At 59.0% G+C, this 922,746-nt stretch carries 851 protein-coding genes, 9 tRNA genes, 2 pseudogenes and 2 riboswitches (2 of these 864 cut by a window edge); of the genes and pseudogenes, 503 read left to right on the top strand and 359 right to left on the bottom strand.

Translation table 11 applies throughout. The annotated features are described in order from the left end of the window. Nucleotides 1-1,146: the 3' portion of a TonB-dependent receptor gene (locus ACI514_RS20525; protein ID WP_160055980.1), read on the top strand. Its footprint begins 1,284 nt before the window's first position; 1,146 of the gene's 2,430 nt are visible here — the last part of the coding sequence; its start codon lies off the left edge, out of view; the stop codon is at nt 1,144-1,146. Nucleotides 1,147-1,351: 205 nt separating this feature from the next. On the opposite strand, the gene ACI514_RS20520 is transcribed toward ACI514_RS20525, so the two are convergent. Further along, a complete protein-coding gene (locus ACI514_RS20520) occupies nt 1,352-2,227 on the bottom strand; it encodes an AraC family transcriptional regulator (RefSeq protein ID WP_160055982.1) in 876 nt (291 codons plus the stop codon). Between the two features lie 139 nt (nt 2,228-2,366). Here ACI514_RS20520 and ACI514_RS20515 point away from each other — a divergent pair, with 139 nt between their 5' ends. Beyond that, nucleotides 2,367-3,269 carry a DMT family transporter gene (locus ACI514_RS20515; protein ID WP_160055984.1) on the top strand — a complete coding sequence of 301 codons (903 nt, stop codon included), beginning with the start codon at nt 2,367-2,369 and terminating at the stop codon, nt 3,267-3,269. 19 nt (nt 3,270-3,288) lie between these two features. On the opposite strand, the gene ACI514_RS20510 is transcribed toward ACI514_RS20515, so the two are convergent. From ACI514_RS20510 to ACI514_RS20490, 5 genes are all read right to left on the bottom strand, one after another. Beyond that, entirely contained in the window at nt 3,289-3,798 is a 510-nt protein-coding gene (locus tag ACI514_RS20510) for a DUF2165 family protein (RefSeq protein ID WP_160055986.1), read from the bottom strand. Nucleotides 3,799-3,946: 148 nt separating this feature from the next. Next, the gene (locus ACI514_RS20505) at nt 3,947-4,921 is read right to left on the bottom strand and encodes a D-glycerate dehydrogenase (RefSeq protein ID WP_160055988.1); all 975 of its coding nucleotides are present in this window, start codon (nt 4,919-4,921) and stop codon (nt 3,947-3,949) included. A 431-nt stretch (nt 4,922-5,352) separates the two neighbouring features. After that, nucleotides 5,353-5,832 carry a hypothetical protein gene (locus ACI514_RS20500; protein ID WP_160055990.1) on the bottom strand — a complete coding sequence of 160 codons (480 nt, stop codon included), beginning with the start codon at nt 5,830-5,832 and terminating at the stop codon, nt 5,353-5,355. A gap of 330 nt (nt 5,833-6,162) precedes the next feature. After that, on the bottom strand, nt 6,163-6,537 hold the full coding sequence (locus tag ACI514_RS20495; RefSeq protein ID WP_405122278.1) for a DUF6124 family protein: 375 nt from the start codon (nt 6,535-6,537) through the stop codon (nt 6,163-6,165). Nucleotides 6,538-6,948: 411 nt separating this feature from the next. After that, nucleotides 6,949-7,917 carry a LysR family transcriptional regulator gene (locus ACI514_RS20490; RefSeq protein WP_102900633.1) on the bottom strand — a complete coding sequence of 323 codons (969 nt, stop codon included), beginning with the start codon at nt 7,915-7,917 and terminating at the stop codon, nt 6,949-6,951. A 279-nt stretch (nt 7,918-8,196) separates the two neighbouring features. Here ACI514_RS20490 and ACI514_RS20485 point away from each other — a divergent pair, with 279 nt between their 5' ends. From ACI514_RS20485 to ACI514_RS20470, 4 genes are all read left to right on the top strand, one after another. Continuing rightward, nucleotides 8,197-9,696 carry an efflux transporter outer membrane subunit gene (locus ACI514_RS20485; RefSeq protein ID WP_405122277.1) on the top strand — a complete coding sequence of 500 codons (1,500 nt, stop codon included), beginning with the start codon at nt 8,197-8,199 and terminating at the stop codon, nt 9,694-9,696. A gap of 141 nt (nt 9,697-9,837) precedes the next feature. After that, the gene (locus ACI514_RS20480) at nt 9,838-12,030 is read left to right on the top strand and encodes an FUSC family protein (protein ID WP_160055996.1); all 2,193 of its coding nucleotides are present in this window, start codon (nt 9,838-9,840) and stop codon (nt 12,028-12,030) included. Next, entirely contained in the window at nt 12,020-12,220 is a 201-nt protein-coding gene (locus ACI514_RS20475; RefSeq protein ID WP_007914106.1) for a DUF1656 domain-containing protein, read from the top strand. Before ACI514_RS20480 ends, ACI514_RS20475 begins: the two co-directional genes overlap by 11 nt. A 10-nt stretch (nt 12,221-12,230) precedes the next feature. Further along, nucleotides 12,231-13,097, top strand: coding sequence for an efflux RND transporter periplasmic adaptor subunit (locus ACI514_RS20470; RefSeq protein WP_405122276.1), 867 nt, complete (start codon nt 12,231-12,233; stop codon nt 13,095-13,097). A gap of 108 nt (nt 13,098-13,205) precedes the next feature. Here ACI514_RS20470 and ACI514_RS20465 read toward each other — a convergent pair whose 3' ends face one another. Further along, on the bottom strand, nt 13,206-14,030 hold the full coding sequence (locus ACI514_RS20465; protein WP_405122275.1) for an SDR family oxidoreductase: 825 nt from the start codon (nt 14,028-14,030) through the stop codon (nt 13,206-13,208). A gap of 37 nt (nt 14,031-14,067) precedes the next feature. Further along, nucleotides 14,068-14,532, bottom strand: a complete 465-nt coding sequence (locus ACI514_RS20460; protein ID WP_160056004.1) for a multidrug transporter — start codon at nt 14,530-14,532, stop codon at nt 14,068-14,070. Nucleotides 14,533-14,687: 155 nt separating this feature from the next. On the opposite strand from ACI514_RS20460, the gene ACI514_RS20455 reads away from it, so the two are divergent. Beyond that, a complete protein-coding gene (locus tag ACI514_RS20455) occupies nt 14,688-17,447 on the top strand; it encodes an RHS repeat domain-containing protein (RefSeq protein WP_405122274.1) in 2,760 nt (919 codons plus the stop codon). Between the two features lie 77 nt (nt 17,448-17,524). Here ACI514_RS20455 and ACI514_RS20450 read toward each other — a convergent pair whose 3' ends face one another. The 13 genes from ACI514_RS20450 to yaaA form a co-directional block, all read right to left on the bottom strand. After that, nucleotides 17,525-18,976 (bottom strand): mannose-1-phosphate guanylyltransferase/mannose-6-phosphate isomerase, encoded by a 1,452-nt coding sequence (locus tag ACI514_RS20450; RefSeq protein WP_077571209.1) that lies wholly within the window; start codon nt 18,974-18,976, stop codon nt 17,525-17,527. 215 nt (nt 18,977-19,191) lie between these two features. Continuing rightward, a complete protein-coding gene (locus ACI514_RS20445) occupies nt 19,192-19,848 on the bottom strand; it encodes an alginate O-acetyltransferase AlgF (RefSeq protein WP_405122273.1) in 657 nt (218 codons plus the stop codon). Nucleotides 19,849-19,862: 14 nt separating this feature from the next. Next, entirely contained in the window at nt 19,863-21,038 is a 1,176-nt protein-coding gene (locus ACI514_RS20440) for an alginate O-acetyltransferase (protein ID WP_405122272.1), read from the bottom strand. Nucleotides 21,039-21,048: 10 nt separating this feature from the next. Next, a complete protein-coding gene (locus ACI514_RS20435) occupies nt 21,049-22,614 on the bottom strand; it encodes an MBOAT family protein (RefSeq protein ID WP_160056008.1) in 1,566 nt (521 codons plus the stop codon). A gap of 329 nt (nt 22,615-22,943) precedes the next feature. Continuing rightward, nucleotides 22,944-24,068, bottom strand: coding sequence for a mannuronate-specific alginate lyase (locus ACI514_RS20430; protein ID WP_160056010.1), 1,125 nt, complete (start codon nt 24,066-24,068; stop codon nt 22,944-22,946). Between the two features lie 8 nt (nt 24,069-24,076). Further along, a complete protein-coding gene (locus ACI514_RS20425; protein ID WP_077571213.1) occupies nt 24,077-25,537 on the bottom strand; it encodes an alginate O-acetyltransferase in 1,461 nt (486 codons plus the stop codon). Nucleotides 25,538-25,547: 10 nt separating this feature from the next. Further along, nucleotides 25,548-27,119, bottom strand: a complete 1,572-nt coding sequence (gene algG / locus ACI514_RS20420) for a mannuronan 5-epimerase AlgG (protein WP_405122271.1) — start codon at nt 27,117-27,119, stop codon at nt 25,548-25,550. 26 nt (nt 27,120-27,145) lie between these two features. Continuing rightward, nucleotides 27,146-28,627 (bottom strand): alginate export family protein, encoded by a 1,482-nt coding sequence (locus ACI514_RS20415; protein ID WP_405122270.1) that lies wholly within the window; start codon nt 28,625-28,627, stop codon nt 27,146-27,148. After that, nucleotides 28,624-30,132, bottom strand: a complete 1,509-nt coding sequence (algK, locus tag ACI514_RS20410) for an alginate biosynthesis TPR repeat lipoprotein AlgK (RefSeq protein ID WP_405122269.1) — start codon at nt 30,130-30,132, stop codon at nt 28,624-28,626. Before algK ends, ACI514_RS20415 begins: the two co-directional genes overlap by 4 nt. A gap of 9 nt (nt 30,133-30,141) precedes the next feature. After that, nucleotides 30,142-31,311, bottom strand: a complete 1,170-nt coding sequence (locus ACI514_RS20405; protein ID WP_405122268.1) for a PilZ domain-containing protein — start codon at nt 31,309-31,311, stop codon at nt 30,142-30,144. A 35-nt stretch (nt 31,312-31,346) separates the two neighbouring features. Beyond that, the gene (alg8, locus tag ACI514_RS20400) at nt 31,347-32,828 is read right to left on the bottom strand and encodes a mannuronan synthase (protein ID WP_161986611.1); all 1,482 of its coding nucleotides are present in this window, start codon (nt 32,826-32,828) and stop codon (nt 31,347-31,349) included. Nucleotides 32,829-32,915: 87 nt separating this feature from the next. After that, nucleotides 32,916-34,232, bottom strand: a complete 1,317-nt coding sequence (locus tag ACI514_RS20395; RefSeq protein ID WP_008087506.1) for a nucleotide sugar dehydrogenase — start codon at nt 34,230-34,232, stop codon at nt 32,916-32,918. A gap of 810 nt (nt 34,233-35,042) precedes the next feature. Further along, nucleotides 35,043-35,822 carry a peroxide stress protein YaaA gene (gene yaaA / locus ACI514_RS20390; protein WP_160056016.1) on the bottom strand — a complete coding sequence of 260 codons (780 nt, stop codon included), beginning with the start codon at nt 35,820-35,822 and terminating at the stop codon, nt 35,043-35,045. A 328-nt stretch (nt 35,823-36,150) separates the two neighbouring features. On the opposite strand from yaaA, the gene ACI514_RS20385 reads away from it, so the two are divergent. The 6 genes from ACI514_RS20385 (at nt 36,151) to ACI514_RS20360 (ending at nt 41,411) form a co-directional block, all read left to right on the top strand. Continuing rightward, on the top strand, nt 36,151-37,275 hold the full coding sequence (locus ACI514_RS20385) for a polysaccharide deacetylase family protein (protein WP_160056018.1): 1,125 nt from the start codon (nt 36,151-36,153) through the stop codon (nt 37,273-37,275). 337 nt (nt 37,276-37,612) lie between these two features. Next, a complete protein-coding gene (locus ACI514_RS20380) occupies nt 37,613-39,007 on the top strand; it encodes a PhoH family protein (RefSeq protein WP_016985016.1) in 1,395 nt (464 codons plus the stop codon). A 186-nt stretch (nt 39,008-39,193) separates the two neighbouring features. Then, nucleotides 39,194-39,667, top strand: a complete 474-nt coding sequence (moaC, locus tag ACI514_RS20375) for a cyclic pyranopterin monophosphate synthase MoaC (RefSeq protein WP_405122267.1) — start codon at nt 39,194-39,196, stop codon at nt 39,665-39,667. Beyond that, nucleotides 39,664-39,906, top strand: a complete 243-nt coding sequence (locus ACI514_RS20370) for a MoaD/ThiS family protein (protein ID WP_016985014.1) — start codon at nt 39,664-39,666, stop codon at nt 39,904-39,906. The genes moaC and ACI514_RS20370 overlap by 4 nt, the downstream gene beginning before the upstream one ends. A 3-nt stretch (nt 39,907-39,909) precedes the next feature. Then, nucleotides 39,910-40,362 (top strand): molybdopterin synthase catalytic subunit MoaE, encoded by a 453-nt coding sequence (gene moaE / locus ACI514_RS20365; protein WP_038357637.1) that lies wholly within the window; start codon nt 39,910-39,912, stop codon nt 40,360-40,362. 272 nt (nt 40,363-40,634) lie between these two features. Then, a complete protein-coding gene (locus tag ACI514_RS20360; RefSeq protein WP_160056022.1) occupies nt 40,635-41,411 on the top strand; it encodes an ABC transporter substrate-binding protein in 777 nt (258 codons plus the stop codon). A 101-nt stretch (nt 41,412-41,512) separates the two neighbouring features. Here the strand turns inward: ACI514_RS20360 and ACI514_RS20355 are convergent, their stop codons facing one another. The 5 genes from ACI514_RS20355 to ACI514_RS20335 all read right to left on the bottom strand — a co-directional run bounded on the left by ACI514_RS20355 (nt 41,513) and on the right by ACI514_RS20335 (nt 46,822). Further along, nucleotides 41,513-42,139, bottom strand: coding sequence for a transcriptional regulator (locus ACI514_RS20355; protein ID WP_064393297.1), 627 nt, complete (start codon nt 42,137-42,139; stop codon nt 41,513-41,515). Between the two features lie 93 nt (nt 42,140-42,232). Next, nucleotides 42,233-43,360, bottom strand: coding sequence for an NAD(P)/FAD-dependent oxidoreductase (locus ACI514_RS20350; RefSeq protein WP_405122266.1), 1,128 nt, complete (start codon nt 43,358-43,360; stop codon nt 42,233-42,235). 149 nt (nt 43,361-43,509) lie between these two features. Continuing rightward, the gene (locus ACI514_RS20345) at nt 43,510-44,454 is read right to left on the bottom strand and encodes an ornithine cyclodeaminase family protein (protein WP_405122265.1); all 945 of its coding nucleotides are present in this window, start codon (nt 44,452-44,454) and stop codon (nt 43,510-43,512) included. Nucleotides 44,455-44,590: 136 nt separating this feature from the next. Further along, nucleotides 44,591-46,069 carry an ATP-dependent RNA helicase RhlB gene (gene rhlB, locus ACI514_RS20340; protein ID WP_160056028.1) on the bottom strand — a complete coding sequence of 493 codons (1,479 nt, stop codon included), beginning with the start codon at nt 46,067-46,069 and terminating at the stop codon, nt 44,591-44,593. A 96-nt stretch (nt 46,070-46,165) separates the two neighbouring features. Then, nucleotides 46,166-46,822 (bottom strand): alpha/beta hydrolase, encoded by a 657-nt coding sequence (locus ACI514_RS20335; RefSeq protein WP_160056030.1) that lies wholly within the window; start codon nt 46,820-46,822, stop codon nt 46,166-46,168. Nucleotides 46,823-47,290: 468 nt separating this feature from the next. On the opposite strand from ACI514_RS20335, the gene ACI514_RS20330 reads away from it, so the two are divergent. From ACI514_RS20330 to ACI514_RS20315, 4 genes are all read left to right on the top strand, one after another. Next, on the top strand, nt 47,291-48,322 hold the full coding sequence (locus ACI514_RS20330) for an amino acid ABC transporter substrate-binding protein (protein WP_007914328.1): 1,032 nt from the start codon (nt 47,291-47,293) through the stop codon (nt 48,320-48,322). Between the two features lie 66 nt (nt 48,323-48,388). Continuing rightward, nucleotides 48,389-49,570, top strand: a complete 1,182-nt coding sequence (locus tag ACI514_RS20325) for an amino acid ABC transporter permease (protein WP_160056032.1) — start codon at nt 48,389-48,391, stop codon at nt 49,568-49,570. 10 nt (nt 49,571-49,580) lie between these two features. Continuing rightward, complete coding sequence (locus tag ACI514_RS20320) at nt 49,581-50,675, top strand: amino acid ABC transporter permease (protein WP_095112603.1); 1,095 nt, start codon at nt 49,581-49,583, stop codon at nt 50,673-50,675. A 13-nt stretch (nt 50,676-50,688) separates the two neighbouring features. Then, nucleotides 50,689-51,453 carry an amino acid ABC transporter ATP-binding protein gene (locus ACI514_RS20315; protein WP_038357653.1) on the top strand — a complete coding sequence of 255 codons (765 nt, stop codon included), beginning with the start codon at nt 50,689-50,691 and terminating at the stop codon, nt 51,451-51,453. A 53-nt stretch (nt 51,454-51,506) separates the two neighbouring features. Here the strand turns inward: ACI514_RS20315 and ACI514_RS20310 are convergent, their stop codons facing one another. Then, nucleotides 51,507-51,992, bottom strand: coding sequence for a type II TA system antitoxin MqsA family protein (locus ACI514_RS20310; protein WP_160056034.1), 486 nt, complete (start codon nt 51,990-51,992; stop codon nt 51,507-51,509). Further along, nucleotides 51,989-52,300 carry a type II toxin-antitoxin system MqsR family toxin gene (locus ACI514_RS20305; RefSeq protein ID WP_160056036.1) on the bottom strand — a complete coding sequence of 104 codons (312 nt, stop codon included), beginning with the start codon at nt 52,298-52,300 and terminating at the stop codon, nt 51,989-51,991. Before ACI514_RS20305 ends, ACI514_RS20310 begins: the two co-directional genes overlap by 4 nt. A gap of 166 nt (nt 52,301-52,466) precedes the next feature. Here ACI514_RS20305 and ACI514_RS20300 point away from each other — a divergent pair, with 166 nt between their 5' ends. The 5 genes from ACI514_RS20300 (at nt 52,467) to ACI514_RS20280 (ending at nt 56,462) form a co-directional block, all read left to right on the top strand. Next, complete coding sequence (locus tag ACI514_RS20300) at nt 52,467-53,126, top strand: FadR/GntR family transcriptional regulator (RefSeq protein ID WP_160056038.1); 660 nt, start codon at nt 52,467-52,469, stop codon at nt 53,124-53,126. After that, entirely contained in the window at nt 53,116-54,420 is a 1,305-nt protein-coding gene (locus ACI514_RS20295; protein WP_160056040.1) for a CynX/NimT family MFS transporter, read from the top strand. Before ACI514_RS20300 ends, ACI514_RS20295 begins: the two co-directional genes overlap by 11 nt. A gap of 209 nt (nt 54,421-54,629) precedes the next feature. Further along, on the top strand, nt 54,630-55,100 hold the full coding sequence (locus ACI514_RS20290; protein ID WP_007909058.1) for a nuclear transport factor 2 family protein: 471 nt from the start codon (nt 54,630-54,632) through the stop codon (nt 55,098-55,100). A gap of 39 nt (nt 55,101-55,139) precedes the next feature. Beyond that, the gene (locus ACI514_RS20285; RefSeq protein WP_008083651.1) at nt 55,140-55,442 is read left to right on the top strand and encodes a GIY-YIG nuclease family protein; all 303 of its coding nucleotides are present in this window, start codon (nt 55,140-55,142) and stop codon (nt 55,440-55,442) included. Between the two features lie 84 nt (nt 55,443-55,526). After that, nucleotides 55,527-56,462, top strand: a complete 936-nt coding sequence (locus tag ACI514_RS20280; RefSeq protein ID WP_160056042.1) for a glutathione S-transferase family protein — start codon at nt 55,527-55,529, stop codon at nt 56,460-56,462. Nucleotides 56,463-56,545: 83 nt separating this feature from the next. Here ACI514_RS20280 and ACI514_RS20275 read toward each other — a convergent pair whose 3' ends face one another. Further along, nucleotides 56,546-56,896: a glutaredoxin family protein gene (locus ACI514_RS20275; protein ID WP_034154584.1), complete on the bottom strand. Its 351-nt coding sequence runs from the start codon at nt 56,894-56,896 to the stop codon at nt 56,546-56,548. Then, nucleotides 56,896-57,900 carry a nucleoid-associated protein YejK gene (yejK, locus tag ACI514_RS20270; RefSeq protein ID WP_007909053.1) on the bottom strand — a complete coding sequence of 335 codons (1,005 nt, stop codon included), beginning with the start codon at nt 57,898-57,900 and terminating at the stop codon, nt 56,896-56,898. Before yejK ends, ACI514_RS20275 begins: the two co-directional genes overlap by 1 nt. A gap of 395 nt (nt 57,901-58,295) precedes the next feature. Here yejK and ACI514_RS20265 point away from each other — a divergent pair, with 395 nt between their 5' ends. Continuing rightward, nucleotides 58,296-58,577: an HU family DNA-binding protein gene (locus tag ACI514_RS20265; protein WP_003221909.1), complete on the top strand. Its 282-nt coding sequence runs from the start codon at nt 58,296-58,298 to the stop codon at nt 58,575-58,577. 191 nt (nt 58,578-58,768) lie between these two features. On the opposite strand, the gene rlmF is transcribed toward ACI514_RS20265, so the two are convergent. The 5 genes from rlmF to ACI514_RS20240 all read right to left on the bottom strand — a co-directional run bounded on the left by rlmF (nt 58,769) and on the right by ACI514_RS20240 (nt 65,388). Next, on the bottom strand, nt 58,769-59,788 hold the full coding sequence (gene rlmF / locus ACI514_RS20260) for a 23S rRNA (adenine(1618)-N(6))-methyltransferase RlmF (protein ID WP_160056044.1): 1,020 nt from the start codon (nt 59,786-59,788) through the stop codon (nt 58,769-58,771). Between the two features lie 232 nt (nt 59,789-60,020). Beyond that, a complete protein-coding gene (locus tag ACI514_RS20255) occupies nt 60,021-62,867 on the bottom strand; it encodes a valine--tRNA ligase (RefSeq protein WP_160056055.1) in 2,847 nt (948 codons plus the stop codon). A 128-nt stretch (nt 62,868-62,995) separates the two neighbouring features. After that, on the bottom strand, nt 62,996-63,403 hold the full coding sequence (locus ACI514_RS20250; protein ID WP_160056057.1) for a DNA polymerase III subunit chi: 408 nt from the start codon (nt 63,401-63,403) through the stop codon (nt 62,996-62,998). Between the two features lie 8 nt (nt 63,404-63,411). Beyond that, nucleotides 63,412-63,840, bottom strand: a complete 429-nt coding sequence (locus ACI514_RS20245; RefSeq protein WP_160056059.1) for a DNA polymerase III subunit chi — start codon at nt 63,838-63,840, stop codon at nt 63,412-63,414. 57 nt (nt 63,841-63,897) lie between these two features. After that, nucleotides 63,898-65,388, bottom strand: coding sequence for a leucyl aminopeptidase (locus ACI514_RS20240; protein WP_160056061.1), 1,491 nt, complete (start codon nt 65,386-65,388; stop codon nt 63,898-63,900). A 576-nt stretch (nt 65,389-65,964) separates the two neighbouring features. On the opposite strand from ACI514_RS20240, the gene lptF reads away from it, so the two are divergent. The 8 genes from lptF (at nt 65,965) to pdxJ (ending at nt 74,372) form a co-directional block, all read left to right on the top strand. Continuing rightward, complete coding sequence (gene lptF, locus ACI514_RS20235; RefSeq protein WP_160056063.1) at nt 65,965-67,086, top strand: LPS export ABC transporter permease LptF; 1,122 nt, start codon at nt 65,965-65,967, stop codon at nt 67,084-67,086. Then, complete coding sequence (gene lptG / locus ACI514_RS20230; RefSeq protein WP_160056065.1) at nt 67,079-68,140, top strand: LPS export ABC transporter permease LptG; 1,062 nt, start codon at nt 67,079-67,081, stop codon at nt 68,138-68,140. The genes lptF and lptG overlap by 8 nt, the downstream gene beginning before the upstream one ends. 172 nt (nt 68,141-68,312) lie before the next feature. Further along, on the top strand, nt 68,313-70,112 hold the full coding sequence (gene lepA, locus ACI514_RS20225; RefSeq protein WP_016986097.1) for a translation elongation factor 4: 1,800 nt from the start codon (nt 68,313-68,315) through the stop codon (nt 70,110-70,112). A gap of 5 nt (nt 70,113-70,117) precedes the next feature. Continuing rightward, nucleotides 70,118-70,972, top strand: a complete 855-nt coding sequence (lepB, locus tag ACI514_RS20220; protein WP_405122264.1) for a signal peptidase I — start codon at nt 70,118-70,120, stop codon at nt 70,970-70,972. A gap of 169 nt (nt 70,973-71,141) precedes the next feature. Beyond that, nucleotides 71,142-71,831 (top strand): ribonuclease III, encoded by a 690-nt coding sequence (gene rnc / locus ACI514_RS20215; protein WP_016986099.1) that lies wholly within the window; start codon nt 71,142-71,144, stop codon nt 71,829-71,831. Then, a complete protein-coding gene (gene era / locus ACI514_RS20210) occupies nt 71,824-72,726 on the top strand; it encodes a GTPase Era (RefSeq protein WP_016771562.1) in 903 nt (300 codons plus the stop codon). The genes rnc and era overlap by 8 nt, the downstream gene beginning before the upstream one ends. 165 nt (nt 72,727-72,891) lie before the next feature. Beyond that, nucleotides 72,892-73,581, top strand: a complete 690-nt coding sequence (gene recO / locus ACI514_RS20205) for a DNA repair protein RecO (RefSeq protein WP_134174770.1) — start codon at nt 72,892-72,894, stop codon at nt 73,579-73,581. A 47-nt stretch (nt 73,582-73,628) separates the two neighbouring features. Then, nucleotides 73,629-74,372, top strand: coding sequence for a pyridoxine 5'-phosphate synthase (gene pdxJ, locus ACI514_RS20200; RefSeq protein WP_160056067.1), 744 nt, complete (start codon nt 73,629-73,631; stop codon nt 74,370-74,372). A gap of 124 nt (nt 74,373-74,496) precedes the next feature. On the opposite strand, the gene mltF is transcribed toward pdxJ, so the two are convergent. After that, entirely contained in the window at nt 74,497-75,957 is a 1,461-nt protein-coding gene (mltF, locus tag ACI514_RS20195; protein ID WP_160056069.1) for a membrane-bound lytic murein transglycosylase MltF, read from the bottom strand. A gap of 285 nt (nt 75,958-76,242) precedes the next feature. Here mltF and purL point away from each other — a divergent pair, with 285 nt between their 5' ends. The 3 genes from purL to ACI514_RS20180 all read left to right on the top strand — a co-directional run bounded on the left by purL (nt 76,243) and on the right by ACI514_RS20180 (nt 82,156). Next, nucleotides 76,243-80,139 (top strand): phosphoribosylformylglycinamidine synthase, encoded by a 3,897-nt coding sequence (gene purL / locus ACI514_RS20190; RefSeq protein WP_405122263.1) that lies wholly within the window; start codon nt 76,243-76,245, stop codon nt 80,137-80,139. Between the two features lie 5 nt (nt 80,140-80,144). Continuing rightward, nucleotides 80,145-80,456, top strand: a complete 312-nt coding sequence (locus ACI514_RS20185; RefSeq protein ID WP_042607740.1) for a YqfO family protein — start codon at nt 80,145-80,147, stop codon at nt 80,454-80,456. A gap of 1,340 nt (nt 80,457-81,796) precedes the next feature. Further along, nucleotides 81,797-82,156 carry a DUF6124 family protein gene (locus ACI514_RS20180; RefSeq protein WP_405122262.1) on the top strand — a complete coding sequence of 120 codons (360 nt, stop codon included), beginning with the start codon at nt 81,797-81,799 and terminating at the stop codon, nt 82,154-82,156. 179 nt (nt 82,157-82,335) lie between these two features. On the opposite strand, the gene nagE is transcribed toward ACI514_RS20180, so the two are convergent. From nagE to ACI514_RS20145, 7 genes are all read right to left on the bottom strand, one after another. Then, a complete protein-coding gene (gene nagE, locus ACI514_RS20175; RefSeq protein WP_405122261.1) occupies nt 82,336-84,051 on the bottom strand; it encodes an N-acetylglucosamine-specific PTS transporter subunit IIBC in 1,716 nt (571 codons plus the stop codon). 23 nt (nt 84,052-84,074) lie between these two features. Next, nucleotides 84,075-86,588, bottom strand: a complete 2,514-nt coding sequence (ptsP, locus tag ACI514_RS20170) for a phosphoenolpyruvate--protein phosphotransferase (protein ID WP_405122260.1) — start codon at nt 86,586-86,588, stop codon at nt 84,075-84,077. A 34-nt stretch (nt 86,589-86,622) separates the two neighbouring features. Beyond that, complete coding sequence (locus tag ACI514_RS20165; RefSeq protein WP_405122259.1) at nt 86,623-87,645, bottom strand: SIS domain-containing protein; 1,023 nt, start codon at nt 87,643-87,645, stop codon at nt 86,623-86,625. Continuing rightward, on the bottom strand, nt 87,626-88,732 hold the full coding sequence (gene nagA, locus ACI514_RS20160; protein ID WP_160056081.1) for an N-acetylglucosamine-6-phosphate deacetylase: 1,107 nt from the start codon (nt 88,730-88,732) through the stop codon (nt 87,626-87,628). The genes ACI514_RS20165 and nagA overlap by 20 nt, the downstream gene beginning before the upstream one ends. A 39-nt stretch (nt 88,733-88,771) precedes the next feature. Then, the gene (locus ACI514_RS20155) at nt 88,772-89,503 is read right to left on the bottom strand and encodes a GntR family transcriptional regulator (protein WP_077571250.1); all 732 of its coding nucleotides are present in this window, start codon (nt 89,501-89,503) and stop codon (nt 88,772-88,774) included. A gap of 283 nt (nt 89,504-89,786) precedes the next feature. Beyond that, nucleotides 89,787-90,302: a murein L,D-transpeptidase family protein gene (locus tag ACI514_RS20150; protein WP_160056083.1), complete on the bottom strand. Its 516-nt coding sequence runs from the start codon at nt 90,300-90,302 to the stop codon at nt 89,787-89,789. 87 nt (nt 90,303-90,389) lie between these two features. Continuing rightward, a complete protein-coding gene (locus ACI514_RS20145; RefSeq protein ID WP_095119357.1) occupies nt 90,390-90,941 on the bottom strand; it encodes an NUDIX hydrolase in 552 nt (183 codons plus the stop codon). Nucleotides 90,942-91,088: 147 nt separating this feature from the next. Between ACI514_RS20145 and ACI514_RS20140 the strand changes: the two genes are divergently transcribed. From ACI514_RS20140 to purT, 5 genes are all read left to right on the top strand, one after another. Then, nucleotides 91,089-91,688, top strand: coding sequence for a CoA pyrophosphatase (locus ACI514_RS20140; RefSeq protein ID WP_160056085.1), 600 nt, complete (start codon nt 91,089-91,091; stop codon nt 91,686-91,688). 47 nt (nt 91,689-91,735) lie between these two features. Then, the gene (locus ACI514_RS20135) at nt 91,736-92,260 is read left to right on the top strand and encodes a gamma carbonic anhydrase family protein (RefSeq protein ID WP_007954617.1); all 525 of its coding nucleotides are present in this window, start codon (nt 91,736-91,738) and stop codon (nt 92,258-92,260) included. Continuing rightward, nucleotides 92,257-92,466 (top strand): DUF1289 domain-containing protein, encoded by a 210-nt coding sequence (locus ACI514_RS20130; RefSeq protein WP_007908996.1) that lies wholly within the window; start codon nt 92,257-92,259, stop codon nt 92,464-92,466. The genes ACI514_RS20135 and ACI514_RS20130 overlap by 4 nt, the downstream gene beginning before the upstream one ends. A 227-nt stretch (nt 92,467-92,693) precedes the next feature. Beyond that, nucleotides 92,694-93,161 carry a VUT family protein gene (locus ACI514_RS20125; RefSeq protein WP_160056087.1) on the top strand — a complete coding sequence of 156 codons (468 nt, stop codon included), beginning with the start codon at nt 92,694-92,696 and terminating at the stop codon, nt 93,159-93,161. 100 nt (nt 93,162-93,261) lie between these two features. Then, nucleotides 93,262-94,443 (top strand): formate-dependent phosphoribosylglycinamide formyltransferase, encoded by a 1,182-nt coding sequence (purT, locus tag ACI514_RS20120; RefSeq protein WP_016986367.1) that lies wholly within the window; start codon nt 93,262-93,264, stop codon nt 94,441-94,443. A gap of 99 nt (nt 94,444-94,542) precedes the next feature. Here purT and ACI514_RS20115 read toward each other — a convergent pair whose 3' ends face one another. From ACI514_RS20115 to ACI514_RS20105, 3 genes are all read right to left on the bottom strand, one after another. Further along, on the bottom strand, nt 94,543-95,859 hold the full coding sequence (locus ACI514_RS20115) for an MFS transporter (protein WP_405122258.1): 1,317 nt from the start codon (nt 95,857-95,859) through the stop codon (nt 94,543-94,545). 266 nt (nt 95,860-96,125) lie between these two features. Then, the gene (locus tag ACI514_RS20110) at nt 96,126-97,367 is read right to left on the bottom strand and encodes a transporter associated domain-containing protein (RefSeq protein WP_160056091.1); all 1,242 of its coding nucleotides are present in this window, start codon (nt 97,365-97,367) and stop codon (nt 96,126-96,128) included. Nucleotides 97,368-97,379: 12 nt separating this feature from the next. Continuing rightward, nucleotides 97,380-98,192 (bottom strand): inner membrane protein YpjD, encoded by an 813-nt coding sequence (locus ACI514_RS20105; RefSeq protein WP_007908989.1) that lies wholly within the window; start codon nt 98,190-98,192, stop codon nt 97,380-97,382. Nucleotides 98,193-98,402: 210 nt separating this feature from the next. Here ACI514_RS20105 and ffh point away from each other — a divergent pair, with 210 nt between their 5' ends. The 6 genes from ffh (at nt 98,403) to ACI514_RS20075 (ending at nt 102,589) form a co-directional block, all read left to right on the top strand. Further along, nucleotides 98,403-99,779, top strand: a complete 1,377-nt coding sequence (ffh, locus tag ACI514_RS20100; RefSeq protein ID WP_008081630.1) for a signal recognition particle protein — start codon at nt 98,403-98,405, stop codon at nt 99,777-99,779. A gap of 311 nt (nt 99,780-100,090) precedes the next feature. Further along, nucleotides 100,091-100,342, top strand: a complete 252-nt coding sequence (gene rpsP / locus ACI514_RS20095) for a 30S ribosomal protein S16 (protein ID WP_003185073.1) — start codon at nt 100,091-100,093, stop codon at nt 100,340-100,342. A 5-nt stretch (nt 100,343-100,347) separates the two neighbouring features. Next, on the top strand, nt 100,348-100,884 hold the full coding sequence (gene rimM, locus ACI514_RS20090) for a ribosome maturation factor RimM (protein WP_160056093.1): 537 nt from the start codon (nt 100,348-100,350) through the stop codon (nt 100,882-100,884). A gap of 2 nt (nt 100,885-100,886) precedes the next feature. Next, complete coding sequence (gene trmD, locus ACI514_RS20085) at nt 100,887-101,639, top strand: tRNA (guanosine(37)-N1)-methyltransferase TrmD (protein ID WP_008081628.1); 753 nt, start codon at nt 100,887-100,889, stop codon at nt 101,637-101,639. Nucleotides 101,640-101,684: 45 nt separating this feature from the next. Continuing rightward, nucleotides 101,685-102,035, top strand: a complete 351-nt coding sequence (gene rplS, locus ACI514_RS20080; RefSeq protein WP_003175895.1) for a 50S ribosomal protein L19 — start codon at nt 101,685-101,687, stop codon at nt 102,033-102,035. A gap of 140 nt (nt 102,036-102,175) precedes the next feature. Beyond that, a complete protein-coding gene (locus ACI514_RS20075; protein WP_160056095.1) occupies nt 102,176-102,589 on the top strand; it encodes an acyl-CoA thioesterase in 414 nt (137 codons plus the stop codon). A gap of 117 nt (nt 102,590-102,706) precedes the next feature. Here the strand turns inward: ACI514_RS20075 and ACI514_RS20070 are convergent, their stop codons facing one another. After that, on the bottom strand, nt 102,707-104,515 hold the full coding sequence (locus ACI514_RS20070) for a cation:proton antiporter (RefSeq protein WP_405122257.1): 1,809 nt from the start codon (nt 104,513-104,515) through the stop codon (nt 102,707-102,709). A 108-nt stretch (nt 104,516-104,623) separates the two neighbouring features. Between ACI514_RS20070 and xerD the strand changes: the two genes are divergently transcribed. The 7 genes from xerD to ACI514_RS20035 all read left to right on the top strand — a co-directional run bounded on the left by xerD (nt 104,624) and on the right by ACI514_RS20035 (nt 111,910). Further along, nucleotides 104,624-105,520, top strand: a complete 897-nt coding sequence (gene xerD / locus ACI514_RS20065; protein ID WP_160056099.1) for a site-specific tyrosine recombinase XerD — start codon at nt 104,624-104,626, stop codon at nt 105,518-105,520. A 241-nt stretch (nt 105,521-105,761) separates the two neighbouring features. After that, nucleotides 105,762-106,493 carry a bifunctional protein-disulfide isomerase/oxidoreductase DsbC gene (gene dsbC / locus ACI514_RS20060; protein ID WP_007908974.1) on the top strand — a complete coding sequence of 244 codons (732 nt, stop codon included), beginning with the start codon at nt 105,762-105,764 and terminating at the stop codon, nt 106,491-106,493. Between the two features lie 131 nt (nt 106,494-106,624). Then, nucleotides 106,625-107,929, top strand: a complete 1,305-nt coding sequence (locus ACI514_RS20055) for a homoserine dehydrogenase (RefSeq protein ID WP_007908972.1) — start codon at nt 106,625-106,627, stop codon at nt 107,927-107,929. Between the two features lie 105 nt (nt 107,930-108,034). After that, a complete protein-coding gene (gene thrC, locus ACI514_RS20050; RefSeq protein WP_405122256.1) occupies nt 108,035-109,444 on the top strand; it encodes a threonine synthase in 1,410 nt (469 codons plus the stop codon). Between the two features lie 120 nt (nt 109,445-109,564). Next, entirely contained in the window at nt 109,565-110,938 is a 1,374-nt protein-coding gene (locus ACI514_RS20045; protein ID WP_160056103.1) for a transporter substrate-binding domain-containing protein, read from the top strand. 116 nt (nt 110,939-111,054) lie between these two features. Then, nucleotides 111,055-111,462 (top strand): response regulator, encoded by a 408-nt coding sequence (locus ACI514_RS20040; protein ID WP_160056105.1) that lies wholly within the window; start codon nt 111,055-111,057, stop codon nt 111,460-111,462. Between the two features lie 166 nt (nt 111,463-111,628). After that, nucleotides 111,629-111,910, top strand: a complete 282-nt coding sequence (locus tag ACI514_RS20035; protein WP_122598066.1) for a DUF3509 domain-containing protein — start codon at nt 111,629-111,631, stop codon at nt 111,908-111,910. A gap of 176 nt (nt 111,911-112,086) precedes the next feature. On the opposite strand, the gene ACI514_RS20030 is transcribed toward ACI514_RS20035, so the two are convergent. Beyond that, nucleotides 112,087-113,067 (bottom strand): TIGR02285 family protein, encoded by a 981-nt coding sequence (locus ACI514_RS20030; RefSeq protein ID WP_405122255.1) that lies wholly within the window; start codon nt 113,065-113,067, stop codon nt 112,087-112,089. Then, the gene (locus tag ACI514_RS20025; RefSeq protein WP_405122254.1) at nt 112,994-114,193 is read right to left on the bottom strand and encodes a CaiB/BaiF CoA transferase family protein; all 1,200 of its coding nucleotides are present in this window, start codon (nt 114,191-114,193) and stop codon (nt 112,994-112,996) included. The genes ACI514_RS20030 and ACI514_RS20025 overlap by 74 nt, the downstream gene beginning before the upstream one ends. 146 nt (nt 114,194-114,339) lie before the next feature. Between ACI514_RS20025 and ACI514_RS20020 the strand changes: the two genes are divergently transcribed. The 3 genes from ACI514_RS20020 to ACI514_RS20010 all read left to right on the top strand — a co-directional run bounded on the left by ACI514_RS20020 (nt 114,340) and on the right by ACI514_RS20010 (nt 118,007). Next, a complete protein-coding gene (locus ACI514_RS20020; RefSeq protein ID WP_160056109.1) occupies nt 114,340-114,882 on the top strand; it encodes a YaeQ family protein in 543 nt (180 codons plus the stop codon). 55 nt (nt 114,883-114,937) lie between these two features. Beyond that, on the top strand, nt 114,938-116,647 hold the full coding sequence (gene recJ, locus ACI514_RS20015) for a single-stranded-DNA-specific exonuclease RecJ (RefSeq protein WP_160056111.1): 1,710 nt from the start codon (nt 114,938-114,940) through the stop codon (nt 116,645-116,647). Between the two features lie 253 nt (nt 116,648-116,900). Continuing rightward, nucleotides 116,901-118,007 (top strand): NADH:flavin oxidoreductase/NADH oxidase, encoded by a 1,107-nt coding sequence (locus tag ACI514_RS20010; RefSeq protein ID WP_095119340.1) that lies wholly within the window; start codon nt 116,901-116,903, stop codon nt 118,005-118,007. A 208-nt stretch (nt 118,008-118,215) separates the two neighbouring features. Here ACI514_RS20010 and ACI514_RS20005 read toward each other — a convergent pair whose 3' ends face one another. Then, on the bottom strand, nt 118,216-119,844 hold the full coding sequence (locus ACI514_RS20005) for a glucan biosynthesis protein D (RefSeq protein WP_099758089.1): 1,629 nt from the start codon (nt 119,842-119,844) through the stop codon (nt 118,216-118,218). Between the two features lie 392 nt (nt 119,845-120,236). Between ACI514_RS20005 and ACI514_RS20000 the strand changes: the two genes are divergently transcribed. Next, complete coding sequence (locus tag ACI514_RS20000) at nt 120,237-120,422, top strand: hypothetical protein (protein ID WP_007908956.1); 186 nt, start codon at nt 120,237-120,239, stop codon at nt 120,420-120,422. Here ACI514_RS20000 and ACI514_RS19995 read toward each other — a convergent pair. Together ACI514_RS19995 and ACI514_RS19990 are read right to left on the bottom strand one after the other, a co-directional pair. Then, nucleotides 120,419-120,625, bottom strand: a complete 207-nt coding sequence (locus ACI514_RS19995) for a hypothetical protein (RefSeq protein ID WP_160056115.1) — start codon at nt 120,623-120,625, stop codon at nt 120,419-120,421. The two genes, ACI514_RS20000 and ACI514_RS19995, sit on opposite strands and share 4 nt — an antisense overlap. An 83-nt stretch (nt 120,626-120,708) precedes the next feature. After that, entirely contained in the window at nt 120,709-121,215 is a 507-nt protein-coding gene (locus tag ACI514_RS19990) for a Bro-N domain-containing protein (RefSeq protein WP_160056117.1), read from the bottom strand. 437 nt (nt 121,216-121,652) lie between these two features. Here ACI514_RS19990 and ACI514_RS19985 point away from each other — a divergent pair, with 437 nt between their 5' ends. After that, nucleotides 121,653-121,817, top strand: a complete 165-nt coding sequence (locus tag ACI514_RS19985; RefSeq protein WP_160056119.1) for a hypothetical protein — start codon at nt 121,653-121,655, stop codon at nt 121,815-121,817. Here ACI514_RS19985 and ACI514_RS19980 read toward each other — a convergent pair. The 8 genes from ACI514_RS19980 to ACI514_RS19945 form a co-directional block, all read right to left on the bottom strand. Then, entirely contained in the window at nt 121,814-123,298 is a 1,485-nt protein-coding gene (locus tag ACI514_RS19980) for an APC family permease (RefSeq protein ID WP_405122253.1), read from the bottom strand. The genes ACI514_RS19985 and ACI514_RS19980 overlap by 4 nt on opposite strands. 220 nt (nt 123,299-123,518) lie before the next feature. Beyond that, nucleotides 123,519-124,943 carry a gamma-aminobutyraldehyde dehydrogenase gene (locus ACI514_RS19975; protein ID WP_405122252.1) on the bottom strand — a complete coding sequence of 475 codons (1,425 nt, stop codon included), beginning with the start codon at nt 124,941-124,943 and terminating at the stop codon, nt 123,519-123,521. A 160-nt stretch (nt 124,944-125,103) separates the two neighbouring features. Further along, the gene (locus ACI514_RS19970) at nt 125,104-125,913 is read right to left on the bottom strand and encodes an ABC transporter permease (protein WP_160056123.1); all 810 of its coding nucleotides are present in this window, start codon (nt 125,911-125,913) and stop codon (nt 125,104-125,106) included. Continuing rightward, complete coding sequence (locus ACI514_RS19965; protein ID WP_007908947.1) at nt 125,903-126,823, bottom strand: ABC transporter permease; 921 nt, start codon at nt 126,821-126,823, stop codon at nt 125,903-125,905. Before ACI514_RS19965 ends, ACI514_RS19970 begins: the two co-directional genes overlap by 11 nt. Nucleotides 126,824-126,839: 16 nt before the next feature. Beyond that, nucleotides 126,840-127,877: an ABC transporter ATP-binding protein gene (locus ACI514_RS19960; RefSeq protein ID WP_405122251.1), complete on the bottom strand. Its 1,038-nt coding sequence runs from the start codon at nt 127,875-127,877 to the stop codon at nt 126,840-126,842. A 267-nt stretch (nt 127,878-128,144) separates the two neighbouring features. After that, a complete protein-coding gene (ydcS, locus tag ACI514_RS19955; RefSeq protein ID WP_077571276.1) occupies nt 128,145-129,296 on the bottom strand; it encodes a putative ABC transporter substrate-binding protein YdcS in 1,152 nt (383 codons plus the stop codon). A gap of 83 nt (nt 129,297-129,379) precedes the next feature. Continuing rightward, nucleotides 129,380-130,837: a gamma-aminobutyraldehyde dehydrogenase gene (locus ACI514_RS19950; protein ID WP_405124234.1), complete on the bottom strand. Its 1,458-nt coding sequence runs from the start codon at nt 130,835-130,837 to the stop codon at nt 129,380-129,382. 131 nt (nt 130,838-130,968) lie between these two features. Beyond that, nucleotides 130,969-131,883: a LysR family transcriptional regulator gene (locus ACI514_RS19945; RefSeq protein ID WP_007949637.1), complete on the bottom strand. Its 915-nt coding sequence runs from the start codon at nt 131,881-131,883 to the stop codon at nt 130,969-130,971. Nucleotides 131,884-132,097: 214 nt separating this feature from the next. Between ACI514_RS19945 and ACI514_RS19940 the strand changes: the two genes are divergently transcribed. Together ACI514_RS19940 and ACI514_RS19935 are read left to right on the top strand one after the other, a co-directional pair. Continuing rightward, nucleotides 132,098-134,455 carry a hypothetical protein gene (locus ACI514_RS19940; RefSeq protein WP_405122250.1) on the top strand — a complete coding sequence of 786 codons (2,358 nt, stop codon included), beginning with the start codon at nt 132,098-132,100 and terminating at the stop codon, nt 134,453-134,455. A 150-nt stretch (nt 134,456-134,605) separates the two neighbouring features. Next, on the top strand, nt 134,606-135,328 hold the full coding sequence (locus ACI514_RS19935) for a tellurite resistance TerB family protein (RefSeq protein WP_150775853.1): 723 nt from the start codon (nt 134,606-134,608) through the stop codon (nt 135,326-135,328). Nucleotides 135,329-135,414: 86 nt separating this feature from the next. On the opposite strand, the gene ACI514_RS19930 is transcribed toward ACI514_RS19935, so the two are convergent. After that, on the bottom strand, nt 135,415-136,362 hold the full coding sequence (locus ACI514_RS19930) for an IS110 family transposase (protein ID WP_405122027.1): 948 nt from the start codon (nt 136,360-136,362) through the stop codon (nt 135,415-135,417). Nucleotides 136,363-136,796: 434 nt separating this feature from the next. Between ACI514_RS19930 and ACI514_RS19925 the strand changes: the two genes are divergently transcribed. The 14 genes from ACI514_RS19925 (at nt 136,797) to ACI514_RS19860 (ending at nt 152,531) form a co-directional block, all read left to right on the top strand. After that, nucleotides 136,797-138,419, top strand: a complete 1,623-nt coding sequence (locus ACI514_RS19925) for a methyl-accepting chemotaxis protein (RefSeq protein WP_405122249.1) — start codon at nt 136,797-136,799, stop codon at nt 138,417-138,419. After that, nucleotides 138,419-138,955: a chemotaxis protein CheW gene (locus ACI514_RS19920; RefSeq protein WP_160056131.1), complete on the top strand. Its 537-nt coding sequence runs from the start codon at nt 138,419-138,421 to the stop codon at nt 138,953-138,955. Before ACI514_RS19925 ends, ACI514_RS19920 begins: the two co-directional genes overlap by 1 nt. Next, on the top strand, nt 138,952-140,223 hold the full coding sequence (locus ACI514_RS19915) for a CheR family methyltransferase (RefSeq protein ID WP_405122248.1): 1,272 nt from the start codon (nt 138,952-138,954) through the stop codon (nt 140,221-140,223). Before ACI514_RS19920 ends, ACI514_RS19915 begins: the two co-directional genes overlap by 4 nt. Further along, on the top strand, nt 140,220-140,903 hold the full coding sequence (locus ACI514_RS19910) for a chemotaxis protein CheW (protein ID WP_405122247.1): 684 nt from the start codon (nt 140,220-140,222) through the stop codon (nt 140,901-140,903). Before ACI514_RS19915 ends, ACI514_RS19910 begins: the two co-directional genes overlap by 4 nt. After that, nucleotides 140,900-143,188, top strand: a complete 2,289-nt coding sequence (locus tag ACI514_RS19905) for a hybrid sensor histidine kinase/response regulator (RefSeq protein ID WP_405122246.1) — start codon at nt 140,900-140,902, stop codon at nt 143,186-143,188. Before ACI514_RS19910 ends, ACI514_RS19905 begins: the two co-directional genes overlap by 4 nt. Continuing rightward, nucleotides 143,185-144,195, top strand: a complete 1,011-nt coding sequence (locus ACI514_RS19900; protein WP_160056137.1) for a chemotaxis response regulator protein-glutamate methylesterase — start codon at nt 143,185-143,187, stop codon at nt 144,193-144,195. The genes ACI514_RS19905 and ACI514_RS19900 overlap by 4 nt, the downstream gene beginning before the upstream one ends. A 48-nt stretch (nt 144,196-144,243) precedes the next feature. Continuing rightward, on the top strand, nt 144,244-145,245 hold the full coding sequence (locus tag ACI514_RS19895) for a PleD family two-component system response regulator (protein ID WP_160056147.1): 1,002 nt from the start codon (nt 144,244-144,246) through the stop codon (nt 145,243-145,245). A gap of 348 nt (nt 145,246-145,593) precedes the next feature. After that, nucleotides 145,594-146,689 (top strand): peptide chain release factor 2 gene (prfB, locus tag ACI514_RS19890; protein WP_102358477.1). Its coding sequence is split into 2 segments (ribosomal slippage): nt 145,594-145,665 and nt 145,667-146,689, totalling 1,095 coding nucleotides; the frame shifts between segments, so codons are not numbered across the junction. A 114-nt stretch (nt 146,690-146,803) separates the two neighbouring features. Then, entirely contained in the window at nt 146,804-148,306 is a 1,503-nt protein-coding gene (gene lysS, locus ACI514_RS19885) for a lysine--tRNA ligase (protein ID WP_016983551.1), read from the top strand. Between the two features lie 105 nt (nt 148,307-148,411). Then, nucleotides 148,412-149,125, top strand: a complete 714-nt coding sequence (locus ACI514_RS19880; RefSeq protein ID WP_093104335.1) for a TetR/AcrR family transcriptional regulator — start codon at nt 148,412-148,414, stop codon at nt 149,123-149,125. A 157-nt stretch (nt 149,126-149,282) separates the two neighbouring features. After that, the gene (locus ACI514_RS19875; protein WP_405122245.1) at nt 149,283-149,837 is read left to right on the top strand and encodes a hypothetical protein; all 555 of its coding nucleotides are present in this window, start codon (nt 149,283-149,285) and stop codon (nt 149,835-149,837) included. 59 nt (nt 149,838-149,896) lie between these two features. Next, nucleotides 149,897-151,147, top strand: a complete 1,251-nt coding sequence (locus ACI514_RS19870) for a flavohemoglobin expression-modulating QEGLA motif protein (protein ID WP_405124233.1) — start codon at nt 149,897-149,899, stop codon at nt 151,145-151,147. Between the two features lie 152 nt (nt 151,148-151,299). Further along, complete coding sequence (locus ACI514_RS19865) at nt 151,300-152,205, top strand: alpha/beta hydrolase (protein WP_160056155.1); 906 nt, start codon at nt 151,300-151,302, stop codon at nt 152,203-152,205. Then, nucleotides 152,202-152,531: a hypothetical protein gene (locus ACI514_RS19860; RefSeq protein WP_194933264.1), complete on the top strand. Its 330-nt coding sequence runs from the start codon at nt 152,202-152,204 to the stop codon at nt 152,529-152,531. The genes ACI514_RS19865 and ACI514_RS19860 overlap by 4 nt, the downstream gene beginning before the upstream one ends. Before the next feature lie 248 nt (nt 152,532-152,779). Here the strand turns inward: ACI514_RS19860 and ACI514_RS19855 are convergent, their stop codons facing one another. The 3 genes from ACI514_RS19855 to ACI514_RS19845 form a co-directional block, all read right to left on the bottom strand. Next, nucleotides 152,780-153,568, bottom strand: coding sequence for an OmpA family protein (locus ACI514_RS19855; protein WP_116028721.1), 789 nt, complete (start codon nt 153,566-153,568; stop codon nt 152,780-152,782). Between the two features lie 54 nt (nt 153,569-153,622). Next, nucleotides 153,623-154,027: a DUF4398 domain-containing protein gene (locus ACI514_RS19850; protein ID WP_034154861.1), complete on the bottom strand. Its 405-nt coding sequence runs from the start codon at nt 154,025-154,027 to the stop codon at nt 153,623-153,625. 377 nt (nt 154,028-154,404) lie between these two features. Further along, entirely contained in the window at nt 154,405-154,749 is a 345-nt protein-coding gene (locus ACI514_RS19845; RefSeq protein WP_405122244.1) for a pilin assembly protein, read from the bottom strand. A gap of 213 nt (nt 154,750-154,962) precedes the next feature. On the opposite strand from ACI514_RS19845, the gene ppc reads away from it, so the two are divergent. The 7 genes from ppc (at nt 154,963) to ACI514_RS19810 (ending at nt 162,254) form a co-directional block, all read left to right on the top strand. Beyond that, complete coding sequence (ppc, locus tag ACI514_RS19840) at nt 154,963-157,593, top strand: phosphoenolpyruvate carboxylase (RefSeq protein WP_405122243.1); 2,631 nt, start codon at nt 154,963-154,965, stop codon at nt 157,591-157,593. Nucleotides 157,594-157,893: 300 nt separating this feature from the next. Then, a complete protein-coding gene (gene adk, locus ACI514_RS19835) occupies nt 157,894-158,544 on the top strand; it encodes an adenylate kinase (protein WP_160056163.1) in 651 nt (216 codons plus the stop codon). 93 nt (nt 158,545-158,637) lie between these two features. Further along, on the top strand, nt 158,638-159,312 hold the full coding sequence (tsaB, locus tag ACI514_RS19830) for a tRNA (adenosine(37)-N6)-threonylcarbamoyltransferase complex dimerization subunit type 1 TsaB (RefSeq protein ID WP_405122242.1): 675 nt from the start codon (nt 158,638-158,640) through the stop codon (nt 159,310-159,312). A gap of 222 nt (nt 159,313-159,534) precedes the next feature. Beyond that, nucleotides 159,535-159,846: a hypothetical protein gene (locus ACI514_RS19825; protein ID WP_102900558.1), complete on the top strand. Its 312-nt coding sequence runs from the start codon at nt 159,535-159,537 to the stop codon at nt 159,844-159,846. Continuing rightward, nucleotides 159,846-160,706, top strand: coding sequence for a DUF72 domain-containing protein (locus ACI514_RS19820; RefSeq protein WP_405122241.1), 861 nt, complete (start codon nt 159,846-159,848; stop codon nt 160,704-160,706). The genes ACI514_RS19825 and ACI514_RS19820 overlap by 1 nt, the downstream gene beginning before the upstream one ends. A 31-nt stretch (nt 160,707-160,737) precedes the next feature. Next, nucleotides 160,738-161,559, top strand: a complete 822-nt coding sequence (locus tag ACI514_RS19815) for an oxaloacetate decarboxylase (RefSeq protein ID WP_405122240.1) — start codon at nt 160,738-160,740, stop codon at nt 161,557-161,559. 2 nt (nt 161,560-161,561) lie between these two features. Further along, nucleotides 161,562-162,254: an extensin family protein gene (locus ACI514_RS19810; protein ID WP_160056171.1), complete on the top strand. Its 693-nt coding sequence runs from the start codon at nt 161,562-161,564 to the stop codon at nt 162,252-162,254. Nucleotides 162,255-162,257: 3 nt separating this feature from the next. On the opposite strand, the gene ACI514_RS19805 is transcribed toward ACI514_RS19810, so the two are convergent. Beyond that, on the bottom strand, nt 162,258-162,878 hold the full coding sequence (locus ACI514_RS19805; RefSeq protein ID WP_160056173.1) for an energy transducer TonB: 621 nt from the start codon (nt 162,876-162,878) through the stop codon (nt 162,258-162,260). Between the two features lie 92 nt (nt 162,879-162,970). Here ACI514_RS19805 and ACI514_RS19800 point away from each other — a divergent pair, with 92 nt between their 5' ends. Continuing rightward, on the top strand, nt 162,971-163,753 hold the full coding sequence (locus tag ACI514_RS19800) for a class I SAM-dependent methyltransferase (RefSeq protein ID WP_405122239.1): 783 nt from the start codon (nt 162,971-162,973) through the stop codon (nt 163,751-163,753). 115 nt (nt 163,754-163,868) lie between these two features. Here the strand turns inward: ACI514_RS19800 and ACI514_RS19795 are convergent, their stop codons facing one another. Continuing rightward, nucleotides 163,869-164,504 (bottom strand): TetR/AcrR family transcriptional regulator, encoded by a 636-nt coding sequence (locus tag ACI514_RS19795; protein WP_160056177.1) that lies wholly within the window; start codon nt 164,502-164,504, stop codon nt 163,869-163,871. Nucleotides 164,505-164,598: 94 nt separating this feature from the next. Here ACI514_RS19795 and ACI514_RS19790 point away from each other — a divergent pair, with 94 nt between their 5' ends. The 3 genes from ACI514_RS19790 to ACI514_RS19780 all read left to right on the top strand — a co-directional run bounded on the left by ACI514_RS19790 (nt 164,599) and on the right by ACI514_RS19780 (nt 170,746). Further along, on the top strand, nt 164,599-165,699 hold the full coding sequence (locus ACI514_RS19790; RefSeq protein ID WP_160056179.1) for an efflux RND transporter periplasmic adaptor subunit: 1,101 nt from the start codon (nt 164,599-164,601) through the stop codon (nt 165,697-165,699). 6 nt (nt 165,700-165,705) lie between these two features. Further along, nucleotides 165,706-168,774 (top strand): efflux RND transporter permease subunit, encoded by a 3,069-nt coding sequence (locus tag ACI514_RS19785; protein ID WP_160056181.1) that lies wholly within the window; start codon nt 165,706-165,708, stop codon nt 168,772-168,774. 580 nt (nt 168,775-169,354) lie between these two features. Then, complete coding sequence (locus tag ACI514_RS19780; protein WP_405122238.1) at nt 169,355-170,746, top strand: Fic family protein; 1,392 nt, start codon at nt 169,355-169,357, stop codon at nt 170,744-170,746. Here ACI514_RS19780 and ACI514_RS19775 read toward each other — a convergent pair. The 3 genes from ACI514_RS19775 to plsB all read right to left on the bottom strand — a co-directional run bounded on the left by ACI514_RS19775 (nt 170,743) and on the right by plsB (nt 174,503). Then, complete coding sequence (locus ACI514_RS19775; RefSeq protein WP_160056185.1) at nt 170,743-171,432, bottom strand: DUF4197 domain-containing protein; 690 nt, start codon at nt 171,430-171,432, stop codon at nt 170,743-170,745. The genes ACI514_RS19780 and ACI514_RS19775 overlap by 4 nt on opposite strands. 40 nt (nt 171,433-171,472) lie before the next feature. Then, complete coding sequence (locus ACI514_RS19770; RefSeq protein WP_405122237.1) at nt 171,473-171,871, bottom strand: YbaY family lipoprotein; 399 nt, start codon at nt 171,869-171,871, stop codon at nt 171,473-171,475. A gap of 130 nt (nt 171,872-172,001) precedes the next feature. Further along, nucleotides 172,002-174,503, bottom strand: a complete 2,502-nt coding sequence (gene plsB, locus ACI514_RS19765; protein ID WP_212622879.1) for a glycerol-3-phosphate 1-O-acyltransferase PlsB — start codon at nt 174,501-174,503, stop codon at nt 172,002-172,004. 238 nt (nt 174,504-174,741) lie between these two features. Between plsB and ACI514_RS19760 the strand changes: the two genes are divergently transcribed. Then, a complete protein-coding gene (locus ACI514_RS19760; RefSeq protein WP_007908870.1) occupies nt 174,742-174,951 on the top strand; it encodes a cold-shock protein in 210 nt (69 codons plus the stop codon). Nucleotides 174,952-175,077: 126 nt separating this feature from the next. Here ACI514_RS19760 and ACI514_RS19755 read toward each other — a convergent pair whose 3' ends face one another. The 4 genes from ACI514_RS19755 to ACI514_RS19740 all read right to left on the bottom strand — a co-directional run bounded on the left by ACI514_RS19755 (nt 175,078) and on the right by ACI514_RS19740 (nt 180,320). Then, nucleotides 175,078-175,455 (bottom strand): hypothetical protein, encoded by a 378-nt coding sequence (locus ACI514_RS19755; protein WP_016985110.1) that lies wholly within the window; start codon nt 175,453-175,455, stop codon nt 175,078-175,080. A 75-nt stretch (nt 175,456-175,530) separates the two neighbouring features. Next, on the bottom strand, nt 175,531-176,340 hold the full coding sequence (locus ACI514_RS19750; protein ID WP_405122236.1) for a putative RNA methyltransferase: 810 nt from the start codon (nt 176,338-176,340) through the stop codon (nt 175,531-175,533). Continuing rightward, nucleotides 176,340-177,491: a succinyl-diaminopimelate desuccinylase gene (gene dapE, locus ACI514_RS19745; RefSeq protein ID WP_160056195.1), complete on the bottom strand. Its 1,152-nt coding sequence runs from the start codon at nt 177,489-177,491 to the stop codon at nt 176,340-176,342. The genes ACI514_RS19750 and dapE overlap by 1 nt, the downstream gene beginning before the upstream one ends. A gap of 237 nt (nt 177,492-177,728) precedes the next feature. Beyond that, nucleotides 177,729-180,320, bottom strand: a complete 2,592-nt coding sequence (locus tag ACI514_RS19740; protein WP_160056197.1) for a glycosyltransferase — start codon at nt 180,318-180,320, stop codon at nt 177,729-177,731. A 219-nt stretch (nt 180,321-180,539) separates the two neighbouring features. Here ACI514_RS19740 and tcdA point away from each other — a divergent pair, with 219 nt between their 5' ends. Then, the gene (gene tcdA / locus ACI514_RS19735) at nt 180,540-181,352 is read left to right on the top strand and encodes a tRNA cyclic N6-threonylcarbamoyladenosine(37) synthase TcdA (protein WP_405122235.1); all 813 of its coding nucleotides are present in this window, start codon (nt 180,540-180,542) and stop codon (nt 181,350-181,352) included. 89 nt (nt 181,353-181,441) lie between these two features. Here the strand turns inward: tcdA and ACI514_RS19730 are convergent, their stop codons facing one another. The 4 genes from ACI514_RS19730 to ACI514_RS19715 all read right to left on the bottom strand — a co-directional run bounded on the left by ACI514_RS19730 (nt 181,442) and on the right by ACI514_RS19715 (nt 184,612). Further along, nucleotides 181,442-181,846 carry a SufE family protein gene (locus tag ACI514_RS19730; RefSeq protein WP_160056201.1) on the bottom strand — a complete coding sequence of 135 codons (405 nt, stop codon included), beginning with the start codon at nt 181,844-181,846 and terminating at the stop codon, nt 181,442-181,444. Next, nucleotides 181,843-183,048: an aminotransferase class V-fold PLP-dependent enzyme gene (locus tag ACI514_RS19725; RefSeq protein WP_160056203.1), complete on the bottom strand. Its 1,206-nt coding sequence runs from the start codon at nt 183,046-183,048 to the stop codon at nt 181,843-181,845. The genes ACI514_RS19730 and ACI514_RS19725 overlap by 4 nt, the downstream gene beginning before the upstream one ends. A gap of 133 nt (nt 183,049-183,181) precedes the next feature. Continuing rightward, the gene (dapD, locus tag ACI514_RS19720) at nt 183,182-184,216 is read right to left on the bottom strand and encodes a 2,3,4,5-tetrahydropyridine-2,6-dicarboxylate N-succinyltransferase (protein WP_405122234.1); all 1,035 of its coding nucleotides are present in this window, start codon (nt 184,214-184,216) and stop codon (nt 183,182-183,184) included. Between the two features lie 33 nt (nt 184,217-184,249). Continuing rightward, on the bottom strand, nt 184,250-184,612 hold the full coding sequence (locus tag ACI514_RS19715; RefSeq protein ID WP_003222107.1) for an ArsC family reductase: 363 nt from the start codon (nt 184,610-184,612) through the stop codon (nt 184,250-184,252). 271 nt (nt 184,613-184,883) lie between these two features. On the opposite strand from ACI514_RS19715, the gene ACI514_RS19710 reads away from it, so the two are divergent. Continuing rightward, the gene (locus ACI514_RS19710; RefSeq protein WP_160056205.1) at nt 184,884-186,518 is read left to right on the top strand and encodes a Na+/H+ antiporter; all 1,635 of its coding nucleotides are present in this window, start codon (nt 184,884-184,886) and stop codon (nt 186,516-186,518) included. Between the two features lie 24 nt (nt 186,519-186,542). Here the strand turns inward: ACI514_RS19710 and ACI514_RS19705 are convergent, their stop codons facing one another. From ACI514_RS19705 to map, 4 genes are all read right to left on the bottom strand, one after another. Continuing rightward, a complete protein-coding gene (locus tag ACI514_RS19705; RefSeq protein WP_108225209.1) occupies nt 186,543-187,298 on the bottom strand; it encodes a M12 family metallopeptidase in 756 nt (251 codons plus the stop codon). Between the two features lie 224 nt (nt 187,299-187,522). After that, entirely contained in the window at nt 187,523-188,722 is a 1,200-nt protein-coding gene (gene dapC, locus ACI514_RS19700; protein ID WP_160056207.1) for a succinyldiaminopimelate transaminase, read from the bottom strand. A gap of 43 nt (nt 188,723-188,765) precedes the next feature. Then, nucleotides 188,766-191,468, bottom strand: a complete 2,703-nt coding sequence (locus tag ACI514_RS19695; protein ID WP_405122233.1) for a [protein-PII] uridylyltransferase — start codon at nt 191,466-191,468, stop codon at nt 188,766-188,768. A gap of 41 nt (nt 191,469-191,509) precedes the next feature. Then, on the bottom strand, nt 191,510-192,292 hold the full coding sequence (gene map / locus ACI514_RS19690) for a type I methionyl aminopeptidase (protein ID WP_016985097.1): 783 nt from the start codon (nt 192,290-192,292) through the stop codon (nt 191,510-191,512). A gap of 373 nt (nt 192,293-192,665) precedes the next feature. Between map and rpsB the strand changes: the two genes are divergently transcribed. The 23 genes from rpsB (at nt 192,666) to ispD (ending at nt 218,801) form a co-directional block, all read left to right on the top strand. Then, nucleotides 192,666-193,403: a 30S ribosomal protein S2 gene (gene rpsB / locus ACI514_RS19685; RefSeq protein WP_003222119.1), complete on the top strand. Its 738-nt coding sequence runs from the start codon at nt 192,666-192,668 to the stop codon at nt 193,401-193,403. A gap of 203 nt (nt 193,404-193,606) precedes the next feature. Next, the gene (gene tsf / locus ACI514_RS19680) at nt 193,607-194,470 is read left to right on the top strand and encodes a translation elongation factor Ts (RefSeq protein ID WP_007908856.1); all 864 of its coding nucleotides are present in this window, start codon (nt 193,607-193,609) and stop codon (nt 194,468-194,470) included. Nucleotides 194,471-194,679: 209 nt separating this feature from the next. Further along, on the top strand, nt 194,680-195,423 hold the full coding sequence (gene pyrH, locus ACI514_RS19675) for a UMP kinase (protein WP_003222124.1): 744 nt from the start codon (nt 194,680-194,682) through the stop codon (nt 195,421-195,423). Continuing rightward, nucleotides 195,420-195,977 carry a ribosome recycling factor gene (gene frr, locus ACI514_RS19670; RefSeq protein WP_007954771.1) on the top strand — a complete coding sequence of 186 codons (558 nt, stop codon included), beginning with the start codon at nt 195,420-195,422 and terminating at the stop codon, nt 195,975-195,977. The genes pyrH and frr overlap by 4 nt, the downstream gene beginning before the upstream one ends. 14 nt (nt 195,978-195,991) lie before the next feature. After that, entirely contained in the window at nt 195,992-196,747 is a 756-nt protein-coding gene (gene uppS, locus ACI514_RS19665; RefSeq protein ID WP_007908854.1) for a polyprenyl diphosphate synthase, read from the top strand. Then, nucleotides 196,747-197,553 carry a phosphatidate cytidylyltransferase gene (locus tag ACI514_RS19660; RefSeq protein WP_160056213.1) on the top strand — a complete coding sequence of 269 codons (807 nt, stop codon included), beginning with the start codon at nt 196,747-196,749 and terminating at the stop codon, nt 197,551-197,553. The genes uppS and ACI514_RS19660 overlap by 1 nt, the downstream gene beginning before the upstream one ends. After that, nucleotides 197,550-198,740, top strand: coding sequence for a 1-deoxy-D-xylulose-5-phosphate reductoisomerase (gene ispC / locus ACI514_RS19655; protein ID WP_160056215.1), 1,191 nt, complete (start codon nt 197,550-197,552; stop codon nt 198,738-198,740). Before ACI514_RS19660 ends, ispC begins: the two co-directional genes overlap by 4 nt. 54 nt (nt 198,741-198,794) lie before the next feature. Beyond that, a complete protein-coding gene (rseP, locus tag ACI514_RS19650; RefSeq protein ID WP_405122232.1) occupies nt 198,795-200,147 on the top strand; it encodes a sigma E protease regulator RseP in 1,353 nt (450 codons plus the stop codon). A 74-nt stretch (nt 200,148-200,221) separates the two neighbouring features. Further along, nucleotides 200,222-202,597 (top strand): outer membrane protein assembly factor BamA, encoded by a 2,376-nt coding sequence (gene bamA / locus ACI514_RS19645; protein ID WP_160056219.1) that lies wholly within the window; start codon nt 200,222-200,224, stop codon nt 202,595-202,597. Between the two features lie 45 nt (nt 202,598-202,642). Further along, entirely contained in the window at nt 202,643-203,146 is a 504-nt protein-coding gene (locus tag ACI514_RS19640; protein ID WP_007908849.1) for an OmpH family outer membrane protein, read from the top strand. Nucleotides 203,147-203,149: 3 nt separating this feature from the next. Continuing rightward, a complete protein-coding gene (gene lpxD / locus ACI514_RS19635) occupies nt 203,150-204,205 on the top strand; it encodes a UDP-3-O-(3-hydroxymyristoyl)glucosamine N-acyltransferase (protein WP_160056221.1) in 1,056 nt (351 codons plus the stop codon). Between the two features lie 106 nt (nt 204,206-204,311). Further along, nucleotides 204,312-204,752: a 3-hydroxyacyl-ACP dehydratase FabZ gene (fabZ, locus tag ACI514_RS19630; protein WP_003222142.1), complete on the top strand. Its 441-nt coding sequence runs from the start codon at nt 204,312-204,314 to the stop codon at nt 204,750-204,752. Beyond that, the gene (lpxA, locus tag ACI514_RS19625; RefSeq protein WP_064393182.1) at nt 204,749-205,525 is read left to right on the top strand and encodes an acyl-ACP--UDP-N-acetylglucosamine O-acyltransferase; all 777 of its coding nucleotides are present in this window, start codon (nt 204,749-204,751) and stop codon (nt 205,523-205,525) included. Before fabZ ends, lpxA begins: the two co-directional genes overlap by 4 nt. Nucleotides 205,526-205,527: 2 nt before the next feature. Next, nucleotides 205,528-206,658 (top strand): lipid-A-disaccharide synthase, encoded by a 1,131-nt coding sequence (gene lpxB, locus ACI514_RS19620; RefSeq protein WP_405122231.1) that lies wholly within the window; start codon nt 205,528-205,530, stop codon nt 206,656-206,658. Between the two features lie 11 nt (nt 206,659-206,669). Next, nucleotides 206,670-207,296, top strand: coding sequence for a ribonuclease HII (gene rnhB, locus ACI514_RS19615; RefSeq protein ID WP_007908845.1), 627 nt, complete (start codon nt 206,670-206,672; stop codon nt 207,294-207,296). 76 nt (nt 207,297-207,372) lie between these two features. Continuing rightward, entirely contained in the window at nt 207,373-210,894 is a 3,522-nt protein-coding gene (dnaE, locus tag ACI514_RS19610) for a DNA polymerase III subunit alpha (RefSeq protein ID WP_160056225.1), read from the top strand. 139 nt (nt 210,895-211,033) lie between these two features. Further along, on the top strand, nt 211,034-211,981 hold the full coding sequence (locus ACI514_RS19605) for an acetyl-CoA carboxylase carboxyltransferase subunit alpha (protein WP_158960639.1): 948 nt from the start codon (nt 211,034-211,036) through the stop codon (nt 211,979-211,981). 133 nt (nt 211,982-212,114) lie between these two features. Then, entirely contained in the window at nt 212,115-213,443 is a 1,329-nt protein-coding gene (gene tilS / locus ACI514_RS19600) for a tRNA lysidine(34) synthetase TilS (protein ID WP_405122230.1), read from the top strand. A 274-nt stretch (nt 213,444-213,717) separates the two neighbouring features. After that, nucleotides 213,718-215,349: a CTP synthase gene (locus ACI514_RS19595; RefSeq protein WP_160056229.1), complete on the top strand. Its 1,632-nt coding sequence runs from the start codon at nt 213,718-213,720 to the stop codon at nt 215,347-215,349. 5 nt (nt 215,350-215,354) lie between these two features. After that, complete coding sequence (gene kdsA, locus ACI514_RS19590) at nt 215,355-216,200, top strand: 3-deoxy-8-phosphooctulonate synthase (protein ID WP_160056231.1); 846 nt, start codon at nt 215,355-215,357, stop codon at nt 216,198-216,200. 157 nt (nt 216,201-216,357) lie between these two features. Beyond that, nucleotides 216,358-217,647 (top strand): phosphopyruvate hydratase, encoded by a 1,290-nt coding sequence (gene eno, locus ACI514_RS19585; protein WP_007908839.1) that lies wholly within the window; start codon nt 216,358-216,360, stop codon nt 217,645-217,647. A 171-nt stretch (nt 217,648-217,818) separates the two neighbouring features. Further along, the gene (gene ftsB, locus ACI514_RS19580) at nt 217,819-218,097 is read left to right on the top strand and encodes a cell division protein FtsB (protein ID WP_007908838.1); all 279 of its coding nucleotides are present in this window, start codon (nt 217,819-217,821) and stop codon (nt 218,095-218,097) included. Then, nucleotides 218,094-218,801 (top strand): 2-C-methyl-D-erythritol 4-phosphate cytidylyltransferase, encoded by a 708-nt coding sequence (gene ispD / locus ACI514_RS19575; protein WP_160056233.1) that lies wholly within the window; start codon nt 218,094-218,096, stop codon nt 218,799-218,801. The genes ftsB and ispD overlap by 4 nt, the downstream gene beginning before the upstream one ends. A 143-nt stretch (nt 218,802-218,944) precedes the next feature. Here ispD and ACI514_RS19570 read toward each other — a convergent pair whose 3' ends face one another. After that, complete coding sequence (locus tag ACI514_RS19570) at nt 218,945-219,841, bottom strand: LysR substrate-binding domain-containing protein (protein ID WP_034156318.1); 897 nt, start codon at nt 219,839-219,841, stop codon at nt 218,945-218,947. Between the two features lie 116 nt (nt 219,842-219,957). Here ACI514_RS19570 and ACI514_RS19565 point away from each other — a divergent pair, with 116 nt between their 5' ends. From ACI514_RS19565 to rpoS, 8 genes are all read left to right on the top strand, one after another. Further along, the gene (locus ACI514_RS19565; protein ID WP_008081726.1) at nt 219,958-221,070 is read left to right on the top strand and encodes an S-(hydroxymethyl)glutathione dehydrogenase/class III alcohol dehydrogenase; all 1,113 of its coding nucleotides are present in this window, start codon (nt 219,958-219,960) and stop codon (nt 221,068-221,070) included. Between the two features lie 90 nt (nt 221,071-221,160). Beyond that, nucleotides 221,161-222,012 (top strand): S-formylglutathione hydrolase, encoded by an 852-nt coding sequence (fghA, locus tag ACI514_RS19560; RefSeq protein ID WP_174244494.1) that lies wholly within the window; start codon nt 221,161-221,163, stop codon nt 222,010-222,012. Between the two features lie 44 nt (nt 222,013-222,056). Further along, nucleotides 222,057-222,530 (top strand): 2-C-methyl-D-erythritol 2,4-cyclodiphosphate synthase, encoded by a 474-nt coding sequence (gene ispF, locus ACI514_RS19555; RefSeq protein WP_034149878.1) that lies wholly within the window; start codon nt 222,057-222,059, stop codon nt 222,528-222,530. Next, entirely contained in the window at nt 222,527-223,585 is a 1,059-nt protein-coding gene (gene truD / locus ACI514_RS19550; RefSeq protein ID WP_160056237.1) for a tRNA pseudouridine(13) synthase TruD, read from the top strand. The genes ispF and truD overlap by 4 nt, the downstream gene beginning before the upstream one ends. Then, the gene (gene surE, locus ACI514_RS19545; RefSeq protein WP_007908831.1) at nt 223,573-224,322 is read left to right on the top strand and encodes a 5'/3'-nucleotidase SurE; all 750 of its coding nucleotides are present in this window, start codon (nt 223,573-223,575) and stop codon (nt 224,320-224,322) included. Before truD ends, surE begins: the two co-directional genes overlap by 13 nt. 41 nt (nt 224,323-224,363) lie before the next feature. Beyond that, entirely contained in the window at nt 224,364-224,999 is a 636-nt protein-coding gene (locus tag ACI514_RS19540) for a protein-L-isoaspartate(D-aspartate) O-methyltransferase (RefSeq protein WP_171057346.1), read from the top strand. Nucleotides 225,000-225,211: 212 nt separating this feature from the next. Continuing rightward, nucleotides 225,212-226,093 (top strand): peptidoglycan DD-metalloendopeptidase family protein, encoded by an 882-nt coding sequence (locus tag ACI514_RS19535; protein ID WP_160056239.1) that lies wholly within the window; start codon nt 225,212-225,214, stop codon nt 226,091-226,093. 106 nt (nt 226,094-226,199) lie between these two features. Next, nucleotides 226,200-227,210 (top strand): RNA polymerase sigma factor RpoS, encoded by a 1,011-nt coding sequence (gene rpoS, locus ACI514_RS19530; RefSeq protein WP_016985073.1) that lies wholly within the window; start codon nt 226,200-226,202, stop codon nt 227,208-227,210. A 527-nt stretch (nt 227,211-227,737) separates the two neighbouring features. Here the strand turns inward: rpoS and fdxA are convergent. Together fdxA and mutS are read right to left on the bottom strand one after the other, a co-directional pair. Further along, nucleotides 227,738-228,061 (bottom strand): ferredoxin FdxA, encoded by a 324-nt coding sequence (gene fdxA, locus ACI514_RS19525; protein WP_008077096.1) that lies wholly within the window; start codon nt 228,059-228,061, stop codon nt 227,738-227,740. Nucleotides 228,062-228,224: 163 nt separating this feature from the next. Then, nucleotides 228,225-230,807 (bottom strand): DNA mismatch repair protein MutS, encoded by a 2,583-nt coding sequence (gene mutS, locus ACI514_RS19520; protein WP_405122229.1) that lies wholly within the window; start codon nt 230,805-230,807, stop codon nt 228,225-228,227. Between the two features lie 211 nt (nt 230,808-231,018). Here mutS and ACI514_RS19515 point away from each other — a divergent pair, with 211 nt between their 5' ends. From ACI514_RS19515 to recX, 44 genes are all read left to right on the top strand, one after another. Then, the gene (locus ACI514_RS19515; RefSeq protein WP_007908821.1) at nt 231,019-231,753 is read left to right on the top strand and encodes an XRE family transcriptional regulator; all 735 of its coding nucleotides are present in this window, start codon (nt 231,019-231,021) and stop codon (nt 231,751-231,753) included. A gap of 517 nt (nt 231,754-232,270) precedes the next feature. Continuing rightward, a complete protein-coding gene (locus tag ACI514_RS19510; protein ID WP_160056243.1) occupies nt 232,271-232,675 on the top strand; it encodes a tail fiber assembly protein in 405 nt (134 codons plus the stop codon). A 50-nt stretch (nt 232,676-232,725) separates the two neighbouring features. After that, entirely contained in the window at nt 232,726-233,148 is a 423-nt protein-coding gene (locus ACI514_RS19505) for a tail fiber assembly protein (RefSeq protein ID WP_405122228.1), read from the top strand. A gap of 140 nt (nt 233,149-233,288) precedes the next feature. Further along, a complete protein-coding gene (locus ACI514_RS19500) occupies nt 233,289-233,627 on the top strand; it encodes a phage holin family protein (RefSeq protein ID WP_160056247.1) in 339 nt (112 codons plus the stop codon). 71 nt (nt 233,628-233,698) lie between these two features. After that, entirely contained in the window at nt 233,699-234,220 is a 522-nt protein-coding gene (locus tag ACI514_RS19495; protein WP_160056249.1) for a hypothetical protein, read from the top strand. 3 nt (nt 234,221-234,223) lie between these two features. Continuing rightward, nucleotides 234,224-234,832, top strand: coding sequence for a phage baseplate assembly protein V (locus tag ACI514_RS19490; protein ID WP_160056251.1), 609 nt, complete (start codon nt 234,224-234,226; stop codon nt 234,830-234,832). Nucleotides 234,833-234,846: 14 nt separating this feature from the next. Continuing rightward, the gene (locus ACI514_RS19485; protein ID WP_160056253.1) at nt 234,847-235,179 is read left to right on the top strand and encodes a phage baseplate protein; all 333 of its coding nucleotides are present in this window, start codon (nt 234,847-234,849) and stop codon (nt 235,177-235,179) included. Beyond that, nucleotides 235,176-236,171: a baseplate J/gp47 family protein gene (locus ACI514_RS19480; RefSeq protein ID WP_160056255.1), complete on the top strand. Its 996-nt coding sequence runs from the start codon at nt 235,176-235,178 to the stop codon at nt 236,169-236,171. The genes ACI514_RS19485 and ACI514_RS19480 overlap by 4 nt, the downstream gene beginning before the upstream one ends. After that, nucleotides 236,168-236,803: a phage tail protein I gene (locus tag ACI514_RS19475; RefSeq protein WP_160056257.1), complete on the top strand. Its 636-nt coding sequence runs from the start codon at nt 236,168-236,170 to the stop codon at nt 236,801-236,803. The genes ACI514_RS19480 and ACI514_RS19475 overlap by 4 nt, the downstream gene beginning before the upstream one ends. Further along, nucleotides 236,804-238,420, top strand: a complete 1,617-nt coding sequence (locus ACI514_RS19470; RefSeq protein WP_405122227.1) for a phage tail protein — start codon at nt 236,804-236,806, stop codon at nt 238,418-238,420. 9 nt (nt 238,421-238,429) lie between these two features. Then, nucleotides 238,430-239,008, top strand: coding sequence for a hypothetical protein (locus ACI514_RS19465; RefSeq protein ID WP_405122226.1), 579 nt, complete (start codon nt 238,430-238,432; stop codon nt 239,006-239,008). Between the two features lie 158 nt (nt 239,009-239,166). Then, nucleotides 239,167-239,352: a hypothetical protein gene (locus ACI514_RS19460; protein ID WP_007908808.1), complete on the top strand. Its 186-nt coding sequence runs from the start codon at nt 239,167-239,169 to the stop codon at nt 239,350-239,352. A gap of 2 nt (nt 239,353-239,354) precedes the next feature. Next, nucleotides 239,355-240,521, top strand: coding sequence for a tail protein (locus tag ACI514_RS19455; protein ID WP_034154903.1), 1,167 nt, complete (start codon nt 239,355-239,357; stop codon nt 240,519-240,521). Beyond that, nucleotides 240,521-241,027 carry a phage major tail tube protein gene (locus ACI514_RS19450; protein ID WP_160056265.1) on the top strand — a complete coding sequence of 169 codons (507 nt, stop codon included), beginning with the start codon at nt 240,521-240,523 and terminating at the stop codon, nt 241,025-241,027. Before ACI514_RS19455 ends, ACI514_RS19450 begins: the two co-directional genes overlap by 1 nt. Before the next feature lie 168 nt (nt 241,028-241,195). Next, nucleotides 241,196-241,777 (top strand): phage tail assembly protein, encoded by a 582-nt coding sequence (locus ACI514_RS19445; protein WP_160056267.1) that lies wholly within the window; start codon nt 241,196-241,198, stop codon nt 241,775-241,777. Between the two features lie 152 nt (nt 241,778-241,929). Then, on the top strand, nt 241,930-244,293 hold the full coding sequence (locus tag ACI514_RS19440; RefSeq protein WP_405122225.1) for a phage tail tape measure protein: 2,364 nt from the start codon (nt 241,930-241,932) through the stop codon (nt 244,291-244,293). After that, nucleotides 244,293-244,676: a phage tail protein gene (locus ACI514_RS19435; protein WP_160056271.1), complete on the top strand. Its 384-nt coding sequence runs from the start codon at nt 244,293-244,295 to the stop codon at nt 244,674-244,676. The genes ACI514_RS19440 and ACI514_RS19435 overlap by 1 nt, the downstream gene beginning before the upstream one ends. Next, nucleotides 244,669-244,881, top strand: coding sequence for a tail protein X (locus ACI514_RS19430; protein ID WP_064393145.1), 213 nt, complete (start codon nt 244,669-244,671; stop codon nt 244,879-244,881). The genes ACI514_RS19435 and ACI514_RS19430 overlap by 8 nt, the downstream gene beginning before the upstream one ends. Before the next feature lie 9 nt (nt 244,882-244,890). Then, nucleotides 244,891-245,922, top strand: a complete 1,032-nt coding sequence (locus ACI514_RS19425) for a phage late control D family protein (protein WP_405122224.1) — start codon at nt 244,891-244,893, stop codon at nt 245,920-245,922. Between the two features lie 142 nt (nt 245,923-246,064). Continuing rightward, nucleotides 246,065-246,649: a hypothetical protein gene (locus ACI514_RS19420; RefSeq protein WP_405122223.1), complete on the top strand. Its 585-nt coding sequence runs from the start codon at nt 246,065-246,067 to the stop codon at nt 246,647-246,649. Continuing rightward, nucleotides 246,646-246,825, top strand: a complete 180-nt coding sequence (locus tag ACI514_RS19415; RefSeq protein ID WP_093436496.1) for a DUF2635 domain-containing protein — start codon at nt 246,646-246,648, stop codon at nt 246,823-246,825. Before ACI514_RS19420 ends, ACI514_RS19415 begins: the two co-directional genes overlap by 4 nt. Further along, nucleotides 246,825-248,321, top strand: coding sequence for a phage tail sheath subtilisin-like domain-containing protein (locus tag ACI514_RS19410; protein WP_160056277.1), 1,497 nt, complete (start codon nt 246,825-246,827; stop codon nt 248,319-248,321). The genes ACI514_RS19415 and ACI514_RS19410 overlap by 1 nt, the downstream gene beginning before the upstream one ends. A gap of 67 nt (nt 248,322-248,388) precedes the next feature. Continuing rightward, nucleotides 248,389-248,736 carry a phage tail tube protein gene (locus tag ACI514_RS19405; RefSeq protein ID WP_007908779.1) on the top strand — a complete coding sequence of 116 codons (348 nt, stop codon included), beginning with the start codon at nt 248,389-248,391 and terminating at the stop codon, nt 248,734-248,736. After that, on the top strand, nt 248,733-249,029 hold the full coding sequence (locus tag ACI514_RS19400) for a phage tail assembly protein (protein WP_007908778.1): 297 nt from the start codon (nt 248,733-248,735) through the stop codon (nt 249,027-249,029). The genes ACI514_RS19405 and ACI514_RS19400 overlap by 4 nt, the downstream gene beginning before the upstream one ends. Nucleotides 249,030-249,159: 130 nt before the next feature. Beyond that, entirely contained in the window at nt 249,160-251,145 is a 1,986-nt protein-coding gene (locus ACI514_RS19395; RefSeq protein WP_405122222.1) for a hypothetical protein, read from the top strand. Then, nucleotides 251,132-252,367, top strand: a complete 1,236-nt coding sequence (locus ACI514_RS19390; RefSeq protein ID WP_160056281.1) for a DNA circularization protein — start codon at nt 251,132-251,134, stop codon at nt 252,365-252,367. The genes ACI514_RS19395 and ACI514_RS19390 overlap by 14 nt, the downstream gene beginning before the upstream one ends. Before the next feature lie 3 nt (nt 252,368-252,370). Beyond that, nucleotides 252,371-253,414: a phage baseplate assembly protein gene (locus tag ACI514_RS19385; RefSeq protein WP_405122221.1), complete on the top strand. Its 1,044-nt coding sequence runs from the start codon at nt 252,371-252,373 to the stop codon at nt 253,412-253,414. Nucleotides 253,415-253,554: 140 nt separating this feature from the next. Beyond that, a complete protein-coding gene (locus ACI514_RS19380; RefSeq protein ID WP_110720163.1) occupies nt 253,555-254,064 on the top strand; it encodes a phage baseplate assembly protein V in 510 nt (169 codons plus the stop codon). Continuing rightward, nucleotides 254,064-254,462, top strand: coding sequence for a phage GP46 family protein (locus tag ACI514_RS19375; protein WP_003222234.1), 399 nt, complete (start codon nt 254,064-254,066; stop codon nt 254,460-254,462). Before ACI514_RS19380 ends, ACI514_RS19375 begins: the two co-directional genes overlap by 1 nt. Beyond that, a complete protein-coding gene (locus ACI514_RS19370) occupies nt 254,452-255,498 on the top strand; it encodes a baseplate J/gp47 family protein (RefSeq protein WP_160056285.1) in 1,047 nt (348 codons plus the stop codon). The genes ACI514_RS19375 and ACI514_RS19370 overlap by 11 nt, the downstream gene beginning before the upstream one ends. Next, complete coding sequence (locus tag ACI514_RS19365; RefSeq protein ID WP_034154917.1) at nt 255,486-256,085, top strand: YmfQ family protein; 600 nt, start codon at nt 255,486-255,488, stop codon at nt 256,083-256,085. Before ACI514_RS19370 ends, ACI514_RS19365 begins: the two co-directional genes overlap by 13 nt. A 13-nt stretch (nt 256,086-256,098) precedes the next feature. Further along, nucleotides 256,099-257,256 (top strand): phage tail protein, encoded by a 1,158-nt coding sequence (locus ACI514_RS19360; protein ID WP_160056287.1) that lies wholly within the window; start codon nt 256,099-256,101, stop codon nt 257,254-257,256. Further along, nucleotides 257,253-257,768 (top strand): phage tail protein, encoded by a 516-nt coding sequence (locus tag ACI514_RS19355; RefSeq protein ID WP_160056289.1) that lies wholly within the window; start codon nt 257,253-257,255, stop codon nt 257,766-257,768. Before ACI514_RS19360 ends, ACI514_RS19355 begins: the two co-directional genes overlap by 4 nt. A 139-nt stretch (nt 257,769-257,907) precedes the next feature. Then, entirely contained in the window at nt 257,908-259,005 is a 1,098-nt protein-coding gene (locus ACI514_RS19350) for a phage tail protein (RefSeq protein WP_160056291.1), read from the top strand. Between the two features lie 7 nt (nt 259,006-259,012). Continuing rightward, a complete protein-coding gene (locus ACI514_RS19345; RefSeq protein ID WP_160056293.1) occupies nt 259,013-259,579 on the top strand; it encodes a tail fiber assembly protein in 567 nt (188 codons plus the stop codon). Nucleotides 259,580-259,700: 121 nt separating this feature from the next. Next, complete coding sequence (locus ACI514_RS19340) at nt 259,701-260,621, top strand: phage tail protein (protein WP_160056295.1); 921 nt, start codon at nt 259,701-259,703, stop codon at nt 260,619-260,621. A 2-nt stretch (nt 260,622-260,623) separates the two neighbouring features. Then, nucleotides 260,624-261,064: a phage tail assembly chaperone gene (locus tag ACI514_RS19335; RefSeq protein ID WP_405122220.1), complete on the top strand. Its 441-nt coding sequence runs from the start codon at nt 260,624-260,626 to the stop codon at nt 261,062-261,064. Nucleotides 261,065-261,073: 9 nt separating this feature from the next. Continuing rightward, entirely contained in the window at nt 261,074-262,234 is a 1,161-nt protein-coding gene (locus tag ACI514_RS19330; RefSeq protein ID WP_160056299.1) for a hypothetical protein, read from the top strand. Next, on the top strand, nt 262,234-262,488 hold the full coding sequence (locus ACI514_RS19325; RefSeq protein WP_405122219.1) for a hypothetical protein: 255 nt from the start codon (nt 262,234-262,236) through the stop codon (nt 262,486-262,488). Before ACI514_RS19330 ends, ACI514_RS19325 begins: the two co-directional genes overlap by 1 nt. Before the next feature lie 36 nt (nt 262,489-262,524). After that, the gene (locus tag ACI514_RS19320; RefSeq protein ID WP_160056303.1) at nt 262,525-263,091 is read left to right on the top strand and encodes a glycoside hydrolase family 19 protein; all 567 of its coding nucleotides are present in this window, start codon (nt 262,525-262,527) and stop codon (nt 263,089-263,091) included. Beyond that, on the top strand, nt 263,070-263,588 hold the full coding sequence (locus ACI514_RS19315; RefSeq protein WP_160056305.1) for a lysis system i-spanin subunit Rz: 519 nt from the start codon (nt 263,070-263,072) through the stop codon (nt 263,586-263,588). Before ACI514_RS19320 ends, ACI514_RS19315 begins: the two co-directional genes overlap by 22 nt. Before the next feature lie 67 nt (nt 263,589-263,655). Then, nucleotides 263,656-264,156, top strand: coding sequence for a CinA family protein (locus ACI514_RS19310; protein WP_160056307.1), 501 nt, complete (start codon nt 263,656-263,658; stop codon nt 264,154-264,156). A gap of 83 nt (nt 264,157-264,239) precedes the next feature. Further along, on the top strand, nt 264,240-265,295 hold the full coding sequence (gene recA, locus ACI514_RS19305) for a recombinase RecA (protein WP_007908746.1): 1,056 nt from the start codon (nt 264,240-264,242) through the stop codon (nt 265,293-265,295). 8 nt (nt 265,296-265,303) lie between these two features. After that, the gene (gene recX / locus ACI514_RS19300; RefSeq protein WP_160056309.1) at nt 265,304-265,774 is read left to right on the top strand and encodes a recombination regulator RecX; all 471 of its coding nucleotides are present in this window, start codon (nt 265,304-265,306) and stop codon (nt 265,772-265,774) included. 54 nt (nt 265,775-265,828) lie between these two features. Here the strand turns inward: recX and ACI514_RS19295 are convergent, their stop codons facing one another. Next, nucleotides 265,829-266,947 (bottom strand): TIGR00730 family Rossman fold protein, encoded by a 1,119-nt coding sequence (locus tag ACI514_RS19295; RefSeq protein WP_405122218.1) that lies wholly within the window; start codon nt 266,945-266,947, stop codon nt 265,829-265,831. A 338-nt stretch (nt 266,948-267,285) separates the two neighbouring features. Between ACI514_RS19295 and ACI514_RS19290 the strand changes: the two genes are divergently transcribed. Next, nucleotides 267,286-267,480 (top strand): hypothetical protein, encoded by a 195-nt coding sequence (locus tag ACI514_RS19290; protein ID WP_034154934.1) that lies wholly within the window; start codon nt 267,286-267,288, stop codon nt 267,478-267,480. Here the strand turns inward: ACI514_RS19290 and ACI514_RS19285 are convergent, their stop codons facing one another. After that, on the bottom strand, nt 267,481-267,906 hold the full coding sequence (locus ACI514_RS19285; protein ID WP_008077172.1) for a PA3611 family quorum-sensing-regulated virulence factor: 426 nt from the start codon (nt 267,904-267,906) through the stop codon (nt 267,481-267,483). It lies immediately after the preceding gene. Nucleotides 267,907-268,095: 189 nt separating this feature from the next. Between ACI514_RS19285 and ACI514_RS19280 the strand changes: the two genes are divergently transcribed. Beyond that, nucleotides 268,096-268,842, top strand: a complete 747-nt coding sequence (locus ACI514_RS19280) for a tRNA-uridine aminocarboxypropyltransferase (protein ID WP_405122217.1) — start codon at nt 268,096-268,098, stop codon at nt 268,840-268,842. Nucleotides 268,843-268,914: 72 nt separating this feature from the next. Here the strand turns inward: ACI514_RS19280 and ACI514_RS19275 are convergent, their stop codons facing one another. Then, a complete protein-coding gene (locus ACI514_RS19275) occupies nt 268,915-269,073 on the bottom strand; it encodes a hypothetical protein (RefSeq protein WP_160056313.1) in 159 nt (52 codons plus the stop codon). Here ACI514_RS19275 and erdR point away from each other — a divergent pair. Together erdR and ACI514_RS19265 are read left to right on the top strand one after the other, a co-directional pair. Next, a complete protein-coding gene (gene erdR / locus ACI514_RS19270; RefSeq protein ID WP_077571373.1) occupies nt 269,066-269,716 on the top strand; it encodes a response regulator transcription factor ErdR in 651 nt (216 codons plus the stop codon). The two genes, ACI514_RS19275 and erdR, sit on opposite strands and share 8 nt — an antisense overlap. Nucleotides 269,717-269,790: 74 nt before the next feature. Next, the gene (locus ACI514_RS19265; RefSeq protein WP_042557932.1) at nt 269,791-270,153 is read left to right on the top strand and encodes a diacylglycerol kinase; all 363 of its coding nucleotides are present in this window, start codon (nt 269,791-269,793) and stop codon (nt 270,151-270,153) included. Here the strand turns inward: ACI514_RS19265 and ACI514_RS19260 are convergent. Continuing rightward, complete coding sequence (locus tag ACI514_RS19260) at nt 270,150-271,076, bottom strand: LysR family transcriptional regulator (RefSeq protein WP_064393117.1); 927 nt, start codon at nt 271,074-271,076, stop codon at nt 270,150-270,152. The two genes, ACI514_RS19265 and ACI514_RS19260, sit on opposite strands and share 4 nt — an antisense overlap. A 133-nt stretch (nt 271,077-271,209) precedes the next feature. Here ACI514_RS19260 and fpr point away from each other — a divergent pair, with 133 nt between their 5' ends. Beyond that, nucleotides 271,210-271,989, top strand: coding sequence for a ferredoxin-NADP reductase (gene fpr / locus ACI514_RS19255; RefSeq protein ID WP_007908723.1), 780 nt, complete (start codon nt 271,210-271,212; stop codon nt 271,987-271,989). Nucleotides 271,990-272,147: 158 nt separating this feature from the next. Here fpr and tsaA read toward each other — a convergent pair whose 3' ends face one another. From tsaA to rimO, 6 genes are all read right to left on the bottom strand, one after another. Further along, the gene (tsaA, locus tag ACI514_RS19250; protein WP_405122216.1) at nt 272,148-272,846 is read right to left on the bottom strand and encodes a tRNA (N6-threonylcarbamoyladenosine(37)-N6)-methyltransferase TrmO; all 699 of its coding nucleotides are present in this window, start codon (nt 272,844-272,846) and stop codon (nt 272,148-272,150) included. A 168-nt stretch (nt 272,847-273,014) separates the two neighbouring features. Further along, nucleotides 273,015-273,785: an SDR family oxidoreductase gene (locus ACI514_RS19245; protein WP_160056319.1), complete on the bottom strand. Its 771-nt coding sequence runs from the start codon at nt 273,783-273,785 to the stop codon at nt 273,015-273,017. A 168-nt stretch (nt 273,786-273,953) separates the two neighbouring features. Continuing rightward, a complete protein-coding gene (locus ACI514_RS19240) occupies nt 273,954-274,421 on the bottom strand; it encodes a DUF1456 family protein (protein ID WP_034154940.1) in 468 nt (155 codons plus the stop codon). Nucleotides 274,422-274,493: 72 nt separating this feature from the next. Further along, complete coding sequence (locus tag ACI514_RS19235) at nt 274,494-275,204, bottom strand: rRNA pseudouridine synthase (RefSeq protein ID WP_160056321.1); 711 nt, start codon at nt 275,202-275,204, stop codon at nt 274,494-274,496. A gap of 186 nt (nt 275,205-275,390) precedes the next feature. Then, complete coding sequence (locus ACI514_RS19230; protein WP_116028784.1) at nt 275,391-275,864, bottom strand: GNAT family N-acetyltransferase; 474 nt, start codon at nt 275,862-275,864, stop codon at nt 275,391-275,393. 331 nt (nt 275,865-276,195) lie between these two features. Continuing rightward, a complete protein-coding gene (gene rimO, locus ACI514_RS19225) occupies nt 276,196-277,533 on the bottom strand; it encodes a 30S ribosomal protein S12 methylthiotransferase RimO (RefSeq protein WP_008088939.1) in 1,338 nt (445 codons plus the stop codon). Nucleotides 277,534-277,883: 350 nt separating this feature from the next. Between rimO and ACI514_RS19220 the strand changes: the two genes are divergently transcribed. Continuing rightward, complete coding sequence (locus ACI514_RS19220; protein WP_405124232.1) at nt 277,884-279,725, top strand: potassium transporter Kup; 1,842 nt, start codon at nt 277,884-277,886, stop codon at nt 279,723-279,725. A gap of 162 nt (nt 279,726-279,887) precedes the next feature. Here ACI514_RS19220 and ACI514_RS19215 read toward each other — a convergent pair whose 3' ends face one another. Continuing rightward, complete coding sequence (locus tag ACI514_RS19215) at nt 279,888-280,214, bottom strand: DUF3077 domain-containing protein (RefSeq protein ID WP_405122215.1); 327 nt, start codon at nt 280,212-280,214, stop codon at nt 279,888-279,890. Nucleotides 280,215-280,852: 638 nt separating this feature from the next. Between ACI514_RS19215 and ACI514_RS19210 the strand changes: the two genes are divergently transcribed. Then, nucleotides 280,853-281,620 carry a MarR family transcriptional regulator gene (locus ACI514_RS19210; protein WP_160056329.1) on the top strand — a complete coding sequence of 256 codons (768 nt, stop codon included), beginning with the start codon at nt 280,853-280,855 and terminating at the stop codon, nt 281,618-281,620. A 1-nt stretch (nt 281,621) separates the two neighbouring features. Further along, nucleotides 281,622-282,320 (top strand): hypothetical protein, encoded by a 699-nt coding sequence (locus ACI514_RS19205; RefSeq protein ID WP_160056331.1) that lies wholly within the window; start codon nt 281,622-281,624, stop codon nt 282,318-282,320. A gap of 875 nt (nt 282,321-283,195) precedes the next feature. Here the strand turns inward: ACI514_RS19205 and ACI514_RS19200 are convergent. The 4 genes from ACI514_RS19200 to ACI514_RS19185 form a co-directional block, all read right to left on the bottom strand. After that, a complete protein-coding gene (locus ACI514_RS19200; RefSeq protein WP_405122214.1) occupies nt 283,196-284,491 on the bottom strand; it encodes an AcvB/VirJ family lysyl-phosphatidylglycerol hydrolase in 1,296 nt (431 codons plus the stop codon). After that, complete coding sequence (gene mprF, locus ACI514_RS19195) at nt 284,491-287,130, bottom strand: bifunctional lysylphosphatidylglycerol flippase/synthetase MprF (protein WP_405122213.1); 2,640 nt, start codon at nt 287,128-287,130, stop codon at nt 284,491-284,493. The genes ACI514_RS19200 and mprF overlap by 1 nt, the downstream gene beginning before the upstream one ends. A 278-nt stretch (nt 287,131-287,408) precedes the next feature. Further along, nucleotides 287,409-287,485: transfer RNA gene (locus ACI514_RS19190), tRNA-Met, on the bottom strand. A gap of 222 nt (nt 287,486-287,707) precedes the next feature. Further along, nucleotides 287,708-287,784 (bottom strand) — tRNA-Met (locus ACI514_RS19185). A 280-nt stretch (nt 287,785-288,064) separates the two neighbouring features. Here ACI514_RS19185 and dinB point away from each other — a divergent pair. Then, on the top strand, nt 288,065-289,126 hold the full coding sequence (dinB, locus tag ACI514_RS19180) for a DNA polymerase IV (protein ID WP_160056337.1): 1,062 nt from the start codon (nt 288,065-288,067) through the stop codon (nt 289,124-289,126). A gap of 102 nt (nt 289,127-289,228) precedes the next feature. Here dinB and ACI514_RS19175 read toward each other — a convergent pair whose 3' ends face one another. The 4 genes from ACI514_RS19175 to ACI514_RS19160 all read right to left on the bottom strand — a co-directional run bounded on the left by ACI514_RS19175 (nt 289,229) and on the right by ACI514_RS19160 (nt 294,001). Further along, complete coding sequence (locus ACI514_RS19175) at nt 289,229-290,182, bottom strand: hypothetical protein (protein ID WP_137217559.1); 954 nt, start codon at nt 290,180-290,182, stop codon at nt 289,229-289,231. 17 nt (nt 290,183-290,199) lie between these two features. Beyond that, nucleotides 290,200-291,915, bottom strand: coding sequence for a proline--tRNA ligase (locus ACI514_RS19170; protein ID WP_160056339.1), 1,716 nt, complete (start codon nt 291,913-291,915; stop codon nt 290,200-290,202). Nucleotides 291,916-292,044: 129 nt separating this feature from the next. Further along, nucleotides 292,045-293,604 carry an AmpG family muropeptide MFS transporter gene (locus tag ACI514_RS19165; RefSeq protein WP_160056341.1) on the bottom strand — a complete coding sequence of 520 codons (1,560 nt, stop codon included), beginning with the start codon at nt 293,602-293,604 and terminating at the stop codon, nt 292,045-292,047. A gap of 43 nt (nt 293,605-293,647) precedes the next feature. Continuing rightward, the gene (locus tag ACI514_RS19160; protein WP_160056343.1) at nt 293,648-294,001 is read right to left on the bottom strand and encodes an MGMT family protein; all 354 of its coding nucleotides are present in this window, start codon (nt 293,999-294,001) and stop codon (nt 293,648-293,650) included. A gap of 164 nt (nt 294,002-294,165) precedes the next feature. Between ACI514_RS19160 and ACI514_RS19155 the strand changes: the two genes are divergently transcribed. Then, nucleotides 294,166-295,173, top strand: coding sequence for a DUF481 domain-containing protein (locus tag ACI514_RS19155; protein WP_160056345.1), 1,008 nt, complete (start codon nt 294,166-294,168; stop codon nt 295,171-295,173). A 162-nt stretch (nt 295,174-295,335) separates the two neighbouring features. On the opposite strand, the gene ACI514_RS19150 is transcribed toward ACI514_RS19155, so the two are convergent. Then, nucleotides 295,336-295,545, bottom strand: a complete 210-nt coding sequence (locus tag ACI514_RS19150; RefSeq protein WP_002554837.1) for a cold-shock protein — start codon at nt 295,543-295,545, stop codon at nt 295,336-295,338. A gap of 354 nt (nt 295,546-295,899) precedes the next feature. On the opposite strand from ACI514_RS19150, the gene dcd reads away from it, so the two are divergent. Together dcd and ACI514_RS19140 are read left to right on the top strand one after the other, a co-directional pair. Then, nucleotides 295,900-296,466, top strand: a complete 567-nt coding sequence (dcd, locus tag ACI514_RS19145; RefSeq protein ID WP_007918616.1) for a dCTP deaminase — start codon at nt 295,900-295,902, stop codon at nt 296,464-296,466. A 107-nt stretch (nt 296,467-296,573) separates the two neighbouring features. Next, nucleotides 296,574-296,783 (top strand): hypothetical protein, encoded by a 210-nt coding sequence (locus ACI514_RS19140; protein ID WP_016986417.1) that lies wholly within the window; start codon nt 296,574-296,576, stop codon nt 296,781-296,783. A gap of 42 nt (nt 296,784-296,825) precedes the next feature. On the opposite strand, the gene pdeM is transcribed toward ACI514_RS19140, so the two are convergent. The 11 genes from pdeM to ACI514_RS19085 form a co-directional block, all read right to left on the bottom strand. Beyond that, entirely contained in the window at nt 296,826-297,482 is a 657-nt protein-coding gene (gene pdeM, locus ACI514_RS19135) for a ligase-associated DNA damage response endonuclease PdeM (RefSeq protein ID WP_160056347.1), read from the bottom strand. Further along, nucleotides 297,479-299,968, bottom strand: a complete 2,490-nt coding sequence (locus ACI514_RS19130; RefSeq protein ID WP_405122212.1) for a ligase-associated DNA damage response DEXH box helicase — start codon at nt 299,966-299,968, stop codon at nt 297,479-297,481. The genes pdeM and ACI514_RS19130 overlap by 4 nt, the downstream gene beginning before the upstream one ends. A 171-nt stretch (nt 299,969-300,139) precedes the next feature. Continuing rightward, nucleotides 300,140-300,904, bottom strand: a complete 765-nt coding sequence (locus ACI514_RS19125; RefSeq protein ID WP_007918612.1) for an ABC transporter ATP-binding protein — start codon at nt 300,902-300,904, stop codon at nt 300,140-300,142. Between the two features lie 13 nt (nt 300,905-300,917). Then, entirely contained in the window at nt 300,918-302,036 is a 1,119-nt protein-coding gene (locus ACI514_RS19120; protein WP_160056351.1) for a succinylglutamate desuccinylase/aspartoacylase family protein, read from the bottom strand. A gap of 13 nt (nt 302,037-302,049) precedes the next feature. Beyond that, complete coding sequence (locus ACI514_RS19115; protein ID WP_034154960.1) at nt 302,050-302,760, bottom strand: ABC transporter permease; 711 nt, start codon at nt 302,758-302,760, stop codon at nt 302,050-302,052. Then, nucleotides 302,757-303,485 (bottom strand): ABC transporter permease, encoded by a 729-nt coding sequence (locus tag ACI514_RS19110; RefSeq protein ID WP_160056353.1) that lies wholly within the window; start codon nt 303,483-303,485, stop codon nt 302,757-302,759. The genes ACI514_RS19115 and ACI514_RS19110 overlap by 4 nt, the downstream gene beginning before the upstream one ends. Nucleotides 303,486-303,541: 56 nt before the next feature. After that, nucleotides 303,542-304,324: a transporter substrate-binding domain-containing protein gene (locus ACI514_RS19105; protein WP_159815007.1), complete on the bottom strand. Its 783-nt coding sequence runs from the start codon at nt 304,322-304,324 to the stop codon at nt 303,542-303,544. A gap of 223 nt (nt 304,325-304,547) precedes the next feature. After that, nucleotides 304,548-306,236 (bottom strand): ATP-dependent DNA ligase, encoded by a 1,689-nt coding sequence (locus ACI514_RS19100; RefSeq protein WP_405122211.1) that lies wholly within the window; start codon nt 306,234-306,236, stop codon nt 304,548-304,550. Further along, a complete protein-coding gene (locus ACI514_RS19095) occupies nt 306,233-307,267 on the bottom strand; it encodes a ligase-associated DNA damage response exonuclease (RefSeq protein WP_405122210.1) in 1,035 nt (344 codons plus the stop codon). The genes ACI514_RS19100 and ACI514_RS19095 overlap by 4 nt, the downstream gene beginning before the upstream one ends. A 297-nt stretch (nt 307,268-307,564) precedes the next feature. Beyond that, entirely contained in the window at nt 307,565-310,015 is a 2,451-nt protein-coding gene (locus ACI514_RS19090) for a penicillin acylase family protein (protein ID WP_405122209.1), read from the bottom strand. A 191-nt stretch (nt 310,016-310,206) separates the two neighbouring features. Continuing rightward, nucleotides 310,207-310,851 carry a glutathione binding-like protein gene (locus ACI514_RS19085; RefSeq protein WP_405122208.1) on the bottom strand — a complete coding sequence of 215 codons (645 nt, stop codon included), beginning with the start codon at nt 310,849-310,851 and terminating at the stop codon, nt 310,207-310,209. 146 nt (nt 310,852-310,997) lie between these two features. On the opposite strand from ACI514_RS19085, the gene ACI514_RS19080 reads away from it, so the two are divergent. Continuing rightward, nucleotides 310,998-311,555 (top strand): cysteine hydrolase family protein, encoded by a 558-nt coding sequence (locus ACI514_RS19080; RefSeq protein ID WP_405124231.1) that lies wholly within the window; start codon nt 310,998-311,000, stop codon nt 311,553-311,555. Nucleotides 311,556-311,835: 280 nt separating this feature from the next. On the opposite strand, the gene ACI514_RS19075 is transcribed toward ACI514_RS19080, so the two are convergent. After that, nucleotides 311,836-312,039 carry an SEC-C metal-binding domain-containing protein gene (locus ACI514_RS19075; RefSeq protein WP_003198420.1) on the bottom strand — a complete coding sequence of 68 codons (204 nt, stop codon included), beginning with the start codon at nt 312,037-312,039 and terminating at the stop codon, nt 311,836-311,838. Beyond that, entirely contained in the window at nt 312,036-312,530 is a 495-nt protein-coding gene (locus ACI514_RS19070; RefSeq protein WP_405122207.1) for an LEA type 2 family protein, read from the bottom strand. The genes ACI514_RS19075 and ACI514_RS19070 overlap by 4 nt, the downstream gene beginning before the upstream one ends. Nucleotides 312,531-312,859: 329 nt before the next feature. On the opposite strand from ACI514_RS19070, the gene ACI514_RS19065 reads away from it, so the two are divergent. Then, entirely contained in the window at nt 312,860-313,855 is a 996-nt protein-coding gene (locus ACI514_RS19065; RefSeq protein WP_405122206.1) for an IS110 family transposase, read from the top strand. Nucleotides 313,856-313,934: 79 nt separating this feature from the next. Here ACI514_RS19065 and ACI514_RS19060 read toward each other — a convergent pair whose 3' ends face one another. Continuing rightward, on the bottom strand, nt 313,935-314,411 hold the full coding sequence (locus ACI514_RS19060; protein ID WP_405122205.1) for a YchJ family protein: 477 nt from the start codon (nt 314,409-314,411) through the stop codon (nt 313,935-313,937). Between the two features lie 4 nt (nt 314,412-314,415). Further along, nucleotides 314,416-314,913: a DUF6231 family protein gene (locus ACI514_RS19055; protein WP_160056369.1), complete on the bottom strand. Its 498-nt coding sequence runs from the start codon at nt 314,911-314,913 to the stop codon at nt 314,416-314,418. 199 nt (nt 314,914-315,112) lie between these two features. Between ACI514_RS19055 and ACI514_RS19050 the strand changes: the two genes are divergently transcribed. The 4 genes from ACI514_RS19050 to ACI514_RS19035 all read left to right on the top strand — a co-directional run bounded on the left by ACI514_RS19050 (nt 315,113) and on the right by ACI514_RS19035 (nt 317,818). Beyond that, the gene (locus ACI514_RS19050) at nt 315,113-315,808 is read left to right on the top strand and encodes an OmpA family protein (RefSeq protein WP_160056371.1); all 696 of its coding nucleotides are present in this window, start codon (nt 315,113-315,115) and stop codon (nt 315,806-315,808) included. A 91-nt stretch (nt 315,809-315,899) separates the two neighbouring features. Then, complete coding sequence (locus ACI514_RS19045) at nt 315,900-316,622, top strand: OmpA family protein (protein ID WP_160056373.1); 723 nt, start codon at nt 315,900-315,902, stop codon at nt 316,620-316,622. Between the two features lie 163 nt (nt 316,623-316,785). Further along, nucleotides 316,786-317,067, top strand: coding sequence for a DUF1145 domain-containing protein (locus ACI514_RS19040; protein WP_077571401.1), 282 nt, complete (start codon nt 316,786-316,788; stop codon nt 317,065-317,067). Then, a complete protein-coding gene (locus tag ACI514_RS19035; protein WP_405122204.1) occupies nt 317,060-317,818 on the top strand; it encodes a collagen-like protein in 759 nt (252 codons plus the stop codon). Before ACI514_RS19040 ends, ACI514_RS19035 begins: the two co-directional genes overlap by 8 nt. 170 nt (nt 317,819-317,988) lie before the next feature. On the opposite strand, the gene ACI514_RS19030 is transcribed toward ACI514_RS19035, so the two are convergent. Beyond that, nucleotides 317,989-318,453 carry a CopD family protein gene (locus ACI514_RS19030; protein WP_405122203.1) on the bottom strand — a complete coding sequence of 155 codons (465 nt, stop codon included), beginning with the start codon at nt 318,451-318,453 and terminating at the stop codon, nt 317,989-317,991. A gap of 99 nt (nt 318,454-318,552) precedes the next feature. Here ACI514_RS19030 and dinG point away from each other — a divergent pair, with 99 nt between their 5' ends. The 5 genes from dinG to pdxH all read left to right on the top strand — a co-directional run bounded on the left by dinG (nt 318,553) and on the right by pdxH (nt 326,501). Next, a complete protein-coding gene (gene dinG / locus ACI514_RS19025; protein WP_102902682.1) occupies nt 318,553-320,697 on the top strand; it encodes an ATP-dependent DNA helicase DinG in 2,145 nt (714 codons plus the stop codon). Nucleotides 320,698-320,792: 95 nt separating this feature from the next. Next, nucleotides 320,793-323,273, top strand: coding sequence for a beta-agarase (locus tag ACI514_RS19020; protein ID WP_405122202.1), 2,481 nt, complete (start codon nt 320,793-320,795; stop codon nt 323,271-323,273). A 191-nt stretch (nt 323,274-323,464) separates the two neighbouring features. After that, nucleotides 323,465-324,610, top strand: a complete 1,146-nt coding sequence (locus tag ACI514_RS19015; protein ID WP_160056381.1) for a serine hydrolase domain-containing protein — start codon at nt 323,465-323,467, stop codon at nt 324,608-324,610. A gap of 113 nt (nt 324,611-324,723) precedes the next feature. Beyond that, nucleotides 324,724-325,830 (top strand): OmpA family protein, encoded by a 1,107-nt coding sequence (locus tag ACI514_RS19010; protein ID WP_405122201.1) that lies wholly within the window; start codon nt 324,724-324,726, stop codon nt 325,828-325,830. A 23-nt stretch (nt 325,831-325,853) separates the two neighbouring features. Then, a complete protein-coding gene (gene pdxH, locus ACI514_RS19005; protein WP_160056385.1) occupies nt 325,854-326,501 on the top strand; it encodes a pyridoxamine 5'-phosphate oxidase in 648 nt (215 codons plus the stop codon). Nucleotides 326,502-326,506: 5 nt separating this feature from the next. Here pdxH and ACI514_RS19000 read toward each other — a convergent pair whose 3' ends face one another. Then, the gene (locus tag ACI514_RS19000; RefSeq protein WP_405122200.1) at nt 326,507-326,743 is read right to left on the bottom strand and encodes a hypothetical protein; all 237 of its coding nucleotides are present in this window, start codon (nt 326,741-326,743) and stop codon (nt 326,507-326,509) included. A 180-nt stretch (nt 326,744-326,923) separates the two neighbouring features. On the opposite strand from ACI514_RS19000, the gene ACI514_RS18995 reads away from it, so the two are divergent. Then, nucleotides 326,924-327,388, top strand: a complete 465-nt coding sequence (locus ACI514_RS18995) for a glycine zipper 2TM domain-containing protein (protein ID WP_007918566.1) — start codon at nt 326,924-326,926, stop codon at nt 327,386-327,388. 61 nt (nt 327,389-327,449) lie between these two features. On the opposite strand, the gene ACI514_RS18990 is transcribed toward ACI514_RS18995, so the two are convergent. The 3 genes from ACI514_RS18990 to nhaA all read right to left on the bottom strand — a co-directional run bounded on the left by ACI514_RS18990 (nt 327,450) and on the right by nhaA (nt 330,288). Beyond that, nucleotides 327,450-327,704, bottom strand: coding sequence for a colicin E3-like toxin immunity protein (locus ACI514_RS18990; protein WP_064393075.1), 255 nt, complete (start codon nt 327,702-327,704; stop codon nt 327,450-327,452). A gap of 7 nt (nt 327,705-327,711) precedes the next feature. Beyond that, entirely contained in the window at nt 327,712-328,932 is a 1,221-nt protein-coding gene (locus ACI514_RS18985) for an S-type pyocin domain-containing protein (RefSeq protein ID WP_405122199.1), read from the bottom strand. A gap of 171 nt (nt 328,933-329,103) precedes the next feature. Next, nucleotides 329,104-330,288: a Na+/H+ antiporter NhaA gene (nhaA, locus tag ACI514_RS18980; RefSeq protein ID WP_099758184.1), complete on the bottom strand. Its 1,185-nt coding sequence runs from the start codon at nt 330,286-330,288 to the stop codon at nt 329,104-329,106. 251 nt (nt 330,289-330,539) lie between these two features. Here nhaA and ACI514_RS18975 point away from each other — a divergent pair, with 251 nt between their 5' ends. Further along, entirely contained in the window at nt 330,540-331,634 is a 1,095-nt protein-coding gene (locus tag ACI514_RS18975; RefSeq protein WP_160056389.1) for a PLP-dependent cysteine synthase family protein, read from the top strand. Between the two features lie 146 nt (nt 331,635-331,780). Here ACI514_RS18975 and ACI514_RS18970 read toward each other — a convergent pair whose 3' ends face one another. The 3 genes from ACI514_RS18970 to ACI514_RS18960 form a co-directional block, all read right to left on the bottom strand. Continuing rightward, the gene (locus ACI514_RS18970; RefSeq protein ID WP_122591545.1) at nt 331,781-333,394 is read right to left on the bottom strand and encodes an NAD(P)/FAD-dependent oxidoreductase; all 1,614 of its coding nucleotides are present in this window, start codon (nt 333,392-333,394) and stop codon (nt 331,781-331,783) included. Between the two features lie 97 nt (nt 333,395-333,491). After that, a complete protein-coding gene (locus tag ACI514_RS18965) occupies nt 333,492-334,145 on the bottom strand; it encodes a COG3650 family protein (RefSeq protein ID WP_405122198.1) in 654 nt (217 codons plus the stop codon). Between the two features lie 59 nt (nt 334,146-334,204). After that, entirely contained in the window at nt 334,205-334,804 is a 600-nt protein-coding gene (locus ACI514_RS18960; protein WP_160056395.1) for a short chain dehydrogenase, read from the bottom strand. 104 nt (nt 334,805-334,908) lie between these two features. Between ACI514_RS18960 and ACI514_RS18955 the strand changes: the two genes are divergently transcribed. Continuing rightward, the gene (locus ACI514_RS18955) at nt 334,909-335,823 is read left to right on the top strand and encodes a LysR family transcriptional regulator (RefSeq protein WP_160056396.1); all 915 of its coding nucleotides are present in this window, start codon (nt 334,909-334,911) and stop codon (nt 335,821-335,823) included. 115 nt (nt 335,824-335,938) lie between these two features. Here the strand turns inward: ACI514_RS18955 and ACI514_RS18950 are convergent, their stop codons facing one another. The 9 genes from ACI514_RS18950 to ACI514_RS18910 all read right to left on the bottom strand — a co-directional run bounded on the left by ACI514_RS18950 (nt 335,939) and on the right by ACI514_RS18910 (nt 343,682). Beyond that, complete coding sequence (locus ACI514_RS18950; RefSeq protein ID WP_160056398.1) at nt 335,939-336,418, bottom strand: DoxX family protein; 480 nt, start codon at nt 336,416-336,418, stop codon at nt 335,939-335,941. Then, complete coding sequence (locus ACI514_RS18945) at nt 336,415-337,173, bottom strand: DUF2063 domain-containing protein (protein ID WP_405122197.1); 759 nt, start codon at nt 337,171-337,173, stop codon at nt 336,415-336,417. The genes ACI514_RS18950 and ACI514_RS18945 overlap by 4 nt, the downstream gene beginning before the upstream one ends. Next, a complete protein-coding gene (locus ACI514_RS18940; protein WP_405122196.1) occupies nt 337,170-338,057 on the bottom strand; it encodes a DUF692 domain-containing protein in 888 nt (295 codons plus the stop codon). Before ACI514_RS18940 ends, ACI514_RS18945 begins: the two co-directional genes overlap by 4 nt. 25 nt (nt 338,058-338,082) lie before the next feature. Then, nucleotides 338,083-338,388 (bottom strand): DUF2282 domain-containing protein, encoded by a 306-nt coding sequence (locus tag ACI514_RS18935; protein ID WP_007918537.1) that lies wholly within the window; start codon nt 338,386-338,388, stop codon nt 338,083-338,085. Nucleotides 338,389-338,680: 292 nt separating this feature from the next. Continuing rightward, nucleotides 338,681-339,382, bottom strand: a complete 702-nt coding sequence (locus ACI514_RS18930; RefSeq protein ID WP_008082262.1) for an ABC transporter ATP-binding protein — start codon at nt 339,380-339,382, stop codon at nt 338,681-338,683. Then, the gene (gene livG, locus ACI514_RS18925) at nt 339,383-340,150 is read right to left on the bottom strand and encodes a high-affinity branched-chain amino acid ABC transporter ATP-binding protein LivG (RefSeq protein ID WP_077571419.1); all 768 of its coding nucleotides are present in this window, start codon (nt 340,148-340,150) and stop codon (nt 339,383-339,385) included. Beyond that, nucleotides 340,147-341,403, bottom strand: a complete 1,257-nt coding sequence (locus tag ACI514_RS18920) for a high-affinity branched-chain amino acid ABC transporter permease LivM (RefSeq protein WP_160056404.1) — start codon at nt 341,401-341,403, stop codon at nt 340,147-340,149. The genes livG and ACI514_RS18920 overlap by 4 nt, the downstream gene beginning before the upstream one ends. After that, on the bottom strand, nt 341,400-342,323 hold the full coding sequence (gene livH / locus ACI514_RS18915) for a high-affinity branched-chain amino acid ABC transporter permease LivH (RefSeq protein ID WP_007918526.1): 924 nt from the start codon (nt 342,321-342,323) through the stop codon (nt 341,400-341,402). Before livH ends, ACI514_RS18920 begins: the two co-directional genes overlap by 4 nt. Before the next feature lie 231 nt (nt 342,324-342,554). Next, the gene (locus ACI514_RS18910; protein ID WP_095138462.1) at nt 342,555-343,682 is read right to left on the bottom strand and encodes a branched-chain amino acid ABC transporter substrate-binding protein; all 1,128 of its coding nucleotides are present in this window, start codon (nt 343,680-343,682) and stop codon (nt 342,555-342,557) included. A 352-nt stretch (nt 343,683-344,034) separates the two neighbouring features. Here ACI514_RS18910 and ACI514_RS18905 point away from each other — a divergent pair, with 352 nt between their 5' ends. Next, nucleotides 344,035-344,355 carry a DUF2288 domain-containing protein gene (locus ACI514_RS18905; protein WP_405122195.1) on the top strand — a complete coding sequence of 107 codons (321 nt, stop codon included), beginning with the start codon at nt 344,035-344,037 and terminating at the stop codon, nt 344,353-344,355. 275 nt (nt 344,356-344,630) lie between these two features. On the opposite strand, the gene ACI514_RS18900 is transcribed toward ACI514_RS18905, so the two are convergent. After that, nucleotides 344,631-346,829 (bottom strand): hypothetical protein, encoded by a 2,199-nt coding sequence (locus tag ACI514_RS18900; RefSeq protein WP_160056408.1) that lies wholly within the window; start codon nt 346,827-346,829, stop codon nt 344,631-344,633. Between the two features lie 198 nt (nt 346,830-347,027). Here ACI514_RS18900 and ACI514_RS18895 point away from each other — a divergent pair, with 198 nt between their 5' ends. Beyond that, complete coding sequence (locus ACI514_RS18895) at nt 347,028-347,924, top strand: NAD(P)-dependent oxidoreductase (protein ID WP_405122194.1); 897 nt, start codon at nt 347,028-347,030, stop codon at nt 347,922-347,924. On the opposite strand, the gene ACI514_RS18890 is transcribed toward ACI514_RS18895, so the two are convergent. Together ACI514_RS18890 and ACI514_RS18885 are read right to left on the bottom strand one after the other, a co-directional pair. Then, the gene (locus ACI514_RS18890) at nt 347,815-350,097 is read right to left on the bottom strand and encodes a putative bifunctional diguanylate cyclase/phosphodiesterase (RefSeq protein ID WP_405122193.1); all 2,283 of its coding nucleotides are present in this window, start codon (nt 350,095-350,097) and stop codon (nt 347,815-347,817) included. The genes ACI514_RS18895 and ACI514_RS18890 overlap by 110 nt on opposite strands. Nucleotides 350,098-350,246: 149 nt before the next feature. Beyond that, complete coding sequence (locus ACI514_RS18885) at nt 350,247-350,615, bottom strand: YkgJ family cysteine cluster protein (protein ID WP_007918504.1); 369 nt, start codon at nt 350,613-350,615, stop codon at nt 350,247-350,249. A gap of 301 nt (nt 350,616-350,916) precedes the next feature. On the opposite strand from ACI514_RS18885, the gene ACI514_RS18880 reads away from it, so the two are divergent. Next, a complete protein-coding gene (locus ACI514_RS18880; RefSeq protein ID WP_405122192.1) occupies nt 350,917-352,266 on the top strand; it encodes a spinster family MFS transporter in 1,350 nt (449 codons plus the stop codon). A 171-nt stretch (nt 352,267-352,437) separates the two neighbouring features. Here ACI514_RS18880 and rapA read toward each other — a convergent pair whose 3' ends face one another. Next, a complete protein-coding gene (rapA, locus tag ACI514_RS18875; RefSeq protein WP_008082238.1) occupies nt 352,438-355,284 on the bottom strand; it encodes an RNA polymerase-associated protein RapA in 2,847 nt (948 codons plus the stop codon). 251 nt (nt 355,285-355,535) lie between these two features. Here rapA and ACI514_RS18870 point away from each other — a divergent pair, with 251 nt between their 5' ends. From ACI514_RS18870 to ccoM, 3 genes are all read left to right on the top strand, one after another. Then, a complete protein-coding gene (locus tag ACI514_RS18870; RefSeq protein ID WP_003222394.1) occupies nt 355,536-355,877 on the top strand; it encodes a hypothetical protein in 342 nt (113 codons plus the stop codon). Between the two features lie 96 nt (nt 355,878-355,973). Further along, nucleotides 355,974-356,135: a hypothetical protein gene (locus ACI514_RS18865; RefSeq protein ID WP_405122191.1), complete on the top strand. Its 162-nt coding sequence runs from the start codon at nt 355,974-355,976 to the stop codon at nt 356,133-356,135. Nucleotides 356,136-356,280: 145 nt separating this feature from the next. Continuing rightward, nucleotides 356,281-356,394: a cytochrome c oxidase subunit CcoM gene (gene ccoM / locus ACI514_RS18860; protein WP_003222396.1), complete on the top strand. Its 114-nt coding sequence runs from the start codon at nt 356,281-356,283 to the stop codon at nt 356,392-356,394. Between the two features lie 996 nt (nt 356,395-357,390). On the opposite strand, the gene ACI514_RS18855 is transcribed toward ccoM, so the two are convergent. Both ACI514_RS18855 and ACI514_RS18850 read right to left on the bottom strand, forming a co-directional pair. Continuing rightward, entirely contained in the window at nt 357,391-358,866 is a 1,476-nt protein-coding gene (locus ACI514_RS18855) for an inorganic phosphate transporter (protein WP_034153067.1), read from the bottom strand. A gap of 374 nt (nt 358,867-359,240) precedes the next feature. Further along, nucleotides 359,241-359,441, bottom strand: coding sequence for a hypothetical protein (locus ACI514_RS18850; RefSeq protein ID WP_008080067.1), 201 nt, complete (start codon nt 359,439-359,441; stop codon nt 359,241-359,243). Between the two features lie 652 nt (nt 359,442-360,093). Between ACI514_RS18850 and pcaR the strand changes: the two genes are divergently transcribed. The 11 genes from pcaR to pcaC all read left to right on the top strand — a co-directional run bounded on the left by pcaR (nt 360,094) and on the right by pcaC (nt 371,093). Beyond that, on the top strand, nt 360,094-360,936 hold the full coding sequence (pcaR, locus tag ACI514_RS18845; RefSeq protein ID WP_007917109.1) for a pca regulon transcriptional regulator PcaR: 843 nt from the start codon (nt 360,094-360,096) through the stop codon (nt 360,934-360,936). 294 nt (nt 360,937-361,230) lie between these two features. Next, nucleotides 361,231-362,577, top strand: coding sequence for an MFS transporter (locus ACI514_RS18840; protein ID WP_160056418.1), 1,347 nt, complete (start codon nt 361,231-361,233; stop codon nt 362,575-362,577). A 258-nt stretch (nt 362,578-362,835) separates the two neighbouring features. Continuing rightward, nucleotides 362,836-363,693: a CoA transferase subunit A gene (locus tag ACI514_RS18835; RefSeq protein WP_160056420.1), complete on the top strand. Its 858-nt coding sequence runs from the start codon at nt 362,836-362,838 to the stop codon at nt 363,691-363,693. Beyond that, nucleotides 363,693-364,472, top strand: coding sequence for a CoA-transferase subunit beta (locus tag ACI514_RS18830; RefSeq protein WP_016982817.1), 780 nt, complete (start codon nt 363,693-363,695; stop codon nt 364,470-364,472). The genes ACI514_RS18835 and ACI514_RS18830 overlap by 1 nt, the downstream gene beginning before the upstream one ends. Next, nucleotides 364,469-365,674, top strand: coding sequence for a 3-oxoadipyl-CoA thiolase (pcaF, locus tag ACI514_RS18825; protein WP_258709367.1), 1,206 nt, complete (start codon nt 364,469-364,471; stop codon nt 365,672-365,674). Before ACI514_RS18830 ends, pcaF begins: the two co-directional genes overlap by 4 nt. Before the next feature lie 36 nt (nt 365,675-365,710). Further along, complete coding sequence (gene pcaH / locus ACI514_RS18820; protein WP_160056422.1) at nt 365,711-366,415, top strand: protocatechuate 3,4-dioxygenase subunit beta; 705 nt, start codon at nt 365,711-365,713, stop codon at nt 366,413-366,415. Nucleotide 366,416: 1 nt separating this feature from the next. After that, complete coding sequence (pcaG, locus tag ACI514_RS18815; RefSeq protein WP_102902710.1) at nt 366,417-366,983, top strand: protocatechuate 3,4-dioxygenase subunit alpha; 567 nt, start codon at nt 366,417-366,419, stop codon at nt 366,981-366,983. Nucleotides 366,984-367,179: 196 nt separating this feature from the next. Next, nucleotides 367,180-368,475 (top strand): MFS family transporter, encoded by a 1,296-nt coding sequence (locus ACI514_RS18810; protein WP_095049154.1) that lies wholly within the window; start codon nt 367,180-367,182, stop codon nt 368,473-368,475. A gap of 46 nt (nt 368,476-368,521) precedes the next feature. After that, a complete protein-coding gene (locus ACI514_RS18805; protein WP_405122190.1) occupies nt 368,522-369,886 on the top strand; it encodes a 3-carboxy-cis,cis-muconate cycloisomerase in 1,365 nt (454 codons plus the stop codon). A 12-nt stretch (nt 369,887-369,898) separates the two neighbouring features. Further along, nucleotides 369,899-370,690 (top strand): 3-oxoadipate enol-lactonase, encoded by a 792-nt coding sequence (gene pcaD, locus ACI514_RS18800; RefSeq protein ID WP_405122189.1) that lies wholly within the window; start codon nt 369,899-369,901, stop codon nt 370,688-370,690. Nucleotides 370,691-370,700: 10 nt separating this feature from the next. Further along, the gene (gene pcaC / locus ACI514_RS18795) at nt 370,701-371,093 is read left to right on the top strand and encodes a 4-carboxymuconolactone decarboxylase (RefSeq protein WP_025110738.1); all 393 of its coding nucleotides are present in this window, start codon (nt 370,701-370,703) and stop codon (nt 371,091-371,093) included. A gap of 106 nt (nt 371,094-371,199) precedes the next feature. Here pcaC and ACI514_RS18790 read toward each other — a convergent pair whose 3' ends face one another. The 5 genes from ACI514_RS18790 to emhA form a co-directional block, all read right to left on the bottom strand. Next, a complete protein-coding gene (locus ACI514_RS18790; protein WP_160056428.1) occupies nt 371,200-372,003 on the bottom strand; it encodes a methyltransferase domain-containing protein in 804 nt (267 codons plus the stop codon). Nucleotides 372,004-372,280: 277 nt separating this feature from the next. Then, nucleotides 372,281-373,540: an OprD family porin gene (locus ACI514_RS18785; protein ID WP_405122188.1), complete on the bottom strand. Its 1,260-nt coding sequence runs from the start codon at nt 373,538-373,540 to the stop codon at nt 372,281-372,283. A gap of 378 nt (nt 373,541-373,918) precedes the next feature. After that, complete coding sequence (gene emhC, locus ACI514_RS18780) at nt 373,919-375,379, bottom strand: efflux RND transporter outer membrane subunit EmhC (RefSeq protein ID WP_160056434.1); 1,461 nt, start codon at nt 375,377-375,379, stop codon at nt 373,919-373,921. Next, nucleotides 375,376-378,525: an efflux RND transporter permease subunit EmhB gene (gene emhB / locus ACI514_RS18775; protein WP_160056436.1), complete on the bottom strand. Its 3,150-nt coding sequence runs from the start codon at nt 378,523-378,525 to the stop codon at nt 375,376-375,378. The genes emhC and emhB overlap by 4 nt, the downstream gene beginning before the upstream one ends. A gap of 3 nt (nt 378,526-378,528) precedes the next feature. Continuing rightward, the gene (gene emhA, locus ACI514_RS18770) at nt 378,529-379,686 is read right to left on the bottom strand and encodes an efflux RND transporter periplasmic adaptor subunit EmhA (RefSeq protein ID WP_064393040.1); all 1,158 of its coding nucleotides are present in this window, start codon (nt 379,684-379,686) and stop codon (nt 378,529-378,531) included. 266 nt (nt 379,687-379,952) lie between these two features. Here emhA and emhR point away from each other — a divergent pair, with 266 nt between their 5' ends. Next, nucleotides 379,953-380,585, top strand: coding sequence for an efflux system transcriptional repressor EmhR (gene emhR / locus ACI514_RS18765; RefSeq protein WP_077571468.1), 633 nt, complete (start codon nt 379,953-379,955; stop codon nt 380,583-380,585). A gap of 387 nt (nt 380,586-380,972) precedes the next feature. On the opposite strand, the gene ACI514_RS18760 is transcribed toward emhR, so the two are convergent. The 3 genes from ACI514_RS18760 to ACI514_RS18750 are packed head-to-tail and all read right to left on the bottom strand — an operon-like array spanning nt 380,973 to nt 383,554. Continuing rightward, a complete protein-coding gene (locus tag ACI514_RS18760) occupies nt 380,973-382,022 on the bottom strand; it encodes an alkene reductase (protein WP_160056438.1) in 1,050 nt (349 codons plus the stop codon). A 28-nt stretch (nt 382,023-382,050) separates the two neighbouring features. Further along, complete coding sequence (locus tag ACI514_RS18755) at nt 382,051-383,217, bottom strand: MFS transporter (RefSeq protein WP_160056440.1); 1,167 nt, start codon at nt 383,215-383,217, stop codon at nt 382,051-382,053. Between the two features lie 34 nt (nt 383,218-383,251). Further along, nucleotides 383,252-383,554 (bottom strand): ArsR/SmtB family transcription factor, encoded by a 303-nt coding sequence (locus ACI514_RS18750; RefSeq protein WP_405122187.1) that lies wholly within the window; start codon nt 383,552-383,554, stop codon nt 383,252-383,254. Between the two features lie 169 nt (nt 383,555-383,723). Between ACI514_RS18750 and ACI514_RS18745 the strand changes: the two genes are divergently transcribed. Continuing rightward, nucleotides 383,724-384,308 carry an ACP phosphodiesterase gene (locus ACI514_RS18745; RefSeq protein WP_137218057.1) on the top strand — a complete coding sequence of 195 codons (585 nt, stop codon included), beginning with the start codon at nt 383,724-383,726 and terminating at the stop codon, nt 384,306-384,308. Between the two features lie 104 nt (nt 384,309-384,412). Here ACI514_RS18745 and ACI514_RS18740 read toward each other — a convergent pair whose 3' ends face one another. Together ACI514_RS18740 and olsB are read right to left on the bottom strand one after the other, a co-directional pair. Continuing rightward, nucleotides 384,413-385,207, bottom strand: coding sequence for a lysophospholipid acyltransferase family protein (locus ACI514_RS18740; RefSeq protein ID WP_405122186.1), 795 nt, complete (start codon nt 385,205-385,207; stop codon nt 384,413-384,415). Next, the gene (gene olsB, locus ACI514_RS18735; protein ID WP_160056446.1) at nt 385,207-385,962 is read right to left on the bottom strand and encodes an L-ornithine N(alpha)-acyltransferase; all 756 of its coding nucleotides are present in this window, start codon (nt 385,960-385,962) and stop codon (nt 385,207-385,209) included. The genes ACI514_RS18740 and olsB overlap by 1 nt, the downstream gene beginning before the upstream one ends. Nucleotides 385,963-386,115: 153 nt before the next feature. Between olsB and ACI514_RS18730 the strand changes: the two genes are divergently transcribed. From ACI514_RS18730 to ACI514_RS18710, 5 genes are all read left to right on the top strand, one after another. Next, complete coding sequence (locus ACI514_RS18730; RefSeq protein ID WP_160056448.1) at nt 386,116-386,994, top strand: acyl-CoA dehydrogenase family protein; 879 nt, start codon at nt 386,116-386,118, stop codon at nt 386,992-386,994. A 166-nt stretch (nt 386,995-387,160) separates the two neighbouring features. After that, nucleotides 387,161-388,234, top strand: a complete 1,074-nt coding sequence (locus tag ACI514_RS18725; RefSeq protein WP_160056450.1) for a serine hydrolase — start codon at nt 387,161-387,163, stop codon at nt 388,232-388,234. Further along, nucleotides 388,231-388,527 (top strand): amidase, encoded by a 297-nt coding sequence (locus ACI514_RS18720; protein WP_160056452.1) that lies wholly within the window; start codon nt 388,231-388,233, stop codon nt 388,525-388,527. Before ACI514_RS18725 ends, ACI514_RS18720 begins: the two co-directional genes overlap by 4 nt. Before the next feature lie 143 nt (nt 388,528-388,670). Beyond that, complete coding sequence (locus tag ACI514_RS18715) at nt 388,671-389,261, top strand: YceI family protein (protein WP_160056454.1); 591 nt, start codon at nt 388,671-388,673, stop codon at nt 389,259-389,261. A gap of 1 nt (nt 389,262) precedes the next feature. After that, on the top strand, nt 389,263-390,420 hold the full coding sequence (locus ACI514_RS18710; RefSeq protein ID WP_405122185.1) for a phospholipase D-like domain-containing protein: 1,158 nt from the start codon (nt 389,263-389,265) through the stop codon (nt 390,418-390,420). A gap of 132 nt (nt 390,421-390,552) precedes the next feature. On the opposite strand, the gene bglX is transcribed toward ACI514_RS18710, so the two are convergent. Further along, nucleotides 390,553-392,844 (bottom strand): beta-glucosidase BglX, encoded by a 2,292-nt coding sequence (gene bglX, locus ACI514_RS18705; RefSeq protein WP_160056458.1) that lies wholly within the window; start codon nt 392,842-392,844, stop codon nt 390,553-390,555. A 261-nt stretch (nt 392,845-393,105) separates the two neighbouring features. On the opposite strand from bglX, the gene ACI514_RS18700 reads away from it, so the two are divergent. From ACI514_RS18700 to ACI514_RS18685, 4 genes are all read left to right on the top strand, one after another. Next, nucleotides 393,106-393,714 carry a LemA family protein gene (locus ACI514_RS18700; protein ID WP_116028830.1) on the top strand — a complete coding sequence of 203 codons (609 nt, stop codon included), beginning with the start codon at nt 393,106-393,108 and terminating at the stop codon, nt 393,712-393,714. 13 nt (nt 393,715-393,727) lie between these two features. Next, nucleotides 393,728-394,483, top strand: coding sequence for a TPM domain-containing protein (locus tag ACI514_RS18695; RefSeq protein WP_405122184.1), 756 nt, complete (start codon nt 393,728-393,730; stop codon nt 394,481-394,483). A 33-nt stretch (nt 394,484-394,516) separates the two neighbouring features. Then, a complete protein-coding gene (locus ACI514_RS18690) occupies nt 394,517-395,134 on the top strand; it encodes a TPM domain-containing protein (RefSeq protein WP_160056464.1) in 618 nt (205 codons plus the stop codon). 288 nt (nt 395,135-395,422) lie between these two features. Beyond that, nucleotides 395,423-396,640, top strand: a complete 1,218-nt coding sequence (locus tag ACI514_RS18685; protein ID WP_405122183.1) for a class I SAM-dependent methyltransferase — start codon at nt 395,423-395,425, stop codon at nt 396,638-396,640. 66 nt (nt 396,641-396,706) lie between these two features. Here the strand turns inward: ACI514_RS18685 and ACI514_RS18680 are convergent, their stop codons facing one another. Further along, the gene (locus ACI514_RS18680; protein ID WP_405122182.1) at nt 396,707-397,612 is read right to left on the bottom strand and encodes a DMT family transporter; all 906 of its coding nucleotides are present in this window, start codon (nt 397,610-397,612) and stop codon (nt 396,707-396,709) included. A gap of 291 nt (nt 397,613-397,903) precedes the next feature. Here ACI514_RS18680 and ACI514_RS18675 point away from each other — a divergent pair, with 291 nt between their 5' ends. The 3 genes from ACI514_RS18675 (at nt 397,904) to ACI514_RS18665 (ending at nt 399,258) form a co-directional block, all read left to right on the top strand. Next, nucleotides 397,904-398,485: a DJ-1/PfpI family protein gene (locus tag ACI514_RS18675; RefSeq protein WP_095049176.1), complete on the top strand. Its 582-nt coding sequence runs from the start codon at nt 397,904-397,906 to the stop codon at nt 398,483-398,485. A gap of 13 nt (nt 398,486-398,498) precedes the next feature. After that, nucleotides 398,499-398,804, top strand: coding sequence for a ribbon-helix-helix domain-containing protein (locus ACI514_RS18670; protein ID WP_016982789.1), 306 nt, complete (start codon nt 398,499-398,501; stop codon nt 398,802-398,804). A 109-nt stretch (nt 398,805-398,913) separates the two neighbouring features. Continuing rightward, a complete protein-coding gene (locus ACI514_RS18665; protein ID WP_405122181.1) occupies nt 398,914-399,258 on the top strand; it encodes a YegP family protein in 345 nt (114 codons plus the stop codon). A gap of 143 nt (nt 399,259-399,401) precedes the next feature. Here ACI514_RS18665 and ACI514_RS18660 read toward each other — a convergent pair whose 3' ends face one another. Both ACI514_RS18660 and ACI514_RS18655 read right to left on the bottom strand, forming a co-directional pair. Continuing rightward, entirely contained in the window at nt 399,402-400,283 is an 882-nt protein-coding gene (locus tag ACI514_RS18660) for a dihydrodipicolinate synthase family protein (RefSeq protein WP_405122180.1), read from the bottom strand. A 22-nt stretch (nt 400,284-400,305) separates the two neighbouring features. Continuing rightward, nucleotides 400,306-401,088 (bottom strand): aldolase, encoded by a 783-nt coding sequence (locus tag ACI514_RS18655; RefSeq protein ID WP_405122179.1) that lies wholly within the window; start codon nt 401,086-401,088, stop codon nt 400,306-400,308. Nucleotides 401,089-401,194: 106 nt separating this feature from the next. Between ACI514_RS18655 and ACI514_RS18650 the strand changes: the two genes are divergently transcribed. Continuing rightward, complete coding sequence (locus ACI514_RS18650) at nt 401,195-401,737, top strand: helix-turn-helix domain-containing protein (RefSeq protein WP_405122178.1); 543 nt, start codon at nt 401,195-401,197, stop codon at nt 401,735-401,737. A 102-nt stretch (nt 401,738-401,839) separates the two neighbouring features. On the opposite strand, the gene ACI514_RS18645 is transcribed toward ACI514_RS18650, so the two are convergent. Beyond that, complete coding sequence (locus ACI514_RS18645; RefSeq protein ID WP_160056476.1) at nt 401,840-402,859, bottom strand: DUF4917 family protein; 1,020 nt, start codon at nt 402,857-402,859, stop codon at nt 401,840-401,842. 155 nt (nt 402,860-403,014) lie between these two features. Between ACI514_RS18645 and yiaY the strand changes: the two genes are divergently transcribed. Together yiaY and ACI514_RS18635 are read left to right on the top strand one after the other, a co-directional pair. Then, a complete protein-coding gene (gene yiaY, locus ACI514_RS18640; RefSeq protein ID WP_160056478.1) occupies nt 403,015-404,163 on the top strand; it encodes an L-threonine dehydrogenase in 1,149 nt (382 codons plus the stop codon). 68 nt (nt 404,164-404,231) lie between these two features. Continuing rightward, nucleotides 404,232-405,143 carry a LysR family transcriptional regulator gene (locus ACI514_RS18635; RefSeq protein WP_160056480.1) on the top strand — a complete coding sequence of 304 codons (912 nt, stop codon included), beginning with the start codon at nt 404,232-404,234 and terminating at the stop codon, nt 405,141-405,143. 42 nt (nt 405,144-405,185) lie between these two features. On the opposite strand, the gene ACI514_RS18630 is transcribed toward ACI514_RS18635, so the two are convergent. Both ACI514_RS18630 and ACI514_RS18625 read right to left on the bottom strand, forming a co-directional pair. Further along, complete coding sequence (locus tag ACI514_RS18630) at nt 405,186-406,352, bottom strand: MFS transporter (protein ID WP_160056482.1); 1,167 nt, start codon at nt 406,350-406,352, stop codon at nt 405,186-405,188. A gap of 15 nt (nt 406,353-406,367) precedes the next feature. Next, nucleotides 406,368-407,612, bottom strand: a complete 1,245-nt coding sequence (locus ACI514_RS18625) for an aminotransferase class I/II-fold pyridoxal phosphate-dependent enzyme (RefSeq protein WP_405124230.1) — start codon at nt 407,610-407,612, stop codon at nt 406,368-406,370. Nucleotides 407,613-407,982: 370 nt separating this feature from the next. On the opposite strand from ACI514_RS18625, the gene ACI514_RS18620 reads away from it, so the two are divergent. From ACI514_RS18620 to ACI514_RS18580, 9 genes are all read left to right on the top strand, one after another. Further along, nucleotides 407,983-409,176 carry a CaiB/BaiF CoA-transferase family protein gene (locus ACI514_RS18620; protein ID WP_160056484.1) on the top strand — a complete coding sequence of 398 codons (1,194 nt, stop codon included), beginning with the start codon at nt 407,983-407,985 and terminating at the stop codon, nt 409,174-409,176. Then, nucleotides 409,173-410,099, top strand: coding sequence for a hydroxymethylglutaryl-CoA lyase (locus tag ACI514_RS18615; protein WP_160056486.1), 927 nt, complete (start codon nt 409,173-409,175; stop codon nt 410,097-410,099). The genes ACI514_RS18620 and ACI514_RS18615 overlap by 4 nt, the downstream gene beginning before the upstream one ends. A 171-nt stretch (nt 410,100-410,270) precedes the next feature. Continuing rightward, nucleotides 410,271-411,602 carry an MFS transporter gene (locus ACI514_RS18610; protein ID WP_405122177.1) on the top strand — a complete coding sequence of 444 codons (1,332 nt, stop codon included), beginning with the start codon at nt 410,271-410,273 and terminating at the stop codon, nt 411,600-411,602. A 350-nt stretch (nt 411,603-411,952) separates the two neighbouring features. Then, nucleotides 411,953-412,687, top strand: coding sequence for a hypothetical protein (locus tag ACI514_RS18605; RefSeq protein ID WP_160056490.1), 735 nt, complete (start codon nt 411,953-411,955; stop codon nt 412,685-412,687). A 29-nt stretch (nt 412,688-412,716) separates the two neighbouring features. Beyond that, entirely contained in the window at nt 412,717-413,442 is a 726-nt protein-coding gene (locus ACI514_RS18600) for a hypothetical protein (protein ID WP_405122176.1), read from the top strand. Between the two features lie 4 nt (nt 413,443-413,446). Further along, entirely contained in the window at nt 413,447-413,863 is a 417-nt protein-coding gene (gene fos / locus ACI514_RS18595) for a fosfomycin resistance glutathione transferase (RefSeq protein WP_160056494.1), read from the top strand. 60 nt (nt 413,864-413,923) lie between these two features. Beyond that, the gene (locus ACI514_RS18590; protein WP_405122175.1) at nt 413,924-414,562 is read left to right on the top strand and encodes a LysE family translocator; all 639 of its coding nucleotides are present in this window, start codon (nt 413,924-413,926) and stop codon (nt 414,560-414,562) included. A 160-nt stretch (nt 414,563-414,722) separates the two neighbouring features. Next, nucleotides 414,723-414,878, top strand: coding sequence for a KGG domain-containing protein (locus tag ACI514_RS18585; protein ID WP_007911485.1), 156 nt, complete (start codon nt 414,723-414,725; stop codon nt 414,876-414,878). Between the two features lie 76 nt (nt 414,879-414,954). Beyond that, complete coding sequence (locus tag ACI514_RS18580) at nt 414,955-415,458, top strand: DUF4142 domain-containing protein (RefSeq protein ID WP_160056498.1); 504 nt, start codon at nt 414,955-414,957, stop codon at nt 415,456-415,458. Nucleotides 415,459-415,548: 90 nt separating this feature from the next. On the opposite strand, the gene ACI514_RS18575 is transcribed toward ACI514_RS18580, so the two are convergent. The 3 genes from ACI514_RS18575 to ACI514_RS18565 all read right to left on the bottom strand — a co-directional run bounded on the left by ACI514_RS18575 (nt 415,549) and on the right by ACI514_RS18565 (nt 417,250). Next, nucleotides 415,549-415,959 carry a low affinity iron permease family protein gene (locus ACI514_RS18575; protein WP_123594790.1) on the bottom strand — a complete coding sequence of 137 codons (411 nt, stop codon included), beginning with the start codon at nt 415,957-415,959 and terminating at the stop codon, nt 415,549-415,551. Between the two features lie 121 nt (nt 415,960-416,080). Then, nucleotides 416,081-416,620 carry an AidA/PixA family protein gene (locus tag ACI514_RS18570; protein ID WP_405122174.1) on the bottom strand — a complete coding sequence of 180 codons (540 nt, stop codon included), beginning with the start codon at nt 416,618-416,620 and terminating at the stop codon, nt 416,081-416,083. A 126-nt stretch (nt 416,621-416,746) separates the two neighbouring features. Further along, nucleotides 416,747-417,250, bottom strand: a complete 504-nt coding sequence (locus ACI514_RS18565) for an inclusion body family protein (RefSeq protein WP_007911481.1) — start codon at nt 417,248-417,250, stop codon at nt 416,747-416,749. A 377-nt stretch (nt 417,251-417,627) separates the two neighbouring features. Here ACI514_RS18565 and tam point away from each other — a divergent pair, with 377 nt between their 5' ends. After that, nucleotides 417,628-418,398, top strand: a complete 771-nt coding sequence (gene tam / locus ACI514_RS18560) for a trans-aconitate 2-methyltransferase (protein WP_405122173.1) — start codon at nt 417,628-417,630, stop codon at nt 418,396-418,398. A 189-nt stretch (nt 418,399-418,587) separates the two neighbouring features. Here the strand turns inward: tam and ACI514_RS18555 are convergent, their stop codons facing one another. Then, nucleotides 418,588-419,325 carry a class I SAM-dependent methyltransferase gene (locus ACI514_RS18555; protein WP_405122172.1) on the bottom strand — a complete coding sequence of 246 codons (738 nt, stop codon included), beginning with the start codon at nt 419,323-419,325 and terminating at the stop codon, nt 418,588-418,590. Between the two features lie 564 nt (nt 419,326-419,889). Between ACI514_RS18555 and ACI514_RS18550 the strand changes: the two genes are divergently transcribed. Further along, on the top strand, nt 419,890-420,252 hold the full coding sequence (locus tag ACI514_RS18550) for a DUF6124 family protein (RefSeq protein WP_405122171.1): 363 nt from the start codon (nt 419,890-419,892) through the stop codon (nt 420,250-420,252). A 76-nt stretch (nt 420,253-420,328) separates the two neighbouring features. On the opposite strand, the gene ACI514_RS18545 is transcribed toward ACI514_RS18550, so the two are convergent. From ACI514_RS18545 to ACI514_RS18530, 4 genes are all read right to left on the bottom strand, one after another. Then, the gene (locus tag ACI514_RS18545; protein ID WP_160056508.1) at nt 420,329-421,588 is read right to left on the bottom strand and encodes a type II toxin-antitoxin system HipA family toxin; all 1,260 of its coding nucleotides are present in this window, start codon (nt 421,586-421,588) and stop codon (nt 420,329-420,331) included. Continuing rightward, entirely contained in the window at nt 421,581-421,898 is a 318-nt protein-coding gene (locus ACI514_RS18540; protein WP_095119135.1) for a helix-turn-helix domain-containing protein, read from the bottom strand. Before ACI514_RS18540 ends, ACI514_RS18545 begins: the two co-directional genes overlap by 8 nt. A 144-nt stretch (nt 421,899-422,042) precedes the next feature. Then, nucleotides 422,043-422,450 (bottom strand): type II toxin-antitoxin system HicB family antitoxin, encoded by a 408-nt coding sequence (locus ACI514_RS18535; RefSeq protein ID WP_007911473.1) that lies wholly within the window; start codon nt 422,448-422,450, stop codon nt 422,043-422,045. A 36-nt stretch (nt 422,451-422,486) separates the two neighbouring features. After that, nucleotides 422,487-422,663 (bottom strand): type II toxin-antitoxin system HicA family toxin, encoded by a 177-nt coding sequence (locus ACI514_RS18530; RefSeq protein ID WP_160060057.1) that lies wholly within the window; start codon nt 422,661-422,663, stop codon nt 422,487-422,489. A gap of 267 nt (nt 422,664-422,930) precedes the next feature. On the opposite strand from ACI514_RS18530, the gene ACI514_RS18525 reads away from it, so the two are divergent. Further along, nucleotides 422,931-423,551 carry a BRCT domain-containing protein gene (locus tag ACI514_RS18525; RefSeq protein ID WP_238785229.1) on the top strand — a complete coding sequence of 207 codons (621 nt, stop codon included), beginning with the start codon at nt 422,931-422,933 and terminating at the stop codon, nt 423,549-423,551. Here ACI514_RS18525 and ACI514_RS18520 read toward each other — a convergent pair. The 13 genes from ACI514_RS18520 to ACI514_RS18460 all read right to left on the bottom strand — a co-directional run bounded on the left by ACI514_RS18520 (nt 423,507) and on the right by ACI514_RS18460 (nt 437,972). After that, a complete protein-coding gene (locus ACI514_RS18520; RefSeq protein WP_160056510.1) occupies nt 423,507-423,752 on the bottom strand; it encodes a hypothetical protein in 246 nt (81 codons plus the stop codon). The genes ACI514_RS18525 and ACI514_RS18520 overlap by 45 nt on opposite strands. Nucleotides 423,753-424,006: 254 nt before the next feature. Continuing rightward, nucleotides 424,007-424,080 (bottom strand) — tRNA-Gly (locus tag ACI514_RS18515). A 158-nt stretch (nt 424,081-424,238) separates the two neighbouring features. After that, complete coding sequence (locus ACI514_RS18510; protein ID WP_064119706.1) at nt 424,239-425,123, bottom strand: alpha/beta fold hydrolase; 885 nt, start codon at nt 425,121-425,123, stop codon at nt 424,239-424,241. Nucleotides 425,124-425,439: 316 nt separating this feature from the next. Further along, on the bottom strand, nt 425,440-426,132 hold the full coding sequence (locus ACI514_RS18505) for a pseudouridine synthase (RefSeq protein ID WP_095119132.1): 693 nt from the start codon (nt 426,130-426,132) through the stop codon (nt 425,440-425,442). Nucleotides 426,133-426,165: 33 nt separating this feature from the next. Continuing rightward, nucleotides 426,166-426,396, bottom strand: coding sequence for a cysteine-rich CWC family protein (locus tag ACI514_RS18500; RefSeq protein WP_064119704.1), 231 nt, complete (start codon nt 426,394-426,396; stop codon nt 426,166-426,168). Then, on the bottom strand, nt 426,389-427,876 hold the full coding sequence (locus ACI514_RS18495; RefSeq protein WP_405122170.1) for a diguanylate cyclase: 1,488 nt from the start codon (nt 427,874-427,876) through the stop codon (nt 426,389-426,391). The genes ACI514_RS18500 and ACI514_RS18495 overlap by 8 nt, the downstream gene beginning before the upstream one ends. Before the next feature lie 282 nt (nt 427,877-428,158). After that, the gene (gene atzF / locus ACI514_RS18490) at nt 428,159-429,931 is read right to left on the bottom strand and encodes an allophanate hydrolase (protein ID WP_405122169.1); all 1,773 of its coding nucleotides are present in this window, start codon (nt 429,929-429,931) and stop codon (nt 428,159-428,161) included. A 24-nt stretch (nt 429,932-429,955) separates the two neighbouring features. Then, the gene (uca, locus tag ACI514_RS18485) at nt 429,956-433,603 is read right to left on the bottom strand and encodes an urea carboxylase (RefSeq protein ID WP_405122168.1); all 3,648 of its coding nucleotides are present in this window, start codon (nt 433,601-433,603) and stop codon (nt 429,956-429,958) included. 278 nt (nt 433,604-433,881) lie between these two features. After that, entirely contained in the window at nt 433,882-434,523 is a 642-nt protein-coding gene (locus ACI514_RS18480) for an urea amidolyase associated protein UAAP2 (protein WP_127926182.1), read from the bottom strand. Between the two features lie 11 nt (nt 434,524-434,534). Next, complete coding sequence (locus tag ACI514_RS18475; RefSeq protein ID WP_160060059.1) at nt 434,535-435,260, bottom strand: urea amidolyase associated protein UAAP1; 726 nt, start codon at nt 435,258-435,260, stop codon at nt 434,535-434,537. Between the two features lie 25 nt (nt 435,261-435,285). After that, entirely contained in the window at nt 435,286-436,074 is a 789-nt protein-coding gene (locus tag ACI514_RS18470) for an ABC transporter ATP-binding protein (protein ID WP_175555110.1), read from the bottom strand. Next, entirely contained in the window at nt 436,071-436,886 is an 816-nt protein-coding gene (locus ACI514_RS18465) for an ABC transporter permease (protein WP_038358319.1), read from the bottom strand. The genes ACI514_RS18470 and ACI514_RS18465 overlap by 4 nt, the downstream gene beginning before the upstream one ends. A gap of 18 nt (nt 436,887-436,904) precedes the next feature. Continuing rightward, the gene (locus ACI514_RS18460) at nt 436,905-437,972 is read right to left on the bottom strand and encodes a putative urea ABC transporter substrate-binding protein (protein WP_405122167.1); all 1,068 of its coding nucleotides are present in this window, start codon (nt 437,970-437,972) and stop codon (nt 436,905-436,907) included. Between the two features lie 63 nt (nt 437,973-438,035). After that, nucleotides 438,036-438,136: riboswitch (guanidine-I (ykkC/yxkD leader) on the bottom strand. A gap of 283 nt (nt 438,137-438,419) precedes the next feature. Between ACI514_RS18460 and ACI514_RS18455 the strand changes: the two genes are divergently transcribed. The 5 genes from ACI514_RS18455 (at nt 438,420) to ACI514_RS18435 (ending at nt 447,142) form a co-directional block, all read left to right on the top strand. Then, nucleotides 438,420-438,683 (top strand): hypothetical protein, encoded by a 264-nt coding sequence (locus tag ACI514_RS18455; protein WP_160056526.1) that lies wholly within the window; start codon nt 438,420-438,422, stop codon nt 438,681-438,683. Nucleotides 438,684-438,864: 181 nt separating this feature from the next. Beyond that, nucleotides 438,865-439,272, top strand: coding sequence for a hypothetical protein (locus ACI514_RS18450; protein ID WP_150706204.1), 408 nt, complete (start codon nt 438,865-438,867; stop codon nt 439,270-439,272). Nucleotides 439,273-439,468: 196 nt separating this feature from the next. Next, entirely contained in the window at nt 439,469-440,713 is a 1,245-nt protein-coding gene (locus ACI514_RS18445) for a glycosyltransferase family 4 protein (RefSeq protein ID WP_405122166.1), read from the top strand. A 1-nt stretch (nt 440,714) separates the two neighbouring features. Beyond that, nucleotides 440,715-441,569: a hypothetical protein gene (locus tag ACI514_RS18440; RefSeq protein ID WP_405122165.1), complete on the top strand. Its 855-nt coding sequence runs from the start codon at nt 440,715-440,717 to the stop codon at nt 441,567-441,569. Nucleotides 441,570-441,571: 2 nt separating this feature from the next. After that, nucleotides 441,572-447,142 (top strand): calcium-binding protein, encoded by a 5,571-nt coding sequence (locus ACI514_RS18435; RefSeq protein WP_405122164.1) that lies wholly within the window; start codon nt 441,572-441,574, stop codon nt 447,140-447,142. Nucleotides 447,143-447,208: 66 nt separating this feature from the next. On the opposite strand, the gene ACI514_RS18430 is transcribed toward ACI514_RS18435, so the two are convergent. Further along, on the bottom strand, nt 447,209-448,321 hold the full coding sequence (locus tag ACI514_RS18430; RefSeq protein ID WP_160056534.1) for an enoyl-CoA hydratase/isomerase family protein: 1,113 nt from the start codon (nt 448,319-448,321) through the stop codon (nt 447,209-447,211). Nucleotides 448,322-448,453: 132 nt separating this feature from the next. On the opposite strand from ACI514_RS18430, the gene ung reads away from it, so the two are divergent. Then, nucleotides 448,454-449,146, top strand: coding sequence for a uracil-DNA glycosylase (gene ung, locus ACI514_RS18425; RefSeq protein WP_007911441.1), 693 nt, complete (start codon nt 448,454-448,456; stop codon nt 449,144-449,146). Nucleotides 449,147-449,265: 119 nt separating this feature from the next. Here ung and ACI514_RS18420 read toward each other — a convergent pair whose 3' ends face one another. Genes ACI514_RS18420 through ACI514_RS18400 form a run of 5 tightly spaced genes read right to left on the bottom strand, consistent with a single transcriptional unit; the run spans nt 449,266 to nt 454,647 of the window. After that, nucleotides 449,266-450,300: an AbrB family transcriptional regulator gene (locus tag ACI514_RS18420; protein WP_405122163.1), complete on the bottom strand. Its 1,035-nt coding sequence runs from the start codon at nt 450,298-450,300 to the stop codon at nt 449,266-449,268. Continuing rightward, nucleotides 450,293-451,807 carry a tripartite tricarboxylate transporter permease gene (locus ACI514_RS18415; protein WP_007911435.1) on the bottom strand — a complete coding sequence of 505 codons (1,515 nt, stop codon included), beginning with the start codon at nt 451,805-451,807 and terminating at the stop codon, nt 450,293-450,295. The genes ACI514_RS18420 and ACI514_RS18415 overlap by 8 nt, the downstream gene beginning before the upstream one ends. A gap of 1 nt (nt 451,808) precedes the next feature. Beyond that, nucleotides 451,809-452,267, bottom strand: a complete 459-nt coding sequence (locus tag ACI514_RS18410; protein WP_007911434.1) for a tripartite tricarboxylate transporter TctB family protein — start codon at nt 452,265-452,267, stop codon at nt 451,809-451,811. 56 nt (nt 452,268-452,323) lie between these two features. Further along, the gene (locus ACI514_RS18405; protein ID WP_034153137.1) at nt 452,324-453,301 is read right to left on the bottom strand and encodes a tripartite tricarboxylate transporter substrate binding protein; all 978 of its coding nucleotides are present in this window, start codon (nt 453,299-453,301) and stop codon (nt 452,324-452,326) included. A 53-nt stretch (nt 453,302-453,354) separates the two neighbouring features. After that, nucleotides 453,355-454,647, bottom strand: coding sequence for an OprD family porin (locus ACI514_RS18400; RefSeq protein ID WP_405122162.1), 1,293 nt, complete (start codon nt 454,645-454,647; stop codon nt 453,355-453,357). A 236-nt stretch (nt 454,648-454,883) separates the two neighbouring features. On the opposite strand from ACI514_RS18400, the gene ACI514_RS18395 reads away from it, so the two are divergent. Together ACI514_RS18395 and ACI514_RS18390 are read left to right on the top strand one after the other, a co-directional pair. After that, nucleotides 454,884-455,555: a response regulator gene (locus ACI514_RS18395; protein ID WP_007911422.1), complete on the top strand. Its 672-nt coding sequence runs from the start codon at nt 454,884-454,886 to the stop codon at nt 455,553-455,555. Then, on the top strand, nt 455,548-456,933 hold the full coding sequence (locus ACI514_RS18390; RefSeq protein ID WP_016984705.1) for a sensor histidine kinase: 1,386 nt from the start codon (nt 455,548-455,550) through the stop codon (nt 456,931-456,933). The genes ACI514_RS18395 and ACI514_RS18390 overlap by 8 nt, the downstream gene beginning before the upstream one ends. A gap of 107 nt (nt 456,934-457,040) precedes the next feature. Here the strand turns inward: ACI514_RS18390 and ACI514_RS18385 are convergent, their stop codons facing one another. After that, nucleotides 457,041-457,862, bottom strand: a complete 822-nt coding sequence (locus tag ACI514_RS18385; RefSeq protein ID WP_016984704.1) for an HDOD domain-containing protein — start codon at nt 457,860-457,862, stop codon at nt 457,041-457,043. 35 nt (nt 457,863-457,897) lie between these two features. Next, nucleotides 457,898-458,839, bottom strand: a complete 942-nt coding sequence (locus ACI514_RS18380; RefSeq protein ID WP_405122161.1) for a YgfZ/GcvT domain-containing protein — start codon at nt 458,837-458,839, stop codon at nt 457,898-457,900. A gap of 150 nt (nt 458,840-458,989) precedes the next feature. Between ACI514_RS18380 and ACI514_RS18375 the strand changes: the two genes are divergently transcribed. Next, nucleotides 458,990-459,244, top strand: a complete 255-nt coding sequence (locus ACI514_RS18375) for a succinate dehydrogenase assembly factor 2 (protein WP_007911418.1) — start codon at nt 458,990-458,992, stop codon at nt 459,242-459,244. Continuing rightward, nucleotides 459,228-459,680: a protein YgfX gene (locus ACI514_RS18370; protein WP_405122160.1), complete on the top strand. Its 453-nt coding sequence runs from the start codon at nt 459,228-459,230 to the stop codon at nt 459,678-459,680. The genes ACI514_RS18375 and ACI514_RS18370 overlap by 17 nt, the downstream gene beginning before the upstream one ends. Here the strand turns inward: ACI514_RS18370 and nadB are convergent. Then, on the bottom strand, nt 459,649-461,265 hold the full coding sequence (nadB, locus tag ACI514_RS18365) for an L-aspartate oxidase (protein WP_160056544.1): 1,617 nt from the start codon (nt 461,263-461,265) through the stop codon (nt 459,649-459,651). The two genes, ACI514_RS18370 and nadB, sit on opposite strands and share 32 nt — an antisense overlap. Nucleotides 461,266-461,823: 558 nt before the next feature. Here nadB and rpoE point away from each other — a divergent pair. From rpoE to ACI514_RS18345, 4 genes are all read left to right on the top strand, one after another. Further along, nucleotides 461,824-462,405, top strand: a complete 582-nt coding sequence (gene rpoE / locus ACI514_RS18360) for an RNA polymerase sigma factor RpoE (RefSeq protein WP_003172477.1) — start codon at nt 461,824-461,826, stop codon at nt 462,403-462,405. Nucleotides 462,406-462,435: 30 nt separating this feature from the next. Beyond that, the gene (locus tag ACI514_RS18355; RefSeq protein WP_116028859.1) at nt 462,436-463,023 is read left to right on the top strand and encodes a sigma-E factor negative regulatory protein; all 588 of its coding nucleotides are present in this window, start codon (nt 462,436-462,438) and stop codon (nt 463,021-463,023) included. 8 nt (nt 463,024-463,031) lie between these two features. Beyond that, nucleotides 463,032-463,997: a MucB/RseB C-terminal domain-containing protein gene (locus ACI514_RS18350; protein WP_160056546.1), complete on the top strand. Its 966-nt coding sequence runs from the start codon at nt 463,032-463,034 to the stop codon at nt 463,995-463,997. A gap of 210 nt (nt 463,998-464,207) precedes the next feature. Then, nucleotides 464,208-465,641: a DegQ family serine endoprotease gene (locus tag ACI514_RS18345; protein ID WP_160056548.1), complete on the top strand. Its 1,434-nt coding sequence runs from the start codon at nt 464,208-464,210 to the stop codon at nt 465,639-465,641. Nucleotides 465,642-465,723: 82 nt separating this feature from the next. Here the strand turns inward: ACI514_RS18345 and ACI514_RS18340 are convergent, their stop codons facing one another. Further along, nucleotides 465,724-467,157, bottom strand: a complete 1,434-nt coding sequence (locus tag ACI514_RS18340; RefSeq protein ID WP_034153149.1) for a M48 family metalloprotease — start codon at nt 467,155-467,157, stop codon at nt 465,724-465,726. 98 nt (nt 467,158-467,255) lie between these two features. Here ACI514_RS18340 and ACI514_RS18335 point away from each other — a divergent pair, with 98 nt between their 5' ends. Both ACI514_RS18335 and ACI514_RS18330 read left to right on the top strand, forming a co-directional pair. After that, on the top strand, nt 467,256-467,495 hold the full coding sequence (locus ACI514_RS18335; RefSeq protein WP_405122159.1) for a sulfurtransferase TusA family protein: 240 nt from the start codon (nt 467,256-467,258) through the stop codon (nt 467,493-467,495). A 31-nt stretch (nt 467,496-467,526) separates the two neighbouring features. Then, nucleotides 467,527-468,597, top strand: coding sequence for an AI-2E family transporter (locus tag ACI514_RS18330; RefSeq protein WP_034153151.1), 1,071 nt, complete (start codon nt 467,527-467,529; stop codon nt 468,595-468,597). Nucleotides 468,598-468,733: 136 nt separating this feature from the next. On the opposite strand, the gene ACI514_RS18325 is transcribed toward ACI514_RS18330, so the two are convergent. Beyond that, on the bottom strand, nt 468,734-469,207 hold the full coding sequence (locus ACI514_RS18325) for a peroxiredoxin (RefSeq protein WP_405122158.1): 474 nt from the start codon (nt 469,205-469,207) through the stop codon (nt 468,734-468,736). A gap of 10 nt (nt 469,208-469,217) precedes the next feature. Further along, nucleotides 469,218-469,778, bottom strand: coding sequence for a glycine cleavage system protein R (locus ACI514_RS18320; RefSeq protein ID WP_007911394.1), 561 nt, complete (start codon nt 469,776-469,778; stop codon nt 469,218-469,220). 328 nt (nt 469,779-470,106) lie between these two features. Between ACI514_RS18320 and dapA the strand changes: the two genes are divergently transcribed. The 6 genes from dapA (at nt 470,107) to ACI514_RS18290 (ending at nt 477,686) form a co-directional block, all read left to right on the top strand. Continuing rightward, nucleotides 470,107-470,985: a 4-hydroxy-tetrahydrodipicolinate synthase gene (dapA, locus tag ACI514_RS18315; RefSeq protein WP_034153154.1), complete on the top strand. Its 879-nt coding sequence runs from the start codon at nt 470,107-470,109 to the stop codon at nt 470,983-470,985. A 17-nt stretch (nt 470,986-471,002) separates the two neighbouring features. Then, complete coding sequence (bamC, locus tag ACI514_RS18310; protein ID WP_405122157.1) at nt 471,003-472,118, top strand: outer membrane protein assembly factor BamC; 1,116 nt, start codon at nt 471,003-471,005, stop codon at nt 472,116-472,118. Nucleotides 472,119-472,124: 6 nt separating this feature from the next. Further along, a complete protein-coding gene (locus ACI514_RS18305; RefSeq protein ID WP_405122156.1) occupies nt 472,125-472,886 on the top strand; it encodes an MBL fold metallo-hydrolase in 762 nt (253 codons plus the stop codon). Nucleotides 472,887-472,914: 28 nt separating this feature from the next. Further along, nucleotides 472,915-473,628 carry a phosphoribosylaminoimidazolesuccinocarboxamide synthase gene (gene purC, locus ACI514_RS18300; protein ID WP_007911389.1) on the top strand — a complete coding sequence of 238 codons (714 nt, stop codon included), beginning with the start codon at nt 472,915-472,917 and terminating at the stop codon, nt 473,626-473,628. A gap of 83 nt (nt 473,629-473,711) precedes the next feature. Next, a tRNA-Ser gene (locus tag ACI514_RS18295) sits at nt 473,712-473,801 on the top strand. A gap of 387 nt (nt 473,802-474,188) precedes the next feature. Further along, nucleotides 474,189-477,686: a rhamnan synthesis F family protein gene (locus ACI514_RS18290; protein WP_405122155.1), complete on the top strand. Its 3,498-nt coding sequence runs from the start codon at nt 474,189-474,191 to the stop codon at nt 477,684-477,686. A 144-nt stretch (nt 477,687-477,830) separates the two neighbouring features. On the opposite strand, the gene ACI514_RS18285 is transcribed toward ACI514_RS18290, so the two are convergent. Further along, entirely contained in the window at nt 477,831-478,022 is a 192-nt protein-coding gene (locus ACI514_RS18285; RefSeq protein ID WP_160056558.1) for a DUF1508 domain-containing protein, read from the bottom strand. A 276-nt stretch (nt 478,023-478,298) separates the two neighbouring features. Between ACI514_RS18285 and ACI514_RS18280 the strand changes: the two genes are divergently transcribed. The 6 genes from ACI514_RS18280 (at nt 478,299) to ACI514_RS18255 (ending at nt 483,979) form a co-directional block, all read left to right on the top strand. Then, complete coding sequence (locus ACI514_RS18280; protein ID WP_405122154.1) at nt 478,299-479,264, top strand: glycosyltransferase family 2 protein; 966 nt, start codon at nt 478,299-478,301, stop codon at nt 479,262-479,264. Nucleotides 479,265-479,267: 3 nt separating this feature from the next. Continuing rightward, entirely contained in the window at nt 479,268-479,978 is a 711-nt protein-coding gene (locus ACI514_RS18275) for a class I SAM-dependent methyltransferase (RefSeq protein WP_405122153.1), read from the top strand. Then, nucleotides 479,975-480,361 carry a GtrA family protein gene (locus ACI514_RS18270; RefSeq protein ID WP_405122152.1) on the top strand — a complete coding sequence of 129 codons (387 nt, stop codon included), beginning with the start codon at nt 479,975-479,977 and terminating at the stop codon, nt 480,359-480,361. Before ACI514_RS18275 ends, ACI514_RS18270 begins: the two co-directional genes overlap by 4 nt. Beyond that, on the top strand, nt 480,358-482,454 hold the full coding sequence (locus ACI514_RS18265) for a DUF6311 domain-containing protein (protein WP_405122151.1): 2,097 nt from the start codon (nt 480,358-480,360) through the stop codon (nt 482,452-482,454). The genes ACI514_RS18270 and ACI514_RS18265 overlap by 4 nt, the downstream gene beginning before the upstream one ends. Before the next feature lie 73 nt (nt 482,455-482,527). Continuing rightward, nucleotides 482,528-483,448, top strand: a complete 921-nt coding sequence (locus ACI514_RS18260; RefSeq protein ID WP_077571542.1) for a LysR substrate-binding domain-containing protein — start codon at nt 482,528-482,530, stop codon at nt 483,446-483,448. A 165-nt stretch (nt 483,449-483,613) separates the two neighbouring features. Next, nucleotides 483,614-483,979: a 5-carboxymethyl-2-hydroxymuconate Delta-isomerase gene (locus ACI514_RS18255; RefSeq protein ID WP_077571543.1), complete on the top strand. Its 366-nt coding sequence runs from the start codon at nt 483,614-483,616 to the stop codon at nt 483,977-483,979. Between the two features lie 3 nt (nt 483,980-483,982). Here ACI514_RS18255 and ACI514_RS18250 read toward each other — a convergent pair whose 3' ends face one another. Further along, a complete protein-coding gene (locus tag ACI514_RS18250) occupies nt 483,983-484,918 on the bottom strand; it encodes a LysR family transcriptional regulator (protein ID WP_007911368.1) in 936 nt (311 codons plus the stop codon). A gap of 176 nt (nt 484,919-485,094) precedes the next feature. Further along, nucleotides 485,095-486,288 carry a cyanate transporter gene (locus tag ACI514_RS18245; RefSeq protein ID WP_160056570.1) on the bottom strand — a complete coding sequence of 398 codons (1,194 nt, stop codon included), beginning with the start codon at nt 486,286-486,288 and terminating at the stop codon, nt 485,095-485,097. 405 nt (nt 486,289-486,693) lie between these two features. On the opposite strand from ACI514_RS18245, the gene ACI514_RS18240 reads away from it, so the two are divergent. From ACI514_RS18240 to ACI514_RS18225, 4 genes are all read left to right on the top strand, one after another. Continuing rightward, nucleotides 486,694-488,343, top strand: a complete 1,650-nt coding sequence (locus ACI514_RS18240) for a phosphoethanolamine transferase (protein ID WP_160056572.1) — start codon at nt 486,694-486,696, stop codon at nt 488,341-488,343. A gap of 163 nt (nt 488,344-488,506) precedes the next feature. Then, entirely contained in the window at nt 488,507-489,640 is a 1,134-nt protein-coding gene (gene rnd, locus ACI514_RS18235) for a ribonuclease D (RefSeq protein WP_160056574.1), read from the top strand. Continuing rightward, nucleotides 489,637-489,930, top strand: coding sequence for a YcgL domain-containing protein (locus ACI514_RS18230; protein WP_007911350.1), 294 nt, complete (start codon nt 489,637-489,639; stop codon nt 489,928-489,930). Before rnd ends, ACI514_RS18230 begins: the two co-directional genes overlap by 4 nt. A gap of 104 nt (nt 489,931-490,034) precedes the next feature. Beyond that, entirely contained in the window at nt 490,035-490,967 is a 933-nt protein-coding gene (locus ACI514_RS18225; RefSeq protein ID WP_405122150.1) for a D-2-hydroxyacid dehydrogenase, read from the top strand. A gap of 122 nt (nt 490,968-491,089) precedes the next feature. Here the strand turns inward: ACI514_RS18225 and ACI514_RS18220 are convergent, their stop codons facing one another. Continuing rightward, entirely contained in the window at nt 491,090-491,683 is a 594-nt protein-coding gene (locus tag ACI514_RS18220) for a nitroreductase family protein (RefSeq protein ID WP_116028869.1), read from the bottom strand. A 165-nt stretch (nt 491,684-491,848) separates the two neighbouring features. On the opposite strand from ACI514_RS18220, the gene ACI514_RS18215 reads away from it, so the two are divergent. Beyond that, nucleotides 491,849-492,298 carry a YcgN family cysteine cluster protein gene (locus ACI514_RS18215; protein WP_160056580.1) on the top strand — a complete coding sequence of 150 codons (450 nt, stop codon included), beginning with the start codon at nt 491,849-491,851 and terminating at the stop codon, nt 492,296-492,298. Nucleotides 492,299-492,333: 35 nt separating this feature from the next. Then, on the top strand, nt 492,334-493,563 hold the full coding sequence (locus ACI514_RS18210) for a hypothetical protein (RefSeq protein WP_405122149.1): 1,230 nt from the start codon (nt 492,334-492,336) through the stop codon (nt 493,561-493,563). Nucleotides 493,564-493,665: 102 nt separating this feature from the next. Here the strand turns inward: ACI514_RS18210 and ACI514_RS18205 are convergent, their stop codons facing one another. The 4 genes from ACI514_RS18205 to ACI514_RS18190 form a co-directional block, all read right to left on the bottom strand. Next, nucleotides 493,666-494,043, bottom strand: a complete 378-nt coding sequence (locus ACI514_RS18205; protein WP_160056584.1) for a DUF2892 domain-containing protein — start codon at nt 494,041-494,043, stop codon at nt 493,666-493,668. A gap of 81 nt (nt 494,044-494,124) precedes the next feature. Beyond that, the gene (locus ACI514_RS18200; RefSeq protein WP_007911337.1) at nt 494,125-494,595 is read right to left on the bottom strand and encodes an RNA methyltransferase; all 471 of its coding nucleotides are present in this window, start codon (nt 494,593-494,595) and stop codon (nt 494,125-494,127) included. 132 nt (nt 494,596-494,727) lie between these two features. Beyond that, entirely contained in the window at nt 494,728-495,099 is a 372-nt protein-coding gene (locus ACI514_RS18195) for a YajD family HNH nuclease (protein ID WP_007911336.1), read from the bottom strand. A gap of 48 nt (nt 495,100-495,147) precedes the next feature. Beyond that, nucleotides 495,148-495,834 (bottom strand): spermidine synthase, encoded by a 687-nt coding sequence (locus tag ACI514_RS18190; RefSeq protein ID WP_007911335.1) that lies wholly within the window; start codon nt 495,832-495,834, stop codon nt 495,148-495,150. Between the two features lie 80 nt (nt 495,835-495,914). On the opposite strand from ACI514_RS18190, the gene ACI514_RS18185 reads away from it, so the two are divergent. Continuing rightward, nucleotides 495,915-496,199, top strand: coding sequence for a hypothetical protein (locus tag ACI514_RS18185; protein WP_160056586.1), 285 nt, complete (start codon nt 495,915-495,917; stop codon nt 496,197-496,199). Here the strand turns inward: ACI514_RS18185 and ACI514_RS18180 are convergent. Next, nucleotides 496,196-496,669: a cyclic nucleotide-binding domain-containing protein gene (locus ACI514_RS18180; RefSeq protein ID WP_077571551.1), complete on the bottom strand. Its 474-nt coding sequence runs from the start codon at nt 496,667-496,669 to the stop codon at nt 496,196-496,198. The genes ACI514_RS18185 and ACI514_RS18180 overlap by 4 nt on opposite strands. A gap of 202 nt (nt 496,670-496,871) precedes the next feature. Further along, nucleotides 496,872-498,926, bottom strand: coding sequence for a S9 family peptidase (locus ACI514_RS18175; RefSeq protein WP_405122148.1), 2,055 nt, complete (start codon nt 498,924-498,926; stop codon nt 496,872-496,874). Between the two features lie 1,276 nt (nt 498,927-500,202). Between ACI514_RS18175 and ltrA the strand changes: the two genes are divergently transcribed. The 5 genes from ltrA (at nt 500,203) to ACI514_RS18150 (ending at nt 505,158) form a co-directional block, all read left to right on the top strand. Continuing rightward, on the top strand, nt 500,203-501,900 hold the full coding sequence (ltrA, locus tag ACI514_RS18170; RefSeq protein WP_405122147.1) for a group II intron reverse transcriptase/maturase: 1,698 nt from the start codon (nt 500,203-500,205) through the stop codon (nt 501,898-501,900). Between the two features lie 95 nt (nt 501,901-501,995). Continuing rightward, nucleotides 501,996-502,493 (top strand): MFS transporter, encoded by a 498-nt coding sequence (locus ACI514_RS18165; protein ID WP_141127938.1) that lies wholly within the window; start codon nt 501,996-501,998, stop codon nt 502,491-502,493. A gap of 15 nt (nt 502,494-502,508) precedes the next feature. Further along, entirely contained in the window at nt 502,509-503,285 is a 777-nt protein-coding gene (locus ACI514_RS18160; RefSeq protein WP_405122146.1) for a class II glutamine amidotransferase, read from the top strand. 12 nt (nt 503,286-503,297) lie between these two features. Beyond that, entirely contained in the window at nt 503,298-503,840 is a 543-nt protein-coding gene (locus ACI514_RS18155) for a DUF2937 family protein (RefSeq protein ID WP_405122145.1), read from the top strand. Between the two features lie 322 nt (nt 503,841-504,162). Continuing rightward, nucleotides 504,163-505,158, top strand: a complete 996-nt coding sequence (locus tag ACI514_RS18150; RefSeq protein WP_160057007.1) for an IS110 family transposase — start codon at nt 504,163-504,165, stop codon at nt 505,156-505,158. Nucleotides 505,159-505,234: 76 nt separating this feature from the next. Here ACI514_RS18150 and ACI514_RS18145 read toward each other — a convergent pair whose 3' ends face one another. Continuing rightward, complete coding sequence (locus ACI514_RS18145) at nt 505,235-506,149, bottom strand: LysR family transcriptional regulator (protein ID WP_160056592.1); 915 nt, start codon at nt 506,147-506,149, stop codon at nt 505,235-505,237. 159 nt (nt 506,150-506,308) lie between these two features. Between ACI514_RS18145 and ACI514_RS18140 the strand changes: the two genes are divergently transcribed. The 4 genes from ACI514_RS18140 to ACI514_RS18125 all read left to right on the top strand — a co-directional run bounded on the left by ACI514_RS18140 (nt 506,309) and on the right by ACI514_RS18125 (nt 510,031). Continuing rightward, nucleotides 506,309-507,595 (top strand): MFS transporter, encoded by a 1,287-nt coding sequence (locus ACI514_RS18140; RefSeq protein WP_038358414.1) that lies wholly within the window; start codon nt 506,309-506,311, stop codon nt 507,593-507,595. 62 nt (nt 507,596-507,657) lie between these two features. Beyond that, the gene (locus tag ACI514_RS18135; RefSeq protein ID WP_405122144.1) at nt 507,658-508,410 is read left to right on the top strand and encodes a 5-oxoprolinase subunit PxpA; all 753 of its coding nucleotides are present in this window, start codon (nt 507,658-507,660) and stop codon (nt 508,408-508,410) included. Then, nucleotides 508,407-509,111 carry an allophanate hydrolase subunit 1 gene (locus ACI514_RS18130; RefSeq protein WP_160056596.1) on the top strand — a complete coding sequence of 235 codons (705 nt, stop codon included), beginning with the start codon at nt 508,407-508,409 and terminating at the stop codon, nt 509,109-509,111. Before ACI514_RS18135 ends, ACI514_RS18130 begins: the two co-directional genes overlap by 4 nt. Beyond that, nucleotides 509,108-510,031 carry a biotin-dependent carboxyltransferase family protein gene (locus ACI514_RS18125; protein ID WP_160056598.1) on the top strand — a complete coding sequence of 308 codons (924 nt, stop codon included), beginning with the start codon at nt 509,108-509,110 and terminating at the stop codon, nt 510,029-510,031. Before ACI514_RS18130 ends, ACI514_RS18125 begins: the two co-directional genes overlap by 4 nt. A gap of 92 nt (nt 510,032-510,123) precedes the next feature. Here the strand turns inward: ACI514_RS18125 and ACI514_RS18120 are convergent, their stop codons facing one another. Both ACI514_RS18120 and ACI514_RS18115 read right to left on the bottom strand, forming a co-directional pair. Further along, on the bottom strand, nt 510,124-511,302 hold the full coding sequence (locus ACI514_RS18120; RefSeq protein ID WP_007911295.1) for a VWA domain-containing protein: 1,179 nt from the start codon (nt 511,300-511,302) through the stop codon (nt 510,124-510,126). A 12-nt stretch (nt 511,303-511,314) separates the two neighbouring features. Then, nucleotides 511,315-512,160 (bottom strand): MoxR family ATPase, encoded by an 846-nt coding sequence (locus ACI514_RS18115; protein WP_007911294.1) that lies wholly within the window; start codon nt 512,158-512,160, stop codon nt 511,315-511,317. 288 nt (nt 512,161-512,448) lie between these two features. Here ACI514_RS18115 and ACI514_RS18110 point away from each other — a divergent pair, with 288 nt between their 5' ends. Beyond that, entirely contained in the window at nt 512,449-512,745 is a 297-nt protein-coding gene (locus tag ACI514_RS18110) for a DUF2442 domain-containing protein (protein ID WP_238785231.1), read from the top strand. Here the strand turns inward: ACI514_RS18110 and ACI514_RS18105 are convergent. Next, nucleotides 512,705-513,781 (bottom strand): DUF748 domain-containing protein, encoded by a 1,077-nt coding sequence (locus ACI514_RS18105; RefSeq protein WP_405122143.1) that lies wholly within the window; start codon nt 513,779-513,781, stop codon nt 512,705-512,707. The genes ACI514_RS18110 and ACI514_RS18105 overlap by 41 nt on opposite strands. A gap of 127 nt (nt 513,782-513,908) precedes the next feature. Between ACI514_RS18105 and cysK the strand changes: the two genes are divergently transcribed. From cysK to ACI514_RS18085, 4 genes are all read left to right on the top strand, one after another. Continuing rightward, nucleotides 513,909-514,883, top strand: coding sequence for a cysteine synthase A (cysK, locus tag ACI514_RS18100; RefSeq protein ID WP_127926224.1), 975 nt, complete (start codon nt 513,909-513,911; stop codon nt 514,881-514,883). Between the two features lie 184 nt (nt 514,884-515,067). Further along, nucleotides 515,068-516,006 (top strand): aspartyl/asparaginyl beta-hydroxylase domain-containing protein, encoded by a 939-nt coding sequence (locus tag ACI514_RS18095; RefSeq protein WP_160056604.1) that lies wholly within the window; start codon nt 515,068-515,070, stop codon nt 516,004-516,006. A gap of 461 nt (nt 516,007-516,467) precedes the next feature. Continuing rightward, the gene (locus ACI514_RS18090; RefSeq protein ID WP_162835961.1) at nt 516,468-516,632 is read left to right on the top strand and encodes a hypothetical protein; all 165 of its coding nucleotides are present in this window, start codon (nt 516,468-516,470) and stop codon (nt 516,630-516,632) included. 95 nt (nt 516,633-516,727) lie between these two features. Continuing rightward, nucleotides 516,728-517,591 carry a DMT family transporter gene (locus tag ACI514_RS18085; RefSeq protein WP_405122142.1) on the top strand — a complete coding sequence of 288 codons (864 nt, stop codon included), beginning with the start codon at nt 516,728-516,730 and terminating at the stop codon, nt 517,589-517,591. Nucleotides 517,592-517,712: 121 nt separating this feature from the next. Here the strand turns inward: ACI514_RS18085 and ACI514_RS18080 are convergent, their stop codons facing one another. Then, nucleotides 517,713-518,621 carry a DMT family transporter gene (locus ACI514_RS18080; protein ID WP_160056608.1) on the bottom strand — a complete coding sequence of 303 codons (909 nt, stop codon included), beginning with the start codon at nt 518,619-518,621 and terminating at the stop codon, nt 517,713-517,715. Between the two features lie 85 nt (nt 518,622-518,706). Continuing rightward, complete coding sequence (locus ACI514_RS18075; protein ID WP_160056610.1) at nt 518,707-520,332, bottom strand: methyl-accepting chemotaxis protein; 1,626 nt, start codon at nt 520,330-520,332, stop codon at nt 518,707-518,709. 397 nt (nt 520,333-520,729) lie between these two features. Between ACI514_RS18075 and aceK the strand changes: the two genes are divergently transcribed. The 5 genes from aceK (at nt 520,730) to ACI514_RS18050 (ending at nt 529,061) form a co-directional block, all read left to right on the top strand. Next, the gene (gene aceK / locus ACI514_RS18070; protein WP_405122141.1) at nt 520,730-522,451 is read left to right on the top strand and encodes a bifunctional isocitrate dehydrogenase kinase/phosphatase; all 1,722 of its coding nucleotides are present in this window, start codon (nt 520,730-520,732) and stop codon (nt 522,449-522,451) included. Nucleotides 522,452-522,721: 270 nt separating this feature from the next. Further along, nucleotides 522,722-526,633 carry an ATP-dependent RNA helicase HrpA gene (gene hrpA, locus ACI514_RS18065; RefSeq protein WP_405122140.1) on the top strand — a complete coding sequence of 1,304 codons (3,912 nt, stop codon included), beginning with the start codon at nt 522,722-522,724 and terminating at the stop codon, nt 526,631-526,633. Between the two features lie 327 nt (nt 526,634-526,960). Continuing rightward, nucleotides 526,961-528,082: a beta-ketoacyl-ACP synthase III gene (locus tag ACI514_RS18060; RefSeq protein WP_405122139.1), complete on the top strand. Its 1,122-nt coding sequence runs from the start codon at nt 526,961-526,963 to the stop codon at nt 528,080-528,082. A 137-nt stretch (nt 528,083-528,219) separates the two neighbouring features. Continuing rightward, nucleotides 528,220-528,831: an RNA polymerase sigma factor gene (locus ACI514_RS18055; RefSeq protein ID WP_405122138.1), complete on the top strand. Its 612-nt coding sequence runs from the start codon at nt 528,220-528,222 to the stop codon at nt 528,829-528,831. After that, entirely contained in the window at nt 528,825-529,061 is a 237-nt protein-coding gene (locus tag ACI514_RS18050; RefSeq protein WP_160056620.1) for an anti-sigma factor, read from the top strand. The genes ACI514_RS18055 and ACI514_RS18050 overlap by 7 nt, the downstream gene beginning before the upstream one ends. A gap of 144 nt (nt 529,062-529,205) precedes the next feature. On the opposite strand, the gene ACI514_RS18045 is transcribed toward ACI514_RS18050, so the two are convergent. Further along, nucleotides 529,206-530,528, bottom strand: a complete 1,323-nt coding sequence (locus ACI514_RS18045) for a putative porin (protein ID WP_077571572.1) — start codon at nt 530,526-530,528, stop codon at nt 529,206-529,208. Between the two features lie 283 nt (nt 530,529-530,811). On the opposite strand from ACI514_RS18045, the gene ACI514_RS18040 reads away from it, so the two are divergent. After that, complete coding sequence (locus ACI514_RS18040; RefSeq protein WP_405122137.1) at nt 530,812-531,936, top strand: GNAT family N-acetyltransferase; 1,125 nt, start codon at nt 530,812-530,814, stop codon at nt 531,934-531,936. A 114-nt stretch (nt 531,937-532,050) separates the two neighbouring features. On the opposite strand, the gene aqpZ is transcribed toward ACI514_RS18040, so the two are convergent. The 5 genes from aqpZ to ACI514_RS18015 all read right to left on the bottom strand — a co-directional run bounded on the left by aqpZ (nt 532,051) and on the right by ACI514_RS18015 (nt 537,272). Next, nucleotides 532,051-532,746 carry an aquaporin Z gene (gene aqpZ / locus ACI514_RS18035; protein ID WP_405122136.1) on the bottom strand — a complete coding sequence of 232 codons (696 nt, stop codon included), beginning with the start codon at nt 532,744-532,746 and terminating at the stop codon, nt 532,051-532,053. A 302-nt stretch (nt 532,747-533,048) separates the two neighbouring features. Beyond that, nucleotides 533,049-534,881, bottom strand: a complete 1,833-nt coding sequence (locus ACI514_RS18030) for an ABC transporter ATP-binding protein (RefSeq protein WP_160056628.1) — start codon at nt 534,879-534,881, stop codon at nt 533,049-533,051. Nucleotides 534,882-534,969: 88 nt separating this feature from the next. Next, on the bottom strand, nt 534,970-535,527 hold the full coding sequence (locus tag ACI514_RS18025; protein WP_405122135.1) for a peptidylprolyl isomerase: 558 nt from the start codon (nt 535,525-535,527) through the stop codon (nt 534,970-534,972). Between the two features lie 3 nt (nt 535,528-535,530). Next, on the bottom strand, nt 535,531-536,334 hold the full coding sequence (locus tag ACI514_RS18020) for an alpha/beta fold hydrolase (protein WP_160056630.1): 804 nt from the start codon (nt 536,332-536,334) through the stop codon (nt 535,531-535,533). A 14-nt stretch (nt 536,335-536,348) separates the two neighbouring features. Further along, nucleotides 536,349-537,272 (bottom strand): LysR family transcriptional regulator, encoded by a 924-nt coding sequence (locus tag ACI514_RS18015; protein ID WP_007914443.1) that lies wholly within the window; start codon nt 537,270-537,272, stop codon nt 536,349-536,351. Nucleotides 537,273-537,321: 49 nt separating this feature from the next. Between ACI514_RS18015 and ACI514_RS18010 the strand changes: the two genes are divergently transcribed. The 3 genes from ACI514_RS18010 (at nt 537,322) to ACI514_RS18000 (ending at nt 539,669) form a co-directional block, all read left to right on the top strand. Then, on the top strand, nt 537,322-537,636 hold the full coding sequence (locus ACI514_RS18010; RefSeq protein WP_405122134.1) for a 3-phosphoglycerate kinase: 315 nt from the start codon (nt 537,322-537,324) through the stop codon (nt 537,634-537,636). 229 nt (nt 537,637-537,865) lie between these two features. Then, nucleotides 537,866-538,465: an FMN-dependent NADH-azoreductase gene (locus ACI514_RS18005; protein WP_110720045.1), complete on the top strand. Its 600-nt coding sequence runs from the start codon at nt 537,866-537,868 to the stop codon at nt 538,463-538,465. A gap of 346 nt (nt 538,466-538,811) precedes the next feature. Next, entirely contained in the window at nt 538,812-539,669 is an 858-nt protein-coding gene (locus ACI514_RS18000; protein ID WP_405122133.1) for a carboxylate/amino acid/amine transporter, read from the top strand. 91 nt (nt 539,670-539,760) lie between these two features. Here the strand turns inward: ACI514_RS18000 and ACI514_RS17995 are convergent, their stop codons facing one another. Then, complete coding sequence (locus tag ACI514_RS17995; RefSeq protein ID WP_405122132.1) at nt 539,761-541,059, bottom strand: mechanosensitive ion channel family protein; 1,299 nt, start codon at nt 541,057-541,059, stop codon at nt 539,761-539,763. Between the two features lie 192 nt (nt 541,060-541,251). Between ACI514_RS17995 and ACI514_RS17990 the strand changes: the two genes are divergently transcribed. After that, a complete protein-coding gene (locus ACI514_RS17990) occupies nt 541,252-542,592 on the top strand; it encodes a DEAD/DEAH box helicase (RefSeq protein ID WP_405122131.1) in 1,341 nt (446 codons plus the stop codon). Nucleotides 542,593-542,646: 54 nt separating this feature from the next. Here ACI514_RS17990 and ACI514_RS17985 read toward each other — a convergent pair whose 3' ends face one another. The 4 genes from ACI514_RS17985 to ACI514_RS17970 form a co-directional block, all read right to left on the bottom strand. Beyond that, on the bottom strand, nt 542,647-543,246 hold the full coding sequence (locus ACI514_RS17985) for a hypothetical protein (RefSeq protein WP_405122130.1): 600 nt from the start codon (nt 543,244-543,246) through the stop codon (nt 542,647-542,649). A 12-nt stretch (nt 543,247-543,258) separates the two neighbouring features. Next, the gene (locus ACI514_RS17980) at nt 543,259-543,843 is read right to left on the bottom strand and encodes a papain-like cysteine protease family protein (RefSeq protein ID WP_405122129.1); all 585 of its coding nucleotides are present in this window, start codon (nt 543,841-543,843) and stop codon (nt 543,259-543,261) included. 261 nt (nt 543,844-544,104) lie between these two features. Further along, a complete protein-coding gene (locus ACI514_RS17975) occupies nt 544,105-544,380 on the bottom strand; it encodes a hypothetical protein (protein WP_160056644.1) in 276 nt (91 codons plus the stop codon). Nucleotides 544,381-544,487: 107 nt separating this feature from the next. After that, complete coding sequence (locus tag ACI514_RS17970; RefSeq protein WP_160056646.1) at nt 544,488-545,222, bottom strand: thioredoxin family protein; 735 nt, start codon at nt 545,220-545,222, stop codon at nt 544,488-544,490. A gap of 175 nt (nt 545,223-545,397) precedes the next feature. Here ACI514_RS17970 and ACI514_RS17965 point away from each other — a divergent pair, with 175 nt between their 5' ends. Further along, nucleotides 545,398-545,790, top strand: coding sequence for a transcriptional regulator (locus tag ACI514_RS17965; protein ID WP_160056648.1), 393 nt, complete (start codon nt 545,398-545,400; stop codon nt 545,788-545,790). A gap of 122 nt (nt 545,791-545,912) precedes the next feature. Here the strand turns inward: ACI514_RS17965 and ACI514_RS17960 are convergent, their stop codons facing one another. The 3 genes from ACI514_RS17960 to ACI514_RS17950 all read right to left on the bottom strand — a co-directional run bounded on the left by ACI514_RS17960 (nt 545,913) and on the right by ACI514_RS17950 (nt 547,973). Next, nucleotides 545,913-546,782: a DUF6279 family lipoprotein gene (locus ACI514_RS17960; RefSeq protein ID WP_160056650.1), complete on the bottom strand. Its 870-nt coding sequence runs from the start codon at nt 546,780-546,782 to the stop codon at nt 545,913-545,915. 78 nt (nt 546,783-546,860) lie between these two features. Then, nucleotides 546,861-547,577 (bottom strand): TorF family putative porin, encoded by a 717-nt coding sequence (locus tag ACI514_RS17955; protein WP_160056652.1) that lies wholly within the window; start codon nt 547,575-547,577, stop codon nt 546,861-546,863. A gap of 207 nt (nt 547,578-547,784) precedes the next feature. Continuing rightward, nucleotides 547,785-547,973: a hypothetical protein gene (locus ACI514_RS17950; protein WP_016985943.1), complete on the bottom strand. Its 189-nt coding sequence runs from the start codon at nt 547,971-547,973 to the stop codon at nt 547,785-547,787. A 340-nt stretch (nt 547,974-548,313) separates the two neighbouring features. On the opposite strand from ACI514_RS17950, the gene ACI514_RS17945 reads away from it, so the two are divergent. The 3 genes from ACI514_RS17945 (at nt 548,314) to ACI514_RS17935 (ending at nt 550,761) form a co-directional block, all read left to right on the top strand. After that, on the top strand, nt 548,314-549,150 hold the full coding sequence (locus ACI514_RS17945; protein ID WP_405122128.1) for a S1 RNA-binding domain-containing protein: 837 nt from the start codon (nt 548,314-548,316) through the stop codon (nt 549,148-549,150). Between the two features lie 45 nt (nt 549,151-549,195). Next, complete coding sequence (locus tag ACI514_RS17940) at nt 549,196-549,594, top strand: DUF2177 family protein (protein ID WP_405122127.1); 399 nt, start codon at nt 549,196-549,198, stop codon at nt 549,592-549,594. Between the two features lie 234 nt (nt 549,595-549,828). Then, complete coding sequence (locus ACI514_RS17935; protein WP_160056656.1) at nt 549,829-550,761, top strand: DMT family transporter; 933 nt, start codon at nt 549,829-549,831, stop codon at nt 550,759-550,761. Here ACI514_RS17935 and ACI514_RS17930 read toward each other — a convergent pair. Beyond that, complete coding sequence (locus tag ACI514_RS17930) at nt 550,706-551,887, bottom strand: MFS transporter (RefSeq protein ID WP_405122126.1); 1,182 nt, start codon at nt 551,885-551,887, stop codon at nt 550,706-550,708. The two genes, ACI514_RS17935 and ACI514_RS17930, sit on opposite strands and share 56 nt — an antisense overlap. A 104-nt stretch (nt 551,888-551,991) precedes the next feature. Here ACI514_RS17930 and ptrR point away from each other — a divergent pair, with 104 nt between their 5' ends. After that, nucleotides 551,992-552,885, top strand: a complete 894-nt coding sequence (gene ptrR, locus ACI514_RS17925) for a putrescine utilization regulator PtrR (RefSeq protein ID WP_405122125.1) — start codon at nt 551,992-551,994, stop codon at nt 552,883-552,885. A 142-nt stretch (nt 552,886-553,027) separates the two neighbouring features. Beyond that, entirely contained in the window at nt 553,028-553,156 is a 129-nt protein-coding gene (locus tag ACI514_RS17920; protein ID WP_007914492.1) for a PA1414 family protein, read from the top strand. A 105-nt stretch (nt 553,157-553,261) separates the two neighbouring features. Here the strand turns inward: ACI514_RS17920 and ACI514_RS17915 are convergent, their stop codons facing one another. The 6 genes from ACI514_RS17915 to speB form a co-directional block, all read right to left on the bottom strand. Next, nucleotides 553,262-553,510, bottom strand: coding sequence for a phosphopantetheine-containing protein (locus tag ACI514_RS17915; protein WP_034153223.1), 249 nt, complete (start codon nt 553,508-553,510; stop codon nt 553,262-553,264). 43 nt (nt 553,511-553,553) lie between these two features. Beyond that, entirely contained in the window at nt 553,554-554,279 is a 726-nt protein-coding gene (locus ACI514_RS17910; RefSeq protein WP_160056662.1) for an MBL fold metallo-hydrolase, read from the bottom strand. An 86-nt stretch (nt 554,280-554,365) separates the two neighbouring features. Then, nucleotides 554,366-555,745 (bottom strand): sodium:solute symporter, encoded by a 1,380-nt coding sequence (locus tag ACI514_RS17905; protein WP_405122124.1) that lies wholly within the window; start codon nt 555,743-555,745, stop codon nt 554,366-554,368. 151 nt (nt 555,746-555,896) lie between these two features. Beyond that, on the bottom strand, nt 555,897-557,399 hold the full coding sequence (locus tag ACI514_RS17900; protein WP_405122123.1) for a purine-cytosine permease family protein: 1,503 nt from the start codon (nt 557,397-557,399) through the stop codon (nt 555,897-555,899). 56 nt (nt 557,400-557,455) lie between these two features. Next, nucleotides 557,456-557,878: a nuclear transport factor 2 family protein gene (locus tag ACI514_RS17895; RefSeq protein WP_160056668.1), complete on the bottom strand. Its 423-nt coding sequence runs from the start codon at nt 557,876-557,878 to the stop codon at nt 557,456-557,458. 10 nt (nt 557,879-557,888) lie between these two features. Then, complete coding sequence (gene speB / locus ACI514_RS17890; RefSeq protein WP_003222717.1) at nt 557,889-558,839, bottom strand: agmatinase; 951 nt, start codon at nt 558,837-558,839, stop codon at nt 557,889-557,891. A 618-nt stretch (nt 558,840-559,457) separates the two neighbouring features. Between speB and ACI514_RS17885 the strand changes: the two genes are divergently transcribed. Beyond that, on the top strand, nt 559,458-560,351 hold the full coding sequence (locus tag ACI514_RS17885) for a LysR family transcriptional regulator (RefSeq protein ID WP_007914510.1): 894 nt from the start codon (nt 559,458-559,460) through the stop codon (nt 560,349-560,351). A gap of 5 nt (nt 560,352-560,356) precedes the next feature. Continuing rightward, nucleotides 560,357-560,953 carry a tRNA-uridine aminocarboxypropyltransferase gene (locus tag ACI514_RS17880; protein WP_160056670.1) on the top strand — a complete coding sequence of 199 codons (597 nt, stop codon included), beginning with the start codon at nt 560,357-560,359 and terminating at the stop codon, nt 560,951-560,953. A gap of 120 nt (nt 560,954-561,073) precedes the next feature. Here ACI514_RS17880 and ACI514_RS17875 read toward each other — a convergent pair whose 3' ends face one another. The 3 genes from ACI514_RS17875 to ACI514_RS17865 all read right to left on the bottom strand — a co-directional run bounded on the left by ACI514_RS17875 (nt 561,074) and on the right by ACI514_RS17865 (nt 566,049). Continuing rightward, nucleotides 561,074-562,435, bottom strand: a complete 1,362-nt coding sequence (locus ACI514_RS17875) for an HlyD family type I secretion periplasmic adaptor subunit (RefSeq protein ID WP_160056672.1) — start codon at nt 562,433-562,435, stop codon at nt 561,074-561,076. Between the two features lie 10 nt (nt 562,436-562,445). Further along, on the bottom strand, nt 562,446-564,605 hold the full coding sequence (locus ACI514_RS17870; protein WP_160056674.1) for a type I secretion system permease/ATPase: 2,160 nt from the start codon (nt 564,603-564,605) through the stop codon (nt 562,446-562,448). A gap of 85 nt (nt 564,606-564,690) precedes the next feature. Then, nucleotides 564,691-566,049 (bottom strand): TolC family outer membrane protein, encoded by a 1,359-nt coding sequence (locus ACI514_RS17865; RefSeq protein WP_160056676.1) that lies wholly within the window; start codon nt 566,047-566,049, stop codon nt 564,691-564,693. A gap of 532 nt (nt 566,050-566,581) precedes the next feature. Here ACI514_RS17865 and ACI514_RS17860 point away from each other — a divergent pair. After that, nucleotides 566,582-575,197 carry a retention module-containing protein gene (locus tag ACI514_RS17860; RefSeq protein WP_405122122.1) on the top strand — a complete coding sequence of 2,872 codons (8,616 nt, stop codon included), beginning with the start codon at nt 566,582-566,584 and terminating at the stop codon, nt 575,195-575,197. A 179-nt stretch (nt 575,198-575,376) separates the two neighbouring features. Here ACI514_RS17860 and ACI514_RS17855 read toward each other — a convergent pair whose 3' ends face one another. The 4 genes from ACI514_RS17855 to ACI514_RS17840 form a co-directional block, all read right to left on the bottom strand. Then, nucleotides 575,377-575,757, bottom strand: a complete 381-nt coding sequence (locus tag ACI514_RS17855; protein ID WP_405122121.1) for a DUF6124 family protein — start codon at nt 575,755-575,757, stop codon at nt 575,377-575,379. A 543-nt stretch (nt 575,758-576,300) separates the two neighbouring features. Further along, the gene (locus ACI514_RS17850; RefSeq protein WP_405122120.1) at nt 576,301-578,553 is read right to left on the bottom strand and encodes a beta-propeller fold lactonase family protein; all 2,253 of its coding nucleotides are present in this window, start codon (nt 578,551-578,553) and stop codon (nt 576,301-576,303) included. A 128-nt stretch (nt 578,554-578,681) separates the two neighbouring features. Next, nucleotides 578,682-579,077, bottom strand: coding sequence for a YbaN family protein (locus ACI514_RS17845; RefSeq protein ID WP_160056688.1), 396 nt, complete (start codon nt 579,075-579,077; stop codon nt 578,682-578,684). Nucleotides 579,078-579,087: 10 nt separating this feature from the next. Beyond that, nucleotides 579,088-579,675: a YecA family protein gene (locus ACI514_RS17840; RefSeq protein ID WP_016984205.1), complete on the bottom strand. Its 588-nt coding sequence runs from the start codon at nt 579,673-579,675 to the stop codon at nt 579,088-579,090. Between the two features lie 377 nt (nt 579,676-580,052). On the opposite strand from ACI514_RS17840, the gene recQ reads away from it, so the two are divergent. The 3 genes from recQ (at nt 580,053) to ACI514_RS17825 (ending at nt 584,838) form a co-directional block, all read left to right on the top strand. Continuing rightward, nucleotides 580,053-582,182 (top strand): DNA helicase RecQ, encoded by a 2,130-nt coding sequence (recQ, locus tag ACI514_RS17835; RefSeq protein WP_160056690.1) that lies wholly within the window; start codon nt 580,053-580,055, stop codon nt 582,180-582,182. A gap of 300 nt (nt 582,183-582,482) precedes the next feature. Continuing rightward, complete coding sequence (locus ACI514_RS17830; RefSeq protein WP_007962151.1) at nt 582,483-582,917, top strand: MarR family transcriptional regulator; 435 nt, start codon at nt 582,483-582,485, stop codon at nt 582,915-582,917. 127 nt (nt 582,918-583,044) lie between these two features. Beyond that, complete coding sequence (locus ACI514_RS17825) at nt 583,045-584,838, top strand: FimV/HubP family polar landmark protein (RefSeq protein ID WP_405122119.1); 1,794 nt, start codon at nt 583,045-583,047, stop codon at nt 584,836-584,838. Nucleotides 584,839-584,973: 135 nt separating this feature from the next. Here ACI514_RS17825 and ACI514_RS17820 read toward each other — a convergent pair whose 3' ends face one another. Continuing rightward, complete coding sequence (locus ACI514_RS17820) at nt 584,974-587,163, bottom strand: patatin-like phospholipase family protein (RefSeq protein WP_405122118.1); 2,190 nt, start codon at nt 587,161-587,163, stop codon at nt 584,974-584,976. A gap of 71 nt (nt 587,164-587,234) precedes the next feature. Between ACI514_RS17820 and ACI514_RS17815 the strand changes: the two genes are divergently transcribed. Continuing rightward, complete coding sequence (locus ACI514_RS17815; RefSeq protein ID WP_016771139.1) at nt 587,235-587,522, top strand: SelT/SelW/SelH family protein; 288 nt, start codon at nt 587,235-587,237, stop codon at nt 587,520-587,522. Here the strand turns inward: ACI514_RS17815 and ACI514_RS17810 are convergent. Then, nucleotides 587,516-588,409 carry a DMT family transporter gene (locus tag ACI514_RS17810; protein WP_405122117.1) on the bottom strand — a complete coding sequence of 298 codons (894 nt, stop codon included), beginning with the start codon at nt 588,407-588,409 and terminating at the stop codon, nt 587,516-587,518. The two genes, ACI514_RS17815 and ACI514_RS17810, sit on opposite strands and share 7 nt — an antisense overlap. Before the next feature lie 98 nt (nt 588,410-588,507). Next, entirely contained in the window at nt 588,508-589,272 is a 765-nt protein-coding gene (locus ACI514_RS17805; RefSeq protein WP_160056698.1) for an AraC family transcriptional regulator, read from the bottom strand. A gap of 135 nt (nt 589,273-589,407) precedes the next feature. Between ACI514_RS17805 and ACI514_RS17800 the strand changes: the two genes are divergently transcribed. Next, nucleotides 589,408-590,223 (top strand): UDP-2,3-diacylglucosamine diphosphatase, encoded by an 816-nt coding sequence (locus tag ACI514_RS17800; protein ID WP_007919701.1) that lies wholly within the window; start codon nt 589,408-589,410, stop codon nt 590,221-590,223. Between the two features lie 116 nt (nt 590,224-590,339). Here ACI514_RS17800 and ACI514_RS17795 read toward each other — a convergent pair whose 3' ends face one another. Together ACI514_RS17795 and ACI514_RS17790 are read right to left on the bottom strand one after the other, a co-directional pair. Continuing rightward, nucleotides 590,340-590,930 carry an HD domain-containing protein gene (locus ACI514_RS17795; RefSeq protein ID WP_160056700.1) on the bottom strand — a complete coding sequence of 197 codons (591 nt, stop codon included), beginning with the start codon at nt 590,928-590,930 and terminating at the stop codon, nt 590,340-590,342. Between the two features lie 14 nt (nt 590,931-590,944). Then, nucleotides 590,945-591,256 (bottom strand): DUF962 domain-containing protein, encoded by a 312-nt coding sequence (locus ACI514_RS17790; protein WP_160056702.1) that lies wholly within the window; start codon nt 591,254-591,256, stop codon nt 590,945-590,947. A 164-nt stretch (nt 591,257-591,420) separates the two neighbouring features. Between ACI514_RS17790 and ACI514_RS17785 the strand changes: the two genes are divergently transcribed. Then, the gene (locus ACI514_RS17785) at nt 591,421-592,482 is read left to right on the top strand and encodes an AraC family transcriptional regulator (protein WP_202982146.1); all 1,062 of its coding nucleotides are present in this window, start codon (nt 591,421-591,423) and stop codon (nt 592,480-592,482) included. Here the strand turns inward: ACI514_RS17785 and ACI514_RS17780 are convergent. Continuing rightward, the gene (locus ACI514_RS17780) at nt 592,439-593,893 is read right to left on the bottom strand and encodes a TrkH family potassium uptake protein (protein ID WP_016984216.1); all 1,455 of its coding nucleotides are present in this window, start codon (nt 593,891-593,893) and stop codon (nt 592,439-592,441) included. The two genes, ACI514_RS17785 and ACI514_RS17780, sit on opposite strands and share 44 nt — an antisense overlap. A gap of 121 nt (nt 593,894-594,014) precedes the next feature. On the opposite strand from ACI514_RS17780, the gene ACI514_RS17775 reads away from it, so the two are divergent. Beyond that, on the top strand, nt 594,015-594,581 hold the full coding sequence (locus ACI514_RS17775) for a nitroreductase family protein (protein ID WP_160056704.1): 567 nt from the start codon (nt 594,015-594,017) through the stop codon (nt 594,579-594,581). 314 nt (nt 594,582-594,895) lie between these two features. Here ACI514_RS17775 and ACI514_RS17770 read toward each other — a convergent pair whose 3' ends face one another. The 6 genes from ACI514_RS17770 to ACI514_RS17745 form a co-directional block, all read right to left on the bottom strand. Continuing rightward, nucleotides 594,896-596,236, bottom strand: a complete 1,341-nt coding sequence (locus ACI514_RS17770) for a sensor histidine kinase (RefSeq protein ID WP_405122116.1) — start codon at nt 596,234-596,236, stop codon at nt 594,896-594,898. Nucleotides 596,237-596,404: 168 nt separating this feature from the next. After that, nucleotides 596,405-596,854, bottom strand: a complete 450-nt coding sequence (locus ACI514_RS17765) for a Spy/CpxP family protein refolding chaperone (protein WP_016987938.1) — start codon at nt 596,852-596,854, stop codon at nt 596,405-596,407. Nucleotides 596,855-597,085: 231 nt separating this feature from the next. After that, nucleotides 597,086-597,763 (bottom strand): response regulator transcription factor, encoded by a 678-nt coding sequence (locus ACI514_RS17760; RefSeq protein WP_095050143.1) that lies wholly within the window; start codon nt 597,761-597,763, stop codon nt 597,086-597,088. A gap of 7 nt (nt 597,764-597,770) precedes the next feature. Further along, nucleotides 597,771-598,181, bottom strand: a complete 411-nt coding sequence (locus ACI514_RS17755; protein WP_038363742.1) for a translation initiation factor 2 — start codon at nt 598,179-598,181, stop codon at nt 597,771-597,773. Between the two features lie 150 nt (nt 598,182-598,331). Next, complete coding sequence (locus tag ACI514_RS17750; protein WP_160056708.1) at nt 598,332-598,631, bottom strand: YciI family protein; 300 nt, start codon at nt 598,629-598,631, stop codon at nt 598,332-598,334. Between the two features lies 1 nt (nt 598,632). Further along, nucleotides 598,633-599,232 (bottom strand): septation protein A, encoded by a 600-nt coding sequence (locus ACI514_RS17745; RefSeq protein ID WP_007919675.1) that lies wholly within the window; start codon nt 599,230-599,232, stop codon nt 598,633-598,635. Between the two features lie 87 nt (nt 599,233-599,319). Between ACI514_RS17745 and ACI514_RS17740 the strand changes: the two genes are divergently transcribed. The 6 genes from ACI514_RS17740 to rluB all read left to right on the top strand — a co-directional run bounded on the left by ACI514_RS17740 (nt 599,320) and on the right by rluB (nt 604,357). After that, a complete protein-coding gene (locus ACI514_RS17740) occupies nt 599,320-600,183 on the top strand; it encodes a PHP domain-containing protein (RefSeq protein ID WP_405122115.1) in 864 nt (287 codons plus the stop codon). Nucleotides 600,184-600,196: 13 nt separating this feature from the next. Further along, a complete protein-coding gene (locus ACI514_RS17735) occupies nt 600,197-600,826 on the top strand; it encodes an L-threonylcarbamoyladenylate synthase (RefSeq protein ID WP_038363745.1) in 630 nt (209 codons plus the stop codon). A 123-nt stretch (nt 600,827-600,949) separates the two neighbouring features. Next, the gene (locus tag ACI514_RS17730) at nt 600,950-601,648 is read left to right on the top strand and encodes a ScpA family protein (RefSeq protein ID WP_172828192.1); all 699 of its coding nucleotides are present in this window, start codon (nt 600,950-600,952) and stop codon (nt 601,646-601,648) included. An 11-nt stretch (nt 601,649-601,659) separates the two neighbouring features. Continuing rightward, complete coding sequence (gene scpB / locus ACI514_RS17725) at nt 601,660-602,655, top strand: SMC-Scp complex subunit ScpB (RefSeq protein WP_160056712.1); 996 nt, start codon at nt 601,660-601,662, stop codon at nt 602,653-602,655. 143 nt (nt 602,656-602,798) lie between these two features. Next, entirely contained in the window at nt 602,799-602,990 is a 192-nt protein-coding gene (locus ACI514_RS17720; RefSeq protein WP_160056714.1) for a DUF1289 domain-containing protein, read from the top strand. 143 nt (nt 602,991-603,133) lie between these two features. Then, nucleotides 603,134-604,357: a 23S rRNA pseudouridine(2605) synthase RluB gene (gene rluB / locus ACI514_RS17715; RefSeq protein WP_141127197.1), complete on the top strand. Its 1,224-nt coding sequence runs from the start codon at nt 603,134-603,136 to the stop codon at nt 604,355-604,357. A 207-nt stretch (nt 604,358-604,564) separates the two neighbouring features. Here the strand turns inward: rluB and ACI514_RS17710 are convergent, their stop codons facing one another. Together ACI514_RS17710 and ACI514_RS17705 are read right to left on the bottom strand one after the other, a co-directional pair. Continuing rightward, on the bottom strand, nt 604,565-605,530 hold the full coding sequence (locus ACI514_RS17710) for a leucyl aminopeptidase (RefSeq protein ID WP_405122114.1): 966 nt from the start codon (nt 605,528-605,530) through the stop codon (nt 604,565-604,567). A 71-nt stretch (nt 605,531-605,601) separates the two neighbouring features. Then, nucleotides 605,602-605,739 (bottom strand): hypothetical protein, encoded by a 138-nt coding sequence (locus tag ACI514_RS17705; RefSeq protein ID WP_003222780.1) that lies wholly within the window; start codon nt 605,737-605,739, stop codon nt 605,602-605,604. A gap of 893 nt (nt 605,740-606,632) precedes the next feature. Here ACI514_RS17705 and ACI514_RS17700 point away from each other — a divergent pair. Then, nucleotides 606,633-608,051, top strand: a complete 1,419-nt coding sequence (locus ACI514_RS17700) for an amino acid permease (RefSeq protein ID WP_405122113.1) — start codon at nt 606,633-606,635, stop codon at nt 608,049-608,051. Nucleotides 608,052-608,119: 68 nt separating this feature from the next. On the opposite strand, the gene glyA is transcribed toward ACI514_RS17700, so the two are convergent. Beyond that, nucleotides 608,120-609,469 (bottom strand): serine hydroxymethyltransferase, encoded by a 1,350-nt coding sequence (glyA, locus tag ACI514_RS17695; protein ID WP_405122112.1) that lies wholly within the window; start codon nt 609,467-609,469, stop codon nt 608,120-608,122. A gap of 532 nt (nt 609,470-610,001) precedes the next feature. On the opposite strand from glyA, the gene ACI514_RS17690 reads away from it, so the two are divergent. Both ACI514_RS17690 and ACI514_RS17685 read left to right on the top strand, forming a co-directional pair. Next, on the top strand, nt 610,002-610,607 hold the full coding sequence (locus ACI514_RS17690) for a helix-turn-helix transcriptional regulator (protein ID WP_160060061.1): 606 nt from the start codon (nt 610,002-610,004) through the stop codon (nt 610,605-610,607). Then, nucleotides 610,591-611,469, top strand: a complete 879-nt coding sequence (locus tag ACI514_RS17685; protein ID WP_016987923.1) for a queuosine precursor transporter — start codon at nt 610,591-610,593, stop codon at nt 611,467-611,469. Before ACI514_RS17690 ends, ACI514_RS17685 begins: the two co-directional genes overlap by 17 nt. A 53-nt stretch (nt 611,470-611,522) precedes the next feature. On the opposite strand, the gene queC is transcribed toward ACI514_RS17685, so the two are convergent. The 8 genes from queC to ACI514_RS17645 all read right to left on the bottom strand — a co-directional run bounded on the left by queC (nt 611,523) and on the right by ACI514_RS17645 (nt 620,662). Next, nucleotides 611,523-612,221 carry a 7-cyano-7-deazaguanine synthase QueC gene (gene queC, locus ACI514_RS17680; RefSeq protein ID WP_007919656.1) on the bottom strand — a complete coding sequence of 233 codons (699 nt, stop codon included), beginning with the start codon at nt 612,219-612,221 and terminating at the stop codon, nt 611,523-611,525. 636 nt (nt 612,222-612,857) lie between these two features. Further along, nucleotides 612,858-613,493: a hypothetical protein gene (locus tag ACI514_RS17675; protein ID WP_405122111.1), complete on the bottom strand. Its 636-nt coding sequence runs from the start codon at nt 613,491-613,493 to the stop codon at nt 612,858-612,860. Next, nucleotides 613,490-613,750, bottom strand: a complete 261-nt coding sequence (locus tag ACI514_RS17670; RefSeq protein WP_405122110.1) for a hypothetical protein — start codon at nt 613,748-613,750, stop codon at nt 613,490-613,492. The genes ACI514_RS17675 and ACI514_RS17670 overlap by 4 nt, the downstream gene beginning before the upstream one ends. Before the next feature lie 30 nt (nt 613,751-613,780). Next, nucleotides 613,781-614,248, bottom strand: coding sequence for a hypothetical protein (locus ACI514_RS17665; RefSeq protein ID WP_405122109.1), 468 nt, complete (start codon nt 614,246-614,248; stop codon nt 613,781-613,783). 160 nt (nt 614,249-614,408) lie between these two features. Next, complete coding sequence (locus ACI514_RS17660) at nt 614,409-614,927, bottom strand: hypothetical protein (protein ID WP_160056729.1); 519 nt, start codon at nt 614,925-614,927, stop codon at nt 614,409-614,411. Between the two features lie 292 nt (nt 614,928-615,219). Beyond that, nucleotides 615,220-615,621 carry a hypothetical protein gene (locus tag ACI514_RS17655; RefSeq protein ID WP_160056731.1) on the bottom strand — a complete coding sequence of 134 codons (402 nt, stop codon included), beginning with the start codon at nt 615,619-615,621 and terminating at the stop codon, nt 615,220-615,222. Next, nucleotides 615,618-620,282 carry an RHS repeat-associated core domain-containing protein gene (locus ACI514_RS17650; protein ID WP_405122108.1) on the bottom strand — a complete coding sequence of 1,555 codons (4,665 nt, stop codon included), beginning with the start codon at nt 620,280-620,282 and terminating at the stop codon, nt 615,618-615,620. Before ACI514_RS17650 ends, ACI514_RS17655 begins: the two co-directional genes overlap by 4 nt. Before the next feature lie 116 nt (nt 620,283-620,398). After that, a complete protein-coding gene (locus ACI514_RS17645) occupies nt 620,399-620,662 on the bottom strand; it encodes a PAAR domain-containing protein (protein WP_405122107.1) in 264 nt (87 codons plus the stop codon). Between the two features lie 456 nt (nt 620,663-621,118). On the opposite strand from ACI514_RS17645, the gene arfB reads away from it, so the two are divergent. After that, a complete protein-coding gene (arfB, locus tag ACI514_RS17640) occupies nt 621,119-621,532 on the top strand; it encodes an alternative ribosome rescue aminoacyl-tRNA hydrolase ArfB (protein ID WP_007920134.1) in 414 nt (137 codons plus the stop codon). Here arfB and ACI514_RS17635 read toward each other — a convergent pair. The 6 genes from ACI514_RS17635 to phhA form a co-directional block, all read right to left on the bottom strand. Continuing rightward, nucleotides 621,529-622,716 (bottom strand): MFS transporter, encoded by a 1,188-nt coding sequence (locus ACI514_RS17635; RefSeq protein ID WP_174244495.1) that lies wholly within the window; start codon nt 622,714-622,716, stop codon nt 621,529-621,531. The genes arfB and ACI514_RS17635 overlap by 4 nt on opposite strands. A 114-nt stretch (nt 622,717-622,830) precedes the next feature. Next, nucleotides 622,831-623,013: a hypothetical protein gene (locus tag ACI514_RS17630; protein ID WP_025113527.1), complete on the bottom strand. Its 183-nt coding sequence runs from the start codon at nt 623,011-623,013 to the stop codon at nt 622,831-622,833. 70 nt (nt 623,014-623,083) lie between these two features. Beyond that, nucleotides 623,084-623,215, bottom strand: a complete 132-nt coding sequence (locus ACI514_RS17625; protein WP_016987951.1) for a hypothetical protein — start codon at nt 623,213-623,215, stop codon at nt 623,084-623,086. 266 nt (nt 623,216-623,481) lie between these two features. Continuing rightward, on the bottom strand, nt 623,482-624,675 hold the full coding sequence (locus ACI514_RS17620; RefSeq protein ID WP_405122106.1) for an amino acid aminotransferase: 1,194 nt from the start codon (nt 624,673-624,675) through the stop codon (nt 623,482-623,484). Beyond that, the gene (locus tag ACI514_RS17615) at nt 624,675-625,031 is read right to left on the bottom strand and encodes a 4a-hydroxytetrahydrobiopterin dehydratase (RefSeq protein ID WP_003222798.1); all 357 of its coding nucleotides are present in this window, start codon (nt 625,029-625,031) and stop codon (nt 624,675-624,677) included. The genes ACI514_RS17620 and ACI514_RS17615 overlap by 1 nt, the downstream gene beginning before the upstream one ends. A gap of 117 nt (nt 625,032-625,148) precedes the next feature. Further along, nucleotides 625,149-625,940: a phenylalanine 4-monooxygenase gene (gene phhA / locus ACI514_RS17610; RefSeq protein WP_007920123.1), complete on the bottom strand. Its 792-nt coding sequence runs from the start codon at nt 625,938-625,940 to the stop codon at nt 625,149-625,151. 374 nt (nt 625,941-626,314) lie between these two features. On the opposite strand from phhA, the gene ACI514_RS17605 reads away from it, so the two are divergent. The 55 genes from ACI514_RS17605 to ACI514_RS17335 all read left to right on the top strand — a co-directional run bounded on the left by ACI514_RS17605 (nt 626,315) and on the right by ACI514_RS17335 (nt 688,986). Further along, nucleotides 626,315-627,877, top strand: a complete 1,563-nt coding sequence (locus ACI514_RS17605) for a sigma-54-dependent phenylalanine hydroxylase transcriptional regulator PhhR (RefSeq protein WP_007920121.1) — start codon at nt 626,315-626,317, stop codon at nt 627,875-627,877. Nucleotides 627,878-628,149: 272 nt separating this feature from the next. Beyond that, entirely contained in the window at nt 628,150-628,890 is a 741-nt protein-coding gene (locus ACI514_RS17600) for a flagellar basal body rod protein FlgF (RefSeq protein WP_038363771.1), read from the top strand. 45 nt (nt 628,891-628,935) lie between these two features. Next, the gene (gene flgG, locus ACI514_RS17595; protein ID WP_007920118.1) at nt 628,936-629,721 is read left to right on the top strand and encodes a flagellar basal-body rod protein FlgG; all 786 of its coding nucleotides are present in this window, start codon (nt 628,936-628,938) and stop codon (nt 629,719-629,721) included. A gap of 52 nt (nt 629,722-629,773) precedes the next feature. Further along, nucleotides 629,774-630,469: a flagellar basal body L-ring protein FlgH gene (gene flgH, locus ACI514_RS17590; RefSeq protein ID WP_038363773.1), complete on the top strand. Its 696-nt coding sequence runs from the start codon at nt 629,774-629,776 to the stop codon at nt 630,467-630,469. 27 nt (nt 630,470-630,496) lie between these two features. Further along, on the top strand, nt 630,497-631,585 hold the full coding sequence (locus ACI514_RS17585) for a flagellar basal body P-ring protein FlgI (RefSeq protein ID WP_161986589.1): 1,089 nt from the start codon (nt 630,497-630,499) through the stop codon (nt 631,583-631,585). Between the two features lie 11 nt (nt 631,586-631,596). Next, nucleotides 631,597-632,889: a flagellar assembly peptidoglycan hydrolase FlgJ gene (gene flgJ / locus ACI514_RS17580; protein ID WP_405122105.1), complete on the top strand. Its 1,293-nt coding sequence runs from the start codon at nt 631,597-631,599 to the stop codon at nt 632,887-632,889. 24 nt (nt 632,890-632,913) lie between these two features. Next, nucleotides 632,914-634,959: a flagellar hook-associated protein FlgK gene (flgK, locus tag ACI514_RS17575; RefSeq protein ID WP_405122104.1), complete on the top strand. Its 2,046-nt coding sequence runs from the start codon at nt 632,914-632,916 to the stop codon at nt 634,957-634,959. Nucleotides 634,960-634,972: 13 nt separating this feature from the next. Next, nucleotides 634,973-636,541: a flagellar hook-associated protein 3 gene (locus ACI514_RS17570; RefSeq protein ID WP_160056742.1), complete on the top strand. Its 1,569-nt coding sequence runs from the start codon at nt 634,973-634,975 to the stop codon at nt 636,539-636,541. Between the two features lie 108 nt (nt 636,542-636,649). Next, nucleotides 636,650-640,243, top strand: coding sequence for a glycosyltransferase (locus tag ACI514_RS17565; protein WP_160056744.1), 3,594 nt, complete (start codon nt 636,650-636,652; stop codon nt 640,241-640,243). A 239-nt stretch (nt 640,244-640,482) separates the two neighbouring features. Further along, complete coding sequence (locus ACI514_RS17560) at nt 640,483-642,009, top strand: calcium-binding protein (protein ID WP_405122103.1); 1,527 nt, start codon at nt 640,483-640,485, stop codon at nt 642,007-642,009. A 979-nt stretch (nt 642,010-642,988) separates the two neighbouring features. Next, complete coding sequence (gene rfbF, locus ACI514_RS17555; RefSeq protein WP_141128961.1) at nt 642,989-643,762, top strand: glucose-1-phosphate cytidylyltransferase; 774 nt, start codon at nt 642,989-642,991, stop codon at nt 643,760-643,762. Continuing rightward, a complete protein-coding gene (gene rfbG / locus ACI514_RS17550) occupies nt 643,744-644,826 on the top strand; it encodes a CDP-glucose 4,6-dehydratase (RefSeq protein ID WP_405122102.1) in 1,083 nt (360 codons plus the stop codon). Before rfbF ends, rfbG begins: the two co-directional genes overlap by 19 nt. Continuing rightward, the gene (rfbC, locus tag ACI514_RS17545) at nt 644,823-645,383 is read left to right on the top strand and encodes a dTDP-4-dehydrorhamnose 3,5-epimerase (protein ID WP_095122729.1); all 561 of its coding nucleotides are present in this window, start codon (nt 644,823-644,825) and stop codon (nt 645,381-645,383) included. The genes rfbG and rfbC overlap by 4 nt, the downstream gene beginning before the upstream one ends. After that, a complete protein-coding gene (locus ACI514_RS17540; RefSeq protein WP_405122101.1) occupies nt 645,380-646,606 on the top strand; it encodes a methyltransferase domain-containing protein in 1,227 nt (408 codons plus the stop codon). The genes rfbC and ACI514_RS17540 overlap by 4 nt, the downstream gene beginning before the upstream one ends. Beyond that, entirely contained in the window at nt 646,603-647,454 is an 852-nt protein-coding gene (locus ACI514_RS17535; RefSeq protein ID WP_405122100.1) for an NAD-dependent epimerase/dehydratase family protein, read from the top strand. The genes ACI514_RS17540 and ACI514_RS17535 overlap by 4 nt, the downstream gene beginning before the upstream one ends. Beyond that, the gene (locus tag ACI514_RS17530; RefSeq protein WP_160056752.1) at nt 647,451-648,521 is read left to right on the top strand and encodes a class I SAM-dependent methyltransferase; all 1,071 of its coding nucleotides are present in this window, start codon (nt 647,451-647,453) and stop codon (nt 648,519-648,521) included. The genes ACI514_RS17535 and ACI514_RS17530 overlap by 4 nt, the downstream gene beginning before the upstream one ends. A gap of 17 nt (nt 648,522-648,538) precedes the next feature. Beyond that, the gene (locus tag ACI514_RS17525; RefSeq protein WP_093439633.1) at nt 648,539-649,276 is read left to right on the top strand and encodes a cephalosporin hydroxylase family protein; all 738 of its coding nucleotides are present in this window, start codon (nt 648,539-648,541) and stop codon (nt 649,274-649,276) included. 54 nt (nt 649,277-649,330) lie between these two features. Then, nucleotides 649,331-652,246, top strand: coding sequence for a TIGR00180 family glycosyltransferase (locus tag ACI514_RS17520; protein ID WP_405122099.1), 2,916 nt, complete (start codon nt 649,331-649,333; stop codon nt 652,244-652,246). 23 nt (nt 652,247-652,269) lie between these two features. Beyond that, on the top strand, nt 652,270-653,271 hold the full coding sequence (pseB, locus tag ACI514_RS17515) for a UDP-N-acetylglucosamine 4,6-dehydratase (inverting) (protein WP_160056756.1): 1,002 nt from the start codon (nt 652,270-652,272) through the stop codon (nt 653,269-653,271). Next, nucleotides 653,268-654,425 carry a UDP-4-amino-4,6-dideoxy-N-acetyl-beta-L-altrosamine transaminase gene (pseC, locus tag ACI514_RS17510; protein ID WP_160056758.1) on the top strand — a complete coding sequence of 386 codons (1,158 nt, stop codon included), beginning with the start codon at nt 653,268-653,270 and terminating at the stop codon, nt 654,423-654,425. The genes pseB and pseC overlap by 4 nt, the downstream gene beginning before the upstream one ends. Nucleotides 654,426-654,456: 31 nt before the next feature. Further along, nucleotides 654,457-655,077: a pseudaminic acid biosynthesis-associated methylase gene (locus ACI514_RS17505; RefSeq protein ID WP_405122098.1), complete on the top strand. Its 621-nt coding sequence runs from the start codon at nt 654,457-654,459 to the stop codon at nt 655,075-655,077. After that, nucleotides 655,074-655,769 (top strand): pseudaminic acid cytidylyltransferase, encoded by a 696-nt coding sequence (gene pseF / locus ACI514_RS17500; protein WP_405122097.1) that lies wholly within the window; start codon nt 655,074-655,076, stop codon nt 655,767-655,769. The genes ACI514_RS17505 and pseF overlap by 4 nt, the downstream gene beginning before the upstream one ends. Next, nucleotides 655,766-657,271 (top strand): UDP-2,4-diacetamido-2,4,6-trideoxy-beta-L-altropyranose hydrolase, encoded by a 1,506-nt coding sequence (gene pseG / locus ACI514_RS17495; RefSeq protein ID WP_405122096.1) that lies wholly within the window; start codon nt 655,766-655,768, stop codon nt 657,269-657,271. The genes pseF and pseG overlap by 4 nt, the downstream gene beginning before the upstream one ends. Continuing rightward, on the top strand, nt 657,264-658,316 hold the full coding sequence (pseI, locus tag ACI514_RS17490; protein WP_160056766.1) for a pseudaminic acid synthase: 1,053 nt from the start codon (nt 657,264-657,266) through the stop codon (nt 658,314-658,316). The genes pseG and pseI overlap by 8 nt, the downstream gene beginning before the upstream one ends. Before the next feature lie 225 nt (nt 658,317-658,541). Continuing rightward, the gene (locus ACI514_RS17485) at nt 658,542-659,468 is read left to right on the top strand and encodes a ketoacyl-ACP synthase III (protein ID WP_160056768.1); all 927 of its coding nucleotides are present in this window, start codon (nt 658,542-658,544) and stop codon (nt 659,466-659,468) included. An 87-nt stretch (nt 659,469-659,555) separates the two neighbouring features. Next, entirely contained in the window at nt 659,556-660,845 is a 1,290-nt protein-coding gene (locus tag ACI514_RS17480; RefSeq protein WP_405122095.1) for a motility associated factor glycosyltransferase family protein, read from the top strand. After that, complete coding sequence (locus ACI514_RS17475; RefSeq protein ID WP_160056772.1) at nt 660,842-661,108, top strand: hypothetical protein; 267 nt, start codon at nt 660,842-660,844, stop codon at nt 661,106-661,108. Before ACI514_RS17480 ends, ACI514_RS17475 begins: the two co-directional genes overlap by 4 nt. Before the next feature lie 242 nt (nt 661,109-661,350). Further along, a complete protein-coding gene (locus ACI514_RS17470) occupies nt 661,351-662,202 on the top strand; it encodes a flagellin domain-containing protein (RefSeq protein WP_141128976.1) in 852 nt (283 codons plus the stop codon). Between the two features lie 72 nt (nt 662,203-662,274). Further along, complete coding sequence (locus ACI514_RS17465) at nt 662,275-662,634, top strand: flagellar protein FlaG (RefSeq protein WP_160056774.1); 360 nt, start codon at nt 662,275-662,277, stop codon at nt 662,632-662,634. Nucleotides 662,635-662,716: 82 nt separating this feature from the next. Further along, nucleotides 662,717-664,165 (top strand): flagellar filament capping protein FliD, encoded by a 1,449-nt coding sequence (gene fliD / locus ACI514_RS17460; RefSeq protein WP_160056776.1) that lies wholly within the window; start codon nt 662,717-662,719, stop codon nt 664,163-664,165. 129 nt (nt 664,166-664,294) lie between these two features. Continuing rightward, complete coding sequence (gene fliS, locus ACI514_RS17455) at nt 664,295-664,693, top strand: flagellar export chaperone FliS (protein WP_141128979.1); 399 nt, start codon at nt 664,295-664,297, stop codon at nt 664,691-664,693. Nucleotides 664,694-664,704: 11 nt separating this feature from the next. Next, nucleotides 664,705-665,001 (top strand): hypothetical protein, encoded by a 297-nt coding sequence (locus ACI514_RS17450; RefSeq protein ID WP_016984299.1) that lies wholly within the window; start codon nt 664,705-664,707, stop codon nt 664,999-665,001. 172 nt (nt 665,002-665,173) lie between these two features. Then, nucleotides 665,174-666,649 (top strand): sigma-54 dependent transcriptional regulator, encoded by a 1,476-nt coding sequence (locus tag ACI514_RS17445; protein ID WP_007920053.1) that lies wholly within the window; start codon nt 665,174-665,176, stop codon nt 666,647-666,649. Nucleotides 666,650-666,774: 125 nt separating this feature from the next. Continuing rightward, nucleotides 666,775-667,968 carry a sensor histidine kinase gene (locus ACI514_RS17440; RefSeq protein ID WP_405124229.1) on the top strand — a complete coding sequence of 398 codons (1,194 nt, stop codon included), beginning with the start codon at nt 666,775-666,777 and terminating at the stop codon, nt 667,966-667,968. Between the two features lie 5 nt (nt 667,969-667,973). Then, on the top strand, nt 667,974-669,365 hold the full coding sequence (locus tag ACI514_RS17435; protein ID WP_405122094.1) for a sigma-54-dependent transcriptional regulator: 1,392 nt from the start codon (nt 667,974-667,976) through the stop codon (nt 669,363-669,365). A gap of 127 nt (nt 669,366-669,492) precedes the next feature. Next, the gene (gene fliE, locus ACI514_RS17430; protein ID WP_007920044.1) at nt 669,493-669,822 is read left to right on the top strand and encodes a flagellar hook-basal body complex protein FliE; all 330 of its coding nucleotides are present in this window, start codon (nt 669,493-669,495) and stop codon (nt 669,820-669,822) included. 15 nt (nt 669,823-669,837) lie between these two features. Next, nucleotides 669,838-671,625 carry a flagellar basal-body MS-ring/collar protein FliF gene (gene fliF / locus ACI514_RS17425; RefSeq protein ID WP_405122093.1) on the top strand — a complete coding sequence of 596 codons (1,788 nt, stop codon included), beginning with the start codon at nt 669,838-669,840 and terminating at the stop codon, nt 671,623-671,625. Then, nucleotides 671,618-672,637, top strand: a complete 1,020-nt coding sequence (fliG, locus tag ACI514_RS17420; RefSeq protein ID WP_007920042.1) for a flagellar motor switch protein FliG — start codon at nt 671,618-671,620, stop codon at nt 672,635-672,637. Before fliF ends, fliG begins: the two co-directional genes overlap by 8 nt. A gap of 4 nt (nt 672,638-672,641) precedes the next feature. Then, nucleotides 672,642-673,448: a flagellar assembly protein FliH gene (gene fliH, locus ACI514_RS17415; protein WP_405122092.1), complete on the top strand. Its 807-nt coding sequence runs from the start codon at nt 672,642-672,644 to the stop codon at nt 673,446-673,448. Then, complete coding sequence (fliI, locus tag ACI514_RS17410) at nt 673,438-674,796, top strand: flagellar protein export ATPase FliI (RefSeq protein ID WP_405122091.1); 1,359 nt, start codon at nt 673,438-673,440, stop codon at nt 674,794-674,796. Before fliH ends, fliI begins: the two co-directional genes overlap by 11 nt. Nucleotides 674,797-674,802: 6 nt before the next feature. Further along, nucleotides 674,803-675,255 carry a flagellar export protein FliJ gene (gene fliJ, locus ACI514_RS17405; protein ID WP_160056788.1) on the top strand — a complete coding sequence of 151 codons (453 nt, stop codon included), beginning with the start codon at nt 674,803-674,805 and terminating at the stop codon, nt 675,253-675,255. Between the two features lie 159 nt (nt 675,256-675,414). Next, the gene (locus ACI514_RS17400; protein ID WP_160056790.1) at nt 675,415-675,720 is read left to right on the top strand and encodes an STAS domain-containing protein; all 306 of its coding nucleotides are present in this window, start codon (nt 675,415-675,417) and stop codon (nt 675,718-675,720) included. Nucleotides 675,721-675,725: 5 nt separating this feature from the next. Then, a complete protein-coding gene (locus ACI514_RS17395; RefSeq protein WP_405122090.1) occupies nt 675,726-677,429 on the top strand; it encodes a SpoIIE family protein phosphatase in 1,704 nt (567 codons plus the stop codon). Nucleotides 677,430-677,460: 31 nt separating this feature from the next. Next, nucleotides 677,461-677,808 carry an Hpt domain-containing protein gene (locus ACI514_RS17390; RefSeq protein ID WP_160056794.1) on the top strand — a complete coding sequence of 116 codons (348 nt, stop codon included), beginning with the start codon at nt 677,461-677,463 and terminating at the stop codon, nt 677,806-677,808. A gap of 105 nt (nt 677,809-677,913) precedes the next feature. Then, the gene (locus tag ACI514_RS17385) at nt 677,914-679,278 is read left to right on the top strand and encodes a flagellar hook-length control protein FliK (RefSeq protein ID WP_405122089.1); all 1,365 of its coding nucleotides are present in this window, start codon (nt 677,914-677,916) and stop codon (nt 679,276-679,278) included. A gap of 333 nt (nt 679,279-679,611) precedes the next feature. Further along, complete coding sequence (fliL, locus tag ACI514_RS17380) at nt 679,612-680,115, top strand: flagellar basal body-associated protein FliL (protein WP_007920033.1); 504 nt, start codon at nt 679,612-679,614, stop codon at nt 680,113-680,115. A 9-nt stretch (nt 680,116-680,124) separates the two neighbouring features. Continuing rightward, entirely contained in the window at nt 680,125-681,093 is a 969-nt protein-coding gene (gene fliM, locus ACI514_RS17375; RefSeq protein WP_007920032.1) for a flagellar motor switch protein FliM, read from the top strand. A gap of 56 nt (nt 681,094-681,149) precedes the next feature. After that, on the top strand, nt 681,150-681,599 hold the full coding sequence (gene fliN / locus ACI514_RS17370) for a flagellar motor switch protein FliN (RefSeq protein ID WP_007920031.1): 450 nt from the start codon (nt 681,150-681,152) through the stop codon (nt 681,597-681,599). Continuing rightward, nucleotides 681,600-682,052 carry a flagellar biosynthetic protein FliO gene (fliO, locus tag ACI514_RS17365; protein WP_160056798.1) on the top strand — a complete coding sequence of 151 codons (453 nt, stop codon included), beginning with the start codon at nt 681,600-681,602 and terminating at the stop codon, nt 682,050-682,052. After that, on the top strand, nt 682,052-682,810 hold the full coding sequence (fliP, locus tag ACI514_RS17360) for a flagellar type III secretion system pore protein FliP (protein ID WP_064121002.1): 759 nt from the start codon (nt 682,052-682,054) through the stop codon (nt 682,808-682,810). The genes fliO and fliP overlap by 1 nt, the downstream gene beginning before the upstream one ends. Then, the gene (gene fliQ / locus ACI514_RS17355) at nt 682,807-683,076 is read left to right on the top strand and encodes a flagellar biosynthesis protein FliQ (RefSeq protein ID WP_007920026.1); all 270 of its coding nucleotides are present in this window, start codon (nt 682,807-682,809) and stop codon (nt 683,074-683,076) included. Before fliP ends, fliQ begins: the two co-directional genes overlap by 4 nt. 3 nt (nt 683,077-683,079) lie before the next feature. After that, nucleotides 683,080-683,865, top strand: coding sequence for a flagellar biosynthetic protein FliR (gene fliR, locus ACI514_RS17350; RefSeq protein WP_038363857.1), 786 nt, complete (start codon nt 683,080-683,082; stop codon nt 683,863-683,865). Nucleotides 683,866-683,868: 3 nt separating this feature from the next. After that, the gene (gene flhB / locus ACI514_RS17345; protein WP_405122088.1) at nt 683,869-685,008 is read left to right on the top strand and encodes a flagellar biosynthesis protein FlhB; all 1,140 of its coding nucleotides are present in this window, start codon (nt 683,869-683,871) and stop codon (nt 685,006-685,008) included. Nucleotides 685,009-685,148: 140 nt separating this feature from the next. Further along, nucleotides 685,149-685,385 carry a hypothetical protein gene (locus ACI514_RS17340; RefSeq protein WP_405122087.1) on the top strand — a complete coding sequence of 79 codons (237 nt, stop codon included), beginning with the start codon at nt 685,149-685,151 and terminating at the stop codon, nt 685,383-685,385. Between the two features lie 472 nt (nt 685,386-685,857). Further along, nucleotides 685,858-688,986: an Ig-like domain-containing protein gene (locus ACI514_RS17335; RefSeq protein ID WP_405122086.1), complete on the top strand. Its 3,129-nt coding sequence runs from the start codon at nt 685,858-685,860 to the stop codon at nt 688,984-688,986. Nucleotides 688,987-689,163: 177 nt separating this feature from the next. On the opposite strand, the gene ACI514_RS17330 is transcribed toward ACI514_RS17335, so the two are convergent. From ACI514_RS17330 to ACI514_RS17320, 3 genes are all read right to left on the bottom strand, one after another. Beyond that, on the bottom strand, nt 689,164-689,523 hold the full coding sequence (locus tag ACI514_RS17330; RefSeq protein ID WP_405122085.1) for a DUF6124 family protein: 360 nt from the start codon (nt 689,521-689,523) through the stop codon (nt 689,164-689,166). Between the two features lie 455 nt (nt 689,524-689,978). Then, nucleotides 689,979-691,685 carry an Ig-like domain-containing protein gene (locus ACI514_RS17325; protein WP_405122084.1) on the bottom strand — a complete coding sequence of 569 codons (1,707 nt, stop codon included), beginning with the start codon at nt 691,683-691,685 and terminating at the stop codon, nt 689,979-689,981. A 321-nt stretch (nt 691,686-692,006) separates the two neighbouring features. Continuing rightward, nucleotides 692,007-692,366, bottom strand: coding sequence for a DUF6124 family protein (locus tag ACI514_RS17320; protein WP_405122083.1), 360 nt, complete (start codon nt 692,364-692,366; stop codon nt 692,007-692,009). Between the two features lie 636 nt (nt 692,367-693,002). Between ACI514_RS17320 and flhA the strand changes: the two genes are divergently transcribed. From flhA to ACI514_RS17250, 14 genes are all read left to right on the top strand, one after another. Next, nucleotides 693,003-695,132, top strand: a complete 2,130-nt coding sequence (gene flhA, locus ACI514_RS17315) for a flagellar biosynthesis protein FlhA (RefSeq protein WP_038363869.1) — start codon at nt 693,003-693,005, stop codon at nt 695,130-695,132. An 11-nt stretch (nt 695,133-695,143) separates the two neighbouring features. Continuing rightward, the gene (flhF, locus tag ACI514_RS17310) at nt 695,144-696,484 is read left to right on the top strand and encodes a flagellar biosynthesis protein FlhF (protein ID WP_008077677.1); all 1,341 of its coding nucleotides are present in this window, start codon (nt 695,144-695,146) and stop codon (nt 696,482-696,484) included. 116 nt (nt 696,485-696,600) lie between these two features. Further along, nucleotides 696,601-697,431, top strand: coding sequence for a flagellar synthesis regulator FleN (gene fleN / locus ACI514_RS17305; protein WP_003222917.1), 831 nt, complete (start codon nt 696,601-696,603; stop codon nt 697,429-697,431). Beyond that, nucleotides 697,428-698,168, top strand: coding sequence for an RNA polymerase sigma factor FliA (gene fliA, locus ACI514_RS17300; RefSeq protein WP_007920004.1), 741 nt, complete (start codon nt 697,428-697,430; stop codon nt 698,166-698,168). Before fleN ends, fliA begins: the two co-directional genes overlap by 4 nt. Nucleotides 698,169-698,334: 166 nt before the next feature. Then, nucleotides 698,335-698,706: a chemotaxis response regulator CheY gene (locus ACI514_RS17295; protein ID WP_161986607.1), complete on the top strand. Its 372-nt coding sequence runs from the start codon at nt 698,335-698,337 to the stop codon at nt 698,704-698,706. Between the two features lie 18 nt (nt 698,707-698,724). Next, the gene (locus ACI514_RS17290; RefSeq protein ID WP_034151516.1) at nt 698,725-699,513 is read left to right on the top strand and encodes a protein phosphatase CheZ; all 789 of its coding nucleotides are present in this window, start codon (nt 698,725-698,727) and stop codon (nt 699,511-699,513) included. A 54-nt stretch (nt 699,514-699,567) separates the two neighbouring features. Then, nucleotides 699,568-701,838 (top strand): chemotaxis protein CheA, encoded by a 2,271-nt coding sequence (locus tag ACI514_RS17285; protein WP_405122082.1) that lies wholly within the window; start codon nt 699,568-699,570, stop codon nt 701,836-701,838. A gap of 49 nt (nt 701,839-701,887) precedes the next feature. After that, complete coding sequence (locus ACI514_RS17280; RefSeq protein WP_160056826.1) at nt 701,888-703,036, top strand: chemotaxis response regulator protein-glutamate methylesterase; 1,149 nt, start codon at nt 701,888-701,890, stop codon at nt 703,034-703,036. After that, nucleotides 703,036-703,776, top strand: a complete 741-nt coding sequence (locus ACI514_RS17275) for a flagellar motor protein (RefSeq protein ID WP_016987476.1) — start codon at nt 703,036-703,038, stop codon at nt 703,774-703,776. Before ACI514_RS17280 ends, ACI514_RS17275 begins: the two co-directional genes overlap by 1 nt. Before the next feature lie 12 nt (nt 703,777-703,788). Further along, entirely contained in the window at nt 703,789-704,679 is an 891-nt protein-coding gene (gene motD, locus ACI514_RS17270; protein WP_064390875.1) for a flagellar motor protein MotD, read from the top strand. Between the two features lie 43 nt (nt 704,680-704,722). Further along, entirely contained in the window at nt 704,723-705,511 is a 789-nt protein-coding gene (locus tag ACI514_RS17265) for a ParA family protein (RefSeq protein ID WP_008077691.1), read from the top strand. Between the two features lie 116 nt (nt 705,512-705,627). After that, complete coding sequence (locus ACI514_RS17260; RefSeq protein WP_405122081.1) at nt 705,628-706,587, top strand: CheW domain-containing protein; 960 nt, start codon at nt 705,628-705,630, stop codon at nt 706,585-706,587. Nucleotides 706,588-706,677: 90 nt separating this feature from the next. After that, nucleotides 706,678-707,163 carry a chemotaxis protein CheW gene (locus ACI514_RS17255; RefSeq protein WP_007919980.1) on the top strand — a complete coding sequence of 162 codons (486 nt, stop codon included), beginning with the start codon at nt 706,678-706,680 and terminating at the stop codon, nt 707,161-707,163. After that, nucleotides 707,164-707,559 (top strand): DUF2802 domain-containing protein, encoded by a 396-nt coding sequence (locus ACI514_RS17250; RefSeq protein ID WP_405122080.1) that lies wholly within the window; start codon nt 707,164-707,166, stop codon nt 707,557-707,559. A gap of 118 nt (nt 707,560-707,677) precedes the next feature. Here the strand turns inward: ACI514_RS17250 and ACI514_RS17245 are convergent, their stop codons facing one another. Continuing rightward, a complete protein-coding gene (locus ACI514_RS17245; RefSeq protein WP_123452755.1) occupies nt 707,678-708,007 on the bottom strand; it encodes an EscU/YscU/HrcU family type III secretion system export apparatus switch protein in 330 nt (109 codons plus the stop codon). Then, entirely contained in the window at nt 708,004-709,578 is a 1,575-nt protein-coding gene (locus ACI514_RS17240; RefSeq protein ID WP_405122079.1) for a flagellar hook-length control protein FliK, read from the bottom strand. Before ACI514_RS17240 ends, ACI514_RS17245 begins: the two co-directional genes overlap by 4 nt. Nucleotides 709,579-709,775: 197 nt before the next feature. Here ACI514_RS17240 and ccmA point away from each other — a divergent pair, with 197 nt between their 5' ends. From ccmA to ACI514_RS17180, 12 genes are all read left to right on the top strand, one after another. Next, on the top strand, nt 709,776-710,411 hold the full coding sequence (gene ccmA, locus ACI514_RS17235) for a cytochrome c biogenesis heme-transporting ATPase CcmA (RefSeq protein ID WP_405122078.1): 636 nt from the start codon (nt 709,776-709,778) through the stop codon (nt 710,409-710,411). After that, nucleotides 710,408-711,076, top strand: coding sequence for a heme exporter protein CcmB (gene ccmB, locus ACI514_RS17230; protein WP_008083427.1), 669 nt, complete (start codon nt 710,408-710,410; stop codon nt 711,074-711,076). The genes ccmA and ccmB overlap by 4 nt, the downstream gene beginning before the upstream one ends. A gap of 93 nt (nt 711,077-711,169) precedes the next feature. After that, nucleotides 711,170-711,925 (top strand): heme ABC transporter permease, encoded by a 756-nt coding sequence (locus tag ACI514_RS17225; protein WP_123465803.1) that lies wholly within the window; start codon nt 711,170-711,172, stop codon nt 711,923-711,925. Further along, nucleotides 711,922-712,098 (top strand): heme exporter protein CcmD, encoded by a 177-nt coding sequence (ccmD, locus tag ACI514_RS17220; RefSeq protein WP_003222944.1) that lies wholly within the window; start codon nt 711,922-711,924, stop codon nt 712,096-712,098. The genes ACI514_RS17225 and ccmD overlap by 4 nt, the downstream gene beginning before the upstream one ends. Beyond that, nucleotides 712,095-712,550, top strand: coding sequence for a cytochrome c maturation protein CcmE (gene ccmE / locus ACI514_RS17215; RefSeq protein WP_007919964.1), 456 nt, complete (start codon nt 712,095-712,097; stop codon nt 712,548-712,550). The genes ccmD and ccmE overlap by 4 nt, the downstream gene beginning before the upstream one ends. A 3-nt stretch (nt 712,551-712,553) precedes the next feature. Then, complete coding sequence (locus tag ACI514_RS17210) at nt 712,554-714,542, top strand: heme lyase CcmF/NrfE family subunit (RefSeq protein WP_405122077.1); 1,989 nt, start codon at nt 712,554-712,556, stop codon at nt 714,540-714,542. Next, a complete protein-coding gene (locus ACI514_RS17205; RefSeq protein WP_007919961.1) occupies nt 714,539-715,075 on the top strand; it encodes a DsbE family thiol:disulfide interchange protein in 537 nt (178 codons plus the stop codon). Before ACI514_RS17210 ends, ACI514_RS17205 begins: the two co-directional genes overlap by 4 nt. After that, complete coding sequence (locus tag ACI514_RS17200) at nt 715,072-715,542, top strand: cytochrome c-type biogenesis protein (RefSeq protein WP_122855443.1); 471 nt, start codon at nt 715,072-715,074, stop codon at nt 715,540-715,542. The genes ACI514_RS17205 and ACI514_RS17200 overlap by 4 nt, the downstream gene beginning before the upstream one ends. Further along, complete coding sequence (gene ccmI / locus ACI514_RS17195; RefSeq protein ID WP_405122076.1) at nt 715,539-716,741, top strand: c-type cytochrome biogenesis protein CcmI; 1,203 nt, start codon at nt 715,539-715,541, stop codon at nt 716,739-716,741. Before ACI514_RS17200 ends, ccmI begins: the two co-directional genes overlap by 4 nt. Before the next feature lie 25 nt (nt 716,742-716,766). Next, nucleotides 716,767-717,171: a hypothetical protein gene (locus ACI514_RS17190; protein ID WP_123452769.1), complete on the top strand. Its 405-nt coding sequence runs from the start codon at nt 716,767-716,769 to the stop codon at nt 717,169-717,171. A 207-nt stretch (nt 717,172-717,378) separates the two neighbouring features. After that, nucleotides 717,379-717,591, top strand: a complete 213-nt coding sequence (locus ACI514_RS17185; RefSeq protein ID WP_160056844.1) for a type II toxin-antitoxin system HicA family toxin — start codon at nt 717,379-717,381, stop codon at nt 717,589-717,591. Beyond that, on the top strand, nt 717,591-717,995 hold the full coding sequence (locus ACI514_RS17180) for a type II toxin-antitoxin system HicB family antitoxin (protein WP_123374656.1): 405 nt from the start codon (nt 717,591-717,593) through the stop codon (nt 717,993-717,995). Before ACI514_RS17185 ends, ACI514_RS17180 begins: the two co-directional genes overlap by 1 nt. 69 nt (nt 717,996-718,064) lie before the next feature. Here the strand turns inward: ACI514_RS17180 and ACI514_RS17175 are convergent, their stop codons facing one another. Continuing rightward, nucleotides 718,065-719,252: an MFS transporter gene (locus tag ACI514_RS17175; protein ID WP_160038809.1), complete on the bottom strand. Its 1,188-nt coding sequence runs from the start codon at nt 719,250-719,252 to the stop codon at nt 718,065-718,067. Nucleotides 719,253-719,493: 241 nt separating this feature from the next. Here ACI514_RS17175 and ACI514_RS17170 point away from each other — a divergent pair, with 241 nt between their 5' ends. Next, entirely contained in the window at nt 719,494-720,105 is a 612-nt protein-coding gene (locus tag ACI514_RS17170; protein ID WP_160056848.1) for a DUF5666 domain-containing protein, read from the top strand. 240 nt (nt 720,106-720,345) lie between these two features. On the opposite strand, the gene ACI514_RS17165 is transcribed toward ACI514_RS17170, so the two are convergent. The 8 genes from ACI514_RS17165 to gcl form a co-directional block, all read right to left on the bottom strand. Beyond that, the gene (locus ACI514_RS17165; protein ID WP_160056850.1) at nt 720,346-721,344 is read right to left on the bottom strand and encodes a sulfate ABC transporter substrate-binding protein; all 999 of its coding nucleotides are present in this window, start codon (nt 721,342-721,344) and stop codon (nt 720,346-720,348) included. A gap of 104 nt (nt 721,345-721,448) precedes the next feature. After that, on the bottom strand, nt 721,449-722,273 hold the full coding sequence (locus ACI514_RS17160; protein WP_160056852.1) for an ion transporter: 825 nt from the start codon (nt 722,271-722,273) through the stop codon (nt 721,449-721,451). 21 nt (nt 722,274-722,294) lie between these two features. Then, on the bottom strand, nt 722,295-723,209 hold the full coding sequence (locus ACI514_RS17155; protein WP_160056854.1) for an urea transporter: 915 nt from the start codon (nt 723,207-723,209) through the stop codon (nt 722,295-722,297). Between the two features lie 146 nt (nt 723,210-723,355). After that, nucleotides 723,356-724,771: a pyruvate kinase gene (gene pyk, locus ACI514_RS17150; protein ID WP_405122075.1), complete on the bottom strand. Its 1,416-nt coding sequence runs from the start codon at nt 724,769-724,771 to the stop codon at nt 723,356-723,358. After that, the gene (locus ACI514_RS17145; protein ID WP_405122074.1) at nt 724,768-726,042 is read right to left on the bottom strand and encodes a glycerate kinase; all 1,275 of its coding nucleotides are present in this window, start codon (nt 726,040-726,042) and stop codon (nt 724,768-724,770) included. Before ACI514_RS17145 ends, pyk begins: the two co-directional genes overlap by 4 nt. Nucleotides 726,043-726,203: 161 nt before the next feature. Beyond that, nucleotides 726,204-727,097: a 2-hydroxy-3-oxopropionate reductase gene (locus ACI514_RS17140; protein WP_007919937.1), complete on the bottom strand. Its 894-nt coding sequence runs from the start codon at nt 727,095-727,097 to the stop codon at nt 726,204-726,206. A 157-nt stretch (nt 727,098-727,254) separates the two neighbouring features. Then, the gene (gene hyi / locus ACI514_RS17135; RefSeq protein WP_405122073.1) at nt 727,255-728,037 is read right to left on the bottom strand and encodes a hydroxypyruvate isomerase; all 783 of its coding nucleotides are present in this window, start codon (nt 728,035-728,037) and stop codon (nt 727,255-727,257) included. Between the two features lie 178 nt (nt 728,038-728,215). Continuing rightward, nucleotides 728,216-729,991, bottom strand: a complete 1,776-nt coding sequence (gene gcl, locus ACI514_RS17130) for a glyoxylate carboligase (protein WP_008083509.1) — start codon at nt 729,989-729,991, stop codon at nt 728,216-728,218. Nucleotides 729,992-730,259: 268 nt separating this feature from the next. On the opposite strand from gcl, the gene ACI514_RS17125 reads away from it, so the two are divergent. Then, entirely contained in the window at nt 730,260-730,700 is a 441-nt protein-coding gene (locus ACI514_RS17125) for a heme-binding protein (protein ID WP_160056862.1), read from the top strand. A gap of 211 nt (nt 730,701-730,911) precedes the next feature. After that, on the top strand, nt 730,912-731,370 hold the full coding sequence (locus ACI514_RS17120; protein ID WP_405122072.1) for an REP-associated tyrosine transposase: 459 nt from the start codon (nt 730,912-730,914) through the stop codon (nt 731,368-731,370). Between the two features lie 131 nt (nt 731,371-731,501). Here ACI514_RS17120 and ACI514_RS17115 read toward each other — a convergent pair whose 3' ends face one another. Then, nucleotides 731,502-732,107, bottom strand: coding sequence for a TetR/AcrR family transcriptional regulator (locus ACI514_RS17115; RefSeq protein WP_077571699.1), 606 nt, complete (start codon nt 732,105-732,107; stop codon nt 731,502-731,504). 135 nt (nt 732,108-732,242) lie between these two features. Between ACI514_RS17115 and ACI514_RS17110 the strand changes: the two genes are divergently transcribed. Next, the gene (locus tag ACI514_RS17110) at nt 732,243-733,157 is read left to right on the top strand and encodes a DUF808 domain-containing protein (RefSeq protein WP_160056864.1); all 915 of its coding nucleotides are present in this window, start codon (nt 732,243-732,245) and stop codon (nt 733,155-733,157) included. A gap of 181 nt (nt 733,158-733,338) precedes the next feature. On the opposite strand, the gene ACI514_RS17105 is transcribed toward ACI514_RS17110, so the two are convergent. Further along, nucleotides 733,339-734,127, bottom strand: coding sequence for a VacJ family lipoprotein (locus ACI514_RS17105; protein ID WP_008087290.1), 789 nt, complete (start codon nt 734,125-734,127; stop codon nt 733,339-733,341). Continuing rightward, on the bottom strand, nt 734,120-735,418 hold the full coding sequence (locus tag ACI514_RS17100; RefSeq protein WP_160056866.1) for a serine/threonine protein kinase: 1,299 nt from the start codon (nt 735,416-735,418) through the stop codon (nt 734,120-734,122). Before ACI514_RS17100 ends, ACI514_RS17105 begins: the two co-directional genes overlap by 8 nt. A 224-nt stretch (nt 735,419-735,642) precedes the next feature. Here ACI514_RS17100 and ACI514_RS17095 point away from each other — a divergent pair, with 224 nt between their 5' ends. Next, the gene (locus ACI514_RS17095; RefSeq protein ID WP_160056868.1) at nt 735,643-736,011 is read left to right on the top strand and encodes a hypothetical protein; all 369 of its coding nucleotides are present in this window, start codon (nt 735,643-735,645) and stop codon (nt 736,009-736,011) included. A gap of 95 nt (nt 736,012-736,106) precedes the next feature. On the opposite strand, the gene ACI514_RS17090 is transcribed toward ACI514_RS17095, so the two are convergent. Next, on the bottom strand, nt 736,107-737,702 hold the full coding sequence (locus tag ACI514_RS17090; protein WP_405122071.1) for a beta (1-6) glucans synthase: 1,596 nt from the start codon (nt 737,700-737,702) through the stop codon (nt 736,107-736,109). A 286-nt stretch (nt 737,703-737,988) separates the two neighbouring features. Here ACI514_RS17090 and ACI514_RS17085 point away from each other — a divergent pair, with 286 nt between their 5' ends. From ACI514_RS17085 to ACI514_RS17075, 3 genes are all read left to right on the top strand, one after another. Beyond that, nucleotides 737,989-738,840, top strand: a complete 852-nt coding sequence (locus ACI514_RS17085; protein ID WP_016987515.1) for a glycine betaine ABC transporter substrate-binding protein — start codon at nt 737,989-737,991, stop codon at nt 738,838-738,840. A gap of 241 nt (nt 738,841-739,081) precedes the next feature. Then, entirely contained in the window at nt 739,082-739,393 is a 312-nt protein-coding gene (locus tag ACI514_RS17080) for a DUF485 domain-containing protein (protein WP_007919908.1), read from the top strand. Then, nucleotides 739,390-741,048 carry a cation acetate symporter gene (locus tag ACI514_RS17075; RefSeq protein WP_122600285.1) on the top strand — a complete coding sequence of 553 codons (1,659 nt, stop codon included), beginning with the start codon at nt 739,390-739,392 and terminating at the stop codon, nt 741,046-741,048. Before ACI514_RS17080 ends, ACI514_RS17075 begins: the two co-directional genes overlap by 4 nt. Before the next feature lie 1,020 nt (nt 741,049-742,068). Here the strand turns inward: ACI514_RS17075 and gltA are convergent. Then, nucleotides 742,069-743,358, bottom strand: coding sequence for a citrate synthase (gltA, locus tag ACI514_RS17070; RefSeq protein ID WP_141126761.1), 1,290 nt, complete (start codon nt 743,356-743,358; stop codon nt 742,069-742,071). A 362-nt stretch (nt 743,359-743,720) separates the two neighbouring features. Here gltA and sdhC point away from each other — a divergent pair, with 362 nt between their 5' ends. The 12 genes from sdhC to ACI514_RS17010 all read left to right on the top strand — a co-directional run bounded on the left by sdhC (nt 743,721) and on the right by ACI514_RS17010 (nt 758,134). Beyond that, entirely contained in the window at nt 743,721-744,095 is a 375-nt protein-coding gene (gene sdhC, locus ACI514_RS17065; RefSeq protein WP_034156251.1) for a succinate dehydrogenase, cytochrome b556 subunit, read from the top strand. Beyond that, on the top strand, nt 744,089-744,457 hold the full coding sequence (sdhD, locus tag ACI514_RS17060) for a succinate dehydrogenase, hydrophobic membrane anchor protein (protein WP_007977503.1): 369 nt from the start codon (nt 744,089-744,091) through the stop codon (nt 744,455-744,457). The genes sdhC and sdhD overlap by 7 nt, the downstream gene beginning before the upstream one ends. Nucleotides 744,458-744,460: 3 nt before the next feature. Next, nucleotides 744,461-746,233 carry a succinate dehydrogenase flavoprotein subunit gene (sdhA, locus tag ACI514_RS17055; RefSeq protein WP_008077944.1) on the top strand — a complete coding sequence of 591 codons (1,773 nt, stop codon included), beginning with the start codon at nt 744,461-744,463 and terminating at the stop codon, nt 746,231-746,233. Between the two features lie 11 nt (nt 746,234-746,244). Beyond that, nucleotides 746,245-746,949, top strand: a complete 705-nt coding sequence (locus tag ACI514_RS17050; protein WP_008077942.1) for a succinate dehydrogenase iron-sulfur subunit — start codon at nt 746,245-746,247, stop codon at nt 746,947-746,949. Between the two features lie 251 nt (nt 746,950-747,200). Next, a complete protein-coding gene (locus tag ACI514_RS17045) occupies nt 747,201-750,032 on the top strand; it encodes a 2-oxoglutarate dehydrogenase E1 component (protein ID WP_160056872.1) in 2,832 nt (943 codons plus the stop codon). 42 nt (nt 750,033-750,074) lie between these two features. Next, nucleotides 750,075-751,298 (top strand): 2-oxoglutarate dehydrogenase complex dihydrolipoyllysine-residue succinyltransferase, encoded by a 1,224-nt coding sequence (gene odhB, locus ACI514_RS17040; RefSeq protein WP_405122070.1) that lies wholly within the window; start codon nt 750,075-750,077, stop codon nt 751,296-751,298. Between the two features lie 98 nt (nt 751,299-751,396). Further along, nucleotides 751,397-752,833 (top strand): dihydrolipoyl dehydrogenase, encoded by a 1,437-nt coding sequence (lpdA, locus tag ACI514_RS17035; protein WP_077571707.1) that lies wholly within the window; start codon nt 751,397-751,399, stop codon nt 752,831-752,833. Between the two features lie 182 nt (nt 752,834-753,015). Next, nucleotides 753,016-754,182, top strand: a complete 1,167-nt coding sequence (sucC, locus tag ACI514_RS17030) for an ADP-forming succinate--CoA ligase subunit beta (protein WP_007919879.1) — start codon at nt 753,016-753,018, stop codon at nt 754,180-754,182. Beyond that, nucleotides 754,182-755,063 (top strand): succinate--CoA ligase subunit alpha, encoded by an 882-nt coding sequence (gene sucD / locus ACI514_RS17025; protein WP_008082972.1) that lies wholly within the window; start codon nt 754,182-754,184, stop codon nt 755,061-755,063. Before sucC ends, sucD begins: the two co-directional genes overlap by 1 nt. 415 nt (nt 755,064-755,478) lie before the next feature. Beyond that, the gene (gene brnQ / locus ACI514_RS17020) at nt 755,479-756,792 is read left to right on the top strand and encodes a branched-chain amino acid transport system II carrier protein (protein ID WP_405122069.1); all 1,314 of its coding nucleotides are present in this window, start codon (nt 755,479-755,481) and stop codon (nt 756,790-756,792) included. 203 nt (nt 756,793-756,995) lie between these two features. Next, nucleotides 756,996-757,733: a DUF599 domain-containing protein gene (locus tag ACI514_RS17015; RefSeq protein WP_095119943.1), complete on the top strand. Its 738-nt coding sequence runs from the start codon at nt 756,996-756,998 to the stop codon at nt 757,731-757,733. Continuing rightward, complete coding sequence (locus tag ACI514_RS17010) at nt 757,733-758,134, top strand: MAPEG family protein (protein ID WP_095119944.1); 402 nt, start codon at nt 757,733-757,735, stop codon at nt 758,132-758,134. The genes ACI514_RS17015 and ACI514_RS17010 overlap by 1 nt, the downstream gene beginning before the upstream one ends. Nucleotides 758,135-758,212: 78 nt before the next feature. On the opposite strand, the gene ACI514_RS17005 is transcribed toward ACI514_RS17010, so the two are convergent. Then, complete coding sequence (locus ACI514_RS17005; RefSeq protein ID WP_007959016.1) at nt 758,213-758,449, bottom strand: hypothetical protein; 237 nt, start codon at nt 758,447-758,449, stop codon at nt 758,213-758,215. Between the two features lie 158 nt (nt 758,450-758,607). Here ACI514_RS17005 and ACI514_RS17000 point away from each other — a divergent pair, with 158 nt between their 5' ends. The 4 genes from ACI514_RS17000 to ACI514_RS16985 all read left to right on the top strand — a co-directional run bounded on the left by ACI514_RS17000 (nt 758,608) and on the right by ACI514_RS16985 (nt 762,317). Continuing rightward, nucleotides 758,608-759,084: a PaaI family thioesterase gene (locus ACI514_RS17000; RefSeq protein ID WP_160056874.1), complete on the top strand. Its 477-nt coding sequence runs from the start codon at nt 758,608-758,610 to the stop codon at nt 759,082-759,084. Further along, entirely contained in the window at nt 759,081-759,533 is a 453-nt protein-coding gene (locus ACI514_RS16995) for a PaaI family thioesterase (protein WP_160056876.1), read from the top strand. The genes ACI514_RS17000 and ACI514_RS16995 overlap by 4 nt, the downstream gene beginning before the upstream one ends. Before the next feature lie 82 nt (nt 759,534-759,615). Next, a complete protein-coding gene (htpG, locus tag ACI514_RS16990; protein WP_160056878.1) occupies nt 759,616-761,520 on the top strand; it encodes a molecular chaperone HtpG in 1,905 nt (634 codons plus the stop codon). Between the two features lie 68 nt (nt 761,521-761,588). Continuing rightward, on the top strand, nt 761,589-762,317 hold the full coding sequence (locus ACI514_RS16985; RefSeq protein ID WP_160056880.1) for a dienelactone hydrolase family protein: 729 nt from the start codon (nt 761,589-761,591) through the stop codon (nt 762,315-762,317). Between the two features lie 200 nt (nt 762,318-762,517). Here the strand turns inward: ACI514_RS16985 and ACI514_RS16980 are convergent, their stop codons facing one another. Then, the gene (locus ACI514_RS16980) at nt 762,518-763,384 is read right to left on the bottom strand and encodes a pirin family protein (protein WP_405122068.1); all 867 of its coding nucleotides are present in this window, start codon (nt 763,382-763,384) and stop codon (nt 762,518-762,520) included. A gap of 61 nt (nt 763,385-763,445) precedes the next feature. Next, on the bottom strand, nt 763,446-763,862 hold the full coding sequence (locus ACI514_RS16975) for an OsmC family protein (protein ID WP_008082948.1): 417 nt from the start codon (nt 763,860-763,862) through the stop codon (nt 763,446-763,448). Nucleotides 763,863-763,991: 129 nt separating this feature from the next. Between ACI514_RS16975 and ACI514_RS16970 the strand changes: the two genes are divergently transcribed. Next, nucleotides 763,992-765,047 (top strand): amidohydrolase family protein, encoded by a 1,056-nt coding sequence (locus tag ACI514_RS16970; RefSeq protein WP_405122067.1) that lies wholly within the window; start codon nt 763,992-763,994, stop codon nt 765,045-765,047. A 130-nt stretch (nt 765,048-765,177) separates the two neighbouring features. Beyond that, nucleotides 765,178-766,803, top strand: a complete 1,626-nt coding sequence (locus ACI514_RS16965) for a methyl-accepting chemotaxis protein (protein ID WP_160056888.1) — start codon at nt 765,178-765,180, stop codon at nt 766,801-766,803. 269 nt (nt 766,804-767,072) lie between these two features. Here ACI514_RS16965 and ACI514_RS16960 read toward each other — a convergent pair whose 3' ends face one another. From ACI514_RS16960 to purM, 3 genes are read right to left on the bottom strand one after another with little or no spacing between them, the layout of a single operon-like run. After that, entirely contained in the window at nt 767,073-767,786 is a 714-nt protein-coding gene (locus ACI514_RS16960; protein ID WP_160056890.1) for a DUF3108 domain-containing protein, read from the bottom strand. Nucleotides 767,787-767,794: 8 nt separating this feature from the next. Next, nucleotides 767,795-768,445, bottom strand: coding sequence for a phosphoribosylglycinamide formyltransferase (gene purN / locus ACI514_RS16955; RefSeq protein ID WP_160056892.1), 651 nt, complete (start codon nt 768,443-768,445; stop codon nt 767,795-767,797). Then, the gene (purM, locus tag ACI514_RS16950; protein ID WP_008082936.1) at nt 768,445-769,503 is read right to left on the bottom strand and encodes a phosphoribosylformylglycinamidine cyclo-ligase; all 1,059 of its coding nucleotides are present in this window, start codon (nt 769,501-769,503) and stop codon (nt 768,445-768,447) included. The genes purN and purM overlap by 1 nt, the downstream gene beginning before the upstream one ends. 373 nt (nt 769,504-769,876) lie before the next feature. Between purM and ACI514_RS16945 the strand changes: the two genes are divergently transcribed. From ACI514_RS16945 to ACI514_RS16925, 5 genes are all read left to right on the top strand, one after another. Continuing rightward, nucleotides 769,877-770,935 carry a DUF2066 domain-containing protein gene (locus tag ACI514_RS16945; RefSeq protein WP_405122066.1) on the top strand — a complete coding sequence of 353 codons (1,059 nt, stop codon included), beginning with the start codon at nt 769,877-769,879 and terminating at the stop codon, nt 770,933-770,935. A 31-nt stretch (nt 770,936-770,966) separates the two neighbouring features. Beyond that, entirely contained in the window at nt 770,967-772,040 is a 1,074-nt protein-coding gene (locus ACI514_RS16940) for an AI-2E family transporter (RefSeq protein WP_102900818.1), read from the top strand. Nucleotides 772,041-772,247: 207 nt separating this feature from the next. Next, entirely contained in the window at nt 772,248-772,952 is a 705-nt protein-coding gene (hda, locus tag ACI514_RS16935; RefSeq protein ID WP_007919828.1) for a DnaA regulatory inactivator Hda, read from the top strand. A gap of 226 nt (nt 772,953-773,178) precedes the next feature. Further along, entirely contained in the window at nt 773,179-773,796 is a 618-nt protein-coding gene (locus ACI514_RS16930) for a C40 family peptidase (RefSeq protein WP_007919826.1), read from the top strand. Between the two features lie 218 nt (nt 773,797-774,014). Further along, complete coding sequence (locus ACI514_RS16925) at nt 774,015-774,551, top strand: C40 family peptidase (RefSeq protein ID WP_034156233.1); 537 nt, start codon at nt 774,015-774,017, stop codon at nt 774,549-774,551. Nucleotides 774,552-774,684: 133 nt separating this feature from the next. On the opposite strand, the gene ACI514_RS16920 is transcribed toward ACI514_RS16925, so the two are convergent. Next, the gene (locus tag ACI514_RS16920) at nt 774,685-775,998 is read right to left on the bottom strand and encodes a PQQ-dependent sugar dehydrogenase (RefSeq protein WP_405122065.1); all 1,314 of its coding nucleotides are present in this window, start codon (nt 775,996-775,998) and stop codon (nt 774,685-774,687) included. Nucleotides 775,999-776,064: 66 nt separating this feature from the next. Then, nucleotides 776,065-776,649 (bottom strand): hypothetical protein, encoded by a 585-nt coding sequence (locus ACI514_RS16915; protein WP_077571724.1) that lies wholly within the window; start codon nt 776,647-776,649, stop codon nt 776,065-776,067. 163 nt (nt 776,650-776,812) lie between these two features. Then, a riboswitch (cobalamin riboswitch) is annotated at nt 776,813-777,038 on the top strand. A gap of 80 nt (nt 777,039-777,118) precedes the next feature. Here ACI514_RS16915 and cobO point away from each other — a divergent pair. The 14 genes from cobO (at nt 777,119) to ACI514_RS16845 (ending at nt 788,715) form a co-directional block, all read left to right on the top strand. Further along, nucleotides 777,119-777,730: a cob(I)yrinic acid a,c-diamide adenosyltransferase gene (gene cobO, locus ACI514_RS16910; RefSeq protein WP_003223053.1), complete on the top strand. Its 612-nt coding sequence runs from the start codon at nt 777,119-777,121 to the stop codon at nt 777,728-777,730. After that, on the top strand, nt 777,727-779,076 hold the full coding sequence (locus ACI514_RS16905) for a cobyrinate a,c-diamide synthase (protein ID WP_405122064.1): 1,350 nt from the start codon (nt 777,727-777,729) through the stop codon (nt 779,074-779,076). Before cobO ends, ACI514_RS16905 begins: the two co-directional genes overlap by 4 nt. A 47-nt stretch (nt 779,077-779,123) precedes the next feature. Then, nucleotides 779,124-779,774: a 5,6-dimethylbenzimidazole synthase gene (bluB, locus tag ACI514_RS16900; protein WP_160056904.1), complete on the top strand. Its 651-nt coding sequence runs from the start codon at nt 779,124-779,126 to the stop codon at nt 779,772-779,774. Beyond that, on the top strand, nt 779,771-780,679 hold the full coding sequence (cbiB, locus tag ACI514_RS16895) for an adenosylcobinamide-phosphate synthase CbiB (protein WP_405122063.1): 909 nt from the start codon (nt 779,771-779,773) through the stop codon (nt 780,677-780,679). The genes bluB and cbiB overlap by 4 nt, the downstream gene beginning before the upstream one ends. Next, nucleotides 780,672-781,664: a threonine-phosphate decarboxylase CobD gene (gene cobD, locus ACI514_RS16890; protein ID WP_160056908.1), complete on the top strand. Its 993-nt coding sequence runs from the start codon at nt 780,672-780,674 to the stop codon at nt 781,662-781,664. Before cbiB ends, cobD begins: the two co-directional genes overlap by 8 nt. Continuing rightward, nucleotides 781,661-783,112, top strand: a complete 1,452-nt coding sequence (locus ACI514_RS16885; RefSeq protein WP_160056910.1) for a cobyric acid synthase — start codon at nt 781,661-781,663, stop codon at nt 783,110-783,112. The genes cobD and ACI514_RS16885 overlap by 4 nt, the downstream gene beginning before the upstream one ends. Before the next feature lie 148 nt (nt 783,113-783,260). Beyond that, nucleotides 783,261-783,782, top strand: coding sequence for a bifunctional adenosylcobinamide kinase/adenosylcobinamide-phosphate guanylyltransferase (cobU, locus tag ACI514_RS16880; RefSeq protein WP_160056912.1), 522 nt, complete (start codon nt 783,261-783,263; stop codon nt 783,780-783,782). Beyond that, entirely contained in the window at nt 783,779-784,834 is a 1,056-nt protein-coding gene (gene cobT, locus ACI514_RS16875) for a nicotinate-nucleotide--dimethylbenzimidazole phosphoribosyltransferase (RefSeq protein WP_405122062.1), read from the top strand. The genes cobU and cobT overlap by 4 nt, the downstream gene beginning before the upstream one ends. Then, entirely contained in the window at nt 784,831-785,406 is a 576-nt protein-coding gene (cobC, locus tag ACI514_RS16870; protein ID WP_160056916.1) for an alpha-ribazole phosphatase family protein, read from the top strand. The genes cobT and cobC overlap by 4 nt, the downstream gene beginning before the upstream one ends. A gap of 1 nt (nt 785,407) precedes the next feature. Then, a complete protein-coding gene (locus ACI514_RS16865) occupies nt 785,408-786,139 on the top strand; it encodes an adenosylcobinamide-GDP ribazoletransferase (RefSeq protein ID WP_160056918.1) in 732 nt (243 codons plus the stop codon). Nucleotides 786,140-786,313: 174 nt separating this feature from the next. Then, the gene (locus tag ACI514_RS16860; RefSeq protein WP_160056920.1) at nt 786,314-786,718 is read left to right on the top strand and encodes a MarR family winged helix-turn-helix transcriptional regulator; all 405 of its coding nucleotides are present in this window, start codon (nt 786,314-786,316) and stop codon (nt 786,716-786,718) included. A gap of 53 nt (nt 786,719-786,771) precedes the next feature. Then, the gene (locus tag ACI514_RS16855; protein ID WP_405122061.1) at nt 786,772-787,980 is read left to right on the top strand and encodes an MFS transporter; all 1,209 of its coding nucleotides are present in this window, start codon (nt 786,772-786,774) and stop codon (nt 787,978-787,980) included. Continuing rightward, entirely contained in the window at nt 787,977-788,099 is a 123-nt protein-coding gene (locus ACI514_RS16850) for a hypothetical protein (RefSeq protein WP_275113768.1), read from the top strand. Before ACI514_RS16855 ends, ACI514_RS16850 begins: the two co-directional genes overlap by 4 nt. 55 nt (nt 788,100-788,154) lie before the next feature. Further along, nucleotides 788,155-788,715: a glutathione peroxidase gene (locus ACI514_RS16845; protein WP_160056924.1), complete on the top strand. Its 561-nt coding sequence runs from the start codon at nt 788,155-788,157 to the stop codon at nt 788,713-788,715. A 199-nt stretch (nt 788,716-788,914) separates the two neighbouring features. On the opposite strand, the gene ACI514_RS16840 is transcribed toward ACI514_RS16845, so the two are convergent. The 3 genes from ACI514_RS16840 to ACI514_RS16830 all read right to left on the bottom strand — a co-directional run bounded on the left by ACI514_RS16840 (nt 788,915) and on the right by ACI514_RS16830 (nt 791,313). Continuing rightward, complete coding sequence (locus tag ACI514_RS16840) at nt 788,915-790,186, bottom strand: OmpP1/FadL family transporter (protein ID WP_102900832.1); 1,272 nt, start codon at nt 790,184-790,186, stop codon at nt 788,915-788,917. A gap of 146 nt (nt 790,187-790,332) precedes the next feature. Beyond that, nucleotides 790,333-790,815, bottom strand: coding sequence for a hypothetical protein (locus ACI514_RS16835; RefSeq protein ID WP_007919783.1), 483 nt, complete (start codon nt 790,813-790,815; stop codon nt 790,333-790,335). 273 nt (nt 790,816-791,088) lie between these two features. Beyond that, entirely contained in the window at nt 791,089-791,313 is a 225-nt protein-coding gene (locus ACI514_RS16830) for a hypothetical protein (protein WP_034156218.1), read from the bottom strand. A gap of 962 nt (nt 791,314-792,275) precedes the next feature. Here ACI514_RS16830 and ACI514_RS16825 point away from each other — a divergent pair. Together ACI514_RS16825 and rmuC are read left to right on the top strand one after the other, a co-directional pair. Then, nucleotides 792,276-792,599 (top strand): sel1 repeat family protein, encoded by a 324-nt coding sequence (locus ACI514_RS16825; protein WP_160056928.1) that lies wholly within the window; start codon nt 792,276-792,278, stop codon nt 792,597-792,599. Between the two features lie 175 nt (nt 792,600-792,774). Beyond that, nucleotides 792,775-794,139 carry a DNA recombination protein RmuC gene (gene rmuC, locus ACI514_RS16820; protein WP_163013634.1) on the top strand — a complete coding sequence of 455 codons (1,365 nt, stop codon included), beginning with the start codon at nt 792,775-792,777 and terminating at the stop codon, nt 794,137-794,139. An 87-nt stretch (nt 794,140-794,226) separates the two neighbouring features. Here the strand turns inward: rmuC and ACI514_RS16815 are convergent, their stop codons facing one another. Beyond that, nucleotides 794,227-797,697: a NahK/ErcS family hybrid sensor histidine kinase/response regulator gene (locus ACI514_RS16815; RefSeq protein WP_405122060.1), complete on the bottom strand. Its 3,471-nt coding sequence runs from the start codon at nt 797,695-797,697 to the stop codon at nt 794,227-794,229. Between the two features lie 251 nt (nt 797,698-797,948). Continuing rightward, nucleotides 797,949-798,491: a TetR/AcrR family transcriptional regulator gene (locus tag ACI514_RS16810; RefSeq protein ID WP_405122059.1), complete on the bottom strand. Its 543-nt coding sequence runs from the start codon at nt 798,489-798,491 to the stop codon at nt 797,949-797,951. A 91-nt stretch (nt 798,492-798,582) separates the two neighbouring features. Between ACI514_RS16810 and ACI514_RS16805 the strand changes: the two genes are divergently transcribed. From ACI514_RS16805 to ACI514_RS16790, 4 genes are all read left to right on the top strand, one after another. Next, on the top strand, nt 798,583-799,770 hold the full coding sequence (locus ACI514_RS16805) for an MFS transporter (RefSeq protein WP_405122058.1): 1,188 nt from the start codon (nt 798,583-798,585) through the stop codon (nt 799,768-799,770). Nucleotides 799,771-799,821: 51 nt separating this feature from the next. Continuing rightward, nucleotides 799,822-800,133, top strand: a complete 312-nt coding sequence (locus tag ACI514_RS16800) for a cupin domain-containing protein (RefSeq protein ID WP_160056936.1) — start codon at nt 799,822-799,824, stop codon at nt 800,131-800,133. A 105-nt stretch (nt 800,134-800,238) separates the two neighbouring features. Next, entirely contained in the window at nt 800,239-801,390 is a 1,152-nt protein-coding gene (locus ACI514_RS16795) for a TDT family transporter (RefSeq protein WP_405124228.1), read from the top strand. A 99-nt stretch (nt 801,391-801,489) separates the two neighbouring features. After that, the gene (locus ACI514_RS16790) at nt 801,490-803,364 is read left to right on the top strand and encodes an MFS transporter (RefSeq protein ID WP_223025677.1); all 1,875 of its coding nucleotides are present in this window, start codon (nt 801,490-801,492) and stop codon (nt 803,362-803,364) included. 97 nt (nt 803,365-803,461) lie between these two features. Here ACI514_RS16790 and sugE read toward each other — a convergent pair whose 3' ends face one another. From sugE to rdgC, 3 genes are all read right to left on the bottom strand, one after another. Then, nucleotides 803,462-803,776 (bottom strand): quaternary ammonium compound efflux SMR transporter SugE, encoded by a 315-nt coding sequence (gene sugE / locus ACI514_RS16785; protein ID WP_003223093.1) that lies wholly within the window; start codon nt 803,774-803,776, stop codon nt 803,462-803,464. A gap of 119 nt (nt 803,777-803,895) precedes the next feature. Continuing rightward, the gene (locus tag ACI514_RS16780; protein ID WP_160056940.1) at nt 803,896-804,861 is read right to left on the bottom strand and encodes a bile acid:sodium symporter family protein; all 966 of its coding nucleotides are present in this window, start codon (nt 804,859-804,861) and stop codon (nt 803,896-803,898) included. Between the two features lie 148 nt (nt 804,862-805,009). After that, complete coding sequence (gene rdgC / locus ACI514_RS16775) at nt 805,010-805,930, bottom strand: recombination-associated protein RdgC (protein ID WP_064390914.1); 921 nt, start codon at nt 805,928-805,930, stop codon at nt 805,010-805,012. A 159-nt stretch (nt 805,931-806,089) separates the two neighbouring features. Here rdgC and ACI514_RS16770 point away from each other — a divergent pair. The 5 genes from ACI514_RS16770 (at nt 806,090) to ACI514_RS16750 (ending at nt 808,208) form a co-directional block, all read left to right on the top strand. After that, a tRNA-Val gene (locus ACI514_RS16770) sits at nt 806,090-806,165 on the top strand. A gap of 19 nt (nt 806,166-806,184) precedes the next feature. After that, nucleotides 806,185-806,261, top strand: a tRNA-Asp gene (locus ACI514_RS16765). Between the two features lie 192 nt (nt 806,262-806,453). Further along, nucleotides 806,454-806,529: transfer RNA gene (locus tag ACI514_RS16760), tRNA-Val, on the top strand. Nucleotides 806,530-806,548: 19 nt separating this feature from the next. Next, nucleotides 806,549-806,625: transfer RNA gene (locus ACI514_RS16755), tRNA-Asp, on the top strand. Between the two features lie 203 nt (nt 806,626-806,828). Further along, a complete protein-coding gene (locus ACI514_RS16750; protein ID WP_405122057.1) occupies nt 806,829-808,208 on the top strand; it encodes a hypothetical protein in 1,380 nt (459 codons plus the stop codon). Here ACI514_RS16750 and ACI514_RS16745 read toward each other — a convergent pair whose 3' ends face one another. Both ACI514_RS16745 and ACI514_RS16740 read right to left on the bottom strand, forming a co-directional pair. Next, nucleotides 808,209-809,342 (bottom strand): catalase family protein, encoded by a 1,134-nt coding sequence (locus ACI514_RS16745; RefSeq protein ID WP_405124227.1) that lies wholly within the window; start codon nt 809,340-809,342, stop codon nt 808,209-808,211. 26 nt (nt 809,343-809,368) lie between these two features. Continuing rightward, complete coding sequence (locus ACI514_RS16740; RefSeq protein ID WP_405122056.1) at nt 809,369-811,177, bottom strand: di-heme-cytochrome C peroxidase; 1,809 nt, start codon at nt 811,175-811,177, stop codon at nt 809,369-809,371. Nucleotides 811,178-811,446: 269 nt separating this feature from the next. On the opposite strand from ACI514_RS16740, the gene ACI514_RS16735 reads away from it, so the two are divergent. The 7 genes from ACI514_RS16735 (at nt 811,447) to ACI514_RS16705 (ending at nt 819,526) form a co-directional block, all read left to right on the top strand. Then, on the top strand, nt 811,447-812,163 hold the full coding sequence (locus ACI514_RS16735; RefSeq protein WP_034156206.1) for an FKBP-type peptidyl-prolyl cis-trans isomerase: 717 nt from the start codon (nt 811,447-811,449) through the stop codon (nt 812,161-812,163). A 294-nt stretch (nt 812,164-812,457) separates the two neighbouring features. Continuing rightward, complete coding sequence (locus ACI514_RS16730) at nt 812,458-812,913, top strand: YkvA family protein (protein ID WP_160056950.1); 456 nt, start codon at nt 812,458-812,460, stop codon at nt 812,911-812,913. Between the two features lie 112 nt (nt 812,914-813,025). Continuing rightward, a complete protein-coding gene (locus ACI514_RS16725; RefSeq protein WP_134175112.1) occupies nt 813,026-813,367 on the top strand; it encodes a helix-turn-helix transcriptional regulator in 342 nt (113 codons plus the stop codon). Beyond that, entirely contained in the window at nt 813,364-813,735 is a 372-nt protein-coding gene (locus ACI514_RS16720; RefSeq protein ID WP_003223109.1) for a hypothetical protein, read from the top strand. Before ACI514_RS16725 ends, ACI514_RS16720 begins: the two co-directional genes overlap by 4 nt. Next, complete coding sequence (locus tag ACI514_RS16715; RefSeq protein ID WP_160056952.1) at nt 813,736-814,143, top strand: tetratricopeptide repeat protein; 408 nt, start codon at nt 813,736-813,738, stop codon at nt 814,141-814,143. A 239-nt stretch (nt 814,144-814,382) separates the two neighbouring features. Beyond that, a complete protein-coding gene (locus ACI514_RS16710) occupies nt 814,383-819,152 on the top strand; it encodes an RHS repeat-associated core domain-containing protein (RefSeq protein ID WP_405122055.1) in 4,770 nt (1,589 codons plus the stop codon). Beyond that, nucleotides 819,149-819,526, top strand: a complete 378-nt coding sequence (locus ACI514_RS16705) for a hypothetical protein (protein WP_405122054.1) — start codon at nt 819,149-819,151, stop codon at nt 819,524-819,526. Before ACI514_RS16710 ends, ACI514_RS16705 begins: the two co-directional genes overlap by 4 nt. A gap of 43 nt (nt 819,527-819,569) precedes the next feature. On the opposite strand, the gene ACI514_RS16700 is transcribed toward ACI514_RS16705, so the two are convergent. Beyond that, the gene (locus tag ACI514_RS16700; RefSeq protein WP_405122053.1) at nt 819,570-821,360 is read right to left on the bottom strand and encodes a bifunctional diguanylate cyclase/phosphodiesterase; all 1,791 of its coding nucleotides are present in this window, start codon (nt 821,358-821,360) and stop codon (nt 819,570-819,572) included. A gap of 134 nt (nt 821,361-821,494) precedes the next feature. Continuing rightward, nucleotides 821,495-823,579: a carboxy terminal-processing peptidase gene (locus tag ACI514_RS16695; protein WP_161986601.1), complete on the bottom strand. Its 2,085-nt coding sequence runs from the start codon at nt 823,577-823,579 to the stop codon at nt 821,495-821,497. A 138-nt stretch (nt 823,580-823,717) separates the two neighbouring features. Between ACI514_RS16695 and ACI514_RS16690 the strand changes: the two genes are divergently transcribed. Further along, a complete protein-coding gene (locus tag ACI514_RS16690) occupies nt 823,718-824,680 on the top strand; it encodes a zinc-binding dehydrogenase (RefSeq protein WP_160056960.1) in 963 nt (320 codons plus the stop codon). Nucleotides 824,681-824,827: 147 nt separating this feature from the next. Here the strand turns inward: ACI514_RS16690 and ACI514_RS16685 are convergent, their stop codons facing one another. From ACI514_RS16685 to ACI514_RS16660, 6 genes are all read right to left on the bottom strand, one after another. After that, a complete protein-coding gene (locus ACI514_RS16685) occupies nt 824,828-825,481 on the bottom strand; it encodes an HAD family phosphatase (protein ID WP_150601266.1) in 654 nt (217 codons plus the stop codon). A gap of 111 nt (nt 825,482-825,592) precedes the next feature. Beyond that, nucleotides 825,593-826,582 carry an ABC transporter ATP-binding protein gene (locus ACI514_RS16680; RefSeq protein ID WP_405122052.1) on the bottom strand — a complete coding sequence of 330 codons (990 nt, stop codon included), beginning with the start codon at nt 826,580-826,582 and terminating at the stop codon, nt 825,593-825,595. Next, nucleotides 826,579-827,379 (bottom strand): ABC transporter permease, encoded by an 801-nt coding sequence (locus ACI514_RS16675; protein ID WP_034156555.1) that lies wholly within the window; start codon nt 827,377-827,379, stop codon nt 826,579-826,581. Before ACI514_RS16675 ends, ACI514_RS16680 begins: the two co-directional genes overlap by 4 nt. Further along, nucleotides 827,366-828,211 carry an ABC transporter permease gene (locus ACI514_RS16670; protein WP_405122051.1) on the bottom strand — a complete coding sequence of 282 codons (846 nt, stop codon included), beginning with the start codon at nt 828,209-828,211 and terminating at the stop codon, nt 827,366-827,368. The genes ACI514_RS16675 and ACI514_RS16670 overlap by 14 nt, the downstream gene beginning before the upstream one ends. Next, a complete protein-coding gene (locus ACI514_RS16665) occupies nt 828,208-829,014 on the bottom strand; it encodes an alkaline phosphatase family protein (RefSeq protein WP_160056966.1) in 807 nt (268 codons plus the stop codon). Before ACI514_RS16665 ends, ACI514_RS16670 begins: the two co-directional genes overlap by 4 nt. Before the next feature lie 180 nt (nt 829,015-829,194). Next, the gene (locus ACI514_RS16660) at nt 829,195-830,262 is read right to left on the bottom strand and encodes an ABC transporter substrate-binding protein (protein ID WP_077571761.1); all 1,068 of its coding nucleotides are present in this window, start codon (nt 830,260-830,262) and stop codon (nt 829,195-829,197) included. Nucleotides 830,263-830,613: 351 nt separating this feature from the next. Between ACI514_RS16660 and ACI514_RS16655 the strand changes: the two genes are divergently transcribed. Continuing rightward, nucleotides 830,614-831,327, top strand: a complete 714-nt coding sequence (locus ACI514_RS16655; RefSeq protein WP_405122050.1) for a UTRA domain-containing protein — start codon at nt 830,614-830,616, stop codon at nt 831,325-831,327. 598 nt (nt 831,328-831,925) lie between these two features. Here ACI514_RS16655 and ACI514_RS16650 read toward each other — a convergent pair. The 8 genes from ACI514_RS16650 to minC all read right to left on the bottom strand — a co-directional run bounded on the left by ACI514_RS16650 (nt 831,926) and on the right by minC (nt 840,065). Then, the gene (locus ACI514_RS16650) at nt 831,926-833,260 is read right to left on the bottom strand and encodes an amidohydrolase (RefSeq protein WP_405122049.1); all 1,335 of its coding nucleotides are present in this window, start codon (nt 833,258-833,260) and stop codon (nt 831,926-831,928) included. A gap of 64 nt (nt 833,261-833,324) precedes the next feature. Then, the gene (locus ACI514_RS16645; RefSeq protein ID WP_160056972.1) at nt 833,325-835,478 is read right to left on the bottom strand and encodes a mechanosensitive ion channel family protein; all 2,154 of its coding nucleotides are present in this window, start codon (nt 835,476-835,478) and stop codon (nt 833,325-833,327) included. A 77-nt stretch (nt 835,479-835,555) separates the two neighbouring features. Then, entirely contained in the window at nt 835,556-835,732 is a 177-nt protein-coding gene (locus tag ACI514_RS16640) for a hypothetical protein (protein ID WP_162835980.1), read from the bottom strand. A 166-nt stretch (nt 835,733-835,898) separates the two neighbouring features. Further along, nucleotides 835,899-837,188 (bottom strand): M18 family aminopeptidase, encoded by a 1,290-nt coding sequence (locus ACI514_RS16635; protein WP_405122048.1) that lies wholly within the window; start codon nt 837,186-837,188, stop codon nt 835,899-835,901. A gap of 177 nt (nt 837,189-837,365) precedes the next feature. Next, nucleotides 837,366-838,001: an RluA family pseudouridine synthase gene (locus ACI514_RS16630; protein WP_016982865.1), complete on the bottom strand. Its 636-nt coding sequence runs from the start codon at nt 837,999-838,001 to the stop codon at nt 837,366-837,368. A gap of 90 nt (nt 838,002-838,091) precedes the next feature. Further along, entirely contained in the window at nt 838,092-838,346 is a 255-nt protein-coding gene (minE, locus tag ACI514_RS16625; RefSeq protein WP_003223146.1) for a cell division topological specificity factor MinE, read from the bottom strand. Further along, entirely contained in the window at nt 838,346-839,158 is an 813-nt protein-coding gene (gene minD, locus ACI514_RS16620; RefSeq protein ID WP_007913953.1) for a septum site-determining protein MinD, read from the bottom strand. Before minD ends, minE begins: the two co-directional genes overlap by 1 nt. Before the next feature lie 169 nt (nt 839,159-839,327). Beyond that, the gene (minC, locus tag ACI514_RS16615) at nt 839,328-840,065 is read right to left on the bottom strand and encodes a septum site-determining protein MinC (RefSeq protein WP_095114357.1); all 738 of its coding nucleotides are present in this window, start codon (nt 840,063-840,065) and stop codon (nt 839,328-839,330) included. Between the two features lie 117 nt (nt 840,066-840,182). Here minC and ACI514_RS16610 point away from each other — a divergent pair, with 117 nt between their 5' ends. Together ACI514_RS16610 and ACI514_RS16605 are read left to right on the top strand one after the other, a co-directional pair. After that, on the top strand, nt 840,183-841,115 hold the full coding sequence (locus ACI514_RS16610) for a lipid A biosynthesis lauroyl acyltransferase (protein ID WP_095050911.1): 933 nt from the start codon (nt 840,183-840,185) through the stop codon (nt 841,113-841,115). Between the two features lie 35 nt (nt 841,116-841,150). After that, nucleotides 841,151-842,323, top strand: coding sequence for a patatin-like phospholipase family protein (locus ACI514_RS16605; RefSeq protein WP_405122047.1), 1,173 nt, complete (start codon nt 841,151-841,153; stop codon nt 842,321-842,323). A 133-nt stretch (nt 842,324-842,456) separates the two neighbouring features. Here the strand turns inward: ACI514_RS16605 and ACI514_RS16600 are convergent, their stop codons facing one another. The 8 genes from ACI514_RS16600 to puuE form a co-directional block, all read right to left on the bottom strand. Then, nucleotides 842,457-843,242 carry an outer membrane protein OmpK gene (locus ACI514_RS16600; protein WP_122609080.1) on the bottom strand — a complete coding sequence of 262 codons (786 nt, stop codon included), beginning with the start codon at nt 843,240-843,242 and terminating at the stop codon, nt 842,457-842,459. Nucleotides 843,243-843,616: 374 nt separating this feature from the next. Next, nucleotides 843,617-844,402 (bottom strand): outer membrane protein OmpK, encoded by a 786-nt coding sequence (locus ACI514_RS16595; RefSeq protein ID WP_122843380.1) that lies wholly within the window; start codon nt 844,400-844,402, stop codon nt 843,617-843,619. Nucleotides 844,403-844,564: 162 nt separating this feature from the next. Beyond that, on the bottom strand, nt 844,565-845,923 hold the full coding sequence (locus tag ACI514_RS16590; protein WP_405122046.1) for a nucleobase:cation symporter-2 family protein: 1,359 nt from the start codon (nt 845,921-845,923) through the stop codon (nt 844,565-844,567). Nucleotides 845,924-846,089: 166 nt separating this feature from the next. After that, nucleotides 846,090-847,403 (bottom strand): urate hydroxylase PuuD, encoded by a 1,314-nt coding sequence (locus ACI514_RS16585; protein WP_160056978.1) that lies wholly within the window; start codon nt 847,401-847,403, stop codon nt 846,090-846,092. 51 nt (nt 847,404-847,454) lie between these two features. Next, nucleotides 847,455-847,958 (bottom strand): ureidoglycolate lyase, encoded by a 504-nt coding sequence (locus ACI514_RS16580; protein ID WP_034151759.1) that lies wholly within the window; start codon nt 847,956-847,958, stop codon nt 847,455-847,457. 147 nt (nt 847,959-848,105) lie between these two features. Then, complete coding sequence (alc, locus tag ACI514_RS16575; RefSeq protein ID WP_007913974.1) at nt 848,106-849,101, bottom strand: allantoicase; 996 nt, start codon at nt 849,099-849,101, stop codon at nt 848,106-848,108. 87 nt (nt 849,102-849,188) lie between these two features. After that, complete coding sequence (uraD, locus tag ACI514_RS16570; protein WP_034151758.1) at nt 849,189-849,704, bottom strand: 2-oxo-4-hydroxy-4-carboxy-5-ureidoimidazoline decarboxylase; 516 nt, start codon at nt 849,702-849,704, stop codon at nt 849,189-849,191. Further along, nucleotides 849,701-850,627: an allantoinase PuuE gene (puuE, locus tag ACI514_RS16565; RefSeq protein WP_034151757.1), complete on the bottom strand. Its 927-nt coding sequence runs from the start codon at nt 850,625-850,627 to the stop codon at nt 849,701-849,703. The genes uraD and puuE overlap by 4 nt, the downstream gene beginning before the upstream one ends. 420 nt (nt 850,628-851,047) lie before the next feature. On the opposite strand from puuE, the gene uraH reads away from it, so the two are divergent. After that, on the top strand, nt 851,048-851,401 hold the full coding sequence (uraH, locus tag ACI514_RS16560) for a hydroxyisourate hydrolase (RefSeq protein WP_160056980.1): 354 nt from the start codon (nt 851,048-851,050) through the stop codon (nt 851,399-851,401). 166 nt (nt 851,402-851,567) lie between these two features. Here the strand turns inward: uraH and ACI514_RS16555 are convergent, their stop codons facing one another. The 8 genes from ACI514_RS16555 to ACI514_RS16520 all read right to left on the bottom strand — a co-directional run bounded on the left by ACI514_RS16555 (nt 851,568) and on the right by ACI514_RS16520 (nt 866,001). Further along, nucleotides 851,568-853,442 carry a hypothetical protein gene (locus ACI514_RS16555; protein WP_160056982.1) on the bottom strand — a complete coding sequence of 625 codons (1,875 nt, stop codon included), beginning with the start codon at nt 853,440-853,442 and terminating at the stop codon, nt 851,568-851,570. A 49-nt stretch (nt 853,443-853,491) separates the two neighbouring features. Then, complete coding sequence (locus ACI514_RS16550; protein WP_405122045.1) at nt 853,492-855,342, bottom strand: hypothetical protein; 1,851 nt, start codon at nt 855,340-855,342, stop codon at nt 853,492-853,494. Between the two features lie 93 nt (nt 855,343-855,435). Beyond that, the gene (locus ACI514_RS16545) at nt 855,436-857,166 is read right to left on the bottom strand and encodes a hypothetical protein (protein WP_160056986.1); all 1,731 of its coding nucleotides are present in this window, start codon (nt 857,164-857,166) and stop codon (nt 855,436-855,438) included. 230 nt (nt 857,167-857,396) lie between these two features. Next, the gene (locus ACI514_RS16540; protein ID WP_405122044.1) at nt 857,397-859,247 is read right to left on the bottom strand and encodes a hypothetical protein; all 1,851 of its coding nucleotides are present in this window, start codon (nt 859,245-859,247) and stop codon (nt 857,397-857,399) included. A 172-nt stretch (nt 859,248-859,419) separates the two neighbouring features. After that, nucleotides 859,420-862,965, bottom strand: coding sequence for a calcium-binding protein (locus ACI514_RS16535; protein WP_405122043.1), 3,546 nt, complete (start codon nt 862,963-862,965; stop codon nt 859,420-859,422). A gap of 230 nt (nt 862,966-863,195) precedes the next feature. After that, on the bottom strand, nt 863,196-863,825 hold the full coding sequence (locus ACI514_RS16530; RefSeq protein ID WP_405122042.1) for a LysE family translocator: 630 nt from the start codon (nt 863,823-863,825) through the stop codon (nt 863,196-863,198). 88 nt (nt 863,826-863,913) lie between these two features. Continuing rightward, entirely contained in the window at nt 863,914-865,263 is a 1,350-nt protein-coding gene (locus ACI514_RS16525) for an NCS2 family permease (protein ID WP_007914003.1), read from the bottom strand. A 291-nt stretch (nt 865,264-865,554) separates the two neighbouring features. Then, nucleotides 865,555-866,001, bottom strand: coding sequence for a MarR family winged helix-turn-helix transcriptional regulator (locus ACI514_RS16520; RefSeq protein ID WP_160056992.1), 447 nt, complete (start codon nt 865,999-866,001; stop codon nt 865,555-865,557). An 82-nt stretch (nt 866,002-866,083) separates the two neighbouring features. Between ACI514_RS16520 and ACI514_RS16515 the strand changes: the two genes are divergently transcribed. Continuing rightward, nucleotides 866,084-867,250: a PLP-dependent aminotransferase family protein gene (locus tag ACI514_RS16515; RefSeq protein WP_405122041.1), complete on the top strand. Its 1,167-nt coding sequence runs from the start codon at nt 866,084-866,086 to the stop codon at nt 867,248-867,250. 161 nt (nt 867,251-867,411) lie between these two features. Here the strand turns inward: ACI514_RS16515 and ACI514_RS16510 are convergent, their stop codons facing one another. The 3 genes and pseudogenes from ACI514_RS16510 to ACI514_RS16500 form a co-directional block, all read right to left on the bottom strand. Continuing rightward, nucleotides 867,412-867,783, bottom strand: a complete 372-nt coding sequence (locus ACI514_RS16510; protein WP_405122040.1) for a glutathione S-transferase N-terminal domain-containing protein — start codon at nt 867,781-867,783, stop codon at nt 867,412-867,414. A gap of 106 nt (nt 867,784-867,889) precedes the next feature. Then, complete coding sequence (folE, locus tag ACI514_RS16505; protein ID WP_019826593.1) at nt 867,890-868,435, bottom strand: GTP cyclohydrolase I FolE; 546 nt, start codon at nt 868,433-868,435, stop codon at nt 867,890-867,892. 22 nt (nt 868,436-868,457) lie between these two features. Continuing rightward, nucleotides 868,458-868,707: pseudogene (locus tag ACI514_RS16500) on the bottom strand (site-specific integrase); the annotation flags it as partial. A gap of 249 nt (nt 868,708-868,956) precedes the next feature. On the opposite strand from ACI514_RS16500, the gene ACI514_RS16495 reads away from it, so the two are divergent. Beyond that, nucleotides 868,957-869,577 carry a hypothetical protein gene (locus ACI514_RS16495; protein WP_405122039.1) on the top strand — a complete coding sequence of 207 codons (621 nt, stop codon included), beginning with the start codon at nt 868,957-868,959 and terminating at the stop codon, nt 869,575-869,577. A 142-nt stretch (nt 869,578-869,719) separates the two neighbouring features. On the opposite strand, the gene ACI514_RS16490 is transcribed toward ACI514_RS16495, so the two are convergent. The 3 genes from ACI514_RS16490 to ACI514_RS16480 form a co-directional block, all read right to left on the bottom strand. Beyond that, nucleotides 869,720-870,277, bottom strand: coding sequence for a Smr/MutS family protein (locus ACI514_RS16490; protein ID WP_127926454.1), 558 nt, complete (start codon nt 870,275-870,277; stop codon nt 869,720-869,722). Nucleotides 870,278-870,351: 74 nt separating this feature from the next. Further along, nucleotides 870,352-870,672, bottom strand: coding sequence for a hypothetical protein (locus ACI514_RS16485; RefSeq protein ID WP_007914024.1), 321 nt, complete (start codon nt 870,670-870,672; stop codon nt 870,352-870,354). Nucleotides 870,673-870,802: 130 nt separating this feature from the next. Next, nucleotides 870,803-871,393: a cysteine hydrolase family protein gene (locus ACI514_RS16480; protein WP_007914026.1), complete on the bottom strand. Its 591-nt coding sequence runs from the start codon at nt 871,391-871,393 to the stop codon at nt 870,803-870,805. A 239-nt stretch (nt 871,394-871,632) separates the two neighbouring features. On the opposite strand from ACI514_RS16480, the gene prmB reads away from it, so the two are divergent. After that, on the top strand, nt 871,633-872,541 hold the full coding sequence (gene prmB / locus ACI514_RS16475) for a 50S ribosomal protein L3 N(5)-glutamine methyltransferase (RefSeq protein ID WP_405122038.1): 909 nt from the start codon (nt 871,633-871,635) through the stop codon (nt 872,539-872,541). Nucleotides 872,542-872,630: 89 nt separating this feature from the next. Here prmB and ACI514_RS16470 read toward each other — a convergent pair whose 3' ends face one another. Together ACI514_RS16470 and ACI514_RS16465 are read right to left on the bottom strand one after the other, a co-directional pair. After that, nucleotides 872,631-873,422: a hypothetical protein gene (locus tag ACI514_RS16470; protein WP_150794495.1), complete on the bottom strand. Its 792-nt coding sequence runs from the start codon at nt 873,420-873,422 to the stop codon at nt 872,631-872,633. Nucleotides 873,423-873,521: 99 nt separating this feature from the next. Next, nucleotides 873,522-874,475: an alpha/beta hydrolase gene (locus ACI514_RS16465; protein WP_160057000.1), complete on the bottom strand. Its 954-nt coding sequence runs from the start codon at nt 874,473-874,475 to the stop codon at nt 873,522-873,524. Between the two features lie 130 nt (nt 874,476-874,605). Here ACI514_RS16465 and aroC point away from each other — a divergent pair, with 130 nt between their 5' ends. The 5 genes from aroC (at nt 874,606) to mtnC (ending at nt 878,825) form a co-directional block, all read left to right on the top strand. Next, complete coding sequence (gene aroC / locus ACI514_RS16460) at nt 874,606-875,697, top strand: chorismate synthase (RefSeq protein WP_077571784.1); 1,092 nt, start codon at nt 874,606-874,608, stop codon at nt 875,695-875,697. Between the two features lie 31 nt (nt 875,698-875,728). Then, a complete protein-coding gene (locus ACI514_RS16455) occupies nt 875,729-876,874 on the top strand; it encodes an MFS transporter (protein WP_405122037.1) in 1,146 nt (381 codons plus the stop codon). Next, complete coding sequence (locus ACI514_RS16450; protein ID WP_008080933.1) at nt 876,871-877,497, top strand: methylthioribulose 1-phosphate dehydratase; 627 nt, start codon at nt 876,871-876,873, stop codon at nt 877,495-877,497. Before ACI514_RS16455 ends, ACI514_RS16450 begins: the two co-directional genes overlap by 4 nt. 94 nt (nt 877,498-877,591) lie before the next feature. Beyond that, nucleotides 877,592-878,137: a 1,2-dihydroxy-3-keto-5-methylthiopentene dioxygenase gene (locus ACI514_RS16445; protein WP_405122036.1), complete on the top strand. Its 546-nt coding sequence runs from the start codon at nt 877,592-877,594 to the stop codon at nt 878,135-878,137. 4 nt (nt 878,138-878,141) lie between these two features. After that, nucleotides 878,142-878,825, top strand: a complete 684-nt coding sequence (gene mtnC / locus ACI514_RS16440; RefSeq protein ID WP_160057004.1) for an acireductone synthase — start codon at nt 878,142-878,144, stop codon at nt 878,823-878,825. A gap of 189 nt (nt 878,826-879,014) precedes the next feature. Here mtnC and ACI514_RS16435 read toward each other — a convergent pair whose 3' ends face one another. After that, nucleotides 879,015-879,293, bottom strand: coding sequence for a DUF3509 domain-containing protein (locus tag ACI514_RS16435; protein ID WP_008080936.1), 279 nt, complete (start codon nt 879,291-879,293; stop codon nt 879,015-879,017). Between the two features lie 51 nt (nt 879,294-879,344). Here ACI514_RS16435 and ACI514_RS16430 point away from each other — a divergent pair, with 51 nt between their 5' ends. From ACI514_RS16430 to ACI514_RS16380, 11 genes are all read left to right on the top strand, one after another. Further along, a complete protein-coding gene (locus ACI514_RS16430) occupies nt 879,345-879,578 on the top strand; it encodes a hypothetical protein (protein WP_160057009.1) in 234 nt (77 codons plus the stop codon). Between the two features lie 105 nt (nt 879,579-879,683). Next, nucleotides 879,684-881,522, top strand: coding sequence for a long-chain-acyl-CoA synthetase (locus tag ACI514_RS16425; protein ID WP_160057011.1), 1,839 nt, complete (start codon nt 879,684-879,686; stop codon nt 881,520-881,522). Nucleotides 881,523-881,619: 97 nt separating this feature from the next. Next, complete coding sequence (locus tag ACI514_RS16420) at nt 881,620-882,138, top strand: ankyrin repeat domain-containing protein (protein ID WP_160057013.1); 519 nt, start codon at nt 881,620-881,622, stop codon at nt 882,136-882,138. 86 nt (nt 882,139-882,224) lie between these two features. Continuing rightward, entirely contained in the window at nt 882,225-882,755 is a 531-nt protein-coding gene (locus tag ACI514_RS16415; protein WP_160057015.1) for a hypothetical protein, read from the top strand. 71 nt (nt 882,756-882,826) lie between these two features. Next, the gene (locus ACI514_RS16410) at nt 882,827-883,018 is read left to right on the top strand and encodes a PLDc N-terminal domain-containing protein (protein WP_007914053.1); all 192 of its coding nucleotides are present in this window, start codon (nt 882,827-882,829) and stop codon (nt 883,016-883,018) included. 239 nt (nt 883,019-883,257) lie between these two features. Then, nucleotides 883,258-884,133 carry a polyamine aminopropyltransferase gene (gene speE, locus ACI514_RS16405; RefSeq protein WP_016982904.1) on the top strand — a complete coding sequence of 292 codons (876 nt, stop codon included), beginning with the start codon at nt 883,258-883,260 and terminating at the stop codon, nt 884,131-884,133. Nucleotides 884,134-884,305: 172 nt separating this feature from the next. Continuing rightward, nucleotides 884,306-884,539, top strand: a complete 234-nt coding sequence (locus ACI514_RS16400; RefSeq protein WP_093441755.1) for a hypothetical protein — start codon at nt 884,306-884,308, stop codon at nt 884,537-884,539. A gap of 209 nt (nt 884,540-884,748) precedes the next feature. Next, nucleotides 884,749-885,096: a ribonuclease E inhibitor RraB gene (locus tag ACI514_RS16395; RefSeq protein ID WP_007914059.1), complete on the top strand. Its 348-nt coding sequence runs from the start codon at nt 884,749-884,751 to the stop codon at nt 885,094-885,096. A 487-nt stretch (nt 885,097-885,583) separates the two neighbouring features. Then, nucleotides 885,584-886,993, top strand: a complete 1,410-nt coding sequence (locus ACI514_RS16390) for a circularly permuted type 2 ATP-grasp protein (protein WP_007914061.1) — start codon at nt 885,584-885,586, stop codon at nt 886,991-886,993. Between the two features lie 12 nt (nt 886,994-887,005). Continuing rightward, the gene (locus tag ACI514_RS16385) at nt 887,006-887,956 is read left to right on the top strand and encodes an alpha-E domain-containing protein (RefSeq protein WP_016982907.1); all 951 of its coding nucleotides are present in this window, start codon (nt 887,006-887,008) and stop codon (nt 887,954-887,956) included. Continuing rightward, entirely contained in the window at nt 887,953-888,756 is an 804-nt protein-coding gene (locus ACI514_RS16380; protein ID WP_102901166.1) for a transglutaminase family protein, read from the top strand. The genes ACI514_RS16385 and ACI514_RS16380 overlap by 4 nt, the downstream gene beginning before the upstream one ends. A gap of 112 nt (nt 888,757-888,868) precedes the next feature. Here ACI514_RS16380 and ACI514_RS16375 read toward each other — a convergent pair whose 3' ends face one another. Continuing rightward, entirely contained in the window at nt 888,869-889,690 is an 822-nt protein-coding gene (locus tag ACI514_RS16375) for a cytochrome c (protein WP_160060064.1), read from the bottom strand. A 585-nt stretch (nt 889,691-890,275) separates the two neighbouring features. Here ACI514_RS16375 and ACI514_RS16370 point away from each other — a divergent pair. From ACI514_RS16370 to ACI514_RS16360, 3 genes are all read left to right on the top strand, one after another. Then, nucleotides 890,276-891,481: an acetyl-CoA C-acetyltransferase gene (locus ACI514_RS16370; RefSeq protein ID WP_405122035.1), complete on the top strand. Its 1,206-nt coding sequence runs from the start codon at nt 890,276-890,278 to the stop codon at nt 891,479-891,481. Nucleotides 891,482-891,504: 23 nt separating this feature from the next. Further along, nucleotides 891,505-893,649, top strand: coding sequence for a 3-hydroxyacyl-CoA dehydrogenase NAD-binding domain-containing protein (locus ACI514_RS16365; protein ID WP_405122034.1), 2,145 nt, complete (start codon nt 891,505-891,507; stop codon nt 893,647-893,649). A 92-nt stretch (nt 893,650-893,741) separates the two neighbouring features. After that, a complete protein-coding gene (locus tag ACI514_RS16360; RefSeq protein WP_160057021.1) occupies nt 893,742-894,464 on the top strand; it encodes an amidotransferase in 723 nt (240 codons plus the stop codon). Nucleotides 894,465-894,572: 108 nt separating this feature from the next. Here the strand turns inward: ACI514_RS16360 and ACI514_RS16355 are convergent, their stop codons facing one another. The 3 genes from ACI514_RS16355 to ACI514_RS16345 all read right to left on the bottom strand — a co-directional run bounded on the left by ACI514_RS16355 (nt 894,573) and on the right by ACI514_RS16345 (nt 897,308). Continuing rightward, complete coding sequence (locus ACI514_RS16355) at nt 894,573-895,544, bottom strand: magnesium and cobalt transport protein CorA (RefSeq protein WP_134175048.1); 972 nt, start codon at nt 895,542-895,544, stop codon at nt 894,573-894,575. Between the two features lie 134 nt (nt 895,545-895,678). After that, nucleotides 895,679-896,401, bottom strand: a complete 723-nt coding sequence (locus tag ACI514_RS16350; protein ID WP_405122033.1) for a lysophospholipid acyltransferase family protein — start codon at nt 896,399-896,401, stop codon at nt 895,679-895,681. Between the two features lie 217 nt (nt 896,402-896,618). Continuing rightward, nucleotides 896,619-897,308, bottom strand: coding sequence for a crotonase/enoyl-CoA hydratase family protein (locus ACI514_RS16345; RefSeq protein ID WP_405122032.1), 690 nt, complete (start codon nt 897,306-897,308; stop codon nt 896,619-896,621). Nucleotides 897,309-897,603: 295 nt separating this feature from the next. Between ACI514_RS16345 and ACI514_RS16340 the strand changes: the two genes are divergently transcribed. Continuing rightward, nucleotides 897,604-897,693, top strand: a tRNA-Ser gene (locus ACI514_RS16340). 143 nt (nt 897,694-897,836) lie between these two features. Then, nucleotides 897,837-898,157: a YbjQ family protein gene (locus ACI514_RS16335; RefSeq protein ID WP_016985528.1), complete on the top strand. Its 321-nt coding sequence runs from the start codon at nt 897,837-897,839 to the stop codon at nt 898,155-898,157. 60 nt (nt 898,158-898,217) lie between these two features. Here ACI514_RS16335 and ACI514_RS16330 read toward each other — a convergent pair whose 3' ends face one another. Further along, entirely contained in the window at nt 898,218-898,502 is a 285-nt protein-coding gene (locus tag ACI514_RS16330) for a hypothetical protein (RefSeq protein ID WP_160057025.1), read from the bottom strand. 240 nt (nt 898,503-898,742) lie between these two features. On the opposite strand from ACI514_RS16330, the gene ACI514_RS16325 reads away from it, so the two are divergent. From ACI514_RS16325 to ACI514_RS16305, 5 genes and pseudogenes are all read left to right on the top strand, one after another. Further along, nucleotides 898,743-898,931 carry a hypothetical protein gene (locus ACI514_RS16325; protein WP_095050941.1) on the top strand — a complete coding sequence of 63 codons (189 nt, stop codon included), beginning with the start codon at nt 898,743-898,745 and terminating at the stop codon, nt 898,929-898,931. Nucleotides 898,932-899,255: 324 nt separating this feature from the next. Next, nucleotides 899,256-899,627, top strand: a complete 372-nt coding sequence (locus ACI514_RS16320) for a glycine zipper domain-containing protein (RefSeq protein ID WP_016983669.1) — start codon at nt 899,256-899,258, stop codon at nt 899,625-899,627. A gap of 119 nt (nt 899,628-899,746) precedes the next feature. After that, nucleotides 899,747-901,081 (top strand): annotated as a pseudogene (locus ACI514_RS16315) (IS4 family transposase). A 120-nt stretch (nt 901,082-901,201) separates the two neighbouring features. Next, nucleotides 901,202-901,621 (top strand): YMGG-like glycine zipper-containing protein, encoded by a 420-nt coding sequence (locus ACI514_RS16310; protein ID WP_007914081.1) that lies wholly within the window; start codon nt 901,202-901,204, stop codon nt 901,619-901,621. A gap of 122 nt (nt 901,622-901,743) precedes the next feature. Beyond that, nucleotides 901,744-901,911, top strand: coding sequence for a hypothetical protein (locus ACI514_RS16305; protein WP_007914082.1), 168 nt, complete (start codon nt 901,744-901,746; stop codon nt 901,909-901,911). Nucleotides 901,912-901,992: 81 nt separating this feature from the next. On the opposite strand, the gene ACI514_RS16300 is transcribed toward ACI514_RS16305, so the two are convergent. The 3 genes from ACI514_RS16300 to ACI514_RS16290 form a co-directional block, all read right to left on the bottom strand. Further along, nucleotides 901,993-902,211, bottom strand: a complete 219-nt coding sequence (locus ACI514_RS16300; RefSeq protein ID WP_238785296.1) for a hypothetical protein — start codon at nt 902,209-902,211, stop codon at nt 901,993-901,995. 312 nt (nt 902,212-902,523) lie between these two features. Beyond that, a complete protein-coding gene (locus tag ACI514_RS16295; protein WP_160057029.1) occupies nt 902,524-902,826 on the bottom strand; it encodes a contact-dependent growth inhibition system immunity protein in 303 nt (100 codons plus the stop codon). Then, entirely contained in the window at nt 902,816-907,603 is a 4,788-nt protein-coding gene (locus ACI514_RS16290) for an RHS repeat-associated core domain-containing protein (RefSeq protein WP_405122031.1), read from the bottom strand. Before ACI514_RS16290 ends, ACI514_RS16295 begins: the two co-directional genes overlap by 11 nt. 246 nt (nt 907,604-907,849) lie before the next feature. Between ACI514_RS16290 and ACI514_RS16285 the strand changes: the two genes are divergently transcribed. Further along, nucleotides 907,850-908,545, top strand: a complete 696-nt coding sequence (locus tag ACI514_RS16285) for an HAD-IA family hydrolase (RefSeq protein ID WP_034152892.1) — start codon at nt 907,850-907,852, stop codon at nt 908,543-908,545. Between the two features lie 73 nt (nt 908,546-908,618). Here the strand turns inward: ACI514_RS16285 and ACI514_RS16280 are convergent, their stop codons facing one another. Next, a complete protein-coding gene (locus tag ACI514_RS16280; protein ID WP_053116857.1) occupies nt 908,619-909,365 on the bottom strand; it encodes a 3-oxoacyl-ACP reductase family protein in 747 nt (248 codons plus the stop codon). A 127-nt stretch (nt 909,366-909,492) separates the two neighbouring features. On the opposite strand from ACI514_RS16280, the gene ACI514_RS16275 reads away from it, so the two are divergent. Continuing rightward, nucleotides 909,493-910,419, top strand: coding sequence for a LysR family transcriptional regulator (locus ACI514_RS16275; RefSeq protein ID WP_405122030.1), 927 nt, complete (start codon nt 909,493-909,495; stop codon nt 910,417-910,419). A gap of 121 nt (nt 910,420-910,540) precedes the next feature. On the opposite strand, the gene ACI514_RS16270 is transcribed toward ACI514_RS16275, so the two are convergent. From ACI514_RS16270 to ACI514_RS16260, 3 genes are all read right to left on the bottom strand, one after another. Next, on the bottom strand, nt 910,541-911,269 hold the full coding sequence (locus ACI514_RS16270) for an aspartate/glutamate racemase family protein (RefSeq protein ID WP_405122029.1): 729 nt from the start codon (nt 911,267-911,269) through the stop codon (nt 910,541-910,543). Between the two features lie 54 nt (nt 911,270-911,323). Next, nucleotides 911,324-912,862 carry an NCS1 family nucleobase:cation symporter-1 gene (locus tag ACI514_RS16265; RefSeq protein WP_405122028.1) on the bottom strand — a complete coding sequence of 513 codons (1,539 nt, stop codon included), beginning with the start codon at nt 912,860-912,862 and terminating at the stop codon, nt 911,324-911,326. Between the two features lie 575 nt (nt 912,863-913,437). Continuing rightward, complete coding sequence (locus ACI514_RS16260; RefSeq protein ID WP_160057037.1) at nt 913,438-914,172, bottom strand: phosphoadenylyl-sulfate reductase; 735 nt, start codon at nt 914,170-914,172, stop codon at nt 913,438-913,440. A gap of 165 nt (nt 914,173-914,337) precedes the next feature. On the opposite strand from ACI514_RS16260, the gene thrH reads away from it, so the two are divergent. After that, on the top strand, nt 914,338-914,955 hold the full coding sequence (thrH, locus tag ACI514_RS16255) for a bifunctional phosphoserine phosphatase/homoserine phosphotransferase ThrH (protein ID WP_160057039.1): 618 nt from the start codon (nt 914,338-914,340) through the stop codon (nt 914,953-914,955). Nucleotides 914,956-915,192: 237 nt separating this feature from the next. Continuing rightward, on the top strand, nt 915,193-916,140 hold the full coding sequence (locus ACI514_RS16250) for an IS110 family transposase (protein WP_405122027.1): 948 nt from the start codon (nt 915,193-915,195) through the stop codon (nt 916,138-916,140). Between the two features lie 85 nt (nt 916,141-916,225). Here the strand turns inward: ACI514_RS16250 and pabB are convergent, their stop codons facing one another. The 4 genes from pabB to ACI514_RS16230 all read right to left on the bottom strand — a co-directional run bounded on the left by pabB (nt 916,226) and on the right by ACI514_RS16230 (nt 920,956). Beyond that, nucleotides 916,226-917,569, bottom strand: a complete 1,344-nt coding sequence (pabB, locus tag ACI514_RS16245; protein WP_160057041.1) for an aminodeoxychorismate synthase component I — start codon at nt 917,567-917,569, stop codon at nt 916,226-916,228. 323 nt (nt 917,570-917,892) lie between these two features. Next, nucleotides 917,893-918,879: an alpha-L-glutamate ligase-like protein gene (locus ACI514_RS16240; protein ID WP_160057043.1), complete on the bottom strand. Its 987-nt coding sequence runs from the start codon at nt 918,877-918,879 to the stop codon at nt 917,893-917,895. Beyond that, nucleotides 918,879-920,414 carry an inactive transglutaminase family protein gene (locus tag ACI514_RS16235; protein ID WP_134175033.1) on the bottom strand — a complete coding sequence of 512 codons (1,536 nt, stop codon included), beginning with the start codon at nt 920,412-920,414 and terminating at the stop codon, nt 918,879-918,881. Before ACI514_RS16235 ends, ACI514_RS16240 begins: the two co-directional genes overlap by 1 nt. 5 nt (nt 920,415-920,419) lie before the next feature. Next, nucleotides 920,420-920,956, bottom strand: coding sequence for an ATP-dependent zinc protease (locus ACI514_RS16230; protein WP_008081000.1), 537 nt, complete (start codon nt 920,954-920,956; stop codon nt 920,420-920,422). 357 nt (nt 920,957-921,313) lie between these two features. Between ACI514_RS16230 and ACI514_RS16225 the strand changes: the two genes are divergently transcribed. Next, entirely contained in the window at nt 921,314-922,036 is a 723-nt protein-coding gene (locus ACI514_RS16225) for a GntR family transcriptional regulator (protein WP_174244498.1), read from the top strand. Further along, nucleotides 922,033-922,746, top strand: the 5' portion of a protein-coding gene (gene prpB, locus ACI514_RS16220) for a methylisocitrate lyase (protein ID WP_103303868.1). The gene runs 180 nt beyond the window's last position; 714 of the gene's 894 nt are visible here — the first part of the coding sequence; it begins with the start codon at nt 922,033-922,035; its stop codon lies off the right edge, out of view. Before ACI514_RS16225 ends, prpB begins: the two co-directional genes overlap by 4 nt.

Genomic DNA, 922,746 nt, shown 5'->3' with positions numbered 1-922,746 from the left:
CTGACCCGCAGCATGGACGGCACCCAGAATGCGATCAGCACCGACCGTTTCACCACCGCCAGCCTTGAAGGCAAGGTCAACGTGCTGGGTATGCAGCATGATCTGGTATTTGGCGTCGATGACGAGTACCGCAAGATCTACCGCGCCGACCTGATCCGGCAGAAAAGCCTGACCACCTTCAGCTACCTCAATCCGGTGTATGGCCGCGAAGTCGCCGGCACGACTGTCAGCGCTCCCGACAGCGCGCAGACCGATGAGCTGCGCAGTGATTCGGTGTTCATGCAGGACTCGATTCACCTCAACGACCAGTGGATTCTGGTCGCTGGCGGACGCTTTCAGGAGTACGACCAGTACGCCGGCAAAGGCGTGCCGTTCAAGGCCAACACCGACAGCAACGGCCAGAAGTTCGTCCCGCGCGCCGGTCTGGTGTATCGCTACACCGACGCCTTGTCGTTCTACGGCAGCTACACCGAATCGTTCAAACCCAACTCAACCATCGCCCCGCTGAGCGGCAGCAGCACCGTGCTCGACGGCAGTATCGCGCCGGAAGAAGCCAAGTCGTGGGAGCTGGGGGCGCGGCTGGACATGCCGGGGCGTGTCACCGGCAACATCGCGTTGTTCGATATCAAGAAACGCAACGTGCTGGTGGCCAATTCCGAAGGCCCAACGACCATTTACAGTGCGGCCGGTGAGGTGCGTTCGCGAGGCCTGGAAATGGACCTGACGGGTCAGTTGAGCGACCACTGGAGCATGATCGGCAGCTACGCCTACACCGATGCCGAAGTGACTGAAGACCCGGACTACAAAGGCAAGCGCTTGCAGAACGTGGCAAAGAATTCCGGCTCGTTGTCGGCAGTGTATGACTTCGGCAGCGTGATCGGCGGCGATCAATTGCGCGTAGGGGCTGGAGCGCGTTATGTCGGGGAGCGTGCGGGTAACGCGGTGAATGATTTTGATCTGCCGAGCTATACCGTGGCCGATGCGTTTGCCACTTACGACACCAAGGTTGAAGGGCAGAAGGTCAAGTTTCAGCTCAATGTGAAGAACCTGTTTGATCGCACGTACTACACCTCGGCGGCGAGCCGGTTCTTTGTGTCGATGGGGGATGCGCGGCAGGTTTCGCTGTCCAGCACTTTGGAGTTTTAAGGCAAGATCAAAAGCCCCTCACCCTAACCCTCTCCCGGGGGGAGAGGGGACTGACCGGGGGATATTCCAGAGATACATCGACCTGAAAGTAATGCTTTGAATCCATAATCGATTCGGTGTTTCAGGTCGACGTATAACGCCAGACACCTCGTTCGGCTCCCTCTCCCTCCGGGAGAGGGCTGGGGTGAGGGGAGAAGAGAAGGGCTCAACGCAAAAACGCCTGCCGATACTCACCGGGCGTCCCACCCAACACCTGCTTGAACCGATTAGTGAAATGACTCGCGCTGGCAAACCCGCACGCCAGCGCAATCTCGCCCAACGGCAACCCCGTCCCGCGCAACAATTCCCGTGCCCGGCTCAAGCGCCGCGCCAGCACATACTGATGCGGCGGCAGGCCGAAACTCGTGCGAAACATCCGCGCAAAGTGGTATTCCGACAGCGCGCACAACCCGGCCAATTGTCCGAGGCTGATCGGCTCGGCCAGCTGAGTGTCGATGAACTCCACCAGTTGCCGACGCTGGTGTGGCGCCAGTCCGCCCCTCAAACGCAGACCCTGACGCGCGCCGACCTGACTGAGCAGGGTGTGGCTGATCAGTTCATGGGCGAGGCTGCTGGTCAGCAAACGTTCGGCGGGTTCGTCCCAATTCAGCGTCAGCAACTGCCGAAAGCGTTGTGCCTGCTGCGGGTCGTCGAGAAAGGTCTGCTCGCGCAATTGCATCTCTCGCGGTTCGCGATCGAGCAAGGTGACGCAACCAAGGGCAAATTGTTCGGCGTTAAAATACAGATGCGCCAGGCAGATATCGCCATTGATCACCCAGCCTGACTCATGATCTGCCGGCAGGATGCACAGCTTGTCCGGCCCGCCCTTGTGGCCCGGTTGGCCGCGACGAAACGTGCCTGTGCCACCGGCAATGTAGCAAGAGAGGGTGTGATGGCTCGGCGCTGCATACTCCTGCGCATCATGGTGGTTGGTCCACAAAGCGGCAGACAAGCCATCTCCAAGCTCGGCGCTGTGCACAAGGCGTGCATTCGGCGAACTGTTCAACGCTTGAAAGACTTGCAGGGTATCGATGGCGGCCATGAGCGGTTCTCTTCAACGCCTTGCATCCTACTCCGTAGACGCCGCGCTGCCAGCCTGCTGCCCGACAAAAGCGCAAGAATCTGCAAGCGCGCAATGCACGCTCGGGCAGACACTCAAGCCCTACCGAGGAGTGTGTGCCATGAACCTGTCGTTGTACTTGCTGACCGTGCTGATCTGGGGCACTACCTGGATTGCCCTGAAATGGCAACTGGGCGTGGTGGCGATTCCGGTGTCGATCGTCTATCGCTTCGGCCTTGCCGCGCTGGTGCTGTTTGCGCTGTTGCTGCTCAGCCGCCGTCTGCAACCGATGAACCGCCGTGGGCATTTGATCTGCGTGGCTCAAGGGTTGTGTTTGTTCTGCGTCAATTTCATGTGCTTTCTGACCGCCAGTCAGTGGATCCCGAGCGGTCTGGTCGCGGTGGTGTTCTCAACCGCGACGTTGTGGAACGCGCTGAATGCGCGGGTGTTCTTTGGCCAGCGCATTGCGCGCAATGTGCTGATGGGCGGTGCACTTGGGTTGTTCGGCCTGGGCATGTTGTTCTGGCCGGAACTGGCCGGGCATCACGCCAGCCCGCAAACCTTGCTCGGTCTCGGCCTGGCGTTGTGCGGCACCTTGTGTTTTTCGGCGGGCAACATGCTTTCGAGTCTGCAGCAGAAGGCCGGCCTCAAACCGCTGACCACCAACGCCTGGGGCATGGCCTACGGCGCAGCGATGCTGTCGGTGTGGTGCCTGTTCAAAGGTATTCCGTTCGACATGGATTGGAGCCCGCGTTATGTCGGTGCGTTGCTGTATTTGGTAATCCCTGGTTCGGTGATCGGCTTCACTGCGTATCTGACGCTGGTCGGGCGCATGGGGCCGGAGCGGGCGGCTTACTGCACGGTATTGTTCCCGGTGGTGGCGCTGAACGTCTCGGCTTTTGCCGAAGGTTATCAATGGACAGCGCCGGCGCTGGTCGGGCTGGTGCTAGTGATGCTGGGTAATGTTCTGGTGTTTCGTAAACCGAAAGTGGTGTCGACGCCGGTGCAGGGAAAGTTGGCCTGAAATAAACCAGCGCTGAACCTCAACGCTCGACTTTCAAGGTGATGTAAATCATTACCGGGAATATGAAGTCAACGATATGCCGTGCCCAGTCCTTGGCATTCCAGGATTGCGAAGTGTCCATGTCAAACCATTCCACTCCAACTGTCTGCAGGCAGACGTAATAAATGAAAATCGCCGTCAGTATGCCCATGATCGAGAACTTCTTCGCCTCGTGGAATACTTCTGCGGTCGCATTTATGTGGCGATATAGCTGATAGGTGCCTATCAGGCACAGCAAGGTATACGTGACTTCCAGCGTGATGATGAACCAGTAGATCCGGTGATGAATCATCGGTGATTCAATGGCCCGATACTTGATGGATTCACTGGCGGTGGTGGTGTCCATACTGAGGATATGAGCCACGTAGGTGTAGTTTGAGTTGTAGTCAGTAAAGTTGTGGATCATCACCAGCAGGCCAAAGAAACTGATGTAAGCCATCAAAATAACTTTGCTGTAACGGATAAGTTTGTCAGTGGTCAGGGCGTTCAAGGTTTTTGCTCTCCATAGCGCTTGTCGATAATTCGATGGCCAGGCAGAGCTTATAATGCTGTTGTTTGATTTTGTTTGTTGTTCGATTTCAAGTTGTGTATTGGCGTAACTAACGGGCAACTGCGATAGCGCACTTGCCCGTGTTTTTTTATCCGCGCCAGACTTGCGGGTTGACCAGATCCTGCGGGCGTTCGCCGAGCAGGGCGCTGCGCAGGTTGGCCAGTGCACGATTGGCCATGGCTTCACGGGTTTCATTCGTCGCCGAGCCAATGTGCGGCAGGGTCACGGCGTTACTCAACTGGAACAGCGGCGACTCGGCCAGTGGTTCTTTTTCGTAGACGTCGAGGCCGGCGCCACGAATGCGCTTGTTTTGCAGGGCTTCGATCAGGGCCGGTTCATCGACGACCGGACCACGCGATATGTTCACCAGGATGGCATCGGGTTTCATCAGCGCCAGTTCGCGATGGCTGATGAGGTGGCGGGTTTTTTCACTGAGCGGCACCACCAGGCAGACGAAGTCGGCTTCGCCGAGCAGTTGATCGAGGCTGCGAAATTGCGCGCCGAGTTCTTGCTCCAGTTCAGTCTTGCGGCTGTTGCCGCTGTAGATGATTGGCATGTTGAAGCCGAAGCGGCCACGGCGAGCGACGGCGGCGCCGATGTTGCCCATGCCGACGATGCCGAGGGTTTTGCCGTGCACGTCACAGCCGAACAGCGGCGCGCCGACGCTGGCTTGCCATTGGCCGGCCTTGGTCCACGCGTCGAGTTCGGCGACGCGGCGGGCGCTGCTCATGATCAGGGCGAAGGCGAGGTCGGCGGTGCTTTCGGTGAGCACGTCGGGGGTGTTGGTGAGCATGATCCCGCGTTCGTTGAAGTAGTCGAGGTCGTAGTTGTCGTAGCCGACGGAGACGCTTGAGACCACTTCGAGTTTTGTTGCGGTTTCGAGTTGGGCCTGGCCGAGTTTGCGGCCGACGCCGATGAGGCCGTGGGCGTGGGGCAGGGCTTCGTTGAATTGGGCGTTGATGTCGCCGGCTTTTGGGTTGGGGACGATGACGTCGAACTCTTGTTGCAGGCGTTCGATCATGGGTGGGGTGATGCGGCTGAAGGCCAGGACAGTCTTTTTCATCGTTTTTGGCTCTTGTTCGGGCTTGATACCAAGCACGCTAACATTTCTGGCTTGGGGTTGTCTTGGCGGCCTCTGGGCCGACCATGTTCTTGGGGGGTTGGGTGTATATCCGTTGCTGCGGGTGTTGCTGATTAGGGTTCCGCCCTTACGGCGGGTCACTTTTTCCAGACGCCGAAAAAGTAACCAAAAAGGCTTGCTCCTACGTGCGGCCCGCTCGCTGGGGCTCGGGGTTCCTTCGCTGCGGGATCGATCCGGGCGCAGCGCCTACGGTTTGCTTCGCTGCACCTCCTCTCGCTGTGTTTGGCTGCGCCAAACGGTCGCTGCGCTCCCACCCCCGGATCAATCCCTCCACTCAGCCTTCCGACGTCGCCCGTGGATCAAGATCAAGAGCAGGCGAGCTGACACTCGGCCTATTTGCGCCTGCACTTGGTTCAGACTTTACGACCTGTCTTCTTGATAAACTCAAGGCCTTGGACATCAATCTGACCATGATGAACTTGATGCAGCTCATCTGTGTCGAAATTTACAAAACTAAAGTTGAAGGCTGCCTTGAAAGTTCCCTTGGCAATATTAAATTCTTCTATAAAAATAAACCCTGCATTTTTAGCGCTTGTATAGCCTTTTGTGTGTAAACCTGACGTATATGAGAATCTGAATGGAGAGGGAAAGAGCGCCGCGCTGAATTCATGTCTTCCATGTTTAATGTCTATGTCAAATTTGAGGTTGATGGTGAATGAAGTGGTGTCGGTTTTTTGGTAAGTTGCTTTTAGCGCGACTACATTATTGTCGGTGACAAAATGGTCGGGTTTTCCTTCGAACTTGTCGGTGATGTAGTCTTTGTTTAGTTTGGCAGTTACAGTGCCTTCACCTGATTTATCAAGGTTTTCGAGCTTCAGATCTTTAATGGGCATGTCTTGCTCCTTCAAGCTTATGTCGGGTTGACGACATTCATTGTTCGGCTGAAGGGATTAAAGCGCTACTGTCAGATCTGACAGGTTTACTATATCGATTGGCTATTAAGGTTTTTCGGAAGATGTTTTTTGAGACTTGATTGCCCACTTCAGGTTTGCGGCCATTGGACGATGCTTAAGGCCCTCATCCGGCATCATTCAAGGTAGAGGGAGCCGATTTGTGGGCCTTTCAAAACCGGAGCTCGACTCGGTATTTCACGTCGGCGTAACTCTCCCAAACCCCACGGTCAGTCCCCTCTCCCTCCGGGAGAGGGTTAGGGTGAGGGGCTTTTAGCTGTGTCCCGGAGATTGGGAGATTTCGTGGTTATCCAGCACGCGGTTCACCGCCAGTTCAGCGAGCATGATGATCTGCTGAATCGCCAGAATCGTGCGCCGTCGCGGCAGGTCGATGTAGGCGGCGATGTCGCTGGTCATCAGGCTGGCCTGTGCCAGTGATTCGCAGGCGTGGACCAGCAGGCTTTCGCTGTCCTGTTCCGGGGCGACCTGGAACATGGTGCTGGGTTTGTGGAAGCGCAGGGTGAGGGCGTTGGGTTTGAGGTAGTGGTCGAGGGCGCGCTCGGCGGCTTCGTGGAATTTCTTGGAACCGGGGAATTCGTAGGGGGTGGTGTCGTCGGTTTCAGGTGGATTAGGCGTTGGTTTGAACATAGGAAACATACTCGTGGCAAGTTGAGTTGAAGCTGCCACGTTTCGTTTTCCAGGCGAAAGGGTGGCAGCTGTGCGCGGACTGGAAAAACCGGTCAACTCACCAAAACCGGCAGGCCCAAGGGCCTCCCGCGCACAGCCGCCATAACATTGCGAGCTAAAAAGCGCCGCAGTATGCCATGAGCTTTGGTAGTTGAAATCGGGTTTTCCAGACCCGGTCGCTGATGCGTCAGCGACACCCAAATCCTAGCCACCGCACTTCCGACGGACAACCGTCAAAACCTGTCGGAAACATCCGCGAAATCCCCATTCTGTAGGAGCTGCCGTAGGCTGCGATCTTTTGATTTTTAAACATCAAGATCAAAAGATCGCAGCCTGCGGCAGCTCCTACAGAAGACGCATTGTGTTTAAAAATCAGTTGGCGACACGCACGCCGGCGAGGCTGCCGCTCAGTTCATAGGCGGCCAATTCGGCCTGGTGGGCGGCGAGAATCTCTGGCAACGATCCACGCAGATACTCAACCCACGTCTTGATCTTCGCATCCAGATATTGCCGCGACGGGTAGATCGCATACAGGTTCAGCTCTTGCGAGCGGTAGTTCGGCATGACCCGCACCAGCGTGCCGTTGCGCAAGCCTTCGATCGCCGCATACACCGGCAACACGCCCACGCCCATGCCACTGGTGATCGCGGTTTTCATCGCGTCGGCGGAGTTCACCAAAAATGGCGAGCTGTTGATGGTGACCATTTCCTGGCCTTCCGGGCCGTCGAAGGCCCATTTTTCCAGGGGGATTACCGGGCTGACCAGACGCAGGCAGGCATGGTTGAGCAGGTCGCTGGGTTTTTGCGCGGCGCCGTTGGCTTTTACGTAGGCGGGTGATGCGCAGACGATGCTGTAGGTGATGCCCAGACGTTGCGAAACAAAACCCGAATCCGGTAGTTCGCTGGCGAGCACGATGGACACGTCGTAGCCCTCGTCGAGCAGGTCTGGCACGCGGTTGGCCAGGGTCAGGTCGAAGGTCACGTCGGGGTGAGTCTTGCGGTAGCGGGCGATGGCGTCGATGACGAAGTGCTGGCCGATGCCGGTCATGGTGTGCACTTTCAATTGCCCGGCCGGGCGCGCGTGGGCGTCGCTGGCCTCGGCTTCGGCTTCTTCGACGTAGGCCAGAATCTGCTCGCAGCGCAGCAGGTAGCGTTTGCCCGCTTCGGTGAGGGCAATGCGCCGGGTGGTGCGGTTGAGCAAGCGGGTTTGCAGGTGGGCTTCCAGATTGGAGACCGCGCGCGAGACGTTGGCGGTGGTGGTGTCGAGTTGCACGGCAGCGGCGGTGAAGCTGCCGGCTTCGGCGACACAACTGAAGGCGCGCATGTTTTGCAAAGTGTCCATGGGGTGCTCTCAAGGGAGATGGCAAATTGTGACACGAAGTTTCAGGGGCGAGACCCCCGACCAAGGGATTATCTCGTTAACCGTAACAAAGATTCACAGAAATCCCAGCTTATCGCCATTGAGGGTGCCCCCTAGAATTGCGCCGATCCCTGTAGGAGCTGCCGAAGGCTGCGATCTTTTGATTTTGGTTTAAGGGAATCAAGGTCAAAAGATCGCAGCCTGCGGCAGCTCCTACCGAGAGCAAGCCCCGCCTCATCCTCTTCTCAGGAATTCGCAGCTGTGCCGCGTCGCATCAACAGAGCGCTTTTGCCGCTCAGTGTTCTGGCTTTTACCCTGGGTCTCAGCGGCTGCATCTCAACCGAAGGAATTGCCCCGCAAGGGAAGGCGTTGGAGGCCAATTCACTGGATACCGATGACGCCATCGCCCACGCCACCCGTGACGCCAATTGGCCCACCGCGCAATGGTGGCAAGCCTACGGCGACCCGCAACTCAATCGCTGGATCAACCTCGCCGTGCAGGGCAGCCCGACCATGGCCATGGCCGCCGCGCGAGTGCGGCAGGCCAAAGCCATGGCCGGTGTCGCCGAAGCCGCCGAGTCGTTGCAGATCAATGGCGAGTCGACCCTCAAGCGCCACAACTGGCCGACAGATCAGTTCTACGGGCCGGGCGAGTTGGCCAACACCACCACTTGGGACAACAACGCCGCACTGGGTTTCAGCTACGCCCTCGACCTCTGGGGCCGTGAAAGCAATGCCAGTGAGCGGGCGGTGGATCTTGCGCACATGAGCGCGGCCGAGGCGCGGCTGGCGCAGCTGGAATTGCAGAACAACATCGTCCGCGCCTATATCGAGCTGTCGCTGCATTACGCCCAGCGCGACATCGTCGGCGCGACGCTCAAGCAGCAGCAACAGATTCTCGATCTGGCGCAGAAGCGCTTGAACGGCGGGATCGGCACCCACTTCGAAGTCAGCCAAGCCGAAACGCCACTGCCGGAAACTCATCGTCAGCTCGATGCGCTGGACGAAGAAATCGCCCTGAGTCGCAACCAGATCGCCGCGCTCGCCGGCAAAGGTCCGGGGGCGGGCGCGCAGTTGCAGCGCCCGACCCTGTCGCTCGGTGCTGCGCTGAAACTGCCGTCTGTCTTGCCCGCCGAACTGCTCGGCCAGCGTCCGGATGTGGTTGCCAGTCGCTGGCAAGTGGCGGCGCAGGCTCGTGGAATCGATGTGGCGCACGCCGGGTTTTATCCCAACGTCGATCTGGTCGGCAGCCTCGGTTACATGGCCACCGGCGGTGGCGCGCTGGAGTTTTTGACCGGCAAGAAACTCAACTACAACGTCGGCCCGGCGATCTCGCTGCCGATCTTTGACGGCGGGCGTTTGCGCTCCGAATTGGGCGAGGCTTCCGCCGGTTATGACATTGCCGTGGCGCATTACAACCAGACGCTGGTGAATGCGCTGAAGAACATTTCCGATCAGTTGATCCGCCGCGAGTCGATGGACAAGCAGCAAGGTTTTGCCGCCGAGTCGGTGGCCACGGCGCAGAAGACCTACGACATCGCGATGATCGCTTATCAACGCGGCCTCACCGATTACCTCAATGTGCTCAATGCGCAGACGTTGTTGTTCAAGCAACAGCAAGTTCAGCAGCAAGTGCAGGCGGCGCGGTTGAGTGCGCATGCCGAGCTGGTGACTGCGTTAGGCGGTGGCCTCGGGGCTGGCAACGATGTGCCGACTGCCGAGAAAACCCAAGCGCCGAAAACCCCGGCACTCCTGCGTTGAACACACAACCCATTGTAGGAGTGAGCCTGCTCGCGATAGCGGTGTTTCAGTCGACAGAAATGTTGAATGTGAAATGGCTATCGCGAGCAGGCTCACTCCTACAGGGACCGCGTTTTACCTGAATATTCTTGAGTACATTGAATGACTCCCTTGCCCGCACCTCTGCGCTGGCTCTACTCCCTGGAATGGCGCCGGGGTTTCTTCGACTGGGCGCGCAGCGATGGCGTGACCTGGGTCTACATCTTCAAGGTGTTGCTCGCCGCGTTTCTCACCCTGTGGCTGGCCATGCGCCTGGAATTGCCACAACCACGCACGGCGATGATTACCGTGTTTATCGTCATGCAGCCGCAGAGCGGCCAGGTGTTCGCCAAGAGTTTCTATCGCTTCCTCGGCACGCTGGCCGGGTCGGCGATGATGGTCACGTTGATCGCCTTGTTCGCGCAAAACACCGAGCTGTTTCTTGGCTCGCTGGCGATCTGGGTCGGCATCTGCTCGGCCGGTGCCGCACGTTGCCGCAACTTCCGCGCCTACGGTTTTGTCCTTGCCGGCTACACCGCCGCGATGGTCGGCTTGCCTGCGCTGGCGCACCCGGACGGCGCGTTCATGGCTGCCGTATGGCGAGTGCTGGAGATCTCGCTGGGGATTCTTTGCTCGACCGTGATCAGCGCCGCGATCCTGCCGCAAACCGCCAGCGCCGCCATGCGCAACGCCTTGTATCAGCGTTTCGGTGTGTTCGCGCTATTCGTCACCGATGGCCTGCGCGGACGCAGCAAAGCCGAGTCTTTCGAGGCGAGCAACGTGCGCTTTATCGCCGAAGCCGTGGGGCTGGAAGGGCTGCGCAGCGTGACCGTATTCGAAGACCCGCACATGCGTCGGCGCAACGGCCGATTGAGTCGTTTGAACAGCGAGTTCATGGGCATCACCACACGCTTCAACGCCTTGCATCAGTTGCTTGAACGTCTGCGCGGCAACGGCGAAGAACACGTTGTCGCAGCGATCAGACCGGGCCTGCAGGATCTCGCCGAAGTGCTCGACGGCTTCAGCGGTCGCGCCCTGACCAGTCCCGACGCAGCACGCTTGGCGACAGCGCTGGCCACCTACAAGGAAGGCTTGCCAGCACGTGTACGAACCCTGCGGGGCATCTTTCAGGACACCGATCCGAGCGAAGCCGAACAACTGGATTTCCACACCGCCTACGAATTGCTCTACCGCTTCGTCGACGATCTGCACAGTTATGCACAGACCCACGCTTCGCTCGCCGACCACCGCCACGAACGCGAGCGCTGGGACGAGCCATTCACCCCGCAAACCAACTGGTGGGCGGCCGCTGCGTCGGGCATCCGTGCCTCGTTCATTCTGGTAGTGCTCGGTAGTTATTGGGTTGCTACCGCATGGCCAAGTGGCGCGACGATGACGTTGATTGCCGCTGCGACCGTGGGCCTGTCCGCCGCTACGCCGAACCCGAAACGCATGGCATTTCAAATGGCCTGCGGCACCTTCCTCGGTGCGCTGATCGGCTTCGTCGAGATGTTTTTCATCTTCCCGTGGATCGATGGTTTTCCGCTGCTGTGTGTGATGCTCGCGCCGGTGATCGTGCTTGGCTCGTTCCTCACCTCGCGCCCGCAGTACGCCGGTGTCGGCCTCGGGCTGCTGATCTTCTTCAGTACCGGTTCGGTGCCGGACAACCTGACCATTTACAACCCGTACACCTTCATCAACGACTACATCGCCATGGTCATGGGCATGTTGGTCTGCGCCGCTGCGGGGGCAATTATTCTGCCGCCGAACAGCCGCTGGTTATGGAAACGTCTGGAGCAGGATCTGCGCGGCCAGGTGGTCTATGCAATCAGCGGCAAACTTAAAGGCCTGGCGTCGAGCTTCGAGAGCCGTACCCGCGATCTGCTGCATCAGGCTTACGGTCTGGCGGCTGGGGAGCCGAAGGTGCAAAAGAATCTGCTGCGCTGGATGTTTGTGGTGCTGGAAGTCGGCCACGCGATCATTGAGCTGCGCAAGGAACAGGCGATCCTGCCGGTGCACCCGGCCTATGCCGAATCGCAGCCGTGGCGCCAGGCGATCCGCGTGATGGGCCGCGCGCTGGTGAGGCTGTTTCTGCAGCCGAACTCCAGCAATCTCGAACGCGCACTGGTCGCGGTCGATCATGCGATCAGCCGCGTCGCGGCGACCGATGAGCCATTCGCGCCGCACTTCGATACCTCAGCATTGCGTCGGGTGAAGAGTTATCTGCACTTCATCCGTACCTCGTTGCTCGACCCGCAATCACCGCTCGCTGCTTACGCCATCGCCAAGCCCGAAGGACTTGCCCATGCCTCGTGAAATCGCTTTCCACGGCGTGTACATGCCGACCATGACTTTGATGTTTTTCATTGCTGCGGCACTGGCCTGGGCGGTGGACCGCTTCTTGTCGGGGTTCGACCTATACCGTTTTTTCTGGCACCCGGCGCTGCTGCGTCTGAGTCTGTTTACCTGTCTGTTCGGCGCCATGGCGCTGACTGTCTACCGTTGAGAACGTCACGATGAAAAAGTTTTTCAGCCTGCTCGCGACCCTGCTGGTGCTGGCCCTGGCGCTGTGGATCGGCCGCACGTTGTGGGAGCACTACATGAACACGCCCTGGACCCGTGATGGTCGGGTTCGCGCCGACATCATCAACGTCGCCGCCGACGTTACCGGTGAGGTAATCGACGTGCCGGTGCGTGACAACCAATTGGTGAAGAAGGGCGATCTGCTGATGCAGATCGACCCCGAGCATTACCGCATTGCGGTCAAACAGGCGCAGTCGCTGGTCGCCTCGCGCAAGTCGACCTGGGAGATGCGCAAGGTCAATGCCCATCGCCGCGCCGACCTCGACAACCTGGTGATCTCCAAGGAAAACCGCGACGACGCCAGCAACATCGCTGACGCCGCGCTTGCCGATTACCAACATGCGCAGGCGCAACTGGAAGCGGCCGAGCTCAACCTCAAACGCACCGCAGTGCGCGCGGCGGTCGACGGTTATGTGACCAACCTCAACGTGCATCGCGGTGACTACGCGCGCATCGGCGAGGCGAAAATGGCCGTGGTCGACATGAACTCGTTCTGGGTTTACGGCTTCTTCGAAGAGACCAAATTGCCCCACGTGAAAGTCGGTGATAAAGCCGACATGCAATTGATGAGCGGCGAAGTGCTCAAGGGCCACGTGGAAAGCATTTCCCGTGGCATCTACGACCGCGACAACCCGGAAAGCCGGGAGCTGATTGCCGATGTGAACCCAACGTTCAACTGGGTGCGGCTGGCCCAGCGAGTGCCGGTAAGGATTCACATTGATGAGGTGCCAGAGGGTGTTTTGTTGGCGGCGGGGATTACTTGTACGGTTGTGGTGAGTCAGAGCGCTGTGGATAACTGATGGACCGGCTCGTCTGCATCGCGAGCAGGCTCACTCCTACACTGGATCTGTGTGACACCGAAGATCCCCTGTAGGAGCGAGCCTGCTCGCGATGGCGTCGGCGCTGCCTCAGAGCCGCCCGCGCAAACCGAAGCGCTTCATCAACGTCGACTCCAGCAAACCCTTGGGCAACAACGCCGCCAACAACGGCAACGCGCGGCTGCCGTTGCCGATGCGGATCAAGCGTGGCGGTTTGCTCTGCTGCACAGCTTTCAACAGTTCAGCCGCAAATTCATTGGCCGGCGTCGGCTTGTCCTGTGACGCCTTGGCCCGCGCGCGAATGCCCTCACGCAGCGGAAACCACGGCGAATGTTCATTGATCAGTTGCTCGGCTTCATGCCCGGCGTTCTTGGCAAAACTCGACTGGATCGCCCCCGGCTGCACCTCCATCACGCGAATCCCGAACGGTGCCAGCTCCATGCGCAGTGCATCGCTCAACGCATGCACCGCTGCTTTCGAGGCGCAGTATGCACCGGCAAACGGTGTGACCAATACCCCGGAAACACTGCCGATGTTTACCACCAGCCCTTTGGCCCGGCGCAGCACCGGGAACAGCGCACGGGTGACACCTACAATCGAGAACACATTGGTTTCGAACTGGCGCTGCATCGCCGCGACACCGCCATCGAGCAGCGGCCCCATGGCGCCGTAACCCGCGTTGTTGATCAGCACATCGAGGCCGCCGTGTTGCTGGTTGATCCGCTCGCCAAGTTGCTCCAGCGCGGCGCTGTCATTGACGTCGAGTTGCACGGCGGTGAACCCGGTAGACGCCAGCAACGCCACGTCTTCAGCCTTGCGCGCACTGGCCCAGACTTCGTAACCGGCGGCTTTGAACGCATCGGCGAGGGCGCGGCCGATGCCGCTGGAACAACCGGTAATCAACGCAACGGGCATGGCGCATTCCTTGTGCAAAAGAGTGGGGAAGGGAGGATCAATCGGAGAAACTACCCTGCAATCGCTCGGCGCGAAACTCCAGGGTTTGCGGGCGATAACCGGGGCGTAGCGGCGGCATGGGCAGGCAGTCTTCCCACTCGCCGCCGGCCTGCAGTTCGCCGGGGCCGCGATAGCGCGGAGCGGTGTATTGGTTGTCGGCCAGATTGACCGTGTCACCCGGCGCGTAGGCGGCGATGCGCCAGCGCAGTTCGGTCAGGGGCACATCGTTGCTGTTTTTCATTTTCAGTTGCAGCGGACGATCGGCCGGGCATTGCTGCGGGGCATAGCTGATGCGCATCTCAAGGCGCGCCAGTTGCTTGATCTCGCGGTTGTCCAGCCACACCACCCACATGGCCACGAAACCCAGGCCAATCGCCGCCGCCACCGAGACCGGCAGGGCCTTGGCCGGGTAGCGCAGCAGGAGGATCAACCAGGTGATGACCAGCAGAATGCCGATGAACATGTTGGAACGCTCCAATAGGTCGTGAGCACCATCCTACCGAAGGCCCGCTGGAATGGACATTTGTTGCGCAGGTGATTTAACCGTTGGTCGGAACTGTGATTTCTGACAGTAGGCACTTCGCGACACGTCTGCTCAGATGTTTGCAGGCGCAGAAAATGCAGGCGAGCGATATGGACATTCACAGCAAAACACCGGTGCTGGCCGTGACCGATCCGCGTGGTTTGGCCATCTGCAGGGTCGATTATTGGCGCTGCGATGCCAGCCAGGTGCCTGAAACCCGTCTTCATCGCACAGCGCGTGACGCGGCCGGCCACCCGGTGAAGCAGTGGGACCCGCGATTGTGGGCACTGCAAAGCGATGATCCGCTGGCACCGGCCAATCTGGACACCGTGTACTCGATGAACGGGCACGTTCTGCGCTCGAACAGTGTCGACGCCGGAATGCAAATCAGCCTGCTGGGTCTGGGTTCAGAAACACTGACGTATTGGGACAGCCGAGGTACCCGCCGGGACCGTGAGCATGACGCGCTATTGCGGCCGACAGCGGTGTTCGAAGAAGGCGGATTGCAGCCACGCCGTTGCGCCGAGCGCTTTGTTTATGGTCGGCCGGGTGTTGCCGATGCAACCCGTAATCAACTTGGCCAGCTGCTTCGTCACGATGATCCGGCGGGAAGTGTGTTGTTCGATGCCTTCGCCATCAGTGGAGAAAACGTCGAAAACACCCGGCATTTCACCCTTGAACCCGTCTCTGCCGATTGGCCCGAACCGATTGATGAGCGCCAGCGTTTGCTGGAACCCGGTGAGGGGGCAATCACGCGTTGGCGTTTCGGGCCACTCGGTGCGTTGCTGGAACAAGTCGATGCACGGGGCAATCGGCATGGCAACGAATGGACGCTTGATGGCGGTTTGCGGGCGTGCCATTTGCAGTTGAAGCATCAGACTGAGTGGCTGGCGGTGGTTTGCGATATTCACTACGACGCAGAAAGGCGGGTCACGCAGGAGCGGGCGGGCAATGGCGTACTGACAACGCTGACCTACCGTCAAGAGGATGGGCGTCTGATAGAGCGTCACGCCAAAAACAGTCAGGGCGTGGTCTTGCAGCATCTGCTGTACCAATACGACCGGACAGGCAATGTGCTGAGCATCGAAGACCGGGCGCTGCCCGTGCGCTACTTCGCCAACCAGCGCATCGAACCGATCAGCTGCTTCATCTACGACAGCCTCTACCAGTTGAGCGAGGCCAGCGGCTGGGAGGCGGGGGCGGGCGATGGTGGCCCGACAGCGATCGCCAATTACTCGCAACGTTACCGTTATGACGCTGGCGGCAATTTGCTCAAGTTGATCCACGTGGGGGCACAAAGCCCAGGTCATGATCTGCAGGCTGCCCGCTCCAGTAATCGTTGCCTGCCGTGGCGTAATGGCGTGCCGCCCGATGAGGTAGAGATTGGCGCTGCATTCGACGCTCGCGGCAATTTACTGCTGCTGGATCAAGGGCGGCGGTTGCAGTGGAATCTGCGCAATCAGCTGCAATCGGTAACGGCAGTGCGACGCGATGCGCGCGCGGATGATGGCGAAGTATTTTTCTACAACGGTCACGGCGAGCGCGTGAGCAAGATGCGTACGTTGCAGACCCATGCTCGCAGTGTGGTCTCGCAGGTGCGTTATCTGCCGGCGCTGGAATTGCGCACGGACAGCGGCACCGGTGAGGCATTACAGGTCATCACGGTGCAGACTGGCCTGAACAGCATTCGCGTCCTGCATTGGGAGAGCGTGCCGCCGACAGGCGTCAACGATCAATATCGCTACGGTTTCAGCGATCATCTGGGATCGATCAGTCTTGAACTGGATGCAGATTCACGCTTGATCAGCCGGGAGCATTTCTACCCGTTTGGTGCGACTGCGTGGAGTGAGGAAAGCGAGGTCAGTTACAAAACCCTGCGTTACTCGGGCAAGGAGTGCGATGCAACGGGTCTGTACTACTATGGTTTCCGTTATTACATGCCGTGGTTGCAACGCTGGTTGAATCCTGATCCTGCCGGTGCCATAGACGGGCATAACCGTTATCGGGCAATGCGCAACAACCCCATCGTGTATACCGACGGGGACGGGCGCAAGCCAGGCAACAAAAACGGTGATCGGGTTTATCATGAGCTTGCCGAGCAAAAACTGGTCAATCCGCTGCAAGCTGCCGGAATGCAGCCGGTGCGCAACTATTTTGAAGCCAGCAATGATCCCAAAGTACAGGCCTACCGTAAGGCCATTCCCGATGAATTGGCAAAGCTGGGAGCCAAAAGCGACTCTCTGCTCAATACCCATGAAGCCCATGTGAGGGCGGCGGTCAGAACACAGACCGCATCGCCATCAGGGCCCATTCTTTATCACTCCGGTGAGCTGCTCTCTGCGGGCATGAGCAAGATTATCGGGGAGCAGAACACCAGTCGGATAATGGGCCCGATGTCGGTTGCCTTCAACAGTCCGACCGAAGACCCGCAGGTTCTTGCCGGCAGGCGCGATGCTGTGGCGAAGACCTTCAAGACCGGTGGACAACTGTTGATGCATGCAGCCCATCCCGCGGCCCAATTACTCGGTGCAGCCAGTACCGCGATGGGTAACGTCATGGAAATCTCGGAAGCGCAGACGCGTGTGCAGTACAGGATGTTGAATACGCCGGCCAATGTGGCGATGAACGTCCCGGGGGATAATGCGCAGATATCTTTTCAATCATTCCAGCAAACATTCACTTTGCCTCAGCAATCGCTGTTTTCAGAGGCGTCGGCGGCGCCAAGTGAATGGGCACAACAGTTATTGGCCGTCGCCTTTAAGCCGCCACCGCTACAGATCGTTCATGCGAACGATGATTCAGTAAACGATGACGAATATCTTGATCGTCCGCGTCGAGGCTCACATTACGGTTAAGTAAAAAAGCCCCCGCCCAACCCACTGCGGATAGGGGACGCAGCGGGCTGGACGGGGGCTTCTTGTTCTACTGAACGTTATTGCGCGATGGTCTTCACCGACACGCCGCGTTCGATCGGGGTGGAACGGCCGTAGATATCTTCGAAGCGTTCGATGTCGTCTTCGCCCAGGTACGAACCCGACTGAACTTCGATGATTTCCAGCGGGATCTTGCCCGGGTTGCGCAGGCGATGCACCGAGGCGATCGGGATGTAGGTCGACTGGTTTTCGCAGAGCAGGAACACGTTTTCATCGCAGGTCACTTCGGCGGTGCCGCTGACCACGATCCAGTGTTCGGCGCGGTGATGGTGCATCTGCAGCGACAGGCACGCGCCCGGTTTCACCGAGATGTGCTTGACCTGGAAACGCCCGCCCATGTCCACCGAGTCGTAGGAACCCCACGGACGATAGACTTCGCAGTGGTTCTGGGTTTCGCTGCGGCCTTGCTCGTTGAGGGTGTTGACCATCTGCTTGACGCCCTGAACCTTGTCTTTGTGGGCGATCATCATGGCGTCTTTGGTTTCGACCACCACAATGTTTTCCAGACCGATCACCGACACCAGTTTGCCGTTGCCGTGGATCATGCAGTTCTTGCTGTCCTGAATCACCACATCGCCCTTGGTGACGTTACCGTTGGCGTCTTTCTCGTTGACTTCCCACAGCGACGACCAGCAACCGACATCGCTCCAGCCAGCGGTCAGCGGTACCACGCAGGCGCGCTGGGTTTTTTCCATGACGGAGTAGTCGATGGAATTGTCCGGGCAGCAGGCGAAGGTCGCTTCGTCGAAGGTGATGGTGTCGGCGTCTTGCTGGCTGCGTTCGAGGGTCAGCAGGCAGGTGTCGTAGATGTCCGGATCATGCTTTTTCAGTTCTTCAAGGAAGCGGCTGGCGCGGAACAGGAACATGCCGCTGTTCCAGTAGTAACCGCCGGATTCGACGTACTCGGTGGCACGTTTGACGTCAGGTTTTTCGACGAAGTGCGAAACGCGGCTGACGCCTTCGGGCAGCAGCGAATCGCCGGTGGATTTGATGTAGCCATAACCGGTTTCCGGTTTGGTCGCCGGCACGCCGAACAGGACCATTTCGCCATTTTCGGCGGCGACGGTGGCCAAGGCCAGTGCGCGTTGCAGGGCTTTCTGATCTTCCAGCACGTGGTCGGCCGGCAGCACCAGCATCAATTCGTCACGGCCTTCATTGACCAGCATCATCGCGGTCAGCGCCACGGCCGGTGCGGTGTTGCGGCCGAACGGTTCCATCAGGATGCGCTGGCATTCCAGATTGCGGTTGCTCAACTGCTCGTTGACGATGAAACGGTGATCCTTGTTGCAGACCACGATCGGGGTGTCCATGCCTTCGAACACCAGGCGCTCGAGGGTCTGCTGGAAAAGGGTGTGTTCGCCGGTCAGGGCGAGGAATTGCTTAGGGAACTGCTTACGCGAAAGCGGCCAGAGACGCGAACCGCTACCACCTGACAAGATCACCGGAATCATATTGTTTACTCCATAAAATCGATTGGTTAGAGGCACGAACGCTGTGTCGTTTCACTCTTGTTTTTGTTTCGTGTCCGAACTGACAACCCGATCCCCTGTAGGAGTGAGCCTGCTCGCGATTGCGTTGGATCAATCAACACATTCTTTGAATGTGAAACCGATATCGCGAGCAGGCTCACTCCTACAAAGGGGACTGCGTCAGTTCGGAAAATGGGTTAGCGGGTCGATACCGGGCGCTTTACCCAGACTGGCGACAGGCTGCTGCCGCTGCCGGTGACGTACAGCACTGCGGCTTCACCACGTTCCAGGGCGACCGGTTTGACGTCGCCGACTTTCTTGTCACCTTCGTACAGCGCCAGGCTGACTTTCACCGGGTTGATTTCACGTTCGCCACGGCCCTTGGCGGCCACGTTCGGCACCACGTCGGTCTTGCCGTCGGCAGTCTTCAGGGTCAGCGGCTTGTCGCTGAGGTTCTGCACGCGCACCAGGGATTTCTGCTTGTTCTTGAACGGCGGCTCTTCGATCAGTTGCGGCGCGCCGGAAGCGTTGTTGACCAAGGTGTAGTAGTGGTCCCCGGCGAGTTTCACCGGCAGGGTCTGGCTGCCGACCTTGGCGCTGTAATCACCGCCCGGCATGAAGCTGAAATCGCTGCTGGCCAGTGGCGCAACGTCGCTCAGGTTGGTGCTGCCGACAGTCGCGCTGACTTCAGCGTTGCTGGCGTTATAGACACGCACAAAGGTCGAGCCTTTCGGTGCGGTCGGGCCGTACAGTGCGGCGTCGCCACCGGCGAAGGCAGACACGGAAAGCACGCTGAGGCCAGCAACCAGAGCGAAGCTTTTAGCGAGACGACGAGGAGTAGTAGTGAAAGTCATGGTGTACCTCTCTTTCAGTTTTGCGCCCGATCGGGCGTCTCGGATTTAGTGTTGATTGCTACGTTTTGTTGGCGCGCGCCGGCTTGTTTAAGCTCTGCGACCCACTGCGGGTCGGCGTCGCCGATTTCGTTGTTCACAGGCAGATATCGTTCAGGAAACTCCCAGATCAGCACCTGTGGCGGGCTGTTCTTGAAGTCATCGCTTTTCAGGTAGCTGAGCATCGGCAGGATCGGGCCGTGGCCGTCTTCGGCGTAGCTCACCACGTCGCTGTGCAGCGCTTGTTTCAGTGCACCGACGAAGTTCCAGTTGGGGTTGGCGCTGTAGCTGGTGCCGACCAGTGCGACCGGCACTTCATTGCTGGCAAACAGCGCGTCGTCACTGGCAGGCTGATCGCCGGCCGCGACGGTGTTGCGCTTTTGCAGTGGTTCTTGCGCCGGCATCAGGTTTTCGAACAGCGGATCGAGCGGCAGGAACAAGCGCAGATCACCCTTGTGCGTGACTTTTTCCGCTGGCGTAGTGACGAAGCGCTGAGGCTCGCCGCTGAGCGGGAACTTGTCGGCGATGGTTTTTGCCAGGGTGTTCGCGGCAATTTCGGCACCTTCCGGCGTCCAGTGGGTGTCGGTGCGCAGGAACACTTGCTGACCGTTCTGCTTGGCCTGTTGGAAAGGCTTGAGCAGGTCCGGGGCGAGGATCTTGTCGGCGGCTACACGAGCATGGAAATCCTGATAGAGATTTTCGTGGATGCTCGCTGGTTTCACTTCACCCAGATGCTCCGGGTACAGACGAACCTTGGCCGGCACGATCGCCATCACCAGTTTCACGCCTTTAGCTTTCAGGGTCTGGCGCACGCCTTCGACCAGCGCGTAGTTGCCTTGCAGGTTCAGCTCTTCGTTGACGATCGGGTTGAATTCCTCATCGCTGTACAACCACTGATCGCGACCGAGCACCACGCCCGGACGACCTTCGTTGAACAGTTTGAAATCCAGCGCGGCCCAGAGGTTGGTGCCCAGACGCTTGATCGGGAATTCTTCGTCGTAATGAGTTTCCACAGCCTTGGTCCAGCGGCCGTTAAGCACCGTTGCGTCGGCGTTGGTGCTGAAGCCGAAGAAGCTGCGAACCGACCACAGACCCAAGACCAACAGGGTCACCAGGAACAGGGCGATGTAGAAGATGCGTAATGAGCGGGTCATGTCAGATCCCTCAGAACTGGAAGTAAAGGAACGGCGAGAAGCTTTGCGCCGAAAGTTTGAGAATCGAGGCGATGAACAGCAGCAGGATCAGGCCGCGCATCACGTAGCGTGACCAGTCCGCGCTCCAGTAGGCCGGTTGCACCTGGGCTTCGACGCCGACGGTGTAGCCAGGCTCGTGGATGCTTGCCGGATTTTCGCCGGGGGCCGCTTTGATCATTCCCGGGGTCGCGGTGGCAGGGCCGTTGGCCTCGACGTTGACTTCAGGTTTGGTTTTGGCCGGCGGCTGGTTGGTGTACAGATCGCGCAGGCCGAAGAAGGCCAGCGTCACGTACGCCACTACCAGAGTCGCCACTTGCAGGCCGGTGAGGCTGGCCTGATTGAGTTCCGACAGCGACCAGTCGCCGAAGCTGAACATCGCGCCGTACATGCGCCCGGCAACGTGCAGGTTTTCGGCACGGAAGATCACCCAGCCCATGACCACGAGCAGGAAGGTCAGCGCCCAGCGAATCGGGTTGAGGCTGCGCGGAGAGGTGTTCAGGCCCAGCGCTTTTTCAATCGCCAGCCACATGCCGTGCCAGGCGCCCCAGACGATGTAGGTGATGTTCGCGCCGTGCCATAGACCGCCGAGGAGCATGGTCAGGAACAGGTTGCGATACGTCATCAGCGTGCCTTTACGGTTACCGCCGAGGGTGATGTACAGATAGTCACGCAGCCACGTCGACAGGCTGATGTGCCAGCGACGCCAGAACTCGGTGATCGACTGGCTTATGTACGGCTGTTTGAAGTTTTCCATGAAGCGGAAACCCATCATCAAGCCCAGACCGATGGCCATGTCGCTGTAACCGGAGAAGTCGAAATACAGCTGCGCGGTGTACGCCAGCGCGCCAAGCCAGGCATCGCCGGTAGTCGGGTTTTGCAGGGCGAAACAATGGTCGGCGACCACCGCGAGGGTGTCGGCAATGAAGACCTTTTTAATGAAACCCTGCATGAACCGCGTGCAGCCCTCGGAGAATTTGTCGAGGGTATGCGTGCGGTTGTTGAACTGGTCGGCGAGGTCGCGGAAACGCAGAACCGGGCCGGCGATCAAGTGCGGGAAGATCGCCACGAATGCCGCGAAGTCGATCAGGTTGCGCGTCGCCGGGGTATCGCCGCGATACACGTCGATGATGTAGCTGATCGACTCGAAGATGTAGAACGAGATACCGATCGGCAGCAGCACGTGGGTGAGGATGAACGGCGACAGACCCACCGACGTCATCATCGCGTTGATGCTGTCGACGCCGAAGTTGGCGTACTTGAAGTAGCCGAGGATGCACAGGTCCACCGCGACGCCGAGCAACAGCCAGCGCTGCGCCGGTTTGGTCCGTACGCCGGCGGCACCGACTTTGAGGCCGATCCAGTAGTTCCACAGCGTGACGGCGGCGAACAGCGCGAGGAAGTCCACACGCCACCAGGCGTAGAACACGTAGCTGGCGATCAGCAGCAGCAGGTTGCGATAGCGTTGCCCGCTCAAGTAGTACAAGCCGAGAAAGATCGGCAAGAACAGAAACAGGAACACGTTGGATGAAAATACCATCCCGATCTCTCCATGTTTGAACCAACAGTCAAGGGCCAAAGCCCCCCCAAACCCCCCGTGGTAGTGGAGGGGTGACACAGTGCTTGCTTGAGGTCGGAGCTGGCCGTCAGACCGCGCCCCTCACCCCCCGCCCTCTCCCGGAGGGAGAGGGAGCCTGATCTCCATGGTTTTCAAAAATGGAGATCGACTCGGTATTTCCTTGCAACCTGATCTCGGTTGTTTTTCAACACCTGAGATCGGCTCGGTATTTCATTTCGGCGTAACTCGCGCAGCCACCTCGGTCAGTCCCCTCTCCCTCCGGGAGAGGGTTAGGGTGAGGGGCTTTTGCTTCATGAGCCCTTGTTGCCCTTTTCATGCGACGGGTCGTAGACCTTGGTCAGGTCGCCGCCGAGGCGGAAGGTCTTGAACGGCTGCATGCCGTGCTTCTTCTCGATCACATCAGGCGGGCAGGTGTAGAGCGTGCAGAACGGTTCGAGCCAGGCGAATTTCATGTCCTCTTTCAAGTCGGTCATGTCCTGCTCTTTGCCGTTCTTCTTCTCGAATTCATCCGGGTCTTTCACCCCCGCCAACACCCGATCACCGAGACGCTTCAGCGCACCGTTGTTTTCCTGGCGCAAATCAACCCCGTTGACCTGAGCGAAACTGGCGATCATCGCCAGCGGCGGCAGGGCGTAGTTGTGATAGGCGAGGGCGCGTTGCTGGCGCTTGAGTTCGTTCGGCAGGAAGCCGTCGGCATCGACTTGATTGACGCCAACCTTGTATTCCTTCACCGCCCAGTCAAACAGGTCGCGGCGGTTGGTCGCGACCGAGGTCGCCATCACCGACCATGCAGCCCAGTACGAGTGGTTGTTGGTTTTTTCCAGCGGCAGGTTGTCCCAGTCGCTGACCACCTGATCGGCCATTTTGCTGAACCACGCCTCGATCAACTGCGCTTCCTGCTGATGCTGCGCCAGCGGATGCGAGTCGGAGAACTTCAGACGAATGTACGAAGAGGCCATGCTGCCCAGCGCCCATTTGCGCATCGACTTGCCGGTGTGGTTGAAGTCTTTCGACATCAACGCATCGGCCTTGGCCCACGCGGTCAGCCAGTTCAGCGTGCAATCGAGCTGTTCCGGGCGACCGTCGCGCATGAATTGCATCACGCGTTTGGCGGTGCCGCGTTCCAGCGTGGTGATGTCTTTGGTGGTGTCGCGAAAGGCTTTTTCCGACTGCACGTTCAGCGTCGCGCGGGCCTTGTCCGAACCTTCGTATTTGCTGCGAAATTGCAACGGCCCGGTGTACGGCGTCGGCATCGCATCGCAGCCTTCGCTTTTGTCACCGGTCTTGAATTTATCCACAGGCGCAAAATAGCCCTGAGGTGGACGCAGTGGCGCGGCGGCCTGCGCGGTGCCGGCGAAAATCGCCAGCCCAAGCAGCGTCGGCGCTAAAAGAGTTTTCAGTTTCGAGTTTCGCATAGCAGACCTCATTGCCCGACCTGAGCGGTTTGTTGCCCAGCGCCCGGGAATACGTTGCGTTTGCAGATTTTCGCTTCGACTTTTTGTGGCGCGGTGCCCGCTTCCGGGCCCTGGACTTCGACCGCCAGCAGGTTTTGCGAGGCCCAGTCTTCGTCCGTGCGCAGCTCAAAGGCGAAACGACCGTCGGTGTCGGAGGTTTCCGGTTTCTCGATCTTGATGTCCTCGTGGCGACCGTTCATGTACCAGAGGGTGGCTTGCAGGGTTTTCACCGAAGGGTCGGCGAAGCGGATGTCGACCTGATGGCTGCTGTTCTGCAGGTTCAGGTTCTTGCTGTTGACCAGCAGTTCTTGTTTGCTGCCCGGCTTGAGCGTGGTGCTCGCCGACATTTGCGCGTCTTTGCCTTCGCAGCCATTGTCGAGAAGGGACATCATCTGGCGATAGATGGTTTCCTGATCGAGGCGGTACAGCGGCGAGAATTCCCAGATAAGAATCTTCGGTGGCGTCTTCTGGAATTCGTCGCTGCCGAGGTACTGCAACATCGAGCCTTCCAGACCACCGCCGGGGAAGGCGACGTTGAGAATGTCGGCGCCGATGGCCTCTTCAAGGAAGCCGGCGAAGTTGTAGTTCTTACCGCTGTGCGAAGTACCGACGAGGGTGATTTGCGGGTTGCCGGAATCACCGAACAGGTCGCCGTCACCGGCCTCGCCCTTAGGCTCGGTGGTGAATTGATCCATGTACTGGATCGCGTAACTGGTGCCGCACAATTGCCCGGCCATGTTGTGCAGGGTACCGGTCTTGCCCATGCGCCCGGAGCGCTTGGTTTCGAATTCACGCTTGGGCACGTCGGCGAAGGCCGGGATCTGCTTGACCTTCTCGGCGACGATTTTCGCCGTGCGCTGCGCGCCGTATGGTGTCCAGTGCTGGTCGCCGCGGAAGTAGAAATCGTGGGCGGGCAGGGTGTCCGGCAGCGATTCGTTGGTCAGCGGCGACAGGTCCGGCACCACGTAACCCATCTTGGCGAAGCGGCCGAGCATGGTCTTGTAGTTGCCCAGCGCTTTCTCGTAATCGAACGCGGCTTTTTCCTGCGGATTGAGCTTGTTGCGGTTCACCAGACCACGGGTCGGCTGGTAAACGATCACCAGCTCGACGCCTTTGGCCTTGAACGCATCGTGCAGTTGTTGCAGGCGTTTGTAGCCGGCCGGGGTGGTGTTGAACTCGGTGCGCAGGTCTTCCTGAGTCCGGAACAGCCAATCGCCTTGCGCCTGCACCAACGTGGTGAAGTTCTGCTGGTAACGCGTGGTGTAGTTCTTCGCGTCATGGGCGGCCGGGCACAGGTTGCAGCACGGTTCGGCGCTGAATTTTGGCGGCGTGGCAGCGGCGCCTTCATCGGCGCGCGCGCCGTTGCTGGCCGCGAGAATGCCCACGGTCAGGGCCGACAGGCTGAGTAATCTGATCAAGTGTGGGTGCATAAAATTATCCTCAGTCCCGCATTTCGGTCTGGCGTTCGACAGGGTCGATCAGCACGGCTTTCTGCTGGCGCACCAGCAGGTCGAGAATTTCATCCTGGCGCTCGCCGAGGATGCCGTTGAAGCTGATGCCGCTGGATTTGGTCGGCGCCAGCATCGACACGCGATACAGCTCGACACTCAAAGGCGAATCGATCGACAGCGGGCCGCTGCCATTGGCCGCCAACTCACCGCCAACGACAATCAGCGACACCTGCGCATCGAACGGGTCGAGCTTGATGTCACGGTCGGTGTCGGTGAGGTCCTTGATGTGGCCGTAGACGCCGGTCAAACCGTTGGCCATGGCGACGTTTTCGTAGAGGCGGATGTTCACGCTGTTACGAATGCGAATGCCGTGGCGCTTGTTGCTGATGACCTTGTTGCCCCACAGCAGATTGTCGGCGGACTCGTAGAGGGTGATGCCGTCGGTGTGGTTCTTGTAGATCTCGTTGTAGGCAATGATGTTGTTGACGCTATTCCGGTCGATCACCAGGCCCGAGAGTTTGTTGTCGTAGCTTTTGTTGTTGAAGATGAAGCTGTCGTTCACTTCACGGGAAATAATGATCCCGTGCTTCTTCTTCGTGCCGTAAACAGTGTTCTCGGCAATGATCAGGCCGTGGGAACGGTCGTGCGGGTCGATGCCGTAAACGATGTTGTCTTTGTAGGTGTTGCCCTTGACCACGAAGTCGCGGGTCTCGTAGCAGTAGAAGCCGTACCACATGTCGGAGAACTCGGAGCCGACGATCCAGCCAGTCGGTTCAGGGCGCTTGAGGACCTTGGCCATGTTCGGCGTGTACTGGGAAATACTCACCCCGTACGACTTACTGTTGGCGTAGCCGAAGCTGGCCATCTTGCTGTTGACGATGTAGGTCTCGGTGCCGCCCCAGGCGAGCAGGAACGGACGGAATTCCTTCGGCGAACGGAAGGTCGCCGGACCGTTTTCCTTTTCGCGCCAGCCGGTGACTTTGGTGTCGCGCACGAACAGTTGGCCGTCGTTGACCATGAACGCACCGGCCTCTTGCGACAGGCGCAGTTCCTGGGTCTGGCCGTCGATTTCGAGGATGCCTTTACGGCCCACGACGATCGGCAGCTTCGACAGGTACACGCCCGGCGCGGTCTCGCTGAAGTACTGCTTGGGCAGCTTCTTCGCCAGATCCTTGAGGTTCATGTAACCGTCGTCGACAAAGATTGCCTGCGGGATGCCGTGCTGACGCACCACCCATTCGGCCATTTTGTTGTCGCCGCCGATGAAGTCCTTCAGCGCGTCTTCCTGCATCATCCGGCGCACGCTGATCTTGCCCGGTTTGCTGCGGACGATTTTCGCCGCGGCGGCTTCGGCGGTGTAGCCGGAAATGTCCGGCAGTTTCGGCGCGGCCAGATTCAGCGCCTCGGTGGGTGCGCTGCTGACGGTGTAGGTCTTGGCTTGTTGCAGCTCCTTGGCCGTGGTCGCAGGCTTTGCCGGCTCCACGTTGGCAAAGGCGCCAGCGCTGGCCAGCAGCATCGCGCCGGCCAGCAGGCTGAGTGAGCCTATCCTGGTGCTGATCATGTCGGGCACTCCCTTGGCGGTTTGCATCAGAAGCGCCAGATCACGTCGATGAACGCGCGGTGCATGTACGAATCAACCTGCTTGCCGTAGGCATCGCCCGGCTTGAACACACCGCCACGGAAGCGCACGAGGGCTGAAGGCTCGTCGATCGACTGGCTCAGCGCCGCCGGCAACAGGCCTTGCTTGAAGTACTTGGTGACGACCAGGTCCATCTCCTGACCCAGATCCTTGTTGCCGTCTTCAAGCGGCAGCGAGGTGCTGGAGAGGATCGCGCCGGTGGCGTCGTCGGTGTTGTTTTCCACGGCGTTGATGCCGTTGCTGCCCACCGGCTTGTTGCCATCGACACGCCAGAATTTGTGGTAGATCAGGCTGGCGTCGTACTCGTCGTTGACCATCCACGAACCGAACAGGGTCGCGGTCTGCATGTTGTTCATTTCGCCACGGAAGGCTTCGCCGAAACGGTGAACCCGCGAGCGCGTACCGGTGTAGTTGGAGCGGTTGCTTTCCAGACCGGTCTGCTCGTAATCGGCGCTGGCGCGGGCATAGGCACCGCCGACTTGCCATTGCGGATCGAGGCGCAGACGCACACCGATGTCGGTGGCCCAGCCGTTGACGTCATCGCTGCGCTTGGCTTGCGCCGGGCGCGAACCATCGGCGTTCAGCGCGTTGACCGTGTCGCGGTCGCCGCTCATGCCGGTGATGCTGCCCCAATAGTTGACGGTGTTGGTGTTGCGCCAGTTGTAGGCGTCACTGTCGGCGGTCAGGCCGATCCAGCTGATGTCGCCGTTCTCGGTCTTGTCCAGCGAGTCGCGCGGTACGCCCGGTTCGGCGTAATCGAGTTTGCCGTCATCGTGGGTGTGGTGACCGCGAATGCCGACCCAGTTGCCCGGCGTCCACTGGTAAGCGGCGTCGGCGTAGGCGTGCAGGCGATCCTTGTCTTTCGGCGCCAGCTCTTTCAAGTCGGTGCGGTATTCGCTGAAGCGTTCGGCGACACCGGCGTTGGCACGCAGCAGGGTGGTGTCGAAGGTCCAGTTCAGCGCTTCGATATTGGTGTCGCGCCATTGGCCGTCGTCATTACGCAGACGCTGGCGACCGAACTTGAGCATCTCGCCCGGGTACGGGGTGAGGCCGCTGTAACCGACCCAGAACTCGCGCATCGCCAGGTAGTTTTTCTTGGTTTTGCGATCACCGTTGTCGGTGGCTTGTTCACCGTCGGATTGTTGCAGGGTGTCGGTTTCGATGATGTCGGTCGAGGTCACGGCCTGGCCCATGGCGTAGGCGCTCCACGCGCCGCTTTCGCCATAGATCCACGGACGCAGGTCGAGGCCGACGCCGTTGACGTCGCCGCCGCTGGCGGTGCCGAGGTCACGGTCATCTTCGGACTGGCCGGTGACTTTCACTTCGAGGCCGAAGTTCTTGGTTTCAGTCATCGCGGCCAGTGTCGGGCAAGACCAGATCAGCGCGAACGAAAGGCCAATGCCGGCCTTCACGAATGGATTCAACTTCATAATTTTTCCTCGCCGTCTTCTTCTTGCAGGGCGTGCAGTTGCAGCGTGTTCGGGTTCAGAGCGCCACGGCTGGCTTGCTCTTGTTGCAGCAGACGTTGCGCTTCGGCCAGTCGCTCGGGCGGCAATTGCGCGGCGAGGGTGGTCGCCAGCTCATCGGCTTGCGGGGTGTTTTGTGCCTTGGCCAATTGGCTGAACACGTAGGCGTTGAGCGGATCGGGTTTAGTGCCCTTGCCTTGGGAGAACAGTTGCGCGATGGCGAAGTCGGCGCTGTTCTGGCCGTTGCGCGCAGCGGTCAGCAAGTGGTCGAGAGCCTTTTGCGGATAGACCTTGCCGAGGTAGCCACGGCGATAGATCTGGCCGAGGTAGTAGTCGGCGGCGACTTCGCGGCCAACGGCTTTCTGGAAATGTTCTTCGGCGACTTTGGCGTCGGCCGGGACCATTTTGCCTTCGTAGTAGAGCTTGCCCAGCAACAGTTCGGCGCGCGGCTGGTCGGCGGCGCGGCCGTTGTCGAGGTATTTCATCATCTGGTCGACGTCGCCCAGTTCCGGGTAGTCGTAGAGCAGTTGCGCGAGGGTGACCCACGACGCCGGGTAGCCCGGAGCGATCGGCTCGAGCAGCGACTGCGCGGTTTTCTCGTCGGGCTTGCCGAGGGTCGAATCGGCCAGTACACGGGCCACGGAATCGACGCGCTGCGCGGTGACGGTGCCACGGCTGTAACCGGCCTGCATTTGCTTGATCAGCTCGGCTTGTTGCTCAGGCTGGGCGCGTTTCTGGTAAACGGTGGCCAGTTCGACGTAGCAGATGTCGGTGGTGTTGAGCGCGGCTTTGCAGATCTTTTCCACGTCATCCAGGTGCTGATCGTAGGTGCCTTGGGTGCGATACAGCAGCACCTGCGCCAGACCGGCTTCCGGGTAGCCGGATTTGCGCCATTGATCGATCTGCCGCTGCGCGTTGATATTCGGGAAACTGTGCGGGTATTGCAGGTAGAGCATCGCCAGCGGGATCAACGTGTTGCCTTCGCCATTGGCGGCGGCTTTTTTCAGCAGGGTTTCGGCTTCGTGGTGCTCGGCTTCGGTGGAGCCCGGCTTGGCCACCAGCAAACGGCCGAGACGCGCCTGTGCACGCGGCGAAACACTGGCAGCGGCGCGGTAAGTCGCCTCGGCCTGTTTCATTTGCGCCGGGTCGCGGCTGTCGACCTGGATATCGGCAAGACCGACTTGCGCTTCGCTGTAACCCAGATCGGCCAGTTGCTGATAATTCTGCGCGGCGGTGGCGGTATCGCCCCGCTTCAGCGCTTCGTTGGCCAGACGCTGATCGGGCAGGCCGGCGCAACCGGCCAGACTGACCGCCAATGCCAAGGCACACACTGTTCCCATGTAGGAGTGAGCCTGCTCGCGATTCAGGCGGCGCGGTACATCAGACACACCGCGCTGATCCAATCGCTGGCAGGCCAGCTCCCACAGGGATCGCGGTGTTTTCAGGATGGGTGGAGTAGTCACAGGCATGTCCTCGACTTAAAGACCGGCAGCCATGGCTTTGTCGATCAGCCAGTTCAGGTTCGGGCCACGGTCGCTGTTCACTTCCACCGGGCGACCTGCGAGGCTGCTGTCGAGCGGCTCGTCAGGCTGGATCTGCACGCGGATGTCGGAGGACAGGTCGGCGCTCTTCAGGCTGGTGCTGCTGACGATCTTGCCGGTGCGGGTCTTGTCTTCGCCGGCAATCTGGAAGCTCACTGGGGTGCCCGGACGCACGTCGCCGAACTGGCGATAGGAGAAGCGCGCATCGACGGTGGCCTGGGTGTTGCGCGGTACCAGTTGGAAGATCACGTCGCCCTTGCTCGCGTATTGACCGTCAGCCACCAGTTGCTGGGCCACGGTGCAATCGCACGGCGAAGTCAGGGTGCCGGTCATTTGCTTGCCGAACAGTTCTTCAACCTTGGCCGGCGACAGTTGATCCTCTTCCAGATGGCCCTTGAGCACATCGAGCATGCTGGTGCTGAAGGTCGCCAGTGGCGCGCCTTTCGCTGCAACGCCGTCGGACTTGACCAGACTCTGCACGGTGCCGTCGCGCGGCATGGTGATGTTCATCCCCGGCACGCTGACCAGACCGGCCTGCGCGTGGCTGACGAAGTACATGCCGTATACCGATTTGAAAATGAACCCCGCCGCGACCAGACCGACCGCGAAAATACCGGCGCTGAAGGTCACTGCTTTCAGGCGCCCGAACGGTGTCATGCCGGAGCCGCCGTCCTTGACCTTGCGTGCCTTGGTGAAGTTGTCGCGCTGCAGGGTCGCCAGCACTTCGCCGATGCTGACGATGTCGCCGGCCAGGTGCGAGGTGATCAAGTGGCGCAGGGTGGAAATATCCTGCGGCTCCAGATTCTGGAACTGGCAACCGGCGCGGCCGGTCTGGCGGTCGAAGGAACGTACTTGCAGTTCAACGTCCATGGCGATGCCGAGGTTGTCGATGACGAATTGCAGACGCGCCTTGTACACCTCGCCGATGGTCAGCGGCAGTTGCCCGGCGTTGAACGCCAGACCACCGGCCGAGAGGTCCAGGACCCGCGCTTCGACCGGCGTCCGGTCGGGACCGAAGAAGCGCAGTTTGGCCGGGATTTTCACGCGGGCGTGTTGGCGCTGGGCTTCGGATTCATGCACTACGTTGGCGTTGACGGCGGTATTCATAGGGGCGATTTCCTTGTTAATTCAATAGGGGCGGGTCAGACCATCATCAGCAGCACGGCGACAAAAATGCTGCCGGCGGAGAAGGTCATGGTCCGAGACGACCAGGTGTTGAACCAACGTTGAAAGCTGGCGAGATCACGGGTCAGGGATGTGGGTTGGCGCGTCCAGGATTGTTGGTCGAGGCGGAAGAACACGTAGATCTTCACCAGCGCGCCAACGATCTGGTTGTAATACAGAATCGCTGGGTAAGCCGGGCCGATGCGGTGACCGGAGCACGACAACAGCAGGGTCAGGATCAGGCGGGTGATGCCGATCCACAGCAGGTAAACGAGGATGAACGCGGTGCCATATTTGAAGCTGGCGATCATCGCCACGGTCAGGCCGAGCAAGGAGGTCCACATCGATACGCGTTGATCGAACAGCACCACCGAGGTGAAGGCGCCGAGGCGTTTCACACCCAGGCCCAGCGCTCGCGAGTTCTGGCGCAGGTTGTTGCCGTACCAGCGGAACATCAGTTTGCGGCTGGCCTTGATAAAGCTCTTTTCCGGCGGATGCTCAACGGTGTTGATCGCCGCGTCAGGCACGTAGAAGGTGTCGTAACCCAGGCGCATGAGGCTGAACCAGCTCGACTTGTCGTCGCCGGTCAAAAACTTGAAGCGGCCCAGACGCCAGTGTTGCAGCGAGTCGCTTTCGACGTCGGCAATGAATTCCGGGTTGGTCACCACGGTGGCGCGGAACACCGACATACGACCGGTCATGGTCAGCACGCGTTTGGACAGGGCCATCGAGCACATGTTGATGTGGCGCTGGGCGAAACGCAGCTTGTGCCATTCGCTCATGATGTAGCCGCCGCGTACTTCGCAGAACTCGTTGGTGGTCAGGCCGCCGACGTTGCCGAACAGCTGGAACCACGGCACGGTCTTGCGCACGGTGCCTTCGCCGAGCACGGTGTCGCCATCGATCACGGCCACCACGGCGCGGTCGTCCGGCAGGTGACGGGAGATCGCGCGGAAACCGTAGGCGAGGCCATCGCGTTTGCCGGTGCCGGGAATGCGCACGAAGTCGAGCTTGACGCGGTCGGGCGGATTCATCCGTGCCCACAGTGCCTTGACCAGCAGCTCATCGGACATTTCGACGATCGAGCAGACCACGGTGGTCGGCAGTTCGCAGTCGATGGCTTCACGGATCACCGAGCTGTAGACCTGCGCCGTGGTCAGCGCGTCGATACGGAAACTGGTGACCATCAGGAACACATGCGACGGGTCCGCCGCCTTGCCCAGCTTGCGCACTTTGCGGCGCAGGTGCGGGTAAACGATGTAGAGGAAAATCATGCCGCGCACAAAGTGCGTTGCACCCATCGAGTAGCGCCAGATACCCACGGCGCCAATCAGGAAAATGAAGTCCTTCGACTCGGAGTCGAATGTGGACGTGGGCAGCATCAAGGCCAGGCCCATCAGCAGACTGAGATAAAAAAGCCAGCCGGCTGATTGCAGAAAAAAATGTTTGAGCTTGCTCATCAGCGTCATCCGAAGGTAAGGGAGGCTTCAAGCTGCAAGCTTCGAGCTGCAAGTAATGCAGCTCGGAGCTTGTCGCTTAGGTCTGCATTACCAGCAGATACCCTCGGTGCGCGTACCGGCGTCGGTGGCTTTGGCCATGAAGCCGACCAGGTCGATGACCTGTTTGCCGTGCGGTGCTTGCTGGGCCAGTGCGCGGAATTTCTCGTCGCGGTTGCCGAGGATGATCACGTCGGAGTTGTCGATCACCGAATCGAAGTCCGCGTTGAGCAGCGACGACACGTGCGGGATTTTCGACTCGATGTAGTCCTTGTTCGCGCCGTGAACACGGGCGTACTCGACGTTGCTGTCGTAGATGCTCAGGTCGTAACCCTTGCCGATCAGCATCTCGGCCAGTTCCACCAGCGGGCTTTCGCGCAGGTCGTCGGTGCCGGCCTTGAAGCTCAGGCCGAGCAGGGCGACTTTGCGTTTGTCGTGGCTTTCAACGATGTCGAAGGCGTTCTGCACTTGCGATTCGTTGCTGCGCATCAGCGAGTTGAGCAGCGGCGCTTCGACGTCCAGCGAGCCGGCGCGGTAGGTCAGAGCGCGCACGTCTTTCGGCAGGCACGAACCGCCGAAGGCGAAGCCCGGGCGCATGTAGTACTGGGAGAGGTTGAGGGTCTTGTCCTGGCAGACCACTTCCATCACTTCACGGCCATCTACGCCGACCGCTTTGGCGATGTTGCCGATCTCGTTGGCGAAGGTCACTTTGGTCGCGTGCCAGACGTTGCAGGTGTACTTGATCATCTCGGCAACGGCGATGTCCTTGCGGATGATCGGTGCGTCGAGTTCTTCGTAAAGCGACTGCAGAACGTCGCCCGAGGCCTTGTCGAACTCGCCGATGACGGTCATCGGTGGCAGGTCGTAGTCGGCGATAGCGGTGGATTCACGCAGGAACTCAGGGTTGACCGCAACGCCGAAGTCGACGCCGGCCTTCTTGCCCGAGCAATCTTCGAGAATCGGGATCACCACGTTGGCAACAGTGCCTGGCAGTACGGTGCTGCGTACGACGATGGTGTGGCGGGTGGTCTTTTCACGCAGGACAAAACCGATCTCGCGGCACACCGCTTCGATGTAGTTCAGTTCCAGATCGCCGTTCTTCTTGCTCGGCGTCCCGACGCAGATCATCGACAGGTCAGTGTCACGAATCGCCTCGGCGAAGTTGGTCGTGCCACGCAGACGACCGGTCTGGATACCCTGTTGCAGAAGTTCACCAAGACCCGGTTCAACAATCGGCGACTTGCCGGCGTTGATCATGTCGATCTTGTCTTTGGCAACATCGACGCCAACCACGTCATGGCCCCGAGCAGACAGGCAACCGGCACATACTGCGCCAACGTAACCCAAACCAAATATGCTGATGCGCATCGCAATTACCTCTGTATATATCAGGCCTTAGAGGGCCGGAGTTAATGGTGTTCAGCGTTCATTAGTGCACTCGAAAGTGCGGCTTACAGGCGCCACAATGCCGTGTGCAGGCATACTAAGTTTCGAGTGTCTAAATAAGTGCACTCAAGATGTGCGCAACCAGGCCTTGTTGTATGACTTGCCCTGTTATGCAGCCGATCTTCCTTGTGGAAGACTCTTGTGCAATCGTCTTGCGCGCTCGAAAGCAGGATTAAAGTCCTGTAAATCAAGCGGTTTGGTGCTCAGGCGAGCACGTTTATAGGGGCGCGGCCATGGCCTTTGTAGGGGATATAAATGGTGCGTATCTCCTGTCCATCGTTTCGTAATCAGACTAGTTAGTCATCTAGGCAAGTTGCTGTGACAACTTGGTTACATGGCCATCTGCTCTGCGTAAGTTATCTCGTACAAACTCAGCGAGAATCGTTACCGGTGGTATGAGCTATGCATTCGGACGAAGTTCCTGTCCGCTCATCGCGAAATCTGAAATTTCTTGAAATATTGTCAGAGATGGCACTAATCTCAATTTGATAGCACTTTCGTTTCCGACCTTTATTAACAGGCGAATAATCACGTTAGATAGTTTTGTGCCACTACGCTGAAAAAATTTAGGTGCCACTACTGAAAAAAATGATCAGTGTCGAGTGAAACTAATCTTAGAAAAGACAGGGAGGATTTTCTGGCGCCATAAAAATGGCGAAAAGCAGCGGGGTTTTTTTGACATCGTGCGAGCTGCACGACTCTATATAGAAAGAGTCGTGCATTGGGCATGCTTTATTCGGGGGCGTGGTCGCGCAAAAATACCAGATTGTCCGGTTTCGACTGTTCGACGCTGTAGCGATATCCCTGCACATCGAATTGCTTGAGCAGGGTCGGATCGTTGATTTTTTCCTGGATCACGAAACGGCTCATCAGACCGCGAGCCTTCTTCGCGTAGAAGCTAATGATCTTGTACTGACCGTTCTTCTGATCCTTGAACTCGGTGTTGATGATCCGTGCGTTCAATGCCGTTCGTTTGACCGCCGAGAAGTACTCGTTGGAGGCCAGGTTGAGCAGAACGTCGTCGCCTTGATCGGCCAACGCTTCGTTCAGCCATTCGCTGATGCGCGTGCCCCAGAAGGCATACAAGTCCTTGCCCCGGGCGTTGGCCAGTTTGGTGCCCATTTCCAGGCGATACGGTTGCATCAGGTCGAGCGGGCGCAGCAAGCCATACAGGCCTGACAACATGCGCAGGTGTTTTTGCGCGTAGTCGAAATCGGCTTCGCTGAAGGATTGCGCGTCGAGACCGGTATAAACGTCACCCTTGAACGCGAGCAGCGCCTGCTTGGCGTTTTCCGGAGTGAACGCGGGTGTCCAGCTGCCGAAACGCGCGGCATTTAGCCCGCCGATCTTGTCCGACACGTGCATCAGTTCGCTGATTTGCGCAGGCGTCAGGTCGCGCAGTTGCTGGATCAGTTCCTGGGAGTGGTCGAGGTATTGCGGCTGAGTAAAGCGCTGGGTCGCCGGCGGTGTTTCGTAATCGAGGGTCTTGGCGGGGGAAATCACCATCAGCATGAAGTCGTCTCCTTTAATTGTGGAGGCGATTCTAGGGGGTTGTCGGTGTTGACTCCAGCTATAGGGGCAATAGGTGTGGGGAAGCTTGGGCATTTGCGACGGTTGGTGGATTTTTCCCTCACCCCAGCCCTCTCCCAGAGGGAGAGGGGGCTGACCGAGTTGTACTGTCGATTTACGCCGACATGATCTATCGAGTTGAACTCAAATTTTGAAATCAATGAAGATCGGCTCCCTCTCCCTCCGGGAGAGGGCTGGGGTGAGGGCAGCGTCCGTGAGCGTTGCACATCAGCTATAGTGCCGCGCGGGTTTTGTTATGGAGACATCCCTTTTGCGCATTGTTCTTTTATTGACCGCGTGGCTGTTAAGCGTCGGTGCCATCGCGGCGCCGGGCGATGTGGCGACGCTGGATCGCAGCACCTGGCCAGAGCAGCTCAGCAATCCGACGCTGTTTGATGTGGCTTCACGGGCGGAAATCCTCATGTTCGCCCGTGGCCTGCTCGGCACTGAATCGATGGACGAGGCCGCGTTGGCTCAGCGCCTGGGCCTGCGCACAGTCAATATCGATGCGGTCAACAGCCTGCGTCAGCGCCTCTGGCAGCGCTTGTTGGCGAACTACAACTACGCCCAGCAAAGCTGCGATCAGGACGCCTCGTTCTGTTTCCTCGTCGAAGACCTGCCGACCCTGCGTGAGCAAGCCGCCAAGTTCGTGGTCAGTGACGACAGCTATTACACCAAGTGGGCCGAACCGAGCCGGATCTTCCATTTGCAGTATCTGGATGAGTTGATGCGCAAGGCTGCGTTGTCACCGCAAACCAGCAATGAATTCGATCGTTTCGGAGACTACGAGCGCAACGGCGACGACATGCACGACCGCCTGTTTCTGCTGACTTTCGACAGCGCCGCCAACGTGCAACCGGATAACACCGGTTGGCTCACCGAATACCTGCGCAAGGCAAACCTGAGCGGCACGTTCTTTGTATTGGGCAAGGATATTCAGGCGCGGCTGGCCGATCGTTCGGTGAGCAGTCTGCAGGCGGGCTTCTCGAAACAGTGCGTCGGCGTTCAAGGTTGGGAGTTCCGCTCCCACAGCCATTGGCAGGACTGGCAGGATTCGGTGCGGCGCAGTGCTGATCTGGTCAGGAATAAATTGCCGGAAAACTATGTGCCGCTGTTCCGTCCGCCAGAAGGGCAACGCCGCAGTGATGCGCAAGGTTTCTTCAACACCCAGGGCCTGCAAGTGGCACTGTGGGACATCGATGCCCAGGACGGCGCCGGCAAACTCAAGGGCTCAGCGAGCGCGCAACGAGTACTGACCCTGATGCTGTTGTGGCGTCACGGGGTGATCAATTTCAACATGAAACAGGACGCGGTGAAGACCTCGTTGCCGTGGCTGATCACGCAAACCGCGCAGAGCGGTATCGGTTGGGAAGACTGTCAGAACGCTTTTCGCTGAGAAACGAAGAAAGCCCGGAAACATTGGGCTTGGGGCGATTTTTTTGCAGGATTCGGTGCATGCGGACTTCCGACTTTAGCGGGGTCTTGGCAGTCCGCCAAGGGCTTTTCGTCACTCTGCAAAATAAACTTAAAAAAACCGTCAAAGTACTTTTTTATGTCATCGGTTTTGGAGTATTACGAAGACAGACCGCCGAAACCTGCAACACAGGTGGCGTCTTCCAAGACCCGTTTGTTTGCAGTCACTTGAATCTCCGCAGGTGAGATTTCGGCAGTCACTTCGAGGCGCAGCACCGCCCAGGTATTGCGTCTACTGGCTCTGACAAAGGTGACCGAGTATGGATGATCACGGACGTAGCCCTTCCTCCAACCAGCCAATCCTGTATGTACTCGATACCAACGTATTGATTCACGATCCAAACGCCCTGCTGAATTTCGAAGAACACCACGTCGCAATCCCGATGACCGTGCTTGAAGAGCTGGACAAGCTCAAGAGCGGGCATCACAGCGTGGCCGCTGAATGCCGTCAGGCCATCCGGCTGATCGACAAGACCCTGGGCGATGCGTCCCCGGAAGATGTCGAGCTGGGTGTGCCGATCCAGCGCGGCAAGGGCGGGCCGAAGGGCTTACTGTCAATACTGATGAGCAAACAGGCCGAATCGAATCTGATTCTGCCCGAGCACCTGAACGACAACAAAATCATCAACCAACTGATCGATCTACACACCCGCGACCCGAAAAAACCGGTGGTGCTGGTCACCAAAGACATCAACATGCGCCTCAAGGCGCGCGCCTGCGGCATCGATGCCGAGGATTACAGCACCGACCAACTGGTCGATGACGTGTCCCTGTTGCCCAACGGCTACCACAACATGACCGGCTCCTTCTGGGACCGCGTGAGCAAGGTCGACACCCGTCAGGATCACGGCCGCACCTGGCATCAAGTGCAACTGATCGATAATCTGCCGGCAGTGCATATCAACGAGTTCATCATTGATGAACAGGGCTTTGTCGGCTGGATCAAGGAGATCGACGAGGCCAAGCTGCTGATCCTCGACCTGCATCAGGAACCGTTGCTGCACCAGGAAGCGTGGGGGCTGAAACCGCGCGACATCTATCAAAGTCTGGCGCTGTACGCGCTGCTCGATCCGGACATTCATCTGGTCAACCTGTCGGGCGCGGCAGGCTCCGGTAAAACCATTCTGGCGCTGGCCGCTGCGATCGAGCAGACCATGGTCAGCAAACGTTATCGCCGCATCATTGCCACCCGCAGCGTGCAGGGCCTGGATCAGGAGATCGGTTTCCTGCCCGGCACCGAAGCGGAAAAAATGGAGCCTTGGCTGGGCGCCATCACCGACAACCTCGAAGCCTTGCACATGGATGACGAAAACACCCATGGCAGCGTCGACTACATCCTCAGCAAAGTGCCGTTGCAGTTCAAATCGCTCAACTACATTCGCGGTCGCAGCTTCCAGCAGAGCCTGATCCTGATCGACGAATGCCAGAACCTCACGCCGCACCAGATGAAAACCATCATCACCCGTGCCGGCGCAGGTTCCAAAGTGGTGTGCCTGGGCAACCTCGCACAGATCGACACCCCTTACCTGTCCGCGACCAGCTCCGGGCTGACCTACCTGACCGAACGCTTCAAGGATTTCCCCAACGGTGTGCACATCACCCTGCAAGGGGTGCCTCGCTCGATTCTGGCCGAATACGCCGAAACCCACCTGTAAAACAGCTGCAAGATTCAAGCTGCAAGCGGCAAGATACAAGCGTAGAGAGTGTTTCTCTCATGCCCTTGTAGCTTGCCGCTTAATGCTTGCAACTGCTTAAATGCTGCCATTCCATACCTGCAAACTACTGCGCTTTTCACTTGCCGCTTGTAGCTTGCCGCTCGCAGCTGCCTCAAGGAGGCCCCCGTGCTGACTCATCTCGATTCCCAAGGTCGCGCCAACATGGTCGACGTCACCGAAAAAGCCGTGACGTTCCGTGAAGCGACGGCCCAAGCGCTGGTGCGCATGCTCCCCGCAACGCTGCAGATGATCGTCAGCGGCGGTCATCCCAAGGGTGACGTGTTCGCCGTGGCGCGCATTGCCGGCATTCAAGCTGCGAAGAAAACCAGCGATCTGATTCCCCTTTGCCACCCGCTGATGCTGACCGGCGTCAAAGTCGAACTCAGTGCTGAAGGCGAAGACACCGTGCGCATCGTTACCCGCTGCAAATTGTCCGGGCAGACCGGTGTGGAAATGGAAGCATTGACCGCCGCCAGCGTTGCCGCCCTGACCATTTATGACATGTGCAAAGCCGTCGATCGTGGCATGACCATCGAAAGCGTGCGCCTGCTGGAGAAAGTCGGCGGCAAGAGCGGGCACTTTCAAGCGGAGCAGCCATGAACCTGACCGTGAAGTTTTTTGCCCGTTACCGTGAAGCGCTGGGCGTGGATTCGGTAAAGGTTGAGGGCGATTTCGCCACCGTCGACGACGTGCGGGCATTGTTGGCACAACGCGATGGCGCCGAGGTGCTGAGCGAGCAGAACCTGATGTGTGCACGCAACGAAGACCTCTGCCAGCTCGACGAGCCTGTGGTTGATGGCGACGAAGTGGCGTTTTTCCCCACCGTGACGGGAGGCTGAGCCATGGCGATTCGCGTGCAAGCCACACCGTTCGATCCGGGCGCTGAAGTCAACGCGATGCACGCGGCCAATGTCGGCGTCGGCGCGGTGGTGAGTTTCGTCGGCTATGTGCGCGACTTCAATGACGGACTGGATGTGGCGGGGATGTTCCTCGAACACTATCCGGGCATGACCGAAAAAGCCCTCGGCAAGATCGCCATCGAAGCCGAACAGCGCTGGCCGCTGCTGAAGCTGGAAGTGCTGCATCGCATCGGTGCACTGGAACCGGGTGAGCCGATCGTGTTTGTCGGCGCCGCCAGTGCCCATCGCCAGGCCGCATTCGATGCCTGCGCTTTCGTCATGGACTACCTGAAAACCCGTGCACCGTTCTGGAAGAAAGAAAACACCAGCGATGGCCCGCGTTGGGTTGAAGGGCGGGACAGTGATCATGCCGCGGCGGATCGCTGGAAAAAGTAAGTCTTGTAGCGCCCTTCAGTAAGCCTTCGCGAGCAAGCTCGCTCCCACATTGGATCTTCATGAACGCAGATATTGTGTTCGCTACAGATCCCCTGTGGGAGCGAGCCTGCTCGCGAAAGCGTCATCTGCATCACCAAAATCCTCCTGCCTGGCCCGATTGACGGCATGTACATATAAGTCCAGTATGGATTTCCAAGTACAAAAAATCCCATCTGTTTTTCAGCTCTTTCTTCTGTCTTGCCAAACCAACAACAACCTGCGAGAGAACGAACATGAAGAAACTCCCCCTCATCACCGGTCTGGCCCTCAGCCTGTTAGCCTCAGCCAGCGCGTTCGCCGCCGAACAAACCCTGCGCATCGGCATCGAAGCCGCTTACCCGCCATTTGCGTCGAAAACCGATAAAGGCGAAATCGTCGGTTTCGACTACGACATCGGCAACGCCCTGTGCGCGCAGATGAAGGTCAAGTGCGTGTGGGTTGAAGGTGAGTTTGATGGTCTGATCCCTTCGCTGAAAGTGAAGAAAATCGACATGGCGCTGTCATCGATGACCATCAACGAAGACCGCAAGAAGTCGGTGGATTTCACCCACAAGTACTACTTCACTTCGTCGCGACTGGTGATGAAGGAAGGCGCAACGGTCGATGACCAGTACGCCAGCCTCAAGGGCAAGAACGTCGGCGTGCAGCGCGCAACGACTACTGACCGTTATGCCACCGAGGTGTTCGAGCCGAAGGGCATCAACGTCAAGCGCTACAGCAACAACGAAGAGATCTACATGGATCTGGCGGCGGGGCGGCTGGATGCGATTTTTGCCGACACTATTCCGCTCAATGACTTTCTGTCGATGCCGCGGGGCAAGGGTTATGCGTTTGTCGGGCCTGAGTTGAAGGATCCGAAGTACGTGGGCGAGGGCGCGGGGATTGCGGTGCGCAAGGGTAATGCCGAACTGGTCAGCCAGTTGAATGGCGCGATTGATGGCATTCGTGCGAGTGGCGAGTACCAGAAGATTTCCGAGAAGTATTTCAAGTCCGATATCTACGGCGACTGATAGTCCGCTATCGCGAGCAGGCTCACTCCTACATTTGGAATGCGTTCCCCCTGTAGGAGTGAGCCTGCTCGCGATGGCGTCAGAGAAATCACCGCAAATCTCTAGCCCTTCATTTCCTTCAAATGCTTGTACACCGTCGCCCGCCCCATATTCAGCACATTGGCCACATAGTTCGAGGCGCTCTTGCCCTTGAACGCGCCTTCGGCGTGCAGCGCCAGCACCAGCTCACGTTTGTGATCGCGGGTCAGCACATTCAGGCTCAATTGCCGCTCGCGCAGCCAAGCGTGGAGGAAGGTGTTGATGCGCTCCTGCCAGTCATCACGAAACAGTGAGTCCGGTTGCGGGATCAGTTTGCTCGGCGACAGAAACAGGTCCAGCGCCGCCTTGGCGTTCTCGAACAGCGAAATATTCAGATTGATGCACAGCACCGCCAGCGGCAGGCCTTCACTGTCGCGCAGGACGCTGCTCAGGCTGCGGATCTTCTGGCCATCCCAATTGAGCTTTTCGTACGGGCCGATATTGCGGTCGCTGACATCCTCGCTGAGCATGTCTTCCAGTGACGAGTCGTCACCGATCTCACGCTTGGACAGGTTGTTGGCGATGTAATCGACCTTCTGTGTGCGCAGGTCGTGCAGCACCACTTCGGCGTGCGGAAAGAACAGTGTGGCGATGGCATCGGCGATGGCGCGGAAGTTATCCAGCGCCGGGTCGAATTCAGGGGCGGTCATGACAGTGGAGCTCCAGGCAGCGTCAACGCCCCCGTGATCAGGAGGCGCTGCGAGTGTGCCGCAATCCGTTGGGCGCGTCATCCGGATGGACGATCAGGCGAGGCGGGCAGGCGAGAGCATGGCGCTGCTCAGACCGAAGTTACGCAAGTGCTCGGGCAGTGGCTGACCACGCACCAACTCCGCGCTGGCCTGGCCCATCGCTGGCGAAGTCTGGATGCCATAACCACCTTGCGCCGCGACCCAGAACAGCCCCGGCACCTGCGGATCGAAACCGCTGAGCAGATCACCGTCGCCGACGAAACTGCGCAGCCCGGCCCAGGTGCGGGTCGGGCGGCGGATGGTCAGCGTGGTGGCTTCTTCGATCTGGTAAATGCCCATGGCGATATCCAGTTCTTCCGGCTGCACATCGTGGGGTTCGACCGGGTCGGCGTTGGCCGGCGAGCCGAGGAACATGCCAGCGTCGGGTTTCATATAGAAGGACTCGTCGAGGCTCACCAGCATCGGCCAGTGATGAATGTCGACGCCTTCGGGGCCGGCGAAGATGAATGCGGCGCGGCGTTTCGGTTGCAAGCCCAAGGGCTTGGCGCCGGCCAGTGCACCGATCTTGTCGGCCCAGGCGCCGGCGGCGTTGATGATTACCGGTGCGCTGAAGGTCTGGCCGTTTGTTTGTACGTGCCAGAGGCCGTCGGCGTCGCGGTTCAGGCCGAGTACTTCGCAGTCGGTATGCACTTCGCCGTTGTTGCGACGGATGCCGCGCAGGTAGCCCTGATGCAGGGCATCGGTGTCGATGTCGCTGGCGCTCGGGTCGTAGATCGCACCATGGACTTTTTCCCGGCGCAGGATCGGCAGGCGTGCGCAGGCTTCGTCGGCGCTGAGCAATTGCATCTCCGGCACGGTGGCTTTGGCGCTGAGGTATTGGTTGTTGAGTTCGGCAGAGTCGCCGGTGAAATCCACGGTCATTTCGCCGCGCGGGGTCAGCAGCGGGTGTTCGCAGAAGCCGGCCGGCGGATGATCGAAAAACTCGCGGCTGGCCTGGGTCAGTGCACGTACCTGCGGTGTGCCATAGGCTGCAGTGAACAGCGCGGCGGAGCGCCCGGTGGAGTGATAGGCCGGGTGCGATTCACGTTCGAGCACGATCACTTTGCCGTGCGGCGACAACCAGAAACCGCTGGAAGCGCCGGCAATTCCGCCGCCGATGATGATGAAATCTGCCTGGCTCATGAGGTTCTCCAGTGAGTAAGCAATATCCAATAGTTCGCTATCCCCTGTAGGAGTGAGCCTGCTCGCGATAGCGGTGTATCAGGCAACAATAATGCTGAATGTAAGACCGCATTCGCGAGCAGGCTCGCTCCTACAGGGGATTTGTGGTGTTAGTGGGTTAAGTGATAAACCGCATTGGCCAGGGCGATGTCTTCCAAGCCAAGGCCGATTGAACGGAAAAACACGTGACGATCGTAATCGGGGCGCTGGACTTTCTCGCTGAGCAAGTCGGCGAGATCGCCGACAATCAAATCCTTGCTCCAGCCATGCTGTTCACTGGCAATCAGCATCTCACCCGCCGACCCCGGAGTGGTCAGACGATAGTCACAGAACACCTGCATGTCGTTGAGGCTCTGCGGCGGCACTTCGTGGGCACGTGGGGCGTTGGTGCTGATCGAGGTGATCAGGGCCGGTTTGCTCAGCGCGGCAGGATCGATCACCGGGCCGGGGGACGAGGTACACAGCATGATCACATCAGCCTCGGCAATGGCCGCTTCACGGCTATCGGCAATTTTCAGATTGGGCGTGATGGCTTTCAACAGTGCCTGGGTTTGCGCGTCGGCGGACAGGCTTGGCGAATACAGGCTGATGCTCTGCCAGTCACGCAGCGATTTCACGTAGTGCAAATGCGCCTGGGCAACCTTGCCGCTACCAATGATTGCCAGTCGCGTGGCATTGACCGGAGCGAGGGTGTCGACCGCCACGGCCGTGGTCGCGGCGGTGCGCGCGGTGGTCAGTTCACCGGCATCGCAGAGCAGCAGCGGTTGGCCGGTTTTCATCGACATCAGCAGCGTCCACGCCGTCACCAACGGGCCTTGCTCGCGAACGATGTAGGGCGAGGTCTTTACGCCGTAAACGCCGTCTTCAGCCAGCACGCCCAGGTAGTTGATGAAGTCACCTGCACCTTGAGGAAACTCCACCAGTTGTTGCGCCGGTTGCACGGCATTACCCGCCGCAAGATCGCGAAACAGTTTGCGCAGAATCTGCGGCACGTCGATGCGCATCAGAAGCTCGCGGGCCTGATGCTGGTCGATCACGTAGGGCGTACTGGACATGTCAGGCTCCGGAGTCTGTATTTAAACTAATTTGTCCATTATGGACATTTAGTTTTCTCTCGCAAGCACCTGATCAAACACCGGGCGAAAAAAAAGCGCAGTCCGTTGCCGGCTGCGCTTCTTTTATTCGTATCGCTTACTGCGGACGCTTGCGCTCAACCGCACGCAGCAGGTGCGTCGGTGGCGTTTCGCAGCTGATCTTGCGACCGAGCTTCTCTTCGATGGACGGCAACTGGTAGGAGTCGTCCTCACCGGCGAAGCTGATCGACACGCCATCGGCGCCAGCACGACCGGTCCGGCCGATGCGGTGCACGTAGTCGTCCGGGACTTCCGGCAGGGTGAAGTTGATCACGTGGCTGATGCCGTCGATGTGGATGCCGCGACCGGCTACATCGGTGGCGACCAGTACGCGAATCTTGCCTTCGCGGAAACCTTCCAGAGTCTTGATGCGCTTGTGCTGCGGCACGTCGCCGGACAACTGCGCAGCGTTCACACCGTCGCGCACCAGACGCTCTTCGATACGGCGGACTTCGTCCTTGCGGTTGGCGAAGACCATCACCCGCTCCCAGCCATTATCGTTGACCAGGTTGTAGAGCAATTTGTACTTGTCGGCACCGGCCACGGCGTAGATGTGTTGCTCGACGTTTTCGTTGGCGACGTTGGTGATTTCGATTTCGACGATCGACGGATCGGTCGTCCACTGCTTGGCGAGGTTCATCACATCTTCGGTGAAGGTCGCGGAGAACAGCAGGGTCTGGCGTTCGCTTTTCGGCGGCGTCTGGCGAATGATCTGGCGCACTTGCGGGATGAAACCCATGTCGAGCATGCGGTCGGCTTCGTCCAGCACCATCACTTCGACCATGTCCAGATGCACGTCGCCGCGCTGGTTGAAGTCGAGCAGGCGGCCCGGGGTGGCGACGAGAATGTCGCAGTGACGCGCTTCGAGGTGTTTGAGCTGCTTGTCGAAATCCATACCGCCAACGAAGGTCATGACGTTGAGGCCGGTGTACTTGGTCAGGTCGGCGGCGTCCTTGGCGATCTGCACCACCAGCTCACGGGTCGGCGCGATGATCAGCGCACGAGGTTCGCCCATGTAGCGTTCTTTCGGCGGCGGCGTTTGCAGCAGTTGAGTAATGATCGAGATCAGGAACGCGGCGGTTTTGCCGGTACCGGTCTGCGCGCGACCAATGGCGTCTTTGCCGGCGAGGGTGAAGCCCAGCACCTGCGCCTGGATCGGCGTGCAATACGGGAAGCCCAGATCCTGAATGGCGTGCATCAGTTCTGGAGCGAGTTTGAAATCGTGAAAGCGGGTTTTGCCTTCTTGTGGCTCGACGACGAAATCTTCGAGTTTCCACGGAATGACCGATGCCTTGGGCTTCGGTTCGCGACGCGGTCTGGCCGGTTTCGGCTCGTCACTGCGCGCAGGCTCGGCGGCGATGGGCGCGGCCGGAGCGGGTTGCGGGTCTTGCTTCGGTGCTGCTACGGCAGCGGGGCGGTCGGCCTGGGGCGCATCGTGGCGATGACCGGGGGCGTGCGACGGCGCACTGGGAACTGGCGCGAGCTGCTCAGCCTCGCTTTTACCGAACATTTTCTTGAGTGCTTCGAGCACGGTCATCTCATCAATTGGTTAAGGAATGTACGCCGGCCAGTGTAATGCAAGAAACGGGCGCGGCGTAGTGTGATGATCAAAGGGCAGGCATTGCTGGCGTGATCAGCGCAGACGTTCGCTCAACCAAACGCCAATGTCGCGAATTTCCTCGGGTAACACTTCGTGCTCCATTGGGTATTCCTGCCATGTCACGGTGACACCATGCTTCACCAAATGCTCATAGGCACTGCGGCCCATCGAGTTCTGCACCACGCCATCGAACTGGCCGTGCAGGCATAGCGCGGGAATCCGCTGCTGACTGGCTGAAAGCTCCATCTCATCATTGAAAGTCGGCGCATACGTCGACAACGCCAGCACACCACCCAACGGCCCCTGCCATTTCAAGAAAACAGTGTGCAAAACCACGGCGCCACCCTGGGAAAAACCGGCGAGGAAAATCCGCGAGGCGTCTATTCCGCTGGCGCGCTCGTTTTCGATCAATTCGATGATGCGATCCGCCGACGCTTCCAGCTCATCACGATCGATCGCCCGCGCCGGGCTCATGGCTTTAATGTCGTACCAGCTCGGCATGGCATATCCGCCATTTATCGTCACCGGACGAGTCGGCGCCTGCGGCAGCACGAAGCGCGTGCTCAACAGGCTTTCCTGCAACGCTTCCGCCACCGGCAGGAAATCGTAGCGGTCGGCGCCGAGGCCGTGCAGCCAGATCACGCAGGCGTCTGCGGGCTTAACAGGCTGAAGAATCAAGGGCTCGGTCATGTCTGCTCCAAATATGTGCGGGCGCTCTCATTAAGTGCGTGATTCGAGTGCGCGCCCGGTTGATCCGTTAAGAAGATGTCGCAAGGGTACAAGTTTTGCTCTTGACCTGTCGCCGAATCGATTCCGCGACAGGTGTGGTACGGGCTTTGCTATGGAAGGTTTTGTACGAAACGTCCTACGCGTGGCGGTAACACTATCAGTGTACGACCCGCGACGGGATGGCAAAGAATCCGGTGATGGATGTTCGCCAATGGCCGCTACGGGCGCAGCGAACGTGAAAGGGCTACAGCCCGTTCGGCCGATTGGTGAGAAGTGAGTTGTCCATTATGTGGATTTTCTCCTACTAGACTCATAGCGAAGGTCTTACGTCGGTTGACCCCAAAAAAAGCCAACACGGGTCAACAACGCCTCAAAAGGGTGCGACTGGACTCAAGCTCCGACACAACAAGAGCAAAACTGGAGGTTTGAATGAAGATGTTGAAATCCACCCTGGCCATCGTGACTGCAGCAACAGTACTCGGTGTCAGCGGGTTCGCTCAGGCGGGTGCAACCCTGGATGCAGTGCAAAAGAAAGGTTTCGTGCAGTGTGGCGTGAGCGACGGTCTGCCGGGCTTCTCGGTTCCGGACGCGACCGGCAAGATCCTCGGGATTGATGCTGACGTCTGCCGCGCTGTGGCCGCTGCCGTATTCGGCGACGCGACCAAGGTCAAATTCAGTCAGTTGAACGCCAAGGAGCGCTTCACCGCGCTGCAATCGGGCGAGATCGACATCCTGTCGCGTAACACCACCATGACCAGTTCGCGTGACGCGGGCATGGGCCTGAAATTCCCGGGCTTCATTACCTACTACGACGGCATCGGCTTCCTGGTGAACAACAAGCTGGGCGTGAAGAGTGCCAAAGAGCTGGACGGTGCAACTATCTGCATCCAGGCCGGTACCACCACCGAGCTGAACGTTTCCGACTACTTCCGTGGCAACGGTCTGAAATACACCCCGATCACTTTCGACACCTCCGATGAAAGCGCCAAATCGCTGGAATCCGGTCGTTGCGACGTGCTGACCTCCGACAAGTCCCAGCTGTTCGCCCAGCGCTCCAAGCTGGCCTCGCCGAAGGACTACGTGGTTCTGCCGGAAACCATTTCCAAAGAACCGCTGGGCCCGGTCGTACGTAACGGCGACGACGAGTGGCTGGCGATCGTGCGTTGGGTTGGCTACGCGCTGCTCAACACCGAAGAAGCCGGCATCACTTCGAAGAACGTCGAAGCTGAAGCCAAGTCGACCAAGAACCCGGACGTCGCCCGTATGCTCGGCGCTGACGGCGAGTACGGCAAAGACCTGAAACTGCCGAAAGACTGGGTTGTGCAGATCGTCAAACAAGTCGGCAACTACGGTGAAATCTTCGAGAAAAACCTCGGCAAGAGCACTCCGCTGGAAATCGACCGCGGCTTGAACGCCCTGTGGAACAACGGCGGCATTCAGTACGCACCACCAGTGCGCTAATGGTTCTATCACCCGGCGGGCCAACCGCCGGGTGATGTTCTTGTTCCATTTCTTCCGGGGCACTTCATGCAAAATTCAATCGGCGCACCAAAGCAGAGGCTCAGCCTCAGCGATCCACGAGTGCGTGCGTGGCTATTCCAGATCATCACCGTTGTGGCGGTGGTCTCGCTGGGCTGGTACTTGTTCGACAATACGCAAACCAACCTTCAGCACCGGGGCATTACCTCCGGTTTTGGCTTTCTGGAGCGCAGTGCCGGTTTCGGCATCGCTCAACACCTGATCGACTACACCGAAGCGGACAGCTATGCCCGCGTCTTTGTCATCGGTCTTCTCAATACCCTGTTGGTGACGGTGATCGGCGTGATTCTGGCGACGATTCTCGGTTTCATCATCGGTGTAGCGCGGCTGTCGCAGAACTGGATCATCAGCAAACTGGCGACGGTGTATGTGGAAGTGTTCCGCAACATTCCGCCGCTGCTGCAGATTCTGTTCTGGTACTTCGCGGTATTCCTGACCATGCCGGGGCCGCGCAACAGCCATAATTTCGGCGACACCTTCTTCGTCAGCAGCCGTGGCCTGAACATGCCAGCCGCGCTGGCGGCTGATGGTTTCTGGGCGTTCGTGCTCAGCATCGTGGTGGCCATTGTCGGCATCGTGCTGATGACGCGCTGGGCCAACAAGCGCTTTGAAGAAACCGGCGTACCGTTTCACAAGTTCTGGGTGGGGCTGGCGATTCTGCTGGTGATCCCGGCGTTGTGCGCATTGATCTTCGGCGCACCGCTGCATTGGGAAATGCCCGAGCTCAAAGGCTTCAACTTTGTTGGCGGCTGGGTGCTGATCCCGGAACTGCTTGCCTTGACCCTGGCCCTGACCGTGTACACCGCGGCGTTCATCGCCGAGATCGTGCGTTCGGGGATCAAGTCGGTCAGCCATGGCCAGACTGAGGCGGCGCGTTCCCTCGGCCTGCGCAACGGTCCGACCCTGCGCAAGGTGATCATTCCGCAAGCCCTGCGCGTGATCATTCCGCCGCTGACCAGCCAATACCTGAACCTGGCGAAAAACTCTTCGCTGGCGGCCGGTATCGGTTATCCGGAAATGGTGTCGCTGTTCGCGGGCACGGTGCTTAACCAGACCGGCCAGGCGATCGAGGTGATTGCCATCACCATGAGCGTGTACCTGGCGATCAGTATCAGCATTTCCCTGCTGATGAACTGGTACAACAAGCGCATTGCGCTGATCGAGCGGTAAGGAAAAGCGCATGAGTACTCATACTTTCAAACCTGACATGCCCCCACCGAACAGCAGCATCGGCGTGGTGGCGTGGATGCGCGCGAACATGTTCTCCAGCTGGCTCAACACCCTGCTGACGCTGTTTGCGTTCTACCTGATCTACCTCGTGGTGCCGCCGATCCTCAGCTGGGCGATTGTCGATGCCAACTGGGTCGGCACCACCCGCGCCGACTGCACCAAGGAAGGCGCCTGCTGGGTGTTCATTCAGCAGCGTTTCGGCCAGTTCATGTACGGCTACTACCCGACGGAACTGCGCTGGCGTGTCGACCTGACCGTGTGGCTGGCGGTGATCGGTGCAGCGCCATTGTTCATCTCGCGTGTGCCGCGTAAAGCGATCTACGGGCTGAGCTTCCTGGTGCTTTACCCGATCATTGCTTTCACCCTGTTGCACGGCGGTTTCGGCCTGACCAACGTGGCGACCAGCCAGTGGGGCGGCCTGATGCTGACTCTGGTGATCGCCACAGTCGGTATTGCCGGTGCGTTGCCGCTGGGGATTGTGCTGGCGCTGGGTCGACGTTCGAACATGCCGGCGATTCGTGTGGTCTGCGTGACCTTTATCGAATTCTGGCGCGGCGTGCCGTTGATCACGGTGCTGTTCATGTCTTCGGTGATGCTGCCGCTGTTCCTGCCGGAAGGCATGAACTTCGACAAACTGCTGCGGGCACTGATCGGCGTGATCCTGTTCCAGTCGGCCTATGTCGCCGAAGTGGTGCGCGGTGGTCTGCAAGCGATCCCCAAAGGTCAGTACGAAGCAGCTGCAGCGATGGGCCTCGGTTACTGGCGCTCGATGGGCCTGGTGATCCTGCCGCAAGCCCTGAAGCTGGTCATTCCCGGCATCGTCAACACCTTCATTGCGCTGTTCAAGGACACCAGCCTTGTGATCATCATCGGCCTGTTTGACCTGCTCAACAGCGTCAAGCAAGCCGCTGCCGATCCGAAATGGCTGGGCATGGCCACCGAAGGCTACGTGTTCGCCGCCCTGGTGTTCTGGATTTTCTGTTTTGGTATGTCGCGCTATTCCATGCATCTGGAACGCAAGCTCGACACTGGCCACAAGCGTTAGGAGTTCTCTGTAAATGAGCGAAGCAATCAAAAAGCCTGCAGGTCCTGAAGGCATTATTCAGATGCAGGGCGTCAACAAGTGGTACGGCCAGTTCCACGTGCTGAAAGACATCAACCTCAACGTCAAACAGGGCGAGCGTATCGTCCTGTGCGGCCCGTCGGGTTCCGGTAAATCGACGACGATTCGTTGCCTCAATCGTCTGGAAGAACATCAGCAGGGCCGCATCGTCGTTGATGGCGTGGAACTGACCAACGACCTCAAGCAGATCGAAGCGATCCGCCGTGAAGTCGGCATGGTGTTCCAGCACTTCAACCTGTTCCCGCACCTGACCATTTTGCAGAACTGCACCCTGGCACCAATGTGGGTACGCAAGATGCCCAAGCGCAAGGCCGAGGAAATCGCCATGCATTATCTGGAACGCGTACGCATTCCGGAGCAGGCGCACAAATTCCCGGGACAACTGTCCGGTGGTCAGCAGCAGCGTGTGGCGATTGCTCGCGCCCTGTGCATGAAACCGAAAATCATGCTGTTCGACGAACCGACTTCAGCGCTCGATCCGGAGATGGTGAAGGAAGTACTCGACACCATGATCGGTCTGGCTGAAGACGGCATGACCATGCTTTGCGTGACCCACGAAATGGGCTTTGCCCGTACCGTGGCCAATCGCGTGATCTTCATGGACAAGGGTGAGATCGTTGAGCAGGCGGCGCCGAATGACTTCTTCGATAATCCGCAGAACGAGCGGACAAAGTTGTTCTTGAGTCAGATTTTGCATTGATGGTTTGTGTGTGAATCAAACCCGGCCTTGTGCCGGGTTTGATTTTTTGTGGGTCAGGAGGCGGTGAGAGGTTCTTGTTCTTTGTGCTCAGTGAACTTGAAAGCGCCTCTTAAATCAGCCCCTTCGGCCAAGACTCTCGCGTCGGCAAGCAAGTGTGGATAGCGATCCAGCAGACGCATGAGCAGCATCAATGCTTTCGGCGGAAGTATCTCGCCGCGTTCGTATCGTGAAAATGCGTTGTGCCCGCCCCCTGAAAGCAATTGCACCGTTTCCTTTTGCGTCAGGTGCAGTTTGCGACGGATCTTTTTCATTTCGTCACCGACCATTTTTCTACAGGCGATAACGAGTTCATCGCATGCGTCGGAATACCGCTGCCCGCACTCATCGTCCAATTCGACCTCACCGCACTTCTGGCACTCCCAGCCCGACAAATCGTCGATCCGACGCTCCATTCCCTTGGCGCTCAGGGTTTCGCCTCGACCCTTGAAATGCACCATGCCTTCCGGAGCGCCGCAACTGACACACTGCTGCGTATTCATGAATGGTTCTCCTTGAAAGAGATCACGGGTGGGCGCCTGTCGTAGTGATATGACACCTTGATGTAAATCTCCAAACCATGTGATTGGATGTGATAGACGTCTTGCCACATACGGTGATCGTCAAAAGTCGTCATCGATTTGTACAACATGCTGCGCTGCAGTTTGAGAACGATTTCTTGCATCTCTTCGAGAGTGAGTTTGAGTGCAGTGCCGGTTTTTCTTGCCGTGTGCGCGAAAGCCCTCCAGCCAAGTCGCCTGACATCCGCCTTGATCACCGCCAAGTCGTAATGGGGTGTGTTCTTTTCCATAAGAAACCAAAACCCTGTCCCTGAAATTACCCTTAAAGGGTAATTTTGACTAATCGAAAATACCGCTTCATGTGTCTCCGATTGACCCTAGGTAGTTGCCGTCCTACACGGGTCTGACTAACATGTCAGAAAATTCATCCTATGATTGGATGAAAGGGCGAATCCTATGTCAGACATTTCTCCACTCATTAAGCGATCTTTGGTCGATCAGGCCTTGGATCAACTTCGTCAGCGCATCAACAGCGGCGCCTGGCAGGTCGGCGAGCGTTTGCCGACCGAACCCGAGCTGTGCGCCGAACTGGGCATCAGCCGCAATACCGTGCGCGAGGCCATGCGCGTGCTGGCGTTTTCCGGGCTGATCGAGATTCGTCAGGGCGACGGCAGTTACCTGCGCGCAGTGATCGATCCGATGGATACCCTGAAAGCGCTGTCGCAATGCTCGCTGGAACAGGCGCGGGAAACCCGCCACATCCTCGAAGTCGAGGCCATCGGCCTTGCGGCGTTACGTCGTACCGACGAAGACCTCGTCGCATTGCGCGAAGCTCTTGGCACCAGCGGCAGCCACTACCACGGCGATCTCGACACCTACATCGCCTGCGATCTGGTGTTCCACCGCCGTCTGGTCGACGCCGCGCACAACCCGACCCTCAGCGAGTTGTATCGCTATTTCTCCAGCATCGTCGGCGCGCAATTGCGCCAGACCCTGAACATCGTCCCGCGCCGTCAGGAAGTGTTCGACCTGCACATCGAGTTGCTTGATGCGGTCGAGCAACGCGACCCGGAACGGGCCAAAGCCTTGTCGAGGCAGTTGATCAATGAACCTTGAAACCGAGAAAACCATGTCCCGCAGTGAGATATCCACAACCCCGAAACGTACGGCAGAACTTGAAGAGCTGCTGATCGACGCCGAGGCTGACGACGAGCAGGTGCAACAAAGCCATCCGCTGGTGAAGCGCCCGTGGCTGTTGTTGCTGGGGCTGATTCTGGTGGCGCTGAATTTGCGTCCAGCGCTATCGAGCATGGCGCCGCTGCTCAGCGACGTGTCGAAAAGTCTCGGTTTATCGGCGGCTCAGGCCGGTTTGCTGACCACGTTGCCGGTGTTGTGCCTCGGTTTGTTTGCGCCGCTGGCACCGATTCTGGCGCGGCGTTTTGGCGCTGAACGGGTGGTGCTGGGGATTCTGCTGGCGCTCGCCGGCGGGATTATTCTGCGCAGCAACTTCGGTGAAATCGGCCTGTTCGCCGGCAGCGTATTGGGCGGTGCGAGCATCGGCATCATCGGCGTGCTGCTGCCGGGGATCGTCAAGCGCGACTTCGCCAAACACGCCGGCACCATGACCGGCGTCTACACCATGGCGCTGTGTCTGGGCGCAGCGATGGCGGCCGGTTCCAGCGTGCCGTTGAGTGAACACTTCGGTCACAGCTGGGCGATGGGCCTGGGCTTCTGGGTGATTCCGGCGTTGGTTGCAGCGGTGTTCTGGCTGCCGCAAGTCGGGCAGAAACATGGCGCGCACAACGTCGCCTATCGCGTGCGCGGCCTGCTGCGTGATCCGCTGGCCTGGCAGGTGACCTTGTACATGGGCCTGCAATCGTCGCTGGCCTACATCGTCTTCGGCTGGTTGCCGTCGATCCTGATTGGTCGCGGCCTGACGCCAACTCAGGCCGGTCTGGTGTTGTCCGGTTCGGTGATCATTCAACTTGCCAGCTCGTTGGCCGCGCCTTGGCTGGCGACCCGTGGCAAGGATCAGCGTCTGGCAATTGTCGTGGTCATGGCGCTGACCCTTGGCGGTCTGTTCGGCTGCCTGTACGCGCCGATCGAAGGCCTGTGGGGCTGGGCGATTTTGCTGGGTCTGGGGCAGGGCGGTACGTTCAGTCTGGCGTTGACGTTGATTGTGCTGCGCTCGCGCGATTCCCATGTCGCGGCGAACCTGTCGAGCATGTCCCAGGGTTTCGGTTACACGCTGGCGTCGATGGGGCCGTTCGCAGTCGGCGTGGTGCATGACTGGACCGGCGGCTGGAATGCCGTGGGCTGGATCTTCGGGATTATTGGCACAGGTGCGATCATTGCTGGCCTCGGTGCCGGGCGCGCGCTGTACGTGCAAGTGCAAAGCGAGAAGATCTGAATGCACTGATTTTAAATGCGGGAGCGAGCCTGCTCGCGAAGGCGATTTTACATTCAATATCTGTGTCGACTGACACGCCGCTTTCGCGAGCAGGCTCGCTCCCACATGGGTTTTGCGTGCTGCAGGTATTCGGTGTGCGAATGCCGATAGTGTTTCTGCGCATTGCAGATTATCGTGCTGGCAATCTGTACCTATCTTGGAGATTGCCCATGAGCGAAGCCCACGCCGCGTTGATCACCCGCTTCTACCAGGCCTTCCAGCGCCTGGACGCCGAAGCCATGGCCGCCTGCTACACCGATGACGTAGTGTTCAGCGACCCGGCCTTCGGCGAACTGCGCGGGCGCGATGCCGGCGACATGTGGCGCATGCTCACCACCCGCGCCAAGGATTTCTCGCTGACCTTCGACAATGTCCGCGCCGATGAGCGCAGCGGCGGCGCGCATTGGGTCGCGACCTACCTGTTCAGCCAGACCGGCAACGTCGTGGTCAACGATATCCAGGCCCGCTTCGTGTTCCGTGACGGCAAGATCTGCGAGCACCACGATCACTTCGACCTGTGGCGCTGGTCGCGTCAGGCGCTGGGTTTCAAGGGCCTGCTGCTGGGCTGGACGCCGTTGGTGCGCAACGCCGTGCGTGCACAGGCATTGAAGGGACTGAAGGCATTTCAGGCCGGTCGCTGATAAGATCGCCGCCTGTTTCCTACACGTCTTGATCCCGAAGTGACCAGTCTTAGCGAAAAATCTGTCGATGTCGCCGAACCGGTGAGCAAGTCCTGGTTCGTCTACCTCGTTCGCGCCGCCAATGGTTCGTTGTACTGCGGGATCAGCGATGATCCGGTGCGCCGTTTCGCCAAGCATCAAAGCGGCAAAGGCGCGCGGTTCTTCCTCTCCAGCCCTGCGATGGCGCTGGTCTACACCGAGCTGTGCCGCGACAAAAGCGATGCGCTGCGTCAGGAACGCTTGATCAAAAAACTCAGGAAGAGCGCCAAGGAATGTCTGGTTGCGTCTTATCAATCTGACTGATTGGTTCCCATCAGGCAGATCTGTAGGCTGCTAAGCAAATGCACGCTAAGCTGCCAGCTCACTATCTGAGCGGCGGAGCCGAGCATGTCCGAGTTGATTCTGCATCATTACCCGACCTCCCCATTTGCCGAGAAGGCCCGCCTGCTGCTGGGCTTCAAAGGCTTGTCGTGGCGCTCGGTGCACATCTCGCCGGTGATGCCGAAACCGGATCTCACCGCGCTGACGGGTGGCTACCGCAAGACACCTGTATTGCAGATCGGTGCTGACATCTATTGCGACACATCGTTAATCGCGCGGCGCCTGGAGCAGGAAAAGGCGTTGCCGGCGTTCTTTCCCGAGGGCCAGGAATTCACCGCCGCCAGTTTTGCCACGTGGGCTGACTCGGTGGTGTTTCAACATGCGGTGAGCCTGGTGTTTCAGCCGGAATCGGTGGCGGTGCGTTTCGCCAAGCTGCCGCCGGAAGCGATCAAGGCTTTTATTGCCGACCGTGCCGGTCTGTTCAGTGGTGGCAGCGCCACGCGTTTGTCTGCCGAACAGGCCAAGCATCAATGGCCGACGATCATGGCGCGTCTGGAGCAGCAGTTGCAGCGCGAGCAGGGCGACTTCCTGTTCGGCGAACCGTCGATTGCCGACTTCGCGCTGGCGCATCCGCTGTGGTTCCTCAAGGCTACGCATGTCACGGCTCCACTGGTGGATGAGTATCCGGCAGTTTCGGCCTGGTTGGGACGAGTGCTGGGCTTTGGCCATGGCGCAGCCAGTGCGATGACGTCGGAAGAGGCGCTTGAGATTGCACGCAACGCGACACCGGCGGCATTGCCGGATGAGCAGTTCGTGGATCCGAATGGGTTCAAGGCCGGGCAGCAGGTGGCGATCGCCGCGACGGATTACGGGGTTGATCCGGTGGTGGGTGAGTTGCTGTTTGCCGGTCGCGAAGAGTTGATCATTCGTCGCGAAGACGAGCGTGGCGGCGTGGTGCATGTGCACTTCCCGCGTTTCGGTTTCCGCATCGAGGCCAGGTAAAAGCAAAAGATCGCAGCCTGCGGCAGCTCCTACACAAATCTTATGTAGGAGCTGCCGCAGGCTGCGATCTTTTGATCTTGCTGTTATTTCAGAGCGGCGAGAATCTCGTCCGGGTCAAACCCGCGAATCAACGTGCCGTTAACGTCGATCAGCGGAATCCCGCGCCCCCCCAATGCCTCATACGCCTTGCGTGCCTCGGCATCCTTCTCGATATCGAATTCCTTGAAGGGAATCCCCTTGCTGTCGAGAAAGCGTTTGGTCTGCTTGCAGTAGCCGCACCAGTCGGTGGCGTAGAGCACGACGTTAGCCTGCGCGCGCGTCTGCTCTGCAACCATCTGTGAGGGGTTGAACACCCGCTCGATCTTGCCCCAGTTCTGATAAACCACGACCACCAGCAAAACCAGCGCGACCTTCTTCAGCACGTTGCCGAGCATCAGTTACGCCGCTTCAGCTGATCGGTGAGCGACGTTGGCAGGCCTTTGATCACCAGGGTGCCAGCCTCTTCGTCGTATTCGATCTTCGAGCCCAGCAGGTGCGCTTCAAAGCTGATCGACAGGCCTTCGGCGCGGCCGGTGAAGCGGCGGAATTGATTCAGGGTGCGTTTGTCCGCCGGAATCTCTGGCGACAGGCCGTAGTCCTTGTTGCGAATGTGATCGTAAAAGGCTTTCGGGCGTTCTTCGTCGATCAGCTCCGACAACTCTTCGAGGCCCATCGGTTCGCCGAGTTTGGCCTGGCTGCTGGCGTAATCGACCAGGGTTTTGGTCTTCTCGCGAGCGGACTCTTCGGGCAGGTCTTCGCTCTCGACGAAGTCACTGAACGCCTTGAGCAGCGTGCGCGTCTCGCCCGGGCCGTCGACGCCTTCCTGGCAGCCGATGAAGTCGCGGAAGTATTCCGAAACCTTCTTGCCGTTCTTGCCCTTGATGAACGAGATGTACTGCTTGGACTGCTTGTTGTTCTGCCACTCGGAGACGTTGATACGCGCCGCCAGGTGCAGTTGGCCGAGGTCGAGGTGGCGCGATGGGGTCACGTCCAGCTCATCGGTCACCGCCACGCCTTCGCTGTGGTGCAGCAGGGCGATGGCCAGGTAGTCGGTCATGCCTTGCTGATAGTGGGCGAACAGCACATGGCCGCCGACCGACAGGTTCGATTCTTCCATCAGCTTCTGCAGGTGCTCGACCGCGACCTTGCTGAACGCGGTGAAGTCCTTGCCGCCTTCCATGTATTCCTTCAGCCAGCCGCTGAACGGGAACGCACCGGATTCCGGATGAAACAGGCCCCAGGCTTTGCCCTGTTTGGCGTTATAGCTCTCGTTGAGGTCGGCGAGCATGTTTTCGATGGCTGCAGACTCGGCCAGTTCCGTGTCACGGGCGTGCAGAACTGCGGGCGTGCCGTCGGGTTTTTTGTCGATCAGGTGGACGATGCAATGACGGATCGGCATGGGCTTCTCGGCTGTTGGAAGGGAGGAGGGCAGGCTCCCCCGAAAAAGCGCCCAGTGTACCGCAACCACTGGTTTTGGCGCGGGTTGTAGGGCAAAACCGGGGCGCGCACTGGCGCTTATGCAGTTTTTTACCGATTTAGCGCAATAAAGCTGACCAAATGGGTAGCTAGAGGCGGATATTTCCCCGGCTCTGTGCTAGTTTTGCCCGGTCTTACGCGAAGTCACTGCGTTAAGCGTGCAATCAGCATTTGTCAGGTCGAACCAAACCCTGATTTCGGTATCTATAACCCGACTCGTCGTGGTTATCGCCGAGGGTGCCAGATCCAGAAGATCGGGCTCGATGGCTGACACTGCACTCTGCAATCCATATGAATTTGATAGGGAAGGAACACTACATGGCTCTTACTAAAGACCAACTGATCGCCGACATCGCTGAAGCTATCGACGCGCCGAAAACCACCGCGCGTAACGCTCTGGACCAACTGGGCCAAATCGTTGCCGATCAGCTGGAAAACGGCGGCGAAATCACCTTGCCAGGTATCGGCAAGCTGAAAGTGACCGAGCGTCCTGCCCGCACTGGCCGTAACCCTTCGACTGGCGCTGCCATCGAAATCCCTGCAAAGAAAGTGATCAAGCTGGTTGTGGCCAAAGGCCTGACCGACGCTGTGAACAAGTAAGACGCAGTAATAAAAAACCGTGCACCGGAGCGATCCGGGCACGGTTTTTTTGTGTCTGCGATTTGGCGCTGCACATTGAAACCAATGTGGGAGCGAACCTGCTCGCGAAGCGTTGGATCAGTCACCTTCAATACCGACTGACATACCGCTTTCGCGAGCAGGCTCGCTCCCACAGGTGAATCTGTGGTGCGTTAGCGTACCCAGCGCTCGCGGCGCCAGATCTGCTGCTCGGACTTGGTCTGGAAAGTCCAGGCCACAAAGCGGCTCTGCTTCTGGCCCTGAGACATCTCGACGACCTGGCTTTCCAGCACGCCGGCTTTTTTCAGCGCGGTTTCGATGGCTGGCAGGTTCGAAGCTTTCGACACTAATGTGCTGAACCACAGCACTTTATGCTGGAAGTTCGCGCTCTCGGCGATCAGTTGCGTCACGAAACGTGCCTCGCCACCTTCACACCACAGCTCAGCCGACTGGCCACCGAAGTTCAGCACTGGCAGTTTGCGTTTCGGGTCGGCCTTGCCCAGTGCGCGCCATTTGCGCTCGCTGCCCTTGGTCGCTTCATCCATCGAAGCGTGGAACGGGGGGTTGCACATGGTCAGGTCAAAGCGCTCACCCGGTTCCAGCAGACCGATCAGGATGTGCTTGCGGTTTTCCTGCTGGCGCAGCTGGATCACCTTGTTCAGGTCGTTTGACTGAACGATGGCTTTGGCGGCAGCTACGGCCGTCGGGTCGATCTCCGAACCGAGGAAGTGCCAGCGGTATTCGCTGTTACCGATCAGCGGATACACGCAGTTGGCGCCCATGCCGATATCCAATACGTTGACGATCGCGCCGCGCGGGACCTTGCCGTCGTTCATGCTCGCCAGCAAATCCGCGAGGAAGTGCACGTAATCGGCACGGCCCGGCACCGGTGGACAGAGGTAATCCGCCGGGATGTCCCAATGCTGGATGCCATAAAACGACTTGAGCAGCGCCCGGTTGAACACGCGCACCGCATCGGGGCTGGCGAAGTCGATGCTTTCCTTGCCGTACGGGTTGGTGATCACGAACTTCGCCAGTTCCGGCGTGGTCTTGATCAGCGCCGGGAAGTCGTAACGACCCTGATGGCGATTGCGCGGGTGCAGGCTGGCCTTTTCACGCGGCTCAACGGCTTTGGCCGGGGTCGCGGAGTCAGGCTTTTTGCGCGCAGGTTTGGGTGTGCGGGGGGCGTTCATGGGCGTGGTCGATTCGGGTATGGCTGAAAGTGGCGGGTATTGTCCCACATCTCAAGGCAACACCGTTCAAACTGTGGGAGCGAGCCTGCTCGCGAAGGCGGTTTCACATCCGGCAGATTTGTCGACTGACCCACCGCTTTCGCGAGCAGGCTCGCTCCCACAGGGGATTCGTGGTGATCAGGAATAAAAAAGGGAGACCACCTGGGCCTCCCTTTTTCATTGCGTTTTGCCGTTACAGGCTGGCAATCCGCGCGTGCTGCTCGGCCAGTTTGCCCAAGGCTTGTTCAGCCTCGGCCAGTTTGGCGCGTTCCTTTTCGATGACTTCAGCCGGGGCCTTGTCAACGAAACCGGCGTTGGACAGTTTGCCACCAACGCGCTGGACTTCACCCTGCAGACGCAGGATTTCCTTGTCCAGACGCGCGAGCTCAGCGCCCTTGTCGATCAGGCCGGCCATCGGCACCAGCACTTCCATCTCGCCAACCAGCGCGGTAGCGGACAACGGTGCTTCTTCGCCAGCCGCCAGAACGGTGATCGATTCCAGACGCGCCAGCTTCTTCAGCAGCGCTTCGTTTTCGGTCAGACGGCGCTGGTCTTCAGCGCTGACGTTCTTCAGGTAGATCGGCAGTGGCTTGCCCGGGCCGATGTTCATTTCGCCACGGATGTTACGCGTGCCGAGCATCAGTTCCTTGAGCCATTCGATATCGTCTTCGGCGGCCGGATCAATGCGCTCTTCGTTGGCCACTGGCCACGCTTGCAGCATGATCGTCTTGCCCTGAATGCCGGCCAGCGGCGCAATGCGCTGCCAGATTTCTTCAGTGATGAACGGCATGAACGGATGCGCCAGACGCAACGCCACTTCCAGTACGCGAACCAGCGTACGGCGAGTACCGCGCTGACGTTCAACCGGCGCGTTCTCGTCCCACAGCACAGGCTTGGACAGTTCCAGATACCAGTCGCAGTATTGGTTCCAGATGAACTCGTACAGCGCTTGTGCAGCGAGGTCGAAACGGAATTGATCCAATTGACGGGTCACTTCGGCTTCGGTGCGTTGCAACTGCGAGATGATCCAGCGGTCCGCCAGCGACAGCTCGTAGGCTTCGCCGTTCTGGCCGCAGTCTTCGCCCTTGTCCAGAACGTAACGCGCGGCGTTCCAGATCTTGTTGCAGAAGTTTCGATAGCCTTCAACGCGGCCCATGTCGAACTTGATGTCGCGCCCGGTCGAAGCCAGCGAGCAGAAGGTGAAGCGCAGGGCGTCGGTGCCGTAGCTGGCGATGCCGTCGGCGAACTCGTCGCGGGTCTGCTTCTCGATCTTCTTCGCCAGTTTCGGCTGCATCAGACCCGAGGTGCGTTTCTGCACCAGTTCTTCCAGCTCGATACCGTCGATGATGTCCAGCGGGTCAAGGACGTTGCCCTTGGACTTGGACATCTTCTGGCCCTGGCCATCGCGCACCAGACCGTGCACATAAACGGTCTTGAACGGCACCTGCGGGGTGCCGTCCTCGTTCTTGATCAGGTGCATGGTCAGCATGATCATCCGGGCAACCCAGAAGAAAATGATGTCGAAGCCCGTCACCAGTACGTCGGTGGAGTGGAATTTCTTCAGGAACTCGGTCTGCTCAGGCCAGCCCAGGGTGGAGAACGTCCACAGGCCGGAACTGAACCAGGTGTCGAGTACGTCGTTGTCCTGTTGCAGCGCAACGTCGGGGCCGAGGTTGTGCTTGGCACGCACTTCGGCTTCGTCGCGACCGACGTAGACTTTGCCCGACTCGTCGTACCAGGCCGGAATCCGGTGACCCCACCACAGCTGACGGCTGATGCACCAGTCCTGGATGTCGCGCATCCACGAGAAGTACATGTTTTCGTACTGCTTCGGCACAAACTGAATGCGACCGTCTTCAACGGCAGCAATCGCCGGCTCGGCCAGCGGTTTGGTCGACACGTACCACTGGTCGGTCAGCCATGGCTCGATGATGGTGCCGGAGCGGTCGCCCTTCGGCACTTTCAGGCCGTGGTCGTTGACGCTGACCAACAGGCCGGCGGCATCGAATGCGGCAACGATCTGCTTGCGCGCTTCGAAACGCTCGAGGCCGGCGTATTCAGCCGGGATCTTGCCGTCGATGCTGTCGTTCAGCGTACCGTCGAGGTTGAACACCTGCGCTGCCGGCAGCACGTTGGCGTTCTTGTCGAAGATGTTCAGCAACGGCAGGTTGTGACGCTTGCCGACTTCGTAGTCGTTGAAATCGTGGGCCGGGGTGATTTTCACGCAGCCGGTGCCGAATTCAGGATCGCAGTAATCGTCGGCGATGATCGGGATGCGGCGGCCAACCAGTGGCAGCTCGACGAATTTGCCGATCAGGGCTTGGTAGCGCTCATCGTTCGGGTTCACCGCAACGGCGGAGTCGCCGAGCATGGTTTCCGGACGGGTGGTCGCGACGATCAGGAAGTCGTTGCCTTCAGCGGTTTTCGCGCCGTCGGCCAGCGGGTATTTCAGGTTCCACAGGAAACCCTTCTCGTCGTGGTTTTCCACTTCGAGGTCGGAAATCGCCGTGTGCAGTTTGGTATCCCAGTTGACCAGACGCTTGCCGCGATAGATCAGACCGTCTTCGTGCAGGCGCACGAAGGCTTCTTTAACCGCTTCCGAGAGGCCGTCGTCCATGGTGAAGCGTTCGCGGCTCCAGTCAACGGACGAGCCGAGGCGGCGGATCTGACGGCTGATGTTGCCGCCGGACTGATCCTTCCATTCCCAGACTTTCTCGAGGAATTTTTCGCGGCCCAGATCATGGCGATTCTGGCCTTGGGCCTCGAGTTGACGCTCCACCAGCATCTGCGTGGCGATACCGGCGTGGTCGGTACCCGGCTGCCACAGGGTGTTGCGACCCTGCATGCGGCGGAAACGGATCAGGGCGTCCATGATCGCGTTGTTGAAACCGTGACCCATGTGCAGGCTGCCGGTGACGTTCGGCGGCGGGATCATGATGGTGTAGGAGTCGCCCGCGCCTTGCGGGGCGAAGTAGTTCTCGGACTCCCAGGTGTTGTACCAGGAAGTTTCAATGGCGTGCGGCTGGTAGGTCTTATCCATGCGCGGCGGGACCCTATTGGCATTAATTCAGGAAAAGCCGACGAGTATAGCCGCGGGGACAGCTGCAAGCTACAAGCCACAAGCTGCAAGAAGAGAGTGGCAGGTTTGTTTTAGCTCTGGCTTGCAGCTTAAAGCTTGCCGCTCGTAGCTGCGGCGAGTAGGCGTTCCATGCGTGCATCGAGGCGGCGTTTGATTTCGGTTTCGATGTGCGGAGCGAAGTCGTCGATCACGTCTTGCATGATCAATTGCGCGGCGGCGCGCAGTTCGCTGTCGAGGTGGAGCAGAGCGTCCGGACCTTTATTCACAGGTGCCGCTGGTTGCGCGGCAGGTGTCGGGGCTGGCGCGGGGGGTGGTTCGACAGCGGCCGGCTCGTTGCCTACCGAATCAAACAACATCGGAATCTGTTCCTGCTCACCGTCGTCGACCGTATCGGTCAACAGTGGCGGTTGCAGGTTGTCATCGCCGAGCAGCTGGCGGATCGATTCGAGATCGTCCAGCAGGTGTGCGGACTTTTGCTGCGGTTTCGGAGTGTCCATTGGAATGCTCAGAGTCGCTGTAAACGGTGATCTTGCAGAGGATAGCCCTGTTCGCGGTAGAAACGGAAACTCTCCCGCGCGGCCGCCCGAATCGTCGGATCCTCCACCACCACTTCCGCCACCCGGGCGAATTTGCTGGCGAAGGCCGGGACTTTCAGGTCGAGATTGACCAGTAAATCCTGATGCTGACCGCAGTCGTCACCCAGGCCCAAAACGATCCAACCGTCCGGCTCACTGTCGGCAGGGCCATGCGGCACGAACGTTTCGCCCTTGAATGCCCACAGGCGCGCATCGAGATCGTCGCGCTGAGCTGCATCGCTGCAATGCAGGTAGATGCGGTGCCCCATGCGCCAGGCTTTCTCGGTGAGCTTGCAGGCAAAGTCCAGGCGAGCCGACGGATCGGCGCTGGGCAGGATATAGAAGTCGACTTTGGTCATTGCGGTTCCAGAGCAGCAGGCGGCGTCACCCGAAAGTGACGCCGCCCATCAGCGGGTTCAGGCTTTGGCACGATCCAGCAGGTACTGGGTCAGCAACGGTACTGGACGGCCAGTGGCGCCCTTGTCCTTGCCGCCGCTGGTCCATGCGGTGCCCGCGATGTCCAGGTGCGCCCAGTTGAGGTTCTTGGTGAAGCGCGACAGGAAGCATGCAGCCGTGATGGTGCCGGCTTTCGGCCCGCCAATGTTGGCGATGTCGGCGAACGGGCTGTCCAGTTGCTCCTGGTATTCGTCGAACAGCGGCAATTGCCAGGCACGGTCATCAGCGGCTTTACCGGCGCTGAGCAACTGGTCGATCAGTTCGTCGTTGTTACCCAGCAGGCCCGAGGTGTGAGCGCCCAAGGCAACGACGCAAGCGCCGGTCAGGGTGGCGATGTCGATCACTGCTTGTGGCTTGAAGCGCTCGGAGTAGGTCAGCGCATCGCACAGCACCAGACGGCCTTCGGCGTCAGTGTTGAGGATTTCCACGGTCTGGCCGCTCATGGTGGTGACGATATCGCCCGGACGGGTCGCGTTGCCGCTAGGCATGTTCTCGGCGCAGGCGAGGATGCACACCAGGTTGATCGGCAGTTTCAGTTCAAGCACGGCACGCAGGGTACCGAACACGGAGGCCGCGCCGCCCATGTCGTACTTCATTTCGTCCATGCCGGCGCCTGGTTTCAGGCTGATACCACCCGTGTCGAAGGTGATGCCTTTACCGACCAGTGCGTACGGCTTCTCGGATTTCTTGCCGCCGTTGTATTGCATGACGATCAGGCGCGGCGGTTGCTCGCTGCCCTGGCCGACGGCGTAGAACGAACCCATACCGAGGGATTTGATTTTCTTTTCGTCGAGGACTTCGACTTTCAGATCCTTGAACTCTTTGCCCAGATTCTTGGCTTGTTCGCCGAGGAAGGTCGGGTGGCAGATGTTCGGGGGCAGGTTGCCCAGATCGCGGGTGAAGGCCATGCCGTTGGCGATCGCAGTAGCGTGGTTCACGGCGCGCTGCACTTCAGCTTGGGCAGCCTTGATGGTCAGCAGGGTGATTTTTTTCAGGGCGCGCGGTTCGGCTTTCTGGCTCTTGAACTGGTCGAAGGTGTATTCGCCGTCCACCAGGGTTTCCGCCAGCAGGCGGGTTTTGCCGTAGCTATCGCGGTTTTTAACAATAACTTCATCCAGCGCCAGCACGGCGTCACTGCCGTTCAGGCTTTTCAGGGTATTGAGAATGCCGGCAACGATTTTGCGGAACGGACGGTCGCCCAGCTCTTCTTCCTTGCCCACGCCGACCAGCAGCACGCGCTCGGCTTTGAGGTTCGGCAGGCTGTGCAGCAGCAGGCTTTGACCGACTTTGCCGGACAGATCGCCACGCTTGAGGACGGCGCTGATTGCACCACCGCTCAGTTCGTCGACTTGTTTGGCGGCGACGCCGAGTTTGCGGCCTTCGCCGACAGCAACCACCAGGGTGGCGGTTTTCAACGTTTCTGGGCTAACGCTTTTTACAACCAGTTCCATGTCCGGATCCCTGAATGAATGGTCAACACGCAGGCGTTCGACGGTGTCCGCAGTCGCCTGCTTATAGATAGAAGAGGCGCAGGCCAAAGCCTGCGACAAGGGCCGCAGTTTGAACCTCGCTCCCCGCGCCTGACAACCCTAGGGGGCGTTCTCAATTAGTTTTCACACCGCGTTGTCGCCTTAAAGCCAGCCAGGCAAGGCGCAGGCCGCTGGGAATGGTTGTTCCCTTTCCAAGGCCTGCAACGCAGACTGGCCGGCTTTAAGGCACAACCCGAAGGGCCGGGCCTGCTGTTGTGCAGGGCTGCGTTGCTCGAAGCTTATTTGGAATGACCAAACCACGCTTCTCGCGCCTTGCCCTGCACAACAGCAGACCCGGCGCGGTGTGAAAACTAATTGAGAACGCCCCCTAGGTTGTACGATCTGCAAAGGATTACAGACATGGATGAGTGTGCGCAGTGACAGGCGCCCCCAATCACAGGATAATGCCGCATCTTTTTTCGACGGCTCTGCGTTGCGGGCCGGTCGATGTGTTTGCGTGTTTGGCCGCCTTAGCCTGACAACCCTGGAGTGTCTGGTTTGATCGTCTTCCGTTATCTGTCCCGCGAAGTCCTGTTGACCCTCAGCGCCGTGAGTGCCGTGCTGCTGGTCATCATCATGAGCGGTCGCTTCATCAAATATCTGGCGCAGGCCGCTGCCGGCCAGCTCGATCCGGGCTCTTTGTTCCTGATCATGGGCTTTCGTCTGCCGGGTTTCCTGCAACTGATTCTGCCGCTGGGCCTGTTCCTCGGCATCCTGCTGGCGTACGGTCGCCTGTACCTGGAAAGCGAGATGACCGTGCTCTCGGCCACCGGCATGAGCCAGCAGAAGCTGTTTCGCATGACCCTGTTCCCGGCAACCCTGGTTGCACTGGTCGTGGCATGGCTGAGCCTTGGCCTGGCCCCGCAAGGCGCCAACCAGTTCCAGTTGCTGCTGAACAAGCAGGACGCGCTGACCGAATTCGACACCCTCGAACCGGGACGTTTCCAGGCCCTGCGTGACGGTACGCGGGTGACCTACACCGAGACGTTGAGCGACGATCGCGTCAATCTGGGTAGCGTATTCATTTCGCAGAAAAACCTCGGAGCTGATCAAAAGGATCGCGGGATTTCCGTGCTGGTGGCCGAAGGCGGTCGTCAGGAAGTGCGCCCCGATGGCAATCGCTATCTGATCCTCGATAACGGCTATCGCTACGACGGCAGCCCGGGGCAGGCCGATTACCGCGCCATTCATTACGAAACCTACGGTGTGCTGTTGCCCAAGCCAGACGTCAGCGAAGAAGTCACCGACCGTGACGCCATGCCGACCTCGTCTCTGCTGGGCAGCGATGACATCCGCTCGAAAACCGAACTGCAATGGCGTTTGTCCCTGCCGCTGCTGGTATTTATCGTGACCCTGATGGCGGTGCCGCTGTCGCGAGTCAATCCGCGCCAAGGGCGTTTCCTCAAGCTGCTGCCGGCGATTCTTCTTTATATGGCTTACCTGACCATCCTTATTGCCGCCCGCGGCGCCCTCGAGAAGGGCAAGATCCCGCCGGCCCTCGGCCTGTGGTGGGTGCATGCGATCTTCCTGATCATCGGTCTCGGCCTGCTCTACTGGGAGCCGCTGCGCCTGAAGATGGCCAGCCGTCGCTCTGCAGCGCTGGAGGTGGCCCGTGGTTAAACTCGACCGCTACATCGGCAGCAGCGTGTTCATGGCGATTATCGCCGTGCTGGCCATCATTCTCGGTCTGGCGACCTTGTTTGCCTTTATCGATGAGATGGGCGACGTCAGCGATACCTACACGCTGGTCGATGTTCTGAGCTTTGTATTGCTGACCGCGCCGCGCCGTCTCTACGAAATGTTGCCAATGGCCGCATTGATCGGCTGCCTGATCGGTCTCGGCAGTCTGGCCAGCAGCAGTGAGCTGACGGTCATGCGCGCTGCAGGCGTGTCCATCGGCCGGATCGTCTGGGCCGTCATGAAGCCAATGCTGGTGCTGATGCTGGCCGGTGTGCTGATCGGCGAGTACGTCGCTCCGGCGACCGAAAGCATGGCCCAGGCCAATCGCTCGCTGGCGCAGGGCAGCGGCGACGCGCAAAGCGCCAAGCACGGTATGTGGCACCGCCAGGGTGAAGAGTTCATCCACATCAACGCCGTGCAACCGAACGGCTTGCTGTACGGGGTGACTCGTTATCACTTCGACAAGGAGCGCCATCTGCTCAGTTCGAGCTTCGCCAAAAAGGCTGAGTTCGATGGCAATCACTGGCAGCTCACGGATGTGGCGACCACCAAGTTTCATGAGCGCAGCACTGAAGTCGTGAATACGCCTACCGAGCGCTGGGACGTGTCCCTGAGCCCGCAATTGCTGAGCACCGTGGTCATGGCACCGGAATCGCTGTCGATCAGTGGTTTGTGGGGCTACATCCACTATCTGTCCGAACAGGGCCTGAGCAACGGCCGCTATTGGCTGGCATTTTGGGTCAAGGTGTTGCAGCCGCTGGTGACCGCAGCACTGGTGCTGATGGCGATCTCCTTCATTTTCGGTCCGCTGCGCTCGGTAACCCTCGGTCAGCGTGTGTTCACCGGCGTACTGGTGGGCTTCACCTTCCGTATCGTCCAGGATTTGCTCGGCCCGTCGAGCCTGGTGTTCGGTTTCTCGCCGCTGTTCGCGGTGCTGGTACCGGCCGGCGTCTGTGCGCTGGCGGGTGTCTGGTTGCTGCGACGAGCCGGTTGATGCGCGCACTTTGACCTGCGCTTTAAACTTGAAAACGCCTCGGTCGACAGATCGGGGCGTTTTTGCATGCAATCCGGGTGACAGGCGAACGTGACGCTTGCGCCGTGTATCAGGTACAATTCCCGGCTATTTTTCGGCGGGCTATGCCTGCAGCCTTTTTGAGTGTTGATCCGTGAGTGATTTGAGTCATATCCGCAATTTCTCCATCATCGCCCACATTGACCATGGCAAGTCGACGCTGGCCGATCGCTTCATCCAGATGTGCGGCGGCCTGGCCGAGCGTGAAATGGAAGCCCAGGTACTGGATTCCATGGATCTGGAGCGTGAACGCGGGATCACCATCAAGGCCCACAGCGTCACCCTTTATTACACCGCCAAAGACGGCATCAAGTACCAGCTGAACTTCATCGACACCCCGGGTCACGTCGACTTCACCTACGAAGTCAGCCGTTCCCTGGCAGCGTGTGAAGGTGCACTGTTGGTGGTCGATGCCGGTCAAGGCGTTGAAGCCCAGTCCGTGGCCAACTGCTACACCGCCATCGAGCAGGGCCTCGAGGTCATGCCGGTGCTGAACAAGATCGACCTGCCGCAGGCCGATCCTGACCGCGTCAAGGACGAGATCGAGAAGATCATCGGCATCGACGCCACCGACGCCGTCACCTGCAGCGCCAAGACCGGCCTGGGTGTCGACGAAGTGCTCGAACGTCTGGTGCACACCATCCCTGCGCCAACCGGCAACATCGAGGATCCGCTGCAAGCGTTGATCATCGATTCCTGGTTCGACAACTACCTGGGCGTTGTCTCCCTGGTGCGCGTGCGTCATGGCCGCGTGAAGAAGGGCGACAAGATCCTCGTCAAGTCCACCGGCAAGATCCATCTGGTCGACAGCGTGGGCGTGTTCAACCCGAAGCACACCGCTACCGCTGACCTGAAGGCTGGCGAAGTGGGCTTCATCATCGCCAGCATCAAGGACATTCACGGTGCGCCAGTCGGTGACACCCTGACCCTGAGCTCGACCCCGGACGTTGAAGTGCTGCCCGGCTTCAAACGCATCCAGCCACAGGTTTACGCCGGTCTGTTCCCGGTCAGTTCCGACGACTTCGAAGATTTCCGCGAAGCGCTGCAGAAGCTGACCCTCAACGACTCGTCGCTGCAGTACACCCCGGAAAGCTCCGACGCACTGGGCTTCGGCTTCCGTTGCGGCTTCCTCGGTATGCTGCACATGGAAATCATCCAGGAGCGCCTCGAGCGCGAGTACGACCTGGACCTGATCACCACCGCGCCAACGGTAATTTTCGAGCTGGTGCTGAAAACCGGTGAAACGATTTACGTCGACAACCCATCCAAGCTTCCGGATGTGTCGTCGATCGAAGACATGCGCGAGCCGATCGTGCGCGCCAATATCCTCGTGCCGCAAGAGCACTTGGGTAACGTCATCACCCTGTGCATCGAGAAGCGTGGCGTTCAAGTCGACATGCTGTTCCTCGGCAATCAGGTGCAAGTCACTTATGACCTGCCGATGAACGAAGTGGTGCTGGACTTCTTCGACCGCCTCAAATCCACCAGCCGTGGCTATGCTTCGCTGGATTACCATTTCGATCGCTACCAATCGGCTAATCTGGTGAAACTGGATGTGCTGATCAACGGCGACAAGGTCGATGCCCTCGCATTGATCGTGCACCGTGACAACTCGCACTACAAAGGTCGCCAGTTGACCGAGAAGATGAAAGAACTGATTCCTCGTCAGATGTTCGACGTAGCCATTCAGGCCGCCATCGGCGGTCAGATCGTTGCCCGGACAACCGTCAAGGCGCTCAGAAAGAACGTATTGGCCAAATGCTACGGTGGTGACGTCAGCCGTAAGAAGAAACTGCTCGAGAAGCAAAAGGCCGGTAAGAAACGCATGAAGCAGGTCGGCAACGTGGAAATTCCACAAGAAGCCTTCCTTGCCGTGCTCAGGTTGGATAGTTAGGTCCTATGTCGCTAAATTTCCCGCTGTTGCTGGTCATCGCCGTGTTTGTCTGCGGCCTGTTGGCGTTGCTTGATCTGTTGATCCTGGCGCCGCGTCGGCGTGCTGCCATTGCCTCTTATCAAGGCAGTGTCAGCCAGCCTGACGGGGTGGTCGTTGAAAAACTGAATAAAGAGCCGCTGCTGGTCGAATACGGCAAGTCGTTCTTTCCGGTGTTGTTCATCGTGCTGGTACTGCGCTCGTTCCTCGTGGAGCCGTTCCAGATCCCTTCGGGTTCGATGAAGCCAACCCTGGATGTCGGCGACTTCATTCTGGTGAACAAGTTTTCTTACGGGATCCGCCTGCCGGTGGTCGACAGGAAAATCATCGAAGTCGGTGATCCGCAGCGCGGCGATGTAATGGTGTTCCGCTACCCGAGCGATCCGAACGTCAACTACATCAAGCGCGTGGTCGGTCTGCCGGGTGACACGGTGCGTTACACCGCCGACAAGCGTCTGTTCGTGAATGGCGAGTCGATTGCCGAGCAGATGGTCGGCGCCGAACCGGGCACGCTGGGCAGCGCCGAACTGTATAAAGAGAAACTGGGCGCCGCCGAGCATCTGATCCGCAAGGAAATGAGTCGCTACCGCGCCACGCCGGATCGCTCGTGGACAGTGCCTGCCGGGCACTACTTCATGATGGGCGACAACCGCGACAACTCGAATGACAGTCGCTACTGGGATGATCCGAACATTCCCAAGGATCTGCTGGGCATGGTTCCCGACCAGAATATCGTCGGCAAGGCCTTCGCGGTCTGGATGAGCTGGCCAGAACCGAAACTCAGTCACCTGCCGAATTTCTCGCGGGTTGGCCTGATCAAGTAATCACACACGGCGCTGTTGACCACAGCGCCGAATGCATTTCTGGAGCCGGCACAATCGGCTTCGCAATCGCCAGGATTTAATTTTTGAACACAGCGTTAATTGTCCCAGGCCTGCGCCGTATCCCGGCGATGGCAGTGGAATCCAGCCACGAACTCAGCGTGGGTAAACCGTGAGCGTTTCTCTAAGCCGTCTCGAGCGTCAGCTCGGCTACACCTTCAAGGACCAGGAGCTGATGCTGCTGGCTCTGACGCACCGCAGTTTTGCCGGGCGCAACAACGAACGCCTGGAATTCCTCGGTGATGCCATCCTCAACTTCGTTGCCGGCGAGGCGCTGTTCGATCGCTTCCCGCTGGCCCGCGAAGGCCAGTTGTCGCGTTTGCGCGCACGTTTGGTAAAAGGTGAGACGCTGGCCGTACTGGCGCGCGGTTTTGACCTTGGCGATTACTTGCGGCTGGGTTCCGGCGAGTTGAAAAGCGGTGGTTTCCGTCGCGAATCGATTCTGGCCGATGCCCTCGAAGCCTTGATCGGTGCGATCTACCTCGACGCTGGCATGGACATGGCGCGTGAGCGCGTGCTGGCCTGGCTGGCTGGCGAGTTCGAAGGCCTGACGCTGGTCGACACCAACAAGGATCCGAAAACCCGCCTGCAGGAACATCTGCAATCGCGCGGTTGCGATCTGCCACGCTATGAAGTGGTGGACATCCAGGGCGAGCCGCACTGCCGAACCTTCTTCGTCGAGTGCGAAGTTGTCTTACTGAATGAAAAAAGCCGAGGTCAGGGTGTGAGCCGTCGTATTGCCGAACAGGTAGCGGCCGCTGCAGCACTGATTGCCCTGGGCGTGGAGAATGGCAATGACTGATACAAACGCAACTCGCTGTGGCTATGTTGCCATCGTCGGCCGTCCCAACGTCGGTAAGTCGACGCTGCTGAATCACATCCTCGGCCAGAAACTCGCGATCACCTCGCGCAAGCCGCAGACCACTCGCCACAATATGCTCGGGATCAAAACCGAAGGTGACGTGCAAGCGATCTACGTCGACACCCCCGGCATGCACAAGGGTGGCGAAAAGGCCCTGAACCGTTACATGAACAAAACTGCTTCGGCGGCGTTGAAAGACGTCGACGTGGTGATCTTCGTCGTCGATCGCACCAAGTGGACCGACGAAGACCAGATGGTTCTCGAGCGCGTTCAGTACGTGACTGGCCCGCTGATCGTCGCGCTGAACAAGACCGACCGCATCGAAGACAAAGCCGAGCTGATGCCGCACTTGAGCTGGTTGCAGGAACAACTGCCGAACGCGCAGATCATTCCGATTTCCGCGCAGCACGGGCATAACCTCGAAGCGCTGGAAAAGGTTATCGCTGATCATCTGCCGGAGAACGATCACTTCTTCCCGGAAGACCAGATCACCGACCGCAGCAGCCGTTTCCTCGCCGCTGAACTGGTGCGCGAGAAAATCATGCGCCAGATGGGCGCCGAGCTACCGTACCAGATCACCGTCGAAATCGAAGAGTTCAAGCAGCAGGGCAAGACCCTGCACATCCACGCTTTGATCCTCGTTGAACGTGACGGCCAGAAGAAGATCATCATTGGCGACAAGGGCGAGCGTATCAAGCGCATCGGCACCGAAGCGCGCAAGGACATGGAGCTGCTGTTCGACTCCAAGATCATGCTCAACCTGTGGGTCAAGGTGAAGGGCGGCTGGTCCGATGACGAGCGGGCGCTGCGTTCGCTGGGTTACGGCGACCTGTAATCACCGTTCCAGAGAACACCGATACCCACTGTGGGAGCGAGCCTGCTCGCGAAGGGATGTAACATTCAGCATTGATGTTGACTGTCACTCCGCTTTCGCGAGCAGGCTCGCTCCCACAGTGGTTTTGGGTCGTGTGTAAATCTGCGTTTCTTCATCGAGAACTCAATGTCGCAAAACCCGCCTCCCGCCCAACCCGCCTATGTCCTGCACAGTCGCGCCTACCGCGAAACCAGTGCGTTGGTGGATTTCCTCACGCCGCAAGGTCGGCTGCGGGCGGTGTTGCGCAGTGCGCGGGGCAAGGCCGGGACATTGGCGCGGCCGTTTGTGTCGCTGGAAGTCGAGTTCCGTGGCAAGGGTGAGTTGAAGAATGTCGGGCGCATGGAGAGTTCTGGCACTTCGGCGTGGCTCAACGGCGAGGCGCTGTTCAGCGGTCTCTATCTCAATGAATTGCTGATCCGCTTGCTGCCTGCCGAAGATCCGCATCCAGCGGTGTTCGATCACTACGCTGCAACCTTGCTGGCACTGGCCGAAGGTCGGCCACTGGAACCGTTGCTGCGTTCTTTCGAATGGCGTCTGCTGGACGACCTCGGTTACGGCTTTTCACTGAACACTGACGTTCACGGTGAGCCCGTCGCGCCGGATGGTCTCTATCGCCTGCAAGTGGATGCGGGGCTTGAGAGGGTTTTCCTGTTGCAACCGGGCCTGTTCAACGGCGTTGAACTACTGGCCATGGCTGAAGCCGACTGGACCGCCCCCGGCGCGCTGTCCGCTGCCAAGCGCCTGATGCGTCAGGCATTGGCCGTTCACCTGGGCGGTCGCCCCCTCGTCAGTCGCGAACTGTTTCGCAAGCCCTGATCACCCCGTATGCTGTGCGCCGAATCTCTCAATTCAGGAGCGCATCCGTGACCACCAGCAATCGCATTCTTCTTGGCGTGAACATCGACCACGTCGCCACCCTGCGTCAGGCCCGTGGCACGCGCTATCCGGATCCGGTCAAGGCGGCGCTGGACGCGGAAGAGGCGGGCGCCGATGGCATCACCGTGCATTTGCGTGAAGACCGCCGGCACATTCAGGAGCGCGATGTTCTGTTGCTCAAGGACGTGCTGCAAACCCGCATGAACTTCGAAATGGGCGTCACCGAAGAAATGATGGCGTTCGCCGAGCGTATTCGCCCGGCACACATCTGTCTGGTTCCGGAAACCCGTCAGGAGCTGACTACCGAAGGCGGCCTGGATGTCGCGGGGCAGGAAGAGCGGATCAAAGCAGCGGTCGAGCGTCTGTCGAAGATCGGCAGCGAAGTGTCGCTGTTCATCGATGCGGACGAGCGGCAGATTGCGGCGTCGAAGCGCGTCGGTGCGCCTGCCATCGAGTTGCACACCGGTCGTTATGCTGATGCTGAAACCCCGACTGAAGTCGCTGAAGAGCTTAAGCGTGTGGCGGACGGCGTGGCGTTTGGTCTGGCCCAAGGCCTGATCGTCAACGCAGGTCACGGCTTGCACTACCATAACGTTGAAGCCGTCGCGGCGATCAAGGGCATCAACGAGCTGAACATTGGCCATGCGCTGGTGGCGCATGCGTTGTTCGTTGGCTTCAAGTCTGCCGTATCGGAAATGAAAGCGCTGATCCTGGCGGCTGCCAAGTCCTGATCAACAACACAAACCCCCTGTAGGAGTGAGCCTGCTCGCGATATCGGTGTGTCAGACAAAATTAATTGACTGACCCACCGATATCGCGAGCAGGCTCGCTCCCACATTTGATTTGGGGGGTTGGTTAGAGCGGGGCAGGTTCTTGAGTGGGCTTTGATTTGTCGATACCGGGCACATGCAGATTGCCCTCAGCCACTTGATCACCTTCAAGCTGCGGCTGCGTTACCCACGTCAGAATGTCGTAGTAGCGACGAATGTTCGCCACAAAATGCACCGGCTCGCCGCCTCTGGCGTAGCCATAACGCGTCTTGCTGTACCACTGCTTTTGCGACAGGCGCGGCAGGATCTTCTTCACATCCAGCCACTTGTCCGGATTCAGCCCTTCCTTGGCCGTCAGCTTGCGCGCGTCATCCAGATGGCCGCTGCCGACGTTGTACGCCGCCAGGGCAAACCAGGTGCGATCCGGTTCCTTGATCGAATCGTCGAGCTGATCCTTCATATAAGCCAGGTATTTCGCCCCGCCCATAATGCTTTGCTTCGGGTCGAGGCGGTTGGACACGCCCATCGCCTGCGCGGTGTTCTGGGTCAGCATCATCAACCCGCGCACGCCGGTTTTCGAGGTGACGGTCGGCTGCCACAGCGATTCCTGATAACCGATGGCCGCCAGCAGGCGCCAGTCGACTTTCTCTTTCTTCGCGTAGTTCTTGAAGTGCTGTTCGTACTTTGGCAGGCGCTGCTGCAGGTGCTGGGCGAAGGTCGTGGCGCCCATGTAGCCGAGGACATCGACGTGGCCGTAATAACGATCCTTCAAGCGTTGCAGGGTGCCGTTCTTCTGCACCTTGTCCAGATACGCATTGATCTCGTTGAGCAGGCTGTTGTCCTCGCCCGGGCCGACCGCCCAGCTCTGGCTGCGCGCATCGCCAAGGTCGAAAGCCACGCGGATGTTGGTGAAGTACACCTGATTCATCGCCACTTCGTTGGAATCGACCAGGGTCAGGTCAATCTGGCCTTCATCGACCATGCGTAGCAGGTCGACCACTTCAACCGCGTCGGACTCTTCGTATTCGATACCGGGAAATTTCTTTTTCAGCTCGGCCAATTGCTCAGCGTGGGTGCTGCCCTTGAGCACCATGATCTTCTTGCCGACCAGATCACCGGGATCGGTCGGCCGCGACTGACCATTGCGATAGATGATCTGCGGGGTGACTTCAAGGTAGGAGTGCGAGAACCGCACCTGCTGCTTGCGCTGATCGCTGCTGACCAGACCAGCGGCGGCCAGCACCGGGCCGTTCGGCTTGCCGATCTGATCGAACAGGTCATCGAGATTGTCGGCGGTCTCGATCTTCAGTTCGACACCCAAATCGTCGGCGAAGCGCTTCACCAGCTCGTATTCGAAGCCGGTTTCACCGCTGCGATCCTGAAAGTAGGTGGCGGGGCTGTTACGGGTAATCACCCGCAGCACACCATCCTCCTTTACGCGCTCGAGTGTGTTGGGTTTATCAACACAGCCACCGAGCATCAGGAAGAGTCCGGTTGCGATCAGCCATTTGGCGTACCGCGGACGCAAAGCCGTTGGGAAAAACATCTGCGCAGTATACGCAAACGGCCGCGGGCGCCATATCTCGACAGTGCAGGGCGAGTCTGCTAGCGATCACAAAACCGAGCTGAACCCCGCAGAAACGGGCCTTTACGGCTTTTTGTTACAGTAAAAATAAGCGGCCTCAGAATAGCCGATTTACCTGACTCTGAAGTCGGAAACACAGATTGATACCCGGGTGCAACCGTGCGTAGCGTTTCGGGTGATGTTGAAGGCGGTTTAGGCTAGAATGCACGGCCTCAAAGCACACCCCTTCCCGAGGCTGTCCCGAAGATGTTGATCCTGCGCGGCGCTCCTGCCCTTTCTGCCTTTCGCCACAGCAAACTCCTTGAGCAACTGAGCCAGAAGGTTCCAGCTGTCAGTGGCCTGTATGCTGAATTCGCTCACTTCGCCGAAGTCACCGGCGTCCTGACCGGCGACGAACAGCAGGTGCTAGCGCGCCTTCTGAAGTACGGCCCAAGCGTTCCGGTACAAGAGCCGACCGGTCGTCTGTTTCTGGTGTTGCCGCGTTTCGGCACCATCTCGCCATGGTCGAGCAAGGCCAGCGACATCGCCCGCAACTGCGGCTTGAGCAAGATCCAGCGTCTGGAGCGCGGTATCGCCTTCTACGTGGCCGGTCAGTTCAGCGAAGCCGAAGCCCAGCAGATTGCCGACGTGCTGCATGACCGCATGACCCAGATCGTGCTGGCCAACCTCGAACAGGCCGCCGGTCTGTTCAGCCACGCCGAGCCGAAGCCGCTGACGGCCATCGACATCCTTGGTGGCGGTCGCGCCGCGCTGGAAAAAGCCAACACCGAGCTGGGCCTGGCTCTGGCCGAAGACGAGATCGACTATTTGGTCGACGCCTTCAACGGCTTGAAGCGCAACCCGCACGACATCGAACTGATGATGTTCGCCCAGGCCAACTCCGAGCACTGCCGCCACAAGATCTTCAACGCCAGTTGGGATATTGATGGTGAGAACCAGGAAAAAAGCCTGTTCGGCATGATCAAGAACACCTACGTGATGCACAGCGAAGGCGTTCTGTCGGCTTATAAGGACAACGCCTCGGTGATCGTCGGCAACGTCGCCGGCCGTTTTTTCCCGAACCCTGAGACCCGCCAGTACGGCGCGGTGCAGGAGCCGGTGCACATCCTGATGAAGGTTGAAACCCACAACCACCCGACCGCGATCGCTCCGTTCCCGGGCGCGTCGACCGGTTCCGGCGGCGAGATCCGTGACGAAGGTGCCACCGGCCGTGGCGCCAAGCCAAAGGCTGGCCTGACCGGTTTCACCGTATCCAACCTGCAGATCCCGGGCTTCGAACAGCCGTGGGAAGTGCCTTACGGCAAGCCTGAGCGCATCGTCACCGCGCTGGACATCATGATCGAAGGCCCGCTCGGCGGCGCCGCGTTCAACAACGAATTCGGCCGTCCGGCCCTGACTGGCTACTTCCGTACCTTCGAACAGTCGATCAGCACCCCGCACGGTGACGAGGTTCGCGGTTACCACAAGCCGATCATGCTGGCTGGCGGCATGGGCAACATCCGTGAAGAACACGTCAAGAAAGGCGAGATCGTCGTTGGCTCCAAGCTGATCGTCCTCGGCGGCCCGGCGATGTTGATTGGTCTGGGCGGCGGCGCCGCTTCCTCGATGGCCACCGGAACCAGCTCGGCGGATCTCGACTTCGCTTCCGTGCAGCGTGAAAACCCTGAAATGGAACGTCGCTGCCAGGAAGTCATCGACCGTTGCTGGCAACTGGGTGACAAAAACCCGATCAGCTTCATCCACGACGTCGGCGCGGGCGGTCTGTCCAACGCCTTCCCGGAACTGGTCAACGACGGCGACCGCGGTGGCCGTTTCGAACTGCGCAACATTCCCAACGACGAGCCGGGCATGGCCCCGCACGAAATCTGGTCCAACGAATCCCAGGAACGTTACGTTCTGGCCGTCGGCCCTGAAGACTTCGAGCGCTTCCAGGCGATCTGCGAACGTGAGCGTTGCCCGTTTGCCGTAGTGGGCGAGGCGACTGCCGAGCCGCAACTGACCGTGACCGACAGCCACTTCGGCAACAACCCGGTGGACATGCCACTGGAAGTGTTGCTGGGCAAAGCCCCGCGCATGCACCGTTCGGTGGTTCGTGAAGCCGAGCTGGGCGATGACTTCGATCCGTCGAACCTCGACATCAGCGAATCCATCGAACGCGTTCTGCATCACCCGGCCGTGGCGAGCAAAAGCTTCCTGATCACCATCGGCGACCGCACCATCACCGGCCTCGTGGCCCGTGACCAAATGGTCGGCCCGTGGCAGGTTCCGGTGGCCGACGTTGCCGTCACCGCCACCAGTTTCGACGTCTACACCGGTGAAGCGATGGCGATGGGCGAGCGTACTCCGCTGGCACTGCTGGACGCTCCGGCGTCGGGCCGCATGGCCATCGGCGAAACCCTGACCAACATTGCCGCGTCGCGCATCAACAAGATCTCCGACATCAAATTGTCGGCGAACTGGATGTCCGCTGCCGGCCACCCGGGCGAAGACGCGCGTCTGTACGACACCGTGAAAGCGGTCGGTATGGAACTGTGCCCTGAGCTGGGCATCACCATTCCGGTGGGCAAGGACTCGATGTCCATGGCCACCCGTTGGAGCGACAACGGCGAAGAAAAAACCGTGACCTCGCCGATGTCGCTGATCGTGACCGGTTTCGCGCCAGTGGCTGACATCCGTCAGACCCTGACCCCGGAACTGCGCATGGACAAGGGCACCACCGACCTGATCCTGATCGACCTCGGTCGTGGTCAGAACCGCATGGGTGCTTCGATCCTTGCACAGGTTCACGGCAAGCTCGGCAAACACGCGCCGGACGTCGATGACGCCGAAGACCTGAAAGCCTTCTTTGCAGTGATCCAGGGCCTCAACGCCGACGGTCACCTGCTGGCTTACCACGACCGTTCCGACGGTGGTCTGCTGACCTCCGTGGTCGAAATGGCCTTCGCCGGCCACTGCGGTCTGAGCCTGAACCTCGACAGCGTTGCCGAGTCCTCGGCGGAAATCGCTGCGATCCTGTTCAACGAAGAACTGGGTGCGGTGATCCAGGTTCGTCAGGACGCCACGCCGGACATCCTCGCGCAATTCAGCGCGGCCGGTCTGGGCGACTGCGTGTCGGTGATCGGTCAGCCGATCAACAATGGTCAGATCAACATCACCTTCAACGGTGACACCGTGTTCGAAGGCCAGCGCCGTCTGCTGCAACGTCAGTGGGCCGAGACCAGCTACCAGATCCAGCGTCTGCGCGACAACGCCGACTGCGCCGAGCAAGAGTTCGACGTGCTGCTGGAAGAAGACAATCCGGGTTTGAGCGTCAAGCTCAGCTACGACGTCAACCAGGACATCGCCGCGCCTTACATCAAGAAAGGCATCCGCCCACAGGTTGCCGTGCTGCGTGAGCAGGGCGTCAACGGTCAGGTGGAAATGGCCGCTGCGTTCGACCGCGCCGGTTTCAACGCAATCGACGTGCACATGAGCGACATTCTCGCCGGCCGTGTCGACCTGAACGAGTTCAAAGGTCTGGTGGCCTGCGGTGGTTTCTCCTACGGCGACGTCCTCGGCGCCGGTGAAGGCTGGGCCAAGTCGGCGCTGTTCAACAGCCGCGCCCGCGATGCGTTCCAGGGTTTCTTCGAGCGTAACGACAGCTTCACTCTCGGCGTGTGCAACGGTTGCCAGATGATGTCCAACCTGCACGAGCTGATTCCGGGCAGCGAGTTCTGGCCGCACTTCGTGCGCAACCGCTCCGAGCAGTTCGAAGCGCGCGTGGCGATGGTGCAGATCCAGGAATCGAACTCGATCTTCCTGCAAGGCATGGCCGGTTCGCGTATGCCGATCGCCATTGCTCACGGTGAAGGTCACGCCGAGTTCTCCAGCGAAGAAGCCCTGCTGGAAGCCGATCTGTCCGGTTGCGTGGCGATGCGTTTCGTCGACAACCACGGCAAGGTTACCGAGCGTTACCCGGCCAACCCGAACGGTTCGCCGCGCGGGATTACCGGTCTCACCAGCCGTGATGGCCGTGTGACGATCATGATGCCGCACCCGGAGCGTGTGTTCCGTGCCGTGCAGAACTCGTGGCGTTCGGAAGACTGGAACGAAGATGCACCGTGGATGCGTATGTTCCGTAACGCGCGCGTCTGGGTGAACTAAGGCCTGTGTACAAGCTCGCTTTTTTTGTTCCTGACAGTCATGTCGAGGTGGTCAAAGGGGCTGTGTTCGCTGCCGGTGGTGGGCGAATCGGTGACTATGACCACTGTGCCTGGCAGGTGCTCGGTCTGGGCCAGTTTCGACCTTTGGACGGCAGTCAGCCGTTTATTGGCGAGGCGGGGCAGGTTGAGCGGGTTGAGGAATGGAAGGTTGAGCTTGTGGTGGCGGATGAGTTGATTGTTGCTGTTGTGGCGGCGCTCAAGTTGAGCCATCCGTATGAGACACCGGCTTATGAAGTGTGGCGGCTGGAAGATTTCTGATCTTTCTTGCTGCTGAAACGGGAAACCCGCAGATGAGTGATTGTCTGCGGGTTTTTTGTTGCCCCCGATTTTTTGGGTGATGGCGTTTGTTTAATGTGGGAGCGAGCCTGCTCGCGAAGGCGCTGGCTCAGGCAATTATGTTCTGACTGATCGGGTACATATCCGTTGCTGCGGTAACGGCTGCTTAGGGTTCCGCCCTTACGGCGGGTCACCTTTTCCAAACGCCGAAAAGGTAACCGAAAACGCTTGCCCCAACGTTCGGCCCACTCGCTAAAGCTCGGGGTTCCTTCGCTCCGGAATTCATCCGGGCGCATCGCCTACGGTTTGCTTCGCTGCACCTCCTCTCGCTGTGTTTGGCTGCGCCAAACGGTCGCTGCGCTCCCACCCCCGGATAAATCCCTCCACTCAGCCTGCCGACGGGGCCGGTGGATCAAGATCAAGAGCTGCAGCCGAGCTAACGCTCATCCTGTTGAGTGGTGAAGAGCACGGGGTGTTCGGCTTTTGATTTGTGTTGGAGCTTCCCCTCACCCCAGCCCTCTCCCGAGGGAGAGGGGGCCGATTTTTGGGCTTTTCAGGATATGAGTTCGACTCGGTATTTCACGTCGGCGAACATCCACCAAACACCCCGGTCAGTCCCCTCTCCCTGTGGGAGAGGGCTAGGGTGAGGGGCTTTGGTCTGTTTCAGAATCTGAATTCGGCTCGGTATTTCACGTCGGCGAACATCCACCAAACACCCCGGTCAGTCCCCTCTCCCTGTGGGAGAGGGCTAGGGTGAGGGGCTTTTGATCTATTTCAGAATCTGAATTCGACTCAGTCTTTCACGTCGGCGTACTTCTACCAAACACCTCGGTCAGTTCCCTCTCCCTCTGGGAGAGGGCTAGGGTGAGGGGCTTTTGATCTGTTTCAAGAATCTGAATTCGACTCGGTATTTCACGTCGGCGTACATCCACCAAACACCTCGGTCAGTCCCCTCTCCCTCTGGGAGAGGGCTAGGGTGAGGGTTTGCTTTTGGCTGTTTAATGATGTGTCGAATAGCCAGAACCTTCCCACAAGGTTTTCAGGTTGTCCGTCGGACGTCGGGTCTCTAGTCTTTGGCTATCACCGCAAATCGGTGATCGGGTGTGAGAACCCGGTAAGAGGTTTTAATCAAACGTCAGTAGCACCATAATCGCCGCCAGCTCATTTGCTGCCGGTGATGTTCTATGGCGGCTGTGTGCGGGCGGACTTCGGTTCGGCCGGGTTGATCTCTTACCGGTTTCTCACTCCGCACATAGCTGCCACCTCTTCGTCGCGTGAGAAACGACCAGTGATGGCTCAATCATTGATTAGAGATCATTGCAATGACTAAGCCCGTACCCGATCCACCCGAAACCAAAACCCCACTCGAAGAAGCTCTCCGCGCCGAAGACCAGGCCCGAAACCGCGAAGCCATCAAACGCGCCCTCGACTTCTACCTGAGCCCCGAACCCGCAAAGCCCCGCCGACCGAGCACCATGTTCATGGTCTGCCCAGAGGTCGACACCGAAAGCCTGCTCGCTCACGCCTGCGAGTCATTAGCCTCGGCAAGTACCGCCGCCAGCAACTTCGCCAATGAGCTAAACGGTTCTCAGCGCAGCACCGTATTAGGTATCCAGCAAATCGTCATGCTCGCCGAACTCGCGGTAAACCGGGCGCTGGATCGAGTCGATCCACAAACCTGACGATCGCGTCATCGTTCATCGCCAGCAGGCTGGCTCCCACAGTTGAAACGCATTCCCTTGTGGGGCCTGGCTTGCCAGCGATGACGCCGATCCAGACAACCCAAGTCTGGCAGAACGCACACACTCCAAACTGTGGGAGCTAGCCTGCTAGCGATGAGGCCTGTCCAAACACCAGACCTCTAAACCTTGGCGCTGACCTCGCTGCGATTGACCAACGCTTCAAGCGCTCCACTCAAACTCGCAGCCTTATCCCCCACCAGCAAATGCCAAACCCCACCCTCCAACTGGCTGACACCCTGACAACCCAGCTCTTTCAACTGCGCCTCGGACAACGCCTTGCCATCCGCCAACAGCAAGCGAATCCGGCTCATGGCAATGCAATCCAGTTGCAGCACGTTGTCGCCACCGCCCAGTGCGGTCAGCCATTGCTGCGCTTCGGAGCCGGCAATCACAGCGGCTTTCGACTCATCAGCAACAACAGATGTCTCAACCAGAACGGCACGTCCCAGAGAAGGCATCGCCAGACGAATCTCATCAGCAATACTGTCCGCCATTGGACCGACAACCACCTGCAAACTTCCACCCTTGCCCGGACGCACAACCGCCATCGCCCCCAGCACTTTCAGCTCAGCATCCGACGCCTTGTTGCGATCGACCATCTCCAGTCGCAACCGCGTAGTGCAGGCGCCAACGGTGACCAAATTCTCCGCCCCACCCAATGCCTTGATGTAAGCACTGGCGCGTTCGTTTTCAGTGAGGACCGCTTTCTCAGCAGCAGCCACATCCTCGCGCCCCGGCGTCTTCAGATTGAAGCGACGAATACAGAAATCAAACACCGCGTAATACACCACGGCATACGCCAGCCCGACAGGAATCACTAACCAGCCATTGGTGGATCGGCCCCAACCCAACACCATGTCGATGAATCCGCCGGAGAAGGTGAAACCGAGGTGAATGTTCAACGCATTGGTGATCGCCATCGACAACCCGGTCAGCAGCGCATGCAGCAGATACAACAACGGCGCCAAAAACATGAAGGCAAATTCAATCGGCTCGGTCACCCCAGTCAAAAACGACGTCAAGGCCATCGACAGAAAAATCCCGCCCATCACCTTGCGCCGTTCCGGCAGGGCATTGCGATACATCGCCAGGCAAGCGGCGGGCAGGCCGAAGATCATCATCGGGAACATGCCGGTCATGAACTGCCCGCCCTTCGGATCACCGGCGAAGTAGCGCGACAGGTCACCCGTCACCAGAGCACCGGTAGTCGGGTCGGTGAAATTGCCGAACACGAACCACGCCATGTTGTTGAGGATGTGGTGCAGGCCGGTGACGATCAGCAGACGGTTGAACACGCCAAACACAAACGCGCCGAGGCTGCCGCTTTCCATCATCAGCGCACCAAAAGCGTTGATGCCGTGCTGGATCGGCGGCCAGATATAGCCGAAGACCACGCCCAGACCGACCGCCGCAAACCCGGTGACAATCGGCACAAACCGCCGCCCGCCGAAGAACGCCAGGTACTCCGGCAGCTTGATGTCCTTGAAGCGGTTGTACAGCGCGCCGGCCATCAGACCGCTGACGATCCCGGCGAGCATGCCCATGTTGATACTCGCGTCGAGCACCTTGAGCGTGGAGATCATCACCAGATAACCGATCACCCCGGCGAGGCCGGCGGTGCCGTTGTTGTCCTTGGCGAAACCGACGGCGATGCCGATGGCGAAGATCATCGCCAGGTTGGCGAAGATCACTTGGCCGGCATCGTGAATGATTGCGATGTTCAGCAGGTCGGTGTCACCCAGGCGCAGCAGCAGGCCGGCAATCGGCAGGATCGCGATCGGCAGCATCAGCGCACGGCCGAGGCGTTGCAGGCCTTCGATGAAGAGTTGGTACATGGCGTTTGTCCTTGTTGTTTTTGTTAGCGCAGAGGCCAATGTTGATGACAGGCGTGACGCACCGCAGCCGCACTGCTCAGCTTGAGCAGGTCACGGGCGAGGCGTTGGCATTCGGCTTCATGCAGTTGGCGCACGCGATCCTTGATTTCACCGATCTGCACCGGGCTGACCGACAATTCGGTGACGCCCAGACCGATCAACACCGGTGTGGCCAGCGGATCGGAGGCGAGGGCCCCGCAGACACCGACCCAGCGTTTGTGCACTGCCGCGCCTGCGCAGGTCATGGCGATCAGGCGCAGCAGCGCCGGGTGCAGGGCATCGACGCGGGCGGCCAGACCTGCGTGATCGCGATCCATGGCCAATGTGTATTGCGACAAATCGTTGGTGCCGATCGAGAGGAAGTCGGCATGTTCGGCGAGTTGTTCGGCTTGCAGCGCGGCGGCGGGGACTTCGATCATCACGCCGATTTCCGGGCGTTGGCTGATACCGAGTTCGATGCACAGGGCATCGACGCGCTGGCGAATGTGCAGCAGCTCATCGACTTCGGTGACCATCGGCAACAGGATCCGGCAACGGTGCAGCGGGCTGACTTGCAGCAGCGCGCGCAGTTGCTGATCGAGAACTTCCGGGCGGGCCTGAGCCAGACGAATGCCGCGCAGGCCGAGCACCGGGTTGGCTTCCGCCGGCAGCGGTAGATAGTCGAGGTGCTTGTCGCCGCCGACGTCGATGGTGCGGATGATTACTGACTTGTCGCCCATCGCATCGATCACAGCCTGGTATGCACTGCGCTGCTCTTCGACGTCTGGAGCGGTCTGGCGATCAACGAACAAAAACTCAGTGCGCAGCAAACCAACACCATCGGCACCGTTGGCAAAGGCATCTGCCGCTTCACCGCTGGAGGCGACATTGGCGACGACTTCGATGTGCACGCCATTTCGCGTTTCGGCTGGCAGGTGAGCTTTGGCCTGCTGCGCGTCGCGACGTTGCTGGCGATCAATTTGCATCTGTTGAACTTCAGCCAGACGATCGGCATTCGGTGTCAGTTCGAGACGTCCACCGTCAGCATCGAGCACCACCGAATGACCTTGCGGCTGATCAAGCAATGCCGAACCCAGCGCCACCATGCACGGCAGCCCTTTGCCGCGCGCCAGAATCGCCACATGCGAAGTCGCGCCACCCGCGGCCATGCATAACCCGGCGACACCTTGCGCGCTGAGTTGCAGCAAATCCGAGGGCGTCAGTTCATGTGCGGCAACAATGGCGCCTGCCGGCACGTCGTAATTCCACGCCTCACCGAGCAACGCACGTAGCACGCGTTGCTTGAGGTCGCGCAGATCGTTGGCGCGTTCGGCCAGCAGCGCGCTGCCGGTGTGCTGCAGCATTTCGCACTGCACGTCGATCGACTGACTCCAGGCGTGAGTTGCCGCACAACCTTGTTCTATGGATCGCTGTGCAGCGTCGAGCAGCGCCGGGTCTTCGAGCAGTGCCAGATGCGCGGCGAAGATCGCTTCTTCGTCGGCACTCTTGTGTTTTTTCGCTTGAGCGAGAGTGCCGTCGATTTCGTTGCGCACTTGTGTCAGCGCGGCTTCAAAAATCTGCTGCTGTTGCAGCGGGTCATGATTGCCCGGATCCGCCGGCAAGCTGATCGTGTTCAAACGGAACAGTGGCCCGCCAACTAAACCTGGCGCGGCGCAGACACCGTGCAAAACACCTGCCTCGGCCGGGCGTTTAATAGCGGCAACATCGACCGGTGCCGCCGCGTGATGATCATCCGGCAACGCGGTGGCCAGCGCCGTGAGCAACGCTTGCAACGCCGCTTCGGCATCCGGGCCCTGACAGCTGACTTGCACTTCATCCTGCTCGCCAACCGCCAGGCCCATCAAACCGATCAGGCTGTTGCACGGCGCCGATTTACCGGCGAAGTGCAGTCGCGACTGACTCTTGAAACCCTGCGCAGTCTGTCGAATCAGCGCCGCAGGGCGCGCATGCAAACCGCCGCGATGCGCCACCAGCACATGAGCATGAACCTCCGGCCCGCCGACGACGTCTGCGCTCGAGGCAGAGCCGTTACGCGCCACAATGTGCAGCAGCGGCTCGCCGACTTTCACGGCTTTGAGCGTGATCGGCCGTACCTGAAAATCCTGGCTGTTGGTCAGGATCAACAAGCTGACGAGGCTTTTGCATTGCTGGCCGACCTTGTCCAGGTCATAGCGCAACAACGGCTGGCCCTTACTGACGCGGGTGCCATCCTTGACCAGCATCGAGAAGCCTTCGCCGTTCAACTCAACGGTGTCGAGCCCCAGGTGCAGGAGGATTTCCGCGCCGTTGTCGGCCCGCAAAGTGAGCGCGTGGCCGGTGCGCGCGACGTGAATGATCACCCCGGCGCACGGCGAGTACAGGGTGTCGTTGATCGGGTCGATGGCAATGCCGTCGCCCATCGCGCCGCTGGCGAACACCGCGTCCGGGACTTTGGCGAGCGTGAGCACCGGGCCGCTGAGCGGGGCGCTGAGGGTCAGCTCTTTATTGTTGTTGTGCATGGCTCGGTCTCATCAGGTGTGCAGTCATTCGGACTTAGTGCGTGCGGGTCACTTTGCTCAGGTGGCGCGGCTGATCCGGGTCCATGCCACGGGCCACGGCCAGACCGGCAGCCATCACATAGAAACTCTGAATTGCCAGAATCGGATCGAGGGCCGGGTGCTCGGCGCGGGTCAGCGTCAGATCGCGTTCGCTCACGTCGTCCGGCGCGGCCAGCAAGACGCGGGCGCCGCGTTGACGCATCTCCGCCGCAAGACTCAGCAGGCCAGCCTGCTCGGCGCCGCGTGGCGCGAAGACCAGCAACGGATAGTGTTCGTCGATCAGCGCCATCGGGCCGTGACGCACTTCGGCGCTGCTGAACGCTTCGGCCTGAATCGCCGAGGTTTCCTTGAATTTCAGCGCCGCCTCCTGAGCAATGGCGAAACCGGCGCCACGGCCGATGACCATCAGCCGCTCGCAATCGCGCAGCGTTTCGATGGCCACGCTCCAGTCCTGTTTCGCCGCTTCGCGCAGGCCTTCAGGCAGGGCGTTACCGGCCTCGAGCAATTCGCTGTCCTCTTTCCAGTGCGCGATCAAACGGGCGCTGGCGCTGAGGGTGGCGATAAAGCTTTTGGTCGCGGCGACGCTGCTTTCAGTCCCGGCGAGCAGCGGCACGCTGAATTCACAGGCAGCTTCCAGCGGCGAATCGGCGGCGTTGACCATCGACACACTCAGCGCGCCACGCTTGCGCAGCAGACGCAGGCTGTTGACCAGATCCGGGCTCTGCCCCGATTGCGAAAACGCGAACGCGACCTGACCGCTGACCTTCAACGGCGCCTGTTGCATGGTCACCACCGACATCGGCAACGACGCCACCGGCACACCCAGTTGCTGCATGGTCAGGTAGGCGAAGTAGCTCGCCGCGTGGTCGGAGCTGCCGCGCGCAACGGTCATCGCCACTTGCGGTGGCTGACGGCGCAGGCGCCCGGCGATCTCGATCATTGGCGCGTCGAGCTGTTGCAGTTGGGCTTGCACGGCCGCGAACGAGGACAGCGCCTCCTCAAGCATTTTTGAAGTCAATGTCTTCTCCTTCGACCATGACGGCGGTCAGTGTGAGTGAGCGATCCAGCCGCACGCAGTCGGCCCAGGCGCCTGGTGCAAGGCGCCCGCGTTCGGTGATGCCGAGGTAGTCGGCGGGGAATTGCGACAGGCGCTGCGAGGCTTCGGCGATCGGCAACCCGATCTTCACCAGATTGCGCAGGGCCTGATCCATGGTCAGCGTGCTGCCGGCCAAGGTGCCGTCGGGCAGCCGCACGCCGCCCAGGCATTTGGTCACGGTGTGGCTGCCAAGCTTGTATTCACCGTCGGGCATGCCGGCGGCCGCGGTCGAATCGGTGACGCAATACAGGCACGGGATCGAGCGCAGGGCCACGCGGATGGCGCCGGGGTGCACGTGCAGCAAATCCGGAATCAGCTCGGCGAATTTGGCGTGAGCCAGCGCAGCGCCGACGATGCCCGGCTCGCGGTGATGCAGCGGGCTCATGGCGTTGTAAAGGTGAGTGAAACTGGTCGCGCCGGCATCCAGTGCGGCGACGCCTTCCTCGTAACTGCCGAGGGTGTGGCCGATCTGCATGCGCACGCCACGGCTGCTCAGCTCACGAATCAAACCGTCGTGGCCGGCGATTTCCGGGGCAATCGTGATCACCCGAATCGGCGCCAATGCCAGATACTCTTCGACTTCGGCCATCAACGCGGTGTGGGCGAAGTTCGGTTGCGCGCCGAGTTTTCCCGGATTGATGTACGGACCTTCGAGGTGTACGCCGAGGACCCGCGCGGCACCTTTCGGACGCTGTTCGCAGAACTCTCCTACTTCCTTCAGGACGCTGGAGATCTCGGTGCTCGGCGCGGTCATGGTGGTGGCCAGCAGCGAGGTGGTGCCGAAACGCACGTGGGTTCTGGTGATGGTTTCGAAAGCGCTGGCGCCTTCCATGATGTCTTTGCCACCACCGCCGTGAACGTGCAGGTCGATGAAGCCCGGCAGCAGATACGGCAGGTCATTGCTCGCCGGATCGCAGGGCACGCCTTCGATCGACACGACTTTGCCGTGTTCGTGGATCAGCCGGCCGCGAATCCAGCCGCTGGCGGTGAGGATGTTGTCTTCGGACATTTCGGTTCTCGCTTTGGGCCGTTTTAGCGGCGCAGCTCTTTATCTACGAAGCTCTGCAACAAAGTCGTAGTAGTCGTTGCGGCAATAGGTGTCGGTGACTTCGATCGGCGTGTTGTCTTCGAGGTAGCCGACCCGGGTCATCAGCAACATGGCGGTGCCGGGGGCGATGCCGACCAGCGCGGCGAACTCGTCCGAGGCGTTGATTGCCTGAATGTGTTGCAGGGCGCGGACGATCGGTTTGCCGATGCCGTCGAGGTACTCGTAGAGCGAATCGCCGACCCGTTGCGGCTTGGGCATGATCGAGGCGGGCAGGGTGCTCATCTCGATGGCCATGACCGTGTCATCGGCTTTGCGCAGACGCTTCATGCGCGCGACCTTGTCGTTCGGCGACAGGCTGAGGCGGATCAGTTCTTCGTGAGTCGGCAGGGTGATTTCACGTTCCAGCCAGTGTGAGCTGGGTACGAAGCCCTTGAGACGAAGCATTTCGCTGAAGCCCGAAAGGCGCGACAGCGGTTGTTCGAGGCGTGGGGTAATGAAGGTGCCGGAGCCTTGCAAGCGGCGGATCAGGCCTTGATCGAGGAGGACTTCCAGCGCCTTGCGCGCAGTCACTCGGGAGATGCCCAGTTGCTCGCTGAGGTTGCGTTCCGAGGGCATCGCCTGCTCGGACTTCCACTGCCCGGCATGAATCGCAGCTTCCAGATTGCGCGCCAGTTGCAGGTACAGCGGCGTCGGCTGGGAGTCGTCCGGGCGTAGGGTATGGAGGTCGTTCATGTAGGGCATTTCCGTCGCGAGTATAGGATTGTTGTGGCTCGCTTGTGGGGCGGAAATTAATACCACTTGAATACCATGTCAACGCAGGCAATGGGCAGTTAATCCAATGAAATGGCGGGTTTTAGAGGGGGTGGTTTGAAGTGGTATTAAAGGTGGGCTGTAAAAAGCAAAAGATCGCAGCCTGCGGCAGCTCCTACAGTTGAGAGTGGTATCACCCTTGTAGGCGCTGCCGCAGGCTGCGATCTTTTGATTTATTTTTTTGCGGGTGACCAATGGTCAGGGATTAAGGGCGGATTTCGACCATCGTGCCGTCCGGCACCAGGCTCCACACTTCGCGCATATCGACGTTGCGCATGGCGACGCAGCCGTCAGTCCAGTCCAGGGTATGGAACAGGTCTTCCGGGGTTTCTTCCGAATCCGGCGTGCCGTGGATCATGATCATCCCGCCGGGTTCGACGCCTTCACGCCGGGCGCGGGCCGAGTCGCTGATGTTCGGGTAGGAAATGTGCATCGACAGATTGAATTTGTCGCTGGTCTTGCGCCAGTCGATCCAATAGAAACCTTCCGGCGTACGCTTGTCGCCTTCAATCAGTTTCGGACCTTTCTTCGCACCTTTGCCCAAGGAAATGCGATAGGTTTTCAGTGGCTTGCCGTCGGCGATCAACTGCAGTTGATGCGCCGATTTGAGCACCAGGACTTTCTCGATGAGCGGGGTATTCGCAGGCGTCACGGTGGTCACGAATGACGCTTGGGAGACGGTAACGAACGACAGGCAGAACAGGGCAAGCAACCAGCGCATTGAAACGATTCCCCAGGAATGACGCAGATACATGATTTATAGGTGTTGTGCAGACGTGCTCGGGTTATCGGCTGGCCGGCGACGAAATCAAGTAATGGCAGGCTGAGCAAGCGGCGGAATCGATTCCGAACGAACCGGATACACCTCAACACGCCGATCAGCAAAGAAGCATTCTAAGGTACGCCCCACCGTGCGGAAAGCCAGCTCGTCCCACGGGATGTCGGCTTCGTCAAATAGTTGTACTTCGAGGCTCTCGGGGCCGGCGGCAAAGTCCAGATCGACCAGCTCGGCACGAAAGAATACATGCACCTGACTGATGTGCGGTACGTCGATCAGCGTATAGATGCTCAGGTTGCGCACCCGGGCGCAGGCTTCTTCGGCAGTCTCGCGCACGGCGGCCTGCTCGATGGTCTCGCCGTTTTCCATGAAGCCGGCGGGCAACGTCCAGTAACCGAGGCGCGGTTCGATGGCGCGACGGCAGAGCAACACTTTGGTGCCCCAGGTCGGCACGCAGCCGGCGACAATATTGGGGTTCTGATAGTGAATGGTCTGACAGCTGTCACAGACAAATCGCAGCCGCGAATCGCCTTCGGGAATGCGCTGGGTGACCGGGTTACCGCAGTGGCTGCAAAATTTCATGCTGGGCTTCCTGAATGCTGCGCCTATCTTGGCGTGCAGCGGTGCCGGTCGGCAAGTTGTCGTTTCGCGACACGACGGGTTTCGGGGGCTTGGGCGCTCGCAATGATTGGTGCATGATGCAGGGTAAGGCACTGATCGAGAACACTCATGCTGGACGAGCTACTGCATAGGGTTAGCAACCACACACCGCGCACGCTGGAGACTGATACACGTTTCCCCGAGGCCGCCGTTCTGGTGCCGATTACTCGCAGTGACGAGCCGGAACTGCTGCTGACCTTGCGCGCCAGCGGGCTCTCGACCCACGGCGGCGAAGTCGCCTTCCCTGGTGGTCGCCGCGATCCGGAAGATCCGGATCTGATTTTTACCGCGCTGCGAGAGGCCGAGGAAGAAATCGGTCTGCCGCCCGGACTGGTCGAAGTCATCGGCCCGCTCAGCCCGCTGATTTCCCTGCACGGCATCAAGGTCACGCCTTATGTCGGCGTTATTCCCGACTTTGTTGAATACCGCGCCAACGACGCCGAAATCGCTGCCGTTTTCAGCGTGCCGCTGGAATTCTTCCGTAAAGACCCTCGTGAACACACGCACCGCATCGACTATCAGGGCCGCAGTTGGTACGTGCCGAGCTATCGCTACGGCGATTTCAAGATCTGGGGCCTGACGGCGATCATGATCGTCGAGTTGATCAATCTGCTCTATGACGCCAAGATCAGCCTGCACCAACCGCCGAAAAGCTTTATCAACACCTGAAGCCGTCGTTCGAACGGCCACTCACCGTGAGCCCTGAGGAAAACAAGATGAAATACCGCTTGGGCGACGCCCGTGTCGAGACCCATCCACAGAGCTGGGTCGCCCCCAATGCCGTGCTGGTGGGCAAGGTCAAACTGGAAGAGGGCGCCAACGTCTGGTTCAACGCCGTGCTGCGCGGCGACAACGAACTGATCCTGATCGGCAAGAACAGCAACGTCCAGGACGGCACCGTGATGCACACCGACATGGGCTATCCGCTGACCATCGGCACCGGCGTGACCATCGGCCACAATGCGATGCTGCATGGCTGCACCGTCGGCGATTACAGCCTGATCGGCATTAACGCGGTGATTCTCAACGGCGCGAAGATCGGCAAGAACTGCATCATCGGCGCCAATTCGCTGATTGGTGAAGGCAAGGAAATTCCCGATGGTTCGCTGGTGATGGGCTCGCCGGGCAAGGTCGTGCGAGAGCTGACCGAGCCGCAGAAGAAGATGCTTGAGGCCAGCGCCGCCCACTATGTGCATAACTCGCAGCGTTATGCCCGCGATCTGGTTGAGCAGGAAGAATGAACACGCCAGAAAGACCCGTCGCCTCGCCGTGCGTGAATATTTGTGCGCTGGATGAGGCTGACATCTGTACCGGCTGTCAGCGTACGGTCGAGGAAATCACCCGCTGGGGCCGGATGACCAATGACGAGCGCCGCGTGGTGTTGGGGTTGTGTCATGAGCGGGCGAAGGCGAGTGGGTTGGTGTGGATGATCCCTTCGAAGTCGTGATCGGCTTGGGACGGCCCTCACCCTAGCCCTCTCCCAGGGGGAGAGGGGACTGACCGAGGTGTCTTACGCTATACGCCGACTTGGCATACCGAGTCGGACTCAGGATTTGAAAAGCCCCCGATCTGCTCCCTTTCCCCCTCGCCCCTTGGGGAGAGGGCTGGGGTGAGGGGGTAGCTCTTGATTTGCCGGTCAAGTAACCTGTGCGCCAATCTGCCAGGTCGCCCGCCATGATTTTCCTCATCGCCTACATCAGCAGCGTCGTGCTGATCAACTTCGCCTTTTCCACCGCGCCGCACCTGGACATCATCTGGTCGGCCTGGGGTGGTCTGGTGTTCGTGCTGCGCGACATGGTGCAAACTCGCTTCGGTCACGGCGCGATCGTGGCGATGCTGGCGGCGCTGGTACTGTCTTACGTCACCTCCGATCCTTCCATTGCCCTTGCCAGCGCCACAGCGTTCGCGGTCTCCGAGTGCATCGACTGGCTGGTATTCAGCATCACCAAGCGCCCATTGCGCGACCGCTTGTGGATCAGTTCGGCGCTGAGCATTCCCATCGATACGTTCATCTTCTTCGGTATGATCGACCTGCTGACGCCGCCGGTGATCATTACTGCTCTGCTGTCGAAATTCGCCGGTGTCACCGCCGTCTGGCTGATCATGGCCTGGCGTGAGCGCAAACAGGCCGTCGCCGGCTGAAGCCAAAGCCTCAGGTTCATGTAAAATGCCGCGCTTTCTCCCCATGGAAAGCGCGTCAGGCGTTGCTTTCCTCGATGATCCGCTTCTTTGAGGACCTGAGATGACCCGTATCGGAACTCCATTGTCGCCGACCGCGACCCGCGTATTGCTGTGTGGCTGTGGTGAGTTGGGCAAGGAAGTGGTGATCGAGCTGCAACGCCTGGGCGTTGAAGTGATCGCCGTTGACCGTTACGCCAACGCGCCGGCCATGCAAGTTGCCCATCGCAGCCACGTGATCAACATGCTCGACGGCGCCGCTTTGCGCGCGGTGATCGAAGCCGAGAAGCCGCACTTCATCGTGCCGGAAATCGAAGCCATCGCCACCGCCACCCTGGTTGAGCTGGAAGCCGAAGGCTTCACCGTGATCCCGACCGCGCGCGCTGCGCAACTGACCATGAACCGCGAAGGCATCCGTCGTCTGGCCGCTGAAGAGCTGGACCTGCCGACCTCGCCTTACCACTTTGCCGACACCTTCGAGGACTACAGCAAAGCCGTCGAAGACCTGGGTTTCCCATGCGTCGTCAAACCGGTGATGAGCTCGTCGGGCAAAGGCCAGAGTCTGCTGCGCAGCGTCGATGACGTGCAGAAGGCCTGGGATTACGCGCAGGAGGGCGGTCGCGCCGGCAAAGGTCGGGTAATCATCGAAGGCTTTATCGATTTCGACTACGAAATCACCCTGCTGACCGTGCGCCACATCGGCGGCACTACGTTCTGCGCACCGGTCGGTCACCGTCAGGAGAAGGGCGACTATCAGGAGTCGTGGCAGCCACAAGCCATGAGCCCGATTGCCCTGGCTGAATCCGAGCGTGTTGCCAAAGCGGTAACCGAGGCACTGGGCGGCCGTGGTCTGTTCGGCGTGGAGCTGTTCATCAAAGGTGATCAGGTATGGTTCAGCGAAGTGTCGCCGCGTCCGCACGACACCGGTCTGGTGACGCTGATTTCCCAGGATCTGTCGCAGTTCGCTTTGCACGCCCGCGCGATTCTGGGTCTGCCAGTGCCGTTGATTCGTCAGTTCGGGCCATCGGCTTCGGCGGTGATTCTGGTGGAAGGGCAATCGACCCAGACCGCATTCGCCAACCTCGGCGCTGCGTTGAGCGAGCCGGACACGGCGTTGCGTCTGTTTGGTAAGCCAGAGGTGAATGGTCAGCGTCGCATGGGCGTGGCGCTGGCGCGGGATGAGTCGATCGAGGCTGCTCGTGCCAAGGCGACCCGCGCTGCTCAGGCTGTTGTCGTAGAACTGTAAAGTTGCGACATTCGCGAGCAGGCTCGCTCCCACAGGTTTCTGTGTATGTCACAGACCTAATGTGGGAGCGAGCCTGCTCGCGAAGCTTTTGATCTTCTGTCAGGCAACCCGATTCAGATCGTTATCCCTCGTCTCTTTCAGACACAGCACCGCAATCAAGCTCAGCACCGCCGCCCCCGACACATACCCGCCGACATAACTCAGACCACCCATCGCCACCAGTTTCTGCGCAAAGAACGGCGCCGCCGAGGCCCCGACAATGCCGCCCAGGTTATACGCCGCCGAAGCGCCGGTATAACGCACATGGGTCGGAAACAGCTCAGGCAACAGTGCCCCCATCGGCGCAAACGTCACGCCCATCAAGAACAGCTCGATGCACAGAAACAGTGCCACGCCCCAGGTGGAGCCCTGAGTCAGCAGCGGCTCCATCAGAAATCCGGACAGAATTGCCAGCACGCCACCGATGATCAGCACCGGTTTGCGCCCGTAACGGTCGCTGGCCCACGCGGACAGTGGCGTAGCGGCGGCCATGAACAGCACGGCGAAACACAGCAACCCAAGGAACGTTTCACGGCTATAGCCGAGTGTGGAAACCCCGTAACTCAGGGAGAACACCGTCGAGATATAGAACAGCGCATAGCACACCACCATCGCTGCCGCGCCCAGCAACGTTGGTGCCCAATACTGGCTGAACAGCTCGACCAGCGGGATTTTTACCCGCTCCTGACGGGCGATGGCGTTGGCGAAAACTGGCGTTTCGTGGAGTTTCAGGCGCACATAGAGGCCGACCATCACCAGCACCGCGCTGAGCAGGAACGGAATGCGCCAGCCCCAACTACGGAATTGCTCGTCATCGAGGGTCATGGCCAAGGTCAGGAACAAACCGTTGGCCGCGAGAAAACCAATCGAAGGTCCAAGCTGCGGGAACATGCCGAACCACGCGCGTTTGCCCTTTGGCGCATTTTCCGTGGCGAGGAGGGCAGCGCCACCCCATTCACCGCCCAATCCCAGCCCCTGCCCGAAGCGCAGCACGCACAGCAGAATCGGTGCCCACGCACCAATCGTGGCGTAACCCGGCAGCACGCCGATCAGCGTCGTACACACGCCCATCAACAGCAAGGATGCGACCAGTGTCGATTTGCGCCCGATACGGTCACCAAAATGGCCGAACAACGCCGAGCCCAGCGGTCGGGCGAGGAAGGCAATGCCAAAGGTCAGAAACGCCGAAAGCATCTGTGCGGTGCCGGAGGTCTGCGGAAAGAACACCGGACCGATCACCAGCGCAGCAGCCGTGGCGTAAACATAGAAGTCGTAGAACTCGATCGCGGTGCCGATAAAACTCGCCGTGGCCACGCGGGTAGCGGAGTTGGTCGGTTGGGCAGGCGCGGTGTCGCTGAAAGCGGTACTGGTCGTCATGCGGTGATCCCTGACAGTCATGAGCTCCATTGGAGCGAATTATTATGGTCGAACACCCAGGGATGTGGGATGAGGCGCGGTCGCTGTTTCAGGTAGAAACAGTCGCCGGAGTACAGCGGAAATGGCCGAAACCTGTTGGGTGCGGGGTAAGCACGAGGCTCGGCGGCGCTTGGGTAAGCGCCTCGATTATAGGAAGGGGGCTAACAATCAAACAAGAGCAAAGATCGCAGGGTAGGAGCTGCCGAAGGCTGCGATCTTTTGATCTTTTACCTGGCAGGCACCAAAGCAGGCACAGAAGAGGTATGCCAAATCAGCACTTTGCTAACCCGGTTCTCTTCAGTCTCAAGAATCTCCAGGCGATAACGCCCGATCTTCAAGCAAACCGCACTTTCCGGAATAGTCTCCAACGCCTCGGTCACCAGACCATTCAGCGTTTTCGGACCATCGCTCGGCAAATGCCAGCCCAGGCACTTGTTCAACTCGCGGATCGAAGCGGCACCGTCAATCACCATGCGGCCATCAGACTGCGGATGAATGTGCGGATTATCGATGCTGTGCTCGCTTTCGAACTCGCCGACAATTTCTTCGAGAATATCCTCCAGCGTGACGACACCGAGGACTTCGCCGTATTCGTCGACCACCATGCCGAGGCGCCGCTGCTGCTTGTGGAAATTCAGCAGTTGCAGTTGCAGCGGTGTGCTTTCCGGCACGAAGTAAGGCTCGTAACTGGCCGCCAGCAGCGCCTCGCGGGTCAGATCGCCATTGTTCAGCAAATGTCGGATCTGCCGGGTGTTGAGCACTGCTTCAACTTGGTTGATATCGCTGTGGAACACCGGCAGGCGGGTGCGCTTGTTGTGGCGAAGCTGTTCGATGATCTCGTCGATCGAATCGTCGAGGTTGATACCGTCGACGTCACTGCGCGGCACCAGAATGTCATTGACCGTAATGTTGTCCAGCGCATGAATCCCCGAAACCGGGTGTGCGTGAACCGGGTGCTCCGGATCGTCGTAACGGTCAGCAGGTGAGTCATCCTCACTTTGCTGTACGACTTGAGCCTTGCGCACAAACGGCCGCATCAGCAGACCACTGATGCGGCTGAACAACCAGGCAAACGGATAAACAATCTTCAGCGGCACCGCCAGCAAGGTATTGCCGAACGCCAGCACCGCATCGGGATAGCGTTGGGCGACGGTACGTGGAAAGTAATCGGCAAACACCAGCAGGATTGCGCCAGCACCGAGGCACGCTGCCCACGGGCCGTTTTCTTCGCAGAGAAAAATCGCCAGCAGCGTCGCAATCACCATGGCGAGCGCACGGCACAAGGTGTTACAGAGAATCAGGCTGTCGAGCGGGAAGCTCAGCTTCGCCAGCGGTTTATCGCTGGCGCGCGAGGCGGTGCGTTGCGCGAGCAGGTGCTGCTGCGCGATTTCGACGGCGGTAAACAGCCCTGACCATAAAATCAGCAGGACAAATACCGCGAGCATCGGCCCTATGGGCAAACCGTCCATTTATGCCGCCCGTCAGATGTGCAGGATGTATTCACGAACCAGTTTGCTGCCGAAATACGCCAACATCAGCAGGCAGAAACCGGCGAGGGTCCAGCGAATCGCCTTGTGACCGCGCCAGCCGAGACGGTTGCGGCCCCACAACAACACGCTGAAGACGATCCAGGCCAGGCACGCCAGCAGGGTCTTGTGCACCAGATGCTGGGCGAACAGGTTCTCGACGAACAGCCAGCCGGAAATCAGCGACAGCGACAGCAGCGTCCAGCCGGCCCACAGGAAACCGAACAACAGGCTTTCCATGGTTTGCAGTGGCGGGAAGTTCTTGATCAGCCCGGACGGGTGCTTGTGCTTGAGCTGGTGGTCTTGCACCAGCAGCAACAAGGCCTGGAACACCGCAATGGTGAACATGCCGTAGGCGAGGATCGACAACAGAATATGCGCGAGGATGCCTGGCTCTTCATCGATGATCTGCACCGTGCCGGTCGGCGCGAACTGCGCCAGCAGCACGGTAATTGCGCCCAGCGGGAACAGCAGCACCAGCAGGTTTTCCACCGGAATACGCGAGCAGGCGATCAGCGTCAGGGCGATCACCGCCGCCGCGATCAGGCTGGAGGCGCTGAAGAAGTCTAGGCCCAGACCGATTGGTGTCAGCAAGTGGGTGAGCAGGCTGGCGGCGTGGGCCACCACGGCGAAAGCGCCGAGGCTAACCAGCAGGCGTTTGTTCGCCTTGGCGCCAGTGGCCAGACGAGTGCTCTGATAAAGGGTCGCAGCGGCATACAGAAGGGCGGCGGCGAGGGTGGTCAATAAACTGGGTGACAAGGGGAGCATAAATCCTGTTAGGCAGGCCCGAAAGGGGCTGAGTTTGGCATAGAACCGCCATGGCACGAAAGACTCAGGAAGCTGACAGCGAGGTGTCCGCCAGCCGCAGTCTTCGCTATAATCCGCGACCTGCCCACGCCGCAGGCTCGCCGAGCACATGTTGATTCCGGTCTGGGCCGCCATTATCCCGGTCTACACAGGGCCTGAAAGGATCGCGCAATGTTTGAAAACTTAACCGACCGTCTCTCGCAGACGCTGCGCCATGTCACCGGCAAGGCGAAGCTGACCGAGGACAACATCAAAGACACCCTGCGTGAAGTGCGCATGGCGTTGCTCGAAGCCGACGTCGCCCTGCCGGTGGTCAAGGACTTCGTCAATTCGGTCAAGGAACGCGCTGTCGGCACCGAGGTGTCGCGCAGTCTGACGCCGGGCCAGGCGTTCGTGAAGATCGTCCAGGCCGAACTCGAAAGCCTGATGGGCGCGGCCAACGAAGATTTGAACCTGAGCGCCGTGCCGCCCGCCGTCATTCTGATGGCCGGTCTGCAGGGCGCCGGTAAAACCACTACCGCTGGTAAACTGGCGCGCTTCCTTAAAGAGCGCAAGAAGAAGTCGGTCATGGTCGTGTCGGCGGACGTTTACCGTCCTGCTGCTATTAAACAGCTGGAAACCCTGGCCAACGACATCGGCGTGACGTTCTTCCCGTCCGACCTGAGCCAGAAGCCGGTCGACATCGCCACCGCAGCTATTAAAGAAGCCAAACTGAAATTCATCGACGTAGTCATCGTCGACACCGCCGGTCGTCTGCACATCGACGAAGAGATGATGGGCGAGATCAAGGCGCTGCACGCCGCGATCAACCCGGTCGAGACTCTGTTCGTGGTCGACGCCATGACCGGTCAGGATGCCGCTAACACGGCCAAGGCCTTCGGTGATGCGCTGCCGCTGACCGGTGTGATCCTGACCAAGGTCGACGGCGACGCCCGTGGCGGTGCCGCCCTGTCGGTGCGCGCCATCACCGGCAAGCCGATCAAGTTCATCGGTATGGGCGAGAAGAGCGAAGCGCTCGATCCGTTCCACCCTGAGCGTATCGCCTCGCGGATTCTCGGCATGGGCGACGTGCTCAGCCTGATCGAACAGGCTGAAGCGACCCTCGACAAAGACAAGGCCGACAAGCTGGCCAAGAAGCTGAAGAAGGGTAAGGGCTTCGACCTCGAAGACTTCCGCGATCAGCTGCAACAGATGAAGAACATGGGCGGCCTCGGCGGCCTCATGGACAAACTGCCGAGTATCGGCGGCGTCAACCTGTCGCAAATGGGCAATGCCCAGAACGCCGCAGAGAAGCAATTCAAGCAGATGGAAGCCATCATCAACTCCATGACCCCGGCCGAGCGCCGCGACCCTGAGCTGATCAGCGGTTCGCGCAAACGCCGTATCGCCATGGGTTCCGGTACTCAGGTGCAGGACATCGGCCGCTTGATCAAGCAGCACAAGCAGATGCAGAAGATGATGAAGAAATTCACCGCCAAGGGCGGAATGGCGAAAATGATGCGCGGCATGGGCGGAATGTTGCCCGGCGGCGGCATGCCAAAGATGTGAGGTGCCCCGTCCCACCCATTCTGCTCACCAAAAGTGAGCGAAATGGGTGAGACAGGACACTAAGACTTCGCCGGTCGTCGCACCGGCGCAGACCCTGCAAGGACGCAGGATCAACAGCAAACCCGCACTCGGCGGGAGCTGACTGGCCGTTTTCATCGACGGCTCTATATGCAGATCTGCACGGCATGCCATAGGCGCCGGAAAAAGTCATTTGCAAAAGTCCGGATATTCCTTAGAATATGCGGCCTTTCGGGCACCCATGCCCGCTGTGCATTTAGATTTGCAGCACCGACTACAGGAACGATGTTCACATGCTAACAATCCGTCTTGCCCTTGGCGGCTCCAAAAAGCGCCCGTTTTATCACCTGACCGTAACCGACTCGCGTAACCCGCGTGACGGCTCCCACAAAGAACAGGTTGGTTTCTTCAACCCTGTTGCACGTGGTCAGGAAATCCGTCTGTCCGTGAACCAAGAGCGCGTAGCCTACTGGCTGAGCGTTGGTGCACAGCCTTCTGAGCGTGTTGCTCAGTTGCTGAAGGAATCTGCAAAGGCTGCGGCCTGAGCAATATGAACGCGACGCCTGCTGTTGCCGATGATTTGATCGTTATTGGCAAAATTTATTCTGTTCATGGCGTTCGCGGCGAAGTGAAGGTTTATTCCTTTACTGATCCGACTGAAAACCTGTTGCAGTACAAAACCTGGACGCTCAAGCGCGAAGGCAATGTCAAACAGGTCGAGCTGGTCAGTGGACGCGGGAGCGATAAGTTCCTGGTCGCCAAGCTCAAGGGTCTTGATGATCGTGAAGAAGCTCGTCTTCTGGCCGGTTATGAGATCTGCGTGCCGCGCAACCTGTTCCCTGAATTGACCGACGGCGAGTACTACTGGTACCAGCTGGAAGGTCTGAAGGTCATCGATCAACTGGGGCAATTGCTCGGGAAAGTCGATCATCTTCTGGAAACCGGCGCCAATGATGTAATGGTCGTCAAGCCTTGCGCTGGCAGCCTGGATGATCGCGAACGCTTGTTGCCCTATACGGCGCAATGTGTGTTGGCAGTCGATCTGGCCGCGGGCGAGATGAAGGTGGATTGGGACGCGGACTTCTAAGCGTGGCTAACTTGCGCGTAGAAGTGATCAGTTTGTTTCCCGAGATGTTTTCCGCCATCGGCGACTACGGCATCACCAGTCGAGCGGTCAAACAGGGGCTCTTGCAGCTGACCTGTTGGAACCCGCGGGATTACACGACGGATCGGCATCACACTGTGGACGATCGCCCGTTTGGCGGTGGTCCGGGCATGGTGATGAAGATCAAGCCCCTGGAAGATGCTCTGGTTCAGGCCAAGGCAGCAGCCGGGGAGGCGGCGAAGGTGATTTACCTGTCCCCCCAAGGCCGTCAACTGACTCAGTCGGCGGTACGCGAGTTGGCACAATCGGATGCATTGATCCTGATTGCCGGCCGCTATGAAGGCATTGACGAGCGTTTTATTGAAGCTCATGTCGATGAAGAGTGGTCGATTGGCGACTATGTACTGTCTGGCGGCGAGCTGCCGGCGATGGTCCTGATCGATGCGGTTACACGACTGCTGCCTGGAGCTTTAGGGCATGCGGATTCCGCCGAGGAAGATTCCTTTACGGATGGTCTGCTGGATTGCCCGCACTACACCCGACCTGAGGTGTATGCGGATCAGCGTGTTCCCGACGTGTTGCTGAGTGGCAATCACGCGCATATCCGGCGTTGGCGTTTACAGCAGTCCCTTGGTAGGACCTTTGAACGACGCGCCGATCTTCTGGAAAGCCGCTCGCTTTCTGGAGAAGAGAAGAAGCTGCTCGAGGAATACATCCGCGAGCGGGACGATAGTTAACAACGTATCGATGGTAGATCGAACGATTTACCTTAGGAGCACAGCATGACCAACAAAATCATCCTTGCACTCGAAGCAGAGCAGATGACCAAAGAAATCCCTACCTTCGCCCCAGGCGACACCATTGTCGTTCAGGTGAAAGTGAAGGAAGGCGATCGTTCCCGTCTGCAAGCGTTCGAAGGCGTTGTAATCGCCAAGCGTAACCGCGGCGTGAACAGTGCGTTCACCGTTCGTAAAATCTCCAACGGTGTTGGCGTAGAACGTACTTTCCAGACCTACTCCCCGCAGATCGACAGCATGGCTGTTAAACGTCGCGGTGACGTACGTAAAGCCAAGCTGTACTACCTGCGCGACCTGTCGGGTAAAGCAGCTCGCATCAAGGAAAAACTGGCTTAAGTCCAGCTTCCGATGCAGAAAAAAGCAGCCTACGGGCTGCTTTTTTGTTGTCCGAAATTCCTCCCCTGTAAGAGCTGCCGAAGGCTGCGATCTTTTGATCTTGCTTTTACCGGCGGACAAACACACGAGCAGTAACCGCCATGAAGCCCCGCGACCAGGAAATCCAACGCCGCACCGAACTCTCGGTGACCCGCGTGACCAAAGCCGTCTTCCCGCCGACCACAAACCACCACAACACTCTGTTCGGCGGCACCGCGCTGGCATGGATGGACGAAGTGTCGTTCATCACCGCCACACGCTTCTGCCGCTTGCCACTGGTGACCGTGTCCACCGACCGCATTGACTTCAATCACGCGATCCCGGCGGGGTCCATCGTCGAATTGGTCGGGAAGGTGATCAAGGTCGGCAACACCAGCCTCAAGGTCGAGGTGGAAGTGTTTGTCGAGAGCATGAGCTGTGATGGCCGCGAGAAGGCGATTCATGGGCAGTTCAGCTTTGTCGCCATCGACGACGACAAGCGGCCAGTGCCGGTGCTGCCAGGTTTTGCGGCCTGATCTGATATCGAGTCGCGCCATTCGCGAGCAAGCTCGCTCCCACAGTGATCGGGTGAACACAACTTTTGTGTCCGGCACAGAACCTGTGGGAGCGAGCCTGCTCGCGAAGGCGTCAGTTCAGGCGATGGAAGTCTCCGGCTGAATCAGCGCCAGAAGCGTCCATCCCGCCCCAGGCCTCACCGTAGTCTCCGGCGTCACCACATGCACCCAGCCACTGTCATCGCGCATGAACAGCAAGGTCGCACGACTCCCATGCAGCGCCTGGTAATCCTCCCAACCAAAACCATCCGTCAGCGTCGTGCTGTACAACTCGGCACCCTGGCCCATCTGGCTGGCCAGTTTCGCGTAGGTAAACGCCTCGCTGCCCAATTGATTACCCCGGTGTTCCAGACTCGCCCGATGTTTATCGCTGCGCCGACTCTCATGCCCACTGGCCAACCCGAACAAACGTTGATGCCCAAAGTCATGACGAAAACGCATCGCCGCTAACGTATTCAGCTCACCCGACGGTGACAGCGCCAGCAAATGCCCCAACCCGACCAAATCCAGATGCGCATCGGCATGCTGTGAAGCCGGGTTGCCGAAGTACGTCGGCAGACCTTCCATGCGCGCCGCACGAATGTTTTCCCAGCTCGAATCAGTCAGCAACACGCGACTGCCCAATTGCTGCAACGACTTGCCCAACTCGCGAGCCGGGCCGTTGGCGCCGACGATCAGGAAGCCGCTAGGCGCCGGTTCGGCCACCTTAAGCAAGCGCGCCAACGGACGCGCCGTCGCACTCTGCAGCACCACCGTGCCGATGATCACCGCGAACGTCAGCGGCACCAGCAGCAGCGCCCCTTCATGCCCGGCCTCGTGCAGACGAATCGCAAAAATCGCCGACACCGCGGCTGCGACGATCCCGCGTGGCGCGATCCAGCACAGCAGAGCGCGCTCACGCCAGCTCAGGCTCGAACCAGCGGTGCTGAGCAGTACGTTCAGCGGCCGAGCGATCAACTGAATCACCAGCAGCAGAATCAACACCAGCGGCCCCAGCCCGATCAGCGCGTACAAATCCAGACGCGCCGCCAGCAAAATGAACAACCCGGAAATCAGCAGCACGCTGAGGTTTTCCTTGAAATGCAGGATGTGCCGCACATCCACGCCCTTCATGTTGGCCAGCCACATGCCCATCAGCGTCACGGCCAGCAGGCCGGATTCATGCATTACTTCGTTGGAGGCAATGAAAATCCCCAGCACCGCCGCCAGCGAAGCGAGGTTATGCAGATACTCCGGCAGCCACTGCCGGCGGATCACTGTGCCGAGCAACCAGCCGCCGACAATCCCGAACACTGCGCCACAGACAATCACGCCGCCAAAAGTGAACAGGCTCTGCTTGAGGCCATGGCCTTCAGCGCTGGCAATAATGAAACTGTAAACCACCACGGCGAGGAGGGCGCCGATCGGGTCGATGACAATGCCTTCCCAGCGCAGAATGTTGGCAATCGAGGCTTTCGGTCGTACCACCCGCAACATCGGCACGATCACCGTCGGGCCGGTGACCAGAGTCAGGCTGCCGAACAGGATGGCCAGCATCCAGTCGAAGCCGAGCAGAAAGTGCGTAGCCACCGCGATAACGATCCAGGTCGAAATCGCACCAAGGGTCACCAGACGATGGACGACGCTGCCGATCTCCTTCCACTCAGAGAGGTGCAGAGTCAGGCTGCCCTCGAACAGAATCAACGCCACCGCCAGTGACACCAGCGGCATCAACAGTGGGCCGAACATTTCCTGCGGATCGAGCCAGCCCAACACCGGGCCGACCAGAATACCGGTCAGCAACAGGAACAGAATCGCTGGCAGCTTCAGGCGCCAGGCCAGCCATTGGCAACCCAGCGCCGCCGCACCAATCCCGCCAAATGCCAGTAGAATTTGCTGCTCGTTCATTGATGCTCCCTGTTCCTTGAAATAGCGGGCTATGAAAGACTAGCGCCCATTCCTACAGTTCACTCTACATTTGCGCACAGTCCCTGAGGCTGTGTGTCTTGAGCGCCCATGCCTGCCATCGACCATCCGCTGATTGACCAATTCCTCGACGCTTTATGGCTGGAGAAGGGCCTGTCCGAGAACACCCGCGGCGCCTATCGCAGCGATCTGGCGCTGTTCAATGGCTGGCTGCAGGAGAAAAATCTCGAGCTGATCAATGCAGGCCGCGAGCTGATCCTTGATCATCTGGCCTGGCGTCTGGAGCAGAACTACAAACCGCGTTCCACGGCGAGATTTCTCTCCGGTGTGCGTGGCTTTTATCGCTATCTGTTGCGGGAAAAGATGATCAGCGTCGACCCGACGTTGCGCGTCGATATGCCCCAACTCGGTAGGCCGTTGCCTAAGTCCCTGTCGGAAGCTGACGTCGAGGCGCTGCTTAAAGCGCCGGATCTGAGCGAAGCCATCGGCCAGCGCGACCGCGCCATGCTTGAAGTTCTGTACGCCTGTGGCCTGCGCGTGACCGAACTGGTCAGTCTGACGCTGGAACAGGTCAACCTGCGTCAGGGTGTGTTGCGGGTGATGGGCAAGGGCAGCAAGGAGCGGCTGGTGCCAATGGGCGAGGAAGCGATAGTCTGGATTGAGCGCTACATGCGCGATGGTCGCCGCGAACTGCTCGGCGGCCGGCCCAGCGATGTGTTGTTCCCCAGCCAGCGCGGTGAGCAGATGACTCGCCAGACCTTCTGGCACCGGATCAAGCATCAGGCCAAGGTCGCGGGGATTGGCAAGTCGCTGTCGCCGCACACTTTGCGTCACGCGTTTGCCACGCACCTGCTCAACCACGGCGCGGATTTACGCGTGGTGCAGATGCTGCTCGGGCACAGCGACCTCTCCACCACGCAGATCTACACCCACGTTGCCCGCGCCCGCTTGCAGGACCTGCACGCCAAACACCACCCGAGAGGTTAACTCCATACCTCCCCCTGTAGGAGCTGCCGAAGGCTGCGATCTTTTGATCTTAAAAACAAAATCAAAAGATCGCAGCCTTCGGCAACTCCTACATAAAGCGGTGTGATCTATGGCGACAGGCGCATTCGGCCACCGTGGCCTTATGTGTTAGGCTTTGCCGGTTTGCACGATGGACGGTTATGACCCGGTGTTCCGGCACGGGCGTTCTGATCGTTCCATTTGTCCGCCTTCAGGAGTTCTCATGCGTCTGACCCAGATTTTCGCCGCCGCAGCCATTGCGTTGGTCAGCACCTTTGCCGTCGCCGATGACGCGGCCGACAAAGCCATTCGTCAAAGCCTGGAAAAACTCGAACTCGAGGTTCCGGTCGAAAGCATCAGCGCCAGTCCGTTGCCGGGCATGTACGAAGTCAAACTCAAGGGCAGCCGCGTGCTCTACGCCAGCGCCGACGGCCAATACATCGTTCAGGGCTACCTGTTCCAGCTCAAGGACGGCAAACCGGTCAACCTGACCGAGAAGACCGAACGCCTGGGCATCTCCAAACTGATCAACGCCATTCCGGTTGCCGAAACCGTGGTGTACCCGGCCGTGGGCGAAACCAAATCGCACATTACCGTGTTCACCGACACCACTTGCCCTTACTGCCACAAGCTGCACGCCGAAGTGCCTGAGCTGAACAAGCGCGGCATCGAAGTGCGCTATGTCGCTTTCCCGCGCCAGGGTCTGAACTCGCCGGGTGATGAGCAACTGCAAGCCGTTTGGTGCTCGAAAGACAAGAAAGCCGCCATGGACAAAATGGTCGATGGCAAGGAAATCAAGGCCGCCAAATGCGATAACCCGGTTTCCAAACAGTTCGCCCTCGGTCAGTCGATCGGCGTGAACGGTACACCGGCCATCGTTTTGGCTGACGGACAAGTGATTCCGGGCTACCAGCCTGCGCCACAAGTCGCCAAACTGGCGCTGGGCGCGAAGTAAATTCGCATCGTCACGGTCAGCCGTGACGATCATGGCCCGGCAGCGACATCGCCGGGCCATCAATAGAGAGCCGCGAGCACGCGGTTGTTTTCCGGCCGACCCCGCGTCGGCCGTTTTATGGGGAGTTCACAGTGAATCCGGTCAAAGTAGGCATCTGTGGGTTAGGGACCGTCGGTGGCGGTACCTTCAACGTACTTCAGCGCAACGCCGAGGAAATTGCTCGTCGTGCCGGGCGTGGGATCGAAGTGGCACAAATTGCCATGCGCACGCCAAAGCCTCAGTTCCAGACGACCGGTATTGCGATTACCAACGATGTCTTCGAAGTGGCCACAAACCCTGAGATCGACATCGTTATAGAGCTGATGGGCGGCTACACCGTTGCCCGCGAGCTGGTACTCAAGGCCATCGAGAATGGCAAGCATGTGGTCACCGCGAACAAGGCTCTGATTGCCGTTCACGGTAATGAAATTTTCGCCAAGGCTCGCGAGAAAGGCGTGATCGTGGCGTTCGAAGCGGCCGTGGCCGGTGGCATTCCGGTGATCAAGGCGATCCGTGAAGGCCTGTCCGCCAACCGCATCAACTGGGTCGCCGGGATCATCAACGGCACCGGTAACTTCATCCTTACCGAAATGCGCGAGAAGGGCCGTACCTTCGAAGACGTGTTGGCCGAAGCTCAGGCACTGGGTTACGCCGAAGCCGATCCGACCTTCGACGTTGAAGGCATCGACGCCGCGCACAAGCTGACGATTCTGGCCTCCATCGCCTTCGGCATTCCACTGCAATTCGACAAGGCTTACACCGAAGGCATCACCAAGCTGACCACCGCTGACGTCAACTACGCCGAAGCGCTGGGCTATCGCATCAAGCACCTCGGTGTGGCGCGCAGCACTGCCGCCGGCATCGAGTTGCGCGTGCACCCGACGTTGATCCCGGCTGATCGCCTGATCGCCAACGTCAACGGCGTGATGAACGCGGTAATGGTCAACGGTGACGCTGCCGGCTCGACGCTGTTCTACGGCGCTGGCGCTGGCATGGAGCCAACTGCTTCGTCGGTGATCGCCGATCTGGTCGACGTGGTTCGCGCCATGACTTCCGATCCGGAAAACCGCGTGCCGCACCTGGCCTTCCAGCCAGACTCGCTGTCGGCCCATCCGATCCTGCCGATCGAAGCCTGCGAAAGCGCTTATTACCTGCGCATTCAGGCCAAGGACCATCCGGGCGTACTCGCTCAGGTGGCGAGCATCCTCTCGGAGCGCGGCATCAACATCGAGTCGATCATGCAGAAGGAAGTCGAGGAACACGACGGTCTGGTGCCGATGATCCTGCTGACCCACCGTGTCGTGGAACAGCGCATCAACGATGCCATCGCCGCCCTCGAAGCGCTGGCCGGCGTGAATGGTCCGGTTGTACGGATCCGCGTCGAACACTTGAATTAACAGCAGCGGCAAGTTTCCAGCTTCAAGCTGCAAGTAAAAGCAGAGCCGCTTTTCACTTGTAGCTTGCAGCTTGCAGCTTGTAGCTCAAACCGAAGGTTTGCCCTTATGCGTTATATCAGTACCCGCGGCCAGGCACCGGCCCTGAATTTCGAAGAGGTCCTGCTGGCCGGTCTGGCGACCGACGGCGGTCTGTACGTTCCGGAAAACCTGCCACGTTTCACCCAGGAAGAGATCGCTTCCTGGGCCGGCCTGCCGTATCACGAGCTGGCCTTCCGGGTGATGCGCCCGTTCGTCACCGGCAGCATTCCGGACGCCGATTTCAAAAAGATTCTCGAAGAAACCTACGGCGTGTTCTCGCACAGCGCCGTGGCGCCGCTGCGTCAGCTGAACGGCAACGAATGGGTGCTGGAGCTGTTCCATGGCCCGACCCTGGCGTTCAAGGACTTCGCCCTGCAACTGCTCGGTCGTCTGCTCGACTACGTGCTGGAAAAGCGCGGCGAGCGCGTAGTGATCGTCGGCGCCACTTCCGGTGATACCGGTTCGGCCGCCATCGAAGGCTGCAAGCACTGCGAAAACGTCGACATCTTCATCCTGCACCCGCACAACCGTGTGTCCGAAGTGCAGCGCCGACAGATGACCACGATTTTCGGCGAGAATATCCACAACATTGCCATCGAAGGTAATTTCGATGACTGCCAGGAAATGGTCAAGGCGAGCTTCGCCGACCAGAGCTTCCTCAAAGGCACGCGCCTGGTGGCGGTGAACTCGATCAACTGGGCGCGGATCATGGCCCAGATCGTTTACTACTTCCACGCATCGCTGCAACTGGGCGGCCCGGCGCGTTCGGTGTCGTTCTCGGTACCAACCGGCAACTTCGGCGACATCTTCGCCGGCTACCTGGCCCGCAACATGGGCCTGCCGATCAACCAGTTGATCGTCGCCACCAACCGCAACGACATCCTGCACCGCTTCATGAGCGGCAATCAGTACGTCAAGGAAACCCTGCACGCCACGCTGTCGCCGTCGATGGACATCATGGTCTCGTCGAACTTCGAGCGCCTGCTGTTCGACCTGCACGGTCGCAACGGCGCGGCAATCGCCGGTCTGATGGATTCGTTCAAGCAGGGCGGCGGTTTCAGCGTCGAACAAGAACGCTGGACCGAAGCGCGCAAACTGTTCGACTCGCTGGCCGTGGATGACGCGCAGACTTGCGAAACCATTGCCGAAGTCTACGAGCAGACTGGCGAAGTGCTGGATCCGCACACCGCCATCGGCGTCAAGGCTGCACGCGAATGCCGTCGTAGCCTCGATATCCCGATGGTAATTCTCGGCACCGCACACCCGGTGAAATTCCCGGATGCGGTAGAGAAGGCCGGTGTAGGAAAAGCGCTCGAACTACCTGCACATCTTTCTGATTTGTTTGAGCGAAACGAGCGTTGCACCGTTCTGCCAAACGAGCTGAAAGCCGTGCAAGCCTTTGTCAGCCAGCATGGCAACCGCGGCAAGCCGCTTTAAGCCAGTAAAAGCTGTCACATTTTGAAGCCCGTCTCCTGACGGGCTTTTTTGTTTCTGCTGCCACACTGCTCGGGTTTTCACCCACGAAGGACGGGTGAGTCGATCACGAAGGAAGTGGCAATGCTGTTTTATAGAGGTTTGAAACCGGCACTGGCTGGGCTGTTCTTGTTCGCATTACTGGCCTTGATGCGCAGCAGTGAGGCGGCGCAACTGGCGCTGCATGACGAGGCCGTGGCCGGCAAAGTCCAGCCCATCGAACTGGCCGCACACGAGCGTCAATGGATTCGCGACAACCCCGAGGTGACGGTCACGTCGGTGCAGTACCCGTTGTATCTGTTCCAGGATGAGCACGGGCAGTGGAGCGGCTTGAACAACGATGTACTCAAGCGTGTGACGGCGATGACCGGGTTGCGGTTTGTGCATCAGGAATCGTTTTCCACCGATCACATGCTCGAACGACTGGAGAGCGGCGCGGCCGATATCAGTACGACCCTGGCGATGAGCGAGGAGCGCAAGGCATTCCTGGATTACAGCCACGCGTTCGGTGGCGCGGGCTGGGTGTTTGTTGGACGCGCTGACGCACCTCGGCTGGATGCCTTCGAGCAGTTGAGCAAACGGGTGCTGGTGCTACCGGCCCGGCATGCGCTGGAAGACATGATCAGGCGTGACTTCCCCTTGATCGAGATTCGCTCGGTCAAGACCTACGCCGAGGCGCGGGCGCTGGTTGAAAGCGGTGAAGCCTACGCCACCATCGAAAACGAAATCGGCGCGCAGCTTTACCCGCTGGGTTTGCTCAAGGTCGGAGGTCTGGTTGAGGGCAAATGGGAAGCGGATAACCTGGCCGTGCGCAAAGGCATGCCTGTGCTCCTGAGTATTCTCAACAAGGCCCTTGAGGCGTTTCCCGCAGCCGAATTGCGGGCCATCCGCCTGAAATGGCTGGAAGGTATTGCACCGGCGCCCGTGCCGTCAGTCTGGCAGCAGATGCTTGAATGGGGTTGCTGGGGCATGGGTGGGCTTGGCGTGTTCGGCCTGCTGTCGCTGATATGGAATCGGCGTCTGACCGCCGTGATCAAGCTGCGGCGCACGGCGGAAAAAGATCTGGGCGATCAACTGGCATTTCAGCATGCATTGATCGACTCCATGCCTGATCCGGTGTTTGTCCGTGATCTGCAAGGGCGGCTGATCATGTGCAATCGTAGCTATGAGGAAGCGCTCTCGGTTCGACTGGATCAGGTGCTGGGGCGGCTGCTGATTGAAGTCAACGCGTTGCCTGAAGCCACGGCGCTGATGTTGCACGATGAGTTCATGGTGCAGTTGCGCACGCGCAAGTCGCGTTTCAGCAAACGGCGATTGCAGTTCAAGAATGGCACCCGTGAGGTCTATCAATGGACGGTGCCGTTTTACAGTGCTGATGGCAAATTGCGTGGGCTTTTGGGCGGTTGGACAGACATCACCCAGCGTCGGACAGAGAGTGGGTGCCGATGTCCGCATTGAAGATGGGAAATGTCCTATATGACGCGGCTACTTTTCCGATGGGAGGCTTAGGACTGCTGCCCTAGAGTGACAACCACTGCGGTGAGAGTCCGCGATTGTCGCTTCAGAGGCCGCTTATGCGCTCGCTTAAAGTCCTGATACTTGAACCCAATCCGTTCCAACTGATGGCATTGCATCAAATGCTCAATGCCATTGGTATCTATGACGTACTGACGGCGCCGTCGCTGGCCTCGGCCCTGTCTTCACTGGGCCATCGCGGCGTGGTCGATATCGCCATTTGCGATCCGCAGCTCAAGGGCGGCGATGGCCTGGCGCTGATCCATCATCTGGCGGTTCAGCAGGAGGCACGCGCGCTGATCCTGCTGGGAACGGTCGCGCCAAGCCTGCTGAACGATCTCGAACCCTTGCTGAGCGAGCATAGAATGCGGCTGTTGGGTCGCCTGCAAACCCCAGTGTCGGCGGTACTGATGCGCGGTTTGCTCGACAGCTACGTGATCGCCGCTTCGCCACCCGTGCGGGTTTGACGGGGACGGTTATTTTTCTGTCATCTTCGGCGTGCATGCTCTGACAGACCGGTGACACTCCAGGAACGGGGCAGTCGGTATGCAGAACTTTCTTCTCGGGCCGGTGGTCATTTATTGTGAACACGCCCCAGGCACACAGTTTTCGGACTATTGAGTGGAGATCGAGATGGAAAGTATCAGTCTATTGCTCGGTGAGGCTCTGAGCCCGTATCAGGTTTCGTTGTCTCCAAGCGGTTCCCATGGCGAATGCCTGGTGACCTTGAAGAACAGTCATGGCGCCATCGTGGTGGAACGCGAATTCAATCAGGCACAACTGACCGACAAGCGTCAGTTGACCGATGTCGTTGACGGCTTGCACCGCGACGTTCTGATCGCTGAAGGACGGCTGGAGCCTTGTGTGATCGCGGCCTTGCGCAACGCAGCACTGGACAAACGTGCGGCGCTGTAAAGATGAAATATTTTTTGTGGGAACCTTCCTGCATCCCTGTCAGTCAGACCACGTAACAGCAGGATCAAGCATTGTGCTCCGGTGCTTGTCGCTTGCTGCTACGGGTCTTTATGTAGGCCACGTTTAACCCCGAGTCGTCTCCCCACTTCTCGGGGTTTCTTTTGTCTGCGATTTGCCTACTGCGCGGCTTGGCGTTCGAAGAATGTGCGGGCCTGTTCCAGATAATCCTCACGTCTGTCAGGGTCCAGCCATGCGGCGTAGAGCTGGTTCAGGTGTTCATGCGGCAGGGTGCGCAGCAGCTGATTGATCTCGCTGATGGCCTGGCGGCCCTGCGTGGTGTCGGAACAGGCGACGTAGCCTGACAGATACTTGCCGTTGCCCCGAATCGGATAGAACTCCAGTTCATCTTCATTGATCTGTGCCTGTTTCGCCTGATAGCGAATCTCCGGCCAATAGCCCAACACCACCTGCAACCGCCCGAGACGCTGCATCGACAGCAGATTGGTCAGCGCATCGTTGCCGTAATGCGCCGTCAGCGCACTGCTGGGCGCTTGATGCAAAAGGGTGTCGATGAACTCACCGTAGCTGCGTTCCGCCACCACACCGACTTTGCGTTCCGTATCGGCCAGCAGCGCCGACAGATCCACTTCATCGTCGACCAGATACGGTTCGAGCACCGAGCGATCTTGCTGGCGCACCACCAGGCCGTTGCTCACGGCGCGAATTGCCGGGATCGAATACGCGACCCACTGCGCGCGCTCCTTGTTCCACAGCAGCGCGGGGTCACAGGCAAACGGGTTTTCGTGGAGCATCTGCAGACCACGGGCGCGATTGACCCGCATCAGCGTGTGTTCGTACTGCGGCATGCCGGCGATCAGCAACGGCATCAGTTGGTCGATCACACCCTGGCCCTTTTTCGGGCCTTCGAAAATGGTCAGCGGCGGCAAGTCTCGCAGCAGCCAGATCAGCGTCGGTTTCGCCTGCGCTCCGGTCGACAGGGCGAGTAAAAACAATAGGCCGAACAGGCGCCATGTCCACCAATGGTGGGCGCGGTTGGCGTGCGATGTCTGCCGGCGCTTCAGCTTAGATGGCTCCGTCTTCACGCAGCTTGGCGATCTGTCTCTCGTCGTAGCCAAGGTCGTGAAGTACCTGCGCATTGTGTTCACCCAGTTGCGGTCCGACCCATTCTGAACTGCCCGGTGTCTCAGAGAGTTTCGGCACAATGCCCGGCATCTTGAAATCTTTGCCGTCGGGCAGTTTGGCGTGCAGGAACATCTCTCGGGCCAGGTACTGCGGATCGTTGAACATGTCCTCGGCACTGAAGATCCTGCTGGCCGGTACCTCGGCCTGATTGAGCAGGTCGAGCACGCTTTGCAGCGGCAGCGAATTGACCCAGCGATCAATCACGCCATACAGTTCGTCGCGGCGATTATCGCGCCCGTCGTTGCTGGCCAGTGTCGGATCGTTGGCGAGGTCTTCGCGACCGATGATCAGCATGAAGCGTTTGAAGATCGCATCACCGTTGGCGCCGATCTGCACATGCTTGCCGTCAGCGCTGGTGTGAATCGAAGAGGGCGTAATCCCGGGCATGATGTTGCCGGTGCGCTCGCGGATAAAACCGAACACGTCGAACTCCGGCACCATGCTTTCCATCATTGCGAAAATCGCTTCATACAGCGCCACATCGACGACTTGGCCGAGGCCACCGTTGACCTCGCGATGACGCAGCGCCATCAGCGCACCGATCACGCCCCACAGCGCAGCTATCGAATCGCCGATGGAAATGCCGGTGCGCACCGGCGGACGGTCCTCGAAACCAGTGATGTAGCGCAAACCGCCCATGGACTCGCCCACCGCACCGAAGCCCGGCTGATCCTTCATCGGCCCGGTCTGGCCGAAACCGGAAAGGCGCACCATCACCAGTTTCGGGTTCAAGGCGTGCAGGGTTTCCCAGCTCAGGGCAAGCTTTTCCAGCACGCCGGGGCGGAAGTTCTCGATGAGGATGTCGGCTTCGCTGAGCAGTTTTTTCAGGATCGCCAAGCCGTCAGGGTGTTTGAGGTTCAGCGTCAGCGACTTTTTATTGCGCGCCTGAACGAACCACCACAGCGACGTGCCTTCGTACAGTTTTCGCCATTTGCGCAAGGGATCACCGCCGTCTGGCGACTCGATCTTGATCACTTCGGCGCCGAACTCGCCGCAAATGCGCGAGGCAAACGGCCCGGCAATCAATGTACCCAATTCAATGACTTTCAGACCCGAGAGCGGTTTGCTGGTGAACGGCATGCGAAATCCTGTAGGACAAGGCGGAACGGATACAGCGTTTTAACATAGCCGGCTGTCAGACGCCGCAGCTTGATCGCCATCAATTCGATGATTGCCTACCGCATCGGTTAGACTTGCCGACTTTCCTCGTATCAAGAAGCCCGTTCATGGCCCAGCCGTCCACTACCTACAAATTTGAACTGAACCTCACCGACCTCGACCGCAGTGTCTACGAGAGCGTCAAGCAGACCATCGCCCGTCACCCTTCGGAAACCGAAGAGCGCATGACCGTGCGCCTGCTGGCCTACGCCCTCTGGTACAACGAGCAGTTGTCATTCGGCCGTGGTCTGTCAGACGTGGATGAACCTGCGCTGTGGGAAAAGAGCCTGGACGACCGTGTTCTGCACTGGATCGAAGTCGGCCAGCCAGACGCCGACCGTCTGACCTGGTGCTCGCGTCGTACCGAACGTACCAGCCTGCTGGCCTACGGCAGCCTGCGCGTTTGGGAAACCAAAGTGATCCCGGCGATCAAGAACCTGAAGAACGTCAACATCGCAGCAGTCCCGCAAGAAGTGCTGGAAATCCTGGCCAAGGACATGCCCCGCGTCATCAAGTGGGACGTGATGATCAGCGAAGGGACGATCTTCGTCACCGACGACCGTGGTCAGCACGAAGTCCAGTTGCAATGGCTGCAAGGTGAGCGCGGCTGATCCTGCGCCCTCAACTGATTAATCCCCCGTATTAAAGAGAAGTCTCCGTCACCCCATGCGTATCGAACCTCGTCAACTGCCCGAAACTCTGCCTTTTCTCGGTGATATTCCGCCGCTGCTGACCCGCCTGTATGCGGCGCGGGGCGTGCAATCCGAGGCAGAGCTGGACAAGAGTCTGGCGCGGTTGATCCCGTTCCAGCAACTCAAGGGCATCGACGCAGCGGTGGACCTGCTGGTGACGGCGCTGGAACAGCGCCAGCGCATCCTCATCGTCGGTGACTTCGATGCGGACGGTGCGACGGCCAGCACTGTTGGCATGCTTGGCTTGCGTCTGCTCGGTGCAGCACATGTCGATTATCTGGTACCGAACCGCTTTGAATATGGCTATGGCCTGACTCCGGAAATCGTCGAAGTTGCGATGACCCGCGAGCCGCATTTGCTGGTCACCGTGGACAACGGCATCTCCAGCGTCGAAGGCGTGGCTGCCGCCAAACGCCATGGCCTGAAAGTGCTGATCACCGATCACCACTTGCCCGGCGATGAACTGCCACTGGCTGATGCGCTGGTCAACCCGAACCAGCCCGGTTGCGAGTTCCCGAGCAAGGCGCTGGCCGGCGTCGGGGTGATTTTTTATGTGCTGATGGCGTTGCGCGCGCGTTTGCGCAGCCTCGGCTGGTACGAGAACAAGCCGCAGCCGAACATTGGCGAACTGCTTGATCTGGTGGCGCTGGGCAGCGTCGCTGACGTGGTGCCGCTGGACGCCAATAACCGGATTCTGGTGCATCAGGGCCTCGAACGAATTCGCGCCGGTCGCGCACGGCCGGGCATCAAAGCGATACTTGAAGTCGCCAAGCGTGACGCTGCACGCATTACCTCCACCGATCTCGGTTTCATCGTCGGCCCGCGGCTGAATGCCGCCGGACGGCTGGATGACATGAGTCTGGGCATCGAGTGCCTGCTGACCGGCGACGCCAATCTGGCCCGGGAAATGGCCGCGCAACTCGACGGCATGAACCAGGATCGTAAATCCATCGAGCAGGGCATGCAGCGTGAAGCGCTGGCGCAGCTCAAGGACTTGCCGGTGGAGTCGATGCCGTTTGGTCTGTGCCTGTTCGATCCGGAATGGCACCAGGGCGTGATCGGTATTCTCGCGTCGCGGATGAAAGAGCGTTACTTCCGTCCGACCATTGCCTTTGCTGATGCCGGTGATGGTTTGCTCAAAGGCTCGGGCCGTTCGGTGCAGGGCTTCCACATTCGTGACGCGTTGAGCGTGGTGGCGGCGCAGCATCCAAACCTGATCGCCAAGTACGGCGGCCACGCAATGGCGGCCGGTCTGACCTTGCCGCAGGAGAATTTTCCGCTTTTCGCCGAGGCCTTTGACGCTGAAGTGCGTAGGCAACTTCGCGAAGACGACCTGACCGGGCGCATGCTGACCGATGGCACGCTGGCGGTTGAAGAGTTCCACCTCGAACTGGCCCGCGCGCTGCGTCACGCCGGGCCTTGGGGGCAGCACTTCCCGGAGCCGCTGTTTCATGGCGTGTTTCAGTTGGTCGAACAGCGGGTGGTCGGTGAACGGCATTTGAAAGTGGTGCTGAAGAGCGAGTGTGGCTCGGTGAAACTGGACGGTATTGCGTTTGGGATTGACCGGGATATCTGGCCGAATCCGACGATCAAGTGGGTTGAGCTCGCCTATAAGCTCGACGTTAACGAGTTTCGGGGTAATGAGACCGTTCAGTTGATGATTGCTCATATCGAACCGCGCTGAAGATCAAAAGATCGCAGCCTTCGGCAGCTCCTACATAGAAGTGCGCTCTGTAGGAGCTGCCGCAGGCTGCGATCTTTTCTTGAATTTCCCCCGATCCCCCGTTGTCGACTAGGCTCTAAGCACTGCTTGATTGGCCTTGTGACGTCTTGTCGAATTTTTTGCCCGCGGGGGCGGGTGCTGCACCTTTTTCCTGTCACTCGTCGACTATTCAAACAGAACCCTGGAGCCTGCCCACTGATTTGAGAGGTGCCCCATGAGTCTGCTGCTTGAACCCTTCACTCTTCGTCAACTGACCCTGCCCAACCGCATCGCTGTATCACCGATGTGCCAGTACTCCAGCGTCGACGGTCTGGCCAACGACTGGCATCTGGTGCACCTCGGCAGCCGCGCGGTGGGTGGCGCCGGCCTGGTATTCACTGAAGCCACGGCGGTCACCGCCGATGGGCGAATCACCGCCGAAGACCTCGGCCTGTGGAACGACGAACAGATCGAACCGCTGCAACGCATCACCCGCTTCATCACGTCTCAGGGCGCGGTTGCCGGCATTCAACTAGCCCACGCCGGGCGCAAGGCCAGCACCCATCGGCCGTGGATTGGCAAGCATGGCAGCGTCAAACCCGATGATGGTGGCTGGACCCCGGTAGGGCCGTCACCGATTGCCTTTGACCCACAACACACGCAACCGAAACAGCTGGATGAAGGGCAGATCGCCGACGTTATTCAGGCCTTTGTCGATGCCGCCAAACGTGCGTTGAAGGCGGGTTTCAGTGTGGTTGAGGTGCACGCGGCGCATGGTTATCTGCTGCATCAGTTTCTTTCGCCGTTGAGCAATCAGCGCCGCGATCAATATGGTGGCTCTTTTGAAAACCGTATTCGGCTGGTGCTGCAGGTTACCGAGGCGGTGAGGGCGGTCTGGCCTGAGGAGTTGCCGGTGTTTGTCCGCGTATCCGCCACCGACTGGGTGGAGGACGGCTGGAACCCGGACGAAACCGTAGAGCTGGCGCGACGCCTGCACACGTTGGGCGCGGACCTGATCGATGTGTCGTCGGGCGGGACAGCGGCCAACGCGGAAATTCCGGTTGGGCCGGGTTATCAGACGCGTTTCGCCGAACGTGTGCGTAAGGAGTCAGGCATCGCCACAGGCACCGTGGGAATGATTACCGAGCCGGCGCAGGCCGAACACATTCTGCGCACCTGTCAGGCCGACATCATCTTCCTCGCCCGCGAGTTGCTGCGTGATCCGTACTGGCCGCTGCATGCCGACGATGATCTGGGCGGGCGCAAAGCGGTGTGGCCGGCGCAGTATCAGCGCGCGACTCATCGTGATCAGCCGATTCATGAGTCTGATTTGCGCGATTGAGTCAGTCGCAATAAAGCAAAAAGCCCCGGTCAGTGATGGCCGGGGCTTTGTTTTTGGAAGGTGTTTTTGTGCTGACTAGGCGGATGCTATCGCGAGCAGGCTCACTCCTACAGTTGATCTGCGTCGAACACTGATTTTGTGAACGACATATCTCCCCTGTAGGAGTGAGCCTGCTCGCGATGAGGCTCAATCAGACGCTAGAGAACCCTCAAGGGTATTTACGCTTGTCCGGCGCCGGCGGGAAGTACTGGTACAACCAGGTCTCGCTCAACGTGCGGTCATTGGTGCGAATGAACAAACGCAGCTCCACCGGCTCAACGCTGTCACTGGTCGGGTACCAGTCAAACAGGATCCGGTAACCCTTGATGTCATCCAGCACCAGCACGCTGAAGTCCTGCACCTTGCCGTTCGAGCAGGTCACCACCGGCTCGATCCCGGTGCCCTGCGGCAGGCGATCCAGACCACCGCCGGTGAAGTCCACGGCGAAGCGACGGGCCCAAACCGGCGGATAATGCTCGCCCGGGGCCCAACCTTCGGTGAAACCGCCCATGCCGGAACGGGTCGCGTGCACCCGTGCCAACGGCGTACCCACTGGCGGCAATGCGCTCCAGTAAAGCTTGTAGCCATAGTTCAGCGAATCGCCGGCAGCCACCGGTTTTTTCGGTGTCCAGAACGCGACGATGTTGTCGAGGGTTTCCCCGGTTGTAGGAATTTCCAACAGATCGATAGAGCCTTCGCCCCACGCCGTGGTCGGTTCGACCCACAGGCTCGGACGCTTGCTGTACCAGTCGACGGTGTCCTGATAGTTGGCGAATTCATGATCGGTCTGCACCAGCCCGAAACCTTTTGGATCGGTGTCGGCAAACGCATTGAATTGCAAGGTCGCCGGGTTGTTCAGCGGACGGCAGATCCACTCGCCGTTGCCGCGCCACATCGCCAGACGATCCGAGTCGTGGATCTGCGGGTGGATGGTGTCGCACATGCGGCGCTCGTGGGTGCCGCAACTGAACATACTGGTCATCGGCGAAATGCCCAATTGCTCGATTGCCGTGCGCGCATTGATGTGCGCATCGACTTCCATCACCACGCGCTCGGCCTGGCAATCAATGTCGAAGCGATAGGCGCCAGTGGCACTCGGCGAGTCGAGCAGGGCATACACCACAAATCGGGTGGCGTTCTTGTCCGGTGTCTCGAACCAGAACTTGGTGAAGTCAGGGAATTCTTCGCGTTTTTTCGCGTACGTGTCGATCGCCAGGCCGCGCGCCGAGAGGCCATATTGGCCAGTGGCGTCTACCGCACGGAAATAGCTGGCGCCGAGGAACGACAACACATCGTGACGATCCAGCTCCGGCGCTTTGAACAGCTTGAAGCCGGCAAAACCGAGGTCACCCTTGAGCTGCTGGGTGTCGACTGAAGTGTTTTCATAGTTGAACAGTGCCGGGCGGAAATGCACTTCGCGGGCAGTGCGCGTCTTGGCGTCGACGCTGTACATGCGCACCGGCTGACGGAAGCCCATGCCGACGTGGAAGAACTGCACGTCGAGTTGGCCCTTGTTCTCCTTCCACAGCGAATGCTCGCCGTCGTAACGGATCGCATTGAAGTTCTGCGGGGTCATGGTCGCCAGGGTCGGCGGCAGCACCTGTTTGGTGTCCTGATAGGCGCTGCCAGCCAGTTGCTTGGCCTGGCGCTTCAGCGCTTCGAAGTCGAAGGCCTGAGCCTCGCCATCGGCGGCGCCGCCATTGGCCGCCCACGCGCGGCTGGCCAGCAGGCCAGTGGCCGAAAGACCGGTGTAAGCCGCAATGGCCATGGACGCTTTGAGCAAATTCCTGCGGTGCATAAATACAACCTGTCGTGAGCAATCCCGCGCCGTTCCTGGCACGTGCTGGATCAGAAATAACGGTTCGGACAAGCCTTCGGCCAAACGCAACGGACTATTAACAGATGCCCGCTAGCTTAAACGGTTCGCTCGCAATGCAAAATTCGTTGATTCACCGCGCCAGTGTGTCAATGAAACAAGACATGTCGGTTAAATATCTGACAGGGCATTCTGATTTACACGGCATATCTGCTTTTTTCGACTAATTACTCTAAAAACCGCTTTTCAGCGCCGATTTAATTTCTATTCTATGGGCATGACCGGTGCTGACCGGTAGGGCACACGGCGCTGCTGTAAGGGGCAGGGCGATGTGGTGGTTTAGCAATTCTTTGAAGTATTGAAGGACATCGTCCATGGCAAAAATACAAGGGATCACCGACATGTTGGGCATCTTTCCCTGCCTCGGCAGCGGCCGCAAAAGGCGTCGGCTCAGCTCTGACGAAGTAAAACTGGTGGAGCGATATCGGGAGCTTTCGGAGAACGACCGGATTGCGATGCGGTATCTGGTGGATGCGATGCGGAGTGTTTCGCGGTTTTAACGCTGGGGTGGGCACCGTGAAAGCCATTTGGCTTTTACGGTGGCCAGGTCAATCAAATTGCCCGCGTCGGCATCGGTGATGCCGACGTGAATGGCTTTCTGAAGCTCGGCATTGTCGTTTAGTTTCAGGTAAGAGATCGCAAAGCTTTCATCACAGGGAATGACTTCCTCAATCTGAGGAGGTTTGAGAAAAGTTCTACTCATCTGAATCAACTCGCTAGAGGGGACGCGCTAAACCTGTGGCGAGGGAGCTAGCTTCCTCGCCACAGGTTTTTTGTTTATGAGCCTTAGCTGCAAGTGCTCAGAACCGGAGACGGCCGCTGGCCGCGCATCAACTCCGGCACATCCCGCCATTTGACCCACGCCTGCTGTTGCCAGTGCAGCAGCGGCACGGTAACGCCTGCCCAATGCATTGAGCTCAAGCTCGGGTGGTTTTCCACAGGGCTTGATTGGGTTTCGCGCAGCATCGGGATGACTTCATGGCTCAGCCATTGTCGCAGGTGTCGGTTTTCCGGGACGAAGTGATGGACGAGCAGGGCGAACAGGCCAGACTCGCTGACCATCGCGCAATCGATGATTTCGCCGTCCCGACGCAGAAGGACATGGCGACGCTGATCGGGATCGAGTTTCAGGGTGAGGCGTTCGTTCAGGGGGTAACCCATCAAGCGACCGAGATCTTGCACGCAGAACCAGGCTTCGTGGTCTTGCATGAAGGCGTGGAGGAAGCGGTTGTGGCGGGTGAAGGCGGTGGGGGTGAAGTGCGTTGAAGGTGGATTCTGGATTTGCGTAGACATGTAGTGACTTCCGTTTCGAGTTGGAAAGTCGCCACCAATTCTTCGAAAAATTGGGTGGCGAGCCGAGTGGCGTTCGAAGTCGGGTTACTTCCTGTCGAAACGGTAAAGCCGGAAGGCCCGCGCCACACGGCCCGCCATAAAGCAGAACTGAAGTTGTGAAAAAGCCGCAGTTCAATGGAGGGCATGCAAGCACCGTTTTGACAGTTTCCGGCTTCGACCCCGGATCGCTGAATTAACAGCGACGGGATAAAGCCTATCGGTCAGGCGCTTGCGGCGACAAGTCTACCCTTTCGCCACACATCGTAGGAAATGGGGCTTTTTCAGGCAGGTTGTGTCTGTAGGAAATTCCTGTTTTTTTAGATTCCGCTGCTAAACCATCCCTGCACCGAAGATTTTCCTTTATGAGTTAGCAATCGGGAAAAGGGAGAAGCAATTCTGTGAGCAAAGATGAAGCGAAGGGTAAAAAGAGAAAGGTGATCGATCTGGATCGCTTCGAAGCTGTTAGAGGTAAAGCCGATATCAAATGGCGTACTGATGAATTGATGACAGTGCTTCGAGGAGACCCCGGAATCAAATCTCGATTCCGGGGTGATTCTTCTTAGCGACTCACCTTCCAAGCATCCCCAGCCGGCGCCTTCCCATGGTCATACGGCTTGCCAATCCACATATAAACCAGCCCCAAACCAATCACGATGGCCGTGCTCAATACCATCGCATAGTTCACGTACCACGCCGCATCCGGCGTACGTGGCCAGGCCATGTTGATGATTGCGCCAACGCCATACACCAGCGCGCCGATGTTCACCGGCCAGCCCCAGGCGCCGAGGGTGAATTTGCCGCTGGGTTTCCAGCCTTTGCTACGGGCGTACAGCGCGGCCAGGACGATCATCTGGAACGCGAGGTAGATGCCGATGGCGGCGAAGCTGACGATGGTGGCCACGGCGTCTTGCAGGAAGAAGCCAAGGGCGATGATCAGTGCCGGCAGGACGCCAGACACGAACAGTGCGGCAACCGGTACTTGGGTGGTAGGAGAAATCTTTTTCAGCAGTCGGCTGCCGATGACCATTTCGTCCCGAGCGTAGGAGTACAGCAGACGACTAGCCGCGGCCTGTAGGCTGATGACGCAGGAGATGAAGGAAATCATCACCACGCCCATCACCACTTTCGAACCGACCGGGCCGAAGGCATTGTTGAGGATGGTGGTGACCGGGTCTTTGTCGGTGCCGTTGATCACGGCTTGCATGTCCGGCACGGCGAGGATCAGCGCCAGGCAGGCGAACATCGCCGCGATGCCGCCGATGTAGATGGTCATGCGCATGGCCACCGGGATTTTCGCGCTCGGGTTCGGGGTTTCTTCGGCGACGTCGCCGCAGGCCTCGAAGCCGTAGTAGAGGAACATCCCCGCCAGCGATGCGGTGAGGAACGCCGGCAGGTAAGAGCCATCGACGCTGATGTCGAAGGTGTTGAACAGCACGCTCAGCGGTTGATGGCGTTCGAACACCAGCAGGTAAACGCCGACGATCACTGCGCCAACCAGTTCGCAGAGGAAGCCGAACATGGCGATGCGCGCCAGCACTTTGGTGCCGCTGAGGTTGACCAGTGTGGCGAACAGGGTCAGCACCAGGGCGATGACGATGTTGGTGTTGTTGCTTGGCTCGAAACCGAGCATGGCAGCCAGGTACGGGCCAGCGCCGACGGCAACGGCAGCGATGGTGACGCAGAGGGCGATGGAGTAGATCCAGCCGACCATCCATGCCCATTTTTTACCGACCAATCGGCGTGCCCAAGGGTAAACACCGCCGGAAATCGGGAACTGCGAAACCACTTCGCCGAAGATCAGGCAAACCAGCAACTGGCCGCAAGCGACCAGCAAGTAGGCCCAGAACATCGGTGGCCCGCCGGCGGTGAGGCACAGGCCGAAGAGGGTATAAACGCCTACGACCGGTGACAGATAAGTGAAGCCCAAAGCGAAGTTTTCCCACAGGCTCATGCTGCGGTTGAAGTTCGAGGTGTAGCCCAGTTGGCGCAGTTGTTCGGCATCGCTGTCGGCAACGGCTGTGGCGAGATCGGGTGAGGAACTCATGTGTGATTGCTCCGTGAAATCGGCAGATTTCGGATGGCCGAGGCCGTGGCGGGGCTTTGCGGGCGCCGCCCGGTTCGGTAGTTATTGTTTTGGGATCCTGGTGGTGCGTAATCCCGGTTTCCTTTCTGAAACCGGGGTGACTCCTTCGCGAGCAGGCTCGCTCCCACAGGGGATTGCATTTCAATGTGGGAGCGAGCCTGCTCGCGAAGCTTTTAAAGACTTAGTGCTTGAACATCACATGCCGAACCGTGGTGTAGTCCTCCAGCCCATACATGGACATGTCTTTCCCGTAACCGGACAATTTCTGACCGCCATGGGGCATTTCGCTGACGAGCATGAAGTGCGTGTTCACCCACGTGCAGCCGTACTGCAAACGCGCCGACATGCGATGCGCGCGTCCTACATCCGCTGTCCACACCGAGGACGCGAGTCCGTAGTCCGAATCGTTGGCCCATTCCAGTGCCTGCGCTTCATCGGTGAACTTGGTCACGGAAACCACCGGCCCAAACACTTCGCGGCGGACGATCTCGTCGTCCTGCTGGGCATCGGCCAGCACGGTCGGTTCAAAGAAGAAGCCGTTACCGTCAACAGCCTTGCCACCAGTGATCAAACGAATGTGTGACTGCGCCACAGCACGCTCGACAAACCCGGCAACACGGTCACGATGTTGCGCGGTGATCAAAGGCCCCAGCTCGGTCGACGGATCATCCTGCAAGCCGTATTTGATTGTGCTCACCGCCGCGCCGAGCTTCTCGACAAACTTGTCGTAGATGCCTTGCTGCGCATAGATCCGGCACGCGGCAGTGCAATCCTGCCCGGCGTTGTAGAAACCGAAGGTACGAATACCTTCCACCGCCGCATCGATATCGGCGTCGTCGAAGATGATCACCGGCGCCTTGCCGCCCAACTCCATGTGCATACGTTTGATGCTGTCGGCGGTGCTGGAAATGATGTTGGCACCCGTGGCGATGGAGCCGGTCAGCGAAACCATGCGCACTTTCGGATGGGTAACCAACGGACTGCCAACGGTAGGACCGCGACCAAATACCAGATTGAGTACACCAGCCGGGAAGATTTCCGACGCCAGTTCGACCAGACGCAACGCGGTCAGCGGCGTTTGTTCCGACGGCTTGAGCACCACGGTATTACCCGCGGCCAGCGCCGGGGCGATTTTCCAGGCGACCATCATCAGCGGGTAGTTCCACGGCGCGATGGAGGCAATCACGCCGACCGGGTCGCGGCGGATCATTGAGGTGTGGCCGGACAAGTATTCGCCGGCGGCCGAACCGCTCATGCAACGGCTGGCGCCGGCGAAGAAACGGAACACGTCGGCAATCGCCGGAATCTCGTCGTTGAGCGCGGCGCTGTAGGGTTTGCCGCAATTGGCGGATTCCAGTTTGGCCAGTTCTTCGCCGTGGACCTCGATGGCGTCGGCGAGTTTGAGTAGCAGCAGCGAACGGTCTTTCGGTGCGGTTTGCGACCAATCGGCGAAGGCGTTATCGGCGGCGCGCACGGCGGCGTCGACTTGGGCTTCGCTGGCTTCGTTGATTTCTACCAGGACTTCGCCGCGCGCCGGGTTAAGCACCGGTTGCGCCGGGCCTTCGCCGTTGACCAGTTGGCCGTTGATCAAGAGTTTGGTTTGCATGTCTGTTGTCCTCACTAACGCTTTTATTGTTCTGCCGAAACCGAACCCATGTAGGAGCTGCCGAAGGCTGCGATCTTTTGATGTTGCTTTGAAGATCAAGATCAAAAGATCGCAGCCTTCGGCAGCTCCTACACGGGATTCGGTTTTTTCAGTTATTCGGTTATTTACCGCCGCTACCAGCGACGCTCTCGCCACCACGCGTCAGGTAATACGCGCCGAGAATCGGCAACATGGTCACCATCATCACCAGCATGGCGACGACGTTGGTCACCGGCACATCCCGTGGCCGGCTCAGTTGATTGAGCAGCCACAACGGCAACGTGCGCTCATGCCCGGCGGTAAACGTGGTGACGATGATTTCGTCGAACGACAGCGCAAACGCCAACATGCCGCCGGCCAGCAACGCCGAGCCGAGGTTGGGCAGGATGATGTAGCGAAAGGTCTGCCAGCCATCGGCGCCGAGGTCCATCGAGGCCTCGATCAAGCTGTGTGAAGTACGGCGCAGGCGGGCGATAACATTGTTGTAGACGATCACCACGCAGAAGGTCGCGTGGCCGACGATGATGGTGAACATCCCCGGTTCGATCCCCAGCGTCTTGAACGTCGCCAGCAGTGCGATCCCGGTGATGATTCCCGGCAGCGCAATCGGCAGAATCAGCATCAGCGAAATGCCCTGCTTGCCGAAGAAATCGCGGCGGTATAGCGCTGCCGAAGCCAGCGTGCCAAGCACCATCGCAATCAACGTGGCGATGGCCGCGATCTGCAAGGAAAGCTTGATCGCCTCCAGAACATCCGGCCGCGAAAACGCCACGCTGAACCAGTGCAAGGTGAAGCCCTTCGGCGGAAAGCTGAACGCGGCTTCCTCGGTGTTGAAGGCGTACAAGAAGATGATCAGGATCGGAAAGTGCAGAAACACCAACCCGCCCCAGGCTGCGATTTTCAACCCAATTGAAGCCCTTTCAGAGCGCATCGAAAGCCCCCAGGCGTTTGACGATGGACAGGTAAACCGCAATCAACACAATCGGCACCAGCGTGAACGCCGCCGCCATCGGCATATTGCCAATCGCACCTTGCTGCGCGTACACCATGCTGCCGACAAAGTAGCCCGGCGGCCCGACCAGTTGCGGCACGATGAAGTCGCCCAAGGTCAGCGAAAACGTGAAGATCGAACCGGCGGCGATGCCCGGAATCGACAGCGGCAAAATCACCTGCATAAAGGTCTGACGCGGCTTCGCACCAAGGTCAGCGGAGGCCTGCAACAGCGACGGCGGCAGACGTTCCAGCGACGCCTGAATCGGCAGAATCATGAACGGCAGCCAGATATAAACAAACACCATGAATCGCCCCAGATGCGAGGTCGACAAAGTGCTGCCACCCACCCCGGGAATCCCCAGAATGAACTGCAACACCGGCTCCAGCCCCAGGTGCTGCACGAACCACTGCGCCACGCCGCCCTTGGCCAGCAGCAACGTCCACGCATAGGCCTTGACGATGTAACTGGCCCACATCGGCATCATCACCGCGATGTAGAAAAACGCCTTGGTCTTGCCCGTGGTGTAGCGCGCCATGTAGTAGGCGATCGGGAACGCGACGATGGCGCTGGCGATCGACACGACGATGGCCATGCTCAGCGTGCGCAGGATGATGTCGAAGTTCGACGGCTGAAACAGCGCGGCGAAATTGGCCAGCGTCAGGTCAGGGGTGACCGCCATGGTGAAGTCGTCGAAGGTGTAGAAACCCTGCCACAACAGCACCAGCAGCGAGCCGAGATAAATCGCGCCGAACCACAGCAGTGGCGGCACCAGCAGCATCGACAGATACAGGTTCGGCTTGCGGTAGAGCAGGTTGGAAAACCTGCGCAATGGCGGCGATGCAGTCATCGCGAGCGTGCTCATGTCACACCCCGCTCGCTACGGTGTCGTGCAGCGCAATCATCGCTTCCCGCGCCCAACGCGCGCTCAGACGCTGGCCGGTCTGGTGCTGGGCGCTGCTGTCGATCCACTGATTGTTGGCGTGGCTGATGCTCAGGGTCTGACCGTTTTCCAGCTTCAATTCATAACGCGTGGCGCTGCCCTGATACTGAATGTCGTGGAGTAATCCGCTGACTTCGATTTCGTGGCTGGCCAGCGGGCCTTCGGCGAAACGCACGTGTTCCGGGCGAATCGAAAACGGTTGCGGATGACCGCTGATTTCGCGGGCCAGATCGCCGCGAATCACGTTTGAGGTGCCGACGAATTCAGCGACAAATGTGGTGGTCGGTTTCATGTACAGATTGCGCGGTGTGTCGACCTGTTCGATGCGGCCCTTGTTGAACACGGCGACGCGATCGGACATCGACAGCGCTTCGGTTTGATCGTGAGTGACGAAGATGAAGGTGATGCCGAGTTGGCGTTGCAGCTTCTTCAGTTCGCTTTGCATTTGCTCGCGAAGTTTCAGATCGAGCGCACCCAAAGGCTCATCGAGCAACAGCACGCGCGGACGATTGACCAAGGCGCGGGCGAGGGCGACACGCTGGCGCTGACCGCCGGACAACTGCACCGGTTTTCGTGCGCCGTAACCGCCGAGGGCGACCATGTCCAAGGCTTCTTCGGCGCGTTTATGCCGTTCGGTTTTGCCGACGCCTTTGACCTTCAAACCGTAGGCGACATTGTCGAGCACGTTCATGTGCGGGAACAGCGCGTAATCCTGAAACACCGTGTTGACGTCACGTTGATACGGCGGCAACCCGGCCGCTTCGGCGCCGTGGATACGGATCGAGCCGGCGCTCGGTTGTTCGAATCCGGCGATCAGGCGCAGGCAGGTGGTTTTGCCCGAGCCGGAAGGGCCGAGCATGGAAAAGAACTCGCCGTCCTCGATATCGATGGAAACCCGGTCAACGGCCTTCACCTCGCCGAACTGCCGGGAAACGTTGGTGAACTGGACTGCAAGCGTCATGGTGCGGTGCTCCGGTAAAACGGGCTTTCAAAAAAGTCGTGTGTGGCGTCGAAAAGATCGCAGCCTGCGGCAGCTCCTACAGTAGGTGTGCAGGGCGCTGAGATTGCTTTTAGCTCCCTCTCCCTCCGGGAGAGGGCGGGGGGTGAGGGTGGCTTTATTGGCCGTTGCTCTGAGATCAAGAGCAAGGTCAAAAGCTACCCCCTCACCCCGGCCCTCTCCCCCAAGGGGTCGAGGGGGAAAGGGAGCAGACCGCGTCGTTATTGAGAGCTAGCGGCCGCCCATGATCGCGATGTAGTCCTGCGTCCAGCGGCTATACGGCACAAATTTGCCACCTTCAGCCTGCGGAGTTTTCCAGAAGGCGATCTTGTTGAACTGGTCGAAGCCGTTGGTCTTGCAACCTTCAGCGCCGAGCAATTCGCTCTCCTTGCACGCCGCTGGCACCGCTGGCAACGAACCAAACCACGCCGCTACATCACCCTGGACTTTCGGTTTCAGCGACCAGTCCATCCACTTGTAAGCGCAATTCGGGTGCTTGGCCTCGGCGTGCAACATCGTGGTATCAGCCCAACCCGTAGCACCTTCTTTCGGAATGGTCGAAGCAATCGGCTGCTTCTCGTTCATCAAACCGTTGACCTGATACGGCCACGCGCTCGACGCCACCACGCCTTCGTTTTTGAAGTCGCTCATCTGCACCGTGGTGTCATGCCAGTAGCGGTGGATCAGCGGCTGCTGCGCGCGCAACAGGTCGAGCACGGCTTTGTACTGATCTTCGGTCAGTTGATACGGATCCTTGATGCCCAGTTCAGGCTTGGTCGATTTCAGATAGAGCGCCGCGTCGGCGATATAAATCGGGCCGTCATACGCCTGCACGCGGCCCTTGTTCGGCTTGCCGTCGGGCAGATCCTGAGCGGCGAACACCACGTTCCAACTGCTCGGCGCGGTCTTGAACACGTTGGTGTTGTACATCAGCACGTTCGGGCCCCACTGGTACGGGGTGCCGTAAGTCTGCTGGTTGACCACGTACCACGGCGCGTCTTTGAGGCGCGGGTCGAGGGTGTTCCAGTTCGGGATCAACGCGGTGTTGATCGGTTGCACACGCTTGCCGACGATCAACCGCAGCGAGGCATCGCCGGACGCGGTGACCAGGTCGTAACCGCCCTTGGCCATCAAGCTGACCATTTCGTCCGAGGTGGCGGCGGTCTTCACATTGACCTTGCAACCGGTTTCCTTTTCGAAACCGGTGACCCAGTCGTAAGCCTTGTCGCTCTCGCCACGTTCGATGTAACCCGGCCACGCAACGATATCCAGCTGACCTTCGCCAGCGCCGACAGCCTTAAGCGGCTCGGCAGCTTGCAGGCTGGCGCTGGCCAGCAGGGCCGTGGTGATTGCACTGAGCAATGCGGTCTTGTGCACGAACATGGTTGAACCCTCTTCTTTAAATTATGGTCGGGGCAGTTTTGAACGCGGTGAAGCATGCCGTTGGCGGCTTGTTATTAGCGTAGTCAGAGATGCTGGCCGTGGCGGGTCATGATGTGCCGCACCACGCTGTAGTCCTGCAGCGAATCACTGGATAAGTCTTTGCCGTAACCGGAGCGTTTCAGCCCGCCGTGGGGCATTTCGCTGACCAGCATGAAATGGCTGTTGATCCACGTGCAGCCGTACTGCAAGCGCGCGGCGACCTGCATCGCCTTGTCCAGATTCTGTGTCCAGACCGACGAGGCGAGGCCGTATTCGGAGTCGTTGGCCCAGTCGACGGCTTGTGCGAGTTCGTCAAAACGGGTCACGGTGACCACCGGGCCGAACACTTCGCGCTGGACGATTTCGTCGCTCTGTTTGCAACCGGCGAGCAGCGTCGGTTGATAGTAGAAACCGGCGCCGGAGTGCACTGCTGCACCGGTCACGCGTTCGATGTGCGGCTGACCGAGGGCGCGTTCGACGAAACTGGCCACGCGGTCGCGCTGGCGGGTGCTGATCAGCGGGCCGATCTCGTTGTCGGCGTCACGCTTGCCGGCGAAGCGCAGGCTGCTGACGGCGGCGCCGAGTTCAGCGACCAATTTGTCGTGAATCCCGGCCTGCGCGTAGATCCGGCAGGCGGCGGTGCAGTCCTGCCCGGCGTTGTAGTAACCGTAAGTGCGCACGCCTTCGACTACGGCTTGAATGTCGGCGTCGTTGCAGACGATCACCGGGGCTTTGCCGCCGAGTTCGAGGTGCGTGCGTTTCAGGGTTTTCGCAGCGGCTTGAAGGATTTTCTGTCCGGTGACGATATCGCCGGTCAGCGAGACCATGCGTACTTTGGCGTGGCCGACCAAATGGCTGCCAACACCTTCGCCACCACCACAGATAATGTTGATCACCCCGCGCGGGAGGATCTCGGCCAGTGCTGGCGCCAGGGCGAGGATCGACAGCGGCGTGTGTTCGGACGGTTTGAACACCAGCGTGTTGCCGGCGGCGAGGGCCGGGGCGATTTTCCACGCGGCCATCATGATCGGGTAATTCCACGGCGCAATCGAGGCGACCACGCCAATCGGATCACGACGGACCATGCTGGTGTAGCCCGGCAGGTATTCGCCGCTGAGCTGACCGGTCTGGCAACGCACGGCACCCGCGAAGAAACGGAACACATCGACGGTCGCGGTCAAATCGTCCTGACGCGCCAAGTGCAACGGCTTGCCGCAGTTCAGCGATTCGAGGCGGGCGAGGTGGTCGGCGTGTTTTTCCACGGCGTTGGCGATGTCGAGCAACAGATTCGAGCGTTGCTGCGGCGTGGTGCGCGACCACTCGGCGAAGGCGCGATGGGCGGCGAGGATGGCGGTTTCGACCTGCTCGGTGCTGGCCTCGGCGATGTGCGTGAGGATTTCACCGGTGGCCGGGTTGAGGATCGGTTCGACAAAACCTTCCCCAGCGACCAATTCGCCATCGATCAACAACGCGGTACACATCGGGGTCTGCGCGCCAGCCATTTTCCGCGATCTCTTTTCTTGTGTGGCCATTGTTGCTCCCTGATATCGGGAGCCGGCCGTCTTATAGATGCAGCAAGACTAGTGCGCGGCTCCGAGGTCGACAAATTCTAAATACTGAAGGCAGCGTTCGATTAAATAGATGGCTTGCGTCCGCCGTGAGGTTGCTCACGGGCTACGGTCAGGAATGGGTCGACGAGAGCGGGGCGCGCAGTGCCACGGCGCCAGGCCAGACCGACGTCGAGCGTCTGGTTGAGGTCGGCGATGGGCCGTGCTTCGATGATGTCGCCCTCCAGCGACCATGGGCGGTAAGTCATGTCGGGTTGGATCGATACGCCCAATCCGGCGGCGACCAGACTTCGCACGGCCTCGGTGGACGCGGTTCTCAGAGTGATCTTCGGTTGCAGCCCGGAACCGCGCCAGAAACGCTGGGCGTTGCGATCCATTTCATCGACGTTGAGTTGGATCAACGGTTCGCGGGCGACGTCGGCGAGATTGATGCTGTCGTGCTCCAGCAGTGGATGCTGAGCAGGGAGCCACAAGCGGTGCGGCGAATGGGTCAGCACTTCGGTCTGCAAAGCGTGGCGATCTTCGAGGTTGGAGAGGATCAACACGCCGACATCGATCTCGCCACTGACCAGCAGATGCTCGATGTAAGGGCGCTCATCTTCCATCACGCGGATTTCGACGTTGGGGTAGGCACGTTGAAACCGGGTAAGCAAATCTGCCAGGTAATAACCGGCCACCAGACTGGTCACGCCGACGATCAACTGCCCGGCAACCTGATCAGTGCTCTGCTGAAGGCTGCGTTTGGCATTGTCCACGGTCGCCAGAATCAGGTGCGCCTGGCGTAGGAATTGATGACCTTGGTGCGTAAGGGTCATGCCTTTGGCGTGACGGCTGAACAGACTGACGCCGATTTCCTCTTCCAGTTGCTGGATCGCCAACGTCAGAGTTGATTGGGAAATGAATGCAGTTTGCGCGGCGGCGGAGATCGAGCCGGTTTCGGCCACGGCAATGAAATGACGGATCTGGCGCAGGGTCATCATGACGGGAATACCCGATGGGCGATTTAATCGATGGCTCGGACTGTATATCTTTTTAGTCGATGGATCGATTTCCGAAAATGACTCGCCGGTTTGCTCTTGCCATTCGTCGGGAAAGGGTCTCGACCTGTAATTTCTGACAGTTGTCCATCTGGCCCTTATCGCGCTCACTGATTGCAGAGATTTCTGGCGTTCAATTTGCGATAAGGAGATTCACATGGACACGGTCCCCACCGGGCAGTCTGATAGCTCAGAACCGGTAGCTCCGACTTGTTTGCCACAAAGTGATGAGCTGATGTCAGGTGTCATGGAGGTGGACAATCAGGTGCTGGCGTTGAGTCCACCTGATCTGCCAGAAGCCACACGACCGGTCAAAGGCGCGCATTTGGGTGTTCCATTGCGCATCTATGATTTGGCGCCGGAAGGCGCAAAAGTCGTCTTCGATCCGTATCTGAACCAGCGACGGGGCGATACGGTGTTTTTGAATCTGAATGGTCAACCCGGCATCGACAGTGTGCAGACGCTCGCCGAAGACGATGCTGTAACACTGCACATTCCTCATAAGTTACTGCTTCCCGATGTGGTTAACCGGATCACCTGTACCGTGAAGCGGGGCAGTGAAAACAAGGGCACCTCCGAGCCACCGCTGGAGGTGCTATACAACAAGGTCCGTCCCGGTAATCAAGACACCACTCCGGGAGACGGAGCACATTCGGAACTTGAATTGATTCTGTCCGACGCCTGGCGCAACGGCGTTGGCCCGGACTTTCCTGCCGCCGGTGCCCAAGTCTGCGTGTCATACCCGTATTGCCGTGCTTTTGACCGCATTCGATTGAACCTCAACGGCCATGATGTTTACCACGATGTCACAGAGGAAGAGGTGCCAGATCCGTGGTCCAGTGATCCCGTCAAGGTCTGTTTCAGCGTCACCCGCGCAGACTTGGATAAGGCCGGGGATCACCCGAAATTCAACATCTCTTATACGGTTACCGATCAGTTGGGTAACAATCCCGATCCGGACTCACTCTGGTCGGCTGTGCAAACCATTGATGTGGATTTGGCGGGTAGTCGATTGCCCAAGGCTTTGTTGCGCGAAATCCTTGATGGTCCCGACGATGACCCGGATATCGAACTTGAGAAGCTCGGTGCAAATGATTTGCTGATCGTTGTACTCACCAGTGATCCGCGTTTCCTGTTTGGCGATTTGATCTTTGCCACCTTCACCGCAAGAGTCACAGGCAACCCGGACGTTATCGTTACGGCCACGGGCACCGTCGGCAAAGACCAGTTCGGGCAGAAGCAACCGAGCATTTTAAAGATCGAGAACAAGAGCGTTATCGCTGGTAGTGACGTGTCGGTGACCTACACACTTATCAGAGAGGGCGCCTCGGTCGGCAACTCGGCAGTCACCACTGCCAAAGTAAAGGGCGAGGGGTTGCCAGCGTTGCTTGCACCGCAGCTGCTCAAATCGGTCAAACGAGTTCTCGACCCACTGGACTCTGCCAATCTGCAAGGTGCTACGGGTCGGGTCGAAATCGTCGGTTATCTTCCGCGCCGGGACGAAAAATTCCTCCTCATCGTTAATGGCGCCGCGGGAGCGGGATCTCCAACCTTTGAGCCCAAGCCGCTGAACTCCTACAGTCGGGCCAACTTTCAACTCGATAGCGCATTCATTGCGGCGAATCTCGGCAAGCGGGTGGAGCTCAGTTTTGTACACCTGCGCGGTGACAAGCCGATACAGACTTCGCCAATTCTGTCGGCCACTATCGGGCCTATTACGGACTACCATCCTGACCTGCCGACCCCGATCATCGGTGATGCGCATGGCGGCGATCTGGACGTCACGCAACTGCACATGCAAACGCTTCTGGAGGTCAGCCAGTGGCCCCATCAGGTCAAAAACCAACTGGTTTCGTTTATCTACAGCGGTACAGACCGAGAGGGTAAAGCGACGAGTTTCGAGGACGCGGGGATTCTCGCTCCAACTTCAGGGCTGAGCCGTTCAATACCGTTGGATTGGCTTTTCACGCTGGGTGACGCAAGCCAGTTGAGCATTGGTATTAGCGTGAATTATTCGGGCAGCCCCGATGGCAAGCAGATCGTGAAGTTTCCGAAGAGGATCTATACGGTCAAGACATTGTTGACCGAGAATTTTGATAATGAGCTTTCGCGGACGATCAACCGCCCCGGTGAGATCCTGGTGACGCCGGTTCTTACCTTCAAACTGTTGTCGACTGCGGTTTGGCCGGCTAATCCGGCTTTCTATACATTTGGTCAAATAGGCAGTGGTGTGCCGGACCAACAGCTTCACTGGTATGTCGTGGGGCAAGAGAGAGCAGAGATTACATTCATTCGTCCATGCCAAAAGGTGAGCTTCAAATTCCTTGCAAATCAACCACTGAATACTTATGCCGATATTCACTTTTATGACAACGACGGCCGCTCTCTCGGACAAGTCAGACTCGATAGGCCATACAGAGTTATTGAATTCTCAGGGTTGAATATCAAGAGATTGGAGCTTGTCGCACGAGGTAACGTTGCCTGGGTGTTTGACGATTTTGTACTGACGCCTTAATGACTGAACACAGTGGGTGGGCTTTTTCAATTTATGGTGCGCGAGGAAAAGCAGCAATATCTGGAAGCACACTCACTGGCAGGTCGTGGGCACTTTCGAACTAGGCTGAAGGCCTTATAGAGCCGGATACCCCTAGTTTGGAGGCGTGACATGAACACCCGTGGATTGCTCGATCAGCTACTCAAATCGGGCCAGGATCTTTTGCAGAACAAGGCTGGCGGAGCGCAGAACAAAACGGCTGGCGGTGGCTTGGGCGGTTTGCTCGGCGGCGCGTCTGGCTCCGGTGGCCTCGGCAGTCTGCTGTCAGGTGCGGGTGGCGGTGCATTGGCGGCTGGCGCGATGGGACTGCTGCTTGGTAACAAGAAAGTGCGCAAGGTCGGCGGCAAAGTTGCGATCTACGGCGGGCTCGCAGCGCTTGGCGTACTGGCCTACAAAGCCTACGGCAACTACAACGCCCAGAAAGGCACCGCACCGCAAACCGAACCGCAAACCCTCGACCGCTTGCCACCGGCGCAAGCCGAGCAACACAGTCAGGCCATCCTCAAAGCCTTGGTCGCTGCCGCCAAAGCTGACGGCCATATCGATGACCGCGAACGTCAACTGATCGAGGGCGAATTCACCAAGCTCGACAACGATCAGGAGCTGCAGCACTGGCTGCACGCCGAACTCAACAAACCCCTCGACCCGACCGACGTCGCCCGGGCCGCGAGCACGCCGGAGATGGCAGCGGAGATGTACATCGCCAGTGTGATGTTGGTGGATGAGGAGAACTTCATGGAGAAAAGCTATCTGGATGAACTGGCGCGGCAGTTGAAGCTGGAGCCGGGGTTGAAGGTGGAGTTGGAGAAGCAGGTGCGCATCGCATCGGCGTAAACCCGGCTGACCCCCTTCGCGAGCAAGCTCGCTCCCACAGGGTATTGCGTTCCAATGTGGGAGATTCTATGGTTCATGCCTAGCCCCTAAACGGCTTTAGGTGAGTATTCGCTCTGGTTTTTCAACAGAGCAAATACCACCCGCGCAAGCTTGCGGGCTAGTGCAACCAGTGCTTGGGTAGTGCTCAGTCCGCGCTCTCTCAAAGCCTCATAAAATCCTTTCCACGCCGAGGTTCGGCTCGCCGCCATTGCAGCGTTGTGCAGCAACCGACGCGCCTCTGAGTCGCCTCGTTTGGTCAGGCAGCGACGGCCTTTCTTTTTGCCTGAGTCAGATATGCGCAGATCCAGGCCTAGAAAGGCGATGAAAGCGTCGGCATTCTTGAAGTCCCCACGCTGAAAGGATGCGAGCAAGCGGGCACCGGTCAACGTACCGATGCCTTCTACCTTCATGCAACGCTTGAGCTGAGCACCTAAATCGGCTTCGTCTATCTGCGTCAGGATCGTTTTCTCCAGCAGGATTTCCAGTCTTTGCATGGCGTTTATCTGATTTTTGAAAGCGGTTTTGAGCAACGGCTCATTCTCCCAGCTCTGCTTGAGGCTGACACGAGCCTGGACCAGAGCCGCACGGCGCCGGAAAAGACTGATGAGCCGGCAATACAAGGGCGACGGCGGTGTCCAAGGGCGTAAGTGGTCCCCTTCGTTTGTGAGATAACGGGCCAGTAATCGGGCATCCAGCGCATCAGTCTTCGCGCGAACGTTCACGCCTTTGCGGTAATGGCTGAGCTCATAACCGCCAACCATATAGATCACGCACCCATCGGCATGCGCCAGATCAGCAAATTCCTGGTGATAGATATTGGTGGCTTCGATGGCGATTGCCACTGGCTTGGCTACAGTTTTGAGCCATTTTTTGATTGCTGCTTTGGTGTTAGAGATTGTCTCGAGATGATCTGATTCGGCGCAATAAATCACCAGTTCATCCTTGGCGACATCAACCCCGATGATCGACTGAGTAGTAGCGACGGGCATTGCCATGAGAAATCCTCCGGGCTAAGGTTTGAACACTTGAAGGGTTCACCCAGAGGCGCAGGCTTGTTCCTATCGTCGGTCTAGGCCAGATGCATTCTTTATCGGCGCTTGGGTGAAAGGAGGAGGGTGAAATCTCCCACGGTCTGTACTGCGCTAACAGTCAGAATCGAGCCTTGTCCCTCCTCCTCCCTTCAAGTCCTACCATACAAGCGAGCTTGCTCGCGAGGCATTTTCCGCCGCACACCGGCGGCAATGGCCGATCCATCGCCCCTTTTTGCGATTACCCCAGTGCCACGCCCACCCGCAATTGTCGGACAGTCCCACCCCAGAGCCCTCCCGCCGACCAACGCGTACAGGCCCGAAGGTTACAAAGCGTCTTATAAATGAAACACCGCCCTCGGCTATACTCCCCGCATTTCGATCAGGCACGAGGAATCACTGTGAAGAACTGGACGTTGCGCCAACGCATTTTGGCGAGCTTTGCGGTGATTATCGCCATCATGTTGCTGATGGTCGTCGTCTCTTATTCGCGACTGTTGAAGATTGAAACCAGTGAAAACAGCGTGCGTGATGACGCGATTCCCGGCGTCTATTACAGCTCGATGATCCGTGGCGCCTGGGTCGACAGCTATCTGCAGACGCAAGAATTGCTCGGGCTCAAGGGCGGCGAGGGGATCTCCAGCGAGGACGCGGCGGACTACAAGGCGTTCGAGGCGCGTTTGCAAGAGCAGATGGAGAACTATCGCAAGACCATGGCGACCGACGAGGATCGTCTCGAGTTCGCCGCCTTCGAGAAATATCACGACGCCTACCTCCAGATTCAGGATGCCGTGCTGGACTTGCACAAGCGCAATCTGGAAGCGGATGCGGTGAAGATGTTCCACGAAAAGCTCACACCCGCCTGGTATTCCGGGCGCATGAAACTCAACGACATCATCGGCGAAAACAAGAGAGTCGCCGACCAGGCCATGAACAATATCGACGATGCCGTGGCCGCAGCCAAAGTCAGCATGTTCATTTCCCTGTTGGTCGCCGTCCTGGCCGCCGGCCTGTGCGGTCTGTTGTTGATGCGCGCAATCATGGCGCCGATGAACCGCATTGTGCAGATCCTCGACACCATGCGCACCGGTGACCTCAGTTCGCGCCTGAACCTTGAGCGCAAGGACGAGTTCGGCGCCGTCGAAACCGGCTTCAACGACATGATGACCGAGCTGACTGCACTGGTTTCACAAGCCCAGCGCTCCTCGGTGCAGGTGACCACCTCGGTGACTGAAATTGCCGCCACCTCCAAGCAACAGCAAGCCACCGCTACCGAAACCGCAGCGACCACCACCGAAATCGGCGCAACGTCCCGTGAGATCGCCGCCACGTCGCGCGATCTGGTGCGCACCATGACCGAAGTCTCCACCGCTGCCGATCAGGCCTCGGTGCTGGCCGGCTCAGGCCAGCAAGGCTTGGCGCGGATGGAAGACACCATGCACTCGGTAATGGGCGCGGCCGATCTGGTCAATGCCAAACTGGCGATCCTTAACGAGAAGGCCGGCAACATCAACCAAGTGGTGGTGACCATCGTCAAGGTTGCCGACCAGACCAACCTGCTGTCGCTCAACGCGGCAATCGAAGCCGAGAAGGCCGGTGAATACGGCCGCGGTTTTGCCGTGGTCGCCACCGAGGTGCGACGTCTGGCGGATCAGACCGCTGTCGCCACTTACGATATCGAGCAAATGGTTCGCGAGATCCAGTCGGCGGTGTCGGCAGGTGTGATGGGCATGGACAAGTTCTCCGAAGAAGTGCGCCGTGGCATGTCCGAAGTGCAGCAGGTCGGCGAGCAACTGTCGCAGATCATCCATCAGGTGCAGGCACTGGCGCCGCGGGTGTTGATGGTCAACGAAGGCATGCAGGCGCAGGCCACCGGCGCCGAGCAGATCAACCACGCGCTGGTGCAGTTGGGCGATGCCAGCAGCCAGACCGTCGAGTCGCTGCGTCAGGCCAGTTTCGCCATCGACGAACTGAGCCAGGTGGCCGTCGGGCTGCGCAGCGGCGTTTCGCGATTCAAAGTCTGATGAGCGAAATCATCGCCAAACGCGGCGCCGCGCAGGTGGCGAAGCCGGCATTGTTCCTGCTGTTTCGTATCGGCAGCGAGCGTTACGCCCTGCGCGCCACCGAAGTCGCGGAAGTGTTGCCGCGCCTGCCGCTCAAGCCGATCGCGCGGGCACCGCAATGGGTCGCCGGGGTGTTTGCCTATCGCGGTGCTGTGGTGCCGGTGATCGATCTCAGCGCATTGACCTTTGGCCATCCTGCCGAGGCGCGCACCAGCACCCGTCTGGTATTGGTCAATTATCGGCCGGATGAAACGCAACCCGCGCAATGGCTCGGACTGATTCTCGAACAAGCCACCGACACCCTGCGTTGCCATCCGCACGAGTTTCAGCCTTACGGCCTCGACAACCGCGAGGCGCCTTACCTCGGCCCGGTTCGCGAAGATGCCCAGGGATTGGTGCAATGGGTGCGGGTCAATGACTTGCTCGATGACGCGGTGCGCGCCTTGCTATTCCCCGATCCGCCGCTGAGTCCGGCGCAGCTTGAGGCGCCGGCATGAGCAGCGATCAGCGCTTTTTCGACTTTCTCAAGGAACGCATCGGCCTCGATGTGACCTCGGTGGGGCCGGCGATCATTGAGCGCGCAGTGCGCCAGCGCACGACACTTTCGCAAGCGGCGCATGCCGATGAGTATTGGCTGTTGCTGCAAGGCTCGCGGGAAGAACAGCAAGCGCTGATCGAGGCGGTGATCGTCCCGGAAACCTGGTTTTTCCGCTATCCGGAATCCTTCGCGACGCTGGGCAAACTGGCGCGTAAACGTCTTGGCGAACTGAACAATATGCGTGCGCTGCGCATCCTCAGTTTGCCGTGTTCCACGGGCGAAGAACCCTATTCGATTGCCATGGCCTTGCTCGATGCCGGGCTCAAGCCGCATCAGTTCAAGGTCGATGGCATGGACGTCAGTCCGCTGTCGGTGGAGAAGGCGCGGCGCGCGCTGTACGGCAAGAATTCGTTTCGCGGTCAGGATCTGGACTTTCGCGACCGGCATTTCACGGCTGAGCAGGAAGGCCATCGAGTCAATGACGATGTGCGTGAGCAAGTGCGTTTGCAGGTCGGCAATGTGCTCGATCCGACGCTGCTGGCCAGCGAGCCGGCGTTCGATTTCGTGTTCTGCCGCAACCTGCTGATCTATTTCGATCAGCCGACGCAGAAGCAGGTGTTCGAGGTGCTCAAGCGCCTGACCCATTTCGATGGCGTGCTGTTTATCGGCCCGGCAGAAGGCAGTTTGCTCGGGCGTTTGGGCATGCGTTCGATCGGTATCCCGCAATCCTTCGCGTTCAGTCGCCACAGCGATCCGCACCCCGAGCCGTTGCCGACACCTAAACCCGTGGCGGTGCCTGTCAGTCAACCGCCACGCAGCATGCCGCCACCGGTGCTGCGTCAGCGACCGTTTGCCGCCGTGACGCCACTGCCGACCGCCAGCAAAAGCGCCAACCCGGACGCGGCGACCCTGCTGGCCAACATCGCCGCGCTGGCCAACGAAGGCAAAAGTGCCGAAGCCCGCGCCGCGTGCGAACAGTATTTGCGCAGCCACGAACCGGTGGCTCAGGTATTTTACTGGCTCGGTCTGCTCAGCGATGTCGCCGGCCTGACCCTCGAAGCCCAAGGCTGCTATCGCAAAGCGTTGTACCTCGAACCGCAACATCCCGAAGCGTTGATGCACCTGGCTGCGCTGCTGCAGGCCCACGGCGACACGGTGGGTGCCAGACGATTGCAGGAGCGCGCCGCCCGCAGTGGCCGCACCGCCGAAAGTGAGCGTAAACGATGATCCCGTCCGACACCTTGAACGTCACCCACGAAGACGCCCGGGCCATCGACGATTGCTGGAACCGCATCGGCATTCATGGCGACAAGTCCTGTCCGCTGCTTGAAGACCACATTCATTGCCGCAATTGCTCGGTGTATTCCGCCGCCGCCACGCGCCTGCTTGATCGTTATGCGTTGCAGCAGGATGAGCGCGACCCGGTGGCGACTGCCGTAGAAAGCGATGTGAAAACCCGCTCGTTGCTGATGTTCCGTCTCGGCGAAGAATGGCTGGGGCTGGCGACGCGCAGTCTCGTTGAAGTGGCGCCGCTGCAAGCGATTCACTCGCTGCCTCACCAGCGTTCGCGGGCCTTGCTCGGCGTGGCCAATGTGCGCGGCGCGCTGGTGGCGTGCCTTTCGCTGGTCGAGCTGCTCGATCTGGATGGCAATGCCGTGCCGGCCACAGGAGTGCGAATCATGCCGCGCATGTTGATCATCGCCGCCCATGGCGGGCCGGTGGTGGTGCCGGTGGATGAAGTTGACGGGATTCATGCCATCGACGAGCGCATCCTCGATGCAGCGTCGCAATCCGGGGCGCAGGCCAGCGCCAAATACACCCGTGGTGTTCTGCAATATCGGGGGCGCAGCCTGCGTTGGCTGGATGAAGAACAGCTGCTGTCCGCCGTGACCCGGAGCCTCACATGACCCCCGAGCAAATGCGCGACGCCTCGCTGCTTGAATTGTTCAGTCTCGAAGCCGAAGCGCAGACCCAAGTACTCAGCGCCGGGCTGCTGACACTCGAGCGCAACCCGACCCAGGCCGATCAACTGGAATCGTGCATGCGCGCCGCGCACTCGCTTAAAGGGGCGGCGCGGATTGTCGGCATCGACAGCGGCGTCAGCGTCGCTCACGTCATGGAGGATTGCCTGGTCAGCGCACAGGAAGGACGCTTGTTGCTGCGGCCCGAGCATATCGATGCGTTGTTACAGGGTACCGATTTGCTCATGCGCATTGCGACGCCGACGAATGCGCCGCAGCCGAGTGATATCGACGCTTACGTGGCGTTGATGGCGAGTTTGCTCGATCCGTCGACACCGCCGGCAACGCTGATTGCACCGTCGATGGCCGAGTTGCAACTTGACGCGCCGCCGGTGTTTGAACCTGCGCTGGCTCCGATCATGGAAGCCCCAGTCGAAACCTCGGAACCGGCGCCACGCAAAAACAAACGCACCACCGAAGGTGGCGAACGCGTCTTGCGCGTAACCGCCGAGCGCCTGAACAGCCTGCTCGATCTGTCGAGCAAATCGCTGGTGGAAACCCAGCGCCTCAAACCGCATCTGGCGACCATGCAACGCCTCAAGCGTATGCAGAACAACGGTCTGCGAGCGCTGGAAAACCTCAACGTCCATCTCAAAGAACACGCGCTGAGCCTTGAAGCGCTGGAAGCGTTGGAAGACGCGCGGCGTTTGCTCGCCGAATCCCAGCAACTGCTGAGCGAGAAAAACGCCGAACTCGACGAATTCGCCTGGCAGGCCAGCCAGCGCGCGCAAGTGCTCTACGACACGGCGTTGGCCTGTCGTATGCGGCCCTTCGCCGACGTCCTCACCGGTCAAGTGCGCATGGTCCGTGATCTGGGCCGCAGCCTTGGCAAACAGGTACGGCTGGAGATCGAGGGCGAAAAAACCCAGGTCGACCGTGATGTGCTGGAAAAGCTCGAAGCGCCGCTGACGCATTTGCTGCGCAATGCCGTCGATCACGGCATCGAAACCCCGGAGCAACGTTTGCTCAAGGGCAAACCCGAAGAAGGCCTGATCCGCCTGCGGGCTTCACATCAGGCCGGACTGCTGGTTCTGGAATTGAGCGATGACGGCAACGGCGTCGATCTGGAAAAGGTTCGTCGCAGCATCATCGAACGGCAGTTATCCCCAGCGGAAACCGCCGCGCAGTTGAGCGAAGAGGAACTGCTGACCTTCCTGTTCCTGCCCGGCTTCAGCCTGCGCGACACCGTCACTGAAGTGTCTGGGCGCGGCGTCGGCCTCGATGCTGTTCAACACATGGTTCGCCAGTTGCGCGGTGCCGTGGTGCTGGAGCAGGCAGCGGGCGAGGGCAGTCGCTTCCATCTGGAAGTGCCGCTGACCTTGTCGGTGGTGCGCAGCCTCGTCGTGGAAGTCGGCGAAGAGGCCTACGCGTTCCCACTGGCGCACATCGAGCGCATGTGCGATCTGGCCCCGGAAGACATCGTGCAGGTCGAGGGCCGTCAGCATTTCTGGCATGAAGACCAGCACGTCGGGTTGGTTGCTGCCAGTCAGTTGCTTAACCGTCCGGCCAGTCAGAGCAGCGGCGAAACCCTCAAAGTTGTGGTGATCCGTGAGCGCGATGCGATTTATGGCGTTGCCGTGGAGCGCTTCATTGGCGAGCGCACCCTGGTGGTGTTGCCACTCGATGAGCGGCTGGGCAAAGTGCAAGACATCTCCGCCGGAGCTTTGCTCGACGACGGCTCGGTGGTGCTGATCGTCGATGTCGAAGACATGCTGCGGTCGGTGGATAAACTGCTCAATACCGGACGCTTGGAACGCATCGCCCGCCACGGCAATCAGGCTGCTGAGGCAGCGCGTAAACGGGTGTTGGTGGTCGACGACTCGCTGACGGTGCGCGAGCTGCAACGCAAGCTGCTGCTCAATCGCGGCTACGACGTCGCGGTGGCGGTGGACGGCATGGACGGTTGGAACGCGCTGCGTTCGGAGGACTTCGATTTGCTGATCACCGACATCGACATGCCGCGCATGGACGGCATTGAACTGGTCACGTTGCTGCGTCGCGACAACCGTCTGCAGTCGCTGCCGGTAATGGTCGTGTCGTACAAGGATCGTGAAGAGGATCGCCGCCGTGGCCTGGACGCCGGGGCGGACTATTATTTAGCCAAAGCCAGTTTTCATGACGACGCCCTGCTCGACGCAGTGGTCGAGCTGATCGGAGGAGCGCGGGCATGAAGATCGCAATCGTCAACGACATGCCCATGGCGGTGGAGGCACTGCGCCGGGCGTTGGCCTTCGAGCCGGCGCATCAGGTGGTCTGGGTCGCCCGCAACGGCGCCGAGGCGGTGCAACTGTGCGCCGAAAACACCCCGGATCTGATCCTCATGGATCTGATCATGCCGGTGATGGACGGCGTCGAAGCCACCCGCCGGATCATGGCCGAAACCCCGTGTGCCATTGTCATTGTGACCGTCGACCGCCAGCAGAACGTGCACCGGGTCTTCGAAGCCATGGGCCACGGCGCGCTGGATGTGGTCGATACACCGGCACTCGGTGCTGGCGACGCTCGGGACGCCGCCGCGCCACTGTTGCGCAAGATCCTCAACATCGGCTGGCTGATTGGCGACAAAGCGCCGCGCTCACGTCCCGCGCCGACGCCTCCGCGCAGTTCGGGTTCGCGCCAGCGATTGGTGGCGATCGGCTCATCGGCAGGTGGGCCGGCGGCGCTGGAGGTGTTGCTCAAAGGCTTGCCGAAGGATTTCTCGGCGGCGATTGTGCTGGTGCAGCACGTCGATCAGGTATTCGCCGCCGGCATGGCAGAATGGCTGGCCAGCGCCAGCGGCCTCGATGTACGACTGGCCCGTGAAGGCGAACCGCCGCAGGCTGGCGCCGTACTGCTGGCCGGCACCAACCACCATATTCGCTTGTTGAAAAACGGTACGCTGGCCTACACCGCCGAGCCGGTCAACGAGATCTACCGTCCCTCGATCGACGTGTTTTTCGAAAGTGTCGCCAGTTATTGGACTGGCGACGCTGTCGGGGTTTTATTGACCGGGATGGGACGCGACGGCGCGCAAGGGCTTAAGCTCATGCGCCAACAGGGCTACTTGACCATCGCGCAGGATCAGCAAAGCAGTGCGGTGTACGGCATGCCCAAAGCCGCTGCGGCCATTGATGCCGCCGTAGAAATACGTCCGCTGGAAAGAATAGCGCCGCGATTGCAGGAGGTTTTCCCCAAATGATCAGGTCAATCCGCAATCCTGGCCTCCGCAGTACTCAGGTGACCGCCCATGAATGACTTACAGATCGACGACATTAAAACCGACGAAAACGCCGCCATGGTGTTGTTGGTGGACGATCAGGCGATGATCGGCGAAGCCGTACGCCGTGGGCTGTCGAATGAAGAGAACATAGACTTTCACTTCTGTTCGGACCCGCATCAGGCCATTGCGCAAGCGGTGCGGATCAAGCCGACAGTGATTTTGCAGGATTTGGTGATGCCCGGTCTCGATGGCCTGAGCCTGGTGCGTGAGTACCGCAATCACCCTGCGACCAAGGACATTCCGATCATTGTCCTGTCGACCAAGGAAGACCCGCTGATCAAAAGCGCGGCGTTCTCGGCCGGGGCCAATGATTACCTGGTGAAACTGCCGGACACTATCGAACTGGTGGCGCGCATCCGCTATCACTCGCGCTCGTACATGACCTTGTTGCAACGTGATGCCGCGTACCGCGCGCTACGGGTCAGCCAGCAGCAATTGCTCGACACCAATCTGGTGCTGCAACGCCTGATGAACTCCGACGGCCTTACCGGGCTGTCCAATCGCCGGCACTTCGACGAATACCTGGAACTGGAGTGGCGCCGTTCGCTGCGGGATCAGAGCCAGTTGTCGTTGCTGATGATCGACGTTGATTACTTCAAGCACTACAACGACAGTTTTGGCCACGTTGAAGGTGATGAGGCGTTGCGCAAGGTCGCCACGGCGATTCGTGATGCCAGTGCGCGACCGTCGGACCTGCCGGCGCGTTATGGCGGTGAGGAATTTGTGCTGGTGCTGCCGAACACCTCGCCGGGCGGCGCGCGACTGGTGGCGGAAAAGCTGCGGCAGACTGTGGTTTCGCTGAAGATTCCGCACAACACTCCGGCGGAAGGGGCGAGTCTTACGATCAGTATTGGTCTGGCGACGATGGTGCCGCAGGCGGGTAGCGATTGTCGGTTGCTGATCTCGGCGGCGGATCGTGGCCTTTACCTGGCTAAAAACAACGGGCGTAACCAGGTCGGGATCGAGTAACGGCTAACCCTCATCGGAACGCCGCCCGCCCAGCCCTCTCCCGGAGGGAGAGGGGGCCGACCGAGGTGTCTGGCGCTGTACATCGACCTGATCGACCGAGTCGATTATGGATCTTCAAGCTTGGCAGTTCCGAATTCAGCTAAGCCCTTTCACGTCGGCGTACCTCCCGAACATCCCCCGATCGGTCCCCTCTCCCTCTGGGAGAGGGCTAGGGTGAGGGCTGGCAATCTTGACTCAGACAGAAACCTCAAGCCATTCACCCCCGGAGCCGCCAGACGGGCTGCCGTTACAGCCTGTTTACGTTATACTCGCCGGCTTTCAAAAGTTCGCCAACGAGTGCTGCCCGTCATGGAAATCAACCCGATCCTGAACACCATCAAGGACCTGTCCGAGCGCTCCGAAACTATTCGGGGGTATCTTTGACTACGATCAAAAGCATGAGCGTCTGACTGAGGTCAATCGCGAGCTTGAAGATCCGAGTGTCTGGAACAAACCTGAATATGCCCAGGAGTTGGGCCGCGAGCGTTCGGCGCTGGCGCAGATCGTCGATACCCTCGATGAACTGAACGCCGGCCTGGCCGATTGCCGCGATCTGCTGGACATGGCCGTCGAAGAAAACGACGAAGGCGCAGTGGGCGATGTCGTCGCCGAGCTGGCCCGTCTCGAGGAAAATCTGGCCAAGCTGGAATTCCGTCGCATGTTCAGCCATGAAATGGACCCGAACAACGCCTACCTGGACATCCAGGCCGGTTCCGGCGGCACCGAAGCCCAGGACTGGGCCAACATCCTCCTGCGCATGTACCTGCGCTGGGCGGATAAGCGCGGTTTCGATGCGACCATCATGGAACTGTCGGCCGGTGAAGTCGCCGGTATCAAAGGTGCGACCGTGCACATCAAGGGCGAATACGCCTTTGGCTGGTTGCGTACCGAGATCGGCGTACACCGTCTGGTGCGCAAGAGCCCGTTCGACTCCGGCAACCGTCGCCACACCTCGTTCTCCGCGGTTTTCGTTTCGCCAGAGATCGATGACAAGGTCGAAATCGAAATCAACCCGGCAGACCTGCGGATCGACACCTATCGTTCCTCCGGTGCCGGTGGTCAGCACGTAAACACCACCGACTCGGCCGTACGTATCACTCACGTACCGACCAACACCGTGGTCAGCTGCCAGAACGAACGTTCCCAGCACGCCAACAAGGACACCGCCATGAAAATGCTGCGGGCCAAGTTGTACGAGCAGGAAATGCAGAAACGCAACGCCGCGTCGCAAGCGCTGGAAGACACCAAGTCGGACATCGGCTGGGGGCACCAGATCCGCTCGTACGTGCTCGATGCGTCGCGGATCAAGGATCTGCGCACCAACATCGAACGCAGCGACTGCGACAAGGTACTCGACGGCGACATCGACGAATATCTGTATGCCAGCCTGAAATCGGGCCTGTAAAAGACGCAATACAGCATCGGCTGATTCAAGCCGATCCCTGTAGGAGCCAGCCCAGCTGGCGATCTCCGGGCCGCAAGGCCCGGGGGCAACGAACCTGATGGAATATCTAAAGACATGAGCGACCAACAACTCGACCCGCAAGCCCTGCAACAGGAAGAAAACTCCCTGATCGCCCTGCGCAAGGAAAAGCTGGCTGCCGAGCGCGCCAAGGGCAACGCCTTCCCGAACGACTTCCGCCGCGAAAACTACTGCGAAGATCTGCAGAAGAAATACGCGGACAAGACCAAGGAAGAGCTGGCAGAGGCTGCAATCCCGGTCAAGGTTGCCGGTCGCATCATGCTCAACCGTGGCTCGTTCATGGTGATCCAGGACATGACCGGTCGCATCCAGGTCTACGTCAACCGCAAGACCCTGTCGGAAGACACCCTGGCCGCGGTGAAAACCTGGGACATGGGCGACATCATTGCCGCCGAAGGCACCCTGGCGCGTTCCGGCAAGGGTGACCTGTACGTTGAAATGACCAGCGTGCGTCTGCTGACCAAATCGCTGCGTCCGCTGCCGGACAAGCACCACGGCCTGACCGACACCGAACAGCGCTACCGTCAGCGTTACGTTGACCTGATCGTCAATGAAGAAGTGCGCCAGACCTTCCGCGTGCGTTCGCAAGTGATCGCGCACATCCGCAGCTTCCTGATGAAGCGCGACTTCCTCGAAGTCGAAACGCCGATGCTGCAGACCATTCCTGGCGGCGCCGCAGCCAAGCCGTTCGAAACCCACCACAACGCGCTGGACATGGAAATGTTCCTGCGTATCGCCCCAGAGCTGTATCTGAAGCGTCTGGTGGTCGGTGGCTTTGAAAAGGTTTTCGAGATCAACCGCAACTTCCGTAACGAAGGCGTTTCGACTCGTCACAACCCTGAATTCACCATGTTGGAGTTCTATCAGGCTTACGCCGATTACGAAGACAACATGGACCTGACCGAAGAATTGTTCCGTGAACTGGCGCAGCTGGTTCTGGGCAGCACCGACGTGCCGTACGGCGACAAGGTGTTCCACTTCGGCGAGCCGTTCGTACGTCTGTCGGTGTTCGACTCGATCCTCAAGTACAACCCTGAGCTGACCGCCGATGATCTGAACGACATCGACAAGGCCCGCGCCATTGCCAAGAAAGCCGGCGCCAAGGTGCTGGGCTTCGAAGGTCTGGGCAAGCTGCAGGTGATGATTTTCGAAGAACTGGTCGAGCACAAGCTGGAACAGCCGCACTTCATCACTCAGTACCCGTTTGAAGTGTCGCCGCTGGCCCGTCGTAACGACGACAACCCGAACGTCACCGACCGTTTCGAGCTGTTCATCGGCGGCCGCGAAATCGCCAACGCCTACTCCGAGTTGAACGACGCCGAAGACCAGGCCGAGCGCTTCATGGCGCAGGTGGCCGACAAGGACGCCGGCGACGACGAAGCCATGCACTACGACGCCGACTTCGTGCGTGCGCTGGAGTACGGCATGCCGCCAACGGCGGGTGAAGGCATCGGCATCGATCGTCTGGTGATGTTGTTGACCAACTCGCCGTCGATTCGCGATGTGATCCTGTTCCCGCACATGCGACCGCAAGCGTAAACGTTTCAGTTGAAAAGCCGCCTAAAACAGGCGGCTTTTTATTGCCTGTCTGGTACAAATGTATCAATTGGTTAATTTTGCAATAGCAGAGGAAGTTCTGTCGTGATGGGTGCAATAGCTCAAGAGGGTGCAGCGGGTATCGCCACTGCGGTCGCTGAAAGTGTTCAGTACCAGGGTCGCAAGGCCAGCCGACAGGGCAGTGAGCAGCGTCGACAGGACATTCTCGACGCGGCGATGCGCATTGTCGTGCGCGACGGCGTGCGTGCCGTGCGCCACCGCGCCGTGGCTGCCGAGGCCGGTGTGCCGTTGTCGGCGACCACCTATTACTTCAAAGACATCGACGACTTGCTCACCGATACCTTCGCCCAGTATGTGGAGCGCAGTGCAGCGTACATGGCCAAGTTGTGGATCAACAACGAAGGCTTGCTGCGTGAAATGGTGGTCAGCGGTGACGGCAGCCCGGAGTCGCGCTCGCAACTGGCCGATGACATTGCACGGTTGATGGCCGATTACGTGCACCGGCAATTGATTAATCGCCGTGAGCATTTGATGGCCGAACAGGCATTCCGTCAGGAGGCGCTGCTCAACCCGCGCCTGGCGATTCTGGTGCGCTCGCATCAGCAGATTCTGTTGCAGGGCACCTGCCAGTTGTTTCAGGTACTGGGCTCGCGTGAGCCACAGCAGGATGCCAAGGTGTTGACGGCGATTATCGGACGGATGGAATATCAGGGCCTGCTCAACGACGCCGAGCCTTTGGCCGAAGAGGACATGCTCGGGATTCTGACGCGCTACATGCACCTGGTGCTCGCGTCGGTGTAATCCGCTGTTGCTTCACCCTGTGGGAGCGAGCCTGCTCGCGAATGCGGTCTGACATTCAACATCTTTGTTGCCTGACACACCGCTTTCGCGAGCAGGCTCGCTCCCACAGGGGACTGCCGTGATATTCAGGGCGGCGCATGTTCATAGGGAGTGTTGAATGAAAGCCTGGCGTGGTGTGCTGATCGCCTTGTCGTTCCTGCTGCTCAGTGGCTGTCTGGTGACCTTCAAGGAGCCGCTGGCCGCCAGTGATCCCGCGCCCAAGGGCTTGCTCGGCAAGTGGTCGAGCACCAATGCCTGGGGCGAGCCGATGAACCTTGAGCTGACGCGATTGGGCAGCGATCGTTACCAGGCCGTCACGTACTTCAAGGCCAAACCCCACGAACGCGAAGCCTATCCCTTCACCGTGTCGCGCCACGGCAACCGCTGGTATCTGTCGGCGAAAGTCCCGGCGCAGTACGGCGGCCACTTCACCATCGCCGGTTTCGAACTCACCGAAAAACACGAATTGGTGGTCTACAACCTCGATCTCGAGCAGATCAATCAAGCGATCAAACAGAAAGCCCTCGACGGTCAGGCCTTCCAGACCGACGATGGCGACGGTGTGCAAGTCGACAGCAACCTCGACAAGGTCTTTGCTTACCTCGACGATCCGGCCAATTCCGATGTCTTCGTTGAAGCCGTGCGCTACCAGCGCCAGGCCCGCGCCAAATAATTCATACGTCAGGTGTTCTACAGGAGTTTCGGGTGGACGATTACCAGCAGACGATACGCATGTTGTCCGACCGCATTGTGCTGGCGCAGACGCCGATCCGCGTACTCGATGCGGTCAAGTGGGACGAGAACATACGCAAGGGCTTCCTCAAGGCCAAAGGCAAGGAAATGCCGGCGGTGGATCGCGACTACTACCTCAACCGGCCGCTGAGTTTCGATTCGAGCAAGGTCAAACTGGAATTCCAGAACATCGAGCGCGACATCACCCGCCAGCTCGGTCAGTTCAACCCGGTCGGGCAGATCATGCGGCGCATGTGCAAGGAATACCGCATGGTGGTACGCATGCTCGAAGCGCGCGGCACCGAGGATTTCGGGTTGATCTCGCAAGAACTGTATGGCGCAGCGTCCGATGCGTTCCACGCCGGTGACCCGACGCTGGCCGACCTCGGTCTGATGATGTCCGACTACCTGAACAACATCGATGGCCGTGGCGACCTCAAGGACGAGCCGAAAGTCCTCACCGCCAAGGACGCCGTGCTCTTGCTGCAGACCCGTCTGAACAAGGTGTTCGGCGAGGCCGAGGAAACCATCCGCGTGTTCGAGTCCGACGGCATCGTTGCCGACGCGGCGGCGGGCGCCGATTACATCAAGATCCGCACCGACGCAATGTTCAACGACCGCGACGTGCGCGCGCTGGAGGTTCACGAAGGCCTGGTGCACGTCGGCACTACGCTAAACGGTTTGAACCAGCCGATCTGCACCTTCCTGTCCAAAGGCCCACCGTCGTCGACGGTGACCCAGGAAGGCCTGGCGATTCTGATGGAAATCATCACCTTCGCCTCCTACCCGAGTCGCCTGCGCAAACTGACCAACCGCACCCGCGCCATTCACATGGTCGAGGAGGGCGCGGACTTCTTGCAGATCTTCGAGTTTTTCCGCGAACAGGGTTTTGAGATGGCGGACAGCTACGGCAACGCCAGTCGCGTTTTCCGTGGATCGACGCCGACGGGGCTGCCATTTACCAAAGACTTGTCCTACCTCAAGGGCTTTATCATGGTTTACAACTACATTCAGTTGGCCGTGCGTAAAGGCAAGCTTGAACAGATACCGCTGTTGTTCTGCGGCAAGACCACGCTGGAAGACATGCGTACCTTGCGTCAGCTGGTGGATGAAGGATTGGTGGTACCGCCCAAGTATCTGCCGGATCAGTTCCGCGATTTGAATGCGTTGTCGGCGTGGATGTGCTTCTCCAACTTCCTCAACCACTTGAGCCTGGACCGGATCGAAGCGGACTACTCCAACATCCTTTGACCCACAAAAAATCCCCTGTAGGAGTGAGCCTGCTCGCGATAGCGCTGTGTCAATCAACATTAATATCGACTGATGCACCGCTATCGCGAGCAGGCTCACTCCTACAGGTTTGTTCTGTATTCCAACCCGAATTTTTTGCGAGGTTTCACCGGATGAGAATCCTCGGCATCTTCTGCCTGCTCCTGACCCTCGGCGGTTGCAGCTCTTTGTTGTTCTACCCCGAACCCGGCCAGATCTTCACGCCGGAAAAAGCCAAGCTCGAATACCGGACGGTAACTCTGGTTACCGCTGATGGCTTGAAGCTCAACGCCTGGTGGCTGCCGGCCAAATCCGGCGTCGAAGTCAAAGGCACTGTCCTGCACTTGCACGGCAACGGCGGCAATCTGCCGATGCATCTCGGCGGCAGTTGGTGGTTGCCGAAAAACGGCTATCAAGTGTTGCTGGTCGACTATCGCGGTTATGGCTTGTCCGAGGGCGAGCCGAGTTTGCCGGCGATCTATCAGGATATCGACGCCGCATTCGCCTGGCTCGACAAGGCGCCGGAGGTGAACGGCAAACCGCTGGTTTTACTCGGCCAGAGCCTCGGTGGTTCGATGGCGGTACATTGGCTGGTACAACATCCTGAAAGACAAAAACAGCTCAAGGCTTTGGTGCTCGACGGCGTGCCCGCCAGCTATCGCAGCGTGGGGCAATACGCGCTGAGCACAGCGTGGCTGACCTGGCCATTTCAGGTGCCGCTGTCGTGGCTGGTGCCGGACGGTGACAGCGCAATCAACTCGATGCCGCAGCTCAACGGCGTGCCGAAGCTGATCTTCCACAGCATCGACGATCCGCTGGTGCCACTTTCCAACGGCATCCGTCTGTATCAAGCTGCGCCGCCACCGCGCGTGCTGCAACTGACTCGCGGCGGCCATGTGCAGACCTTCGGCGATCCGGTGTGGCGTCAGGTCATGCTGCGCTACCTCGACGACCCCGAACATTTCAACGGCTTGCGCCGTCTCGGCGAAATCCCCAATTACCCGCAGCCCCCGAATTCTGAAGATGAGAGTCCGCAATGACTGAAGAACGTAACGCCATCCCGCTGATCATCACCGGTATCTGCAGCATTCTCGGCACTGTCGGGGCGCTGTGGTACTACGGCTACCTGCATTTCGCCAAACCCGAGGATGCGTTGCTGCTTAACGAGTTCACCATGCTCAAGACCGTGCCGGGTGAGGATTACAAAGTCTCGCTGGACCCGGCGCCGCAAGTGGCGCAGTGCATTGATGGCGTACTGGTGTTGTTCGATACCGAACAGAAAGGTTTGACCGGTGTACTGATCAACGCGCAGAAGAAAGCGGTGCGTTGCATGGGCGAAGAAACCCCGCAGAAGCTGCAAGAGTGATTCTGCAGGTTCAGCCCTCACCCTAACCCTCCCGAAACGTCGGACCGCCCAGAGGGAGAGGGGACTGACCGAGGTGTCTTTCGAGTTACGCCGACCTGATCCATCGTGTAGAACACAAATTCTGAAAGCACCACAAATCGGCTCCCTCTCCCTCGGGAGAGGGCTGGGGTGAGGGGCCGCGATTTCAGCGCCACAAAAAAAGCCCCGCCTGATCACTCAAGCGGGGCTTTTGCGTTACAGCAGGGCGCTTAGTTCGAGCTAACCGCCGAACGTGGCATCACTGGCTGGTTGTCGTTGGAAATGGTTACTTCCACACGACGGTTCATCGCACGGCCGGAGACGCTGCCGTTCTCGGCAACCGGGTATTCCTTGCCGTAGCCCTGAGCCACGATGCGCGCTGGATCAACGCCCATTTTCACCAGAGCGGTACGTACGGAATTGGCGCGACGCTCGGACAGAGTCTGGTTGTGGCTCGCAGTACCGGTGCTATCGGTGTAACCCTCGACGATCACCTTGCGATCAGGGTTTTCCTGAAGGAATTGCGCCAGTTTGTTGATGTTGACCAGACCGCTGGATTTCAGGTCAGCACGGTCGGTGGCGAACAGCACGTCACCGAAAGTCACCAGCGTACCGCGATCGGTCTGCTTGGCATTCAGGCTGTCCTGCAGCTGTTTGATCTGCTGATCGCGAGCATCCAGACGCGCTTGAGCACGTTGGGCAGCAGCGTTCTTCAGATTGTTTTCAGCGGTGCGCAGGGCGATGGTCTGCTTGGCCACCTCCACACGCTGGTTGGTCAGGTAGGCCAGTTGGTCGACTTTGGCGGCGTCTTGCTTGTCCAGATAAGCCTTGTCGGCCTTGTCCAGGTAATCACTGGCGTCCTTGGTTTCCAGCGCCGCGACTTTGCTGGCCTGCGGGTTGGCCTGCAGGCCGGCGTAGTTGGTGCGCGCGTTTTCCAGATTCGGGTTAGGCGGGGTCGAGCAGGCAGCCAGAGCAACGCTTGCGGCCAGAAGAGCTGGGATCATCAGTTGCTTACGCATAATTTTCGTCCTTTCTATCGATAAGAGATTCAGCTTTGCGGTCGGGATGCGCGCTTACTGCACGGTGCGCTGACTTTCCTGACGCAGTTCCTGAACACCTTTCTGGGAATCCTTCACAGCCTGTTCGGCTTTCGCGGCCTGAGCCTTGCGTTCTGCTACACGAGCGTCCCATTCGGCTTGCTCGGACAGGGTGCGCGCTTCGTCATACTTCTTGTCGTGCATGGCGATTTCGGCTTGTTTCAGCTTGTCCTGCGCTTGCTTCATCTCAACGGCAGCGAATTCGGTACCGCCGGCACTGACGGCGCTGTTCACGGCCGATTGGGTCACGGCGTATTGCTCGGTCGGTGGATTACCAGCGCAACCGGCCAGTACGAAGCTGGTGCCGATGGCCAGAGCCGCCAGTTTCAGACCGCGCAGGTGGGTAAACGAGGTTTGGTTTTTCATGGTCTTCAACTCCATTAGGCATCTCCTGAAAACATCTGAATCCATCCTGGCCGAGGAGCCGCAAGCGACGTGTGAAAGCGCGTTTTTGAAACGCTCGTTCCAGGCGTGGTTACAGGTTCCGACCGGAGGCGTTTTTCAAAAGTTCAGAAAAGATGGCCTATCGCCAAAAAAAATTTTGACCGAATGGACAAGGCTCTAGAGCGGGAACTTTGGCGGCAGAGAGTGGTACACGCGGGGTTTTAAGACGCCGAAAACACATCGATTTTCAGCTTGAAATACCATCCCTGTAGGAGTGAGCCTGCTCGCGATGGCGTCGTATCAGACAACAAAAATGTTGAATGAAAAACCGCTATCGCGAGCAGGCTCACTCCTACAGTTTGATCTAGGTTGTGTCAGTGTTTTGGCTTGCCGGCAGCGGCCGAGAGGTCATGCAAATGTCGGCGCGAAAGGGCTAGAAATCGCGGCGTCGGCCCGACATCCTCATACAACGGATCACCTTCCTCATCCGTCGCCACCACCGTCGAACCTTTCACATACGGCAGGCTCGCTTCAAACTCCTCGAGCGCTGCGCCAATCAGTTCGCCGAGCAGTTCTTCGGCATGCCGTTTGGGGTACATCTCGGCAATCGCAGCCAGACGCGCAGCAGCTTCAACGTCCAGATGAATCGTGTAGCCAGTGTCGGTCAGGCGACCTTTGGCGTTTTCTTCCCAATGCTGGGCGAGTTCACGAATTTTCATGATGACCTCATTTCGCGCCTGCTCATGGCAGGCCTGGGTGAGTGTCCGGCAGCGCCGGCGGCAAGCCGTTGTACGGCTTACTGTTGAGACTAGCTTTTGTCCGCAAGGTTTAAAGTCCCTTGGTCGGCTGCTTGTAAGAAGCGTCGTAGAGCGGCACTCTCTAGGTCATGCACTCGTTTCTAAGCCGTCCGGATTACTGCTGGGGAATTGCTGATGACCGATATTGATGCACGCTTGCGCGAAGACGTTCACCTGCTCGGAGAGCTGTTGGGCAACACCATTCGAGACCAGTACGGCGAAGCCTTTCTCGACAAGATCGAGCAGATTCGCAAGGGCGCCAAGGCTGATCGCCGCGGCTCGATGGACGCTGAGCTGAGTGCCAGCCTCAATCAATTGAGCGAGGACGAATTGCTCCCGGTGGCGCGGGCGTTCAACCAGTTTCTCAATCTGGCGAACATCGCCGAGCAGTATCAACTGATCCATCGCCGCGAAGAGTCGCAGCCGGCGCCGTTCGAATCCCGCGTACTGCCTGAGTTGCTCGCCCGTTTACGCAACGAAGGCCACAGCGCCGAGTCGCTGGCCCGGCAACTGGCGCGACTGGAAATCGAACTGGTGCTGACCGCGCACCCGACCGAAGTGGCGCGGCGCACGCTGATCCAGAAATACGACGCGATCGCCGGGCAACTCGCCGCGCAGGATCATCGCGACCTGACCAGCGCCGAACGCGAGCAGATTCAAAACACCCTGCAACGGCTGATCGCCGAAGCCTGGCACACCGAAGAAATCCGCCGCACGCGCCCAACGCCGGTTGATGAGGCCAAGTGGGGTTTCGCAGTGATCGAGCATTCGCTGTGGCAAGCGATCCCCAACCATATGCGCAAGGCCGACAAGGCCTTGTACGAAGCGACCGGCCTGCGTCTGCCACTGGAAGCGGCGCCGATTCGCTTCGCCTCGTGGATGGGCGGCGACCGTGACGGCAACCCCAACGTCACCGCCGCCGTGACTCGCGAAGTGTTGCTGCTGGCGCGCTGGATGGCCGCCGATTTGTACCTGCGCGATGTCGACCATCTGGCGGCTGAACTGTCGATGCAGCAGGCCAGCGATGCCCTCAAAGCCAAGGCCGGCGACAGCGCCGAACCGTATCGTGCGGTGCTCAAACAATTGCGCGAACGCCTGCGCGCGACGCGCAACTGGGCACATGCCGCGCTGACTGCACCGACGCCAGCGCCGGCAGACGTGCTGCACAACAACCGCGATCTGCTCGATCCGCTGGAGCTGTGCTTCAACTCGCTGCACGAGTGCGGCATGGGCGTGATCGCCGATGGCCCGCTGCTTGATTGCCTGCGTCGGGCGGTGACCTTCGGCTTGTTCCTCGTGCGTCTCGATGTACGCCAGGATTCGTCGCGACACAGCTCGGCGATGACTGAAATCACCGATTATCTTGGTCTCGGTCGCTATGAAGACTGGGACGAAGAGCAGCGCATCAGCTTCCTGACCCGTGAACTGAGCAATCGTCGGCCACTGCTGCCGGCGCATTTCAAACCGTCGGCCGACACCGCCGAAGTACTCAACACCTGCAAGGAAGTCGCTGCGGCACCGGGCGCTTCGCTGGGTTCCTACGTGATCTCCATGGCTGGCGCCGCTTCCGATGTGCTCGCCGTGCAACTGCTGCTCAAAGAGTCCGGCGTGTTGCGGCCGATGCGTGTGGTGCCGCTGTTCGAAACCCTCGCCGACCTCGACAACGCCGGGCCGGTGATGGAGCGGCTGTTGCTGTTGCCGGGTTACCGCGCACGGCTGCACGGCCCGCAGGAAGTGATGATCGGCTATTCAGACTCAGCCAAGGACGCCGGCACCACGGCGGCGGCCTGGGCGCAATATCGCGCGCAGGAACGCTTGGTGGAAATCTGCCGCGAGCAGCAAGTCGAACTGCTGTTGTTCCACGGTCGCGGCGGCACCGTGGGCCGGGGCGGTGGCCCGGCGCATGCGGCGATTCTGTCGCAGCCACCGGGTTCGGTGGCGGGGCGTTTCCGCACCACCGAGCAGGGGGAAATGATTCGATTCAAATTCGGCCTGCCGGACATCGCCGAGCAAAACCTCAATCTGTATCTGGCGGCGGTGCTTGAAGCAACGCTACTGCCACCGCCGCCGCCGACACCAGAGTGGCGTCACTTGATGGACGAATTGGCCGCCGATGGCGTCAGCGCTTATCGCCAGGTCGTGCGGGAAAATCCGCAATTCGTCGAGTACTTCCGTCAGTCCACGCCCGAACAGGAATTGGGCCGTTTGCCCCTCGGCAGTCGTCCAGCCAAACGTCGCGCGGGCGGTATCGAAAGCCTGCGGGCGATCCCGTGGATCTTTGGCTGGACACAAACGCGGCTGATGCTGCCGGCGTGGCTGGGTTGGGAGTCGGCACTGAGCAAGGCGCTGGAACGCGGCGAAGGCGAGTTGCTTGGGCAAATGCGCGAACAATGGCCGTTCTTCCGTACGCGTATCGACATGCTCGAAATGGTGCTGGCCAAGGCTGACGCGGATATTGCGCTGTCCTACGATCAGCGCCTGGTCGAGCCTGATCTGCTGCCGTTGGGCGCGCAGTTACGCGACCTATTGTCGCAGGCGTGCGCAGTGGTGCTCGGCCTGACTGGCCAGTCGCAGCTGCTGGCACATAGCCCTGACACCCTTGAATTCATCCGTCTGCGCAACACCTATCTCGACCCGCTGCATCTATTGCAGGCCGAATTGCTGGCCCGCTCGCGGCAGCAGGATGTCGAGCAGGGCAGCCCGGTGGAACAGGCGTTGCTGGTGTCTGTGGCGGGGATTGCCGCCGGTTTGCGAAATACCGGCTAATGTTTTTGTCTGGGCACGCGGCCTCCGGAACACGTAACGGAGGCCGCTTTGCCTGACGGCGCAAAGTGCCGCCAGGCGACAGTTAGTGATGGGGTTGCGACTTGGGTTACCGCGTCGCAAGGTCGCAGGGGGCGTCGGTTTCTCCGACTTTTGGCGTCTTGTGTGGGCGCAGCCTGCTGTGTATCTTGATCAGCCTTTGGCCGTTTGTGCGGCCACGACCCGTATTTTCAGGATTCGTCCCAAGAGGCGAATCCTTTGTTTTGTAAAAGCTTTTTATAAAAAAATTGAGGAGCACATCTAATGCGCGTCATTCTGCTGGGAGCTCCCGGGGCCGGTAAAGGTACTCAGGCTAAGTTCATCACCGAAAAATTCGGCATTCCACAAATTTCCACCGGCGACATGCTGCGTGCAGCGGTCAAGGCCGGTACTCCACTGGGCGTTCAAGCCAAGAGCATCATGGATGCCGGCGGCCTGGTGTCGGATGACCTGATCATCGCACTGGTTCAGGACCGCATCGCTCAGCCAGACTGCGCCAACGGTTTCCTGTTCGACGGCTTCCCGCGCACCATTCCGCAGGCTGAAGCACTGGTCACTGCCGGCGTTGAGCTGGATGCAGTGGTTGAAATCGCTGTTGAAGACGAAGAAATCGTGCAACGCATCGCCGGCCGTCGTGTTCACGAAGCCAGCGGCCGCGTTTACCACATCGTCTACAACCCGCCGAAAATCGCCGGCAAAGACGACATCACTGGCGAAGAGCTGGTACAGCGCAAGGACGACACCGAAGAAACCGTGCGTCATCGCCTGTCGGTCTACCACTCGCAGACCAAGCCTTTGGTGGAGTTCTATCAGAGCCTGTCGACTAAAAATGCTGGCAAGCCGAAGTACAGCCACATCCCGGGCGTTGGTTCGGTTGATGCGATCACCGCCAAGGTGCTGGCCGCGCTGAGCTGAAAAGTCTGAACCGCAGCACCATCCACGGCCCGCTTGCGGGCCGTAGTTGTTTATACTGACGCACTTTTTCCCACCCCTGTTTTGGAAACATCGATGAGCACCTTGCTGGCCCTGGACACCGCGACTGAAGCTTGCTCCGTTGCCTTGCTGCATGACGGCAAGGTCACGAGCCATTACGAGGTGATCCCGCGCCTGCACGCGCAGAAGCTGTTGCCGATGATCCAGCAATTGCTGGCCGACGCCGGCACCACGTTGCAAGCGGTCGATGCGATTGCTTTCGGTCGCGGGCCGGGTGCATTTACCGGCGTGCGGATCGCCATTGGTGTGGTGCAAGGGCTGGCGTTTGCGCTGGATCGCCCGGTGTTGCCGGTGTCCAACCTCGCGGTGCTGGCGCAGCGTGCCTATCGCGAACATGGCGTGAGCCAGGTCGCGGCGGCCATCGATGCGCGGATGGATGAGGTGTATTGGGGCTGCTACCGCGAGACGGCGGGGGAGATGCGACTGGTCGGTGCCGAAGCGGTGTTGCCGCCGGAAGTCGCGGCGCTGCCGGCCGATGCCAGTGGTGACTGGTTCGGTGCTGGCACCGGTTGGGGGTATGGCGAGCGTATTGCGGTCGATCTGAGCGGCTCGGATGCAGGCATGCTGCCCCACGCCGAAGACCTGCTGACCCTGGCGCGTTTTGCCTGGGAGCGCGGCGAGTCGATCCCGGCGGATGATGCACAACCGGTTTACCTGCGCGATAAAGTCGCCACCCCCAAGGCTCGTTGAGCCTTTAAAAAGATCGCAGCCTTCGGCAGCTCCGACAGAGATTGCATTCCAACTGTAGGAGCTGCCGAAGGCTGCGATCTTTTGATCTACTGTCGCCAATCGTCAGTTTGTAACCCCTCGCTTTAAACCTTTTGCGCTTTATGTGTTCTAGTTATCACTCGGCAGTTTGCTAAGTCGGTCAAGTGCCGCTAAATTGCCATCATCGATACCGAGCATGAAATTATGCGTATAGACGGCCTTTCCTCTCAGTCCTACCCCATCAAGCGCAAGCCTCGCAAAGGCCATGTGACTGTGGATGAGTCAGTCGACGATATCGACGGTGAGATCGAATTTCCGACTGAAGAGCAACTGGCTGCCCGTGCTGCCGCCAAAGCTGCCGCGCAACGCCTGAGCAATCTGCCCGCCCGCCAACAAGACATGATCTACCACCGTGCGATGAAAAAAAGCGTAGCGATGGCCTTGGCCAGCTATCTGAGCACTGCCGGTTTTGTCGATTGGGATGCAGACGTGCTGGGCCTCGATCTGTACATCTGATGGATCTGCCTTACTACCTCGGTTGTCCGTCCTGGAGCGAAAACGCCTGGCGCGAGTATCTGTACCCGGTAGACGCCAAAACCTCCGATTTCCTCGGTCTCTATTCCCAAGTGTTCAACGCCGTTGAAGGCAACACGACCTTCTACGCCAGCCCGTCGCCCGCCACGGTGCAGCGTTGGGCCGAGGTCATGCCCGAGCACTTTCGCTTCACCGCCAAATTCCCCGGCGACATCAGCCACAGCGGTGACCTGCGCGAGCAACTGACGGCAGCCGAAACCTTTCTGCAATTACTCTCGCCACTCGGCCAGCGTGTCTCGCCGTCGTGGCTGCAATTGTCGAAAAGCTTCACACCGCAACGGCTGCCGGAACTGGCGGCGTTCATCGATGCGCTGGATTGCCCGCTGGCAGTGGAAGTGCGGCATGAACAGTTCTTCGCCAAGGGCGAGAGCGAACGCTTGCTCAATCGGCTGCTGCTGGACCGTGGCGTGGAACGCATCTGCCTCGACCCGCGTGCGCTGTTCAGCTGCCTGTCGACCGAATCCTCGGTGATCCACGCGCAATCGAAAAAACCGCGCGTGCCGACGCGTCCGGCGGCGTTCACCCAGTTCCCGCAAGTGCGCTTCATTGGCCATCCCGAGCTTGAAGCCAACGATGCGTTCCTGGTGCCGTGGGTAGCGAAAATCGCCGAGTGGATCGAAGAGGGTCGTACGCCGTATATCTTCCTGCACACCGCCGACAACCTGTTGGCGGCAAAACTGGCGCAACGTTTTCACGCACAACTGATGCAACGTTTGCCTGGCCTGCCGGCCCTGCCTGAGCTATACAGAGAACCCGCTGCGGAGCAACTTGGCCTGCTCTGAGGCGGATTTTTTCCTGCCCTGGAGCCTGCCGATGGATGCCCAAGCCCTTAAAGCACACGCCTTCAAAGCCCTGCATGAACGTCCGGGGATTTTCGTCATTCCCAATCCGTGGGATGCGGGGTCGGCGAAAATGCTCGCCAGTCTCGGCTATCAGGCCTTGGCAACGACCAGCGCCGGTTATGCGTTTTCCCAGGGCAAGGCCGATGGTGCGTTGAGTCTCGACGAGACCCTGGCCAATGTCCGCGCGATTGTCGCGGCCACTGATTTGCCGGTGGCGGTGGATCTGGAAAACGGCTTTGCCGATGACCCGGCCGAGGCTGCAAAAAGCCTGCTTCGCGCAGCAGAGGCGGGTGCGGTCGGTGGTTCGATCGAAGACGCGACCGGCCGCGCGGTTGCGCCGATCTATTGCTTCGAACACGCGGTGGCACGTATCGAAGCCGCCGTCGCCGCCGTGCGCACACTGCCATTCCCCTTCATCCTGACTGCCCGCGCGGAAAATTATCTGCACGGCAACCCCGATATCAACGACACCATTCGCCGCTTGCAGGCCTTCGCCGAAGCGGGCGCCGATGTGCTTTACGCACCGGGTTTGCGCAACGCCGAAGAAGTGCTGGCAGTGGTGCGCGCAGTGGCGCCGAAACCGGTCAATGTACTGATGTCTGGCGGTTTGAAACTGACCGTGCAGGAACTGCAGGACATGGGCGTGCGCCGGATCAGCACCGGTTCGGCACTGGCCTTGGCAGCGTTCGGCGAATTCTTTCGCGCCGCTGAAGAGATCCAGCAATCCGGCACCTTCGGCTTTACTTCGCAGTCGATGCCGTACGCCAAGGCCAATCAGTTCTTCAAGGGCTAAGCATGGGGCGATGGATTGCGCTTACTGTCCTGCTGATCATCGGCGGCGCCATGATCAGTGTCTGGCGCGGCTGGCTGGACGTGCCACCGCCATGGAATCCGTGGGCACCGCTGGACGTGAAAGCCGCGCCCAATTGGCTGACCGGCTACAAGTTGATGCGTTTGCGCAGTGATCCTCAGCTCTGCGCCCAGGCGTTAAGCAGTTCCGATCTGCGCGTCACACGTCAAGCCGACAGCCTGGGCGCCGAATGCCCGCTGATCGGCGCCCTGCGCGTACAGAGCGGCGAGGCGGCGCTGAGCAGCAGCTTCCTCGCCAGTTGTCCGCTGGCGGTGGCCTACGCGATGTTCGAGCACCATTCGCTGCAACCCGCCGCACAGTCGGTTTACGGTCAGAAAGTCGCGCGCCTCGATCACCTTGGCAGCTTCGCCTGCCGCAATGTCTACAACCGCGAAAGCGGGGCGCTCAGCCGTCATGCCAGCGCTGATGCGCTGGACATTGCCGGTTTTCGGCTGGCCGACGGCCGCAGCATCAGCGTACTCAAGGACTGGCCGAAGCAAAATCAGGATGCGCAGTTTCTGCGTCAGGTGCGCGACGGCGCCTGCGAGGCGTTCAATGTGGTGTTGAGCCCGGATTACAACGCCGCCCACCGCAATCACTTTCATGTCGATGTCGGGCGCTGGAGCGTGTGTCGCTGAGGCTTAAGCGGCGAGGCGCAGGTTCTGCAGAACGATCGGGCGCGCCCAGCCGTTATCGAAGTCCAGCGCTTTCTGTTGCTCGATGATTTCTTCCGGCGGGAACGGCGGGTAAGGCTTTTGCAGCAGGTCCAGATCGAATTCGGCAATCGGCAGGTACAGCGGTTTCTTCTGCGGTGCCGGGCCAGGCTCTGGAACGGGCTGACCATTGTTGATCACCACCGGACGCACCCAACTGCTGTCGAAATCCTGTTGCTCTTGCTGAGCCTTGAGTTCTTCAGGCGGGAACGGTGGGAATGGCTTGTCAAGCAAGTCCATTTCGAACTCGGCGATCGGCAGGAACAGCGGCTCTGGCGGACGCACTTCGGTTTCGACCACGTCGCACTCGCGCTGGCTGATGATGTGCGCGTGCAGCTCGCTGCCGATGGTCGGCTCTTCCGGGCTGTTCAGGTCAACCGGCGGAAATGTACCGCAGGCAGGCACCACTTCACTCGTCTGTTCGGCCATCGCCTGGGCAAAGAAATCCTGCCACAGGTGACTGACGCCGCTCAGTGCTTGAGTGTTGTGACGGCTAAAGTCGCCATGGGGCGAGATGTAGCCAATCGATGTGGGAAGAATGCCTGACATTTTTTTCGGTTGACGCTCAGCTCTGGCAAAATGCGCGTTGAATGAATTATCGGCGGTTTTTGCCGATCCTTGAATTTTTGAGCGTGTTTTCCATGATCGAACAACCCGCGGCCTGCCGCATCCATGTCGAAGCCCTTGGCGCGACGTATGAAGCGCAAGCCGAGCAGTGGGCCGAGCGCCTCGGTCTGCCGCTTGCAGTGGCGGACGGCGAGTTTGCCTTGCAGGTCGGCGAGCAGGGTTTGCAGTTGCAACAGCTCGGCCCGGATGCGCCGGGACCGGTGCGCGTCGACTTCGTTGAGGGCGGCGCGGCGCATCGGCGCCTATATGGCGGCGGCAGCGGGCAGATGATTGCCAAGGCTGTCGGTATCGCCCAAGGCGTGCGCCCGCGCGTGCTGGATGCGACGGCGGGGCTGGGCAAGGACGCGTTCGTGCTGGCCAGTCTCGGTTGCGAAATGAGCCTGATCGAGCGCCAGCCGCTGATTGGCGCGCTGCTGGAAGATGGTCTGGCACGGGCGGCGGAGGATTTCGACGTGGCACCGATCGTGGCGCGGATGAAATTGCTCAAGGGCAACTCCATCGAGGTCATGCAGAACTGGGAAGGCGAGCCGCCACAGGTGATTTATCTCGATCCGATGTTTCCGCACCGTGAGAAGACCGCGCTGGTGAAGAAGGAAATGCGCCTGTTCCGGCCGTTGGTGGGGGATGATCCGGATGCCCCGGCGTTGCTCGAAGCCGCGTTGGCGTTGGCGACGCACCGGGTGGTGGTCAAGCGGCCGCGCAAGGCGCCGTGCATTGAGGGGCCGAAGCCGAGTCATGCGCTGGATGGAAAATCGAGCCGCTATGACATTTATCCGAAGAAAGCGCTCAAGCCTTAAAACAGAGTCGCTCCTATCGCGAGCAGGCTCACTCCTACAATTGATCTGTGGTGCACACAAATCCACTGTAGGAGTGAGCCTGCTCGCGATAGGGCCAGCCCAAACAGCGCAGAAGCTAAGGTTTGTACGCCCGCATAAACAAAGCCACCACTTCCTGAATATGGCTCTCTGCAGCCTCTTCGCTCAACGGCTCCCCACAGCCATACAACAATCGAAAATTCCCCGCGCCCTTGATCAGGCAGAAGAAATGCTCAGCCGCATTGCGCGGCAGATCGATGCTCAGCGCGCCTGTCTCGTGAATGCGCGTCAACAACCGCTCCATGCCCTGCACCATGCGCTGCGGACCCGCCTCGAAGAAGATCAGCGACAGCTTCGGGTCCTGACTGCCCAGCGCCATGATCAAGCGGTGCAAGTTCACCGACTCATCACTGTTGATCAGGTGATGAAAGCCTCGCGCAATGTTCAGCAACACATTTTCCACAGCGATGCCTTCGGGCAATTCGAAGAACAGCGGCGGTAATTGCTCCTCGCACTTGGCCACGACGGCGGCGGAGAACAGCGTCTCCTTGTCGTTGAAATGGCTGTAGACCGTCAGCTTCGACACGCCCGCCTCGCTGGCGACCGCGTCCATGCTGGTGTTGGCATAGCCATGACTCAGAAACAGAATTTTCGCCGCGTCGAGGATGGCTTGGCGCTTGGCCAGATCCTTCGGGCGGCCCGGACCGTTTGGAGCTGAAAGATTGTTCGACATTCTTCGCTTTTATTACTGGACTGGTGAGTTTGCTATTAATAACATGCCCGCCAGTATAATTATTCCAAGCACCATTAGCGAAAGGTCCGTCACCATGTTCCGCCATGCGTTGTCCCTCGCGTTGCCAGTGAGTCTGGCGTTCCTTTTGTCAGCGTGTGGTCAGGAAGAGGCGACGCAAGTCACCGTGCGACCGGCCATGGTGGTGCAGCCAGAGCCTTCGGCGCAGGCCATGGAAAGTTATCCGGGCGAGGTGCGCGCCCGCTATGAACCCGATCTGGCCTTTCGCATTGGCGGCAAAGTCAGCCGACGACTGGTCGATGAAGGTCAGCGCGTGAAGGCCGATCAGCCACTCGCCGAACTCGATCCGCAAGATGTACGCCTGCAACTGGAAGCCACCCGCGCCCAAGTCGCCGCCGCCGAAGCCAATCTCAATCTGGTGCGCGCCGAGCGTGATCGCTACAAGACCCTGATGGACCGGCAGATGGTCAGCCGCTCGGCTTACGACAATGCGGAGAACCTTTACCGCTCCGGTGAAGCCCGTCTCAAACAAATCAAAGCTGAATTCAACGTTTCGACCAATCAGGCCAGTTACGCGGTGCTGCGTGCGCCGCAGGATGGCGTGGTGGCCAAGCGTTCGGTCGAGGTGGGGCAGGTCGTCGCCGCCGGGCAAACCGTGTTTACCCTCGCCACCGATGGCGAACGCGAAGTGCTGATCAGCCTGCCGGAGCAGAGCTTCGGCCGCTTCAAGGTCGGTCAGCCAGTGACAGTCGAGCTGTGGACGCAACAGAACCAGCGCTTCGCCGGACAGATCCGCGAACTGTCGCCCGCCGCCGATCCACGCTCACGCACCTTTGCTGCACGTATTTCCTTCACCGGCGGCAAAGTCCCGGCTGAACTGGGCCAGAGCGCCCGTGTATTTGTGCAATCGGCCGACAGCGTTTCCCTGTCGGTGCCGCTCTCGGCACTCACCGCCGAAAACGGCGCTACCTACGTCTGGGTCGTCAACGGCAACAACACCTTGAAGAAAACCCCGGTGCGCGTTGGCCCGTTCGGCGAGAAAAGCGTGCCGGTGCTCGAAGGCCTGAACGCCAGCGACTGGGTGGTCGCTGCCGGTGTGCATGTGCTGCTCGAAGGTCAGCAGGTGCGTCCGGTGGATCGCTCCAACCGTGTGGTCAATCTGGCGGACAAGGAGTAAGCCCCGATGCGCTTCAACCTTTCCGAATGGGCGCTGCGTAATCGCCAGATCGTACTGTTCCTGATGCTTTTACTGGCCATCGTCGGTGCGCTGTCCTACACCAAACTTGGCCAGAGTGAGGACCCGCCGTTTACCTTTAAAGCCATGGTCATCCAGACCCGATGGCCGGGGGCGACCGCGCAGGAAGTCTCGCGTCAGGTCACCGAACGCATTGAAAAGAAACTGATGGAAACCGGCGAGTACGAACGCATCGTGTCGTTCTCGCGCCCCGGTGAATCGCAAGTGACGTTCATTGCCCGCGACTCGATGCACTCCAAGGAAATTCCCGACCTCTGGTATCAGGTGCGCAAGAAGGTCAGCGATATTCGCCAGACCTTGCCACCGGATATACAGGGGCCGTTCTTCAATGATGAATTCGGCACCACGTTCGGCAATATCTATGCGCTGACCGGTGACGGTTTCGATTACGCGGTGCTCAAGGATTACGCCGACCGTATCCAGATCCAGCTACAGCGGGTCAAGGATGTCGGCAAGGTCGACCTGCTCGGTTTGCAGGACGAGAAAATCTGGGTCGAACTGTCCAACGTCAAATTGGCGACCCTCGGCCTGCCGCTGTCGGCGGTACAACAAGCGCTGCAAGAGCAGAACGCGGTGTCCACCGCCGGGTTCTTTGAAACCGGTAGCGAGCGCTTGCAGCTACGGGTCTCGGGGAATTTTCAGACAGTCGATGAGATAAAAAACTTCCCGATCCGCGTCGGCGATCGTACGTTCCGCATCTCCGATGTCGCCGATGTGCGTCGCGGTTTCAACGACCCACCGGCGCCGCGCATGCGTTTCATGGGCGAAGATGCGATTGGTCTCGCGGTGGCGATGAAGGATGGCGGCGACATTCTGGTGCTCGGTAAAGCGCTGGAAGGCGAGTTCTCGCGCATCCAGAAAAACCTTCCGGCCGGCATGCAATTGCGCAAGGTTTCTGACCAGCCGGCGGCGGTGAAAACCGGGGTCGGCGAGTTCGTCCAGGTGCTGGTCGAGGCGCTGGCGATTGTCTTGCTGGTGAGCTTCTTCTCCCTCGGCGTGCGCACCGGCATGGTCGTGGCACTGACCATTCCATTGGTGCTGGCGATGACCTTCGCCTGCATGTATTACCTCGGCATCGGCCTGCACAAGATCTCCCTTGGCGCATTGGTGTTGGCGCTGGGCTTGTTGGTGGACGACGCGATCATCGCCGTGGAAATGATGGCGATTAAAATGGAGCAGGGCTTCGATCGCATCCGTGCAGCGAGCTACGCCTGGACCAGCACCGCGTTCCCGATGCTCACCGGTACGTTGATCACCGCCGCCGGGTTTCTGCCGATTGCCACCGCGCAGTCCGGTACCGGCGAGTACACCCGCTCGATCTTTCAAGTGGTGACCATTGCGTTGCTCGCGTCCTGGGTGGCGGCGGTGGTGTTCGTGCCGTATCTGGGGGAAAAACTCCTGCCGGATCTGGCGAAAATTCATGCAGCCAAACATGGCACGGGTGACGGTCAGCCGGATCCGTATGGCACGCCGTTTTATCAGCGGGTTCGGCGCTTGGTGGAGTGGTGCGTGGCGCATCGCAAGACCGTGATCGTGCTGACGGTGGGGCTGTTTATTGCCTCGGTGATGTTGTTCCGTTTCGTCCCGCAGCAGTTTTTCCCGGCCTCCAATCGGCTGGAGTTGATGGTTGATCTGAAACTGGCTGAAGGCGCGTCGCTGGCTAATACCACTGGTGAGGTGAAACGACTGGAGGCGATGCTCAAGGATCACGCCGGCATCGATAATTACGTGGCGTACGTTGGCACCGGTTCGCCGCGTTTCTATCTGCCGCTGGATCAGCAATTGCCGGCGGCCAGCTTCGCGCAGTTTGTGGTCTTGGCGAAAACCATCGAGGAGCGGGAAGCGCTGCGCACGTGGTTGATTGAAACGCTTAACGAGCAGTTTCCGACATTGCGTTCGCGGGTCACACGTCTGGAAAACGGTCCGCCGGTTGGCTATCCGGTGCAGTTCCGCGTCACCGGCGAACACATCGAAGAGGTCCGCGCGTTGGCGCGCAAAGTGGCGGCCAAGGTTCGCGAGAATCCGCATGTGGTCAACGTGCATCTGGATTGGGAAGAACCGAGCAAGGTTGTTTATCTGAATATCGATCAGGATCGTGCTCGGGCGCTGGGTGTGAGCACAGCCAATCTGGCGAAATTCCTGCAGAGTTCGTTGACCGGGTCGAGTGTCAGTCAGTACCGCGAAGACAATGAGTTGATCGAGATTCTGCTGCGCGGCACGGTGCATGAGCGCACTGAGTTGTCGTTGTTGCCGAGTCTGGCGGTGCCGACGGATAACGGCCGCAGTGTGGCGTTGTCGCAGATTGCCACGCTGGAATACGGCTTTGAGGAGGGGATTATCTGGCATCGCAATCGGCTGCCGAACGTGACCGTGCGCGCCGATATTTATGGCAAGGAGCAGCCGGCGACGTTGGTCAAGCAGATCATGCCGACGCTGGATTCGATTCGGGCCGAGTTGCCGGATGGTTATCTGTTGGATGTTGGCGGCACGGTGGAGGATTCCGAGCGTGGGCAGAAGTCGGTGAATGCCGGGGTGCCGATGTTCATCGTCGTGGTGCTGACGTTGCTGATGGTGCAGTTGCGCAGTTTTTCGCGTACGGCGATGGTGTTTTTGACGGCGCCTTTGGGGTTGATCGGGGTGACGTTGTTCTTGATGGTGTTCCGTCAGCCGTTCGGGTTTGTGGCGATGTTGGGCACGATTGCGCTGTCAGGGATGATCATGCGTAATTCGGTGATTCTGGTGGATCAGATTGAACAGGATATTGCTTCGGGGCTTAAGCCTTGGCAGGCGATTATCGAGGCTACGGTTCGACGCTTCAGGCCGATTGTGTTGACGGCTTTGGCGGCGGTGCTGGCGATGATTCCGTTGTCGCGCAGTGTGTTTTTTGGGCCGATGGCGGTGGCGATCATGGGTGGGTTGATTGTTGCGACTGCGTTGACGCTGTTGTTTTTGCCGGCGTTGTATGCGGCTTGGTTCCGGGTGCGTAGGGACGCTTGATTGTTTTGTGACGTGGCGGCCTTCGGGCCGACCATGTTCTTGGGGTTTTGGGTGCATATCCGTTTCCGCGGGTGCTGCGGCTGGCGGTTTCGCCCTTACGGCGAGTCACCTTTTCCAAACGCCCCAAAGGAACCAAAGGTCTGCGCCCTGACGTTCGGCCCACTCGCTGGGGCTCGGGGTTCCTTCGCTCCGGGATCGATCCGGGGGCATCGCCTACGGTTTGCTTCGCTGCACCTCCTTTCGATGTGTTCGACTTCGTCGAACGGTCGCTGCGCTCCCACCCCCGGATCAATCCCTCCACTCAGCCTGCCGACGGGCCTTCAGATCAAAAGCTGTACGCGAGCTAACGCTCATTGTGTTGAGTGGTGAGGAGCAGAAGCGATTTGCTCTGGCTCTTCTGTGGGAGCGAGCCTGCTCGCGAAGGCGGCCTGACAGCCGACCAGTCTCTAGCTGACTATCCAAACCCCGCTCTGCCTCCGCCACTTCCTACATTTTTTTCAGAAACCTCCGATATTGAACCTGGGTGCCGCGAGTGCTGTACTCAAGCCTCTGCTTTTCCAGAGTCCTTGAGCCCGCCTTGATGAAAAAGCCTCCACCCTTGAAGGGCCGATCCGACCCGGTGTTTGATTTGTTGGTGCACCCGCCCCACAAGCATCGTCTGGCGGACTATCTTGCGCTGCTCAAGCCGCTCGATGATCAAGGTCGTTATCTGCCATTTGAAGCGTTGCGTTATCGCTGGGCGGCGGGGCTGGATGCCAGACTGTGCTGGGCGTTGGTCAAGAAGGCGCGGGCGGCCCAATACATCAACCTTCTGCCACTGGGCGAGCCTGTGCAGTGGGGGAAGTATCTGTTGACGCCGCTGGCACAGAAAACCATCTCAATTGTGGATCGGCAGGCCAGTACGGCGGCGCTGGAATACATGACCAGCCAGATCGGCGAACGGGCACATTTCAGTTATCTGCTTAACGATTTGATCGAAGATGAAGCCATCGCCAGCAGTCAGCTGGAAGGCGCTGCGACGACTACGCGTGTGGCCAAGGACATGCTCAAGCAGCGGCGCCAGCCCCGTACTCCGGATGAGCGCATGGTGATGGGTAATTACCGGATGATGAATTTTGCCTGGGAGAGACGTTTCGAACCCATGAGCGTGGATTTGATCGCAGCGATTCATCGGGTGGGGGTCGAGGGCATCGATGACGAGCAGTATTCACCCGGGGTGTTCAGAACCAACGACGAAGTGGTCGTTCAGGATGGGGCGGGCAACACCGTGCACCGGCCACCACCTGCGACAGGATTGGCCACGCGGCTGGAGAGGCTGTCGCACTGGATCAACCTGCCCGAAGGCTCACCGCAAGAGACGAGCTACCTGCATCCACTGATCAAGGCGATCACACTGCATTTTGCCTTGGGCTACGAACATCCCTTTCGCGACGGCAATGGGCGAGTCGCCAGGGCGTTGTTTTACTGGTTCATGTTCAAGAATGAATTTGCGGCGTTTCGCTACATAGCGATCAGTTTGTTACTGCGTAATGCGCCAGTGAAATATGGACGTTCATACCTGCACACCGAGGCGGATGAACTGGATCTGACGTACTTCATCGAATTCCAGTGTTCGGTGATCCAGCGAGCGGTGCTCGGGTTTGCCGATGTTTACCGCAAGAGCGTGGCCTACACCGAAGAGTTCGAGCGCTGGCTGACGAATTCTGGCTACTTCGATCAGATGACGGAAAAACAGCGCGCGGTGTATCAGGCGGCAAAAAGCGGGGAGGCGAAGGAGTTCACAGCGAATAATGTGGCGGAAAATTTTGGTTGCTCGTACAGCGAGGCGACTTCGGCTCTGGAGGGGCTGGACCAGTTGCAGCTTTTTGAGAGAAGGAAGATGGGGCGCGAGTGGGTATTTTTTTTACGTAGTTCTGTACGTGGAGGGAAGCACGGGAGCGAATCGAATCGCCCCCGTGTTACGACTGCTTAAAGCGTGCCGAACACCTTCTTCGCCAGACTGGTCGCCGCAGCGGCCGGGTTCTGGCGGATGGTTTCTTCCTGTTTGCCGATCATCTCGAACAGGCCATTCAGCGCTTGCTCGGTGACGTAGTTTTCAACGTTGGCGCTCTTCGCATCGACAACGCCAAACGCAGCGGCCTGGCCCGCGAACGAGTTGTACTTCTGCGCTACGCCAACCTTGTCGGTCGCCTGTTTGACGATCGGCAGGAACTTGGCGCGGATCTGTTCGCGGCTGGATTTGTCGAGGTATTGCGTGGCCGAATCCTTGCCGCCGCTGAGGATGCCTTTGGCGTCTTCCACGCTCATTTTTTTCACGGCGTCGACGAGGATTGGCTGGGCCTGGGTCACGGCGCTTTCCGCAGCCTTGTTCATCGCGGTTTCCAGTTCTTCAACCTGAGCGCCCATGCCGAAGGCTTTCATCTTGCTCGCGGCTTTGCCGAGTTTGCCCGGCAGTTCGATCTTCACCTCAGGGTTGTTGCTGAAACCGCCGGGTGTGCCGAGTTGTTTGACGGCGATTTGCGCGCCTTGGGTCAGGGCATCCTTGAGGCCGCCGGTGGCGTCTTTTTGCGACAGGTCACTGAGCGACAGAGCCATGGCGCTGGCGGAGATCATCAGGCCTGCGCACAGGCCGGCGAAGCGAAGGGTAGGGCGGAACATGGCGGCTTCCTTGTTGCGGAAAAGGGCTGCGGAAAATGAATTAACGAACGGCGTCGACGCGGATTTTCAGCGGCTGCGGGTCGTTGCCGTCGAGTTGCACGGCGTGGTTTTCGGTGGTGATGAACATCAGTTCGCCGTTAACTTCAATGCGCGCGCTGACCGAGTAACGGTGGCCCGGTTTGACTTGGGCCGGATCGTAGCTCAAGTGGAAGGGCAGCGGCACCTGGCCTTTGATCGGGCCTTTTTGCTCGTCCAGCACGACGGCCGGCGCATCGGCCTGCGAGACGTCTTGCAGGCTGACGCTGAGGGTCGCACTAGGTGGCAGGGCGATGCGCTGCAGGTAGAACACTTCACCGTCGAGGCCGACCTTGCCGGCGGGACTGGTCGATTGGCAGGCGCTCAACAGTGTGGCGGCGGCGAGGGTTAGTAGTTTTTTCATGGTGCATCTCCTTTGAATATGGGAGCGACGGTGCGACGATTCGACCTGCTCGCGAAAGCGGTATTTCAGTCACTGAGATGTCGACTGACACTCTACCTTCGCGAACAAGCTCGCTCCCACCCGGTTTGCATCAGGTCTCGGGTTGAGCGACGACCTGATCGGCAGCATCTTCACTGCGATGCAGCGCAACCTGGCGGATCGACAGGCGAATCTCCGCCGGCAATACGCGTTTGGCTGCACCTTCGGCGAGTTCGCCGAGCAGCTCGTGATAACTCAGTTTGCCGGCCTCGTCGCGGCGCAGCACGTCGAGGTCGAGCATCGTCTGGATGAAGTGGCGGAACAGGCTCTTGTCGAAGAACTCCGGCGCATTCAGACCGTGGAGGATCGACAGGCGTTGAGCCATGACGGTGCAGAGGTCTTCCAGTTCTTCGGCGCTGATGCTGTTCTGGCCGCTGTTGAGCAGCAAGGACACGGTCATGTAGAAACGCTGCAAGGTCTGGGCGATGCTCTTCGACAGCAGCGTCAGCAGGACGAAATGCCGCGAACTTGGCGCTGGACGCAGATAAACATCCTTCTCGAAACGCAGCAGGCCTTGCTCGACGAATGCTTCGAGCCACTGATCAACCACACCGTCCAGTTCGTCCAGCGTCCAGCGAATGAACAGTTCCGATTGCAGGTACGGATACAGCGCGCGGGTGTAGCGCAGGATCTGTTCGCGGCTCATGCGCGAAGCGCTCTGGAAGAAGCTCGCCAGCAGCGCCGGCAGGGCGAAGATGTGCAGCACATTGTTGCGGTAGTAGGTCATCAGGACGGCGTTCTGCTCGTCCAGATAGAGAATCTTGCCCAGCGCATCGTTCTGCTCGGCGAGCAGGTCCATGTCCTTCACATGCTCGATCAGCGCGCGGCCGTCGCCTTCTGGCAGCGTGGTGTGCGGCGAATAGGGAACCTTGCGCAGCAGCGCCAGGTACAGATCCAGCACCCGTGCCATGGCGCGATCATCCAGCGCCAGACGCGTGGTCGAGAGCAGCGCCAGCGCCACCAGGTTGACCGGGTTGATCGCCGCCGCTTCGTTCAGATGCTGCGCGACTTTCTCGCCGAGACGATTGGTGGTTTCGTTGAGCCACGCCGGTTTGTACTGCGGGCCGAGTTCCTGCTGGCGCCAGTCCGGTTGCTCGGCGTCGAGGAATTCGGCCAGTTTGATTGGCTCACCGAAGTTCACTGCGACCTGACCGAAACGCTGCTTGAGCGCGCCGATGACTTTGAAAATATCAAAGATCGATTCTTTCTTCTTGCTCGCCCCGCGCAACTCGCCAAGATAGGTACGACCTTCCAGCACGCGTTCGTAACCGATGTACACCGGCACAAACACGATCGGCATCCGCGACGAACGCAGGAAGCTGCGCATCGTAATGGCGAGCATGCCGGTTTTCGGTTGCAGCATGCGCCCGGTGCGCGAACGGCCGCCCTCGACGAAGTACTCGACCGGGAAACCTTTGGTGAACAGGGTGTGCAGGTATTCGTTGAACACCGAGGTGTATAGCGGGTTGCCCTTGAACGTGCGGCGCATGAAGAACGCGCCGCCACGGCGCAGCAGGCTGCCGATCACCGGCATGTTCAGGTTGATCCCGGCGGCGATGTGCGGCGGGGTCAGGCCGTTGCGGAACAGCAAATACGAGAGCAGCAGGTAGTCGATGTGGCTGCGGTGGCACGGCACGTAGATCACTTCGTGACCCTGGGCGACCTTCTGCACGCCTTCGATGTGGTTGACCTTGATGCCGTCGTAGATCTTGTTCCAGAACCAGCTCAGCACCACTTCCAGAAAGCGGATCGCGGTGTAGGTGTAGTCCGAGGCGATCTCGTTGCCGTAGCGCAAGGCCTGAGCCTTGGCCTTCTCCGGGGAGATGTTTTCGCGCTCGGCTTCGTCGAGGATCGCTTGTTTGACCAATGGCTGGTTGAGCAAGCCTTTGACCAGATTTCGGCGGTGGGAAATGTCCGGGCCAATGACCGCTGCTTTCAGATTGCGGAAGTGCACGCGGAGGATGCGCTGGGCCATGCGCACGGTGCGTTCGTGACCCTTGTTGTGCTCGATCAGTTCACGCAGGTGGATCGGCGCGGAGAACTGCACACGGGTTTTACGCCCGAGCACGATGATGCTCAGCAGCCGACGCAGGCGCCCGGTGACGGCCCAGCTGTCGGCGAACAATAGCTTCCACGGACTGTTTTCGCTGTCCGGCGATTGGCCCCAGAACACGCTGACAGGAATGATCTGAGCGTCTTCGGCAGCGTTCTGGGTGAGGGCGCTGACCAGTCGGGTCAAGGTCGGCGGTGCGCCGCGTTTGTCCTGGCGACCGAGCCAGTCCGGATCCGGCGTCAGGTAGAAGAACGCCGCCGGTTCGATCAGCGAACCCACCGACACCGGCAGTACCGGACGCGGCAGACCGGCCTTGGTGCACTCGGTGTCGAGCACGGCCAGATCGGTCAGCGAAGGGTTTTGCAGGACGTAGAACACCGGACGACTGCGGTCGAGGTTGAGGGTGAACGACGACTGGTTGATCGTCTCCGAGCGAACCCAGAGGTACAACAGTCGGCGCAAGGTGCCAAACACAAGACGGCGAAACGGGGAACGGGTCATACGGCTTCTGCGTGAGTGAATAAAACCGAGCAGATGCTCGGGCGGTCGATAGTGTGCCGGATTCGCTGAAAATCGGCAAAAAAGCGGCGAAGTAATCTCCTGTTGAGTCTTTTTGCGCCTGTCATATACTCGGCGGTCTGTCGCCGAGGCCCTTTTATGGACGTCGGACGCAGGCTGACGTTCCGCAAAGGCTTTCCTGCGAAAAGCCTGTCCAATAATAAAAAAGGAGTATGAACAGATGGCAACACGTGAAACCGGCAACGTGAAGTGGTTCAACGACGCCAAAGGCTACGGCTTTATCCAGCGCGAAGACGGGGTGGACGTGTTCGTGCACTACCGCGCGATTCGCGGCGAAGGGCATCGGTCGCTGACCGAAGGCCAGCAGGTTGAATACGCAGTGATTACTGGCGAGAAGGGTTTGCAGGCGGAAGACGTTGTAGGCCTGTAAGTCGCTGAAAACCACTGTGGGAGCGAGCCTGCTCGCGAATGCGTAGTGTCAGTCGATATGAATGGTGACTGATACACCGCATTCGCGAGCAGGCTCGCTCCCACATGGGATCTGCGTTGCCTGTTGTTAAGCGGTTTTCCAGGTGATTTCTTCTTCACCGTCTTCGCTGATGCGCATCCAGCGATCCGCCGTCTCCTCACCTTCCTCTTCAACCCACGTGCCCGGGGCGCAACGCACTTCCACGTTCAGCGCGGCAAACGCTGCACGCGCGCAGGCGATGTCGTCGTCCCATGGGGTCTGGTCGCTTTCCAGGTACAGGCTGTTCCACTTGCCCACGGCTTTCGGCAGCCAGGTCACCGGCACGTTGCCGGCCTTGCACTTGTAAGTCTGGCCTTTCTGTACCCAGTCGCTGCACGGGCCCAACGCGGCGCCCAGCCAGGCCGAAATGGCCTTGTGGTCGACGTCGGCGTCTTTCAGGTAAATCTCGATGTCCGGTTGGCGCATGGATGTCCTCACTGCGGGTCTGAAAAATCCATTCGCGGATTTAGCCGGCCCCGGGCATTTGCCCGAGACCAAAAGTTATTGAAGAACGAAATAATCGTAGCGCATCGACACGGTGGTCTCGAACGGCTCGGCCTGCTCGATCACCGCCGCACGACGCTCGGCACTGGCGCGCCAGCCGTGGGGCGTCATCGCCAACAGGTTGGCGCGATCCTCGGGCTTGGTCAGGGTCAGCTTGAATTCCAGGGTTTCACTGTGCGCCAGCGCCATGCCTTCCGGCACCAGGGCCAGGTGCTTGTCGTCGGTGTATTCGCGCACTTCGTCGTACAGGCGTTCGCGCAGTTCCATCAAGTGGCCGCTGGTCGGACCGACTTTCATCAGGCCACCGCCCACACTGAGAAGGCGCTTGGCTTCTTCCCAATCCAAAGGACTGAAAACGCTGGCGAGGAACTGGCAACTGCCCGACGCCAACGGCACACGGGCCATGCTGGCGATCAACCAGCTAATCGCCGGGTTACGTTTGCACGCGCGTTTGACCGCCTCGCGGGAAATGTCCAGCGCGTAGCCATCGGCGTTCGGCAAGGCCTCGGCGATCTGCGCGGTGTAATAACCCTCGCCACAACCGATGTCGACCCAGCGATCCGGCGCATAACTTGCCGCCAGTTCGGCCAGTCGCTTGGCTACTGGCGCGTAATGGCCAGCGTTCAAGAAGTCGCGACGCGCCTCGACCATGGCTTGGTTGTCGCCAGGGTCGCGGCTGTTCTTGTGCTGCACCGGCAGCAGGTTCAGATAACCCTGCCGCGCACGGTCGAAGCGATGGCCTGCCGGGCAGACCACGCCGTTGTCCACTGTGTTCAGCGGTTCACTGCAAATGGGGCAAGCCAGCATCAGGCGAGCAACTTGATCATTGTCTGGTAGTAGATCTCGGTCAGTACGTCGAGATCCGCCGCCAGCACGCGCTCGTTGACCTGGTGAATGGTCGCGTTGACCGGGCCCAGTTCAACAACCTGCGTGCCCATGGTCGCGATGAAACGGCCATCGGAGGTGCCGCCGCTGGTCGACGCTTTGGTCTCGCGACCGGTGATGTCCTTGATGCTCGCCGACACCGCGTCGAGCAGCGCGCCCGGTTCGGTGAGGAACGGCAGGCCGGACAGCGCCCAGTCGATGTGCCAGTCCAGATCGTGCTTGTCGAGAATGTCGGCCACGCGTTTCTGCAGGCCTTCGACGGTCGATTCGGTGGAGAAACGGAAGTTGAACACCGCCACCAGATCACCCGGAATCACGTTGGTCGCGCCGGTGCCGGAGTTGACGTTGGAAATCTGGAAACTGGTCGGCGGGAAGAAATCGTTACCGTGATCCCAGTGCTCGGCGGCCAGTTCGGCCAGCGCCGGAGCGGCGAGGTGGATCGGGTTCTTCGCCAGATGCGGGTAAGCGACGTGACCCTGAATGCCTTTGACCGTGAGCTTGGCGCCCAGCGAGCCACGACGGCCGTTTTTCACCACGTCGCCAACCAGGGTGGTGCTCGACGGTTCGCCGACGATGCACCAGTCCAGACGCTCATTACGCGCGGCCAAACGCTCGACCACTGCTTTGGTGCCATGGTGCGCCGGGCCTTCTTCGTCGCTGGTGATCAGGAACGCGACCTTGCCTTTGTGGTTCGGGTAATCGGTGACGAAACGCTCGGCGGCGACGGTCATCGACGCCAGGCTGCCTTTCATGTCCGCCGCGCCACGGCCGCAGAGCATGCCGTGTTCATCGATCAGCGCGTTGAACGGGTCGATCTGCCACGCGGTGACCGGGCCGGTCGGGACCACGTCGGTGTGGCCGGCGAAGCACAGCACCGGGCCGTCGTTGTCGCCGTGGGTCGCCCAGAAGTTATCCACATCTTCGATGCGCATCGGCTCGAGGCTGAAACCGGCATCGCCCAGGCGCTGCATCATCTGCTTCTGGCAATCGGCGTCGACCGGCGTCACGGAAGGACGGCGGATCAGGTCGATGGCGAGTTGGAGGGTCGGCGAAAGGTCGGCGTGGGCCGTCATGGAAAACTCCGAAGATCATGAATGTGGGCGCGGATTAACTGTAGGAGTGAGCCTGCTCGCGATAGCGGTGTGTCAGTCAACGTAACTATTGATTGTTACACCGCTATCGCGAGCAGGCTCACTCCTACAGGAATTGGGTTCGGCCAATGAGCCGAACGCCGCCAAGCCCCGCAAAATGGCGGTTATCTTAAAGCAAAACGGCGACCATTGGCCGCCGTTTAGTGCATCGATGAGGATTTAGACGACCGGCGCCGGCTCAGGCTTGGCCGCAGGTTTCGGCAACGACGACAGGAACGCCATGATCAGCGCCGCCAGATACGGCAGCGACTGCACCAGCAACATCACCACCCAGAAACGCATGTCGTTGCTCGGCATGCCGTTGACCAGAAAGATCCCCAGCGCCGCGCCCCACAACAGCAGCATGATGAACAGCTCTTCCCGCGCTTCGGAAATCGCCACCCAGAAGCCGTGGTTGTCAGCGTTTTTTGGCGTACGGAAGAACGGAATGCTGCTGGTGAAGAAGCCGTACAGCACCGCTTTGGCGATGGTGTGCGACAACGCCAGCCCGGCCAGCGCCGCGCAGAAGGCATCTTTCAGGTTCACGCCGACGGCGCGACGGTAGAGGAAGATGATCTTGCCGACCTTGAACACGAACAACGCCAACGGCGGAATTGCGAAGATCAGCAGCGGCGGATCGACCCGTTGCGGCACGATAATCATCGCCGCCGACCACAACAGCGCGCCGACGGTGAAGAAGATGTTCATGCCGTCCGCGACCCACGGCAACCAGCCCGCGAGGAAGTGATAGCGCTGGCCACGGGTCAGCTCGGTGTCCTTGCCGCGCAACAGGCTGCCGGTGTGGCGTTTGATGATCTGAATTGCACCGTAAGCCCAGCGGAAACGCTGTTTCTTGAAGTCGATAAACGTATCCGGCATCAGGCCCTTGCCGTAGCTGTCGTGGTAATACGCCGCCGACAGGCCTTTTTCGAACACGCGCAGACCGAGTTCGGCGTCTTCGCAGATGCACCAGTCAGCCCAACCCAACTCTTCCAGCACCGAGCGACGGGTCATGGTCATGGTGCCGTGCTGGATGATCGCGTCACGGTCGTTACGAGTGACCATGCCGATGTGGAAGAAGCCTTTGTATTCGGCGTAGCAGAGCTTTTTGAAGGTGCTTTCGTTCTGATCGCGATAATCCTGCGGCGATTGCACCACAGCGATTTTCGGATCGGCGAAGTGCGGCACCATGTGCTTGAGCCAGTTCGGGTGCACGCAGTAATCGGAGTCGATCACGGCGATCACTTCGGCATCCTTGGCGGTGTGCGGAATCAGGTAGTTCAGCGCACCGCCCTTGAAACCGGCCAGCGGCGAGACGTGGAAGAACTTGAAGCGCGGACCGAGGGTTTCGCAGTAGTCGCGTACCGGCTCCCATACCGCCGGATCCTTGGTGTTGTTGTCGATGATCAGGACTTCGTAGTCCGGATAATCCAGCGCTGCCAGTGCGTCGAGGGTCTGTTTGACCATCTCCGGCGGCTCGTTGTAGCACGGCACGTGAATCGAGACTTTCGGGCGATAGCTGGAGTCGCCCTCGACCGGCAGGAACTCGCGCCGACGCTTGTGAATCCACACCGCTTCGGCCAGCTCATGCGCCTCCGTCAGCAAGACGATAAACACCCCAAGCGCACCCAGCGCCAAGAGGAAGCCCACCGTCAAACTGAACCACGTGCTGTATTGCAGGCTGTAGTCGTAACCGATCCACACCAGCACCGAACCGCAAAGGAAGGCGATAAAGGTCAGGAAGATCCGCCCACGCTGACGCAGCGCCGAGCCGTCGATCATCAGCAGGGTCAGCGACAACAGCGCCAGCACCACCGAACCGATCGCCAGTACGCGCCATTGCGGGATCGCGACCACCGGGCCTTCAAAGTTGAATTTCTGCTGACGCGCAGCGTTGAACACGCCCCAGTACGCGCCGACCGAGCCTTCGTCGCTGGCCTTCCACGGCTGGTCAAACGCCTCGATCACGAAGTAGTTGAAGCCTTGGCGGTTGAGCTTGTTGACCAGTGTGCGCAGGTAGATCGCCTGATCCGCCGGCGACGCATCGGCGCCACCGCGCATGCGGCCGTTGCTCGGCCAGCCGACCTCGGAGAGCAGCAGCGGCTTTTTCGGGAACATTTTTTTCAGATCGCGAGCACGGTCGAAAACGAACTGGCCAGCCTTGTCGACCGGAATGAACTCCCAGTACGGCAGAACGTGCGCAGCGATCAGATCGACGTGCTTGGCCAGCTCTGGATGTTCTTCCCAGACGTGCCATTGCTCCGACGTGGTCACCGGTACCTTCACCGCTGCGCGCACGCGATCGAGCAGCACGCTGAGTTGTTCGGCGGTGATTTCCTTGCGGAAGATCGCTTCGTTACCGACCACCACGCGCACCACACTGCGCGAGGTATTGGCCAGTTCGATGGCGCGCTGGATTTCCCGTTCGTTGCGCTCCTGATCGGGGCTGATCCAGATCCCCAGCGTCACACGCAGGCCGAATTCTTCGGCCAGTTTCGGGATGTCTTGCAGCGAACCGTCGACCGAGTAGATGCGGATGTTGTCCGTCAACTTGCTCATGATCTCCAGGTCGCGGCGCATCTCGTCGTCAGTCGGGTACTGATCCTTTTGCGGATATTGTCCCTGCTGGAACGGCGAATAGGAGAAACCGGAGATCTGCTCCGGCCAGTTCGGCGCGGAAACCGGGCGATTGATCAGCGCCCAGAAACCGGTGAACAGGGCGGCGATTGCCAGAACCACCACCAGGTTGAGTCCAAATTTACGCGATGACATAGCTATTTCGGGTTCCAAAGGCTGTGGAACGAAGGATCGGTCGGCTAGACGCCCGAGGGGCGCGCATCCTACACCGGCAGTTCGCAAGTCGTACATCAGACAGGGAAATGCCCGACATTGGGCAGCCGACTTTGACTTAAGTTCTTACACTTGTAGCTGATGTTTAGAACTTGTCGCCGCGTAGCCCTATAATGCGCGCCGGTTTTTGGGGTAATGGTCATGAGTACAGAAGATCCGCGGTTTGCAGGCATCGCCCGTTTGTATGGCATTGAAGGTCTGGAACGCCTGCGCGCGGCCCATGTGGCGATCGTCGGCGTCGGTGGCGTCGGTTCCTGGGCGGCGGAAGCTGTGGCCCGTTGTGGCGTCGGCGAGATTTCGCTGTTCGATCTCGATGACGTCTGCGTCAGCAACGCCAACCGCCAGTTGCATGCGCTCGACAGCACCGTCGGCAAACCCAAGGTCGAGGTGATGGCCGAGCGTCTGCGCGGGATCAACCCGGATTGCACGGTGCACGCGGTGGCGGATTTCGTCACCCGCGAGACCATGGCCGAATACATCACGGCGAACATCGACTGCGTAATCGACTGCATCGACGCGGTCAACGCCAAGGCTGCGCTGATCGCCTGGTGCAAGCGCCGCAAGATCCAGATCATCACCACGGGCGGTGCGGGCGGGCAAATTGATCCGACGTTGATTCAGGTGTGCGATCTCAACCGCACGTTCAACGACCCATTGGCGTCGAAAGTGCGTTCGACGTTGCGTCGTGATTATGGTTTTTCGCGCACCGTGACCCGTCATTACAGCGTGCCGTGTGTGTTTTCCACCGAGCAACTGCGCTATCCGAAGCCGGATGGCAGCATTTGTTTGCAGAAGAGTTTTGTCGGTGACGGTGTGAAACTGGACTGCGCGGGTGGGTTTGGTGCGGTGATGATGGTTACGGCGACGTTTGGGATGGTCGCGGCGACCAAGGCTGTGGACAAGATTGTCGCCGGTGTTCGGCGCCCGGCGGATCGCATTAAGCCTGAGGTTTGATCGGTGAGGCTGATTGCCTCTTCGCGAGCAGGCTCGCTCCCACATTGAAATGCATTCCCCTGTGGGAGCGAGCCTGCTCGCGAAAGCGATTAACCGGCCAACTCATTCATCCGCTGGAGCACGGCATTAAGGCCATTACTGCGCGATGGCGATAGTTGTCGCGAAAGCCCTAGCTGATTAAACCAGTCCGGCAAATCAACCTGCTGCAATTCAGCGCCCGACAAGCCGTTGACCCGCAAAAGCAACAACGCCACCAACCCGCGAATCATCCGCGCATCGCTACTCGCCGCGAACTGCCAATGACCGTCGCGCAACGAACCCACCAGCCACACCTGACTCTCACAGCCATGCACCCGGTTAGCCTCGCACTTGTCGGCGTCACTTAGTGGCGGCGAGCGGTCACCAAACTGCATCAACAATCGCGCCCGCTGTTCCCAGCCCGCCGCGCTCTGAAAAGTCTGCAACGCCTCTGCCGCTTCGACCGGCAAACTCATCGCAACAACTCCAGCGCCTGATCCAGTGCTTCAAAAAAGCGCTCCAAATCTTCCGAATCGTTGTACAGCGCCAGCGACACCCGAATCGCTCCGGCCAACTCGAAGCTTTTCAACAGCGGCATCGCGCAGTGATGGCCGGCGCGCACGGCAATCCCTTGCTCGGTCAGCAAGTGCGCCAGATCAGCGTTATGCACACCCTCGACGACAAAACTCGCCAACGCCAATTGCGGCTTGCCGAGCAATCGAATGCCGTTACGCGCTGCGAGGCCGCGCAGCAAATAGTCATGCAACGCCGCTTCATGGGCCGACACCGCGTCCTGATCCAGCCCGGCCAGATAATCGAGCGTCGCGCCCAAGCCGATCACACTGGCAATCGGCGGTGTACCCGCCTCGAAACCCAGCGGAGCAGGGCGGAAACGCGAGTCGTGATAGTTGGCTTCCAGCACCATTTCGCCGCCAAACTGCCAAGGCTTCAATTGCTCAAGCGCAGCGTTGCGCCCGAACAGCACGCCGAGACCATCAGGCCCATAGAGCTTGTGGCTGGAAAACACATAAAAGTCGCAACCCAGCGCCTGCACATCATGCCGGCCGTGAACCACGCCTTGCGCGCCATCGACCACGGTCAGTGCGTTTTGCGCCTTGGCCATGCCCAGCAATGCCGGCAATGGCTGCCACGCACCGAGCACGTTGGACAACTGACTGACCGCCAGCAACCGCGTGCGCGGGCCGATCAAATGCACAGCGGCAGCGAGGTCGATCAGGCCGTCAGCGTCCAGCGGCAGAATAACCAGCTTCAGGTTGCGCCGTTGCGCCAGTTGCTGCCACGGCAGCAGGTTGGCGTGATGCTCCAGGGCGCTGATGACAATTTCATCGCCCGGGTGGAAAAGATGTTCCAGGCCATAGGCCAAAAGATTCAGCGCACTGGTGGCACCGTGGGTAAAGATGATCTGCCCGCTGTCACCGGCATTCAGCCACTGGGCAACCTTGAGCCGACTGTCCTCGAACGCCTGCGTCGCGTGAGCCCCGGGCAGGTGTTGCGCACGGTGCACATTGGCTGCGCCGTTGGCGTAGTAATGCGTCAGTGCGTCGAGCAGGGCTTGGGGTTTTTGCGTGGTGGCGGCGTTGTCCAGATAGGTCTGGTCTTGCCGTTGCAGAGCGGCGATGGCCGGGAAATCGGCACGCCAGGGGGAGGGAATCATCACGGTCTTTAGCCCTGGTGAAGAGGGGCGGGATGTACGCCAAATCCTGTAGGAGTGAGCCTGCTCGCGATGGCGTCCGTGAGGGCGCTAAAAGCATCGCGAGCAGGCTCACTCCTACAATGGATTATCCAAGCACTTAGTTGTGAGCGTGCAGCGCTTCGTTCAGTTCGATCGCCGATTTGTGGGTTTTGCATTCCACCGCACCGGTTTCCGAATTGCGACGGAACAGCAGGTCAGTCTGACCGGCCAGCTCACGCGCCTTCACGACTTTAACCAGGTTGTTGTTTTCGTCCAGCAGCGCAACCTTGGTACCGGCGGTCACGTACAGGCCCGACTCAACGGTGTTGCGGTCGCCCAACGGAATACCGATACCGGCGTTCGCGCCGATCAGGCAGCCTTCGCCGACCTTGATGATGATGTTGCCGCCGCCCGACAGGGTGCCCATGGTCGAGCAACCGCCGCCCAGGTCGGAACCCTTGCCGACGAATACGCCAGCAGAAACGCGGCCTTCGATCATGCCCGGGCCTTCGGTGCCGGCGTTGAAATTGATGAAGCCTTCGTGCATGACGGTGGTGCCTTCACCGACATAGGCGCCCAGACGCAGACGTGCCGCGTCAGCGATACGCACGCCAGCCGGTACCACGTAGTCGGTCATTTTCGGGAACTTGTCCACCGAGAACACTTCCAGCAGGTCGCCACGCAGACGGGCTTCCAGTTGCATTTCCGCCAGTTCGCTCAGGTCGATGGCGCCCTGGCTGGTCCACGCTACATTCGGCAGCAGCGGGAAGATCCCGGCCAGGCTCACGCCGTGTGGCTTGACCAGACGGTGCGACAGCAGGTGCAGCTTGAGGTAGGCCTCAGGCGTCGAGGTCAGCTGTGCATCTTCAGCCAGCAGGGTGGCGACCAGCGGCTTGTGGCTTTCAGCCAGACGGGTCAGCAGCTTGCCTTGCACGGCATCGATGCCTTTCACGGCTTCGGCCAGTTGCGCAGCCTGAGCGGTAGTGAAGGTGATGGCCTGGTTGCCTTCGGTGTAACCGAGGATCGGCGCAACTGCCGCGACCAGTTCGGCCGAAGGGTTGAGCAGTGGCTGTGCGTAGAACACTTCCAGCCACGCGCCTTGACGGTTCTGAGTGCCGACACCAAAGGCGATGCTGAACAGGGAATTGGACATGTAAATACACCTCTACAAAGAGTGACGGGCTGCTTACTTCAGAGCGGCCGCGTAGATATCTGGCTTGAAGCCAATCAGGGTTCGGTCACCGAGATCGAGCACCGGGCGCTTGATCATCGAGGGTTGAGCGAGCATCAGTTCGATGGCTTTCGACTGGTCGAGATCGGCTTTGCGTTCGTCGTCGAGTTTGCGAAAGGTCGTGCCTGCGCGGTTCAACACCGTTTGCCAGCCATGCTCGTCACACCATTGGGTCAGGTGTTCACGGTCGATACCGGCGGTTTTGTAATCGTGAAAGTCGTAGCTGACAGCGTGCTCATCAAGCCAGGTGCGCGCCTTTTTCATGGTGTCGCAGGCTTTGATGCCGAAAAGGTGCAACGTTTTACTTGAAACGGTCAAGGAATTGCCCCCTTTACAGGTGCTGGAGAAAAATGGTGTCGGATTATGCCATGACCCTTCGGTGAATACGCAAAACCTGTGGGAGCGAGCCTGCTCGCGAAGGGGCCATATCAGGCGACATCGATATTGAATGATCCACCGCATTCGCGAGCAGGCTCGCTCCCACAAGGGCCTGCAATCCGGCAGCTGCGACATAGGTGCAACGGTCAGACGCATCCTAAGCGGCTAATATGGCAGTTCAACGCTGTCGATTGTCTGAGATTTCCGCTTTATGCAAACTGCTTACACCGTCCTGATCCTGCTGATGCTGGTCAGTGTCTCGCGGCTGGTCGGACGGGTCATCCCGTTGCCACTGCCGCTGGTACAAATCGCCGCTGGCGCATTGCTCGCCTGGCCGACCTTGGGTCTGCATGTGGCGCTCGATCCCGAATTATTCCTGTTTCTGTTCCTGCCGCCCCTGCTGTTTTCCGATGGCTGGCGCATGCCCAAGCGTGAGTTCTGGAACCTGCGCGGGCCGATCCTCACGCTGGCGGTGGGGTTGGTGCTGTTCACCGTGGTCGGCGCCGGGTACTTCATTCATTGGTTGTTGCCGTCCATTCCACTGCCGGTGGCTTTCGCCCTGGCGGCGGTGTTGTCGCCGACGGACGCCGTGGCGGTGTCGGCCATTTCGCAAAACCGCCTGCCGACCCCGCTGATGCATATATTGCAGGGCGAGGCGCTGATGAATGATGCCTCGGGTCTGGTGACCTTCAAGTTCGCACTGGCAGCGGCCATCACGGGCGTGTTCTCGCTGACCAATGCCAGTCTGACCTTTGTCGTGGTGGCGCTCGGCGGATTGGCGGTCGGTGTGGCCTTGAGCTGGCTGGTAGGGCGCTTGCGGGCGTGGATGATCGCTCGTGGCTGGGATGACCCGGCTACCCATGTGGTGTTCATGTTGCTGCTGCCGTTCGCTGCCTATGTGCTGGCGGAGCGGCTTGGTGTGTCGGGCATCCTTTCGGCTGTGGCGGCGGGGATGATGCAGAGCTGGCTCGATCTGCTGCCCCGCCAGACCAGCACCCGCTTGCTCAATCGCAGCGTCTGGTCACTGTTGGAGTTCGCCTTCAACGGTCTGATTTTCTTGCTGCTGGGCCTGCAATTGCCCGACATCATCAAAGCCGTGGTCAGCCACGAGCCGACCTTGTGGCCGACGTTGTTTTATCGCTGCCTGGATGTCGTGGCGATTTTCCTCACGTTGGTATTGCTGCGGTTTTTCTGGGTGCAGAGCATCTGGCGCTTGTCGGTGTTGCTGCGACGTTTGCGCGGCAAGGGTGAGCTGACACAAGTACCGACCGCGCGCTCCTGTTGGTTGCTGACCGTCGGCGGCGTGCGCGGCGCGGTGACGCTGGCGGGCGTGATGTCGGTGCCGATGTTGCTGGGTGCCGACGCCTTCCCGGAGCGCGACCTGCTGATCTTCATCGCTGCCGGGGTGATTCTGTTGTCGCTGATTTCGGCGTGCATCGCACTGCCTCTGCTGTTGCGCGGTATCGAAAAGAGCCCGGATGACAAGCGGCGTCAGGAAGTGCGCGATGCCTGGCGCAAAACCGCGGAAGCGGCGATTCATGCGCTCGAAACAGAAGAAACGACTCCGCAGGATGCTGCTCAAGCCGCTCTGTCGGCCGAGTTGAAGGCGCGGATCATGTCCGAGTATCGCCATCAGCTCGATGTTTTCAATGATTCCGCCGAAGCCCAGGCCTTGGCTTTCCAGATGGATCTGCTTGAGCGCCGCCTGCGCTTGAAGGCGCTAAGGGCGCAGCGTCTGGAACTGTATAGCCTCAGTCGTCATCACCAGATAGGTGATGACGTGCTCAGAGAAGTGTTGGCCGATCTGGACTTGAGTGAAGCCAATCTGGGGCAGGTCAAGTCGTAGTGAAAGACCGTCCCTGATGGCGCTTCATGGTCGCTCGCAGGAGCCGTCGTCAGGGATTTCGATCGGGTAGAAATGCGCGGCTATGCGTTTGTCTTCCCAACTGATTTCGGTGTTCATCGGTACTTCGAATTTTCCATCGGTCAGTTCCTTTTCGACAGGGTAATGCATGATGGATGTTGGATCGTACCCGGTGACGGTGGTCTGCTCGGTTATCGGTGTGAAGATGTTCAGGTCCACTTTCTCCTTATCCATTCCCCATTTTTCTGCGTATTCCTTATAGACCTTTGGTTTGTTCCAGGGGATGTTTGCATCCGGGTGCAAGTGCTCGTGATGTAATCCGAGAACATGACCAAATTCGTGCAATACCACTGTGCGGAAATCGGAATCTGCCGGTCGCGCGGATATGAACATGGTTGGCTCTCCCGCAGCGACTGTTAGTGCATCAGTTCCAATTTGAGATGCATTTTCAGTGGTGTTGGTTTTTATTCGGATTATGCCGTCTTTGCGGTCAATGAAACTAAAGGTGAGACTGACATAATCAGCCCATTCCCATATATGTTTTTTTATCGCGTCTTTCAGCGCGGCGGGGGGATTGTCCAGGAACGAAATGGTCAGGTGACGGTTCGGTTGCCAGCACTTTGCGTTGATGGCCATTGTTCGTGAGGACAGGCCTGAGCCGGAGGTATACGAAATGTTTTTAGGATTTTCATTGATGGCTGCTCGAAAGCTGGCGATGGGGTCATCTATTTCAAGTTTCAGACACGGCTTGGTTTTATACATAATCAATTCCTTTTGAGATTTAATGAGTTTTTATAGGGTGTTTGTTTTTCTCGAGGGTGTCTACAAGTTCAATAGGTCGTGAACTTGTCTTGTTTGATACGTTATCGTTGTTGCGGAGGGTAAGTTATTTGTTTGCGTGTAGATGAGTAAAGCGATGCGTTGTAAGTTGGGGTTTCTGTAATATGGAAGTCCGCACCAGATTGCCTGGTGCGGATATTTGAAAGTTACTCTTGGCGAGTAATGAAGGCGCGAATCCGTTCGGCGGCTTCGACGCACTCTGCCAGCGGCGCAACCAGCGCCATGCGCACGCGACCGGCACCAGGATTGACGCCGTCGACGTCGCGGGAGAGATAAGAACCCGGCACCACGGTCACGTGCTCCTGCTCGAACAGATCGCGGCAGAACGCGGCGTCGTCGCCTTGCACGTTCGGCCAAAGATAAAAGCTGCCATCCGGACGCTGCACGTCCATCACCGGGCTGAGGATCTCCAGCACCGCATCGAACTTCTCGCGATACAGCGCACGGTTGGCGCGCACATGCACTTCGTCATTCCACGCCGCCACGCTGGCCAGTTGCGTTTGTACCGGCATCGCACAGCCGTGGTAGGTGCGATACAGCAGGAAGCCTTTGAGAATGTCGGCATCACCGGCGACAAAACCCGAGCGCAGGCCTGGCAGGTTGGAGCGCTTGGACAGGCTGTGGAATACCACGCAACGCTTGAAGTCCTTGCGGCCCAGTTCGACGCAGGCCGTCAGCAGACCCGGCGGCGGGGTTTGTTCATCGAAGTACAGTTCGCTGTAGCACTCGTCGGCGGCGATCACGAAGTCGTACTCGTCGGCCAAAGCGATCAGCTTTTTCAGAGTGTCGACCGGGATCAATGCGCCCGTCGGGTTGCCCGGCGAGCAGAGGAACAGGATCTGGCAGCGTTTCCAGATGTCTGGCGAAACGGCATCGAAATCCGGGTTGAAACCGTTCTCGTCGAGGCACGGCAGGTAGTGCGGTTTTGCCCCGGCAAGGAATGCGGCGCCTTCGTAGATCTGGTAGAACGGGTTCGGGCTGACCACCAGTGCGTCATCGCCACGATTGACCACGGTCTGGGTGAATGCGAACAACGCTTCACGAGTGCCATTGACCGGCAACACGTTGCGCGCCGGATCGATCCAGCCGCTTGGCACGCCGAAACGACGCTCGCACCAGCCGCCAATGGCTTCACGCAGGGCGGGGATGCCGAGGGTGGTCGGATACACCGCCATCTGATCCAGGCTGTTGGCCAGCGCTTCGGCGACAAAGCTTGGCGAACGGTGTTTCGGCTCGCCGATCGACAGGGCGATCGGGCGTTTGTCCGGGTTCGGCGTCACGCTGCCGAGCAGAGCGCGGAGCTTTTCGAACGGGTACGGCTGGAGCTGGTTCAGAGCGTTGTTCATTGGGGCTGGGTCTCTCGCAAAGCCATTTGAATCCGGGGCGCCATCAGATACTGATGCGCGACAATTTGATATCGGGTTCCTGATTAACGCTCAGTTGCTCAACGATCGCATCCTGCAAACGGCTGCACAGCAACGGGTCGGACAACGGTTGGTTGTGGGCGTCGGTCATGAAAAACACGTCTTCCACCCGCTCGCCGAGGGTCGCAATCTTGGCGTTCTGCAGCGACAGGTCGAATTCGAGAAAAATCCCGCCGATCCTTGCCAGCAACCCCGGGCGATCGGGTGCGGTCAATTCCAGCACGGTCACCGGACGCTGCGCATCGTTGTGAATCGTGACCTGCGGCGCAAAGGCGAAATGCTTGAGCTGGCGCGGCACCCGGCGCTGGATGATCGTCGGGTAGTCATCCGGGTTGCGCAGCGCTTCGGTCAGGCCTTCGCGGATCTGTTTGACCCGCGTCGGGTTGTCGCCGATGGACTCGCCTTCGTTGTCGAGCACGATGTAGGTGTCGAGGGTGAACTGGCTGCTCGAGGTGATAACCCGGGCGTCATGAATGTTCAGGTTGAGCTGATCCATCGCCGCCACGGTCACCGCGAAGAAGTCGTGCTGATCCGGTGCATAAATGAAGATCTGCGTGCCGCCTTCGAATTCGCGCTGGGTGGTTTCCTTGATCAGCACCAATGGCCCGCCATCGACCGGTTGCTGCAGGATCGCATCGCTGTGCCAGGCCACGTCGCCGGCGGTGTGGCGCAGGAAATAGTCATCGCCCAACTGCGCCCACAATTGCTCCACGTCGTCCGGGTCGGTGCCGCCGCGCACCAGAATGTCCAGCGCAGCACTCTGGGTCTGGCGGATCTGCTCTTCGCGATCGACCGGGTTTTCCAGGCCGCGACGCAAGGCGCGCTTGGTCTCGGTGTAGAGCTGGCGCAACAGGCTGGCGCGCCACGAATTCCACAGCGTCGGGTTGGTCGCGTTGATGTCGGCCACGGTCAGCACGTACAGATAGTCGAGACGGGTTTCATCGCCGACCGCCTGAGCGAAATCGTGAATCACCTGTGGGTCGGACAAATCCTTGCGCTGGGCGGTGGTCGACATCACCAGGTGGTTCTGCACCAGCCAGACGATCAGGCGGCTGTCCCACACCGGCAACTGATGACGCTGGCAGAACGCCTCGGCATCGACCGCGCCGATCTCCGAGTGATCGCCGTGCCGGCCCTTGCCGATATCGTGGTACAGACCGGCCATGTAGATCAGTTCGGGTTTGGGCAGCTTGGCCATCAGCTTGGCGGCCAGCGGAAATTTCTCCGAGACCTGGGTGTACTGCAATTTGCGCAGATGCTTGATCAGGTTCAGCGTGTGCGCATCGACCGTATAGATATGGAACAGGTCGTGCTGCATCTGCCCGACGATGAAACCGAATTCCGGCAGATAACGCCCGAGAATGCCGTAACGGTTCATCCGCCGCAGGTTGCGGTGGATGCCGATCTTGCACTTGAACAGCTCGATGAACAGGCTGGTGTTACGAATATCGTTGCGGAAGTTGTCGTCGATCAGGTGACGGTGCTCGCGCAGCAGGCGAATGGTATCGGCGCGTACGCCTTTGATTTCCGGCTGCTGGGCCATCAGCACGAAAATCTCGAGCATGGCGAAAGGGGTGCGGCGGAACACGTTGTCGTTGCGTGCCTCGATATAGCCGTCGTGGAGTTGGAAGCGCGAGTTGATCGGCTGCGGCGGCGCTTCGTCCTCCGGGGCGAGGATGACTTCCTCGAAATGCTGGATGATCAGGTCGCTGAGCTGGGCGATGCTCATGACCACGCGGAAATACTGCTGCATGAAGTTTTCGACCGCCTGTTTGGCGTCGTCACCCTCAAAACCGAGCAGCCCGGCAATGGTGCGCTGATGATCGAACAGCAAACGGTCTTCGGAGCGACCGGCGAGCATGTGCAGGGCGTAGCGCACTTTCCAGAGGAATTCCTGAGAGGAGGCGAGCAACGCGTTTTCACTCTCGACCAGGAATCCTTCGCCAGCGAGGGCGCGCAGGTTCAGGGTGCCGTACTGACGTCGGGCTACCCACAGAATCGTCTGAATATCCCGCAGTCCGCCGGGCGAGCCTTTGACGTTGGGTTCCAGGTTGTATTCGGTGTCGTTGTATTTATGGTGGCGGGCCTTCTGCTCGGCGCGCTTGGCCAGGAAGAACTCCTTGGCCGGCCACATGTGTGCGGTGCTGGTGACGTCGAGCATACGCTGGCGCAGGCGTTCGGGACCGCAGATCGTGCGGCTTTCCATCAGGTTGGTGACGATGGTCAGGTCGGCGCGGGCCTCTTCGGCGCATTCATCGACCGAGCGTACGCTCTGGCCGACTTCCAGGCCGATGTCCCACAGCAGCGTCAGAAAACGCTCGATGGAGTCGCGGAAAACTTCGTGATCGGCGCTGTCCAGCAGGATCAGCAGGTCGATGTCGGAATACGGGTGCAGCTCACCGCGGCCGTAGCCGCCAACCGCGACCAGCGCGATGTCGGCGTCTTCGCTCCAGTTGAACTGCTCCCAGGCCTTTTGCAGGATGTTGTCGACGAACCAGGCACGGTCTTCGATCAGGCGGCGAATGTCGCGACCCTGGCGAAAACGTGTGTCGAGGACCTCGCGAGCCTGGCGGATCGCCTTCTTGAACGCCGCGATAGGACTCGCTTTAAGGGCCAGTTCAGCCTGGAACTGGCCGCGGTCGAAGAGTTCGGGATCCACCTGCGGCATCGATTGGCTTTCCTTCTATAAGGCTGGGAGCGTTGTCTGGATCAGGCCGAGATGCGCGGAATGGTGTCATCCGCGCGCAGGGTGAAGATCTCGTAACCGGTGTCGGTGACCAGCAGGGTGTGTTCCCACTGCGCCGAGAGCTTGCGGTCTTTGGTGATCGCGGTCCAGCCGTCGCCCAGCACTTTGGTGTCGGCCTTGCCCTGGTTGATCATCGGCTCGATGGTGAAGGTCATGCCGGCCTTCAGTTCCATGCCGGTGCCGGCGCGGCCGTAGTGGAGAATCTGCGGCTCTTCGTGGAAGACCTTGCCGATACCGTGACCGCAGAACTCGCGAACCACCGAGAAACCGTTCTTCTCGGCGTGCTTCTGGATCACTTCGCCGATGTCGCCGAGGCGGCAGCCAGGTTTGACGATTTCGATCGCCTTGTACATGCATTCCTGAGTGATCTGCGACAGGCGCTCGGCCCAGACCGGCACTTCGCCGACGTGGAACATGCGGCTGGTGTCACCGTGGTAGCCGTCTTTGATCACGGTGACGTCGATGTTCAGGGTGTCGCCGTTTTTCAGCGGCTTGTCGTTCGGGATGCCATGGCAGACCACGTGGTTGATCGAGGTGCAGATCGACTTCGGGTAGCCTTTGTAGTTGAGCGGGGCAGGGATGGCTTGCTGCACATTGACGATGTAGTCGTGGCAGATCTGGTTCAGCTCATCGGTGGTGACGCCCGGTTTGACATGTTCGGCAATCATTTCCAGCACATCGGCGGCCAGTTTGCCGGCGACGCGCATGCCAGCGATGTCCTCGGGGGTTTTGAGGTTGACGGTCATACAGGCTCTCTCTGCGCTCGGCGGCGCTTGCTGATACGAATAGGGTGGCAGGTGTGCGTTTTGCGACCCTGAAAAACGCGATTCTAACAGACGCACGGCGCAATTCAGCGCCCGCATGCATCGCTTCTCTCTATACAATGGTGCGTTCGGGGCCGATTCCAAGGGGGCTGCGCCCATGTCCTTGGTGCGGATACAGATTCCGGGTTCCGTTTCTGCGCACCCTGTGGTATAAAATGCGCCGCTTTCCGGGGATACCCCGAAAAGCTTAAATCCACACACGTGTCGACACGATGACCTGGGTGCTTTTGGCTTTATGCCACTGGTTGGTCATTGGGATACGTGGAGGCCAAACCCGACTTATTAAGGAACTATCATGTCCCAAGTCAATATGCGCGATATGCTGAAGGCCGGTGTGCACTTCGGTCACCAAACCCGTTACTGGAATCCGAAAATGGGTAAGTACATTTTCGGCGCGCGTAACAAGATTCACATCATCAACCTTGAAAAAACCCTGCCAATGTTCAACGAAGCTCTGACTTTCGTAGAGCGTCTGGCCCAGGGCAAAAACAAGATTCTGTTCGTCGGCACCAAGCGTTCCGCTGGCAAGATCGTTGCTGAAGAAGCAGCACGTTGCGGTTCGCCGTACGTCGATCACCGCTGGTTGGGCGGCATGCTGACCAACTTCAAAACCATTCGTGCTTCCATCAAGCGTCTGCGTGACCTTGAAGTTCAAGCCGAAGACGGTACTTTCGCCAAGCTGACCAAGAAAGAAGCGCTGATGCGCTCCCGTGATCTTGAGAAGCTGGATCGTTCGCTGGGCGGCATCAAGGACATGGGCGGTCTGCCAGACGCACTGTTCGTGATCGACGTTGACCACGAGCGCATCGCGATCACCGAAGCCAACAAGCTGGGCATCCCGGTAATCGGCGTTGTCGACACCAACAGCAGCCCGGAAGGCGTTGACTACATCATCCCAGGCAACGATGACGCAATCCGCGCTATCCAGTTGTACATGGGTTCGATGGCTGACGCAGTGATCCGTGGTCGCAACAATGTTGCTGGCGGCACTGTAGAATTCGCAGCTGAAGAAACTCAGGCTGCAGCTGAGTAATTAACGCCCTGGCGTTGACTCAGTAAGCAAAAAGGGGGCTTGGCCCCCTTTTTGCCACCTCGAAAACCAATTGTTGGCGCCCACTTGTGGCAGCGCCCGCCCTGTATTTGTAACGTGCAGCGGCTACAAACGGGTTCGGGACGAATTGAACGCCCGTTCGATCGGGTGGAATGGTTGAAAACCTATCCAAGAGGAATTTGAAAATGGCAGCAATTACTGCAGCGTTGGTTAAAGAACTGCGCGAGCGTACCGGCGAAGGCATGATGGATTGCAAGAAAGCCCTGGAAAAGGCTGACGGCGACATCGAAAAAGCCATTGATGACATGCGTGCTTCGGGCGCAATCAAGGCTGCCAAAAAAGCTGGCAACGTTGCCGCTGAAGGCGCCATCGCTCTGAAAGAAGACGGCAAATCTGCTGTTCTGCTGGAAGTGAACTCGCAGACCGACTTCCTGGCTCTGCAGGACGACTTCAAGGCATTCGTTGCTGAAAGCATCGAAAAAGCCTTCGCTGACAAGCTGACTGATGTTGCTCCGCTGATCGAAGCTCAAGAAGCTGCTCGCCTGGTGCTGGTCGGCAAGGTTGGCGAAAACGTCAACATCCGTCGTCTGGTTCGCGTAGAAGGCGACGTTGTTGGTGGCTACCTGCACGGCAACAAGATCGGTGTTGCAGTTGTTCTGAAAGGCGGTAACGTTGAACTGGCCAAAGACATCGCTATGCATGTAGCGGCCAGCAACCCTGAGTTCCTGCTGCCATCGGAAGTTTCGGCTGAAGCTATCGAACGCGAAAAAGCTGTGTTCCTGCAGTTGAACGAAGAAAAAATCAAAGGCAAGCCAGAAAACATTGTTGAAAATATGGTCAAGGGCCGTATCAGCAAGTTCCTGGCTGAAGCAAGCCTGGTTGAGCAGGCGTTCGTCAAGAACCCTGAAATCAAGGTTGGCGAACTGGCAAAGAAAGCCGGTGCTGAAATCGTTTCCTTCACCTACTTCAAAGTAGGCGAAGGCATCGAGAAGCCGGTCGACAACTTCGCTGAAGAAGTTGCTGCCCAGCTGGCTGCCGCCAAGCAGTAAGACGGTTTTTCAACTGTCGCCCGAAAGAGGCTGCCCGCTTACGCGCGCAGCCTCTTTTCAGATGGGGGAGCCAGTTTTTAATTGGTTTCCACTTGGAACTGACTTACAAAGCCATGTTCCGATGGCGCTGAAGCAGTGCCAAGCTAGAGTGAACGCCAGCTGTAAACAGCTCGCAAAGAATTTTAAATACGCCGCAGGAGAGATTCGCAATGGCTCAGCAGGGCAGTGGTTATCAGGCTCGCTATAAACGCATTCTACTCAAGCTTAGCGGCGAGGCCCTGATGGGCTCGGAAGAGTTCGGGATCGATCCAAAAGTACTGGATCGCATGGCGCTGGAAGTCGGCCAGCTGGTCGGTATCGGCGTACAGGTCGGTCTGGTGATCGGCGGCGGCAACCTGTTCCGTGGCGAAGCCTTGAGCAAAGCCGGTATGGATCGGGTCACAGGCGACCACATGGGCATGCTGGCCACTGTGATGAATGCCTTGGCCATGCGCGATGCGCTGGAGCGTGCCAATATCTCGGCCATCGTTATGTCGGCCATTTCCATGGTTGGCGTGACCGATCACTACGATCGCCGCAAAGCCATGCGTCATCTGAACTCCAAAGACGTCGTGATCTTCGCAGCCGGTACCGGCAACCCGTTCTTCACCACGGATTCGGCAGCCTGCCTGCGTGCAATCGAAATCGATGCCGACGTCGTGCTCAAAGCGACCAAGGTCGATGGCGTTTACACCGCGGACCCGTTCAAAGACCCGCATGCCGAGAAGTTCGATCATCTGACTTATGATGAAGTACTGGATCGCAAGCTGGGCGTAATGGATCTGACCGCTATCTGCCTGTGCCGCGACCACAAGATGCCGCTACGCGTATTCAACATGAACAAGCCCGGTGCCCTGCTGAACATTGTGCACGGCGGCGCTGAAGGGACTTTGATCGAGGAAGGCCAACAATGATCAACGAAATCAAGAAAGACGCCCAAGCGCGTATGCAGAAATCCCTGGAGTCTCTGAACCACGCGTTCGGCCAGATTCGTACCGGTAAGGCTCACCCGAGCATCCTCGGCAGTGTGATGGTGCCTTACTACGGCACTGACACCCCGCTGAGCGGCGTTGCCAACGTCACCGTGAAAGACTCGCGCACCCTGCAGGTCGTGGCGTTCGAGCGCAACATGCTCGCAGCCGTCGACAAGGCAATCCAGAGCGCCGGTCTGAACCTCAACCCGACCAACCTGGGTGAGTTGCTGTTGATCCCTATGCCGGCCCTCACCGAGGAAACGCGTAAAGGTTTCACCAAGCAGGCGCGTAGCGCTGCTGAAGACGCGCGTGTTGCCGTGCGCAATATTCGTCGTGATGCCTTGGGCGAGCTCAAGAAACTGGTCAAGGACAAGGAAATCAGCGAAGACGAAGAGCGTCGTGCCATCGCTGATATCGATAAGCTGACCAAAGAATCCGAGGCCCAGATCACCAAGGCCACGGACGAGAAAGAAAAAGACCTGATGGCCGTATAAGGGTCGAGCTTTAAATGGACAAGACCAAGCAGACTGCGCCGTCCGCGGTGCCGCGCCATGTCGCGATCATCATGGATGGCAACAATCGCTGGGCGAAAAAACGCTTTATGCCGGGTGTCGCCGGGCATAAAGCGGGTGTGGATGCTGTGCGGGCCGTGATCGAGGTGTGTGCCGAGGCCAAGGTCGAAGTGCTCACCCTGTTCGCGTTTTCCAGTGAGAACTGGCAGCGTCCGGCCGATGAAGTCAGTGCCTTGATGGATCTGTTCTTCAAGGCCTTGCGTCGTGAAGCCAAGCGCCTCAACGACAACAACATCAGCCTGCGTATCATCGGCGATCGTTCGCGCTTTCATCCGGAGCTTCAGGCAGCAATGCGTGAAGCCGAAGCGATGACGGCGGGTGCGAACCGGTTCATCCTGCAGATCGCTGCCAATTACGGCGGTCAGTGGGATATTGCACAGGCTGCCCAGCGTCTGGCGCGTGAAGTCCAGGCCGGGCACCTGCGCCCGGAAGACATTACCCCGGATCTGCTGCAAACCTGTCTGGCGACCGGCGATCTGCCATTGCCGGACCTGTGCATCCGTACCGGTGGCGAACACCGCATCAGCAACTTCCTGCTGTGGCAACTGGCTTACGCCGAGTTGTACTTCTCCGACCTGTTCTGGCCGGACTTCAAACACGATGCCATGCGCAATGCGCTGGCCGATTTCGCTTCACGCCAGCGTCGCTTCGGTAAAACGAGCGAGCAGGTTGAAGCTGGAGCCCGGGTTTAATGCTTAAACAACGAATCATCACTGCACTGATCCTGCTGCCGATTGCCTTGTGCGGGTTTTTCCTGCTGGAAGGCTCCGGTTTTGCCTTGTTTATCGGTCTGGTCGTGACTTTGGGGGCGTGGGAATGGGCGCGTCTGGCAGGCTTCACCGGGCAAGCGTTCCGCGTGGGTTTTGCCGCCGTGGTCGCGTTCATGCTGTTTATCATGTACATCCTGCCCGGGCTTGCCCCGTGGGTGCTGGGTGCTTCTGTGCTGTGGTGGGCGGTGGCAACATGGCTGGTGCTGACCTATCCACATTCCAGCGTGCATTGGTCTAGCGCCGCTACCAAGCTGGTCATCGGTCTGTTGATTCTGCTACCGGCCTGGCAAGGCCTGGTGCAGATCAAGCAGTACCCGCTGGGTAACTGGCTGATCATGGCTGTGATGGTGCTGGTCTGGGGTGCCGATATCGGGGCTTATTTCTCTGGTCGCAAATTCGGCAAGCGCAAGCTGGCCCCGCAAGTCAGTCCGGGCAAAAGCTGGGAAGGCGTATACGGTGGCCTGGCGTTGAGTCTGGTGATTACCGCCATTGTCGCGTTTGTCCGCGACTGGACCGTCGCCGAGTTGCTTAAAGGCTTGATTGGCGCTGCGCTGATCGTCTTTATCTCCGTGGTTGGCGACCTGACCGAAAGCATGTTCAAGCGTCAGTCCGGCATCAAGGACAGCAGTAACCTGCTGCCTGGTCATGGCGGCGTACTTGATCGTATCGACAGCCTGACAGCGGCCATCCCGGTGTTTGCCGTGCTGCTGTGGATGGCTGCGCCGTGAGTCGTCCTCAACAGATCACCGTTCTGGGTGCGACCGGCTCGATCGGTCTGAGTACGCTGGATGTCATTGCCCGCCATCCTGAGCGTTATCAGGTGTTCGCGCTGAGTGGCTTCACGCGCCTGACTGAGCTTTTCGCCCTGTGCGTGCGTCACGTGCCGCAATTTGCCGTGGTGCCGGAAGCTTCCGCCGCGCGCGGTTTGCAAGATGATTTGCGTGCCGCCGGTTTACCGACCCGTGTGCTGGTGGGGGAGGAGGGCCTGTGTCAGGTCGCTGCTGCTCCGGAAGTCGATGCAGTGATGGCGGCGATCGTTGGTGCGGCAGGGCTGCGTCCCACCCTGGCGGCTGTCGAAGCGGGCAAGAAGATTCTTCTGGCCAATAAAGAGGCGCTGGTGATGTCCGGCGCTCTGTTCATGCAGGCAGTGCGCAAGAGTGGTTCGGTGCTGCTGCCGATCGATAGCGAGCACAACGCGATTTTTCAGTGCATGCCACAGGATTTTGCCCGTGGATTGAGTTCGGTCGGTGTCCGTCGGATTTTACTCACAGCCTCTGGTGGTCCGTTCCGACAGACGCCGATGAGTGAGCTGGCGCATGTTTCACCTGAGCAGGCGTGTGCTCACCCGAACTGGTCCATGGGGCGCAAGATTTCGGTCGATTCGGCCAGCATGATGAATAAAGGTCTCGAGCTGATCGAGGCCTGTTGGTTGTTTGATGCCAAGCCTTCGCAGGTCGAGGTGGTGATTCACCCGCAGAGCGTGATTCACTCGCTGGTCGATTATGTCGATGGCTCGGTGCTGGCGCAGTTGGGTAATCCCGACATGCGCACGCCGATCGCCAATGCCCTGGCCTGGCCGCAGCGCATTGATTCCGGCGTGGCACCGCTGGATTTGTTTGCTGTGGCGCGTCTGGACTTCGAAGCGCCCGATGAAGAGCGTTTCCCTTGTCTGCGTTTGGCACGGCAAGCTGCCGAGGCGGGTGACAGTGCTCCGGCGATGCTGAACGCAGCCAACGAAGTGGCGGTGGCGGCGTTTCTCGACGGACGGGTTCGTTACCTGGAAATCGCGAGTATCATCGAAGAAGTCTTGAGCCTCGAGCCGGTCGTAGCATTGGCGGATCTCGATGCCGTATTTACGGCAGACGCCAAGGCGCGAGTTCTGGCCGAACAGTGGTTGAAGCGCCACGATCGATAGAATTTGCTACACAATGGCTACACGCGGCACTGAACAGGATTGCGGAGAAAGTAGATGAGCGCGCTCTATATGATTGCCGGCACCCTGATCGCCTTGGGTGTGCTGGTCACCTTTCACGAATTCGGCCACTTCTGGGTCGCGCGTCGCTGTGGCGTCAAGGTTCTACGTTTCTCCGTGGGCTTTGGCATGCCGTTGTTGCGCTGGCACGACAAGCAGGGCACCGAGTTTGTGGTTGCCGCGATTCCGCTGGGTGGCTACGTCAAAATGCTCGATGAGCGTGAGGGCGAAGTCCCGGTCGATCAGCTTGATCAATCGTTCAACCGCAAATCCGTGCGTCAGCGTATCGCCATTGTTGCGGCCGGCCCCATTGCCAATTTTCTCTTGGCGCTGGTGTTCTTCTGGGTGTTGGCGATGCTCGGCAGCGAGCAGGTGCGTCCGGTCATCGGTGCGGTTGAATCCGGCAGTATCGCCGCCAGAGCCGGTTTGAACGCGGGTGAGGAAATCGTCGCTATCGATGGAGAGCCGACTACCGGTTGGGCGGCCGTCAATCTGCAGTTGGTCCGGCGCCTGGGCGAAAGCGGTTCTCTGCAGTTGCTGGTGCGTGAGCAGGGTTCGACAGCGGATTCGCCGCGTGAACTGAAGCTGGATAACTGGCTTAAAGGTGCTGATGAGCCAGACCCGATCCGCTCTTTGGGTATTCGTCCGTGGCGCCCGGCTTTGCCACCGGTGCTTGCCGAACTTGATCCGAAAGGTCCGGCCCAGGCTGCTGGTCTGAAGACCGGTGATCGCCTGTTGGCACTCGACGGCCAGGCGCTGAATGACTGGCAGCAGGTGGTCGATACGGTTCGTACGCGTCCTGATACCAAAATCATGCTGCGCATCGAGCGCGACAGTGCTCAAATCGACGTCCCTGTTACTCTGGCGGCGCGCGGTGAAAGCAAATCGCCAAGCGGATATCTGGGTGCAGGTGTAAAAGCGATCGACTGGCCGCCGGAGATGATTCGTGAGGTCAGTTACGGGCCTCTGGCTGCCATTGGCGAGGGTGCCCGTCGCACTTGGACCATGAGCATTCTGACGCTCGATTCGCTAAAGAAAATGCTGTTCGGCGAGCTCTCGGTAAAAAACTTGAGTGGACCGATAACCATTGCTAAAGTGGCGGGCGCTTCTGCCCAGTCGGGCGTCGCTGATTTCCTGAATTTCCTTGCTTATCTGAGTATTAGCCTGGGCGTTCTGAATTTGCTGCCCATTCCTGTACTGGATGGGGGGCATTTGTTGTTTTATCTGATCGAGTGGGCGCGTGGTCGTCCCTTGTCGGATCGGGTGCAAGGTTGGGGGATACAGATCGGTATCAGTTTGGTGGTCGGGGTGATGTTGCTAGCTCTGGTCAACGATCTGGGTCGACTGTAACGCTTCGCTGAATTGCGAATCTGCCGCATTTTGCGGCAGTTTGTTTATTGCCAGTTGGAATAAGAAAGGACTTCATGAAACGTCTGCTGCTAACTGCGGTTCTCACCGTATTGATGATCGCCGAAGTTCACGCCGAGTCCTTCACTATCTCTGATATTCGCGTCAATGGCCTCCAGCGGGTCTCCGCGGGTAGCGTCTTTGGTGCCTTGCCGTTGAACGTCGGTGAGCAGGCGGATGATCGTCGCCTGGTGGAATCCACTCGTGCGTTGTTCAAAACCGGTTTCTTTCAAGATATCCAGCTGGGCCGCGAAGGCAACGTTCTGGTAATCACGGTCGTTGAACGCCCGTCGGTCGCCAGTATCGAGATCGAAGGCAACAAAGCGATCTCCACTGAAGACTTGATGAAAGGTCTCAAACAGTCTGGTCTGGCTGAGGGCGAGATCTTCCAGCGCGCCACCCTCGAAGGTGTGCGTAACGAGCTGCAACGTCAGTACGTCGCGCAAGGCCGCTACTCGGCTACCGTTGATACCGAAGTGGTGTCGCAGCCGCGTAACCGTGTTGGTCTGAAAGTGAAGATCAACGAAGGTACCGTTGCGGCCATTCAGCACATCAACGTGGTGGGCAACACGGTTTTCCCCGAGGAAGACCTGACCGACCTGTTCGAGCTGAAAACCACCAACTGGTTGTCGTTCTTCAAGAACGACGACAAGTACGCCCGTGAAAAGCTTTCCGGTGACCTGGAGCGTCTGCGTTCCTACTATCTGGACCGTGGCTATATCAACATGGATATCGCTTCGACCCAGGTTTCCATCACCCCGGACAAGAAGCACGTCTACATCACTGTCAACGTCACCGAAGGCGAGAAATACACCGTTCGTGACGTCAAACTCAGCGGTGACCTGAAGGTTCCTGAAGATCAGGTCAAGTCCCTGCTGCTGGTGCAGAAAGGCCAAGTGTTCTCGCGCAAGCTGATGACCACCACGTCCGAGCTGATCACACGTCGTCTGGGTAACGAGGGCTACACCTTCGCCAACGTCAACGGCGTACCTCAGCCGCATGATGATGACCACACCGTCGATATCCTGTTTGCTGTTGATCCGGGCAAGCGTGCCTACGTCAACCGCATCAACTTCCGTGGCAACACCAAGTCCGAGGACGAAGTGCTGCGTCGTGAAATGCGTCAGATGGAAGGTGGCTGGGCTTCGACCTACCTGATCGACCAATCCAAGACTCGTCTTGAGCGTCTGGGCTTCTTTAAAGAGGTCAACGTTGAAACCCCGGCTGTGCCAGGTGTCGACGACCAGGTTGACGTGAACTATGCAGTTGAAGAACAGGCTTCCGGTTCGATTACCGCCAGTGTCGGTTTCGCCCAGAGTGCCGGTCTGATCCTCGGTGGTTCGATCACCCAGAACAACTTCCTCGGTACTGGTAACCGCGTCAGCATCGGCCTGACCCGTAGCGAATATCAAAGCCGCTACAACTTCGGCTACGTTGACCCCTACTGGACCGCCGATGGCGTGAGCCTGGGTTACAACGCGTTCTATCGCACCACTGACTACAAAGACCTCGACGTCGATGTAGCAAGCTATGCGGTAGACAGCCTGGGTGCCGGCGTCAACGTTGGCTACCCGATCAGCGAAACTTCGCGTCTGACCTTTGGCCTCTCGGTTCAACAGGACGAGATCAAGACCGGTACCTACACCGTTGACGAGATTTTCGACTTCGTTAACAAGGAAGGCGACAAGTACCTGAACTTCAAGGCGTCAGCCGGCTGGTCCGAATCGACACTGAACAAAGGCGTACTGCCGACCCGCGGCCGTTCCCAGAGCCTGACCCTGGAAACCACCGTGCCGGGCAGCGACCTTTCGTTCTACAAACTTGATTACCGCGGCCAGCTGTTCCAGCCGATCAGCGAGAACTACACCCTGCGTCTGCACACCGAATTGGGTTATGGCGACGGTTACGGCGGGACTGACGGCTTGCCGTTCTATGAAAACTACTATGCTGGTGGTTTCAACTCGGTTCGTGGCTTCAAGGACAGCACACTCGGTCCACGCAGTACGCCAAGCCGTGGCACAAACCCGGGTACGCGTCTTGACCCGGATCAGGATCCGCTGCCGTTCGGTGGTAACGTTCTGATCCAGGGTGGTGTCGAGGTTCTGTTCCCGCTGCCATTCGTGAAAGATCAGCGCTCCCTGCGGACTTCGGTATTCTGGGATGTGGGTAACGTATTTGACTCGCAGTGCAAGGACACTACCAATGCCAACGGCTCGTCGTCGAACACCAAGTGCAACGACATCAGCCTGAGCAACATGGCCAGTTCCGTGGGTGTGGGTGTGACCTGGGTCACCGCACTGGGTCCTCTGAGCTTCGCGTTGGCCATGCCGATCAAGAAGCCGGATGAGGCTGAAACTCAAGTGTTCCAATTCTCCCTCGGCCAGACGTTCTAAGCGTCTGACCCAAGATAACGACAATGGATTTTGTAGGAGTGCATCGTGCGTAAGTTGACTCAATTGGTTCTCCTGGCCTCCTTGATGGTGGCAGGCCCGGCATTTGCCGACATGAAAATTGCCGTTCTGAACTATCAGATGGCCTTGCTGGAATCCGACGCTGCGAAAAAGTACGCCGTGGATGCCGAGAAGAAGTTCGGTCCGCAACTGACCAAGCTGAAAACCCTGGAAAGCAGCGCCAAGGGTATTCAGGATCGTCTGATGGCCGGTGGCGACAAAATGCAGCAAGGTGAACGTGAGCGTCTGGAGCTGGAATTCAAGCAAAAGGCCCGTGACTTCCAGTTCCAGTCCAAGGAGCTGAACGAAGCCAAAGCTGTTGCCGACCGAGAAATGCTCAAGCAACTGAAGCCGAAACTGGATAGCGCAGTGGAAGAAGTCATCAAGAAAGGTGGTTTTGATCTGGTGTTCGAGCGTGGTGCAGTGATCGATGTCAAACCTCAGTACGACATCACGCGCCAGGTTATCGAGCGCATGAATCAGCTGAAGTAACCCATGACCGTGACTATCAAGCTCGGCCAGTTGGCCGAGTTCCTCGGCGCCACCCTGCGTGGCGACCCTGAGACGAAAATTACTGGGCTAGCCACTTTGCAAGAGGCTGGCCCAGCTCAGTTGAGCTTTCTGGCAAACCCTCAATATCGCAAATACCTCCCCGGCTCGCAGGCCGCTGCATTGCTGCTCAAAGAGGCCGATGCCGAAGGTTTTGCCGGTAATGCGTTGGTGGTGCCGGATCCTTACCTGGCTTACGCGCGAATCTCGCATCTGTTCGATCCCAAGCCAAAAGCCGCTGCGGGTATCCATCCGTCGGCGGTCATTGCGCCTGACGCAGTGGTTGATCCAACCGCCAGCATCGGCCCATTCGTGGTGATCGAGGCCGGTGCGCGGATCGCGGCAAACGTGGCATTGGGCGCGCATTGCTTCATCGGCGCGCGCAGTGAAATCGGCGAAGGCGGTTGGCTAGCGCCCCGCGTAACGCTGTATCACGACGTGCGGATCGGCAAGCGCGTGGTTATCCAGTCCGGTGCCGTGCTCGGCGGCGAAGGTTTCGGTTTCGCCAACGAAAAAGGCATCTGGCAGAAAATCGCCCAGATCGGTGGCGTGACCATCGGCGACGATGTCGAGATTGGCGTGAACACCGCCATCGACCGCGGTGCGTTGGCCGATACCGTGATCGGCAATGGCGTTAAGCTCGACAACCAGATCCAGATCGCCCACAACGTTCAGGTCGGTGATCACACCGCCATGGCCGCGTGTGTTGGCATTTCCGGTAGCACCAAAATCGGCAAGCATTGCATGCTGGCCGGTGGTGTCGGTCTGGTCGGCCACATTGATATTTGCGACAACGTTTTCCTGACCGGGATGACCATGGTGACCCACTCGATTACCGAGCCGGGTGCCTATTCTTCCGGTACAGCCATGCAACCGGCGGCCGAATGGCGCAAAAGCGCGGCCCGCATTCGTCAGCTCGATGACATCGCGCGACGTTTGAAACAGCTGGAAAAGCGCGTAGGGGAAGTGACCCCTGACGGCAATGCTTCATCAGATGGCTGATACCATTTCCATATCAAGTGTGCACAGCCTCTAGACTGCCTCCTTGATTTGCTAGAGGAGTGCGCGTCAGTCGCGCTCCCAATCTTTACATAGGCTTCCCCCCGAAATGATGGACATCAACGAGATTCGCGAATACCTGCCTCACCGTTACCCGTTCCTGCTGGTGGATCGGGTGGTGGAACTGGACACTGAAGGCAAGCGCATTCGCGCCTACAAGAATGTCAGCATCAATGAACCGTTCTTCAATGGTCACTTCCCTGCGCATCCAATCATGCCGGGCGTGCTGATCATCGAAGCGATGGCTCAGGCTGCCGGGATCCTCGGTTTCAAAATGCTTGATGTGAAGCCTGCCGACGGCACGCTTTACTACTTCGTCGGCTCCGACAAGCTGCGCTTCCGTCAGCCGGTGTTGCCGGGCGATCAGTTGATCCTTGAAGCCAAGTTCATCAGCTGCAAGCGTCAGATCTGGAAGTTCGAATGCCAGGCTTCGGTCGACGGCAAGCCAGTCTGCTCCGCTGAAATCATCTGCGCGGAACGCAAGCTATGAGTTTGATTGACCCTCGCGCAATCATCGATCCGTCGGCCGTTCTGGCTGATGGCGTCGAGGTCGGCCCGTGGTCGATCATCGGCGCAGGTGTGGAAATCGGCGAGGGTACCGTGATCGGGCCGCATGTCATCCTCAAAGGCCCGACCCGCATCGGCAAGCACAATCGCATCTACCAGTTTTCCTCGGTAGGCGAAGACACGCCCGATCTGAAGTACAAAGGCGAAGAAACCCGTCTGGTGATCGGTGACCACAATGTCATCCGTGAAGGCGTGACGATCCACCGTGGCACCGTTCAGGACCGTTCGGAAACCACGCTGGGCGATCACAACCTGATCATGGCTTACGCTCACATCGGGCATGACAGTGTCATCGGTAACCACTGCATTCTGGTCAACAACACGGCGTTGGCCGGCCATGTGCATGTGGATGACTGGGCGATCCTCTCCGGGTTCACCCTTGTTCACCAGTATTGCCACATTGGCGCCCACAGCTTTTCCGGCATGGGCACCGCCATCGGCAAGGACGTTCCGGCGTTCGTCACCGTGTTCGGCAACCCTGCCGAAGCGCGCAGCATGAACTTCGAAGGCATGCGCCGTCGCGGTTTCAGCGAGGACGCGATCCACACCCTGCGTCGCGCTTACAAAACCGTCTATCGCCAAGGCCTCACGGTCGAGCAGGCACTGGCCGAACTGGTCGAACCTGCTGCGCAGTTCCCGGAAGTCGCGATATTCCGTGACTCCATTCAGTCGTCGACTCGCGGCATCACTCGCTGATCATGGCCAATCTGCGTATTGCGCTGGTGGCAGGTGAAGCTTCCGGTGACATTCTCGGCGCCGGTCTCATGCGCGCGCTCAAGGTGCAGCATCCAGCCGTCGAGTTCATCGGCGTCGGCGGCCCGTTGATGCAGGCCGAAGGCCTGACGTCCTACTTTCCCATGGAGCGCTTGTCGGTCATGGGGCTGGTGGAAGTCCTCGGTCGGTTGCGCGAGCTGCTTAAGCGCCGCAAGGACCTGATCGCCACGCTGATCGCCGAGAAGCCGGATGTGTTCATCGGTATCGATGCGCCGGATTTCAACCTCAATATCGAACTCAAGCTGCGTCAGGCCGGGATCAAGACCGTGCATTACGTCAGCCCTTCGGTATGGGCATGGCGGCAGAAACGGGTGCTGAAGATTCGCGAAGGCTGCGATCTGATGTTGACGCTGCTGCCGTTCGAAGCAAAATTCTACGAAGAGAAAGGCGTGCCGGTGCGGTTCGTTGGCCACACACTGGCCGACACCATTCCGCTGGAGGCCGATCGTGCTGCGGCGCGTGCCGAGCTGGGCTTGCCTGACGGCCCGCTGGTGGCGTTGATGCCCGGCAGCCGTGGCGGCGAAGTGTCTCGACTGGGTGCGCTGTTCCTTGATACTGCCGAACGTCTGCGTGCGATGCGCCCGGGTTTGCGCTTTGTCATTCCGTGCGCCAATGCCGAACGCCGCGCGCAGCTTGAAGAGCTGCTCGCAGGCCGGGATCTGCCGGTGACCCTGCTCGATGGCAAATCGCATCTGGCTCTGGCTGCGTGCAACGCCGTGTTGATCGCCTCCGGCACCGCCACCCTTGAAGCACTGTTGTACAAGCGGCCGATGGTCGTGGCGTACCGTTTGGCACCGCTGACGTTCTGGATTCTGAAGCGGATGGTCAAGAGCCCGTACGTGTCCTTGCCGAATCTGCTGGCCCAGCGACTGCTGGTTCCAGAATTATTGCAGGATGATGCAACAGTCGAGGCGCTGGCACAGACCCTGTCGCCATTGATCGAAGGCGGCGAAGAACAGACGCGCGGCTTTGATGAGATTCACCGCACGCTGCGGCTGGATGCCTCCAATCAGGCGGCGGACGCCGTCCTTAACCTGATCGGTCAGACACGATGAGCAAGACAAGCATGCAGATGGGCCTGGATTTCACTCTGGTCGCCGAAGTCGAAGAACTGGTCGCCGGTGTCGATGAAGTCGGTCGTGGTCCGTTGTGCGGTGCCGTGGTCACGGCGGCGGTGATCCTCGATCCGAATCGGCCGATCCTGGGCCTCAACGACTCGAAAAAACTCACTGAAGCCAAGCGTGAAAAGCTCTACGACGAGATCATCGAGAAATCCCTGAGCTGGTGCATCGCTCGCGCCGAAGTCGAAGAAATCGACGAGCTCAACATTCTCCACGCGACCATGCTGGCCATGCAGCGTGCAGTGGCCGGCCTGCACATTCAGCCGAAGCTGGCGATGATCGACGGCAACCGCTGCCCGCAATTGCCGATGCGCGCCGAAGCGGTCGTGCAGGGCGACGGCAAGGTTCCAGCCATCGCTGCCGCATCGATTCTGGCCAAAGTCAGCCGCGATCGCGAAATGGCCGCCTTCGAATTGATCTACCCGGGTTACGGCATCGGTGGCCATAAAGGCTACCCGACGCCCGTTCATCTGGAAGCGTTGGTGCGTCTTGGCCCGACGCCGATTCACCGGCGCTCGTTCGCCCCGGTGCGTCAGGCTTATGAAGCGCTCGAAGGCCTGACACAGGTTTAGTCGCAAGGCTGATGTTTTGTTCGAGGCCCGGTACAATCCGGGCCTTGTTGTCTCTATGTAACTGGACAGGATCACTATGCCGGCTTCATTCGTTCATCTACGCCTGCACACTGAATACTCCCTGGTCGATGGGCTGGTGCGGATCAAGCCACTGGTCAAGGCGCTGACGGCCATGAACATGCCGGCGGTCGCGGTCACCGACCAGAACAACATGTGTTCTCTGGTCAAATTCTATAAAAACACCATGGGCGCAGGCATCAAGCCGATCTGCGGCGCCGACCTGTGGCTGTCGAACAAGGATCCGGACGCACCGCTGAGCCGGCTCAGCCTGTTGGTGATGAACGCCAAGGGCTATCGCAACCTCACCGAGCTGATCTCGCGCGGATTCATCGAAGGCCAGCGCAACGGCATGATCATTGTCGAGCGTGAATGGGTTGCTGAAGCCAACGAAGGCTTGATCATGCTGTCCGCCGCCAAAGAAGGCGAGATCGGCATGGCCATGATTGGCGGCAACCCGGCAGAAGCCGAAGTGCTGGCGCGGGAATGGATGGCGGTGTTCCCGGATCGCTTCTATCTGGAAATCCAGCGCACCAATCGTCCTAACGATGAAGAACAACTGCACGGTGCCGTCGCACTTGCCGACAAACTTGGCGCGCCTCTGGTGGCGACCAACGATGTACGTTTCATCAAGCAGGAAGACTTCGCCGCCCACGAAACCCGCGTATGCATCGGTGAGGGCCGCGCCCTCGACGATCCGCGGCGTTCGAAGAATTACAGCGATCAGCAATACCTGAAAAGCGCCGAGGAAATGATCGAGCTGTTCAGCGATATTCCTGACGCGATTGAAAACACCGTCGAGATCGCCAAGCGCTGCAATATCGAAGTCAAACTGGGCACGCACTTTTTGCCCAACTTCCCGATTCCTGATGGTATGACCATCGACGAATACTTCCGTAAAGTCTCCTTCGACGGTCTCGAAGAACGCTTGTCGGTGCTGCTACCCAAAGACACCACCGAAGACTACGAAGCCAAGCGTCAGGTCTACGTCGACCGCTTGAATTTCGAGCTGGATATCATCATCCAGATGGGCTTCCCCGGCTACTTCCTGATCGTTATGGACTTTATCCAGTGGGCCAAGAACAACGGCGTACCGGTAGGTCCGGGCCGTGGGTCGGGTGCCGGGTCGCTGGTGGCCTACGTGCAGAAGATCACCGACCTCGACCCGCTGGAATACGACCTGCTGTTCGAACGTTTCCTTAACCCGGAACGGGTATCGATGCCCGACTTCGACGTCGACTTCTGCATGGACGGTCGTGACCGCGTAATCGACTACGTGGCCGAGAAATACGGCCGCAACGCGGTAAGCCAGATCATCACCTTCGGTTCCATGGCCGCAAAAGCGGTGGTGCGTGACGTGGCGCGGGTGCAGGGCAAGTCCTATGGCCTGGCGGATCGTCTGTCGAAGATGATTCCGTTCGAAGTCGGTATGACCCTGGAAAAAGCCTACGAGCAGGAAGAAATCCTCCGTGACTTCATCAAGGTCGATGAAGAGGCTGCGGAAATCTGGGAGATGGCGCGCAAGCTCGAGGGCGTCGTGCGTAACGTCGGTAAACACGCTGGTGGTGTGGTGATCGCGCCGACCAAGCTGACCGACTTCTCGCCGATCTATTGCGATGAGGCCGGCGACGGTCTGGTAACCCAGTTCGACAAGGACGACGTTGAAGCGGCCGGTCTGGTGAAGTTCGACTTCCTCGGTCTGCGTACGCTGACGGTGATCGACTGGGCGCTGAAGACCATCAACCGCGACCGCGCCAAGGTCAACGAACCGCCGCTGGATATTGCGTTTATCCCGCTGGACGACAAACCGACGTACTCGTTGTTGCAGAAAGCTGAAACCACCGCGGTGTTCCAGCTTGAATCGCGCGGCATGAAAGAGCTGATCAAAAAGCTCAAGCCCGACTGCCTCGAAGACTTGATCGCACTGGTGGCCCTGTTCCGTCCGGGCCCGCTGCAGTCCGGCATGGTGGATGACTTCATCAACCGTAAGCACGGTCGCGCCGAACTGGCGTACCCGCACTCGGACTACCAGTACGAAGGCCTCAAGCCTGTTCTGGCGCCGACTTACGGCATCATCCTGTATCAGGAACAGGTGATGCAGATTGCTCAGGTCATGGCCGGTTACACCCTCGGCGGTGCAGACATGCTGCGTCGGGCGATGGGTAAGAAAAAACCCGAAGAAATGGCCAAGCAACGCGGCGGTTTCATTGAGGGTTGCAAGACCAACAATATCGACGCCGACCTCGCCGGTAACATTTTCGACCTGGTGGAAAAATTCGCCGGTTACGGCTTCAACAAGTCTCACTCCGCTGCTTACGGTCTGGTGTCGTACCAGACCGCTTGGCTGAAAACCCATTACCCGGCGCCGTTCATGGCCGCGGTACTGTCGGCGGACATGCACAATACCGACAAGGTCGTGACCTTGATCGAAGAAATTCGCACCATGAAGCTGCGCCTCGACGCGCCGGATGTGAATACTTCGGAATTCAAGTTCACGGTGAATGATGAGGGCCGGATCATCTATGGCCTGGGCGCGATCAAAGGCGTAGGCGAGGGGCCGGTTGAGGCGATCACTGAGGCGCGTCTGGCGGGGCCGTTCAAGGATCTGTTCGATTTCTGCGCCCGGGTCGACCTCAAGCGCATCAACAAACGCACGCTCGACGGCTTGATCCGCAGCGGCGCTCTGGATCGCCTTGGCCCGTACTTCCACGATGAGCAAAAAGCCTACCAAGCCAACATCGACCGCAACCGCGCGGTGCTGCTGACGGCCATGGAAGAGGCGATCAAGGCCGCCGAACAAACTGCACGCACTCAGGACAGCGGGCACTCAGACCTGTTCGGTGGACTGTTCGTCGAAGAAGACGCTGACGTTTACGCCAACCATCGCAAGGCCAAGGAGTTGACGCTCAAGGAGCGGCTCAAAGGGGAGAAAGACACCCTGGGCCTGTACCTGACCGGTCACCCGATTGATGAATACGAAGGTGAAATCCGTCGTTTCGCCCGCCAGCGCATCATTGATCTGAAACCGGCGCGAGATACCCAGACCGTCGCAGGCATGATCATTGCGCTGCGGGTCATGAAGAACAAGAAGGGCGACAAGATGGGGTTCATCACCCTGGATGACCGCTCTGGACGCATCGAGGCCTCGCTGTTTTCCGAGTCGTTCCATGCGGCGCAGTCGTTGTTGCAGACTGACGCGATGGTGGTCGTCGAAGGCGAGGTCAGCAATGACGACTTCTCCGGCGGCCTGAAGCTGCGGGTCAAGCGCGTGATGAGCATGGAAGACGCCCGGACCAACCTCGCCGAAAGCCTGCGCCTGAAGCTGCAAACCCAGGACCTGAAAGGCGATCAGCTACGCTGGTTGGGTGATTTGCTCAAGCGTCATCGCGGCGCGTGCCCGGTGACCATGGAGTACACCAGCCCGGATGCGAAGACCTTGCTGCAGTTTGGCGAGACCTGGCGGATCGACCCGGCAGATGCGTTGATTCAAGCACTGCGTGACCAGTTCGGGCGAGACAACGTCTTCCTCCAATACCGTTGACCGGCGAGTGCCATCATTGCGCTCGCCCGCCACCTGAATTTTTAATCTCGACCTCAGCGCGCCTCTCCCTTAAGGTAGGGCGCGAATAGACAACCGGCCGACCCAAGCTCATTTGGGACACGACCCAAGACGGACGCCTATGAACCCGAATTTTCTAGATTTCGAACAGCCGATCGCCGACCTGCAAGCCAAGATCGAAGAGTTGCGCTTGGTCGGTAATGACAATTCGCTGAATATCGGCGATGAGATCTCCCGCCTGCAGGACAAGAGCAAGACGCTGACCGAAGACATCTTCGGCAAGCTGACCAGCTGGCAGATCGCACGCCTGGCGCGTCACCCGAAACGCCCGTACACCCTGGACTACATCCAGCACATCTTCACCGAGTTCGACGAACTGCACGGCGACCGTCACTTCTCTGACGACGCCGCTATCGTTGGCGGCATCGCCCGTCTGGAAGATCAGCCGGTGATGATCATCGGTCACCAGAAAGGCCGCGAAGTGCGCGAGAAGGTGCGCCGCAACTTCGGCATGCCACGTCCGGAAGGCTACCGCAAGGCTTGCCGCCTGATGGAGATGGCCGAACGTTTCAAAATGCCGATCCTGACCTTCATCGACACCCCGGGTGCATACCCAGGCATCGACGCTGAAGAGCGTAACCAGAGTGAAGCGATTGCCTGGAACCTGCGCGTGATGTCGCGTCTGAAGACTCCGATCATCGCCACCGTAATTGGTGAAGGTGGTTCCGGTGGTGCACTGGCGATCGGCGTCTGCGATCAGCTGAACATGCTGCAATACTCGACCTACGCGGTGATCTCGCCAGAAGGTTGCGCTTCGATTCTGTGGAAAACCGCCGAAAAGGCGCCGGATGCTGCTGAGGCGATGGGTATCACCGCCGAGCGCCTGAAAGGCCTGGGCATTGTCGACAAGGTGATTGGCGAGCCTCTGGGCGGCGCGCACCGTGATCCGGCTGCCGCCGCTGCATCGATCCGTGCCGAGCTGAGCTCGCAACTGGCGATGCTGAAGAAGTTCGATAACGAAGCGCTGTTGAAGCGCCGTTATGATCGGCTGATGAGCTACGGTCTCTAAGTCGACGCGCAATACCCCTGTAGGAGTGAGCCTGCTCGCGATGAGGGTGTAACATTCAACCAATGTGTTGGCTGTCACACCGCTATCGCGAGCAGGCTCACTCCTACATTTGTTTTGGGGCAAAGAGTTAAATATGGGTCAGTCCATGATTGATTTGCCTTCCCGGCTGTTGCTTAACCTTGAGCCTTGGCGCAATGCCGCTCATTGGCGCATCGCGTTTTCCGGTGGTCTTGATTCCACCGTCCTGCTGCATCTGCTTGCCTCTCTGGCAAAATCTGAATCCCTCCCTGCGCTAAGCGCCATCCATATCCATCACGGCCTTCAGGCTGCGGCTGATGCGTGGCCACAACACTGCCAGTCTGTCTGCGATGCGTTGGGGGTGCCGTTGCTGATTGAGCGGGTGAGGGTGCAACCGGGCGCGAGTCTGGAGCGGGCGGCGCGGAATGCGCGATACGCCGTGTTCAGTGCGCTGACGCAAGCCAATGACGTGTTGCTCACTGGCCAGCATCGTGATGATCAAGCGGAAACGCTGTTGTTTCGATTCATGCGTGGTGCGGGTGTGCGCGGATTGGCGGGGATGCCCAAGCAGCGACCAGTCGGGCAGGGCACACTGATTCGTCCGTTACTGGATGTCTCTCGTTCCGAGCTGGAAGCGTATGCGCAGGCTCATCACTTGAACTGGATCGAAGACCCATCGAATCAGGATCGGCAGTTCTCGCGCAATTACCTGCGGCATCAGGTCATGCCGTTGCTGAGCGAGCGCTGGCCGCAAGCGCAGACAAGCATGGCTCGCAGTGCCGCGCATCTGCGTGAGGCACAGGGTCTGCTCGATGAGTTGGCGCAGATCGATCTGGCAACCGCCGCCACCGCGCATGGTTTCGAATGGCTGGGGCTGCCGTCGCTGGAACTGGCGCCGCTGGCTGTGCTGTCTGCCGCCCGCCAACGCAACGCCCTCAGTCACTGGCTGGAACCAATGACTCGCTTACCCGACACCGACCATTGGTCGGGTTGGACAAATCTGTGTGATGCCGCTGCTGATGCGGTACCGGTCTGGCGTCTGGCCGACGGCGAGTTACACCGCAGCGCCGGACGCCTCTGGTGGCTCAGCGGCTACTGGCTGCGCACGCCGATGATCGGCGGCGACTGGCAGACGCCGGCGTCAGCGCTACGCTTGGCCGATAATGGTCGTGTCGCGTTCAGCGGGCAGAGCCCTGTCGGGCCGTTGCGCATTGCCTATCGTCAGGGCGGCGAAGTCATGCATCTGGCGGATCGCGGTCACCGTGATCTCAAGCGCCTGCTCAATGAGCGCGCGGTGCCGGGCTTCGTGCGTGGCAGATTGCCGCTGCTGTTTCGTGACGATGAATTGCTCGCGGTGGCGAACCTGCCGGGACTTGATGGCCCTGCGCAGGACGGCTGGAAATTGCATTGGCTGCCAACAGACGAAGATCAAGGTTTGAGCTGAAAGGAGCATTCCGGTAGACTACGCTCCCTTCTTGATACAACTTCTGTGGATTCGCCTGAATTGCAGGAGTTGCCGATTACCAAGCAGTCTTTGCTGGGCGATTCCAAAAAATGTGTAGCGAGCAACGTACCGGTGTTTCACCTACCGGTCTGTCCCAACGCGGCGGTTTTTTTGAAAGGTGCACTGTGATTAATGCAGGTGATCGGGGGCTTCGGCCTTCCTTCGCTTTCCCCGGCGGCTCGTACCGCTTTAACGCAGACTTCTAGGGTTTTTCATGACGCGCTACATATTCGTCACGGGCGGTGTTGTTTCTTCATTGGGGAAAGGCATTGCATCGGCTTCATTGGCGGCCATCCTGGAGGCGCGGGGACTTAAGGTCACCATGCTGAAGCTGGACCCGTACATCAACGTCGACCCGGGCACGATGAGCCCGTTCCAGCACGGTGAAGTGTTCGTCACCCACGACGGCGCCGAAACCGACCTGGACCTGGGCCACTACGAGCGGTTCATCCGCACGACCATGACCCAGAACAACAACTTCACCACTGGCCGTGTCTACGAGCACGTGCTGCGCAAAGAGCGCCGTGGTGACTACCTGGGTGCAACCATCCAGGTGATTCCGCACATCACCGACGAAATCAAGCGCCGCATCATCAAGGGTGCCGGTGACGCTGACGTGGCGATGGTTGAAATCGGTGGCACCGTCGGTGACATCGAGTCGCAACCGTTCCTCGAAGCCATTCGTCAACTGCGTTTCGAAGTCGGCGCCAAGCGCGCGATGCTGATGCACCTGACTCTGGTGCCGTACATCGCCACCGCTGGCGAAACCAAGACCAAACCAACCCAGCACTCGGTAAAAGAGCTGCGTTCGATCGGTCTGCAGCCAGACGTGCTGGTGTGCCGTTCCGATCACCCGATCGACATCTCGTCGCGTCGCAAGATCGCCCAGTTCACCAACGTTGAAGAGCGTGCGGTAATTGCGCTGGAAGACGCCGACACCATCTACAAGATCCCGGGCATCCTGCACTCGCAAGGTCTGGACGATTTCGTCGTTGAGCGTTTCGGTCTGCAATGCGGCAGCGCTGATCTGTCCGAGTGGGAAGCGGTGGTTGACGCCAAGCTGAACCCGGAGCACGAAGTGACCATCGCCATGGTCGGCAAGTACATGGAGCTGCTGGACGCCTACAAGTCGCTGATCGAAGCGATGAGTCACGCCGGCATCAGCAACCGCACCAAGGTCAATCTGCGTTACATCGATTCCGAAGACATCGAAAACCAGGGCACTGCGCTGCTCGAAGGTGTTGATGCGATCCTCGTGCCGGGCGGCTTCGGTCTGCGCGGAGTGGAAGGCAAGATCACTGCGGTTCAGTACGCTCGCGAACACAAGGTTCCGTACCTGGGTATCTGCCTCGGCATGCAAGTGGCGGTCATTGAGTTCGCCCGTAACGTGATGGGCTGGAAAGACGCCAACTCCACCGAGTTCGATCGCGCCAGTGGCCATCCGGTTGTCGGTCTGATCACCGAGTGGGAAGACGCGACCGGTGCCGTTGAAGTGCGTACCGAATCGTCCGACCTGGGCGGCACCATGCGTCTCGGCGCTCAGGACTGCCTGCTCGAAGCCGGCTCCAAGGTGCACGACTGCTACGGCAAGGACGTGATTGTCGAGCGTCACCGTCACCGTTACGAAGTGAACAACAACCTGCTGCCACAACTGATCGAAGCCGGCCTGAAAATCTCCGGTCGCTCCGCTGATGCTGCGCTGGTTGAAGTGGTGGAAGCGGCCGATCACCCATGGTTCGTCGCTTGCCAGTTCCACCCTGAGTTCACCTCGACACCACGCGATGGCCATCCGCTGTTCAGTGGTTTTGTCAAAGCTGCGTTGGCTCAACACCAGAAGAAGGCGTAACCCCGATGGCACAGAAGATCATCCGCGTCGGCGACATCGAGATTGCCAACGACAAACCCATGGTGCTGTTCGGCGGCATGAACGTGCTGGAAAGCCGCGACATGGCCATGCAGGTTTGCGAAGAGTACGTGAAGGTTACCGAAAAACTCGGCATCCCTTACGTGTTCAAGGCCAGCTTCGACAAGGCCAACCGTTCTTCTGTGGCCTCTTATCGTGGTCCTGGCCTGGAAGAGGGCATGCGCATCTTCCAGGACATCAAACAAGCCTTCGGCGTGCCGATCATCACCGACGTCCATGAGCCTGATCAGGCCGCGGTCGTCGCTGAGGTCTGCGACATCATTCAACTGCCGGCCTTCCTGTCGCGCCAGACCGATCTGGTCGTCGCGATGGCCAAGACCAATGCAGTGATCAACATCAAGAAAGCCCAGTTCCTCGCGCCTCAGGAAATGAAACACATCCTGAACAAGTGCGTCGAAGCGGGTAACGATCAACTGATCCTCTGCGAACGTGGTTCGAGCTTCGGCTACAACAACCTCGTGGTCGACATGCTCGGCTTCGGCATCATGAAGCAGTTCGAGTACCCGGTATTCTTCGACGTGACCCACGCGCTGCAAATGCCGGGTGGTCGTGCCGACTCCGCCGGCGGTCGCCGCGCACAGGTTCTGGATCTGGCCAAGGCGGGCATGAGCCAGTCGTTGGCAGGTCTGTTCCTCGAAGCGCACCCGGATCCGGACAACGCCAAATGCGATGGCCCTTGCGCCTTGCGTCTGGACAAACTGGAGCCATTCCTGGTCCAGCTCAAAGCGTTGGACGAACTGGTTAAGAGTTTTCCGACGGTAGAAACCGCGTAACACTCAATTCTCCGGTAAAGTACCGCACGATTTGTCGCTCATGCCCTCGGGCATGAGCGTTATCGTCTGCAAGTCTGCCCGCTGCACACCCCTTGCCGACGGTAAAAAGATTTCCTCTAGCTGCGTCGTTTTCGTCAACTTTGGAGTGTTTACAACAATGGCAAAAATCGTCGACATCAAAGGTCGTGAAGTTCTCGACTCCCGTGGCAATCCCACCGTGGAAGCGGACGTGCTTCTCGACAACGGCATCATCGGCAGCGCTTGCGCGCCGTCCGGTGCATCCACTGGCTCGCGTGAAGCGCTCGAGCTGCGTGATGGCGACAAGAGCCGTTACCTGGGCAAGGGCGTGCTCAAAGCGGTAGCCAACATCAACGGTCCGATCCGCGATCTGCTGCTGGGCACCGACCCAAGCGACCAGAAAGCCTTGGATCACGCGATGATCAAGCTCGACGGTACCGAAAACAAGGCAACTCTGGGCGCCAACGCCATCCTCGCCGTGTCCCTGGCTGCGGCCAAGGCGGCTGCGCAGGATCAGGACCTGCCGCTGTACGCACACATCGCCAACCTCAACGGCACCCCGGGTGTGTACTCGATGCCGGTGCCGATGATGAACATCATCAACGGTGGCGAGCACGCCGATAACAACGTCGACATCCAGGAATTCATGGTGCAGCCGGTTGGCGCCAAGTCGTTCTCGGAAGGTCTGCGCATGGGCACCGAGATTTTCCATCACTTGAAAGCTGTACTGAAGGCTCGTGGCCTGAGCACTGCCGTTGGCGACGAAGGCGGTTTCGCACCGAACCTGGCGTCCAACGAAGACGCGTTGAAAGTGATCTCCGAAGCCGTTGCCAACGCCGGTTACAAGCTGGGCACCGACGTGACCCTGGCGCTGGACTGCGCGGCCAGCGAATTCTACGAAGACGGCAAGTACAACCTGTCCGGCGAAGGCCAGGTGTTCACCGCTGAAGGTTTCGCTGACTACCTCAAAGGCCTGACCGAACGTTATCCGATCATCTCGATCGAAGACGGTCTGGACGAGTCCGACTGGGCTGGCTGGAAGATCCTCACCGACAAGATCGGCGAGAAGGTTCAACTGGTCGGCGACGACCTGTTCGTGACCAACACCAAGATCCTGAAAGAGGGCATCGATAAAAACATCGCCAACTCGATCCTGATCAAGTTCAACCAGATCGGCACCCTGACCGAAACCCTGGAAGCCATCCAGATGGCCAAGGCTGCCGGTTACACTGCAGTGATCTCGCACCGTTCGGGCGAAACCGAAGATTCGACCATTGCCGACCTGGCCGTGGGCACCTCGGCTGGCCAGATCAAGACCGGTTCGCTGTGCCGTTCCGACCGCGTTTCCAAGTACAACCAACTGCTGCGTATCGAAGAGCAGTTGAATGGCAAGGCCAAGTACAACGGTCGCAGCGAATTCCGCGGCTAAGTACAAATCGATGGAAGGACACCGGATTGTGTCGAAAAAGTCGTGACAGCGATGGATTTGCCACTAATCTGATGCCTTAACAGCACAAGCCTGGGTCTTCCAGGCTTCGTGCTATCAGATGCTTCAAAGTTTTGGCGTGGCTGTCTTTTTTCACTGGATACCTGATATTCGATGCGCAGTCCTTACTGGTTGTTTCTCGTTTTGCTCTTGCTACTGGCCGGTCTGCAGTACCGCCTGTGGGTGGGCAATGGCAGTCTGGCGCAAGTCGCCGAGCTGAATCAGCAGATTGCTGATCAACACGCCGAGAACGAAGGTTTGCTGGAGCGCAACCGAGTGATGGACGCTGAAGTCAGCGAGTTGAAAAAGGGCATGGAGACCGTTGAAGAGCGGGCTCGTCACGAACTGGGCATGGTCAAGGACGGCGAAACCCTTTACCAGTTGGCCCAATGATCAATTCCCTGCCGGCCTTCTGGGCCGTGATTCCTGCCGCGGGCATCGGTGCCCGAATGGCCGCGGACCGTCCCAAGCAATACCTGCAACTGGGCGGGCGCACAATTCTCGAACACAGCCTCGGCTGTTTCCTCGATCACCCAAGCCTTAAAGGGCTGGTGGTCAGTCTTGCGGTTGATGATCCTTACTGGCCGAACCTGGCCTGCGTCAGCGATCCGCGAATTCAACGCGTTGAAGGCGGGGCCGAGCGCTCCGGCTCGGTACTCAATGCCTTGCTGCATTTGCATGCGCAGGGTGCCGATGATGAGGATTGGGTGCTGGTGCACGATGCGGCACGGCCGAATCTGAGTCGTGAAGATCTCGACAAGTTACTGGATGAGCTGGCGGATGATCCGGTGGGCGGTTTGCTCGCGGTGCCGGCGCGCGACACGTTGAAGCGGGTCGACAAGCACGGTCGGGTTGTTGAGACAGTGGATCGCAGCGTGATCTGGCAGGCGTATACGCCGCAGATGTTCCGCCTGGGTGCGTTGCATCGGGCGCTGGCGGACAGTCTGGTTGCTGATGCTGTGATTACCGATGAGGCTTCGGCTATGGAGTGGGCAGGTCTCAAGCCGCGTCTGATTGAAGGGCGGGCGGATAACCTCAAGGTGACCCGGCCTGAAGATCTGGAGTGGTTGCGCCAGCGTTGGGCGAATCGCCGCTGAGTGCAGTGGCGCTTTTCTGATTGCATTCGTGAGCAGGCTCGCTCCCACATTTGATTTGCGCCTGACCCCAAATTTGCATTCACCGCCGATCCCCTGTGGGAGCGAGCCTGCTCGCGAAAGCGATAGTTCAGGCAACCCATCACTCAGCTTCGATATTCGGGCCGCTCAGCCAACCCTTCCTTAAGAAAATCCACCAACTTGCGCACCTTCGGCGACAAATGCCGCTGCTGCGGGTAAAGCGCCCACACCGCCGTATTCGGCGGCTGATGCGCCTCCAGCAGCGAAATCAACGCGCCACTGTGCAAATGTTCCAGCACGTAATAGTCAGGCAACTGACATAACCCCACGCCTTGAAGCGCCGCATCCAGCACCGCTTGCCCACTGTTGCAGCGCCAGTTGCCCTGCACCCGCTGGGAAAATTCCCGCCCGTTTTGCTCAAGCTGCCAGATGTCCGAGCTGCCGATCAGGCAATTGTGCCGACTCAATTCCGACAAACTATGTGGGCGCCCATACCGCTCAACGTAGGACGGTGAAGCACAGAGAAACATGCGGCGAGGCGCCAAGCGCGTCGCGACCAAGCGCGAATCCTGAAGCCGCCCCAAGCGAATCGCCAGATCCAACCCCTCATGTACCAGATCGAGCTGGCGGTTGCTCAGTTCGATATCGATGCGCAGCTGCGGATACAGGCCCATGAATCGCGTCACCAGCGGCACGATAAAGCGTTCGCCATACGCGACGGCGCAGGTCATGCGCAGCATGCCTTTCGGTTCGCTGGTCAGATCGCCGACGGCGCGCAATGCTTCCTCGCGACCGTCCTGCAAGCGTTGGCAATGTTGCAGAAAGGTCTGCCCGGCCTCGGTCAGCGTCACCCGACGGGTACTGCGATAGAGCAGGCGCGTCTGTAAGCGTTCTTCCAGCCGTACGATTTGTCGACTGATGTGCGAGGACGAAACCCCGAGACGTTCGGCGGCGGCAGTGAACTGGCTGCATTCAGCAACGGCGACGAACTCGTCGATGCCTTCCCAGCGATTTTCGGACATCGGGATTATCCCTGTGTGGCAATAATGTTTTGCTTTTGTCCGGATTATTCATCGTAAAGCTATGTATTACACTCCTTGTCTGGTTTTTTATTCATTGGATTCACTGGAGAGTCAGCATGATCAAGTCGCGCGCCGCCGTTGCCTTCGAGGCCAAGAAGCCGCTGGAAATCGTAGAAGTCGATGTCGCCATGCCCAAGGCCGGTGAAGTTTTGCTGCGCGTAGTCGCTTCCGGTGTTTGCCACACTGACGCTTACACCCTGTCCGGTGCAGATCCGGAAGGCATCTTCCCGTCGATCCTCGGCCACGAAGGCGGCGCCATCGTTGAAGCCATCGGCGAGGGCGTGACTTCGGTTGCCGTAGGCGATCACGTTATTCCGCTGTACACCCCGGAATGCGGACAGTGCAAATTCTGCAAGTCGGGCAAGACCAACCTGTGTCAGGCGATTCGCGCGACTCAAGGCAAAGGCTTGATGCCGGACGGTACTTCGCGTTTTTCCTACAAGGGCGAAACGATTTTCCACTACATGGGCACGTCGACCTTTTCGGAGTACACCGTGTTGCCGGAAATCTCCGTGGCCAAGATTTCCAAGGATGCACCGCTGGAAAAGGTCTGCCTGCTCGGCTGCGGCGTCACCACCGGTATCGGTGCCGTGCTCAACACCGCCAAGGTCAAACCGGGTGACACCGTGGCCATCTTCGGTCTGGGCGGCATCGGTCTGTCAGCGGTGATCGGCGCTGTTAAAGCCAAGGCTGCGCGCATCATCGCCATCGACATCAACCCGGCCAAGTTCGAGATCGCCAAGCAACTCGGCGCCACCGACTGCGTGAACCCGAAGGACTTCGATCGTCCGATCCAGGAAGTGATCGTCGACATGACCGATGGCGGCGTCGACTTCTCCTTTGAGTGCATCGGCAACGTGCAACTGATGCGCGCCGCCCTTGAGTGCTGCCACAAAGGTTGGGGTGAGTCGGTCATCATCGGTGTCGCCGGTGCCGGTCAGGAAATCTCTACCCGTCCGTTCCAGTTGGTCACCGGTCGCGTCTGGCGCGGTTCGGCGTTCGGCGGCGTGCGCGGCCGTACCGAGTTGCCGAGCTACGTCGACATGGCTCAGAGCGGCGAGATTCCGCTGGATACTTTCATCACCCACACCATGGGTCTGGAAGACATCAACAAGGCCTTCGACCTGATGCACGAAGGCAAGAGCATCCGTACCGTCATTCATTTCTAAAAGCAGCCCCAAGTTACAAGCTTCAAGCTGCAAGCAAAGGCGCTTTTGCCTTTTCTTGAAGCTCGAAGCTTGCCACTTGCAGCTGGGAGAATCCCCATGAGTCTGGAAAACATCTCCTGTCAGAAAAGTTTCGGCGGTTGGCACAAGCGTTATCGCCATCGCTCCGACGTGCTCGGTTGCGACATGGTGTTCGCCGTCTACCTGCCACCGCAAGCGGAGCAGGGCAGCAAGCTGCCGGTGTTGTACTGGTTGTCGGGCCTGACCTGCACCGATGAGAACTTCATGCAGAAGGCCGGCGCGATGCGCATGGCTGCCGAACTGGGTTTGATCATCGTTGCGCCGGACACCAGTCCGCGCGGTCCTGATGTGCCGGGCGATCCGGATGGCGCGTGGGATTTCGGCCTCGGCGCCGGGTTCTATCTGAATGCCACGCAGGAACCTTGGTCGCGCCACTATCGGATGCATGACTATGTCGTGCAGGAATTGCCTTCGCTGGTTGAAGCGCATTTCCCAGCTTCTGATAAACGCAGCATCAGCGGCCACTCGATGGGCGGCCACGGAGCGTTGGTCTGCGCATTGCGAAATCCAGGGCGCTATCAATCGGTGTCGGCGTTCTCGCCGATCAACAACCCGATGGATTGCCCATGGGGTCAAAAAGCGTTCTCGCGTTACCTGGGCGAAGATCGTTCGAAGTGGAAAGAGTGGGATGCCTGTGCGCTGATCGCCGAAGTGGACGAAAAACTGCCGCTGCTGGTCGATCAAGGCGATCGCGACGACTTCCTCGCCACTCAGCTCAAACCTGAAGCCTTGCAACAAGCGGCAAAACAAGCGGGCCATCCGCTGACATTGCGCCTGCAACCGGGCTACGACCACAGCTATTTCTTCATCTCAAGCTTCATAGACGACCACTTGCAGCATCACGCACGCGCCCTGCGCGGTTAATGCAGGTAGAATCACGCCCTGACAAAAATCGGGGCGTTTTTTTTATGCGTATTGGCCACGGCTATGATGTGCACCGTTTCGCTGAAGGCGATTTCATCACTCTGGGCGGCGTGCGCATTGCACACAGCTTCGGGCTGCTCGCTCATTCCGACGGTGACGTCCTGCTGCACGCCTTGAGCGATGCCTTGCTCGGCGCTGCGGCGCTGGGTGATATCGGCAAACACTTCCCGGACACCGACCCGCAATTCAAGGGCGCCGACAGCCGTGCGCTGCTGCGGCATGTGGTCGCACTGATCCACGCCAAAGGCTGGAAAGTCGGCAACGTCGACAACACCATCGTTGCCCAGGCGCCGAAAATGGCCCCGCATATCGAATCGATGCGCGCGCTGATCGCGGCGGATCTTCAAGTTGAGTTGGATCAAGTGAACGTGAAAGCTACCACCACCGAAAAGCTTGGCTTTGTCGGTCGCGAAGAAGGCATTGCCGTGCACTCCGTTGCCTTGTTGCTGCGCGCATGAATGAACTGCAATTGCTCGGCCCACGGGCCTATGGCGAACCCCTCGGCAGTGCGGTACTGAAAGCCATCGCTGAAGATTTTCAGGTCGATGAAGTCCTCGATATCCCGTTTAGCGGCGACGGTGAACACCTGTGGATCTGGGTCGAGAAACGCGGCCTCAACACTGAAGAAGCCGCACGGCGTATCGCCAAGGCCGCCGGCGTGCCATTGCGCACCGTCAGCTATGCCGGCCTCAAGGATCGTCAGGCGCTGACCCGCCAATGGTTCAGCGTGCAATTGCCGGGCAAGGCCGATCCGGACCTGTCGGCGGCGGAAAACGACACGCTGAAAATCCTCAAGACCACTCGCCACAAGCGCAAGCTGCAACGCGGCGCGCATTCGGCCAATGGTTTCACCTTGCGCCTGACTCAGTTCACTGGCGACAGAGACGCGATTGAACAGCGTCTGCAACTGATCGCCAAGCAAGGCATCCCCAATTATTTCGGCGCCCAGCGTTTCGGCCATGACGGCGGCAACGTCGTTGATGCGCGTGCGTGGGCGGCGCGCAAAGCCTTGCCGGAGCAGCGCAATGTGCGTTCGCGCCTGCTCTCTACCGCGCGCAGCTTCCTGTTCAACAAAGTACTGGCGGCGCGTGTTGCCGATGGTACTTGGCAAAAAGCTCAGGTCGGCGATTTGCTGGCGTTCACCGACAGCCGTAGTTTTTTTCCGGCCGGTGAAGCTGAATGCAGCGACCCGCGTCTGGCGATTCTCGATCTGCACCCGACCGGTCCGCAGTGGGGCGAAGGTGACTCGCCGACCGCGGGCGTTGTCCATGATCTGGAGCAGGCGATTGCCGCCGATGAAGCAGAGCTGCGCGATTGGTTGATTAACGCCGGTATGAGTCACGAACGTCGCATCCTGCGGCTGCCCATTGGCGGGTTGACGTGGCATTATCCCCAGCCTGACATTCTGCAACTGGAATTCGTCCTCCCGGCCGGATGCTTCGCTACCGTATTGGTGCGCGAACTCGTTGATCTGGTGCCGGTGGGGCAGACGGACAGCCCATGCGTATTCTGATTTCTAACGACGATGGGGTAACCGCACCCGGTCTTGCCGCGCTTTATGCTGCGCTGGCGGATTACACCGAGTGCGTGGTTATCGCCCCGGAGCAGGACAAAAGCGGCGCCAGCAGTTCGCTGACGCTCGACCGTCCGCTGCACCCGCAATATCTGGCCAACGGCTTTATCAGCCTTAATGGCACACCGACCGACTGCGTGCACCTGGGCCTTAATGGCTTGCTGGAGCGCGAGGCGGACATGGTGGTCTCCGGGATCAACCTCGGCGCCAACCTGGGTGATGACGTGTTGTATTCCGGCACCGTCGCGGCAGCGCTCGAAGGGCGCTTCCTCGAGCGTCCGTCATTTGCCTTTTCGCTGGTCTCGCGGCAGGTGGATAATCTGCCGACGGCGGCGTACTTTGCGCGCAAACTGGTCGAGGCCCATGCCGGGCTCGATCTGCCGCCGCGCACGGTACTCAACGTGAACATTCCCAATCTGCCCATCGATCACATTCGTGGTATCCAGCTGACTCGACTCGGTCATCGCGCCCGCGCGGCGGCGCCGATGAAAGTGGTCGATCCGCGTGGCAAGGCCGGTTACTGGATTGCCGCTGCCGGCGATGCCGAAGATGGCGGTCCGGGTACGGACTTTCATGCGGTGATGCAGGGCTACGTTTCCATCACGCCGTTGCAGCTCGATCGCACCTTCAATGACGCCTTCAGAAGTCTCGACGGCTGGCTGGAGGGACTGCGCTGATGGCCCGTGAACACGAAGACAGGCTGCGCAGCGGCATCGGCATGACCTCGCAGCGTACCCGTGAGCGTCTGATCCAGCGCCTGTACGAAGAAGGCGTGTCCAACGCCAAGGTACTGGAAGTGATTCGGCGTACGCCGCGTCATCTGTTCGTCGATGAAGCGCTGGCACATCGCGCTTACGAGGACACGGCGCTGCCGATCGGCAATAACCAGACCATTTCCCAGCCTTATATGGTGGCGCGCATGAGCGAGCTGCTGCTGGAGGCGGGGCCGCTGGATAAAGTGCTGGAGATCGGCACTGGTTCCGGTTACCAGACCGCCGTGTTGTCGCAACTGGTTGAGCGAGTGTTCTCGGTCGAGCGCATCAAGGTGCTGCAAGATCGTGCCAAGGAACGTTTGGTCGAACTGAACCTGCGCAACGTGGTGTTCCGTTGGGGCGATGGCTGGGAAGGCTGGCCGGCGCTGGCGCCGTATAACGGCATCATCGTCACCGCCGTGGCCACGGATGTACCGCAAGCCTTGCTCGATCAATTGGCTCCGGGCGGGCGTATGGTGATTCCGGTGGGCTCGGGAGAAGTGCAGCAATTGTTGCTGATCGTGCGTGAGGAAAACGGCTTTTCGCGGCATGTTCTGGGGGCTGTTCGTTTCGTTCCGTTGCTCAATGGGCCGCTGGCCTGAGCATTTGTTTACGCGCGCTGAATTCCTTTCGTTCGCCTGTGTCTTACTCCGGCAGCGATGGTTTAAACGCAGCAGACTGTCCACTTGCAAACGTGTGCGCGACGCGATTTCGCTTCATTAAAGGTAAAGCCGATTCGGCCCGTTATACTTGCGACACCTGATGCCGGCATCCGGCATTTCACATTTTTCAGCCACCACAAAGGGAGCGGCGGGTGAGTCTCACAGTCATTGCGCAGCGTATGGGTAACACGAGCTTTCAGCGCCTGGTGACTGGCCTTGTCTTGAGCACCTTGCTGGTCGGTTGCTCCAGCACCAAATCGAGCAATGTCCGGGTGGTCGATCGCAACAGCGCGGTGGCCCAGCGTCCTACGGTGACGACCGGGCAGTATGTAGTCCGTCCCGGAGATACGATGTTTTCGATCGCATTTCGCTACGGCTGGGACTACAAAGCCCTCGCTGCCCGGAACAATATTCCTACGCCGTATACGATCCATCCGGGTCAGACAATTCGCTTCGATGGCCGTACCGGTTCAACGCCGACGGCGGTGGTGAGCAACAGCAGTTCTTCGCCTTCTTCGTCGAGCAAAACCACGGTAATCCGGCGTCAGGCAAATGGCACGACGACCACCACAACCACGGGTTCTGCTGGCAGTTCTGCGGGCGTTGCACCGTCCGTCGCCAACAAGCAGGCACCTGCTCCACTGCCTCCTGCAGGCCCGGCCCCGACCGGCTGGGGATGGCCATCTAATGGCATTCTGATTGGAAAATTCTCTTCAAACGGTAGTTTGAATAAAGGAATTGATATCGCCGGAGATTTGGGACAGCCTGTTTTAGCTGCGTCTGATGGGACGGTGGTATACGCCGGGAGTGGCTTAAGGGGCTACGGCGAATTAGTCATCATCAAACACAGCGAAACCTACGTCAGTGCCTACGGCCATAACCGCAGGCTGTTGGTTCGGGAGGGACAGCAGGTCAAGGTCGGACAGACAATTGCCGAAATGGGGTCAACGGGTACAGACCGGGTGAAACTGCATTTTGAGATTCGCCGCCAAGGTAAACCTGTGGATCCGTTGCAGTTCCTGCCAAGACGTTGATTTGTAAGCCAGCCTGTTCCGTCGCGTAGAGGGGACAGGCTCCAGCGCTGCCAAGGATAAAGGCGTCGCTTGAGCTTGGGGTCGAACTCACCAAAGGACTATAACAATGGCTCTCAGTAAAGAAGTGCCGGAGTTTGACATCGACGATGAGGTTCTCCTTATGGAGGCCGGCATCGATTCGGAATCTTCGATGTCGAATGATGAAGGGGCTGCTCCACCTTCCGTTCGTTCCAAATCCAAACACTCCGCTTCACTTAAACAACATAAGTACATCGATTACACGCGTGCACTTGATGCCACGCAGTTGTATCTCAACGAAATCGGTTTTTCCCCATTGCTCTCCCCGGAGGAAGAAGTTCATTTTGCGCGCTTGTCGCAAAGTGGCGATCCGGCCGGGCGCAAGCGCATGATTGAAAGTAACCTGCGGCTGGTGGTAAAAATCGCCCGGCGTTACGTCAATCGGGGGCTGTCGCTGCTGGATCTGATCGAAGAGGGCAACCTCGGGCTGATCCGGGCGGTGGAAAAGTTCGATCCCGAGCGCGGCTTCCGCTTCTCGACCTACGCGACCTGGTGGATTCGTCAGACCATCGAGCGCGCGATCATGAATCAGACCCGGACCATTCGGTTGCCGATCCATGTGGTCAAGGAGCTCAACGTGTACCTGCGGGCTGCACGGGAGCTGACGCAAAAACTCGACCACGAACCTTCACCCGAAGAAATCGCCAACCTGCTGGAAAAACCGGTGGGGGAGGTCAAGCGCATGCTGGGCCTGAACGAGCGGGTTTCTTCGGTCGACGTCTCGCTGGGTCCGGATTCGGATAAAACCCTGCTGGACACCCTCACCGATGATCGCCCGACTGATCCTTGTGAACTGCTGCAGGATGACGACCTGTCGCAGAGCATCGATCAATGGCTGTCGGAGCTGACCGACAAGCAGCGCGAAGTGGTTGTACGCCGCTTCGGCCTGCGCGGTCATGAGAGCAGTACGCTGGAAGATGTAGGCCTGGAGATCGGCCTGACCCGGGAACGGGTACGGCAGATCCAGGTGGAGGGCCTCAAGCGCCTTCGTGAAATCCTCGAGAAGAATGGCCTGTCGAGCGAGTCGCTGTTTCAGTAAGCGCCTCACACGTCCGCCCGCAAAAAGCCCCGACTGGTTCGGGGCTTTTTGTTGGCCTGGATTTGTTGGCTATCTCTTGCATCCCTGTTAACTGCCGGACGTACGGTCGGCAATTCCATCGTTTGTAGTCTCGCGCTGTAAGCCTTGGCTTACTCTTTCGTAAGTGTTCACTATTTTTACAAGACGGCAGACGTCGATTAGCTTCGGTGTTCTTATTTAACTTATTGATTTATATATTTATTTTTTAATGTGAAGTGCTTATTACAGCGCTTCTGCGGTCTCCGTGCCGATTGCTCTGGCCGGGGAATTCTCTAGTATCTGGGTTGTGTCGACGGACAGACACGCCCTTCAAGGAAGAGGGGAATGGACATCGCAGGACGCGATTCATCAGGACGATGAAAAGGAATACAGGGAATAGGGAAAAAATGTGGGCGGGTCATACCGCCCCTTTTTTTTGCCCGCAGAAAAGCAAAATGCGGAAAGCAAAAAGGCCCGCAAGGGGCCTTTTCATTCGAGCGCGTGGCAGATCAGCGTTCGAGGTCTTTGATCTTGCCTTTGACGCCATCCCACTCTTCGGCATCCGGCAGCGATTCTTTCTTCTCGGTGATGTTCGGCCAGATTTCAGCCAGATCAACGTTCAGTTGAATGAACTCCTGCATCTCTTCCGGAACTTCGTCCTCGGAGAAGATAGCTACAGCCGGGCATTCCGGTTCGCACAGGGCGCAGTCGATGCACTCATCCGGGTGAATCACCAGGAAGTTCGGGCCTTCGTAAAAGCAGTCCACCGGACAGACTTCTACGCAGTCGGTGTACTTGCACTTGATGCAGTTGTCGGTGACGACGAAGGTCATTTCTAATTTTCTCCTCAGGCGGCGGCAGCGTTGCCCCTTCACGGTTGGGGTCGCCAGGTTCGGGAGCGATATCTGCTGGCCAGGCTATTAGCCAGCAGCATCCCAAACCGCGCGAGATTCTAACAGCTTGAAGCCGTTTGCGTTATATCCGCTTCTTCAGTGCTTATATCCGGTTCTTCAGTGCATAGAGCATTTCGAGCGCACGACGCGGGGTCAGGTCATCCAGATCCAGTTTAGCCAGCTCATCAAGCACGGGGTGCGGCAGGCTGGCGAACATGTCGCTTTGTTGTGGCGTCGCCGGTTTGCCCTTGGCGGCGGGTTTCGGCGCTTCATGCGGCAAAGCGGTTTCTTCCAGTCGGCTCAGGTGCTCGCGGGCACGCACGATCACTTCGCTCGGCACACCGGCCAGTTGCGCTACTGCCAGACCGTAACTCTGACTGGCAGGGCCGGGCAGCACGTGGTGCAGGAACACGATGCGTTCGTTGTGCTCGGTGGCGTTGAGGTGGACGTTGGCCACCAGTGGCTCAGCTTCCGGCAACACGGTCAGTTCGAAGTAGTGCGTAGCGAACAGCGTATAGGCGCGCAAATGAGCCAGGCGCTCGGCTGCAGCCCAGGCCAGCGACAGGCCGTCAAAAGTGCTGGTGCCGCGACCGACTTCGTCCATCAGCACCAGGCTGCGCTCGGTGGCGTTGTGCAGGATGTTGGCGGTTTCGCTCATTTCGACCATGAAGGTCGAACGGCCACCCGCGAGGTCATCGCTGGAGCCGATACGGGTGAAGATGCGGTCGACCAGCGACAGTTCGCAACTGGCTGCCGGTACGAAGCTGCCGATATGCGCCAGCAGCACGATCAGTGCGGTTTGGCGCATGTAGGTGGATTTACCGCCCATGTTCGGGCCGGTGATCACCAGCATGCGCGTGTTGTCATCGAGGCTCAGGTCGTTGGCCACGAACGGCGTGGTCAGCACTTGCTCGACCACCGGGTGACGACCCTGGGAGATGCGCATGCACGGCTCGCTGACGAAGCGCGGGCAGTTCAGGTCGAGGTTCAGCGCACGCTCGGCAAGGTTGCTCAACACGTCGAGTTCGGCCAGCGCACCGGCGGTGTCCTGCAGCGGTGGCAACTGGCTGATCAGGTCCTCCAGCAGCGCTTCGTACAGCATCTTCTCGCGGGCGAGGGCGCGGCTCTTGGCCGACAGCGCCTTGTCTTCGAATTCTTTCAGCTCAGGCGTTATGAAGCGTTCGGCACCTTTCAGCGTCTGGCGACGGATGTAATCCGCCGGGGCGGATTCGGCCTGCTTGCTCGGCAGTTCGATGAAGTAGCCGTGAATGCGGTTGTAGCCGACTTTCAGATGGCTCAGGCCGGTGCGGGCTTTCTCGCGGGCTTCGAGATCGATGAGGAACTGACCGGCGTTTTCGCTCAGCGATTGCAGTTCATCGAGTTCGCTGTCGTAACCGGTTTTCAACACGCCGCCGTCACGGATTACCGCCGGCGGGTTATCGATGATGGCTTTCTCCAGCAGCGCCGCCAGTTCCGGGTAAGTGCTGGTGGTGGTCGCCAGACCTTGCAGGTGCGGCGCTTCCAGATCGGTCATCGCCACTTGCAGTTCAGGCAGTGCGCCAAGGGCGTCGCGCAGCCGGGCAAGGTCACGAGGACGCGCGTTGCGCAGGCCGATTCGCGCGAGAATTCGCTCGATGTCGCCGATTTCCTTGAGCTGTGGTTGCAGCTTTTCGAAACGGTAGCGATCAAGCAGGCAAGTGATCGAGGTCTGGCGCGCCAGCAATACCGTCAGATCGCGCAACGGGCGATTCAACCAACGGGTCAGCAAGCGGCTGCCCATGGCGGTCTGGCAGCGATCGACCACCGATTGCAGGGTATTGTCGCGGCCACCGGCGAGGTTGGTGTCGAGTTCAAGATTGCGGCGGCTCGCACCGTCCAGCACCACGGTGTCATCCAGGCGTTCGTGGCGCAGGCTGCGCAGATGGGGCAGGGCGGTGCGCTGGGTTTCCTTGGCGTAGGCCAACAGGCAACCGGCAGCGCCGATGGCCAGGGTCAGGTTCTCGCAGCCAAAGCCCTTCAGGTCTTGGGTGGAGAACTGCTGGCAAAGGCTTTTCAGTGCTGAGTCACGCTCGAAATCCCACGGCGCACGACGACTGACGCCACGGCGTTTTTCCGCTGGCAGGTCCCTCGGCCAGTCATCCGGGATCAGCAACTCAACCGGATTGATCCGCTCCAGTTCCGCGAGCAGGTTCTCCCAGCCTTTGATTTCCGACACGCTGAAACTGCCGCTGGTGATGTCCAGCACGGCCAGACCGAACAGGCGCTCGTCACCCAGCAGGGCGGCAATCAGGTTGTCGCGGCGCTCATCGAGCAGCGCCTCATCACTGACCGTCCCAGGGGTGAGGATGCGCACTACCTGACGTTCCACCGGGCCTTTGCTGGTTGCCGGGTCGCCGACCTGCTCGCAGATCACCACCGACTCGCCAAGCTTCACCAGCTTCGCCAGATAGCCTTCAGCCGCGTGGTAAGGAATGCCACACATCGGAATCGCCTGCCCCGCCGACTGCCCGCGCGCGGTCAGCGTGATGTCGAGCAACTTGGCCGCCTTCTTCGCGTCTTCGTAGAAGATCTCGTAGAAGTCGCCCATGCGGTAGAACATCAGCTGATCCGGGTGCTGATTCTTCAGGCGCCAGTACTGCTGCATCATCGGAGTGTGGGAGGACAGGTCGGAGACGGCTTTATTCATCGGATTGTCAGGCAACTCGTTAAAAGATGTAGGGCAAAAGCGGGGGCATCAGCCAGGCTTTCGCGCGATGGGCGCAAGGTTACCATGGGCGGTCTGCCGGACGCAGGCATCGCAGCCGGGTGACGGTTTTCTTCACCGAAAGGTGTATTTATGCACGATTTATGCAAATCAGCATTTGTCTTCATTAAAAACTTCAAGCACTATGCGCGTTATGCAAAAACGCAACGTAGCCTCCGTCTTAAGAGCACTGCTCGACCAGCACGGGATCTCCCCCACGGAGCTCCACCGTCGCACCGGCGTGCCTCAATCCACTCTCTCGCGGATCCTCAGCGGGAAGATCGTCGATCCCTCGGATAAACACATCTCGAAGATCGCCGAGTACTTCGCCGTGAGCACCGATCAATTGCGCGGGCGCGCAGATGTCGCGCCGTCGGCCGGAGCCGCGCGTGATGACGTACACGCGGAACTCAAGGACATAATGCTGTGGGACGACGATACGCCGGTCGATGATGACGAAGTATCGGTGCCGTTCCTTCGCGAGGTTGAATTGGCAGCAGGATCAGGAAGATTCGTCATCGAAGAGAGCGAGCGCTCTAGCCTGCGCTTCGGCAAGCGTAGCCTGCGCCATAACGGCGTGCAGTTCGATCAGGCCAAATGCGTGACAGTGCGCGGCAACAGTATGCTACCGGTGTTGCGTGATGGCGCCACCGTTGGTGTGAATGCGGGCAAGTGCGGGATCGGCGACATCATTGATGGCGACCTGTACGCGATCAATCACAACGGCCAGTTGCGCGTGAAGCAACTCTATCGCCTGCCGACCGGCATTCGTCTGCGCAGCTTCAATCGCGATGAGCATCCGGACGAAGACTACAGCTTCCAGGAAATCCAGGAAGAGCAGATCGTCATCCTCGGTCACGTCTTCTGGTGGGGCATGTACGCCCGCTAACCACACCGACTTCAGATAAGCCCGCCAATCGGCGGGTTTTTTTTCGCCTTGATGAAACCGCCAAACCCTTGAGTTGCGGGGCTCCCATGCATCTGTGCATTTCAAATGCATAAATAAATGCATTTGCGCATTGACTGGATATGCATACATGCATATCCTTGCCACCAAGCCGCTCGACAAAGCGGCTGGCAAGAAAGCTCTTTAGTTCCACAAGAACAGGCAGCGATGAACCGGCCTCAACGGTTCAGAGGGTTGGCAACTGACCCGGGTGTGCAGCGTAAAGCACCAGAAGCAGTTATCCGGCGGGCAGGGACCGCGGTCGGAAAAACAATTTGAATGGACTCGTACCGCGCCAGTAGCGCCGAACAGTCAACTTCCTTCTTGGACACAGGATTTGAAGGAAGGCGAAGGAGCGCATTACTGAAAAGCCCGGTGCATCGCCGCCGGGCTTTTTGGAATGCCTACCGGAAGTTTTCACGCCACTCACCTGAAATGACCACACATTGAGGAATACCCGATGAATCTCTACGCATTGGTTGAATACAACAAAGTTGTCCAATTGAAGGAAAGCGAAGTCCGTCCTGATGCACCTGCTTCGCCAACGTCGGTATGGGTCGATGTAACCGGTAGTACAGACATGCGCGTGGGTTGGGGGGCGACGTTCAATGGCATCTGGTTATTCTCGCCGCCCACGGATGAAGACTTGCGTAACGAAGCGGAACAACAGAAATGGCAACTGCTGAATACGGGCGCCAACTGGCTGCTGCTCAACTCGCTTCAGTTCAAAGTTGATCTCGGTATCGCCACAACGCAAGACCAGGCTCGATTGCTGACTCACAAGCAGTATTGCATTGACGTCAGCGACATCGATAAGCAGCCGGGTTATCCGGCAAACATCGTCTGGCCGGTAGCGCCGTACTGACAAACACACCAAGCCATTTCGCTCAAGAATTAGCCAAAAAGGAAATTTGAATGAATCGTTATGCACTCACAATTACGGCCATGGGTTACACCGTGGTTCTACAAGTAGTGGACATTGATGGCGAGGCGCCAGCCGTACCGGTAGGTGAACCAAGTGCTTCATGGCGCGATGTCACCGGTAACGAAACCGTTCAAGCGGGAATGAAACTGGTGTGGGGGCCTTCTGGAAATGAATTTGTTGAAACGACGGTTCCGGAGCAGCAGTTGTTTACGAGCGGTCGCATAGAACTCCGGTTGGACGACGCAACACGCTGGCTGAAATTCAACCCTTTGCAATACAAGTTGGACCTCGGTATCGCCACTGCGGCTGATGAAGCCACATTGGTAGCCTACAAGCAGTACTTCATCGCTGTCGGCGAAGTGAAAAACCAGAACACATTTCCAATCATCAACTGGCCGGCCGCGCCCTTCTGATCGCCATTTTCAAAACCTGTCTGCGGGAGCGCATTACTGAAAAGCCCGGGCCACAGCGCCGGGCTTTTTGGAATGCCTGCCTGAGAGAAACCGATTGAACCCAACACATACCCTTCATCCATCACACCAGGAGGCGTGACATGACAAACGAGCAACAAGCGTTGGCGGACATGCCGATCTGGCTGGTCATCCTTCTTGCCGTCGTCGGCGGGGTGTCCGGCGAAATGTGGCGCGCCGACAAGGAGGGCGCACGTGGCTGGCCGCTGCTGCGCCGTCTGGCCCTGCGCTCCGGCGCCTGCATGATCTGCGGCGTGTCGGCGATCATGTTGCTGTATGCCGCCGGCATGTCGATCTGGGCGGCTGGCGCGTTCGGTTGCCTGACAGCGATGGCTGGCGCCGACGTCGCCATCGGGTTGTACGAACGCTGGGCCGCCAAGCGCATCGGCGTCTGCGACGTCCCGCCGCGCGACCAACCTTAACCCTGACTGTTTGTCCATGCCGCCCTTTGGGCGGCAGGACTGCGCGTGGACGATCGAAAAGGAGGTCATGTATGCCCACACCGATCCAGCAGCCGTCGCAACTGTTCACAGCCATCGCGACGACGCTGCGCAACACTGCCGGACTCAACCTCAACGTCGGCAATCACGATGATTTCACTGCGCCGGGCGATCAGGCCTGGGTGTTGATCGACTTCGACCGGAATGGGACTGGAGTGCGCGCCGCTGACGGACGAATTGCGCATGCCATGACGTTGTCCCTGCAAGTCATTCCGGCCCTTTCTGCCAGCGCATTTGCAGCATGCGATCTGACCGCTGTGCTGAAAAACCTGATCACCGACAACGGCTGGAACTTGCCCGGTGATCAATGCGATCTGCCAGTGAATATCGATGGCTTGCCGTCATTACTCATTCGCGCCGATCAGCAATACAAAGCCTGGACGCTGACGTTCAGCCAGACTCTTTACCTCGGCCCGACCTTGCTCGACGATCCGCTGGGCATCCCGAAATTCGCCCGCACCTGGGAAGTCAGCAACATCGACGACCCCGACCAATACACCACGCTGGAGGCCTGACCGATGTTCGACGCATTACTGCGTATGCAGCTGGGTCCGATCATCGAACGCCTGGCCGAAATGGAAGCGGAAATCGACGACCTGCACCGCCGTGCTGAAAGCTTCTGCCGCATCGGCATTTGCCAGAGCGTCGACGCTGCGAGCAACACCTGTCAGGTCAGTCACGGTGGTTTGCTGACGCCGGCCATCAAGTTTTTCAACCCCAGCGCCGGCGCACAAAGCGAGTCGCGGATTCCAACAGTGGGTGAACAGTGTCTGTTGTTCAACTACGGCAGCGGCGAAAGCGGCGCGCAATCTGTGGCGCTGTTCGGTCTGAACAGTGATCGTTTTCCACCCACCGCCACCGTACCGACGCTGACCCGCCGAGTGCATGTCGATGGCAGCGAAAGCGGTTACGACGACGCCTCGCACACTCTGCACTGGCAAAACGGCCCGGCAGCCTTCAGCGGTTCGCGCGAATCGCTGGAGCTGAGCATCGGCCCGGCCCGGTTAGCGATGACACCACAACTGATCACCCTGCAACTCGGTGCAGTCGGCCTGACCATTGACGCTTCGGGCGTGCACTTCAGCGGCCCATTGGTCGATCACCAGGGCCGCGTCATCAGCCCCTGATTCAAGAGCCTCCCATGATCGGAATCGATAGAGACAGCGGGGCCACGGTCGACGACTGGCTGCAGTTTGTGCAGCGCGCGACCCGGGCCCTGACTACGCCGCTGGGCACCCGGCAAAAAAGGCCCCTGTATGGCTCGTTGATCCCCACGCTGCTGGGGCAGAACCTCGGTGACGACGTTCTGCTTCTAGCCCAGAGCTACGCGGCGCAAGCCTTCTACAACAAGCAAAACGGCATTGACGATTTTCAGCCGCAAGTGATCGTCGCCAGTCGTCAGGGTGCCGGCCTGTTGTTGCGGTTCGCCGGTACCTGGAAAAACCGTCAACAAACCTTCGAGGTCGTGACATGAGCATGTTGATCCCCGGCCAGAACCAATTGGCCGAACCCGCGCTGATCACCGTTGAAGCCTTCGAAGACCTGCTCGCCGAATTCAAGGCTTTTGTCATTGAATACGTCGGCGCGCGCTCGCCGGACAGTGCCGCGAAACTCACGACCAGCCTGGACAACGAAAGCGAACTGCTGACCTTGGCGCTTGAAGCTTTCTGTGTGCGGCTGCAAACCCACGAGCGCAAATACAACGCTCGCATCAAACAGATGCTGGCGTGGTGGGCGACTGGCAGCAACCTTGATGCGCGGCTGGCGGACATGGGCCTTGAGCGGCAGTTGCTTGATCCCGGCGACCCCGCAGCATTTCCGCCGGTGCCAGCGATCTACGAAAGTGACGACGACGCCCGCCTGCGTTATTACCTGGCGCCACACGCCCCGGCGGCGGGCTCGCGGATGCAGTATCGCCGCGAAGTTTTCACCCTTGGCGAGCGTCCCACGGTGCAGGTCGAATCCACCGAGGCAGGTGTGGTGAACGTCACTTACACCTTCGACCCGGACGGTCTCGCTGCGCAGGTCAAGGATGGCAATGCTCGGCGTACCGCGCCGGGCGAGGTGCAGGTCACAGTGCTGTCCCGCGACGACGATGGCACGCCTTCCCAGGCATTGCTTGACGGCGTTCGTCAGCACTTCGCACGGCCTGATGTACGACCGGAAACCGACCTTGTCATGGTCAAGGCAGCCGATATTCAGCGCTACAAGATTCGCGTGGTCGCCAAGATCAATTCCGGCCCCGATTCGGGCCTGACCAAAGTCGCCGCGCAACAACAATTGCAGGCTTACGCTGACAGTTGCCATCGTCTCGAAGGTCGGGTTGATCCGAGCTGGATCGACTACACGCTGCACAGTGCCGGCGCCGTGCAATTGCAGATTCTCGAACCGCTGGCGCCGATCGTGACTACGGCGTTTCAAGCGCCGTATTGCACGGCGGTCGAGGTTGAGGTGCTGACGCTATGAGTGAGAAAACTCAGCGTCCGACGCTGCTGCCGGCCAACAGCTCGGCACTCGAACGAGGCCTGGATCTGGGCTTTGGCGCACTGCTTGATCGCATCGCGCCGCCGTTCCCCGAACTGATGAACCCGAGCGAAACACCGGTCGCATTCTTGCCTTATCTGGCAGCGGATCGCGGTGTCGCCGAATGGAGCACCGCCGCACCGGAAGCGGAAAAACGCCTGACCGTTGAACTGGCCTGGCCTACCGCGCGTCAGGCCGGCACTCGCAAGGCGCTGGAAAACGCCGCCAAGGGTTTGCAATTGCGCCCGGAAATCCGCGCCTGGTACGAACAGACGCCGCCCGGTGCGCCTTACAGCTTTTCCGTACGAGCCTTCAGCGACCAACCCTACAGCGAAGAAATCGACGCCCGTCTCGACCGACGTCTGGCCGATGCCAAGAGCGAACGGGATGTGCTGACGGTCTCGGTTGGCTTGAGCGCTTTCGGCAATCACGTCATCGGCGCCGCGACGTTCTGTGGCGAGCTGACCACGGTTTATCCAGTGTTCATCGAAGGGCTCGAAACCTCGGGAGAGGCGTTCATGGCTGCCGGCATGTACACCGTCGAAACATCCACAATTTATCCTCAGGGGGCCTGAATGGCTGACTATTACACCCTGCTTACCAACGCAGGGATTGCCTACGAAACAGCGTGCAAGGCTGCGGGCACGCCGATCAAGCTGACACAGATTTCCGTCGGCGATGGCGGCGGCTCGGTCTACAATCCGGCCGCGACCGCCACCGCGCTGAAACGCGAAGTCTGGCGCGGGCCGCTCAATGCGCTGTTCCAGGACGAGAAGAACCCGAGCTGGCTGCTCGCCGAAGTGACCATTCCGCCGGATGTTGGCGGCTGGTATGTGCGGGAAGCGGGGCTGTGGACTGATACCGGGATTCTCTACGCCATCGTCAAATATCCGGAGTCGTTCAAGCCGGTGCTGGCGACGTCGGGTTCGGGTAAAGAGTTTTATATCCGCTCGATTTTCGAGACCAGCAATGCGTCCTTGGTGACGTTGTTGATTGATGACACCGTTGTTAAGGCCACGCGTGCCTGGGTCATGAGTTATCTCGCCGAAGAACTCGGCAAGCTGGATGGTAAGCAGTCGGTGCGTGTTGCGGCATCCACCAACATCGTGTTGAACGGTGCGCAGCAAATTGACGGCGTCGCAGTGATTGCTGGCGACCGCGTGCTTGTTGCGAACCAGACGCTGGCCAAGGACAACGGCCTGTGGATCGTCGGCAATGGCGACTGGGTGAGGGCAACGGATGCCAATAGCAGCGCCAAGGTCACACCGGGGCTGACAGTGATGGTGGAGGAGGGCACGGCGAGCGGTGATTCGCTGTGGCACCTCACCACCAATGCGCCGATTACCCTCGGCACGACTGCGCTGACGTTCAAGATGCTGGCCGGTCGCACCGGGATTGCTGCCGGGACTTACAAGAGTTTGACGGTTGATGAATATGGTCGGGCGACTGCCGGCGCCAACCCCAATACGTTGGCCGGGTTCGGGATCACTGATGCCCTTGGAATCAACGCAACGGCAGTCGCGTCTCGAAAGCTTGAAACACCTCGGAGTATTTCCGTCTCCGGCGCGGCGAGCGGTAGCGCGTCATTTGATGGATCGGCAAATGCCAACATATCCATAGCGTTTGCCGACTCAGGCGCTGCTGCCGGTACTTACACAAAGGTTACCGTTAACACTAAAGGTTTGGTGACAGGGGGATCAGCACTTTCCGCGACAGACATCCCGTTCCTTGACTGGTCGAAAATCGGCTCCGGCAAGCCGGCTACTCTCGCGGGTTACGGGATAACCGATGCCTACACCACAGCGGGTACCCAGGGCGTCGTCAATCAGGCCATTGCCGACTTCTCGACAACTAAAAACCTGGCCGCTCCGGCCTTTCTGAACGGGTTCTACGACGCGAACACTTCGCGCTATTGGACGGCTAACGGCAACTTGTATGTCTCAATCGACTTTGCCCGTGGAACCGCGATTGGTGGTCAATCAACTCTTTTGTGTGTTTTACCGCCCGGAGCGAGGCCTCGATTCAGATGTTGTGGTACCGGGGATTGGGTTACGTCGTCACCTTTGGCGTTTGGTTACCTCTCCTGGTCACTTGAAACCAACGGGAACCTCAGCATCGACCTGTCAGTGGGGGCGTCGGCTGGAGCTAGCGCCTACCAAGCTCAAATTCACCTCTGCACTCAACTAGCGTGAAGGCAAGCCATGTATTACATCTTGGATTCAAAAGGCGGATTTCTCTACTCCGACGCCAGTAATAAAAATTACTCTGACTGGACGCTCATTCCACTTCCCCAGCCTTGCTGGAACCCACGATTTACCGGAGCACGAGACAAGGAAACTGGGGAATGGACTGGCATGTGGGTGCAGGACGGAGAGCCAGTGCCGACCGCCGACGAGATTTGTTTGCGGATAGACACCTATGCTGACGAAATTCGGCGGCTCGTTGCCGGCGACCCATTGCGTGCTGTTGAGTATGAACGTGCTACTGCTGAGGCTCAGCAGTTCAAGGATGATGGCTATCCGGGTGATGCAGTGCCGCGTACGGTTGCTGCTTGGGCGATCACGGGTCGAACGCCACGTGAAGCCGCCGACAGTATGCTGGCTGAGGCCAGCCAATATGTGCAGGTGTTAAACCTTATCCGCGAGAATCGCCTGCAGGCGAAGGAGCAGATCAAACAGAAGATCGCAACGGGGTCCACTATGGAGGCTAAGCAAATTGCTGATGAAGCAATCATTGCGATTCAAGCAGCGGCGGCCGACGTTAGACCCGCAATAGGTTAACCATGAACTCCTGGTGGTCTATTCACGGGCCTCCCTAGATACCGCAGCGCTCCAATAAATGCCCTGAATCCGGGGTGTTTTTTTCCAAACCCAAACGCACTCAACACCCGCCAAGCCCCTCCCCAAGAGGGGCTTTCCCGTTTATGGAGAAACGAAAAATGGCAACCCGCCAAACCTACACCGTGCTCGTCCCATTCCCCACCGGCGGTGGGCACTGGTCGAGCATCGGTCAAGACCTTGATCTGCTCGACGTCGAGGCCAGTGCCTTGCACTTCGCCGGTCGACTGGAACTGAAAACCCCAACCACCCAGGCCAAAAAGGCCGCTGCCAAGAAGGCTGACTGACTATGGCTGAGGTTCTGAACTTCGAGCACAACGGCATTACCGTCAATGCCACCGAATCCCCCGAGGCCATGGGTGGCCTGGGTGACAACGTCATCGGCCTGGTCGGCACCGCGCCGAAAGCCGATCCGCTGATTCCGCGTAACGCACCGTTCCGCATCAACAGTTTCACCACCCACGCGCTGCTCGATCCGACCGGTTCGGAAGAGGGCACCCTGTACCACGCGGTTTACCAGATCCTCAAAGTGGTCAAGGTGCCGGTTTACGTGGTCATCGTCGAGGCGGGTGCGACCCCGGCCGACACCGTCAACAACGTGATCGGCGGCGTCGATCCACTGACCGGCCGCAAGCTCGGTCTGGCCGCGCTGGGCAGTGTCCCGGAAGACCTGACCATCATCGGCGCGCCGGGCTTCACCGGCACCAAAGCTGTGGCCAGCGAGTTCGCCTCGTTCGGCAAGCGCATCAAGGCCCGTGTGGTGCTGGATGGCAAGGACGCCTCGGTTGCCGATCAAGTGTTGTACAGCCAGGAACTCGGCGGCGCCGACCTCGGTTTCGACCGTTGCCTGGTGGTGCACAACATGCCGGCCGTGTACTCGAAAGCGGCGAAGAAAAACGTCTTCCTGTCGCCTTCCAGCCTGGCGATTGCCGCACTGGCCAAGGTCAAGCAGTGGGAGAGCCCGGGCAACCAGGTGACCTACGCCGAAGACGTTTCGCGGGTCGTTGAGTACAACATTCTCGACACCTCCACCGAAGGCGATCTGCTCAACCGCTACGGCGTCAGCTACTACGCCCGCACCGTGCTCGGCGGCTTCTCGCTGCTGGGCAACCGCTCGATCACCGGCAAGTTCATCAGCTACGTCGGCCTCGAAGATGCGATCAGCCGCAAGCTGGTCAAGGCCGGCCAGAAAGCCATGGCCAAGAACCTCACTAAGTCCTTCATGGATCAAGAGGTCAAGCGCATCAACGACTGGCTGCAAACCCTGGTCGCCGACGAAACCATCCCTGGCGGCAGCGTGTATCTGCACCCGGAACTGAACAGCGTCGAGAAGTACAAGAACGGCACCTGGTATGTGGTCATCGACTACGGCCGCTACGCGCCAAACGAACACATGGTTTATCAACTCAACGCCCGCGATGAAATCATCGAGCAGTTCCTGGAGGACGTTCTCTAATGTTTACCAACCGCGTAAGACAGGCCATCGCGGCCACCCTCCAAGGCCTGCCGTTGTCGGCGACTGTTGAAGAATTCACCCCGCCGAAAATTGATTTCGACATGGAAAGCATGACGGGCGGGCGTTTCATCGTCGAGGAGATGGCCAAGAGTGCAAAGCCGCTCAATGCGCAGATCAAATTGCAAGGCACCGGTGCTGAAGTGTTGCTGGCGATGGGCGTGAAACTGGGCGACGACATCCTGCTGAACGTGCGTGAAGCCGGTCAGGATCAGGACGGCAATACCTGGTTCACCTACCACACCATCGGCGGCAAGCTCAAAACCATGGGCGAAGACGCAATCAAAATGGGCGGCAAGGCTCTGACGACGCTGGACTTCTCCTGCCGCACCTACAACCGCCTGGAAAACGGCATTCCGGTGATCGACATCGACGTGCGTACCCAGAAGTTCGTCCTCAACGGCGTCGACATCCTCGGTGATGCGCGTCGTGCGGTGCTGATGCCGTAACCCGTTACACCGCAAAACCTGTGAGAGCGAGCCTGCTCGCGAAGCCTTTGGCACATTCAACATCAATGTGACTGAACGACCGCTTTCGCGAGCAGGCTCACTACCACAGTGGGCCAGTGTGACTGGCAGAAATTGAGTAACCCCCAAGAATCACCAAGGAATTCATACATGTCGTGGATGCCACCCCAGCATGACCTGCTGTCGCCGATCACCGGCGACGATGGTTCGCAGATCAACCAGATCCAGCTCAAGCCACTGTTCTACGCCGCACAGAAAGAAGCGCTGGAACGCGCCGGCGATGACGAAGACGATCAGTTCTTCGAGCTGGCGCTGCTCGCCACTGGCCTGTCGGTCAAAGAACTCGACCAGCTCAAGCGCCCGGACTACGTGAGCATCGCCCAGTACGTGCACGAGATGTCGACACGCCCTGCGTCGTACTTTCTCGACCAGGTCGAAGACGCGCAAAAGTCCGACGATCCCGATCAGGTGCAACTGCTGCAACCGCTCGCCGTAACCGGCCGCACCGTGACCTCGCTGAGCCTGGAAATGCCTGTGCTGCGCGCCACCAAAGTGATGAAGAAACTGAAAACGGCCAAGGAACGCGCCGAGTTCATCACCGCCCACTGCACCGGTCTGATGATCCCTGATCTGGCCCACTTGAGCGTCCCGGACTGGACGCAATTGCAGGTGCGTATCGACGATTTTTTAAACCAGCCGGCGGCCTACTTTCGGAACGCGACATCGAAGTAATCCTCGATATCGTCCCGCTCATTTACCCGGTAAGTGAAGCGGAGATTCTGGAATGGGACGCCGAAAAGGCGTTGCGCCGCTACGACATAGCGATCACTCGCCTAGGCGTGAAACAGGAGTAGAGCGGCATGGCAGAAACAAGGTATTCGCCAATGCTGGCCAGCGCGAACAGCAGCGTCGGGTTCAGCAACGCTGGCTTGGCAGGTGAGAGGTCTGCATTTGACGTTATTGCCAATCCACTGGCGGAGTTGAAGCTCGCGGTCGTGACCGCCAGTCAGGACATCCGGTTATTGATCAAGGAGCAGATCAAGCTTCGGGAAGTCATGGTCGCGCTGCAATCGCTGTCGAAGGCCAGTTCGCCAACGTCGGCGCCAGTAAGTGCGCCGAAGTCGAAACTCACGACCGAGATCGAACAGCGTCAGCCTCCCGCGTTTCTGCAGTCGACCATGGCGCTTCAAACGGCCATGGCCAGGCTAAAACAAGTGCCGGGCATGGACGGCGATCTCAAGAGCATGGAGATCGCCAACCTGGCAATGGCCGGTGAAAAAACGGTGGCAGGCAGTGGTGCGACCGCGGTTAGCCTGGCCGAGGTCGAATATGCCGCGGGCAAATCCGGGGTAGGCGCCAATCTCACTGGCGACACAAAGGAACAGGAACTGCTGGATTTCGGCCGTGATGCCGCCACGAACGCGACAGCGTTTGGCATTGAACTGAAGGCCGCTGGAGAAATGCTGACGGTCTGGAGAACCTCGCTCAAGCTTGATCGCGCGCAGGCTCAAAGCTTGGCCGACGCCAGTATTCATCTCGGGAAGAATTCGCTGAAAGCGACCGCAGCCGACATCGGCTCGGTGGTACAGAGTTCTGGCGAAACAGGAGTCGCGGCGGGTATTGCACCTGAGCAACTGGCTGCTCTTGCGGCCGCTTTGCTCAACGCAGATGTGGACACGTCTGGCGCCGCTACATCGGTGAAAAGCATCAGCGCTGCGCTGGCCAAAGGTGCCAAAGGCTCGGTCGCCGAGCGTGCAGCCTGGGCAACACTTGGACTCCAGCCGGACAAGCTCAACGAGGATGTGCCGCAAACCGTTTTCAAGGCACTCGAGGCTCTTAAACAAAAGCCGGCGAGCCAACAATCGGCACTGATCAAGACGTTGTTCAACGGTGATGAAGGCGTCAGCAAACTGCTGGATAAACCCCAGGATGTCGACAAGACATTTGCGTTGCTGACCGCGAGAAAACCGCTCGATCCACAGACCGAGTTGCTGAAGAGGCTATCGACCGGCAGCGACGGTTTGCATCAATTGATGGCGGAACCTGCTGAAGCGACGTTCTCGCCGGTTCCCCTTCAGGGACCGACCCAAAGTACCGAGCCGCAATACAAAGGTGCGGTGCAGAGATCAGCCGATCCGGCTGGCGGCAGTCCTCAGCAAAGCTGGAACGCTTACGACGCCAGTAGAAACCGTTTGGCGACAGCGGTCGCTCCGGATGCGCAAACGCTGGACTCCCTCACCAATACATTGAACTGGGCGGCGGAGAAGGCCGAGGCAAACCCGAAAGTCGCTACGTCTCTGACTATTGCGGCGGCGGGGCTTACGGCGTTTGTGGGGGCGTTGCTGGCAAAGGCCGCCGACAATTTCGTTGGCAAGCTTGTGAAGGGTATCGCAACGAAACTGCCGAAGGGACTTGGCAAATGGATTGCGGATATCGATGTTGCCGGCGATAGCGGTAAGCCCGTTGAAAACTCGCCATTTGATGAGCCAAACCCAAAAAAGCCCACCCAGAGAAAGGGTGGAGGCCTGAAACCACGCAGGGTGAGCCTCGGTTCTTTGACCCAGCGAAAGAGCCATCAACCACTGATTGGTTCCGGCAGCTCTGCAGCTCGCAATCCTCTCATTCGTCAGCCCTCAGCGTGGCCCGCAAGCATGACGGCATTCGCCGGCTCATCGGGCGCCAGCCCAATGCACGCCGCGCCGCTGTCCGACTCCTACGCCAAGGCCGGCGCGCTGCTGGCCAAAAAAGCGCCGCCGCTGCGCCTGCTCAGCGCGGGATATGAACTGGTCAATGGTGTGATGCACGGGGACACGCGTTCAGTGGTGTCATCCGGTGCTTCGTTGGCCGGGTCTTCAGCGGGCGCCGCTGTCGGTGCCGCGCTTGGCACGCTGATTCTGCCTGGCGTGGGTACTGCAATTGGCGGGTGGCTCGGAAGCATGGCGGGGGGAGCCATCGGTGAGTCGCTGGGCGACAAGCTGGGGACCCAAGTCGATCGTCTTGACGCGCCAGCTCAGGTCAGCAAGGACCTGATCGCGACCTCGGCGACCTCCGCGATCCCGGCCACCACAGCCGCCAGCCAGCCTGTCACGTTCAACTCAACGATTCAGATCAATGGCCAGGATCTGGCCAGCGCCCAGGCGCTCGCCAATCTGGTGGTACAAACAACCATGGGGCAGTTGGGTCAAATCATGCCAACCAATCTCCTCGCCACCCGCCGTGACGCAGCCCTGACCGATGGAGTCGCCTAATGAAACAACAAATGGCATTAGGCAGCTTCATCTTCGGCCTGTCGCGCCAATTTGCGTACCACACGTTGTTGCGCAAGTCCGATGGCGGCTGGAGCGAAATACAGATTCTCACCAGCAAACCGAAATCCAGCCAGACCGGCCAGAAGTCGGAAACCCTGACCATCACCGGCAAATCGATGTACGCCGTGGCCATGGATCGGCTCGATGAATTGCGCGCCTTGCAGGCACTGCGCATACCGCTGCCATTGATTGACGGCATCGGTCGCAACTGGGGTCTGTGGCGGATCAACAACGTTCAGGAAACCCAAAGCCAGATCATCGATGACGGTACGGCGATGGTGGTCGATTGGGTCATCGAATTGGCGGAGTTCAACAATGCGTAAGGTTCGAAGCGTGGCCGGTGATTCGGTGAATCTTCTGCTCTACCGCGAAACCGGGCGCAGCGATGATGCCGCTGAAGAAGCCCTGTGGAAACTCAACCCGACCCTGGCTGAACACGGCCCGGTTCTGCCCGCTGGTATCTGGGTCGTGCTGCCTGAACTCGACAGCAAACCCGCCGCGATCAAAGCGCTCACGGCTTGGGATTAAGGAGGTTGTATGGCATTGGGTTTTACCCCGGTCGTGCAGATTTATGGCGCAAACGCGGATCTGCTCAACCAGCGTCTGATCAGTTGGGAACACATTGATGCCGCCGGTATCGAGTCGGATCAACTGACCCTGACCATTGATCTGGAAGGCCTCGAAGGGCTGCCAAATCTGGGCGGGAAAATCGGCCTGCTGGTGGGTTACCTGGAAATGGAAGAGATGGTCGACAAGGGCCAGTTCAAAGTCACTCGCCTGACACCGACGCTGTTTCCGTTTCGCCTGACCCTGGTGGCCACTGCAGCACCTTTCAGCAAGGACGACGAGACCGGTTTCAAGCAGCGCCGCACCGCCAGTCATGGACCGACGACGCTCGGTCAATTGTTTAGCAAACTGGTGTCGCAGCACGGTTTTTCATCGCGTGTCGCTGCGGACGTGTCGATGATCAAGATCGCCCACGTCGACCAATCCAATGAAACCGATATGGGCTTTCTGACGCGGCTGGCAAAGAAGTACAACCTGGTCGCCAAACCTTATGGCGATGCGTATGTGCTGGCGCGGCCCGGGCAGATCAAATCAATCTCGGGCCAGAAACTGCAGGAAGTGACGTTGTCGGTCACCCACAACAATCGTCCCGGCGATCACGCCTTCATCAGCGCCACGCTGGAAGAGGCCGCCCGCGAACAGGCCAAGGGCTGCAAGACCTGTTTTGTCGATGCGGCGACAGGCGTGTTGCGCTGGGTCGAAACCGGGCTTGCGCCGTTCAAGACCATCCGCCAGAAGCAACCCAACGAAGCGGATGCCATCGCCGTCGGCGAGGGCGAAGTGCGCAAAATGCTCCGACAAAAGTTCAAGGTGAAGATCACCTGCCCCGGCGACCCACGGCTGGCGGCTGAAGGCCTGGTGCTGCTCGATGACACCTGGCCGGACTTCATGCGCGGGCGCTGGTCGATCGACAAGGTCACCGCCAGTGGCAATCGCGAGAACAGCTATCGCTGCCTGATCGATGCCAGCGGCCTCGATCCAAAGGCTGAATCCAAAGACTGACGACACATCTCCATGTGGGAGCGAGCCTGCTCGCGAAGAGGCCGGAACATCCAACATTGAAAGCGACTGAGACACCGCTTTCGCGAGCAGGCTCGCTCCCACATTGGGTCCTGCGCAATTCTCATCATTCTGGAACACCCCCATGAAGATCACCCCGATCCTCACGCAGTTGCGTGGGCAATGCCCTGGCCTTGCCAATCACATTTCGGTGGGTGTCGATCTGGCGTTGCTGCAAGGCAATGCCGATCTGCCGACACCCTCGGCCCATGTGCTGCCACTGGCCGACTTGGCGAGTGAAAGCACCACACAAAACCTCGCCACCCAACCGATTCGCGACCGCTTCGAAATCGTCCTCGTGCTTGACGCCACCGACGCTACAAAAGCGCTGGATCTGTTGCACGACTTGCGTGCCGAACTGTGGCGCGCGGTGGTGGGGTTCAAGCCCGACAAAGACTACAGCGCCATCGTTTACGACGGCGGTGAACTGGTCTCGATCAACAGCAGCCGCGCCTTCTACCGGCTGCGTTTTTTTGCCGAGTTCCAGCTCGGCCGCAATCTGCCAAGTCAGCCTGCGGAGAGTTGGCACGAACGCGAACTGGACGGTTTGTCGTCCTTTACCGGGGCCACCGTGCGGGTCGATGCGATCGACCCGGCCGACCCCAACCTGAAACGCCCGGGCCCCGATGGGCGCTTGGAAATGACTTTCTCTGGAGACGTAACCCCATGAGCAATCGCATCACCGTACTGCCGGCCGCCGGCCGTGTTGTACCTGACCCGGAGGCGGGCGATCTGCTGCCGGCCGAAGGCCGTGAAGTGCTGGACAGCGCCTGGTGGCGCCGACGTCTGGCCGACGGCGATATCACCCTCAAAACCGCACCAGCCAAACAAAAGGGAGCCAAATAATGGCGATCGGATTCAGCAACATCCCCGCGGACATTCGTGTACCGCTGTTCTATGCCGAAATGGACAACTCGGCCGCCAATAGCGCGAGTTCGACCCTGCGTCGTTTGATCGTCGCTCAGGTCAACGACAACATTGCCCCGACCGAAGTCGGCAAACTGGTTTTGGTCTCCAGCGTTGCGCTGGCCAAGAGCATCGGTGGTCAGGGCTCGATGCTCGCCTCGATGTACGAGACCTTTCGCAAGGCTGACCCGATCGGTGAGATCTGGTGCCTGCCGCTGCACAACGCCGAAGGCGCGATCGCCAAAGGCGTGCTGACCCTGACTGGCACCGCCACTCAGGCTGGCGTGTTGAATCTGTATGTCGGCGGCGTGCGTGTGCAAGCCACTGTGGTCAACGGTGCCACCGCTGCGCAAGCGGCCACCGCCCTGGCGCAGAAAATCAACGCTACCGCCGACCTGCCGGTGAGCGCTGCGGCTGCCGAAGGTGTGGTGACCCTGAACGCCAAATGGACGGGCGACAGCGGTAACGACATCAGCCTGCAATTCAATCGTCTGGGCAAGAGCAACGGCGAAGACACCCCGGCCGGCCTGACCACTGCGATCACCGCCATGACCGGCGGCGCCGGCGTGCCGGATCAGGTGGCGGCGATTGCCGCGTTGGGTGACGAGCCGTTCGAGTTCATCGCACTGCCATGGTCCGATCTGTCGACCCTCAACACCTGGCAAGCAGTGATGGATGACAGCACCGGTCGCTGGTCCTGGGCCAAGCAACTGTTCGGTCACGTCTACAGCGCCAAACGCGGAACTGTCGGCACTCTGGTTGCTGCCGGCCAGGCACGCAACGATCAGCACATGACCATTCAGGCGCTGGAACCGGGCGTTCCGCAACCGTTCTGGGTACAGGCTGCCGCACTGGCTGCACGGACCGCCGTGTTCATCTCCGCCGACGCCAGCCGTCCGACGCAAAGCGGCAGCCTGCCGGGCGTTGATCCGGCACCGGCCAGCGAACGCTTCACCCTGACCGAGCGTCAGTCGCTGCTCAACTACGGCATCGCCACCGCGTATTACGAAGGCGGTTACGTGCGCATCCAGCGTTCGATCACCACCTACCAGAAGAACGCTTACGGCCAGGCCGACAACTCCTACCTGGACAGCGAAACCATGCACCAGTCGGCGTTCATCGTGCGCCGTCTGCAAAGCGTGATCACCAGCAAATACGGCCGGCACAAACTGGCCTCCGACGGTACTCGTTTCGGTGCCGGCCAGCCAATCGTCACCCCGGCGACTATTCGCGGTGAGCTGATCGCCCAGTACGCCAAGCTCGAACTGGAAGGCCACGTGGAGAACGCCGAGCTGTTCGCCGAGCACCTGATCGTCGAACGCGACGTGCAGGACCCGAGCCGCGTGAACGTGCTGTTCCCGCCGGATTACATCAACGGTCTGCGCGTGTTCGCGCTGCTCAACCAATTCCGTCTGCAGTACGACGACGCGGCTTGATCCGCGCGTTTGACGGCAAGTTTTCAGCCCACCGCGCGTGGGCTTTTTTTTGCAAGGGAGTAACACCATGGGTCAACTGATTGCAGGCACCTGCTACGTCAAAGTCGACGGCGCACAACTGACCATCAATGGCGGCTGCGAAGCCCCGCTGATGGCGGTCAAACGCGAAACCGTCGTACCGGGTTTCTACAAGGAAACCGACATCGCGCCGTCGTTCAAAGTGACCGCGCTGCACACCGCCGACTTCCCGCTGAAGAAGCTGATCGAAGGCACCGACATCACTGTCACCTGCGAATTCAGCAACGGCAAAGTCTACGTGCTGGCCGGCGCGTACCTGGTCGAAGAGCCAGTCTCCAAAGGCGATGACGCCACCATCGAACTGAAATTCGAAGGCATCAAGGGGACCTGGCAATGAGCGGCGCCGTGAAGCTTCAGGTTGCGATCGAAGCTCACGGCGAGCCCCTGACCGAACTCGTCCTGCGCCGTCCGACGGTGCAGGAGGTGCGAGCGATCAAGGCGCTGCCGTACAAGATCGACAAGAGCGAAGAAGTCAGCCTCGACATGGACGTGGCGGCCAAATACATCGCCGTGTGCGCCGGCATTCCGCCGTCGTCGGTCAACCAGTTGGATCTGGCTGACCTCAACGCGTTGAGCTGGGCCGTTGCGAGTTTTTTCATGAGTGCGGCGTCGGCGCCATCACCGACCTGATTGCCGTCGCCTATGACCTGGCCTGGTTCTGGAAGGTTGACCCCGAACAGATGATGGCCAGGCCACTGGATGTGCTCCGCGAATCGCTGGAGCACGCGCAACGGATCAATGCGATGCAGCAGGTGCAGTGATGGCGAATACAAATTTGAGCCTGATTCCGCAGACCTTTCCTGTCACGGTCAACATGCTTGTGGTGCTCAAGGGCGCCGAGAAGATGGAAGCCGAAATGAAAGGGCTGCGCGGCAAGGTCGCAGCATTCAAGAAAAGCATGGAGGACAGCGGCCTCGAGCCGTTGGACGTCGCCGGGTTCATTTCCGAAGGTGGCTTGCTCAAGCCGTTTCAGGACGGCATCAAGAAAGCCATCGAGGCGCAGGATGCGCTGGCAAAAAAGGTCATGGCGAACAAGGGCCTGAAACTGCCCAAAGTGGTGCAGGGGGAAACTTCGGCCAACCTGGCAAAGTTCAACGAAGCGCTGGACAAGATCTCGCTGAATATTGGCAACGCGTTGTTGCCAGCGGTGAACGGCATCGTCACCGCAATCACCCCAGTGATTACTTCGATTGGCCAGTTTGTAGCGAACAATCCTTCTCTTGTTGAAGGGCTGGCGGCGGCGGCTGTCGCATTCACGGTGGTCACTGTGGGTGCGATGGGGCTGGTGGGTGTGTTGGGTATTCTGACCTCACCGATCGGTTTGATTGCCGCCGCGATTGCGGCGGCGGTGGCGGTCATCGTCATCGGCGCGCGCTTGATTACCAACAACTGGGGGGCGATCTCGGGCTTTTTCAGCCGGAACTGGCAGTCGATCAGCGATGCGACCCGTCGCGGCATCGACGACGTAAGCAAGGGCTGGGATGAGATGGTCGCGGACGCAAGGCAACGGTTCGACTCGATGAGTGCCACGGCTTCGCTGAAGTGGCAGGAAATGCGCGCTGATGCCATTACCGGTGCCAGCCGTCTTGCGGCGGGTGCGTCCGAAGGTCTGCATGCATTCGGCGCTTTCATCGAACAAACCTGGGATTCGGCTCGCACCTCCGTCGGCGCTTACTGGGACAGTGCAGCTGTCAGCACTGCGGCTGGATTGCAAAGCCTCAAGACCCGGTTGTACACCTCGCCACTGGAAAAAATGACGGCGTTGTGGAACTCCGCCGATGAAGTCGTCAGCGGGTACTGGAATCGTACCTATGCGGCGACACAGGCCGGATGGGAGTCGGTCAAGTCAACGTTCGACGGCACACTGACAGCCAGAATGTCAGGCGTATGGGATTCCGCACAAAGCGCGGTCTTCACGGCCATCGACGATATGGGCAACAGAGTTGCAACCGGTTGGTCGAGCATTACATCGCTGTTCGACGGCACGCTGGCAACCAACATGTCGACGGTCTGGGGTTCTGCGCAAAATACGGTTTTCGATGCGGTTGGCAGCATGCACAGCATTGCGGCGAGCGGTTGGGAGCAACTCAAATCGACGTTCTCCTGGTCTCCGACCGCTATGGTCGAAAGCGCCTGGCAACCCTTGGCACCGGTTTTTTCAGCGCTGTGGGACGTTCTCCGGGCGGGTGCCCAGCCATTGAAAAGCGAGTTTCAGAACTTGTTCGGCAACGCTCCCGTGGAAGCGGTCATGGCGAAGTGGAATGGCGTTACTGAATATTTCTCCGGTTTGTGGGCAACGCTGAACACAGACGCGCAATCGGTGAAAGCAACCTTGGGTGATCTGTTCAGTCAGTCGCCGTTGGAATCTATCCAGCAGAAGTGGCAGCCCGTTCTCGACTGGTTCAGTGATATGTGGACAAAACTCCAAGGTATTTTCGGACAAGTCAAAGAACTGCTCGGTGGCAATTTCTCCGGGTTCTTCGCCACGATCACCGGCACCAGCGCTGCGGCGCCTGCCGGGGCGCAAGGAATGAGCAGCACGCTGCCACAAACTTCCGGCGCACTGATCCAGCAAAGCGCGGCCAACAACCGCACGCAACTCGAAGGTGGCCTGACGGTGAGCTTCGTCAATGCACCGCCGGGGATGCGCACCGATCAACCGCAAAGCAATCAACCGGGCCTGGCGCTGTCTTCGCGCATTGGCTACCGCTCGTTGTCGGCAGGAGGTTCCAATGAACTGGCGTGACCGTTTGTTGCCGGCATCCTTTCGTGGTGTCGGCTTCTGGATCGATCAGGCGAAAACCCCGGTCGGTCGCAAAGGTCAGTTGCACGAGTATCCGCAGCGCGACCTGCCGTATTTCGAAGATCTTGGCCAGCAGGCCAGGATTCACGACGTCACGGCGTTCATCATCGGCGCCGATTGCCTGGAGCAGCGCGACAAGCTGCTCAAGGCATTGGAGGCGGGCAGTGGTGAACTGGTGCATCCGTGGCTCGGGCGCCTGCAAGTCAAGGTCGGTGAATGCGACATGACCCACACCCGCCAGGACGGCGGGTTGGTGACCTTTACCCTGAAGTTCTATCCCGATCAGCCGTTGCCGTTTCCGACTGCCAGCGTCAGCACGCAGAAAGTGCTGCTGGCCAAAGCCGACACACTGCTGGGTTCGGCGGTGGCGCGCTTCGAGCAGGCTATGACGCTGATCAAGGCTGCGCGGATCGGCATCGCCAATCTGCGCAACAGCCTGACCGGGGTTTATGAGGTGATCAAGGAGCAGCTCAAACCGCTGATCGAGCAGTACAAACAGATCACTGAACTGGTTAAAGCCGTGAAGGAGCTGCCCAAGGAAGTGGCAGCGGAATTCAAGGGTTTGCTCGGCGATATCAAGGAGCTCAAGGAGTTTGCGAAGGAGGGCTACCGTGGCGTGATTGCTGACGTCTCCCAGCAACTCGAAGCCATCCGCAAGGCTGATGCGCCGAAGATCACCACCGGCAAGGACACCAACGCCGCAGCGCAAGCCATGGCCGATCTGGTGCAGGACACGATGCTGGTCAAAGTGGCGCAGTGGGTGGCGTCGATGCCAGTGGCGACCCCCGCAGTGAAACTCTCGTCGACACCTTCGGTGGCGCATCAGGCGGATCAACCGGTGACCCGTCCGGAAGTACCGGTGACCGATGAAATGAAAGCGCTGCAGAAGGCTGTCGGGGTGGCCATTGATCCGATGCTGGACAAGGCCGATCCCAAGCACCACCAGGCAATCAACGATGTCAAGGAAGCGCTGCTGGCGCATCTCAAGGCAGTTGCGTCATCCGGTGTGCGACAGGTCACCAAATCGTTCCAGGAAAGCTTGCCGGCGCTGGTTGTGGCCTACAAGCAATTTGCCGATGCCACACGGGTGACCCAAGTGACTCAGAGCAACGCGATGAACCATCCGGGCTTTTCCCCCAACGACGTGAAAGTGTCCAGGGAGTGAGCCATGAGCGAGATGGATAACCGCGTCACATTGACCGTCAACAACATGGAATACGGCGGATGGAAAAGCGTGGAAATCACGGCCGATCTGGAGCGCCAGTTCCGCACTTTCAAACTTGACATCACCTGGCAGTGGCCGGGGCAGACGGTGGACCAGCGGATCAAGCCGGGTGACCCCTGCGAAGTGAAAATCGGCCAGGACCTGGTGCTCACCGGCTATGTGTTCAAGGCGCCGATCAGCTATGACGGGCGCCAGATCAGCCTGAGCATCGAGGGCAGTTCCAAGACCCAGGACCTGGTCGATTGCGCCGCCAGAAACCAGCCGAACCAGTGGCAGGAGCAACCGCTGTTGAACATCGTTCAGGCGCTGGCGATGGAGTACGGGCTGATGGTGGTCAATGAAATTCCCGAGACCGCGCGGCTCGCCAAACACACTATCGTGCCGGGCGAAACAGTGTTCCAGTCGATCGACCGGTTACTCTCGCTGTTCCGGGTGTTTTCCACCGATGACGCGCAGGGCCGGCTGGTGCTGGCCAAGCCTGGCAGCGGTGGACGGGCCAGTGATGCGCTGGAGCTGGGCAAGAATATCCTGTCGGCCAATGCGCCGATGGATCAGAGCCAGGTGTTCTCCGAATACCGGGTGATCGGCCAGCAGAAAGGTTCGGACAAGAAGAGCGGGGCGGCAGTCAGCGAGGTTGAATCCAGCGCGACCGATCTGAGCTTCAAACGTCGACGCACCACCATCATCAACGAAGGCACCGCGCTGACGTTCGAACTGGCCCAGCAACGCGCCCAGTGGGAGTGCGCCACCCGTATGGGGCGGGCGCAGACCACCACGTATCAGGTGCAGGGCTGGCGCCAGGCTAACGGTGATCTTTGGCGGCACAACACGCTGGTCAAAGTCACGGATCCGGTGCTTGGGTTCGATGGCGACATGCTGATCTCCAAGGTCACGTATTCGCTGTCGGCGCAAGGCTCGGTGACCACGCTGCAAGTGGCGCCGCCGCATACCTTCGATCCTGATCCAACGCCCCCGAAAAAAACCTGAGCCTGACTCCGAACCCTGTGGGAGCGAGCCTGCTCGCGAAAGCGCTGGCAGCTTCAACATCACACTGCCTGACCCAGCGCATTCGCGAGCAGGCTCGCTCCCACAGTGGATCGCGTGATGCCTACCTTTGAGGACAATTCATGAGCCTACTGACACGCCTGCTGGCGCGCGGCACTGTCGTGCTCGCCAACTCGGCATCCAAGCTGCAATCGCTGCAAATGCGCCTCACCGCCGGCGAAGTGAACGACGATATGGAGCACTTCGAACCTTACGGTTTCACCAGCCATCCGCTGGCCGGTGCCGAAGGTGTCGTCACGTTCATCGGCGGCGACCGTTCCCACGCCATCGCTCTGGTCATCGCTGACCGCCGCTATCGCCTGCAAGCGTTGGCCGCTGGTGAAGTGGCGATCTACACCGACGAGGGCGACAAGATTCACTTCAAGCGTGGGCGGATCATCGACATCGAAACCGCCACGCTGAACATCCGCGCCAGCAGCGCGGTGAACTTCGATACGCCGGTGATCAATCAGACCGGCAAGATCGTGTCCACCGGCGATCAACTCGCCGGTGGCATCAGCCAGATCAAACACGTGCACGTCGGCGTACAGGCCGGCAGCGGCCAGACCGGCGCGCCGGCAGGAGGCAAGTGATGCTGATCAGCCAAAATCTCCACGCCGCGCTGACCCGCGCCGTGCTCATCAGCCTGTTCACCTGGCGTCGCGCCGCCGATGACGACGCCCTCGACGACGAAGAGCGTTTCGGCTGGTGGGGCGACAGCTTTCCTACCGTCGCCGATGACCGTATCGGCTCGCGGCTGTGGCTGTTGCGCCGGGTCAAGCTGACCCGACAAACGCAGATGGACGCCGAGTTCTATGCCCGCGAAGCCTTGCAATGGCTGATCGACGACGGCCACTGCAGCGCCATCGACATCATCAGCGAACGCCTCGACGCTCAGCGCCTGAACCTGCGCACGGTCCTGACCCTGGCCGACGGCGAACGTCTGGACATCAACCCCGATAACAGTTGGCAGGTGATCTATGCCGTTTGAAACCCCTTCGCTGCCGGTGCTGATCAAGCGCACCCAAAGCGACCTGGCCGGCGATTCGCTGCGCCAGTCCGATGCGCAAGTGCTGGCCCGTACCCTCGGTGGCGCCGCTTTTGGCCTGTACGGTTATCTCGACTGGATTGCCGAGCAGATTCTGCCGGACAAGGCCGATGAATCCACCCTGGAGCGGATTGCCGCACTGCGCCTGAACCAGCCACGTAAACCCGCGCAAGTCGCCACCGGCAGCGTCAGTTTTACCGCGACTGCCGGCGCGGTGCTCGACGCCGATACGCTGCTGCAAACCAATGACGGCCGCACCTACAAAGTCACCGCCGCGCGCACCACGGTCAATGGCAGCAACACCACCACCATCGCCGCACTCGATGCCGGCAGCCTCGGCAATGCCGACGCCGGGCTGGCGCTGACGCCGGTGCAGCCGATTGCCGGTGTGGTCGGCAACAGTTTTGTCGTGCTGGCGCCGGGACTCAGCGGCGGTGTGGCGCGGGAAAGCCTGGAGTCGTTGCGCTCGCGGGTGATCCGTTCCTACCGCGTGATTCCCCATGGCGGTTCGGCCAGCGACTACGAGACCTGGGCACTGGAAGTGCCGGGCGTGACCCGCGCCTGGTGTCGTGGCGGCTTGCTCGGGCCGGGCACGGTGACGGTATTCATCATGCGTGACGAAGACCCGCAACCGGTGCCGAACGATGAGCAATTGGCGGAAGTTCAGGACTACATCGAACCGCTGCGTCCAGTGACGGCGGAAGTGCACGTGCAGCGGCCGATTCAAGTGCCGGTGGTGTATCGCTTCAAGAGCGTTAATCCGGACACCACCGCTGTGCGCGCCGCCGTTGAGGCGCAGTTGCGCGACCTGCACAACCGCGAAGCCGATCTGGGTGTGCCGTTGCTGATCAGCCATATCCGCGAAGCCATCAGCAGCGCCGGCGGTGAGTACGATCACACGCTGACCGCGCCGGCTGCTGACGTGCCTGCCGGGCAAAGCGAACTGCTGACCTTCGGAGGTTGCGTATGGGGGGCATAAGAACCGCCGCGCAATATCAGGCGCAACTGCGAGCCTTGCTGCCCACTGGCCCGGCGTGGGATCCGGAACGGGTGCCGGAACTGGAGGAAGTGCTGCAAGGCGTCGCCGTCGAACTGGCGCGCCTCGATGCGCGCGCCGCCGACCTGCTCAACGAAATGGACCCGGCCGGCGTCAGCGAACTGGTGCCGGACTGGGAACAGGTGATGAACCTGCCCGACCCGTGCCTGGGCGCCACACCGCTGTTCGACGACCGCCGCCTCGCCGTACGCCGGCGCTTGCTCGCGGTGGGGAGCCAGGCTGTCGGTTACTACATCGACATCGCCAAAAGCCAGGGTTACCCCAACGCGACCATCACCGAACTCGAAGCCCCTCGCATGGGCCGTTCGCGTTTCGGCTCGGCGCACTGGGGCACGTGGGAAGCGCAGTTCATGTGGACCCTCAACACCGGCGGGCGCTTGCTGCTCGGTCGGCGTTTCGGCGCGAGCTACTGGGGCGAGCGCTTCGGCGTCAATCCGGGGTCGGCGCTGGAATGCCTGATTCACCGCAGTGCACCGGCGCATACCAAGGTGCACATCAATTATGACTAGGGAGGAATAAGCCATGGATTATCCGAACAGTGTGCCCAGCGCCGGCTTGGTGAATGGGAAGTTTGTCGATGAGAACCCAATGACCGGAACCCCGGGATCGCTGATCCCGGCGGATTGGGGTAACGGAGTTACCCAGGAAATTCTCAGTGTGATCAATGCGGCGGGTCTGACGCCGGACGAGAAAAAATACGATCAGTTGCTGCAAGCGATTCAGTCGGTGACGGCCAAGGGCTGGAATCAGGATCTGGCGTTGCCGCTGGTGGCATTGCCGCTGCCGACGGTAGCCACCGCCGATGGTCGGTTGACGGTCAGCCCGGCTGCGGCATCCACCAGTGGTGGCAGGGTTTCCATTGCGGCAGGCACCTATATCAGCCTCGGTCAGGAAGTCGTGAATGGCCAGTTGGGTCGTTCGCGCACGTTTGTGACGTCGGCCTGGAGCAGTGCGGATCTGTTGCCCAGCAGCCATTACTTTTTACGCGCTCAGGTCTCTGGCGGTGCGCTGACGTTCTACGTGCAGCGTGGCAACATCCATGACGTGACGCCCGAGTCGTTGAAAGGAACGGTCAACGGTGCCGCCGGTGGCGGCTTCCAGTCGACGGCACTGGACATGTGCCTGGCCTGGATCGTGACCGGCGCACCGGGCTCGGTGCCCACGGTTCGAACCATCTACAACCGTGCGCGCTTGACCTGGACTCAGACGGTCAACGGCACGGGCGCAATTTTCCTGCCACTGGATCCGCACGCACGTTCTGCCCGATTGGTTGCCGGCAATCCAACGCCGTCCTCAACCGCAGTGACGGCTGTTGGTTTTCCATCAACCGGCTGGGCGGGGGGCAATTATTGTTTCCTGTCGCCCATGATTGCTGGCAGCTCCAATAACGCAGGTGGCTGGAACCCCGCAACGGTTACTCCTTGTGTGTTGTTCACTAACAACATCGTCAACGACGTGACGGTTTCAACGCTGGCCGCCAGTTTCGATCATGCCAATTTGCGCTCGCTGTGGCAGTGCTATCAGGCAGAGCACAACCTTGGCCAGTCGAACGCGGAGAGTGATGAACTGCTACTGAGCATGGGCATCAAGAGCCATCCCGTCACTGATTACAGCGTCGGTATCGCGGTCAATTTTTCCGATGCCGTTAACGTCCAGTTTTCCTGGGAGCTTATTCGATGATCGTTATTCAGGAGCTTCATCAGTTCGACGGCGAAATGCGCCTTCCTCAACCTTCTGCCGCCCATGACTGGGACGGTGTGGCATGGGTTCTGAACGCAGACAAACAGACTGAATTGAATGCGCAGGAAGTTGAACAGATTTGCGTCAAAGTTGACGCCGCTGCCGACAGCACTCGCATCGCATTGGCCGGCGACCCGCTCAAGGCCATGGAATACGCCCAGGCCGCCGCCGATGCTCAGGCCTATCAGGACGCCGGTTACCCGAAAAAGGAAGTGCCGCTGTCGGTCGCTGCGTGGGTGGTCAAAGGACGCACTGCCAAACAAGCCGCCGAGCAGATTCTGAGCAAGGCCGATCAACTGACCGACCATCTGCTGGCGCTGCGTACGCTGCGCCTGAAGGCCAAAGCGCAAATTCGCACGCAGGCTGCCAAAGGCAACATGGATCTGGCGCGCAGCGCTGGTGACGAAGCTTTGGTCGCCATTCGCGAATTGGCCAGCGGCCTTTCCAGCTAAACCGAAAATTCTGCGTACTGCGTCAGCCAAGCCCACTTCGTTGTGGGCTTTTTATTTTCAGAAAACGGACCGTGGACAGGCACGCAGAAGACGCTGTGCCGACGCCGGTCATTTGTCATTTCAAAGGAACGAACAACCTATGGATTATCCAAAAAGCGTCCCAAGCGTCGGCCTGGTCGATGGTCGCTTCGTCGATGAAAACCCGGTGGCGGGTACGCCGGGCTCTTTGATTCCGGCGGTGTGGGGCAACAGTGTGACTCAGGAAATTCTGAGTGTGATCAGCGGTGGCGGGCTGGTGGCTTCCGAGGCGGATACCAGCCAACTATTCAAGGCGATTCAATCGATTGTTGGCAGCGCTAGTCCGGTGCGTTCGGTGATTACCCGGCTTGCAGCTTCCAAGTCACTGGCTGAGCAGGAACTCGGTCTCGTTTTGATCGATGGCAGTCCCGCTCCCGTGACCCTGACTTTACCTCCGGCGGATGTTTCTCTGGGTGTACGCGATGTGATTCTTCGTCGTGTCGACAACAGCGGCAATCGCCTCGTTGTTCAAGCATCCGGCACCGACAGGATTCGCTTTCACACCAACTTGTCGGCCAGCGGCTATCCGTTTCTGGTGCTGATGGGGGGAGGTGACTGGTGGCATCTGCGCAGTGACGGAACGGGGAGCTGGTGGCCGATAGGACGCTTCGACAATACCGCCTTGGGACGCCCGTTTTTCGAGACCACCACAACGCTTAACCCAGGAGGTTATGGCGTTCCCAACGGTGATCTGTTCAAGCGCGCCGAATGGCCGTGGCTGTGGGATTTCGCCCAGCTATCCGGAGCGCTGACCACAGAAGCTGCGCGAACTGGCAGAGAAGGCGGCTGGACCAGTGGCGATGGCGCTTCGAACTTTCGAATTCCCGAGATTCGGGGCGAGTTTTTGCGGGTTTTGAGTGAGAACAGAAGCGTTGATGCTGGACGTGTAATAGGCAGCCTGCAAATGCACGCCTTGCAAAGCCACAACCATTATCTGCCGACTGGAACCGGGGCGACATTCAAGCCTGCTCCAGCGATTCCGGATATCGCCTGGGACGTTACCACCAACGTCAATTTTTTACCGACTTCAGCAACGGTGGCAACGACCTATCCCAACCCTGCATTCGACAATGATGCCTACATCGGCAGTATCGGCAATTTCGCCGCTGAAACCCGACCGCGAAACATCGCCTATCCCGCGCGAATCAAACTGATCTGAGGTGCCCATGTTCAATTATCTGATAGATGACAGCGGTGCCTTGGTTGGCCCTGTCGAGTTCCCGCTCGTGCCGGGAATCGGTCTGCAACTGCCAAGCAATGCGGTGACGCTAAGCATCGAACTCTCCCCTGCGCCTGAGGGTTTTGCCTGGGCCTATGACAAGGGTTCTTTGCAACAGCAGATCGATTGTCGTGGCGATGTCTACCGCACTGACACAGGCATTCGGGAAACCTGGAACGCGCTTGGCGAATTGCCGGAGGGCTTCACCCGGTTGCCTTTTCCGGGTGGCTTTCACGTCTGGGTGGGCAACGCCTGGCAGGTTGATGAGGTTGCGCAGCTGGCGGATCGCAAACGCGTCGTCCTCGCTAAGCGCGACGCACTGCTACGCGATGCCGTGCTGCGCATCGCCCCCCTGCAGTACGCCGAAGATATCGGCGATGCCAACCATGACGAACAACTACTGCTGATCGAATGGAAGCTCTACAGCGTGGAGCTGAACCGTATTGAAAAGCAGAGCGGTTTTCCCGATGCCGTCGCCTGGCCGGCAGTTCCCGGCGTTGTCGTGAACGACTGATACCTGCACAAGGAAACGTTTGTTCCTTTGACCGTCTCCCGGTCTTCGGCCTCGGTGTGGTTAGCCGCTTCAAGCGGCTGAGGCCTGCGCCCAATGTATTTTCAGATTAAGGAGATAAACCTTGGACTACCCCAAGAGTGTGCCCAGTGTCGGCCTGGTCAATGGCCAGTTTGTCGACGAAGACCCGATCGCCGGTAAACCCGGCTCGCTGATCCCGGCGACGTGGGGCAACAGCGTCACGCAAGAGATTCTTAACGTTGTTCAGGCGGCTGGTCTGACGCCGAACGAGTCGTCGAACAATCAGTTGTTGGCGGCATTGCGCAGTCCGGCATTGTTCATGACGGCGCCGCAGTTTGATGGTGGACGCTCGGCAGCAACATCCGAGTTTGTGCAGCGGGCGCTAGGCAGTTATGCCAGTGCTCGCGGTATATATGCGGCCACGCAACTGACCCCGGTCGATGTCGGCTGTTCTATCGGCCTGGGCGGCAACGCGACGTATACCGTGACGCTTCCGGATGCTGCTGCGGTGCCGAGCGGCGCGACGATCAGCCTGCATTGCCGTAACAGTGCGCCCGTCACGGTGACCAGTAAAACCGGTGCGCAGATCAGTCCTCAAGGGGCTTATCTGGCGTCGATCGTGATGAACAATGGTGAGAGTGCGAACTTCGTCAGGGAGTCTGGAGTGTGGGTGGTCTATGGCACCGCTGCGCTGAAGTACTCAACCAATTACGCCGCACAGTTCGCCACATCGGGATATCAAAAGTTTCCCAGCGGTTTGATCGTGCAGTGGGTAACGGGGGGCTCCGATGCGAATGGCAACATGACGGTGTCGCTGCCAATCAGGTTTCCCAATGCTGTCCTCGGAGGTATTGCCAATGAAGGTAACCCGGCAGGATGGAGTGCCTCCAACGTTACCGTTTGGGCATTTGACGGCGGGAGCTCCACGACAACGACGGTGGTCGCTCGGGTCCGAAGCGTCCTGGCTTCAAGTGTAAAGGCTGATCCGGGCATTTCGGGCCGCATTCTGGTTTGGGGGTACTGACCATGACGATTTTCTTTTATGCACAAAGCTTGGGCTTTGATCTGGTCGACAGCGCACTTCCCGAACTGCCTGCAGGGGCGGTGGAAATCACCCAGGCGCAATACACCGAACTGTTTGCCGGGCAGGCGAGCGGCAAAGTCATCAGCGCCAGCGCCAGTGGTCAGCCCGTTTTGACCGACCCCGTCGTTTCTCCTGCAACGCTTGCCAGCCACGAGCGCGCATGGCGCAACCACGTTCTGCAAAACACCCAGTGGCTGGTGTTTCGTGATGCCGAAGAACTGGAAGTGGGCGAGGGCACGACGTTGCGCTCCGAGGAATTCAAACAACTATTGGTGTATCGGCAGGCACTGCGCGATTGGCCGAATGATCCGGACTTTCCCAATGTGCTTTCCCGACCAGTTGAGCCTGACTGGCTGGAAGGCCTGCTTCAGACAGACAGTTGAGGAACTAACGTGGACTATCCAAAAAGTGTTCCCAGCGTCGGGCTGGTGAATGGCAAATTCGTCAATGAAGACGTCGTCGCGGGATTGCCCGGATCGTTGATCCCGGCGACCTGGGGCAACAGCGTCACCGATGAGTTGTTGAACGTCGTCAAATCCGCCGGCCTTGAGCCGAGCGAAGCCGATGCAACCCAGTTGTTGCAAGCGGTGAAAAAACTCAGTCAGGCAGGTGAAGACAAACATGCCACTGACATCGGCGCGGCCAATCTCTATATGGCCAATTATGTGCCTGCCGTCACTGTATTGAAGGACGGCTTGGCGCTGCGCTTTACTGCCGGTAATGCCAATACCGGGGCGAGTACGTTTGCACCGAACGGGCTGATGCCCAAGCCGCTGGTCAGTCTCGCAGCGAGTGCATTGCGCCCTGCCGAGATTGTCGGCGGTAGTGTGTGTTCGGTGGTGTACAGCGCAGCACTGGATAGTTGGGTGCTGGTGTATGCGAGTGGTGGCAATGCTGCAAGTGGCCGGCTCTTGGGGATCAGGACATTTACTGCGTCCGGCATCTATGTGCCAGCAGTGGGAATGAAGAACGTATGGGTCACCATCGTCGGCGGAGGTGGTGGCAGCTCGGGAATCGGTGCGACGAACTCTACCCAGGTTTCCCTTACAGGCGGTGGCGCTTCCGGTAGCTACGCACAAGCCTGGTTATCCTCTGCCGCGATCGGGCAGAGCCAAATCATTACCGTGGGGGCTGGGGGCGCGGCGGGGGTTGTCGGCACAGGCGGAGGAAGTGGCGGTACAAGTTCGCTGGGTTCATTGGTTACGGCCACCGGTGGCGGCGGGTCTCCCTCGAGTTCTCCGCTTACGCTTCCTGGATTCGGCTTGTATGTGGGTGGTTTTCCCAGCCAAACCTCAAGTGGCGGCAACATTGTCAATTCGGCAGGTGCGGCCGGCAACCCAGGGATGTGCCTCACCGGATCAACACTTGCCGGGCACGGCGCAAACTCACCGCTCGGCAGTGGTGGGTATGCGAGCAGCGTCGCATTGAGTGTGGCTGCCCCCGGTTCCGGTTATGGTTCAGGCGCGGGCGGGATCGCTAACACAACCAATCAGCCGGGTAGACCGGGCGCAGCAGGCGCTCCCGGTGCCGTGATCATCTACGAGTACGCCTGATGAAAACCTACGCACGCATCACCCAGAACACCGTGGTCGAACTCTTCTCCACCGATGGAAATATGGCCGAGATGTTTCATCCGGATCTGCTCTGGATCGACATCACTGAAATCGCTCCGGCACCGCAAATCGGCTGGGCCGCCAACTTCGGCACCCTCGGTTGGGTGTTTGCATCCCCCGAAGAACTGACGCCGGACAGCACCCTGAAAACTCTGGCAAAAAAATGGCTGAGCGGCATTGGCCTTCAACCGTGATTCAATCGGGGCAATATCCAGGGAGGATCAAGCATTATGCAATTAACTGAAAACAACCTTATCGACATCATGCCCAACGCCCGCTCCCAAGCGGGCGTTTTTGTTTCTGCACTCAACACTGCCATGACTCGGCGGCGCATCGACACGCCTAAACGTATTGCTGCGTTTCTTGCGCAGGTCGGCCATGAGTCGGGGCAATTGCGTTATGTGCGCGAGCTGGGCAACAACCAATACCTGAGCAAGTACGACACGGGTACGTTGGCCTTGCGTCTGGGCAACACACCTGAAGCCGACGGCGACGGGCAAAAATACCGAGGGCGCGGGTTGATCCAGATTACCGGCCGTTCGAATTACCGCCAGTGCAGCCTTGGCCTGTTCGGCGATGAGCGCCTGCTGTCTCTGCCCGAATTGCTCGAACAGCCGCAATGGGCGGCCGAATCCGCGGCATGGTTCTGGGAGCAGAAAGGTTTGAACGCACTGGCCGACCGCGACGAGTTCAACACCATTACCCGTCGCATCAACGGCGGGTTGAACGGCTTGCAGGATCGTCTGGAAATCTGGGCGCGGGCGAGGGCGGTGCTATGCCAATCCCCTGGCGAATGATCGGCGTCCTGTTGCTGGCTGCGGGTGGATTTGCAGCGGCCTGGCAGTTGCAGGAGTGGCGTTACGGGCGGCAACTGGCCGAGCAGGCGCGGTTAAACGGCGAAACCCTCAATCAACTGACCCAGACCGCCGCCACCGTGCAACAGGCTGAGCAGGATAAACGTCTGGCGTTGGAGCAACGGCTCGCGGCCAGTGAAAAAACCCACTACCGAGCGCTGAGCGATGCCCAACGTGATCAGGATCGCCTGCGCGATCGCCTTGCCACTGCTGATGTGCGCCTGTCAGTCCTTCTCGACGCCAGCGACGTTGCCCCAGGCTGCAACGTGCCAGCCACCGCCGGCGCCGGCAGCGTGGATCATGCAACCGTACGCGCCCGACTTGACCCGGCGCATGCTCAACGAATTATCGCCATCACCGACACCGGCGACCGTGGAATGATTGCCTTGCAGGCCTGTCAGGCCTATGTCAGAGCGCTGGCGCCCGAACATTTTGAATGAGTCTGTGTATTGAAAGCGCAACCGGCTCGTGTACGGTGGAGGCATTCCACACGATCCGGAGCACGCCGTGAAAGAGATCACTCAACTGGCCGCCGACCTTGGCCGACGTCTGCAACTGCTCAATGCCCACGTCACCACCGCCGAGTCCTGTACCGGTGGCGGGATTGCCGAAGCCATCACACGGATTCCCGGCAGTTCGGCGTGGTTCGAGGCGGGTTATGTGACGTACTCCAACCGGCAGAAAACCCAGCAACTGAATGTGCCGGGTGAATTGTTCGAGTCGGTGGGGGCAGTCAGTCGCGAGGTCGTTGAGGCGATGGTGCGTGGTGCCCAGGACAAAAGCCTGGCGCGATTTGCCGTAGCAGTCAGTGGTGTGGCCGGGCCGGACGGCGGCTCGCCGAACAAACCGGTCGGCACGGTGTGGCTGGCGTGGGGCGTTGGCGAAACGGTCACCAGTGAGGTTCAGCACTTCCCCGGCAACCGCGATGATGTCCGCCGACAAACGGTGAAGGCCGCGCTAGAGGGGCTCCTGCGACTAGCGGCACGAGAAATCGAAAATCAGGGGTAGGCGATCCGCGAACGCTGTGGAATAATACTGGCTACTTATACAGGTGTTGGCCGTCAGGCCTTATTGATTACGTGAGGACTTTAATGGACGACAACAAGAAGAAAGCCTTGGCTGCGGCCCTGGGTCAGATCGAACGTCAATTCGGCAAGGGTGCCGTGATGCGTATGGGCGATCAGGACCGTCAGGCGATCCCGGCTATCTCCACTGGCTCTCTGGGTCTGGACATCGCGCTCGGCATTGGCGGACTGCCAAAAGGCCGTATCGTTGAAATCTACGGTCCTGAATCCTCCGGTAAAACCACACTGACACTGTCGGTGATCGCCCAGGCGCAAAAAGCCGGCGCGACCTGCGCATTCGTCGACGCCGAACACGCCCTCGATCCTGAGTACGCCGGCAAGTTGGGCGTTAACGTCGACGACCTGCTGGTGTCCCAGCCGGACACCGGTGAACAGGCGCTGGAAATCACCGACATGCTGGTGCGTTCCAACGCCGTTGACGTGATCATCGTCGACTCCGTAGCTGCACTGGTGCCGAAGGCTGAAATCGAAGGCGAAATGGGTGACATGCACGTGGGCCTGCAAGCCCGTCTGATGTCCCAGGCGCTGCGTAAAATCACCGGTAACATCAAGAACGCCAACTGCCTGGTGATCTTCATCAACCAGATCCGTATGAAGATCGGTGTGATGTTCGGTAGCCCGGAAACCACCACCGGTGGTAACGCGCTGAAGTTCTACGCCTCGGTTCGTCTCGACATCCGCCGTACCGGCGCGGTGAAAGAAGGCGACGAAGTGGTCGGCAGCGAAACCCGCGTCAAGGTTGTGAAGAACAAGGTCGCTTCGCCGTTCCGTCAGGCTGAGTTCCAGATTCTTTACGGCAAAGGCATCTACCTCAATGGCGAGATGATCGACCTGGGTGTGCTGCACGGTTTCGTCGAGAAGTCCGGCGCATGGTATGCCTACGAAGGCACCAAGATCGGTCAGGGCAAGGCTAACTCGGCCAAGTTCCTGGCAGACAATCCGGAAATCGCCGCGAAGCTTGAGAAGCAACTTCGTGACAAGCTGCTTACTCCAGCAGTGATCGACTCCAAGGCCTCTGCAGTCAAAGAGACTGAAGACGACCTGGCCGACGCTGACATCTGATTGCAGCGATGACCACCGCCGTACTCGATACCCTCGTCGCGGTGCGACGAACCGCCATGGACCTGCTTGCACGCCGCGAGCATGGTCGAGTCGAGTTGACGCGCAAATTGCGTCAGCGCGGCGCCGAGGCGGAGATGATCGAAACAGCCCTCGACCGTTTGACGGAAGAGGGACTGCTTTCCGAAGCCCGTTACCTTGAAAGCTTTGTTTCCTATCGTGCCCGTTCCGGCTACGGCCCTCTGCGAATTCGCGAAGAGCTGGGCCAGCGCGGTTTACAGCGCGCCGATATCGAACTCGCCCTGCGCGAAAGCGGTATCAGTTGGCAGGAACAACTTCAGGACACCTGGCGCCGGAAGTTCTCCGGGCATTTACCGATTGATGCGAAGGAACGGGCCAAGCAAGGTCGGTTCCTGGCCTATCGGGGTTTTTCGATGGAGATGATCAACCGCTTGTTCAGCGGTCGAGGGATGGACGATTAAACTGCTTCAATAAAAACGGCCCGCTATGAAAATAGCGGGCCTTTTTTTTTGCCCTCAAATTACCTTGGAGGGTTCGCGCGAACGTTGTGCTGTTTGCGGTTTTGACTGAGCCCAGTTTTCCGGCAGGTTGATGTAGTCGATCAACTCCCTCAGGCGCCCGTGAGTGCGGGCATTGAAGGCGAAGGCCAGCCGCGCCAGATGGCTGAACTGCGCTTCATCGTGTTCCTCACCGCTGTAGTCGTGTTGATGAAACTGGTCACTCAGGCACAGATCGGCGAACGCTTCCTGTATGTGCGCCAGCGCCTGATCGCTGAGCTTGTGATGCATACGAATCACGAACTGACGCTTGAGCCAACGGCTGGAGTGGAAGTTGCTGTAGAACTGGTTGATCTGTTCCACCGCTTCCTCAACGGTGTAAACCAGCCGCATCAGTTTCATGTCGGTAGGCAGGATGTAGCGGTTGGCCTCCAGTTGCTGGCGAATGAAGTCCATCGCGCCTTGCCAGAATGTGCCGCCGGGTGCATCCAGCAGCACCACCGGCACCAATGGACTTTTACCGGTCTGGATCAACGTCAGTACTTCCAGTGCTTCATCCAGCGTGCCGAAACCGCCCGGGCATAAAACCAGCGCGTCGGCTTCTTTGACGAAAAACAGTTTTCGCGTGAAGAAGAAGTGGAACGGCAGCAGATTACCGGTGCCATCGACAGTGGGGTTGGCATGTTGTTCGAAGGGCAGGGTGATGTTGAAACCGAGACTGTGATCACGGCCGGCACCTTCATGGGCTGCGGCCATGATGCCGCCGCCCGCACCGGTAATGACCATCATCCCCGAGCGGGTCAACGCCGCGCCGAGTTCTCGGGCCATGGCATATAGAGGATGTTCGACTGGTGTACGCGCCGAGCCGAACACCGTGACTTTGCGTCGGCCCTTGAATTGCTCCAGCACCCGGAACGCCTGCTCCAGTTCGCGCAGAGCCTGCAGGGTGATCTTGGCGTTCCAGCGGTTGTGGTCTTCCTGGGCCATGCGCAGCACGGTCAGGATCATGTCGCGGTAGATGGGAATGTTCGGGCTGTTGGGGGAAACACGGCTGAGTTGTTCTTCGACCTTACAGATGAGGTCGGGGCCGCTTTCCTGAAAATGACGGCTCAAGAGGTCATTCGGTTGGTAAGGCATTCAACGTCTCCTTCTGCACAGAGCGGATGGCCCTGACGAGCGGCGTCAGTACCGCGCTGCAAAAAACACACGATCAGCAGTTCCTTTCCTGCCGTTGAAAAATGATCGGGAATACTCTGAATCTAGACCCTTGCGCGCATTTGCGCTGACTTGATCATTGCGCCGCAACGTTTTGCCTGGCAACTGTTTATTGATTGTTCGCCGGTTCCTTCACCGCTCGTCCGAACCTGCGCCGAGCGGCAATCCCTCTGATTAACTAACTTACAGGCGTCGTACGACAGCTTTGCGTCACGGTGCACGCGATTCAAGGATTTGCGGGTGGCAAGGAGGCGGGACACATGGCCAGAGTGATTCTGGAGATCGATACGCAGTTGTATCGAATGTTGAAGGCATCAGCCGAGACCAATCATCTCAGTCTCGAAGAAGAGTGCTGCCGGCGCTTGGCCGGCGGCGAGCGCCGCTCACACTATTTACAGGCCTTGCTGGCCGAACTGCGCGCCGAGGATGAACAGCGGCGCGCCAATTCGCGATGATTACTTCTTTTTCGCCGGACCGGCTTTCGGGCAATCCGATTCCTGGTAGCTGGCGGAGCCGATCGCTTTGTTGGTTTTCACTTCGGTGAAGTCGTAACGCATGATCGCGCCCTTGGCCATCAGCTTGCGGAACGACGGGTTGTTGCACACCGAAGCGCCCAACTGGAAATACACGGCTTTAGGGTCAGCGCGCATCTTGTCGGCGTGGCTTTTCTGCACGCTCAGGTGGTTGATCAACTGCGTGCCTTCAACGGTGAAGCCCTGATCAAGAATGTCTTCACTGATGGCGCGTGGCGTGCCGACGCTGCTTTGGGCGGCGACGTTGCGCAGCTCGCGGTTCAGATTCTGCTCACTCAGGGAGGCAGCCTGAGCGGTGAAGGACGACGCCAGCAGAATGGCAGCGGTGGGAACGATAAGGCGCAGCATGAAACTCTCCTGGTTCAGTGACTGGTGGTTCGACCAGCCACGTGACTGTGCGTTCAGTGGCGGCGAATTATAGGGGAGCCGGTCGGGAGGGTACAGGCTTGCGCCCGTCGCTCTGGTAAACTGCCGGCCTTTATTGCCCTGACGAGTGTTGTTCGTGTCGAGTTTCCCTGTCTGCCGGCGCTGCCTGCGATGAACCATGCCCCCAACGCCGTCGCCCGTTTGCGCGATCAGCGCGAAGATGAAGGCATCAAGCCGATTCAGGCCCGTGGCTTTCGCTCCGAGCGTTGCCGCGACTGCCGGGTGATCATCAGCCATTGCCTGTGCGCCTGGCGACCTAGTGTCGAGACGCGGTCGGGCGTGTGCCTGATCATGACCGGCAAGGAAGTGTTCAAACCGAGCAACACCGGTTGGCTGATTGCCGACGTGGTGCGCGATAACCATGCGTTTATCTGGTCGCGTACCGAGCCCGATCCACAGATGCTGGCGCTGCTCAACGACCCGCAATGGCAACCGTATCTGGTGTTTCCCGGCGAATACGTCGAGCCGTCACGGGTGACCAATACGGTCGCTCCCGATAGCAGCAAGCGCCCGCTGTTCATTCTGCTCGATGCGACGTGGACCGAAGCACGGAAGATCTTCCGCAAGAGCCCGTACTTTGACCGTCTGCCGATCCTCAGCCTGCTGCCCGACAAACTCTCACGCTACCGCTTGCGCCGTTCGACCCGCAGCGAGCACCTGTGCACTGCCGAAGTCGCGGCGCTGTGCCTGGAACTGGCCGGTGACAGCGACGCGGCTTCTGCGCTGGACGCCTATTTCGACGTGTTCAGCCAGCATTACCTCGGCGCTAAACAGCAGTTGGACATGAATGAGTCGACGCCAGCCCACGCTGAGTTGCTGCCCTATATACGAAAGCCGCAGCCGGAGTTGGCCCAATAGTGGCCCATACTGTACAAGCCAGCGGCCGTGCTGCTTGACCACCCCGTCTTCGCTGGGCATGCTTGGCGCCGATTAGGGTGCGGCCAAGGTTTGAAACGCCGTGTTTGCTGTTGATTGGCGTTGAACGTGCCCCTGTGGATATCGCTCGAAAGCGGCATCTTGAGTTGCTTTGGCCAGACCGGAATGCACCGGGTCTGCCATCAAAAACAGGATCATTTGAAAAATGGCCACATACGACATCCTGATTGCCGATGATCACCCTCTGTTTCGTAGCGCCCTGCATCAAGCGGTGACGCTGGGCCTCGGGCCGGATGTACGCTTGGTCGAAGTCGCAAGCATCGCCGAACTGGAAACCCGCCTGACCGAAAAAGCCGACTGGGATCTGGTCCTGCTGGACCTGAACATGCCCGGCGCTTTCGGGTTTTCCGGGTTGGTCATGCTGCGCGGCCAGTACCCGCAGATTCCGGTGGTGATGGTTTCGGCGCAGGAAGAAGCTTCGGTGATGGTCAAATCCCGCGAGTTCGGCGCCAGTGGCTTTATTCCAAAATCCAGCGACCTCAGCGTGATTCAGCAAGCGGTGCGCAAAGTGCTTGATGGCGACGTGTTCTGGCCGCCACAGGCGTTCGAAGCCGTTGCCGTTTCCGACGAAGCCAAGGCTGCCAGCGATGGTCTGGCTAGCCTGACGCCGCAGCAGTTCCGCGTGTTGACCATGGTCTGCGAAGGCCTGCTGAACAAGCAGATTGCTTATGAGCTGAGTGTGTCGGAAGCGACCATCAAGGCCCATGTCACGGCGATCTTTCGCAAGCTGAATGTGCGCACCCGCACGCAAGCGGCTTTACTGCTGCAACAACTTGAGTCAATTCCGAGCCAATAATGGCTGGCGTCTTCACGCTTTTTTGACTTTTGTTGATCTAGTTTTCCCACTCCTTTTTGGTTGGTTTCTACTTTATGTCACCTTTCAAGGGCCAGACTGGCCTGAAACGTATTCTCAACGCCTCTGGTTATTCGCTGGACGGCCTGCGCGCGGCCTTCACCGGTGAAGCAGCGTTTCGCCAATTGGTACTGCTGAACGTGGTACTGGTTCCGCTGACGTTCTTCCTTAATGTCAGCCGTGTCGAACAGGCCTTGCTGATTGCCGTGTGCCTGTTGGCGCTGATCGTCGAGTTGCTGAACTCGGCCGTGGAAGCGGCCATCGACCGCATCTCGCTGGAACTGCACCCGCTGTCGAAGAACGCCAAGGACATGGGCAGCGCCGCACAATTCGTAGCACTGAGCATGATCGCGTTGGTGTGGGCGGTGATTCTGCTTTAAGCGATCGTCGGCAAAACGATCTCGTCGCTGCGCTGCACCCCGGCGGTGAAAGCGCGGCACAGCTCGAGAAACTCGCGCATCGCCGAAGTCTGGTACTTCTGCTTGTGCCAGATGAAGTAGAACTGCCGGGCCAGATCCAGATCCGGCGTTTCCACCGGCACCAGACTGCCACGGCGGAACGCGTCACGCAGCGCCAGCCGCGAGATACAGCCAATCCCCAGCCCCGACTCCACCGCGCGTTTGATCGCTTCGGTGTGTTCCAGCTCGAGACGGATATTCAGCGAGCTGCGATGGTGGCGCATGGCTTGATCAAAGGTCAGCCGCGTGCCGGAACCCTGTTCACGCAGAATCCACGCTTCGTGAGTCAACTCTTCCATGCTCGCGCTGCCGCGTTGGGCCAATGGATGCTGCGGCGCGCAGAACACCACCAGTTCATCCTCGACCCAGCTCTGCACCTCGATGTCCGGGTGGCTGCAATCGCCTTCGATTAGACCCAGATCAATTTCGTAGTGGGCGACTTGTTGCACGATATTGGCAGTGTTCTGCACGTGCAGCTTTACCTGACTTTCCGGGTGGCGCTGCATGAAACTGCCGATCAGCAGCGTCGCCAAGTAATTGCCGATGGTCAGCGTGGCGCCGACTGACAGCGAGCCGAAACCGGATTTGCCGTTGAGCAGATCTTCGATTTCCTTGGCCTGATCGAGCAGCGCCACCGCTTGCGGCAACAGCTGTTTGCCGAGGGCGTTGAGGCTCAGCCGTTTGCCGGCGCGGTCGAACAACTGGCAACTGGACTGGCGCTCGAGCTCGGTGATCGAGGTGCTGGCAGCCGACTGCGAGAGGTTGAGCAGACCCGCAGCACGGGATACGCTTTCCTGCTGGGCGACGGCGACGAAGACTTGCAGTTGACGGAGAGTAAATCGCATATCGATATAACCGATAACCCTTATCTTAATAATCCAGTTAACAGATATTGTCGTCGCTATTAGAATGCGATGCAATTGCGCACCGTCGCCTTTCAAAGCCAGCGCAGACCCAATCTCCAGGAGTCAAACGTACATGAGCAACATGAACCACGAGCGTGTCCTCAGTGTTCATCACTGGAACGACACTCTGTTCAGCTTCAAGTGCACCCGCGATCCGGGCCTGCGCTTCGAGAACGGTCAGTTCGTGATGATCGGCCTGCAACAGCCTAACGGCCGCCCGCTTATGCGCGCTTACTCGATCGCCAGCCCGAACTGGGAAGAGCATCTGGAGTTCTTCAGCATCAAGGTGCAGGACGGCCCGCTGACCTCGCAGCTGCAGCATTTGAAGGAAGGCGACGAGATCATCATCTCGAAGAAGCCTACCGGTACCCTGGTTCTGGACGACCTGAACCCGGGCAAACACTTGTACCTGCTGAGCACCGGCACTGGCCTGGCGCCGTTCATGAGCGTGATTCAGGACCCGGAAACCTACGAGCGCTTTGAAAAAGTGATCCTGGTTCACGGTGTGCGTTACGTCAACGAAGTCGCCTACCGCGAATTCATCACCGAGCACCTGCCGCAAAACGAGTTCTTCGGCGAAGCGCTGCGTGACAAGCTGATCTACTACCCGACCGTGACCCGCGAGCCTTTCGAGAATCAGGGCCGCCTGACCGATCTGATGCGCAGCGGCAAGCTGTTCAGCGACATCGGCCTGCCACCGATCAACCCTCAGGACGATCGCGCGATGATCTGCGGCAGCCCGAGCATGCTCGACGAGACCAGCGAAGTGCTCGACAGCTTTGGCCTGAAGATCTCGGCGCGGATGCGCGAGCCGGGTGATTACCTGATCGAGCGTGCGTTCGTCGAGAAGTAAGCCCCAAAACTGTAGGAGTGAGCCTGCTCGCGATAGCGATGGATCAGTCAAGATGGATGTCGACTGACACAGCCCTATCGCGAGCAGGCTCACTCCTACAGAAAAGCAAAAAGCCCGCGTTGCCTGAGAAGGCAGCGCGGGCTTTTTCGTTTTCGGGGTTACGCCTTGGCAGGAATGACTTCGAGCACGCGGATCTGCTCAGGCGTCGGGTAATGCCAGCGCACATCCAGATCCCAGAACTGCGCACCGTATTCGCGTTCCGGTGCCGGGGTTTGATACGCCGGGCGTGGATCCTGCGCCAGACACTGTTCAATCAGCTCAACCAGCGGCTCGTCGAGGCGCTGGGCGTGTGTGTGCGCTTGTTTCAGGGCTGAGTCCGTCCACTGCACGTCGATCAAATGTGGCGCAGCGCTGGCGATGTTGTTGGCGGCGTCGGGAATGATGTCGGCGTAAGGCACGTAGGGCTTGATGTCGAGAATCGGCGTGCCGTCCAGCAGATCAATGCCGGAAATGAACAGCCGATTGGCTTCGACCTTGTCCAGTTTCACCACCGACTGGCCGATGCCGTTAGGGCGGTGAGTCGCGCGGGTGGCGAACACGCCCATGGATTTGTTGCCGCCCAGGCGTGGTGGGCGGACTTTCAGGCGCGGTTTTTCTTCCAGTGCCTGATGGAACAGAAACAGTAGCCAGACATGACTGACCTGTTCCAGGCCTTGCACCGCGTCACCCTGATCGAACGGCGCCACCAGTTCCAGCACACCACGGGCGGCGGGAGCCAGTTGTGGCTGGCGGGGGATGGCGAATTTCTCCTTGAAGCAGGAGCGCACGAAGCCGATGGGGGAGACGCTGTAAGTCATGGTTTGCATTCGAAGCAGGGCAGGGGTGGGCATGATAACCCGGCGGGCCTCAAGTCTGGTGCTGGTAGGCCTGGCCTCTTCGCGAGCAGGCTCGCTCCCACAGGGGTTGTGTGCATGACACAGATCCAATGTGGGAGCGAGCCTGCTCGCGAAGGCCGCACCGCCGATCTACAAACTGAATCCACCATCCAGCGGAATAATATTCCCCGTCATATAAGCCCCAGCCGTACTCGCCAGACTGATCGCCAACGCCGCCATCTCCTCCTCCCGTCCCCAACGCTTCATCGGAATCAGCGCCGTGTCCTCAGCCAATGCCTGCTGATCATTACCAATATGCTGCGTCATCTTGCTCGGAAACCGCCCCGGCGCGATCACGTTGACGTTGATGTGCTGGCTCACCAGCTCCCGCGCCAAAATCCGCGACAACTGATGCAGGGCAGCCTTGCTCGGCCCGTAGGCATACGCCTGCTCGCCGAAGGAAGAAATCCCCGCCACCGAACCGATATTGATAATCCGCGCCGGATTCGCCGCCGAACCACCCTTGCGCAACAGCGGCAGAAACTGCTGGATGCAGGTGAACACCGAGGTCACGTTGAGCTGCATGACCTTTTCCCAGCCCTTGACCGGATAGCTCTCCAGCGGCGCGCCCCACGTGGTGCCGGCGTTATTCACCAGAATATCCAGATGCGTGATCTGCTCGCCCAAGCGCGCGGCCAGTTCCTGCACACCTTCTTCGGTCGCCAGGTTCGCCGCCACGCCATGACACTTGCCCAAGGCGCTGAGTTCTTCAGCCGTTTGATGGCAGGCTTCGGCGTCGCGCGAGCAGACATAGACGCGGGCGCCAGCCTCGACAAAGGCCTTGGCGATCATTTTGCCGATACCACGGGTGCCGCCGGTCACCAGAGCGGTGCGGCCTTGCAGGGAGAAATACGAGTGCATGGCGAGTCCTGAGGATTAGGGATCAGTACACCCTAGTCGTCAGCCGCAAAAAGCGGAGCCACTATTTTCGAAAGGAATGGGGGGCCATGCGGCCAGCTTCGAGTGGCAAGCTGCAAGCTACAAGTTAACGCGGTGTGGCAACTTGCAGCTTGTAGCTTGTAGCTGCTTTTAAGCTCTCACGCGCAGCGTGAGCCCTTTGAGGAAGTTGCGCAGCAACTGGTCGCCGCACGGGCGGTAGTTGGTGTGGCCGACCTTGCGGAACAGCGCGCTCAGCTCAGGCTTGGACACCGGGAACTCGGCAGCCTTGAGGATCGCGTGCATGTCGTCTTCTTTCAGTTCGAAGGCCACACGCAGCTTTTTCAGGATGATGTTGTTGGTCACCGGCACTTCGATCGGCTGCGGCGGACGGCTTTCGTCCTTGCCGCGCTTGAAGATCACCAGACCGTCGAGGAAGTGTGCGATGACTTCGTCCGGGCAGCGCACGAAACCTTCTTCGTCTTCTTCTTTCTTGTCGAGCCAGGTCACTACGTCGGCGAGCGCTACTTCCATGCCGCCGAGTTTGATGATCTCGACAACCTTCTTATCGCTGATGTCGAGCATGTAGCGCACGCTGCGCAATACGTCGTTATGAATCATGTGAGTAATCCTGATAAGCGTTGTGGGCAGCACGCGGGCGCGCTGCCGGAATGTGCGGCGGCAGTGGAAGTCTTAGAACTTCTCTTTGCCGGACAGGTAGCGCCATTGCCCGACCGGGACCTTGCCGATCGAGACGCCGCCGATGCGGATGCGGCGGATGCCGATGACTTTCAGGCCGACGGCTTCGCAGAACTGGGCGATGATGCCGGGCTGCGGGTTCTTCATGGCGAAGCGCAGACGGTTTTCGTTCTGCCAGCTGGCCTTGACCGGCGGCAGTTCCTTGCCCTTGTGCGTCAGGCCGTGCTGCAGGCGATTGAGGCCGTGGGCGACCATGTCACCTTCGACTTCTACGATGTATTCCTGCTCGATCTTCGCGGCGTCGGCAGTGAGCTTGCGCAGGATCTTCCAGTCCTGGGTGAACACCAGCAGACCGCTGGCCTTGGCTTGCAGGTCGGCGCTGGCGGTCAGGCGCAGGAAGTGCCCGCGCAGAGGGCGTTTGCTGAAGCGGTGTTCTTCGCTAAGGGTTTCGGCGCTCAGCGATTGCATGGCGGTGTCGACGTCCATGCCGGCTGGAGCGTTGAGCAGGATGGTCACCGGCTCCGGCGCGGTGGCCTTGGCGTCCTTGTCGAGCTCGACCTTCTGGTCGCCGACCTTGAATTGCGGCTCGTCAATCACTTCGCCGTCCACGGTGACCCAGCCGCCCTCAATGAACAGCTCGGCCTCCCGGCGGGAGCAACCGACCAGTTCGATGAGGCGTTTGGAGAGGCGAATCGGGTCAGTCATGACAGGGCCGTAACAAAAAAGGGGTGGGCATTGTACCTGTGTGGCGCCGGTTAAGCCCGGTTCCATTTCGGTAATGCTTTTTGTAGGAGTGAGCCTGCTCGCGATAGCCATCTGACATTCGACATTGATGGTGGCTGATCTGGCGCTATCGCGAGCAGGCTCACTCCTACATTGTTTTGGGTTGTGTCAGCCGTTACTGGAGCGTTGCTGGTTTTGGCGCAGGCGCATATGCAGCAACGGATACGGCTGGCCCATGCCATCCACCTCCGAGCGGCCGATGACCTCGAAGCCCTGCTTGAAGTAAAAGCCCAAGGCCTGTGGGTTCTGTTCGTTGACGTCGAGTTCATCGGCATTCAGATGCTGCAAGGCGTAGTTCAGCAGCTTCTTGCCCAAGCCCTGACCCCTATAATCTGGATCGATGAACAGCATTTCAATCTTCCCCGCCGCGACCCCGGCAAACCCGGTGATGCGCTGGTCGGCGTCCTTGGTGCAGATCAGCATCACCGCATCCAGATAGCGCGTGAGCACCAGATTGCGCAGCAGCTCGATATAGCTGTCCGGCAGAAAATCATGGGTGGCGCGGACCGAGGCCTCCCAGACCCGGGTCAGTTCCTGATAATCGCTGAGTTTCGGCGTATGGATAACCGAGTGGTGACGCATGCCCGTCTGCCTCTTGTCCGTTTCAAGGGAGTCCGTCCCCCGCTAAACGATAGCCGTAAAAAAGCCCCGCATCTTGTAAAAAGAGTGGGGCTTTCTGTATTTGTTGCGGTGTCTGGCTGGATACTTCTGTCGCCAGCAAGATCTCTCCCCCTCACCCCAACCCTCTCCCCCAAGGGGGCGAGGGGGAAGGGAGCTGATCTTTGTGCTGTTCAAAACCTGAGCCCGACTCGAACGTTCAGGTCGGTGTAATTCGAAAGAACAACACGGTCAGCTCCCTCTCCCTACGGGCGGTCCGACGTTTCGGGAGGGCTGGGGTGAGGGGCTTTTGACCTTAGATCTGCTCAGCCCACAGATCATATTCGTCAGCGTCAGTCACCTTGCACCAGACCTTGTCGCCCGGCTTCAAATTGCTGCCGTTATCAATAAACACGTTGCCATCGATTTCCGGGGCATCGAAGAAGCAGCGGCCAACAGCGCCTTGCTCATCAACTTCGTCGACCAGCACTTCGATTTCACGGCCGATGCGCATTTGCAGGCGCGCCGAGCTGATCGCTTGCTGGTGCGCCATAAAGCGATCCCAACGATCCTGCTTGACCTCGTCCGGTACGATCTCCAGGTCCAGATCATTGGCCGGAGCGCCTTCAACCGGCGAGTACTGGAAACAGCCGACGCGGTCGAGCTGGGCTTCGGTCAGCCAGTTCAACAGGTACTGGAAGTCTTCTTCGGTTTCGCCCGGGAAGCCGACGATGAAGGTCGAACGGATGATCAGATCCGGGCAGATTTCGCGCCAGTTCTTGATCCGCGCCAAGGTCTTGTCTTCGAACGCCGGGCGTTTCATCGACTTCAACACTTTCGGGCTGGCGTGCTGGAACGGGATGTCCAGGTACGGCAGGATCTTGCCGGCGGCCATCAACGGGATCAGCTCGTCAACGTGCGGATACGGGTAAACGTAGTGCAGACGGACCCAGACGCCGAGGGTGCTCAGCGCTTCACACAGTTCGGTCATGCGGGTTTTCACCGGCGCGCCGTTCCAGAAACCGGTGCGGTATTTCACGTCAACGCCGTAGGCGCTGGTGTCTTGCGAGATCACCAACAGCTCTTTGACGCCGGATTTGACCAGACGCTGAGCTTCGTCGAGCACATCACCGACCGGACGGCTGACCAGTTTGCCGCGCATCGACGGGATGATGCAGAACGAGCAGCTGTGGTTGCAGCCTTCGGAAATCTTCAGGTAGGCGTAGTGGCGCGGGGTCAGCTTGATGCCTTGCGGCGGCACCAGATCGATCAGCGGGTTGTGATCTTTGCGCGGTGGCACCACTTCGTGCACAGCGTTGACCACTTGCTCGTATTGCTGCGGACCGGTCACGGCCAGCACGCTCGGGTGCACGTTGCGGATGTTGCCTTCTTCCACGCCCATGCAACCGGTGACGATCACCTTGCCGTTTTCCTTGATCGCTTCGCCGATCACTTCCAGCGACTCAGCCTTGGCCGAATCGATGAAACCGCAGGTGTTGACGACTACAACGTCGGCGTCCTGATAGGTAGACACCACGTCATAGCCTTCCATGCGCAACTGGGTCAGGATGCGCTCGGAGTCGACCAGTGCTTTCGGGCAACCCAGAGATACAAAGCCAACCTTTGGATTGGCCGGCGCAGGAGTGGTGGACATGTCTAACCTCGGTATTTTGTGACATCGCTTTCTTGATGCGAAAGCCGACGGACGGGCGCTTAGGGCGCGCCTCTGATCAAAAAGTGCGCAATTCTAGCGGCGAGCAACGCACTTGACCAGCTTTATGCAGGGAAATACGACGAGTGCTGCGCTATGCTTCGCGCCGTTGAGCTTTACCAATTTTTTACAGTCAACAAAACGTCTGTAACAACAGGTAAAACAGCGCATGCTGCACCACAAAGCATAGTGCTTCATTCAAAGAAGCCGGTTCTGAGAAGTAGGAGTGTTGGATGGGTCAGGCAAGTAGTCATGCGGCAGGCGCCGAGGGTTCGGCAACCAAGCCGCTGAGCATGCTGGTCGCGGCGGTCGGGGTAGTTTACGGCGACATCGGCACGAGCCCGCTGTACACCCTCAAAGAAGTGTTTTCCGGCGCTTACGGCGTATCGGTCAACCATGACGGCGTGCTGGGCATTCTGTCGTTGATCTTCTGGTCGCTGATCTGGGTCGTGTCGATCAAATACATGATGTTCGTGCTGCGCGCCGACAACCAGGGCGAGGGCGGCATCATGGCGCTCACCGCACTGGCTCGTCGCGCGGCGGGGCATCGCAAGAAATTGCGTTCGTTGCTGGTGGTGTGCGGACTGATCGGCGCGGCGCTGTTTTATGGCGACAGCATGATCACCCCGGCGATTTCCGTACTGTCGGCGATTGAAGGTCTGGGACTGGCATTCGATGGCATCGACCATTGGGTGGTGCCGCTGTCGCTGGTGGTGCTGGTGGCGCTGTTTCTGATTCAGAAACACGGTACGGCGCGGATTGGCATTTTGTTCGGGCCGATCATGGTCACCTGGTTCCTCGTCCTCGGCGCCCTCGGTGTGTACGGCATCAGCCACACGCCAGAAGTGCTGCATGCGATGAATCCGATATGGGCGGTGAATTTCTTCGTCGTTCATCCAGGCATGGGCGTGGCGATCCTCGGCGCCGTGGTGCTGGCGCTGACCGGTGCCGAAGCGCTGTACGCCGACATGGGCCACTTTGGCCGCAAGCCGATTGCCCGGGCGTGGTTCATCCTGGTGTTGCCGGCGCTGGTGCTCAATTACTTCGGACAGGGCGCTTTGTTGCTGGAAAATCCCGAGGCGGCGCGTAACCCGTTCTATCTGCTGGCGCCGAGCTGGGCGTTGATTCCGCTGGTCGGCCTGTCGACCCTGGCCACGGTGATTGCCTCGCAAGCGGTGATCTCCGGCGCGTTCTCCCTGACTCGTCAGGCGATTCAGCTCGGCTACATCCCGCGCATGTACATCCAGCACACCTCAAGCGACGAGCAGGGCCAGATCTACATTGGCGCGGTGAACTGGGCGCTGATGGTTGGCGTCGTCTTGCTGGTGCTCGGCTTCGAATCCTCCGGCGCACTGGCCTCGGCCTACGGCGTGGCGGTGACCGGCACCATGCTGATGACCACCATTCTGGTGTCGGCGGTTATGTTGCTGCTGTGGAAATGGCCGCCGATTCTCGCGGTGCCCGTGCTGCTGGGCTTCTTGTTGGTGGACGGTTTGTATTTCGCCGCCAACGTGCCGAAGATCGTGCAGGGCGGTGCCTTCCCGGTGATCGCCGGTATCGCGCTGTTTGTGCTGATGACCACCTGGAAGCGCGGCAAACAACTGCTCGTCGATCGCCTCGACGAAGGCGCGCTGCCGCTGCCGATCTTCATCAGCAGCATCCGCGTGCAACCGCCGCATCGTGTGCAGGGCACCGCCGTGTTCCTCACCGCGCGCTCCGACGCCGTGCCGCACGCGCTGTTGCACAACCTGCTGCATAACCAAGTGTTGCACGAGCAAGTGGTGTTGCTGACGGTGGTCTACGAAGACATTCCGCGCGTACCGCCATCGCGTCGCTTCGAAGTCGAGGCCCACGGCGAAGGCTTCTTCCGGGTGATCCTGCACTTCGGCTTCACCGACGAGCCCGACGTGCCGCAGGCGCTGAAGCTGTGTCATCTGGATGATCTGGACTTCAGCCCGATGCGCACAACCTACTTCCTCAGCCGCGAAACGGTGATTGCCTCGAAACTTGAGGGGATGGCGCGTTGGCGTGAAGCGCTGTTTGCGTTCATGTTGAAGAATGCCAACGGCAACTTGCGCTTCTTCAATCTGCCGCTGAACCGGGTGATTGAGCTCGGCACGCAGGTAGAAATGTAAGCCAGGCCTCAACTGAAAAGCCCCCGTCAGCCTTGTGGTTGGCGGGGGCTTTTTTGTGGGCGGCAACTTCAGATCAAAAGATCGCAGCCTTCGGCAGCTCCTACAGGTTTCGCATTCCATGTAGGAGCTGCCGAAGGCTGCGATCTTTTGATCTTCAAACCTTTACAAGCCTTCAGGTATCTCTGCTTCAGACTCGGTCTTCGTCCGCGCAGGTCGTGGGATCAGCGCTTGGATCACATCATCAATCAAGGCCTTGCCCATCACCGTCAGATAATGCGCAGCCCAGGCATGGCGGTCGGTGTCTCTGATGAAAGCAGCATCCTCGGCGAAGGATTTGGCGAGGGATAGCAGGTCGGAGGATTGGGACAAGGCATCGATGATCGGGATGCCGGCGCGCACGTTGAAGAACGCTTGATCCGAGTTGTAGAGGAAAGGGGTGAAGCCGATGGTTTTAAGATCTGATGGCGTTGACGGACTTTCTTTGCTCATTGTTTTGCTCCCTAAAACGAGGAGCTGCCGCATTCGTTACCACACGAATGGGTGGCAGCTGTACGCAGGGTGGTAAACCGGGAGAGCAAAGAAACCGGCAGACCCGAAGGTCTCCCACGTACAACTGCCATAACAGTAAATCACAGGGGTAAAAAACACCTGATTCGTGATGGAGGCACTGTTGCACTTTGCCTAGCCGGGTTACCACACCCGATCGCTGAATGGGTCAGCGACGTCCGGAGAGTATCCCGTCGAAAAAGAGCGCAATAGAGCGGCACAGCGCCCCAACAAGAGTTTCGGAGTTTGCCTACAAGGTCTGTGGGCGTCATCTGATATTGCGAGACTGGAAGTAAACGATACTAAACGTCACGCACGAACCGACGTGTACAAAGCATTCAGGTACGTATGACAGCATCAGCGCAAAAAGAAGCACAGGATGAACCGAGGTGCCTTCGGATCGAAAAGAAGGCCAGTGAACGATTGCTCATCTTTGATCTGGCCCAAGCAATCAGCCATGACGATATGCGGGCAAGGTATGCCGCAATAAGTGATCCACCCAAGGGCTTGACGACTCTCCCTGGGTAGTGAGACAAGTGTCCACGTTTTGTGGAATGTGGACACTTGAGGTTTGGAGCTAGATGAAGAGTCAAGACATTTTGCTTTTGTTCAAGATGGCCAGTCTCCATGCTCAGGAAGAGAATCTCTTGGGGGAGATGGAGGCGGAATCGAATTCGGACAGGGTCGAAGAGCTGCTCAGGCCTTATGTCGTCAGCCGAATGACCGCAGGGGAGAGTGTGGGGAAGCCATTGGTCACCTATTCCACTGATGGGGAAGACACACTCTTCCAGCGCCGCGAATTCGATTCGCCTTTCGCTGATGGGTCAGGCTGGGAGGGATGGGCGGAACCAGCATCTGATCCACCACTGACAAGTTGGAGCGACCGCTACTCTCTGCGTGCGCTGTCTGCCTCTCTCGGGCTGAGCAAAAGCGAAGTCTCAAATGCTCTCGCCCGGTGCCGGGAATCTGGATTGCTCATTCATGATTACGACACCGGGCTTGCCAAAGTGCACCGCCGGGAACTGCTGAAAATTACCGAGCACGCGCTGAAGTACTTCTTCCCGGTCAAGCCTGGCGCGATGGTTCGTGGGATACCCACAGGCTTTGCGGCGCCTGCGCTGTCCAAAAGCATCAAGAGTGCGGGTGGTTTGATTCCGGTCTGGCCGGATGCGCATGGAACCGAGCGAGGCCAAGCGATAGAGCCGCTTTACAAAACAGTGCCGGAAGCGGTGAAAAAAGACCGGATCCTTTACCACTATCTGGCGCTCGCTGATGCAATCCGTCTGGGTGGACCGCGTGAGTGTGGTGTGGCAGTCAGTATTCTGAAGGCAGGGATGGGGCTGAAATAACATGTCGTCAAACGCGGATCACAACTACGAACTCATTGAGTTCGTGGCTGAAGGCTTGGGGGAGGCGTTTCTCGCCGAAGTTGCTTTTGTTGGCGGTTGCACAACCGCCATGCTGGTTACAGATACAGCAGTGCTGGACGACATTCGTTTCACTGATGACGTTGATCTAGTGATCGAGCTGGCCGGTATCAGCGCCTGGAACCATCTCACCGAACGGCTGGCGGCCAAGGGATTCAAGATCACGGGTGAGGACGAGGTCAATTGTCGTTTTCGCTTCAATGACGTTGTCGTGGATGTCATGCCTTCCGACCCTGCAGTGCTCGGCTATGCCAACCGCTGGTTCGTCGAGGGGCTGGCGAGGGCGGATAAATTCACCCTGCCCAGCGGCACTGTCATCCAGATATTCCAGCCCACTTATTTTCTCGCGACGAAACTGGAAGCTTTCGCCGGTCGGGGAAATGGCGATCCTTATCACAAGGATGTCGAGGACATGATCATCTTGATCGATGGTCGGCCTGAGCTGTTGGAGGAGGTGGGCCAAGCTGACAAGGACCTCAAGGCGTTCATCACAGAGGGAGTCCAGAAGCTGATGGCGCTCGATGGGGTTGGCTACGTGATCGAAAGTTCAGGCTCGGTGCAGGCGAATCCAGGCAGAGGGCAGATTATTCACAGGCGTATGAAAGCGCTGGTCAACGCATGAGATACCACTCCCGATCAATCACTGGGCAAGCCAGCAGAGGAAATAATGACTATGCCGGAGCGACCTGTGAGGGTGGCAGTGGGTTTTTTGTTGTCGCGGATGGCACTTCGAGGCGCGGCAGTGGACAGTTGGCTGAAAGCTTCGTAAGCGGCATGTTGGCGGCTCATTCCACACAGATGGAGCAGGGGAGCTATCCTGCAGAACCCGCAGCTGTTGAGCGCCTATTGGTTTCAATACTGTCGGATTTTCATGCGTCGTTGCCTGCTGATCAGACGGGAGCCATCTGTTACCTGATTGGCTTGGTCGCTCATGGCCGACTCACCATTGCATACGAGGGAGACTGTTCATGCGGGATTGTGACGCTGGCGGGTGCCATCGAGTGGATTACGCCACCTCACTGCAAGGCCAATTGGCGGCGCGACCGTTCGCACTGTGAGTTGGCGCAAGATCCAGCTCGACATTCAGTAACGCGATGCTTGAAGATCAATCGGGGCCCGAACCCTGACTTTGTTTGTTGTGCACTGGACGCTGTTGAGCGCTTGGTATTTGTCACGGATGGCTTTTGGGCGGACTTGACCCAAGTGCAGCAAAGCAGTTTGTTGGCGGCGCCGGATAGCGACATTAGCGTTGGCGACGATGATGTCACGTGGATAGATGTTCAGCTTGGCCGGCGAGACTGACGCGTTGTCTGAATCCAGCGCCATCCCTTGTAGGAGTGAGCCTGCTCGCGAAGGCGTAGTGTCAGTCGGCGAATCTGTAAACTGACCCACCGCTTTCGCGAGCAGGCTCGCTCCCACAGGGGATTCTGGTGGCTGCTGAAATGTAAAAAGCCCCCGCAACCGTGAAGTTGCGAGGGCTTTTTGTGGGGGCTCAGATCACTCTTCGGCGACCGAGTCCTTGCTCTGGCGCTTCTCGATCAAGTCCACCAAACGCTTGGCCAGCGCTGGGTAGTTCTCGTCGAAGTGGTGGCCGCCAGGCAGTTTCACTGCTTCGCCGACTGCAGTCTTGTCCGTGCAGCCACTTTCATCGGTCTCTTCTTCACCGTAGATGCACACAACCTTGGCCGCTGGCAGCTTGGCCATCTCCGGGCCGGTGGCGGCTTCTTTGCCGGCGTTACCCAGCCAGCCTTCGACTTCGATTTCGAAGCTGCCGGTGCGGGCGAAGGCCAGCAGGATGATGGCGTCGACGCGTTGCTGCTCGGTTTCTGGCAAGCGGTTGTAGATCGCTGGCAATACGTCAGCACCGAACGAGTAGCCGGTGAGGATGAAGCGTTTGGTGCCCCATTTCTGCCGGTAGTGTTGCATCAGCTCGGTCAGGTCCAGCGCGCTTTGCTCCGGGCTCTTGTGCTGCCAGTAGTAGCGCAGGGTGTCGATGCCGACGACCGGATAACCGATCTTGGCCATTTCACCGGCCACGTCGCGGTCAAGGTCGCGCCAGCCGCCGTCACCGGAGAGGAACAGGGTCACGGTGTCTTTGGCTTGACCGGCCGGCACTTCAACCACCGGGATCGCCAGACCGCCGTTGGCCTTGTCGCCGCCGACGAGGATCTTGCGCAGCTCGTTGTTCAGCACTTGCGGCAGGTTGATGTCGTAGTCGCTGATGCTGGTTTCGGCGTTCGGTTGATCGCGCACGAAACCTGCGCTGGCGTCGTCCGGGTTGTCGTTCCACGCTGCCAGCCAGTGGCCGTGGGCGGCGGATTTCGGCAGCAGGTGCGTGCAGCCACCTTTTTCCAGAGCGAGGTCGACGGAGATGGCTTGGGCCTTGTCGTCTTTCTGTTCCGCCAACCAGCGCCATGCGAGCACAGCACCCGGGCCGATACCGCTGACCAAAGTGGCCGGGCCATTCAGTTCACGCAGGCCCGATTGCAGGGCGCGGCTTTGCAGCAGGCAGTCCTTGGGCAGAATCACTTGAACGATCTGCGCCGAGGCGCTGCGGCTCAGGGTGGTCAGTTGTTTTTCACTGAGTTTCTGGTCGTCGTTGACCGCGACCAGCACCTGCGCCTTGGGCTTGGTGCCCGGGATGACGCGGGTCATGGCGGCGCCATCGGCCGGGGTCAGCTGTTCTACGGTCGGTTCCGGTGCCGGACGTTTGAGGTACCAGAAACCGCCGCCGGCAATCACGGCCAGCACGATCAGTGCGGCCAGGATGTACTTCAGGGAGCGTTGAATCATCAGCGTTTCACCAATCCAGTCAAGCCGCCCGCGATCAGGGCAGCAGTGTCGGCCAGCGCCACCAACGGATCGAGTCCGGCGGGCACGGCCATATAACGGGGTTCCCAGTCAGGCTGGAACTTGTCTTTGAAGCGGCGCAAGCCTTGGAAGTTGTACAGCTGCTCACCACGGCGGAAAACCATCGAGCCCAGACGCTGGGTCAGCGGTGCACCACGGCGGGGTTGCAACCCCGACAACGGCACCATGCCCAGGCTGAAACGCGCGTATCCGTGACTCTTATAGTGTTGAATCAGGCCGACCATCATGAATTCCATGGTCAGCTTCGGCGCATCCGGGTGCGCGCGCATCAGGTCGAGACTGGCCAGGTCATGGCTATAAGTTTCGAGCAGGTTGGCGAACGCCACCGGGCGACCTTCGAAGCGAATCACCGCGATGCGGAAATGCTTCAGGTAATCGTCGCTGAAACGGCCGAGGGAGAAACCTTTCTCGCGCACGTTCTTGCCGGTCAGCCACGCATCGGAAATAACTTTCAGCTCATCCATCGGCGCCTGACCGGGCTCGTGGATTTCCAGCGACAAGCCATCGCGGGTGCCACGGTTCCAGGTGTAACGCAGATCCTTCATCTCTTTACCCTTGGCTTCCAGGTCAAAGCGATGCAGATCGACCCGGGCTTCTTCGCCCAATTTGATCGCGGTCAGGCCGATGTCCATGTAGTACGGCAGGTTCTCCGCGCGCACCTGATAGAACACTGGGCGGGCATGGTGAATATCGCAGAGGTCGCGGAACTGCCAGATCATCTCGGCGCGTTGCTGGCCGGGGCCGATCGGGTCATACAGCGCCACGAGGCTGCGGCCACGGCGTGCGTACATCAGGAACGCTTCGTCGTTCTGGTGAAACAGCAACGCCTTGTCACCGGTCAGCGCGAGGCCACCGTCGGGTTGTGACGAGGCCATCAGGATCTTTGCCGCGCGATCGAGTTCGTCGGGCGTCGGCAAATGAATGACCGGGCGTGCGGTGCGCAGCAGCCAGGTCAGCGCGATCACCAGCAACAGCACAGCAGCGCCGAGCAGCGAACGCAGGCCACGCGGTGCGTCAGCATCAAGGGTGAACTGCCACCACAGTTGGTGGCTGTAGGGCACGTCTTGATAGGCGAACAGTAGCAGCCACGTCGATGCACCGAGGACGCACAGGCTGGCCACCAGATACAAAGGCGAGAAGGGCAGTTCGGTCAGACGACTCGGGCGATAGAACGAACGGCGGAACACGCCGAGCAGCGCAGCCGTCAGGGTCATCAGCGTCGCTTCTTCCCAGTCGAAGCCTTTAAGCAGCGAGAGCAGGGCGCCGACCAGCAGCAGAATGGTGGTCAGCATCCACGCCGCCGACAGGCGACGACGCAGGCCTTGAGCGAGCATCAGGCAGAGCACGCCGATCAGGCTGGCGCCGAAGTGCGAAGCGTCGACCAGACGATGCGGGATCAGAAAGCCGATGTGCTCCAGACGCGTGTCGATCTCGGGAGTAGCGCCGGAAAACAGCAGCACCACACCGGACAGGAACACCAGCACCGCCAGAATCGGCGCGGCCAGACCAGACGCTGCGCGCATGGTCTGGGTTTGAAACAGGCGCTGACCTTCGTTGATCAGCAGGAATACGCAGGCGACCAGCAGTGGCAGCACTACGTAGATCAGGCGATACAGCAGCAGCGCCGCGGCCAGTGGTGCGGCACCGAGTTTGTCGGCGAAGGCGGCCAGCAGAATCGCTTCGAACACACCGACGCCACCGGGTACATGGCTGAGCACGCCAGCCGCCAATGCCAACAGGTACACCAGCAGGAACGCACCAAACGGTGGCGCTTCCGGCAGCAATAGATAGAGAACGGTGGCGGCAGCCGCAACGTCGAGGGCGGTAATGATCAGTTGCAGGAACGTCAGGCGTCGCCCAGGCAAACGCAGCGTGCGGCGACCAACCCTGACCAGCAGGTTGTCGCGCAACGGTTGTTCCGGCAGGCGCCGACGGTAGATGCCAATAGCCAGTACTGCGCCCAGCGCCAGCACTACAGCGGCAACTGTGCCGAGCAGACCTTCGGATAATCCCAGCGCCTGCGAGGCAGCAGGCAGGTCGCTCAGCGTTGCCAGTGCCGCCAGCGGCGGCAAGGCGCAGCCCAGCGACAGACTGGCGAACAAGGTCATGTGCGCGACTTCCGACGCCCCCAGACCCAGTCGTGCATATAAGCGGTAGCGAACCGAGCCACCGGACAGCAACGACAGACCGATCGCATTGCCAATCGCAAACGCGGTGAATCCGCCCAGCGCCAATGTGCGCGGTGGCAGGGTCACGCCGGCATAGCGGCTGGCCGACCATTCGTAGCCCAAGAGAATAATGAAGCCGACCACGGTCGCGCCGAACGCACCGAGCAGGGCGGGTTTCGGCACGTCGAGAATCGAGTCGTGCAGTGCATCGAGATCGAGTTCGGCGAGCAGATGACGACAGGCAATCAGCGCAATGGCGAACAACAGCAAAGTCACCGCCAGACCAATCGGTTGTCGGTATTTGCTCAACCGATCCAGCAAGCGCAAACGCTCGGGTTTGATCGGATGTTCCGCTGTGACGGTGTCTTGTGGATCAGACGAGTTGGCGCGCATCAATCACCTCTTGGATTGTGCGCGACAGGATGGAGGTATCCAGCCAAGTTACCAATCCCTGTAGAAAAAAATAATCACAAAATACTACGCCTCTCACCGGGTATCGGCGAGGGCAGTTCCTGGATTGCAGACGTCTTGCCTGCGACTCAAGCATAGTCGCAAGTGAGTACTTCTGAAGATCCCAAGCGTTCACTGCACAGTGACAGATCATTGTTGCGAAAGGACTTTTTCAACAGATACAAAAAAGGCCACTCTTTCGAGTAGCCTTTTTTGATGTTTGGTTGCGGGAGCCGGATTTGAACCGACGACCTTCGGGTTATGAGCCCGACGAGCTACCAGACTGCTCCATCCCGCGTCTGTGTGGCGGCATTCTACAGACGAACGACGGGGTGTCAACCGCTAATCCCGGAAAGGGTCAAATAAGTGTGAAATAGCGTCAAACGGTCGCAGGTAGCGCGTTAAGCTTCGGAAATGCAAAGAATTCCTGTTTGGCGATTGCTTCTCTATAAGAGGAGGAAATCGACAAAACAGACGCGCACAAAAAAGGCCACTCTTTCGAGTAGCCTTTTTTGATGTTTGGTTGCGGGAGCCGGATTTGAACCGACGACCTTCGGGTTATGAGCCCGACGAGCTACCAGACTGCTCCATCCCGCGTCTGTGTGTCGGCATTCTACAGAGGAACGCCGGGGTGTCAACCCGCAATCTGGATAAAATCTGTTGAGGTTCAATCGGTTAGCGCTTTTTCTCGGGTGTTTTTCGCGCTGCAGGGCAGGTGGAGCAAGGCTTTCAGCTCTATTGGAGGCCTCTCGTCGATTGATAAAATAAATTCAACGGACATTTCCTACCGCCTGGAAAGAACATTCATACCACTGGTGCTATATACAGGTGTCAGTGAGATACTGCCGATCCGGTTCGCCACGTTTCCTTTTCTGACATGACTCAGCGAAAAATCATCCACATTGACTGCGATTGCTTTTACGCCGCCATAGAGATGCGCGATGACCCGCGCCTGGCCGGTAAGCCGTTGGCGGTGGGTGGTTCGGCGGACCGACGCGGGGTGATTGCCACCTGCAACTATGAAGCGCGGGCCTATGGCGTGCGTTCGGCGATGGCGTCGGGGCATGCCTTGAAACTGTGCCCGGACCTGACCATCGTCAAGCCGCGTATGGAGGCGTATCGCGAGGCTTCGAGAGAGATTCATACGATTTTTGCCGATTACACCGACCTGATCGAGCCGTTGTCGCTGGATGAGGCTTATCTCGACGTATCCGATAGCGCGCATTTTGGCGGCAGTGCCACGCGCATCGCTCAGGACATCCGTCGGCGCGTCTCCAATCAATTGCACATCACCGTGTCTGCGGGTGTGGCGCCGAACAAGTTTCTGGCGAAAATCGCCAGCGACTGGAAAAAGCCCAACGGGCTGTTCGTTATTACCCCGGATCAGGTGGAGGATTTCGTCAGCGGTTTGCCGGTGAGCAAGTTGCACGGCGTCGGCAAGGTCACGGCCGATAAGCTGGGCAAGCTCGGCATCGTTGACTGCTCGCAGTTGCGCGAGTGGGACAAATTGGCGCTGGTGCGCGAATTTGGCAGTTTTGGCGAGCGACTGTGGAGTCTCGCCCGTGGGATCGATGACCGGTTGGTGCACAACGACAGTCGGCGTCAGTCAATCAGCGTGGAAAACACCTACGACGTTGATCTGCCGGATCTGCGCAGTTGCCTCGACAAACTGCCAGAGCTGCTGGAAACCCTGAAAAACCGTATGGCGCGGATCGACAGCAGTTATCGGCCGGGCAAGCCGTTCGTCAAAGTGAAGTTTCATGACTTTACCCAGACGACGCTCGAGCAGGCCGGGGCAGGGCGGGATCTTGGCAGTTATCAGTTGATGCTGACGCAGGCGTTCAATCGCGGCGGGAAACCGGTGCGGTTGTTGGGGGTTGGGGTGCGGCTGGAGGATTTGCGCGGCGGGTTTGAGCAGATGGAGTTGTTCGAACGTTAAAGTCAAAAGATCGTCCGAACGCGGCCCGAGCCTTCGGCAGCTCCTACAGGAAAACGCGTTCCAATGTAGGAGCTGCCGAAGGCTGCGATCTTTTAATAGGCCTTAATTCGGCCCGGGATCCGCCACCAGACGCCCGGCATCCTTGGTCAGCGACTTGAGAAACTCAGTCTGTAACTCAGGATCGTTGCGCGTCAGTTCGATCAGGCTTTGTTCCAGCTCGCTGGCTTCTTCTTCCAGGCCCAGTTCCGACAGGCGTTTGACCCGGTGCACCCACTGGCTCACTTCGTCGTCTTCCAGGTCGTCGTAAATCAGCCCGTGCGCTTCCAGTAACTTGCCGCGCAGATGACTGCTGATCATCAGCGACGAATCAGAGTGCACGTCATCCTTGGCGTCTTCGACACTGATCTGCAATTTGCCGACATGGTTGAGGTCATTTTCGGCAAACGGGCTGTCGAGCAGGTTCAGACGCAGCACACCATTACGATCGGTGGTCATGTCAAAGGTCTGCTTGCCAGCCTTGACCTGCACTGGCCGCTCGCTCCACGGCAGGCTCGAATACTCCGTACGCTTGTCGCGCTGGACTTCATCGATGCCGGCGAGGTTCTGTTGTGCACGACCGTTGGACTGTACGTTCATGAACGGGTTGAGCCCGGCAAAACCGTAGCTCAGCCAGTCCTTGGTGATGCTGTCCGGCAGGTTGCCGAGGGCGAACACATTGACCACGTTGGCGCCGACGCCACCGACTACGGCCACCGCACCCAGCGGAATCTCGTAGACCTCCCGCCAAGGCTGGTAAGGCGTGTAGCGATCGTAGCGACGTGTCACTTCGAACTCGGTGACTTCAAAAGTCTTCTGTTCGTTGATCTTCACGCGTCGCTGCGGCAGCTCAAGCTCCTTAGGCTCGCCGACATCAATCTGCAAGCTATGGTCGAGCAACTTTCGCTCGACCCGCTCTTCGTGCTCGCTGCGTTGTGACATGTGATTGGCACAGCCGCTGACCAGCAGGGCACCGCACAGGGCGGTGCCACCGAGGCCTAAGGTGTTTCGCTTGAACATGACGTCTCTATCTGGTTTCAGCGGCGGATACGGGCCTGCAGGAAGGACAATACGTCGGCCACCGGCAATGCTTGCGCTTCGCCTTCGGTACGGCTCTTGTATTCCAGGTTGCCTTCGGCGAGGCCTCGGTCGCTGACCACGATCCGGTGAGGAATGCCGATCAGCTCCATGTCCGCGAATTTGATGCCCGGGCTGGTTTTCTTGTCGCGATCATCCAGCAGCACTTCGAAGCCGGCCGCCGTCAGTTCGGCGTACAGCTTGTCGGTGGCTTCGCGCACCTGCTCGGTTTCATAGCGCAGCGGTACCAGAGCAATCTGGAACGGCGCCAGGGTGTCACTCCAGATGATGCCGTTTTCGTCGTTGTTCTGTTCGATGGCAGCTGCCACCACGCGGGAAACGCCGATGCCGTAGCAACCCATTTCCAGGGTCACTGGCTTGCCGTTCTCGCCCAGCACTTCGCACTTCATCGCCTTGCTGTACTTGTTTCCCAGCTGGAAGATGTGGCCGACTTCGATACCGCGTTTGATTTCCAGCGTGCCTTTGCCGTCCGGGCTTGGATCGCCGGCAACCACGTTGCGCAGGTCAGCCACGGTCGGAACTGGCAGATCACGCTCCCAGTTCACGCCGAAGTAGTGCTTGTCGTCGATGTTCGCGCCGATACCGAAGTCGCTCATCAGCTCGACCGAGCGGTCGATGATGATTGGCAGCGGCAGGTTCAGCGGGCCCAGGGAACCGGCGCCGGCGCCGATGGCGTCACGCAGTTCGGCATCGGTGGCCATGACCAGCGGGCTGGCGACGCCAGGTTGCTGGGCAGCCTTGATTTCGTTGAGTTCGTGGTCGCCACGGATGACCAGTGCGATCAGCTTGCCTTCTTCTTCGGCACGCACGATCAGGGTCTTGATGGTCTTCTCAATCGGCAGATTGAATTTCTCCACCAGCGCCGCGATGGTTTTGGTGTCTGGGGTGTCGACCAGACGCAGCTCTTCGGTCGCAGCGGCGCGCGAAGTTTCGCGTGGCACGGCTTCGGCTTTTTCGATATTCGCTGCGTAGTCGGAACCGTTGCTGAAGACGATATCGTCTTCGCCGGACTCGGCCAGCACGTGGAATTCGTGCGAGCCAGCGCCACCGATCGAACCGTTGTCGGCTTCAACCGGACGGAATTTCAGGCCCAGGCGGGTGAACACGTTGCAGTAGGCCTGGTGCATGCGGTCGTAGGTGACCTGCAGCGAGGCTTGATCAGCGTGGAACGAGTACGCGTCCTTCATGATGAATTCGCGGCCGCGCATCAAACCGAAGCGTGGGCGGATTTCGTCACGGAACTTGGTCTGGATCTGATACAGGTTGATCGGCAGCTGTTTGTAGCTGCTCAACTCGTTGCGCATCAGATCGGTGATCACTTCTTCGTGGGTCGGGCCCGCGCAGAAGTCGCGACCGTGGCGGTCTTTGATGCGCAGCAGCTCAGGGCCGTATTCTTCCCAGCGCCCCGATTCCTGCCACAGCTCGGCCGGTTGGGTGCTCGGCATCAACACTTCCAGAGAGCCGGCGGCGTTCATCTCTTCGCGAACGATGGCTTCAACCTTGCGCATAACCCGCAGACCCATGGGCAGCCAGGTGTACAGGCCGGAGGCGAGCTTGCGGATCATGCCGGCGCGCAACATCAGCTGGTGGCTGATCACGACCGCATCGGAAGGTGTTTCTTTCTGTGTGGCGAGCAAAAATTGACTGGTGCGCATGGTTGGCCGTTGTCGGTTGCTATGACTGGAAATGACTCCGCAGTGTACCGGCGAGTTTTGCCGACGTACAGGCGTGAGGTCAGTGGGGAGGCACGACGGCGGGATTCCTCCCGCCGTTGCCGAAACGTCTTACGATTCTTCTGTGACCGGCGTCGGCACAGGCTCGGGCGTTGGCGTCGGGCCTTCGCGGCGGCTTTCCTGAAACCAGTGCAGGGCGATCAGAATCAACGTCGGCACGCCGAGCAGGGCGGTGATCAGGAAGAAGCTGTGGTAACCGAACTTCTCGACCAGGACCCCGGAATAGCCGCCCATCAGGCGCGGCAACAGCAACATGATCGAGCTGAGCAGTGCGTATTGCGTGGCCGAGAATTTCAGATTGGTCAGGCTCGACAGATAGGCTACGAACGCCGACGTCGCCAGGCCCGAGCTGAAGTTGTCGAGGGAAATGGTCACCACCAGCATCTGCAGGTTCGGGCCCATGTCGGCGAGCATGACGAAAAGCAGGTTGGTGGCTGCGGAAGCGATGCCGCCAATAAACAAAATCGGCAGAATGCCAAAACGCACGATCAGCAGGCCGCCCATGCCGGCGCCGACCAGTGTCATGATCAGGCCGAAAATCTTGCTGACGCTGGCAATCTGATCCTTGGTAAAGCCTTGGTCGATGTAGAACACGTTGGCCATGACGCCCATCACCGTGTCCGACATCCGATAGGTGGCGATCAGGCCGAGCAGCAGCAGCGCCTGCCAGCGATAACGCAGAATGAAGTCATTGACCGGTGTCAGCACCGGTGCGAGGCCGCGACGGCCCATGGTCGACAGACACAGGCCGGTGAGCAGCGTATAGAGAATCGCGCGCAGGAAGGCGCGGTCTTCCAGCAGCAGGTCAAGCGGACTCATGTCACCGAACAGCACGCTGGCGAAATCAGTGTTGTAGAGCTGGGTGAACATCGCCGGTACCGAGACCAGCAAGACGATCAGCACAAACACCGACATCAGTTGATGCATGAAGGTGTAGCGCCCGGCCTGCAACTGTGTGCGCAGCGGTACCGGTGGCTCGCGCATGAACAGCGTGGTCAGCAGCGCGGGAATCATCAGCGCGCCGAACAGCGCGTAAGTGCCGGCCCAGGCAGAGTGCTGATAGTTGAAGCCCGTGGAGCCAAAGCCTTCGGCGAAGAACAACGCGCCGGCAGTCGCCAGCAGTGCAGCCACGCGATAACCCGACATGTAACTGGCGGCGAGGGCGGCCTGGCGATTGTCTTCGGCGATTTCCAGGCGATAGGCATCCACCGCGATATCTTGAGTGGCGGAGGCGAAAGCGACGACGACTGCAATGGCGATCAGCCAGGACAGATGCTTCTGCGGATCGCAGAAACCCATGCCGATCAGGCCGAGGATCACCAGCGCCTGCGAAAGCACCAGCCACGAACGGCGACGGCCAAGCTTGCCCAGCAACGGCAGGCGCCATTGGTCGAGCAAAGGTGACCAGACCCATTTGAACGCATAGGCCAGACCGATCAGGCTGGCATAGCCGATGGTTTCACGGGCGACACCGGCTTCACGCAGCCAGACGGAAAGCGTAGAGAACACCAGCATGTACGGCAGGCCGGCGGCGAAACCGAGCAACAACAGCACGAGCGTCGAAGGACTGGCATAAGCGGCTAGCGCGGCGCGCCAGGTTTTACGGGGCATGGGCTGAAGTCTGCCTCAAGATTGCGAAAACAAAGCGCGCACTCTAACCGCTGTGCTCTACCGGACGCCAGCCATGGCGCTGAATATCCACACGATTGTTCTGGACGGTGATGCCTTCCATGCGCAATCGGGCCCGTTGTTCATCGCCCGACGGGCTGCCCACCGGCAAGCTGATCCGACCGCCGGCGCCCAGCACGCGGTGCCAGGGCAGTTTGGTATCGCCTGGCAACTGACTCAGGGTGCGGCCGACCCAGCGCGCGGCGCGCCCCAACCCGGCCAGTTCAGCTAGCTGGCCATAACTGACGACTTTGCCTTCTGGCACTTGGGCGAGCGTCGAGTAGAGCGCCGTGCGTCGGATTTGCGCATCGTTTTCTACGCTGTCGAGCGGGTCTTTCACGTACGCGGTTCCTGAGCATGAACAGTTTGATGGCTTTCAGAGTAATCGGTGATCAGCCAGTTGAGAAATGAACTCATCAGAAATAGTCCGGTCAGTCCTTGTCAGGGTCTTATTCCTACGGATAATGCCGACCTTTTTCGCAAACTTGAGCCTTAGATTCGCTTATGTTGTCCAGATCCTTGTTGTGCCTTGCTGTTTTCAGTGCGTCCACGCCCCTGCTTGCCGACACCGTCTGGTTGAAGAACGGTGACAAGTTGAGCGGCACTATCACCGTGTTCGACGGTGGCAAGCTGTTGATCCAGACCAAGTACGCCGGTGCGGTTACGATTGACTGGAAAGAGGTCAAAACCCTGGACAGCGATCAGCACTTGCTGGTCAAGCAGGACGCCTACACCGGTGAAGTGTCCAAGTCGCTGACGGCCGCCGAAGATGGCAAAGTCACCCTGGCCAACGGTGAGGCGCCGAAAACTGTGGAACTGGCGAGCATTCAGCAGATTCTCAGGCCAAAACCGGTGGTCGAGGATCTGGTGTGGAAGGGCAATGTCGACCTGGCGCTGGACTATCAGCGCGCCGAGAAAGACACCGATGACTACGATGTCGGCTTCAAGACCACCGCGCGTCATGGTCGCTGGCGCCATACTGCCGAAGGCGAGTACAACCGCGAAGTGCAGGACGACGAGACCACTACCGACAATTGGCGCGCCGAATATGCACTGGACCGCTTCCTCACCGATCAATGGTTCTGGCAGGGTCGTCTGAACTACAAGCGCGATCACATCGAAGAGCTGGCTCGTCAGCGCGTGGTCGGTACCGGTCCCGGCTATCAGTTCTGGGATGACGAGTTGGGGGCTTTCTCGCTGGGTTCGCTGCTCAACCGTACCGATTACGAGTATCGCGATGGCAGCAAGGACAACTTCTATTCTGTCGCCATGAAGTGGGATTACAACCGCTACCTGATCGGCAAGAAGGTCGAGTTCTTCACCAACGGTGAAGTGGGCAAGCCGCTGTCCGGTGTTGCCGATTACGCGCTGGATGCTGAATTGGGGCTGCGCTACAAGGTCACCGACTGGGCCTCGCTCAACCTCAAGGCCGAGCGCGACATCATCAGCGGCACCAACGATGCAGACTTGAACAAGACCCGCTACACCGCAGGGTTTGGCGTAGCCTGGTAAGGCACAAGCAAAAGATCGCAGCCTTCGGCAGCTCCTACAGAGGATTGATGTACATCCAAGGAGCTGCCGAAGGCTGCGATCTTTTTTTGCGAGCTGAAAAACAGGCGCCCACAAAAAAGCCCCGCTTTTAAGGGCGGGGCTCTTTTCTAAAGAAGCTACAAGTTAGATAACTTGTACTTCTTCAGCTTGCATGCCTTTCTGACCGCGGGTAGCGATGAAAGAAACCTGTTGGCCTTCTTTCAGGCTTTTGAAGCCGTCGGATTGGATAGCTTTGAAGTGAACGAACAGGTCGTCACCGGATTGTGGAGTGATGAAGCCGAAGCCTTTTTCATCGTTGAACCACTTAACGGTACCGGTTTGGCGATTAGACATGGTGTAACTCCTTGAACAAAGATAACTGCGACTCAGGAAGAACCCTGGCCGAGACTGAGTGCAAAGAGCAGGAAAAATTCTTGTAGATGGTTGGATCGAAATTCAACATATCGTGTAGAGATTCTCAGTGACACAAGCAACACAGTGACGCCACCTTAACCCAGTTTCCGAGAAGTGCCAATGCTTCTTGCGAAGGTTTCTCTGTTTTCGGGATCGGCGGTGTGACGGTTCGTCGCCAAAGCCCGTATTTCATGGGTGTTCGGCGAGAATTGCACCGCGCACTTTGAACCCGGCGGCGCGCCCGGTAAGATGCCGGACAGAATTTTTCCACCTCGCTATTCAGGACACCCCGCCATGAGCATCAAATCGGACAAGTGGATTCGCCGCATGGCGCAGGAACACGGCATGATCGAACCGTTCGTCGAGCGCCAGATGCGCGGCAGCGACGACAGCCGTGTGATCTCCTACGGTGTATCGAGCTATGGCTACGATGTACGTTGCACCAACCACTTCAAAGTGTTCACCAACATCAACTCGTCCATCGTCGACCCGAAAAATTTCGACCCGGGCAGCTTCGTCGACGTCCACAGCGACGTCTGCATCATCCCGCCGAACTCTTTCGCCCTGGCCAGCACCGTCGAATACTTCCGCATTCCGCGCAATGTGTTGACCATCTGCCTGGGTAAAAGCACCTACGCGCGTTGCGGCATCATCGTTAACGTCACGCCGCTCGAGCCTGAGTGGGAAGGCCACGTGACGCTGGAGTTCTCCAACACCACCAACCTGCCGGCGAAAATCTACGCCAACGAAGGCGTGGCGCAGATGCTCTTCCTTGAATCCGACGAGGAATGTGAAGTCTCTTACAAGGATCGCGGGGGCAAGTACCAGGGCCAGCGTGGCGTGACCCTGCCGCGCACCTGATCGGTCCATCCGACAGATCGCGGGAATTCTTTGGCGGGCAGACACTCTATGGGGTGTACTGCCCGTTTTTGCTTTCGGCAAAACGGGCCTTCGCCGAGGAGTGCCCTATGAAGATCGATCCGCAAATCACTGCCGAACTGGCAAGGCTCGAGCCCAATCAGATTGGCGTATTGGCCTGGTCCTTGTTGGCGCATCCGCCACTGAACATGGCCGGCGGAATTCCCGGTCAACCCGACCCAGATACCCCTAACGAACAACCGACCGAGCCGGGCGAACCGACCCTTCCGGACGAGCCGCCACCGGCGCCTGTCGCCTGATAAACCGTGAAAATGGCCAGTCAGATGAGGTCTGCAAAGACTTCAACTGACTGGCCATATTTCGTTATCACCGATGACGAAGATTCTGCAGCTTTCATCCTTCTCGACCGGATACCCTCCGGTAAAAGCGCCAAAGGCCGGCAGCAGGCTGACGCGTTCGCTTAGCCTGAAACACGCCAGACGCAAGCTCTGCCGACCCTTGCCGTGCAGCCGGTAGACCGGGTGTACGTGACCGGCCAGCACGTGTCTTTCAGGATGCGGGTCCGGTTCATGTTGCAAGGCGAATGGCCCGAGCAGCAGCGGTTCCGGCACCACCCGGATATTCAACGATTCAGGCGGATCACCGGCGCGTTTGTCGTGATTGCCGCGGATCAGCGTCATCGGTAGATCAACGTGGCGCGCACGCCATTGCGCCAATGCGTCCAGCGTGCCCGGCGCATGTGAACCAGGTCCGTGGAGGAAATCCCCGAGAAAGATCAACAACCGGCAGGGCAGCTTCGCCAACAACCGATCAATCACTTCGATATTGCTCGCCGTGGTGCCATGCGGGACCGGTTGACCAAGACTGCGATACGCCGCCGCTTTGCCGAAATGCACATCGGCAATCAGCAATGCCTGCTGCGCCGGCCAGTACAGGGCTTTTTCCGGCAAGAGCCAAAGTTCTTCGCCGGCCAGACGCACCGGGTAGGGCGCATTCATCGGGATTTATCCTTGTCGGCGCTATTCTCCAGATCACCGACCATTCGCCTGATGCGATCAGCGAGTTTTTCCGAACTCATGCTTTCGCGCATGCGTTCCACCAGCAGCGGAAACCCTAGCGGTGTAGGACGTTTAACCTGATGCACGTCCAGTTTCATCTGGTTGATCCGCTCCAGTGTCTGTTCCAAGCGACGAATATCCAGTTCTTCCCGTAGGACTTCTTCCCCGGCCTGCGCCAGCAACAGATTATCTGCATCGTATTGTTTGAACACTTCGAAGAACAGTCCGCTGGATGCCTGCACCTGCCGGGTACTTTTCGGTGCGCCGGGGTAGCCGGCGAAGACCAGTCCGGCAATCCGTGCGATCTCGCGAAAGCGCCGCAGCGCCAGTTCGCCGGCATTCAGGCTGGCCAGAACGTCCGCTAACAAATCATCAGCATTGAAGAGATCGGTATTCAAATACTCGGCCCAGTCGATCGGCGTAGCGCTGAGCAATTCCAGGCCGTAATCGTTCACCGCGATGGAAAACGTCACGGGCTGCCGTTGACTGACGCGCCATGCCAACAGGCTCGCCAGGCCCAGATGCACTTGGCGCCCGGCAAACGGATAAAGGAAAAGGTGCCAGCCTTCACGAGACTTCAATACTTCGGCCAACAGGTTTTCTGTCGTGGGCAAACCCGACCAGCGCATCTGGGTTTCCAGCAACGGTCGTAACGCCCGCATTTCCGGGCCGACAAACTCGCCTTGCGCGGCCTCGCTGAAACGCCTGACCACGGCTTCGGCCAATTCGTTGGAAAGTGGCATCCGCCCACCATTCCAGCGCGGTACGGCGGCTTTTTTCGCGGTGCTGCGTTTGACGTAAGCGGTCATGTTTTCCACTCGCACCAACTCCAGCAAACGCCCGGCGAAGAGAAAACCATCACCGGGTTTGAGCCGCGCGATAAAGCCTTCCTCGACACTGCCCAGCTGCTTGCCACCGCCACCCTTGCTCCAGAATTTCAAATGGATGCTCGCGTCGCTGACGATGGTGCCGATGCTCATGCGATGACGTCGTGCCAATCGTGCATCCGGTACGCGCCAGACGCCGTGCTCGTCGGGCTCGACCCGGCGGTAATCCGGATAGGCTGTCAGAGACATCCCGCCATGGCGTACGAAAGCCAGCGCCCAGGCCCAATCGGCGGGTGACAGGTCACGATAAGCCCAGGCGCCACGGACTTCTTCGTACAACTCATCGGGTAAAAATCCGCCACCGAGGGCCATGCTGACCAAATGCTGCACCAGCACATCCAGCGGTTTGTGCGGTGACAGGCGTGGTTCGATACGCCGTTGTTCGACGGCATCGCGGGCGGCGGCCGCTTCGATCAGTTCAAGGCTGTGCGTCGGCACCAGCGTCACCCGCGACGTGCGTCCTGGTGCGTGGCCAGAGCGACCGGCACGCTGCATCAGGCGGGCAACACCTTTGGCCGAGCCGATTTGCAGCACGCGCTCGACCGGCAGGAAATCCACGCCCAAGTCCAGGCTTGAGGTGCAGACCACGGCTTTCAACAGCCCGTTCTTCAAGGCCTGCTCGACCCAATCGCGAGTGTCGCGAGACAGTGAGCTGTGATGCAGGGCAATCAATCCGGCCCAGTCCGGCCGCGCCTCCAGCAGCGCTTGATACCAGATTTCCGATTGCGCCCGAGTATTGGTGAAGACCAGGGTGCTGGCGCAGGCCTCCAGTTCGGCGACCACTTGCGGCAACATCTTCAGACCGATGTGCCCGGCCCAGGGAAAACGCTCGATGGCCGGTGGGAGAAGGGTGTCGACCTTCAGCGATTTTTCGCTTTGTCCTTGAATGCTGACGCCACCGCCCTGTGGGATCAGCACTTGTTCGGCGTGGGATTGGTTGCCGAGGGTGGCGGACACGCCCCAGACGATCAGCTCAGGTTGCCAATGCCGCAGCCGGGCGAGGGCCAGTTGCAGTTGCACGCCGCGCTTGTTGCCCAGCAGTTCGTGCCATTCATCGACGACGATCATGCGCAGACTCGCCAGCGCCACCTGCGCATCGGCACGAGCGAGCAGCAGGGTCAGGCTTTCCGGGGTGGTGATCAGTGTGGTCGGCAGGCGTCGGCTCTGCCGGGCGCGCTCGCTGCTGCTGGTGTCGCCGGTGCGCAGCCCGATGCTCCACGGGATCTGCAAATCATCGACCGGTACCTGCAAGGCGCGCGCGGTGTCGGCGGCGAGGGCGCGCATGGGGGTGATCCACAGGACTGTCAGTGGTTCGGCGGGGGCTTTGCGTTTGCGCGGTATTTCGACGGCAGGCTGCGAGCGAGCGAAGCGATTGAGCGCGGCAAACCACACTGCGTAGGTTTTACCGGCGCCGGTGCTGGCATGGAGCAGGCCGGACTCGCCATTTTTGATCGCCGCCCACACCTGTTTCTGAAAGGCGAACGGCTTCCAGTCGCGGGCGCTGAACCAGATTTTTGCGTGGTCGGGAGATTTCGCCATGCGGGCTGCGCGCGCTCTGGAGGTGTTCTTCCAGTGACCACATCAGTTGGCGAAAGGTTTAATCAGGGTGACTGTGTAGGAGCTGCCGAAGGCTGCGATCTTTTGATCTTGATCTTTATAAAACAAGATCAAAAGATCGCAGCCTTCGGCAGCTCCTACAGGGGAGGGTGGCTATTTGAGGTTGCCGCTGAGGAATTGCTTCAGGCGTTCGCTTTTAGGGTTGCCCAGCACCTCTTCGGGCGCACCTTCTTCTTCCACCAGACCTTGGTGCAGGAACAACACCTGGCTGGAGACTTTGCGGGCGAAACTCATTTCGTGGGTCACCATGATCATGGTCCGGCCTTCTTCCGCCAGCCCTTGAATCACCTTCAACACTTCCCCCACCAGCTCCGGATCGAGCGCCGAGGTCGGCTCATCGAACAGCATCACCTCCGGCTCCATCGCCAATGCCCGGGCAATCGCCACGCGCTGTTGCTGCCCGCCAGAAAGAAACGCCGGGTATTGATCCGCCACCCGCGCCGGCAAACCGACTTTGTCCAGGTAACGCCGGGCGCGATCGTCGGCTTCCTGTTTGCTGCAACCCAGCACCCGGCGCGGAGCCATGGTGATGTTTTCCAGCACGGTCATGTGGCTCCACAGGTTGAAATGCTGAAACACCATCGCCAAACGCGTGCGCAGGCGTTGCAGTTCATCGGCGTCGGCGACGTGCATGCCGTGGCGGTCGGTGACCATGCGGATCGCCTGGCCATCGAGGCTCATGGCGCCATCGTTGGGTTGTTCGAGAAAGTTGATGCAGCGCAAGAAGGTGCTTTTGCCCGAGCCACTGGCGCCGATCAGGCTGATCACGTCGCCGGTTTTGGCCTTGAGCGAAACGCCTTTGAGCACCTGATGGTCGCCATAGCTTTTATGCAGGCCTTCAACGGTCAGTTTGTACATGGGACGAGCATCCTCAAGGCGAAAGTAGGTAGCCGCTGCGGTAGGCTTCAGCGCCCGCAACATGGGCGATGACCATGCCGGCCGTGGCCATGCGGCGCAGCGAGCGGGCGTACATCACGCCGGCGCTGGTGCAATGAATGGGGGTGATCCGGTCGTTGATCGGGTCGATGATTTCAGCGATCTGCTGCCCGGCTTCCAGGACTTGCCCCGCCGTGGCGGTGTACACCAGCAGGCCGCCGACCGGCGTGGTCACCGGCTCGACTCCCGCGAGAGGCGTGGCCGGGAACGGCAATGGCGGCTGCGGTTTGGTCTCGCCGACGATCGCATCGGACTGGATCAGGTAGTCGATCAGCGCCTGGCAGTCGCGGCTGGCCAGCGGATGGGTGACGTCACCCTGACCGCGCAACTCGACGGTCACCGAGAAACTGCCGAGCGGGATCTCGAAATGTTCGCCGAAGCGCTCCTTCAATTGCCACCACAGCAAAGTGAAGCATTCGTCGAACGACTGGCCGCCGGAATCGGTGGCCAGCAGGCTCGCCTGAGCTTCGATGTAGCGCGCCAGCGGTTCGACCTGCGGCCACGCTTCGGGCGTGGTGTAGAGGTGCACCACCGATTCGAAATCGCAGTGCAAATCCAGCACCATATCCGCATCGCAGGCCAGCCGTTGCAGGATCAGGCGCTGGGATTGCAGTTGCGTGCTGGCGGTCTGGCGGGCGAGGGCGTTGCGCAGATGCGTGCGAATCAGTTCGAGGTTGTGCTGCGGATCGTCATTCAGCTTGCCCTCGATGGCATTGCCGATTTCCTCGCTGAGGTCGACGAACCAGCGGTTGAAGTTCTGCCCGCTCTCCAGTTCGTAGCGGCCCAGCGGCACATCCATCAGCACTTGTTCGAGGCCGACCGGGTTGGCCACCGGCACCAGCACGATCTCGCTGCGCAGTCGCCCGGCCGCTTCCAGCTCGGCCAGACGTTGCTTGAGGTGCCAGGCGACGAGCATGCCGGGCAGTTCGTCGGCGTGCAGCGAAGACTGAATGTAAACCTTGCCCTTGGCCTGCTCCGGGCCGAAGTGGAAGCTGTGAATCTGTCGTGCGGTCCCCGGCAGCGGGGCCAGCAAGTCATGGATCAGGTGGCGCATTTGCAGGGTTGTCCTAGTGAGTCGGGCCGAGGAAGGCCAGCCATCGGCGTTCGGCAAGGCGGAACAGGCCGACCAGCGCAAAGGTAATGGTCAGGTAGATCAGCGCGGCGATGCCGAACGACTGAAAGGTCAGGAAGGTTGCCGAGTTGGCATCCCGGGCGACTTTCAGAATATCGGGGATGGTCGCGGTGAAGGCCACCGTGGTCGAGTGCAGCATAAGGATCACTTCGTTGCTGTAGTAAGGCAACGAACGGCGCAGGGCCGAGGGCATGATCACGTAGGCATACAGCTTCCAGCCGGTCAGCCCGTAAGCCTTGGCCGCTTCGACTTCGCCATGGTTCATGCTGCGGATCGCCCCGGCGAAAATCTCCGTGGTGTAGGCACAGGTGTTGAGGGCGAAGGCGAGGATCGTGCAGTTCATCGCATCGCGAAAGAAACTGTCGAGCAACGGCTGCGCGCGCACGGCGGCGAGGCTGTAAATGCCGGTGTAGCAGATCAGCAACTGGATATACAGCGGCGTGCCACGGAACAGGTAGGTGTAGAACTGCACCGGCCAGCGAATGTAAAAGTGTGGCGAGACCCGCGCGATCGACAGCGGAATCGACACCAGAAAACCGATGAAGATTGAAGCGCTGAGCAACCACATCGTCATTGCCAGCCCGGTGATGTTCTGGCCGTCGGTATAAAGGAAGGCGCGCCAGTATTCCTGCAGAAGTTCGATCATCTTACGGCCTCCCGGGCACCGGCGGCGTAGCGGCGTTCAAGCCAGCGCAGGATGAAATTAGAGGCACTGGTGATCAGCAGATAGATCAACGCGGCGAGAACCAGGAAGTAAAACAGTTGATAGGTGCTTTTACCGGCGTCCTGCGCGGCTTTGACCAGGTCGGCCAGGCCGATGATCGACACCAGCGCGGTGGCCTTGAGCATCACCATCCAGTTGTTACCAATGCCCGGCAGGGCAAAACGCATCATTTGCGGAAACACCACGTAGCGAAAGCGCTGGCCGCGTTTGAGGCCGTAAGCGGTGGCAGCTTCAACCTGACCGCGCGGCACCGCGAGGATCGCGCCACGGAAAGTTTCGGTGAAATACGCGCCATAGATGAAGCCCAGCGTCAGCACCCCGGCGCTGAATGGGTTGATCTCGATGTATTCCCATTCCATGTAGTCAGTCAGGGACGTCAGCCAGGTTTGCAGGCTGTAGAAAATCAGCAGCATCAGCACCAGATCCGGCACCCCGCGAATCAGCGTGGTGTAGAGCTGAGCGGGCAGGCGCACCAGTTTGACTTTTGACAGTTTGGCACTGGCGCCGAGCAGGCCGAGCAACACGGCCACCAACAGCGACAACGCCGATAATTTGATGGTCATCCAGGTGCCTTCCAACAGCAAAGGGCCAAAACCCTTGAGGCTGAAGGCAGAGAGCCCCAGATTTTGTAAGAGGTTTTCGAACATAAATCAGCAACCTGAGCGGATGGAAAAGGCGCCCATCGAGGATGGGCGCCGGGGCATTATTTGCCGCTGTACAGATTCAGATCGCCAAAGTGTTTCTTTTGAATCTCGGCGTATTTGCCGTCATCGTGTAACGCTTTGATACCTTTATCTAAAAGCGCTTTCAGCTCAGTGTTACCTTTCTTAATACCGACAGCGGTTTTGGCCGGCAGCAATTCGTTGTCGACTGGCTTGCTGACGTCATAGTCGGCGCCCTGTGGCGACTTCAAAAAGCCCAGTTCGGCTTGCAGCATGTCCTGGATGCCCGCGTCGAGACGGCCGGAAGTCAGGTCGGAGTACACCTGATCCTGGTTCTGATAGGCCTGGGTTTTCACACCGGCCTTGTCCAGCACGGCTTTGGCGTAGGCTTCCTGAATGGTGCCTTGCTCGTAGCCGACGGTTTTGCCCTTGAGGGACGCGACGTCTGCGGTGATGCCGGAACCTTTCTTGAACACATAAGCGGTCGGGCCGGAGAACAGTTCGCTGGAGAAGTCGATGACCTTTTCGCGGGCCGGGGTCACGGTCATCGACGAGATCACACCGTCGAATTTGTTGGCCTTGAGGCCCGGAATCATGCCGTCGAAGTCACTTTCGACCCACTTGCACTTGACCTTCAGTTCGGCGCAGATCGCGTTGCCCAGGTCGATGTCGAAGCCCACCAGGCTGCCGTCGGCCGCTTTCGACTCAAACGGTGCGTACGAAGGGTCAACGCCAAAGCGCAGCTCTTTGTATTCCTTGGCCAGCGCGGAGCCAGCGGCCATGCACAACGCCAGTGCAGAAAGGGTCAGCAATGCTTTTTTCATTATTCAATCCCTAAGAACCAATATGAGCGCTTGTGGCGCAGAATTATTGTTACTGGAACGCGTACGACCTATAGAAAGTAGCAATTTCCGAACCAGAGTCCCGAACAAGTGTTTTAAAAGGTTGGGCGGGGAGGGGCGAGGGGAACTGAGTGCACGGAAATGGGCATTGCACAAAGCGTGCACCGATTTGTGGCCGCGTCATGTGTTGTGCCGGGAAAAGGGGTCAGGCCAGCAGGTCCTGCAAAGTGGCCAAGCTATCCGCTTCATCCACGGTCTTGTCCTGTCGCCAGCGCAGCATTCGCGGAAACCGCACGGCAATCCCGCTCTTGTGTCGGCGTGACAGGGCAATACCTTCGAAGCCCAGTTCAAACACCAGACTCGGCTTCACACTGCTGACCGGGCCAAATTTCTCCACCGTGGTCTTGCGCACAATGCTGTCGACCTGACGCATTTCCTCATCGGTCAGCCCCGAATACGCCTTGGCAAACGGCACCAGCGCGCGCTGACTCGAATCGGGCGGGCCGTCCCACACGGCAAAGGTGTAATCGCTGTACAGACTGGCCCGCCGGCCATGCCCGCGCTGGGCGTAAATCAGCACCGCATCGACGCTGAACGGATCGACTTTCCACTTCCACCAAACGCCCATGTCCTTGGTTCGCCCCACGCCATACAGCGAATCCCGCGCCTTGAGCATCATTCCCTCGACACCCAGTCGCCGCGAAGACTCGCGTTGGCGGGCGAGGTCGAACCAATCAGTGCCGGTCAGCACCGGTGAGGCCAGCAGCACCGGGCTGTTGCAGCGCGCAATGACCGCTTCCAGTTGCGCCCGACGTTTCGCTTGCGGCTGGTTGCGCCAGTCTTCGCCCTGCCATTCGAGCAAGTCGTAGGCGAGTACCACCACCGGCACCTCTTCGAGGATTTTCTTGTCGAGAGTCTTGCGGCCAATGCGTTGTTGCAGCAGAGCGAAGGGCTGCACGGCCGGCGGCTCGGTCGATTGCGGATCGAATGCGTCTTCAGTGCGCGGATGCGTGCTTTTCCACACAACGATTTCGCCGTCGATCACCGTACCGTCGGGCAAGCCGTGTACCAGCACATCCAATTCGGGAAAACGCTCGGTCACCAGTTCTTCGCCCCGCGACCAGATCCACAGCCGGCCTTCACGCTTGACCACTTGTGCGCGGATGCCATCCCATTTCCATTCAATCTGCCAGTCGCTGGCCGAACCAATCAGGGCTTCGAATTCTTCCACCGGTTGCGACAAGGCATGGGCGAGGAAGAACGGGTACGGTTGACCGCCGCGCTGGGCATGTTCATCGCTGGATTCCGGGGCGATCAGTTTCAGGTAGCTGGCGGCGCTCGGTCGGTTCGACAGATCGGTGTAACCCACCAAACGCTGCGCCACGCGTTTGCTGTCCAGCCCGGCCATCGACGCCAAGGCACGGGTGACCAGCAGTTTCGAGACGCCAACGCGGAAACTGCCGGTGATCAGTTTGATGCACAGCATCAGGCTTGATCGATCCAGTTGCGCCCACAGGGCCGGCAGTTGTCGGCTTAAGAACTCCGGAGTTTCACCACGCAGCGGCAGCAGTTTTTCTTCGATCCATTCGGCGAGACCGGCGTCAGAGCTGTACCGGTTTTCCGCGAGCACCAGCGAAATGGTTTCCGCGAGGTCGCCGACTGCTTGATAGCTTTCCTCGAACAACCACGGCTCCAGGCCTGAAATCTCGACAGCCAGTTCGCGCAGGATTCTCACCGGCACCAGTTGCCGGGGGCGGCCACCGGAGAGAAAGTACACCGCCCACGCGGCGTCATGCGGTTCAGCCTGGGCGAAGTAAGTCTGCATCGCCGCCAGTTTGGCGTTGCTTGACGTGGTCGCGTCGAGTTCGGCGTACAACTCGGCGAATGCTTTCATGCTGGCAGCTCGGCGATGGTCGGTTCGGTGGCGATGTTTTCTTCTTCGTCATCGCCGTATTCGGTATTGAAACCCTGGGCATCCAGGCCTTTTTCACGCAGATGCCGCACGAGCACGCCGATCGCACCATGGGTGACCATCACCCGTTCCGCGCCGGTCTGCTCGATGGCCCACAACAGACCGGGCCAATCGGCGTGATCGGAGAGCACGAAACCACGATCGACACCGCGCCGCCGGCGCGTGCCACGCAAACGCATCCAGCCGCTGGCGAATGCGTCGCTGAACTCGCCAAAACGGCGCATCCAGGTGCTGCCTCCGGCTGAAGGAGGGGCGATGACCAAGGCTTGGCGCATGATCGGGTCGCTTTTTTTCACGTCGCCGGCGTAGATCGTCGGCGGCAAATACACGCCGGCCTCGCGGTAGACCCGGTTGAGCGGCTCGACCGCGCCGTGGCTGAGGATCGGGCCGAGGCTTTCGTCGATGCCGTGGAGAATCCGCTGAGCCTTGCCGAACGAGTAGCAGAACAACACGCTGGCCTTGCCGGCCGCGATGTTCGCTGCCCACCATTGATTGATCTCGCCGAACACCTGCGCCTGCGGCTGCCAGCGATAGATCGGCAGGCCGAAGGTCGATTCGGTAATGAACGTGTGGCAGCGCACCGGTTCGAACGGGGCGCAGGTGCCGTCGGGTTCGATCTTGTAATCCCCTGACGCGACCCAGACTTCGCCGCCGTATTCCAAACGCACTTGCGCCGAACCGAGCACGTGACCGGCGGGATGAAAACTCAAGGTGACGCCGTGATGGGTCAGGCGTTGGCCGTAGGCGAGGGTTTGCAGATTGATGTCTTGCCCGAGTCGCGCGCGCAGAATCCCTTCGCTGGCGCTGCTGGACAGGTAATGCTGGTTGCCGGTGCGGGCGTGATCGCCGTGGGCATGGGTGATCACCGAGCGCTCGACGGGGCGCCAGGGGTCAATATAGAAATCCCCGGCGGGGCAATAGAGACCTTCGGGGCGGGCGATAACAAGGTCCATGTCGTTACCAGGAATGGGGGGCTTGTTAGCTATGAGGCTGGCGCGTGTCCGGAAGTTCTATCGACTTTGAAGAGCAACCCTCACCCCAGCCCTCTCCCAGAGGGAGAGGGGGCCGACCGAGGCGTCTGGCGAGTGACATCGACCTGAAAAACCGCGCCGATTATGGATTCGGCAACGCGCGAACCGAGTTAACTCCGGATTCGGTACAACTCCTTCAGGTCGGCGTAGACCTGCAGCAACCCCCAATCAGTCCCCTCTCCCTCAGGGAGAGGGTTAGGGGGGCTTTTGACGTTCAGCTTATTTGCCAGGAGTAAGGGTCAAACGAGTTTTGCCGTAGACCCGGTCAAAATTCTGCGGCTGCATCGGCAAACCGATGTACTGCCCCTTCAACCACGCATCAATGCCATTGAGGTAATGCGGACTCACCGGGTTCCCCGATTGCCCCGTACCGTTCTGCCCCATCAGTGGCTCAGCCTGGCCGAAGTCGACGATAAAGCGCATCGACGGCGCGCGCGAGGTTGTGAAGTCCTGACCCCAAGGGAACGCTGCAGTGTTCAACGTCGTGTGATCGCCACCGGCCGCCAGCGGCCCGCGCACGGTCTGGCCATTGCTGTTTTTCCACGTATAACTGTGCAACTTGCCCCACTGCCAGGCGCGGTGATCGCCGCCCAACTGACTGTCGCCAGCGTTGATCGCTGCGGCAAAGCTGCGGGCAAGAATCACCGCTTTGTCTTCTTTCTGCGGCGTGCGGATGTCGTCCCAGAACGGGCTGTCTTCACGCTCCAACAGATGATCGGCCTGCGCCGCGTAAGACAAATCACCATTGGCGATAAACGCTTTCCACGCCGGGCTCGATTCCGGGCCAAGCTCATCGAGGAAGATCTGCTTCATGCTTTCCTGCAGGAACAACTCATAGATCGCCGCATCCGCCGAGGTCGGGCTGAGCTTGCCATCGAATGCCATCAACCGCGTGAACGCTTCGCGCGCCTTGCTGCGATCCGCTTCCGGCAAGGCATCGATCGCCTGTTTCAGCGGCTGCTTCATGCCTGGCGCGTCGAAGACTTTCTTCAACTTGGCGGCGAAGGTGGTGGTCTGGTCGTATTGCATGGCGATCACGCTGCGGCTGTCGTGTTTGCCGCTGCCAGCCAGCTCCGCCAGACGTTCGCCACGCTCCGGTGCGGCCCACGAGTTCGACAACTGCATGCCGTAACCGTGCGGGATCACGCGCTGGTTGGCGGTGCCGAGCCAGCCTTGCGCCGGGTCCTGATCGTACGGGTGCAGCATCGGGTCGGCGTAACCGTCCCAGTCATAACGACCTTCCCAGCCCGGCGACGGCAGCAAACCTTCGCCTTCTCGACGGTTGGGGAAGCGCCCGGTGACTTGCCAGCCAATATTGCTCGCATCAGCGAACACCAGATTCAGGGCGATGGCGCGGATTTCCCGGCTGGCATCCGAGGCACGTTCAACTGTTTGCGCACGGGTCAGGTCAAAAAACGCATCCAGCGACTTGTCGTCGGTGAAGCTCGGCGTTTGCAGGGCCAGACCGAAACCGCTGCCTTGCGCCGCTGCCTGGGCACTGTTGAGCAACGCGCCGTGGCGGGTTTCATAGACCGCTTCGCGTACCGGTCGCTGACCTTTGACGAAGTAGGTTTCGTTGCGCACGCCCAGCGGTTGCCATTTGCCGTTGACCTCATAGGTCAAACTGCTGCCCTGACGGCGGATTTTTTCCAGGAACAGATCCTGGTTGTCGCCGAGCACGCTGGTCATGCTCCACGCCACTTTGCCGTTGAAACCACCGAGGACCATCGGCAAACCGGCCACGGTAACGCCGGCGGCCTGATATTTCGGTGCGCGGATCTGCACAAAACTCCACAGCGACGGCGCGGCGAGCGGGCCATGGGCGTCGCTGGCCAGCAGGCTCTTGCCGCTGCGGCTGCGTTGCGGGGCGATCGCCCAGTTGTTTGAAGACGAGGTGCCGAGCAGGTTCAGCGCCGACAGTTGCTGGCTGGCGCTGCTCAGCTCGGTCAGCCCCGGGATCTGCCCGTTGAGCTTGAGGCCTTGCAGCTTGTCGGCCTCGGCCAGTGGCAGGTTCTCGTCGGGGGCGGACGGCGTCAGCCAGGCGAGTTTGTCGCTGGTGACGGTTTGCGCGAGCACCAGCGAGGAAATCTCTTCCGGCAGGTTGGCCGACTGGCTGAAATTCAGAAGGGCGAAAATCAGCGCCGAGTCTTCCGGTTTCCAGTACTCAGGCTTGTAGCCGCTGGAGGCGAGGTCGCCCGGCAACTTGTCGGCGTAGCGGAACAGGTAGGCGTTGACGCCCCGCGCATAGACTTCGAAGAAGCGCTTGAGGCGTGGCGACGAGGCTTTATACAGCTCGTCGGCGCTTTTCTTCAGATTGACCGCGCGCATGTAGCGGTCGGCATCGAGCATCGACGCGCCGGACATTTCCGCCAGACGGCCCTGAGCGAGCAGGCGCAGGGTGACCATCTGGTTGATGCGGTCGCTGGCGTGCACATAGCCGAGGCTGAACAGCGCGTCGTGGAAAGTATGACTTTCGATCAACGGCATGCCCATGGCATTGCGTCGTACCGACACGTTCTGCGCCAGGCCCTTGAGCGGTTGCACGCCGGAGGTCGGCGGGAGGGTGTCCTGAGCGTTCCAGGTCTGGCAACCGGACAGGCCCAAAACACCGGCCACTGCTGCGGCAACGCCGAACCGGGGAAGAAAATGAGTAAGGGCTGGCGAGGCCATGGCAAAGCTCCTGCGGGGGGTAGCGTCAGTAAAGGCGCTACGTTAGTGAGCAGGAGGTGGCCGCGCAAGCGGGGGCGGGGGTTATTTGCGTATTTCTGTCGAATGGAAAAGATCGCAGCCTGCGGCAGCTCCTGCATAAGCATGCATTCCCCTGTAGGAGCTGCCGAGGGCGGCGATCTTTTGCCGTTCAATCAAGCCTTCGGTGGATTGATTTTCTGCACCAACGCGTAGGCCTTCACTGTCGCCGGGCGATCCTTGATGTGGTTGAACCAGCGCTGCACATGCGGGAAGTCTTCGAGATTCTGGCTCTGCCATTTGTGCGAGACGATCCACGGATAAATCGCCATGTCGGCAATGCTGTACTCGTTGCCCGCAACGAATTCGTTCTCGGCCAACTGCTTGTTCAACACGCCGTACAACCGTGCGGTCTCGTCGATGTAGCGCTTGATCGCGTAGGGGATTTTCTCCGGCGCGAACTGGCTGAAGTGGTGATTCTGCCCGGCCATCGGCCCGAGGCCACCCATTTGCCAGAACAGCCATTGCAACGCCGTTTGCCGACCGCGCAGGTCTTTGGGCAGAAACTTCCCGGTCTTCTCCGCCAGATACAGCAGGATTGCCCCGGATTCGAACAGCGACAGCGGCTCACCACCATCGGCAGGCGTGTGGTCGACGATGGCCGGGATACGGTTGTTCGGGGCGATTTTCAGAAAGTGTGGCTGGAACTGCTCACCCTGGCTGATATTGATCGGATGGACGTTGTACGGCAGGCCGGCTTCTTCGAGGAACAGGGAGATCTTGTGGCCGTTGGGGGTGGTCCAGTAATACAGGTCGATCATGGAAAACTCCAAAGCTGAAATGGACTTGCGTGCGGACAGCAAACGCCGGCGTCAGGTCGTCCCGTGTGCGTTCGATAGCTTGCTTAACAGGAAGATGTGATGCTGAACTGCGCAGAATTCAATGACCCCGCGTGAGAAAAATCGCCATGGAGCTTCGGGCCAACGCTGCACTGATCATCATCGACCAGCAAAAAGGCATCCTCGAGCCGCGTTTGGGCCGAAGGAATAATCCGCAGGCGGAGGAGCGAATTCTTGATCTGCTGGGGCTGTGGCGGCGTAGCACAAGGCCGGTGATTCATGTGCAACATCTGTCGCGTGAACCGGATTCGGTGTTTTGGCCGGAGCAGGAAGGGGTGGAGTTTCAGGAGAGGTTTTTGCCGCAGGACGGCGAATGGCTGATTCAGAAGCAGGTGCCTGATGCATTTTGTGCCACCGGATTAGAGGCGCGGTTGCGTGAGGCGGGCATCGGGCAGTTGGTCATCGTCGGCGTGGCGACCAATAACTCGGTTGAGTCGACAGCGCGCACGGCGGGGAATCTGGAGTTTGCGGCTTGGGTGGCGGAGGATGCGTGCTTTACCTTCGACAAGGCCGACTATTTCGGCACGTTGCGAACGGCTGAAGAGGTGCACGGGATGTCGCTGGGGAATTTACACGGGGAGTATGCGACGGTGGTCAGTGCTGCACAGATTCTGGTGGCCGGCTGAAATAACTTCGCCGTATACACCGGCCCCTTCGCGAGCAGGCTCGCTCCCACAAGGACCGCGGTGGGCACAAAACCTGTGACCGGCGCAGATCAAATGTAGGAGTGAGCCTGCTCGCGATAGCAGTCTGTCAGACGCCAACGATGTTGCATGTGCCGGCCCTTTCGCGAGCAGGCTCACTCCTACAGGGATTGCATTGCAACTGAAGGAACTCGATTGACTGTGGGAGCGAGCCTGCTCGCGAAGGCGGTGGGTCAGGCGAAGAGGGTCTTCGCCCCAGGCATCACGCGCCGTGGCACTTCTTGAATTTCTTGCCGTTGCCGCATGGGCAAGGGTCGTTGCGGCCGACGTCTTTCAGGGCGTTGCGCACCGGTTCCTGGTGGGCGTGGCCGCAGTTCGGGCCGTGAACATGGCCGTGGTCATGGTCGTGATGATGGTCATGATCGTGGTTGCAGTCAGGGCCATGGACATGAGGTTGCTGGGTCATCGGTGTTGCTCCGGAATTAAATCGGCGGGGATTATCACGCCATTGCGCTCAAGGTGCACGTAGTGGGCGATGAATAAACCGGTTTCCATTTCGCCCTGCAAACGATAGGGAATCTGCTGGTTCGGATTTTTCAGCATTTTCACCACGTCTTTTACCTTCGGCCAGAGGTTGGTGCGGATCGGCACTTTGAAATAGGCGCTGCGCTTGGGCCCGACGGTGAACCAGTGTTCATGCTCGCCCTCAGCCAGCAATATGTCCGCCAGATGAATGCGATATTCCAGCCCGCGCACGGTCAGGTCGCTGTCGTTGGGGTTGTCGATGCGAAAGTGCAGGATGAATTTCTGTTCGAGCAGTTTGGCGCGCACCACTTCGACTTTCACCAGATGCACGGCGGGGTCGACGCTGTCATCGCTGAACCACGACGCGCAACCGCCGAGGTTGAGGACCAGCATCAGAATGAAGCATTGGCAGGTGCGTCGACGACCTAGCATGGTTTAACTCCCTTTGCTGCCAGTCTAGACGCTAAAAGATCGCAGCCTTCGGCAGCTCCTTGTATGTTGCCCTCACACCAGTCAATTGAGATCTAAGCTCGCTGGTGCGGACATACGAAGATGTGTTTCTGGGGGAGACCGATCGCTCCTAAAGGCAGGACTTGCTCCTGACCTTGTCTGTAGAGAGGTCCCCCCGCCTCATTGCCCACCACGAAGAGTATCGAGAAGCCGACAAGTCGGACTTCGCATTACAAGGTTGCAGTGGCATGAAGTTCGAGGTCAGGGGAACCAGGATGCATTTCTAACCCAGTTCACTCGGAGTTGAAAGCATGAGCATGCATGTCGGTTTGGATGTGGGGTCTCGCACGACCGCCATGGGCTGGCGCAACGACGGCCGTTTTGCAGGGGCCTGCAACATCGACCAAACACCCGCCGGGCGCAAAGCAGCGGTCAACAGGTTGCTCAAGCTCAAGCCTTTATCCGTAGTGATGGAGGCCACCGGCATCTATTACCTGGATTTGGCCATGGAGCTCACCGCGGCGGGTTTGCCCGTTTCGGTTATCAACCCGAAGAGCTTTCATAACTTTGCCAAGCTGATGCTGAAAAACAGCAAAACCGATGCGATCGATGCCCAGTTGCTAGCCGAATACGGCGAACGCATGAGCCCAAAATTGTGGACGCCGCCCACGACCATACAGTTGGAACTGCGGGCTATCGGAAGGCATATCAATCGTTTGACGTGTCATCGCACCCGAGCCAAGAACGAGCTGCATGCGCTGAAAGCTACTCAAACAACCGTGAAAATGCTGATTGAAGACGAAGAAGAAGCCATTGAAGCTTTTGACAAGCGAATCGAGCGTTTCAGGCTCGCAGGTCGGGCGCTGATCGACAACTGCCCGACGCTAAGCGCCCAGTTTGGGCACATGATCGCAGCGCCGGGCATGGGCGAAATTTCAGTATTTGCGGCACTGGCTGAATTGACGACCTTGCCAGTGACACTTAAGTCCGCGCAGGTCAGCCGACATGCAGGACTCGATGTGCGGCTTACGCAATCAGGTACCAGCATCGATAAACCTGGGCGGATAAGTAAGGGCGGAAACGCCTACCTACGTTCAGCGATGTACATGCCAGCGCTGACTGCCATACGTTGCGACAGCAACGTGAAAGCCTTTTACGAAGCGTTGATCGGGCGAGGGAAGAGAAAGATGCAGGCTATCGTCGCCGTCATGCGCAAATACCTGACCGGCTTGTGGGCCTGCATGCGAGCCGGCGAAGATTTCAATACGGCCAAGCTTTTTAGCGCAAAAGATCTCGCAAAAGCTTGACCGTGAACAGAGTATCTACAGGGGAAACGCAAATCCTGTGTAGGAGCTGCCGCAGGCTGCGATCTTTTGATCTTCAACATCAGGCGCCGAAATACCCTGCACAGCACTTCTTGAACTTCTGCCCGCTGGCGCACGGGCAGCTGTCATTGCGCCCCAATTTCAATTGCACCGTCGGATCAATGAAGTACCAACGCCCGGCATTCTGCACAAACGATGAGCGTTCGCGATGGCTGTGTTCACCCTGATCGTCGTGCCAGCGCGCAGTAAAGGTGACGAAGGCGTGCTCCGGCTGACCGCCAAAGACTTCCGAACTCTCCACCTCAAGGCCGAGCCAGGTGCTCTGCGCGCTCCAGTTGCTGATCGACTGGCGATCCAGCCCCGTTTGCTGAGCGGGCAGGGTGGTCGCCACAAGGTAATCGATCAAACCCAGCACATACGCGCTGTAGCGCGAACGCATCAAGGCTTCGGCGCACGGCGCCGGATGGCCGTCGTAATAATGGCCGCAGCAGGCCTCCAGCAGATTGCCGCTGCCGCAAGGACAAATGGCTGTACTCATTGCATTACCACCAGTATTTCCCGAAGTTTTCCGGATTGGCCCAGAACCGTGAATTGAGCCAGTCGGGGACTTGTTTGTAGTCAAGCAGATCGTAGGTGAACAGGGTCAGCACTTGATCGTCGCGTTGAAAACGTTCACTGGCTTGCAACGCCAGTGAATAGAAGTCGGTTTCCTGCCAGCCGCTGGCCGACAGGTCTGCCAGCACAGCGATGCGGCTGGCGTTGAGATTGCGAATCCCTCCCAACAGGTTCAGGCCGTCGCGCTTGGGCAAATGTTCCAGACAATCGACCACCAGCGCCAGATCGAAACGCTGTGCCGCCAGTTCGGCAGGCAGTGCGCCCGGCGCGGCATGGGCCACGACGGTGTCTGGATGTGCCTCTTTAAAGGCGCTCAGGGCTGGAAATTCGCTGGCGCCAATCAGCAGCAGACGCGCCGGGGCGTAGCGATCCAGCAAAGCGGCCAACGCCTGTTGCGGCGTGCGGGAAGAAATGGCGACGTTCATCAAAGCTCCTCAATCAGACCGCCAAGACTAGCCTGCCTGACGATGTCGGCAAAGTGCCCGGTTCCGCCAGTTACCGGCGATTGCGCCAAAGTCCTGTGAACACGGTCGCAAACAGGCATGGCCTATTGCTGGCGGAGATTAAAACTCCGGTCTTTACTCCCTGAATCGGTTTTAAGCCGATCCCTCAGGAGAAAACCAGATGAGCATAGTTCGGACAGCATTACCTTTGATTCTGCTAACCAGTGTGTTGACTGGTTGCGCAGGTTTGCAGAAAACCGACTGGCCGACCTGTGCGGCGGTCGGTGGTGTCGTCGGTGCCGGTCTCGGCGCAACCGAAAGTTCGGCATGGGCCGGCTACGGTGCGTTGCTGATCGGTGGCACGGCAGCGGCCTATTGCTGGGTTCACGGTGATGGCGACGAAGACGGCGATGGTGTGCCGGACAGTCGCGACAAGTGCCCGGGCACGCCTAAAGGCGTACAGGTCGACGCTGACGGTTGCCCTCCACCAACGCCTGCACCCGTGGTAGAAGAAGCTGTAGTGGTCAAGGAAGAAACCATTGTTATCCGTGATGTGCACTTCCAGTTCGACAAAGCCACGCTGACCGGCCCTGACAAGCAAGTGCTCGACAAGGTCGCCACCCGCCTGAAACAGGAATCCTCGACGGCGCAACTGACTGTGACCGGTCATACCGATAGTGTGGGCAGCGATGCCTACAACAAAAAACTGTCGGATCGTCGTGCGCACTCGGTGGTGGACTACCTGATCCAGCAAGGTGTGCCACGCGCCAGCTTCGTTTCGGTGTCCGGTCTGGGTGAAAGCCAGCCAGTGGCCGACAACAAAACAGCGGACGGTCGCGCGCAAAACCGTCGTACCGAAATCAAAATCCAGCGTTAAGCCCCTCTCGCATCCGCGCCTTGTGCAGTCGCGGATGCGGGTCTTTACTCCTGTGTAACCGGTATGGGCCGGTGACACAGGAGCTTTCACAATGACTGTTTTCTCAAGGTCCGTCTTGCCGGTGCTGCTGCTAGGCAGTTTGCTCACCGGTTGCGCCACCCACAGCGATGGCACTGCACCCCTCAATCAACGAACATGGCCGATCTGCAGCGTTATCGGCGGACTGGTCGGTGGCGGCCTCGGCGCTATCGAAAGCGCTGGCTGGGCCGGTGGCGGCGCAGCGCTGGGGATTCTTACCGGCGGACTGATCTGTTATGCCCAGGACGGCGATGAAGACGACGACGGCGTGTTCGACCGCCGCGACCGTTGCCCGGACACCCCGGAAAATACCCCGGTCGATCACCGTGGTTGCCCGCTGCCGCAGTACCCGGTCACAGAAAAAGTGCCGGAGCCCGCACCGCAAACTGAAGTCATCACCCTCAGCGATGCCGGCAACGTGTTGTTCGATTTCGACAAGTCCGATCTGACCCCGGCGGCGAAAGCCCAGCTCGATACGCTGATGGACAAGTTGCGCAATGCCGACGTGGTGAGCATCAAGGTTATCGGTCACACCGACAGCAAAGGATCGGATGCGTATAACCAGGCATTGTCGGAACGGCGTGCGAGCAGTGTCGCCGCTTATCTGCTGAGCCAGGGCCTGGCGCCGAACAAACTCACCAGTGAAGGACGTGGCGAGAGTGAGCCGGTTGCCGATAACGCCACCGATGAAGGCCGCGCGCAGAACCGTCGTGTGGAATTGCATATAAATCGTTAGGACGCGTCTGTAGGGCGCAGGCTAGAGCTGCCGGGCGATAATTATCGTCGTCCCGGCAGCCATTTGGCAGGCGATCGGGTTTTTTTCATTTATCCCTCTGGCTTATCCCCCGCAGAAGCCGTTACTGTGCGCCCAAAGAATAATTCGCAACACGGGGGAGCGTATGAAAGTGTTCTGGGGGCTGGGGCGGTTGTTGACCCTGCTGTTCTGCTGCGTGGTGCTGGCCAACCAACTGGTGCCTTTCGTACATCCGCTGCATCTGCTGGTCAATCTGGCCGGCGGTCTGTTGTTGCTGATCCATGTGTTCGAAGTGCTGCTGTGCAATCGCAGCCTCAAGGGGCGTGAGCACCCTTGGCGTGACCGTGGTCGCATCCTGTTGTTTGGCGTTTTCCACCTGCAAACCATCCCGGCCCCGGCCGCTCCGGAGGCTTCTTCCCATGCGTAAACTCTGCTTGCTCGCTGCATTTATCAGTCCGTTGGCCTGTGCCCAGGTGGTCAGTGTCGAAACCAATTCGCTGATGCGCTTGCCCAATACCACCAGCACCTTGCAGCTCGAACGTCTCGACGTCGCCGATTACGGCACCTTGCTGATTCCGGCCAACGTGACCGAATTGACCGTGGGCGAATTGCGTCTTGGCCATGAAGCTCGCATTGCGATCGTTCCGGCTGAACAGGCGCTGGAATTGAAAGTGGCCCGCGCCGAACTCAGTGAAGGCAGCCAGATCACCGCGCGCGGGGCGCCGGGGACTTATGAAAAAGCCGCCCGTGCGGGGCGCAATCTGAATCTGCAATTCAAGGCGTTGAACGCGCCGCAACTGTTGGTCGATGCCCGTGGCGGCACCGGCGCACCGGGTTTTGTTGGCCTGGATGGCGGCAACGGTGAAGACCCGGGCTGCACCTATGGTGCGGCCGGACATGGTTTTGATGGCAGTAACGGCAGCGACGGCCAACCGGGCGCACCGGGGGCGCTGGTGCGACTTGAAGTGCCGCGCGAGTTTCCGGTCGAGCTGATCAAGGTCAATGTGGCGGGCGGCAACGGTGGCCCGGCGGGTGTTGGCGGCAAGGCCGGGAAGGGCGGCCAGTCCAAGGGCTGCCTGGTGTATCGCGCCGATGGCGGCAAGAATGGTAAGGCCGGGGCGGATGGCCAGCCTGGGCCGGTGGGGGCGGCGGGTGCTGTGACTGTGCAGCGCCTGTAAAGGCAGACCCTCACCCTAACCCTCTCTCTGAGGGAGAGGGGGCCGACCGTGTCGATTATGGATTCAAAGCTAATCCTTCAGGTCGGCGTAACTCTTTAATATCCCCCATTCAGTCCCCTCTTCCTCCGGGAGAGGGCTAGGGTGAGGGGCTTTTGATCTTTACCCCATCTTCAGATCATCGGCCTCGCCGCCGCAACCGCCACCAGCAGCAACCCGACAATCAGATTAAGCCCCACCACCCGGCGAATCCGCCCCAGCACCGCCGCACCCGCCGGCCAGTCCTTCGCGTCCACCGCTTTACGCAGCTCCGGCAGCATCAGCCCCTGAATCCGGATAAACAACGCCGTCATCACCACATACAAGCCCATCATCACCTGCACATACTTCGGCGCGGTCTCAAAGCCGACCTGCTGCAGATGCAACATGCCCACGCCGCTGATCGGCAACAGGATCACCGCGACCCAGACCCAGCGAAAAAAACCTTGAAACACTTCCACCCACAAAGTCAGTCGGGCAGGGCCGTCGAGGGCCTTCACAGCCGCCGGGCGCAGGACCATCCAGGCGAAAAACATGCCGCCGACCCAGACCAGGGCGGACAGGACATGCAGGGGATAAACGAGGCTAAAAGGTGTCATTGGGGCACTCCGTTCTGCGCGGGATTAATTAGCGGGGTATGATAGCCGCCATCCGAAACCACTGAAAATTTATCCAGCGTTTTTTGCGCCCGACAATCCATGATCAGCACTGAACTCAAAACCACGATCCAGGGCGCCTATTCGCGTTTTCTAGAGGCCAAGAGCCTCAAGCCGCGTTATGGCCAGCGCCTGATGATCGCTGAAATCGCGAAAGTCCTCGGGGATATCGACACCGACGACGAAGGCCGGCGCAGTGGCGACCCCGCGATTGTCGCGGTGGAAGCCGGCACCGGTACCGGCAAGACAGTGGCCTACAGCATGGCGGCGATCCCCACGGCCAAAGCCGCCGGCAAACGCTTGGTCATCGCCACCGCGACCGTCGCCCTGCAAGAGCAGATCGTCTACAAGGATTTGCCCGACCTGATGCGCAACAGTGGGCTGAACTTCAGCTTTGCCCTGGCCAAGGGCCGTGGCCGCTACATGTGCCTGTCCAAGCTCGACATGTTGCTGCAGGAAGGCCACGCGCAGACCGCCACCGCCCAGCTGTTCGAAGAAGAAGGCTTCAAGATCGAGGTCGATGAGGCCAGTCAGAAGCTGTTCACCAGCATGATCGAAAAGCTTGCCGGCAATAAATGGGACGGCGACCGCGACAGCTGGCCGAATGCGCTGGAAGACGCCGACTGGGCGCGACTGACCACCGATCACAGCCAGTGCACCAATCGTCATTGCCCGAACTTCGGCCAGTGCGCCTTCTACAAGGCCCGCGAAGGCATGGGCAAGGTTGACGTGATCGTCACCAACCACGACATGGTCCTGGCTGACTTGGCCTTGGGCGGCGGCGCTGTGCTGCCGGACCCGCGTGACACTATTTACGTGTTCGACGAAGGTCACCACCTGCCGGACAAGGCGATCGGCCACTTTGCCCACTACACGCGCTTGCGCTCCACCGCCGACTGGCTGGAAACCACGGCGAAAAACCTGACCAAGCTGCTGGCCCAGCATCCGCTGCCGGGCGACCTTGGCAAGTTGATCGAGCAAGTGCCGGAGCTGGCGCGCGAGATCAAGGCACAGCAACAGTTCATGTTCAGCGCCTGCGAGCAGGTCGCCGACTTCAAACCCGGCGAAGACGTCGAGGGCCGTGAGCGTCCGCGGCATCGTTTTGTCGCCGGGGTGATTCCCGAGCACATGCGCGAAATGGGCATCGAGCTGAAGAAGGGCTTTTCGCGCCTCAACGATCTGTTCACCCGTCTGACCGACCTGCTCAAGGAAGGTATGGACGGTGAGGTCAACATCGGCATCGCCAGCAATCAGGCCGAAGAGTGGTATCCGCTGTTTGGCAGCCTGTTGTCCCGCGCTTCGGGCAACTGGGAACTGTGGACGGCATTCACCGCCGAAGACCCGGAAGACAGCCCGCCGATGGCGCGCTGGCTGACCCTCGCCGAAAGCGGTTCGCTGTTCGACATTGAGGTCAATGCCAGCCCGATTCTGGCGGCGGAAACCTTGCGTCGTAGTCTGTGGAACGTCGCGTATGGTTGCCTCGTAACGTCGGCGACGCTGACCGCGCTGGGCACCTTTGACCGTTTCCGCATGCGCGCCGGTCTGCCGAAAAAAGCCGTCACCGCTGTGGTGCCGAGCCCGTTCCATCACGCCGATGCCGGCGTGCTGCGCGTGCCGGATCTGAAAGCCGACCCGCGCGATGCCGCCGCACACACGGCGGCGATCATCCGTGAGTTGCCGGACCTGGTCGAAGGCTCGCGCGGTACGCTGGTGCTGTTCTCCTCGCGCAAACAGATGCAGGACGTGTTCGACGGTCTTGACCGCGACTGGCGCAAGCAGGTGTTCATTCAAGGCAACCTGTCGAAACAGGAAACCCTGAACAAGCACAAGGCGCGAGTCGATGGCGGTGATTCCAGTGTGCTGTTCGGTCTCGCCAGTTTCGCCGAAGGCGTCGACTTGCCGGGGGCCTACTGCGAGCACGTGGTGATCGCCAAGATCCCGTTCTCGGTGCCCGACGATCCGGTCGAAGCGGCACTGTCGGAATGGATCGAAGCCCGTGGTGGCAATCCGTTCATGGAAATCTCCGTGCCCGATGCTTCGCTGAAGCTGGTTCAGGCCTGCGGGCGTCTGCTGCGTACCGAAGAAGATCGCGGCACCATCACTTTGCTGGATCGGCGCCTGGTCACCCAGCGCTACGGCAAGGCGATCCTCAATGCGTTGCCTCCTTTCCGTCGTGAAATATCCTGAGACAACGGTGGGCAGTTTTGCCCACCGTGTTGTCTATCTCTCTGCCATCGCTTTTCCATTGGCCATTGTTGGTCGTTAGGGAGAACTCCGTTCTTATGATCCGCCGTTCGTTGCCTGCCGTATTTGCCTTGATCTTCGCCACGCCGCTGTTCGCGGCGCCTGCGGGTCAGCAGACCCTGTTCAACTTTGTCCGTCCTGCCGACGTGGTGAAAATCGCCACCGAAAACGCTGATCTGCCGCAAGCCAACGCGGAGCAAACGGCTGAGGGCGAAGTGCTGCGGCGGGTGACATTCAACCCGGTGGCCCGTCCGACCTTGCGTCTGACGCCGCAGACCGGCGCGTGGGACTGGTCGCAGTCCGGGATGATGACCCTGCGGTTGCAGAGCGCAATGGACTGGGCTGTGACGGTCTACGTGCAAATCCAGAGCAACGACGGTCGCACACTGGTCAGCCGCGTCGATCTGCCGGCAGGTCCTGCGCAAACCCTGTTGGTGCCGCTGGTCGCATCGTCACCGTTGAGTCTTGGCATGAAAGCCGGGCCACCCATGCCAATGACGGTCGATGGTCAGCGGATCCTGCTGGCCAGCAGCAGCGGTGAGATTGATCGCAGCCAAGTGGTTTCGGTTAGCTTGTCTTTGGATCAGCCGAAAGTCGCGCAGAGCTTGCTGCTCGAACGCTTCGGTGTGCAGGATGGCGAGTCGGTCACCCAGGCGGTGTACGGCAATCTGGTCGATGCGTACGGGCAGTCGACCCGCAGCAAGTGGCCGGAAAAGATCAGCAACGACGAGCAACTGAAATCCGCCGCCGCCAAGGAACAGCAACAACTGAAAACCTGGTTGGCCGAGCGTGAAAAGTCCTCGCTGGACAAGTTTGGCGGCTGGAACAAAGGCCCGGTGTTCAAGGCCAGCGGTTTCTTCCGAACTGAAAAGCGTGATGGCCGCTGGTATCTGGTCACACCTGAAGGGCACCCGTTTTACTCGTTGGGTGTGAACACCGTCAGCCCGCAGGTCAACCAGACTTACGTGGCCGGTCGTGAGTACATGTTCGAATCCTTGCCCAAAGCGGATGAGCCCTTGGCCAGTCACTTTGGCGAAGGTGACAACCGTGGCGGAAATGGTGTCGATCAGGGCCGGGGTTATGGCAACGGGCGCTGGTACGACTTCTACGGCGCCAACCTGCAGCGCGTCTACGGTGAACCGTGCAAAGCCGACAGTGATAACAAATCAGGGGTAGCAGAAGCAGCCAAGTCTGCCGCTGCCGAAACGGCAGCCGTGAAAGCGGCAGAGCCTGTGTCTGTACCTGCGGAGCCGAAGTCCGGTGTCGCTGAAGCAGCCAAGACTGAAACCGTACAAGCAACGACAGAAAAGGCTGCCGAGCCGTGCAAGGCCACTGTCGATGAGCAACAGTGGGCCAGCCACACGTTTGATCGTCTGCAAGCCTGGGGCTTCAACACGGTCGGCAACTGGAGTGCCGATTCGCTGACTGAAGCCGAGCGCGTGCCGTACACCTTGCCGCTGTCGATCGTCGGCGACTACACCAGCATCAGCACCGGCAGCGACTGGTGGGGTGGTATGCCGGATCCGTTTGATCCGCGTTTCGCCATGGCCACCGAGCGCGCTGTCGCCATCGCCGCCCGCGATCACCGCGACGATCCGTGGCTGATTGGCTATTACGCCGACAACGAACTGGCCTGGGCGGGACCTGGCGATGATCCGAAATCCCGCTACGCGCTGGCCTATGGAACGTTGAAAATGACCACCGACGTACCGGCCAAGCGTGCGTTCCTCAAGCAGTTGCGCGACAAGTATCGCAATCAGGCGGGGCTGTCGAAGGCCTGGGGCATCGATCTGCCGGCGTGGGAGTTGATGGAGGATCCGGGTTTCGTGCCACCGCTGCCGAATCCCGAGCATCCGGAAATCGAGGCGGACTTCAAATATTTCCAGAAGGTTTTCGCCGACACTTACTTCAAAACCATTTCCGACTCGCTGAAATGGCACGCACCCAACCAGTTGCTGCTTGGCGGCCGTTTTGCCATCAGTACCCCGGAAGCCGTGGCCTCTTGCGCGCAGTATTGCGATGTACTGAGCTTCAACATGTACACGCTGAAACCGCAGGACGGCTATGACTTTACCGCGCTGGGCGCTTTGGACAAACCGGTACTGATCACCGAATTCAACTTCGGCTCAGCGGATCGTGGCCCGTTCTGGGGCGGCGTCACGCCAGTGGCCAGGGAAGAAGATCGCGGCCCGGCGTATGCCAATTTCCTTAAACAGGCCTTGAACGAACCATCGATTGTCGGCGTGCATTGGTTCCAGTATCTGGATCAACCGGTGACCGGGCGTCTGCTTGATGGCGAGAATGGTCACTTTGGCCTGGTGGGCGTGACGGATCTGCCGTATCAGGGCTTTGTCGAAACCGTGCGCAAGAGCAATTTGCAGGCAATTGATCAGCTTGGCAAAGAGGCAGAGAAAGCGGCCGCCGCGGCGGGGCATGAGGCTGAAGGCGGGCGCAAAGGCGAGGCCGGTAAAGGGCCGGGGGCTGGACATGCCGGTGGTCATTCCGGCAATGGTCACTGACCTTTGATGCTCTAAAAAGATCGCAGCCTGCGGCAGCTCCTACATGGGAACGCATTTCTCTGTAGGAGCTGCCGCAGGCTGCGATCTTTTGACTTGGCTTTTAACCGTCCGGCCCGCAGCTGTTCCCAAATCCCTCTAGGGCTGGAACAATGCGGGCCACTTTGTAGAGCGTTTTCGCGGGGGAGTTGCGGGTGCAGATTCAGGGACATTACGAGCTTCAATTCGAAGCGGTGCGCGAAGCCTTTGCCGCACTGTTCGACGATCCCCAGGAACGCGGCGCAGCCCTGTGCATCAAGGTCGGTGGAGAAACCGTCCTTGATCTCTGGTCCGGCACTGCCGACAAGGACGGCGCTGAAGCCTGGCACAGCGACACCATCGCCAACCTGTTCTCTTGCACCAAAACCTTCACCGCCGTCACCGCGCTGCAACTGGTCGGTGAAGGCAAGCTGCAACTGGACGCCCCGGTCGCCCGCTACTGGCCGGAATTCGCCGCCGCCGGCAAAGAATCCATCACCCTGCGCCAATTGCTCTGCCACCAGGCCGGTCTGCCGGCACTGCGTGAATTGCTTGCGCCGGAAGCGTTGTATGACTGGCAAACCATGGTCGATGCCCTCGCCGCCGAAGCTCCGTGGTGGACGCCGGGCACTGGCCACGGTTATGCCGCGATCACTTACGGTTGGCTGATCGGTGAGTTACTGCGCCGCGCTGACGGTCGTGGGCCGGGCGAATCCATCGTCGCTCGGGTGGCCAAGCCTCTAGGGCTGGATTTCCACGTCGGTCTGGCTGACGAAGAATTCCATCGCGTGGCACACATCGCTCGCGGCAAGGGCAATGCCGGTGACGCCGCCGCGCAACGCCTGCTGCAGGTGACCATGCGCGAGCCAACGGCCATGACCACCCGCGCTTTTACCAACCCACCTTCAGTGCTCACCAGCACCAATAAACCGGAATGGCGGCGCATGCAGCAACCGGCGGCCAATGGCCACGGCAATGCACGCAGTCTGGCCGGTTTCTACGCGGGCCTGCTCGACGGCAGTCTGCTTGAAAGCGACATGCTTGAAGAGCTGACCCGCGAACACAGCCTCGGCGAAGACAAGACTTTGCTGACCCGGACTCGTTTTGGCCTCGGCTGCATGCTTGATCAGCCGGACGTGCCTAATGCCACTTATGGCCTCGGCCCCAAGGCGTTTGGCCATCCGGGCGCGGGCGGCTCCATCGGTTTCGCTGATCCTGAGCATGATGTCGCCTTCGGTTTTGTGACAAATACCCTTGGGCCGTATGTCTTGATGGATCCGCGCGCGCAGAAGCTCGCGCGGGTGCTTGCCACTTGTCTGTAAAGTTTCATCCGAGGTCCCAGGGTCGGAACCTCAAGCGGTTTTTCGTTTCAAAACGGCTGTTTATCCGGGCGAAAGTGCTCTGATTTTTCATTACTTCATTTTGTGGATTTTCAATGTCATCTAAAAAGACCCTCGCCCTGGCCCTGTGTGTAGCGATCACCGGTTGTGCACAGACCCCGAAAAATGATGCGGACGGCGGCAGTTGGTGGCCGTTCGGCTCTTCCGACAAAGTGGCGGCCAAGGAGCCAGTACCGGCTCCAGCCCCTCTGAAACCTGCAGCCACCGCACCTGTGGCCAAAACTGAAAGCAGCAGCCCGTGGTACTGGCCGTTCGGTTCCGATGATGAAACGGTCAAAGCGGATATGAAGGCAGAAGTCGCCCCGGAAGCGAAAAAACCGGCGACCGTGGCCAAAGCTGAAGCAGACGCAGGTGGCAAATGGTGGTGGCCGTTTGGCGGCAAGGATCAGCCAACCACGAAGGCTGTGCCGATGCCGGATCCGAAAGTCACCCAGGCCTGGCTTGACGACTACGAGCCGCGCCTGCGTGAAGCGGTCAAGGACAGCAATCTGCAACTCGAACGCCGTGAAAACGTGCTGGTCGTGACGGCACCGGTCGAAGGCTCGTTCAACCCGGATCGTCCTGCCATGCTGCTGCCGATCACCCTCGGCCCGTTCACCCGTGTGGCGAAAATCCTCGAAGCCGACCCGAAAACTGCCGTGCTGGTCCTTGGCCACAGCGATTCCAGTGGTGCCGCGCCCGCCAACATCAAACTGAGCCAGGAACGTGCCCAGTCCATTGCGGCGATCTTCCGTCTCAGCGGCTTGCAGCGTGATCGCCTGATGCTGCGCGGCATGGGTTCCGAAGCACCGCGCGCCGCCAACGACAGCGTTGAAGGTCGTGCCCTGAACCGTCGTGTCGAACTGCTGGTGACCCCGCAGAACACCATGGTTGCGCTGCTGAGCAAGTACAACATGCCCGCGCCGAAGCCGGTGACCATGGTCGCGGCGCAAGACGTCAAGCCTGCCGCCAAGCCGGTCACCCCGGCCCCAGCCGCGAAGAAAGCTGCTGTGCCAGCGACCAAAAAGGCTCCGGTGAAAAAAGCTGCCGCCAAGGCGCCGGCTAAAAAGGCCCCGGCCAAGGCCCCAGCTAAAAAGACTGCTCCAGCCAAAGCCGCCGCGACCGACAAGAAAGTCGCCGCGACCGATGCCACCAAGAAGTGATCCGCTAACGAAAGGAATGCGCCATGACCCAGGCTCTGGCAGATATGCGTCGTGATTACACCCGGGATGGTCTGACCGAGGCGCAAGCTCCGGCCGAGCCGTTTGCGTTGTTCCACCAGTGGTTCGCCGACGCGGTGAAAACCGAACAGGCGCCAGTGGAAGCCAACGCCATGACCCTGGCCACGGTCGACCAGGATGGGCGACCGCACTGCCGCATTCTGCTGCTCAAGGGCCTGGACGAGCAGGGCTTCACCTTCTTCACCAACTATGACAGCGCTAAGGGCCAGCATCTGGCGGCCAACCCGTTCGCCGCCATGACCTTCTTCTGGCCCACCCTCGAGCGCCAAGTGCGCATCGAAGGGCGGGTAGTGAAGGTTACGCCCGCGGAGTCGGATGCGTATTATCAGGTGCGTCCGCTGGGCAGCCGTCTCGGTGCCTGGGCATCCCCGCAGAGCCGGGTGATCAACGGGCGCGGTGAGCTGGAAGATTTGCTCAAGGCCACCGAGCAGCGTTTCTCCGACACGCAACCCGACTGCCCGCAACACTGGGGTGGTTACCGTTTGTTGCCTGAGCGCATCGAGTTCTGGCAGGGCCGTTCGAGCCGTCTGCACGATCGCCTCAACTACCGTGTGCAGGGCGCCGACTGGATTCTTGAACGTCTGGCACCCTGAGCAGTCTACCGAGCGGGATAGCCTGCCGCAGCGGCCTCCAGCCACTTCGGCAGATCCCGGCGCTTGATCTTCTGCGCCTGAGCGCGAGCCAGCTGTTCGAGCATGAAGGCACGTTTGCCCTCGTTCTTGCCGGCCAATGACAGCGCCAGATCGCGATCCATCCAGCGCTTGATCCGCACGTACAACCACCAATGGAAGTACAAACCGGCGGCAGTGGTGACGACGATGATGAAGTAATCCATGAAAATCCTTGGTGTCGGTGGCGCAGATTCGGCAATTTGGCGCTACTGTAGGGGCTATGTCAGGGAAAGCGTGCAGGCGTCTGTACCGCGCCTGAATGAAAGCCAATTTATCCGGGCTGCGTCGTGACAGGCGTCAAGCAGCGGAGTTTAATGACTATATGTTTTTTTGGAGTTGATGCTATGCGTAAGTCTGTTCTGCTGGTTGCTTCCTTTTCCACGATGGCGATGTTGCTTACCGGCTGCCAATCGAGCCTGACCGGTGACTCCTACTCCCGTGACGAAGCGCGTCGCGTGCAGACGATTCGCATGGGCACCATCGAATCCCTGCGTCCGGTGAAAATCGAAGGCACCAAAACCCCTATCGGCGGCCTCGCTGGTGCAGCGGTCGGCGGCGTCGGCGGCAGCGCCATCGGCGGCGGCAAGGGCAGCATCGTTGCTGCGGTCATCGGTGCGGTGGCGGGTGGTCTGATCGGTTCGGCGACCGAAGAAGGTCTGACCCGTACTCAAGGTGTGGAAATCACCGTGCGTGAAGACGATGGCAGCATGCGTGCCTATGTGCAGCAGGTTCAGGAGAATGAAGTGTTCCGCGTTGGCGAACGCGTGCGCATCTCCACCGTCGGCGGGACCAGCCGCGTTTCGCACTAAGCGGAATTCAGGGTAAAGAAAACCCCGATCAGGTGACTGGTCGGGGTTTTTTGTTGGTTGCTTACCAATGGTCGCGGTAGACGAAAGCGACCTGAAAGTCGAAAGAAGATAAATCAATGGTTTGTCTAAAATGGGGTTGCAGGATATTTACCCATTGCGAGGGCACATCGAATCCTCCGTTGTTCACATTATTTTCGATTGGCATTCCAAGTGATTCGATAATTGAACCGTCATCACCGAAGTCTTTCGATAATTCTTCTCCTTCGCCCAGTTCAGTTTTCTTGTCATACCATTCAAGCCTGGCTCTTAATCCCATAGACCCCTCATAGATATTTCTTAATGCTGCGTTTCTTCTTTTTTGGCGGATCTAACTGCTTGCCGGTTTTGTGGTCGAACGATCCCAAGTGAGTGCCATCACTTGCCCGGTACGTCTCAAGTTCTCCATGTAGAAAATCCCATTCATATATTGTTCTGCCTTTCGCATCCGTCCAGCGATCTCGGAGACCACCCGCGTATGGGGTTTTCTTTTTTGCTCTTCTCAAACCGGGAAATGCAGTGATATCGCTTGTTTCGGGAGCAGGATGGTAGGTATGTCCAGCTTCGGCGGTACCGTGGCGTCGAACATTTAGAACAATATAAACCGGCCGAACCCCGGAGTTCGGGGGAAACACCAGAATAAAATCCCGGTACTCCGGCGGATAAGCCGGATTCACCAGAATCCCATCCGCCGCTGTTGTCGGCGGATAAACCCAAATATGCGGCGCTTGCGGTGCGGCTTCCAGCGCCGGAATACCGAGGATGTCCGAGCCATCTACAGCAGGCGTCCAGATCAGTTCTACACCTTCGCCAAAGTCAGCAATGAACTGGCTTCCACGCAACTTGAACTGCACGACATCAACCATTTCCCAATCGCGATTCTTGCCGGTGTAGAAGCCGTAGCCCTTCAGGCTGCCGTCGGCCTGTTGTTCGACCCTCAGCCGAACACGCGTTCGCGCCTGATCAAGTCCACGCAGTTGCTCGTCGGTATAGAGCGCGCTGTCGCCAAGGCTCGATGGCATGAACAGCGCAACCAAACCAACCAAAGGCGCAACAGCCGCACTAGATACAGCAGCGGGCAGTGCTTCAAACACCGATCCCGCCAGAGCCAGACTGCCAAATCCAACTGGAATAGCAGTTGCACCGATTTTCTTGAGAGGAACTACGCCGCTTTCATCGGCCTCACGCGCGCCTAGCAGGATCAGGTCGCCGTAATCCTTCAGGCTGTCGGTCGGCACCATCCCCGCAGGATTGGAGTAATCGATAATCGCATCCGGCAATTTGCAGGATTTGGCGAATACGCAGCCGGCACGAACGGGCTCGGCTTTTTTGACCGCCACTTCACGGCTGCGCTCGAACGCTTCTTGTCGCGCCAGCATGGCGTCGTAAGCGTTTTGTCTGGCATCGCGCTCGGCCAGTTCACTGGCTGTCATGTAGCGGTAAGTGACGTGGTGCCCGTCGCCTTGCGGTGGGTTAGAAACCCGGGGAATGTCCTTGTTGCCAGCCACTGATCGTCCTTTCGTTCATCCATCGACAGCCCTTCGCAAAGGGCTGCGCGACGTTAACGAAGCAGGAAAATGGTGGCTGTAGGACGCGTCTCTAAAGACGTGGGATTGTTCGCTGTGTAACAGGAACGCAGGAAACTTGTGGCGAGGGAGCTTGCTCCCTCGCCAAAGAGGTTATATCGCTTGGGAGTTCTTGCGACTCGCCGCCGCCGTCACCGCATAACCAATCAACGCCGCCAGAATCGACCCAGTCAAAATGCCCATCCGGTCCATTCCTGCGTAATCGCTCACACCCGGCTCAAACGCCAGCGAACCGACGAACAGGCTCATGGTGAAGCCGATACCGCAAAGAATAGCTACGCCCATGACCTGGCCCCAGTTGGCGCCTTGGGGCAGGGTGGCGATGCCGATCTTCACGGCCAGCCAGGTGAGGCCGAACACGCCGACGGTCTTGCCCAACAGCAGGCCTACCGCGATGCCCATCGGCACATGATGGGTGAAGCTTTCGACGGTAACACCGCTGAGCGACAGGCCAGCGTTGGCGAAGGCGAACAGCGGCAGAATGCCGTAAGCCACCCACGGGTGCAGCGCATGTTCGAGGGTCAGCAGCGGCGACGGCTCGGCGTTTTTCGTGCGCAACGGGATGCAGAACGCCAACGTCACACCGGCCAGTGTCGCGTGAACGCCACTCTTCAATACGCAGACCCAGAGGATCAAACCGATGATCATGTACGGCCCAAGCTTGACCACCCCGAGCCGGTTCATCGCCACCAGCGCCGCGATGCACGCTGCCGCCAGACCCAGCGACAGAGTCGACAGTTCGCCGGAGTAGAAGATCGCAATGATCACGATGGCGCCGAGGTCATCGATGATTGCCAGGGTCATCAGGAACAGCTTCAGCGACACCGGCACGCGCTTGCCGAGCAATGCCAGCACGCCGAGGGCGAAGGCGATGTCGGTAGCGGTCGGGATTGCCCAGCCGTCGAGGGCTGCCGGATTGTCACGGTTGAGGAACCAGTAGATCAGCGCCGGCACCAGCATGCCGCCGATCGCGGCCGCACCGGGCAGGACGATCTGTGAAGGCTTCGACAGTTGGCCGTCGAGAACCTCGCGCTTCACTTCCAGGCCGATGAGCAGGAAGAACATCGCCATCAGACCGTCGTTGATCCATAGCAGCAAGGGTTTAGCGATTTTCAACGCACCGATCTGCGCCACCACCGGGGTGTCGAGCAGGCCGGTGTACAGCCACGACAGTGGCGAGTTGTTGATAATCAGAGCAAGGATGGCCGCAGCGATCAATAACAGACCGCTGGCAGCTTCCAACTGAAAGAAACGCGTGAAAGTGCTACGCAGAGGCAAGGTCGCTCTCCATCGAATCGTCAAAAAGGTGGGACACCCTAACCCGTACTGTTAGTTGTTAAAACAAAAGTTATATTCTTTTTTGTTATATGGCGTTACAAGGTGTCTGGCTCAAGCCACGCTGAGCCTAGCAGTTGTCTGACATATTGAGACTCAGCTGTATCTGTGCGCGCTATAGGATTTTTCCTAAGCTGATGAGTGAGCCTTTTGGACGCATTCATCTCCTGCCCGATTCAACGAGAACCATCACCATGAGCGACAACCGACAGTGGGCCCGCGAAGCCATCCGCATCATCGAGGCGGATTTTCAGCGCAGCGCCGACACCCACCTGATCCCTTTGCCGCTGCCGGGTTTTGCGGGCATCGAGTTGTACTTCAAGGATGAGTCCAGTCATCCGACCGGCAGCCTCAAACATCGCCTGGCCCGTTCGCTGTTTCTCTATGCGTTGTGTAACGGCTGGTTGAAGCCCGGCGCGCCGGTGATCGAGGCGTCCAGCGGTTCGACGGCGATTTCCGAGGCGTACTTCGCGCGGATGCTCGGTTTGCCGTTTATTGCGGTGATGCCGGCGACCACCTCCAAAGAGAAGATTGCGCAGATCGCCTTCTACGGGGGCCAAAGTCATCTGGTGAAAGATCCCACGCAGATTTACGCTGAATCCGAGCGTCTGGCCCGCGAGCATGGCGGCCACTTCATCGATCAGTTCACCTACGCCGAACGCGCCACCGACTGGCGCGCAAACAACAATATCGCCGAGTCGATTTTCCAGCAGATGCGTTACGAAAAACACCCGGAACCGAGCTGGCTGATTTCCAGCCCCGGCACCGGCGGCACCACCGCAACCCTTGGCCGCTACGTGCGCTATCGCCAGCACTGCACCCGGGTGTTGTGCGCCGATGCCGAGCGTTCGGTGTTCTTTGATTACTACCAGACCGGCGATGCGAGTTTGCGTCTGGATTGCGGTTCGCGGATTGAAGGCATTGGTCGGCCGCGCGTTGAGGCGTCGTTTCTGCCGAAGGTGATCGATGCGATGGTCAAGGTGCCGGACGCCTTGTCGCTGGCGGCCATGCATTATCTGGCGCAGCGTCTGGGACGGCATGTTGGCGGGTCGAGCGGGACCAATCTGATCGGCGCCTTGATGGCGGCGCAGCAGATGAAAGCGGCGGGGGAGTCGGGGTCGATCGTGGCGATTCTGTGCGATGGCGGCGAGCGGTATGCCGACACTTACTACGATCAGGATTGGCTGCAAGCGCAAGGGTATGAGTTGGCGGGGTTGATCGAGGCGGTGGCGGCGAGTGCCGAGCGCGGTGAGCCGCTGCCGACTTCAGTCCTGCGCGCCAATATCTGAAGAAACGCAAAAACCAAATATGGGGGCGACGGTGCGACGATTCGACCTGCTCGCGAAGGGGGCATCTCATTCAACATCATTGTTGTCTGAAATGCCGCTTTCGCGAGCAGGCTCGCTCCCACAGGGCTTTGTATTGCTTCAGATGATTAGTCAGTCAGGCCGAGAATGTCGCGTGCCACGGCCTCGGCAATGCGAATCCCGTCCACACCCGCCGACAGAATCCCGCCCGCATAACCCGCGCCCTCACCAGCAGGGAACAAGCCCTTCACGTTCATGCTCTGCAGGGTTTCGTTACGGGTAATGCGCAACGGCGACGACGTGCGCGTCTCGATCCCGGTCAACACCGCATCGTGCAGCGAGTAACCGCGAATCTGCTTCTCGAACGCTGGCAAGGCTTCACGAATCGCCTCAATGGCAAAGTCCGGCAAGGCCAGGGCCAGATCGCCCAGTGCCACGCCCGGTTTGTACGACGGCTCGACTTCGCCCAGCTCGGTCGAAGGAATGTCGTTGATGAAGTCGCCAACCAGTTGCGCCGGTGCCTTGTAATCGCTGCCGCCAAGGATGAAGGCGTGGGACTCCAGACGCTCCTGCAACTCGATCCCGGCCAGCGGGCCGCCCGGATAATCGACTTCCGGGGTGATGCCGACGACGATGCCGGAGTTGGCGTTGCGCTCGTTACGCGAGTACTGGCTCATGCCGTTGGTGACCACGCGGTTCGGCTCGGAAGTCGCCGCGACCACCGTGCCGCCCGGGCACATGCAGAAGCTGTAGACCGAACGGCCATTTTTGGCGTGGTGCACCAGTTTGTAGTCGGCGGCGCCCAGTTTCGGGTGGCCGGCGTACTTGCCCAGACGCGCACGGTCGATCAGTGATTGCGGGTGTTCGATGCGGAAACCCACCGAGAACGGTTTGGCTTCCATGAATACGCCACGGCTGTGGAGCATGCGGAAAGTGTCGCGGGCGCTGTGGCCGAGGGCCAGAACCACGTGTTTCGAATGCAGGGTTTCGCCGCTGGCCAGTTCGACGCCGACCAGTTGGCCGTCTTCGATCAGCACGTCGGTGACGCGTTCCTGGAAGCGCACTTCACCGCCCAGTTCGCGGATCTGCTCGCGCATGTTTTCAACCATGCCGGTCAGACGGAACGTACCGATGTGCGGCTTGCTGACGTAGAGGATTTCTTCCGGCGCGCCAGCCTTGACGAACTCGTGCAGGACTTTGCGGCCGAGGAACTTAGGATCCTTGATCTGGCTGTACAGCTTGCCGTCGGAGAACGTGCCCGCGCCGCCTTCGCCGAACTGCACGTTGGACTCGGGGTTGAGCACGCTTTTACGCCACAGGCCCCAAGTGTCTTTGGTGCGTTGACGGACTTCGGTGCCTCGCTCGAGGACGATCGGCTTGAAGCCCATTTGCGCCAGCAACAGACCGGCGAAGATCCCGCACGGGCCGAAACCGACGACTATCGGACGCTGGCTCAGGTCGCTCGGCGCTTCACCTACGAATTTGTAGCTGACATCCGGCGCCACGTTGACGTTACGGTCGTCGGCGAACTTGCCCAACACCTTGGCCTCGTCGCGCACTTCGAGGTCGATGGTGTAGATGAAGCACAGTTCGGAGGACTTTTTGCGCGCATCGTAGCTGCGCTTGAACAAGGTGAAATCGAGCAGATCATCGCTGGCGATGCCCAGGCGCTGCACGATGGCAGGGCGCAGGTCTTCTTCGGGATGGTCGATTGGCAGCTTGAGTTCAGTGATTCGTAACATGGCGAGGATCCGGGTTCGCGGGGCGCACAACTGCGCCAGGGCGTTTGAAGGCCGCGATTATAAGCCGCAAAGGCCGGATCCGGTGAGGCTAAAACGCTTAGTCGTTGCGCGATCCGCCGAAATACCCGCACCCGCGCTGCACCTGACCGTCGATGCGCAACTCGGCGCTCATGTGCTGCACGCTACCGGTGCTGCTGTCGACGCAGCGTTGTGGCGCGACCCACAATTCGATGCGCTGATTGTTGGCTTCACTGCTGAGGTTGAAGCGGCCGTCGCCCAGTTGTTCTTCAACATACGGCACGGCAAGCGGCGGCTGGCCTTCGCGGTCGATGACCATGCCTCTGCCGCTGACTTTGACGTTCCATTCCGGGCCATGGCCGGCGGCGCGGAGGATCAGCAGTTTGAAATTCGGATCATCGCAGGCCGTGCCGGAGCGCTCGACGCGATACAACTGAGTCAGGTCGAGGCGGTCACCGGCGACTTTGCCGCGGACATCGGCAAACAGTTTGCCTTGTTCATCAGCAAGTGTTGCTGCTTCCTGCAGAACGCTGGTGCCGCCGATGTCATTGACGATGAGTTGGCGCTGATCCTGGCATGGCTGGAACACCAGTTTGCCGTCAGCGGCGGTCAGTTGCCCCTGCATCCGCGTCTGCCCGACGTGCGAGGCACTTTCTCGCTGGCCGTGGAACAACTGGCAAGCGGCAAACAACGGCAGCAGGGCAACAACGACTAACGAACGGGCAACACGCATCTTCGACTCTCCAGACAAGTGCCGCCACGTTACGCAGCCTGACCGTTCATCACAAGGGTTTAGCCCACGTGAAATGTCTGACCTGTCTGCAAGCCTTCGACACTTTTCGCGTAGGCCAATGCCACATCCGCTGCAGGAACCGGCTTGTAACCACGGAAATACGGGGCGTAACTGCCCATCGCTTCGAGCAGTACGGTCGGACTGATCGAGTTCACTCTCAGGCCGCGTGGCAGTTCGATGGCGGCGGCGCGGACGAAACTGTCCAGAGCACCGTTAACCAGCGCTGCGCAGGCGCCGCTGCGAATCGGATCGTGGCTGAGCACGCCGGTGGTGAAGGTGAACGAGGCGTCGTCATTGGCGAATTCGCGACCAATCAGCAGCAGATTGACCTGACCCATCAGTTTGTCTTTGAGGCCGAGAGCGAAGCTGTCTTCCGTCATCTCGCCCAGCGGTGCGAAGGTCACGTTGCCCGCAGCGCAGACCAGCGCATCGAACTTGCCGGTCTTTTCGAACAGTTTGCGGATCGACGCGCTGTCGCTGATATCCACTTGCAAATCACCGCTGGTGCGGCCGATACGAATGACTTCGTGGCGTTGCGACAGCTCTTTGTCCACCGCCGAACCAATGGTGCCGCCAGCGCCTATCAACAGAATCTTCATCGAGCTGTACCTCAAGTGATTGAACGAGGTTTCAGTCTAGAGTGGTTTTTTCTGCGGATAAGCGCACTAATGGGCAACCTTTGGTTTTCAGATGGAAACAATCCATGAGCGAAATGGATGATCTGGCGGCGTTCGCGGTGTTGATCGAAGCGGGCAGTTTCACCTTGGCAGCGCAGCAGTTGGGCTGTAGCAAGGGGCAGTTGTCCAAGCGCATCAGCCAGCTCGAGGCGCAGTTCTCCGTGGTGTTGCTGCAACGCACGACCCGGCGCTTGAGCCTGACCGCGGCGGGCGCGGCATTGTTGCCGCAGGCGCAAGCGTTGGTCGTCCAGGTCGAAAAAGCGCGTCAGGCCTTGGCGCGGCTAAAAGACGATATGGCCGGACCGGTGCGAATGACGGTGCCGGTGTCTCTGGGGGAAACCTTTTTTGATGGTTTGCTGTTGGAGTTTTCGCACAAATACCCCGAAGTGCAGATCGAGCTGGAGTTGAACAACAGTTATCGCGATTTGTCGCGGGACGGCTTTGATCTGGCGATCCGTAGCGAAGTGGCCAATGACGAACGACTGGTTGCCAAACCGTTACTGGCCTGGCAGGAAATGACCTGCGCCAGCCCGGCATATCTCGAGCGTTTCGGTGAACCGCTGACGCCGCAAGCATTGACCGAACATCGCTGTTTGCTCAACAGCCACTACAGCGGGCGTGAGGAATGGCTGTATCACCAGCAGCATGAATTGTTACGAGTGCGGGTGTCAGGACCGTTCGCCAGCAATCATTACAACTTGCTGAAGAAAGCCGCGCTCAGCGGCGCCGGTGTCGCACGATTGCCTTCCTACTTGCTGCAAGCGGAATTGGCTGACGGCAGATTGCGCTGGCTGCTGCGAGATTTTCAGACCCGACGCATGCCGATGTACCTGGTGCATCCGTATCAGGGCGGATTGCCGAAGCGCACGCAGGTGCTCGCAGACTATTTGATCGGCTGGTTCAAGCGCAGCGGCGAGGCGTTGGATCGACTTCAGCGCTGATCATATGAACATAAACCCCATGTAGGAGCTGCCGAAGGCTGCGATCTTTTGATTTTGTTTTTTTCAAAGCAAGATCAAAAGATCGCAGCCTTCGGCAGCTCCTACAGGTCGGCGTTCAGTTGGCGAAACGGCGGGCGATCAGGTGATCGATCGACACCTTGCCCGGGCCGGTCGCCATCAGATACAGCAACACCGCCGCCCAAGTGCCGTGAGTCGGATAGGCATCGGGGTACACAAACAGCTGAATGGTCAGCGTCATGCCCAACAACGCCAATGCCGAAAACCGTGTGGCGAAGCCGATCAGTATCAGCACCGGAAAAAAGTGTTCGGCGAACGCCGCCAGGTGCGCGGCGAGTTCCGGCGACAGCAGCGGCACGTGGTATTCGCTCTTGAACAACGGAATGGTCGAGTCGGCCAGCCGCGGCCAACCGAGTTGAAAGGTCCCGTCGATCAGGTCGATGGCCAAACCTTCAACCTTGGTTTGCCCTGACTTCCAGAACACCGCGGCTATCGAGAAACGGGCAATGAAGGCGATCAGGCTGTGAGGGATTTTTTCCAGCAGCGCGATGGCGCGGGTGATGAGGAGGAGGCTCATGGCGATTCCTTGTTGTTCAAGTGGGTGATCGCGTTGTGTGCGATCAGCAGGCCGAGGGTTTGGCCGAGATCGAATTCAGGGCTGTTTTCAACCGCTGCCAGAAGTGGTTGGCCATCGATCAGATGACGGATAAACACGCTGGCCCCGGGTTCGAGGGCAAACACTTCGACGTCCAGGCCATTGCGCAGAATCAGGGCATGTTGCCGACGATCGATCTCGATGCCCTCGAGCACAGCGTCCTGCTGATGTGCCGCCCAGATCGCAACCACGGCATAGGCGCAATCGAGCAAGTGCAGGGACGGATGAAACACCAGGCACAATTCACTCAAGGCTTGTGGGGAGGCTAACGCCGCAGTGATTTGTTCGTGCCGCACCGGCTCGGCGTCGGCGGCGTGATAGGCCCGCGTGCGCAAATGCTCGAGCCGCGCGACATCGGCCAGATAGGGCACGCTCGAGGCGGATTCGAATGTCTGGATGAAGGCTGCAAACGCTTCGCCATAGCGATTCATCAGCGGACTTTGCGGCGGCTGCTGTTGTACGAAAATGGCCGCCATGGCGCGGAAGAAATCCTCGCCGACCAATTGCGCAACCACCGGATAACTGTCGCTCAACGCATTGATCAGCGAACCCTGCACGTTATTGCGGTACACCGCGAAACGGCTCGCCGGATCGGCACCGTTGGCGCAGCACAGACCTTCGGGGCAGGGTGCCCGCGTGTCGATGAGCGCGGCAGCGAAATCACGTTGAACGCTCATGAGCGTGCTCCGGCATCCATTAAAAACGCCTCAGCTTGTTGCGCCTCCGCCAGTAGCACCTCGAACGCCGGCACTTGATTGTCGCGCTCGATCAATGTCGCCACCGGACCGATTCGTTGCAGCACTTTCCGGTACAAACGCCAGACGGCTTGATCGATCGGGGCACCGTGATCGTCGATCAGCAAGCGATCGCCAAGGCTGTCGCTATCCTCGGCAAACCCCGCCAGATGAATTTCACCCACCGCGTGTAATGGCAGCGCATCGAGATACGCCAGCGGATCCCGCTGATGGTTGACGCAAGAAACATAGACATTGTTGACGTCTAGCAACAAGCCGCAGCCGCTGCGGCGGATGACCTCGGCGATGAACTCCGCTTCATCGATGGTCGAACGCTGAAAACCCAGATAGGTCGCCGGATTCTCCAGCAACATGGGCCGTTTGAGCGTGCTCTGCACCTGATCGATATGCTCGCAGACGCGGTTCAATGTCGGCATGTCATAGGCCAGCGGCAACAGGTCATTGAGAAACACCGGGCCATGGCTTGACCAGGCCAGGTGTTCGGAAAAGGATTGCGGTTGATAACGCTGAATCAGTTCGGCGAGGCGTTTGAGATGCTGTTTATCCAACGGTCCTTCAGCGCCGATGGACAAGCCGACACCGTGCAGCGACAGCGGATACTGCTCGCGGATCAAACCGAGAAAATGATGAAACGGACCGCCGGCCACCATGTAGTTTTCGGCGTGGACTTCGAAGAAGCCAATGTCCGGTAGTGAGCCGAGCACGTCACGAAAGTGCCCGGTCTTGAGCCCCAGCCCGGCACGGGGCGGGAGCCCGAGAAGGGCTGCCTGAGTGCAGGAGGGGGCATGGTCATTGATTGTGAGCATGATCGTCACTCAGGCAGGCCAACGATCAGGACTTGGCTTTGAAGGCTTCCATCTGACCGAAACCGGTCGGCGAGGTTTTGCTTTCAGTGGTGGCGCAGGTGCCTTTCGGTACGAGCTTCCAGGCATTGGCCTGATAGTCCATTTTCGACGTGCCGGCACAGGTGGTGCCCGCGCCTGCTGCGCAATCGTTGTGACCTTTCATGGCCACGCCGAAGCATTTTTCCATGTCGGCGTCGGCAGCATGGACGGTCGATACAGCGGCCATGCTCAGGGCAGAACCGAGGGCCAGAACCAGGGCGGTGGCGGACAGGGTGCGGGTGGTAGCAGTCATGATGTTTCTCCAGTCTTGTTCAGGGTTTTTACAAGCGCGTTTGCGCTTGCTTGTCCCTCTAGAGAAACGAGGTGGCGTTGCGTTACAGCCCGCTCAAAATCTTTTTGGAAAAACGCAAAACCCTGTAGGAGTGAGCCTGCTCGCGATGGCGTCATGTCAGATACTGGTGATGTTGAATGACACAACGCCATCGCGAGCAGGCTCACTCCTACAAGGGCTTTTTGGAGAATCTGAAAATCGTGCAGGCACAAAAAAAACGGCCCGAAGGCCGTTTTTTGTTTAGCGAAACACATCAACCGCCGAGGTACGCCTCCCGTACTTTCGGGTCGGTCAGCAGCGCTTCACCGGTGCCTTGCATGACCACACGGCCGTTCTCCAGAACGTACGCCCGGTCAGCAATTTTCAGCGCCTGGTTGGCGTTCTGCTCGACCAGGAACACCGTCACACCGTCCTTGCGCAGCATTTCGATGATGTCGAAAATCTGCTGGATGATGATCGGTGCCAGGCCCAGCGACGGCTCGTCGAGCAGCAACAGCTTGGGCTTGCTCATCAACGCACGGCCGATGGCGAGCATTTGCTGTTCGCCGCCGGACATGGTGCCGCCGCGCTGGTTGAAGCGTTCTTTCAGGCGTGGGAAAAGTCCGAGAACCTTGTCCATCTGTTCCTGATAGTCGCCTTTGTCGGTGAAGAAGCCGCCCATGGACAGGTTTTCTTCAACGGTCAGACGGGCAAACACCCGACGACCTTCCGGCACCACCGCGATGCTTTTGCGCATGATCTGCGACGAGTCCTGGCCGACCAGCTCCTCACCCATGTAGCGGATGCTGCCGCTGTGCGCCTGCGGCGAACCGCAAAGTGTCATCAGCAGCGTCGACTTGCCGGCACCGTTGGCGCCGATCAGGGTCACGATCTCGCCCTGACGGACTTCGACGTTGACGCTGTGCAGGGCCTGGATCTTGCCGTAGAAGGTGGAAACGTTTTCGAACTGCAGCATTTACGCTTCCCCCAGGTAGGCTTTGATCACTTCAGGATTGTCGCGGATCTGTTCTGGCGTACCGTCGGCCAGAGGCGTGCCCTGGTTGATCACGACGATGTGGTCGGAAATGCTCATGACCAGTTTCATGTCGTGTTCGATCAGCAGCACGGTGACGTTGTGCTCTTCACGCAGCACGCTGATCAGCGCCTTGAGGTCTTCGGTTTCCTTCGGGTTCAGACCGGCAGCCGGTTCGTCGAGCATGAGGATCCGCGGACGGGTCATCATGCAGCGAGCGATTTCCAGACGCCGTTGCTGACCGTAAGCCAGGGTGCCGGCGGTACGGTTGGCGAACTCCTTCAGGTTGACCTTTTCCAGCCAGTACTCGGCAAACTCCATGGCCTCGCGCTCGCTTTTGCGGAACGCCGGGGTCTTGAACAGGCCGGCCAGGAAGTTGGTGTTCAGGTGACGGTGCTGGGCGATCAACAGGTTCTCGACCGCCGTCATGTCCTTGAACAGGCGCACGTTCTGGAACGTGCGCACCACGCCTTTGAGGGCGATCTTGTGGCCCGGCAGGCCTTGAATCGGCTCGCCGTCCAAAAGGATGCTACCGCCGGTTGGCTGATAGAAACCGGTCAGGCAGTTGAACACGGTGGTCTTGCCGGCGCCGTTGGGCCCGATCAGTGCAACCACCTGTTTCTCTTTGACGGTCAGGGCCACACCGTTGACCGCGAGCAAACCGCCGAAGCGCATGCTCAGGTTTTCGACTTTAAGGATCTCGCGGCTCATTTTCGCAACTCCATGTGTGGGCGTTGCATCGGCAGCAGACCTTGTGGACGCCAGATCATCATCAGCACCATCAGCGCACCGAACATCAACATCCGGTACTCGCTGAACTCACGCATCATTTCCGGCAACAGAATCATCACCACGGCAGCCAGGATCACACCCAACTGCGAGCCCATACCGCCCAGCACCACAATGGCGAGGATGATTGCCGACTCGATGAAGGTGAACGATTCCGGGGTCACCAGACCCTGACGGGCGGCGAAGAAGCTACCGGCGAAACCGGCGAATGCAGCGCCGAGGGTGAACGCGGACAACTTGATGATCGTTGGATTCAGACCCAGCGCACGGCAGGCAATTTCGTCTTCACGCAACGCTTCCCACGCACGGCCGATCGGCATGCGCAGCAAACGGTTGATGACGAACAGCGCCGCCAGCGCCAGCACCAGGGCAACGAGGTAGAGGAAGATCACCTTGTTGATCGAGTTGTATTGCAGGCCGAAATACTCGTGGAAGGTTTGCATGCCTTCCGCGGCTTTACGTTCGAAGGTCAGACCGAAGAACGTCGGTTTCTCGATGTTGCTGATGCCGTTCGGACCGCCAGTGATGTCGGTCAGGTTACGCAGGAACAGACGGATGATCTCGCCGAAGCCGAGGGTCACGATCGCCAGATAGTCGCCGCGCAAACGCAGCACCGGGAAGCCCAGCAGGAAGCCGAACGTCGCGGCCATCAGGCCGGCAATCGGCAGGCAGATCCAGAAGCTCAGGCCGTAGTAGTGCGACAGCAGCGCGTAGCTGTAGGCGCCGACGGCATAGAAGCCGACGTAACCGAGGTCGAGCAGACCGGCCAGACCGACGACGATGTTCAGGCCGAGGCCAAGCATCACGTAGATCAGGATCAGCGTTGCGATATCCACCGCCCCACGCGAGCCGAAGAACGGCCACACCAGTGCCAGCAGGATCAGCGCAATGATGAAATAGCGCTGGGTGGTTGGCAGAGTGAGGAAGTTACTCGCCTTGGCCGGAATTAGCGGCAGGCCCGGCGATGAGCGCCAGGCCTTGCTGATCTGCTGGTTGAACAGCACGCGCAGGAACATCAGCACCGAACAGATGGCGATGGTCGCCAGCACGGTCGGGCTGGTGTTGTGCACTTCCAGGTTGATGCCGACGATGGTCAGTTTCAGACCGAGTACCGGGTAGGCCACGGCCCACACCAGCAAAGCGCTGAACAGCGCCTGTTTAAGATTCCTAGTCATACTTTCTCAACCTCCGGACGGCCCAGAATGCCGGTCGGACGGAACAACAACACCAGAACCAACAAGCCGAAAGCCACGACGTCCTTGTATTGGTCACCGAAGATATCGGCGCCAAACGCTTCCGCCACCCCCAGCACCAACCCGCCGAGCATGGCGCCGGGGATGCTGCCGATACCGCCAAGTACCGCTGCGGTGAAGGCTTTGAGGCCGACGAGGAAACCGGCGTTCGGGTTGATCACCCCGTATTGCATGCTCAGCAGCACAGCCGCAACGGCTGCCAGCGCGGCACCAATGACGAAGGTCAGGGCGATGATGTTGTTGGTGTTGATGCCGAGCAGGTTGGCCATCTTGATGTCTTCGGCGCAGGCGCGGCAGGCGCGACCCAAGCGAGAGCGGGAGATGAACAGCGTCAGGCCGAGCATGGCGATCAGGGTCACCACGAACACCACGATTTGCATGTAGGAAATCAGCACTTCTTGTGCGCCACCTGGGCCGAAGGCAATGTTGCCCGGAATCAGGTTGGGGATAGCTTTGTCCTTGGAGTCTTGCGCCAGCAGAACCGTGTTCTGCAGGAAGATCGACATACCGATCGCGGAAATCAGCGGGATCAGACGGTTGCTGCCGCGCAGGGGGCGGTAGGCAATGCGTTCGATGCTGTAACCGTAGGAACTGGTGACGACGATGCTGGCGATGAACGCCGCCGTCATCAACAGCGGGACACTGTCGAGTCCCATCATGGTCAACCCGGCGATGGCGATGAACGCCACGTAAGAGCCGATCATGTACACCTCGCCGTGGGCGAAGTTGATCATTCCAATGATGCCGTAGACCATCGTGTAGCCGATGGCGATCAAGGCATACATGCTGCCAACGTTCAGGCCGTTAACCAGCTGTTGGAAGAAGTGATAGATGTCAGGCATTACAGCGCTCCTAAAAACCTGATACGCATTTCACTGGTGGAGTCATTTTCCCGCCCGGCCCCGTGGATCTTTATCCACTTCGAATCCGGGTTTTGCCAGCGAACCGCTGATGACGGTTTTGAGATTTTCAGGTGGGGAGACTGGCGGATCACGCCAGCGCGGCCCAATACATTCGTAAAACAAAGCCCACGGCACGCCGTGGGCTTTATTGGCAGTCAGTCAGGCAGCGCCTTACTGAGGCGATACTTCAGTTTTAGGTTTGCCGTTGTGCCACTCGTAGACCACGAATTTGAAGTCTTTGAGGTCGCCCTTGGCGTCGAAGCTCAGGTCGCCAGTCGGGGTCTTGAAGGTCCCGGCGTGGATGGCTTCAGCCACTTTGGTCGCGTCTTCGGACTTGGCTGCCTTGATGCCTTCGGCAATTACAGTCACCGCCGAGTAGGAAGGGAACACGAACGGACCGCTCGGATCTTCCTTCTTGGCTTTGAATGCATCAGCCAGAGCAACGTTGGCCGGATCCTGGTCGAAGGATTTTGGCAGGGTCACCAGCAGACCTTCGGACGCATCCTTGGCGATCTGGGTGATGGAATCGTTACCCACGCCTTCCGGACCCATGAACTTGGCTTTCAGGCCTTTTTCCTGTGCTTGACGCAGGATCAGACCCAGCTCCGGGTGGTAGCCGCCGTAGTAAACGAAGTCGACGTTGGCTTGTTTGAGTTTGGCGATGATCGCCGAGAAGTCTTTGTCGCCGGCGTTGACGCCTTCGAACACGGCAACCTTGGTGCCTTTCTTCTCGAGAGTCGATTTCACCGCGGTGGCGATGCCTTCACCGTACTGCTGTTTGTCGTGCAGCACGCCGACGATTTTCGGTTTGACGTGATCGGCAATGTAGTTACCGGCGGCAGGGCCCTGGGCGCTGTCCAGACCGATGGTACGGAAGACCATTTTGTAACCACGGGCGGTGATGTCCGGGCTGGTGGCAGCCGGGGTGATCATGATCACGCCTTCGTCTTCGTAGATGTCCGAAGCCGGTTGAGTGGAGCTGGAGCACAGGTGACCGACGACGAACTTGACGCCGTCGTTGACGACCTTGTTCGCGACCGCTACCGCTTGTTTTGGATCGCAGGCATCGTCGTATTCAACGGCTTCGAGTTTCTTGCCGTCGACGCCGCCCTTGGCGTTGATTTGCTCGATGGCCATTTTCGCGCCACTGAACTGCATGTCGCCGTACTGGGCTACTGGACCGGTTTTAGGGCCGGCGATACCGATTTTGATGGTGTCAGCTGCGAACGAATGGCTGGCAACCCCGGCCAGAACCATAGCGGCAAACAGTTTGGAAATCTGCTTAGTAGCCTTAGTCATAGTGCTCCACTCTTACTGTTGTAATTTTTTTGAGTTCTGGCGCCGTAGCAGCAGAACCGGGTCAGATATCTTTGCGATACCCTCCGGAAATGCCCCCGGCAACTGTACCGGTACAGTGTAGAGCGCCGGTTGTCAGCCTGGGAAGCGGGCGCCGAGGGGCAAAACTTGGGGGTGTCGCATTTTTGAATGAAAAAGACAGAATTGCGGCGGGGCGTTCGTGGGCATATAGCCCAATCAGCAGCATTCCCTGGCGTTCCTGCTCTTTTCGTTCGGTGCAGCCATTTGCAACCGGGTTTTGCTGGCGGACCACCAACGTTATTATTCGCGTCGATTTCTTTTCCGGACAGCACCCATGAATCAAGAACCTAGCACCCTCTATGCCAAGCTGCTTGGTGAAACCGCATCTATTACCTGGAAAGAGTTGGAGCCGTTCTTCGCTAAGGGTGCCCTATTGTGGGTCGACCCAGCGCTGGATTTGATCGCTGCCGCTGAGGCCGTGGCGTCGGATGATGGCGAGAAAGTGGCTGCCTGGCTGGCTGAAGACAGGGTCGCCAAGCTGTCTGAAACGCGGGCGCTGGATCTTTTCGAGCGCGATCCCGAGATGTGGGCAGTGGTAGTTCGGCCGTGGATTCTGGTCCAGGAAAGGGCGGTCGCTACTGGCGTCGCACCTTGATGGTGCGTCCGGTCATCGGCGAAAAGTGTGTAGCGGAGTAGCGTGATGGCACGTTGCCGTAGAGAAACACCACAAGCGCGGGTGGGCTCACGGTGACGTAAACGTAACGGGAACAGTTTAGTAAGCAGCCTAACGGCTGCTTAATTGTTTCTGGATGTTGGATTCGAGATTTCTTTCGTCTGAAAAGGCCATCGCGAGCAGGCTCACTCCTACAGGGGAACGCATTCCAATTGTAGGAGTGAGCCTGCTCGCGATTGCCGCGACTCGATCCTGGATCAGACCGAGAACGACTTGCCGGTATGGTTATTCAGCGAAATAACCTTGGTCTTGCCAATCCGGTGACGGTAAATCTCGCGCAGGTATTTGATCGACTTCTTCACGCAATCGCGCGACAAACGAATGTCATTGATCGAGACAAACTTCTCTTTGTCGTTGATCAGCTCGCGGTACTTCTTCTCGTACATCGGTTTGATCGCGTACCAGTTGGTATCGAGGATCTTCGCCGGGTTTTCGAACTCGTTGAGCAGGTCGTCGATGCGGTCTTCGTCGAACTCTTCATTAATGATGAAATCGAGGATCGAGTTGTCCAGGGTCTCGTCGAAACGGTACGGGTTCTTCGCGAAGCAGCGTTTGATGAACGCGACGATCAGGGTCAGGAAGTCATCCGAGAGGCACGGGCTCTTCGCGATCAATGTGGTCAGCGACAGGTTGGCCGAGGCGCCGATTACCAGTGCGTAACGCTTGAGCGTGGTATTCGGGAACAGGCTGTTCAGGTGAGTCTTCAACCGGTTCAGGTCCATGTACGACAGCTTGTAGTCTTTCGGCAGCGAGACGATCGAGACCACCGATGAGCAGTTCTTGAAGAAGTGCAGGTCGTGCAGCGCCGCAGCGTCGTAGCCGGAATTCTTGTACTGCTCAAGCGACGCGCGATAACGCTTGGACTCGATTGGCAACAGGCTGATGCCTTCAATCGCCTGGGTCACTTTGTTGAAGTGCGGCAGGTCGATCGAACGGAAGAACAGGTCGTCGATGTTCAGGCGCTGCGGCTCTTTGTCGAACACCTTGAATTTGTCGCTGCTCGGCGGCGGCGTTTCCGGCACCACCGATTCGGCGTAGGCAATCGCCACCGGGCCGGCCAGGCTCATGAACAGGTCGTTGGCGTCGAGGCGAATGGTTTCGCCAATGTCGATACCGGCACGGCGGAAGTAGTTCTGGTCGTAGTCCGTGGTGACAGCCTGCGCCGTCAGAATGTTGAAGATCTGCTGCGAGATGTACTGGTTGGCGTGCTTTTCCATGGCATTGACATCAATGTTCTGGATGTTGCCGTCGTCGCTTTCTTCGGCGTAACGCATGATGTCGTTGGAGATCAACATCATCGCGTTCCAAGGGCGGATACGGCCCATGACGCTGGCTTCGCTGCTGTCTTCGTTGGCGAAGTTGTAGGAGAAATCCCATTCTTCCGAAAGATATTTGCACAGCAGGCGACCGGCGTTGATGTGCAGCGCCTCGGACATTTCGCTGCGGTGATCGGAGATGTTCGGCAGCACGCAGATGCCGCTGGTGAAGATCGGTTCGAACACGAACGAATGCCCGCTCTTGCCGTCATGCTCGTCCATCGGCTTGGTGTCGAACGTCTTGTTCATGTACGAGTGCTGCTGGGCCAGGCCGAACTCCGAGGCCATGCCGGAACCGGTACCGCCGCCAGCACTGAAGATCGAGAAATACAGGCGCGACTGGTTGGCCTTGATGCCGCAGCTGTCGATCAGGTACGAGTGGATCATTTTCCAGTCTGGGCTGGAGAAGCGCTGAGTGTCCTTGTTGAGGATGATCTTCGCCAGGTACTGGCCGAGGATCGGCGCGTTACCGGCGCCACCGGCGTGGACTTCGGACAAGTCCATGATCTTCATTTTGCTGTAGTCGCGCAGGAAGCCGCTTTTCTCGCCTTTGCGCGAGAAACGGATGCGCCCGGCGATGTCCTTGTCGAGGTCGCCGAGCATCACCAGTGGTTCGACCAGAAACACCGGTTTGGTCGATTTGTTTGGGCCGATGCGCAGGTTGTTCTTGATCCACTGCGCCGGGCTGTAGCCCTTGTCGGCCAGGCGGCGATCCGCCGCGCGATCTTCGTTATTGAATTCGTTGAGGTAGAACTTGCGCGCGTTGTACACCAGCTCCGCGACGTCGAGGGCGATGTTCGAGCCGCAGCGACCGAGGCCGATCAGGCACACCGAAGGGAATTCCTGGTCGTTGTGCTGTTCGTTGTCGCCTTCCAAGTGCGGCGGACGCGGGAACACCAGATCACGCAGGCCGTCGAGGTTGTCGAGGATGCGGTCGGTATTGGTTTCGGTGAAGTACAGGTATTGCTGAGTCGACAGCGGGCGCGACGGGACCAATGGCTTCGACGATGACGGGCTGTTGGCGGCAGGGCTCAAAGTCAGATCGGCTACCGCAGTGGCGGGATTGTTTTTAGAATTCATTGTGCGCCATATACCTGGACTGGGTTGGCTCGCGGGCCAGTTGCCTGCGAACCTCACGGAATAAGATCTCGCGTCTTTTAATTGCGCGAATTGAGCCCGAGCATCAGGGTTTTGGCCTGACTGTCGCTGGGGGGAATCCTTTCCTGATCGTTGATGAATCGGCCATTATTCGGCGATCTTTAATCGAAAAGAGGCAAAATGATGTCAACGCTACCTTCGTTGGGGTTCGCCGGAATCGGTCTGATGGGCCTGCCCATGTGCCGCCGTTTGTTGGCTGCGGGTTACCCGCTGACCGTGTGGAATCGCAACCCGGCCAAGTGCGCGCCACTGGTCGAGGCCGGTGCCCGGCAGGTGGCGACCGCTGCTGAATTGTGCGAATACGCCGACGTGGTGATGTTGTGTCTGGCCGATACGACAGTGGTTCGTGAGGTGGTGTTTGGCGCTGGCGGTATCGCCGAAGGGGCGAAAAGCGGCCAGTTGCTGGTGGATTTTTCCAGCCTTGAACCAACAGCCACTCGCGAGATGGCGGCGGCGCTGGCGGATAAAACCGGGATGAGCTGGCTGGACTCACCCGTGTCGGGCGGCGTGGTCGGCGCCGAAGCCGGTAGCCTGGCGATCATGGTCGGTGGTGAAGCGGCAGATCTTGAACGCGTGCGCCCGGTGCTGCTCAACCTCGGTCAACGGGTCACGCACATGGGTGGCATAGGCGCGGGCCAGGTGACCAAGGCCTGCAACCAGATGATCGTTGCCTGCAATGCGCTGGTGATTGCCGAAGTGGTGGCACTGGCCGAACAGGCTGGCGTCGATGCCAGCCTGATCGCCGAAGCCCTGGCCGGCGGTTTCGCCGATTCAAAACCGTTGCAAATTCTTGCGCCGCAAATGGCCGAAAGCCGTTTCGAACCGATCAAGTGGCACGTGCGCACCTTGCTCAAGGATCTCGATACGGCAGTGAAGTTTTCCCGCGAACAAGGCTCGGCGACGCCGATCAGCGGATTGGCCGCACAACTGATGCGCCTGCATGGGGCGCAAGGCTATTTGGCGCAGGATCCAGCGACACTGGTGCAAATGTACCGCGCGCCAGAATCAACGGATTGACCGCGTGTGAATGCTCGCGCTGATTGATTTCTTCCAGCACCGGGCGCAGCTCGTCCAGCGGTACCGGGCGGCTGAGCAGGTAACCCTGAATAAAGTCGCAGCCCGAGCGTTCAAGGAATTCGTACTGCTCCAGGCTTTCCACGCCTTCGGTCACCACTTGCAAATGCAGGGTGTGCGCCATGACGATGATCGCCTGGACAATCTCCATGTCGGCCGTGGCCGTGGGAATGTCGAGGATGAACGAGCGGTCGATCTTCAAGGTGTTGAGCGGCAGGCGCTTGAGGTAGGCCAGTGAGGAATAGCCGGTGCCGAAGTCGTCGATCGACAACGACACCCCGAGCGCACGGATCTGCCGTAGCAGCACCAGGGTGTTGGCGATGTTGCCCATCAACGCGTTTTCGGTGACTTCCAGTTCCAGGCGTTCCGGTGCGACCCCGGCAGTGCGCAAGGCACTTTCGATTTCCGTGGCCAGTTCTTCCCGTGCGAGATTGAGCGGCGAGCAGTTCCAGGCAATTTTCAGTTCTTCGCAGCCATGCCGCGACAATTCACCGAGATCCTTGCATGCGCGGCGCAGCACCCAGTTGTCCAGTTCGGCGATCAGGCCATTGTTTTCGGCGATGGTGATAAAGCGATCCGGGGTCAGCAAACCGTGCAGAGGATGTTGCCAGCGGATCAGCGCTTCGAGTTTGGTGACACGGCCGGTTTTCAGTTCGAAGATCGGTTGGTAATAGAGCGTCAGACCGTTTTCCTCGCGCAGGGCGTGGCGCAGTTCTTCTTCCAGTTGCAGCTCGAAGCTGGCGCGGGTCTTAAGGTTGGAACTGAAAAAGTGCAGGCCATTACGTCCCGCGCCTTTGGATTGATACAACGCCAGATCGGCGTGCTTGAGCAGTTCTTCGCAGGTGCTGCCATCTTCCGGAAACAGACTGATGCCGATGCTGGTGGTCATCACCATGCGACGTCCGGCCAACTCGATCGGCTCTTTCATCTTGAGCATGATGCGCTGCGCCATATTGCGGGCTTCTTCGCGCTCACGCAGGTTAATGAGGATGCAGAATTCGTCGCCGCCGAAGCGCGCGACCACGTCTTCATGGCTGCGCACCGAGCCTTTGATGTGCTGGGCGATGACCTTGAGCAACTCGTCACCGGCATCATGGCCGAGGCTGTCGTTGATCCGCTTGAAGTGGTCGATGTCGAGAAACATCACCGCGAGCATGCCGCCTTCGCTGGTTTTCTGGCTGAGTTTCTCGGCGAAGATCTGGTTGAAACCACGACGGTTGATCAGGTTGGTCAGGGCGTCGTAGTTGGCCACTTGTTGCAGTGACATGCGCGCCTGATCGAGTTGACTGAGCAAGGCGTTGAGCCGGCGCAGATCCTCTTCTTTGTTTTGCAGTTTCTTGTCGGCCAGCCCTGCACTGATCGCACTGCCAAGGATCAGCAGGATGATCAGCGCCACGGTCAGGCCCAGTTGCAGATGCCCGTTATCGCCGCCGCTCGCTGTCAGGTCTCCTTCGGGAAGAACCAGATCCAGCGCAGCCATGCCGGTGAAATGCATGCTGATGATGCCGGCGCCGAGAATCAGTGCAGCGCTGTACTTGAGCAACTGATGCGCCACGCCGCTGCCTTCGCTCAGATAGCGGGCCACCCACAGCGCGGCGAAACTGGCGCCGATGGCGATCGCCACAGACAGCGCGAACAGTACTGGCTGATAGTAGGCGGTGGCGCTCGACTTCATCGCCGCCATGCCAACGTAATGCATGCCGGCGATGCCCAGGCCGATGACAAACGCGGTTTTCAAGCAATGCAATGCACTCGGCTGCGCTTCGCTAAGGGTTTGCATGGCCAGCCAAGAGGCGAGCAGGGCGATCAGCAACGAGAAAAGGGTGATGCCAAGGTCGTACTGAATGTCGATGGGTGTCTGGAAAGCCAGCATGCCGATGAAATGCATGGCCCAGATGCCGCCGGCCAGGCAGGTCGCGCCGATCCAGCGCCAGATCCGCCGCGACCCCGGATCTTCGGCATTTACAACGCGCTCAGCCATATCCAGAGTAGCGAAACTGGCTGCGCAGGCGACCAGATACGCAACCATCACCAGGAGAGGGTTGTGACTGCAATCGAGGATGACCTGCCCGCTCTCCGGCAGCTCGGTAACAAACTGCAAACCAAGCCACTCCATAGCATGCCCCGTCTCTGAAGTCGTCCTGACTGCGCGGTGAACGCAGGCGAATGACAGGAGTATAGAGGCGGTTTTTGGCCTGGAAGGGGTAGTGGCACATTGGCGCTAATGATTTCGGCATTAGCGTCATAGCGATTGGCGCTAAAGGCTCAAGCGATCTGTTCGAAAGGGATTTGCGCCCAGTCCGGTTGCAGCGGTGGCAAACCGAAACGCGCTCGGGCCTTGTCGCAGTCGACATTCTGTTCGCCGTTTTCCCATGACGATTCGAATTCGCGGCAGGGGCTGGAGCGCAATTCATAAATCGAGCACTTCACCTCGCTGCCGACTTCGCCGACCAACGCCGTGCAGCGCGGCGATTTGCAGTCGGTGCCATTCATTGCCACCCGGCTGGGACTGATCTGTGTGACCAGTTCATCGGGCACCGTGCCGCCGGAAGATGAACACTCACCCCAAAAGAAAGACACGCGAAAATGGGAACAGCAGGCACCGCAATTCAGACACGGACTGACTTCAGACATGGGCGAGGGTATCAAAGGGATTGATCGGGAGATCCGGACGGATCCGGCGGCCATTCTAGGCTTTGCCGCAGACTTGGGAAGGGGGGCGCGAAACTATTTTTTTGTGGCAAGGTTTTGCCGCAAAAGCCCCGGTTTTCGGGGGATTGCAGGCTTATCAAGGGCTTACGTTTCGTTACAGTGCCATGGTCCGATATCAGGCAGACGAATGATCACAGACAGCCCCGTCCTGGCTGACTAGATTGCAGGTTCCGGGCTCGGATGCGTTGGCAGTGAAGCCCTATAACAATAAAGAGACGGACCCATGCAGAACTCGACCCAAGCGGCGAATGCCTGGCGCATTCTGTTCCTGCTGTTCCTCGCCAACCTGTTCAACTTCTTCGACCGCACCATTCCGGCGATCATCATCGAGCCGATCCGCATGGAATGGCACCTCAGCGACTTCCAACTGGGGATCGTCGGCACCGCCTTCACCATTGTTTACGCGATTGCCGGCCTGCCGCTGGGGCGGATGGCTGACACCGGCTCGCGCAGCAAACTGATGGGCTGGGGCCTGGCGACGTGGAGTGCGCTGACGGCGGTCAACGGTCTGGTCGGCAGTTTCTGGAGTTTTCTGATCGTGCGCATGGGCATCGGCATCGGCGAGGCCAGTTATGCGCCGGCGGCCAATTCGCTGATTGGCGATCTGTTTCCGGCCCATCGTCGGGCGCGGGCCATGGGCATTTTCATGCTCGGTCTGCCGTTGGGCTTGTTGCTGGCGTTCTTCACCATTGGCTGGATGGTGAAGGCGTTTGACAGCTGGCGTGCGCCGTTCTTTATTGCGGCAGTGCCGGGGCTGATCCTCGCGATCTTCATGTTCTTTATTAAAGAGCCCAAGCGCGGCGCAGCGGAGACCGTGCAGGTTTCGCAAGAGAAGGTCGACAGGCCGATCCGGCGGATTCTCGCGGTACCGACTTTTCTCTGGCTGGTGCTGGCCGGGTTGTGCTTCAACTTCGCAACGTATGCCTGCAACTCGTTTCTGGTGCCGATGCTGCAACGCTATTTCCTCATGCCGTTGCAGGAGGCGGCGGTGGCTACCGGGATGATCGTCGGCGTCACCGGGCTGGTCGGGTTGACGCTGGGCGGCTGGATTGCCGACAAGATTCACCAGCGTGTGGCCAATGGTCGGTTGTTGTTCGCCGCGTTCAGTCTGATTATTTCGACGTTGTGCACGGCCTGGGCGCTGCATGCCGGGCGCATCGAGATTGGTGTGTTTGTCGCGGTATTCAGTGTCGGCTGGCTGTTTGCCTACAACTTCTACACCTGTGTTTATACGGCGATTCAGGACGTGGTCGAACCGCGTTTGCGGGCGACGGCGATGGCGTTGTTCTTTGCCGGGTTGTATCTGCTCGGCGGTGGTTTGGGGCCGGTGGTGGTGGGGGGCTTGTCCGATCATTTTGCGCATACCGCGATGGCGGCGGCGGGGGCTGAGCAGATGACCGAGGCGTTCAAGGCAGTCGGTCTGCATGATGCGATGTACCTGATTCCGGTGGCGCTGTTTTTGACCATGGTGTTTCTGTTTCTGGCCGCGCGGTGTTTTGTCCGGGATGCGCAGCGGATGAAGGAGGGGTTGGTTGCGGTGGTTGAGCCAGAGGTTGTGGCGGCGACTGCATAACCGCTATCGCGAGCAGGCTCACTCCCACAGTGGATCTCCAGCGTGAACACAATCCCTGTGGGAGCGAGCCTGCTCGCGAAAGGGCCATTAGCATCACTGGATAAATAACAGGCAAACAAAAGGCCCGCATCACTGCGGGCCTTGTTGTTTTCAGCGCTGGAGCGGGGCGGTCTAGCCCGCCACCAATACCCGAATCGCTTCCAGACGCAACGCCGCTTTATCCAGCATCGCCAGACCCTGCTCACGCTGTTCACGCAACGCCACCAGTTCGCTGTCGCGCACAGTCGGGTTGACCGCTTGCAACGCGGTCAGGCGCGCCAGTTCTTCGTCGGTGTCGGCCGCCAGACGGCGACGGGCCTCGGCCACGCGCTCGGCGTGACGTGGGGCGATCTTGTCTTCACCGGCGTTGATCCGTGGCGTCAACTGATCGCGCTGGGCCTGGATGAACTTGTTGGCGCTGGCGCGTGGCACGCTTTCCAGCTGATCGTTCAGCGTTTCAAACGAGACGCGAGCCGACAGGTCGTTGCCGTTGGCATCGAGCAGGCAGCGCAGCGCGGCCGGCGGCAGGTATCGGCCCAGTTGCAGCGAACGCGGCGCTACCACTTCGCTGACATACAGCAGTTCCAGCAGCACAGTGCCCGGCTTCAACGCCTTGTTCTTGATCAGCGCGACGGCGGTGTTGCCCATCGAACCGGACAGCACCAGGTCCATACCGCCCTGCACCATCGGGTGTTCCCAGGTGATGAACTGCATGTCCTCGCGCGATAGCGCCTGGTTGCGGTCGTAGGTGATGGTCACGCCTTCGTCGTCGCCCAGCGGGAAACTGGCATCGAGCATCTTCTCGCTCGGCTTGAGGATCAGGGCGTTTTCCGAATGGTCTTCGCTGTCGATGCCGAACGCGTCGAACAGGGTTTCCATGTAGATCGGCAGGGCGAACTGATCGTCTTGCTCAAGGATGTCCTCGACCAGCGCTTCACCTTCGCCAGCACCACCGGAGTTGAGCTCCAGCAGACGGTCGCGACCGGTGTGCAGTTCGGCTTCCAGACGCTCACGCTCGCTGCGCGCTTCGTCGATCAGCGCTTGCCACTCGCTGTCGTCGGCTTCTTCGAGCAACGGCAGCAGGCGCGGGCCGAACTGATGCTGCAAGGCGTTGCCGGTCGGGCAGGTGTTGAGGAACGCGTTCAGCGCTTCGTGATACCACTGGAACAGGCGCTCTTGCGGGCTGGTTTCCAGGTACGGCACGTGCAGTTCGATGATGTGTTTCTGGCCGATCCGGTCGAGACGACCGATACGCTGCTCGAGCAGGTCCGGGTGCGACGGCAGATCGAACAGCACCAGGTGGTGAGCGAACTGGAAGTTGCGACCTTCACTGCCGATTTCCGAGCAGATCAGCACTTGCGCGCCAAACTCTTCATCAGCGAAGTACGCAGCAGCGCGGTCACGCTCAAGGATGTTCATGCCTTCGTGGAACACTGTGGCCGGGATGCCGGAACGCACGCGCAAGGCGTCTTCCAGATCCATCGCGGTTTCGGCGTGGGCGCAGATCACCAGTACTTTGGTGCGCTTGAGCATTTTCAGCTGATCGATCAGCCATTCGACACGCGGGTCGAATTTCCACCAGCGCTCTTCTTCGCTGGCGTCTGGCTGCGCCTGGAAGCTGACTTCCGGGTACAACTCGGCGTGTTCGCCCAGCGGCAGCTCGAGGTATTCGTCCGGGCACGGCAGCGGGTACGGGTGCAGTTTGCGCTCTGGGAAACCCTGCACGGCGGCGCGGGTGTTACGGAACAGCACGCGGCCAGTGCCATGGCGGTCAAGCAGTTCACGCACGAGGCGCGCGCTGGCTTCGGTGTCGCCGTCGTTGACCGCGGTCAGCAAGGCTTCGCCTTCGTTGCCGAGGAAACCCTGAATGGTTTTGTGCGCTTTGGCCGAGAGACGGCCCTTGTCGAGCAGTTCCTGAACGGCTTCGGCCACCGGGCGATAGTTGTCGCTCTCGGCGCGGAACGCCGCCAGGTCGTGGAATCGGTTCGGGTCGAGCAGGCGCAGACGGGCGAAGTGGCTGTCCTGGCCGAGTTGTTCCGGGGTGGCGGTAAGCAGCAGCACGCCCGGGATGACTTCGGCGAGTTGCTCGACCAGCGAGTATTCGGCGCTGGCTTTTTCTTCGTGCCAGACCAGGTGGTGCGCCTCGTCGACCACCAGCAGATCCCAGCCGGCGGCGAACAGTGCGTCTTGCGCCTTCTCGTCGTCGACCAGCCATTCCAGGGCCACCAGTGCAAGCTGGGTGTCTTCGAACGGGTTGGCGGCATCGCTTTCGATGAAGCGTTCTTCGTCGAACAGCGCGACCTGCAGGTTGAAGCGGCGGCGCATCTCCACCAGCCACTGGTGCTGAAGGTTTTCCGGGACGAGGATCAGCACGCGGTTGGCGCGGCCCGAGAGCAGTTGGCGATGGATCACCAGACCGGCTTCGATGGTTTTACCCAGACCCACTTCGTCCGCCAGCAATACGCGCGGCGCAATGCGGTCGGCAACTTCACGGGCGATGTGCAATTGGTGCGCGATCGGTTGCGCACGCACGCCACCCAGGCCCCAGAGCGAGGATTGCAACTGGCGACTGGTGTGTTCGAGGGTGTTGTAACGCAGCGAGAACCACGCCAGCGGGTCGATCTGCCCGGCGAACAGACGGTCGCTGGCCAGACGGAACTGGATGAAGTTCGACAGCTGGGTTTCCGGCAGGGTGACGGCTTCGTTCTGCCCGTTGAGACCGTGATAGACCATCAGCCCGTCGACGTCGTCGACTTGCTGCACGGTCATCTTCCAGCCTTCGAAGTGGGTGATGCTGTCGCCCGGCGAAAACCGCACGCGGGTCAGGGGCGCATTCCGTAGCGCGTACTGGCGGGTTTCGCCAGTGGCCGGGTAAAGCACGGTCAACAAGCGGCCGTCCTGTGCCAGAACGGTGCCTAAACCAAGCTCTGCTTCGCTGTCACTGATCCAGCGTTGCCCCGGTTGATACTGCTGCGCCATGCTGCCTGACTCCCACCTTGAAAAAGCGGGCTATCTTAACGGAATGAGGGCTTCAGGGCCAAAGATTACTGGGTAGCAGCTGCCGAAGGCTGCGATCTTTTGATCTTTGAGAACCCTTGAGGTTTGAGCTGTCTGATAAAGATCGCAGCCTTCGGCAGCTCCTACACGTGCCAAGTGCGTCACAGATTTGCGACGGATGGCTCAAGGCGCCTTTGCCGCAGCCGATAGCCTGCTGACAGGAGACCCCATATATGTTGCCACCGATGCTCCCCCTGAGCGCTGTGCCGATCACTTCCCAGCAGGATCCGATCCGCCAGCGGCCGGACATTCCTCCGGTGGTGCCGGTGCAGGAAAGCTCCAACGAAAGCACAATCGATCTGCAAAAGCGCGATCCCGAAGAGGATCGATTGCTGGCGCGCGAAGAACAGCGCCGCCAGCAGGAGCGTGATCGCCGCCGCCGCGAGGCTGACGAAGACCCGGAAGAGCATCTGGCCGTGCCGGGCACCGAACTCAACGCCGACAACACCGTGCCGGTGGTGCCGCTGATGGAAGATCAGCCGCGTCAGGGCTTGTGGGTCGATATCGAGATCTGATCTTCGGCTGGTCAGCGCTGGTGTGACGTTGCATTATTGGCGCAGTCCTGCCGGTGATGTGGCAGTTGTGATTCTTTCAAGTGATGTACTGACGCCATGAGCCAAGACGACAAACTGATTGACCTCGGCACTGAGCGCGCCAAGCGCGTGCACGATATTAAAGAGAAGCGCCTGAACGAAGTGCGCCAGGCGTTCGAGCAGGCGATGCCGTTGGGGAAAACCAAGAAAAAGTCGAAAAACAAGCCGAAAAAGCGTTGATCTGCCCCTGCATCCGTTGATGCAGGTCATTTAATTCCCCTCCTTTATCTCCCTTCCTTGCTGGTATTGATCCCGGTCAATTTGTGCGCCTGTGTGTTTGGTAACTTAGTTCCATCGCAGCAGAGCAGGGGCCAGGAGGCCAGTCATGTTTTTCGATAACGTGGTGTTTGCCGGGGTCCTGACTGTAGGGCTGATGGTTCTGTTTTTTGCAGGGTTTGGATTTTTTATCTGGAAGGATGCGAATAAGCGCAAGAAGTGATTCTTCTGGATTGATGAGCACGCAAGGCATTTTGGGGCGACTTCGGTTGCCCCTTTTTTTTGTGTCTTGGCGGCCTTTGGGCCGACCATGTTGTGGGTGTTTGGTGTGTATATCCGTTTTTTCGGTAACGGCGGGTTAGGGTTTCGCCCTTACGGCGACTCACTTTTTTACAAGCGCCTAAAAAAGTAAGCAAAAAACGCTTGCTCCTGCGTGCGGCCCGCTCGCTGGGGCTCGGGGTTCCTTCGCTGCGGGGTCGATCCGGGCGCAGCGCCTACGGTTTGCTTCGCTGCACCTCCTCTCGCTGTGTTTGGCTGCGCCAAACGGTCGCTGCGCTCCCACGCCCGGATCAATCCCTCCACTCAGCCTTCCGACGTCGCCTTACAGATCAAAAGCCGCAGCCGAGCTAACGCTCATCCTGTTGAGTGGTGAAGAGCGGGTGTTCGGCTTTGGTTCGGTGTTGGATTCGCCCCTCACCCCAGCCCTCTCCCGAGGGAGAGGGAGCCGATTTTTTGACCTTTCAGAATCTGAGTTCAATGCGATATCGCATGTCGGCGTACCTCCCCCCTCACCCTAGCCCTCTCCCTCTGGGAGAGGGCTAGGGTGAGGGGGCTTTTGATCTGTTTCACAATCTGAGTTCGACTCGGTATTTCACGTCGGCATAACTCGCCCAAACACCTCGGTCAGTCCCCTCTCCCTCCGGGAGAGGGTTAGGGTGAGGGGCCTTTGATCTGGCTTTTGATCTTGTTTTGGCTTTGGCTCTGGCTTTTAATCTTTTGCCCCACCGTAGCGAGGGAACACTGAGCCTCAGCGAAGTGCCGTACGCCGGGGCAAGCCTTTTTGGTTACTTTTTCGGCGTCTGGAAAAAGTGACTGCCGTAAGGGCGGAACCCTGACCAGCAACACCCGCAACAACGGATATGCCCCCAATCCCAAAACCCCAAACACAAAAAAAGGCGCGATCCTCTCGAATCGCGCCTTTCTCATGTCCCGCTATCTATCAACTACCCAACGCCTTCGACGCCAGCCAGAACAACCCAGCCGACAGCGCAACCGTCGCCGGCAGAGTCAACACCCAAGCCAACAGAATGGTGCGAACCGTGCCACCCTGCAGGCCGCTCTTGTTAGCAACCATGGTGCCCGCCACGCCCGAAGACAGAACGTGAGTGGTCGACACCGGCAGGCTGAAAATGTTGGCCATACCGATCAGACTGGCAGTAGTGATCTGCGCCGACATGCCCTGGGAATAGGTCATGCCCTGCTTGCCGATCTTCTCGCCGATGGTCAGTACCACGCGCTTCCAGCCAACCATGGTGCCCAGGCCCAGAGCCAGTGCAACCGCCAGAATCACCCAGAAAGGCGCGTATTCGGTGGTGGTGGTCAGGTCTTTGCGCAGCTTATCGAGGTCAGCCTTTTCACGCGGTTCCAGACCAGGCAGCTTGCCAACCTTCTTCGCGGTGTCGTCCAGGCACAGCAGGTAACGACGCACTTCGATACGACTTTCCGACGACAGCGAGTGGTAGTCCGCAACACCTTTGAGGGTGTGCAGCAGGGCGCTGATGGTCGGTTCGGTCTGCTGCGGGTTGCAGCGGAATTTCTCCGGCAGATCGCCTTCCACGCTCTTGCCCAGGGCCAGGAATTCACCCAGCGAATCGGCGTTGCGCTGGTAGAACTGACTCAGGTGCAGGGTCGCATCGCGGGTACGTTCGATCTGATACGTGGTGCTGTTCAGGTCGAGAACGAACTGTGCAGGCACGATACCGATCAACACCAGCATGATCAGGCCGATGCCTTTCTGGCCATCGTTGGAGCCGTGCACGAAGCTCACGGCCATGGCCGAGATCACCAGGACCAAGCGGTTCCAGAACGGTGGGTGCTTCTTGTCGTCGATCTTGCGGCGCTGTTCCGGTGTCTTGTGCATCTTCGACAGCGGACGCCACCACTTCAGGCCGATCAGGATCAGCGCGGCGATCAGGAAACCGGCCATTGGCGAGAACACCAGCGAGGCGCCGATGTCGATCGCTTTCTGCCAGTTCACGCCGTCGGCCAACGGAATATCGTTGATCAGGGCGTTGGCCAGGCCGACACCGAGGATCGAGCCGATCAAAGTGTGCGAGCTGGACGCCGGGATACCGAAGTACCAGGTGCCCAGGTTCCAGGCGATTGCCGCGGCGAGCAACGAGAACACCATTGCCAGACCATGGCCGGTGTTCACATTGATCAGCAGCTCAACCGGGAGCAAATGGACAATGGCATACGCCACGCCAACGCCACCCAGCAGCACGCCGAGGAAATTGAACACACCGGAAAAGAACACCGCCAAGTGGGGCGGCATGGCTTTGGTGTAGATAACAGTGGCTACCGCGTTAGCGGTGTCATGAAATCCATTGATGAACTCGAAGGCGAGGACAAACGTCAGGGCGAGCAAGAGGCTCACAAGCACCCAAGCATCCAGTCCGCTGAATAAATCGATCATGAAGGTTTTCTGACCCGGTCGTAAGGGGGCGCGATTATGCCAGAAAAGACTGGAAATCGATCCCCTACCTGCTCATCGGTTACACACTTCTTCGATTTAATTTGTTGCAGCGCATGAAAACCCAGCACAACGCATGGTTTTTCAAGTCATTGATTTTATTCGTAAAAGACTGATTTCGCAGGCGATTTCAACGTCGCGGAGAGGTCTCGAACGCTTGTCTGAAATATCTGTGAAACCTGTAGGACGCCCGTCCTCAATCTGCCAGACCGGATGATGGCCGCTGCCCGCGGGTAGCGGGCGCGCAAGGCATCGTCGTTTCACCGCGCTTGTAACCGGTATCGACGTAAAACCTTCAACGATCCAAAAACCGCGGTTCAAGGCTCTTCGGCTTTGAGTTCCTTTTCGATCTTTTCGATTTCTTGCTTGAAGACCTGATCCTGAACGGTCGGGCGTTTACGCCACGCTTTGCGTTCCGGTTCTGGCTGAGCGGCGTAGGTGGTGACTTCCCCGCCGTAAACTTCCTTGTAACGTTGTTCCTGGCGCTCAAGTTCCGCGCGCAGTTCGTCTTTCGTCACAGTGCTACCTGTATGAGTTGAGTTAAGTGTCTGGTGAAACGCACTGCAACGAATCTATTGAACGAAGCCACCGAGAGTTCAATGCCCAGACAGGCATTGGTTTTATCGATGGGGCGATCAAGACTTCCGTGTTACAGGCGGCTACGGCACCAGATAAAAACTGACGCAGCATCAGTTTCCTGTTTCAGCGAGCGCAGGCGTTGCATGAGTAATGCGCGTCAGGCGCTGGCCGGGCTGTCGGCGATGGACATCGCCACAGCGGGTGACGATCTCGGCGTTTGAAAACGAGGTGCCACTGAGGTGCATTATAGCGGTCGATTCAGGAATGACTATCTTTGCCAAGTTAAAAACGGTTCTGGATGTGTGATTGTTTTGTGACCCGCAACTTTTGTCGCTAGTTGAAGTGCGTGGTGGCCTTTATTGGGCGAGTGATCGGTTTTTGGCGCCATTAAGTCGAACAACTAAGGCCGTGATTCGGATAACGAGAGAAGTTGAGTAAACCCAGAAAGGCGCATGAAACGGCCGCAACGGTTGATTGCGATTATCGGTCGGCGGTTCGATAATCGCCCAATGTTGCAGGTCCGCTGCTTGTGCATTTGTCGGCAAGCCGCTTGTATAGCCCATTGATCCGTGCCGGATAAAAGGACAAGAAATGAACGATCAAATGCGCAACTCCTTCACCTCCGTGGCGCCGCCGATCGTCGCCTCGCCGGCCAAACGCATCCAGGCGCTGACCGGTGATCCGGACTTCATGACCTCGCTGGCCCGGGGCTTGGCGGTGGTGCAGGCGTTTCAAGAGCGCAAGCGCCATCTGACCATCGCCCAAATCAGTCATCGCACGGAAATTCCCCGCGCCGCCGTGCGTCGTTGCCTGCATACCTTGATCAAACTTGGCTACGCCACCACGGACGGTCGCACCTACTCATTGCTGCCCAAAGTGCTGACCCTCGGCCACGCCTATCTGTCGTCGACGCCATTGGCAGTGTCCGCTCAGCCGTATCTCGACCGCATGAGCGAGCAACTGCACGAAGCCTGCAACATGGCCACGCTGGAAGGCGACGACATTCTCTACATCGCGCGTTCGGCGACCACTCAGCGGCTGATTTCGGTGGACCTGTCAGTGGGTGGGCGCTTGCCGGCGTATTGCACGTCGATGGGGCGAATTCTGCTGGCAGCACTCGATGACACATCGCTGCGTGAATACCTCGATCACGCCGAACTGGTCGCCAAGACCAGCCGCACGATCCATACACCAGATGCGTTGCTCGAATGCCTGCAGGAAGTGCGGCAGCAAGGCTGGTGCATCGTCGATCAGGAACTTGAACAGGGCCTGCGCTCAATTGCCGTGCCGGTCTACGACGCGTCTGGCCAAGTGGTGGCGGCGCTCAACGTCAGCACCCACGCTGGTCGCGTCAGCCGTACCGAGCTTGAGCAGCGCTTCCTGCCGGGCCTGCTCAGTGCCAGTCGCGACCTCAGCGCGCAGTTATTCGCCTGATGAAGCTGTTCGATAAACGCACAGTGTTGCGTTTATCGAATTGACGCTAAAACCTTCGGATCATTAATGTCGCGGCAGCGTCATCCGGCGCTGATGTGAATGAGCCCGCCGGATTGTCGACTCCCATAATAATGACAAGAGGCAACTCACCATGCGCACGCTCTCCGACTGTCTCCGCTCCACCCGCTGTTGCCGGGTTTCCCGCAACGCCTGATCCACACCTTCTATTCTTGTGACCGTGCCGCTCTTTGGCCGGCCGCTGTTCGACTGCGTTTTTTGCGTGGAATAAAAATAATGAACCAGCCTCAGTCCGCTGTAGGTAACTGCCTCGACGTGCAGACCTTCATCAATGCCCAACCGATCTCGCGCTATCAGTGGCGCGTGGTGATTCTGTGTTTCCTGATTGTCTTTCTCGATGGCCTCGACACGGCGGCGATGGGCTTCATTGCCCCGGCGCTGTCGCAGGACTGGGGCATCGACCGCGCCAGCCTTGGCCCGGTGATGAGTGCTGCGTTGATCGGCATGGTTTTCGGTGCATTGGGTTCCGGCCCGTTGGCTGACCGCTTTGGACGAAAAGTCGTACTGGTGGGCGCTGTGGTTCTGTTCGGCGCCTTCAGCCTTGCTTCGGCATACAGCACTAACGTTGAACAACTGCTGGTGCTGCGCTTCCTGACCGGTCTCGGCTTGGGCGCGGGGATGCCGAACGCCACCACACTGCTCTCGGAATACACCCCGGAGCGCAAGAAGTCGCTGCTGGTGACCAGCATGTTCTGCGGTTTCAACCTCGGCATGGCCGGTGGCGGGTTCATTTCCGCCAAGCTGATCCCGGCGTTCGGCTGGCACAGCCTGCTGCTGATTGGCGGGATCCTGCCGCTGATCCTCGCCGTGGTGCTGCTGTTCTGGCTGCCGGAATCGGCGCGTTACCTTGTTGTGCGTAACCGCGGCACTGACAAAGTGCGCAAGACCCTGGCACCGATCGATCCGGTTACCGTCGCTCAAGCCTCCAGTTTCAGCGTGCCTGAACAGAAGACCGTCAAGGCGCGCAATGTGTTTGCGGTGATTTTCTCCGGTACTTACAGCACCGGCACCTTGCTGCTGTGGCTGACCTATTTCATGGGCCTGGTGATCGTTTATCTGCTGACCAGTTGGCTGCCGACGCTGATGCGTGACAGCGGCGCGAGCATGGAGCAAGCCGCGTTCATCGGTGCATTGTTCCAGTTTGGCGGGGTATTGAGCGCGGTCGCTGTGGGATGGGCGATGGACCGCTTCAATCCGCACAAGGTCATCGGCATTTTCTACCTGCTGGCCGGGGTGTTTGCCTACGCGGTCGGGCAGAGCCTGGGCAACATCACCTTGCTGGCGACTTTGGTACTGGTGGCGGGGATGTGCGTGAACGGTGCGCAATCGGCGATGCCGTCGCTGGCCGCGCGTTTTTATCCGACTCAGGGGCGGGCGACCGGGGTGTCGTGGATGCTGGGGATTGGCCGCTTTGGCGCGATTCTCGGGGCGTGGATGGGCGCGACGTTGTTGGGCCTTGGCTGGAATTTCGAGCAGGTGCTGACGGCGTTGGTGATTCCTGCGGGTCTGGCGACGGCGGCAGTGTTGGTCAAAGGCATGGTCAGCCATGCGGATGCCACCTGATATCGCGGTGTGAAGCGAAAAGATCGCAGCCTGCAGCAGCTCAGGGTTACGCATTCCCATGTAGGAGCTGCCGAAGGCTGCGATCTTTTGCAGGAAACACGAACCGATAGGCTGACAACAATCTGTTCGATAAACGAACACTCAGTCGATTATCGGATTGTTTGGTCATTTCCCCAGGCTTAATCTGCAGTGACTCCGGCGCGGAACCTCGCGCCTTTTTATCACTGGCGATTCATTACAAAAACAGGAGCCCGCTCCATGGCTGAGATCCTTTCGCTGCACGACGCGGTGAAGCAATTCGTCAACGACGGTGACACCGTCGCACTCGAAGGCTTCACTCACCTGATCCCTACGGCCGCAGGTCATGAAATCATTCGTCAGGGCAAGAAAGATCTGACGCTGGTGCGGATGACGCCTGACCTGATCTACGACCAACTGATCGGCGCCGGTTGCGCGCGCAAACTGATTTTCTCCTGGGGCGGTAACCCGGGCGTGGGCTCGCTGCACCGTCTGCGCGACGCGGTCGAGAAACAATGGCCGCAGCCGCTGGAAATCGAAGAACACAGCCACGCCGACCTGGCCAATGCCTACGTCGCCGGTGCATCCGGCCTACCGTTCGCGGTGCTGCGTGCCTACGCTGGTTCCGACCTGCCGAAGGTCAATCCGCTGATCAAGACTGTGACTTGCCCGTTCACCGGTGAAGTGTTGGCGGCCGTGCCGTCGGTGCGCCCGGACGTGACCGTGATCCACGCACAGAAAGCCGACCGCCAGGGCAACGTGCTGCTGTGGGGCATTCTCGGCGTGCAGAAAGAAGCCGCACTGGCTGCCAAACGTTGCATCGTCACCGTGGAAGAAATCGTCGACAACCTCAACGCGCCGATGAACTCTTGCGTGTTGCCGACCTGGGCCTTGAGCGCGGTTTGCCACGTACCCGGCGGCGCACATCCGTCCTACGCCCACGGTTACAACGAGCGCGACAATCGTTTCTATCAAGCGTGGGATCCGATCGCTCGCGACCGTGAGACGTTCACCGCGTGGATCAACGAATACATCCATGGCTGCGCTGACTTCAGCGCGTTCCAGGCCAAGTTGGCCGCTGCTTCGGAGGCCAAGTAATGACTTACACCACCAATGAAATGATGACCGTCGCCGCAGCCCGTCGCCTGAAGAACGGCTCCGTGTGCTTCGTCGGCATCGGCCTGCCGTCGAAAGCCGCCAACCTCGCGCGCCTGACCTCCTCGCCAGATGTGGTACTGATCTATGAATCGGGCCCGATTGGCGCCAAGCCAAGCGTGCTGCCGCTGTCCATCGGTGACGGCGAATTGGCGGAAACCGCTGACACTGTCGTACCGACCGGTGAGATTTTTCGCTATTGGCTGCAGGGCGGGCGCATCGACGTCGGTTTTCTCGGCGCTGCGCAGGTCGACCGTTTCGGCAACATCAACACCACCGTGGTCGGCGATTATTTCTCGCCGAAAGTGCGCCTGCCGGGTGCCGGTGGCGCGCCGGAGATTGCCGGTTCGGCGAAAAGCGTATTGATCATCCTTAAACAGTCGGCGCGCTCGTTTGTCGACAAGCTTGATTTCATCACCTCGGTCGGTCACGGCGAGGGCGGCGATTCTCGCAAGCGTCTGGGCCTGCCGGGCGCCGGGCCCGTCGGGATCATCACCGACCTGTGCATCATGGAGCCGGAAGAGGGCACCCACGAATTCGTGGTCACTGCGCTGCATCCAGGCGTAACCCGCGAGCAAGTGGTCGCGGCCACCGGTTGGGCGATTCGTTTTGCTGACAGCGTTGAAACCACCGCTGAACCGACCGACGTCGAACTGACCGCGCTGCGCGATCTCGAAGCGCGCACCGCCGCCGCCCACGGTCAGGCACCGGGAGAAGCATGATGCGTGACGTTTATATCTGCGACGCGATTCGCACGCCGATCGGCCGTTTCGGCGGCGGACTGTCCGCCGTTCGCGCTGATGACCTGGCCGCCGTGCCGATCAAGGCCCTGATGGAACGCAATCCCTCGGTGGACTGGAACGCCATCGACGAAGTGTTCCTCGGCTGCGCCAACCAGGCCGGTGAAGACAACCGCAACGTTGCGCGTATGGCGCTGCTTTTGGCCGGTCTGCCGGAAAGCGTGCCGGGCGTGACCCTCAATCGTCTTTGCGCCTCGGGCATGGACGCCATAGGCACCGCATTCCGTGCGATTGCCAGTGGCGAGATGGAGCTGGCGATTGCTGGCGGCGTCGAATCGATGTCCCGCGCACCGTTTGTGATGGGCAAGGCTGACGCGGCGTTCTCGCGCAACATGAAGCTTGAAGACACCACCATCGGCTGGCGTTTCATCAACCCGTTGATGAAGGCGCAGTACGGCGTCGACGCGATGCCGCAGACCGCCGACAACGTTGCCGACGACTATAAAGTCTCGCGCGCCGATCAGGACGCCTTCGCTCTACGCAGTCAGCAACGTACCGCCGCCGCGCAGGCTGCCGGTTACTTCGCCGAAGAAATTGTTGAAGTACGGATTGCCCACAAGAAGGGCGAAACCGTGGTCAGCCAGGACGAACATCCGCGCGCCGATACCACGATTGAAGCACTGACCAAACTCAAACCGGTCAACGGCCCTGACAAAACCGTCACCGCCGGCAACGCTTCCGGCGTCAACGACGGTGCTGCCGCACTGATTCTCGCCTCCGCTGAGGCCGTGAAAAAGCATGGCCTGACCGCCCGCGCCAAAGTGCTCGGCATGGCCAGCGCCGGTGTCGCACCTCGGGTGATGGGCATCGGCCCGGTACCGGCGGTGCGCAAACTGATCGAGCGTCTCGGCGTGGCGGTCAGCGATTTTGACGTGATCGAACTCAACGAAGCGTTTGCCAGCCAAGGCCTGGCGGTGCTGCGTGAACTGGGTCTGGCCGATGACGCCGCGCAGGTTAACCCGAACGGTGGCGCGATCGCCCTCGGCCACCCGTTGGGCATGAGCGGTGCGCGTCTGGTGCTGACCGCCCTGCATCAGTTGGAAAAGACCGGTGGCAAGAAAGGTCTGGCGACCATGTGCGTCGGTGTCGGCCAAGGCCTGGCCCTGGCCATCGAACGCGTTTGACGCAAGCCGTGACGAAAAAGAACAGAGGAAAGCGACATGTCTGACAAGCCTGGTTACCGTCGTCCGAAGGAAGGCACTCAGCCTGAGTACCTGCACCCGACGTATCAATCCACCAACCTGCGCTCGCCGTCGAAGCCGTTGGTGCTTCTGCCGCACTCGCTGTCGGAAATCACCGGGCCGACCATCGGCGCCGAGCGTGTGGGCGACACCGATAACGACCTGACCGCCCAGCATGAAGGCGAGCCGCAGGGCGAACGCATCATCATTCACGGCCGTGTACTCGACGAAAACGGTCTGCCGGTGCCGGGGATTCTTGTGGAGATCTGGCAGGCCAACGCCGCTGGCCGCTACAACCACAAGCGTGATCTGCACGACGCGCCGCTGGATCCGAACTTCACCGGCACCGGCCGCACCGTCACCGATGCTGACGGCTGGTATCAGTTCCAGACTATCAAGCCCGGCGCCTACCCGTGGGGCAACCACCACAACGCCTGGCGTCCGGCGCACATTCACTTTTCGCTGTTCGGGCCAAGCATTCTCACCCGCTTGGTCACGCAAATGTATTTCCCGGGCGATCCGCTGCTGGCCTACGACCCGATCTACAACTGCGTGCCGGACACTTCGGCCAAGGAACGCCTGATCGCCAGTTTCGATCTGGAAAAAACCATTCCGTCCTACGCCCTCGGTTATCGTTGGGACATCGTGCTGCGCGGGCGTGAAGCCACGCCGATGGAGAAATAAGATGACGCTGACTGCGACCACGTCCCACACCGTCGGGCCGTATTACCACATCGGCCTGACCTGGCTGAACCGCGAAAACCTCACCGTCGAGCAAACCCTCGGCGAGCGCGTGGCGATCACCGGGCAGGTGGTGGATGGCAACGGCGATGTCGTCAACGACGCCATGCTCGAAGTCTGGCAGGCGAATGCCGCCGGCAAGTATGACCATCCGGAAGACGAGCAGGACAAACCGCTCGATCCGCACTTTGAAGGTTTCGGCCGGGTGCCGGTGGATGCGGAAGGGCGCTTTCGTTTCACCACGATCAAACCGGGCACGGTTGAAGGGCTGAAAGGCTCGACCCAGGCGCCGCACTTGGTGGTATTGGTTTTTGCCCGTGGCTTGGTCAAGCACTTGCTGACGCGGATCTACTTTGAGGGCGAGCCGGCCAACGTCGATGATCCGTTGCTCGAATGTGTGCCGGCCGAGCGTCGTAGTACGTTACTGGCCAAGCAGGACGCCTCGGGTGTTTACCAGTGGAATGTGATTCTGCAGGGCACTGATGCCGAGACAGTGTTCTTCGATTATTAATAGATCACCACCATCCCCTGTGGGAGCGAGCCTGCTCGCGAAAGCGGTGGGTCAGCCAACATCAATGTCGACTGACACTCCCTCTTCGCGAGCAGGCTCGCTCCCACAGGTGAGAACTGTGTTGCAGATGGAACTGTGGAACGGGACTGTTGCAAAGTATGTCTAGACTCTCACTGTCCCTATCGAGTGAAAAACAATGACAACCACCACCTCCCATTACACCGGTGAAGAGCGCAGCAAGCGCATCTTTGCCATTGTCGGTGCCTCGTCCGGCAACCTCGTCGAATGGTTCGACTTCTACGTCTACGCCTTCTGCGCGATCTATTTCGCCCCGGCGTTTTTCCCCTCCGACAACCCGACGGTGCAACTGGTCAACACCGCTGGCGTGTTCGCCGCCGGCTTCCTGATGCGCCCGATTGGTGGCTGGATTTTCGGTCGCGTGGCCGACAAGCACGGGCGCAAGAATTCGATGCTCATCTCGATTCTGATGATGTGCTTCGGCTCGTTGCTGATCGCCTGCCTGCCGACCTATAAGGACATTGGCGTCTGGGCGCCGGTCCTGCTGTTGTTCGCACGCTTGCTGCAGGGCCTGTCGGTCGGCGGCGAGTACGGCACCACCGCGACTTATATGAGCGAAGTCGCCCTCAAGGGCCAGCGCGGATTTTTCGCCTCGTTCCAGTACGTGACGCTGATCGGCGGGCAACTGCTGGCCGTGTCGCTGGTAGTAGTGCTGCAGCAATTCCTCACCGAAGAAGACCTGCGTGCCTACGGCTGGCGGATTCCGTTTGTGGTCGGTGCGGTGGCGGCGCTGATTTCGCTGTTCCTGCGTCGCAGCCTGAAAGAAACCACCAACAAGGAAACCCGCGCACACAAAGACGCCGGCAGCATCAGCGCACTGTTCCGCGATCACAAAGCCGCGTTCATTACTGTGCTCGGTTACACCGCCGGTGGCTCGCTGATTTTCTACACCTTCACCACGTACATGCAGAAGTACCTGGTGAACACCGCCGGCATGCACGCCAAGACCGCCAGCTACATCATGACCGGCGCGCTGTTCCTGTATATGTGCATGCAGCCGCTGTTCGGCATGCTCGCCGACAAGATCGGCCGACGTAACTCGATGCTTTGGTTCGGCGCGCTTGGTACGCTGTTCACCGTGCCAATTCTGCTGAGCCTGAAAAGCGTCAGCAGCCCGTTCCTCGCCTTTGTGCTGATCACCGTGGCGCTGGCGATCGTCAGTTTCTACACCTCGATCAGTGGCCTGGTGAAAGCCGAAATGTTCCCGCCGGAAGTCCGCGCACTTGGCGTTGGTCTGGCCTATGCGGTGGCGAATGCGATCTTCGGCGGCTCGGCGGAATTCGTCGCGCTGAGCCTGAAGAACATCGGCATGGAAAACTCCTTCTACTGGTACGTGACGGCGATGATGGCGATCGCCTTCCTGTTCAGTCTGCGCTTGCCGAAACAAGCGGCGTATTTGCACCACGATCTTTAACCCGAAGCGCGCGGGCCGTGATGGCCCGCGCCGGCAAGGACTGTTTATGACTCAGCGACCGGGCAATCAATTGTTCGATGCCTATTTCACTGCCCGCGATATGCGCGAAGTGTTCTGCGATCAGGGCCGCGTGCAGGCGATGCTCGACTTCGAAGCGGCGCTGGCCCGGGCTGAGGCGCGGGTCGGTCTGATTCCTTCTTCGGCTGTCGCACCGATTGCTGCGGCGTGTAACGCGGGGTTGTATGACTTTGCGGCGCTGGGCGAGGCGATTGCCACGGCCGGCAACTCGGCGATTCCGTTGGTCAAGGCGTTGGGCAAGCAGATTGCTGCCAGTGATGCTGAAGCCGAACGTTATGTGCATTTGGGCGCGACCAGTCAGGACGTGATGGATTCCGGGCTGGTGCTGCAATTGCGGCAGGCGCTGGAACAGATCGAAAGCGATCTCGCGCAACTGGCCGATTCGCTCGCCGCTCAAGCGCAACGCCATGCGGCCACGCCACTGGCCGGGCGCACTTGGCTGCAACACGCGACGCCTGTGACCCTGGGCATGAAAATCGCCGGATGGCTGGGTGCAGTGACTCGCAGCCGTCAGCGCTTGCGTGAACTCAAACCGCGCTTGCTGGTGCTGCAATTCGGTGGCGCGTCCGGGACCCTCGCCGCGTTGGGCGAACAGGCGTTGCCGGTCGCAGAAACCTTGGCCGAAGAACTGCAACTGAGCTTGCCCGAGCAACCGTGGCACACCCAGCGTGATCGCGTGGTGGAGTTCGGCGCGGTGCTCGGTTTGATCGCCGGCAGCCTCGGCAAATTCGGCCGCGACATCAGCCTGTTGATGCAGACCGAAGCCGCCGAGGTTTTCGAACCCTCGGCGCCGGGCAAGGGCGGCTCGTCGACCATGCCGCACAAACGTAATCCGGTCGGCGCGGCGGTGTTGATCGGCGCAGCGACGCGCGTGCCGGGTCTGGTCTCGACGCTGTTCAGCGCCATGCCGCAGGAACACGAGCGCAGCCTCGGTTTGTGGCATGCCGAATGGGAAACCCTGCCGGAAATCTGCTGCCTCGTTTCCGGTTCGCTGCAACAGGCACGCTTGCTGGCTGACGGCTTGGAAGTCGATGCCGAGCGCATGGGCCGAAACCTTGATTTGACTCAGGGGCTGGTGCTCGCCGAAGCCGTCAGCATCGTCCTCGCCCAGCGGGTCGGCCGCGACACCGCGCATCACTTGCTCGAACAATGCTGCAAACGCGCAGTGGCCGAGCAGCGCCATTTGCGCGCCGTTCTCGGTGATGAACCGAAGGTCACCGCCGAGCTGAGCAATGCTGAACTCGATCATCTTTTGAACCCCGCCCATTATCTCGGTCAGGCGAAAACCTGGGTCGAGCGCGCGGTGGCCGAACACAACGCATTGTCTGACTGAAAGGAGAGGGCTGTGGCTTTCGTTCAACTCGCCGATGGCGAACTGCACTATCAAATCGAGGGCCCGGTCGATGCGCCGGTGCTGGTGTTGTCCAACTCGTTGGGCACTGATCTGCGCATGTGGAACGCGCAGATGCCAGCGTTCACCGAGCACTTTCGCGTGCTGCGCTTCGACACCCGTGGTCACGGCAAATCGCTGGTGACGGCGGGCCCGTACAGCATCGAGCAACTCGGTCACGACGTGCTCGGTCTGCTGGATGCACTGCATATCGAGCGTGCGCATTTTTGCGGACTGTCGATGGGCGGCCTGATCGGCCAGTGGCTGGGGATCAACGCCGGGCATCGTCTGAACAAGCTGATCGTCTGCAACACCGCAGCTAAAATCGGCGATCCGTCGGTGTGGAATCCACGCATCGAAACCGTGCTGCGCGACGGCGCTGCGGCGATGGTTGCCCTGCGTGACGCATCGATTGCCCGTTGGTTTACTCCGGACTTTTCGGCGGCGCATCCGGCAGCGGCCAAGCAGATAACCGACATGCTCGCGGCCACTTCGCCTGAGGGTTATGCGGCCAACTGCGCAGCGGTGCGTGATGCCGATTTCCGCGAGCAACTGGCGTCGATCAACGTGCCGTTGTTGGTGATTGCCGGCACCGAAGACGCGGTGACACCGCCGTCTGGTGGGCACTTTATTCAGGAGCATGTACGCGGTGCCGAATACGCCGAGTTTTATGCGGCGCATTTGTCCAACGTGCAGGCTGGCGCAGATTTCAGTGATCGTGTCTTGGCGTTTTTGCAGGCTAAGTGAGGAAGTTTTTGTGGACGAGAAACAACGTTACGACGACGGCATGCAAGTGCGCCGCGCAGTGCTGGGTGATGCGCATGTCGATCGCAGCCTGACCACGCTGACCGAGTTCAACTCGGAGTTCCAGGAGATGATCACCCGCCACGCCTGGGGGGATATCTGGACGCGTCCGGGCTTGCCTCGGCATACCCGCAGCCTGATCACCATCGCCATGCTGATCGGCATGAACCGCGAAGGTGAGTTGAAACTGCATCTGCGTGCGGCGGCCAATAATGGCGTGAGCCGGGGCGAGATCAAGGAAGTGATCATGCAGAGTGCGATTTATTGCGGGATCCCGGCGGCGAATGCGACGTTTCATCTGGCTGAATCGGTGTGGGATGAGCTAGGAGTCGAATCCCGGGAATAGTCGTTGGCCGGGCTGACGCCATCGCGAGCAGGCTCACTCCTACATTTGGAATGCGTTCTCCTGTAGGAGTGAGCCTGCTCGCGATAGCGATAGTGGCCGCGACAAATCAGACGGTGGCCACAATAAATATCCGCTTGAACGCAAACAACGTGTGCCCATTCGCCTCCTGCGGATAATGCTCATGCACCCGCATCAGATAGCGATAGATAAACCGCGCCTGTTCCTCTGAATCCAGCGCCTGCATCACCGGCCGCAGCGCCGAGACCTTCACCCAGTCATACACCGGCGATTTGCCGTCAACCACCTGCAACTGCTCGGTCTCCCAGATATCCAGCGACGAGGTCATTGGCGCGAGCAACCGGTAGTAGTCCTCCAGCGCCAACAACGGCCGCGCGGCCATGCGCTGGCGCAGTTCAGGTGTGCCCAATGGCGTGCCGCCAAGGCCACCGTCTTCAAGGGTGTCGAGCACCAGCCGATACCACAACGCATCGCGCCAGTCTGGCATGTGCGCCGCCAGACAACCGCCGGGGTTGATATGGCCGAGCAGGCGCGGCAGCAAGGTCTCATGGCCATCGATAAAATGCAGTACGGCGGCAGCGAACAGCAGATCCGCCGGCTGCTCCGGTTGCCAGTCGAGCAGATCGCAATGTTTCCACAACGCTTTGACCGGCAAACAGCGCGCTTCGGCGAGCATCTGCGCGGAGCTGTCGATCCCCTGCAACTGCGCGCGCGGCCAGCGTTTGGCCAACAATTGCGTAGCAATGCCGGTGCCGCAGCCAAGGTCGTAAATGCGTTGCGGGTTCGGCAGGTCCACACGGTCGAGCAGTTCATTGACCGGGCGTTGCCTGAGACGGGAAAACTGCTGGTACGCCTTGGCGTCCCAGTCGGGTGTTGCGAGACGAGAGATCATTGAGGTGGTCCTCCGGTGATCGTTGGTGTCTTCCGATGACAACCTGGCTCCCAGCTTGAGGACCGACTACGACGACGGAAGCGCAAAGGTGAAGCACCTGAGTCCTTCAGGTTTTGTCACTTTACCTGCCGACCGGCGAAGTGCCACTTCTCCTGACCAATGGCACAAAACCCCTGTAGGAGTGAGCCTGCTCGCGATAGCGGTGTGTCAGTCACTTTAAATGTCACTGATTAACCGCTATCGCGAGCAGGCTCACTCCTACAATTTTATGCGGTGTTTAGAGGAGGCTGATCGGGTAGCTGACGATGAGGCGGTTTTCGTCGAACTCGTTATTGCTGAAGTCCCGGCGCATGGTCGAGTTGCGCCATCTGACGTTCAGATCCTTCAGCGCGCCGCTCTGCACCGTGTAGCCCAGTTCCGATTCGCGACCCCATTCCTTGCCATCGGTGATCGTCCCGGTGTGTACGTTGTCGCCGCTGATATAGCGGTTCATCAGTGTCAGGCCGGGGATGCCCATGGCAGCGAAGTTGTAGTCGTGGCGCAACTGCCAGGAACGTTCCTGCGCATTGTCGTAGCTGGCGTTGTAGCTGTCGTTGGCCAGCGTGCCGCCGCTGGTGCCGTTGACCCGCATCCACGCGCTGTCGCCGGTGAGTTTCTGCAGGCCGACGTAGAAGGTGTTGCCGCCGTATTTGGCCGAGAACATGCCCGACCAGGTCTTGTTGTCGAGATCGCCGGCGCGGGCGCTGCCGTCATCCTTGCCGTAGAAGAAGCCGAGGTTGGCGCCCAGCGTCCAGTCGCCGAGCGGCTGGCTGTGGATCAAATTGACGTACTGCTGGCTGTAGATGTCCTTGAGTTCGGCGTTCCACAAACCGATCTGCGTGCGTTTTTCGTTGAAAACGTATTCACCGCCCTGAAAGTTGAAGCGATCAGAGGTGAACGCGGCTTTGCCGGTCATCGACATGTCACTCATGCTGCTGTCGTCGCGCGGGCTGTTGGCGCGGAACTGGCCGCCGTAGAGGGTCAGGCCGTCGATTTCCTTAGAAGTGATCTGGCCGCCACGGAAGGTTTGCGGCAGCGAGCGGCCATCGTCCGAACGCAGGATCGGCAGCACTGGCATCCACTCGCCGACCTTCACTTCGGTCTGCGAGAGTTTGGCTTTGAAGGCGACGTTGGTGCGGCCGAAGTTGTCCGCCGGACGGCCGTCGTGATCCAGCGGCAGCAATGCCGTGCCGCCGGTGCCTTTGCCGCCATCGAGCTTCACCGAATACAGGCCGAGCACATCCATGCCGAAGCCGACGGTGCCTTGGGTAAAACCGGATTTGGCGTCGAGAATGAAGCTCTGCGTCCACTCCTCGGCCTTGCCCTGAGCTTTGGTCGGGTTGGTGAAGTTGCGGTTGATATAGAAGTTGCGCAGGTTCAGGTTGACCTTGGCCCCTTCGATGAAACCGGCTTCTTCAGCCGCAGCGGGCAGGGCTGCGCCGGCCAGGGCCAGGGCGATCAGACCGGGAAATGCGTAGGGCGCCGGGGACGTTGTCATGGGCTCGGGTCTCTCTTGTTTTTTTAAGGCGAACGGGGGCGCTGCCACCGGTTTTCGGGGTGCAGACATGAAAAGTTTTCAGAGGTGAAACGACGGCAATCAGCCGGACGGGGCAGGGCGCGGGAGCATGGTGTCGAACCTGTTGTTATTGGTTTTGTGGAGCGAATGGTGCGGGGCGCGGATGTTTTGATTCAATTGGTAAAAGCGGGTTTTGGGCGATTATCGAACAGCATTGAGGGTCAAAAGATCGCAGCCTTCGGCAGCTCCTACAGAGGAACGCATTTCAAATGTAGGAGCTGCCGAAGGCTGCGATCTTTTGATGTTCAGGCAACAAAAAGCCCACCAATCGGTGGGCTCCTTGTGTTCACCTGATGATGATCAGAACAGCTTCATCTTCGGTGCTTCTTCTTTCAGCGGTTCGTTCTGCGCGGTTTGCGCATTCCAGCCGCCACCCAGGGCCTTGTACAGGTTGACCGCACTGGTCAACTGCGCGAGGCGGTCGGTGATCAGCGCTTGTTGCGCGCTGAACAGCTGACGCTGGGCATCGAGGAAGGTCAGGTTGCTGTCGACGCCGATGCGGTAGCGACGTTCGGCCAAACGGTAGTAATCCTGGTTGGCCTGAACGAAGTCACGTTGCGCTTGCAACTGCTCGGTGTAGGTCTGGCGGGCGGCCAGGCCGTCGGCGACTTCCTGGAAGGCCGTTTGAATAGACTTCTCGTAGTTCGCCACGCCAATGTCCTTCTGGATCTTGGCGGCGTCGAGGCTGGCGCGCAGGCTGCCGGCGTTGAAGATCGGCAGGTTGATCTGCGGCTGGAACAGCCACGTTCCCGAACCACCCTTGAACAGACCGGACAGATCCGGGCTCAGGCTGCCCGCGTTGGCGGTCAGGCTGATGCTCGGGAAGAACGCCGCACGGGCCGCGCCGATGTTGGCGTTGGCCGCTTTCAGGTTGTACTCGGCTTGCAGAATGTCCGGACGACGTTGCAGCAGATCCGAAGGCAGGCCCGGCGGAACGTCGCTGAGCAGGTCATCCGACAGCGGTTTGGCCGCTTGCAGATTGGCCGGGATACCGGTGCCGAGCAGCAGGGTCAGGCTGTTTTCGTCCTGCGCGACCTGGCGGGTGTAACGCGCCAGTTGTGCCCGGGCGTTTTCCACCGAGGTACGCGACTGCGCCAGGTCCAGTGCCGAAGCGACACCGACTTCGTTGCTGCGGCTGGTCAGCTTGTAGCTTTCTTCGAAGGCACCGAGGGTGTCTTGCGTCAGCTTGAGCAGTTCCTTGTCCGCTTGCCAGGTCAGGTAAGCGTTGGCGACGCTGGCGACCAGACTGATCTGGGTGCTGCGACGTGCTTCTTCAGTAGCGAAGTATTGTTGCAACGCTTGCTCGCTCAGGCTGCGAACCCGACCGAACAGGTCGAGTTCGTAAGCGCTGATGCCGACGGTGGCCGAGTACGAACTGGTGATGCTCGAATCACCGGTCTGTGAGGCACGGGCCGGAATCCGCTGACGGCTGCCGCTGGCATTGGCCGAAACTGCCGGGAACAGATCAGCGCGCTGGATGCGGTATTGAGCCGCATAGGCATCGATGTTCAGCGCCGCGACACGCAGGTCGCGGTTGTTTTCCAGCGAAACCTGGATCAGCTGTTGCAGCGCCGGGTCATGGAAAAACTGCTTCCAGCCTTGCTCGGCAGCGGCCTGCGCCGGTGCCTGGGCCGGCGAGTACGCCGGCCCCTGTGGGTACTGACCTGCGACCGGAGCCTCAGGCTGCTGATAGTCAGGTATCAGCGAGCAACCGCTCAGCACGAAGGCGGCGACTGCGATGGAGAGTAGCGACTTGCTCATTGGCCAGCCTCTTTAGGAGTTTCAGTAGCTTCATCCTCGTCAGCGATCTTACGCTGGCCGATGGACGAAACTGTAACGAAGAACAGTGGGACCCAGAAGATCGCCAGGATCGTGGCTGTGAGCATACCGCCAATCACACCCGTACCGATCGCATGTTGACTGCCCGAGCCGGCGCCAGTGGAGATCGCCAACGGTACAACACCGAGGACGAAGGCCAGCGAGGTCATGATGATCGGTCGCAGACGCATGCGGCAGGCTTCGATCGCCGCGTCACGCAGGCTGCGCCCCTGTTCATGCAGTTCCTTGGCGAATTCGACGATCAGAATGGCGTTTTTAGCCGCCAGACCGATGGTCGTCAACAGCCCCACCTGGAAGTACACGTCGTTGGACAGACCGCGCAGGCTGGTAGCGAGCAGCGCACCAATGATCCCCAGCGGTACCACGAGCATAACCGCGATCGGAATCGACCAGCTCTCGTACAGCGCCGCCAGACACAGGAACACCATCAGCAGCGACAGGGCGTACAGCGCCGGCGCTTGCGAACCCGACAGACGTTCCTCGTAGGACAGACCGGTCCAGGAGATACCGACACCGGCCGGCAGCTTCTTGGCAATCGCTTCGACTTCGGCCATCGCTTCACCGGTGGAATAACCCGGCGCTGGCGAACCGAGCACCTCCATCGCTTCCACGCCGTTGTAACGGGCCAGCTTCGGCGAGCCGTAGATCCACTCGCCTTTGGCGAACGCGGAGAACGGCACCATGGTCCCGGCGTTGTTGCGCACGTACCATTTCTTCAAGTCTTCAGGGCTCATGCGAGCACCGGCCTGACCTTGCACGTAAACCTTCTTCACGCGACCACGGTCGATGAAGTCGTTGACGTAGCTACTACCGAAGGAGATCGACAGCGTGCTGTTGATATCGGTGAGGCTCAAGCCAAGGGCTTGGGCTTTCTCGTCGTCGATTTCCAGGTGGTATTGCGGTTCATCGTTCAGGCCGTTCGGACGTACCTGATAGAGCACCTTGCTCTGAGCGGCGAGGCCGAGGAACTGGTTACGCGCTTCCATCAGCTTGTCGTGACCGATACCGGCGCGGTCTTGCAGGAACACGTCGAAACCGGTGGCATTACCCAACTCCAGTACCGCGGGCGGGGCGAAAGCGAACACCATGGCATCGCGGAAAGTGAAGAAGTGTTGCTGGGCACGTTGGGCCAGGGCAAACACGCTGTTGTCCGAGTTACGCTCGTCCCACGGCTTGAGCATGATGAACGCCAGACCCGAGCTCTGACCGCGACCGGCGAAGTTGAAGCCGTTCACGGTAAACACCGAGGACACTGCGCCTGCTTCTTTATCCAGCAGGTAGCTGCGCATTTCGTCGATCACCACTTGAGTACGCTCGGCACTCGAACCGGCCGGGGTCTGCACCTGGGCGAACAGGACGCCTTGGTCTTCTTCCGGCAGGAACGCGGTCGGAATGCGCGTGAACAGCCAGATCATGCCGACCACGATCAGCAGATAGGCCAGCAGGTACGGCGCTTTACGCGACAGCATGTTGCCGACACCGCGCTCATAGCTCTGCACACCACGGTCGAAATTGCGGTTGAACCAGCCAAAGAAACCCTTCTTCGGCGTGCCATGCTCGCCTTTCGGAATCGCCTTGAGCATGGTCGCGCAAAGCGCCGGGGTGAAAATCAGTGCAACCAGAACCGACAGGGCCATGGCCGAAACGATGGTGATCGAGAACTGTTTGTAGATCACACCGGTGGAACCGCTGAAGAACGCCATCGGCAGCAATACCGCCGACAGCACCAGGGCAATACCGACCAGTGCGCCCTGGATCTGGCCCATGGATTTCTTGGTCGCCTCCTTCGGTGACAAGCCTTCTTCGCTCATCACCCGCTCGACGTTTTCCACCACGACGATGGCATCGTCCACCAGCAAACCGATGGCCAGCACCATACCGAACATGGTCAGGGTGTTGATGCTGAAACCGAACGCCGCGAGGATGCCGAATGTACCGAGCAATACCACCGGCACGGTCATCGTGGTGATGACGGTAGCGCGGAAGTTCTGCAGGAACAGGAACATCACCAGGAACACCAGCACGATCGCTTCGACCAGGGTTTCAACCACGCCTTTGATCGACTCGGTCACCACCGGGGTGGTGTCGTACGGGAACACCACTTCCATGCCTTGCGGGAAGAACGGCTTGAGGTCGTCAATCGTCTTGCGCAGCGCCTTGGCGGTGTCGAGGGCGTTGGCACCGTTGGCCAGTTTTACCGCCAGACCAGAAGCCGGGCTGCCGTTGAACTGTGCGGAAATGCTCGAGTTTTCACCGCCCAGACCGACGTCAGCGACGTCGCCGACACGCACTTGCGAGCCGTCCTGGTTAACCTTCAGCAGAATCGCCTTGAACTGCTCGGCAGTCTGCAGACGGGTCTTGCCGATGATCGTCGCGTTCAGCTGCTGGCCCGGCAACGCCGGCAAGCCGCCGAGCTGACCGGAAGACACCTGGACGTTCTGTGCCGAGATCGCGGTGCTGACATCGCCCGGGGTCAGGTTGTACTTGTTCAACTTGGCCGGGTCGAGCCAGATGCGCATCGCGTACTGGGCACCGAAGACCTGGAAGTCACCGACACCGGCGGTCCGCGAGATCGGGTCCTGCATGTTCGACACGATGTAGTTGGACAGGTCGTCCTTGGTCATGCTGCCGTCACGCGATACCACGCCGATGACCAAGAGGAAGTTTTTCACTGCCTTGGTCACGCGGATACCTTGTTGCTGCACTTCCTGTGGCAACAGCGGGGTGGCCAGGTTCAGCTTGTTCTGAACCTGTACCTGCGCGGTGTCGGAGTTGGTGCCCTGCTCGAAGGTCGCGGTGATGGTCATGCTGCCGTCGGAGTTACTTTCCGAGGATACATAACGCAGATTGTCGATACCGTTGAGCTGCTGCTCGATCACCTGGACCACGGTGTCCTGCACGGTTTGCGCCGAAGCGCCCGGGTAGGTCACGGAGATCGCAATGGCCGGCGGCGCAATGCTTGGGTATTGGTTGATCGGCAATTTCAGGATCGAAAGTGCCCCGACCAGCATGATCACCAGGGCAATTACCCAGGCGAAAATCGGACGGTCGATGAAGAATTTTGACATGGATTACTCCCCTTTGCCGCCGGCGGCTTTGTCAGCTGCCTGAGCGGGGGCCGGGTTCTTGTTGCCGACATTGGTGGCTTCGGACGGGTTGACCTGAACACCCGGGCGCACGTACTGCAGCCCTTCGGTGATCAGACGATCGCCCGCTTTCAAGCCGTCTTCGATCAGCCACTGGCTGCCGACGGTACGGCTGGCCTTGAGCTGACGCAGTTCGACCTTGTTGTCGGCGCCGACGACCAGGGCGGTCGGGGTGCCTTTGAGGTCGCGAGTCACGCCTTGTTGCGGCGCCAGAATGGCCGCAGCGTTGACGCCGGCCTGCAACTGGGCGCGGACGAACATGCCCGGCAGCAGGGTGTGATCCGGGTTCGGGAACACGGCGCGCAAGGTCACGGAACCGGTAGTCGGGTCGACCGTGACTTCGGAGAATTCCAGCTTACCGTCGAGCTTGTATTGGCTGCCGTCTTCCAGGGTCAGTTTGACCGCTGCGGCGGTATCCCCGGACTTCTGCAGGCGACCGCTTTCCAGCTCGCGGCGCAGTTCCAACAGCTCAACCGAAGACTGGGTGACGTCGACGTAGATCGGGTCCAGTTGCTGGATCGTCGCCATCGCGTCGGTCTGGCCATTGCTGACCAGTGCGCCTTCGGTGACCGAAGAGCGGCCGATGCGGCCGGAGATCGGCGCGTAAACCTTGGTGTAACGCACGTTGATCTGCGCGGTCTGCAACGACGCTTCCGATTCCATGCGGTTGGCCACGGCGGTGTCGTATTCCTGACGGCTGACGGCCTGCTCGTCGACCAGTTGCTTGTAGCGGTCGGAGATCGACTTGGTCGAACGCAAGTTGGCTTCGGCGCTTTTCAGGGTCGCTTCATAGACCGACGGATCGATCTGATACAGCTGCTGGCCGGCTTTGACATCGCCGCCTTCCTTGAACAGACGCTTGAGAATGATGCCGTTGACCTGCGGGCGAACTTCAGCGATGCGGAACGCACTGGTGCGGCCCGGTAGCTCGGAGGTGAGGGTAAAGGCTTGTGGTTGCAGGGTGACTACGCCGACCTGAGGCGGTGGAGCGGCCGGTGCCGCTTCTTCCTTTTTACATCCGCTGAGCAGCGATGCCAGGGCGACGGCAGTGACCAGAGCGGTAACAGCTGGCTTGAATTGCATGAAGATCCTCGGGTCAGGCGCGCAAAGAGCGCACAAGAAGTGTGTAAGGGTAAAAAAAGGATACCGGGTGGATAAGTAGCTTGCTAAGGAATATACTTACGTTCATGGTTGTTTGTAAATACCTTTGCCGCGTACCCGACCCGTTACAAAAGTCGTTGCAAGGTTTGAAATTGTAGGCCGGGGAGCCGATCCGCGAGAGATCGCCCCCTCTTTATTCAGCGGATATTCAGCCATCCCTGAAACATCCTGTTTGAGGTTTTACTGTCATGGTCCGTCGTACCAAAGAGGAAGCTCAAGAAACCCGTAGCCAGATTCTGGAAGCGGCGGAGAAAGCCTTTTATGAAAGGGGCGTCGCCCGTACGACGCTGGCCGATATTGCGACAATGGCCGGTGTTACGCGCGGTGCCATCTACTGGCATTTCAGCAACAAGGCGGATCTGGTCCAGGCCATGCTGGATTCGCTGCGTGAGCCGCTGGATGAATTGGCCAAGGCCAGCGAAAGTGAAGATGAGCTCGATCCGCTGGGCTGCATGCGCCAACTGCTGATTCATTTGTTTCATCAAGTTGCGCTGGACCCAAAAACCCGGCGTATCAACGAAATTCTGTTTCATAAGTGCGAGTTCACCGATGAAATGTGCGATCTGCGCCAGCAGCGCCGGGACGTCAGTCTCGATTGCAACGAGCGTATCGCTCTGACGTTGCGTAATGCGGTCAATCGCGGCCAATTGCCGGAAGATCTCGACACTGCCCGCGCGGCCATCAGCATTCACAGCTATATCGATGGCCTTCTGTATGGATGGCTTCTGGCGCCGGACAGCTTTGAGCTGCATGCCGAGGCCGAGCGTTGGGTCGATACAGGGTTGGATATGCTGCGCCTGAGCCCCAGCCTGCGCAAATGAAACAAAATGCGTAATTGGCACAGCTTATGTCAATTGGCCTGCTTTTATATACGGTTGCGGCGGGGAGTTTATACGTAGCGAGCTAGGCATTTTGTAGGGAATTTGTGTCTTCTGTGTGAATGAGTGTGAGCCGCTTGCCCTCACCCTGACCCTCTCCCAGAGGGAGAGGGGACTGATCGAGGTGTTCTTTCGAGATCCGCCGACCTGAGATATCAGGTCGAACTCCAGATTTGAAACGCACACAAATCCGCTCCCTCTCCCCTGGGAGAGGGCTGGGCGGGCGGCGTTCCGATGAGGGGCTACGTACTCAGCCGCGCAATCGCTCTCCAGGCGAACACAAAAAAGCCCCCGACTCACCACAAGTCGGGGGCTTTGTGTTTCTGCTTCTTACAGCGCTGGATAGTCGATATAACCGACCGGGCCTTTGCCGTAGAAGGTTTCCGGGTGCGCATCATTAAGCGGCGCATCAGCCTTCAAACGAGCCGGCAGATCCGGGTTGGCAATAAACGGCACACCAAACGCCACCGCGTCAGCCTTGCCACTCGCCAGCCACTCGTTGGCGCTGTCCTTGGTGAAACGTTCGTTGGCAATGTACGGGCCGCCAAACGCTTCTTTCAGTTGCGGGCCGAGGCTGTCGGCGCCTTCTTTCTCACGGGAGCAGATGAACGCGATGCCGCGTTTGCCCAGTTCACGTGCGACGTAGGTGAAGGTTTCTGCCAGGTTGTCGTCGCCCATGTCATGGGAGTCGGCGCGCGGTGCCAGGTGCACACCGACACGGCCAGCGCCCCAGACTTCGATCGCGGCGTCAGTCACTTCCAGCAGCAGGCGCGCACGGTTTTCCAGCGAGCCGCCGTAGTTGTCAGTGCGCTGGTTGGTGCTGCTTTGCAGGAACTGGTCGAGCAGGTAACCGTTGGCGCCGTGGATTTCCACACCGTCGAAACCGGCGGCCTTGGCGTTTTCGGCACCGGTGCGGTAAGCGTCGACGATGTCGGCGATTTCAGCGGTTTCCAGGGCGCGTGGGGTCGGGTAGTCGGCCAGTGGGCGAACCAGGCTGACGTGGCCCTTTGGCTGGATCGCGCTCGGTGCCACCGGCGCTTCACCGTTGAGGTACGAAGGGTGGGAAACCCGGCCGACGTGCCACAGTTGCAGGAAGATCTTGCCGCCCGCGCCGTGAATCGCTTTGGTCACATTGGCCCAGCCGCGCACTTGGTCGTTGGACCAGATGCCCGGGGTGTCCGGGTAGCCAACGCCCATTGGCGTAACCGAAGTGGCTTCGCTGAGGATCAGGCCAGCGGAAGCGCGCTGTACATAGTATTCAGCCATCAGCGCGTTCGGCACGCGACCTTCGTCGGCGCGGCAGCGGGTCAGCGGGGCCATGATGATGCGGTTGGCCAGCTCGACGTCGCCGAGTTTGATCGGATCAAAAATAGTTGCCATGTCTACAACCCTCGTAAGTGGAAAGTAATCAGTTAGTTGCAGGGGCCAGATCGGCATTGCCGTTCTGACGGAAAGTAATCAGGGTTACCAGCAGGGCGAGCACGGCCAGAGCAGCCGCCGCGAGTGGCACGCTGGTCAGGCCGTAGCCGTGGGCGATGACGCTGCCGCCAACCCAGGCGCCGAGAGCGTTGCCGACGTTGAACGCGCCGATGTTCAGGGTCGACACCAGATTCGGTGCGGCTTTGCCGAAGGTCACCACGTTGACTTGCAGCGCCGGTACGGCGGCAAAACACGCGGTGGCCCAGAGGAACAAGGTGATTTCAGTCGGGATCAGCGCGACGCTGGTCCAGGTCAGCACGGTGGAGACCACGGCCATGGCGATGAACACGCCGATCAGCGTGGCGGCCATGCCCTTGTCGGCGAGTTTGCCGCCGATGATGTTGCCGACGGTCAGGCCCAGGCCGATCAGCATCAGCGTCCAGGTCACGCCACGCGGTGACACACCGGTGACTTCGCCGAGCAGCGGGGCAACGTAGGTGAACAGGGTGAAGACGGACGCGGCGAACAGCGCGGTCATGCTTAGCGACAGCCAGATCCCGGCACCTTTAAGGGCGGCGAGTTCGGCGCGCATGTCGAGTTTTTCTTCGTCGCGCTTGGCCGGCAAGAAGCGGATCAAGCCGATCAGTGCGATCACGCCGATGACAGTCACCGCCCAGAAAGTCGAGCGCCAGCCGTATTGCTGACCCAGCGCAGTGCCCAGCGGCACACCGAGGACGTTGGCCAAGGTCAAACCGGTGAACATCAACGCCACTGCCGAAGCACGCTTGTTGGCCGGCACCAGATTGGCCGCCACCACCGAACCGATGCCGAAGAACGCACCGTGGCACAGCGCGGTGATCACACGGGCAAACATCAGCACGTTGTAGTCACTGGCAATCGCACAGAGCAGGTTGCCGACAATAAAGATGCCCATCAACGCCACCAGTGCAGCCTTGCGCGGCAGTCTGGCGGTGGCCATTGCCATGAACGGCGCACCGACCGCCACGCCGAGGGCGTAGCCGGTCACCAGCCAACCGGCGCCGGGGATCGACACACCGAGGTCGGCCGCCACATTGGGCAGCAAGCCCATGATGACGAATTCGGTGGTGCCGATGGCGAAGGCGCTCAAGGCGAGGATGAGTAGCGAGAGGGGCATGCAGGTTTCCTTGTCGGCTGACTGACGTTAAGGGTCAGAGCTCTTTACTGAGGGTGCTGAGGAACGCCTGGATCACGTCCTCGTTACGTTTGAAAAAGTGCCATTGTCCGGCCTTCTGGCTGCTGATCAGACCGGCGCGTTGCAACGTCGCGAGGTGTGCCGAAACGGTCGACTGCGACAGGCCGCAGCGTTGATCGATCTGCCCGGCGCAGATGCCGTACTCGTGGTTGTGCAACTGTTCCGGAAATTCGTTCTTCGGGTGTTTCAGCCAGTTGAGGATGTCTCGCCGTACTGGGTGTGCCAGGGCTTTTATTATTTCGTCGAGGTCGAGGTTCATGGCAGGTGCTCACAATGTGTACAACGCTATATCGCGATGTGGCGAAATATAAATCGTTAGATCGCGATACACCAATATGATTTTGATCTGACGCCAGCATAAATTGGTATATCGCGTTATAACGATACATGGGTGTATGGCTTATGGGCCGCAGTGCTAAGCTGCGCCCATGAACTATCTCGCACATTTACACCTCGGTGGCCAGCGCCCCGGGCAACTGCTCGGCAGTCTGTATGGCGATTTCGTCAAAGGTCGGCTGCAAGGGCAGTTTGCGCCGGAGGTGGAAGCGGCCATTCAACTGCATCGACGGATTGACGTGTTCACGGATCGCCATCCGCTGGTGGATATCGCCCTGGGGCGGTTTTCCGACACGCGGCGGCGTTATGCCGGGATCGTCCTGGATGTGTTTTTCGATCATTGCCTGGCGCGGGACTGGACGCTGTATGCCGATCAGCCGCTGGAGGTTTTCACCGCTGATGTGTATCGGGTGCTGACTCACGAACGGCAACTGCCCGAGCGACTGGCGAGGATTGCCCCGCACATGGTTGCCAATGACTGGTTGGGTTCGTATCAACAGTTTGAAGTGCTGGAGCAGGTGTTGCGCGGGATTTCGCGGCGGCTGAGCCGGCCGGAAGAGTTGGCGGGGGCGATGGAGGAATTGCGGCGGTTGTATGAGCCGCTGAGTGACGACTTCCGCTTGTTCTACCCACAACTCCAGGACTTCGCCCAAAACCCCCAGACACAGAAAATCTAATGTAGGAGTGAGCCTGCTCGCGATAGCGGTGTGTCAGTCGACATTAGTATTGACTGACACAGCGCTATCGCGAGCAGGCTCACTCCTACAGGGGATTTGTGTTTTCAAGCGGCAATCAAATCGCCGGCACGACGCGGTTCGGCCGGTTTCGCCACCTCGCCAAACAACGCTTTTTGCACCGCCTGCTGCGCTTCAAACGCCAACGCCGCACGCTCACGCCCCTGACAGGCGAGCGGCTTGAGCAGGTGCACTTCGACATCGCCGCAATCATTGCTGAACAGGCGCATCAGGTGCGAGAGCAGATCGTCGTCACCAATGAACGGTGCCAGCGCGTCGATTTCGCCATCACGCAGATAACGAATCGCCACCGGTTGCAGCATCACCTCGGAATCAATCGCCGCCGCCAGCAAGCGACCGTGAAAGGTGCGCAAAGAACGGCCATCGGTGGTGGTGCCTTCGGGAAACATCAGTAATGCATGCTCGGTTTGCAGGTGACGGGTCATCTGCTTGCGGATCAACTGGCTGTCGCCCGAACCGCGACGGATGAACAGGCTGCCAGCCTTCGCCGCCAGCCAACCAGCCACTGGCCAGGTGCGCACTTCGGCTTTGGACAGAAAGGACAGCGGTGTGAGCATGCCGAGCAGCGGAATATCCGTCCACGACACATGATTGCTGACCCACAGCATCGGCTGTTTTGGCAGCTCACCGTGAACCGTCACGCGAAAGGGCAGGGCGTTGCTCAAGCGCGCCATGAAAAAGCGCGACCAGCGCTGACGCCGCTCCATCGAATGCGCCAGACCAATCCGTTCAAATACGCCGAAGACGCTGGCCATGGTCAAGCCCAGCGACACCACCAGCAGCACCCGCGCGATCCGCGCGTACACCCGCAACCGGCTCATCACACGGCCGCCTTGAAGTGTTTGGCGTAGCGCGGGCAGAGTTCGTCGCGCTTGAGCAGGATGAACACGTCGGCGACCTGGAAGTCCTCGTCCCAGCATGGCTCGCCGCAGATCTTCGCGCCCAGGCGCATATAAGCCTTGAGCAGTGGCGGCATTTCCGCGATCACGTTCGATGGAATATCCAGCGTCGGCAGCGGATTTTTCGGCTCGGCGCGCAGGTTTTCGGTGCACAGATAACGTTCGCGCAGGCGCTGCATGATCGCGTGGGCCTGAATGCCGCCGTCCTGCATCGGGATGCTCGCGCAACCCATCAGATAACTGTAGCCACCCTGATTCAGCACTTCGGCCAACTCGCCCCACAGCACCGCGATGGTGCCACCGTTGCGGTACGCCGGGTCGACGCAAGTACGTCCGATTTCGAGGATCGGGCCTTGCAGATGCGTCAGGCCATGCAGGCTGAATTCTTCTTCGCTGTAGAACTTGCCGAGGCTGCTCGCGGCCGTGTGATCAAGCAAACGCGTGGTCGCCACCAAGCGGCCGGTGTTCAAGTCACGCACGCCGATGTGGCTGCAGTGAACATCATAATCATCCATGTCCAGACCCAGTTCCGCGCCTTTCAGCTTGGCGTTGAACTCGCCGCTGAAGACGTTGAAGCGCAAGGCCTGGGCTTGCTGCAGAGCCTCGGCGCCGATCAGGCGTTCGGCTTGCAGGCGGCGTTCATTGCCGGTGTCGCTGATGCGGGCGATCTGAGTCATGTGAATCTCCGTACGGGCCTTTAACCCGTCGTGGGTTGCAGCCGATCGACTTTCTTTATGCAGCCGTGTTGTGCAAAGTCAGGCTATGTAGCCCCGGTGTCATCGCCATGAACGTTCGGTGATGCTTATATGACAGCCCACAAGGAGCCTCCTATGCCCTGGCCAGATCTGCTGCACAGCCGTGAACGATTGCCCGCCGTTGCTGACCTGGCCGAGGGTTTTGCGACGTTGTTGCAGCAACTGGGCAACGTCACACCGTTCGAATTGGCGGTCGCGGGCGGGCGGCGGATGGCGACGCCGGGGCTGGCGTTTCTGGTCGGTTATCAAGCGGCTTTGCGCATGTTGTGGCCGAGTGCGCCGCTGAGCCTGGGCGCTTTGTGTGCGACCGAACAGCGCAGTTTGCGTCCGGCGGACATGCAGACGCGGCTCACCGATTTACGCCTGAGCGGGCGCAAGGACTTCGTCACGGCGGGCGATGCGGCGGACTGGCTGTTGATTGCTGCGCGCAGTGAAGAGCCTGGTGAAGCGCCGCGCCTGAGCTTGGCGGTGGTGTATCCCGGCGAGCCCGGCGTGATCGTGGAAAAACTGCCGGCGCTGCCGTTGATGCCGGACATCAGTCATGGCCGGTTGCAGCTGGATGGCGCGTTGTGCGAATTGTTGGCGGGGGATGGCTGGGATGCTTACGTCAAACCGTTTCGCACCCTTGAGGATGTCTATGTACTGAGCGCAATGACCGCGTGGCTGTATGGCGTCGGACAGGACAGCGACTGGCCGCAGGCGCTGCAATTGCGCTTGCTGGCGCTGTTGGCCGGGTGTGCCGAGGCGAGCCGGCAACCGCCGAACAATCCGGCCGGGCATGTGTTGCTGGGTGGGCTGTTTGCGCAGTTTGAAGCGCTGGAGGGTGAGGTGAGTCAGGCGTTGGCTGACGGGCCGGCAGAATGGGCGCAGATGTGGCAGCGCGATCAGGGGGTGATGCAGTTGGCGGCGGGGGCTCGGGCCAAGCGGTTGGCCAAGGCTTTGGCGGCGGGCTGAAGGGCCTCATCGCGAGCAGGCTCACTCCTACAGTTGATCGAGTTTCGTCAGTTGAAATGCGATCCCCTGTAGGAGTGAGCCTGCTCGCGATAGCAATCCCAAGAACACCACACATCTGTCATAAACCCTGACTAGTCTCAGCAGGTTCTCTCCAAGAGCCCTCCCCATGTGCAAAGGCCTGTCGCTGTTTCTGCTGCTGATCAGCTTCACCGTTCAAGCCGAACAATGGCCCGGCGAACAATGGCCAACTGGCACGACGATCACCGATACAGGAGCGCTGGAGAATTACGCCTTCCCACCCCGCGACGACGCAACCCGCCAAGGCATCCGCACCGATGCGCTGCTGATCATTCGCGACGGCCAGATCCTCTACGAACGCTACGCCGGCCCGACCACAGCACAAACCCCGCACCTGACCTGGTCAATCAGCAAAAGCCTGATGGCCAGCGTGCTCGGTGTGGCCTACGGCGAGGGCCTGTTCAAACTAAACGATCCGGCCGCGAAATTTTACCCGCCACTGAGCAAACACCCGGCGATAAAAATCGCCGATCTGCTGCACTGGGCATCCGGTATCGACTGGCAGGAAGACTACGAGTACGCCCCGCTGAAATCCTCGGTGGTGGCGATGCTCTATACCCGTGGTCATCGCGACATGGCTGCGTTTACCGCCGATCACGATGCCTACGCCGAACCGGGGCAGGCCTTCCACTATTCCAGTGGCGACAGCAATCTCTTGGCGGCAGCGTTGAAAACGATCGTCGGCCCGCAGCGTTATGCGGATTATCCGTGGACGGCATTGTTCGAGCCGTTGGGCATCCGTCACGCCGTGTGGGAAACCGATGCCAGCGGCACGTTTGTCGCGTCTTCTTATGCTTATCTCACCGCGCGGGATCTGGCGCGAGTCGGGTTGCTGATGGCCCGCGACGGCCGCTGGGAGGCGCGGCAAGTGCTGCCCAAGGACTGGCTCGCGTTCAATCTCAAACCCTTCGCTGGCTATAAGGCCCACGAGGATGAGGCCGTGCCCGGCGGCCACTGGTGGCTCAATCGTCCCGTCGATGGCGCCGCATCACCGTGGCCTGATGCACCGCCTGACACCTTCGCTGCCCTCGGCCACTGGGGCCAGGCGCTTTATGTGATCCCCAGCGAGAAACTGGTGATCGTGCGATATGGCGATGATCGTGACGGTGGCTACCATCACAACGAGTTGCTTAAACGTGTGCTGAAGGCGGTGCGCCCATGAAGCGCTTTTTGCTGTTGCTGCTTGTTTTGCTGCTCGGCTGGGTCGTCTACGAGCGCGAAAATCTGTGGGCCTTCCCCGACATCATCAGCGCCTACACCGCCAAGGAATACTGCTCCTGCCGGTATGTGATGAACAACGATGCCGAGTATTGCCGTGGCTATGTAAAACAATGGCTGCCGACCAGCCAGTTCACCGATGACAGCGCCAGCAAAACCATCACCGTCAGCGGCATGGGTCGCAGCAATCGCGCCCAGTGGTTGAGCGAACGCCAAGGCTGTCGTTTACAGCCATAAAAGATCGCAGCCTTCGGCAGATCCTACATGACCGGGTCCACCCTGTAGGAGCTGCCGAAGGCTGCGATCTTTTGATCTTGATGTTGCAATAACTTTGGGGGCGGTTAAGGTTCGTGCAGGTTTATCGGCCCCACGAGTGTTCAATGTTCAACCGCTCCCTGTGTGCAACCCTGTCCAGCCTGCTGCTCGCCGCCGTCGCGCTGCCGGCGCAGGCCAATTGGTATCTGGACGGCGAGTCGTCGCGGCTGTCGTTCGTCAGTACGAAAAACGCCAATGTCTCCGAAGTGCAGCGCTTTCTGGTGCTGCACGGTAAGGTCGATCCCAGTGGTCGCGCCGAAGTCGAGGTCGAGATGGACTCGATCAACAGCGGTATCCCGCTGCGCGATGAGCGCATGCGCAAGGAGCTGTTCCAGATCGAGCAATTCCCCGAAGCGACCATCACCACCCAGATCGACCTGCGCCCGATCAACGATCTGGCCCCCGGTGCGCAGCTGGAATTGCGCCTGCCACTGACCGTCAACCTGCACGGCAAGCAACACGAATACCCCGCCGAACTGCTGGCGACGCGTCTCGATGATCGTCGTTTTCAGGTGGTCACGCTAGAGCCGCTGGTGATCAATGCCGAGGATTTCGATCTCGCGCCTGGGCTGGAAAGTCTGCGCAAACTCGCAGATCTGTCGGCGATCAGTCTGTCGGTGCCGGTGGGTGCGGTGCTGATCTTCACGGCGCGCTGACATGCGCGGCGCGGTGTTTCCGTGGCGGGACGGCAACCGGTTCGAACTGTTGATCGACGGCCCGCAATTCTTTCCGCGCATGCTCGAGCAGATCGCTGGCGCGCAGGAGCAGATCGAACTGGAGTTGTATCTGGTCGAGGCGGGCGCCTGTGCTGAAACCATCGTGCAGGCGCTGGTGCTGGCGGCCGAGCGTGGTGTGCGTGTGCGGTGCCTGTTTGATGATTACGGCAGCCTGGCGTTTACCCTCAATCTGCGTCAGCGCCTGACGCATGCCGGGGTTGAACTGCGTTTCTACAATCGGCTGAACTGGCGGCGCTGGGTCGGTAATTTCTATCGTGATCACCGCAAATTGTTGATGGTCGATCAGCGTCTGGCGGTGGTCGGCGGTACTGGCGTCACTGACGAGTTCTGGACGCCGGGCCAGGACACCAGCGAGTGGCACGAAGTGATGGTCGAGATCAGCGACCCGTTGGTGATCGACTGGCAATTGCTGTTTGATCGCCAGTGGATCGCCAACCGCTATCGCCGCGCCTGGCGTCCGGCCGCGCATTTTGGTCTGCCACGGTTGCCGCGCGTGCCGGACAAGGGCGAGGGCATGGGCCGCGTGGCGTATGCCGACGCCCGTCAGCACCGCGACATTCTGCAATCGCTGTTTCGCGCTTTGAACAGCGGGCAAAAACGCATCTGGATGGCCACACCGTACTTCCTGCCAACGTGGAAAATCCGCCGCTCCCTGCGCAAGGCGGCGGCGCGCGGTGTCGACGTGCGCCTGCTGCTGACCGGGCCGCGTACCGATCACCCGTCGGTGCGTTACGCCGGGCATCGCTACTACCCGCGATTGCTCAAGGCCGGCGTGCAGATCTTCGAATACCAGCCGTGCTTTCTGCATTTGAAAATGGTGCTGGTCGACGATTGGGTGAGCATTGGTTCGTGCAACTTCGATCACTGGAACCTGCGCTTCAATCTGGAGGCGAATCTGGAGGCGCTGGACCCGTCGTTGACGGCAGCGGTGGAGGCGAGTTTTGTGAAGGACTTCGGGCTGAGTCAGCAGGTGAGTCTGGAGGAGTGGCAGCGCCGACCGTTGTGGCGGCGGGTCAAGCAGCGGGTTTGGGGCTGGGTGGATCGAGTGGTGGTCAATATTCTCGACCGCCGCGGCTAAAACCGATTCTGAATACACCCTAAATCCAATGTGGGAGCGAGCCTGCTCGCGAAAGCGGTGTGTCAGTCAGCAATTGTTTAGCTGAATGACCGCTTTCGCGAGCAGGCTCGCTCCCACAGGGTTTTGCGGCGGTTATAGCAGTTCAAAGCTCTGCTGCGTCACGTCCTGCGAATCCAGGCCGATCTGCACGTTGAACTTGCCAGGCTCCGCCGCGTACTTGAGCAGGGCGTTGTAGAACTTCAGGTCATCCTCAGTGATGGTGAAGTGCACGACTTTCTGTTCGCCGGCCTTGAGCATGATTTTCTGGAAGTTCTTCAGTTCTTTCACCGGGCGGATCATCGAGCCGGTGACATCCTGAATGTACAACTGCACCACGGTTTCGCCGTCACGCTTGCCGGTGTTCTTCACCATGACGCTGGCGTCGAGTTTGCCGGTGGCATTCAGGGTGGTCGACGACAGCGCCATGTCGCTCAAGGCGAATTGGGTGTAGCTCAGGCCATACCCGAACGGGAACAGCGGCCCGGTGGTGTCATCGAAATACTGCGAGGTGTAGTTGCCCGGTTTGCCCGGCGTGAATGGCCGGCCAATGCTCAGGTGGTTGTAGTAGGTCGGGATCTGGCCCACGGAGCGCGGGAAGGTCACCGGTAGTTTGCCCGACGGGTTGTAGTCGCCGAACAGCACGTCGGCGATGGCGTTGCCGCCCTCGGTGCCGCTGAACCAGGTTTCCAGAATCGCGTCAGCCGACTGGTTCTCTTCGAGAATCGTCAGTGGGCGGCCGTTCATCAACACCAATACCAACGGTTTGCCGGTAGCTTTCAGCGCACGGATCAGCTCGCGCTGGCTTTCCGGGATGTTCAGGTCGGTGCGGCTGGAGGATTCGTGGGACATGCCACGGGACTCGCCCACGGCGGCGACGATCACGTCAGCGTCCTTGGCGGCTTTCACGGCTTCGTCGATCAGCACGTTGGCCGGGCGCGGGTCATCGACCACTTCCGGCGCATCGAAGTTGAGGAAGTTCAGGTAATCCAGCACCTTCTTGTCGCTGGTGATGTTGGCGCCACGGGCGTAGATCAGGTTCGACTTGTTGCCGATCACCGAGCTCATGCCATCGAACAGCGTCACCGATTGCGCAGGGCGCCCGGCGGCGGCCCAACTGCCCATCATGTCGATCGGTGCTTTGGCCAATGGGCCAACCAGTGCGATTTTTGCGTCTTTCTTCAGCGGCAGGGTTTCGTTCTGGTTCTTCAGCAATACCAGGCTGCGACGCGCGACTTCACGAGCCTCGGCGCGGTGCAGACGGCTCTCGGCGTAGGTGTCGGCCGGATCATCTTCAGCCTTGCCGATGCGCAGGTACGGGTCCTTGAACAGGCCCATGTCGTACTTGGCGGCGAGCACTTCGCGCACTGCGTTGTCGATATCTTTCTGGTCGATCTCGCCGGACTTGAGCAGCCCCGGCAGCTCTTTGCCGTACAGGGTGTCGTTCATGCTCATGTCGATGCCGGCCTTGATCGCCAATTTCGCCGCTTCACGACCGTCGCGGGCAACACCGTGCTTGATCAGCTCAAAAATTGCACCGTGGTCGCTGACCGCCAGGCCTTTGAAGCCCCAGTCGCGGCGCAGCAGATCGTTCATCAGCCAGGTGTTGGCGGTGGCCGGAATGCCGTTGATCGAGTTCAACGCGACCATCACACCACCGGCGCCGGCATCAATCGCGGCGCGGTACGGCGGCAGGTAATCCTGGTACATCTTTACCGGGCTCATGTCGACGGTGTTGTAGTCGCGACCGCCCTCGACCGCGCCGTACAGGGCGAAGTGCTTGACGCTGGCCATGATGCTGTCGGCCGCGCTCGGGGTGGCGCCCTGATAGGCACGAACCATGACGCCGGCAATGCGCGAGGTCAGGTAGGTGTCCTCACCGAAACCTTCGGAACTGCGGCCCCAGCGCGGGTCGCGGGAGATGTCGACCATCGGCGCGAAGGTGATGTCGAGGCTGTCGGCGGCGGCTTCCTTGGCGGCAACGCGCCCGGACTGGCCGATGGCGTCCATGTCCCAGCTCGAGGCGAGGGCCAGCGGAATCGGGAAAATCGTACGGTGACCGTGGATCACGTCGTACGCAAAAAACATCGGAATCTTCAGGCGACTGCGCATGGCAGCGTCCTGCATCGGACGGTTTTCCGGACGGGTGATCGAGTTGAACGTACCGCCGATATTGCCGGCGGCGATCTCTTTGCGGATCAACTCGCGAGGCATTTCCGGGCCGATGCTGATCAGGCGCAACTGGCCGATCTTTTCATCGAGGGTCATCTGGTTCATCAGGTTGCTGATGAACGCATCCTTGTTTTCCAGGGGTACCGGGGTCGTGGCGGCCAATACTTGATGACTGGCCAGGCTGACGAACAGACCCAGCAAACACAGCTTCTTCATGAATATTTTTCTCAAGGGCCCAAGCGGCAATGCAACGCCGGCCAGCCAAAATTTAGGGAGCGACTATTGTTGTTCGGGTACGGGCTCAAAGAAACAGAGCCAAAAACGGCAGCCGACACTTGCCAGCATGATCACGCAGGGCACTTTTTAGCCCATTGCCCCGTCGTAATCCAGCGACGCGGCCGATTATGCCCCAAGAGCCCGCTGAGAATGTTTCGCGCTCGGTTTTTATAATGATATGTGCCAAGGAGCATCACTGCGATGAATGTAAGCCCAACCAATCGCTCGCGTTTGCAGGTCGCCACACTGCTGGTGCTGGCCACGCTGCTGACCGCGTGCGGCATCAACAATATCCCGACCCTCGACGAACAGGCCAAAGCCGCGTGGGGGCAGGTACAGAACCAGTACCAGCGCCGCGCCGACCTGATCCCCAATCTGGTGGAAACGGTGAAGGGTTACGCCAAGCATGAAGAGGAAACCCTGACCGCAGTGATCGAGGCGCGGGCGAAAGCCACGTCGATTCAGGTCGACGCCAGCACCCTCGACAACCCGGAAAAACTCAAGCAGTTCCAGCAGGCGCAGGATCAATTGACCGGTGCGTTGAGCCGCTTGATGGTGGTCTCCGAGCGCTATCCGGATCTGAAGGCCAACCAGAACTTCCTCGCCCTGCAATCGCAGTTGGAAGGCACGGAAAACCGCATCGCCGTGGCGCGCCGCGATTTCATTCTGGCGGTGCAGAAATACAACACCGAGATTCGCACCTTTCCCGGTCGCCTCTGGCACAGCGTGATGTACAGCGATCTGCCGATCCGCGAAACCTTCGAAGCCACCACGCCCGGCGCGGAAAAAGCCCCGCAAGTGAAATTCTGATTCGAGGTTGTCCATGCGCGTGTTGAAAATGGGCCTGGTGCTGGTGCTGTGGTTGTTCGCCGTCAGCGCCCGGGCCGAGTTGACGTTCCCGGCGCTGAGCGGGCGGGTGGTGGACGAAGCGCAGATGCTCGAGCCGTCGGTGCGCGCGCAACTGAGCCAGCAATTGCAGGCCCACGAGCAGGCGACCGGCGAGCAACTGGTCGTGGTCACGCTACCGGATCTGCAAGGCACGACCATTGAGGATTTTGGCGTTCAGCTCGGGCGACACTGGGCCATCGGGCAAAAGGACAAGAACAACGGCGCGCTACTGATCGTTGCTCGTGACGAGCGCAAACTGCGCATCGAAGTCGGTTATGGCCTGGAGGATCGGCTGACCGACGCGCAGACTTCAGTGATCATCCATCAAGTCATTACGCCCGCCTTCAAGGCCGGCAATTTCAGCAAAGGCATCAGCGACGGCGTGGCGGCGATGCTGGTGGTGCTCGGCGGTAATCCGCTGGATGAGCCGTCGACGGTGTATGAATCCAGCGGTGATCCGTCTGATGATTTCATCTCGCGGCACCCGGCATTGTTCGTGTTTTTGGTGATGTTGTTCATCCTGACGGTGTTTGTCTGCCAGATGCTCGGTATCCTGCCTGCCGGCCGGGGTGGCTCCGGAGGAGGGGGTGGCTTCGGCGGTGGTGGCGGATTTGGCGGCGGCGGTGGAGGCGGAGGCTTCAGCGGCGGCGGGGGCAGTTTCGGCGGCGGTGGTTCGTCCGGCGGCTGGTGATATCAGAAGAATAATGAGCAGGCACTTTTCAACATGGCACTACTGACCGAACACGAACAACGCAAAGTCGCCGAGGCGATCGCCCGGGTCGAGCGCGACACCGACGCCGAACTGGTGACGGTGCTCGCGGCGCGCGCTGATGACTACGCGTACATCCCGCTGTTGTGGGCGAGCCTTTTGGCGCTGGTGGTGCCCGGAGTCGTGCACTACCTGACCGGGTGGTTGACCATGCACAGCTTGCTGCTGGTGCAGTGGGGGGCGTTTATCGTGCTGTGCCTGCTGTTTCGTCTGCCGAAAGTCACTACTCATCTGATTCCGCGCCGCGTGCGGCATTGGCGCGCGTCGAACCTGGCGCGGCGGCAGTTTCTCGAGCAGAACCTGCATCACACGGTGGGCAGCACCGGCATGCTGATTTTTGTCTGTGAGGCGGAGCGGTATGTGGAGATTCTGGTGGATGAGGGGATTTCCAAACGGCTCGATAACAAGAGTTGGGATGCGATTGTGGCGGCGTTTACTGAGCAGGTCAGGCGGGGGCGCACATTGGAGGGGTTTGTCACGTGTATCGAGGCGTGTGGGGAGTTGCTGAAAGTGCATGTGCCGGTGACGCAGGTGAGGAATGAGTTGCCGAATCGGTTGATTGTGCTGGGGTAAGACCTGGATTATTCGTCGACGCTGAGATCCAGCCCCTCACCCCAGCCCTCTACCAATGGGAGAGGGGGAAAGGGAGCAGATCGGGGGCCTTTCAAACTTGAGTTCGGCTCGGTATTTCAGGTCGGCGTAACTCGTGAAAACACCTCGGTCGGTCCCCTCTACCTCTGGGAGAGGGCTAGGGTGAGGGCGCTTCAAACAACCGTTGGGTAAATAAGAGCGTGTCCCCAACCCCCATCCCCCCTAAAATACCCGCCATTCCCGATTTCGCCCGTCCGAGGCCGCTTCTCCATGCCCGTTACTGCTCCAGCCACCAAGCCTGCGCCCGATCACCACGCCCAGTTCATCGAGCTGCTGCAAACCAGTCTCGAACAGAACGGCTTCATCAAACTGGTACTGGCCAAATACGTCGGTGAAGAGGCGGATCTGCAGCGGGTTATCATCAAGCCGGTGACCGTCAAAGCGCAGCCTAACCTGTCGTTCGTCTATCGCTACAAAACCCGCGACATCACCAAAAACCTGCCCTTGGTCGAAGGTGTGGCGGCGATTGCCGGGTTGTTGCCGGCCTCGTTCAAAAATGCACATTTACTCGCGGTGACTGACGAAGCCCAGCTCGAATACAGCAAAAAGGGCAAGAGTTCGCTGTTCAAGAGCAAACCTCAGCAATTGCGCGAAGCACCGTCCGCCGAGCACAACCGCGAGAAAAACCGCTTTCTCGAATTGAGCCGGCCGTTCCTCAAGGACCTCGGCGTGACCAATGCGCAACATGAGCTGATCCCGGCGATGTCGCGCAAGTGGAAGCAGATCAACAAGTTCATCGAAGTGTTCAGCCACGCCTTGACCTCGTCGCCGCTGGCGCTGGACCAACCGGTGCGGGTGGCGGATTTCGGTTCGGGCAAGGGTTACCTGACGTTTGCGATTCACGATTACCTGCGCAACACCTTGAAGGCCGAGGGCGAGGTCACTGGCGTTGAGTTGCGTGAGGAAATGGTCAACCTGTGCAACGCCGCGGCGGCAAAACTCGATCATCCGGGGCTGGTGTTCAAGTGCGGTGACGTACGCAGCGTGGCGCCGAGTGAACTGGACGTGATGATCGCCCTGCATGCCTGCGACATCGCCACTGACTACGCGATCCACACCGGCATCCGCTCGGGCGCGTCGATCATCATGTGCTCGCCGTGCTGCCACAAACAGATCCGCCTGCAGATCCAGAGCCCGGCGTTGCTCAAACCGATGCTGCAATATGGTTTGCATCTGGGGCAGCAGGCAGAAATGGTCACTGACAGCTTGCGCGCGCTGTTCCTTGAGGCCTGCGGATACGAGACCAAGGTCTTCGAATTCATCTCGCTGGATCACACCAACAAGAACAAGATGATTCTGGCAGTGAAGCGCGCCGAGCCGGTGGATCCGGCGCAGTTGTTGGTGAAGATTCAGGAGTTGAAAGACTTCTACAACATCAGCGAGCACTGCCTGGAAACCTTGCTGCGCGCTGACGGCTACCTCGCCTGACACAAAACCCTGTGGGAGCGAGCCTGCTCGCGAAAGCGGACTGACAGTCAACGATGATGTTGGCTGTTACGGACCCTTCGCGAGCAGGCTCGCTCCCACATTTGATTTCACCGCAGTCTTGCGGCCGAGAATGACAGTGGCAATCACACCACACGCAAACACCCAGGTAATCGGCTCGACATGTTCACCAAAGACCAGCGCCGAGAACGCGATGGTGAAGAAAATCTGCAACAACTGGATCTGACTGACCCGGGCAATCCCGCCCATGGCCAGCCCGGCGTACCAGGCAAAGAAGCCGAGAAACTGCGAAAACAGCGCCACATAACCAAACGCCCACCAGGTCTTGGCCGACACCGCGCCCTGATGTTGCAGCGCCAGATACAGCACCGGCCCGATCAACAGCGGCGTCGACAGCACCAGCGCCCAGCAGATCACCTGCCAGCCGCCCATCTCCTTGGCCAATCGGCCGCCTTCTGCATAGCCCAGCCCCCCGACGGCAATCGCGCCGAGCATCAACAGATCACCCGCCTGAATGCTGCCCGCTCCGGTATACAGCGCATAACCAAGCACCAACGCACTGCCCAGCGCCGCGCAGGCCCAGAAGGCTTTTGACGGGCGTTCGTGTGACAACCACGCGGCATACAGCGCCACGCACAGCGGTTGCAGGCCGTTGACCAGCGCACCGTGGGATGCCGGCAAGGTTTGCATGGCCCACGCCGACAACACCGGGAAACCGAGAATCACCCCGGCGATTACCAGGCTCAGGCCTTTGACTTGCTGCCACGTCGGCCATTTCTCGCGGTGCCACAACAACAGCAGCGCTGCCGGAATCGCCGCGAACAATGCGCGGCCCAAACCGTTGAGCAGCGGATGCAGTTCCTGCACCACGATGCGGGTGAAGGGCAGGGTGAGGCTGAAAATCACCACGCCGAGCAGGCCGAGGGCCATGCCGGTGTTTTCGCGCGAGGACATGATGGTGGACCAGAATTGAAGGTGGCAGGGAATGGCCTTTATAAAGCCATAAACCATGACTTTCTGGCTGTTACAGCTAGGCACGGACTTATCCGTACAGTTGCGGGTAATCCCCGCAACGTAGGAGCTGCCGAAGGCTGCGATCTTTTGATTTTACGGGCAAGATCAAAAGATCGTCCGATCGCGGCCCGAGCCTTCGGCAGCTCCTACAGTAGTAGCCCGTTGTTACCCGTCACTCTCGAATAGGTCTACCTTGAACACTTCCAGGTAATTTCCAGAGGAGTCCTCCCCATGGCCGCGAAAAAGATCCTGATGCTGGTCGGCGATTACGTCGAAGATTACGAAGTGATGGTGCCGTTCCAGGCTCTGCAAATGGTCGGTCACACCGTCCACGCTGTTTGCCCGGACAAGGCTGCCGGCAAAACCGTGCGCACCGCGATTCATGACTTTGAAGGCGATCAGACCTACAGCGAAAAGCCCGGTCACCTGTTCGCCCTCAACTTCGACTTCGCCAAGGTCAGCGAAGCCGATTACGACGCGCTGTTGATCCCCGGCGGTCGTGCCCCGGAATACCTGCGCCTCAACGAAAAAGTCCTCGACCTGGTGCGCGCCTTCGACAAGGCCGGCAAACCGATTGCCGCGGTCTGCCACGGTGCGCAATTGCTCGCGGCGGCGGGCGTGCTTGAAGGCCGCGAATGCAGCGCCTATCCGGCCTGCGCGCCGGAAGTGCGCCTGGCGGGCGGTACGTACATCGACATCCCCGTGACGGACGGCCACGTTCAAGGCAATCTGGCCACAGCCCCGGCATGGCCGGCGCATCCGAACTGGCTGGCCGGTTTCCTTGGCTTGCTCGGCACTAAAATCACCCTGTAACGAGGAATCGCCGATGTGCGAGCTCTACGTCAAGGCTGACCCGATTCTCTATGAATCACGCTCGCGCTCGCTGCGCATCTGCGGCGTGGTGACCACGTTGCGTCTGGAGAATCAGTTCTGGGACATCCTCAGCGAAATCGCCGAGGTCGACGGCATGACCACCAACCAATTGATCGCCAAGCTGTATGAGGAGGTGATGGATTATCGCGGGGAGGTGGTGAATTTTGCCTCGTTCCTGCGGGTGAGTTGTACGCGCTATTTGAGTCAGCGGCGGGTGAGTGCGCCGGAGTTGTCGGTGGTGCGGGCGGTGGTGAAATAGCCGGCACCGAGTTGCCTCATTCGCGAGCAGGCCGGTACAAGCGACAGATAGTGAGGACTGGTCTTTACTCTGAAGCGCGAAATCTCTCAATCGCCAAGGAGCAACGAGCATGTCCGGATGGTACGAAATCAGTAAAAGCAGCAACGGCCAGTTCAGATTCGTGCTGAAAGCGGCGAATGCCGAAACGATTCTGACCAGCGAGCTGTACACCACTCGCGCTGCGGCCGACGGCGGTATTGCTTCGGTGCAAACCAATAGCCCGCTGGATGAGCGCTATGAGAAGAAGTCGACGAAGGATGGCCATCCGTACTTCAACCTGAAAGCGGCCAATCATCAGGTCATCGGCAGCAGCGAGGCGTATTCATCGGATGCGTCGTGCGATAAAGGCATTGCCAGCGTCAAGGTGAACGGGCCGAGCAAAGTGATCAAGGACAAGACTTTGCCGGTGCTCTGACCTCACTTTCAAATCCACCAAAATCCCCTGTGGGCGCGAGCCTGCTCGCGAAAGCGGTGTATCAGTCAACATCATCATCGACTGATACATTGTCTTCGCGAGCAGGCTCGCTCCCACATTAAATTTGCTTTGTGTCAGGGAGATCAGCGCAGGGTCTTCAGGATCGTTTTCAGCTGCGTTTGACCTGCCTCACTCAATGGAAACACCGGCAAACGCGGATCGCCCGATTCAAGCCCTGTCTGCCGCAACCCGGCCTTGATCGTCGCCGGCAAGCCACCCTTGAGAATGAAATCCAGCAGCGGCAGCTGGCGATAGAACAAATCCCGCGCGCGATCCAGATCGCCGGCCATGGCCGCGTCATAAAGATCCAGGTTCAACTGCGGAATCAGGTTCGGCGCCGCTGTGCACCAGCCTTTCGCCCCGGCGGCAAACGCTTCCAGCGCCAGCGGATTGCAGCCGTTGTAGAACGGCACCTGACCTTCGCCGAGCAGTTGCAGCTTGTGCATGCGTTGAATATCGCCGGTGCTCTCCTTGACCATTGTCACGTTTTCCACGCCATTGACGATGCGCAAAATCAAATCCACCGACATGTCGGTGCCGCTGGTGGCCGGGTTGTTGTAGAGCATGATCGGCACGCCGATGCTTTCGCCGATGGCGCGGTAGTGGGCGAGGATTTCCGCTTCGGTGAGCTTCCAGTACGAGGCCGGCAGCACCATCACCACATCGGCGCCGTGGGCTTCAGCGAAACGCGCGCGGCGTACGGCTTTGGCGGTGGTCAGGTCAGACACGCTGACGATCGTCGGCACACGTCTGCCCACGTGCTTGATGCTGAACTCGGCGACCTGATCCCACTCCGCATCGCTCAGGTAAGCGCCTTCGCCGGTGCTGCCCAATGGCGCGATGGCGTGGACGCCGCTGTCGATCAAGCGATCGATCGATTGGCCGAGCGCTGGCAGGTCCAGCCCTTCGCCGTTGGCGCCGAACGGGGTGATGGTGTAGCCGATGATGCCGTGAATAGTGGACATGGGAATCTCTCCGTAACAGGGTTCAGTTCAGGCAATCGGCGTGTTGACGCAGGTTCTGCCGGGCGTAGTAGTTGAAGGCCGCGGCGTGGCGTTTCGGCTTGGCGATCCAGTCATGAGCTTCGCGGCCCAGCTCGGGAATGATCGGTTTGATCGTGCCCGCCGCCATCGCCAGCAGTTGCAGCTTGGCCGCGCGTTCGATCAATTGGGCGATGACACACGCCTCTTCAATCGTTGTGCCGGTCGACAGCTGACCGTGGTGCGAAAGCAGGATCGCGCGTTTGTCGCCCAGTGCACCGGCAATCAACTCGCCCTCTTCGTTACCGACCGGCACCCCCGGCCAGCCTTCGAGAAATGCGCAGTCGTCGTACAGCGGGCACAGATCCATGTGGGAAATCTGCAGTGGCACTTCCAGCATCGACAGCGCCGCCACGTGGGTCGGGTGAGTGTGGATGATGCAGTTCACATCCGGACGAGCCCGGTACACCCAGCTGTGGAAACGGTTGGCCGGGTTGGCCATGCCGTTACCTTCGAGGACCTCCAGATCCTCGTTGACCAGCAGCAGATTGCTCGCGGTGATTTCGTCGAAACCCAGGCCCAATTGCTGAGTGTAATAGGTGCCGGGCTGCGGCCCACGAGCGGTGATTTGCCCGGCCAGGCCTGAGTCGTGACCGTTTTCGAAGAGAATCCGGCAGGTCAGGGCCAGCTTTTGCCGGTCGGTCCACGTATTATCCGCGAGGCTTTTTTGCATCTGGGTCAGCGCTTGCTTGACCAGTTGGTCTTTGGGTAGTGCTAATGTCTTAGCCATGTCTGTGTCCTTTGGGTGAGTGCAAATGACACGAAAGAGGCTATATGACACAGAGTGTCATTAGCAAGCACAAATCGTCGCTTCCTTGCTGGAATAACCGCTGCGCATGTCTATCCGTTTGAAATTATTGAGAAAAAAACTTGGCGTAACCCTTGAGGCACTGGCCGAAAAATCCGGCATGACCAAGAGTTATCTGTCGAAAGTCGAGCGCGGACTGAACACTCCGTCGATTGCCGCCGCGTTGAAACTGGCGAAAGCGCTGAACGTCAAAGTCGAGGAATTGTTCTCCGAAGACAACGTCAGCCTCGACAGCTACAGCCTGGTGCGCAGTCACGAACGGCAGTCACTCGCCGCGAATGACCAGAGCCCGGGGTATGCGGTGCTGGCGCATCAGGTCAGCGAGCGCAACCTACTTCCGTTCATCATCTACCCGCCAAATGAGTTCAGCGACAAGACCTTCAAGGAGCATTTGGGCGAGGAGTTTCTGTTCGTCCACGAAGGGCAGGTCGAAGTGGATTTCATGAACGAAAAGGTGCTGCTGGAGCGCGGTGATGCGTTGCACTTCAATGCACAGAAACCGCACCGGATCAGATCGGTCGGGGATGTGCAGGCGCAGTTGCTGGTGGTGGTGCACAGCGCCGATGAATGAGTTGATTGGGCTAAAGCTATCGCGAGCAGGCTCACTCCTACAGTTGAAATGCGATCCCCTGTAGGAGTGAGCCTGCTCGCGATAGCGTCGGTAGCCTTACCACTAAATCTCGACCGGCACCGACAATTTCGGACTGCCCAGCGCATGCGTCTTGGCATCAAAAAACCGCAACTCAACCCCCGTCCCCTCAAACACCTGCGCGTAATGCCGCTTCTGATGCTGAACAAACGCTGCACTGCGCGGATAAATCGAGATCGCCACCGTCGCAGGTTTCGCCAAACGCAGAGCCCGCACGATGTGCGCATCCTGCTCGCCCAACGCATGACCAAAAATGCACAAACTGCCGCCATGCCCGAGCAACTGCTCGTAACAGAACGACAGATAATCCGAACTGCGAATGGTCTTGAGCTTGTCCGCACTCGGCCCTTCGGTGACGAACAGCGGTACGTCATCCAGCGTCTTGATCGTATTGTTGATCGCGAAGCTGCCGAGCAGCGTGCCTTCGGTCGAGGTCAGCTTGCGCGCCGTGCCGTCCTGATTGCGCACCAGATGCAGGCCACCGTGCAGGTACAACAAGCGCGGTTTGTCGGTGGCAGTTTCGCTCAGATCAAAACTCGCGTTGGCACCGTTGAACAGATCATCGATGGCGTCGCTTTGATGTTGCAGCGCCCAGTAATTAAGCAAGTCGTAATTGGTGGTGAACACCGTGCGATAGCGCGAAAGTTCTTCGTTCAACGTCGCCAGCGTCGAAGGCTTCACCAGACGCCACGGAATGTGCACGGCGTGCACGGTGTTGATCAACGCTTCCTTGATCGCGTAGTAACGATTGCGCGGCGCCGCTGAGCTGACGGCCAACGCTTTGTTGACCCGGCTGGTGGTTTTCAGCGCGCCGAGTACCTGCTCGAAGCTGCGCGTCTGCATGGCGTCGAACACCGCCAGTTCCGAAGGGCTCAGCGGTTTCTCCTCGACGGTTCGGGCGTTTTCGAACAGCGAGTCATAGCCGAAATCGTCCCACACCGCGCGGCTGGCGCCATTGCCCACCAGCAAACCGTTGAACTCGGTCGCGGCGCGCAGGGTGTTCCAGTCTTCAAGGCTGGCGTCGACATCGAGAAAATCGGTCATTGCGTAGGAAGTCTCAAAACAAAGGGCTGATGGGCGGCGACTTTATCACGAGCGGGCATTGAGCCAGATCAACATCGACGCTGACCGATCGGTCGATGCTGTGCTTATCCGCTGAATCGGAGCAGTCGATTCGGCCCCTGTCAGGAGACGCGCGCATGACCAGCACCTTTTTCATTCCAGCGGTAAACATCATGGGCAACGGTTGCCTCGACGAAGCCATGGTCGCGATCCGCAACTACGGTTTTCGCAAAGCGCTGATCGTCACCGACGCGGGACTGGCCAAGGCGGGCGTGGCGACGATGGTCGCCGAGAAGCTGGCGATGCAGGACATCGATTCGGTGATTTTCGATGGCGCCAAACCGAACCCGAGCATCGCCAACGTTGAGTCGGGCCTGGGGCTGCTCAAGGAAAGTCGCTGCGATTTCGTCGTGTCGCTGGGCGGCGGTTCGCCGCACGACTGCGCCAAGGGTATTGCCTTGTGTGCGACCAACGGTGGGGAGATTCGCGATTACGAAGGCGTCGATCAATCGAGCAAGCCGCAACTGCCGCTGATCGCGATCAACACCACCGCCGGTACCGCCAGCGAGATGACCCGTTTTTGCATCATCACCGACGAATCGCGCCACGTGAAAATGGCCATCGTCGACCGCAACGTCACGCCGTTATTGTCGGTCAACGATCCGGAACTGATGGTCGCCATGCCCAAAGGCCTGACCGCCGCCACCGGCATGGACGCGCTGACCCACGCCATCGAAGCCTATGTCTCGACCGCTGCCAACCCGATCACCGATGCCTGCGCGTTGAAAGCCATGACCCTGATCAGCAACAACCTGCGCCTGGCCGTACGCGACGGCAGCGACCTCGCCGCGCGGGAAAACATGGCGTACGCGCAGTTCCTCGCCGGCATGGCGTTCAACAACGCCTCGCTCGGTTACGTGCATGCGATGGCGCATCAGTTGGGCGGGTTCTACGACTTGCCCCACGGCGTGTGCAACGCCGTGCTGTTGCCCCATGTGCAGACGTTCAACGCGTTGGTTTGCGCCGATCGGCTGACCGATGTGGCTCACGCCATGGGCGCTGATATCCGCGGTTTCAGCCCGGAGGAGGGCGCGCAAGCGGCGATCACTGCGATCCGTTGCCTGGCCAAAGATGTCGAGATCCCCGGTGGCCTGCGCGAACTCGGTGCCAAGCTCAGCGACATCCCGGTACTTGCCACCAACGCACTGAAAGACGCCTGCGGCCTGACCAATCCTCGAGCGGCGGATCAACGCCAGATCGAGGAGATCTTTCGCAACGCGTTCTGAAACGGGTACAGCGGCGGCTAGTGGCGTTATGCTCAGCGCTCTTCCGCGCCGCCACTGCCGAGTCTCGCATGTTGCAAAAAAGCCTGATCCGCCGCCTCGACCTGATCACCCTGCAACTGTTTGTCGCCGTCCACGAGGAGGGCACGCTGACCCGTGCCGCCTCGCGCGAAGCCATCGCGGTGTCGGCGGCCAGCAAGCGCCTGATGGAGCTGGAAGAGGCGCTCGGGATCAGCCTGTTTGTGCGTCAGGCCAAGGGCATGACGCTGACGCCGGCTGGTGAAACGCTGCTGCACCATGCGCGGCAGATGCTGTTCAACGTCGAGAAAATGGGCCTGGAACTCGGCGAACACAGCCACGGTGTACGCGGCTATGTGCGCATGCTGGCGAACCTGTCGGCGATCATTCAGTTTCTTCCCGAAGACCTTCGCGACTTCTCCGCGCAGCACCCGCAGGTCAAGACTGACCTCGAAGAGCGACCCAGTGCCGGGGTGATTCAAGGTGTGCTCGATGGTGTGGCGGATCTGGGTATCTGCTCCAACGACAGCGACATCAAAGGCCTGCACAGCGTGTTGTACCGCGAGGACAAACTGGTAGTGGTGATGCTGCCGGAGCACCCGTTGGCCACCCGTGAGTCGGTGGCGTTCGATGAAACCCTGGACTCTGATTACGTCGGTTTGCACGCGGCCAGTTCAATCAATATGCGCACCCATGCGGCGGCGCGCCAGGCTGGCAAAGTCCTGCGTATTCGCATTCATGTGCCGGGGTTCGATGCGGTGTGCCGGATGGTCCAGGCCAACATGGGCATCGGCATTTTGCCGCAACGTGCTTATGAGCTGTTTGGTCAGGCGCTGGGGTTGCACGCGGTGCCGTTGACGGATGACTGGTCGGATCGCGCGTTGATTGTGGTGGTGCGCGATGAGGCGGGATTGTCGCCGGTGAGTCGGATGCTGTTTGAGCATTTGCGTGGGCTGGGCTCCTGAGATTCTCCGCGGTCTGATTGAGGATATTTTGCGCAATGCTTTCTAGCGCTTGTCACTCATCGGCGCGAACCGCACACAGAGCATCGCGCCGACAGCGAGCAACGTACACAGCAGCGACAAGCGCCAGGCTTGTGGACTAGCGATCAGACTGGCCATCGCGCCAATGATCGCCGCCATCAATTGATGAATGAACCCGCTCAGTGCCATCGCATAAGCTCCGGCAATCGGCGCGCCATCGTTGGCACGGGACAGGCTGATCGGGTAGTTCAACGATTGGCCGAACACGGCCACGCAATACGGCAGCCAAAACAGTAATGCGATGGAGCTGGCCGTCAGACTGCCCAGCAACATCACGCTGCTACCCGCCAATACCAAACTTGCGCCGACAGTCATCAACCATGCCTGACCGGTGCGCAGCACGAAGTGATTGACCGCCAGCGCGCCGAGAAAATATGAAGTGCTGATTGGCCAGCCGAGCAGTCCGTAATCCACCGACGACCAAGCGAATGTTCCCTGCAAAATCAGTGGCGCCGCAGTGTTGAATGCGATGATCACGCCGTAGCCCAAGCCACCGGCCAGAGCCGGCAGCAGAAACGCCCGGTGCGACAGAATTTGCCGATATGCCGACCATGATGAGGCGCTGCCCGGTTCCTCAGCCCTCGCAGGGAAAGTGACGCGCGACACCATCAGCGCCATCAACAGGCACGTCACTCCGAGCAGGTAGAAGATCGCCTGCCAGCCCAGCGTCGCCTCGATCAGCGAGCCCACATATTGGCCGATGCCCAGCGCCACCACGAATGAAATGGAAATCCACGACAACGCTTTGGCCAGCAGATTGCCGTGAAAGCTGTCACGGATCAGCACCCGCGCCATCACCGAAATTCCGCTGGCACCGATACCTTGCATCAGTCGCAGCAGCAAAAACGATTCAAGCGTCGAACCCGGCGGCAACGCCAGATTGGCCAACCCGTAAATGACCAACGCCGCCAGTAACACCGGTTTGCGTCCGATGCGCTGGGCCAGACTGCCCCAGAACAACATCGGCAACGCCATGCCGATCAGGTACAGCGACAACCCCCACGACACCTGTGCGGGTTCCGCACCCAGGTATAGGGCGATCTCCGGCAACGCCGGCAAATAAATACTCATGCCCAATTGGGCGAGAAAAACCGTGCTGCAGGTGATCAGGAGGGTGACGCTGGCGTTCATGACTCGTCCCTGTTTTCAGTCGTCGAGATCGCAATGGTGGGTGCGCAACAGCCCGGTGACCCTTTCACAGAAGCTTCGAACAAGCGCCGGCTGCATGTCCGCGCGCAGCGTAATACGTATGGCTGCCTTGCCTTGAGCGACCACCGGGAAAAATACCGCGCTGGTGAAAAATCCCTGTTCGGCCAATTCACAGGCAATACGATTGGCCACAGCAGCCTGACCGCACTTGATCAACCGAATGGCCATGTTGCTGTGGCACTGATCGGTGCTGATCAGGCTGTCGAAGAGGCAGATGTTAGCCTCAAGATCGCTTTGCAGCGTGACAAACTCGGCGCTGCGATGCAGGCGGATCGACGCTCTGCCGGCACCGATCGCCGCGCAGTTGAGACTCTGCGACCAGTTGCTTGGCCCGCCGTAGCGTTGCACAAGCGTCTTCTGTCTCCCGTTGCCCAGCATCACCAACCCGCCGCTGGCGCCAAACGACTTGGCCAGTGACGCGACGATCAGGCAGTCCTCCTCCAGCGCCGCCACCCGTGGCCGAACGAGGCCGGCGCCCTGCTGACCGACAGCGGACAACGCGTGGGAATCATCCAGATAAAGAAACAACCCGTAGCGATCCTTCAAGTACAGCAGACCTTCCATGTTGGCAACGCCGCCCATGCTGTACGCGCCGTCAGCGACATACGCCACGCGGCCGTGTCGCTGGCAGACGCGTTCGAGGAAATCCATGTCGTTGTGCGGCGCAGTCACCACGAGGGTTTCATCGGCACATGCGGCCTTCAAATGATTCATCGAATAATGCGCGTGACGATCAAACACCATTACCGGTGGCCGGCCTTCGGTAAAGATGCCGCTGGCCAGCAATGGCAGGATTCCAGCGCTGGCGGCGCTGCAAGACAAGGTGCTCAGGCAGACGGCGTCGAACAGTTGCGACAATTCGCTCTCGTATTGCTCGAGAATCGCCAGTTTGCAACGGTTTTTCGAGTTGGCGACGCGCAGGCTGCCGGTTTCGCGCAACGCGGTGATGGCGCCTTCGAGCAAGGCAGGGTGGTGGTCGAGGCCAAGGTATGAGGTCGTACAGAAATGATGGAATTCACGTCCATACTGATCAAGCAGGTGGTTGGGGCTCTTCACTTCGACATTGAGGCCGGCGACTTTGCCCTGTTCGGCGATGTCCCAATCGTGGTCGGCCAAGGCGATGATTTTGCGGAAGTTGGAATACAGATTGGGCGTGTGCAACGGAAGATTCACAGGCGACATTCCTTGAGCGAAGCGATCCATGGGGTGTTGCAATTTGTGTGTGTTGCCAGACTTTACAGAGCGAAAAGTTCGGCAAAAATCGGCTGTTTCCGTGAATCCTGAGAGGCGACGGAGTTTTGTTTGTAGGGCGAAGCGACGAAAGTCTGTCGAGTAATCACCTTTCTGACTTGGGCGAAAGTCGGGCAATCCTGCCGTCACTGGACCAACCCCGATCGGCGAGCCCAACAGGCGGAAGGCTGACCTGAGCTCAACGAAATCTCACCCAAGCGTTCGCATTTCGCGAACGCTCATTGCCGAGAGAAGATTGGATTTTGCGCTTGGCGTTCCTCTAGCCTTGGCCACCTACTCCAAGAACAAGAGGTACCCCGCGATGACTGCCCCTTTGAGTGCGATCAAAGTGATCGAGATCGGCACCCTGATCGCCGCGCCGTTTGCAGCGCGCATGCTCGCCGAGTTTGGCGCCGAGGTGATCAAGATCGAAGCCATGGGTCAGGGCGACCCGCTGCGCAAATGGCGCAAGCTGCACGAAGGCACGTCGCTGTGGTGGTACCTGCAATCACGCAACAAGAAATCCCTGGCACTCAATCTGAAATCTGCCGAAGGCATTGAACTGGTCAAGCAACTGGCCAGCGATGCCGACGTCATCATCGAAAACCTGCGCCCCGGCGCATTGGAAAAACTCGGCCTCGGTTGGGACGTACTCCACGCGCTGAACCCCAATCTTACCCTCGTGCGCATTTCCGGCTACGGCCAAACCGGCCCGTACCGCGATCGTCCGGGTTTCGGCGCGATCGGCGAGGCCATGGGCGGCATTCGCTACACCACCGGCACCCCCGGTTCACCGCCGGCGCGGGTCGGCGTCAGCCTCGGCGATTCGCTGGCTTCGCTGCACGCGGTGATCGGCGCGCTGATGTCGCTGCTGCGGGTCAAGACCGGGCAGGGCGGCGGGCAAGTGGTCGATGTGTCGCTGGCCGAAAGTGTGTTCAACGTCATGGAAAGCCTGGTGCCGGAATACGACATGCTTGGCCATGTCCGTGAGCGCAGTGGCGGCGCCTTGCCGGGCATCGCACCGTCGAACACTTACCTCACGGCGGATGGCGCTTACGTGGTGATCGCCGGCAACAGCGACCCGATCTACAAACGTCTGATGCAAACCATTGGCCGTGATGACCTGGCTGAAGCAGCGGAATTCGCTCACAACGATGGTCGTGCCGCCAAGAGCGGTTTGCTCGACGCCGCGATCACCCACTGGACCAGCAGCCTGCCGATCGACGATGTCCTCGCGGCACTGGAAGCCGCTGAAGTGCCGGCCGGGCGAATTTATTCGGTGGCCGACATCGTTGCCGACCCGCACTATCTGGCACGGGACATGCTGCTCAATGCCGAGTTGCCCGGCGGTGCAACAGTGAAGATGCCCGGCATCGTCCCCAAACTCTCGGAAACCCCCGGCGGCGTGAACTGGTCGGGGCCGAAACTCGGCCAGCACACCGACGGTATTCTTGCCGGCCTCGGCCTGACTGAACTCGACATCGAACGCCTGAAAAGTCAAGGGGTGGTGCAATGATCACGGACATTTCGCAAACCCTGATCGTCCAGGAAGTCTCGCCTCGCGATGGCTTGCAGATCGAGCCGACGTGGGTGGAAACCGCTGACAAGATCGCGTTGATCGATCAACTGTCGCTGGCCGGTTTCAGTCGCATCGAGGCCGGTTCGTTCGTGTCGCCGAAAGCCATTCCGGCGCTGCGTGATGGCGAACAGGTCTTCACCGGCATTCAACGACAGCCGGGGGTGATTTACGTCGCGCTGATTCCCAACCTCAAAGGTGCACAGCGCGCGTTGGCGGCGGGTGCCGATGAACTGAATCTGGTGATGTCCGCCAGCCAGACGCACAACATGGCCAACATGCGCATGCGTTGTGAAGATTCGCTGGCGGCGTTTGCAGAGATTGTCGCGTTTGCCAGCGGTTCTGGCGTGCGCCTCAACGGCAGCATCGCGACGACGTTCGGTTGTCCGTTCGAAGGTCAGATCGATGAGGATCGCGTACTGCAAATCGTCGATGCTTACCAGGAACTCGGCATTGCGGGCATCACCCTGGCCGACACCACTGGCATGGCCAATCCGCGCCAGGTGGATCGTTTGGTGCGGCGGGTGTTGCAGCGGGTTTCGCCGGCTGATCTGACCCTGCATTTCCACAACACCCGTGGTCTGGGTTTGTGCAATGTGCTGGCGGCCTACGAGGCGGGGGCGCGGCGTTTCGATGCGGCGCTCGGTGGTCTCGGTGGCTGCCCGTTTGCGCCGGGTGCGTCGGGCAATATCTGCACTGAAGATCTGGTGAACCTGTGCGATGAGATCGGCATCCACACCGGCATCGATTTGCCGCTGCTGTTGAAACTCTCGCGCGGCTTGCCGGATCTGCTGGGCCACGAAGTGCCCGGCCAACTGGCCAAGGCCGGGCGCAACTGCGACCTGCACCCGATCCCCACCTGACAACCCCAATCTCCCTGTAGGAGTGAGCCTGCTCGCGATAGCGGTGTGTCAGGCAACATTTGCGGTGATTGATACACCGCTATCGCGAGCAGGCTCGCTCCCACATTTAAAAACGCATACCAGACAACAAAAACAATCGGACGCCCACCGGCAGTCCGCCTGGAGAAAGCTATGAGCCTCAATGTAATGGAGGCGGGCGCGCGTCCGTCCGTCGATCACGATGCCGAAAAAGCCCTGGTCAGCAAAGTCGCCTGGCGTCTGATGCCGCTGATCATGGTCTGCTACCTGTTCGCCTTTTTCGACCGCATCAACATCAGCTTCGCCAAGTTCCAGCTACAGACCGATCTGAGCCTGAGCGACACCGCGTACGGCCTCGGCGCCGGGTTGTTCGTGGTCGGTTACGTGCTGTTCGAAGTGCCGAGCAACATGATGCTGTACAAGGTTGGCGCACGGCGCTGGATCGCGCGGATCATGATGTCGTGGGGCGTGGCGACGGCGGCGATGGTGTTCGTCAACAGCGAATGGCAGTTCTACGCGCTGCGCTTTGTGATCGGCGCGATGGAAGCCGGTTTTGCCCCGGGCGTGCTGTATTACCTGACGCTGTGGTTCCCGCAGCATTTCCGTGGCCGCATCACCTCAATGTTGTTTCTCGCGTCGGCGTTCGCCGGGCTGGTCGGCGCGCCGTTCTCCGGTCTGGTGCTGGAACACCTCGACGGTGTGCTGCAAATGCGCGGCTGGCACTGGTTGTTTTTGCTCGGCGGCGTGCCGTGCATCGGTCTCGGTTTTCTGGTGCTGATGCTGCTCAAGGATCGCATCGAGGATGCGCACTGGCTGAGCGCTGACGAGAAGAAACTGCTGTCCAGCCGCATCGCCCGGCATGAGCCGCACAAGAGTGGTGGTTCGTTGCTCGCGGCGTTGAAGATTCCCGGTTTTCTGACCTTGGGTCTGATCTACTTTCTGATTCAGGTCGCGTCCTACGGTTTGAATTTCTGGGCGCCGCAATTGATCCGCAGCGCCGGCACCGAGAGTCCGGTGATGATCGGTCTGCTGACGGCCATTCCGTACATTTGCGGGGCGATCAGCATGGTGGTGATCGGGCGTTTGTCGGATGCCACCGGTGAGCGGCGCAAGTTTGTCGCCGGGCTGGTGGTCGTCGGCGCCATCGGCTTTTTCAGTGCGGGAATTTTCGCCAGCGACACGACGTTCCTGATCGTAGCCCTCGGCTTGCTGGGTGCCGGGATCATTGCTTCGATTCCTAGCTTCTGGACGCTGCCACCGAAGTTGTTGGCCGGTGCTGGCGCTGGTGCGGCCGGCGGGATCGCGGTGATCAATACACTCGGGCAATTCGGCGGGATCGTCAGCCCGGTGATGGTGGGGCGGATCAAGGATCTGACGGGCAGCACCACGCCGGCGCTGTATGTCATTGGCGTGGCGGCATTGATCGCTGCGGCACTGTTGCTGTGGGGCTTGCCGCAGAAATTGCGCACGCTCGACAAGTTCTGAGATCTGCGGTGTCTGCAATGACGCCTTCGCGAGCAAGCTCGCTCCCACATGTGATCGCATTTCTCCAGTTGGAATTCGGCACCTGTGGGAGCGAGCCTGCTCGCGAAGACTGACTTCCAGACACTGATAAATCACGGATTGACTCCATCAGTTAACAGCCACCCCATTTTTCTCAAACACACGAATCAACACCACCCTGGCAATCGCCAACATCGCCCCAACGCCCGCAACGCCGTCAACGATTTCTCGCTACCAAGCGGGAAATGCACTTTGGTTTACTGATGATTCGGTTGAAAGGGTCGATACAGCAGGGGATAGTGCGCGGCTGAAAAGTGCTCAAGGAGCGGGAAGTGACAGTGAAGTCTGGCTGGATCGGGTGTGCGGTATTGTGCGGGTGGTTGCTGGCGGGGCAGGCATTTGCCGATTGCACACCGGCACCCACGGCGCATGAGATGGATTTTTCCCTCTGCAGGGATTGGCCGGCGTATCCCGGGCTGACGCTCACCGCTGCTGCCAATTTCTCGCCCGATCCGGTGTATGGCGAGTCAGGGACTGTAGGGCTTTACGATCTGCGTTTGTCCTTGGTGGCGAGCGGAGATTCAAAGCCGTTAGCGAGCTTTTATCAGCCCTCGGCATTTTCTGTTGATGCCATCGCGCTTGATGATCTGAAATTCGATACCGCCCGCTATAAGCTCGCGCCGCAATTGCAGGCCTTTGGCGTGCGAGTACGGTTCAAAGGCTCTTCGCGCGTGAATCCTGTGGATGAAACCTGGTTGTCGCTCTATGTGAAAGACGACAACGCACTGCGTCCTGTCATGAATCGGCTGGTGGTTTATGAATATGGCGGGGAGTGGGATGGCAATTGTGCGGGAGAGCGCTACGAGACTACGCGAACCGTGGCTCTGGCCAAGACCAGCAGCCATGGCTATGCCGACCTGATTATCAAAACGATCCGTAGCTCGACTGTTGGCGAGGGCGAAGGCGAGGCGTGTGTATCCAATACCGTCACGCAAAAACCGGTCTTGACGACACTTCGCTATGACGGCAAAAACTACGTAATGCCTGAAGATTTCAAAGGCCTCTAAGACCGATGTCTTTTACTCAAGGAAGAATAATGTTCTCGCGTATTACATTGCTGGGCTCTTTCATCGCGATGGGCCTTTTGACGATGGCCGCTCAAGCCCAGGCTGCCTGCCAGACCAAAGACTTCGACGGCAAATCCCTGTCGCGCTGCAAAGTCTGGCCCGCCGTGCAGAATCAGGCGATCGCAGTCAAATCCACCTACCTTGCCGACGCCGGCGACGATGATGCCGGGGTGTTCGATCTGGATCTTTCGATCGTCAACGCCAGCACTTACAACCCCATCGCCACTTACCGTAAACCGGGCGCCTACAACTCCGATGCCGTGCGCTTTGAGGATCTGCGCATCGACACGGCCCGTTATCGACTGGCGCCGGAAGTTCGGGCTTTCGGTCTGCGTTCAAAGTTCGCGCACAGTTCCCACGCCATTCCCTACGAGAAAACCGATCTGGCGCTGTACATTCGCGAAGGCAATGAGTTGCGTGCGGTGCTGGAGGGCTTGGTGGTCGCCAAGAGCAACGGTGAGTTCATGAATGATTGCGAAGGCTACACAAAGACGATTCGCCGAACGGTCGAGATCGGCCCTTCCAGTCATCATGGTCTGGCCGATTTGATCGTCACCACCAGCGGCAGCAAAATGAAAAACACCCAGTCGGGTAAAGAGTGCGTTTCCAATACCACCCGCCTGAAGCAGAAACAGATCACCCTGACTTACGACGGCCAACAATACATCGTCCCTGAAGACCTCAGAGGTTACTGACACGATGCTCACCGGCCTCAACCACCTGACCCTCGCAGTCAACGATTTGCACCGCAGCCTGGCGTTCTACCGCGATGTGCTGCAGTTGCGCGTAGAAGCCACGTGGGACGCCGGTGCCTACCTTTCGCTGCCGGGGCTTTGGTTATGTTTGTCGTTTGATCCGCTGCGTTCGAGTGAATCCTGCGCCGATTACACCCATTACGCCTTCAGCCTCAATGCTGCCGACTTCTCAGCTTTCGTGCACAAGCTAAAAGCCGCGAACGTACTGGAGTGGCGTGACAACCGCAGCGAAGGCGCGTCGTTCTACTTCCTCGATCCCGACGGGCACAAGCTCGAAGCTCATGTCGGCGATCTCGCTTCCCGACTGGCAGCGTGTCGGCAAAAACCGTACGCCGGCATGCGTTTTTACGACGAGTCATGATCAGACACATTTGTCTGTTATAGACTGGCGGCCACGTGTTCTGGCGCTTGCAGGTTTTCCATGACTCCATCGTTGCTAATGGCCGTGCTGGCCTCGGGTTTCATTTATGGCATTACGCCCGGGCCGGGAGTACTGGCGGTGTTCGGCATCGGCGCTGCCCATGGGCGGCGGGCCGGGGCGGGGTTTCTATGTGGGCATCTGCTCGGCGATGTGGTCTGGTGCAGCACGGCGCTGATTGCGATTGTCGGCGCCCGCGAAATCGGCAGCACCGCGTTTGATGTGCTCGGTGTGCTCAGTGGCCTCTATCTGTTCTGGCTCGGCTGGCGCGCGGTGCGCGCCGAGCGCCGCAACGGCGACGAACCCCAGGGCGCGGCGCGCAAACCGTTCTGGCACGGCATTCTGTTCGGGCTGACCAATCCCAAGGCCTACCCGGTGGCGGTCGCGACCTTCACCGCGCTGTTGTCGAGCCGCGCCGAACTGCTCAACTGGTCGATGTTGCCGGCGCTGATTGCCCTGAGTTTCCTCGGTGGCTTGCTGGCCTACGCTATTCTGATAGGCGTGGTTGGCGCGCAGCGGGTTCGCACGCTGTATCAGCGTCATGAGCTGCTTATCACTCGTTTGTGCGGCGTGATGTTCATCGGTTTTGCCATCAACGCGTTGCTGCATGCGCTGCCGGGACTGATGCCGAACAAGGCTTGAGGGTGTGTGCAGGGATGCGCAATCAAGCGCTCAGGCAGGGTAGGTAAAGCGGCGCCGTTCGTCGCAGCGACTGCAACTTTTCTAAACCTTTGCCGCCCAGAAAATTCTCAATCTAGGCGGGCACCTGCTCGCCACGATCATTACCAAGAGGTAGAGAATCATGCCTAACTCAAGAAACTCGAACTCGGGAAACTTCGCCAACGATCGAACGAAGGCCTCTGAAGCAGGTCGCAAAGGTGGGAAAACCACCACAACGACCGTCGACAAAGAGCCAAAACCAGATATGGGCCGCAAGCCCGCTCAGAAATCGAAGTAGTCGGTAAAGGTAGTTTTGATTGAGAGGCGGGGGCGTAAGCTCCCGCTTGAATTTCGCAAGTGAGGAGGGCGCGACCATGAGCCGGATGGCCACCCGTATACGCAACATGAGTTTTGCATCGCTGTTGGGCTTGTGTGCCAGCAGCGCTTTTGCCCAGTCGCCCGCCGATTTCATCAATGATGCCTCGGCCAAAGGCATGGCCGACATCGAGGCCAGTCGTCTGGCCCACAGCAAAGCCGAATCGAAAGAGGTCAAGGACTACACCATCGTCGTCATCAACGACCGCACCACGGCCAACCAGCACCTGGCGAAAATCGCCAAGAAGCTCGACTTGCCGGTCGCGCCGCGTGAGGAACTGGCCGGCAAGGCCAAAGAATTGATGCCGCAAGTGACCGAAGGCGCATCCTTCGATCAGGCCTACGCTGCCAGTCAGGTTAAAGCTACCGAAGAGGCCATCGAGCAGATTCAGCAGGAAGCGCAGACCACCGACGTGCCGGAGATCAAGGCGTTTGCCGACGAGACCTTGCCGAAGCTGCAAAGTCATCTGGAAATGGCTCGCGCGCTGCAGGCTAGCCGCTAACCAGGATCAAAAGATCGTAGCCTTCGGCAACTCCTACAGGATTTTGTAGGAGCTGCCGAAGGCTGCGATCTTTTGCTTTTTATCTAACTATCAGCACTCATTCAAATCCTGCTTGGACTTGCTCTTCTCGCCCAGCCCCTCAAGATTGAACACTTCGCCTTCACCCAACGAACGGTAGTGCCTGCGCAGCGCTTCCAGTTGTTTAAGATCCAGCGCCTCCAGCCCAAGCATCGCGTTCTGCGCCTCTTTGGTCACTAACAGCAATTCATCGATCTTCAAATGCAGAATGTCGGTGTCGCGGTTCTGCGTGTTCTGGATCAGGAACACCATCAGGAACGTGATGATCGTGGTCGAGGTGTTGATGATCAGTTGCCAGGTGTCGTTGTAATGAAAAATCGGCCCGCTCAACCCCCACAACCCGATCAGGATCAATGCTCCCATGAAGGTCTTCGGACTTCCGGCCACCATCGCGAGCTTCTGGGAGATTTTTGCGAATTTCATAGCGGTGTTCCTTATTGGGGGAGTGCTTGAAATTCAGACATTGGGGGAGATATGAAAATTCTACTGATGTGCGAGATGTCCCTGAAAAACCGGCCTCCCGACCGGTTTTGGCATTGGTACTCTATAGCTTGATCTCAATGTCGACGGTCCAGTGGAAATAACCCACCACCTCGCACTGCTGATTGACCAGCATGAAACTCAGTTCGCATTGCACGTCGCCGGGTTTCTTCGGCGTGCAGGTCCAGAAATGGTCATCAGCCTGTCGGCTGCCCGGTGTTGTCGGGTCGTCCGGGTTGGGCGCGGGCACCGTCAGGTTGGTATGAATTTGCAGGTTCGGTTCGGAAAGCACACCGCTGTCAGCCACCGTCATGCGGTACACAACCACACTGTGTTCGGCGATCAGGCTGACGGAGCGTCCGCGAACGTGCAGGTCGCGGCCAATTTCGACCGGGATTGTTGTTGTGCTGTCATTTATGGCTATTTCTTTCGAGTTATTACCTATGGCGAAAAAGATAAATCCATCGGTAATGCTCGTTGGCGCGGCAGCGTCCAGACTTGGGTTCGGATAACGCGTCAGCACTGATTCGGCATCGACGATCAGCAACACATTGTGTGCGTCGGTGACGGCGGATGAGGGTGAAGGGATCGGTTCGCTGGTCATCATGGATTCCTTTCATGATGTTGGCACAAGACGACAGCCGCTTCGGTCAAGGCAAGACATCCTGTTCCGGGCGCAGCGGCAGCGGATCGGTCGAGCCCCTTGTTACCCAAAGGGCTCGACACATCATCAGTTATGGATGGAGATGAACGGATCCCACGAGCAGCAGCCGATGATCTGGCAGTTACGGTCGACGATCAGGAAGTGGAAGTGATAGGTCACGCGACCACAGTCGAGGGTTTCGGATGACCAATAGTGGTTGTCGACTTTCTGGCAGCTAGGTACGGATGGATTGCTCGTGTTGGGCACAGCAACGCACGCTGTGGCCTTGCGCGGGGAGGGCGGCGAGATCAGGTTCTCTCCGGCGTTGGGGACGAATTTGTAGAAAATCACCGCCTGTTCGAAGCTCTGCGACAGGCTGGTTTCACGCCAGCGGATCAGATCGCCGACCTGAGCCTTGAGATCCAGTTCGCCACCGGCCTGGCCACTGACGACGTTGTCCTGATTGGTGACCATGTACACATGTTTCCAATCGATCAGCGTGGGATTCTTCGGATCCTTGCTGATGTTTGGATACTTTTTCAAAATGGTTTCGGTGTCGATGGAAACCAGAATATCCGTCACTCGAGACATGGTGATGCTCCTTTTTCATAGTGAACGTCGGACTGCAATCCAGGCACGACGACGCTTGCTTGCCGTATGGCTTTTGCCAGCACACTACTGGGGGAACCCACTGATCACGAGAAATGAACAGGCCATGCTCCTTGCACGAAATCGACTGATTCGGGTTCCTTCCGATTGCCGCTCCTTGACTATAGGTACGATTTTTTAGCTGTCAAAATCGCTTTTGTCTGGCTCGACGGACGGTCGTCGAATCCATAAGGTCCGACCTATTGGCTATAAGCAGGCAGGACGGTCTGACACCGTTTGCAATCGAGCCGCTGTGGAACTGCTCGCTGCGCACCCTGTATCGTGACGAACCGCTGAAATGTCCCCGACAGGAGAACGCAATGAGTTGGTCCGCCAAACAATACGTCGCTTTCGAAGATGAACGCACCCGCCCGGCCCGCGATCTGCTGGCAGCGATTCCCACGTCTGACGCGCGAACTGTGGTCGATATCGGTTGTGGTCCCGGTAACTCGACGGAGCTGCTGGTGCAGCGTTTTCCCGGGGCGAAAGTCAGCGGGCTGGACAGTTCGGCGGACATGATCGATGCAGCACGCAAGCGCTTGCCGCAGTTGCAGTTCGATGTGGCGGAGATTGATCAATGGGCGGATGAAGGCCCCTTCGATGTGATCTTCGCCAATGCCGTGTTGCAGTGGGTGCCGGATCACGCGACGTTGTTGCCGGCGTTGGCCAGCAAGTTGTCGGCCGGTGGCAGTCTGGCGATCCAGATGCCGGACAACCTCAATGAACCCTCCCACCGCTTGATGCGTGAAGTCGCCGCGAATGGCCCTTGGGCCAGCAAACTCGCGGGTGCAGCGGGCCAGCGTACCGACATGGCGAGCGCCGGCGATTATTTCTCGATGCTGCGGCCCCACTGTGCGCGGGTCGATGTGTGGCGCACTACCTATCACCATCAGCTAACTGGCGGAGCGGCGGGGGTGGTGGAGTGGTTCAAGGGCAGCGGGTTGATTCCGTTTTTGAGTCCGCTGACCGAGGCGGAAAAGGCGCAGTACCTGGAGCAGTATCTGGCGGAGGTTGAGAAGGCTTATCCGGCATTGGCGGATGGTTCGGTGCTGTTGCCATTTCCACGGTTATTCATTGTCGCGACTCGCTGAAATGAGCCGGACGTGTTGTTCGGCTGGAGATTTCGGGTGCGTTTTCGGACGGGCCCCTCACCCCAGCCCTCTCCCGAGGGAGAGGGAGCCGACCGGTGTTGTATTCGAAACCGGAGTTCGGCTCGATATTTCAGGTCGGCGTAACCCTAGAGAACAACTCGGTCAGTCCCCTCTCCCTCTGGGAGAGGGTTAGGGTGAGGGCTTCTGCACAGCCACCAACATCATCATCGGCCGTTCCCGCTCTTCCGCCAGTGCCGGTTGCGCCGCTACTTCAGCATCGCTCGGCCCCCATTCATTGACATGACGAATGGTAAACCCCGCATCGATCAGCGAATTGAGCAATGTCCCGACCGTACGATGCTGCTTGATCACGCCCTCGGCCAACCAGTTCGTAACCCGCTCACCCTCCAACTGATAGCTGTCCAGCGGCCAACGCTTGTTCCCTTCACCGTCAATCAACCAGCCCGGATTACGCGGCGCCATGAAGATTGGATGCTCAATGGAAAACACAAAGTGCGAACCCGGTTTCAGCGCCGCGTACAGGTGCGCAAACAGCCCCGGCAAATCTTTGATGTAATGCAGCGCCAGTGAGCTGTAGGCCAAATCAAAACTACAGGCGGACAGATCGAGCTGTTCCAGATCGGCGCGCTCATAACGAATATTCGCCGCCGTCGTGGTAGCCCGAGCCCGCTCCAGCATCTTCTCTGAGACATCCAGCCCCAACACACTCCCCGCGCCACTCTCAATGGCCCAACGGCTGAACCAGCCATAACCGCAGCCCAGATCCACCACATTCAAACCGTGCATGGATGGCAACAGCGTCTTGAGCGCAGGCCACTCCGGCGCCGCGTCGAGGCCGCCGATTGAACGGTTCATCTGGCTGTAACCCTGAAAAAACGCGGGATCGTCGTAAATGTTTTGCGTCATGGTGAAGGCTCTTTTGAGTTCTATCGTCAGCGGCAAAGTGGCCGCGATTGGAATCCCTCGAAAGTGATGGCGCGTATTCGTCGATGGCCGCGCAGGGGGAGGGTGGTGGCTGAAAGGGAAATGCTAGTCGGTCGAGAGGAAGGTGAAAATCGATGGAGTGTTGTGGATCTGTAATGTCAGAAAATTCTGCAAGGTTTTTGGCTGCTTAAACGCACTCGGTGGCCAGTGTTTATAAGCGCTCGGTGTTACGTCCTGATGCCTACAAATCCTTGCGCCGTTGCCTACCGCTACGCCAGAATCCGCCGGCTTGTGCGCTTGGAAGGCGGTCGGTAACTTGGTTCGCATCACTGATTTCCAGTGATCGGGTTTAGCAGCCACGCGTTTCCACCAAATCGTACAAGCGTCATTTAGCCAGGTTCTCCTGTGCTTAATGGTGGCTGTGCGCATGGCACCCTTGGGTGCGCCGGGATTTTGGTGGATTCGCCCGGTCTGCTAACTTGCGTACAGCCGCCACCCTTTCGTGTAGCAGCGGAATGGTCGTAGGCCTATTTTGGAATACACCAAATGTTCAAAGTAACGCCCAATCCGCCGGAAACCGATCCGGCATCCCCCTACGAATCACCCAACTCAAAGAAATTCCACGAAGCCGCCGAACGCGCCCTCGACCACTATCTCAGCCCCACGGCCAGAATCATGGGTTCCACCCACGAACCCGAACCGATGTACCTCGCCAACCCTGCCTACGACACCGAGTCTCTGCTGGCCAACGCCAGCGAAACACTCGGCTCGGCCACCACCATGCTCAACAACTTCGCCGCGCTGCTGGACACCTCACACCGCAAGACCGCACTCGGCATCGCGCAGGTTGTCATGTTGGGCGAATTGGCGGTGAATCAGGCACTGGATAAGGTTGTGCCGGCGGATTAACCCTAACGCTTTAAGAAGCCAAAGAAACCGGCCAATTAGCGCCGGTTTCTCGAGACTGCTAACTGGCAGCACGAACTCAGGCAAGTAGCCCGATGTTTTGGTCGATGCGTTGTTGAATGGTGCGCAAGGTTTCCTGGGTGATCACACCCGGATACAGACTTTCAGCCATGGTTGAGAATCGGCTAGCTACCACGCAAAATCTGTCAATGATGTCGGCGGCCGTAGCGGCATTTACTTCAGCCTCTACTGCAAGGTTGAGCAGGTTTTCTCTTCCAATTTCCAAGGCTTCACCCATCACGTCCATCTGGTGATAGCCTCCCGGCCCCTCGCAGAACGTGACGTCATAGGCCGGCGCTAATTTCCAGTCTCCGCCAGGCGACATGATGTAAGCAAAGTTCTTCGGATGGTCGTCTCGGTTGTTGAATGCGACATTGAAGACGACCCGCTCAAACGCTGCGGCTTTCTCTCGTACGTCATTGCTGCACTTATGAGTCGCACGCAGGAAGTTGACGTAGTCCAGCGCCCCGGGGGATCTGAAATCCGCACCGGTAAAGGCTGCAAGACTCTGCATGGGCACCCGCAAGTCGTTTTGTCGGTCAAAGCGTTTGGTGGCAAAAGCGGCCATTCCCTCAGACAGGCTGAAATAACGAGTGTCAGGAGTCTGGATACCGCACAAGCGTAAACATTCGGCATAGACCATTTCGATGGCGCACACCTCGGGATGTTCTTGCTGAGCCGGAAATTTCACCAACCAGGCTTCGAAACCGGGAGTGGCAGCCGTAGTAAAGGCATCAGTGTGCGGATCGCGATATACCAGCGCTTTTGGTCGGGCGCCCTGTGGAGAACCTCCGATCAGTAGTAGCTTCTGGAGAAGCTCTCCACCTTTACCTTTGAGTACTTCCTGCACTTCGGACGCGAGCAACTCGATGGGAACATGCAGTTGCGGTTCCAGCGCCTCGGGTGCAACAGGTTCAAACGACATGGCCCCCATGGCATTGTTGCCAATGTAGGCTAGCCGCTCCAAGGGGCCTATGCGCGCTGGGTTGAGGCCTCGACGTTTGAACAATCGGTCCATCAGCAACATGCCCCAGCCATCTGGCAGCGAGTCATAAACCGGCCCAGGCAGTCCCAACTGATGTGACGGGAAATCCCGGTTTAACCTGGCCCCCTGTAATGGAAGCCTCAAGGACGAGAGTTCCAGCCCTCTGTTTTTTGCCTCATCGCTGTACTCAAACATGACCTGCGGGCGACCGGTCAGGGCTTTCGTCGTAGCAAGTGTGCCCCACCGCCAACGTTCACCCCAGCCCGCGTAGTAGACGTCAACTTGTTCAAGCATTGTCGGCTTTCCTTTTGATGCGATGACGCTTGGCCGTTTTTTCGTAGCGAATGATATCGTCCAGAGTTTCGAGCCTTGGCAGAAACAACCCTTCGAGTTCCTTTTCGCGCCCGAGAACCATCGCCACTCGCACCATGTTGTCGAAACTCACATTACGACCGGCTTCAAGGTTTGACACCGTATTCGTCGCAATGCCCGCGCGAGCGGCCACGTCTGCCTGTGTCATCTCCAAAGCCAATCGTTCTGTGCGCAGGCGTTGGCAAATCCGTTTGACGATCTCGCTTGCGGTGGTGAGGCTTAAATCCAGCATGTCGTGTGTACCGTCGGCGTTCAGTTTTGATTCTCAGTACACAATATACTGTGGATTAAACCTAAAAATATCATTTAACTCACAGGAAAATGTAATTAGGTTTAATGCGTAGGATGAGCTCAGCACAGGTTGACGCGACAAGTTTCAACCCTGCTGCAAAACTTTCAAAGCCGCCGACGCCAAAAAGCCGGAGCGGCTTTTTTCTTCCGGGTGGTGCAACACATATTCGTCAATGCGGTTAAGCAAATGCCCCGGCAAAGTGATGTTGAGTTTCTGGGCTTTGCCCAAATACTTGAGCACATCGATATCCACCACGGCCCATGCACAACCGGCGTATTTCGGGTTGGCCACGTGCAGGCTCAGTTTGCTGGCCGCTGGAATGGGGGCGTCGTCGTCCGCCAGAATCTCGAAATGACCTTCGATGGCTTCGCGAGCCATGGCGACGGCATCGTCCAGATCCTCTCCGGCGGAAAAGCATCCAGGAATGTCCGGGACTTCTACACCCCAGGCGTGATGGTCATCGCCAATTGAAATCGCAATCGGGTAGAGCATATTCGTTGTCCTCCATGGCGCAACTGACTCAGAGAGTCAAAGCAGCGCCTGCTGCAAAATACTGATGGCCGTTTTCTTCAGCAGATCCTTTTTTGGATGTGGCACGGTGACCAGTCCTGGTTTGCTCGGATGCTTGAAGTGATGGTGACTTCCTTTGATCCTTACCAGATACCAACCGTCTGCGACGAGTTGGCCGATTAAAAAAACGGCTATTCACAACACCTCCCTGTGGTGTGCTTGGTGGGTACTATGCCCACTGGATTAATATGATCAACACTATAACCACCGGTCGGTAGTGGTCCTCTGACGGGCGGGGTCGCTTAGCGCAGTCTAGGTAAGGCAGAAGCGATGGTGAGGTGGGTGTGTTACCGGGTTTTGCTTATGTTCATGTGGCGATCTTCCGCTGCAAAATAATGGAACACATCTTTTTCTGACGTCACTGCTCGGGCTGCTAACGTTGAACTCTAATGGGCGAAGGTCATGACCCTCAACGAGCCTGTTGAAAGGAAATCACCTCTCGATATAGCCAGCGTAGTTATGCATGGAATTTGCCCATGTGATCGTCAGAAGGGAGTGAAACGGATGTCGACTCTAAAATTCAGCTATAGAGATGCAAAGGGCGATTTAAGTCAGCGGGAGTTGATTCAATGGTCAGAGAATTCGGTTTACATTCAAGGACGATCGGCCAGCGATACCTTTCCTAAAACCTATCGCAAGGATCGCATCATCGAAGTATTGCTTGGGGCTGAGCTGCTCTTAAAGGAGGCCGCTCCTCCTTCTCCGAGGCTTCAGCACGATCGAAAGCCACCGGCGCTCGTTGCTTCAGAAGCCGCTTCGCAAACGCCTGATCCGAAAATGTCACCGGGTAGGATCAATCAAATTCTTTTCACTGGGTTCGCAGCTGCACAACGGGCTGAGCTTGAGCAAAAGGCACTGGAATATGGGTTGAAGGTCATGAGTACGGCAGGCAAGACGCTGACGTTTCTTTGTTATGGTGAAAATGCGGGGCCAACCAAAGTTTCCAAGGCACTTGAGGCTGGAGCTTTCATCATCAACTCAGAGCAATTCTTGAATCTGATCACAACGGGAGAAATCCCCTGAAGTCATCACGTCGCTCAGCCTGCGCATTGAAACTGCACCAACCGCCGAATGCTTGTTACATGCAGCCAGCATCACCTCATTCTGCTTCTTGGTAGCTGCGGTCAGCACTTCACGGTAAACACGCTTTTTTTCATGGGATTTCGCATTACGGATGAAGTCTGCGAATGGGCTTGCGTACTCCCCTTTGAATCCGATTGTCATGGAATTGCCCCGTCATAGATCCCGAGCATGGGCACCATTTCGTGCCTCGCACGCTTCTCAAGGATTGTCGTTAGAGAGAACAAAAGCGTACAGGGGGAGAGCGCATCTTCAACTAGCGGAGTGTTTCTGAAAGGTTCCGAACTGCCCAATTGGCCAACCTCAAATCCCAGCCACAAAAAAACCGGCCCTATAGGCCGGTTTTTTCTATCCCTGCATCCCCCGTCAAAAAAACCAACGTGAGACCAATATTCGAGTGGAGCGGGTAGAGGGAATCGAACCCTCGTCGGAAGCTTGGGAAGCTACTGTTCTACCATTAAACTATACCCGCTCAGAGCGGCTGACTTTGTACCAGACTCGGCCACGGATTTGAAGTTTTTCTTTTACTCATGAACGCTTTGAATCACTGAAAACGGTCAATCGCGGGCGAGCACTGCGGTGAGAAAAGCAAAATCCCAGCCCGGCAGCCTCGCTCGCGACGACACCCTTTCAAATAGCCAATGCATGTTGATCCTGAACAAACGAGTAACGCGTTCGGCTGGTCTGCTGCGCCGGTTTCAGAAAGCCGAGCAAGGCGTTCTGGCTATCGCGGCACGCGGCCTTGTGTTCCATGTCGAGAAAATGCCCGGTGGCTTGCAGCGTGGTGAACGTGCTCTGCGCCACGTGGTTGCCGAACAGGCGTGCATCTTCGGCAGCGGTGTATTCGTCCCATTCGCCGTTTAGAAACAGCACCGGCACGTTGATCTTTTTCGCTGCATTCAGATAGCACTGCCGATCGCTGTGCAGCACGTCGCTGATGTGGAAGTGCATCTGCCCGTATTCGTGCTCGGCGAGGCTGCTGACGTGACGGTAGTTGAAGCGTTTGAACAGTGACGGCAGGTGTTTGCCGATGGTGTTGTTGACCAGATGGCCGACGCGGTCGCCGTCACGCTGGCCGAGGTAGTCGACGCCGCGTTCGAGGTAATCGAGCATGTGTGCGTTGATCACTGGCGAGAACGAACTGATCACCGCCCGTTCGATGCGCCGTGGCTGGTGGGCGAGGGCGACCAGGGTCGCGGCGCCGCCCCAGGAAAACGACAGCACGTGTTCGGCGGCGAAGTGGTCGATCAGCTCGAGCAGAATCTGCCCTTCGACGTCCTTCGTCAGATGTTTCTCGTGGCGGTTGTGGGCTTTTGACCGACCCGCGTAGGGCTGGTCGTAACAAACCACGTTGAATTGCGGGTGCAGGTTTTTCACAGTCTGTGCAAACGACGCAGTCGTGGCCATCGAGCCGTTGACCAGAATGATGGTCTTTTCTGCGGCGTCTGCGCGATAGAACTCCGTGTAAACCCGATACTGACCCTGTATATCCAGCACAGCGATTTCTGGCCTCATGTCATAAGACTCCTGGCAAGCAAGCGGGTATGCGCGCAAATAGAGATTGCACGAGCTTTGTGACAGGTAGGCATACGCCTGGAATTTACTTGGCCCATGTCGATCCATGACTGCGGTCGACGGGTATTGTTATTGGCGGGCAGTTTGTCGGCTGAGGCGAAGCCCTTGGGGCTTACGACCGGCAAAAAGTTTCTTAGAAGTATGTTGTGACTCGTCGGTCACAATCTGGCCGACGTCCTGATTCAAGCAGGGGAGTCGGGATCACGCAAGTGCCGTTGGTAAATTGTTCGACAACTTCTGCTGAGCGGTCGCCGGCTTAGAACAAATGGATCTCTTCGGTGCGCAAAGCGCGGTACTCGCCCGGTTTTAGCGCGTTATCGAGCAGCAGCGGGCCCATCGATTCGCGGTGCAGGCGCAGGACTTTGTTGTTGAAGAAACCAAACATCCGCTTCACCTGATGGTAGCGACCCTCGACGATGCTCAACCGCGCCGAGCGTGGACCGAGCAGCTCCAGTTGCGCTGGCTGCGTGGTCAGGTCTTCGAAGGCGAAGTAGATGCCCTCGGCAAAAGTGCTCGCATATTGCGCGCCAATCTCCTGCTCGGTCTCGACGTAGTAGACCTTCGGCAGTTTGGTCTTAGGTTGGGTCAGGCGTCGCGACCACGCGCCGTCGTTGGTGATCAGCATCAGACCGGTGGTGTTGAAGTCCAGGCGCCCGGCGATGTGCAGATCGTCCTTGTCCGGTTCATCGATCAGGTCGAGCACGGTCGGGTGTTGCGGATCGCGGGTGGCGCTGACGCAGCCCGGCGGCTTGTGCAGCATGAAGTAGCGCGCCGGTTTGCCGCTTTGCAGGACTTCGTCATCGACTTCGACACGGCTGAATTCCAGCACTTCGCTGTGCGGGTCGCTGACGACTTTTCCGTCAATCCGCACGCGTTTTTCCACCAGCAACAGGCGAACCTGCTGACGGTTGTAGCGGGGCAGGTTGCTGAGGAAACGGTCGACGCGCATGTTCAGTGTTCGATGAATGAAGGGGCGCGCATCTTACGGGATCGGCCGCTTGGCCGCTTGCAGTTGCGCCTCGACCTGCGCGCAACGCGGGCACAGGCAGGATTGGTTGCGCAGTTCTGGCGGCAGTGCTTCAAGCACGGCCGGGTCGATGCTGACGCCATAGCACCAGCATTCGCGGTCGGCGGTGCGCGGGTCGGCAAGGCTACAATCGTTGCGGGCGCCGCAGGCCGGGCAGTGGTCGGGTTTAACGTCGGAATCAGGCATAAGTCGAGTGAGGCATTTCCACGCAGGTGCGGTTGCGGCCGGTTTGTTTGGCTCGGTACATCGCATGATCGGCCCGCGACAGCAGGCTGTGCAAGGTGTCATCGCGTTGCAGGGTGGTGGCGCCGATGCTCACCGTCAGATGGAGGCGGTGGCCGTCGTAGGCATATTCGTGCTGTTCGACATGTTGGCGGATCTTCTCGGCAATTTTCTGACCGGTGTCGCCGTCGGTGTCCTTCAGCAACACGATAAATTCCTCACCGCCCCAGCGGCAGACAATGTCGGCGTGGCGCAGGCAACTTTGCAGGTCGCGGGCAAAACCGATCAACACCTGATCGCCGGCCATGTGCCCGTAGGTGTCGTTCAATACCTTGAAATGATCGAGGTCGAGCAGCAATGCCGTTAGCGGTTTGGTCTCGCGTTGCGCTTCGTGCAGGGCTTGTGCGGCAAGAATGTCGAAGCCACGGCGATTGGGCAGTTCGGTAAGACTGTCGAGAATGGCCTGCGCCTGGATTTTGCTTTGATAGCGCTTGATCACGCGATTGAGCAACGCCAGGACAATCAGCGTCACCAGCAGGCAGATCAGCAGATTCAGGTACAGCGACTGACGGATTTCACTCAACGCGCCGTCTTCGCGTTTATCGACGAATAGATACCAGTTCAGCTCCGGGATAAACCTCACATTGAGGAAATGGCCCTGGCCGTGGGCGGAATATTCGTAGCTGCCGCTGTGCGGTTTCGGCAACTGGCTGACCAGACTCTTCATGCTTTCCAGTTCACTCAGGCTCTGGCCAATGTGCGCGCCTTCCGGACCGCCTTCGGCGCCGGTCAACACCAGTCGGCCAAAGGTGTCGACGAAGTACACGCTGCGTTGATAGCGCTGTTGATACTTGTCGATCAGCTTGATCACGGCGTCCACGGTCAGACCGACACCCGCCGCACCGATGAAGCGGTTGTGGTAGTCGTAAACCTTGTAGTTGATGAAGAAGGTCAGGTTGTCCTTGTTGGCCAGATCCGGGTCGACGTTGATCTCGTACGGATCCTTCATGTCGCGCACACGGAAGTACCAGGCGTCGCGCGGTTCATCGACCTTGACCTGCTTGAGCACGCCTTTGGCGTGGTAGTAAGTGTGGCTGGCGTTGGAGACGAAAAACGCGGTGTAGGCGCCGTAGTGGGTCATGACCTCGTCGAGGTAACGAGTCATCTGCTCGGGATTCTGCTCGCCGTTGACCACCCAGTCGCGCATAAAGGTGTCCCGGGACATCATCGAGGAAATCAGGATCGGCCTGACGAGGTCTTTCTGAATTTCCGAGTAGACCGTGTCGGAGGTCAGCGGCAGTTCGGTGTTGACGATGTTGTCGCGGATCGACGCGCGGGAGGCGTAGTAGCTGAGCAACGACGTGGCAAGGAAACCGGCGCCGAGCAGGGCGATCAGCGTCAGAACCAGTGAGCGTTGCGAGTACAGGGGAGAACGAAGCGGCATGGCGGTTCCGTTGGCAGTGGCCCGATGGCATGCATTCTAGTGGGATGGCCGGGAAAAGACTGCGGGATTCATGCCTGAAATGGCGGGGGATATGACGTTGAGGGAATGTCAGAAGGATCGCTCCCTCAACCCAGCCCTCTCCCGGAGGGAGAGGGAGCTAGATTGTGGTGATTTCAAAACCTGAGTTCGCCTCGGTTTCACCGAATGACAACCACCTGACAAACACCTCGGTCAGTCCCCTCTCCCTCCGGGAGAGGGCTAGGGTGAGGGCTGGTTTCCGGATCAGCTCCGAGTTTTAAGATACGCCCGCCAGCCCCCCAAATGGCTGATGTCCCGCGCATCTTCCAGACCATACGGCTCACAAATAAACCCGCTCTCCCAACGCCCATCCGCCAGTTGCACCTTGCCCAATCCAAGCGGCGCCGGAATCCCGGTGAGGAACGAGCCCAACTCACTGCTCGGCAATTCCCACACCTCCACCGCAATCGCCACACCGCCATCCTTGACCCGCACCATCCCCGGCCGTAATGGCGGACCGCCGGCCAACGCGTGCAGTTGATAGTCCGGTGAGCTCAACGTCGATTCCAGCAACCGCCCACCTCGTTGGGTCAGTTGCCAGTTCAACGCCAACCCTTGCAGATGCGCGCCACACACCACGATGCGTGCACGATCATGGCGTGCAACGTTCGTGGGTGTCGGCAGGGTCGGGTCCTGCTGGCGCTGCATCGCATCCGCGAGACTCAACAGATATTGATCGGTAAACGCCCGGCCAAACAGCGTCACGCCCCACGGCAATTCATTGGCCATAAACCCGCTCGGCACGGCGACGGCGGCGTAGTCGAGCAGGTTCATGAAGTTGGTGTAGTAACCCAGTTCCGAGTTGCGCAATACGGGGTCGGCGTGCAGTTCGGCGAGTGTCACCGGGCGGCCAATGGTTGGCGTGAGCACACAGTCGAGGCCTTCGAGTGCTTGATCGCACAGCGCTTTCAAGGCTTGCAGCCGATACTGCGCGCGGAAGGTTTGCATGCCGGTCACCGCCGGTGCCTTGGCCAGCACGGCACGAATCACCGGCAGCACCGCTTCGGGATTGTGTTCCAGCAGTTCGCCGGCAACGCTGTAACGCTCGGCCACCCACGGCCCTTCATAGAGCAAACGCGCAGCTTCGAGGAACGGCGAAAGATCCAGCTCAACCGCTTCGCCACCCAAGGCCTTGAGCCGGTCAATGGCATCGCCGAACAGCAGTGGCCCTTCGACGCAACCGAAAAACTCCAGATCCTGTGCGCGCGGCACGCCGAAACGAAACGCCCGTGGCGCACCAAACGCCGAGCCGTCATTCCACGATGGATTGCGACGGCTGTACTCATCGCGCGGATCAGCTTTTGCCGTCAATGCCAGCAACTGACTGGCCTCACGCGCCGTCGCGGTAAACGTGGTCACGCAATCCAGCGTACGACACGCCGGCAGCACACCGGCGGAGGAGATCAGACCTTTGCTCGCCTTCAATCCGACCAGATTGTTCAGCGCCGCCGGCACTCGACCGGAGCCTGCGGTGTCGGTGCCCAAGGCAAAACTCGCCACGCCCAATGCCACCGCCAGCGACGAACCGGCGCTGGAGCCACCGGACGGATATTCCGTCAGCACGCTGTTCGGACAAGCGCCATACGGCGAGCGACTGCCATTGAGTCCCGTGGCAAATTGATCGAGATTGGTCTTGCCCAGCGGAATCGCCCCCAAGGCGATCAACTGCTCGACGATAGTCGCCGAGCGCTCCGGCACATAAGCAAAGTCCGGGCACGCGGCGGTGGTGGGAATGCCCGCCAGATCAATGTTGTCCTTGATCGCAAACGGCACGCCATACAGCGGCAGACTGTCGAGCTCGCGACCGTCGAGAGCGGCGAGATAGGGCTCCAGTTCTGCGACGCTGAGCAGGTGGATGAACAGGTGGTAATCCGGGTTCAGCGCGGCGGCTTTCTCGCGCAGTTTCGGCAGCAGTTGACGTGGTGTGGTGTCGCCATTGCGATAGGCCTGGCGCAGAACATCGAGTTGCAGATTCATGAGTTGATCCTTATCCAATTGGCTTCAGTCGAGTGCCAGCACCACGACCCGTTGTCCGGCACGCACCGCCGAACCGGGCTGCACGCGGATCTCGCGCACCACCCCGGCCATCGGCGCGAGCACCGGGATTTCCATCTTCATCGACTCGAGAATCACCAGCACATCGCCTGCTGCGACGCGACTGCCGGCCTCGACCTGCACCTGCCAGAGATTGCCGGCAATGTGGCTGTCGACGCTGTGTTCACCGTCGGCCAGCGACGCATCCTCAGTCAATTCCGCCACGGCTTCTTCGCTGTCGAAATGCGCCTGACCGCTGGCGATCCAGCGTTCGCGCTCGGCATTGAATGCGCCTTGTTGCTGAGCACGAAACGCGCTGATGCTCTCGGCTTCACGATTGAGAAACGTCTGATACTCGGCGAGGTTGAGCTGGCTGTGTTCGATGTTGAGATCGAAGCGGCCCAGCGGGAAATCGCGGCGGATGCGCAGCAGTTCTTCAGCGCTGACCGGGTAGAAACGAATCTGATCGAAGAAGCGCAGCAGCCACGGTTTACCATCGAACGCGGCGACTTCGCGGTAGCGATTCCACATCTGCAAAGTGCGCCCGACAAACTGATAACCGCCGGGGCCTTCCATGCCGTACACGCACATGTAGGCGCCGCCGATGCCTACCGAGTTTTCAGCGGTCCAGGTGCGCGCCGGGTTGTATTTGGTCGTGACCAGACGATGGCGCGGATCCAGCGGCGTGGCCACTGGCGCACCGAGGTACACGTCGCCAAGGCCCATCACCAGATAGCTGGCATCGAACACCGTGCGCTGCACTTCGTCGAGATTGGGCAGGTCGTTAATGCGACGGATGAACTCCAGATTGCTCGGGCACCACGGCGCGTCCTTGCGCACGGTGGTCATGTATTTCTCGATGGCCAACTGGCAGGCCGGGTCGTCCCACGACAACGGCAAATGCACGATGCGTGACGGTACTTTCAGGTCGTTGGCGGCGCACACCGCGTCCCATTCACCGGCGATTATGCCGAGCAGATCGGCGAGTGGCAGTTGCTCCGGCTGGTAGTGGATTTGCAATGAGCGAATGCCGGGGGGGAGGTCGATCACGCCGTGCAGGGATTTGTGTTCCAGCGCTTGCATGAGGGCGTGGGCGCGGAAGCGCAGAACAAGATTGAGTTCAGGCTCGCCGATTTCCAGGAGTAAATGGGTGTCGCCAGAAACCCGCGCAACAAGCCGCCGATCCCCCTGACCCAAATCCAGCACTACAGGTGACATCAAACCCTGTGGGAGCGAGCCTGCTCGCGAATGCGGTGGATCAATCAATTCTGATGTGTCTGAAATATCGCCTTCGCGAGCAGGCTCGCTCCCACAGGGGAGATCCCATTTCAGGGCGAGATCGCGTGCGGTCTTGAGGTCGACGGGGATGAATTGGATTTTATCGCCGGCCTTGAGCTGCCCCAGTTGCCACAGATCCGCTTCAATCACCGTCACCGGGCACACGAACCCGCCAAGGCTCGGGCCGTCCTGCCCGAGGATCACCGGCATGTCACCGGTAAAATCCACCGCGCCGATGGCATACGGATTGTCGTGAATATTCGACGGATGCAACCCGGCCTCGCCACCGTCGGCCCGCACCCATTCCGGCTTCGGCCCAATCAGCCGTACACCGGTGCGGCTGGAATTGAAATGCACTTCCCACTGGGTTTCAAAAAAAGTGCCGATGTAATTTTCGGTGAAATATTCCGGCGCAGCGTGCGGGCCGTAAATCACCCGAATCTGCCGCACCGCCGGCAACTTGAAAATGTGCTGGAGTGCCAGTTGTTGACCGCTGCTACGGTCGGCCAGCGCAGGCACATGCAACACATCCCCGGCACGCAACGCCCGACCACCATGCCCACCAAACTGGCCGAGGGTGAAAGTGCTTTTGCTGCCCAGATAATCCGGCACCTGCAAACCGCCGCGCAGGCACAGATAACTGCGTGCCCCGGCGCCGCTGATGCTGCCCAGATGCAACGTCGCACCCGCCGGGATCAGCAGGGCGGTATTCATCGGCACGCTTGCACCTTCAAGCGTCAGGGCAATCGGCGCGCCGGTCACCGCGACCACCGCTTCACAATTGAAGCGCAACAAAGGTCCGCTCATGGTGATTTCCAGCGCCGCCGCACCTTCAGCATTGCCAAGCAAGCGATTGCCCAGGCGCAGCGCGCGACTGTCCATCGGCCCCGACGGCGGCACACCAACGGCCCAATAACCGAGGCGGCCGGGATAGTCCTGCACGCTGGTTTGTGTGCCGGCGCTGAGCACTTCGAAAGTGTTGGCGCGATAAACCAGACTTTCCAGGCAACGGGTCCACGGTTCACCGCTGGCGAACGGCGTGTCGAGGAGAATCTGCCGCAGGTAATCGCGGTTGGTTTCCACGCCATACAACAGACTCTCGCGCAGCGCTTGATGCAACTCGGCACGCGCCTGTTCGCGAGTCGGCGCCCAGGTGATGACCTTGGCGATCATCGGATCGAAATACGGCGGGATCTCGCAGCCGGCCTCGACCCAGGTATCGATGCGCAGTTGAATGCCGTTGGCCGGTGGAAATTCCACTGCCGTCAGCAAGCCCGGGCTGGGCTGAAAATCGCGCCCTGGATCCTCCGCGTACAACCGCGCCTGAATCGCATGGCCCTCGGGGTTCAGCTCACGATACAAGTCGCTCAGCGGCGGCAAATCTCCCGCCGCCAGCTCAACCATCCAGCGCACCAGATCGACGCTCCAGACCTGTTCGGTGACGCCATGCTCCACCTGCAAGCGCGTGTTCATTTCGAGAAAATAGAAGCGTTGCGCCTCGCTGTCGAAAACGAATTCCACTGTGCCGGCGCTGCGATAATTCACCGCTTTCGCCAGTTTGATCGCTGCCGCGCACAGCTCATCGGCCATGCCGTCCGGCAGGTTCGGCGCCGGGGTTTCTTCGAGGACTTTCTGATTGCGCCGCTGCACCGAGCAGTCGCGCACGCCGAGGGCGATGACCTCACCGCGACCGTCACCGAACACCTGCACTTCCAGGTGCCGGGCGCGCTGGATGTACTTCTCGATAAACACACCGGCGTCGCTGAAGTTGTTCTGGCCGAGACGTTTTACCGCTTCAAACGATTCGCTTAATTCAATGGCGCATCGGCATACACGCATGCCGATGCCGCCACCGCCGGCGGTGCTTTTCAGCATGACCGGGTAGCCGACCTGTTCGCCGGCAATCAGCGCGGCGTCGAGGCTGTCGAGCAGTTCGGTGCCTTCGAGCATCGGTACGCCGTGTTGTTTGGCGAGGGCGCGGGCGGTGTGCTTGAGGCCGAACACGCGCAGTTGTTCGGGCGTTGGACCGATGAAGGCGATGTTGTGCGTTTCGCAGGCTTCGGCGAACGCGGCGTTCTCTGACAGAAAACCGTAGCCGGGATGGATCGCCGTGGCGCCGCTTTGTTTGGCAATGGCGAGGATCTTTTCGACGGCCAGATAAGTGCCGGCGGCGGCGCCTTCACCGAGGCTGTGGGCTTCATCGGCGTGCAGGATGTGCAGGCTGGCGACGTCGGATTCGGAATACACGGCCACGCCTTTCACCTGCAAAGATTCAAGGGTGCGCAGGATGCGGCAGGCGATGGCGCCACGGTTGGCGATGAGGACTTTTTCGAACATGGCATAACCCCTGAAGGGGGAGCGGGCCGTCCCGCTGTTTTTCGACAGACATCCGGGCCGTCCCGGATGAAAAACACACTTCAGAACACCACCGATCCCCTGTAGGAGTGAGCCTGTTCGCGATAGCGTCGGATCGGTCAAAACTCATGTACCTGACACACCGCTATCGCGAGCAGGCTCACTCCTACAGTTTGATCTGTGGTGGTTTCACTTTTTCAAGCACTGCCCGGAGCGCGCCTGGCACAGGGCGAAAAGCCAACGGCGCAACCGGCTGATTTTCAGTTCCATACCAGCAGCTCCGCAGGTGTCGGGTTGTAGGCGTTGCACGGGTTGTTCAACTGCGGGCAGTTGGAAATCAGCACGATTACATCCATCTCCGCACGCAAGTCGACGTACTTGCCCGGCGCCGAAATCCCGTCCTCGAACGTCAGTCCGCCGTCCGCCGTGACCGGCACATTCATGAAGAAATTGATGTTCGGCCCGATGTCGCCTTTGCCCAGTCGGCCGTCATGGGCGCAGGCGCGCAGGTAGTTGTCGCGGCAGCTGTGCATGTAGCGTTTCTCCAAGGCGTAACGCACGGTGTTGCTCTCCTGCGCGCAGGCACCGCCGAGGGTGTCGTGGCGCCCGCAGGTGTCGGCGACGATGGTCAGCATTGCGTGGCCGAGGTTGGAATACAGCACGCTGCCGGTGCTCAGGTAGACGCTGTTCTGCCGGCGCAAAGTGCGCTGCACGTCGTAGCGTTCCTTGGGATTGGCGAGGCTGTAGAACAAGGTATCGACCGCTTGATTGCCTTCCAGGTCGAGAATGCGCAGCGTCTGCCCAGCCTTGACCTCCATCAGCCAGGGTTCCCCGGCCGGGATCGTGGCGCGGTACACCGCTGTGTCGGGTTGGTTTTGCGAAGTGGCGATAGCAACTGACATGACAGCGATCCTCAGGCGAACAAACGGTCGGTGTTGATAAAGCCGCGCTCATTTTCCGGGCGCGAGTTGCGGCAGTGTTCGGCGACGCTGGCGTCGGCGTTCATCCAGCTCAGCTTCAGTGGTTTCGGTGCGTATTCCGGCGACGGGTCCATTGGATGTTGCAGCGCGGTGAGCACCACCAGCGTGTCCATCGGCGCGTACAATTCGATGTAGTCGCCAGCCTTGGAGTTGCCCTCGACGAAGTGGAAACACCCGGCCTCATCGACGTTCACACGGCTGAACAGATTGAGCGTCATCAGCAGATCCGACAGGCCCAGCCCCCACTTGCCGAGCTCCACCAGCAGGTTGTCGGTGCCGTTGCGGAAGAAGCCGTTGCGCAGTTCCTGATAGCGGCCCTGACCGTACTTCTGCGCGACTTCTTCGGCGCAGAGCACACCGCCGAGGCTGTCGCTCCAGCCGCAGGTGTCAGCAGTGATTGCAGCCAGCACGCGGCCCATGTCCGAGTACAGGCAATGGCCACTGGTGAGCTTGGCGGTGTGTTGGCATTTGAGGCTGTCGGGCAGGTTCAGCCGCTCGGTTTTTTCATTGGCGTTGAGCAAGGTCAGGCTGACGTTGGCGCCGCCGCGCAGATCGGTCAGGCGCAGCAATTGGCCGCGCTTCAACACGAAGGAACGGTGGCCGCCGCCGGGGAGCATTTCTTCGGCAAACGGTGGGAACAGTTGAGTCGAATCGGTCATCGGCTTATTCATTGAAGAAGTCCTCTCAAGCGGTGCGAAGGGCGCCTGCAAGTGGCAACGGCAGGGCGTCGACGGCGGCGCGTTGGGCGCGGCGGTCGCTGTTCAAAGGGATGTCGTAGGTGATGCGCGCGCCATAGGCGCCGGGGGCGTGCGGGTCGAGGCGAACCTTGTCGAACACCAGCAGACGCGTGCCGAGGCTGAAGCCTTCGGACAGGTCATGGGTGACCATGAACACGGTCAGTTTGGTCTCGCGCCACAGCTCCAGCAGCAACGCGTGCATGTCTTTGCGGATGCCCGGATCGAGCGCGCCGAACGGTTCGTCGAGCAGCAACACCCGTGGTTTCATAATCAGCGCCTGGGCAATCGCCAGCCGTTGCTGCATACCGCCGGACAACTGTGCCGGGTACTTGTCCAGCGCATGACCGAGGCCGACTTTGTGCAGTAGCGCCGCCGCCTGTTCGCGCGCCTCACGTTTGGCGCTGCCGAACAACCGCCCCAGCAACGGCGCACGCGGCAATTCAAGGCCGAGGGCGACGTTGTCCAGAACGCTCAAATGCGGGAATACCGAGTAGCGCTGGAACACCACGCCACGGCTGGCATCCGGCTCGCTGGCCAGCGCTTGACCGTCGAGCAGAATCTCGCCGCGACTCGCCGTTTCCTGGCCGAGCAGCAGGCGCAGAAACGTCGATTTGCCGCAACCGGATGCGCCGACCAAGGTGCAAAACTCACCTTCGTTGACGTTCAGGTTCAAGCCTTCCAGCACCACTTGATCGGCGTATTGCTGCCAGACGTTTTTTACCGTGATGAAGCTCATTTGGCCGCCCCCTCATACCAAGGGAAGGCGCGACGAGTCAGGTATTTCAGGCCCCAATCCATCAGCCAGGCGAGGAGGGTGATCCACACCACATACGGCAGAATCACGTCCATCGCCAGATAACGCCGGACCAGAAAAATCCGGTAGCCGAGGCCGTCGGTGGAGGCGATCGCTTCGGCGGCAATCAGGAACAGCCACGCCGAACCGAGCATCAACCGCAACGAGATCAGCAAGCGTGGCAGCAGTTGCGGCAGCACCACACGCAGCATCAGCGTCCAGGTCGAGGCGCCGAGGGTCTGCGCCTTGATCAGCAGTTCGACCGGTATTTCCCGGGCGCGTTGTTCCAGATCGCGAGCGAGCGCCGGGGTGATGCCGATGACGATCAGCATCACCTTCGACAACTCGCCCAGACCGAAAACAATGAACAGAATCGGCAGGATCGCCAGCGGTGGCACCATCGACAGCACCGTCAGCAGCGGCGACAAAGGCGCGCCGAACAGCGGCAGCGTGCCGGCGGCGATGCCCAGGCACAGCCCGGCCAGAGCGGCGATGCCGAGGCCGATGGCCAGACGCCGCAGACTCGACGCGGTGTCCTGCCACAACAGGTAGTCACCGGTGCGGCTGTCGGCATTCAAAGCCAGGCGTTTTACCGCGTCGCTCATCTGCACGGCGCTGGGCAGCAGTTTGTCGTTGGGGTTGTCCGCGAGGCGCTCGGCCGAGCCCATGAAGTAGGCGAACAGCAGCAAAGCGAACGGCAGGATCACCAACAGCAGGCGACTGGGGCGATCCGGGTGGCGATTGATCAGGCGCATGGCCAAATCCTCCGTGGCTTACAGCTTGGCGTCGGCGGCCATCTGCACGTAGGTCGGATCGAAACGCAGCTTGAGGTTGCCGGTATCGCCACTGGTCACGCCGTTGGCGAAGGCCATGCCGACCGCGCTGGTGTCTTTCGCGCCTTCACCCAGCAAGCCGTGCTGGAAGGAGAACTCGGCGACCTTGCGCATGGTTTCCGGTAGCTGTTTGCTGGTGGCGAAGTTCAGCGCTTCGCTTGGCGTGGCGAACAGTTTGGTGGTGTCGAGTTGTGCCTGGAATCCAGCGAGGTCGGTGCCCGAAGCTTTGGCCATATGCTCCAGCGCAGCCTTGCTCGCGGCGGTTTTGGCGTTCATCAGTTCGACCACTTCGAACCACGCGCCGGTCAGCGCTTTGCCCAGCGCCGGGTTGTCTTTGAGGGTGGCGCTGTTGACCACCATCATGTCCATGATCTCGCCGGGAATCTGGCTGGAATTGAACACCTCGGTCACACCCGGTTTGGCCTTGATGTCCGAGAGCATCGGGTTCCAAGTAGTGACGGCGTTGACCTGTTCGGTGTTGAAAGCGGCGGAGATATCGGCGTCGGAAGTGTTGATCACTTTCAGGTCTTTCTCGGTCAGGTCGACCGAGTCCAGCGCGCGGGCCAGCAGGTAGTGCGAGACCGACAGTTCGACCAGGTTGACGTCCATGCCCTTGAGATCGGCGACTTTCTTGCCGTCGCCCTTGAGGACGATGCCGTCGTTGCCGTTGGAGAAGTCGCTGACGATCAGCGCGGTGCTGTCGACGCCGCCCGCCGCCGGAATGGTCAGCGCGTCCATGTTGGTCATGGTGCAGCCGTCGAACTGGCCGGCGGTGTACTGGTTGATCGATTCGACGTAGTCGTTGAGCTGCACGACGTCGATCTTGATCCCGTACTTCTTCGCCCATTTGTCGACGATGCCCTGGCTGCCGGCGTATTCCCATGGCATCCAGCCGGCGTAAATCGTCCAGCAGACGCTGAAGTGGTCTTTCTGGGCGGCGGGGGATTGGGTACTGATGAGCGCGGCGAAGGCGGCGGCGAGCAGGGCGGGCAAACGTAGTCGGGTCATGGTGGCTTCTCCAGTTGATCAAGGGCGGACAGGAAGGCAACGCGGCACCGCGAACGGTGGCTTGTCTCCCGGGCTTTTGTCCCGCCGTGTAACCTCAACTGGAGGTCGCCAACTCTCGGACCAGCCACTCGCGATTGCGAGCCGGAACCCTAGTCAGCCATTGCAAATTGTGGTGCCGCGAACCTGTGATGACTCCTGCACGGGTTTGCTAAAGCGAGAGGCGTGCCAAGTGGCGTCAGGCGCTCTGGCACGGGCGCGTGGGTGGCATCGATTTGCAGGTGAGGGCGATGTGGCGCTTTGTGTTGGTGCGCGGCTGCACCGTGATGCAGCGTATCAGCCGCTGATCCGATGGTTTTGGGTTGTTGGCACTCGGCATGGCTTTGCCAGTCAAAACAGATGTCAGCCGGTCTGTGCCGACTGCTGTCGCGGGTCTTTCAGGAGGCCGCCATGCTTATTCAGAAAACGTTGCGACGAGCGCTGCTGGGAGCGGTGCTCGGTTTGGGTCTGTCCGGTTGTTATTACTACGCCGGACCCTACGGCGGTTACCCCGCTACTTACTACTCTCCCGGCTATTACTCACCTTATTCCTACGGCAGTTATTACGGCCCGCGCTACTACGGCGGCGCGCGTTATTACTACGGTGGCTACGGGTATCGAGGCGGTTACGGACGGGGTTATCACGGCGGCGGATATCACGGTGGCCACCATTAATCAGCGGCTGAATGACAGCGTTTTTGCGGATGAACAAGGTTTCATCAATCACTTGTTTCAACTTGTTACGGGAACGCACCAGATGCCAAAAGCGCTGTCTGATTTTTCGACAGTCACCGATTAAATGACTGTCGCCTGCCAGCGTCGCTGGTGTGGCCAACCCGCGGTCCAGGAGGCCGCCATGTATAGACGAATTCTTCTACTTGCTGCGTTGATGTTTTCCGTTGCCGGTTGCGTCCCGTACTCCTACGCGGACTCGTATTACAGCTCAGAGGTCTACACATCACCTGCACCGGCCTATTACAACACGGGTGGCACGTATTACAACGGTGGCAGCAGGTATTACGCGCAGCCACGCTACTACCAGCCAGCCCCGCGGTACTACCAGCAACCGCGCTATTACCAATCGGCGCCGCGTTACTATCAACCGGCTCCACGTTATTACGAAAGCCGTCGCTGGCACGGCAATGATCGCGGGCGTTGGGATGGTCATCGTCGCGGCGGTTGGGATAACGATCACCGCGGTCGTGGCAACTATGACCGACACAGCGGACGTGGCGACCACAATGGACGTGGCAACCGCTGGTAAATCCACGCAAATGAAAGCGGCGCTATTAGCGCCGTTTTTTTATGCCCGTCGAAAAAGTCGTCCCGTTAGCCATCTCCTAGGGCATTCCCAGACGCTTCCTACAGTTTCATTTCCTTGCATTTGTTAGCGTTTGTTCCTGCCGATCGAGGTGAGCAAAACTCAGTTCAATAGCGGCGAATAAAAGGACGATGCCGCTATGAAGCTTCTTGTGATTCACCAAAACTTTCCGGGCCAGTTCCGTCACCTGGTGCTGGCGGCGATTGACAGGCGTTATGAGGTTTTGGCGATAGGTCGGGATACGGCGCCGGGTATCGCAGAGGTGAAAATATATCGATACCGCGCTGCCAGCAGAGCCGCGGGCGATATTCACCCCTATCTGGCCCGTTACGAACAAGCGGTGACTGATGGACAGAAGGTTTTTGAAATTCTGAGCCGACTGAAACATTCGGGTTATCGGCCGGACGTGATTCTCGCTCATCCCGGATGGGGGGAAACGCTCTTCGTCAAGGATGTCTATCCTGACACGCCGCTTATTCACTATTGCGAATATTACTATCGAGCGCAGGGCGCGGACTCTGGGTTCGACCCTGAATTCCCGCGAGCCACAAGAGAGTCATCAAGGCTGCGAGTGCTCAATTCGCTGCATCTTTTGAATCTCGAACAATGTGACATTGCCATTGCGCCTACGCGGTGGCAGCGCAATCTGTTTCCGGCCGCTTATCAGTCGACCATTCGGGTTATTCACGAGGGCGTCATTCAAAGTTCTTGCTTGGCGAAAGTTGGGGCCGTCAGGTTGCCCAATGGCGTCGAGCTGAGAGCCGGGCAGCCGATCGTTACTTATGTCGCGAGGAATCTTGAGCCTTATCGCGGGTTTCACAGTTTTATGCGAGCGATCCCGCATATTCAGGCTGAGTGTCCCCATGCGCAGATAATCGTAGTGGGCGGTGATGACGTCAGTTATGGGTGTAAGCCGGTTGGCTATGCAAATTGGCGCAGCAGGATGGAGGCAGAGGTAAGTTTCGATCATTCCACCGTCCATTTTACAGGGAAGCTTCCTTACCAGACTTACCGGGCAGTTCTGGACTGTTCAAAGGCTCATGTTTATTTGACGTATCCGTTTGTTATGTCGTGGTCGTTACTGGAGGCGATGTCGGCTGGGTGCGTGGTAGTAGCGTCGGATACGGCTCCGGTAAGGGAGGTGATCGTCGATGGTCACAATGGAATGCTGGTGGATTTCTTCGATCATCACGGTATCGCCAAACGTATTACCAAGGTTCTTGATTCTGTTGATGAGTACGACAGCCTGCGCAGCGCCGCGAAGTTGACGGCGAGCAGATTTGATGTGGAGTACGGCACGACACAATACTTTGAGGTATTTGAAAGCGCGACGTCCGGGCATCTGAAGAAACAGCCTGCTCCTCAGTTTGACAGGGAGATTTGAAATGCTCCGGATGTCGCGTAAGCAATGGGTTAAATGGTTTAAGAAGTTGTTGAAGTATGGCTTGTTTGTTTGTGTCTGTTATTGCGTGGTGGATTTTTATATCCGTGAAGAACAAGTCGCCGAGGCGATGGCAGTCTATTACGCGGATCAGGAGGCCTGTCAAAAGAAGCTGGCGAGCATGAAGCAGGTGCCCATACTGGGCGGCAGCTATGTGGATAAGACTCTGGTGCCGGAGTTTTATGTGGGCATGCCTGAACTGGCGAATAAGAAAGCGTGTCTGGCCAATACGCTCAAGGGGCATTTCTGGTGGACCGGGACGGGTTTGCACCGGTACCAGGATCAGAGCCTGAAGTCGATTCCTGAAAGTTGGCGTCTTTATAAATTGACCGCCGGGCTTTATACAAGAAAAGAGACTAGCGAGCCCCATGAACGGGGCTATCGGCACGTCAACTGGCCGGATGAGTTGATTGTGAAGTTGAAAAATTATCCGGGGTTAGAGATTTGGCTGGATGCTCCGCCGCCGCATTTCAAGAATGTGGATTCCGTCAGAACGTTTGTCATTACTGGCTGGCCGCGGCGTGATGGCATCCCTCGGTTGATAGGCTGTGACGGTTTGATTCGCCCGGCTTCCGAAGAACAACTGACTGACGAGAAATTGGCAAGGCTCAGCAGAGCAGAATTGGAAAATCTGGATTTTGGCAAGTTGAACTTTTTCTGCACTGTCAATCTGGATAGCTTTGACTTTGCTGGGGGGCACGGCAGCGTAGACCTCGGTCTATCGTCATTACGCGAAGCACCTGAGATGCTCAAGTTTCTCAGTGATTATCTTTCACGCTCAGTTATTACAAGGAAGTAACGATGAGTTATGTTTTTAGCGATATGGAAAAAACAGCGATCTTTAACGCAGCCAATATTTGCAAAGGTATGAGGCTTCTCTCAAAAAAAATTGAGTACGAGGCACTGGGAATGGCGGGGGCTAGCTGCGCTCCCCTGTATCAAAAACTATTCGAGATTATTGGCGGAAGAGTTTCCGACGTTACCGCTGTCGATAAAGAGGCTGGAAAAATTCTGAAAAGCGCCAGGCTCTGGCTTGCCGTGGCCATTGATGCCAACGGTGGAAACGGTGGAAACGGTGCCTACTCCGCCCTGATTCGCGGCTACACCTCGCGGCAAGGTGAACTGAGATTGAATAAAATTTTCAGTGAAAACCTGATGCAGCTGTCATCCAATCAGGTCGCCGTCAATTTCATCAATACCTTGATCGACGGATCCCTCGCGGGTCGGCTGGCACCCTGGACGGTTCCATCCATCAGCCAGATTGCAGAGATTGATGCCAGTGCGATCGGCAAGGCACTGTTTAGTGAGGCTTGCGGAGAGAAGGATACAGCCGTGAGCCATAACGCCGGCTGGTCAGGGACAGTCGGATTCAGCCTGTTGGGTGGAGCGCCGCCCTATGAAACCTGGAGATTGATCTCCGCTGGTGATTCGCAAGGGGAAGATGGCGGCACGCCGACTCAAGCAAAAGCCAACAGGCTCGATGACTATAAAAATATCCTGTTCGCCATCGATTCCTACAGCGTCGGATTGCGAGCGGCGATCAGCAATTTCGGCGTCAACCCATTGCAAAGCCTGCTTTCCGTCGTGCCAGAGCAAATCAATATCGCGCTCGCCAGTGGCAGCCTCAATCCGCTGATTCAGCATGTCGTTCAAGGCACGTCTGTTTCCGCCGTAGTCGACCTGATATTGCGCTATGGCCAGAATGAATTCCTGGACATGTTCAAGCGCACCTACGACCGCGATTCAGCAGCGCCAGCTACCACCGATGAAACCTTCGCCACCAACGCTTACGCATTCTTCTCGGCATTTTCACCAGAGCAGTCCCAAAGCATCGTCACCCGTTCGATAGGCGAATACGGAAACGCCAATTCATGGGCAAAACTGGCTGGCGAGTCGACACCCATCGGCCTTTCGTTGCGCAATTCCCTGAAGCAACTCAGTGAAATCGTCATTGAGCGAGCTGACGGTTACCCCGGACGCGAACTGGAACTCTACGATCCGCTGACCGGCGAAGGTTTCATCACCGCGCAATGGCTTGCCGATCGTGCGCAGATGTTGGCCCGGTTGATTGCTCGAACTCAGGGCTCGTTTGGAGAACACTCGCTGCAGAAGTTTTCCTACGTCGATCTCGCCTCAGCCAAACAGGTGCCAATGACGACCGGTGTGTTGAACCCGCTGGTCATGTTCGGCGATGACGGCTCGCGGTCTTTCGCGGGCGGTACGAACACTGATCATCTGTATGGCGGCGCGGGCAATGACACGATCAACGGGCTGGCAGGTCACGATGTCATCGAGGGTGGGGGCGGCAACGATTTGCTTGGCGGAGGCGACGGCAATGATGCGCTGTACGGAATGGCCGGTGATGATGTTTTGCGCGGAGGAAAGGGTAACGACTCTTTGATCGGTGGCGAAGGCAGCGACCGCTATGAGTTTTCCAGCGGTGATGGCATCGATGAGATCTTCGACGCCAACGCCAATGGGCAGCTGTGGATCAACGGCGCGCCGATTCCTTCACTCAAACGTCGCGCCCCTTTGAGCAATATCTGGTGGACCGAGGATCAGGCCATCACCCTGACCCTCATCGAAGAACTCAGCGAACCCACGCTCAATATCAAATATGGCCTGAACGATCTCGTCGTTATCAAGAACTTCCGCCCCGGGATGCTTGGCATCCGACTTCCCGAATACCAAGGCCATACGGTCTCTGCTCCCGATCTGGTTCTCCAGGGCGATTGGAAAGCGAAAGATATCGAGCCCAATGTTCCCGGTGATCAGTTCTCATACGATGAGTTGGGCAACGCCTTGCTATTGCCCAACGTAAAACAGAGAAACAAAGCCGATGTGCTTTACGGCTCTGCAAAAGACAACGTCATTCTCGGACTTGGTGGAGCAGACCGATTATTCGGCAAGGACGGAAACGATCAGTTGTTTGGCGATAAACAGATGACGCTCGAAAAGGCCATGGCCGCTGGCGACTCTAAAGGGAAAACAGCTCGAGGCGATTGGCTTGATGGCGGTGCTGGTCACGATTTGCTCATCGGTACGGCATCCCAGGACGTGCTTCTGGGCGGTAACGATCGGGATACGCTGATTGGAGGTGCGGGAGATGACATCTTATCAGGCGATGAAACGACCGGCGCGCTAGAGCAGAAATGGGGATTCAAACGCGTCGAAGTGCTTATAGACGGTGGTGTCACCAGTCACCGAACTGTCTTTTCAAAGGCCTCCTTTAATAGTTCGACGCAGGGCGATAACGATGTTCTCTACGGCCAGGGCGGCCGCGATGTTCTCAATGGTGGATGGGGCGACGATCTGCTTGATGGCGGAACTGAAGATGATCTTCTTGGAGGGGATGGCGGGAATGACACCCTGGCCGGAGGAAGTGGTAACGACACATTAATGGGAGACAACCTCGATTGGGGCGGTGGCCTGCAAAGCAAACACCATGGCAACGATGTATTGGACGGTGGCAGTGGCGATGATTGGCTCGCTGGTAACGGTGGAGCCGATGCGATTTATGGTGGCTCAGGCAATGACACTCTCCACGGGGATGACGATGTACTGAACGGCGTTGCCGGTGACGCCGCCCACTTTTTTGCAAATGACCTGCTGGACGGTGGTGCGGGAGACGACAAACTTTTGGGCGGCGGGGCGAATGATCTGCTGTTCGGAGGTGAAGGTAACGACGCGCTGGCCGGGGATTATGCGGAGCATCCAATACGGTACCACGGCAATGATTTACTTGATGGTGGAGCGGGCGATGACACACTTCAGGGAATGGGTGGCTCCGATACCCTGATCGGTGGGGCAGGAGCTGACGCGCTGGATGGCGATGTGTCCAACCTGCAGTCAGGTGGAATCAACAATGATTACCTTCAAGGCGATGAAGGAAACGATACCCTTCTGGGAGGCTTGGGCGCCGACACGCTTTATGGCGGCGCAGATGATGACATTTTATCCGGCGACTACGAGCAGACAGCCGAAGCCGAACATGGCGCAGATTATCTGGACGGTGGTTCAGGCAACGATACCTTGCTGGGCGGTGGTGGCAACGACACGTTGTTGGGCGGGGAGGGTGTAGACCACCTTCGCGGCGATTCCGGCAATAACGTTTTTGATGGCGGGGCCGGTAACGATGTGATGGAGGGCCATGACGGCGCTGATGTTTACTATTTCGGGGTGGGTGATGGTCTTGACGTTATCACCGATTCAGGTGGCAGCAATATCATCAAATTCGGGGCGGGGTTTTCTGCGCAAAGTCTAAAAGCCGACATCATTGATGTTTCCGTAGGCCGGGTATTGCGGGTGTTCAATGGCGAGGGTGACGCCATCCTTATCCGGAATTATGAAGAGTGGAAGAATTCAACGTTCACATTTAGCGATGGTGTCATTCTCGGCTATCAAGAAGTCATGAAAAAAACGCTGCCAGCTGTAGAAGTCAGCGAGCCGCCGGCAGGGGATGTGCTGGCCAAAGAAGAAGATAAAGACATCATTGCAGACGAAGCCCCGGTTGCTGTTCCGGACCAATCAGGGATCGTTGTTCCTGGTGAGGAACGAAGTAATGCCATTGATCATAATGTTGGCTGGACCGACAGGTTCCTGGCGGAGCTCAATGCAAAGCGCTCCGCAAGCAGGCATTTAACAGGCTTTACCTTGAGCAAACCAGGTGTTTGGATTCGGAGCTATATAGCCACCAGCGATACGGGATATATCACCCACACTGACGTGGTAAATGAAAGCACCGAAACGGGTACATTGTCTGAAACACCTCAATGGATGGGGCCTGCCACTGGTGACGCGGTATTTAGCGAAAGACAGACAAACTCTACATCCCAATCCAGTTTTCGAGAGGTAAAGAAAGAGGGCATTACGGCGCCGTCATCGCTGAAACCGCATTATTTTCGATCTGGCACTGCCAGCGGTTTTTCATTCAAAATCGGCGACGTAATTATCGCGGATAGAAAAGATTCAGGCGCTATTGAAGGGTGGTACGTCTATCCCGCTGAAAGTTTCGCGGCGGACGAAACTGTCCGCAGGGAATTTCGGCGGGATGTCACAACTGAAACGGTCAAACATAAAGTTGTCCACGGCGACGATGCCGGTGGGCGAGTTAATGTCGAAGTCGGCAATCTTTTCCAGGGTGGTGCAGGCGATGACCTGATCGTCGCCTATTCCGGTTTTCAACTTGATTATGGCTCTGTTAATGACAGGATACCGGGTGCCTTTCTGTCCGCCGGGGCAGGCAACGATACCCTGCTCGGTTCTGAAGGCGCTGATTATCTAGTAAGCGGCGCAGGGGATGATTACCTGTACGGTGAAAACGGTGCCGATACTTACATCGTGCAGGCGCATGCTGGCGCAACGACCATTATCGCGGATGTGCAGAATCCGGTTTTTCTTCGACCTGAAGTAGGTGTTGCCGGATGGAAGGACGAGTATGGATTGGTCGATCAAGATACTGTCGTGCTTCCAGAGGACGCGACGCAGGAGAATTTGCAGCTCAGTTGGGGCGCAACACTCATTGAAACGGTAAATGTTGAGTTGGCACCTGATCCACGTCGTGATGCCTATCGACATCCGCCGCGGGCGAAAATGCTCTATTCGACACTCGATATTAAATGGGGTGGGTCGCAGAAAGTTCGCATTGTTCTACCCAATGTCGGAGATGTCGAGGGTTCCGGCATTGAGATTATAAAATTTGCAGATGGCTCAAGCGTTACTCTCAAAGAGCTGTTTGGCTCCCGTCAGCTGGGTCCTGCCCCGGATACTTATCACAATGGTCTCTTGGTCGATAATGCGGCCAGTGGCAAATCTATGAGAGATGGTCAAGCGCTGCCACTGGTGGGAAGTCACGGTAATGACACTCTAAGCGGCGCAGGTGAAATCAGAGGTATGCAGGGACATGATGTGCTGTTGGGGAGTGTCGACGATGATGTGCTGCTCGGCGGTCCCGGTAATGACACATTGTCTGGTGGTGCTGGCAACGATCTCTATAAATACGATGGTCTTGGAAGAGACTTGATTAACAACACCGGGGGTGGGATCGATGGAATCGATTTTTCTGGTGTGGATCTATCTATTGAACAATTAAGGTTTCATCGCGATCAGGATGATCTTGTCATAGTGGTCAGTTATGGCGTGGGGCCCAAGATTCGAGTGGCTAATCATTTTTCTGGAGGCGAAAGCGCGATTGGGTTCATAAGGGTTAGCGGTGAAGGAAAGACAGTTCAAGACTACACCGCAATGCAAATTGCCGAACGACTGCATCCTCTTCCACCACTGCGTGATGTAGAGGATATTCTTGTAAAGGAAAATGAAGAGTCGCAACTCGCATTGGCCGAAATAATTCAGTTCTACGAACTGAACATGTGACCGCGATAACTTCAGATTGAGGGGACCGCGATGGGACCCAGAGGTGATCATCGCGGGCAATCAATCTCAATACTGCGTCAAATCCGCCAACGGATGCCGCCCCTCCCAGACCTTGTGAAAGTGCGCTTCAACCACCGCATCCGGCACATTGTTAATGTCTGGCCAATGCCAGTGCGGCTTCTGATCCTTGTCGATCAACCGTGCGCGAACCCCTTCGCTGAACTCCGGATGCCGGCAGCAATTGAGGCTCAGGGTGTATTCCATCTGAAAGACTTCGGCCAGTGACATGTGTCGGGCACGGATGATCTGTTCCCAGACCAGATGCGCGGTCAGCGGCGAGCCTTCGCTCATGGTTTTCGCCGCGCGGGAGATCAACGGGTCGCTGCTGTCGCGTTGCAGGCTAATGGCTTTCCAGGCGCAGGCGATGTCGCTGACATCGAGCAATTCGTCGATCTGCTGGCGACGCGGCAGCCACTGCGCCTCGGGCATCTGCGCCACGGCTTCCTGTTGCAAGGCCTTGAGCAGACTGTTGAGTTGCACGTCGGTCTGTTCCTGCCAATTGAGCTGCAGCAGGCCTTCGATCAATTGCGGCTGCTGCTCGTCGAGCAGGAAACGATCGGCCAAATCCAGATCGATTGCATCACGAGCGTTCATGTGCGCGCCGGTCAGTCCGAGGAACAAACCGAGCTTGCCCGGCAATCGCGCGAGAAACCAACTGGCGCCGACGTCGGGATACAGACCGATGGTGATTTCCGGCATCGCCAAGCGGCTGCTCGGCGTGACGATTCGTGTGCTGGCGCCTTGCAGCAAACCCATACCGCCGCCAAGCACATAACCATGGCCCCAGCAGATCAGCGGTTTTGGATACGTGTGCAAGCTGTAATCCAGACGATATTCCGCGCTGAAAAACTGCGCGGCCAGCGGTGGTACTTCGCCAGGGTGGGCGCGACAAGCCTCAACCAGGCTGCGCACCTCGCCGCCGGCGCAGAAGGCCTTGGCGCCATTGCCGCGCAGCAGCACGCAGACGATTTGCGGATCTTTGGCCCAGGCGTTCAACTTATCGCTGAGGGCGTTGATCATCGGCAGCGACAGCGCATTCAGCGATTTTTCGGCATCCAGGCTGGCGATACCGATGCGGGCGCCGTCGGTGCCGGTGAGTTCTTCGAAGTGCAGATTCATCGTGACCTCGATCGGGAATTTGAACGATCAGTATGATCGTTGTGTGGGAAAGTGCCGGATCTGCATCAGATCAATTGACAAGCGTGGTCGGCTTTCCTAGGGTTCGCCCCATTGTTTTTGCCGGGTATGACCATGACTGCTGACGACCGTATCAAACTCGAACCGAGCTGGAAGGAGGCACTGCGTGCTGAGTTCGACCAGCCTTACATGGCAGAGTTGCGCCAGTTTCTGCAGCAGGAGCGGGCAGCCGGCAAGGAAATCTATCCGCCGGGGCCGATGATTTTCAATGCCTTGAACTCGACGCCGCTGGATAAAGTGAAGGTGGTGATCCTCGGCCAGGACCCTTATCACGGCCCGGGCCAGGCCCATGGCCTGTGCTTCTCGGTGCAACCGGGTGTGCCGGCGCCGCCGTCGCTGGTCAACATCTATAAAGAGTTGAAGCGCGACCTGAACATCGATATTCCCAATCACGGCTACCTGCAGAGCTGGGCCGATCAGGGCGTGTTGATGATCAACACCACCATGACCGTCGAACGCGCCAACGCCAATGCGCACAAGGACAAGGGTTGGCAGTTTTTCACTGACCGGATCATTGAACTGGTTAGCGAGCGCCAGCCGCATCTGGTGTTCATGCTCTGGGGCGCGCATGCGCAGAGCAAGCAGAAGCTGATCGACGCGACCAAGCATCTGGTGCTGACGTCGGTGCATCCGTCGCCGTTGTCGGCGTATCGCGGGTTCTTGGGTTGCGGGCATTTCAGCCGGACCAACAAGTTTCTTGAGCAGAATGGCGAAACGCCGATCGAGTGGCGTCTGCCGCCGATTTGATGGGCTGACTGAGCCGGCCCCTTCGCGAGCAGGCTCGCTCCCACATTGGTTTTGCGGCGTTCACCTGACCAATGTGGGAGCGAGCTTGCTCGCGAAGAAGGCAACTCGGTCTTGCAGGCTTACTCGGGATTACGATTCCAGTACTTGAACAACGGCTCCGCCAGAAACAGCACAAACAACAGCCGCATTACCTGCATCGCCGTCACCAGCGGCACCGACAATTGCAGCGTCTCCGCCGTCAGGCTCATCTCGGCAATCCCGCCGGGCATCATGCCCAAGGTCAGCGAGCGCAGATCCAGATGGGTCAGCGCACTCAAGCCCAACGCCGCCAACGTTGCGATCAACATGGTCAACGCCGTGCCAATCAACGTCCGTCCCATGAATGAAGGCGCGCGGCGGAAGAACTGCCGGTTGAAGTGACAGCCCAAGCCACTGCCAATCAACCACTGGCCAATCTGACTGCCGCCATTGGGCAAACCGATGTGCAAGTCCCAACCAATGCTTACTGCCGCACTCACCAGCAACGGTCCGAACAGCCACGGATTGGGTTGGCGCAAACGCTGCCAGAGCCACGCAAGCAAACCACCCGCCGGAAACAGTATCGCCAGCCAGCGCCAATCGACGCTGCCAGCGTGAGAAATCGGATTGCCGTCGCCGAGCAAATACTTGAACGCCGCCGGCACACACAACACCACCACCAGAACGCGCAGACTCTGCCCCGCCGCAACGTGGCTAAGCATCGCGCCGTTACGCGCGCCGAGGTTGACCATCTCCCCGGAACCGCCGGGCATGCTCGAGAAAAACGCCGTGGCGCGATCCTCACCGGTGCGGCGCATCAACCAAACGCCGACCACCGCCGAGACACTGGTGACCAGTGCCCCAAAGAAGATCAAACCGAAATGACTGAGCACCTGCTCCATCACCACCGGGGTGAAGTGCAGGCCGATGCCGATGCCGACAATCCACTGGCCGCACTTGCGGCCGCCAGGGATTTCCGTGAGTTGCCACGGGGTCAGGCAGCGCACGAGGATGATCGCCAGCAACGAGCCGACCATCCACGGCAGTGGCCAGCCGATCTGGCTGGCGAGGTAACCGCCAAGCAGACCGACCAGCGGGGTTCCCCACCAGGATCTCAGTGAGGCGCGATCAAACATCGGCGATGGCGCGACGCGCGACCGAACGTTTGCGCCAGATACGTAGCAGCGGCATCAGCAGCATGATTGCGGTCAGTACCCAGACACCGAAGGTGATCGGGCTCGACCAGAGGATCTCCAGTGCACCGTTGGAAATCGACAGCGCCCGACGCAGGTTCTGCTCCATCAAGCCGCCGAGAATGAAGCCCAGCAACACCGGCGACAACGGGAAGTCGAGCTTGCGCAGGATGTAACCGAAAATGCCGATGCCGACCATCAGGAACAGGTCGAACGTGGTGGCGTGTACCGCGTAGACGCCGATCCCGGTGATGATCGCGATCACTGGTACCAGTGCCCAGTTCGGCACGGCGAGGATGCGGGTGAAGATGCGGATCATCGGAATGTTGAGGATCACCAGCATGATGTTGGCGATGAACAACGAGGCGATCAGGCCCCAGACGATGTCCGGTTGCTGTTGGAACAGCAGCGGGCCGGGAGTGATGTTGTACAGCGACAGCGCGCCGATCATCACCGCCGTGGTGCCCGAACCTGGAACGCCCAGCGTCAGCATCGGCACCAAAGCACCACACGCGGAAGCACCGATGGCAGTTTCCGGCGCGGCGAGACCGCGAGCATCACCCTGACCGAATTTGCCACTGGCTCCGGCGATGCGTTTTTCAGTCATGTAAGCCACAGCGCTGGCCAGTGTTGCGCCGGCACCCGGCAACACGCCCATGATGAAACCGAGCAGGCCGCAACGGATGTTCACCACGAACACCGACGAGGCTTCCTTGAAGTTGAACATCATCCGGCCGGTGGCTTTCACCGCTTCCTGACCGCGATGGGTTTTCTCCAGCAGCAACAGAATCTCACTGACCGAGAACAGGCCCAGCACCAGCACGACGAACTGAATGCCGTCAGTCAGGTGAATGTTGTCGCCGGTAAAGCGGTAAACACCGCTGTTGGCGTCGATGCCGACGCTCGACAGGAACAGGCCGATCAATGCCGCGATAAAGGTTTTCAACGGTCGATCCCCGGCCATACCGCCGAGACAGACAATCGCAAACACCATCAGCACGAAGTATTCCGCCGGGCCGAAGGCAATCGCCCATTTCGCCAACAACGGCGCGAACAGGACCATGCCGCAAGTGGCGATAAACGCGCCGATAAACGAACTCCACGCCGACAGCGACAGCGCAACACCGGCCAGACCTTTGCGGGCCATCGGGTAACCGTCGAGGGTGGTCATCACGGTCGATGCTTCACCCGGAATGTTCAGCAGAATCGAGCTGATCCGCCCGCCGTATTCGCAGCCCAGATACACCGCTGCGAGCAGAATCAACGCCGATTCCGGCGGCAGGCCGAGAGCGAAAGCAATCGGGATCAGCAGTGCCACACCGTTGATCGGGCCTAGACCCGGGAGCAAGCCGACGACGGTGCCGATCAGTGTGCCGGTCAGGGCCGTGACCAGATTATACGGGCTCAGCGCGACGCCGAAGCCTTGACCCAAATAACCGAGGGTATCCATATCAGTTCTCCAGCACGTCGAGCAGGCCAAGGGGTAGCGGAACGTCCATCACCCGGTCGAACAGCAGGTACAGACCGATGGCCATCAGCGTGGTCACCACGATGCTCGGCATCCAGCGACCGCCATACAAACGCGCCATCGGAATGCCGATAAGGATGCTGCTGAGGATGAACCCCAGCGGTTCGAACAGACCGGCGAACACCAGTAGCAGTGCGACGCAGATGGCGATCTTGGTCAGGGTTTCGCGATCCAGTGGCGGCTCGTCTTCACTGTGTTTGATCGGCGCCGGGCGAAACACCATGTACAGCAGCGCCGCGCCCATCAGGCCGAGCATCAGCAAAGGAAAGGCGCGCGGGCCGACCGGTTCGTAGGAAAAAGCCGCTTGGTACGGCCACGCCATCAGTGCCAGACCGGCGCAAACCAGCAAAAGCACGGAGGCGAAAATGCGTTGAATAAGCATGGGAGCTCCTGTGCTGCGTCCCCGCAACCGGGAACGCAGCCGCTAGACAGAGGCGATCACTGAATCAGGCCGAACTCTTTGGCCAGCACTTTGTAGTCCGCCACCTGCTTCTTCACGTAGGTGTCGAGTTCCGGGCCGGTCATGGCGAACGGGAACAGTTCGCGCTGATCGCGCAGCTTGGCGAACTCATCGGAGGCCAGCAGTTTGTCGAACGAGTCTTTCCACCAGGCGTAGTCTTCATCGCTGACTTTTGGCCCCAGGTAGAAGCCGCGCACCACCGGCCAGACGATGTCGTAGCCCTGCTCGCGAGCGGTCGGGATGTCTTTCATCTCCGGCTCGTCGAGACGCTTGTCGGCAAACACCGCGAGCAGACGCATGTCGCCGCTCTGGATGTGCGGCATGGAGTCGGAGATGTCGGTACTGCCGACCTGGATGTGGCCACCGAGCAGGGCGGTGGCGATTTCGCCGCCACCTTCGAGGGCGACGTAACGCAGGTCACGCGGGTTGATCCCGGCAGCCTTGGCGATCAGTGCGGTTTGCATCCAGTCCTGGCTGCCGACGGTACCGCCGGAGCCGATCACCACCGAGCTTGGATCTTTCTTCAATGCCTGAACGAGATCGTCGAGGGTCTTGTAGGGCGAATCGCTTTTCACTGCGATGGCGCCGTAGCTGGTGCCGACCGCTGCCAACCAGCGCACGTTGGTTTCATCGAAGCGACCGAACTTGCCTTGGGCCAGGTTCAACAGCGAACCGCTCGACCACGCGACCAGCGTGCCGGCATCGGCAGGACGCTGAGCGACTACGGCGTTATAGGCCACCGCGCCGACACCACCGGGCATGTAGGTCACACGCATCGGTTTGCTCAGCAGTTTCTGGTTGACCAGTGCGCTCTGCACCAGTTTGCAGGTCAGGTCGAAACCGCCGCCGGGGGAGGCCGGGGCGATACATTCCGGACGTTTCGGTTCGGCCATCAGTTGGCCGGCAAACAGGATGCAACTGGCGGCCAGTGCAACTTTACGCAGTGACAGGTTCATTCGATTCTCCACGGGCATTGTTGTTATTCGACGTGTTTTTCTTCAACTGGCCATTACCACAGCGCAACGCTGTAGCTCACCAGCAAACGCACTTCGTCTGCATCGCGAGCCGAGTAGTTGGAGCGGTAAGTGGCATTACGCAAACGCACGGCGACATCCTTCAAGGCGCCGCTTTGTACTACATATTTGATTTCGGTGTTGCGTTCCCACTCTTTGCCTTCTTCACCGTTCTTGAGCTTGATGTTGTCACCGCTCAAGTAGCGGCTCATGAAGCTCAGGCCAGGAATGCCGAGCTTGGCGAAGTCAAAGTCGTAGCGAGCCTGCCAGGAGCGTTCTTCAGCACCGGCGAAATCGTTGATCTGCACGAAGTTGACCAGGTACGGGTCGCTGCCATCGACATAAGGGAAGGCACTGTCGCCAGACATGTGCTGGTAACCGGCGCTGAACTTGTGGCCGCTCAGCGCATAGCTGACCAGGCCGTTGAGCGAGCGGTTGTCGATTTCGCCGCCGCGGGCCGCGCCCTGATCATCACTGACGGCGAAACGCAGGTCAGTGGCAAACGTGCCCGGGCCCATCGGCCGTGAAGCAACCAGGCCGAAGAAGTGCTGGTTGTAGACTTCGTCGAGTTGGGCGAAGTGGTAACTGCCGGTGATCTTGTCGGTGAACTTGTAGTCCACGCCGCCAAAATCAAAGTGCTTGCCAGCGGCGGTGCCGGCAAAACGGCTGTTCTTGTTGTTGAGGGCGATGTCTTCGAAATCGGTGCTGTCGCGATCCTTGGCTTTCTCCAGACGGCCACCGGTGAAGGTCAGGTTCTTGATCTCTTTGGAGGTCAGCAAGCCGCCTTCAAAGGTCTGCGGCAGGATGCGCCCGTCGTTGGGTTTGAGGATCGGCAGTTCGGGAATCAGGCTGCCGATTTTAAGTTCGGTGGCAGAGATTTTCACTTTGCCGGTCAGGCCGACTTTCGAGTACTCGTCTGCCGCGCGCCCGTCGTCGTGGGTTGGAAGCAGGCCGGTGCCGGTGCGGTCCGGACTCGAATCGAGTTTCACCCCAAGCATGCCCAACGCATCAACACCGAACCCCACGGTGCCGTCGGTGTAACCCGATTGCAGATTGAGCATGAAGCCCTGGGCCCATTCGTCACGCTTGGATTGCTGGGCGCTGGTGCCATCGCGAAAGTCGCGGTTGAAATACATGTTGCGGGTTTCGAAGGTGGCGCTGCTGTCTTCAATGAAGTCGGCAAAACTCAACGGCGAAAAACCGGCAAGGGCGGCGGCACTGACGAGGGCGGTGTGGCTGAAACGGGAAGGGCGAACAGACGTGGACGCCTGAGGCTGCATGGACGGCATGCGGGTGTACTCCGTTTATTGTTCTTATTGGTCGAAAACGCTTCGAGGCGTTTTTCTTTGCGCTGTGTGGCATCAGCGACGGCAGTCGGAACTGTCCGTGGGCCAACTGTAACGAGCTAACCTTTCGCTAACCTTTCAGTAGACTTTCAAGGTTTTCGGGCTTCACAGCGGCGGTTGCGGCTGTAAACTCCGCGGCAAAGCGTGGCGCCGGCCATCCCTGAACGAGGTAAAAATCCATGCGTGTTCTGCTCGTCGAAGACCATCTGCAACTGGCCGAAAGTGTCGCTCAGGCGCTCAAGAGCACCGGTCTGACCGTGGATGTGTTGCACGATGGCGTGGCCGCCGATCTGGCGCTGGGCAGTGAGGAATACGCCGTGGCGATCCTCGATGTCGGCCTGCCGCGCATGGACGGTTTCGAGGTGCTCGCGCGTTTGCGTGCACGCGGAAAGAATCTGCCGGTGCTGATGCTCACCGCACGCAGTGATGTGAAGGATCGTGTCCATGGTCTCAATCTTGGTGCCGACGACTACCTCGCCAAGCCTTTTGAGCTGACTGAGCTGGAAGCACGGGTCAAAGCCTTGTTGCGCCGCAGTGTGTTGGGTGGTGAACGCCAGCAGCGCTGCGGCGTGCTGGCCTACGACCTCGACACCCGACGTTTCACCCTTGGCGAAGAATTGCTGACGTTGACCTCTCGCGAACAAGCGGTGCTGGAAGCGCTGATCGCCCGGCCGGGGCGGGTGATGAGCAAGGAGCAACTGGCGTCCCAGGTGTTCGGCCTCGACGAAGAAGCCAGCCCCGACGCGATCGAAATCTACGTGCATCGCTTGCGCAAGAAACTCGATGGCCAACCGGTGGCGATCGTGACTTTCCGTGGCCTCGGTTATCTGCTGGAAAGCCGCGATGCATAAGCCCAGCAGCCTGCGCTGGCGCTTGCTGTGGAACCTCGCATTGCTGCTGGTGGTGTTGATGCTCGCTAGCGGCTTGAGCGCGTACTGGAACGGTCGCGAAGCCGCCGACACCGCGTATGACCGCACGCTGCTGGCCTCGGCGCGGACCATCGCTGCGGGCTTGTCGCAACGTGACGGCACACTGAGTGCCGATGTGCCTTACGTCGCACTCGACACCTTCGCTTATGACAGCGCCGGGCGGATTTACTATCAGGTCAATGACATCCACCAAAAGCTGATTTCCGGCTATGAGAATCTGCCCGGGCCGCCGCCGGGGACGCCGCGCACGGACAGTTATCCAGCGTTGGCGCGTTTCTACAACGCCACCTACAAAGGGCAGAACGTGCGCGTGGTCAGCCTGCTGAAAGCAGTGACCGAGCCGAACATGAACGGCATGGCGGAAATCCGCGTTGCCGAAACCGATGAAGCACGGGTGAGCATGGCGCGCAGTCTGGCGGCCGATACCTTGCTGCGCCTGGGCATGTTGGCGATCGGAGCGTTGCTGCTGGTGTGGTTTGCGGTCAGTGCTGCATTGCGCCCGTTGGAGCGCTTGCGCACAGCGGTGGAAGAGCGGCAGCCCGACGACTTGCGGCCGCTGCCATTGGTCGAAGTGCAGCATGAGCTGTGGCCGTTGGTGCGTGGGCTCAATCATTTCACCGAGCGCTTGCGTGGTCAGTTCGAACGGCAGGCGCAGTTCATCGCCGATGCGGCCCATGAGTTGCGCACGCCATTGGCGGCACTGAAAGCGCGGCTTGAATTGGGCTTGCGTTCGAACGAGCCCGAGACGTGGCGCACGACATTGGAATCCTCGGCGCAAAGCACCGATCGCCTGACCCATCTGGCCAATCAGTTGCTGTCGCTGGCGCGCGTCGAAAACGGCGCCCGGGCGATTGCCGAGGGCGGCGCGCAGTTGCTCGATCTGAGTCAGTTGGCCCGGGAATTGGGCATGGCCATGGCGCCTCTGGCGCACAAGCGCGGGGTAGCGCTGGCGCTGGAGGCGGACGAACCGGTGTGGTTGCGCGGTGAGCCGACGCTGCTGAACGAATTACTGAGCAATCTGGTGGACAACGCATTGGCGCATACGCCACCGGGCGGTAACGTGATATTGCGGGTGACGGCGCCAGCGGTGCTTGAGGTTGAAGATGACGGGCCGGGGATTCCGCTGGAAGAGCGCGACCGGGTGTTCGAGCGATTCTACCGGCGCAATCAACAGGTCGCGGGTTCTGGCTTGGGCTTGGCGATTGTCGGCGAGATCTGCCGGGCGCATCTGGCGCAGATCAGTCTGCATGATGGTGAGCAGGCGGGGTTGAAGGTGCGGGTCAGTTTTATCGCCGGGTGACTTGCAGTGTTTTTGTTGGCCTCATCGCGAGCAGGCTCACTCCTACACTGGAACGCGTTCTCCTGTAGGAGTGAGCCTGCTCGCGATGGCCACAATAAAGTTTCGGATCAGTAAAACATCGTCCGCGATTCTTCCAGATCTTCACACAGCGCTTTGTTCTCCGGATCAATCCCAAGCTTTCTGAACGCCGGAACGGTCATTGGATCAATCCGCGCAAACGGATGATCCGTGTCCTTGTGGCAATACAGGCTCGCCACCTGCACCAGATCGACGTAATCAATGGCCGTCGAATCGCGCTTGAAGTCCTGATAGCGCCCCGGCAATTCCACCAGTCGCTCCGGGAACTCCCAGACGCGCAACAACTTGTCGCCCAGCAACGGATGTATGTGATCGATCACATGGTTGAGGCTGACCGGGTCTGACAGCAGTTCGTAGTGGTCTTCGGCGTAGGTCAGAATCGGCAACACACCGATCTGATGCACCAGTCCGCCGAGCGCTGCCTGATCGGGTTTGAGTTGTGTGTAGCGGCGGCACAACGCATAACTGACGCCAGCAATTTCCAGGCTCTTGCGCCAGACTTCGCGCATCTTCTGTTCGACCACTTCGGAGCGGGCGTGGAAAATCTGCTCCATCACCAGACCGATCGCCAGGTTGCTGCTGTAGTTGATGCCCAGCCGGGTGATGGCCGTGTGCAGGTCGGTGACTTCCTGTGCGGCGCGCAGCAGCGGGCTGTTGACCACTTTGATCAGGCGCGCCGACAGCGCCGTGTCCCGGCCGATCACTTTGCTCAGGTCGCTGACGCTGATTTCCGGGTCTTCAGCGGCCTTGCGAATCTGCAGGGCCACCTCCGGCAACGTGGGCAGAACCAGGTCATCGTTATCGATGGCCTCAACCAAATCCTGTTGGACTTTTTCCGCCAGTTCGCTCATTTAAACTCTCTAGGGTGTTGCAACAAATGCTGCGATCAGCGCTGGATTTCGCGGTCGCGATCCAGTTCGTAAGGCAGGTCGAGCAGATGCAGCGCGGGACCTTCGAGGGTGCCCAGATGCAAATCACCGGCTTCGGCAGCTTCGGCCTGCAGCACCGCCAGGAGTTCAATGTTTTGCCCGGCCTTGGCGGCCAGCACCACTTCACCGATGGAGCTGTTGTGGCTTGGCGCAAACAGTTGTGTGCCAGGCTCCGGCAAATCAGCAGTGTCCAGGCTCAGGCGATACAGGCGCCGCTTGAGTTTGCCCAGGTACTGCATGCGCGCAACGATTTCCTGGCCGGTGTAGCAGCCTTTCTTGAAACTCACGCCGCCGACGGCTTGCAGGTTGAGCATCTGCGGGATAAACAGCTCGCGGGTGCTCGGCATGACCTGGCCGATACCGGCGCGGATCTGGCCCAGCAGCCATTGATTGAGCTCAGCCTCAGGCAGGGCGGCGGACAATTTGGTTTTGATCGCGTCAGCCTGATCGGCCGGTGCCCAGAGTTCGGCGCGATCGGGCGAGACGCGAATCGCGAGCAGGCCTTCGTTGCGCACGAGGCTGTCGGTTTCCGCCGGCAGGTCCAGACCGAGGCTGGTCAAGGCACTTTCGCCGTGCGTCAGACCGAAGCGCACCCAGGCGGCGCTTTCGTCGGTCAGTTTCGATTTGGAGAACACCGCGTACTTTTTCAGGTCCGCCAGTTGCGGCTCCAGCAGCTCGCTGGCCATTGCCAGGACTACGCCGTCACCTTCGAGCAGAATGCGGAAGCTCGACTGCATCCGGCCTTTCTGCGTGCAGCGGGCGCCGAGGCTGGCGCGGTTGTCGCTCAGGTAATTGAGGTTGCAGGTCAACTGGCCTTGCAGGAATTTTCCGGCATCCGCGCCGCGAACCGCGAGAACGCCTTCATGAGACAGGGTGCAGAAAAAAGCAGAATCGGCCATGGGTCATCGCAGGGTAAATAGACTGGGGCACATCATAAGGGTGCGTCGGTGAAATGGGTAGTTGATAAAGGATCGGTGGTGCCCGACCAAAGCCGACTGTGCGGGCCGCCTCGGGGCTGTATACTTGCCGCCAAATTTGAGGAGGGCTCCATGGTCGAACAAGTTGAACTGAATCGCCTGTTTTGGCACAGCCGTCGCGGCATGCTCGAGCTTGACGTGTTGCTGGTGCCGTTCGTGCAGGAGGTTTACGCGACGTTGAACCAGGTGGATCGCGATCTGTATGTGCGCCTGCTGACGTGCGAGGATCAGGACATGTTCGGCTGGTTCATGGAGCGCAGCGAGTCTGAGGATCCGGAACTGCAGCGCATGGTTCGCATGATCCTGGACCGTGTCCAGCCCAAGTAACACGTTCGAATGCCGCTGGCATGCCTCACGGCAGTTGCTGGCGGCTTATCTGTTGGCCCAGGCGTTCGCTCTGGGTTCGTTGTTTCTGCTTTCTATTCCACTCTGGGCCAGCTTGCTCGGGGTCTTTGGCTGTCTGCTTCACGGGTTTTGGGTGTTGCCTCGGCAGATTCTGCTAAGTCACCGTCGGGCGTTTCGCGGATTGCGGCGGGACGCCGATGGCTGGCAGTTGTGGAATCAGGCGGATGGCTGGCAAGCCGTGCAATTGAGGCCGGACAGCCTCGCGCTGCCGTTGATCGTGGTGTTGCGTTTTCGTCTGCGCGGGGAATGGCGGGTCAGATCGGTCTGTGTGCCGCGGGACTCGCAGGCGGCGGACTTGCATCGACGCCTGCGAGTGCGGCTCAAGTTCAGCCGACGTAGGTGGGCGGCACCAGAATAGTGTCGAGAGCCTCGGGCAGCAGGTCGGGATAGTCGAGGGTGTAATGCAGGCCGCGACTTTCCTTGCGTTCCATGGCTGAGCAGATCATCAGTTCGGCCACCTGCGCCAGATTGCGCAATTCGATCAGATCGCGGCTGACCTTATAGTTGCTGTAGAACTCGTCGATCTCGTCCAGCAGCAGGCGCACGCGGTGCTGTGCCCGCTGCAGGCGCTTGTTGGTGCGCACGATGCCGACGTAGTCCCACATGAAGCGCCGCAGTTCATCCCAGTTGTGCGCGATGATCACGTCTTCGTCGGAATCGGTCACCTGGCTGGCGTCCCACGCGGGTAAGGCGTTTGGCGCGGTGACATCGTCCAGTTGCGCGAGGATGTCGGCCGCCGCTGAGCGGGCATAGACAAAGCATTCCAGCAGCGAGTTGCTGGCCATGCGGTTGGCGCCGTGCAGGCCGGTGAAGCTGGTTTCGCCGATGGCATACAAGCCCGGCACATCGGTGCGACCGTTCTGATCGACCATCACGCCGCCGCAGGTGTAATGCGCGGCAGGCACGACCGGGATGGGCTGTTTGGTGATGTCTATACCGAAACCGAGACAGCGCTCATAAACAGTGGGGAAGTGCGTCTTGATGAAGTCTTCGGGCTTGTGGCTGATATCGAGATAAACGCAGTCGACACCCAGGCGCTTCATTTCATGGTCGATGGCCCGAGCGACGATGTCGCGCGGTGCCAGTTCGGCGCGCTTGTCGAAGCGATACATGAAGCGTTCGCCGTTCGGCAGCTTCAAATGGGCGCCTTCGCCGCGCAGGGCTTCGGTAATCAGAAAGCTCTTGGCCTGTGGGTGATACAGGCAGGTCGGGTGAAACTGGTTGAATTCCAGGTTCGCCACCCGGCAACCCGAGCGCCAGGCCATGGCAATGCCATCACCGCAGGCGCCGTCGGGATTGCTGGTATAGAGGTAGACCTTGGCCGCGCCGCCCGAGGCGAGAATCACAAAGCGTGCGCCGTATGTGTCGACTTCGCCGGTTTTACGGTTGAGTACGTAAGCTCCGAGGCAGCGTTCGCCGTCCATGCCCAAGCGTCGTTCGGTGATCAGATCAACGGCAACCCGCTGCTCCAGCAGTTCGACGTTTGAGCGCTCTTTGGCCTGAGCCAGCAGAGTTTTGAAAATCGCCGCGCCGGTCGCATCGGCAGCATGGATGATGCGGCGGTGGCTGTGGCCGCCCTCGCGGGTCAGGTGGAATTCGAATCCACCATCCTCAGTGCCGGATTGATCGTCGCGGGTGAAGGGCACGCCTTGGTCGATCAGCCACTGGATGGCTTCGCGGCTGTGCTCCACGGTGAAACGCACGGCGTCTTCGTGGCACAGACCACCGCCGGCGTTCAGGGTGTCATCAACATGGGATTCGACAGTATCGGTGTCGTCGAGCACGGCGGCGACGCCACCCTGGGCCCAGAACGTGGAACCGTTGGCCAGATCGCCTTTACTCAATACGGCAATGCGCAAATGACCCGGCAGGGTCAGCGCGAGACTCAAACCGGCAGCACCGCTGCCTATGACCAGAACATCATGTTGGAATTGTTGGCTCATTACAGGATTCCGCTCAAAGCGACCCGGGTCGGGGGTGGCGCAAGACAGCTGGATCGGCGAGTCAAGACAGCCACACAGCCCACTAGTATATAGAGGGGTGGGGCGGCACAATAGCCGGGCCGATATGGCATTGTGAAACTACTGTGACGGAAAAAACCGTGTGCTTCGTCGGAAGATTTTTTCCGCCGTTTGGGTAAAAGGCGACTGTATCGCTGCTGAAACAGGCTTTTTCTGCACACGGTTGCCCAATGTCGGGTGGCGACGGCTATAAATAATTGGAACTTTTGCCAAAGGCCCAAGATCAATAGTCGGTGCCAGAGATAAGGGACAGTGTCGGCTTCAGTGCGGAATCTGTGGTTGGATTCCTGCCGGCGAAACCGATGACTAGATTATTTGCGCAGCCGGTTTATCCCGAGCTGCGTTTTTCGTGCGTGCCAAATCAGAGCCCGCAGGAAACTTGCCTTGAGGGGGAGAACTTTTGCGAAAAGCCCGAGTCTATGTTTGCAAGTCTGGTCGTTTAGTTATGCAAGTCTCCTCCGGGCTTATCGAGGAGTGTTCATGCTAACCCAGGAAGAGGATCAGCAGCTGGTCGAGCGCGTTCAACGCGGCGACAAGCGAGCTTTCGATCTGTTGGTGCTGAAGTATCAGCACAAGATTCTCGGGTTGATCGTGCGTTTTGTGCACGACACCCATGAAGCCCAGGACGTGGCTCAGGAAGCCTTTATCAAGGCGTATCGAGCACTTGGAAACTTTCGCGGCGACAGTGCGTTTTATACGTGGCTGTACCGTATTGCCATTAACACGGCGAAGAACTACCTCGTTTCACGCGGCCGTCGGCCGCCGGATAGTGATGTAAGTTCCGAGGATGCAGAGTTCTACGATGGCGATCACGGCCTCAAGGATCTCGAGTCACCAGAACGGGCACTGCTGCGGGATGAGATCGAAGGCACCGTCCATCGAACCATTCAGCAACTGCCAGAGGATTTGCGTACGGCTTTAACTTTACGTGAATTCGATGGTCTGAGTTACGAGGACATTGCGAGCGTCATGCAATGTCCGGTGGGTACCGTGCGCTCCCGGATTTTCCGCGCCCGGGAGGCCATCGATAAAGCCCTGCAGCCGTTGTTGCAGGAAAACTGAGACAGCGGCGACAGCCAAGAGAGGAACGCCATGAGTCGTGAAGCCCTGCAGGAATCGCTGTCCGCAGTGATGGATAACGAAGCGGACGAACTGGAATTGCGTCGAGTGCTCAATGCACTGGATGATGTTGATACCCGTGAGACCTGGGCTCGTTACCAGATCGCTCGGGCAGCCATGCACAAGGATCTGCTGCTTCCACGTCTGGATATCGCTGCGGCAGTGTCTGCTGCACTGGAAGACGAAACGGCTCCGGCCAAAGTATCTCGCAGCCCATGGCGCAACCTCGGCCGTCTGGCTGTTGCAGCCTCGGTAACTGTTGCCGTTCTGGCCGGTGTTCGCCTGTACAACCAGGATGAAATCGCTGGTGTCGAACTGGCTCAGCAATCCAGTCAGACAACCCTGGCGACCCCGCAGGTCAAAGGTCCGGCTGTTCTGGCAGGCTATAGTGAGAGTTCGGAAGCCACTGGTCCTATGGCCAACGGCGTACTGCAAGGTCAGCCAGGCTGGCACGATCAGCGTCTGCCAGGTTACTTGCGCCAGCACGCTCAACAGGCTGCACTGAAAGGCACTGAAAGCGCGTTGCCATACGCACGTGCAGCAAGTCTGGAAAACCGTTAAGGAGGATCATGCGCGCCATACCTCTACTTTCGCTTCTGCTGAGTGGCTGGTTCATTGTTCCAGCCCACGCTGATGAGGCCCAGGACTGGTTGACCCGTCTGGGCCAGGCCGAGCAGCAGCAAAGCTTTCACGGCACATTCGTTTACGAGCGTAACGGTAGCTTTTCTACCCATAACATCTGGCATCGCGTCCAGAATGGCCAAGTCCGCGAGCGTTTACTCCAGCTCGACGGTTCGGCGCAGGAAGTCGTGCGCATTGATGGACACACTCAATGCGTCAGCGGCACCCTGATTGCCGGGCTGGGGGATTCTCCCAACTCAGCCGCTCGTCCTCTTGATCCGCAAAAGCTGAAAAATTGGTATGAACTTGCCGTCATCGGCAAATCGCGCGTGGCTGGGCGGGACGCAGTGATCGTATCGCTGACGCCTCGCGATCAGCATCGTTACGGCTTTGAATTGCATTTGGACAAGAAAACCGGCTTACCGCTGAAGTCGTTGTTGCTGAACGACAAAGGGCAGTTGCTCGAGCGCTTCCAGTTCACCAGTCTTGATACTGACGAAGTCCCGTCGGATAAAGACTTGCAGGCCGACGCTGACTGCAAGGCAGTTACGTTGGACAGTGACAAGGCTTCGGCGGTGAAGACAGCTCAAGTCTGGCATTCTGAATGGCTGCCGCCGGGTTTCGAGCTGACTAGCAGCACCTCGCACAAAGATCCGGAAACCAAGACCCAGGTCAACAGCTTGCTGTATGACGACGGTCTGGCGCGTTTTTCGGTTTTCCTCGAGCCGTTGAATGGCGCGACTGTGACTGACACGCGGACTCAACTGGGCCCGACCGTTGCCGTTTCCCGTCGCCTGACCACGCCCGAAGGCGAAATGATGGTGACGGTCGTGGGCGAGATCCCGATTGGCACCGCCGAACGAATTGCTCTGTCGATGCGAAATACAGATGGCACTGCAACCAGTAAGCAATGAGCTGATTTCAGTCGTTAGCACTTCTTCGTCGAGACGTGGATGAAATGTTTGCTGAGCATTTTCATTTGCAAATACCCCGGAAATTTTTTATAGGTCAGAGCCTCACGGCTCTGGCCTTGTTTGTTTTTGCCGGAACAAAAATGCCGGTCGGTGGTTTCCGGTGTTCCTTGCTCCATATCGCTTAACCCTGCTCGTCGTAACGGGAGCTGTATGTCGATACCAAGTTTGAAATCTTATCTCTCCATTTTCGCCACCGTGCTGCTGCTCGGTCAGGTAGTCCCTGCGGCACAAGCGGCGGATCTGCCTGACTTCACCCAATTGGTCGAACAGGCGTCGCCAGCCGTGGTGAACATCAGTACAACGCAGAAACTGCCGGATCGCAAAGTGAACCAGCAGATGCCTGATCTGGAAGGCCTGCCGCCGATGCTGCGCGAGTTCTTCGAACGTGGCATGCCGCCTCAACAGCGTTCGCCGGGCGGTGGTGGTCGTCAGCGTGAAGCGCAGTCGCTGGGCTCGGGCTTCATCATCTCTCCTGATGGCTACATCCTGACCAACAACCATGTGATCGCTGATGCTGACGAGATCCTCGTGCGTCTGGCTGATCGCAGCGAAATGAAAGCCAAGCTGATCGGCACCGACCCGCGTTCCGACGTGGCATTGCTGAAAATCGAAGGCAAGGATCTGCCGGTATTGAAGCTTGGCAAGTCTCAGGACCTGAAAGCCGGCCAGTGGGTCGTGGCAATCGGTTCGCCGTTCGGCTTCGACCACACCGTGACCCAAGGCATCGTCAGTGCCGTCGGTCGTAGTCTGCCTAACGAAAACTACGTGCCGTTCATTCAGACTGACGTGCCGATCAACCCGGGCAACTCCGGTGGTCCGCTGTTCAACCTGAACGGTGAAGTGGTCGGCATCAACTCGCAGATCTACACGCGTTCGGGCGGCTTCATGGGCGTGTCGTTCGCGATCCCGATCGATGTGGCGATGGACGTTTCCAATCAGCTGAAGAGCGGCGGCAAGGTCAGCCGTGGCTGGTTGGGCGTGGTTATCCAGGAAGTGAACAAGGATCTCGCCGAGTCGTTCGGTCTGGATAAGCCGGCCGGTGCACTGGTTGCTCAGATTCAGGATGACGGCCCGGCAGCCAAAGGTGGTTTGCAAGTCGGCGACGTGATCCTGAGCATGAACGGCCAGCCGATCGTCATGTCTGCTGACCTGCCGCATCTGGTCGGTGCACTGAAAGCTGGCGCCAAAGCCAATCTGGAAGTGATTCGTGAAGGCAAGCGCAAGAACGTCGAACTGACAGTTGGTGCGATTCCTGACGAAGACAAAGAACTGGATGCGCTGCCGAAGTCCGGCACTGAAAGCACCAGTAATCGCCTCGGTGTTTCGGTGGGCGAACTGACTGCCGAGCAGAAGAAAACCTATGACCTCAAAGGTGGTGTAGTAATCAAGGAAGTGCAGGACGGTCCTGCGGCCCTGATCGGTCTGCAGCCAGGTGACGTGATTACTCACCTGAACAACCAGGCTATCGGTTCCACCAAGGAGTTTGGCGAGATCGCCAAAGCGCTGCCGAAGAATCGTTCGGTGTCGATGCGCGTTCTGCGTCAAGGTCGCGCGAGCTTCATCACCTTCAAGCTGGCTGAATAATCCAGCGCTAAGGTAAAAAAGAAACCGCCTCGGAAGAGGCGGTTTTTTTTATGCCTGAAGCTTTTGTCCCGGCGGGTAACGATCAGCCCATCATGTCCTTGACCATCCGCTCCTGCTCCATCAGTTCACGCTGGCGGGCATCGATTCGCGAGGACAGCGGGAAGTTGCTGCCAGCCTTGCGCTTGGCAAAGTCCAGCTGCTGGATCGCCTGACGATAATCGCCAACCAGTGCGAAGTACTCGGCGCGCGCCTGATGCAGGCCAATGATGTTGCCGGACAAGCCACGGGTTTCGGCGACCTGATACCAGACGTCCGGATCATCCGGGCGGGATTTGAGTAATGCTTCCAGGGCCTTTTCGGCATCCGGCGCGCGATTCTGTTTCAGCAGCAGATCCACGCGAACCTGATTCAGTGGATAGTTGCCCGGATATTGCGTGAGCATCCGGTCAACCCGTGATTGCGCATCCGGCAAACGATTATTGGTAATGTCCAGATCGACTTGGGCGAGGTTATAGATGATTTCGTTTGGCGACGTTGCCAGCAATTGCTTGAGATTCTCGCGCGCCTCATTCAGCTGGCCGCCCTTGATCTGCGCAATCGCCAGACCGTAGCGCGCCACATCGTTTTTCGGGTTCTCGTCCAGTTGTGCACGGAAACGCTTGGCACCCAGGCCAGGGGTTTCTTCGTAGATCAACTGCACGCGGGCGCGGATCAGTTGATAGCGCTTGGAATCTTCGATACCGCCTGGTTTGGCCTGTTCGGCACGGTTGCGGGTGTCGGCAATACGCGATTCTGTCACGGGGTGAGTCAACAGGAATTCCGGTGGCTTGGCGTCGAAACGGTACTGGCGCATCAAGCGCTCGAACATGGTCGGCATCGAGCGCGGGTCATACCCGGCCTTTTCCAGATTGAGGATGCCGATGCGGTCGGCTTCCTGTTCGTTCTGCCGGGAGAAGGTGCGTTGAGATTGAATCGCCGCGGCCTGCGTACCGGCAATTGTGGCGATGCCTGCGTCACCGCCACCGGCCGCTGCGATGACGATCCCGGCCAGCAGCGCAGCCATCATCGGTACTTGCATCCGCTGCGAAGCTTCGACGCCACGAGCAAAGTGGCGTTGCGACAAGTGAGCCAGTTCGTGCGCCAGTACCGACGCGTATTCGCCTTCGGTCTGCGCATTGAGAAACAGACCGCCGTTGACCCCGACCACACCGCCCGGCGCTGCGAAGGCGTTGAGTTGCGGGCTGTTGATCAGGATGAATTCGAGGCGACGGTCAGTGACCTGGCTGGTCTCTACCAGTTTATAAACGCTGGATTCGACGTAGTCTTTGAGCTGCGGATCGTTGAGCTGTGAAACCTGGCTACGCAACATGGCCAGCCAGGCGCGGCCGAGCTGATATTCCTGTTGCGGCGAGACAATGGCAGAACTGGCGTCGCCGAGTGACGGCAGATCGTCGGCAAAGCCTGGTGAGGCGAGCAGGCAAGCGAGCGTCAGCAGGGTAGGGCGCAGAAAAGTCATGCACAAAGCCTTAGAAGACAAAGACCTTACTGTAGCCGGACACCGGAGCTGCGACCAGATATTCTAGGCAGCTCGACGACCCGAACCGGAGTGACGCAATGACTGACGCTGTAGCCCATGACGTGGAACTGGACGCCAGTGGCCTGAATTGTCCGTTGCCGCTGCTCAAGGCAAAAATGGAACTCAACAAGCTCCCGAGTGGCGCTGTGCTCAAGGTCATCGCCACGGATGCTGGCTCGCAGCGCGACTTCCGCACCTTTGCCAGACTGGCCGGTCATACGCTGCTGCGCGAAGAAGACGAAGCGGGCGTTTACCGTTACTGGTTGAAAAAGGCCTGAACCCAAAGCGTAAAAGACCTAAGGATTATTGATGTTCAAAGTGTTACGCGACTGGATTCAGCGCTATTTCTCCGATGAAGAAGCGGTGGTGCTGGCGGTGCTGCTGTTTCTCGCCTTCACGGCGGTGCTCACGCTTGGCGGCATGCTTGCGCCGGTGCTGGCGGGAATGGTGTTGGCGTATCTGATGCAGGGCCTGGTGGTTACGCTCGAGCGTCTGCGCGTGCCGGGTGGTGTGGCAGTAGGGTTGGTGTTCGCGCTGTTCATGGGCGTGCTGATGCTGTTTATCGTCGTGGTGCTGCCGTTGCTCTGGCATCAGTTGATCACGCTGTTCAATGAGCTGCCCGGGATGCTCGCCAAATGGCAATCGCTGCTGTTATTGCTGCCGGAGCGTTATCCGCATCTTGTATCCGATGAGCAGGTGTTGCAGGCGATCGAGGCGGCGCGTGGCGAGATCGGCAAGTTCGGCCAGTGGGCGCTGACATTCTCGCTGTCGAGTCTGCCGCTGCTGGTGAACATCATGATCTATCTGGTGCTGGTGCCGATTCTGGTGTTCTTCTTCCTCAAGGACCGGGCGATGATCGGTGAGTGGGTGCGTGGTTATCTGCCACGTGAGCGCGCGCTGATCACTCGGGTTGCGCAGGAAATGAACCGGCAGATCGCCAACTACATTCGCGGCAAGGTCATTGAAATCGTGATTTGCGGTGGTGTGACCTACATTGCTTTTGTCGCTCTTGGGCTCAACTATGCGGCGCTGCTGGCGTTGCTGGTCGGTGTGTCGGTGGTGGTGCCATACGTTGGCGCGGTGGTGGTGACCGTGCCGGTATTGCTGATTGCGTTGTTTCAGTGGGGCTGGAGTGATCAGTTCATCTATTTGATGGCTGTCTACGGAATCATCCAGACCCTGGATGGCAACGTGCTGGTGCCGTTGCTGTTCTCGGAGGCGGTCAACCTGCACCCGGTCGCAATTATCTGCGCGGTGCTGTTGTTTGGCGGGTTGTGGGGATTCTGGGGCGTGTTCTTTGCGATCCCGCTGGCGACCCTGTTCAAGGCTGTGCTGGATGCGTGGCCGCGCCAAGAGCCGGCGGTGGCGCCGCTGCTGTAGCGATTGATCCAGATTTTGCAGGAGGGCTATTCGCGAGCAGGCTCGCTCCCACATTGATCGATTCGCCCATGCGAGCACGGTTTAATGTGGGAGCGAGCTTGCTCGCGAAGGCGTCAATGAGGGCGACGCAAAAACATCAGGCTTTATTCAGAACCTGAGCAGCAGCCAAAACTGCATCCACATGCCCCGGCACCTTCACACCGCGCCATTCCTGATGCAGCACACCTTCCTTGTCAATCAGGAACGTGCTGCGATCAACGCCCAGGTATTCTTTGCCATACAGCTTCTTCAACTTGATTACGTCGAACAATTGGCAGACGGCTTCGTCCTTGTCGCTGATCAGCTCGAACGGAAACTCCTGCTTGCACTTGAAGTTCTCGTGAGACTTCAGGCTGTCGCGCGAAACACCGAAGATTTCCGTGTTGGCAGCCTTGAACGCGGCGTACTGATCACGAAAGCCCTGCCCCTCAGTGGTGCAGCCCGGCGTGCTGTCCTTCGGGTAAAAGTAGATCACCACTTGCTTGCCCTTCAGGGCTGACAAGCTAACGGTCTGTCCGCTGGTGGCAGGTGCTTCGAAATCGGCAACCGGTTGATCGATGACAATGGCCATGAAAGCTTCCTTACATTGGGTTCTGTGGGCGCCAAGGCTCAATCAGTGCGTCGAGGTTCATCGCGTCAGAGAAATCGAGGAACTGGTCGCGCAACCAACTGATCTGGGTGCCGGCCGGCAGGGTCACGGTGAATGTGGCGTTGAGCATGGTGCCGCCGGTTTGCGGCGCCTGATACGTGTCGCAGGTCAGGTTTTCCAGCTCGACGTTGTGATCCATGAAGAACTGGCACAGCTCATTGATGATGTCCGGACGATACGCCGAGCTGACATAGGCCACGTACGGCAGCGCCTGCGGACGATTTTCCAGCGGTGCGCTGCGCACGACGTTGACGGTGAAAGCGTGTTTCTTGGACAGGCCCGACAGACTGCCTTCCAGGCGAGCGAGGGCGTCCCAACTACCGGAGACCTCAAGGATCAGCGCACTGCACTCGCCGTGGCGAGTCAGGCGCGAAGTAACCACGGCGCAGCGATTTTCATGGCTGGCGCGGCACAGGACGTTAGTCAGCTCCATGGGGTTGGCGCCGAGGGCACTGATGACAAGGAATTGTTCGCGAACTGTGGGGGTGGACATGCAGCATTCCTAAAGCGATGAGCGGTCGGTAGGTTATCGGGCGTTGGCTGCCGGGGAGTGCCTGTTCTGGCGGTCCGTACAAAGAGGCCCGGCAAGCTCGCGGCTCGCCCCACTATAGTGGGAGCGCGCCGATGCGACGCAGGAACGGGGTCTGGGAGGCCGAAAAGGAAGGCTGGAACCCGGCGTACAAGCTGATCAGTACCGATCAAAGTCTGAAGGGTAGCGAAAAGCGGCGCCAAGGGGAATGGCGGCAGCGCAGTACTTCGCTTGTGCAAGCATCTTGGCGCCAGTACCATTACCGCTCTCTTTTTCCGGCAGGAGCGGTTTCATGATTGCGGGCAGTATGGTGGCACTGGTCACTCCCATGGATGCACAAGGGCGTCTTGACTGGGACAGCCTCAGCAAACTCGTGGACTTCCATCTCAAGAACGGCACCCATGCCATTGTCGCGGTCGGTACTACCGGCGAGTCGGCAACCCTTGATGTAGAAGAACACATCGCCGTCATCAAAGCCGTGGTCAAACAGGTTGCCGGGCGCATCCCGGTCATCGCCGGCACTGGCGCCAACTCGACCCGCGAAGCCGTCGAGCTGACCCGCAACGCCAAAGAAGCCGGCGCCGATGCCTGCCTGCTGGTCGTGCCGTACTACAACAAGCCGACTCAGGAAGGCCTGTACCAGCACTTCAAGTACATTGCTGAAGCGGTCGACATTCCGCAGATTCTCTATAACGTTCCTGGCCGCACCTCTTGCGACATGCAGGCCGAGACCGTGATTCGCCTGTCCACCGTGCCGAACATCATCGGTATCAAGGAAGCCACCGGCGACCTGAAACGCGCCAAAGCGATCATTGATGGTGTGAGCAAGGATTTCATCGTGCTGTCCGGCGATGATCCGACCGCCGTTGAACTGATCCTCCTGGGCGGCAAAGGCAACATCTCGGTGACAGCCAACGTCGCTCCGCGCGAAATGGCCGATCTGTGCGAGGCTGCGCTGAAAGGCGACGCCGACACCGCACGGGCAATCAACGAAAAACTGATGCCGCTGCACAAAGACCTGTTCATCGAAGCCAACCCGATTCCGGTGAAGTGGGCTTTGGTTGAAATGGGCCTGATGCACGAAGGCATCCGCCTGCCACTGACCTGGCTGAGCACACCTTGTCACGAAACGCTTCGCTCGGCCCTGCGCCAGTGCAGCGTCCTGGTTTAATTGAGGAAGTACAACGCATGAAGCGAATGGCCGGACTTTCCGCACTTGCCTTGATTATCTCCAGCACCAGCGGCTGCGGATGGGTCTGGGGCCCGGAAGGTTATTTCCGTGACCGTGGTAGCGACTACCTGGAAGCGCAACAGACTGCACCGATGCAACTGCCGCCGGAAGTCAGCACTTCCAAGCGTCTGGATCCGCTGCTGCCGATCCCGCGTAACGTCGCTGATGACACCGCCAAGGGCGAATACATTGTGCCGCGGCCTCAGCCGCTGTCGGCTGTTGCCGATGCCAGCGATTACTCTCTGCAGAAAAGCGGTGACTCGCGTTGGGTTGTGGCCCAGCACCCACCGGCCGAAGTCTGGCCAGTGGCGGTACAATTCTTCCAGGACAACGGTTTCCGTCTGGACGAACAGCGCCCGCAAACCGGCGAATTCACCACGACCTGGCAGCATTCCGATGAACTGTCCGCGTCCATGGCCAAGCGCCTGAGCGCAGCCGGTATTGCCAGCGACAGCGAAACCCGTGTCCGTGTTCGTATCGAGCCGGGCGTGCAGCGCAACACCAGTGAAATCTATGTGGTCAGCGCCGAGCGTCCTGCCGGCAGCACGGCCGACGTAGCCTTCACCAACCGTTCGGTCAACTCTGGCCTGGACGCAGCGCTGGTCGACGACATGCTCGCGAGCATGAGCCGGATCTCCGAGAAGGGCGGTTCGGTGTCGATGCTGGCCTCGCGTGATTTCGATACGCCGAGCCGTGTCAGCCTCAGCGAAGACGGCAGCGGTAACCCGGTGTTGAACGTCGGTACCGATCTGGACCGTGCCTGGTCGAGTGTTGGCCGTGCGCTGGAACAAGGCGAGTGGCGCGTTGAAGACATCAACCGCAGCCTCGGCCTGTACTACATCAACCTGGCCGAAAAAGCCGAGAAGAAAGACGACAAGCCTGGTTTCTTCAGCAGCCTGTTCGGCAGTGCGCCGAGCAAGGAAGAAGTTGAAGCCCGCGCCGAGCGTTATCAGGTTCGCCTGAGCAAGGTTGGCGAGAACATTCAGGTGACCGTCGAGAAAAACATCAACACCGTCGCGCCGGCTGAAGTGGCACGTAAAGTGTTGAGCGTGATTCAGGACAACCTGGGCTGATCAACCATGCGTTTTGCCGTTCTCGGCAGCGGTAGCCAAGGGAACGGCACGCTGATCGCCAGTGCTGATACGTATGTGCTGGTGGATTGTGGTTTTTCCCTGCGGGAAACCGAAAAACGCCTGTTGCGCCTGGGTGTGAACCCGGCGCAACTGAGTGCGATACTCGTAACCCACGAACATGCCGACCACGTGCATGGCGTGGGTTTGCTGTCTCGGCGCTACAATCTACCGGTCTACCTCAGTCGCGGCACACTGCGCGGGATGCGCAAACCGGTTGAACCCGCAGGCTTTCTGGCCGGCGGCGAGCAACTGCAGATCGGCGCACTGAACATTGGGGTCATTGCCGTGGCCCACGATGCGCAGGAACCGACCCAGTATGTCTTCAGTGATCACGAGCAGCGGCGTTTCGGCCTGCTGACCGACCTGGGGTCCTACTGCGAGCGGGTGCTGGACGGTTATCGGGATCTCGATGCGTTGATGATCGAATCCAACCATTGTCGCGACATGCTGGCCCGTGGTCATTACCCGTACTTTCTCAAGCAGCGGGTGGGCGGCGAGCTGGGACATTTGAACAACCATCAGGCGGCATTCCTGGTGTCGGAGTTGGGCTGGCAGGGCTTGCAACATCTGGTCCTGGCCCACCTGAGCAGCAAGAACAACCTGCCGCAGCTGGCCCGGCAATGTTTTGTCGACACCCTCGGGTGCGACCCGGACTGGCTGCAACTGGCCGATCAAGATTCAGGGCTCGACTGGCGCCACATCGCCTAGCCCAACTACTTAGCAAGCGGAGCCCATCATGGAAAAACGTGAAGAACTCTACCGCGGCAAAGCCAAATCGGTTTACAAGACCGACGACGCTGACCGCTTGATCCTGCTGTTTCGCAACGACACCTCGGCGTTCGACGGCAAGCGCATCGAGCAGCTAGACCGCAAAGGCATGGTCAACAACAAGTTCAACGCCTTCATCATGCAGAAACTCGAAGCGGCCGGCGTACCGACCCAATTCGACAAACTGCTGGCCGACAACGAAGTGCTGGTGAAGAAGCTCGACATGATCCCGGTCGAGTGCGTCGTGCGTAACTACGCCGCCGGTAGCCTGGTCAAGCGTCTGGGCGTGGAAGAAGGCCTGAAGCTCAACCCTTACACCTTCGAACTGTTCCTCAAGGACGACGCCAAGGGCGACCCGTTCATCAACGAATCCCACGTCGTGGCATTCGGCTGGGGCACCGCCGAGCAACTGGTTCGCATGAAAGAACTGTCGCTCAAGGTCAACGAAGTCCTGACCAAGCTGTTCGACGACGCCGGCCTGTTGCTGGTCGACTTCAAGCTTGAATTCGGCGTGTTCAGCGACGGCTCGATCGTCCTCGGCGACGAGTTCAGCCCGGACGGCTGCCGTCTGTGGGACAAGGACACCAAGAAGAAGATGGATAAAGACCGCTTCCGTCAGGGCCTCGGTGACGTCATCGAAGCCTACGAAGAAGTCGCCAATCGTCTGGGCGTACCGCTTTAATCGACGCAAGCATCTGATAGCACGGAGAAATTTTCGAAAGAGGGTTTGCTTTCGGTAAAAGTGTTGTTATGATGCGCGCCGTTGGAGAGATGCCAGAGTGGCCGAATGGGACGGATTCGAAATCCGTTGTACCTTCACCGGTACCTAGGGTTCGAATCCCTATCTCTCCGCCATTACATAGGAAAAGCCCCGCAGATGAAAATCTACGGGGCTTTTTCGTTTCTGCGAATCCAGTATTCGTGGCTGTAGCGAGGGTGCTGAAGCGCGTTTTGCACGCTGAGGTCATCGGCAGAGAGGCAATTTAAGTAAATAGAGCCTCTGCCGACATTAGAGATACGACGCTCACAGGACTCGCCGACCCATTTAAAGCCGCGTTCGCAGAGTAGGGGGCTTTCATTATTGGCCAGCGATCGGCCGCCAGATCAAACTCGTCGTCGTTTATCCTCTGTCCAGCCATGAGGCCAGCGCTTTCACTAAAGTGGAGACTTGCTCACCTCGGCCGTGAAAGGCGCATCCAGCGAGTTCCAGCCTCGCTCCCTATTTGAATTGGTTTGAATATGATGATTCCACCATCAACCCAAGGTGCTCACCGCGTTTCTGAACGTCAGTCCGTCAAGTCAGGCAGCAGCGCCGCTCCTCACGTCGACGGGTGCGAAGTACTGGTTGCGCAGCCGCCGGTATTCGAGGATGGCGAGCCGCCAGTCGGCGTGGTTATCCATGCGTATTACCCCGAAGTGTTGCAGGATATCCTGCGCCGTTTGATCAAACTGCCTGAACGCCTGCATCTTTACGTAACCTGCGTAGCCGGTCGTGACGATGAGGTCCGTGCTCAGCTGACGGCCAGTACATTGAGTTTTTCGCTATACCGGGTGCCGAACCACGGCAGGGACGTTTTGCCGTTTCTGCGGGTGCTGCCGTTCTTGCGTGCCGATAATATCCGCACGCTGGTCAAGCTGCACACCAAGCGTTCGCTGCACTTGGGCGGGGACAACGATTGGGGCGTTGAACTGTTCGATGACCTGTTGGGCCCGGTACGATTCAGTCGAGCGCTGGAACACCTTGCCGACCCGCTGCACGTTCCAATGCTGGGTCCCCAGCGATACCTGCTGCCAGTCACCCGATTCCTCAGCGAAAGCAATCGCGCCTTGCTTGTCACCCTGGCCGAGCGTGGCGGCGTTGATCCGCAAGGCATCAACGAAGCGGATTATTTTGCCGGCACCATGTTCTTTGCGCGCACTGAAGTGTTTGCCCCACTGGAGCGGATGCAGCTCACGAGCAACGATTTCGAAGCGGAAAGCGGCCAGCTCGACGGCACCCTCGCACACACTCTGGAGCGATTTTTCGGCGTTCTGGCGAATGTTGGTCGCCAGCAGCGCAATATCGACCTTTATCAGCGCTGGTTGGCGAGTCGGCAACTGGCTGCCGTCGAGGTCGAAGGTTTACCCGCGCGACTGGCGAGCTGGCCGCGGCAACCGGACGTGTTGTTGGTGTTGACCGACACCGTGGGTGACATCGAACTGTTGCGTTCCAGCCTGGCAAGCATCGATCGCCAGCTTTATCAGGCGGCGGCCATCGTGGTGCTCTCCGATGCCGAACCTGTAGGCGTTACGCCGGCCGACAATCTGGTCTGGCTGCCGTTGGCCGAATCCTGGCCGAGCCAGCTCAATCAGCTGTTGCAGGACATCGACGTCGACTGGTGGTACCTGTTACGGGGCGGAGACGAACTGGATCCTCACGCGCTGCTTTTGCTCGCTGAAGGCATCGCGCTGAATCCCGGCGTCAGCGCTTGCTACAGCGATGAAGACTCACTGACCGCTGAAGGCTGCCAGGGTCCGGTATTCAAGCCGGATTTGAATCTGGATATGTTGCGCAGTTATCCGTATGTCGGCCGCGCACTGTCCTTCAGTCGCGAGGCCGCGTTGTCTGCTGGCGGCTTTGATCCCGCCTTCAGCGAACTGGCGCCCCACGATTTGCTTTTTCGGCTGATTGAAACACACGGCCTGGGGACTGTCGGGCACCTCGCGGATGTGCTGGTGCATCAGGCCATCAATTTCCCCCAGTGGCTCAGTGAACCCCAAGTCATCGCAAACTCGGCAGCCATCGTCGGGGCGCACTTGCAGCGGCTGGGCGTGGCTCATGAGCTGCAGGCCGGACCTTTGCCAATGGCTAATCGTGTGGTCTACCGCCATGCGGAGCAGCCGCTGGTCTCGATCCTTATTCCCACCAAGGACTGCCTGCCGATGCTGCTGCGCTGCATCGAAAGCATCATGGAGAAAACCAGCTATACGAATTACGAACTGATCATCGTCGACAACAACAGCGAAACCGCCGAAGCCCGGGACTGGTTCAACGGTATGGAGCTGTTGAACAATCCCAAGGTGCGCATCCTGCGTTATCCGCACCCGTTCAACTATTCGGCGATCAATAATTTTGCCGCCAGCCATGCCCACGGCGATTACCTGGTGCTGCTCAACAATGACACGGCGATCATTGATGGCGACTGGCTTGGTGCGCTGCTGCATCACGCCCAGCGGCCAGAAGTGGGGATAGTGGGCGCCAAACTGTTGTTCCTCGACGGGACTGTTCAGCATGCAGGTGTGGTACTCGGGTTGCGTGGCGTTGCAGACCACCCGTTTATCGGCGATTCAATGCAGTCCAACGGCTACCTTCACCGCTTGCATCTTGATCAGAACTACAGCGCTGTCACCGCCGCCTGCCTGATGATCAGCACCGAGCTGTACCAGCAAGTGGATGGAATGGACGAGGTTGGCCTGGCCGTTTCCTTTAACGATGTGGATCTGTGTCTGAAAGTCGGCCAGGCTGGACGGCTGATCGTCTGGACGCCCTATGCGCTGCTCGTTCACGAAGCCAGTGTGAGCCAGAACAACGTCGACACGACCAAGGAAGAAGCCAAGCGCAAACGGTTCAAGGGCGAACAATCGGTGATGTACCAGCGTTGGCTTGCGCAAATCGCCAACGATCCGGCCTACAACCGCAACCTGACCCTGGAAGGCAGTGGCTTCTCCTCCAAATACCGCACCGATACGGACTGGCACCCGTTTGCCAGTCGTGAGTTGCCTCACGTGCTGTGTCACCCCCTCGACTCTTTCGGCAGCGGACACTACCGCGTGCGTCAGCCTTTCGCTGCCCTGAAAGCCGCGCAGCTGATCGGCGGAACGGTAAGCGACGAGGGACTGCAACCGACAGAACTGGAGCGCATTGCGCCGGACACGATCATTTTCCAGGGGCAGCACACAACGCCTCATCTTGAGTACATGCAGGACACTAAGGCATTCTCCAGGGCGTTCAAGGTTTACGAGCTGGATGACTATATTCTTGACGTGCCCGCAGGCAACTTGAACCACGAATTGCTGCCCAAAGACATCACCAAACGCTTGAAGAAAGCGGTAGGGCTGTGCGATCGCTTGGTGGTGTCGACCGAACCGCTGGCCAATGCGCTGAAGGGCTTCAATACCGACATCCGGGTGATGGAAAACCGTCTGCCGAGCCACTGGTGGAGCGACCTGACCAGTTGGCGCCAGCAAGGCCGCAAGCCTCGGGTTGGCTGGGCCGGCGGCTCGAGTCACAGCGCCGACCTGCAAGTCATCGCCGAAGTGGTTCGTGCGCTGGAAGGGGAAGTTGAATGGGTGTTCATGGGAATGTGCCCACCAGCGCTGCGTCCCTATGTCCATGAGTTTCATAGAGGGGTGAGTATTGAAAAATACCCGCAAAGACTGGCCGGCCTGAACCTGGACCTGGCTTTGGCACCGCTGAAAGACAACTTTTTCAACGCCTGCAAAAGCAATTTGCGCTTGTTGGAATATGGCGCCTGTGGGTTCCCCGTGATCTGCTCGGACATCGTTTGTTATCAGGGGGATTTCCCGGTGACGAGGGTCAGGAACCGTTCGCAAGACTGGATTGCCGCTATTCGCGAACATCTTGCCGAACCCGATGCCAGCGCCAGGGCTGGGCAGGCCCTGCGCAGCGTTGTACTTGATCAGTGGATGCTCAAGGACGAGCATCTGTTGGCGTGGCGAGACGCCTGGCTGGCGGACTGAACAAGAGGCCTGCATTGCGCGCGGGTCTCTGTCAGGTCTTTCCCATAGTCGCGCAAAGCGCCCAAGCTTGTTCGAGCCCGAAAAAAAGCCTCACAGTCTTCAAACTGTGGGGCTTTTCCATTTCCGCAGGGTCGTGCAGAGCGGCTAAATCACCTTGACCGGCGTCTCCCCCTGCACAGCCTTGATCAGCCCGATCACATGCAAGCAATCCGCCTTGTTCACATACGACTCGCCACTGGCGATGGTCTCGTGGTTACCCGCCCTCAGTCTCCAGCGCCATTGTCCTTTGCCGGTGCTCGGGGTGCCTCTGGATTGCCTGTAAATCTCGAAATACATTCAGTTCGCTCCATGCGATTCATTGTGCGACAGCCTGTGTGGCGCATGCTCGCAAGCCTAGCGCAGACGGTTTTTTTGGCTATCGGACATTTGTTTCCAATCGTTCGCGGATGTTTCTGAAGGGCGCGGGCTAGAGCGTGTGGATAGGCCTCTGGATTGGCCAATATGACGCCGTCTGCGCCTTGCAACGCCGTCGACGCTCCTGCTTAATACGGGACGGCTCATGGCGTCGAATATCGTTCGGCGACCGACAAACACTATAAGAAGAGCACTCCTTTGACTGAGCACGGAACGCAACAGGCCGGGCAGGTGACGTTATCGCTGGTGGTCCCCGTTTTTAACGAGGAGGACAGCCTCGACACCTTTTTGCGGCGCATCAATGAAGTCTTTCAGGCACAGGCGTTGGTCGATCTGGAGCTGGTGTTCGTCAACGACGGCAGCACAGACGCGACCCTTGATCGCCTGCTTGAACATCAGCGCCAGGATGTGCGCCTGCGTATCGTCGACCTGAGCCGCAACTTCGGCAAAGAAGCGGCGTTGTCTGCCGGTTTGCAGATCGCGACCGGGCAGATCGTTGTGCCAATCGATGCTGACTTGCAGGATCCCCCGGAAGTCATTCTGCAGATGATCGAGCGCTGGCGTGATGGCTTTGAAGTGGTGCTCGGTCACCGCATCAGCCGTCGCAGCGACACTTGGGCGAAACAGACCTCGGCTCACTGGTTTTACCGCCTGCACAACAAAATTGCCGAACAGCCTTTACCCGAGAACGTCGGCGATTTTCGCCTGATGGATCGCTGCGTGGTGGATGCCTTGCTGACCTTGCCCGAATCCCGGCGCTTCATGAAGGGCCTGTTCGCCTGGGTCGGCTTTCGCACTACCCACGTCGATTACGAGCGCCCGGAGCGCGTGGCGGGGCAGAGCAAGTTCAATGGTTGGCGCCTGTGGAATTTCGCGCTGGAAGGCATCACCAGTTTCAGTACCGAGCCATTGCGGATCTGGACGTATGTCGGCGCATTGGTGTCGCTGGTGTCTTTCGCCTTCGCCATGTTCATCGTCGTGCGTACGTTGATTCACGGTGTCGACATGCCCGGTTATGCCTCGCTGATGGTGGCCGTGACCTTTCTCGGTGGCCTGCAATTGATCGGCATCGGCGTACTCGGTGAGTACCTGGGCCGCACGTATATCGAATCCAAACGCCGGCCGGTTTTTCTGGTGCGTCGCGTCTACGACCCCAAGGACTGATACATGGATCTCAAGGAAACCGACATCCTCGGCGACAGCATCAACGAGCATTGGTATTACTGTTCAAAAGCTGCGGCGACAAAGCGTTTACTGGGCAATGCACCCATCAGCCGAATCCTCGATGTGGGCGCCGGTTCGGGTTTTTTCTCCCACCATTTGCTGACCCACACCGATGCGCGCGAAGCGTGGTGCGTGGATATCAGCTATACCGCCGACTCCAGCACTACCACCGCCGGCAAACCGGTGCACTACCGTCGCGGGATCGAGACCATCGATGCCGATCTGGTGTTGCTGATGGACGTACTGGAGCATGTCGATGACGACCTCGGCCTGCTCAAAATGTACGTCGATAAAGTGCCGTCCGGTAGTCGTTTCCTGATGACAGTGCCGGCATTTCAGTTTCTGTGGAGCGGTCACGACGACTTTCTCGAACACAAGCGCCGCTACACGCTGGCGCAGTTCGAAACACTGGCGCGTGACGCGGGTTTGACGGTGCAGCGCGGTGCTTATTATTTCGGCGCGGTGTTCCCGATTGCGGCGGCGTTGCGCTTGTTGCCGCAAGGCGCGCAAGCGCAACCGCCGCGCTCGCAGCTTAAACGCCATCACCCACTGGTCAACGGCGTTCTCAAGACCTTGTGCAGTCTCGAGTTGCCATTGCTGGGCATCAACCGTCTGGCCGGGTTGAGTGTGTTCGTGCTGGCGCGCAAACCGTGACCTCGGCGGAAAAAAACGCATTGATCCAGCGTGGTGTGCGCTTTGCCGTGACCGGCCTGTTCGTCACCGCGTTGCATGCGTTGGTGGCGGTGCTGTTCATCAATTTCATTGCCGCGCAGCCGCCGCTGGCTAACGGCGTGGCGTTTGCCGTAGCGACCGTGGTGTCCTACGTGATCAACACCACCTGGAGTTTTTCTGCCCGTTTGCACGGGCGAACGCTGCTGCGTTTCCTGCTGGTGTCCGTAGGTGGCTTTTTTCTGGCGATGTTGGTTGCCTGGGCCGCACAGATTGCCGGGCTGCACTATCTGCTGGGCATCGTCGCGGTGGCGCTGACGATTCCGGTGTTCACCTTTGTCTTGCACAATTTCTGGACCTATCGATGAAGGCTTCACGACACCATCCGGCGCTGGGCCTGTTGCCTTTACTGCTCGGCGTTGTGGCATTTTTCTGCGTGATCGGGCCGCAAGCGCTCGATCCGCAAAACATTGCCTGGCTGGAGCAGGGCGATCCGGCCACGCATTATCTGGGCTGGGCATATTTCCGCCATTCACCCTGGACCTTTCCGCTGGGCCTTAACCCGTCCTATGGTCTGGAATTGGGCAATTCGATCATTTTCTCCGACTCCAACCCGCTGCTGGCGCTGTTGTTCAAGCCGTTCAATGCGTGGTTACCGGCGACCTTCCAGTATTTCGGTCTGTGGCTGCTGGCGTGTTTCGTTCTGCAAGCCTGGTTCGGCTGGAAACTGCTGGGGTTGATGACGGGCAATCCGTTGATCCGCCTGCTGGGCACTGGATTGCTGGTCATTTCGCCGCCGATGTTCCTGCGCATGGGCGGGCACCTTTCCCTGTCCGGGCATTTCCTTATTCTGGCGGCACTGTACCTGGCGTTATTACCGAACCTGTATCGACGTCGTCTGGCCTGGGGCGCGCTGCTGGCGGTGACGGCGATGGTGCATGCCTACCTGTTGGCGATGGTGGCGCTGATCTGGGTGGCGGATCTGCTCGGCAAGACCTTCAGCCAACAATTGACGCGACGTCAGGGCCTGCTCGAAGGCGTTTCGCTGTTTGCCGTGGTGAGTGTGTGTTGCTGGCAGGTCGGTTACTTCGCTATTGCCGATGGCGCGCAATCCGGCGGTTTCGGTTTGTACCGGATGAACCTGCTGTCGCCACTGGATCCGGCCGGCTGGTCGTTGATTTTGCCGGACCTGCCAAAAGCCAGCGGCGATTACGAAGGCTTCAATTATCCGGGTCTGGGTGTGCTGTTGCTGGTGCCGTTGGCGCTGATTGCCTTTCTGAGAAATCGCCAGCCGCTGAAGGATGAGCTTCGCCTTCGCCCTTGGCTAATGCTGGCGCTGATCGGTTTATCGTTGTTTGCGCTATCGAACCAGATTGGTGTCGGCGCACACACCTTCAGCTACCCGCTACCGAAAATCGCCATCAAACTGGCGAATGTTTTTCGCGCCTCGGGGCGGATGTTCTGGCCGGTGTTGTACGCGCTAATTCTGCTGGTGATGTTTCTGCTGGTGCGCGGTTACCGGCCACGCATCGTCGTCGCATTGCTGGCGATCGCGTTGACGATACAGGTCGTCGATACGCGCAACGGCTGGATGGGCTTGCGCAATGGCAAGATCATGACGCCGTCCGCAGAATGGCCAACGCCGATGCGTGATCCGTTTTGGGTGAGTGCGGCGGCGCATTACCCGAACATCCGCAGTCTGATGCCGCAGAATCAGTCTGAGCGCTGGCAAGTGATTGCCGATTTCGCCGCGACCCATGGCCTGAAAACCGACGCCGTTTATCTGGGGCGCATGAGTTCCAAAGCGTTGGAGCAGGCCCGACAAAAATCCCGGCACATGCTTGAGTCAGGGCAATACGATGCCGACTCCTTGTACATCCTCGACGACTCCGTGCTGGCCGATGCTGCCAAAAGCATCAACAGTGAAACGGACCTGCTGACCCGCGTGGATGGCCTGGTGGTGCTGGCGCCGGGCTGGAAGCGTTGTTCGCAGTGCCTGAGCATGCCGGATGAAGGACGGCGGATGTCACTACTGGCATTGATGCGCCCCGGTCAGACGCTGATCTTCAACTACTCCGCCCGGCCACTGGCCAACGGCTGGTCGACCCCGGAAAACTGGGGAACATGGTCGACGGGGCAGCAGGCACAGATCGACTTGCGGGTGTCACCCGAGGCGCGCTCGATTGCGCTGGATGTCATGGCATTCGTTATGCCGCAACACCCGGCGCAGCGAGTGATCGTCAGTTTGAATGGCGAGCAGGTGCTGACTACGCGCATGGTGCAACATCAGGATAATCATCTGGAAATACCGATCACCCAGAGCATCCGGCAGCGCCTGGCGGGCGATGATCGCCTGACGATCGAGCTGCAATTGCCCGACGCCATCAGCCCTGAACAATTGGGCATCAATGATGATTCACGGGTCATGGGGCTGGGCTTGAAGCGCTTGACGGTGAACTGACGCACCGTGGCGATGGACGCCGGGGCCCCGGCCTTTCTACACTGCCGGTATTCCGGGGGGCAGGGGGCAATGGATGAACCGCAATGAACTTCGCAAGGCCGACATCAACCTGATGGTGGTGTTCGAGACCTTGATGCTCGAGCGCAACGTGACCCGCGCGGCCGAGAAGCTGTTTCTCGGCCAGCCGACCATCAGTTCGGCGCTCAATCGCTTGCGCACGATGCTCAACGATCCGCTGTTTATCCGCGTCGGCCACCGCATGGAACCGACCGCCCGCGCCGAAGATATTTTTCGCCATCTCAAGCCTGCGCTGGACTCGTTGTCAGTGGCGCTGAGCCTGACCCGCGATTTTGATCCGGCCGTCAGCACCATGACTTTCCGCATCGGTCTGTCCGATGACGTCGAGTTCGGCCTGTTGCCGCCGCTGTTGCGTGCGCTGCGCCAGGAAGCGCCGAACGTGGTGTTCGTGGTGCAACATGTCGATTACTGGCGCATCCCCGATCTGCTCGCAGCGGGTGATATCACGGTCGGTATCAGCCAGACGCGTGGCTTGCCGGCCAATGCCAAGCGCAAACTGCTGCGGCACATTCAGCCGAGCATCCTGCGCGCCGACGCCAGCGATACACCGCTGACGCTGGATGAATATTGCGCACGCCCGCACGTGCTGGTTTCGCACACGGCCAATGTCAGTGGATTTGCCGATGAGTGGCTCGCGGAACTCGGGCGCACCCGTCAGGTGGTGCTGTCGGTGCCGCAATACAGTGCATTGCCGGCATTGCTGGCCGGCACCGACCTGATTGCCAGTCTGCCGGATTACACGGCGGCGGCCATGGCCACTTCGGGGTTACTGTTCAAGGAGCCGTTCCCGTTCAAGACGCCGACGCTGGATTTGTCGATGGTCTGGCTCAGTCACGTCGACAGCGATCCGGCGGAGCGCTGGTTGCGTTCGCGGCTGGAGCAATTCATGAGCGAACGGCCATTGACCGCAGCCTGAGCCATGACACCGTGTAGGAGCTGCGGCACGCTGCGATCTTTTGATCTTCAAATCTCACGATCAAAAGATCGCAGCCTCGTTTCACTCGACAGCTCCTACAGGGATTGGTGATGAGCCGCATGTGCTATATGTACGACCTTTCTGCCAACTGACCGGGGACCTGCAATGCCACACCTGCACATGGAATACACCGCCAACCTGCCGCAGTTGAACGCCGACGTTGCGTTGATCCGCCTCAACAACACGCTGGTGGGCTCCGGTCAGTTCGCGGCGGAGTTCGATATCAAAAGTCGTGCGATTAAAGTCGAGACCTTCAAGGTCGGTACCGCCATGGCCGAGCGCGCCTTCGTTTATGTGAAGCTGGCGCTGCTCAGCGGGCGTTCGCCGCAGATCAAGAAGCAGTTGTCAGAGAGCCTGTTGGCGGTCTTGCAGGACCTGTGCGAATGGCCGGCCGGCGTCGAAGTGCAGCTGTGTGTCGAACTGGTCGATATGGATCGCGAGTCCTACAGCAAAACCGCGATTGGTGTGTAGGACTCAGGCCGCTTCGAGTTCGCTGCACACCTTGACCACCTGCTCGCGCAACCACAGGTTGGCGCTGTCCTGATCAACGCTCTGGCTCCACTGCATGTCGAGGGTAAAGCCCGGCAAGCCGTTCGGCGCCTCACAGTGATTGAACACAGCTTCGTTGGTCAGCAAGCGCTGGATGCGGCGGGGCAGGGTGAGGATGAAGTCGGTCCCGGTGATCATTTTCAATGCCGCGCTGTAGCTGTTCGAGCGCGCGACGATCTGGCGCTTCTGCGCCTGCCGCGCCAGCCAGCCATCGACCATGTTGGTGGTCGACGTCCACGGTGTAGGGAACACATGCCGGCGTTCGGTAAAGGCCTGCAGGCTCAGGCGCGGCTCCAGTGGCGTGGCGCGTTTGTCGAAGACGCAGACCAGATCATCTTCCAGCAGCATCCGCGATTTCAGGTCGGTGTGATGGCGGTGGAAGTTGGGGCCGAAGCTGATCACCAGATCGAGGCTGCCGTCGCGCAGCTCATCCGCCGGCACATCGGTCTCGAACTTGTGCATGTTGACCATCACCGGCAAATCGTCGAAGTCGAAACGCTTCAACAGGCGCGGCAGAATCAGTTGCTCGAAGTATTCCGGGGCGCAGATGTTGAAGGTGACGGCTTGCCGGGTCGGGTCGAACGTGGGGGCGCCGGCGTGGCACAGGTTGATACTTTCCAGAATCTTCTGCACATGGCCGTACATGGTGCTGGCCTTGTAGGTCGGACGCATGCCGGTGCGGGTGTTGATGAACAGTTCGTCTTCGAAACTGGTGCGCAGTTTTTTCAAACAGTAACTGACGGTGGACTGGCTGACGAACAGGGTTTCTGACACATCGGTGACGCTGCTTTGCTCATAAACGGCGATAAACACCATTAGATCCTGCATGTCGAGCTTTCGAAGCAAGTTACTGTTCAGCATCCGTACTGTCTCGCTGTGCTTCTTGCGCTGAATCCGCGCAAACGTGTGCGAACGATCGTAGCGGAACGATGGTGCCAGGACAAAGCCCTGTAGGACGTTTCACAGTCAGTTGTGGGACAGAAAGTTTTACGAACACGACGTCGCCGACAAAACCACCGAAATGTGGCCAGAAGCCTTTATCTCGACGCGGGAAAGTGTCGGGCGTAATGCCTGGGATCGAAGCGCCACACCATTAACAGCATCACTCCCATCACAGCGGTCAGCGCCCACCAGGCCCATTCGAAACTTCCAAGCCAATCGCGGATCATTCCGGCCAGCAGCGGCGAAAGGCCGGCGATCAAGTAACCGATGCCCTGCACGAACGCGGTCAGCCCACCGGCGCGTTGCGGGTTGTCGAGGTGATCGAGCGAGACGATCAGGCTCATCGGAAACAAACCGCCAATACCCAAACCCAACAGGCACGGCCACAGCAGGCTGAGCTGTTGTGGGCTGAGGATCAGGCCGCAAAATCCGCTGATGATCAGCATCAGTAACGCCATCAGAATCACGCGTCGATCCCGGCTGCGATTGGCGATCGCCGGCACCACCAAGCCGGAAATCACCTCCATGGCCGTCAGAAGACCCAACAACAGCCCAGCGTTTTGTTCACTCCAGCCTTTTTCCACGTAATACGGCGCGAGCCAGGCCAGCACGCAGGTGTAGGACGCTGTCCCCAAACCAAAGAAGATCGCCAGTAACCAGGCGCGGGAATTGGCGAGGAACGAGTCTTTTCTGGCTACCGCCATCTCCGTGGAGGGTTGCTGGCGGCGTTGGAACCACCAGAACACAAACGCGAGTAAAGCCAGCATCGCCCAGAAGGCCAGACCACTGCGCCAGCTCCCGGTTTGCATCAGCACCAGCGGCGCGAGCGAGGCGGCAAGCGCGGCGCCAGCCATGATCGACGTGACGTATAGACCCATGCACAGCGCGACGTTGTCAGCGAAGCGCGATTTGATCAGCGCCGGCATCAACGCCTGAATAAGTGCTATGCCGATGCCGGCCAGCACGGCGCTTGCAATAAATTGGGCAGCAGAGTCGATAAACAGTCGTGACAATGTTGCCAGGCCGATGATCAGCAAGGACAGCAATACCGTCCGTTGCTCACCCAGCCGTTGACTGATGCCAATGCCGAAAAACATCGCCAGCCCCATGGCCATCACCGGCAGCATGGTCAGCAGTGAAGCGACAGTGAAGCTCAGCGGGATGTCGCCGCGAATGGCCGACAGTAACGGACCGACCGCCGCCATCGACGGACGCAGATTGAGCGCGACGAGAATGATGGCGAGCATCAACAAGACGGCGGGGCGAGCGGTGGCGCGGAGGTTTTCCATCGTCAGACCTTTGGACAGGGCGGATGATTAGGCGCGGAACCGCTTGTGCTGGGCAAACCAGAAAATCCACAGCCCTTTTTAAAAATCAAATACCGATCCCTGTAGGAGCTGTCGAGTGCAACGAGGCTGCGATCTTTTGATCTGGCTTTAAAGATCAAGATCAAAAGATCGCAGCCTGCGGCAGCTCCTACAGGGGACGCATTGTTTACTGAATAAAAGCTGAACCATTCTCAAATACTTCACAAGTTTCATCACGTCACCAAAGTCCAACTAATCGTTGGCGTCTTTTTCACAAAAAATTGATGGTTGCCTGCTTAAAGTTTGTCATGCCTTGGTTAATGAAATTTTCACAACTGAAATTTCTTTCATGGACTGAGGCTCTTCTTTTCAGGAATCGCCCTTTCTATGTTGAAGTTAAAAGCCGTGCGCCCGGAATGGGTGACGTTGATCGCCAGCGCCTTTCTTTTAATCGGCTGCAATGTTGTCCTCTGGCAGCACCTGTTCGAGATCACCACCGCAGATGGCAAGGGCATCGCCATGCGCGTGGCGTTTGGGGTAATGATCCTGGCGGCATTCAACATTGTGCTGACGGTTCTGGCTTTCCGTCCGCTGCTCAAACCGCTGTTGACCCTGATATTCCTGATCAGCGCCGGCGTGGCTTACTTTATGAGTCAATATGGCGTAATGATCGATGCCGGCATGTTGCGCAACTTTGCCGAAACCAATGCAACGGAAGTGCGTGATCTGCTCTCGTTGAAGTTGTTTGCTTATATTCTGTTGCTTGGTGTCTTGCCATCATTTTTGTTGTGGAAGTTGCCGATTAATTATCGTCGCTGGCACCGTGAGTTGCTTAGTAAAGTTATTGTCAGTGTCGCCTCGGCAGCGGTAATTGGCGGCGTGGCCCTGGCCAACTATCAGGGCTTGTCTTCACTGTTTCGCAACCATCACGAAATTCGCCTGATGCTAGTGCCGAGCAACTACATTGGTGCTTCGGCTGGTTACCTGCGTGAACAAGTGGTTTCGGCGCAGCAACCGTTCGTCAAGATCGGTGAAGACGCTGAGCGCAATCCGGATGTGAAGCTTCAGCCGCGTAAATCCCTGACCGTGTTAGTGGTGGGCGAAAGCGCCCGGGCGGAGAATTTCGGCATCCTCGGTTATGACCGCGACACCACACCGAAACTGGACAAGGAAGCCGGGCTGATCGCCTTTACCGATGTACATTCCTGCGGCACGGAAACGGCTGTTTCTGTGCCGTGCATGTTCTCCAACATGGGTCGCAAGGATTACGACGCCAGCAAGGCGAAGAATGAAGAAGGTTTACTCGATGTGCTCAAGCGTGCCGGGATCGACGTGATCTGGCGTGACAACCAGTCTGGCTGCAAAGGCACCTGTGATCGAGTCACCCTGCAGGATGTCAGCAACCTGAAGGACCCGGCGCTGTGCGCCAACAGCGAGTGCCGCGACGAAATCCTCCTGCAAGGCCTGCAAGGTTTTATCGACCACCTGGACAAGGACACCGTTCTGGTCCTGCACCAGATGGGCAGCCATGGCCCGGAATACTTCAAGCGCTATCCAAAGGAATACCAGCACTTCACGCCTGTTTGTGAAAGTAACGCGCTTAACAATTGCAGTCGCGAAAGTATCGTCAACGGTTACGACAACACGCTGGTGTATACCGACCATGTGCTGTCGAGTCTGATCGATGTATTGCGCAGCAATCAGGACAAAGTCGATACCGCCATGTTGTACCTGTCGGACCACGGTGAGTCGCTGGGCGAATACAACTTGTTCCTGCACGGTACGCCTTACATGCTGGCGCCAGAGCAACAAAAGCATGTAGCGATGCTGGCGTGGTTTTCCGACAACTATCAGAAGGCTTATTCGGTCGACACCCATTGCCTGCAGATGAGCCGCGATAAACCTCTGAGCCAGGATAACCTGTTCCACTCGATGCTTGGCCTGCTTGAGGTCAAGAGCAAGGTCTATCAGCCGGGTCTGGACATGTTTGCCGGTTGCCGTGGCGCGGTGATCGACGGCGTGCTCGCGAAGGAATGAGGCCAATCGGCTCCGTCGTTCTGACGTGACGGGCCTGTCTGTTTCCTCTGTCAGACTATTCTTGCTCTTTGGCAGGACATTTCGTTACAGCTCTTGCCCTTCGCAGGCGCGTAAATCGCCGGTGGCGATATATACTGCGCGCCATTCTTCAAGGGAGAGCCGTGTGGCCATCGATATTCACTGGATTCGCGACAACGAAAGCCTCGCGCAGTTTTGCGCCGAGTGGCAGCAGCTGCCGTTCGTTGCCCTCGACACCGAATTCATGCGGGTCGACACCTTCTACCCGATTGCCGGCCTGTTGCAGATTGGCGACGGCAAACGCGCCTATCTGATCGATCCGCTGACCATCAATGCCTGGCAACCGCTGGCCGCACTGCTGGAAAACCCGGCGGTGCTGAAAGTCTTGCACGCCTGCAGCGAAGACCTCGAAGTGCTGTTGCGTCTGACCGGCAGCCTGCCGGCACCGATGTTCGACACGCAACTGGCCGCCGCTTACCTGAATCTCGGGTTCTCGATGGGCTATTCGCGACTGGTGCAGGAAGTGCTCGGCATCGAACTGCCGAAGGGCGAGACCCGTTCCGACTGGTTGCAACGCCCGTTGTCCGACACACAAATCAGCTACGCCGCCGAAGATGCCGTGCATCTGGCTGAGGTTTTCGTACAACTGCGGCCGAAACTGTCTGACGACAAATTCGCCTGGGTGCTGGAGGACGGTGCTGAACTGGTCGCCAACCTGCGCCGCGAAACCGACCCTTACGAGGTCTATCGCGAGGCCAAACTGGCGTGGAAACTCTCGCGGGCGCAACTGGCGGTATTGCGTGAGTTGTGCGCCTGGCGTGAAAAAGAGGCCCGCGCCCGCGATCTGCCGCGCAACCGCATCGTCCGCGAGCATTCGCTGTGGCCGTTGGCTCGTACGCAGCCGGATAACCTCGCCGCGTTGGGCAAGATCGAAGACATGCATCCGCGTACCGTGCGTCAGGACGGCCAGTTTCTGCTTGATCTGATCAAGCGCTCTGGCAGTGTGGGCCCTGATCAATGGCCGCCCGCCGTAGCCGAGCCATTGCCGATCGAAGCGGCTGCGTTGATCAAACAACTGCGCGCATTGGGTCAGGCTGAGGCCGAGCGCCTGGGCATCGCCCCGGAACTGATGCTGCGCAAGAAAACCCTCGAAGCTCTGGTCAAAAGCGGTTATCCCGAGGGTCCTTACCAATTGCCTGAGTCGTTGCGTGGCTGGCGCCGCGAACTCATGGGTCAGAAGCTGCTCGACAGCCTGGCCACCGCCGGAGAACAGCCTTGAAACGTATTTGTTCCATTTACCAAAGCTCGAAGCGCAGCGGCATGTACCTTTATGTGCTCAAAAGTGATGCGCTGGAGCGCGTTCCGGAAGCGCTGATGCTGGCCTTCGGCAAGCCGAAGCATTCCTTCGATCTGGTGCTGTCGCCCGAGCGCAAACTGGCCAGCGAAGACATCGTTGTGGTGTTGGAAAACCTCGATAAGCAGGGCTACCACCTGCAAATGCCGCCGGCTGAGGACGAGTACATCGAGCATTTGCCCGAAGAGTTGCTGCGACGTAACGACCCGGTCTGATCTGCGCGGCTCTGTTCTGAGTCTCGGTTTACCCTGGAACTGTTTTTACCGCGATGGCCGTCCGAATCCGGCGGCCGTCTGCACGGTTTGCGAAAGGTTTGAAGATGCGCGTTCTGATTGCTGAACACGACCACGCGATATACGCCCGGCTGCTGCGTCAGGCAGCGCCCGAGGTTGAAGTACTGACCAGCGGCGACTCCGCCGAGTTGGCCCGTCAGGCCGCCGATTGCCCGGTGTGGCTGGGGCAGCCAGACCTGCTCGCGACCCTGTTGCGCCAGGGCCACCAGCCACAATGGCTGCAGTCGACCTGGGCCGGTATTACACCGTTGCTCGCGGACGGTTTGCGCCGTGATTACCGTTTGACCCGCGCGGTGGGGATTTTCGGTCAGGTGATGGCCGAATACGTGCTGACCTACATCCTCGGCCATGAGCGCGAAGTGCTCGCGCGACTGGTCAGCCAGGTCGAACGCAAGTGGGACAACCGCAGCGGCCAGAGCCTGGTTGGACGCAAGGTGCTGATCGTCGGCACCGGCGACATCGGTCAGAGCGTGGCGCAGTTCCTGCTGCCATTCGGCATTGAGTTGTACGGCATCGCCAGTACGGCTCGCGAGCAGGCGCCGTTTGTCGAGGTCGGTTCGATGGCCGACCTGCCACGTCTGGTGGGCGAGGTGGATTACGTGGTCAACCTGCTGCCGAACACCGAGCACACCCACGATATCTACGACGCGGCGCTGTTCAAGCAATTCAAGCCGACCGGGTTGTTTATCAACGCCGGACGCGGTGTCGCGGTGGTTGATGCCGATCTGGTGGACGCGTTGAAGGAAGGTCATCTGGCGGGGGCGGTGATCGACGTTTGCCGTCAGGAGCCACTGCCACAGCGCCATCCGTTCTGGACCGCGTGGGGTTTGCTGCTCACCGGGCACAGCTCGGCACCGACGTCACCGGCGTTGATGGTGCAGTTGTTTGTCGAGAACCTGAAGGCGTATCAGGCGAGCGAAGCGTTGCGCGGGGAAGTGGATTTCAATCGCGGGTATTGATACACCGCAATCAATGTAGGAGTGAGCCTGCTCGCGATAGCGGTGTGTCAGACAGCATTAATGTCGACCGACACACCGCTATCGCGAGCAGGCTCACTCCTACAGTTGTTTTACGGTGTGGCTTAGAGGGTGAAGTCGCCTTCCGCCGCCAGTTCATTCAGCGGTCGGCGCGGGCTCGGCTCTTCGCGAGCCTGCAGGTATTCAGCCAGCGTTGCCTTGTCCCCTAGTTTGCCGACCGCCACAGCCGCGTGCAGCGCGTAACCTTCCGGAATATTCAGCTCCTTGCGCGTCAGCTCCTGATCGAAACCCGCCATGCCGTGGGTGTGCCAGCCACTGATGCTCGCTTGCAGCGCCAGATGGCCCCACGCTGAACCCGTGTCAAACGTGTGCCACAACGCTGGAGTTTCCTCGGTGGCACCCGGTGCAGTGAAAGTGGTTTTCGAAATCACGATCACCAGCGCCGACGCATGCTGCGCCCAGCTACGGTTGAATTCATTGAGCAGACCCAGATAACGCTCCCAGTTCGGCGTATCGCGACGCGCATAGAGGAAACGCCACGGCTGCGAGTTATACGCCGAAGGCGCCCAGCGCGCGGCTTCGAAGAAGCTCAGCAGGGTTTCTTCCGGGATCGCTTCGCCGGTGAAGGCACGCGGCGACCAGCGGTCGGTGAATTGCGGGTGAATGGCGTAATCGGCAACGCGAGGGTTGGCACTCATCGAGAGATTCCTTGCTACGTTTGAGTCATGAATTCGAGGCAAAACCCTACGTGGAGGCGGTTAGGCTGACAAGCGCGATTTACCGACAGTCGCCAACGCTTGGCCCGCAAGGCCTTGAGCACTAGACTGGCGGCCTTTTCACCACCTGATGTTGATGCTTGAGCCATGGCCGCCAAAGTCGAACCGTTCTGGATACGCAAACCCCTCGATCAACTGGATCACCAGGAATGGGAATCGCTGTGCGACGGCTGTGGTCTGTGCTGCCTGCAGAAACTCGAGGATGAAGAAGACAACAGCGTTTATTACACGCGCATCGCCTGCAAACTGCTGGACCTGAAAACCTGCCAGTGCAGCGACTACCCGAATCGCATCAAGTTTGTCCCGGACTGCATCCAGCTCACCCCGGGTCAGGCTGAAGAATTCAAATGGCTGCCGCCGACCTGCGGCTATCGACTGGTCAGCGAAGGCAAGGATCTGCCGTTGTGGCACCACCTGGTGTGTGGCGATCGCGACGCGGTGCACCATGAGCGTATTTCCCAGTCAGGGCGCATGCTTGCCGAAGGCAGCGTGCCGGAAGATGACTGGGAAGATCACCTGATTTTCCGCGCAGGTTAAACACCTGCTGTTCCAAGCTTTACCAAGGAGTGCGTATGGCTGTCGGATTGCCGCAAGCGTTGATGGTTGCGCTGCTGGCGTTGAGCGCGCCGGTCTGGGCGGCGAAGAAAGTCGATCTGGATTATCACGTGCGCCTGTTGCCACAGAGCGATCAGGCCGAAGTACGCCTGACCCTGGCCAAGGGTGAAGCGGTGCGCAGTCTCGATTTCGATCTTGGCGACGGCAGCCATTACAGCGACTTCAAGGCTGACGGCCAGTGGCTGCTGAGCCCGGGCAAACAGGCGCGCGGGGTGTGGCGCCCCGCCAGCGAAAAGTCCAGCCTGACCTACCGCGTGCGCATCAGCCACGGCCGCAAGAACGGCAGTTTCGACACGCGCATGACCCCGACTTGGGCGTTGATGCGTGGCGACGAACTGGTACCGCCGGCCAAACTCGATCAGCAGGACGGCACCGAACTGGTCGCGCGTCTGCAATTCGAATTGCCTGATGGTTGGAAAAGCGTTGAAACCGCGTGGCCACGCATCGGCAAAAACAAATTCCGCATCGATAACCCGTCACGCCTGTTCGACCGCCCGACCGGCTGGATGCTGGCCGGTCACCTCGGCAGTCGCCGCACACGCCTGGGCGAAACCGAAGTCACCGTGGCCTCGCCGCAAGGGCAGGGCATGCGTCGCATGGACGTGCTGACGTTGCTGACATTCGTCTGGCCGCAGGTGCAGGCGGTTTATCCACGCCATCCGGCCAAACTGTTGATTGTCGGTGCCAACGACCCGATGTGGCGCGGCAGCCTCGGTGCGCATGAATCCATTTACGTGAATACGCGATTGCCGCTGGTCAGCGAGAGCGGTAGCAGCGCGCTGGTGCGGGAGCTGGCACAGGTGTTCGGGCGGATCAACGACGAGCAGCGCAGTGACTGGATCAGCGAAGGTTTTGCCGAGTATTACGCGATCGAACTGGTGCGCCGTGCCGGTGGCATGAGCGATGAGCGTTATCAGAGTTTGCAGGCGAAACTGGCCAGGGACAGCCAGAAAGTCACGACCTTGCGCGGCGCGCAGATCAGCCTGGCGCAGGTGTCAAAAGCAGTGATTTTGTTGCAGGAACTGGATCGCGAGATTCGCTTGAAGACGCGCAACAAGCGTTCGCTGGATGATGTGTTGCGTGGGGCGATGCATCTGGGGACAGTGAGTACCAAGGAGTTTGTGCAACTGGCCGAGAGCGTTCTTGGCGAGTCATCCAAAGTCCTTGATACCGTATTGCTTCAGTGACACCGCTATCGCGAGCAGGCTCACTCCTACAAGGGAACGCATTCCAAATGTAGGAGTGAGCCTGCTCGCGATGGGGCCCTCAACCCCACCGCAAATCTCGGATCAAACCCCGGTTTTCGGCGACTTCACCGAATCATTGCCGGTCACGGTGGCAGTGCTGGTCGCCGCTTCGGCATTGGCCTTGAGCTTGCTCAGCTCTTCGCCGGCCCGCTCGATCTTCGCCCGCACGTTATTCATGTCCTGACGACTCTTCTCGATCAGGCTTTTCACCGAACTGTGCCCGGTAATCCCGCGCGCCATCGCCACGCCGCCAATCGCCACCTGAATCAAGCCGAACACACCGCCACGGCGCAGGCCCTTGCCGACCATGATCACGCCACCGGCCAATGAGCCGATGCGCTCCCAGCCTTCGACGTTCTGCTCGGGATGGCTCTGGAACGGGGTGGATTCGATACGTTCGACACGTTTGAGCTCGGTCATGATCTTTCTCCAGGCAATGAATAATCGATAAACAAGCTGACTGCCAGAGCAGTCAGCTCGTTCCATCGGATGTGCGACGCTTCAGCGGAATTTTGGCCCGGAGCGGGTGTTCAAGCCCTTGGCCATGCGGTCGTAGAGCACGACATTGACCGTGGCGGCGAGGTTCATGCAGCCGGTGGTCGGGATGTACACTACGTCTTCGCACCAGTCGCGGATCTCTTTATCCAGCGAGCCGTCTTCGGGGCCGAAGATGTACAGGGCGCGATCCGGGTGGGTGTATTCCGGCAGCGGGCGGGCGCCCTCGACCAGTTCCACGGCGACCGGCACGCAGTTGAGCGGGAGGATCTTTTTCAGATCGTCGATGCCGATCAGCGGGATGTCGTAGTGCACGCGTTTGGTGTCGGTGACGAAGTCGGCGGCGCGTTCATAACGCTTGCCGGTGTAGAACACCGACGCCACGCCATAACAGCCTGCGGCGCGCATCACCGAACCGACGTTCTCCGGTGATTTGGGGTTATACAAACCAATGCAGCTGTACCGTTTGTCTGCCACGAGCGGGGTGCCTTCGGGAAAAAGAGCGCGATTATACGGGGATAAGATCAAAAGATCGCAGCCTTCGGCAGCTCCTACATTTGGATGGTGTACACCCTGTAGGAGCTGCCGAAGGCTGCGATCTTTTGCTTTTTAATCTTCTTTCTTCATCAACCCGGCCAACGCGGCAAACGGGTTATGCGTCGCCTTGGCAATCTTCGGCGTGCTCAGCGAGCCTTCGCTGAAATACTGCTGGTCGGTATAGCGCGAGTGTTCGTTGTCGTGGCAATACAGGCACAACAATTCCCAGTTAGAGCCGTCCTGCGGGTTATTGTCGTGGTTGTGGTCGCGGTGGTGCACGGTCAGTTCGCTCAGGCGCTTGCCGGAAAACTCACGGGTGCAGCGGCCACAGACGTGCGGGTACATCTTCAGGGCCTTGTCACGGTAGCCCATTTCCTTGTCGCGCTGGTTGTCGGCGAGGATACGATCCAGCTTCGACGTATTGGTTGGGGTGGACGAACTCATGGGTTCACCTTTGTAAAAGACTAATGACGGTTATGCGCAGAGTTTAGCTCAGCCTTTGAGCTTCTCGGCAATCCAGATCGTGTGGCGCGTGCCCTTGTTGCCATGGGCGAAGACCTGAACTTCTTCGGCCTTGAAACCGGCCTTCTTCAATTTGTCGGAAAACAGCCGATCGGCGCTGGCCGACCACACCGCCAGCACGCCTTTCGGGCGCAGGGCCTTGGCGCAGGCATTCAGACCAGCGGCGGAGTACAGCCAGCTATTGGCCTTCTGGGTCAGGCCTTCGGGGCCGTTGTCGACGTCGAGCATGATCGCGTCGAAGCCGTTCGGTTCGCTTTGCAGCACCTTGGCCACGTCTTCCTGACGGATCACCGTGCGCGGATCGAGCAGCGGCCGGCCGGACTTCTCGCCGAGCGGGCCACGGTTCCACTCGACCACGCCGGGCACCAGTTCCGCGACCACCACTTCAGCGGTTTTGCCCAGATGCTTGAGCGCCGAGGCGAGGGTAAAGCCCATGCCCAGACCGCCGATCAGCACCCGTGAGTCCGGCCGCCCGGCCACTTTACGGCAAGGAATTTCGGCCAGAGCATCTTCGGAGCCGTGCATGCGCGTGTTCATCAATTGCCCGCCGTCGCCGCCCTGGATCTTGATGACAAAATCCTCGCCATATTCGAACAGGCACAGGGCACCGCCGCTTTCAGGGATCGGGGTGGTGTCGAGCAGAACGAAACGTTTCATGGAAATCTCTACAAGGGGGAAGGCAAGCAGGCCCGTTGGGAGTAGCCTGAGCGCAGACTAGAGGCCAAACGGAGCCCTTGATGAAGCGCACCATTCTAACGGTCATTGCCCTGGCCGCGCTCTCGATTACTGCAGTGCAGGCGCAACAGACAATACCGGTCAGCCCGGCGCCGCAACCCGGCGCGCCCGGCACCGCGACGCCGACGCCGTATCCGCAGATCACGCCGATCAACATTCCCAAGTCGGGTGCCGGCAGTGGCAGCCCGCCGCTGGTGCCGATTGAAATGCCCAGCCCGCCGAGCAAGGATCAACCTGTGCCGGGCATTGAACCGAGCGGCACCAAAGCGAAAACCCCCGGCGGTTAAACCTGTTGCGCCGCCAGTTGACCGTCGGCCATGCGCAGGCGTTTCGACAGGGATACGGCGAGGGCGCGGATGATCTTCGCGGCGATCTTCGGCGCGTCGTTGAGCATTTTTTCCAGCGAATCCTTACCGAGGTTCAGTAGCTGGCAATTAGTCGCGGCGACGCAGGTGGCCGAGCGGCGTTCACCGTCCAGAACGGCCATTTCACCGAACGCCCGACCGCTGCGCAGGGTGGCCATAGTGATCACCTGACCATCGGGCCCGGTTTTCTGCACGGCGACCTGGCCGGTGTGGAGGATGCACATGAAACTGCCGGCATCGCCCTCGCGGAAAATCGCCTCGCCCTCAGCCACAGTGCTGATGCTGAAGTAGCCGGAAGCGGCCGCAAAGTCGGCCAGTTGCAATTGATCGAACAGGCCGCAGTCCATCAGCCAGTCGCGGATTTCGTTGTTCAGTAAGGTCGGTTCTGACATGTCGTCACGGTCTTTTTGTTTTCACTGTTTCAGGCTTCAGACGATCCCTTGTAGGAGTGAGCCTGCTCGCGATAGCGGTCGGTCATTCAAATCATCTTTAACTGACATACCGCTATCGCGAGCAGGCTCACTCCTACAGGGGATCTGTGTGGTATCGGCCTCTTGGGTCTGCAATTAAGACCCAAGTGACCGACGGAGTTCCTCAGGCCAGGCCCAAAACCTTGAAAACAAATGCATATTCGAGCGCTACGTCACGTAATCCCTGATAACGCCCGCTCATCCCGCCATGCCCGGCGCCCAATTCGGTCTTGAGCAGCAGCACATTGTTGTCGGTCTTGGTCGCGCGCAATTTCGCCACCCACTTCGCCGCTTCCCAGTACTGCACGCGGCTGTCGTTATAGCCGGCGATTACCAGCGTCGCCGGATAGTCCTGCGCGCTGACGTTTTCGTACGGCGCATACGCCTTGATTCGCTCGTAAACCTGCGGCTCTTCTGGATTGCCCCACTCGTCGTACTCGGTAACGGTCAGCGGCAGATCCGGATCGAGCATGGTATTGAGCACGTCGACGAACGGCACCTCAGCAATCGCCACACCGAACAGATCGGGACGCTGGTTGAGCACGGCACCGATGAGCAAACCACCCGCGCTGCCGCCACTGATCGCCAGTTTTTCAGCTGTGGTGATGCCGTTAAGGATCAAGAACTCGGCGCAGGCAATGAAGTCGGTGAAGGTGTTGTGTTTGTGTTCCTGCTTGCCGGCGCGATACCAGGCTTCGCCCAGTTCACCGCCGCCGCGCACATGGGCGATGGCGAATGCCATGCCGCGATCCAAGAGGCTCAGACGGGCGTGGGAGAACCACGGATCAAGGCTCGAACCGTAAGCGCCGTAACCGTAGAGATACAGCGGCACCGCTTGGCCGACCATTTCGCGCTTCATCACCAGGCTGATCGGCACTTGCGTACCGTCCGGCGCGGTCGCCCACAAACGCTGGCTGACGTACGCGTCGGCGTCGAACGGGCCGAGTACCGGGGTTTCTTTCAAAACGGTTTGTTCGCCACTGGCGAGGAGCAGTTGGCGAACCTGTGCCGGGCGGTTTAGCGCCTCGTAGCGCAGACGAATGCGGTCGCTCTCGAACTCCAGGCTGTTTTGCACATAGAGGCTGTAGGCCGCGTCCGGCAATTGCACGCGATAAGGCGTCAGACCGTGTGGGTGAACTTCGATGATCGGCAGGCCACCCTCGCGCAGGCTCAGGGTCATGGCGTCGGTGTTGAGGCTGACGCCATCGAGCATCACTGTGTCGCTGTGGGGGATCAGGTTTTGCCAGTCGGCTTCGGTCGGCGCGGTGCCGCTGTCCGGCGCCTGGTACAGGGCGTAGTTGATGCCGTCGCGGTTGGTGCGGATAAACCATGTCCACACGCCATCGAGCAGACCGTGATCGACATCGTATTCATGATCTTCGACCCGTGGCGCCAGGCAAGTGAAGGGCTGGTGCGGCTGATTGGCGTCGAGCGCCCAGACTTCGCTGGTGGTCTTGCTACCCAGCGACAGCAGCAATTGCTGCTCGGAACTGGAACGGTAGCAGTGCAGGAAGAAACGCCCGTCCGGCTCGTGGAAAACTTCTTCGGCAGCGGTGCCGTCGAGGCGATAACGGAACAGTTTGTGTGGACGATGGGTGTCGTCGAGTACGCCGAAAAACAGGGTCAGGCTGTCGTTGGCCCAGGTCATGCTGCCGTCGCAGTCTGCGAATTCCAGTTCGCTGACTTTGTCGTTGGCCAGTTCCTTGACGAACAACGTGTAGATTTCATCGCCCGAGGCGTCGACGCTGTAGGCCAGACGCTGGTGATCCGGGCTGATGCTGAACGCACCCAGTGAGAAAAAACCGCCATTGGCCAGCACATTCGGGTCGAGCAGCAGTTGTTCGCGGCTTTCGTCGAGGCTCAGGCTATCGTCTGCCGGACGCGGGCAGCGGTAATGCCGGGCGTATTCGTCGCCCGCCGTGGTGCGGGTGTAATACAGATACGGGCCCCACGGCGAGGGCAGGGACAGGTCGGTTTCCAGAATCCGGCCCTTGATCTCCTCGAACAGGGCTTCGCGCAGTTCAGCTTGATCGGCGGTTTGCGCTTCCTGATAGGCGTTTTCGGCCTTGAGGTAATCGAGCACCGCGTCGGTGTCGCGCTCCTGCAGCCAGGCATACGGGTCGGCACCGGCAGCCTTGTGGGCGATCGGGGCACTGATGACGTTGGCGGATTGGGGCATGGAAGGCTCTCGGACAATGTTCGGAATAAAGGTTTTCGCGGATCGTGAAACCGCCGCAGTCCCCTGTGGGAGCGAGCCTGCTCGCGAATGCGGTGGGTCAGACAACAAAGTTTCAACTGACAGTCCGTATTCGCGAGCAGGCTCGCTCCCACAGGTCGTGTGTCTATTGGGACAAGCCGCACGGGCGAAAAGTCGTTACTATAAGCGCCTCTGTGCGACACGCGTAGCGTGTCTTCAAGACCTCGAGGTGTCAGATCATCTTGAGGGGCTCCTTGAGTGGAGTCGAAGCCTAGGTATCGCCTCCTAGGAAACAAATCTGTCCCAGAAGTCCAGTACCTTCAAGGGCTTGCCGCTGCGGCGGGGTATGCAAAAGGGTCGATACAGCATTCAAAACTCGCCCTCAGAAAGCGTTTTTCTTTCTGGAATGCATCTCAAATCATCGGTTCTTCTCAGAACCTAACCCACGCGGGAAAGAATCCCCGCAGGGGTTTTCTCCTGCTTCTGAAACAGGAGGAAACAAACCTTAGAGCATGCTGCTTAAGCAGTCCCCGCTCCTATCCATCTGAAGACGCGAGCGAAAGCTCTGTCTGTCATTGTCCATCTAATTTGCTTGCAAGTTAGCAGCGGACTCGTTGTGCGACCAACGATAGCCTAGGAAAACATGCGTCATTGGCAACGATGAGGTGTGAAGCTTTTCTGACAACGTAGTCCCCGTAAGGGCCTGCATTTTCCGCGAGGGGATGCGGGGATGCTCGGAGCAGAACCGGGTTGAGACGCTAGGCTGATCGGAATGGGCAACATATGTGAACTGCTGATAAACGTCGTAATTATAAACAAGCCAAAACTGCTGTCAGGCTTGAGCCAACAGGCAAAGTGATCGGATACCTCCGTAGAGGCTGGGGGTACGTCGTCATCAGGATCACCGGCGGAAAGGCAGGCCCTAACCCAATCGTGTGACAGGCAGGGAACGTGGTAAGTCCGTATGGCTGCCTTCGGGCAGGTGAACCGCAAGGGGATCTGTTGGCCGTGCGGGTATGGGATCGCAGAGAAAGCGAAAGTCGATTTGTAATGAATCGAATAGGGGTTGGAACATCACCCCACGGGAAACCGGGCAGACTTCTGCGTGGTCTTTTGTCGCATGAACTCTGACTGAGCCTGTCTCAATAATTTCAGAAACCTGTGTTTAGGTTTCCCATTAATCCAGCCCTGACGGGACGTCCATTCCCGTCAGGGGATGCGTACGTCTTCAGCTCAGGCAATTTGAGAGGAAGGCAGCATGCTAGTACATAGCCCTAAGGCCGTGTCTGCGCCCTCCAGCGCTCCGCAGCAATGGCATGACATCGATTGGCGTCGTGTCCAACGGAACGTTCGGGCAATGCAGGTGCGGATCGCGAAGGCTTGTCGGGAAGGCGACTGGCGCAAGGTTAAATCCTTGCAACGGATGCTGACCCGCTCTCGATCGGCCAGATACTTGGCCGTTCGGCGAGTCACTGAAAACCAGGGCAAGCGCACGGCGGGAGTCGACCGCGTGCTCTGGGATACACCCGATGCCAAATGGAAAGCGGCAAATGGGTTGAAGCGCCACGGATACAAACCTCGGCCATTACGGCGAGTTTTTATTCCGAAGTCGAATGGAAAGGAGCGCCCTCTGGGCATTCCGACCATGACAGACAGAGCTATGCAAGCCTTGTATTTGTTAGCTCTGGCGCCCATCGCGGAAACCACCGGTGATCCAAATAGCTATGGCTTCAGGATCGAACGTTCGACGGCGGATGCAATGGGACAGCTGTTCGTCTGCCTGTCCAAAAAGGTTTCGGCCCAATGGGTACTGGAGGCGGACATCAAAGGCTGCTTTGACCACATCAATCATGACTGGCTGATCGCCAATGTCCCTACAGACAACGAGATCCTTCGGAAGTGGTTGAAAGCCGGGGTAATTCATAAAGGCCAACTGCAGGCAACGAATGCTGGGACGCCGCAGAGCGGGATTATCTCGCCCACCTTGGCAAATATGGTGCTGGATGGCCTGGAATCACAGCTCAAGCAACATCTGGGCGTGACACAGGCCAAGAAGCTGAAAATCAACGTGGTGCGTTACGCGGATGACTTTGTGATTACCGGAGACTCGAAAGAGGTGCTGGAAAGCGAAATCAGACCTTGGGTGGAGCAGTTTCTCGCTGCAAGGGGGCTGCAGTTGTCACTCGAGAAAACCCGCGTGGTTCACATAGACGAAGGCTTCGACTTTCTGGGATGGAATTTCCGCAAGTACGACGGGAAACTCCTGATCAAACCGAGCAAGAAAAACGTGAAAGCGTTCTATCGCAAAGTGAAGACAGTCATCAGCGCTAATAAAACGGCCCGGCAAGAGGATCTGATTCGATTGCTTAACCCGATACTGCGAGGTTGGGCGGTTTATCACCAGCCGGTTGTGGCCAAGAAGGCGTTTAGCCGAATGGATAACTCTGTTTTCCATGCTCTCTGGTACTGGGCGAAGAGGCGACACCCAAACAAATCGTTGGAGTGGGTCAGGAGAAACTATTTTCAGGCTCACGAAGGCAGAAATTGGGTATTTGCCACCACGGCAATGAAGGTTGACGGATCGAAAGCAATAGCACCTCTGTACTCAATTGCGAGTACCGCGATCGAGCGGCATAGAAAGGTGAGTGGGGGCTACAACCCCTTTGATCCTTCCATGGAGGAAATGGGAGAGAAACTGCGAATGGTACGAATGCTCAAAAAGCTGAAATACCGTAAACAGATTGTGAGGCTTTTCCAAACCCAAAAAGGTCTATGTCCACTGTGCAAACAGCCGATCACCAAGGATAGCGGTTGGCATGACCACCACATAATTCACCGCTCCCAAGGCGGTGGAGACACCTTGGATAACCGAGTACTATTACACCCAGTTTGTCATCAGCAGCTACACAGCCGTGGATTGACAGTAAACAAGCCGGCTCCAAACGGGGCTTACTAAAGACTTGAGCCGTATGCGTTGAAAGGCGCACGTACGGTTCTTAGGGGGAGGCAGACCAGTAATGGTCTGTCTCTACCCGACTTGCCTGCCTTGCCATGGACACCATGACCGAGAACGACTATCTGATCGCCTGGGGCCTCTACGCCTTTGCCGCTGTGGGCTGCCTGTTGGTATGGATGCGCCTGACTACCTGGATGTGGCGCTGGTTGCGCGAGCCGCTGCGCGTGCTGATGGCGGTGTTGCTGTTCAGCCCGACCATCATTGATCCGGTGAAAGCCAAGGTTGCGCCGTCCATTGCCATCACCGCGCTGGACCTGGCCTTCAAGGTCGGCAACAACGCCTGGCGGGCGATCTCCGATCTGTTCATGTACAGCATGATCGCTTTCGGCATCTACTTGATTTTCGTGGCGATCCGCTTCCCGATCGAACGTGCTTCGCGTGCGCGTCGTGAACAGGCAGAAGCCGCCAAAGCCGCCGCCCGCGCCGATGATCGCGATGACGATCAACCGTTTGGCGGCGCCGGTGATGACCGTTATGGCCGTCCACCTCTGCCGAATAATCCGCAGCGCATGCGGGTCGAGCCGCGCCTGTAACCCGAGAGTCCGCACATGTGTGAATTACTGGGCATGAGTGCCAACGTGCCGACCGATATCGTGTTCAGCTTCACCGGCTTGATGCAGCGCGGCGGCCGCACCGGCCCGCACCGCGATGGCTGGGGCATTGCCTTCTATGAAGGCCGTGGCTTGCGCCTGTTTCAGGACCCGGCCGCGAGTTGCGAGTCGGAAGTCGCCAATCTGGTGCAGCGTTATCCGATCAAGAGTGAAGTGGTCATCGGCCACATCCGCCAGGCCAACGTCGGCAAAGTCTGCCTGTCCAACACCCACCCGTTCGTCCGCGAACTGTGGGGACGCAACTGGTGCTTCGCGCACAACGGCCAGCTCGCCGATTTCACCCCGATCAAAAGCTTCTACCGCCCGGTCGGCGATACCGACAGCGAAGCGGCATTCTGCGATTTGCTCAACCGCGTGCGTGCAGCATTCCCGGAGCCGGTCGATATAGAAGAACTGCTGGCGGATCTGGTCGCCGCGTGCGCCGAATACCGCAGCAAAGGCGTGTTCAATTGCCTGCTCAGCGATGGCGACTGGCTGTTCTGCTATTGCTCGACCAAACTCGCACAGATCACCCGTCGCGCACCGTTCGGCCCGGCGCGTCTGAAGGATGTCGACGTGATCGTCGATTTTCAGGCGGAAACCACGCCCAACGACGTGGTCACGGTGATCGCCACCGAACCTTTGACCGAAAACGAAACCTGGACCCGCTACGAACCGGGCCAATGGAGCCTGTGGCGACGCGGCGAATGCGTCAGTCAAGGCAAGACCGAATAAGGATTGCACCCCATGTTGCTCAGTTATGTACGGCTGGTGTTGTTTGCGGCGGGCCTGTTGATCGGTGTCCAGGTGCCGGGATTCATCAACGACTACGCGAAACGCGTCGAGGCGCATCTGATCGAGGCGCAGACCGGTCTGCGCGGTTTTCAGGGCACTGCCGAGCAGTTTTTCAAAGGCGATATGCAGGCGCTGGTCGCGCATTATCGCGCCAGTGAAGACCCAGTGTTTCGCAGCGATGCCGACAGCCTGAGCACGTTGCTCAGCCGTCAGATCGCGCTGGACAAGCAGTTCCAGGCGATGCAAGGCCCGTGGTACATCCGCTTTCTTCAAGTGGTGCTGGCCGCTGATCCGGATATCCGCAAGGAAACCTGGAACGGCTACAGCTACCAGATCCTGCTGACCCCGGAAGCGATGATCTGGGGCATGAGCGGCGCGTTGCTGCTGTCGTTCGGGGTTGAGTGCCTGTTCCGCTTGATCGATTGGGTCGTGCTCGGTGGCCGGCGCCTGCGTCAGAGCCGGCCGATCGAAGACCGCGACGTGCGTGGGTTGTAACAGCTCAAGATCAAAAGATCGTCCGATCGCGGCCCGAACCTTCGGCAGCTCCTTGTATGTTGCCCTCACACCAGTCAATTGAGATCTAAGCTCGCTGGTGCGGACATACGAAGATGTGTTTCTGGGGGAGACCGATCGCTCCTAAAGGCAGGACTTGCTCCTGACCTTGTCTGTAGAGAGGTCCCCCCGCCTCATTGCCCACCACGAAGAGTATCGAGAAGCCGACAAGTCGGACTTCGCATTACAAGGTTGCAGTGGCATGAAGTTCGAGGTCAGGGGAACCAGGATGCATTTCTAACCCAGTTCACTCGGAGTTGAAAGCATGAGCATGCATGTCGGTTTGGATGTGGGGTCTCGCACGACCGCCATGGGCTGGCGCAACGACGGCCGTTTTGCAGGGGCCTGCAACATCGACCAAACACCCGCCGGGCGCAAAGCAGCGGTCAACAGGTTGCTCGAGCTCAAGCCTTTATCCGTAGTGATGGAGGCCACCGGCATCTATTACCTGGATTTGGCCATGGAGCTCACCGCGGCGGGTTTGCCCGTTTCGGTTATCAACCCGAAGAGCTTTCATAACTTTGCCAAGCTGATGCTGAAAAACAGCAAAACCGATGCGATCGATGCCCAGTTGCTAGCCGAATACGGCGAACGCATGAGCCCAAAATTGTGGACGCCGCCCACGACCATACAGTTGGAACTGCGGGCTATCGGAAGGCATATCAATCGTTTGACGTGTCATCGCACCCGAGCCAAGAACGAGCTGCATGCGCTGAAAGCTACTCAAACAACCGTGAAAATGCTGATTGAAGACGAAGAAGAAGCCATTGAAGCTTTTGACAAGCGAATCGAGCGTTTCAGGCTCGCAGGTCGGGCGCTGATCGACAACTGCCCGACGCTAAGCGCCCAGTTTGGGCACATGATCGCAGCGCCGGGCATGGGCGAAATTTCAGTATTTGCGGCACTGGCTGAATTGACGACCTTGCCAGTGACACTTAAGTCCGCGCAGGTCAGCCGACATGCAGGACTCGATGTGCGGCTTACGCAATCAGGTACCAGCATCGATAAACCTGGGCGGATAAGTAAGGGCGGAAACACCTACCTACGTTCAGCGATGTACATGCCAGCGCTGACTGCCATACGTTGCGACAGCAACGTGAAAGCCTTTTACGAAGCGTTGATCGGGCGAGGGAAGAGAAAGATGCAGGCTATCGTCGCCGTCATGCGCAAATACCTGACCGGCTTGTGGGCCTGCATGCGAGCCGGCGAAGATTTCAATACGGCCAAGCTTTTTTGCGCAAAAGATCTCGCAAAAGCTTGACCGTGAACAGAGTATCTACAGAGATCAATGTAGGAGCTGCCGAAGGTTCGGGCCGCGATCGGACGATCTTTTGCTGTTAAGGGGTCAAAACCACATACCCATCACCGACCTTCTGCGCATACCCCACCAGCACCTGCTGACACAACGTCACAATCTCCTCGACCCACTCAACCCCCACCCGCCACGACACCACCACCTGCAAGTCCGGCGGCCGTTGATCAATCGCCAACAAGGTCAATTCGCCCCGCGCCAGTTCCTCAGCCACCAGCACCGGCGGCAGCACACCAATACCAAACCCATCACGCAACAACCGCGTGATCGCCGACACCGAATTCACGCAATTCAAGCGCGGCGCTATCACGCCGCTCGCCTGCATCAACGCCAGCAGGTCCTGATGCGGCCGGGAGTTTTTCGAGTAGGTGATGATCCGCTCCTGCGCCAGTTCGGTGAGGTCGGCGTAGTCGCGGTTGTAGATCGAATTACTGGCGACAATCCAGCCCAGCGGATGGCTGGCCAGCTCCAGACTGCGCACGCTTTCATGGCGGATCAGGTCAGTTTGCAGAACGATGTCGAGAAAGCCTTTTTGCAATTGATCGCAGAGGTTCAGCGAAGTATCCGCCACCAGCTCGATTTCCACCCGTGGATACAGGTCGGTCATTTGCGCCACCAACGGGCTGAGCCAGGTGTGAATCACCGTGTCCATCACGCCGATACGTACACGGCCGACCTTGCTCGACCGGGTCTCGATCGACTGTTTCAGTGCTGACATGGTGTCCAGCATCTGCTCGGCATACTCCAGCACTTTCAACCCTTCGGGCGTCAGGCTGACACCACGTGAATCGCGCAAAAACAGCTTCACCCCCAGCTCACCCTCCAACACCGCGATGCGGCTGGAAATCGACGCCTGGGTGGTGAACAGCTTGTCGGCGGTCAGGCGAAAACTCTTCAGGCGGGCGACCCAGACAAAGGTCTCGAGAAACTTCAGGTTCATGGGCAAGGCTCGGGTGACAAATTTTTCTTATGGCTAAGGCGGGTTTTTATTCGTTGGACGCAGCAGGGCCGCGCGACGAAAAATCGACGCATCCGGTCCCCACGATAGGCGTCGTCGGGGCTACGAACAAGACCAATAAAAAACCTGCGGAGATAAGCCATGCGTGCTCCCGACACCCTAGAAGTACCCAAGGCAACGGCGCGTCCCGGGCCTTTCGACTGGTATCGCAACATCAACCAACAGGAGCGCCGCACGTTCTGGAGCTGCAAGATCGGCTACGGTCTGGACGGCATGGACACGCAGATGCTCAGCTTCGTCGTGCCGACGCTGATCGCGATGTGGGGCATTACCACCGGTGAGGCCGGGCTGATTCACACCAGCACCTTGATCGCTTCGGCCATCGGCGGCTGGGTCGCCGGAATTCTCTCCGACCGCATCGGTCGTGTGCGCACCCTGCAACTGACCGTGCTGTGGTTCGCCTTCTTTACCTTCCTCTGCGGCTTCGCGCAAAACTACGAACAACTGCTGATCGCCCGGACCTTGATGGGCTTCGGTTTCGGCGGCGAATGGACCGCCGGGGCGGTGCTGATCGGCGAGGTCATCCGCGCCAAGGATCGCGGCAAAGCGGTGGGCATGGTGCAATCCGGGTGGGCGTTGGGCTGGGGACTGACGGCGATTCTGTATGCGTTGCTGTTCTCGGTATTGCCGCCGGAAGATGCCTGGCGGGCGCTGTTCATCCTCGGCATCGTGCCGGCGATTTTTGTGATTTTTGTCCGCCGTCTGGTGAAGGATCCGGAGATCTACCGCGAAGCCAAGGCGCAGCAAACGCCAGAAAACCAATCGAAGTTCTATGAGATCTTCGCCCCCGGCATGCTCTTCACCACGTTTCGCGCTTCGCTGCTGACCACCGGCGCGCTGGGTGGTTACTACGCGATCACTTCGTGGCTTCCGACCTTTCTGAAAAACGAACGCGGCTTGAGCGTACTCGGCACGGGCGGTTATCTGGCGATGGTGATTGTCGGCTCTTACGTCGGTTACGTGATCAGCGCTTATCTGACTGACCTGCTGGGGCGGAAAAAGAACTTCATCCTCTTCGCAGTCGGCTCGTTCACCATCGTTCTGCTCTACACGCAGTTGCCGGTGAGCAACGGCGTGATGCTGTGGCTGGGCTTCCCGCTGGGCTTCTTCGCCTCGGGGATTTTCAGCGGCATGGGCGCGTTTCTGACCGAGCTGTTTCCCACGCGAATTCGCGGTTCGGGGCAGGGCTTTTGCTACAACATCGGTCGGGCGCTGGCGGCATTGTTTCCGCTGCTGATTGGTCTGCTTAGCCAGAAAGTACCGTTGAGCGTAGGCATTGGTGCCTTTGCCGCAGTGTCTTACGGCGTGGTGATTATCGCGGCGTTGAGTCTGCCGGAAACCCGAGGCAAGCAACTCGATGCGCAGTAACTGATAACCTGCGCAGCACAGTCCTACAGATAAAAAGACAAGCACCTACAGGAGTGTTCACCGTGAGCCGCCTGCTATTGAATTGCGACATTGGCGAGAGCTTCGGCAGTTGGACCATGGGTCTGGATGCCGAGGTCATGCCCTTCATCGATTGCGCCAACGTGGCCTGTGGTTTCCACGCGGGTGATCCGAGCATCATGCGCAAGACCGTCAGCCTGGCGTTGAGCCACGGCGTGCAGATCGGCGCACACCCGGCCTATCAGGACCTGGTCGGATTCGGTCGACGTTCCATGGCGTACTCGGCGCAAGAACTGCAAGACATTCTGCATTACCAGATCGGTGCCCTCGACGGCATCTGCCAAGCCCAGGGCGGGCGCGTCAGTTACGTCAAACCCCATGGCGCGATGTACAACGACATGATGGCCAACCCCGCGCAATTGCGTGCAGTGATCCAGGCGGTGGCTGCTTACGACCGCAGTCTGCCGGTGATGCTCATGGCTACTCGCGACAACTGCGCCGCGCAGCAGATCGGTGATGAGTACGGAGTGACCCTGTGGTTCGAAGCCTTCGCTGACCGCGCCTACGACAGCGCCGGCAAACTGGTTTCACGGCAATTGCCGGGCGCGGTGCATCACGATGCCGAAACCATTATCGAACAAGCCCTGACCATCGCCCGTGGCGACAACCTCATCGCCAGCGACGGCAGCGCCTTGCTGCTGCACGCCAATACCCTCTGCGTTCACGGCGACAACGCCAGTTCGGTCGCCGCCGTGCAGCGCATTCGCGAGGCCTTGAATCAGCAGAGTGCGCCATGAACCCAAGGATTGAAGTGGTGGCACTGGATTGCCTGATGCTGCGGCTGTTCGATGAAATCGTCGAAGCCAACATGCCTTGGATGCTCGCTGCCAGTGAGCGTTTGCGTGCGGTATTCGGCGAGCAACTGATTGATCTGGTGCCGTCCTATACGACGTTGATGGTGCATTACGATCTGACGGCTCTGAGCCCGAGTCAGGCGCGGGAGTTGATCGCCGAGGCGTTGATCGACCTGTCGCCGAATGTGCGAACTGGCGGTCAATGTCATGTGTTGCCGGTCTGGTATGACTTGAGCGTCGGCCCGGAATTGGTCCTGCTGGCCGAGCGCAGTGGGCTGGCAGTGGAGGAGGTGATACGTCGCCACAGTGGTCGCGAATATCAGGTGTTTGCGCTTGGCTTTGCGCCGGGATTCGCGTTTATGGGGTTGGTCGAAGAAGTGCTTGCCGCGCCTCGCCTGAACACGCCACGCAAAAAAGTCGCTGCCGGTAGCGTCGGCATTGCCGAACGGCAGACGGCGGCTTACCCCGTGGTCTCTCCCGGCGGCTGGAATCTGATCGGCCGCACCCCGGCCAAATTGTTCGACCGCAACCGCGAGGGCTACAGTCTGATGCAACCGGGCGACACGGTGCGATTCGAAGCGGTCAGTCATGCCGAGTTCGTCAATCTGGGCGGCGATGACACGCCACTGGAGGTGCAGGCATGAGCCGACTGACGATTGAAGCGAGTACGCCGCTGTGCCTGTTGCAGGACGCAGGACGTTTCGGCGTGCGCCATCTGGGCGTCACCCAGGGCGGCGCAGCGGACTGGTGCTCAATGAGCTGGGCCAACTGGTTGCTGGGCAACGGACTGGATGTGCCGGTGATCGAAATCACCCTCGGCGGCCTTGCCGTCATCGCGGAGGAGGACTGCTTGCTGGCGCTGGCTGGAGCTGATCTTGGCGCGCAGATTGAGGGTCAACCGCTGGCGCCGTGGCGCAGTTTCAAGTTGGGTAAAGGACAGAAGTTGCTGTTCACGCAGCCGTTGCTTGGGGCTCGGGCCTATCTGGCGGCGCCCGGTGGTTTTGATGCACCGAAGGTGCTGGGCAGTAGCGCCACGGTTGTACGTGAAGAACTCGGTGGTCTGGATGGCATGGGTTTGCCGTTGGCCGCGGAATCAACGCTGAGTTATCGCGGGGAATCGCTGTGGGTACGGGAAGTGCCGTTGGCGTTGCGGCCGGATCTGAAGTCGAATGCACCACTGGATCTGGTGCTCGGTGCGCAGATTGGCCATTTCAGCGGGCAGAGTCTGTTCGATGCATTCAACAGTGCCTGGAGGCTGGACAGTCGCGCCGATCGCATGGGCATTCGCTTGCTCGGCAAAGCGTTGCAATACCAAGGCCAGCCGATGATTTCCGAGGGTATTCCGTTAGGCGCCGTTCAAGTGCCACCGGACGGGCAGCCGATTGTGTTGCTCAATGATCGGCAGACGATTGGCGGTTATCCGCGATTGGGCGCGTTGACGCCGATGGCGTTGGCGCGGTTGGCGCAGTGTCTGCCGGGGGCGCAGGTGCGGTTGCGGCCGGTGGTGCAGGAGGTTGCGCACCGTGAGCACACCAAATATCTGCAGCGCTTCAAAGATAGCTAGAAGCATCGCGAGCAGGCTCACTCCTACAGGGGAACGCATTCCAAATGTAGGAGTGAGCCTGCTCGCGATAGCGTCCGTACAGACAAAGCAGGTTATTTGGAAAGAAACCGCATCCCTTCCTCAAGCCCGCGCAACGTCAACGGATACATCTGATCCTCGATCAGATCCCGCACGATATTGGTCGATGAGGTATAGCCCCAGGTATCTTTCGGATACGGGTTGATCCAGATGAGCTTCTTGTACTTCTCCATGAAGCGCTGCATCCACACGTAGCCCGGCTCTTCGTTCCAGTGCTCGACACTGCCGCCGGCCTGGGTGATTTCATAAGGCGCCATGGCTGCGTCACCGATGAAGATCACTTTGTAGTCGGCGCCGTACTTGTGCAACAGATCCTGGGTCGAGGTGCGCTCGGAGGTGCGGCGCATGTTGTTCTTCCACACCGATTCGTAAACGAAGTTGTGGAAGTAGAAATACTCCAGATGCTTGAACTCGGTCTTGCAGGCCGAGAACAGCTCTTCGCAAATCTTCACATGCGCGTCCATCGAACCGCCGATGTCGAACAGCAGCAACAGCTTCACGGTGTTGCGTCGCTCGGGGCGCATCTGGATATTCAGCAGACCGGCGTCCTTGGCGGTGTGGTCGATGGTGCCGTCGATGTCCAGCTCTTCTGCCGCGCCTTGGCGGGCGAATTTGCGCAGTCGGCGCAGGGCGACTTTGATATTGCGCGTGCCCAGTTCCACCGAATCATCGAGGTTCTTGTATTCGCGCTGATCCCAGACTTTCACCGCTTTGCCTTGGCGTTTGCCGGCATCGCCAACGCGAATGCCTTCCGGGTTGAAGCCACCGGAGCCGAACGGGCTGGTGCCGCCAGTGCCAATCCATTTATTGCCGCCGGCGTGGCGTTCCTTCTGTTCTTCCAGACGTTTCTTGAACTCTTCGATCAGCTTGTCCAGACCGCCGAGGGACTGGATCTGCGCGCGTTCCTCGTCGCTCAGCGAGCGCTCGAACTCCTTGCGCAGCCAGTCTTCGGGAATCAGCGCCTGCAAGTGATCATCGAGCTTTTCGAGACCATTGAAGTAGGCGCCGAACGCGCGGTCGAACTTGTCGAAATGGCGTTCGTCCTTGACCAGAATCGCCCGCGACAAGTAGTAGAACTCGTCCATGTCGGCGAAGGTCACGCGCTGTTTCAGCGCGTTGATCAGGTCGAGCAACTCGCGCACGGACACGGGCACCTTGGCGGCACGCATTTCATTGAACAGGTTGAGCAACATGGCATCAGCCTCTTAGCGGGTGCCGCGACGGCTCATGAACGCCAGGCGCTCAAGCAGTTGCACGTCCTGTTCGTTCTTCACCAGCGCACCGGCCAGCGGCGGGATGGCTTTAGTCGGATCACGTTCGCGCAGCACCGCTTCGCCGATGTTGTCGGCCATCAGCAGCTTGAGCCAGTCGACCAGTTCCGAGGTCGACGGCTTCTTCTTCAGGCCCGGCACCTTGCGCACATCGAAGAACACGTCCAGCGCTTCGCTGACCAGATCCTTCTTGATGTCCGGGTAGTGCACGTCAACGATTTTCTGCAGGGTGGTGCGGTCGGGGAAGGCGATGTAGTGGAAGAAGCAGCGGCGCAGGAAGGCATCCGGCAGCTCTTTTTCATTGTTAGAGGTAATGATGATGATCGGGCGCTTCTTGGCCTTGATGGTCTCGTCGATCTCGTAAACGTAGAACTCCATCTTGTCGAGTTCTTGCAGCAAGTCGTTAGGGAACTCGATGTCAGCCTTGTCGATTTCATCGATCAGCAGAATGACCCGCTCTTCGGACTCGAACGCCTCCCAGAGCTTGCCTTTCTTCAAGTAGTTGCGCACGTCGTGGACTTTTTCATTGCCCAATTGCGAGTCGCGCAGGCGGCTGACCGCATCGTACTCGTACAGGCCCTGATGGGCTTTGGTGGTGGATTTGATGTGCCAAGTGATCAACTTGGCGCCGAACGATTCGGCCAGTTGCTCGGCGAGCATGGTCTTGCCGGTGCCCGGCTCGCCCTTGACCAGCAGCGGCCGCTCCAGAGTGATGGCGGCGTTGACCGCCAGCTTCAGGTCATCGGTGGCGACGTAGGCCTGGGTGCCTTCGAACTTCATCTGCTAATCCTCGAACGGTAACGCCGACCTGACGGGCAGGGCGGGGGCGAAATAATCGGATGCCCGACTATAACGCGCAGGCCGGTCGACTGTGAACGCAGACGGCTTATTCAGTCTCTGAATGGGGCGTCACATGTTGACTCAGTCTCGGCCGATGGCCGGTATTCAGGCCTCGTTGATTTGACGATAGCCTTCAGGATGTCCACTGAATCTGTGGCGAGGGAGCTTGCTCCCGCTGGGCTGCGAAGCAGTCCCCATGTACCTGGAGGCGCTGAATTGATGCTATCCATGAAACGACCACGCTTGGCGGCAGTTACTGCACTCTCTGATTGCCGGCTTGCACTGGACTTTGTTGATGGTCGAGCGCTGACACTCGATTTGAGTCGAGATATTCAAACGTGTAAGCAGTTGCAGCCCTTGCTTGATCCCCAAGTCTTTGCGACTGCCATCTTGGGCGATAAAGGTTGGACCGTTGAATGGCCGGCCCCGGATATTCAGATTGGCGCCGATACTCTATATCTGGATGCTTTTCCAGAAATGAACCCTAACCCGCATCCGGCTTCGGCCGCTCATACCGCGCATTGAATGCCTGTACGAAACCATTACGCAAAATCTGCAAAAACGCTTCGAACGCGCTGATATTTTGCTGATGTACGTTGCCTCTGAGCTCAACTTTGGTGGCGAACTGGTTTTTCGCCTGGTTCTTCAGCACGGTTTCCGTGCCGCCCACCAGCGCCTCCCAGACTGAGCGGAAAATGCTCTTGTTCTTGTTTTCCACGTCCTGCTGCCAGTTGAACACTTCGACATCGCGCAGCAGCGGTTTGATGTAGCCGTTGACCTGGGCCTTTTTTGCCTGGGCTTCGATCACCACGTCACCGTGGCCGGCGTTGAAGTCGAACTTGCCGTAGGCCGAGGCGAAGTCGTTCATTCGTTTAAGTTCGATGTCTTTGGCGCGCAGACGGAATTCGAAGTCCTCGAAGTTGCTCAGCGGGTCGAACGTGGCGGTGGTTTCCAGCGGTGCATGCCCCAGCAGCAGGGCTTTGCCTTCAAAGCGGGCGTCGCGTTTGCCCTGTTTGTCGACTACGTTGGTCAGGTTGTAGATGCTCGCGTCGACATTGGTCGCGTTCATGTTGACCGGTGGCTTGGAGTTGAAATTGCGGAAGCTGATCTTGCCGTCTTGAATCTGTACTTCGTCGAGGGTGATCGGCAGCAATTTACCCAGTTGCGCGCGCCAGTCGGTTCCTTGACCGGTCTGGGAGTTCTGCTTGTTGGCCCCGCCATCGACGAAATTGATCTCGGGATTGACGAATTTCACTTGCGCCACCACAGCATGGTCGTACCACAGCGAATGCCAGCTGACCGCCAGATCGATCAGCGGTGCGTTAACGAATGGTACCGGTACCTTGCCGTCGACCTTGACGATTTTCAGCCCGTTGATCTTGTAGGCGCCGCGCCATAGGGCCAGATCGACATCAGTGATCTGGCCCCGATAATCACCCATATCCGCGAGTTTGCCGTTCAGGTAGTCGCGCACCATGTAAGGCAGCGCAATATGCAGCGCGATCAGCAGCACAACGACGACGACAAAAATCCCTAGTGGCCAACTGTAGCGACGCTTCATGACGGCAATTCCCTGACGATGTAAGCGATTGACTATTGCCTGGCGCAGTCGTTCGACCCGACTGGACTGCGCCAGGCAACAGGCATACCTTTGAAGGCTGAATTCAATGCTGCATAAGGACCCAGCCATGAGCCGTATTTTTGCTGACAACGCCCATTCCATCGGTAATACGCCGCTGGTGCAGATCAACCGTATCGCGCCGCGTGGCGTGACTATTCTGGCCAAGATCGAAGGGCGCAACCCCGGTTATTCGGTCAAGTGCCGGATCGGCGCCAACATGATCTGGGACGCCGAAAGCAGCGGCAAACTCAAGCCGGGCATGACCATTGTCGAGCCTACGTCGGGTAATACAGGCATTGGCCTGGCATTTGTGGCTGCTGCCCGTGGTTACAAATTGATGCTGACCATGCCGGCCTCGATGAGTATCGAGCGTCGCAAGGTTCTCAAGGCTTTGGGCGCCGAACTGGTGTTGACCGAGCCGGCCAAGGGCATGAAAGGCGCCATCGAAAAGGCCGCCGAGATCGTTGCCAGCGATGCCGATAAATACTTCATGCCGGCGCAGTTCGACAACCCGGCCAACCCGGCGATTCACGAAAAAACCACGGGTCCGGAAATCTGGAACGACACCGATGGCGCCGTCGATGTACTGGTCGCGGGCGTCGGCACCGGCGGAACCATCACCGGTGTTTCGCGGTATATCAAGAATACCCAGGGCAAACCGATCCTGTCGGTAGCGGTGGAGCCGATGTCATCGCCAGTAATCACCCAAGCGCTGGCCGGTGAAGAGATCAAACCGAGCCCGCACAAGATTCAGGGGATCGGTGCCGGTTTTGTGCCGAAAAACCTTGATCTGTCGATGGTGGACCGAGTCGAGCAGGTCACCGACGACGAATCCAAGGCCATGGCGCTGCGCTTGATGCAGGAAGAAGGGATTTTGTGCGGCATCTCCTGCGGTGCAGCGATGGCGGTAGCAGTGCGTCTGGCTGAGACTCCGGAAATGCAGGGCAAGACTATCGTGGTGATTCTGCCGGACTCCGGCGAGCGTTATCTGTCGAGCATGTTGTTCAGTGATCTGTTTACCGAACAGGAGACGCAGCAGTAACCGAGTTGATTCAGGTCAGCCAGGGTTCAGGATCGTTATGCTAATAAATGCTTTGTTGCGCAATTCTTAACACTGAATCTTGTGTAAGGCGGGTTTTGCCCGGCGCCGGTAGTGTTTATCATGGCCGGCTGCCATGCCGGGTAAAGGGCATTGCGCAGCGTTGTCTTTATTCAAGGAGTCGTTGATGACCTTTTCGTTAGCCGCCAAGGTATTGGTGCTGCTGCTGTTTGTGGGCAGCATCCTGTATGTGCATTTGCGCGGCAAGGCGCGTTTGCCGGTTCTGCGCCAGTTCGTCAACCACTCGGCACTGTTCGCCCCGTACAACGCCTTGATGTACCTGTTCTCCGGCGTCCCGTCCAAGCCGTACCTGGATCGCAGCAAGTTCCCGGAACTGGATGTGCTGCGCGACAACTGGGAAACCATTCGCGACGAAGCCATGCATTTGTTCGATGAGGGCTATATTCGCGCGGCGGAAAAGAACAACGACGCCGGTTTCGGCTCGTTCTTCAAGAAGGGCTGGAAGCGTTTCTACCTCAAGTGGTATGACAAACCTCTACCATCTGCCGAAACCCTGTGCCCGAAAACCGTGGCGCTGGTCAGCGCGATTCCCAACGTCAAAGGGGCGATGTTTGCGTTGCTGCCGGGGGGCAGTCACCTGAACCCGCATCGTGACCCGTTTGCCGGCTCGCTGCGCTATCACCTCGGCCTGTCGACGCCGAACTCCGACGATTGCCGGATCTTCGTCGATGGCCAGGTCTACGCCTGGCGTGACGGCGAAGACGTGATGTTCGACGAAACCTACGTGCACTGGGTCAAGAACGAAACCGACCAAACCCGCGTGATTCTGTTCTGCGACGTCGAGCGTCCGCTGAGCAACCGCTTCATGACCCGCATCAATCGCTCGATCAGCGCTTGGCTCGGCCGTGCGACCGCACCGCAGAACCTTGATGATGAACGCGTCGGCGGGATCAACCAGGCCTATGCCTGGAGCAAGAACTTCAGCGACAAGTTCAGTGGCGTGGTCAAACAGTGGAAGCGCCGTCATCCGAAGGCTTACCGCGTGATGCGGCCGGTGTTGGCAGTGGTGGTGTTGACGTTGTTGGGGTATTGGCTGTTTGGTTGAGGCTGAATCGCAGGCAATAAAAAACCGCTCCTTGAGAGCGGTTTTTTTATGAAGAGAAGGTGAACGAAGCGCCAGCGAGGACGCCTCCTGGCTCTTCCGCGGCTGGATTCACCAATGCTTCTCTGATTCGGTGCAACTCCCGTTCAGACAACTTTCCGGAAGAGCGTTTTCTATCAGCTTTTATCGATCTGGCGCCTGGCGCTTTTTTTTCAACGGCAGCCTTCATGGTGTCTCCGGCGTTGATCATTAAATGAGCAGTTGTCCGATACTAGTCTTAGTCAATTAGCCCTTGTCCCCCATGGTTTGGTGTCGCGATTGCAATCCAGCCTATTCACCTTGCGGCCAACTGTCCCTGCTGGCCCTTTGTCCAAATCATTGCAATCCATGTCCCACGCTGGTTATAGTCGGCGCTCGTGAGTCGTATGCCTCACCTTCCACCCTCTCAAAAAAGATCTGCGCCAATGCCTGCATCCCTCATCAACGCGGTAGTCGATTCAGCGGTCAACGCTGGCGTCGTGCCGTGCGGGAATCAGCAGCCCAAGCAGATCAGTCATTACCCTCCACCTGTCAGTAGCACGCCGGTGTGCGCAGTCGTATCACCGCCGGGCGTTGGCGTTTCGGGCTGATCGGCAGTTTCTGCTGACCCCTGCGCCCGCCAGAAAAACCTACTGAATTTCAGCTTCGGCTGAGTTGGCTCCTTGCCTGACTACAGGTGGTATTCATGTTTGTCCTTTCGAAAAAATCCGCGCTCGCGGCTGCGTCCACGAGCCTGTTCGTTCTGCTGTGGAGCAGCGGGGCGATCTTCTCCAAATGGGGCCTGGCGCACGCTTCGCCGTTTGCCTTTCTGCTGATTCGCTTTGTGATTGCCCTGTGTGGGCTTCTGCTGTTGGCGCCGCTGCTCAAACTGAAGTTGCCCAAGGGGGGGCGGCCGATGCTGTTTGCGATCGCCACGGGTGTGGTGTTGTTGGGCGCTTATCAGATTTTCTATCTGCTGGCGCTCAACACCAAAGTCACCCCCGGTGTGATGGCGACCATCATGGGCGTGCAGCCGATTCTCACCGTCGTCTTGATGGAGCGGCAGCGCTCGGCCAGCCGCCTGTTCGGTCTGGCGCTGGGGCTGGCGGGGCTGATCATGGTGGTGTACCAGGGCATCAGTCTGGCCGGGATGTCCTGGGCGGGAATGCTGTTTGGTCTGTTGGCGCTGGCGAGCATGACGCTGGGCTCGATCATGCAGAAACGCATCACCGACAATCCCCTCGGCACACTGCCGGTGCAATATCTGGCCGGGCTATTGTTGTGCGGGATCTTCGTGCCGTTTCAGCCGTTCCATTTTGAACACAGCACCGGTTTTATCGTGCCGGTGTTGTGGATGGGGCTGGTGGTCTCGGTGCTGGCGACGCTGTTGCTGTATCGGCTGATCGCGCGGGGCAATCTGGTGAATGTCACCAGTTTGTTCTATCTGGTACCGGCGGTGACGGCGGTGATGGATTATCTGATTTTCGACAATCGCCTGGCAGTGTTGAGTGTGCTGGGGATGCTGTTGATCATTGTCGGTCTAGCGTTTGTGTTCCGTAAAACCAGCTAACAGATCGTCAGGTGGCGGCTTTTAGGCCGCCGATCGCGAGCACGCTCACTCCTACAGGGGAACGCATTCCAATTGTAGGAGTGAGCCTGCTCGCGATGGCCTTTTCGGCAACAGCACAAATTTATCGGGCCGGCACCTCAGCCGACTTCACCACCGCCGGCTTCAACACCAACCACAACGCCGCCGCAATCAACACCCCGCCGTAGACATGCGCCATCGATAACGGCTCATCCAGCAACAACGCCCCCCACAGCACGCCAAACGGCGGAATCATGAAGGTCACGGTCATCGACTTCACCGGGCCGATCGAACTGAGCAGGCGGAAATAAATGATGTAGGCAAACGCCGTGCAGCCCAGACCCAGGCCCAGCAGCGACAGCCAGACATTCCAGCCGCCCCAACTGACGGGTGGAGCGCTGATCACGCTATAAATGAACAACGGCAACAGGAACAACGTCGCACCGAGCATGCTGCCCAGCGCCGACAGACGACTGTCCAGTCCACCGGCCTGATCCAGCCAGCGCCGCGCGAGGAATCCGGCAAAACCATAACAAGTGGTTGCGAGCAGACAGGCAACGGCGCCCATCAACAGCTGCAAGTCGAACGCCACGGGGCCGGCACGGGTCAGCACGCCAACACCGAATAGCCCGAGAAACACCCCACCCAACTTGGCTGCGGAGAGTTTTTCACTGAAGAACAACCCGCCAATCAGTACGCCCATCAGCGGCGTGGTGGCATTGAAAATCGCCGAGTAGCCGGCCGGCAGTACCTGGGCCGCAACCGAATACAGCGTCGCCGGAATCCCTGAGTTGATGACGCCCAGCAGCATCACGGTTTTCAGTTTGCCTTTGAAATCCCAGCGCACGCGCATCAGCCCGAGGATTACCAGCAGCCCTGCAGCCGCAATCGACACGCGAAAGAACCCGGTCGGAATCGTGCCGATCACCGGCGCAATAATGCGCATGAACAGAAAGCTCGCGCCCCATATGGCCGCCAGCGACAACATACGGAAAATATCGACAGGGCTCACGGCGGGTCTCCTTCCTTGATCGGGACGAGAGTGTTGCCGAGCGCCCTGACGAAGGCAACCGCTATTCGGGCATGCAACTTTCCGATCAGATCACAAAGCGTGTCACCAGGCCGTTGAGATCGACGGCCAGACGCGACAGTTCCTGGCTCGCGGCCGAGGTCTGAGTGGCGCCGGCGGCGGTCTGCGTTGAGAGGTCACGGATGGTCACCAGATTCTGATCGACCTCACGCGCCACCAATGCCTGCTGCTCGGCCGCGCTGGCGATCACCAGGTTGCGTTGGTTGATCTGCGAGATCGACGCGGTGATTTTTTCCAGTGCCTGACCGGCACTGTTGGCGCGGCGCAGCGTCTGACCCGCCTGTTCGGCACTGCTCTGCAACGCGCCAACGGTTGCCCCGGTGCCTTGCTGGATGCTGCTGATCATCAGCTCGATTTCTTCGGTGGAATTTTGCGTGCGTTGGGCCAGCGAACGCACTTCATCGGCGACCACGGCGAAGCCGCGGCCGGCCTCACCGGCCCGAGCCGCTTCGATCGCCGCATTGAGCGCCAACAGGTTGGTCTGCCCGGCAATCCCGCGAATCACCTCCAGCACTTTGCTGATGTTCTGCGCCTGCGTGGCCAGACCCTCGGCTTGTCCGGAAGCACCGAGTACCGCATCGACCAGTTGCTGAATCGAGCTGATGGTTTCGCTGACCTGTACATGGCCGTGCTTGCTGTCTTCGTTGGAGGCAGCGGACGCTTCGGCGCTGGACACAGCGTTGGCGGCGACTTCATCCACTGCTGTGCTCATCTCGGTGACCGCCGTGGCGGCTTGTTCGATTTGATCGTTCTGCTGCTGCAGGCCGCGAGTACTTTGCTCCATCACCGAACTCATTTCCTCGGCAGCGGAAGCCAGTTGCTGTGCCGATTCGCTAATACCGCGGATGGTCGAGCGCAGATTGCCCTGCATCTCGGCCAAGGCGTCGAGCAACTGCGACGCCTCATCTTTGCCGCTACTGATAATTTCGCCATTGAGATTGCCGGCAGCAATGCGCCGCGCCACATTCAGTGCCTGATTGATCGGCGTGGTGATGCTGCGGGTCAGCAACCAGGCCAATAGCAATGTGGCAATCAGGGCGACCACGATGATCGTTGCGACGATCCATAATGCCTGCTGATACATCTGCGCAGCGGCTTTGGCGGCGGCATCCGCGCCTTGTTGGTTGAGGCTGATCATCTGCTCCAGCGTCTTGTCGAGCACAGTGCCCTGCGGTGCCAGTTCGTTGCTCAAACGCGTGGCAGCCTGCTCGTTCTGCCCCGCGTCAATCTGGCTGACAATCTGATCGAGAATGCTCAGGTATTTGCCGACGGCCGCGTTCAAGCCGTCGAGCATCGCCTGTTCCTGATCACTGGCGATCAAGGCTTTATGATCGTTGAGGCGTTTGAGCAACTCCTCACGTTGCGCCTTGAGGATGCCGTTGCTTCGGTCGCGCACAGCAGGCTGGGAGTTGGTGATCAGACGCAACGATTCGAGACGGATGCTGGCGATGTTCGCCGCCGCGTCATGAATGCTCTCGATGCTCGGCATCCATGATTCTTCGATCACCGCAGCACTTTCGCGCAGGGTTTTCATCTGGCCCAGACCGAACAGGCCGACCACCACCAGCAGACTGGCCAAAACGGCGAAGCTCAAACTGGCGCGCAAACCTATGCGCAGATTCCGGATAGACATCAGTGTGCTCCTTGATCTTTGAGGGGGGAGGTCGTCCTCGTCAGCGAGGATCTTGTTATGAGGCGGGTGATGGCGGGCTATATATCAAAGTGCCACTATTTTGGTAAGACCAATCTGGGGGCGTCGTTGAGGGGGCGTGAATTTGCAGCAAAACCACGGCCTAGACGCGTCTGCTTTGTATTGGATCCGAAGCCCAGAGAATTCGCGGGCTGGCGCGGAGCGGCAAGAAGGATTGCTCAGGCGATTAGCTGACCGAACGGTCGATTAAAAAAACTTTGCAAAAAATGCTTTTGGCGTCAACCCCGGCGCAGATTTGGCAGAAATTGCACTTCACCTGTGTGCGCATCCGTAGCTAAGCTCAGGCACAGATTTCCAAATGCACGCCGAGGTCTTATTTATGCCGCAGCAATGGCCAGCCACCGACATCGCCCGCATGATCCTCGATGGCTTTGACGATTACCGCGAGCATTTCCGGCGGATCACCGACGGCGCCCGGGAGCGCTTCGAGCAGGCGCGCTGGCAGGAGACGCAAACGGCGTCGGCGGCGCGGATCAATCTCTATGAAGAAAAGGTCAGCGAAACCATCGCCCGCCTGCGTGAATACTTCGATGACGAAACGCTGACGAATGTCAGTTGCTGGCCGCTGGTGAAAAGCGCCTACATCAGCGTCATCGACCTGCGCTTCGACGATGAGCTGTCCGAGACCTGGTACAACTCGATTTTCTGCGGTCTGTTCAGCCATGACCTGATCAGCGACGGCTGCATGTTCATCCACACCACGCGTCCGAGCCTGCGCCGCGCCCGTGCCGCGCAAACCCGTACGTACAAACCACAGGGACAGCTGTCGGGGATGCTCGCGAGCATTTTTGCCGACTATCGTTTCAGCGAGGACTACGCCGATCTGCCCGGCGATTTGCTTCGCCTCGAAGCACAACTGCGCGAGAATCTGCCGGACTGGGTGTGCAAGGACCCGGAACTCAGCGTCGAGCTGTTTTCCTCGGTGCTCTACCGCAACAAAGGCGCGTATCTGGTCGGGCGTATTTACACCCGCGACGAGCAGTGGCCGCTGGTGATTCCGCTGCTGCACCGCGAAGGACGCGGGATCCAGATCGATGCGCTGATCACCGACGAAGCCGATGTGTCGATCATTTTCTCGTTCACCCGTTCGTACTTCATGGTCGATGTGCCGGTGCCGGCGGAATTCATCGGTTTCCTGCGGCGCATTCTGCCGGGTAAGCACATCGCCGAGCTGTACACCTCGATCGGCTTCTACAAGCACGGAAAATCCGAGTTCTACCGTGCACTGATCAATCATCTGGCCAACACCGACGACCAGTTCATCATGGCCCCGGGCGTACGCGGCATGGTCATGAGCGTGTTCACCCTGCCGGGCTTCAACACCGTATTCAAAATCATCAAGGACCGTTTCTCGCCGTCGAAAAACGTCGACCGTGCCACGGTGATCGAGAAGTACCGGCTGGTAAAAAGTGTCGACCGGGTAGGGCGCATGGCCGATACCCAGGAGTTTGCCGACTTCCGTTTTCCGCTGAGCAAATTTGATCCGGCGTGTCTTGAGGAGTTGCTGGAAGTCGCACCGTCGACGGTGTCGGTCGAAGGCGACACAGTGCTGATCCGCCACTGCTGGACCGAGCGGCGAATGACCCCGCTCAATCTGTATCTGGAAAACGCCAACGACGCGCAGGTGCGCGAGTCGCTGGAGGATTACGGCCTGGCGATCAAGCAACTGGCAGCGGCGAACATCTTTCCCGGCGACATGCTGCTGAAGAACTTCGGCGTTACCCGGCATGGGCGGGTGGTGTTTTATGACTACGACGAGATCTGCTTTCTGACCGAAGCCAACTTCCGCCACATCCCAGCGCCGCGCACGCCGGAGGACGAAATGGCCTCCGAACCGTGGTATTCGATCGGGCCGCTGGATGTGTTTCCCGAGGAGTTTCCGCCGTTCCTGTTTGCCGATTCCGGGCAGCGCAAGTTGTTCGATCAGTTGCATGGCGAGTTGTATAACGCCGATTACTGGAAGAGCCTGCAGGAGGCGATTCGGGCGGGGAAGGTCATTGATGTCTTTCCGTATCGGCGCAGAGGCTTGGATAACGAGTAAGCCCTGAAACCCTCACCCCAGCCCTCTCCCAAGGGGAGAGGGGGCCGACCGAGGTGTCTTGGAGCAAACGCCGACCTGAAAGATTTTGGCGATTATGGATTCGGTGATGCACGTTCAGGTCGGCGAAGCTGGCAAAGTTGACTCGGTCGGTCCCCTCTCCCTCCGGGAGAGGGCTAGGGTGAGGGCAGCAATCCCCCAGACACGCCACAAATCCGCCAAATCTGCGACAATCCGCCCCCTGCATAAATAGACGACCGAATTGCCTACCCGATGACCGACGAATCGCCCTCCATCGACAAACTGCTGAAAAACCTCGATCACGCCATGCTCGCCGACCGTCACCGGCTGCGGCGGCAGTTGCTTGAGCTGCGCAAGAAACCCGACGAGGCCAAGCTGGCCCAGTGGGTGACGCGCATGCAGGCGTCCTGTGATCAGGTGCTGGCGCGCAAGGCGAGCCTGCCGGTGATTCGTTACGACGACAGTTTGCCGATCGCCGCCAAGCGTGACGAAATCAAGAAGGCGCTGGAGCAGCATCAGGTTCTGATCATCGCCGGCGAAACCGGTTCGGGTAAAACCACCCAGTTGCCGAAAATCTGTCTGGAAATCGGTCGCGGCCAGCACGGTCTGATTGGCCACACGCAACCGCGCCGAATCGCCGCACGCAGCGTCGCCAGCCGCGTTGCCGAGGAACTCGGCACGCCGCTCGGTTCGCTGGTCGGCTATCAGGTACGTTTCGAGGATCAAAGCGATTCCAACACCCTGATCAAGCTGATGACCGACGGCATCCTGCTCGCGGAAACCCAGAACGATCGCTACCTCGAACGCTACGACACGATCATCGTCGATGAAGCCCACGAGCGCAGCCTCAACATCGACTTCCTGCTCGGTTACCTGAAAACCCTGTTGCCGCGCCGCCCGGATCTGAAAGTCATCATTACTTCGGCGACCATCGATCTGGAGCGCTTCTCCAAACATTTCGATGATGCGCCGATTGTTGAAGTGTCCGGTCGTACCTTCCCGGTGGACACCTGGTATCGCCCGTTGACCCTGGAGCAGGACGAAGAGGGCAACCGCGTCGAGGATGACCTGACCGTCGATCAGGCGATCCTCGCTACTCTCGATGAAATTGCCGCTTACGAACGCAGCGAGCGTCGCAGTCCCGGTGACGTGCTGGTGTTCCTGCCCGGCGAGCGTGAGATTCGCGACGCTGCCGACATGCTGCGCAAGGCACAAATCAAACACACTGAAATCCTGCCGCTGTACGCGCGCCTGTCGCCGGCCGAGCAGCAGCGGATTTTCCAGTCGCACCCGGGCCGTCGCGTGGTGCTGGCGACCAACGTCGCCGAGACCTCGCTGACCGTGCCGGGCATCCGTTACGTGATCGACAGCGGCACTGCGCGCATCAGCCGCTATAGCTATCGTGCCAAGGTCCAGCGCTTGCCGATCGAAGCGATTTCCCAGGCCAGCGCCAATCAGCGTAAAGGCCGTTGCGGTCGGGTCGAGCCGGGCATTTGCATTCGGTTGTACAGCGAAGAAGATTTTAACGGGCGCCCGGAATTCACCGATCCGGAGATTCTGCGCACTAACCTCGCGGCAGTTATCCTGCAGATGCTGCATCTGCGCCTCGGCGAGATCACCGCGTTTCCGTTCATTGAACCGCCGGATGGCAAGGCGATCAGTGACGGTTTCAACCTTCTGCAAGAACTCTCTGCAGTCGATCGCAACAGTCAGTTGACGCCGCTGGGTCGGCAGTTGGCGCGCTTGCCGGTCGACCCGCGCATGGGCCGCATGCTGCTCGAAGCGGCCAAGCTCGGCAGCCTGCAGGAAGTGCTGATCGTCGCCAGTGCGATGTCGATTCAAGACCCGCGCGAGCGGCCGCCGGAGCGTCAGCAAGCCGCCGATCAGGCCCACGCGCAATGGAAAGACATCGATTCGGACTTCGCCGGTTTGGTGAATCTGTGGCGTGGCTTTGAAGAGCAGCGCCAGGCGTTGACCGCGAGTCCGCTACGCAACTGGTGCCGCAAGAATTTCCTCAACTATCTACGCTTGCGCGAATGGCGCGATTCCCACCGCCAGTTGAGCCTGATCTGCCGTGACATGCAGCTCAGCCTTAACAAAGAGCCGGCGGATTATCCGAAACTGCACAAAGCGGTACTGGTCGGTTTGCTCAGCCAGATCGGTCAGAAAACCGAGGACGGCGATTATCTTGGTGCGCGTCAGCGGCGTTTCTGGATTCACCCGTCGTCGGGCATCGGCAAGAAGCGCCCGCAATGGCTGATGACCGCCGAACTGGTGGAAACCACCAAGCTCTACGCGCGCATGGTCGCCAAGATCGACGCCGACTGGATCGAGCCGCTGGCCGGGCACCTGATCAAGAAAAACCACTTCGAACCGCATTGGGAGAAGAAGCGCGGCCAGGTCGTCGCGTTTGAACAGATCACCCTGTTCGGGCTGATCGTGGTCGGCCGCCGCCCGGTGCATTACGGTCCGGTCGATCCAGTGGTTTCGCGTGAGCTGTTTATCCGTGAAGGTCTGGTGCGTGGCGAGATTCAGTCGAAAGCCAAGTGTCTGAGCGCCAACAAACAACTGCTGGAACAGCTCGACGAACTGGAAGCCAAGGCCCGTCGCCGCGACATTCTTGCCGACGAAGAAACCCTGTACGCGTTCTACGATGCGCGTTTGCCGGCGGAGATTCACCAGACCGCGACCTTCGACAGTTGGTATCGCATCAACAGTCAGAAAGACCCGCAGCTGCTGATCATGCGCGAAGAAGACGTGCTGGCCCGCGAGGCCAGTGAAGTCACCGCGCGTGATTACCCGGACACCCTGCACATCGGTGATCTGGAACTGGCGCTGACCTACCACTTCGAACCCAATCACCCGCGTGACGGCGTGACCCTGCGCGTGCCCGCGCCGCTGCTGCCGATGCTGCCGCCGGAACGCCTGGAGTGGCTGGTGCCGGGGCTGATCGAGGCCAAGTGCATCGCCCTCGTACGCAACTTGCCGAAAGCGCTGCGCAAGAATTTTGTGCCTGTGCCGGACTTCATCAAGGCTGCCTTGCAACGTATGACCTTTGCCGAAGGTTCGTTGCCGCAAGCGCTGGGCCGTGAATTGCTGCGCATGACCGGCGCGCGGGTCAGCGATGAGGCGTGGGCAGAAGCCGAGCTAGGCGTCGAGGGGCATCTGCGGATGAACCTGGAAATCGTCGACGGCCAGGGCAAGTTCCTCGGCGAAGGCCGCGATCTGGCTGAGCTGACCGCACGGTTTGCCGAAGCCAGTCAGGCCGCGTTGGCCGTGCCGCAAAGTGCGAAAAGCCAGCAACCGGTAGAGGCGAAAGTCTTCGCGCCGGTGGCAGAAAAGACTCAACAGAAGATCGCCGGGTTGTCGATGACGGTGTATCCGGCGCTGGTCGAAGAGGGCGGTACGGTCAAGGAAGGGCGCTTTTCGACCCCGGCCGAGGCCGAGTTCCAGCATCGCCGCGCGTTGCAGCGGTTGTTGATGCAGCAACTGGCGGAGCCGGCCAAATTCCTGCGCGGCAAGTTGCCGGGGCAGACCGAACTGGGCTTGCTCTATCGCGAGCTGGGCCGCGTTGATGCGCTGGTTGAAGACATTCTGCTGGCTAGCCTCGACAGCTGCATTCTCGAAGGCGAAGACCCGTTGCCCCGTGACGGTGCCGGGTTGGCGGCGTTGGCCGAGCGCAAACGCGGCAGTTGGACCGAGCACGCCGAGCGCGTGGCGCGGTTGACGCTGGAGATTCTCAAGCTCTGGCACGGTCTGCAAAAACGCTTCAAAGGCAAGATCGACCTGGCGCAAGCCGTGGCGCTGAATGACATCAAGCAGCAAATCAACAATCTGGTGTATCCGGGTTTTGTCCGCGAGACGCCGATGCAGTGGCTCAAAGAGTTGCCGCGTTACTTGAAGGCGGTCGAGCAGCGTTTCGAAAAGCTCGGTGCGCAGGTGCAGAAGGATCGCGTCTGGAGCGGCGAACTCGCCGGCCTCTGGACGCAATACCAGACCCGCGCAGCGAAACATGCGCAGGAAGGCAAACGCGATCCGCAGCTTGAGTTGTATCGCTGGTGGCTGGAGGAATACCGGGTCTCGCTGTTCGCCCAGCAGTTGGGCACGAAAACGCCGATTTCAGACAAACGCCTGAACAAGCAGTGGACTCAGGTCGAACCCTGACCTTGAGCCGTACGCAATCCCCTGTAGGAGTGAGCCTGCTCGCGATTGCGGTGTGTCAGTCACATTATCACTGGCAGACAGACCGCTATCGCGAGCAGGCTCACTCCTACAGGGGGATCGCGTTTAGAAGGAGAAAGGCGCCAAAAGCCCACGTTTATGGCAAACTTCGCGACCATAAACGCCGGTTTCGCGACCCAGAGCCTTCGGCCGGGGTGCGAGACGGAATAAAGCGATGCCAGGTTTGCGTCCCCCGGATGGGAATAGACCCTTTGTGTGTTGGTACGACGGTTCCAGCACTTTCTGCCTGAACAGATTAGAGAAACGACCATGCATAACGTCGTCATCAGCGGCACCGGCCTGTACACCCCGGCCAACAGCATCTCCAACGAAGAGCTGGTGCAGTCTTTCAATACCTACGTCGCCCGGTTCAACGCCGACAACGCCGACGCGATCGCCAGCGGCGAAGTCCAGGCCCTGACCGAATCCAGCGCTGCGTTTATCGAAAAGGCTTCCGGCATCAAGAGCCGTTTTGTCATGGACAAGGACGGCATCCTCGATCCACAACGCATGGCTCCGTGTCTGCCGGAGCGCTCCAACGACGAATGGTCGGTGCTCTGCCAGATGGCCATCGGCGCTGCCGAACAGGCCCTGCAACGCGCCGGCAAAACTGCCGCTGATATCGACGGCGTGATCGTCGCCTGCTCCAACCTGCAGCGCGCCTACCCGGCCATCGCCATCGAAGTCCAGGAAGCCTTGGGCATTCAGGGCTTCGGTTTCGACATGAACGTGGCCTGCTCCTCGGCCACCTTCGGAATCCAGGCTGCGGCCAACAGCGTGCAACTGGGCCAGGCCCGGGCGATCCTGATGGTCAACCCGGAAGTCTGCACCGGGCACCTGAACTTCCGTGACCGCGACAGCCACTTCATCTTCGGCGACGCCGCCACTGCCGTGGTCATCGAGCGCGCTGATACAGCGACCTCCAAGTACCAGTTCGACGTGGTCAGCACCAAACTGCTGACCAAGTTCTCCAACAACATCCGCAACAACTTCGGCTTCCTCAACCGTGCGGCGGAAGAGGGCATCGGTGCCCGCGACAAGCTGTTCGTGCAGGAAGGCCGCAAGGTGTTCAAGGACGTTTGCCCGATGGTTGCCGAACTTATTGGCGAGCATCTGCAAGAGAACCAGCTTAACGTCGGCGACGTGAAGCGCTTCTGGCTGCACCAGGCCAACCTGAGCATGAACCATCTGATCGTGCGCAAGTTGCTTGGTCGCGAAGCCACCGAAGAAGAAGCGCCGGTGATTCTCGATACTTACGCCAACACCAGTTCGGCGGGTTCGGTCATTGCTTTCCACAAATATCAGGATGATCTGGCGAGCGGTTCGCTGGCGGTGCTGAGTTCGTTCGGTGCCGGCTATTCGATTGGCAGCGTGATTCTGCGCAAGCGTTGAAAATTGGTTTAATTTCCTCTTAATCGCGCCGACTTTTCCTACATCCGAATCGGCTCAAACGCTGTAATTTTTCGGAAATGGCGGCAGGTGAAGACCTGCCGCCGTCATTTTCGAAATCGGAACAAGGGGATTGATGGATGGCGGCTGACGAGACCCAACTGCTTGTGCGCCTGCTGGCAGGTGAACAACAGGCTTTCAAGGAACTGGTGACGACCTATCAGAGCGCCATGCGCGCCGTGGCATATGCGATTGTCGGCCAGCGTCATGTCGAAGAAGTGGTGCAGGACGCCTGGCTTTCCGTCGTGCGCCATATCGGCAGCTTCGAAGGTCGCTCCAGTCTCAAGACCTGGCTGTTGACCATCACGGCCAACTCAGCCAAAAGCCGTTATAAACTGAATCGCCGCGAAGTGTTGATGGATGATTTGCCATCGCCCCACGGCACCATTGATGACGACCGCTTTTCTTCCGGTGACGGCCATTGGCTGGTCGCCCCGTTCGCCTGGCACCAGGACACACCGGAAGCGCTGCTGACCGAGAGCGAATTGCGCGAATGTCTGGAGCACACCCTGTTGAATCTGTCGGAACTGCAAAGCAGCGTTTTGCTGTTGCGAGAACGGCAGGGGCTGGAGTTGGAGGAGATCTGTAATCTTCTGGAGATCTCGCTCTCCAATGTCCGTGTGCTGCTGCATCGTGCGCGGCTGAAAGTCTTCGCGACCGTGGAGCATTTTGAGGAGACAGGAGAATGTTGACCTGCAAGGAGCAAGTGGCACGATCCAGCGATTATCTCGATGGCCAGTTGAGCTTTCGTGAAAAGTGGATGGTGCGTCATCACCTGATGTTTTGCCCGAACTGCCGGCGTTTCATTCGTCAGATGCGTTTGATGCAAGCCACCTTGAAGGCGCTGCCGGAGCAACCGGAAGAGGGCGTGGATGCCTTGGCGGAACGCCTGGCGGCGCAGCGGCGGGACGATAGCCCGTAAAAAACACAGCCCGGTGCAGCGTCAGCGAACGGATGATGGGGATCGCTGTAACTGCACCGGGCTGCAGGAAAATCAGCTTCGATCGACAAGTCGCAAGGGGAGCGGTGACTTGCAGTTTGTTGCTCGAAGCTTGTCGCTGTTTTCTTAGAACTTGGCTTCCGCGTCCAGCTGCAGGGTGTTGGCGTCAGCATCACGCTGGGTACGGCTGGCGAAGTCGGCCTTGGTCAGGAAGTACGTAGCGCCAATGGCGAAGTTCTTGTCGATGTCGTAACCGACCTTGAACTTGTGACCACGGGAACCGGTAGTGCCGTTGGCGAAGTCGGAGTCGGTGAAGGCGCCGACCACGGCGTTGCGCTGCACGTCACGATAGTTGTAATCGAGGTTCAGGCCGAAGACTTTCGACTTGGCACCCAACAGCCATGCGGTGTCCTGATCGGTCACGGCGTCGTTGTTCTTCACGTACTGACCGTAGAACGACAATGGCATCGGCAGACCGCCGATGTCGACCTGGCTGAACCCTTCATACAGACGGAATTCGTTGTTGGCCGAGTTGCCGTTGACCGCCAGTGCGCACGGTGTGGAAGTGCCGGTGCAGCGGCTGTCTTCGTCGTTCTGGTAGGCGTAGACGCTGCCGCCCACGGTCACTTTCAGGTTGTCGCTGATGTTGAAGCGGCTACCCAACTGGCCAGCGGTCAGACGCAGGTCGTGACGGAATTGCACGCCATCGCCGTCAACGTTGTCCTTGAGGTTGTAGTTACCCAGGCTGCCGAACAGTTCGGCGCTGCTGCCCAACGGGTATTTGTAGGTAACGGCCAGACCTTCCGGGTTGATGTCGCTGTCCCAGATCACGTCGCCCATGCTGACCCACGGCTGAAGCATCTTGCCGCCGATGATGTGCAGGTTCTTGATCTGATCCGGGTGGTAGTCGATGTAACCCAGGTCGAGCCAGATCTGCTTCTTGTCGAAGTAGTTGTCCTGATCCTGGTTGGTCGAACGGGCATCGTCGCCGCCGCCGGTGGCGATACGGATGCCGGTGTCGACCTGTGGGTTGATCTCGGTGTAGGCGCCCAGACGCGCACGGATGCGCTGACGATCCTTGTCGCGGCCGCCGTTGTTCGGCTCGCCGTCGATCTTGATGGTTTCCTGACGGATACGCACGTCGCCCTTGAACTGGGTCTTGGCCGCCCAGGCCAGTTTCTGGTCGAAGACGCTTTGCTCGTTGGTTTTCTTCGCAACGGCGGCGACTTGTTCGTTGGTCTCTTGCTGCGCCTGCTGCGCGATTTGCTGAGCCTTCTGATCCTTGGCCAGTTCAGTTTGCAGTTCGATGTACTGCGCCTGGGAAATGGAACCGTTAGCCTTGAGCATGTCGAGCAGTTTGGCGTCGACTGCAGCACTGGCCGGAACACTCATGGCCAGCAACAAGCCACCGCACAGGGCCGCCGCAGTTTTCGTGGAAGCAAGACGCATAGCAATCTCCGAAGATGAGAGGGGATGGCTGAACCATCCGGGGCACAACCGACGGTTTGCACGTCGGAAAACAGTGTCCGGGTAGAACCCGGCGCTCTAAAAACAGGCGCCAGTATCGCGGTGGTTTATGACAGAGCAGTGGCACAGTGATGGCAGGTTGATGACGATATCGATTCGCCCTGAACTATTGATCTAGAGCGCTGCCGGCCGATTGCGGGTGTGCAATGCCGCGCAATCGGCGATACTCGCCGGGCGCTGAAGTCCTGTCGTGGAGAGCTCGTTGATGCCGTTGCAACGCCTGCAAAACCTGTCGCAAATCGCCTCGGCAAGCTGGGATGCACTAGTGCCTGAAAGCCAGCCATTTCTGCGCCACGCCTTTCTCAGTGCGCTGGAAGACAGTGGTAGCGTCGGCCCCCACACCGGCTGGCAACCTGAGCATTTGCTGCACATCGAAGACGATCGTCTGATTGCCGCGTTACCCAGTTACCGCAAGTGGCATTCCTACGGCGAGTACGTGTTCGATCACGGCTGGGCCGACGCCTGTGCCCGTGCCGGCATCGATTACTACCCCAAACTGTTGACCGCTGTGCCGTTCAGTCCGGTGAGCGGCCCGCGCCTGTTGGCGGCCAATGTCGAAGACGGGTTCGAACTGCTCAAGAGCCTGCCGGGCTATCTGGAGATCGAAGGGCTTTCCAGCGTGCACATCAATTTCACCGACGCTTTCACCGATGCTGCGATGGCCGAACAGCCAGGCTGGCTGCAGCGCATCGGCTGTCAATATCACTGGCAGAATCGCGGCTACCGCGACTTCCAGGACTTTCTCGACGTGCTCAGTTCGCGCAAGCGCAAACAGATGCGCAAGGAACGCGAGCAGGTGGCGGGGCAGGGTTTTGAATTTGAGTGGCTGGAGGGGCGCGAGCTGGACGAGGTGCAGTGGGATTTCGTCTACGCCTGTTACGCCAATACCTACGCGGTGCGCCGTCAGACCCCGTATCTGACGCGGGAATTTTTCAGTCTGTTGGCCGAGCGCATGCCCGAGGCAATCCGCGTGGTGCTGGCTAAACAGGGCTCACGGCCGGTAGCAATGGCCTTCAGTCTGGTCGGTGGCGACAGTTTCTACGGGCGCTATTGGGGGTGCCTGGCGGAGTTTGATCGACTGCACTTCGAGACCTGTTTTTATCAGGGGATGGATTATGCAATTGCGCAGGGTTATCAGCGTTTCGATGCTGGCGCTCAGGGCGAGCACAAGTTGATTCGCGGGTTCGAACCGGTGATCACGCATTCGTGGCATTACCTGCTGCATCCGGGTCTGAAAGCAGCGGTGAAGGATTTCCTGCAACAGGAACGTGCCGGCATCCTTGCGTATGCCGAAGAAGCGAAAACAGCCTTGCCTTATCGCCAGACATAGATCCTTTGTAGGAGTGAGCCTGCTCGCGATAGCGATCTGTCAGAGCCATTGATGTTGACTGACACACCGCTATCGCGAGCAGGCTCACTCCTACCAGGGGATCTCAGGCACCCCTCAGGTTTCTTCTTTGCCCAACCACCGATAAATCCCACCACCGACCACCGCACCCATCAACGGGGCGACCCAGAACATCCACAACTGCGCAATCGCCCAGCCGCCGACCATCAGTGCCGGTCCCGTGCTTCGGGCCGGGTTGACCGAGGTGTTGGTGACCGGAATCGAGATCAGGTGGATCAACGTCAGGCCCAGGCCGATGGCGATTGGTGCCAGCCCCGGCGGTGCGCGTTTATCGGTGGCGCCGAGGATGATGATCACAAACACCGCGGTCATCACGAGCTCAGTGACAAACCCTGCCGCCATCGAATACTTGCCCGGCGAGTGTTCGCCATAACCGTTGGACGCCAGGCCGGCGGCGATGTCGAAGCCCTCCTTGCCGCTGGCGATGTGGGCGATCAGCGCCGCCGCGAGAATCGCGCCGAGCACTTGGGCAATGATGTAAGCGGGTAATTCCTTGGCCGGAAACCGACCGCCGACGAACAGACCGACCGAGACGGCCGGGTTGAGGTGACATCCGCTGATGTGGCCAATGGCAAACGCCATAGTCAGCACCGTCAGACCAAACGCCAGGGCCACCCCCAGCACCCCGATTCCCAGCGGTGAAGACGCGGCAATCACCGCGCTGCCACAACCACCCAATACCAACCAGAACGTACCCAACAACTCAGTGACTGAACGTTTGAACAGAGACATGAGAGGCGTCCTTGATAGCCCTGCTATCGAGACTGCATCGAGTTGTGCGTCCTTGCAGACTTACTACAGGTTCCGTTCCGGAACCTCGGCTGAGTACAGCAGGCTTAACGGATTTCCACCAGATGCAAAAAAAACCGCCAGTGCCCGTGGTTAAAGGGCTGTGGCGGTTTTATCCTGTGCCGATGGCACCTGTAGGAGTGAGCCTGCTCGCGATAGCGGTGTGTCAGCCGACATTAACGGGACTGACACACCGCTATCGCGAGCAGGCTCACTCCTACAGGGGGCTGTGGTGACTGGACGGGTCAGTCGATGCCGACAAACCCCCCGGTCTGATGCGCCCAAAGCCGTGCATACAACCCGCGATGAGCCAACAGTTCAGCATGGGTGCCGCTCTCGGCAATCTTCCCGTTCTCCAGCACCACCAGCCGATCCATGCGCGCGATGGTCGAGAGTCGGTGCGCAATCGCGATCACGGTTTTACCCTGCATCAGGGTTTCCAGGCTTTCCTGAATCGCCGCTTCGACTTCCGAATCCAGTGCCGAGGTCGCTTCGTCCATGATCAAAATCGGCGCGTCCTTGAGCAGCACTCGCGCAATCGCAATGCGCTGACGCTGACCACCGGACAATTTCACTCCACGCTCACCGACATGCGCATCGAATCCGGTGCGGCCCTCAGCGTCCGACAGCAGCGGAATGAACTCATCGGCGCGGGCCTTGTGCACCGCATCCCACAGCTCGGCATCAGTCGCGTCCGGTTTGCCGTACAACAAGTTGTCGCGGATCGAGCGGTGCAGCAGCGAGGTGTCCTGGGTGATCATGCCGATCCGCGCGCGCAGGCTTTCCTGACCGACTTCGGCAATGTTCTGGCCGTCGATCATAATCCGTCCGCCTTCGACGTCGTACAGGCGCAGCAGCAGGTTGACCAGCGTTGATTTGCCGGCGCCGGACGGCCCGATCAAGCCGATTTTCTCGCCCGGTTTGATGTTCAGATTGAGGTCGCCGATGATCCCGCGCTTCTTGCCGTAGTGAAAATCCACGTGCTCGAAACGCACTTCGCCGCGAGCCACCTCCAGCGGTTTGGCCTGCTCGTGATCGGTGACGCTGACCGGTTGCGAAATGGTGCGCAGACCGTCCTGGACCATGCCGATGTTTTCGAAAATGCCGGTGACCACCCACATGATCCAGCCGGACATGTTGACGATGCGAATCACCAGGCCAGTGGCCAAGGCGATCGCCCCGACAGTGATCAGCGACTGCGTCCACAACCACAGGGCCAACGCCGTGGTGCCGACGATCAACAAGCCGTTCATGGCGGTGATCACCACGTCCATGCTGGTGACGACGCGGCCGGCCATCTGCGCTTTGACAGTCTGTTCTTCGATGGCTTCCTTGGCGTAATGCTGTTCGAAATTGGTGTGGGCGAACAGCTTCAGCGTGGCGATGTTGGTGTAGCCATCGACGATGCGGCCCATCAGTTTCGAACGCGCGTCAGAAGCCTCCACCGAGCGATCTTTCACCCGCGGTACGAAGTAGTAGAGCGCGCCGATGTAGGCGACGATCCACGTCAGCAGCGGGATCATCAGGCGCCAGTCGGCCTCGGCGAACAACACCAGCGAACTGATTGCGTAGATCACCACGTGCCACAGCGCATCCACCGCCTGCACCGCTGAGTCACGTAGCGAGTTGCCGGTCTGCATGATGCGTTGGGCGATGCGCCCGGCGAAGTCGTTCTGGAAGAAATTCAGGCTCTGTTTGAGCACGTAGTTGTGGTTCTGCCAGCGAATCATGCTGGTCATGCCGGGACTCAAGGTCTGATGCACCAGCAAGTCATGCAGGCCGAAGAAGATCGGCCGCAGCACCAGGGCAACCACCAGCATCCACGTCAGTTCGAGGGCGTGGTCGCTGAAGAAATTCGGGTTGGGTGTGCCTTGGGCCAGGTCGATGATGCGGCTCAGGTAACTGAACAGCGCCACTTCGATCAGCGCGGCGAACAGGCCAACGACGAGCAGGGCGGCAAAACTTGGCCAGACCTGCTTGAGGTAATAGGTATAGAAGGGGAGAACGCGGTCCGGCGGAGACGCCGTCGGGGCTTCACGGAATATGTCGATCAGTTGTTCGAAACGGCGATAGAGCATCAGATAACCGCCCGGAGTACGGGCTCTCCTTTTATCGGTGTGAGCGGCGTGAGGTTGAATTCACGCCGCTCGATACGCCCTGTGCAGCTTAGTCGATGACTTTGGCCGACTTGATGATCACAGGGTCGACAGGCACGTTTTGCATGCCGCTTTTGGTGGTGGTTTGCGAGTTGACGATGATGTCGACCACGTCCATGCCCTTGACCACTTTGCCGAATACAGCGTAGCCGTCGCCTTGGTCGAGGAAGTCGTTGTCCTTGACGTTGATGAAGAACTGGCTGGTCGCCGAATCAGGTACGGAGGTGCGAGCCATGGACAAGGTGCCACGAACGTTAGCCAGACCGTTTTTGTGTTCGTTCTTGATCGGCGCCTTGGTTTCTTTTTGCTGCATCTGTTGAGTGAAACCGCCGCCCTGAACCATAAAGCCCGGGATCACACGGTGGAAAATGGTGTTGGTGTAGAAGCCGCTGTTGACGTAATCGAGAAAGTTCTTGGTACTGATCGGCGCCTTGACCGGGTCCAGTTCGATTTCGATCTGGCCGTTGGTGGTGTCCAGCAGCACGTGCGGTGCTTTGGCCGGCGTGGCAGCCATCAGGTTGGCGGCAAACAGCACAGTACCAGCGGCGAGGGCGAGTTTTTTCAGCATGGGTCAGTGATCCTGAGATTGAATATCGGCTGCGGCGAGAAACTCCAGCAGCGTTTGATTGAAGCGTTCGGGTTGATCGAGCGGAGTGGCGTGGCGCGAATCGGCGATTACCACCAGCCGCGCATTCGGCAGCAGTTTTACATAGGTTTCTTTCAGCGCAACCGGTGTGTAGTCACGGTCGGCGCTGATGACGAGCGTTGGACAGGTCACCCGGGAAAGTCGTTCCTGAACGCCCCAGCCAACAATCGCATCGAAGCTGGCGAGATAAGCACGTTTGTCGTTTTTTGCCCAGCGTTCGGCCATTTTCTGCCGCAGATCGGCTTGTTCGGGTTTCGGAAAAAGTTTGCCGCCCAGCGCTTTGCCAATGGCCGCGAGACTCAGCACGCGCATCAGGCTCCAGCGTTTGAACCACTGCCAGTAGTCATCGCGGCTGCGGATTTTGACTTCGGGCGCGCTGTTGACGATGGACAGGCTCTTGAGCATTTGCGGATGATCGACGCCGAACTGGAAGCCGATCATGCCGCCCATCGATAGCCCGACGTAATGCACCGGGCCAAGGTTCAAGTGCTCGATCAGCGCCAGCAGGTCGGCGCTGAAACCGGCAATGCTGTAGCGCTCGCGCGGTTTGTCCGAGCGCCCGTGGCCGCGAATATCGGGGACGACCACCCGAAAATGCGCGGCCAGAGCCGGGATCTGCATTTCCCAGTCCAGCGTGCTCGAACCGAGCCCGTGAACCAGCAGCAACGGCGTGCCGTGGCCATATTCCTCGTAGTGCAGGTTGCAACCATCGTGCTCGAAATACGCCATCGGTGAACTCCGTGTCAGGCTTGTTCAGGGGCGGCGAACGGGGCGTCCAGCGGCAAGGTGTCGAAGGTACGCAGCAGTTCGATGAGGATTTGCGTGGCCGGGCCCAGGGGTTTGTCCTTGTTCGAATACAGATAGAAGCTGGAATTGCGGTTGCCGCCCCTGTCCAACGGTAGCAGCTTGAGCGAACCATCTTTTAGTTCCCGCTCGATCATGTGCCGGGGCAGCCAGGCAAAACCGAGGCCGCTGCTGACGAATGTGGCCGCCGTGGCGAGGCTGCCGACGGTCCAGCGCTGCTCGGCGCCGAGCCAGCCGACGTCCCGCGGTTGCTGGCGGCCGGAGTCGCGAATCACCACTTGCATCTGGGTTTCCAGATCCTGAAAGCTCAGCTCGCGATTGAGCCGATGCAGCGGGTGATCGGGGTGGGCGACAGCGACAAACTCGACGTCGCTCAACTCCGCACCAAGGTAACCGGGAATGCTCAGGCCAGTGATGGCCAGATCGGCCACGCCTTCGAGCAGCACTTCCTCGACACCCGACAACACTTCCTCACGCAGACGCACGCGGCAGCCGCGACTCTGCGGCATGAACGCGGTCAATGCGCGGACGATGCGCGCGCTCGGGTAGGCCGCATCGACTACCAGCCGCACCTCGGCTTCCCAACCTTGTTCCATGTGATGGGCGAGGTCTTCCAGTTGACTGGCCTGTTTCACCAGTTGCCGCGAGCGACGTAGCAGCACGCCGCCGGCCTCGGTGAGCACGGCTTTACGCCCATCGATGCGCAGCAACGGCACGCCGAGCTGGTCCTGCATGCGGGCGACGGTGTAGCTCACCGACGATTGCGAACGGTGCAAGGCCTCGGCGGCCTGGGCGAATCCGCCGTGGTCGACCACGGCCTGCAATGTTCGCCATTGATCAAGGGTCACGCGGGGCGCTTTCATCAATAGCTCCTCTTGTCCTAAGCTGGCCGTCCCTCATGGAGACTGCCGAATGAAAAAATTCTGTTGTGTGCTGCTGGCGCTGCTACCGCTGACGGCTTTTGCGTACCCGATCGATGTGCAGAAAGAACTCAACGGCATGAAGATCGACTACGAGACCTTCGACACCGATAACGACATCGGCTCGATTCGGGTGGCCAACTACGGTGATGTCGACGCGACCTGCAAAGCGGTGTTCAGCAATGGCCCGGAAGCGCCGCGCACCCGCACAATCGATGTACCGGCCGGCAAACATAAAAACGCCACGGCCAAGTTCACCCGCGAGATCATCAAGCTGCGCATCAAACTGACCTGCGTCCCGAAATAACACCGATCCCTGTAGGAGTGAGCCTGCTCGCGATAGCGGAGTTTCAGTTAACACAGATGTAGCTGACACACCGCTATCGCGAGCAGGCTCACTCCTACAGGAGCATGGTTCAGCATCTAAACGAATTATTCGATGCTTTGCAGCAATTATTTGCGCTTTTTCATCGATTCAACTCTGTTTAACCTTCACTCCATCGACCTACAACATTCTCGGATGGAGGCTACACACCATGTCCCGCGTTCTGATCATCGAAAGCAGCGCCCGCCAGCAAGACTCGGTATCCCGTCAACTGACCCAGACCTTCATCAGTCAGTGGAAAGCTGCGCATCCCAACGATCAGATCACCGTACGTGACCTCGCCGCGAACCCGGTACCACACCTGGACAGCAACCTGCTGGGTGGCTGGATGAAGCCCGCCGAGCAGCGCAACGCCAACGAGCAATCGTCGCTGGACCGTTCCAACGAATTGACCGATGAGTTGCTCGCCGCCGACGTGCTGGTGATGGCCGCGCCGATGTACAACTTTGCGATCCCGAGCACCCTCAAGGCCTGGCTCGACCACGTGCTGCGTGCCGGTGTGACCTTCAAGTACACCGAAACCGGCCCGCAAGGCCTGCTCAGCGGCAAACGTGCCTACGTGCTCACCGCTCGTGGCGGCATCTACGCCGGCGGCCCGGCGGATCATCAGGAACCGTACCTGCGTCAGGTCATGGGTTTCATCGGCATCAACGACGTGACGTTCATTCACGCCGAGGGCATGAACCTCGGTGGCGACTTCCAGGAGAAAGGTCTGAATCAGGCCAACGCCAAGCTGTCCCAGGTCGCTTGATATGTTAATCGCCAGATAATCGCTGGATGGTCTAGTGACCTGGCGCAACCCCTTCAAGGCTCTACGCGCATCGAACCTCCCTTTGCACTTGTTGCTCCTGAGTGCTGTAGCCCGATTGAACGCATTAGCGAGATCGGGCTTTTTTTTGCCTGTGTTTTTTGAACGACGCAAAACTCCTTGTGGGAGCGAGCCTGCTCGCGAAAGCGGTGTATCAGACAAGTATTTGCCGTCTGACACTCTGCCTTCGCGAGCAGGCTCGCTCCCACAGGGGGATTTTGTGTTTCCGGCTATTCGCAGTGAGACCAGAAAACCGCTATCGTCGCCGCCATTCGATTTCGAGGCGAGCATGGGCTATCTACTTTTTGTCACGCTGATCCAAGCGTTTTCCTTCAGTCTGATCGGCGAATACCTGGCCGGTCATGTCGACAGTTACTTCGCGGTACTGGTGCGTGTGGTGCTGGCCGGGCTGGTGTTTATCCCGCTGACTCGCTGGCGCTCGGTCGAACCTTCGTTCATGCGCGGCATGCTAGTGATCGGCGCGTTGCAGTTCGGCGTGACTTACGTCTGTCTGTACTTGAGCTTCCGCGTGCTGACGGTGCCGGAGGTGTTGCTGTTCACCATTCTCACGCCGCTGCACGTGACGCTGATCGAAGATGCACTGAACCGCCGCTTCAATCCATGGGCGCTGATTGCGGCGCTGGTGGCGGTGGGCGGGGCGGCGGTGATTCGTTTCGACAGCATCAGCCCGGACTTCTTCATGGGCTTCCTGCTCCTGCAACTGGCCAACTTCACCTACGCGGCAGGGCAGGTGATGTACAAGCATCTGGTGGCGAAACACCCAAGCGATCTGCCGCATTACCGGCGTTTCGGCTTCTTCTACCTCGGCGCGCTGGCGGTGGTGCTGCCTGCATTCCTGATGTTCGGCAAAGCGAACTTCCTCCCGGAAGCACCGCTGCAGTGGGGCGTTTTGCTGTTCCTCGGTCTGGTCTCGACCGCGCTGGGCATGTATTGGTGGAACAAGGGCGCGTGCATGGTCAACGGCGGCACGCTGGCGGTGATGAATAACCTGCATGTGCCCGTGGGGTTGCTGCTGAATCTGCTGATCTGGAACCAGCATGAGGAACTTGGAAGATTGTTCCTCGGTGGCAGCGTCATCCTGGCAGCGGTCTGGATCAGCCGGTTGGGCATTCGCCGCACCGCATGATCCGGTGTAGGAGCTGCCGAAGGCTGCGATCTTTTGATCTTTAAAGTCTAAAGATCGCAGCCTTCGGCAGCTCCTACAGGGGAATTGTGTTTTACAGGAGGTGTTTCTGCGGCTCGGGAATGCTGGCCGCGCCAAGCACCGTCGGCAGCAACCCGGAACGCAAATCCCCACCACTCGGCTGCTGATACAGGCTCAAGCCAAACTCCGGCAGCACCGCCAGCAGATAATCAAAAATATCCCCCTGAATCCGCTCGTAATCGGCCCACACCGTGGTGCGGGTGAAGCAGTAGATTTCCAGCGGAATGCCCTGCGCGGTGGTCTGCATCTGCCGGACCATGCAGGTCATGTTCGGCTGAATCTCCGGATGACTCTTCAGATACGCCAGTGCATACGCGCGAAACGTGCCGATATTGGTCATGCGTCGGCGATTGGCCGACATAGCCGCGACATTGCCCTGCGCCTCGTTCCACGCCTTGAGCTCGGCTTTCTTGCGGCTCATGTAATCGGTCAGCAAGTGCACCTGCGAGAGCTTTTCTTCTTCGTCATCACGAATGAAACGCACACCGCTGGCATCGATGAACAGGCTGCGCTTGATCCGCCGTCCGCCCGATTGCTGCATGCCGCGCCAGTTCTTGAACGACTCCGACATCAGCCGCCAGGTCGGGATCGAGACGATGGTCTTGTCAAAATTCTGCACCTTGACCGTGTGCAGGGTGATGTCGACCACATCGCCATCGGCGCCGACCTGCGGCATCTCGATCCAGTCGCCGACCCGCAGCATGTCGTTGCTGGTCAACTGCACGCTGGCAACGAACGACAACAGGGTGTCCTTGTAAACCAACAGGATCACCGCCGACATCGCACCCAGACCCGAGAGCAGCAACAACGGTGAACGGTCGATCAACGTCGCGACAATGATGATCGCGCCAAATACGTACAAAACCATTTTTGCCAGTTGTACGTAGCCTTTGATCGAACGTGTGCGCGCGTGTTCGGTGCGTGCATAGATGTCGAGCAGGGCATTGAGCAGGGCGCTGATCGACAGCAGCAGGAACAGAATGGTGAACGACAGCGCCACATTGCCAAGGAAGGTCATGGCGGTTTTGCTCAGTTCCGGCACCAGGTGCAGGCCGAACTGGATCACCAGTGACGGCGTCATCTGCGCCAGGCGCTGAAACACCTTGTTGTGCCGGAAGTCGTTGATCCAGTGCAGCGCCGGTTGGCGGCCGAGCATGCGGCTGGCGTGCAGGATCAGGTAACGCGCCACTCGTCCGAGCACCAGCGCGATCACCAGCAGCAGCGTCAGGGCGAGGCCGGCCTGCAAAAGTGGATGCTGTTCGAGGGTGCCCCAGAGGTCCTGGGCGTTGAGCCAGAGCTGTTTGAAATCCATATGAGTAACGATTCTTCTATTAAGACGCGATGGGCGATTAGAGCATTTAAGACGCCGTGTATTACCGTTGGAGACAAATCGAGCAACAAAAAAGCCACTGATTGCGTCCGTTTGCATAAAGAAACTCGGCCTGAGCGCTCGAAACCGGTAACCTATGCAGCTGTTTTTTTGCATATCTTCGAGGTAGCACCCGTGTTTTCCCAATTCGCCCTGCACGAACGCCTGCTTAAAGCTGTGGCCGAGCTGAAATTTGTCGAGCCAACGCCTGTGCAAGCCGCGGCCATTCCGCTGGCGCTCCAAGGGCGTGATCTGCGGGTGACGGCGCAAACCGGTAGCGGCAAAACCGCCGCTTTCGTTCTGCCAATCCTCAATCGCCTGATCGGCCCGGCCAAGGTTCGCGTCAGCATCAAGACGCTGATCCTGCTGCCGACCCGCGAGCTGGCCCAGCAGACGCTGAAGGAAGTTGAGCGCTTTTCGCAGTTCACTTTCATCAAGTCCGGCCTGATCACCGGCGGTGAAGACTTCAAGGTCCAGGCCGCGATGCTGCGCAAAGTGCCGGACATCCTCATCGGCACCCCGGGCCGGATGATCGAGCAACTCAACGCCGGCAACCTCGACCTCAAAGAAGTCGAAGTGCTGGTGCTCGACGAAGCCGACCGCATGCTCGACATGGGTTTCGCTGAAGACGTGCAGCGTCTGGTCGACGAATGCCCGAACCGTCAGCAGACCATGCTGTTCTCCGCCACCACCGGTGGTTCCGGCCTGCGCGAGATGATCGCCAAGGTGCTGAACAACCCTGAGCACTTGCAGCTCAACGCGGTCAGCCAGCTGAACTCGACCACCCGTCAGCAAATCATCACCGCCGACCACAATCAGCACAAAGAGCAGATTGTGAACTGGCTGCTGGCCAACGAGACCTATCAGAAGGCCATCGTCTTCACCAACACCCGCGCCATGGCCGACCGCATCTACGGCCGCCTCGTGGCTCAGGAATACAAAGCGTTCGTGCTGCACGGCGAGAAAGACCAGAAGGATCGCAAACTGGCGATCGACCGTCTGAAGCAGGGCGGCGTGAAGATTCTGGTGGCGACCGACGTCGCGGCCCGTGGTCTGGACGTTGATGGCCTGGATCTGGTGATCAACTTCGACATGCCACGCAGCGGCGACGAATACGTGCACCGCATCGGTCGTACTGGCCGTGCCGGTAACGACGGTCTGGCGATCTCGCTGATCTGCCACGGCGACTGGAATCTGATGTCGAGCATCGAGCGCTACCTCAAGCAGAGCTTCGAGCGTCGCACCATCAAGGAAGTCAAAGGCGTCTATGGCGGTCCGAAGAAGGTCAAGGCCTCGGGCAAAGCCGTTGGCGTGAAGAAGAAAAAGACTGACGCCAAAGGCGACAAGAAGAAAACTGCCGCCAAGACGCCGACCAAGCGCAAGAGCGCCAACCGTCCGAAGCCGGACTCGTTGGTGAGCAGTGACGGCATGGCGCCGCTGAAACGCCGCAAGCCAGCAGAGCCTGCGGCTGAGTAAAGCGTTTCAGACGTGTAAAAAAAAACCGGACAGTGTCCGGTTTTTTTTCGTCCATCAGTTGCCGAGTTGGCCACTGGTGTCGGCGTCAAAGCGCCGCTTGGCTTGATTCGCTGCCGGTTTCAATGCGCCGAGCAGTGTTGCTTCGCTGTACAACCCGGTAACCGCCAATTCCTTGGGTGTCGGCTCGATCGGGATCAGCACGTCTTCACCGTCGGCATGCAGCCAGATCGCGACAACGTGCAGGGCCGAGACAAACAGCACGCGCAACTCAACGGTCTTGCCCTGAAGTTGCGGCGCTTGCTCTGCCAGTTTCAACGCTCCCACTGTCGCGGCGGCGTGATCGCCGTGGTTCAACGAGGCGAACTCGACGTGACCGCGCACTTCAGCCAATTGCGCATCGGCAATCGTCACGCCGTCGGCAAATACCAGGTAATGCCAGTCGCCGAGGCGAGCCTCCTTCAGGCCTTTGCCGTGGCTCAGGTCCTCCAGGTTCAACGAGTAGCCGCGATAGGCTTCGCTGAGACTGATTTTTGCAGGTGCCGTGTTGGCGAACTGGCGATTGGCGCCAAAGCCCTGGGTTTGCAGCGCGGCTTGCAGCGCCGGGCGCAAAGTCTGAACGCCGTTGGAAGGCGCCTTTGGATAAGTCAGTTGCATGATGTCGCCCTCCTAGTTTTTCACGGTGAAGTAAGTGTGAGTCCAATTGCCGCCGCCGTTGTAGGCGCGGGGGAACGCGTTCAGCGCACGGGTCGAATAGCCGTAGATCGAGTCCGCGACCAACAGGTAATCGCCGTTGGTGCCGTAAATCGTCAGGAAATGCGCCCCACCGCCGTACCAGCCGCAGCGCAAGCCGACAGGACGGCCCATGCTGATCTGGTTCTGAATGGCCGACATCTGTAGCGAACCCTGATTCATGCCGTTGTAGCTGCGGGTGGTTTGCAGGGCCGAATCCAGATAGCCGTAAACGTTGCACGGCCCCGGCTGATTGCAGCAATTGCGATCGAGCTGGGTGCTGGCGACACCACACTGAGTCCAGTTGCCGGTGCCGTAATAGTTGCCGACCGAGGCGGAAACGGCGGCCCAGCACCAGTTGGTCTGGGTCTGTTTCTGCATGTTGAAGTTGAGGCTGCCGGCGGCGAGGGGGCTGATTTGTTCAGCGGCTTCGACTTCGGTGAGTTGCGGGTCGAGCAGGTGACCGGCCAGGCACCTTGGCAGTGATTCGCCGGTGAATTGTGTTGCTGCGGTGGTTAACATTCTTCAATCCTCCATGAGTGAAAACAAGCGTCCAGCTTGTGTGGATGTAGCAGTGTTGCCGAGCGATCGGTGCTTAACGGTTGCCATCTTCTGTGGCCGGTTCCGATCTCCTTGCTCGAGGTAACCCTAGTCAGGGATATGCATTAATGCAAATAAATAAATGCATTAATGCATTTTTAGTGGCAAAAGATCGCAGCCTTCGGCAGCTCTACAGGGTTTTGTGTAGGAGCTGCCGAAGGCTGCGATCTTTTGATCTTGCTGTTAGCCCTCGGTCTTCTTCTCGGCAGAATTCAGTTCTCTCAAGCGCTGATCAATCAACTGGCATTTATCCGGTAGATCCGCACTGGCCGTACCCAGATCCATCTTCTGCAATTCGGCATTGATCTCTTTGGCCTTTGCCGGATTCTGCTCGGTCAGCTTCGAGACTTCCTTGGCTAATTGTTCGCGTTTGGCGGTGGCTTCTTCCGGCGTGCAGGCCCAGACGGGCAGGGCGCAGGCGAGGGTGGCGGCGAGGGTAAGCTTGATCAGGGTTTTCATCGGGGCAGGCCTCAGTTCCGGTTAAGGCGGTTAACCGGTTGAGCGGCGAAACTGGCGAAAAGTTCACACTCTGTGGGAGCGAGCTTGCTCGCTCCCACAAAGGGCTTTCAGTTTCCGTGGCAGCAACTGGATTTTGTCGCTAACGCATAGCGATCATGATGCCGAACCCACTCCATGATCTCGTCCTCATTCCTGCCTTTGGGCGTGAGATCGAGGTAGTTGTAGGCGCCAACCAGCATGTCAAGACCGCGGGCATAGGTTGAGTAGGTGTGGAATATGTCGCCCTTTGCATCACGATAAAACACGCTCAGGCCGGGCATTTCTTCCTCGGCGCTGTCAGTCTTTTCGTAATTGTACGTAGCCTTTCCCGCCGCGACATCTTCAGCCCGTGCGCAAACTCCGAAGTCATAGTTGAAGTCGCAGCCTTCTGAAGACACCCAGTCAAACTTCCAGCCCATCCGCTGTTTAAATGCCTGAAACTCGTTGAACGGCGCATGAGACACAGCAACCACCGCAATATCGTGATGCGCCAGATGCAGGTTGGCGCCATCAATGTGGTCGCTGAGGAACGAGCAACCCTGGCAACCTTCCTCCCAATCCTTGGCAAACATGAAGTGGTAAACCACCAATTGGCTGTGTTTGCCGAACAGGTCGGCCAGCTTCAATTCGCCGTTGGGCCCCTGAAAGTGGTAGTCCTTGTCGACCTTCACCCAAGGCAAGGCGCGACGTTCAGCGCTGAGGCGATCGCGTTCCCTGGTGAAGGCTTTTTCGTGAGAGAGGTGTTGCTTACGGGCGGCGAGCCATTCTTCGCGCGATACCACCGGATGATTCTCAACGTTCATGATGATTTCTCCTGCGGGGTTGAAGGCGGCACTTTCAGACTAGTCGTTTAACCCAGCGGGAAATCGACAGACCGCCGGTCGGTCGGCTCGGGAAATGCGGCTGAACGGCTGAGAACGGCTCCGGTCACAACCTATGAACGCGCCATAAATCATGCGCACCGGAGGTTGTATCAGGATGACGACTTATAACTGGGATTTGATTGAACGCTTGCTGCACGAAGTGCAAAACAGCGCAGGCCACAGCTTTGCCCCACGGGCTTATGCCGAAGACTATGCGGCCGAGAAAGCCAGCGCCGGCGAGCCGATCGAGAACCTTGATCACCTGAAAACGCTGGCTTGCGACTATGAAAGGTTGTTGCTCCTGCGCGGCTATATCGCACCGCGCCCGGATGAGGAGGGCAGCACCGGAAACAATTTTGTCCTGACCCCGCGCGGCTCAAGCCTGCTGAGCCTGATCGACAGCAGTATTCCCGGCAATGATCACCCGCGTCAGGTGCTGGATGAACAGGACGATGCGCTGGCTGAGGCGACGTTTGATGAAGTGGCTTCAAAAGCCCAGATCGCCTGAGTTCACGCGGATCCCCCTGTAGGAGTGAGCCTGCTCGCGATTGCGTTCTTCCAGTCAACATTGATGTCACTGGAAGTCCGCTATCGCGAGCAGGCTCACTCCTACATTGGATTCGGGTATGTTCAGGTTTTTTGCGCGGCCTTGAGGCATTTGAGGTCGTTGAAGTCTTTACGCACACCCTCGATCTTCTTCAATAACCGCTGACGCTGTTGCGGCGTACTTTCGGCCATCAGGTCAACCGCCAGTGAACGTCCCTGCGCTTCAGTTTCGGCGAAGGCCTTGCGGTAATCCGCTGTCCATAAGCTCTCGCGATTGACCAGAAGCGTCTCGATTCTCTGTGGGAATTCGGGGCTTTTACGTTGCGCCACTGCTGCACTGAACTGCTTCTGCCAATGGGCGCGGTTGGCAATCCATTGGGTGTACTGATCGCCCAGCGCGGTCGACCACGCCATGACTCGCTGTTCCTGGGTGGCGCTCAAGGGGCCGAGCCAGTCATTCAAGCGTTTAACCATTCGTGCGCCACGCTCGGCAATTTGTTGATCAAGCGGTGGTTTCAGGTATTCCTGCTGACGCTTGCGCAGATCCTTGGCAAACGCGTCATTCATCTCGGCCACTTGCCTGTCATCCAGACCTTGCAACAACTCAATGGCCGAAGGCGTGATTTCCTTCGCTGTTTCGGCAATCGCCTGCTTGGCTTCCGTAGTGCGCGCCTGTAACGCAGCATCGGTGACCTGATTGGTTTCGACCATGCTCTGCAGGCGATCAAGCCAGTCCAGATAACCCGGCAATTGCGTGGTGCAATGCCAGCTCAGGTGGTCCTTGAGGCGTTCGTTGAACCAGTCTTTCTGCTCGCCGTTCATGTCCAGGTAATCACCGAGCGTCCACGGAATAATGACGTCGAGATTGCGATAGGCCAGACCGACGCGACTGCAAGCGCCGAGGGCGAGGGTGAAAATCAGTAGTGCGGTGATGTGCGTGAACCAGCGAGACATGGGCGAATCCTTGCGTGAGCCTGGCTTCGAGGGACTGATTCCTATGTGAACGCAGAATGAACCCGGCAGTTCAGCCGATCAATAGAACGCGCGGGCAGCCTTGAGGGTGACGAGGCCGTCGCACTCGCTGTTGTGCCCGGAATAGGCTGAGCAATCGCTGCCGCTGAGGCTGGAGTTGCTGTAGATCAGGTCGAGGTCGACGCCCATGAACGGCCGGGATAATTTCACCGACCAGTCGGTAAAACTGCTGACATAACCACCGTCCACGGCGACGGGCGTGTTCAGTTGGTGGGTGGTGTATTTCATGCTGACGCCGATACCGAATGGCTGGTTGCCGCCAAGATCGGCAAACAAGGTGTTGTTCTGTTTATCCGGGTCGTTGCTGAAGGCCACGCCGAAACGACTGCCGAGCAAGGTCAGGCCACCGAACAGCTCCTGGCTGTCGAGGGTATCTACCTTGGGATAGCTGTAGTGGATCATCCCGACTTCGTAGCCAAGGGTCTGATCGAAAGGTTGTTTAAAACCGACGTAGGAATCGATCTCGAGATTCTTGCCCGGGGAGATGCCCATACTCGGCGCGTATTGGCCAACGTAGAGGCCACTGTCGTGGCTCAGGTCGAGGCCGCCGTGGAAGGAACCGATTGCCGCCGGCTTGACCAGGCCTTGAGCCATGCTGCGCGTGGGCGTGGTGCCGAGTTTGAGATCGAAGTCGCCCAGTTCACGCTGGAAAATCTGCGCGTGCGCGGTTGCACTGGCCAGAAGGCTTACGAGTAATAAACAGGGTGTTTTGCGCATGCGTCACTCCATGAACAGCGAGGGCAGGGCAGCGGGCCTGCTGAAACGCTTGATCTAGACGCGTGCAAGGATACCGGCGAATGATCGGCGTTGAAGGCCGTTCGTCGATTTACAAGGATTTTTGTTTAACAAGGGAGGGATGTTGCGCGGTGCCAGTCCAGGCGCTTCGAAGCTCAAAGCGCCTCTGGACGGGTGTAAAACCGGGTGTTACTTCTTGCCCAGGCTGATCTGCTTGGACGGGCCGAACGTCTGGCCACTGACGCCTTTGGCAATTTGCTGGATCTCGCCGCCAGACTTGAGGAACGCTGCGATCTGATCGTTGATCGATTCGCTGGTTTCAACGGCTGGAGCTGGCTTTGCTTTGCTGGTGGATGCTTTTACACGCATGGCGGCCATTAACCTGTAGAAAAGTAACTCGGCCAGGCATCGTACAGGAATAACTTGACAATTGCTTGGTAAATATCCCCCGGAATAACCCAGCACTGCACTGCATTATTCGCGATTGAATATGCGATATATCCGGCTAACCTGCTGTTTTAAATAAGAACATTCAGGTTTGGAGGCGTTGAAATATTCAACCGCGAGCGGTGGTACCTGCCTGACGAGCGGCACCTCAGCCCAGCCACGCACAAGGAAAATCAAGGCATTGCGCAGATTTACGACGCGTGCGGATCTGCCGCCCGACGGCCACGCCAAAAACGGGTAGAATGCCGCCCACGCAATGAGGGTTCTGGAAATGGCTTTAGTCGGGCGTTACAACAGTTTGCAAGTGGTTAAACACACTAACTTCGGTTTATATCTGGATGGCGGTGCCGACGGCGAGATTCTTTTGCCTAATCGTTATATCCCGAAAGATATTCCGACCGAAGATGAAGATTGGCTCAACGTATTTGTTTATCTGGACAGTGAAGACAAACTTCTCGCTACCACGGAAAAACCAAAAGTTCAGGTCGGCGAATTTGCCAGTCTGAAAGTCGTTGAAGTCAACAGCATCGGTGTGTTCCTCGATTGGGGGCTGCCGAAGGATCTGTTGCTGCCGTATTCCGAAGAAAAGCGCCAGATGACCGCCGGCGAATACTGCGTGGTGCATGTCTACCTCGACAAGCACACCCGCCGCATCACCGCAACTGCGCGTCTGGATCGCTACCTCGACAAGACCCCGGCCAACTACAGCCAGGGCCAGGAAGTTGATCTGCTGGTTGCCGAAGCCACCGACATGGGCTTCAAGGCGATCATCAACAACAAGCACTGGGGTTTGATTCACAAGAACGAAATCTTCAAGTTCATGCGCGCCGGCATGACCGAGAAGGGCTACATCAAGGAAATCCGTGCCGACGGCAAGATCGCCCTGAGCCTGCAACCGGTTGGTCAGGAAGCGGCCAGCAGCCTGAACTCGAAGATCCTCGCCAAGTTACGCGACAACAGCGGTACATTGCCGGTCAGCGACAAGAGCGATCCGGCGTTGATCAGCAGCCTGTTCGGCGTCAGCAAGGGCAACTTCAAGAAGGCGATCGGTTCGCTGTACAAGGAAGGCAAGATCGTCATTCACGCTGATCGCATTGAACTAACCTGAGCCTTGCGTGGCCCATCCTGCATGGGCACACATGAGGTCGGGTCGATGAAAAAAGCGCTGATTGGCTATGTTGCAACGCTGCTGACGTTTCTGCTGCTCGACGGCATCTGGCTCGGCCTGCTGATGGCACCGACCTACCGCGAGCTACTCGGTCCGCTGATGCTCGAAAAACCGCTGCTGGTTCCGGCAGCGGTTTTTTATTGCCTGTATGTTTTTGGCTGCGTGATATTTGTGGTGCTGCCGGCCGTGACGTGGCAATGGGCGGCGAAGCGGGGCGCGTTGTTAGGGCTGATAGCTTACGGCACGTATGACCTGACCAATTGGGCGACGTTGCGCGGGTGGTCGGTGCAGGTGACGCTGATGGATTGGGCGTGGGGGACGCTTGCCACTGCTGTGGCTTGTAGCGTTGGGTTTTTGTTGGCGAGGCGGTTTGGCAAGGTCTGATCCGAAATGCAGGTAAGCCATGCGGGCCTCTTCGCGAGCAGGGAACGCAATCCAAAGTGGGAGCGAGCCTGCTCGCGAATGGCGGCGCAGCCGACAGCCATTCACCACTGCCGCCACTGAAGCACTAAATGTCTTTTCCAGACGCCTTTTTTCCGCCCGACTGATTGATAATCCCCAGCACTATTTTCTGACCATTGGATGGCCTGCCATGTTGTGTGTGTTCGAGGTGTTGCGGTGAGTGTCGAGCGGCGCAATGCCGACAGTTTTGCCTTGCAGGTGATGATCGGCCTCTGCCTGATCTGGGGCGTGCAGCAAGTGATGATCAAATGGGCGGCGCCGGACATCGCGCCTGTCATGCAAGCGGCCGCGCGCTCGGGGATCTCTGCGTTACTGGTGGGGTTGCTGATCTGCTGGAAGGGCGGCTGGGATCAGGTCGGTACGACCTGGCGCGGCGGCTTGCTGGCCGGTGCGCTGTTCGGTCTGGAATTCCTTTTCATCGCTGAAGGTCTGCAACTGACCACCGCTGCGCACATGTCGGTGTTCCTCTACACCGCGCCGATTTTCACCGCTTTGGGGGTGCATTTCCTGTTAGCCAGTGAGCGCCTGCGACCTTTGCAATGGCTGGGCATTCTCCTTGCGTTTATCGGCATCGCGATTGCCTTCGCCGGGGGCGTGTCGTGGGACAACCTCGACCGGCGCATGCTGCTGGGTGATGCTTTTGGCGTACTGGCTGGCGCCTGTTGGGGCGCGACCACGGTGGTGGTGCGCGCCTCGCGGCTGTCGGAAGCACCGGTGACGCTGACCTTGTTCTATCAGTTGATCGTCGGCTTCCTCGGCCTGCTGCTGATCGCGCTGTTCAGCGGCCAGATCACTCACGTCAGCCTGACCCCCGTGGCAGTCGCCAGCGTGCTGTTCCAGGGACTGGTGGTGTCGTTCTTCAGTTACCTGATCTGGTTCTGGCTGCTGCGTCGTTATCTGGCGGCCAACCTTGCGGTGTTTTCGTTTATGACGCCGCTGTTCGGCGTGACCTTTGGCGTGTTGCTGCTCGACGAACAGTTGACGGTTAACTTCGTAGTCGGCGCCGTACTGGTGCTGCTCGGCATCACTTTTGTCAGCGCCGAGCAGTGGCTGCGTCGGCGTTTGCGCAAAGCGCTGGGTCAGCGTTAGTCGATTGCATCGCCAGGCCGCCGGCAATCAGCAAGCCGCTGCCGGCGATGATCAGCGCCGGCTGCAGGCCACCGCTGAAATGGCTGCTCAGCGCTGCCAATAGAGGGCCGCTGAGTTGGCCGACGGCGAAGCAGGCGGTAAGCATCCCGGCATTGCGCTGGGTGGCGTGCGGCGCCAGTTCCCGCGAGCGTTGCATGACCAGTTGCATGCAGGCGAGGAATGGCGTGCCGCAGAGGATCACCCCCAGTGCTAGGCCGATGCCGCTGCCGAGCAGGCAGGCGAATACGCCGGCCGCTTGAAGCCACAGCGTCGCCATCAACCAGTGCCGGGTGGTGGCGGGATCGTGACGCCGCAGGCTCACCAGCAACACGCCAAGCGCCGCAGCCAGACCAAAGCAAGGCCAGAACAGATCCGCCTGCCATTCCCCGTGGAACTGCGCATTGGCCATTTGCGAGAGGAAGGTCGCCGGAATGATGTAGCCGACGCCGTAAAGCGCATAAATCAAGGCCAGCCGTCCGATGCCCCGATTTGATCGGCTGACTGGCGCCGTAACCACCGGTGCCGTTGCGACAGGCGTTGGCAGCAGTCGCCAGACCCCCAGCATCATCACCAGCGCAGCCGCTGCATAAATCAGCCACAACGTTGCGGACGTCTGATTCAGCAGATGTGAGACCAGCGCCAGCAACCCTGTCAGAAAAATCCCCAACCCCGGTCCGGCAAACACCAGTGCTCCCAATCTCGGACGACCTGCTGCTGCCGCCAACGGTTGACTCAACGAAGTGATCATCACCAGCACCCAGGCACTCGCCACCCCGGTGCCGAAGCGCAGCACCAAGTGCGACCAGAATCCATTGGCCCAGAACGACGCCAGCGTCAGCAGCACGCACAACCACAGTCCGCCATGCAGGCGCCGCTGAACCTGCTGCGGGCGATGGGCGAACATAGCATCCACCGCACCGAGCAAGTAGCCGAGGTAGTTGGCCGCCGCAATCAGACCGGCGGCCGTCAGGTCGATCTGCCCTTCGCTGAGCAGGTGTGGCATTTGCGGGGTGAGGGCGAAACGCCCGATGCCCATGGCCATCATCAGGGCAACGAAACAGGCGGATAAGCGAATCAAGGGCGACATGGTCGGAATTCCTTGGAAGGATCAATGACCGTCAGGCTAAGACTGATTGACTTTCTTTAAAATTGAATAATAGTGAGTAACTTGTTCTGTTCTGGAGAAAGGTTGTGGAGTTCAGCCAACTGCGGATTTTTCAGGCCGTGGCCGAAGAAGGGTCGATCACCCGCGCCGCCGAACGCCTGCACCGGGTGCCGTCGAACCTGTCGACGCGGCTTAAACAGCTTGAAGAGCAACTGGGTGTCGAGCTTTTCGTCCGTGAGCGTCAGCGTTTGCAGCTGTCGCCTGCGGGAAAAGTCCTGCTGGACTACACCGGCAAACTCTTCGCCCTGCGCGATCAGGCCAGTGCGGCGGTCATGGGCGGCAAACCGGCCGGCGACTTCGCTCTGGGCACCATGTACAGCACGGCGGCGATCCATTTGCCGGCGCTGCTGGCGCAGTATCACAAGCAGTATCCGGCGGTGAATCTGCAAGTGCAGTCGGCGCCCAGTGGGGAGTTACTGGAAGGTTTGCTCACCGGACGTCTGGATGCCGCGTTGGTCGATGGTCCGCTGGAACTGGCCGGGCTCGACGGCGTGCCGTTGTGCGAGGAGCGGTTGGTGCTGATCACGGAAATCGATCATCCGCCGGTACGCAGTGCCCGGGATGTCGAGGGGCGTTCAGTTTTCACTTTTAGGCGGGGTTGTTCCTACCGCATGCGTCTTGAAGCGTGGTTTTCACACTACCACGCGACGATGGGTCGGGCGATGGAGATCGAGTCCTATCAGGGCATGCTCGCCTGCGTGATTGCCGGAAGCGGTGTGGCATTGATGTCAGAGTCGATGCTCGCCAGTCTGCCGGGGCGCGATAGCGTCGCCGCGCACCCGTTGGCCGAGCCATTCGCGGGTGCGACAACATGGCTCATGTGGCGCAAGGGCATGCTCGGCGCCAACCTCAATGCCTGGATCGAGGTTCAGCAGGCCGTCTATCCTGCGGCTCAGATCGAAACCCGGGAAACAGCCTGAACCAATGGCGGCATATTCTGTTCAATTCAGTAACAGATCATTGCGGATTTGGCCGAGCATTACGTAGGACTTCGGACTATTATCAGTGCGAAGCGACCTCAGAATTCCGGCCGCTCAGCACCACCCTGAAGGGGGCATGACGATGAAAGAGAAAATTCAAAACTGGCTGCACGATTTGGGTGTTGCCCTCGGTTTGATCGAACCGCCTCTGCAACCTGTACCGATCCGCACCGATGACGAGCAGCGCCGCCGTCAACAACGGCGCCGGTAACGCCCCCGATCCGAGATCAAAGGATTCAAGATCAAGAGATCGCAGCCTTCGGCAACTCCTGCATAAAACAGTGTAGGAGCTGCCGCAGGCTGCGATCTTTTGCTTTCAGTGCCGCCCGATCTCGAGCAAAAACCGGCTCAAGTCATTCGCCGTCTTCGCGGTCTTGAGCATGCGGTCTTCCTCGGCGGTGAACGCCGTCAGCCCGAATTCATCTTCCAGATGAAAGATCAGATCCTCGATATCCGCTTTTTCCAAGCCCAATTGCACCAGGCTGGTGTTGTCGTTGAATTCGCGGGTTTCCAGCAGACGCCGGATATACCGGTGCACGGCGGCACGTACGGCAGCTCTTCTCATGGCAGATTTTTCTGATGGTTGTTGTGCTTGAGTGAAGCAGGCCTCAGGCGTGGCCGCGCAACCACTGGTCAATCATCGAGCGCAAATGCTCCCCGGAAAAACTGCCAAAGTGCCCGCCATGCACCGTGCGGATCGGCAACGCCTGCAAACGCCGCAGACTGGCGGCGTAATCCTCAAGATTGGAGTGGTAGGCGTCTTCGATCAGCGGCCCGTCGTAGATGATGTCGCCGCTGAACAGCGTCTCAGTCGCCGCCTCATACAGGCTGATGCCGCCCGGCGAATGCCCCGGTGTGTGCAGCACTTGCAGCGTGCGATTGCCCAGATCGAGCACATCGCCGTCCTCGACAAATCCGGTGGCCGGCGCGGCTTTGACCCGGTATTCGGCGTAGCACAACGGGCAGTCCGGATGCGCTTCAAACATGTCGTCGCCGACGAAGGCGCGGCTCAAATCGTTTTCGCCATCCGGCGCTGCAAGGATGTCCGCTTCGGCGCGATGCACCAGCCGTTCAGCAAATTCATGATGCCCGGCGATGTGGTCGAAGTGACAATGACTGGCCACCGCCACCAATGGCCGCTCGGTGATCCAGGGCAACTGCTCGCGCAGGCTCACCAGCCCCGAACCGCTGTCCAGCAACAGGTCTTTGTCGCGCCCCTGAATGTGCCACAGGTTGCAGCGGTAGAACGGTCGAATATACGGCTCGTGAATCAGCCGAATGCCATCGCTCAAACTCTGCACTTCAAACCAATGATCACGCGATACGATCTTCATCAGCCATTTTCTCCAGACGTAAAAAAACGGGTGTGGCAACCGACGCCACACCCGTCGAAGAAAGCATCAAGTTGTTACATCAGAGCTTAGATCGCACTCGCCACCGTCGCCGGGCGAGGGGAGAGCAGGCTGACCACCACAAAACTCACCAGACCCACGGCCAGGCTGTAGTAGATCGGCGTGTTCGCGTCCAGACCGTCCTTGAACATGAACAGCAGTGCGGTGGCGAAACCCAGGCCCATGCTGGCGATGGCGCCGGCAGTGGTCGCGCGTTTCCAGAAGATCGCACCCATCAGCGGGATCAGCATGCCGCCCACCAACAGGTTGTAAGCGAGAGTCAGCGCACTGATCACATCGTTCACCACCAGCGCGATACCCAGCACGACGATGCCGGTGAGCAGGGTGAACAGGCGGTTGATGCCCAGGCTCGACTGTTTGCCGCCACGCAGTTTCGGCAGCAGGTCTTCAGTCAACGTGGTCGCCGCAGCGAGCAGGCCGGCGCTGGCAGTGGACATCATCGCGGCGAGTGCCGCAGCGATCACCAGACCACGGATGCCGTCCGGAAGCGACAGTTTGACGATGGCGGCGAAGGCGTTGTTGACGTTGTCCAGATCCGGGATCAGCACATGCGCAGCCATGCCGATCAGCGCGCAGGCCAGGCCGTAGACGATGCAGTAGATGCCGGCGATGCTGCCGGCGTATTGCGCGACTTTCGCGGTTTTGACGGTGAACACCCGTTGCCAGATGTCCTGACCGATCAGGATGCCGAAGAAGTAGATCATGAAGTAAGTGATGATCGTGTCCCAGCCGATGGTGGTGAAGCTGAAGGCAGTCGCCGGCAGTTTCAGCACCAGTTCGTCCCAACCGCCCACGCGGTACAGGCAGATCGGCAACAGGATGAACATCAGGCCCACGGTCTTGATGATGAACTGGACGATGTCGGTAAGGGTCAGCGACCACATGCCGCCGATCGCCGAGTAGATCACCACGACGCCACCACCGACGAGTACCGAAACCCAGAATGGCAGGTCAAACAGTACTTGCAGGACGGTGCCAATCGCCAGGATCGAGGTCACGCCGATCATCAGTGCGTAGGCCAGCATGATTGCCGCGCTCGCCGAACGGGCCATCGGGTTGTAGCGTTTTTCCAGGACCTGGGTAACGGTGTAGATCTTCAGTTTCAGCAGTGGTTTGGCGAGGAACAGGTTCAGCGCGACGATGCCGCAACCCAGTGCCGCGCACAGCCAGAAACCGGAAATGCCATGCACGTAGCCCAGACGCACGGTGCCGACGGTGGACGCGCCACCGAGTACGGTCGCGGCCATGGTGCCCATGTACAGGCTGGGGCCCAGGTTTCGACCGGCAACGAGAAAGTCCTCGTTGGTCTTGGCCTTGCGCATGCCGAAGTAGCCGAGCAAGAGCATGCCGGCGGCGTAGATGAGGACGACGAATAAATCCAAAGCCATGATGGCGTGTCTCCGATTGTCTTTTTTATGTTGAGGCCAAAATCATTTTCCTTGTAGAAGTGAGCCTGCTCGCGATAGCGGTCTGTCAGTCACATCTTTATTGGATGTGCTGAAGTCATCGCGAGCAGGCTCACTCCTACAGGGATCGGCGTCAGGCGGCCTGGCGCAGTTCAGGTTTTCCCACGATTTGGCTGCGGGCATCCTTCGGGCCGAACACTTCGCGCGGTTCCGGGAACAGGCTCAGCAGCGTCAGATACACCACCGAAGCCAGGCCCAGGGTCACCGGCAAACTGATGTCGATGCCGCCGGCCATTTCACCCAGCGGGCCGACGAATTGCCCCGGCAAGTTCACGAAGCACAGGCCAACCGCCGCGCTCGGGACCCAGGCGCCCAGACCACGCCAGTTCCAGCCGTGGCTGAACCAGTAGCGTCCGCCCTGTTCGCCGCGCGTGAACACTTGCAGGTCATCCGGGCAGTAGAAGCCGCGACGCACCAACAGGCCGATGATCATGATCACCATCCATGGCGTGGTGCAGGTGATGATCAGCACGGCGAAGGTCGACACGCTCTGCACCAGGTTCGCCGCAAAGCGCCCGATGAAGATGAAGGCAATCGACAGCACGCCGATCAGCAGCGTCGCCTTGACCCGCGACAGCACGCGCGGAAACACGCTGGACATGTCCAGCCCGGTGCCATACAGCGAGGTGGTGCCGGTGGACATGCCGCCGATCACCGCAATCAGGCACACCGGCAGGAAGAACCAGCTCGGCGACACCGCCAGCAAACCGCCCACATAGTTGTTCGCCGCGATGTAGTCCGGCGCCTTGATCGCGACGATGGTCGCTGTGGTCAGGCCGAACAGGAACGGGATGAACGTGGCGATCTGCGACAGCACCACCGCCGCCATGATCCGTTGCTTGGAAGTTTCACGCGGGATGTAGCGCGACCAGTCGCCGAGGAACGCGCCGAAGGAAATCGGGTTGCTCATCGCCACCAGCGCGGCACCGATGAACGCCGCCCAGAAGCCCGGCTGGCCGAAGCTGACGGTGCCGGCGTAATGCGCGTCGAAAGGACCGGCGAAGGCGAAGATGCCCAGCAGGAATAACAGGCTGGCGCTCCACACCGCGATCTTGTTCACCCACAGCAAAAAGCGGAAGCCGTAGATGCACACGGTCAGCACCAGAATCGCGAACAGACCGTAGGCCAGGCCCAGGGTCAGGTCGGTTTCCGGCAGACCGATCAGGCGTTTTGCACCGCCGATCAGCGCATCCCCCGAACTCCACACCGAGAGCGAGAAAAACGCGATAGCGGTCAACAGCGACAGGAACGAACCGACGATCCGCCCGTGCACGCCGAAGTGCGCACCGGACGACACGGCATTGTTGGTGCCGTTGAGCGGACCGAACAGGCCCATCGGTGCGAGGATCAGCGAGCCGAGCAGTACGCCCAGCACAATCGCCCAGACGCCGGCCTGAAAAGACAGGCCGAACAGCACCGGGAAACTGCCGAGCACGGCGGTGGCAAAGGTATTCGAACCGCCGAAGATCATCCGGAACAAATCCGTCGGGCCTGCGCTGCGTTCGTGGTCCGGGATCTGTTCGACCCCGTGGGTTTCAATCTGCGTAAGGCTTTGGTCGTTGTTGTTGTTATTCATGATCTGCTCCGATCATAAAGGCGCGCCTCATCGTGCGTGAGGCGTCACCTGTTTGGCTAAGGGGATGGCAGCCCTTCCGGCATTGCGGACAAATGTTCGTGGCAGGCCAGCCAATGGCCTTGTTGTTCTAGACTCGACGCTTGTTTCCTGAAAACAATCGTCTCGCGCTCCTGGCTGAAGTGTTGCTCCCCTTGCATGCGCAGCTCGGTGGCCACGTCATGGATGAAAATCGCCACGTCACCCTGCAGGCTGACGAAGGCGTTGCTCGAGGTGCACGCAAGCACCTCGAAGCCATCCTCGGCGCGCCAGCTGTCCCACAAGGCCTGATAGGCATCGCGCGACAGCAATGGCTGTTCGAGGGTGTAGAAAACGAAACTTGCATCGGCGCTGAAGGCGCCGAAATAAGCCTCGCGATCATTACGGGCGAAGGCGGACACCAGATCGGCGGCCGCTTGCAAAACCTGATCACGTTCGTTCATGACCCGATCCTCAGCGATGGACCACGCCAGGCAGTACGCAGAGCATTTCGTACAGCAGGTTGGCGGCCAGCAGCGAGGTGTTGCCGGTGGTGTCATAAGCGGGCGAGACTTCTACCAGATCGCAACCGATCAGGTCGAGGCCTTGGCAGCCACGGACGATTTCAATCGCCTGAATGGTCGTCAGACCACCGATTTCCGGGGTGCCGGTGCCCGGTGCCCAGGCCGGGTCGATGCCGTCGATGTCGAAGCTCAGATACACCGGACCACCGCCGACTTTCTCGCGCACTTCGGCCATCAGCGGCGCCAGCGACTTGTGCCAGCACTCTTCAGCCTGAACCACGCGGAAACCCTGATCGCGGCTCCAGTTGAAGTCATCAGCGGTGTAACCCTGAGCGCGCAGACCGATCTGTACGACGCGGTCGCAGTCCAGCAGACCTTCTTCGACGGCGCGACGGAAGGTGGTGCCGTGGGCGATCTTCTCGCCAAACATGTGATCGTTTACGTCAGCGTGGGCATCGATGTGCACCAGACCGACCTTGCCGTGCTTCTTGTGAATCGCCCGCAGGATCGGCAGGGTGATGGTGTGGTCACCACCCAGGGTCATCGGGATCACGTTGTGCTCGAGGATGTTGTCGTAGGCTTCTTCGATGATGCGCACGGCGTCGAGCAGATTGAAGGTGTTGATCGCCACGTCACCGATGTCGGCGACCGACAGCGAGTCGAACGGCGCAGCGCCGGTAGCCATGTTGTACGGGCGGATCATGACTGATTCGGTGCGGATGTCGCGTGGCCCGAAGCGGGTACCGGGGCGCAGGGAAGTACCGATGTCCAGTGGCACGCCAACAAAGGCAGCGTCCAGGCCGGCAGCGGTCGGTACATGGGGGAGTCGGAGCATGGTGGCGATGCCGCCGAAGCGCGGCATTTCGTTGCCGCCCAGTGGTTGGTGAAGAATCTTGTCCACGGGTAAGGCCTCATCGTCTTTGTTTTATTTATGTCGGCGCGCCGTTGAGCACAGGTTCGGGCGCCGCTGTGGGGCCGATGATGCGAAATGTAGTGAGGGGAAAGAATCGCTACGGGCAAAAACTTAGTTCAGATTTTTCTAAACTAATGGGCGAGGGGCGATTAGACTTTGTCGGGTTCGGGTCGTGTGATCGACAGGGAATCGTTGCCCTCACCCCAGCCCTCTCCCAGAGGTAGAGGGGGCCGACCGAGTTGTTGGCGGAATCTGCATCGACCTGAAAAATCAAGTCGAACTCAGGATTTGAAAGCCATAGAGATCAGCCCCCTCTCCCTCACGCCCAGAGGTAGAGGGGGCCGATCGAGTTGTTGGCGGAATCTGCATCGACCTGAAAAATCAAGTCGAACTCAGGATTTGAAAGCCATAGAGATCAGCCCCCTCTCCCTCACGCCCAGAGGTAGAGGGGGCCGACCGAGTTGTTGGCGGAATCTGCATCGACCTGGAAAATCGAGTCGAACTCAGGATTTGAAAGCCATGGAGATCAGCTCCCTCTCCCTCGGGGAGAGGGCTGGGGTGAGGGGCTTTTCCCACAGACACACAGTTGCAAAGCCCGGAGCAGACATGGCCAACGCTTTACCCGACCTGAAACTGTTGCGCATCTTCGTCAGCGTCGTGCGTCATCAGGGTTTCGCCAACGCCCAACAGGAACTCAACCTGTCGACCTCGGCGATCAGCACCTACATGAGCCAGCTCGAAGCCGCGCTCGGCCTGGTGCTGTGTCATCGCGGGCGCGGCGGGTTCAGCCTGACCAGCAAGGGCGAGCTGTTCCATCAGGAAACCCTGCGCCTGCTCGCCGAGCTCGAAGGTTTCGAGCAATACGCCGCCGCGCTCAAGGGCGAACTGCGTGGCACGCTCAACCTCGGCGTGATCGACTCCACCGTCAGTGACAAGGCCTTGCCGTTCGCCGAAGCCATCGGCGCCTACAGCCAGGAACACCCGGCGGTGCATTTGCATCTGTCGGTGATGAGCCCGTACGAACTGCAACTCGGCGTGCAGGACAACCGTCTCGATCTGGCCATCGGTGCGTTTTCCACGCGCATGAGCGGTCTGATCTACATGCCGCTGTACCGCGAGCAGCATTGGCTGTACTGCAGCAGCCGCCATCCGTTGTTCAACGAGCGGCGCATTCCCGAGCAAGTCATCACCCAGCAACGCATGGTCGGACGTGGTTACTGGAGTCAGGCCGAACTGGCGCGACACGGCTTCAAACACAGCGCGGCGACGGTGGAAAGTATGGAGGCGCAGCTGATTCTGGTGCTGTCCGGCGCCTACATTGGTTACTTGCCAGAACACTACGCTCAGGCCTGGGCCGACAAGGGTGACCTGCGCGTGCTGCTGCCGGCGACCTTCGGTTATCAGGCGCCGTTTTCGATGATCATGCGTCGCGGCCGTAGCCGCGAACCGCTGATCCAGACCTTCCGTGATCTGCTCAAAGCACAGCTCAATCAGGCTTAAGACCGATGTCCAGAATTCAATGCCCGCGCTGCCTGCGCCCCCAAACCCATTGCCTGTGCCCGTTGATCCCGAGCCTCGACAGCCGCACGCGGGTATTGCTGTTGCAGCATCCGAGCGAGGTCAATCATGCGTTGAATACTGCGCGGTTGGCGGCTCTGGGGTTGAGCAATGCCGAGTTGATTGTTGGCGAAGTGTTCGAGGATTTGCCGGCGCTGCTGAACCGTCCGGGCTATCGGGCGCGGTTGTTGTTTCCCGCTGATGATGCGCAGCCGATGCAGGCTTACGGCGAGTCCGATGAACCCCTGTTGCTGGTCGTTCCGGATGGCACGTGGCGCAAGGCGCGCAAGATGTTGCACCTCAATCCGCTGCTGGCGGCGTTGCCACGGGTGACGCTGGCCGAAGGTGGGGTGTCGCGCTATCGCTTGCGCAAGGCACCGGGGCCGGGGGCGTTGTCGACCATCGAGGCTATTGTGCAGGCGTTGCAGACGCTGGAAGCACCGACGTCATTCGAGCCGTTGCTCAAGCCGTTCGAGGCCTTGATCGAGGGGCAGATTGCGGCGATGGGGGAGGAGACGTTTCAGCGTAATCATGGCGATAGATAAGTTTTGTTTGGACTGGCGCCATCGCGAGCAGGCTCACTCCTACAGGGGAATGCATTCCAAAGGTAGGAGTGAGCCTGCTCGCGATAGCAATTGTTCAGTCAACACAGGTTATGGCGAAATTTACCGTTCGCGCATCGCCTCGGTCCGCGCTTTCAGTACCGGTTTGAGCAGGTAATCCAGAACACTTTTCTCCCCGGTAATAATGTCCACCGTCGCCACCATCCCCGGAATAATCAGCAGCGGTTTCACATCCCCGCCCAAGTGGTTTTTATCGGTACGCACCTGAATCAGATAGAAGCTGTTGCCCTTGTCATCGGTGATCGTGTCGGCACCGATCAACTCAAGCTTGGCGCTCAGCCCACCGTAAATCGTGTAGTCGTAGGCACTGAACTTGACCATGGCTTTCTGGCCCGGATGCAGGAACGCGACGTCCTGCGGCCGCACTTTGGCCTCGATCAACAGGTTGTCTTCCAGCGGTACGATTTCAACCATGTCGCTGCCCGGTTGAACCACGCCGCCGATGGTGTTGACCTTCAATTGCTTGATCACCCCATGCACCGGTGAGGTCACCGTTGTGCGGGTGACGCGGTCGTCAATGGCGATGCTGGTGGCGGTGATTTTCGACAGGTCGGTGCGTTTCTCATTCAGCTCTTTGGCAGCTTCGGAGCGGAAGGTTTGTTCCGACTCGTCGATCTTGCTGCGGATCTCGGCAATTGCCGATTCGGCGCGGGGGATAGCCAGCGTTGTCGCGTTCAATGAGCCGCGGATTTCTACGGCGCTGCGTTTGAGTCGGAGGATTTCCACCGGTGATACCGCACCGGTTTTCACCAGCGGCTCGGACATGTTCATTTCTTGCTGCAGCAACGCCAGACTTGAGCTGAACTGACCCTGCTTGGAGCGAAACTCGGCGAGTTCCTGAGTCTTCTGCCGCAGTTGTTCGCTGAGCGTGCGCTGCTCGCTGGCCAGCCGGCGCTGACGTTGTTCGTACAGCGAGCGCTCGTCTTCGGCGACTTGCGGGGCTTTGGCGATGACTTCATCGGAGAGCTTGAACGGCCGGCCCTCGGCCTCCGCCGACAGCCGTTCGACCTGCGCGGTCAACGCATAGCGATCGGCCTCGCTCTCGCCCTTGTTCGAGCGAAAGCGTGTGTCATCCAGACGCAGTAAGGTGTCGCCCTTGTTCACCATCTGCCCTTCACGAAAGAAAATCTCGGTGACGATGCCGCCCTCAAGGTTCTGGATCACCTGAATCTTGCTCGAAGGAATCGCCTTGCCTTCGCCCATGGTCACTTCTTCGAGCACAGCGAACTTGGCCCAGACCACCGCGCTGATCAGCAGCGCCGCCGCCAGCCACACGGTGATCCGCGACCAGCGCGGCGAATCCTGCAAGGATGCGCCGGCGGTTTCCGGCATGAACTCGGCTTCGGCGCTTTTGCCGAAACTGTCGAAGTAGCCGCGATCTTTGCTATCGGTGGAAGCAGACATGGGGCAACTCCTAGACTGCCGCCGAGCCGACACGGCCCTTGCGCAGTGCATCGATGACCGCTTCTTTCGGACCGTCGGCGACGACCCGGCCGTTGTCCAGCACCAGCAAGCGGTCCACCAGACTCAGCATTGAAGTGCGGTGGGTGACCAGCAGCAGTGTCTTGCCTTGCACCCAGCCGTGCAGCTTCTGCCGCAGTTGGTCTTCGCTGCTGTTGTCCATGGCACTGGTGGGTTCGTCGAGCAGCATGATCGGTGGATCGAGCAACAAGGATCGCGCCAGCAACACGGCCTGACGTTGGCCGCCGGAGAGCAATTGCCCGCGCTCGCCCACCGGACGATCGAAGCCTTGCGGGTGCTGGCGAGCGAGTTCGGTAACGCCGGTCAGTTCGGCCACTTCGAGCATGCGTGAATCGCTGATGTAGCGTGCGCCAAGGGTGAGGTTGTCGCGCAAACTGCCGGCCAGCAGCGGCAGATCGTGGGCGACGTAACCGATCTGTTGGCGCAGGTCGGCGACGTCGAGTTGGCGCAGGTCGAGGCCGTCGAGCAATAGCTGGCCTTCCTCGGGTTCATAAAAGCCCATGACCAATCGCGCTAACGTGCTTTTGCCCGACCCGCTGCGACCGATGATGCCGACCCGCTCACCGGGTTTCAGGCTGAAGCTGACATTGCTCAGCGCCGGCGCATTCTGGCCGTTGTAATGAAAGGTCACGCCGCTGACGTCCAGCGCGCCTTGCAGTTGCGTGCGTTCCAGCGGCCGTTGTTTGCCGTCGCGTTCCTGCGGCAGAGCCATCAGCGCATCGGTGCTTTTCATGGTCAGTTGCGCTTGCTGATAGCGGGTGATCAGCCCGGCAATCTGCCCCAGCGGCGCGAGCACGCGGCTGCCGAGCATATAACTGGCGACCAGCGCACCGACGCTGAGGTTGCCGGCGATGATGCTGTAAACCCCGGCGACAATCGTCGCCATACCCGAGAACTGCTGAATGAACAGGGTGCCGTTGGTGGCCAGCGCCGAGAGATTGCGTGCGTGGCTGTCGAGGCGGGTGAGGGCGCCGTGAGTGCTTTCCCATTTGTGCTGGCGCTCGCTTTCGGCGCTGCAGGCCTTGAGGGTTTCCAGGCCGCCGAGGGTTTCGATCAACACCGCCTGGCGTTCGGCACCGAGGCTCAGGCTCTTTTGCACGGTGTCACGCAGGCGCACCTGAATGATCATTGCGAAGATGATGGTGATCGGAAACGCCAGCAGCGGAATCACCACCAGCCAGCCGCCGAGCAGGCCGATCACCACCAGCATCAGCACCACGAAGGGCAGGTCGATCAGGCTGGTCAACGTCACCGCCGTGAGAAATTCACGCAGGCCCTGAAAGTCATGAATGCTCTGCGCGAAACCGCCGATGGTCGCCGGCCGTGCCTTCATCGACATACCGGTGATGCGCTCGAACAAAGTCGCGGAAAGGATCACATCGGTTTTCTTGCCGGCGGTGTCGAGCAGGTGCGCGCGCACCACCCGCAGCACCAATTCAAATCCGGTGCCGATCAGCAAACCGATCGACAACACCCACAGGGTCGAGGTGGCCTGATTCGGCACCACGCGGTCGTAGGTCTGCATGACGAACAGCGGCACCATCAGGCCTAACAGGTTGATCAGGAAACTGGCGAGAATCGCATCGCTATACAACCATTTCGACAGCTTCAGGGTGTCGCGAAACCACGCATGCACCCGTGGCACCAGCGGTGATCGCAGGTCTTCGAGTTCATGGCGCGGACGGGCGAACAAGGCCTGGCCGCTGTAGTGTTCAGTGAGTTCGTCGCGGCTGATCCATTGCTCGCCGCCATCGGCTTCGCTGGGCAGGATCAGTGCTTTGCCGTCGTCGCCGAAGCGCCGTAAAACAGCAGTGCGACCATCGTTGAGCAGCAGCAGAATCGGCAGGTTGAGTGGCGAGATGTCTTTCAGCTCACGGCGCAGAATACGCGCCTGCAACCCGGCCCGGGCCGCTGCGCGCGGCAGCAGGTCGAGGCTCAGGCGTTGTTTGTTCAGCGGCAGCCCGGCGCTCAGGCTGGCGCGACTGACCGTCGCGCCATGCAGTTTGCAGAGGATCAACAGACCGTCGAGTAACGGATCATCGAAGCTCAGCCGCGGATCGATCCCGGTGTGGCCGGGTTCCATGCTGGTCATATTGATCGCTCCCCTGTTACCGCTTCATTGATCGTTCCCACGCGGAGCGTGTGAACGATCAGGGCAAAGCTAACTCCTGCGTTGGTTACTTCAGCTCGGGCAGGCGCGCTTCGTTTTTCACTTCGGTCGCAGCGATCGCATCGGCTGGCAGCACCACCCGCTGTTTGCTCAGCAACTGGCCCATGTTTGCCAGCACGCGGTACATCGAATATTCCTCGGTGTAGCGGATTTCGGTGTAGCGACGGTTGGCGTTGTAGAGCTCGTTTTCACTGTCGAGCAAGTCGAGCAGGGTGCGTTGGCCGAGGCCGAACTGATCCTGATACGCGGCGCGTACGCGTTTGGTGGTTTCGGCATATTCGCGGGCGGTCGGGGTTTGTTTCTTCGCGTTGACCATAGCGTTCCAGGCCAGACGAATGTTCTCGTTGAGCTGACGCAGGGCGTTATTACGGATGTCCATCGCCTGGTTGATCTGGTGCGCATCGGAGGCCAGGCGCGCCTTGTCGCTGCCGCCTCGGAACAGGTTGTAGTTCATCACCACACCCACGCGCCATTCGTTGTCGTGGCCTTCATCGCCCTGCACGTTGTTGTTCGCGCCGACGGCCGCTTCCGCGTCGAAGCGTGGATAGAACGGCGACTTGGCGACTTCGTACTGGCTCTCGGCCGATTGCACGTCAGCCTGGGCGGACTTCAGGTACGGGTTGTTGTCGACCATGCTCTGCTGGGCTTCACGCAATTCGGTTGGCAGTTCGCCGCGGGTCGAGGCCGGGGTTTCCAGCTCATCGGGCATGCGCCCGACCACGCTGTAGAAGTTGGCTTCGGCGTCAGACAGATCGACTTCAGCAGTGTCGAGGTTGTTCTGCGCCAGCGCTTTACGGGCGACCGATTGATCGGAGTCGGCGGTGCTGCCAACACCGCGTTCGGTGCGCAAACCGATCTGATCGTTGACGCGCAAGTGTGCCTGCAAGTTGTTGCGGGCAAGGGTCACCAGTTCGCGACGCTTGAGCACTTCGAGGTAGACCTCGATGGTGCGCAAGGCCAGATCCTGGGCGGTGCCTTGCGCGTAGTAAGCGCGCGAATTGGACACGCCTTTGGTGCGCTCGACTTCGTTGGCGGTATTGAAGCCATCGAACAGCATCTGCCGCAGGCGCAGCTCGGACTGCGTGTAATTGAGAATTTCGGTGTGGTGATTACCGAAGGCCCGGGTGTTGGTGTTGTCGCTGTAGCCACGGCCATACGCGGCGTTCAAATCGACGGACGGATAGAAGCCGCCCTTGGCGACTTTGACTTGTTCATCAGCCGACAGGCGAGCGTCCACCCGCGAGGCCAGTTCCGGGTGAGTGGCGATGGTGCTTTGAATGGCTTCGGTGAGGTTCATGGCCTGGGCTTGGGAAGTGCAAGCCATGGCCAGCAAAACCGCGCTGCAGAGGGGGGTTAGAACGCGCATGGGTGCATCTCCCTGAGTCCTGATGGTGTGTTACTGTCGCCAAATATTTGACGATATTTTTAGGTGTAAGCGTTTCACTCTTGTAACAACAGAGCTAAGAACATCCTGAAGCGTAGCTAAGAAAAAATTTTCATAAGGCTTATGCCGAAAAAAACTTATGCGCTTTGTAAAAACCGGCACATTGTTCAGCATGAAAGCCTTTGTTTTATGCGCTTTAGGGAGCGCAGGAAGGCTTGAGGAAAGTTCCACTCACTTTGCGACATACGGCGAAGTACTGCTGAAGGGGAGGGACGCGTAGCGGTTGATGAGCGACAGATTTTTGTCACTCGGGTGATTCACCACCGTTACGTAGCGTTAGTGGGCGTATTGCTTTGATCAGGATGCGGAAGTGCTTGATAGCACTGATGTTTCCGAGTAAAGCCGCCTGCGAAACGAACTGTTGAAGGTGCGCGCGTTGCCTCCAACAACCCGATTGAGCCATGGGCTGCTTCGCTTACCAGTGCCGACGGTGGTCGGCAGCGGAGGATTTCACATGGCAACGCTCATCGGTACAGTCACTAAAGTCATTGGCCAGGTTTTCGCCCAGTCAGCCGACGGCACTAAGCGCGCACTGGTTGAGGGGGATCACCTGTTTGCCGGCGATCAACTGATCACCGGCGCAGAAGGCGCCGTCGCCGTTCATCTGCAAAATGGCCAGGAACTGACCCTCGGACGCGGCAGCAGCATGACCATGACCGGTGAACTGCTGGCGGGTCAGGCGGCGCATGTAAATGCCGCTGAGGCAGTGACCCCGAGCGACGCGCAATTGACCGACGTTGAGCAGATCCAGAAAGCCATCGCCGCCGGTGATGACCCAACTAAAAATGCTGAAGCTACTGCCGCCGGCCCGAATGCACCCGGTGGTGCGCCGGGTGAGTTGGGTGGTGGGCATAGTTTCGTCTTGCTGACGGAGGTCGGTGGCCGGGTCGACCCGATCATCGGTTTCCCCACCGCCGGGTTCGGCGGTATTCCCGAATTCCCTGAAGAACGCCACAACGCGGTGATCGACAACGGTGATGACACCCCGGCTGTCGTGGTGCCGCCACCGGTCAACAATCCGGTGACCCTCACAGGCCTGAACGTGGCTGGTGGCGAACTCAATCTCAATGAAGCCAATCTGCCTGCCGGCTCGGCGGCCAATCCTGGCGCACTCACGCAAAGCGGCAGCTTTACCGTGTCGGCGCCGGACGGTCTGACCAGCCTGAGCATCGGTGGCATCAACGTCATCGTTGGTGGCGTGCCGATCGGCTTTCCGCAATCGATCACCTCGCAACTGGGCAACACACTGACCATCACCGGTTACAACCCGGCGACTGGCGTTGTCAGCTACAGCTACACCCTCAACGGCAACGAAAGCCACGCGGCCGGTGACGGCGCGAACAATCTCAGCGAACAGTTCACGGTGATTGCCGGCGACAGCAATGGCGACACCGCGACCGGCACGCTCGACGTCAACATCACCGACGATGTGCCAAAAGCCTTTGATGACAACAATGGCACGGCGTCTGAAACGCAGCTGACACTCACTGGCAACGTGTTGACCAATGACGTGCAAGGTTCTGATCGCGTGCCAACCGGCCCGGTCACTGCCGGTACTTTTACCGGTACTTACGGCACCTTGGTGCTGAATGCCAACGGCACATACACCTACACGCTGAACACCAACGACGCCGACTTCAAAAATCTGCACGGTGGCGGTAACGGCACGGAAACCTTCGCCTACACCATCACCGATTCGGACGGTGATACCAGCACGGCGAATCTGGTGCTGCAGATCCACAACAACGACGATCCAGTGGTCATCAATGGCCTGAACGTCGAAGGCGGCGAGCTGACGGTCTACGAGAAAAACCTCAGCGACGGCAGCACACCGGATGCTACCGCGCTGACCCAGAGCGGCACGTTCACCATCACTGCACTCGATGGTGTAACGACGCTCACCGTCGGTGGCATCGCCGTCGTCACCAACGGCGTGGCCGCAGGATTCCCGCAATCAATCACCACACCCTTGGGCAGCACACTGACCATCACCGGTTTCAACGCTACCACCGGCGTGGTCAGCTACAGCTACACCCTGGTCGACAATGAAGCGCATCCAACCGCCAACGGTGCGAACAATCTGCCTGAGCAATTCGCCGTCACCGTGGTCGATGACAACGGCAGCACTGCCAACGGCACGCTCGACGTGAACATCACCGACGACGTGCCGAAAGCCTTTGATGACAGCAATGGCACGGCGTCTGAAACGCAACTGACACTGACCGGCAACGTGCTGACCAACGATGTGCAGGGCGCCGACCGCGTGGTGACCAACGAAAGTGCCGGGCCGATCACCGCCGGTACATTCACCGGGACTTACGGCACCCTGGTGCTCAACGCCAATGGCACGTACACCTACACGCTGAACACCAACGACGCCGACTTCAAAAACCTCCATGGAGGCGGCAACGGCACGGAAACTTTCGCCTACACCATCACCGATTCAGACGGCGATACCAGCACTGCCAACCTCGTGCTGCAGATCCACAACAACGACGATCCGGTGATCGTCAACGGCCTCGACGTGAATGGCGGCGAACTCACCGTCTACGAGAAAAATCTCCCTGAAGGCAGCGCGCCGGATTCCACCGCGCTGACTCAGAGCGGCACGTTTACCATCACCGCACTCGATGGCGTGACGACCCTGACTGTCGGCGGCATCGCCGTCGTCACCAACGGTGTAGCAGCAGGTTTTCCACAATCGGTCACCACGCCATTGGGCAGCACACTGACCATCACCGGTTTCAATGCCACCACCGGCGTCGTCAGCTACAGCTACACCCTGGTCGACAACGAAGCGCATCCAACCGCCAACGGCGCGAACAATCTGCCCGAGCAGTTCGCCGTCACCGTGGTCGATGATAACGGTACCACCGCTAACGGCACGCTCGACGTGAACATCGTCGACGACCTGCCCAAAGCTGTGGATGACAGCAACACCGGCACCGCATCGGAAACCCTGCTGACCCTGACCGGTAATGTCCTGACCAATGATGTGCAAGGCGCTGATCGCGTACCGAGCGGACCGGTAACCCCGGGCACTTTCACCGGGACTTACGGCACCTTGGTCCTGAACGCCAACGGCACCTACACCTACACGCTAAACACCAACGACGCCGACTTCAAAAACCTGCACGGCGGCGGCAACGGCACGGAAACCTTCGCCTACACGATCACCGATTCCGACGGCGATACCAGCACCGCCAACCTCGTCCTGCAGATCCACAACAACGACGATCCGGTGATCATCAACGGCCTCGACGTGAATGGCGGCGAGCTCACCGTCTACGAGAAAAATCTCACTGACGGCAGCGCGCCGGATTCCACCGCGCTGACCCAAAGCGGCACCTTCACCATCACCGCACTGGATGGTGTCACCACGCTGACTGTCGGCGGCATCGCCGTGGTCACCAACGGTGTAGCCGCAGGTTTCCCGCAATCGGTCACCACGCCATTGGGCAGCACACTGACCATCACCGGTTTCAACGCCGCCACCGGCGTGGTCAGTTACAGCTACACCCTGGTCGACAACGAAGCGCATCCAAATGCCAATGGCACGAATAACCTGCCTGAGCAGTTCGCCGTCACCGTGGTCGATGACAACGGCACCACCGCCAACGCGACCCTCGATGTGAACATCGTCGACGACCTGCCAAAAGCCGTGAACGATTCCAACACCGGCACCGCATCGGAAACCTTGCTGACCCTGACCGGTAATGTCCTGACCAATGACGTGCAAGGCGCCGATCGCGTACCGAGCGGACCGGTAACCCCGGGCACATTCACCGGCACTTACGGCACCTTGGTCCTCAACGCCAACGGCACCTACACCTACACGCTGAACACCAACGACGCTGACTTCAAAAACCTCCACGGCGGTGGCAACGGCACGGAAAACTTCGCCTACACCATCACCGATTCGGACGGTGATACCAGCACCGCCAACCTGGTGCTGAACATTCACAACAACGACGATCAGGTCTACCTCAATGGCCTTGACGTCAACGGCGGCGAGCTGACGGTCTACGAGAAAAACCTCAGTGACGGCACCAGCCCCAACGCCCCGGCGCTGACCCAAAGCGGCACCTTCACGGTCACCGCCCTCGACGGCCTGCAAACCCTGACCGTAGGCGGTATTAGCGTGGTGACCGGTGGCGTGGCCGCAGGCTTCCCGCAATCGATCGTCACGCCGCTCGGCAGCACGTTGACCATCACCGGTTACAACCCAGTCACCGGCGTGGTCAGTTACAGCTACACCCTGGTCGACAACGAAACTCACCCGAACGCCAACGGCGCCAACAGCATCACCGAGAACTTCAATGTCGTTGCCAGCGACACCGATGGCAGCACGGCCAGCGGCCAGATCAACGTCAACATCGTCGATGATTTGCCCAGCGCCCACCCTGACGCCGCATCGGTGGCGGAGGGCGGCACGGTCAGCGGCAACGTGCTGAACAACGACATCGGCGGCGCCGATGGCCCGGCCGTGACCGGTGCCGTGGTCGGCGTGCGCGCCGGCTCCGATACCTCGACCTCGGCCATCGGCGGCCTCAACAGCAACATCAATGGCACCTACGGCTACCTGACCCTGGACGCCAACGGCAACGCCGTCTACCACAGCAATCCCAACGTCGTGAACGGCCCGGGCGCAGTGGATGTGTTCACCTACACCGTGCGCGATTCCGACGGTGATGAAAGCACCACCACCATCACCATCGATGTCGCCAACAGCAAGCTGTGCGCGACCAGCGACACCGACGTCACGGTCTTCGAGAAAGCCCTCGACCTGACCAAGGACGGCGCGGATCTGGCCGCTGGTACGGTCACCGGCAGTGACCCGACCAGCACCGGCGAAACCGCGTCCGGCACCTTGGTCGGCTCGGTCACCGGTGCGGTCGGCGCCATCAGTTACGCGCTGGTCGGCAGCGCCACCGGCAACTACGGGCAGATCGTCCTCAACCCCAACGGCACATATACCTACACGCTGACCTCGCCGGCGAGCACCACGCCACATGCCGACAATGGCGCCAACACCCTGACCGAAACCTTCTCCTATCAGGCCACCGATTCACTGGGCAACATCGTCACCAGCACCATTGTTGTCAGCATCGTCGATGACGTGCCGAAAGCCGTGAACGACAGCAACGCCAACACGGCCTCGGAAACGCAACTGACCCTGACCGGCAATGTGCTGAGCAATGATGTACAAGGCGCCGACGTGGTCGCGACCGGACCGAATGCCGGGCCGATCACCGCCGGCACGTTCACTGGTACTTACGGCACGCTGGTGCTGAATGCCAACGGCACTTACACCTACACGCTGAACCCCAACGATGCCGACTTCAAAAACCTGCACGGCGGCGGTAACGGCACCGAGACGTTCACCTACACCCTGACCGATGCCGACGGCGATACCAGCACCGCCAATCTGGTGCTGAACATCCACAACAATGACGATCCGGTGGTGCTCAACGGCCTCGACGTCAATGGCGGCGAACTCACCGTCTACGAGAAAAACCTCGTTGATGGCACCAGTCCCAACAACCCGGCGCTGACCCAAAGCGGCACCTTTACCGTCACCGCGCTCGATGGCTTGCAAACCCTTACTGTGGGCGGCATCACCGTGGTCACCAACGGTGTCGCCGCAGGCTTCCCACAGTCGGTCGTCTCGCCGCTGGGCAGCACCTTCACCGTCACCGGTTACAACCCGGCGACCGGTGTCGTCAGTTACAGCTACACCTTGGTCGACAACGAAACCCACCCGAACGCCAACGGTGCCAACAGCCTCACCGAGAACTTCAACGTGGTGGCGACCGACACCGATGGCAGCACTGCCAATGGTCAGATCAACGTCAACATCATCGATGATCTGCCGACCGCCAAACCCGACACCGGTTCGGTGGCCGAGGGCGGAACGGTCAATGTCAGTGTGCTCGGCAATGACATCAGCGGTGCCGATGGCGCCGCCACTGTGGTCGGCGTGCGCGCCGGCAGCAACACCGGCACTTCGGCCATCGGCGGCCTCAATAGCAACATCAATGGCAACTTCGGTTACCTGACCCTCGACGCGGCGGGCAACGCTGTCTATCACAGCAACCCGAACTCGGTGAGCCCACCGGGCGCCACCGACACTTTCACCTATACGATCCGCGACAGCGACGGTGATGAAAGCACCACGACCATCACCATCAACGTCGCCGACAGCAAACTGGTGGCCTCGGTCGATCAGGACGTGACGGTCTATGAAAAAGCCCTCGACCTGAGCAAGGACGGCGCGGATCTGGCCCCCGGTACGGTCACCGGCAGCGACCCGAGCAACACCGGTGAAACCGCGACCGGCACGCTGGTTGGTGCGGTCACTGGCGGCACTGGCGCGATCACCTACACCCTGGTCGGCAGCGCCACGGGCACCTACGGGCAGATCCAGCTCAATGCCGACGGCACCTACACTTACACGCTGACTTCGGCGCCGAAAACCTCGCCGAGCGCCAACGACGGGGCGAACACCCTCAGCGAAAGCTTCACCTACAAAGCCACTGATGCACTGGGCAACAGCACCACCAGCACCCTTGTGGTGAACATCGTCGATGACGTACCAAAAGCGCTGCCCTCCGATCGCTCGGTGGCGGCAGTGGAGATCGATTCCAACCTGCTTATCGTGCTCGACATCTCCGGCAGTATGGCCGACGCCTCCGGTGTGCCGGGTCTGTCGCGGCTGGCGCTGGCCAAGCAGGCAATCAGCGCCTTGCTCGACAAGTACGACGACCTCGGGGATGTCAAAGTCCAGCTCGTCACGTTCAGCAGCAACGCCACTGACCGAACCTCGGTGTGGGTCGATGTGGCGACCGCCAAGACGATTCTCGCCGGCCTGACGGCGGGTGGCGGCACCAACTACGACGCCGCGGTGGCGGTGATGCAAACCGCCTTCAACACCTCGGGCAAACTCACCGGGGCGCAGAACGTCGGTTACTTCTTCTCGGACGGCAAACCCAACGAAGGCGACATCAACGCCGCTGATGAAGCCGCGCTGAAAAACTTCCTCGATGCCAACAACATCAAGAACTACGCGATCGGCCTCGGCAGCGGCGTGAGCAACGCCAACCTCGACCCGCTGGCGTATGACGGCATCAGCCACACCAACACCAACGCGGTGGTGGTCACCGATCTCAATCAACTCAACTCGGTGCTGTCCGGCACCGTACAGGGTGCGCCGGTCACCGGTTCGTTGCTGGGCGAGGGCGGCACCTTTGGCGCCGATGGCGGTTTCATCAAGTCCATCGTGGTTGACGGCACCACTTACACCTACGATCCGAAAGCCCTCAGCGGCCAAGGCTCGTTGACCCCAAGTGGCGGCATCAATCACGGCACCTTCAACACCGCCAACAACACGCTGAGCATCGCCACCAATAATGGCGGCACACTGCTGATCAACCTCGACAGCGGCGACTACACCTACACCTCGCAGAAAACCACGGCGGTGGTCATCACCGAAAACATCGGCTTCACCGTCAGCGACAATGACGGCGATCTCGCCAGCTCGACGCTGACCGTGAAAGTGATCCCTAATGCGCCGCCCGTGGCGGTCGATGACCACGTCATCACCAACGTGCTGTCGGGCAATATCGTCGTGCCGGGCGAGCTGTTGCTGGCCAATGACACCGACCCCAACGGCGATACGCTCAACGCCACGCCGACCAGTTTCAACACCGGCTGGATCTCGAAAGCGGCGGATTTCACCGGCACCGGTGCGATCAACTTCACCGGCACCAACGTCAACACCGCCGCCAACCAGAACCTGGCCAACGTGCGTAATTCGTTCAGTGCCAACGCCGCGACAATGACTGCCGTGCTGGTGGTCAGTGGCTATCTCGGTGCGGTGACCAACAGCAACGCCAACGATGAAGACCGCATCACCGTCAACCTGCGCCAGGGCGAAACACTCAACCTCGATCACAACCTGGCGGCCGGTCACGTCAGCATGGAGTACTCGATCAACGGTGGCGCCTACACAACCCTGGCTGACGGGCAAACCCTCACCGCGACGTCGGACGGGGTCTACCAGATCCACATCACCAACATCACCAATCCCAGCGGCGGCGGTAACCCCAACGCGGCGGAAAACTATCAACTGACCATGACCCTCAACTACGCCGGGGCGCATGACATCACCCCGGACTTCCACGGCACTTACACCGCCAACGACAACCATGGCGGCAGCGACACCGCCAACGTGTCCATCAGCTATCAGGACGGCCACACCCTCACCGGTACCTCGGGGGATGACGTGCTGGTGGCCGGCACCGGCGACAACATCATCAACGCTGGCGATGGCAATGATGTGCTCAGCGCAGGTTCAGGCAACAACGAACTGCACGGCGGCGCCGGCAACGACTTGCTCTACAGCGGCCCGGGCAACGATCTGCTCGACGGCGGCACTGGCAGCGACACCGCCAGCTATGCCCACGCCACCGCCGGGGTGACGGTCAACCTCGGCCTGCTCGGTGCGCAAAACACGATCGGCGCGGGGACGGACACCCTGACCGGCATCGAAAACCTCGTCGGCTCGAACTTCAACGACACCCTGACCGGCGATAACAATAACAACGTGATCAACGGCGGTCTGGGCAACGACATCCTCAACGGAGGCGGCGGTGATGACCTGCTGATTGGCGGCATGGGCAACAACACCATGACCGGTGGCGCAGGGGCCGACACCTTCCAGTGGCTCAAAGGCAACAGCGGTCATGACCTGATCACCGACTTCACCCCCGGCACCGACAAACTCGACTTGTCGCAACTGCTGCAGGGTGAAAACGGCACCACCGCTTCGCTGGACGACTACCTGCACTTCACCGTCAGTGGCAGCGGCGCCTCGGTGCTCACCAGCATCGACGTCAGCGCCATGGCCGGTGCCACACCGAACCAGACCATTGACCTGGCCGGCGTCAACCTCGCCAGCCATTACGGCGTGACGCCGGGGGCGGGCGGGGTGGTTGCCGGGGGGCATGACACGGCAACGATCATCAGCGGGATGTTGAATGATCATTCGTTGAAGGTGGACACGGTGTAAGCGACGCCGGAAACGACAAAACCCGCCGCCCCGGTTGATGGGGCGGCGGGTTTTTTCTGTCTGATGGTATGGCATTGCTCATTCTGGCCCCTTCGCGAGCAGGCTCGCTCCCACATTGGAACGCGGTCACTGTGGGAGCGAGCCTGCTCGCGAATGCGCCAGATCTGACGCCGAATAACTCAGCGGTTGATCACGCCTGCGTCACCCGGCAACTCCAGATTATCCATCACCCGATTCACCGCCAGCTCCCCGAGCATGATCAATTGCGCGATCCCTAATAGCGTCCTGCGCTGCGACGCCGGTATGAGGTGGGCGAAGTCATGAGCGATGGTTCTGGCTGAGGCGAGAGTTTCGCTGGCATCGGCCAGCAGTTCTTCGTTTTTGAAGTCTGCGGTCACGGCGTACATCCGGCGGGTTTTTCGGGGCGGTGGGATGGAGCCGGGTGGGCAGAGATAGTGGTCGAGGGCGCGCTCGGCGGCGTCGTTGAGCTTTTTTGAATCGAGGGATTCGTAGGGGGAGGCGAGGTCGGTTTCGGGTGGGTTGGGTGTTGGTTTGATCATGGTGAGACTCCGTGGTTGATTTGGCCGCCACGGCTCATCGCTAAACAAGTAAAGGTGGCGGCTGTACGCAGGTTAGCGATCCGGGTCACAGAAACCCCGGGTAGACCCGAAGGTCTCCCACGCACAGCCACCATGACGCCAAGTGCAGATAGACAAAGCTGCAATTGAGACTGGGGATTGAGCGTCTGTAGGGTATCGGATCGCTAAACCCGATCGCTGATTCGTCAGCGACCGACCCACAATAGAACCCGAGCCCAAGGCGCACAAGCCGGCGGATTCTGGCGTAGCTGTAGGCAATGGCGCAAGAATTTGTAGCCTGAAAGGCGTGTCTGAAGGTGTCTTTTAAACGCCTGAGTTTAAAAGGCGATTTGCGCTGACTTCAGTGACCTCTTCGCGAGCAAGCTCGCTCCCACATTTGGAATGCGTTTCCCTGTGGGAGCGAGCTTGCTCGCGAAGGGGCCAGAATTGTCACGGCATCAACCAGCGCTTTTCCCCGTGCCCGCGTCAACCGGCTACTCCAGATTATTCAGCACCCCCGGTCCGTCAGCCGATTCTCAGCACAGCAATCCGGCTGTTGGAGGTGTTGCACACATATGCTCTGCGCCCGTCAGGGCTCAAAGCGATGCCGTACGCGGTTCCTCCGCCCAATGGCAGGGTGCCAACCACTTCTTGACGTGAAAGGTCGATCACCGAGACCGAGCCGGGTAAAAAGTTCGTGACGTAGGCAAGCGTCCCTTGACTGTTAGTTACGATCGCGTAGGGGAAGCTTCCAACCGGGATGTATTTCAAAACACTCATCGATGCCGTGTCGATAACGGCAACCTCATTTTTGGAGTAGAGCACGACATATACAAAACGCTCATCGTTGCTGGAAGCCACGTGAATGGGGTTTGATCCTGAAGGCAGGCCGATTTGTCTGATCACACTGAGACTGACAGCATCGAGGATGTCCAGTCTGTCAGGGGTGCCGTTGAGTGCGACATATAGGCGTCTGCCATCGTTGCTGAAGTGCAACCATGAAGGCCTATTGTGCAGATTGGTTTCCTTGATTTTCGCCCCTGTCTTCGCGTCGCAAACATGAAGTTTTTCGTATTCCCATGTGCTGATGTACGTTTTTGAGCTATCACGGCTCACCGCCGAGACAAAGGCGAGTTCGCTGCCAACCGAGAGTCTGCGGGTGACTGCTTGCTGACCTATATCGATTTCATAAACGTTGTTGTTTCGGTTCGTGGTGTAGGCGCGTGTTCCATCGGGACTGATAGAAATAGTCTGCGGCCCAATCTCTACGGGTATGTTTCTGATGACTTGAAGTTTCTGTGTATCAATGACAGCGACAGTACTGATGGACGCAAGAGGTGCGTAAAGGTGCTTGCCGTCGGGTGTTATCACGATATTAACTGGCGCGCTGTTCATCTCTATCCAGTCAACCACGCCCGGATGTTCCACCTCTACCGTCGCCGTAGCCGTTTGCCCTTCGCTGCTGGCAGTCAACGTGTAGCTGTCTATCACGCTCGGTGTCCGCACGTCCCCGACAGTGACGATGCCCAGGCTATCAGTGGTGAATGTGCGTGAGCCGGTTCCGCCATCGCCGTAGGCAAAGCCGACGGGAAGGGTGATCACCACGTTTTGCCCAGGCTGAGGACTGCCATTCTTCAACAGTTCGAGACTGATGTCCGTGAGCAGGCCATCCGTTACCGCTGAATAGGGTGCATCCCTGAAATTCAGGTCCAGCAGCGGTGCAGGTATCCTCACGCGTAAAATGGGAGAGGTGTGCTCCGCGCCATTGTTGTTCAGTACACACTGAAGTCTGAGAACTCTGCCTTGATGTGCCGTTAGTAACGCTTGGCTAAGGTTGAAGTTCGCGCGCAGGTTCTTGTTCAATTTAAGTGGAGCAGCCGGTGGAGTGCCAGGTAATGGGTTGAGCATCTGTAGTTCGACAACATCACCCACATTTGCCGCTTTAGCTTCAAATCGAGTGATGACTCCATTCGGATCGATCGGCACAGCGATCGGATTCTCAGACGGCACTAACACGAGAGTGCTGATCAGGTCCTTCTGGGCGAGACGAATCTCGAGCGTCTGGATTGCAGACTCCGCGAAATTGTTCAACTGATCTTCGACCGTAAACCAGGCCTGAACGGTGCCGTCGATGATGTCGATGAGGTCAGCGGTGTACAGCGTTATCGTCAGCGGCTTGGTGGGGTCGGTTACGGGTATGGGGAACCTTTTGTCGGCGATTTTCAGAGACAAGGCATCATGAAGCTCCACCGGTACATATCTGCACTCGAACTTGATTCCTTGCGCAGCCAGTTCAGGGGTCACGCCCTTGGCAATCACCTCAGGCGGAATCACCAGCTCAAGGTTGGCATGGGGGCGCTGGTGATAGAGCACACGCAAAATATCCGATGACTCCGTGTTACCACTGAGTCGTTCCACCTCGTACTGGATTTCGTTGACGCCATCTACAAACGATCCTTGGCGTGCGAAGAGTAGGACTCGTTTGCTTTCGTCACCCTCAAGGACAGTGGAACTGTCGACAAACGTCCTGTTGACATACAACTTCACCGTATCGAACGCGGCCATGGGCTGGGCTTTCCGGCGTTGCAGTGCAGACCATGGATCCACCACACACGGCAGGCGTTTTGGTTCGCCGACAAAAAGATGTCTGCCAACGCCTCCGTGGGCGAGATCAGAAGGCTCCACCGGCGTTACCAAGCCAGGTATGAAAGCCGGAAACAGTTTGAGGGTTTCAATAAGTTCGTCAGACTGGATGTCTATAGCGGATTGAGAATCCATGGCGCGCTCCTGGCCATGACCGGCCGGCAAGTAGGTGTTGGGCTATCACACACCTGCCGGGGGGTGTTGCCTACTGTCATATCTGACAGGTGAGCCTTGTTTTCAGATGAATGGTCGACTTGAGTGCATCAGGATTTGTGCAAGGTTTTCTGGCGCAGGATGTAAACCGTCACCAGCACCGCACTGGTCAACATGAACCCCCGCGCCCACGGCAGTGGCACCAGGTAGCACGAGAACAGAATGCTCGCCCACATCAGCCCGATCGCGTAGACCTTGCCCTTGAGCGGTATGCCGTTGCCATCGAGGTAATCGCGGATCCATGGCCCCAGCCGGGGATGCTCGACCAGCCATTGATAGAAACGCGGAGAGCTGCGCGCGAAACAGGCCGCGGCGAGCAGAAGGAAAGGGGTGGTGGGCAGGACGGGCAGGAAAATCCCGATCACCCCCAATGCCACGCTGAGCCAGCCGACGGCCAGCAAGAAGTAGCGCAACATCAGGGGGCGGTTGCCTATGGGGTTGTCCATAGGCCGGATCTTAGTGGTGACGTGGCTTGAGGATCGCCGGTTTTTCGTCGGGCGCCTGGCATAGCAGGTACAGCGCGGTCAGGGCTTCCGGGATCTGTACGATCATGTCGTCCATCAGGTTGGCGTCCTTGGCGATGTCTTCGAATTCTGGCTGTTCGTCGAACAGGCCCGAACCGACCATGATCGGCAGCAACATTTCGCTGACTTCTTCTTCGGCGGTTTCGAACCAGGCGGCCTCACGCAGGAACACGCCTTCCATGAAACCAATGCACCAGCCGCGCAATTCGGAATCGTCCGGCTCGTCGCCCAGATCCAGTTCGCATGGCAGTTCGAACTCTTCATCCGAGGCCAGTTGACGGGCGATGTGGGCCTTGAGGCCGATCAGGGTGGCTTCGATCTCTTCGCGCTGGGCGTCGCTGCTGTAATGCGGCTCTTCGGCGAACAGGGCGTCGATCCACTCACGCTCCGGTACGTCTTCAGCGCAGATCGACAGCGCGGTGAGGTAGCCGTGAGCGGCCACGTAATCCAGCGCCTCGTCATGCAGCTCGTCGGCGTCGAGGAAAACTTGCAGGCGGGTCAGTTGCTCAGCGAAGGACATTACGGGGCTACCTTGGGGAATAAACAATGCGGGAATTCTAGGCCTTCTTGCGCGCTCAAGCCAGCCGCATGGCAGATTTGACCTGCCATACCCTGCATACACCCTGTAGGAGCTGCCGAAGGCTGCGATCTTTTGATTTGCTTTTAATAAAGACAAGATCAAAAGATCGCAGCCTTCGGCAGCTCCTACACAGGTATCAGCGATTGTATCGACGGGTGTCGCCCTGCGCAGGGGAGGCCTCGGGTATACTGCCGCGTTTTGCGATCCCTGCCCGCATTACGCGTGTCACGTAATGCGCTCTTACGTTTTGTTTAAGCAGCCCTGGCTGTTCTGAACCAGCCTGCGCAGGGATGTATCGGTAGATTTTTGGAGTTTTTATGCTCGAACAGGCTCAACGCGTCCTCAAGGACATCTTCGGCTACGACAGTTTCCGTGGCCGTCAGGGTGCAATCATTGAGCGCGTGGCCAGTGGCGGTGATGCGCTGGTGCTGATGCCTACCGGTGGCGGCAAGTCCCTGTGCTTTCAGGTGCCGGCGCTGTTGCGCGATGGCCTGGCGGTGGTGGTGTCGCCGCTGATCGCACTGATGGACGATCAGGTCGCCACCCTCGAAGAGCTGGGTGTGGCCGCTGCCGCGCTGAACTCCACCTTGAGCGCCGAGCAGCAGCGTGATCTGGCGGCGCGAATCAAGCGCGGTGAAGTGAAGATGTTGTATCTGGCGCCCGAGCGCCTCGTGCAGCCGCGCATGCTGTCGTTCCTGCAAGGCTTGAACATTGCGTTGTTCGCCATCGACGAAGCGCACTGCGTATCGCAATGGGGTCACGATTTCCGTCCGGAATACCTGCAACTGGGCCAGTTGGCCGAGATGTTTCCCGACGTGCCGCGCATCGCCCTGACCGCCACCGCCGACAAGCGCACCCGTGAAGAAATCGTCACCCGCCTGCACCTGCAAAATGCCGAGCGCTTCCTGTCGAGCTTCGACCGTCCGAATATCTTTTACCGCATCGTTCCCAAGGAGCAGCCGCGCAAGCAGTTGCTGGCGTTTTTGGCCGAGCGACGCAGCGATGCCGGCATCGTCTATTGCCTGTCGCGCAAGAAAGTCGAAGAAGTCGCAACGTTTCTGAGCGAGCAGGGCTTCCCGGCGCTGCCGTATCACGCCGGTTTGCCCAATGAGCTACGTGCCTTCAACCAGAAGCGCTTTCTCAACGAGGAAGGTCTGATCATGGTCGCCACTGTGGCGTTCGGCATGGGCATCGACAAGCCCAACGTGCGCTTTGTCGCCCACCTCGATCTACCGAAATCCCTTGAGGCGTATTACCAGGAAACCGGGCGCGGCGGCCGTGACGGCCTGCCGGCGGATGCGTGGATGGCCTACGGTCTGCAAGATGTGGTGATGCTCAAGCAGATGCTGCAGAACTCCGAAGGCGACGAGCGGCACAAGCGCCTGGAGCAACACAAGCTCGACGCGATGCTGTCGCTGTGCGAAGAAACCCGTTGCCGCCGTCAGACCCTGCTTGCGTACTTCGATGAAGACATGCCCGAACCGTGCGGCCATTGTGATAACTGTGTCGACGGCGTGCAGACCTGGGATGCCACCGAGCCAGCGCGTCAGGCGTTATCGGCGATTTTCCGCACGGGTCAGCGTTATGGCGTTGGTCATCTGGTTGACGTGCTGCTGGGCAAGGAAAACGAAAAAGTCCGCAGTTTTGGCCATCAACACCTGTCGGTGTACGGCGTCGGCAAGGCATTGAGCGAAAGCGAATGGCGCTCGCTGTTCCGACAATTGGTCGCGCGCGGTCTGGCGGATGTCGACCACGAAGGCTATGGCGGTCTGCGTCTGAATGACAGTTGCCGGCCATTGCTCAAGGGCGAAGTCACGCTGGAACTGCGCCGCGACCTCAAACCGCAGGTCACCGCCAAAACTGCGAGCAAGAGCCCGGCCAGCCAACTGGTGCGCGGCGAAGAGCGCGAACAGTGGGAAGCCCTGCGCGCGCTGCGCCGCAAACTGGCCGAAGAACATGGCGTGCCGCCGTACGTCATCTTCCCCGATTCGACGTTGCTGGAAATGCTCCGCAGCCAACCGACTTCGCTGGCGGAAATGGCCCGGGTCAGCGGCGTTGGCGCGCGCAAGCTGGAACGCTATGGCGATGCCTTCCTCGAAGTGCTCGGCGGCGAGGTCGAGGCGCCGAAAGCGGTGGCCGACGTGCGCCACGAGTTGATCACTTTGGCCCGTGCGGGCATGACACCGCTGCAGATCGCCGGTCAGTTGCAGTGCTCGGAAAAGAACGTCTACACCATGCTCGCCGAGGCGATCGGCAAGCAGCAGTTGTCGCTGGAACAGGCGCTGGATTTGCCGGAAGAGCTGATGGGTGAAGTGCAGGATGCGTTCCTCGATGGTGAAGGTGAGCTGCCGTCCGTTGCCGAAGTGGCCGAGCTGTTTGCCGGGCGTGTTCCGGAGGGCGTGCTGTATTGCGTGCGGGCTGCATTGCAATCGGAATTCGAGATGTAATTTGGCCGTCGCCCCTCACCCCAACCCTCTCTCGGAGGGAGAGGGGGCCGACCGAGATGTCTTGCGCTATACATCGACCTGAGAACCCGAGTCGATTATGGGTTCAGCGCCGATCTGCCACGTCGGCGTAATTCCCGAATATCCCCCATTCAGTCCCCTCTCCCTCCGGGAGAGGGCTAGGGTGAGGGGCCTCAAGATGTAACGATTCAGTACAGACCGCCACTTGCCTATAACTGCAGCTCATGCTTAGCTGGCTAATAATTAGAAATTCTTTATTTTCAGTCTAACCGTGAGTGTTTTATGCCGTTAACCGATCAACACCGCTTTGGCATGCAACTGGCCCAGATGTCCCGTGGCTGGCGTGCCGAACTGGATCGCCGACTGGCCGGGCTGGGGTTGTCCCAGGCGCGCTGGCTGGTGCTGCTGCATCTGGCGCGTTTTGAAGACGCGCCGACCCAGCGTGAGCTGGCGCAGAGCGTCGGCGTCGAAGGTCCGACCCTTGCGCGCTTGCTCGATAGTCTGGAAAGCCAGGGCCTGGTGCAACGCCAGTCCGTGATGGAAGACCGCCGGGCGAAAAAGATCGTCCTCTGCGCACCAGCCCTGCCGTTGATCGAACAAATCGAAACCATCGCCACACAGCTGCGTCATGAGTTGTTCGAAGGCGTCGACGAAGCGGATTTGAAGGTGTGCATGCGGGTTCACGGGCATATTCTGGCCAACCTGGAAAAATCTTGAGGCACATCCACGTGCCGGATCTTTGAGAGATCGCGCTGAGCCGACTATAAGAACTACTGGGCAATATCGTGTTCGTACCGGATGTGCGAACGCATAGAAGTCGGTTTTGCTTATTTAAGGGATGCTCATGCTCGCAAGTCGGCACGTGGTACTGCGCGGTGGCGCCAAATGGTTGCTGGTCGCCGGTGTTTTCAGCTATTCGGCCTGGTCGATGGCCTTGGGGCTGGGTGATATCACTGTTCATTCAGGCCTCAATCAGCCGCTCAAGGCCGACATTGCGTTGGTCGATGTCGGCGGGCTGACGCAAAACGATCTGGCGGTGCGTCTGGCCACGGCGGATGAATTCGCCGAGGCCGGGGTCGAGCGGGTGTTCTTTCTCAACGACCTCAAGTTCATCCCGATCCTGCATGGCAATCGCCAGATGATCCGGGTGACCTCCAGCAAACCGGTCAACGAACCCTTCCTGAATTTCCTCGTGCAGCTCGATCAGCCCAATGGCCGTTTGCTGCGTGAGTACACGGTGTTGATCGATCCGCCGGGTTCACCGGGTATCGTGCCGGCCACCGATGAGCCGGATCCGCGTGCGCAATCCTCCGCGTTTCCCACTGTCGAGCCTGTCGTGGCGGCGCTACAGGCGCCTCAGGCCAAGCGCGATACCGTGCCAGCACCCACGCAGGCAACTTCGCCCGCCAACGATGCACTGGCCGAACAATTGGCGGTCAGTGTTCTGCTCAATCAGCAACAGCAGAAGACCATTGATGAACTGAGCGCAAAACTGCAGACACAGGATGTGCAGATTGCCGACGGCAAAAAGCAGATCAGTGACCTGCAAACACGCTTGGTCGAGCTGCAGAAAACGCCGCCACCGATCGTGCAGACTCCGGCACCGACTCCTGCGCCGGCTGTGGCGTCAGCGGAATCCAGCAATGACGGTTTGAACTGGCCATTGCTCGGCGGCCTGTTGCTGTTGTTGGGGGTGTTGGCCGGGTTGTTGGTGCACCGTCGACGGCAGCAACAGCAACAGCAACAGCAACAGCAAGTTGCCGAGCCGCTGCCCCAGTTGCCGCAAGGCAATGAGGTAGACGTCGCTGAGGCAGAGAACGCCGATCCCGTCAGATCCCACGCTTCAGCCGAACACCGGGAAGAGCCGGCGGCTGGCGATGTGCTGGAGGCGGTGGGGATCTATCTGGCCTATGGCCGACTGGGCGAAGCGGCGGGTTTGCTGCGCGATGCCTTGCACAAGGAGCCTGCGCGCAGCGATATCGGTTTGCAGTTGCTTGAAGTTCTGGGCCGCCAGGGTGACAGCGCCGCGTATGAACAACAAGAAAGTCATTTGCGTGAGCTGGGCGTGGATGCCCAGGCGTTGCAGGATGTTCGCGCGCGGCACCCGAAACTGGCGGTTGCGGCACCGTTGGTCGCGGTGCCGCCGATTATTGCAGCAGCCCCGCTTGTCGCTGCCCAACCGGCACCTGAAGATGATTTCGAGCTGAATCTGGGCGAGCTGTCGATGGATTCCAGCTGGGACCTGGAAGACACTCGCCCGACTTCCGATGAGCCGCAGGCAGACACCTCGGCGCTCGGCTCCGGGCTGCAAGTCCTGCCTCAGGATCTCGAATTGCCCGAGCCCGAGTCCAGCGAAGAGGCCGAGTTGGAGTGGATCCCTGAATCGGATGCCGAGCCGCTGGATGAAGATTTTCTCAATGAGTTTGCTGATGCCAAGCCGTCACTGGCGTTGCAACCGCTGGATCTGCAGACACCAGAGCCGGTACATGACGAAAATTCCGGAAAGCTCGAACAGGCGCAGACGTGCATTGATGACGGCGATATCGACAGTGCGGTTGCGTTGCTCAATGAATTGCTCAAGGAAGGGGATGAGCCGTTGAAGCAAACGGCGAGGACGTTGTTGGCGGGGATTCGCTGAACCCCTGATCGATTTGCGGTGGATCCGATACCGCCTTCGCGAGCAGGCTCGCTCCCACATTGGAATGCGTTCCCCTGTGGGAGCGAGCCTGCTCGCGAAGACTGACCTTCAGTCAATATCAATTCCGAATCTGGATCAGAAGGTCTGCCCCAGATTCAGATAAACCGCCTGCTCATTCGCATCATTCAACCCATAACTGAAATTCAACGGCCCCAGCGGTGTGTCAAAACCGATAAACACGCTGGCGGCGTTGATGTAGCCACTGTCGAACTCATTGTCGTTGTTCCACGCCCGTCCACGCTCCAGCGAGGCACCGGCGTACAGCGGAAAATCCAGCGGCAGGTACGAGCGCGGCGTCAGACGGCGGTAATACACCGCGCGCATCAGGCTGATGTTCTGCCCGGAAATCGCGTCTTCACGGAAGCCCGACAACTGCCGCGCACCGCCGAGCAGGAAGCTTGAGGTCACCACGTTGGCATCATCCAGCGTACGCCCGTAGCGCCCGCCGAGTATCAGCGTATCCGGGCCATGGCTCATGGCCTTATCGACTTTAAAGTCCCACTGTCGATAGCGCGTGTCCGACCCCAGGCCCGGTTCAAACTGCGTCAGCGTCAGGCTGACGTCCTTGCCTTCGTGAGGGAAATACACGTTATCCAGCGAGTCGTACGAATACTTCAGCGCGTAGAAGCCTTCGTTGAAGTTTTCACTCGGCAGGTCCTGATCGCCAATCCGCACATCTGCCTTGCCCCAGGCCTCGCCAACACCGAAACGCACTTCGCCGTTGTTGCCGATCTGTCGGCCGAAGTTGAGGCCGAAACCGTAGCGCTCGACGCGATACTGCGCGATCGGGTCGTTGTCGAGTACCGCTTCAACGTTCTGCGCTTCGAACGAGGCGTACGGCGCGACGAAGTAGCGCGAGCCGACGTCCAGCGGTTGATAGAACTCGCTGTACAACTCTTGTTTGTCACCGATTTGCGCCCGAGTCAGCCATTCCGCACCGAGGCGGTTGATGCCATTGATGCGATAACTGGCGCCAAGGTTGAAGGCGCTGTCGCCGCGCATGTCGTCCGACAGATTGAGGCCGACCCGCAAGTAATCGGTGCCGCTGCGTTTGCCCCGGGCACTGATCACCAGTGTGTGATCCTGGCCTTTGTGCACCACGCGGTATTGCACCTGCTCGAAGTAGTCGAGGCCATACAAGGTGCCCATGTCCGAGTGCAATCGAGCCAGATCCAGTGGCTCGCCAATGTGCTGGCGTATGTAGTAGCGGATCACATCGTCGTCGACTTTTGAGTCGTTCTCGACGCGGATCGCGGTGATGATCGGCGTGCGCTGACCCGGCGAACGCGCGGCGTTGAGTTCGGCGTCCTGGGATTCTTTGGGTTTGAGGACGGCGAGACGCGCATCGAGGATGCGGGTGGCGCGGTAACCGGCGTCGATCATCTCCTGTGCCTTGCCGAAATCGGTGACACCGAACGCCGCCAGCGCGGGCTGAATCAGCACGTCGGAGGATTTCAGCGCGGCCAGTTGTTCTTCAGAGTTACTGCGGGTCATCAGGGTGATCGACTGGTTCAACACATCGACCACGGTGGTCAGTTGCTTGCGGTTGCGCAGTGGTGTGCCGATATCGACAACGATGGCCACGTCGACGCCCATTTCTCGCGCGACATCCAGCGGGATATTGTCAGTCATACCGCCGTCTACCAACAGTCGGCCGTCGAGCTCGACCGGGGCGAACACCGCCGGGATCGACATGCTGGCGCGGATCACCTGGGGCAAGTGACCTTTGCGAAACACCACTTTTTCGCCATTGGAAATATCGGTGGCGACGGCGCGGAACGGGATCGGCAGTTTGTCGAAATCCCGGGTGTCGCTGGTGTGAGCCAGCAGGCTTTCCAGCAACAACGAGAGGTTCTGCCCCTGAATCACACCCAGTGGCAGACCAAGACTGCCGTCGTCACGGAAGCTGAGTTTCTGTTTCACCAGAAAGTCGCGGTCATCCTGTTTGCGTCGAAACGGTACGTCTTCACGCGGCGGGGCGTCGGACAGCGCGGCTTGCCAGTCGATGTTCAGCGCGAGTTTCTCCAGCTCATCGATCTTGTAACCTGAGGCGTACAGACCACCGACCACCGCGCCCATGCTGGTGCCGGCGATCGCATCGATCTTGATGCCTTGCTCTTCCAGCGCCTTGAGCACACCGATATGCGCCAGCCCGCGCGCGGCACCGCCGGACAGCACCAGGCCGACTTTCGGTCGTGACGCCTCACTGGCATGGACAAGCAGGGGAAGGAAACCAAGCATCAGGCAGAACAGCAGACGGCGCATTGTGAGTCTCGGGGCAAGCGTTAAAGCCGGCTATTATAGCGGCGCCCTCTGTCTCAGGAGTTCCAGCGAACATGACTGTCGCAAAAGCAGAAGTTGTCATCACCTATTGCACCCAATGCCAGTGGCTGCTGCGCGCCGCGTGGCTGGCGCAGGAGCTGCTCAGCACCTTTGCCGACGACCTCGGCAAAGTCTCGCTGGTGCCAGGCACCGGCGGGGTATTTCACATCACCTGCGCCGGCGTGCAGATCTGGGAACGCAAGGCCGACGGCGGTTTTCCCGAGGCCAAGGTCTTGAAGCAGCGGGTTCGCGATCAGATCGATCCTGACCGCGACCTCGGTCACAACGACCGCACTCAGTGAGACCCAGCCTCGGCGGCGACGGTTTTCTTGTCGGCATGGCCGGACATCCGCGCTGACACGACGATGGCAACAATGATCAACGCACCGCCGATCAACATCTTCGACGTCGGGTTTTCATTGAACAACAGCCAGGCGACGGTGATGCCGTAGACCGGCTCCAGCGCAAACACTACCGCCGCCGTGCGCGCCTTGATCACCGCCAGACTGGCAACGAACAGGCTGTGCGCGACGCCGGTACAGAACACCCCCAGCAGCGCAATCCACAGCCAGTCGAGTGCGCGCACTTCGCTCAGTTGCGGCGCTGCAACCGGGAGTAGGCACAGCGACACCACGACGTTTTGGCACAGCGCCGCTTGCACCGCCGGAATCCGCCCGGAGCTGGCGCGGTTAGTTAGTGACAACAGCGAGAACAACAGTCCCGACAGCACCGACCAAAGCAAACCGATGGTCGCGCCGCTGCCCAGGTCGAACGCCGGGGTCACCAGAATCAGGCCGATGCTGACCAACACCACCAGCACAATTTCATTGGCACGGATGCGTTCGCGGAAAATCAGCCCTTCGAGAATCACCGTGAACGCCGGGAAACTGGCAAAGCCCAAGGTTGCGATGGCGACACCGGCGATCTTCACCGACAGGAAGAAACTCACCCAGTGCCCGGCCAGCAACACACCGCTGAGGGCCAGGCGCCGCCAGTCCATAGCCTGAAGTTTCTGCCAGCCGTGCTGTCTGGCAAAACGGGCGAAAAACGCTAGGGCGAGCACGGCGAAAGCCGCGCGACCGAAGACGATCACGGCGGGGGACGCAGCGGCGAGTTTGCCGAACACACCGGTCAGGCCAAACATCAAAGCACCGATATGCAGAGCGCCGAGGGCGGTACGCGGAGTCATTGCAATCCTTCTATCTCAAACGCGATTTCAACTGTAGGAGCAGCCTCCGGCAGCTCCTACATATTGAACCGGGTAACAGCCAGAAGTCTGTCGGCAGGCTATCGTCTTTTGTCGCCGGAATCGCGGCGAAGCTGGCCGGGCGACGAACCGAACTCGCGCAGGACGGCAGCCGAGAAGGCACTCTGCGAGCTGTAGCCGACGCGACTGGCAATCTCGCCAATCGGCAGTGCGGTGTCGCGCAGCAGTTGCACCGCCAGATGCAAGCGTCGACTGCGGATGTAATCCATCGGCGTCTGCCCGCATTCGGCCATGAACCGTGCATGCATGCGGGCATTGGACAATCCGGCGACCCGTGCCAGATCGGCGACTTGCAGCGGATAAGCGGCGTGTTGTTCGATGTGCGCATCCAGCGCGGCATAGGGCAGGCGGCGGGCGGCAACTTCGGCAGGCTGCGAGTGATTAAGACTGGCCAGCAGCAACACTGCGCCTTGTTGCGCGATCAACGGATCGCTCACCGGACTGTTCGCCAGCCAGCTGACCAACTGGTTTTGCCCGGAATCCAGCGACAGGCGCGCGGGCTGATCGAGCAAACGATGACTGGCATCGGCATGCTCGCCCAATGAGTCCGTCACCCACTGCCCATTCGGGATATCCAGCACCAGACAGCGGCTGCCGTCGGGACTGCCGCAGGCATGATGCGCACCGGACGGAATCACCACAAAACTCTGCTGACGCACCTGGCTGCCGCAACCCTCGACCTCGAAATCCAGCGCACCGGACAGCCCGAACACCAATTGCGCGTGGTCGTGGCTGTGGACGATCAGGTCGTGGGTGTACTGACGCAGGGTGAGGATCGGTCGCATGGCAGGTTGTCTCCGAAGTGATCGCCAGTCTACACCGACGCACGCGCAATGCGTTGTCACACGACTGACTCACGCTTGTCATGGTCGATTAACCGGGCAGGCGCACAGTGGCGAAAACATCGCAGAGGGTTGCCCATGACCAGCGCCGAGCTCGCCAGACCCAGTCGCAAACAACGGGTGCGAACCCTGTGGATCTCCGACGTGCACCTGGGCACACGGGATTGCCAGGCCGAGCACTTGTCGCAATTTCTCAAGGGCTACCATGCCGACAAGATTTACCTGGTCGGCGACATCATTGACGGCTGGAAGCTGCGCGGCGGCATGTACTGGCCACAAGCGCACACCAACGTGATCCGCCGCTTGCTGACCATGAGCAAGCGCGGCACCGAAGTGATCTACGTCACCGGCAACCATGACGAATTCCTGCGGCGTTATTCGAAGCTGATTCTGGGCAATATCCAACTGGTCGACGAGGCGGTGCATGTCACCGCAGACGGTCGGCATCTGCTGGTGATTCACGGCGATCAGTTCGATGTGATCACCCGCTATCACCGCTGGCTGGCCTTCCTCGGCGACTCCGCCTACGAATTCACCCTGACCCTCAATCGCTGGCTCAACCACTGGCGGGCGCGCTATGGCTACGGTTACTGGTCGCTGTCGGCGTACCTCAAGCACAAGGTGAAAACGGCGGTGAGTTTCATCAGCGACTTTGAAGAAGCCATTGCCCATGAGTGCGTGAAGCGCGAGTTGCATGGCGTGGTGTGCGGGCACATTCACCACGCCGAGATCCGCAAGGTGGGGGAGGTGGATTACCTCAATTGCGGCGATTGGGTGGAGTCGTGCACGGCGTTGATCGAGCATTGGGATGGCACGATCGAGTTGTATCGGCTGGCGGATGCGCAGGCGCGGGAGGCGGAGCTCAAGGCTGCCAAAGTCGCTGAACTCGCATAATGCTCTGGTGATTGAGAGGGCCTCATCGCGAGCAGGCTCACTCCTACAGGGGTACGCATTTCAACTGTAGGAGTGAGCCTGCTCGCGATGAACCGCGCAGCGGTTCCCGAGGATGATTACGCTGGCGAGAGTTCCTCCATCGCCGCTTTGTAAATCGAGTTCTTCGGCTGCGCAAACAACCGTTCCATCATCGGCTCAAAGAAGCTCAACGGCAGCGTGTCATAGTCAGGATCAAACGCCGCCGCATCGTATTTGGCACAGAACTCGGCGGTCGCCTGAAACTGCGGATGACCGGCGAACTGCTCACGCAGATGCCGATCCATGCCCAGATGATGAAAGAAGTAATACCCCTGAAACACCCCGTGCTTCTCGACCATCCACAGATTTTCGGCACTGACGAACGGCTTGAGAATCGCCGCAGCAATGTCCGGATGGTTATACGAGCCCAGTGTGTCGCCAATGTCATGCAGCAGTGCACAAACCACATATTCTTCGTCGCGGCCATCACGAAAGGCGCGGGTCGCGGTTTGCAGTGAGTGGGTCAGACGATCCACCGGAAAGCCGCCGAAATCGCCTTCCAGCAGTTTCAGGTGAGTCAGGATTCGCGAAGGCAGTTGTTTGGCGTAGGCACTGAAATCCGCAGCGATGATCGCCCAGTCTTCTTGGGTGCCGTCTTTCATATGGGTGAAGCGGGCATTGGCATTCATTGGCTGACCCTCATTCAGAACGCCACGCGACCCAGAATCATGTCGCGGTACATGACGAAGTCGCCGAGCAGGCTGTACAGCGGATGCTGGAAAGTCGCCGGGCGGTTCTTTTCAAAAAAGAAGTGCCCGACCCAGGCAAAACTGTAACCGGCCAGCGGCACCGCCAATAGCAGCAGCCACGCGCCTTTGGCGATGGTCATCGCCAGTATGAAAATCACCAGTGTCGTGCCGATGAAATGCAGGCGCCGACAGGTGCTGTTGCTGTGTTCGCTGAGATAATACGGATAGAACTCAGCGAAGCTGTTGAAATGCTTGATGTTTTCCACGACCGCGTTCTCTGTGGTTATTGTTCTGGCGACGAGTTGTTCTGCGGGTAGCTTATTTGAGTCTAGAGTGATCATTGGCGTGGGCCAGTGACAATCGGCGCCACTTTAGTATCCTTCGCAAATCAGGCCGTAACATGCGGCCCCTCATGTAAAAGAAAAACGCCATGAGCGAACGAACGACTTCTGCAAGCTGGGCGATGGGGATTGTCAAAGCATTGGAGATGGACGGCCTGGATTGCCGGGTTCTGTTCAAGCAGCTGGGGCTTGATTACACGGCTCTGGATGATCCGGATGCGCGCTTCCCGCAAGATTCCATGACCCGCCTCTGGCAACGGGCAGTCGAGCTGTCCGGCAACCCGGCGATTGGCCTGAACATGGGCAAGGTGGTGCGACCGGCGTCGTTTCATGTCGCCGGCTATGCACTGATGTCGAGCAATACCCTGGCCGAAGGCTTCCAGCGACTGGTGCGTTATCAGCGCATCATCGCCGAGAGCGCCGATCTGAGTTTTCGGTTACTTGATGAAGGTTATGCGCTGATTCTGACGGTGCACGGCGATCATCTGCCGCCGACCCGGCAAAGTGCCGAAGCCTCGCTGGCCTGTGCACTGGGCCTGTGTGGCTGGTTGAGCGGGCGTACCCTGCATCCGGTCAAAGTCTTGGTGCAGGGCGCTGAGCCGGATGACCTGGAACCCTATAAACAAGCTTTCCACGCACCGCTGATGTTCAACGCGCCCTACGATGCGCTGATCTTCGAGCGTGCCGACATGGAAGCACCGCTGCCCACCGCCAACGAAGCCATGGCGCTGTTGCATGACCGCTTTGCCGGAGAATATCTGGCACGGTTTTCCGAAAGCCGCGTGACCCACAAGGCGCGACAGGTGCTGTGCCGGTTGCTGCCACAAGGCGAGCCAAAGCGCGATACCGTGGCGCAAACCCTGCATTTATCGCAGCGTACCTTGCAGCGGCGCTTGCAGGAGGAGGGCACCAGTTTTCAACAGTTGCTCGACGACACCCGCCGCGAACTCGCCGAGCAGTATCTGGCGCAACCGAGCATGACCTTGCTGGAAATCGCTTATCTGTTGGGCTTCGCCGATCCGAGCAACTTCTTTCGCGCGTTCCGCCGCTGGTTCGACACCACGCCCGGTGACTACCGGACGCGGTTGTTGCAGGCGCCGGCTGCGGTCAGTGACGCCAAAAGGCCGGAATACACAGCACAAACACCGTAATGATCTCCAGTCGACCGAGCAGCATGCCGAACGACAGAATCCATTTGGCTGCATCGGGCAGGGTGGCGAAGTTGCCCGCCGGGCCGATGGTTTCGCCCAGGCCCGGGCCGACACCGGACACGGTGCTGGCGGCACCGGTCAGTGCGGTCATCCAGTCGACACCGAGCAGCGACAGCAGCAGGGCGATCACGCAGATGGTGATGGCGAAGAAGAACGAAAACGTCAGAATCGAACGGACGATCTCTTCGTCGAGGCGGTGACCGTTGTACTTCTGCTTGATCACCGCGCGCGGGTGAATCAGCTGATTAAGGTTGGCCTTGAGCAGGATGTAGGCGACCTGGAAACGGAAAATCTTGATCCCGCCCGCTGTCGAACCGGAACAGCCGCCGACAAAGCCCAGATAGAAAAACAGCATCAGCGAGAAGTTGCCCCACAGGCTGTAGTCGCCGAGGGCGAAACCGGTGGTGGTGACTACCGAGGTCACGTTCAGTGCGACGTGGCGTAGCGCATCGAGCCAATGCAGATTGGTCGTCCACCAGTACCAGGTGCCGAGCACCAGCCAGGTCACCAGCAACATGCCGAGCAAACCCTGCACCTGCTGATCCTTGATCAACGCCTTGCGGTTGCCGCGCAGCGTCGCCACGTACAGTGTGAACGGCAGGCTGCCGAGAATCATGATGACCACCGCAACCCAGTGCACCGCCGGTTGCGTCCACTTGGCCAGCGACTGATCGGAGGTCGAGAACCCGCCGGTGGAAATCGCCGACATCGCGTGGTTGATCGCATCGAACGGGCTCATCCCGGCCCACCAGAACGCCAGGCTGCCAAGAATGGTGATGCCGACATACGCCGCGACGATCAGCCGCGCCACCATGTGCGAACGCGGCATGACCTTTTCCGAGCGGTCCGAGGATTCGGTCTGGAACAGGCGCATGCCACCGATGCGCAGCAGCGGCAGAATTGCCACCGCCATACCGATAAAGCCGATGCCGCCGATCCAGTGCAGCAACGAGCGCCACATCAGGATGCCCGGCGACATGTCGTCGAGATGATTGAGCACGGTCGAGCCGGTGGCGGTAATGCCCGACATACTTTCGAAGAACGAGTCGGTGTAGCTGATGTGCTGAGTCAGCAAGAATGGCAGCGCGGCAAAAATGCACACCACCAGCCAACTGCTGACCGTCAGCAGGTACATGTCGCGCGGGCGCAGATGAATGTGTTCGGGCCGGCCGGGAATCACCAGCGCGAGGCCTGCGACGAAGGTGATCATGCTCGCCCAGAGGAACGACGGCAGGTCGCTGGTGCGTTCAAAAATCACCAGGGTGGCCATCGGCACGACCATGGCCACGGCCAGGGTGATCAGGAAGATGCCGATGATGAAACCAATGATCCGTAAGGTCGGCAACGCCATGAAGTCCGCTCGGGCTGATGTGGGAAGGGCGCCATTCTACCCGTGGGGCAGGGCATGTAAACCGGCATCCTGTTGGCAGATAAAGCTAGAATAGCCGCACATATTTTTCAGGAGGTGGCCGATGCAGGCTCTCGACGCGTTGCTCAACCGTGTTTCCGTTCCACGACTGGTCGAACCGGCCCCCACTGCCGAGCAGCGCGAAGCTCTGTTTGGTGCCGCATTGCGCGCGCCGGATCACGGGCATTTGCAGCCGTATCGCTTTCTGACCGTCGAAGGCGCAGCGCGCGAGCAGATGGGCGAGTTGTTGGCCGAAGCGGCGCAAATGCAGGAAGGCGAGGTCACCGAAGCGATGATCGACAAGGCCCGTAACGGTCCGCTGCGTGCACCGCTGGTGGTGGTAGTGATCGCCAGATTGCAGGAACACGTTAAATATCCTAAGGCCGAGCAGTTGCTCGCGGCCGGGTGTGCGGCGCACGGGATTTTGCTGGCGGCGTATGCGCAGGGGATTGGTGCGGTTTGGCGTACGGGGGATTTGGCTTATTCGCAGCATGTGGCTAAAGGCTTGGGGCTGGCGGAGGGTGAAGAGGTGATTGCGTTTCTTTACCTTGGCACGCCGCAGAAGGAGCCTCGCGTAGCTGAAAAGGTCGACCTGACCGAGTTCGTTAGTGTCTGGCCTGGTAAAGCCTGAAGATCAAAAGCCCCTCACCCTAGCCCTCTCCCGGAGGGAGAGGGGACTGATTTGGGGGATGCTGTAGAGGTACGCCGACCTGAAAGTGCTCGGCTGAATCCAGAGTCGATAACGGTTCCGATGCATTTCGAGCTCGGAGTCGATAACGGTTCCGATGCATTTCGAACCCAGAGTCGGCGACGATTCACGTGCCTTCCGGGCCCATAATCAACTCGGTTCTTCAGGTCGATGTAGGGCGCAAGACACCTCGGTCTGCCCCCTCTCCCTCCGGGAGAGGGCTGGGGTGAGGGGCTTTTCTGGGGTGAGGGTGGCTTTTAGGGTTGGACAACGGCACCAGGCACCAATGGCAATTCCAGACTGGCAATAAACCCGCCCTGCGGATGATTGGCCAGCGTCAAACTCCCACCATGGCGCTCCGCCGCCCTTCGTGCAATCGCCAGGCCCAGACCATGTCCCGCCGCCGTCTGCCCTGGCGCGCGATAAAATGGCTCGCCCAACTGACTCAAATGTTCAGCCTGCACCCCCGGCCCATGGTCACGCACACTCACGACAATTTTTTCGCCCTGACGCGAAGCCTGCATCTCAATCACCTGACCCTCCGGGTTGAAGCGTTGAGCATTACGCAGCAGGTTATCGACGGCACGCTCGATCATCGTCGGCCAGCCCTTCAGGTTCAACTGTGGTTCGGCATCGAGACGGACAATCTGCTCGGGTGATGCAAGCTTCGCATCCTTCTGCAACGTGCCGAGCAAGGCATTCAGATCCACCTCTTCAGCACTGGCATTGTCAGCATCGACTCGCGCCAGCACCAGAATTTCACTGATCAAAGCTTCCAGCCGATCGCACTCGCGGGTCAGTCGTGGCCAGAGTTTCTCGCGTTCTTCGGGGTTGGCCCGTTCCGCCAGCGCCAAGGCAATGCGCAGCCGCGCCAACGGTGAGCGCAATTCGTGAGACACGTCGCGCAACAGCTGCCGTTGGCTGCCAATCAGGCTCTGCAGACGCGCCCCCATGCGATTGAAGTCATTAGCCAGTACACCAAATTCATCGCGACGGTTAGCCAGTTTCGCCAAGCTGTTCTGCTGATAAGTCGTCTGCCCGAGATCATGCACTGCGCCGCGCAAACGGCTGAGCGGGCGGGTGATGGAGAAGGTCACCAGCAAACTGAACAGGGTCAGCACCACCAGCGCGATGCCCAGTGCGCTCAGCGGCCATAGCAGGCTTTCGCGGTGCCAGGCGTCGAGTTCCGGGTGCGGGATACGGTAGATAAAGAGGTAAGTGTCACCGGTTTTTTCACTGGTGAACTCATCGGTCAGGCGCCGCCAGGGCAGGCGGCGGTCATCGTTGTTCTGCCGCGCTTCGAAGGCGGCGGCGCGGCGCGGGAACGTCCCACGCACCAGCGGATCGCCGCTTTCGTTGAGCACTTGGACGTCGATGTGATATTGGCGTTTGCGCTGTTCGAGGATGTCCTGGGCGGCTTCTTCGCCCTGGGCTTCGTAGGTTTGCGTCCATTCGCTGGCGAGGCTGTTGAGGCCCGGATGGCGGCTGAGGATCCACGCGTCCTGGTTGAGCATGTGCCCGAGCAGAATGGACAACCCGGCCACCAGCGCGATGGCCAGCCAGAAGCTCGCGAGAATACGCCAGAACAATGAACGCACAGAGATTCCTCAATCAAACACAAATCCCTGTAGGAACTGCCGAAGGCTGCGATCTTTTGACTTTGTTTTTTAAGATCAAGATCAAAAGATCGCAGCCTTCGGCAGCTCCTACAGGTTCCGGGTTGCAAAAGACCCGACGGGTTAACCGTCGGGTCCGGGGTCAGAACATTATTGCGCCTTTTGCGCCTGTTGCGCTTTCCACGCCTTGAACTCGGCCCATTCGGCGCGACGCTCGGCCTGTTTCTTCTGGATCTCGTCGAATTTCTTCTGTTGATCCGGTTTCAACACGGCGCGCACATCGGTCTCGGCTTTTTTGTGGTTGGCGGCCATCTCGTCTTTCATGGCTTTCTGGTCAGCCGGCGAGAGTTTTTCCAGGTACTTGTCGACCACTTGCTTACGCTCGTGCATCTGCTCGCCCATGATCTTGCGGATCTGCTCGCGCTGTTCACGAGACAGGTCGAGTTGGCTGTACGGGCCTTTGCCGTGCATGCCGTGCATCTGACCGCCGTGGCGTGGGCCGTCAAGCGGGCCACCCATCGGGCCGCCGTCTTGCGGCATGGCCATGGCGACGGTTGGCAGAGCGGCAGCGAACATCAGAGCGATAAGAGTCTTGCGCATGGTGTATCTCCTTGTCTCGTTCCCGGTACGTTCCGGATGAGTACAGATTACGGAGATCAAGGTCAGCGGCGGTCAGCACTGCGTAAAGCTTCGGTAAAGACGCTTCGGGTCCAACCTTACACATGCCGTGTGTAGGAGCTGCCGAAGGCTGCGATCTTTTGATCTTGTTTTTAAAAGACAGATCAAAAGATCGCAGCCTTCGGCAGCTCCTACAGTGGGAATGGGCGCGGTTCAGAGGCTATAGAAGTAACCGCGGCTACGCAGAGCGACGATGCGCGGGCGGCCGTCGGGGTGCGGGCCGATCTTTTTGCGCAGATTGCTGACGTGCATGTCGAGGCTGCGGTCGTACAGGGTCAGCTTGCGACCGAGGGCGATCTGCGCCAGTTCCTGTTTGTCCAGCGGCTCGCCCGGCTGTTTTAGCAGCGCTTCGAGCAGACGGCTTTCGGAAACAGTGAGGGTCAGTTCTTTCTCGTCGATGCTGACCACGCCGCGCACCGGGCTGAAACTCAGATCGCCCAGCTCAAGCTGAGTGGACACCGCCGCCGGATGGCTGCGGCGCAGTACAGCGCGCAGACGTGCGGTCAACTCGCGCGGATCGCACGGTTTGGCCAGATAATCGTCGGCGCCCAGTTCCAGGCCAAGTATACGATCCAGCGGCTCGCCGCGGGCCGAGAGCATCAGCACCGGCAGATCAGCGTGATCGTTGCGCAGTTGCTTGAGCAGTTCCAGACCGCTGCCGTCGGGCAGCATCACGTCCAGCACCACCGCCGCCGGGGCCGTTTCAGCCAGTGCCTTGCGGGCGCTCTGGCCATCGTGGCAGGCACGCACGTGGAAGCCTTCCTGGCTTAGCCAGCTACTCAGGAGTTCGCACAACTCTTGGTCATCATCAATCAGTAACAGCTCGCTCATGACTCACTCAATTTAGCCATTGCCGACGTTTTCGGCTTGCTCCACTGGCAAAGATACCGCAGAGCAGCGCCAATAGCGCTACTCCGGCGCCCGTGACGAACCACTGCTGCTGATCGGTCAGCAGACGCGGCAGCGGGCTGGCCTGGGCTTCCTTGAGTTGCAGCTTGAGACGCTGGTTCTCCTGGCGCAACCGGGCAAGCTGGGCACTTTCGCGGGTGTTGTCGGCATTTTGCAGTTGTTTGCTCAATTCTTCCCGTTGCTGCTCGCTGGCCTTGAGGCGCTGTTGCAACTCGGTGATCTGGCTGCCGGCGCTTAACGACAATGGCGTGGAGCTGCCGCCTTCGGTGGTTTCCTCACCATGGGCGGGTGCCATGATCGACAACGTGACCAACATCAGACACAACGGACCCTTGCGCATCGCGACACCTGTTTCCAAATGGATATTGGGCAGGTTGTCGGCAGGCAAACGAGAATAATGAGCGATTGAGAGCAGCAAGAACCAGGAAGGTTCAGTGTCAGCGGCAATGTCGCGGGTGATGAGGGGAGAAATCCCCTCATCACCGGACTTTCAAGGCAGGACTTGTTTGAACGGTTTCACGAGCACATTGGCGTAGACGCCAGCGGCAATATACGGATCGGCATCTGCCCACGCTTGCGCTGCACTCAGCGAATCGAATTCGGCGACGATCAGGCTGCCGGTGAAACCCGCTTCGCCCGGATCATTGCTGTCGACGGCCGGGTGTGGGCCGGCCAATACGATGCGGCCTTCGCCCTTGAGCGCTTGCAGGCGTTCCAGATGCGCAGGACGCGCGGTCAGGCGTGCTTCGAGCGAGTTGGCGACGTCGGTGGCAATGATTGCGTAGAGCATGTCAGTCCTCGGTTTTTGGTGTTGTTGTGGTATCGGCATCGTGCAGGTGGCGCGACAGGTAAATGCCCTGTGCGACCAGGAACACCAGAGTCATGCCCAGGCTGCCGAACACCTTGAAGTCCACCCAGTAGCTCTGGAAGGTGAAGGCGACGAACAGGTTGGCAGCCCCGCAGAACAGGAAAAAGGCGATCCAGGCGATGTTCAGGCGGGTCCAGACCGGATCCGGCAGGGTCAGCGCGTGGCCCATGATGCGTTTGATCAGCAGACGGTCACCGATGAAGTGACTGCCGATGAAGGCGACGGCGAACAGCCAGTTGACCACCGGCGCTTTCCATTTCAGGAAGGTCTCGCTATGGAAAGCCAGTGTCAGGCTGCCGAACACCAGGCAGGCGATCAGGGTCAGCCATTGGCTCTTTTCCAGCTTGCGCTGTTTGATGAACAACGCGCCATACACCACCAGGGAACTGATGATCAGCATCGCCGTGGCGCTGTAAATACCGCCTACAGTCACTTCATGGCCAGCGATGTCGACGACCCGTGGATCAAGTTTGTAAACGATGAAGAACAGCAGAAGCGGGATGAAATCGATGAATTGTTTCACAGTGAGAGCCAGAAGCTGGATGTGGCGGCATAATAACAAACATATGGGCGCGCGATAGCGCCAGCTGATTTGAGGTTACAACTCCCCGTGAATGTTGATTTGCACTGCCATAGCACGGCCTCCGATGGCGCCCTGGCGCCTGCGGTTCTGGTTGCGCGTGCGTTCGAGAACGGCGTGCGAGTCCTGGCGTTGACCGACCACGACACCCTCGAAGGCCTAGCCGAAGCGCGCGTGGCTGCCAATGAGTTGGGCATGCAACTGGTCAACGGCGTCGAATTGTCCTGTACGTGGGGCGGCGCGACCATTCATGTGTTGGGCTACGGTTTTGATGTGAATGCCGCGCCGTTGGTCGAGGCGATTGCCAAATTGCACGATGGCCGCTGGCTGCGGTCGGAAGAAATAAGCCGCAAGCTCGCCCTCAAGGGCATGCCCGGTGCCCTCGAAGGCGCCCGGCAGGTTCAGCAGGAACTGGGCGACAGCGGCAACGCCCCGGCCCGTCCGCATTTCGCCGACTGGATGGTGCGTGAAGGTTTTGTAAAGGATCGCGCCGAAGCCTTCCGCAAATGGCTCGGCGCCGGCAAGCTGGGTGACGTCAAGTTGCACTGGCCGACGCTGGAAGACACCGTTGGCACACTGCGCGCCGCCGGGGCCTGGGTCAGCCTGGCGCATCCGTGGCACTACGATTTCACCCGCAGCAAGCGCCGGAAGCTGATTGCCGACTATATTCAAGCAGGCGGGCATGCGATCGAGGTGGTCAATGGCTATCAGCCTGCGGAACAGGTGGGCAGCCTGGCAATCCTTGCCCGTGAGTTCGGTCTGCTGGTCAGCGCCGGCAGTGACTTCCATGGCCCTGGCGGCTGGTCCGAGATCGGCCAGTACCGGCCGGTTCCCGAGGACCTTCCACCCCTGTGGTGTCGGTTCAAACATGACACAGATATTGCCGCCGTCTGAACAGGTAGAGAATGTGAGTCAATTTTTCCAGATTCATCCGGAAAACCCGCAAGCGCGCCTGATAAAGCAGGCGGTCGAGATCATCCGCAAGGGCGGGGTGGTGGTTTATCCCACGGACTCTTCCTACGCGATCGGTTGCCAGATCGGCGATAAAACCGCGATCGAGCGTGTTCGTCGCCTGCGTCAGCTCGATGAAAAGCACAACTTTGCGCTGATCTGCAGCGACCTGTCGCAACTGGGCAACTACGCCAAGATCGACACCGGCACCTTCCGCATTCTCAAAGCACATTTGCCGGGGCCATACACCTTCATTCTCAACGCCACCCGCGAAGTGCCGCGTCTTTTGCTGCATCCGAAGAAGCGCACCATCGGCCTGCGTGTGCCGAGCCATCCGATTGCGCTGGCGCTGCTGGCCGAACTCGGCGAGCCGCTGATGAGTGTGACCCTGATCATGCCTGGCGATGAAGACCCGCTGAGCGATCCGTACGAAATGCGCCAGTTGCTTGAGCACCAAGTGGACTTGATCGTCGATGGCGGCTTCGGCGGCATCAAGGCCTCCACGGTGATTGACTTGACTGGCGACGACCCGGAAGTGGTTCGCGTCGGTTGCGGCGATCCGACGCCGTTCATGGTCGAGGCCTGAATGTCCGCAGTGGAAACCGTTGTCGATCCCCAGGCCGGCGCTCAGCAAGAGCTGCCGTTTGCCATGGTCTATGGCCAGGCGGTCATGGAAATGCCGCTCGACCTGTACATCCCGCCGGATGCACTGGAAGTCTTTCTTGAAGCGTTTGAAGGCCCGCTTGACCTGCTGCTGTACCTGATCCGCAAACAGAACATCAACATCCTCGACATCCCGGTGGCGGAAATCACCCGTCAGTACATGGGCTATGTCGAGTTGATGCAGTCGGTGCGTCTGGAGCTGGCCGCCGAGTATCTGGTGATGGCCGCGATGCTCGCCGAGATCAAGTCGCGCATGCTCCTGCCCCGCGCCGAAACCGTCGAAGACGAAGAAGACGACCCGCGCGCCGAACTGATCCGCCGCTTGCAGGAATACGAGCGCTTCAAGGCGGCCGCCGAAGGTATCGACGGCTTGAGCCGGGTCGGTCGTGACGTGATCGTGCCCAAGCTCGACGCCCCGGAAGCCCGCGCGCGCAAGCTGTTGCCGGATGTCGCGCTGGAAGAGATTTTGATGTGCATGGCCGAAGTGCTGCGCCGTGGCGATATGTTTGAAAGCCACCAGGTCAGCCGCGAGGCATTGTCCACCCGCGAGCGCATGAGCGATGTGCTGGAACGGCTCAAGGGCGGCGGTTTTGTGCCGTTCGTCGAGTTGTTCACTGCCGAAGAGGGCAGGCTGGGTGTGGTGGTGACCTTTATGGCAATCCTTGAACTGGTCAAGGAATCCTTGGTCGAGCTGGTGCAGAATGAGCCGTTCGCCGCGATCCACGTGCGAGCCCGAGCCGAATAACGAGTCGAAACATGAACCTGACTGAACCCCGCGAGCTGGCCTCCCTGCTTGAAGCCTTTCTGTTGGCCTCGGGAAAGCCGCAATCCCTTGAGCGCCTGTTTGAACTGTTTGAAGAAGGCGAACGGCCCGAGCCTGCGGTTTTCAAGAAAGCCCTGACCCTGTTGGGCAAATCCTGCGAAGGCCGCGCGTTCGAGCTCAAAGAAGTCTCGTCGGGCTATCGCTTGCAGATTCGCGAGAAGTTTTCGCCATGGGTTGGCCGACTCTGGGAGGAACGCCCGCAGCGTTATTCCCGTGCGTTGCTGGAAACCATTGCGCTGATCGCTTATCGCCAGCCGATTACTCGGGGCGAGATCGAAGACGTGCGTGGCGTGGCGGTGAACAGCAACATCGTCAAAACCTTGCTGGAGCGCGAGTGGATTCGCGTCGTTGGTTACCGCGACGTGCCGGGCAAACCGGCGATGTTTGCCACCACCAAGATGTTTCTTGATCACTTCAACCTGAAAAATCTCGAAGACCTGCCGCCGCTGGCCGAACTGCGCGAGATGGAAACCGACCCGGTACTCGATTTCGACGACGCCCCGGTGCCGCAGGGCCTGCAGGAACTTGCCGACGCCAGCGCCGAGCCGGAGGAGGAGAAGGAAGAGACCAGTTTCCACACCTTGCTGTTGGAGCTGGACAGCATGGAGGAGGGGATCAAGACCGACTTCGACGACTTGCTGCGGGATGCGGCGGATGGTGAGGCGCCGACGCCTGAAGCAGAAATCGAGACTGAGCCTGAGCCGCAGATCGCCCAGCCAACCATCGAAGTTGAACTTGGAGCCGAGCCCGAAGCCGAACCGGACGAGGACATTCTTGGTGTCGCTGAGGCCCGCGAAAAGCTGTTGGCCGCCGTCGCCGCCCTCGAGCAACCGGCGCCAGAACCTGAACCGGAGCTAAGCGAAGAAGAAGCCGAAGCCCGCGCCCTGGCCGAAGCCATCGAAGCCGAACGCCGCGAATTCGAAGACTGAGCCGCCCTCAAAACCACCGCGATCCCCTGTAGGAGTGAGCCTGCTCGCGATAGCGGTGTATCTGCCAAGAAGATGTCGACTGACACACCGCTATCGCGAGCAGGCTCACTCCTACAGGGATTTGTGTGTTTCTGGAGACTGCGATGAGTTCCACCAAAGACCCGTGCATCAGCGTTTGCAAATTCAGCGACGACATCTGCCTCGGCTGCGGCCGCAGCAAGCGCGAAATCAAAGCCTGGAAGAAACTCGACAAGGACGACAAGCGCAGCGTACTGGCCGAAGCTGCGCTGCGCCTGATCAAACTCGGTGGCGCCGGTCGGCGGAAAAAGAAATAACTGTCGATCGATCAGCTAGTCTCTGATGCGCGACGGCGCACATCCGCGTATGATTCGCGACCCTTCGCCGATCCCTTCGGCCGAGAACCCAGATTTCAATGCTTCAGGCGCCGCCTGAACAGACCACACCGGGAGGTGCCCAGATGAGCGACATCATTCAGAAAGACGACCAGGAAATCGGCCCCGCAGGCGAAAAACTGCAGAAAGTCCTCGCCCGTATCGGCGTCGGCTCGCGCCGTGACGTGGAGTCCTGGATCAGCCAGGGCCGGATCAAGGTCAATGGCAAAGACGCCACCCTCGGTCTGCGCGTCGACATGCACGACGCCATCACCATTGATGGCAAGGTCATCAAGCGTGAAGAGGCGGCCGAATCGGTACGCCGCGTGATCATGTACAACAAACCCGATGGCGAGATCTGTACCCGTGACGATCCGGAAGGCCGTCCGACCGTGTTCGACAAGCTGCCGCGTCCGAAAGAAGGTCGCTGGATCAACATCGGTCGTCTCGACATCAACACCACCGGTCTGCTGATGTTCACCACCGACGGTGAGCTGGCCAACCGCCTGATGCACCCGTCCTACGAGATGGACCGTGAATACGCCGTGCGTGTACGCGGTGAAGTCGACGACGAAATGATCGAGCGTCTGAAGGCTGGCGTGGTGCTGGAAGACGGCCCGGCCAAATTCACCGACATCAAACAGGCGCCGGGTGGCGAAGGCTTCAACCACTGGTATCACTGCGTGGTGATGGAAGGCCGTAACCGTGAGGTCCGTCGTCTGTGGGAATCGCAAGGTCTGGTGGTCAGCCGCTTGAAGCGTGTGCGTTTCGGTCCGGTGTTCCTCAACTCCGACCTGCCGATGGGCCGCTGGCGCGAAATGAGCCAGTACGAAGTCGACATTCTCAGTGCTGAAGTCGGCTTGACGCCGGTTGCCATGCCGCAGCTGAACGCCAAGAGCAAAGACAAGCTTGAGCGTATGCAGCGCAAATCGTCGCGTCCGATGGGCAAGACCGAGCGCGTACGTACGCTGCGTCCAGCCGCTGGCGCGCCGACCGGCCCACGCCCGAGCCGTGAGCCGCAGATCGAAGGCGAGCGCCCAGGTCGCAAGCCAGTTGCCGCCCGTGACGGCGAGCGCGCTCCGCGTCCGGCCAACGGTCGCACCGAGCGTGGCGAACGTGGTGCACCTGCCGGTCGTGGCACGCCTGTGGCGGATCGTCCAGCGGACACCACCAACAAGCGCCCGGCCAAGCCTGCGCCGAAGCGTCCGGGGATCAAGCTGGTTGACGGCGACAAGCCGTCGGGCAAGCGCCGTGGCGCACCGGCCGGTTCCGGTCAGCGTCCGGGTTTCGGTCGTAAAAAGCCGGAATAAGGCAGGTGTGAGCTTCTACCGGCAAGCTTCAAGCCAAAGCAGAAACGCCAATCTCAGGGTTGGCGTTTTTTTTCGTCTGGCGAAAGAGTTGTAGTGGTTGAGAGATTGCTATCGCGAGCAGGCTCACTCCTACAATTTGAAATGCGTTCCCCTGTAGGAGTGAGCCTGCTCGCGATGACGTCGGTGGCATCAACACAAAGCTTAAAGTCAGAACACAAACCGTCCATCAAACACCGGCTTGTCATCCAGCGCCAATACCCCGCCAGAAAAGATCAGATCCAGATGATGACTACCCTTGGCGCCACCACCCAACCCAAGGTGCAAACCACAATGCCGTTCCTCAAACCCGGCATTGCGCGCATACAGATCCTTCACACCTTCATTGGTACCAATCCCCAACTCCTCAATCCGCCGGTTCGACGGATTCGCATCCAAGTACTTGTTGAAATCATGCTCCAGCCCCGGCACCTCGGTGGCGATGCGGCTGATGGTCGAGTTCTCGATCCACAGTTCCAGCGGTGATTCCAGCACGCCGTATTTGCGCGCAAACGGGATGGTGCTGAGGAATGTGCCCTTGAACTTCACATGGCCGTTGATTTCCTCACTGTGAGTAGCGATCTCACCGGGCGCCAAGTCAAAGTTGCCGACACCGTTGAGGTCAGTCCACTTCTTGATGCTGCTCAGCGGTGTTTCAAACCATGAGCCTTCATCGTCCTTGAAGCTCAGCGTGGTCGCTTGGGACATACGCTGGATCAAGTGGCTGTTCAGGCCGGCAATCCGCTGCGGCGTGACGCTGAAGGTGTCGTAGAAATAATCGCCGTAATCCTTGAACAGCAGCGACTTTTTCCAGTTTTCTGCCATCACGCCTTGCAGCGCGCGGACGAATTCCGGGCCGTCGGGGCGTGGGTTGGGGAGGGTGGAAGAGTCGTAGAAGAAAATGTACAGATCGCTGTCGGTGATAGCCGAGGTCAGCGCTGTGGTGCTTTCCAGGTCCAGGCGTCGGGCACTGAATTGGAAGCGTGGATGATCGCCAGCCTGTTCGGCGATGGCGCCGGTCAGCGCTTGGTAATCAGCTGTGTGGCCGAGCAATACCTTCGCCGAGTCGAGGCCGGCAAGGGCAGGGTGATGTTCGAGGTAGTAAAGGAAATGCGAGATCGCGCGGGGCTTATCCATGAGTCCTCCCTGACTGACCGTGAAGAAAGCGGCAGGCACGACCGGCCGGATCGTGCCTGCCCGGGGATGTCTTACAGAGGCCACATCGCCGTGCCGAACGGAACTACCGCATCGGCTTGCATCATTTCCACTGCTGCCTCATGGGTCGGTGCTTCAAACCATTCGTCCAGTTGCAGTTCGGTATCCAAGTCTTTTTCCAGTGCTTGCATGGTCGATCTCCTAGATGACTTTCACGGTTGTGACTGGCCGGTCGAGGTGGCCGGCAAGACGTGAAGAACCTAGTTCAGAGTTTTTTGTAATGCAAAAAATTATTCATTTAATTTTTAAATAGACTTTTTATTCTGTTTTTCAGCGTAAGTTTTCTTATTTGAAAACAAAAAACTAAATAGCGCGTTTCATTAGCAAGCTAGCTACCGTCAATTTGCAGACGTCTGACAGATATTTCTGAAATGGAAACTTTGCGTTACGCATTGTAAATAAATATTTACGAAAAACCCGGTAAACCTGAGTGAATCCAACCCGCCATGGCCGCTGTAAGGAAAACCTGCCGCAGCCTGCTCCGCCGCGGGCTGGGCAGGGCTCTGGCGCGCTTGTTTCAGCGGCGTTTGCAGGGTGATATGCGCCCCATGCCTGTCGTGCAGGTGCATAACAAGAAGGAGGCGCAATGAACGCCGTGACTGATCTCCACCTCTCTCCGTGGGACGGTTTTTTCCTCGTCCATGCCGATGGCCTGCAAAGGCCTGACTCAATTTTTGCAGCCGCTCGAGTATCTCGAGGCGGACACACGCAATCCCGGCAACCGACACGCTGATCCAGCGGGGTCTGGCAGCAGGGGGTTAGCGGTGTACAATGCGCCGCGTTTTAACTGTGACCCTCTGCGTAATCGCGCAAATCTCAAGGCTATCCGCCTTGTTCACTCCGTTGCGCCACAAGCGTTTCGGGTTCGATTTCGTCACAGATAAAAACAAACAGGTGACGCATGACCGTTGTAAACAAGCTGAACTCCTGGTGCCTGCGCTGGGGTTTGATCGGGGCTGCCTGAAATCGCAACCTTGCAGCAACGTCTACTGAACACCATCAAACCTTGCGTGAGACCTTTTTCATGAGTGGACAACCCTCGCAATCAGGCGAGCTGAAACGCGGCCTGAAAAATCGCCACATTCAACTGATCGCCCTCGGTGGCGCGATCGGTACCGGATTGTTCCTCGGCTCGGCCGGGGTATTGAAATCCGCCGGCCCGTCGATGATCCTCGGCTACGCCATCTGCGGCTTCATCGCCTTCATGATCATGCGCCAGCTCGGCGAGATGATCGTTGAAGAGCCGGTGGCCGGTTCCTTCAGCCATTTCGCGCACAAGTACTGGGGCGGCTTTGCCGGGTTCCTGTCGGGCTGGAACTGCTGGATTCTGTACATTCTGGTGGGCATGTCGGAGCTGACTGCGGTCGGCAAATACATTCACTACTGGGCGCCGGATATCCCGACCTGGGTTTCTGCGGCAGCCTTCTTCGTGCTGATCAATGCGATCAACCTGGCCAACGTCAAAGTCTTCGGTGAAGCCGAATTCTGGTTCGCGATCATCAAGGTCGTGGCGATCGTCGGCATGATTGCACTCGGCAGCTACTTGCTGGTCAGCGGTAATGGCGGCCCGCAGGCCTCGGTAAGCAACCTGTGGTCGCACGGTGGTTTCTTCCCGAACGGGGTGAGCGGTCTGGTGATGGCCATGGCGATCATCATGTTCTCCTTCGGCGGTCTGGAAATGCTCGGGTTCACCGCTGCTGAAGCTGACAAGCCGAAAACCGTGATCCCGAAAGCGATCAACCAGGTGATCTACCGGATCCTGATTTTCTACATCGGTGCACTGGTGATCCTGCTGTCGCTGACGCCATGGGACAGTCTGCTGGAAACCCTCAACGCGTCCGGCGACTCGTACAGCGGCAGCCCGTTCGTGCAAGTGTTCTCGATGCTCGGCAGCAACACCGCCGCGCACATCCTCAACTTCGTGGTCCTGACTGCTGCGTTGTCGGTGTACAACAGTGGCACCTACTGCAACAGCCGCATGCTGCTGGGCATGGCCGAGCAGGGCGATGCGCCGAAAGGTCTGGCGAAGATCGACAAGCGTGGCGTGCCGGTGCGGTCGATCCTGGCTTCGGCTGCTGTGACACTGGTTGCGGTGCTGCTCAACTACCTGATCCCCCAACACGCGCTGGAACTGCTGATGTCGCTGGTGGTTGCAACGCTGGTGATCAACTGGGCGATGATCAGCTTCTCGCACTTCAAGTTCCGTCAGCACATGAACAAGACCCAGCAGACGCCGCTGTTCAAGGCGCTGTGGTACCCGTACGGCAACTACATCTGCCTGGCGTTTGTTGCGTTCATCCTTGGTGTGATGCTGCTGATCCCGGGCATTCAGATCTCGGTGTATGCGATTCCGCTGTGGGTGGTGTTCATGTGGGTTTGCTACGTGATCAAGAACAAGCGCGGTGCGCAGCAGGCCGTGCACGCGGCAGGTGCTGCCAAGTAAGCGCTGACGCAGAAACACAAAACCCGGCCTGAGTGCCGGGTTTTTTTATGGATGCAAATGTTGAAGCGCTATTGATAGTCGGCGAAAGGATAGTCCCTGCACAGGGTTTCGACCTCTGAGCGAAACTGCGCAAGGAGCAAGGGCTCCAGGGTGTAATCCTGTTCGCCGAGCGGCGCCACCGTGTTCAGAATCCGCACGATCAAATCGACGATCTGGCGGCTGCCGTGGACATCGACCCGGCGTTGCGCCAGAGCAGCCGTGCCGATTCGAAGCCCGCTGGTGACAAGTGCCGAACGGTGATCGTCGGGTACGCGATGTCTGTTGACGATGATCCCGCAGTGCCCCAGCGCCGCCTCCGCGATAGCTCCCGTGATGCCACCCCGCAAGCGAATCAGCACCGTATGGTTTTCACTGCAGCCGCCAACCACTTCATAATCCTTGGCCTGAAACGCTTTGGCCATTTCATCGGCCGTGCTGCGGATCTGCGCCATGCAGGCGTCGAATGCTGCGGACATTGCATAACCCAGCGCTGCAGCCTTCGCAGCGATCATGTTGGCAGCAGGCGCGCCCTGCATTCGCGGGTAAACGGCTTGATCAAGCAGGCGACTGAAGGTGGTCCGCAAACCGGGAATCTTGGTGTTCGCATCAGCACCGCTGAGAATCACCCCGCCGCGAGGCCCGGCGAGTTGCTTGTGCGTGCACGTGACGGTGACGTGTGCAGCGTCGATCGGACTGGGATGGCGCCCGGTGGCGACCAGCCCGGCGATATGCGAAATGTCGGCGAGCAGGATGGCCCCGGCTTCATCGGCAATTTCACGAAACCGCTTGAAGTCCACTTCGCGCGAATAAGCGCTGGCGCCGCAGAGGATGACGCGTGGGCGATGGGCGAGTGCGAGCAGGCGCACCTTGTCGTAATCGATCAGGCCGTCTGCTGTCGTACCGTACTGGATCGCCTTGTAGTAGGCGCCCGAAAACGCGGCGAGGCTGCCATGCGTGAGATGACCGCCGTGTTCCACCGCCATGCCCAGCAAGGTGTCGCCGGGCTCAAGCAAGGCCGTGAGCACTTGGTAAACGGCGTTCGACGCTGAGTGTGGCTGCACGTTGGCGTATTGCGCGCCGAACAGTTGCCGCGCCCGGCGGATGGCCAGCGATTCGACCAGCTCGACATTTTCGCACCCAGCGCTGTGACGCTTGCCGGACATGCCTTCTGCGGTCACGTTGACAAGCACAGAGGCGGAGGCCGCCAAGGTTCGCGGCTGGACTGCGCAGGAGGAGGAGACCAGTGAAAGCGTGTGCTGTTGACGCGTGATTTCAGCGTCGAGAATTGCCGCCAGTTCGGCGTCTTCTGCGCGAAGATCCGCCAGGCCGCGTCGCAGCAAGTCAGCCTGGTTTTCGAGCGGTTCAGTAATGACTGCCATTGCTTGATTCCTTCCCTGGTTTTGCGTGATTTGCGCATGTCCTTGCTTGCCAGATCTGTACAGGCGAATCCGTGTTTTGACCGCTGTGCGTGCAAAACTAAACTCTGTACAGGCCTCCCGGTTTTTCGTTCTTTCACTCTTGAGAATGCGACGCCGGATTGACGCATCATAAATTTTTCAGTGAGGAACGCCACAGAATTAATCAAAAAAATGAACATTCTTCAAAGAAAATGATTCTTTTTGTAGTCGCGTCGGGTGTAAAACAGGCATTGCCCGGGGCCGATTTTCAGGCCATGGGTGGAAGTGGACAGGAACTGACGAGTCATTAGCGAGGCTGAAATAGCCCCGCATGTTGGCGGAAGCAGCCTGTGAAAGCTGACTTTTTATACCGAGCCCAGGGAGGGAGAATGCTATGATCCTGCGCGGCACTGACAGGGATATAACTGCAATTTCCTACCTCACTTGTGTATGTCCGGAATGATCATTCGGGGCGTGACATTGATTGCAGTTAAAAATGGATGATAAGCATGTGATGCACAGAAGAGAAAGATCGGAGAATCTGAAGAACAACATCAAATACCTGATAAAGAGTCGCGGGGAGACGCAACTGTCCTTGTGCAACTCCAGTGGTTTGACCCGAACGACCATCTACAACATCCTTGAAGGCAAGGTGGTCAATGTCCAGCAGTCCACTGTGCGCAAGATTTCTGATTTCTTCGGGGTGTCTTACGAAGAAATAGAGACGATTGATTTTGAAGAGAAGGAAATCATCGAAAGCAGTATTTCGCCACAGGGGAACATGAATCCGGCGGCGGTGCCTGTCATCAAGGAAAGTATGCTGCTGCAAAGTCTGGATAAAAGAATTGGCGAGTTGGCCACTATTTATCCCCTGACTTACTATTTTGGCGCGTCCTTTAACCTGATTGGCGTACTTCTGGAAAATGAAATCAGTGGCATGAATGAACCCGGCGATCTATTGATCGTGCAGAAAGGAGCATCGACCAGCGACAGGGAAAAGCTGGTGTATGACAAAATCACAACGAAGTTATCTATAAGCCATGAAGGCAGCTTTGATACGGATCGTGTATGCGTGATAGGAGATGTAATCGAGGAACGATTTAATGGATTGCAGTGTTGACGTTGAAAACAGCAAGTACAAGTTGCTGGGGTTCGAAAATGGTAAAAGCCTGGCCGTCATCATGGTCATCGCGACAGGCAAAATAATTAAAATAAAGCTAAGTGAAGTGTTGAATAGTGAGATTATGGATAATCTGAATAAGATCGAAGTGAAAAACCTCTACAAGAAGTTTTACTCCCAGGGCGGAGCACTCACCGCTTACGAAATAAATGACCGCCATGAGAGTTCCTGGATGATCTATATCATCCTGAACCTGATGCTGTTCACGCTTTACATTTTCACCAGTATTGCTGCGACAAAACCGATCTACCTCGAGTATTTCGATATTGTCGTAACGCCGGGCACCTTCCTCTACCCGCTGACATTCCTGATCGTCGACTTGCTTAACGAAACGTTTGGCCTGAGGCTCGCGCGAAAAGCGATCCTGTTCGCGTTCATCAGCAACGCCGCGATTATCATTCTGCTGGCCATCACTACCCATCTTCCGGGTCTGCCGGGTTGGAAACTCGATGGCGCTTATAATGATGTTATCAGTCAGTTATCAGCAGTTCTGGTAGCGTCTTCTATATCGTTTCTGGTTTCCGAGAACATAAACTCGTACCTGTTGTGCAAGATTAAAGAGCTGACAAATTCCAGGTTTCTGTTTTTGCGAGTGTTTTTAAGCACATTGTTTGCTGTGATCATCGACAGTTTTCTGTTCTGCTATATCGCGTTTTACGGAACGATGGAAAATAGCGCGATACTGGGCATGATCTACGTTCAGATCGCAATCAAGGTAGGTTTTGCTTTCTTTAATATCTTGCCGGCCTACGGTGCAAGATCATTGTTCAAGAAGTACCTGACGGGTGCGCAAACGCAATAAAGAGAGGAGGGCGCTCACTCGGCATGCTTGAGTGAGCGCTTGTTGTTGCAGTATTACTTTAAGCCTAGTTTCTCTTTCAAGCGTTGAGTCACCTGTACTTTATTGTTCAGGAACTCATTCAAGCCTTTTGCGCGAAGATTGCAGGCATCGCAATCGGAGCATCCAGTGCCTTTGATGCCGTTGTAGCAAGTCAGTGTTTCTTCGCGAACCAGATCCAGTTGATGGTGGTAATCAGCCAAGGCCCAGGTTTCTGCCTTATTCAGCCACATCAATGGCGTATCCAGTTGCAGCTTGTAATCCATGCCTAATTCAAGGGCTTTATTCAGCGCCTTGACGAATTCATCCCGGCAATCGGGATAGCCCGAGAAGTCGGTTTCACAGACACCGGTAATGACCGTTTTGGCCTGGACTTGATAGGCATAGATAGAGGCAAGGGTCAGAAACAGAATGTTCCGTCCCGGAACGAAGGTGCTTGGCAGACTCTCGCCGGAGCTGTTAACGGTCGGGACCGGAATGTTATCGCGTGTCAGGCTGCTGATGGCCAGCTCATTGAGCAAGGACACATCCAGCGTTTTATGCACGGTCACGCCGAGCTTTTTCGACAGCTGCTGCGCCACTTCAATTTCCGCGTGATGACGCTGACCATAGTCGAACGTGATGCAGTGGACTTCATCGTAGTGGGTCAGGGCGTGGATCAAGCACGTGGTGGAGTCCTGCCCGCCGCTGAATACGATAACTGCTTTGTTGGTCATGGTTATGCTTCCTGCATTGAGGTCTTGAGGGCAAAGGTGGAGATGATACTCGAAATAGGGATGGAGTTCGGTGCAGAGTCCAGAGGCGCGCGTGAGTCCGCGAGCGGCCTGATCCACTTTAGAGCCTTTTTTTTGCTGCCCTCTCTCGGGCAGTAGGTGGTTGTTAGACGAAAGCTATACTTTATTAATTCTCAAGGACGTGATTCGTCCGCAAAGAGTTTCATAATGAAAAGTAATCACGAGCAGACGGGCTGCTCGCTGGTCAAATGATATGATTGGAAATCAAGTCTATAAAAATCAGTCTGCAATCTCGAGGATTTTTATCTGTCGACCAATTATGTAAAGCTCTCCATCCTCGCGTATCTGGGCAAGTGAAGTAGGGTCGGCATCCATGTCGTAATTTCCATCAATTTCCACGCACCAGACGTCGTCAAATTTCAAGATCCTAACCCCAGAGCATATCGAGTTAAACTGATTGCCTTTAACTTTATCTTAATTTTTTCAAGGGTGGACTATATTCAAGAAATTCAATAAGCCAGGCCAGACTGCGTGGAGATTAACCACGCCATCTATAATCAACTCAATCAGCTTATGAAAATCAGTTGAAATCATATGTAGGCCAAGGCTTTTTGTAAGCTAGTGTATTGTGAGTTGAGATGGATTATCAATCATGATCCACTCCGCGGACTCCCCTGCAATACTGTAAAATTCGTCAAAAAAGCAATTTAAGTCGCTGGAAAAAACGTCAAATGCGCCATGCCCATACTCGCCTGAAGTTTTTGCGATCGCGACATATTGGCAGGAGTTTTTGAAAAGCTTATATGTCTCTTGGCTTATGGAGAAATCATTGCTCTGCAAGAAAACAGTTAAGGCGGGAGGCGTAGGTTTTTCCACGCTTCGATGCCTTGATAGTATTTCATATTTTTTGATGTCCACTTCGTATCGTCTATACGCGTTCACTGCGCGCTCGAACTCCCCATCTTTATCTCTAAATATAAAAAATGGCATGTAATGAAGTTCTTTGCTTGAGGGGGGCTGAAGTTTTCCGTCGATATCGATGTAGTAACAATTGCTGATTAGAGATTTAAGCGCAGCAGCGCCTTCCTTAGATTTATCGAACCCGATGGAGCCTTTTTGACCAACAGAGGCTAGCACTGCGAAATCGTCATTAATTTCCGCAGGGAGATTCCTAATGCGACCGCTAGATGATTTTTTGAAATCATCGAATTTTGCCCGATAACAAATAACAGAGGCTGGATACTCGGCTTTCATTTTTTCAAGGACTTGACAAATTTCTGATTGATCGCAATGACGTCAACATGTCTTTTGTGCGAAAAGTTTCCGAGCATGTCTTGTAGATGCATGTGCTCTAACTCGTTGGTCTCCATTTCGTACGCAGCATTGATCAAAAATAACCCTAAGCGTTTTATAGTTGCAGGATCTGCGAGAATTGAAATTTCATCCAGTTTGATGCTTTTGCGTTTTCCAGTAGAAGATCCATAAATAGTGAGTTTTTTTAGGTTTTTCATGATTTAATTGTGGGGCTCGACAGTTTTATATTATTCGAACGGTTCGTTAATTTCGTTTTGAAGATCGTGTATTTTGCTTGCTAATATCTTTTTGCTCAATGTTATGATGTCCAGATAATGGATGATGCTCATCTTTTCAGTAAAAATATTGTTTCTTTCCCAAGGCTTCAAAACTATATAGCTATCACCTGCTACACTAAAAAATGCACCCGTGTCGCCATCGAATGCTTCAATTCCGAGAGGCAAGCAGGAGTGTCTAATATCATTGTTGATAAGTGACGAAAGTGTTTCCTCCAGTTTGTCTGGCTCGCAATCAATTGAGCTATATTCTTCAAGTCGAAAAATTAGATCTTCGAGAACTCCAATCAGATTTTTCCCTAAGATGATTTGTTCGAAGTCGCCAATGGTTATCGACTCAAAAATAAAGCAGCAGCGTGTGAATATGTACCGTTTATCTTCCGATAAAAATACATCAACCTTAACATGTGGGTCAGTCATTTCACTCTCCTGCAATAGCAGTCTTTTTTCATTGCGCTGAATCGTTTGTCGACTTCTGGTGGTACTGGGATACCTCGATTCTGAGAGGTGTCTCCATTCCTCAACCCCAAGCGCTGGCCGGCCTGGAGTCTCCATTGGTTTATCGCATGTGCATTTCGAGCTAAAGCTTTTCAATCAAACGATTAAACGCACGTGAGCAGCCTCGTTGCTTTGCATCTCTGATCATCGAATCGTGAGTGGACGGTTCAAACGTTTCGCGAACCGCTTTCTTTGCTATTTCATTGAACTGCACATTATCAAAATCACACTCTACCGTTGAAACCATATAAGAATTGCGCTTGGACCACTGGTCAAACCTTATGACGATTTTTTCGTCGAAAATCAGTGCCCCATCACTTTTGTCCTCGAAGAAAAAGAACACCACGTGATTCGTATCGACATGCCCCATTGATGTAGCAAATGGCTGTTTTCTCAAAAGCGATGTCAGCCTTACCCCACCTGCAATACCAAGTCCTCCCCCCAAACTCCCACGCGCAAAAAAATACTGCTTGAACACTACCGTTATTTTTCTACGAAAATAAGGAACGTCGTATGCTTTCTCGAAAGAATGAAAACCATTTGAATCGCCGATCATTTCAAAATCGGCGCTAATGAAATCCGACTCGGAAAGGCTGTCCAACCCCAAAAATACTTGGCTGAAGATTACCCGACCCCTCTATGAACAACTCAACAAGCTGATGAAAATCAGTAGAAACCATATGTGGGTCAGGACTTTTTGTAATCTAATATAGTGTTAGTTTAGACGGATTATCAACCCTGAGGCACTTTACTTGGTTCAAGATGAACGGCTCGCGGATCAAGAACAGATGTTAGGGTGCCGATCTTGTTAGGGGTAGACGGTGTATGTTGGTTTTTTGACCATATGATCCCCCCCCTATATGCTCCGCAAGATCTAATTCAAGGCCACACAATCAAGGCTTTCTTTCTTTGTAATTACACTCCGCCACTCTTGCAACGTTCTCGCTTTCATCATTGAGCAGCTTTTCAAGAATTTCGATAGGTGTTTTTCTATTTGCAGCTATTGCACCTCTCACCACGGAGCAGGGATCCAAGGAAAGTCGCTCGAACAATGTAAGTGATAATTTTCGCTTGGATGCAACGAAACGTCGGACACTGGCATCGAACGCACATAGCTCTTCAAGAATTTCCAGTGGTACTGTTTTATTGTGAGCCACCCATCTTCTATGCTCAGGAAATCTTTCAATTACTTCGCGCCACACTGAAAGAGGAGCCTCTTCCATTGCTGCTCGATCATAATCGACTTTTATTTCACTATCGCGCAGCGCGACAAATTCTTCAGCAGACGTAATCATTTAGCATCCTTACACTTCAAAGACTTAAAGTTTATATTCTTCCCTGTCTCACTCTTATGTTTGCTCATGTAGTCACCGTAGGTGTCAGCGTCAGCAATCCATTCTCCTTTTTGGTCGTAGACCTTCCACGCACTCTCACCATGACCCGTTTTGTCCTCTGACCACCATGTATCGGTTTTAGTGTCGTGATGGTACTTCGCGTAACCAACGCCAGCCACGTTCCCTTCACAAACTCGATCATACCGATTAACTTCCCATTTTTTCCTGCACGGGCATTTGGAGTTTTGATTTGGTTTATCAGACTTAGGTTTTCGCCCCGCACCATTTGGCGACTTCGTCAATCCAAGTGGATCGAGCCAGCTAAGCGGATTGGGCGCGTAGGCATACAGATTCAAACCGCCCACGTAGCTAACTGGATCCTTACTGATAAACCGCCCAACTCCCGGATCATAGTACCGATGCCGGTTGTAATGCAGCCCCGTCTCATGATCGTGATACTGCCCCTGGAACCGTATCGGGTTCATCACGCCATGCTGCCGCGCCCACTCCGAGCGCTGCTCCGTCACCTGTCCCCACGCCTTGTATTGCGCGGTCCAGGCAAGGTTGCCTTGCGAGTCCGTCAATTCCTGCGGTGTGCCGAGGTGATCACACTGATACCAGGCCAACGCATCAAACGGTAAAGCCGTTGCCTTGTGATTCCACACCGGGTCTTCATCGAGGCTGTATTCACCGCTGTAATCCGGCAGCCCAATCAGATCGATTGGCGCGTGCCGTACAGCCTGTGCCACAGGGACAAAAGTGCCCGGTTCGAAGACGTAGTGCACCGTGCGACCCGGTTCACCATCGCTTTGCGCTGGGCTGCTTTCCCAGGCGAGGTTGTCGCCATCCCAGCCGTACAAGGTGAAGCCGCAGCCGAGTTCGCGTTGTTTGCGCGCGTGCTCGTTTCTGTTCCAGAGGGAACCTGCTTCAGGACGTTGTTTGTAATGCGCGCGGGATTTTTTGTGCAGGCGGCGTCCCAGTGCGTCGTAGGCGAAATCCACGCTTAGGCGCGGGTCTTCGAAATGCACAAGTCGATCAAACAAATCCCACTGTAGATCGCTGCGTTGGCCGTTGTGCCAGCGCTGGATCTGGTTGCCGCGTTCGTCGTAGTCGTAGTGGGTGCCGGCGTATTCGCGCAGCAGGTTGTCGACCAGTTTGCTGCGTGGTGGGGTCAGGTCCAGTGGGCGGCGAATCTCTGTCGCCTTGTCGTCGAGCAGGTTGCCGGCCGGGTCGAAAGCGAAGGTTTCCACGCCTTGACGTGTGGTGGCGCTGAGCAGTCGGCCGACCGGATCGTAGCGATAGGCGAGCGGCCCGCGGCGGCTGTCGTTGATGTCGGTCAGTTGGCCGGCGGCGTCGTAGCTGTACTCGCGTTTGAGCAGGGTGGATTTGTCGTCGCTGCGTCCCAGCAACTGTTCCTGCAAGCGGCCGGCCGGGTCCCAGCTTTGGGTTTGCAGCAGGTGGTTGCCTTGATGGCGGGCGACTTCGCGGTGCAGGTCGTCACGCTCGTAGCCGATCAGTTCGTGTTCATCGAGGCGCAGGCCCAGCAGGTGGCCGCTGCCGTAAGTCAGCCAACTGACGCGGTGGCCGTCGGGGCGCACGCTGGCGACTCGTTGGTTGAGTACGTCGTACTCGTGCTGCCAGATCGCGACGGTGGGTTTTTCCAGGCCGAGATAATGCTGGTGTTCGCGCAGCAGATTGCCGGCCGGGTCGTGAAACCATTGCAGACGGCTGTCGGCGTTGTCGGCCAGCACCAGGTTGCCGTTGCCATCGTAGGCAAAGGTTTCGCTTTGCGACTGGTCGCCCAGAGTGGCGCGACGCTCGGTCAAGCGGCCCATCGGGTCGAAGCTCAAAGAGATGACGCGTTGGCCATTGATCGATTGCGCGAGGCGGCCGGTGAGTGGGTCGTACTGATAGCGCGTGCTGCGGCCGTCGAAACCGCGTTCCTCGAGCAGACGACCGACCGGGTCGTAGTGGAAGTGCGCTCGTTGTTCGTTTTCGTTTTCCAAAGCCGTTAACCGTCCGAGACGGTCCCAGCGATAGCGCAGGGTTTGTTCGGCTGCGTCGACACGTTCAGCGATCAAACCGGCGGCGCTGTAGCTCCACGTGGTGCAACGATCAAGTCCATCAACGTGCGCCAACAACCGACCTTCGGCGTCGCGCTCGAAGCGCTCTTCGGTCTTGTCCGGGTGCTTGATCCGCACTAGCTGGCCGGCCTTGTACTCGTACTCGGTGGCGTTTCCGGCGGCGTCGGTGAAGCAGATCATCTGCCCGAGTTCGTTGTAGTCCCAGGCGCTGGTTTTGCCCGAGCAATCGACGTACTCGACCAGTTGCCCGGCGTCGTTGTAGTCCAACGTTTTTTCGTTGCCGTTGGCGTCCTTGATCGCGGTGGGCTGGCCGGATTTGTTGTAGGCGTATTCGGTTTTGTTGCCGAGCGGATCGAGCGCTTCGACCAGATTGCCTTGGTCGTCATAGGCGCGTTGCCACTGACCGCCCTCGGCATCGCTGATCTTGATCAGCAGGTCCTGATCGTCGTAGGCGTAATGCATCACCGTGTGATCGGCGCGGATGTGTTCGAGCAGGTTGCTGCGTTCATCGTAGCTGTAGCGATCGGTGCTGCCGTCGGCATTGACGCGGCGCACGATGTTCTTCGCCTCGTCGCGGAAGAACCATTCCGAACGTTCATCGGCGTAACGGATGCGGTAGGTGTAGCCAAGGATGTCGTAGTAGTGCCAGGTCTCGTTGCCGAGCGCGTCGGTGACGTAGGTCAGACGAATGTTTTCGTCCCATTCCAGACGCGTGTCGAAACTGCCGTCGTCGGCCCATTCGCGCACGGCTTTGGCCTTGGCGCTTGAACCGTCCCACTGCAGGTTCATGCCGCGGCCGGTGCGGTCGGTGTAGCGGGTGATCAGGTGATGCTCGAACTGATACGACCAGACTGCACCGTTCTCGTCTTGTGCCTGAATCAGGTCGCCATAGGCATCGTACTGATAGGCACAGAGCTGGCGCAGTGGAGCGCCGTCAACGATCTGCCAGAGACCGATAAACCGGCCGTGCTCGTCGATCATCGTGCCGAGGTGCAAATGGACTTTGGTGAAGTCGTTTTCCTGATAGGTGATCAGGTCGGAGAGCAGCGAGTGTTCGCCGTGACGGTGCTCGTAATGCAGCATGATCCCGGCGCCGTTGCGCAGCGAAATGTTGCTCAGCACATAGCGCTGGCCACGGCGGACGTAGGTTTCCTTGCGCTCGAAACCACGGCACAGCAGCAGTTGATCTTCGCTGTTGCGGACCAGGGTGATGTCTTCGATGGCGTCGTAGTGGAACAGGCCGACCTTTGGCAGTGGATAGCTGTGGTCGCGGCCGTCAGCGCCGTAGAACGTCAGGCCATCGTCCACGCAGTCAAAACGTGTGGTGAATTCACTGATCCAGCGAGCGCCGAGGTCGCTCTGATCGTAGGCGTCGAGGCGCGAGTTATAGGTGCGCGTCCATTCGATCGGGAAGGGGCCGGGCAGGCTGAAATCGGTATGGCTGAGGCTTTCCGAACCCAGGGCAAAGTTGATGCTGAATTCAGTGGCGCATTTACAGGGACCTTTCTCCGGATTGGGCGCGCTTTTCGCTGGGGCTTGCTTGTTGTTAACACCCAATTCGCCCTCCGCAGCCGTGTGGGTGGCCTTGCCGGTCTTCTCGGTATGGACCGCGGCGTTCTGCCCATGGGCATTGCGCTTGCGCCACAGGGTCACTGCGCTGGAGAGGATCTGCAGCAGCCAGCCGATGGAATTCTGCACGTTTTTATCGTCGAGCTTGCTCAACTGCGTGCGCAGCTCCGGGCCGATCGCGCGCAGTTTGCCGGTCTCGGTGGTGATCTGTGTCTGGAGCTTGGTCGACACCAGATTCTGCGCGACGCTGTTGGCCAAGCCCTTGCCTGCCGCTTTCAAGGCGCTGTTGGCGGCCGCTAAAAAGTTGTCGGCCGTCGCGAGGGGGTCGTTGAGCAGTTGGCCGCGGCCGACGCTGGCTCTCGCGCTGGCTTCCTCCAGATCACCCTTGGCATCCAGCCGGCCAAGGGCCGTTGTTTCGATACCGGTGGCAATCTCGTTGATGATTTGTTCGCCGAGCTTGCCAGCGTCCGCCAAAATGCCCGGCAACTTGCCTTTGGCTTGCTCAACAAAGTCATCGAGGGTGCCGATGATCGAGGCGTTCAGGTGACCGACCAGCACCTCGATCACGGAGGTGCTGAGCAACAACTTGCTGCTGGCTCTCATCTCCTGACGCACCAGAAACAGCGTCGGCCGCAGGGTCATGCGCGCTGCGGCCATCGACGGTGGCAACGGCAAGACGCCGATCAGATTGATGCCGAGGCTGGCCCACGTGAGCAAGTCGCGTTGCTTGGCGTCCGACAGGGTGACGATGTCACTCAGCGCATCGACCAGCGCCATGATGTTGCCGACCACCGGCAAGAAACCGGCGTAGTTCTTGATCCGATCAAGCGTAACCACACCATCGGTGGCGGATTGCAGCCAGGCATCGAAAGCCGCCGCACTGCTGGCGACGTCCTGAACGTCGATGGCATTGAGTGGAACGATGGCGGCTTGGGGCTCACGTTTTGCGACAGCAGTTTCAGTGGTCATCACGGCATCTCACCCGGCGACAAGGTCCGGGCTTTGCGGGCAAAAATTGAAGACCTCAATGAGCGGGCGAGAAAAAGCCGCCTCTCAGAGGTACGCATCAAAGTGAAAAAACGGGATTAGCTGACGACAGCGCCTTTCGGGCCACTGGCGATCAGTGCGGCGCCGCAGGCGGTTTTCATGCCGTCCAGTGCGATGGGTATGCCATCGACGGTGTAGGTGCTGCTGCCCTCGGCAATCGGGAAAACCCCTTTGCACAACGGGCAGCTGACCTTGTGCCCGACCCCGGCAATCGGCTTGCCGTTGAGGTCGGTGCGGGAGAAGGCTTCGAGGACTTTGCCACCGTGAGTGGTGGAGTCGCCCAAGCGAATTGCGTCTTTCATTGCGTCATTCCTTTGACCGAGGGTGGCTGGCTCGGCGAGCAACCCTGTCTTTCCTGCCTGCGTTCAGCACGCGTTAGTGCCGATTTGATATCAAAATCCGTGCCAGCCACTATATGGCCATTACGCGGCAAGGGTTTGCGCCGTGTGTCTGCGGGATAAATCGATTTTTGCTGTGGGAAACCGCGTCAAAGTGCGCAAGAAGTTGCGCAGTGCTGTGCAACTTCTTGCGCACTCGGCTACAGGGCCCGTGTGACGTTGGCTGCAGGCGATTGGCGGGCGCTTTTTCGAAGGCAGGTGCGCAAGAAGTTGCGCACTTGGGCGGCTGATCGATTTCTGACAAATCGATGGCGATTGCTTTGGCTTCATCGCGAACAGGGGAAGGCCGGCAGTGGATCTTCAGCAGGTTCGAGGTCTGTTTCGCGGTATCCTGCGCGTTCTGATTACGGACGCTTTTCCATGCTGGTGATTTCCAACAACGTGCATCTGCCGGATGCCGAGATCGAACTGACCGCCATCCGCGCGCAAGGCGCCGGTGGGCAGAACGTCAACAAGGTCTCCAGCGCCATGCACTTGCGCTTCGACATACCGGCCTCGTCGTTGCCCGAGTTCTATAAGGAGCGGTTGCTGGCGCTGCGTGACAGTCGCATCACCAGCGACGGCGTGTTGATCATCAAGGCCCAGCAATACCGCACGCAGGAAGCCAACCGCGCCGATGCGCTGGAGCGTCTGGTCGAGCTGATTCTCAGCGCCACCAAAGTCGAAAAGAAACGCCGTCCGACCAAGCCGACCCTCGGCTCAAAGAAGCGCCGACTCGAATCGAAAACCAAGCGCGGCAGTATCAAGGCCGGGCGCGGCAAGGTGGATTTCTAGTCTTCGCGATACTTGGCGGTGTGCTTGTACAGATACACGCTCAGTGCCAATCCGCTTAGCGAGGCGAGGGCGGCGAAGAGGAAAATCGAGGCAAAACCGAATCCCGCCGCAATCGCCCCGGCCAATGGCCCGGTGATCCCCAGCGACAAGTCGATGAACAGCGAGTAAGCACCGACGGCTGCGCCGCGACTGGAGGCCGGCACCAGATTCACCGCTTCCACACCCAGCGCCGGGAACACCAGCGAGAAACCAAACCCGCTCAACGCCGCACCGGCCAGCGCCCAATGTGCGTCCGGCGCCAGCCACAACAGCAGCAGACCAAGGGTTTCCACCGACAGACAGGCAATCGCCACGCGAAAGCCGCCGAGGCGGTTGATCAGGTTGCCGAACAGCAGGCGCGCACCAATGAAGCTGGCACCGAACAAACTCAGGCACAGCACGGCGTTGTCCCAATGCTGGGTCGCGTAATACAGGGTGATGAAGGTGGCGATGGTGCCGAAGCCGATCGAGCCCAGCGCCAGACCGCAGCCATGGGGAAACACCTTACCGAGCACATGCATGAACGGCAGGCGTTCGCCGGCGACAATCGGTGCCGGGGTTTTTGGCCAGGCGAGCAACAGGCCCAGCGCGGCGAGCAGGATGATGCTGACGCCCATGCTCCACAGACCCAATTGGCCGACCAGCCAAACGCCGAACGGGGCGCCGACCGCCAGTGCGCCGTAACTGGCGATGCCGTTCCAGGAAATCACCTTGGCGGTGTTTGCTGCGCCAACCCGGCCTATGCCCCAGCCAATCGAGCCGGAACCCACGAGGCTTTCAGCGCTGCCCAGCACCAGACGACCGATCAACAGACTGATCAGACTGAGCATCGGCAGGTTCGGTGTCCACGCCGAAATCAGCATGAACACACCGCTCAGGCCACACCCGGCGAGGCCAATCATCACCGCGCGTTTGCTGCCCTGGTTGTCGATGATCTTGCCGGCGTACGGACGGCTGAGCAGGGTGGCGAGGTATTGCACGCTGATCACCAGACCGGCGATCACCGCGCCAAAGCCTAGATCACTGTGCACATAGCCCGGCAACACCGCGAGCGGAATGCCGATGTTCAGGTAACCGATAAAGGTGAAGAGGACGATGGAGACGACTTGCAGCGTGACCGCCAGGGGGCGCTGGGGTTCTGGCATAGAGGATGACATGGGTAACGATCCACGGGAACGGCAGATTAGATAGGCTGCTTATGATACCGGCGCGGACGGATCTGGGGCGGGAAAAGTAAAACTATTTGCCGGGAGGCTACTTCAGGATTTGGCCGGGGCAACCAGTTGTGTGGTGACCAGCGCCGCCAGGGCATTTTCTTCGCTGCCGAAACGGGCGAGCAGGGCGGCTTGTTTCTCGGGCGAGAGACGGTTCCAGATCTCGATCATTTTCTCGGTGGCGCCGATCAGGACGGCAGCTTGGCTTTCGGAGAATTCGTCGGTCATGGCGGGCTCGGGGTTCAGGCAGTGTGGAAAGCGCATGTTAGCGCTTTCCACACGGTCTGTACGACGGGTCTTACTCTTCGTTGTCGGCCGGGCGGCTCTCAACGGCTTCTTTCGGCTCGGGTTGCCCCGCGCCGGCTTGTTGCGTGGTCGTCTGCTCAGGTACGTGCAGGCTTGGGAAGGGGAGATTAGGAATCTCGTGCATGGTTGCGCTCCTCGCTAAGTCTGTTGATAGATCTGGTAGATCCGCGCTTCTTGAAAGCCTGCGCAGGATACAGCAGGAAAAATGACAATCAGACTTTTAATTCAAATTAATGCGACAGATGGCCGCAGGGGAGGGCAAAAACGAAAGGTCACCACAAAACAAATGTAGGAGCTGCCGAAGGCTGCGATCTTTTGATCCCGCTTTAGAAGCAAGATCAAAAGATCGCAGCCTTCGGCAGCTCCTACAGGGGTACTGCGGTGTTTTGATTATTTGCAGACGCTGGCGATGGCTTCGGCCAACAGGGCGAGGCGGGTGGCGTCGATACCGGCGACGTTAGCCCGGCCCGAGCTGACCATGTACACACTGTGATGCTCGCGCAGTTGTTTCACTTGCTCCGGCGACAGCCCGGTGTAAGAGAACATCCCGCGTTGCACGCCAATGTGCGCAAAGCGTTCACGCAGGCCGTGCGGCTCCAGCGCTTCGACCAGACCGCTGCGCAGTTGCGCAATCCGCAGACGCATGGCTTCCACTTCATCGGCCCAACGGGCTTTCAGTTCTGGATCGGCGAGGATGGTCGCGACCACCGCCGCACCGTGATCCGGCGGCGTCGACCACAGGTTACGGGCGATGTTGGCCAGTTGGCTGCGGATGTCGACGAGCTTGTCGGCAGTTTTCGCGCAGACGATCAGCGCACCGGTTCGATCGCGGTACAGGCCGAAGTTCTTCGAGCAGGAACTGGTGATCAGCAGCTCGGGCACTTCTGCCGCGAACAAGCGGGTCGACCACGCATCCTGTTCCAGACCATCGCCAAAGCCCTGGTAGGCAAAGTCGATCAGCGGCAGCAGATTGCGCGCGCGCACCACATCGAGCACGCGCTGCCAGTCGTCATGGCTCAAGTCAAAACCGGTCGGGTTGTGGCAGCACGCGTGGAGCAGCACCACATCACCTTTCGGCACTTGGTTGAGCACCGCGAGCATGGCGTCGACGTCGAGGCGGTTGTCACTGCCCACGTATGGGTAGTGACTGACCTTGACCCCGGCCGCGGCGAAAATGGTTTCGTGGATCGGCCAGGTCGGGTTGCTCAGCCAAACGCCTTTGCCCGGCAGGCACTGGGCGATGAAGTCAGCCGCCAAACGCAGGGCACCGGTGCCGCCCGGGGTCTGGGTGGCGCCGGCACGTTGTCCGGCGATCAGCTTCGAGTCGGCGCCAAGCACCAGCTCGTTGATGACTTTGCCGAACAGCGGGTTGCCGTGGCCACCGATGTAGGTCTTGGTGTCCTGGCTTTCGACGAGGCGCGCTTCAGCGATTTTCACCGCTTCCGGGATCGGTGTCAGGCCCTGAGCGTCCTTGTAGACGCCAACGCCCAAGTCGAATTTGCGCGGGTTGCTGTCCTGCGCATACGCCTCCATCAAGCCGAGGATCGGGTCGCCGGGTACCCGGCCGATGGCGTCGAAATGCATTACTTGCGTCCTTCTGCAGTCTTGGCCACTTCGTCAGTGCGCGCGGCCATGATGAAGTCGTTGCGGTGCAGGCCTTTGATCGAGTGGCTCCACCAGGTCACGGTGACTTTGCCCCACTCGGTCAGCAGGCCCGGGTGATGACCTTCGGCCTCGGAGATTTCACCGACAGCGTTGGTGAACGCCAGCGCGTGCTTGAAGTTCTTGAACAGGAAGACCTTCTCCAGTTGCATGATGCTGTCGCGTACTTCGATGTTCCAGTCAGGGATCTGCTTGATCAGGATCGGCAGTTCTTCGTCGCTGACTTGTGGCGCATCGGCGCGGCAGGCTTCGCAGTGGGCTTGGTTCAAAGTCGACATGGTGTATTCCTGAAATCGAGTGTGTTTTTTTTATTAAAGCGTTGGAGCCGTCAATGCCGTCACGCTAAACCAAAGTGGCGGCGACTGACAGGCTCAATTGTCAGCAAAAGTCGCGGTTCACGCGGCTTTCGGTTTCGGCGGAAATTTCGGTGCGTGCAGACCTAGCTGCATGCCTTGGCGAACCATGGCCATGATGTCTTCATGGGCCACATCGAACAGACGCTTGAGGTTCGGCAGGACAAAGTACAGCGGTTGCAGGATGTCGATGCGATACGGCGTGCGCATGGCTTCGAGCGGATCGAACGCCTGATGCTCAGGCTCGTCCGACAGCGAATAAACGGTTTCTTTCGGTGAAGACAGAATGCCGCCGCCGTAGATGCGTTTGCCTTGTGGGGTGTCGACCAGACCAAACTCGATGGTCATCCAGTACAGACGCGCCAGATAAACGCGTTCTTCCTTGGTCGCCTGCAAGCCGAGCTTGCCGTAGGTGTGGGTGAATTCGGCGAAATACGGATTGGTCAGCAGCGGGCAGTGACCAAAGATCTCGTGGAAAATGTCCGGCTCTTGCAGGTAGTCCAGCTCTTCGCGGGTACGAATAAAGGTCGCGACCGGAAATTGCTTGCTGGCCAGCAGTTCAAAAAAGGTCTGGAAGGGGATCAGTGCCGGAACGCGGGCGACCTGCCAACCGGTGGTTTCGCCGAGCACTTTGTTGATCTCGCCGAGTTGCGGAATGCGGTCGTGGGGCAGACCGAGTTTTTCGATACCGTCCAGATACTCCTGGCAGGCACGCCCTTCAATCACTTTCAACTGGCGAGTGATCAGCGTGTTCCACACCGCGTGTTCTTCGGCGGGGTAGTCGATAAAACCTTGCGCATCGGGCTCGCGGGCCACGTATTGCGTCTGCTTCATACTGCTCTCCTGCTAGGGGAATTCGTTCTTGTTATGTCCAGCGATGGATTCAGAATTACCTGAGAGCGGGTTGATGTGCAGCAGGTTGAATGGCCTGTGCGTAGGAAATTTCTCTTTAATTCGTAAAGTTATCGTTACGGTTTGGCGGATATCTCGCGTTTGCAGTGATTCATGGGTTTGAAAAGGCGGTTGGCTGTCACATAATCTTGACAACTATCTGCGTGCCGCCACAGAAAAGTCTGGCGCGGTCCCCCTGTAGGAGTGAGCCTGCTCGCGATAGCGGTGTATCAGTCAGCATCAATATCAACTGACCCAAAGCCATCGCGAGCAGGCTCACTCCTACAGGTTCTTCATCGTTTATTCGGGCGATTTATATGCGCATCAAAGTCCACTGCCAGAACCGCATCGGCATCCTGCGCGACATTCTCAACCTGCTGGTGGCCTACGGCATCAACGTCGCGCGCGGTGAGGTCGGTGGCGAGCACGGCAATGCGATCTATCTGCATTGCCCGAACCTGATCAATATCCAGTTCCAGGCGCTTCGTCCAAAGTTCGAGGCGATCGCCGGGGTGTTTGGCGTCAAGCGGGTAGGGCTGATGCCCAGCGAACGACGGCACATGGAGTTGAATGCCTTGCTCGGCGCGCTGGAGTTTCCGGTGCTGTCGATCGACATGGGCGGATCGATCGTCGCTGCCAACCGCGCGGCCGCTCAGTTGCTCGGGGTGCGCGTCGATGAGGTGCCGGGTATTCCGCTGTCGCGTTACGCCGAAGATTTCGACTTGCCGGAACTGGTGCGCGCGAATAAATCGCGAATCAACGGCATGCGGGTCAAGGTTAAGGGCGACATCTTTCTGGCTGACATCGCGCCACTGCAATCAGAGCATGACGACAGCGAGGCCATGGCCGGCGCCGTGCTGACCTTGCACCGCGCCGACCGCGTAGGCGAGCGCATCTACAACGTGCGCAAGCAGGAGCTGCGTGGCTTCGACAGCATTTTCCAAAGTTCGAAAGTCATGGCCGCCGTGGTGCGTGAAGCGCGGCGTATGGCCCCGCTGGATGCGCCGCTATTGATTGAAGGCGAAACCGGCACCGGTAAGGAGTTGCTGGCGCGTGCCTGCCACCTCGCCAGTCCGCGCGGGCAGTCGCCGTTGATGGCGCTCAACTGCGCAGGCCTGCCTGAGTCGATGGCCGAGACCGAGCTGTTCGGTTATGGCCCGGGTGCATTCGAAGGCGCGCGCGCTGAGGGCAAGCTCGGTCTGTTGGAATTGACGGCGGGCGGCACATTGTTTCTCGACGGCGTCGGCGAAATGAGTCCGCGTCTTCAAGTGAAGTTACTGCGCTTTCTACAGGACGGTTGCTTCCGCCGGGTCGGCAGTGATGAGGAGGTTTATCTGGATGTGCGGGTGATCTGTGCCACCCAGGTGGACTTGTCCGAGCTGTGCGCACGCGGCGAGTTTCGCCAGGATTTGTATCACCGCTTGAACGTGCTCTCCCTGCACATCCCGCCGCTGCGCGAATGCCTCGACGGCTTGACCCCGCTGGTCGAACACTTTCTCGATCAGGCCAGTCGGCAGATCGGTTGCTCACTGCCAAAACTGGCGCCAGCGGCGATGGATCGACTCAGTCATTACCATTGGCCGGGTAACGTGCGGCAACTGGAGAACGTGCTGTTCCAGGCGGTTTCGCTGTGCGATGGCGGCACGGTGAAGGCAGAGCATATTCGGCTGCCGGATTACGGCGTGCGTCAGCCGCTTGGCGATTTCTCGCTGGAAGGTGGCTTGGACGAAATTGTCGGGCGCTTTGAGAAAGCGGTGCTGGAGCGGTTGTATTCCGAGCATCCGAGCAGTCGGCAGTTGGGTAAGCGGCTGGGGGTATCGCATACGACGATTGCCAACAAACTGCGTGAATACGAAGTCGGCAAAGATCCTGAAGCTTAAGAGCAAAAGATCGCAGCCTTCGGCAGCTCCTACAGGAGTACGTATTTCAAATGTAGGAGCTGCGGCACGCTGCGATCTTTTGAGCCTTTGCCGCGAAGCGGCATAACACCGCCGGTTTTTCGACTTCGATACATTTCAGATTTCCCCTCGCCATCCCTCAAGTCCTTTGTTTACCGGGCCTTTGTGCGCCAGAAAAAAGTTGGTCTGCAAATTGCTTATGGCTCAGCAGTACAGCGGTGGGCGGCAAACGTCCGGCATGCAGAGGAAAGAGTGTGGACAAGTACCTTTATGTGGCAATGACCGGCGCCAGCCAGAACGCACTGGCGCAGAAGGCTCATGCCAACAACCTGGCGAACATCTCCACCAACGGTTTTCAGCGCGACCTGGAGCAGGCGCGTTCGATGCCGGTATTTGGTGACAGCTTTCCGGCGCGTGCGTTTGCCATGAGCGAACGGCCCGCCACCGACTTCACTCCGGGTTCGCTGGTACAGACCGGCCGTGACCTGGACGTCGCGGTGACCGGCAACGGTTTCATTGCCGTGCAGAACCCTAACGGTGGCGAAAGCTACGTGCGTACCGGCAGCCTCAACGTCGACGCCCTCGGCGTGCTGCGTGCCGGCAACGGCATGCCGGTGATCGGCAATGGCGGCCCGATCGCCGTGCCGCCCGAGCAGCAGATCGAAGTCGGTGAAGACGGCACCATCAGTATTCGTGCGATGGGCGAAGGCCCGCGCGTCATGGCGGAAGTTGACCGGATCAAACTGGTCAACCCGGACATCAAGAACATGAACAAGGGCCTCGACGGCTCGATCTACACCAAGGACGGCCAGCCGGCGCAGGCCGATGCCAACGTCAAACTGGTGTCGGGTTTCCTTGAGTCGAGCAACGTCAACGCCGTCGAAGAGATGACCTCGGTGCTGGCCTTGGCCAAGCAGTTCGAGTTGCACGTCAAGATGATGAACACCGCCAAAGACGACGACCAGGCCATGGCTCGGGTCTTGCAGATCAGCTAATTATCAGAACGTCGCGCCGAAAAACAGGCGCACGAGGAGAATCGAATGCTTCCGGCTCTATGGGTTGCCAAAACCGGTCTGTCCGCCCAGGACACCAACCTGACCACCATTTCCAACAACCTGGCGAACGTGTCGACCACGGGTTTCAAACGTGATCGCGCCGAGTTCCAGGACTTGCTCTATCAGATCAAACGCCAGCCAGGCGCCCAGTCGACCCAGGACAGCGAACTGCCGTCGGGTCTGCAACTGGGTACCGGTGTGCGCATCGTCGGCACCCAGAAAAACTTCACCGCCGGTAGCCTGCAAACCACCGAGCAGCCGCTGGACATGGCCATCGACGGTCGCGGTTTCTTCCAGATTCTGCAGCCGGACGGCACCACGTCCTACACCCGTGACGGTACCTTCCACCTCGATTCCAACGGCCAGATCGTTAACGCCAGCGGTTTCGCTCTGGAACCGGCGATCGTCATTCCGAACGATGCCCAGACCTTCACCGTCGGCCGTGACGGCACGGTGTCCATCACGGTTGCTGGCAATGCTGCGTCTCAGGTGATCGGCAATCTGCAAACCGCCGACTTCATCAACCCGGCCGGTCTGCAAGCCGTGGGCAACAACCTGTTCCTGGAAACCGCCGCTTCCGGCGCGCCGCAAGTCGGCACCCCGGGTCTGGCCGGTTTCGGTACCACCCTGCAGAACACCCTGGAAACCTCCAACGTCAGCACTGTTGAAGAGATGGTCAACATGATCACCACTCAGCGCGCTTACGAGATGAACTCCAAGGTGATCTCCACCGCTGACCAGATGCTCTCGTTCGTAACGCAGAATCTGTAATCAAGTCTATGAGGCGGCCATGAGGTCGCCTGCAACACCGTGAGGTAGGGTCATGAATCGCTTTGTATCTGTTCTGGCATTGAGTGGGGTCGTCTCGCTCGCGGGCTGCGTCGCCCCGACGCCCAAGCCCAATGACCCTTATTACGCCCCGGTGTTGCCGCGCACGCCGTTGCCGGCTGCGGCCAATAACGGCTCGATCTATCAGGCCGGTTTCGAGCAGAACCTGTACAGCGACCGCAAGGCTTTCCGGGTCGGTGACATCATCACCATCACCCTGAACGAGCGCACGCAGGCGAGCAAGAACGCCAACTCGCAGATGGACAAGAACAGCGACAACAAGGTCGGTCTGACCTCGTTGTTCGGTTCCAGCCTGACCACCAACAACCCGATCGGGGGCAACGACCTGAGTCTGAACGCCGGCTACAGTGCCGACCGCTCGACCAAGGGCGACGCCAAGTCCGGGCAGAGCAACAGCCTGACCGGTTCGATCACCGTGACCGTCGCTGACGTGCTGCCCAACGGCATCATCGCCGTGCGTGGCGAGAAGTGGCTGACGCTCAATACCGGTGACGAACTGGTGCGCATCGCCGGCCTGGTGCGTGCCGATGACATCGCCACGGACAACACCGTGTCGTCGACCCGGGTCGCCGATGCACGCATCACCTACTCGGGTACCGGCGCATTTGCCGATACGAGTCAGCCAGGCTGGTTCGACCGTTTCTTCCTCAGCCCGCTGTTCCCTTTCTAGGTGGCGACTTTGAATTTCAAGAGCCTCATGCTGGCTGCGGCGCTGATGTCCGCAGCCTTTGCTGCCCACGCCGAGCGGCTGAAAGATATCGCCAGCATTTCCGGCGTGCGTTCCAACCAGTTGATCGGTTACGGCCTGGTGGTCGGGCTTAACGGCACCGGCGACCAGACGACGCAGACCCCGTTCACCCTGCAGACCTTCAACAACATGCTCTCGCAGTTCGGCATCAAGGTGCCGCCGGGATCGGGCAACGTGCAGTTGAAGAACGTCGCGGCAGTGTCGATCAGTGCTGACTTGCCGGCGTTCGCCAAGCCAGGTCAGCAGGTCGACATCACGGTGTCCTCGATCGGTAACTCCAAGAGCCTGCGCGGCGGCACGCTGTTGCTGACCCCGCTCAAGGGTATCGACGGCAACGTCTACGCGGTCGCTCAGGGCAACCTGGTGGTTGGCGGTTTCGACGCCGAAGGCCGTGACGGATCGAAGATCACCGTCAACGTTCCGTCGGCCGGTCGCATCCCTGGCGGTGCCTCGGTGGAGCGTTCAGTACCGAGTGGTTTCAACCAGGGCAACAGCCTGACGCTGAACCTCAACCGTTCCGACTTCACCACCGCCAAACGTATCGTCGACAAGATCAACGACATGCTCGGCCCTGGCGTTGCGCAAGCCATCGACGGTGGTTCGATCCGCGTCACCGCACCGCTCGATCCAAGCCAGCGCGTCGACTACCTGTCGATCCTGGAAAACCTCGAAGTCGACCCGGGTCAAGCAGTTGCGAAAGTCATCATCAACTCGCGTACCGGCACCATCGTCATCGGCCAGAACGTGAAAGTGTCGCCAGCCGCCGTGACCCACGGCAGCCTGACCGTGACCATCACCGAAGACCCGATCGTCAGCCAGCCGGGCCCGTTGTCCAACGGCCAGACCGCTGTCGTGCCGCGCTCGCGGGTGAATGCCGAGCAGGAAGCCAAGCCGATGTTCAAGTTCGGCCCTGGCACCACTCTCGACGAGATCGTCCGTGCGGTGAATCAGGTCGGCGCGGCACCGGGTGACTTGATGGCGATCCTCGAAGCCTTGAAGCAGGCCGGCGCGTTGCAAGCCGACCTGATCGTGATCTGAGGCCGACCCTTATGGATATGCGCAAAAGCGGTCTGGTCAGCAGCAGCGATTCGGGTTCCTACTCGGACCTTAATCGCCTGAACCAGCTCAAGGTCGGCGACAAGAACAGCGATGCGAACCTGCGCAAAGTGGCGCAGGAATTCGAATCGCTGTTCCTCGGCGAAATGCTTAAGTCGATGCGCTCGGCGACCAACGCCTTGGGTGAAGACAATCCGCTCAACACGCCAGCGGCCAAGCAGTATCAGGAAATGTACGACCAGCAATTGGCCGTTTCCATGTCCCGCGAGGGTGGTGGTATCGGTCTGGCCGACGTGCTGATGCGCCAGATGTCGAAGAACAAACCGCTGGCACCGGGTGAGGCTGCGGCCGCGTCCGCCGCCAAGCAGGAAGAGGCCAAGGCGAAAGCTGCGGCCGTGGTCACACCGGTTGCCGCTGGCACCGTTGCCACCAACGGCCCGTTGTCGCGACTCAATGGCGAGCGTCCGTTGTGGGCATCGCGTTCGGTGAGCGCACCGAACACGCAGCTGGCTCATCGCAACGACATGGAATTGATCAATCAGCGTCGTCTGGCCTTGCCACCGAAACTGGCCGATCGTTTGCTCGCCGGGCTGGTACCGTCGGCGACGCCGGCAGCCGCCACGCAATTGCCGCAGCGCGCGACCACAGCGGCCACCACCGGCGCCGGCCCGCTGTACAACGGCGACTGGCTGGCGCGCGCCGAGGGCGAAAAGGCCTCTGGCGGGCAGATGCAGGTCTACGGTCGTGCCATGGCGCAGATTCCGCTGGCGCCGGCCAAGAAAGCCTTCAGTTCCGCCGACGAATTCGTCAACACCATGCTGCCGATGGCCAAGGAAGCGGCTGACCGTATCGGCGTCGATCCGCGTTATCTGGTGGCGCAAGCGGCGCTGGAAACCGGTTGGGGCAAGTCGGTCATGCGTGCCCAGGATGGCAGTAGCAGCCACAACCTGTTCGGCATCAAGGCGAGCAGCAACTGGAAGGGCGATTCGGCCCGCGCGATCACCAGCGAGTTCCGCGATGGCGCGATGGTCAAGGAGACGGCCGAGTTCCGTTCCTACGCCTCGTACAAGGACAGCTTCCACGATCTGGTGACTTTGCTGCAGAGCAATAATCGCTATCAAGATGTGCTGAAGTCTGCCGATAACCCAGAACAGTTTGTACGCGAGTTGCAAAAGGCCGGTTACGCCACCGACCCTAACTACGCAAGCAAGATTTCGCAGATAGCCAAGCAGATGAACAGTTTCCAAAACTACGCTGCGGCGGGTGTATCCACCACGCCTTTATAAGGCACAAGGTATAAGGTCTGAACCATGAGTTTGCTCAATATCGGGATGTCGGGACTGTCGGCCAGCCAGTCCTCTTTGGCTACGACAGGCAACAACATTGCCAACGTCGACACCGCCGGTTATTCACGTCAGCAAACCGTGCAGGGCACCAAATCCTCGCAGCAGTTCGGCACCGTGTTCATCGGTACGGGCACCACCCTGGCTGACGTGCGCCGGGTGTACAACTCGTACCTGGAAAGCCAACTGCACACCGCTACTTCGCTCGACAGTGAATCGGCTGCTTATCTGGCGCAGGCCACACCGCTGGACTCGATGCTGTCGGACACCAATACCGGCCTGACCGGCGTGCTGCAGAAATTCTTCACCACCATGCAGGGCGTCTCGACGTCGGCGACCGATGACACCTCCCGTCAATCGGTGCTGACCGGTGCGCAGGCGCTGACCAGTCGCTTCAATACCATCGCCAAACAGCTCAACGACCAGAACACCACCATCAATGGCAGCCTCGGCGACATGACGTCCCAGGTGAACAAGCTGGCCACGGCGATTGCCAACCTGAACCAGAAGATCGGCGAGATCTCCACCAGCGGTGGTGCGCCGAACGACCTGCTCGACAGCCGTAACGAAGCGGTACGCCAGCTCTCCGAACTGACCGGTGCACAGGTCGTCGAGCGTGGCACCAGTTTCGACGTCTACGTCGGCAGCGGTCAGCCGCTGGTGATCGGCAACACCACCAACACGCTGAGCATGGTCGCGAGCAAAGACGATCCGTCGCGCATGGCCATCCAGATGGATCGCGGTTCGAGCACCATCGACATCACCTCGGCGATGAGCGGTGGCGAAATCGGTGGTCTGCTGACCTATCGCAAAGAAGTCCTCGACCCGTCGCTCAACGAACTGGGGCGTGTGGCACTGGTGATCGCTGATCAGGTCAACAGTCAGCAAGCCCAGGGCATCGACAAGAACGGTGACTTCGGCGCGGCAATTTTCAACAACATCAACAGTGCCGCGCTGGTCAGTTCGCGCAGCATCGCGCAGTCGGGCAACAGCACCGGTTCGGGTAACCTCGATGTCACCATCAAGGACACCGGCAAGCTGACCACCAGCGATTATCAAGTGACGTTCACCAGCGCCACTGACTACACGGTCAAGCGCTCCGACGGCACCGACCTGGGCGCCTTCAGCACCACAACCAATCCGCCGCCAGTGATCGACGGTTTCACCCTTGCACTCAAGGGTGGTGCGTTGAGCGCCGGTGACAGCTTCAAAATCACCCCGACCCGCAATGCGGCCGCGAGCATCCAGACGGTGCTTACCGATCCGAAGAAAATCGCTGCGGCCGGTCCGTTGACCGGTGTGGCCAGCGCCAACGGTCTGGGCACTTTCACCCAGCCGACGCTGACCAGCAAGATCGATATCTACAACCCGACTGCCCAGGCTGACATGCAGGCGGCGCTGAAGAATTCGACGCCGGTGAAACTGGTGTTTGGTGCGGTTACCGGGGGCAGCCAGTCTTACACTTTCGTGGATGCCAAGGGCGGCCTCATCAGCAGCGGCACTATCGTTCCCGGTCAATCGAACGCGCTGGAACTTAAAGTCGGCATCGTCGATGCCAGCGGCAACCCGGTGCTGGACACCAGTGTTACGCCGAACGTACAGAAAACCTTCTCCGTGCAGACCACCGTTGGCGGCACGCCGAAGCCTGGCGAAACCTTCACCATGAACCTGACCGGTGCGGCGTCCTCGGACAACCGCAACGCGCAATCGCTGGTCGCCCTGCAAACGGCGCAGACCGTCGATACCGGTTCGGCGAGCAAGGGCATCAGCCTGACTGACGCTTATAACAAGCTGGTGACCAACGTCGGTACCAAGACCGCTCAAGGCAAGTCCGACAGCGCCGCGACCACGGCGATTCTGGATAACGCCAAAGGCGCGCGCGATTCGCTGTCCGGGGTCAACCTGGATGAGGAAACCGGCAACCTGGTCAAATATCAGCAGTACTACACAGCGTCTTCGCAGATCATCAAAGCTGCGCAGGAAACTTTCGCCACGCTGATCAACAGCCTTTAAGGAGTCGTAATTCATGCGCATTTCCACCGCCCAGTATTACGGCACGCAAGCGTCGGACTATCAGCGTAACTTCAACAAGGCTGTCGCCACCGCCAGTGAGGCGAGCAGCCTGCAGCGCATCACCAATGCGTCCGATGATCCGATCGGCGCCGGTCGTTTGCTGCAACTGGGCCAGCAGGCCGCGCTGCTGGATCAGTACGGCACTAACGTCAACAGCGCCAAGAGTGCGTTGAACGTGCAGGAATCCACGCTGGATGCCATCACCACAGCGTTGGGTCGTGCCAAAGAGCTGGCCCTGGCCGCGAACAACGGCACCGCCACCGACAAGGATCGCCAGGCTTACGCCTCGGAACTGGGCGAGATCCAGCAACAAGTGCTGGGCCTGATGAACGCCAAGGATGCCAACGGCAATTACCTGTTCTCCGGTTCGAAAACCGATACCGCGCCGTACTCGAAGAATGCCGACGGCACCTTCTCTTACAACGGTGACCAGACCACGATCAATCTGGACATCGGCGATGGGATGACCGTTGGTACCAATACCACCGGTTGGGATGCGTTCCAGCAAACCATCAACACCGGTCGCACCAACACCCAGATGACCGCTCCGGCGGTGGATGACGGTCGTGTAGTGCTGTCCAACGGTACCGTTGGCACCGCTGCAACCTACGATGCCAAGTTTACTGCCGGCCAGCCTTACACCGTGGCTTTCGTCAGCAGCACCCAGCTGAAAATCACCGATGCCCTAGGCAACGACGTGACCGCTGAGGCGAGCCAGAACGGCTTGGTCAGCAACAGCAGCGGCGCCAACCAGACCGTCAGCTTCCGTGGCGTCGACATGAAGCTGAACATCAACCTGAAGGCCGGCGACACCAACCCGGATGCCGTGATTGCCGGGCACAGCTTCCAGCTGTCGACTTCGCCGGACTCGTTCACCACCACGCGCAACCCGGGCAACCCGTCGACGACCGTCATCACCGGTTCCAGCATCACCAACCAGGCGGCCTACACCGCAGCATTCCCGCAGGGTGGCGCGGTTCTCAAGTTCACCAGCGCGACGGCTTTCGATCTGTACGCGGCGCCGGTCACGGCTGACAGCAAGCCGGTATCGTCGGGCACTGTGGCCGGTGGTAACGCGACAGCAGCGGGTGTGACCTTCGCCTTGGGCGGCACGCCGGCGGCGGGCGATCAGTTCTCGATCCAGCCGAACAATCACCAGACCCAGAACGTGCTCGACACCCTGGGCCAGATGATCACGGCGCTGAACACCCCAGTCGATGGTGATGCGGTCGCCAAGCAGAAGCTGCAGGGCGCCATGGAGGCGGGCCTGGGCAACCTCGACGCCGCAGCCAACCAGATTGGCACTTCCGTCACCACCATTGGTGCGCGCGGCCAGTCGCTGGACATGCAGACCATCACCAACTCGAGCCTGAGCACGGCGAACTCCACGACCCAAGGCTCGATCCGTGATTCGGATCCGGCCGAAGTCATGACTCGCCTGACCTTGCAGCAAACCATGCTGCAGGCCGCGCAACTGGCGTTCAGCAAGATCAGTCAGTTGGGTCTGTTCAACAAGATCTGACGGTTGGCGGGCGCGTGAGCGCCCGTTTGCCCTGTCCCTCAGTTAATGTTTTTTAGCGGTATCAGGGCTCGCTTTTCCGAGCAGGCTCGTACCGCCTGTGAGCCCGCCGTGAATTCACTCCCCCTCGTCAGCATTGCCATTCCCGCCTTCAATCCGCGCTTTTTCGAGCGGACGTTGAACAGTGCCGTGAGCCAGAACTACGGCAATCTCGACATCATTGTGTGCGATGACAGTCGTGGCGACGAGATCGAAGACATCGTCAAGTCGGTCATGGAGCAGACGGGGGCGGTGGTGCGTTACGTGCGCAATCCACGTACGTTGGGGCTGGTCGGTAACCTGAAGGTCTGCCTTGAGCAGTCCCGGGGCGAGTTCATCAAGTTCCTGTGTGACGATGACTTGCTCTATTCGGCGTGTATCGAACAGCAAGCCCATGAGATGCGCCGTGAGGAAGTCAGTCTGGTGGTGGCGCAGCGGCTGCTGTGGGATGCCAACGACATCATCCTGCCGGCACGTCTGGAAAACAGCTCGTTGTCGCCGGCCAGTGGCTTGCTCAAGGGCGACGATGTACTGAGCATCTTTGAGAAGTTTCCGGTCAACGTGCTCGGCGGTTTCAGCAGCGCAATGTTCCGGCGCGCGGATGTCGCCGGACTGTTGCCGGCCCTGACCGAAGACGCTGCCTGCTTCGTCGCGACCCTGGATTTTGCCTTGTATGTCTGCCTGCTGCGGCGCGGCAACCTGGTGGTCTCCAACAATGTGCTGAGTGCCGAGCGTCTTTACCCCGAGCGTCTGAGCGCGCAGCAACCGATGAAAGACGCGGCGGAGATCGAGCGCGAGTGGATCTCGCAAATGCTCAAGGTCCGCAGCGGCGAGTCGGCGCCGGCGTCGGGCTGGGTTCGTTATGTGCCGTTGACCAAGGCTGACGAGTCGCCTCGGGTCTGGGAAGAGCTGCCGCTGAGCCGCACCCTCGGCGCCAAGCAGAGCCGTCAGGAGCTGGGGGTCGGTGTCGACAGCTTCAGTTTCGGCGAACTCTATGCGCAGTGGCTGGCAGTTCGCGTGCTGACCGAGGCGCAGCGCCAATGGCTGCCGGAAACCCTCGCGGGCTGGCCGCATCAGCCGCGCATCGTACCGATCATCATTGATGCCCAAGGCAGTCGCGATGGCCTGGAGCGCACCCTTGAGGCACTCGCCGCTCAGGATTATCCGCCGGAGCTGGTGCTGGTTTTGTCTGCGGCGTGCACCGAAGCGCAGCTGGATGGTCGGGTGTTCCACATGCCGTTGCAGGATGACGGCCTGGAGCAGATCAACACGTTGCTGCCGCAACTGGACGGCGCCGACTGGTTCTATCTGCTGCAGTCGGGTGATTGCCCGGTGGCAGCGGCGCTGCTGGTGATGGCCGATCGCATTGCGCACTCAAGTGCGCTGACGTGCCTGTACAGCGACGAAGGCAGCCTACGCGATGGCGAGTCGGCCGAGCCTGCGTTCAAGCCGGATTTCAACCTCGACCTTATGCGCAGTTACCCCTACGTCGGGCGTGCCCTGGCGTTCCAGCGCGAACGGTTTCTGGCGCTCGGCGGTTTTGCCTCGACGTTCGCTGAACTGGCGCCCCACGATGTGCTGTGGCGTATGGTTGAAAGCGATGGCCTGCAAGTGGTCGGGCACATTGCTGAAGTGTTGCTGGAGTCGAAATTCGACCTGTCGCAATGGCTCACTGATCCTGGCGTTGCGCAGCAAAGCCCGCGCATTCTCGAAGCGCATCTGCAACGTCTCGGCATCGCTCACGAAATCCGCGACGGTAACAGCGGGCTGCTCAATCGTGTCGACTATCACCATGCCCGGCGCCCATTGGTGTCGGTGGTCATTGTCACGCAGGACCAGACTGCCGCGTTGCAGCGCTGCGTCGAGACACTGCTGGAGAAGACCGCCTACACCGAGTACGAATTGCTCTTGGTCGATAACGGCTGCAAAAGCGCCGAAGCGTTGGCGTGGCTGGACGGTATGGCACAAATGGGCAGCGAGCGGATTCGCGTGCTGAGCTATCCGCAAAAGGGCAACGCGGCAGCGGTGCACAACTTTGCCGTTAGCCAGGCGCGCGGTGAGTATGTGTTGATGCTCAATGCCTTTGCGGTGATCACCCAGAGCGATTGGCTCGACGAACTGCTCAATCATGCGCAGCGTCCTGAGGTCGGCGTGGTCGGCGCCAAGCTGTTCAACCCGGACGGAGGCGTGCTGCACGCGGGGCTGATTCTTGGCTTGAACGGGCCGGTCGGGTTGCCGTTCTATGGCCAGCCGGTGCAGTCGGAAGGGTACATGCACCGCCTGCAAGCGGTGCATGACCTGAGTGCCGTCGGCGGCGATTGCCTGATGATTCGCAAGTCGGTGTTCGAAGCCGCCGGCGGGCTGGACGAGCAGGACTTCAAGCAAACGCTCAATGTCGTGGACCTGTGTCTGCGTGTTGGCCGCGACGGTTATCTGGTGGTGTTGAACCCCCATGCCGTGCTGGCCGTGGGGGCGCGGCCGAATGCCGTGGCGACGCCTGAGGAAGAAGCGCAGCACCTTGAGGAGAGGGACACGTTTTACCAGCGCTGGCTGCCGCTGGTGGCGCGCGACCCGGCCTACAACGTCAACCTGACGTTGCAGGGCGTGGGCGCCACCAACTTCAGTCTGGAGCCGGGCCTGCGCACTGGCTGGAGTGCATTCTCCAAGGCACAGTTGCCCAACCTGCTAGTGGTGCCGATCAACGCTTCGGCCATCGGCCATTACCGCATGAGCCAGCCGATGATCGAGCTGGAAGCGGCCAACCGGGCAGAAGGGCGCATTTGCTACGGCTTGCCGTCGATCATCGATATCGAGCGTCAGTCACCCGACGTGATCGTCCTGCAAGGGCGCTACTCGGAGCACGCCATCGATGAAATTCCACCGCTGAAGAAATACTTCAATGCTCGGCGGATCTTCGAACTCGACGACTATGTCATCGACGTTCCTCACCGCAACGCGCACATCCGCAACATGCCGAGCAAGCAGGACATGGAGCGCATGGTGCGGCGTGCGATCGGGCTGTGCGATCGCGCGGTCGTATCCACCGCGCCGCTGGCCAACGTGCTGTCGGACATGCACCACGACATTCGTGTGGTGCCGAACATGCTGGCCAAGGACTTGTGGGGCCATCTGCGCAGCCAGCGTCGGACCTCGAAGAAACCACGGGTCGGCTGGGGCGGCGGCACCAGTCACCACGGTGATCTGGCGGTGATCGCCGAGGTCGTTCGTGAACTGGCCAATGAAGTCGACTGGGTGTTCTTCGGCATGTGCCCGGATGACCTGCGTCCCTACATGCATGAGTTCCATGGCGTCATCGGCCTGGACGTGTACCCGGCGAAACTGGCCAGCCTCAACCTCGATCTGGCGTTGGCGCCGCTGGAATTCCATATCTTCAACGACTGCAAGAGCAACTTGCGGCTGCTGGAATACGGCGCCTGCGGCTACCCGGTGATCTGCACCGACACCGAGGCCTATCGCGGTTACTTGCCGTGCACCCGGATCAAGACCAACTCCACGGATGAATGGCTGCAAGCGATCCGCATGCACCTGGCGGATCCGGATGCCAGTTATCGCATGGGCGATGAATTGCGTGAGGTGGTGCTGCGCGATTACGTGTTGCGTGGCGATAACCTGCGCTACTGGGAATACGGCTGGTTGGCCGATTGATCGAGCCAGGCGTGATCTAAAGAAAACAGGCGACTTTGACAGTCGCCTGTTTTTTTTGCCTTTGAAAATCGTCTTCGCATCAGTTTCGATACAAATTTTTGCCGAAGCTCAAGCTTCGCGTCTTTGCAGTCGATAGCTCTTTATTCGTTTACTCATCATCCGGCAGGGATTGCACGCTTGAGCGGTCTCTCTCTCTCTGCCGACCGACCGCTTTCAACAACAACGCAAGGAAGACGCAAATGTCAGTAGTAAATGGAACGAGTGAAGCGGATGTCCTGTTGGGCACCGACGGCAATGACTGGATGTGGGGCGGCGATGGCGCCGATCATTTCGTCGGTGGCGAGGGTTACGATACCGTCAGCTACAGCGACAGCCTTGAGGGCGTGAGAGTCGCAGACTTCGCCAACTACGACGGCCTGACCATTGCCTACGGTGACACCTTCACCGGCATTGAAGCGCTGCAGGGTTCGGGCTTTGATGATGTGATTTATCGTCATAAAGACTTTATGAACATCGACGGTGCTGACGGCCATGACACCGTGAGTTATCGCTACGCTTTCGATCCGGTCAACATTTTGATCGGCGGCGGCGTCAACGCTGCGGGCGACACACTGATTAATGTGGAAGAGGTTATTGGTTCCACCGATGCCGACCACTTCACCGTGAACACCAGTGGTGTGGTCGTCGCTGGCGGTGGCGGTGACGATGTCTACACGATCAACAGCGCCGGCGTGACCATCGAGGAAATCGAAGGCTACAGGGGCGGTACCGATCATGTGTTCACCAGCCTGTCCGAGTTGAGACTGAGCGCGCTCGTTGAAAACCTGACCTATACCGGCAGCGCTGACTTCGTCGGTTACGGCAATGACGAGAACAACACCATCGTCTCGGGTGCCGGCAATGATGTGCTGTTGGGTGGTGCGGGTGCCGATAACTTTGAGGGTGGCGCCGGTATCGACATCGTCAGCTACGACGACAGTACCGAAGGCTTGAGCGCTTCACTGAAATGGGGCGTGCAGAGTGGTATTGCGTTCCACGACGTTTACATCGATATCGAAGGCCTGCGCGGCAGTCAGTTCAATGACGTTATGGAAGGCGATTGGGGCGATAACATTCTTGAAGGCAGCGCGGGCGACGACCAGATTCAGGGGGGCGATGGCAACGATCACATTTATGGTGGGCTGGCCTCTGGTCTCGATGTCGGCGGTCAGTCCGATAGCCTGTCGGGTGGCGCTGGTGATGACGTTATCGTTGGTGCGGTCAATGATCTGTTCACCTGGGCCAGTGGTGACGATGGCAATGACAGCATCACGCTGGGGCGAGGGTTTGCTTTCGGCGGCGCGGGTAATGACGTGCTGACCGGCACTGGCAGCGACTACATGCTGCAGGGCGATGGCGGCAATGATGTGTTGATTCTCAACCTTGCCGGTCAGTCGAATTCCGGCGGCAGTGCGTATGGCGGGCAGGGCGATGACAGCTACGTGGTGAATACGTCTGGCCTGGTGACAATCAAGGATGAGGGGCTGGATATCAATGACACGCTGATCCTGAATACGATCGCCAATGCCAGTCAGTTGAGTGTGACCCGTATTGGCAACGATGCTTATCTGCACAGTGCCAATGACGGTAGCAGTGGTGTGCCGGATAACGGCGTGAAACTGGCGGATTGGTATGCCGGGTTCAACACCATCGAGCACCTTCAGACTGCCGATGGTCAGGCGTTTGAAGTGCCGGTGAGTGGTGATGAGTTTGCCATGTTTGGGTAGTCGTTTGCATTGTTGATCTGGGTTGTCTGGGGCTTGGCGGCCTTTGGGCCGACCATGCTCTTGGGGTTTTGGGGGGTGTATCCGTTGCTGCGGGTGTTGCTGATTAGGGTTCCGCCCTTACGGCGGGTCACTTTTTCCAGACGCCGAAAAAGTAACCAAAAAGGCTTGCTCCTGCGTGCGGCCCGCTCGCTGGGGCTCGGGGTTCCTTCGCTCCGGGATCGATCCGGGCGCAGCGCCTACGGTTTGCTTCGCTGCACCTCCTCTCGCTGTGTTTGGCTTCGCCAAACGGTCGCTGCGCTCCCACGCCCGGATCAATCCCTCCACTCAGCCTTCCGACGTCGCCCTACAGATCAAAAGCCGCAGCCGAGCTAACGCTCATCCTGTTGAGTGGTGAGGGGCGGGTGTTCCGCTTTGGTTTTGCGGTGGGGCTGCCCCTCACCCCAGCCCTCTCCCGAGGGAGAGGGAGCCGATTTGTGGGCCTTTCAAAATCTGAGTTCAACGCGGAATTGCACGTCGGCGTAACTCTCCCAGACACCTCGATCAGTCCCCTCTCCCTTTGGGAGAGGGTTAGGGTGAGGGGCTTTTGATCTGTTTCAGAATCTGAGTTCGACTCGATATTTCACGTCGGCGTAGTTTTCCCAAACACCTCGTTCAGTCCCCTCTCCTTACGGGCGGTCCGACGTTTCGGGAGGGCTAGGTTGAGGGGCTTTTGATCTGTTTCAGAATCTGAGTTCAACGCGGAATTGCACGTCGGCGTAACTCTCCCAGACACCTCGATCAGTCCCCTCTCCCTTTGGGAGAGGGTTAGGGTGAGGGGCTTGTGGAGCTGGCGCGTTTCCTGCAAGTCCCCTGTAAATCGCCATAAAACGAGCGCTCGCGGTCACTCCAGCGGCGCCCGGAGCGGCAAAAGGTTTAGCCAGACGGCCCGCAGCGCTCAACAAAGCCATGCGCAGCCCGCTGAAGAACAAGAGGGGAGACGATGAAGGCAGTTATTTTGGCGGGTGGCCTCGGCACGCGCATCAGTGAAGAGTCGCACCTCAAGCCCAAGCCAATGATCGAGATCGGTGGCAAGCCAATTCTCTGGCACATCATGAAGCAGTATTCCGCCCACGGAATTCACGACTTCGTGATCTGCCTTGGCTATAAGGGCTATGCGATCAAGGATTTCTTCGCCAACTACTTTCTGCACACCTCTGACGTCACCTTCAACATGCGCGAAAACCGCATGGATGTGCACCAGAACTACAGCGAACCGTGGAGCGTCACCCTCATCGACACTGGTGAAGAAACCATGACGGGTGGCCGTCTGCTGCGCGCCAGCCGTTACCTCAAGGATGAAGAGGCGTTCTGCTTCACCTACGGCGACGGCGTTTCCGATATCAACATTGCGCAACTTGTGGATTTCCATAAAGGCCACGGCCGTCTCGCGACCGTCACTGCCGTGCAACCGCCGGGTCGTTACGGCGCGCTTGAGCGTCAAGGCGATCAAGTGCTGGGTTTTACCGAAAAACCTCGCGGTGACGGTGGCTGGATCAACGGTGGCTTTTTCGTACTGTCGCCCAAAGTGCTGCCGTACATCGCCGATGACGCGACCACTTGGGAAGCCGAACCCTTGGCGCGTCTGGCCGCGGACGAACAACTGAAAGCCTTCGAACACGAAGGTTTCTGGCATCCGATGGACACCCTGCGCGACAAGAACCATCTCGAAGCGCTGTGGCAGAGCGGGGAGGCCCCATGGAAGCAATGGGCCTGAGTGCGGATTTCTGGCGCGGCAAACGCGTTCTCGTCACCGGACATACCGGTTTCAAAGGCAGTTGGCTGACCCTGTGGCTGCAAAGCCTCGGCGCGCAAGTCAGCGGCTTTTCTCTGGATCCGTCGACTGAACCGAGCCTGTTCGAACTGGCGCGCGTGCATGAAGGCATCAACGATCAGCGCGGTGATCTGCGTGATCTTGGCGCTCTGCTGGAAATCATCGCCGACACCGAGCCGGAAATCGTTCTGCACCTGGCCGCGCAGCCGTTGGTGCGCGAAGGCTATCGCGACCCGCTTGGCACTTACTCCAGCAACGTCATGGGTACGCTGAACCTGCTCGAAGCGATTCGTCAGGTCGGTTGCGTGCGCGCTTGCGTGCTGGTCACCACTGACAAGGTCTACGCCAACAAGGAATGGCTGTGGCCGTACCGCGAAGACGAAGCCCTCGGTGGTCACGACCCTTACAGCAGCAGCAAGGCCTGCTGTGAACTGCTCACGCAATCCTATGCCGCGTCGTTTTTTCCGGCGGACAAGTACGCCGAACACGGTCTGGCCTTGGCCACTGCGCGTGCCGGCAACGTCCTCGGCGGCGGCGATTTTGCTCCTGAGCGACTGATTCCCGACGTGCTCAAAGCGTGGACTGCCGACGAGCCGGTGACCTTGCGCTACCCGCAGGCCGTGCGCCCGTGGCAGCACGCGCTGGAGCCGCTGGCCGGTTACCTGCAACTGGCCGCCGGCCTCTACGAACAAGGGCCGGAATACGCCGGTGCGTGGAACTTCGGCCCGGGCGAGGCGGACATGTGCAGCGTTGGCGAAGTGGTCGAACTGCTCGCCAGCCGCTGGCCGCAGGCGCGCGGTTTGCGCATCGAGAAAAGCGAACTGCACGAAGCCGGTCTGTTGCGTCTGGACAGCAGTCGCGCGCGGCAAGTGCTTGGCTGGCAGCCACGCTGGACCTTGCAGGCCTGCCTGACCCAGACCGTCGACTGGCACTTGGCCTGGCAGAACGGCGATGACATGCGCAGCGTCACTCTCGGTCAACTGAACCTGTACCGAGGCGCGCTGTGAGCGAGTTTTCCCTGAAGGCATTGCCGCTGGCCGGATTGTTCAGCGTCCAGCACAAACGTTTCGAAGATCAGCGCGGGCACTTCGCACGGCTGTTTTGCGAAGGCAGCCTGAGTGCGTTCGGTAGCGAATTTCATATCCGCCAGATCAACCATTCCTGCACCCGCGAGAAGGGCAGTGTGCGCGGTCTGCATTATCAGAACGCTAACGCGCCGGAAGCCAAACTGATCACCTGCCTGCGCGGTGAAGTGTGGGACGTGGCGGTGGATCTGCGTCCGGATTCCGAAACCTTTTTGCACTGGCACGCCGAACACCTGAAGGCCGGCGATGGTCGCAGCCTGTTGATCCCGGCCGGGTTCGCCCACGGTTTCCAGACGCTGAGCGAAGACGCCGAATTGCTCTACCTGCACAGCGCCGATTACGCGCCGGAGCACGAGGGCGGGCTGTCGGTGAACGATCCACGGCTGGCGATTGCCTGGCCGTTGCCTGTCAATAATTTGTCAGCGCGTGATTCCAGCCATCCCGCGCTCGATCAACACTTTGCTGGAGTGCGTCTATGAACTGCCGTGGGTGCGCCGCACCGCTGAGCCTGCCGCTGATCGACCTCGGCACCTCGCCACCGTCCAACGCCTACGTCCACGCTGATCGCCTGGAGCAGGCCGAGCAGTGGGTGCCGTTGAAGGTCGCCGTGTGTCAGCAATGCTGGCTGGTACAGACCGAGGATTACACCCGAGCCGACAGCCTGTTCGACGCCGAGTACGCCTACTTCAGTTCGTTCTCCAGCACGTGGCTGGCCCATGCCGAACGGTATGTCGCCGAGATGGTCGAGCGTTTCGGTCTGAACGCCGACAGCCGCGTAGTGGAAGTCGCCGCCAACGACGGTTACCTGCTGCAATACGTCGCTGGTCGCGGCATTGCCTGCCTGGGTGTTGAGCCGACCCGCAGCACCGCACAAGCAGCACGCGAGAAGGGCCTGGAAATCCGCGAACTGTTCTTCGGTCGCGACACCGCCGCGCAGTTGCACAGCGAAGGCTGGGGCGCTGACCTGATGGCGGCCAACAATGTGCTCGCGCATGTGCCGGACATTAACGATTTCCTCGGCGGCTTCGCGACACTGCTCAAGCCGACCGGCGTGGCCACCTTCGAATTCCCGCAACTGCTGACGCTGATGGCTGGCGCGCAGTTCGACACGCTGTATCACGAACACTATTCGTACCTGTCGCTGACCGCCGTGCAGACACTGTGCGAACGCAATGGCCTGGAAGTGTTCGACGTCAGCCAACTGACCACCCACGGCGGTTCGTTGCGCGTGTTCGTGCAGCGCAAGGACGGCCAGCGCCGCGCGGTTCAACCTGCGGTGCAGCAACAATTGCAAGCCGAACTGGATGCTGGGGTAAAAACCGCCGAGTACTACGCGACCCTCGCGCCTGCTGCCGAACGTATCAAGCATGACTTGCTGCGCTTCCTGTTGCAGGCCAAGGCCGACGGCAAACGCGTGGTCGGTTATGGCGCGGCTGCCAAGGGCAACACCTTGCTCAATTACGCCGGGGTCAAACCCGACCTGCTGGCCTGGGTGGCTGATGCCAATCCGCACAAGCAGGGCAAGTTTATGCCGGGCAGCCGCATTCCGATCGTGGCGCCGGCGCAGATCGATATCGACAAACCGGACTACGTTTTGGTGTTGCCGTGGAACCTGCTCCACGAAGTCAGCCAGCAACTGGCGCAAGTGCGTCAGTGGGATGGCCGCTTCGTGATCGCCGTGCCTGAGTTGAGCGTTCTGTGAAGGTTCTGGTCACTGGCGCCACAGGGTTTGTCGGTCGGCATCTGGTCGCGGCGTTGCTTGCACGCGGCTGCGATGTTCGCGCCGTGGCGCGTAACGCAGAAACCGCACAAGGCATGCCGTGGATCAACAACGTCGAGTTCATCGCAGTGGATATTCACGCCGCCGATCTCGATATCCACGCGTTGACCGATGGCATCGACGCACTGGCGCACCTGGCCTGGCCGGGTTTGCCGAACTACCGGGCGCTGTTCCATTTCGAACACAACCTGATGGCCGACTATCGCTTTATCAAAAGCGCGGTCGAGGCGGGCGTGCAGCAGGTGCTGGTCACCGGCACTTGTTTCGAATACGGCATGCAAAGCGGGCCGCTCAGCGAAAGTACCGAGCCGCAGCCGAGCAATCCTTACGGTCTGGCCAAGCACACGCTGCAGCTGTTTTTGCAAAATCTGCAGCAGGAACAACCGTTCACCTTGCAGTGGGCGCGCTTGTTCTATCTGCATGGCGAAGGGCAGAACCCCAACAGTCTGTTGGCCGCACTGGACCGGGCGATCGATGCCGGTGAGCCGTCGTTCAACATGTCCGCCGGCGAGCAACTGCGTGATTTTCTGCCGATTGAAAACGCTGCCGGTTACCTCGCCGCGATCCTGCAAAAAACCGACTTCAACGGCGTGATCAATTGCGCCAGCGGCCAGCCGATTTCGGTTCGCTCATTGGTCGAACAACGCCTGCGCGAACGCGGCGCGACGCTGCATCTGAACCTCGGCCACTACCCGTATCCGACCCACGAACCCCTGGCGTTCTGGGCGGTGACCGAGCGTTTGCAACAGTTACTGGGAGAGCCGCAATGACGCACGAGTTGTACCGGGTCACCGACCTGCCGGTGCTGCAGAACCGCACCTTTGCCGATGCCGCATCAGCGCAGGCCTCGGCCAGCGCCGACATGTTGTTGGTGCAGGACGAGCGCAGCGGTTTGATCTTCAATGCGGCGTTCGATGCCGACAAGCTCAGCTACGACGCCGATTACCAGAACGAGCAGGCGCATTCCGGCCAGTTCCAGAAGCACTTGAGCGACGTCGAAGGCATCATCGCCAAGCACTTCAAGGGCCAGGAGCTGATCGAGGTCGGCTGCGGCAAAGGCTATTTCCTGGAGTTGCTCAAGGGCCTCGGTTATTCGATCACCGGCATCGATCCGGCTTACGAAGGCGAAAACGCCGACGTGATCAAGGCGCCGTTCACTCGCGGCCTGGGGCTCGCGGCAGACGCCATCGTGCTGCGCCATGTGCTGGAGCATATTCAGGATCCGGTGAGCTTCCTCGCCGAAATCGCCAATGCCAATCAGGGCGGGCAGATCTACATCGAAGTGCCGTGCTTCGACTGGATTCTCGAGCACAAAGCCTGGTTCGACCTGTTCTACGAACACGTCAATTATTTCCGCCTCGATGACCTGCGGCGGATGTTCGGCACCGTGCATGAGGCCGGTCATCTGTTCGGTGGCCAATACCTGTACATCGTCGCCGACCTGTCGACGTTGCGCCTGACCCCGGATCAACCGGTGCCGCGACTGGCGCTGCCTGACGGTTTTACCGCCAGCCTCGATCGTGCGGTGCAGATCATTCAGTCCGCCCCCGAGCAGGGTTCGGCGATCTGGGGCGCCTCGTCCAAAGGCGTGATCTATTCGCTATTCCTGCAACGCGCAGGTGTCGCAGTGGATCGCGTGGTGGATATCAACCCGGCCAAGCAGGGGCGTTATCTGCCGTTGAGCGGCGCGCGGGTTTCCTCGCCGCAAGAGGCGATGGACGCGCTGCCTGAAGGTGCCCACCTGTTTGTGATGAATTCCAATTACCTCGAAGAGATCAAGCGGATGACCGGTGGACGCTACGTCTATCACGCCGTCGACAGCGCTTCGTTTCAGTGACCCTAGAGATTATTAAAATGACCGACAACAGCATCAACCAAGCCTTCGAAGCAGAGTGCCGGGAACAGATTGCCCAGCAGGGTGACGACCAGAAACTGACCGGCCTGGCCCGCGATTTCTTCAATGAATCGGCCAAGCACAAATACAGCTACCACTTCTCGTGGATGGGCCGCCCGATCATCCAGTTGCCACAAGACATGATGGCCATGCAGGAGATCATCTGGCAGGTCAAACCGGATCTGGTCATCGAGTGCGGCATCGCCCACGGCGGTTCGATCATCTACTACGCCTCGTTGCTGGAGCTGCAAGGCCACGGCGAAGTGCTGGGCATCGACCTCGACATTCGCCCGCACAACCGCGAAGCGATCGAAAGCCACCCGATGGCCAAACGCATCAAGATGATCGAAGGTTCGAGCATCGACGCCGGCATTGCCGCCCAAGTGCAGGCTGCAGCGAAAGGCAAGAAAGTCATTCTGGTCCTCGACTCCAACCACACCCACGATCACGTCCTCGAAGAGCTGCGTCTGTACGCACCGCTGGTGTCGGTCGACAGCTATTGCGTGGTGATGGACACCGTGGTTGAAGACATGCCGGCCGATTTCTTCCCGGATCGTCCATGGGGCCCGGGCGATAACCCGAAAACCGCCGTGTGGAAATACCTGGAAGAGAACCAGGATTTCGAGATCGACCAGCAGTTGCAGAACAAGCTGCTGATCACCGTGGCGCCGGACGGCTATCTGCGTCGCGTCCGTTAATTCGCAACATCACCAAGCGTTGTTTCGGCGAGTCGCCGGTTGTGGAGAGAAGTTATGCAAGGCAAGTACAGTACTGAACTGGCGCTACCGCTCAATGAGCTATTGACCGTCGTCCTGATTACTCACAATCGGCCGGCGTTTTTGCGCCGGGCGGTGAAGTATTACAGCAGCTTGCCCTGCAGAATCATGGTGCTCGATTCGACTCTGGATCGACCTGAAGGCGACTTTTCCGCTGTCGACTACCACCACGTGCCGCAGTTCGCGTACTGGGGCATGCAGGCCAAACTGGCCTATGGTGTCGAGCATCTGACCACGCCGTATATGGTGCTGGCGGCCGACGACGACTTCATCCTGCATGATTCACTGGCAGAGTCCGTTGGCTTCCTGCATGCCAACCCTGATTACGGTATGTGCCACGGCTATTGCCTGATGTACCTGTCATTGGCCCATGGCGTGAACTACTACCGCCGTGACAAGAAAGTCCAGGAAGACTATGCGTCCGAGCGGGCGCAGGATCGTGTCCTCGATTACATGCACCAGTACATCCCGCCGTTCTACGCGGTAACCCGTACTGACCTGATGAAAAACTGGCACGCGGCGTTGCCGCCGGGGACCAATTTCCAGTGGCAGGAAATTGGCCACGTCTACTACCTGCTGGCCAGTGCCAAGGCGCGCATCCTGCCGATTCCGTACGTAGTGCGCGAGATCAACTACGGTGTCTCCGAGCACAACACCGATGTGTATCACTCGCTGACCTACGTCGACGCCAAATCGGTCGCCGAACGCGAGGCGTTTGCCGAGTTCCTCGTCTCGCTGCCCACCGCTATCGAAGGGCTGGATGCCGGGCAGGCCAAGGCCTTTGCCCTGGAGAGTTTCGAGGCAATGGCCGACAGCCTGAAGTCCGGGCGGGCGCTGACTGCCGAGCTGATTATCGAGTCGACCTGGAACCAGGAACTGAAGGCGCCGGATCGTCGTTTTGGCCCGCTGCAGTATGTCGAAATGCCGTTTTACAACCAGGCATTCTTCGAACGTCTGGAACAGTTCGAGTTCATCTTGCACGCCCTGCCGGCCGGCCGCATGCAACTGGAAGGGCTGGAAGGCGTGTGGACGCGTCAGGCGCACCTGTTGCAGGCGCGCAACAACGATACAGCGGAAAGTGTGCTGGACCGGTTGTGGCAGGCGCATGATCTGAATGCGTTCAACCAGACCGTGGTCAAACGTCTGGCGGCGCAACTGGATATCGTCGGTGACGAGAGCGCCGCGCAAGCCATGCACGAGTGGATCGCCCGCCTCGAAGTGCTGACGGTTGAAGATAATCAGCCGGCCTTCGATAAGATGAAGTCCGGTCGTCTGTTGCAGTGGCTGGCGGCTCGCGCGCCGGCAATCAAGCCACTCGAGTCGATCGGCGAACATCTGGCGACTGAAGGCGGTGGTCCGCAATTCGGCATTTTCGTGCTCGACCTGGACAACGACATCGACAAGTTGCAGGTAACGCTCGACAGCCTGCTCGAAGGTCACTGCAAAGCGTTCAGGGTGGTGGTGTTCACCACCGGTGAAGCGCCGGCGGCGACGACCGCGCAAAACACCCTGCACTTTGTGCGTGTCACCCAGAGCAACGTTGTCGACAAGCTCAACCTCAGCGCTCAGCAGTCGCCAAGCGATTGGTTGCTGCTGTGTGAGGCGGGTGACCAGTTCACCAGCAGCGGCCTGTTGCGCGCCAGTCTGGAACTGATGTCCGCTAACGGTGTGCGTGCCGTCGCCACCGATGAAATCCAGCGCAAGGACAATGGCGCACTGGTTGACGTGTTCCGCCCGGGCTTCAATCTGGATCTGCTGCAAAGCGTACCGTCACTGATGGCGCGCCACTGGTTGATCCGTCGCGAAGTGTTGCTCGACGCCGGTGGTTATCAGGCTGACTTCAGCAAGGCGCTGGAGTTTGACCTGTTGCTGCGCATCATCGAGCAGGGCGGCCTCGACGGCTTGGCGCACCTCGACGAGCCGTTGCTGATCACGCAGGCGGCGGAGCTGGAAGAAAACGCCCACGAACGTCAGGCGTTGCTGCGTCATCTGGGCAATCGCGGCTACAAGGCCAAGGTCACGTCGTCGGCGCCGGGCACCTGGCAGATCGATTACCGCCACAGCGAACAGCCGCTGGTGTCGATTATTCTGCCGGTGATCGACGATCTGCCGGTGCTGCGCCGCTGCCTGGAAGGCGTGCTGCTCAGAACGCGTTACAGCCGTTATGAAGTGTTGCTGGCGGCAAACGCCAATCAGTCGGCAGCGGTCAACGACTGGCTGGGCACCCTGCGCCACGCCAAGGTCAATGTGCTGCGTGCCGATCAGCCACTGAGTGAGGTCGCGTTGTACAACGCCGCCAGCGAGCAGGCTCAGGGTGAGTATCTGGTGCTGTTGGCCGCTGACAGCGAAGTGGTCAATCCGAACTGGATCGATTCGTTGCTCAACCACGCCCAGCGTCCGGAAGTGGGCGTCGTCGGTGCCAAACTGGTCGACCGCGACGGCAACATCGCTCAGGCCGGTCTGATTCTTGGCCTCAATGACGGCGTGGGTTCGCCCTTCATCGGCGAAAAACACAGCGCAGACAGCTACATGCATCGTTTGACGGTCGAGCAGAATTACTCGGCCGTGTCGAAGGTGTGTCTGATGGTGCGCAAAGAGCTGTTCAACACCCTTGGCGGGCTGGATGAAGTGACGTTCGCCGAGGGTTATGCCGATGTCGATCTGTGCCTCAAGGCGGGTCAGTCCGGTTACCTCATCGTGTGGACGCCGTTGGTGCAGGTGCTGCATACCGGCGAGCTGCCACAGGCGCCGCAAGCACTGGCGGCATTGCGTGAAAAATGGAGCGGCGCTTTCGCTCAGGATTCGGCATACAACGCCAACCTGGCCCTGACCGGCAAAGGGTTCACCCTGGGTGAAAATGCCTCGATCAACTGGGCGCAGTTGCTCGCTTAAGCGTGCCGGACAGGAATCAGCATATGTTCAACGGTCAATCGATTTTCATCTCCGGCGGCACCGGTTCGTTCGGGCGCAAATTCATCGCTCGACTGCTTGAGCAATACCAGCCCAAGCGCGTGGTGGTGTTCTCGCGTGACGAGCTGAAACAGTACGAGATGCAGCAGACGTTCAACGCGCCGTGCATGCGTTACTTCATTGGTGATGTGCGTGACGCAGACCGTCTGCGTCAGGCCATGCGCGGCATCGACTACGTGGTGCATGCTGCGGCGTTGAAGCAGGTGCCGGCGGCGGAATACAACCCCACCGAATGCATTCGCACCAACGTCAATGGCGCGGAAAACATCATCGCCGCCGCCATCGATAACGGCGTGAAAAAGGTTGTGGCGCTGTCCACCGACAAGGCGGCCAGCCCGATCAACCTGTACGGCGCGACCAAGTTGCTCTCGGACAAATTGTTCGTCGCCGCCAATAACATTGCCGGCGAGCAGGAAACCCGCTTTGCCGTGGTGCGCTACGGTAATGTCGCCGGGTCGCGTGGCTCGGTGGTGCCGTTTTTCAGCAAGTTGATCGCCGACGGTGCTCAGGAGTTGCCGATCACCGACGAACGCATGACGCGGTTCTGGATCACCCTCGACCACGGCGTGCAGTTTGTCCTCGACAGCTTTGCGCGGATGCACGGTGGTGAAGTGTTCGTGCCGAAGATTCCGTCGATCCGCATTGTCGATCTGGCGCGCGGCATGGCCGAACATCTGCCACACAAGCACGTCGGCATTCGTCCCGGTGAAAAGCTCCATGAGTTGATGGTGCCGCTGGACGACGCGCGGATGACCCTTGAGTTCGAAGATCACTACACCATCCAGCCGTCGATCCGCTTCACCAGCGTCGATGTCGATTTTGCCGTCGACAAGCTTGGCGAGCAGGGGCTTGCCGTGAGTGAAGATTTCGAATATCGCTCCGACACCAATCCGCACTTTCTCTCGGTCGGGCAGATCGCCGACCTGCACGCGAAGCTCTCGACATGATTCCCTACGGTCGGCAAAGCCTCGATCAGGCAGACATCGATGCGGTCGTCGAAGTGCTGCAATCGGACTGGCTGACCCAGGGGCCGACCATCGAACGCTTCGAGCAGGCGATGGCCGAACGTTGTCAGGCGGACTTCGCCGTTGCGGTGTGCAATGCCACGGCGGCGCTGCACATTGCCTGTCTGGCCGCTGGCCTGGGTCCGGGCGATCGCTTGTGGACGACGCCAAACACTTTCCTCGCTTCGGCCAATTGCGGGCGCTATTGCGGCGCTGAGGTCGATTTCGTCGATATCGATCCGCTGACCTGGAACCTTGATGCCTTCGCCCTCGCAGCGAAGCTTGATCAGGCCGAACAGGACGGCACTTTGCCGAAAGTGCTGGTGGCGGTGGCGTTTTCCGGGCAGAGCTGCGACATGCGGCGCATTGCTGAATTGGCCGAGCGCTACAACTTCACGGTGATCGAGGATGCCTCGCACGCCGTCGGTGCCAGTTACGCCGGGCGCCCGGTCGGCTGCGGTGAATTCGCGGCGATGACCGTGTTCAGTTTTCATCCGGTGAAAATCATCACCAGTGCTGAAGGTGGCATGGTGCTAACCAACCGCCCGCATCTGGCCGAGCGCCTGCAACGTTTGCGCAGCCACGGCATGACCCGTGATCCGCAGCAAATGACCGAATCCAGTCATGGGCCGTGGTACTACCAACAGGTCGAGCTGGGTTTCAACTACCGGATTACCGATCTGCAGGCTGCGCTGGGCTTGTCTCAGTTGAACAAGCTGGACGACTTCATCGCCCGGCGTCGCGAACTGGCGGCGCGTTACGATCGTTTGCTGGCGTATTTGCCGGTGACGCTGCCCAGCCCTCAGGCGGAAGCGGAGTCGGCGTGGCATCTGTACGTGATTCGCTTGCAGACCGAGCGCATCGGCCTTAATCATCGTCAGGTTTTCGAAGGCTTGCGCGCCGCCGGGATCGGCGTAAACCTGCACTATATTCCCGTGCATTTGCAGCCCTACTATCGTGACCTGGGTTTTGCCGAGGGCGATTTTCCCGAGGCCGAACGCTATTACGCCGAGGCCATCAGCTTGCCGCTGTACCCGTTGCTGAGTGATCAGCAGCAGGATTATGTAGTCGAGCAATTGCGTCGACTGACCGAATGAATACCGCCGTGGCGGTGGGTGAGACTGAGTCATGCGTACTCTGAGCGAGCAGGAAAAGTTCTGGCAGGGTGAGTTCGGCAACCAGTACGTTGAGCGCAATATCGGCCAACCGCTGGTGGCGGCCAATCTTGCCTTGTTTGCCAAAGCGTTGAGCCGCGCCGGGCGCATTGAAAGCCTGGTGGAGCTGGGCACCAATGCCGGCAATAATTTGCAGGCGCTGCATCAGTTGCTGCCGCGCTGTGAGCTGTTTGGGGTCGAGATCAATGACAGCGCTTTTGCTCAGGCACGGGCGTTGAACATTGCACAGATCTGGCATGGCTCGCTGTTCGATTTCCCGCGCGAGCGCCGCTACGATCTGACCCTGAGCAAAGGTGTGCTGATCCATCTGGCCCCTGAACTGTTGCCGACCGCTTATGCGCAGTTGTACGCGTTGAGCCAGCGCTATATTTTGATCGCCGAGTACTACAACCCGGCACCGGTGGAAGTGTCCTATCGCGGTAACAGCGGCAAGCTGTTCAAGCGTGATTTCGCCGGTGAAATGCTCGATCGCTACGCTGATCTGCAACTGCTGGATTACGGCTTTGTTTACCATCGTGACCCGCAGTTCCCGGCGGATGACGTCACTTGGTTCCTGATGGAAAAACGTCCTTGAGCAACGTTGCAATCATTCCGGCCCGCGGCGGCAGCAAGCGCATCCCGCGCAAGAATCTCTTGCCGTTCGACGGTGTGCCGATGATTGTCCGTTCAATCCGCACTGCGCTGGAGTCGGGCGTGTTCGATCAGGTCGTGGTCAGCACCGACGATGCCGAGATTGCCGATGTCGCGCGGGCCCATGGCGCGCAAGTGCCGTTCCTGCGCCCGGCGGAACTGGCTGACGATTTCACCGGTACGGCGGCAGTGATCGTGCATGCCTTGCAGCAGTTGCCAACCTTCGATTTCGCCTGCTGTGTGTACGCCACGGCGCCGCTGCTGCAGGCGCGCTATCTGCATCAGGGACTGGAATTACTGGAACAGCGTCGCGACAAGTCTTTTGCGTTTTCCGTGTGCAGTTTCGGTTTTCCGGTGCAGCGTGCGCTGACGCTGGACGGGCAGGGCGCGCTGACTGCGTTGTATCCCGAATTTCGTAATACCCGCTCGCAGGATCTGCCCGAAGCGTTTCAGGATGCCGGTCAGTTCTACTGGGGCCGCAGTGAGGCTTGGTTGCGTGGTGAGGTGGTTTATTCGCCGGCCAGTCTGCCAGTGGTTCTGCCTCGGCATCTGGTGCAGGACATCGACACGCCCGAAGACTGGAAGCGCGCCGAATACTTGTACGCCGCGCTCAAGGCGGGCGGAGAGCTGCAATGAGGGTGCTGATTCGCGCCGACGCCTCGCCGACCATCGGCAGTGGCCATATCGCCCGTTGCCTGACGCTGGCGCGGGTGTTGCGCGGGCAGGGCAGCCATGTCGCGTTTGCCTGTCGGCAATTGCCGGGGCATCGGCTGGAGGCGCTGAACGGCGAAGGGTTTGAAACCTTTGCGCTGCCTGATCGTTACCTCGCTGAAGACCCACAGCAAGCCATCGAGTCGATGCTGCCGTGGCAGGCCGATATCGACGCACTCGGTCTGCTGCTGGACGGCCATGCCGAGTTCGACTGGATCATCGTCGATCATTACGGCCTCGATCATCACTGGCAAACCGCTGCACGCCGCTGGGCACATCGCATCGCGGCGGTGGATGATCTGGCGACCCGGCGCTACAGCGTTGATCTGTTGCTCAATCAGAACTTGTCCGGCCTCAGCGAAAACTACACACCCTTGCTACCTGAGGGTTGCCGCACGTTGCTGGGCCCGCGCTACGCCATGCTGCGCGAAGAGTTCAATTGCCCGGCCATCGACATCAAACCCACGGCTCGCCGGGTACTGGTGAATTTCGGCGGCTTCGATGCGGCGATGCAGACTCATCACGCGATGCTCGCCCTCGCTGATTTCAGCGAATTGCAGGTGGACTTCGTTGCTGGCGCCGAGAACCCGGCGTGGGCGCAGATGCAGGCCTTGGCCGAGACGCGGCCGAACTGGCGCCTGCACAGCTTCGTCAGTGATTTCTACCAGCGCATGAGCGAAGCCGATCTGTTTATCGGTGCCGGCGGCGGTACCAGTTGGGAGCGTGCAGCGCTGGGGCTGCCGACGATTTGTATCGCGGTGTCGAACAACCAGCAGGTCAACGGCGAAGTCATGGCCGCAGCGGGGGCGCATGTGTTCATGGGCGCCCGTGAGCAGGTCAGTGTCGAGCAATTGCGTGACGCTGTCGGTTTTGTGGTGGGCAATCATTTTCTGCGCCAGAGCCTGGCCGAACGTTCGCGGCAATTGGTCGATGGTCGCGGCGCCGAGCGCGTTGCGGCAGCGCTGGCTGGCGCGGTGCTCAAGTTGCGCCCGGCGACGCTGGACGATGCGCAATTGTTGTTCGAGGGGCGTAATGCCGAAGCCGTGCGGCGCTGGTCGCCGCAGACTGGCGCGATCGATTGGGTGCAACACCTCAACTGGCTGACGGCAAGTTTGCGTAATCCGCAGCGCCTGCTGTTGTTCGCCGAGGCAGACGATGGCGCCGTCGGTGTTGTGCGTTATGACCTGCGCGGATTTGAAGCCGAAGTCTCGATCTACTTGCTGCAAGGGCGTATCGGCCTCGGCTGGGGCAGGGCGCTGTTGACCCGTGGTCAGGCATTCGTCGCCGCGCACTGGCCACAACTGGCGGTCATCAACGCCTGCGTCCTGCCGGACAATCTGCCCTCATTGAATGTGTTTCGTGACGCCGGGTTTACCCAAGGGGCCTGCGCGTTCACCCGTGTTTTGAAGGATCACCCGCATGACTAGTTTCAAAATCGGCAACCGCTTGATCGGCGCCGATGCGCCGCCCTTCATCATTGCCGAGATGAGTGGCAACCATAACCAGTCGCTGGACGTGGCCCTGCAAATTGTCGAGGCCGCGGCCAGGGCCGGCGCGCATGCCCTGAAGCTGCAGACCTACACCGCCGAAACCATGACCCTGGACCTGGCTGAGGGCGAGTTCTTTATCAAGGATCCGGGCAGTCTGTGGGCGGGTACTTCGCTCTACGACTTGTATGAAAAAGCCCACACGCCGTGGGAATGGCATGCACCGATTTTCGCCCGTGCAAAAGAACTGGGCATGCTTGCGTTCTCGACACCGTTCGATGCCACAGCGGTGGATTTTCTCGAAAGTCTTGATGTGCCGGCCTACAAGATCGCCAGTTTCGAAAACACCGACTTGCCGTTGATCCGTCGTGTGGCCGCTACCGGCAAGCCGCTGATCATCTCCACGGGCATGGCCAGCATCGCCGAGCTGGATGAAACCGTGCGTGCCGCCCGTGAGGCCGGCTGCAAGGATCTGGTGCTGCTCAAGTGCACCAGCACTTATCCGGCGACGCCGCTCAACAGCAACGTGCGCACGATTCCCCATCTGCGTGAATTGTTCGGTTGCGAAGTGGGGCTGTCCGATCACTCGATGGGCGTTGGCGTGTCGGTGGCGGCGGTGGCGCTGGGCGCGACGGTGGTGGAAAAACACTTCACCCTCGACCGTTCGGCAGGTGGCGTCGATGCGAGTTTTTCGCTGGAGCCGGCGGAAATGGCCAGTCTGGTAGTGGAAACCGAACGAGCCTGGCAGGCCTTGGGTCAGGTGCGCTATGGCGCCACCGACGCCGAACTGAAATCTGTGGTGTATCGCCGCTCGCTGTACGTTACCGCCGACATGGCCGCTGGTGACACCTTTACCGGGGACAATCTGCGGGCGATTCGCCCCGGTCTCGGACTGCCGCCCAAGCACACCGAGGCCGTCCTCGGTCGCCGCGCGCGTGCGCCGATCAAGCGCGGCACGCCGCTGGACTGGTCGCTGGTCGAATAAGCCGATCTGCACCGAATCGGCAAAATAGCGTGACCTGCGAGTCATAACGCGCATCTTCACTGTATTGTATTGATCGGGGAGATGGCGCCTGGCTCGTTTTCGATTCCAGTGATAGCCCTTTGCGCTCCCCGTGGCTGCCCGTTGTGGCGGCCGTTTTCGTTTGTCGGCGCCCCTCGAAATCCTTGCGAGCGGTGGTCTTGGGCTGTTTTTTATTGGGAAGCCGTAATGATTGGCATAAAAAGCATTGCGAGCTACGTTCCTGTAGCCGGCGTGGACAATTACGCACAAGGTGCAAAATTCGAGAAGGATGAAGAATTCATCCTTGGCAAGATCGGCTCGGCGTTCCTGCCGCGCAAAGATGCTGAACAGGAAACCTCCGATCTGTGCGTGGAAGCGGCCAATGCGCTGTTTGCCAGCAACCCTGGACTGAAACGTGAATCGATCGACGCCTTGATCGTCGTCACTCAGAACGGTGATGAAGAAGGCCTGCCGCACACCGCCGCGATCGTACAGGACAAGCTCGGTCTGCCGACCAACGTGGCGGCGTTCGACATTTCCCTGGGCTGCTCCGGTTATGTCTACGGCATCTACGCGATCAAGGGCTTCATGGAAGCCGCCGGTCTGAAGAACGGCCTGCTGATCACTGCTGACCCGTATTCGAAAATCGTCGATCCGGAAGACCGCAACACCACCATGCTGTTCGGCGATGCCGCGACCGCTACGTGGATGGGCGAAGATCCGACCTGGGCGCTGGGCAAGGCCAAGTTCGGCACTGACGGCTCAGGTGCGCCGCACTTGAAAGTCACCGATGGCGTGTTCTTCATGAACGGTCGTCAGGTCTTCAACTTCGCACTGCTCAAAGTCCCGGCACACTTGCACGAACTGCTCGATGATTCCGGTCTGAAGGCCGATGACATCGATGCGTTCTGCATTCACCAGGGCAGTGCGGCGATTGTCGATGCCGTGGCGCGGCGTTTCGAAGGCGAGCCGGAGAAGTTCATCAAGGACATGGTCGAGACCGGTAATACCGTGTCGTCGAGCATTCCGTTGCTGCTGGAAAAACACGTACTCGATTCCGACTGGCAACGTATTGCGCTGAGCGGTTTCGGTGTCGGTCTGTCGTGGGGCTCGGCGATCATCTATCGTCCTTGAGTCCGAGCAAAAACGGCGGATACAAAAATAGCGTTCAAGGTTAACCTTGAACGCTATTTTTTTGCCTGAAACGGAGCGCGAGGCGCCATGAGCGAGTTTTTCCAAGCCAATGCCGAGGTGTTGCAACGGCGCTGGCCGGCGCTGTTCGAGCGACTGATGGCTGAAGACAGTGCGGCCGTTCCAGCTCAATTGGTTGAGGGGCATGGCTCGACGCTGAGCATCAACGGCATTCAACTCACCAGCCGCCATGACCGCCTCCATGAAGCGCGGACTCAGGCGGCCAGCCTGCCAGAAAAAGCACAATTGCATGTTTATGGCACGGGCCTCGGTGATTTGCCCGGGGTGCTGCTTGAACGCGAAGGGCTGCAACGCTTGTACGTGCACATCCTTAACGGCGCGTTGTTTGCGCTGGTGGTGCAACTGCTTGATCAGCGTGAATGGCTGGACGATCCGCGCGTCGAGTTGTTTTATGCCGGTGATCACGCGGATTTTTTCACGCCGTTTTTTGCCTTGCCCGCCGAGATGCTGCTGGCCGATGACTTCAACGCGAAAGTCCGTGATCGCTTGGTCAGTGAAGTGCACCTGAGTTTCAACAATCGGGATTTCGATCCGCAGTCGCCGGAGATTCAACAGCGTTTGCAGGCGTGCCTGCCTGTACTGCTCGCCGATGCGGATGTGGCGCAGTTGTTCGGCACGTGTGTGGGTCGGGAAATCTATGTGATCGCCACCGGGCCGACACTGGAGCAGCATTACCAGCGTCTCGCTGCAATCCGCCAGCGCGCCGAACGCCCGCTATTCATCTGTGTCGACACTGCGTATCGACCGCTGCGCGAACACGGGATTGTGCCTGATCTGGTGGTGAGCATTGATCAGCGCATCAGTTTTCGTCATCTGCCCTTCGAAGAGTCCGACTGCATCCCGCTGGTGTATCTGCCGATGAGCGATCCGGCGGTGTTGAAGGCGTGGAAGGGCAAACGTTACGGTGGTTATTCCGCAAGTCCGATCTACGCGAACTTGCGTGAGCAGCATCCGCGAGCGCAGTTGCACGTTGGCGGCAGTGTGATTCACCCGGCGGTGGATCTGGCGGTAAAGATGGGGGCCGCCAGCATTACGCTGTTTGGCGCTGACTTCGCTTTTCCGATGAACAAGACCCATGCCGGCTGGAACGACGGCGAGCTGGGGCCGTCGGTGAATCAGGCGCGGCATTGGGTGCGCGATGGCCATGGCCAACGGGTCAGCACGCAACTCAATTTTCGCGGTTATCTGTGCGTGCTGGAGCGCTACATCGCTGCGCATCCACAGGTCGGGTTTCTCAACAGCAGCCGCTGCGGGGCGCTGATCGCCGGAACCGCTTTCAATCCGGAGTTTGTGCAATGAGTGCGCTGAGTGTCTGTAAGGATGAATGTCGTCAGTGCGCAGGTTTGTTTCGCCTGGGTCGCGATGTCGAGGCGGCGCTGGCGATGGTCGATGTGTTTGAAAAGGCCCAGCAATGTTTATCGTCTGCTTCTGCAGAGGTGCAGCAGATGTGGGCGCAGCTGTTACTGCAAATGCTCGCATCCCAGGAGCGCCAGGACTGGCTGGGGCTGGCTGACGCTATGGAGTATGAACTGGTGGATTTGCTGGAAAGTGTCCCGGCCTGAGTGTGCCGACAGCACTGGCCCGCAGGTTTGCGCGACAGTCGGTTTTATGACGTCATTTATTCGCGGTGGATGGACTGCTAAGTCTTTGTTTTCTCGGGGGTGGCAGGGTGATGGCAAATTTTTTTCAAAAAGCCCTCAAGCAACCTGCAAACCCGACGATAACTATTACGAAGGTTCTCTAGGCCATACCCGGCGGTTGCCAGGGCCGGAAGCCGCAGTACCCAACCAACGAGGAATTCGTCATGGCTTTAACAGTAAACACCAACACTACGTCGTTGAACGTTCAGAAAAACCTGAACCGCGCTTCCGACGCTCTGTCGACTTCGATGCAGCGCCTGTCTTCCGGCCTGAAAATCAACAGCGCTAAAGACGACGCCGCTGGCCTGCAAATCTCCAACCGTATGTCTTCCCAGATCCGCGGTAACACCCAGGCTATCCAGAACGCCAACGACGGTATCTCCGTAGCTCAGACCGCTGAAGGCGCTCTGCAAGCCACTACCGACATTCTGCAGCGTATGCGTGAACTGGCTGTTAAAGCACGTAACGGTACCAACGGCACTGCTGACCAGACCGCTACCAACGCTGAATTCGCTCAGATGTCTGACGAAATCACCCGTATCTCGGCTTCGACCAACCTGAACGGCAAAAACCTGCTGGACGGTTCGGCTGGTACTGTGACCCTGCAAGTGGGCGCAAACACCGGTTCGGCTAACCACATCGACCTGGTACTGAGCTCCAAGTTCGACGCAGTAAGCCTGTCGGTAGGCAGCGGTACTCTGTCCCTGACCGGTGCTAGCGTTTCTGGCGCTGCTACCAACATCGACAGCGCTATCACTGCAATCGACGCCGCTATCGCTGCAATCGGTTCGACTCGTGCCAGCCTGGGTGCTTCGCAAAACCGTCTGACCAGCACCATCCAGAACTTGCAGAACATCACCGAGAACACCACTGCTGCACAAGGTCGCGTACAAGATACCGACTTCGCCGCAGAGACTGCTAACCTGACCAAGCAGCAAACCCTGCAACAGGCTTCGACCTCTGTTCTGGCTCAAGCCAACCAACTGCCTTCCGCTGTACTGAAGCTGCTTCAGTAATTTCGGAATAAGTTTAAGCGGGGGAGTGTGCTTGTCGCGCTCTCTCGCTTTTTTCGTTAAGAGGTGATGGGCATGGACATGAGCGTAAAGCTTAACGTGTCTTATCCGGCTCCCAAGCCAGCGACCCCTGTTGCTGACAAGCCGTCAGAGACGCCAAAAGTTGCGAAGGCCGATGCTCCGGTTGCTGACCGCAAAAGTCAGGACACGGATGACGCCAAGTTGAAACTGGCTGTGCAGGAGATCGAGAAGTTCGTTCAATCGATCAAGCGCAATCTGGAGTTCTCGATCGATGAGCATTCCGGTAAGGTCATCGTCAAGGTGATCGCAAGCGAGACGGGTGAGGTCGTTCGACAGATTCCCTCCGCAGAAGCCCTCAAGCTGGCAGACAGCCTCGCCAATGCGAGCCACGTTCTGTTCGACGCCAAAGTCTGATAGCTGGCATGAATAATGTTTGTACGTTCTCAGGACGCGTGTAACGGTCAAAAGAATGGCAACAATCTGAAGGGAGATGCACATGGCAAGTCCAATTCTACCGGGTTCCGGACTGGGTTCCGGCCTGGACATCGGCGCGATCGTGACCGCGCTGGTCAACGCCGACAAGTCTGCCAAGCAGACGCAGATCGACACTCAGACGAAAACCAACTCGCTGAAGATTTCCGGTGTCGGTTCGCTGAAAAGCGCACTGGCGGCGTATCAGAAGGCGATGACCGACCTTAATAAAGCGTCGAGCCCGGCATTTGCCGGTTTTACCGCAACGTCGGACACACCAACGATTGTCGGTGCAACATCGGACAAAACGGCCGTACCGGGTACTTACAGCGTTGTTGTGAAGAACCTGGCCACCGGCTCGAAAGTCGCCAGTGCCGCATTTGCCGGCGGTGCCGCCAGTGCTATTCCGAGTGGTACTCTGAAAATCAGTCAGAATGGCATTGATTACAATGTTGCGATTCCGGCCAATGCCACCTTGCAGTCCACGCGGGACGCGATCAACACGGCGCAGGCCAGCAACGGTATTTCCGCCAACATCGTGACCGACAGTAGCGGTTCTTCGCGCCTGGTGCTGAGCTCGAACAAGACTGGCGCCGGCATGGACCTGCAGGTCAGCGGTATCGCGGGTCTTGAGATCGATGGCACCCAGGAAATGGGTGACAACCCGGCGGCAGGCGCTTCCGGGGCGGTCGGTAAGGTGGCCAAAGATGCCAACCTCACCATTGACGGGCTGGCTGTCAGCAGCAAGACCAACACGGTAACAGGCGCAATCAGCGGCATGACGCTGAATCTGGTGGCTGCGAGCCCTGTCGTCAACGGCACGGCAACCCCGGCGACGGTTTCGGTTGCGACCAATACCGCCGGTATCCAGACGTCGCTGCAGACGTTCATCGATTCCTACAACACCCTGAAGAAAACCGTCGACACGCTGTCCAAGGCGACGCCGGACGCCGATGGCAATCTGACCGTTTCATCGGCTTTCACCGGTGATGCGCTGCCGCGCTCGTTGATGGCTGATGTGCGTGCTCAGCTGACTGATCCAGGGGCTGGTGGCAAAGGGCAATTGTCCGTGCTGTCGCAGATGGGTGTTCTGACTGACAGTAAAACCGGTTTGCTGACGCTCGACACGGCGGTGTTCAACAAGCGTATGGAACTCCCGGGCATGGCTGGTCAGGTTCAACAGCTGTTCAGTGGTACCGACGCCAAAAATGGTTTGTTGGCACGCATGAACGCGGCGGTTGATCCGTACGTCAAGACCGGTGGCCTGCTCGATCAGCGCAGTTCCAACCTGACGAACATCACCTCGGCCCTGCAAAAGCAGCAGACGGCCCTGGACTTGCGCGTCGATAACCTGACCAAGACGCTGACGGCCAAGTACAACGCCATGGACCTGCTGGTCGGGCAGATGAAAGCAACGGCGAGTAATATCACGTCGTTCTTCAGCTCCCTGAACGCTCAGCAGTCCGCGAAGTAACAGGCAGTAACGACAAAAACCCGGCTACGCTTTATCGGCGTGCGCCGGGTTTTTGTCTTTTGAACTAAAGTTCTGTGATTCGTTGGCGATACACTGGTTATACGAGTCATTGTGGCAATGAGGTAGAACATGAATCCGATGTTAGCCCTTCGGCAGTACCAGAAAGTCGGCGCACACGCTCAGACATCCGAAGCGAGCCCGCACCGTCTGGTGCAAATGTTGATGGAAGGTGGACTGGCCCGTATCGCTCAGGCCAAAGGCGCCATCGAGCGCAAGGACATTCCTGGCAAGTGCACTTCGATCAGCAAAGCGATTGGCATTGTCAGCGGCCTGCGCGAAGGCCTCGATCTGGAGAACAGCGCAGACACCCTGGCTGATCTGGACGGGCTGTACATCTACATGATGAAGCGCCTCGCCGAGGCGAACATCAGCAGCGATCCGCGCATTCTCGATGAGGTTGCAGGCTTGCTGGGCACGGTGAAAGAAGGCTGGGATGCCATTGCTCCTGTGCCAGCTCCGCAGTTCTGAAGGAGATCGTCATGAGTCTAGTATTGCAGCGAATCGCCGATACCCGTGAAGCGTTGGTCACCGCGCTGGCCGAACGCAACTGGGAAGCCATTGGCGAGCTGGATCTGGCTTGCCGTTCCTGCATGGAAGACGTCATGGCTGAAGCTGCGCTGGATGAAGTCGCGTTGCGCGATAATCTTGAGGAGTTGCTCCATGTCTACAAGGAGCTTCTTGAGGTGGCGATGGGGGAGCGACAGGCGATAGCCAACGAGATGTCGCAGATCACCCAAGCGCAAAAGGCGGCAAAGGTTTACCATCTGTTTGGTTAATTAACCCCCAGTTAATCCAGACATGTGCGCCATAAATTTGACTGTGCACGGTTTTTTGACTTAACTAGTGGCTGTTTTCAGATTTCAGGCGTCTACAGGCACATGGTGTCCTGCAAGCGTCTCGCTTGCCCCTTATTTTGGGCATTGAGTTGACTAGGGAAGTTGCTATTGCATGTGGCGTGAAACCAAAATTCTGCTGATCGATGACGATAGCGTCCGCCGCCGCGACCTGGCGGTGATTCTAAATTTTCTTGGCGAAGAAAATTTACCCTGCGGCAGCCATGACTGGCAGCAGGCAGTCGGCTCTTTGTCGTCTAGTCGTGAGGTCATTTGCGTACTGATCGGGACCGTTAATGCTCCTGGTGCGCTTTTGGGCTTGCTAAAGACACTCTCAACCTGGGATGAGTTCCTTCCGGTTTTGTTGATGGGCGATAATTCTTCCGTCGACTTGCCTGAAGATCAGCGTCGCCGAGTGCTTTCGACCCTCGAAATGCCGCCCAGCTACAGCAAATTGCTCGACTCCCTGCACCGTGCCCAGGTCTATCGCGAGATGTATGATCAGGCCCGTGAGCGCGGTCGTCATCGCGAACCCAATCTGTTCCGTAGCCTCGTCGGCACCAGCCGTGCGATCCAGCACGTGCGCCAGATGATGCAGCAAGTGGCCGACACCGACGCCAGCGTGCTGATCCTCGGCGAGTCCGGGACCGGCAAGGAAGTGGTCGCGCGCAACCTGCATTACCATTCCAAGCGTCGCGATGCGCCATTCGTGCCGGTCAACTGCGGGGCGATCCCGGCAGAGCTGCTCGAAAGCGAATTGTTCGGTCACGAGAAGGGCGCCTTCACCGGCGCAATCACCAGTCGTGCCGGGCGTTTCGAACTGGCCAATGGCGGTACGCTGTTCCTCGATGAAATCGGCGACATGCCGCTGCCGATGCAGGTCAAGCTGCTGCGCGTCCTGCAGGAGCGCACCTTCGAGCGCGTGGGCAGCAACAAGACCCAGAGCGTCGACGTGCGCATCATCGCTGCGACGCACAAGAATCTCGAAAGCATGATCGAGATCGGCACCTTCCGCGAAGACCTCTACTATCGCCTCAACGTGTTCCCGATCGAGATGGCGCCGCTGCGTGAGCGCGTCGAAGACATTCCGTTATTGATGAACGAACTGATCTCGCGCATGGAGCATGAGAAGCGTGGTTCGATCCGCTTCAACTCGGCGGCGATCATGTCGCTGTGCCGTCACGGCTGGCCGGGCAACGTCCGCGAGCTGGCCAACCTGGTCGAGCGCATGGCGATCATGCATCCGTACGGGGTGATCGGCGTGGTCGAACTGCCGAAGAAATTCCGCTACGTCGACGACGAAGACGAGCAAATGGTCGACAGCCTGCGCAGTGATCTCGAAGAGCGCGTGGCGATCAATGGTCATACGCCGGACTTCACCGCCAACGCCATGCTGCCGCCGGAAGGCCTGGACCTGAAGGACTATCTCGGTGGTCTGGAACAGGGGCTGATTCAACAGGCGCTGGACGATGCCAATGGCATTGTCGCGCGTGCGGCTGAACGTCTGCGTATCCGTCGTACCACCCTGGTCGAGAAGATGCGCAAGTACGGCATGAGCCGACGCGATGGAGATGAACAGGCGGAGGATTGACGCCTGTTTTTCAACTGCTTCATTTATAAGCAGTTTTTTTTAGGCACGGGTATTGCTACAGCCCTCGCAACGTTCCGTTTAACTGACGGTCAGCCAAGCGAGAAAGCACAATGCCCCACGCCCAGATGTCTTCTGCCTCCAGTCCCGAGGGGCAACCGTCCTCCGTAGAGCAGGCAAGCCGGCAGGGCCTTGAGCAGGCATTCGAGCTGTTCAGCCAAATGTCCAGCCAACTGACTGACTCTTACAGCATGCTTGAAGCGCGGGTAACCGAGCTCAAGGGTGAGCTGGCAGTGGTGAGCGCCCAGCGCATGCAAGAGCTGGCCGAAAAGGAACGCTTGGCCAACCGTCTGCAAAACCTTCTTGATCTGCTGCCAGGTGGCGTCATTGTCATCGACGGTCACGGCATTGTGCATGAGGCCAACCCGGCCGCCATCGAGTTGCTGGGGCTGCCGCTTGAAGGCGAATTATGGCGCCATGTGATTGCCCGCTGCTTCGCCCCGCGTGAAGACGATGGCCATGAAATTTCCCTGAAAAACGGTCGGCGCCTGTCGATTGCCACCCGCTCGCTGGACGCCGAGCCGGGGCAATTGGTGCTGCTCAACGACCTGACAGAAACCCGTCATCTGCAGGATCAACTGGCGCGCCACGAGCGCTTGTCCTCGTTGGGCCGTATGGTCGCTTCGCTGGCGCATCAGATCCGCACGCCGTTGTCCGCAGCGTTGCTCTACGCCAGTCATTTGACTGAGCAGGAATTGCCGGTGGCCACTCAGCAGCGTTTCGCCGGGCGCCTGAAAGAGCGCCTGCATGAGCTGGAGCACCAGGTGCGCGACATGCTGGTGTTCGCTCGCGGTGAATTGCCGCTGACCGATCGCCTCACACCCAACGCTTTGATGCAGGCGCTGCAAGCGGCGGCGCTGACCCATGTGCAGGATCTGCCAATCCGCTGGCAGTGCGACAGTCATGTCGGCGAGCTGCTGTGTAATCGCGACACGTTGGTCGGCGCGCTGTTGAATCTGATCGAAAACGCGATTCAGGCCAGTGCCGGCGACGTCCGCCTGAAAGTCCATTGCTACACCCGCGACAACAGCCTGCGCCTGTGCATCAGCGACAGTGGCAGCGGCATCGAGCCAGCCGTTCTGGCGCGGCTCGGCGAACCGTTTTTTACCACCAAAGTTACCGGTACCGGCCTCGGCCTGACCGTGGTCAAGGCTGTGGCTCGGGCACATCAGGGAGAATTGCTGCTGCGTTCGCGGGTCGGGCGCGGCACGTGCGCGCAGGTGAATCTGCCGCTGTTTTCCGCGGTACAGGGAGCTGAGTGAAAGACATGGGCATCAAGGTTTTGCTGGTCGAAGATGACCGTTCGTTGCGCGAAGCGCTGGCCGACACGCTGTTGCTGGCCGGCCACGATTATCACTCGGTCGGTTGCGCTGAAGACGCACTGACGGCAGTAGCGCGCGAAGCGTTCAGTCTGGTAGTCAGTGACGTCAACATGCCCGGCATGGATGGTCATCAATTGCTTGCCCTGCTGCGTGCCCGCCAGCCGCAATTACCGGTGCTGCTGATGACGGCGCACGGTGCGGTCGAGCGCGCGGTCGATGCGATGCGTCAGGGGGCGGCGGACTATCTGGTCAAACCGTTCGAGCCCAAGGCTTTGCTGGATCTGGTGGCGCGGCATGCGCTGGGCAATATTGGCGTGAGCGACATTGAAGGCCCTATCGCCGTCGAGCCGGCCAGTGCGCAACTTCTCGAATTGGCCGCACGAGTGGCGCGCAGCGATTCCACGGTGCTGATCTCCGGCGAATCCGGTACGGGTAAAGAAGTGCTGGCGCGCTACATTCATCAGCAATCCCATCGCGCCAGCCAGCCGTTCATTGCGATCAACTGTGCGGCGATCCCTGACAACATGCTCGAGGCGACGCTGTTCGGTCACGAGAAGGGTTCGTTCACCGGTGCCATCGCCGCGCAGGCCGGCAAATTCGAACAGGCGGACGGCGGCACATTACTGCTCGACGAAATCTCCGAAATGCCCCTTGGCCTGCAAGCCAAACTGCTACGCGTGTTGCAGGAGCGCGAAGTCGAGCGTGTCGGTGCGCGTAAGCCGATTGCCCTGGATATTCGCGTGGTCGCCACCACTAACCGCGACTTGGCGGGCGAAGTGGCGGCGGGGCGTTTCCGTGAAGACCTTTATTACCGTTTGTCGGTTTTCCCTCTCGCGTGGCGTCCACTTCGCGAGCGCACTGCCGATATCCTGCCGCTGGCCGAAAGGTTGCTGGCCAAACACGTCAATAAAATGAAGCACGCCGCAGCGAAACTTTCGCCTGACGCACAAGCCTGCCTGATCGCGTACCCGTGGCCGGGTAATGTGCGTGAACTGGATAATGCCATTCAGCGAGCGCTGATCCTGCAGCAGGGCGGTTTGATTCAGCCACAGGATTTCTGTCTGGCAGGTCCCGTGACGTACACCGCGGTGCCCGTCGCCGCGCCGGTGTCTGCGGTGATCCGCGAGGTGGAAATCGATGCGGATTCCGCCGGTGCACTGGGTGATGACCTGCGCCGCCGGGAGTTTCAGATGATCATCGACACCCTGCGCGCCGAGCGTGGACGACGCAAGGAAGCCGCAGAAAAGCTCGGTATCAGCCCGCGTACCCTGCGCTACAAACTGGCGCAAATGCGCGATGCCGGGATGGACGTCGAAGGTTATCTGTTCGCCACCTGAGGCGTGATGAAAAAGTTGAAAACGCTTTTCTGAAAGGGGTGCCCATGAGCTGGCACCCTTGTTGCTAATACCTGTGTACCCGCCGAGTGAGTGTCAAAAAATTGCGGGCCGCCCAAGAGAGTAGACCATGAGCCAAGGTATTGAATTTAATCGGTTGATGACAGACATGAAGGCCATGAAACTGGATGCCATGTCTGCGCCGAAATCGACGACCGCTGTCCCTGAGCTGGGAGGCAGCAGCTTTTCCGACATGCTCGGTCAGGCGATCAATAAGGTCAGCGATACCCAGACCGCGTCGACTCAGTTGGCCAACGCATTTGAAGTGGGCAAGAGCGGCGTCGATCTGACGGACGTGATGATCGCTTCGCAAAAAGCCAGTGTGTCGTTCCAGGCTCTGACCCAGGTGCGCAACAAGCTGGTTCAGGCTTATCAAGACATCATGCAGATGCCGGTTTAAGGACGAGATTGAGTCATGGCAGAAGCAGTCGCCGATAACGTTCCGGCCAAGGCCACCCCGATAGACGGCAAACCGCCGCTGTTCGGCCTGTCCTTCCTGGAAAACCTCTCCGAGATGACCATGCTGCGTCAGGTGGGCCTGTTGGTCGGCCTGGCTGCGAGCGTGGCGATTGGCTTTGCCGTGGTGCTGTGGTCGCAGCAGCCGGATTACCGTCCGTTGTACGGCAGCCTTGCCGGCATGGACGCCAAGCAGGTCATGGAAACCCTGGCCGCCGCCGACATTCCTTACAACGTCGAACCGAACTCCGGCGCCTTGCTGGTCAAGGCCGACGACCTGTCCCGTGCGCGGATGAAACTCGCGGCTGCTGGTGTCACTCCCAGCGACGGCAATATCGGTTTCGAAATCCTCGACAAGGAACAGGGGCTGGGCACCAGCCAGTTCATGGAAGCGACGCGTTATCGTCGCGGCCTCGAAGGTGAACTGGCGCGGACCATTTCCAGCCTGAACAACGTCAAGGGTGCCCGCGTGCACCTGGCGATTCCGAAAAGCTCGGTGTTCGTCCGTGACGAGCGCAAGCCAAGCGCTTCGGTGCTGATCGAGTTGTACTCCGGTCGTTCGCTGGAGCCGGGTCAGGTGATTGCGATCATCAACCTGGTGGCGACTTCTGTTCCCGAGTTGAGCAAATCGCAGATCACCGTCGTCGACCAGAAGGGCAACCTGCTCTCTGATCAGGCGGAAAACTCCGAAATGACCATGGCCGGCAAGCAGTTCGATTACAGCCGCCGCATGGAAAGCATGCTCACCCAGCGCGTGCACAACATTCTGCAACCGGTATTGGGCAACGATCGCTATAAGGCGGAAGTTTCGGCTGACATCGATTTCAACGCTGTCGAGTCGACGGCCGAGCAGTTCAACCCGGATCAACCGGCGTTGCGCAGCGAGCAGTCGGTTAACGAACAACGCACTGCCAGCAATGGCCCGCAAGGTGTGCCGGGTGCCCTGAGCAACCAGCCGCCGTCGCCAGCCTCGGCGCCGCAAACCACCGGTGGTGCCGCAGCGCCAGCCGCGATGGTGCAGCCAGGTCAGCCGTTGGTTGACGCCAACGGTCAGCAGATCATGGACCCGGCCACCGGCCAGCCGATGCTCGCGCCGTACCCGGCAGACAAGCGTCAACAATCGACCAAGAACTTCGAACTCGACCGTTCCATCAGCCACACCAAACAGCAGCAGGGTCGCCTGAATCGTCTGTCGGTGTCGGTGGTGGTCGACGATCAGGTCAAGGTCAACGCGGCCAACGGCGAAACCACCCGTGCGCCGTGGAGCGCCGACGAATTGGCGCGCTTCACCCGTCTGGTCCAGGACGCCGTCGGTTTCGACGCCAGCCGTGGCGACAGCGTCAGCGTGATCAACATGCCGTTCTCCGCCGAGCGCGGCGAAGTGATTGCCGATATTCCGTTCTACTCCCAGCCATGGTTCTGGGACATCGTCAAACAAGTGCTGGGTGTGTTGTTCATCCTGGTGCTGGTGTTTGGTGTGCTGCGTCCGGTGCTCAACAACATCACCGGCGGCGGCAAAGGCAAGGAGCTGGCCGGTCTTGGCAGCGACGTGGAACTCGGCGGGATGGGCGGCCTGGACGGCGAACTTTCCAACGACCGCGTGAGCCTCGGTGGTCCGCAGAGCATTCTGTTGCCGAGCCCAAGTGAGGGTTATGACGCGCAACTGAATGCAATCAAGAGTCTGGTGGCCGAGGATCCGGGTCGCGTGGCTCAGGTCGTGAAAGAGTGGATTAACGCAGATGAGTGATAACCGAGCCGCAACCGTCAAACTGAACAAGGTCGACAAAGCCGCGATTCTGCTGCTGTCCCTGGGTTCGACCGATGCCGCGCAAGTGCTGCGCCACATGGGCCCGAAAGAGGTTCAGCGCGTCGGCGTGGCCATGGCGCAGATGGGCAACGTCCATCGCGAGCAGGTCGAGCAGGTCATGAGCGAGTTCGTCGACATCGTCGGCGACCAGACCAGCCTCGGCGTCGGTTCCGACGACTACGTGCGCAAAATGCTCACCCAAGCCCTGGGTGAAGACAAGGCCAACGGCCTGATCGACCGCATCCTGCTCGGTGGCAACACCAGCGGCCTCGACAGCCTGAAATGGATGGAGCCGCGCGCCGTTGCCGACGTGATCCGTTACGAACACCCGCAGATCCAGGCGATCGTGGTCGCGTACCTCGACCCGGATCAGGCCGGTGAAGTGCTCGGCAACTTCGACCACAAGGTGCGTCTGGACATCATCCTGCGCGTGTCGTCGTTGAACACCGTGCAGCCAGCAGCACTGAAAGAGCTCAACCAGATTCTCGAGAAGCAGTTCTCCGGCAACTCGAATGCCTCGCGCACCACCCTGGGTGGCATCAAGCGTGCGGCGGACATCATGAACTTCCTCGACAGCTCGATCGAAGGCCAGCTCATGGACTCGATCCGCGAAGTCGACGAAGACCTGTCCGGTCAGATCGAAGACCTCATGTTCGTGTTCAACAACCTCGCCGATGTCGACGACCGTGGCATCCAGGCGTTGCTGCGCGAAGTGTCTTCCGACGTGCTGGTGCTGGCCCTCAAGGGTTCGGACGAAGGCGTCAAAGAGAAGATCTTCAAGAACATGTCCAAACGTGCCGCCGAACTGTTGCGCGACGATCTCGAGGCCAAGGGCCCGGTGCGCGTCAGCGACGTCGAAACCGCGCAGAAAGAAATCCTCACCATTGCCCGTCGTATGGCCGAAGCCGGCGAAATCGTCCTCGGTGGCAAAGGTGGCGAGGAAATGATCTAAGCCCATGGACAAGCACGACGACGATGTGACGGATCTGATCCGTGCCCGCGATGTCCGTGGTTTCGAATCCTGGGCCATGCCCAGCTTCGATCCGCCGAAGCCGGAACCCGAGCCTGAGCCGGAACCCGAACCGCCGGAAATGGAAGAAGTGCCGCTGGAAGAAGTCCAGCCACTGACCCTGGAAGAACTCGAAAGCATCCGTCAGGAGGCTTACAACGAAGGCTTCGGCATTGGCGAAAAGGAAGGTTTTCACAGCGCCACGCTCAAGGTCCGTCAGGAAGCTGAAGTGGCGCTGGCGGCAAAACTTGCCAGCCTTGAGCAGTTGATGGCGAACCTGTTCGAACCCATCGCTGAGCAAGACACGCAGATCGAAAAATCGCTGGTCGACCTCGTGCAACACATCACCAAACAGGTGATCAAGCGCGAACTGGCCATCGATTCCAGTCAGATCGAACACGTCATGCGTGATGCCCTCAAGCTGTTGCCGCTGGGCGTCGATAACGTGCGTCTGTACGTCAATCCGCAGGACTTCGAGCAGGCCAAGGCCTTGCGCGAACGTCATGAGGAAAACTGGCGCATCGTCGAAGATGAATCGCTGCTGCCGGGTGGCTGCCGGGTTGAAACCGAGCACAGCCGCATTGATGCGAGCATTGAAACCCGCGTTACTCAGGTCATGGCCAAACTGTTCGATCAGTTGCACGAGCAGGCTTTGCACCCTGCTGAAGCGGATCTGACTCTGGACATTCCAGAAGACGTAAAACCGGCGGCCTCGCCTGAAGAGCCGCTCGCGGACGCACCCGATGCGCCTTGAACGCACCAGTTTCGCCAAGCGCCTGAGCACTTACGCTGAGGCCACCGAGATTGCCGGCGCGCCGATTCTTGAAGGCCGCCTGCTGCGCATGGTCGGCCTCACCCTCGAAGCCGAAGGCCTTCGCGCGGCCATGGGCACGCGCTGCCTGGTGATCAATGACGACAGCTATCACCCCTCCCAGGTGGAAGCGGAAGTCATGGGTTTTTCCGGCAGCAAAGTCTTTCTGATGCCGGTCGGCAGTGTCGCCGGCATCGCCCCTGGCGCTCGCGTGGTGCCACTGGCTGATGCCGGTCGTTTGCCGATGGGCATGAGCATGCTCGGTCGCGTCCTCGACGGTGCGGGCCGTGCGCTGGATGGCAAGGGCGGCATGAAAGCCGAAGACTGGGTGCCGATGGACGGCCCGACGATCAACCCGCTCAACCGTGACCCGATCAGCGTGCCGCTGGATGTCGGTATCCGTTGCATCAACGGTTTGCTGACGGTCGGTCGCGGCCAGCGTCTCGGTCTGTTCGCCGGTACCGGTGTCGGTAAGTCCGTGCTGTTGGGCATGATGACCCGCTTCACCGAGGCCGACATCATCGTCGTCGGCCTGATCGGCGAGCGGGGTCGCGAAGTTAAGGAATTCATCGAGCACAGCCTCGGTGAAGAAGGCCTCAAGCGTTCCGTGGTGGTTGCCTCGCCAGCGGACGATGCGCCGTTGATGCGTCTGCGCGCTGCGATGTATTGCACGCGCATCGCCGAATATTTCCGCGACAAGGGCAAGAACGTCCTGTTGCTGATGGATTCGCTGACCCGTTTCGCTCAGGCGCAGCGGGAAATCGCTTTGGCCATCGGCGAACCGCCCGCGACCAAGGGTTATCCGCCATCGGTGTTCGCCAAATTGCCGAAACTGGTCGAGCGCGCCGGTAATGCGGAGAAGGGCGGCGGTTCGATTACCGCGTTCTACACCGTGCTGTCAGAGGGCGATGACCAGCAGGACCCGATTGCCGACTCGGCACGAGGCGTACTCGACGGGCACATCGTGCTGTCCCGGCGTCTGGCCGAGGAAGGTCACTATCCGGCCATCGACATCGAAGCGTCGATCAGCCGGGTGATGCCAGCGGTGGTTTCGCCAGAGCACATGCAGCGCGCGCAGTACTTCAAGCAGTTGTGGTCGCGTTATCAGCAGAGTCGCGATCTGATCAGCGTTGGCGCCTACGTTGCCGGCGGCGATCGCGAGACCGATCTGGCGATCTCCCTGCAACCACAATTGGTTCGCTACCAGCGTCAAGGGCTGAACGACAAAATCAACATGGGCGAAAGCCAGGCTTACCTCGCAACCCTGTTTGCCCCAGCGGCGGGCGGCTAACCGGCCATGGCTGCCGTCAGTCGAGCCGCGCGTCTGGCGCCGGTGGTGGACATGGCCGAACAGGCCGAGAAAGCCGCCGTTCAACGCCTGGGCTATTTTCAGGGTCAGGTAAAAGTTGCGGAAAGCAAACTGGCTGACCTCAATGCCTTTCGTCTGGATTATTCCGAGCAATGGATCGTGCGCGGCGCCACCGGCGTGAGCGGGCAATGGTTACTGGGCTTTCAGGGCTTTCTGGCGCAGCTCGACACTGCTGTTGATCAGCAGCGGCAGAGCCTGGTCTGGCACCAGAACAAACTCGACAAGGCGCGTGAGGAATGGCAACAGGCGTTTGCCAAGGTCGAAGGTCTGCGCAAACTGGTGCAGCGTTATCGCGAAGAGGCGCAACGCCTCGAAGACAAGCGCGAGCAGAAGCTGCTCGACGAGTTGTCGCAGCGCTTGCCCCGCCAGAATCCCTTTTAAAACAAGATCAAAAGATCGCAGCCTTCGGCAGTTCCTACAGGGGGATCAGTGTAGGAGCTGCCGAAGGCTGCGATCTTTTGATCTGGCTTCTAACCTTGCTGCAACTCTGTGCAGGTGCTAAACCTTGTACAGGTTCGTCAATGACAAGGAAGCCAGTCAATGTCAGTCGTTACAGAAGTCTCTCCAGATGGTCAAAAACTGACGATCTCGGTCAAGGGGCGATTCGATTTCGGTCGCCATCAGGAATTTCGTGAGTCCTACGAGCATCTTGCCAAGAAGCCCGACTCCATCGTGGTTGATCTGAAAGAGGCCACCTATCTCGATAGCTCCGCATTGGGCATGCTGCTCCTGCTGAGGGATCACGCCGGTGGCGATAACTCGGATGTGCGGGTGGTGAACAGCAGCTCCGACGTGCGCAAGATCCTCGCCATCTCCAATTTCGACAAACTCTTCGACATCAGTTGACGGCCATGCTGGCGCAAGAGCCGCTGATTATCCTGATCGCCGAAGACAGTGCCGCCGACCGCCTGCTGCTCTCGACCATCGTTCGCCGCCAGGGCCATGAAGTCCTGACGGCGGCCAACGGTGCCGAAGCGGTCGATCTGTTTCGCCGGCAGCAACCCGATCTGGTGCTGATGGACGCGATGATGCCGGTCATGGATGGCTTCGAAGCGGCGCGGCAGATCAAGGCGTTGGCGGGCGAGATGCTAGTGCCGATCATCTTTCTCACCTCGCTGACCGAAAGCGAAGCGCTGGCCCGTTGTCTGGAGGCTGGCGGCGACGACTTTCTGGCGAAGCCCTACAACCAGGTGATTCTCGCCGCCAAAATCAAGGCGATGGATCGCTTGCGCCGTTTGCAGGCGACTGTCTTGCAACAGCGCGACCTGATCGCCAAACACCATGATTACCTGCTCAACGAACAGCGCGTGGCCAAAGCGGTGTTCGATAAGGTCGCCCATTCCGGTTGCCTGAGTGCGCCGAACATCCGCTACCTGCAATCACCTTATGCGCTGTTCAACGGTGACCTGCTGCTGGCAGCCTACACGCCGGCCGGTGACATGCATGTGCTGCTCGGCGATTTCACCGGTCACGGGCTGCCGGCAGCAGTGGGTGCCATGCCGCTCGCCGAAGTCTTCTACGGCATGACCGCCAAGGGCTACGGCCTCGCTGAAACCCTGCGCGAAATGAACGCCAAACTCAAACGCATCCTGCCGGTGGACATGTTCTGCTGCGCCACGCTGCTGTGTCTGAGTTTTCAGCGGCGTTCGGTCGAAGTGTGGAACGGCGGCATGCCTGACGGCTATCTGCATCGGATTGTCAGCGGTGAGCGTGTGCCGCTGGCGGCGCGGCACTTGCCGTTGGGCGTACTGAGCGCGCAGGCGTTCGATGATCGTACTGAAGTGCATCCGATGGGCGCTGGTGATCGGGTCTTTCTGTTGTCGGACGGGGTGATCGACACCAGTGATGCCAGTGATCAACTGTTCGGTGTCGAGCGTTTACAGCAAGTGTTCGCCGCCAATCGCGAGCCTGACCGATTGTTCGAGGACATCGAACAGGCGCTGCGGGATTTTCGCGGCGAGGCGCGCGACGACGTCAGCATGGTCGAGGTCAGCCTGCTGGAGCCGGCGCAGGTCAAACCGTCGGCGCCGTTGTACTCCGACAGCGGCCAGTCGTGCCCGCTCGACTGGTCGGTGAGCTTCGAATTCCGTGGCGCGACGCTAAAGCGTTTCAATCCGTTGCCGTACCTGTTGCAGTTGCTGCTTGAGGTGCATGGGCTGCGGGCGCAGAGTGGCGCTTTATACAGTGTGCTCGCCGAGTTGTATTCCAACGCGCTGGAGCACGGCGTGCTGGGGCTGGACTCCAGTCTCAAGCGCGATGCGGCGGGTTTTGCTCAGTATTATCAGCAGCGCAATGATCGGCTGGAGGCGTTGCAGGATGGTTTCGTGCGCGTGCATTTGCAGGTGCAGCCACAGGGCGAGGGCGGTTGTCTGGTGATTTGCGTGGAAGACAGCGGCAAGGGTTTTGATGTGGCGCGAGTCATGGACAGGCCGCTGGACGGTGTCCGTTTGTCGGGGCGTGGCGTCAGTCTGGTCAGACAATTGGGGCTTAACGCCAGTTGGTCGGACGAAGGTCGTAGTGCTCGCGTGGAGTTTTCCTGGGAGGTTGAGGCATAATCCGCGCAATTCTTGATCAAGGAGTGAGCAAGTGACTGACATACATGTAGATCGCGAAGTGCTCGACACCTTGCGCGACGTTATGGAAGACAGCTATCCGGATTTGCTGGACACCTTTCTGAGTGATTCGAAAATTCGCCTGGAGCAATTGCAAGAGACTGCAGATGCCAAGGAACTGTCGGAAGTTGCCCATAGCTTCAAGGGCAGCGCAAGCAATATGGGTGCGGTTCGACTGGCGACGCTTTGCCAGGAGCTGGAATCAAACGCCAAAGACAAAAGTCCCGCCGAGATCGTAAGGCTGGTCGCTGATATCAGCGTCGAATTCGCTGAGGTTCGCTCTGTTTACGAAGACGAGCGACAGCACGCCACCACTCACTGACCTCACCGTCCGGCGCTTTTCACAAGCGTCGGACAAAACTGGCCCGGCACTTGCAGCTATCTCCCCCAACTGTACCTACGATCCCAGTGCAGCGGAGACCGTTTCATGCCTGCGACCCCCAACATCCTTCTTCAGAATGCCGCTCAGGCCAAGGCGCAAGCCGCCTCGGCCAAAACGTCGGCTATGGCCGTAGATACCGGGGATAAAGCCTCAAGCTTCGCGAAAGTGTTCGCCGATCAGGGATCGAGCAAGCCGGTTGCCAGCGCTGACAACTCGCCCAAGTCGTCGCGTGACAAAGTCGCTGACAACAGCGGTAAAAAGGAAGTCGGCAAGGATCAGTCTGCCGCTGCGCAACCGGCGGTTGCCGATAGCGGCAACGACTTGCCTGCCGATAAAACGGCGGCAACCGATGACAGCAGCGCCAGCAGCGACGACAACACTGACACCGCCCAGACTCCAGTAGTCGCGGCGCCGGTTGATCCGACGCTCGATCCGGCATTGGCAACCGCCGTGCAGCCTGTGGTGACGGCGCCAGTGGTGCCGGCCCCGGCTGTAACCCCTGCGCAACCTGAAACCGAAACCCCTGCGCTCGCCGCGTTGCCGGGTACGGTCAAAGATCCGGCACCGACCACCGACAGCGATTTCGATCCTGCGGCCGACCCCCTCGACTCGATGCCGGCCGTGCGTATGGCGATGGAGCAGGGCGGGCACATTTCCGCTGCCAGCCAGGCACAACCGAAGGCTTCGCCGGCTCAGGCACAGGCCGACGGCGAATTGACTGCGGCGCAGAACTTCGCTGCTGGCATGGCCAGCATGCTCGACGTACAAGCCGACAAGGACAGCACCAGCCAGGGCGGCGAAAAAGCCTTCAGCGGTTTGATCGACGATGGCCTCAAAGACCTCAAAACCGCCACCAGCGATACCCGCGTGGATGACTTCGCCAACCGTCTGGCGGCATTGACGCAGGCCGCCACGCCGAAGACCGCGAACGCCGTGCCGGTGAACCAGCCAATCGCCATGCACCAGAGCGGTTGGACCGAAGAAGTGGTCAACCGCGTCATGTATCTGTCGAGCGCCAATCTGAAAGCGGCGGACATTCAGTTGCAGCCGGCCGAACTGGGGCGCCTGGACATCCGCGTCAACATGGTCCCGGATCAGCAGACCCAAGTGACGTTCATGAGTGCGCATCCGAGCGTGCGTGAAGCACTCGACGGACAGATGCATCGTTTGCGCGAGATGTTCAACCAGCAGGGCATGGGCCAGGTCGACGTCAATGTCTCCGACCAGAGCCGTGGCTGGCAGGGGCAGCAAGGTCAGGAGCAGGCACAGCAGGGCCAGAGTGGTCGCACCAGCGCTGCCGGTGGTCGCCTCGATTCGGCGGATGAAGAGTTGGCGCCTGCCACCATTGCTGACGCCGCTGCTCAAACCACTAGCGTGATTGGCACCAGCGCCGTCGACTATTACGCCTGATCAAATCAAGAGCCCCTCACCCTAGCCCTCTCCCAGAGGGAGAGGGGACTGATCGGGGGATATTGGAGATTTACACCGACTTGAAATAGCGTCTGTGAATCCATGATCGCCAAGACTTGATGGATGACTCCCTAATCGACTCGGTCTTTCAGGTTGACGTATCACGACAAAACAACTCGGTCGGCCCCCTCTCCCTCCGGGAGAGGGCTGGGGTGAGGGTGCCTTTGACTTTGACTTTAGCGTTGTCTCCACTACTACCGACACTTCTGGCATAACACTTGCTCTTGCCTTGCCGTGCGACTGTGAAAACCCGAATAGTGACGGATTATTGGCATGGCGAAGAGCGAAACCGCAGCAGTGAAAGACCCCGCAACCAAAGGCAAACTCAAGCTGATCATTGTGATCGTGCTGGCGTTGCTGTTGGCCATTGGTGCATCCGTGGGGGCGACCTGGTTCTTCATGCACAGTGCCCAGAGCAAGCCTGCCGAGGCCGCTGATGCAGCGCCCGTCGGCAAGCAGCCAGCGATCTTCGAACCGATGGCGCCGGCCTTTGTCGCCAACTACAACCAGAACGGCCGTCAGCGCTACATGCAGGTGAGCATCACCATGCTGGCGCGTAATCAGGCCGATCTGGAAGCGCTCAAAGTGCACATGCCGGTAATCCGCAACAACCTGGTGATGCTCTTCTCCGGTCAGGATTTCGCCACCTTGGCGACCCCGGTCGGGCAGGAGATGTTGCGCCAGAAGGCCACCGCCAGCGTCCAGGAAGTGGCGCAGAAAGAGCTGGGCAAAGTGGTGATCGAACAGTTGCTTTTCACTAATTTCGTACTGCAGTAGGAACACGACATGGCCGTGCAGGATCTGCTGTCCCAGGATGAAATCGACGCGCTGTTGCATGGCGTCGACGATGGTCTGGTACAGACCGATAACGCTGCCGAACCCGGCAGTGTCAAAAGCTACGACCTGACCAGTCAGGATCGCATCGTCCGTGGACGCATGCCGACTCTGGAAATGATCAACGAGCGTTTTGCCCGCTACACCCGCATCAGCATGTTCAACATGCTGCGCCGCTCGGCGGACGTTGCCGTCGGTGGCGTGCAGGTGATGAAGTTCGGCGAATACGTGCACTCGCTGTACGTACCGACCAGCCTCAACCTGGTCAAGATCAAACCGTTGCGCGGCACCGCGCTGTTCATCCTTGACGCCAAACTGGTGTTCAAACTGGTGGACAACTTCTTCGGCGGCGACGGCCGTCACGCCAAGATCGAAGGGCGTGAATTCACCCCGACCGAACTGCGCGTAGTGCGCATGGTGCTGGAACAGGCCTTCGTCGATTTGAAAGAAGCCTGGCAGGCGATCATGGAAGTCAATTTCGAGTACATCAACTCGGAAGTGAACCCGGCCATGGCCAACATCGTCGGCCCGAGCGAAGCGATTGTGGTCTCCACCTTCCACATCGAACTCGATGGCGGTGGCGGCGACCTGCACGTGACCATGCCGTATTCGATGATCGAGCCGGTGCGCGAAATGCTCGACGCCGGCTTCCAGTCCGACCTCGACGATCAGGACGAGCGCTGGGTCAACGCCCTGCGCCAGGACGTGCTCGACGTTGACGTGCCGATCGGTGCCACCGTGGCGCGTCGCCAGTTGAAATTGCGCGACATCCTGCACATGCAGCCGGGGGATGTGATCCCGGTCGAAATGCCGGACGAAATGATCATGCGCGCCAACGGCGTGCCGGCCTTCAAGGTCAAGATGGGCTCGCACAAAGGCAACCTCGCGTTGCAAGTGATCGAGCCGATCGAGCGTCGCTGAAGCGGCGCTCCAACCCCCAAGCATTTAACTGAATTTTTGCCCGCCGAGGACAAATGATGAACGACGATATGAACGCCCAGGACGACCAGGCACTGGCTGACGAATGGGCTGCTGCCCTGGAAGAAACCGGTGATGGTCAGGCTGACATCGACGCCCTGCTGGCCGCCGACGCAGCCAGCGGCTCGCGTCTGCCGATGGAAGAGTTCGGCAGCGTGCCGAAGAACAACGATCCGGTGACCCTCGACGGCCCGAACCTGGACGTGATCCTCGACATCCCGGTATCGATCTCGATGGAAGTGGGCAGCACCGACATCAACATCCGCAACCTGCTGCAACTCAACCAGGGTTCGGTTATCGAGCTTGATCGTCTGGCCGGTGAGCCGTTGGACGTGCTGGTCAACGGCACCCTGATTGCGCACGGTGAAGTGGTGGTGGTCAACGAGAAGTTCGGCATCCGCCTGACTGACGTGATCAGCCCAAGCGAACGCATCAAGAAGCTGCGCTGAGTGAAACGGTTTCTCTGGGCTCTGTTGGCATTGCCGCTGAGCGTGCTGGCCGCCGAACCGTCGACCGCCACCACGGTGCCTGCCGCGACCGCGCCGATGGTCAGCAGCGGCGTGGCCGGGCAACTGACGCAACTGGTGTTCGGCCTGTTGCTGGTGCTGGGGGTGATCTTCTTCCTCGCCTGGCTGCTGCGCCGTGTGCAGCAGGCAGGTCCGGCCGGCAAGGGGCAGGTGATCGAGCTGATCGGTTCGCGCGCGCTCGGTCCGCGTGACCGTTTGCTGCTGGTGCAGGTTGGCAGCGAGCAGATTCTGCTCGGCTTGAGCCCGGGCACCATCACCGCGCTGCATGTGCTCAAGGAACCGGTCGACGTGCCTGTAACCCGTGAAAAAGCGACTCCGGAATTTGCTCAGCATCTGCTGAAGATTCTCGGCAAGGATCAGAAGGATACGAAGTAATGGGTGCGCTACGCATCGTCTTGACGCTGGCCCTGTTGCTGGCCGCGCCACTGGCGTTCGCCGCCGATCCGTTGTCGATCCCGGCGATCACGCTGGGCACCAACGCCGACGGCGCGCAGGAGTATTCGGTCAGTCTGCAGATCCTGCTGATCATGACCGCCCTGAGCTTCATTCCGGCGGCCGTGATTCTGATGACCAGTTTCACCCGGATCATCATTGTCTTCTCGATCCTGCGTCAGGCCCTCGGCCTGCAACAGACGCCGTCGAACCAGATCCTCACCGGCATGGCGCTGTTCCTCACCATGTTCATCATGGCCCCGGTGTTCGACCGGGTGAACAACGATGCGCTGCAACCGTATCTGGCGGAAAAACTTACCGCCCAGCAAGCGGTAGAAAAAGCCCAGGTACCGATCAAGGACTTCATGCTCGCCCAGACCCGCACCAGTGATCTGGAGCTGTTCATGCGCCTGTCCAAGCGCACCGACATCGCCACCCCGGATCAGGCGCCGCTGACCATTCTGGTGCCGGCGTTCGTCACCTCCGAGCTGAAAACCGCGTTCCAGATCGGTTTCATGATCTTCATTCCGTTCCTGATCATCGACCTCGTCGTGGCCAGTGTGCTGATGGCGATGGGTATGATGATGCTCTCGCCGCTGATCATCTCGCTGCCGTTCAAGATCATGCTGTTCGTGCTGGTCGATGGCTGGGCGCTGATCATCGGCACCCTGGCCAGCAGTTTTGGAGGTGTCTCGCCATGACGCCGGAAGTTGCGGTCGATATCTTTCGTGAAGCCCTTTGGCTGACCACATTGATGGTCGCGATTCTGGTGGTGCCGAGTCTGCTGGTCGGCCTGCTGGTGGCGATGTTTCAGGCTGCCACACAGATCAACGAACAGACCTTGAGCTTCCTGCCGCGTCTGCTGGTGATGCTGGTCACGTTGATCGTCGCCGGTCCGTGGATCGTGCAGACGTTCATGGAATACATCATTCAGTTGTACAAAAACATCCCGATGGTCATCGGCTAAGCCATGCAATCGCTGCTTCAGCTGACCGACACCCAGATCAGTACCTGGGTGGCCTCGTTCATGTTGCCGCTGTTTCGCGTGGCGTCGATGTTGATGGTCATGCCGGTGTTTGGCACCACCCTGGTGTCACGCCGGATACGCCTGTATTTCGCCGTGGCGATCACCGTGTGCATTGCCCCGAGCCTGCCGCCGATGCCAGCGGTAAGTCCGTTGGACCTCAGTGGCTTGATGTTGATTGCCGAACAGATTCTGGTCGGTGCCGTGCTCGGGTTTTCCCTGCAGCTGTTCTTCCAGGCGTTTGCCGTGGCCGGGCAGATTGTCGCGATCCAGATGGGCATGGGTTTCGCCTCAATGGTCGATCCGGCCAACGGTGTCTCGGTGGCGGTGATCGGGCAGTTCTTCACCATGCTGGTGACGTTGCTCTTCCTGTCGATGAACGGCCACCTGGTGGTCTTCGAAGTGCTCACCGAAAGCTTCACCACGCTACCGGTCGGCAGCGGTCTGATGACCGCGCATTACTGGGAGCTGGCCGGCAAACTTGGCTGGGTCCTTGGCGCCGCGTTGTTGCTGGTGTTGCCGGCGGTGACGGCGTTGCTGGTGGTCAACATCGCGTTTGGCGTGATGACCCGCGCCGCGCCACAGCTGAACATTTTCTCCATCGGTTTTCCGCTGACCCTGGTGCTCGGCCTGTTTATCGTCTGGGTCGGCCTGGCGGATATTCTCAATCAGTACCAGCCGCTGGCCACTGAAGCCTTGCAGCTGCTACGCGAACTGGCACGGGCGCGCTGAATCATGGCAGAGAGCGAAAGCGGTCAGGACAAAACAGAAGACCCCACGGAGAAACGTAAAAAGGACTCCCGTGAGAAGGGTGAGATTGCCCGTTCCAAAGAGCTCAACACCCTCGCCGTGATGATGGCCGGTGCCGGCGCGCTGCTGGTGTTCGGCGGCATGCTGGCTGAAGACCTGATGGAGCTGATGCGCCTGAACTTCACGCTGTCGCGTGAGGTGATCATGGATCAGGGTTCCATGGGCGCATTTTTGTTGAAGTCGGGTCAGATGGCGCTGGTGGCCATCCAGCCGTTCATGATCACGCTATTGCTGGCCGCATTGATCGGGCCGATTTCCCTGGGGGGCTGGTTGTTTGCGGCCGGCTCCATGGCACCCAAGTTCAGCCGGATGAACCCGGCGGCAGGCTTGAAGCGAATGTTTTCGTTCAAGGCTGTGGTCGAACTGCTCAAGGCACTGGCCAAGTTTCTGGTCACCTTGGGGGTGGCGTTGGTGGTGCTGATGTCGGATGTCGATGACTTGATGCGGATTGCTCACGAGCCGCTTGAGATGGCGATCATTCACAGCGTCACGCTGGTCGGCTGGAGCACTTTGTGGCTGGCCTGCGGCCTGATCATCATCGCCGCCGTCGACGTGCCGGTGCAGCTCTGGGAAGCGCACAAAAAACTGCTGATGACCAAGCAGGAAGTGCGCGACGAGCACAAGGATCAGGAGGGGCGCCCAGAAGTCAAACAGCGCATCCGCCAGACCCAGCGCGAGATGTCCCAGCGGCGGATGATGGCGGCGATTCCCGACGCCGACGTGGTCATCACCAACCCGACCCACTACGCCGTCGCGCTCAAGTACGACTCGGAGAAGGGCGGCGCCCCGGTATTGTTGGCGAAGGGCAGCGACTTCATCGCGTTGAAAATCCGCGAAATCGCCGTGGCCAACAACGTCCTGCTCCTCGAGTCACCGGGGCTGGCGCGTTCGATCTACTACTCCACCGAACTCGAGCAGGAAATTCCCGGCGGGTTGTATCTGGCGGTTGCTCAGGTCTTGGCCTACGTCTACCAGATCCGCCAGTACCGCGCCGGCAAAGGCAAACGCCCGGATCCGCTCAAGGACGATTTGCCGATTCCGCCGGATCTGCGCCGCGATTCCTGACGTTGTTGTGCAGCCATTGGTCTGAGACTCCCCATTACTGTCAACTCTGACAGGTGCGCTTCCCGTGATTTTGCAGTTTGATGCAAGGTGGCGCCGCGAACCTGGCGCGGTCAGGCGAGCGAGTGCAAGGGAGCAAGACAATGAAAGGTATTTTCAGCAGCTACGATGAAAAAACCGGAAGAGGCACCATCACGCCGAAGCCCTCGGGACGATGTATTTCCTTTGCTGAGGCCACCGGTTTTTTTCTGACCGCCAAAGAATACCGATTCAGCATTCCATTGGCCGATGCCCGGCAGGCGAACGTCAAAGTGGGGGGCGAGGTCGAGTTCGAACTGCCCCGGAACAAGAACGGAAAAGTGAAAAATCTCCGGTATTGACCAACACATCGTCTGCGTCGTTAGATCCGCCGAAACGAAAAACCGCCATCTCGATACAGCGCGGTGGCGGTTTTTTTGCCTGAAGTGTGTGTTGGCCTTGAAACCGCTTCGCGAGCAGGCTCGCTCCCACAGGTTCAGCGTGTAACCACAGGGTTGCGATCAACACCGATCTCCTGTAGGAGTGAGCCTGCTCGCGATGAGGTTTTATCAGTCGCGGCATTCGAACCAGGCCCACTGCTATTGCGAGCAGGCTCACTTTTGCATTGCGCGTGTTGGTCAATGAATCCGTCCCCTTTTCTTTTGACCGATGCCCAGGGGCAAACGTCAAAGTTTCCTCCCGCTTCGTCAGTGCCGTTCGTCTGAAACCCGTGCGCACCTGTTAGTTCTGACAGTGGTTGAATATTTGCGTCAAGTGTCCAATGACCTCTGCAGATCCCTGGCAAACCGCTACGGATTTTTCAGGAGCAGGGCGATGATTGGTTTGATGGTGATGCCGATTGAGGAAGTTATCGACGATACGCAACATGACGTCGTCCATTTCGATTCAAGCGGAGGACTGGGACTTTTTTCCCTCTATCCGCCCAATATTCCCGGGCAGTTTACTGATATCGTTTTTCCACCGGCGCTAGTCGGGGTTAACCGCCCCATGCTTTTTACCACTACCAAGGGGTTGCGTGTGCTGGTGCAGGCCTATCTGAATATGGCCGGAGACGACACGATTCGTCTGTACCGTGATAAAACCCTGGTCGCTACGGTGGTATTGCCTGCCGATCACAATAATCTTGACGTCCTGATGCACATTCCCGTGGACAAAGTGCTGCCTGGCGTGCACACCCTGCGCTACGAAATTACGCGCAAAAGCGGTCAGCCGCCTGAAGGGGCGCAAGTTGAGGTCTGGTTCAAGATCGATCCTCCGGGCGGCATCGATCCCGAGCCGGATATGCCCGGCCATCAGCGTCTCAAACCGGCCAAGTTGCCGTTCAAGGACGGTGATGTCATTGATAAGAAAATCGCCGCCGAGGGCTTCACGGCAATCGTTGCGCCATGGCCTTTCATGACCTCGGGTGACACGTTGATGTTCCATTTTCACGGCATCCTTGTCAGCCCGCATACGGTTCAGGAAAGCGAAGTCGGAAAGGAAATCAGTGTTTTCGTATCCCCGAAGAACATCGAGGATGCAGGCCCGGCCGATCCGGCGGTAATGGTCTACCAGATTAAAGATCAGGTGGAAAACGTCAGCGATTTTTCTGAGCGCGCGACGGTCATCAGCGATCCGGAGAATGTCTGGCTTGGTCCGGTAGTCGTCCCTCTTGCCAATGAAGATAAGGTCAGTCTTGATGAGGTTGGATTCGATGATCTGGAGGCTCAGATCATTACGCGCCCGGGCTTTGCGCTGAAAGAGAAATTACTGTTTCGATGGGCGGCTACGACACAAAGCGGTGAAGTGGTCGAGCACAGTGAAGAACAATCGATTACTCGTCTCGGCATTCAGCCTTTTAAAGTGCCTAATCCCATTGTGATTGCCAGCGCGCCCGGGCAGGTGCAAGTGGATTATCTGCGCACCAAAGCAGATGGCACACAGGACCGCTCCCAGGTCTACATCTTCGAGTTGCAAGGAAAAACGTTGCGACTACCCGCTCCGCAGATACCGGATCTGGTCGGCGGTACCCTCGATCCTGCGCTGAGCCGGACCACGGTGTTGTGCGGTCCTGATGAGCGGATCAAAAAGGGCTTCAGAGTCACACTGACATGGATGGGCACCAGTGCTTCCGGGCGTCCGCACCTGTACCAGACTTACCGCGACGTCAGTGACCGGTTGGTTGGCCAGGCCATCGCCTTTAGCGTGACCGCTAAAGATATCGCGCCATTGATCAAAGGGTCGGTCCGGGTTTCGTATGAGGTCAGTCATGCCACGTTGAATCCTGCGCTGGTTTCTGAGGTGATGAATGCGCGCATAGGGGAGCTTGATCCTGCACTACCAGCGCCAAAAATCGTTGGCGTCATTGACGACGTGCTCAATCCGGCGCATGTGCCGTATGGCACGGATATCCAGATTGCGGCGGCCGCCTACACGCTTTTGGGCGATGTAGTGCATGTGGAAGGCCGGGGGGACGCGGGCGGGGTGGTCTTTCGGGACAGATTGCCGATTGATCAGACACGTGTCGGCAAGGATCTGGAGTTCTGGCTGGACGGCGAGGCGATCGAATCCTATCGGGAGCAGTTTTTCAATCTGCTTTGGTGGATCGAGCGGCCGGACGAACTGCCGCAATCATCCGCACTGCTCGAGTTGTATATCGGAGACCCGACGCTGGCGTTGCAGCCGCCAACGGTTCGCCGCGCTCCGGATGGCGTGCTTGACCCGTTGGAAAACCATGAAGGCGTCAGAGCGCGTATACAGATAGCCAGTCCACGCCCGGGTGATCAGGTTCGGCCGCTGGTTAAAGGCGCGCCAGAAGAAGGTTCGCCGACGTTTGAACCGCAACCGTTGAATGCAGACAATTTTGCCGTGTTTTGGCTGTTGCCGTCATTCATTGCGCAGAATCTTGGAGAACAGGTTGAGCTGCGCTCTGAATTGATCAGAAATGGCAAGGCTATACAGTCCAAGCCTCTGATATTGAAGGTCAAAACAATCAGCGACATGGATCCCGCCCTGACCCGTCCGCAAATTGTAGAAGCGGGCGCTGTGCCGCTTATCGATCTGCGAATCATCAAGACTGACCTCACGTGCGTGGTCAAGCCACCGCTGCCGATTGCTGTGGCCGGGCAGCGGGTCTGGCTCACTGTCACCAGCGAGGGGGTTGCGCCGTTATCGTTGCGCGCCGGCACCCCGTTGACGGCTGAAGAAATCACTCAAGGCATCAGCGCCAAGGCTGACCGTAGCTGGTTCTATGCGCTCAAGGATCTGTCTCCCTGTGAGTTGATCTGCAAGATAGCGCTGCGCAGCACGGACACCGAGGACTCTGCGCTGAAGCTTCCAGTGGCGCGGTACACGGTGAAGGTCACGGAGGCGCTGGCAATCAATACTGCCAACATGCTGCTCAATGGTGTGAAAGTGGTGGGGGGCGCGGCGTACGGATTACGCGAGCGAGAAGTTGTCAATAATGTGCAGGTGCGCGTGCCAACGGGCGGTCGAACGCCTTATACCTATCAATCGGCCAATGCGGGCGTAGCGACGGTTGACGCCGATGGCAAGGTTGCCGGTAGGCATAACGGATCGACCACCATCACCGTGACGGATGCCGATCAGCAAAAGGTTTCGTATTTGGTGCAAGTGACGAATGTTTATCGGCTTGGAATGAGCGAGGCGTTCATGACGGCAGCCGAGGCGCATTCCTGGCTTAGCCAATCCGGAGCCACCCGTATTTACAACGATAACCGGCCGCTCGGCGCGGGCCACCTACAGGCGAATTTCGTCGACTTGACTCCCCTGTTCGGTGCAAGAGGGCCATATTATGGCCGTTTTTTCGCTATTAACCTTTCCTTTGCCACTCCCTACGTCGTCTATTACGAACTGTTGGATAACGGAGTTCTGGCGGGCGCAAGCTTACCAGTCGCGGGCAACGCGGTCCGTAAACGGTGGATGGCTTATCACTTGACCTGACGTACAGAGACTTGTCAGGCGCCGGGAGAGTTTTCCCGTGCGCCTCTATATTTTGATCGTTCCTACGCGTAGCAAAGGAATGCCTCAACGGATGCGCCGCGTTCGGCTCTGGAAGGGACGCAGAGCGTCCCGGGCTGCATTCCCACGCAGAGCGTGGGAACGATCATGGGGGCGCGGCTACTGCGGCAACTCCAGATTATCCATAACCCGATTCACCGCCAGCTCGCCGAGCATGATCAATTGCGCAATCCCCAGTAGCGTTCTGCGTTGCGAGGCGGGTATGAGGTTGGCAAAGTCATGGGCGATGGTTCTGGCTGAGGCGAGTGTTTCGCTGGCATCGGCCAGCAGTTCCTCGTTTTTGAAGTCAGCGGTGACGGCGTACATCCGGCGGGTTTTGCGTGGCGGTGGGGGGGAGCCGGGCGGGCAGAGGTAGTGATCGAGGGCGCGGTCGGCGGCGTCGTGGAGCTTGTTGGAATCGAGGGATTCGTAGGGGGACGTAGGGTCGGTTTCGGGTGGGTTGGGTGTTGGTTTGATCATGGTGAAGCTCCTTTGAAGTGGAGCCGCTACACCCTGTCGCTAAACAGGTGGGTGGCGGCTGTACGCAGGTTAGCGAACCGGTCAAAGGCACCCGGCAGACCCGAAGGTCTCCCGCATACAGCCACCATGACGAAATCGCGAAAATACAGATCCGCAACGAAGCCTGGAACGCCGATGCACCTTTGACTTGAGTTCGAGTCGCTAAACCCGATCGCTGATTCGTCAGCGACCGACCCACAATAGAACCCGACCCCAAAGCGCACAAGCCGGCGGATTCTGGCTTGGCTGTAGGCAATGGCGCAAGGATTTGTAGCCTTGCGGAAATGTCATTACACACAATTCAACGAGATCTTAAAGTTGAGCCTAAAAAGACAACAAACCCGCGGCCATTTTCATGGGGGCGCGGGCTTTCAGGATTGCGAAGTTGTGCAGACATTTATTCCGACAAGTTTCAACTAGTCGGTGTTGCTTGAAGGTCCGATCATTTCTGCGGCTTCTAGGTGCTCCTCGTTACTGCTCATCGCTCCCAATGCACCTGCATAGTTAAATAAAAAGAACAATCCATGATGGGGATCAGCTGTCTGGTCCAGCCATTCAAAATTTCGGGTATAGGTATTGTAAACCTCAGCCCTGGCTCCATTGGCGTTGCCGGTCCAGGCCCTGTCCAGGTGAGGGGCCGTTGGACCTGCACTCCATACGAACCAAGGTTGCGAGAAGCAACGCTGAATGACCGCAAGGATTTGCGGCGTTAAATGCACGTCTCCTCTTTGCGCCAATGCTTGAAGGTGTCTCTGGTAAGTCCAGCCTAAGCCTCCACCTACGAACACGGAGTAGATATTCGAGACTTTGACTGAGTAGCTGACCTGCGCAGCCTGTTGATCGGTGATGGTGATGGTTGCCCCACCGTTGCCCATTCCTGTTACCTTGCCGCCGGCGTCAACTGCCGCGACGGCTGGATTCGAGGACCTGTATGTATAGGGCGCAATACCCCCGGCAGCCTCGCGGATCTTAGTGTTACCAATGGCATCAACACCGTTGAGGTTTGGACAGTAACCACTTCTTACCATCACGCCATCCAGCTCCATCAGCGTCGTGTCGACTGAAAGTTGCTGGGGACTCACCGTCAGCAATCGCACGTTGGAATAAACCGAGGTCGGGTGGTACAGCGATTTAGCATACAAGCGGTGACCGCCGACTGTGACGGTGATGGTGTGCTGCCATGACCTGTCAATTGGACTGGCGGTCACTTTGCCTTTGGACTCTGCGCTCGGGCCCCTACCGTCGAAAATTTCGATCTCCTTCCCTTCGCTGGCTGTGCCCTTGAGTATTAACGTGGTGCTGGTGGTGCTGGCACCCTCCGGCACTTCTTTATTGTTGGCGTCCAATACGTTGGTTAGCGTCGGGGCCGGCAATTTCTCTTTCAGACGAATGTTCACCGTCTCGTTCGGCGATTCGCCAAATTGTCCCAGTTGATCAGTTACCTCGAAATTGACGTTTATCTCGCCGTCAACAACGTTCTCAAAATCAGCTGTATACAGCGTCTTGCTCACTGGTGCCGAGGGATCCATAACGTCCACCGTGAACGTCGCGATGCCTAGCTTCAATATCACTTGATCGAAAGGTTCTTTGGTCGTGTAGCGCATTTCGAACGTGACACCGTTTTGTGCCAAGTCAGGGGTAATGCCATTGGCGATCACCTCGGAAGGAATAATCAGCTTGAAATTGGCATGGGGGGGCAGGTGGTACAGCACCGACGATATTTCCGATTTTTCTTTATTGCCGCTGAGCCGTTCAACAACGTAGTGCAGCTTGTTGATGCCGTTTACGAACTTGGATTTCGGGGCGTACAGCGCGACTCGTTTATTTTCCTCGCCGGGCTCGACAGTGTGACTGTCCACGGGCGTCGCCCCATCATTGATAAACAATGCGACTGAATTGTACTCGGCCAGTGCTGCCACGCCTCGATTTAGTAGTTCAGTCCACGGATCAACCACACACCGCACGCGTTCAGGTGTGCCGGTGAAGAGGCGTCTCGGAACGCCGCCGTGAGCAAGTCCGGACGGCCTCACCGGTGTCAACCAGCCGGGTATGAATACCGGGAACAACTTGAATACTTCAATCAGATCGTCGGATTGGATATCAATGGTCGAGTGAGTGTCCATGACGCGCTCCTGACCCGTGACAGGCCGGCATGTGGGTGAAGCGCTATCACACAATGGTTTGTGAATTTTGCCCACTGTCATATCTGACAGGTAGATGCTTGTTTCAGACGAGTGGTCGAGACTCGGCGGCGCGCTCAAGTTTCGTTCGACGTGCCGGCCCTTCCCTTGAAAGCGGAAAGAGTCGAGTTACCAGGCTCAAACGTAAAACGCGCCGCCCCGGTTGATTAGGAGCGGCGGGTTTTGACTGTCCGCAGTTGGGGGTTGCCTGTAGATAGGCCATCGCGAGCAGGCAGTGGCACCAAACAACTCGACCGGCCCGCATCACCGCGGCAACTCCAGATTATCCATCACCCGATTCACCGCCAGTTCGCCGAGCATGATCAATTGCGCGATCCCCAACAATGTCCTGCGCTGCGACGCGGGTATGAGGTGGGCGAAGTCATGGGCGATGGTTCTGGCTGAGGCGAGTGTTTCGCTGGCATCGGCCAGCAGCTCTTCATTTTTGAAGTCCGCGGTGACGGCGTACATCCGGCGGGTTTTACGCGGTGGTGGCGTGGAGCCGGGCGGGCAGAGGTAGTGATCGAGGGCGCGGTCGGCGGCGTCGTGGAGTTTGCTGGAGTCGAGGGAATCGTAGGGGGAGGTGGGGTCGGTTGCGGGTGGGTTGGGGGTTGGTTTGATCATGGTTGAAGCCTCTAGAGTAGTGAAGCTGCCACCGTTCGCTGCTAACGAAGGAGGTGGCGGCCGTACGCGGGTTAGCAGACCAGGACTCTAGAACCCGGCGCACCGAAGTGCCCCACGCAAAGCCGCCATAACGGCAACGGACTTCATGCGTCTAGAGATAACCCGGGCTGCTAAACCCGGTCGCTGATTTGTCAGCGACCGGACCACAATATAACCCGACCCCAAAGCGCACAAGCCGGCGGATTCTGGCTTGGCTGTAGGCATTGGCGCAAGGATTTGTAGCCTTGAGACCGTGTCTTGAGGTGTCTTTTAAACAGCTTCGTTTAAATCGAAAAATTTGTGCCGGACATAAGGGCCTCTTCGCGAGCAGGTTCGCTCCCACAAGAGACTGCATTCCAAATGTGAGAGTGAAATGCACACCAAATGTAGGAGTGAGCCTGCTCGCGATAGCGGAGTGTCAGTTGACGAATTTTTTGGATGACACACCGCTATCGCGAGCAGGCTCACTCCTACAGTGTTCGCGTACACCTTCCTCTCTGTTTCAATCAATCGCAAAAGTTGGAAAGCTTCTTGCAGTACCCGCCGTGAGCCCGCTCTGGGCGTCAAAAGTTTGCTTTAAAGGAACGGGGAAAACCGGTGGATCGCTCTCAGTTATTCAACACTGCTCGCACAAACGTTGCCGACCTCAGTCGAGGCAATCTGGGCGTGCCGTTGTTGCTGCTGGTGATGCTGGCGATGATGATGTTGCCGGTGCCGCCGTTCCTGCTCGACGTGTTCTTCACCTTCAACATTGCCTTGTCGATTGTCGTCCTGCTGGTCTGCGTGTATGCGCTGCGACCGCTGGATTTCGCCGTGTTCCCGACGATTCTGCTGGTTGCGACGTTGCTGCGGCTGGCGTTGAACGTGGCCTCGACGCGGGTGGTCATGCTCCACGGTCAGGACGGCCACGCCGCTGCCGGTAAGGTGATTCAGGCCTTCGGTGAGGTGGTGATCGGCGGTAACTACGTGGTTGGTATCGTGGTTTTCGCGATCCTGATGATCATCAACTTCGTCGTGGTGACCAAGGGTGCCGGGCGGATTTCCGAGGTGAGCGCGCGGTTCACCCTCGATGCGATGCCCGGCAAACAAATGGCGATCGACGCCGACCTCAACGCCGGTCTGATCGACCAGAACCAGGCCAAGATGCGCCGTCAGGAAGTCGCCCAAGAGGCTGAGTTCTACGGTTCGATGGACGGTGCCAGCAAGTTCGTCCGTGGTGACGCCATCGCGGGCCTGCTGATTCTGTTCATCAACCTGATCGGCGGCATGGCCGTGGGTATCTTCCAGCATGGCATGACGTTCGGTGATGCCGGCCGGGTTTATGCCTTGCTGACCATCGGTGACGGTTTAGTGGCGCAATTGCCATCACTGCTGTTATCGACAGCGGCAGCGATCATGGTGACCCGTGCTTCCGGTTCGGAAGACATGGGCAAGCAGATCAATCGCCAGATGTTCGCCTCGCCGAAAGCGCTGGCGGTGGCTGCAGGTTTGATGGCGGTCATGGGGCTGGTGCCGGGCATGCCGCACTTCTCGTTCCTGAGCATGGCCGCGCTGGCCGCTGGCGGCGCGTACCTGTTCTGGAAAAAACAGAATGTGGCCAAGGTCGTAGCGTTGGAAGAGGTCAAGCGCCAGCAGGAACTGCTGCCGTCGCCGGCCCGCGCCATGGAAACCAAAGAGCTCGGCTGGGACGATGTGACGCCCATCGACATGATCGGCCTGGAAGTCGGCTATCGCCTGATTCCGCTGGTGGACCGCAACCAGGGCGGACAATTGCTGGCGCGGATCAAGGGCGTACGAAAGAAGCTCTCGCAGGATCTGGGCTTCCTCATGCCGACCGTGCACATCCGCGACAACCTCGATCTGGCGCCAAGCGCCTATCGCCTGACCCTGATGGGCGTGATTCTCGCCGAAGCCGAGATCTACCCGGATCGCGAACTGGCGATCAACCCGGGCCAGGTCTACGGCACACTCAACGGTATCAACGCCAAAGATCCGGCTTTCGGCCTGGAGGCGGTGTGGATCGAAATCAGCCAGCGTGCGCAGGCACAATCCCTCGGTTACACGGTGGTGGACGCCAGCACCGTGGTCGCGACTCACTTGAACCAGATTCTATACAAGCACTCCAGCGAGCTGATCGGCCACGAAGAAGTGCAGCAACTCATGCAATTGCTGGCCAAGAGCTCGCCGAAACTGGCAGAAGAGCTGGTGCCGGGCGTGGTCACGTTGTCGCAGTTGCTCAAGGTGCTGCAAGCGCTGCTCGCCGAACACGTGCCGGTGCGCGATATCCGCAGCATTGCCGAAGCCATCGCCAACAACGCCGCGAAGAGTCAAGATACCGCCGCGTTGGTGGCCGCTGTACGGGTCGGCGTATCCCGCGCCATCGTCCAAAGCATTGTAGGCACTGAGTCGGAGCTGCCTGTGATCACCTTGGAACCAAGGTTGGAACAAATATTGCTCAATAGTCTGCAGAAGGCAGGACAAGGCTCGGAAGAGGGCGTTCTGCTGGAGCCAAGCATGGCCGAGAAGCTGCAGCGTTCGCTCATCGAAGCGGCGCAGCGTCAGGAAATGCAAGGTCAGCCGGTGATCCTTTTGGTCGCTGGCCCGATCCGCGCGATGCTCTCGCGCTTTGGCCGCCTCGCAGTCCCTGGATTGCATGTGCTGGCCTACCAGGAAATACCGGACAACAAGCAAGTGACCATCGTTGCGACAGTAGGGCCCAACGGCTGAGGTAGTGGTTTATGCAAGTTAAGCGTTTCTTTGCCGCCGATATGCGTCAGGCCATGAAGCTGGTTCGTGATGAGCTGGGCGCTGATGCCGCCATCATTGGCAACCGCCGCATTGCTGGCGGTGTCGAGCTGACGGCGGCACTGGATTACAAATTGTCGGCGCTGGCGCCACGGGTTCCGAACATGGAACTCGAAGACGAGCTGCGCAAGACTCAGTCGCGCATCGTCACCGCCCAGGCCGAACTGAGCCTGCGTGGCGAAGCCGACGGCAACAGCAATCGCCAGATCTTCGCAGGGCTGCCGTTGACCGCTGGCCTGCCGCTGACTGCCGCTGAACCGCTGAGCGAGCCGACTTACGCTGCTCCAGCGCGTCCGGCCCCGGCGCCTGCGCAGTCTTCCGGCGGCGTTGATCCGCGTGCCCTGGATTCGATGCGTTTCGAATTGAACAGCCTGCGCGAGCTGATGGAAGTTCAGCTCGGCACTCTGGCCTGGAATCAGCTGCAAGGCAGCCGTCCGGCGCAAGCCAATCTGTATCGTCGTCTGCAACGTATCGGTCTGTCCGGCCCGTTGTCGCGCGATCTGCTGGCGATGATCACTGATATCGAAGAACCGCGTCAGGCTTGGCGCATGTTGCTCGCGCACCTGGCGCGGATGATTGCCGTACCGGAAGTCGAGCCGTTGGAAGAGGGCGGTGTGATTGCCATGGTCGGCCCTGCCGGCATGGGCAAGACCACCACGCTGGCCAAGCTCGCCGCGCGCTACGTGCTGAAATACGGCGCGCAGAATGTCGCGCTGGTGAGCATGGACAGTTTCCGCATCGGTGCGCAGGAACAACTGAAGACGCTGGGCCGCATTCTCAATGTGCCGGTGACCCACGTCGATCCGGGCCAATCGTTGGTGCAGGCGCTGGATCCACTGCTGCGCAAACGCGTGGTATTGATCGATACTGCCGGCCTGCAAGCCAGCGATCCGGCGCTGCGCATGCAGCTGGAAAGTCTGGCCGGGCGTGGCATTCGTTCAAAAAATTATCTGGTCTTGGCAACCACCAGCCAGAAACAGGTTCTAACCGCCGCTTATCACAGTTACAAGCGTTGCGGGCTAGCCGGCTGCATCCTGACTAAACTGGATGAAACGGCCAGCCTTGGCGAAGTGTTGAGCCTGGCGATCAGTCATGAATTGCCGGTCGCGTACCTGACCGATGGCCCACGGATTCCGGATGATTTGCATCTGCCGCGCCGTCATCAACTGGTCAGCCGCGCCGTCAGCGTGCAAATGCAGGAAGAACCCAGCGAAGAAGCCATGGCTGACATGTTCGCTGATATCTATCACAGCCCGACCAAGCAGGTAGGCTGAGGTATTCATGAACAGTTTTTGTACCTACATCGATGGTCTGCCATGCATTGTTCCGGTTGTGAACGCGCAGCCAGTAATGTGGCCTCCGTCTATGCAAGACAAGGTAAAGAAATAACATGGGCAGCATGCATCCCGTACAGGTGATCGCGGTGACCGGCGGCAAAGGTGGCGTCGGCAAGACTAACGTGTCAGTGAACTTGTCTCTGGCGCTGGCAGAGCTTGGCCGTCGGGTCATGCTGCTGGACGCCGATCTGGGACTGGCGAACGTCGACGTTTTGTTGGGTCTGACCCCTAAACGCACACTGGCCGACGTGATCGAAGGCCGTTGCGAATTGCGCGACGTGCTGTTGCAAGGCCCCGGTGGCATCCGCATCGTCCCGGCCGCGTCCGGCACGCAGAGCATGGTCCACCTGAGCCCGGCGCAACATGCCGGCCTGATTCAGGCGTTCAGCGACATCGGCGACAATCTCGACGTACTGGTGATCGACACCGCTGCGGGTATTGGTGACTCGGTAGTCAGTTTCGTACGCGCCGCGCAAGAAGTGTTGCTGGTGGTCTGCGACGAGCCAACCTCGATCACTGACGCCTACGCACTGATCAAACTGCTTAACCGCGATTACGGCATGAACCGCTTCCGCGTGCTGGCCAATATGGCGCAGAGCCCGCAGGAAGGGCGCAACCTGTTCGCCAAGTTGACCAAGGTCACGGATCGGTTCCTTGACGTGGCCCTACAATACGTCGGCGCCGTGCCTTACGACGAAAGCGTGCGTAAAGCGGTGCAGAAGCAGCGTGCCGTTTACGAAGCCTTCCCGCGCTCCAAGTGCGCGCTGGCATTCAAGGCCATTGCACAGAAGGTCGACACCTGGCCGCTGCCCGCCAACCCGCGTGGCCATCTCGAGTTTTTCGTCGAGCGCCTCGTGCAGCAAACGGCAGGGCCCGTGCTATGACAGCAAGCGGTATGAACTACTACAAGAAGTCGGCACGCGACGCTCAGTACGAGCTGATCGAGCGTTACGCGCCGCTGGTCAAACGCATTGCCTACCACTTGCTGGCACGGTTGCCGGCGAGTGTGCAGGTCGAAGACCTGATCCAGGCCGGGATGATCGGCCTGCTCGAAGTCTCGACCAAATATGACGCCAGCAAAGGCGCCAGTTTCGAAACGTACGCGGGCATTCGAATCCGCGGCGCGATGCTCGACGAAGTGCGCAAAGGGGACTGGGCACCACGCTCGGTTCACCGCAATACCCGTATGGTCAGCGACGCAATTCGCTCAATTGAAGCTAAAACCGGCCGTGACGCTAAAGATCACGAGGTTGCAGCCGAACTCCAATTGAGTCTCGACGATTACTACGGGATTTTGAATGACACCTTGGGCAGTCGCCTGTTCAGTTTCGACGATCTGTTGCAGGACGGCGAACACGAAGGGCTGCACGAGGATGGCGCGAGTGCTCATCTTGAGCCGTCACGCGATCTGGAAGATGAACGTTTCCAGGCAGCGTTGGCGGACGCGATTGCCAATTTGCCGGAGCGTGAGCGACTGGTGTTGGCGCTGTACTACGACGAAGAGCTGAACCTCAAGGAGATCGGTGAAGTCCTTGGCGTCAGTGAATCGCGGGTCAGCCAGTTACACAGCCAGTGCGCGGCCCGTTTGCGGGGGCGTTTGGGGGAGTGGCGAGCGCGCTGAAGGCAGTGTGGGGACACTGCGAACGAGGCTGGTGCGGTGATGAACGGCACCGGTCTTGCTCTGTTGTGCTCCAGACAGTCTTCAAGTGCTGCGCCGATTGATTGAAGTGGCGCGTCCAGGTGCTGGGCGCGTTTAAGACTGCTTGGAGGTCGAATTGAACAAAGACATGAAAATCCTCATCGTTGATGACTTCTCAACGATGCGGCGGATCATCAAGAACCTGCTGCGTGATCTTGGGTTCACCAACACCGTCGAGGCTGACGATGGCGTGACTGCCATTCCAGTGCTCAACAGCGGCAGCATCGACTTTCTGGTAACGGACTGGAACATGCCGGGCATGACCGGTATCGACCTGCTGCGCCACGTGCGTGCCGATGAAAAACTCAAGCACCTGCCAGTGCTGATGGTGACTGCAGAAGCCAAGCGCGAGCAGATCATCGAAGCCGCTCAGGCCGGTGTAAACGGCTACGTAGTCAAACCTTTCACGGCTCAGGCGTTGAAAGACAAAATCGAGAAGATTTTCGAACGCATCGGCTGATGAACGCGCGGGGGAGCTATGGAGCATAACGAATCTTCACAGGGCGATTTCGAGTCGACCCTGAAAAAACACGCGGTCGAACTGGTCGAAAGCCTTGAAAAAGGCAGGTTCGGCGACGCTGTGCAACTGATCCATGAGCTCAATCAGACCCGTGACCGTGGCCTGTACCAGGAAGTCGGCAAGCTCACACGTGAATTGCACAGTGCGATCGTCAACTTCCAGATCGACCCGAACATGCCGCAGGCCGAGGAAGTGTCGCAAATCACCGACGCCACCGAACGCCTGGGTTATGTGGTCAAGCTGACGGAAGCCGCGGCCAACCGCACCATGGATCTGGTGGAGAGCGCCACGCCGGTGGTCAATGGTCTGGCTGACGAAGCGCAGACCTTGAGCGCCGATTGGGGTCGCTTCATGCGTCGCGAGGTCGGGGCTGAAGAGTTCCGTGAACTGGCGCGCCGGGTCGACGGTTTTCTGTCACGCAGCAGCACGGACAACCGTGCGGTGTCGAGCAATCTCAACGACATCCTGCTGGCCCAGGATTACCAGGACCTGACCGGTCAGGTGATCAAGCGTGTGACCCAACTGGTCACCGAAGTCGAAAGCAATTTGCTCAAACTCGTGCTCATGGCCAGTCAGGTGGACCGCTTTGCGGGCATCGAACATGACCGCGCCGCGATGCTTGCAGAAAAAGATCCACAAAAACATCTCTCGCAGGGTGAAGGTCCGCAGATTCATGCCGATAAACGAGAAGACGTTGTGTCCGGTCAGGACGATGTGGACGATTTGTTATCCAGCCTCGGGTTCTAGAGTTTTGGAATTTTAGGTTTTTTGGGTTTTTAGACCTGTAGGAGCACCCCATTAATGAGCTTCGGCGCCGATGAAGAGATCCTTCAGGATTTCCTGGTTGAGGCCGGCGAGATTCTTGAGCAACTGTCCGAACAACTGGTCGAGCTGGAAAGCCGCCCGGATGACGCAGATCTGCTCAACGCAATTTTTCGCGGTTTCCACACTGTAAAAGGGGGCGCCGGCTTCCTTCAGCTCAATGAGCTGGTGGAGTGCTGTCACATCGCCGAAAACGTGTTCGACATCCTGCGTAAGGGTGAGCGTCGCGTTGATGCAGAACTGATGGACGTTGTCCTCGAAGCACTGGACGCGGTGAACAGCATGTTCACTGAAGTTCGTGAGCGTGCTCCGATCACCGCCGCCACGCCGGAGCTGCTGGCCGCCCTGGCGCGTCTGGCCGAACCGCAATCGGCGGACGCAGCCCCGGCTTCGCCAGTGGCCGAGATGATCGAAGAACTGGTCGTCGAAGGCGACTCGTCGGGCGACATCACCGATAACGAATTTGAACAGCTGCTGGATTCGCTGAACGCCGTCAAGGCTGAAGCCGAAGCCCCGGCCGCTGCTGCCCCTGCGCAAACGGCCGCTGAAGCCGCGAGCGATGAAATCACCGATGCCGAGTTCGAGTCGTTGCTCGATCAACTGCACGGCAAGGGCCAGTTTGCGGTGGACGCGGTTGCGCCAGCGGCGGCAGCCCCTGCTGCTCCGGTCAAGGGCGACAGCTCTGACATCACCGACGACGAATTCGAAGCCTTGCTCGATCAGTTGCATGGCAAGGGCAACTTTGCCGTGGATGCGCTGGAGTCGGCGATTGCTTCGGCACCTGCGCCTGCTGCTCCAGCGGCCGCCGCTGCCGGCAGCGATCTGATCAGCGATCACGAGTTCGAATCGCTGCTCGACGAACTGCACGGCAAAGGCAAGTTCTCCGAAGTCGGCACCGCCGCTGCTGGCAGTGCTTCGACCGTCGCCACACCGGCTGCCAAGGCCCCGGCCGCTGTGGCAGCGCCCAAGCCTGCCGCCAAGCCTGAGCCAAAAGCCGAGGCGCCAAAACCGGCTGCCGCTGCTGCACCGGCTCCGGCCCGTGCGCCGGCGACACCGCCACCGGAAAAACCGGCGAGCGAAGCCGAAACCACCGTGCGTGTCGACACCGCCCGTCTCGACGAAATCATGAACATGGTCGGCGAACTGGTGCTGGTGCGTAACCGTCTGGTGCGTCTGGGCCTGAACAGCGGCGATGAAGCCATGCAAAAGGCCGTGTCGAACCTCGACGTGGTCACGGCTGACTTGCAGACCGCCGTCATGAAAACGCGGATGCAGCCGATCAAAAAGGTCTTCGGGCGCTTCCCGCGTCTGGTTCGTGACCTCGCGCGTCAGCTCAAGAAAGAGATCAACCTGGAACTGGTGGGTGAAGAAACCGACCTCGACAAAAACCTTGTCGAGGCCCTGGCCGACCCGCTGGTCCACTTGGTGCGCAACGCCGTCGACCACGGCATCGAGTCGCCGGAAGAACGCGAAGCGTCGGGCAAGGCTCGTGGCGGTCGCGTGGTGCTCGCGGCCGAACAGGAAGGCGACCATATCCTGCTGTCGATTTCCGATGACGGCAAAGGCATGGACCCGAACGTCCTGCGCGCCATCGCGGTAAAACGCGGTGTGATGGACAAGGACGCGGCCGATCGCCTCAGCGATACCGAGTGCTACAACCTGATTTTCGCCCCGGGTTTCTCGACCAAGACCGAGATCTCCGACGTCTCCGGTCGTGGTGTCGGCATGGACGTGGTGAAGACCAAGATTTCCCAGCTCAACGGTTCGATCAACATCTACTCGACCAAGGGCCAGGGCTCGAAGATCGTCATCAAGGTGCCGCTGACCCTCGCGATCATGCCAACCCTGATGGTCATGCTCGGCAATCAGGCATTTGCGTTCCCGTTGGTCAACGTCAACGAGATCTTCCACCTCGACCTGTCGACCACCAACGTCGTCGACGGTCAGGAAGTGGTGATCGTGCGGGACAAGGCGCTGCCATTGTTCTACCTCAAGCGCTGGCTGGTCAGCTCCGCCGCTCACGAAGAGCAGCGTGAAGGCCACGTGGTGATCCTTTCGGTGGGCACTCAGCGGATCGGCTTCGTCGTCGATCAACTGGTCGGTCAGGAAGAAGTGGTCATCAAGCCATTGGGCAAAATGCTGCAGGGCACTCCGGGCATGTCCGGCGCCACCATTACCGGTGACGGCCGCATCGCGCTGATTCTCGATGTTCCAAGCATGCTCAAGCGTTACGCCGCACGGCGTATTTGAATCCGGGGCGGCGGGGCGACAACGTCCCGCTGCACCTAATGGAGTGTTTATGGCAGTCAAAGTCCTGGTGGTGGACGATTCGGGTTTTTTCCGCCGCCGCGTCTCGGAAATTCTTTCAGCGGATCCGAGCATTCAGGTGGTCGGCACCGCCACCAACGGTAAAGAGGCGATCGATCAGGCCCTGGCACTCAAGCCGGACGTGATCACCATGGACTACGAGATGCCAATGATGGACGGCATCACGGCAGTGCGGCACATCATGCAGCGCTGCCCGACCCCGGTGTTGATGTTCTCCTCGCTGACGCACGAAGGCGCCCGGGTCACTCTGGATGCGCTGGACGCTGGCGCGGTGGATTTCCTGCCGAAGAATTTCGAAGACATCTCGCGTAACCCGGAGAAGGTCAAGCAACTGTTGTGCGAGAAGGTCCATAGCATCTCGCGCAGTAACCGTCGTTTCAGTGCTTATAGCGCACCGGCTCCAGCCGCAGCGCCAACGCCTGCACCGGCGCCATCCAGCTTCAGCAGCCACAGCACCAGCGCACCGGCACGTCCGGCACACGCGCCTGTGCATGCACCTGCTCCTGCTCCAAGCCGTGCTCCGGCCGCCAGCGCTTCGTCGCCAGCGCCGAAACGCAAAGCCTACAAACTGGTTGCCATCGGTACCTCGACTGGCGGCCCGGTGGCCCTGCAACGTGTGCTGACTCAGTTGCCGGCGAATTTTCCGGCGCCGATCGTGCTGATCCAGCACATGCCGGCAGCGTTCACCAAGGCGTTTGCCGAGCGTCTCGACAAGCTCTGCCGCATCAGCGTCAAGGAAGCCGAGGATGGCGACATCCTGCGTCCGGGCCTGGCGTTGCTGGCGCCGGGTGGCAAGCAAATGATGATCGACGGCCGTGGCGCGGTGAAAATCCTCCCGGGCGACGAGCGTCTGAACTACAAGCCTTGCGTTGACATCACTTTCGGTTCTGCAGCGAAATCCTACGGCGACAAAGTTCTGGCGGTGGTGTTGACCGGCATGGGCGCCGACGGCCGTGAGGGCGCGCGTCTGCTCAAGCAGGGCGGTAGCGCGGTGTGGGCACAAGATGAGGCAAGCTGCGTGATCTACGGTATGCCGATGGCCATCGTCAAAGCCGACCTTGCCGACGCGGTGTACAGCCTCGACGACATCGGCAAACACATTGTCGAGGCGTGTCTCTGATGGATGTTTTAAGCCTTATCGGGATCATCATGGCGTTCGTCGCCATCATCGGTGGTAACTACCTTGAGGGTGGTCACCTCGGTGCGCTGGCCAACGGCCCGGCGGCATTGATCGTACTGGGCGGCACCATCGGTGCCGCACTGCTGCAATCGCCGATGAGCGCGTTCAAACGCGCCATGCAGATCCTTGCCTGGATTCTGTTTCCGCCACGGGTCGATCTGGCCGGTGGCATTGATCGCGTCGTCAACTGGAGCCTCACCGCACGCAAGGAAGGCCTGCTGGGTCTGGAAGGCGTGGCCGATGCCGAACCCGACAATTACTCGCGCAAAGGCCTGCAACTGCTGGTCGACGGTGCCGAGCCGGAAGCGATCCGCAGCATCCTCGAGGTGGATTTCTACACACAGGAAGCGCGTGACATTGAGGCGGCAAAAGTCTTTGAAAGCATGGGCGGCTACGCGCCAACCATCGGCATCATCGGTGCGGTGATGGGCCTGATCCATGTGATGGGCAACCTCGCGGATCCGACGCAACTGGGCAGCGGCATCGCCGTGGCGTTCGTCGCGACCATCTACGGTGTAGCCAGTGCCAACCTGGTGTTGCTGCCGATCGCTGCCAAGCTGAAGTCAATTGCGTTGCGGCAGTCGCGTTATCGCGAAATGTTGTTGGAAGGGATCCTGTCGATCGCCGAAGGTGAAAACCCTCGCTCCATTGAGTTGAAGCTGCAAGGCTTCATGGATTAAGGGAATAACCTCATGGCACGTCGTCGCCACCAGGAAGAGCATGTAAACCACGAACGCTGGCTGGTTTCCTACGCTGACTTCATCACGTTGCTGTTCGCGTTCTTCGTGGTCATGTACTCGATTTCGTCGATCAACGAAGGCAAGTACAAGGAAATTTCCGAAGCGCTGGTCGGCGTCTTCAAAGACTCCGACCGCGCGCTCAAACCGATCCAGATCGGCGACGAACGACCGAAAACCGTGACTCCGGCCAAGCCACTGGTCAAGGACGCCGAGCAGATCGATGCCGGTATCGCCGGCGCCAGCGATCCGCTGAAAAGCATCGCCGATGACATCAGCGCGGCCTTCGGCGACTTGATCAGCTCCAACCAGATGACTGTGCGCGGCAACGAGCTGTGGGTCGAGATCGAACTCAACTCCAGCCTGTTGTTCGGCAGCGGCGATGCCATGCCGAGTGACATTGCGTTCAACATCATCGACAAGGTTGCAGCGATTCTGAAACCGTTCGACAACCCGATCCACGTTGAAGGCTTCACCGACGATCAACCGATCCGCACCGCGCAGTACCCGACCAACTGGGAGCTGTCCTCGGCGCGTTCGGCGAGCATCGTGCGCATGCTGGCCATGCAGGGCGTGAACCCTGGCCGATTGGCATCGGTGGGTTACGGCGAGTTTCAACCGGTGGCCAACAACGCTACCGCTGAAGGCCGGGGAAAAAACCGCCGGGTGGTGCTGGTGGTCTCGCGCAATCTCGATGTACGTCGCAGCCTCACGGGCACCGGAACCGCCAATGCGCAACCGGACGCTGCATTGAAGCGGGCTGGCACACAAACTGCACCGACCCCGGTCAAGACGCCGGGACGCGAGAGTGCCGTCAATTCTCCGTCACCCGCATTAACACGCTGAGCTATGTCTCGGTCGAGCATATCGGCCGGGAGGAACGAACTGAATGAGAGTCTGGGCAGTCGCCAATCAAAAGGGTGGTGTCGGTAAAACCACATCTTCCATCGCTTTAGCCGGATTGCTGGCCGAGGCGGGCAAGCGCGTGGTTGTGGTCGATCTCGACCCGCACGGCTCGATGACCAGCTATTTCGGCTACGACCCCGACAGCCTGGAACACAGCAACTACGACCTGTTTCTACACAAGGGCAGCGTGCCGCAAGGCCTGCCGGGGCAGTTGCTGTTGTCGACCAGTGACGAACGCATTTCCCTGCTGCCGTCGAGCACCGCGCTGGCCACCCTTGAGCGGCAGTCGCCGGGGCAGAGTGGCCTCGGTCTTGTAATCGCCAAGAGTCTGGCGCAACTGTGGCAGGACTTCGATTACGCGGTAATCGACAGCCCGCCGTTGCTCGGCGTGCTGATGGTCAACGCCCTCGCGGCGAGCCAGCAACTGGTGATCCCGGTGCAGACCGAACACCTGGCCGTCAAAGGCCTGGAACGCATGGTCAACACCCTGGCGATGATCAACCGCTCGCGCAAACAGGCGTTGCCGTTCAGCATCGTGCCGACCTTGTTCGATCGCCGCACACAAGCATCGATGCATACCTTGCGCGTGCTGCGTGACAAATTTCCCGACGAGATCTGGCAGGGTTACATCCCGGTCGATACCCGTCTGCGCGACGCCAGCCGAGCCGGTGTCACGCCTTCGCAATTTGACGGCAAGAGCCGTGGCGTGCTGGCTTACCGCGCGCTGCTCAAGCACCTGTTGGCGCAACAACTTGTTCCGCAGGTGGCTTGAATGATTTTGACTTGTGTAGGAGCTGCCGCAGGCTGCGATCTTTTGATCTTGCTTTGTGGTGCTTCTGAAAAGATCAAGAGATCGCAGCCTGCGGCAGCTCCTACCTGGGGTTGCGTATGAATCGGCCGCTCAAGTTGACGTCGAAGCCGCAATTGGCGCTGCAGTCTTATCTGGATAATCTGCTGCAGGACATTCCTGAGGAACTGCCGCCGGTCATCGAGGCGCAGCCTGAAATTGTGAAAAGCAGCGAGGCGCTGGACGAGTTCCAGGCAGCGGTGCTGGAAGAGCAGGCGCGTGACGCACAGAAAGCGACCAGGCCTGCTGCGCCGGTTGCCGCGCCTGCCGCCGCAGCGGTGACCAAAGCACCGGTTGCATTGATCGAAGAGGCCGAGCCGGTTCGCGCGTCGGTCTCGACACTGGCACCGCTGCTGCAAACCCAACTGCTGAAAACCGCGCCGGAACCGGCCGTGGTCGAACCGGCTCCTGCTCCAGTTGCACCCGCACCCGTCGAGCAAACGCTGGTTCCGCCGCTGGTCGAAGTGCATCTGCCGCCGAACAACACGCCGCCACCGGTGGAAACCGATGGTCGCCCGGCCTGGGCCTCGGAAGCCTTCGAATGCCTGCTGTTCGACGTCGCCGGTCTGACCCTGGCAGTGCCGCTGGTGTGCCTTGGCTCGATCTATTCGCTGGCCGGCCACGAGCTGACGCCGCTGTTCGGTCAGCCGGAATGGTTCCTCGGGATTCTGCCGAGCCAGGCCGGCAACCTGAAAGTGCTGGATACCGCGCGCTGGGTCATGCCGGATCGCTATCGCGATGACTTCCGTCAGGGCTTGCAGTACGTGATTTCGGTACAAGGTTACGAGTGGGGCCTGGCGGTGCATCAGGTCAGTCGCTCGTTGCGTCTGGATCCGAATGAAATCAAATGGAGAAGTCACCGGGGTCAGCGGCCATGGCTCGCCGGCACCGTGATTGAGCACATGTGTGCATTGCTTGACGTTTCCGCACTGGCCGAGTTGATCGCCAGCGGTGGGGCAAAGCACCTGAGCGGCCACAAGCCGCTACATAAACCGACATAGCAGCCGACATAACAATCAGGCGACGGCATTGTTGAATGCCGCCACACAGAACACACACCGCTCAGCGCGGTTTTTTCGAGGGGTCAGGGTATGAGTAGTCAGGCGACGAATGCAAAAGGTTCTGAAGATCCGATCCTGCAATGGGTGACCTTCAAACTGGATAACGAAACCTACGGCATCAACGTGATGCGTGTTCAGGAAGTGCTGCGCTACACCGAGATCGCTCCGGTGCCGGGCGCGCCAAGCTACGTGCTGGGCATCATCAACCTGCGCGGTAACGTGGTCACCGTGATCGACACCCGTCAGCGCTTCGGCCTGAACAGCGGCGAGATCAGCGACAACACCCGTATCGTCATCATCGAAGCCGACAAGCAAGTCGTTGGCATCATGGTCGACAGCGTGGCCGAAGTGGTTTACCTGCGTCAGTCGGAAATCGAGACGGCGCCGAACGTCGGCAACGAAGAGTCGGCCAAGTTCATCCAGGGCGTGTGCAACAAGAACAACGAGTTGCTGATCCTGGTCGAGCTGGACAAGATGATGAGCGAAGAAGAATGGTCGGACCTGGAGAATATCTGATTGATTCTCGAGGTCGCGGTCATTGTCCTGTTCCTCTTCTGGGCAGGCACGCTGGCAATGTTTGTGTCGTACATCAAGGCGCAGCGGGTAATCGCTGCGCAACAGGCTCAGGGCGATGCGCTGCGTGATCAGCGCATCAAGGAACTGGCCAAGCGTGTCGACGATTACCAGAACGGCAACGTGCGCATGGGCGAAGCCCTGCACGAACTGCGCGCGGTAGTCAGTCCGTTGCCGGACAAAATCGTTCAGCTGGAACAGCGCGATCCATCCAGCCTGTCATTCGCCCAGGCGGCGAAACTGGTGGGCATGGGCGCAAGCGTTGATGAACTGACTCAGTCCTGCGGGTTGACCCAGGCTGAGGCAGAGTTGATGCGCAAACTACATAAAAGCAGCTAGGAGCTTCGAGCTTTTAGCGGCAAGCAAGATCAAAAGATCGCAGCCTTCGGCAGCTCCTACAGGGAAACGCATTCCAATGTAGGAGCTGCCGAAGGCTGCGATCTTTTGCTTTTAAGGCTCAGTAATCATCGCCGCGATCGGTGACGTCCTTCTCGACCATCGGCGCATTCGGGTCCTGCCCCTCAGGGAATTTTCCCTTCAGATTCCACGCAAACGCGATGATCTCGGCGATGGTGCGATACAGCTCCTCTGGAATGCTGTCGCCCAATTCCATGCGCGCCAACAAGCGCACCAATTCGGCGTTCTCATAGATCGGCACTTCGCAATCGCGAGCAATGCGCAGGATTTCTTCGGCCAGTTCCTCATCACCTTTGGCGGTGAGGGTCGGGGCGTGGTTGCCGTCGTATTTGAGGGCGATGGCCTGGCGTGGGGCAGTGGAATCGTTCATGCGGTTTCGTCGACCCAGCGGTGCTCAAGACGGGTTTGGTTGCCTTGCGGCGGAGTGCCGAGGTGGCAGTCGATGTCGCCGACGTTGAGCCCGCGATCGAGCAGGCGCTGGCGCAGGGCGAACAGGTTGTTTTCGATCAGGTCAGCGGTGTACGGCCGTTCGGCCCACAGTTGGCTGGAAAGGCTGCCGGCGATCAGTTGCGCCTGAATCTGCATCGGCCCGAGCGGTTCCATGTCGAACGCCAGATCGACGCGCCACAGTTGTTGCTTGGGCTCGCGTTCCTCGCGACGTTCGTTCGGTTGCGGCTCTCGCTCCGGGGCTTCTTCACGCTGGAACTTGACCTGCAGCGGCACGATGTCCTGCAGATTGCGCATGGGGATTTCCAGTTGCCAAGTGCTGAGCAGGCGTCCGTCGTCGGTGACGCCGGTCTGTTCCAGACTCGACAGTTGATGGCTCTGCAGGCGCGAAACCGCAGCGGCGGCGAGGCGCAGCAACTGTTCCAGATCGCCTTCGCCGTCCAGACTTTGCAGCAAGCGGTCGGGCAGCGGGAAGCTGCTCGGCACCGGTTTCGCGCTGACCTGACCGAGCATGCCGAGCGCATTACGCACGAAACTCGGCAGCGCTTGCGCCAGGGTGTTGGCGGCGATGATCGCGTTGAAACTGGTGCTGCTCGGCAGGCCCGGGGTCAGTTGCGCGATCAGCTTCAGCAGGTCGGCCTTCATGTCCGGGGCCAGCGTCGGGTTCTGCCCGGTCAACAGTTTGGCTTCGAGGAACGCGCCGCTGTTGGCCAGCGCCAGTGCCACGCCCTTGGCGGTGCTCAGTTGTTGCACGTCCGGGAGGCTGGCGAGCAGTTTTTCGACCGCCGCACGCAGATCTGCCGAGGTCGAGTCATCGGCTGGCGGCAGATTCTGTAATGCGTTCAACAGACCGCTGAGCGAAGCCTGGCGACTTTGCTGGCCAACCAGTTGCTGACTCACCGCCAGTTGTTCCTGACGACTGCTCATCGGCAGGAATTTCAGGGTTTGTGCATCTTCGACCAACGCCGAAAGCAAGGTGCCGATGCGCAGCGGTTGCGGGCTGTCGATGGTCAGTGTGCTGCCGCTCTGTGCGGTGTTGAGCAAACTGACCAACGAACGGAATACCGCCGCTTGCCCCGGCGTCTGCGGCAGCGCCTGCGACGTCAGCACTTTGCCTTGCAGCAGCGTGCCGACCGGCAATTGCGACGTATCGATGCGGGTGAGGGCGGCGACGCTGCTGGCAATGGCTTGCTGCACGGTAATCGCCAGGTTGCCCGCCGATGGCTGAGTGATCGCCAGGCTGGTGCCTTGCGGCAATGGCAGATTGCTGGTCGCCTGCACGGTGGTCTGGCGTCCGCCGTCGACGGTCACCTTGAGCAATAACTGAAAGGTCTGATCCGCCTGCTTGAGCGACAACACCTCGGCCTTGGCGCTTTGCCCGGCGCCGATCAGGCCTTCGACCGGGGTCAGCAGCTTGAGCAGCTCACCGACCTGCGGGCGAACGGTCGCCGGGGTAGTGGGCGGGAGCGGGAGGATGTTCATTTCGCCTGTCATACGCGGACACAACCTGAGGAAAATGCACTCTTGAGAGTAAGGCACGACATGTATAATGCCGCCCGTCTTGCGCTTCGAATAAAAAACATAGCAATTGTTTGACCCAGCTCTCTAGATCGAGCCGTCAATGCATCTATGCTGCATCTCTTTAACGGCCGCGCCAGAGCCGACTTGAACCGTATAAGGCCCGTGATCCCTTGACCAGTCCTGTCCTGCAAACCGTTGCCCTCGCGTGTGAACGTGATCTGCGGCTGCTCTTCGAAAATCTCGAATTGAGACTCGCCAGTGGCGATATGGTGCAGATCAGCGGACCCAACGGCAGCGGCAAGACCAGCCTTTTGCGCCTGTTGTCCGGGCTGATGCAGCCGACCGCCGGGCAAGTCCTGCTCAATGGCCTGCCGCTGACCGAACAACGCAGCGAACTCGCCCGCAACCTGCTGTGGATCGGCCACGCCGCCGGGATCAAGGATCTGCTGACCCCGGAAGAGAACCTCTCGTGGCTCTGTGCTCTGCATCATCCCGCCGAACGCGAGGCCATCTGGCAAGCGTTGGCAGCTGTAGGATTGCGCGGCTTCGAAGATGTTCCCTGCCACAGCCTGTCCGCCGGTCAGCAACGCCGTGTGGCGCTGGCGCGTTTGTATCTGGACAGCCCGCCGTTGTGGATTCTCGATGAGCCGTTCACCGCGCTGGACAAGCAGGGCGTGGCGCAGCTTGAAGAACATCTGGTCGGGCACTGCGAGCGCGGTGGTCTGGTGGTGTTGACCACGCACCACACGCTGAGCCGGATGCCGGCCGGTTATCGCGACATCGATCTGGGGAACTGGGCAGTATGAGTGTGTTTGGCCTGCTGGTTGCCCGTGAATCCCGACTGCTGTTTCGCCGCCCGGCGGAGCTGGCCAATCCACTGATTTTCTTCGCCATCGTCATCGCATTGTTCCCGTTGGCCGTCGGCCCGGAAACTCAAGTGTTGCAAAACCTGTCCCCCGGGTTAGTCTGGGTGGCGGCGCTGTTGTCGGTCCTGCTCTCGCTGGACGGTCTGTTCCGCAGTGATTTCGAAGACGGATCCCTGGAACAGTGGGTCCTTTCGTCGCACCCGCTGCCACTTCTGGTCTTGGCCAAGGTGCTGGCACACTGGCTGTTCTCCGGTCTGGCACTGGTTCTGCTCTCACCGCTGCTGGCGTTGATGCTGGGTTTGCCTGCGGCTTGCCTGCCGGTTTTGCTGTTTTCGTTGTTGCTGGGAACACCGGTGTTGAGCTTGCTCGGCGCGGTGGGCGCGGCGCTGACGGTCGGTTTGAAACGTGGCGGCCTGTTGCTGGCGCTGCTGATTCTGCCGTTGTACATCCCGGTGTTGATCCTTGGCAGTGGCGCCTTGCAGGCAGCCCTCCAAGGCATGCCGGCGACCGGGTATCTGCTGTGGCTGGGTAGCCTGACCGCCCTGGCGATCACCCTGACACCCTTTGCAATAGCTGCTGGCCTGAAGATCAGCGTCGGCGAATAATAATGAGGTCTGGTTAAAAATTAACCGCTTTTTAATAAAAGCATGACCCTATGCCAGCTCACACCGATGAGCGGCACCCGTGATGGAAACAGTATGAACTGGACCTGGTTTCACAAGCTCGGCTCGCCCAAGTGGTTCTACGGCATCAGCAGCAAGTTCTTGCCATGGCTGAGCATCGCAGCGTTGCTGCTGATTGGCGTCGGCGTCGTTTGGGGCCTGGCCTTCGCGCCGCCGGACTATCAGCAAGGCAACAGCTTTCGCATCATCTATATCCACGTACCCGCCGCGATGCTCGCTCAGTCGATCTACGTGATGCTGGCGGTGTGTGGTGTGGTCGGGCTGGTGTGGAAGATGAAACTGGCCGACGTCGCCCTGCAATGCGCCGCTCCGATCGGCGCGTGGATGACCGCCGTGGCGCTGGTCACCGGGGCGATTTGGGGCAAACCGACGTGGGGCTCGTGGTGGGTCTGGGATGCGCGCCTGACCTCGATGCTGATTCTGCTGTTCCTGTATTTCGGCGTGATCGCGCTGGGCAATGCGATCAGCAACCGCGACAGCGCCGCCAAGGCCTGCGCGGTGCTGGCCATCGTCGGTGTGATCAACATTCCGATCATCAAATACTCGGTGGAGTGGTGGAACACTCTCCACCAGGGCGCGACCTTCACCCTCACCGAAAAACCGGCGATGCCGGCGGAAATGTGGCTGCCGCTGTTGCTGACGGTGCTGGGTTTCTACTGCTTCTTCGGCGCCGTGCTGTTGCTGCGCATGCGTCTTGAAGTGCTCAAGCGTGAAGCCCGCGCCAGTTGGGTGAAAGAAGAAGTGCAGAACAGTCTGGAGGCCGCTCGATGAGTTTTGCTTCATTCGGCGACTTCCTCGCCATGGGCCATCATGGCCTGTATGTCTGGTCGGCCTACGGCATCTGTCTGGCGGTGCTGATCCTCAACGTGGTGGCGCCGATTGCGGCCCGCAAGCGCTATCTGCAACAAGAGGCGCGTCGTCTGCGCCGGGAGAACGGCAAGTGAATCCGCTGCGCAAGAAACGTCTGATCATCATTCTGGCCATTCTGGTCGGGGTCGGCGCTGCCGTCGGCCTGGCCCTCAGCGCCCTGCAGCAGAACATCAATCTGTTTTACACGCCGACCCAGATCGCCAATGGCGAAGCCCCGCAAGACACCCGCATCCGCGCCGGCGGCATGGTTGAGGCCGGTTCGCTGCAGCGCTCGAAGGATTCGCTGGACGTCAAATTCGTCGTCACCGACTTCAATAAATCCGTGACCATCGCCTATCGCGGCATCCTCCCGGATCTGTTCCGCGAAGGGCAGGGCATCGTTGCCCTCGGCAAGCTCAACGCCGACGGTGTGGTGGTGGCCGATGAAGTGCTGGCCAAGCACGACGAGAAGTACATGCCGCCGGAAGTGACCAAAGCCTTGAAAGACAGTGGTCAATCCGCACCAACACCTGCGAAGGAGGGTTGATCGATGACCTCGGCGATTTTTATTCCTGAGCTCGGCCATCTGGCGATGATTCTGGCGCTGTGTTTCGCGCTGGTGCAGGCCGTGGTGCCATTGGTGGGTGCCTGGCGCGGTGACCGTTTCTGGATGAGTCTGGCCCAGCCAGCGGCGTGGGGCCAATTCGCTTTTCTGCTGTTCGCGTTCGGCATTTTGACCTACGCGTTCATGACCGATGACTTCTCCGTCGCGTATGTGGCGAACAACTCCAACACCGCTTTGCCGTGGTATTACAAATTCAGCGCGGTGTGGGGCGCCCACGAAGGGTCGTTGCTGCTGTGGGCCCTGATCCTCGGCGGCTGGACCTTCGCGGTGTCGGTGTTCTCGCGGCAGTTGCCGCAAGTGATGCTCGCCCGCGTTCTGGCGGTGATGGGCATGATCAGCACCGGTTTCCTGCTGTTCCTGATCCTCACGTCCAACCCGTTCAAACGTATCCTGCCGCAAATGCCGAGCAATGGCGCTGACCTCAATCCCCTGTTGCAAGACATTGGCCTGATCGTTCACCCGCCGATGTTGTACATGGGGTACGTCGGCTTTTCGGTGGCGTTCGCCTTCGCCATTGCGGCGTTGATGGGCGGTCGACTGGATGCCGCGTGGGCACGCTGGTCGCGTCCTTGGACCATCGTCGCCTGGGCCTTCCTCGGCATCGGCATCACCCTCGGTTCGTGGTGGGCGTACTACGAACTCGGCTGGGGCGGCTGGTGGTTCTGGGACCCGGTGGAAAATGCTTCCTTCATGCCTTGGCTGGTCGGCACCGCGCTGATCCACTCGCTGGCGGTCACCGAAAAACGTGGCGTGTTCAAAAGCTGGACGGTATTGCTGGCGATTGCCGCGTTCTCACTGAGCCTGCTTGGGACGTTCCTCGTACGTTCCGGCGTGCTGACTTCGGTGCACGCATTTGCCTCCGATCCTGAGCGCGGCGTGTTCATCCTGATCTTCCTGTTGTTCGTGGTTGGCGGCTCGCTGACGCTGTTCGCCCTGCGTGCGCCAGTGGTGAAAAGTCAGGTCGGCTTCAACCTGTGGTCGCGGGAAACCCTGCTGCTGGGCAACAACCTGGTGCTTGTCGTGGCCGCGTCGATGATTCTGCTCGGCACGCTGTACCCGCTGATTCTCGATGCCCTCAGCGGCGCGAAGATGTCGGTGGGCCCGCCGTACTTCAATGCGCTGTTCATTCCGTTGATGGCGTTGCTGATGATGGTCATGGCGGTCGGCGTTATCGTGCGCTGGAAAGACACCCCGGTGAAATGGCTGGCCAGCATGCTGACGCCAGTGCTGCTCGGCAGCGTCGCGCTGGCGGTGGTGGCCGGTGTCGCTTACGGCGATTTCAACTGGGCGGTGATCGCGACTTTCCTGCTCGCGGCGTGGGTGTTGCTCGCCGGTGTCCGTGACATCTTCGACAAGACTCGCCACAGAGGCCTGATCAAAGGCTTGCCAACGCTGACCCGCAGTTATTGGGGCATGCAGATCGCTCACCTCGGCATCGCGGTGTGCGCGCTGGGCGTAGTGTTGTCGAGTCAAAACAGTGCCGAGCGCGACCTGCGTCTGGCGCCGGGCGAATCGATGGACCTGGCCGGTTATCACTTCATTTTCGAAGGCGCCAAGCACTTTGAAGGGCCGAACTTCACCTCCGACAAGGGCACCATTCGGGTGATCCGCGACGGCAAGGAAATCAGCGTGCTGCACCCGGAAAAGCGCCTGTACACCGTGCAGAGTTCGATGATGACCGAAGCCGGCATCGATGCCGGTTTCACCCGTGACCTTTACGTCGCCCTCGGCGAACCGCTGGACAACGGCGCCTGGGCTGTACGCGTACACGTCAAACCGTTCGTGCGCTGGATCTGGTTCGGCGGGCTGCTGACTGGTTTCGGTGGGTTGCTGGCGGCGCTGGATCGACGTTATCGGGTCAAGGTGAAAGCCAAGGTGCGTGAAGCGCTGGGCATGACGGGAGCGGCAGCATGAGACGTTGGTTGATGCTGGTACCACTGGCGATTTTCCTGCTGGTGGCGGTGTTTCTTTATCGCGGTTTGTACCTCGATCCGGCGGAGCTGCCGTCGGCGATGATCAACAAGCCGTTCCCGGAGTTTTCCCTGCCAAATGTGCAGGGCGACAAGAGCCTGACCAAGGCTGACATTCTCGGCAAACCGGCACTGGTCAATGTCTGGGGCACCTGGTGCATTTCCTGCCGGGTCGAGCATCCGGTGCTGAACAAACTCGCCGAGCGCGGTGTGGTGATCTACGGCATCAACTACAAGGACACCAACGCCGATGCCTTGAAATGGCTGGCCGAATTCCACAATCCGTATGCGCTGGATATTCGTGACGACGAAGGCTCGCTGGGCCTGAACCTAGGGGTTTACGGCGCGCCGGAAACCTTCTTCATCGACGCCAAGGGCATCATCCGCGACAAGTACGTCGGCGTGATCGACGAGCAGGTCTGGCGTGAAAAACTCGCGGCCAAGTATCAGGCACTGGTCGATGAGGCCAAGCCATGAAGCGTTTTTTAGCGGCGCTGGTATTGGGTTTGAGTCTGGCCGGTGTCGCCCATGCCGCCATCGATACGTATGAGTTCGCCAAAGAAGGCGACCGCGAGCGTTTCCGCGAACTGACCAAGGAACTGCGCTGCCCCAAGTGCCAGAACCAGGACATCGCCGACTCCAACGCGCCGATTGCCGCTGACTTGCGCAAAGAGATTTTCCGCATGCTCGGCGAGGGCAAGGACAACCAGCAGATCATCGACTTCATGGTCGATCGCTACGGTGATTTCGTCCGCTACAAACCGGCACTCAATGCCAAAACCGCACTGCTGTGGTTCGGCCCGGCCGGTCTGCTGCTCGGTGGTTTGGTGGTGATCGCGGTGATCGTCCGCCGTCGTCGCGGCCAGCGTGCCGAGACACCGCAAGCGCTGTCCAGCGAAGAGCGTCAGCGCCTCGACCAACTGTTGGATAAAAACCAAGAATGATTGATTTCTGGCTTGCCGCAGGGCTGTTGCTTCTGGTCGCCCTGAGTTTTCTGCTGATCCCGGTGCTGCGTGAACGTCGCGCCCAGCGTGAAGAGGATCGTACTGCCTTGAACGTCGCGCTGTATCAGGAGCGTGTCGCCGAGTTGCAAGCGCAACAGGCTGAAGGCGTGCTCGACGCTGCGCAAATGGACAGTGGTCGTGCCGAGGCTGCACGTGAGTTGCTGGCAGATACCGAAGGCGTCAGCGCGCCACGGGTTTCCCGACTGGGTAAACCGTTGCCGTTGTTGGCGGCTGTGCTGGTGCCGGTGTTGGGCCTGGGGCTGTATCTGCATTTTGGCGCTGCCGACAAAGTCGAACTGACCCGCGAATTCGCCCAGGCGCCGCAGTCGATGGAAGAGATGACCCAGCGTCTGGAGCGTGCTGTTGCAGCGCAACCGGATTCTGCAGAAGGTCTGTATTTCCTTGGCCGCACCTACATGGCGCAAGAGCGCCCGGCGGACGCAGCAAAGATGTTCGAACGCGCCGCCAATCTGGCGGGTCGTCAGCCGGAGCTGCTCGGCCAGTGGGCGCAGGCGCAGTATTTTGCTGACGGCAAGAAGTGGTCTACGAAAATTCAGGCCCTGACCGACGAAGCGCTGAAGGCTGATCCGAAAGAAGTCACCAGCCTTGGTTTGCTCGGTATCGCTGCGTTTGAAGGCGAGCGTTATCAGGAGGCTATCGATTATTGGAACCGCTTGCTCGCGCAATTGCCGCCGGAGGACAGCTCCCGCGCTGCGCTGCAAGGCGGGATCAAACGCGCCGCCGAGCGTCTGGAAGCCAGTGGCGGCAAAGTCGCTCAGGCACCGGTAGCCGCGAAAGCCGCGCTGTTGAAAGTCAGCGTCGATCTGGCCAGCCAACTCAGAAGCAAAGTGAAACCGGGCGACAGCGTGTTCATCTTCGCTCGCGCCACCTCTGGCCCACCAGCACCGCTGGCGGCCAAACGCCTGACCGTGGCCGATCTGCCGGTGACCGTCGAACTGGGCGATGCTGACGCAATGATGCCGCAGTTGAAACTGTCGAACTTCCCTGAAGTCCAACTGGTTGCGCGCATCTCACGGGCTGGTCAACCGACCGCCGGTGAGTGGGTCGGTCGCAGCGGCCCTCTGGCCAGCAGCACCACTGCGCTACAAAAACTGACCATCGACAGCCCGGACCAATAGCCGGACACAACAGGAAAGCACCGCCATGCACACCATCGCCCGAATCACAGTCCTCACACTGGCCCTGGGCTTGAGTGCATGTGCGGTGCAACGACCGGAACCGACCACCAACCTGCCGCCAATCCCACCGTCGCAGCCAAGCCCGACCCCGTCGACCTCGCCGACCCCAGGCAAAAGCATCCCGGCGAAACCAACCAAACCAGTGCCGCGCACCTCAGCCAGCTTCGCCCCACCACCGGGCGGCAACAGCCATTGGGATCAGAAACTCGGCGTCTACGTCCTCGACGACCAGACCAACACCTTCTACCGCCAGCGCACCTACTACCGCTGGAACAACGGCTGGAGCCGCTCGGTCAGCCCCAACGGCCCGTGGGAAGACACCAACATCCACGGCGTGCCGCCGGGGCTGGGCAAACAGTTCGGGCAGTGAATGCAAACGGCGATCTTCGGATCGCCGTTTTGCTGTGTGCCTGTTGGGTTCGCACGGAAATTGCTCAAGGAAGTGCTGCGCAAAGCTCAGGGTCTAGCGTTTCAATCACACTCTGTAAAACAACCGGGCGTCGCTTCCAGGATTTCTGTGCTTGAGTAAAGATAACTCTAGGGTTACTTTTAAAAGGCCAGGGCAAGGAGGCGGTTGGTGCAAAGCAGGCTATTGATCAAGGAGTTGGAGGAGGCAGGCTGGACGCTGGATCGGGTCACTGGCAGTCATCACATCTTCAGGCACCGATACAACCCGTACACGATTCCCGTTCCTCACCCGAAAAAGGATTTGCCACTGGGGACGGTCAAAAGCATCAGGAGGCGTGCCGGGTTGTACAACCCGCCAGCCAGTTACCAAGGAGATCCGTAATGCAATATCCAATCTGCATCGAATGGGGTGATGAAAATACCGCCATCGGTATTCAGATCCCTGATATTCCCGGCGCAGTAACGGCAGGGGATAGCTTTGAAGATGCCTACAAGGCTGCGGTTGAAGTCGCCCACATCATGCTGCAGGAGATTGCGGCGGACGGGGAGTCGATTCCTATGCCGACTTCGGCATCCGCTCATCGCAGTAATCCCGAATTTGCCGATATGGGCTGGGGCATGCTTGAGCTGGACATTTCGCCCTATCTCGGCAAGACCGAGAAGGTCAACGTAACGCTGCCCGGTTACGTGATTCAGCGCATCGATCGTTATGTGCGCGAGCACAACGTCAAAAGCCGCTCCTCCTTTCTGGCGGATGCGGCGATGGAAAAGCTGGTTCGATATTAAGTCTCATCGCTCCCCCAGGCTCAATGAATAACCTGTGGGAGCGAGCCTGCTCGCGAAGCTTTTGCGGCCTTACGCCGTTGCCAATGAACTGCGCTGCGAAGCACTCAAAAACCGCAACAACGCCAGCAGCGGAAACAAACTGCCCACAATCACGATCCACAACCAGCCGCCATGCTCATACACCGCACTGGCCACCGATGAGCCGAAGGCGCCGCCGATGAAGATGCTGGTCATGTACAGCGCGTTCAAACGGCCACGGCTTTTCGCGTCCAGCGAGTAGACGGCGCGCTGACCGAGGACCATGTTCATCTGCACGCAGAAATCGAGCACCACGCCGGTCACGGCCAGGCCGATGACGCTGTAAGCCGGGTGAATGAAGGCGGGCAGGAAGCTCAGGCTGGCGAACAGCATGGCCAGCAGCGAAGCGATGCGAGTGTGGCCGGCGTCGGCCAGGCGTCCGCTGATCGGTGCGGCGATGGCACCGATGGCGCCGACCAGGGCGAAGATGGCGATTTCGCTTTGTGACAGGCCATGGTTGCGTGCCAGTTCCAACGGCACGGCAGTCCAGAACAGGCTGAACGTGGCGAACATGCAGCCTTGGTAAAACGCCCGTTGGCGCAGTACCGGTTGCTGGCGCAGCAACGTCCACAGCGAACCGATCAACTGACCATACGTGGCGCTGTGATCCGGCTTGCGCTTGGGCACGGTCAACGCGAGCACCACGCTGATCGCCGCCATCAGTGCGGCGGCAATCATGAACATCGCCCGCCAGCCCAAGTGGTCGGCAACCACGCTAGAAACCGGCCGCGCCAACAAAATGCCCAGCAGCAAGCCGCCCATGATCCCGCCAACCACCCGGCCACGGGATTCTTCCGGTGCCAGATGCGCCGCCAGTGGAATCAGGATCTGTACCGACACCGAGCTAAAACCGACCAACAACGAGATCAGCAGAAACACATTCGGCTGATCGGTAAACGCCGCCGCCAACAGGCTGGCAATCGCCACCACCGTGGTGATGATCATCAACCGGCGGTTCTCCAGCAGGTCACCCAGCGGCACCAGGAAAAACAGGCCCAGCGCATAACCGATCTGCGTCAGCGAGACGATGAAGCTGGCCATCGTGTCGGAGAGGCCGATGTCCGGCGCGATCAGGCCGATGATCGGCTGCGCGTAGTAAATGTTGGCAACGATGGCGCCGCAGCAGAAGGCGAACAGCAGCACCATGCCTCGGGTCATTGCGTGAGTGGTGGTGGTCATAAGGTTTCTCGATCCAGCGAAAGGGAATGCGGTGAGGCTATGGGACAAACCCGATGGGCAGAAGGCGCCTTCGGTCGATATCAGTTATTCCGTTGCGGAATGACCGTGGCTGTCGCATGTCATCCATCGGCGAACCTTGCGTCCGACCGTCTGGGGGCGATGATACATTCACTTACATCCTGTTCGATAGCGTGCTTATGTTTGCATTGGCTTGTACAACATTGATGACCGGAGGATTGCAATGAAGCTTCGTCTTATCGCAACGATTGTCCTGACTAGCTTGCTAGGCGCGACGAGCGGGCAGGCCGCCGACGCACCGGGGATGCGCATGGGTGTGCGCGGCGAGATCACCGGGGTCAGTCCCGACAGCTTGAAAGTCCACGTCAACAGCGGTGAGAGCGTGGTGATTCAGTTAACCGGTGACACTAAGGTTCGCGCCGTCACCCTGGCCAATATCGAAGACATCAAACCCGGCAGCTACATCGGTTCGGCGGCGATACCGCAGGAGGATGGCACGCTCAAGGCGCTGGAGGTGCATGTGTTCCCGCCGGAACTGGCGGGTAGCGGCGACGGGCATCGGCCGTTCGATCTGGCCAAGGGCAGCAGCATGACCAATGGCAGCGTCGGCGATCTGGTGGTGAGCAACGGGCGGGTGTTGACGGTGAACTACAAGGGTGGGCAGCAGAAGATTCTGGTGCCCGAGGATGTGCCGATTGTGAATTTGGTGCCGGGGGATCGGAGCTTGCTGAAGGTTGGGGTGAAGATCGTTACGTTCGTCACGCAGAGTGCGGATGGCACGCTGACGGCGCAATCGATTTCTGCGGGGAAGGATGGCGTCACCCCACCGATGTAAAAGCCCCTCACCCTAACCCTCTCCTAGAGGGAGAGGGGACTGACCGAGGTGTCTGGCGCTATACATCGACCTGAAAGACTTGCAGCGATTATGGATTCACAGCAGCACTTTCAGGTCGGCAAATCTTTTGAGCATCCCACGGTCGGCCCCCTCTCCCTCTGGGAGAGGGCTGGGGTGAGGGTAAAGCGGCCACAAAAAAGGCGACCACTGTGGATCGCCTTTTTCACGCCAGCTTAAACCTTACTGCCCGCTATAAATCTGATCGAAAACCCCACCATCATTGAAGTGAGTCTTCTGCACCGTACGCCAGTCACCAAAGGTCTTCTCAACCGAAAGGAAATCAACTTTCGGGAAGCGATCGGTGTACTTCGCCAGCACCGCCGGATCACGCGGACGCAGGTAGTTTGCCGCGGCAATCTCCTGACCTTCCGGCGACCACAGGTACTTCAGATATTCATCCGCCGCCGCACGCGAGCCTTTCTTGTCGACCACTTTATCGACCACAGAAACCGGCGGCTCAGCCTCAGCCGAAACACTCGGGTAGATCACTTCAAACTGATCGCGACCAAACTCGCGGGCGATCATTTCCGCCTCGTTTTCGAAGGTCACCAGCACGTCGCCGATCTGGTTGGTCATGAACGTGGTGGTCGCTGCACGGCCACCGGTATCGAGTACCGGCGCTTGCTTAAACAGTTTGCCGACGAAATCTTTGGCCTTGTTCTCGTCACCACCGTTCTTCAGCACGTAACCCCAGGCCGACAGGTAGGTGTAGCGGCCGTTGCCCGAAGTTTTCGGGTTCGGCACGATCACTTGTACGCCATCCTTGAGCAGATCCGGCCAGTCTTTCAGGGCTTTCGGGTTGCCTTTACGGACGATGAACACAGTGGCTGAAGTAAACGGCGCGCTGTTGTTCGGCAGTCGGGTGACCCAGTTCTCCGGCACCAGTTTGCCGTTGTCGGCGAGGGCGTTGATGTCGGTGGCCATGTTCATGGTGATGACGTCAGCCGGCAGGCCATCGATCACCGAGCGCGCTTGCTTGCTCGAACCGCCGAAGGACATCTGTACGGTAATGTTTTCGTTGTGCTCGGCTTGCCAGTGTTTCTGGAACGCAGTGTTGTAGTCCTTGTAGAAATCGCGCATCACGTCGTAGGAAACGTTGAGCAGCGTCGGGGCTGCCTGAGCGATGTTGGTCAAGGCCAAGCCGGCGGCGAGAAGTGAGGCGCCAAAGAGTTTTTTCACTGCGCATTCCTTGTTTTATCGGTGTAGAAGCAGGGAGTGATGTTCAATTGCCACTGACTATAACGGGGCGCGCATAGTCGTTTAAAGATTAAAAAGCTCTGTGCTTATTCCAGTTTCTTGAACAACGCATTGCCACATCGCGAGCAGAACGCCGCGCCGTGTTCATGGCTGTTTTTCTTACACACCGGGCAGTCGTGTTGCAGCTGTTCGCCGCGCATGGCGTTGGCCAGTTCGGCGGTGAAAATCCCCGTCGGCACGGCGATGATCGAATAACCGGTGATCATCACCAGCGACGAAATCACCTGGCCCAGCGGCGTCTTCGGCACGATGTCGCCGAAGCCCACGGTGGTCAACGTGACGATGGCCCAATAGATGCCTTTGGGAATGCTGGTGAAGCCATGTTCCGGGCCTTCGATCACGTACATCAAGGTGCCGAACACCGTCACCAGGGTGCAGACGCTGACCAGAAACACGACGATCTTCTGCTTGCTGCCACGCAGCGCCGACATCAGATAATTGGCTTGCTTGAGGTACGGGCTGAGCTTGAGCACCCGGAAGATCCGCAACATGCGGATGATCCGGATAATCAGCAGGTACTGCGCATCGCTGTAATACAGGGCGAGGATGCCGGGCACGATCGCCAGCAAATCCACTAGCCCGTAAAAGCTGAAGGCATAACGTAACGGCTTCGGTGAGCAGTACAGACGCAGGATGTACTCGCCGAGAAAGATGATCGTGAAGCCCCACTCGATGTAGGCCAGCACGTTCGCGTAGTTCTGGTGAATGCTGTCGATACTGTCGAGCATCACGATCACCAGACTGGCGAGGATGATCAACAGCAGGATGCCGTCGAAGCGACGCCCGGCGAGGGTGTCGCTCTGGAAAATCATCACGTAAAGCCGTTCGCGCCAACTGTTGCTGCTGTCCATGGATAACGCCTGAATCGAAGATCAGCGCAGCCTAGGTTGATTCTCCCCATGAGCGCAAGGCGCACGCTCGACCGGCGTTTTGCCGAGCATCTGAATACCGGCGCGGATCAGCCAGCCGGCGAGGATGAACGGCGCGGTCAGGGTGGCCAGGCCGACAGCGGCAAATAGCGGAGTGACCAGCAGCGCCAGCACGATGCCGACCAGTGGCAGCCAAGGTTGCTGGCGTTGCGCGGAGAATGCAAGGGCGGCGAGCACGGCGTTATAGCTGCCGAGACCGAGCAAAGCGGAGCCGCTTTCGTGATGCAGCAGGCTGGAGCCGAGGCCGATCACCGAGGCGAGCATTGCCCAGCAAAATGCGCGGCGATCAGCGACCAGCAAACCGATGGCAATCAGCGCGCCGGCCAGCGGATGGCCGAGGAACATCACCTGGCCCAAACCGCGCAATTCGGCGGCAAGCACATTCAGCGTGTTCATTTCGATGTGCGCCATCGGCGCTGACGGTTCGGCGAACAGCAGCAATACCCAGCTCATGGCCACGAACGGCGAGGTGTAGGCCGGTATGGCTCGGCTGCGATATACGTGTTTGAGCCATTGCTGCGTGACCATCGCGCTCAATCCGCCAGCGGCAAGAATCAGCGGCGGCAGCAGCGGCGACCAAGGGAAATACAGGCTCAGCAACAGGCCAAGCAAAATGCCGTTGTAGCTGAACAGTCCAGCCTGGCGATCAGCCTTGGCGTAGTTGCGGCGTTGCGCGGTGAGCAAACCGGCAACGGCACCGAGCAGCGCACCGGCGAACAGCACGGGCGCCGTCAGCAGGATCGCCAACAGGCACAACAGGCCGCACAGCGGATGACGCTGGAGGAATATTTGACTGAAACCGTTGAGCAAAGCCTCGGCCCAGTCGGGGCAGTGGGTGTTGAAATGATTGGCAGGCATGGCAGTTCTGAAAGTCAGAGAAACCGGGTTGCCTTCTTCGCCAGCAGGCTGGCTCCCACATTGAATCTTTGTTCAGTCATTGAGTTTGTGATGTACACAAATCAACTGTGGGAGCGAGCCTGCTCGCGAAGAGGCCGGTACAGGCGCTAAATCAATGTCTCGATCCGAAGCGAGTTAGTCGATCCGGGCTGCCCGAACGGCACGCCGGCAGTGATCAGCAACGTGTCACCACGCTCTGCCATGCCTTGCGCCTGGGCGATTTCCAGGGCGGTAGAGCAGACTTCGTCGACCTGACGCAGACGATCGTTGACCACCGAATGAATGCCCCACGCCACGCTCAAGCGCCGCGCGGTCTGCAGGTTCGGTGTCAGGTTGAGGATCGGCGCTTTCGGCCGTTCCCGCGCTGCACGCAGGCTCGATGCACCGGACTCGCTGTAGTTGACCAGCACCGCCACCGGCAGCACGTTGCTGATACGCCGGATCGCACAGCTGATCGCATCGGAAACGGTCGCTTCAGCTTTCGGCCGGCTGACGTCGAGTTGGGTCTGATAATCCGGACCGTTCTCAACCTGGCGAATGATCTTGCTCATCATCTGCACGGCTTCCAGCGGGTACTCACCGGAGGCGGTTTCCGCCGACAGCATCACCGCGTCGGCGCCTTCGGCCACGGCGTTGGCAACGTCCGTCACCTCGGCGCGGGTCGGAGCAGGAGAGAAGCGCATCGACTCGAGCATCTGCGTCGCCACCACCACCGGTTTGCCAAGTTCTCGGCAGGTGGTGATGATGTTTTTCTGAATCTGCGGCACGCTTTCGGCAGGTACTTCAACGCCGAGATCGCCACGGGCAACCATGATCGCGTCGCTCAGTTCAGCGATTTCACGCAATTGCTCGACGGCGGAAGGCTTCTCGATTTTCGCCATCAAAAAGGCTTTGTCGCCGATCAGTGCGCGGGCTTCGAGGATGTCTTGCGGGCGCTGCACAAACGACAGCGCGACCCAGTCCACACCCAGTTCCAGACCGAAGCTCAGATCGCGGCGATCCTTGGCGGTCAGCGGGCTGAGGTCGAGCACCGCTTGCGGCACGTTGACGCCTTTGCGGTCCGACAGTTCGCCGCCGTTGAGCACGGTGGTATCGATCGCGTCGGCGTATTTGGTGACCACGCGCAGACGCAGTTTGCCGTCGTCGAGCAGCAGATCCATGCCCGCTTCCAGCGCGGCAATGATCTCCGGATGCGGCAGATTCACCCGGCGCTCATCGCCCGGCGTCGCGTCCAGATCCAGACGGAATGCCTGACCACGATGCAGCTGCACCTTGCCGTCAGCGAACTTGCCGACGCGCAGTTTCGGCCCCTGCAAGTCCATCAGAATGCCCAGCGGATAGTTGAGCTGGCGCTCGACTTCGCGGATCCACTGATAGCGCTTGGCGTGGTCGGCGTGATCGCCGTGGCTGAAGTTCAGGCGGAAGATATTCACCCCGGCCTCGACCAGTTCACGGATGTCTTCGATGCCATCGACAGCAGGCCCGAGGGTGGCGAGGATTTTGACCTTTTTATCAGGCGTCATGATTTGCAGCTCTCAAGGATCAGAATGGCGCGGAAGTCGTTGACGTTGGTGCGGGTCGGCTCAGTGACGATCAGCGCATCGAGCGCCGCGAAATAGCCGTAGCCGTTGTTGTTATCCAGTTCATCACTGGCGCTCAAACCGAGGGCGGCGGCGCGGGCGTAGCTGTCCGGAGTCATGATCGCGCCGGCGTTGTCTTCCGAACCGTCGATGCCGTCGGTGTCACCGGCCAGCGCATAGACGCCGGGCTGGCCTTTGAGATTGTCGGTGAGGCTCAAGAGGAATTCGGCGTTGCGCCCGCCACGGCCATTGCCGCGCACGGTTACGGTGGTTTCGCCGCCGGAAAGGATCACGCACGGCGCTGCCAGTGGCTGGCCGTGGTTGATGATCTGGCGGGCGATGCCGGCGTGGACTTTCGCCACTTCGCGCGACTCACCTTCGAGGTCGCCGAGGATCAGCGTGCTGAAACCGGCCTGACGGCATTTCACCGCAGCGGCATCCAGCGATTGCTGAGGACGGGCGATCAACTGGAAGTGGCTGCGCGCCAAGGATGGATCACCGGGTTTGACGGTTTCCGACTCAGGGCTTTGCAACCAGTTACGCACCGAAACCGGAATCTCGATGCCGTAGCGTTTGATGATCGCCAGCGCTTCAGCGGAAGTGCTTGGGTCGGCCACGGTCGGGCCGGAAGCGATAACCGTGGCGAGGTCGCCCGGTACATCGGAAATTGCGTAGGTATAAACAGTGGCAGGCCAGCAGGCCTTGCCCAGACGCCCGCCCTTGATCGCCGAGAGGTGCTTGCGCACGCAGTTCATCTCGCCGATGGTCGCGCCGGATTTGAGCAGGGCTTTGTTGATCGATTGCTTGTCGGCGAGGGTAATGCCTGCGGCCGGCAACGCCAGTAGGGCAGAGCCGCCACCAGAGAGCAGGAAGATCACGCGGTCGTCTTCGCTCAGGTTGCTGACCAGTTCGAGCACGCGTTTGGCCACGGCCAGACCGGCAGCATCCGGGACGGGATGCGCGGCTTCGACCACTTCGATTTTTTCGCACGGAGCGCCGTGACCGTAACGGGTCACAACCAGGCCAGAGACTTCACCCTGCCAGCTGCGCTCGACCACTTGCGCCATCGCGGCGGCGGCTTTGCCGGCACCGATGACGATCACCCGGCCGCTACGATCGGCGGGCAAATGGGCTTCGAGGACCTGGTTCGGATGGGCCGCGTCGATGGCTGTGGCAAACAGCTCGCGCAGCAGTTGTTGCGGATCGACCGACATGGCGGGCTCCCGGAATTCTTGTTATTCGAAAGGGCGGTAGAGATCCCTGTGGGAGCGAGCTTGCTCGCGAAAGCGATGGATCAGTCAATATCCATGTCGACTGACACGCCCTCTTCGCGAGCAAGCTCGCTCCCACAGGTTTTAAGCGGTGGGGCAGTGGCTTATTTGTTGTCGCGAATCGAGAAGTTGGCCATGTGTTCCAGACCCTTGATCAGCGCCGAGTGGTCCCAATTGCTGCCACCGATCGCCGCGCAGGTGCTGAACACTTGCTGGGCGTTGGCGGTGTTTGGCAGGTTGATGTTCAGCTCTTTCGCGCCTTGCAGGGCCAGGTTCAGGTCCTTCTGGTGCAGGCTGATGCGGAAGCCTGGATCGAAAGTGCCTTTGATCATGCGCTCGCCGTGCACTTCAAGGATTTTCGAGGAGGCGAAACCGCCCATCAGTGCTTCACGCACCTTGGCTGGATCGGCACCGTTTTTCGAAGCGAACAGCAGGGCTTCAGCGACGGCCTGAATGTTCAGGGCAACGATGATCTGGTTGGCGACTTTGGCGGTTTGACCGTCGCCATTGCCACCGACCAGGGTGATGTTCTTGCCCATGGCCTGGAACAGCGGCAGCGCGCGTTCGAAGGCATCGGCGTCGCCACCGATCATGATGCTCAGGGTCGCGGCTTTGGCGCCGACTTCACCACCGGACACCGGTGCGTCGAGGTATTGCGCGCCTTTCTCGTTGATCTTTGCAGCGAATGCCTTGGTGGCGGTCGGCGAGATCGAGCTCATGTCGATAACGATTTTGCCTTTGCTCAGGCCTGCGGCAACGCCGTCGGCGCGGAATAGTACATCGTCGACCTGCGGGGTATCCGGCACCATGACGATGATGAATTCTGCTTCCTGCGCGACTTCGCGCGGGTTGGCCAGGGCGACGGCGCCAGCGGCAACCAGGTCGGCCGGGGCGGCGTCGTGGTGCGCCGACAGGAACAGGCTGTGACCGGCTTTCTGCAGGTTCGAAGCCATTGGGTGGCCCATGATGCCGGTGCCGATAAATCCGATTTTAGCCATGAGAAAATCCTCTTGTTTTTGTCTTGCTCAAGCAAATAGGGGGGAAGCTGTTGCTTTTATGTAGGAGTGAGCCTGCTCGCGATTCAGGCGCTGAGGTACATCAGGTGTACCGAGGTGAATTCATCGCGAGCAGGCTCACTCCTACAGGGGAGCTGCGTTAGATTGCGTTGTGGGTTTTCAGCCAGCCGAGGCCTGCTTCGGTGGTGGTCAGTGGCTTGTATTCACAGCCAACCCAACCCTGATAACCGATGCGGTCGAGGTGTTCGAACAGAAACCGGTAGTTGATTTCACCGGTGCCTGGTTCGTTGCGCCCCGGGTTGTCCGCGAGCTGCACATGGTTGATCTCACCCAGGTGCGATTGCAGGGTGCGGGCCAGATCGCCTTCCATGATTTGCATGTGATAGATGTCGTATTGCAGGAACAGATTGGCGCTGCTGACCTGCTCGCGAATCGACAGGGCTTGCGCCGTGTTGTTCAGGTAGAAACCCGGGATGTCACGGGTGTTGATCGCTTCCATCACCAGTTTGATGCCCGCTGCCTGCAGCTTGTCGGCGGCGTATTTCAGGTTGGCGACGAAGGTCTTTTCCACGGTGGCATCGTCAACGCCTTGCGGACGAATACCGGCCAGGCAGTTGATCTGGGTGTTGCCCAGCACTTGTGCGTAAGCGATGGCCAGATCGACACCAGCGCGGAACTCTTCAACCCGATCCGGCAGGCACGCGATACCGCGCTCGCCCTTGGCCCAGTCACCGGCCGGCAGGTTGAACAGCACTTGGGTCAGACCGTTGGCGTCGAGTTTGGCCTTGATTTCGGCGGAGCTGAAGTCGTACGGGAACAGGTATTCGACACCGCTGAAACCGGCCTTGGCGGCGGCGTCGAAACGGGCAAGGAAATCCTGTTCGGTGAACAGCATGGACAGGTTGGCTGCGAAACGCGGCATGGTGGTCTCCTAAAAACGGATGTGACACGGTTGGTCAGACTGAACGCGATCAAGTCCCCTCTCCTGGGGGAGAGGGTTAGGGTGAGGGGGATCCTGAGTCTGATCCGAATTTTGCGATCACCGCAAAACCTTTCCCTCACCCCAGCCCTCTCCCATAGGGAGAGGGGGCTAAAAGCGATCAATCAAGCAGCGAAATCGCCGTTGGCGCATCGTTGCCGACCAGCGCCAGATCTTCGAATTCGTTGACGGCGTTGATCTCGGTACCCATGGAGATGTTGGTCACGCGCTCCAGAATGATCTCGACGATCACCGGCACCTTGAACTCTTCGATCATCTGTTCGGCCTTGCGCAGGGCAGGGGCGATTTCCGATGGTTCGAACACCCGCAGCGCCTTACAGCCGAGGCCTTCAGCCACTGCGACGTGGTCAACACCGTAACCGTTGAGTTCCGGCGCGTTCAGGTTATCGAAGGACAGCTGCACGCAGTAGTCCATTTCGAACCCGCGCTGGGCCTGACGGATCAGACCCAGGTACGAGTTGTTCACCACGACGTGGATGTACGGCAGTTTGAACTGAGCGCCGACCGCCAGTTCTTCGATCATGAACTGGAAGTCATAGTCCCCCGACAGGGCCACGACTTTGCGGTTCGGATCGGCCTTCACCACGCCCAGCGCTGCCGGAATGGTCCAGCCCAACGGGCCTGCCTGGCCACAGTTGATCCAGTGACGCGGCTTGTAGACGTGCAGGAACTGCGCGCCGGCAATCTGCGACAGACCAATGGTGCTGACGTAGCAGGTGTCCTTGCCGAACACCTGGTTCATTTCTTCGTAAACGCGTTGCGGTTTCACCGGCACGTTGTCGAAGTGGGTCTTGCGATGCAGGCTGGCTTTGCGCTGCTGGCAGTCTTGCAGCCAGGCACTGCGGTTTTTCAGCTTGCCGGCGGCTTGCCATTCACGGGCGACTTCGATGAACACGGTCAGCGCAGCGGCGGCGTCGGACACGATGCCCAGATCCGGGGTGAACACACGACCGATCTGCGTGCCTTCGATGTCGACGTGAATGAATTTGCGGCCTTCGGTGTAGACGTCAACCGAACCGGTGTGACGGTTGGCCCAACGGTTACCGATACCCAACACCACGTCGGATTTCAGCATCGTCGCGTTGCCGTAACGGTGCGAAGTCTGCAGACCCACCATACCGACCATCAGCGGGTGATCGTCCGGGATGGTGCCCCAGCCCATCAGGGTCGGGATCACCGGGATGCCGGTCAGCTCAGCGAATTCAACCAGCAGATCGCTGGCGTCGGCGTTGATGATGCCGCCGCCGGCCACCAGCAATGGACGCTCAGCCTGATCGAGCAAAGCCAATGCCTTCTCGACCTGAACGCGGGTCGCGGTCGGTTTGGCCAATGGCAGCGGCTGGTAAGCGTCGATGTCGAATTCGATTTCGGCCATCTGCACGTCGAACGGCAGGTCGATCAGCACCGGGCCTGGACGGCCGGAGCGCATTTCAAAGAAGGCTTTCTGGAACGCATACGGCACTTGGCCCGGTTCCAGAACAGTGGTCGCCCACTTGGTGACTGGCTTGACGATGCTGGTGATGTCGACAGCCTGGAAGTCTTCCTTGTGCATACGGGCGCGGGGTGCCTGGCCGGTAATGCAGAGGATTGGAATCGAGTCGGCCGAGGCGCTGTAGAGCCCGGTGACCATGTCGGTACCGGCAGGGCCGGAAGTGCCGATGCACACGCCGATGTTGCCGGCCTTGGTGCGGGTGTAGCCCTCGGCCATGTGCGAGGCGCCTTCAACGTGGCGAGCAAGGACGTGATCGATGCCACCGACTTTTTGCAAGGCGGAGTACAGCGGGTTGATGGCAGCGCCCGGGATGCCAAAAGCGGTATCAACCCCTTCACGGCGCATCACCAGAACGGCGGCTTCGATTGCTCTCATTTTGCTCATGGTTTTGTGCCTCTTTACGTTTTGTAATTGTATACAAGTGGCTTTGCGCAGAGTGTATTCACGGCGGACGGCGCAGGTCAATCCATTTTCTCAAGCGCCTGTTTCATTCGTCGGAAGCCTTTATGACTGTGGCTTTTCGTCGCATGTGGCGCTTTTCGAAAATTATTGTATACAAAAAAATAACTCATTGTGTTCTATTTGTTGCATCGAGCTGCGGCAGAAAAGCGCAGCCCCACGACTTTCCCTATAACAAAATGAGGACGGCACCATGAGCGCTTTAACCTTGAAAGTCGCAGTCAACCTGGTCAACGAAGCCATCAACGCAGGGCGCCGCATCAACGCCGCGCCGCTGACCATCGCGGTACTTGATACCGGCGGCCACCTGATCACCCTGCAACGTGAAGACGGCGCGAGCCTGTTGCGCCCGAACATCGCCATCGGCAAAGCCTGGGGCGCGATCGCCTTGGGTAAAGGCTCGCGCCTGCTCGCACTCGACGCGCAACAACGCCCAGCGTTTATTGCCGCACTGAACAGCATGGGCCAGGGCAGCGTCGTGCCGGCACCGGGTGGTGTGTTGATTCGTGATCAGGCAGGGAATGTGCTGGGCGCAATCGGGATCAGCGGGGATTTGTCGGATATTGATGAGCAGGTGGCGATAAAAGCGGTGGAGGCGCTGGAGTTGCGGGCGGATGCGGGGGTGGCTGCTTGATCTTTAACGTCTGACCGAAAGTCATCGCTGGCAAGCCAGCTCCCACAAGGTTCTCTGTCGTATTGAGATTTTGTAACCAATACAAAACCCTGTGGGAGCTGGCTTGCCAGCGATGGCGGCCAGACTGACACATCATGAAAAAAGACAGATCCAGCCAAATAGATCGCTGAGGTCTAGCCTTTTGATGAACTCATCATGAAGGGGTAATGGATTGCCTGATCTTCCTGCTTCACATCGCCTGCGAGCCGGCCGCTATGCCGAGCCGAATCGAATCTATTTACTGACTACCAACACACTTGGTCGAGAACCGATCTTTGCCGATTTTGCTTTGGGCAGATTGGTCGTTCATCAGTTTCGTCGTGCGCAAAATCTTGGACTAGCAAAGTCACTGGCCTGGGTTGTTATGCCGGATCATTTTCACTGGCTGATCGAACTGGAAAATTGTTCGCTCAAAAAACTGATGCGCGAAACCAAGTCGCTGGTTACGCGGGAAGTGAATATGTCCATCCACCGGAAAGGACCGCTTTGGCAGCAGGGTTTCCACGACCGTGCGCTGCGGCGGGAAGAGGATCTGGTGAAAATGGCGCGATATATCGTAGCTAACCCTTTACGGGCGGGACTCGTCGAAGAGATTGGCGACTATCCGCTGTGGGATGCAGTCTGGCTTTAACAATTTTGAATGGAGTTGCCTCCATCGCTGGCAAGCCAGCTCCCACAAGGATTTGTGTTGGTTGCTAAATCTGAATTCAACACAAAAACCTGTGGGAGCTGGCTTGCCAGCGATGGCGTCTCCGCAAAACTTCAGTCCGGCTCACAGCCTTTCAACACCAACCGGATAATCGTCTGCGCCGCCGCTTCATAATCGGCTTCATCCAGCTTGTCCTTCCCCGTGATGGCAGAAATCTGCCAGTCAAAGTCGGCGTAGGTCTGGGTCGCGGCCCAGATGCTGAACATCAGGTGGTTGGGGTCGATCGGGGCGATCTGGCCGCGATCGATCCAGCTCTGGATGCAGTCGATGTTGTGCTTGGCCTGGCCGTTGAGCTGCTCGACCAGGTCGGCGCTCAGGTGCGGGGCGCCGTGCATGATTTCGCTGGCGAATACTTTCGAGGCGAAGGGCAGGTCGCGGGAGATACGGATCTTCGAGCGGATGTAGCCGCTCAGCACTTCGCTCGGTACGCCGTCCGGATTGAAAGGCGTCGAGGCCTGCAAAATCGGCACGATGATGCTTTCCAATACCTCGCGGTAGAGGTTTTCCTTGGACTTGAAGTAGTAGTAGACGTTGGGCTTGGGCAATCCCGCCTTGGCGGCGATGTCGCTGGTTTTGGTCGCAGCGAAGCCCTTGTCGGCAAACTCCTCACTGGCGGCACGCAGGATCAGTTCTTTGTTGCGCTCGCGGATTGTGCTCATAAACCCGGTGGTTCCTTGCCTGTTCTGGCGGTTGCGCATGGTAGCACCGGCCTCGCGCAGCGCTCAAGAATGCCCCGCGTGGTCTACGGTCGCGTTATGCTTCGCAACATTCATACATAAAAGGAAACAGGATTCATGGCAGGAAGCAGTTTGCTGGTGCTGGTCGACGATATTGCCACCGTGCTGGACGACGTGGCGTTGATGAGCAAAATGGCCGCCAAGAAGACCGCCGGCGTACTCGGCGATGATCTGGCGCTCAACGCCCAGCAGGTCTCCGGCGTACGTGCCGAGCGGGAAATTCCCGTGGTCTGGGCCGTGGCCAAGGGCTCGTTCGTCAACAAGCTGATTCTGGTGCCATCGGCGCTAGCGATCAGTGCGTTCGTGCCGTGGCTGGTGACGCCGCTGTTGATGGTCGGTGGTGCCTATCTGTGTTTCGAGGGCTTCGAGAAGCTCGCGCACAAGTTTCTGCACAGTGCGGCTGAAGATGAAGCCGAACATGCGCAACTGACTGAGGCGGTAGCGGATCCGGCGACGGATCTGGTGGCGTACGAGAAGGACAAGATCAAAGGCGCGATTCGCACCGACTTCATCCTCTCGGCAGAGATTATCGCGATCACTCTGGGCACCGTGGCAACTGCCTCGCTGACTCAGCAAGTGATTGTCATGTCCGGCATTGCGATTGTGATGACGGTGGGCGTTTATGGCCTGGTGGCGGGCATCGTCAAACTCGACGACCTCGGCCTGTGGCTGACGCAAAAGCCTGGGCAGTTTGCGAAAAAAGTCGGCAGCGCCATTCTCAGCGCCGCGCCATACATGATGAAAACCTTGTCGGTGGTCGGTACGGCAGCGATGTTCCTGGTCGGCGGCGGCATCCTCACCCACGGCGTGCCGGTGGTGCATGACTGGATTGAAGGCGTTGGCGCCGCGGCCGGCAGTGTCGGGTTTGCGGTGCCGATGTTGCTCAATGGTGTCGCGGGGATTATCGCTGGGGCAGTGGTGTTGGCGGTGGTTTCCGTTGTCGGCAAAATCTGGAAATCTCTGAAAAACTGACATTCAACACAAAACCCCTGTAGGAGTGAGCCTGCTCGCGATAGCGGTGTGTCAGCACTGCAAATGGTGGCGGGTAGACCGCTATCGCGAGCAGGCTCACTCCTACAGTTTGATCTTTGTTGCGACATGAAAAAGGGCCATTCGACTCGCATCGAATGGCCCTTTTTGTACCTGCCGAAAACTACTCGGCGATCTGCAACTTACGCGCCTCGGTATACACGTAACGCACCTTCTCGTACTCGAACGGCGAGTTCATCTGGCCATAACGGAAGCTGGTCTGATAACGCTTGTCGACCGCACGCAGGGCCCAGACTTCCGGATGGTTGGAGCTGACTTCCGAGACGTTGAGGAAGTTGATCGCCGATTCAGCGGTGTAATCGACAGCAAGGCCTGCAGTGTCGCGGATGTTCGACGGGCCGAAGATCGGCAGCACGAAGTAGGCACCGCCCGGTACACCGTAGAAGCCCAACGTCTGACCGAAGTCTTCGCTCTGACGCGGCAGGCCCATGGCGGTGGCCGGGTCCCACAGGCCGGCGATGCCGATGGTGGTGTTGAGCAGCAGGCGTGCGGTGGTTTCCATCGAGCGCTGGCCCTTGAACTGCAGCAGGCTGTTGACCAGGTTCGGGACGTCACCGAGGTTGTTGAAGAAGTTGCTCACGCCCGTGCGCAAAAAGCTGGGTGTGATGTAACGGTAGCCATCGACCACCGGCAGGAACACCCATTGGTCGAAGCGATAGTTGAAGTGGTAAACCCGGCGGTTCCACGATTCCAGCGGGTCGTAGACGTTCAGTGCGTTGAGCGTCGAACGCTCGAATTCGCGCTGATCCAGCCCCGGGTTGAACTTGAGTTTGGACAGCGGTTCCTTGAAGCCGTCGCTGTCGACGACCACCGGCGCGTTGGCTTTACTGTTGTCGGCCTGGGCCACGCCTGCGCAGAGGAGCGCTGCCATCAGCAGGAGATATTTAGCCACGGAAGAACTCCAGCATGGCGTCGCTGTTGACGCGGTAGTTAATGTTGCCGCAATGGCCGCCCAGAGGGTAAACGGTCAGGCGATCACCGAAGGTCTTGCGCAGGAAACCGAGGTCGCCCGGCCCGAGGATCACGTCGTCGGCGTTGTGCATCACGGCGATTTTCGGGCTGTCGTGCAGGTAATCCTTGAGCGCGTACAGGCTGACTTGATCGATCAGTTGCAGCAGGCTGCCGCCGTCGGTGCGCGCGCGCCACATCGGGATCACCTGATCGGTCAGGTAGCAGTCGAAGTCGCACTGCAGCGCACGCTTGAGGAACGGCGTGAGGCTGGTGCCTTCGGTGATCGGGAATTTCGGCGGGGTGATCAGGCCACGGCGGTTGATCAGGTCCGAGGTGAACGCAATGTCGGCCGCCGAGAAGCGGAACGAGGTGCCGATCAGCATCGCCATCTGTTCGTTGGTCAGGTGCTGCTTGGACTGCTGGAAGTCGTAGAGCAGCGCATCGTTGAGGTCGATGTAGCCTTTCTGCTGGAAGTAGCGGGTCAGCTTCGACAACACCAGCTCATAGAATGTCGTGCTGGTGTTGATGCCTTTAACTTCGGTTTGCACCAGTTTGTCGAGATTGGTGATCGAGGTGTAGAGGTTGACCGGCGGATTGAGCAACAGCACTTTCTTGAAGTTGAAGCTGCGGCGCGTCTCGTCCAGATGCGCAACGAACGCGGCATCCAGAGCGCCGAGGCTGTAACCGGTCAGGTAATACTCGGTGACTGGCAGCTTGGGATTTTGCGCGCGAACGGCTTGCATCACCCGGTACATGTCTTCGGCGTCTTCCTTGGTCACGCCCGGCGTGGCGAAACGCGAGGCCGCGCTGATGAAGTCGAAACTGGTCGGCGACGACAGCTGCACAACGTGGTAGCCGGCCTTGTAGTAAAGCTTTTTCAGGTATTCGTTGAGCGTGCTGTCATAGCGCGCGCCGGTGCCGGCGATCAGGAAGATCAGCGGTGCCGGCTTGTCCTGGGTGGCGATGCGGTAGGTGAGCTTTTTCACCGCCCAGAAGTTGTCCGGCAGGATGAACTCTCGTTCCGGACGCAACGTCAAGCTGCGGTCCGACTGATTGATGTCGTCGTCCAGCGGCAATTCCGGGCGCAAGTCCGGCGGCGTCGTGGCGATGGTCGCCTCGAACGGGTTGGTCAGGGGATAGCCATAACTGGCGGCATCGATATCCACCGCCAGTGCGGACGCACTCAAAATAAGGCCGCTGAACAGCGCGGCGAAGCGCAAGGAACGGAGCATGACTAGATCCCTTAGAGGAAGGTGCCGAATGAAGTTCGCAGGCTATGACCACCGGGGTTGCGCCAAAGTGCCATGCTGCGGCACCAAACAGGCAGAATTCGGAGTAATAGTAGCTGGACGATACACTTTGCACGCCCTGAATGAACAGTTAACAGTTGTTAGTTCTTGCACACGGCTGGCGGCAGATTAAGCTGGCCGCCGATTTCCGAAGATTGGAGTGTTTCATGTCCCACCGTTTTCCCGTGATTTTGCTGCTCGTTCTGTTGCCGTTGTGGCTGGCCGCCAGTTATGGCGCGCGTTATGGCTTTATGGAAGACGGGCAGTGGGTCGGTATCTGCGTGGATGAGGCCAGCCGCTGGGAATGTCAGGTGCGTTCGAACCTGGGCTTGATGATTCATTTCAAGGTGTTGGGCTGGACGGCGCTCGGCGCGGCGCTGATCGGTTTCGTGTTGCCCGGGCGGGCAGGGTGGTGGCTGGCGGTGCTGGCGCTGGTGTTCGGCGTGCCGGCACTGGCGTTGTACAACACCACGTTGGCGGTGTTTGCGTTGGTGATTGCCGGGTTGCGACTGGTCCGCGAGTCCCGTAGCGACTGATGGAAAAGATCGCAGCCTTCGGCAGCTCCTACATTGAAATGGCGTACACCTTGTAGGAGCTGCCGAAGGCTGCGATCTTTTGATCTTGCTTTTGATCAGTCTTTTCGAACGCGCAGGCAGCGCCACAAAGCAGCCACCATCAACCCGCTGACCAACGCCCAACCCCACGCCTGCTGATTCTGCAACCCTTCCTGATACAGCTGCGGCGCAATCCCCGCGCCGACAATAAACGTCAGCAGGGCAATTTCCCGGCGCGGCACGCTGACCGGACGGCACAGATAAACCAGCGCCGGCAGCACGAACGCCATGCTCGCAAAGCTGCGATAACGCGGATCGAACACCATCTCCAGCATCATCACCGCAGCGGCAAAGCCTGCTGCCGCGACCAGCCAGCCCGCGCGGCGCTCCAGTAGATTGAACGCCCGCTCACGCCAGCCGGCACGCGCGCTCAGCGTCAGCGCAGCGTGTGCCAACACCAACAGATTCAACGCCGTCAGCAAACCGACCCACAACCACTCACTGGCAAACCGCGTAGTCACCCGCGCCAGATCACCCCAAGCGCCAATCGAGCAAGCGGCGAGGGCACCCAGCAGCGGCAACACCAGCGCCGAGCGCGTAGTGCGAACGCGACCGCCAAGGATCAGCGTGCCAAGAAAAATCAAACCACCGACCGCCAGCCATTCCTTCCAGTAGGGAACGTTGGTCACCGGCCCGGCCAGCACGCCCTTGTCTTGACGGTCGGCATCGAACAAGCCCCAATAACCGCCAACCGCGCCCTCACTGCCGCGCTTCCACGGCTGGTCAAACGCTTCGATCAGGTTGTAATGCCAGCCCTCCTTCTCGGCCATCGCGACAAAACCACGAATGAATTTGGCCTCATTGACCCGACTCGGCAGGGCGGTCTCGCGCTGACGGCCTTCGCTCGGCCAGCCGGTTTCGCCGATCATTACGTCCTTCGGTGCGAACTTATTGCCGAACACTTGGCGCACATCCGCGACATGTTGCAGGGCGACGTCGATGTTTGACGGATCATCTTCCCAGTACGGCAGCAGGTGAATGGTCAGGAAGTCCACCGCCGGCGCGATTTCCGGATGCTTGAGCCAGAACTCCCAGACATCGGCGTACGTCACCGATTGCTTGACCTGACTTTTGACCTTGTTGATCAATCGGGCCAGTTGCGCGCCGGTGACTTCCTTGCGCAGCAGCGCCTCGTTGCCGACGATCACCGCGCTGACCACGTCCGGGTTGGCGTTGGCCGATTTGATCAGCAGGTCGACTTCTTTCTCGGTGTCCACCGGATTGCTGTTGACCCATGCGCCGATCATCAATTTGAGACCATGTTTGCGCGCCAGATCCGGCAGGGCTTCGAGGCCCGTCATCGAATAAGTGCGAATGCACTCAAAGCGTGTCGCCAGCAATGCGAGATCGGCGTCCATGCGCTCCGGGCGCAGCTTGAACGGCACGTCGAACGGTGATTGGTCTTTATCGAACGGGGTGTAGGAGGCGCACTGCAATTTATGCGTCGGGGTCGCAGCGTCGGGCAGGATCACCGGTTGGCCGAGGCCGTACCAGAAGCCCCCGAGGGCAAACAGCCCAAGCAGGCAGGCGAAGAGATAAGGCAGAAAGGGAAAACGGGAAGTCGCGGACATGGTCAGGCCGAGTGGCTGCAAAGCGACGCATGTTACCTGCATTTATAGAGGGGTTGGTGGCCCGCATGATTTGTACATGCAAAGTTCGGGCGGATTGTCTGGCGTCAAATATTCGGGCGCCATTAATGGCCTTGTGATGTCGTTTCTCGTTGTCTTGAGGTCGCTGGCAGAGCAGGTCGACTGCCGCGTGAGGTTGATGATCAAGCCATCAGTGCTCCGCTGATGTTCTAACGAGTTTGCGGTCAGGCGTGATGGGGGCGCCGTGCACCATAACAATACGTTGACGCCGCCCGTCATCCGTCGGGCGCAGCATTTCGGGGAAGTAACGATGAAGATGCGACGACTTTTAGGCGCAAGTGCTGCTCTGGTGCTTGCGATGAGTTCCACGTTCGCCAGTGCAGAAAAACAGACCCTGAACATCGGTTACGTTGACGGTTGGTCCGACAGCGTCGCGACCACCCACGTGGCGGCCGAGGTGATCAAACAGAAACTCGGCTACGACGTGAAACTGCAAGCCGTTGCCACCGGGATCATGTGGCAGGGTGTTGCCACCGGCAAGCTCGACGCCATGCTCTCCGCCTGGCTGCCAGTGACCCATGGCGAGTACTGGACGAAGAACAAGGATCTGGTCGTCGACTACGGCCCGAACTTCAAGGATGCGAAAATCGGCCTGATCGTGCCGGAGTATGTGAAAGCCAAGTCGATCGAAGACCTGAAAACCGATGACACCTTCAAAAATCGCATCGTCGGTATCGACGCCGGTTCGGGCGTTATGCTCAAAACCGATCAGGCGATCAAGGATTACGGCCTCGACAAATACAGCCTCAAAGCCAGTTCTGGCGCCGGCATGATTGCCGAGCTGACCCGTGCCGAGAAGAAAAACGAATCCATCGCGGTCACCGGTTGGGTGCCGCACTGGATGTTCGCCAAGTGGAAACTGCGCTTCCTCGACGACCCGAAAGGCGTGTATGGCGCGGCTGAAACCGTGAACAGCATCGGCAGTAAAGAACTCGCGACCAAAGCACCGGAAGTGGCCAAGTTCCTGAAGAACTTCCAGTGGGCGTCGAAAGACGAAATCGGCGAGGTCATGCTGGCAATCCAGGACGGTGCCAAGCCTGACGCAGCGGCGAAAGATTGGGTCGCCAAGCACCCGGATCGCGTGGCTGACTGGACCAAATAACCGCAACACCGCTGTACCCCTGTAGGAGTGAGCCTGCTCGCGATAGCGTCCTGTCAGTTGATGAAAATGTCGACTGATACGACGCCATCGCGAGCAGGTTCACTCCTACAGTTGTTTTGTGTGTACCGGAAATTGGCAAAAGTGTCATGGCGTTCTACTACTAAGGTCGTCTGTTACCGCTCCCGCAGCCGCATACATTAGCTATGTTCCAACAATAATCTGTGCTGCGAGGATAAAAACAATGAACGACAGCATTTACCTCTCGATTCAAAACAGTCCCCGATTCAAGGAACTGGTGCGAAAAAGGGAAAAGTTCGCCTGGATACTCTCGGCGATCATGCTCGGGCTTTACTCTGGCTTCATCCTTCTGATCGCTTACGGGCCGCATATTCTGGGCGCGAAACTCAGTCCGGAATCCTCGATTACCTGGGGTATTCCGATCGGTGTCGGACTGATTCTTTCGGCATTCATCCTCACCGCTATCTATGTGCGCCGCGCCAATGGCGAGTTTGACGACCTGAACAATGCGATTCTCAAGGAGGCTCAGCAATGATCCGGCGTCTACTGGCTTTATTGAGTGTTGCGGCTTTCGCGCCGAGTGTCTGGGCGGCTGACGCGTTGACGGGGGAGGTGGCCAAACAGCCGCTGAACATTCCGGCGATCCTGATGTTCGTCGCCTTCGTTGGCGCGACGTTGTACATCACCTACTGGGCCTCGAAGAAAAACAACTCGGCGGCCGACTACTATGCGGCGGGCGGCAAGATCACCGGTTTCCAGAACGGTCTGGCGATTGCCGGTGACTACATGTCGGCGGCGTCCTTCCTGGGGATTTCCGCGCTGGTGTTCACCTCCGGCTACGATGGCCTGATCTACTCGATCGGCTTCCTGGTGGGCTGGCCGATCATTCTGTTCCTGATCGCCGAGCGTCTGCGCAACCTGGGTAAATACACTTTTGCCGACGTGGCGTCCTACCGCCTCGGGCAAACCCAGATCCGCACCCTATCGGCCTGCGGCTCGCTGGTGGTCGTGGCGTTCTACCTGATTGCGCAAATGGTTGGTGCCGGCAAGCTGATTCAGCTGTTGTTCGGTCTGGACTACCACGTTGCGGTGATTCTGGTCGGTGTGCTGATGTGCATGTACGTGCTGTTCGGCGGCATGCTGGCGACCACTTGGGTACAGATCATCAAGGCTGTGCTGTTGCTGTCCGGTGCCTCGTTCATGGCGCTGATGGTCATGAAGCACGTAGGCTTCGACTTCAACACGCTGTTCTCCGAGGCGATCAAGGTGCACGCCAAGGGCGAAGCAATCATGAGCCCCGGCGGTCTGGTCAAGGACCCGATTTCGGCCTTCTCGCTGGGTCTGGCGCTGATGTTCGGTACGGCTGGCCTGCCACACATTCTGATGCGCTTCTTCACCGTGAGTGACGCAAAAGAAGCTCGCAAGAGCGTGCTCTACGCAACTGGCTTCATCGGTTACTTCTACATCCTGACCTTCATCATCGGCTTCGGCGCGATCCTGCTGGTCAGCACTAACCCGGCCTTCAAAGATGCTGCTGGCGCGCTGTTGGGCGGCAACAACATGGCGGCGGTGCACCTGGCCAACGCAGTTGGAGGCAGTATCTTCCTCGGCTTTATCTCGGCGGTGGCGTTCGCGACCATTCTGGCGGTTGTTGCCGGTCTGACGCTGGCGGGTGCTTCGGCGGTTTCTCACGACCTGTATGCCAGTGTGATCAAAAAGGGCAAGGCGAACGAGAAGGACGAGATTCGTGTCTCGAAGATCACCACCATTGCCTTGGCGGTGCTGGCGATTGGCTTGGGCATCCTGTTCGAAAGCCAGAACATTGCGTTCATGGTTGGCTTGGCGTTCTCCATCGCGGCGAGTTGCAACTTCCCGGTGCTGTTGCTTTCGATGTACTGGAAGAAGCTGACCACTCGTGGGGCGATGATTGGCGGCTGGTTGGGTCTGGTCAGTGCCGTTGGTTTGATGGTGCTTGGGCCGACCATCTGGGTGCAGATTCTGCATCATGAGAAGGCGATCTTCCCTTACGAGTATCCGGCGCTGTTTTCGATGATCATTGCTTTTGTCGGGATCTGGTTCTTCTCGATTACCGATAAGTCGGCGGCTGCGGATAAAGAGCGGGCGCTGTTCTTCCCGCAGTTTGTGCGTTCGCAGACGGGGTTGGGGGCGAGTGGGGCGGTTTCGCATTGATGGTTTGATGGTTTTTTAATGTTGTGCTGAATGCCCCGGTTGAGAGATCGGGGCATTTTTATTGGGCGGTTATCGGCTAGAGCTGTGTACATATCCGTTGCTGCGGTAACGGCTTCTTAGGGTTTCGCCCTTACGGCGACTCACTTTTTTTCAAACGCCAAAAAAAGTAAGCAAAAAACGCTTGCTCCTACGTGCGGCCCGCTCGCTGGGGCTCGGGGTTCCTTCGCTGCGGGATCGATCCGGGCGCAGCGCCTACGGTTTGCTTCGCTGCACCTCCTCTCGCTGTGTTTGGCTGCGCCAAACGGTCGCTGCGCTCCCACGCCCGGATCAATCCCTCCACTCAGCCTTCCGACGTCGCCTTACAGATCAAGAGCTGCAGCCGAGCTAACGCTCATCCTGTTGAGTGATGAAGAGCACGGGTATTCGGCTTGGGGTTTGTGTTGGAACTGCCCCTCACCCCAGCCCTCTCCCGAGGGAGAGGGAGCCGATTTTTGCGCTTTTCAACATCTGAGTTCAACTCGATATCCAAGTCGGCGTATCTCTCCCAGTCCACGCGGTCAGTCCCCTCTCCCTCTGGGAGAGGGCTAGGGTGAGGGGCTCTTGATCTGGCTTGTGATCTTGCTTTGGCTTTGGCTTTGGCTTTGGCTTTGGTTCTTGATCTTTTGCCCCATCGGCAGGCCGAGCGTAGGTGTTCATCCGGGGGGAGGCGCGCAGCGCCGTGCGGCGCAGCCGCATACATCGAGAGGAGGTGCAGCGAAGCAAACCGTAGGCGATGCCCCCCGGATGGACACCGTAGCGAGGGAACACTGAGCCTAAGCGAAGTGCCGTACGCCAGGGGCAAAGCCTTTTGGTTCCTTTTTGGCGTTTGAAAAAGGGACTCGCTGTAAGAGCGAAACCGCCAGCGGCAGCACCCGAAAAACGGATATGCCCCCAATCCCAATCCCCAGACAAACAAAAACGGCCCCTATATAAATAGAGGCCGTTCCCGGTACAACTTAAGACTTCATCGCAAGACAAATCTTATTTACGGTCTTCCAGCTTGGAAATATCACGCGACTCGTAACCAGTGTACAGCTGACGCGGACGGCCAATCTTGTACGGGCTGGAGAGCATCTCTTTCCAGTGCGAAATCCAGCCAACAGTACGTGCCAACGCGAAAATCACGGTGAACATGCTGGTCGGAATGCCGATCGCCTTGAGGATAATCCCCGAGTAGAAGTCGACGTTCGGGTACAGCGAGCGTTCGATGAAGTACGGGTCAGTCAACGCAATCTCTTCCAGGCGCATGGCCAGTTCGAGTTGCGGATCGTTGTTGATGCCCAGTTCCTTCAGTACTTCGTCGCAGGTCTGCTTCATGACAGTCGCGCGAGGGTCGCGGTTCTTGTAAACGCGGTGACCGAAGCCCATCAGTTTGAACGAATCGTTCTTGTCCTTGGCCTTGGCGATGAACTTGTCGATGTTCGACACATCGCCAATCTCGTCAAGCATGGTCAGAACGGCTTCGTTCGCACCGCCGTGGGCAGGGCCCCACAGTGCGGCGATACCGGCGGCGATACAGGCAAACGGGTTGGCACCCGAAGAACCGGCCAGACGCACGGTGGAGGTCGACGCGTTCTGCTCGTGGTCGGCGTGGAGGATGAAGATGCGGTCCATGGCCTTGGCGAGCACCGGGCTGATCGGTTTGATCTCGCACGGGGTGTTGAACATCATGTGCAGGAAGTTTTCCGCGTACGTCAGGTCGTTGCGCGGGTACATCATGGGTTGGCCCATGGAGTACTTGTAAACCATCGCTGCCAGGGTCGGCATCTTGGCAACCAGACGGATCGCGGAGATTTCGCGATGCTGCGGGTTATTGATGTCGAGGGAGTCGTGGTAGAAGGCCGAGAGGGCGCCGACTACACCGCACATGACGGCCATCGGGTGGGCGTCGCGACGGAAACCGTTGAAGAAGGTTTTCAACTGCTCGTGAACCATGGTGTGGTTTTTCACGGTGCTGACGAACTGGGCCTTCTGTTCTGCGGTCGGCAGTTCGCCGTTGAGCAGCAGGTAGCAGGTTTCCAGGTAGTCCGACTTTTCAGCCAGCTGTTCGATCGGGTAGCCGCGGTGCAACAGAATGCCGTTGTCGCCGTCAATATAGGTAATCTTCGATTCGCACGAGGCGGTCGACATGAAACCCGGGTCGAAAGTGAAGCGGCCCGTGGCCGTCAGGCCCCGAACATCGATTACATCGGGACCAACGGTGCCGGTTAAAATGGGCAGCTCGACGGGGGCTGCGCCCTCGATGATCAACTGCGCTTTTTTGTCAGCCATGTGGCCTCCTATTTATGCTTGAACCATCAGACAGACCCCCCACGCAGGGCCCGCACCACTATAGTGAGATAAATTCGAATGTCAATTTGCCTAAAGTCTTGCTCCAGAAGGCTTTAAGCGCACTTTTTCCTCGAAATTGACTGCCATTTACGCCTTTTATACGACTTGTGCAATCAGCTATTGGGGGTAGGTGATTGCGTTGTCATTAGTAACCTAACTGTCTATACTCGGCCACCGACCGCCAAGGGCTTTTGGGCCAGCTTTGTTGGGGGTCGCATCCCTGGGTGGTGGTTACCTGACCAGTGCACTCCCCAACAACTTTGCCCTGATTGTTAGGGGCTCTTCAGTGTGAAAAAAAAGCCGTGAAAAGCCAACGACCTGTAAACCTAGACCTAAGGACCATCAAACTCCCCATCACCGGCGTTACGTCGTTTCTTCACCGTGTTTCCGGCATCATCCTCTTCCTGGGTATCGGCTTCATGCTTTATGCATTGGGCAAATCTCTGGGTTCCGAGGAAGGTTTTGCCGAGGTGAAGGCATGCTTGACCAGCCCGCTGGCCAAGTTCGTAGCATGGGGCCTCCTGTCCGCTCTGCTGTATCACCTGGTAGCCGGTGTGCGCCACTTGATCATGGACATGGGCATCGGTGAGACGCTGGAAGGCGGCCGCCTGGGCTCGAAAATTATCATCGCCGTTTCCGTGGTGCTGATCGTTCTGGCAGGAGTTTGGATATGGTAACCAGCGTTACGAACCTTTCGCGTTCGGGCCTCTATGACTGGATGGCGCAACGTGTGTCTGCGGTTGTTCTCGCGGCTTATTTCATCTTCCTGATCGGATACCTTGCAGCGAATCCGGGCATTGGCTACGACCAGTGGCACGGCCTGTTCGCTCACAACGGGATGCGTATCTTCAGTCTGCTGGCCCTCGTTGCCCTTGGCGCTCACGCCTGGGTCGGCATGTGGACCATCGCGACCGACTACCTGACGCCAATGGCGCTGGGCAAGTCCGCGACTGCAGTACGTTTCCTTTTCCAGGCAGTATGCGGCGTTGCGATGTTCGCTTACTTCGTCTGGGGTGTGCAGATTCTCTGGGGTATCTGAGTCATGGCTAACATTCCAACGATTTCTTTCGACGCCATCATTATTGGTGGTGGCGGTGCCGGCATGCGCGCGGCGCTGCAACTGGCACAGGGCGGTCACAAGACTGCCGTGATCACCAAGGTTTTCCCGACCCGTTCGCACACTGTATCCGCTCAGGGCGGTATCACTTGCGCAATCGCGTCCGCTGACCCGAATGATGACTGGCGCTGGCACATGTACGATACCGTCAAGGGTTCCGACTACATCGGTGACCAGGACGCTATCGAATACATGTGCCAGGAAGGCCCGGCTGCCGTTTACGAGCTGGACCACATGGGCATGCCGTTTTCGCGTACCGAACAAGGCCGCATCTATCAGCGTCCGTTCGGTGGCCAGTCCAAGGACTACGGCAAGGGCGGTCAGGCTGCACGTACTTGCGCGGCTTCCGACCGTACCGGTCACGCGCTGCTGCACACCCTTTATCAGGGCAACCTGAAAGCCGGCACCACGTTCCTGAACGAGTACTACGCTGTCGATCTGGTGAAAAACCAGGAAGGCGACTTCGTCGGTGTGATCGCGATCTGCATCGAAACCGGCGAAACCACCTACATTCGCGCTAAAGCCACTGTATTGGCTACCGGCGGTGCAGGTCGTATCTACGCTTCCACCACCAACGCCCTGATCAACACCGGTGACGGCGTCGGCATGGCTCTGCGTGCTGGCGTGCCGGTACAAGACATCGAAATGTGGCAGTTCCACCCGACCGGCATCGCCGGCGCCGGTGTACTGGTTACCGAAGGTTGCCGTGGTGAAGGTGGTTACCTGATCAACAAGCACGGCGAGCGTTTCATGGAGCGTTATGCTCCGAACGCCAAAGACCTTGCCGGTCGTGACGTGGTTGCTCGCTCGATGGTTAAAGAAATCATCGCCGGCAACGGTTGCGGTCCGAATGGCGACCACGTACTGCTCAAACTCGACCATCTGGGCGAGGAAGTGCTGCACAGCCGTCTGCCAGGCATCTGCGAGCTGTCGAAGACTTTCGCACACGTTGACCCGGTTGTTGCTCCGGTTCCGGTTGTTCCGACTTGCCACTATATGATGGGCGGCGTTGCCACCAACATTCATGGTCAGGCGATCACCCAGGACGCTGAAGGCGTCGACAAGATCATCCCTGGTCTGTTCGCTGTGGGCGAAGTGGCTTGCGTATCGGTTCACGGTGCCAACCGTCTGGGCGGCAACTCGCTGCTCGACCTGGTGGTATTCGGCCGCGCTGCCGGCCTGCACCTGGAAAAGGCGCTGACCGACGGCATCGAATACGACGACGCTACCGAAGCCGACATCGAAGCTGCCCTGTCGCGTCTGAACGCGCTGAACAGCCGTACCGACGGTGAAGATGTGGCAACCCTGCGTCGCGAGCTGCAGAACTGCATGCAGAACTACTTCGGTGTATTCCGTACTGGCGAATACATGCAGAAAGGTATCGCTCAGCTTGCTGACCTGCGTACCCGTATCGCCAACGTGAAAATCAACGATAAGTCGCAGGCGTTCAACACTGCCCGTATCGAAGCGCTGGAACTGCAAAACCTGCTGGAAGTGGCTGAAGCTACCGCCATCGCGGCTGAAGTACGCAAGGAGTCGCGCGGTGCTCACGCCCGTGAAGACTTCGAAGACCGTGACGACGAAAACTGGCTGTGCCACACCCTGTACTTCCCGGGTGACAAGCGCGTCACCAAGCGTGCCGTGAACTTCTCGCCGAAGACTGTTCCGACTTTTGAACCTAAGATTCGGACTTATTAAGGGTGGCCGCCATGTTGCAAGTCAGCGTTTATCGTTACAACCCTGATCAGGACGCCGCGCCGTTCATGCAGGAATTCCAGATCGATACCGGTGGTAAAGATCTGATGGTGCTGGACGTACTGGCCCTGATCAAAGAACAGGACGAAGGTTTCTCCTATCGTCGCTCTTGCCGTGAGGGCGTTTGTGGTTCCGACGGCATGAACATCAACGGCAAGAACGGCCTGGCGTGCATCACGCCGCTGTCTGCCGTTGTAAAAGGTAACAAGTTGGTTGTTCGTCCACTGCCAGGTTTGCCGGTTATCCGTGACCTGGTTGTCGATATGAGCATCTTCTACAAGCAATACGAGAAGGTGAAGCCTTACCTGCAGAACGACACGCCGGCTCCGGCCATCGAGCGTCTGCAGTCGCCAGAAGAGCGCGAAAAGCTCGACGGTCTGTACGAGTGCATCCTGTGCGCTTGCTGCTCGACCTCTTGCCCGTCCTTCTGGTGGAACCCGGACAAGTTCCTGGGTCCAGCTGCACTGCTGCAAGCTTATCGCTTCCTGGCAGACAGCCGTGACACCAAGACCAACGAGCGTCTGGCTTCACTCGATGACCCGTTCAGCGTCTTCCGCTGCCGGGGCATCATGAACTGCGTCAACGTATGTCCGAAAGGCCTGAACCCGACTAAGGCCATCGGTCACATCCGTAACATGCTGCTTTCGAGCGGCGTGTGATTCAGCTGCTGTAACCGCTGCACCGTAGAGGCTGTGGCGCGGGCTTCAACCCGCGTCATGGCTATAACCAGAGCAGTAGCCATAAGCTGCGGCTCTTATTTTGAAGAAATGAGACAAGCAGGGGCATCCGGGCTGGTACCCGGACTATCAGTGTGATCCTAAGTGGCTTGTTTTAGTCGCTGCATTCGGACTTCTGCAAGTTTGCTCGGTGTCGACATCGATGGTGTTCCCCTAACCGAGGGTGACCAAGCATGCAAGAAAGCGTGATGCAGCGCATGTGGAACAGCGCCTACCTTTCAGGTGGAAACGCTGCCTATGTGGAAGAGCTTTATGAGCTCTACCTGCACGACCCTAACGCTGTGCCAGAAGAGTGGCGCACCTACTTTCAGAAGTTGCCTGCCGACGGCAACTCTGCCACTGATGTTTCGCACTCGACAATTCGCGATCATTTCGTGCTGCTGGCAAAGAACCAGCGCCGCGCTCAACCGGTTTCCGCCGGCAGCGTGAGCAGTGAGCACGAGAAGAAGCAAGTTGAAGTGCTGCGATTGATCCAGGCCTACCGTATGCGTGGCCACCAGGCAGCCCAGCTTGACCCGCTGGGGCTGTGGCAGCGTCCTGCACCTGCAGACCTGTCGATCAATCATTACGGCTTGACCAATGCCGATCTTGATACGACCTTCCGTGCCGGCGACCTGTTCATCGGCAAAGAGGAAGCGAGCCTACGCGAAATTCACGAAGCGTTGCAGCAGACATATTGCCGCACCATCGGCGCTGAATTTACGCACATCACCGATTCCGAGCAGCGCCAGTGGTTCCAGCAGCGTCTGGAAAGCGTGCGCGGTCGTCCGACGTACTCCGCCGACATCAAGAGCCACCTGCTTGAGCGCGTGACTGCCGGTGAAGGCCTGGAAAAATACCTGGGCACCAAATACCCGGGCACCAAGCGTTTCGGTCTGGAAGGCGGCGAAAGCCTGATTCCGATGCTCGACGAACTGATCCAGCGTTCCGGTTCCTACGGCACCAAGGAAGTTGTCATCGGCATGGCCCACCGTGGTCGTCTGAACGTGCTGGTCAATACCTTCGGCAAGAACCCGCGCGAGCTGTTCGACGAGTTCGAAGGCAAGAAGAAGGTCGAGCTGGGTTCCGGTGACGTTAAGTATCACCAGGGCTTCTCGTCCAATGTGATGACCGCCGGCGGTGAAGTTCACCTGGCCATGGCGTTCAACCCGTCCCACCTGGAAATCGTTTCCCCGGTGGTAGAAGGTTCGGTTCGCGCCCGTCAGGATCGTCGTAACGACCCGACCGGTGAGAAGGTTCTGCCGATCTCCATCCACGGTGACGCTGCATTCGCAGGTCAGGGCGTGGTCATGGAAACCTTCCAGATGTCGCAGACCCGCGGTTTCAAGACCGGCGGTACCGTGCACATCGTGATCAACAACCAGGTTGGTTTCACCATCAGCAACCCGCTGGACTCGCGTTCCACCGAGTACGCCACCGACGTTGCCAAGATGATCCAGGCGCCGATCCTCCATGTGAATGGTGATGATCCGGAAGCCGTGTTGTTCGTGACCCAACTGGCCATCGACTACCGCATGCAGTTCAAGCGTGACGTGGTCATCGATCTGGTCTGCTACCGTCGTCGCGGCCACAACGAGGCCGACGAGCCAAGCGGCACCCAGCCTCTGATGTATCAGCAGATCACCAAACAGCGCACCACTCGTGAGCTGTACGCTGATCGTCTGACCCAGGGCGGTGTGCTTGACGCAGAGCGTGTTCAGGCGAAAGTCGACGAATACCGCAACGCGCTGGACAACGGTCTGCACGTAGTGAAATCGCTGGTCAAAGAGCCGAACAAAGAGTTGTTCGTGGACTGGCGTCCGTATCTGGGCCACGCCTGGACTGCGCGTCACGACACCCGCTTTGATCTGAAGACCCTGCAAGAACTGTCCGCCAAGCTGCTGGAAATTCCAGAAGGCTTCGTGGTTCAGCGTCAGGTTTCGAAGATCTACGAAGACCGTCAGAAGATGCAAGCCGGCGGCCTGCCGATCAACTGGGGTTACGCCGAAACCATGGCGTACGCGACCCTGGCGTTCGAAGGTCACCCGATCCGCATGACCGGTCAGGACATCGGCCGCGGTACGTTCTCGCACCGTCACGCTGTGCTGCACAACCAGAAAGACGCGGGCACCTACATTCCGCTGCAGCACCTGTACGACGGTCAGCCACGCTTTGACCTGTACGACTCGTTCCTGTCGGAAGAAGCGGTACTGGCGTTCGAATACGGTTACTCGACCACCACGCCGGATGCGCTGGTGATCTGGGAAGCCCAGTTCGGCGACTTCGCCAACGGTGCACAGGTTGTAATCGACCAGTTCATCACCAGCGGCGAGCACAAGTGGGGCCGTCTCTGCGGTCTGACCATGTTGCTGCCACACGGTTACGAAGGTCAGGGCCCTGAGCACAGCTCGGCACGTCTTGAGCGTTACCTGCAACTGTGCGCCGAGCACAACATTCAGGTAGCGGTACCGACCACGCCAGCACAGATCTACCACTTGCTGCGTCGTCAGGTGATTCGTCCGCTGCGCAAGCCGCTGATCGTGCTGACTCCAAAGTCGCTGCTGCGCCACAAACTGGCCATCTCGACCCTGGAAGATCTGGCCGAAGGTTCGTTCCAGACCGTGATCCCGGAAATCGATACCCTGGACCCGAAAAAGGTCGAGCGTGTTGTTCTGTGTAGCGGCAAGGTCTACTACGACCTGCTGGAAAAACGCCGTGCCGAAGGCCGTGAAGATATCGCCATCGTGCGTATCGAGCAGCTGTACCCATTCCCTGAGGACGACTTGAAAGAAGTCCTGGCTCCATACACCAACGTCAAAAATGCCGTTTGGTGTCAGGAAGAGCCGATGAACCAGGGCGCCTGGTACTGCAGCCAGCACCACTTGCGTCGCAGCATCGGGAACCTCGACAAGTCTCTCGTACTTGAGTACGCGGGCCGTGAGGCTTCTGCTGCCCCAGCTTGTGGTTACGCATCGATGCACGCCGAGCAGCAGGAAAAACTCCTGCAAGCCGCGTTTACCATTTAATGCCTTCGCGCACCTGAAACCGAATTTAAGGAACCACAGATAATGGCTATCGAGATCAAAGCCCCCACTTTCCCGGAATCGGTTGCCGATGGCACCGTTGCCACCTGGCACAAGCAACCGGGCGACGCCGTCAAGCGTGACGACCTGATCGTCGACATCGAAACCGACAAAGTCGTACTGGAAGTGCTGGCCACCGCCGACGGCGTGCTGGGCGCAATCGTCAAGAACGAAGGCGACACCGTTCTGTCCGACGAAGTGCTGGGCTCCATCGAAGCTGGCGGCGCTGCTGCCGCTGCTCCAGCCGCCGCTGCTGTTCCGGCCGCTGCTGCCGCTGCACCGGCTGCTGCCGAAGGCGAAGATGATCCTGTTGCTGCACCGGCTGCGCGCAAGCTGGCTGAAGAAAACGGCATCAACATCGCTTCCGTTGCCGGCACCGGCAAGGGCGGTCGTGTGACCAAGGAAGACGTGGTTGCAGCGGTTGCTGCCAAGAAAGCCGCTCCGGCTGCCGCACCTGCCAAGGCTGCTGCTCCATCGGCTGCTGCTCCTGTGTTCGCTGCTGGCGACCGCATCGAGAAGCGCGTACCGATGACCCGCGTTCGTGCCACCGTGGCCAAGCGTCTGGTTGAAGCTCAGTCGAACATGGCGATGCTGACCACTTTCAACGAAGTCGACATGACTGAAGTCATGGCCCTGCGTTCGAAGTACAAGGACCTGTTCGAGAAGTCCCACAACGGCGTACGCCTGGGCTTCATGTCGTTCTTCGTGAAAGCGGCCACCGAAGCGCTGAAACGCTTCCCGGCTGTCAACGCGTCGATCGACGGCGGCGACATCGTTTACCACGGCTACGCGGACATCGGCGTTGCCGTTTCCAGCGACCGTGGCCTGGTTGTTCCGGTTCTGCGTAACGCCGAGCTGATGAGCCTGGCTGAAATCGAAGGCGGCATCGCCACTTTCGGCAAGAAAGCCCGTGACGGCAAATTGTCGATGGACGAGATGACCGGTGGTACCTTCACCATCACCAACGGTGGTACCTTCGGTTCGATGATGTCGACCCCGATCGTCAACCCGCCGCAGGCAGCGATTCTGGGCATGCACAACATCATCCAGCGTCCTATGGCCATCAACGGTCAGGTCGTTATCCGTCCGATGATGTACCTGGCACTGTCCTACGATCACCGTCTGATCGATGGCAAAGAAGCTGTGACCTTCCTGGTGACCATCAAGAACCTGCTGGAAGATCCGGCTCGTCTGTTGCTGGATATTTGATAGAAGCAGCTGCAAGTCTCAAGCTGCAAGCTGCGAGTAACCGCAGTTTGGCTTGAGGCTTGCGGCTTCACGCTTGCTGCAAAAAAGAGGATTTTTGAATGTCGCAGAAATTTGACGTAGTAGTGATCGGTGCTGGCCCTGGTGGCTACGTGGCTGCCATCAAGGCGGCGCAGCTGGGTCTGACCACTGCCTGCATCGAGAAGTACACCGACGCAGAAGGCAAGCAAGCCTTGGGCGGCACCTGCCTGAACGTGGGCTGCATTCCTTCCAAGGCGCTGCTCGACAGCTCCTGGAAATACAAGGAAGCGAAAGAAAGCTTCAACGTTCACGGTATCTCGACTGGCGAAGTCAAAATGGACGTCGCTGCGATGGTTGGCCGCAAGGCTGGCATCGTCAAGAACCTGACCGGCGGCGTTGCCACTCTGTTCAAGGCCAACGGCGTTACTTCGATTCAGGGCCACGGCAAACTGCTGGCTGGCAAGAAAGTCGAAGTCACCAAGCCAGACGGCTCGGTTGAAGTCATCGAAGCTGAAAACGTCATCCTGGCTCCAGGCTCGCGTCCGATCGACATTCCACCGGCTCCGGTTGATCAGAAAGTCATCGTCGATTCGACTGGCGCACTGGAATTCCAAAGCGTACCTAAGCGTCTGGGCGTGATCGGCGCTGGCGTGATCGGTCTGGAACTGGGTTCGGTGTGGTCGCGTCTGGGTTCGGAAGTGGTTGTCCTGGAAGCACTGGACACTTTCCTGATGGCAGCGGACACCGCTGTTTCCAAGGAAGCCCTGAAAACCCTGACCAAACAAGGTCTGGACATCAAACTGGGTGCTCGCGTGACCGGCTCGAAAGTCAACGGCGACGAAGTCGTTGTGAACTACACCGATGCCAACGGCGAACAGACCATCACTTTCGACAAGCTGATCGTAGCCGTTGGTCGCCGTCCGGTGACCACTGATCTGCTGGCTTCCGACAGCGGCGTGACCCTCGACGAGCGCGGTTTCGTGCACGTTGACGATCACTGCGCGACCACCGTACCGGGCGTTTTCGCCATCGGTGACGTGGTTCGCGGCATGATGCTGGCTCACAAGGCATCGGAAGAAGGCATCATGGTTGTCGAGCGCATCAAGGGCCACAAAGCCCAGATGAACTATGACCTGATCCCTTCGGTTATTTATACTCACCCGGAAATCGCGTGGGTTGGCAAAACCGAGCAGGCCTTGAAAGCTGAAGGCGTTGAAGTTAACGTCGGCACCTTCCCGTTCGCCGCTTCCGGCCGTGCCATGGCCGCCAACGATACCGGTGGTTTCGTCAAGGTCATCGCTGATGCCAAGACTGACCGCGTATTGGGCGTGCACGTGATTGGTCCGAGCGCTGCAGAACTGGTTCAGCAGGGCGCGATCGGTATGGAATTCGGCACCAGCGCTGAAGATCTGGGCATGATGGTTTTCTCCCATCCGACCCTGTCTGAAGCCTTGCACGAAGCTGCTCTGGCTGTGAATGGCGGTGCCATCCACATTGCCAACCGCAAAAAGCGTTAACAGACAATAAGAAACCACGGCGGTAACGGCCCGTCGTGAGCCTTGCGAGCAAGTCTCACCGCGGAATGTCCGCTGGACGCAGTCTTGCGTAGCTCAGCTACGCAAGCAGCAGTCACAGGTGGCGCGGCACTCAAACGAGCGCAGCGCCGAATGCGCAGTACCTAACGAAGACGGTAAAAAGCATGAATCTTCACGAGTATCAGGGTAAGCAGCTGTTCGCTGAATACGGCCTGCCAGTTTCCACTGGTTACGCAGTAGACACCCCGGAAGCAGCAGCAGAAGCTTGCGACAAAATCGGCGGCAGTGAGTGGGTTGTCAAAGCCCAGGTCCACGCCGGTGGTCGCGGTAAAGCGGGCGGCGTCAAGCTGGTTCGCAGCAAAGAAGACGCCAAAGCCTTCGCACAGCAATGGCTGGGCAAGCGTCTGGTGACTTACCAGACTGACGCCAATGGCCAGCCAGTCACCAAGATCCTGGTTGAATCGTGCACTGATATCGCTAAAGAGCTGTACCTGGGCGCTGTCGTTGACCGTTCGAGCCGTCGCATCGTGTTCATGGCTTCCACCGAAGGTGGCGTGGACATCGAGAAAATCGCTCACGACACTCCAGAAAAAATTCTCAAGGCCACTATCGATCCACTGGTTGGCGCTCAGCCATTCCAGGGTCGCGAGCTGGCATTCCAGCTGGGTCTGGAAGGCAAACAGGTTGCTCAGTTCGCCAAGATCTTCGTAGGTCTGGCCAAGCTGTTCAAGGATCACGACCTGGCTCTGCTGGAAGTGAACCCGCTGGTGATCAAGGCTGACGGCGATCTGCACTGCCTGGACGCCAAGATCAACATCGACGCCAACGCCATGTACCGTCAGCCTAAGCTGAAAACTTTCCACGATCCGTCGCAAGACGATCCGCGCGAAGCGCACGCTGCCAAGTTCGAACTGAACTACGTAGCACTGGAAGGCAACATCGGCTGCATGGTCAACGGTGCTGGCCTGGCCATGGGTACCATGGACATCGTCAACCTGCATGGCGGCAAGCCAGCCAACTTCCTCGACGTAGGTGGTGGCGCTACCAAAGAACGCGTAACTGAAGCGTTCAAGATCATTCTGTCCGACACCAACGTCGCTGCAGTACTGGTCAACATCTTCGGCGGCATCGTTCGCTGCGACATGATTGCCGAAGGCATCATTGGCGCTGTGAAAGAAGTCGGCGTGAAAATCCCGGTTGTTGTTCGCCTTGAAGGCAACAACGCTGAGCTGGGCGCTAAAGTACTGGCAGAAAGCGGTTTGAACATCATCGCTGCTACCAGCCTGACCGACGCTGCTCAACAAGTTGTCAAAGCTGCGGAGGGCAAATAATGAGCGTCCTGATCAATAAAGACACCAAAGTTATCTGCCAGGGTATTACCGGTTCGCAAGGTAGTTTCCACACCCAGCAAGCCATCGAATACGGCACCAAAATGGTTGGTGGCGTTACTCCTGGCAAAGGCGGCACCGAGCACCTGGGTCTGCCAGTGTTCAACACCGTTAAAGACGCAGTAGAAGCCACTGGCGCTACCGCCTCCGTGATCTACGTTCCGGCTCCTTTCTGCAAAGACTCGATCCTGGAAGCGGCATTCGGCGGCATCAAGCTGATCGTCTGCATCACCGAAGGCATTCCTACCTTGGACATGCTGGACGCTAAAGTTAAGTGCGACGAGCTGGGCGTAGTCCTGATCGGCCCTAACTGCCCAGGCGTTATCACTCCGGGCGAGTGCAAGATCGGCATCATGCCAGGTCACATTCACTTGCCAGGCAAGGTCGGTATCGTTTCGCGTTCCGGCACCCTGACCTACGAAGCTGTGAAGCAGACTACTGACGCCGGTTTCGGTCAGTCGACTTGCGTCGGCATCGGTGGTGACCCGATCCCGGGTTCGAACTTCATCGACATCCTGAAGCTGTTCCAGGAAGACCCGAAGACCGAAGCGATCGTCATGATCGGTGAGATCGGCGGTTCGGCTGAAGAAGAAGCGGCTGCCTACATCAAGGCACACGTGACCAAGCCAGTTGTTTCCTACATTGCTGGTGTGACTGCTCCTCCGGGCAAGCGCATGGGCCATGCTGGCGCAATCATCTCTGGCGGCAAAGGCACTGCAGACGAGAAATTCGCTGCGCTGCAAGACGCAGGCGTTAAAACCGTGCGTTCGCTGGCAGACATCGGCAAGGCCCTGGCCGAGCTGACCGGTTGGGCTGTCAAGTAAGCCTCGCGCTTAGCTGACGCTTCACCAAACAAAGGCCACCTTCGGGTGGCCTTTGTCGTTTCTGCAGATCAGAAGATCAAAGATCGCAGCCTTCGGCAGCTCCTACAGAGGAACGCAATCTCCTGTAGGAGCTGCCGAAGGCTCGGGCCGCGATCGGACGATCTTTTGATCTTTGCCGTACCAACGAAAAATAAATACGTAAACGCGACACGGAAACGTCGCGTATCGGATAGTTCGCCCTCTAACAGTGCGTTTACACGGCAAATTCGTTAGGCTAGCAGCCATTTTTGCGTCTGCCGCCCACAAGGCATGCAACGCGCTTTAAGGGTCAGTCCCATACGGATCGACAGCATTTCCCTAATTACACAGGGCAATCCCCCTCTAAATTCCGATTCAGTAGTGTGGTATTACCTTAATGAAAGTTTTGAAAGGTCAGGACATCCTGGCACTTGGCTTTATGACATTTGCCCTGTTCGTCGGGGCTGGCAACATCATTTTCCCGCCGATCGTGGGTTTGCAGGCCGGACCTCACGTCTGGATGGCCGCGCTGGGCTTCCTGATCACCGCGGTGGGTTTGCCGGTGATCACTGTCGTTGCACTGGCCAAGGTCGGTGGGGCGATGGATGCGCTGAGCAGCCCGATCGGCAAGATTGCCGGCGGCATTCTGGCGGCTGCCTGCTACCTGGCAGTCGGCCCGTTGTTCGCCACGCCGCGTACCGCGACCGTATCCTTTGAAGTAGGCTTGGCGCCGCTGACCGGCGAAAGCCCGTTGGCACTGTTCCTCTACAGTTCGGTGTACTTCCTGCTGGTGTTCTTCATCTCGCTCTACCCTGGGCGTTTGCTGGACACCGTTGGCCGCTTCCTTGCGCCATTGAAGATCATCGCGCTGGCAGTCCTCGGCATTGCTGCATTTGCCCTGCCGGCAGGTGACATCGGCCACGGCACGCCGGAATACGTCGCGGCACCGTTCTCCCAAGGCTTTATCAATGGTTACCTGACCATGGATACCCTCGGGGCACTGGTGTTCGGCATTGTCATCGTTAACGCGATCCGCTCCCGTGGCGTCGAGTCGCCGGCGTTGATCACCCGTTACGCGATCATCGCTGGCCTGATCGCCGGCCTCGGTTTGGCGCTGGTGTATATCAGCCTGTTCCGTCTCGGTTCCGGTAGCCATGAAGTGGCGGTTGGCGCGACCAATGGCGCGGCAGTATTGCACGCGTATGTGCAACACACCTTCGGTTCGCTGGGCAGCGGTTTCCTCGCGGTGCTGATCTCGCTGGCGTGTCTGGTGACAGCGGTCGGCCTGACCTGTGCTTGCGCCGAATACTTCAGCCGCGTGCTGCCACTGTCCTACAAGACCCTGGTGATCATTCTGGCGGCGTTCTCGCTGCTGGTGTCCAACCTGGGCCTGACCAAGCTGATTGCGTTCTCGATTCCGGTGCTGACCGCAATCTATCCGCCGTGCATCGTGCTGGTGGCGCTGAGCTTCTGCAAAGACTTCTGGCATGAGCACGGCCGCATTCTCGGTCCGGTGATGCTGGTGTCGTTCATCTTCGGCACCATCGACGCGCTGAAAGGCGCTGGTCTGGCCGGCTGGATGCCATCGCAGTTGTCCCACCTGCCGCTGAGCGAGCAGGGCCTGGCATGGCTGGTGCCGTGCGTGATGACCCTGGTGGTCGCGGTGGTTTGCGATCGCCTGCTGGGCAAGCGCAGCGAAGCCGTTGCCTGACGTTGTCTGACCCGTCATAAGCGGGTCTTCAACGCTTAAACAGAAATGCCCCGTATCAATCGATACGGGGCATTTTTTATGCGCGTCAGGCAGTGTCTTTTTCCCTGAGCTAACGTCGAAGGGTTGCCGAAATCTCAATGTGGGAGCGAGCAGGCTCGCTCCCACAAGTAATCAGTGCGTGTACACACCTCACAAGGAATTGCATGTCGTTCATCCAAGCCAACCTGATCCACCTGCTCGCCGCCGTCTGGTTCGTCATCTGCTGGGGCGGTTATACCCGTTATGCCTCTTGGAAGGGCCGCGATACAGCATGTCTTGCGAGTGTGCTGCACCTGTACCGCGAAGACTGGATGCGCCGCATGCTGCTGCGTGACAACCGCATCGCCGACGCCAGTGTGATCGGTAACCTTGAGCGCAACGCCTCGTTCTTCGCTTCCAGCACATTGATCATCCTCGCCGGCATTCTCACCGTGCTTGGCGCATCTGAGCGGGCAGTGTCGTTGCTGGCAGATATTCCGATGGTGCAACAGGCGTCGCAGGGCATGTCGGAAATCAAGTTGCTGTGTCTGGCGATGGTGTTCGTCTACGCGTTCTTTACCTTCAGTTGGTGCATGCGTCAGTACAACTTCGCGGCCGTGTTGGTCGGCTCGGCGCCGATGATCGGTGAGCGACATGTCTCCGAACAGGAGCGCAAGGCTTTCGCTGCGCGGGCGGCGCGGGTGATTTCGATGGCGGCCAACCAGTTCAACTTCGGGCTGCGCTCTTACTACTTCGGCATGACCATGCTGGCCTGGTTTGTCAGCCCGTGGTTGTTCATGCTCATGAGCGCCGGGGTGGTATTGGTCTTGTATCGCCGCGAGTTTCATTCCGACGTTCTCGATGTAATGGTCTATACCCCTACAGAGGCGCCCATCCCCGAGGCGAACAAAGAGGCTGCTTGATGAGTATTCCGTTCTGGTGTGTGTTTATCAGTGCACTGATGATCTATATCGCGCGTATGCCGGTGGGCAAAGCGATGAAAGAACAGGGGGGGTACAACAATCACCTGCCGCGCCAGCAACAGGCGCAGCTGACCGGTTACGGTGCGAGGGCGCTGGCGGCTCACCAGAACAGTATCGAAGCTTTCATCCTGTTCGCAGTCGGTGTGTTGATGGCGCACACCACGCAAACGGCAGGCTGGCTGATCGATACATTGGCGATCATCTTCGTGATCGCGCGGATCCTCTACTTGTGGTTCTATCTGGCCGATCTGCCCAAGCTGCGCAGTCTGGTGTGGCTAGTTGGTTTAGTCTGTTCGCTGTTGTTGATGATTAGTCCGACTTTTAGAACTGTCTTGCTCTAAGGCGAGCCTGGCGCTAAATGACAGGCAAAAGAAAACCCGCGCTTGGCGGGTTTTCTTTTTTCTGCAGCAAAAAGCGGATTATTGCTTCTTGGCAGCTTCTTCTTGCGCGGCGGCGTTCGATTCAGCCTGAGCTTTGGCAGCTTCGGCGTTTTCTTTCGCAGCGTCGTTCACTTTATCCTGAGCTTTGTTCATGTCTTGCTGAGCTTGTTCAGCATGTTGGTTGGCATCTTGAGCTTTGTCCTCGGATTTTTTATCGCAGGCAGCGAGACCGAGGGAAGCGGTCAACATCAAGGCAATAGCTAAAGTCTTACGCATGGGGTGTTTCTCCTTATGGAAAATAACTACTGGCCTTAAGAGCTTGGCGCTACAGGTTAAGTTCCTCATTTGTGTCAGATATATAAGTTTGTTTTGCTACGGAACTTTTGGTCTGTTCGCTACTACTGGCCAATGGCTTTAACGAGAGTAATTATCATATGGCTGAAAACCCCGTTTTTGAGCGCGCGACGAGATTTCTTTCAGCGTTAAGACACTGTCAGGTACTTGGTTTGCGAGTACATGAAGCCTCCAGCGAAGGGCTCACGGTGATCCTGCCTTATAGTCCGCAAATCGTCGGTAATCCGCAGACCGGGGTTATTCATGGTGGTGCAATTACCTCGTTAATGGACACCGCTTGCGGGATGTCGACGCTCTGTGTGTTGCCGGAATTCGAAGTCTGCCCGACCCTCGATTTGCGCATTGACTATATGCACGCCGCCGAACCGAACAAAGACGTCTATGGCTTCGCCCAGTGCTACCGGGTAACCACCGATGTGATCTTCGCTCGTGGTTTCGCCTATCAGGACAATCCCGAACAACCCATCGCCCACGTCGTCGGTACGTTCATGCGCATGGGCAAGGGCCTTAAAGGCACCAAAGGCTTCGGCGGCGCGATCAAGGGAGCAGGGCAATGAGCGATGATCTGAAACAGCAGTTGCAGCAGGCTCACGCTGAGGGCGACTACGCGCCGCTGTTGCAGTTGATTCCCTACGCCGGGCTGATCGGCATCGAATGCTCACGCGTCGGCGATGAATTGCTGTTCAAGCTGCCAGCGAACAAAGACAACATTGGTAACCCTTTATTGCCGGCAATTCATGGCGGGGTGATCGCCGGATTCATGGAGCTGGCGGCGGCACTTCATTTGCTGATCTTTACCGAAACGCCGGGCGTGCCGAAGATCATTGATTTCTCCCTCGATTACCTGCGCGCCGGGCAGTTCCGCGATACCTGGGCCAAGTGTCAGGTCTGCCGCCACGGCCGGCGCGTGGCTAACGTCGCCATTACTGCTTGGCAAAGCACCGAAAGCGAACCGATTGCCACCGCCCGCGCGCACTTCAAAATCGATGAGCCCTTGAAATCCTGAACAGCGCCCCAAACTCACAAGACAACCCGCCGCCGACCATTTCGGGTCGCGGCCACTGCCATCTGATTGGAGTTTGATGACCATGAGTGTGGAAACTCAAAAGGAAACCCTGGGCTTCCAGACCGAGGTAAAGCAACTGCTGCACCTCATGATCCATTCGCTGTATTCCAACAAGGAAATTTTCCTTCGCGAATTGATCTCGAACGCCTCTGACGCTGTCGACAAGCTGCGCTTCGAAGCCCTGGCCAAGCCAGAGTTGCTCGAAGGTGGCGCTGACCTGAAAATCCGTGTGAGCTTCGACAAGGACGCCAAAACCGTCACTCTCGAAGACAACGGTATCGGCATGAACCGTGATGATGTGATCACCCACCTGGGGACCATCGCCAAATCCGGTACCGCTGATTTCATGAAGAATCTCTCGGGCGATCAAAAGAAAGATTCCCACCTGATCGGCCAGTTCGGTGTGGGCTTCTACTCTGCCTTCATCGTTGCCGACCAGGTTGACGTATACAGCCGTCGCGCCGGCACCCCGGCCAGCGAAGGCGTGCACTGGTCGTCGAAAGGCGAGGGCGAGTTCGAAGTCGCCACCATCGAAAAACCAGAGCGTGGCACGCGCATCGTTCTGCACCTCAAAGCTGCAGAAGACGAGTTTGCTGATGGCTGGCGTCTGCGCAACATCATCAAGAAGTACTCCGACCACATCGCTTTGCCGATCGAGCTGCCGAAAGAAGCGGCTGCTGCCGAAGGCGAAGAGACTCCGGCCGTTGAGTGGGAAACCGTCAACCGCGCCAGCGCCCTGTGGACCCGTCCGCGCACTGAAGTGAAGGACGAGGAATACCAGGAGTTCTACAAGCACATCGCTCACGACTTTGAAAACCCGCTGGCCTGGAGCCACAACAAAGTCGAAGGCAAGCTTGAATACAGCTCGCTGCTGTACGTGCCGGCCCGCGCACCGTTCGACTTGTACCAGCGTGAAGCGCCGAAAGGCCTGAAGCTGTACGTTCAGCGCGTGTTCGTCATGGATCAGGCCGAGTCGTTCCTGCCGCTGTACCTGCGCTTCATCAAAGGTGTGGTCGATTCCAACGACCTGTCGCTGAACGTGTCGCGTGAAATCCTGCAGAAAGACCCGATCATCGATTCGATGAAGACCGCGCTGACCAAGCGCGTGCTCGACATGCTGGAAAAACTGGCGAAGAACGAGCCTGAGCAATACAAGGGCTTCTGGAAGAACTTCGGTCAGGTCATGAAAGAAGGCCCGGCAGAAGACTTCGCCAACAAAGAGAAAATCGCCGGTCTGCTGCGTTTTGCATCGACCAACGGCGACGACGGCGAGCAGATCGTCGGTCTGGCCGACTACCTGGCACGCGCCAAGGAAGGTCAGGACAAGATCTACTACCTGACCGGTGAAACCTACGCGCAGGTCAAGAACAGCCCGCACCTGGAAGTCTTCCGCAAGAAAGGCATCGAAGTGTTGCTGCTGACTGATCGCATCGATGAGTGGCTGATGAGCTACCTCAGCGAGTTTGACGGCAAGACTTTCGTCGACGTGGCACGTGGTGATCTTGATCTGGGCAACCTGGACTCGGAAGAGGACAAGAAAGCCGCAGAAGAAGTCGCCAAGTCCAAAGAAGGTCTGGTTGAGCGTCTGAAAACCGCGCTGGGCGATTCCGTAGCTGAAGTTCGCGTATCGCATCGTCTGACCGATTCGCCTGCCATCCTCGCCATCGGCGAACAGGATCTGGGTCTGCAAATGCGTCAGATCCTCGAAGCCAGCGGGCAGAAAGTGCCGGATTCGAAGCCGATCTTCGAGTTCAACCCGAGCCACCCGCTGATCGAGAAACTCGATGGCGAGCAGAGCGAAGAGCGTTTTGGCGACCTGTCGCACATCCTCTTTGATCAGGCAGCGCTTGCTGCCGGCGATAGCTTGAAAGACCCGGCCGCCTACGTGCGCCGCCTGAACAAGCTGCTGGTTGAACTGTCAGCTTGATCACGTTGTAGAAAAACCCGCTTCGGCGGGTTTTTTCATTCTGGTGTTTAACAAATCAGGAGTCAGAAATGAGCCAAGTCACAGTACGTTCCGTGGTCTATCAGATTGACGGCCAGCCTTATGAAGGTCGTCTGGCGTTCGACGCCGAGCACAAAGGCGCGCGTCCGGGTTTGTTGATGGCGCCGAACTGGATGGGTGTCAGTGCTGGTGCCGAAGAGATCGCTAAATCGGTGGCGGCCAAGGGCTACGTGGTGTTGATCGCTGACGTCTACGGTCAGGCCGTGCGTCCGCAGAATGCTGATCAAGCGGGCGCGGCGATGATGCCGTTGAAGGACGATCGTGCGTTGCTGCGCACGCGGATGCAGGCGGCGTTCGAGCAGTTGCAGAAGCAGGGTGAGGCGGCGGTTGATACGTCGAAACTGGCAGTGTTCGGCTTCTGCTTTGGCGGTTGCTGTGCGCTGGATCTGGCTCGCACGGGGGCGCCGGTGAAGGCGGCGGTGTCGTTCCACGGTACGCTGGATTCGCCGAACCCGGCGGATGCGCAGAACATCAAGGGCTCGGTGCTGGTGTTGCACGGTGCTTCCGACCCGTTGGTGCCGAAGGAGCAGTTGCCGGCGTTTGAAGACGAGATGAACGCGGCGAATGTCGATTGGCAGTTGCTCAGCTATGGCGGTGCGGTGCACTCGTTCACTGATCCGCATGCCAATGTGCCGGGCAAGATGATGTACGACGCGAAGACCGCGAAGCGCGCGTTCAAGTCGATGCATGATTTGCTGGATGAAGTGTTCAAGGGCTGAAGCCTGAAAATCAAAAGCCCCTCACCCTAACCCTCTCCCGGAGGGAGAGGGGACTGAATGGGGGATGCTTGGGAGTTACGCCGACTTGAAAGGGCTGTGCTGAATCCATAGTCGCCAAGACTTTTCAGGTCAGCGTATAACCTGAGACATCTCGGTCGGCTCCCTCTCCCTCTGGGAGAGGGCTGGGGTGAGGGTACTTTTCAGCGCGGTAACTCGATCCGCTCAACTTCTCCCGGCACCGTCGGCCAATCCCCGGCCGCCCATTTGCGCCGCGCTTGATCAATCGCCGCTGGATCACTCGCGACAAAATTCCAGTTGATCCGCCGAGGCCCGTCCAGTGCCGCGCCGCCAAACACCACCGCGTGCACATCACTTTCGGCAAACAAACTCATCTCTTCCCCAGCCGGCAACACAACCAGCGCATGCGGCTCAATCGCTTCGCCGTTCAATTGCGCATCCCCACTCAGCACATAAACCGCCCGCTCTTCATGCTCGGTCGGAATCAGCAAAGTGGTTGCGGTTTGCATGTTCACTTCCGCATACAACGTAGGAGAAAGCACCGGCACCGGCGATTCCAGGCAAAAGCCTGACCCGGCAATCATGCGGATCTGTACGCCGAGGTTATCGCTGACCGGCAATGTCGCCGCCGGGTGATGGCTGTAATGCCCGGGACCTTGTTCATGATCCTTGGGCGAGGCCAGCCAGATCTGCAATCCGTGCATGGTGAAGCTCTGGTCCCACAACGGTTCCGGCGTGCGTTCAACGTGCGCAATCGCGCTGCCAGCGGTCATCCAGCTGACATCTCCAGCGCTGACCACCTGATCCGAGCCAAGGCTGTCCTTGTGCTGGATCTGTCCTTCAAACAAATACGTGAGGGTCGACAGACCAATGTGCGGATGCTGTCGGATGTTCATGCCCTTGCCTGTCGGATAAACCGTTTCGAGCATGTGATCAAAAAACACGAAAGGCCCGACGCTGCGGCATTTGGCTGACGGCAACGGGCGCAGAATCGGCTGGCCTTCGACGTCTTCGGCGCGCGGGCGGATGATCAGAGGTTGCGTGTCCATGGTGCATTCCAGGCTGAGCGGGTGATGCCAGAAGCATAACCCGCCGCTGGCATGAGGAGGATTACTGGCTGTCGAAGCCTTGTGGGGCGTGGGTTTCGATCGTCACTTCGCTGGTGGTCATCAGCTTGTGAATCGGGCAGCGATCGGCAACGCGCAGCAATTCCTCGCGCTGGGCATCGGTAAGGACGCCTTTGAGAGTAAGGGTGACGTGCAAGACGTATTTACCTTTCTGCTCTTCGCTATTGTCGCGTTTGACGTCAACACCGACACCGGTCAGCGGGATGTCTTTCTTCTTCGCGTACATCTTCAGGGTCAGTGCTTTGCAGGCGCCGAGGGCTGCATCGAAATAGTCGTGCGGCTCAGGTGCCGAGCCTTCGCCGCCTGCCGATTTCGGCACGTCGGCAAACAATTCGTGGTCATCAATTTGTACGGTGTGACGAAAACCTTCAGCGGAGACGGTATTGACGGTAACGGTCATGGGAACCTCACTGGCAGTAGGAAAAGTCGCTTCGATCAAAAAAGACCTTGCAGTTATAGAGTATTCCCACCGGTACGCGTTCCACTTTCCTGCGGGATGAACCCTTGTCGTCAGGGCAGGGTCTAGGCTATGCCTACTTCCTGGAGATTACTTGTGTCCCTGTATCGTTTGAGTCTTGCCTGTTTGTTGGTATTTGCCGGCAACGTCAGCGCCCGCGAGTACACCTACAGCGATGCGCACCTGCATTACGTGGATTTTTTCCAGGAAAGTGCTGGCATGGCGAAATTGCTGACGGCGATGAAGGGCGGTTCCGTCGAGCATGTGATGATTTCCGGTATTCCGGTTGCTAAGAAGTGGCATGAGGACGAACCCAAGCGCCCGCGCTATTACGCCGGGGATGACGCCGATGCTTACTGGTATAGCGCGACCGACGTGATTATCGCCGACGCGGTGCAAAAACTGAGCGCCGAGCAGCGCCCGTACTTTCATCCGTTCCTGTCCGGCTTCAATCCCAACGACAAGAACTCCGCCGCACACATCCAGCGCATGCTCGATCTGTACCCGGGACTCTGGCAGGGCATCGGCGAAGTGTTCACTCGTCATGACGATCTCACGGCGCTGACGTCCGGCGACACGCCGCGCGCCAACAACGAAGCCATGACCAAGATCTATCATCTGGCCGCCGAGAACGATCTGCCGGTGATGCTGCATTCCAACATCACCTCCAAGCGTGAGAAAAATCCTCTGTACCTGAAGGAAGTCGAAGAACCGCTGCGTAATCACCCGCACACGCGATTTATCTGGGCGCACGCCGGCACCAGCGCTGAAATCCATCGGCATCAGACGCAACTGACATTCCTGTTGCCCACGCTGACGCGCATGCTTGAGGCGTATCCCAATCTGTTCATCGACTTGTCATGGAGCATGCTCACGCCGTACCTGCTGGACGAGCAGGGCAAGCCGCGAGCGGAATGGCTGGCGCTGGTCGAGAAATACCCGGAGCGCTTCATGCTGGGTTCAGACGTAGTCGGGCGATTCAACAAACTCGGTGAGGAAATGCACAGCTTCAAGCCATTCCTCGATGCATTGCCCGAGGACGTCGCGAAAAAAGTCGCTCGGGATAACTTCCTGGCGATCTTGCCGCGAACGGTGCTCAAGTCCGGCAAAAGCACGCTGAATCGTTAATGCCAACGGTTCGATGGATCAAGGCCTTTTGATATCGCCTTTTCGTCTTACGCATTTTTCCGCCGGGCCGATACCTTCTAAAGCAACCAGCTGCAGGGTTGATGCAGCGCTTTTGGAAGGAACCAGAGCAATGAGTATCCGTAGTCTCAATATTGCCCCGCGCGCCGGGCTCGGTTTTGGCTTGTTGGCGTTGATGGTATTTGCCCTCGGGGCGTTCGCTTTATTGCAAATGTCGAACATGCGCGCGCAGTCCGACGAGGTTGATAACAACTGGCTGCCGAGCGTGATGGCGGTCGGTGAGATGAGCCAGGACATGCTGCGCCTGCGCGCATTGACCATGCGCCTGCTGCTCAATCGAGATCCGCAGGCACTCGAACAGAACGTTGCCAAGCTCAATGAATTACGCGGTGTGCTCAGTGAGGCCCAGCAGCGTTATGACGTGCTGATCGTACTGCCCGAGGAGCGCAAGCTATTTGACCGCTTCAAGGTCGCCGAGCACCAATACCTGGAGTTTCAGGCGCAGGTCATGCAGTTGTCTGCGCAGAATCGGGTCGAGGAGGCCGCGACCATTCTCAACGGTCAGATGAGTCCCTTGGCCGATGAAATTGCAGTGCTTTTGCGCGAACTGGTCGAACTGAATAAACACAATGCCAATCTCGCCACCGAAGCAGCGCGGCTGGTGTTTACCAGTTCGCGGGTGTGGGTCGGCGTGATGGTCGGTATCACTGCGCTGATCACCATTGGCTTGGCCCTGTTGCTGACGCGCAGCATCGTGCTGCCGCTGGCGCAATCGTTGGGTGTCGCCGAGGTGGTGGCAGGAGGTGATCTGACCGGCGATATCAACATCAGCGGCAAGGACGAACCGGCGCGACTGCTGCACGCGCTCAAGAGCATGCAACACAACCTGCGTGACACGATTCGGCAAATCTCCGAGTCCTCCAGTCAATTGGCCTCGGCCTCGGAAGAGCTGAGTTGCGTCACGGAAGACGCTACGCGCGGTTTGCACCAGCAGAGCCTGGAAATCGAACAGGCGGCCACGGCGGTCAATCAGATGACGGCTGCGGTGGAGGAGGTGGCAAGCAATGCCGTGGCCACGTCCGAGGCCTCTCGTGAATCCGATCGTATTGCCCAGCATGGCCGTCAACAGGTGCATCAAACGGTGTTGTCTATTGAATCGCTCGCCGATGATGTGACAGCCAATGCAAGTCAGGTGGAAGATCTGGCGCAGAAGGTTTACAGCATCAGCAAAGTGCTGGACGTGATTCGTTCGATTGCCGAGCAGACCAATCTGCTCGCTTTGAATGCTGCGATCGAGGCGGCGCGGGCTGGTGATGCCGGACGTGGGTTTGCGGTGGTAGCGGATGAGGTACGGGCCTTGGCGCATCGCACTCAGCAATCGACTCAGGAAATCGAGCAGATGATTGGCGGCATTCAGCAGGGCACCGATTCGGCGGTCAGTTCGATGCAGCAAAGCAATGTGCGCGCGCGTTCGACGCTCGAGTTGGCCAAGGCGGCCGGGACTGCACTTGAAGAGATCGCCTCGGCGTTCACGCTGATCAACGAGCGTAATCTGGTGATCGCCAGTGCTTCAGAGGAGCAGGCGGCTGTGGCACGTGAGGTTGATCGCAATCTGATGAATATTCGTGATCTGGCGATGCAGACCTCGGCGGGGGCCAATCAGACCAGTGCGGCCAGTCAGGAGTTGTCGCGGTTGGCGGTGGATCTGAACAGCATGGTGGCGAAGTTTTCGGTTTGAGTTTCGCCTTCAAAAGCCCCTCACCCTAGCCCTCTCCCAAGGGAGAGGGGACTGACCGTGGGAGATTGGCGAGATACACCGACCTGATCTGGCTTTGGAGAATCCATAATCGACTCGATTTTTCAGGTCGATGCATGGCGAAAGACACCTCGGGCGGCTCCCTCTCCCTCGGGAGAGGGCTGGGGTGAGGGGCGAGCCAGGCACAAGTCTCCAATCCAGCAGGCAAAAAAAGCCCCGCATTTCGCGGGGCTCTTTGTTCTTGCGGCAAATCAGCTGCCTTTAACGGTTTTGCCGTTGACCGTGCCGTCCTGGAGCATGATGTTGTACTCCTTGCCGTCGGTTTCAACCTGTTGCAGGCGAACCAGCAGGTAATCCCAATCCTTGGCGAACCAGAGGACGGTGGTGCGCTTGCTTTGTGTCGGGTCGCGTACGCGCTCGACCTTGATCGCATCGATCTTGCCAGCCTTGGTTTCGACTTTTTCCGAACCCAGCACGCGGAAGTCATAGGTATCGACTTCGCCGTCATCGACCACTTGATAGCTCATGGTCTTTTTGCCAGCAGCCACATCATGTTGCAGCGCCAGTTGATAGGTGGACTTGTCGACCATGCCACGGTTCAGCGGGATCTTCACCGCGTCGCCACGGTCGGTGCCGGTGACCATCTTGCTGTTCCAGTCGAAATCCAGATCAGCCTTTTTCGCCTTGCCCAGGCCACCACGTTCAAAGTGGTAGGACTGCGGCAGCAAAGTGTCCTTGTCCAGGGTCAGGGTGCTTTCTTCTGTCAGGCTAGCGATCATCATCGAAGCCTTGAAGCTGAGCTTCCAGACGCCGCTGGCTTCCTTGACCAGGCTGCGCTCGGCGGTGCCGCTCATGGGCAACTGCTTCCAGTCGGCGGTGTAGCTGGCGGAGAACGGTTGAAGTTCCGCTGCCTGCGCGAAGGGCAGGGCGAGCAGAGCGCAAGCGAAGAGCAGGGCGCGACGCATAATATCTCCTAGTGTCGAATCAAGTGGCCGCTGGCCGCGAGTAACTGGCCATCCAGTAAAGCACCGTGTTCACCAAGTGCCAGCCTGCCTTCGGCAAACCAGCGAACAGCCATCGGGTAGATCAGGTGTTCCTGAACGTGGACTCGCTGCGCAAGAGTCTGCGGCGTGTCGTGCAACTCTACCGGTAATACTGCCTGTACGACCAGTGGTCCGCCATCGAGTTCCTCGGTGACGAAGTGCACGGAGCAGCCGTGCTCAGTATCGCCGGCCTCCAGCGCGCGCTGATGAGTGTGTAACCCTTTGTATTTGGGCAGCAGCGACGGGTGGATGTTGAGCAGGCGACCCTGATAGTGGCGAACGAAGTCAGCGCTGAGAATGCGCATGAAGCCGGCCAGCACCACGAGTTTCGGATTGAATTCGTCGATCAGTTCGATCAGAGCAGCATCGAAGGCCTCGCGACCTTCGAATGCCTTGTGATCCAGCGAGCGGGTAGCGATACCTGCGTCACTGGCGCGTTGCAGGCCGTAGGCGTCGGCGCGATTGGAAATCACTGCAGCGATGCGGGCCGGGCTGTCGCCGGTCCGCGTGCTGTCGATCAGAGCCTGCAAGTTACTGCCGGTGCCGGACAGCAGCACCACGACATCACAGGTTGCGGACATTAATGAGCCTTAAGGTTCTGCAGATCAACCTGAGCAGCGCCTTCGGCAGCGGCAGCGATCTGACCGATGACCCAAGGCTGTTCGCCGGCGTCACGCAGGGTGTTCAGGGCAACTTCTACGTGTTCCTGAGCCACGCAGATGACCATGCCAACGCCGCAATTCAGTACGCGGTGCATCTCTGTTTCGTCAACGTTGCCTTTCTCTTGCAGCCAGTCGAATACGGCCGGGCGAGTCCAGCTAGCCACATCAACCACCGCCTGAGCGCCTTTTGGCAGAACGCGCGGGATGTTGTCGAGCAGGCCACCACCGGTGATGTGGGCCATGGCTTTGACCGCGCCGGTGTCTTTGATCAGCTTGAGCAGCGGCTTCACGTAGATGCGGGTCGGGGCCATCAGCAGGTCGGTCAGCGGTTTGCCGTCGAGCTGGATGTTTTCGATGTCGGCACCGGAGACTTCGATGATCTTGCGGATCAGTGAGTAGCCGTTCGAGTGTGGGCCGGACGATGGCAGGGCGATCAGTGCGTCACCGGTGGCAACTTTCGAGCCGTCGATGATTTCCGCTTTTTCCACGACGCCGACGCAGAAGCCGGCCAGGTCGTAGTCTTCGCCTTCGTACATGCCTGGCATTTCAGCGGTTTCGCCGCCAACCAGCGAGCAACCCGACAGTTCGCAGCCAGCGCCGATGCCGGTAACCACTTGGGTCGCGGTCTCGACATTGAGTTTGCCGGTGGCGTAGTAGTCGAGGAAGAACAGTGGCTCGGCGCCGCACACCACGAGGTCGTTGACGCACATGGCAACCAGGTCGATACCGATGCTGTCGTGCTTGTTCAGGTTCAGCGCCAGACGCAGCTTGGTGCCGACGCCGTCGGTGCCGGAAACCAGAACTGGCTGCTTGTAGCCGGCCGGGATTTCGCAGAGGGCGCCGAAACCGCCCAGGCCGCCCATGACTTCCGGGCGCGCAGTGCGCTTGGCGACGCTCTTGATGCGTTCGACCAATGCTTCACCGGCGTCGATGTCTACACCGGCGTCCTTGTAGCTCAGGGAGGGTTGCTTGCTCATGATCCAGGCCTTTAGGGGAGGGGATTCAGGGGTAACGACCGAGTTCAGCGGGAACTTCGAAATCGACGGGGCGATGGCCTCACGCGAGTTTCGAGGTGCCCGGCTGTTGCCGGTCTGCGAAGGCGCGCGATTTTATCAGGCTTGAGGGGCAGCGGCCATCCTCGCACCGACGGGCAGGGCCATATCAGCGGAAATTTTTTGCAATTGAGCCGTATGAACGCCTGTATAAAGTGTGGCGATTAACCGTCTATCGTTATCACTGTGCAAAATTTTACCGCTGTCGTGTGAATGTTTAGTGCTGGCAGATTGTCACAGCCTTGCTTAACCGGTTCACGCGGCCTGTTCCAGCCGCTCCTGTCGACGGGAATTCTCCATGCGTTTGTGTAAATTGTTGTTTGTGGGTTGTTTGTCTCTGATCAGCCTGGCGAGTCATGCCGAAAACCTCAAAGGTCTTTATCAAGTGCGCGAACCGGTCAATGGCCAGGCGCCGGAAGAACGTGGTCGCGCCACGCAAGCGGCGCTCGATACATTGGTGTTGCGCCTGACCGGCGATCCGAAGGCTGCGCAAAACCCGGGGTTGGCGGCGATTCGCAAGGATCCGCAGCAAATCATCAGTCAGTTCGGTTTCGATGCCGGGCCGCCGGAGGTGCTGAAGGTCGATTTCGATCCGGCGACCACCGAGCAGGCGTTGCGTCGTGCCGGGTTGTCGTTGTGGGGCGCCAGTCGCCCGTCGATCCTGAGTTGGTGGCTGAATGATTCGGCCAAGGGTTCGAGTCTGGTCGGTGATGGTCAGGCCGCTGCCGCGCCGTTGCGTACGGCTGCACAACATCGCGGCTTGCCATTGCGTTTGCCGCTGGCTGATTTGAGTGAGCAGTTGGTTGCCACTGCGCCAGCGCTTGAGGGCACGGATCCGGCGCCACTGCGCGGTGCTTCGGAGCGCTACAACGCTGATGTCTTGCTGGCGGTGCATGCCCGTGAAGAGGGCGGGCAGTGGCAGGCCAAATGGCACTTGTGGCTGGGCGATCAGAAAGAGGCGGGCAGTGTGCAGGGCGCCGATCAGGCTGCTGTCGCTGACGCAGTGATGCTGGCGGTGGCTGAGCGGCTGGCGCCACGTTTTGTGGCCAAGCCCGGCGCTTCGGGGCAGCAGACTCTGGAAGTGCAAGGTATGAATCTGGAGCATTACGCGGCGCTGTTGCGGTTACTCGAACCGTTTGGCGTGCGTCTGCAAAGTGTTGACGGCGATCGCATCGTTTATCGGGTCAATGGCAGCGCCGATCAAATGCGTGCGCAGTTGTCGCTGGCCAAGTTGCAAGAGTTGCCGGCCGAGGCGCCGACTCCGTTGGCTGCGCCACAGCCTGCGGTTGCAGGTGCGGCGCCAGTCGCGGCGCCAGCCCCGACCCCGGCAGCACCGTCGTTGCGGTTTCGCTGGTAAGTCTTTCCTTATATAGAAGCAGGAGTGGTACATGGCCGATACGCGGCGTTGGTTCTGGCTCGGTGGGGTAGTCCTGCTTTGCGCGTTTGTATGGTTGCTGCATCCGATCCTCACGCCGTTCCTGGTGGCGCTGCTGCTGGCTTATCTGTTCGATCCGCTGGTGGATCGACTGGAGCGGCTCGGTTTGTCGCGAACCTGGGGCGTGATCGCGGTGTTTGCTCTGTTCACCTTGATCGTCACCGCACTGATGCTGGTGCTGGTGCCGATGCTCGCCAAGCAGTTGCTACGTCTGTACGAACTGGCGCCGCAAATGCTCGATTGGCTGCAGCACACGGCGGTGCCGTGGGCGCAGTCGAAGCTGGGGTTGTCGGACGGTTTCTGGAAGTTCGATAAGGTCAAGGCCGCGATCAGCGAGCACATGGGGCAGACTACCGACATTGTCGGCGTGGTGCTCAGTCAGGCAACGGCCTCCAGTCTGGCGCTGATCGGCTGGCTGGCCAATCTGGTGCTGATTCCGGTGGTGAGCTTTTACTTGTTGCGCGACTGGGACGTGATGATGGCCAAGATCCGCAGCCTCCTGCCGCGTGATCGGGAAGAGACCATCGTATCGCTGGCCGGTGAATGTCATGAGGTGCTGGGCGCATTTGTTCGCGGTCAGTTGCTGGTGATGGTGGCGTTGGGCGTGATCTACGCAGCGGGCCTGATGATCGTCGGGCTGGAGCTGGGGTTGTTGATCGGCCTGATTGCGGGTCTGGCGGCGATCGTGCCTTATATGGGCTTCGTGATCGGTATTGGCGCGGCGCTGATTGCCGGGTTGTTCCAGTTCGGTGGCGATCTGTATCCGATGGTCGGGATCGTCGCGGTGTTCATGGTTGGTCAGGCGCTGGAAGGCATGGTGCTGACGCCTTTATTGGTGGGCGATCGTATCGGTCTGCATCCGGTGGCGGTGATTTTCGCGATTCTGGCCGGCGGCGAACTGTTCGGTTTCACCGGCGTGCTGCTGGCATTGCCGGTGGCGGCGGTGATCATGGTGCTGGTGCGCCATGTGCACGACTTGTACAAGGACTCCGACATCTATAGTGGCGTTGACGATCCGCAGTTGTAATGGCACAGGGACGGCCCGGCGAATCGCCGGGTTGGCCCGGGTCCTGCAGGCGTTGGTGCCAAAGAATCTGTCATAAATCCAGTGTGTTATCGCAAACCTTTGATTTTGCTTGGACTCTGTCGCATTGTGCGCTCAGCTTCACGGGTATAAACTTCGCAAACTTTACACAGAGGCCACTAACGGTTCCTTGAGAACTGTTCAGTCAGCATGAAACCGATTCAGCTGCCCCTAGGTGTGCGTCTGCGTGACGACGCCACCTTCATCAACTACTACCCAGGCGCCAATGCCGCTGCACTCGGCTATGTCGAGCGTCTATGCGAAGCCGACGCCGGCTGGACAGAAAGCCTGATCTACCTGTGGGGCAAACACGGCGTAGGGCGTACGCATCTGTTGCAAGCGGCGTGTCTGCGATTCGAGCAGATGGGCGAGCCGGCGGTGTACTTGCCGTTGGCCGAGTTGATGGATCGCGGTGTCGAAATCCTCGACAACCTCGAACAGTACGAACTGGTTTGCCTGGACGACTTGCAGGTGATTGCCGGCAAGGCTGACTGGGAAGAGGCGATGTTTCATCTGTTCAACCGTCTGCGCGACAGCGGTCGGCGCTTGCTGATTGCCGCTTCCACCTCTCCGCGTGAGCTGCCGGTCAAACTGGCTGACTTGAAATCGCGCCTGACCCTGGCGCTGATTTTTCAGATGCGGCCGCTCTCCGATGAAGACAAACTGCGTGCTCTGCAATTGCGCGCCTCGCGTCGCGGTCTGCACCTGACCGATGAAGTCGGGCATTTTATTTTGACTCGCGGCACCCGCAGCATGAGTGCGCTGTTTGACTTGCTTGAACAGCTCGATCAGGCCTCATTGCAGGCTCAGCGCAAGCTGACCATTCCCTTCCTGAAAGAAACGCTGGGCTGGTAGCTATCCCTTTGATTCTTCGGCTTTCAGCGTATTTCGGCATATTTCAGGCGCCAGAAAATCCGCTTTCCTGCACGGTGTGCAAGCCGCGTATCGGTTCAAATGGGCTTAAGCGCTTAGATGTAAACGAGAAACCGAGAAGTCACAAAAAGATCGATTGAATTTGCAAATGAGGCTGATAGCGGGCATAGTCTCGCCTTCTTTACAACTATCAGCCACGGTCGTGCCCATGCTAAAGCGCTTCGCACCCCTCGTGCCTCTCGCACTCGTCACCCTGTTGTACGGTTGTGCTGCTCATTCTCCAGTTCAAGAGCAGCCTCAACAGGTTAAAAATTCTGCCACGGCTCAGTCTTCCGTTATTTATCAGGAAGAGCTGGACACCGAAAAAGAACTCAACGAATTCAATGGCAAGAAGCCTTATCAGCTTCCTGTTCTGGCCGACAGTATCCTCGAACGCGGCATGTCCCTGATCGGTACCCGTTACCGTTTCGGCGGTACCTCTGAAGCCGGTTTCGATTGCAGCGGTTTCATCGGCTACCTGTTCCGTGAAGAAGCTGGCATGAACCTGCCACGCTCCACGCGTGAAATGATTAACGTCGATGCTCCACTGGTATCGCGCAGCAACCTTGAGCCGGGCGATCTGCTGTTTTTCGCCACCAACGGTCGTCGCGGTCGTGTCAGTCACGCCGGGATCTACCTCGGTGACAACCAGTTCATCCACTCCAGCAGTCGTCGCAGCGGCGGTGTTCGCATCGACAGCCTGGGTGACAGCTACTGGAGCAAGACCTTCATCGAAGCGAAACGCGCATTGGCCAACGCTCCGACGGTTGTCACCGCTCGCAAGTAATCCCCATTGTCGCTGCGTTCGCGGCGACAATCAGGCTTCCGGCAACGGAGTAGACGTAGACTTTACAAGGTGAAGTTAAAGTCTTACTTGAAGTTTGCCGCGTAGCCGCTAGAATCCTGTATCTATATTGATGGCAAACCGCCTGCGTGCTCACGCAGGCGGTTTTGTTTTCTGTCCATCGGCAGAAAAAGCCGCAGCCAGATCAGGATGTTCTGCTTATGACGATGTCGGCACGCCTCACTTTGATCTTCTTCGCAGCGCTGCTCAGCGCCTGCGCCAGTCGCACGCCGCCACCTGCGCCGGTGGTACGCGCCCCGGTCGTGTTCGGCCCCTCCCAAGCTTTTTCGCCTGCTGCTGAGGACGTGCTGTTTCGCGCGCTCGGCTTGGTCGGCACGCCTTATCGCTGGGGCGGCAACACGCCGGATTCGGGGTTTGATTGCAGCGGCCTGATCGGGTTTGTCTACCGTGATGCAGCAGGCATCTCGCTGCCGCGCTCCACGCGCGAGATGATCGTCATGCAGGCGCCGAATGTTGGCAAGGAAGGCTTGCAGACGGGCGACCTGATTTTCTTCGCCACCAATGGCGGCTCGCAGGTCAGTCACGCGGGGATTTATGTCGGCGAAGGGCGGTTTGTGCATGCGCCTGCCACGGGCGGGACGGTCAAGCTCGACAGCCTGTCGAAGGCGTATTGGCAGAAGGCTTATCTGAGTGCCAAGCGGGTGTTGCAGCCGGAGCATCTGGCGCATAACCCGTAGTAAAAATCGCAGCAATCCTAATGTGGGAGCGAGCCTGCTCGCGAAAGCGGTGTATCAGTCAACTCAATGGAGACTGACACTCCGCATTCGCGAGCAGGCTCGCTCCCACAGTTGTTTCAGGTCACATTCAACATCACTTCGTGGCTGAGACTCGCCACACCTTATTGCCAACATCATCCGCCACCAGCAAGCCACCCTGCTGATCAATCACCACGCCTACCGGCCGGCCCAATGCATTCTCGTCCTTGTCGAGGAACCCGGTCAGCACATCCACCGGTGTGCCGCTCGGCTTGCCGCCGGTAAATGGCACGAAAATCACTTTGTAGCCACTGTGCGGTTTGCGGTTCCATGAGCCGTGCTGGCCGATGAACGCGCCTTCCTTGAACTGCGCCGGCAGGGTGTTGCCCTCGGCGAAGCTCAGGCCCAACGAGGCGGTGTGCGGCCCGACCGCGTAATCCGGGGCGATGGCCTTGGCCACCAGGTCCGCGTTTTGCGGCGACACGCGGACATCAACATGCTGACCGTAGTAACTGAACGGCCAGCCATAGAATCCGCCGTCCTTCACTGAAGTGATGTAGTCCGGCACCAGATCACTGCCGATTTCGTCACGCTCGTTGACGGCTGTCCACAACGCGCCACTGCTGGGCTCCCAGGCCAGGCCGTTGGGGTTGCGGATGCCCGAGGCGAAGATGCGGTGATTGCCGGTCGCCCGATCGACTTCCCAGATCGCTGCGCGGCCTTCTTCCTTATCCAGACCATTTTCGCCGACGTTGCTGTTCGAGCCGACCGTGACGTACAGCTTGCTGCCGTCTTTGCTGGCGATGACGTTTTTGGTCCAGTGATGATTCAGCGTGCCGCCGGGCAAATCGACAACCTTGATTGGTTGCGACTTGATTTCGGTCGCGCCGGGTTCGTAGTTGAAGCGCAGCAAGCGATCGGTGTCAGCGACGTAAAGATCGTTGCCGACCAGCGTCATACCGAACGGCGAGTTGAGGTTCTGCAGGAACACCGTGCGCGTCTCAGCCACGCCATCGTGATCGGCGTCACGCAGCAAGGTGATGCGGTTCGGACTCGGCACGCCCGCGCCAGCCTTGCCCATGACCTTTTTCATCACCCAGCCGCGAATGCCACTGCTGTCATCAGGCTTTGGCGGGGCGTTGGTTTCCGCCACCAGCACATCGCCATTGGGCAAGACATAGAGCCAGCGCGGATGATCGAGGCCTTCGGCGAACGCTGCCACCTGAGTGCCAGCCGCCGCAGTCGGTTTGCCGCCTGCGGGCCAGCCGATTGCCGGGGCGATGTTCACCGTCGGGATCAGGGTCTTGTTCGGTTCGGGGAGTTTCGGTGACGGGCCGGTGCCGTCGGAGACTTGCAGGCTGGAGGTTTCACCGCAGGCGGCGAGTCCTCCGGCGAAGGCGATGACAAAAACGAGCTGGGGCTTGCGCATTGCTGATCTTCCCTATGAATGCATTCCTAATCATAGAGGAGGGCGCAAGCCCGATGGTTCAACTGCTCAGCCGCGAGCTTCCTTGAACAGCACGGCGATGCCCGGGTGATAGTTGCCCGCTTCGCTGCGCAATTTGCGGTAGGCGTAGGGGAAATACCAGGCGACGGCACAGGTGTGTTCCTTTTGCAGATCGTCGACCATGTCCTGCAACTCTTCGGGGCTGGCGCTGTGCTGGGCTTTTTGCGGCGCGACAAACAGGCAGCCGAGCTTGAGGTCGCTGGCATAGCTGATGCGTTTGGCATCGTTGGTGATGTCCAGCAGAGCTTGGGTCAGATTCAGGTTGGTAACCTTTGGCCAGCGTTGCGTGGCCTGAATGAAAGCGCGGTCCTCAGCACCGGCGAGAAACAGATCGGCGCGGGCATTGCGCTCGCCTTCTTCGTTCTGTTTGCGCGTGGCAGTGTCGTTCAAAGTGACCAGCTCGGCCATCCACGCCGCCGCCGAGAGCAATCCGAGATTGGCTTTCTCGTCATGCCAGTAAGGCGTGTCGCTGTCGCCGCGCACGGCGTTGTAACGGTCGATACAGTCAAACCAGCGTTCAAGCACCGGGCGCAGGAATTCCAGGCGCGGGTTGCTGATGATCATGCCTTGCATCGTCATCATCCTTTATTGTTGTAGTGGGCGTTTCGGAAAAAGCATGGCTCTTTGATATCGCTTGTATCAGTGTGGCACAAGATTGGCGTCAGAGAATTGATCGACGGCAGTTATTCGCTCGATGGCCGCCTCTTTAATTGACGCTCCACCCCCAACCCTCTAACCTTCGCGGCTTGTTTCAGGTGCTCTGTGACCTGCGTCGACAGAGTGAAACAGGGAAGCCGGTGAGGGTTGTCTTCGCACGAAGAACCACCACGATCCCGGCGCTGCCCCCGCAACGGTAAATGAGTGAACACTGCGTCGAATGCCACTGCTCAAAGCGGGAAGGCGCGCAGTCAGGCCAACGCCGCTCATGAGCCCGGAGACCGGCCTGATCCATCCAGCGGCATCACGGTGGGCGATGCCAGGCTTTTTGCCGTCTATTCTTGTGCCTGCCCGCCGTTATCCAGCCTCAACGGAGAGCTCCCCCATGACTGATTCCCCCGAGCGCGACGAACGCCATCTGGCGCGTATGCAACGCAAAAAAGCCGTGATCGACGAACGCATCGCCAACTCGCCTGACGAGTGTGGCCTGGTGCTGGTGCTGACCGGCAACGGCAAAGGCAAAAGCAGCTCGGCGTTCGGCATGCTCGCCCGCGCTATGGGCCACGGCATGCAGTGCGGTGTGGTGCAGTTCATCAAGGGCCGCAACAGCACCGGTGAAGAACTGTTTTTCCGCCGCTTCCCCGAGCAAGTTCGCTTCCATGTGATGGGCGAAGGCTTCACTTGGGAAACCCAGGATCGTCAGCGCGACATCGCCGCTGCCGAAGCCGCGTGGGCAGTCTCGCGCGAACTGCTGCGTGATCCGTCGATCGGTCTGGTGGTGCTCGATGAATTGAACATCGCCCTCAAACACGGCTACCTCGATCTCGATCAGGTACTCAGCGATCTGCAGGCGCGTCCGCCGATGCAGCACGTGATCGTCACCGGTCGCGCGGCCAAGCCGGAAATGATCGAAATGGGCGACACGGTCACCGAAATGGGCATGCTCAAACACGCCTTTCAGGCCGGCATCAAAGCGCAGAAAGGCGTCGAACTTTGAATCAACCACGTCACTGCCCGGCGGTGCTCATCGCCGCGCCGGCTTCCGGTCAGGGCAAGACCACCGTCACCGCCGCGCTCGCCCGTTTGCATCGCAATCAGGGGCGCAAAGTGCGCGTGTTCAAATGCGGCCCGGACTTTCTCGACCCGATGATCCTCGAACGCGCCAGCGGTGCGCCGGTGTATCAACTGGACATGTGGATGGTCGGTGAGCAGGAAAGTCGTCGCCTGTTGTGGGACGCCGCTGCCGAGGCGGATCTGATTCTGATCGAAGGCGTGATGGGCCTGTTTGACGGCACGCCGTCCAGCGCCGATCTGGCGCGGCACTTCGGTGTGCCGGTGCTTGGCGTGATTGATGGGACGGCGATGGCGCAGACTTTTGGTGCGTTGGCGCTGGGCCTGGCGAAGTATCAGCCGGATTTGCCATTTGCCGGCGTGCTGGCCAATCGTGTTGGCACTTTGCGCCATGCGCAATTGCTCGAAGGCAGCCTGACTGAAGGTTTGCGCTGGTACGGTGCGTTGTCGCGTGAGACTGGCATCGAATTGCCGAGTCGTCACCTCGGCCTCGTGCAGGCTAGCGAATTGAATGACCTCGATGTGCGTCTCGACGCCGCTGCCGATGCATTGGCCAGCAGTTGCGAGGTAGCGCTGCCACCGGCGGTTGAGTTCGCCGCGCCTGACGTGATAGCTGTCGAGCCGCTGCTGAAGGATGTGCGCATTGCCGTTGCGCGTGATGAGGCGTTTGCCTTCACTTATGGCGCGAGTCTGGATCTGCTGCGTGCGATGGGCGCTGAGTTGAGTTTCTTCTCGCCGATCCGCGATACGCACTTGCCTGAGGCGGATAGCTTGTATCTGCCCGGCGGTTATCCGGAATTGCACCATGTTGCATTGTCGCAGAACACCGCGATGCTTGAGGCGATTCGTGCGCATCATGCGGCGGGGAAACCGTTGCTCGCTGAATGTGGCGGCATGTTGTATTTGCTCGACTCTTTGACGGACGTTGAAGGCACTCGTACCGAACTGGTCGGACTGCTTGAGGGCGATGCGGTGATGCAGAAGCGTCTGGCGGCGTTGGCGTTGCAAGCGGTGGATCTGCCGGAAGGTTCGCTGCGCGGTCACACCTATCATCACTCCCTGACCGCCACCGAACTGACGCCGATTGCCCGTGGCTTGAGCCCGAATGGTGGGCGTGGCGCCGAGGCGGTTTATCGGGAAGGGCGGATGACGGCCTCTTATGTGCACTTCTATTTTCCCTCGAATCCGAATGCGATTGCCGCATTGTTTGCGCCAGACCGTGAGGCCGCCTTCGCGAGCAAGCTCGCTCCCACAGGGGATTGCGTTTCTTGAGCAAGCACCCCGTCCAATGTGGGAGCGAGCTTGCTCGCGAAGAGGCCATGACCGACAACACATTTTCCGAAGCCGAGCGCGAAGCGGTTTATAGAGCCATCGCCGAGCGCCGCGACATGCGCCATTTCACCGGCGGCAGCGTCGAGCCGGAGCTGTTGCGCCGACTTTTGGAAGCCGCCCACCAGGCCCCAAGCGTCGGCCTGATGCAGCCTTGGCGCTTCATTCGCATCAGCGACCGAACTTTACGCGGGCAGATCCAGAACCTCGTCGAAGAAGAACGCATCCGCACCGCCGAAGCCCTCGGCGAGCGCAGCGACGAGTTCATGAAACTCAAGGTCGAGGGTATCCATGAGTGCGCCGAAGTGCTGGTCGCCGCGTTGATGGACGATCGCGAAAAGCACATTTTCGGTCGTCGCACGCTGCCGGAAATGGACATGGCCTCGCTGTCCTGCGCGATCCAGAATCTGTGGCTGGCCTCGCGCGCCGAAGGCCTGGGCATGGGCTGGGTTTCACTATTCGAGCCACAGGCACTCGCTGACCTGTTGAAGTTGCCCGAAGGCGCCAAGCCTCTCGCTGTTTTATGTCTGGGCCCGGTCAAGGAATTCTATCCGGCGCCGATGCTGGTACTCGAAGGGTGGGCGCAGGCGCGTCCGCTCAATGAGTTGCTGTACGAAAATTATTGGGGAGTGAGTCAATGAGTGTGGCGTTGTTGAGTGTCGCCGCGGTGGCGCTGGATGCGCTGCTCGGTGAACCGAAACGCTGGCATCCGCTGGTGGCTTTCGGCAATTTTGCCGGGCGCATCGAGCAACGTTTCAACGCCGGTGGCCGGGGCTGGCGCAGCCACGGCGTCACCGCGTGGGTGATCGCGGTGCTGCCGCTGACCTTGCTCGCCACCGCATTTTCCTGGGCACCGTACGTGGGCTGGGTCGTCGAGATTCTTGCATTGTATTGCGCCCTCGGCATGCGCAGCCTCGGCGAGCATGTGGCGCCGGTGGCCGCTGCTTTGCGCGCAGATGATCAGGAAGAGGCGCGCAAGCGTGTCGGCTATCTGGTCAGCCGCCAGACCGATGAACTCGACAGCACGGCGGTCGCTCGCGCTGCAACTGAGTCGGTGCTGGAAAACGGCAGTGATGCGGTGTTTGCCGCGTTGTTCTGGTTTGTCGTGGCCGGTGCGCCGGGCGTGGTCCTCTATCGCTTGAGCAACACGCTCGATGCGATGTGGGGCTATCGCAACGAACGCTTCGAACGTTTCGGCTGGGCGGCGGCGAAAATCGACGACGTGTTGAACTACATTCCTGCGCGTCTGGTGGCGTTGACCTACGCACTGCTGGGCAAAACCCGACTTGCACTGAAGTGCTGGCGCACCCAGGCGCCGAAGTGGGACAGCCCCAACGCTGGCCCGGTGATGGCGGCTGGCGCCGGTGCGCTGGGCGTGGAATTAGGTGGGCCGGCGATTTACCACGGCGAACTTCACGACCGTCCGCAACTGGGTGAAGGCGTTCCCGCCGATGCAGATTCCATTGACCGTGGCTGGCAATTGGTCCAGCGCGGCGTATGGTTATGGCTGCTGATTCTCTGCGTGGGGGCTGAATTCTATGCTTGAGCACGGTGGCCGGCTGCGCAAGGCTGCACACGATTACGGCATTGCCGAGGCGGACTGGCTCGACCTGTCCAGCGGCCTCGCGCCATGGCCATTTCCGATCCCGGAAATCCCGCTGCGCGCCTGGGCGCGCCTGCCGGAAACCGACGACGGCCTGGAGCAAGCTGCGTGCGATTACTACGGTGCCGCGCAAGTGCTGCCGGTGGCCGGTTCGCAGATGGCCATTCAGTTGCTGCCGCGTTTGCGTCGGGCCGGCAAGGTCGGTGTGTTGTCGCCGTGTTATGCCGAACACGCCGAAGCTTGGCGGCGCAGCGGTTACATCGTGCGCGAAGTGCTGGAGCAGGAAGTCGAATTCTTTCTCGACAGCCTCGACGTGCTGGTGGTGGTCAACCCGAACAACCCGACCGGCCTGAGCCTGACCCCGGCGCGATTGCTCGACTGGCATGCGCGGCTCGCCCGGCGCGGTGGCTGGCTGGTGGTCGATGAAGCTTTCATGGATAACACGCCACAACTGAGTCTGGCGCCGCATGCCCATCAAGTCGGGCTGATCGTGTTGCGTTCGTTCGGCAAGTTTTTCGGTCTGGCCGGGGTGCGTCTGGGCTTTGTCCTGGCCGAGCGCAAGTTGCTCAAGCTGCTCGCCGAACAGGTCGGGCCTTGGGCGGTGAGTGGGCCGACGCGGGTGCTCGGGCAAGCGTGTCTGCAAGACACTGAAGGGCACACACGCCAACGGATTCGCAGTGATGAGGCCAGTGAGCGGCTGGCGGCGCTGCTTGAACGCTACGGCTTCAAGCCGCAGGGCGGCTGCGCGCTGTTCCAGTGGCTGATCACCGAGCATGCCGAAGCGATGCACGGGTTCATGGCCCGTCGCGGCATTCTCCTGCGCATCTTCACTCACAACAGCAGTTTGCGTTTTGGCCTGCCCGCCGACGCGGCTGAAGAGGCGCGTCTCGAACACGCTTTAAGCGCTTTTGCCAAGGATCACGCATGACCACCCTGATGGTGCAGGGCACCACCTCCGATGCCGGTAAAAGCACACTGGTGACGGCGCTGTGCCGCTGGGCGACGCGTCAAGGCGTGGCGGTCGTACCGTTCAAGCCACAGAACATGGCGCTCAACAGCGCCGTGACCGCCGATGGCGGTGAGATCGGCCGCGCGCAAGCGGTGCAGGCGCAAGCAGCGTTTCTTGAACCGCACACCGACATGAATCCGGTGCTGCTCAAGCCCAACAGCGATATCGGCGCGCAAGTGATCATTCATGGCCGCGCGGTAACGTCGATGAATGCCGTGGCGTATCACGACTACAAAGCCATCGCGATGAAAGCGGTGCTCGCGTCCCACGAACGGCTCAGCGCGGCGTATCCGTTGGTGATGGTCGAAGGCGCGGGTTCGCCGGCGGAGATCAATCTGCGCGCGGGCGACATCGCCAACATGGGGTTTGCCGAAGCGGTGGATTGCCCGGTTTTGCTGATTGCCGACATCAATCGTGGCGGGGTTTTCGCGCATCTGGTCGGCACCCTGGAGTTGCTCTCGCCGAGCGAACAGGCGCGGGTGAAGGGCTTCATCATCAACCGTTTTCGCGGTGACATCGCCTTGCTGCAACCGGGCCTCGACTGGCTGGAACAGCGCACCGGCAAACCGGTGGTGGGCGTGTTGCCATATGTGATGGATCTGCACCTTGAGGCCGAGGACGGCATCGATCAGCGCCAGACCGACAAGGCCGAACAAGTGCTGAAAGTGGTGGTGCCGGTGCTGCCACGCATCAGCAACCACACCGATTTCGATCCGCTGCGTTTGCATCCGCAGGTCGATCTGCAATTTGTCGGGCCGGGGCAGGCGATTCCTGCTGCTGACCTGATCATTCTGCCGGGCTCGAAAAGCGTGCGCAGCGATCTGGCTTATCTGCGTGCCAATGGCTGGGATGCGGCGATTTCTCGGCACTTGCGTTACGGCGGCAAAGTGCTGGGGATCTGCGGCGGTCTGCAGATGCTCGGTGAGCAGGTGCATGACCCGCTCGGTCTTGAAGGTGCGCCGGGCACGAGTGCCGGTTTGGGCTTGCTGGCGTTCGAAACCACACTTGAAGCCGAGAAGCAGTTGCGCAATGTGCGTGGACGGCTGGCGCTGGAAGATGCCGACGTCAGCGGCTATGAAATTCATGCCGGCGTGACCAGCGGACCGGCACTGGAAAACGCTGCGGTGTATCTGGATGACGGTCGTTGCGATGGTGCACAGAGTGTTGATGGGCAGGTATTTGGCACCTATCTGCATGGCCTGTTTGAATCGCCGGCGGCGAGTGCGGCGTTGTTGCGCTGGGCCGGGTTGAGCGATGTCCAGGAGGTGGATTACCACGGCTTGCGCGAGCGTGATATCGAGCGTTTGGCGGATCTGGTGGAGAAGCATCTGGATACTGATCTGTTGCGTCGGCTCTGTGGGATTTGAGTTGCCTGTGCTGGCCTCTTCGCGAGCAGGCTCGCTCCCACAGTGAATGCGGTTAGCCATACATTTTGAGTACAACTCATAACCCTGTGGGAGCGAGCCTGCTCGCGAAAGCGGCGGTTGTCTCACTTGAATTTTCCTGGATGAACCCATGCTCCAACTGATCCTCGGCGGCGCCCGCTCCGGCAAAAGTCGCCTGGCAGAAAAACTCGCCAGCGATAGCCATCTGGCGGTCACCTACATCGCCACCAGCCAACCCCTCGATGGTGAAATGAGCGATCGCGTCGCCCATCACCGCGCCCGCCGTCCCGTCGAATGGGCACTCATTGAAGAACCCTTGGAACTGGCCCGCGTCCTGCGCGAATCCGCCAGCGCCGAGCGTTGTTTGCTGGTCGATTGCCTGACCCTGTGGCTGACCAATCTGCTGATGCTCGATGACGCCGAACGCCTCGCTGCCGAGCGCGAAGCCCTGCTCGAATGCCTGGCCTCGCTGCCGGGAGAAATCATTTTTGTCAGCAACGAGACCGGAATGGGTGTCGTGCCGCTGGGCGAATTGACTCGCCGCTACGTCGATGAAGCCGGTTGGCTGCATCAAGCTCTGGCCGAGCGTTGTCAGCGTGTTGTCCTGACCGTCGCCGGCCTGCCCCTGACTCTGAAAGGACCTGCGTTATGACTCAAACCTGGTGGCTGAACTCGTGCAAACCGGTCGATCTCAACGTCGTTGCACAAGCGACGGCACGGCAGCAGCAATTGACCAAACCGGCCGGTTCGCTCGGTCGACTGGAATCGGTCGCGGTGCAACTGGCCGGTCTGCAAGGCCAGATCAAACCGACGCTGGCGCAAGTGTGGATCGCGATTTTTGCCGGTGATCACGGCGTGGTGGCTGAAGGGGTTTCGGCGTTCCCGCAGGAAGTCACCGGGCAGATGTTGCTCAACTTTGTCAGCGGCGGTGCGGCGATCAGTGTGTTGGCGCGGCAGCTCGGTGCGCAGCTGGAAGTAGTTGATCTGGGCACGGTGAATCCAGCGCTGAACCTGGCGGGTGTACGTCACTTGAGCATCGGTCCGGGCACGGCCAACTTTGTGCAGGGCGCGGCGATGACTCAGGCTCAAGGCGAGCTGGCGTTGCAGGCCGGTCGCGACAGTCTGCTGCGGGCGAAAGCCGCAGGCGCACAGTTGTTCATCGGTGGCGAAATGGGCATCGGCAACACCACCGCCGCCAGCGCCTTGGCCTGTGCCTTGCTCGATTGCCCGGTGGCACATCTGACCGGTCCCGGTACCGGGTTGAATGCCGAAGGCGTCAGCCATAAAGCGCAAGTGATCGAGCGTGCATTGGCGTTGCATGCAGCGCAGCGTGGCGATGTGTTGCAGACGCTGTTCAACCTGGGTGGTTTTGAAATCGCCGCGCTGGTCGGTGCCTATCTGGCAGCGGCTCAAGAAGGCATTGCGGTGTTGGTCGACGGCTTTATCTGCACGGTCGCGGCGCTGGTTGCGGTGCGTTTGAATCCGGCCTGCCGCGAGTGGTTGCTGTTCGGCCATCGCGGTGCCGAGCCGGGCCATCGTCATGTGCTGGAAACCCTGCAGGCCGAGCCGTTGCTGGAGCTCGGTTTGCGTCTGGGCGAGGGCAGTGGCGCAGCGCTGGCGGTGCCATTGCTGCGTCTGGCCTGTGATCTGCACGGGCAGATGGCGACCTTCGCCGAAGCAGCGGTAGCGGATCGTCCGGCATGACCCTGCAACTGGATCTGCTGCGCCACGGTGAGACTGAACTCGGCGGTGGTTTGCGCGGCAGCCTCGACGATGCACTGACCGAAAAGGGCTGGACGCAAATGCGTGCGGCCGTGGTCGAGGGCGGGCCGTGGGATCGGATCGTCAGTTCGCCGTTGCAACGTTGCGCGCGGTTTGCCGCAGAGCTAGGTGAGCAACTGAACCTGTCAGTGCATCTGGACAAGGATCTGCAGGAACTGCATTTCGGTGCGTGGGAAGGGCAGAGCGCGGCCGCGTTGATGGAGACCGATGCTGAAGCGCTGGGGTTGTTCTGGGCCGATCCGTATTCGTTTACGCCGCCGCAGGGTGAACCGGTCAGCGAGTTTTCTACTCGAGTGCTGGAGGCCGTTGCGCGCCTGCACAGTGCATACGCTGGCGAGCGGGTTTTGCTGATCAGTCATGGCGGCGTGATGCGTTTGTTGCTGGCGCAAGCGCGAGGGTTGCCGCGCGAACAACTGCTCAATGTCGAGGTTGCTCATGGCGCGTTGTTTGCGCTGACGGTCGATGTTGACGGTTCACTCAAGGAAGGTTGCTGACATGTTGCCGCTGTGGATCGCCCTGCAATTTCTCAGCAGCCTGCCGATTCGTTTGTCGGGGATGCCTGAGCCGGAGCAGCTTGGGCGGTCGCTGCTGTTTTATCCGTTGGTGGGGCTGCTGTTCGGCGTGATCCTGTGGGCGCTGAATCTCGCCTTGAGCGGCGCGCCGTTGTTGCTGCATGCGGCATTGCTGTTGACGGTTTGGGTGCTGCTCAGCGGCGCACTGCACCTTGATGGTCTGGCTGACAGCGCCGATGCCTGGCTCGGCGGTTTTGGTGATCGCGAGCGTACGCTGACCATCATGAAGGACCCGCGCAGCGGGCCGATTGCGGTAGTGACGCTGGTGTTGGTGTTGCTGCTCAAGTTTGCCGCGCTGCTGGCGCTGATTGAGCAACAGCAAGGCGTTGCGTTGATCATTGTGCCGTTGCTCGGGCGGGCGGCATTGCTTGGGTTGTTTCTGACCACGCCGTATGTGCGCGCGGGCGGGTTGGGGCAGGCGTTGGCGGATCATTTGCCGCGCAAGGCCGGGTGGTGGGTGCTGGGCGCAAGTGCGTTGGCCTGCGTGCTGATTGCCGGGTTCAGTGGCGTTGTTGCGCTGGTGATTTCGGTCGGTGTGTTTGTCTGGTTGCGGCAGGTGATGATGCGGCGGTTGGGCGGGACGACGGGCGATACGGCGGGGGCGTTGCTGGAATTGCTGGAGATGGTGGTGCTGGTTGGAGTGGTTTTGGCCTGATGGATTTCTACTGGTCATGCCGGCCTCATCGCGAGCAGGCTCACTCCTACAGTTGACCGCGTTCCCCTGTAGGAGTGAGCCTACTCGCGATAGCGGTTTGCCAGGTAGTACAAATGTTATGGATAAACTCATCTGTAACTTGATTTAACACAGTCGCGGGTATATACACGCATCATGCTTCCTTCTCAGTGTTTGTGCACCAACCTGCGTCGCGCCGCGCGTGGCGTCAGCAGGCATTACGACGGCGCTCTCGACGGCTTCGGGATCAACGTTGCCCAGTATTCTTTGCTGTGCAACCTGCAGCGTCTGGATCAACCGAGCATCTCCGAACTCGCCGAAGCGATGGGCCTGGATCGCAGCACCCTCGGGCGCAATTTGCGGGTGCTGGAAGGCGAGGGGCTGGTGGTATTGGCCGAGGGCGAGGACATGCGTAACCGCATCGTCAAGCTTACCGAGACCGGCGTGCAACGCTTGGCAGCAGCACTGCCAGCCTGGGAAGCGGCGCAGCAGCGGTTGATTGACCGACTGGGTGCCGAGAAGCGTGAAACCTTGCTCAGATTGCTGGATGAACTGGCCTGAGGCCGGTTTTTTCCAAACTCAAGCGGGTATATACCCGCAAGCGGAGAACAATAATGACATCGATGTGGCGTACGTGCGGGTGGGTGTTGGTCGGGAGTGCGCTGATTCTCGCGTTGTCATTGGGCGTGCGGCACGGTTTCGGTCTGTTCCTGTCGCCGATGAGCGCGCAGTTCGGCTGGGGGCGCGAGGTGTTTGCCTTCGCCATCGCTTTGCAGAATTTGATCTGGGGCCTGGCGCAACCGTTTACCGGCGCATTGGCTGACCGCTTCGGCGCGGCAAAAGTGGTGCTCATCGGTGGGGTGCTCTACGCGGCAGGTCTGGTGTGCATGGGCCTGTCGGATTCGGCGGTGACGCTGTCGCTGAGCGCTGGTCTGCTGATTGGTATCGGTCTGTCCGGCACCTCGTTCTCGGTGATTCTCGGCGTGGTCGGCCGCGCGGTGCCGCCGGAAAAACGCAGCATGGGCATGGGCATTGCCAGCGCCGCCGGCTCTTTCGGCCAGTTCGCCATGTTGCCGGGTACCCTCGGCTTGATTGGCTGGCTCGGCTGGTCGGCGGCGTTGTTGGTATTGGGCTTGCTGGTGGCGCTGATCGTGCCGCTGGTGAGCATGCTCAAGGACAAGCCGATGCCGGTGCTTAGGCATGAACAAACCCTGTCCGAAGCGCTGCGCGAAGCCTGCTCGCATTCGGGTTTCTGGTTGTTGGCATTCGGCTTTTTCGTCTGCGGTTTTCAGGTGGTGTTTATCGGCGTGCACTTGCCTGCGTATCTGGTCGATCAGCATCTGCCAGCCAGCGTTGGCACGACGGTGTTGGCGTTGATCGGATTGTTCAATATCTTCGGTACCTACACCGCCGGCTGGCTCGGCGGGCGTATGTCCAAACCGCGTCTGTTGACAGCGTTGTACTTGTTGCGTGCGGTGGTGATTGTGCTGTTTCTGTGGCTGCCGGTGACGACCACGTCGGCCTACCTGTTCGGTATGGCCATGGGGTTGCTGTGGCTATCGACGGTGCCGTTGACCAACGGTACGGTGGCGACCTTGTTTGGCGTGCGAAATCTGTCCATGCTCGGTGGCATCGTGTTTCTGTTCCATCAGCTGGGTTCGTTCCTCGGCGGCTGGCTGGGCGGGGTGGTGTATGACCGAACCGGGAGTTACGACTTGATCTGGCAAGTGGCGATTTTGCTGAGCCTGCTGGCGGCCGCGCTCAACTGGCCGGTGCGCGAGCGCCCGGTCGCACGTCTGCAGACCGCAGCGGGCGCCGCATGAGCCGATTCTGGCCACGAATGGCCATCACCGCACTCGGCGCCACCTTGCTGGCACTGGTGTGGTGGGGCTGGCAGCAGGGCGGCCTGGCCTTGATGCAGTTGGGCATGAGCATTTGCTAGAAACGGGGATGACGAGTAACGTCGAATTCTGAACGACTGCTCAAGGATGCTCGACATGCTGATGCGCTGGTGTGCTGTTCCCGCGATGCTGATGGCGTTGACTGGCCTGGCTCAGGCCGCTGACTGTCCTGAACTGCTGCAAGGCTCGCTGCCCAAATTGCGGGCGAAGGAATCCATCGATCTGTGTAAACAGTACGCCGACAAACCGTTGGTGGTGGTCAACACCGCCAGCTTTTGCGGTTTTGCCCCTCAGTTCGAAGGCCTTGAGGCGCTGCATAAGCGCTTTGAGTCGCAAGGACTGCAAATGCTCGGCGTCCCTTCCAATGACTTCAAGCAGGAGTCCAAGGACAGCGCCGAGACTGCCAAGGTCTGCTACGCCAACTACGGCGTGACGTTCGCCATGACTGAGCCGCAGAAAGTCCGTGGCGATGACGCGACGCATATGTTCCAGGTGCTGGCTGCGCAGAGCAGCGCGCCGAAGTGGAATTTCTACAAGTATGTGGTCGATCGCCAAGGCAAGGTGATCGCCAATTTCTCCAGCCTGACCAAGCCTGATGATCCGGAGTTTGTTGCCGCGATCGAAAAGGCTATCGCCTCGAAACCACTGAAGCCCTGAATCCGTAGGCCGGCGATGATTTTGTAGGAGCTACGGCACGCTGCGATCTTTTGACTTTAAAAAACAGATCAAAAGATCGCAGTCTCGTTGCACTCGACAGCTCCTACACGTGTCGCAAACGTCAGGCATTAAAAAGCCCCGCCTCTGCAAAGAGAGCGGGGCTTTTTTGTGGGCGAGGGATCAGCCTCGCCACACAGCATCAGAAGCGATAAGTCGCGCCGACACCGAAACCGTTTGCCGAGTTTTCATACTTGGCGTCGTAGCTCTGTCCACGGTTGTTTTCGTTGCGGATCTTCACCGACTCTTCTTTCAGATACGAGTAGGCAACGTCGATGGTCAGGTCGTCGGTCGGACTCCAGCCGGCACCGATACTGAAGATGGTACGGTCGCCAGTCGGAATGCGTGGCGAACGGTCTTCATTATTGGTCGGCGACTGGTCGAAGGTCAGACCGGTACGCAGTACCCATTCCTTGTTCAACTGGTACGAAGTACCCACGGCGTAGGCCCAGGAGTCATGCCAGTTCTGGTCTTCGTTAATCGAACCGAACTGGCCGGCCAGCAGCGGCTGCACACCGGAGTTTTTCACGGTGATTTTTTCCAGCTGGCTCCAACGGGTCCAGGTGGTACCGGCATACACGTTCCAGCGATCGTTGATCGCCTGGGTAACCGAGAGGTCGACCGATTCGGGTGTGGTGATCTTCAGCGAAGCGTCGTACTTCTGGCTGGCGCCCAGACCGACTGCGGCCAGTGCGCCGTAGTTGACCTTGGTGTTGCCTTCGAGCTTGTAGTCGACTTTCGAGTGATAGGTCAGGCCCACGCGAGTGGTGTCGGTGGCTTGTACCAGCAGGCCGACGTTGTAGCCCAGTGCGGTGTCGTCACCCTTGATCTTCACCTTGCCGTCCGGCAGGGCTTGAGTGATCGACAGGTTGGATTCCAGCGCACCGTCAATGCGGTTGATGGTTGGGCCGAAACCGATCGACACCTTGTCGTTGAAGGCGTAGCTGATGGTCGGTTGGAAAGTGATGACTTGTACTTCGGACTTGCTGCCGAAGTAACGGCCGGCAAAGCCGTTTTCATAATCAGTGATCAGGCCGAACGGCACATAAACGCCGAGGCCGAATGCCCAATGCTCATCGATTGGTTTGACATAGAAGCCCATAGGTACCGCGGTGAAGGGCACCATGTCGCCTTTGTTGCTGCCGCCGTTGGGGCTGGAGCTGGCATTGCTGATATCGGTATGAGCATCGACGACGGCTACGCCACCGGTAACTTGTTCGCGCTTGATGCGCGACATGCCGGCAGGGTTGCCATACACAGTGCTTGCGTCGTCGGCAGAAGAAGATCGCCCGGCAAAACCAGTCCCCATCCCACTGATGCTTTGTTCGTTGAGGGCAAAGCCGGCCGCAAAAATTTGAGTGGAGGCAAGGGTAACGGCGAGGCTAAGGGTGGTTTTGAGCATGACTTTTTTCATTATTAGAACTCCTGGTGATCACCGGGGCGAAAATTACCAAGATTTTCGTCACAGCGCTATAGTCCGTATGCCTTGAGTTAGAGCGGTTTTGTAGGACAATCCGACCAGAATCGCGACCTGTTGGCAGATCTTCTGAAACCAGTGGGTCAGCACGCGACCTGATTCACCGTTGAAACACAGGTGTGCCAGGCATAAGTGAAGTCGCGCAGGCGACCTTGGGGTTGAAAGGTCTGGCGCCAGATACGCGCCATTCCCAGCAAATCGTTGGAGTCGGGTAGGGTGGGGTTTTGTTCTTCCACCAGCAACCAGGCGATGGCCGTGGCGTAACGCAGATTGACCGTCAGTTCCAGGTGTGGACCGCTCAGGAATGCATGTTGACTGGCGAGGCCGCGCACCAGGCTGGCGCGTTCCGGATCGAGCGCCAGATAATCATCCCAAAGGGCTTGATGGCGATGCTCGGCGATGCGGTAGAGGCCGTGGCCCCGGCGGTCATGCAGGGCTGAACCCAGGGCTGACTGGCTGGCGGCGATGCCCAGCAGCAGGGATTCGGCAGTCGCGCTGTGACGTCCCAGGTAGATCAGCGTAGGACGGATCACGTAGCGGCATAGTTCGCTGGCAGCGATACCCATAAAACCCTCGGTTCTTGTTATTAATGGCGAGTCCTGAAGGGGGCTTGGCAGCTGTGGATCGGTTCAGGCTCGCCGCAAGCGGATCACGCCGCTTGAGTTGAAGTGTAGTGTCATATTCGCGACGTAAAGGCCTGTTTTTAAAATATTTTCGGCTTCGAGTTATAACCGTTATATCGGTTGGTACTTAAGCGCCGTCGGCTAAAAGTGAAACATCGGGCAATAAAAAGCCCCGCATTTTTGTGCGGGGCTTTGCTTTTGCAGCCTTTTCGGCTCTCAGGCAATCAATGCCTGACGGGTACGATCGATCACGGCCTGCAGCGGTTCCGCGCTGGAGTACTGATCGGGGTACAGACGCTCGCTGTGGCGGGCGATACCGTGTTCGTTGACCAGTGTGAAACTGAAGCAGCCTTTGCGAGCGGCCATGATCAGGCAGTTCATTGGTGCAAAAGCGTTGGTTAGGGTGCGAATGGCATCCTGAGTATGGATTTGAGTAGACATAGTTATTAGGTGTTCCTACAAATGACACGGATAAGAACCGTGCAACGTTAAAACGTTCCAGTAACGTCGATCACCATTGATCGAACGAAGAACCCGACTGGAACAAAGCAGCCAGTTTGAAGCGCTGATAAGTTGGCGCGCTTGGGCTGGCAGGTAGGTACTTAGGAGGGCAGGCATCACAACAAGGGCAAAGGTTCTGGGCCCGGGGTGAAGATCCTGATCAATTTGCAGGTTGGTTCGGTCAGAGTAAGTGCTCTTCGCAACACCCTTCGCATCATTGGAAGGCAGTGTTGTCGCAAGATTTACCTGGAAACCATCGAGGGGTCGTTCCCGCTTTTTCGGTAGGGCTTCTTGGTAGAAGGCTGACCGTGGGGATGTGTTCGACCGGAATTGACTTTCAGCTTGGTACTAACGCCGCGGATACTAACGGATCGAAACGGGTAAAGCAAACTTGGCGTAGAAAAACATTGCAGCCACAGATCGAGTCTGCTTGGCCGGTTGACTGAATTGCCCGTAATTGGCGCATTTTTTGACCGCCGGTCGGTGAAGAGATTTTCATCAGGGCGCGTGCCAGACCGGTTTATCCCCAGCCCGACTGCCAAAGCGACCCGAAAAAGCGCAGCGATATAACCAGGTAACAGGTACTTGTGCACATTAGTTGCGCAGGCTGTAACGGCGCTGTCATACCAATCCTGACCCCGGTGGCTGCCTGTAACGAAAGTTTAAGTCAATGAAAAACATCGCTTTTTTTTGTTGGTGAAAAAATCGTCAGTTTGACTGCGAGCCCCATTCCATAAGGCTTTGCGAGAGTTGGAAGGCGGTTGTCCACTGAGTTATCCACAGCTTCTGTGGATTGTCCCGAGCGCTTGCTCTAGGACGGGCGTGCCGGGTTTTTTTTCGACTTTACCTGTAAGAAAAAGAGAGTAGAGTGGCGCGCCTTCCGATTCGTCCCACAGTGCTTTATGAAGTTTCGCTCAGTATCAGACTCTGTTACCTCACAGCCTTCTCCTGTTACCCCGCCCAAGCGATTTTCCGTTCGCGTTGCCGAATGGCTGCTCGACAGCCCGCGCCTGAGCGACAGTGACAATGCCAAACACCTCGCTGGCCGCCTGCTCAAGCAACCGGCGCGTGAAGGTGTGGTCGCCGCGCAAAGTCGCCTCGGTCAATTGATGTGCCGCGAGTGCGGCAACGCACGGGATCGTCGCATCGGTCAGGATCTGCTGCGTCAGGCCGCCCGCGCCGGCGACCGTCGCGCGCAACAGGAACTTGGTCTGCTCGAAGACTGAGCTGTCCAAGACCTGACACCTTGGTTAACCTTCAGGCTTTATAAGATCGGCGGGAGTGGCTATGGCTATGGACTTGACCAGCGTATTGCTGGGGCTTGCAGGGGCGGGATTGCCACTGCTGGCATTGGCCTGGCAGCTGCAACGCCGGGCGAGCAATGGGCAGGCCGAGGTCGCGTTGCTTGAAGAACGGTTGGCCATGGCACAACTGGCACAGGACGGACTCAACGCGCAGCTCGACGCCAGCCGCGATGAAGTCGCCGATCTCGGCCAGGCCAATGCCGCCAAGCAGGCTGATCTGGCGGCCCTGCGCCGGGAAGTCGAACTGCTGCAGATCGAGCGCGACGACGCCCGCGATGCCTCCCACGCCTGGAACCTCGAACGCGCCAACAAGGAAGCCGAGCTGCGCCGCCTCGACGCACAGGCCGCTTCATTGAACGCCGAACTGCGCGAGCAACAGGAAAGCCACCAGCAACGCCTCAACGATCTGCAAGGCTCGCGCGATGAACTGCGCGCGCAGTTTGCCGAGCTGGCCGGGAAGATCTTCGATGAGCGCGAGCAGCGTTTTGCCGAGACCAGTCAGCAACGGCTCGGTCAGTTGCTCGATCCGCTCAAGGAACGCATTCAGTCCTTCGAAAAACGTGTGGAAGAAAGTTATCAGGCCGAGGCCCGCGAGCGTTTCTCGCTAGCCAAGGAGCTGGAGCGCTTGCAGGCGCTCAATCTGCGTCTGAGCGACGAAGCCACCAACCTGACCCGTGCCCTCAAAGGCCAGAAAACCCAAGGCAACTGGGGCGAGCTGATTCTCGAGCGTGTGCTCGAACACGCCGGTCTGGAGAAGGGCCGCGAGTACCAGACCCAGGTCAACCTCAAAGGCCCGGATGGCGAGCGTTTTCAGCCTGACGTGATCATTTATCTGCCGGGCGACAAGCAAGTGGTGGTGGATTCCAAGGTCAGTCTCACCGCGTATCAGCAATACGTGGCTGCCGACGACGACAGCCTTGGGCAGATCGCGATCAAGCAGCACGTGCTGTCGTTGCGCAATCACGTCAAAGGCCTGGCCGGCAAGGACTACAAGCGCCTGGAAGGTCTGCACAGCCTTGATTTCGTTTTGCTCTTCGTGCCGATCGAAGCGGCGTTTTCGGCGGCGTTGCAGGCTGAGCCATCGCTGTTTCAGGAAGCCTTCGACCGCAACATCGTCATCGTCAGCCCGACCACCTTGCTGGCAACTTTGCGCGTGATCGACAGCCTCTGGAAGCAGGAGCGCCAGAGCCAGAACGCCCGTGAAATCGCCGAGCGCGCCGGCTGGCTGTACGACAAATTCGTGCTGTTCATTCAGGATCTGGACGAGGTTGGCAATCGTCTGCAACAGCTGGATAAAGCCTATAGTTCAGCGCGCAACAAGCTGACCGAGGGGCGCGGCAATCTGGTCAGTCGCAGTGAACAGCTCAAATTGCTCGGTGCGCGGGCGAGCAAGAGTTTGCCGGCGGACTTGCTGGAGCGGGCGATGACCGATGTCGATGGTCTCGTCGAACTCCCTGAATAAAGATCAAAAAATCACAGCCTCCGGCAGCTCCTACAGGATGTACGCCATACCAATGTAGGAGCTGCCGGAGGCTGCGATCTTTTGCTTCTATAGCGGCAAATACCGACTCAACAACGCCCGCAACGCCGCCGGTTTCACCGGTTTCGGCAGATAATCCAACCCCGCCGCATGCACCTGCGCAACCATCTCCGGTCGCCCGTCAGCACTGATCACCACGCCTGGCACCGGCTCGCCCAGGCGGGTGCGCAACCATGCCATCAACTCGGTGCCGGTATCGCCGTGGTCAAGGTGATAGTCGACCAACGCCAGTTGCGGTCGCACGCCGTCACTCAGCAGCGCCGCACATTCCTCACGGTTGCGCGCCGTCCACACCTGACAACCCCAGCGGCTCAACAGGCTGTTCATGCCGATCAGAATGCTGTCTTCATTGTCGACACACAGCACCTGCGCGCCGCTCAGCAATTTGCCATTCAATTCAACGGCGGCGCTCGCCGGCACCGCTTGTGAGCGAGCCAGCGGCACGCTGACGCTGAACACACTGCCGCGCCCCGGCCACGAACGCACACGCAAGGTATGCCCGAGTACACGGCACAAACCATCGGCAATCGCCAACCCCAGCCCGAGGCCTTTTTCGGCACGGGTCTGATGGCTGTCGAGGCGTTTGAATTCTTCGAAAATCACCTGTTGTTTATCTTCCGGAATTCCCGGCCCGCGATCCCACACTTCCAGGCACAGTTCGCCGCCATGCCGGCGCACACCCAGTAACACCGGGCCTTTGGCGTAGCGAAATGCGTTAGTGAGGAAGTTCTGCAGAATCCGTCGCAGTAATTTGATGTCGCTGTCGATGCGCAAATGACTGCCGCGCACACGGAAAATCAGTCCTTGTTCCTGGGCCAGGGCCTTGAACTCGGCACCGAGAATGTCGAACAGTTCATTGACGGCGAACGGCTTGCGATCCGGGTTGATCTTGCCGTTTTCCAGGCGGGAAATGTCCAGCAGATCGCTGATCAAGTCCTCGGCCGAGCGCAACGAACTGTCGAGGTGCTGCACCAGTTTCTGCGCCTCACTGCTCAAACCATCGTCTTGATGGGAGAGGGCGGCGGAGAACAGCCGCGCCGCGTTCAGCGGCTGCATCAAGTCATGGCTGACCGCCGCAAGGAAGCGGGTTTTCGACTGGTTGGCCGCCTCAGCAGTGCCCTTGGCGTCAGTCAGCGCGACGTTGAGTTGCGACAGTTCCTGGGTGCGTTCGCTGACGCGTTGCTCCAGCCCTTCGTTAGCTTCGGTCAGTGCCTGCTCGGCTTCGCGGAACGCGGTGATGTCGGTGAAACTCATGACGAAGCCGCCGCCCGGCATCGGATTGCCGATCAACTCGATCACTCGGCCGTTGGGGAATAGCCGCTCAGACGTATGCGCGCGGCCCTGACGCATCCAGTGCAAACGGCGGGCAACGTGGACTTCTGCTTCGCCGGGGCCGCACAAACCGCGCTCGGCGTTGTAGCGAATAATGTCGGCGATCGGTCGGCCGACACTGATCAAACCGTCGGGGTAGTTGAACAGTTCCAGATAACGCCGGTTCCAGGCCACCAGTTTCAGCGACTGGTCGACCACGCTGATGCCTTGGGTAATGTTCTCGATCGCCCCTTGCAGCAAGGCGCGGTTGAACTGCAGTACCTCGGAGGCTTCGTCGGCGATGCGGACTACATCCTCCAGTTGCATTTCCCGACCTTCGATGGCGGCTTTTACCACGGCGCGCGTCGAAGAAGCGCCAAGCACACCGGCCAGCAAGCGCTCGGTGTGGGCGATCCATTCGCCGTCGGCATTCTGGTTCGGATTGAAGCCCTTGCCTTGGCGATAGGCGAAGCGAATGAAGCTCTGACGCGCGCGTTCCTCACCGACAAAGCGCGCGGCCAATTGCAGTAAGTCGTCGATCTGCACCGCCAGCATCGAGCGTGCACTCGGCCGCGCGCTGATCTCTTGACCGATGAAGCGCCCGGCCTGCCAGTGCTCCGAGACGCGAGTACGCGACAGCACCGAGACCCAGGCAAACAAAGTGAAGTTGCCGGCCAGCGACAGCACCACACCTTGGGTCAGCGGGGTAATTGGCAGGTTCAGTGGATTGCTGTGCAGCCACGCCAGCCCCGGAAAACTGCTTAGCGACCAGCCCAGGCTGTGCGCGGCAATCGGCAGGATCAACGTGTAGAACCAGAGGAATGTACCGGCGGCCAAACCGGCGAAAACACCGCGGCGGTTTGCCTGTTTCCAGTACAGCGCGCCGAGCATCGCTGGTGCCAGTTGGGTCACCGCAGCGAAGGCGATCTGGCCGATGGTCGCCAGGCTCGCGGTCGAGCCGAGCAAGCGATAGCTGACGTACGCCAGCAACAGAATCACCACGATGCTCACGCGGCGCACCGAGAGCATCCACTGGCGGAATACTTCGAATGGGCGCTCGGCGTTATTTCTGCGCAGCAACCACGGCAACAGCATGTCGTTGGAGACCATGGTCGACAACGCCACGCTGGCGACAATCACCATGCCGGTTGCCGCTGATGCGCCACCGATAAACGCCAGCATCGCCAGCGCCGGATGCGCCTGCGCCAAGGGTAGGCTGATCACGAAGGAGTCGGGCAGTACGTCGCTGGGCAGCATCATCTGGCCGGCCAGCGCGATCGGTACGACAAACAGCGCGGCCAGTGCGAGATAGGCGGGAAACACCCATTTGGCCAGACGCAGATCCTGCGGGTCGATGTTCTCCACCACCGTGACGTGGAACTGCCGAGGCAGGCAGATAATCGCCATCATCGCCACGCCGGTCTGCACCACCATCGACGGCCAGTTAATGGTTTCCTTCCAGTATTCCTCAAGGCGCGGGGCGAGCATGGCCTGATTGAACAAGTCGTCAAAACCGTCGTACAAGCCGTAAGTGACGAAGGCGCCGACGGCGAGGAAGGCGAACAGCTTGACCAGCGATTCGAAGGCAATCGCCAACACCATGCCCCGGTGGTGTTCGGTGGCATCGAGGTTGCGCGTGCCGAAGACAATGGTGAACAGCGCCAGCACCAGCGACACGATCAGCGCGGTGTCCTGGGCGCGGGTGCCCATGGCGTCGGCACCGGCACCGATCAACAGATTCACGCCGAGAACGATGCCTTTGAGCTGCAGGGCAATATATGGCAGGACGCCGACCAGACAGATCAGCGCCACGACCACCGCCAGCGATTGCGATTTGCCGTAGCGTGCAGCGATGAAGTCAGCGATGGAGGTGATGTTCTCCTGTTTGCTGATCATCACCATTTTCTGCAGGACCCACGGCGCGCCGACCAGCAGCAGGATCGGCCCAAGGTAAATCGGCAGGAATGACCACAGTTGTTCGGCCGCCTGACCGACTGCGCCGAAGAACGTCCAGCTGGTGCAATAAACTGCCAATGACAGGCTGTACACCCAGGCACGCATGCGCGGCGGCAACGGCGCGCTGCGACGGTCGCCGTAGAAGGCGATGGCGAACATTATGGCCATATAGGCCAGGGCTACGGCGGCGATCAGCCCGGTGGACAGCGACATGCAACACTCCCGACAGAAGACTCCCCGGCACTCCTGCCCGGGCGGACAGTCTCGCATGCGCGGGGCGGTTAGTCAGTGTCGACCAAGGTCGTGGCGTGGCGGGGTGTCGCAGGTTTGAGTGGGGGGCGTTGACAATGCCAAGCATTGAACCCTGTAGGAGCTGTCGAGTGAAACGAGGCTGCGATCTTTTGATCTTTGCCATCAAGATCAAAAGATCGCAGCGTGCCGCAGCTCCTACATGGGGATCGGCGTCAGTGCTGGTTCAGCGCAATATCTATCAGCCGATGCAGTTCATCCACCTCCAGCGGCGCCGCCGAAAACAGAATCCGGAACACCACCGGCGCCACCACCAGATTGATCAGCCGATCAACACTCGGAGCCACTTCATCCGGATGCCGCTCGATGATCGTCTGCAACTGCGCGCCAATGATCGTCACGCAGTACCCCGGCGTAGCGCTCGCCTGCACGTCGCGCATCATGTTGCGCCCAGGCTCCGAACTCATCTCATCGAGATACTGCTCAGCCCACGCACGAATATCACTGTGCAAGCTGCCGGTTTGCGCCGGTTCGCTGTCGGGGCGCATGCGGGCGAGGGCGACGTCGGCCAACAATGCCGACAGATCACCCCAGCGCCGGTAAATCGTCGACGGTGTAACGCCTGCACGCGCGGCGATCTGCGGGACGGTCACGGTCGAGCGCTCCTGTTCTTGCAGGAGCGCACGGACTGCCGAATGAATTGCATCTTGCACCCGGGCACTGCGGCCGCCGGGGCGTAAACCTTCTTTAATAGCCATGCGGCAGACCTTAACACAAAGAATTTGCTTTAAGCGTTGAGCGGTAGCACACTCCGCAAAAGCAAAAAATTAGCTTTTGCGGAGTGTGCACATGAATAGCGCTGTTTCACATCGTTCGAATCTGTGGTTTCTGGCGATCACCTTACTCAGTTTTCTCGCCGCTTCCACTGCGCCGACGCCGTTGTATCACTTGTATCAGGATCAACTGCACTTCTCGGCTGCGGTGCTGACGCTAATTTTCGGGGTCTACGCCCTGAGTCTGCTGGCAGCGCTACTGACCGTCGGTTCGCTCTCGGATCACCTCGGGCGCAAACCGGTGATTTTCACTTCGGTGCTGCTCAACGCGTTGGCGATGCTGCTGTTCATTTATGCTGACAGCGTCAGTGGGTTGATCGCAGCACGCGTACTGCAAGGCTTCGCTACTGGCATGGCCACCGCCGTTTTAAGTGCCACGTTGCTGGACACCGATCGCCAGCAAGGACCGCTGATCAACAGTGTCGCGCCGTTGCTGGGCATGGCGCTGGGTGGCATGGGCTGCGGGTTGCTGGCCGAGTTTGCCCCCGCGCCGTTGCAACTGACTTACTGGCTGCTGCTGGCGCTGTTTGTATTGCAGGCGTTATACGTTTGGCGTCTGCCGGAAAGCGTTACGCCGCAAGCCGGAGCGTGGGCATCGTTGCGGCCGACTTTGCATGTGCCGGTGCAGGCACGTTCAACGTTGTGGCGAGTGTTGCCGCTGAACACTGCAACCTGGGCGCTAGGCGGTTTCTATGCATCTCTGGCGCCATCGCTGGTGCGCACCGCCACCGGTTCGACCTCCAATCTGATCGGCGGCGCAACCGTGGCAGCCTTGACGGTGACCGGAGCATTGATGATTTTCACGCTGCGCAATCGTCCCGCGACAAGGGCCTTGCAGTTGGGCGCGAGCCTGTTGCCGATCGGCCTGGTGTTGATTCTGCTGGGTGTGCACAGCGCCAGCTTGGCGTTGTTTTTCCTCGGCACGCTGGTGGCCGGTTGCGGCTTTGGCTCGGGTTTTCTCGGTGCCGTTCGCAGCCTGGTGCCGCTGGCCTTGGCCCATGAGCGCGCGGGGTTGATGGCCGCGTATTACGTGCTCAGTTATCTGGCGTTCTGCCTGCCGGCGTTGCTCGCCGGGCACTTGTCGCGCAGTTACGGTCTGCTGGCGACCACCGATGGTTACGGTGCGGTGTTGATCGTGCTGGCCGTCGGCGCGTTGTTGCTCAGCCTGCGTTCCGCGCCAGCCAAAGTGTGCCGCGCTCCATAATCACTGCGGTTTCGGTTAGCCTTGGCCAGCCTTCTTCTCACGGATCGACTCATGAAGATTATCCGCAGCAAAACCTTCACCGCCGAGCGCGCCTGGGGCGCACTGGACATCGCCAACATGAACGGCATCACCACGCGCCTGCACTGGACGGATCAACCGTACAAATGGCACGTCAACGATGGCGAGGAAGTGTTTGTGGTGCTCGATGGCCAAGTGCTGATGCATTACCGCGAGCAGGGCCAAGAAAAACAGGTGCAGCTGGATGTCGGCGACATCTTCTATGCGAGCGTCGGCACCGAGCACGTCGCGCATCCGCAGGGTGCAGCGCGGATTCTGGTAATTGAGAGCGAAGGCAGCGTCTGACTTCTTATTGGTAAAACAGATAACATTTAGAGATATTACCCGTTATATAGATATTCGATTCGGTTCTACCATGGACTCAACCTCACCAGAGGAGAGGAGTTCATGATGATTTGCCCCAACAGCGCCAAACCCGGCATCAAGCCGTTCAGCCAGCTTCAGCATCCGCGTGAAGTGATTCGCCAGTTCACTCCGAACTGGTTTGCCGCGACCATGGGCACGGGTGTGCTGGCGTTGGCGCTGGCGCAACTGCCGTTGGCCATTCCAGGTCTGCACGCTATCGCGGAAGGTTTGTGGTTGTTCAACATTCTGTTGTTCAGCCTGTTTACCGCTGCGTACGCTGCGCGCTGGATCTTGTTCTTTGATGAAGCGCGGCGGATTTTCGGCCACTCCACGGTATCGATGTTCTTCGGCACGATTCCGATGGGCCTGGCGACGATCATCAACGGTTTTCTGCTGTTCGGCCTGCCACGTTGGGGCGACGGTGTGATTCATCTCGCCGAAGTGCTGTGGTGGATGGATGTGACTATGTCGCTGGCTTGCGGCGTGTTGATTCCGTACATGATGTTTACCCGCCAGGAACACAGCATCGACCAGATGACCGCCGTTTGGCTGTTACCGGTAGTCGCCGCCGAAGTAGCGGCGGCCAGTGGTGCTTTGCTCGCACCGCATCTCAGCGATGCCCACTCGCAACTGGTTGTGCTGACGACGAGCTACGTGCTCTGGGCCTTTTCCCTGCCGGTAGCGTTCAGCATTCTGACGATCCTGCTGTTGCGCATGGCCCTGCATAAACTGCCCCACGAAAACATGGCCGCTTCGAGCTGGCTGGCCCTCGGCCCGATCGGCACCGGCGCGCTGGGCATGTTGCTGCTCGGTGGAGATGCGCCTGCGATCTTCGCGGCGAATGGTCTGCCAGGCATCGGTGAAATCGCCTCGGGTCTTGGGCTTATTGCAGGGATTACGCTGTGGGGCTTTGGTCTGTGGTGGATGCTGATGGCACTGCTGATCACCGTGCGTTACTTGCGTGATGGCATCCCGTTCAACCTCGGCTGGTGGGGATTCACCTTCCCATTGGGTGTGTATTCGCTGGCAACTCTGAAACTGGCGAGTACTCTGAACCTGACGTTTTTCAGCGTTGTCGGCACGCTGTTGGTGATGTTGCTGGCGCTGATGTGGCTGATCGTCGGTAAACGCACGGTGCAAGGCGCTTGGCGTGGCGAGCTGTTTGTCTCGCCATGCATCGCAGGTTTGAAGAAATAACCTGAAAAGTTTAGGTAAGGTGTGGCCTGGATCGCGGTTCGAGAATCCAATAAGCAGTACCCAGGCCTCTCTACCTTAAACATCAGGGAAACACGGAAGATGAGTCACCCCTCACAGTTCAACCTGCTGCGCACCCGGCGCTTCTTGCCGTTCTTCATCACGCAGTCGCTCGGCGCGTTCAACGATAACGTGTTCAAGCAGTCACTGATCCTCGCCATTCTCTATCGGCTGACCATCGAGGGTGACCGTTCAATCTGGGTCAACCTGTGTGCGTTGCTGTTTATTCTGCCGTTCTTCCTGTTCTCGGCGCTGGCCGGGCAATTTGGAGAAAAGTTTGCCAAGGACGCGCTGATCCGTCTGATCAAACTCGCGGAAATCGCGATCATGGCCGTAGGATCGGTCGGTTTCCTCTTCGATCACCTGTCGCTGATGCTGGTGGCGCTGTTCGCCATGGGCACCCATTCGGCGCTGTTCGGGCCGGTGAAATACTCGATTCTGCCGCAGGCGCTGCGTGAGGATGAACTGGTTGGCGGCAACGGCCTGGTGGAGATGGGCACGTTTCTGGCGATTCTCGCCGGGACGATTGGCGCCGGGGTCATCATGTCTTCCTCGCACTACGCGCCGCTGGTGTCCTGCGCCATCGTCGGGATTGCCGTGCTGGGCTATCTGGCCAGTCGCAGCATTCCGCGCGCGGCGGCATCCTCCCCGGAAATGCGCCTGAACTGGAATATCTTCAGCCAGTCGTGGGCCACGTTGAAACTCGGTCTGGGCCAGACTCCGGCGGTATCGCGTTCGATAGTCGGCAACTCGTGGTTCTGGTTTGTCGGGGCGATTTACCTGACGCAGATTCCGGCCTATGCCAAGGAATGGATGCACGGCGATGAGACCGTAGTCACCCTGATTCTCACCGTGTTCTCGGTTGGTATCGCGCTGGGTTCGATGCTTTGCGAGAAGCTGTCCGGGCGCAAGGTCGAGATCGGTCTGGTGCCGTTCGGCTCATTCGGTCTGACCGTGTTCGGTCTGCTGCTGTGGTGGCACTCCGGTGGAATCCCCGACAGTGTCACCGGCCACAGCTGGATTGAAGTGCTGGGCTTTGTGCACACCTGGGCAGTGTTGATCGATATCCTTGGCCTCGGCATCTTTGGTGGTTTCTACATCGTGCCGCTGTATGCCTTGATCCAGTCACGTACCGCTGAAAACGAGCGGGCCCGGGTGATTGCCGCCAACAACATTCTCAACGCATTGTTTATGGTGGTCTCGGCCATCGTCTCGATCGTGCTGCTGAGCGTGGCCAAGCTGTCGATCCCGCAGTTGTTCCTCGTGGTGTCGCTGCTGAACATCGGCGTCAACGCTTACATCTTCAAAATCGTCCCCGAGTTCAGCATGCGTTTCATGATCTGGCTGCTCAGCCATTCCATGTACCGTGTCGAGCATCGCAACCTTGAGGCGATACCGGACGAGGGTGCGGCGCTGCTGGTGTGCAACCACGTGTCGTTTGTCGATGCCTTACTGATTGGTGGTGCAGTGCGTCGGCCGATTCGCTTTGTCATGTACTACAAGATCTACAACTTGCCGGTGCTGAACTTTATCTTCCGCACGGCGGGGACAATTCCGATTGCCGGACGTAATGAAGACATCCAGATTTACGAAAAGGCTTTCACCCGGATTGCTCAATATCTGAAGGATGGCGAGCTGGTGTGCATCTTCCCGGAAGGCAAGTTGACCGCCGACGGCGAGATGAACGAATTCCGGGGCGGGCTGACACGGATTCTCGAGGAGACGCCAGTGCCGGTGATTCCGTTGGCGTTGCAGGGGTTGTGGGGGAGTTTCTTCAGTCGCGATCCGAATAAAGGTGTGTTTCGGCGGTTGTGGTCGCGGGTGACGTTGGTGGCGGGAGCGCCAGTGGGCATTGATGTGGCTGAGCCGGCGAAGTTGCAGGGGTTGGTGGGGGAATTGCGCGGGGCAGTCAGATAGTCGCTGATTGTGTTGGCGTTATCGCGAGCAGGCTCACTCCTACATTTGAAATGCGTTTCCCTGTAGGAGTGAGCCTGCTCGCGATTGCGGTAGATGCCTAAGCGCTGACCTTAAGGCCAATCAATCCGGTAATGATCAACGCCACACTGGCCAGACGAATCAACGCCATCGACTCGCCGAACAGAATGATTCCGGCAATCACCGTGCCCACGGCACCGACACCGGTCCAGATCGCATAGGCCGTGCCCAGCGGCAATTCCTTCATCGCAAGGCCAAGCAGGCCAAGGCTGATGGCCATGGCCGCAACGGTCAGAACGGTGGGCAGCGGGCGGGTGAAACCGTCGGTGTATTTCAGGCCGACGGCCCAGCCGACTTCGAACAGGCCGGCGAAAAACAGAATGATCCAGGACATGCAAGACCCCCATCGATTGACGGGGTCGTCCCCAGATTAATGACTCGATCGAGCCGCAGGGTCGTCCCCGCGTTGCGCGCTAGTTTGACCAGCATTAACCCGGGGATCAAGTTTGCGCCTCAGTCGGCCGCTTGTTGCGCCAGTGTCTCGCGATCTTCCTTTTCACTCATGCGCCGGAAGTACGTCGACAGCAGTGCTCCGGAAATATTGTGCCAGACGCTGAACAGCGCGCTCGGCACCGCCGCCAACGGCGAGAAATGTGCGCTGGCCAATGCTGCGCCCAACCCCGAATTCTGCATGCCCACTTCCAGCGCCAAGGATTTGCGCTGGGCCAGCGGCAACTTGAACAGGCGCCCGGTGAAGTAGCCCAGCAGATAACCGAAGCTGTTGTGCAGCATGACCACGGCCATGATCAACAGGCCGGATTCGGCGATTTTCGCCTGACTGGCGGCCACCACGGCGGTGACGATAATGACGATGCTGACCACCGACACCAGCGGCAACACATCCACCGCGTGACGCACTTTGTCGCCAAGCAAGCGCTGGGCAACCACGCCAAGAATGATCGGCAGCAACACCACTTGCAGGATCGACCAGAACAACTCCATGAACGACACCGGCAACCACGCCGAAGCCAGCAGCCAGATCAGCGCTGGGGTCAGCAGCGGGGCGAGGAGGGTGGTGACGGCGGCGATCGCCACCGACAACGCCAGATCACCACGGGCCAGCCAGGTCATGACGTTGGACGACGTGCCGCTCGGGCAGCAACCGACGAGAATAACCCCGACGGCGATTTCCGGCGGCAGGTGAAACACCTGGCAGAGCAACCACGCCACGCCGGGCATGATCACGAAATGTGCAACGACGCCCAGCGCTACACGCCACGGATGGCGGGCAACAGCAGCGAAGTCGTCGAGTTTGAGGGTCAGGCCCATGCCGAACATCACCAGCCCGAGCAACGGTACGATTGCGCTTTTCAGGCCGAGGAACCACGCCGGTTGCAGGAACGCAATCACCGCGAAAATCAGAACCCAGTAAGCGAAGGTATTGCCGACAAAGCGGCTGAGTGCAGCCAGTGCGCGCATGGCCTGATCCTTATTATTAAATGAACACCACAAAACCAATGTAGGAGTGAGCCTGCTCGCGATAGCGGTCTTTCAATCAACACATTAGTTGAATGTCAGTCCCTCATCGCGAGCAGGCTCACTCCTACAGTTTGGACATCACACGGCTTTAGATGCCTTGAGGAGTCTCTTCCCCACCCAACGCTTCAACCAGCGCTGGCAGGAAATCACCGAAGGTCAGCATCATCAGCGTGAAGCTGGCATCCAGTTGACCCAGCGCCTCGTCGCCACCGTCCTGCTCCGCCTGATCCTGCAACAGATCTTCGAACTTCAGACGTTTAACGGTCATCTTGTCATCGAGCATGAACGACAGTTTGTCCTGCCAGGCCAGCGACAATTGAGTGACCACTTTGCCAGTGCTCAGGTGCAGCTGGATTTCTTCGCTGGTCAGATCCTGACGCTTGCAACGGACGATACCGCCGTCTTCGTGGGTGTCGCGCAGTTCGCACTCGTCCAGTACATAGAAGTCGTCGGCCGCTTTCTGCGTGGTGACCCAGTCGGTCATGACGGCCGTTGGAGCCATTTTTACCGTCAGCGGGCGGACGGGCAGGGTGCCGATCACTTCGCGCAGGGTCGACAGCAGGTCTTCGGCGCGTTTCGGGCTGGCCGAGTTGACCAGAATCAGACCCTGTTTCGGCGCGATGGCGGCGAAGGTCGACGAGCGACGGATAAACGCGCGCGGCAGGAAGGCCTGAATGATTTCATCCTTGATCTGGTCGCGCTCCTTCTTGTAGACCTTGCGCATCTGCTCGGCTTCGATCTCTTCGACCTTCTCCTTGACCGCGTCGCGCACGACGCTGCCCGGCAGGATGCGTTCTTCTTTACGCGCGGAAATCAGCAGGAAGTCACCGCTGACGTGCACCAATGGAGCATCTTCGCCTTTGCCGAACGGCGCGACGAAACCGTAGGTGGTCAACTCCTGGCTTGCACATGGACGCGCCAGTTTGGTGGCCAGTGCAGTTTCCAGCGCCTCGGCATCGACAGGCAGGTCTTGGGTCAGGCGATAGATAAGCAGGTTTTTGAACCACATGGGGTGAGTCTCTCCTTTATACAAAGGGGGGCATTATTGTCTTCGCCGTCTCATAGGCCAACCCTTCTCTAAGCCTTTGGAAGGCCTGAGAAAATTATTTAAAAAAGTGCTTGCCAGAGGTTGGGTCGCTCCGTAGAATGCGCGCCACACCGAAGCGAAGGGTGATTAGCTCAGCTGGGAGAGCGTCTGCCTTACAAGCAGAATGTCGGCGGTTCGATCCCGTCATCACCCACCATTCGTTTCAAGTGTTTAGCGCAGCGGTAGTTCAGTCGGTTAGAATACCGGCCTGTCACGCCGGGGGTCGCGGGTTCGAGTCCCGTCCGCTGCGCCATATTCGGTAACCTGGACCACTGAACGCCAGGTCACCACGGAAAAACCCGCCAAGGCGGGTTTTTTTCTGCTCCAAGGTTGTACCCGCGGGATGTGTCGCTTTACTGGTTTTCGGATTTATTTGAAAAAAAACTTCAATTAAATCAACACATTACGAAAACTTGTGGCATAATGCGTCCCGTAACGAAGCGAAGGGTGATTAGCTCAGCTGGGAGAGCGTCTGCCTTACAAGCAGAATGTCGGCGGTTCGATCCCGTCATCACCCACCATTCGTTTCAAGCGTTTCGCGCAGCGGTAGTTCAGTCGGTTAGAATACCGGCCTGTCACGCCGGGGGTCGCGGGTTCGAGTCCCGTCCGCTGCGCCATATTCGGAATCTGCAACACTGAACGCCAGATTCCACAGAAAGCCCGCCAAGTGCGGGCTTTTTGCTGTCTGGCGTTTGAGTATTTTTCACTGCATATATCTATGTAGTGCCTGTGGAACACGTCGCTTTCGGACAATGGGCAATGTTCTTCATGATCATTTGGGTCATGGAGCAATTCCGTTGCCAGCCGAGAGACCGATCAGATGCCTTCGACTCCTGCCTTAACCGATATTCCTTCTTCCGCCGAAGACACGGATGCGCTGTCATTCATGGCAAGTAATCCGGCATTTTTATCCAGCGACGATGCAGCCACTGGCTTGCACAATCTGTTGAAAACGCCGCTCAGCGCAGAACTTCACGGGTTCATTCTGAAAAATACCGAGGGGCGCTTCTTTTGTGCTCAACGTGTTGACACCAATCCTGTCAGTGGCGAACTTCGGAGCGAAGTAACGACGCTTCTGCGCACGACCCTTGTGGTAACTGTGGGTGGCTTGGGCGAGTTGATTGTCCCGAGCGGTTTTACTATCGAAGCGAGCTTTCACGCCCGCCCGGCCCAAGCCCGTGGTGTTGACGAATCCACCAGTGAATGGGCTCAGCGTAATCGGTTCTTCACGATTGCCGATTTGTCAGCTGTGATGAACAGTCATCGTAAATATTCGAAGTGTTATCTGTCCGCCTACAATGGCGGACTCCTGTGCTACGCCTCGACGAACCTGCCGTTTGAACAGGAATTGGCGCCCCGACTGTCGAGGCGGCCTCAAAGTGGCCCACAATTGTTCGAAAGCTTGCTTGCCAGAGGGGCAATCCCCAGCAGCCTGTGGATCTTGCTGGTCTTGGCGGCCGGGCAAGTGAACGTTGTGGTAACGGGCGATCTCTGGCGGCGCCGAGGCCCGCTCAAAGCCAGCTGGCGGTCGGATGTCCTTGAAGCCAAGCCGCCGATTACACAGATGCCAATCTTCGGGCCGATCTGCCGAAATGCGGGGGAGGTCGCACTTTACTTGCGCGAAAAGTTATCCGTCCCACCGCCAGCGAGTCCGCGTGTCGGCTTCATCCTTAAACATAACGCCAGCGATTTCCTGGTGGTCACTGACCCGGTCTCCATTCCCTACGCCAGTTTTGATCGGGCAGCTTTATTTCCCAAGGATCAGCACGGCAACCCACTGATCCCAAGAGGGTTTCGGGTGCACGGTATTTATCACTCCACGCCGCAATTGGCGGCCGAGCGACAGCCTCCGAGGGGAATGGATTTGTACCGGAATTTTTTCACGCCCGAGGATCTGAAAGTCGGCCTGGATCATATGATTGCGGCACCCAATCAGCGAATTTTTATGGTCACCCCCGATGGCGCCGTCTTGCGATTCGCCAAACCGATAATCCCCAAGGTTCGGGAGCTGAAAGCGAACCTTGAGCAAGGCCTCAAGCAAAAAATCATCGACGGCGACATGCCACCGCAGGGGTTTGTCGACAAGGTTGCCGACGCGGGCATCCTCAGCGTTTTATTGGCGAGTCAGACCTGGCCGGATCTCGGCAAGATCACGGCTGCCTCTACTGTCGATGTTACAGGCGTAGAGACTTCCCAATGATTACTCACTATTACGCTGGTGACGATAGTCGCTGACCGCTTCGTACACGGCCTTGCGCAACCGGTTGATCCCTCCGATCGGGCGATGCGCCTCAATGCCAAACCAAGGGTTGAACGACAGGTTATCGCATTGCAGATTCAACGCCGGGGTGTCGAAATCCTGCGGCGGCAGGGTGATCCGCGCGACGGTTTCGAAGGGCGAATCCTGCTCGCGCCATTCGATGCTGGTGTCCTCGATCGGCATGTATTGATGGGCATCCTGACGCTGAATCTGCAGCACGAAGCAGGCGGGTACACGATCCGTCGACAGTTGCTGATTCAACGCGCTGCGCAGAAAGTTCGGCAGGTCGTGATTTTGTTTGGGCAATGTATAGGCGGGGCAGTTATCCGGATCGGGTGCTACACGAAACTTTGCATTCGACTCACCGAATTTGTAAGGCGAAACCGAAAAGTAAGTCGTCGCCGTCGGGCTATCCGGCGGCGGCGCCAAGGTTGCCAGCGCGATAAACAAATGGCGGATCTGCCAGGTGCGCGGATCCCATCCGGGGAAAAACGCCATGACCTTCTTGCCGTCAGCCTGCGCCGCCACGTTCTGACGGTACTCGGCGACATCGCTGACGAAAAAGTTCGGGTGGCTGAACATCACGAAATCCTGCTCAGGCTGTGCCTGGCGGTTGCCGAGCAGCTGTTTTCCCGAAACATCCAGCAGTTTGATTGCCATGCCTCTGGCGTCGCGGATGCTGTCGAACTGTGGGTAGGCATTGCCGTTGGACAGACGAATCATTGCCTGCCAGGTTTTTCCGGGTTCACTGAACACGCCCTGTCGCAGCGACTGCGCCAGTTCCGGCAACACCTGCACCTGCGCCTTCACGCAACCATGAGCCTTGGCGTGTGCGTCGCGCAGATAACGTGTGCCTTCGCGGTGCTGATCAGCGATGCGCACGGCGGTCTGAATCACGTCTTGAGTCATCGCGGCTTCGCCGGGTGGAATCTGTTCCAGCGCTGAAACCGGGCCACGGTGTTGCCAGGCAAACCACGCCGTGGCGATGGCCCAGCCGAGCAGGCCGATGGCGGCCAATATCAGCAGGGCTTTGCCAAGCAGACGTCCAAGCCACAACCAGATTCTGGCCAACAGCGGTAACTCTTTCTTGAAGGTCGAGATCATGGCAGTTGCGCCTCCAGTGGGCCGCCGAGGACTTTCAGGTACTCAAGAAGTGCCCAGCGTTCTTCGGGCTGCAATAGCCGACCAATCACGCCGTTACCACGTTCGCCGGCACGGAACTCATGGCCGCTGTTGTGGTTGCCTGTGATGCGCGTGTCGAACAGGAAGCCATTGGTAAACGCTTCGGTGCGATAACCCAGATGGCGCGGATCGTATTCGAGGGTGCCTTTGAGGAAGGTTGTGGCGCGTTCATCCTGCGGCGACAGCAACTGATAAATGCTCGGCACCGAACCGTTGTGCAGAAACGGCGCCGTGGCCCAGATACCGGCCAGCGGACGGGCCTTGTAGGCGACTTTTTCGCGCACACCGATTGGCAGGCCGAAACCGTCCAGCTGTGGTTTCTCCTGCGGCGTGACGTTGGCCTCGCGGTAGGCGCGGTCTTCGACAAAAGCGGTGACGTAAGCCAGCCCCTTGGCCACGGACAACTGGCTCAGATCCAGAGGTTCCTTGGGCGTCGGATGCAGTTTGACGTCCATGGTTTCGAGTTCCTTCAGGTCCCATTGCAGGGCAGTCAGATCGAAACGGTGGCTGGCGATATTGTTGGCGGCGGTCGGGTCGGTGCCGATGACATCGACCGGCAGCATGTGCAAATGCTGCACCCAGCGTTCACCTTCCTGCGTCTGGCGCGGTACGTGACAACCGGCGCAATTCTCGGCAAACAGCGTGCGCCCCTTGGCTGCCAGTGATTTGTCGATGGCACCAAGCAGCTCCTCTGGCCAAACGGGCGGTTTGAGCTTTTGCAGGGTTTCTTCGATTTTGTGCAGATCACGCACGCGCACGCTGGAGGCATAGCGGGCTTCGCCTTGCAGTGGCTGGCCGTTGCCATCAAAAAAATTCAGGGTGGCGCCGACGCCCAACGCTTCGCCGATGTTGCGTGCCATCGGCTGCTGTGCGGAGCCGTTCCATTGCACCCAATCGAATGTCCACATGTCCCAGAGCTGCGGATAATCCACCGGGGCATTGGCCACGCGGTAGTTGGCGGGGGAAATCGCATCGCCAAACGTTGCATTGGCAATGCGTCCAAAGGCGTCGGCGCGGCCGGGACCTTCTTCGGTCGGATAGAGGCCGCGATGGGTATCGTTCCAGGCCACTTTAAGGAATGTGTTCAGTGAAGTTTTGAAGTCTTTGCGCAATTGCTCGTGGCGCGCGTTGTATTCGTCGCCCAGCACGGTTCTGGCAAAGCGTTCGAATTTCCATGGGTTGTAGTAAGTCGAGGTCAGACTTGCCACCAGAGCCTGTCCGAAACTTCCGCCCCGTAAAGTAGGAACACTGGAAGGCAACACATGTTGCGCGGTACCGCCGTCGATCCGTACGGCCTGGCCTTTGAAGCGCAATTCGCCGGTGTGGCAAGCGGCGCAAGTGATGTCCAGATATTGCTCGGAGCTGCCGGGATTCTGGTGCCGGGCAAAACCGACGGGGAGGTTACCCGGATTGTTCGCCGTGGCTTTCTGCTGCGGATCAATCAGAAAACCGAAACGCGCGAGGTAATCGGGTGAGGCGAAACGTCGCTCAGAGAAGGGCAGTTCCAACGCCTCGAACCACTCATAGCGCAGGCCTTTGACCTGCGTGCCCTGAGGCGTGAAATAGTAGGTTTGCCGCTCTTCGTCACTCCACTGATTGAGGTAACGCACCTGCTCGGCGGCGGTGTAGAAGGGCAATTTCGGGTTGGCAACGTAATACAGCACCACGGCGAGAACGAGTCCCAGCAGCACGACGATCAGGGTCAGCACACGGAATAGAAGGCGCAAGATAAACATCCTTGTCAAATTGTTCCGCTGTTATGCCTGAGCCTGCCAAATGCGGCAAGTGGCCATTACGCCAGATGATGCAAGGAGAAACGACGCTGATTGTCGGGACAAGATGACAGAAGCTTCATCGTCGCTTCGCCTCAATGCGTTTTAATCCCTGAACTTATCGGAAGTTTCCTGCTCTCATGCCGGTAGCCATTGGTCGTGGCGGCCTGATAAGCTCGCGGCTTTACTCGATTGCCCTTTCGGCGCATGAACAAGGAAATAGCATGAAACAGCATCGGTTGGCGGCGGCGGTTGCCCTGGTTGGCCTGGTCCTCGCGGGTTGTGATTCGCAGACCAGCGTAGAGCTGAAAACCCCGGCGCAAAAAGCTTCCTACGGTATCGGCCTGAACATGGGCAAGAGCCTGGCTCAGGAAGGCATGGATGATCTGGACTCCAAAGCGGTAGCCCAGGGCATCGAAGATGCCGTCGGCAAGAAAGAACAGAAGCTGAAAGACGAAGAACTGGTCGAAGCCTTCGCCGCGCTGCAAAAGCGTGCTGAAGAGCGTATGGCCAAGATGAGCGAAGAGTCGGCTGCGGCTGGCAAGAAGTTCCTCGAAGAAAACGGCAAGAAGGCGGGTGTAACCACCACCGCTTCCGGCCTGCAGTACGAAGTGGTCAAGAAAGCCGACGGTCCACAGCCTAAGCCGACTGACGTAGTGACTGTTCACTACACCGGCAAGCTGACCAACGGCACCGTATTCGACAGCTCCGTCGAGCGCGGCAGCCCGATTGATCTGCCGGTGAGCGGCGTGATTCCGGGTTGGGTTGAAGGTCTGCAACTGATGCACGTTGGCGAGAAGTACAAACTGTACATCCCTAGCGATCTGGCTTACGGCGCTCAGTCGCCAAGCCCGGCAATCCCGGCCAACTCGGTTCTGGTCTTCGACCTGGAACTGCTGGCCATCAAGGATCCAGCCAAAGAAGCTGCTGCTGCCAAGTAACTGGCAAAGGCTTCAACAACAACGCCTCGCTTATGCGGGGCGTTGTTGCATCTGGAGTCTGGCAAGGGTAAACAGAGCGAACCGATGGCGGTCGGGAGAGTCATAGCCAATGAGACTGCCATCGCTAGCCGCCCTGAGCAGCCAAGTCAATGAAATATTGGGGTTTTTTATGTGAGTAAAAAACGCCCGATCTGAGCGCAGCCCTTATGAAACGGGGCTTTCAGCGCTGAAATGCAGCTCTGTTCACAAGGTTATCCACAATTTGTGTGGATAACATTTCAACGGGAGGAATAGATGAAAGCTCCGTGGAATTTCGCTCGATTCCTGCCCTTGGCTGGCCGCCTGCTGGCACGCGGCCGCTTGCCGACCTTATTGTTTGCGGTCGCCAGCAAAGGCGCTGCACAGGGCAATCGCCTCGGTAAACTCAAGGACGATTTACGTTTACTCCAGGCTTTGTGCCTGGCCTATTGGCGCGGCGAGTATCGGGCCATCAGTGGCAAAGCGTTGATTTCGGTGGTTGCAGGGTTGATGTACTTCCTCAGCCCGGTGGATGCGATTCCGGATTTCATTCCCGTGTTCGGTATGCTCGACGACATCGCCGTCCTCGCCTGGCTGATGAAAACCCTCGACGATGAGCTCAATGCCTTCCGCCTCTGGCGCAACCGCCAGCAACCGGAAAAACTCGCGGTGGTCGAACGGTTGCCCGATACCCCTGAACAACTGCAACTTCAGGGGCCGAAAAAGCCCTGATTCATTAAGTCTTCCTGTAGATAGATACCCCCCGCGACCTTGGCCGCTGTTAGGATTACACTTCTAGGGAAAAGTGCCGACTCGCTAAGTGTTGTTGTCCTACGGGGTAGTCATGGATATTCAGATAATTGCACGCGATGGCGAACCCGAATACGCGGTTCTGCCGTGGGCTCAGTATCAGGCTCTACTAAAAGCAGCAGGCATCAATGAAACACCGTCGCGTCCGGCAGCCACGCCACTCGCGGCCTCACCAGACACGATTCTTCCAGGTCTGGATCAACTACGCAGTTTGCGCGAAGGGAAGGGCATCGCCATTGAGGCGCTGGCCCGCACGGTAGGCATCAGCCCGTCATATCTGGCCATGATCGAAAGTGGCGAGCGTCAGCCCGACGCCGCGATTCGCCGCAGCCTGGCCTGGGAATTGACGGTGCCAGGGTGGAGGGATGAATCGTGAGCGTACGCATCAGTCGTCAACATTGGGACGGATTGCTCGGGGAACTGGATCAGGCGCGCCGCCAGCGCCATCTGCTGACTTATCGGGCCTTGCTGGAGCGGTTGCAACTACCGACACCGGCGATGCAGACCCTGACCGCCGCACTCGAGCATCTGGCCGCGCTAGACGCGAAGGCCGAGCAACCCTTGCGCAGTTCGCTGGTGATCAGCCAGGGCGCGAGTCGCCTGCCACGCACCGGTTTCTTTGAATGTGTTGAACGTCTGGGGCGCTTTTCCGGGCCGTCCGATGGCGTTGCCGCCGCCTCTTGGCATGCTTCGGAAGTCGTCCGTGTTTTTGAGTACGAGTACCCGGAATCGGCGGAGGCCTGAGTGTTTTTACGACTCAAGGCGCGGGCCAGTTACTGGCTGGCCCGCAGGCTGTTTCACTGGTCATGGTTTGTTCGCCAACCGCGCGGCTGGCGCTGGCTCGAAGGTCAGTTTGCGCGCATGGCCAACCTTGGCGATGTCGGTGCGCAGAGCTTCTATGGGCACATCCTGACCTTTCGCGGTGTCGGCCTGGGCGCGCGTGAAGAAGGTGTGCGCCTGTTGCGGTTGGCGGCACTTGCGGGTGATGGCAAAGCGGCTTATCAGGTCGGCGTGATCAGCCTGGCCGGGACTACGAGCAAACCGTCGGATCCGGTCGAAGCCGCACGCTGGTGGAACATAGCTGCCAAAGCCGGGCACCCATTGGCTGAACTCAAATTGAAAGAGCTGAGTACTCGCAACTCAACACTGTAAATCCAGTTATGTCTGCTCAAATAAACGCGGTGTGAGGCTTTCCTCACGCCGCGTTTGCTTTTTTGCGCGTTTGTTTATCCAAGAGCGATTTTTACAGACAAGTCCTACAGTCATCGCCTACTTGCCTGACTTCTTTCCTGATTGATCCCCCGCACAGTTCCCGCGCCTAATTTTTTGCGCGAGGGAACGCTCATGTTTGACCTGCTTATTCAGTCCACTTCGCCCACCCGCGTGCGCTGATGGAAGCCGTTACTCGCATCGAGCAAGCACTCGACAGCTTTCCCGCCTCCCTCAGCCTTTACCGCGAGCAGCTCAAGCATTGGGCCAGTCGAGGGGCGGACAAGGTTAGCCATGCTGCGGATTTGCCGTCGTTGATGGGTATGGAGCGGATCATTCGCTTCGGCTCCGATAGCACTGTCGTCAGCAGCGCCGACAACGCGTTTTTCTCCGGCGTCGTCCAGTGCCCGGAGAGCGGCCCGATGCTGATCGAAAGCAAATTCGAGTCGGTCTACGACATTCCCCTCGGCAACATCGCGGTCGATGTGATTGCCATGGACGGTGGCGAAACCACCCCCATCACTCTTGATGCGCAAGGCAAGGGCTCATTCAAAGGAATACCTGGCAAGTTCTACCGGGTGCAGGTGCACAGCGATGTCACTGAGAGTCAGGTCGAGGACCTGTTCAAAGCCTATGACGGCCTGACCGCTGAGCTGGATGGCTGGCTGCGCAGTGAATGGCAGGGTTTCAAGCCGCAGTGGTCGCAGTCGGTAGCGACGGCGGCGGGCAACGGCATGCTCGCCGGGAGCTGGGCGGCGATCGAGGGCGTGTGGGACAGCATTGGCCTGCTCTCGGACATTCTCAAGGATCCCGGGGCGTTCGCCGAGCGATTGGGTGAGGGCGCCACGCAGTTGATGGCGCTGGCAGCGAGCGCACCCGACGTCATGGAAAAGCTTCAATTGCTGGTCAGTGACGAAGCTGCACTGTGTTTATTGCTGCGCACTGCCAGCCTTTGGCTGGAGATGCTGCCGCCCAGTGAAATCGCCGGCAAAACCGCTGAAGCGGCATCAATGATGATGGTGCAGTTGCTCATCGATGTGCTGATCAGCGTCGTCTTGACGTTCGTCAGTGGTGGTGCAGGCATCGCATATCTGACGCTGCGTCTGGCGGATCGCGCCGTGCAATTGCTGTCGGCGGTGAAACGTTTGGTGAAGGCGATATTCGGCATCGTCGAGGGCTTCATCAAATACGTCGATCAATACAAAGCCGTTGCTGCCCGAGGCATCGCGGCGGGTGTGAAAAAGGGCCGAATGCAATTGCGCTGGGATGCGCAGCGCAACACCTTGCTGAAGAAAGACGAGCATCACGACGACTCGCCGGATCAGGCGAAAAACCCCAACGGTGACAGCGCCGATTGTGTGCCGCGTACCTGCACCAACGGTTGTCCCGTGTCGATGGTCACCGGCGAGGAACTGCTGACCCTGACCGATGCCATGCTCGATGGCGTGCTGCCGTTTGAGTTCACGCGGTTGTATCGCAGCAGTGCCGCCGAGATCGATGTCGGGCTGGGGTTTGGCTGGAGTCATTCGCTGGCGCATCGGCTGGAATTTTTCGCTGATGAGGTTGTTTGGGTCGATCACGAAAACCGGCGTACATGGTTTCCGTTGCCGAGCGTTGAACGACCGGCGATTCACAACAGCCTATCGCGGGCGGCGATTTTTCTGGGCGATGAGCCGGAAGAGCTGATCCTCGCACTGGCCGGGGAAACGGCGCGGTTTTATCACTTTCGCGCAGGACGGCTGACGGCGATCAGCGATGCCTATGGCAATCGTCTGACGGTGCAGCGCGATCGCTCTGACCGGGTGCAGCGCCTGGACAACGGCGCCGGGCGTTCGCTGCTGTTGCGCTATGACCGCGCGCAGTTGGTTGGTGTGGATTACCAGGTGTTTCGCGAAGGTGCCTGGAGCACCGAACAGGCGCTGGTCAGTTACCGCTACGACGCTTACCAGCATCTGATCGAAGCGACCAACGCCGTCGGTGACAGCGAGCGTTACGACTACGACGACGCCCACGTGATTCTGCAGCGGCAACTGGCTGGGGGCGCGAGTTTCTTCTGGGAGTGGGAACGTTCGGGCAAGGCTTCTCGCTGTGTCAGGCATTGGGCCTCGTTTTCGCAGATGGACACGCGCTACGTCTGGAACGACGACGGCAGTGTCGCGGTGCATTACGTCGATGGCACCGAAGAAACGTACGTCCACGACGAGCGTGCGCGGCTGGTGCGTAAAGTCTCGGCGGATGGTGGCGAGCAGCTCAAGGCCTATGACTCCTCGGGGCGCTTGATCGCCGAGCAGGATGCCTTAGGCGCCGTCACCGAATATCGCTACAACGAGGTCGGACGGCTGATTGCGCTGATTCCTCCGGATGACGCGCCCACGTCCTACGAGTATCGCAACGGTTTCTTGCATCGGCGTTCGCGCGGCGATGCGGTGTGGATCTATCGGCGCAATGCCGAAGGCGATGTCACCGAAGCGGTCGACCCCGATGGTCAGGTCACCCATTACTACTACGACACCCGGGGCCAGGTGCTGTCGATCCGTTATCCGGACAGCAGCCGCCATCGCTTGGTCTGGAACAACCTCGGCCAGTTGACCGAGGAAACCCTGCCCGACGGTGGCGTGCGGCGTTTTTCCTACGATGCACTGGGGCGCCGGACCACAACCGCAGACGAACACGGTGCGGTCACCCGCCAGCATTGGGACGCCGTTGGCCGACTGATTCAGACGACTTTTCCTACCGGCAGCACTCGCGCCTACAGCTACGGCGCCTACGGTCAGGTCACTGCCGAGCGCGATGAACTCGGGCGCATCACCCGTTATGAGTATGACGACGACCTGCACCTGGTTTCGCGGCGAATCAACCCCGACGGCACACGGGTGCAGTACCGCTACGACCATGCGCAACTGCTGCTCACCGAGATCGAAAACGAGTCCGGGGAAAAATACCGGCTCGATTACACGCCGACCGGGCTGATTCGCCAGGAAAGCGGTTTTGATGGCCGGCGCACGGCGTATGCCTATGACCTCAACGGCCATCTGCTGGAGAAAACCGAGTTCGGCGATGACGGCTCTTGTCTGCTCACCGCTTATGAGCGCGATGCCGCTGGCCGGCTGTTAGTCAAAACCCTGCCCGATGGGATCAAGGTCACCTACCAATACGATCGCCTCGGCCGACTGGTCAGCGTCGACGATGGCCAGAACCATCCGCTCGCCTTCGAGTACGACCGCCAGGACCGGCTGATCACCGAGCATCAGGGCTGGGGCACTCTGCGTTACCGCTACGACGCCTGCGGTCAGCTCAAGCGCCTACGTCTACCGGACAACAGCGTGCTCGATTACCGCCACGCCAAGGGCGGCGCGCTGACCGACATCGACCTCAACGGCACGCCGCTGACCCGTCACGTCTATCAGTCCGGACGTGAACGGCAACGCCAGCAGGGCCTGCTGCTCAGCGAATATACCTACGACGACCAGGGACGATTACTCGCCCACGCCGTAGGCCATCAGCGCGATGCGTTGTATCGCCGCGATTATGCCTACAACGCCAACGGCAATCTCGCGCACATTGCCGACAGCCGCCACGGCCAGCGCACCTACGGCTACGACGCCCTTGACCGCCTCATCCGCGTACGTCACTCACGGGACGAACTGCCGGAATCCTTCGCCCACGACCCGGCCGGCAACCTGCTGATGCAGGACCGCCCCGGCCCGAGTCAGATCAAAGGCAACCGCCTGCTGATGCAGGGCGACCGCCACTATGACTACGACGCCTTCGGCAACCTGATCCGCGAACGTCGCGGCCGCGCGCAAACTCTCGTCACTGCATACCGCTACGACAGCCAGCACCGCCTGATCGGCCTGACCCGCCCCGACGGCCAGACCGCGACTTACGCCTACGACGCTTTCGGCCGACGCATCCGCAAAACCGTCGGCGACGACACCACCGAGTTCTTCTGGCAAGGCGACCATCTCGTCGCCGAAAGCAGCGAACGCGAATACCGCAGCTACGTCTACGAACCCGGCACCTTCCGCCCGCTCGCGCTGCTCGACGGCAAAGGCCCGAAAAAGGCCTGCCCGTTCTACTACCAACTCGATCATCTCGGCACCCCGCAGGAACTCACCGACTACAGCGGCGACATCGTCTGGTCCGCGCAATACGACGCCTACGGCAAAGTCGCCGCCCTGACCCTGGCCGGCGAGGACTACCTCAACCAGCCGTTGCGCTTTCAGGGGCAGTATTTCGACGGGGAAAGCGGCCTGCATTACAACCGGCACCGGTATTACGACCCGCGGCTGGGACGATATCTGACGCCGGATCCGATCAAGTTGGCGGGTGGGCTGAATCAGTACCAGTACGTGCCGAATCCGACGGGGTGGGTGGATCCTTTGGGGTTGAGCTCTAACTGCCCGCCGCCGAATAAGCCGGGGTGTGAGGTGCCGGGTGGAATTGCTGGGGCTAAGGTTGATGAGGGGGAGCCCGCCCTGCCGGAGATGTCGGCGCAGGAACGGCGAGCGAGGATTGATGACTTGGCGGAGGCAAATGCTTTTAGGCGTTTGGATGAAATGGAGAAAGCCACACCAGGCGCACACTTCGTAGAAAAACATGGCAAACAAACCACATTGGCCTCTCAGCAAGAACGTTCAGTGACGGGAAGAAATCCATCGACCGGAGTCATAGAGCTTTACACCAACGGAAGGCGAGCAGGGCAGCCAAAAATTCCCAGTGCAGCCACTCACTTTTTTAGTAATCGAGACCAACTGAACGCCATACATCGTGCCCAGCTTATTTTTAGGCGGAACGGACAAATCGCGTCGAAGGAGCCAATGAATATGGGCAAAATTGTAGGTGAAGGATACAAGAGGGGGGGAGTCATTTACGGACAGCAAACACATGCGGTAGTAATTCTTGATAGAGCCGGCAAGCCGATAACCTCTTATACGGAATTTATGAAATGAAACGTAAACCTGAGTATTTTGTTTTGCGTGGTCTGCTGTTTCTATTTGATATAGAAAATACTGACGACGACGCTCGTGAAAAAATCATTGTTTCAAAGAACGTGAATGATAATAAGGAGCTTGCCGAGCTATTCGATATTCTTATGAAGCCTGAGTTTCTCTCCTATAGCGTTGAAGAGCGCGAGTGGTGTGTTGAAACGTTGAAACACTATTTGGACGTCGATGATGACTTTGATGCGGTATTCACGAAAATCACCACCTATTTCGATGATGATGTAGAGGATCAACGGCAGTTTATGCAGGTTTTGTTGAGTTGTTTATTGAGGTATCAAATCGAAGATCTAAAGGTTGACCCAGTAAAAAAATTTGATTGAGCTGCCTCTTCGCGCGGCCTGAGGGTTTGGCAGCTTTCAGGAATCAGCATTGGCCAATTAGCTGCGATTGGCGCAGGTCGGGCGCGGTAAGACTATCAATCACATGCACGCTATATCCCGGAACATTCTTCGCATGATGCTTCGCCTGGGAAGCCATTTCCGCAAGCTGACTTGCATCTAGTTGTGCGCAGGCTTCGGGGTGCAGATGTACGACGCCAATGGATAGCGACAACAACGGAAACTCCTGCCGCACCCCTTGGCGATTCGGCGCAATAAAGCATCCCGCCTCAAGGTGTTCGGGCCGGTAGAAACGGCGGCATTGGCTTTGAAAGTCGTCGAGCAACTGGTTGAGGCGTTTGCGCCAGTCTTCCGGGCCTAGGACGAGGAGGAAGTCATCGCCGCCGATGTGGCCGACGAAATCGCGACTCGGGTCTACCCGTTCATTCAGGCATTGCGCCAGACACAGCAACACTTCGTCACCACGCCCGTAACCGTAGATATCGTTAAAGGGTTTGAAGCTGTCGATGTCAACGTAGCAAATGACCGACTCGCGCCCTTGCTGCAGCAACCGCGTCAGGCACTGCTGAATCGGCACATTACCCGGCAGCAAAGTCAGAGGGTTTGCATAACGAGCCTGCTGGATCTTCAGCTCGGTGATCAGTTTAAGCACGTCGATCACCCGGCCAAGACCCAGGTAGCCGCCGTTAAGAGTAATGATGAAGTCCTCTTCGATGCGCTGGCGGGCGCGGCTGGTGATCAGGCGGCTGACCTGTTGCAGCGACTGACTCATTTCCACGGCGAGGAAATCATCGTTCATCAGACGGCTGATCGGTTTGCGTGCGAACAGGTCGGTGGCGAAGGGTTTGAGCAGGGCATCCGACAACGAGTGGCGGTGGACGATGCCGCAGGGTTGGCCTTGTTCGTCGAGTACTGCCAGTGAGTTGAGGTTGGCCTGGCGGCGAAAGGCTTCGAGCACGGTGGCGGTCGGTGTGTCGCGGGGTACGGCTGGCTGGTCGTTGAGCAGGGCACTTAGGTCGCTGCCTTCGTCGTTCAGCGCAACGCTGCTGCTGTCGTGTTTGGGCATCAAGGCGCGGGCATCGCGGGGCGGGTGTTCCTGAGGGCGACCGAGCAAGTAACCCTGCACCAGATCGACGCCCATTTCAGTCAGCACCGCGAGTTCTTCCGGCAGTTCGATACCTTCGGCGATGACTTGCGCGCGCGAGGCTTTGGCGATTTGCAGGATCGAGCCGACAAACTCGCGCTTCAGCGCATCCTGATGAATGCCGTCGATGAAGTGTCGGTCGATCTTCACGTAGTCCGGGCGCAGTTCTGACCATAACCGCAGGCTCGAATAACCGGCCCCCAGATCATCCAGCGCAATGGAAAAACCCATCGCTCGATAGTGATGCAAGGCGGTTTGCAGCAACTGAAAATCGTCGATCGGTGTTTGTTCAGTCAGTTCGATGACCACCTGACTCGGCGGAATGCCGAAATCCTGCAGCAACTGCAACGTGCGCCCCGGTTGGTGCGCGGCTTCAAGCAAGGATTCCGGCGAGACGTTGAGAAACAGTTTGCCCGGCAGTTGCTGCTCGTTAAAGCGGCGACAAGCGCTCTGACGGCAGGCGATTTCCAGTTCGCTCAAACGCCCGGCCTGACGCGCCACGGCGAACAGCGCGATCGGCGAGTGAAGAGGGCTGTTGGAAGGGCCGCGCGTGAGGGCTTCATAGCCGAGAATGCGCCGTTCGGAGAGAGAGATGATTGGTTGGAACAGGCTGTGTAAACCGCTTTGAGTCAGGATCGAGCTCAAGGCACTCAGCTGTTCGGTCGTGGTCATGGCAATCTCTGGCAATAAAAAAAGGACTGGGAGCGTTCTCAATGAAGAGAGTGGCTCCCAGTCCTTTATTGCACGACAGAATGATGACTGTTTGATGACGATCCGGGGATCGTCAGCACTAAATTGCCATCATCTTACTTCTTGGCCACCTGATTACTCAGCTTCAGGTAATCCAGCAGCACGCGCCCGGTTTCGCTCAGGTAGGCATCGTCTTCTGGTTTGACCTTGTCCGGGTCGGCAGCCGCGAGGGCGTCTTCGTCTTCTTTCTTCAGCTCTTTAAGCGGCTCTTCGCCTTTGGCTTTGCGACGGATGTTTTCCATCGTCAGTTGCTTGGCGTCGATGTCGTTGTGCTGGGCACGGCGCTCGGCTTCGTTGAGGCTGACGGTTTTTTCTTCCATCAGTTTCTGCGCCAGAGCCAGCTTGTCACGGATGAACACGAACTCGGCATCCTTGGCGGTGCGCGTGTCATGCTCGGACTTGAGCTGAGCCAGGAACGGCTTGAACGGATCGGCTGCCGGTTTGATTGCCGCGCGGATGGTGTCCCATGGCATGGCTTCCGGCAGTGCGCTCTCGCCGATTTCCTTGGTGTCGATCAGCGACGGATAGTCGATGTCCGGCAGCACGCCCTGATGCTGGGTGCTCTGCCCGGAGACACGGTAGAACTTGGCCAGGGTCAGTTTCAGTTCGCCATGGTTGAGCGGCTGAATGGTCTGCACCGTGCCTTTACCGAAGGTCTGGCCACCGATGATCAACGCGCGGTGATAGTCCTGCATGGCGCCGGCGAAAATCTCCGAAGCCGAGGCGGACAAGCGGTTGACCAAGAGTGCCATCGGACCTTTATAGAACGCGCCCGGGTTTTCGTCTTCGAGTACGTCGACACGGCCATCGGCATTACGCACGAGTACGGTCGGGCCTTTGTCGATGAACAGACTGGTCAGCTCGGTGGCTTCCTGCAGGGAACCGCCGCCATTGTTGCGCAGGTCGATGACCACGCCGTCGACTTTGTCTTTCTGCAACTCGGTGAGCAGTTTCTTGACGTCACGGGTGGTGCTCTTGTAGTCCGGATCACCGGCACGGAACGCCTTGAAGTCGAGGTAGAAGGCTGGAATCTCGATCACACCGAGTTTGTAGTCCTTGCCGTCCTGTTTCAGGTTGAGCACGGACTTCTTCACGGCCTGGTCTTCGAGCTTCACCGCTTCACGGGTGATCGGCACGATCTTGGTGGTCTGGTCATTCGGCGCATTGCTCGCCGGAATCACTTCCAGACGCACCACGGTGCCTTTCGGGCCACGGATCAGTTTGACCACTTCGTCCAGACGCCAGCCGACCACGTCGACCATTTCCTTGTTGCCTTGGGCAACGCCGATGATCTTGTCAGCCGGTGCAACTTGCTTGGTCTTGTCGGCCGGGCCTGCCGGCACCAGACGCACGACTTTCACCTGGTCGTTGTCGCTCTGCAACACGGCACCGATGCCCTCAAGGGACAGGCTCATGTTGATGTCGAAGTTTTCCGCGTTATCCGGCGACAGATAGTTGGTGTGCGGATCGTAAGACATGGCGAAGGTGTTGATGTACGCCTGGAAGATGTCTTCCGGACGGGTCTGGTCCAGGCGCGCCAACTGGTTCTTGTAGCGCTTGGTCAGGGTTTCCTGGATCTGCTTCGGCTCTTTGCCGGCGATCTTCATCCGCAGCACTTCGTCCTTGACGCGTTTGCGCCACAGGTCGTCGAGTTCAGCGGTGGATTTGAGCCAAGGTGCATCCTTGCGATCGATCAGCAAGGTCTCCTTGGTGGTGAAGTCCATCTTGTCGACGCCTTTGTTCAGCTCGGCAAGGGCGAAGTCCAGACGCGACTTGACGCGGTCCAGATAGCGCTTGTAGATGGTGAACCCGGCGTTGAGGTCGCCGCTTTTGAGGAAGTCGTCGAACTGGGTCTTCCACTTGTCGAATTCGCTGATGTCGCTGGCCATGAAGTAGCTGCGCGACGGATCCAGCAGCTTGAGGTAGCTGTCGTAGATGATCACCGAGCGCGCATCGTCGAGCGGCGGCTTGCTGTAGTGGTGACGCTTGAGCAACTCGACGACGTTCAGGCTGGCGATGACTTCATCGCGATCAGGCTGCAATTTGTCCCAGCTGTTGGCTGCGAATGTATTGCCCGACACCGGCAACAAACCGATACCGATGAAAAGAGCGAGGGCGGTGCTGGGGAGCAAATGCTTCATGCTGATTCGACGCGGGGACAATTGATAACGCATATTAGGCCGTCTTTGAAGTCGCCGGTTCTACGAGAGCCGGTCGCATAATGCAAAAAGCCCGGCGCTACAGCTTCGGGCTCAGTCCAGACTCACTATGGAGGCACTGTGAAGGCATTGCAAGGCGTTGACGGTCAAGTGGCATGGGTTGAAGAGCCGAGTCCTACGTGCGATGTAGGACAAGTCCGCATTCGAGTGGCAGCAGCGGGCCTCAATCGCGCCGATTTATTACAGAAAGCAGGGCTCTATCCGCCACCACCAGGGGCCAGCCAGGTACTCGGTCTTGAGTGCTCCGGGGTGATCAGCGAGGTCGGCGCGGGCAGTGCCTGGCAGGTCGGCGATCGGGTTTGCGCCTTGCTGGCCGGGGGCGGCATGGCCGAAGAGGTGGTCGTCGACGGGCGGCACGTGCTGCCGGTTCCCGAAGGCGTCTCGCTGATTGAGGCCGCGGCATTGCCCGAGGTTTATGCAACAGTCTGGCTGAATGTGTTTCAACTTGCGGCGCTCACACCGGGTGAGAAAATTCTCTTGCACGCCGGCGCAAGTGGAATCGGTTCAGCCGCCATTCAGTTGTGCAAGGCGTTTGGCAATCCCTGCTGGGTCAGCGTCGGTTCGGCCGAGCGTCTGGCTTATTGCGAGGCGCTGGGCGCGCAGGGCGGAGTGGTGCGCACCGATGATCTGGAGAGCCTGCGTGATTTCGGACCGTTCAATGTCATTCTCGACCCGGTCGGCGGTAGTTATTCGGCGTTGAACCTCAAGCTGATGGCGCTGGATGGGCGTTGGGTGTTGATCGGTTTGATGGGCGGCCGTGAGGCGAATCTGGATCTGGCGCAGGTATTGGCCAAGCGTGTGCAGTTGCTCGGCTCGACGTTGCGTAGTCGTGACGATCAGTTCAAGGCGGATCTGTTGAGTGATCTGGGCCAGCAGGTGTGGCCGCTGTTTGCTGAGGGGCGATTGAGTCCACGGTTGGCCAAGGCGTTCCCGGTGAAGGATGCTGAAGCGGCTTTTGCCGAGTTGGCGAGTAATACCGTTTCTGGAAAATTGGTATTGGTGATTGACGAAAGTCTGAGCTGATTTGTAGGAGAAGCCCCTCACCCTAACCCTCTCCCAAAGGGAGAGGGGACTGACCGGTTTGTTCTGCCGGGCTACATCGACCTGATGCATCGGGTCGAACTCAGGTTTGGGATGTCAGCCTGTCTGCAATTGCAGATTAAATCTTTGTCATTTCCAGAGGTGGATCGGCCAGCCGGATTTTTCGGCGTGCTCAAGCAGCACCGGGTCCGGGTTGACCACATGCGGAAAGTCCACCTTCAGTAACAGCGGCAAATCATTGCGCGAGTCGGAATAGAAGCTCGCACCCTCCAGGTTCTCTTCTTCAGCATCCAGCCATTCCAGCAAACGGGTGATCTTGCCTTCGCGGTAGGTCAGGGTGCCAACGGTGTGGCCGCTGTAAACACCATGCGCGACTTCCAGTTCGATGCCGAGAATTTCATCGATGCCCAGTCGATCGGCAATCGGTTTGACCAAGTGCGTGCCTGACGCCGAGATCACCAGAATGCGATCGCCGGCCTTGCGATGGGCGGCGATGGTCTTGGTGGCATCGCTGAAGATGATCGGTTCAATGAAGTCTTCCACCCACGGGCCTACCAGATGTTCGACTTCTTCCGGCGTGCGGCCGATCAGCGGTTCGAGGCTGAATTCCATGTAGTCTTCCATGCGCAATTTGCCATGGCTGTAGGCGTCCATCAGCTCGTTGTTCTTGCGCATGAACGACTCGGGATCGACCCAGCCCAAGCGCCCCATCTGCTCGCTCCAGAGGGTGGCGCAGTCGCCGTGGATCAACGTTTCGTCCAGATCAAAAATTGCCAAAGCCATCGGTTCTCTCCGAGAACAGCTGCGAGCTACAAGCGTCGAGCTGCAAGAATTGAAATCAGTTACGCCGCAGTCTACAACTTGAAGCTTGTAGCTCGAAGCTTGCAGCTGCTTTTAAGCTACTTCACACAGGGCCGTCGGATCGATGGAAAGCGCCAGACGCTGACCGTCGGGATGAAGATCGGCCGCCGAGCGGTTGAGCACATCCACCACCAGTTCCACGCCGCGGGCTTCGATGCGATAGCGGATCACGTTGCCAAGCAGGCTGTGGCTGCGGATCTGCGCGTCGAGTTCGCCGTTAAGGCTCAGTTCGATGGCTTCCGGGCGAATGGCGATGCGGTGGTTGATCGGGCGCTGCAGCAGCTTCGAGGCGTCGTCGGCATCGAGCAGGTTGTAGTTGCCGATGAAGCCGGCGGCAAATACATCGACGGGGGCGGTGTAGAGGGTTTCGGCATCGCCGCTTTGTACGATTTTTCCCTGATTCATCAGGAAAATCCGATCAGACATGGTCAGCGCTTCTTCCTGATCGTGGGTGACGAAAATCGTCGTCAGGCCGAGTTCGCGCTGAATCTGGCGAATCTGTTCACGCAGGTGTTTACGAATCCGTGCATCGAGGGCCGACAGCGGCTCATCCAGCAGCAGCAAGCGCGGACGCGTGACCAGCGAACGGGCGAGGGCCACGCGCTGACATTGGCCACCGGACAGTTGATGCGGATAGCGGCTGGTGAAGTCGTTCAGTTCAACCAGTTTCAGCACCTCGGAAACGCGTTTATGACTGTCATCGGCGTTGACCTTCTGCATGCGCAAACCGAAGGCAACGTTCTGCTCGACGGTCATGTTGGGGAACAGCGCGTAGCTCTGGAACACCATGCCGATCCCGCGTTTCTGCGGACTCAACGGCACGATATCGACGCCATCGAGCAGGATCTTGCCGCCATCCACCGGCGTCAGTCCGGCGATGCAACGCAGCAGGGTCGACTTGCCGCAGCCGGACGGGCCGAGCAGGGTGACGAACTCGCCTTTGTTGATCTCGCAGTTGATGTCGCTGAACACGGTCGTGCCCGCGTAATTTTTTTGCAGGTGTTGGACGCTGACATAGCTCATTCGCTTTTGTCCTTGTTCAAGATGTTGGCGATCCAGGTCAGGACCAGCACGAAAAAGAAATACGAAATGACCAGCGCGCTGGTGAAGTGGCCGCTGCTGTTGCGCATGTTGTTCAGGTACACCTGCAGGGTTTCGTAGCGGGTGCCGACGAGGATGTTGGCAAACACGAACTCACCAAACAGGAACGAGAACGACAGCAGCAAGGCGACCATCAGGCCTTTGCGCAGGTTCGGCAGCACCACCAGAAACGCCGCCTGAAAGGTGCTGGCGCCGAGCAGTTGCGCGGCGTCCATCAGGTCGCGCAGGTTGATCGCCTGCAGGTTGTTGGTGATTGCCCGGTACATGAACGGCAACGCCACGGTGAAGTAGCAACCGATCAGGATCCACGGCGTGCCAACCATCGCCATCGGCCCGGAACCGTAAAGCTGCAACAGACCCACCGACGACACCACTGGCGGCACCGCGAAGGGCAGCAGGATGAGGATGTTCATCAGCGCATCGAGTTTCGGGAAGTGGTAATGCACGACGAACAGCAGCGGCAGGATCAGCACCACCGACAGTACCAGCGCACCGACGCACACCAGCAATGACTGACCGAAGGCGTGCAGGAAACGCGGATCGCTCCACAACTGGATGTACCACTTGAAGGTGAAACCGCTGGGCAGAATAGTCGCCGACCAACTGCTGGCGATCGAGTAGACCAGCGTGCCCGCCAGCGGCAGCAAGAGGATCGCGAACAACAGATAAACCACGACGCGGTGGTAGAGGCCGGCCGGGCCGGATTCAGCGCGAGACATGGTAGCTCCTCTTCAACAGCAGTTGATGCACGACGGTGACGATGGTCATCAGCGCCACCAGCACCACGGCCAGAGCACTGGCCAGATTCGGATCGAGGGAAATGTCGCCGGAGACCATCGCTGCAATACGGATCGGCAGGACGTTGAAGTTGCCCGTCGTCAGCGCATACACCGTGGCGTAGGCGCCGAGGGCGTTGGCCAGCAGGATCACGAATGTACCGAGCAACGCCGGGGTCAGCACCGGCAAACCGATGTGTCGCCAGAACTGCCAGCCGTTGGCGCCGAGCAACGCGGCCGACTCGCGCCAGTCTTCACGCAAGGCGTCGAAGGCGGGATAGAGCAGCAGCACACCAAGCGGAATCTGGAAGTAGGTGTAAAGGATGATCAGGCCGGTTTTCGAGTACAGGTTAAAGTCCTGAATGATCCCCGACTGCTTGAGCATGATGGTGATGCTGCCGTTGAAACCGAGCAGGATGATGAACGCGAAGGCCAAGGGTACGCCGGAAAAATTGCTGGTCATGTTGGCGAAGGCATTCACGAAATTGCGCAGTTTCGAATCGACCCGGCGCAGGGAATACGCACCGATTACGGCAATGATGATGCCGAACACGCTCGACCAGAAACTGATTTCCAGACTGTACTGGATCGCCTGTAGATAGAACTTCGAACTGAAGATCTTGGTGAAGTTTTCGATGCCCCAACCGAACTCTTCCGATTGCAGGCTGTTGATCATCACCCAGACCAGCGGGGCGATTTCGAAGACGATAAAGAACAGCGCGAAGGGCACCAGGCACAACGCCGCCAGCCATTTGCCGCGAGTCATGGCATTCACTTGAGCAGCTCCCGGCACACAGGTTTGTCGTGGGGCACGCCGAGCAGTTCGCAGACGGTGCCGCAGATTTCCGTTTGCTTCGGCGCGGCATCAGCGCTGAAGCTGAAGGCATCGCCGAGGACGAAAAGCGGCACTTGGCGTTCTTCCGGCAGCAGGCCGTTGTGCGAGCGGTCGTTGTTCATGCCGTGGTCGGCGGTCACCAGCACTTGATAACCAGCGTCGAGCCAGCTCTGCAAATAGTCGGCGAGGATGATGTCGGCCGAGCGCGCACTGTTGCGGTATTGCGAACTGTCGAGGCCGTGTTTGTGCCCGGCGTCGTCGATGTTCATCGGGTGGATCAGCAGGAAGTTCGGATCGTGGCGCAGGCGCAGGTTTTCCGCGTCGGCGAACAGGTGCGAATCCGGATAGTGATCGTTCCAGTAGAAATGCCCGTGCTGGATCGGCAGCGACAGATTGTCGGTGTGCCGGTCGCGGGCAGCCACGAACGGTGAGCGGTTGTACAACTCGCTGACCCAGTGATACGCCGCTGCTGCGGTTTTCAGACCGGCATCGCGGGCGTAGTGATAAATGCTGCGCTGGTTGGACAGGCGCGAGACGTTGTTGTGGACGATGCCGCTGTCGATCGGCGGTACGCCGGTGAGGATGCATTCATAAAGCGGTCGGGACAGGGCCGGCAGTTCGCACTCCAACTGGTAGAGCGCGGCGCGTCCTGCGCCAACATAAGCCTGCAGATGCCCCATGGCGTGACGCGCGACCTCGTGGTTGAGGCCATCGAGCACGACAAGGATGACGTTGTGCTTCATAGGGGCAAAAACTCCGCGAAATTCAAATATTCCGAAATCAACTCAATCCCCTTGTGGGAGCGAGCCTGCTCGCGAAAGCGTCGTGTCAGTCACATCATTGTTGAATGACACACCGCATTCGCGAGCAGGCTCGCTCCCACATTTGGAACTCCAGCGGATCCCGAAGAGGGATCTACAGGCTTACTTCATCTCTACGATGACTTCCTCGTTCCACTGCTGTGGCAGGGCCTTGGAAGTCTTTTCCCACGCATCGGCGTCTTTGATCGGAGTGACCTTTTTGTACTGCTCGTTCGGCAGCAGCTTGGCCTTCACGTCTTCCGGCAGTTGCAGGTGTTCGGCGCGGATCGGGCGGGCGTTGCCGCGGGCGAGGTTGGTCTGGCCGGCATCGCTGAAGATGTATTCGCGGGTCAGCTTGGCGGCGTTCGGGTTTTTCGCGTATTTGTTGATGATCGTGGTGTAGCCGGAAATCACCGAACCGTCGGACGGGATCAGCACCACGTAATCATCCGGGTTGGCCATCTTGGCTTTGTAGCTGAGGCCGTTGAAGTCCCAGACCACGCCGACTTCGATCTCGCCTTTTTCCATGGTGGCGATGGTCGGGTTGGCCATCGACAGGCGACCTTGCTTGGCGATGTCGGCGAACAGCAGCAGGGCCGGCTTGATGTTTTTCTCGTCGCCACCGTTGGCCAGGGCTGCGGCCAGTACGCCGTTGGCGGCTTGGGCGGCGGTGCTCACGTCACCGATGGAAACCTTGTATTTGCCGCCCTTGAGGTCAGCCCATTTGGTCGGTACTTCGGAGCCGTGCAGGAGTTTTTTGTTGACGATGAAGGCGATGGTGCCGGTGTAGGCCAGTGCCCAGTTGCCGTCCTTGTCCTTGGCCCAGTCCGGGACTTGATCCCAGGTGCTTGGCTTGTACGGTTGCACCACGCCTTGCTTGACCGCGATCGGGCCGAACGCGGCACCGACGTCGCCGATGTCGGCGCTGGCATTGTCTTTCTCGGCGGCGAACTTGGCGATTTCCTGGGCGGAACTCATGTCGGTATCGATGTGTTTCAGGCCGTAGGTCTTGGCCAGGTCTTCCCAGGTGCCTTTCCAGTTGGCCCAGTCATCGGGCATGCCGACGCTGTTGACGGCGCCTTCCGCTTTCGCAGCGGCTTCGAGGGTTTTCAGATCGGTGCCGGCCGCCATGGCGGAGGTGCACATTGCAATGGTCGAGCCTAACAGTGTTGCCAGGAAAAGCTGTTTCATTCCGAAGCTCCTTGGTCGTGTTCAACGCTGCGTTTGCGGTGTGTGTTGGTCTAGGTCAGCAATACCTGAGCCAATCTAAGGGGGCTGGATGACACTTTGATGTCTGCTGGCCGTCGGCAGGCGTTTTTTCTGCCCGGTATCGGCGGGTCCCAGATAAGCGTAGACCATGCCCAAAGGCCCGAAGAGCAAGGGACTTGGCCGATGTATTGCAAGTCGTGAAGACGACCGTTCGGTAGTTTTGTCATCTCTCGGTCATCTGCACTGCCTAGGCTTGCATCATCAGGAAACGGCTCGATTGCCGTGCGGTTTTGCCCCGAAACAGTGCTGGTCTAGTCCAGATAGGTAACGTTGATGCGCGATGAGGCAACAAAAGCGGTGACAGCGATTGGCCAGGTGTTGCAAGAGCAACTCGACCACGGGTTGCTGGCGGCGGGCAGCAAGTTGCCGGCCGAGCGCAAGCTCAGTGAGTTGTTCGGTACGACGCGGATTACCGTGCGTGAGGCGTTGTTGCAATTGGAGGCGCAGGGGCAGATTTATCGCGAGGAGCGCCGTGGCTGGTTCGTTTCTCCGCCGCGTCTGGCCTATAACCTGATGCAGCGCAGTCACTTCCACGCGATGGTCTGTGCGCAGGGGCGGGTGCCGTCGACCGAGGTGATTTCGGCGCGGTTGCAGCCGGCGTCGGCGGCGGTTTGTGCCTGGTTGCAGTTGCCGGCGTTGTCGAGCGTGATTCAGATTTGCCGGTCACGGCGCATTGATGGGCGGTTGGTGTTGTATGTGGAGCACTATTTGAATCCGCAGTTTTTTCCGGGGATTCTTGAGTTTGATTTGAATCAGTCGATGACCGAGTTGTATGCGCGGCATTACGATTTGCACTATGGGCGGGTGCGGTTTGAGATCGTGCCTACGTCGTTGTCGGTGGATGCGGCGGCGGCTTTACGGGTGTCGGTGGGGAGTCCGGGGTTGCGGATTGCTCGGGTCAATTACGATCAGCATGAGCGGTTGATTGATTGTGATCTGGAGTTTTGGCGGCATGATGCGATTCACGTTGGGGTTGATGTTGTTTGAGCTTTGACCTTGACCTTGGCGGCCTGTGGGCCGGCCAGGTTCTTGGGGTTTTGAGTGTATATCCGTTGCTTCGGGTGCTGCCGCTGACGGTTTCGCTCTTACAGCGACTCACTTTTCCAGACGCCGAAAAGTAAGCAAAAGGCTGGGCCCCGGCGTTCGGCCCGCTCGCTGGAGCTCGGGGTTCCTTCGTTCCGGGATCGATCCGGGGGCATCGCTTCCGGTTTGCTTCGCTGCACCTACTTTCGATGTGTTCGACTTCGTCGAACGGCGCTGCGCGCCCACCCCCGGATAGACCCCTCCACTCAGCCTGCCGAAGGGGCCGGCACGACAAGATCAAGAGCGGTACTCGAGCTTGCGCTCATTGTGTTGAGTGGTGAGAAGCCGAAGCGATTTAGGTTTACCGGTTGGACTCAATCCCTGACTTGCCAGCGATGGCGGCCTGACAGCCGACCTGTTCCTGCGGATGTACTCAATCCCTTGTAGGAGTGAGCCTGCTCGCGATGGCGGCCTGACAGCTGCCCCATTTCTGGCAGGCTGCACACGGTCCAAATGTGGGAGCGAGCCTGCTCGCGAAAGCGCCCCCACAGTCACCTCATTCCTACTTGCCCGCGCCCGCATTGGCATACAGATAATCCGTCGCCAACGAGGCCAATGTTCTCACGCCTACCACCAGCGCCGACTCATCGACAAAGAACCCCGGATTATGATTCGGCGCGGCCTTGCTCATGTCTTGATCACGCGGTGTCACGCCGAGAAACACAAACAATCCCGGCACTTCCTTGGCATAGAACGAAAAGTCTTCCGCGCCACCCACCAGCGGTGCATTCACCACATCGTCCTTGGCCGCCCACTTCAGCGTCGGCAGCATTTTTTCTGTCAGCGCCGGGTTGTTGATGGTCGGATCGTATTTTTCGATGATGGTCACGTCTGCTTTTGCACCGCCGCTTTCGGCGATTTTTTCCACGGTCTGGCGTACGTCGGCGTGCAGTTTCTGGCGGATGCCGTAGTCGTAGGAGCGGATCGTGCCGGTCATGTCCACGGATTCGGGAATGATGTTGTAGCGCGTGCCGCCGTTGATGGTGCCGATGCTGACCACTGACGGATACGAGGAGATATCGGTGCGACGGCTGACTACAGTTTGCAGGCCGACGATGGTTTGCGCGCCGACGGTGATCGGGTCGATGCCGTCCCATGGACGGCCGGCGTGGGTCTGTTTGCCGAGGATTTTGATGCGCAGGTCGTCGGAGCTGGCGAGGGTGGCGCCTGGGCGGTAGGCGATCTGGCCGGCGGGGACGCCGGCCCAGACGTGCAGGCCGAAGACCGCGTCGGGCTTTGGCGATTTCATCACGCCTTCCTCGACCATCATTTTCGCGCCCCAGGTGTTTTTGCCGTCGGGGATGAAGTCGCTTGGGCCTTCTTCAGCGGGCTGGAAGTAGAACACCACGGTGCCGGGTAATGTGTCGCGCATGCCCGTGAGAATTTTCGCTGTGCTCAGCAGGATGGCGGTGTGCGCATCGTGGCCGCAGGCGTGCATGACGTCGACTTCTTTGTCGAGGTAGGTGCCTTTGGCTTTTGAGGCGAACGGCAGGTCGGAGACTTCCTTGACCGGCAGCGCGTCCATGTCGGCGCGCAGGGCCACGGTCGGGCCGGGCAGGGCGCCTTTGAGGACGGCGACCACGCCGGTGCGGGCGACGCCGGTTTTCACTTCGAGGCCCATGGCTTTGAGTTGTTTGGCGACCAACTCAGCGGTGCGTTTTTCCGTGTTACCGAGTTCCGGGTGAGCGTGGATGTCGCGGCGGGTTTCCAGCAATTCCGGTTCGAGTTTTTGCGCCTCTTCGGCGATCGTTGTGCGGGTGCTTTCCAACGTCGCGGCGCCAGCGTGGCTGGCGAACAGGCTGAGCAGAACGGCTTGGGCAATGCGCGTCAGTTGCATCGGTTACTCCTTGATTATTGTTGTCGGGCTTCCCTGCCTGTGACTGCAACCGCGCGCCTGAGTGCTATTCCTTCGGCTGACCGCCACCGGCAGTGATTACTTGCACGCTCATGCGCGGCGTCGCCAGATCGAGCCCGGCTTCGTCGAGGTGGCGTTTGAGCGACAGGTTGAAGGCTCGGGACACTTCCCATTGTTTGATCGGTGCGGTCTTGAATCGCGCGCGCAGAATCGCGCTGCCGGATTCGAAGCTCTCGACACCCTGAATCTCCAGCGGCGACCAGATGTTGCGCCGCTGCAATGGATCGGTGCGCATCTTCTGGCCGACTTCACGCATCAGTTTGATCGCGTCGTCGATTTCCATGTTGTACGGCACCGCCACGCGGAAGATCGCGTAGCCGAACTCCCGTGAGTAGTTCTTGATGCTTTTGATTTCGCTGAACGGGATGGTGTGGACGATGCCGTCGATGTCGCGCAGGCGCACGGTGCGGATGGTCAGGCCTTCGACGGTGCCGAGGTGGCCGCCGACGTCGACGTAGTCATCGATGGCCAGCGAGTCTTCGATGATGATGAACAGGCCGGTGATCAAGTCCGCGACCAGCGACTGCGCACCGAAACCGATGGCCAGACCGATCACGCCGGCACCGGCCAGCAGAGGCGTGACGTTCATGCCCATGTTCGCCAGGGCGACGATCAGCGCGATGATGAAGATCGCTACGAACAGCACGTTACGGATCAGCGGCATCATCGTTTGCGCGCGGGCATTCGCCAGACCTTTGCGCGAGCGGGTGAGGGCGTGGTGCACGGCGGTGTCGGCGAGGATCCAGATCAGCCAGGAGAAAATCAGCGTGCCGATCAGGCTGAACAGTTTGACGCTGACGTCATGCCCTTCGCCCTCGGCGAAACCGATCAGCGACTGGCCCCAGACGCGCAGGCCGAGTTCGATGAAGACCAGCCAGACCACCAGGTGCGCGAGGGTGTAGAAGAAGTTTTTCAGGCGTTCGGAGTACAGCGCGTGGCGTTTCGGCCCGCGTTGCGGTTTCAGTGAGTGGCGGCGCACGAGGCCGTTGATCACCATGCACATCACTAGCAGCACGGTGCAGATCAGCGATTGGCGCAAAGCGGTGCTGGTGTCGCCGGCGGAAACGAAGGTGGCGAACAGCGAGATGCCGACCAGCACCAGCGCCGGCACGTACCAGAAGGTGCCGAGGATTTCGATGGTGTCGCTGAGCGCGCGGCGGGTCAGGCGTCGCGACAGCGGCTGGTTGCGAATCAGATGCGCAATCGGTCGGCGGAAGCGCAGGATAAACAGACCGGTCGAGAGTGCCGCGAGGACATTGGCGATAGTGGCGGCGGAGTGCGCCAGATGCACGCCCAGACTTTCGATCAGGCGTGGATCGTTCAACGCCTCGCCGAACGCGGCGAAGCTGCCGATCAGCCACAGCGGCCGGAACGCCTGATGACGCAGGATGTACAGCGCGCGATGACGGTGCGGGCCATCGAGCAGGGAAAACGCTATCACGCAGATTGCCGAGAAACAGGTACCGACCACCAGCGCATAGGCCAACACCATCGCCAGGCTTTTGCCCAGTGACGACGGCAGCGCGTAGCTCATGTAGACGGTCATCACCAACGCGATCAGCCACGGCCCGAGCTTGCGTAACGCAAAGCGCAACATGTCGAGGGCCTTGGGGTGTTGCGGCAATTCTTCGGTAAGGCCGAAGCGCATGCGCACCCGATGGCTGAGCCAGATCAGTGCGGCGGCGAGCAGGCTCCACACCGCGAGGATCATGGCGAAGCCGAAGATGATCGGCAGCCACTCGTTGGCCGGCAGCATCATCGCGCTCAGTTCGTCCTTGGCCAGGTCGAACTCGTTGCCCCAGCGGTTGAGCGGGCTGTCGGCGCCGGTAAATTGTTTTTCGAAGTTGGACAGGGTGCCGCCGATCAAGCCGAGCACGCCTTCTTCAGGGCTGGCCTGAGCCTTTTTGGTGGCGTCGCGCAGTTTCTTCAGATCGGTCAGCAACTGTGCGCGTTGCTTGTCGTTTTCCAGCGACTTGATGACTTCGTCGAGGGACTGGCCGAGCGGTTCCTGGGCTTCCGGTTGGGCTTTGTTGGTGTTGAGCAGACCGGGCAAACCGACCGCGTGGGCGGGCGCCAGCGGCAGCAGCGTCATCAGGCAGACGAAGAACAGGCTGGGCAAAGCAAAAAGACGAGCGAACACTAGGCGGTCAACCTCGCAAGGGGCGGATTCGCTGGAGTGTACGAGGCCCACTAAAGCAATGCGAGCCGGGCGCGGATTTATTCGTTGAGTTTGGCGAGGATCTTGTACACCACGGTGGCGAGGATCGTGAGCATGCCGATCCACATGGCAAACACCCCGGCGTTCTTGTCACGGAAGTTGAAACCGATCGCCAGCAGGATCATTCCGCACAGGATGGGAATGAGCATGGCGTGGAACGAAGACATCGAGATCATGGAGACTGCCTTGTCGAAATGAATGATGTAAGTCTAGGTCGGTTTCTGCCGACCGCTATTGATCTGAGTAGGAGCTGCCGAAGGCTGCGATCTTTTGATCTTAAAAACAGAATCAAAAGATCGCAGCCTTCGGCAGCTCCTACAGCGAACAAGTAGTCCCGAATGGTTACGGCAATTCGCGGCAGGCGTAAAACGCGCTCAGCACTTTGACCAGATGCGCCATGTCGTGGCTGCCACACAGTTCGCGGATCGAGTGCATGGCGAAGGTCGGCAGGCCGATATCGACAGTACGCACACCGAGGTGGCTGGCGGTGATCGGGCCGATGGTCGAGCCGCAGCCCATGTCACTGCGCACCACGAAGCTTTGCACCGGTACTTCTTCGGCCATGCACAGATGGCGGAAGAAGCCGGCGGTTTCGCTGTTGGTGGCGTAGCGCTGGTTGCTGTTGACCTTGATCACCGGGCCGGCGTTGAGTTTCGGGCCGTGGTTGGCGTCGTGCTTTTCTGCGTAGTTGGGGTGTACACCATGGGCGTTGTCGGCCGAGACCAGCAGGGATTTCTGGATGGTGCGGACGAACTCGTCACCTTCCGGCAGCAGACGGCGCAAGGTCTGTTCGAGCATCGGGCCGTCGGCACCGCAGGCCGAGCAGGAACCGACTTCTTCGTGGTCGTTGCACACCAGCACGCAGGTTTCGTCGGTTTCGGCGGTGAGCAAGGCTTGCAGGCCGGCGTAGCACGACAACAGGTTATCGAGGCGCGCACCGGCAATGAAATCGCCGTTGAGGCCGATAACCGCAGCACTTTGCGTGTCGTAGAAACTCAGCTCGTAATCGAGCACGACGTCGGCGTTCAAGCCGTGTTCGCGGGCCAGTTGATCGGTGAGCACGGCGCGGAAATCGACGCGCTCGTCACCGGCAAATTGCGCGAGGATCGGCGGTAGCTCGGTCTGCGCGTTGATCGCCCAGCCCTGATTGGCTTCACGGTTGAGGTGAATGGCCAGGTTGGGAATGATCGCGATCGGTGCCTTGAAGTCGATCAATTGGCTTTCGACTTTGCCGTCGCGGCGGAAGGTGACGCGGCCGGCCAGCGACAGATCACGGTCGAACCACGGTGCGAGCAGGGCGCCGCCGTAGACTTCAACGCCGAGTTGCCAGAAGCCCTGACGCTGCAGCTCCGGTTGCGGCTTGACCCGCAGGCACGGGCTGTCGGTGTGCGCGCCGACCAGGCGGATGCCGCCGTGCAGTGGCGAAGTGCGGCCCATTTTGATCGCGACGATCGAAGAGTCGTTACGGGTGACGTAATAGCGGCCGTTCGGCTCGGTGGTCCATGGCTCGCGCTCGTCGAGGCGCACATAACCGGCAGCCTCCAGACGCTGCACCAGACTGGCGGTGGCGTGGAACGGGGTAGGGGAGGCCTTGAGAAAGTCGATCAGGCCTTGGTTCAACTCTTCGCGCATAAGAAACTCCAGACAGCAATGGGCGGGAGTTTAACGCATCGGCCGGGGAATTGAATCTGCACCGGATCCCTGTAGGAGTGAGCCTGCTCGCGAAAGCGATTGATCAGTCAACATCAATGCTGAATGTGAAACCGCTTTCGCGAGCAGGCTCGCTCCCACAGGGGGCAGTGTGGTCTGTCAGAACGGCGCGGGACACTCGAAGCGCAGGCGTTCGCCGGTTTGCGGATGGGTGAAGCTGAGCATGCTTGCGTGCAGGCACAAACGTGGCCATGCCGCCAGCGCCTGCTCATGGGCGTAGAGCCCGTCACCAAGCAGCGGATGCCCGATCGACAGCATGTGCACACGCAACTGATGCGAGCGGCCGGTGATCGGTGTCAGCTCAACGCGACACCAGTCGCCGCAGCGCTCCAGCACACGCCAGAAGGTCAGCGCATGCTTGCCGAATTCGTGATCAACCACGTGGCGTGGTTTGGTCGGCGGATCATACCGCAGGGGCAAATCGATACTGCCACTGTCGAGTTCCGGCTGACCCCAGGCCAGTGCGGTGTAGGCCTTTTCGGTTTCGCGATCGTGAAACTGGCGCGACAGTTCGCGATGAGTGTCGGCGTCACGCGCGAGCAAAATGATGCCGGAGGTTTCCCAGTCCAAGCGATGGACGATGCGCGCTTCCGGGTAGCCGTTTTCCTGCAAACGGGTAATCAGGCAATCCTTGTTATCGTCGGCGCGACCGGGCACCGAGAGCAGCAACGTCGGCTTGTTCACCACCAGTACGGCGGCGTCCTGATGGAGGATGTGGATGTTGGACAGCGGCATTAAAACAGCCTCGTAACAAATGCCAACGGCGGTTCAGGGCCATTCCCGCATGGGATGGCCCTGAACCGCCGTCGTTCCTGCCAAATCGACTCAGCGATCAGGCAGGGTGATGTTGAGTTCCAGAATCGAGCAACTGCCCTGGCTTTCCAGTGCAACATGTACGTCGTCGTTGCCGATGTTGACGTACTTGCGGATCACGTCGACCAGTTCCTTCTGCAAGGCTGGCAGGTAATCCGGCGTGCTGCGCTGGCCGCGCTCATGCGCCACGATGATCTGTAGACGCTCTTTCGCTACCGAGGCGGTACTTGGCTTTTTGTTGGCACGAAAGAAGTCAAAAAGGTTCATTACCTACCTCCAAACAGGCGCTCGAAGAATCCCTTCTTCTCGACATCGAGGAAACGGTGGGCTTTTTCTTTGCCCAACAGGCGGTCGACGGTATCGCTGTAAGCCTGACCGGCATCGCTCTGGTCGTCGAGAATCACCGGCACGCCCTGGTTGGATGCCTTGAGCACCGCCTGGGATTCCGGGATCACGCCGAGCAGCGTTACCGAGAGGATTTCCTTGACGTCTTCAACGCCGAGCATTTCGCCCTTTTCAACACGCTCTGGATGGTAGCGAGTGATCAGCAGGTGTTCCTTGATCGGGTCTTCGCCACGTTCGGCGCGACGCGATTTGCTGGCCAACAGGCCGAGCATGCGGTCCGAATCTCGTACCGAGGACACTTCCGGGTTGGTCACGACGATCGCTTCGTCAGCGAAGTACATGGCCAGGTGAGCACCTTTTTCGATGCCGGCCGGGGAGTCGCAGACGACGAACTCGAATTGTTCCTTGAGCTCCATCAGGACTTTTTCCACGCCTTCGACAGTCAGCGCGTCTTTGTCGCGGGTCTGACTGGCGGCCAGTACGTAGAGGTTTTCCAGACGCTTGTCTTTGATCAGCGCTTGTTGCAGGTTGGCTTCGCCATTGACCACGTTGACGAAGTCATACACCACGCGGCGCTCGCAACCCATGATCAGGTCAAGGTTACGCAAGCCCACGTCGAAGTCGACGATCACTGTTTTGTGGCCGCGCAGAGCGAGGCCGGTACCGATAGCGGCGCTGGTGGTGGTCTTACCCACACCACCCTTGCCGGATGTAACCACGAGAATCTTGGCCAAGGTGTTTCACCCCTAAGGAAGAAGGACTTTTTAGCCCCTGAAAAACATCTCTTGAAAACTACTGCAGTCGGACAGCCTTGGCTGGAATTCGGCGTTGAGCCTTTTTCCTACTTCGTTTGAGCCGTTTTCGCTACGTTTTAGAGATGCTTGGAAAATGCGGCAGTATCCGTTAAAGCCGAATGATGTTCAACACGTCGCCCGACAGGCTGACCTGTACGCCCGAGCCCCACATAGGGTCGCGACGCAAATCTTCGGAAACCTTGTAATGACCGGCGATGGAGATCAGTTCAGCGCTCAATTGCTGACAGAAAATCCGTGCCTTGGTGTCACCCTTCACGCCGGCCAGCGCCCGACCGCGCATCGGGCCGTATACATGGATGTTGCCATCGGCGAGAAGTTCCGCCCCCGGACTGACCGAGGACACCACGACCAAATCGCCACCCTGCGCATATATCTGTTGGCCACCACGTACTGGCGTGGTGATGACGCGGGTCGGTTTGACCGTTGGTTCAGGAGGTTTTTCCGGTTTCTTTTTGACTTCGGCTTCCGCTGTTTCCAGCGGCCGCTCACGGGCGCCGGACGGCGGCAGCACCGGAATATCGATGGCGATGGCGGCGGCGATGTCTTCGATGCGGCTGGCGCGAATCGCCAGGGTGCGCAGGCCATGTTGACGACAGACGCGCATCAGGCCCGGCAGATCGACGGCGCCTTCGCTCGGCGGCAGTTTGTCCAGCGCCAGAACCAGCGGCGCGTTGCTGAAGAAGTTCGGCGCCTGGGCGACTTTGGCGGCCAGTTGCCGATCGAGGCTTTCGAGGTCGTTACGGGCCAGTTCCAGCACAGTAATGGCCAGCATGCTGCCCTTGAGCTGGAATACGGGATCTTGGTCTAACGGTTCGGTTTGGCTCATGTCGGCATACAACGGCTTGTCACTAAAAGTGCCGAGACTTATAACGAGAACGCCCGCAGGCCGCAAGCCGGGTCGAACGATGTAGAATGCGCGGCCACTGTATTTACGGAAGCTTTAATGGATCGCCCGCGTTTTCGAAAAGCATTTCTTGCTCCACGCTTCTGGCCGCTCTGGTGCGGTCTGGGGCTTTTATGGCTGATCGTGCAGTTGCCGTATCCGGCGTTGCTGACCATCGGTCGAGTTTTGGGCGCCTTGATGTATCGCGTGGCCGGCGACCGGCGGCGCATCGCCAAGCGCAATCTTGAGCTGTGCTTCCCGGAAAAATCCGCCGCCGAGCGCAAACGTCTACTCAAGGAGAACTTCGCCTCCACCGGCATCGCTTTCTTTGAAATGGCCATGAGCTGGTGGTGGTCGCGTGAACGTCTGGCCAAGCTGGCCCACGTTGAAGGCCTGGAGCATCTGCAAAAGGCCCAGCGCGAAGGCAAAGGCGTGATCCTGATGGCGGCGCATTTCACCACGCTGGAAATCGGCGCGGCGTTGCTCGGCCAGCAGCACACCATCGACGGCATGTACCGCGAGCACAAGAATCCGTTGTTTGACTATGTTCAGCGTCAGGGCCGTGAGCGGCACAACCTCGATTCGCTGGCGGTGGAGCGTGACGACGTGCGCGGCATGCTCAAGCTGCTGCGCTCCGGTCGGGCGATCTGGTATGCGCCGGATCAGGATTACGGCGCCAAGCAGAGCATCTTCGTGCCGCTGTTCGGCATTCAAGCCGCGACTGTTACGGCGACAACGAAATTTGCCCGTCTGGGCAAGGCGCTGGTCGTGCCGTTCACGCAGGAACGTCTGGCCGATGGCAGTGGTTATCGGTTGGTGATTCATCCGCCGCTGGAAGATTTCCCTGGCGAAACCGAAGAAGCCGACTGCATCCGCATCAACCAGTGGGTCGAGAGCGCTTTGCGTGCCTGCCCCGAGCAATATCTGTGGGCGCACCGTCGCTTCAAGAGCCGTCCACCGGGCGAGCCAAAGCTGTACGCCAAACGCGGTTGATTCACCCATCCTTTTAAGCACCATGGAGTGTTGCGATGAGCCCAGCTGAACCGGTCACAGGTTTGATTCTTTCCGGCGGCGGGGCTCGGGCGGCGTATCAGGTGGGGGTGCTGGCGGCGATTGCCGAATTGCTGCCGGTGGGCGCGGACAATCCGTTTCCGGTGATCGTCGGCACCTCGGCTGGGGCGATCAATGCGGTCAGTCTCGCCAGTGGTGCCACGGATTTTCGCGCTGCGATCGAGCGTCTCACCTTGTTCTGGCAGGGCTTTCGCAGTCATCGCGTGCTGCGCAGTGACTGGCCCGGGGTTATCCGTCAGGCCAGCCGCTTTGTCAGCCACAGCCTGCTCGGCCTCGGTCGGCAATTGCCGGTGGCGCTGCTCAACAGTTCGCCGCTGCGCGAACTGCTCAATGAAAAACTGCACATGCCCGGCATCGCCGAATCGATTGCGCGCAAGCAATTGCATGCCGTGGCCGTGACCGCATTCGGCTATGAGTCGGGGCAGGCGGTGACGTTCTATCAGGGCGGCGGCAAGATCGATGCGTGGTTGCGGCATCGGCGTATTGGTGTGCCGACGCAACTGTCGGTGGATCACTTGCTCGCCAGTTCGGCGATTCCGTTGCTGTTCGCGCCGGTGAAAATCGGTGATGAATATTTTGGCGACGGCGCGGTGCGGCAATCGGCACCGATCAGCCCGGCATTGCATTTGGGCGCGAGCCGGGTGCTGGTGGTCGGTGTCAGCGGCAACCCGCGCGGGTTTGATCCGCAGCAGCCGCTGGAGCGCGCCTACACGGGGCAACAGCCGACTCTGGCGCAGATTGGCGGGCACATGCTCAACAGCACGTTCATTGACAGCCTGGAGAGCGACATCGAGTTGCTGCAGCGTCTCAACCAGTTCAGCCACTTGGTACCCGCCGGCACACCGACTCGCGAATTGGGTGTGGCACCGGTGGAGGTGTTGGTGATTTCGCCGAGTCAGCCGATCGATGAGATCGCGGCGCGGCATCGCCAGGAATTGCCGGCGGCGTTGCGTTTGTTTTTGCGCGGGCCGGGGGCGACCAAGACCAGTGGGGCAGGGGTGTTGAGTTATCTGCTGTTCGAGGCGGGGTATTGCAGCGAGTTGATTGATTTGGGGCGCAGGGATGCGTTGGCCAAGCGCGAGGAGCTGTGCCGGTTTTTGGGCATATCCGAGGCGGTGGTCCCGGCTTGAGATTTGTGGTGCCGCCATTCGCGAGCAAGCTCGCTCCCACAGGGTTCGGCGTCGTATGCGGCATTTGCATTCAACATAGAACCACTGTGGGAGCGAGCTTGCTCGCGAAGGCGTCCATACGGACGCCGCCGGATCAGAAGTGGAACTTCACCAGGAAGCTCGTGGTGCTCTGATTGGTCTTGAACGCACCGGTGTCGTCGATGCCGTACTTGTCTTTCCAGTAGTCGTATTCAACACCGACATACAACTGCTTCTCGCCAAAACTCAGCGCCTTGCCCAAGTCGTATTTGACCTGTGGGTTGAAGTGCAGGTTGGCGTGGTAATCGCCTTTGGAGTTGGAATCGTTGTCGGTGACCCAGTCCATGAAGCCGTCGATCAGGATGTCCGATTTGCCGACCGGGATGGTGTAGGACCAGACCGGGGTGATCTGCCAGACGTTGTCGCCGGCGCGAGCACCTTGGGTGTGGCGCTGGTAGAAGTTCAACTGGAAGTAGTCGAAGCCCGGAATCGCCAGATCGAAGCCTGGACCGATCAGGTACGACTCGGTGTCGCCTTCGCCGAACTCGTAAGTCATCGCCAGCAGAACGTCTTTGATCGGGCCGAACTCGATCTTCTGGTCGAGCACTTTGCCCAGCGAGATGCGCGGGCTGAACTCACCGTAGTAGGTGTTTGGACCGTTGCTGAAGTCCTTGCCACCGTTGTAGAAGATCTTGTCGAAGAAGAAGAAGTTGTCCCCATAAGTCCACGCGTCGGCGTGTTCGAAAGTGACGGTCTGCTGGATGCGCGGGTTGACCTGGAAGTCCTTGCCGTAGAGGTAGGTCAGGCTGTTGTTCTGCCACTGCAGCAGGCCCTCGGCCATGGCCTGGCCGCCGGCCAACATCGATCCCGCGAGCATCAGGCTGGTGCACATACGTTTCATTCGGTTGCTCCCAAAGTAGGTGTTCCACGTTTATTTTTTTTAAGATCGGCGCTCTGGTGTGGCGCCTTTTTTCATTGCTGCAAAAGTCATCCGATCGGTCAGCTTCGTTGCTGTTAGCAAGAGCCGAGCCAAGGCTTTCGAAAAGCAAAAAAACACCCGCTCGGCTGCTGAAAAACAGTCGATTGAGTGTGTTTTCGGGATGCCTCGGTACTGACCGGGGCCGGGATAAGTTGGCTTTTCGGTCAGGAATTAAATCCGGGCTTTTTTTTAGACCGAATTCATGAGGCCGCGGAGAATACTGACTCAACGGCCAGGGCTCAAGTGCCCCGCAACAGAGCACCGACGACAGGCATGGGGCACGGTTGCGGGCCATCTTAAAAGTGCACCTTGACCAGCAGGCTGGCGGTGTTCTGATTGGTGTCGAAGTTGTGCGTATTTTCGACGCCGTATTTATTTTTCCAGTAACTGTATTCGGTGCCGACATACAGTTGCTTGTGGCTCCAGCCCAAGGCTTTGCCGAGGTCATATTTGATCTGCGGATTGATGTGCAGGTTGGCGTGGTAGGTGCCGCGCGAGTTCTCATCGTTGTCGACCACCCAATCGAGGTAGCCGTCGATCAGCACATCGGAATTGCCTAAAGGAAAGCTGTAGGACCAGCCGGGGGTGATCTGCCAGACGCCGTCGCCGGGGCGTGGGCCTTCGGTCTGGCGGCGGAAAATGTTCAGGGTGACGTAGTTGAAGCCGGGCACCTTGAGGTCGAAGCCGGGGCCGATCAGATAGGCCTCGCTGTCGCCTTCGCCATATTCGTAAGTCATCGCCAGCAGCACGTCTTTGATCGGGCCGAACTCGAGCTTCTGGTCGAAGATCTTGCCGAACGAGAAACGCGGGGTGAATTCACCGTAGAACGCGTGCGGGCCTTTGTTCGCGTCTTCCTTGCCGTTGTAGAAGATCTTGTCGACGAACAGGAAGTTGTCGCCGTACTTCCACTTGTCGGCGTGCTCGAAGGTCAGCGTCTGTTGGATCGACGGGTTGATCGCAAAATTCTTGCCGTACAGGTAGCTCAGGCTGTTGGTCTGCCACAGCAGTAAATCGCCGGCCATGGCCTGACTCGCGGCCAGCAGGCCGCCACTCAACAGAACGCTGGTTTGCGTGCGAATCATCTGTTGCTCCCTCTTGTTTTTATTGTTTGAGGCGCAGAGCTGTTGCGCGCCCTTGTAGGAGTGAGCCTGCTCGCGATAGCGGTGAATCAGTCAACGAATCTGTTGAATCTGATAACGACATCGCGAGCAGGCTCACTCCTACAGGGGGATAGCGTTTTTCAGTTAATGCTGGTGCGCGTGGCAGTCGTTGATCGCTGCGCGCTCTTTGCCGCCGAGAATGTTGAACAGCAGGTTCAGCGTCAGCGCACTGAGCGTTGCCATGGCGATGCCACTGTGAGTAATCGGGCTCATCCACAGTGGCAGATGCGCGAAGAACTCCGGACGCACTACCGGGATCAAGCCCATGCCGATGCTCACCGCGACCAGCAACTGGTTGCGGCGGTCACCGATGTCGGCTTCCTGGAGAATCTTGATGCCGGTCGCCGCGACCATGCCGAACATCGCAATCGCTGCGCCGCCGAGTACCGCCGGTGGAATCGACGCCACCAGAAACGCCGCTTTCGGCAGCAGGCTCAACACGATCAGCAAGCCACCAGCAACGATGGTCACCGAGCGGCAGCGCACACCGGTCATCTGCACCAGACCGATGTTCTGCGCGAAAGAGGAGTGGGTAAACGTGTTGAAGAAACCCGCCACAAACGAGGCGCCGGCATCACACAGCAAGCCGCGACGCAGCATGCGTGGGCAGACTTCCTGGCCGGTGATTTTACCTAGCGCGAGGAACATCCCGGTGGATTCAACAAAGATGATCACCACCACCAGACACATCGACAGGATCGGCGCGAGCTCAAATTTCGGCATGCCGAAATGCAGCGGAGTGACGAACTGAATCCATGGCGCGTTGGCCATGCCGCTCAGGTCGACCATACCGATCGCGCCGCACAGCAGGTAGCCGAAGCACATGCCGATCAGTACTGAGATGTTGACCCAGAAACCGCGCATAAAGCGGTGGATCAACAGAATGGTGCCCAACACCAGCGCGGCGATGGCCAGATAAATCGGTGAGCCGAATTGTGCGGTGGCGGCACCGCCACCGGCCCAGTTCACGGCCACGGGGAACAGCGACAAACCGATCGAGGTGATGACCGTGCCGGTCACCAGCGGCGGGAAAAAGCGCACGACCTTGGACATGAACGGCGCGATGAGCATGCCGAAGAAACCGGCGGCGATCGTTGCACCGAAGATGCCTTGCAGGCCGATGCCGGGCATGCCGGCCATGGCGACCATGCTGCCGACTGCAGCAAAACTGGCGCCCATCATCACCGGCATGCGAATGCCCATCGGGCCGATGCCCATGGACTGCACAATGGTAGCGATGCCGGCGACCAGCAGATCGGCGTTGATCAGGAAGGCAATTTCTTCACGACTCAGGCCAGCGGCCTGTCCAATGATCAGCGGCACCGCGATGGCACCACCGTACATCAGCAGAACATGTTGCAAACCGACCAGGATCAGTTGCAAAAGGGGCAATCGCTGAATGGCGGGTGCGTCGGGGATGCGCGCTTTGGACAGCTCGGACATGCAACACCTCGGATCTTTTTATTCTTGTGATTGAACAGCTGCCGGGTTGCTCACAGCTGTTTCTTTACATCAGGTAAACCGCGTTATGGCGATTCGCGAGCAGGCTCGCTCCCACAGGAAATGCGCGATCTCTGTGGGAGCGAGCCTGCTCGCGAAGCTTTGTTGCTTAGTTGGTCTGTGCTCCCTGGGCAATCCATGCACCGATCAGGTCACGTTCCTGCTGGGTCATCTGCGTGATGTTGCCCAGTGGCATGATCTGCGTGGTGATGGCTTGCGCCTGGATGCGCGCCGCGTTCTGACGGATCTGCTCTGGAGTGTCGAACATCACACCGGCAGGCGCCGCGCTGAACAACGGGCTGGTTGGTTTGGCCGAATGGCAAACCGCGCAGCGTTCCTGGATCACTGTGTGCACTTTGTCGAAACCCGGGCCAGCATTCGACGCCTGTGCCGGTGCTGCAGGTGCCTCTGCGGGTGCAGCAGGTGCCGCCGCTTCAGCCGGTTTCGCGCCACCGCCCAGTGCCGTTTCCGGCAGCGGTTGGTATTCGATTTTCGCTGGCGCCTTGGCCACTTCCGGAGCGGTCGACATCGGCATCGGGCCGGTGACGTACGCCAGACTGATCATGCCCACCGCCGCAACCGGCAGGGTCCAGGCAAACTTGTGGCTGTCATGACGGGTGTTGAAGTAGTGACGCACCAACACCGCCAACACCGCGATCCCGGCCAGGATCAACCAGTTGTACTGGCTGCCATAAGTGCTCGGGAAGTGGTTGCTGATCATGATGAACAGCACCGGTAGGGTGAAGTAGTTGTTGTGACGCGAACGCAGCAAGCCTTTGGCTGGCAGCGCCGGATCCGGCGTACGGTTCTCGGCAATCGCCGCGACCAGTGCGCGTTGCGCCGGCATGATGATGCGGAACACGTTGCCGACCATGATGGTGCCGATAATCGCGCCGACGTGCAGGTACGCGCCACGACCGCTGAACACTTTGCTGAAGCCATACGCCGCGCCGATGATCAGCACGAACAGAATGAAGCCGAGCAGAGCAGGGCGTTTGCCCAGGGCCGAATCACAGAGGAAGGAGTAGATGAACCAGCCGATAAACAGCGAGCCGATACCGATGGCCACACCTTCAGGGCCGCTCAGCGTGCTGCCCGGAGCCAGCAGGTAGAGCGTCGGGTTGGAGTAGAACACCACGCACAGCAGCGCGATACCCGACATCCAGGTGAAGTAGGCTTCCCATTTGAACCAGTGCAGGTTCTCCGGCATTGCCGGCGGTGCCAGTTTGTATTTTTCGAGGTGATAGATACCGCCACCGTGGATCGCCCACAGGTCACCGGCCAGGCCGGTTTTCGGGTTGACGCGGTTGAGGTTGTTCTCCAGCCAGACGAAGTAGAACGACGCGCCGATCCAGGCCACGCCAGTGATCATGTGAACCCAGCGCACGCTCAGGTTCAGCCATTCCAACAGATGTGCTTCCACAGTCTTTACCTCTCGCCTGTCACTCTTGTTGTCGAGTGATCAGACCTTCTCTTATTGGTGGGGGGCGAGGATCAAACGCTCATCCTCTTTGAAAAAATGCTCATCGCAGTTATTGCCTGTGCCACTGCGATCAACCACCAGGAAGTCATCCCGCTTTTCGATCGTCAGCACCGGATGGTGCCAAACGCCGCGATGGTAATTAATGCCCTGCCTGCCGTTGGTGACGAAGGCGCGGACCAAGCCTGATACAGGTTCATCGCCAACTGGCGCGACCACGATCAGAAAGGGGTTGCCGAGCAGCGGAATGAAAGCCTGGCTGCCCAGCGGGTGGCGTTCCAGCATGCAAACGGTCAGGGGCATGTCCTGCGCGTCGGCGCGGAAGATGCTGATGATCGCGTTGTCCTCAGGCTGAGCGGTTTCGACCGTCGCCAGTTTGTGGAAGCGCATGGTCGAACCGTTGTTGATCATGAAGTGATCGCTGCCGTCGGTTTCGATGACGTCACCGAAAGGGGCGAAGGCTTCTTTGCTCAGCGGTTCAATCGTTAGTGTGCGCATGCTGTTCTTCTTATCCGAATTCTGTGTTGTTCAACTTGTCAGTGCGTCTTGCGCGATCCCTGTAGGAACTGGCGAAGCCTGCGATCTTTTGACTTTGTTTTTAAGATCAAAAGATCGCAGCCTGCGGCAGCTCCTACAGGCTCAGCATTACTTCGCGACCTTGCCGAGAACGCGCAGGCGACTCACACCACCATCCGGGAACACGTTCAGACGGATGTGGGTGATCGGGCCCAGCGCTTTGATCTGCTCGACGAAGGTGTGTTCGGCGTGCATTTCCAGCTTCTGGCTTGGCAGCAGTTCGCGCCAGAACAGCGACTGGGTTTCGATCTGGCTGTCAGTACCGCCTTTCACGAACGCGCCCTGGATCGAGCAAGTGTCCGGGTAGTTGCCTTTGAAGTGCAGGGTGTCGACGACGATCTTCTCGATCTCGCCCGGGTGACCCAGCGCGACGATTACCCAGTCATTGCCTGGCGTGCGACGACGTGCAGTTTCCCAGCCGTCGCCCATGTTGATGCCACGGCCCGGGTTGAGGATGTTGCTCATGCGGCCGAAGTGTTCGTCGGAGCAGGCGAGGGCGCGGCCACCATTGAGGGCTGCTGCCAGATCGACTTGCTCGTTGTCGCCAACCGCCGACCAGTCACGGAACGGGATGCCGTACACGCGCAGACGGGCGACACCGCCGTCCGGGTAGATGTTGAAGCGCAGGTGGCTGAACGCTTGGTCGTTGCTGATTTCGTGGTAGTGGTGGCTGTTGCCCTGCAGCTCGACGGCCGACAGCACTTCAGTCCACTGAGTGTTTTCATCAGGCTCGCCCGAGGCCAGGAAGCACGCTTCCAGAGAGGCCGATGGCGGGAAGTTGCCGGTGAAGAATGAAGTGTCGATGTCCACGCCTTTGATCGAGCCCGGTACGCCCAGACGGATCACTGCGCTGTCGAAGCCTTCGAAGCGCTTGCGGCGCGATTCCCAGCCGTCCATCCACTTGCCGTTGTCATCGAACACGCCCTCCTTCCATACGGCCGGGGTCGGTTGGAACAGACGATTGGCGTCTGCGAACCAGTCATCGGTGACCGAGATGATTTTGGTGCCCAGACGGGCATCGGCCAGGTTGACGAATTTTTCGAAAGGTACGGCGTAAGCTTTCATTCTTCTTGTCTGCCTTTAAATAAGTGGCTGGGGATGCTTGCGAGACCCTGGGTACTCTCCGCGTTTGATGTACTCGGGTCAGGCTCGCTATAGGGTCAGTAAACGGAACAGGGCGATCTTGTTGATCTCCGCCAGCGCGCATTTGAACTCGGTATCTTGCGAGTTGTGAATGCGCGTTTCGAACGCCGCGAGGATCTGATGCCGGTTGCTGCCTTTTACCGCCATGATGAAGGGAAACTTGAACTTGGCTTTGTAGGCGTCGTTCAGCTCGGTGAAGCGCTGGAACTCTTCGGCCGTGCATTGGTGAATACCGGCGCCAGCTTGTTCATTGGTGCTGGCTTCGGTCAGTTGGCCCTGGACGGCGGCTTTGCCGGCCAGGTCCGGGTGAGCGTTGATCAGGGCCAGCTGACTGGCGTGATCGGCGCTCAACAGGATGTCGCTCATGCGCTGGTGCAGGGTTTCGATCTCGTCGATCGAAGCGTCCGCGCCCAGGTCGTAGGCCTTCTCGGCTACCCATGGCGAATGTTCGTAGATGTCGGCGAAAGCGTTGACGAAAGCGTCGCGGCTCAGGCTCGACGGTTGCAGGGTTTGAAAGCGGCTCATTTGGCGGCCCCTTGGTACGGCTGGGTTTCGTGCCAGTGACGCGCGATGTCGACGCGACGGCTGAACCACACCTGTTCATGACTTTTGGCGTATTCGATAAAGCGTTTGAGCGAAGCGATGCGACCCGGACGGCCGATCAGACGGCAGTGCAGACCGATCGAGAGCATCTTCGGCGCTTCGGCACCTTCGGCGTAGAGCACGTCGAACGCGTCTTTGAGGTATTCGAAAAAGTCGTCACCCTTGTTGAAACCCTGCACTTGCGTGAAGCGCATGTCGTTGGTGTCGAGGGTGTACGGGATCACCAGATGCGGCTTGCCGGTCGGGTTGTTTGGTTCCCAGTAGGGCAGGTCATCGTCGTAGGTGTCGCAGTCGTAGAGGAAACCACCTTCTTCCATGACCAGACGACGGGTGTTCGGGCCGGTGCGGCCGGTGTACCAGCCCAGTGGGCGCTCGCCGGTGATTTCGGTGAGGATGCGGATCGCTTCGAGCATGTGCTCGCGTTCCTGCGCTTCGTCCATGTACTGATAGTCGATCCAGCGGTAGCCGTGGCTGCAGATTTCGTGGCCGGCATCGACCATCGCGCGGATCACGTCCGGGTGGCGCTGGGCGGCCATGGCGACGGCGAAGATGGTCAGCGGAATGTCGAATTCCTTGAACAGTTTCAGGATCCGCCAGACGCCGGCACGGCTGCCATACTCGTAAAGCGATTCCATGCTCATGTTGCGCGCGCCTTGCAGCGGCTGAGCAGCAACCATTTCAGACAGGAAGGCTTCGGATTCTTTGTCGCCGTGCAGAATGTTGCGCTCGCCGCCTTCTTCGTAATTGAGTACGAACGACAGGGCGATGCGGGCATTGCCCGGCCAGTGTGGGTGAGGAGGGTTACTGCCGTAACCGATCAGGTCGCGTGGGTAGTCAGCGCTCACTGCAGTCTTCCTTCTTTTTCGTTGACAGATTTGTGTGGCGGCCTGGCTGGCTGGCGTCACAGCGATGGGCTGATTGTATACAACTTTATTCGCAATTTGTAAGCCTGAATTTTCGCATTTCTCACCGACTGTCATCTTTTACTGCGATTGGCGTGAGCCTGCAAGAAACCTGCCTGACCAGTCAGCTAATGGATAGGAGGTTCAATGAATAGGCGTATCGCTGGCTCATCGGCAGGAAACCCCCGAATGGCGGGGGTGATATGAAAAATGTCGTTTTTATTGTGTACAATTTTTTTGAAAAGTGTCTTAATCAATTGCTCGCCGCAGCTTTTCGTGCTCCGAATCGGTGCGGTCTCCTTTTCAACTGACTTCGGGAGGCGCGAAGTCTGACTGCTCCATGCAGGCAGGCGCGCAGAATCAATGGGACGTTTGACAACACACGTTTTGGACGCTGCACACGGTTGCCCGGGCAGTTCGATCAAGGTCGAGCTGTACCGCGTTGAAGGTTTGCAACTGGAATTGGTCGCCAGTGCGATAACCAACAGCGACGGCAGGGTCGATGCACCGTTGCTGCAAGGCGATGATTATCGCACCGGCGTTTATCAGGTTCAGTTCCACGCCGGCGATTACTACCGCGCTCGTGGCGTGCAGTTGCCGGAGCCGGCATTTCTGGACGTGGTCGTGCTGCGCTTCGGCATCTCTGCCGAACAGGATCACTACCACGTGCCATTGCTGATTTCGCCGTACAGCTATTCCACGTACCGGGGCAGCTGACCCCCAAGCAGCTGCCCCCACCGGGAAGCGACTGCGCATATAGCTTCTTTGGTCTTTCGCCCGCCCACACTGCGGGCTTTTTTTTATTCCAGCATTTTGTGTCGATCTGCCTGCGTACGCTCCAGAGAACTGCGGAGCGCGTTGCTCCGCTTCCTGTAAGGGGCATTCAGCTGTGTCGGGTGACGATAAGGTTGTGTTCGTGAGTAGGAAGAGGCTCGTTGGTGCCCAGCAAAAAAATGATCCTGTCCGTGTGTAAATGCTCCATCAGGTCATCTTTGATGTGGGTGTCCATGTTGTCGACAAAGACTCTTTTTTTCAGCCAGGCAATGGGATCAGGGAGAAAAACAGTGTTGTTTTGAATCCTGTCCATGAACATGATGAAAACAGGGTCAACCCCCGTTCGCTTGATCAACAAGGCATTCCCCAGGTTGGCGCCAAAATCATGGGCAATGTTGTAGCCGTGTGCGCTAAGAAGATCTTTGAAAAGTGTTCGCGTTGTTCGGCCACCCCTGTGATGTTGCGAACCGGAGAGCAGTTTCGGGTTGAAGTCGATTCTTTGCAGACCTTCAGTGGACGGTAGCGGCATACGCATGTAGCCATGTACGTCGGCCGCAAGCGGCGAGAGGAGCATCAACGGGTCGCTCAAGTCCTGGCGAACGACTCTGTTATCGCCGACGAAGACAGAGCGGTTTTCCCAGTACTTGAAAGTCTCGAACAATGCACTGATCCCGGGCCCTGTTATTTTGTCGGAGTGACTGGCCCGGTGGAACATCTCCCGTGCGGCTTTACTTGCCGAGTGATCGGAAAGGTAGGGAAACTGATCGCTGACATATTGAGTCAGGCTTTTTTCAAATGGCCGACTCTCGATGATTCTCCATGCTTCACCGCCGTGCCCCGTATTGTCCGCCAACTTCACCGCACCCCTGGGTTGTAACTCAGGATTGGTCAGCAGCAACTGTTCGAAAGCATCGAAACGAGCAGCAGAAAACAGTGGGGGCTTGATGAAGGCAAAGGCGTCAACGGCGTGAGTCGGCTGGTCAAGTATCGCAAAGTGCTTGCCGGCGATTTCGATGGAGTCGCCGGCTGACGGTTTCGTCGTGGTTCCCCAGCCTTTCCATAATTCACTGATGCCCATGAGTACGAAGGGATTGAGAGGATCACTGTCTTCTGGCAGTCGAGGGCGTTTACTTGGGCTCGGGCCGGGTTTTTCCGAGTGGGTGAGGGCACGGGAACTGCCCGGTTGTGGATCTGTAGCGGTGTTCAGTTTACGGCGCCAGACGAATTGCCCCGGAATCTGTTCGAAGGTTATATCGGGCACATTGATCGTTGTTGCAGAAGCCAGTTTGTATTCGCCTTGTTCATTCCTGCGAACCAGGATGGTTCCGTCGGCAATATCGACATAGGTTTTCCCGCGCGGTCCTTTGCGGATGCCGTCCAGGGACTCGCGCGCGGCAGGGAGAAGGGTCGCCAGGTGCGGGTCGACAAGGATGATTTCTTGTGGCAGTTCGGCAGTCCGTTGCTGCGCTGACAGATTTCTCTGCCTGGATTGAGCCGTGTACCACTGTGCCTCGACTCGCCAACGTGGCTGGCCGTCGATTTTTTTCAGAATCGGTGGCGTAACGCCTGGCGCTGCAGGCCAGGGAATCTGGTAATCACCGGCGGTGTTGAGTTCAACCCGGTAATGACGGCCGTCTTCCAGATGCGCGTAAATCTGACCGCCCGGGGCCACGAATAAGCCGTCGACGGATTTGTGTGGCTTCAGCAGATGGGTTTGTAATACCGGCAGGGATATCTCCGCCAGTCTGGCATTGGCTTCGGCGAGCACCGGATCCGTTAGGTAACTCACCACAACACGTGGATCGCCAACCACTTCGCTGCCAGATGTGTGGGGAGTGGAAGTGTCGGACGGTCGATTCGAACCTGGCGCGAAAGTCTCAGAAGTACCGGTATTTTTCAGGCTGCCATTGCCAGCCTCAGACCTGTTGATAGTTGAGTTGTCGGGCGACGGAGGGCGAACCGTGGTCTTTGTAGGTTTGGTCATTGAAGTGCCTCTAAGCGATTGATGTTTTTGTGCTCACTGCGCTGCTCGATCATTGGTCTTTGAAAATGAACAGCGTGGTTTGCCCCAGAACATCTGTCTGGGTTCCGCCGAGCAGGTAGCTGATCTTTTTTTCTTTGCTGTAAGCCGACAGTGGCTTTGGTTCGCTGCTGGATGTTTGCACCACGACCTCACTGCGTTGAAAATGCTCAGGCTGAAATCGCTGCAACTTCCCGTTAATAAGAGGGGGCAGTTTCAGCACGAATACGTGATCGATTTTCTCGCGGTGAAACAGCAATTCGTTCTCGGCAAACGTGCTTGTCGAGGAGGTCAGCACGTATCCTTCATCTGCCAGAAGCTGGCTGAACAGCCTTCGCAAGTTGGGCGCAGTTGGCGCTGCGGCGTACTCGTTCCAGTGCCGAGAGAAGCGTCCGGGATCAAAATCCAGTCGCATCAAGCCCTCCCCCAGTGAGGAGGGAATCGCCAGGGTTTCTTCCGGTCCGGAAACAGGGCGCAACATGAGTAACGGGTCAGCCAGTTCTCGACGCGGCGCTCTGCGCTGACCCCTGTTGGCCCAGTAACGAAACACCAGATTCATCAGCGCCAAGCCGGGGGCAACGATGATTTCGGATCGGTTCGCCTGATTGAACATGGCTCGGGCGAGTGAGTTGACCGATTGATCCGAGAGATATTTGAAGGTTCTGGAGATGTACTGAGTGATCGGCATCTCAAAGGGCACGACGCTGTCCAGTACCGTCCACTGGTTGTTTCGTTTGACCGCCCATTTCGGCTGCATCGACGGGTTATCCCGCAGCATGTATTCGAAGGTGTCGTACAGGGCGGGTGAGAACAACGGATGTTGCAGGTAGACCAGTCGCGGGTTGGCATTCAAGTCCTGTTGCATCACTCGGTAATACTGACCGTCTATCTCGATATGCTGGCCTGATCGTGGGCGAATGCTGTGTCCCCAGTTTCGCCATAACCCGAAACTCAGGTTGATTGCGTCGGGATTGGCCGACAGCAAACTCTCGGTCAGCGCGTGGGTGGCGTCTGTCCCTTCTTCCTGATGCAGTCGTTTGCTGGAGCCGGCCGTGGGCTCCGGTGTATCGGTTGAGGCTTTGCGTTTTTCCTGTGGCGACCGCTCCGGTACAGAATCGGTTTGCTCGGTTTTGCGCCGCCACAGTCGCGTCCCCGGAATCTGTTCGAACAATAATGCGGATGCATCGCGCACGGTCGCGGAGGTTTGCTGATACTCACCGTTGGCGTTTTTACGCACCATGACGGTTCCTTCAGTGGTATCGATATAGGTTTTGCGGTGCTTGTCGTAGCGGATTCCATCCGGTGTTTGCAGGCGAGGAGAGAGCAGGGCTGCATCATCGGGGGCGAGGTAGATCGGTTGCTCCGTCAGGAAACCCTCGGCGGCAGCATTTCGCCTGTCGCTTTCTGTATTGTGTGCCAGCCAGTTCGGTCGTTCGAAAGTCCAGACAGGCTGGCGCTCTGTCTTGATCAGGAAGGGGCCAGGCAAGTGCGGGGCGAAGTTGAAGGGGATCTGGTAACGGCCATCGTATTGAATCTCGACCAGCAGGTGTCCTTCATTTTCCACGTGGGCATACAACTTGCCATCCGGACTGGTGAACAGTCCGCTGTCTGGATCGAGACGTTGTAGCAGATGTACTTGATCGGCAGGCCAGGTGATTGATTGCAGCGCGGCTTCAAGCCGTGATTGAGGTGCAGGAATCTCGTGGACCTGTACCGACGGCTGGTCCATTGAGATGCCCGGCAGACCTGTGGAGGAACCCGCGCTTGCCTGGCTTTCGCCCGGGAGTCTGTGGGAAGTGTTACCGGTATTGGGATGTGAATCGGGCGCAGTAACCCCGGCCACACGCTTCGGTGGTTTGACCATTAAGTGAATCTCGCTATTGGAAAGGTGGGGTGCTCAGGCTGTGGCTTGTCCACAGGCGGTTGCGGACGCGCCGCTCAGATGTTCGGCGCAGGCTCAGCCCTCTCTCACAATGAACAGCGTCGGGTTGTCAGGGGAAATATGTTGTATGCCACCCACCAGATAGATCAGTTCGGTATGGGCCAGATGGCTGTCCAGCTTGTGTTTTTGCGCAGTGCTGAGTCTGGTCAGATAGGCGGGATCGGTAAGTTCGGATCCAGCGGGAGTGGTGCGAGGAACCTGGTTTCCAGCGATGGGCGGCAGCTTCAACACGAATACAGCAGCAACGCCTGGACGGTGGAAAATCAATGCGCCTTCGCTGAGTCTGCGCGTGGTCGGATTGATGCTGTAACCGTTGTGTTGCAGCACGTTCACCAGTAATGCACGCAGGTTGCCTGGCGTCGGCGTCGCTGCGTAAGGAGCCCACTCCTGAGGGAATCGTTGTGGATCGAAATCCAGGCGCTGCAGCACGGCTGAATTGTACGCAGGCAAGGTCAGCAAGCCACCGCTTGGCAGGTGGCCGGGCGGTGTCGGCAGTTTTGGCAGCATCACCAACGGGTCCGACAGGTTGTGCATCGGTGGCTCGTTATTCACCCGATCTACCCAGTGGCGAAAGGTCAGCGCCATCACCGAAAGTCCATGGGCGTTTACTCCCTCAGGCAGGGAGACCCGATCGAATACCGCTCTGGCGACGTTGCTGGTCGACTGTTCCGACAGATAGTTATAAGCGGTGGAAACATATTGCCTGGCGGACATTTCGAACGGTGCATGGTTGTCCAGAACCTTCCAGTGGCCCTGGATTTTCAGCGCCCATTTCGGCTGACGCGAAGGTTCATGACGCAGCATGTTTTCGAAAGCGTCATAGCTGTCCAGTGAAAATCCGGGGTGCTGCAAATAGACTAGTGCGGTATCGGCGCGTAAACCTTGAGCAACGATCTGGAAGTGCTGCCCGTCGATTTCAATTGACTCGCCTGAGCCGGGTTTTGTGGCTCTTCCCCAGTTTTTCCACTGACCTGCGGAAAGATCCAGCGCGACGTTCTGTTGGGAGAAAAGATGTTCGACCAGTGTGCTTGTGTCCGTTGCAACATGGGTATGTTCGTCGAGGCGCGGGGGCCTGCTCGGACCGGGCACGGCGTCAGTCGTTTCGGTGGTCACTGAATCGGTCGCAGCTTGATGACGGGGTCGCGTCACGTCGGTTTCACGCCACAGCTTTGTGCCGGGAATCTGTTCAACCCTCTCACCCGTAGGGGTCGATTCCCCGGCGTGAGTCTGTCGCCAGCCGTCCGGGGTTCTGCCCACCATGACCATACCGCCGGGCATTTCGACATAGGCTTTCTTGCGCTTGTCGTATCGAAAACCTTCTTCGGTGTCTGGCTGCAACTTCAGTCGGCTTGCCGATTCGGCGTTGATGAAGACCGGGTGCTGCGCTCGCTCTCTCGTGGAGGTACTTGCCACGGCGGCCTGCTGGTTTTCGCTGAAGTGCAGGGCGACCCACTCCGCGGCGTTTGCAAGCGTTGAAACCTCAGGAAGGTGGTGGACGATGACTGAGGGGCGTTGGGAAGCTTCAGGCGGTAAGTGATGGATAGTGACAGTGGGGCGCGGTTCCGGTGCCGCCGGCAAGGCATTGGCAGATGACGATTCGGCTAAGGCAGGCACGTTGGCGGTGCCAGGAGCAGGATGAACGTTTTCACCAGTATTGGCCTCGTGAGCAATGTTTGAATGTTCGACTGATGTCACGTGTGAGTCGGGTGGAAGCGTGCGCGGAATTTTCTTGGGTGGCTTGGCCATTGAATGACTCCTTTGGATGGTTGATCCAGTCGTTTGCATAGGGGCAGATGTTCAGGTCGCCACTTTGCGGTCGCCTGGCCAGTGACTCCGAAGGGATCATGGTCGGCAAAAGAAGTCCTTGGCGTGCGGTATATATGTATTGTGATGAGGGCAAGTGCTGCACGGTGTTACGAGACGTCTGGAGGATTGCCACTCGCTCCGGCAGGCGCGGTGCGAGTGTCAGAGACAACTCAGCGCTCTCTGATAACGAACACCGAATCCGGAGTGGAATCGACCTTCAATACTCCACCGATGAGCCAGATCACTTTGTTTTCTATCGTCGCGGTTGTCAGAGCAGCAAACGCCTCGTTGCCAATCCGCGCCGGCAAGTTCGGTTCTGCCAGTTCATTGCCGGGCGTGTGGGACAAGCCGACATGTTCCACCGCACCCAGTTTCATGAAATAAATCTGGTCATGGGTCTCGCGCCGAAATACCAGGGTTGGCATGCGATGCTCATAAGTCAGGGGAAAGACGTCGTAGCCGCTGCGCACCAACAGGGCGCCGAGCAGGCGTCTGAGGTTCAGATCTGTCGGGTAGGTTTTGTAGTGATTCCATTCGATGGGAAAGCGCTGTGGATTGAAGGTGAGTCGTTGCAGTTCGCCGTCGACCTGGAAGGGCATCCGGATCAGTTTTTTTCCGTTGAAGTCGATGGACGGCGCCACAGACAGCATGTTCAGCGGGTCGGCATACGCAGGGGCGGTGGGAAACGGTCGTTGCTTCCACTGATGCAGGACCGCCTGAATATTGACCAGTCCGGTGCCGGTAATCTCCGGTGAGTTGTCGGCGAGTTCAAACAGTTTTCTGGCGACGGTATAGGCAGTGGCATCAGAAAAGTCGGGGAACGCATTGGCAACTGACCGGGATATCGGTTCATCAAAAAAACGCTTTCCGGGGTTTATTTCTCCCGGGTCGTTGCCGATGCGAAATGTTGCAACAGGCTGCAGCGAGGGCGCTGTACGCAGCATTTGCTCAAAGGTGTCGAAGCCCGCTGGCGTAAAGTCAGGATGCTGTACAAAGTAGACTTTGGGGTTGCGGTTGGAGCCAATGGGCACTATCGGATAATGAAACCAGCCGAGCTGGACGGATTCCACCTGCACGGGTTTGTTCAGATGGCCCCATGGTAGCCAGAAGAACGGTGTCTGCTCGGCTGGGGGGGGCGGTTCGAAAGTTGGCGATGGCACTGGATCTTTAGGCTCTTCGACCCGCGCGCGTTTGCTCGGGCCGGGTTGCGGTTCGTCCGCCTCGGCTAGCGGCCGAGACCTGCTCGCAGCAGGATTTTCAATGGTTGGCGAGCCTGGATTCTTCAAGCGCCAGAGCACCGTTCCGGGAATCTGTTCAAAAAATACATCAGGCAAGTCTCTGCTCGTTGCAGAGGTCAGTTGATAATCGCCTTGCTGGTTTTTCCGCACCATGACCGTGCCTTCTGCCGTATCGACGAAGGTGTGTTTGAGTTTGTTGTAACGGATTCCACCCGTTGATAGTTCTGCTCGGGTCAGCGTTTTTGCGTCATCGTGCGCCAGGTAGGAGAGGGTTAATGGCGTGGCAGGCGTACCGGGCCGGGTCTGTGTCGATTGCCAGCCGGGACGCTGGATGTGCCAACTGGCCTGGCCTTCAATCCTGGTCAGTACCGGGCCGGGAATTCCGGGCGCAAAAGTCAGTGGAACGTAGTAGTTGCCCTGCAAGTCTCGTTCGACGACGAACCGGCCTTCGTTGCCGATTTGCGCGTAGATTCGCTGATCCGGCCCGGTGAACAAGCTGGTGTTTTCTCCGCTTGGCGTCAGTTCGTGCAATCGATCCTGAGGCCAGGCGATTGCGCTACGGGCGGCCCTGTAGGTATCGGGGATTTCATTGACGATGACGGCTGGCGGCCGATTGGTGGAGGTGCCGGGGGGCTGTGACCCCGTGGTTGAGTCGACGCCAGACAGCGGGGTATCAGGTAGGTTTGTGGTAACCCGGCTACCCGAGCCTGACTGCGCAGGTCTTGTTGTAACAGTCGTATCGGCTGCTGCTGTCACTGGGACTTTCTTGGGTGGTTTCGCCATGTGAAATTACTCGTTGAGGGATGATGCGCAACGCACGCAAGTGCCTCGCCGCATTTTTCAGGCGCACTCGTCTACATCCCGGAAAATCCGGGTTGGGAAAACGATGGAGAAGTTTGGTTACTTCAACTTCGGAGTGCGCGCGTGGTATCGGGTTCGCCTGGTATACGGCGTGTCAAGCGACAGGCACATTCATCAAGGGCGGCGGCGTGAAGAGGGTGAGATCTTGATGGCTGCAGCGGTTGATCACGTGCAGTGCGGAATATTCAACGCGAGATTTGTCGCTGCGCAGGATCCAGCCGTGCGCGGGGAAGCTGTAACTCAGCGCTCCGGGCCGGTTGTCGGCAAGGACGATATTTCTCACTTTGATCTCTTTATTGGCCATTGCCGCGAAGGCTTCGGGCAATGTTTTTGCCGAGTCGGGCTCTTCAAAGAACCGTGCATCCAGGCCGTCCAGGTAAACCCTGTCGAAGGAAAGATCGACGGTATGGACGACACCTTTTTCGGTGATGACGCGAACTTGATCGATCAGGTCTTCGCTTTCGTATTCGGGCAGATGAATAATGCAGGTGCCGACGTGCAACTGGTTGTTTTCCAGCCTGATCTCGACTTTGCCAAGTGCTGTCGCATCGAGATCCCAAGTCGACGAGTAAGGCAATCGCTCTGGGGCGTTCGCGAGTGCTCCTGGTGTCGAGAGTCTGATCGCTATATCGGCAACCAGATGTATCAGGTACGTGGCCCCAGCACCTTCAAGATTCTGGATCGAGGTTTGTTCGGGGTAGGAAAAAAGCGAGCCGCACCCCGCCCTGTCGAATTTGAAGGGTTTGCTGTCCGGTAATTCAAAAGAGGTCTGATCCGCACGACGTGGCAGCGGCAGTGAAAACGGCGTTGTCCAGCGATCAAAGCCATACGGATTGTGGCTTGCAAGGGGGCACACATCGGTTTCGGGTGTCAGTCCGGCATTGACAGTGACGCCACCTTTAAAAATGAGCACAACCCGGTAGTTGGGGCGTGCGGCCATGGTTCTCAGGATTCTGGTCATGTTTCGGGGGGCAGATCCGCCTTCCGCATAGGCGAAATCCCTGAACTTGATTGTGTTTTGGCCAAAGTGATAACGCAGGTCACATCCGACAAAGAATTCTCGATTGGCTTTCCACTCGCCGGAGCCAAAGTGCGCTTCGACCTTGGTCAGTTCACTGATGTCGTAGTCCAGATGCAGGCGGACTACCGCTTCGGCACGCTTTACCGACCAGAATGTAGTATTTTTCCTGGACCTTGGGAGGTAGTAACTCGCCTCGCGTTGATGTTCGATCGAGCACTCGGGAGCGTGGAGGATAAGCGGTCTTTCGGGTGTTCCTTTTTTTACAACGACGACCTCGATTTCGAGCTTGTGGTCATTGTCGATACTCTCGGGAAGGTCATGTGCATCAGGCAGTTTTAAAGAGTAGCCGTCGCTGGTCATGAACGTCAGTTTGCTGTTCTGTAGTACGAATTTGTTTTCGTTTTTCTTATAGACGTTCTGGATGGCCACGACGCTTTTGGGGTTGTCCGCGAATGCGAACCGTGAACTGATAAACAGCGAGCCATTCTCGATTATCCAGCTATCGATCAGTTCATATTTCCAGTTGAGCAGGATGATACTTTCCTCTGCTCCGTCTTCTATGATGGAGATCCGGCCTGGTTTATGGTCAATGATGTATTCGTCAATGCCAGCTTCGCCGGAGGCTGTTGCTCCCGGGTATGACAGATGGATTTGATCGTTTCCAGCCCCCGCATTAACAGTGTCCTCGCCGCGCGAATTAATAACGTTGCGTTGTTCTGAGCCAGTTACGACACTGATTGCACCGCTTACGGTTTCAACATTTTCGATACTTTCAAGAAGGCTGTGGAGCGTATATTTTTCAGCCCCTTCGGTAGACGGGTCGTTGATGATTATCTGCAGGGTTTGTGCGAGCAGATCGACGTCATAGCCTTTTTTATCGGTATGGCGGGTGTAGTTGTTTCCGGCCAGGACAAGGGTGTCGATGCCTGCGCCTCCTTTCAATGTCGAGTATTCAGATAGCTGCACATCCTGTACTAAAAGGTCCCCTGCACCCTCAAACACGAAGCGGTCGTTTTTCTCACCCCCCGTCAGCTCTTTTTTTCCCGATCGGTAATGAAAGCTGTTTGGCTTGTCCTCGACGCCCTTGATCGAATCCTGACCATCGCTGATGAACCAAAGAATGCCCTTGTGTTCGGCAGATGTTCCCAGTTCTGCCCCAGGCGTGTCCTTGGTCACACCGTCACGGGCGTCAATGACATCATCGCCGCCCCTGATTTCGGGGATTTGTACCGTTTCCCAGCTGTCTTGTTTGGTCCACCAGTTGCGCTTGCGCACCCGCGATGGTTTGAGGTGGACTTCGAATTTGCCATTAACAATGGCTTCGGTGGTGTCCTTTAACTGGCCATCCAGCAGTTTTCTGGCTGTTTCTTTCAATTGCTTCGCGTGTTGAAATCTGGTTTTTGCCAGCAGATAGCGGTTCTGCACGGCTTGGTCAGGATCCATCATGCAGAACGAAAACCAGCCTGTACGCCAGCGTTCGTCCAGGGTCAGTTCGATGTAGTCATCAATGTCGTCCACCACACGCACTGCGCCATAAATTTGCGATCCGATGGCCAGGATCGCTCCCGCCGCCAGCCCCACCGGGCCTGCAAATGAAAACCCTGCCAACGCAGCGGTGCCGAGGATGATCGTCATGGCTGCGCTGGTAATACTCAATCCAGCGCTCACGTAATGATCCATGGCTTCTTTGCCGGTTGCATTTTCAGCGGCATTGATCGATCTGACGGCGGTGAAGATATCGAACGGCAATGTCAGTGCGCCGCCGATCAAACCGCCGGAACGGCCGAGCCTCAGCGCAAACCGGGTCTTGGCAAAATCCAGCAGGGCACCTTGCCCGGCCGAGAGCATATTGGATGCAATTTTGCTGACGGCGATGTCAACCGCGATGGAGCCGACTTCCGTGCCAATACCCACGCTGTTGATTACAACCTCAGTAGTATTGTCAGCTTTGATGGCATCCACCACGCCGCGCAAACCCATGAAGATCCCGAAACCCTGAATGCCGACACTTGAGCCGAGCGTTGCATAGCTTTTTGTCACACCCACCCAGCGGGGGTTATGTTTGGGCAAGTTTGCGTGATAGAGGTCAAGTTTTTGTGCGGAGCCCAGTAGTTTTACCAGTTTGCTGCGATAGCTGCCTTTGTCTGTAGTGGCGTTCGAACTTTCTCTTATCAGGTGAGGGGCGCTGAGTGGACGTTCGCTGGCCATTTCGAACAGCAGTGTCGTCAATAAATAACTGTCCTGGCCCGTTGAGGACTTCATGTAGTGTTCAATATCGACAGCGCTGAATTGCAACGCGTTGATGAAAGATCGCTTGGGAACCCTGAAGAAGGTGTTCTTGCCATTGAGCGGCTGGCCGGCAAACGTTGCACCCAAGGCATCGAGAGACGCTCGGGTTATGGAAATGTTGCCGATTTGTAGCGGGCCGAATACGGAGTCGGCAAGTTGCAACTGATCTACTTTGCTTTTGGCTTTTATGCTGGTTGTTTCATCAGGGCTGCGTTTGAGGTCAATGGTCGAAGCATGACGCTCATTACTTTCAAAGCGCATGTCAGTGATGACGACAGCGTCTGTGATTTCCGCAGTTTCCAATGACGCTTTACGTATCATGGTGGCCATTTGAACTTCCTTGTTCTGGCAGGTTTTTGTTTGCGCGAGTCGTGATAGTACGGTCGCTTTTCGAACGATGTACATCAACGGGTTGTTGCTGTGTATTGCGCGTCAGAGATGGGGTTTTTATTGCGGGGATATGTCACGAGCAACGCGAGCGGTCGCTGCGAAAGCCATCCAGACTTGTGCGTTGCAGTCAGGATGGCTTCAGGTAAACAATGATCAGTGATTCACGCGTTTCAGTGACTGCTGAGCAACGATGCAGCGCCAGCGCCTCCGAATAAACCGGCACTGATCCGGTTGAACCTGCTTTGTCCTTTGCCACTGCGCAAGTAACGCGCAGCGCCGTGGGCACCGAGACCGTAGGCCAGCTTGCACAGCAGATCCAGCAGGGTCCAGGTGGCGATCATCACCAGTAGCTGCGGCAGGAAGGGCTGTTCGGCGCTAAGGAACTGTGGCAGGAAGGCGGCAAAAAACAGGATGTCTTTCGGGTTGCTGGCACCCAGTACAAACGCGCGTCCGAACAATGCGCGAAAGCGTGGAACGGCTGCCGCTTGCGGTACGACGGCGCCCACCGATGGCTGGCGCGATTGCTGCCAGCTCTGCCAGGCCAGATAGAACAGGTACAGCCCGCCGACGATTTTCAAGGCGCTGAACAATTGCTCCGATGCCAGCAACAAGGCACCCAGCCCCAGCGCCGAAGCACTGAGCAAACAGATCGAGGCGAATACGCCGCCGAGAAATGCCGGGTACGAGCGGCGCAATCCATAATTCAGACTGTTGCTGATCATCAGCAACGACAGTGGCCCCGGAATCAGGATCACCACCAGCGCAGCACCGCTGAACAGCAGCCAGGTTTCCAGACTCATCACTTTCCTCCTTTTTTGTTGTATTGAAAAATGCACAAAGCCCCACCCATCAGGGTGAGGCTGTTTTGAAGCCTGAACCGCGTAGCGCTTACAGGAAGATGAACTTGGCGATGAAGATCGCGCAGAGCACCCACAGGCTCACGGAAATTTCCTTGTACTTGCCGGTCCCGGCCTTCAACGCCACATAGGTGATGAAGCCCAGCGCGATGCCGTCGGCGACCGAAAAGGTCAGTGGCATCATGATCGCGGTGACGATGGCCGGGATAGCGTCAGTCGCTTCGTCCCATTCGATGTGGGCCATGCCGCCCATCATCAGCATCGCAACGTAGATCAGTGCACCGGCGGTGGCATAAGCGGGAATCATGCCGGCCAGCGGTGCGAAAAACATTGCCGCTATAAATAGCACACCTACGGTGACTGCGGTAAGACCAGTCCGACCACCAGCGGCGACACCGGCAGCACTTTCCACATAGCTTGTTACTGGAGGAACTCCAACCACGGCACCGAATACGCTGGAGGCACTGTCGGCTTTCATCGCCCGGGAGAGGTTTTCGATGCGGCCGTCAGCGTTCACCAGATTGGCGCGCTGGGCGACCCCCATCAGGGTACCGGCGGTGTCGAACATGTGCACAAAGAGGAAGGCCAATACCACGCTGATCATGCTGACGTTGAATACGCCGGCGACGTTCATGGCCATGAACGTCGGAGCCAGACTCGGCGGGGTCGACATGATTCCTTCGTAGTGCACGATGCCCAGGCCCCAACCGGCCAGGGTCACGGTGATGATGCTGATGAGAATTGCGCCGAAGACTCGGTGATAGCTGAGGATCGCGATCATCAGAAAGCAGATGGCCGCGAGCAGCGGGCCAGGTTCGCGCAGGGAGCCGAGTTTGATCAGTGTGGCCGGGCTATCGACGACGATGCCTGCAGTTTTCAAACCGATCAGGCCGAGGAACAAACCAACGCCAGCACCCATCGCAAAGCGCAGGCTGACCGGAATGCTGTTGAGCAGCCACTCACGAATCCGCGAAAAAGTCAGGATCATGAACAGCACACCGGAGACGAACACCGCACCCAGCGCAGTTTCCCAGTTGTAGCCCATGGTGCCGACCACGGTGTAAGTGAAGAACGCGTTGAGACCCATGCCCGGCGCCAGACCCACTGGCCAGTTGGCATACAGGCCCATCAACAGGCAGCCCAGTGCAGCGGCGATACAGGTGGCGACGAAGGCTGCACCGTGATCGATCCCGGCATCGGCCATGATGTTCGGATTGACGAAGATGATGTAGGCCATGGTGATGAAGGTTGTCAGACCGGCAATCAGCTCGGTCTTCACCGTGGTGCCATGCAAGCTGAGTTTAAACAGACGTTCCAGCAAGCCACTGCGTAATGGTGGCGAGAGGTCCAGCGTCGATGCTTCGGATTTGCGGCTTTCCACAGCGAGTACTCCTCAAGAGTTTTATTGTTATTTCCAGGGCCGGACCCATGAGGGGTGGCAGCGGCCCTTTGAGGCATACGCGAATTTGTTGACCATGCGGTCAGGAACTCGCACGCTGTGGATTATGCTTTTGTGTACAAATAAAGCAAATATTGTTTTTGGTTTTGTTTACGAAAGTTCCGTCGATAGGGATATATCGCCCTTGATGGCCCCTTCGCGAGCAAGCTCGCTCCCACATTTGAAATGCGTTCCTCTGTGGGAGCGAGCCTGCTCGCGAAGAAGCAGTCCCATTCAATCGAGAGCCGTCTGACTTTTCCCCAATGCCAGATTCACCGCCAACCAGCCATTCACCGCCGCTTCACCAGCCTCGGCAAACACCCGCTCCAGCAATTTCACCTGCTCACGGCGCAACGCCTGTTCAAATTTCGCGCCTTCCGCCGTCAGCTCCAGCAGGCGTTTACGCTTGTCGGCCTCCGACGCCACGCTGTCCACCAGATGCATTTCCTGCAACTGCCGCAACGGCATGTTCAGCGCCTGCTTGCTCACGCCGAGTAATCCCAGCAATTCCTTCACGCTCAAATTCGGATACCGCGCGATGAAAAACACAATGCGCTGATGCACCCGCGACAGCCCACGGCGCTCGAGCATTTCATCAGCCTTGGCGGTGAAGGCCTGATAGCCGAAGAAAAACGCTTCCATCGCCTGTTGCTGACTGGATGGGTTTTTAAGGTCAATCATGTTGACGTACTCGCTCAAGCTGTCGTAATTTCAGTCAACCAGTTTGACTCATTTTTCGTCCGCCTCGCTACCGGTGACCTCCATGGCCTTTTCCGAACGTGTCTCGCGCCTTAAAAGTTCTTTGATCCGTGAAATCCTTGCCGCCGCCCAGCGCCCGGAGGTCATGTCGTTCGCTGGCGGCTTGCCTGCTGAAGCCATGTTGCCCAAGGTTGAATGGGCCGACATGCCGCTGTCTCTTGGCCAATACGGCATGAGCGAAGGCGAACCGGCGTTGCGCGAAGCGTTGGCGGCGGAGGCGAGGGCGCTTGGACTGGAGTGTCAGGCGAGTCAGGTGCTGGTGGTCAGCGGTTCCCAGCAAACCCTCGATCTGGCGGCCAAGTTGTACATCGACAAGGGCACGGAAATTTTGCTGGAGGCGCCGACGTATCTCGCCGCACTACAGATATTCCAGCTGTTCGGCGCCGATTGCCTGACCGTGCCGCAGGAGTCCGACGGCCCGAACCTGGCGCAGTTGCGCGAGCGTTTGGAGCAACATCACCCAGCGTTTATCTACCTGATTCCGACGTTCCAGAACCCGTCCGCCGTGCGCTACAGCGAAGAAAAGCGTGCAGCGGTAGCGGCTTTGCTCGACGAGTTTGGCGTCACCCTGATCGAAGATGAGCCTTACCGTGAACTGACTTTCGACGGTGGCAGCGCGAAGCCGATTGCCGGGCGTCTGCAGAAGTCCAGTTGGATCTACACCGGCACCGTGTCGAAAACCCTGCTGCCGGGTTTGCGTGTCGGCTATCTGATCGCCAGTCCCGATCTTTTTCCGCACTTGCTCAAACTCAAGCAATCGGCGGATCTGCACACCAATCGCATCGGCCAATGGCAGGCGTTGCAGTGGATTGGTACTGAAAAGTATCAGCAGCATTTGAGTGAGTTGCGCGGCTTTTATCGACAGCGGCGGGATGCCTTTCAAACAGCATTGGAAAGGCATTTTGCCGATCTGGCCGATTGGAACATGCCACAGGGTGGGCTGTTTTTCTGGCTGACCTTGAAGCAGCCGCTGGATACGCGAACGTTGCTCAATGAGGCGTTGGCCAATGATGTGGCGTTTATGCCGGGGGAGCCGTTCTTTCCGGAGCCGGATAACCATCATGGGCATTTGCGTTTGAACTTCAGCCACATCGATCCGGCGCGGCTGGATGAAGGGCTGAAGCGACTGGCGGCGGTGGTGCGCCAGGCACAGATAGACAACGCGGCTTGAAAACAAATAAACCGGCTCGAGGGCCGGTTTATTTTTGTCTGAGCTTTGAGGTGATTTGGCGGGCCTCATCGCGAGCAGGCTCGCTCCCACAGTGGAAATGCATTCCAAAGGGTGGGAGCGAGCCTGCTCGCGAAGGCGTCAATCAGCCCACCACATAATCATCAGACCGCAGCAAAGCGCTTATCCAGATAATCAATAATCGCCTTGGACTCGTACATCCAGGTGGTCTGGCCATTCTCTTCAATCCGCAGGCAAGGCACCTTGATTCGGCCGCCCTGTTCCAGCAGCGCCTGACGATCCTGCTCGTTGTTCTTCGCATCCTTCAGCGCCACCGGCACATTCAGGCGGTGCAGCGTACGACGGGTTTTCACGCAGAACGGGCAGGCATGGAACTGATACAGGGTCAGACCCTTCGCAGCGGCGTTGACCTGTGCCTGAGTTTCGGCAGGGCGCTGTTTCTTGCCCGGACGGGTGATGAAGTCGATGAAGATAACCAGTTGGCCGAGGCCGACACGAAGCGCTTTGACAAACACGTTGAAAGCCTCACGGTGCAAATAAAGAAAGGCGCGCAGCTTACCCGATTTTTCCCGGGCGAAAAAAAACCGGCGATGAATGCCGGTTTTTTTTTCGTACTGCGAATTATTTGATCAGGCTGAGAAATTCGCTGCGAGTCGCTGCGTTTTCGCGGAACTCACCGAGCATCACCGAAGTGATCATCGACGAATTCTGCTTCTCGACACCGCGCATCATCATGCACATGTGCTTGGCCTCAATCACCACGGCTACGCCCAGCGCGCCGGTGACTTGCATCACTGCATCGGCGATCTGACGGCTGAGGTTTTCCTGGATCTGCAGGCGACGGGCGTACATGTCGACGATCCGCGCGACCTTAGACAGGCCCAGCACTTTGCCGCTCGGGATGTACGCAACATGCGCCTTGCCGATGAACGGCAGCAGGTGGTGTTCGCACAACGAGTACAACTCGATGTCCTTGACCAGCACCATTTCGCTGTTGTCGGAGCTGAACAGGGCACCGTTGGTGACCTCTTCGAGCGTCTGTTCATAACCGCGGCAGAGGTACTGCATGGCTTTGGCGGCACGCTTTGGCGTGTCGAGCAGGCCCTCGCGGGAGACGTCCTCGCCCAATTGGCCGAGAATCGCGGTGTAGTTCTGTTCCAGTGTCACAGGGGCTGATTCCATAAGGGTTTCAGAGGGGTACTGTTTCTGTCTGTACCAATTTTGTACCAATCAAGCTGTTTTCGAGCTTGCCGAGTTCACCCCAGTCAGTGCTGGAATGGGGTCCATCGTGCGTAAGTCGATAGCAACATCTGAACGCTATGACCGAGCTGAGTGGCAATAAACGCAGGGTTCATACCCGCCATGAGGCACATGGTAGCGTATGTGTGTCGGCAGTTGTATTGCCGGCGGGCGCGAATCCCCAATTCGGTCAGCGCGGCCTGAAACGCTCACCGACACCCAGAGCGCCAGACCCGATCTCTCACTTCAGCGATTTTATCGAGTAAAATCGCGGGCCGCAGGTCACGTTTACCGTGTAAAGAACGCGCAGAGCGGCTGCGTGTCGAGGCTGAGCCTTGGCATGTGGAAGGCAACAAGCGTTGAGTGAAAGGTTCATTGAAACGACGGCCCGAAAGGGCCTTTTGCATTACCTGGATGCGATTTTCGCGCCCGTTAGCCAAAGGAAAATCATGAAAAGTACAATCAATGATATGGCGTTTACCGAGCGTCGCCGCGTGCCTGTGAGGGCTTTATTGGGCGGTGTTTTATTCTTGGTCATGGCCATCCAGGGGTTCCGTATGGACTCCAATGGAATCGCTGCGCTGCTGCTGGTGTGTTCGTTATGGTATTTGGGCATGGCGTGGCTGAATCGCAACGCGGGCTCGCAAACCTTGATGATCCTCAAGGACAAAGGCATCTGGTTTTTCAATGCTGATGGGTTAGTCCCCTACACATCGATTGAAGCCACAGAGGTCGAATCGTACAGCGGGATAGCTCAGATGCAGCTCAATACAGTACTTCATATCATTGCCGAAAAGGCTGACACCCTGCCGAACTTTAATGACAGCCGATGGAAGATCTTTTTCAAGATGCCAAGTGCGCGAAAGGGTAAAGGCTTTCGTAAGCATCTTGTGGTGTTCAACTATGGTGGTCTGCGCGACGAAGATGGCAAAAACGTCGACTATGAAAACCTTGAAGAAGAACTTGCGTACCGTATCGAAAAGGCTCACCACGAGGAACATGAGCAGAGCAATTCGGTTTATGTGCCCTCATCGTCAGCGAACGATGCGCTGTCGCCTGTCACTCATTGAATCCCGCTTATCGCGACGGGCGCTGGCAGTGGGTGCAAAGCCGACTGCCGAAAGCTGCCGTTCAGCAACGCCATTCGAACAGCTTCAGCAAAGTGAAAGCCCTGCATCGTGACTAACGATGCGGGGCTTCAGAGGGGGCGGATTATTCGTCGCGGCCTTCCATCATGGTGCGTTTGAGCATCACGTAAACCGCGCCGGCACCGCCGTGTTTGGCCTGGCACGAGCAGAAACCCAGGACCTGCGCATGTTGGCGCAGCCAGGTGTTGACGTGGCTTTTGATCATCGGCCGCTTGCCGTCCAGACGCACAGCCTTGCCGTGGGTGACGCGTACGCAGCGGATTTCGAATTTGGTCGCTTCGGCAAGAAACGCCCAAAGGGTTTCCCGGGCTTTTTCCACACTCATGCCATGCAAATCGAGGCTGCCCTCGAACGGAATCTGGCCGACCTTGAGTTTGCGCATCTGACTTTCCTGCACCCCGTCACGAGCCCACATCAACTCGTCTTCCGGGCCGACGTCGATCACGAACTGATCGGACAGACCATCAACGGTAGCGGTGTCAGTGCGCACGGTGGCCGACTGACGCAGCTTGGCAATCTGTGCGCGGTCAGCCTTGGGTTTGCCGGTGTCGGCGCGGTCGTGCTTGATCGGCTTGACGCCTTGGATCGCACTTTTGAACAGGGAAAAATCGTCGTCTTGCATGTCAGCCTCCGCGAAGGGCGGCCAGTTTACCCAAGTCGAAACAAAACGGCCCGGCAAAAAGCCAGGCCGGTGATTCAGTCGTGTTTTTTCATCAGGTGCGGGGACATGTTCAGTTCCCGCGATTGCCGCGCGCGACGGCGGCAGCGGCGCCACAGAGCAACACCGAAATACAGAAACAGCAAACCGACCGCCAGAATGATTGCCGAGCCCATTGGCGTGGCATTCAAGTCACCGAGCGCTGGTGGGCGCCCGAGCAGGCTGGCCGCCCCGGCCATCGCCAGCAGCACGCCGAACGTCGCCAGAATGGCCGCGATCGCCGCGCCGAATCGAAAACGCCAGTTGCTTTGGCCTTTGGGCCGCAAGCGGCGTGCGTCAAATCCATCGGATAACTTCATTCCGACCTTCCTCAATGGGTATCGGCCCTTCGACCGGGAGTTGACCGGGTTGTTCCTGAGGCTATGGCATTTGCGGCAAATGAGAGGAGTTTGCGGATGAGCGGCGTGCTGAGCCGCTCATCAGAGCAGATCAGATCAGGTCTTGAGTCAGTGCGAGGGTGGCGAAGTTGTCCGCCATGATCGCCATTTCCGCTTCCTGCACCACGGCGGCGCTGAGCACGCGGCCCTTGAACGGCAAATCGCGGGTGGCGCAGGCGTCTTCCACCAGGGTGCAGCGGAAACCCAGGTTCTTCGCCGCGCGCACGGTGGTGCTGACGCTGGAGTGGCTCATGAAACCGCAGACGATCAAGTCGAGCGAGCCAAGGTTTTGCAAACGATCGAGCAACTCGGTGCCGTGGAACGCGCTCGGCAGCAGTTTGCCGATAATGGTTTCATCGCCTTGTGGCTCGAGGCCCGGGATGAATTCGCCGCGTTCGCCCTGCGGGTCGAACAAGCCACCGACGGTGCCGAGATGACGCACGTGCACGATCGGCCGACCGGCTGCACGGGCTGCGGCAACCACTTGTTTGATGTTCGCGACGGCCGCGTCCATGCCGCTCAGGGCCAGCGGGCCACTGAGATACTCTTTCTGGGCATCGATGATGACCACGGTGGCATGGCTCAGTGTGGCCGCTGCGTAACCGCGACCGCTGAGTTGAAACATCGTTTTTGGAACGGACATTCTGGGGCTCCTTGGGGTGGGGCTTTTGCGACATTGTCCTCTGGCTGAGCGGTTCTGTGAATCGCTACCATCGTAGGCACCGTCGTTATTGGCCTGCAGCCTTGTCAAGTTACACGTTCTGTTCAATAGCCGATGCAAAAAACAGAAAACTCCTACCGTCGTCCGGATGATTTTCCTGCGTCGTCGTGGCACGTTTTGGCTGCTAGAATCGCCAGTCGTTTTTTCTGGAGTTCTGCGCCGTGATCACTTCCCGCCTTCGTACCCTGCGTGACCATATCCGTTGGGCCGTCAGCCGCTTCCATGGGGAGGATCTGTTTTTCGGCCATGGCACCGACAATGCCTGGGACGAAGCCCGGCAGCTTGTGCTGGGAGCTTTGCACCTGCCGTGGGAAATCGCCGACAGCTATCTCGATTGCGCGCTGGAAGACGACGAGCTGGTCAACCTGCAGCGACTGCTCAAGCGCCGCATCGAAGAACGCATTCCCACCGCTTATCTGTTGGGTGAAGCGTGGTTCTGCGGCATGTCGTTTATCGTCGATGAGCGTGTGTTGATCCCGCGTTCGCCGATTGGCGAATTGATCGAAAACCACTTCGCCCCGTGGATCGGCACCGAACCTGCGCGGATTCTCGACCTGTGCACCGGCTCCGGTTGCATCGGCATTGCCTGCGCCTACGAGTTCCAGAACGCCGAGGTGGTGCTGGCCGATCTGTCGTTCGAAGCGCTGGAAGTGGCCAACCAGAACATCGAGCGCCATGGCGTCGATGAACGCGTCTACACCGTGCAGGGCGATGGTTTTGATGGTTTGCCGGGTCAGCGTTTCGACCTGATCGTGTCGAACCCGCCTTACGTGGATGCGGAAGATTTCGCCGACATGCCGGACGAATATCAACATGAGCCCGAGCTGGGTCTGGCGTGTGGCGATGATGGTCTGAATCTGGTTCGACGGATGTTGGCTCAAGCGGCCGATCATCTGACCGAGAAGGGCTTGCTGATCGTTGAAGTGGGCAACAGCCAGGTACACGTTGACGCGCTGTACCCGGAAGTCGATTTCGCCTGGCTCGAGTTCGAGCGCGGCGGGCATGGCGTGTTCATGCTGACGGCGGAGCAGTGCCGCGATCATCAGGCGCTTTTCGCTTCCCGCATCTGACCCGTTAAAAGCAAAAGATCGCAGCCTTCGGCGGCTCCAGGGTGTACACCATCCCGTGTAGGAGCCGCCGAAGGCTGCGATCTTTTGATCTACCGGTGCGTGGCAATCCAGATCAACAACCCTGCCTGAAACACTGCAAACGCCACCAGACAAGTGATGGTGAAACGCAGCCCGGCGTCTTCACGCTTGAACTTGCTGACCTTGTCTTCCTGCTTCTTCAGCTTCACTTCCTGCTCGGCCAGATTTTGCTCCGCTTGCTGAAGCATCTGCGCCGCTTCAAGAATTTCGACGATCTGCAGCTTTTCGCTGTTCCAGTCACCGAGCAGATCGCCAACCTGCACTTCCTTGACGCTACCCTTCAAATGCTGGGCATCGGCATAGACCACATCAAAACCATGCACACGCAGGAAATGATCGCGACGCAGACGCGTGTCTTCGTTCAGCGCGTCCTTGTTGTTCAAATCCATGCCGTCGACGGTGTAGGTCGGCCAGCGCTTTTTCGCCCAATTGATGCCTTGCGCGGCCATATAGCGGCCAATGCCACGGTTCATCGGTTCGATCTGCAAGCCGCTGTCCGGGCCGAAGTGCACACGCTTGGTCGTGTGATCAACCCACACGTCCAGTTGATTCTGCTCTTTGCGCACACGCTGGCCGGGCAGTTTGATGGCCATGCGCATCAGGCTTTTTTCTTTGCTGTTGCGCTCGGCATAGCCGAATTCGACGAAGCGCAAAGGGCGACCGCCGGTGTTGCGGTCGGTCTGCAGCGGGGCCAGGCGGAGCATCTTGTGGTGCTCGACGTGGACATCCGCCCACGGCAGCTCGACCGCTGGCGGTGCGTCTTTTTCAGCGGTGGTGTCGGGTGAAGTCGGGGTATCAGTCATAACGGCGAGATCCTGTCCAAGCCCTGCTTGTCGCCAGCCATTGCGCTGGCGACAAAGGCTTATCGGCCGTTTTTTGCAGGACTAGAGGGTAAACCGCGCTTAACGGGTGCGAAGTCCGTCAATAAACTCGATGATCTTCGCGCCGAGTTCCGCCGCCAGCGGCAAATTTGGATCCTTGTACGAAGCCAATTGCCGCTTCATATCGTTGTGCACGATGCGCATGACGTGGTTCATGCCTTCGATCACCACCAGATCGGCGTCCGGTTTGACGGCTTTGAGGCGTTTCGCGTCCTCGGTGCCAACCTGGATATCGTTGCTGCCCTGAACAATCAGCGCCGGCATCTTCAATTGCGCGAACGCTTTTGCCGGGTCCTGGCGGAACAGTGAAATCAGATACGGCTGCACGCTCGGGCGGAAAATCACCTGCAACGGCTGCGGAACATTGTCGTCGGTGTGGCCAGCCTTGAGGCTGTCGAGCAGTTCGTTACTGCGCAGCATCAGCGGTGGCGGCAGGCTGCGGGCCAGTTGCTCGCGGATCACCTGATCGACCGGACGGGCGCTGCCGGACAGAGAAATCACCGCCGCTGCATCGACTTTCGGCGCAGCGAGGCTGGCAATCAGCGCGCCTTCGCTGTGCCCGAGCAGAATCAATTTGCCGAAACGCGGATCGGCCTTGAGCTTCTGCCCCCATGCCACCGCGTCCGCCGCGTAGGCTTCTATCGACAAATTGCGCTCATCCGGCGTCGCAGCGAGACTCGCGGCAACACCGCGTTTGTCGTAACGCACGCTGGCAATGTTGTGTTTGGCCAACACCCAGGCCAGGCGCTTGAGGCTGTCATTGCGCCCACCGTCGGGGTTGTTTCCGTCACGGTCCGTAGGACCCGAGCCAGAAATAATCAGGACAACCGGCACCGGGTTGTCAGATTTTGGCAGCAGCAGCGAACCGAAAAGTTCGCCGGTGCCGGTATCCAAAGTGACCGGGCGTTGTAGGACCGTCGCTTGGGCAAAGCCCGTAAACAGGGTAAGACTCAAGATCAAAACTCGCAGCATCATCACGCCATCATTCGCCAAGGTGCCGGTTGGACTCGCCAGCACCACTAAGGTTCGAGGATGAACTACTCGGTTAGCCTGCGTATACTGGCGCGCATCACGAATTTGGGTTTGATTTCACGGAGCGTCCTGCATGTCCGGCAATACCTACGGCAAGTTGTTCACTGTCACCACCGCTGGCGAAAGCCATGGTCCGGCGTTGGTCGCCATTGTCGACGGCTGCCCGCCGGGCCTGGAGATCTCCCTCGAAGACCTGCAGCGCGACCTTGATCGCCGCAAGCCAGGCACCAGCCGCCACACCACCCAGCGTCAGGAAGCCGACGAAGTCGAAATCCTTTCCGGCGTGTTCGAAGGGCGCACCACCGGTTGCTCGATCGGCTTGCTGATCCGCAACACCGACCAGAAGTCCAAGGACTACTCGGCGATCAAGGACCTGTTCCGTCCGGCCCACGCCGACTACACCTACCACCATAAATACGGTGAGCGCGACTACCGTGGCGGTGGCCGCAGTTCGGCCCGCGAAACCGCGATGCGCGTGGCCGCCGGTGCAATCGCCAAGAAATACCTGGCCAGCCAAGGCATCGTCATTCGTGGCTACATGAGCCAGCTCGGCCCGATCGAAATCCCGTTCAAGACCTGGGATTCGGTGGAAGAGAACGCCTTCTTCAGCCCGGATCCGGACAAGGTTCCTGAGCTTGAGGCCTACATGGATCAATTGCGTCGCGACCAGGACTCGGTCGGCGCAAAAATCACCGTGGTCGCCGAAGGCGTCATGCCAGGTCTCGGCGAGCCGATTTTCGACCGCCTCGACGCTGAACTGGCCCACGCACTGATGAGCATCAACGCAGTGAAAGGCGTGGAAATCGGCGCTGGGTTTGCCTCGGTCGCGCAGCGCGGCACCGAACACCGCGATGAAATGACTCCGGAAGGTTTCCTCAGCAACAACGCCGGCGGCATTCTCGGCGGTATTTCCTCCGGTCAGCCGATCGTTGCGCATCTGGCGTTGAAGCCGACTTCCAGCATCACCACCCCGGGTCGATCGATCGACATCCACGGCAATCCGGTGGACGTGATCACCAAGGGTCGTCACGACCCTTGCGTCGGCATTCGTGCCACGCCGATCGCCGAAGCGATGATGGCCATTGTGCTGATGGATCACCTGCTGCGTCACCGTGGCCAGAACGCCGATGTGCGCGTGAGCACGCCGGTGCTGGGTCAGCTTTGATGGCAGGCTCTAAAGCCGTCGCGGCATAACCGTGACGGCGCTCCCTTACTGGCGGCTGTCCAGTTTCTATCTGTTCTATTTCGCCTTGCTCGGTTCGACAGCGCCGTTTCTGGCGCTGTACTTCGATCACCTCGGCTTCAGTCCGGCGCGGATTGGTGAGCTGGTCGCCATTCCGATGCTGATGCGCTGCGTGGCGCCGAACATCTGGGGCTGGCTCGGCGATTACACCGGCAGACGCCTGGCCATCGTGCGCTTTGGCGCGGTGTGCACACTACTGACCTTCTCGCTGATTTTCGTCAGCAAGACCTACGCCTGGCTGGCGATGGTCATGGCGCTGCACGCGTTCTTCTGGCACGCGGTGCTACCGCAGTTTGAAGTCATCACCCTGGCGCATTTGCAAGGGCAGACCTCGCGTTACAGCCAGATTCGTTTGTGGGGCTCGATCGGTTTCATCATTACCGTGGTGGCGTTGGGGCGGTTGTTCGAATGGCTGAGCCTCGACATTTATCCGGCGGCGCTGGTGTTGATCATGGCCGGCATCGTCCTCAGCAGTTTGTGGGTGCCGAACGCACAACCGCCGCAAGGCAACCGGCCGAGCAGTGAGGGCTTCCTCAAGCAACTGCGCAATCCCGGCGTGCTGGCGTTCTATGGCTGTGTGGCGCTGATGCAAATGAGCCACGGCCCGTATTACACCTTTCTGACCTTGCACCTCGAACGACTCGGCTACACACGCGGCACGATCGGCATGCTCTGGGCCGTGGGCGTGGTCGCCGAAGTGCTGATGTTCATGGCCATGAGCCGGATTCTTGCGCGGTTTTCCCTGCGCCGCGTGCTGATGGCGAGTTTTCTGCTGGCGGCGCTGCGCTGGTTGCTGCTAGGTTCGTTCGCCGAGTTTCTGTGGGTGCTGTTGCTCGCGCAGATTCTGCACGCGGCGACCTTCGGCAGTTTTCACGCCGCTGCCATCGCGTTCGTGCAACGTAGCTTCGGCGCCCGCCAGCAAGGGCAGGGCCAGGCGTTGTACGCAGCACTGGCCGGCACCGGTGGTGCGCTCGGCGCGTTGTATTCCGGTTACAGCTGGAATGCCCTCGGCGCGACATTGACCTTTAGTATTGCCAGTCTCGCGGCGCTCGCTGCTGCCGTTATCATTGCCACACGTATGCAAGAGGACAGGCCATGAGCCTTACGCGTGAACAACTCGCCCAGCAAATCGTCGACGCCGGGCGCTTTCTTTATGGTCGCGGCTGGTCGCCGGCCACCAGCAGTAATTACTCGACGCGCCTGTCGCCGAGCGAAGCGCTGCTGACCGTGTCCGGCAAGCACAAGGGCCAGTTGGGTCTGGACGATGTGCTCGCCACTGACCTTTCTGGGAACAGCCTGGAGCCGGGTAAAAAACCGTCTGCCGAAACCTTGCTGCACACCCAGCTCTACAGCTGGCGCCCAGAGATCGGCGCGGTGTTGCATACCCATTCGGTCAACGCCACGGTGCTCTCGCGCCTGACCCCGGAAGACTTTATCGAGTTCGAAGACTACGAATTGCAGAAAGCCTTCAGCGGCGTTTCGACCCACGAATCCCGGGTGCGCGTGCCGATTTTCGACAACGATCAGGACATTGCGCGCCTCGCCGCCAAGGTGCAGCCTTGGCTCGACGCCCATCCTGATTGTGTCGGTTATCTGATTCGCGGCCACGGCCTCTACACCTGGGGCGCGCAGATGAACGACGCGCTGCGGCAGATCGAGGCCTTTGAATTTCTGTTTGAATGCGAGTTGAAAACCCGCAGCGTCATGAACCGCCAAGGCTGACTTCACCGGAAGTAGCCCATTTGCCTGATGAAATGCTGTGCCCGACCGGTCTGCAAGAACCGGACGGCAAGGCCGATACCGAGGAATTGCCCCAATGAGCAGCCTGTCCGTCTATCACGTCTCCAGCCCCGAGATTCCCAACAAAGTGCTGACCCACTTTGAAGACATCGCCTCGACCCTGGCCGAACAGGGCGTGCGCTTCGACCGCTGGCATGCCGCCGCGAAAATCCAGCCCGGTGCCACCCAGGAAGAAGTGATCAGCGCTTATAAGGAGCAGATCGACCAACTGATGACCGAGCGCGGTTACATCACTGTCGACGTCATCAGCCTGAACAGCGATCACCCGCAAAAAGCCGAATTGCGCGCCAAGTTTCTCGAAGAACACCGCCATGGCGAAGACGAAGTACGCTTTTTCGTTGCTGGCCGTGGCCTGTTTACCTTGCACATCGACGATTACGTTTACGCCGTGCTCTGTGAGAAGAACGACCTGATTTCAGTGCCGGCCGGCACCAAGCATTGGTTCGACATGGGCGAGCATCCGCACTTTGTCGCGATCCGTCTGTTCAACAACCCTGAAGGCTGGGTTGCCAATTTCACCGGCGAAGACATCGCCGGTCGTTTCCCGCGACTGGAGGACTGATTCGATGTCGATCAAAGCCATTGTCACCGACATTGAAGGCACCACCAGCGCGGTGAGTTTCGTCTTCGACGTGCTGTTTCCGTATGCCGCTAAACACCTGCCGGACTTTGTCCGTCAGAACGCCGAGCGCGCCGATGTCGCCGAGCAACTTGATGCCGTGCGCCGTGACAGCAATGCACCGCAGGCGGATGTTGAACGGGTTGTTGAAATCCTCTTGAGCTGGATCGAGGAAGATCGCAAAGCCACTCCGCTCAAGGCCTTGCAAGGCATGGTCTGGGCCCAGGGTTATCACGCCGGGCAGTTGAAAGGGCATGTTTATCCGGATGCCGTTGAAGCGCTCAAGCAATGGCATCAGGCGGGTTATCAACTGTTTGTGTACTCGTCGGGCTCGATTCAGGCGCAGAAGCTGATTTTCGGCTGCTCGGAGGCGGGGGATCTGACACCGCTGTTCAGCGGCTATTTCGACACGACGTCGGGGCCCAAGCGCGATTCGCAGTCGTACACCAATATCCAGAAAGCCATTGGCGTCGAACCCGAAGAAATCCTGTTCCTCTCGGATATCGTCGAAGAACTCGACGCCGCGCAGTCTGCCGGCCTGCAAACCTGCGGTTTGGCTCGCGAAGGCGGCGAGCTGGGCAGCCACATCACCGTCGACACCTTCACCGGCATCGAACCCGAAGCCTTCTAACCCACACAATCCCTGTAGGAGCTGCGGAAGGCTGCGATCTTTTGATTCTGATCTTAAAAAAAAGATCAAAAGATCGCAGCGTTCCGCAGCTCCTACAAAGAGTTCGCGATCGCGATGGAGATCGCGCATAAAAAAACAGGCCGTGAAGCGAGAGCTCCACGGCCTGTTTTGTTTAAAGCGCTTTAGAAGTTACAGCGAGTGATAAGTCGGCAGGGCAAAACGCTGCTGGCTCTGCAGCATGGCAATTTGCGGCAGTTCACTGGCCTGTTCAGCCAGGTCGCGGCGAATTGCACTGATCGCCCACGACAGTTGGTCGCCGGCATGCAGTTGTTGATAAGTCAGTGCGCGTTTAAACACTTTGCCGTCGCTGCTGCGCAGAGTCAGCAGGATCCCGCCATCGGGACGTGGCGCAGTGGTGACGTCGAAGTTGGAGAACAGGGAGGTAAATTTTTCTTGGATCAGGCTCATGTCTTTCAGCTCCGTATGCACTTGAATGGCAAGCATGCAAAGGAGGTTGCAGTGATTGTGCCAGCATTTAAAAATAAAATTATCGTTATAAATCAATTAGTTATAAATAATGAAAATTCAGGTCGTCGTGCAAACTGCATGAATGGCCATCGTGCATCCTGCATTTTGCGGGATCGTTATCGAAACAACGGAACCAATCGCTTACCCGATGATCATCGCCGCCCTCGGCCGATCAGCGGATACAAAACATTGCAAAAACCGCGTGTACAGTCTGAGAAGCGCTGACGTATTTTCGATCTCGACCCGCGCTCGCACGCGTCGGTTACTGCAAGCCAAAGCCCGAAAAATAAAAACATCGACCTGCACGCCAAGGTCGGACGGGGAGCTTTTATGAGCCACGCGCCAAGCGACACGATTACCTGGGGCATGATGCTCCGCAAACTGCCGATGATCGCCAAAGCTATCCCTCGGGTGGTCAAGGGCATGAAGGTGGCCAACGTCACGGATCCGACCCAAAGCTGTGGCCTTGGCTGGACGTTCGAGCAAGCGACACTGCGCAATCCCGAGGGGCCGGCGTTATTGCAGGGCGATGTATCGCTGACCTATTCGCAGGTCAATCAGTGGGCCAACCGCATTGCTCATTATCTGAACGGGCAGGGCATCGGCAAGGGCGACGTGGTCGCGGTGTTTATCGAAAACCGCCCGGAGTTGCTGGTGACCATTCTGGCGCTGGCCAAGGTCGGCGCGGTCAGTGCTCTGCTCAATACCTCGCAGACTCGCGACACGCTGATCCACAGTGTGAATCTGGTGGCGCCGGTGGCAATTGTCGTCGGCGAAGAACTGCTTCCGGCGTATGCGGCGATTCGCGAGCAAGTGGCGATTACCACGCCGCGCACCTGGTTTGTCGCCGATCAGGACACCTATAGCCATCCGGGCATTGCGCCCGAAGGCTACGTCAATCTGATCAGCGCCAGTGCCGACGCCGCCAGTGATAATCCGCCGAGCAGTCAGCAGGTGTTTTTCGACGATCCGTGTTTCTACATTTACACCTCCGGCACCACCGGCCTGCCCAAGGCCGGGGTGTTCAAGCACGGGCGCTGGATGCGCAGCTCCGCCAGTTTCGGCATGATCGCCCTCAACATGGGCCCCGACGATGTCGTCTACTGCACCTTGCCGCTGTATCACGCCACCGGTCTTTGCGTGTGCTGGGGCTCGGCAGTCAACGGCGCCTCGGGCTTCGCGATTCGTCGCAAGTTCAGCGCCAGCCAGTTCTGGAACGACGTGCGTCGTTATCGCGCGACGACCATCGGTTACGTCGGCGAGTTGTGCCGCTATCTGGTCGATCAACCGGCCAGCGCCGATGACAGCCGCCACGAGGTGCGCAAGATGATCGGCAATGGCTTGCGCCCCGGCGCCTGGGCTGAGTTCAAGACGCGCTTTGCCGTCGAGCACATCTGTGAGCTGTACGCGGCGAGCGACGGCAACATTGGTTTTACCAACATCCTCAACTTCGACAACACCATTGGCTTCTCGCTGATGGCTTGGGAGCTGGTGGCTTACGATCATGACAGCGGAGAGCCGCTGCGCGGTGCCGACGGTTTCATGCGCAAGGTCGGCAAGGGCGAGCAGGGCTTGCTGCTGGCGCGAATCGACGAAAAGGCGCCGCTGGATGGCTACACCGATCCGCAAAAAACCGCCAAAGTTGTCCTTCACGACGTGTTTAGCAAAGGCGATCGCTTTTTCAACACCGGTGATCTGCTGCGCAACATCGGTTTCGGCCACGCACAATTTGTTGATCGACTCGGTGATACCTATCGCTGGAAGGGCGAAAACGTCTCGACCACTGAAGTCGAAAACCTGTTGCTGCAACACCCGCACATCTCCGAAGCGGTGGCCTATGGGGTGGAAATTCGCAATACCAACGGCCGTGCCGGGATGGCGGCTATCACGCCGGCGGAGTCCCTGGCGACGCTGGATTTCGCCGAGTTGCTGACCTTTGCCCGCGAACGTATGCCGGCCTACGCGGTGCCGTTGTTCCTGCGGGTGAAGGTAAAAATGGAAACCACCGGTACCTTCAAATACCAGAAAACCCGATTGAAAAATGAAGGCTTCGACCCCGGCCAGACCAGCGATGACCCGATTTACGCTTGGCTGCCCGGCACGCAGACTTACGTACGAGTCACCGACGAAGTGTTGGCGGAAATTCATCAGGGCAAGCATCGTTATTGAATCTGGCTATGGCGCGACTTGAGAAAAAGGGGGTGACAGCCAGCGTCTCGCTCGGGAAACTGTCGGCTTTCCGATTGACCGAAAGTGGAGTTGCACCATGTCCGACCAAAGCCGCCAGATGACCCCTGAAGAAGCTGCCGAATTCACCGAGCAGGTTTTCAACAAGGCGCGCGACGGTGATGCCGAGATGCTTGATCGTCTGGTCACGGCCGGTTTGCCGGTGAACCTGAAAAACAGCAAGGGCGACACATTGCTGATGCTGGCCAGCTACTACGGCCATGTGGATGCGGTGCAAGTGCTGCTTAAACACAAGGCCGACCCGGAAATGCGCAATGGCAACGGCCAGAGTCCGATTGCCGGTGCGGCGTTCAAAGGTGATCTGGCAGTGGTCAAGGCGCTGGTCGAGGCGGGTGCCGAGATTGAGGGCTCGTCATTTGACGGGCGTACGGCGCTGATGATGGCAGCGATGTTCAACCGTGTTGAAATCGTTGAATACCTGATCAGCAAAGGCGCCAACGCGCAGGCCAAGGACGCCAATGGCGTGACTGCACTCGACGCGGCCCGGACGATGGGCGCGGTTGATACCACTGCTCAGTTGGAAAAGCTGTCGGGTTGAAATCCCTTCTGATGGACTGTGGCGAAGGAGAGAATGCGCTATCCTTCGCGCCCTCGAAATTCACCTTCGCCACAGGATCCGCCCTCATGAAAGCTGCACTCGTCGAACTCATCAGCAAAATCAGCTCCGGCTGCATGGGCGAGGACGAGATCGTGAAAGTCGCCGACGAAGCGGCACAGGCCTACGCCGATGCCGATGCTTTTCTGGCAGCCAACCCCGACATCAACTACGACGACACCTTCCCGATCCCGCTGGGCGAGTGGGTCGTGGTCGGTAGCTTGCCGGAAACCGTGCTGTTCCAGGCAGACACCTATGGCGACCTGTTCGCGCAGATCGTCGCCTCGTTCGGCCCAGGCGTGGATTTCAACCTCAAGCCCAAGCAATTGGCCAAGACCGAAGCGCTGGTCGCACTCAACCGCATCCAGGTGCAGATGAGCAGCATGAACAAGGAAAACGGCGGCTACACGCTGATGAACTTCAGCCAATTGCTCGACGACGAATTGCAAATGGTGTTGGTTTTCGGCAACGACGTGCCTCGGGTGCTGGAACTGTGCGCCGAAGTCGGCATCGCCGCCGCGCCTTCGCTGGAAGCCTTGAAGATCGCCGTTCACGTCTGAACGTAATAAAAGGGAACCCTGCGCGCGACCGTCTATCCTAAAAGTGCATGCCACTATTCTGGAGCGACACCATGGGTTCCACGTTCAACGGTCTGATTGGCCTGATCATCCTTGCCCTCGACATCTGGGCCATCATCAATGTGCTGAAAAGCGGCGCGACCACCGGGATGAAAATCGTCTGGGTGTTGCTGATCATCCTCCTGCCAGTGCTGGGCCTGATCATCTGGGCGATCGCCGGGCCGCGCGGCAACGTGCGGATCTGACCCGATCCCGAGAACACCGCAATACCCTGTAGGAGTGAGCCTGCTAGCGATAGCTATTTTCCAGTCAATGAGTCAGTGACTGAAAAACCGCTATCGCGAGCAGGCTCACTCCTACAAGGGATTATGGTTTGCCGATGAAGTGAGGTTCGACCTGTCATCTTCGGCAACGTAGAATGCGCGCCTTTCCCGGGCAATCGTCCCCACGATTGGCGCCCGCGCATTCATCGGAGCACTTGACCATGACCGTCACCAAAACCAGCGAGTACCTGGAAACCCTCTACGAAGGCTACGGCCAGCGTTTTCGCATGGAAAAACTGCTGCACGAAGTGCGCACCGAACACCAGCACCTGGTGATCTTCCAGAACCCGCGTATGGGCCGTGTCATGGCGCTGGACGGCGTGATCCAGACCACCGAAGCCGACGAATTCATCTACCACGAAATGCTCACCCACGTGCCGATCCTCGCTCACGGCAGTGCCAAGCGCGTGCTGATCATCGGTGGCGGTGACGGCGGCATGTTGCGCGAAGTGACCAAGCACGCCGGTGTCGAGCACATCACCATGGTCGAGATCGACGGCACCGTGGTCGACATGTGCAAAGAGTTCCTGCCGAACCACTCCAGCGGCGCCTACGACGATCCACGTCTGAACCTGGTGATCGACGACGGCATGCGTTTCGTCGCCACCACCACGGAAAAATTCGACGTGATCATCTCCGACTCCACCGACCCGATCGGCCCGGGCGAAGTGCTGTTCTCGGAAAACTTCTATCAGGCCTGCCACCGCTGCCTGAACGAGGGCGGCATCCTCGTGACCCAGAACGGCACGCCGTTCATGCAGATCGACGAAGTGAAAACCACCGCCGGTCGCCTCAACAGCCTGTTCCCGGACTGGCACTTCTATCAGGCGGCCGTACCGACCTACATCGGCGGCTCGATGACATTTGCGTGGGGCTCGACCAACCCGGCCTACCGCAAGCTCAGCCGTGAAACCCTGCAACAGCGCTTCATCGGCAGCGGCATCGTTACCCGCTACTACAACCCGGAAATCCACATCGGCGCCTTCGCCTTGCCGCAATACGTGCTGCAGGCGATCAACAAGCCAAGCAACGACTAAAAGAACACTGCAACTCCCCTGTGGGAGCCGGCTCGCTCCCACATTTGTTTGCCCCCCACGATAGATGTCGTTTTTTTCATCTTTGCCCGCTGTAATCCTTTTGAACCAACTTTCGGCGTACACAGTCGAGATAGGTGTAAGCCCATTTGCGGGTTTGATCGAGGAGGCACCGATGCAAAAGTGGAAAGTCACTTTCGTGGACGATCATGGTGAAATTGTCGATGAGGTGTTCGAGCGCGCGGAATGCCCCAGCGACGATGAGGCCGCTCGATTGATCAAGGCACGGCTTCTGCCCGTCGCCGCCGAACTGGACCTGAACGATCTGGAAGGGCGCACCGCCGATGCGGGCGTGAAAAACCTGAAAACCCAGAACAGCATCGAAATCCGCAGCATTACTCCCGTCTGACATTCTTCCTGACACCTTTCACACCAGGCCTTGGCAGCGGCTCTAACTTGGGGCTACTCTGCAAGCGAGATCAGCGAACGGATCGCTAAGGTCTGGTCTTGTCAGCTACATGCTTGTTCCCGCGTGCAACCACGTTGCCGTAGTACTTTGGCCAGAGGCCCGGGGCGGGAATACGGAAAGTCTATCCATCTATGCGAGGGGGACGATTCATGAGCACAGCCTATCAAGAAGACATCAGCAGCAATGTTCTGCGCCGCATGAAAGAAGGCGGTTTCGATTTTTCCCGATTCCATCCCATCGAGTTCTACGCAATTTTCCCGGACGAGGAGCGGGCGCGCAGGGCGGCAGGCAAATTTCGCGGTGAATCCATCAATGCTCAGGTCAGCGTGCGTGATGACGGTGCGTGGGCGCTGGAATTGAGCAAAGTGATGTACGCGACGTATGACGATATCGGCGACTTCGAGCAGGGATTCTCTGCCGTGGTTGAACCTTTGGGCGGCATCATCGAAGGCTGGGGCGTGAAGCAGGAGGTGCGCAATCGCCACCGTTTGAACTGATCTCTGATTTCAATGGTTGAACAACGGCTGACCTTCGGGTTGGCCGTTGTCGTTTCCGGCGTACGCAAAGCGCCGTGGCAAAACCCTGAAACAAGAAACCGAGGCAAAAAAGAGCCACCGGAGAGGGTGGCTAAAAGGGAAGACCGACAAGGAGAGGAAACCGGTCAGGGTTACAGCGGGGCGGGCTGCGAGGGCAGTCCAGATCAGTTGAGCTGGCGACTTCGCGGCGCTGTGCACGCGGAAGTTTTGCAGCGAATGCGCGGATTATCCGCAGGCAGCGCCGGGCAGTGAAATCAACTCTGACTATGCTGGTGATAGGCGATGCAGTGCGTCGCAATGAAGCGGGGGCAATCCGGTTGGGGCATTTGCCGCACAGGAATGGTGCGGTGCCTGCGGCGTGTATTTCCAACCGATTGAAATCAAAGCGTTTATGCCGATGGCACGGGCCTTGCGAAGGCCTGTATGTCCGGGTGACAAGGAGTACGGCATGATCCGCACCTATTTTGATGAGATGTACGATGCCGGCGGCCAGGTTCGCCCGCATTATCGGGAGTTCGCCCGCTGGCTGGCCGACACGCCTGACGAACTGCTGGCTCAACGGCGACGCGAGGCCGATCTGCTGTTCCATCGCGCCGGCATTACCTTCACGCTCTACGGCGACGAGCAGGGCACCGAGCGCCTGATTCCTTTCGACACCATTCCGCGCAGCATCCCTGCCAGTGAATGGCGGATCGTCGAGCGCGGCTGCATCCAGCGCGTCAAAGCGTTGAACATGTTTCTCGCCGACCTCTATCACGAGCAGCGCATCATCAAGGCCGGGATCATTCCCGCCGAACAGGTGCTGGCCAACGAGCAATACCAGTTGGCGATGCAAGGCCTGGATCTGCACCGCGATATCTATTCGCACATCTCCGGCGTCGATCTGGTGCGTGATGGCGACGGCACGTATTACGTGCTCGAAGACAACCTGCGCACGCCGAGCGGCGTTAGCTACATGCTCGAAGACCGCAAGATGATGATGCGCCTGTTCCCGGAGCTGTTCGCCGCCCAGCGCATTGCGCCGATCGATCACTACCCGAACCTGTTGCTCGATACCCTGAAAAGCTCAAGTCCGATCGATGACCCAAGCGTGGTGGTGCTGACGCCGGGGCGCTTCAATAGTGCGTTCTTCGAGCACGCTTTTTTGGCGCGGGAAATGGGCGTGGAGCTGGTCGAGGGTGCGGATCTGTTCGTGCGTGACGACAAGGTTTTCATGCGCACCACTGACGGCCCGAAAGCGGTGGACGTGATCTACCGCCGCCTCGACGATGCGTTCCTCGATCCACTGGCGTTCAATCCTGATTCGATGCTTGGTGTGCCGGGGCTGCTGTCGTCCTATCGCTCGGGCAACGTGGTGCTGGCCAACGCCATCGGTACCGGCGTGGCGGACGACAAATCGGTGTATCCGTTTGTCACCGACATGATCCGTTTTTACCTCGACGAAGAACCGATCCTGAAGAACGTGCCGACCTGGCAATGCCGCAACCCGTCTGAACTTTCCCATGTCCTGGCCAATCTTCCAGATCTGGTGGTCAAGGAAACCCAAGGCTCGGGTGGTTACGGGATGTTGGTGGGGCCAGCATCGACGAAGGCCGAAATCGACGCCTTCCGCGAGCGCATCAAAGCCAAGCCGCACGCATACATTGCGCAACCGACGCTGTCGCTGTCGACCTGTCCGACCTTTGTCGAAAACGGCATCGCCCCGCGCCATATCGACTTGCGTCCATTTGTCTTGTCCGGGCGCGAAACCCGCGTGGTGCCTGGCGGTTTGACCCGTGTGGCACTGCGCGAAGGCTCCCTGGTGGTGAATTCCTCCCAGGGCGGCGGAACCAAGGACACCTGGGTGGTCGAGGATTGAAGGAAGCTTGCCATGTTAAGTAGAACTGCCTCGGATCTGTATTGGATGTCGCGTTACCTGGAGCGGGCGGAAAACCTCGCACGGATGCTCGACATCAGTTATTCGCTGTCGCTGATGCCGCAGGACGGCCGTGGTGACGGTCTGCACGAACTCGCCATGCCGCTGCTCATCACTGGCACCCTCGACGATTATCTGGAGCGTCACGGCGCGCTGCATGCCGAACGCCTGCTGCACTTTTTTGCCCTCGACGCCGCCAACCCGGCGAGCATTTACAGCTGCCTCGGCGCGGCGCGGGCCAGCGCCCATGCGGTGCGTGGGCGCATCACGGCGGATATGTGGGAGAACATCAATTCGACATGGTTGGAGATTCGCGGGATCGCCGAACAGGGTCTCAGTCGCTATGGAATGAGCCGTTTCTGCGAGTGGATCAAGGAACGTTCACACCTGTTCCGTGGTGCGTCGTACGGCACGATCATGCGCAACGATGCGTTTCGTTTCATTCGTCTCGGGACGTTTATCGAGCGCGCGGACAACACCTTGCGACTGCTCGATGCCCGTTATGAAATGGCCGGTGATCAGGCCGAAGCGGTCAGCGACGGCACTGCCCACGCCTATTATCAGTGGAGTGCCTTGCTGCGTGCGTTGTCTTCCTTTGAGGCCTACACCGAAATCTACCGCGATGCGCCCGGCGCCCGTCACGTCGCCGAGTTGCTGCTGTTGCGCGCCGATGTACCGCGCTCACTGCGTGCCTGCACCGAAGAGATTGATCAGATCCTCGCGCAACTGCCCGGTGCCAACGGTCGTCCGGCGCAACGTCTGGCGGCAGAGATGGACGCGCGCCTGCGTTACACCGGCATCAACGAAATTCTCGAGGAAGGCCTGCACGCCTGGCTGACCGAATTCATCCCGCTGGTGCGCCAGTTGGGTAACGCCATTCACAGTTCATACCTGGAGGCTGCATGAGACTTTCCATAAGCCACGAAACCACCTATCACTACGAAGATCAGGTGCGGGCGAGCATCCAGTACCTGCGGCTGACACCCCACGACAGCGAGCGTCAGCACGTGTTGAGCTGGCAGCTCGACCTGCCGCGCCCGGTGCGTGCGCAACTCGATCCGTTCGGCAATATCCTGCATGTGCTGACCATGGATGAACCGCACGAAGCGATCATCATCGGCGCGCGCGGGCAGGTTGATATCGACGAACTGCGCGAGGCCGAGCATGAGAGCCAGTCGGCGCTGCCGTTCCTGCGCTTTACTCGCTTGACCGAGGCGGACGAGGCCTTGCGCGCGTTTGCCGAGAGGTCCTGCAAGCAACGGCGGGATCGCACCGCGCTGATTGATCTTATGCACGGTTTGAATCAACACATGACTTACACGCCGGGATCCACCGAGGTCGATACCAGCGCCGCTGAGGCCTTCGCCGGGCGTGCGGGTGTTTGCCAGGATCATGCTCACGCGTTTCTGGCTTGTGCACGTAGTCTCGGGATTCCGTCGCGTTATGTGTCGGGGTACTTGTACAGCGAGGATTGCGAACATCTCGCCAGCCACGCCTGGGCAGAAGCATGGCTGGATGACGCCTGGTACAGCTTTGACGTGACCAATCAACTGGCGCGGCCGGAGCGGCACTTGAAACTGGCGGTGGGTCTGGATTATCTGGATGCCTGCCCGGTGCGCGGCATGCGCCGGGGCGGCGGGTGTGAGCAGATGCACGCGAAGGTATTTGTCTCGCCGACGCCAGTCATCTCCGTACAACAACAGTAAACGCCGTACTCCTGTGGGAGCGAGCCTGCTCGCGATAGCGGTCTGTCAGTTACAAATGTGCTGACTGATACACCGCTATCGCGAGCAGGCTCACTCCTACAAGGAAATGTGCTCAGGGCTTAACTTTGCGTCCGGCCATGTGCTGGAGATACCCCACAAGCATTTCCAGATCCCCCTCCGGCAACACCTCTACCGAAAACCCCGGCATCTTCGCCTGCGGCCACTGACGCAAACTCTGCGGATCACGAATGTAACGCTTGAGGAAATCCGCGCCGAAGTACTCGGTCGGGTTATACGGAATATTCAGATCCGGCCCGAACTGCGCATCCCCCGCACCGTTCAACCGGTGACACGCCAGACAGTTTTTCTGAAACAGCGCAAATCCCAGGTTCACAGGGTCATCCGCTTTCAACGCAGAATCCGGCAGAAGGGCAGGAAAGCGCTCGGCCACTGGTGCCATGCGCTTGATGCTCGCGACCTGGAATGGCCATTGCTCCGGGCTGATATTGCCGGCTTGCGGATCGCTCCAGACCAGATAGAACGGCCCGGCGCTGTGCTTGCCTTCCGACAGTGCTGGCCACGGCTGCGCCGGATCTTCGATGGCCAGCCAGGCCCGTGCGCCGTCGCGGTTAAGCAGTGGCGCAGCGGCCAGTTCTGCAGCAAACCCGTCCAGTGCCACCGCTTGCAGATGATCTTGCGGTTTTATCCCGGTCAGCAGCGCAGCCACAGGCACGACGCGATAGGTCATGTCCTTTTTATAGGACACATCGTTTTTGATCGTGAGGGTTTGCACTTGAGGATGCTTGAGCAATTCCTCGGTCTGCCAGGTGCGGCTGTTTGTACCCAGTTGTAAGTTCAACTGAGCGGCAGACAAGGGCATGCTCAGCAGCATGGCCCCGAACACAATGAGCGCTTTCAAATGATCGCCGTCCATGTCGTGGGAGTGCGCCAAGGTTGGCACAGCCACGCTGGCCCGGGTAGCGGGCCAGTCACATTTTCAGTGGCGATAAACAGCACCTGCCGCTCGATTCAGCCGATGACCTTGGTCAGATTCGGCAAAATCAACAACAGCGTCGTGGCGAAAAGAATGAGCCCTGCTTGACGAACTTTCGGTTGTTTGAACATGGCTTGACCGCCTTTATTGTTATTTCCTGATGCTTGCCTGCATATCCATGACGGCGAGCGCTGCACTTCCTGTTGAAGAACGTAGGCCTCGGCAAAACCCGACGACCCTGACGTACATGTACTACCTTAGGGCCCGCGTCACGCTTGCCTTAGATCCATTTCATATGGAGTTACTGAAAATCGCGATTAAAAAAGCATGAGGCGTATTGCCAGCTTCTTTGCCGCCCGCTGGCTAGACAACTCGCTGACCTGAACCGGTTCACCCGGCCTTTGATGACCGTCCGTCTGAGCGTGTGCGTCAAGTGTATTGAGCACTGTGGTCATTGAAACGATGACGGCTTGGGCCAAGAGTGAAGGTACAAGAAATCACTCACCGCACAGGTTCGAGGACGACATGACCCAAGCTTTGATATTCGATGCGTTACGCACGCCCCGTGGCAGAGGCAAGGCCGATGGCGCCCTGCACAGCGTCAAACCGGTGAATCTGCTGGCCGGTCTGCTGACCGCGCTGCAAGCGCGCACCGCGCTGGACACCAGTCAGGTCGATGACGTAGTGATCGGCTGCGTGACGCCGATTGGCGATCAAGGCTCGGACATCGCCAAAACCGCCGTGCAAGTGGCCGATTGGGACGTCAGCGTCGCGGGCGTGCAGATCAACCGTTTCTGCGCCTCGGGACTCGAAGCGGTCAACCTCGGCGCAATGAAAGTGCGTTCGGGCTTCGAAGACCTGGTGGTGGTCGGTGGTGTCGAGTCGATGTCGCGGGTGCCGATGGGCAGCGATGGCGGCGCCTGGGCACTGGACCCGCAGACCAACCTGCACAGCCACTTCACCCCGCAAGGGGTTGGCGCTGACCTGATCGCCACGCTGGAAGGCTTCAGTCGTCAGGACGTCGATGCCTACGCCTTACACTCGCAACAGAAGGCCGCGCGGGCCCGGGCTGACGGCTCGTTCAACAAGTCGCTGGTGCCGGTGCAGGACCAGAACGGCATCATCCTGCTCGATCATGATGAGTTCATTCGTGCCGAGTCGACTCTGGAAGGCTTGGGCAAGCTCAAGCCGAGTTTCGAAATGATCGGGCAGATGGGCTTCGACGCCACGGCGTTGCGGGTCTACAGCCATGTCGAGCGAATCAATCACGTGCACACACCGGGTAACAGTTCCGGGATCGTCGACGGTGCGGCGCTGATGCTGATCGGCTCAGAAGCGAAGGGACGGGCGCTGGGCTTGCAACCTCGGGCGCGCATCGTCGCCACGGCGGTCACCAGCACCGACCCGACCATCATGCTCACCGGCCCTGCGCCGGCGACGCGCAAGGCACTGGCCAAGGCCGGGTTGCGCGTTGAAGACATCGATCTGTTTGAGGTCAACGAAGCGTTCGCTTCGGTGGTGCTGAAGTTCATCAAGGACATGGCAGTCGACCCCGACAAGGTCAATGTCAACGGCGGCTCCATCGCCATGGGCCACCCGCTGGGCGCGACCGGTTGCGCGATCCTCGGTACCTTGCTCGATGAGCTGGAAGCGCGACGCCTGCGCTATGGCCTGGCGACGCTGTGCGTCGGCGGCGGCATGGGCATTGCGACCATCATCGAACGCCTCTGAGCCCGAATCCAAGGAACCTTGTTATGAGCGAAGCCATTCGTTACGAAAAAGGCCAGGACGCTATCGTCGTGCTGACCATCGACATGCCGGGCCAGAGCGCCAACACCATGAACGCTGTGTACCGCGAGGCCATGGCCGCTTGCGTTGCCCGTCTGGTGACTGAAAAAGACCAGATTGCCGGGGTCATCATCACCTCGGCGAAGAAAACCTTCTTTGCCGGCGGCGACCTTAAGGAGCTGATCAAGATCGGCAAGCCCGAAGCCAAAGCCTTCTACGACATGGTGCTGACCCTCAAAGCGCAGTTACGCACCCTGGAGACCCTTGGCAAACCGGTGGTCGCGGCGATCAACGGCGCGGCGTTGGGCGGCGGTTGGGAAATCTGCCTCGCCTGTCATCATCGCGTGGCGCTGGACGATGCATCGGTGCAGCTCGGTCTGCCGGAAGTGACTCTCGGCCTGTTGCCGGGCGGCGGCGGAGTGGTGCGCATGGTGCGCATGCTCGGGATCGAGAAAGCGCTGCCGTATTTGCTCGAAGGCAAGAAAGTACGTCCGCAACAGGCGTTGCAGGCGGGGTTGATTGATGAACTGGCGGCGGATCGCGATGAATTGCTGGCCAAGGCGCGCGCCTGGATCGTTGCCAATCCGACGGCAGTGCAGCGATGGGATGTGAAGGGTTATCAGATTCCGGGCGGCACGCCGTCGAATCCGAAAGTCGCGCAGATGCTGGCGATTGCGCCGTCGATTCTGCGCAGCAAGACCCAAGGGACAATGCCGGCGCCGGAGAAAATCCTCTGCGCGGCAGTCGAGGGCGCTCAGGTCGATTTCGACACCGCGCACCTGATCGAAACCCGTTACTTCACCGAACTGACCACCGGGCAGATCTCGAAAAACCTGATCGGCACGTTCTGGTTTCAACTCAATGAGATCAACGCCGGTGGTTCGCGGCCGCAGGGCTTTGTGCCTTATAAGACGCAAAAGGTCGGCGTGCTTGGCGCTGGGATGATGGGCGCGGGGATTGCGTTTGTCAGTGCTTCGTCGGGTATTGAAGTGGTGCTCAAGGACGTCAATCTGGCTGCCGCCGAAAAAGGCAAAGCACATTCTGCGGCGTTGCTGGACAAGAAAGTCGCTCGCGGACAGATGGATGCTGCGAAGCGTGATGAGGTGTTGGCGCGGATCAAGCCGTGCGAAAGTGATGCGGACCTCGCGGGATGCGATCTGATCATCGAAGCGGTGTTCGAAGATCGCGATCTCAAGGCTAGGGTTTCCTCTGCCGCCCAGCAAGTGGTTGGCGCCGAAGCCGTCATCGCTTCCAATACTTCGACGTTGCCTATCACCGGTCTGGCAAAGGCTGTGCCTGATCCTGGCAAATTCATCGGCCTGCATTTCTTCAGTCCGGTGGAAAAAATGCCGCTGGTGGAAATCATCAAAGGGGCACAGACCACCGATGAAACGCTTGCCCGAGGTTTTGATTTCGTCCTGCAAATCAAGAAAACCCCGATCGTCGTCAACGACAGTCGCGGCTTCTTTACTTCACGCGTCTTCGGCACCTTCACCAACGAAGGCATCGCCATGCTTGGCGAGGGCGTGAGTGCGCCGATGATCGAAACCGAGGCGCGCAAGGCCGGCATGCCGGTCGGGCCTCTGGCGATCTCCGACGAAGTTTCCCTCAGCCTGATGAGCCATATCCGTCAGCAAACTGCCAAGGACCTACAGGCAGAAGGGAAATCGCTGATTGAGCACCCGGCCTTCGCCGTGATTGACTTGCTGCTCAATGAATACAAGCGCCCGGGCAAAGCGGCGGGTGGCGGCTTTTACGATTATCCGGCCGGTGGACAGAAACATTTGTGGCCCGAACTGGAGGCGCGTTTCGAGCAGGTCGACGGGCAGATTTCGCCCAAAGACGTGCGTGATCGACTGTTGTTTGTGCAAGCCATCGAAACCGTGCGCTGCGTGGAAGAGGGCGTATTGACCTCGACGGCGGACGCCAATATCGGTTCGATCTTCGGCATCGGATTTGCGCCGTGGACCGGTGGCGCCTTGCAGTTCATCAACCAGTACGGGGTGAAGGATTTCGTTGCTCGCGCGCAGTATCTGGCCGAGCAATATGGCGAGCGTTTCGCGCCGCCAGCGTTGCTGCTGGATAAAGCGGCAAAAGGTGAAATGTTCTAAGGGCAACGAGCATTCCGGGGCTTGCCTTGCCAGGGTGTTTCAAGGCAGGCTCTGGGGTGTTCATTATTCCCATCACGTGTCAGGTATTTTTTATGTCGCTACGCATCTGCATTCTGGAAACCGACATCCTGCGTCCGGAACTGGTCGATCAATATCAGGGTTATGGGCAGATGTTCCAGCGCCTGTTCTCGCAGCAACCGATTGCTGCCGAGTTCACTGTCTACAACGTGATGCAGGGCGAATATCCGAGCGACAACCAAACCTTCGACGCGTACCTGGTCACCGGCAGCAAGGCTGACTCGTTCGGTACTGATCCGTGGATCCAGACCCTCAAGGAATATCTGCTGACTCGTTACGAGCGTGGCGACAAACTGCTCGGCGTGTGCTTCGGCCATCAACTGCTGGCGCTGCTGCTCGGTGGCAAGAGCGAGCGCGCCACGCAAGGTTGGGGTGTTGGCACCCACAATTACAAACTGGCAGCCAAGGCGCCATGGATGAGCCCGGTACGCGAAGAGTTGACGCTGCTGATCAGCCACCAGGATCAGGTCACAGCGCTGCCGGAAAACGCGACGGTTATTGCATCCAGCGATTTCTGCCCGTTCGCGGCCTATCACATCAACGATCAGGTGCTGTGCTTCCAGGGGCATCCGGAATTTATCCACGATTATTCGCGGGCGCTGCTGGATCTGCGTCAGGAAGCGTTGGGTTCGCAGATCTACACCAAGGGCGTGGCCAGTCTTGAGCAGGAACACCATGGTGCGACGGTTGCGGAGTGGATGATGCGTTTTGTGGCGCATAAGCCAGAAACTGTCTAAGGCCAAAAGCTTCGCGAGCAGGCTAGCTCCCACATTGGATGTTCGGTGCGCCATCGATCAGTGTGGGAGCGAGCCTGCTCGCGAATGTTCCAGACAATTCGGTCTGCGCTACAACCACCCGGATTTCTTGAAGCTCGCCCACAAACTTACACATCCCACCGCAATAAACCCCAGCACGCCGAAATATCCGTAGTGCCAACTCAACTCCGGCATGTTCTGGAAGTTCATCCCGTAAATCCCCGCCACCGCCGTCGGAAACGCCAGGATCGCCGCCCAGGCAGCAAACTTGCGCTGCACCACGCTTTGCCGTGAAGCCTCGAGCAACACACCGATCTCGATGGTCTGGCTGGCGATGTCGGCCAGAGTGCTCAGGTCTTCCATCTGTCGCGTGACGTGGATCTGCACATCGCGGAAGTACGGGCGCATGTTCTTGTCGATAAACGGGAAACTCAGTTTCTGCAGTTCCTCGCCAATCTCCACCATCGGCGCCGCGTACCGGCGCAGGCGCACGACATCGCGGCGCAAGCCATGCAGCTTCTGAATGTCGCGTTCATTCAACGCGCTACACAACACGTTGCGTTCCAGTTCATCGATTTCGGCATGAATGGCTTCGCCCACTGGTTGGTAGTTCTCGATGACGAAATCCAGCAGCGCATAAAGTACGAAATCTTCCCCATGCTCCAGCAGCAGCGGACGCGCCTCACAACGTTGGCGGACATGCGCGTAGGACGCCGAGTGACCGTTACGCGCGGTGATGATGTAGCCCTTGCCGGCAAAGATGTGCGTCTCGATAAATTGCAGAACGCCGTTTTCGCGGATGGGCGAATAGGTGACGATAAACAAAGCGTCGCCAAAGGTTTCCAGCTTCGGTCGGCTATGTTTTTCCAGGGCATCTTCAATGGCCAGTTCGTGCAGGTTGAACTGACGTTGCAGATTGGAAAGCTCTTGAGCGTCCGGCTCTTCCAGGCCGATCCAGACAAAGTGACCGGTTTTCGCGGCCCAGGCAGCGCCTTCGTCGAGGGTAATATTGGTGACTTTCTTGCCTGCGCTGTACACCGCAGCAGCAACAACTCGACCCATGGTGGTGATTCACTTCTTCTTGGCAGGTGGCAGGGAATACAAGGCTTCAGCTTAGCCGTGTCGCTGCTTGAGAGTCAGTGAAATCTGTACAGTTCACCGGGCAAAAGAAAACCCGCACAGGGCGGGTTGTCTTTTCAGGCGGCTTGCAGTTGCCGATCCATCGACTCAATGCACTCGCGCATCTGTTCGCGGCACTGATTGATGAGCATGGGCATGTCATCCATGGTCAATCCGGCTGTAGGAATCGCCGGCAGCGAGCGTATGAGAATTTTCCCGCTGCGCCAGCGATTCAGACGCATGTGCTTGATGTAACTGCTCACGCAAACCGGAACGATCGGTACACCGGCGGCAATCGCCATCTGGAACGCGCCTTTCTTGAAGGGCAGCAATTCTTCGCCGAGATTGCGCGTGCCTTCCGGAAACACCCAGATCGAGGTGTCTTCGTTCTGCAAGGTATTGGTGGTGGTCAGCATCGACTGACGTGCTTTGTGCGCATTGCCACGATCGATCAACACATTGCCCGCCAGCCAGAACAGTTGTCCGAACAGTGGCACCCACTTGAGGCTCTTCTTGCCGATGCACACGGTACGGCGCGGCACGACGTTGCCGAAAACGAACAGGTCATAGTTGGACTGATGGTTGGCGATGATCACGCAGCTATCGGGTTTGTTCAGCAAACCGCTGACATCGGATTTCACTCGTAAACGCAAAATACACATCGCTGGTAGCGCATAGAGGCGGGCGCACAGACGGCTGTTGTCAGGATTGAACGGGCGGCAGATCCCGAGAATCACCCCGAGCACGCCGGCCAGAATAAAGTGCAGGCTCATCAATAACATACGAAACACGAACAGCATTTTCAGGCCCCACCGGGACAAAAGGTGGCGCAGTGTACGGATGTGCACTGTTTTCGGCAATTGCCACTATAGAGTCCGGAGATAGCCGATGTTTAAGCGCATGTTTCCGAATTGATGATCAGACCTGTCCTAGAGCTGTTGCAGACTTTTAAACCATATGTGCAAGTAAAAGCCCGACACGACGGTCGGGCTTTTCGTTCCGTTCTTGAATCCAGGCTTAACCCAGATGCTCCTGATCCTGGATGATCGCGCTATCCAGCGCTTCCAGCAGTGCCTTACGGACTTTCAACTTGGTGTTCTTGTGCGCGAGCATGTTGATCTTCTTCAGTTGGCGCGCAGCGGCGAGGGCGGCGCCTTGCAGCTCCTCGGCGGAAACCACCTTGTCGAGAAAACCGGCATCCACGGCGCTTTTCGGATCGAACATCTCGCCGTTGATTACCGAGCGGTGAAATGCCGAGCGACGCAGACGGTCACGCGCCAACTCGATACCAGCGTGGTGCATGGTCATACCGATCTGCACTTCGTTCAGGCCGATGCTGAACGGGCCATCAACACCGATGCGGTAATCGGCAGACAACAGAATAAACGCGCCCTTGGCCACGGCATGACCCGGGCAAGCTACGATCACCGGGAACGGGTGAGAGAGCAGACGACGGGCCAGCGTCGAACCGGCAGTCACCAACGCTACCGCTTCTTTAGGGCCGGCTGTCATCACCTTCAGGTCATAGCCGCCGGACAAAATCCCTGGCTGACCGGTGATGATCACGATGGCACGATCCGTTACCGCCTGATCCAGCGCCGCGTTGAATGCCACAATCACGTCCGGAGAAATGGCATTGACCTTGCCGTTGCTCAAGGTCAGGGTCGCGATACCGTCTTCGAGGTGGTAGGAAATCAACTCACTCATGACGCTATTCCTTGTAAGAAAGATCGGCAAACGTTACCCACCGTCGCAGGCCAGGTAAAGCGCCGTGACTGACTCGCCAGTCACCGTTTCCCGGCCCACCCAGCGTAACGAGGCATTGCGCTTCTATATAGAAGGGCCGCGCCCACCGAAGATTGGCCGGTTTGCCATGGCCCGTCGGTGGGCAAAATGGTTTTTTCTCTTAACCGCATGAAAATTCTGAAAAAAAGTTTGCCATCGCAAAAGCTTTCGACTACATTAGCGCGCCTCGACAGACAGAACATGTTTGAAGAGATACGGTGAAGTGTCCGAGTGGCTTAAGGAGCACGCCTGGAAAGTGTGTATACAGGAAACTGTATCGAGAGTTCGAATCTCTCCTTCACCGCCATATTCAGTACACAAAACCCCTGATTTCGAAAGAAGTCAGGGGTTTTGTGGTTTCTGGCGTCTGGATTTTATTGGCTGCGGCTTGAATTCCGCTTTGAGCTATTACAATCGCGGATTTATTCATCCATATAGGCACGACATTCCATGATTATTTCCACCACGCACGCAATTGAAGGTCGGCAGATCACCGCATACCTGGACATCGTCAGCGCCGAGTCGGTGCAGGGCGTCAATGTGATCCGTGACATGTTTGCCGGTATGCGCGACTTTTTCGGCGGGCGTTCGCAGACGCTGGAGCGGGCGTTGAAGGAGGCGCGTATTCAGGCGACTGAAGAGATCAGGGAGCGCGCGCGTGCTCTGCAAGCTGATGCGGTGGTCGGAGTGGATTTCGAAATCAGCATGCCCGGCGGCAAGGGCGGGATGGTTGTGGTGTTTGCGACGGGTACAGCGGTGAAGTTGCGCTGAGTTTGTTGGGCGGTGTGTGAGCCCATTCAGAGATTGAACGGGCTCAGTCTTTCTGTGTAATCAGCCTTGTGGCTTGAGGAGCACGGTGCCTCTTTCGTCATAGGTCAGTGGTGTATCAATGGCGACCAGAGGGGGTGTATCAGAAGGCGGGATGGGTTCGACTGGCTTGCTGGGATGGTAAATGACCCCTGGTTGCAGAACCGGTGTATCCGGATCTGGATACTTGATGGTGATTTCACCGGAAGCGATCTTTTCCTTGAGTTTTTCAGCGCCAGCCTTGCCGGCTGCGATCTGTTCGTCCGTGAGTTTTACGACAGGCATATTCGGGAATCCGTTGATTTGCATGTTCTCTCCTTGAGATTCATTTGTATGAAAAAGGGCAACGGCCTGTCTCTGCAATTCTTTAGCGGTGTAGGACCAATGGCACTACATCGCGTTGAGTTTTTGTAGGCCATTCGTCGGGCATCAGGAGATCTGAATAACAAGTCCAGGAATGACCAGCTAGTCTCAAAAACGTTGGAGGTCGATATTTTTTCAGGCGAATGGGTTTTTGCCGGTGTCGACCGGTGGCGAAGGGGCGATGGTATGACTGATCCGTATATCGAAGACGATGGCGCTGAATTTTCCTTCAATAACTGTGTACGGTGCGGTCAGACCGAGTACCAGTCAGGCTTTGGCGAGGACCGGGTGCAGACCGGCAAGATCAAATCCACAGCACCGAAAGGACCGAAGGCAAAATTTCTACCCAAGGTCAGCGCGCGATCCAGAAAATAATCTGTCACTGCATAACCCCGTCATTGAACGGGGTTTTTTATGGCTGATTGAGTGAGAGACATGTCCTACTCAGTTCGGCGGCAAATGCAGTGGGCTTTCACAAACTTTTCACGTCTACCGCGGTAGGGTGAAGCCATCCGTTAGAAAGCAAGTCTCCAGCCCGTCTCCCCAGCGGGCTTTTTTTTGCCTGTCATAAAACCTTTTGCAGAATCGCTGTCCAATCGGCGCCGAGTACGCGAAGCCTCTGATTTCGGCTGGACTTTTGCGCAGCGACGGCATTAAATCCCGGCCCTTTTTGTCATCCCAATTTTTGAGGTTTTCGTCATGCGTTTAACACTGCCTGCTCTGGTTCTCGGGCTTCTGGTTGCTCAAGGTGCAATGGCTGCTGGCGATGGTACTGCGGCGCTGGGCGGTGGTCTGGGTGGCGCGCTGGGTAATGTCGTCGGCCAGAAAATGGGCGGCAGCACTGGCGCGGCAATCGGTGCTGGCGTAGCAGGCGCGGCGGGCAGCGCAATGGCGGCACGCAAGGGTAGCCGGACCAAAGCGGCCATTGGCGGCGGTGTTGGTGCAGCCGGTGGTTCGGTGATCGGCAACAGCCTGGGCGGCAGAACCGGCGCCACGATTGGTGCAGGCCTGGGCGGCGCAGCTGGCGGCGCGGTGGGCAGCAACTTGTCCAAAGGTCACAAGCGTCACTGAGACTGATTGTTTGTCCGAAAAAGCCCGGCTTGATGTCTAATGCTGTTCACTTAAGCATTTGAATCCTCGCCGGGCTTCTTCGAAAATCCGATGTCAGATCTCTGGCATCGGATTTTTTTATGTCTGTTCAACAGGACTTGCTCGACCTCGGCGACCTTTTCAACTTCTGTGACTTGAGTACTTTCACTCAAAATATTCCCATCGAGTGGGTTGCGTCTGCGCTGGATCTGTCTAGCCAGGCCACTATCCGGCGGCGGCGTCGCTTGCCTGCCGACCAAGTGCTCTGGCTGGTGCTCGGCATGGCATTGTTTCGCGACGAGCCCGTTCATGAGGTCGCCCGACGTTTGAACATCTGCGCCCAAGGTCTGGCTTCTGACCATCTGTTGGCCCGTAGCGGTGTGACCGAGGCCCGCAAGCGGCTGGGGGCCGACCCGGTTGAGTGGTTGTTTCGCAAAACGGGTACTCAATGGGGCGCGCAGCGCTATCCCGATGATGCCTGGCAGGATCTGCAAGTATTTGCAGTCGATGGTGCGCTTCTGCGCACGCCGGATACGCCGGAGTTGCGAGACCATTTCGGTTCTGGAAACACCTCGACCGACCGCCAGACTCCCTTTCCCATGCTGCGCCTGGTGGCGCTGATGAATGTGCGTTCACACCTGATCCTGGATGCACAGCTTAGCCCTTACCGACGCAGCGAAATGCGTCTGGCCGATGAGTTTTTGCAGCAGATCCCCGACCACTCCGTGACGCTGTTCGATAAGGGATTCTGGAGCGCCGATCTCATGCTCAGCCTGAGCGGCGACGGCAACCAGCGCCACTGACTGATTCCGGCAAAAAAGGGATTGGTTTGCGAGGAGATAGCCCGTTACAACCAGCACGACCGTTTGGTGCGTATGAAAGTGTCGCCGCAAGCCAGAAAGCGAAATCCGACTCTTCCCACACACTGGGAGGCGCGTGAAGTCAGTTATGAAATTCAAGGCAAAGTAAAAACAGTCATGACGTCGTTGCCGGCCAAGATCTACAGCACCAAGTCTGTTGCCAAGCTTTATCAGGAGCGCTGGGAAATCGAATTGGGCTTCAGGGATATCAAAAGCTCAATGCAGCAAAACGCAATGACCTTGCGCAGCAAAAAGGTCGATCTGATCTACCAGGAAGTATGGGGGTTGTTGCTGGCTTACAACGTGATTCGTCGGGAGGCAAGTCAGGCAGCAGTGGCGTTTGGTCGAGCGCCGTCGGACGTCCGTTTCAAGCCGGTTTGCCAGTACATCGCCGTGCAGTTGATCGTGATGGCTGCGGCCAATCCTGTTTCAGCGACGGGTAGACGGTTGGCGGAACTTAGAAAAGGCGTTGGCGGGTTGTTTCTGGATCACCGCCCAAGGCCTTCGAGGCCAAGGACGGTGAAGAGCTCAAAAACCCGGTTTCCGGTGGACCGTAAGGCTGCTCCGCTTAAGTGAACAGCATTAGGCTTGATGTCGGGCTTTTTCATGGCTGAACGTTTTTCCCGTTTGCGTCTCCAATCTCACATAGGCCCATGTCTGGGCGGACTGTCCCGCTTCGGGAACTGTGAGGTTCATATGCGCTTGTCATTATCTGCACTGTTTTTCGGTTTGCTGGTAGCACAAGGGGCGATGGCCGCTGGTGATGGCACCGCCGCTGTGGGTGGCGGCCTGGGCGGCGCGCTCGGCAATGTGGTCGGTGGACAACTCGGTGGCAGTACTGGCGCGGCGGTAGGTGCGGGTGTTGGCGGCGCGGCCGGCAGTGCCGTCGGGGCGAATAAGCGTAATCGCACCGAAGCTGCCATTGGTGGTGGTCTCGGCGCGGCGGGTGGCTCGGTCGTCGGCAACAGCCTCGGCGGCTCAACGGGTTCGACCATTGGCGCAGGGTTGGGCGGCGCGGCGGGTGGTGCGGTCGGTAATAACCTCGGTGACGATGGTGGCTCTCATTCGGGCGGCGGTCATAAACACAAGAACAAACATAAAAACCGCCATCATTGATGGAGGTTTGAACAGAAACCCGGCTTTTTGCCGGGTTTTTTGTATTTGCTCGTCAGACACCGGAACGATTGGCCGTAGGGCTTTTCGAACGTCATACACGCCATGAGATGATGAGGTTTGCCATGACTCCCGAAACTGAAGGCAAGGAAGAGAAAGGTTCGAGTGGACTGCCGTTTATCAATGACCCGGGGAATGAGGATCCGGGGTCGTTGATGGATGATGCCACGGTGCCGTTGAATGATTCGGATGAGGCGGATATGGAGTATGAAGAGGATGAGGATGAGCAGTGAACGCTTGTCTTCAAACCGAACCTAGTTATCTGAACCTGAATCTACTGGGCCTGTAATTTCAGGCCCTTATAGGTGTGCATGCTAGTCAGCCATACTTTCGTTTAACTTCCTTTCGATGTGATGTAGCCATACTTCGCCAGATGCCCATTCGTTCCAGTAACAGTAGTAGCAATGCAGTTCCTTTAACAGAAACGCCCGTAGGTCCATTTCGTTTAGCCTTCGGCTGAGTAAGGTTTGCAACTCGTTACGGACTAATAGTAATACTTCCTTGTCGGAGTTTCTCAAAAAATCGTCAATCACTTGATCAGATGTGTCGTGCTCCACCAGCCAGTCTTGATGAAAGTAGGCGCCAAAAAATCATGAGCCTCTGGAAAGTCACTTTTCATAGCTCTGGAAATCCCGTTAGTAAAAAATATCCCAAAGGTAGCGCAGGGTCTTTTTTCAAGACCAATAGTAATTTTGATGTTGAGTGAGAGTGCGTGAAGCCATTGAGCATGTTTGTAGATGGTTTTCACACTACAGGGCCTGTTTTCAGGCCCTATTGGAAGTAAGTGGTGATTTGGTAGTTTCCTTCGACTGGATGATGTTTTTTAAAAATCAATGATCGATCGTTTACCTCCGTTTTTTTAGTAAAAGCTTAACGTGATCTAGCCATTCGATCCCATTCGGCCATTCATGCCAGTAGCAGTAACAACATCCTATTTCTTTGAGTAAAAAACTCCGTAAGTCAGTTTCTGTAAGATTTAGCGCCAATAGGGTTTCAATTTCTTTTGCGACATCGAGCAATGTTACTTCCTCGGAGTCTGCTATGAACGACTTGATAATGTCGTCTGCCCGTGCTGACTCACACATCCAGTCTTCATGGAAATATGCGCCGAGGAATTGAAAGAGCTGGGGGTGATCATCATTTGTCATTTACGAATCCTGTCAAAATGAAATAGCCGAGAGGTGCTTTTGCCTCACGTTGGATTATCAGCCTAATGCTGAATAGCGGTTCCAGCTTCCCGCTCTGCCGAACAACACCTACGCCTGCCGGAGCAATTGTAGGTTCATTGATAACAAGTTTCTTTCCCTTACCTTTGAGAAAACTGTCTATCTTGTTTTGATTGTTTTTGATCACGGCTGAAATAGAGGATTCGGCTTCAGTTCTAGTGAGAAATGTGGAGGCAATGGGTATGTTTGGCTCTGCTTTTAACCTATGTCTTAGCTGGGCCTCAGATCGTTCGACATGTTTTTCATAAACATGCCCTCCCCGAGAGTCGTTTGCCTTCAAACCACCTCCTGGAACTATCTCACTATAGGGTCCATCAGCTTGTATTGCTCCCGGACACGGAGTGCAAGTCAACCCCAACGGATCCACCCACCCCGTCGGATTCGGCACGTACTGGTACTGATTCAACCCACCGGCCAACTTGATCGGATCCGGCGTCAGATACCGTCCCAGCCGCGGGTCGTAGTACCGGTGCCGGTTGTAATGCAGGCCGCTTTCCCCGTCGAAATACTGCCCCTGAAAGCGCAGCGGCTGATTCAGGTAGTCGTCGCCGGCCAGGGTCAGCGTGGCGACTTTGCCGTAGGCGTCGTATTGCGCGGACCAGACGATGTCGCCGCTGTAGTCGGTGAGTTCCTGCGGGGTGCCGAGATGATCGAGTTGGTAGTAGAACGGGCAGGCCTTTTTCGGGCCTTTGCCGTCGAGCAGCGCGAGCGGGCGGAAGGTGCCGGGTTCGTAGACGTAGCTGCGGTATTCGTGTTCGCTGCTTTCAGCGACGAGGTGGTCGCCTTGCCAGAAGAATTCGGTGGTGGCGTCGCCGACGGTTTTGCGGATGCGTCGGCCGAAAGCGTCGTAGGCGTAAGTCGCGGTCTGGCCGTCGGGGCGGGTCAGGCCTATCAGGCGGTGCTGGCTGTCGTAGCGGTATGCAGTGACGAGAGTTTGCGCGCGGCCGCGGCGTTCGCGGATCAGGTTGCCGAAGGCGTCGTAGTCGTAATGGCGGTCGCCCTGCATGAGCAGGCGGTTGCCTTTGATTTGACTCGGGCCGGGGCGGTCCTGCATCAGCAGGTTGCCGGCCGGGTCGTGGGCGAAGGATTCCGGCAGTTCGTCGCGTGAGTGGCGTACGCGAATGAGGCGGTCGAGGGCGTCGTAGCCGTAGGTGCGCTGGCCGTGGCGGCTGTCGGCAATGTGCGCGAGATTGCCGTTGGCGTTGTAGGCATAATCGCGGCGGTACAACGCATCGCGCTGATGGCCTACGGCGTGGGCGAGTAATCGTCCTTGATCGTCGTAGGTATATTCGCTGAGCAGCAAACCTTGTTGGCGTTGCCGTTCGCGTCCGGACTGGTAGACGTGACGGGTCAGCGGCGTGCCGTTGAGGTCGATGTCGGTCAGCGCGCCGCCCTTGGCGTGGCGGTAATCGAGCACGCTGTTGTCCGGTAGACGTAGGCGCTTGAGCTGACCGCAGGCGTCGTAGCGGTAACGCAGAGTGCCCCAGCCCTGATGCTCGGTGATCAGCCGGTCCTGGCGGTCGTACTCGAAGGCGAGCGGATGGTTCTGGCCATCGTCGACGCTGACCAGTCGGCCGAGGCGATCGTATTGGTAGGTGACCTTGATCCCATCGGGCAGGGTTTTGACTAACAGCCGGCCAGCGGCATCGCGCTCATAAGCGGTGAGCAGACAAGAGCCGTCATCGCCGAACTCGGTTTTCTCCAGCAGATGGCCGTTGAGGTCATAGGCATACGCCGTGCGCCGGCCATCAAAACCGCTTTCCTGGCGAATCAGCCCGGTCGGCGTGTAATCGAGCCGGTATTTTTCCCCGGACTCGTTTTCGATCTCGGTGAGCAGCAGTTGCGCATGGTCGTAGCGGTACTGCACCCGTGTGCCGTCGGGGTTGATTCGCCGCGAAACCAGGTGCAGGTCGTCGTCATACTCATAACGGGTGATGCGCCCGAGTTCATCGCGCTCGGCAGTGACCTGACCGTAGGCGCCGTAGCTGTAGGCGCGGGTGCTACCGGTAGGAAAAGTCGTCTGAATCAGTCGGCCAACGGCGTCCCAATGCTGACGGGTAACCGCACCGTGTTCGTCGGCGGTGGTGGTCCGCCGCCCCAGTGCATCGTAGGAAAAACGCCGCACGCCACCGTCGGGCAGGGTCTCTTCGGTCAACTGGCCGAGGTTGTTCCAGACCAAGCGATGGCGACTGCTGTCCGGGTAGCGGATCGACAGCAACTGACCCCGGGTGTCGTAGTAGTAATGGGTGACCTGGCCATCAGGATCGACCGCTTCGGTGACATCGCCCTCGGCATTGCGCCGGTAGATCCACACCGCCTCGCCGCGCGAACGCCGATGCAAGAAACCGTTGCGATACTCGTAGGACGTGGGCGCCTCGTCCGGCGGAATCAGCGCGATCAGCCGTCCGACCTCGTCGTAGCGGTATTCGGTGACCGCCCCCAAGGCATCCTGCTCGGCGATCAACCGCCCCGATGAGTCATAGGCCTTGAGCTGCTCGCCACCATCCGCCGAGACTTTACGCACCAGCCGCGCACGCTCGTCGTGGACGTACGTTTCTTCGGTGCCATCGACGTAATGCACCGCGACACTGCCGTCGTCGTTCCAGACGTAGCGCGTGTCCATCTGCGAAAACGAGGCCCAATGCCTGACACAGCGAGAAGCCTTGCCCGAACGTTCCCACTCCCAGAAAAAACTCGCGCCACCGGCCAGTTGCCGCTGCAGAATCACGTGAGCGTCGTCGTAGTCGTAACGCTCGCTGTCACCGACGGCGTTGCTCGCTTCGATCAGGTGCTGATAGGCGTCGTAGCGGTAACTGACCAGCGCCTGTTCGGTGCTCCAGGCACCGTCGCGAAACACCTGGTAATCCACACCAACCAACTGCGCGCGGTCATAGCGCAACAGCAGCGAACGCCCGGCGCCGTTGTCCAGGCGCTGCACCCGGTCAGAGCGATCGCGCTGCACCGTCAGACGATTGCCATAGGCATCGCTGATCGCCGTCAGCCGTCCCGCGCGAAAGTGATAAAACCGCGCCGCGTCCCCGGCCAGTGCGAGGATCAGCTCTTCCGGCTCATCGCCCAGAAAAATCGCCGCCCGCGATAGGCTGTTGTGAATCGCCGGTCGTTCAACGCTCGGCAACGGAAAACGAGTACACCGGTTTTCGTGGTCGACCCAGACCACAGAGTCGCCCTCAAACGCCAGTCGATGCGCCAGCGAATGGCTCCAGCCAAACCCCAACCCAACATCGATTTCGGCGGCACTGCTGCGATACAACCGCGTGAATTCAAACGGCAACACGCCATCGAGCACGGCATCAGTCAGGGTCAGCAGTTCTTCACCGGTGACCATCGACACCGGGCAACCGTTGGTGCAGGTGTGGGGCACACAATCAGCGCTGTCACCGTTGGGATTTTTCGCCTGATCCGGCGAGTCGTCATGCGGCTCATGTCGCTCGATCCGGCTCGAACCGCCAGACTTGTCCCGCACAACAGGCGCCGGATTCGGCACCGTCAACACCACAGAATCGGCCTGACGAATGTTCAGCGGTATCGACGGTGTCGGTTTCAACTCAACGTCACGCACATTGAGCATCAGCGGCTTCAAAACGCTGGCATGCCGCGTCAAATCCGCCGAGGACGTCAGTTCGGCCAAGCGCAACGCCGAGGCCGCCAGCCATTCCCGCGCCCGTGGCGACTTGACCTTCGCCAGCACCTTGCTGCTCAAGCGCACCGGCACGCCGACGCCACCCGACAACCCCATCAGCAGAAAACTGATCAGCAGTTCGACCCGCACCTCGGCTACCACTTCAGCTACATACTGCGGCGGCAGCATCTTCAGCCAACTGGTGAACGCGGCCAGATGAATGAACAGCAAAGGCTCGTCACTGAGGATCAGCAGACCATTGGCAATGGCGTCGCTGGAGGCATTCAACAACGCCTCAAGCTCGGCCTCACTGAGGTACTCCAGCAGTTTTTCACTGTTGGCCTGCAGGTCGGCGAGCAGGCCGAATACCTGTTTGATGTCGTCCCAAACGCCATTCAGGGCTTTCTCGAACCCGCGCCAGTCGGCCTGCTGCAACTGGCCGTAACGGTCAAGAAATCCGGCGCTGGAGAACTCCGTCCACTGGGGCTGAAACCCTGCCCACTCAGCGCGCAGCCAGCCTTCCAGGCCTGCAATGACACCTTCATAAGAGGCATACAGCGCACGCACATGGTCCGTGGACACATCGGGAAAGAAGGTGATGCGATAACGCTGGCCCCGATCGCAGTTGGTCACCTGCAGAATGCCGCTGGGGCCGATGGTGTAATGCAGCGCTTCGCCGAAAGTCAGCACGCCGCCGACATCGGCAAGCACCGGTTCGAGGGTTACCGGGGTGTTGCCAATCGGCACAAACCGCGCGGCGTCGAATATGTGCACCAGCGTCAACGTCCCGCTGGCCGGGCACATGACCACCGATGAACTGAGCGGTTGGCGCGACTTGATCGGCGCGCTGAGGCGCACGTCGTTGCCGACAGTGAACACCTGCTCGACCTCCAGCGCGGTGCCTGTCCAGAACTGCTCGGCCCAGGCGTCGTAGTGGTTCAGGCACAGGCGGAATTCGCGGATCAGGTGTTCGAAGTCCGGCTCGTCCGGGTTCAAAGCAGCAACAACGAGCAGGCCGATGCTGTTGTTCAGGGCCAGCAGCCGATCGGTTGGAAGCATTCGCAGTCTCTCGCGCACATCAAAAAGGTGCGGGGACTTTGCGGGGGATCAATCAGGAAAGAAGTCGGGCGAGTAGGCAATACCTGTAGGATGTTTCGCTGAATTGTTGCGAGTCGTTCATCGCTGCGATGGACATTGCCGTTGCTCAATGTCCGTCGCGCTCGTTATGCTGCTGAACCCTTTAATCAGATCCGCGTAGTGGCGCCAACTGTGCCGCCCGGGATGTCTTTGTTAACGGATCCGATGATGAATGCACCGCTGAAGGCGTTCGGCCCGATCAAGGCCGTGATTTTCGATATGGACGGTTTGCTGCTGGACACCGAGGGCATTTACACCGAAGTCACCTCGTTGATTGCCGGGCGCTACGGGCGCACCTTCGACTGGAGCATCAAGCAGAACATCATTGGTCGCGGGGCCAACGATCTGGCGAACTACGTGGTGCAGGCACTGGATCTGCCGATCACCGCCGAAGAGTTTCTGGTGATTCGCGAGCCGCTGATGCGCGAACGTTTTCCCACCGCACAAGCGATGCCGGGCGCAGAGGAATTGATTCGCCATCTCAAGGCGCACAACATCCCGATTGCTGTTGGCACCAGTTCCTCGCGTCAATCGTTCGGCCAGAAAACCACGCTGCACCGTGACTGGTTTGCGTTGTTCGACTTCATCGTCACGGCAGACGACCCGGAAGTCGGCGCGGCCAAACCGGCGCCGGATATCTTCCTGACCGCTGCCCGTCGTTTGGGTGTCGCGCCTGAAGATTGTCTGGTGTTCGAGGATTCGCCGTTTGGCGTGACCGCTGCGAAAGCCGCAGGCATGACCGCGATTGCGATCCCCGATGCTGCCATGGCCGATGAAAAGTACGCACACGCCGACGGGATTCTGCGCACACTGAAAGCGTTTACTCCGAGTGCTTGCGGCTTGCCGGCGCTGGAATGGGCGTAAGCATCTGACACAAAAAACGCCGCCCCTCTGTAACAAGAGGGGCGGCGTTTTTCGTTCAGGCGACCCGGAAAAATCAGGCGCCGAAACCACCGTCGATGGTCAGGCTGGCACCGGTGATGTAACCGGCTTCCGGGCCTGCCAGGTAGGCGACGAAACTGGCGATTTCTTCGGCTTTGCCGTAACGACCCACTGCCATCAACGGGATCAGGCTTTCGGCAAAGTCACCGTGCGCCGGGTTCATGTCGGTGTCGACCGGGCCGGGTTGCACGTTGTTGACGGTGATACCGCGTGGGCCGAGGTCGCGGGCCAGGCCTTTGGTCAGGCCGACCAGCGCTGATTTGCTCATCGCATACACACCGCCGCCGGCAAAGGGCATGCGGTCGGCGTTGGTGCTGCCGATGTTGATGATGCGCGCGCCTTCGCCCATGTGCTTGGCGGCTTCCTGCGAGGCGATGAAGACGCTGCGGATGTTGATCGCCACGGTCTGGTCGAAGTCTTCGAGTTTGAAATCTTCCAGTGGTGCGACGGCCAGCACGCCAGCGTTGTTGACCAGAATATCGACGCGGCCAAAGGCTTCGACGGTGGCGCTGACGGCGTGGCGAATGGCGGCGGCATCAGCGCTGTCAGCCTTGATCGCCAAGGCTTTGCCGCCGTTGGCGGTGATGCTGTTCTGCAATTCTTCGGCTTTGGCGGTGGAGCTGACGTAGGTGAAGGCTACTGCAGCGCCTTCAGCGGCCAGGCGTTTGACGATGGCTGCGCCGATACCACGGGAACCGCCTTGAATCAGAGCAACTTTACCGCTGAGGTGTTGAGTGGTCATGTTCGATCTCCAGAGTGGTCAAGGCAGGAATGCCTTGGTATTGGTGCCGAGTATCGGCGTGGTATCGACAACTGTGTAGACCATGATTGCTATAGTCTGTGTAAACCAGAAGTTTATAGTGGCAATCATGGAAACCTTCAGCAGCATTGAATGCTTCGTGCGCAGCGCCGAAGTCGGCAGCTTTGCCGAGGCCGCGCGACGCTTGAGCCTGACCCCGGCAGCCGTCGGCAAAAGTGTGGCCAAACTCGAAGTGCGGCTCGGCGTGCGGCTGTTCCAGCGTAGTACACGCAGCCTGACGCTGACCGAGGCCGGGCAACTTTTCCTGGATCAGGTCAGTGGCAGTTTGACGACGATTCAAAATGCCGTGGCCAATCTGTCCAGTGTCGAAGGCCTGCCGGCGGGAACGCTGAAAGTCAGCATGGGCGCAGCATTTGGCTGTCTGCATATCGTGCCGATGCTCGGTGAGTTTCTACGACGATATCCCGCGATCAATCCGGACTGGCATTTCGATAATCGACAGGTTGATCTGATCGGGCAGGGCTTTGATGCGGCCATTGGTGGTGGTTTTGAACTGCCGCAAGGGGTGATCGCACGCAAGTTGAGCCCGGCGCACCGTATATTGGTGGCATCCAAAGATTATCTACAGGCCAACCCCAAGATCATCGATCCAGACGACCTCAGCCATCACGACGGCATTCTGATCCGCTCGCCGCAAACCGGACGCGTGCGTTCCTGGCAATTGACCGGACGTAATCCACAGAACTGTCAGCCGTTGATGCTCAAGGCGCGAATGACCATGAGTGATTCCGAGGCGGCTTGCAGGACAGCAGCACAAGGCTTGGGAATCGCGCTGGTGAGTATGCCTTTTGCGGTGGGCTATCTGCAGGCCGGGACATTGCAGCGGGTGTTGCCGGACTGGTTTGTTGATGATGGCAATATCTCGATCTATTACGCCGAACATAAATTGTTGCCTGGCAAGACTCGGGCGTTTGTGGATTTTGTGATTGAGCAGTTTGCGGAGCAGGGGTTGGCGCGACGGTTCAGTGCGATTTGAGTAAGGCATCAGATCGAGTTGTGGCCTTCGCGAGCAGGCTCGCTCCCACATTTGGAATGCGTTTCCCCTGTGGGAGCGAACCTGCTCGCGAATGGGTCGACTCGGTTTTTCGCTGATGACCTCAGCGGGCAAACCGCCCCGGCCAGCCAATGATGGTCTTCGGTCGCGGTGTCGCGTAAGTCCGCACTTTCGAGGTTGATAACTTCAGTCGAACCAGCGATTCCGCAATCGTCACCGCCGCCGTCACTCCATCCACCACTGGCACCCCGGTACGCCGACGAATCTGCTCATCCAGCCCGGCCATGCCGCCGCAACCCAGGCAGATCACCTCGGCTTTGTCCTGCGTCACCGCCAGTTCTGCCTGATGCACGATGGCTTCCAAGGCACGCTGCGGCTCGTGTTCCAGTTCCAGCACCGCCAAACCACTGGCCCGTACCGAAGCGCAGCGGTCCCACAGACCGGACAGTTTCAACCGATCCTCAATCAGCGGCACGGTGCGATCCAGCGTGGTCACCACCGAATACGCATGCCCCAAAAACATCGCCGTACTCGCTGCAGCATCGGTGATGTCCACCACCGGCACGTTGAGCAATTCCTGCAAACCTTCACGACCATGTTCGCCGTAACCGGCCTGAATCACCGCGTCGAACGGTTGATCGTAGGCCATCACCCGATCCATCACCGCGATGGCCGCCAGATAGCTTTCGAAGTTGCCTTCAATCGAGTCGGCACCGAAGTACGGCGTCAAACCGACGATTTCGGTACCGGGTGACGCAACAGTCTGCGCTGAACGGGCGATGGCCTCGGTGATGGACTCGGTGGTGTTGACGTTGACCACGAGAATACGCATGGGGAAATCCTTATAGCGGGCAGTTCTGCGGCCCGAAACCGGGCCGCGAGGGAGTTAATGGCAGACGTTGTCGACAGCGATCGATTCGCCGCTGATGTCGGCGTAGTGCGGTTGGCGTTTGGCGATGATCAGGTAAAGCATTCCGGCGATCCCGGCGCCGATCAGCCAGGAGAACGGCGAGACGCTGTGGAAACCGGGAACCAAGGCCAGGACGATCGCGATCAGCGCCGCAGGAATAAACGCCGCCACCGCACGGAAATTGACGCCGTGGCTGTAGTAATAAGCGCCGTTGGGATCTTCGCTGTAGAGCTGCGGGACGTTGATCCGGCCTTTGCGGATCAACCAGTAGTCAACCATGATCACCCCGTACAACGGGCCGAGCAGGGCGCCGAGACCGGACAGGAAGTACACGATCACCAGTGGGCTGTTGTAGAGATTCCACGGCAGGATCAACACAGCGATGGTCGCGCTGATCAGCCCGGCGCGGCGGAAGGTCAGGTACTTCGGCGCCAGGTTGCTGAGGACGAAGGCCGGGGCGACGAAGTTGGCCATGATGTTCACCGCCACGGTGACAATCAGGAATGCCAGGCAACCGAGCACCAGGAAGAAGGTGTTGGGAATCGAGGCGATGATCTCGGTCGGGCTTTCGATGATCCGGCCATTGATCTGAAATTGCGCGCCGCAGAGCAGGACAGTAATCGCAGCGAACACCAGAATATTCACCGGCAAACCCCAGAAGTTTCCTACCTTGATGGTCTTGCGGCACGGCGAGGAGCGGGCGAAGTCGCAGAAATTCAGAATCAACGTGCCGTAGATCGCCAGCCACAACGCGCCGCCGGCAAAGATGTTGCGCCACATCTCGCCACCGGTGAGCGGTTCGCGGATCGACCAGGCGATGGTCGCGTCGGCCTGGAAATACATCCAGGCGGCGAGGGCGGCAACGGTTAGCAGAATCACCGGCCCGGCAAACGCTTCGTAGCGGCGAACCATCTCCATGCCGTAGGCGAGGATCGCCAGTTGTACGAACCAGATCGCCACGAAGCAAATCCAACCCAGCGTCGACAGGCCAAGAATCGAATCGTGGTCGTATTCGGCAAAACCGGGATGCACTGCGGTGAGCAATACGCGGAACACCACCGACGCCAGATACGTCTGAATGCCGAACCAGGCGATGGCGATAACCGCCCGGATCAGTGCAGGAATTTGCGCGCCGTGGATGCCGAAACTGATCCGGCTGATCACCGGAAACGGCACTCCGGTTTTCTGCCCCATGTAACCGGACAGGTTCATGAAGAAATACACCAGCGCCGCACCAATCCCCAGCGACAGCAGAATCTGCCAGCCCCCCAGGCCCAGGGCGTACAGGCCAATGGCGAACGAGTAGTTGGCGATGTTGTGCACATCGTTGGTCCACAGGGCGAAGATGCTGTATTTGCCCCAGCGTCGACCTTCGGCCTTGGTTGGCGCCAGATCGCTGTTGTGCAGGCGGGGGCTCAGTTGCAGCGGCTCAATCAGGCCATCGTGCGGCGACGGTTGATCGAGAGCAGAGGCAGGCAGATTCAGCGCGATGTTATTGGAGAGACTTGTACGCATTCCGGCAGGCTCCTGATGTTCAAGGCTGCGATGACTGTGCATAAGCCGTGAGGCTCGACAAATCTTCGTCGCGGCCAGCAAACATCACTGGTTACGGGGCATCTGCAGCCTGTACGGGATAGGGCGCTTCAGGCTTGCGGATCGAAAGTGTTTATGTTTTGCAGTTTTGTATACAAAACATGTATGCACCTAAGCCAGATCTGTGCCAGTCGTTGATCTATGCGCAACCGTGCTCATTTCGAAAAGTTATCGATGAGCGCTAAGTGTCTGAAAATAATTGGTTAAAAATTGACCGGTTGAACAGGTATTTATTTTTGGCGCGGGAATTTCATCGCGGATTGGAGTGAGCGTTTTGCAGGCGGGATGTAACTTTTCAGGGCGCGGAAACAAAAAAGTGCACACATAAATGGCACCGATGGTGACATTCGTGTGTACACGTTTTTAGAGTCGCTAGTGACCTTTGTAGGAGTGAGCCTGCTCGCGATAGCGGTATATCAGGCAAAAAATTCATCGACTGAGACACCGTTATCGCGAGCAGGCTCACTCCTACAGGGGGAAATCAGCGCGACAGGGAGTTACGTCTTGCTGATGATGTTACCGGCATGCAGCCCGCACTCTTTCTGCGTCGCTTCTTCCCACCACCAGCGCCCCTCGCGCTCGTGCTGGTTCGGCAGCACCGGGCGGGTGCACGGTTCGCAGCCGATGCTGATAAAGCCGCGCTCATGCAGGCTGTTGTACGGCAGTTCGAGCATGCGGATGTAACCCCAGATCTCTTCGCTGGTCATCTGCGCCAGCGGGTTGAACTTGTACAGGGTGCGCTCAGGAGTGGAGAACGCAGTATCGATTTCCATCACCGCCACGGCACTGCGTGTACCCGGGCTCTGGTCGCGGCGCTGGCCGGTGGCCCAGGCTTTGACACCGGACAGTTTGCGGCGCAGCGGCTCGATCTTGCGGATGCCGCAGCATTCGCCGTGGCCGTCCTTGTAAAAACTGAACAGGCCTTTTTCCTTCACGAACGGTTCGAGTTTCGTGTAGTCCGGCGACACCAGTTCGATATCGATCTTGTAGTGCTCGCGCACTTGATCGATGAAGCGGTAGGTCTCTGGATGCAGACGGCCGGTGTCGAGGCTGAACACCTTGACGTTCTTGTTGAGCTTCCAGGCCATGTCCACCAGCACCACATCCTCGGCGCCGCTGAAAGATATCCACAGGTCATCGCCGAACTCGGCAAACGCGAGTTTGAGGATGTCTTGCGCGGATTTGTTGGCATAGGTCGTGGCGAGTTCCACGACGTCGAACGTTGCACTCATCAGGGCGGCTTCCTACAGGTCGGTGGCGCTGGGCGCTCTATATGGCGCTGATGGTAACAAAAAGCTGCACGACTCGGGGACGTGCTGTGCGTTGCGCGTCTGCATGTGAGTCGCTAGAGTTCGGCCTCGCTCGACTCAAATAATCAATACAAACGGGAGTGTCTTGTGGAAATTGCTTGCCTGGATCTTGAAGGGGTGTTGGTGCCGGAAATCTGGATCGCCTTCGCCGAAAAAACCGGAATCGAATCCCTCAAGGCCACGACCCGGGACATTCCCGATTACGACGTGCTGATGAAGCAGCGCCTGCGCATCCTTGATGAGCATGGCTTGAAGCTGTCGGACATTCAGGAAGTGATCGCCACGCTGAAGCCGTTGGACGGGGCGGTGGAATTCGTCAACTGGCTGCGCGAGCGCTTTCAGGTAGTGATTCTGTCGGACACGTTTTACGAGTTTTCACAGCCGCTGATGCGCCAGTTGGGCTTCCCGACGTTGCTTTGCCATCGTCTGATTACTGACGAGACCGGGCGGGTGACCAGCTATCAACTGCGTCAGAAAGATCCCAAGCGTCAGTCGGTGCTGGCGTTCAAGAGCCTGTATTACCGGGTGATTGCGGCGGGGGATTCGTATAACGATACGACGATGCTGGGCGAGGCGGACGCGGGGATTCTGTTTCACGCGCCGGAGAATGTGATTCGCGAGTTTCCGCAGTTTCCGGCGGTGCATACCTTTGCCGAGTTGAAACAGGAATTCTTGAAGGCTTCTAATAGAGAGTTGAGTTTTTAGTCGTCTGGAAGGACGCCTTCGCGAGCAGGCTCGCTTGTATGGTAGGACTTGAAGGGAGGAGGAGGGACAAGGCTCGATTCTGACTGTTAGCGCAGTACAGACCGTGGGAGATTTCACCCTCCTCCTTTCACCCAAGCGCCGATAAAGAATGCATCTGGCCTAGACCGACGATAGGAACAAGCCTGCGCCTCTGGGTGAACCCTTCAAGTGTTCAAACCTTAGCCCGGAGGATTTCTCATGGCAATGCCCGTCGCTACTACTCAGTCGATCATCGGGGTTGATGTCGCCAAGGATGAACTGGTGATTTATTGCGCCGAATCAGATCATCTCGAGACAATCTCTAACACCAAAGCAGCAATCAAAAAATGGCTCAAAACTGTAGCCAAGCCAGTGGCAATCGCCATCGAAGCCACCAATATCTATCACCAGGAATTTGCTGATCTGGCGCATGCCGATGGGTGCGTGATCTATATGGTTGGCGGTTATGAGCTCAGCCATTACCGCAAAGGCGTGAACGTTCGCGCGAAGACTGATGCGCTGGATGCCCGATTACTGGCCCGTTATCTCACAAACGAAGGGGACCACTTACGCCCTTGGACACCGCCGTCGCCCTTGTATTGCCGGCTCATCAGTCTTTTCCGGCGCCGTGCGGCTCTGGTCCAGGCTCGTGTCAGCCTCAAGCAGAGCTGGGAGAATGAGCCGTTGCTCAAAACCGCTTTCAAAAATCAGATAAACGCCATGCAAAGACTGGAAATCCTGCTGGAGAAAACGATCCTGACGCAGATAGACGAAGCCGATTTAGGTGCTCAGCTCAAGCGTTGCATGAAGGTAGAAGGCATCGGTACGTTGACCGGTGCCCGCTTGCTCGCATCCTTTCAGCGTGGGGACTTCAAGAATGCCGACGCTTTCATCGCCTTTCTAGGCCTGGATCTGCGCATATCTGACTCAGGCAAAAAGAAAGGCCGTCGCTGCCTGACCAAACGAGGCGACTCAGAGGCGCGTCGGTTGCTGCACAACGCTGCAATGGCGGCGAGCCGAACCTCGGCGTGGAAAGGATTTTATGAGGCTTTGAGAGAGCGCGGACTGAGCACTACCCAAGCACTGGTTGCACTAGCCCGCAAGCTTGCGCGGGTGGTATTTGCTCTGTTGAAAAACCAGAGCGAATACTCACCTAAAGCCGTTTAGGGGCTAGGCATGAACCATAGAATCTCCCACATTTGGAACGTATTCACCCTGTGGGAGCGAGCCTGCTCGCGAAGCTTTTAAGCTTTTAGAGGTTCTGCAGGGTTTCCAGGAGGATTTTGACTTTGGTGATCGACTCCTGATACTCCGCCTGCCAGTCCGAATCGGCAACAATCCCGCCGCCGCCCCAGCAACAAACCTGCCCATCCTTGACCAACAGACTGCGAATCGCGATGGAACTGTCCATCTCTCCGCGCACGTCCAGATACAGCAGCGACCCGCAATACAACCCACGCCGCGTCGGCTCCAGCTCATCAATGATCTGCATCGCGCGAATCTTCGGCGCGCCGGTGATCGAGCCGCCGGGGAAGCTGCCGGCAATCAGATCCAGTGCATCGCGGTCATCCGCCAATTCACCGGTCACGCTGCTGACCAGGTGATGCACGTTCGGATAGCTTTCCAGGCTGAACAACTCCGGCACCCGCACCGAGCCGATGCGGCAGGTGCGGCCGAGGTCGTTGCGCAACAGGTCGACGATCATCAGGTTTTCCGCGCGATCCTTGGGGCTGGCCAGCAGTTCAGCGGCGTTGGCGGCATCTTCGGCGGGTGTCAGGCCACGCGGGCGGGTGCCTTTGATCGGGCGAGTTTCCACCTGGCGCTGGCTGACTTTGACGAAGCGCTCGGGTGACAGACTCAACACGGCGCCGCCGTCGGGCAGGCTCTGGAAACCGGAAAACGGCGTCGGGCAGGCTTCGCGCAATTTGCAGTAGGCCAGCCACGGGTCGCCCTGGCACGACGCGCGGAAACGCTGAGCGAAATTGACCTGATAGCAGTCGCCGGCCTGGATGTAATGCTGAATGCGTTCGAACGCCTGGCGGTAATCGTCGGCCGAGAGATCGGCGGCCATCGGCTTGTTCAGTTTGAACGGGATCAGTGCACTGGCGACTGGCTGCGTGAACAACGCAATCAGCCGCTGTTTCTCGCTATCAATCACCGACGGGTGGAAGACCAATTGGCTGGTGGCCGCCTGGTGATCGCTGATCAGTGCCCAGTCGTAGAGGCCAAAACGTGCATCCGGCAGCTGCAGATCATCGCGGGCCTGGCTCGGCAGGTTTTCCAGATGCCGGCCGAAGTCGTAGCTCAGATAACCGATCAAGCCGCCAGCGAATGGCAGTTCGAAACCCGCTGGCAAATCAGCCTCACCGAGGCGATTCAGATTGTCACGCAGACGTTGCAGGAAATGGCTGCCGCTTTCGTCAGGCAACACCGCCAGTTGTTCCAGTGGCCAGGCGCTGAGCAGGTCATAACGGCCACGGTCAGCGCTCGGCCGGCCACTGTCGAGCAGCACGGCGCCGGGCGCGTTGCGGATGGCCGCGAAGTAGTCGGCGGGATTGGCGCGGTAGGGCAGCGGGTGTACGGAACAGGTCAACATGGGCGGGGCAGATCGGCCGTTGAGGCGGGGAGGGGGATTGTAGTCCTCTCCGATGCCAGATCAAAGTCAAAAGCCTCCCCCTCACCCCAACCCTCTCCCCCAAGGGGGGGCGAGGGGGAAAGGGAGCCGATCTTCATGCTTTTCAAGATCCAGGTTCGGCTCGATATCTCAAGCTGGCGAGGGGGATGGGGGCAGATCGGGGGCTTTTCAAGACCTGAGTTCGACTCGATATCTCAGGTCGATGTACCTCGAACAATCGACTCGGTCAGTCCCCTCTCCCTCTGGGAGAGGGCTAGGGTGAGGGGCTTTTAGTTTTTCAGCTCTTAGCCTTCGACCGCAGGAATATGCCCAAACATTTCCTGAGTAAACGCCACCCGCTCCTCAACCGTCTCCGTCACCCCACGCGCCTTCAGCTCTTCAAGCCGCGCTTCCACCGCATGTGTACGCAACGTCAGCCCACAGTCGTTGGCAATCTGAATATTCAACCCCGGCCGCGCATTCAGCTCCAGAATCAGCGGACCTTTCTCCTGATCCAGCACCATATCAACGCCGATATAGCCCAACCCGCACAGCTCATAACAGCCAGCCGCGAGCTTCATGAAACCGTCCCAGTAGGGCAGTTGCACGCCGTCCACCGCGTTGGTGGTGTCGGGGTGTTTGGTGATGATGTTGTTCAGCCAGGTGCCACGCAACGTCAAACCGGTCGCCAGATCGACACCGACGCCAATCGCGCCCTGGTGCAGGTTGGCCTTGCCGCCCGACTGCCGGGTCGGCAGGCGCAGCATCGCCATCACCGGATAACCCATCAGCACGATGATGCGGATGTCCGGCACACCTTCGTAGCTGATGCTTTTGAAGATCTGATCCGGCGTTACCCGGTATTCGATCAGCGCGCGGTCACGGTGGCCGCCCAGCGAATACAGGCCAGTGAGGATGCTCGAGATGTGATGCTCAAGCTCCTCATGGGCGAGGATCTTGCCAGACACCGTGCGATAGCGGCCCTCGAAGCGGTCGGCAATCACGATGATGCCGTCGCCGCCCGCGCCCTGCGCCGGTTTGATTACGAAATCGTTGCGCCCGCCGATGATCTCGTCGAGCTTGTCGATTTCCTTCTCGGTGGAGATCACACCATACAGTTCCGGCACATGGATGCCGGCCTCGATGGCGCGCTCCTTGGTGATGATCTTGTCATCGACGATCGGGTACAGGCTGCGCTTGTTGTACTTGAGCACGTAGTCGGCGTTACGCCGATTGATGCCCATGATGCCCCGCGCCTCCAGGGCCTTCCAGGTCTTCCAGAAACCGAACATCAGGCGTCAGCCTTCTTCAGGAAAGCCTTGAAGCGCACCAGCTCGGTCAGGCGGTAGCCGCGATAACGCCCCATCGCCAACATGAAGCCGACCAGAATCAGCAGGATCGCAGGGAAGGTAAACACGAAGTACACCAGCTCAGGCACGGTCATGATCAGGTGCGCCAGAGAAGCGGCGAACAGCGTACCAATCGCGACTTTCATCGCATGGCTGGCACCGCGCTCTTCCCAAGTGATCGACAGGCGTTCGATGGTCATGGTCAGAATCACCATCGGGAACAGCGCTACAGACAAGCCGCGCTCCAGACCCAGTTTATGGCTGAACAAACTGATCGCCGCGATCAGCACTACGACAAAGGTCAACACCACCGAGAGTCGCGGCAGCATTTGCAGCTTCAGGTGTTCCAGATACGAACGTAATGACAGGCCCAGCGCGGTGATCACGGTAAACAGCAGAATGCCGAAGCCCAGCTGCGTTTCGCGGAAGGCGAGAGCGATCAGTACCGGGGTAAACGTGCCGAGGGTCTGCAGGCCGATCAGGTTGCGCAGTATCAGAATCACCAGCACGCCGATCGGGATCATCACCATGATCATGAAGGTCTGCTGGGTCTGCAGCGGCAAGCCATACAGCGAGTATTCGAGGAAGTTGGCGTCGGTGTTTTCGTCGGTCAGCTTGGCCAGACGAATCGCGTTCATCTCGCTGTTGTTCAGGCTGAAGGTCACGTTGGCTTTTTTGCCACCGTCGACGGTGATCAGGTTTTCATCGCCGGTCCACCACAGCAGGCGGTCGGTCGGCAGGCCTTGCTCGCCGGTTTCCGGGTTGAAGTACAGCCAGTCGTTGCCGTTGAAGCTGCGCAGCCACAGTTCAGGCATTTGTGGCTGGTCGGCGACGAGGCGGATGGTGTGGACTTTTTCCACCGGGACGTGGGCGATGGACAACAGCAGTTCGACGATTTTGGCTTTGTGCGCCGTCGATGGATCGCCGGCCAGCAGCAGTTTCACGTTGTCATCGTTAAGGTTGTTGACGCGTTTGATCGCCTCGCCAATAAAGGTTTCGACGTCGGCCGAGTGTTGGCGAATCGGCGCGAGCAGGGCTTCGGCGGCGATTTTCTCAGGGCCTTCGATGGCGATGCTGTCGCGGAAGGTCGGGCCCTTGATCTTGGATTTTTCGGCGGTGTAACGCTTGGTCAGCACCAAACGGTAATAAAGGGTTTGGTTGCCCTTGGCCCGGCGCGCCGACCAGGTGACCTTGCGGTTGCCGTCGACGCGGTTGACGGCGACGCCGTAGTTATTGGAGATAAAGCTTTCGTTGAGACTGACGTAGTCGCGGCTCAACGGTGGCACGAACATCTGGATCTTCACCGGATCCTTGGTGCTGGCGACGAACTCGACCTTGGCGTCGATGTTCCACAAGTCGTCGGTGGCATCTTCGGTCACCGGGATGCCGAGCACGAAAATCTGATAGGCCGTAACCGAAACGCCCAGGAGCACCAGAATGGTGATCAGGATTTTCAGGTGGAAGGTTAGAGAACGCATGGAAATTACTCGGCGGTATGAGCGGCGATGGTGCAGGCGGGTTTGCCGGCAGCGTATTTAAGGCTTGGATCGACCAGCGCATCGAAGCGTTTCAGCGCTTCGGAGCCAATCAAAAGCGGGTATTGGAACGCACTTCGGTCGGTCAGGTTCACTTCGATGCTGCGAAGCGCCGTGCCCATGCAGATATCCAGCTCGATCACCGGACGGGCGGTGTACTTCTTACCCTCTTCAGGGTCGTAGTCGCCGGCGCGGCGCTTGATCTTGCTGACCCGGGCCAACGGCCGTTCGATCGGGTGCGAATGCGCGGCGTCAATCGCCAGGTAGAAACGTACCCAGGACTCACCATTGCGTTTAAAGCGTTTGATGTCGCGGGCACTCAGCGAGGCGGTTTTCGCGCCCGTATCGAGTTTGGCTGCGACTTCGAGATTGATGCCGTCAAGCGAAGCGTATTCGTTGAGGCCGTACACGGTTTTTTCCCCCGCGGCGGCGAGGCCGGGCAGGCAAAACAGGGCAAAGAATGTGGGAAAAGGCTTGAGTCTCATAAATCCTGGTGCGCAGCGTTCCGTTTTCGGTTCAGGTCCTTGGCAAAACTTGCGCAAGGCCCTTCGTGTGCCTGGCAGCTTTATATGACAAGCCGTACAAATGGCCAGCAAATGCGGGCGGCATTCTAGCACGGTGGTTTTATGGCGCCAGCGCCGGGGCCGGTCTATAAAACATCAAAAGATCGCAGCCTTCGGCAGCTCCTACATAGGATTTGCGTGCGACCTGTAGGAGCTGCCGAAGGCTGCGATCTTTTAAGGTTATTAGACGATTGTCGACAATGCCCATTTATCCTTTGACTGATGCGGGCTAATTGGCTAGTTTTTGCCGCATTGGATTTAAAGGTGTCGACAATCATGCTGGATCAACTCGATCCCCCGGTCATCAGCGGCGACGATTCCGAGACACTCTCGGAAAACGTCTTCCGGCGCATTCAGGCAGCCATCGTCAAAGGCGAGATCGCTCCGGGCAGCAAGATCTCCGAGCCGGAGCTGGCGCGCACCTACGGCATCAGCCGTGGGCCGTTGCGTGAGGCGATTCATCGCCTGGAAGGCCAGCGCCTGCTGGTGCGCGTACCACACGTTGGTGCGCGGGTGGTCTCGCTCAGCCACGCCGAATTGCTCGAACTCTACGAAATCCGCGAATCCCTCGAGGGCATGGCCTGCCGTCTGGCGGCCGAACGCATGAGCGTCGAAGAAATCGACGAACTGCGCCGGGTGCTGGAAACCCACGAGCGCGACGCGGCGTTTCAGGCCGGCGTGGGTTATTACCAACAGGAAGGTGATTTCGACTTCCATTACCGGATCATCCAGGGCAGCGGCAACCGCACGCTGACGCAGATGCTCTGCGGCGAGCTCTATCAATTGGTGCGCATGTACCGCATCCAGTTCTCCACCACACCGAACCGCCCGCGTCAGGCCTTCGCCGAACACCACCGGATTCTCGATGCCATCGCCGACCGTGACGGCGAGCTCGCGGAATTGTTGATGCGCCGTCACATCGGCGCCTCGAAACGCAACATCGCCCGTCATTACCAGGACGGCACCCACAATAAGACAGCCACTGAACGAGGTGAGTCATGAGTTCCAAGCACAGCACCCCAGGCCAGCGTTTCCGCGATGCGGTCGCCAGCGAGCATCCCTTGCAGGTGGTCGGCGCGATCAACGCCAACCACGCGCTGCTGGCCAAGCGCGCCGGTTTCAAGGCGATCTACCTGTCCGGTGGCGGGGTGGCCGCAGGCTCGCTCGGCGTGCCGGATCTGGGCATCACCGGTCTGGATGACGTGCTGACCGACGTGCGCCGTATCACCGACGTTTGCGATCTGCCGCTGCTGGTCGACGTCGACACCGGTTTCGGCTCGTCGGCGTTCAACGTCGCGCGCACGGTGAAGTCGATGATCAAGTTCGGCGCGGCGGCGATTCATATCGAGGATCAGGTTGGCGCCAAGCGTTGCGGCCACCGTCCTAATAAAGAGATCGTCAGCCAGCAGGAAATGGTCGACCGCATCAAAGCCGCCGTCGATGCCCGCACCGATGACAGCTTTGTGATCATGGCCCGCACCGATGCGCTGGCGGTGGAAGGTCTGGAATCGGCACTCGATCGCGCTGCCGCGTGCATTGAGGCCGGTGCTGACATGATTTTCCCGGAAGCGATCACTGAGCTGGAGATGTACAAGCTGTTCGCCAACCGTGTGAAAGCGCCGATTCTGGCCAACATCACCGAGTTCGGTTCGACACCGCTGTACACCACCGAGCAACTGGCTGGCGCCGATGTTTCGCTGGTGCTCTATCCA

It is taken from the genome of Pseudomonas sp. M20 (assembly GCF_045037865.1).
In the GTDB taxonomy this organism is placed as follows: domain Bacteria; phylum Pseudomonadota; class Gammaproteobacteria; order Pseudomonadales; family Pseudomonadaceae; genus Aquipseudomonas.
Note: the sequence above shows the minus strand (reverse complement) of the source record. Positions and strands in the feature narration are given on the sequence as shown.

Coding starts and splice junctions, on each gene's coding strand:
- ACI514_RS17630 (WP_025113527.1), bottom strand. CDS start 623,013: ATGACCGACGAATTCTCCGAAAGCCAAGCTGCCGTCCTGATCGGCGCC.
- cobD (WP_160056908.1), top strand. CDS start 780,672: ATGCTTGAGCACGGTGGCCGGCTGCGCAAGGCTGCACACGATTACGGC.
- ACI514_RS18570 (WP_405122174.1), bottom strand. CDS start 416,620: ATGACCAGCGAACCGATCCCTTCACCCTCATCCGCCGTCACCGACGCA.
- ACI514_RS18935 (WP_007918537.1), bottom strand. CDS start 338,388: ATGACTGCTACCACCCGCACCCTGTCCGCCACCGCCCTGGTTCTGGCC.
- ACI514_RS16840 (WP_102900832.1), bottom strand. CDS start 790,186: ATGAAAAAAGTCATGCTCAAAACCACCCTTAGCCTCGCCGTTACCCTT.
- ACI514_RS18455 (WP_160056526.1), top strand. CDS start 438,420: ATGCTTATTCAGAAAACGTTGCGACGAGCGCTGCTGGGAGCGGTGCTC.
- ACI514_RS17080 (WP_007919908.1), top strand. CDS start 739,082: ATGAACGACAGCATTTACCTCTCGATTCAAAACAGTCCCCGATTCAAG.
- ACI514_RS18895 (WP_405122194.1), top strand. CDS start 347,028: ATGATGTCAACGCTACCTTCGTTGGGGTTCGCCGGAATCGGTCTGATG.
- ACI514_RS19855 (WP_116028721.1), bottom strand. CDS start 153,568: ATGCGTAAGCAACTGATGATCCCAGCTCTTCTGGCCGCAAGCGTTGCT.
- ACI514_RS16530 (WP_405122042.1), bottom strand. CDS start 863,825: ATGAGTCTGGAAACCTGGCTGCTGTTCAGCGGTGCTGCGCTGGTGGTG.
- ACI514_RS17175 (WP_160038809.1), bottom strand. CDS start 719,252: ATGACCACCACCACTCACGCAATGACCCGAGGCATGGTGCTGCTGTTC.
- ACI514_RS16850 (WP_275113768.1), top strand. CDS start 787,977: ATGAGCCGATTCTGGCCACGAATGGCCATCACCGCACTCGGCGCCACC.
- ACI514_RS18325 (WP_405122158.1), bottom strand. CDS start 469,207: ATGGCCATTGTCATCGATCAACCGGTTGCCGATTTCGAAGCACCTGCC.
- ccoM (WP_003222396.1), top strand. CDS start 356,281: ATGTTTTTCGATAACGTGGTGTTTGCCGGGGTCCTGACTGTAGGGCTG.
- ACI514_RS20130 (WP_007908996.1), top strand. CDS start 92,257: ATGAACACGCCAGAAAGACCCGTCGCCTCGCCGTGCGTGAATATTTGT.
- ACI514_RS19170 (WP_160056339.1), bottom strand. CDS start 291,915: ATGCGCACCAGTCAATTTTTGCTCGCCACACAGAAAGAAACACCTTCC.
- ACI514_RS17850 (WP_405122120.1), bottom strand. CDS start 578,553: ATGGATTCTCAATCCGCTATAGACATCCAGTCTGACGAACTTATTGAA.
- ACI514_RS20405 (WP_405122268.1), bottom strand. CDS start 31,311: ATGAATACCGCCGTCAACGCCAACGTAGTGCATGAATCCGAAGCCCAG.
- ACI514_RS19905 (WP_405122246.1), top strand. CDS start 140,900: ATGACCCCCGAGCAAATGCGCGACGCCTCGCTGCTTGAATTGTTCAGT.
- ACI514_RS16640 (WP_162835980.1), bottom strand. CDS start 835,732: ATGATCTCGATGTCTTCGTTCCACGCCATGCTCATTCCCATCCTGTGC.
- ACI514_RS18545 (WP_160056508.1), bottom strand. CDS start 421,588: ATGCTTGAACAAGTTGACGTCTACTACGCGGGCTGGGGTGAACGTTGG.
- ACI514_RS19435 (WP_160056271.1), top strand. CDS start 244,293: ATGAAACAACAAATGGCATTAGGCAGCTTCATCTTCGGCCTGTCGCGC.
- ACI514_RS20495 (WP_405122278.1), bottom strand. CDS start 6,537: ATGTTCAAACCAACGCCTAATCCACCTGAAACCGACGACACCACCCCC.
- ACI514_RS18030 (WP_160056628.1), bottom strand. CDS start 534,881: ATGCTCTATCGCCGTTTCGAACAACTGATCGACATATTCCGTGAAGCC.
- ACI514_RS20135 (WP_007954617.1), top strand. CDS start 91,736: ATGAAATACCGCTTGGGCGACGCCCGTGTCGAGACCCATCCACAGAGC.
- ACI514_RS16685 (WP_150601266.1), bottom strand. CDS start 825,481: ATGGCTTTGGCAATTTTTGATCTGGACGAAACGTTGATCCACGGCGAC.
- ACI514_RS18140 (WP_038358414.1), top strand. CDS start 506,309: ATGCGTGCTCCCGACACCCTAGAAGTACCCAAGGCAACGGCGCGTCCC.
- ACI514_RS17800 (WP_007919701.1), top strand. CDS start 589,408: ATGACCAGCGCCGAGCTCGCCAGACCCAGTCGCAAACAACGGGTGCGA.
- uraD (WP_034151758.1), bottom strand. CDS start 849,704: ATGAGCCGCTTTCAAACCCTGCAACCGTCGAGCCTGAGCCGCGACGCT.
- ACI514_RS18095 (WP_160056604.1), top strand. CDS start 515,068: ATGACCTTTTCGTTAGCCGCCAAGGTATTGGTGCTGCTGCTGTTTGTG.
- ACI514_RS17875 (WP_160056672.1), bottom strand. CDS start 562,435: ATGTCTGCTTCCACCGATAGCAAAGATCGCGGCTACTTCGACAGTTTC.
- ACI514_RS20145 (WP_095119357.1), bottom strand. CDS start 90,941: ATGAAATTTTGCAGCCACTGCGGTAACCCGGTCACCCAGCGCATTCCC.
- ACI514_RS16605 (WP_405122047.1), top strand. CDS start 841,151: ATGAGCCCAGCTGAACCGGTCACAGGTTTGATTCTTTCCGGCGGCGGG.
- ACI514_RS16665 (WP_160056966.1), bottom strand. CDS start 829,014: ATGAAGCACAACGTCATCCTTGTCGTGCTCGATGGCCTCAACCACGAG.
- ACI514_RS18995 (WP_007918566.1), top strand. CDS start 326,924: ATGCGTAAGTCTGTTCTGCTGGTTGCTTCCTTTTCCACGATGGCGATG.
- ACI514_RS16515 (WP_405122041.1), top strand. CDS start 866,084: ATGGCCTTTTCCGAACGTGTCTCGCGCCTTAAAAGTTCTTTGATCCGT.
- ACI514_RS19075 (WP_003198420.1), bottom strand. CDS start 312,039: ATGACCCAGCAACCTCATGTCCATGGCCCTGACTGCAACCACGATCAT.
- ACI514_RS18590 (WP_405122175.1), top strand. CDS start 413,924: ATGACTCCATCGTTGCTAATGGCCGTGCTGGCCTCGGGTTTCATTTAT.
- ydcS (WP_077571276.1), bottom strand. CDS start 129,296: ATGTTCGTGCACAAGACCGCATTGCTCAGTGCAATCACCACGGCCCTG.
- ACI514_RS19935 (WP_150775853.1), top strand. CDS start 134,606: ATGAACACCCGTGGATTGCTCGATCAGCTACTCAAATCGGGCCAGGAT.
- ACI514_RS16465 (WP_160057000.1), bottom strand. CDS start 874,475: ATGATGCTGCGAGTTTTGATCTTGAGTCTTACCCTGTTTACGGGCTTT.
- ACI514_RS18990 (WP_064393075.1), bottom strand. CDS start 327,704: ATGGGATTAAGAGCCAGGCTTGAATGGTATGACAAGAAAACTGAACTG.
- ACI514_RS20445 (WP_405122273.1), bottom strand. CDS start 19,848: ATGACTTTCACTACTACTCCTCGTCGTCTCGCTAAAAGCTTCGCTCTG.
- lpxB (WP_405122231.1), top strand. CDS start 205,528: ATGGCCAATCTGCGTATTGCGCTGGTGGCAGGTGAAGCTTCCGGTGAC.
- algK (WP_405122269.1), bottom strand. CDS start 30,132: ATGCCTGTGACTACTCCACCCATCCTGAAAACACCGCGATCCCTGTGG.
- ACI514_RS20265 (WP_003221909.1), top strand. CDS start 58,296: ATGGCTCTTACTAAAGACCAACTGATCGCCGACATCGCTGAAGCTATC.
- ACI514_RS19110 (WP_160056353.1), bottom strand. CDS start 303,485: ATGTTCGAAAACCTCTTACAAAATCTGGGGCTCTCTGCCTTCAGCCTC.
- ACI514_RS19280 (WP_405122217.1), top strand. CDS start 268,096: ATGAACCATGCCCCCAACGCCGTCGCCCGTTTGCGCGATCAGCGCGAA.
- rpoE (WP_003172477.1), top strand. CDS start 461,824: ATGCTAACCCAGGAAGAGGATCAGCAGCTGGTCGAGCGCGTTCAACGC.
- ACI514_RS16985 (WP_160056880.1), top strand. CDS start 761,589: ATGAGCCAAGTCACAGTACGTTCCGTGGTCTATCAGATTGACGGCCAG.
- ACI514_RS19375 (WP_003222234.1), top strand. CDS start 254,064: ATGCTGATCAGCCAAAATCTCCACGCCGCGCTGACCCGCGCCGTGCTC.
- ACI514_RS19825 (WP_102900558.1), top strand. CDS start 159,535: ATGCGTATAGACGGCCTTTCCTCTCAGTCCTACCCCATCAAGCGCAAG.
- ACI514_RS16365 (WP_405122034.1), top strand. CDS start 891,505: ATGAGCGAAGCCATTCGTTACGAAAAAGGCCAGGACGCTATCGTCGTG.
- ACI514_RS20515 (WP_160055984.1), top strand. CDS start 2,367: ATGAACCTGTCGTTGTACTTGCTGACCGTGCTGATCTGGGGCACTACC.
- ACI514_RS19440 (WP_405122225.1), top strand. CDS start 241,930: ATGCTGGCCAGCGCGAACAGCAGCGTCGGGTTCAGCAACGCTGGCTTG.
- ACI514_RS19045 (WP_160056373.1), top strand. CDS start 315,900: ATGACTGTTTTCTCAAGGTCCGTCTTGCCGGTGCTGCTGCTAGGCAGT.
- ACI514_RS19100 (WP_405122211.1), bottom strand. CDS start 306,236: ATGAAAGCATTCGCCGAGTTGTACGCCGAACTCGACGCGACCACGTCA.
- arfB (WP_007920134.1), top strand. CDS start 621,119: ATGCTGGTGATTTCCAACAACGTGCATCTGCCGGATGCCGAGATCGAA.
- ACI514_RS19410 (WP_160056277.1), top strand. CDS start 246,825: ATGGCGATCGGATTCAGCAACATCCCCGCGGACATTCGTGTACCGCTG.
- mltF (WP_160056069.1), bottom strand. CDS start 75,957: ATGTTTTTCCCAACGGCTTTGCGTCCGCGGTACGCCAAATGGCTGATC.
- ACI514_RS18335 (WP_405122159.1), top strand. CDS start 467,256: ATGACTGACGCTGTAGCCCATGACGTGGAACTGGACGCCAGTGGCCTG.
- ACI514_RS19500 (WP_160056247.1), top strand. CDS start 233,289: ATGACAAACGAGCAACAAGCGTTGGCGGACATGCCGATCTGGCTGGTC.
- ACI514_RS18910 (WP_095138462.1), bottom strand. CDS start 343,682: ATGACTAAGGCTACTAAGCAGATTTCCAAACTGTTTGCCGCTATGGTT.
- ACI514_RS17520 (WP_405122099.1), top strand. CDS start 649,331: ATGCAAGGCAAGTACAGTACTGAACTGGCGCTACCGCTCAATGAGCTA.
- ACI514_RS20025 (WP_405122254.1), bottom strand. CDS start 114,193: ATGCCGTTCACCAGCAAACCGCTCTCGGGTCTGAAAGTCATTGAATTG.
- ACI514_RS19875 (WP_405122245.1), top strand. CDS start 149,283: ATGAAAGCCTGGCGTGGTGTGCTGATCGCCTTGTCGTTCCTGCTGCTC.
- ppc (WP_405122243.1), top strand. CDS start 154,963: ATGACCGATATTGATGCACGCTTGCGCGAAGACGTTCACCTGCTCGGA.
- ACI514_RS17290 (WP_034151516.1), top strand. CDS start 698,725: ATGGAGCATAACGAATCTTCACAGGGCGATTTCGAGTCGACCCTGAAA.
- uca (WP_405122168.1), bottom strand. CDS start 433,603: ATGTTCGAAAAAGTCCTCATCGCCAACCGTGGCGCCATCGCCTGCCGC.
- ACI514_RS18025 (WP_405122135.1), bottom strand. CDS start 535,527: ATGCTGAAAAAACTCGCCCTCGCCGCTGGTACTGTGCTGTTTGCCGCC.
- rimM (WP_160056093.1), top strand. CDS start 100,348: ATGAACGCGACGCCTGCTGTTGCCGATGATTTGATCGTTATTGGCAAA.
- ACI514_RS20005 (WP_099758089.1), bottom strand. CDS start 119,844: ATGCACCGCAGGAATTTGCTCAAAGCGTCCATGGCCATTGCGGCTTAC.
- ACI514_RS16400 (WP_093441755.1), top strand. CDS start 884,306: ATGCAAAAGTGGAAAGTCACTTTCGTGGACGATCATGGTGAAATTGTC.
- dapD (WP_405122234.1), bottom strand. CDS start 184,216: ATGTCCAATTCCCTGTTCAGCATCGCCTTTGGTGTCGGCACTCAGAAC.
- ACI514_RS18500 (WP_064119704.1), bottom strand. CDS start 426,396: ATGCCTGATTCCGACGTTAAACCCGACCACTGCCCGGCCTGCGGCGCC.
- ACI514_RS18940 (WP_405122196.1), bottom strand. CDS start 338,057: ATGCTCACAATCAATGACCATGCCCCCTCCTGCACTCAGGCAGCCCTT.
- pcaG (WP_102902710.1), top strand. CDS start 366,417: ATGACGCTGACTGCGACCACGTCCCACACCGTCGGGCCGTATTACCAC.
- ACI514_RS16490 (WP_127926454.1), bottom strand. CDS start 870,277: ATGCAAGACGACGATTTTTCCCTGTTCAAAAGTGCGATCCAAGGCGTC.
- ACI514_RS19175 (WP_137217559.1), bottom strand. CDS start 290,182: ATGTTCAAGCGAAACACCTTAGGCCTCGGTGGCACCGCCCTGTGCGGT.
- ACI514_RS19895 (WP_160056147.1), top strand. CDS start 144,244: ATGAATGACTTACAGATCGACGACATTAAAACCGACGAAAACGCCGCC.
- ACI514_RS20030 (WP_405122255.1), bottom strand. CDS start 113,067: ATGCGCAGGTACTTCACGACCTTGGCTACGACGAGAGACAGATCGCCA.
- emhB (WP_160056436.1), bottom strand. CDS start 378,525: ATGTCAAAATTCTTCATCGACCGTCCGATTTTCGCCTGGGTAATTGCC.
- ACI514_RS18290 (WP_405122155.1), top strand. CDS start 474,189: ATGATTCCACCATCAACCCAAGGTGCTCACCGCGTTTCTGAACGTCAG.
- pyk (WP_405122075.1), bottom strand. CDS start 724,771: ATGACGCCTGATAAAAAGGTCAAAATCCTCGCCACCCTCGGGCCTGCT.
- surE (WP_007908831.1), top strand. CDS start 223,573: ATGCGTATTCTGATTTCTAACGACGATGGGGTAACCGCACCCGGTCTT.
- ACI514_RS19730 (WP_160056201.1), bottom strand. CDS start 181,846: ATGAGTTTGCCGGTCGAAGCGGCAGAGGCGTTGCAGACTTTTCAGAGC.
- ACI514_RS16555 (WP_160056982.1), bottom strand. CDS start 853,442: ATGACCAAACCTACAAAGACCACGGTTCGCCCTCCGTCGCCCGACAAC.
- ACI514_RS17915 (WP_034153223.1), bottom strand. CDS start 553,510: ATGAGAAGAGCTGCCGTACGTGCCGCCGTGCACCGGTATATCCGGCGT.
- ACI514_RS17650 (WP_405122108.1), bottom strand. CDS start 620,282: ATGACCACTGAAACTGCTGTCGCAAAACGTGAGCCCCAAGCCGCCATC.
- rfbG (WP_405122102.1), top strand. CDS start 643,744: ATGGAAGCAATGGGCCTGAGTGCGGATTTCTGGCGCGGCAAACGCGTT.
- rfbF (WP_141128961.1), top strand. CDS start 642,989: ATGAAGGCAGTTATTTTGGCGGGTGGCCTCGGCACGCGCATCAGTGAA.
- xerD (WP_160056099.1), top strand. CDS start 104,624: ATGCCTGCCATCGACCATCCGCTGATTGACCAATTCCTCGACGCTTTA.
- cobC (WP_160056916.1), top strand. CDS start 784,831: ATGACCCTGCAACTGGATCTGCTGCGCCACGGTGAGACTGAACTCGGC.
- ACI514_RS18535 (WP_007911473.1), bottom strand. CDS start 422,450: ATGCTCTACCCGATTGCGATTTCAATTGGCGATGACCATCACGCCTGG.
- ACI514_RS18350 (WP_160056546.1), top strand. CDS start 463,032: ATGCGCGCCATACCTCTACTTTCGCTTCTGCTGAGTGGCTGGTTCATT.
- ACI514_RS17095 (WP_160056868.1), top strand. CDS start 735,643: ATGTCCCACCGTTTTCCCGTGATTTTGCTGCTCGTTCTGTTGCCGTTG.
- ACI514_RS17625 (WP_016987951.1), bottom strand. CDS start 623,215: ATGCACGAGATTCCTAATCTCCCCTTCCCAAGCCTGCACGTACCTGAG.
- ACI514_RS16940 (WP_102900818.1), top strand. CDS start 770,967: ATGGCCGATACGCGGCGTTGGTTCTGGCTCGGTGGGGTAGTCCTGCTT.
- ACI514_RS19140 (WP_016986417.1), top strand. CDS start 296,574: ATGAAGATCGATCCGCAAATCACTGCCGAACTGGCAAGGCTCGAGCCC.
- ACI514_RS18755 (WP_160056440.1), bottom strand. CDS start 383,217: ATGCCCCTCTCGCTACTCATCCTCGCCTTGAGCGCCTTCGCCATCGGC.
- lpxD (WP_160056221.1), top strand. CDS start 203,150: ATGACCGTGACTATCAAGCTCGGCCAGTTGGCCGAGTTCCTCGGCGCC.
- ACI514_RS19950 (WP_405124234.1), bottom strand. CDS start 130,837: ATGGCTGGCGCGCAGACCCCGATGTGTACCGCGTTGTTGATCGATGGC.
- ACI514_RS19385 (WP_405122221.1), top strand. CDS start 252,371: ATGAGCGAGATGGATAACCGCGTCACATTGACCGTCAACAACATGGAA.
- ACI514_RS18400 (WP_405122162.1), bottom strand. CDS start 454,647: ATGCCGTCCATGCAGCCTCAGGCGTCCACGTCTGTTCGCCCTTCCCGT.
- ACI514_RS18395 (WP_007911422.1), top strand. CDS start 454,884: ATGCGTGTTCTGCTCGTCGAAGACCATCTGCAACTGGCCGAAAGTGTC.
- fliJ (WP_160056788.1), top strand. CDS start 674,803: ATGGCTGCCGTCAGTCGAGCCGCGCGTCTGGCGCCGGTGGTGGACATG.
- ACI514_RS20380 (WP_016985016.1), top strand. CDS start 37,613: ATGGATGATCACGGACGTAGCCCTTCCTCCAACCAGCCAATCCTGTAT.
- ACI514_RS16345 (WP_405122032.1), bottom strand. CDS start 897,308: ATGAGTGAGTTGATTTCCTACCACCTCGAAGACGGTATCGCGACCCTG.
- ACI514_RS17335 (WP_405122086.1), top strand. CDS start 685,858: ATGATTGGTTTGATGGTGATGCCGATTGAGGAAGTTATCGACGATACG.
- ACI514_RS16335 (WP_016985528.1), top strand. CDS start 897,837: ATGATTATTTCCACCACGCACGCAATTGAAGGTCGGCAGATCACCGCA.
- mutS (WP_405122229.1), bottom strand. CDS start 230,807: ATGAATAAAGCCGTCTCCGACCTGTCCTCCCACACTCCGATGATGCAG.
- ACI514_RS16545 (WP_160056986.1), bottom strand. CDS start 857,166: ATGGCCAAGCCACCCAAGAAAATTCCGCGCACGCTTCCACCCGACTCA.
- ACI514_RS17855 (WP_405122121.1), bottom strand. CDS start 575,757: ATGATCAAACCAACACCCAACCCACCCGAAACCGACCTCGCCTCCCCC.
- ACI514_RS16295 (WP_160057029.1), bottom strand. CDS start 902,826: ATGACAAATGATGATCACCCCCAGCTCTTTCAATTCCTCGGCGCATAT.
- ACI514_RS18150 (WP_160057007.1), top strand. CDS start 504,163: ATGAGCATGCATGTCGGTTTGGATGTGGGGTCTCGCACGACCGCCATG.
- ACI514_RS18450 (WP_150706204.1), top strand. CDS start 438,865: ATGTATAGACGAATTCTTCTACTTGCTGCGTTGATGTTTTCCGTTGCC.
- ACI514_RS17905 (WP_405122124.1), bottom strand. CDS start 555,745: ATGGCTTTGGATTTATTCGTCGTCCTCATCTACGCCGCCGGCATGCTC.
- kdsA (WP_160056231.1), top strand. CDS start 215,355: ATGGCACAGAAGATCATCCGCGTCGGCGACATCGAGATTGCCAACGAC.
- tsaA (WP_405122216.1), bottom strand. CDS start 272,846: ATGACTTACAGCGTCTCCCCCATCGGCTTCGTGCGCTCCTGCTTCAAG.
- fabZ (WP_003222142.1), top strand. CDS start 204,312: ATGATGGACATCAACGAGATTCGCGAATACCTGCCTCACCGTTACCCG.
- ACI514_RS16425 (WP_160057011.1), top strand. CDS start 879,684: ATGAGCCACGCGCCAAGCGACACGATTACCTGGGGCATGATGCTCCGC.
- ACI514_RS17570 (WP_160056742.1), top strand. CDS start 634,973: ATGCGCATTTCCACCGCCCAGTATTACGGCACGCAAGCGTCGGACTAT.
- flgJ (WP_405122105.1), top strand. CDS start 631,597: ATGGATATGCGCAAAAGCGGTCTGGTCAGCAGCAGCGATTCGGGTTCC.
- fliF (WP_405122093.1), top strand. CDS start 669,838: ATGGCAGAAGCAGTCGCCGATAACGTTCCGGCCAAGGCCACCCCGATA.
- flhF (WP_008077677.1), top strand. CDS start 695,144: ATGCAAGTTAAGCGTTTCTTTGCCGCCGATATGCGTCAGGCCATGAAG.
- ACI514_RS18880 (WP_405122192.1), top strand. CDS start 350,917: ATGCAGAACTCGACCCAAGCGGCGAATGCCTGGCGCATTCTGTTCCTG.
- ACI514_RS19495 (WP_160056249.1), top strand. CDS start 233,699: ATGCCCACACCGATCCAGCAGCCGTCGCAACTGTTCACAGCCATCGCG.
- ACI514_RS19795 (WP_160056177.1), bottom strand. CDS start 164,504: ATGTCGAACAATCTTTCAGCTCCAAACGGTCCGGGCCGCCCGAAGGAT.
- ACI514_RS18340 (WP_034153149.1), bottom strand. CDS start 467,157: ATGACTTTTCTGCGCCCTACCCTGCTGACGCTCGCTTGCCTGCTCGCC.
- ACI514_RS20000 (WP_007908956.1), top strand. CDS start 120,237: ATGGCAAAAATACAAGGGATCACCGACATGTTGGGCATCTTTCCCTGC.
- sucC (WP_007919879.1), top strand. CDS start 753,016: ATGAATCTTCACGAGTATCAGGGTAAGCAGCTGTTCGCTGAATACGGC.
- ACI514_RS16610 (WP_095050911.1), top strand. CDS start 840,183: ATGGATCGCCCGCGTTTTCGAAAAGCATTTCTTGCTCCACGCTTCTGG.
- ACI514_RS18540 (WP_095119135.1), bottom strand. CDS start 421,898: ATGCTGGATTTAAGCCTCACCACCGCAAGCGAGATCGTCAAACGGATT.
- ACI514_RS16385 (WP_016982907.1), top strand. CDS start 887,006: ATGTTAAGTAGAACTGCCTCGGATCTGTATTGGATGTCGCGTTACCTG.
- ACI514_RS20475 (WP_007914106.1), top strand. CDS start 12,020: ATGCCTCGTGAAATCGCTTTCCACGGCGTGTACATGCCGACCATGACT.
- ACI514_RS17190 (WP_123452769.1), top strand. CDS start 716,767: ATGCACACCATCGCCCGAATCACAGTCCTCACACTGGCCCTGGGCTTG.
- ACI514_RS17525 (WP_093439633.1), top strand. CDS start 648,539: ATGACCGACAACAGCATCAACCAAGCCTTCGAAGCAGAGTGCCGGGAA.
- ACI514_RS19420 (WP_405122223.1), top strand. CDS start 246,065: ATGAAGATCACCCCGATCCTCACGCAGTTGCGTGGGCAATGCCCTGGC.
- ACI514_RS16695 (WP_161986601.1), bottom strand. CDS start 823,579: ATGAAGCATTTGCTCCCCAGCACCGCCCTCGCTCTTTTCATCGGTATC.
- rhlB (WP_160056028.1), bottom strand. CDS start 46,069: ATGACCGTGCTCGAAGCACTCAAGAAAATGTTCGGTAAAAGCGAGGCT.
- rlmF (WP_160056044.1), bottom strand. CDS start 59,788: ATGAACGCCCCCCGCACACCCAAACCTGCGCGCAAAAAGCCTGACTCC.
- dinG (WP_102902682.1), top strand. CDS start 318,553: ATGATCAGCACTGAACTCAAAACCACGATCCAGGGCGCCTATTCGCGT.
- ACI514_RS16960 (WP_160056890.1), bottom strand. CDS start 767,786: ATGCGTCGCGCCCTGCTCTTCGCTTGCGCTCTGCTCGCCCTGCCCTTC.
- ACI514_RS18905 (WP_405122195.1), top strand. CDS start 344,035: ATGAATCAAGAACCTAGCACCCTCTATGCCAAGCTGCTTGGTGAAACC.
- ACI514_RS16435 (WP_008080936.1), bottom strand. CDS start 879,293: ATGAGCCTGATCCAAGAAAAATTTACCTCCCTGTTCTCCAACTTCGAC.
- ACI514_RS18345 (WP_160056548.1), top strand. CDS start 464,208: ATGTCGATACCAAGTTTGAAATCTTATCTCTCCATTTTCGCCACCGTG.
- pseC (WP_160056758.1), top strand. CDS start 653,268: ATGATTCCCTACGGTCGGCAAAGCCTCGATCAGGCAGACATCGATGCG.
- ACI514_RS18465 (WP_038358319.1), bottom strand. CDS start 436,886: ATGCGCCTGATCAATCGCCACCCGGATCGCCCCAGTCGCCTGCTGTTG.
- purN (WP_160056892.1), bottom strand. CDS start 768,445: ATGTCCGCAACCTGTGATGTCGTGGTGCTGCTGTCCGGCACCGGCAGT.
- ACI514_RS16350 (WP_405122033.1), bottom strand. CDS start 896,401: ATGCTGTTCGTGTTTCGTATGTTATTGATGAGCCTGCACTTTATTCTG.
- ACI514_RS17440 (WP_405124229.1), top strand. CDS start 666,775: ATGTCTTCTGCCTCCAGTCCCGAGGGGCAACCGTCCTCCGTAGAGCAG.
- bamA (WP_160056219.1), top strand. CDS start 200,222: ATGAAACGTCTGCTGCTAACTGCGGTTCTCACCGTATTGATGATCGCC.
- purM (WP_008082936.1), bottom strand. CDS start 769,503: ATGAGCAAGCAACCCTCCCTGAGCTACAAGGACGCCGGTGTAGACATC.
- ACI514_RS18700 (WP_116028830.1), top strand. CDS start 393,106: ATGAATGTAAGCCCAACCAATCGCTCGCGTTTGCAGGTCGCCACACTG.
- ACI514_RS17395 (WP_405122090.1), top strand. CDS start 675,726: ATGCTGGCGCAAGAGCCGCTGATTATCCTGATCGCCGAAGACAGTGCC.
- ACI514_RS16240 (WP_160057043.1), bottom strand. CDS start 918,879: ATGTTCGGTTTCTGGAAGACCTGGAAGGCCCTGGAGGCGCGGGGCATC.
- ACI514_RS17435 (WP_405122094.1), top strand. CDS start 667,974: ATGGGCATCAAGGTTTTGCTGGTCGAAGATGACCGTTCGTTGCGCGAA.
- ACI514_RS18680 (WP_405122182.1), bottom strand. CDS start 397,612: ATGTCCTCGCGCGAAAACACCGGCATGGCCCTCGGCCTGCTCGGCGTG.
- hyi (WP_405122073.1), bottom strand. CDS start 728,037: ATGCCGCGTTTCGCAGCCAACCTGTCCATGCTGTTCACCGAACAGGAT.
- ACI514_RS17670 (WP_405122110.1), bottom strand. CDS start 613,750: ATGAAAAACCTAAAAAAACTCACTATTTATGGATCTTCTACTGGAAAA.
- ACI514_RS16285 (WP_034152892.1), top strand. CDS start 907,850: ATGAATGCACCGCTGAAGGCGTTCGGCCCGATCAAGGCCGTGATTTTC.
- ACI514_RS16795 (WP_405124228.1), top strand. CDS start 800,239: ATGATTTGCCCCAACAGCGCCAAACCCGGCATCAAGCCGTTCAGCCAG.
- ACI514_RS19605 (WP_158960639.1), top strand. CDS start 211,034: ATGAACCCGAATTTTCTAGATTTCGAACAGCCGATCGCCGACCTGCAA.
- ACI514_RS18885 (WP_007918504.1), bottom strand. CDS start 350,615: ATGTCTGAAGTCAGTCCGTGTCTGAATTGCGGTGCCTGCTGTTCCCAT.
- ACI514_RS18505 (WP_095119132.1), bottom strand. CDS start 426,132: ATGCGCGTCGACCGTTTCCTCAGCAACCTGCCCCGCTACAACCGTCAG.
- ACI514_RS17910 (WP_160056662.1), bottom strand. CDS start 554,279: ATGAAGATCGTATCGCGTGATCATTGGTTTGAAGTGCAGAGTTTGAGC.
- ACI514_RS16830 (WP_034156218.1), bottom strand. CDS start 791,313: ATGTCTACTCAAATCCATACTCAGGATGCCATTCGCACCCTAACCAAC.
- ACI514_RS19755 (WP_016985110.1), bottom strand. CDS start 175,455: ATGCGCCAACCGGACATCGAGATTTACCTGAAAGACGCCGACGTCGAC.
- ACI514_RS17470 (WP_141128976.1), top strand. CDS start 661,351: ATGGCTTTAACAGTAAACACCAACACTACGTCGTTGAACGTTCAGAAA.
- ACI514_RS17885 (WP_007914510.1), top strand. CDS start 559,458: ATGGCCAACGCTTTACCCGACCTGAAACTGTTGCGCATCTTCGTCAGC.
- rseP (WP_405122232.1), top strand. CDS start 198,795: ATGAGCGCGCTCTATATGATTGCCGGCACCCTGATCGCCTTGGGTGTG.
- ACI514_RS19080 (WP_405124231.1), top strand. CDS start 310,998: ATGGAGCTTCGGGCCAACGCTGCACTGATCATCATCGACCAGCAAAAA.
- ACI514_RS18015 (WP_007914443.1), bottom strand. CDS start 537,272: ATGAAAGCGCCCCGCGTGACCCTTGATCAATGGCGAACATTGCAGGCC.
- lpxA (WP_064393182.1), top strand. CDS start 204,749: ATGAGTTTGATTGACCCTCGCGCAATCATCGATCCGTCGGCCGTTCTG.
- ACI514_RS16330 (WP_160057025.1), bottom strand. CDS start 898,502: ATGCAAATCAACGGATTCCCGAATATGCCTGTCGTAAAACTCACGGAC.
- ACI514_RS16250 (WP_405122027.1), top strand. CDS start 915,193: ATGGCAATGCCCGTCGCTACTACTCAGTCGATCATCGGGGTTGATGTC.
- ACI514_RS17265 (WP_008077691.1), top strand. CDS start 704,723: ATGAGAGTCTGGGCAGTCGCCAATCAAAAGGGTGGTGTCGGTAAAACC.
- ACI514_RS16270 (WP_405122029.1), bottom strand. CDS start 911,269: ATGCGTATTCTCGTGGTCAACGTCAACACCACCGAGTCCATCACCGAG.
- ACI514_RS19325 (WP_405122219.1), top strand. CDS start 262,234: ATGAAAACCTACGCACGCATCACCCAGAACACCGTGGTCGAACTCTTC.
- ACI514_RS19245 (WP_160056319.1), bottom strand. CDS start 273,785: ATGCACTCGTATTTCTCCCTGCAAGGCCGCACCGCTCTGGTGACCGGC.
- ispD (WP_160056233.1), top strand. CDS start 218,094: ATGATCAATTCCCTGCCGGCCTTCTGGGCCGTGATTCCTGCCGCGGGC.
- minE (WP_003223146.1), bottom strand. CDS start 838,346: ATGAACCTTTTTGACTTCTTTCGTGCCAACAAAAAGCCAAGTACCGCC.
- fliH (WP_405122092.1), top strand. CDS start 672,642: ATGGACAAGCACGACGACGATGTGACGGATCTGATCCGTGCCCGCGAT.
- ACI514_RS19505 (WP_405122228.1), top strand. CDS start 232,726: ATGAATCGTTATGCACTCACAATTACGGCCATGGGTTACACCGTGGTT.
- ACI514_RS20450 (WP_077571209.1), bottom strand. CDS start 18,976: ATGATTCCGGTGATCTTGTCAGGTGGTAGCGGTTCGCGTCTCTGGCCG.
- dsbC (WP_007908974.1), top strand. CDS start 105,762: ATGCGTCTGACCCAGATTTTCGCCGCCGCAGCCATTGCGTTGGTCAGC.
- ACI514_RS18115 (WP_007911294.1), bottom strand. CDS start 512,160: ATGAAGTTCGAAGGCACCCAGGCCTACGTCGCCACCGATGACCTGAAG.
- ACI514_RS18180 (WP_077571551.1), bottom strand. CDS start 496,669: ATGTCAGAACCGACCTTACTGAACAACGAAATCCGCGACTGGCTGATG.
- ccmD (WP_003222944.1), top strand. CDS start 711,922: ATGAGTTTTGCTTCATTCGGCGACTTCCTCGCCATGGGCCATCATGGC.
- fliS (WP_141128979.1), top strand. CDS start 664,295: ATGAATCCGATGTTAGCCCTTCGGCAGTACCAGAAAGTCGGCGCACAC.
- ACI514_RS19265 (WP_042557932.1), top strand. CDS start 269,791: ATGTCACCTTTCAAGGGCCAGACTGGCCTGAAACGTATTCTCAACGCC.
- ACI514_RS16750 (WP_405122057.1), top strand. CDS start 806,829: ATGCCTTCGACTCCTGCCTTAACCGATATTCCTTCTTCCGCCGAAGAC.
- ACI514_RS18695 (WP_405122184.1), top strand. CDS start 393,728: ATGCGCGTGTTGAAAATGGGCCTGGTGCTGGTGCTGTGGTTGTTCGCC.
- ACI514_RS19260 (WP_064393117.1), bottom strand. CDS start 271,076: ATGCGATTTACTCTCCGTCAACTGCAAGTCTTCGTCGCCGTCGCCCAG.
- ACI514_RS19230 (WP_116028784.1), bottom strand. CDS start 275,864: ATGCGTCACCACTCGGTTATCCATACGCCGAAACTCAGCGATTATCAG.
- ACI514_RS19155 (WP_160056345.1), top strand. CDS start 294,166: ATGTTGTCCAGATCCTTGTTGTGCCTTGCTGTTTTCAGTGCGTCCACG.
- ACI514_RS19455 (WP_034154903.1), top strand. CDS start 239,355: ATGGCTGAGGTTCTGAACTTCGAGCACAACGGCATTACCGTCAATGCC.
- fliA (WP_007920004.1), top strand. CDS start 697,428: ATGACAGCAAGCGGTATGAACTACTACAAGAAGTCGGCACGCGACGCT.
- ACI514_RS18495 (WP_405122170.1), bottom strand. CDS start 427,876: ATGCCGCTTCGTTCTCCCCTGTACTCGCAACGCTCACTGGTTCTGACG.
- ACI514_RS16860 (WP_160056920.1), top strand. CDS start 786,314: ATGCTTCCTTCTCAGTGTTTGTGCACCAACCTGCGTCGCGCCGCGCGT.
- ACI514_RS17870 (WP_160056674.1), bottom strand. CDS start 564,605: ATGACCAGCATGGAACCCGGCCACACCGGGATCGATCCGCGGCTGAGC.
- ACI514_RS16600 (WP_122609080.1), bottom strand. CDS start 843,242: ATGAAACGTATGTGCACCAGCCTGATGCTCGCGGGATCGATGTTGGCC.
- queC (WP_007919656.1), bottom strand. CDS start 612,221: ATGACCAACAAAGCAGTTATCGTATTCAGCGGCGGGCAGGACTCCACC.
- ACI514_RS17615 (WP_003222798.1), bottom strand. CDS start 625,031: ATGTCGACTTTGAACCAAGCCCACTGCGAAGCCTGCCGCGCCGATGCG.
- ACI514_RS19810 (WP_160056171.1), top strand. CDS start 161,562: ATGGGGCGATGGATTGCGCTTACTGTCCTGCTGATCATCGGCGGCGCC.
- scpB (WP_160056712.1), top strand. CDS start 601,660: ATGAACCTGACTGAACCCCGCGAGCTGGCCTCCCTGCTTGAAGCCTTT.
- ACI514_RS20305 (WP_160056036.1), bottom strand. CDS start 52,300: ATGGAAAAGAACACACCCCATTACGACTTGGCGGTGATCAAGGCGGAT.
- ACI514_RS19370 (WP_160056285.1), top strand. CDS start 254,452: ATGCCGTTTGAAACCCCTTCGCTGCCGGTGCTGATCAAGCGCACCCAA.
- uraH (WP_160056980.1), top strand. CDS start 851,048: ATGGGACGTTTGACAACACACGTTTTGGACGCTGCACACGGTTGCCCG.
- ACI514_RS19150 (WP_002554837.1), bottom strand. CDS start 295,545: ATGTCTAATCGCCAAACCGGTACCGTTAAGTGGTTCAACGATGAAAAA.
- ACI514_RS18445 (WP_405122166.1), top strand. CDS start 439,469: ATGAAGCTTCTTGTGATTCACCAAAACTTTCCGGGCCAGTTCCGTCAC.
- livH (WP_007918526.1), bottom strand. CDS start 342,323: ATGCCTGACATCTATCACTTCTTCCAACAGCTGGTTAACGGCCTGAAC.
- pcaH (WP_160056422.1), top strand. CDS start 365,711: ATGTCTGACAAGCCTGGTTACCGTCGTCCGAAGGAAGGCACTCAGCCT.
- ACI514_RS18520 (WP_160056510.1), bottom strand. CDS start 423,752: ATGACAATCGGATTCAAAGGGGAGTACGCAAGCCCATTCGCAGACTTC.
- ACI514_RS18130 (WP_160056596.1), top strand. CDS start 508,407: ATGAACCCAAGGATTGAAGTGGTGGCACTGGATTGCCTGATGCTGCGG.
- emhA (WP_064393040.1), bottom strand. CDS start 379,686: ATGCAATTCAAGCCAGCTGTTACCGCTCTGGTCACTGCCGTCGCCCTG.
- ACI514_RS19215 (WP_405122215.1), bottom strand. CDS start 280,214: ATGAGCAAAGAAAGTCCGTCAACGCCATCAGATCTTAAAACCATCGGC.
- ACI514_RS17960 (WP_160056650.1), bottom strand. CDS start 546,782: ATGTCTCGCTGGTTCACGCACATCACCGCACTACTGATTTTCACCCTC.
- recO (WP_134174770.1), top strand. CDS start 72,892: ATGTCGCAAAACCCGCCTCCCGCCCAACCCGCCTATGTCCTGCACAGT.
- mtnC (WP_160057004.1), top strand. CDS start 878,142: ATGTCGATCAAAGCCATTGTCACCGACATTGAAGGCACCACCAGCGCG.
- ACI514_RS18600 (WP_405122176.1), top strand. CDS start 412,717: ATGTTCTCGCGTATTACATTGCTGGGCTCTTTCATCGCGATGGGCCTT.
- ACI514_RS18330 (WP_034153151.1), top strand. CDS start 467,527: ATGTTCAAAGTGTTACGCGACTGGATTCAGCGCTATTTCTCCGATGAA.
- ACI514_RS16280 (WP_053116857.1), bottom strand. CDS start 909,365: ATGACCACTCAACACCTCAGCGGTAAAGTTGCTCTGATTCAAGGCGGT.
- ACI514_RS20325 (WP_160056032.1), top strand. CDS start 48,389: ATGCAAAATTCAATCGGCGCACCAAAGCAGAGGCTCAGCCTCAGCGAT.
- ACI514_RS18405 (WP_034153137.1), bottom strand. CDS start 453,301: ATGAACCTGTCACTGCGTAAAGTTGCACTGGCCGCCAGTTGCATCCTG.
- ACI514_RS18190 (WP_007911335.1), bottom strand. CDS start 495,834: ATGAAACGTTTCGTTCTGCTCGACACCACCCCGATCCCTGAAAGCGGC.
- ACI514_RS18920 (WP_160056404.1), bottom strand. CDS start 341,403: ATGACTAGGAATCTTAAACAGGCGCTGTTCAGCGCTTTGCTGGTGTGG.
- ACI514_RS18010 (WP_405122134.1), top strand. CDS start 537,322: ATGAAAAAATTCTGTTGTGTGCTGCTGGCGCTGCTACCGCTGACGGCT.
- ACI514_RS19445 (WP_160056267.1), top strand. CDS start 241,196: ATGTCGTGGATGCCACCCCAGCATGACCTGCTGTCGCCGATCACCGGC.
- ACI514_RS17705 (WP_003222780.1), bottom strand. CDS start 605,739: ATGCAAGCACTGGAAAAAGACTTGGATACCGAACTGCAACTGGACGAA.
- ACI514_RS19510 (WP_160056243.1), top strand. CDS start 232,271: ATGAATCTCTACGCATTGGTTGAATACAACAAAGTTGTCCAATTGAAG.
- ACI514_RS16495 (WP_405122039.1), top strand. CDS start 868,957: ATGAAAAGTACAATCAATGATATGGCGTTTACCGAGCGTCGCCGCGTG.
- ACI514_RS19290 (WP_034154934.1), top strand. CDS start 267,286: ATGGCCAGAGTGATTCTGGAGATCGATACGCAGTTGTATCGAATGTTG.
- ACI514_RS20350 (WP_405122266.1), bottom strand. CDS start 43,360: ATGAGCCAGGCAGATTTCATCATCATCGGCGGCGGAATTGCCGGCGCT.
- ACI514_RS17260 (WP_405122081.1), top strand. CDS start 705,628: ATGAATCGGCCGCTCAAGTTGACGTCGAAGCCGCAATTGGCGCTGCAG.
- ACI514_RS16415 (WP_160057015.1), top strand. CDS start 882,225: ATGAAAGCTGCACTCGTCGAACTCATCAGCAAAATCAGCTCCGGCTGC.
- ACI514_RS19350 (WP_160056291.1), top strand. CDS start 257,908: ATGGATTATCCAAAAAGCGTCCCAAGCGTCGGCCTGGTCGATGGTCGC.
- ACI514_RS18720 (WP_160056452.1), top strand. CDS start 388,231: ATGAAGCGCTTTTTGCTGTTGCTGCTTGTTTTGCTGCTCGGCTGGGTC.
- pseB (WP_160056756.1), top strand. CDS start 652,270: ATGTTCAACGGTCAATCGATTTTCATCTCCGGCGGCACCGGTTCGTTC.
- gltA (WP_141126761.1), bottom strand. CDS start 743,358: ATGGCTGACAAAAAAGCGCAGTTGATCATCGAGGGCGCAGCCCCCGTC.
- ACI514_RS20010 (WP_095119340.1), top strand. CDS start 116,901: ATGAGTCTGCTGCTTGAACCCTTCACTCTTCGTCAACTGACCCTGCCC.
- ACI514_RS18410 (WP_007911434.1), bottom strand. CDS start 452,267: ATGCTTATTCAACGCATTTTCGCCTCCGTGCTTTTGCTGGTTTGCGCC.
- atzF (WP_405122169.1), bottom strand. CDS start 429,931: ATGAATCTGCAACTCGATGTTCTGCGCCAGGCCTATCGCAATGGCGAC.
- odhB (WP_405122070.1), top strand. CDS start 750,075: ATGGCTATCGAGATCAAAGCCCCCACTTTCCCGGAATCGGTTGCCGAT.
- sdhA (WP_008077944.1), top strand. CDS start 744,461: ATGGCTAACATTCCAACGATTTCTTTCGACGCCATCATTATTGGTGGT.
- ACI514_RS18855 (WP_034153067.1), bottom strand. CDS start 358,866: ATGATCGATTTATTCAGCGGACTGGATGCTTGGGTGCTTGTGAGCCTC.
- ACI514_RS20140 (WP_160056085.1), top strand. CDS start 91,089: ATGCTGGACGAGCTACTGCATAGGGTTAGCAACCACACACCGCGCACG.
- ACI514_RS16590 (WP_405122046.1), bottom strand. CDS start 845,923: ATGTCCGAGCTGTCCAAAGCGCGCATCCCCGACGCACCCGCCATTCAG.
- brnQ (WP_405122069.1), top strand. CDS start 755,479: ATGAAAGTTTTGAAAGGTCAGGACATCCTGGCACTTGGCTTTATGACA.
- flhB (WP_405122088.1), top strand. CDS start 683,869: ATGGCAGAGAGCGAAAGCGGTCAGGACAAAACAGAAGACCCCACGGAG.
- ACI514_RS19115 (WP_034154960.1), bottom strand. CDS start 302,760: ATGATCGAACTTCTGCAGGAATACTGGCGCGCCTTCCTTTATACCGAC.
- ACI514_RS16995 (WP_160056876.1), top strand. CDS start 759,081: ATGAGCGATGATCTGAAACAGCAGTTGCAGCAGGCTCACGCTGAGGGC.
- ACI514_RS19515 (WP_007908821.1), top strand. CDS start 231,019: ATGCAAAAACGCAACGTAGCCTCCGTCTTAAGAGCACTGCTCGACCAG.
- ACI514_RS19570 (WP_034156318.1), bottom strand. CDS start 219,841: ATGTCCGAAAATCGCTGGGAAGGCATCGACGAGTTCGTCGCCGTTGCT.
- ACI514_RS20180 (WP_405122262.1), top strand. CDS start 81,797: ATGACTAAGCCCGTACCCGATCCACCCGAAACCAAAACCCCACTCGAA.
- ACI514_RS19035 (WP_405122204.1), top strand. CDS start 317,060: ATGCGTAAACTCTGCTTGCTCGCTGCATTTATCAGTCCGTTGGCCTGT.
- ACI514_RS17000 (WP_160056874.1), top strand. CDS start 758,608: ATGGCTGAAAACCCCGTTTTTGAGCGCGCGACGAGATTTCTTTCAGCG.
- ACI514_RS17560 (WP_405122103.1), top strand. CDS start 640,483: ATGTCAGTAGTAAATGGAACGAGTGAAGCGGATGTCCTGTTGGGCACC.
- ACI514_RS17325 (WP_405122084.1), bottom strand. CDS start 691,685: ATGGACACTCACTCGACCATTGATATCCAATCCGACGATCTGATTGAA.
- ACI514_RS17845 (WP_160056688.1), bottom strand. CDS start 579,077: ATGGACAACCCCATAGGCAACCGCCCCCTGATGTTGCGCTACTTCTTG.
- ACI514_RS18110 (WP_238785231.1), top strand. CDS start 512,449: ATGAAACGACCACGCTTGGCGGCAGTTACTGCACTCTCTGATTGCCGG.
- ACI514_RS20470 (WP_405122276.1), top strand. CDS start 12,231: ATGAAAAAGTTTTTCAGCCTGCTCGCGACCCTGCTGGTGCTGGCCCTG.
- ACI514_RS16650 (WP_405122049.1), bottom strand. CDS start 833,260: ATGCAACTGACGCGCATTGCCCAAGCCGTTCTGCTCAGCCTGTTCGCC.
- ACI514_RS17465 (WP_160056774.1), top strand. CDS start 662,275: ATGGACATGAGCGTAAAGCTTAACGTGTCTTATCCGGCTCCCAAGCCA.
- ACI514_RS18835 (WP_160056420.1), top strand. CDS start 362,836: ATGGCTGAGATCCTTTCGCTGCACGACGCGGTGAAGCAATTCGTCAAC.
- ACI514_RS18420 (WP_405122163.1), bottom strand. CDS start 450,300: ATGTTTGATCGCGCCTCACTGAGATCCTGGTGGGGAACCCCGCTGGTC.
- ACI514_RS19945 (WP_007949637.1), bottom strand. CDS start 131,883: ATGATGACCCTGCGCCAGATCCGTCATTTCATTGCCGTGGCCGAAACC.
- ACI514_RS16725 (WP_134175112.1), top strand. CDS start 813,026: ATGGATATTCAGATAATTGCACGCGATGGCGAACCCGAATACGCGGTT.
- ACI514_RS20300 (WP_160056038.1), top strand. CDS start 52,467: ATGTCAGACATTTCTCCACTCATTAAGCGATCTTTGGTCGATCAGGCC.
- ACI514_RS17765 (WP_016987938.1), bottom strand. CDS start 596,854: ATGCGCAAGACTCTTATCGCTCTGATGTTCGCTGCCGCTCTGCCAACC.
- alc (WP_007913974.1), bottom strand. CDS start 849,101: ATGAAAGCTTACGCCGTACCTTTCGAAAAATTCGTCAACCTGGCCGAT.
- ACI514_RS20355 (WP_064393297.1), bottom strand. CDS start 42,139: ATGACCGCCCCTGAATTCGACCCGGCGCTGGATAACTTCCGCGCCATC.
- ACI514_RS16260 (WP_160057037.1), bottom strand. CDS start 914,172: ATGAGTGCAACGTTCGACGTCGTGGAACTCGCCACGACCTATGCCAAC.
- ACI514_RS19660 (WP_160056213.1), top strand. CDS start 196,747: ATGCTTAAACAACGAATCATCACTGCACTGATCCTGCTGCCGATTGCC.
- ACI514_RS17075 (WP_122600285.1), top strand. CDS start 739,390: ATGATCCGGCGTCTACTGGCTTTATTGAGTGTTGCGGCTTTCGCGCCG.
- ACI514_RS16730 (WP_160056950.1), top strand. CDS start 812,458: ATGAAAGCTCCGTGGAATTTCGCTCGATTCCTGCCCTTGGCTGGCCGC.
- ACI514_RS17795 (WP_160056700.1), bottom strand. CDS start 590,930: ATGAATGCCAATGCCCGCTTCACCCATATGAAAGACGGCACCCAAGAA.
- ACI514_RS16420 (WP_160057013.1), top strand. CDS start 881,620: ATGTCCGACCAAAGCCGCCAGATGACCCCTGAAGAAGCTGCCGAATTC.
- ACI514_RS19320 (WP_160056303.1), top strand. CDS start 262,525: ATGCAATTAACTGAAAACAACCTTATCGACATCATGCCCAACGCCCGC.
- ACI514_RS20455 (WP_405122274.1), top strand. CDS start 14,688: ATGCAGGCGAGCGATATGGACATTCACAGCAAAACACCGGTGCTGGCC.
- ACI514_RS20490 (WP_102900633.1), bottom strand. CDS start 7,917: ATGGACACTTTGCAAAACATGCGCGCCTTCAGTTGTGTCGCCGAAGCC.
- ACI514_RS18020 (WP_160056630.1), bottom strand. CDS start 536,334: ATGGCGTATTTCGAGCACGATGGTTGCAACCTGCACTACGAGGAATAT.
- ACI514_RS19970 (WP_160056123.1), bottom strand. CDS start 125,913: ATGCGCTCTGAAAGGGCTTCAATTGGGTTGAAAATCGCAGCCTGGGGC.
- ACI514_RS16965 (WP_160056888.1), top strand. CDS start 765,178: ATGAGTATCCGTAGTCTCAATATTGCCCCGCGCGCCGGGCTCGGTTTT.
- nagE (WP_405122261.1), bottom strand. CDS start 84,051: ATGTACCAACTCTTCATCGAAGGCCTGCAACGCCTCGGCCGTGCGCTG.
- gcl (WP_008083509.1), bottom strand. CDS start 729,991: ATGAGCAAAATGAGAGCAATCGAAGCCGCCGTTCTGGTGATGCGCCGT.
- purT (WP_016986367.1), top strand. CDS start 93,262: ATGACCCGTATCGGAACTCCATTGTCGCCGACCGCGACCCGCGTATTG.
- emhC (WP_160056434.1), bottom strand. CDS start 375,379: ATGAGCAAGTCGCTACTCTCCATCGCAGTCGCCGCCTTCGTGCTGAGC.
- ACI514_RS18155 (WP_405122145.1), top strand. CDS start 503,298: ATGTTGCTCAGTTATGTACGGCTGGTGTTGTTTGCGGCGGGCCTGTTG.
- lepB (WP_405122264.1), top strand. CDS start 70,118: ATGTCGCTAAATTTCCCGCTGTTGCTGGTCATCGCCGTGTTTGTCTGC.
- ACI514_RS20360 (WP_160056022.1), top strand. CDS start 40,635: ATGAAGAAACTCCCCCTCATCACCGGTCTGGCCCTCAGCCTGTTAGCC.
- ACI514_RS20075 (WP_160056095.1), top strand. CDS start 102,176: ATGAAGCCCCGCGACCAGGAAATCCAACGCCGCACCGAACTCTCGGTG.
- ACI514_RS18725 (WP_160056450.1), top strand. CDS start 387,161: ATGTGCAAAGGCCTGTCGCTGTTTCTGCTGCTGATCAGCTTCACCGTT.
- ACI514_RS19095 (WP_405122210.1), bottom strand. CDS start 307,267: ATGGACCTTGTTATCGCCCGCCCCGAAGGTCTCTATTGCCCCGCCGGG.
- ACI514_RS16480 (WP_007914026.1), bottom strand. CDS start 871,393: ATGTCCGTTCCAAAAACGATGTTTCAACTCAGCGGTCGCGGTTACGCA.
- ACI514_RS18760 (WP_160056438.1), bottom strand. CDS start 382,022: ATGGCAACTATTTTTGATCCGATCAAACTCGGCGACGTCGAGCTGGCC.
- mprF (WP_405122213.1), bottom strand. CDS start 287,130: ATGCGCGCCAACTCGTCTGATCCACAAGACACCGTCACAGCGGAACAT.
- ACI514_RS17180 (WP_123374656.1), top strand. CDS start 717,591: ATGCAATATCCAATCTGCATCGAATGGGGTGATGAAAATACCGCCATC.
- ACI514_RS18610 (WP_405122177.1), top strand. CDS start 410,271: ATGAGCCTCAATGTAATGGAGGCGGGCGCGCGTCCGTCCGTCGATCAC.
- yejK (WP_007909053.1), bottom strand. CDS start 57,900: ATGCCGATCCGTCATTGCATCGTCCACCTGATCGACAAAAAACCCGAC.
- ACI514_RS19860 (WP_194933264.1), top strand. CDS start 152,202: ATGACTGAAGAACGTAACGCCATCCCGCTGATCATCACCGGTATCTGC.
- ACI514_RS17015 (WP_095119943.1), top strand. CDS start 756,996: ATGTCGTTCATCCAAGCCAACCTGATCCACCTGCTCGCCGCCGTCTGG.
- ACI514_RS17830 (WP_007962151.1), top strand. CDS start 582,483: ATGCCGTTAACCGATCAACACCGCTTTGGCATGCAACTGGCCCAGATG.
- ACI514_RS20070 (WP_405122257.1), bottom strand. CDS start 104,515: ATGAACGAGCAGCAAATTCTACTGGCATTTGGCGGGATTGGTGCGGCG.
- ACI514_RS20255 (WP_160056055.1), bottom strand. CDS start 62,867: ATGGATAAGACCTACCAGCCGCACGCCATTGAAACTTCCTGGTACAAC.
- ACI514_RS16865 (WP_160056918.1), top strand. CDS start 785,408: ATGTTGCCGCTGTGGATCGCCCTGCAATTTCTCAGCAGCCTGCCGATT.
- dapA (WP_034153154.1), top strand. CDS start 470,107: ATGATTGCGGGCAGTATGGTGGCACTGGTCACTCCCATGGATGCACAA.
- fliP (WP_064121002.1), top strand. CDS start 682,052: ATGGGTGCGCTACGCATCGTCTTGACGCTGGCCCTGTTGCTGGCCGCG.
- ACI514_RS19465 (WP_405122226.1), top strand. CDS start 238,430: ATGTATTACATCTTGGATTCAAAAGGCGGATTTCTCTACTCCGACGCC.
- ACI514_RS16540 (WP_405122044.1), bottom strand. CDS start 859,247: ATGGCGAAACCACCCAAGAAAGTCCCAGTGACAGCAGCAGCCGATACG.
- ACI514_RS17980 (WP_405122129.1), bottom strand. CDS start 543,843: ATGTTAACCACCGCAGCAACACAATTCACCGGCGAATCACTGCCAAGG.
- ACI514_RS20035 (WP_122598066.1), top strand. CDS start 111,629: ATGGAAAGTATCAGTCTATTGCTCGGTGAGGCTCTGAGCCCGTATCAG.
- ACI514_RS18890 (WP_405122193.1), bottom strand. CDS start 350,097: ATGGAGTGGCTTGGTTTGCAGTTTGTTACCGAGCTGCCGGAGAGCGGG.
- flgK (WP_405122104.1), top strand. CDS start 632,914: ATGAGTTTGCTCAATATCGGGATGTCGGGACTGTCGGCCAGCCAGTCC.
- ACI514_RS19085 (WP_405122208.1), bottom strand. CDS start 310,851: ATGATCGACCTGTATTACTGGACCACCCCCAACGGCCACAAGATCTCC.
- ACI514_RS18665 (WP_405122181.1), top strand. CDS start 398,914: ATGTCCGGATGGTACGAAATCAGTAAAAGCAGCAACGGCCAGTTCAGA.
- pseG (WP_405122096.1), top strand. CDS start 655,766: ATGAGGGTGCTGATTCGCGCCGACGCCTCGCCGACCATCGGCAGTGGC.
- ACI514_RS17200 (WP_122855443.1), top strand. CDS start 715,072: ATGAAGCGTTTTTTAGCGGCGCTGGTATTGGGTTTGAGTCTGGCCGGT.
- ACI514_RS18690 (WP_160056464.1), top strand. CDS start 394,517: ATGGCACTACTGACCGAACACGAACAACGCAAAGTCGCCGAGGCGATC.
- ACI514_RS17785 (WP_202982146.1), top strand. CDS start 591,421: ATGAGCGAACGAACGACTTCTGCAAGCTGGGCGATGGGGATTGTCAAA.
- ACI514_RS18275 (WP_405122153.1), top strand. CDS start 479,268: ATGGATCTCAAGGAAACCGACATCCTCGGCGACAGCATCAACGAGCAT.
- livG (WP_077571419.1), bottom strand. CDS start 340,150: ATGAGCCGCGAGATCCTTAAAGTCGAAAACCTGAGCATGCGCTTCGGC.
- ACI514_RS18675 (WP_095049176.1), top strand. CDS start 397,904: ATGGCCGCGAAAAAGATCCTGATGCTGGTCGGCGATTACGTCGAAGAT.
- ACI514_RS19020 (WP_405122202.1), top strand. CDS start 320,793: ATGATCCGCCGTTCGTTGCCTGCCGTATTTGCCTTGATCTTCGCCACG.
- ACI514_RS20435 (WP_160056008.1), bottom strand. CDS start 22,614: ATGGTATTTTCATCCAACGTGTTCCTGTTTCTGTTCTTGCCGATCTTT.
- ACI514_RS16805 (WP_405122058.1), top strand. CDS start 798,583: ATGAATAGCGCTGTTTCACATCGTTCGAATCTGTGGTTTCTGGCGATC.
- aqpZ (WP_405122136.1), bottom strand. CDS start 532,746: ATGTCTCTGTTCAAACGTTCAGTCACTGAGTTGTTGGGTACGTTCTGG.
- ACI514_RS18205 (WP_160056584.1), bottom strand. CDS start 494,043: ATGACCGAGCTCAAACGTGTCGAACGTATCGAATCCACCCCGTTCCAG.
- ACI514_RS17540 (WP_405122101.1), top strand. CDS start 645,380: ATGAACTGCCGTGGGTGCGCCGCACCGCTGAGCCTGCCGCTGATCGAC.
- fliL (WP_007920033.1), top strand. CDS start 679,612: ATGGCGAAGAGCGAAACCGCAGCAGTGAAAGACCCCGCAACCAAAGGC.
- ACI514_RS19470 (WP_405122227.1), top strand. CDS start 236,804: ATGGCTGACTATTACACCCTGCTTACCAACGCAGGGATTGCCTACGAA.
- ACI514_RS19125 (WP_007918612.1), bottom strand. CDS start 300,904: ATGTACAAACTGACCGTTGAAGGCCTGCATAAAAGCTATGGCGACCAT.
- ACI514_RS17285 (WP_405122082.1), top strand. CDS start 699,568: ATGAGCTTCGGCGCCGATGAAGAGATCCTTCAGGATTTCCTGGTTGAG.
- fpr (WP_007908723.1), top strand. CDS start 271,210: ATGAGCAACATGAACCACGAGCGTGTCCTCAGTGTTCATCACTGGAAC.
- ACI514_RS19710 (WP_160056205.1), top strand. CDS start 184,884: ATGCAAACTGCTTACACCGTCCTGATCCTGCTGATGCTGGTCAGTGTC.
- ACI514_RS18005 (WP_110720045.1), top strand. CDS start 537,866: ATGTCCCGCGTTCTGATCATCGAAAGCAGCGCCCGCCAGCAAGACTCG.
- ACI514_RS16800 (WP_160056936.1), top strand. CDS start 799,822: ATGAAGATTATCCGCAGCAAAACCTTCACCGCCGAGCGCGCCTGGGGC.
- ACI514_RS17970 (WP_160056646.1), bottom strand. CDS start 545,222: ATGAACGTTGAGAATCATCCGGTGGTATCGCGCGAAGAATGGCTCGCC.
- ACI514_RS18945 (WP_405122197.1), bottom strand. CDS start 337,173: ATGAGCGTTCAACGTGATTTCGCTGCCGCGCTCATCGACACGCGGGCA.
- ACI514_RS18050 (WP_160056620.1), top strand. CDS start 528,825: ATGTTGACCTGCAAGGAGCAAGTGGCACGATCCAGCGATTATCTCGAT.
- thrC (WP_405122256.1), top strand. CDS start 108,035: ATGCGTTATATCAGTACCCGCGGCCAGGCACCGGCCCTGAATTTCGAA.
- ACI514_RS18660 (WP_405122180.1), bottom strand. CDS start 400,283: ATGTCCACTATTCACGGCATCATCGGCTACACCATCACCCCGTTCGGC.
- pabB (WP_160057041.1), bottom strand. CDS start 917,569: ATGTTGACCTGTTCCGTACACCCGCTGCCCTACCGCGCCAATCCCGCC.
- ACI514_RS19335 (WP_405122220.1), top strand. CDS start 260,624: ATGACGATTTTCTTTTATGCACAAAGCTTGGGCTTTGATCTGGTCGAC.
- ACI514_RS17750 (WP_160056708.1), bottom strand. CDS start 598,631: ATGCTCTACGCAATCATTGCCACCGACGTCGCCAACTCGCTCGAAGCA.
- ACI514_RS19220 (WP_405124232.1), top strand. CDS start 277,884: ATGCTGGTCGCGGCGGTCGGGGTAGTTTACGGCGACATCGGCACGAGC.
- sugE (WP_003223093.1), bottom strand. CDS start 803,776: ATGTCCTGGATCATTCTGTTTTTCGCCGGCCTGTTCGAAGTCGGCTGG.
- rnhB (WP_007908845.1), top strand. CDS start 206,670: ATGCAGATGGGCCTGGATTTCACTCTGGTCGCCGAAGTCGAAGAACTG.
- ACI514_RS18650 (WP_405122178.1), top strand. CDS start 401,195: ATGTCTATCCGTTTGAAATTATTGAGAAAAAAACTTGGCGTAACCCTT.
- ACI514_RS18055 (WP_405122138.1), top strand. CDS start 528,220: ATGGCGGCTGACGAGACCCAACTGCTTGTGCGCCTGCTGGCAGGTGAA.
- ACI514_RS16410 (WP_007914053.1), top strand. CDS start 882,827: ATGGGTTCCACGTTCAACGGTCTGATTGGCCTGATCATCCTTGCCCTC.
- ACI514_RS20320 (WP_095112603.1), top strand. CDS start 49,581: ATGAGTACTCATACTTTCAAACCTGACATGCCCCCACCGAACAGCAGC.
- cobU (WP_160056912.1), top strand. CDS start 783,261: ATGCTCCAACTGATCCTCGGCGGCGCCCGCTCCGGCAAAAGTCGCCTG.
- ACI514_RS20425 (WP_077571213.1), bottom strand. CDS start 25,537: ATGCACCCACACTTGATCAGATTACTCAGCCTGTCGGCCCTGACCGTG.
- frr (WP_007954771.1), top strand. CDS start 195,420: ATGATCAACGAAATCAAGAAAGACGCCCAAGCGCGTATGCAGAAATCC.
- fliM (WP_007920032.1), top strand. CDS start 680,125: ATGGCCGTGCAGGATCTGCTGTCCCAGGATGAAATCGACGCGCTGTTG.
- ACI514_RS18145 (WP_160056592.1), bottom strand. CDS start 506,149: ATGAACCTGAAGTTTCTCGAGACCTTTGTCTGGGTCGCCCGCCTGAAG.
- ACI514_RS18000 (WP_405122133.1), top strand. CDS start 538,812: ATGGGCTATCTACTTTTTGTCACGCTGATCCAAGCGTTTTCCTTCAGT.
- ACI514_RS17330 (WP_405122085.1), bottom strand. CDS start 689,523: ATGATCAAACCAACACCCAACCCACCCGAAACCGACCCTACGTCCCCC.
- ACI514_RS16655 (WP_405122050.1), top strand. CDS start 830,614: ATGCGCGATGAGGCAACAAAAGCGGTGACAGCGATTGGCCAGGTGTTG.
- ACI514_RS19065 (WP_405122206.1), top strand. CDS start 312,860: ATGAGCATGCATGTCGGTTTGGATGTGGGGTCTCGCACGACCGCCATG.
- ACI514_RS18900 (WP_160056408.1), bottom strand. CDS start 346,829: ATGAATTCTAAAAACAATCCCGCCACTGCGGTAGCCGATCTGACTTTG.
- ACI514_RS17445 (WP_007920053.1), top strand. CDS start 665,174: ATGTGGCGTGAAACCAAAATTCTGCTGATCGATGACGATAGCGTCCGC.
- ACI514_RS18830 (WP_016982817.1), top strand. CDS start 363,693: ATGACTTACACCACCAATGAAATGATGACCGTCGCCGCAGCCCGTCGC.
- lpdA (WP_077571707.1), top strand. CDS start 751,397: ATGTCGCAGAAATTTGACGTAGTAGTGATCGGTGCTGGCCCTGGTGGC.
- purL (WP_405122263.1), top strand. CDS start 76,243: ATGTTGATCCTGCGCGGCGCTCCTGCCCTTTCTGCCTTTCGCCACAGC.
- ACI514_RS20440 (WP_405122272.1), bottom strand. CDS start 21,038: ATGACCCGCTCATTACGCATCTTCTACATCGCCCTGTTCCTGGTGACC.
- fliR (WP_038363857.1), top strand. CDS start 683,080: ATGCAATCGCTGCTTCAGCTGACCGACACCCAGATCAGTACCTGGGTG.
- rluB (WP_141127197.1), top strand. CDS start 603,134: ATGAGCGACATCATTCAGAAAGACGACCAGGAAATCGGCCCCGCAGGC.
- ACI514_RS17965 (WP_160056648.1), top strand. CDS start 545,398: ATGACGACTTATAACTGGGATTTGATTGAACGCTTGCTGCACGAAGTG.
- ispF (WP_034149878.1), top strand. CDS start 222,057: ATGCGTATTGGCCACGGCTATGATGTGCACCGTTTCGCTGAAGGCGAT.
- ACI514_RS18635 (WP_160056480.1), top strand. CDS start 404,232: ATGTTGCAAAAAAGCCTGATCCGCCGCCTCGACCTGATCACCCTGCAA.
- ACI514_RS17975 (WP_160056644.1), bottom strand. CDS start 544,380: ATGAAAACCCTGATCAAGCTTACCCTCGCCGCCACCCTCGCCTGCGCC.
- recA (WP_007908746.1), top strand. CDS start 264,240: ATGGACGACAACAAGAAGAAAGCCTTGGCTGCGGCCCTGGGTCAGATC.
- ACI514_RS19380 (WP_110720163.1), top strand. CDS start 253,555: ATGAGCCTACTGACACGCCTGCTGGCGCGCGGCACTGTCGTGCTCGCC.
- ACI514_RS20295 (WP_160056040.1), top strand. CDS start 53,116: ATGAACCTTGAAACCGAGAAAACCATGTCCCGCAGTGAGATATCCACA.
- ACI514_RS19705 (WP_108225209.1), bottom strand. CDS start 187,298: ATGTATAAAACCAAGCCGTGTCTGAAACTTGAAATAGATGACCCCATC.
- olsB (WP_160056446.1), bottom strand. CDS start 385,962: ATGACTCAGATCGCCCGCATCAGCGACACCGGCAATGAACGCCGCCTG.
- ACI514_RS19870 (WP_405124233.1), top strand. CDS start 149,897: ATGTTGTCCGACCGCATTGTGCTGGCGCAGACGCCGATCCGCGTACTC.
- ACI514_RS18620 (WP_160056484.1), top strand. CDS start 407,983: ATGACTGCCCCTTTGAGTGCGATCAAAGTGATCGAGATCGGCACCCTG.
- htpG (WP_160056878.1), top strand. CDS start 759,616: ATGAGTGTGGAAACTCAAAAGGAAACCCTGGGCTTCCAGACCGAGGTA.
- cobO (WP_003223053.1), top strand. CDS start 777,119: ATGACTGATTCCCCCGAGCGCGACGAACGCCATCTGGCGCGTATGCAA.
- ACI514_RS18380 (WP_405122161.1), bottom strand. CDS start 458,839: ATGGCCGATTCTGCTTTTTTCTGCACCCTGTCTCATGAAGGCGTTCTC.
- map (WP_016985097.1), bottom strand. CDS start 192,292: ATGACCGTCAACCTCAAAACCCCCGAGGACATCGCTGGCATGCGCGTC.
- ACI514_RS18355 (WP_116028859.1), top strand. CDS start 462,436: ATGAGTCGTGAAGCCCTGCAGGAATCGCTGTCCGCAGTGATGGATAAC.
- ACI514_RS18625 (WP_405124230.1), bottom strand. CDS start 407,612: ATGTCGCCTGTGAATCTTCCGTTGCACACGCCCAATCTGTATTCCAAC.
- ACI514_RS16970 (WP_405122067.1), top strand. CDS start 763,992: ATGCCTACTTCCTGGAGATTACTTGTGTCCCTGTATCGTTTGAGTCTT.
- hrpA (WP_405122140.1), top strand. CDS start 522,722: ATGACCGACGAATCGCCCTCCATCGACAAACTGCTGAAAAACCTCGAT.
- bluB (WP_160056904.1), top strand. CDS start 779,124: ATGACCGACAACACATTTTCCGAAGCCGAGCGCGAAGCGGTTTATAGA.
- ACI514_RS17340 (WP_405122087.1), top strand. CDS start 685,149: ATGAAAGGTATTTTCAGCAGCTACGATGAAAAAACCGGAAGAGGCACC.
- ACI514_RS18225 (WP_405122150.1), top strand. CDS start 490,035: ATGCGCGTTCTGATTGCTGAACACGACCACGCGATATACGCCCGGCTG.
- ACI514_RS19055 (WP_160056369.1), bottom strand. CDS start 314,913: ATGAACGTCGCCATTTCTTCCCGCACGCCGCAACAGGCGTTGGCCGCT.
- ACI514_RS18390 (WP_016984705.1), top strand. CDS start 455,548: ATGCATAAGCCCAGCAGCCTGCGCTGGCGCTTGCTGTGGAACCTCGCA.
- bamC (WP_405122157.1), top strand. CDS start 471,003: ATGAAGCGAATGGCCGGACTTTCCGCACTTGCCTTGATTATCTCCAGC.
- ACI514_RS19540 (WP_171057346.1), top strand. CDS start 224,364: ATGACCTCGCAGCGTACCCGTGAGCGTCTGATCCAGCGCCTGTACGAA.
- ACI514_RS20330 (WP_007914328.1), top strand. CDS start 47,291: ATGAAGATGTTGAAATCCACCCTGGCCATCGTGACTGCAGCAACAGTA.
- ACI514_RS19915 (WP_405122248.1), top strand. CDS start 138,952: ATGAGCAGCGATCAGCGCTTTTTCGACTTTCTCAAGGAACGCATCGGC.
- ACI514_RS17620 (WP_405122106.1), bottom strand. CDS start 624,675: ATGCATTTCGACGCCATCGGCCGGGTACCCGGCGACCCGATCCTCGGC.
- ACI514_RS18220 (WP_116028869.1), bottom strand. CDS start 491,683: ATGAGTGCCAACCCTCGCGTTGCCGATTACGCCATTCACCCGCAATTC.
- ACI514_RS18415 (WP_007911435.1), bottom strand. CDS start 451,807: ATGGATACCCTCGGTTATTTGGGTCAAGGCTTCGGCGTCGCGCTGAGC.
- tilS (WP_405122230.1), top strand. CDS start 212,115: ATGGGTCAGTCCATGATTGATTTGCCTTCCCGGCTGTTGCTTAACCTT.
- ACI514_RS18750 (WP_405122187.1), bottom strand. CDS start 383,554: ATGAACCTCGACCTCGACGAAATAATAAAAGCCCTGGCACACCCAGTA.
- dnaE (WP_160056225.1), top strand. CDS start 207,373: ATGCCGGCTTCATTCGTTCATCTACGCCTGCACACTGAATACTCCCTG.
- ACI514_RS17865 (WP_160056676.1), bottom strand. CDS start 566,049: ATGCGCGTTCTAACCCCCCTCTGCAGCGCGGTTTTGCTGGCCATGGCT.
- ACI514_RS18480 (WP_127926182.1), bottom strand. CDS start 434,523: ATGTCAGTTGCTATCGCCACTTCGCAAAACCAACCCGACACAGCGGTG.
- ACI514_RS20460 (WP_160056004.1), bottom strand. CDS start 14,532: ATGTTCATCGGCATTCTGCTGGTCATCACCTGGTTGATCCTCCTGCTG.
- rdgC (WP_064390914.1), bottom strand. CDS start 805,930: ATGTGGTTCAAAAACCTGCTTATCTATCGCCTGACCCAAGACCTGCCT.
- ACI514_RS18965 (WP_405122198.1), bottom strand. CDS start 334,145: ATGCGTGTTGCCCGTTCGTTAGTCGTTGTTGCCCTGCTGCCGTTGTTT.
- ACI514_RS17475 (WP_160056772.1), top strand. CDS start 660,842: ATGAGTGCGCTGAGTGTCTGTAAGGATGAATGTCGTCAGTGCGCAGGT.
- ptsP (WP_405122260.1), bottom strand. CDS start 86,588: ATGCACAACAACAATAAAGAGCTGACCCTCAGCGCCCCGCTCAGCGGC.
- ACI514_RS17710 (WP_405122114.1), bottom strand. CDS start 605,530: ATGGATAAGCCCCGCGCGATCTCGCATTTCCTTTACTACCTCGAACAT.
- uppS (WP_007908854.1), top strand. CDS start 195,992: ATGGACAAGACCAAGCAGACTGCGCCGTCCGCGGTGCCGCGCCATGTC.
- nadB (WP_160056544.1), bottom strand. CDS start 461,265: ATGAGCCAACAATTCCAACATGATGTTCTGGTCATAGGCAGCGGTGCT.
- ACI514_RS19405 (WP_007908779.1), top strand. CDS start 248,389: ATGGGTCAACTGATTGCAGGCACCTGCTACGTCAAAGTCGACGGCGCA.
- ACI514_RS17645 (WP_405122107.1), bottom strand. CDS start 620,662: ATGAAAGACGCAATTCGCTTGGGCGACTCCACCACTCACGGTGGCAAA.
- ACI514_RS20125 (WP_160056087.1), top strand. CDS start 92,694: ATGATTTTCCTCATCGCCTACATCAGCAGCGTCGTGCTGATCAACTTC.
- ftsB (WP_007908838.1), top strand. CDS start 217,819: ATGCGCAGTCCTTACTGGTTGTTTCTCGTTTTGCTCTTGCTACTGGCC.
- ACI514_RS18435 (WP_405122164.1), top strand. CDS start 441,572: ATGAGTTATGTTTTTAGCGATATGGAAAAAACAGCGATCTTTAACGCA.
- ltrA (WP_405122147.1), top strand. CDS start 500,203: ATGCTAGTACATAGCCCTAAGGCCGTGTCTGCGCCCTCCAGCGCTCCG.
- ACI514_RS20430 (WP_160056010.1), bottom strand. CDS start 24,068: ATGCGAAACTCGAAACTGAAAACTCTTTTAGCGCCGACGCTGCTTGGG.
- fliE (WP_007920044.1), top strand. CDS start 669,493: ATGAGCCAAGGTATTGAATTTAATCGGTTGATGACAGACATGAAGGCC.
- rplS (WP_003175895.1), top strand. CDS start 101,685: ATGACCAACAAAATCATCCTTGCACTCGAAGCAGAGCAGATGACCAAA.
- rpoS (WP_016985073.1), top strand. CDS start 226,200: ATGGCTCTCAGTAAAGAAGTGCCGGAGTTTGACATCGACGATGAGGTT.
- aroC (WP_077571784.1), top strand. CDS start 874,606: ATGTCCGGCAATACCTACGGCAAGTTGTTCACTGTCACCACCGCTGGC.
- ACI514_RS19760 (WP_007908870.1), top strand. CDS start 174,742: ATGGCAACACGTGAAACCGGCAACGTGAAGTGGTTCAACGACGCCAAA.
- ACI514_RS20480 (WP_160055996.1), top strand. CDS start 9,838: ATGACTCCCTTGCCCGCACCTCTGCGCTGGCTCTACTCCCTGGAATGG.
- ACI514_RS16375 (WP_160060064.1), bottom strand. CDS start 889,690: ATGGACGGCGATCATTTGAAAGCGCTCATTGTGTTCGGGGCCATGCTG.
- ACI514_RS19070 (WP_405122207.1), bottom strand. CDS start 312,530: ATGCTAGGTCGTCGACGCACCTGCCAATGCTTCATTCTGATGCTGGTC.
- ACI514_RS18040 (WP_405122137.1), top strand. CDS start 530,812: ATGCCGTTGCAACGCCTGCAAAACCTGTCGCAAATCGCCTCGGCAAGC.
- ACI514_RS16230 (WP_008081000.1), bottom strand. CDS start 920,956: ATGAGACTCAAGCCTTTTCCCACATTCTTTGCCCTGTTTTGCCTGCCC.
- ACI514_RS17110 (WP_160056864.1), top strand. CDS start 732,243: ATGGCAGGAAGCAGTTTGCTGGTGCTGGTCGACGATATTGCCACCGTG.
- ACI514_RS19770 (WP_405122237.1), bottom strand. CDS start 171,871: ATGAAAAAACTACTAACCCTCGCCGCCGCCACACTGTTGAGCGCCTGC.
- ACI514_RS18260 (WP_077571542.1), top strand. CDS start 482,528: ATGAACCGCAATGAACTTCGCAAGGCCGACATCAACCTGATGGTGGTG.
- ACI514_RS16470 (WP_150794495.1), bottom strand. CDS start 873,422: ATGACTGATACCCCGACTTCACCCGACACCACCGCTGAAAAAGACGCA.
- ACI514_RS17945 (WP_405122128.1), top strand. CDS start 548,314: ATGGCTTTAGTCGGGCGTTACAACAGTTTGCAAGTGGTTAAACACACT.
- ACI514_RS19775 (WP_160056185.1), bottom strand. CDS start 171,432: ATGTTCCGCCCTACCCTTCGCTTCGCCGGCCTGTGCGCAGGCCTGATG.
- ACI514_RS18615 (WP_160056486.1), top strand. CDS start 409,173: ATGATCACGGACATTTCGCAAACCCTGATCGTCCAGGAAGTCTCGCCT.
- ACI514_RS19850 (WP_034154861.1), bottom strand. CDS start 154,027: ATGGAGTTGAAGACCATGAAAAACCAAACCTCGTTTACCCACCTGCGC.
- cobT (WP_405122062.1), top strand. CDS start 783,779: ATGACTCAAACCTGGTGGCTGAACTCGTGCAAACCGGTCGATCTCAAC.
- ACI514_RS17385 (WP_405122089.1), top strand. CDS start 677,914: ATGCCTGCGACCCCCAACATCCTTCTTCAGAATGCCGCTCAGGCCAAG.
- yiaY (WP_160056478.1), top strand. CDS start 403,015: ATGACCAGCACCTTTTTCATTCCAGCGGTAAACATCATGGGCAACGGT.
- ACI514_RS19010 (WP_405122201.1), top strand. CDS start 324,724: ATGTCATCTAAAAAGACCCTCGCCCTGGCCCTGTGTGTAGCGATCACC.
- ACI514_RS17955 (WP_160056652.1), bottom strand. CDS start 547,577: ATGCGCAAAACACCCTGTTTATTACTCGTAAGCCTTCTGGCCAGTGCA.
- ACI514_RS19040 (WP_077571401.1), top strand. CDS start 316,786: ATGAAAGTGTTCTGGGGGCTGGGGCGGTTGTTGACCCTGCTGTTCTGC.
- ACI514_RS18475 (WP_160060059.1), bottom strand. CDS start 435,260: ATGACCGATTCGACTCAACTGTTCCCACCGTTTGCCGAAGAAATGCTC.
- ACI514_RS19910 (WP_405122247.1), top strand. CDS start 140,220: ATGATCCCGTCCGACACCTTGAACGTCACCCACGAAGACGCCCGGGCC.
- pcaR (WP_007917109.1), top strand. CDS start 360,094: ATGAACGATCAAATGCGCAACTCCTTCACCTCCGTGGCGCCGCCGATC.
- ACI514_RS16710 (WP_405122055.1), top strand. CDS start 814,383: ATGGAAGCCGTTACTCGCATCGAGCAAGCACTCGACAGCTTTCCCGCC.
- ACI514_RS17320 (WP_405122083.1), bottom strand. CDS start 692,366: ATGATCAAACCAACCCCCAACCCACCCGCAACCGACCCCACCTCCCCC.
- glyA (WP_405122112.1), bottom strand. CDS start 609,469: ATGGCAGTCATTACTGAACCGCTCGAAAACCAGGCTGACTTGCTGCGA.
- ACI514_RS20245 (WP_160056059.1), bottom strand. CDS start 63,840: ATGACCAAAGTCGACTTCTATATCCTGCCCAGCGCCGATCCGTCGGCT.
- ACI514_RS19960 (WP_405122251.1), bottom strand. CDS start 127,877: ATGACGCTTGCAGTCCAGTTCACCAACGTTTCCCGGCAGTTCGGCGAG.
- ACI514_RS19750 (WP_405122236.1), bottom strand. CDS start 176,340: ATGCTGGCTTGCCCCATTTGCAGTGAACCGCTGAACACAGTGGACAAC.
- fliI (WP_405122091.1), top strand. CDS start 673,438: ATGCGCCTTGAACGCACCAGTTTCGCCAAGCGCCTGAGCACTTACGCT.
- ACI514_RS17125 (WP_160056862.1), top strand. CDS start 730,260: ATGAGCGCTTTAACCTTGAAAGTCGCAGTCAACCTGGTCAACGAAGCC.
- ACI514_RS18730 (WP_160056448.1), top strand. CDS start 386,116: ATGCCCTGGCCAGATCTGCTGCACAGCCGTGAACGATTGCCCGCCGTT.
- ACI514_RS16635 (WP_405122048.1), bottom strand. CDS start 837,188: ATGCGCGAAGAGTTGAACCAAGGCCTGATCGACTTTCTCAAGGCCTCC.
- ACI514_RS20290 (WP_007909058.1), top strand. CDS start 54,630: ATGAGCGAAGCCCACGCCGCGTTGATCACCCGCTTCTACCAGGCCTTC.
- ACI514_RS18250 (WP_007911368.1), bottom strand. CDS start 484,918: ATGCTGAACAGTAACTTGCTTCGAAAGCTCGACATGCAGGATCTAATG.
- ACI514_RS18090 (WP_162835961.1), top strand. CDS start 516,468: ATGCCTGCATCCCTCATCAACGCGGTAGTCGATTCAGCGGTCAACGCT.
- ffh (WP_008081630.1), top strand. CDS start 98,403: ATGTTTGAAAACTTAACCGACCGTCTCTCGCAGACGCTGCGCCATGTC.
- ACI514_RS17720 (WP_160056714.1), top strand. CDS start 602,799: ATGAGTTCCACCAAAGACCCGTGCATCAGCGTTTGCAAATTCAGCGAC.
- ACI514_RS19090 (WP_405122209.1), bottom strand. CDS start 310,015: ATGGCCTCGCCAGCCCTTACTCATTTTCTTCCCCGGTTCGGCGTTGCC.
- alg8 (WP_161986611.1), bottom strand. CDS start 32,828: ATGAGCAAGCTCAAACATTTTTTTCTGCAATCAGCCGGCTGGCTTTTT.
- ACI514_RS19400 (WP_007908778.1), top strand. CDS start 248,733: ATGAGCGGCGCCGTGAAGCTTCAGGTTGCGATCGAAGCTCACGGCGAG.
- ACI514_RS18930 (WP_008082262.1), bottom strand. CDS start 339,382: ATGCTGCAGTTCGAAAACGTTTCCACCTTCTACGGCAAGATCCAGGCC.
- ung (WP_007911441.1), top strand. CDS start 448,454: ATGACTGCTGACGACCGTATCAAACTCGAACCGAGCTGGAAGGAGGCA.
- ACI514_RS19395 (WP_405122222.1), top strand. CDS start 249,160: ATGGCGAATACAAATTTGAGCCTGATTCCGCAGACCTTTCCTGTCACG.
- sucD (WP_008082972.1), top strand. CDS start 754,182: ATGAGCGTCCTGATCAATAAAGACACCAAAGTTATCTGCCAGGGTATT.
- ACI514_RS18320 (WP_007911394.1), bottom strand. CDS start 469,778: ATGTCCACCCCCACAGTTCGCGAACAATTCCTTGTCATCAGTGCCCTC.
- pdeM (WP_160056347.1), bottom strand. CDS start 297,482: ATGAATGCGCCCTACCCGGTGCGTCTGGCCGGCGAAGAACTTTGGCTC.
- ACI514_RS18785 (WP_405122188.1), bottom strand. CDS start 373,540: ATGACAACGTCCCCGGCGCCCTACGCATTTCCCGGTCTGATCGCCCTG.
- ACI514_RS19785 (WP_160056181.1), top strand. CDS start 165,706: ATGCGCTTCAACCTTTCCGAATGGGCGCTGCGTAATCGCCAGATCGTA.
- ACI514_RS18655 (WP_405122179.1), bottom strand. CDS start 401,088: ATGGCTAAGACATTAGCACTACCCAAAGACCAACTGGTCAAGCAAGCG.
- rpsB (WP_003222119.1), top strand. CDS start 192,666: ATGTCCCAAGTCAATATGCGCGATATGCTGAAGGCCGGTGTGCACTTC.
- fliQ (WP_007920026.1), top strand. CDS start 682,807: ATGACGCCGGAAGTTGCGGTCGATATCTTTCGTGAAGCCCTTTGGCTG.
- ACI514_RS20335 (WP_160056030.1), bottom strand. CDS start 46,822: ATGACCGAGCCCTTGATTCTTCAGCCTGTTAAGCCCGCAGACGCCTGC.
- ACI514_RS19345 (WP_160056293.1), top strand. CDS start 259,013: ATGTTCAATTATCTGATAGATGACAGCGGTGCCTTGGTTGGCCCTGTC.
- ACI514_RS16845 (WP_160056924.1), top strand. CDS start 788,155: ATGCTGATGCGCTGGTGTGCTGTTCCCGCGATGCTGATGGCGTTGACT.
- ACI514_RS17810 (WP_405122117.1), bottom strand. CDS start 588,409: ATGACTCCGCGTACCGCCCTCGGCGCTCTGCATATCGGTGCTTTGATG.
- recJ (WP_160056111.1), top strand. CDS start 114,938: ATGCGTATCGAACCTCGTCAACTGCCCGAAACTCTGCCTTTTCTCGGT.
- ACI514_RS19930 (WP_405122027.1), bottom strand. CDS start 136,362: ATGGCAATGCCCGTCGCTACTACTCAGTCGATCATCGGGGTTGATGTC.
- ACI514_RS16675 (WP_034156555.1), bottom strand. CDS start 827,379: ATGTCTCGCGCTGAATCCGGCCCGGCCGGCCTCTACCACCGCGTCGTG.
- ACI514_RS20020 (WP_160056109.1), top strand. CDS start 114,340: ATGGCCCAGCCGTCCACTACCTACAAATTTGAACTGAACCTCACCGAC.
- ACI514_RS19965 (WP_007908947.1), bottom strand. CDS start 126,823: ATGACTGCATCGCCGCCATTGCGCAGGTTTTCCAACCTGCTCTACCGC.
- algG (WP_405122271.1), bottom strand. CDS start 27,119: ATGATCAGCACCAGGATAGGCTCACTCAGCCTGCTGGCCGGCGCGATG.
- ACI514_RS18305 (WP_405122156.1), top strand. CDS start 472,125: ATGCGTTTTGCCGTTCTCGGCAGCGGTAGCCAAGGGAACGGCACGCTG.
- ACI514_RS19240 (WP_034154940.1), bottom strand. CDS start 274,421: ATGATTCATAACGACGTATTGCGCAGCGTGCGCTACATGCTCGACATC.
- ACI514_RS20415 (WP_405122270.1), bottom strand. CDS start 28,627: ATGAAGTTGAATCCATTCGTGAAGGCCGGCATTGGCCTTTCGTTCGCG.
- ACI514_RS19475 (WP_160056257.1), top strand. CDS start 236,168: ATGAGTGAGAAAACTCAGCGTCCGACGCTGCTGCCGGCCAACAGCTCG.
- ACI514_RS19200 (WP_405122214.1), bottom strand. CDS start 284,491: ATGATTCAACGCTCCCTGAAGTACATCCTGGCCGCACTGATCGTGCTG.
- ACI514_RS20155 (WP_077571250.1), bottom strand. CDS start 89,503: ATGAACGACCTCCATACCCTACGCCCGGACGACTCCCAGCCGACGCCG.
- ACI514_RS16780 (WP_160056940.1), bottom strand. CDS start 804,861: ATGCGCGCACTGGCTGCACTCAGCCGCTTTGTCGGCAATACCTTCGCT.
- ACI514_RS17085 (WP_016987515.1), top strand. CDS start 737,989: ATGAAGATGCGACGACTTTTAGGCGCAAGTGCTGCTCTGGTGCTTGCG.
- ACI514_RS16305 (WP_007914082.1), top strand. CDS start 901,744: ATGACTCCCGAAACTGAAGGCAAGGAAGAGAAAGGTTCGAGTGGACTG.
- ACI514_RS19845 (WP_405122244.1), bottom strand. CDS start 154,749: ATGAAAATTCGTGAACTCGCCCAGCATTGGGAAGAAAACGCCAAAGGT.
- ACI514_RS19880 (WP_093104335.1), top strand. CDS start 148,412: ATGGGTGCAATAGCTCAAGAGGGTGCAGCGGGTATCGCCACTGCGGTC.
- ACI514_RS16975 (WP_008082948.1), bottom strand. CDS start 763,862: ATGACCGTTACCGTCAATACCGTCTCCGCTGAAGGTTTTCGTCACACC.
- ACI514_RS18960 (WP_160056395.1), bottom strand. CDS start 334,804: ATGAAGATTCTGTTGATAGGCGCTGGCGGCACCATTGGTTCGGCGGTG.
- ACI514_RS18710 (WP_405122185.1), top strand. CDS start 389,263: ATGCGCGGCGCGGTGTTTCCGTGGCGGGACGGCAACCGGTTCGAACTG.
- ACI514_RS18285 (WP_160056558.1), bottom strand. CDS start 478,022: ATGTATTTCGAGATTTACAGGCAATCCAGAGGCACCCCGAGCACCGGC.
- ACI514_RS20250 (WP_160056057.1), bottom strand. CDS start 63,403: ATGGACACTCCGAAACCGCAGCAAAAGTCCGCACACCTGCTGGACGAT.
- ACI514_RS19105 (WP_159815007.1), bottom strand. CDS start 304,324: ATGAAAAAAGCATTGCTGACCCTTTCTGCACTGGCGTTGTGCATGGCC.
- flgH (WP_038363773.1), top strand. CDS start 629,774: ATGAATCGCTTTGTATCTGTTCTGGCATTGAGTGGGGTCGTCTCGCTC.
- ACI514_RS18550 (WP_405122171.1), top strand. CDS start 419,890: ATGTTCAAAGTAACGCCCAATCCGCCGGAAACCGATCCGGCATCCCCC.
- flgG (WP_007920118.1), top strand. CDS start 628,936: ATGCTTCCGGCTCTATGGGTTGCCAAAACCGGTCTGTCCGCCCAGGAC.
- rimO (WP_008088939.1), bottom strand. CDS start 277,533: ATGTCCACCACTCCTGCGCCGGCCAATCCAAAGGTTGGCTTTGTATCT.
- ACI514_RS16535 (WP_405122043.1), bottom strand. CDS start 862,965: ATGGCCACCATGATACGTAAAGCGTCATTGGAAACTGCGGAAATCACA.
- ACI514_RS16325 (WP_095050941.1), top strand. CDS start 898,743: ATGACTGATCCGTATATCGAAGACGATGGCGCTGAATTTTCCTTCAAT.
- ACI514_RS16915 (WP_077571724.1), bottom strand. CDS start 776,649: ATGCAAGGCATGATCATCAGCAACCCGCGCCTGGAATTCCTGCGCCCG.
- ACI514_RS19740 (WP_160056197.1), bottom strand. CDS start 180,320: ATGTCATCGCGTAAATTTGGACTCAACCTGGTGGTGGTTCTGGCAATC.
- ACI514_RS16395 (WP_007914059.1), top strand. CDS start 884,749: ATGAGCACAGCCTATCAAGAAGACATCAGCAGCAATGTTCTGCGCCGC.
- dcd (WP_007918616.1), top strand. CDS start 295,900: ATGAGCATCAAATCGGACAAGTGGATTCGCCGCATGGCGCAGGAACAC.
- ACI514_RS18175 (WP_405122148.1), bottom strand. CDS start 498,926: ATGCCCCAATCCGCCAACGTCATCAGTGCCCCGATCGCCCACAAGGCT.
- bglX (WP_160056458.1), bottom strand. CDS start 392,844: ATGAAGAAGCTGTGTTTGCTGGGTCTGTTCGTCAGCCTGGCCAGTCAT.
- ACI514_RS18160 (WP_405122146.1), top strand. CDS start 502,509: ATGTGTGAATTACTGGGCATGAGTGCCAACGTGCCGACCGATATCGTG.
- ACI514_RS19865 (WP_160056155.1), top strand. CDS start 151,300: ATGAGAATCCTCGGCATCTTCTGCCTGCTCCTGACCCTCGGCGGTTGC.
- tsaB (WP_405122242.1), top strand. CDS start 158,638: ATGAGCACCTTGCTGGCCCTGGACACCGCGACTGAAGCTTGCTCCGTT.
- ACI514_RS19940 (WP_405122250.1), top strand. CDS start 132,098: ATGGACACGGTCCCCACCGGGCAGTCTGATAGCTCAGAACCGGTAGCT.
- ACI514_RS17090 (WP_405122071.1), bottom strand. CDS start 737,702: ATGCAGGTAACATGCGTCGCTTTGCAGCCACTCGGCCTGACCATGTCC.
- ACI514_RS18525 (WP_238785229.1), top strand. CDS start 422,931: ATGACCCTCAACGAGCCTGTTGAAAGGAAATCACCTCTCGATATAGCC.
- ACI514_RS16580 (WP_034151759.1), bottom strand. CDS start 847,958: ATGCGCACACTAACGATTGAACCGCTGAGCAAAGAAGCCTTCGCCCCT.
- ACI514_RS18255 (WP_077571543.1), top strand. CDS start 483,614: ATGCCACACCTGCACATGGAATACACCGCCAACCTGCCGCAGTTGAAC.
- moaE (WP_038357637.1), top strand. CDS start 39,910: ATGGCGATTCGCGTGCAAGCCACACCGTTCGATCCGGGCGCTGAAGTC.
- ACI514_RS19790 (WP_160056179.1), top strand. CDS start 164,599: ATGTTCCGCCATGCGTTGTCCCTCGCGTTGCCAGTGAGTCTGGCGTTC.
- ACI514_RS17825 (WP_405122119.1), top strand. CDS start 583,045: ATGCTCGCAAGTCGGCACGTGGTACTGCGCGGTGGCGCCAAATGGTTG.
- pyrH (WP_003222124.1), top strand. CDS start 194,680: ATGGCTCAGCAGGGCAGTGGTTATCAGGCTCGCTATAAACGCATTCTA.
- ACI514_RS18580 (WP_160056498.1), top strand. CDS start 414,955: ATGAGCCGGATGGCCACCCGTATACGCAACATGAGTTTTGCATCGCTG.
- ACI514_RS17245 (WP_123452755.1), bottom strand. CDS start 708,007: ATGAACGATTCCACTGCCCCACGCCAGGCCATCGCCCTCAAATACGAC.
- ACI514_RS18870 (WP_003222394.1), top strand. CDS start 355,536: ATGTTGCCACCGATGCTCCCCCTGAGCGCTGTGCCGATCACTTCCCAG.
- ACI514_RS19900 (WP_160056137.1), top strand. CDS start 143,185: ATGAAGATCGCAATCGTCAACGACATGCCCATGGCGGTGGAGGCACTG.
- dapC (WP_160056207.1), bottom strand. CDS start 188,722: ATGAACAACGCTCTGAACCAGCTCCAGCCGTACCCGTTCGAAAAGCTC.
- ACI514_RS16520 (WP_160056992.1), bottom strand. CDS start 866,001: ATGATTGACCTTAAAAACCCATCCAGTCAGCAACAGGCGATGGAAGCG.
- ACI514_RS18950 (WP_160056398.1), bottom strand. CDS start 336,418: ATGAGCCTCCTCCTCATCACCCGCGCCATCGCGCTGCTGGAAAAAATC.
- lysS (WP_016983551.1), top strand. CDS start 146,804: ATGAGCGACCAACAACTCGACCCGCAAGCCCTGCAACAGGAAGAAAAC.
- ACI514_RS18805 (WP_405122190.1), top strand. CDS start 368,522: ATGACTCAGCGACCGGGCAATCAATTGTTCGATGCCTATTTCACTGCC.
- ACI514_RS19595 (WP_160056229.1), top strand. CDS start 213,718: ATGACGCGCTACATATTCGTCACGGGCGGTGTTGTTTCTTCATTGGGG.
- ACI514_RS17530 (WP_160056752.1), top strand. CDS start 647,451: ATGACGCACGAGTTGTACCGGGTCACCGACCTGCCGGTGCTGCAGAAC.
- ACI514_RS17920 (WP_007914492.1), top strand. CDS start 553,028: ATGAAAGAGAAAATTCAAAACTGGCTGCACGATTTGGGTGTTGCCCTC.
- ACI514_RS16235 (WP_134175033.1), bottom strand. CDS start 920,414: ATGCGTTCTCTAACCTTCCACCTGAAAATCCTGATCACCATTCTGGTG.
- ACI514_RS17485 (WP_160056768.1), top strand. CDS start 658,542: ATGATTGGCATAAAAAGCATTGCGAGCTACGTTCCTGTAGCCGGCGTG.
- ACI514_RS20315 (WP_038357653.1), top strand. CDS start 50,689: ATGAGCGAAGCAATCAAAAAGCCTGCAGGTCCTGAAGGCATTATTCAG.
- pcaF (WP_258709367.1), top strand. CDS start 364,469: ATGATGCGTGACGTTTATATCTGCGACGCGATTCGCACGCCGATCGGC.
- ACI514_RS17780 (WP_016984216.1), bottom strand. CDS start 593,893: ATGGCGTTGCCGACCTTACGGATCATTGGTTTCATCATCGGCATCTTC.
- ACI514_RS20505 (WP_160055988.1), bottom strand. CDS start 4,921: ATGAAAAAGACTGTCCTGGCCTTCAGCCGCATCACCCCACCCATGATC.
- ACI514_RS18120 (WP_007911295.1), bottom strand. CDS start 511,302: ATGTTGCTCAACCTGTTCAATGAAATGCGTGCCGCCAAGGTGCCCGTG.
- ACI514_RS18670 (WP_016982789.1), top strand. CDS start 398,499: ATGTGCGAGCTCTACGTCAAGGCTGACCCGATTCTCTATGAATCACGC.
- ACI514_RS18165 (WP_141127938.1), top strand. CDS start 501,996: ATGGACACCATGACCGAGAACGACTATCTGATCGCCTGGGGCCTCTAC.
- ACI514_RS17675 (WP_405122111.1), bottom strand. CDS start 613,493: ATGAAAGCCGAGTATCCAGCCTCTGTTATTTGTTATCGGGCAAAATTC.
- ACI514_RS18685 (WP_405122183.1), top strand. CDS start 395,423: ATGCCCGTTACTGCTCCAGCCACCAAGCCTGCGCCCGATCACCACGCC.
- ACI514_RS17605 (WP_007920121.1), top strand. CDS start 626,315: ATGCGCATCAAAGTCCACTGCCAGAACCGCATCGGCATCCTGCGCGAC.
- aceK (WP_405122141.1), top strand. CDS start 520,730: ATGCCGCAGCAATGGCCAGCCACCGACATCGCCCGCATGATCCTCGAT.
- ACI514_RS19120 (WP_160056351.1), bottom strand. CDS start 302,036: ATGCGCCACCTGATCCATGACTTGCTGGCCCCGCTGCCGGGGACCGCA.
- ACI514_RS19490 (WP_160056251.1), top strand. CDS start 234,224: ATGTTCGACGCATTACTGCGTATGCAGCTGGGTCCGATCATCGAACGC.
- ACI514_RS20500 (WP_160055990.1), bottom strand. CDS start 5,832: ATGCCCATTAAAGATCTGAAGCTCGAAAACCTTGATAAATCAGGTGAA.
- ACI514_RS17900 (WP_405122123.1), bottom strand. CDS start 557,399: ATGAATAACAACAACAACGACCAAAGCCTTACGCAGATTGAAACCCAC.
- ACI514_RS19165 (WP_160056341.1), bottom strand. CDS start 293,604: ATGCCCCGTAAAACCTGGCGCGCCGCGCTAGCCGCTTATGCCAGTCCT.
- ACI514_RS16815 (WP_405122060.1), bottom strand. CDS start 797,697: ATGTCGCTGTCCACCGGGCTGATCGCCGCCGTAGCCCTGGCCTATATG.
- ACI514_RS17155 (WP_160056854.1), bottom strand. CDS start 723,209: ATGCCTGCCAATCATTTCAACACCCACTGCCCCGACTGGGCCGAGGCT.
- ACI514_RS17005 (WP_007959016.1), bottom strand. CDS start 758,449: ATGCGTAAGACTTTAGCTATTGCCTTGATGTTGACCGCTTCCCTCGGT.
- ACI514_RS17690 (WP_160060061.1), top strand. CDS start 610,002: ATGCACAGAAGAGAAAGATCGGAGAATCTGAAGAACAACATCAAATAC.
- ACI514_RS20345 (WP_405122265.1), bottom strand. CDS start 44,454: ATGTCCAGTACGCCCTACGTGATCGACCAGCATCAGGCCCGCGAGCTT.
- ACI514_RS16680 (WP_405122052.1), bottom strand. CDS start 826,582: ATGAGCTATGTCAGCGTCCAACACCTGCAAAAAAATTACGCGGGCACG.
- ACI514_RS17450 (WP_016984299.1), top strand. CDS start 664,705: ATGAGTCTAGTATTGCAGCGAATCGCCGATACCCGTGAAGCGTTGGTC.
- ACI514_RS17480 (WP_405122095.1), top strand. CDS start 659,556: ATGAGCGAGTTTTTCCAAGCCAATGCCGAGGTGTTGCAACGGCGCTGG.
- ACI514_RS17140 (WP_007919937.1), bottom strand. CDS start 727,097: ATGGCTAAAATCGGATTTATCGGCACCGGCATCATGGGCCACCCAATG.
- ACI514_RS19205 (WP_160056331.1), top strand. CDS start 281,622: ATGTCGTCAAACGCGGATCACAACTACGAACTCATTGAGTTCGTGGCT.
- fliD (WP_160056776.1), top strand. CDS start 662,717: ATGGCAAGTCCAATTCTACCGGGTTCCGGACTGGGTTCCGGCCTGGAC.
- ACI514_RS18865 (WP_405122191.1), top strand. CDS start 355,974: ATGAGCCAAGACGACAAACTGATTGACCTCGGCACTGAGCGCGCCAAG.
- era (WP_016771562.1), top strand. CDS start 71,824: ATGACTGATACAAACGCAACTCGCTGTGGCTATGTTGCCATCGTCGGC.
- ACI514_RS19285 (WP_008077172.1), bottom strand. CDS start 267,906: ATGCTGCGCCTTATCGTTCCCACCGCTGCCATTCTGCTGGCGTCGTCC.
- ACI514_RS16355 (WP_134175048.1), bottom strand. CDS start 895,544: ATGGGTCGAGTTGTTGCTGCTGCGGTGTACAGCGCAGGCAAGAAAGTC.
- ACI514_RS18740 (WP_405122186.1), bottom strand. CDS start 385,207: ATGAGCCGGTTGCGGGTGTACGCGCGGATCGCGCGGGTGCTGCTGGTG.
- ACI514_RS17210 (WP_405122077.1), top strand. CDS start 712,554: ATGACCTCGGCGATTTTTATTCCTGAGCTCGGCCATCTGGCGATGATT.
- ACI514_RS16450 (WP_008080933.1), top strand. CDS start 876,871: ATGAGCCTTACGCGTGAACAACTCGCCCAGCAAATCGTCGACGCCGGG.
- ACI514_RS19450 (WP_160056265.1), top strand. CDS start 240,521: ATGTTTACCAACCGCGTAAGACAGGCCATCGCGGCCACCCTCCAAGGC.
- ccmI (WP_405122076.1), top strand. CDS start 715,539: ATGATTGATTTCTGGCTTGCCGCAGGGCTGTTGCTTCTGGTCGCCCTG.
- plsB (WP_212622879.1), bottom strand. CDS start 174,503: ATGACCCGTTCCCCGTTTCGCCGTCTTGTGTTTGGCACCTTGCGCCGA.
- ACI514_RS19975 (WP_405122252.1), bottom strand. CDS start 124,943: ATGCAAACCAAACTCTTGATCAACGGCCAACTGGTCAACGGCGAAGGC.
- ACI514_RS16930 (WP_007919826.1), top strand. CDS start 773,179: ATGCTAAAGCGCTTCGCACCCCTCGTGCCTCTCGCACTCGTCACCCTG.
- ACI514_RS18105 (WP_405122143.1), bottom strand. CDS start 513,781: ATGAAGCGTCGCTACAGTTGGCCACTAGGGATTTTTGTCGTCGTCGTT.
- ACI514_RS19485 (WP_160056253.1), top strand. CDS start 234,847: ATGATCGGAATCGATAGAGACAGCGGGGCCACGGTCGACGACTGGCTG.
- ACI514_RS20280 (WP_160056042.1), top strand. CDS start 55,527: ATGTCCGAGTTGATTCTGCATCATTACCCGACCTCCCCATTTGCCGAG.
- ACI514_RS18970 (WP_122591545.1), bottom strand. CDS start 333,394: ATGTTACGAATCACTGAACTCAAGCTGCCAATCGACCATCCCGAAGAA.
- ACI514_RS19355 (WP_160056289.1), top strand. CDS start 257,253: ATGATCGTTATTCAGGAGCTTCATCAGTTCGACGGCGAAATGCGCCTT.
- ACI514_RS19000 (WP_405122200.1), bottom strand. CDS start 326,743: ATGGATTACTTCATCATCGTCGTCACCACTGCCGCCGGTTTGTACTTC.
- phhA (WP_007920123.1), bottom strand. CDS start 625,940: ATGAAGCAGACGCAATACGTGGCCCGCGAGCCCGATGCGCAAGGTTTT.
- ACI514_RS18555 (WP_405122172.1), bottom strand. CDS start 419,325: ATGACGCAAAACATTTACGACGATCCCGCGTTTTTTCAGGGTTACAGC.
- ACI514_RS16825 (WP_160056928.1), top strand. CDS start 792,276: ATGAAGTTTCGCTCAGTATCAGACTCTGTTACCTCACAGCCTTCTCCT.
- ACI514_RS19210 (WP_160056329.1), top strand. CDS start 280,853: ATGAAGAGTCAAGACATTTTGCTTTTGTTCAAGATGGCCAGTCTCCAT.
- ACI514_RS19565 (WP_008081726.1), top strand. CDS start 219,958: ATGATCAAGTCGCGCGCCGCCGTTGCCTTCGAGGCCAAGAAGCCGCTG.
- ACI514_RS17755 (WP_038363742.1), bottom strand. CDS start 598,181: ATGCGCAAGGGTCCGTTGTGTCTGATGTTGGTCACGTTGTCGATCATG.
- ACI514_RS16310 (WP_007914081.1), top strand. CDS start 901,202: ATGCGCTTGTCATTATCTGCACTGTTTTTCGGTTTGCTGGTAGCACAA.
- fdxA (WP_008077096.1), bottom strand. CDS start 228,061: ATGACCTTCGTCGTCACCGACAACTGCATCAAGTGCAAGTACACCGAC.
- ccmB (WP_008083427.1), top strand. CDS start 710,408: ATGAGTGTGTTTGGCCTGCTGGTTGCCCGTGAATCCCGACTGCTGTTT.
- ACI514_RS16980 (WP_405122068.1), bottom strand. CDS start 763,384: ATGGACACGCAACCTCTGATCATCCGCCCGCGCGCCGAAGACGTCGAA.
- ACI514_RS16925 (WP_034156233.1), top strand. CDS start 774,015: ATGACGATGTCGGCACGCCTCACTTTGATCTTCTTCGCAGCGCTGCTC.
- ACI514_RS17655 (WP_160056731.1), bottom strand. CDS start 615,621: ATGATTACGTCTGCTGAAGAATTTGTCGCGCTGCGCGATAGTGAAATA.
- ACI514_RS18510 (WP_064119706.1), bottom strand. CDS start 425,123: ATGAGGCCAGAAATCGCTGTGCTGGATATACAGGGTCAGTATCGGGTT.
- ACI514_RS18060 (WP_405122139.1), top strand. CDS start 526,961: ATGCATAACGTCGTCATCAGCGGCACCGGCCTGTACACCCCGGCCAAC.
- ACI514_RS18265 (WP_405122151.1), top strand. CDS start 480,358: ATGAAGGCTTCACGACACCATCCGGCGCTGGGCCTGTTGCCTTTACTG.
- ACI514_RS18385 (WP_016984704.1), bottom strand. CDS start 457,862: ATGAGCGAACTGGCGGAAAAAGTCCAACAGGATTTGGTTGAGGCCATC.
- ACI514_RS20520 (WP_160055982.1), bottom strand. CDS start 2,227: ATGGCCGCCATCGATACCCTGCAAGTCTTTCAAGCGTTGAACAGTTCG.
- ACI514_RS17100 (WP_160056866.1), bottom strand. CDS start 735,418: ATGCTCCGTTCCTTGCGCTTCGCCGCGCTGTTCAGCGGCCTTATTTTG.
- ACI514_RS19995 (WP_160056115.1), bottom strand. CDS start 120,625: ATGAGTAGAACTTTTCTCAAACCTCCTCAGATTGAGGAAGTCATTCCC.
- ACI514_RS16700 (WP_405122053.1), bottom strand. CDS start 821,360: ATGACCACGACCGAACAGCTGAGTGCCTTGAGCTCGATCCTGACTCAA.
- fleN (WP_003222917.1), top strand. CDS start 696,601: ATGGGCAGCATGCATCCCGTACAGGTGATCGCGGTGACCGGCGGCAAA.
- ACI514_RS16855 (WP_405122061.1), top strand. CDS start 786,772: ATGACATCGATGTGGCGTACGTGCGGGTGGGTGTTGGTCGGGAGTGCG.
- ACI514_RS18440 (WP_405122165.1), top strand. CDS start 440,715: ATGCTCCGGATGTCGCGTAAGCAATGGGTTAAATGGTTTAAGAAGTTG.
- ACI514_RS16360 (WP_160057021.1), top strand. CDS start 893,742: ATGTCGCTACGCATCTGCATTCTGGAAACCGACATCCTGCGTCCGGAA.
- ACI514_RS17145 (WP_405122074.1), bottom strand. CDS start 726,042: ATGTCGGTCGATCCGCAACAACTGCTGCGCGAGCTGTTTGCCACAGCC.
- dapE (WP_160056195.1), bottom strand. CDS start 177,491: ATGACGGCCCACGCCGACCTTTCGCCGACCCTCCAACTCGCCATCGAC.
- yaaA (WP_160056016.1), bottom strand. CDS start 35,822: ATGCTGATGGTGATTTCCCCCGCCAAGACCCTCGATTACGAAACACCG.
- ACI514_RS16810 (WP_405122059.1), bottom strand. CDS start 798,491: ATGGCTATTAAAGAAGGTTTACGCCCCGGCGGCCGCAGTGCCCGGGTG.
- cysK (WP_127926224.1), top strand. CDS start 513,909: ATGAGCCGTATTTTTGCTGACAACGCCCATTCCATCGGTAATACGCCG.
- ACI514_RS17815 (WP_016771139.1), top strand. CDS start 587,235: ATGACTGTCGCAAAAGCAGAAGTTGTCATCACCTATTGCACCCAATGC.
- ACI514_RS16290 (WP_405122031.1), bottom strand. CDS start 907,603: ATGCTTCCAACCGATCGGCTGCTGGCCCTGAACAACAGCATCGGCCTG.
- ACI514_RS16550 (WP_405122045.1), bottom strand. CDS start 855,342: ATGGTCAAACCACCGAAGCGTGTGGCCGGGGTTACTGCGCCCGATTCA.
- ACI514_RS19425 (WP_405122224.1), top strand. CDS start 244,891: ATGGCATTGGGTTTTACCCCGGTCGTGCAGATTTATGGCGCAAACGCG.
- ACI514_RS18575 (WP_123594790.1), bottom strand. CDS start 415,959: ATGAAATTCGCAAAAATCTCCCAGAAGCTCGCGATGGTGGCCGGAAGT.
- tsf (WP_007908856.1), top strand. CDS start 193,607: ATGGCAGCAATTACTGCAGCGTTGGTTAAAGAACTGCGCGAGCGTACC.
- ACI514_RS16370 (WP_405122035.1), top strand. CDS start 890,276: ATGACCCAAGCTTTGATATTCGATGCGTTACGCACGCCCCGTGGCAGA.
- ACI514_RS17760 (WP_095050143.1), bottom strand. CDS start 597,763: ATGAGCGAGCTGTTACTGATTGATGATGACCAAGAGTTGTGCGAACTC.
- ACI514_RS17045 (WP_160056872.1), top strand. CDS start 747,201: ATGCAAGAAAGCGTGATGCAGCGCATGTGGAACAGCGCCTACCTTTCA.
- ACI514_RS18125 (WP_160056598.1), top strand. CDS start 509,108: ATGAGCCGACTGACGATTGAAGCGAGTACGCCGCTGTGCCTGTTGCAG.
- ACI514_RS19800 (WP_405122239.1), top strand. CDS start 162,971: ATGATCGAACAACCCGCGGCCTGCCGCATCCATGTCGAAGCCCTTGGC.
- ACI514_RS16630 (WP_016982865.1), bottom strand. CDS start 838,001: ATGCCGCTGTCCAACATCCACATCCTCCATCAGGACGCCGCCGTACTG.
- ACI514_RS18790 (WP_160056428.1), bottom strand. CDS start 372,003: ATGATCTCTCGTCTCGCAACACCCGACTGGGACGCCAAGGCGTACCAG.
- fos (WP_160056494.1), top strand. CDS start 413,447: ATGCTCACCGGCCTCAACCACCTGACCCTCGCAGTCAACGATTTGCAC.
- ACI514_RS17115 (WP_077571699.1), bottom strand. CDS start 732,107: ATGAGCACAATCCGCGAGCGCAACAAAGAACTGATCCTGCGTGCCGCC.
- emhR (WP_077571468.1), top strand. CDS start 379,953: ATGGTCCGTCGTACCAAAGAGGAAGCTCAAGAAACCCGTAGCCAGATT.
- ACI514_RS20465 (WP_405122275.1), bottom strand. CDS start 14,030: ATGCCCGTTGCGTTGATTACCGGTTGTTCCAGCGGCATCGGCCGCGCC.
- ACI514_RS16320 (WP_016983669.1), top strand. CDS start 899,256: ATGCGTTTAACACTGCCTGCTCTGGTTCTCGGGCTTCTGGTTGCTCAA.
- ACI514_RS17805 (WP_160056698.1), bottom strand. CDS start 589,272: ATGCGACCGATCCTCACCCTGCGTCAGTACACCCACGACCTGATCGTC.
- ACI514_RS17585 (WP_161986589.1), top strand. CDS start 630,497: ATGCTGGCTGCGGCGCTGATGTCCGCAGCCTTTGCTGCCCACGCCGAG.
- ACI514_RS16390 (WP_007914061.1), top strand. CDS start 885,584: ATGATCCGCACCTATTTTGATGAGATGTACGATGCCGGCGGCCAGGTT.
- ACI514_RS19430 (WP_064393145.1), top strand. CDS start 244,669: ATGCGTAAGGTTCGAAGCGTGGCCGGTGATTCGGTGAATCTTCTGCTC.
- ACI514_RS20040 (WP_160056105.1), top strand. CDS start 111,055: ATGCGCTCGCTTAAAGTCCTGATACTTGAACCCAATCCGTTCCAACTG.
- ACI514_RS17940 (WP_405122127.1), top strand. CDS start 549,196: ATGAAAAAAGCGCTGATTGGCTATGTTGCAACGCTGCTGACGTTTCTG.
- ACI514_RS16705 (WP_405122054.1), top strand. CDS start 819,149: ATGAAACGTAAACCTGAGTATTTTGTTTTGCGTGGTCTGCTGTTTCTA.
- ACI514_RS18240 (WP_160056572.1), top strand. CDS start 486,694: ATGTTGAAGTTAAAAGCCGTGCGCCCGGAATGGGTGACGTTGATCGCC.
- ACI514_RS16660 (WP_077571761.1), bottom strand. CDS start 830,262: ATGAAACAGCTTTTCCTGGCAACACTGTTAGGCTCGACCATTGCAATG.
- rpsP (WP_003185073.1), top strand. CDS start 100,091: ATGCTAACAATCCGTCTTGCCCTTGGCGGCTCCAAAAAGCGCCCGTTT.
- ACI514_RS19695 (WP_405122233.1), bottom strand. CDS start 191,468: ATGCCGCAGGTGGATCCCGAACTCTTCGACCGCGGCCAGTTCCAGGCT.
- adk (WP_160056163.1), top strand. CDS start 157,894: ATGCGCGTCATTCTGCTGGGAGCTCCCGGGGCCGGTAAAGGTACTCAG.
- ACI514_RS17505 (WP_405122098.1), top strand. CDS start 654,457: ATGCGTACTCTGAGCGAGCAGGAAAAGTTCTGGCAGGGTGAGTTCGGC.
- ACI514_RS18955 (WP_160056396.1), top strand. CDS start 334,909: ATGAGCGAAATGGATGATCTGGCGGCGTTCGCGGTGTTGATCGAAGCG.
- ACI514_RS20240 (WP_160056061.1), bottom strand. CDS start 65,388: ATGGAACTGGTTGTAAAAAGCGTTAGCCCAGAAACGTTGAAAACCGCC.
- ACI514_RS17930 (WP_405122126.1), bottom strand. CDS start 551,887: ATGTCGCCCTTGATTCGCTTATCCGCCTGTTTCGTTGCCCTGATGATG.
- ACI514_RS17225 (WP_123465803.1), top strand. CDS start 711,170: ATGAACTGGACCTGGTTTCACAAGCTCGGCTCGCCCAAGTGGTTCTAC.
- ACI514_RS18075 (WP_160056610.1), bottom strand. CDS start 520,332: ATGTCTATCCGGAATCTGCGCATAGGTTTGCGCGCCAGTTTGAGCTTC.
- ACI514_RS18470 (WP_175555110.1), bottom strand. CDS start 436,074: ATGAGCTTCATCACGGTAAAAAACGTCTGGCAGCAATACGCCGATCAA.
- nagA (WP_160056081.1), bottom strand. CDS start 88,732: ATGTCCGAAGACAACATCCTCACCGCCAGCGGCTGGATTCGCGGCCGG.
- ACI514_RS19815 (WP_405122240.1), top strand. CDS start 160,738: ATGGATGCCCAAGCCCTTAAAGCACACGCCTTCAAAGCCCTGCATGAA.
- ACI514_RS20150 (WP_160056083.1), bottom strand. CDS start 90,302: ATGCGCTGGTTGCTTGCCCTGTTCTGCCTGTCGTTCGTTACCGTCTCC.
- recX (WP_160056309.1), top strand. CDS start 265,304: ATGACCACCGCCGTACTCGATACCCTCGTCGCGGTGCGACGAACCGCC.
- ACI514_RS17160 (WP_160056852.1), bottom strand. CDS start 722,273: ATGGACAGCAGCAACAGTTGGCGCGAACGGCTTTACGTGATGATTTTC.
- recQ (WP_160056690.1), top strand. CDS start 580,053: ATGCTCGAACAGGCTCAACGCGTCCTCAAGGACATCTTCGGCTACGAC.
- ACI514_RS17840 (WP_016984205.1), bottom strand. CDS start 579,675: ATGTCCTTCGCTGAGCAACTGACCCGCCTGCAAGTTTTCCTCGACGCC.
- ACI514_RS19360 (WP_160056287.1), top strand. CDS start 256,099: ATGGATTATCCGAACAGTGTGCCCAGCGCCGGCTTGGTGAATGGGAAG.
- ACI514_RS18745 (WP_137218057.1), top strand. CDS start 383,724: ATGAACTATCTCGCACATTTACACCTCGGTGGCCAGCGCCCCGGGCAA.
- ACI514_RS16380 (WP_102901166.1), top strand. CDS start 887,953: ATGAGACTTTCCATAAGCCACGAAACCACCTATCACTACGAAGATCAG.
- ACI514_RS19820 (WP_405122241.1), top strand. CDS start 159,846: ATGGATCTGCCTTACTACCTCGGTTGTCCGTCCTGGAGCGAAAACGCC.
- ACI514_RS17170 (WP_160056848.1), top strand. CDS start 719,494: ATGAAGCTTCGTCTTATCGCAACGATTGTCCTGACTAGCTTGCTAGGC.
- ACI514_RS16945 (WP_405122066.1), top strand. CDS start 769,877: ATGCGTTTGTGTAAATTGTTGTTTGTGGGTTGTTTGTCTCTGATCAGC.
- ACI514_RS17205 (WP_007919961.1), top strand. CDS start 714,539: ATGAGACGTTGGTTGATGCTGGTACCACTGGCGATTTTCCTGCTGGTG.
- ACI514_RS17995 (WP_405122132.1), bottom strand. CDS start 541,059: ATGGATTTCAAACAGCTCTGGCTCAACGCCCAGGACCTCTGGGGCACC.
- purC (WP_007911389.1), top strand. CDS start 472,915: ATGGAAAAACGTGAAGAACTCTACCGCGGCAAAGCCAAATCGGTTTAC.
- ACI514_RS18430 (WP_160056534.1), bottom strand. CDS start 448,321: ATGAATCTGCACTTCGAAGAACTCACCGGCACCGACGGCGCCCGCATC.
- ACI514_RS18245 (WP_160056570.1), bottom strand. CDS start 486,288: ATGGAAAACCTCCGCGCCACCGCTCGCCCCGCCGTCTTGTTGATGCTC.
- eno (WP_007908839.1), top strand. CDS start 216,358: ATGGCAAAAATCGTCGACATCAAAGGTCGTGAAGTTCTCGACTCCCGT.
- truD (WP_160056237.1), top strand. CDS start 222,527: ATGAATGAACTGCAATTGCTCGGCCCACGGGCCTATGGCGAACCCCTC.
- ACI514_RS16885 (WP_160056910.1), top strand. CDS start 781,661: ATGACCACCCTGATGGTGCAGGGCACCACCTCCGATGCCGGTAAAAGC.
- ACI514_RS19130 (WP_405122212.1), bottom strand. CDS start 299,968: ATGGCGAAATCTCCCGACCACGCAAAAATCTGGTTCAGCGCCCGCGAC.
- ACI514_RS17275 (WP_016987476.1), top strand. CDS start 703,036: ATGGATGTTTTAAGCCTTATCGGGATCATCATGGCGTTCGTCGCCATC.
- ACI514_RS17010 (WP_095119944.1), top strand. CDS start 757,733: ATGAGTATTCCGTTCTGGTGTGTGTTTATCAGTGCACTGATGATCTAT.
- ACI514_RS17895 (WP_160056668.1), bottom strand. CDS start 557,878: ATGAACGAACGTGATCAGGTTTTGCAAGCGGCCGCCGATCTGGTGTCC.
- ACI514_RS19990 (WP_160056117.1), bottom strand. CDS start 121,215: ATGTCTACGCAAATCCAGAATCCACCTTCAACGCACTTCACCCCCACC.
- ACI514_RS18810 (WP_095049154.1), top strand. CDS start 367,180: ATGACAACCACCACCTCCCATTACACCGGTGAAGAGCGCAGCAAGCGC.
- ACI514_RS18585 (WP_007911485.1), top strand. CDS start 414,723: ATGCCTAACTCAAGAAACTCGAACTCGGGAAACTTCGCCAACGATCGA.
- ACI514_RS17295 (WP_161986607.1), top strand. CDS start 698,335: ATGAAAATCCTCATCGTTGATGACTTCTCAACGATGCGGCGGATCATC.
- motD (WP_064390875.1), top strand. CDS start 703,789: ATGGCACGTCGTCGCCACCAGGAAGAGCATGTAAACCACGAACGCTGG.
- ACI514_RS20370 (WP_016985014.1), top strand. CDS start 39,664: ATGAACCTGACCGTGAAGTTTTTTGCCCGTTACCGTGAAGCGCTGGGC.
- ACI514_RS20105 (WP_007908989.1), bottom strand. CDS start 98,192: ATGCTCCCCTTGTCACCCAGTTTATTGACCACCCTCGCCGCCGCCCTT.
- ACI514_RS17985 (WP_405122130.1), bottom strand. CDS start 543,246: ATGCAACTGACTTATCCAAAGGCGCCTTCCAACGGCGTTCAGACTTTG.
- ACI514_RS17700 (WP_405122113.1), top strand. CDS start 606,633: ATGAGTGGACAACCCTCGCAATCAGGCGAGCTGAAACGCGGCCTGAAA.
- ACI514_RS17880 (WP_160056670.1), top strand. CDS start 560,357: ATGTCCAGAATTCAATGCCCGCGCTGCCTGCGCCCCCAAACCCATTGC.
- ACI514_RS19295 (WP_405122218.1), bottom strand. CDS start 266,947: ATGCCTTACCAACCGAATGACCTCTTGAGCCGTCATTTTCAGGAAAGC.
- dinB (WP_160056337.1), top strand. CDS start 288,065: ATGACTCAGCGAAAAATCATCCACATTGACTGCGATTGCTTTTACGCC.
- pdxH (WP_160056385.1), top strand. CDS start 325,854: ATGACCCAGGCTCTGGCAGATATGCGTCGTGATTACACCCGGGATGGT.
- ACI514_RS17240 (WP_405122079.1), bottom strand. CDS start 709,578: ATGACAGGCGAAATGAACATCCTCCCGCTCCCGCCCACTACCCCGGCG.
- ACI514_RS17400 (WP_160056790.1), top strand. CDS start 675,415: ATGTCAGTCGTTACAGAAGTCTCTCCAGATGGTCAAAAACTGACGATC.
- ACI514_RS17820 (WP_405122118.1), bottom strand. CDS start 587,163: ATGCGCCGTCTGCTGTTCTGCCTGATGCTTGGTTTCCTTCCCCTGCTT.
- ACI514_RS18215 (WP_160056580.1), top strand. CDS start 491,849: ATGGCCGCCAAAGTCGAACCGTTCTGGATACGCAAACCCCTCGATCAA.
- ACI514_RS18085 (WP_405122142.1), top strand. CDS start 516,728: ATGTTTGTCCTTTCGAAAAAATCCGCGCTCGCGGCTGCGTCCACGAGC.
- ACI514_RS16445 (WP_405122036.1), top strand. CDS start 877,592: ATGAGCAGCCTGTCCGTCTATCACGTCTCCAGCCCCGAGATTCCCAAC.
- minC (WP_095114357.1), bottom strand. CDS start 840,065: ATGAGCCAAACCGAACCGTTAGACCAAGATCCCGTATTCCAGCTCAAG.
- pseI (WP_160056766.1), top strand. CDS start 657,264: ATGACTAGTTTCAAAATCGGCAACCGCTTGATCGGCGCCGATGCGCCG.
- ACI514_RS19460 (WP_007908808.1), top strand. CDS start 239,167: ATGGCAACCCGCCAAACCTACACCGTGCTCGTCCCATTCCCCACCGGC.
- ACI514_RS18375 (WP_007911418.1), top strand. CDS start 458,990: ATGGTCGAACAAGTTGAACTGAATCGCCTGTTTTGGCACAGCCGTCGC.
- ACI514_RS17950 (WP_016985943.1), bottom strand. CDS start 547,973: ATGGCCGCCATGCGTGTAAAAGCATCCACCAGCAAAGCAAAGCCAGCT.
- ACI514_RS19920 (WP_160056131.1), top strand. CDS start 138,419: ATGAGCGAAATCATCGCCAAACGCGGCGCCGCGCAGGTGGCGAAGCCG.
- ACI514_RS19480 (WP_160056255.1), top strand. CDS start 235,176: ATGAGCATGTTGATCCCCGGCCAGAACCAATTGGCCGAACCCGCGCTG.
- rapA (WP_008082238.1), bottom strand. CDS start 355,284: ATGGCGCAGCAGTATCAACCGGGGCAACGCTGGATCAGTGACAGCGAA.
- ACI514_RS20115 (WP_405122258.1), bottom strand. CDS start 95,859: ATGACGACCAGTACCGCTTTCAGCGACACCGCGCCTGCCCAACCGACC.
- ACI514_RS18045 (WP_077571572.1), bottom strand. CDS start 530,528: ATGCGTCTTGCTTCCACGAAAACTGCGGCGGCCCTGTGCGGTGGCTTG.
- ACI514_RS19060 (WP_405122205.1), bottom strand. CDS start 314,411: ATGAGTACAGCCATTTGTCCTTGCGGCAGCGGCAATCTGCTGGAGGCC.
- ACI514_RS18210 (WP_405122149.1), top strand. CDS start 492,334: ATGGCTGTCGGATTGCCGCAAGCGTTGATGGTTGCGCTGCTGGCGTTG.
- ACI514_RS19030 (WP_405122203.1), bottom strand. CDS start 318,453: ATGACACCTTTTAGCCTCGTTTATCCCCTGCATGTCCTGTCCGCCCTG.
- ACI514_RS18565 (WP_007911481.1), bottom strand. CDS start 417,250: ATGTCTCGAGTGACGGATATTCTGGTTTCCATCGACACCGAAACCATT.
- ACI514_RS20110 (WP_160056091.1), bottom strand. CDS start 97,367: ATGGACGGTTTGCCCATAGGGCCGATGCTCGCGGTATTTGTCCTGCTG.
- ACI514_RS16735 (WP_034156206.1), top strand. CDS start 811,447: ATGAAACAGCATCGGTTGGCGGCGGCGGTTGCCCTGGTTGGCCTGGTC.
- ACI514_RS16835 (WP_007919783.1), bottom strand. CDS start 790,815: ATGGGTATCGCTGCCAGCGAACTATGCCGCTACGTGATCCGTCCTACG.
- ACI514_RS18195 (WP_007911336.1), bottom strand. CDS start 495,099: ATGAGTTCGTCCACCCCAACCAATACGTCGAAGCTGGATCGTATCCTC.
- ACI514_RS19315 (WP_160056305.1), top strand. CDS start 263,070: ATGCCAATCCCCTGGCGAATGATCGGCGTCCTGTTGCTGGCTGCGGGT.
- erdR (WP_077571373.1), top strand. CDS start 269,066: ATGGCCACATACGACATCCTGATTGCCGATGATCACCCTCTGTTTCGT.
- ACI514_RS16920 (WP_405122065.1), bottom strand. CDS start 775,998: ATGCGCAAGCCCCAGCTCGTTTTTGTCATCGCCTTCGCCGGAGGACTC.
- ACI514_RS20045 (WP_160056103.1), top strand. CDS start 109,565: ATGCTGTTTTATAGAGGTTTGAAACCGGCACTGGCTGGGCTGTTCTTG.
- ACI514_RS16265 (WP_405122028.1), bottom strand. CDS start 912,862: ATGCGTACAAGTCTCTCCAATAACATCGCGCTGAATCTGCCTGCCTCT.
- ACI514_RS17050 (WP_008077942.1), top strand. CDS start 746,245: ATGTTGCAAGTCAGCGTTTATCGTTACAACCCTGATCAGGACGCCGCG.
- ACI514_RS18715 (WP_160056454.1), top strand. CDS start 388,671: ATGTTCAACCGCTCCCTGTGTGCAACCCTGTCCAGCCTGCTGCTCGCC.
- ACI514_RS17635 (WP_174244495.1), bottom strand. CDS start 622,716: ATGCCAGAACCCCAGCGCCCCCTGGCGGTCACGCTGCAAGTCGTCTCC.
- ACI514_RS16595 (WP_122843380.1), bottom strand. CDS start 844,402: ATGATTCGCACGCAAACCAGCGTTCTGTTGAGTGGCGGCCTGCTGGCC.
- ACI514_RS17280 (WP_160056826.1), top strand. CDS start 701,888: ATGGCAGTCAAAGTCCTGGTGGTGGACGATTCGGGTTTTTTCCGCCGC.
- ACI514_RS19415 (WP_093436496.1), top strand. CDS start 246,646: ATGAGCAATCGCATCACCGTACTGCCGGCCGCCGGCCGTGTTGTACCT.
- ACI514_RS20275 (WP_034154584.1), bottom strand. CDS start 56,896: ATGCTCGGCAACGTGCTGAAGAAGGTCGCGCTGGTTTTGCTGGTGGTC.
- ACI514_RS19235 (WP_160056321.1), bottom strand. CDS start 275,204: ATGACTGACCCGATTCGCCTCTCCAAACGCCTCATCGAACTGGTCGGT.
- ACI514_RS18645 (WP_160056476.1), bottom strand. CDS start 402,859: ATGACCGATTTTCTCGATGTCGACGCCAGCCTTGAAGACTGGAACACC.
- fliN (WP_007920031.1), top strand. CDS start 681,150: ATGAACGACGATATGAACGCCCAGGACGACCAGGCACTGGCTGACGAA.
- ACI514_RS20310 (WP_160056034.1), bottom strand. CDS start 51,992: ATGAATACGCAGCAGTGTGTCAGTTGCGGCGCTCCGGAAGGCATGGTG.
- ACI514_RS20395 (WP_008087506.1), bottom strand. CDS start 34,232: ATGCGCATCAGCATATTTGGTTTGGGTTACGTTGGCGCAGTATGTGCC.
- ACI514_RS17685 (WP_016987923.1), top strand. CDS start 610,591: ATGGATTGCAGTGTTGACGTTGAAAACAGCAAGTACAAGTTGCTGGGG.
- ACI514_RS17665 (WP_405122109.1), bottom strand. CDS start 614,248: ATGACTGACCCACATGTTAAGGTTGATGTATTTTTATCGGAAGATAAA.
- ACI514_RS17255 (WP_007919980.1), top strand. CDS start 706,678: ATGAGTAGTCAGGCGACGAATGCAAAAGGTTCTGAAGATCCGATCCTG.
- ACI514_RS19050 (WP_160056371.1), top strand. CDS start 315,113: ATGAGCATAGTTCGGACAGCATTACCTTTGATTCTGCTAACCAGTGTG.
- ACI514_RS19390 (WP_160056281.1), top strand. CDS start 251,132: ATGAACTGGCGTGACCGTTTGTTGCCGGCATCCTTTCGTGGTGTCGGC.
- ACI514_RS18185 (WP_160056586.1), top strand. CDS start 495,915: ATGAAGCGCACCATTCTAACGGTCATTGCCCTGGCCGCGCTCTCGATT.
- ACI514_RS19980 (WP_405122253.1), bottom strand. CDS start 123,298: ATGAGTTCCTCACCCGATCTCGCCACAGCCGTTGCCGACAGCGATGCC.
- ACI514_RS18975 (WP_160056389.1), top strand. CDS start 330,540: ATGAGCGACAACCGACAGTGGGCCCGCGAAGCCATCCGCATCATCGAG.
- tcdA (WP_405122235.1), top strand. CDS start 180,540: ATGAGTACAGAAGATCCGCGGTTTGCAGGCATCGCCCGTTTGTATGGC.
- tam (WP_405122173.1), top strand. CDS start 417,628: ATGAGTTGGTCCGCCAAACAATACGTCGCTTTCGAAGATGAACGCACC.
- ACI514_RS19805 (WP_160056173.1), bottom strand. CDS start 162,878: ATGTCAGGCATTCTTCCCACATCGATTGGCTACATCTCGCCCCATGGC.
- cbiB (WP_405122063.1), top strand. CDS start 779,771: ATGAGTGTGGCGTTGTTGAGTGTCGCCGCGGTGGCGCTGGATGCGCTG.
- ACI514_RS19365 (WP_034154917.1), top strand. CDS start 255,486: ATGGGGGGCATAAGAACCGCCGCGCAATATCAGGCGCAACTGCGAGCC.
- ACI514_RS16485 (WP_007914024.1), bottom strand. CDS start 870,672: ATGAAGTTATCCGATGGATTTGACGCACGCCGCTTGCGGCCCAAAGGC.
- ACI514_RS17775 (WP_160056704.1), top strand. CDS start 594,015: ATGCAGGCTCTCGACGCGTTGCTCAACCGTGTTTCCGTTCCACGACTG.
- hda (WP_007919828.1), top strand. CDS start 772,248: ATGAAACCGATTCAGCTGCCCCTAGGTGTGCGTCTGCGTGACGACGCC.
- ACI514_RS16275 (WP_405122030.1), top strand. CDS start 909,493: ATGGAAACCTTCAGCAGCATTGAATGCTTCGTGCGCAGCGCCGAAGTC.
- ACI514_RS18840 (WP_160056418.1), top strand. CDS start 361,231: ATGAACCAGCCTCAGTCCGCTGTAGGTAACTGCCTCGACGTGCAGACC.
- ACI514_RS19780 (WP_405122238.1), top strand. CDS start 169,355: ATGAAAAAGCCTCCACCCTTGAAGGGCCGATCCGACCCGGTGTTTGAT.
- fliG (WP_007920042.1), top strand. CDS start 671,618: ATGAGTGATAACCGAGCCGCAACCGTCAAACTGAACAAGGTCGACAAA.
- ACI514_RS17860 (WP_405122122.1), top strand. CDS start 566,582: ATGGCAACGCTCATCGGTACAGTCACTAAAGTCATTGGCCAGGTTTTC.
- ACI514_RS18630 (WP_160056482.1), bottom strand. CDS start 406,352: ATGAACGCCAGCGTCACCCTCCTGATCACCTGCAGCACGGTTTTTCTC.
- speE (WP_016982904.1), top strand. CDS start 883,258: ATGACCGTCACCAAAACCAGCGAGTACCTGGAAACCCTCTACGAAGGC.
- ACI514_RS18460 (WP_405122167.1), bottom strand. CDS start 437,972: ATGACCCGACTACGTTTGCCCGCCCTGCTCGCCGCCGCCTTCGCCGCG.
- ACI514_RS16790 (WP_223025677.1), top strand. CDS start 801,490: ATGAGTCACCCCTCACAGTTCAACCTGCTGCGCACCCGGCGCTTCTTG.
- sdhD (WP_007977503.1), top strand. CDS start 744,089: ATGGTAACCAGCGTTACGAACCTTTCGCGTTCGGGCCTCTATGACTGG.